This is a genomic window from Candidatus Phytoplasma luffae, assembly GCF_018024475.1.
Lineage (GTDB): Bacteria > Bacillota_I > Bacilli_A > Acholeplasmatales > Acholeplasmataceae > Phytoplasma > Phytoplasma luffae.
This window is the reverse complement of the sequence record NZ_CP054393.1, coordinates 115,343-769,143: the sequence shown is the minus strand read 5'-3', so window position 1 is coordinate 769,143 and position 653,801 is coordinate 115,343. Positions and strand designations below refer to the sequence as shown.

Genomic DNA, 653,801 nt, shown 5'->3' with positions numbered 1-653,801 from the left:
TTAAATTTACCCTTGAAAAAAAATTTTAATTCATAAAAATCAAACCCCGCAAGTTTCACATTCACTAATTTTTAATTTTTGTGTTCGTGTATAATAAAGAGTTTTAATACCTTTATGATGAGCGTATAAATAATATTTTTGTAAGCCTCTGGTTGTGACATCGGAAGTAATACATAATTCAAAAGAAATACCTTGATCAACATGTTTTTGAGCGGTGGCGATAACATCAATAATTTTATATTTATCCATTTTATAAGCTGTTTGATACATAAAAGCGTAATCTTTTAAACCAGGAGCAGGAAAATAAGTTTTAGAATTCCCGTAAGTTCTTTCCTCCACTAATTGTTTAATCGGAGTCAAAGAAGGAGTAGCGGACATAATATAACCAATAGAACCGTTAGGGGCTACCGCCAAACGATGAGAATTATATAAACCATGTTTCATCACTGCTTCTTTCAAAGTTGACCAATCTTGATCAGAAGGAATCTCTATCCCTTCGAAAAGTTTTTTCACTTTTTCTAATTGAGGGTAAATAGCTTTTTTTTTTTCAAAGTATTTGCCGTTGCAATAATCTGTTTTTTCAAATTGATAAAAAGTTTGTTTGGTTTTTTGAGCTTCAAGGCAAGAATGTAATAAAGAATAATAATTTAACATATTAAAGAAAACATCAATTAATTCAATATTTTCTGGGCTTCCAAAACTAATCATGTTTTCCGCAATAAAACCATGGTGACCCATAATTCCGAAACCGACACTTCGATTCAGTTTATTAGCTTTCGACACCGCAGGAACATGATTAATATTCGTATTCAAAGAAACAGAATTCATAATCTCCATCGCGACAAAAACAGTTTCTTTAATCGCTTTGTTTTTAAACATATTCCCCATATGTCCCGAAGCGAGATTACAAGAAACATCCATTCCGATTTGATCCTTCTCCCTTTCATGATAAGAAGCATACAAAGAAGTAATCGTTGGTTGTAATATTTCTGTACACAAATTAGAAAATTTAATCTTATCAAGTAAAGGATTCACTTTATTAACGTTATCGCAAAACATAATATAAGGATAACCTGATTCCCCTTGTTGTTGAGCGATCAACTCCAACAAAGAACGGGGATTAATAAATTTTTTTCTAATCTTCTGATTATTTAATAAAACATCATACCATTTATCGATTTCAATACTTAAATCAGCAAAATTTAAATTATATTCTTTATAAACATTATGAGGGTAAAAGAGAGCCATTTTTTCATTTTTCTTAGCCAATTCTAACATTTTATCAGGGACCACAACTCCCAAAGATAAAGTTTTAACCCGAATATCATCATCCGCATTCAATTTTTTCGTATTCAAAAAATCTTCAATATCAGCGTGAAAAACATTTAAATAAACCGCTCCCGCGCCTAATCTTTGACCCATTTGATCAGCATAACGGAAAGAATAATCTAAAATCTTACAAACTCCAACTATCCCTTTACAAACGCCTCGAATTCCTTTAATAGATTCGCCTTTGGCACGCAAATTGGAAAGATTAATAGAAACCCCTCCGCCTAATTTAGATAATTGCATCGAAAATTCATTAATACGTGAGATATCATTTAATGAATCGCCCCCTTCTAAAAGGAAACAAGAAACAAACTCCCCTCTTTTCTTTAAACCTGTATTCAATAAAATTGGAGTTGCAGGAGTTAAATTTTGTTCTATCAAATGAGCAACGATTTTCTGAGCTTTCAAAAAATCCCCATGAGCATGATACAAAGCATTTATCGCCAAACGATCTTCATAATTTTCTAAATATTGTTTTTTATCTCTTGTCTTTAAAGCGTAATCATGGTAAAATTTAAAAATTCCAATAAAAGAAGTAAATTTAAATTTTTTCGCATACGCTATTTGATAAATTTTTTTTATTTCTTCCCAAGAATATAATTTTAAAAAAGTTTCTTCGTAATATTCATTTTCAATTAAAAAAGTTATTTTTTCTTTTAAAGTAGAAAAAACCATTAATTTAGGTTTGATTTCTTTTTTAATAAATTCTTCAATTGCTTCTAAATCTTTATTTAAATCATTAATATAACCATTTTCATTAATAATTTGATTATTAAGAATATTCCAAGAAGGAATTTTGTTAGTATTGTTTTCTTTTTTTGTTTTTGATTGAATTTTATTCAAAACACCTTCAACATTTTCTTGATATTTTTCGTATAAATTTGTTTGTTTTTTACCAGAATAATTTTTTAACCATCGTCTCAAATATAAAAAATCTTCTTCAAAACCTTTACCTTCAAATTTAAGAACCAAAGGAATATTAAATTCTTTTTCAATATTTTCTCCTGCTTTTCCGAAATTACTTCCGTAATTTCTATTTCCGGAAACAGCGACACCGATAACAAAATGAGAATATTTTTTTAAAAAATTTTTAGTTTCTTTTGATGTTTTGCCAAATTCAACTGTTTTAGTTATTAAAAAAAGTTTTTTATTATCAATATTTTTAAATTTTTCAATATTTTCTATTTCGTAATCAATAAATTGTTTTGAAAAATCATAAACGTTACCTTTTTCGAAGCCGTCATAAATTATTTTTATTTCTAATTCATTCATATTTATTCATAATAAAAAACCCTTTTTAAATTTTTAATTTATTATATTTAAATTATACAATAATTAAAAGTAATTGAAAAAAATAAAAAATTATTTTTTTTATTTTTTTATATTAAATTTAAATTGTTATTGTTAGTGGGTTGTTCAGAATTACACTAACTTTTTTATTTTTTTAATTTTAGATTCTTTATTTGGTGAAAATAATTTTTTTCAAAAAAAAATTAGTGTAATTTTTTTGTTAGTTAGTGTAATTTTTTTGTTAGTTAGTGTAATTTTTTTATAATTAAATCACATTTTTCTTATTAAAAAAAATTAATTATTTTCTTTTAAAATCATTCTTATTGAAAAAAATATTTTTTTTAAATTTTTTTAATAAGAAAATAAAAAATTAATTATTTTTAATAAGAAAAAAATTACACTAAATGAAGTTAGTGTAATTTTGTAATAAAAAAAAATCCTTTAATATTCTCATTTTATAATCATTTTTATAAATTTTAAAATAATTAGTGTAATTTTAAAAAAATACACTAATTATTTTTTTTAAAAAAATATAAATTTAATTTAATAAATAATAATAATATAATATCAAAAAAAAGATTAACAAATTTATTATTATTGAATAAATATTTTAAAAAATAAAAATGTGTAAAATTTGAAACAAATCAATTAGGGAATAAATTAATTTTTGAAATTTTTTAGATACTGATGAAGAAATTTAAAGTAGTTATTTGTTATAAAAATTAACATGTATAAATACACTTAATATCTTTTCTTCATTTCGTTTTAATTTTAATTTTTTCTTTTGTAAAAGGTTATAAGAGAATTTTTTCTTTATATTTATTCGCGAGACAAACGGTTTTATTTTTAAATAAATCAAATAGTTTATCCATTTTTCAAATATCTTATGATGAAATAAGCCGTTTTTTAGGTTCTATAGTTAAAAGTTTATTTTATGTAATCGCTATCGATGCCGAACGTTAAATTTATCCCTTAAAATAATTTTTTGTAATTTAAAAGACTTTTTTCATCGCTCTTTTTGATTTTTTAATACATTTTTTATTTTTAAAAAAATATTTTTTAAGAGACTAATTAAAGGTTTGAATTTATATTTTTTTTCAAATTTACAAAATATATTAAAATGAATAAAAAATAGTTAATTTTTTATAGTTTTCTTATTTGAAAAGATAATATTTTTTAATTTATTTTTAGCGTTAATCAAAAATATAGAAAATAAACTTTTTCACAATATTTGTGAACAAATTAATCAAATTGATTTAAAATTATAATATGCATAAAAAAAGACTCATTTTTGAGTCTTTTTGTTTACAATTAAAATTCGAAAGAAAAAAACAAGTTTTTTTAAATTTTGGACATTTTTAAAAGTTATTATTTTTATAAATATATTCAATTTATAATTATTTTTTTTATAAACGAAATTTATACATGTAATATTAAAAAAAACATATTTTAATAATATTTTTTATATTATAATTTATTTGTATTTTTTTTTAAAAAAAGTATAAAAAAAATTAATAAAATATAGTGATAACCAAAATATGACAAACAATAACGAAAGAAGGAAGGATTATTAAATTGATCAAGCCATTGGATAATTATGTTGTTTTAAAATTAAAACAAAAAGAAGTTAAAAGTAAATCGGGAATCTTATTGCAATTAAGCAAACAAGATAAAGAGGACAATATAGGTATTATTTTAAATTGTGGCGTTGAAGTTAAAGATATTAATCCTAATGATGAAGTTGTTTTTAAAGAACATTATGCTACTAAAATTAAAATCCAAAATGAAGAATATTTGATTGTGAAAAGAGAAGATATAATTGCTATCTTAGTTTAATTGAATATAATTAATATATAAATAAATAGAAAGGGAAAAGAAATTTAATGCCATCTAAAAAAATTATTTTTGGAAAAGAAGCAAGAGAAGAAATTTTAAAAGGGGTTGATACTTTAGCAAATGTTGTTAAATTAACTTTAGGACCTAAAGGAAATAATGTTGCTTTAGAAAAAGAAAACGGATTACCTTCTATCGTAAATGACGGAGTAACAATAGCTAAAGAAATCAAATTAGAACAACCTTTGCGAAATATGGGCGTTAAATTGATAAGCGAAGCCGCTATTAAAACAAATGATAACGCTGGCGATGGGACGACAACAGCTATCGTTTTAGCTCAAAGCATGATTCAAAAAAGTTTTAAATATGTAAATTCAGGATATAAACCTATTTTGATTAAAAAAGGAATTTTAGAAGCTTCTCAAAAAGTAGTAGAGAAAATTTTAGAAAAATCTAAACCTATTTCTACACAAGAAGATATTTCCAATGTTGCAACAATTTCTTCAGGACAAAAAGAAATAGGACAAATAATAGTTTCTGCTATAGAAAAAGTAACTAAAAAAGGAGTTATTACAATAGGAGAATCTAAAGGATTTGAGACAGAATTAGAAGTAGTAGAGGGAATGCAATATGATAAAGGTTATTTATCAAGTGTTTTTATCACTAATGTTGCTAATATGTCATCAGAATTAGATAATGCTTTTGTTTTAGTGACTGATCATAAAATAAATAATATTAATGAAATTAGTGGTTTATTAGAAGAAGTTAAAGAAAAATCTGTTCCTTTATTAATTATCGCTAATTCATTTGATAATGATGTAATAAATATTTTAGCTTTGAATAAATTTCATGGAGCTTTAAATATTGTTATGACCGAAGCGCCAGGTTTCGGAGATAATCAAAAAGAATTATTAAAAGATATTTCAATTTTGACTAAAGCTACTTTCGTTGATAAAGATTTAAATACACAATTGCAAGAAATTAAATTTGAAAATTTAGGAAGAATTAAAAAAGCGATCGTTAAACAAGATAATACTATTTTGATGGGAGCAGAAAAAACTTCAGAATTATCAGAAAGAATCAAAGAAATAGAAATTAATATTCAAAATACAAAAAGTGATTATGAATTAAATAATTTAAAATCTCGTTTAGCTAAATTATCAGGTGGAATAGCAGTTATTAAAGTTGGAGCAGTTACAGAAATAGAATTAAAAGAAAAAAAACTTAGAATTGAAGACGCTTTAAACGCTACTCAAGCGGCTGTTACAGAAGGAATTCTAGTAGGCGGCGGGAAAACTTTAGTAGAAATTTATAAAGAATTAAAAAATACTTTAGTTAATACTAATATCGATATTCAAAAAGGTATTAATGTTATATTAGATAGTTTATTAATTCCTACTTATCAAATTGCTGAAAATGCTGGTTTTGATGGCGATTTAGTTTTAAAAGAACAACTAAAACAAGAAGATAATTTTGGTTTTGATGCTTCAAACGGACAATATGTAGATTTACTTAAACAAGGAATTATCGATCCTACTAAAGTAACTAAACAAGTTATTTTAAACTCAGCTTCTATTACTTCAGTTCTTGTTACAACTGAAGCGGCTGTTTTTTCTTCAAAAGATAAAAAACATTTATCTAAAAATTTAGATATGAATTCTTTTTAAAAAAAGATTTTTCAATTAATTAAGCAATCAAAAAAAGTTAATTAATAAATAAATATTTTTTTATATAAAAATTTTATTTATTTAATTAACTTTTTTAATCATAAGAATTAAAAAAATGTTAAAATAATATAATAATAGATGGATATTATAGATAAATAGCAGAAAAGAGTTTTTTTAAAAAATAGTAATATGAAATTAATTTTTAAATATATTTTTAAATATAAAAAACTTCTTCTAATTAATATGTTTTCTTTTGCATTAATTATTTCTTCTGAATTATTAATGCCAAGGATAGTCGGCGATTGTCTTATAGGAAAAGAAAATAGCAGTCAAAATAAGATTATTATTTCTTTAATTTTTGTAGTTTTGTGTATTATTGCAGGAGATTTACTTTTAAATTTTTGTATTTCTAAATTGTCCTCTTCTATATTTAAAGATTTAAGTACTGATTTGTTTAAAAAAATAAATACTTTTTCTATTTCCGAAGTAGAAAATTTAGGAGTCTCTACTATAGTTAGTAGAAGCACTTATAGCATCAATCAAATAATTAATTTCGTTGTTACTTTTTATAAAGTAGCTTTGTGTACTCCTATTATTTTATTAGTTTGTTGTTTAATTATGTGGCGTATCCATCCTACTTTAACTTATGGTCTTTTCTGTATTATTGTTTGTTTTATTATTATCTTAATTTTTATTATTAAAAAAAATTTTTCTTTATCATTAAGAATACATCAAAAATTAGAAAAATTAAATTATAAAATTAGATCTGATGTAACAGGTGTAAAAATTATAAGAAGTTTGAATAAAGAAAAAATAGAAGAAAAAAAATTTGAACAAATTAATTCAAATTTTACAAATTTAGTAATTAAATTATTTCGTTCTATATCTTCGATTGAACCTTTTTTTTATATATTATTGAATATTTCTCTTATTGCGACTATATTTTTAAGCTCTGATCTTATTTATTCTAAAAAAGTAAATATAAAAGAATTATATATCGTAACCTCTTATAATGTTTTGGTTTTATCATATATTTTAAGTTTTTTATTATTATTTATGATGTTTCCTAAAACTTTGACAGCTGTTTCAAAAATTCAATTTTTGTTCAATATCCAACCTTCTATAAAAAATAATTTAGATAAAATGGAAAAATTAGAAAAAATTACAACGTTGGAATTTCAAAATGTTTATTTTCGTCATCATTCGAATGAAGAATTTATTTTAAAAAATATTAATTTTACAGCTAAAGAATCTGAAAAAATAGCTTTTGTTGGTAAAACAGGCTCAGGAAAAACTACTTTAATGAATTTAATTCCTCGTTTAATAGATCCTTCCAAAGGAGTAGTTAAAATAAATAATATAGATATTAAAAATTATGATTTAAAATTGTTAAGAAATAAAATAGGTTTTGTTTCTCAAAAAAATATTTTGTTTAAAGGAACTATTTTAAGTAATTTATTATTCGGAAAAGAAAATGCTAGTCAAGAAAATATTTTGGATAAATCTAAAATGTCTCAATCATACGAAATGATTCAAAACAAAATGTATCAATTAGAAGAACCGGTAAGCGAATTAGGTTCTAATTTATCTGGTGGACAAAAACAAAGACTTTCTATTACAAGAGCTTTTTTAAAAGAACCTGATATTTATATTTTCGATGATTCTTTTTCAGCTTTAGATTATGCAACTGATTTAGCAATTAGAAGATCTTTGTTCGAACAAAATACAAAATCTATTACTATAATAGTGGCCCAAAGATTATCTTCTATTTTGACAGTTGATAAAATTATAGTTTTGGATAAAGGCGAAATAGTAAATATAGGAACACATCAAGAACTAATGGAAAAATGTTCTATTTATAAAGATATCGCTTTTTCTCAAAATATAAAATGAGGATTTTTCAATGAAAAAAATATTTTCTTATTTAAAACCTTTTCGAAAAAAAATAACAATTAGTATTAGTATTATTTTTATTATTGCTATTGTTCAGTCTATGATTCCTTTGTTAGAAGGGAAACAGATTTTTCAATATATAAAAAATTATTATGTAGACGGTTCGGAAGAGAATGAAGCAAAATATAAAAAACATATTATTTCATTTTTGCTTTTTATTTTAGCTTTGTATTTTTGTTGTTTTCTAGGAAAGTTTATTTATAATAAATTATTAGTCACCACTATACATAAAAGTGTCCAAAATATTCGTCAAGATATTTATATGAAAATTAATAAATTACCTATAAAATATTTTGATCAAAATACTGTTGGTGATATTATGAATAAATTGACTAATAATATGGATATTGTCTCTAACGGATTACAGCAAACTTTCGCCTCTTCTATTTATTCTTTTTTTCGTATAACTATGTTATTAACTTGTATGTTTTGGGTTCATTGGCGTTTAGGTTTAATTGTATTTTTTATGATTCCTTCTTCTTTTTTGATTATTTTTATTATTAATAAAAAAACACGTAATATTTTTATTGAAAGATTTAATCAAACATCTATTTATAATAGTTTTTTACAAGAAAAATTAACTGGTCATAAAGAAATTCTTTTATATAATCAACAAGAAAATAGTATTAAAGAGTTTAAAAAAATAAATCAAAATTTATCTGATTTTATGTTTAAATCTAATTTTTTTTCTAATATTACTTTTCCTATTGTGAATTTTATTAAATATTTTATTTTGGCGATTATTATTATTATAAGTCAGCAATTATTATATAAAGGATCCTCAGATACAACAACTATTTTATATAAATTAGGGTTTGTGGGTATTCAATTATATATTTTTCAATCTTTTATTGAGTATATTTGGGCTTTAGGCGGTCCAATAAATGAATTGAGTCATATTTTTGTTGTTATTCAATCTACAAAAGCTGCAATGTATAAAATTTCAGAATTTTTATCCGAATATGAAGAAAAAGATAATCCTGAAACTATTACTATAGATAAAGCAGAAGGTTATGTTAATTTTGATAATGTATCTTTTGGATATCATCCGAACAAATTTATTATCGAAAATATGAATTTATCTGTAGAAAAAAATCAAACAATAGCTATTGTAGGTTCTACTGGCTCAGGCAAAACTACTTTAATTAATTTATTGACTAGATTTTATGATATTGATAAAGGTTCTATAACTATTGATGGAATTGATATTAGAAATTTAACCAAACAGAATTTAAGAACGATTGTAGGATTAGTATTACAAGATATTTGGTTATTTCCAGATACTATTTTAGAAAATATTAAATATGGCAATCCTAATAAAACAGATGAAGAAGCGATAGAAATGGCTAAACAAACTCATCTTCATGAATTTGTCATTCAAAAAGAAAAAGGTTATAATACTGTTTTAAACGAAGAATTAAATAATTTATCTCAAGGAGAAAAACAATTAATAACAATAACTCGTACTTTATTACAAGATCCTTCTATTTTAATTTTAGACGAAGCCACTTCTACTATTGATACCCAAATAGAATTAATTTTACAAAAATCCATTCAAAGAATTTTAAAAAATAAAACTTCTTTTGTTATTGCTCATCGTTTGTCAACAATAGTAAACGCTGATGTTATTGTTGTTTTACAGCAAGGAAAAATTATTGAAAAAGGTAATCATAGAGAATTATTAGAAAAAAAAGGTTTTTATTACAACCTTTATCAAAGTCAATTTCAAAAATAATATAAATCTAATAATAGCAAAAATTAAATTTTTAATTTTAAAAAAAAATATTATTATTTTTTTATATATTTTATAAAGAATTATTTTATAAAAAAACCTAGTTAATTAATAACTAGGTTTTTATTTTTATAGTATTTAATAATTTATGAATATTATTTTTTATTTATAATAAGTTCATTTAACATTTTTATAAAATTATTTAAATTAATGTTTTCTTGTTTATTATTTTGATAACGTCTAAATGTTAAAGTATTTGTTTGTATTTCTTTATCTCCGATAACAATTTGAAAAGGGATTTTATTTTTTTGCGCTTCTCTTATTTTGTAATTTAAACTCATTTCTTTATCATTTAATTCTATTCTAAAATTATTTTTAATAAATAAATTTTTTATTTTTTTAGTGTATTCTAAATGCGCTTGATTATTAATAGGGATTAAAACAATTTGTACAGGAGCTAACCATAAAAGAAAAGCACCTTTATTTTTTTCTATTAAATAAGAAATAAATCTTTCTAAAGTTGAAATTATAGCTCGGTGAATTAAAATAGGATGGTGTTCTTTATTATCTGTACCGATATAAGTTAAATTAAATTTTTTAGGTAATAAAAAATCTAATTGAATGGTGGATAAAGTTTCTTCATTTTTTAAAGCTGTTAAAACTTGAATATCTAGTTTAGGGCCGTAAAAAGCAGCGTCCCCTTTAACTTCTTTAAATGGTATATTTAATTCTTTTAATATTTCTTTTAATAAAGATTCTGATTTTTCCCATATAATGTCATCGTCAAAATATTTATGCTTGTTTGTTTTATCTCTTGTGCTTAAATTAAAATTATATTCTTTAATATCAAAATCTTTGTATACTTCTAAAATGAATTTAATAATTTCGCTAAATTGTTCTTTTATTTGATTTTGATCGATAAAAATATGAGCATCATTTAAAGTCATTTCTCTAGTTCTTTGTAAACCAGATACAGCGCCTGAATGTTCATAACGATGCATCATACCTAATTCAGCGATTTTTAAAGGTAATTCTTTGTAACTACGTAATTTTTGTTTAAAAATCATCATATGGTGAGGACAATTCATAGGACGTAAAACTAATTTTTCTTTGTTTTCAAATTCCATTATCGGAAACATGTTTTCTTTATAAAGTTGCAAATGTCCTGATTGTTCGTATAATTTAATATTTGCTAAAATAGGAGTATAAACATGTTGATAATCATAATTCAATTCTTTGTCAACTATATATCTTTCTATAATGCGACGAATAGTAGCACCTTTAGATAAAAAAAAGGGTAATCCTACACCTACTTCAGGCGAAAACATAAAAAAATTTTTCTCTTTGTTAATGTTTTTATGATCTCTTTGTTTTCTTTCTATTAGTTGATTTAAATGTTCTTTTAAATCTTTCTTATCAAAAAAAGAAACCCCATAAATTCTAGTTAGAGAATTGTTTTTTGTGCTTCCTTCAAAATAAGAACCCGATACATTTAATAATTTAAAATTTTTCATATGATTAGTGTTAATTAAATGAACACTTGGTATATACAATTCTTTAAAATTTTGACAACAATAAAGTTTAATATATTTTTTAGGATTTTTTCGCAACATAATCTGTTTATATTTATTATCTTTAAATAATGTTAAAGCTTCTTCAAAAGTTATTTTTTTTTTAAAAATTTCTAAATTTTTATTAGCTATTTCATACATTTTGTCTTCTATTTTTTTTAAATCATTAATAGAAACGTTATCATTTTGGAAATCAATTTCATAATAAAAACCTTCTTCATTAATTGAACCAGAAACTAACAAAGATTTTGTATAAATTTCTTTTATAGATTGAGCTAATAATAAACTAGTATTATGATTTAAAATGGCTAAACTTTGGTTATGTTTTGTATCAATAACTTCTAAATTACCATTATTTTCTAAAGGTTGTTTTAAATCAATCAATTGATTATTAAAATAAGCTGCTATATTTTTGTGTGGAAAATAGTTTTTATTTTCTTTGATTATTTCTAAAACATTTGCCCCTTTAACAATTTTTTTTTGTACATTTTTAAATGTAATATTAATCATTATAAATGATGTTCCCTTTTATATATTTTTTATATATAATTAATTTATTTTCCTAAACAAAATTTAGAAAATAATTCATTAATTAAACTATCTTGAGCGTTTTTACCCAAAATATTATTTAAAGCTTCAAAAGCTTCTTTTAAATTTATTGTATGCATATCAATCTCAACATTTTTTTTAATATCTGTAATAATATTTTTTAAAGCTTTTAAAGCAATTTGTATTTGTTGTATATGTCTAGAGTTAGACGTATAATTAAAATCTTTCTCAGAAATTTTGTTTAATTGGAATTTTTTTAAAATAGTTTGTTTTAGTTCCTCGATTCCTTCTTCGGTTTTATTAGAGATTTGTATTATTTTTTCTTTTATGTTTGATAAATCTATTCTTTTTGTTAAATCTTTTTTACTAGTAATAATTATTCTAATTTTGTTTTTTGTTAATTCTAATAATAATTTATCATTTTCTTCTAAAGGATTATTTTGATCTAATAATAATAATATTAATTCTGCTTTAGGGATTAGTTTTTTAGTTTTATCTATTCCTATTTGTTCTAAAGAATCTGTTGTTTTATGTATTCCAGCAGTATCAATTAAAAATAAATCAATTCCTTGAATTTTAACATGACCATCTACATAATCTCTTGTAGTGCCCGGAATATTCGAAACAATAGCTCTTTTTTCATTTAATAAAATATTTAATAAACTAGATTTTCCGACATTAGGTTTACCTAAAATTAAAACTTGTAATCCTTTTTTAAAAAAACGATTATTTACACAAGAATTTAAAATTTCTTCCATTTGAAGAATGAGTTTTTGGGTTTTAGGTAAAATAATTTCATTAGTCATTATTTCGATATCTTCATATTCAGGGTAATCAATGTTAACTTCTATTTTTCCGATTAATTCTAAAATTTTTGTGTTTAATTTTTCAATTAATTGAGATGTTTTTTTTTGTAATCCTGAGTTGGCTAATTTGATAGCATTTTCGTTTTTAGCAAAAATTAAATCCATAATAGATTCTGCTTGAATTAAATCTATTTTATTATTTAAAAAAGATCTTTTGCTAAATTCTCCTGGTTGTGCTAATCTGATACCTAAAGATAAAATTCTTTCTAATAGCAATTGAGTTATCAAAATTCCTCCATGGCCTTGAACTTCAACAACATTTTCACCTGTGAAAGAGTTAGGTTCTTTAAAAATAGAAATTAAAACTTCATCCAATATTTTATTATCATGGTTTAAAATAAAACCATGATGAATAGTATGTGAAGCTACTTTTGATAAATCTTTTTGATTCGGTTTACTTAAAAATATTTTATTAATTTGTTTAATAGCTTCAGGACCGCTAATTCTTATCACACTAATACTTCCTGTTCCTAAAGGAGTAGCGATGGCGGCTATTGTATCGTTTACCAACATTTATATCAATCGCCTTTTTATCTTTTTTTAACTATTATTTTCTTTTTTAAAATCTTTAATAGATTCTTTTATTAATTTAATAACTTGATTCATTTCATCATTATTTTTAACAATTACGCCACAAGCTCTTCTATGTCCGCCGCCTCCGAATCGTTGAGCAATGTGACTTATAGAAGGACCATAAGTACGAATGCTAAATTTCCATTTACCATCAGATAACTGACAAATAAAAGCCCATACTAAATTTTCTTTGGTACAATTTAAAACATTAACGATAGAAAAAGCAGATGCCATATTTAAATTAAATTTTTTTATTGTTTCCTCGTTAAATTTAAAATAAATAAAACCTTCTTCAGATATAAAATTGCTACATACAAAACCTTTAAATTTTAAAAAATCAAGATTTTTTCTGTTTAATTTTTTTTCTATTTCCATAATGTTGATATCATATTTTAATAAATCAGAGGCCACTTGTAAAGTTGTAGAATTCACTCTTTCAAAACGAAAATTACCAGTATCTGTTACTATTCCTGTGTATATAGGTAATGCGCCTTCTTTTGTTAATTTAAACTTATTAACTTTTTTTAAATGATAAATCATTTCTGAACAAGAACCGAAATTACTATCTATCCATTCATAATCGCCAATTTTTTCAATAAACAAATGGTGATCAATTCTAATAATCATTTTACCTAAACTATATCGTGAATCACTAATGACATTTTTTTGACCACAGTCTACAACAAAAACCAAAGCGTTTTTATAAAAATCATCAGGAATAATATCCATTTTTCCTAAAAAAGATATAATTGGTTCTGTTTCGCCTACCACATAAACATTTTTATCTGGATAAGTATTTTTTATTATATTTTTTAATCCTAATTGAGAACCGTAACAATCTCCATCAGGTTTGGCGTGACCATGAATAATAATAGTTTCGAATTGTTCGATGTATTTTTTAATTAATTTCATTTTAATATAAAAATTCCTTTTTTGATTTTATTATTTCTTACTATCTTTATTATATTTTATTATTTTAACATATGTTATAAACACTTTATATATAAAAATATATTTTTATAAATTTCGATTTTTATTTTTTTTATAAAAAACTAATATATAATAAGTTTAATTAAAACAAACTCAAAACTTATATTTTAAGTTTTGAGTTTGTTTATGAAACATCAATATTTATAGAATATTTAGAGTTTTAATATGATTATGGAATTAAATTTTGTTTTATTCAATAAAATTCAATTGAAATCTTTTGTAATTTTCATCAAAAGATTTTTGAATTTCCTTTTTTATGTCTATATTTTTATTTTTAATTGTGAAAATTTCTATAAAAAGATCTGTAAAAATATTTCTTAAATAATTAGAATTTTTAAAAATAGGACTAGTGTAAAAATAATTTTCGTCTTTATTTTTTATAATTTCGTCTAAAAATTCTTGCGTTTCTGAAACCTGATTTTGTTCATTTAATTTGTTTTTAAAATCTGTTTGAGCAATATTAAACAAATATCCTTTATTAAAGAATTTTTCATATGTTTTAAATGAAATTAAATCCTTTAAAAATAACCAAGAAGCTATCATTTCTTCTGTTGATTGAGAATAAAATAAATTAATGTTAGGTCCTTGTAGAATATTTTGATTTTCTTTTCTTTTGTCCACTTGTCCTTCATAATTATATTTAGGTATTTCATGCACACGAAGTGAATCTTTTGAATAAACTTTATTATATAAATATTGGAATCTTCTTGTTGAAGTTATAAAAAAGCATATATTTTTTTGTTTGATCAATTTTTCAGATTGATTTTCACCGACAAATTTAGTTAAAGTTAGATAGTCTTTATCATAAAAATCTTTTTTAAAATATTGAAATATATTTTGGACTTCTTGGTTTTGAAAAAAATTTTGTATTGTTTCTTTTTCATTTGTAGGATAGTCCAAATTTACTTGTTCGATACTATTTATGAATAAATTATCTCCACTATTTACTAATATAGGGATAAAATTTTCACCTTGTGTTTTTTTTAATATTTCGCATATTTTCTTCATTTCGTCCCATTTTATTTCTGCTTTTATTAATTCACCTGTTTCTAGATCGACAAATTTTTTTAATTCTTTTTTTTCTTCTTCTTTTAATTTTTCTATAATTTCTTTCAATAATTCACGATTGTAAAACATAGCTTCTGTTGTTTTTAAAAAAGGTAAATAATAATATTTTCCCCCTTCATTATCTGGATTTATTTTTTGTACATAATTTTTAATAAATTTTTCTTTAATTTGGTCTCCCTTAAATTCTTCATCTTTATTTATAAAAATATCTAAAGGAACAACTTTGCCAGAACCAGAATAAAATTGAATATGATCGGGGTAAGAAAAAACTAAATTAGGTTGTTTGTTAACATTTAAAGCGTTAGAAACACTTTGCAAAACTTGACCCCAAGAATTTTTTTTATTTGCTTTAATTTCAATTTGAGGAAATTTTTCTTCGAATTTTTCAATAATTTCTTTTATAATTTCTTCTTCTTCAGTGTATAAATTATGCCAAAATGTAATTTTATATTTTTTTCCATTTGTGTCTTTTTTTTTAAATTCTTTTTCCCATTCTTCTAATGGTTTGTTTTGTAAATTTGTTTCTAAATCGCCATATAGTTTTGATTTTTCTTCTTTACCTTTTAAATGGGATAAATTAAAAATATAAATTATAACTAGCCAAACTATAAAAAAACAAAAGATAAATAAAATATCTTTTTTTTTATCCTTTGATACCACTTCTGTTTGCTCCTGAGATAATATATTTTTTAAAACAAATAAAAATAAAAAATAAAGGAACATTTATTAATATAGCGGTAGCCATTTGAATATTAATTTTTTCCATTCCTGAATCTGTATTAAAATTAGCTCTTGTTACATTAGTTAATAATTTAGCTCCTATTAATGCAGGCCATGAATAAGCGTTCCAAGCAGCCACTATTCTAAAAATAACAGTTACTATAATAGTAGGTTTAGCGATAGGAACTATTATTTTCCAAAGATATTTCCAGTCACTAGTTCCGTCAATTTTAGCGCTCAAATATAATTCTTTAGGAATTTGATTAAAAGTTTTAATTAATAATAAAATATGAATTGTATTAATTAAAAAAGGAAAAATTAAAGCATAATCATTACCAAAAGGAATTTCAGAATCTTTTCCGTGATTTACCCATCCCCAATCAGAAACAGTTCTATAATTAGTAAGTACTAAAGTTTCACTTACAGTCATTAAACTTAATAATAAAAATATTATCATAATAGATTTTAATCTTGAATTTATTTTTAGAATACTTAATACATAAGATGTTAAAATAGAACAAATAGTGCCTAATAAAGTAGAAAAAAAAGTTATTCTGAAAGTATTCCAAAATAATTTTAAAAATGATGAAGAATTCAATTGCACAGATTCTTTATAATTTTCCCAAAGTTTCCATTTATTAGGCCAAGACAAATAGTTGTTTTGTACAATATCTTGAAAATCTTTTGCGGATAAAATAAACATTAAGAAAAAAGGGAAAATAAAAATAAAAGTAATAAAAAATAAAAATAAATATGTTATTAAAGTAAGAATATTAATTTTTTTCTTAAAAATATTTTTAAAAATTAAAAAATAATTCTTCATCTTTTTTATTATTTTTTTCATTATTATCAAAAACCTTATATTACTTTATTGTTTTTTTTGAAACAAAAAAACCTATTAAAGTAAAGAAAATAGAAGCAAAAAATAAGACGATAGCAGCCGCTGCCCCTTTAGAAAAAGATTTTAAAGTGGTATTAGACAATTGATTATAAATGTAACCAACTATCGTGTCTATTTTGTATTGATGAGAAGCTCCGAACAAACCAACAACAGATTCATATTCTTTAAAAACAGCCATCATTTCTATAATAAATTGATAAAAAATAACAGGAGCTATTAAAGGCAATGTAATTTTATAAAAAATACGCCATTTTGAAGCGCCATCGACTTTTGCAGCATCATAATATGATTTATCAATATCTTGTAAAAATAAAACAAAAACAAAAATTTTAAAAGGTAATCTAGCCCACATATTATATAAAATTAAAACAAAAATTTTATTATGATAAGGAGCTGTTACAGTTACAAATTCTTGCGATTTCCAACCAAATAATTTTATAAAAGAGTTGAATAAACCGTCAGGATTATTAGAAGCAATTCCAAAAGTATTACAATAAAATACAATACTAAAAATCATTCCCATAATTACTGTATTAGAAATCATAGGTAGAAAAAATAAAGTTTTAAAAGTGTTTTTAAAAAAACGATTTTTAATATTATTCAAAGCTAAAGCGATTAATAAAGCAAAAGTCAATGATATAGGAGGCACTAACAAAACTAATAAAAGAGTATTTAACAAAGCGAATCTAAATTCATGTTCTTGAAAAATATTTTGAAAATTTTTAAAACTAAAAATCTCGCCAATTTTAGTCCCGAGTGAATCATCGAATTTATTATAATTACTATTAAAAGCGATAGCCAAAACTTTAACTAAAGGAAAAAAAACAAAAATATTTAAAACTATTATAGCAGGGATTAGGTATAAAAAATTAATGTTTATTTTTTTTTTTATTTTTTCTTTGATACAAAACATTTAATAAATCCTACCGCCAGTAATTTTATCGAAAAGGAAAAAATTTTTTTTCGAAATATTAAAACGGAATTTTTTTTTGTATACATCTTTTAAATTTAATTCATTTTCTTGTTTTTTGGTAATAATTATTTGAAAATTAGAATGAATAGAATGAGGATTTTTAGCTAATAAAAATAATTCCCTCCCTATATTTTCTAAAACTATACCTTCAACTTCTAAAAGTCCATTTTTATCAGCTATATACCCTTCTGGTCTAATCGCTAAATGCACTTCTTGTTCTTTAATTTTTTTAAATTCAGGATCTTGTTGTATAACTATATCTCCTAAAAAAAGTTTATCATCTTTTATTTTTCCGTTAAATAGAGAAATATGAGGAACTCCTAAAAAAGATGCAACAAATAAATTAACGGGATTGTTATAAATTTTTTTCGGAATATCTTTTTGTTGGATAACTCCTTTATTCATAACATAAATTTTATCACTTATAGACATTGCTTCTTCTTGATCGTGAGTAACAAAAATAGCTGTAATCTTAGTCTTTTTTTGAATTCTTCTAATTTCTTCTCTCATTTTTAAACGAAGTCTTGTATCTAAATTAGATAAAGGTTCGTCTAATAATAAAATTTTAGGTTTTTTAATTAAGGCTCTAGCCAAAGATACTCTTTGTTGTTGTCCTCCTGATAATTCGGAAGGTTTTTTATCTAAAATATCTTCTATTGAAGCTAATGCGGAAATTCTTTCTACTTCTATTTTAATGTCTTCATCGGAAAATTTTAAATTCTTCAACGGAAAAGTAATATTTTGAAAAACTGTCATATGCGGATATAAAGAATAATTTTGAAATACTAAACCAATACCTCTTTTTTCAGGAGGGACATTAGTTATATCTTTATCATCAAATAAAATTTTACCTTCACTAACTTGGGTTAAACCTGCTATCATATAAAGAATAGTCGATTTTCCACAACCTGAAGGCCCTAATAAACTAATCAATTCACCAGTAGATATATTTAAATTAATTTTATTAACTGCATAATATTTTTGTTTATTTTTTTTATTTATAAAATTCTTAGAAACATTTTCTAATATTATTCCCATGGTTATAAAAAAATCCTTTAATTTATATTTAATTAATTTTTTAATTTGTTAAAAACTAAGCATTTTTAGGAGTTCTAGGGAATGCTATAACATCTCTAATATTATCCAAACCAGTTAAAAAAATTAATAACCTTTCGAATCCCATACCAAAACCTGAATGTATACAACTTCCAAAACGTCTTAAATCTAAATACCATTCTAATTCTTTTGTAGAAATGTTAAATTGATTCATTTTATTTTTTAAAATTTGTAGGTCATCTTCTCTTTGTGAACCGCCTATTAATTCTCCTATTTGAGGAACTAATAAATCCATAGCTGCTACAGTTTCATTATCATCATTATTTTTCATATAAAAAGCTTTAATATTAATAGGCCAATCAATAATGAAAATAGGCTCTTGAAACAAATTAGTTAAAAATTTCTCGTGTTCCTTAGATAAATCAGCTCCATAATAAGGTTTATTTTCAAAAACTATTTTACTATTTATCAAAATTTGAATAGCTTCTTTATATGTGATTTGTTTAAAAACTTCTAATTCAACTACTTTTTGTAATCTTTGAATTAAGTTAGGTTCTACATTATTTTCTAAAAATATAAAATCTTCTTTATTCCGTTCTAAACAAAAATTAATTACATATTGAATCATTTTTTGTGCTATTTTGATATTTTCTTGCAAATCACAAAAAGCTATTTCAGGTTCTATCATCCAAAATTCAGATATATGTTTAGTAGTATTAGAATTTTCAGCTCTAAAAGTAGGTCCGAAAGTATAAATTTTCTTAAAAGATAAAGCAAGCGCCTCTCCTTCTAATTGACCTGTCACAGTTAAAAAAGTAGGTTTTTTAAAAAAATCTTGTGTATAATCTACTTTTTTATTTTGGTCTAAAGGTATTTGGTTTAAATTTAAAGTAGTAACTTGAAATAATTCACCTGCTCCTTCACCGTCACTAACAGTAATAATAGGGGTATGCACCCAAATAAAACCTTCTTTTTGGAAAAATTCATGAATTCCACAACTAGCTGTATTTCTGATTCTAAAAACAGCACCGAAAATATTAGTTCTAGTTCTTAAATGAGGGAATTGACGTAAAAAAGTTTTAGAATGTTTTTTAGATTGAATCGGATAAGGAATATGGTTCTTCCCTAAAAGAATTATTTTATTAGCTAATAATTCAAAAGGTTGAGAAGCTTTAGGGTTAACAACCAATTCACCTTCTAAATGTAAAGAAACTCCTACTTGTAATTTATCTTTTATTTCGTCAAAAGAAGGATCGCCAATATTTTTATAAACAACTTGTAAACCTTCTAAATAAGTTCCATCGTTTAAATCCAAAAAAAATATTTTTTTTTGAAAACGTAAGTGTTTAACCCAACCTTTAATATAAATTTTTTTATTTATATATGATTCGTAATTTTTATAAAGGGTCTTGACAGAAAACATTATTATATTCCTTTAATAATAGCAATTAATATCATCATTTTATGAATTGTTTTATTTATCGATAAAATTTTTAAAAAATATTTACAAATTTTTTTGGATAAATTGAAATTTATATTTTGATAATATAATTGATAAATTATTTTATTATAACTATTCTAATATATTATAATGTTTTTAAATTTATATTTAAAATTTAAAATTTTTTTATATTAAAAAATATTAAATTATGTTAATTTTTAACTTATTTAATTTAAATTTTTTTAATTCAAATTAAGATAAAAATACTTTTTAATTTTATATTCTAATTAATTTTATTATCATTTTTTTATATATTTTACTATCTTCATTTTATCATAATATTAACCATTTATAAAGATAAATAGTTTCTGTTTAATAAAATATTATGGATAAATTAAATAGATTTTGATTTCAGATTTATTTTTCTATTTTTTTATATTATTATAGTTATAAACTTAATTATTTTTTGGAATAAATAATAAACTAAATTTTTTAATTCTCTTATAAATTAATTTAACTAAATTAGATAAATTAAAAATATAAAAAATAGAATATTAGTGCGCTGTTCCATTTTTTTGGACATATTTTAATTTTAAAATTGTTCTTTAAAACTTAAAATTAAGTAGATAATTTCATATCTTTTCAAACTAACAAAGTTGTTTTTAATTAAATTAAAAAGTGTCTAAAGTTTTTTAATAATTTGCTAGTTTCAAAAGATATTTTTTTCAATATTTTACCCTTCCATATATATAGTTAGGTAAAAAAAGTTAAAAAGGTGTCTACAAAATAAAAAGAAAATAATCTTTTATATAATTTTAATATTTTTCTTAAAAAAAGGGTGCAGAAAAGTAACCTTTTTTATAAGGTTATATTATTTATGTAAATTTAACTAATAATTTATCTAAGAGTTTGAAAATATTGTAAAGGGGATAAATTATTTAATTTAGTTAAAAGCCATTTATGATTCCAAAAAGAAGGAAATTGATTAATTATTTTTGTGATTTTTGGAATTGTTTTTTGAAATAAAAAAGGATGACGATGATATAAAATACTTTTCATTTGGCCGAACAGATTTTCAATTACTGCGTTATCACGTGGAGTGGCTTTGCGGGACATGCTGATTAAAAAACCTTTTTTAGTTAGGATTTGTTGAACTTTTAGAGATTGATAAACTGAACCTTGATCAGAATGAATAATACAAGGTTTTTTTAATTTAGGTAATTTTTGGATTGTTTTTAATACTAAATCTTTATTTTGACAATTAGAAGTATGTGAAGCGATAATTTGATTATTAAAAGAATCTATAACACAAGAAAAATATAAAAAACCTTGAGGAGTTTTAAAATAAGTAATATCAGTGAATAGTTTTTGTAGGGGTCGAGATGAAATAAATTCTTGATTGATTAAGTTAGGTACTATTTTAATTTTATTTTGTAAATTATTTTTATAATGATGTTTATTTTTTTTAATTCTTAACCGACAAAAAATATTTTTTTCTTTCATAATGAGATAAACTTTTTTCTTAGTAATTGATTCATTGAAAGTTTTTTGGTATAAAACAGTAATTTTATGATGACCGAAAAAATATTCATGATTACAACATAAAGCTTCGATTCTTTTTTGTTGCAAAAGGTATTTTTCTTGTTTTAATTTTAATTGTTCTTTAATTTTTAACCAGTAATAATAAGTACTTCTTTTGATTTGGATAGTTTTTAAAATGGTAGTAAGATTTAAGTTATTTTTAAATTTTTTAACCAAATTAAAAACTATTTTTTTATCAATTTTAGTTATTTTTTCAATCATTTTTTGCAATAATTTGAATTTTTGTTTTAATTTTTTCATTATTAAACACTATTTACCTTATTTTTTTTGATTATATTAATAATTATAATTCAAAAAGGTTTTTAAATCAAAAAAATACCATTAATTTGTTTTATTTTTTAGTTTTGCGCTGATGAAATTGGTAAGGTTTGAAAAAAAAGGGGGGCAGCGTAATGGGGGGATTCTTTATTATTTTTCTTTTTATTATGTATTCTTTTTATTTTTGTTAGCGCTCCAGCGCTTATATTATTTGATTTATATTTTTATAAACAATCTTTTTCCAATGGAAAGGGTTTTAAAAAAGAGATGTTATTTATATCGATAATTAATAATGATTTAAAAAAAAGATATATCGACAATATCAAATATCGAATATCATTATCATTATCGATATAAAATATCAAATATCACTTGTTAAATAAGCTAGTTTTTAACAGGTAAATTGAGAGACGAAAACTGTTATAAAACTGTTAGTAAAGTGTTATAAAACTGTTAGTAAAATGTTATAAAACTGTTAGTAAAGTGTTATAAAATTGTTAGTTAAATAATTTGTTTTGTTTTAGATATATATTTATACATAGGATGGAGTTTTTTAACTCTATAACCTCGTTTATCTTTGGTAATAAAGAATTTAATGTGTTTTAAATCTTCTAAGCGATAATAAATAATATTTAAACCTTTTTTATAATTGCTTTTTAAAGGTTTATCATATTTATCTTTTTTATGATTATCTAATTTAAATAATTTTAAAGTATCTAATTTATTGATATTGATTTTGCTCATTAATTCTTTTATTTGGTTTTTGGTTTCATTTTTATAATTGATTTGGAAAATATTAAATTGATGTTTAAGGGTATTATTTTGAGTTTTAAGAGGGGTTGAAGGGTTAAGTAATAATTTTGTATTGTCATCTACTTTTATGGCTTTAATTATGTCTATTTTGTATTTTTTAATTTCTTCTAAGATTTTTGGATCTATAAATAAAGTTTGATTTTTAGGGCGATAATTAGCTTCTTGGTAGGTATTTTTCTTTTTGGAATGATTAATAATGGTGAGGTTAATTAAATCTTCTTTTAAAGTTTTCAAAAAGTGTTTGATTTGTTCTAAATCAGTGGGAGTATTTTGTTTATTAATTTCACCTCCGATTCTAATTTCTTGATTGGTATTGTTTTGCATTATTTTATTTCTCCTTTTTTTAAATTAATTAATAAATTATTCGTTAATTACTTCTACTTTATCTTTGCCAAAGTAATATATAGCTAAATCTACTATTTGTTTCTTTTTGGCCGCTTCGTAAGAAATATATGGGTCTAAGAAACATTTTTGATAAGCTTGGATTCCATATTGTTTAAATAAATCATCGACATCTTTACAAGTTTGATTATAAGGTGGTAAAATGTGTCTAATTTCATAGATAATATTTTCTTTTTTTAATTGTTCACCTAATAATTCACTACGTTTTTTTCCTGTTTCGTCATTGTCTAAGGCAATAATGATTTTAATATTTTCTTTTTTAAGAATGTCTATTTGTGTTTGAGAAAATAATTGTGTGACACAAATTAATCCCACAACGTTTTTAATTCCATTTTGCCAACAACTAATGACATCAAAAAAGCCTTCATGAACAATCATAATTTTAGTTTGTTTAATGCAAGGGAATGCTTCAAAGAAACGATAACTAAAATGAAAAGTGGGGGTTTGGCTGAAATTATTAAGAGATTGATATTTGGGTTGAAAATAGCTAGTATCGCAAAAATGGTTTTGATAAAAGTGAAATGTTTTAGCATATCCATTTTCAATCGGGATAATGATAGAACCATGAAAAGTATCATGATAATATTTTTTTCCTTTGAAATTAGTTTTTTCTTTGATAAAACCATATTCTACTAATTTATCAATATTAACATTTTTCTTTTTTAAGAAATTGATTAATCTAAAAGATAATGGTTTATTTGATAATGGAGCATAACCTAATTTAAATTCTTTAATTGTTTCTAAATTTAATTGGCGCTTTTGTGTTAAATAATCTAATCCTATTTTCCTTTCATCATTTTGATTGGATGTTAACAAATAATTATAATAATCTCTTATTTGATTAAATAAGGGAGATATTTCTTTGAATAATTGTGTTTTTTTGATATTAATTTCTGTTTCATCTATTGGGTTATGGGGTTTGGGAGGATGATATTGTAATTTGAAAGGGTTGGAGGATATTGAGGTGTTAGTTTTTTCTTTATTTGTTAAGATTTCAAATTTTTGAGAATGCATAAAATTTAAAATCTTTTTGACTGCATCGTTAAAGTTTGTGATTCCACGAATTTCTTTATAAACATCAATAATGTCAAAATCGCGACAACATTTCCAACAGTGAATGTTATTGTTATCATTTATATGACAAGTTGTTGGATTTAGACCTTGATGGATGGGACAAGGAAAACGATATTTGCTGTTGAAGTTTGATGGGAGGATGTTTAATTTTTTTAATAAAACTATCATGGGGAAATTAGTTTTGATGTAGTTAATTTTTTCTTGATTATTCATTTTTTTACTCCTTAAAAATCTTCTATTTGGTAAGGTAAAACATAACCTACTTCTTGAAAAGTTTGAGTTGTCATTTTAAAATGATAGACTAAAGTTTTTTTAGTTCCGCTGCGATTTTTTTTAATATTTACTTCAATTATTTTTTGATTATCATTGTCATCAGCTTCTAAATATAGTTGATTTAAGGTTGAAGTATAGATATTTAGGGGTTTGGTGGTATTTTTTTTAATATTTGGGTTAAATTCAGACATAATTAATACTATGTCGGAATTGGTTTCAATTCCGCCAGAGCCTTTTAGTGCGGTGATTTCTGGGGATTTTCCGTTATAATTAGAATAAGTATCTCTTGAAAATTGAGATAAAATGATAATGACAATTTTTAATTCGATGGCGATTTCTTTAATTTTGGTCATGATTTCATCAATGGCTAAACGGTCATTATCCATTTTATTACTCGCTTTTGTGATTTGAAGGTGATCAATGACTACAATTTCTATTTTGGATTCTAAATGAAGACGATACAATAAATCAACAATATAATTAATATTTTTTTCTTGGTCATAACTAAAAGATAAGTTGATATTAGTAAAAAATTGTTTTGCTTGTATCATCTTTTTCGTATAGTGTTGTTGTGTGATATTATCAAAATTTTTATCTAAAATAACATCTAAAGGAATTTGAGTTTGATTAGATAATAAACGATTTAGGTTTTCTTCTGAAGTCATTTCAAAAGAAAAAACCAACATATAAGGATAATGTTGGTTTTCTTGGTATTTAGTTTTGGCTAAATCTAAAAGAAGATTATAGATAAAAGATGTTTTACCTAAACCAGTATAGCCTCCAATGGTGATGATTTGACCTTTTTTGAACCCTTTAGTGGCTTGGTTTAATCCTTTGAAAGTGTCTGATAAACGATAATATTCTTCTTGGATTTTTTGTTTGGAAATGTTGTCGGTTTCAAAGACTTCGGGATAAAGTTTTGTCATTTGGTTCAAGGTTAATAAAGTTTTATCTTTTTTGTTTGGGATAAGATTAATAAAATTTCTTAATTTATCAAAGATTTCTTGGTAGTATAAATGCTTATGATAAAGATCTTGATTATCAAAAGAAGGGTTGATTGTTTTTATTAATTGTTGAAATAAAGTTTCTTGGGTATAAGTATGTTTTAAATTTTCTAAAAGATGTTCATTATGGATATTATTATTGTTTAAAAACATCAAAGATTCATTATTAAAATTTTCTTGAGGATAATGAGTTTGAAGATAAGTTAGTAATTCTTTAATAATTGTCTCTTTGGTTTTGATTTTATCCCAAGGATGAGTTGATTTTTTTTCTAAATATAAATATTTTAAAGCGTTATATATTTTTTGGTGATTGGATTTGGTTAAATATTTAGGGTTGATTATTTGACAATAAAGTTTTAATTTGTTCCACTCCCCTTTTTCGATGTAATTAATAATTTGAATTAAGGCTTGGTGTTCGTTAGTTAACATTTTTATTTAACTCCTTCTTTTTAATTAAATTAATATTGGGAAAAGTGATGAATTCATTCATTAGTAAGGTTTTTAAGAAGAGATTAGCATTATCAGAAAATAAATTAATTACTTTATTAATTGACTGTACTTTACCGTTTTTAATTTTATTATTGAGTTTTTGAGTTTCAACTTCATCGTTTGTTAATAAATAATATTCAAAACGAGTGTCTAGTTTTTTTAGTTGTTGTGCTTCAATGATGGCTTGTTTGTATCGTTCACGAAGGCAAGTTTTGAAATTGAAGGCGATAATGCGTTTGGTTTGTGTGAATAAAACCAAGTCGAATTTGATGTCGGGGATGAAAAATAAATATGATTTAGGATATAAACATTTAATTCCTTTATGGTTTAAATAAAGCAAAATCAGGTATTCGTTAATTTTTCCGCGAATTGATTTTTGGGATTGGGAACAAAAGTTGTTGGTTTCGAAATAATGATTTAATTGAATGTGATTACTTTTCATATATTTATCAATAGTAAGATTCAAAGTTGCTTTGTTGAAAATAAGCTTTATGATTTGAACTGATTTTGAGTTGGTATTTAATTGGTTGATATTAATAAATTCTTGGTTAGTTAACATTTTTAAATTCCTTTCTAAATAAAAAAGACCCTTTTTGAGGGTCTTTGGTTTGTTTTAATAGATTTTTTTAGTACGCCAAGTAATAATTCCATCTTTATGAATTGTTTTGATTTTGCCGTTGCGAAAATAGATATATAAATTACCGTTTTGACATTTTTTCTTTATGATTTTTTTCATTTTATATCTCTTATTAATTTCATAATTTTAGTAACATTTGATTGAAGGGAATCAATACCATTTAGAATTAATTGTTTATTGTTTTGATAATGAGTTAAATAATGATAATAACCTTTATGGACAGTTTGGTGATAAGTTAAGGATTTTTGTTCGATAATATCTAATTGATGGTTTTTTTGGGTTTGTTTTCTTTCTTTACCAATAAGAGGATTAATATCTAGATAAATTAATAAATGAGGTTTAATAAATAATTTTTTATGAGTGATATCAAAAATTTCTTTTAAATCGAAACAAGATTTTGTTTGTTTAAGATAAGGAAATAATTGGTAGGCATATGTTGATGGTAACCAACGGTCTAAGATTATGAGTTGATTTTGTTTTAAATGAGGATAGATGAGTTCTTTTTGGATTTGAGCCATATTAGTGATGCTAAGATAAAAACGAGTAATGTAATCAACTTGGTTATAATTTAAAAATAAATTTCTTATTTCTGTTCCAATAGAACTACTTCCTAAACCTTGATAAATTTTATTATTTATTTTTTGTTTTTTTAGTTTTTGTTGTAATTCTTGAATTAAAGTTGTTTTGCCGCTACCATCTAGTCCTTCAAAAACTATAAGTTTCATTTTTTTCTCCTTTAATTGGGTTTTAGATAATAAAAAAAGACTCTACAAGAGAGTCTTTTAAATTGTTATTTAAAGCTTAATTCAATTCTTTTGGGTGGGGGAGTGGTGTTATAAAAATTATAAAAAATATTAGAATTACCAACACAATTATGACCATTAACAATCCAATCATCAGAGAAAAAACCTGGGACATATTGATACCAACATGTATTTCCGTTTTCATCATAAATAATTCTCGATGTTTTTCCAAATTTATTTCTTATTTCTTGAGCTGAATAAGAACATCCATATTGAATGTAACATTGCTTTAACCAATTTATATAAGCATTACGATATTGTTCGGCGAGTTTAATTTGGAGTGTATCATTACAAACTACAAAATAAATACAATCATCAGTTTCTAAACATTGGAATATTTTTTTAATTTGAAAAGGAATATCTATTTTTTTATAAGAAGGAGAAGTTATTTCAATATCCCAATTTCGCTTTTCTGTTTCTTCTTTATATTCACTTTCTTTTATTAAAGGAGGGAAAGTATAAAGGTTGTTTTCTCTTTTCCAATCTCGGATAGTTTGATAAGGGTCTAAAGAGTCAGGGAGTTCAATAATTTTTTTTCTTTTTTGAACATTAAGGAAGAAAAGATAGATGTTTTTGGCACCATTTGAGAGTTTTGTTAAGTCTTCGATAGTATATGATTGAGATTTAATAATATCTTCTTTTATTTGATTGATGCTTTCATTAATTTCATTAATGCTTTCTTGATAGACAGTTTTGAAATGTGTATCTTCACATGAATTTTGTTTTATTATAACTTCTTGTAGAAATTCTTGTTTCCATTCTAATCGGTTTCTTAGAGATTGTATATTTCGATTTTCAGATAATAACCTTATGCCGTCATCAAAATAAATGGCATCAATTTCAAATTCAAATAAAAATTTTCCAAAAGGTAAAGGCAATACTAATCCAGTATGAGGTGTTGCGTTATAACAACCTAGTTTAATTAGTTTTGGTTCTTTAATGATGTTGTTTTTGATTAAATAATTATTAATTGCTTCTTCTTTGTTTTGGTCAGCAAACATTTCAATTATTATTAATTCTATATTTACATTTTCTTCTTGAGGTTTTTGTTTTGTATCCCAAAAGACAAAGGCTTCTTTGATGGCTATTCCGTAATCAAGGAGTTCTTCTAAGGTGAATTCATCATCTTCATCAGGATATTTGATATTAAAAGGGTTATGTCTTGGTTTGAAATAAGCCCCAATTAAACCTGAAGGAGGGTTTTTGAGTTTAGCGTCGAAGAAAGTGTAATCATAAGGATTGTAGGAGGGAGTTTAAATATCATAAAGATAAGCTTTGATATTAAAATATTTTAAGATATCAGGGATGCTTTCTTTGGATAAAACAGGAATGTCATATCTTTTCATTTTGGGTTGAGTGGCTAACCATTCTTGTTGAAGGGTTTGGTAGTCAGATAGTTTTATTTTTGATTTAGATTGATGATGAAAATAAGGATGAGCGGAGATAGAAGGACAACAAATTAAAAATAATAATAAATAAATAATGATGAAATATTTAGATAAAGGGAATTTTGATTGATTTTGACATAATTGGTTACCTCCTTTTTTTGGTTTATTTTTGGTTTTCATCGATTTTATCCTCTGCTTTATTACTTGTTTTATCTAATTCAGCAATGTTTTTATCTAATTTATCGAAGTTTTCGAACATGGTAGCAAATCGATTATTTAATTGTTTTCTAACTTCATCTAATGTTTTTTCTAATTGGTCCAAACTTTAATGTAATTCACTAAAACTACTTGAACTCCTTTGTTTTTTTATTTAATAAAGATATTCATTTCTTATTAATATTAATAGAAATAAAAAAAGACTCTTATTTAAAGAGTCTAATTATTTTATAATTATGGTTCCAAAAAGACCTTTTCAAGGGTCTTATAAATCAAAATAAGATAATTTTTATGTTGATAATATTTTAGTTATCTTCATCATTTAAATTTTTTAAAAGGTTTTTATAAGTTTTTAATTGTTCTTTTTGATTATCAATTAATCTTTTGTGATTTTCTTTTAATTTTAAGAGATTTGTTTTGTCATCATCAGTGATACTTCCTTGTAATGCTTTATCTATGTTTGTTATTTTGGTTGCATTATAATAAATTTTTTGTTTTAAATTAATTATGTTTTCTTCAATGGTGAAGTTCTGATGAGCAGGTTGATTACTACTAGTTCCTGGAAGGTTTGGATCCATTGCCATAACTGGATTAATAGTGATTAAGATAAACAATCCTAAACAACTCATTAAAAAAAATGGTAAAAGATGTAATTTATTTTTTATTAACATTATATATTACTCCTTATTTTTATTTATTCCTCGGCCGAGGTAATGTCATAGATTTCTTTTAATCCAGAAATAATTAAATCTTTATATTGTAATTCAGCATTTTTATATCGTTTTTCTAAATCTTGTTTGGATTCTTTAGAATCCTTTAACCTACTTTTGTATAATTTTTGGTCACTTTCTAATATGCCAATTTGAACGTTGATTTTGCCGATTTCACCAACTATTTTTATTACTTCATTTTGGAGTTTTTCAATTTGTGCTCTTAATCTAATTTTATCATCAGGAGAAGCTAATTTTTCTTCTTCTTGTTTTTGTTTAATTTCTTTTTCTTTGGCATCTTTATCTTTTTCTAACTGAGTTAGCTTGCCTTTTAAGATAGTGATGTTACCTGTTGTGTTTTTTAATTGTTCTTTTATTTCTTTAATTTTTGTTTCATTTTGTTCTAACAATTCATGGATTTGTTCTTTTTGTTTTTGGGAGGATTCTTGGGCATTGTAGAGTTCTTTTAATTCATCTTCACATTTTTTTAATTCACTTTCCCAATTAGTTTTTAATCCTTTGTAATTATTTATTGTATTTTCGTATTTATCGATGGCTTTGTCGATTTTATTGACTAATTGCCCTGCATATTTAGATGATGGTTCTGTTTTATGAAAGAAACATAAATAAATGAAACTTAAAATACCAATTATAATTAAAAAATAAGTTAAATAGCCTTTCCATGATGTTGTTGATTGTTGAGTGGGTGAAAGTTTTCTTTTAAAGAAAACAAATAGACTAAAGATGGTAGTGGCTATTAAAAACCAGGTGAAATAAGATTTAAATGATAAAAATCCTTTGATTAAGTCAAATGGTGTTAACATATATTATTCATCTCCTTTTTGGTTTTTTTCTATTTGGTCTAATATATTTATATTAGGGGAAATTATCATTTTATATGCTTGTTTTAAATCTTCTTTGTTGATTTCATTTCTTCTAGTTTCACCTTGACCTCTGTTTTTCGCAAAGATTGTTACTGTTGTTTTTAAGAGGTTTTCCAAAGTACGATTGGCTTGTTTGAATTGATGGTTTGGCGGTAATATTTCTAAAGCTTCGTTAATGACTTCATATAAGTATTGTTTGGCTTCTTCACTATAAGGGTTTTTACGTTTGTTGATTAAAAATTCTAGGAATTGTTTTCTTTCTTCTTTGTTGCCTGGTTTGACTTCGATATTGTAAGTGAATCTTGATTTGATGGCATCATCGATTTGGTTAATGTGGTTTGTAGCTCCAATGATGAAAATAGGTTTTTCAGGGTTGTTTTTAAAAGATGTCAATTCAGTTTTGAATTGATTCACAACATTGGCAATTTCTGAATCAGTTTCTAAAGTGCTTAAATCAGTAAAGATAGTTTCGCATTCATCTAAAAAGATGATTGCGCCATTGTTTTGGGCTGCTTCTTCGCGAGCTGTCATAAATAAATCTTTGACTAATTGAGGGGCGATACCTTTGTATTTTTGTGAGAATAAAGAGCTGCTTACTTCAAAGAAGGGTAAATTAGTTTCTTTGGCTAAGGATCTTGCGAGAGTGGTTTTTCCTGTTCCAGGGGCTCCATACATTAAAATACCTAGAGGAGATTCGATTTCTCCAATATTTTTGTAGTTTTCTTTGTTGTTGAGATAATCAATAAATCCATCTAATGCTTGTTTTTCTTCTTTGAAACCGATTAGTTGGTTGAATCCTGGGAATTTATTGTTGTTAGAAGGTTTAAATAATAATTCTTCTTGGTTATCGTTCGGGATTATTGTTTTTTCTTGTAATTCTGATGAAGAAAAAGTTTGAATTTTTTCTGGTGATGAATTATTTTTAGTTATTTGGTCTTCTAAATATTTTTTAGTTTCTTGGTTAGTTTTGTTTTGGGTTTCTAATCTTTTATGATGATTTAGGATTTGGGTTTGATTTTCGATTAAAGCTTGATGGTGGATCCAAACTTGAATTCCTAAAAATAAAATGATAGATGTTATAATGATTATTATTAAATTAGTTGGATTTAAATTTTTATTTTGATTTTTTTTAATATTCATTTTCATATTAATACCTTTCTGAAAAATAAAAAAAGACTAATACAAATTTTGTTTAGTCTTTTAATATTTTATTTTGCTAATTGAGCAATTTTGTTTTCGATAGTTTGATTTCCGCCTTCGAAAGATTTACCTTGGGAATCGACTAATTCGTAATCACAAATTAATTCTAATTGAGGGTTTTTGGAATTGATGATTTCTTTTTGTTCGATGCTAATTTGAATTTTAATAATTCCAATACCTTTGTCGTTTAATATCATTTGGGGACGTTTTGTGTCGTCATAATCATTGTTATTAACTTTGAGGCTTATGTTTAAATATTTTTCTGGGTTGTTAAAGGATTGGTTAGTGTTATATTGGGTTGATAATTTTAAATATAAGGGTATTGAAATATCTATTCCATTTGAGTTAAGGATTGCTTCGTGTTCGATAGTAATTAAGTGATTGTATTTTTTTTGGCTTAAGTTAGGAATTGAAATCGGCAAAAGTATTTGATTTTCGTTGTTGCCACCCGTTCGTTCAACAGTGAAAATAGGAAAATCATTTATTAAATTTATTTTTTCTTTTCTTTGTTTGTTAAAGTAATCGTTTAAAGCATAAATTGAGATAATTGAGAAAAATAGAACAATTACAAATGTTATGATAATTAATATTTTATTTTTATTTTGTGTTTTCATTATTTGTTTCCTCCTGAAAAAATTGTTTTAATTAAATCAATAAAATTATTGATTCCTGTTGTTAACCAAGGGATTTGGTTTTGGTAATAAATAACGTTGACATGTAAAATAAAATATAAAATGATAGTTAAATAAGTAATTATTTTTAATAAATTTAGTTTATTGATATTAGGAGTTGGGGGTGAAATGTGATGATTGAGTTTTTTTGTTTCTGGGATTGATATTTTTTGATTTGGGTTTTGGGTTTTGGTTAATTTTTTATTTGGTTTTTTAGTGATAATTATTTTTTTTGACATGTTTTTTCTCCTTTGTATTAATTATTTATTTCTTTGTTACTTTCTAAATTGTTTTTTTCTTAATAATTATTTTTGGTTTTTTTGGATTTTCATTTTTAGTTTCCTTTCTTTTTTTTATATTTTAAATTTACTTAATTTTTTTAAATAAGTTGTCTGTTGTAATTCTTGTTTATTGAGTTTTAATAATTCTAAATACTTTTTGCCGTCTGCAATCATTTGGTTAATAAAATTATTATCTTGATAAACCCTAACAACATGATAATTAGTGTCATTAAAATAAACAAAGAAATAAGCGAATTTAGATTGAGAACAATATAATTGACATTGAACTTGCGCCCAGTAATTAGAAGGGATTTTTTTATGTGAAAAGAAACCATTCCAAGTAGAGGAGATGTTGTTATTTTCATCTACATAAGGACATTTAATTTCTAATAAAGTGTTGGTTTGTTCGTTATAACCGTCAAGACTTGCAGAAAACATATCTAAAGTATCATCAGTAAAGATGGTATCAGGGAATTTTAGATTAGTTATTTTTTCAAAAAAAGTTCTCGCTAGGGGTTCGGTTTTGTTGCCGTGTTCGGTGAATTTATTGCTTGTAAATGTTGTTCCAAATATTTTGTCATGTATTAATTGTTCTAAACTTCTAAATTTGTCATTTCCTGTAATACTTCCTATTTCAGAGGCATTGATATATTTTTTGCGATGATTATACCACTCAGAAGTTCGTTGGTTTAAATTATTAATTTTCATTTAATTATTTTCACTTTCTAAATTATTTTTTTCTTTTGAATTGTTATTTGGGTTTGGAATAATTGAAGATGATTTATTGGGTTTGTTATCTTTTTTAGTTTCATCTGTTTTATTAATTTCTGGTAATGGAAAAAAATTAAAAAAGATTTTTTTGATAATAAACATTAAAGCAGTTGCGAATAGGGCGCCAACGATAAATCCAATGGCGAAATTAAGTTCATTCATTTTCATTTTCCTTTCCGTGAGGTTTGTTGTTGTTTTTTAATTTTAGTATTTTTTTTCTTGCTTTTTTCTCTTGCCAATGAGCAACTTTTACTTTTTGCACTTCTAATTGGGATTGGAGTTTTTCTTGGTTTTCATTTATTTTATCTAGTTTTTTTAATAACTGTTTTTCTAAATATTCTTGTTTGGCGTTTTGGATTTCTAAATTTTGGAGTTTTTTGTTGGGGAAAAAGAGGCCTAAAATCAAATCTTTGACGAAAATCAAAATATTTGCAATTAATTTAAAAATAGGTTTGAAACCAGAGACAATAAGAATAGTGAAAATCGTTGTTTGGATTCCGTCTATTCTTCGTTCAAGGATTTCGGTAGTGCTAAATCCTTTAGAGTAATTTAAGATAAAATTGCTAATTGTTGCAAATAATGAAAAAATAAACATAATTTATTCTCCTTATTTTAATTTAAGGTTTTTGACTTCATCTTTAATAGTTTTAGAAAGTTTAAAATTTACCACAGTTTTTGTAGGGATTTTGAGTTTTTTACCTGTTTGGGGGTTTCTTCCCACGCGGGCTTTTCTTGATTTTAAGATGAATTTGCCAATTGAAGGTGATAATACCACTTCTTCGTTGGATGTGATTGCTTTGATTAAAGCATTTTCGAACGAGTTGTAAAAATCTTGGGTTTGAGTAACCGAAGTTTTATGCATTACTGCGATAGTTTTGATTAATTCTTTTTTTGTCATTTTAGTGACTCCTTTTTAATTTTGGGTTGGGGGGTTATTATCTAAAAAGATAACATTGTTTAAAATAACTTTAGTATTGGTTTTGTTTTGGTTTTCGTTATTAGTGTATTTTTGAATAGATAATGTTCCTTCTATATATATTTTTGAACCTTTGTGTAAATATTTACTCATGTTTTCTGCTTGATTACGAAAGGCAACACAGTGGATGAATTGAACTTTATCTTTATTGTTGATAGCTAAGTTGAAATCAATTTTTGTGATTTGTTCATTATTAATATGAATGTATTGTGATTCTAGGGCGTTAGTGATGCGGCCGATTAATTGAACTTTATTTAACATTTTTTTATTTCTCCATTGGTTTTTTAGGTTTTAATTTTAGAATAGCTATTTTTTTGATGTTGATTATTGTTTGAAGTTTTAAATTTATTTTTAGCGCGATCTCTTGGTTGGTATGAGGTCGTTGATAAGTTTCGTTGATGTTGTCTAAAGTGATACCAAAACTTAAACAAATAATATTAAATCCTGTTTTACTTAATTTCTTTTTTAGTTTTTTTAACAAACATTCGTGATTTGTTTGTTTTAACCATAATTGATGAGGATTGGGGTTGCTGATTTTATAAGGTTGATATTTTTCTTCTTGAAAACTAATATTGTTTGGTTTAGTAGATTTTTGTGGGATTGAAGGAGAATAACTTTTTCTTATTAGTTCATTGATTTCAGATTTAATTGTTGGTTTTGCATAGGCGATAAAGTCATAACCTAAATCTTGGTAATTACTTAGGGCTTTCGTTAATCCTAAAACTCCTTCTTGATATAAATCTTGTTTTTGGAGCAATTTAGGATAATATTTAAATTTACCAACAATTTTATTTATTAATGGCAAATGAAGATCAATTAATTGATCTCTTATTTCTAAATTCTTTTTATTTTTTAAAAAATCTTTAAATAATTTTTTTCTTAACATTTAATCCCTTTCTAAAAACGTTTTTAGAAAAGATATGAAAATTAATTTTATTCTTAGAGAATAAAAAAAGACTAACTTAATAGTTAGCCTTAAATAAATTTTAAAAAACAAAAAGTGTCTAAAGTTTTGGAATACCTCAGCATGTCCCGCAAAGCCACTCCACGTGATAACGCAGTAATTGAAAATCTGTTCGGCCAAATGAAAAGTATTTTATATCATCGTCATCCTTTTTTATTTCAAAAAACAATTCCAAAAATCACAAAAATAATTAATCAATTTCCTTCTTTTTGGAATCATAAATGGCTTTTAACTAAATTAAATAATTTATCCCCTTTACAATATTTTCAAACTCTTAGATAAATTATTAGTTAAATTTACATAAATAATATAACCTTATAAAAAAGGTTACTTTTCTGCACCCTTTTTTTAAGAAAAATGTTAAAATTATATAAAAGATTATTTTCTTTTTATTTTGTAGACACCTTTTTAACTTTTTTTACCTAACTATATATATGGAAGGGTAAAATATTGAAAAAAATATCTTTTGAAACTAGCAAATTATTAAAAAACTTTAGACACTTTTTAATTTAATTAAAAACAACTTTGTTAGTTTGAAAAGATATGAAATTATCTACTTAATTTTAAGTTTTAAAGAACAATTTTAAAATCAAAATATATCCAAAAAAACGGAACAGCGCAAAATATGTAATTTTTCTAAATGTTCTTTTTTTGTTATAATTGTTTAACAATTTTTAAATTAATTTTAGCATTAGTCCATTTATATTCAAAAAGAGTAATTTTGTTGAAAATTTTAGTTCAAACGATATTTATCTCATAATTCAGTCTTAAAAAATTTTAAAACAAAGTATCTAAAATTTTTAAAATACTGCGACTCATATATTTAAAATGATAATTATTTTTTTAACAAAGTATATAATTTTAATAATAAAAAAAATAAAAAAATTATTTTTTTAAAATAAAATAGAAAAAACCATAAAAGAATAAAATAAAAATACTTAAAAAAATTAAATATTTATCTTTAGGATCTCGATAAGTATAAATTTCGTTCCAAGCGTTAGCTATTTCTTTTTTAATCTCTTTATTGTATTTATATATTTTGTCGTTTTCGTCAATTTTACATAAATCATCATCATTTTCTCCTGAATAAGGAGAATTATAATCTAAAAACTTAATATTTTTTTCGTTATTTTCTTTTTTTAATAAAAAATTAATAAATTTGTAAGAACCTTCTTTGTTACTTTCTTTTGGGAAAACTATTCCGTCAAACCAAATATTGGTTCCAGTTTTCTTTTGTTCTTCTTTTTTAAAATGATAATATTTTAAATTTTTATTTTCTCTTGTTAAATATCTTGCGTCTCCTGAATAAGAAACAACAATATCATAATGTTCTTTGCCAGGTATTTTCATTCTATCCAATAATGAATCGGTCACAAAATATAAATTAGGGTTATTTTTTTTAAGGTCTAATAAATATTCTTTAGATTTTTGAATATCATCTTTCGAATTAACGCTAATATCTCCTTCTGTCATTTTTAATCCTACAAACATAACTTCGAAGGGATTATTGTATAAAGCTACTTTATGTTCAGGATTTTCTAATATTTTTTTTAATTGTTGTAATGATTTAATTTCTCCTAATTTATTTTCATTATACAAAAAACCCAATTTACCCCATAAATAAGGAATATTGTATTCCCATATATCCGATTGTTCTGTTTCATCTTTTTTTTGTTTTATGTTTTTAAAATTAGAGGTGAACTTTAGATCATTTGTTTTTCCGTTATCCTCTTTTAAATCATTATTTAATCTTTGAATATCAATTTTTTCTAAATCATTACTTTTTAATTGTTCAATAGCGTATTCACTTAAAATAGCTATATCATATTTATTACCAGATTTAATTTTATTAATAGCCAATTCATTAGAAGACAAAAATATTTGTTTTAAAACAAATCGACCTGAATATTCTTTGTTAAATTCTTGTATAAGTTCTGGTTTAATATATTCACTCCAATTAAGTAATGTAATGGTGGTAGGTTTATTTTTATCATTTTTTATTTTTTTTGCTATTAATATCAAAGTAATAGAACAAAAACACAAAATTAAAATAATAAAAAAAAATATTTTTTTAGTCATTTTCAGTTATAATCTTTTTTTTAATTTAATAAATTCAAATATTATTTTTATAAAAATAATTGAAATCAAAACAGATGATAAAGCATTAATAGTAGGATTGATATTCCCTTTTAAACTATAAATATAAGCGGATATATTTTGATAATCGGACCCACCAGTAAAATAAGAAATAATATAATCATCAAAAGATAATGAAAAAGCGATACCGGCGCCAGCTAATATAGCGCTTTTTAATTGTGGTAAAATAATTTTAAAAAAGGTTTTCGAAGGGGTAGCTCCTAAATCATAAGAAGCTTCTATTAAATCTTTTTTTAAAAAACAACATTTAGTATAAATGCAAACCAAAACGAAAGGAGTACTAAAAGAAATATGAGCTAATAACATTCTCCAAAAACCACTACTTAAATGAATAAAACTGAATAAAACGAACAAAGCCAAAGCGTTTATAATATCAGGGATAATAATAGAAATTTGATTAGTATCTAAAATAAATTGACGCCACTTTTTTTTATAACTCATTAAAGAAATAGAAGCCAAAGTTCCTAAAATAGTGGAAATAATAGTTGATAAAAAAGCGATTTGAAAAGTAACAAAGATAGATGATTTAATAGCTTCATCTGTAAAAATTTTATAATACCACTTTAAACCGAATTTATGAAAGTGAATTAAAGAAGAAATACGCCCTTCTGTTTCGTTAAAAGAAAAAACAATTAAAGAAATTATAGGCAAATAAATAAATATAATTATCAAAAATAAATAAAAAATAGATATTTTTTTAATATTTATTTTAAACATATCATTTATCTTTTTTTATAATCCTTTTCTAAATTTTTTTAATTGTTTTTTTACAGAAAAATAAAATACAAAAAATTAAAAAACTTAAATTGATGGCGATAGCAGAAGCACTTTTTATATCACCATTTAAAAAAGTTTGATTTTCTATCAATTCACCAATTACTGTAGTGTTAGTTGGTCCTAAATATTTCGGTACCGCTAAATTAGTAACAATTTGTAAAGAAATTAAAATCACACCCGTGGCTAAACCTGGAATAGATAAAGGGAAAATAATTTTAGTAAAAATTTGCTTATTGTTCGCTCCTAAATCTTGGGCAGATTCTATCCAAAGAGAATCAATTTTAGAAATAATTAAAAAAATAGATAAAAAAATATAAGGAAGAAAAACATAAACAAAACCAATAATCATTGCCGAATTAGTTTCTAATATTCTAATACCGAAAAAATCATCTATCAAAGTAAAAATTTGTATTAAGGATTGAATTTTTAAAATCATATTAATCCACATAGTTCCATTTATTAACAAAACTAAAATAGATTGAATGGCATAATTACATTTATAAACTATATAAGCTAAAGGATAAGCTATCAGAATTAAAAAAAAAGTAGATACGATAGTTATTGCAATAGAGCGCAATAAAATATAAACAAAATAATTAATAGTATAAAAGTTATAATAATATTCTAAAGTGAAAGAAACTTTAAAAATATGTTCAGGATTAGGTTTTTGAATAGAATCAATAAAAACAACTAAAATAGGTATTATAATTAATGAAATAAGAATACCAAAATAAGGTATAATTAAATATTTATAAAAATTACTTTTTTTATTAGAATTCAGAGCAAAATACAATTTAGATCACCATATTTCCATCACATGTATATCTTCGCGATTAAAACTAATACCTACTTTAGTTTTTTTATTAACAAAATCAGTAGTATGAATAATATATTCACGATATTTAGTTTTCACAATCACTTCCCAATGAACACCTTTAAATAAAATATATTCAACAACTCCTTCAAACAAACATTTATCTAAAGAAGTTATATCAATATCTTCTGGGCGAATTACAATATCTACTTTTTGATTCGACTTAAAACCTGAGTCAACACATTCTAATTCTTTGTCATCAAAACAAACTAAAAAATCTTTTTTCATATAACCAGAAATTAAATTAGATTCACCTATAAATTGAGCTATAAATTTATTTTCTGGTTCGTTATAAATATCTTCAGGAGTTCCAATTTGTTGAATTTGACCTTTATTGATAACAACTATTTTGTCGCTTATACTCAAAGCTTCTTCTTGATCATGAGTTACAAAAATAAAAGTAATTCCTGAAAGTCTTTGAATTTTTTTTAATTCGAATTGCATTTCTTTTCTTAATTTCAAATCTAAAGCTGCTAAAGGTTCGTCTAATAACAAAACTTTAGGTTCGTTGATTAAAGCTCTGCTTATAGCCACTCTTTGTTGTTCGCCGCCTGATAATTTATCGATACTTCTTTTTTCTAAACCTTCTAACCCTACTAACTTTAAATAATATAATACTTTTTTTCTAATAAAATCTTCTTTTTGTTTAGGAGATAGCATGTTTTTTTGCAAAATTAATAATTTTTGAGCGTATTTTTGTTTTATTTGGTTTTTTTCTTTTTGAAAATCTTTTTGGATTTTTTTTAAAACAGGATTAGTAATTATAAAAAGAGATTTAAAAGATTGGAAAAAAGATTTTTTTTCTGACTTTTTAAAAGAATTAATTTTATTTATTTTTTCTATATATTCTTCTGTAACTTTTTTTAATTCTTTTTCTCTCTCTTCTATTAATTTCTTTTTTTCTTTATTATCTTTTTTATTTAAATCTTTGATTCTTAAACTGAAAGCGATATTTTCATAAACATTTAAATGAGGAAATAAGGCATATTTTTGAAAAACTGTATTAATTAATCTTTTATGTGGCGGAACATTTGTAATATTTTGGTTATTAAAAAAAATATCACCCTTACTTAAATCTTCAAAACCACCAATAATTCTTAAAATTGTAGTTTTACCACATCCAGAAGGTCCTAATAAAGTTACAAATTCATTTTCTTTAATTTCTAAATCAATATCATTTAAAATTATTCGATTATCTATAACTTTGGAAATGTTTTTTAATTTTATTAAGGTTGTCATATTAAGACCTTTCTAAAAAAATAGATTAATTATTTTTATTTATCACCACTAGATAAAATCGCTAAAAAGGCTTTTTGTGGCAACATTACTTTACCTAAAGATTTCATTTTCTTTTTACCTTTTTTTTGTTTTTCTAATAATTTCTTTTTACGAGTTACATCGCCGCCATAACATTTATCAATAACATTTTTTCTCATAGCTTTAATAGTTTCTCTGGTGATAATCTTTTTTCCTAAAGCCGCTTGTATAACTATTTCAAACATTTGTCTAGGAATAAGTTCTTTTAATTTTTGACAAATCGCTTTACCTCTGTAATAAGCAAAACTTTCATGACAAATAAATGACAAAGCCTCTACTATTTCTGAATTTAATAAGATATCTACTTTTTTTAATTTACTTTCGTAATACTGGTCCATTTGATAATCAAAAGATGCATAACCTTTAGTAGAAGATTTCAATTTATCAAAATAATTATAAATTATTTCAGACAAAGGTAATAAATAATATAATACCACTTTATTATGAGATAAATATTGGATATCTTGTAATTGTCCTCTTTTATTTTGAGAAATTTCCATAACTGCGCCGATATAAGTTTCAGGACAAGTAATATAAGCTTTAATATAAGGCTCTTCTATACGTTCTATTAATTGATTAGTAGGCCAATTAGACAAGTTATCAATAATAATTTTTTTATTATTCGGTTGATAAATATGAAATATTACAGAAGGAGCAGTGATGATAATTTCAATATCAAACTCTCTCATAATTCTTTCTTGTGTAATTTCCATATGTAAAAGTCCTAAAAAACCAATTCTAAAACCTATACCTAAAACTTTAGAACTCTCTTTTTCGTAAACCAAAGAAGAATCATTTAATTTTAATTTTTGTAAAGCTTCTTTTAAATGATTATATTTTTTTAAATCTGCAGGGTAAAGACCACAAAAAACAACAGGATTAACTTGACGATAACCTGGCAAAGCGGCAACTTGATGATCACGACTTAAAGTAATAGTATCGCCTACTCTTACATCATCAATATTTTTGATAAAAGCGTATAAATAACCTACATCTCCAACTGCTAAAAAATCTTTTTTAACAGGTTTAGGGGTGAATATCCCTACTTCCATAACTTCGTATGTAGCTTGGCTGGAAATAAAACGAATTTTATCTCCTTTTTTAATCATTCCATTAAAAATTCTAATATAAGGCATAACCCCTTTATAAGAATCAAAAACAGAATCAAAAATTAAAGCTTGTAAAGGTTTATTGACGTCACCTTTAGGAGGTTTGATATTTTTAACAATACTTTTTAAAATTTCTGGAACGCCTAATCCTGTTTTTCCACTTGCGATAATTATATTTTCTAAGTCTAAATTAAGTTTATCTTGAATATCTTTTTTAGTTTTTTCGATATCTGCGGCAGGCAAATCTACTTTATTTAAAATAGGAATTATTTTTAAATTATTTTCCACAGCTAAATTAACATTAGCTAAAGTTTGTGCTTGAATTCCTTGTGTTGCGTCTACTATCAAAAGAGCCCCTTCACAAGCAGCTAAAGAACGAGAAACTTCGTAATTAAAATCAATATGTCCAGGAGTGTCAATTAAATTCATAATATATTCTTCATTATCATGTTTATAATGAATAGAAACAGTATTTAATTTAATCGTAATACCTTTTTCTCTTTCTAAATCCATTGAATCCAAAATCTGATTTTTCATTTCTCTTTTAGTAATGGTATTTGTCATTTCTAAAATTCTATCTGCTAAAGTGGATTTTCCATGATCTATATGTGCGATAATAGAAAAATTACGAATTTTTTTCTTTCTTTGATTTATTTCTTCTAATTTCATACTCAAACCTTTTTTTTAATTTAAAAATAATTATTTAAATATATAACTAGCCATAATATAGAAAATTATCTCTTTTTTTTCTTTTTTTTAATTTCTTCTACAAAAGAAACATAATTTTTATAACGAATAGGAGAAATTAATCCTTTTTGATAAACATCTTTGACTTTGCAATTGTCTTCGTTAATATGTAAACAACTATTTTTAAAAAAACATTCTTCAGAAAAAATTAAAAAATCATCATATAAATTTTTAATCTCTTCTACTTCTAAATTTAATAAATTTAATTTCGAAAATCCTGGTGTATCAGCGATATATCCTTCATGAAAAAAAAATAATTTAGAATTTTTAGTAGTATGTTTTCCTCTATTTAAATGCTTAGAAATTTCTTGAGTTTTTAAATTAAGAGAAGTAAAAGCATTAATTAAACTAGATTTTCCTACGCCTGTTTGACCAGCTAAAATAGTGATTTCATTAATTAAAAGGGGGTATAAATTTGTTAATCCTATTCTTTTTTTATTATCGATATAATGAATAGAAAAAAATTTTGTATAATAAGATATTTTTTGTTGAAATAAAGCTAATTCATTTAAATTTATTAAATCTATTTTAGTAAAAATTAAAATAATTTTTAATTTATTTTTTTTCAAAATTAATAAAAATTTATCTAATAATTTAAATGTAAATTTAGGTTCTTTTAAAGAAAACACTAAAAAAACTTGAGTAATATTACTAATATTAGGTCTATCTAAAGAATTAGCTCGTGGTAAAATACTATCAATTAAAAATTTATCATTTTTGGATTCATACAAAACTAGATCTCCAATTTTAATTTTAGAATAATTTAATGTTTGATCTGTTTGATTATGCGAATCATGATTTTTAATTTTCCCTTTGAGTTGAGCTTGAATTTTGTTTTTCTTTTCTAAATCCACAACAACATATTCTTTTATTAAAAATTCAATTACAATACCTTTACGCAATGACTATTTTCTCCATACATGAGATTATATTATCTTATTTTAACTTTGTAAATCTTTTTTATCTTATTTTCTATTTTTTGCATTATTTCGTTAACAATTATATGAGATAAACTTTTATTTCGATCGTTAAAAATAAAATTAAAAGTTAAAGAATGTTCTTCAGAAGATATTTTAGGGCATTCATAAATATCTAAAAGTTCACATTGTAATAAAAAATCAGGCATATCTTCTATTAAAGTTTTTTTAATGTTTTCAAAAGAATATTTTTTAGAAACCCAAAAACTTAAGTCTCTTATAATAGAAGGAAATTTAGAAATATTTTGAAAAATATTTTTTTTAGAATGTTCTAAATATAATTTTTCTAAATCTATTTCCGCAATAAAACTCGTTTTTAAAGAATATAATTTTTCTAAAGAAGGATGAAGTTCACCAATGAAACCAATTTTTTTATTTTGATATAAAATATCAGCTTGTTTTCCAGGATGAAGATTAGAATAAAGAGAACTTTTTTTAAATTGAAAATCAATACCCAATAATAATCCTATTTTTTCTAAAATTCCTTTTAAGACGAAAAAAGAACTTTTTATATGAGAATTGCTCCAATTTTCTTTCCCTAAATAGCCACTTAAAGCTAACGATAAATGTAATTTTTCTTTTTCAGGATAATAAACTTTTCCTATTTCAAAAAAAGAATTATTATAATTGTCATGTTTTTGATTATAACTCAAATTTTGAATAATGCTTCCGCCCAAATGTTGTCTTAAAATTAATTGTTCTTGCGAAATAGGATTTATAACTTTAATATAATCAGATGAATGCGGAAATAAATTAAAAATTTGTTCATTCACTAAACTATAATTAATGACTTCAAAAAAACCTAAAATAGATAATAGATGTTTTATTTGATATATTTTTTCTTTTGAATTCTCTATTAAAACATGAGAAGAATTAATTAATTCTGATTGTTGAATTTTTTTGTAACTATAAGCCCTAACTAAATCAGAAAAAACATCTTCTGGTATTTTGACATCATGACGTCTTGAAGGTGCTTTTACTTTTAAACAATTATCATTTATTATTTGTATTTCGTATTCTAATCTAGTTAAAAAATCTATTACTTCTTTTTGAGAAAAAGAAATACCTATTTTATTATATAAATCATCTAAAGAAAAATAAATTTCTGGATTCGTTAAATTTTGAGTTTGAACATGTTTAATGTTAGATATTTTTAATTTTAAATTGGGTTCTATTTTTTTTAACAAAATAACAAAATAATCTAAAACTTTTTGTGTTAAAGAAGGATCAATACCTTTAACTAAACGTGCAGTTTTTTCATTTTCTATATTCATCCTCTTAGAAGTTTTCGAAATATTCAAAGAATTTAATAAAGTAGTAGTTATAATAATTTCTTTTGTTTGGGAATGAATGTTATTTTTTTGAGAATTTATTATCCCTGTTAAAGATAGAATATTATTTTTATTGACTGTTACTAAATTTGTCGTATCTAGGTTATATTTTTTATTGTTAGAACATACAAATATTTCTTCTTTGTGAGCGCTTCTGATTTGAATTTTTCTTTCATCTAATTTAGAAGCATCAAACGTTTCTATGGGAATACCATATTTAATTAACAATAAATTAGTGATATCTATGATATTATTAACCGAAGTTATTTCATGTATAAAAAGTAAATTTCTTAACCATAAAGGTGATGGTTTGACTTCGATATTTTTAATATAAAGCACATTATATTCTGAACAATTTTCGTTCATGATTTCAATTTCAAAAGGGTTTTTAATATTTTTTTCAATCGGTCGAGATAAATTATGATGAAATTGTAATTTATTAACATCATTAGATAAAATTTTTAAATCTTTAGTAAAACCTAAGTAAGATAATAAATCGCCTCTATCTGGTGTTATACTTAATTTCCATAAACCGCCTTGCAAAACTAGATAATCAGAAAATTTTGCCCCTACAGTAGCTTCATTATCTAAAAATAAAATACCTTTTTTTTCTTCTTCTGTTAAAAAAATTGGATCTAAACCTAATTCTTCCGCAGAACAAAGCATGCCTTTTGAATCTATACCAAAAATATTTTTATTTTCAATCAAAGTATTAGTTGATTTTATATAATGACCCGCTAAAGCAACTACTACTTTCCTCTTTGTTTCTTGTTCTAAATTAGAAGCGCCACAAACAATATTCAAAACATCATTTTTAATATTCACAGTCACTAAAGAGAGTTTTTTAGTACCAGTAATTTTTTTAAAATCAATAATTTCTCCTATAACTAAATATGGTTCAAATTCAAAATTATATGTTTTATCTATTTCAGTTATATGATCGTTAACTAATGATTTTAATTCGTTCCAATTATAATTATTGATAGAAAAAAATTCTAACAAAATTTTTTCTGTAATTATCATGATTTATTAAATACATCCTTAAATTTTTATATATCCATATCGGATATCATTTAAATAAATTGGTTTAAAAAACGAATATCATTATTATAAAAATGTCTAATATTTTGAATATTATATTTCAACATAGTAATTCTTTCGATACCTACACCAAAAGCTATTCCAGTATATTTAGAATTGTCAAAACCCCCATTTAATAAAACTTGAGGATGCATCAATCCAGCGCCTAAAATTTCTAAATAAACTTTTTTTTGATCTTTATTCGTAATCACTAAATCCACTTCAAAACTTGGCTTAGTAAAAGGAAAGTAAGAAGGGCGAAAGCGTAATTCTTGTTTTTCTCCAAAAATATGTTGAATAAAAGATACTATAGTTTGTTTTAATTCTATCAAATTAACTTTTGGACCGATAGCGAAACCATCTAATTGAGTGAATTGATGACTATGAGTATCATCGTCTTTATCTCGTCTATAAACTTTACCTGAAGAAATAATTTTTAAAGATTTATTTTTATTTTTTAACATATTGTGAATCTGAAAACTTGAAGTATGAGTTCTCAATAACAACTCAGGGTTAATATTTAAATAAAAAGAATCTTGCATATCTCTCGAAGGGTGCTCTTTGCCGATATTTAATAATTCAAAATTATAAAGATCCGACTCTATCTCTGTACCTTCATAAAGAGAATAACCTAATCCTAAAAAAAAATTTTCTATTTGTTGAATGGTTTGGTTCAAAGGATGGCTACATCCTTGAGGAAATTTATAAGAAGGGATAGTTACATCTATTTCTTCTTTTTGTAATCTTTGATTCAAAATTTCATTTTCTAAAAAAAATTTTTTTTCTTTAAATAAATTATTTATTTTTTGTTTAATTAAAAAAAATCTTTTTTTCATTTCTTTTTGAGTTTGGGTTTCAAATTTATCTACATTTTTCAAAATATCAAAAAAATAACCATTTTTTCCTATATAAATTGTTTCTAATTTAGTTAAATTATTTAAATCAGAAATTTTTTTTAATTCTGCAATAGATTTATCTTCTAATTCTTTTAAGATTTTATTTAATTCATTTATATTTGTGTACATTAAACAATTTTTTACTCTCTTTTAAATTTATCAATAATAATTTTTATTTATTTTCTTAAATCACACAAAATATAATATTTATTTTATAACAGTTAAATTTAAAAAATAAAAATTATTATATAAACATTTCGTTCATTTAAAAAAATTAATAAATATATAGAAATGAAATAAAAAATACTAATTTTAATTATTTAAAAAATATTTTTTTATAATTATTTATTTCGTTTTTAATAAAAAACTTTAATATCTTTAACTATATATTTTTTATATAAAAAAACAGAATATTTTTACTTTTTCATAACGAAAATATCTTCTGTCGTTTAATATATCGTTTGTATCTTTAATATATAGTATTATTATATATAATTTATGATAAAAATAATTTATTTTTATATTTTGTTAAACAATAAAAAAATAATATTTTTTTCACAAATCTAAATTATATAAAAAAGTCATTTGTTTAATTTTTGAAATAATTTTGAAAGCTTTAATTCCGTTGCTATAATCTGTAAAAGAATTTAAATATTTATCTAAACTTTCCAAATCAAAATTACTACTGAAAAAAGTGGGCATTTTATTTTCACAACGATAATGTAATAAAGGTAATAAAACTTCATCACGAAATAAAATATTCATATTTTCAGAACCTAAATCGTCCAAAAATAAACAAGAAATATTTTTTAATAAATGTATTTTTTTTTCTATAATATCATTATTAGCCCAAATATTTTTAAACTGTCTTACTAAGTCTGGGAAATATATAAATAATATTGGAATTTTTTTTTCAATTAAATTTTTAGCTAAACATTTTAAAAGAAAACTTTTCCCTGTTCCTATTCCGCCATACAAATACAAACCTTTTTCTATTTTGGAAAAATTCTTAATTATATCTTTGACATGTGTAAAAACTTTCTTTCTTATGATTGAATCTTTTTTGAAATCCGCTAATAAAAAATTATCTAAATTGAAATTATGATTAAAAAAAAGATGTTTTCGATATAATTCATTTTCAAATTCAATTTGTTCAGATTCATGAGTCGCTTGATATATTATAGTAATAGTAGGAGTTTTTTTCAAAACCATTTTATAACCTGGAATATTTTTTTTATCTTTGTTATGTAAATAATTATAAACTATAATAACCTCTTCATCTTTCATTTTTAAATCTTTAGTTTCTTTATTTTTTTGAATAAAATCTCTCATTTTTTTTAAATTTGATTCAAAAATAGAACACATAATAAAAATAACCACCTATTTTAATTTTTAAAACCTAAATCTTTTCTCATTTTATCGAACCATTGAGGACGATTTTTATTATTAAATTTATTATTATCGTTCCAAAATTGTTTATCTTCTGTTAAAAAATTATAAGCGGATTCTACTGTAACAATTCCTTTTTTCATCCATGAATCTAAAACAGTTTTAAAATAATTATAAGAAGTAGGAAATTTATCATCTTTCTTTTTTTTATTAAAAATATACATAAATAAGGCGTTAATAATCCCTATATCAACATTATTTTTTTTGATTAACTCAAAAGCTATATCGTATAAATCGAAACAAATATAAGTATTTTTCATAAAATTACTAATTATTCTATTAGGGTGAGAATTTTTTAAATAAAAAATCATTTCGTTTTCTTCGTTATCTATATTTTTTTTATTTACTTTGGTTAATCGGACATTATCTTTTAAATATTTGTTTTTAATATAAATTTTAAAATTATTTAAATCTGCATTATTATCTTCGTTATCACGAAAAAATTCTTTATATAATTTAGCCATTTTAACAGGGTTAATTTCATAAATAAAACTTAATTTTGTTATATATTCTATATTTTTCCACTCTAATAAAAAAGGTTTTTTAAATTTAGGAGTTAATTTATCCATGAATTCTTCATAATTAAAATATTTTTGAAAAAAAGAATTACTATTATTTTTTGTTTTATGAGAAAATTTAATAATATCTTTTTTAACATCTATTCGACGAAAACAATAAACATCAGAAAAATTTTTACTAATATTTTTATAATTTTCCGAAATAATATTTTCTTTTAAAAGAGGGGTAAATAAATTTTGTAATTGTAAAAACATCTCTTCCCCTACTTCGCTTAATAAAAATTGACTCAAAATAGGGTCTTGTAAAAATTCATCATAATTTAAAGGTTTTTTAATTAAATAAATTGTTTCTTTTTTATCGTTTTGAAAAGTTGATAATAAATTTATCGCTTCGAGTTTTTCTTTATATTTGGTAAAAATAACATCATCAATATTTAATAAATCAAATAAAAATTGATGACTATAATTAAATTGAGAATTAGTTGTTTTTTTCAAAAAATACAAAGTATTATAAAGTGCTAAAACGTTTGCCCCTGTTAAAGGTTGATAAAGAAAAAATAAAATTTTTTGTTCTTGTTCTGTTAAAAAAAAATCATTTTGTATACTAAATTTTTCCAAAAATAACAAAAAATCACCTCTTTTTTATATAAAATTATAAAATATTTTTTTGACATTGAGGGCAAAAATAAGTGCTTCTTCCACCTATCTTCTTTTTTTGGATAACTTCTGAACAAAAAACACAATTTTGTTTATCTTTTCTATATACTAACAATTTTTGTTGATAAGAACCTCTTTTACCTACGGCTTCGAAAGTGCTGATAGAAGTTCCACCGAATTCAATAGCTTTTTTCAAAACTTTTTTAGATATTGATATAATATTTTTAACTTGTTCTTTATTGAGATCGCAAGATAAAGTTTCTGGATTAATTTTAGCTAAAAATAAAATTTCACTAGCATAAATATTCCCTATTCCTGAAATTATTTTTTGATCTAATAAAATTTTTTTAATAGCTATTTTCTTTTTTTTAATTACTTGAAAAAATTTTTCGAAATCAATTAAAAAAGGATCTAAAGCTAATTGATTTAAACCACTAGCTATTAAATAATCTTCTTTTTTGTATAAAACAAAACGACCAAATTTACGAAAATCAAAATATCGTAAAACTCTATTTTCTGTTAAAATTATTCTAAAATTTTCATATTTATGCAATTGTCGACATTCATCTAAAAAATTAATATATATTTTCCCTTCCATTCTAAAATGACCAACTAAAACCCAATCAGATTCTAAAAAAAATAACAAAAATTTGCCTTTTCTTTGGATATCTAAAATTTTTTTATCTTTTAGCGCTTCTAAATTATAAACACTTTGGAAAGAAGGAGGATAAAAAATATTTATTTCTTTTATAACGTCTCCAAGTATTTTTTGTTTCAAACTAATAATAGTAGATTCTACTTCTGGTAATTCTGGCATATTTTTATAAAACCTTTTAATTTTCTGAAATATAATATTCGAAATATAATAAATAAAAAAATAAAAACCACCTATAAAAGATAGTTTTTATTTATCGTTCGTATTCTTGTTGAAATTTATCAATTATTAAAATATTTTTTTCATTACAATTCTCACAAAATTTTAACTTACCATTAAAAACTTTAATAAATTGTCCTGGTTGTAAAAAAAATTCTGGATTATCATCATCAATATGATCAAACTTAATTATTGCTTCTTTTATATAATAATCATCATTTTCAAAAACAAATTCCAAATTTGTTGTAAACCATTCTCTTTTTTTCTTTTGATTTTCTGTATCAATATATCTATTTTGAACTTTTATAACAAAATTATTTAATAAAATAGGCTTTTTTATATTTTGTTTCTTCTTTATCATATATAAAACAAAACTTTCTTTTTATTATTTTAATAATCTATATTAACTAATTTATATTAAAAAAATCATAATTATATTATTATTATAACTTAATATATAAAAAAAATTAAACTTTTAACTATACTAAATTTTTTTTATATTGTTAAAATAATAGGAATAATAATAGGTTTTCTCAAAGTTAATTCTAATATTTTAGGAGTTATAAAATCAATGATATGTTTTTTTAAATGATTTTTGTTTATTTTATCAAATTTTAATAAATAATTTTGAATATTTTTTTTTATATCTAAAGTTAATCTTTTCATTAACTCTTTATTACTTTTCATATAAATGAAACCACGAGAAAAAATCATAGGTAAATTTAATATTTTTTTATATTTTAAATTTAAACTTATAATAATCGAAAATAAACCTTCTTCGCTTAAAATTTTTCTTTCTTTCAAAATATTATTACCTAAATCTTCGGTTCCTGCATCATCAATATAAATATTTTTAGAATCTATTCTATTAACTTTTTTAATATACTCATTATCTATTTCAACTACATCTCCGTTATCTAAAACACAAGTATTTTCTGGTTTTACTCCGCATTCGGAAGCTAATTTTTTATGTGTTAATAACATTATATGTTCGCCATGAACAGGAATAAAAAATTTAGGTTTAACTAAATTAAGTAATAATTTTAAATCACTTTGACTAGCGTGTCCTGATGTATGTGTATTAACAACAGCTCCATGAGTAATCACTTCAATGTCCATCTTAAAAAGTAAATCTAAAATTTTATTAATGCTATCTTGATTTCCTGGAATAGGAGAAGAGGAAAAAATAACAGTATCTTTTTGTATAAGTTTTATTTGTCTATGGATACCATGCGCCATTCTACTTAAAGCAGCTAAAGGTTCGCCTTGTGAACCAGTACAAAGTAAAGTGATATTTGGATATTTACCAATATTATTATTATCTATGATGGCATCTTTAGGAATTTTTAAATAATTATTTTTTATTCCTGTCTCAATAGATTTCTCCATGCTTCTTCCAAAAACAGCTATTTTTCTACCAGTCAAAATACTCGCTTCAATAATTTGTTTAATACGATAAAAATTAGAAGCGAAAGTAACAATGATTATTCTTCCTTTTATTTTATAAAAAAGTTGATTAATCGTTTTTCCAATTTCACTTTCAGATTCGATAACTCCTTTGTTTTGAGCATTGGTAGAGTCTGAAAAAAAACATAAAACATTTTTTTTTCTTAATTCTAATATTTTATCATATTCAGCTAAAGGTCCTACTGGAGTATGATCGATTTTAAAATCACCTGTATAAAAAAGAACTCTTCCTTTGTTTTCGAAAACAATACCAAAAGTATCAGGGATAGAATGATTCATTCTAATAAAAGAAACTACTGTATTTTCAAATTTTAATTCAGAACTTTCAACATATCGAATCATAATAGGAATATATTTATTTAATTTATGTTCGGCTAATTTATTTTCAATCAAATAATAAGCTATTCCAGAAACAAAAATTTTAGGAATTTTGATTTTTTTTAGTAAAAAAGGAATTCCACCAATGTGATCTTCATGACCATGAGTAATAAAAAGCCCTACAATTTTATTTTCATTTTTTAATAAATATTCATAATTAGGAATAACATAATTAATTCCTAAAAAAGAATCACTAAAAAAAGAAATTCCAGAATCAACAATAAATATTTTTTGTTCGATTTCGAAAACATACATATTTTTTCCGACTTCGCCTAAACCGCCTAAAGCGCAAAACGATATATCACTTTTTTTAATTTCAGGAGCGTTATCTATGTTTTTTAATAAATCCATTTTAACACCTTTCTTTTTTTGATTAAATTTAGGAAAAATAATTTAATCAACAATTATTAAAGCAGAAATAATAATTGGTTTTTTTTTAGTTGATTTATAGATAAATTTAATCAATTCTTCTTTTAAATAATTTTTAAACTCGCTCCATTTAGAAATTTTATAATTTGCTAAAAATTCTTCTATTTTTTGATAAAAAATCTTTTTTAAATCTTCTATGACTGGAGTAATTTTATTTTTGTCTAAAAAACCTTGACTAGTAAATTCAATATTTCCCAAAATCTTTTTCATTCTTAAACTGATGTTGCAAGTGATTATAATAACACCGTCATTAGCTAAAACTTCACGGTCTCTAATGATATAATCGTTACCTTCTAAAACAGGAGTACCATCGATTAAAAATTCTCCTATTTTTTTGCAAAAACTTTTTTGAATGTGAGTTTTATTTTGAAGATCGTAAACCCAATTATCACCATTTTCTAACATCAAAATTTTATCTTCTGGATAATTAAAATTTTTAGCCATTTTTTTCATTTGATATTGATGACGATATTCGCCAGCTATAGGTAAAATAAACTGTGGTTGTAATAAATTTAAAATTAATTTAAAATTTTCTTCGTAATTATAAGAAGTAGATAATAAATCCTTAACTAGTACGTCAACTAAAAATCCATTTCTAGCCAAACTATCTAAAGTTTTTCCTTGTATTTTATCTATTCCTGTTACATTTATAGATAATAATAAAATTTTATCTTTGGAATTTAATCTCATCAAACGATCTGTTTGTTTGCACATTCTTTGCAATCTATACAAAGGTTCAAAACGTTTTCCTACTATAATAACTACTAAATTTTTATATTTTAAATAATCTTCCATTCTTTTTAAATTAATAAAATAATCACTAGGAATTTTTAAATAACCTTTTTTAAGAGCAACATCTATAATCGGTTCATTTTTAACCCCTAATAAAACAATTTTTAATTTAAATTCAACGGCTATATCAATAACTAATTGTATTCTTAATAAATCTGGAATAAGAAAAGAAATAAGAATATTATTTTCTATACTAGCAAAATAACTACTCAAATAATGTTCTAAAATTTCTTCTTTATTTTGGGTACCGACATTAAAAGCTCCTTGAGAAGATATCAACAAAGCTAAAACTTTTTTAGTATTTAATTTAGCTAAAGATAAAAAATTAGTTTGAAAATTTAAATTTTTAGATTGTGAAAAATGCATTTCACTAATATAAACTATATTTCCTGCTGTAGTCTCAAAAGATAAACCTAAAGTTTCTGGTAAAAAATGAGATATACCAAAAAAAGAGACTTTAGAATCTTTAAAATCAATTAAAGAATTCTCGTTAACTACTTTAAAAACGACATCTTTTTTATAAAAATCATCATTATTTCGTTCTAAATTTATTTTTAAAATATCAATAACAAAATTAGAAGCAAAAACAGGAGCTTTTAAGTATTTAATCAAATAAGGCAAAGAACCACAATGAGTTTCTAAAGCAGAAGTAATAAAAATTCCTTTGATTTTATCTTTTATATTATCTAGAACTGTATATTCAGGAATAATAGAATCTATACCGCGCAAAGAAGAAACATTAGGATATTTTAAACCTGTATCTAAAACAAAATATGAAGATTTAATCCTTAATAAATATAAATTTTTGCCATTTTCTCCTACCCCGCCTAATACAGAAAAACCAATATCTTGCATTGCAAAAACTCCTTGTTTATATTGTTTTAAAAAAATAAAAATATATCAAAAAAAAATTATAATATAGAATGTTACGATCATTTTTTAAAAATAAATTTATATAAAATTTTCAGAAAGTAAGAAAAATCTCAAATGTTTCAATACCCTTTTAGTAAAAAAAAAGAAAATAACCAAATAATAAATAAAACCAGATTAGGAAAAACTTTAGAACAAAATATTGATTTAACTAATGACTTTTATAGAGAAAAAAATATAGCTATGATTTTTAAAAACGAAATTCCTATAAAAATAGTTAAAGTTAAATATTTAATAAGACAACAAGCGAAAATAACAGAAGCTTATTATAATAAAAAATCTTTACCTGATTATCAAGGCATTTATAAAGGTCGATATTTGTGTTTTGATACAAAAGAAACTAATAATCTTAATAATTTCCCTTTATCTAATGTGCCATCACATCAAATAGATATTTTAGACAAAATAAAAAAATTTAACGGTATATCATTTTTTATTATCAATTTTAAAAAAAAAAATAAATATTTTTATATGCCGATAGAATTTTTAATTAATTATTTAAAAACAAACACTAAAAAAAGTATAAATTATGAAATTTTCCAAAAAGAATTATATGAAATAAATTTTTCTTATTATCCTAAATTAGATTATATTAAAATAGTTAATCATTTTATATAAAAATAGATATTTTATTCTAAATCAAAATATTCAATATTATCTTTTAAAATATATTTTATAAAATATAAAATAACACCAATAATTAAATTATTTAAACAAACCGCCAACATCTGATATAAAAAAAGCCCTTTACCAGTATCTGGAATGGAAAAAATAGAATGTTCCTTTTCGTGTTCCTCATGGTCATGATGATATTCATTTTTATGAATGATCGAATCAAACGATTCCTTGTTATAAAATAAAGAAATAAATAAAGCATAAGAAAAGATTTGAATAATAGTTATTATTATCATACTCTTAAAAATATCTTTATTTTTATATAAACTTTTTAATTTTTTTTTATCACAAGAACGAAATAACCCTGTTAAAGAACAAGTTAAATAAGGAATTATAAAGAAAAAAAATAAAAAATATATATAACCTTTTTCCTTGCCGCTTAATAAATTAGTAAAAGACCAACTATATCCACTTTCAAAAATAATATGGATAATAGTATACAACAAATTAGCAAAAAAACTATATTTAAAACCAACTAAAAAACCTATCAAATAAAGTGGTAATAATTCTAACTTTAATAAAGAATTAGCGCAATTATGAGATTGCAAAATAAACTTAGTTAATAATATTTCTGTAATAAAGGAAATTGATAAAAAAAAGGAAATAATTATTATTTTTTGTAATAAAAACTTTTTCATTTTTATTTTATTTTTATTTTTTTATGCCTTTCTTTTGTTCCAACCATCATAAATATTTATATTTATAAATATTTCTATAAAAAACATAATATAATTCATTCTTAGTCAATATCCAAAAAATTATCCGAAAATAAAAATATTTTATTTAATCTATCAAAAAAAATATTCATTTTTTATTAAAAATTTAACTAAATATTAAAAATATCAAATATAAATTTACTTTTTTATACCGACGATAAACCAATATATAAATTATTAATATAAAAAAATGATTAAAAAAATATAAATAACATTATCTATTTTTAAAAAATTTTTACTTTTAACAAAATAAAAATTTTTTAAAAAAGAATTTTGACAAATTAAATTTGTTCGTAAGAAACAGAAAATAAATTAATTTGAGGATATCCTTCTAACAATCTAGAAATAGGGCATTTTTTATGAGTTAATTCGGTAATTGCTTTAGTCTCTTCGATAGATAAATCTTTAATACCACAAAATAAATCAATTTGAAAAAAATATCCCTTTTGATCTTTTAAAGTTTTGCATAAAATTTTAACTTTAACGTCTAATGGTTTTCCTTTTCTAATAGATACTATTTTTGTAGCTGTTTTATAAAAACAAAAAATCAAAGATAAACAAAAAAGTTCATTAGGTTTACTATAATCATCTACATCATTCATAAAAGGAGAAACCATTTTAGTTTTTAACCCATTTTTAATGATTCCAATGTCTTGAAATTTTTCTTCATGGTAAGCAATAATTTGAAATCCACTCATAATCTGTTTTCTTTCTGTATCTGTTTTATAAAAAAAATAAATAAAAATATCATTATCCTAAATATATTTTTCTCAAAAATAAATCTTTTTGAATTAAATTAAAAATTTTTTTATTTAAAACACAAATAAATTGCAAAGAATTTTTTTTATTTTCTTCTAATTTAATTACTATTCCTAGCTGTAACCATTTTTTAGTAATAAAATGTTCTTTTGTTAAAGGAAAATTTCGGTCTTTGTATTCATTCACAACAGATTTTAACAAATCTTTTTCAAAATTCTTTATTTTTAATAAATATTTTTTTATATTTTTTTTTTCAAAAAAATTATATAAAAAATTCATCAAAACGGAAACAAATAAACCAAATAAAAAAAATAATAGTATTAGTGTTACACAATTCATAAATTTTATTTACTTCTGGTTCGTTATATTAGACATAATTTGTTTTACTTGTTTTTCGCTTGGATTACGTCCCATATGCTTAAACATCATTTTTATTTGTTTTTCTGTAATAGGTGGATTTTTAGTTAAATATTTTTTAAAAAAGAAAAAAGTAATTACCGCACCGACTAAAATACCTATAAAAAAAAATAAAAAACCCCACAAATTAATCATAATTAATTTACTTATCCTTTTTTTATAATTTAATTTTATCAAATAAAAATTTATATTTATTATTAATGTTAAAATTAACTAAATAATATCTTAAAATTATAAAAAATTTGATAAAATTTAAAATCAAAAGTTATTAATAAAATAGTATTACAAAATTTGAACAATGGAATAGATAAAAAAATAAAAATTAAAAATAAATTTATAATAATTTTATATTTTTATACTATTTATATTATAGTAAATTTTTGTCGAAAAATATTATTATAATATAAAACACTTCAAATTAAATCTTTATTTAAAACTAAAAATTAAATTAATTTCATAATATTAAGTTATGATCGAAAATTAATAAAACTTTAAAAAATAATATTACAATTAAATTAACAAAAAAAATAAATACTATATTTCTTTTTTTTAAAAAATTTTTTTAAAAAAAAATAAAAATGTAATTATTTATTATCTTTTTTTAAAAAAATCTTCATCAATAAAATAAAATGATTTATTAGTTTATCAAAAAAATAAATAATTTCTTTTCTGATTATATTCATGGGTTAATCAAAATAAAAATCAAAAATAATTTTCATTTTTTATAAATGCGATATTGATACAAATTTATAAATAATCATTTTATTGAATTTTTTTTAATCTATTCTATCTTTAAACCCCTCTATTTTCATTTAAATAAATGAAAATAGAGAGATTTTTAAAGTGTGTTTCATTTTTGATAATAAATAAAATGTTATATTTATTATCAAAGAAAAGAAGAAATTTTTTTCTTCTTTTCTTTGATAATAACAATTTTTTTATTTTAATTTATTAAAATAAAAAATATATCAAATTATCCAAAAATGAATTTTCTATTAAAAAAATTTTTATTAATTTTTATAAATATTTGTGTTTTCCGATTTTGATATAAAAATAACTTTATTATATTATAAATTAAATTTATCTTTTTTAAAAAATTAAATATTAAATTTATGTTATTAATTAAAAAAAGACAAAAAATTAAAAATAATTTTTTGTCTTTTATGATAACTATTTAATTTATATTTTTTTTCATTCTTAAACAATTCAAAATAACTAATAAAGTACTACCTTCATGAATTATAACTGCAGCTACCATGTTAACACATGAAAAAAAATTAAGTATAGAACATATAACTATTGTTGTAATAGCGAAAAAAATATTTTGCCATACTATTTTTTTTAATTTTTTAGATACTTTATGAGTATATACTATCTTATTAAGATCGTTTTTTATAAGTATAATATCTGCAATATCGACGGCAACATCACTTCCTTCTTTTAAAGAAATAGAAACGTCTGAATTAGCTAAAGCAGGAGCATCATTTACTCCGTCGCCCACCATTGCTACATTATGATATTTTTTTTTCATTACATCAATATATTTTTTTTTATCTTCTGGTAAACAATCAAAATAAACATAATCCAAACCTAAATAAGAACTAATATTTTTAGCCACTTTTTCATTATCGCCCGTCAACATAGTTGTAATAATATTATTGTTAGAAAAATATGCAACCATATCCCGAGATTCTGATCGGATAACATCTTTTAAAGCGATAATCATAATGATATTATCGTTATGACTAAAACAAATAATTGTGTTTCCATCTTGAAAAAAATCGTCTATTTTAGATTGTATTTGCGAAGGGATATTTTTATAATAACTATATTTAAATATTTTATAATTATTATTATATTCATCTTGCGATTCAATTCCTACACCTATAACATTTAAAATTTTTAATTTTAAGCAAGATTCTAATTTAAAATTATATTTTAAATATTTTTTGATTGAAAAAGAAACTGGATGATTCGATTCTTGAATCATAACGGATAAAATATTTAAATATTTTGTTTTTTGTTCTTCTGAAATATCGGAATCAAAAACAATATCATTAATCTGAATTTCTCCTTTGCTCAAAGTGCCTGTTTTATCAAAAGCGATAGCGCCGATATCTGAAAAAACACTCAAAGATTGATGTTGTTTAAGTAAAACACCTTTTTTAGCTAAATGAGTAATAGCAGAAAGAGAAGCAGGAATATCAGCAACAATCAAAGCGCAAGGAGAACTTATTGTTAAAAAAACTATACTTTTATAAAAAATTCCATCCTTATCCCAATATTTTATCGGACCAAAAAGTTCAAAAAAATTTATTATAAAACCGCCTAAAATCGCAATCGCGGTTATGAAAATAATTATTTTGACATATATAGGTTCTAATTTTTTAATAAAAGATGCTTTTTTAGATACATTATTTTGAATTTTATAAGTTGTTTCAACTATTTTAAAAAAAACATTTTCGTCGGCTTTCGTAATGATTTTTATTATTAAAGTTTGAGTTAAGTTAATATTGCTACCAAAAACTCGATCACCTACTGTTTTATCAACAGGAACACTTTCGCCCGTAATAGAAGATTCATCAATAGAAGAAGAACCAGAAATAATAATACCATCAGAAGGAATTTGTTCGCCGTTCAATACTAAAACTTTATCGCCTATCTCTAAATCATTAACATTTATTAATTCAAAATCATTATTTTTTTTTAACAATTTAGCTTTTTCAGGGATAATGTTCAAAAGTTTTTTTATTTCTTTCTGATTTTTGCTCTCTACATATTCTTCTAAAAAATTAGCTCCTCCAAAAATAATAATTAACAAAACAGATTCATTTAAACTTTTCAAATATAATGAACCTAAAGAAGATAAAATCATCAAAATATGTATATTAAATGTTATTTTTTTATTTTTTTTACTATCTTTATAAACTTTAACAATTCCTTCTTTTATAACAGAGAAACCTGTTAAAAAAAGAATCAGTAAAGCAAAAAACCATTTAAATAACCAAAGATTGTCAAAAGATATTAAATCTGAATTTAAAGGGATAAAAATAAAAAAATAAATAAACAAACCTATAAAAAAAGAATAAATACTTTTGTATGATATTTGATTTTCAGAGCAACAATTATTTTTTCTATATTTTCGAAAATCATTATTCATAAATAATCAACTTTCTTTAATAAATTCTTAATAATAATTAAAAAATATCTTTTTCAACAACTTGTTCTTGGTTTTCGTTCACTTCTTGAAAAGCTTCAATCACACTAGACTCTATTTTTTGTCTTGTTTCTTTATTAATTGGATGTGCTATATCAACGTAAATACCTTTGGAATTTTTAATACTTGGCATTGCTATAAAAATACCTTTTTCACCATCAATAACTTTAATTCCATGAACAACAAAACAATTATTTAAAGTAATAGAAATTTTACCTTTTAATCTAGTTTTGCTATTAGGATATAAATTAACTTTTACATTTGTAACTGCTAATTCTTCTTCTTTTTCTGTATTAATTGCAGCTTCTATTTTTGATTCATTTGTATCAATCATTTCTTGAAATTTGGTTTTCACAGTTGTTTCAATCATTTCTCTGGTTTCTTTATTAATTGGGTGAGCAACATCAACATAAACACCTTTAGTATTTTTGATGCTAGGCATCGCTATTAAAAGTCCTGTTTCTCTTTCGATAACTTTAATATTATGAACAACAAAACAATTATTTAATGTAACAGATGCAATTGCTTTTAATCTACTTTGTTGATTAGTATATAAATTTACTTTTATGTAAGTAATCATCATTTGATATATATTCCCTTATTATATTTTTTTTATCTTAATAGTTAAATTATTATAATTCACTACCCACTATAAAATATAGTAACATAATATTTATGAAAACATTTTTTTTACTTAATATATTTTATAAATAGATAATTTCATTACTTAAAAAAATCAAAAAAAAGAGAAGTTATTTTTTGGAATCTTTCAATATCTATTTCTTCAGCTCTAATATTCGAAGGTATTTGATATTTTTCTAAAAAAGATATAATTTGAGACTTAGAAATATTAAAATTTTTACTTAAATTATTTAATAAATTTTTTCTTTTTTGTTGAAAAGATGCTTTAATAAATTTCAAAAAATCTGTTTCAATAAATTCTCTTTGTTTCTCTTCTAAATGTATTTTATCGAATTTCAAAACAATACCATCTACTTTAGGTGTAGGGAAAAACATATTTTTGTTAACTATTTTTATTTTAGAAATTTTAGTTAAAGTTTGGACTAAAACACTTAAAGCGTTATAATCTTTGGTTTTCGAAGGACTTATTAATCTTAAACCGACTTCTTTTTGGACCATAATAATAAAAGTTTTTATTCGCTTAGTTAATAAAACCTTAAATAAAATAGGAGTGGTAATATAATAAGGTAAATTTCCTATTAAAATTATCTCTTCTTCTTGAAAATATTTATCGAAATCTTTTTCTAAATCACGTGATAAAAAATCATCATAAATAATATTAATTTTATCATTAGAACCAAAATTCAAAAAACATTTCAAATCAGAATCAATTTCGTAAGCTAACAATCTTTTAGATTTTTCTAATATTAAACGTGTTAAAATGCCTTTTCCTGGGCCTATTTCTACAACATTTTCCTCTTCTAAATTAGATTTTTTAACTATGAAATTCAATAAATTCAAATCTTTTAAAAAATTTTGACCATATTTTTTTTTAAAAACATGTTTTTTATTCATTATGTAAGTTTTTATCTCTATAAAAAAAATAAAAATCTGTTTTTTTTATTTTTTCATCTAACAATTTTTTTATAATTGTATTTGTTTTATCTAATGTAATATTGTCGAATTTATTATTTTCATAAATCAAAATTTTATCTTTTTTTTGGTCATAAATTATTTTTTTTGTATTATCAATTTTATTCTCTTTTTTATAATTATAAATATAATATCTACTATCTTCCTCTGAATAATTAAACTTTTTTTTGATTTTTTCTTCATCTTTAGTATGTAGCCAAATATTACGATTTAAAAAATCATTAGATAAATTAACTAAAATTGCATCTTTTTCATTTTTTAAAAACATAATCAAAGTATTTATATAATTATCGTTCATTTGCAAATATAAAGAAATATCATTTGATTTAGAGTCAATAAATTTTTTAAATAATGTTAAAATACCATTATTTTTTAAATTTTCAAAATCATATTTTTGATGAAACAAATAATTTATTCTTTCAAATAATTTAATAAAAATAGCTGTATATCCTAAAACTTTTTTATTATTATACAATCTACAATACATATGATAACGACTAATTAAATAATTTTCTATCGAACAAATAACACTCTTATTAAAGACAATATTTTGATTTTTATCATCTATTTCTATTTTTCTCATCAAATAATTAACATCAATATTACCGTAACTAATGCCAGAAAAAAATGAATCTCTTTTTAAATAATCTAATCTATCAAAATCTAAAGAACTAGTTATTAATTGTTCAATTAAAGGGAATTTACTTTTTTTTAAAATAATATCAGCGATATCATTTTTAAAATCTTTATCTATTTCATCTAAAATACTAACTATTTCTAGATTTTCTTTAATTATTTGAACACTTTTTCTTTCATGATTAATTTTCGCGATTTGTTCAAATGCATGAGAAAAAGGACCATGACCGACATCATGTAATAAAGATGTAGTTAATAAAAGCAATTCTTCTCTTTTATTAAACATTTTTTCATTTATTTCTATAAACCTTCTGGCTAATTCATACACTCCTAAACTATGACTAAAACGAGAATGTTCGGCGCAATTAAAAACAATATTAACGAAACTAAGTTGTTTTATTTTTTTTAACCTCTGTAAAGGTTGAGTATTTATTAATTTTTTTAAAACAACATAGTCTATAAAAATAAAACCATAAATAGGATCTGTAAATACTTGTAATTTTTTAATTTTATCAATTGTTATATCTGATTGTTTTTTTGTTTGATTTAAATATTTCATTATTATTTGATATTGTTAAAAAATTTCTTTCTATCGTTTATTTATATATTATAAATTAATACAATTTATAAACAATATTTTTAAAAAATTTAAAACCAAAAATAAATAAATTTTTAATTATAAAAAAAAAACATTTATGTATTTAATAAAATATAAATATTTAATAAAAATAAAATTAAACTAATCTCTCATTAATTAATTCTACAACATCTCCTGATTTTAATAAAAAAGAACATGCATCATCAGTATCTAAATGGCATTCTAAAATAAATGTAGGATTTACGCGACATAAAACATTTCCTAAAATACCTGACTTAATACCTTTGATTTTAATATTAACTATTTGACCATCTTGAACGTTGAAATTTTTAGCATCTTCAGGTGATAAATGAATATGTCTATCAGCAATAATAACTCCTTCAGAAATTTCTACTTGTCCTTTAGGACCGATTAAAGTAGCTGGAGCAGAACCGACAATATCACCAGAACTTCTAACGCAAGCATTAAATTGATATCTAACATTATCACTTTGACTTATTTCTACTTGATCAATATTTCTACTTGGGCCTAAAATACGAACATTTTTTAAAATTTTTCCTAAAGAACTCATAACATCAATTTTTTCTTCAGCAGCGAATTGACCTTTTTGTTGTAAATTTTTAAAGAAAGTTAATTGATAATTTTGACAACCAAATAAAATATCTAATGTTTTTTGAGTTAAATGAACATGTCTTCCAGAAACACCTAATTTTATAAATTTCATATAAATTCTTGTTATCTCCTGCATTATATTTTGAAAATTATATAAAAAAAATGAAAAATTATTCAATTATATACAAAAAACAATAAAATTTTTAACTATTATAATATATTATAACATATTTTAAAAATAAAAATATTTAATATAAATTCATATATAAACAAATATGATTTTTGAGAGTCTTATAAAAATAATTTTCTTATCCAAAAATAATTTATTAAATATCTTTATTTATGAAAATCATCTTTTATATATAAAACATAAAACCTATAAAACAATTCTTAATTAGATATTAATTAAAACAAAATAAAAAGATCATCTTTTATTTTAAAAAAGATGATCTTTTTTTATTAAAATAATTTTTTTTATTTTTTAAATTTAAAACATTAATATATTTTTTTTGTTTAAAAATTATTTTTTTACATATCCAAGCTATACCAAAAATTTTTATAAATTAGAATTATTTAGAAACTGATATATTTTATCAATTATTATTTTTAATATATTATTATTTTTTATTAATTATTTTTTGTTTTTTTGCTGCAAACAGGAGGAAACCTAATAAAAATATAACTATTATAAATATTATATTTGAACCTTCTGATTCTTTTTTTGTTGATGGCACCTCTGAAGCTTTAACTGTTGAATTAACTTCAACTGTGTTTTTATACTTTTTAGTTGAAGAAACTGTAACTTTGTCATTTTGTTTATTTGATAAATTAATTTCTTCATTTTTTAAATCAGGATTTAATTTTTTGATAACTTCTATAATAGTATTATCATTATAAAATAAATTTGTTTTAGTTAAAACGGTGTTTAATTCTGGATTATATTCATCTTCTATTTTTTTTAATTTCTTGTTGAATTTTTTCTTTATTTGTTGGAATTTCCAAATATGTTTTAAATTCTTCTTTTAATTATCGGTAAGAATTGTTTTCTTTCTCTAATTGTTTTTTTTCATTCTGTAATTGTATTATTTTATTTTGCAATTCTTTATTTTCTGTTTGCATCGTCTCTAAATTTGTATTTTCATTTTCTTCTGTCGCTTTCAAAACATTAATATTACTAATTGTTGAAAATAAAATAAATATCAAAAAAAATAATTCAAATCTTAAAAGTGATTTGTTTTGAATATTTGTAATCAAAATATAATTTTTCCCTTTTCACGAAATTTATATTATTTTTTGGAAATCAATATCAATAATAATTATGACGAAAAAAATAAAAAAACAATTAATATGCCTCTTATAATGATAAAATATTTAATTTAAAAATAATTTTTACCTAATATGTAATAAATTTCTAGTAACGTTAATAAATAATATTTAAAGCAAAATAAAAAAGAACATCTTTATTTAAATAAGGATGATCTTTTTATATTAAAATATTTTTTTATTTTATAATTTTTCAAAAAATAAATTATAAAAATAATTCTTGATTAAAATTAATTAAAAAAAATAAAATATTTTATAAAAAAATTACTTAAAAAATCTTATTTTTTACGTAAACGAATCCAAAATCTAGTTAAAAACACTAGTATTAAATAAATTACAGTAATAATTATTAAAGGAGTCCACATATCGAAATCTAGATTTTGTTCTTTTTGAGCTTGCCATAATAATGTGTTTAATCCAATTAAAGCGAATAAAGCGCTTTCTTTTATATTGATGACTAATTGATTAATAATAAAAGGATAAGTGCGTTTTAAACCTTGTTCAAATATAATATATTTAAAAACTTTTTTATCATCCATTCCTAATGCGTAAGCGCCTTCTATTTGCCCTTTATCTAATGTTTTAATATTATTAATCATAATGCTAGTTAAATTAGCAGCTGTGTTTAATAAAATAATAATTAAAGCAGCAATAAAAACTTTTTGATTAGATGAAATAATATTACTATTTTTTGAAAATTCAGTTAAAAATCTATTCATAAGAAAAGCTTGAACTGATATCGGAATACCATTCAAAATATTTATTAATCCGTTTATCAAAAAAGAACCTTTCTGATACATAAATAAAATAATGGGTTTTATATTTTGTTGTTTGTGGATAAGTTTGGTTTGAACACGAATAAATATCAATGTTAAAAGAAAACCTAAAATTAATCCATCTATTGAAACTAATAAAGTTATAAATAAAGATTTATTATAATGCGGTAATGTGTGCCATATTTTAGAAATTATATTTTTATGTTTATCCTTTAAATGTTGAATGTGTTTTTTATGTATATCTTTGGCAATTTTTTCATAACAATCTCTGTATTTAGATGACATTTTTACTCTTTGAGAAACAGTTATTTCATTTTCATTTATTTCCTGTTTGTCTTCTTCAGTTAATAAAATTTTTTTTATTGTTTTTGTTAAATCTTTTTTTAAAGCAATATTTTCTTTTTGTATAAAAATAGAAAAAGGTTCATTGGAATCATTATTTTTTAAATCATACATTTCGAAAGAATCTTTATCATTTTCATATATAGCTTGGATAATAGGAATATCCAAGATAGCTCCCGCTACCTCTTCACTTTTTACAGCTTCGCCACATAAAGCAGCTCCGTCACGTAAAAAAATTTTTGTTTCTTCCGATGTACCAAAAATATTAGAGTTTTTTTCACAAAGTCTATTTAATTTATCTACAAAACAGCCTGTTTTGATCGTTGTTAGAAATAATTTCTTGTCTGGATTCAAATCGCTTTGTTTAATTTTATCTAAATATATTGTTTTATTTTCTGTCGTTTTATTTTCTGTCTCAAAAATTTTTTCAAAATCTTTAGAACGATTTCGATTTATTAACAAACTCAATGAAGCGTTGCAATATGGTATTGCTGTATAATAATTATTATCTTTGCGTTCTTGAGTCGCGTTCAAAGCAGATATAATCATATCTATTGAACCGCTTTTTAAATCTATAAATACACTATCTACATCACTATAAGAAATAAATTTTATTGGTCTCTCTAACTCTGTTGCTATTTGTTTAGATAATGCTACATCCGAACCATTAATAAATTGACCATCTTCAAGCACATCGCTTTTAAATAGTTCATCTTTATCTTCGCCTAATTTTTCATTAGTATTAAAAGCGAAAGGTGCAGAGGCACCAACAACACCTACTTTTAATGGATTATTTTGGGATAAATTATTATTTTTTTTCGATTGAACCCCTAAAACCCAAAAATGACTCCAAATAAAAAGAATAACAAAAAATAAAATAGATATTATTTTTAATATTTTTTTTATTTTTTGATTCAAAATAATATCCTTGTAATATCGATAATATGATTTCTTCAAATTTTAATACTCCTTTATATTAATATACAATTCACTAATTAAAATTTTTGATATAAATAATGAATGAATATCGAATTTATAAAAATTTAAATTTTTTGAATTATTAATAAATAGTTTTTAAATATATTAATAATAATCTTTTGGAATTCTTATTTCAAATAAAATAATAATATTTTATTTGAAAAATAAATTAAAATATTTTTAAAAAACGAATCCACTTAAATAAAATAATATTTATATTTTATTATAAAATTATTATTTTATTTAAAAAAATTTTTAATTGAAGTAATTTTTTATTTATAATACTTAAAATAAAATTAATCTTCTAAACAAATATTTTATATTTTTATAGTTGTTTATGCAAAAAATAAAAATATTTAATTACTTTAATAAAAAAAATAATAAAATAAAAAAATATATTTATGTTTTTTTAGCAAATGTAAATAAAATATTATATTATAAATAAATACATTAAAAAAAATATTGAATCTAAAAAAAATTAAATAATGAAAGAGGTTTAACATTGAATACATTAAATAAAAATATAACAAACGAAAAAATAAATAACGATTATTTAATTAAAATTAAAAATGTTAATAAATATTTCGGCCCACACAAAGTTTTAAAAAATATAAATTTAAAAATTAAAAAAAACGAAATTTTAACAATTATTGGACATTCAGGTTCTGGAAAATCTACTTTATTAAGATGTCTTAATCTTTTAGAGAAACCTTATTCTGGCGAAATTTGGATTAAAAAACAAAATATTTTAGAACCTGACACTAAATTATCCGAATTAAGAACAAAAGTGGGGATGGTTTTTCAAAGTTTTAATTTGTTTGAAGAAAAAACTATCTTAGAAAATTGTTGTTTAGCGCCGATTAAAATTTTAAAAATTTCAGAAGAACAAGCAAAAAAAACAGCTATCGAAAAATTAAGAGAAGTAGGATTATCGCATTTAGCAAATAAAAATGTCAATTTTTTATCAGGAGGACAAAAACAAAGAGTCGCTATTGCTAGAGCTTTATGTATGTTTCCTGAAATATTATTATTAGATGAACCTACTTCGGCTTTGGATCCGGACGCTTCTTATGAAGTTTTAAAAATTTTAAATAATTTAGCAAAAAATTGTGATATGACTTTAATAATAGTAACTCATGAAATGAAATTTGCTAAAAAAGTATCTCATAATATTTGTTTTATGGAAAAAGGAATTATAATAGAAAAAGGACCCTCTAAAGAAGTTTTTACAACTAATAATTTCCCAAAAATTAAATCTTTTTTTGAAGATTTATAAAAATAATATTTCAATATAATAAAAAAACACATTTGTTGTTTTTTATTTAAGTATGTCGCTCCCAAAATTACATTTTTTTAAAAAATTAAATAATTCCCATCTAAGTTCAACTTTAAACATTTGAACTTTTTTTCTTTTTTGTATGTTATATCGTAGGCGATAAATTTTGTTTCTTAATTTTTAACTGTCTTTTGTTAGGGTATGAAAAAAACGGTTTGATTCCTCTCAACAAAATTATGAAAAAATTATATAAGAAAAGGATATAAAAATGGAAAATAATGTTCCAATTAATATTTTTGATGTAGCAAATTATATTATTGACAGAATCCCTAATATTACTAATATGAAACTACAAAAATTAATTTATTATTCACAGAAACTTTTTGTTTCATCATGTTTTATTTAATTCAATGGTTTTTTTCTTTTTTGTCAAATATTTTTTGTGTAAAAATATTAAACCATAACTAAATTTCAAAATATTACCATATTCTAAAAAATAAAGTGAGAAATAATCATGAGTTCATTTTTAGACCGCAACAGTTCCAAAGAAATAGATTTAGAAAACCAACTTTTGAAAAAATTAAAAAAATTAGGGTATCAAGAAGTTTCCATTAAAACCCAACAAGATTTAGAATTTAATTTTCAAAAACAATTTTTGGAATACAATTTAAAAAACAAAATTGACCCTAATTTCACCGAAAAAAACAATTAGACCCGAATTGGGCTACTGATTTAATGAAAACATGTGTCGGAACCAAAGTTAAAAACGTTTTACATACTTACGAAATTTTAAGAAACCGCCAAAGTATCAATGCTAACGGAACTAGAAAAAAATTTTTGTTAGAGTTATTCAACCAAAAAGATTGGTGTAAAAACATTTTTCAAGTTGCCCGCCAAGTTATTACCGAAGATTTAACCAGTATTGACCCTGAATACCGTTATGATTTAATTTTATTGATTAATGGCTTACCTTTAGTTTTAATAGAGCTAAAAAGAAAAACTAAAAAATTAAAAGACGCTTTTACACAAATTAAAAACTATGCTCACGATTTTAAAAACCTTTTTCGTTTTATTGAGATTTTAATTATTTCTAATGGCGCCAATACCCAATATTTTGCTAATCAAAAATCCTATGAGCGGTTAGATAATTACCGTTTTAATTGGGCTAAATTTGAAAATGATCCAATTCAAGATTTATCGGCTTTTGCTAATGATTTTTTACATCCTTGTCGTTTGGCTCAAATTATTGCTCGTTATGTCATTTTGCACGAAAATAATAAAAAATTATTAATTATGAAGCCCCATCAAATTTATGCCGCCCAAAGATTATTAAAATTAGCAGAACAAACTAACAATAACGGCTATATTTGGCATACGACTGGCTCTGGTAAAACTTTAAACAGCATTTGGGGTTTGCGATGCTTTGAGTCGCTTGCCTAAGGCGCAAATCTTTTTTTTAACGGACCGTAAAGAATTAGATTTACAAACTTTTAAAGAATTTAATAGTTTTAAAACTAATTCAGTTGAAAAAATTAATTATACTAGTGAATTAGTAAACTATTTAAAAAATCCTTCATATAAAATAGTATCAACATCTATTTACAAAATGTTTAAGTTAATAAATAAAAAAAATAATGCATCTGATAAGATAAAGAATTTGGATCTTATCACAAAATGGCAGGATAAAAAAATGTTTTTTATTGTTGATGAATGTCACCGCAGTCAATCAGGAAAAATGCATAATGCATTGAAAAAAACCTTCCCCCAAGCCCGTTTTTTTGGTTTTACCGGCACCCCGGTTTTTACCAATTCATCAAATCATAACGAAAAAACAACTCAAAATTTATTTGGCGATTGCCAACACAATTATACGATGTTCCAAACTTTAAAACACAAATGTGTTCTACCTTTTTATGTTCATTATTTAACTAATAAATATGAAATTGATGACAAACAACAAAAAAATTAACTGGATTTTAAAAAGTGATAATAATAAAATTATAAGACATAGTAAAATTACTAATAAAAAAAAATTTAACGCTTTATTAGTGGCTTCCAACATTAATGTTCTTTTGGAATATTATTAGTTGTTTGACAAGATGTTTCAAGAAAACAAACATGATTTAAAGGTAGCTGCTATTTTTAGCAACCAAAACCAATTAGAAGAAACCTTAAATGAGGCGGGTCAAAAGAAAACCAAGGCCAATTACCAAAATTGAGAATCGCAACTAGAAAAAGTGATTAAAAATTATAACGAGCGTCATGGTCGTAGTTGGACCGTTGAAAATTATCATCAAGGGATTTTAAACGAGATGAAAGAAAACCAAATTGATATTTTAATTGTTGTTAAAATGTTTTTGACTGGCTTTGATTCTCCTTTATTAAATACTTTATATCTTGACCGTCCTTTGCAAAAACAAGAACTTTTTCAAGCTTTGTCAAGAACTATTAGAGTTTATGACCGCTCAAAAAATTTTGGTCAAATTTATTGTTTTCAAACTAATAAAACAGAAGTGGATGAAGCTTTGAAATTATTTGCTAAAAGCCAAAATGATATCAATCAAGAAAGCAATTTGCCTGATGTTGATTGTGTTGTTACTTATGAATCCGACAAACAAAAATATGAAATGTCTATCCAAGAAGTCAAACAAATAGCTCCTAATGTTGATTTTATTAATGCACATATATTTAGATAACCACAACGAAAAGCTGTGCTATTTAGTAGCTTTTAGGCAGTTGTTGTAACAAAGAAAACAATTGAAAAATTATGTTTGTGAATTTAATGAAAATGATTTTAGTATGAGTGAAAAAGAATTTCAAAATTATTATTCCAAATATCACCAAATCAAAGAAGAAACGCCATCAATTGACTCATCTTCCAAAACCTATCAAGAGTTAAAACAAGAATGCCAAAATGAAATGCAAGTTTTAAAGCAAATCGCTGCAACCCCTCAAGATGTCCTTAATTTTGAAGATAATGATGATGAATCAATTAAGTATTTAAAAGTTTTTAAACCAATGTGGCAACAATACCAAGCTTTACAAAAATATGGCGAATTTGATGAAAATGATTTTGCTTTTAATCCTCAAGATTTAAGCCTTTATCAAGACTATTATTTGAAAATCAAGAAAAAAATCGAACAAGAAGAACTAGAATAACAAGGTTTTTTAATAGATGTAAGTTATATTGAGGAATTATTTCGTAGCGATTACCAATAAGAGTTTATCGAAAATCCGCTGCTTTTTTTAGAAAAAGCCCAAAAGTTAATCAATAGTTCTAACAAATATAACCAAGAGCAAAAAGAATTTTTAAAACAATTTTTAGAGCACCTTAAAAGTAACTATTTTAACTCTAATCCAATTTCTAATAATAAAAAAAAAGAGGAATTATATTGCAACATAACTAATTATTATGATGATTTTTTAGCTAAACAAAAAGAAAACTTTTTATCACAACAAGCTAAGCTTTTATGCTTGACTACTGAAATTTTGCAAGCAGTCATTGATAAAAGATTAAAAGACACAGATAATGATAGTTTTGATAATATATCTATGCTCTTTTAAATAATAAAAAATATAGTTCTTGTGTTAATTCATTTCACAAACAACAAAAAGAACAAATTTTATACAAATCCAAACATAAATTATTTAATAAAATTAAGGAAATAACTAATATATTTATACAAAACTATCATAGTGATTACCACATTTAAAGGAGTTTCGACAAAATGGTTACCAACAACAAATTAATTAATTTTAAAACTAAATTATGGAATATGGCTTGTAATTTAAGAGGCAACATGGACCCTCTTGAATTTAAAGATTATATTTTAAGTCTTTTATGTTTTCATTATTTATCTGAAAAATTTGAAAATTATTTAAAAGACCAAGCTCGAATTACAATCGAAGATTATCCTAATCATTATAAAGAACCTGAATTATTAAAAGAATTAAAAATAAATTTAGGTTTTCTTTTAAAACCAAAGCAATTATGGTCTTATTTTATCCAGACAATTGATCGGAGAGAATTTCGTTATAATTTATTAGCTAATGCGTTTGTTGCTGTCGAAGATACTTCCAAAGACACTGCTTATCATGAAGTGTTTGAAAATCTTTTTTCTGCAATTGATTTAGACAACAATAAAATAAGTAAAAACGAAAGTCAAAAAAACACTCTTGTAGCTATGTTAATTACTCAAATTAATAATATTTGTCCTTTTAATAGTGATTGTAGTGATTGTTTAGGTGATATTTATGAATATTTAATTGGTGAGTTTGCGGCTTCAGATGGGAAAAAAGCAGGAAAATTTTTTACGCCTTCCTCGGTTTCTACTTTAATGGCTCAAATAGTTACCTCTGATCCCGATAAAAACCATTTTAATCATAATTTAAAAATTTATGATCCGACTTGTGGCAGCGGTTCTTTATTATTAAAAGTAGTCAAACAATTAAAAGTCAAAATCAAAACCCAAACTAATTATAAAATTAATCTTTATGGTCAAGAATTAAACAATACGACTTATAATTTAGCTAGAATGAATATGTTATTGTATACGATTAAGCATTTTGAAATTGATTTAGTTTTCACCAACACTTTAACTGACCTTTGTGGCAGGCATTTAGATTTAGTTAAAAAAGAAGGTGGTTTTAATATTATTGTGTCTAATCCGCCTTATAGTCAAAAATGGCTTCTTGATACCAATGAAGAAAGTTATGCTAAAGAAGATCAGCGGTTTTCAGGTTATCCAAAGTTAGCTCCTAAAAGTTTTGCTGATTTAGCTTTTGTGCAACATATGCTTTATTGTTTAAAAAAAGAAGGTATTTGTACGGTAGTGTTGCCGCATGGAGTCTTATTTAGAGGTAATAAAGAAGCTTCAATTAGGAAACAAATTATTGAAAATCATTATTTAGATGCGGTTATTGGGTTGCCGAAAAATATTTTTTATGGCACTCCGATTGCTACTTGTATTTTAGTTTTTCGCAAATGTCAAAAACAAGACAATATTTTATTTATTGATGCTTCTAACCAATATCAACCAGGAACTAAAAATAGTTTAAGTCAAACTAATGTTGACTGTATTTTAGATTTATATTTAAAAAGACAAACTATTAAAAATATCTCTTATGTTGCTCCGTTAGACCAAATCATTGCAAATAATTATGAATTATCAATTTCACGTTATATTATAAATGAAAATACTAATGAAATCATTGATATTGCGACAGTTAAAAGCAATATTGAATCTTTAGAAGCAAAAAAACAAGAATTAAATCAACAAATCCGAATTTATTTAGAAGAATTGGGGATCTAAAAAATGGCAAAAGAAAGTCAAAAATTCCCTAATTGTCCCCTTTTGAGATTTAAAGGCTTTAAAGATGAATGGCAAGAAGTGGAATTGAAAGATGTTTGTGAAATTAAAAAAGGCAAACAACTTAATCGTAGTTGTTTTATTGATGATGGCAAATATTATGTTATGAATGGAGGTACTAAACCTTCGGGATATTATGATGAATATAATACTTTGGGAAACACAATTACAATTAGTCAAGGAGGTTCATGTGGTTATGTTTGTTACCACAAAAAACCTTTTTGGTGTGGTGGAGACGCTTTTAAATTGATATCCAAAACAAACACAAAACAAAATCAACTTTATTATTATTTATATTATTATTTAAAAAATAATGAACCATCATTAACTAAATTAGCATATGGCACTAGTATAAAACATATATCCCAAAAAGATATCATCAAGATTTCAATAATATTACCTTCCTTTAAAGAACAAACTAAAATAGCTAATTTTTTAAATTTATTAGACCAAATAATTAATCTAGAACAAACTTTATTAAATAATTATGATAAACAAAAAAAATATTTCTTTAATCAGTTATTATGTTGAAAAAAAGAACACCTTTACTTTTATCAAAATTTAGACAATTTTTATTTTTTAAATATTTTTTAAGACTAACTATCAAGTTAGTCTTTTTTATTAATTAAATAATGATAAAATTCAATTTATCTTTTTTAAAAATGAAAATAGATTTTTTATTTAAAGAATTTTTAGAAAATAAAAATAATTTAATTTTTCGCGAGTTGATTTTGCTTTATTTCCATATTGTTAAAAATGCCAAAGGAATTAAATATTCTAAAAAAATGCTTAAAAATAGAAGATTTTATCCCAAAAAAATGCTTGAAAAAATAAACCGCAATAACATAAATTAAACATGATTAATGCAAAGGATATTTTAAGATTTGTATTTTTGATTTTATTATGTAAGCAAAACTAACAAAATTCAAAAAAATTATCAACTCTAAACAAGGAGGCAACTTTAACATCTAAAACCAACTTAAAAAAACTAAATCTAAACTTTTTTATTTTTAAATAATATTTTTTAAAAAACATGCAAAAATTTTAAATTTTCGATAAATCCCAATTGCCAGGCAAAAATTAAATGATTATTATTCCAATTTGACTTTTTAAAAACAAAATAACGGACAAGCGCCATCAAACCAAACTTTTATACATTTTAATTTTAAATTTATATTTCGCCACCAAAAAACTTTATTTTTTAAAAAATAGTTTTTATATTTTATTTTTCTTATTTTTGCCCTAATTTATTTTATTAAAATTTTCTATGTTGCAAAAGTTACTTTTTTACCTTGATAAATTGAGTAGAGAAAAGAATTATTCTCATCCAAAATCTAATTATTAAGGAATTGCATTTTTCAATTTATCTTTTGAAATTTTTAAAAAAACAAAAACCAAATTTAAGCAAATTAATTAAGTTTTTTATTTTTTTAAAAATTTGAAAAAATGATTATTTTTTATTACAAAAAAATTTTTTGAATGATTTTTCTAAAACTAAATTCTTTTTAGCAAAACAGATTAACCGCTAATTTTGTCTCAATCAGTTATTTTTTTAAAAGAATAACTGATTAAAAAAATATTTTTGTTGAGTTTGGTAATTATTTAATAAAGCTTGTTCGATCCTTATTCTTTGGTCTAACAGTTTTAAAAAATTAGCTATTTTAGTTTGTTCTTTGAGTGAGGGGAGTTTAAATGTTAATTTTTTAAAAGCTTTTAAATTTAAATTATTTCTAACCCCTTTATTAGAAATAGTTTTATAAATCATCAGTGTTTTAGAACGTTTTAATAAATTAAAGATAAAAAAAGCATTATTTTTTTCATTAACTCCAAAAGACTTATAAACTGGAGAAACTAAGCAACAATCTTTTTCCATATTTAATCCAATAGAACCAATTAAAATTCTATAAGGATTAAAAACTATATCTTCGGGGGAAAATAATTTTATAACCAATATTATTATTTCGAGATATTTGTTTATTAAAAAAATCAGTTTGCAAGACTAAACCTTTATTTGTGACACTTTTTATAAGAAATTGATTTGGACGGGTACTTTTATTATTTCTTTCTTTTAAAACATCTTTCAATTCCACTTCTTGCCATTCATCTTTAAAGCCTTTAAATCTCAAAAGGGGACAATTAGGGATTAAAAACACCGAATTAATTTATAAAATAAAAGAGTATATTTTATACAAATATTTTTTAAAAAATTAGAAAGTTAGGTTATACAAATGCAACAAGAAATATTAAAAAATAATTTTCGTTTTATTGCTCAAAAATGGTTAGAGGATAAAAAACAATACGTTAAAAGTTCCACCGTTATGGTTTATTATTTTGTCATCGATAAACATCTTAACCCTGTTTTTGGCGAACAAACTAACATCTTAGAATCTCAAGCTCAAACATTTATTTTGAATAAAGTTAAAATTGGTTTAAAAGTTAAAACAGTAGAATCTGTGATGATAGTTTTAAAAATGATTCTTAAATTTGGAGTTAAACATTATAGATGACAACAAGAAATAATGGATTTAAAATATCCTCCTTATCAAGCACCATCAAATAAGATTTGTATTTTGTATAAATTAGACCAAAGAAAAATTATGCAATATTTAATTCAAGAATTTAATTTTAAAAATTTAGGGATTTTAATTGCTTTAACTACGGGTTTAAGAATTGGCGAAGTTTGTGCTTTAACTTGGCAAGATATTGATTTATTCGAAAAACAAATAACCATTTCGAAAACCGTTCAAAGAATTAAAAAGCCAGTTTCGGATAAATGCAAAACCAAAATAATTGTTTCAGCTACCAAAACTAAAACTGGGGTGCGTTGCATTCCTTTATCTAATGCTTTATTAAAAATCTTAAAGCCTTTGCAAAAAATCACTAATCAGCGTTTTTTTATCATCTCTAACTCACTTAAACCCAATGAGCCACGAGTTTATCATAATTATTATTACCAAGTTTTAACTTTCTTAAAAATTAAAAAAATTAAATTTCACAGCTTAAGGCATAGTTTTGCAACTCGTTTGATTGAAACCAAAGCGGATTATAAAACAGTAAGCAGCCTTTTAGGGCACGCCAATATTAAAACAACTCTTGATTTATACGTTCATCCTGATTTGGAGGAAAAGAAAAAATGCATTGAAAAAATGTTAAAAAATTTATAATTTTTTTTATTAAAAACAAGTAAAAAAAAGTTGATAAAAAAATTTTTATATGTTATCATAAAATTAAAGTTAGGTTTGTTTTTTTAACTATATTTATTTTCAGTATATAAAAAATGGTTTTATCCGTTCTTTAATTAAACTTCATCTTATGCTTCTTGAATCCCTTCAAGGTTTGGATTTTTTCTTTTTTTAGCCATTTGGCAAAAAGTTAATAAATTAGGTTTAGTTTGTTAATTCATTGTTAACATATGGCATTTTTAATTTTTTTATTTTAAAATATCACCCATATAAAAATTTATTGTTTTTGTAATAAACAATTTAATGGTAAGTTTTTTAAATAAACAAAATTTAGATAAATATTAATAATTTTGCCAATCATTGTTTTTAAAACGAAAGGAAAACATTATCTCTTATGGAAATGAAAAAAGTAGGTGGTATTTATATTTTTACCATGGCTAACTATATTATTAAAAAAATTGAAGTTAATCAATCAAAATTACAAAAATTACTTTATTACGCGCATGCCAAAAATCTAGTTGATTTTAAAGAAAGTTTGACTAATACAGGGGTTGAAGCGTGGGGTAGCGGTCCTATTTTTCGTAATTTATTTCAACAAATAAAAAATTATGACAAAAACGCAATCATCAAAGAACCTATTGGTAAAATCTAATACCCCAAAAATACTGAAAGCCGTGTACAAGTTTTAAATTTTATTATTGAAAAATATGGTTGGGTAGACGCAGACGCTTTAACAAGACAATCTATGCGAGAAGAAATTTGGAAAATGTATTATCAATCTACTTCTTATGGTCGTTTTCCGACAAGATCTGTGATTCCTAACGAAGCAATATATCAATATTTTAAAAACCCCAATAATTGGTATGAGTTTCCTAAATTTTGTCCTACTTGTTTAAGGAAAACATCCTAAAAAAATTTTTAATTTTTTGTAAGATGATCATTTCCTGTTCTCCTTTAATTGATTTTATTAACAAATACCATAAAAAAATATTTTTAAAATTAAAAAGCAAAATAAATTATTTATTATTTTAATTATAAAAATTTGTTAATTCTTTTTGATTTTTTTTGATCTTTGTTGGTAATATTTCCTAATGTTTATTTTTTTAAGCTAAATTTTGCATTCTTCAACTGGTGTCATTTATTAGGAGATAAACCCTTTGAATAAATTCTTTTATATTAATCAAAAAAATACTAAATTATTTTAGTCTTCTAAAATAAAAAAACTAACTTAATAGTTAGTTTTAAAGAATTTTTAAAAATAAAAAATTTTCAAACTTTTGTAACAGTGCAAGTTTCAAGAAAAAAATATTAATTATTTAAAATAAAAAAGAAAAAAGTTAAGAATTCATTATTTAAGCAAAAAATACTTATTTAAAACCTTTTTTTATCTAATTTTAATTTAATTAAAACTATCAAAAATATTTAATTAATATTCGAAATAAAAATAAATACTATATTTAAAAAGAATAAATTTATTGTTTTTGAAACAATAAATTTATTCTTTTTCCCATATCATTTGGTAAATCTAAAAATAATTTATTTTTTAATTTAAATCTATACATATCAGAAATGTTTTTAAATTCTTCTATATAATTAGGTCCTTTCATAGCTATAAAATAACCTTTATTTTTAGTGACAGTAGAAGCTAATTTCAAAATTAAATTTAATTTTCCTAAAGCTCTAACAATTACACAATTATATTTTTGAGAATGTTTTTCAATTCTATCTTGGATAACAAAAACATCTAACAAATTTAAATGTTTAATCAAATAATTTAAAAAAATAACCTTTTTAGAAGATGATTCTATTAAAAAAACTTTTAAATTAGGATATAAAATTTTCAAAGGGACACCAGGGAAACCTGCACCTGTGCCTAAATCGCATAAATTATTAATTTTTTTAAAATCCATAATCCGAGAAATAAATAAAGAATCATAAAAATGTTTTATAAAAATATCTCTTTTAGTTAATAAAGAAGTTAAGTTTATTTTTTTATTATATTCAACCAAAAACAAATAATACTGTTCAAATTGTTGCAATTGTTTTTCTGTTAAATTAAATTCTTTTTTTAATAATTCATTAAATAACATTTTTATATCTTCTTAAATAAATATGTAAAATAGAAATATCTACAGGATTCACTCCTAAAATCCTCGATGCTTGTCCCAAATTATAAGGTTTAATTAATGTTAATTTTTCTTTAGCTTCCATAGATAAATTATTAATTTTTGTATATTCAATATTATAAGGGATTTTTTCATTTTCAAAATTCAAATTTTTCTGAACTTCTTTTTCTGTTTTGGCAATATAATCTTCGTATTTAATTTGGATTTCTACTTGTTCTAAAACTTCTTTTTCATATTTTTTTTTCATAAAAAAATCTAAAATATTAATATTTATTTCTGTTCTTTTTAACAATTTATACAAACTATGTTTTTCTTTAATATTACAATTATGTTTTTTTAAATAATTTAAATTTTTATCATTAGGTAAAACATAAATTTGTTTTAATTCGTTTTGTAAATTTGCAATCTTAAAACGTTTTGATTCTACCCTGTCATAAATACTTTTATCTATTAAACCGATTTGATATCCATAAGGAGTTAATCTTAAATCAGCGTTATCGTGTCTCAAAAGTAAACGAAATTCTGCCCTTGAAGTTAATAAACGATAAGGTTCTGTAGTTCCTTTATTGATTAAATCATCGATCAAAACTCCGATATAAGCTTCATTTCTTTTTAAAACTAAACTTTCTTTATTTTCTATTTTCAAACTAGCATTTATTCCTGCCATCAATCCTTGACAAGCTGCCTCTTCATAACCGCTAGTGCCATTTATTTGACCGGCAAAAAATAAATTTTTAATTTTTTTAGTTTCTAAATTATAATTTAATTGATTCGGATTAAAAGCATCGTATTCGATAGCGTAACCATATTTAGTTATTTCAGCGTGTTCCAAAGCGGGAATTGTTTTTAAAACTTGTTTTTGAACCTCTTCTGGCAAACTAGTAGAAAGTCCTTGAAGATACATTTCATCTAATTCTAAACTTTCTGGTTCGATAAAAATTTGATGTTGTTCTTTATCAAAAAATCTAACAATTTTATCTTCGACAGAAGGGCAATAACGAGGTCCTTTTCCTTCGGAATAACCGCCATACATTGATGATTTTTTTAAATTTTCTTTTATTAATTGATGTGTTCTTGGATTAGTATGTATTAAATAGCAAGGTTCTTGGATTCCTAATTTTTTAATAACTGAAGAAAAACTAAAAGTTTGTAAAAAACCATCACCTAATTGAATTTTGGCTTTGCTATAATCAATAGTATCTTTTTTTATTCTTGGTGAAGTGCCTGTTTTTAAACGAATAATTTCGAAATCATATTTTTTTAATTGTTCGCTAATACCAAAAGTAGTAAGAGAATTATTAGGGCCAGAAATAATTTTTTTATCACCCATAAGAATGTTACTAGATAAATAAGTTCCTGTAGTTAAAATAATTACTTTGCTATAAATAACTTCTCCTGTTGTTAAAACAACACCTTTTACTTTATTATCTTCTATCAAAAGATTATTCACTAATCCTTTTAATAAAGTTAAATTAGATTCTTTTTTTAATATGTCCGAAATCACTCTGGGATATTTTTTTTTATCTATTTGTGCTCTTAAACTTCTAACGGCACAACCTTTAGAAGTGTTAAGCATTTTCATTTGGATTTGTGATAAATCAGCGGCTTTTCCCATTACCCCACCTAAAGCATCTATTTCTCTAACGACAATACCTTTAGCTGGTCCACCTATAGAAGGATTACAAGGTAAAGAAGCAATTTGTTTTAAATCGCCAGTTATTAACAGCGTTTTATGTTTTTTAGCCAAAGCTAAAGCGGCTTCCACTCCAGCATGACCACCACCCACAACAATACCTTCAAAATTAATTTCCAAAATTTATCCTCACTTTATCAAAGAAATTTTATATCCTATGTAGTATAAATTATTCTTCTTTTTTAATATTCACTTTAGAAGGGTATTCTTTTTGTTTTTTTAAAATTTCTTCAAAAAATTCTAAACCTAAAAATGATTTAACTTTTGTAATCATCTTTTCAAATAACAATTTTTTATATTGTTTCAAAAAATTTTGTTGTTTTTTAGTACGTGACACAAATAAAAAAGAAAAGAGAGAAAGAAATAATAAATAAACCGACATAATACAGAAATCAGAAGAATAATTTTTTTTTAATAAAAAAACCCCAATAGGTAAAAATAAAAATATTAATAAAAATAAATTGAAAATTTTTTTCTTAAAAATTTCTGAATTTTTTATCAATATCTTTTCAAGAAAATCAATATACATAATATTAATTTCTTTTTGGTATAAAGAAGAAAACTCTTTATAATAATGTTCATCAATGAAAACTCGATAACAATTATTCAAAGAACTCCAAATAACATATTGTTGCATATTTAAAAAATGTTCATTGTATTTGCTTTGTTCTAAATTAAAAAATTCAATTTTTTTTTCTTCTTCATTTATATTATATGTTTCTGTACGAAACGGAAGACCTTCGCAAGAATTAAAAATGAAAGGAAAAAGTTTAATTTTTTTTATTTTATTTTTAATATTTTTTTTATAATTATCCATTTTTATATTTTTTTCCTTTTTTTTAGATTGTAAAAAAAATTAAAAAAATCTTCTTAAAAATCACCATCCACATATAAACAAAACTTATGGCTGCTTCATTCAAGTTCTGACCAGATTCATTTTTTTTATATTGAATGATGATTTTTAAGAAGATTTTATTATATAAAATTATTAACTATTTTTTTCTTAAATTTAAAAAAAAGCTTTTTAAAAGAAATTCGCTTTCTTTAGCTAATAAACCAGAGTGAAAAGAAATATTAATATTAAAATTAGAATCTCTTTTTAATAAATTTAATTGATTTAAAAAACCTGATTTTATATTAGAAGCTCCATAATATACAGTTTTAATCCTAGATTGAATTAAAGCACCGGTACACATAATACAAGGTTCTAAAGTAGTATAAATTATTATATTATTAAATTTATAATTTTTATTATACTGATTTATCTTTTGCAAAAGCAAAAACTCAGCATGAGAAAAAAATAATTTACTTTTTTCTACATTATTATGTGCTTTGGCAATAATATTATCATCTAAAACAGCTACCGTCCCTACAGGAACTTCACCTTTGAAAAAAGCTTTATAAGCTTCTTTCAAAGCTTCTCTCATAAAATAAAAATGCTTTTCATCCATATATTTTATATTATTTTCTTCTTTAAGTCAATCTAGAAACTTATGACATTTTCTGCAACGTGGTTCGTGATAACTATGTTTTGAATATTTCCCACCGATTATAATAATAGGTTCTTCTTTTTTAGGAATTTTTTGGTCAATTATTCTTTGAGTGCGAGAAGCTTCCTTGCCGCAAACCACACAAGAAGATTTTAATTTTATAACTTCGTCAGCAATAGATAATAAATAACTCATTGAACCAAAAGGTCTTCCGCAAAAATCTAATTCCAAACCGCTTAAAAAAATATGAAAACCTTGATAAGATAAATCGTTTAAAATTTTTTCAATTCCATTATCTAAAAATTGGACTTCATCAATAAATAAAACATCAATATCTGAGTTAATAAAATTTAAAATTTCTTCACTTTTATTTATTAGTATAGAAGGAAAAGTTTTGGAATCATGACTAACCAATTCATCTTTTTCAGAATAACGATCATCAATCTTTGATTTAAAAACTAAAAATTTAACTCCTAAAGATTGAACTAAATTAATTTTATCAATTAATTTGGTCGTTTTACCAGAAAACATAGGTCCGCAAATGATTTCAATAAAACCTTCTTTATCCAAAATCATCTTTCACAAAAACCCTTCTTATTTTTTCAGATTTTGTATAAATTAATTACCTTTGTTATATATTTATTTTTTTTCTTCTTTTAGTTCTTTATTTTCTATTTCTTGTTCTTTATTTTCGTTTCCATAACGTTTATAAAATTTATCTATTTGACCCGCGACAGTTACAAAAAGTTGTTTACCAGTATAAAAAGAATTACATTGAGAACAAATTTCAATTTTTATTTTTTTTACCGTTGTCCAAATTTTATGTTTCGAGTTACAAGTGAAACAAGTTACTTCAACATTATGAAGTTCTGGTTGTTTTATTTTTTTTTTCATAAAATAAATTCCTTTTTGTTTAATATTTTATATTTTAAAATTATATATTGCAACAAATAAACAATATAAATAATAAACATATTAAAAAATTAAATTTTAACATTAAATTTTATACATTTATTATAACATTTATAAATATATAAAAAATAAAAAATTATTTTTTTTGATAAATAGGAAATTTTTTTGTTAAAGATAATACTTCTGTTGAAACTTCTTGAATGATTATATCATTTGTATAATTATTTAAAACTTTATCTATCAAATAAGCTACCTTTATAAATTCTTTTTCTTTAAAACCTCTAGTGGTCATAGCTGGCGTACCTATTCTTATTCCACTAGCATAAAAAGGTTTTTCTTTATCAAAAGGAATAACGTTTTTATTAACAATAATATTAGCTTTTTCTAAAGTTTCAGATGCTATTTTACCATTTAAATGAGGATGTTTATGTTTTAAATCGATTATAAATAAATGATTATCAGTTGTTCCACTTACCAAGCGATAACCTAATTTAATAAAGATGTTAGCAAAAACGAGAGTATTTTTTAATATCTGTTTTTGATAAATTTTAAATTCTTCACTTAAAGCTTCGTCAAAAGCAATCGCTTTAGCGGCTATAACATGTATTAATGGCCCCCCTTGAGTACCTGGAAAAACCCCTCTATTTAATTTTTTCATAATTTCTTCATTATTAGCTAAAATAAGTCCACCTCTTGGACCTCTTAAAGTTTTATGAGTGGTGGAAGTAATAACATCTGCGCCAGCTACAATAGGACAAGGGTGAAGACCGCAAGCAACAAAACCTGCTATATGAGCGATGTCAGCCATTAAATAAGAATTTGTTTCATCGGCAATTTCTCTAAATTTTTTGAAATCAATAGTACGAGAATAAGCAGATGCGCCAACAATAATCATTTTTGGTCTAACCTTCAAAGCTATTTGCCTAACTTCTTCATAATCGATTGTTTCTGTTTCTGGAGAAACTCCATAACTATAAGAACGAAAAAATTTTCCTGAAAAATTTAAATTAAAACCATGAGATAAATGGCCTCCATCATTTAAAGACATTCCTAAAATAGCATCATTAGGTTCTAATAAAGCTTGAAAAACAGCAATATTTGCTTGAGAACCTGAATGCGGTTGAACGTTGGCAAATTTAACATTAAATAATTTTTTAACTTTTTCTATCGCAACATTTTCTATTTCATCAACATATTGACATCCATTATAATATCTTTTTTTAGGATAACCTTCAGCATATTTATTAGTAAATATACTTCCCTGTGCTTTTAAAACATTTTCAGAAACAAAATTTTCAGAAGCGATCAATATCAAATGTTTTTCTTGTCTTTCTTTTTCGTTTTCAAGAATTTTAAAAAATTCTTCTTTAAAGAAATTCATAATTTAATTTCCTTTTATTAATTTTTTACTAACTATAAATAATTATATATTATTTATAGTTATTTGAAATTCGTTTATATTTCAAAATAAATTAAATAAATAGGTTTTAAAAAGGAGAATATATAGCATGTTTTAAAATAATTGAGATTATATTTGTCCTTGTTTTAGGTAGTTGAAAATATTTATAATATTTTTTTATAATTAGTAATTTTAAAAAAAATAAAAAATCAAATATTTGACTTTTGTTAAAAAATTAAATATTTGATTTTTTATTTTTTTATTCTGTGAATAATTTAAAAATATTATTTATAAAATCACGCCATTTAAGAGCGATTTTATAAAATGTACCAAAATCTTCTCCACCTATCAATGTTTTTTTCAAACAATACCATGCTTGTTCAGGTAAAGAATATAATAAAGCTCCTAATATAAAACCTATAATTAATCCTCCGAAAAACCCTAATAAAACGCCTTCAATATCCATCCAAAAACCTCTTTTTTTTAAAATTTTAATTTTTTATATATATTATTTTGATTAATTTTCTTTTGAGATAAAAAAATATATTTTTTTATTAAATTTAGTATAATTATTACATTTTTTATTTTTAAATTCAAATTTGTGATGATTCTGAACCGTTTTATATGGGGAGGTTTAAAATTAGACTTTTCAAAAAAATAAATCTAATCTTATTTATTTTCATTAAAACACACAAATAAAATAAAACTACTATAAAATCAAAATATTTATAAAAAAATAAAATTTTTTGGATGTTTTAATACTTTTTTAAATTTTTTGAACTTTTTTAGGAAAACATCAATAAGGCCATAAAATTTTCTCATTGGATAATTTAAACATTTAAATATAACTAGATTTTAATAAAAAATCATGAAACTTTAATAACATTAAAACAAAAGCGATTAACATACTTCCTAAATTATTTTTTTTAACATATTTATTTTACAAGACGTAAATTAATATTTTATTTATTTATTTATTATTTTGTTAATAAATAAAAAACCCTTTAATTTTTATAAATAAAATATTTTATTTATAAAAATTAATGAAAACAATGTAAAAAAAGATATTCATATAATAAGCGATTTAACACAAATTTTATATACCAAAATAATAAGCCAAGACCATAAAAAATACTAAATTATGAACAGATTAATTTAAAATATAAAATTTTTAACAAAATCATGTAAAATAAAATACTTATTTTTTAAAATTTTCATTATTTATCTTATTCTCGTTAAATAAAATAAAAAACTTATTAATGAATAAAAATAAAACCCAACAAAATAAAATTAACAGAAACAAATCACTAAAGAATACATGAGACACAAAATTAGATAAATTAATAAATTTCAAAAATCGTTTCAAATATAGAAATAAATAAAATAAATTTTAAATTATATTGAAAATCTTTTTTTAGTTTAAACTTTTAAATTAAAAATTTTAATTAAATTAAATTTAAAAAAGTTAAACAATAAATAAAAATAAAAAAATAATATTTTATTAATTTTATTTATTGTTTAAAAAAAATCTTTTATACTATAATATTAATATTTGAAAATAAATTAAAAAAAATAATTTTAAATAAAATAATATAAATATTATTTTTTAATTTTAATATATTTAATTACGAATTATATGTCTTTATTTAGATTTAAGTTATTTAAGCTAAGAAAGGTATTAATTTCTGTCATTATTATGATTAAAAATTATAAAATATTAAAATTGAAATATTTTTTTTATTTTTTAACTTTATTTTTTTATTTATTTACTTTTTATTATGGATTTAAATTAAATGCTTTAGTTAATTATAATTTAGATGTTTTAACTGATGAAGAATTATTAATTGTACAATATAAAGATTTGGACAAAATTATAACAAATTGGGTAGAAGAGCCAAATAAACAATTACTATTAGATGATATACACGATCTAGAAATTATAGAAAAAAGTCCTAATTTCTCGGAATTTTCAAAAGAACATTCTAAATTTATTCCAGGAGAAAAATATTTTTTTATATTAGGTTACGAAAACAATTTAAAAAAAGATGAAAATTTAAAAGAAAAATATAAATTTGAATTTATTTATGAAAAAAAATTAACCAAAATTTTGACACAAAAAGAATTAGGAGAGATAGAAAACAATCATAGAACAACTATAATAAACAAAATCAAAGAATTAAATAAAGTGTTAGAAAAGAAAGATATTAAAATAATGGTTGTTGCTTACGATCATGCTTTGGTTCGTGTCCCAAATTATAATGATATCGTAAAAGTAACATTTGAACTCAAAAATAAATATGAAAAACAACCATTAAAATCTATTTTAACGAATACAGAATTAGGAGAAATAGAAGATAGTACGGAACAAACAATCATAGAAAGAATTAGACAATTAAATAAAGTTTTAGAAAATAAAGATCTTCAAGTGATAAGTTCTAATGATGGAACAGCTAAAATTGTTTCGGATGAATATCAATTTTCAACTAAAGTAGAATTCACTATTCCAGATGAATATAAACCTGTATCAACAAGATCTTTTAGAGAACCATTAAAAAATGTTTTAACTAACACTCAATTAGGAGAAATAGAAGATAATTCAAATCAAAAAATAATAGAAAGAATTAAAAAACTAAATAAAGTTTTAGAAAATAAAAATCTTCAAATAATAGCTTCTAGCGATGAAAACGCCATAATTAAATCTAATGATTATGAAAATTCAATAAAAGTAGATTTTACTGTTAAAAATAAATCCAAACCTCTGTTAAAGGATATTTTAACGAATACAGAATTAGGAGAAATAGAAAATAGTACGGAACAAACAATCATAAAACAAATTAAAAAGCTAAATAAAGTTTTAGAAAAAAAAGAATTACATGTTTTTTCTTCGAATGATGAAAAAGCTTGGATTCAATCTGATGATTATTTAAAATCAGTTTTAGTAAGATTCACTTCAAAAAACCCATCTCATCAATCTTCGCCATCTACAACTGAAGAAAAATTTCTAAAAAATGTTTTAACTAACACTCAATTAGGAGAAATAGAAGATAATTCAAATCAAAAAATAATAGAAAGAATTAAAAAACTAAATAAAGTTTTAGAAAATAAAAATCTTCAAATAATAGCTTCTAGCGATGAAAACGCCATAATTAAATCTAATGATTATGAAAATTCAATAAAAGTAGATTTTACTGTTAAAAATAAATCCAAACCTCTGTTAAAGGATATTTTAACGAATACAGAATTAGGAGAAATAGAAAATAGTACGGAACAAACAATCATAAAACAAATTAGAAAGCTAAATAAAGTTTTAGAAAAAAAAGAATTACATGTTTTTTCTTCGAATGATGAAAAAGCTTGGATTCAATCTGATGATTATTTAAAATCAGTTTTAGTAAGATTCACTTCAAAAAACCCATCTCATCAATCTTCGCCATCTACAACTGAAGAAAAATTTCTAAAAAATGTTTTAACTAACACTCAATTAGGAGAAATAGAAGATAATTCAAATCAAAAAATAATAGAAAGAATTAAAAAACTAAATAAAGTTTTAGAAAATAAAAATCTTCAAATAATAGCTTCTAGCGATGAAAACGCCATAATTAAATCTAATGATTATGAAAATTCAATAAAAGTAGATTTTACTGTTAAAAATAAATCCAAACCTCTGTTAAAGGATATTTTAACGAATACAGAATTAGGAGAAATAGAAAATAGTACGGAACAAACAATCATAAAACAAATTAAAAAGCTAAATAAAGTTTTAGAAAAAAAAGAATTACATGTTTTTTCTTCGAATGATGAAAAAGCTTGGATTCAATCTGATGATTATTTAAAATCAGTTTTAGTAAGATTCACTTCAAAAAACCCATCTCATCAATCTTCGCCATCTACAACTGAAGAAAAATTTCTAAAAAATGTTTTAACTAACACTCAATTAGGAGAAATAGAAGATAATTCAAATCAAAAAATAATAGAAAGAATTAAAAAACTAAATAAAGTTTTAGAAAATAAAAATCTTCAAATAATAGCTTCTAGCGATGAAAACGCCATAATTAAATCTAATGATTATGAAAATTCAATAAAAGTAGATTTTACTGTTAAAAATAAATCCAAACCTCTGTTAAAGGATATTTTAACGAATACAGAATTAGGAGAAATAGAAAATAGTACGGAACAAACAATCATAAAACAAATTAGAAAGCTAAATAAAGTTTTAGAAAAAAAAGAATTACATGTTTTTTCTTCGAATGATGAAAAAGCTTGGATTCAATCTGATGATTATTTAAAATCAGTTTTAGTAAGATTCACTTCAAAAAACCCATCTCATCAATCTTCGCCATCTACAACTGAAGAAAAATTTCTAAAAAATGTTTTAACTAACACTCAATTAGGAGAAATAGAAGATAATTCAAATCAAAAAATAATAGAAAGAATTAAAAAACTAAATAAAGTTTTAGAAAATAAAAATCTTCAAATAATAGCTTCTAGCGATGAAAACGCCATAATTAAATCTAATGATTATGAAAATTCAATAAAAGTAGATTTTACTGTTAAAAATAAATCCAAACCTCTGTTAAAGGATATTTTAACGAATACAGAATTAGGAGAAATAGAAAATAGTACGGAACAAACAATCATAAAACAAATTAAAAAGCTAAATAAAGTTTTAGAAAAAAAAGAATTACATGTTTTTTCTTCGAATGATGAAAAAGCTTGGATTCAATCTGATGATTATTTAAAATCAGTTTTAGTAAGATTCACTTCAAAAAACCCATCTCATCAATCTTCGCCATCTACAACTGAAGAAAAATTTCTAAAAAATGTTTTAACTAACACTCAATTAGGAGAAATAGAAGATGACTCTCATAAAACAATAATAAAAAAAATTAAACAATTAAATCCTAATTTAAATTCAGAAGAATTCCAAGTAGAAATAATACCAAAAAAAAATAAAGCAATTATTAAATCAAATAAATTCGTAGACGAAATAGAAGTTGTTTATAATTTGCCGAAAGAAGAAAAAGAAGAAAAAACTTCCACAATAATCAAAATAATAATTATTGTTTTAATTTTATTATTAATTATTACTTTATTATTAAAATAAAATAAAAAAATCATTATCAAATTATTATAATTTAAAAAATTAAAAACAAATAATTAAAAAAATTCTATAAATAAAAAATGTTTAACATTTCTTATTTATAAGTTTTATATATTAATAAAAAATGTTATAATTAATTTTGAATTTGATTTGATAACATAAAATTTAAATATTTTAATTTTAATAAAAAGGAAATATTTTAAACATGAATCTTTTTAAATTAAGTAAATTAAATTACAAATATACAGATTTAGAACCTTTTATAGATAGCCAAACAATGGAAATTCATCACACTAAACATCATCAAAATTATATCAATAATTTAAATGCTGCTTTGGATAAATATAAAATTGTTAATGATGATTTAGAAAATATATTAAAAAATATATCTTCTCTACCAAAAGAAATTCAAACTACAGTAATCAATAACGGAGGGGGGCATTTTAATCATTCTTTTTTTTGGAAAATATTAAAATTAAATGAACCTTGCAAACAATCATATCAAATATATAATTTGATTACAAATTTTTTCGGAAATATAGAAAATTTTAAAGATCAATTTTCTATCAAAGCACAAAGTCTTTTTGGTAGCGGTTGGACATGGCTTATTTATGATTTTGATAATAATTTAAAAATTATAAATACTCCAAATCAAAATAATTGTTTAGATATAGGGTATTCTCTTTTAGGTTTAGATCTTTGGGAACACGCTTATTATTTAAGTTTTCAAAATAGACGTAAAGATTATATAGAAGCTTTTTATAATGTTATTAATTGGTCGCAAGTGGAACAAAATTTGAATCAGGCAATAATTAAAAATTCTGTTAATAATAAATAATTTTTAATATGAAATAAAATAAAAAATGAAAAAAATAAGAAATTCAATAATTATAGATTTATATCAATATGATTTTTACCAAAATAATATTCATAATAACGATAATATAAATATCAATATTTTAAAACATATTATTAAAAATATTGATTTAATAGATCTTATTATTAAAAAGAATTTGTATAATTATGAAATTAATAGATTAAACAAAGTAGATAAAGCTATTATTCGTTTGGCAACATTTGAGTTATTAAATAAAAAAAATTCTCACAAAATAATAATTAACGAAGCTATTGAATTAACAAAAAAATATTCTGATTTAAACAACAGCAAACAATATAAATTTAATAATAAAATTTTGCATTTAATTTTTGAAGATGTCGAAAAAAATAAATATAAAATAAACGAATTATAAAAAATAGTTTATTTTATATTTATTTATTTAAAAATTTGAATTTATTTATTTTTTAAAAAGATATTCATATATATCTTTAAAGAAAAAAAAAATAGGCGAAAGAAAAAGACAAATCAAAATAATAAAAAAAATTCTTTTTAATAATAAACTTTTATTTATTTTGCTAATATTATTTTTTTTATTTTTTTTAGATATTAAATCTTTTTTTTTATTCATTTTTTTTCTTTCTTTTTTTTTTGATAATAATTAAAAGATGTTTTTTATAAACAAATTATAAATAAACAAAATATTTTATAACTTTTTATAACTTATATTTATATTATAATATAAAAAAAATAAATTAAAAATGTTTTGTTTATTAAGGGATTCGCTTTAATGACAAATTATATCAAAAACAAACTAAAACAATTAAAATTTGAAACCATTACTCCTATTCAAGAAGAATTATTTAATAATTTTCAAAAACCTTTAAATATAGTAGGTATTTCGCCAACAGGGACAGGAAAAACACATGCTTATTTATTACCTATTTTAAGCGAAATTGATTGGCGACAAAATAAAACTCAAGCTATTATTATCGCTCCTAATAATGAATTAATTTTTCAAATTTTCCAAATGATAAAACAAATAGAACAAAGAAGTTCTCAAGTAAAAATTCTATATGGCGGTATGGATAAACAAAAAACAATAAAAAATTTAGAAAAAAAACAATCTCCTTTAATCATAACCACTTTAAATAAATTATTTGAATATTATACTGTTTTTAAAACAATTAAATTCGCTAAATCTTCTTTTTTAGTTTTAGATGAAGCAGATATGTTGTTCGAGCAAAGTTCATTATCTTTATTAGATGTTTTATTAACAAGTTGGAAACCTAAAATTTTATTATTCTCTGCTTCTATCACTAGTAACATGAACCCTTTTATTAACAAATATTTTGGAAAATCTCTATTTTTAAATACTAATGATAAACAAAAATTAAATTTAAAATATTACACTTTGTTAAGTTATCAAGAAAAACGTTTGAATGATTTAAAACATTTAATGAAAAATTTAAATCCTTATTCAGCCTTAATTTTTGTATCAAAAAAAGAAGAACAATCTAAAATATATAATTTTTTAAAAACATTTAATTTTAATATTTTAAATTTTTCTTCTGATTTAAAAATACAAAAAAGAAAATATTTCTTCAATGAAATAAAAAAAATGAAATATCAATATATTTTAACTAGTGATTTGATGGCGAGAGGTTTAGATTTAGATATTGAATGGGTTATTCACTATGATTTGCCTAAAAAAAACTTAGAATTTTTTCAACACAGAAGTGGTAGAACGGGAAGAATGGGAAAAGAAGGAAAAGTTTTAATTTTTTACGATGAAAAAGAACAAAAATCTTTACAAAAAATTAAACAACAACATAATATTGTTTTTCAAAATATAGTTTTAACCGAAAATGGTTTCCGTGAACAAACAATAAAAACAAAAACTACAAAAAATTTCAAAAAATTTTTACCTACAAAAACAAAAAATAAAAAAAATGTCAAAAATTTTTCAACTACTAATCAAAATTTAAAAAAAAATAAAAAAATTAATACTAAAAGAAAAAAAAATTATGAATAAATTGATAATAGGTAGTCATATATCTTTTAAACAACCTTTTTTTTACTTAAATACTTTACAACAAGCTTTATCTTTTGGAGCTAATACCTTTATGATTTATACAGGAGCGCCTCAAAATACTAAAAGACCAGATTTTAATAAAATTTATCTTTCGGAAACTTTAATTGAAATGAAAAAAAATTCATTTCAATTCAACAATTTAGTAGGTCACGCACCTTATATAATTAATTTAGCTAATCTTTCTATAGAAAAAAGAAATTTCGCTATTTCTTTTCTTACCGAAGAATTAAAAAAATTTGAAATTTTAAAAATTCCTCAAATGGTTTTACATCCTGGAAATTCACTCCAACAAGAGAGAAAAGAAGCTATCAAAATGATAGCCCAAGGTATTAATCAAATTTTTAAAAATACATCTGATTTAAAAATCAAAATAGCTTTAGAAACTATGTCTGGAAAAGGTACCGAAATAGGTTATAAATTTCAAGAATTAAAAAACATTATTGATTTGATCGAAGATAAAACAAGAATAAGTGTTTGTTTTGATACTTGTCATGTTTTTGATGCTGGTTACGATATTAAAAATAATTTTAATTTAGTAATGGAAGAATTTAATAATATTATTGGTTATAAATATTTAAGTGTTGTTCATATTAATGATTCCAAAAATATTTTAGGTAGTAAAAAAGATAGACATGAAAATATAGGATATGGAAAAATAGGTTTTGATTCTTTAATGAAAATTATTTATTCACCTTTTTTTAAATCTTTACCTAAAATTTTAGAAACCCCTTTTATTAACGACCAGCCTCCTTACGAAGCAGAAATTAAAATGATCAAAGAAAAAAAATTCAATCCCTATTTAAAAAAAATTATTTTATAATTGACATTATTTTCATTTATTATAAATTATTGAAATTTTTATGTTTTATAAAAAATATATTCAAAACATTATATCAATAAAAAATGGCCCCATTAATTTAAATTAATAGGGCCATTTTTTTTTATAATTTCATTCAATTCATCTTTGTGCAAAGTTTTTTTTAATAATAATTCTTTTGAAATTTTATCTAAAATTTTTTGATTTTTTCTAAGTATGGTTTTGGTTTTATTTAAAAAATTTGTATATTCTTTTTGATTTTTACAAATAGGCATAATTGTTTTTAATTTTTTAATATCATCACCTGAACCTTTACCAACATCATTTATATTTATTCTATTTTGTTCAAATAATAAACTTTCGGAAGCTACACCACCTAAACAAATTAAAGCTTGATTATGATTATTTCTTTTTATAACTGAATGTTTAACATGACCTAAAGTTTTATTAGTTGGCACAATAGTAACAGAAATAACATTAAAATTTTCCGGAAAAGATAAAGCTATTAATGCATGTCCTGCTTCGTGATAAGCAGTTTTTTCTATTTCAGATACATGTCCTGAAGTAAATAAAAAACTTTGAATTGTATATCTATGAAAAAATAAACTAATTAGTGCAAAAATAAAGCTGATAAATAATAATAGATAAATCCAAATAATATTATATGTTTTTTTATTCATTTATTTAATTGCCGCCATCATCATTCGAAAATAATTTGTTCTAATTCTGGTTCAGATTTTTTTGTTTTAAATTGTTCTTGAAATAATTTTTTAATTCGTTGTTTTAAAAAATTAACATTTGTAACACATTTTTCAATACATTCTTGTTTTAATATTAATAATGATTCTGAGAATTCATAAAGAATTCGATCTGGAACCGGAATAAATTCATCAAAAAAATTTCCTTTGTTAATATTGATTCTTTTTCTTTTCATTTTGTTTTGAAACTTGTTTTGAATATCTAGAAGATATGTTTCATAGAATTTTTGTTTATTTTCGTCAATTTTATTTTGATACATTTGTGAAAAATTTTTTATTAATTCACTTCTTTTATCTTCTTTTTGTTTATTCTCTCCTACTATAAAATTGTTAATTTCTTGATTTATTAGTTCAAAATTACCTTCTAAAATTTTAATATTTTGCCCAATTTGATTTTTAAGTTCGACAATATCATTATTAGATTTTTCGTTTAAATTTTCAAACAACAAATAATTTGATTCTCTAAATGTTTGTAATTTTTCTCTTATTTCATTGTTTATTTTTATTTCGTTTTCTTCTGAATTCTTATTAATTATTTTCAATAATTCATTTAATAAACTTTGGATTTGTTTTGATTGAAAATTATTTTCTGATTCTAAAGCTTGAATATTTTGCTCAATTTTAGATTTAAGTGTAACAATATCATTATTAGGCGCTTCGTTTAACAAATTATTAAATGTTTTTAAATTATTTATTGTATCTCTTATTTCATTGTTTATTTTTATTTCGTTTTCTTCTGAATTCTTATTAATTATTTTCAATAATTCATTTAATAAACCTTTATTATTTGTTTTTATTTCTGTAATTATCGCTTCATATATTTTGTCTTGTGATTTAATATTTAAACCATCTAATTTATTAAAAATTTCTCCTTGGTTGTGATCTTCTTGTATCCAATTATCAAATGTGTTTTCGTGTTCTGAGATTTTTTTGTCATATTCTTCAATTTTTTTTTTCCATTTTTCTTGAAAAATTACCTTTTTTTCTTCATAACTTCCTTGAGCTGTTGTTAATAATTTACATATTTCTGAAATATTATTTTTTATTAAATCAAAGTTTATATATTCATCAATTTGTTTCATTTGAACATCAATTAGAATGTTTTTGTCTATTAGTGGTTTTATTATTTTTTTATATTCTTCTGAATTTTTATCTTTATGTTTATTTTCGAAATAAAAACATTTTAATAATTCTTGGAAATATTTTTCACTTACCATTTCTTTGTAACTGTTATAAATTTTATCTTTTTGTTTTACAAATTCATCTATAATTTGATTATATTTCGTTTCTAATTCTTTTTTTAATTGAATTTTAGTATTTGTGTGTTCTTGTTGTATGTTTTGGTTTTGGTTAATATTATTCAATTCTTGTTGAAATTGTGTTTTTATATTTTGGTTTATATTTTGTTCAACACATAAAATTAAATTATTTAAAAGATTAAGATTTTTAAGATCTGTTTTTATTATGTTTAATTCTTTTAATTTTTCATCATTTTGTTTTAATTTGATTATAATGTTTTTTAAATGATCTGACATTTGTGCTAATATTTTCTGTTGATTTTTTACCGTACTATGCTCTTCACCAAAACGTTTTATTTCTGCGCAATCATTCAAATCTAAGAAATCATATAAATATTGATTTGATGGCAATTCTATTAATTCACAAGATGAAGTTTTATCATTGATTATTTGATTAAAATTTGTTTGAAAATCCCATAATAAGTTCCATTGTTTTTGAAATGATTCTAGATTTTGCTCATTATATAAAATTGATGAATTCAAATGACTAAATTTTGAAGTTAAAAAACCATTAAATTCTTTTTCTTTTTCTATAAGATATTTTTGAATTTGGGTGTGATATTTATGCATAAAAGATATAAGCAAAAAATGATAATTCAACAACATTTGTTGTTGGTAAGCTTCAATAAAATTATCAAATTCTTTCATTTTGTTTATCAAATCATCTATTGTTGTTTCGCGTTTAAAAACATTTAAATCATTACCATTGCAAGTTATGAATGCGTTTAATGTAGATACTATATCAAAACTATTTTTTATTATAGGTCGTGAATTATTATTAGAAGCGAATTTTTTTGTTTCTTTATTTGTCGAAGTTGGCATTTGAACATAAATATTTTGATCAGTGATTATTCTGTTTTGTGATGGCGAAACATTACCATCGTTTGTTCTTGAATTTGTCGAAGTTGGCATTTGAACATAAATATTTTGATCAGTGATTATTCTGTTTTGTGATGGCGAAACATTACCATCGTTTGTTCTTGAATTTGTCGAAGTTGGCATTTGAACATAAATATTTTGATCAGTGATTATTCTGTTTTGTGATAGAGTAGAAAAGTCAGAATCAGTTTGGGCGAATATTACGTTAATACAAAGAAAAAATGAAAAAATGAATAAAACCCAGAATATCCAAAAATAAAATTTTATATTTTTTTTTAACATAAAAAAATTCCTTCACTTTTGTTAAAATCAAATATTGTTTCCTAACAATGAATTAATTTTCTTAATTTCTTCTGAATTAATACCGGCGCCGTGACCTATATAATTTTTTAAAGCGTATTCTAAATCTTCTGGCAAAATACAAAGGACTGATTCTGTAATTGGTCTTGCTAAGAATTGTTGTTCGTTGTTTGAATTTAACATTGGTTCGCCATTTATTGGGGATACTATCATTTCGTTTATTATATTGCTTGTAAATTGTGATCCCCCACTAAAAGCGGCTTTATTAGCAGCTATAGTAATCATCATTTCTAATTTTCTACCTGATTGAATATTATAAAAATGTGTTTTAACTCGTTCTAAATTTTTGAAAAAATCCAACTTTTTTCCTTCGCAACTTTTTGGAACTTTTATTTTTAATGTTGCTTCGTATTTTCTAATAAATTCTTCTTCTGCAGTTATTTCATCTAGATTTTTTAATGGCCCTTTATCTTCTACTGTTCCTATCGAAGCAATAGATAATTTTCCTAATGTTATTAATTCGGCATATTTTTCTGGTTTTTCTAAAGCTTTATTAAATACTTCAGTTATTTTTTTTAAATGCTCAAAAGCTGACGGTGTTACATTATATTTTTTAAACATTAATTCTAAATATCCTAATCTTTGTTCAGGTTTTAAATAACCAATATATAATTCTTCTAAACGGCTTCTTATAGCACTATCTATTTTATCGATATGATTAGTAGCTGCTATAAAATAAATTGGTTTGTCTGGGTCAGTACTTATACCATCTAATTGAGTTAAAAATATATTTGTTTTTTTTGCATCCCCTTCTTCTAATGTAACTGTTTTACCATCTCTTGATTTTATTATTTCTTCTGCTTCATCAACGAAAATAATAGAAGGGCTATTTTTTCTTGCTTTTTTAAATGTTTCTTCAATTTCTTGTGCAGTGTTTGCAGAAGTAATAGGATAAAAAGTCATGTTCGCTTCTTTAGCGGCACATTTAGCTAAAAAAGTCTTACCTGTGCCGGGCGGACCATAAAAAATAACTCCTCTAGGAGGCGGCGTTATTTCATTTTTAGAAGAATAACTAACATATTGTTTATTTTGATTTTTATCTTTTATCAAACGATATTTTTCTGGGTAAATGAATCTATCTAAATCTCCTTTTAATTGTTTGATTTGTTCATCCATACCATAAGCTGCATCAAATGTTTTGAAACTTTCCCAATTTATTTCTCGCGGCGCTAAGAAATCTTTTAAAGTTTCATTATCAAATGAAGATGAAACTGGAATGTTAGAAATATCATCTTGAAAATTATTACCAACATCATTTCTATTTATGTGCATGCTCAAAAAAACAGCCAATCCACTAAATAATAATATTATTATTGATACAAAAACAAAAATAACAAAATTTTTTTTATTTGACATTATAATATATAAATCCTTTTAGATATATTTCAATTTTGTCTTTGATTAATTAGTATTAAAAATTGTGTGAAATAATTTAGGAATATCACGTCCTGTCGGACTATCTAAAACCTTTTTAAGTTGTTGCGTCAATCCTTTGTTATTCAATGTTTCTTCTTTTATTTTCCTTAATATAAGTTTTTGATATTTAGTAATATCTTCTGATTTGGATAAATTGTCTAATTCAGGTAAAATATCAAAAAATAAATCTAATATTCCACAATAATAATTTAAATAACATCTTCCAAAATTTAAATTATCCATGACATTCTGTTTATTATTTATTATTTCTTTAATTTTGGCAACTGAACCATTTTTTAATGTTTCTGTTTCTATTTCATCTTCTAATTTTTTTTGATATTTTTTTAACTCCTCGCAACAAAGTAAAAATTTATCAATTAATAATTTGATATTTTGATCATTGGCAATTTCTTTATATTTTTTGAAATTAGAAAAAGTTTTTTCATCTTGTAATTTATCTTTTTCTGATTTCGCGTATAAGTCAATATAATACATATTACTTTCCGTATTAACTTTTGATGTTGAACTATATTGTTGGTTAATGTTCTCATCGATGTTGTTTAATTTTTTATAATAATCTGCAATGTTTGATATTAATGAATTATATTGTTCTTTTGGATTATTTGTTGTATATTTGTCAACTTGTGTTTTTATATCTTTTATTTTTATATAATTAAAACAAACACCAATTGAATTTATAATAATAATTATAAATAAAAAAACAATAATAATTTTTTTTAATAAAGAATTTTTTTTTACATATTCCATTATTTATTTAATTCCTTTTTTTAAAAAAATAATATAATTTATTTTAATTTTTTCTATTTTGTATATATTATTCTATCTGATTTTTGTTTGATAATAAAACGCCCCAAATCAAAATTAAATTTTTTCGGAATGTTTTAATTTGTCCTTCGCGTGCTTCATATGATACATCACGAACTCCATCTTTTTGTTGAAAAATATACAAATATTCTGATTTTAATTCTTCTATTAAATCGATATTTGTTGATTCTGATTTTGTTGAATAATTAATTGATTTACACAATTCTTTTATTTTTTCTTTTTCTTCATCTTTTAATTTTTCTGATTGAAGTTCTGCTTGAATCACATTATCAACTGTTTTGTGGAAGAAATCTTTTGAAATTAATTTTACTATTGAAAAAACTTTTGGAAAAAATTGTAATTGTTTTAATTGTTGTTCTTTTGGGTTTAGTGTAGGAATTCCTGATATTTTCTCTATAAAGTATTTAATAACTTTAAACCTTGTTATAAAAAAAATTTCTTCTTCTTTAGGTAATTCAGGCAATTTTAAAAAAAAATCTATCGAATAACTAACTAATTTTGCATCACTAGCTAAATTTTTTAAATTCATTTCTTCTAATGAAAAAGTTTTAGTAGATTCTTTTTCAGCTTCATTAATAAAATTTGTTAATTTTACTTGTATTTCTTTTAATTTGTTTGATGATTTAATAAATAATATTTTAGTTAAATCAAATTCAACATATTCTTTTATCGATTTAATTTTACTTTTGAATTCTTTCAATTGTTTCTCTTTTTCAAGTTTTTCATTTTCAAGTTTTTCTTTTTGTGAATTTAATGATTGATTGAGCGCAAATAAAGGAGAATAATCTTTTTGTTTATTTTTGATTTCTGTTTTTTTATGTTCAATTTCTGTTTGTATAGTTTTGATTTCTGTTTTTTTATGTTCAATTTCTGTTTGTATAGTTTTGATTTCTGTTTTTTTATGTTCAATTTCTGTTTCTAAATTAATAATTTTTGAAATATTATTTTTAATATCATTAATTATTTTAGGCATACCATTATCTTTGGGTAAAATTATTTTCGGTTCATAAAATATAATAAAAAAACTCAAACTTAAAAATAGAAAAAGAAAAAAAGACAAAATAATTAAAAATTTATTTTTCTTTTTTTTATGCATTATTAAATAAATCCTATTCGCAATTTAAAAAAATTATAAATAAATATACAGAGTAATTATATATTATAATTATAATTAATTAAAAAATAACAACTATAAAATAATTTAGTTTATTTTTGATAGATTTTCATTTATATAATAAAATATATTTTTATCAAGTAATTAATGAGGTTCTAAAAAGTTTTATATGCAATTTAAAATTAAAGTTTGGCAAAAACAAATATATCCTATTTATTTTCATTATAAAACAAAAAAAAAAAAAACAAATTAAAAACAGAATTTTAAATAACTTTTTGATTGTTTTTGTTATATTCTAATTTTTAAATTGTTTTGAGCGGTATCACTTAAATATTTTTATAACTTTTTTATCGGTTATTATAATTTTTTATCTCTTCTTTTGATTTTATTTAAAACCACAACCTACTAAACATTTAATAATTTTTTTAAAGTGAAAATACAATTTTCTAAAATCATTCTTTTTAAATCTTTTTTTAAATTTAATTTAAGGTTTAATTATAAAAAAACCAAATCTTAAAATTCAATAAGATTCGGTTTTTTTATAATTTTTATAGCTAATAATACGAAATTAATAACTTTTTTAAAAAAGGTTTATTTTTTCTATAATTTTTAGTTTGGGACCATTTATAATAAGAACAATAATGAATTATTTTTATTTTTAAAATAATTCATAATAATTATCTAAATTATAATATTTTATAAAATATTGATAATAAAACATATATTATAAAAAATAATTATTTATTGAAAAAAATTTAAAATTAATTTAATTTTCAATTAAAGTTTTTCCTGTCATTTCTTTAGGTCGCGGAACCCCTAATAATTGTAATAAAGTAGGAGCGACATCAGATAAAAAACCAGTTCTTAAATTAATATTATTTTTAGTAACAATAAAAGGCACTAAATTAGTAGTATGAGCAGTATGCGGTTTTCCTTCTTCATCAACCATTTGTTCAGCGTTTCCGTGATCAGCAACAATACAAGCGATACCATTGATAGATAAAATAGCTTCTACTACTTCTTTTAAACATGAATCAACCGCTTCTGTTGCTTTAATAGTCGCTTCTAAAGAGCCAGTATGCCCAACCATATCTAAATTAGCGAAATTTAAAATCATAGTGTTGTATTTTTGAGATAAAATAGCTTGTTTTGCTTTTTCCTTAACTAAAAAAGCGCTCATTTCAGGTTTTAAATCATAAGTTTTAACTTTGGGTGAAGGAATTAAAATACAATCGGTATTCAAAAAATTTTGCTCTCTCCCGCCATCAAAAAAGAAAGTAACATGAGGATATTTTTCTGTCTCAGCGATTCTTAATTGATTCATTTTATGATCAGCAATAACTTTCCCATAAACATTATCTAAATTAACGGATTGAAAAGCTATTTCTCCTTTTGTATATTGAGAATAAAAAGTCATTGTCACAATAAAAAGATTTTTTAATAATTTTTTATTATCAAAATAAGGTTTTCCTTCAGTTTGAAAATGACATGTCATATAAGGATTAGAAAAAGCAATAGCCAAACGCATAATTCTGTCGGAACGAAAATTTACAAAAATAATACTATCATTGTCTTGAATAAAACCTTCCGAATCAACTACAAAAGGTTCTATAAATTCATCAGTAATATTTTTTTGATACATTTCTTCTATTTTTTTTAAAGGACAACCAACTACAGAATTATTTTTAGAAACTAACATATTGTAAACTAAATTTATCCGATCCCAATTATTATCACGATCTAAAGCGTAATATCTTCCGCTGACAGAAGATAAATTAAAACCATTATTCAAAACTTTACGAATATATTGAATTCCTGATTTTGGAGAAACATCTCTGCCATCAGTAAAAGCATGCAAATATGTTTTGTTTTGGATACCATGTTGTTTAACTAATTTCAATAAAGCTTCAAAATGATCTAAATGAGAATGTACACCGCCATCAGAAACCAAACCTAATAAATGTAATTTACTATTATTTTTTTTAGCATGTTCTATAGCTTGTAAAAATTTTTCATTTTTAAAAAAAGATTCATCACGAATAGATTTATTTATCTGCGTCAAATATTGATCAATAACACGTCCTGCTCCTAGATTTAAATGTCCTACTTCGCTGTTTCCCATTTGTCCTTCTGGCAAACCAACTGACTCACCAGAAGCTTTTAAAGTAGTATTAGAAAAAGTATTCAAAAGATAATCTAAATAAGGAGTTTTTGCTAAATATACAGCATTATTTTCTTTTTGAGATGATAAACCTAAACCATCTAAAATAATTAAACCTACAAAATTAGTCAAAACCAAACCTCCAATTATTGATTATTGATTTCGTTATATTTTAATATGAAAATTAAAATTTTATTTTTTCAAATTAGAAAAATTTTTTAATCCTAAATAAGGAGCATTTTGTAATTTTTCTTCGATTCTTAATAATTGATTATATTTAGCTATACGATCAGTTCTCGATGCAGAACCTGTTTTGATTTGTCCTGAATTAACAGCAACCGCTAAATCAGCTATAGTAGTGTCTTCTGTTTCTCCGCTTCGATGCGAAATAACTGTTGTATAAGAATTTTTTTTAGCTAATTCTATAACTTCTAAAGTTTCTGTCAATGTTCCTATTTGATTTAATTTAATTAAAATAGAATTTCCTATTTTTTGTTCGATTCCTTCTGTCAATTTATCAAAATTAGTAACAAATAAATCATCTCCTACCAATTGAACTTTATGACCTAATTTTTCAGTTAAAAGTTTCCATCCAGCCCAATCATTTTGATCTAAACCATCTTCAATAGAAATAATAGGATATTTATTAATTAATTTTTCGTAATAAGAAACCAGTTCTTCACTAGTTAATGTTTTATTATTTTCAGAAGCTAAAACATACATTTTTTTATCTTTATCATAAAATTCTGAAGCAGCTACATCCATGCTTATAAAAACATCTTTGCCGGCTTTATACCCAGCGTTATGAATAGCTTGAATAATATTTTCTATAACCTCTTCATTAGAATTAAAATCAGGAGCGTAACCACCTTCATCTCCGATAGTAGTTGATAATTTTTTTTGTTTCAAAATTTTTCCTAAATGATGAAAAATTTCAGTGCCGCAACGTAAAGATTCTTTGAAAGAAGTGAAATTAGTAGGTAAAATCATAAATTCTTGAAAATCAATATTATTAGATGCGTGAACACCACCATTAATAACATTCATCATAGGAACAGGTAATTGTTTTGGTTGGATACCACTTATATATTCGTAAAATTCCAAATTTAAATAATTGGCTGCTGCTCTAGCGCAAGCTAAAGAAACACCTAAAATAGCATTAGCTCCTAATTTAGATTTATTAGGTGTATTATCTAATTCAATCATTTTTTTATCGATTAAATTTTGTGATAAAACAGATAAATTTTTTAATTCTGGTGCAATAATCTCTAAAACGTTTTTAACTGCTTTAAGTGTTCCTTTTCCTAAATATCTTCCTTTGTCTTCGTCTCTTAATTCTACCGCTTCATATTCACCAGTAGAAGCGCCGGAAGGAACGATAGCTTTTCCTATAAAACCTGACATAGTATGTATTTCTACTTCTATTGTTGGATTTCCTCTCGAATCTAAAACTTCACGAGCTAAAATTTTATCAATATAAGACATTTTCTAACAAATAACTCCTTATCATATTTTAATATTAAAATAATTAAGACAAATTATTTTAATTAAATTTTTAAATACATAAACATTATAATATATTTTAAAATAAAAAATATTATAGTAACAAAATATTTTTTATTTTAAAATTAATAAATGAATAAACATTTTATAAAAAATAATCAAAAAATTGAATCAAAAAAAAGAAAAAATGTAATAATTAATATTATTTAAATAAAAAAAATTATATAAAAAATAAAATATTTTTTATTTAAATAATATTATTATAAATTAATTTTATAAAATCAAAATTAAGCAAGGTTTAATAATGAAAAATTTATTATTTTTTATATTAGGGTTATTATTAGGAGCGTTTTTAGGCTGTTTATTATATTTAATTGCTGATCGCTATCCTAGAATAGGACCGTTGCCAAAAAAATTAAATTTTTTAAAAGACGTCTCTATTCAATGGAAAGAAATTATAGATACAATTTTTCAAAAAATTATAAAAATGATTAATAAAGATTAAAAAAATCAATTCAAAAAGAAAAAGTATTTCATATTATGAAATACTTTTATATTTTAATAAAATAGATTTATTATCATTTTTTTTAAGATTAATATTTATTTGGAAAATAGTATAAATATTTCCTACTACCCAATATAAAGATAAAGATGTATTTTTAAAAGAAGTTAAGACCATAAAAAAAATCATAACATAACCAACTATTTTAATTGTCAGATCTTGATTTTTCTTTTTTAATTTTTCTTCTTCATCTAAAATTTTGACATTTTTATTAGAATCCAAGTTTTTTTTGGCATTTAGTTTGTTTAAATAAAGCATACTCGAACCTACTATAAGAGATAAAAATATTCTAATTACTGTATCAAGGTTCCAACCTGAATCATAAAAATTAAAATTTATCAAACCTAAAAATTTTTTTTCAGTATATTTTTCATACTCAAAAATGCCGCCTGAAACACTAAAACGAGCTAAAGCTCTAAACATAGCGATAAAAATAGGCATTTGTAAAAAGGGAATAAAAAAACTAAAAACACTTAAATTATGTTTTTTATATACCTTAGCAATTTCCATTTGCATTTTTTGTAAAGATTCTTTATCTTTTTTTAAAACATATTTTGATTTTATTTTATCAATTTCTGGTTTCATGGTGTTCATACTTGTGCTTAAAAAATTAGATTTAGTATAAATAGGCCATAGTAAAGTTCTTATCAAAATAGTAGTCAAAGTGATTCCTAAACCAAAATTACCAAAAAAATATCCTGATCCAGATGAAAATATACTAGAAAAAAATGATAAAACAGAACCTATTAAAATTATTAAAACATTCCATATATAACCCCAGATGAATAAAAAATTCCAACTTATTTTATTATACCAATTGATAGGTAAATCGCCTGAATCATCTACAAAAATAGGTTTAAAAAAAGGTTTATCATCCCTAATTGACGTAAGTTTTAAATAAAATAAATTATTCTTTTTTTCATTATTTAATTTATTTTTTATTAATTCATTATATTTTGTTAAATCAATTAAAGATTTTCCTTCAACGTCGCCATAAATTTGTTCTTTTTCATCAATTTTTAATCGTTTAATATCTTGGTCTGATGAAAAAGAACAAATTTCTAAAGGAGGAACTTTGTTTGAAGTATATTTTTTTTCTATATAACTATATTGAGTTCCTGTTTTGATATTAAAAAAATCTTTTATAAAATTTTCTTTTTTATCCTTTGAAATAACATTACCTTTAATACAAAAAAAAGATTCTTTTTTTTGTATAATTTCGTTTATATATTGAATTATTCCTTTTTTTCTATATTTTTTATATTGTGATAAATTTTCTTCATTAATATTTGAAATAAAAAAACTTTTATTATTTTTGTTAATACCAAATTCAAATATATTAATTTCTTTTAATTTTTCTTGTAATGTTTGTTTGTCTGTTTCTGTTAAACTATTATTTAAATCTAAACTGATTAAATAATCTCTTAATGCTACTATTTTTTTTTCAAATTCTTCTTTATTTATTTGATCTTTATCTTTATCAAAAACAATTTGATAACTACAATATTCTAATTCTGGTTCTTTGTTTGTAGTGTCCTCAACTGTTTTAGCCGTAGAAAAATATTGAATTATAAAAGTGGTAATAAAAGATAAAAATATTATTATAAAAAATTTTTTAAACATTTTTTTTTTATCATATTGATTATTATTAATATTAACCATAATAAATTTACCTTGTTTTATATATTAAAATATTTTTTTTATCAAAACTAAAAATTTTTTTTCTAAATTTGCAAAATCTAACTCTTTGGCGGTCGGTTTTATAATAACAATAAAAATAATATTTTTATCTATTAATGACATATTTTTATGAATAATCATTCTTAAACGCCTTTTAATTAAATTTCTCTCATAAGCTTTGCCATATTTTTTGCTAATACTTAAAACAAATTTAAAATGATCTAATTTTTTTTTAATAAAATATAATATAAAAAAATAATTTTTAACTTTTTGTTTTAATTTAAAAATTAAATCTAATTCATTTTTATTTTTGCAAATATTTTTTTTTTTCATATCTATAAAAATTATATATTCCTTAAATATTATTAAAATTTTAATCTTATAGAAATTAATATTTAGATAATATAAAAAAAATATAAAATATAATTTTTTTCGAAAATCTAAATTTATAGAAAAATATCCTTTTTTATGGATTTAAAATAAATAAAATTAAATAATTATCTTTTTTTAAAAAAAATTAAAAAATAAATTATTTAATTTCCGAAAATAAAAAATATTTTAAGACATTAATAAAATTAAACTGTTAATTTAGCACGTCCTTTTCTTCTTCTTTCAGAAAGCACACGACGACCACCTACAGTAGAAATTCTTGTTCTAAAACCATGTGTTTTAATTCTTTTTATTTTACTAGGTTGATATGTTCTTTTCATAAAAATCAAAAAACCCTTTCTTTTTTTGATTTAAACATTTATAAAAATAAATTTATTATTAATTAAATAAAATATCTTTAACTGTTTTATCGTCTAATTTTTGAATTAAAAAAACTAATAATTCGATTGCGTTTTCTATATCTTTTTTATTAACAATTGAAGTATGAGAATGAATATAACGAGTAGGAATGCTAATAACAAGAGAAGCCGCGCCTTCGTTTTGTAAATGCATAGCAGAAGCATCAGTTTGACCGCCCGTTGGTTTTAATTCTTGAAAAGGAATTTTATTTTCTTTAGCTATTTGAATAACTGTTTTTCTCAATTCTTTATGAGCTATTAACCCATGATCATAACAAGAAATATGCGGCCCTTTTCCTAAAACTTGAATACCAGAATCGGGGTTTCCTGGAACATCATTAGCAACGCCAGTATCTACAGCAATAGCACAATATCAGGTTTAATTTTATAAGAACTTGTTTTAGCGCCTCTTAAACCCACTTCTTCTTGTACTGTAAAAGTTCCTGCAAATTGGTTAGGATTATTTTTTAATTTTTTCAAAACTTCCATTACTATTAAAACGCCTACACGATTATCTAACGCTTTACCGACTATAAAATCTGTATTAGATAAAAGTTCAAAATCGCTATAAGGAGTGATTGCGTCCCCTATTTTAACGCCTAATTTTTCAACTTCTTCTTTGTTGTAAACGCCTAAATCCAGAAATAAAGTTCCAACATCAGGGCTTTTATATCTTTCACTTAAAGGCAAAACATGGGGAGGTTTGGCACCTGTAATAGCTTTTACAGGTCCTTTATCAGTATGAATTAACCATTTTTGAGCTGTCATAACCACTGTATGCCAACCTCCTAAAGTTTGAAATTTAACAAATCCTTCTTTATTAATTTCTGTAACCATTAAACCGATTTCATCTAAATGACCAGCTAGCATAACTTTAGGACCTTTTTCGCCTTTATAAGCGATTAAACTTCCTAATTTATCATATTCTATTTTATCAACAATATCTTTGACATTATCTCTTACATAATGTCTTACTGCTTTTTCATCTCCTGAAACACCATTTAACATTGTTAAATCTTTTAATTGTTTTAATAAATCGGACATAATAAATTTCCCCTAATTTTTTTATTCATTATTCATCTGGACTTATAATATCGTCATCATTGTTAGAAGTTTTATTTGTATTATTGGAAGTTTTATTTGTATTATTGGAAGTTTTATTTGTATTATTTATATTTTTTGATTGTTTAATCAAAAAATTAATTTGTTTATACAATATAAACGCATAAAATAAACTAATTCCAACAAAAATAATTCCGCAAATAATTCTTAAAGCTGTTATTAAGTCTGTTCCTTGACCTAACAAAAAAAAACTTATACTTGAAATAAATAAATAAAGAAGAAATTTTAAAGAAATATATATTTTTTTTGCTTCCTTCGAATGTAATAAAATATATAATTGTATAAAACTATGAATTATCAAAATATAATAAATCATAAATTCAAATCTAATTATCTTTTCAAACAAACTATTTTCTTTAATCCAAGGATCTAAACAAAATCTTAAAGAAATTATATTAAATATAAAAAATTCTATTATTAATAAAAATTTAGTCAAACCTAAATTATTTTTGTATTTTTTTAAAATAAAAAGATAATTTATAAAAAACAATAATATACCAAATGAAATATAAATGAACCTTAAATTATATTCTTTTATTTTAATTGTTAATTCCGCAAAAAAGAATATAGCTAATAATAAAAAAAATGTAAATTTAATAAATGTTTTAAAAATTTCTTTTTTTGTATCTTTTATGTCAAACATTAATTAAACCCCTTATTTTATTTTTTTTTATAAATAATTTATTCACTTTGATTAATCATTTTATCTTTTAAAATATTTATTAATTCTATTTTTTTCAATTTAGAAATATTTTTTATTTCATATTTTTGAGCTAATTCTTTTAATTCAGATAATAAATATTTTTTTAATTTTTTTTCTATATCTTTGTTTTTTTCTTTATCCAAATTTTCTTTATTATCTATTTTTTGTTTTATTTTTTTTGTTTCTAAATTATTTTTTTTTATTTCTTTATCTTTTGAATTAATTAAAATATTTTCTGTATTAACTTCTTGATTGTCAAATTCTTGTTGTTCTTCTTGTTGTTGTTCTTCTTGTTGTTGTTTTAAAGTTTGTTTAATTTTTTCTTGTATTTTTGCTTCATGTTCTTCTAAAGTTTTTTTAGCTAAATTAATATAATCAGTAAATATATGAGGTTCATTATAAGATAAATCAGATAAAATTTTACGATTAATGTCTACTTTAGCCAATGTTAAACCATGTATAAAACTTGAATAACGCATACCATTGTTTACACAACCAGCGTTAATTCTTGTAATCCATAATTTTCTAAAATTTCTTTTCTTTTGTCTTCTGTCTCTATAAGCGTATTGTAGAGAACGCATCACTTGTTCATTAGCTGTTTTATAAAGTTTACTTTTAGATCCAAAATAACCTTTGGCTAATTTTAATATTTTTTTACGTCTTTTATGCCTTGCAGCAACAAAATTTACTTTAACCATTTCTCTAATTTCTTTCTTAATTGAATAAAATAAAAAAAATTAAATGAGATGTTTAATTCTTTTTACATCAGAACTATCTATTTTTGTAATTCCTCTTAGTTGTCTGTTTTGTTTAGTCGTTTTAGAACCGGCTAAATGATTTTTATAAGCGTGTCTTCTTAATAGTTTACCTGTTCCAGTTACTTTAACTCTTTTTTTTAATCCTCTATGATTTTTCTTTTTAATCATAATCAACCTTCTTTTTTATTTGAATTAGATTTTATTTTTTTAGATGATAAAACAACAATCATTTGATTAGATACCATTTTAGGGAAAACATCAACATTACCTACATCTTTTAAATTAGATATAATTTTGTCAAACATTTCTTTACCTAAAAAACTATGTGTAACCATACGTCCTTTAAAACGCATAATAACTTTAACTTTGTCACCTTGTAATAAGAAATGACGAGCTTTTTTTGTCTTAATATTCAAATCGTTTTCATCAATATTAGGATTAATACGGATTTCTTTTACAACTGTTATAAATTGTTTTTTACTCATTTCCTTTAATTTTTTTTGATGTTTATAACGAAATTGAGAATAATTAATTAAACGGACAACTTTAGGATCGGAATTGCCATTAATCATAACTACATCTATTTCTTTTTTTTCGGACAAATTCATTATCTCTTCTTTATCCAAAATACCTAATTGTTTGCCGTCTTCATCAATAGTTAAATATTTACCATAAGGAATGTGTTCGTTATATAAAACATTTATTTTAGGACCTTTTGGATTGTTTTTTTTGTATTTAATATCTGATAACTCCTTTTTTTTTAAAAAAACGTATAACAATATTATTGATTGTTATATATGGATATAAAAATGAATATAAAAAAATATATTTAAATAAAAAAAAAGAATACTTATGAAAAAGTAATCTCTTTTATCCGACAATATAATAAAATACTAAAATAAAAAGTTTTCTTACAAAACTAAAATTTTAGAAATATTGTGCTATTTTCCCAAAAATAAATTAAAATATTATATTTTTCAGGAAAGAGATAATTTTTTAAAACTATTCTTTTTCACATTTTGATAAATTTTATTTTTTTAATACTTTTTAATTATACATTAAAAAAAATATTATTTTAATTTTAAATTAAATTTGAAAAATCTCCAAACAATAAATTATTTTTAACTTATAAATAATGACTTAATTCTAAATTAAAATATTTATTTAAATTAATAAATTTTTTTTATTTTTTGATTCTTTCCGAAAACAAAATATAAAACAATTTCCACTAAAATAATAGAAATAACACCATCCATTATATAATGTTGTTTTAATACAAAAGTAGATATAAAAACCAAAATAGCTATTAATAGTTGAATTAACATAATTTTTTTAATAATTTTATTATCACTTTGAAAACGAAAAGCGACATAACATAACCAACTTAAAGCTACATGAAGACTAGGTAAACTGCAAAATCTTCTATTATCTAATTTATATAATTTCGCTATAAAAGGATCGAAAAATGATTTTGATTCACCATCCACTTCCAATTGAAATTCTTTTAAAGCTTGTATAGGAAAAATCAAAAAAATCAAAAAAGAAATAAGCAAAATTATTAAATAAGTTTTTAATAAAAGTCTAATTCTATTTTTATCTATATATTTGTATGCTAAAAAAGGAGTAATCAAAAACCAAGAAACAAATACACCATAATAAATCAAAATTAAAAATTTTAAACAATTAATACTAGGGAACCCTTTAATATTAGTTTCAAATGTTTCACAAATTCCTAAATTTAATATTGTAATCCATTTATTATTATTTTCTAGTGGATTCTCTTGGTAAATATATTTTCTATATGACAGCGGCTGACTTAAAAAATAATCTAAAATAAAAAAAAATATGCTTTGGAATAAAACTATATAAATGAGTAATAATAATTCTTTTTTTGTATATTTGGAATTTTTCGTCATAAAATATATCCTGATAAATAATTTTATTTTTAATTATTAAATTATTTTTAATTATTTTGAATTTATAAATTTTATATTTATTTTTTCAATAAATTATTTAAATAAAATAAACAATTATAAAAATTAAATATTTTATAATTTAAAAAAATATTTATTGTTAAAAAAATAAATAAATTGAAAATATTATATAATTAAACTTTTTTTTAAATTATATTTTTTGTTCGAGTGAAATATACAATAAATAATTAAAAACCAAATGATCGATATATATAAAAAAAAAAGAAAAAAATAAAAAATTATTTGAACATGATTAAAATATCTTAATTTTTTACTGAACAAATTAAACTCTTTTAAGTAAGCGAATAAAGATTTATTAAAAAAATAAATTAAAATAGAAAAAAATATGTAAACCGAAATATAAACAAAACCAATACTCATATAATTTAAATATATTAAATTATGTTCTATGAAACAAAAATAAAAACAAAAAATTACAGGTAATAATTTATGTTCGCATAAATATTTCTTATCATCTTGAAAAAGAGTAACAAAAAAAATAAAAAAACAATTTATTAAACAATTAAAAATAAAATAACTAAAATATTTAGAATTTCTAAATGACTTTATATAATATAATAATAAAGCTATATTAACAAAAAAATTATTTTGTCTTGTTAACAATCCTAAACCTTTTAATTTTCTTCCGTTATCCGAATTATTTTTAAAACTTAGATTTATTCCATTATACAATGTGTACCAAGACAAAATTAAAATAATAAAAATAATAATTTTATTAAAAAAATTAGACTTATTTTCCGTTTTATTCATAATTTATAACCTTTTTGAAATAATAAGAATTAAATAAGTTATTTTTCAATAATATCAAATTTACATCTACATTATAGCAAAAAAAAATTATTTTTTTAATTATGCTTAAAACTTAATGTATAACATTCTTTTAAAACAGTCTTCTTATGGAAAATACTATTTTAAGAAACTAACTTGCACGGTTTAGGAAACAACGAATTATTTATTGAATATAAATACTCAATTTGAACAGTTTTATATCGTTCATATATAAATAAACTCCATATTTATGTTCTTTTTATGTTATAATATTTAATATATTAAATATTATAATTTAATTTCAAATTTAATTAATTTTTTTATAATAATTCTATTTTATTTTTAAAATTATATTAAAATAATAAATCATATATATTTCGATAATTGTTTTAATTAAAAAATAAAAAGATATAAAATTTATATATTAACAAAAAAGAGAAATCTGAATGAAAATAGGTTTATTTATAGATGCTTATGCCCCTTCTATTGGAGGTGTTCAAACTTCTAATATCACTTTAAAAGAAAGTTTGGAAGCTTTAGGTCATGAAGTGTATATTATAACTTTGCATGCTGTTCCTCGACAAAAAGAAACAGATCCTTATGTATTAAGGCTTAACGGTGGTATACCTTTATATATAAAAGGATTAAAAGGTTATAGACTTTTAATAAGATATAAAAAATTCCTTCCTAAAATCGAATCTTTGAATCTAGATGTTATTCATGTTCATACTGAATTTGGGGTGGGTCATTTAGGTTTATACGCTTCAAAAAAATTAAAATTACCATTAATTTATACAATGCACACTATGTATCATTGTTTTATTCAAAAAAATAATTTTGTTTATTTAAAATTATTTAAAAAAATGATAACCAAATTTATAGATAAATTATTGAAAAAATTAATAAATGAAGCTAATATAATTATTGCGCCTACTCAAAAAACTTTACTTTTTTTCAAAGATTATTACAAAATAGAAAAAAATTATCAAATAGTCCCTAGCGGAATTAAATTAAAAAAATTTTATTCCACAAGTTATAAAAAAGAAGAAATAGATATTTTAAAAGAAAAATTAGGTTTAAAAGATTTTTTTATTTGTTTATATATCGGCAGAGTTTCCGAAGAAAAAGAAATTAATATTATCATTGATTACTTTTCTGATTTCTATAAAAAAAATAAAAAAAGTAAATTATTAATTATAGGAGACGGTCCGAATAAAATTAAATTACAAAAACAAGTTAAAAAATTAAAATTAACAGAAAATATTATTTTTTTAAATTTTGTCCCTAACAATGAAATAGGATTATATTATCAATTAGGAGATGTTTTTGTCGGCGCTTCTTTATTTGAGACACAAGGTTTAACTTATATTGAAGCTTTATCTGCTTCTTTGCCAGTATTAGCACGTTATGATACAGCATTAGATCAAGTTATCCAACATAATCAAAATGGATTTTTTTTCCGAAATAAAGAAGAATTTGTTCAAAATTTAAATATATTGTATAATGATAAAAAAAAATACTATGAAATGTCTAATAATGCCGAAAAATCAGTTCATAATTACAAACAAGAAATTTTTGCCCAAAAAATAATTGATATTTATCAAAAAGCTATCGAAGAAAATAATAACAAATAAATATATTTTTTAAATATATTTTTTTATTTGAACTGCACCCTATATATTAAAAAAAATTATCATTTGCTAAAAATCTAAAATATATCATTTATTATGATAATTTTAGATTTTTTTTATATATAAAATAATATATTAAAAATATATCAAAATAAATTTAATTTCTATATTTTATTTCTTAAAAAACTTAGTTTTAAATAGAATATAATTATATAATATAAAAATATATCAAAATTTTATTTTTTTATTTCAAAATAATTTAAAAAATCCTCATCCATTATATATATGCGAACAAAAAATAAAAATTCACTGGATAAAATTATTATATATAAAGGAATATTGATAAATTAAATAGTATAAATATATTTTTTATTTTAATTTTGTTTTTATTATTTTAAATCATTTTTTAATCTAATTATTCTATATATTATTTTTTTATATAAAATTAAAAGAACATTTTTCATCAATATTTTTTATTTATTTTCAAAAAATAAATAACTCAATAAATTAATGAAGGATACTTAATATGATTAAAAAAGAAATAATAAAAGAAAAAGAAATCGAATTATTACAATTAGTAATAAGTTATCAAAAACCTAATTTTAGAGAATTAATTTTTATTTTAATTAAAATTTATAAAAAATATTTTAAAATTGAAGAACTTTTGGCATTATTAAACATAAATCGTAGTTCTTATTATTATTGGATAAGGACGAAAGATCAAAAAAAACAAAGAGAACAAGATTATAATAAAATCACAAAAAGAATAGGAAAATTATGTAAAGATAATAAATATTCTTTTGGATATCGTAAAATAAAAAATCTTTATTATCAAACTTATCAAGAAACAATTAACAATAAAAAAGTTCTTAAAATTATGAATACTAATAAATGGTTGATGCGTTATAGAAAGCCTTTTAAAAAAGAAAATTTTTACAAAAAATATTTAAAAACAAAATATAATTTAATTAATTTAAATTTTAATTCTACAAAACCCTTCCAAAAAATATATACGGATTTGACTTGTTTTTCTACTGAAAACGGAAAGTTTTGGTTATCTGCTATAATCGATGGTTTTAATAATCAAATTTTATCTTCAGTGATAGGAAAGACTCCAGATTTAGAATTAGTCAAAAAAACTTTCCAAAAATTACCCAAAATAAACAAACCTTGTATTGTTCATTCGGATCAAGGGAGCATCTATCAAAGCGCCAAATTTAAAAATTTTGTCCAAAAAAAAGGTTTTTTGATTAGTATGTCGAGAAAAGCTTTTCCAAATGATAACGCAATTATTGAATCTTATTTTGGTACTTTGAAAGGTTATTTAAAAGAGATTACAATTTCTTTAAATCAAGAAACTTTTGAAACATTAAAAGAAAAAATAAAAAAATTTACTTTTTATTACAATAAAAGTTGGATCTTCGCCAAATTTAATTATAAATCGCCACTGCAATATTTAAAATATAAAACTTGGGAAAAATAAAATATTGATAAATTATATTTCAATAAAATAAACATAATATCAACAAATAATAAACTTTTTTTCTAAAAAAAGAATAAATTAAAATTATTATGAATTTTATACTCTTTGAAATTGGGGGACTTTTATTTGAGTTTTTTCATTTTTCTTATTCGTAATCATTTGTTGGATTTTATCATAATTAGGATTTTGTTTTTGTAATTCTACATATTCTATTTCTTTATCTTGAATATTTTCTTCTACTTTATTTTTTTGTTTTTGTAAATTTTCCATCGTATTAATATGATTGTCTTTTTCTATAACTTCGGTTCTTTTCTTTTCTAGTTCTTCTATAGTTTGTTCATAAGAACCAATCCATTCAGAATAAACTCCTATAGTTTTATCATTTTCTTTAGTCATTTTAACCTTTAAATCTCTTACTTCATTCAATATAGAATTATCAGTAAATTTTTCTTTATAATTATTAAAAGTTTGTTCATAATTGACATAATCGTTTTCTAATTGTTTAATATCTCTATTAATTTCTTCCATATACATCTTTAAAAGCTCAACACTAATAGTTTTAGGGCCTTCTCCTGGTTTTTGTGTTAAACTATCTATTATTCTAGAAATACGATGTTCTTTAGGTAAACTTAATGTAGAATATTCATTATTATTGATATTTTGTTTCTCAGAATATCTATCAAATTCTAATTGATTTTGATTCAAACGAAAACCTGTTTTAATAGGTAAAAAATCACTAATTGTATCAAAAACTTTGAAAACAGTTTTTACTAAACTACCCCAAGAAAAAGAATTTTCTCTTTCCCAATTTTCAGCATTTTGTCTAAGTAATAATAAATGATATTTTAAAACCTGATAAGCTTCTTTTTCTGTTTTAATTAGCTCTATTTTAGCATTTAATTCATCTATTTCTTTTTTAATTTCTTTTTTTCTTTCTTCAACCGAAACTATTTGTGATGCTATTTTTTTTAATTCTATATTTAATGAATCCATAGATTGAATCAAATGTTGTTTGAATTCTTCTGCTATTTTTAATTGTTTTATCAAGGATTCTTCAGTTTTTTCTAATTTTTGAATTTTAATTTTAGTATTAGTTATCTCTTCTACTATTTTCATTTGTTTTTTTTGTAATTCTTCTATTTCTGAAAATAATTTATTTCTTTTTTGGGCATTAATTTCTTTTTCTAATTCTTTGTTTTTTTCTTTAATTTCGTTTTCAATTTTAATTTTTTCTTTCTCTAAATCTATTAATTTTCCTTTTTCAATAGAAATTTCACCCTGTACATCACTTAATTGCGCTTTTATTTTTAAAATATCTGTTTCATTTTTTTCCATTGTATTTTTTATTTTTTCTTTCTCCAATCCGCCTATATTTTGAGATTCTAAAAGTTGGGTTAATTTACTTTCTACATCATCGAATTCTTTTTGCCAACTAGAAGATAAACCTTTATATTTATTTAATAAATTATCATATTCTTCAATAATTTTATCAACTTCTATAATTAATTTATCATAATTTTTAGTAATGGATTCTTTTTTTAACAAGAAAAACAAAACAACAATAATGAATAAAGTAAAAAACAAAATATAAATACTATTTTTAGAATCTAAAAAATTTTGGCCAGTAAATTTTCTATAAATAAAAAAAACAATAAATAATATAATTAAAATAAATATAATCCATACCCAGTATTTGAAAAAATGAAAAAAATTAAATACAATTCCGAAAAAAGAAAACATATTATTATATCCTTTCTTTCTTTTGTTATAAAAATAAATAAATTATATTTTTTTAAAAAAGATTGTACATAACGAAATAAATATATTTATAAATTTTAATAATACAATTATTATTGAAATTAACTTTTGGCTATAGATTCTGCTTTTTTTAAAGAAGCTAACGTATTATCTATAACCACTTGATAAGAATTTCTTAAATCTTCAATATTAATAGCTTTACATTCGCAACAATTTCCTAAAATAGAAGCATCGGTTTTTTGTTTTTTATTATTATTTTCTATAAAAATTTGATTATTAACAAAACGTTCTTTATGTTGAGGATGAGAACATTCTTTTTTTATTTTCAAATTATTAATTTCTCTTTCAATAGATTTTAAACTAGCTTCTTTGATTAAAATATCTAAAACACGATAAGCTTTTTTAAAGTTTTTTTCAATAGGAATTTCTATTAAAAGACCATTTATATCTTTTTCATATTGAGGTGGTAAATATTCTAATGCATTATTAATAATTTCTAATAAAAATTCTTTAGCTTCCTTCGTAATAGGAAATTGATTAGATTTTAATATATCTTGTAATTGTATTTTACGTTCTTCTTTATCGCCAGGTTTTAATTCAAGGCTATGAGTGAAACGTGATAAAATAGCTGGTTCAATACCATCTATATGATTAGTAGCAGCGATAACAAAAATAGGTTGTTCAAAATTAATATCTTCAGGTCGAGGTTCTAATTGGATTTTAAATTCATTTACCACATTAGCAATCTCCGAACCAGGTTTCAAACTGCTAATATTTAAGAAAACATTTTCACACTCATCTAAAAAAATAATAGCTCCTTTGCCGCTTTTACTAGCTGCTTTTTTGGCAAGGTCAAATAATTCTACCACCATTTTAGGAGCTTTACCAACCAATTCTTGTGCAAAAACAGAACAAGAAACATCAATAAAAGGTAATTCGGTTTCTTTAGCAATCGAACTTGCAAAAATAGTTTTCCCACAACCAGGTGTTCCATACATCATTAAACCTTTTGGAACAGATACTTTACCACGATTTTGAAAAGTTTCTTTATATTTAAAAAAATTAATAAACCCTTTGGCTACAGATTTAGCTTCGTTTAAACATGATAGTTGGTCGAAACTTAAAAATTTATTATAATTTTTAGATACAAAATTTTCGCTCGCTAAAAAAATATTATCATCAGAATTATTTATCTTTTTAAAATTATCTTTATTTTCTGGAAACAATTCATTATTTGAATCATTTTCAGAACTTAAATTTTTTTCCAATTTTTTAATATTATTTTGTATATGATTATTAAATTTTTCTAATTTCAGAAGATTTTTATTAATTTGCGTAATCTGTTTTTCGTTATTTAAAAGAATATTATGATGTTCCCAAATATAAAAAACCAAAACACAAGAAATCAAACTCAAAACAATCAATATAATATTTTTGAAATACCAAAAAAATTTATCATTATCGAAATTTATTTCTTTTGTCATATTTTAAACCTTTTTATATTTTTAATTATAAAACAAAATTTAAAAAAGTTATAAAAAGTCCTTATAAATAAAAAAATGATTATTTATTAACGATATTTTGTATATTTTGGGTAATTTCATTAGTACCGCCTATAATAGATTTACCTTGACTATCTACTATTTCATAATTATACAACAGGAATAATTTTGGTTCTTCTAATGTATTAATAATTTTTATTTGCTCAATCTGAGTATTGATTTGAATTTTTTGTATTTCATTTTCTTCCATTTCAAAATAACAAGGTTTGTGGTCTTCCGCATAAATTTCTTTTTTATTATTTTTGTCAACAGTAATAATACGTAAATTAAAATAATCTTCAGGTTTATCAAAAGTATTTTTTGTATCTAAAATAATTTTTATTTTTAAAAATAAAGGTTCTTTTAATTGCATTTGTTTAGAAAAAAGAATAGCTGAATGCTCTACATTAATAAGATGTTTATATTTTTCTATATTAAAATTAGGTATTTCGATAGGAATAAGAGTTTTTTTTTTGTTATCGCCGCCGACATATTCCACTTCAAAAACTGGAAAATCATTTAATAATTTAATCTCTTCTTCCTTATATTGTTGTAAATTATTATAAATAGCTAATATAAGGAAAATCATAGATAAAAAAATAAAAATAAAAAAATAAATTTTACATTTTATATTATTTATTTTCAACATATCGCGAACACCTTTTTTTTATTTTTTTAATAAAATAATAATTTATTTTTTATATAATTCCATTTCAAATTTCAATTGATCAATTTCTTCTTCTAATTTTTTATTTTTTTCTAATAATTCTTCATATAAATCCATTTCTATTCCTTCTTGTGAAGATGCAGGTTTATTCGGGTTATTATTTAAAGAATTTGATTTAAAAATTTTATTTTCATCTTCTAATTGACTAATTTTTTTTTGCAATATTTTATTTTCTTTTAATTTTTGTTCAATATTGTTTGAAGATGTTGTTTCTGGCTCCGAATCAGAAACCAAAGAAGAATCCAATTCTTTAATTAAATCATAAAATAATTTAGCGTTATTAATAGTATTTTGAAGTTCATTTCTCAATTGAATTAAATCTATTAATTTACGGGGTTCTTCCAAAACATCCTGAAATTCTTCAAAAATAGTTTCAGGAACATATCGTTTTTGTTCTTTGATGAAATCTTTCGAATTATTTTTATAAGAAAATAAAGTTAAAATTAAAGAAATTGATATCAAAAAAGGTAAAATAATTTTTAAAACAAGATTTTTAATTCTATCATTCATTTTTTTATTTCCTTTATTTGTTCGATAAATCATTTTATTATCTTTTTTAACAAATCAAATCAAAAAAAATCTAATATTAAATAAAAATTTAATGTAAAAAATAAATCATTTCTCTTGTTTATTTAATAATTTGTTTTAATATATAGTTATATTTAAATATTTTTTTTAATTTTGTAATAGAATTATTTTTATATTTATAAATTTGTTTTTTAGTTATATTTAATTTATTATTTATTTCTTCCGAAGATAAAACATATTGATAATTTGCATCAATATTATTCTCTTTAAGACCATAACTATATAACATAACTTGGTATTCTATTTTGCTTAATTTGGTCTTTATTTTATATAAAAAATAATCATAATAGATTTGTTTTATATAAATTTGATGGGGATCAAGATATTTAGGAAAATATGATGAATATTTATATTCTTTATCTTGGATATAACAATCTAAACAAATAGATTTAATATTTTTATGTAATTTTTTATTCTTTTTATTTTTGTTATAAACTCTTGTAGGAATAGAAGGCGAATGACTCATACGAATTAAATTATCTATTTGTTGTTTGATTTTAGCTTGTGCAAAAGTAACAAAATCACAATTATAAATATTTCTTAAATAATCGATCAATGCATTATTTATTGCCAAAACACCTTCTTGTATAAGATCTTTCTTCTCTAAAATTTTAGGATAATATTTAATTTTATAAACTATAAAAGTAATTATTTCTTCATAAAACAAAAAAAATATTTTTTCTCTTATTTTGTAATTTTTTTTACCAAAAACAACATATAAATTAAATAATTCATTAATTTCATTCAAAGTTTTTACATAATTTTTTATTTTATTTTTCATAATATATTTTCCTTTTTTAAAAAAGACAATAAAAAGAGAAAAATAATCATAAATAAAATTATAAAAATGTTTAATATATAGGATGCAGTTAAATATGAACATAATATATAAAATTATTTTTTATTTTTATAAAAGATTTAAAAAATATTTTTTTGTTCAAAAAATATATAAAATGTTTATAATATTTTTGGTGATTTAAAATAAATCACTTATAAAATTAAAAAATTAAAAAATTAAAAAATTAAAAAATTAAAAAATTAAAATTAAAAAATTAAAATTAAAAAATTAAAATTAGTAAGAGGAATTTGTAATAAAACATATAGAAAATATTAAAAAAAGTAATTCAAAATTATTTATTTTTGCTTTTTTTATTTTAATTTCTGCAATTATAGCTATTTATTTTTTCAAAAACAAATCTATCGACCGAGAAGAAATCGAAACAAATTTAAAAAAATCTTATTTAACAGAGCATGAGATTCCTAAAATAAAAGACAATTCAATTGAAAACTCCGAGGACATAATGAACGACAATCATTATAAAAAATCTAAAAATATTATTTTAGAAAATTTAGAAAAAGAAAATATTTTAGATTCTGCCAAAATAAATAAAAATGAAAAAGACGAAAAAATTGATTCAACATATGTTGAAAATACCGAAGAAGAACAAAAATCAGAATTAGACAAAGATGAAAAAATTGATTCAACATATGTTGAAAATACCGAAGAAGAACAAAAATCAGAATTAAACAAAGATGAAAAAATTGATTCAATATATATTGAAAATACTGAAGAAGAAAAAAAATCAGAATCAGACAAAGATGAAAATATAGAAAAATTAAAAAAAGCAAAAAATACTCAAATGAAAACAATAAATAATTTTTTCAAAAAAAAAATTACAAAAAAAATAAAATAATATAAAAAAAAGATTATTAGTTGTCTAATAATCTTTTTTGTTTAAAAAAATTCATAACTTAATCATATTTAATAAAATTTTAGGTAAAATTTTTAAAATATATTATTTAATTTAATAATAAGTTTTTAAATATCATATTATAATTATTTATTAGATTGTTTTTATTTTAACATTATTTATATTTAATAAAATTTTCCATATTTTGATAACTTAAAATATTAAATATAATTTATATAATTTTTTTTAAATTAATTTTTTGCTCATATTGGATTAAATGAATAATTTATATTCAATTTTATTTTTTGATTGAATTTATTCAAATTTTTATTTTTAAATATTTTTATATTAAATCTAATTATTAAAAAAAAAAAAAAAGAAAATAATTTTATATTTACTTTATTTTCTTTTTTTGTTTTTTTAATAATTAGATTATTTAATTTGTTTATCTTCTTTAATTTTGATAGCCTTATTAGATAAATCTCTTACATAATAAAGTTTAGCTCTACGAACCATTCCTCTTCTGACTATTTCTATTTTTTCATAAGAAGGAGAATGAATCGGGAAAATACGTTCTACACCGATACCTGAATAAACTTTTCTTACAGTGAAATTTTCAGTAATATTACTTCCTTTACGTCTTATAACTAAACCTTCGAAAATTTGAATTCTTTTCTTATTTCCTTCTTCTATTTTAGTAAAAACTTTTACCATATCTCCTGGTTTAAAATCAGGTACATTTCTTAATTTTTTTGTATTAATTGAATCAATTAATTTTTGTCCTTTTAAATCCATATTAAGATTCCTTTTTAAATTTTTATTTATCCTATAACATAAAAAAACATTTTATGGGTGTTTTTTTAATTATATCGATAATTTTAAGGATATTTTTTTATTATATCTATATTTTTTTTATTCAAATTATTTTTTAACTGAATTTTTATTTTTTTTTAATAAACTTTTTACAGTTTTAGTTGGTTGGATTCCGGTAGATAACCATTTTTCTACTTTATCATTATGTATATTTATTAAATTACGAAAAGGTTCATAAGTACCTAATATTTCTAAAAATTTACCGTCTCTTTTATTGCGTGATTCCGCGGCCACTATACGATAAAAAGGTCTTTTATGATTGCCAAAACGTTGTAAACGCATTCTAATTGCCATTTTTTAAATATTCCTACTTTCTAAAATTTATAAATGATTTTATTATTTATCTATCTTTTTCTCTTACTATACTTAAAATAGTTATTAATATTCTCAAAAAAACACTTACCAAAAGCGAAGCAAAACCTAAAGATAATTGATATTCATATTTTTTAGGCATGCCGTTAAATATCATTTGTTCAACATAATCAAAATGCAAAATTAAAATTAAAGATGTAAAAATTAAAAGAAATATATTTATTGGTATAGTTAAAACACTTTGGTGTATTAAATTTTCCATTGTATAATTACCAAAACAAGCTAATAATAAACTAATCATTTGACTAATTATAACAAATATTAAAATTCGGAACATATTTTTTTTAAAATTATAAGTCGCTAATAAAATGCCTTTATAATATAGATGCGACATAAAAATAAAAATCAAAAAAGTAAATAATAATGATGAAAAAACTATAGGAAAAAAAACTTCATACTCGCCTTTTAATAAATTTAAAAATATTCCTATTCCATAACCTAGAGTTATCGAATAAAGAAAAGAAAATATTTTAGATAAAGTAACACTAAATATTCCTATATAATAAAAAATCGTACTCGCGATGAAGCAAAAAAAACCAAAAGCTAAATAGATATCTGTCTTATTTATTTCTTTTAAGGTGCCAAATGTAGCGCAAGAAATAACAACTAACAATAATATAATTGTTTTTAAAGCTACTCCTTTACGTGTTAACTTATCATCAGAAACAATATTTACATTTGATGCACGACTTTTATAAAAATCATTTTTAATTCTTTCAAAAGTATTACTAACTCTAGTTTTATTTTGAAACATTTTTCAAAACCTTCCTATCTAATTAAATAAATTTTTTAAAAAATTAGTATTTTTATTTTTTTTATTCATAAACATAAATTATAAACTATAAATTCTATATATATTATATATTATATTTTTTTAACTTGAAATAAAAAGATAATAAAAATAATAATTTATTACTCAATTTAGAAAATAAAATAACTTATTTCATTATATAAATCAAATAAAAATTTACATTTATTATATATTTTTATAAAACAGAATTTATGATATTTGTTACTTTTTGATTAATTTCTTTTGTATTATTATTTTGTAATTCTTCAAAATGTAAAGCTTTATGAATAAATATTTCTACTTTTTTTCTTCTAAACCAACATTTACCTCTCATAGCGCAAGAACCTTTTAATGTAATAGGTAAAACGTCAGCTTCACTTTTTAAAATTATTTTAAAAGAACCATCTAAAGAATTTATTATTTTATCACTAGTTTTATGTTTGATACCGCCTTCATTAAAAATAATCATTCCTAAATTATTTTTAATATTTTGAATACCTTGCATAATATTTTTTACTGTTTCTTTATTATTTTCTCTTTTTATTTTGATACAATTAGAAGCATTAAAACAATAACTTAAAAACCATCCCATTCTGCTATCATAAAGTTCTGATTTAGGTGTGAAAGCTATAGTTCTTGGAAAAATAGAAGCAATAATAAAAGGATCAAAGTTAGTTTTGTGATTAGAATAAATAACTAATTTATTTTTGAGAGGTATTAATTCTTTATTATGAATAATAACTTTGATACGAAAAAAATTCATAATTAATTTTGAAAAACTAGATATAATTTCATTTCTCAAAGGGTGATCGACTTTTAATTTTTTAGAAAACCACATCGCTATAAATAAAAAAAACAATACACAAACCCAAGATAAAATTAAATTAATAAAAAAAGATAAAATAAAAGACGTAATAGTGACAAATGATTTTAACAATGTTGGATCAGGTAAATAATAAAAATTTAATACTAAATATGAAGAACAAAACATAAAAAAAAAGAAATAAAAAAAAAGAATAAAAGTAAACATAATCTATTTTAAACCTCATTATTTTTTTTTGGCATGTAAGTAGCAAAAATCAATTCATTTTTAATTTTTTTTTCTTTAATTAAGTATCTTTTGAAATTAAAAAAAGGAAAAAAAGAATCACCTTGGTGTCTTTTTAATATATGAGTAATATATAGTTTATCAGCGTATTTCAATGATTGATTATAAATAGAACTACCACCGATAACTATGATTTCTTCTTTTTTATTTTGATATTCTTTTAAAAATTGTTCTACATTAGAGACATGAATTATACCTGATATACAAAAAGGTAATGTTTTAGCAACATAAATATTTTGAAAAGGTAATTTTTTTTTTTGATAATAAAATTTTAAAGATTCATAAGTGTTCCAACCCATAAAAACATTTTTATTGAAAGTTTTATTTTTAAAAAATAAAAGGTCTTCTGGATAATGCCATGGTAATTTATTCTCTTTACCAATGAGAAAATTAGAATCAAAAGCTGTTATCAAAGAAATCATACAGCAACATCTCCTTTTAAAACATCATGCGATATATAATTTTTTAAATTGATATCTGAAAACTTAAAATCTTCTATCCTTTTTATATTTGGATTTAAAATGATTTGAGATAACGGATAAGGATTGCGTTTTATTTGGATATTTATTTGTTCTAAATGGTTTTCATAAATATGCGCATCACCTATTGTATGAATGAATTCATAAGGTTCTAAATTTGTTATTTGTGATATCAATATTAATAATAACGAATAAGAAGCGATATTAAAAGGGATGCCTAAAAAAACATCTCCGCTTCTTTGGTATAATTGCAAAGAAAGTTTATTTTGGTTAACGAAAAATTGAATTAAAACATGACAAGGAGGCAACGCCATTTCATCTATCAAAGGAGGATTCCAAGAAGAAATAATTAAACGTCTAGATAAAGGATTATTTTGAATTTCTTGGATTATTTTTTTTAATTGATCGATTCCTGAAAAATCTCGCCATTGTTTGCCATAAACAGGACCTAAATTTCCATTTTTTTCAGCAAATTCTTTATCTACCTTTATTTTATTAATAAATTCCGACAAATTTTCTCCTTGAAAAAAAGGAGATTTTTTGTATTTTTCGTAAGGCCATTCGTTCCATATTTTGACATTATTTAATACAAGATAACGAATATTAGTGTCGCCTTTGATAAACCATAACAGTTCGTGAATAATAGAACGAAAGTTTATTTTTTTAGTAGTTAACAAAGGAAACCCTTTTTCTAAATTAAAACGCATTTGATAGCCAAATAAACTTTTAGCTTTTATTTGAGTTCTATTTTCTCTTAAAGTTCCTTTTTCTAAAATTAAACGGCATAATTTTAAATATTGTTGCATTATATTTTACCCTTTGATAATTTTTTTATAATTATTTCTTTTCAAAAATTCAATTATAAAAAATATTTATTATAAAAAAATTATCAAATTAATTCTTTTTTGGCGGAGAAAAAGGGATTCGAACCCTTGCATCTATTCGATCTACTTACTTTCCAAGCAAGCCTCTTCAACCACTTGAGTATTTCTCCTTAACAATAACGATAATCTATTTCATATAATTTATTTTATATCGCTATAAAATAAATTATATGAAATAGTATTGAATAAAAATCAATTATATAAATTTAAAACATTATTTATTTTTTACTAAAATAAAAAACATTTTGAGCTATTTTTAACTCTTCATTTGTCGGAATAACCATTACTTTTACAGAAGATTTTTCGTTAGAAATAATTTTTTCTATTCCTCTAGTTCCTTCATTAGCTTCATTATCTAAAAAAATATTTAATATTTCTAATTTTTGAATTATTTGTTTTCTAAAAAAAGATGAATTTTCTCCTATGCCTGCTGTAAAAATTAAAACATCTATTCCTTTTAATAAAACATAATAACTCGCTATATAATCTACTATTCTTTTTAATTGTATATCGAAAGCTAAAATAGATTGCGGATCTTTTTCTGAAATTTTTTGTTCTAAAACACGACAATCATTCGAAATTTCAGAAACACCTAACATGCCTGATTTTTTATTTAAAATATCTAAAATTTGTTCTGTTGTTTTATTTTCTTTTTGAGTTATAAAAGATATAACTGTAGGATCGATATTTCCGCTTCTAGTTCCCATAGGAACTCCTTCTAAAGGAGTTAATCCCATTGATGTATCAATAGATTTACCGTTTTCAATAGCAGCCAAAGAAACTCCATTTCCAGCGTGACAAACTATCATTTTTAAATTAGCTTTTTTGAAAATTTCTGCGACTTTTTCAGTTATATATTGATAAGAAATGCCATGAAAACCATATTTTCTTAATTTATATTTTCTATACCATTCATAAGGAGTAGCATATAAAAAGTTTTGTTTCGGAATATGTTGATGAAAATTAGTATCAAAAACTCCTATTTGCAACGTTTGAGGAAGAATTTTTTTAAATAATTTAATACCTAAAACATTAGCGGGAGTGTGTAAAGGTGCTAAATCCTCTAAACTTTCTATTTTTCTGATATTTTCGTCCGTTAAAACAACTGAATTATTAAATAATTCCCCCCCTTGAACAATTCTATGCCCTATACCTTCGATTTCGTCCAAAGAATTTAGAATTTTATTTTTCACTATAAAATCTAATAATAACTCAATAGCTTGTTGATGATCTTTAATTGATAAAATATTTTTTTGTTTTTGTTTGTTAAATTCAATATTAAAAATAGCTTCTGCACTTCCTATTTTTTCAACAGAACCATTAAATAAAACTTCTTCAGAAGGCATATTAAATAATTTGAATTTAAAAGATGAACTACCTGAGTTAATTGAAATAATTTTCATAATATTCTTTCTTTATTTAAAATTTTAAAATAATATTTTATTTTATACACATATTTATTTTAAAATAATTTATGTTTTTTTGCTACAAAAATTATTTTTGTAATTTGATCTATTTTTTAATTATATAATAAATTTTTTTATTTTTGTTTAATGTTTTTATTATTATAACATTTCATTTTTTATATTATAATTAAGTATATAAAAGTTGAAAAAATATTTTTTTCATTTTATTATCTAAATTTATTTTTTTCAAGTAAGGAATTTATAATCAAAAAATGTATAACCATGGAAAAGAAAAATTATACTCAATTATATTATATTATATTTATACTCCATTAAAAAATTTAGAACAATTAAAAAAAGATCATTTTGAATATTGTAATAAATTAGGGCTTTTAGGTAGAATAATTATTTCTGAAGAAGGAATAAACGGGACTTTATCAGGTTTTAAAAAAAATATCAAAAAATATATGGAATATTTAAAATCTATTGAAGGTTTTGAACAAATTGATTTTAAATTAGATCCTCATCATGAAAATGTTTTTCCTAGACTTTCTATTAAAATTAAAAAAGAAATAGTAGGTTTAAAATTAGATAAAGATGTGCGTGTTGAAAACAATTTAAAAAAATATTTAGAACCTAAAGAATTTTTTAAATTTTTACAAAAAGAAGATGAAAATGTAGTTATTTTAGATGTAAGAAATAATTATGAATATGATTTAGGTCATTTTCAAAAAGCTATTAATCCTAATATTGATAATTTTCGTGATTTACCACAATGGATAGATAAAAACTTATCTCTTTTTAAAAATAAAACAATTTTAACTTATTGTACTGGTGGAGTGCGTTGTGAAAAAGCATCTCTTCTTTTAGAATCTAAAGGTATTAAAAAAGTTTATCAATTAAAAGGTGGTATTTTAAAATACAATCAAGATTCAGAAGCGCAAGGGCAATTATTCCAAGGAAAAGTTTATGTTTTTGATAAAAGGATATCACGTTCCGTTAATAAAAAGGAAAATATTATTACGGGCAGAGATTTTTTTGATCAAACTCCTTGCGAAAGATATATTAATTGTGCTAACCCTAGTTGCAATAAACAAATTTTATGCAGCGAAAAAAACGAAATTAAATATTTAGGTAGTTGTTCTCAAGAATGCGCAAAAAATCCAAGCAATCGTTATATTTTAAAAAATAAAAATATAGAACGTTTTCAAAATAAAATAAAATAATTTATTTTAGTTAAATATTTTTTTTATAATAGTTATTTTATTGTTTTTATAATATATAATATGTTTATAATTATAAAAAAATTAGCGTGTGATTAAGTAATTAGAAATTATTTTTTTATACATAATAAGGAGTTAGTATTTTTTATGTTAGCCATAATTAAAAGCGGAAGTAAACAATTTAAAGTATGCGAGGGACAAGAAATTTTTGTAGAAAAATTAAATCTTGAAGTAAATCAAACACATGTTTTTGATCAAGTTTTAGCTATCGAAGATGAAAATAAAAAACAAGAAACTATTTTAGGAACTCCATTTATAGATAATGCAAGAATAGAAGCTAAGGTAGTTAAACAAGGTAAAAATAAAAAAATTATTGTTTTTAAATATAAAAAGAGAAAAAAATATCGTTTAAAACAAGGACATAGACAGTTATATACTAAATTGTTGATTACTAAAATTATTTTTTAAAATTTATGATAAAATATTCTTTTGTTAAAATAGAAAATAAAATTGAAAAAGTAGAAATTCGGGGACACGCTTTATATTCTTTTAAAGGGAATGATATTGTGTGCGCTTCTGTTTCTTCTGTTATTATTTTTATTTTAAACGCTATAGAGATTTTTGAATTAAAAACTAAAATAACATTCGATTTAAAAGAAGGTTATTTTTTTCTAAAAATTTTAAAATTTGATGACATAATTAATAAATTATTATCAAATTTAGAATATACTTTAAAAAATTTAAACAAAACTTATCCTAAGAATTTAAAAGAAATTTAAATATCAAATTATTAAAAGGAAGGTATTTATATAATGTTATTACAATTTAATATTCAATTATTCGCTTCTAAAAAAGGTGTAGGAGCTACTCGTAACGGAAGAGATTCGCATTCTAAGAGATTAGGATCTAAATTATCTGATGGACAATATGCTAATAAAGGTTCAATTATTTATCGTCAAAGAGGAACTAGAATTTTTCCTGGGAAAAATGTAGGTATCGGAAGAGATCATACTTTATTCGCGCTTATAAACGGAATAGTTAAATACGAAGTTAAAAGCAAGCAAAAGCAAAAAAAAGTTTCAATTATTTTTGATAAAAAAAAAGTTAATTAAAATATTTTTTTGGCAAAATAATAAATGAATTTTATAGATGAAACAGTAAATTTTGTTAAAGCTGGTAACGGTGGTGACGGAATTGTTGCTTTTAGAAGAGAAAAATATGTCCCTTACGGAGGACCTTCTGGTGGAAATGGCGGTAAGGGTGGTTCCGTTTTTTTTATAGGAGATACAGGTCTTAATACTTTATTTAAATTACAATATCAACACAAAATTGTAGCTTCTAATGGAACCCATGGAAAAAGCAAAAATCAAAATGGTGCTAAAGCCGAAGATGTATTTATAAAAGTTCCTTTAGGTACATTAGTTTATAATAATACCACTCAAGAATTTATTGGCGAAATTATAGAAATCGGTTCTCTATTATTGATAGCGAAAGGCGGACGTGGCGGAAGAGGTAATTATTCTTTATCTAATTCTAAAAATAAAGTCCCTTCTTTTGCAGAAAAAGGAGAATTAGGCGAAAGTTTATTTATTAGAACAGAATTAAAAATTTTAGCTGATGTGGGATTAATTGGTTTTCCTAATGTTGGTAAATCTTCTTTGATTTCTAATATTTCTAATGTTAAATCAAAAGTAGGTTCTTATGTTTTTACTACTACAAAACCTTTATTAGGAGTTGTAAATATAGATAATTTTAGTTTTACAATCGCAGATATCCCTGGTTTAATTGAAAATTCTCATATTGGAAAAGGAATGGGGATTAATTTTTTAAAACATATTGAAAGATGTAAAATTTTAATTCATATATGCAGTGCTGAAAATGAAGATATTTATTCAAGTTTTATTCAATTAAATAAAGAATTAAGTAATTATAATGATAAAATTTTACAAAAACCTCAAATAATTGTATTGAATAAAATGGATTTAGAGGGGGCTGAATATAAATTAAAAACTTTCCAAAAATCTCTTACTCCTCCTAAAGAAATTATTCCTTTTTCTATTTGGAATCGTTTAAATTTTGATTATTTAAAATATAAAATAAAAACATTTTTGGAAAATTATAAAGAAATTTCGGATAATTCTATTATTAAAGAGCATAAATTATTCACTTTAAATAACGAAGATGAATGGAATATTTATAAAGATGATCAAGGTTGTTTTGTTGTTGAAGGCTTTAAAATTCAAAAACTTTTTCAAAAAACTGATTTAAATAATTATGAATCTTTAAAAAAGTTTTCTTTTTTATTAAAAAAATTAGGAGTGGAAGAAGAATTAATTAAAAAAGGTATGACAACCAAAGATAAAGTGAAAATTTGTGGTTATATTTTTGAGTTAATTAATTAAGAATTTAGTTCAATAATTATATGTTTAATATTTACGAAAGTAATAACCTTAATAAAAGATCAACTATTTTAAAAAAAATTGTTTTAATATCTAATTTATTATCTTTGTCTTTTATAATAAAGTTTTGTTCATTACATTTAGCAAACACTAGTTTTCTTAATTTAGAATTTTTGAAAATATTTTTTTTCGTGGAATTTTTCAGTTTTATTCCTTTGCTTTTTATTCATTTGTATTCGAATAGATTTATCGCTTTTATAGGAACATTTTTAATAGATTTTATTTCAATATTTTTTAATTATAAATTCAGATTGTATAACCCTATTTTAGGTTGCACTTACGCTTTTTGTTGGGGTATTTTACCTAGTTTTTTCTTAAAAAAAGAAGAACGTTCTTTTTTTAAAATTTATATATATATCTTAATTATTTTTATTTGTCATTTTTTTCTTTTTCATGTTCCTATTGTTTATTGGGGGTTTGATAGAAATTTTGCTGATATATTGAAAAATAATTTTAATTTTGTATCATTCATAGAAAGAATTAAAAAAATTTTTTTCTTTCCTTCTATTAAAACAGAAAGTAACATGTTTGAAACAATTATTCGATTTGTTTTGCTTATTAAATTTTTTACTATTTTCGCATTATCTTTTTTAATTACTTTTTTATATATAAAAATTAAAGAACAAATTTTATCATTATTTTAGAAATATTTTATTTAATTTAATTACAATATTAAAATAAAAAGACTATATTTGATAGTCTTTTTATTTTAAACAATCAAATAATTATTTCATAAAATATTCTTTTTGTTTAATGTCATTTTTTAAATAAATATTCTTGTGAATTTATTCTTTTTTTTCTAAAAAATTCAGAACATATATTGTTTTATTTCGTTCAAAGAGAAAAAAATATTTATTTTTTGATTGTTTTTCTTTATTATATGTTTATCTTTTTTTTATTATTATATAACATTAATAAAAGAGTAACAAGTTTCTAAAATTTTAGCACACTAAAATATCTTTGTTATTCAAGTATATATTATTTATATTTTATATTTAGCCATATAATTTTCTTTTTAAAAGAAAATAAATGTTTATAAATGGGTTAATATAAAAGTATATTATTTGCGTTTTTTTTGTTTTTTTGATAAAATAATATATATATTTTTCTGAAAAATATATTTATTATTTTTAAAAAATTAATAATAAAAAGGAATTTTTAATATATGTATAACAATAACCAATATAAAAATAAACCGAACTATAATAATAGATCAAAATTTCCTTCAAATGCTTTATATAAAGCAGATGGTTTTGTGAAAACTGGTTGTGTATTTGGGATAATTGGTTGTATATTATCTTCAATTTTATTATTTTCATCTCTTATTATATCAAACTTTATGACAGAACAGGAATTTTTTATAAATATAAAAGAGATATCAATAGGTTTTAATATATTATTATTAATATTTCTTGCATTATCGATTACTTTATTAATTTTATTTATTAGAATTTTTAAAGGACAAGCATCACCAACTACAAAAATGGTTATCGGAATGTTTTGTTGTCTTGGTGGTGGCTTTGTAGGAATTTTAATTTTAGCTGGAAAATACGAACCAAAAGTATCCAAAAGCATATAATAAAAAAGATTTTTAAATAATATTAATATAATAAATAATAAAAAGACTCAATAAATTGAGTCTTTTTATTATTTATTATAGATTTTAATTTTTTATATTTTATTACCTATATGAAGATTGTAATGAAGTTTACAAATTTCATAATTTTTTAACATTAAATTAACTTTGTTTTGGGTTATAATTATTACTTTGGTTAAATGGGTTGTTTTAAATTGTATTTAATATTTAGATTATTGGGATTCTATCTTTTTAGTTCTTATTTTCCAACTAAAATTAAAATTCCTACAATTAATTTTAAAAATCCTACATTTAAACCTAAAATCATTATATTGAATGCGCCAAATGAACACAATATTATTCCGATAACCATTTTTGTAGTTGGTAACGCTTGCCCTTTAAAAATTCTAATAAATAAAATTAATAAAATAATTGATAATACAAGTGATATTAAAGATATTATTTTAATAAAAGAAATTAATAAAATTAAAAAATTTGGCAAATGTTGTATTCCGGTAAAACTTTGTATTCCGGCTAAAATTAAAGATAATTTAATTAAAGATAATACATGACTAATAATACCGACTATACAAACCCAGCTTTCACACAATTATCTGCTTCATATTCAATTGTTTTAGAGGGTGTAAAATTATAAAAATTATTCTTATTTTGATAATTATTATACATATATAAAATATATTCCTTTTTTTATTATTAAATTAAGAGAAACTTAACATATTATAATTTTCTAGAAAACATATTAAGTTTATCTTAATTTTAACAAAAAAAAAAAAAAAGACAAATAATAACTTTTGATGCTAAAGTTATTTATTTAAGTAGATAAAGATATTAATTAAAATACATAAATTTATGTATTTATGTATTTTTTAATAATATTTAAAATATAAAATAATAAAAAGACTCAATAAATTGAGTCTTTTTATTATTTATTATAGATTTTAATTTTTTAGATTTTATTTCCTATATGAGGATTATGATGGGGTTTACAAATTTCATCATTTTTTAACATTAAATTCACTTTATATTGTTTGGATTGTTTGGATTGTTTGGATTGTTTGGATTGTTTGGATTGTATTTATTACTTTGGTTATATGGGTTATTAGGATTGTTTTGGTTAAACAGATTGTTTGAGTTATAATCATTACTTGGATTATATGGATTGTTTGGATTGTATTTATTTTTTGGGATATTTGGATTGTTTGGAACATTCAAATTATTTGGATTATAATTATTACTTTGATTATTTGGATTGTTTTGAATATAATTATTATTTTGATTATATGGGTTATTTGGATTGTATTTATTACTTTGGTTATATGGGTTATTTAAATTATTTTGATTAAATGGAATATTTCGATTATATCCTTTTGGTTCATATTTACCAACTAAAATTAAAATACCAGGTATTAGTCCTAAGAAAATACCTAATATACCACCGATTGTCTTAGTGCTTGGCTGATTGTTTCCTTGGTATATTCCTTGATATAAAATAATTAACGGAATAGTTATTATCATTGTAATGATAAAAATACTTAAAAAACATGCATAGATAATCATTAAAACACAACCTATTTTAACAGCTACATCTGGTTCATATGGAATTGTATAAACATGGATATGTTGGTTATATTTTTCGTATTGAGGATGTTGAGGGGTGTAATTATTATACATATATAAAATGAATTCCTTTTCTTTTATTATCGAATGTAAAAAAATAAGAACGCTTTAATTTTAACAAAAAAAAAAAAAAACAAATAATACCTTTTGATACTAAAGTTATTTATTTAAGTAGATGAAGATATTAATTAAAATACATAAAGTTATAAATTTATTTATTTTTTTAAACAAAAGATTTTTAAATAAAAAAGTAAATATAAAAAAATAAATTCAATAAATAAAATTATTATTATTGTTGCAATTTTTATATTTTAGGAAAAATTATGATATCCTATATATTAAAAAAATTTGATTAAATTATGATATTGTAAAAAAAATATAAATTTAAAAAGATAAATAAAATCTCTTTTATCATAAAATAACCATCTTTTATCTGAAGCTAGGAATAATTATTATAAAAATAAAAAAATTTTATTAATTAATTTTTAAATAACTCTAGATTTAATTTAATAAATGTTACGGTTCTAAACCGTTTTATAGTTAATTTAAAATTAGATTTTTTTAAAAAATCAATCTTATTTGTTTTTATTATAACATGTAGAAATAAAAAAAATAAAAAACAAAGACAATTTATTATAACATAAATATTTAATTAAAAAATAATTAATGTTTTTTTATAAATTAGAATTTAAATAATTATTTTTTTCAAAATAATTATTTAAAAAAGTGTTCGGTTTTAAATATTTATTGTATTTTATTTCTCTGTAGTTATTGTAATAATTAATATAGAGTTTGATAATGATTCTTGTTTCTTTTTCTGTCAGTTCTTTTATGTTTTCAAATCTAAAAGTTTCTAATTTTTGAATGCTCTTGTAATTAAAAAAATTTATTAAGTTTTCGATTGTAATTTGTTATTGTTTCTTTTTTAATTAAAATAATATTGAAATTGTTAACGTCTTCTAAATATTGAATAATTTTTTTAAAATCAAAAATAAAATCTTCTAAACATTTTTTTAAATATCTTTTTTTGTTTAAAAATTTAATTTAAGATTTAATTATAAAACAAACCAAATCTTATTTAATTTAAGATTTGGTTTGTTTAATTTTTATAACTAATAATACGAAATTAATAGTTTGTTTTAAAAAGTTTAATTTTGATTTCTATACTTTTTGAGGCAGGGTGTCATTTATGTTTTTGTATTTTTTTAAATTAAATAAATTCAATATTTAACATTTTCTTTATCATTAAAATTATATTTATTTTCTTTTAAAATTTGAAATACTAAATTTTTTACTAATGGGTTTACAAATAAAATATTTTCTTGAGAAATATATTTAGTTTTAATATTAAGGTTTTTTAAAAAAACAATTTTTAAAGTTAATAAATTAGCTTTTTGTAACATTCTTCTAATTTTTTGTATTTTAACTTGTTTTTTCATTTTCAACCTTTTTTTAATAATAAAAATATATATTATAATAAATAATCTTGAAATGAAATATTTATATTAATTTAATTCATTCTTTTATTATTATATAACATTAATAAAAAATAAAAAAGTTTTTAACTTTCAACACACTGTATATTTTGCTGGTTTTTTTAGGTTAAATAATTATCTTGTATGATAATATTCCTGAAATAACTCCATATATTTACATCATTTAGCGCCCTAAAAAAATCAATTTGTTGTTTTTTCACAAACGAAATAAAAAATATTTAGGCCTAATGCTGAATATGGGAGTAAACAATCCCTTATCTAAATATAAGTTCTATAAAAATAAAAAAATAAATATTTAAGTAAAAAAATACCTTTCTGGGGTTGAAAATTTTGTATTTATTAAAAAAAATAAAAAGTAAAAAGAATCTCAAAAAAATTAAAAATATATCAAAAAAAACTCAATAAATTAAGTCTTTTTTCTTTTAATCAAAAAAACAAAAAAACTAACTTATTAGTTGTTTTTAAAGAATATTTTAAAAATTAAAATTGTCTAAACTTTTATAAAAAACAAATCTAGAACTTATAACAAAATAATTTTATTTATCTTAATTGCGGTTTTTGTATAATGTTAAATTCGTTGTTACCAAATTCATCTTAGCAATTTGATCACTATAATTATTAACTAATAATATTTCTTTTTCAGATAACAATTGAACTTGTATATTTGTTTGGGCACCCCATAAACTTTTTTGTTTTATTATTTTTAAATATAAATTAGGTTTGTTTTTGTATTCATATAAGTTTTTATCTACAAATAAATCTTGCAATAAATTAATTGAAGAATCTGTTTTTAATTCATCATTTTTTAAATAAAAAATTATTGGATTTTTTGTCAGAATGTTTAAAATATGTTTTGTATACATTCGAAAACCATCTTCTTGTTTACCAACTAAATCACTTATTTGATAATAATTTTTTTCTGTTGTATCATTTAATTTTATTTTTTTAAAAAAATTAACCTCATTGGGCAATTTATATGTCACTTCTGGATATATATTAGCCTCATTAGCCGTTTGCGATTCAAAAATATTATCTGATTCCATTGAAGTTGTATTTGATTCATCCTTTTTAACATCTTTTTTTTCAGAAATAAAAAAATAAAAAACTAACAAACATAATAAAAGTATCAATAATATTACAAATATTAATGATATTAATTTATTTTTTTTTATATTTGTTTTTTTTACCATAAAAAGAATCTGCCACCTTATTTTAATTTTTTAATATTAAACTATTAATAACAAAAAATAATAACGGATAACAACAAATTAAATAAACCCAATAGTGATTCAATTAAATTTGAACACTATTAAACATAATTATATAAAAAAAAATAAAAATTCATTTAAAAATATTTAATATTAAAAAAATAAAGAGAAAAAAATATTATTTATTATAATGTATATTATTTATAAGATAGTTTATTTAAAGATAATTTTATAAAGGGATTTATTATGTTTATAGGAAGAAAAAAAGAATTAAATATTTTTAAAAACAAAATAAAATCTAATAATTTTGAATTTGGTTTACTTTATGGTCGAAGAAGAGTGGGAAAAACTAAATTATTAAAAGAAATTTGTAAGTTATTTCCTGCTATTTATTTTGTAGCTGATGAAAGTGGTCTAAGGAACAATTTAAAACAATTAAGTAAAATAATAGCTCATTATTTTTAAGAACCTATTATATTTGAAAGTTACGAAGATCTTTTTTTTATATTTAGTTAAAAAAAACAAAAAACAAACTATTATTTTGATAATTGATACATTTTCTTATTTATTAAAAAATAATTCTAATATTTTGTCTATTTTACAAAATATTATCGATCAACATTTAGAAAAAACTACTATTAAATTAATTTTATCAGGTAGTTATGTAGGGATGATCGAAGATATGATTGTTTATAATAAACCACTTTATGGAAGAAACACTTTCAAAATTAAATTAAAACCTTTTGATTACTACGAATCATCTTTATTTTATCCAAAATCCTCTTTAGAAGATAAAATCAGATTATACGCTATTTTTGGAGGATTGCCTTTTTATTTAAATAGAATAAAAGATAGCAAAAGTGTTAAACAAAATATTATTGATTTAGTTTTAGATGATGGAGCTATTTTTGAAGATGAAATCGCTTTTTTTAGCTCAAGAATTAAGAAGTGTGGATAATTATCTTAAAATTTTAAAAGTAATTGCAGGCGGTAATACTCGAATTAATGATATCACTCATAAAGCTGGAATTAATCACACAGGAACTACTACAAAATACTTAGATATATTACAAAAATTAGATATTGTAGAAAAAGATATTTGTTTTGGTAAAAAAAATATAAAAAAACTCTTTATTTTATCAAAGATCAATTTTTTAATTTTTCCTTTCGTTTTATTGAAGTTCATAAAACACAAAAAACTATTATGTCAGGGAATAATTTTTATAAAAAGATAATAGAAAAATATTTAAATGAATTTGTCTCTTTTGAATTTGAAAAAATATGTCAATATTTTTTTTACAATATTACCATTTAAATGATTTAACTGAAATAGGTAGATATTGGGGGAAAAACCTTCTAAAATTTCATCTCCAGAAAATTCAGAATTAGAAATCGATATTGTTTTAAAAAAACAAAATGAATTATCTATTTTTGAATGTAAATGGTCAAAAAATGAATTTGATAATCGTCAATTACAAAATTTAAAAAAAAAGTTTATATTTAGAAAAAATATTATCATCTAAAATTAATTTTTTAGGTTTTTTTTTACGTACACAAAAGCCTAATATAAACTTAACTAATTGTTTTTTTTATGATTTAAAAGATATTTATTTGATAAAATGATTGAATTAATGAAAAATAATTTAAATAATATATTTACTTATAATAAAATGATTAATTATTTTAGCAAAAATATAGCATAAAAAATTGAAAAAACAAATAGAACAAATATAAATTAAATAATTAAATTTATTTTTATAAATAAAACAAATCATATCGACAAAAAAATAGAAAATAAAAAATTAATCTTCATTAAAAATTGAATTATATAAAAAATAAACTTTTTATATATCATTGTTCTTAATAGTAGTTTTTTATTTATAAAATTATTATTATCAACAAAACTTATTCAAAAAATTCAAAGAATGATTTAAGGGAGGATTATATATATCCGAATTATTAAAAAATAAAATTTTTTTATTAAGTGTTATATTTTTGATAATTAGCATTATCATTGTTTATTTTTTTGTTATTCCTCTTTTTAAATCAAGAAAAGACCTTAATAAAATTAATAATCTGGAAGAAGAGAAATTCAAAACAACTTGTCATGAATCAGGACATGTATTATCAGCTTGTATTTTAGGTAGACAACTTCATTCTATAAGTATCCAAAAACAAAATAATAATATAGACAGATATACTGGTTATTTGCGTAAACATGATAATGACATGGAAGAAAAAGATTATTTAGATGAAGTCATCATTAATCTTAGTGGACGCGCTTCAGAAAAAATTTTATTCAACGATGACGGCGGCAAAAGTAAATATTCAGATTATGAATCTCATGTAAAAGAAGAAATAAACAAATTATTCACAAAGTTTACTAAAATCAATATTTAAAAAATAGAATTCAAGATAAAGACAAAACAACAGGAGATGTTTTAAATTATTCTTTTAATGAGGTTAAAAAAAATATAATTATGAATATAAAAACCTAATTTCATCTAATTTATATGTCGCCGTTAACTAAAAATACATTATATAAAATAATAAACCTATATAATTAATTATTTGAAAAATTAATATATAGGTTTATTTTAGTTTTGGAATGTATTAATATCATTTAATAATTGTAATAAAGTTTGCCAAGGCATAGCTACACAATTTATTTTACTAGGAAAATTTTTGATTAATTCAAAAACTTTTAGTTCTGTATTTAAATCAGGATTTATATAATCTTTGGTTTCTAAAGTTTTTAAAAAAAGATTTATTTGCTCTAAAGATTTCATTAATTTTTGTTTTTTGATAATAGTTGTCATTAAAGAAGCTGAAGCAATCAATAATGAACATCCATTAGCTGTAAATTTAATATCTATTATTGAATAATTATCTATATAAACTTGTATAGCGATAGAATCCCCACAAGAAATATTACTTTTAGAAGATATCAAATAACGTTTATCCTCTATATAACCTTCATTTTGAGGTTTTTTGTAATGTTTTAAAATCAATTTACGATAAATTTGGTTTTGATCCATAAAAAACTCTTTTTATTTCAATATTTGGAACAATATATTTAAAATTATATTATCTTTGGTAAATATTTTGTACTTCGGTTAAACATTTAATAAAAGTTATAATATCTTGTTTATTGTTATAAATCCCTAAAGAAACGCGCACAACATTATTAGTTTTCATTTTATTAACTGCTAAATGAGAACAAATATTTCCATGACTAACATAAATATTATTTTCTGCTAAAAAACTAGCAACATCATGAGAATGAATATTTTTTAAATTAAAAGTCACTATCCCAATATCTGGTTTTTCATTATAAATTATAATATCTTTTATTTTTTTTATTTTTTCAAGTAAAAAATTATAAAGTTCTTCTTCATATTTTTTTATATTATCAAATCCTAAAGATATTAACCATTCTAAAGTATCTTTAAAAGGAATAATCGCTGACAAATTTGGTGTACCAGCTTCAAATCTATCAGGAATAGTTGAAATTTCAAAATCATCTTTTAAAACGTTTTGAGCCATTCTACCACCGACAAAAAGTGGTTTCATTTCTGATAGTATTTTTTTTTTGCCAAATAAAATTCCTAACCCAAAAGGACCATACATTTTATGAGAAGTAAAAACCATTAAATCGATTCCTAATTTTTTCACATCTAAAGGTATATGCCCTGGTGATTGAGTAGTATCTAAAATTATTATTGTTTGGAAACGCCTAGTTTCTTTTACAATTTCTTCTATTGGTGTTATATATCCTAAGATATGTGAAACATGTATTAAAGCTACTATTTTAGTTTTAGAATTCAAAACTTTTTTAAAATTTTCTAATGTTATTTTATATTGTTCATTTAAAGGAATAAAAACTAGTTTAGCTTTTTTTTGTTTAGCTATTCTCATCCAAGGTAATAAAGAAGAATTATGTTCTAAATCAGAAACAATAATTTCATCTCCTTCTTTAATTAAATGAGTTAAACCGAAGGCAATTTGATTTAATCCGTCTGTGCTTCCTTTTGTGAAAATAATTTCTTCTGGTTCGGAGTTAATAAATTGAGCTACTAATTTACGAGTTTCTATAATTTTTTGACTATTTTCTTGTGATAAAAAACCAAAAGATTTATTTCCTAATCCATTAAATTTATAAAAATTATTTAAAGAATCAATTAAAATCTGTGGTTTTAATGAGGTGGCGCTTGATTCTAAATAAACTAAATCAGGATATTTTTGAAATATAGGAAATAAACAACGGTATATATTATCTTTCATATAAAATTTTAATCAAATCCTTTTTTTTAATCAATTTTAATAGATTCAAAAACAATTAAAGCGTTATGTTTTTTACTTTTTTTTAATAAAAAATAACGTTCATATACAGCTTCTTTTTGTTTTAAAACAAAATTTATTTCAGTTACTTTTTTATTAAAAATTTGAATTGATCCAACGGAAATTAATTGACGAGCTTCTGTTTTAGATGAAGCTAATTTAGTTTTAACTAAAGCGTCTATTAACTTTATATCTTCTTTTGCGCGATGAGAAAATAAAATTTTTTCTAAAAGAATATAAATTGTTTCTTTAATTGGTTTATTTTGATTCCCAAATAAAACTTTGTTCACTTCTAAACATTTTTTTAATTCTTTTTCGCCATGTAAAAAAATCACTATTTCTTCAGCTAATTTTTTTTGAGCTAATTTATTTTGAGGATTAATTTTATTATCTTTTTCTAATTCTATAATTTCGTTTGGTGATAACAAAGTTAAACTTTTTAGATAACGAATAACTTCTTCATCTTCAGTGTTAATAAAATATTGGTAAATTTGATAAGGATTAGTTAATTTTGGATCCAACCATAAAGTTCCTTGTTCGCTTTTTCCAAATTTAGTACCATCTCTTTTTAATAAAAGATGTGTACTCATTCCTAAAGGTTTTTCATCTAATGTTTTTTTACCTTCTAACTTTCGAATCAATTCTAAACCGCTAGTGATATTGCCCCATTGATCTGAACCACCAAATTGCATTTGTACTTTATAATTGCAATATAAATTATGAAAATCAATCGCTTGTAAAATCATATAAGAAAATTCAGTATAAGAAATCCCTTTATCTAATCTTTTAGAGATAATGTCTTTTGACAACATATAGTTGATATTAAAATTTTTTCCATAAGTTCTTAAAAAAGTTATTAAATCTATTTTAGAAAGCCAATCGAAATTATTAACAAAAACAACTCCTTTATTAAATAATAATTTTTTTAATTGTTTTTTAATTTTATTAACATTTTCAATAATTTGACTAGGTTTTAATAATTTCCTTTCTTCTTTTTCTTTTGGATCTCCAATTAAACAAGTTGTTCCTCCAATAACAATAAAAGGAGTATGACCATGTTTTTTAAGAAGTAAAGCAGTTATAATTTGGACTAAATGTCCAACAGTTAAAGAAGTAGATGTCGGATCTATACCGCAATAAAAATTAATTTTTTTGGTATTCAATGTTTTTTCTAGTTGAACCTGATCGCTACAATCTTTGATTAAATAACGCCATTTTAATTCTTCAAACAATAACATAATTACTCCTGGTTAATAATAATTAAAAATATATTAATTTGTATTTTTATAAAAAAAATAAAGTAGATAAAAATTAATATTTTATTTATTTAATCGAATTAGATAATAAGTAAAAATTTTTCAAAATATAAAAAGTTATTTTTTTTCTTTTTTAATTTTATTTAACAATTTTTCTTGTTTTTCATTTAAAGATATTTTAGATAATAAATCTGGTCTTTTTAACCAAGTAATTTTTAAACTTTGTTCTTGGCGCCATTGTTTAATTTTTTCATGATTACCTGAAATAAGTACATCAGGAACTTTGTATCCTTTATATTCTTTTGGTTTAGTATATTGTGGATATTTTAAAATTATATTTTGATGTGAATCTTCTAAATAAGATTCTTTTTTTATTACTCCTGGCAACAAACGTGTTAAAGTATCTATAATAACTGTAGCTGCTATTTCGCCACCTGTTAAAACATAATCGCCAATCGAAATTTCTTCATCTATATGTTCGATTATTCTCGCATCTATTCCTTCATAATGGCCGCATAAAAGAATCAAATGATAATAATTTTGAACATAATAATTAGCTTTCTTTTGGTTTAAAACTTTTCCTTGTGGCGATAATAAAACTACTTGACTTTTATCAGTTTTTATTTTTTTCAAACATTCATAAAAAGGAGGGAAAGCTAAAATCATACCATGATCACCTCCATATGGAGTATCATCTATTTGTTGATGTTTCCTTTGGCTATATTTTCTTAAATCATGCATTTGAATGTGAACTTTTTTTTTTTCAATAGCTCTTTTAATTATAGATGTATTTAAAAAAATATCAAAAAAATGAGGAAAAATAGTAATTACATCAATTTTCATATAATTTTTACCATTTTTAAATGTCTTTTGAAAAAAATGTTGAAAAACAGATTAATATTAAGTGTTTATTATAATTATTAAAAATAAAAAAATTAAATCCGCCTCTTAAAATTAATTCATTAATTTTAAAATATAAAAATATCATCTATTATATTATAAGTTAAATTTTAAAAACTGTCAATATAATTTTTAACAACTAAATAAATTTAATAATTTTATAAAATAAATTTAAAATAAAAAAATTTGTCAAAAGTAATATATTTATGTTACTTTTATTACTTTATCATGTTTCATATTTGACATATAATTTAACAAATTATATTAATTAGTTTTATAATAAATATGTGCAATTTTATTATTTATTAATAAATTAATAATTTTCAATATAATATTGACAATTATTAAAAAAATTGTTTTAATTTTATAGTAAGATTCATTAAGAAATTATTAATAATTTTACATTAAAAATATTAAGAAAGAAAATTGTTGTATGTTTAAAATTAAAAAAGATTACTATATATTCGGTATACATCCTTTATTATTTTTAGGTCTTTTATTAATAGGATCTGCGCATATAGTATTAATTAATTATCATCCTGGTGATATCAAGAAATTATGGCATCCTATTTTAACTCCTTTATTTTTAATGATGATCTTAGGGTTTGGTTTAAATTTTATTGGCCAAAGTGTTCCTTATTTAAATAAGTTAGGATTAGGTTTTTTATTATGTATTTTAGTCCCTTCTTATTTAGTTCATAGAGGAATAATTAATAAAACAGTAGCTGATAATTTTAAGAAGTCTTTCTTCGCTAAACCAGACACAAATGATACTTCTTTAGGTTTAGGTGTTAATTTTTCTCAATTTTTTATAACTTTGGTTATCGCTGGTAGTATTTTAAGTGTAGATCGTAATTTATTAAGAAGATCGCTTTCTCGTTTTATTCCTTTAACTTTGATAACTGTTACATCAGCTATTCTTTTAACTGGTACTATCGGTTGGGCTTTAGGATATAAATGTCATAAAAGTCTTCAATACAAAAGTAAAGGTTCGTTTTTAGACTCTATTTTTTTTGTATGTTTTCCTTTGACTAATGGTGGTACTAATTTAGGAATTAATGGTTGGGCATATGGAAAAATGGGAACTATTTTTCAAAAAATACCAAGTGATACAATAAGAAGTATTATTATAGCTCCTTTAGTTTTTGCGCGTTCTTTAAGTATATTTTTAGCTGGTATTTTATTTGTTATATTTAATAAAACTAAATTCAGTGGAAAAGGACTTTTAGAAAAAAACCAAATAAAAAATTCTCAACTAAGCAAAAATAAAATTCAATTAAATTATAAAAATATCGGTATTGGTATGATTTTGATTATGGGGTTGTATTCTGTAGGTGAAATGATCAATTTTGGTATGACTAAAATAAATAAAAATTTAAAATTAGATGCTATGGTTTATGTGATTTTATTTTTAGTTCTTATTAAAATTTTCAATTTAATTTCTGATGAGAATCAAAATTACATGTCACAAACTGGAAAATATATTAGCACTAACTTTACAATACCTGTTTTAGCTGGTTTAGGTTTAACTACTAAATTTTCAGTATTAAAAGAAGTTGCAATGGATTATAAAGTTGTAATAATGGTTTTAACTTCTTTATTATCAACTGTTATAATTACCTTCTTATTAGCTAAATATTTTAAATTTAACGCTTTTGAAGCCTCTTTAACTGCAGGTATCTCCTCTCATAGTATTGGTGGGACTGGTAATATTGGAGTAATGGAAATTACTAAACGTTCAGATTTATTACCTTTCGCTATGATATCTACTAGAGTTGTAGGACCTATAATTTATACTGTTTCAAGTATTCTAATTGGTTTCGTTTATAATTAATGTATAACAATTTATAATTTTTATTTTAATAAAATTAAAAAGGGAATAAATTTTTTAATGAATAAAACTAAAATGGTTTGTACTTTAGGACCTGCCTCCTCTAACAAAGAAATTTTAAAACAATTAATACAATCTGGTTTATGCGTTGCTCGTTTTAACTTTACTCATGCTGATTATGACAAAAGTAAAGTTTTAATCAAAAATATAAAAGATTTAAATAAAGAATTAAAAAAAAATGTTGGTTTAATGTTAGATACAAAAGGTCCTGAAGTAAGAACTCACGAATTTGATGGTTTAGTTACTATTGAAAAAGACTCATTAGTTAAAATTTATGTTAAAGAAATTTTAGGTAACGCTAATAGTTTTTCTGTAACTTATAAAGATTTTATAAAAGAATTAAATGTCGGAGATATGATTTATGTCGATGATGGTTATTTAACTTTAGAAGTTATAGAAAAAAACATTCAAAAAGAAGAATTAGTTACAAAAGCAAAAAATACTCATGTTTTAAAATCCCGTCGTGGAATCAATGTTCCTAGTGTTAATTTACAAATAGATTTTATTTCTTCTAAAGATCATAAAGATATTGTTTTTGCAGCGAAAGAAGATTATGATTTTATAGCGGCTTCTTTTGTAAGAAATGCACAAGACGTTAAAGATATTAAACAAATTTTAGTAGAAAATAATGCTGAACATGTTAAAATAATTTCTAAAATAGAAAACCAAGAAGGTATCAATAATTTAGAAGAAATTATTGAAGTTTCGGATGGTATTATGGTTGCTAGAGGAGATCTAGGTATCGAAGTGCCTGGCGAATTAGTTCCTATATATCAAACAGATATGATTCAACAATGTTTAGAACAAGGAAAACCTGTTATTGTAGCAACTCAAATGTTAGAATCTATGCAAAGAAACCCTCGTCCAACTAAAGCAGAAATTTCTGATGTATTTAACGCAACAAAAGAAGGAGCTACTTCTACTATGTTATCAGGTGAATCAGCATCTGGTGATTATCCATTAGAATCAGTTAAATATATGGCTAAAATAAATCATCAAGCAGAACAATATGTAGATTACGAATATTATTCTAATTTTTATCAACCTCAAAACATACAAGAAGAATTATTATTAAAAGCTGTAGAAATGGCTAATTGTTCAGACATAAAAGCTATTATAGTAGATAATTTTGAAGATGCTTATAATATTTCAAAATTCCATCCTTCTATTTGCGTTTTTGCTAAATTATCAGATGTTAAAGAAGCAAGAATGTTAGCTTTAAGTTTTGGAGTAATACCTGTTTTAAATCAAGAAGAATTAGATGAAAAAATTAATAATTTAGATAATGATAATAAAAATTTATTATTAATTAAACAAAATAAAATAGAAATTAAATCATTATAAAAAATATTTTTAAAACCTAGTTTTTTTATTAACTAGGTTTTTTATTTATTTTGCTTTCTATAAAATAAAAAAAGATCCATTTTTTAAAATGGATCTTTTTTTTATTATTTAAAATTTATCAAAACTTATGTTTAATATTTTATTTAGTATTCTTTATTTTATTTTTTTCCTCAGTTAACTTTTTGTCAGTTAGTATAGAAATTAAAATAATATTTGTAATAAAAATCAAAATAGAATATAAATAATCTAAAATAATTTTATAACATTGTTCAAATTCTTTAAATAAGTCTGAGGTATTCCAAAACTTTAGACACTTTTTGTTTTTTAAAATTTATTTAAGGCTAACTATTAAGTTAGTCTTTTTTTATTCTCTAAGAATAAAATTAATTTTCATATCTTTTCTAAAAACGTTTTTAGAAAGGGATTAAATGTTAAGAAAAAAATTATTTAAAGATTTTTTAAAAAATAAAAAGAATTTAGAAATAAGAGATCAATTAATTGATCTTCATTTGCCATTAATAAATAAAATTGTTGGTAAATTTAAATATTATCCTAAATTGCTCCAAAAACAAGATTTATATCAAGAAGGAGTTTTAGGATTAACGAAAGCCCTAAGTAATTACCAAGATTTAGGTTATGACTTTATCGCCTATGCAAAACCAACAATTAAATCTGAAATCAATGAACTAATAAGAAAAAGTTATTCTCCTTCAATCCCACAAAAATCTACTAAACCAAACAATATTAGTTTTCAAGAAGAAAAATATCAACCTTATAAAATCAGCAACCCCAATCCTCATCAATTATGGTTAAAACAAACAAATCACGAATGTTTGTTAAAAAAACTAAAAAAGAAATTAAGTAAAACAGGATTTAATATTATTTGTTTAAGTTTTGGTATCACTTTAGACAACATCAACGAAACTTATCAACGACCTCATACCAACCAAGAGATCGCGCTAAAAATAAATTTAAAACTTCAAACAATAATCAACATCAAAAAAATAGCTATTCTAAAATTAAAACCTAAAAAACCAATGGAGAAATAAAAAAATGTTAAATAAAGTTCAATTAATCGGCCGCATCACTAACGCCCTAGAATCACAATACATTCATATTAATAATGAACAAATCACAAAAATTGATTTCAACTTAGCTATCAACAATAAAGATAAAGTTCAATTCATCCACTGTGTTGCCTTTCGTAATCAAGCAGAAAACATGAGTAAATATTTACACAAAGGTTCAAAAATATATATAGAAGGAACATTATCTATTCAAAAATACACTAATAACGAAAACCAAAACAAAACCAATACTAAAGTTATTTTAAACAATGTTATCTTTTTAGATAATAACCCCCCAACCCAAAATTAAAAAGGAGTCACTAAAATGACAAAAAAAGAATTAATCAAAACTATCGCAGTAATGCATAAAACTTCGGTTACTCAAACCCAAGATTTTTACAACTCGTTCGAAAATGCTTTAATCAAAGCAATCACATCCAACGAAGAAGTGGTATTATCACCTTCAATTGGCAAATTCATCTTAAAATCAAGAAAAGCCCGCGTGGGAAGAAACCCCCAAACAGGTAAAAAACTCAAAATCCCTACAAAAACTGTGGTAAATTTTAAACTTTCTAAAACTATTAAAGATGAAGTCAAAAACCTTAAATTAAAATAAGGAGAATAAATTATGTTTATTTTTTCATTATTTGCAACAATTAGCAATTTTATCTTAAATTACTCTAAAGGATTTAGCACTACCGAAATCCTTGAACGAAGAATAGACGGAATCCAAACAACGATTTTCACTATTCTTATTGTCTCTGGTTTCAAACCTATTTTTAAATTAATTGCAAATATTTTGATTTTCGTCAAAGATTTGATTTTAGGCCTCTTTTTCCCCAACAAAAAACTCCAAAATTTAGAAATCCAAAACGCCAAACAAGAATATTTAGAAAAACAGTTATTAAAAAAACTAGATAAAATAAATGAAAACCAAGAAAAACTCCAATCCCAATTAGAAGTGCAAAAAGTAAAAGTTGCTCATTGGCAAGAGAAAAAAGCAAGAAAAAAAATACTAAAATTAAAAAACAACAACAAACCTCACGGAAAGGAAAATGAAAATGAATGAACTTAATTTCGCCATTGGATTTATCGTTGGCGCCCTATTCGCAACTGCTTTAATGTTTATTATCAAAAAAATCTTTTTTAATTTTTTTCCATTACCAGAAATTAATAAAACAGATGAAACTAAAAAAGATAACAAACCCAATAAATCATCTTCAATTATTCCAAACCCAAATAACAATTCAAAAGAAAAAAATAATTTAGAAAGTGAAAATAATTAAATGAAAATTAATAATTTAAACCAACGAACTTCTGAGTGGTATAATCATCGCAAAAAATATATCAATGCCTCTGAAATAGGAAGTATTACAGGAAATGACAAATTTAGAAGTTTAGAACAATTAATACATGACAAAATATTTGGAACAACATTTACAAGCAATAAATTCACCGAACACGGCAACAAAACCGAACCCCTAGCGAGAACTTTTTTTGAAAAAATAACTAATCTAAAATTCCCTGATACCATCTTTACTGATGATACTTTAGATATGTTTTCTGCAAGTCTTGACGGTTATAACGAACAAACCAACACTTTATTAGAAATTAAATGTCCTTATGTAGATGAAAATAACAACATCTCCTCTACTTGGAATGGTTTCTTTTCACATAAAAAAATCCCTTCTAATTACTGGGCGCAAGTTCAATGTCAATTATATTGTTCTCAATCTAAATTCGCTTATTTCTTTGTTTATTTTAATGACACTAATTATCATGTTGTTAGGGTTTATCAAGATAATAATTTTATTAACCAAATGATTGCAGACGGCAAAAAGTATTTAGAATTATTAAAACTCAATAAACAAGAATTACAACAGACAACTTATTTAAAAAAATTAAGTAAATTTAAAATATAAAAAAAAGAAAGGAAACTAAAAATGAAAATCCAAAAAAACCAAAAATAATTATTAAGAAAAAAACAATTTAGAAAGTAACAAAGAAATAAATAATTAATACAAAGGAGAAAAAACATGTCAAAAAAAATAATTATCACTAAAAAACCAAATAAAAAATTAACCAAAACCCAAAACCCAAATCAAAAAATATCAATCCCAGAAACAAAAAAACTCAATCATCACATTTCACCCCCAACTCCTAATATCAATAAACTAAATTTATTAAAAATAATTACTTATTTAACTATCATTTTATATTTTATTTTACATGTCAACGTTATTTATTACCAAAACCAAATCCCTTGGTTAACAACAGGAATCAATAATTTTATTGATTTAATTAAAACAATTTTTTCAGGAGGAAACAAATAATGAAAACACAAAATAAAAATAAAATATTAATTATCATAACATTTGTAATTGTTCTATTTTTCTCAATTATCTCAATTTATGCTTTAAACGATTACTTTAACAAACAAAGAAAAGAAAAAATAAATTTAATAAATGATTTTCCTATTTTCACTGTTGAACGAACGGGTGGCAACAACGAAAATCAAATACTTTTGCCGATTTCAATTCCTAACTTAAGCCAAAAAAAATACAATCACTTAATTACTATCGAACACGAAGCAATCCTTAACTCAAATGGAATAGATATTTCAATACCCTTATATTTAAAATTATCAACCCAATATAACACTAACCAATCCTTTAACAACCCAGAAAAATATTTAAACATAAGCCTCAAAGTTAATAACAATGATTATGACGACACAAAACGTCCCCAAATGATATTAAACGACAAAGGTATTGGAATTATTAAAATTCAAATTAGCATCGAACAAAAAGAAATCATCAATTCCAAAAACCCTCAATTAGAATTAATTTGTGATTACGAATTAGTCGATTCCCAAGGTAAATCTTTCGAAGGCGGAAATCAAACTATCGAAAACAAAATTGCTCAATTAGCAAAATAAAATATTAAAAGACTAAACAAAATTTGTATTAGTCTTTTTTTATTTTTCAGAAAGGTATTAATATGAAAATGAATATTAAAAAAAATCAAAATAAAAATTTAAATCCAACTAATTTAATAATAATCATTATAACATCTATCATTTTATTTTTAGGAATTCAAGTTTGGATCCACCATCAAGCTTTAATCGAAAATCAAACCCAAATCCTAAATCATCATAAAAGATTAGAAACCCAAAACAAAACTAACCAAGAAACTAAAAAATATTTAGAAGACCAAATAACTAAAAATAATTCATCACCAGAAAAAATTCAAACTTTTTCTTCATCAGAATTACAAGAAAAAACAATAATCCCGAACGATAACCAAGAAGAATTATTATTTAAACCTTCTAACAACAATAAATTCCCAGGATTCAACCAACTAATCGGTTTCAAAGAAGAAAAACAAGCATTAGATGGATTTATTGATTATCTCAACAACAAAGAAAACTACCAAAATATTGGAGAAATCGAATCTCCTCTAGGTATTTTAATGTATGGAGCCCCTGGAACAGGAAAAACCACTCTCGCAAGATCCTTAGCCAAAGAAACTAATTTACCCTTCTTTGAAGTAAGCAGCTCTTTATTCTCACAAAAATACAAAGGTATCGCCCCTCAATTAGTCAAAGATTTATTTATGACAGCTCGCGAAGAAGCAGCCCAAAACAATGGCGCAATCATCTTTTTAGATGAATGCGAAACTATCTTTACTGATTTAAGCACTTTAGAAACTGATTCAGAAATTGCCAATGTTGTGAATCAATTCAAAACTGAATTGACATCTTTTAAAAACAACCCTGAAAAACCTATTTTCATCATTGGAGCTACAAACCACATTAACCAAATCGATGATGCCATCAAATCAAGATTCACTTACAATATCGAAGTCAAACCAGGCAACAAAGAAGAAAGAAAACAATTCCTAGAATTTTTAATCAACAAACGTAAAAACCCTTATAGTGAAGAAGCCAAACAATACTTATATGAAGTCATTAACGAAGCTTTAGAAATATTACCGCCAAACCATCAATTCAAACAAGCCAATCGTACTTTGGAAAACCTCTTAAAAACAACAGTAACAATCTTTGCGAAAAACAGAGGTCAAGGTGAAACTAGAAGAAATGAAATCAACAAAGAAGATTTAAAACAAGCATATAAAATGATAATTTCTCCTAATATAAATATATTAGACCAAATAGAAAAAAACCAAAAAGGAGATGAATAATATATGTTAACACCATTTGACTTAATCAAAGGATTTTTATCATTTAAATCTTATTTCACCTGTTTTTTAATAGCCACTACCATCTTTGGTCTATTTGTTTTCTTTAAAAGAAAACTTTCACCCACTCAACAATCAACAACATCATGGAAAGGCTATTTAACTTATTTTTTAATTATAATTGGTATTTTAAGTTTCATTTATTTATGTTTCTTTCATAAAACAGAACCATCATCTAAATATGCAGGGCAATTAGTCAATAAAATCGACAAAGCCATCGATAAATACGAAAATACAATAAATAATTACAAAGGATTAAAAACTAATTGGGAAAGTGAATTAAAAAAATGTGAAGATGAATTAAAAGAACTTTACAATGCCCAAGAATCCTCCCAAAAACAAAAAGAACAAATCCATGAATTGTTAGAACAAAATGAAACAAAAATTAAAGAAATAAAAGAACAATTAAAAAACACAACAGGTAACATCACTATCTTAAAAGGCAAGCTAACTCAGTTAGAAAAAGATAAAGAAGATAATGAAAGAAATATTAAAGCAACGGAAGAACAAATAAAAAATACTACTGACAACGTTGAAATGCAAAAATTGCGAAAAAGATTAGAAGAACTGCGAACCCAAGAAGGTAATATAATCAAACAAATCTCAGAAATCAAATCTGAAATCGAAGGACTAGAAAGTAAATACAGTTTGTACTCCGAACAAATCCGACATATGGAAGACTTAAAACAAGATTTAGAAAAAAGATACGATACATTAAATAATGATGAAAAGTCTTTTTTTAATAGCATTAAATCCAAAGAAAAAATACAATCCGAAATCAAAACCAACATTTATCAAATCACCAAAAAACTTGAAGAAATCAAATTAGAAAAAGATTTATATACATCCCTAAAAATAAAATATCGCGAAATGCATAACCGCATGCAAACCTATGAAAAAGAACATGAAGCATCAGCTGGAAACATAGTAAAATGGGGATTCAAAGCTTTTGATAAAGTAACTGACTTAATCCCCGCTAAATATGGTATGAAAATTATGGGCAAAGCAGTTACTTTTACACGTAAGTTCGCTCAAGGTATGTCAAAAGCTACTTTAGTTCTTCACGAAGGCCACCGTTTGTGGCATTTATATAATGAAGTCGCGCAAGAAAACAAAGAACATCCACCAATGATTACCGAAGAAGCTTTAAAAATGTATACTCAAGACATCGACCGTGATTTAGCCAAACTTGACGCCGACTACAAAGATTACGAAAAAAAGCTAGAAGAATATAATAATCGCATAGAACAAGATAAATTAGGTCAAGAATTACAAAATTCTGAAAAATTAATTAAAAATAATAAAGATGAATTCAAATCTTGGATCATCGAATATAAAAAAATTACCGATGAATTAATCCAACAACGAAAAAAAATAATAGGAATAAACGAATTAAACAAAAATGAATACAATTTAACCTTAGATTTAGAAAAAGTTCAAGATGAAAAAGCCATAATTGAAGATGAATATTTTAGACAAAGAAATCCCAACTATGCCCGCGCCCAACAACGCCTTCAAGCTAGACGAGTTGGTAAAATCCCTGAAATGGTTATGATACCAAATAAAAAATAATTTTCCTTAAACATTTTATTCATAAAATTATATAATAGTGATATATTCATATTTCAATATTTGATAATAATCACTATTATCAGAAAGGAAATGAAATTTATGAATAATAATTTTTTTCAAAAACATTTAGTAACTATTATTATCACATCTCTTTTTGGAATAGCGATTATAATTGGTTTTTATCAAGGATTTAATGATTATCAAAACGAAAAAAATTATTTATCTCCTTTAGAGAACAAACCCCAACAAATCCCTTCAAAAATAAAACGTTCTACGGAAGAAACACCCCAACCGAAAATTAAAACCACTGCTGCTCGTTTCGACCAAATTAAAACTTATGTTTTCTCAGAATCCGATGACAATACCTTACTACCAAATGACCTTTCTGAAGAAGAAAAAACAGAGATTGAAAAAATAAAACAAAAACTAATTAATAATTTAAAATTTTGTAAAGATTGTCGTCAGCCTTGGATTGACGAATACCAAACAAAAATAAACAACTTAGAATCCCAACGCCAACCCCTAATTTCTCAAATCGAAGAACTAAAAAAACAATTAACATCATTAGAACAACAATTAAAAATAGTTGCAAGTGAAAAAAAAGAAAAAGAAAAATCAGTTTTTCAATTGTGGGATGAAACTCAAAGACCTGCATTAGAAGAACTGCGAACCCAAGAAGGTAATATAACCAAACAAATCTCAGAAATCAAATCTGAAATCGAAGGACTAGAAAGTAAATACAGTTTGTACTCCGAACAAATCCGACATATGGAAGACTTAAAACAAGATTCAATTAAAAGTTTAAATAGGGATATCGAACAAGATAAAAAAACAGCTGAATCTTCCCTCAACTCCATCTACACAATCACCTCGACTGAGGGATAAAAAATAAAAGGAGTTATTAATAATGGTTAAATCAAAAAAACAATTATCTATATTTACTTCAATTTTATTTATTTGTTTAGGATTATTCTTAATTACTAATAATCAAATTTATGGTAGTCCTAAAAAAGATATTTCATCATCAAAAGAAATAGAAAAACAAGATATTAAAAATTATTTTGATTTATATAATACGCTTGAAAATTGTTCTAATGAAGAAAGAAATATAATTATTCAAATATTATCAAACTCAAAAACAGTAGATTTATTAAAACAAATGGCTAAAGAAGAAGCCAAAAATAAACCAACTAACAAAGAAGAAGGTTCTTCTTCCCAACAACCTGATAGCTCCAAAAAATAATTAATTAAGACTCTCGATAGAGAGTCTTTTTTATTTAACAAACTCACATAACGGCAAGACAAACATAACACCAAAAAAAGGAGGTAACCAATTATGTCAAAATCAATCAAAATTCCCTTTATCTAAATATTTCATCATTATTTATTTATTATTATTTTTAATTTGTTGTCCTTCTATCTCCGCTCATCCTTATTTTCATCATCAATCTAAATCAAAAATAAAACTATCTGACTACCAAACCCTTCAACAAGAATGGTTAGCCACTCAACCCAAAATGAAAAGATATGACATTCCTGTTTTATCTAAAGAAAGCATCCCTGATATCTTAAAATATTTTAATATCAAAGCTTATCTTTATGATATTTCAACTCCCTCCTACAATCCTTATGATTACACTTTCTTCGACGCTAAACTCAAAAACCCTCCTTCAGGTTTAATTGGGGCTTATTTCAAACCAAGACATAACCCTTTTAATATCAAATATCCTGATGAAGATGATGAATTCACCTTAGAAGAACTCCTTGATTACGGAATAGCCATCAAAGAAGCCTTTGTCTTTTGGGATACAAAACAAAAACCTCAAGAAGAAAATGTAAATATAGAATTAATAATAATTGAAATGTTTGCTGACCAAAACAAAGAAGAAGCAATTAATAATTATTTAATCAAAAACAACATCATTAAAGAACCAAAACTAATTAAACTAGGTTGTTATAACGCAACACCTCATACTGGATTAGTATTGCCTTTACCTTTTGGAAAATTTTTATTTGAATTTGAAATTGATGCCATTTATTTTGATGACGGCATAAGGTTATTATCTGAAAATCGAAATATACAATCTCTAAGAAACCGATTAGAATGGAAACAAGAATTTCTACAAGAAGTTATAATAAAACAAAATTCATGTGAAGATACACATTTCAAAACTGTCTATCAAGAAAGCATTAATGAAATTAATGAAAGCATCAATCAAATAAAAGAAGATATTATTAAATCTCAATCATATACTATCGAAGACTTAACAAAACTCTCAAATGGTGCCAAAAACATCTATCTTTTCTTCCTTAATGTTCAAAAAAGAAAAAAAATTATTGAACTCCCTGACTCTTTAGACCCTTATCAAACTATCCGAGATTGGAAAAGAGAAAACAACCTTTATACTTTCCCTCCTTTAATAAAAGAAAGTGAATATAAAGAAGAAACAGAAAAGCGAAATTGGGATATTGAAATAACTTCTCCTTCTTATAAAAAAATAGATATTCCTTTTCAAATTAAAAAAATATTCCAATGTTTAGAAACTGATGATTGTATTTATTTTGTAGTTTGTAATGATACACTCCAAATTAAACTCGCCGAACAATATCGTAATGCTTATATAAATTGGTTAAAGCAATGTTACATTCAATATGGATGTTCTTATTCAGCTCAAGAAATAAGAAATAAATTTGGAAAAACATCGAGAATTATTTATGATGAAAATGGAAATACATGTTGGTATCAATATGTCCCAGGTTTTTTCTCTGATGATTGGATTGTTAATGGTCATAATTGTGTTGGTAATTCTAATATTTTTTATAATTTTTATAACACCACTCCCCCACCCAAAAGAATTGAATTAAGCTTTAAATAACAATTTAAAAGACTCTCTTGTAGAGTCTTTTTTTATTATCTAAAACCCAATTAAAGGAGAAAAAAATGAAACTTATAGTTTTTGAAGGACTAGATGGTAGCGGCAAAACAACTTTAATTCAAGAATTACAACAAAAACTAAAAAAACAAAAAATAAATAATAAAATTTATCAAGGTTTAGGAAGTAGTTCTATTGGAACAGAAATAAGAAATTTATTTTTAAATTATAACCAAGTTGATTACATTACTCGTTTTTATCTTAGCATCACTAATATGGCTCAAATCCAAAAAGAACTCATCTATCCTCATTTAAAACAAAATCAACTCATAATCTTAGACCGTTGGTTACCATCAACATATGCCTACCAATTATTTCCTTATCTTAAACAAACAAAATCTTGTTTCGATTTAAAAGAAATTTTTGATATCACTCATAAAAAATTATTTATTAAACCTCATTTATTAATTTATCTAGATATTAATCCTCTTATTGGTAAAGAAAGAAAACAAACCCAAAAAAACCATCAATTAGATATTATCGAACAAAAATCCTTAACTTATCACCAAACTGTCCATAAAGGTTATTATCATTATTTAACTCATTATCAAAACAATAAACAATTAATTCTAAATGGTATTGATTCCCTTCAATCAAATGTTACTAAAATTATGAAATTAATAAGAGATATAAAATGAAAAAAATCATAAAGAAAAAATGTCAAAACGGTAATTTATATATCTATTTTCGCAACGGCAAAATCAAAACAATTCATAAAGATGGAATTATTACTTGGCGTACTAAAAAAATCTATTAAAACAAACCAAAGACCCTCAAAAAGGGTCTTTTTTATTTAGAAAGGAATTTAAAAATGTTAACTAACCAAGAATTTATTAATATCAACCAATTAAATACCAACTCAAAATCAGTTCAAATCATAAAGCTTATTTTCAACAAAGCAACTTTGAATCTTACTATTGATAAATATATGAAAAGTAATCACATTCAATTAAATCATTATTTCGAAACCAACAACTTTTGTTCCCAATCCCAAAAATCAATTCGCGGAAAAATTAACGAATACCTGATTTTGCTTTATTTAAACCATAAAGGAATTAAATGTTTATATCCTAAATCATATTTATTTTTCATCCCCGACATCAAATTCGACTTGGTTTTATTCACACAAACCAAACGCATTATCGCCTTCAATTTCAAAACTTGCCTTCGTGAACGATACAAACAAGCCATCATTGAAGCACAACAACTAAAAAAACTAGACACTCGTTTTGAATATTATTTATTAACAAACGATGAAGTTGAAACTCAAAAACTCAATAATAAAATTAAAAACGGTAAAGTACAGTCAATTAATAAAGTAATTAATTTATTTTCTGATAATGCTAATCTCTTCTTAAAAACCTTACTAATGAATGAATTCATCACTTTTCCCAATATTAATTTAATTAAAAAGAAGGAGTTAAATAAAAATGTTAACTAACGAACACCAAGCCTTAATTCAAATTATTAATTACATCGAAAAAGGGGAGTGGAACAAATTAAAACTTTATTGTCAAATAATCAACCCTAAATATTTAACCAAATCCAATCACCAAAAAATATATAACGCTTTAAAATATTTATATTTAGAAAAAAAATCAACTCATCCTTGGGATAAAATCAAAACCAAAGAGACAATTATTAAAGAATTACTAACTTATCTTCAAACTCATTATCCTCAAGAAAATTTTAATAATGAATCTTTGATGTTTTTAAACAATAATAATATCCATAATGAACATCTTTTAGAAAATTTAAAACATACTTATACCCAAGAAACTTTATTTCAACAATTAATAAAAACAATCAACCCTTCTTTTGATAATCAAGATCTTTATCATAAGCATTTATACTACCAAGAAATCTTTGATAAATTAAGAAATTTTATTAATCTTATCCCAAACAAAAAAGATAAAACTTTATTAACCTTGAACCAAATGACAAAACTTTATCCCGAAGTCTTTGAAACCGACAACATTTCCAAACAAAAAATCCAAGAAGAATATTATCGTTTATCAGACACTTTCAAAGGATTAAACCAAGCCACTAAAGGGTTCAAAAAAGGTCAAATCATCACCATTGGAGGCTATACTGGTTTAGGTAAAACATCTTTTATCTATAATCTTCTTTTAGATTTAGCCAAAACTAAATACCAAGAAAACCAACATTATCCTTATATGTTGGTTTTTTCTTTTGAAATGACTTCAGAAGAAAACCTAAATCGTTTATTATCTAATCAAACTCAAATTCCTTTAGATGTTATTTTAGATAAAAATTTTGATAATATCACACAACAACACTATACGAAAAAGATGATACAAGCAAAACAATTTTTTACTAATATCAACTTATCTTTTAGTTATGACCAAGAAAAAAATATTAATTATATTGTTGATTTATTGTATCGTCTTCATTTAGAATCCAAAATAGAAATTGTAGTCATTGATCACCTTCAAATCACAAAAGCGAGTAATAAAATGGATAATGACCGTTTAGCCATTGATGAAATCATGACCAAAATTAAAGAAATCGCCATCGAATTAAAAATTGTCATTATCATTTTATCTCAATTTTCAAGAGATACTTATTCTAATTATAACGGAAAATCCCCAGAAATCACCGCACTAAAAGGCTCTGGCGGAATTGAAACCAATTCCGACATAGTATTAATTATGTCTGAATTTAACCCAAATATTAAAAAAAATACCACCAAACCCCTAAATATCTATACTTCAACCTTAAATCAACTATATTTAGAAGCTGATGACAATGATAATCAAAAAATAATTGAAGTAAATATTAAAAAAAATCGCAGCGGAACTAAAAAAACTTTAGTCTATCATTTTAAAATGACAACTCAAACTTTTCAAGAAGTAGGTTATGTTTTACCTTACCAAATAGAAGATTTTTAAGGAGTAAAAAAATGAATAATCAAGAAAAAATTAACTACATCAAAACTAATTTCCCCATGATAGTTTTATTAAAAAAATTAAACATCCTCCCATCAAACTTCAACAGCAAATATCGTTTTCCTTGTCCCATCCATCAAGGTCTAAATCCAACAACTTGTCATATAAATGATAACAATAACATTCACTGTTGGAAATGTTGTCGCGATTTTGACATTATTGATGTTTATAAAGAAATTCGTGGAATCACAAACTTTAACGATGCAGTCAAAAAGATTTTAAATTTTATGCATTCTCAAAAATTTGAAATCTTAACAAATAAAGAAAAAACTAACACCTCAATATCCTCCAACCCTTTCAAATTACAATATCATCCTCCCAAACCCCATAACCCAATAGATGAAACAGAAATTAATATCAAAAAAACACAATTATTCAAAGAAATATCTCCCTTATTTAATCAAATAAGAGATTATTATAATTATTTGTTAACATCCAATCAAAATGATGAAAGGAAAATAGGATTAGATTATTTAACACAAAAGCGCCAATTAAATTTAGAAACAATTAAAGAATTTAAATTAGGTTATGCTCCATTATCAAATAAACCATTATCTTTTAGATTAATCAATTTCTTAAAAAAGAAAAATGTTAATATTGATAAATTAGTAGAATATGGTTTTATCAAAGAAAAAACTAATTTCAAAGGAAAAAAATATTATCATGATACTTTTCATGGTTCTATCATTATCCCGATTGAAAATGGATATGCTAAAACATTTCACTTTTATCAAAACCATTTTTGCGATACTAGCTATTTTCAACCCAAATATCAATCTCTTAATAATTTCAGCCAAACCCCCACTTTTCATTTTAGTTATCGTTTCTTTGAAGCATTCCCTTGCATTAAACAAACTAAAATTATGATTGTTCATGAAGGCTTTTTTGATGTCATTAGTTGTTGGCAAAATGGAATTAAAAACGTTGTGGGATTAATTTGTGTCACACAATTATTTTCTCAAACACAAATAGACATTCTTAAAAAAGAAAATATTAAAATCATTATTGCCTTAGACAATGACGAAACAGGAAAAAAACGTAGTGAATTATTAGGTGAACAATTAAAAAAAGAAAATATTATCTATGAAATTAGACACATTTTACCACCTTATAATCAAACTTGTAAAGATGTCGATGATTTATTTAAACAATATGGAATCCAAGCTTATCAAAAATGTTTCTTAGACCCATATATTTCTTACGAAGCGGCCAAAAAGAAACAAATAGTAGATTTAGCTATATATTACTTTGGCAAAGATAAAGTAGAAGTAATTAACGAATAATTTATTAATTAATTTAAAAAAAGGAGAAATAAAATAATGCAAAACAATACCAATCAAGAAATTAGAATCGGAGGTGAAATTAATAAACAAAATACTCCCACTGATTTAGAACAAATCAAACACTTTTTGAAAACTTTAAAAGAAGATTTAATTAACCTCACCATTATTAATCATTCCAAAAAGAAAAATACCTACCAAGAAGCTAATTATCGCCCTAAAAATCAAACTTTATTTATAGATCCAAAAATCTTAGAAGAAATTAAAAAATACAAAATAGACATAATTAAAGCCATAAAAGTAGATGACAATACAAAATTATTACTTAACCCTTCAACCCCTCTTAAAACTCAAAATAATACCCTTAAACATCAATTTAATATTTTCCAAATCAATTATAAAAATGAAACCAAAAACCAAATAAAAGAATTAATGAGCAAAATCAATATCAATAAATTAGATACTTTAAAATTATTTAAATTAGATAATCATAAAAAAGATAAATATGATAAACCTTTAAAAAGCAATTATAAAAAAGGTTTAAATATTATTTATTATCGCTTAGAAGATTTAAAACACATTAAATTCTTTATTACCAAAGATAAACGAGGATATCGCATCAGAAAATTACATCCCAAATATAAATATATATCTAAAACAAAACAAATTATTTAACTAACAATTTTATGACACTTTTATGACACTTTTATGACACTTTTATGACACTTTTATGACACTTTACTGACACTTTACTGACACTTTACTGCCCCCAAAAACCCTTTTTGCAACAAGCTTATTTAACAAGTGATATTTGATATTTTATATCGATAATGATAATGATATTCGATATTTGATATTGTCGATATATCTTTTTTTTAAATCATTATTAATTATCGATATAAATAACATCTCTTTTTTAAAACCCTTTCCATTGGAAAAAGATTGTTTATAAAAATATAAATCAAATAATATAAGCGCTGGAGCGCTAACAAAAATAAAAAGAATACATAATAAAAAGAAAAATAATAAAGAATCCCCCCATTGCGCTGCCCCCCTTTTTTTTCAAACCTTACCAATTTCATCAGCGCAAAACTAAAAAATAAAACAAATTAATGGTATTTTTTTGATTTAAAAACCTTTTTGAATTATAATTATTAATATAATCAAAAAAAATAAGGTAAATAGTGTTTAATAATGAAAAAATTAAAACAAAAATTCAAATTATTGCAAAAAATGATTGAAAAAATAACTAAAATTGATAAAAAAATAGTTTTTAATTTGGTTAAAAAATTTAAAAATAACTTAAATCTTACTACCATTTTAAAAACTATCCAAATCAAAAGAAGTACTTATTATTACTGGTTAAAAATTAAAGAACAATTAAAATTAAAACAAGAAAAATACCTTTTGCAACAAAAAAGAATCGAAGCTTTATGTTGTAATCATGAATATTTTTTCGGTCATCATAAAATTACTGTTTTATACCAAAAAACTTTCAATGAATCAATTACTAAGAAAAAAGTTTATCTCATTATGAAAGAAAAAAATATTTTTTGTCGGTTAAGAATTAAAAAAAATAAACATCATTATAAAAATAATTTACAAAATAAAATTAAAATAGTACCTAACTTAATCAATCAAGAATTTATTTCATCTCGACCCCTACAAAAACTATTCACTGATATTACTTATTTTAAAACTCCTCAAGGTTTTTTATATTTTTCTTGTGTTATAGATTCTTTTAATAATCAAATTATCGCTTCACATACTTCTAATTGTCAAAATAAAGATTTAGTATTAAAAACAATCCAAAAATTACCTAAATTAAAAAAACCTTGTATTATTCATTCTGATCAAGGTTCAGTTTATCAATCTCTAAAAGTTCAACAAATCCTAACTAAAAAAGGTTTTTTAATCAGCATGTCCCGCAAAGCCACTCCACGTGATAACGCAGTAATTGAAAATCTGTTCGGCCAAATGAAAAGTATTTTATATCATCGTCATCCTTTTTTATTTCAAAAAACAATTCCAAAAATCACAAAAATAATTAATCAATTTCCTTCTTTTTGGAATCATAAATGGCTTTTAACTAAATTAAATAATTTATCCCCTTTACAATATTTTCAAACTCTTAGATAAATTATTAGTTAAATTTACATAAATAATATAACCTTATAAAAAAGGTTACTTTTCTGCACCCTTTTTTTAAGAAAAATATTAAAATTATATAAAAGATTATTTTCTTTTTATTTTGTAGACACCTTTTTAACTTTTTTTACCTAACTATATATATGGAAGGGTAAAATATTGAAAAAAATATCTTTTGAAACTAGCAAATTATTAAAAAACTTTAGACACTTTTTAATTTAATTAAAAACAACTTTGTTAGTTTGAAAAGATATGAAATTATCTACTTAATTTTAAGTTTTAAAGAACAATTTTAAAATTAAAATATGTCCAAAAAAATGGAACAGCGCAAAAAAGAGTTTACCGTACATTAGATAACTTAGTTAAAGAAGCTCAGAACCAATCAATCTCTCGTGCAATCGCTGATGAAGAAAATAAAATTTCTTGTATTCATCCAGAACACGAAACACGCTACAAAAATAACGAAGCTATTGTAAAAGCTTTTGAAGATAAGAAAAAACCAGAAAAAGAACATTTACATAACTCTTGTGGTTGTAAAGCAATCGACATTCAAGACTTAAAAAATGCTTATTTCTCAACAATCGGAAAACCAGCCCCAGAATACAAACACAACCAAATTCCTAAGGTTAAAACGACTAATAAATAAAAAAAATAATTTATTGATAAAATTAAAGAATTAAATTAAAATAGGAAAGTAAAGATATTATATTTTTTCAAAATACTAATAAAAAAAACCAATTTAAATAAATAAAATAAATAATAATAATAATAATAATAATAATTCTAAATAACCAAAATGACATAAGACGAAATAATGATAGGTTGATATATCAACGTTATTTGCTGCCTTTATTTAATAAACAAAAGTATCTAAAAAAAGAATTATAATTTAAATTAAGAAAAATATAAATTATTATATTTATTAACGACATAATTATATAAAATGATTTTATTTCTTTTAAAAAAGTATTTTTCGCATCCTAAACTATAATAAAAATAATCTTAAATTATGATTCTTTCGTTTATTAAGTATTTATTTTTAATTTTTTTTAATTAAAATAATGTTAAAATATTTATAATATCAAATATTGAATTTTATTTAAATTATTTAATTAAAAAAAATTTAAAAAAATCCTTTATTTTAAAATTTGTAAAATAAATATATAAGTAGGTTATTGATAAATTGGATTTAATCAAAGAATTCAAAATCTTTTTAAAAATTGAATGCAATTATTCTTCTTTTACTATCATTAGTTATATTCATGATGTAGAAGAATTTAAAAAATTTTTAATACAAAAAAAAATGTGTTTTAATTTTATCAATTTATCGAAAGAAAAAGAAGCACGTTTATTTTTGACTTATTTAAGTTCTAAAGGATTATCTCGGGCGAGTATTATTAGAAAAATAGCCGCTTTAAAAACTTTTTATAATTTTTTAATAGAAAGATATCATTTTAAATATAATATTTTTTCTTTAATAAAATTTAAAAAAATACCTAAAAAAATACCTAAAATATTATCAAATAATTTTATTCAAAAATTATTTAATTCTATTTCTATCACTAACCCTTTGGGTTATCGCAATTATATTATTTTGGATTTGCTTTATAGTTGTGGTTTGAGAGTTAGTGAATTGATCAACCTTAAAGTGAATGATATTTATTTAGATGATGAACAAATTTTAGTTTATGGCAAAGGCAGAAAAGAAAGATTCATCCCTTTACATAAAAATTTATTTGAAATGTTGAAATATTATCTAATAAATACTAGAATTCAATTATTAAAAAAGAAAAAAAAAATTATCAATGAGCAAAATAATTTTTTATTAATTAATTATAAAGGAGATGGATTAACAGAAAAAGGGATTAGATTTATTTTAAATAAAATTAATAAAAAAATAGGTTCTTCACATTCTGTTTATCCTCATGCTTTTAGGCATGCTTTTGCTACTGTTTTATTAAACAAAGGAGCGGATTTAAGAGTGGTTCAAGAATTATTAGGTCATTCTCATTTAAAAACTACACAAATTTACACTTATGTTTCTGATGTTTTTTTAAAAGAACAATTTATAAATAATCATCCTCGAAATATTTATAAAAAATATTTAAATAAAAAATAAAAAAGGTAATTAAAAAATATGAATATGAAAAATAAATTTTTTTTTGAAATCGTGAGTTCTTATAAAGAACAAGACATTAATTTACCAAAAAGACAGACTATTTTTAGTGCTGGATATGATTTTGAATCTGCGGTTTTTATTGTTATAAAACCAAAAGAAATAGTATTAGTTCCGACAGGTGTTAAAGCTTGTTTCGCTTCTAATAAAGTTTTATGCATTTATCCTCGTTCATCTTTATCTTTGAAAAAAAAATTAACCATGCCTAATAATGTGGGTATTATTGACAGTGATTATTATAATAATAAAAGTAATGAAGGTCATATTTTTATCCCTTTATATAATTTTTCTGATGAAAATGTTTTTATTCAAAAAAAAGAAAGAATCGCTCAAGGAATTTTACAAGAATTTTTTTTAACTCAGGATGATTTTGTAGAAAAGGATAAAATTCGTCAAAGTGGTTTTGGTAGCACTGACAATGATTAATATTTATATTTGATTTTGAAAATATAATCAATTGTAAAAAATAAGAAAATATGATAAAATAATTTAGATTTAGGTTTTTTAAATTCGAACAATTTTTAAAAAAATAATATTAAAAAATATTATTAGGATATTATTTGAGATTTTTTTCAAAAATTAAAAGGAGTTATTTTTATTTATGTCATCGGTTGTTTCTATTAAACAATTATTAGAATCGGGAATTCATTTTGGACATGCAGCTAGAAAATGTCATCACAAAATGAAACGTTATCTTTTTTCTTCAAGTGATACTGGTATTCCTATCGTTAGAAATAAAATTCATATTATAGATTTAAAGAAAACAATTGAACACGTTGAATTAGCTTATAAAAAAATGGTAGAATTGGTTTCGAATAACGGAAAAGTTTTATTTTTAGGTACTAAAAAACAAATTCAAGAAATAGTTAAACAAGAAGCTCAAAGATCTAAACAATATTTTATTGTGCATAGATGGTTAGGTGGTACTTTTACTAATTTTGCGACTATTTTTAAAAGAATAAATTTTTTAAAAGACTTATATAAACAAGAAGAACAAGGTTTATGGGAAAAATTACCTAAAAAAGAAATCATTACATTAATGAGAAAAAGAGAAAAATTAGAAAAATTTTTAGGTGGCATCAAAGATATGGAACGCTTACCAGAAGCTATTTTTGTAGTCGATGTTAAAAAAGACATTATAGCTATTAAAGAAGCACGTAAATTAAATATTAAAGTTTTTGGTATTGTAGATAGTGATTGTGACCCAGATTCAGTAGATTATGTTATTCCTGCTAATAACGACGCTATTAAAGGTGTTAAATTGATAACTTCTATCATAGCTAATGCGGTTATAGAAGTAGAACGAAAAAATAATAATATTAAAAATAATAATGTTCAAGAGAAAAATATCAAAGATATTGAAGTTTCTGAAGGTGTTGAAAATATTAAAAATTAAGCATAATTTATTATAAAAATTAATTTTAAAATTTTTTATACGTTGATAAAATATTTTTATTATTTGTTCAGAATGAAGATGTTATTATAACATCTTTTTTTATGTCAAAAAAACTTTTTATATATTAAATGTTAAATAATTTTTTTAATTTATAAAGAAACAAAGAGGTTAAATCCAGAATGAAAATAATAATTGAATTAATTAAAGAATTAAGAAACAAAACAAAAGCAGGACTTTCTGATTGTAAAAAATTTTTAGAACAAACTAATGGAGATTTAGAAGCTGCTGCAAAATTATTAAAAGAAAAAAGTCTTTGTTATTATAAAACAAAAAAAACAAAAGAAAATTTTGAAGGGTTGACTAATATTCTTATTCAAAATAATAAGGCTGTTTTGTATGAATTAAAAGCGGAAACAGATTTTGTTGTTAAAAACCAAAATTTTATGGATTTATATAACAAAATAGGTGATATTTTGTTGAAGGTTGATTCTTCTGTTCAAAATTTAGATGATTTTTTGAATTATCGTTACGAAGGGCAAAGTATTAAAGAGTTAATTTTAGAAAAATCTTTCATTATCAAAGAACAAATTATTTTATCTCGTATTCAAGTAGTTTATAAAAAAGATAAAGAAAGTTTTGGTTTTTATAAACACCAAGGAGGAAAAATATCTTCTTTAGTTCATTTAGATGGTTTTTCGCAAGACGTCCAAGAACATTTACCAGTTCATATAGTAGGAATGAAACCTAAATTTTTGAAAAAAGAATTAGTAGATAAATCATTTATAGAAGAAGAAAACAATATTTCCTTAAAACAAGTTCAAGAAAAAAACATTAATAGACCTCTAAAACCAGAATTAGTAGAAAAAATAGTTCAAAATAGATTAGAATCTGTTTTAAAAAAAGTATGTTTATTAGAACAACCCTTTTATATAGATGAAAATCAACAAATAAAAGAATATTTAGCAAAAAACAAAGTAAATGTTATTGCTTATTATTGTTTTGAATCATAAAAAAGAATAATAAAATAAATTTATATTTAAAAATTATTTAAAAAAAGAGAGGGTTAATTAATGTTTAAAAGGATTCTTTTAAAATTAAGTGGAGAAGCATTAAAAGGAAAAAATTTTAACATTGATCCTCAAACAGTTAAAATAATAGCAGAAGAAATAAAAGAGATTAAAGACTTAGGAATAGAAATAATTATTATTGTAGGTGCTGGTAATATTTGGCGAGGTCTTTTAGGGGAAAAATTAGGTATGGTTCGTAGTCAATCTGATTATATGGGGATGTTAGGAACTATTATCAATTCTTTAGCTTTACAAGACGCTTTAAACCATTTAAAAGTAGAAACTAGAGTGATGACAGCTTTTCCTGTCACTTCGATCGCAGAACCTTATATTAAAGAGAGAGCGAACCGACATTTAAATAAAAATAGAGTTGTTATTTTAGGAGCAGGTTTAGGATTGTCTTATTTTTCTACAGATACCGCTGCTGCTTTAAGATCTACCGAGTTAAATGTAGATGTTATTTTAATGGCTAAAAATGGAGTCCAAGGAGTTTACACTAAAGACCCTAAAAAACATAAAGACGCTGTTTTATTGAAAAAAATTAAATATAAAGATATTATTTATCAAAGATTAAATATTATGGATGTAACTGCTGTATCTTTATGTTGGGAAAATGGTATCGATATTTTAGTATTTGATATGAATACAAAAGGAAATATTAAAAAAATTATTTTTGAAGGAAATATAGGTACTTTAATAACTTCTTAAAGGAGAACAAAAGTGGAAGAAATATTAAAAGAAATTTTGAACAAATCAACAACAAAGATGAAAAAAACCGAAGAAGCGATGATTAATAAGTTTAATGAGATTCGCACAGGGGTAGCTAATCCTAAAATATTAGATAAAATCATGATTAATTATTATGGTGCGGAAATAAATTTAAAAAATATCAGCAATATAAGTATTGTCGAAGGAAATCAAATCAATATCAAACCTTTTGATAATATGTCGATTCCTGAAATCGAAAGAGCTATTTTTTCTTCTGATTTAGGAATAACTCCTACTAACGATGGTAAAATAATAAAATTATTATTCCCTAAATTAACAGAAGAAAAAAGAAAAAATTTAATTAAGCAAGTAGATCAATTAAAAGAACAAACAAAAGTAAATATAAGAAATATTCGCCGTCAAGGAAATGAAGAAATAAAAAAAAATAAATTCAATGAATATTTAGAAGAGCGCGGTTTAAAAGAAATCCAACATTTAAGTGATAAATTTATTAAATCTATTGATAACGAAACAATTCGCAAAAATAATGAATTGTTAAAAATTTGAAATGATTAAAAAAAGAACCCCTCTTAATAAAATTTATATAGGTTTAACACTTTTTTTTATAAATTTGTTTTGTTTTTTTGCTACCACTGAATTAGATAAAAAAAACAAAACAAATTTTTTTATTTTTTTTGTTTTGTTTTTAGCTTTAATAATTGTTTTTGTGACAACGAAAGAAATATTGAATTTAAATAAAACATCAAAAAATATTTTTTTACAGTTTATTTTTTTAATTTATAGTTTGTTTTATTTTTTTTATTTTTGTTTATTTTTATTAAAAAACATCTCAAATAAATTAAGCGAAGATAATTTAATAAAAAAAATAATAATTAATTTTAAAACCGAACATATTTTATTTGGTGTTTTGTTTTTTTTATTAATTTTGTGGTTATTTTATTTATTTATTCATGAATTTCACATTCAAAATTTATTTTCGATTCTATTCGCTTTAATATATGTTGTTTTTTGTAGTTCTTGTTTTTTTGTTTTGAATTGTTTTCATTATCGATGGTTTTGTTATCTTTTTGTTATCACTATTTCGAATGATAGTTTTTCTTTTTTAGGAGGTTATTATTTCGGAAAAAGATTATTATTCCCTAGTGTAAGCCCTAAAAAAACATGGGAAGGTTCGATAATAGGAATTATTTTTACTTTTTTTATTTGTTTTATTTTTTTTCATGATGTAATAAGTATTGGATTTTTTATTTTTACTTTTTTTAATTGTATTATTTCTCAAATGGGAGATTTGATCGCTTCTAAATTAAAAAGAGATTTTTCTATTAAAGACTTTAGCGGTTTTATACCAGGTCATGGTGGTTTATTAGATCGTTTTGATTCTCTTTTATTTTTATCTTTTTTTATAATTGTATTATTTTTGTTCCCTAATGATAATATTAGCGATTTTCTTCATTCTTTATTTTTAAACAAATAAATAAAAAAAAATTAGAATTAAAAGGATTTAAACTCTTTTTAATTCTAATTTTTTTAAAGCGCGAGCCGATATATAAACTTTAACTTTTTTGCCTTTTTCATCAATAACATTCACTTTTTGTAAATTGGCTTTCCATACTTTTCTTGTAGCGTTCATCGCATGACTACGTTTATTTCCGAACAGATTTTTTTTTCCAGTAATATAACATTTACTCATAATATTTTATTTTATGCTCCCTTTTTATAAAAATATTTTCTTTAATTAGTATAACATATTTTTTTATATCTTTATCTAAAATTTAATTACAATCAAAGATATTTAAACCAAAATAAAATATTTTTCGAAAATATTTTGATATGTTATAATATAGTTGATTTAGATTTTTTCTATTACGTTTTTTTTGATAATGAATAAAAACAATTATTAAAAACATATTTTATTTAAAATATTTTTTTAATTATTTAAATATTGAAATTACTATATTCAATTTAATAATAAAAAAGTTTAATTAATAAAATATATGGAAAATATGATGTTCTTAATCGGAGAACAAAATAAAAAAATTTAAACAGTGATAATAATTTATTTTTTGTCAATGAAAGAAATTAAAATTATTATCAAAAAAATAATAAAGTTCAAACATTGGTCATCGTTAATAATTTTTCAAATAAATATTTAATTAAATTCTGTGCCATAATAAAAAACAAAATAAAAAGGGTGTTTAACAAAATGTCAAAACAAAAAATTAAATCAATAGATGGTAATTTGTTTAAAAAAATGATTATAAACGGGACTTTTAATCTCAAAAAAAATTATCAACAAATAAATAATTTGAATGTCTTCCCTGTTCCAGATGGTGATACTGGTACTAATATGCAGATGACTATGATGGAAGGGGTTCGTGAACTTCAAGCTGTTGAAAATTCATCTATTTTAGAAATTTCTCGTATTTTATCTAAAGCTTTATTAATAGGTTCTAAAGGGAATTCAGGAGTTATTTTATCTCAATTTTTTAATGGTATTTATGAATCTATCAATCGTTTACAAAAGACAGTTATCGATCTTGAAGAATTTATTGAAGCTCTAGTTAACGGTTTTAAAAATTCTTATAAGGCTGTTATGGAACCTGTCGAAGGTACTATTTTAACTGTTATGCGTGAATCTATTGAAAATACAAAAAATAATTCAAAAGAATTAAAAACTATAAAAGAATTAATCGAAAATATAATTCAAAACGCTAAAACAGCTTTAAATAAAACACCTGATTTATTACCTATTTTAAAAAAATCTAAAGTAGTAGACAGCGGAGGAACAGGTTTTGTTTTTATTTTGGAAGGAATGTTATTATATCTGAATGATGTGGAATTGAAAGATCCAGATGATAATTCAATTTTTTCTCATAATCATTCCCAAAGTAATCATATTAATGATGACTCAAATTTAAAATATTTATATTGCACAGAATTTATCATTAAATTAAACGAACCAGATTCTTTCGATGTAGAATTAAATAAAGCCAAAATTCAGAATTATGGTGATTCTTTGATTTTATTTAAAAATAATGATTTGTTAAAAATTCATATTCACACTAATGATTCTGATAAAGTTTTAAAAGAATTATTAGTGTACGGAACCTTAATCAAATCTAAAATTGATGACATGAAAAAACAAAAAGAAAATTTTATGTCATTAAAAGATATAAAAACTTATTCAAAATTAAATAAATATTTTATTATTACTTTTGGTTCTGGCGAAGAAATTCAAAATATTTTTAAAGATTTGAAAGCTAATTTGATTATTGACTCTCATAAAAAGAATTTTTCTGCAGAAAAATTAGAAAAGATAATTAACAAAAATAATGCTGAAAATATTATTATATTACCAAACGATTCTAATATTTTAGAACAGCTAAAAATATTTTTTAAGAAAAAAAAATATACTCATGTTCAAATTATTAATACTCAGAATATCGCAGAAATTTATAGCGCTCTTTTGGTTTTTGATAATAATATTTCGTTAGAAAAAAATATCAAAAATATTAATAAAAATATTAAAAAAGTTAAAATAGGCGAAATTATTGATTCTAAATATTCCAATGAAAAAGAAGTTAAATTGTTATCTCATTATTTTTTATCTATTTTTAAAAAAAAAATTGTCGAAAAAAATAAAGATTTAACGGTGTTAATTAAGAATTTATTAAAAAAAATGATTGATAATATGAATAATTTTTTAACTATTTTTTATAATAAAAACAATATATCTAAGGAAAATTTATCTAAAATAGAGTTTTTTTTGGAACAAGAATACCCTGATTTAGAAGTGGAAAAAATTCAAAATAATAGCGAAATTTATCCTTTTATTTTTGTTTTAGAATAAAAAATTTTAATGTTTTATATAAAAGTTTTTTAATAAAACATTAAAATTTTTGTGGATATGGCGGAATGGTATACGCGCATGTTTGAGGGGCATGTGAGAATATTTCTCTTATGAGTTCGAGTCTCATTATCCACACCAGAGAAAATTTTTTGAATTAAAAAAAATTTTTATTTTTTATTTTATTTAACTTTATGAATGATTATTTTATTTCTTTTTTTAAAAAAATTATTTTTTTGACATATAATCAAAATAATATAATTTTTTTAATTCAAAAAATTATAAATAAAAATTAAATATTAGAAATAGAGGTTTGATATCATTAAAAAGAGATTATTTTTTTTTGACATTGATGAAACTTTGTACAGTAATAAAAATAAAATGATTTTAGCACAAACTAAAAAATTAATTTTGAAATTATCAAAAACACCTAATACTATATTAGGGATCGCGACAGGAAGAAATTATACAAATTTAGATGTAATTAAAGAAATTTTACCTCATTTTAAGTATTTAGTTCTTACTAACGGTGCTTTAGTTTTGGAAGATAACAAAATTATAGAAGAAAACACAATTCCTATTCCTTTTTTAGAAGAAACTTTAAAAGAAATTAAGTTATTGATTCAAAATAATAATGAAATAACTGCTTCTTTTATAGGAGCAAAAAAAACAGCTTTTTTTTGTGAACATCCGAAAAAAATGGAACAAAATATTAAAAATATTATGGAATATTGGCATTCTGAAATTGACACTCCTATTGATAATCAATTTTATCTCAAAGAAAAAGTTTTTATGTTGAATATTTTTGGCTCAGATAAAGAAAAATTAAAACCTTTTTTGAATCAAAAAAAATATTTTAAAACTTATTTCTGGCAAAATCATGCTGATTTTACACTTAAAGATATTACTAAAGATTATAGCGTTCAAAAAATAAAAGAAAAATATCCTGATCATGAATTGATTTGTATCGGTGATGGTTGTAATGATTTGGAAATGTTAAAGAACGCTGATATCGGCATTGTTATGGGTAATTGTAAATTTCCTGAAATTTTGAAAAAAATCAATTTAAAAACTCCTCATATTGAAGAAGATAAAATGTATGAATTTTTCCAAAAAAACGGATTATGTTAAAAATAATTCATATTATTTAAAAAAAAATAATATGAATTATTTAATTTTTAAAAAGAAATGAAATAATTAATTTAAAGTATATAAGAATAATTTTTTATTAAAATTTTTATTCAATTTAATAAAAATTTTAATAAAAAATTAAAAAAAATAATTTATATTATTATAATTTTCTCTAAAAAGGGTTTGAAAATGTTAGAAAAAACAAAAGAATTAGAAATTTTTACTAATAATTTTAAAACATTGAAAGAAAAAGAACAAAATGTTTTTTCTCGTATCGTTAATAAATTGCTTCAAGTAAATTATTTAACTATTCAAAAACCAGAAGACGTCAATGATTATCGTTTTATTATCTTTTACAAAGAGCTTTTTTCTTCTTTTTTAAATTTAATCGATTTTGAATTAGAAATAAAAAAATATGATGAAGTTATTTTTATTAAAAATTTACATAATTTTAATAAATTAAAATTAAAAAAAGAAGAAAGTTTAATCTTGATTATATTAAGGATTTTATTTCAAAAACAAAAAGAAACAGCTTCGCAAAATAATATTATCCAGATCTATTTACAAGATATTTACAATAAATTACACAATATAGAATACAAAGAAATGAAAAATTTAACTAAAGAAAAGATGAAAAATATTTTAACTTTATTAAAAAGATATAATATTATAAATTATACAGATAATAATATTTTACAAGATGATTTAATTATTAAAATTTATCCTTCTATTCTTTATTTAATAGATTTAGACGCTATCGAAGAATATAAAACAACATTAAATTTTGTAAAAAACGAATTATGAAAAAATTAACTAAAATACAATTAATAAACTGGCATTTATTCACTACTCAAAATATAAAAATAAAAGAAAATGTTTTGATTTCTGGTGAAAACGGCGCAGGAAAATCAACTTTATTAGACGCCTTACAATATATTTTAATAGGAGAAAAAAATAACGTCAAATTTAATATAGCTGCTAACGAAAACGCTAAGCGTTCTTTAGAAAGTTATATCAAAGGTAAAATCGGGATCGAAAATAAAGAATTTTTAAGAAATAAAGATGTTATTTCTAATATTTCTTTAGAATTTTATGATTCTGTTAAAGATGAATATACTATTTTTGGGTGCGTTTTAGAACTCCCCTTTAAAGGCGCTTTAAAAGATTCTTTTTATCTTTTTACTGGATTAAATTTAACATCTGAAATTTTTACCACCGATAATAAACCTAAAAACTCAAAGGAGATACGTTCTTATTTCCGAAGTTTAAAATCAGATTTTGATTTTTTTACTACTAAAAAACAATATCATAAAGCTGTGGGTGAATATTTAGGAATTAATATAGTTAAATATTTAAAAATATTACCAAAAGCTTTATCTTTTAAACCTTTAAATTTACAAAAATTTATTTTTGATTTTTTATTAGATGAACAACCGATTAATATTATTGGTTTAAAAAAAAGTGTTCAACAATTAAAAAAAATAGAATCTCAAATAGAATTAGAACAAAAAAAAATAAAAGAATTAAAAAAAATTGTAGAAATTGATGAAAAAATTAAATCTTTAGATAATCGAATTAAAACCCTTTTTTTATCTGAAAAAATAGTTTATGTAAAACAAAATGAAAAAAATTTAGAAAAAATAGAAAAAAAACAACAAAATAAACAAATAGAATTACAAAATTTATCTAAAGAACAAAAAAAATTAAAAGAAGAAATTGAAAATTTAAATAATTATATTTTAGAGTTGCAAACTAATAAAAATAAAGATGATTTAGGTTTTTATTTACATTCTTTACAAAAAGATTTAAAAAAATGCGAAACAATCCTTCAAGAATATCAAAATAAAATAAATTTTTTTCAAAAACAATTATTAGAAGAAAAAACAATTTTATTAAATTTATTACATTTACAAAAAAATCCTTTTTTAGAAAAAAAGATTCTGGAAATAAATAGTTTTTTAGAATCCAAAAATAATAAAAAAAATCCTTTATTAAAAGAAAATTTACAAGAATTATCACAATATTTATCTAAACAAAATATTGATTTAAATATTAAACAAAATAATTTAAGAATAGAAATCGAAAATTTACAAATTCAAATTAATAAAAATAATTCTGAATTACAAACAATTAATCAAAACGCTATTTCTTTTAATAATCATTTTTTTAAAATATGTAGTTTATTAAAAGAACAATTATATAATAAATATAATAAAAATATTTTTGTTCATCCTTTATGTCATTTAATAGAAATTAAAGATGAATTATGGAGAAATGCTATCGAAGGTTTTTTAGGAACTAGAAAATTCAATTTAATTATTGAACATAAATATTTTAATGACGCTCTGAAAATATTTGATAAATTACAAGATGATTTAAGAATTTATGATGTTGGTTTAGTAAATGTAGAAAAAATACCCGATATTTTAAATAATTCAGATAGTTTAGCTTCTTATATTTCTAGTAACAATTCAGACGCTTTTAAATACGCAAAAATACTTTTATCTCATATTAAATGCGAACATAATATAGAAAATTTAAAAAAACATAAAACAGCTATTACACCTCAATGTATGATATATAGCAATTATACCGCTAAAAAAATAAATCCTCAAATTTATAGAATACCTTATATAGGTATGAATTCATCGAAAATACGTCAAGAAATTATTCAACAAGAAATAAATATACAAAAAAACGAATTTATTACAAAAAAAGAATTTTTAAATAAAAATGATAATTTGTTTTCTTTAATGACTAAAAGCAAAATAAATGTATTAATTAACAGTGATTATTTCGAATGGATTTCTAAAAAAGAAGAAATAGAAGTTAATATTTCTGATATTAAAACAAAAATTTCCGATTTAAAAATTAATAATAAACTTGTTCAATTAGAAGAAAACATTCATAAATTAAATGAAGAAAAAAAAATAAAAAATAAAAATTTAGATGATATTTTATTATTAATAGCAAAAAACAAAAATGAAGATGCAATTTATATTAATCAGATCGAACATATAAAAAAAGAATTAATTTTATATAAAGAAGAATTGTCGCAAGAAGAAAACAAAGAAATTATTCATATTGAAGCGGCTAATATCCAATATCAAAATTATATTAACGAATATTCCAGTCATTACGATATTATTTTAAAAAATATAAAAGAAGATATCAAAAAAATAGAACAACAAAAAAACATTTTCAAAATAGAACTTATTTCTTTTATGAAAATATATATTAATAATTATCATTTGTTTAATATAGAACCTAAATTTGAAAATTTAAATTTTTTTCTGGAGGAATATAATTTAATTAATTCCAAAAATTTAATTCAATACGAACAAGAGGCAAAAGAATTAAGAGAAAAAACAGAAATCATTTTTAAAGAAGAATTTATTAATAAATTGAAAGAAAGTATTATCAAAGCACAAGAACAAATACAAATTTTAAATAATATTTTAAAAAATAGACCTTTTGGGAATGATTATTACGAAATTATAACTAAAGCTTCCGAAGACCCTGAATATAAAAAATATTATTCTTTTTTTATAGAAAAAAACAAACAAGAACAAACAGACGAATTTTATCAACAAATAGATTCTTATAAAGAAATTATTATAAATGAATTATTTAATAAAATAATATCTTTTGAAGAAGAGTATGAAAATATTTATTATGCTTTCTTAGATTATCGAAATTATTTAAGTTATGATATCAAGATTTATAATAAAAACGGGGATTATTCTCTTTTCTCAAAAATTTTTAGAGAAAAATCAGGTGGCGAAACCCAAGTACCTTTTTATATTATTATCGCTATTTGTTTTGAACAATTATTATTAGATAATAGCCAAAATAAAGGTTGTTTAATTTTATTTGACGAAGCCTTTAATAATATGGACGAGATCAGAATAGAGGCTATGATGTCTTTTTTTGATAGTTTAAAAATACAATTTATTATTTCGGTACCACCACAAAGAATTATCAATGTTATTCCTTATACTAAAACTAATTTAATTGTTATGAAAGAAAATAATTACGCCATTGTCGAAGATTTTATTAAAAATATATGATTATTTTTTTATTTATTTATATTTTTTTAAGAAATATTTATTTTTGAAAAAGTAAAATATTTCTTAAAAAAATTTTATTACTTTATTATTGATTTATTTTATATTATAATTAAATATATGTATTTTAATATTTTTTAAATTTGCATCAAATTATTTTTTATAAAATATTGTTTTTCCCTTAATAAATGGAGTAGTACTCAAGTAGGTTAAAGAGGCGTCCCTGCTAAGGACGTAGTCCAAGTGATTGGTGCAAGGGTTCGAATCCCTTCTGCTCCGCCAAATATTAAATAAAATATATTTTATAATTTAAAATATATTCCTTTTAAAAAATTAAATTTTTATATTTCAAATTATAAAATGAAGAATATATAATTTTTTTTAATATATAACTATTAAAAAAATAAAAGTTAATAAAACAAAAATGAAAGTTAATAAAAAAATGGTTCATTTTAAAAAATTTTTTTCTAATTTTTTATATTTTATTTTTTATTCTCTTTTTTTTTATTTATTTATAGTATCTGTAATTAGTCATTTAAAAAAAGATCTTAAATTTAATTTGAAATATTTAAAGTTTGTTCATTGTTATGTCGGGAGCGGAAGTATGGAACCAACAATAAAAACAGAGGATTGGGTTATAATAAAATATATTTCGGAAGAAGACAAAAAAAATTTAAAAGCAGATAAAACAGAGGGAGATATTGTTGTTTACAAAGATAATGATACTAAACCTCCTATCATTCATAGAGTAATCGAAAATGATGAGGTATCCAATGAAATAACAACTCAAGGAGATGCTAATCTTCTCCCAGACCAACCTATAAAATATGATCGAGTAATAGGGAAATATGTTTTTAGAATACCAAAAAGTATCGCTAAGATCATTTTTATTTCTTCATTTTTGTTTTTTTTATTTTTAACAGCGTTATTTCTATTCCAAACATTTAGTGTTAAGAAAAAAATAAATAATAATAAATAAAAAAATATAATGTGGAAAGATATTCTTATCAAAGAAAAAAAGAAAAAATATTTTCAAAATATAATTAAATTTTTAAAATATGAATTAAAAATGAAAAAAACAATTTTCCCTCTTTATCCAAATATATTTGAAGCTTTTCGTTTAACCCCATGGAATAAATTAAAAGTAGTTATTTTAGGACAAGACCTTACCCAGGCGAGAACCAAGCGCATGGATTATCTTTTAGTACCCAAAATAAAACAACACCAGCTAGTTTAAGAAATATTTTCAAATAATTAAAAAATGATTTAAATTTGATTTCTTATAACAATGATTTAACTTTATGGTCGCAAGAAGGAGTCTTATTATTAAATAGTATTTTAACAGTTGAAGCTTATAAGCCTTTGAGTCATCAAAATATTGGTTGGGAAGAATTTACTAAAAATATTTTTCTTTTTTTAAAACAAAAAGAAAAAATAGTTTATGTATTATGGGGAAAATCAGCACAAGAATATGAAAAATATATCGATCAAGATAGAAATTATATTTTGAAAAGTAGCCACCCTTCGCCCCTTTCAGCTTATAAAGGTTTTTTTGGATCAAAACCTTTTTCTAAGATTAATAATTATTTAAATCGAAACAATATCCCACCTATCAATTGGGATTTAAATAGATGATAAAAAAATATTTTTTCAATAATTTTTCTCAAGGACACTTTGTAAATTCGATTTCAAATATATTGTTATTGTTATAATATTTTTTTAACAAAATATTGATAAGGTTTAGAAAAATGCAAAAAAAAGATAATAGTAAAGAGAATTTTCGTTTTGCTAAAAATATTTTTTTAGAACAAAATAATAATAAAAAAAATATCATTTCTAATTCTGATGATTTATGCGAATATAGTTATAATCTTTTCCCAGAATTGAACAAAAAAAATATTGTTGGTATTATCGGTTCTGATGAAGTCGGGACAGGAGATGTTTTTGGTCCTATTGTTGTTTGTACCGCTTTAATAACTAAAAAACAAATTCCTTTTTTAAGAAAAATAGGGATTAAAGATTCAAAAAAATTATCAAAAAATAAAATTAAAAAAATATATGAATTGATAAAAGATAAAATATTACATCAGGTTCAAATATTAACCCCTTCTGAATATAATTTATTAAACAAAACAAATAATTTAAACAAAATCAAAGCTTTATGTCACAATTTGGCTATTATAAATATATTAAAAAAAATAAAAGATAAAAACGTGATTGTTGTAATGGATCAATTCGCTTCTTCTAGTTTATATTTTAATTATTTAAACAAAGAAAAAGAAATATATAAAGAAATTATTTTTGAAACCAAAGCGGAATCCAAATATTTAAGCGTTACTTTAGCTTCTATTATAGCGAGATATTTTTTCTTACAAGAAATAGAAAATATAAGTAAAATGTTAGGCGTAGAAATATGTTTAGGCGCTGACCACAAAGTTAATGAACAAATAATAGATATTCATAACAAACATAATTTTGATATTTTCCTACAAATATCTAAATGTAATTTTAAGAATATAAAAAACAATATAATTAAAAATGATAAATAAGATAGCGATAATTTATAATTATAAATTTAGTTAAATAAAAGGAATAAATTAATGTCTACTATTTTCACTAAAATAATTAAAAGAGAAATACCTGGTTATATTATTTATGAGGATGATTTAGTTATAGCTTTTTTAGATATCATTCAGGCCACTAAAGGACATACTTTAGTAGTCACTAAGGATGAATATATAACTATCGAAGAAGTTCCTGAAAATGTTTTTCAACACTTATTTATGATAGTTCAGAAAATAAGCAAAGCTTTAATTCAAACTTTTAGATGTCCAGGTATAAATTTATTAAATAATAATGGTATTTGTTCTGGGCAACAGATCCCACATTATCATGTTCATTTATTGCCTCGTTTTTCTTTAGAAGAAATCAAAATGATTTTTAATAATAACAGTAATAATTTAAAATCAAATGATTATGAGAAAATTAAATTTAAAATTTTAAATAATTTATAAAAAAATTCAATTTTAGAAAAGAGTGTTGATAATAAAAATTATGAAATGGCCTACAAGAAATAAAAATAAACAAACAATAGTTGAAGAAATTTTTAACGCTATTTCTCATGGGGTGATGATCCCTGTTAGTATAATTTCTTTTATAATTTTTTGTTATACTTATAAAAAATTTCATATATCTTTTTTATTTTTTTCTTTAACAATGTTTATGCTTTATCTTATGAGTTGTTTATATCATTCTTTATCTTTTAGCAAAGCTAAAAATCATTTTCAAAGATTCGATCATATTTGTATTTATTTATTAATTTGGGGAAGTTTTACTCCTTTTTTATTATTACCCGAAGGACCAAATTTATTTTTTTTTATTTTTCAATCTATTTTTGTCTTTATCGGTGTAATGCTAAAAATATTTCGAATGCGAAAAGATAAATTATTACATTTAATTATATTTTTATTATTAGGTTGGAGCGGTATTTTTGTTATATTTTCTCTAAAGAAACATATACATGAAGAACCTTCGATATTAATATTTTTATTTTTAGGTGGTATTTTTTATAGTTTGGGTATAATTTTTTATAAAAATTTATATAAAAAATTTTATCATTTTATTTGGCATTTATTCGTTATGTTAGGTAATTTATTTCATGTTTTCGCTGTTTATAATTTTATCAAATGTTTAAAATAAATAATAATTTTTTAAATATTTTTAAATTATTCTTAACCTTGCTAAAATCATCTTGATGGTTATTTTAATTAGGAAATATTTCAATTATTATTAAAAAAAATAATTTGACTATAATTTGGTCTTTTTTTATGGTCTTAATGTATTATTTCTAAGCAAACAATCCTTTAAATTGTTCTATATATAGATATTTTTTGTACACTTTTTATTAATTTTTTAAATAAAATATTTTATTTATAAAAATCGAAAGGCGTTTTTATTTATTAAAAAAATAATAAATAAAAAATATTAAATTATATCTTATAAAAAATATGTTAAAAAAAATAATTTTAGGAAGTATGTTAATTTCTTTTGCTTTAATGCTATCCAAAGTTCATGAATTTTTATTAATGTTTAATTATATTAAAATTTTCAAATTACCAAATGGTAAATTTTTCTGGCCTTATTGGTATTTTCCTATAATCATTATGTGTTCGATATTTCCTTTTAGATATTCTGTTTGTTTTATTTTGATATATTTATTTCTATTTTCTTTTATTTATTCATGGGACAAATTTTCGCAATTGACTGCTGCAAACGAAGTAATGAAATGGACAGGAGAAAAAAGGAAATTATCAATATTAAAAACAGAAACACTTGGAACTTTTATTCCTGTGTTGTCTTTTCTATTTTTATCTATTTTTTTAAATTTTGGCAAAAATCAAACAAAAAATAATAATACAAAAATATTTTCAGTTTTTGCTTTAATTATATTAATTCAAACTATGGGTACATTTTTAAATGGAATATCATTTTGGGATTTTTATAAAAGGTCTTTTGAAAAAATGATTAAGAAAGACACATTTCCGGATAGATTAGTTTATTTGTATATTTTTTTAAATAATTTGATCCCTATGATAATATCAAATTTTTTTCATTTTACTTTATTTTCATTTATAAAACCTAAAATATTAGAAAATTATAATAATTACTTAGAAAATTAATTTAATCCAAATAATTTTTTTTGATTGGCGAATTAAAATGATAATTTCAGTTATCTTCTCATTAATAAGTTTAATCTTTCTATTTATAAAAAAAATCAAAAATTAAATTACATAATAAAAAGTTTTTTCAAAAGATAGTTTTTTTTATTTTAATATCAATTTTATAATATAATTAATAAAAATAATTTTTAATAATTTTCTTCTTACATCGTTGGTTTTTTAATATATAATAAAAAAGGTTTCGAATGCTTTCAAAAATAAGATTTTTCAAAAGTTAGAAGGGAAATTATTTGATCCAGAATAAACAAAATAATTTTTTTAACAAATTCTTTTTTTTAATTTTCGTCTTAATTTTAATTTTTCTTTTATATAAAATAATAAAATATGAAAATAAAAATAATAAAAAAATAGATACAAATGTTAATAAAGATGAACAAATATCCGTTTTAGATAATAAAAAAAAATTTAAAAAAGATTTGATTGATGATCCGCATCTACAGGAACAAGAACAAATTATAGTACCTAAAATTTGTCAAACCAAATCATCTATTATTAAAATGTTATTAAATAACATTTTAATAATATGCAGCGAAGAAAAACCACATCTATTAAAAATAATTTCTCCAGACGGAACAGAATTGAAATATGATTATCAAAAAGGAAAAGTTAAGAAAATAACTGACTCTTATGGTAGCACAAGAGAATACAGCCCCGAGACATATAATTTAGTAGAAGAAAAGTTAGTTAGCGGATTAAATAATATCTTTAAACATCAAAAAAAATACGATGATTCAACAGGTCATTTAATTAAAGAAATTTACAATGATAATTTTGTTAAAGAATATTTTTCTTGCGTAAATAAAGAAACTTTTCCGGATGGTACGATCAGACAATATTATTCTCATTATTTTCAAGATATTACTCCTGATAAAAAAGTCATAAAAGAATATGATTTGAATTCTAAAAAATTAACCAAAATAATTTTCGATAATGGTTATATTAGAGAATATTCTTTATACACTAATGCGTTAATAAAAGAAATTTTTCCAGATGGAGTTATAAAAATTTTTAATTCTTTTAACGGTAAATTAATAAAAAAGATTATCCCTAATGATAAAACAGAAGAATACGATCTTCAAACAGGAATATTAATAAAAGAGATTTACTTAGATGGAATTATAAAAGAATCAATAAAAGAATATAATCTTAATAATAAATTAAAAAAAATAATTTTACCTAATGGCACCCAAATTCAACTAGAAGAAGAATCAGGAGAAATAAAACAAATTATTACTAAAGATTGTGTAATTATGGAAGCGGTTAAAGAATACAACCCATTAAATAAAAAACTTATTAAATGGGTTTCTCCTGATCAAAAACACATCAAAGAATTTGATCAGGAAACAGGAACATTATTAAAAGAAAAATTATCCGATGGCACCATTAAAGAATATGATCCAAAAACATCTTTATTAATAAAAGAAACTTTTAGAAATTATTTTTTTATAACTTATGAATATAACTTTGATACAAATGAATTATTAAGAAGTATTTTTTCTAACGGAATTATAGTTCAACATAATTTAAATTAAATTTTTAATTAATGATAATAAAAAAGAACTTTAATAAGTTCTTTTTTATTTATTTTTTCTAAAAAAAATAATTGATTTTTTTGTTATAATTTTTATATGTTGATTATATAAATTTTTAAAAAATTAATAATAACTCCCACAAACAAAAAAATATCTTATTTTAAAGTTTTTTTTAATGAAACAATTACAAAAAAATTAAAAAAGTCATATTTTTTGATTTTTTAAGTTTAAATAAAAATATTTTAGATAATCAAAATATAATAAATAAAACAAGATATCAAAGAATAAAAAAATAAAATTATCTTAAATTTTACGATGTTTTCTATATTGTAAAACAAAAAAACTCCTATAAAGGAGTCTTTTTTATAAATCATAATCACATTAAATAATTATGTTTATAATTTAAAAATTAGTTTCATAATATATTATGATTATTTATTTTGAATTTTCAAAGTTAAAAAGATAAAATAAGATAGTTAATTCATTTCAATAATAAGTTGTTATAAAAGTATAATCAAACCAACTAAAAAAAGTCGATAAAATTGTTTATTTTAGGTAATTGTTGATAATTTTTTTCATTTAACTTATTAATATAATTAAAAAAAAATTATTTACGAGGTTTTATGTAGTTTTTATAAACAACGAACTTATTTAAAAAAACATTAATGCTAATTTTCAAGGTTCTATAAGTTCTGTTTTTTTAATATAATTCAAATAAAAATGTTTCTGTTCGTTGGTATATTAAAGTTGAAGATAGAAATATTAGTAGTTTATTTTGATGGCGATACGCAAGAAGAAAGAGATGACAATTATGATTTTGTTATCCTTCAGATGGTTGGTTAATGTTTATTCTCATATGTATTGTTGCGCTGTTCCATTTTTTTGGACATATTTTAATTTTAAAATTGTTCTTTAAAACTTAAAATTAAGTAGATAATTTCATATCTTTTCAAACTAACAAAGTTGTTTTTAATTAAATTAAAAAGTGTCTAAAGTTTTTTAATAATTTGCTAGTTTCAAAAGATATTTTTTTCAATATTTTACCCTTCCATATATATAGTTAGGTAAAAAAAGTTAAAAAGGTGTCTACAAAATAAAAAGAAAATAATCTTTTATATAATTTTAATATTTTTCTTAAAAAAAGGGTGCAGAAAAGTAACCTTTTTTATAAGGTTATATTATTTATGTAAATTTAACTAATAATTTATCTAAGAGTTTGAAAATATTGTAAAGGGGATAAATTATTTAATTTAGTTAAAAGCCATTTATGATTCCAAAAAGAAGGAAATTGATTAATTATTTTTGTGATTTTTGGAATTGTTTTTTGAAATAAAAAAGGATGACGATGATATAAAATACTTTTCATTTGGCCGAACAGATTTTCAATTACTGCGTTATCACGTGGAGTGGCTTTGCGGGACATGCTGATTAAAAAACCTTTTTTAGTTAGGATTTGTTGAACTTTTAGAGATTGATAAACTGAACCTTGATCAGAATGAATAATACAAGGTTTTTTTAATTTAGGTAATTTTTGGATTGTTTTTAATACTAAATCTTTATTTTGACAATTAGAAGTATGTGAAGCGATAATTTGATTATTAAAAGAATCTATAACACAAGAAAAATATAAAAAACCTTGAGGAGTTTTAAAATAAGTAATATCAGTGAATAGTTTTTGTAGGGGTCGAGATGAAATAAATTCTTGATTGATTAAGTTAGGTACTATTTTAATTTTATTTTGTAAATTATTTTTATAATGATGTTTATTTTTTTTAATTCTTAACCGACAAAAAATATTTTTTTCTTTCATAATGAGATAAACTTTTTTCTTAGTAATTGATTCATTGAAAGTTTTTTGGTATAAAACAGTAATTTTATGATGACCGAAAAAATATTTATGATTACAACATAAAGCTTCGATTCTTTTTTGTTGCAAAAGGTATTTTTCTTGTTTTAATTTTAATTGTTCTTTAATTTTTAACCAGTAATAATAAGTACTTCTTTTGATTTGGATAGTTTTTAAAATGGTAGTAAGATTTAAGTTATTTTTAAATTTTTTAACCAAATTAAAAACTATTTTTTTATCAATTTTAGTTATTTTTTCAATCATTTTTTGCAATAATTTGAATTTTTGTTTTAATTTTTTCATTATTAAACACTATTTACCTTATTTTTTTTGATTATATTAATAATTATAATTCAAAAAGGTTTTTAAATCAAAAAAATACCATTAATTTGTTTTATTTTTTAGTTTTGCGCTGATGAAATTGGTAAGGTTTGAAAAAAAAGGGGGGCAGCGCAATGGGGGGATTCTTTATTATTTTTCTTTTTATTATGTATTCTTTTTATTTTTGTTAGCGCTCCAGCGCTTATATTATTTGATTTATATTTTTATAAACAATCTTTTTCCAATGGAAAGGGTTTTAAAAAAGAGATGTTATTTATATCGATAATTAATAATAATTTAAAAAAAAGATATATCGACAATATCAAATATCGAATATCATTATCATTATCGATATAAAATATCAAATATCACTTGTTAAATAAGCTTGTTGCAAAAAGGGTTTTTGGGGGCAGTAAAGTGTCAGTAAAGTGTCAGTAAAGTGTCATAAAAGTGTCATAAAAGTGTCATAAAAGTGTCATAAAAGTGTCATAAAATTGTTAGTTAAATAATTTGTTTTGTTTTAGATATATATTTATATTTGGGATGTAATTTTCTGATGCGATATCCTCGTTTATCTTTGGTAATAAAGAATTTAATGTGTTTTAAATCTTCTAAGCGATAATAAATAATATTTAAACCTTTTTTATAATTGCTTTTTAAAGGTTTATCATATTTATCTTTTTTATGATTATCTAATTTAAATAATTTTAAAGTATCTAATTTATTGATATTGATTTTGCTCATTAATTCTTTTATTTGGTTTTTGGTTTCATTTTTATAATTGATTTGGAAAATATTAAATTGATGTTTAAGGGTATTATTTTGAGTTTTAAGAGGGGTTGAAGGGTTAAGTAATAATTTTGTATTGTCATCTACTTTTATGGCTTTAATTATGTCTATTTTGTATTTTTTAATTTCTTCTAAGATTTTTGGATCTATAAATAAAGTTTGATTTTTAGGGCGATAATTAGCTTCTTGGTAGGTATTTTTCTTTTTGGAATGATTAATAATGGTGAGGTTAATTAAATCTTCTTTTAAAGTTTTCAAAAAGTGTTTGATTTGTTCTAAATCAGTGGGAGTATTTTGTTTATTAATTTCACCTCCGATTCTAATTTCTTGATTGGTATTGTTTTGCATTATTTTATTTCTCCTTTTTTTAAATTAATTAATAAATTATTCGTTAATTACTTCTACTTTATCTTTGCCAAAGTAATATATAGCTAAATCTACTATTTGTTTCTTTTTGGCCGCTTCGTAAGAAATATATGGGTCTAAGAAACATTTTTGATAAGCTTGGATTCCATATTGTTTAAATAAATCATCGACATCTTTACAAGTTTGATTATAAGGTGGTAAAATGTGTCTAATTTCATAGATAATATTTTCTTTTTTTAATTGTTCACCTAATAATTCACTACGTTTTTTTCCTGTTTCGTCATTGTCTAAGGCAATAATGATTTTAATATTTTCTTTTTTAAGAATGTCTATTTGTGTTTGAGAAAATAATTGTGTGACACAAATTAATCCCACAACGTTTTTAATTCCATTTTGCCAACAACTAATGACATCAAAAAAGCCTTCATGAACAATCATAATTTTAGTTTGTTTAATGCAAGGGAATGCTTCAAAGAAACGATAACTAAAATGAAAAGTGGGGGTTTGGCTGAAATTATTAAGAGATTGATATTTGGGTTGAAAATAGCTAGTATCGCAAAAATGGTTTTGATAAAAGTGAAATGTTTTAGCATATCCATTTTCAATCGGGATAATGATAGAACCATGAAAAGTATCATGATAATATTTTTTTCCTTTGAAATTAGTTTTTTCTTTGATAAAACCATATTCTACTAATTTATCAATATTAACATTTTTCTTTTTTAAGAAATTGATTAATCTAAAAGATAATGGTTTATTTGATAATGGAGCATAACCTAATTTAAATTCTTTAATTGTTTCTAAATTTAATTGGCGCTTTTGTGTTAAATAATCTAATCCTATTTTCCTTTCATCATTTTGATTGGATGTTAACAAATAATTATAATAATCTCTTATTTGATTAAATAAGGGAGATATTTCTTTGAATAATTGTGTTTTTTTGATATTAATTTCTGTTTCATCTATTGGGTTATGGGGTTTGGGAGGATGATATTGTAATTTGAAAGGGTTGGAGGATATTGAGGTGTTAGTTTTTTCTTTATTTGTTAAGATTTCAAATTTTTGAGAATGCATAAAATTTAAAATCTTTTTGACTGCATCGTTAAAGTTTGTGATTCCACGAATTTCTTTATAAACATCAATAATGTCAAAATCGCGACAACATTTCCAACAGTGAATGTTATTGTTATCATTTATATGACAAGTTGTTGGATTTAGACCTTGATGGATGGGACAAGGAAAACGATATTTGCTGTTGAAGTTTGATGGGAGGATGTTTAATTTTTTTAATAAAACTATCATGGGGAAATTAGTTTTGATGTAGTTAATTTTTTCTTGATTATTCATTTTTTTACTCCTTAAAAATCTTCTATTTGGTAAGGTAAAACATAACCTACTTCTTGAAAAGTTTGAGTTGTCATTTTAAAATGATAGACTAAAGTTTTTTTAGTTCCGCTGCGATTTTTTTTAATATTTACTTCAATTATTTTTTGATTATCATTGTCATCAGCTTCTAAATATAGTTGATTTAAGGTTGAAGTATAGATATTTAGGGGTTTGGTGGTATTTTTTTTAATATTTGGGTTAAATTCAGACATAATTAATACTATGTCGGAATTGGTTTCAATTCCGCCAGAGCCTTTTAGTGCGGTGATTTCTGGGGATTTTCCGTTATAATTAGAATAAGTATCTCTTGAAAATTGAGATAAAATGATAATGACAATTTTTAATTCGATGGCGATTTCTTTAATTTTGGTCATGATTTCATCAATGGCTAAACGGTCATTATCCATTTTATTACTCGCTTTTGTGATTTGAAGGTGATCAATGACTACAATTTCTATTTTGGATTCTAAATGAAGACGATACAATAAATCAACAATATAATTAATATTTTTTTCTTGGTCATAACTAAAAGATAAGTTGATATTAGTAAAAAATTGTTTTGCTTGTATCATCTTTTTCGTATAGTGTTGTTGTGTGATATTATCAAAATTTTTATCTAAAATAACATCTAAAGGAATTTGAGTTTGATTAGATAATAAACGATTTAGGTTTTCTTCTGAAGTCATTTCAAAAGAAAAAACCAACATATAAGGATAATGTTGGTTTTCTTGGTATTTAGTTTTGGCTAAATCTAAAAGAAGATTATAGATAAAAGATGTTTTACCTAAACCAGTATAGCCTCCAATGGTGATGATTTGACCTTTTTTGAACCCTTTAGTGGCTTGGTTTAATCCTTTGAAAGTGTCTGATAAACGATAATATTCTTCTTGGATTTTTTGTTTGGAAATGTTGTCGGTTTCAAAGACTTCGGGATAAAGTTTTGTCATTTGGTTCAAGGTTAATAAAGTTTTATCTTTTTTGTTTGGGATAAGATTAATAAAATTTCTTAATTTATCAAAGATTTCTTGGTAGTATAAATGCTTATGATAAAGATCTTGATTATCAAAAGAAGGGTTGATTGTTTTTATTAATTGTTGAAATAAAGTTTCTTGGGTATAAGTATGTTTTAAATTTTCTAAAAGATGTTCATTATGGATATTATTATTGTTTAAAAACATCAAAGATTCATTATTAAAATTTTCTTGAGGATAATGAGTTTGAAGATAAGTTAGTAATTCTTTAATAATTGTCTCTTTGGTTTTGATTTTATCCCAAGGATGAGTTGATTTTTTTTCTAAATATAAATATTTTAAAGCGTTATATATTTTTTGGTGATTGGATTTGGTTAAATATTTAGGGTTGATTATTTGACAATAAAGTTTTAATTTGTTCCACTCCCCTTTTTCGATGTAATTAATAATTTGAATTAAGGCTTGGTGTTCGTTAGTTAACATTTTTATTTAACTCCTTCTTTTTAATTAAATTAATATTGGGAAAAGTGATGAATTCATTCATTAGTAAGGTTTTTAAGAAGAGATTAGCATTATCAGAAAATAAATTAATTACTTTATTAATTGACTGTACTTTACCGTTTTTAATTTTATTATTGAGTTTTTGAGTTTCAACTTCATCGTTTGTTAATAAATAATATTCAAAACGAGTGTCTAGTTTTTTTAGTTGTTGTGCTTCAATGATGGCTTGTTTGTATCGTTCACGAAGGCAAGTTTTGAAATTGAAGGCGATAATGCGTTTGGTTTGTGTGAATAAAACCAAGTCGAATTTGATGTCGGGGATGAAAAATAAATATGATTTAGGATATAAACATTTAATTCCTTTATGGTTTAAATAAAGCAAAATCAGGTATTCGTTAATTTTTCCGCGAATTGATTTTTGGGATTGGGAACAAAAGTTGTTGGTTTCGAAATAATGATTTAATTGAATGTGATTACTTTTCATATATTTATCAATAGTAAGATTCAAAGTTGCTTTGTTGAAAATAAGCTTTATGATTTGAACTGATTTTGAGTTGGTATTTAATTGGTTGATATTAATAAATTCTTGGTTAGTTAACATTTTTAAATTCCTTTCTAAATAAAAAAGACCCTTTTTGAGGGTCTTTGGTTTGTTTTAATAGATTTTTTTAGTACGCCAAGTAATAATTCCATCTTTATGAATTGTTTTGATTTTGCCGTTGCGAAAATAGATATATAAATTACCGTTTTGACATTTTTTCTTTATGATTTTTTTCATTTTATATCTCTTATTAATTTCATAATTTTAGTAACATTTGATTGAAGGGAATCAATACCATTTAGAATTAATTGTTTATTGTTTTGATAATGAGTTAAATAATGATAATAACCTTTATGGACAGTTTGGTGATAAGTTAAGGATTTTTGTTCGATAATATCTAATTGATGGTTTTTTTGGGTTTGTTTTCTTTCTTTACCAATAAGAGGATTAATATCTAGATAAATTAATAAATGAGGTTTAATAAATAATTTTTTATGAGTGATATCAAAAATTTCTTTTAAATCGAAACAAGATTTTGTTTGTTTAAGATAAGGAAATAATTGGTAGGCATATGTTGATGGTAACCAACGGTCTAAGATTATGAGTTGATTTTGTTTTAAATGAGGATAGATGAGTTCTTTTTGGATTTGAGCCATATTAGTGATGCTAAGATAAAAACGAGTAATGTAATCAACTTGGTTATAATTTAAAAATAAATTTCTTATTTCTGTTCCAATAGAACTACTTCCTAAACCTTGATAAATTTTATTATTTATTTTTTGTTTTTTTAGTTTTTGTTGTAATTCTTGAATTAAAGTTGTTTTGCCGCTACCATCTAGTCCTTCAAAAACTATAAGTTTCATTTTTTTCTCCTTTAATTGGGTTTTAGATAATAAAAAAAGACTCTACAAGAGAGTCTTTTAAATTGTTATTTAAAGCTTAATTCAATTCTTTTGGGTGGGGGAGTGGTGTTATAAAAATTATAAAAAATATTAGAATTACCAACACAATTATGACCATTAACAATCCAATCATCAGAGAAAAAACCTGGGACATATTGATACCAACATGTATTTCCGTTTTCATCATAAATAATTCTCGATGTTTTTCCAAATTTATTTCTTATTTCTTGAGCTGAATAAGAACATCCATATTGAATGTAACATTGCTTTAACCAATTTATATAAGCATTACGATATTGTTCGGCGAGTTTAATTTGGAGTGTATCATTACAAACTACAAAATAAATACAATCATCAGTTTCTAAACATTGGAATATTTTTTTAATTTGAAAAGGAATATCTATTTTTTTATAAGAAGGAGAAGTTATTTCAATATCCCAATTTCGCTTTTCTGTTTCTTCTTTATATTCACTTTCTTTTATTAAAGGAGGGAAAGTATAAAGGTTGTTTTCTCTTTTCCAATCTCGGATAGTTTGATAAGGGTCTAAAGAGTCAGGGAGTTCAATAATTTTTTTTCTTTTTTGAACATTAAGGAAGAAAAGATAGATGTTTTTGGCACCATTTGAGAGTTTTGTTAAGTCTTCGATAGTATATGATTGAGATTTAATAATATCTTCTTTTATTTGATTGATGCTTTCATTAATTTCATTAATGCTTTCTTGATAGACAGTTTTGAAATGTGTATCTTCACATGAATTTTGTTTTATTATAACTTCTTGTAGAAATTCTTGTTTCCATTCTAATCGGTTTCTTAGAGATTGTATATTTCGATTTTCAGATAATAACCTTATGCCGTCATCAAAATAAATGGCATCAATTTCAAATTCAAATAAAAATTTTCCAAAAGGTAAAGGCAATACTAATCCAGTATGAGGTGTTGCGTTATAACAACCTAGTTTAATTAGTTTTGGTTCTTTAATGATGTTGTTTTTGATTAAATAATTATTAATTGCTTCTTCTTTGTTTTGGTCAGCAAACATTTCAATTATTATTAATTCTATATTTACATTTTCTTCTTGAGGTTTTTGTTTTGTATCCCAAAAGACAAAGGCTTCTTTGATGGCTATTCCGTAATCAAGGAGTTCTTCTAAGGTGAATTCATCATCTTCATCAGGATATTTGATATTAAAAGGGTTATGTCTTGGTTTGAAATAAGCCCCAATTAAACCTGAAGGAGGGTTTTTGAGTTTAGCGTCGAAGAAAGTGTAATCATAAGGATTGTAGGAAGGCTCTTGAAGGAAATAGATAGAAGCTTTGATATTAAAATATTTTAAGATATCAGGGATGCTTTCTTTGGATAAAACAGGAATGTCATATCTTTTCATTTTGGGTTGGGTCGCTAACCATTCTTGTTGAAGGGTTTGGTAGTCAGATAGTTTTATTTTTGATTTAGATTGATGATGAAAATAAGGATGAGCGGAGATAGAAGGACAACAAATCAAAAATAATAATAAATAAATAATGATGAAATATTTAGATAAAAGGAATTTTGATTGATTTTGACATAATTGTTTACCTCCTTTTTTTGTTTTTTGTTATTGTTTTACCAAAATATGTGTGTGTTAAATAAAAAAGACCCTTGGGAGAGGGTCTTGTTAATAAGATTTTTGAGTTAATTTTTTTTAATGTCTTCCATTATTATTGTTGTTTTGTTGATTTGAGGTGTTGTTTCTTGTTTCTCTTTCTCGTTGAAATTGATCTCTGAGAATTAATTGTTGATTTATTGCATTTATTTGGTTTGAAATTCGTTCTATATCTGCTGCAATATTTTGCATTCTACTTAAACGTATTGTATTATTTAAACTTAAATCATTAAAATTATTATTTAACTGTTGTATTAAATTATTTTGTTCTTCTGTAAGTTGTCTCATTCTTACATCTAAATTTATCCCAGGGGAAGCATATAACATATTGTTATCAAACATTAATAATCCTAAAAAAATGATAAAAAATAGACTAAACAAAGATAATTGTTTTTCTAATTTAATCATTATTAACGACTCCTTTTATTTTTTATCCCTCAGTCGAGGTAATGTCATAGAGTTTGTTTAATCCAGAAATAATTAAATCTTTATATTGTAATTCAGCATTTTTATATCGTTTTTCTAAATCTTGTTTGGATTCTTTAGAATCCTTTAACCTACTTTTGTATAATTTTTGGTCACTTTCTAATATGCCAATTTGAACGTTGATTTTGCCGATTTCACCAACTATTTTTATTACTTCATCTTGGAGTTTGTCGATTTCAGCTTCTAATATTCTTTTATTTTCTTCTCTTTTTTTTCTAACTTCTTCGGGTTGATTAGGTAAATATTTAAATTGTTTCCGAACTTCTTTTTTTTGATTAATTATTTTATTTTTATCGGCTTGATCTTGTTCTAGTTTTTGTTGTTGTGGTTTTAAAGCTTCTATTTGAGGTTGAAGAGAATTTAATTGTGCTTGGTATTCATCGCATTCAGTTTGTTTTTCATCTACCCATGTTTTTTGTTCGTTTAAGGAATTCAATGATAATTGCCAACTATTTTTTAGTTTATTGATTTGGGTTTTTTCTTCTTCAGAAAGGTCATTTGGTAGTAAGGTATTTTCATCGGATTCTGAGAAAACATAAGTTTTAATTTGGTCGAAACGAGCAGCAGTGGTTTTAATTTTCGGTTGGGGTGTTTCTTCCGTAGAACGTTTTATTTTTGAAGGGATTTGTTGGGGTTTGTTCTCTAAAGGAGATAAATAATTTTTTTCGTTTTGATAATCATTAAATCCTTGATTAATGCCTATGATAATTGCTATTACGAAAGGTAAAATGATAACAATAGTTACTAAATGTTTTTTAAAAAAATTATTATTCATAAATTTCATTTCCTTTCTGATAATAGTGATTATTATCAAATATTGAAATATGAATATATCACTATTATACAATTTTAGGGATTAAATGTTTAAGGAAAATTATTTTTTATTTGGAATCATTATCATTTCAGGGATTTTACCAATTCGTCTAGCTTGCAGGCGTTGTTGAGCACGAGCGTAACTCGGATTTTTTTGTTTTAATTGTTCTTTTAAATCATTCACGTCTTCTTTTTTAGTTTCTAATTCTTCTTCTAATCTATCTTGTTTTATTTCTAACTTATAAATATCTTTTATGTCTTTTTGTTTATGTTTTAATTCTTCGATGATGGTTTCATATTCACCGATAACTGATTGTTCTTTTTGGGCTATTCCGCGAACTATTGATCTAGAATATTCTAATTCTTGTTCTAAATTATTTTCATTTTGACGAAGTTTATAATCACCTAATTTTTTTTCGTAATCTTTGTAGTCGGCGTCAAGTTTGGCTAAATCACGGTCGATGTCTTGAGTATACATTTTTAAAGCTTCTTCGGTAATCATTGGTGGATGTTCTTTGTTTTCTTGCGCGACTTCATTATATAAATGCCACAAACGGTGGCCTTCGTGAAGAACTAAAGTAGCTTTTGACATACCTTGAGCGAACTTACGTGTAAAAGTAACTGATTTGCCTAAAATTTTCATACCATATTTAGCGGGGATTAAGTCAGTTACTTTATCAAAAGCTTTGAATCCCCATTTTACTATGTTTCCAGCTGATGCTTCATGTTCTTTTTCATAGGTTTGCATGCGGTTATGCATTTCGCGATATTTTATTTTTAGGGATGTATATAAATCTTTTTCTAAATCGATTTTATCTAGTTTTTTCTTGACTGCATCAATTTCTTTTTGGATTTCGGCATGACGTTCTTCAACTGATTGGATTTGATTATATAATCTTTTTTCTCCTTCAGTTAAATCTTTATATTGTTCTTCTAACATTTTTTTAAATTTTTCAGCACGAGATAACATATTTTGGTATTTTTCTTGGGTTGCTTCTAATTTACCAATTTGAGAATTTATATCAGATATTTTACCAACTATTTCTTCTACTTCATCTTGTAGTTTTTCAATTTGTGCTCTTAATCTAATTTTATCGTCAGGAGAAGCTAATTTTTCTTCTTCTTGTTTTTGTTTAATTTCTTTTTCTTTGGCATCTTTATCTTTTTCTAACTGAGTTAGCTTGCCTTTTAAGATAGTGATGTTACCTGTTGTGTTTTTTAATTGTTCTTTTATTTCTTTAATTTTTGTTTCATTTTGTTCTAACAATTCATGGATTTGTTCTTTTTGTTTTTGGGAGGATTCTTGGGCATTGTAGAGTTCTTTTAATTCATCTTCACATTTTTTTAATTCACTTTCCCAATTAGTTTTTAATCCTTTGTAATTATTTATTGTATTTTCGTATTTATCGATGGCTTTGTCGATTTTATTGACTAATTGCCCTGCATATTTAGATGATGGTTCTGTTTTATGAAAGAAACATAAATAAATGAAACTTAAAATACCAATTATAATTAAAAAATAAGTTAAATAGCCTTTCCATGATGTTGTTGATTGTTGAGTGGGTGAAAGTTTTCTTTTAAAGAAAACAAATAGACTAAAGATGGTAGTGGCTATTAAAAACCAGGTGAAATAAGATTTAAATGATAAAAATCCTTTGATTAAGTCAAATGGTGTTAACATATATTATTCATCTCCTTTTTGGTTTTTTTCTATTTGGTCTAATATATTTATATTAGGGGAAATTATCATTTTATATGCTTGTTTTAAATCTTCTTTGTTGATTTCATTTCTTCTAGTTTCACCTTGACCTCTGTTTTTCGCAAAGATTGTTACTGTTGTTTTTAAGAGGTTTTCCAAAGTACGATTGGCTTGTTTGAATTGATGGTTTGGCGGTAATATTTCTAAAGCTTCGTTAATGACTTCATATAAGTATTGTTTGGCTTCTTCACTATAAGGGTTTTTACGTTTGTTGATTAAAAATTCTAGGAATTGTTTTCTTTCTTCTTTGTTGCCTGGTTTGACTTCGATATTGTAAGTGAATCTTGATTTGATGGCATCATCGATTTGGTTAATGTGGTTTGTAGCTCCAATGATGAAAATAGGTTTTTCAGGGTTGTTTTTAAAAGATGTCAATTCAGTTTTGAATTGATTCACAACATTGGCAATTTCTGAATCAGTTTCTAAAGTGCTTAAATCAGTAAAGATAGTTTCGCATTCATCTAAAAAGATGATTGCGCCATTGTTTTGGGCTGCTTCTTCGCGAGCTGTCATAAATAAATCTTTGACTAATTGAGGGGCGATACCTTTGTATTTTTGTGAGAATAAAGAGCTGCTTACTTCAAAGAAGGGTAAATTAGTTTCTTTGGCTAAGGATCTTGCGAGAGTGGTTTTTCCTGTTCCAGGGGCTCCATACATTAAAATACCTAGAGGAGATTCGATTTCTCCAATATTTTGGTAGTTTTCTTTGTTGTTGAGATAATCAATAAATCCATCTAATGCTTGTTTTTCTTCTTTGAAACCGATTAGTTGGTTGAATCCTGGGAATTTATTGTTGTTAGAAGGTTTAAATAATAATTCTTCTTGGTTATCGTTCGGGATTATTGTTTTTTCTTGTAATTCTGATGAAGAAAAAGTTTGAATTTTTTCTGGTGATGAATTATTTTTAGTTATTTGGTCTTCTAAATATTTTTTAGTTTCTTGGTTAGTTTTGTTTTGGGTTTCTAATCTTTTATGATGATTTAGGATTTGGGTTTGATTTTCGATTAAAGCTTGATGGTGGATCCAAACTTGAATTCCTAAAAATAAAATGATAGATGTTATAATGATTATTATTAAATTAGTTGGATTTAAATTTTTATTTTGATTTTTTTTAATATTCATTTTCATATTAATACCTTTCTGAAAAATAAAAAAAGACTAATACAAATTTTGTTTAGTCTTTTAATATTTTATTTTGCTAATTGAGCAATTTTGTTTTCGATAGTTTGATTTCCGCCTTCGAAAGATTTACCTTGGGAATCGACTAATTCGTAATCACAAATTAATTCTAATTGAGGGTTTTTGGAATTGATGATTTCTTTTTGTTCGATGCTAATTTGAATTTTAATAATTCCAATACCTTTGTCGTTTAATATCATTTGGGGACGTTTTGTGTCGTCATAATCATTGTTATTAACTTTGAGGCTTATGTTTAAATATTTTTCTGGGTTGTTAAAGGATTGGTTAGTGTTATATTGGGTTGATAATTTTAAATATAAGGGTATTGAAATATCTATTCCATTTGAGTTAAGGATTGCTTCGTGTTCGATAGTAATTAAGTGATTGTATTTTTTTTGGCTTAAGTTAGGAATTGAAATCGGCAAAAGTATTTGATTTTCGTTGTTGCCACCCGTTCGTTCAACAGTGAAAATAGGAAAATCATTTATTAAATTTATTTTTTCTTTTCTTTGTTTGTTAAAGTAATCGTTTAAAGCATAAATTGAGATAATTGAGAAAAATAGAACAATTACAAATGTTATGATAATTAATATTTTATTTTTATTTTGTGTTTTCATTATTTGTTTCCTCCTGAAAAAATTGTTTTAATTAAATCAATAAAATTATTGATTCCTGTTGTTAACCAAGGGATTTGGTTTTGGTAATAAATAACGTTGACATGTAAAATAAAATATAAAATGATAGTTAAATAAGTAATTATTTTTAATAAATTTAGTTTATTGATATTAGGAGTTGGGGGTGAAATGTGATGATTGAGTTTTTTTGTTTCTGGGATTGATATTTTTTGATTTGGGTTTTGGGTTTTGGTTAATTTTTTATTTGGTTTTTTAGTGATAATTATTTTTTTTGACATGTTTTTTCTCCTTTGTATTAATTATTTATTTCTTTGTTACTTTCTAAATTGTTTTTTTCTTAATAATTATTTTTGGTTTTTTTGGATTTTCATTTTTAGTTTCCTTTCTTTTTTTTATATTTTAAATTTACTTAATTTTTTTAAATAAGTTGTCTGTTGTAATTCTTGTTTATTGAGTTTTAATAATTCTAAATACTTTTTGCCGTCTGCAATCATTTGGTTAATAAAATTATTATCTTGATAAACCCTAACAACATGATAATTAGTGTCATTAAAATAAACAAAGAAATAAGCGAATTTAGATTGAGAACAATATAATTGACATTGAACTTGCGCCCAGTAATTAGAAGGGATTTTTTTATGTGAAAAGAAACCATTCCAAGTAGAGGAGATGTTGTTATTTTCATCTACATAAGGACATTTAATTTCTAATAAAGTGTTGGTTTGTTCGTTATAACCGTCAAGACTTGCAGAAAACATATCTAAAGTATCATCAGTAAAGATGGTATCAGGGAATTTTAGATTAGTTATTTTTTCAAAAAAAGTTCTCGCTAGGGGTTCGGTTTTGTTGCCGTGTTCGGTGAATTTATTGCTTGTAAATGTTGTTCCAAATATTTTGTCATGTATTAATTGTTCTAAACTTCTAAATTTGTCATTTCCTGTAATACTTCCTATTTCAGAGGCATTGATATATTTTTTGCGATGATTATACCACTCAGAAGTTCGTTGGTTTAAATTATTAATTTTCATTTAATTATTTTCACTTTCTAAATTATTTTTTTCTTTTGAATTGTTATTTGGGTTTGGAATAATTGAAGATGATTTATTGGGTTTGTTATCTTTTTTAGTTTCATCTGTTTTATTAATTTCTGGTAATGGAAAAAAATTAAAAAAGATTTTTTTGATAATAAACATTAAAGCAGTTGCGAATAGGGCGCCAACGATAAATCCAATGGCGAAATTAAGTTCATTCATTTTCATTTTCCTTTCCGTGAGGTTTGTTGTTGTTTTTTAATTTTAGTATTTTTTTTCTTGCTTTTTTCTCTTGCCAATGAGCAACTTTTACTTTTTGCACTTCTAATTGGGATTGGAGTTTTTCTTGGTTTTCATTTATTTTATCTAGTTTTTTTAATAACTGTTTTTCTAAATATTCTTGTTTGGCGTTTTGGATTTCTAAATTTTGGAGTTTTTTGTTGGGGAAAAAGAGGCCTAAAATCAAATCTTTGACGAAAATCAAAATATTTGCAATTAATTTAAAAATAGGTTTGAAACCAGAGACAATAAGAATAGTGAAAATCGTTGTTTGGATTCCGTCTATTCTTCGTTCAAGGATTTCGGTAGTGCTAAATCCTTTAGAGTAATTTAAGATAAAATTGCTAATTGTTGCAAATAATGAAAAAATAAACATAATTTATTCTCCTTATTTTAATTTAAGGTTTTTGACTTCATCTTTAATAGTTTTAGAAAGTTTAAAATTTACCACAGTTTTTGTAGGGATTTTGAGTTTTTTACCTGTTTGGGGGTTTCTTCCCACGCGGGCTTTTCTTGATTTTAAGATGAATTTGCCAATTGAAGGTGATAATACCACTTCTTCGTTGGATGTGATTGCTTTGATTAAAGCATTTTCGAACGAGTTGTAAAAATCTTGGGTTTGAGTAACCGAAGTTTTATGCATTACTGCGATAGTTTTGATTAATTCTTTTTTTGTCATTTTAGTGACTCCTTTTTAATTTTGGGTTGGGGGGTTATTATCTAAAAAGATAACATTGTTTAAAATAACTTTAGTATTGGTTTTGTTTTGGTTTTCGTTATTAGTGTATTTTTGAATAGATAATGTTCCTTCTATATATATTTTTGAACCTTTGTGTAAATATTTACTCATGTTTTCTGCTTGATTACGAAAGGCAACACAGTGGATGAATTGAACTTTATCTTTATTGTTGATAGCTAAGTTGAAATCAATTTTTGTGATTTGTTCATTATTAATATGAATGTATTGTGATTCTAGGGCGTTAGTGATGCGGCCGATTAATTGAACTTTATTTAACATTTTTTTATTTCTCCATTGGTTTTTTAGGTTTTAATTTTAGAATAGCTATTTTTTTGATGTTGATTATTGTTTGAAGTTTTAAATTTATTTTTAGCGCGATCTCTTGGTTGGTATGAGGTCGTTGATAAGTTTCGTTGATGTTGTCTAAAGTGATACCAAAACTTAAACAAATAATATTAAATCCTGTTTTACTTAATTTCTTTTTTAGTTTTTTTAACAAACATTCGTGATTTGTTTGTTTTAACCATAATTGATGAGGATTGGGGTTGCTGATTTTATAAGGTTGATATTTTTCTTCTTGAAAACTAATATTGTTTGGTTTAGTAGATTTTTGTGGGATTGAAGGAGAATAACTTTTTCTTATTAGTTCATTGATTTCAGATTTAATTGTTGGTTTTGCATAGGCGATAAAGTCATAACCTAAATCTTGGTAATTACTTAGGGCTTTCGTTAATCCTAAAACTCCTTCTTGATATAAATCTTGTTTTTGGAGCAATTTAGGATAATATTTAAATTTACCAACAATTTTATTTATTAATGGCAAATGAAGATCAATTAATTGATCTCTTATTTCTAAATTCTTTTTATTTTTTAAAAAATCTTTAAATAATTTTTTTCTTAACATTTAATCCCTTTCTAAAAACGTTTTTAGAAAAGATATGAAAATTAATTTTATTCTTAGAGAATAAAAAAAGACTAACTTAATAGTTAGCCTTAAATAAATTTTAAAAAACAAAAAGTGTCTAAAGTTTTGGAACACCTCAAATTAATAAACAAAATACTCCCACTGATTTAGAACAAATCAAACACTTTTTGAAAACTTTAAAAGAAGATTTAATTAACCTCACCATTATTAATCATTCCAAAAAGAAAAATACCTACCAAGAAGCTAATTATCGCCCTAAAAATCAAACTTTATTTATAGATCCAAAAATCTTAGAAGAAATTAAAAAATACAAAATAGACATAATTAAAGCCATAAAAGTAGATGACAATACAAAATTATTACTTAACCCTTCAACCCCTCTTAAAACTCAAAATAATACCCTTAAACATCAATTTAATATTTTCCAAATCAATTATAAAAATGAAACCAAAAACCAAATAAAAGAATTAATGAGCAAAATCAATATCAATAAATTAGATACTTTAAAATTATTTAAATTAGATAATCATAAAAAAGATAAATATGATAAACCTTTAAAAAGCAATTATAAAAAAGGTTTAAATATTATTTATTATCGCTTAGAAGATTTAAAACACATTAAATTCTTTATTACCAAAGATAAACGAGGATATCGCATCAGAAAATTACATCCCAAATATAAATATATATCTAAAACAAAACAAATTATTTAACTAACAATTTTATGACACTTTTATGACACTTTTATGACACTTTTATGACACTTTTATGACACTTTTATGACACTTTACTGACACTTTACTGACACTTTACTGCCCCCAAAAACCCTTTTTGCAACAAGCTTATTTAACAAGTGATATTTGATATTTTATATCGATAATGATAATGATATTCGATATTTGATATTGTCGATATATCTTTTTTTTAAATTATTATTAATTATCGATATAAATAACATCTCTTTTTTAAAACCCTTTCCATTGGAAAAAGATTGTTTATAAAAATATAAATCAAATAATATAAGCGCTGGAGCGCTAACAAAAATAAAAAGAATACATAATAAAAAGAAAAATAATAAAGAATCCCCCCATTGCGCTGCCCCCCTTTTTTTTCAAACCTTACCAATTTCATCAGCGCAAAACTAAAAAATAAAACAAATTAATGGTATTTTTTTGATTTAAAAACCTTTTTGAATTATAATTATTAATATAATCAAAAAAAATAAGGTAAATAGTGTTTAATAATGAAAAAATTAAAACAAAAATTCAAATTATTGCAAAAAATGATTGAAAAAATAACTAAAATTGATAAAAAAATAGTTTTTAATTTGGTTAAAAAATTTAAAAATAACTTAAATCTTACTACCATTTTAAAAACTATCCAAATCAAAAGAAGTACTTATTATTACTGGTTAAAAATTAAAGAACAATTAAAATTAAAACAAGAAAAATACCTTTTGCAACAAAAAAGAATCGAAGCTTTATGTTGTAATCATGAATATTTTTTCGGTCATCATAAAATTACTGTTTTATACCAAAAAACTTTCAATGAATCAATTACTAAGAAAAAAGTTTATCTCATTATGAAAGAAAAAAATATTTTTTGTCGGTTAAGAATTAAAAAAAATAAACATCATTATAAAAATAATTTACAAAATAAAATTAAAATAGTACCTAACTTAATCAATCAAGAATTTATTTCATCTCGACCCCTACAAAAACTATTCACTGATATTACTTATTTTAAAACTCCTCAAGGTTTTTTATATTTTTCTTGTGTTATAGATTCTTTTAATAATCAAATTATCGCTTCACATACTTCTAATTGTCAAAATAAAGATTTAGTATTAAAAACAATCCAAAAATTACCTAAATTAAAAAAACCTTGTATTATTCATTCTGATCAAGGTTCAGTTTATCAATCTCTAAAAGTTCAACAAATCCTAACTAAAAAAGGTTTTTTAATCAGCATGTCCCGCAAAGCCACTCCACGTGATAACGCAGTAATTGAAAATCTGTTCGGCCAAATGAAAAGTATTTTATATCATCGTCATCCTTTTTTATTTCAAAAAACAATTCCAAAAATCACAAAAATAATTAATCAATTTCCTTCTTTTTGGAATCATAAATGGCTTTTAACTAAATTAAATAATTTATCCCCTTTACAATATTTTCAAACTCTTAGATAAATTATTAGTTAAATTTACATAAATAATATAACCTTATAAAAAAGGTTACTTTTCTGCACCCTTTTTTTAAGAAAAATATTAAAATTATATAAAAGATTATTTTCTTTTTATTTTGTAGACACCTTTTTAACTTTTTTTACCTAACTATATATATGGAAGGGTAAAATATTGAAAAAAATATCTTTTGAAACTAGCAAATTATTAAAAAACTTTAGACACTTTTTAATTTAATTAAAAACAACTTTGTTAGTTTGAAAAGATATGAAATTATCTACTTAATTTTAAGTTTTAAAGAACAATTTTAAAATTAAAATATGTCCAAAAAAATGGAACAGCGCACTTTTTTTATTTATAAATGATATCTTCAAAAAATAATTTTAAAAAATTTTTACTTATATTTATTAAATTAAAATATTATAATTTAGATAACAATAAAAAAACATAGACAAAAATAAAAGAACAGGAAGCGATGTATTTAAAATGAAAAAAGAAATATTTGAAAATACTAAAAAACAAAATTAATAAAAAATATATAATAATAATAACGTAATAAAAGAGTAATAAAATGAAAAATAACAATTCAATAAATGTTTTTGATGTAGCGAATTATATTATAACTAATAATCCTACCGAAAATACACCAATAACTCATATGAAATTACATAAATTAATTTATTATGCCCAAGTTTATCACTTAATTTTCAAAGATTCACCTTTAATTTTGAATAAATTACAAGCGTGGATGCATGGACCAGTATTTTCAGAGTTATTTCCACTATTTAAAAAATATGAATATCATCCTATAACTAAAATAACAAGAAAAGGAAATCATAGTAAAATACAAGGGATTTACAAAGAATCTCTTGATATTATTATTCGAAATTTAGGAAAATATAATGGTCAACAATTATCCGATAAAACCCATTCGGAAGAACCTTAGCATAAACATTTTCGTTCTATGGGGAAAAATAATATTCTGAACAGTACATTAATTGAATATTATTCAAAAAATAAAAATTTAATTTTTTCATATGGTGATTTAAATGAAGAAAAATTTTAATATTCATTTTTTAAAAGATTTTTTGGTTAAAAATAAAAGTAATTTTTCTGTTTACAAATTAAAATGTAAGGAATTTCTTGAAGTTATTTTTTGTTTAAATGAATTTGCTACAAAATATGATATAAAACAAATAAAAAATAAAAAACATGCGCATCAACTTAAAAAAAGTAAAATTAAAAATAAATGTAATTCTTTATATAATATTGTTAAAGAATATAGATGAAGAGATTTGTCAAATTGAATTTATTAAATCGAAACCTACAGAAGATGAATTTGGAACAAAATTAAAAAAATCTCAATTGAATCGCGCGCTAGAATAGTTGGTTTTTTTAGAGAACAAAATTTTTATTTAGTCGCATTTGATAAGAGGCATGAACTTTGTGATTGAAATAATTTTTGTAATATTAAAAAAACTCATTTTTATGAGTTTTTTTATTTAACTATAAAATTTTTCCTGGTTTTAAATTAAAAACTAATTTAAATTAGAAAAAATTTTATTATTAGATTATGAAAAAATTTATACTTATTTAAAAAAATTGTTTGATAATAAAAATTTAGACTATATTTTAGATATTGATAATTGGAGTATCAAAAAATTTAAAAATTTGATAAAATCGAAAAAAAATTTGATAAAAATACTGATAAAATTCATTTATCTATTTTAAGGAAAAAAGTTATTAAAAGTATAAAAATAGATAATTCACAACGGATTTTTGGTTTTTTCGAACATGACAGAAAAATAAAAAAATGGTGTTTTTATATTATATTATTCGACTCTTTTCATCAAGTTTGTATTTGTCAAACTTTGAAAAAAATTAAAACTAATACGGAATTTTTAAAAAATCTTTATGACTTTTTAGAAATAAGTGGAAATAATTATGAAAAAGTTTTGAAAATTTTACAATTATAAAATTTTTTTTAATTTTTATTAACTTAATTAAAACTTTATCAAAAACTTAATTAATTTTAAGTCTTTTTTATTTAAATAAAATAAAAAACAACAATAAAAAAAAGATATCAAAATAAAAAAAGACTCAATTAATTTGAGTCTTTTTATTTAAAAATTAAAAAAAATTTAAAAAACATTAAAAAAGAAAAATAAAAATATAAAACAATCTAAAAATAAAATAAAAAAACAGATAATTAAAAAATTATTTTTAATATTTTTAGTTTCATCTTATTTGAATATTTTAGTCATCAAATAAATAAAATTTGAAGATTGAAATTAAAAAAAATTTTAAACGAAATTAATCAAAACCAATGATAAAATTCAGGAAACAAAGATATTGATATTTCTTATATTTATTAGTATAAACTTAAAAATATAATAAGATATGAAGTATTTAAAAATTAATTTTTTTTCATTTTTACAAAAATATATAATATCAACTTAATAATTTTAATTTGTTAGATTATTTATCGATAGGTATTTTTTCACCTTTTAATTTAAAATAAAATTCTAAAGATGAATAGATAAAACTTTTAAATAAAGGGTGAGGTCTGAAAGGTCTGGATAAAAATTCAGGATGAAATTGGACCCCTATAAACCAAATATGTTTTTTCAATTCTATAACAACGGGTAAATTTTCTTTAATATTTTTACCTGAAATAATAAAATTACCATCTTTTTGAAAAAGCTCCATATATTCCGAATTCATTTCATATCGATGTCTATATCTTTCGTGAATAATTTCTTGTTTAAATATTTCATAAGCTTTAGAATTTATATCCAAATGACAAGGATAAGAACCTAATCTTAAAGTTCCGCCTAAATTATTATCTTTAATTTTCGGAACTATAACAGAATTTAAAGCTTTAGGATTAATTTCTGCAGTATGAGAATTTTTTAATTTTAAAACATTACGAGAATATTCAACAACCATCAATTGCATCCCTAAACAAATACCAAAAACAGAAATATTATTAATTCGAGCGTATTCTATAGCTTTTAATTTACCATCAATAGCTCTAGAACCGAAACCACCAGGAATTAAAATACCATGACAATCTTCCAAACAAGAATTAATGTTTTCATTATTTAATTTTTCAGCGTCAATCCATTTAATATCTACTTGTGTATTATAGCCAAAAGAAGCGTGTTTTAAAGCTTCTATAATAGAAATATAAGAATCATGAACAGATACATACTTACCTACTAAACCAATTTTAATTTTATATTTAGCATTTTTAATTTTTTGAATCAAATTATTCCAAGGCGCTACATTAAATGAAGTTGAATTTTGTATTTTAAAATAATCTAAAATAAAATCATCTATCCGTTGATCAAATAAATTAATAATAACTTGATATATAATATCTACATCAATATTTCCGAAAATAGCTTCTTTTTCAACATCACATAAAATAGAAATTTTTTGTTTTATTTCAGATGAAATAACTTTTTCACTTCTTAAAATTAAAATTTGTGGTTGAATTCCTAAAGATCTTAATTCTTTAATACTGTGTTGGGTTGGTTTTGTTTTAATTTCATCATTTTTATTTAAAAAAGGTAATAAAGTATTATGAATATAAAGAACATTATGAAAACCTACGTCATAACGAATTTGTCTAATAGATTCTAAAAAAGGTAAAGATTCAATATCTCCAACTGTTCCCCCAATTTCAACAATAACAATATCATAACCAACGGCTATATCTAAAATTTTTTTTTTAATAACGTTTGTTATATGAGGAATCACTTGAACAGTTTCGCCTAAATAAGCCCCTTTTCTTTCTTGATTGATAACATATTTATAAATTTGACCTGTGGTAACGTTAGATTTTTTAGATAAATTTTCATCTAAAAATCTTTCATAATGCCCTAAATCTAAATCAGTTTCAGCGCCATCTTGGGTAACAAATACTTCACCATGTTGTTGTGGACTCATAGTTCCAGAATCAACATTAATATAAGGATCCATTTTTTGAATAAAAACTTTTAAATTACGTTTTTTTAAAATTTGACCTATAGCGCCGCTAATAATGCCTTTTCCTAAACCTGAAACTACCCCTCCAGTGATAAAAATAAATTTAGTGTTTTGATCGTTGCCTTTCATACTTTCCCCTTTCTTATTAAAAAAATATTAAAATATATTTTATTTTTTTAGATATGTTTTTTAATACCTATTTTTTGACCTAAACTGATATCTGTTTCTATATTTTTTTTACTATTTTCCAAAAATTCTTTTTCTATAATTAATTTATTTTTTTTTAATAATAAAACAATAGTGGAACCACCGAAAGAAAAAAAACCTTTTTCTTGACCTTTATTAAATTCCTGAATAGGAAAATTATTAATTTTTCCTACTAACAAAGCTCCGATTTCTACTTGTACTATTTTACCAAAATTTTTTGTTTCTAAAATACAATATTCTCTACTGTTTTCAGCAAAAACATTGTAATATTTAAAAGAAATAGGGTTAACAGTATGAAGTTTGCCTTTGATACGACAAATATTTTCTTTTTTTTGCACTCCATCATCTACAAAAATATAACGATGATAATCAACAGGTCTCAACCTCAACAAAATCAAATAACCTTCATTATATTCAGAAGCTAAAGAACTATTTTTTAAAAGATCTGATAAATGATAATTAACGCCTTTAATAGAAAAAACACTATTATCATTAATATAAAAAGTCATTATTTTTCCTTCACAAGGACTAATGAAACAATCATTATCTTTGACAAAAGATATATTTTTATATTTGCGTATAAAAAAATCATTATAAGATTTAAATTTATTTTTTTCAAATAAATTTAAATCTATATTATTTTTTTTAACTATTTTTTTTATATGTATTTTAGAAACAAAAGATTTCAGATACAAAGTTGATGCCTTATTTAACGTTTTAGAAATGCAAATTCTTAAAATGAATCTCTTCCAAAAACTTTTTTCTAAATTAGAATATAAAAAAGATAAAAAATTATCTTCCTTGTTTTTATTTTTATTTTTCATTAACGCAATAACATTTCTTTATTTTATTTTTTAATCAAAAAAATCAAAGATAATAAATAAAATAAAATTAAAAAAATAAAAATTTAGGTTTTTTAAATTTTATTTTGTCACAAACAAATAAAAAAGATAAACCTAAAATAAAAAAAACATAAACAAATTTAAAAAAAACTGATACCAACGATAAATTAGCAAAATTTTCTTTTATCAAAAACTCTATTAAATATAAAATAGGAAAAATAAAAGAAACAACAGTAACAGGTAAACCAATATAAATTTTGTTATTATTTTTTTCTTGACAAGGGTCCAAATTTAAATATTCTTCGCTCAAAACATTAAAATAAGCTAATCTAATTAAAACAGCTAAAATATATAAACCAAAAACTGTAAAAACAAAAATCCTTAATAAAAAATGTAAAATAGATGAATAACAATCTTTAAAACATTCTTCAAATAATTTGTTACCAATTAAAATAGGTAAAACACCAAAACTAATAATATCAGCTAAAGAATCTATTTGGACGCCATATCTTTTTTCTTTTATATTCTTATTTTTTTTAAGATTGCTTACGGCACCATCGAACATATCGCAAACCCCTGCCAAAAACAAACAAATAAAAGGCCATTTTAAATTAAAGTTTTCTTCAATTAAAAATATTCCTAAAGTTCCCATAAAAAGATTCAAATAAGTCAAATAAACAGTATAATTGTATATTCCTAAAAACACTATTTTCTCCAATTATTAAATTATAATAAATCATTATTAAAATAATAATTATTCATTATAATATTCTTCATAATAATCTGGTGTGATTTCTTCTTCATATTCATCGTTTTTATTTTTGTCAACTTCAAAAATTTCTTCTTCTTCTAAATTTTCATCTAAATTATTTAATATTCCCGATTCATCTTCATCTTCATCTATATTTAAATCTAATTTCTCTTCTTTAAATTCCTTTATATCTTCATTTGTGTTATCTTTATTTTCATCTGATTTAGATTCAAACTCATCAAAATCTAAAATATCTTCTATATCTTCTTCTTTTGTACTAATTTCTTCATCTGATGTAGGATTAGCAAAATATTCTTGATCCCATAAATTTAAATTATCCTTCTTAACATCCCATAAATTATCACCAACAAAAACAAAACAACCACTCAAAACGATATCCAAATATAACTGAATAAATTTTTCCTTATTATTAAAATCTATTTTTTTTAATTCGAAAACTTTTTTAATTAATTGTTCTACCGCCATAGGTTGTTTATTTTGTTGTAAAATTTGATAAGAAAGTTCAGCCATAGAAGCTAAAGAATTAATCTCTTTACTATTATTTAACAAAACTAAATCTCCTTAAATAAATACTTTTTTACTATAAAAACATTAATTTATTTTCATAAATATTAATAAAAATTAGATAATAATTATCAATAATCTTTATCTATTTTTTCATATTTTTTAAATTTAAATCAATTTATTAAAAATATCGATATATAATATTTTTCTAAATAAACAATTTTAAACAACTTTTACTTTTTTTTTACCAAATAAATCTATTGCCAATTTAACAACATAAGGTTTATTTCGTTTTATATTCAAAACTGAATTTGTTTCATAAAAATCAATTTCAAAATTAGAAAAATCCAAATCTTTTTCGTTCTTGGTTTCTAAAAATTTTAAAAAAATAGGTTCAATAAATTCTTTCCAATCATCTTCCAAGACTACAAAATATTCATTAATTATTTTTTTTTTAGTGTTTAAAATTTGTTTTATTTCTTTTCTAACGTTATCATCTAAAAATCTTCTATAATCTATATCATCTCTGCAAGAAAAAAGAACTTCTTTATTATCGTTGACTAAAAGCAATTTAGAATTGTATAATAATCTAGCTGTTTTCTCTAATTCATTAATTCGATATTTTTTTAATGTCGGCCATCCTTTTTGGATGAATTCTTTTTTAGAATTATTACTAAAAATCAAAACATTCAAAATATTATTTAAAAAATCTTCTCTAAAAGTTAATTTTTTTTTATTTTCTACTGTTTTATTATATAAATGATTAGTTTTGATATCAAATTCTTTATTATTTTTTTTATTAAAAGTATTATCATTGTGTTTGATATCAAAACTATCTTTTTTTAAATTTTCATTAAATTCTTTATTATTTTTTTTATTAAAAACATCATTATTAATGATAATATTCGAACATTCTTTATTCAAGGTTTCGTAAATAAAAATAAAACCAATAATTAATGTTTTACGTTTATCTTTAGAGAATTTAACTTTTTCAATCAATTCAAATAATTTTTCAAAAACATTTTCTTTCTGAGGAATATTTAATTTATCCCAAGCATCAAAACATTGAATATCTTTTTTTGAATTTTTGATCATTTTTTTTTGCAAAAAATATATTACATCATTTAAAAAAATTGTGAAATTTAATTCAAAAAACAAAATACCTTCTAAAAAAGAAATAAATTTGCTAACATCTTTTTGAAATAAAAATTTAAAAAGTTCTTTTATTTTATCTTCAGGAATTATTTTTAATATCTCATTAATATCTTCTTCATTAACTTGACCGTTACTATAAGAATTAACTTGATCTAGTAAATTCAAAGGTTCTCTTAAACTTCCATTAGCATAAAAAGCAATTTTTTGTAAAGATTTATCAGAAATAACAATATTTTCTTCTTCAGAAATATATTTTAATTTTTTTCTAATATCTTCTTCAGAAATATTACTTAAATAAAAATATTGAGTGCGAGAAAAAAAATTTTTAGGAATTTTATGAAATTCACTAGTAATAAAAATAAAAATAACATCAGAAGGAGGATCTTCCAAAACTTTTAATAAAGAATTAAAAGCATTCGGAGACAAAACGTGAATCTCGTCAATAATATATATTTTATATTTCAATAAATTCGGTTTATAAACTAATTTTTCTTTTAATTCTCTAATTTCGTCTACACCACTATAAGAAGCGCCATCGATCTCTATAATATCTAAAGTTTTTTTTTGTTCAATATTGTAACAAATAGAACAACAATCGCTTTCTTGCCTTTGACAACAATCACCATTTTCATCAAAACGAGAACAATTAATAGCTTTTGAAAAAATCTGAGCTAAAGTTGTTTTTCCTACACCTTTATCACCGCTAAACAAATAACAATGATGTAATTTTTGATATTTAATAGCGTTAATTAAAGTTTTTATAATGACTTTTTGCCCAACTACATCTTTAAATTGTTTGGGTCTATATTTGCGATATAAAGTTATATAAGTCATATTTTATAATTAGTCTTTCGTAAAAAAAATATTAAAAAAAATAATTTAAATTTAGAAAAATAATTATAATTTTGTAATATTTTTAAATTTAAACATTTGTATTTTATAAAATAAAAGTTATTTATTTCCTGCGATAACTAAATCACCCGCATAAACACTAGGACTTCCAAAAGAAGATGTATTATGAAAAGATAAATCATCGGAAATTTCTTTTAAATCTAATAAAATATTAAAAAAATTACCAGAAATAATAATCATTTTTACCGGAGTAGTTATTTTACCCTTTTCTATTTTAAATCCGCCTGCTTGAAGACTAAAATCGCCACTAACTTCGTTAATTCCTGCATGCAAACCCATAACAAAATCAATATAAATTCCTTCATCGATAGTGCTAATCATATCTTCGAAACTGACAGAACCTTTTTGTAAATAACAATTAGTCATAGAAATAGAATTGCTGAAACTGTTCCCTGTAGGTTCGGTATTGAAAATTAAAGAAGTTTTTAAATCATAAATAAATTGTTTGAAAACTCCTTTTTCAATAATTTTTTTTGAATAACAAGCTACACCTTCGTCATCAAATTTATATTGAAAAAAACTTTTAGAAGTTAAAGGATCATCAATAATAGTTACTTTAGAAGAAGCTATTTTTTGCCCTTCTTTATCTTTTAATCGAGTTAAATTTCGATAAGCACTCATTCCGCTAAAAACACTACTAAATTGTTCTAAGAGTTTAGCAAAAATTTTGTTAGAAAAAACAGTAGGATAATTCTTAGATTCAACAGATCGCCCACCTATTTTTTTTTCTCCTAAATCTATAACTTTTTTAGATAATTTAAGAATATCAAAATCACAAAAATTACATACTGCTTCACTTTGGGAAACTACTTCTTTTTCATCATTTTTTTGAAAAACGCAATCTACATAAATTCTAGCGAAGCTACCTTTTTCTTCTAAATTTAAACCTTCTGAATTGATTAATCTTTTCTTGAAATAACTTTCTTGATAAGTTATAGAATCTATTTTATTTAAAAAAACACTTTTATTTGATAATTCTTTTTCTAATTTAAATAATAAATCATATTTTTTTTCAATATTTATCGAAGAAAAATTAAAATTAGATTCTTTAACTTCAGGATAAGAATCAGAACCTTTAAAAATAGTATCTTTTTCTTTTAAATTTAAAACTGATATTTGATTTTTTAATAATTCTAAAATATCTTCTATTTCATCTTCGTTTATTGTTTCTAAATATAAAGAAGATTTTTTATTTTTATATAATCCTGTAATGACTAAAGTACAAATATCACTTTTAACATTTTCGTTAATTCGGTTATCTTCTAAACTGATATACATAGATTGATTTTCGTTAATCATAAGTTCTAACGAAGTAAAACCTTTTTTTAAAGCTATTTGGAAATATTTTTTATAATTTATATCAGTTTTCATTATTTCTTGTTTCCTCCTATAACTATATTTTTAACTCGGATAGTTGGTTGACCTAAATCTACAGGTACATAACCAGAAACAGAACCACAATAACCTTGACTTAAAGCTAAATCATTTCCGACACGATCTATATTTAACAAAACATCTTGCCCTTTTCCAATCAACATCATACCTTTAACTAATTTAGTTAATTCGCCATTTTCAATTAAATAACCAGATTTCATCATAAAATTAAATTCTCCTGTTGTCGTCATAACTGTGCCACCACCTAAAACTTCAGCATAAAGACCATATTTAGTATCTTTAATAATTTCTTCAGGGCTGCATTTGCCAGCTGCGATATAAGTAGAATTCATTCTAGAAGTAGGAGAAAATTTATAAGATTCTCTTCGAGCGGAACCTGTTGGTTTCATTTTCATTTTTAAACTATTACGATAATCTATTAAATAATTTTTTAATATTCCGTTCTGGATTAAAAGATTTTTTTGAGTTGGATTTCCTTCATCATCAAAGTTTAATTTTCCCCAACTATTATCAATTGTTCCATCATCATAAGCAGTTACAATATCAGAAGCTATCTTTTGATTTATTTTACCACAAAAAGGGGAAAGGTTTCTGGCGATAGCGGTAGCTTCTAAAGAATGACCACAAGCTTCATGAAAAATAACCCCTCCTAAACCTTTATTAAGAACTACAGTCATAGTTTGAGGTTTGATTAATTCAGCATCTAACAACATAACTGCTTTTTTAGCTATTGTTCGTGCTTTAGTTTCGAACTCGATAATATCAAAAATTTCTAAACCAGTAGAAGTGCGACCTTCGTTATTATAAAAATCTTCCATATTATCTTTTTCTTTCGCAACAGCGAACATAGAACAATTAATATAATTACGTATATCTTTTTGATATATCCCTTTTGAATTAGCGATTAAAACGTTTTGTTCTTTTGTTTCTAAAGTAGCTATACTTTTTATTATTTTAGAATCATATTCTTTAATAATTTTAGATAATTTTAATAATTTATCAATCTTTTTATCAACTGTCCAACTATCAAAAGGGATCAATATATTACTTTTTGCTTCTTTTGATTCTCCTAAATAAACTGATTCCACAATATCTTTTTCAGAACAAACATTTTGTTGTTCTTCGATTAAATTCAAAATATTTGTATAATCCACTTTATTAGTGTAAATATAAATTTCATCTGAACCCTTTAATAAACGTATACCGACGCCAAAAATATGTTTTGTATTAAAATTTGTAAATTCTTCATCGATAACTTTTAAATAATTTTTTTTTTGATTTTCGAAAAATAATTCAACAAAATCAAAACCTTTATTCAATCCTTTTTTTAAAATATCTTGGATTTCATTTTTAGTTAACATAAAAACACTCTCTTGATATTTTTTCCAAAAATGATAAATTATTATATCATTTATAAAAATAAAACTTAAAAATAAAAAAATTGAACTAAATATCAATTTTATTATTCAATACAATAAAGTTTTATATATTGAATCTAATTCAATTTTATTTAGGTTCAATTTTTAAAAGTTTATTTTCGTAATAAACATTTTTTGGTAATAATAATTTATTAATAAAACTATCAACTATTTCAAAAACAGTTCTATCATAAAAATGTTTTATATTGCCGATATTTTTACCATAAATGTTAAATTTATCCTTTAATAACCTTAACAATAAAGAAGGATTGATGCCATCTGATTTTCCTAAATTGATAATAAATTCTGACATATTTTGAGAATTATAATTATCATTATATTTATTAAAAGTATTATTATTGTAATTTTTATTATTATATTTATTAAAAGTATTATTATAATTATTCGTATTTTTGTTATCGAATCTATTATAACGAGTATTTAGATTTCTCTGTAAAACTTTCGGTTCAATAATAGGTTCGTATTTTTTATTCATAAGAGCGAAATGATTTATAAAAGTAGAAATAATTATTTTATGATCTATTTTATCTAATAAAACATCAACTAAAGGATGCAAAGGTTCATTTTTATCTTTATTTTCATTAATTAAATTAAAAATTTTATCTTTCCAAAATTTATTTTGTTCTTTTGTGATGTCTTCAACAGAAGGAATATTTAAATAAGTTACTTTTTCTTTTAAATATTTTTCTAATCTTTTAAATTGGCCCATTTTTTTTATACTGATAAAACTATAAGCTGTTCCTGTTTTTCCCGCTCTTCCTGTTCTACCTATTCTATGGATATAAACTTCATCTTCGTAAGGCAATTCATAATTAATAACCATTTTAATATCTGAAATATCTATTCCTCTAGCGGCAACATCAGTAGCGACTAAAATTTTAATATTTTTTTGTCTAAAATTATTCATGACGAATTTTCTTTGATTTTGTTTTAAATCTCCATGAATAGCATCTACTAAAAAACCTTTTTCTTGTAAATAATTAAAAATATTATCTACATCTCTTTTAGTATTGGCAAAAATAATAACAGATTCTGGGTTCTTATAATCTAAAAGACGTACTAAAAGTTTATTTTTATCAAATTCTTTAACAATAAAATAAAATTGTTTAATTGATTTTACAGCGAGAGTATCTTGTTTTACTTTTAAAATTTTAGGTTCTTTTTGATATTTTGAAGCAATTTGAATAATAGTAGGAGAAATTGTAGCAGAAAATAAAATTGTTTGTCTTTGTGAATGAACTTTGGATAAAATTCTCTCTAAGTCATCTTGAAAACCCATCTTTAACATTTCATCAGCTTCATCTAAAGTTAAAATTTTAACCGATGATAGATCTATTTTTTTTCTTTCCAATAAATCTATTGTTCTTCCAGGTGTAGCAATAACAATATGAGGTTTAGTATCTAATTCTTTAAATTGTTTAGTATAAGATTCGCCGCCATAAATAACTATTGTTCTGATTTCAAAATTAAATCTTAATAATTTTTTAATTTCTAAAAAAACTTGTGAAGCTAATTCTCTTGTTGGGCACAAAATTAAAGATTGTATTTTGGAAGATTTACAATCTATATTTTCGATAATAGGAATCCCAAAAGAAAAAGTTTTACCTGTCCCTGTTTGAGATTGAGCTATAACATCATAACCGTTAATAATTTCTGGAATAACTAAAGCTTGGATCGGAGTTGGTTTTTCAAACTTTAATTCTGACAAAACTTTTTCAGTTTGTTTTGATAAATTTAAATCTTTAAATAAAATACTCATTTTATATTTTCCTTTATATTTGTTAAAATTAAAAATATTTATCTAATTGTTAGGATATTAATACAAAAATTATCTTTTTGTTTATCAAATTAGAAACAAAATAATTAAACGATTTATAAAAATAAATTTCAGTTCAAAAGATGTTTATTTATAAAATTAAATATAAATAATAAATCTATTAAATATTATATTTCTAAGAAAAAATATCTCAATTTATTATACATTATTTAATCTATAAAAAATAAAAATTTTATATTAATTCCGTTATTAATAATAAAAAAAACAATAAAAAATAAAAAAAATTCTTATAAAAATAAAAAAATTGTTTATTTTTTTAAAAAATAAACAATCAACAAAAAAAATAAAAATTTATTTATTTATTTATTTATTTCTGGTAAATTTTTTAATTTATTTTTTAAATAAAAAATAATAAAAAAACTAAAAATAAAATTTAAAAAAAATTTAGCCAAATTATACCAAAAAGACCAAATATAAACATTTTTTTCATTGATTTGTTTTATCATCTTAGGAGCGTAAATCCAACAACTAGAAAAATAAAAAGAAAAATGTCTTAAAAAAATAATGATAAATAAAATAAAAAAAATTTTTTTATTATCTAATGTTTTTTTTTCAGAAACAAAAAACAAACCTGAAATACTCATGATCAAATCAGGGAATATATAATCTAATAAAAGTGACAAAATAATTTCATTATTAGTTAATTCAAAACTTCCGTAATAAATCGTTATTTTCATAAAGCTTCTGAAAATATGCCAAATATTATAAAAAACACAAATAACAAAAGTACTTTTGAACCCTAACAAAAAACCGCTTATAAATATAATTATTAAAGGTAATTTTACAAATGAAATGAAAGAAGAAAATTGTAAAAAAACAAAACTCCAAACAAAATCCAATAAAATGATCAAACCTACCAAAAGAGAAATAATTACATTTTTTTGTAAAAAATTTTTTGTCATCGCTCAAACCTCAAACAATAATAAATTATTAATGTTTTTTTTTAAAATAACAATATATTTAATTTTAACTTGTTGAATGAAATAATTTGTAAAAAACAAATTCTAAACAATAAATAAGAGGAGGAAATAATATAAAAATCCAAACCCCTATGACTGCTCCTACAAAAGTACCTAAACTAACGCCGGAAAAACCTTTTTTAAACCCTAATAAATTAACAAAAACAATAATCCCTATTAACATAGATTTAATACCTACTATAGTAATGTCTTCTTCTATGTCGGTATGTTTTTCTTTAATAAATTGAGAATTTAAAATATCCTTAAATTCAATTAAACCTTCGCTATAAAATTTTCTCTCTTTACCTAAATGAGAATTTAAAATAATTAAACATAAAATGATACTGAATGAAATAACACCGAAAACAAAATATCTATTTTTTACTGTACACTTTGACCAAATTTTTTCTTTAAAATATAAAAATGATTTATTCAAATTTTCATAAAATTTCACAAAATATATTTCCTTTTTATAATTAAAATTACGTAAACTATAAAATAAAAAAATAACTTAAACGGATAAAGAATTTAAATCAAAACCGAAAACACGAATAACTTCTTGTTTCAAAATTGAATCTGGTAATTCTTCTAATAAAACTTTTTTTTTAAAAGGTTGCAAATATTGTTCATGTTCTAAAGTTTCTAAATGACATTCATTCAATAAAGTATTTTTATTTAAATGAAAATCTTCAAAAACACCTGCCAAAACCAAATCTTTTAATAAATTATTATTTAAAACAGGGAAACATCTTTTCTTAAAATCATAAAAATCTAAAAATATTTTTTTTTCTCTTTCTTTTATTATAAAAAAAGCTATCGATTCGCTAACATTTATAATTGAAGTCAAAGGTAATAAAATTTTTGTTTTTGATAATTGATATCGAAGACTACTTGTAAAAATATTAGGATATAAAATTTTAATTATATTTTTTTCTTTTATTTTTCTTAAAATTTTACTTGTTTCTGAGGTATTTTTTTGACACCCATCTAAAATAACTTTCATAAAAGGTAAAAAATAATTTGCTTTTAAAAAAGCCATACGATAACTAATTAAAGAATAAGAAACACTATGACTTTTATTAAAACTATAATTAGAAAATTTTAAAATATAGTTATAAATTTTCAAAGCCATTTCTTTAGAATGACCATTTCGATTAGCACGAATTAAAAAATTTTTTTTCATAAAATCTTCTGAAATATTATTTTTATCTTTGTTTAAAATATATTTCATAAAAATTTCTGATTCGCCTAAATCATAACCAGCTACATGAACAACTATTTCCATAATTTGTTCTTGATAAAGAATAAGACCTTGTGTATTTCTCAAAATATGTCCTATGCATAGTTCTAAATCTGGTTCAATTAAATAATTTTTTTTTTGTTTTTTATTGCGACAATAATCACTTATATAATGTATTTGGCCCGGTCTATTCAAAGCTAAAACAGCTACTAAATCTTCAAAATGTTTCGGATCTGTTTTTTGTAAAATTGTTTTAGCCATATCAGATTCCAACTGAAAAATATACTCTGTATCTGCTTTTTTTAATAATTGATAAGAATTAAAATCATCTAAAGAAATTTGAAACCAATTTAATTTAATTTCTCTATTTTTATTAATCTCTTCTAAAATTTTAGCAACAAAAGATAAACTTTTTAAACTTAATAAATCAATTTTAATCAATCCTATTTTTTCTAAATATTTAGATTCTAATTGCGTCTGGTATTTAAAAGGATGATTACTATTTTCATTCGTTTGAAGAGGAATAAATTGAAATAAATCTTTATTACTTATAACAACGCCTGAAGGATGATTTCTTGTGAATTGCGGCATCCCTTCCAATTCGTTAATTATTAAATTCAATTCATTGTTTTTAATTGTTGTATTTGGATACGATTTTTGATAATCAATATAATTAGTGTTTTTAGCAAAAGTTTTAGCACTTAAAGTAGAAAAAGTATTTATGTTAGCTGTATAATTTTCTCCATATTTTTGATAAATATATTCCAAAACAATAGATAATTTATCATCTGGAAAATCTAAATCAATATCTGGTTTTTTATTTCTTTTAGGGTTCAAAAACCTTTCGAATAAAAGATCATATTTCAAAGGATCTGATTCTGTAATCCCTAAACAAAAACAAACTAACGAACCAGCTGCAGAACCTCTTCCGGGGCCAACCAAAATATTTTTATTTTTTGAAAAATTAACTAAATCATGAACAATTAAAAAATAATCTTCAAAATTCATATCTTTAATAATTTTCAATTCTTTGTTCAATCTTTTTAAATAAAAAGTAAATTCCGGAGAAGAATCTAAAACTTTTTCTTTTAAAGCGTCTAATGATATTTTTTTTAAATAATCAAAAGATGTTTTTTCAAGAGATTGTTTATAAACAGGCAATTTCAAATCTGAAGGGAAAATTTGTTTATATTCGATTTGAGGAATAAATTCCTTTAAATTTAAAAACAAATGAGAATAATTTTTATAATGCGAATTATATTTATTTTCGATCTCTTTCAAATCTAAAAATAAAAAAAACATTTCATTATATTTTTTAGCTTTTTCAGAATGAAATAACTTTAATAATAATTGATGCGCTTTTTTTTGACTAGGTTCCAAAAAACTAGTTTGATGAACCTTAACTATTAAAATTTTTAATTTTTTAATTATATCGAAACAATAAGTATTCGCGAACATTTCTAAATATTCCGATTGCAAAGACAAACCAAAAAAAAACAAATGAAAAGTTTTTTTTAATTTTTCAAAAATAACTTCTACCCATTCTTTTTTAAATAAATCGCAAAATAAAAAATCTATATTTGATAAAACAAAAAAAAGACCTTCTTTTAAATCGCATAATTCTTCTAAAAGAATATCTCTTTTTTGTGTTTTAGCTAAATTAGATATTTTAATTAAATTATTTATACCTAAATCATTTAAAGCGTAAACGCAAAAGCTAATTTTTTTATCTGGAGAAATAATATTTTTTAAAGATAAAAACACCTGCATACCTAAAATAGGTTTTATTTTATTTTTTTGGCAAAGAAAAATAAATTCTAACATTCCGTATAAATTTTGATTATCACTCAAAGCTACGAAATCATAATTATTTTTTTTAGCTTTTATAACCAAATCTTCTATAGATGGGATACTTTCCATAATGCTATAATGACTTTGAAAATAAAAAATACCTTTTATATCTTCCACTTTTTAACCTCTAATACAAAATTATTATATTTTATTTTTTATTATTAACAAAATGAGGAAATAAAATAACATCTTTAATATTAGAAGTGTTAGTCAGAAGCATACATAATCGATCTATACCAATTCCTAAACCGCCAGTAGGAGGCATACCGTATTCCAAAGCTTCAATAAAATCTGAATCAAGCGTTTCTGCTTCTTCATTTCCTAATTTTTTTTGCAATAATTGTTCTTTAAAACGTTTTTTTTGCTCTATCGGATCGTTTAATTCACTAAAAGCATTAACGAATTCTTTGCCTGCGATAAATAACTCAAATCTATCAACAAAATTTTCATCATCGATCTTTTTATTAGCTAAAGGGCTAATTTCGTAAGGATAATTATAAATAAAAGTAGGTTGAATTAAAGTAGGTTCTACGAATTTATCAAAAAAAGAAGATATAATATGTCCTTTTGTATAAAAAGATTCAACTGGAACATTATGCTCTTTGGCGATTTTAAAACATTCCTCTAAAGTTGTTTTTTTGCGAAAATCAATATCTATTTTTTCTTTAATAATTTCTAACATATCATATTTATAAAAATGATTAAAATTAATCAAATGTTCTTGATATTCAAATTCTAAATTACCTAAAATTTTCAAAGTTATTTCTTTAAAAAAATTTTCAGTTAATTCCATCATATCTTTAACATTAGCATAAGCTAAATAAGCTTCTATTGTTGTAAATTCTGGATTATGAGTTGCGTCGATACCTTCGTTACGAAAAATACGACCTATTTCATAAACAGCTTTCATACCACCTATAATTAATTTCTTTAATGGAATTTCTGTTGCTATTCTTAAATAAAAATCAGATTTTAAAGCGTTATAATGAGTTATAAAAGGTTTAGCAGAAGCACCGTTTGAAAAAAAATTTAAAATAGGAGTTTCTACTTCTAAAAATCCTTTGTTATTAAAAAAATTTCTAATATTTTTGATAATTAAACTACGAGTAAGAAATTTTTTTCTAGTTTGAGGATTAACAATAAGATCTATATATCTTTTTTTTCTAATATATTCTTTTTCTTTCAAACCTTTATATTTATCAGGCAAAGGCATTAAACTTTTGCTTAAATGAATAAATTTAAAAGCTCTAACAGTTAATGTATTCGTTTTAGTTTTGAATAATTGACCAGTGATACCTACGATATCACCTAAATCAGCATATTTATAAACTGTGAATTCTTTTTCAGAAATATTTTTTTTATTGATATATATTTGAATCGAATGATCAAAATCTTGCAAATTAAAAAAACCTGCTTTACCTTGTGATCTGTTGGTGATAATTCTGCCAGCGATAGAAACATTAATTTTATCTTTATCTAATTCTTCAAAACTATAATTTTGATACTTATCAATAATATTTTTAGCATTATCATTAGGAAAAAAATAATTACTAAAAGGTTGAATGTTTAATTTTTTTAATTCTTCTATTTTTTTAATTCTAATGATGGATTGTTCTATTAGTTTATTTACAGTCATATAATCAAAATTTATAAACCTTTTTTTATCTATAATTAAAAATATATAATTTTATTTTTTGAAAAAAATTATTTTAAAAAAATATTAAAATTTTAAAAAAATAATCTTACTCAATCATTATAAATTATAATAATTAAATATTTTTATTTTGATAATATATAAAAAATATATTTATTAATTATAATATACCAAAATAAAAATACAAAAACAAAATAAAAAAAGAATCTTTTAAAAAAAGATTCTATATAAAAAATAATAGTAATAAGCCATGTTCTGTTCTTATTTTTTTTACAAAATAAGCGTGATCATTTATCTCTACTTTTATTTCTAAAAATAGCATAAAAATCAATCATGAAATTACTTCTAGGAAAATCGATTTTTATGTGCTCCTACCGTAATTTGGATTATTAGCTTGAGGGGTTTACCGCGTTTCACCTAATTATTTCTAATTAACTCGTCTCTGTGGCACTTTATTCCTTTATTTTCATAAATTAATTATATAATAAAAAATCCTTAGAAAATAAAAAAGCCGTTATTTAAATTGAATTAAATACCTTAAGTTATTTTTTTCTTAAACTCAAACACTACATGTGTTCCTAACACAATGTGCTAACATGGACTTTCCTAAACTTAATTTTATTAAAAAATTAAACCTCGATCAACACTCTATTATTTTTTAACTTTAATATTATAACAAATTTTATATAAAAAAAATTATTAATAAACAAAAAGAAAATTATTCTTTTTCATCATTAAAAAAATTTTTTTAATAAATTAAAAAGTAATTTTTTTATAATCTTTTAAAGATAAAAAAATTTTTCCTTTATTATTGATCTCTATACATTTAACAAATATTCGATCGCCTATATTCAAAACATCTTCTACATTATCTGTTCTTTTATTGGCTAATTCACTTACATGAATAAATCCTTCTATTCCTGGAGAAATTTCCGCTATAGCTCCAAAAGATTGACCTTTTTTATCTTTTAAAATTTTTAAAATAACAACTTGATAATTTGCTCCAACTTCAATATTTTTTATTAAATTTTGAATATAATCAACTGTTTTTTGAACAATTTCTATATTAGAATGTGTTATAAATATTGTTCCATCTGGTTTTATATCTATTTTTACATTATCATTTTTTTCTATAATTTGAGAAATAATTTTTCCACCTGAACCAATGATATCACGTATTTTATTAATAGGAACTTTAATCATTTTAACTTTAGGAGCGTAAATAGATAATTCTTTATTACTTTGAGAAATAGTTAATGACATTTTATTTAAAATTTTAATTATACCTGTATAAGCTTGTGAAAAAGCTTTTTTTAAAATATCAAAATTAACTTTATCTATTTTAATATCCATTTGTAAAGCGGTTATTCCTTTTTGAGTTCCGGATATTTTAAAATCCATATCTCCGTAACGATCTTCTAAACCTTGGATATCACTTAAAATAATATATTCTTTTTCATTAGAAAATATCAAACCCATAGCTATACCAGCTACAGATTTTTTTAAAGGAACACCGGCAGCCATTAAAGCCATAGAAGAGGCACAAACAGTAGCCATAGAAGAAGAACCGTTTGATTCTAAAATTTCCGAAACAACTCTAATAGAGTAAGGAAATTCTTCTTCCGAAGGTAAAACACAAAACAAAGCTTTTTCAGCTAATATACCATGACCTATTTCCCTTCTAGAAGGGGACATATATCTACCTGTTTCGCCAACAGAAAAATGAGGAAAATTATAATGTAAAATAAAACGTTTTTCTTCTTCTTCTGTTAAATCATCAATCATTTTACTTTCTTTTAAAGTACCTAAGGTAACTACCGATAAACTTTGTGTTTGTTCTCTGGTGAAAAGAGCTGATCCATGAACCCTTGGTAATAAATTGATTTTAGTTTCGATATTTCTAATATTATCGAAATTTCTACCATCAACTCTTGTTTTTGTTTCGATAATCATTTTTCTAAATTCTTGTTTTAACAAAGTATCAAAAATATTTTCTAAAATAAAAAAATATTTTTTATCTTCTTCATATACTTTTAATTTTTCGTTGTCCTGAAATTCTAATAATAATCTATCTCTTAATCCAGAAATATTATTTTGTAATTCTTTTTTACTAATTTTCAAACACGAACTAACATATAAAAGTTCTTTTATTTGGTTTTTATATTTTTCTTCTATATCTAAATATAAATCTTGAAAATTTGCTTTATTCTCAATATTTTGTTTTGGAGTGTTAATTTCGTTTTTAATATCTTTTTGAAACAAACAAAGTTTTTTTATTATTTTATGGCCGTATTCCATAGCTTCTAACAAAACTTCTTCAGGTGTTTCGTTTGCTATTGCTTCGATCATATTTAAACCGTTTTCTGTACCTGATAAAGTTAATAAAAACTCTGATTTTGTTTTTTGTTCTTTATTAGGATTAACGATTAAATCATCTTTTATTTTACCAATACAAACTCCTGCAACAGGTTCATTAAAAGGGATATTAGAAATTAACAAAGATAATGAACTTCCTAATAAAGCGAATATTTCATTATTACAATCTGAATCACTACTCAAAATAGTATTTATTATTTGAACTTCTTTTTCAAAATTCGGTTCAAACAAAGATCTTATACTTCTGTCTATTAAGCGAGAATTTAAAATTTCATGATCAGAAGGCCTTCCTTCTCTTTTGTTGAAATTTCCTGGAATTTTACCCACTGAATAAAATTTTTCTTGATAAACAACTGTTAAAGGGAAATAATTTAAATTAGTATCTTTTTTACTTGATACCGATACAGTGAGAATAACACTATCTTTATAAGATAACAAAACAGAACCATTAGCTTGTTTAGCTAATTTATTTATTTCAATAATCAATTCGTTATTTTCGAAAATAGTTTTAAATTTACGAGAAATCATTAAAGGTATTACCTTATCGTTATTATTTTTTAAAAAATAAAAAACCACTTTAGAAAATAAAATTAATTTTAAAATAAATTTATATATTTTTTAATGGCGCCTATACTAGGGATCGAACCTAGGACCCTCTGATTAACAGTCAGATGCTCTGCCAGCTGAGCTATATAGGCAATTTTTTACAATTTCCAAAAAAATGGTAGAGGATGAGGGACTTGAACCCCCGACATTCTGCTTGTAAGGCAGACGCTCTCCCAACTGAGCTAATCCTCTTTTTTTAAGTAAACCTTGGCTAACTCTATCTTTGCGGATGTAAACAACAACTATTGTCGAGGTAAAAGGACTTAACTTCTGTATTCGGAATGGGAACAGGTGTTTCCCCTTTTATTAATAACCAAGGTTCTTTCAAAACTAGATAAACATAAACTTTAAGAAATTCTTTATTAAAATCAAAGTCAATGGATCTATTAGTACTAGTAAGCTCAAAAAATCACTTTTCTTACACTTCTAGCCTATCAACCTGATAGTCTTTCAGGGATCTCATAGGGAAATCTCATCTTAAAGGAGGCTTCACACTTAGATGCTTTCAGTGTTTATCCTTTCTATACGTAGCTACTCAGCTATGGCTCTGGCGAACCAACTGAAACACCAGCGGTATATCCATCCCGGTCTTCTCATACTAGGGACAGCTCTCTTCAAATTTCCAACGCCCACGACGGATAGAGACCGAACTGTCTCACGACGTTCTGAACCCAGCTCGCGTTCCGCTTTAATGGGCGAACAGCCCAACCCTTGGAACCTTCTCCAGCTCCAGGATGCGATGAGCCGACATCGAGGTGCCAAACCGCTTCGTCGCTGTGAACGCTCGGAAGCGATAAGCCTGTTATCCCCAGGGTAGCTTTTATCCGTTGAGTCACGACCCTTCCATTCGGTATCGCAAGATCACTAAGTCCGACTTTCGTCTCTGCTCGACTTGTAGGTCTCGCAGTTAAGCTCCTTTATGCCTTTACACTCTCTAAATGATTTCCGACCATTTTGAAGGAACCTTATGAACGCCTCCGTTACTCTTTAGGAGGCGACCGCCCCAGTCAAACTGCCTACCAAACACTGTCCCTCGCAATACACTTGCGTAGGTTAGAGTATAAAAAATTCAAGAGTGGTATCCCAAAAGGCGACTCCTTTTAAACTAGCGTCTAAAAATCTCAGTCTCCCACCTATTCTGTACATGAATTTCTCAAAATCAATATTAAGTTACAGTAAAGCTCCATGGGGTCTTTTCGTCCTGTCGCGGGTAATCGGCATTTTCACCGATAGTTTGATTTCACCGAGACTCTTGTTGAGACAGCGCCCAAATCGTTATGCCTTTCGTGCAGGTCGGAATTTACCCGACAAGGAATTTCGCTACCTTAGGACCGTTATAGTTACGGCCGTCGTTCACTGGGACTTCAATTCAATGCTTTGGTTTAACCCGAACATCTCCTTTTAATCTTCCAGCACCGGACAGGCATCAGCCCCTATACATCACCTCACGGTTTAGCAGAGACCTATGTTTTTGATAAACAGTCGCTTGGGCTTCTTTTCTGTGGCTTTTAACTTTTAAATAAAAGCTCTCCTTATCCCGAAGTTACGGAGCAATTTTGCCGAGTTCCTTAACAAGAGTTTTCTCGCGCGTCTTAGTATTCTCTACCTTCCCACCTGTGTCGGTTTACGGTACAGGTAAAAAAACAATTAACCCTAGAAGCTTTTCTTGAAAGTATGACATCAATCACGTTACCCTTGAATCTCATTTTTTGGAATAAAAAGACGGATTTGCCTATCTTTTCAAACTCGATCCTTTGACCCTAATCCAATAAAGGGCGTGCTTAGCCTTCTTTGTCCCTCCATCAGTTGTTTTTTTAGTGCAGGAATTTTAGCCTGCTTGCCATCGACTACGTATTTCTACCTCGCCTTAGGACCTGACTAACCCAGGGCGGACGAACCTGCCCCTGGAAACCTTGGGTTTTCGACGGATAGGATTCTCACCTATCTTTTCGTTACTTACACCGGCATTCTCACTTCTGATTTCTCCACCACTGCTTCCGCTATAGCTTCAACGACATCAGAACGCTTCCTCTACCATATTCAATTATATTAATTAATATCCGTAGCTTCGGTATAATGTTTAAGTCCCGTTAAATTTTCGGCGCAAAGTCATTAGACTAGTGAGCTATTACGCACTCTTTAAAAGATGGCTGCTTCTAAGCCAACTTCCTAGCTGTTTAAACATCTTCACTTCCTTTTTCACTTAACATTAATTTAGGGACCTTAGCTGACGGTCTGGGCTCTTTCCCTTTTGACCATGGACCTTATCACCCATAGTCTGACTGCTGATATTTTTTTCATAACATTCGGAGTTTAATTGATATCAGTACCCCGAGGTGGAGCCATCAATCATTTAGTGCTCTACCTTCATGAAAACATTAAATCAACGCTAGCCCTAAAGCTATTTCGAGGAGAACCAGCTATCTCTGAGTTCGATTGGAATTTCACCCCTAGCCACAAGTCATCCAAACACTTTTCAACGTGTCCTGGTTCGGTCCTCCATGTGGGATTAACCACACTTCAACCTGCTCATGGCTAGCTCACTTCAGTTTCGGGTCTATGACATACAACTAAACGCTCTTTTAAAACTCGCTTTCGCTATGGCTACGTTCCTTAAAACTTAACCTTGCTCTATATCATAACTCGCCGGTTCATTCTGCAAAAGGCAAGCCATCACTCATTAACGAATTCTGACTAATTGTAGACATACAGTTTCAGGATCTATTTCACTCCCCTCCCGGGGTTCTTTTCACCTTTCCCTCACGGTACTAGTTCACTATCGGTCACTAAGGAGTATTTAGCCTTAGGAGATGGTCCTCCTATCTTCCGACAAGATTTCTCGTGTCTCGCCGTACTTTTTGATACCCTAGATAAAAAAGTTTCTTTACAGGACTATCACCTTCTTTGGTGTTTCTTTCCAAAAACTTCAAGTTATTTTTTATTTTATAACTAGTTAAGTGGTATCTGGCTGTTCCGCGTTCGCTCGTCACTACTAGCAGAATCGTTATTACTTTCTTTTCCTACAGTTACTTAGATATTTCAGTTCACTGCGTTCCCTTTTTGATTTATTAATCAAAAAACTACAAGTTTATTGTAGTAGGTTGCCCCATTCGGAAATCCATGGATCTACATTTATTTACAACTCCCCATGGCGTATCGCCGTTAATTGCGTCCTTCATCGGCTCTTAGTGCCAAGGCATCCACTGTATGCCCTTAATTCCTTCAATTTTTTATTTGAATTTTTAAAGTTACGTTTATCTACTTTTCAAAGAACTTTTTTTAAGTAAAAATTATATTGGTGAGCCTAAATGGACTTGAACCACCGACCTCACGCTTATCAGGCGTGTGCTCTAACCAACTGAGCTATAGGCTCTTTTGACTCTTTTTACCTAAAAAGAAAAACTTATTTAATCTAAGTCTTTCAAAACTGAAGATGATGATTTATTTTCCTTAGAAAGGAGGTGATCCATCCCCACCTTCCGGTAGGGATACCTTGTTACGACTTAACCCCAATCATCGACCCTACCTTAGACAGTTCCCTTTTCTTACGAAATTAAGCCACTGCTTTTGGGTATTGTCCACTTTCATGGTTTGACGGGCGGTGTGTACAAACCCCGAGAACGTATTCACCGCGACATGCTGATTCGCGATTACTAGCGATTCCAACTTCATGAAGTCGAGTTGCAGACTTCAATCCGAACTGAGACTGCTTTTTTGAGATTGGCTAAAAACTCACGTTTCAGCTACTCTTTGTAACAGCCATTGTATCACGTTTGTAGCCCAGATCATAAGGGGCATGATGATTTGACGTAATCCTCACCTTCCTCCAATTTTTAATTGGCAGTCTCGCTAAAGTCCCCACCTTTACGTGCTGGTAACTAACGACAAGGGTTGCGCTCGTTTTAGGACTTAACCTAACATCTCACGACACGAGCTGACGACAACCATGCACCACCTGTATCCCTGATAACCTCCATTATATTTCTATAACTTTGCAGAGTATGTCAAGACCTGGTAAGGTTTTTCGTGTATCTTCGAATTAAACAACATGATCCACCGCTTGTGCGGAGTCCCGTCAATTCCTTTAAGTTTCATACTTGCGTACGTACTACTCAGGCGGAGTACTTAATGTGTTAACTTCAGTACCAAGTTTTACCCTGACACTTAGTACTCATCGTTTACGGCGTGGACTACCAGGGTATCTAATCCTGTTTGCTACCCACGCTTTCGTGCCTCAGCGTCAGTAAAGACCCAGCAAGCCGCCTACGCTTCTGGTGTTCCTCCATATATTTACACATTTTACCGCTACACATGGAATTCCACTTGCCTCTATCTCACTCTAGTTAGGCAGTTTCTATAACAAAACAACGTTAAGCGTTGAAATTAAATTATAGACTTAACTAACCGCCTACGCACCCTTTACGCCCAATAATTCCGGATAACGCTCGCCCCCTATGTCTTACCGCGGCTGCTGGCACATAGTTAGCCGGGGCTTATTCATTGAATAGCGTCAAGATAGTTTTTCCACTATTTTTCTTCTTCAATAAAAGAACTTTACATACCGAAATACTTCATCGTTCACGCGGCATTGCTCGGTCAGAGTTTCCTCCATTGCCGAAAATTCCCTACTGCTGCCTCCCGTAGGAGTTTGGGCCGTGTCTCAGTCCCAATGTGGCTGTTCAACCTCTCAGTCCAGCTACACATCATAGTCTTGGTAAGCCATTACCTTACCAACAAACTAATGTGGCGCAAGCCCCTCTTTAAGCATACCTTTTTTTAGGAGGTCTTTTAAAAACAAAAAGATGCCTTCTTGTTTCCTATCCAGTCTTAGCAAATGTTTCCATTTGTTATCCTCGTCTTAAAGGCAGGTTACTTACGTGTTACTCACCCGTTCGCCACTAAAACTCTTTGCAAAGTTTCCGTTCGACTTGCATGTATTAGGCATGCCGCCAGCGTTAATCCTGAGCCAGGATCAAACTCTTAGTTTTGTAAGATTATTCATCTTATAATAACAAAAAATTCGTTTTTTTGATAAAAAAATTAATTACTAAATATCATCTTCAGTTTTCAAAGAAATAAATCAAATAAATATAATGGTGAAGGGGGATGGATTCGAACCATCGTACCTTTACGGAGCAGTTTTACAGACTGATGCGTTTAGCCACTTCGCTACCCCTCCCGACACAAAAATAAAAAAAATGATTACAATTTATTTTAACATATTTTTTTAAAAAAATATAATTATTAAATAAAAAAATAAAATTTTAATAATTAAAAATATTCTAAACTTTTTTTAATTCTTATTTTGTCATCTTTTTCTTTTAAAACGGCTCTTTTGTCATATTTTTTTTTGCCTTTGGCTAAATAAATCTCTAATTTTAATAAATTACGAACAGATATAATTTTAACAGGGATCAAACTAAAACCCTTTTTTTTTATTTCGCCTTTAATTTTTAAAATTTCTCTTTTATTTAATAAAAGCTTTTTTTTTCTTGTCTCATCATGATCAAAGCTATTACATAAATTATATTTAGAGATTAACATATTAAAAACAAAAATTTCATTATTTTCAAAATTAACATAAGAATTTTCAAAATTAACTTTTTTTAATCTAATAGATTTAACTTCGTTACCTAATAATTTAATACCTGCGATATATTTTTTATCTAAAAAATAATCATAAAAAGCTTTTTTATTAGCAAGAATAGTTTTTATCATTATTTTATATCACTTCATATTTTTTTATTTTATAATTTTTTATCAATTTATAAAAAATTAATTATTTTTTAATTTTAGATATTTATTTAAAGCATTTTTTATAGTTTCAAAAGCTTGTGATTTACCTTCTATACCTTCTATAACAACAGATTTATTTTCTAAATCCTTATAATACAACAAAAAATGTTTTATTTTTTCTAAAATAGAAGTAGGTAAATTTATAATATCTTGATAACTTTGCATAGAAGAATCTTTTATAGGGACAGCTATTATTTTTTCATCTAATTCACCGTCGTCAATCATTTTAACAACTCCAATAGGTCTACATTGGACTAAAACAAACGGATCTAAAACTTCCTGAGATAAAACAAAAACATCTAAAGGATCTTTGTCATCACAATAAGTCAATGGAATAAAACCATAATTAGCAGGATAAACAAAAGAAGATTTTAAAAAACGATCTAATTTTAACAAACCTGTTTCTTTATCTATTTCGTTTTTTTTATTACTACCTTGTGGAATCTCAATTAAAACAATAAAATCATTTGGAGTGATTCTTTTTGAATCGATATTATCTAAACAAATCATAATTTACGCCTTCAAATAAACTTATATTTTTTAAAACCATATAAATTTATTTTTTGTATTTTTTGAAAAAAAATTTTTTTATTTTGAATTATATTTATATTCAGATGATTAAAAAAATAATCCTCTTTTTTGTCTGGATCTAAAATAACAATTTCATCTATTAATTTTAAATTTTCTTCATTTCTAGACATATTTTTAAAAATTTCATAAAAACAAAAATAAAAACTATTGTTTTTTTTCTGCTCAATTTTTAAAACAAAACCTATTGTTTGATGTTCTTTTTCGGTAGAAATTTTAAATTGCATTTCTTTAATTGGTTTTGGTTTTCGACAATCTATTTTAAAATGAATAAAAAAATGTTCAGGAAACAAATGAGAAACTATTGTTCTTATCAAATTAAAAAGAAATTTTTTTTCTAAATCTTCGATATTAGTATTTTCGATAATACTTTCAAAAAAAATTTCAAAAGAAACATCTAATTCTTTTTTTTTAATATTCTTGTTTTTAAAAATTTCATTTAAATGCTTTAAGTATTCTTGGAAATGTTTTTTTAAAATATGAATATCTTCTTTTTTAAAATTAATAACTTCTGAAACTAAACTTAAAATAGAATAACCTGACATTAGACAATTACAAAAAGAAATATTAACCGATTCAATATATTTTTTATCTAAATCTTTAAAATAGAAATACCCTAAAGAAGGATCTTTTTTTAATAAAGAAAAAAAATAAACAATTTCTAAACCTGTTTTATCATATTTATCGTCAATAAATTCTTCTTTTAAACCTGAAATATTAAAAAAATCAAATAAAAAATCTATTTTAGGTATATGATGTTCAAACAAACTGAAAATAAATTGTTTAATATTAAAACACTCTTCAAAAGATTCACAAGGAACAGCGTGAGAACCTGGAATACTATAAAACAATCTTACTTTTTTAGAAAATATAGATCCTAAATCATGTTTCCAAGTTATCGAAGGATATTTTGTTTTAATATTTGTTTTAACGAATTGTTCTTCTAATAAATTTTGAGTTTCTTTTTTAGATAAATCTTCTGAATTATTAACTTTTTTTTGTTCTGAACTTGTTTTTTTCTTTTGTTCATTATCTTTTGTATTTTTATAAGTAACAATTTCTTCTTTTTTAATGTCTTTATCTTTTTTTGGAGATTCTATTTGTGATTCTTTTGGATTCTCCAAAAGAACTTTATAATTTTCTTTTTCAGGAACAACTCCTAAAACCAAAAAATTTAAAAACAAAAAAGGACAAATAAAAAAAGAAAAATAAATTTTATTTAAAACAAAATTCTTCTTATTCAATTGATTTTTTCTTTCTAATATTGATTTTTTTATATTTTAATAAAAAATAAATCAATAAAAAAAATAAAATATAATAAATTTTTTTAAAAAATCAACTCTTAAATTAAAATTTTAATTTTAATGGTGGCTCCGGGCAGAATCGAACTGCCGACACGAGGCTCTTCAGGCCACTGCTCTACCGACTGAGCTACAGAGCCTCCTTTATAAATAAAAAAAATTCATATATAAATGGCGGTCTGGACGGGAATCGAACCCGCGATCTCCTGCGTGACAGGCAAGCATGTTAACCGCTACACCACCAGACCTTTATTTATTTTTGAATTTATACATTCAAATTATTTTTTTTAATTGGTTGCGGGAGAAGGATTTGAACCTCCGACCTTCGGATTATGAGCCCGACGAGCTACCAAACTGCTCTATCCCGCGATATTCATCAAATTTAAAAAATATTTTTTTAAAAAATTGGCGGAGAAAGAGGGATTCGAACCCCCGCATCCTTTCAGATCTTCCAGTTTTCAAGACTGGCCCCTTCAACCACTTGGGTATTTCTCCAATTTTTTCAAACAATGGTGGACCTGGCAGGATTCGAACCTACGACCAACCGGTTATGAGCCGGTGGCTCTAACCAACTGAGCTACAGGTCCAATCCAATAATAATATTGGTAGCGGCAGGGGGATTCGAACCCTCGACCTCACGGGTATGAACCGAACGCTCTAACCAACTGAGCTATACCGCCTCTTTTTTATTATTTTATTTTTATTAGTTTATTTTTATATTATAACATCTTATATTTTATTTTTTTAAAAAAATGGTGGAGTTTAGCGGATTCGAACCGCTGACATCCTGTGTGCAAGACAGGTGCTCTACCAACTGAGCTAAAACCCCTTTTTTTGTGGTACCTAGAGCCGGACTTGAACCGGCACGGCTTTAAACCATGGGATTTTAAGTCCCACGTGTCTACCAATTCCACCATCCAGGCAAAAAAATATTTCTTTAAGAAAATATAAAAAATTATTAATGGTGTCCCGTAAAGGACTCGAACCTTTGACACCTTGATTAAAAGTCAAGTGCTCTACCAACTGAGCTAACGGGACAAAAATATTTTTAATATACACATTCTGGTGCCAAAAACAGGAATCGAACCCGTAACCTACTGATTACAAGTCAGTTGCTCTACCTATTGAGCTATTTTGGCAATTTTTTACAATTTCCAAAAAAATGGTAGAGGATGAGGGACTTGAACCCCCGACATTCTGCTTGTAAGGCAGACGCTCTCCCAACTGAGCTAATCCTCTTTTTTTAAGTAAACCTTGGCTAACTCTATCTTTGCGGATGTAAACAACAACTATTGTCGAGGTAAAAGGACTTAACTTCTGTATTCGGAATGGGAACAGGTGTTTCCCCTTTTATTAATAACCAAGGTTCTTTCAAAACTAGATAAACATAAACTTTAAGAAATTCTTTATTAAAATCAAAGTCAATGGATCTATTAGTACTAGTAAGCTCAAAAAATCACTTTTCTTACACTTCTAGCCTATCAACCTGATAGTCTTTCAGGGATCTCATAGGGAAATCTCATCTTAAAGGAGGCTTCACACTTAGATGCTTTCAGTGTTTATCCTTTCTATACGTAGCTACTCAGCTATGGCTCTGGCGAACCAACTGAAACACCAGCGGTATATCCATCCCGGTCTTCTCATACTAGGGACAGCTCTCTTCAAATTTCCAACGCCCACGACGGATAGAGACCGAACTGTCTCACGACGTTCTGAACCCAGCTCGCGTTCCGCTTTAATGGGCGAACAGCCCAACCCTTGGAACCTTCTCCAGCTCCAGGATGCGATGAGCCGACATCGAGGTGCCAAACCGCTTCGTCGCTGTGAACGCTCGGAAGCGATAAGCCTGTTATCCCCAGGGTAGCTTTTATCCGTTGAGTCACGACCCTTCCATTCGGTATCGCAAGATCACTAAGTCCGACTTTCGTCTCTGCTCGACTTGTAGGTCTCGCAGTTAAGCTCCTTTATGCCTTTACACTCTCTAAATGATTTCCGACCATTTTGAAGGAACCTTATGAACGCCTCCGTTACTCTTTAGGAGGCGACCGCCCCAGTCAAACTGCCTACCAAACACTGTCCCTCGCAATACACTTGCGTAGGTTAGAGTATAAAAAATTCAAGAGTGGTATCCCAAAAGGCGACTCCTTTTAAACTAGCGTCTAAAAATCTCAGTCTCCCACCTATTCTGTACATGAATTTCTCAAAATCAATATTAAGTTACAGTAAAGCTCCATGGGGTCTTTTCGTCCTGTCGCGGGTAATCGGCATTTTCACCGATAGTTTGATTTCACCGAGACTCTTGTTGAGACAGCGCCCAAATCGTTATGCCTTTCGTGCAGGTCGGAATTTACCCGACAAGGAATTTCGCTACCTTAGGACCGTTATAGTTACGGCCGTCGTTCACTGGGACTTCAATTCAATGCTTTGGTTTAACCCGAACATCTCCTTTTAATCTTCCAGCACCGGACAGGCATCAGCCCCTATACATCACCTCACGGTTTAGCAGAGACCTATGTTTTTGATAAACAGTCGCTTGGGCTTCTTTTCTGTGGCTTTTAACTTTTAAATAAAAGCTCTCCTTATCCCGAAGTTACGGAGCAATTTTGCCGAGTTCCTTAACAAGAGTTTTCTCGCGCGTCTTAGTATTCTCTACCTTCCCACCTGTGTCGGTTTACGGTACAGGTAAAAAAACAATTAACCCTAGAAGCTTTTCTTGAAAGTATGACATCAATCACGTTACCCTTGAATCTCATTTTTTGGAATAAAAAGACGGATTTGCCTATCTTTTCAAACTCGATCCTTTGACCCTAATCCAATAAAGGGCGTGCTTAGCCTTCTTTGTCCCTCCATCAGTTGTTTTTTTAGTGCAGGAATTTTAGCCTGCTTGCCATCGACTACGTATTTCTACCTCGCCTTAGGACCTGACTAACCCAGGGCGGACGAACCTGCCCCTGGAAACCTTGGGTTTTCGACGGATAGGATTCTCACCTATCTTTTCGTTACTTACACCGGCATTCTCACTTCTGATTTCTCCACCACTGCTTCCGCTATAGCTTCAACGACATCAGAACGCTTCCTCTACCATATTCAATTATATTAATTAATATCCGTAGCTTCGGTATAATGTTTAAGTCCCGTTAAATTTTCGGCGCAAAGTCATTAGACTAGTGAGCTATTACGCACTCTTTAAAAGATGGCTGCTTCTAAGCCAACTTCCTAGCTGTTTAAACATCTTCACTTCCTTTTTCACTTAACATTAATTTAGGGACCTTAGCTGACGGTCTGGGCTCTTTCCCTTTTGACCATGGACCTTATCACCCATAGTCTGACTGCTGATATTTTTTTCATAACATTCGGAGTTTAATTGATATCAGTACCCCGAGGTGGAGCCATCAATCATTTAGTGCTCTACCTTCATGAAAACATTAAATCAACGCTAGCCCTAAAGCTATTTCGAGGAGAACCAGCTATCTCTGAGTTCGATTGGAATTTCACCCCTAGCCACAAGTCATCCAAACACTTTTCAACGTGTCCTGGTTCGGTCCTCCATGTGGGATTAACCACACTTCAACCTGCTCATGGCTAGCTCACTTCAGTTTCGGGTCTATGACATACAACTAAACGCTCTTTTAAAACTCGCTTTCGCTATGGCTACGTTCCTTAAAACTTAACCTTGCTCTATATCATAACTCGCCGGTTCATTCTGCAAAAGGCAAGCCATCACTCATTAACGAATTCTGACTAATTGTAGACATACAGTTTCAGGATCTATTTCACTCCCCTCCCGGGGTTCTTTTCACCTTTCCCTCACGGTACTAGTTCACTATCGGTCACTAAGGAGTATTTAGCCTTAGGAGATGGTCCTCCTATCTTCCGACAAGATTTCTCGTGTCTCGCCGTACTTTTTGATACCCTAGATAAAAAAGTTTCTTTACAGGACTATCACCTTCTTTGGTGTTTCTTTCCAAAAACTTCAAGTTATTTTTTATTTTATAACTAGTTAAGTGGTATCTGGCTGTTCCGCGTTCGCTCGTCACTACTAGCAGAATCGTTATTACTTTCTTTTCCTACAGTTACTTAGATATTTCAGTTCACTGCGTTCCCTTTTTGATTTATTAATCAAAAAACTACAAGTTTATTGTAGTAGGTTGCCCCATTCGGAAATCCATGGATCTACATTTATTTACAACTCCCCATGGCGTATCGCCGTTAATTGCGTCCTTCATCGGCTCTTAGTGCCAAGGCATCCACTGTATGCCCTTAATTCCTTCAATTTTTTATTTGAATTTTTAAAGTTACGTTTATCTACTTTTCAAAGAACTTTTTTTAAGTAAAAATTATATTGGTGAGCATAAATGGACTTTAAACCTCAAAACCTTTTACCTAAAAAGAAAAACTTATTTAATCTAAGTCTTTCAAAACTGAAGATGATGATTTATTTTCCTTAGAAAGGAGGTGATCCATCCCCACCTTCCGGTAGGGATACCTTGTTACGACTTAACCCCAATCATCGACCCTACCTTAGACAGTTCCCTTTTCTTACGAAATTAAGCCACTGCTTTTGGGTATTGTCCACTTTCATGGTTTGACGGGCGGTGTGTACAAACCCCGAGAACGTATTCACCGCGACATGCTGATTCGCGATTACTAGCGATTCCAACTTCATGAAGTCGAGTTGCAGACTTCAATCCGAACTGAGACTGCTTTTTTGAGATTGGCTAAAAACTCACGTTTCAGCTACTCTTTGTAACAGCCATTGTATCACGTTTGTAGCCCAGATCATAAGGGGCATGATGATTTGACGTAATCCTCACCTTCCTCCAATTTTTAATTGGCAGTCTCGCTAAAGTCCCCACCTTTACGTGCTGGTAACTAACGACAAGGGTTGCGCTCGTTTTAGGACTTAACCTAACATCTCACGACACGAGCTGACGACAACCATGCACCACCTGTATCCCTGATAACCTCCATTATATTTCTATAACTTTGCAGAGTATGTCAAGACCTGGTAAGGTTTTTCGTGTATCTTCGAATTAAACAACATGATCCACCGCTTGTGCGGAGTCCCGTCAATTCCTTTAAGTTTCATACTTGCGTACGTACTACTCAGGCGGAGTACTTAATGTGTTAACTTCAGTACCAAGTTTTACCCTGACACTTAGTACTCATCGTTTACGGCGTGGACTACCAGGGTATCTAATCCTGTTTGCTACCCACGCTTTCGTGCCTCAGCGTCAGTAAAGACCCAGCAAGCCGCCTACGCTTCTGGTGTTCCTCCATATATTTACACATTTTACCGCTACACATGGAATTCCACTTGCCTCTATCTCACTCTAGTTAGGCAGTTTCTATAACAAAACAACGTTAAGCGTTGAAATTAAATTATAGACTTAACTAACCGCCTACGCACCCTTTACGCCCAATAATTCCGGATAACGCTCGCCCCCTATGTCTTACCGCGGCTGCTGGCACATAGTTAGCCGGGGCTTATTCATTGAATAGCGTCAAGATAGTTTTTCCACTATTTTTCTTCTTCAATAAAAGAACTTTACATACCGAAATACTTCATCGTTCACGCGGCATTGCTCGGTCAGAGTTTCCTCCATTGCCGAAAATTCCCTACTGCTGCCTCCCGTAGGAGTTTGGGCCGTGTCTCAGTCCCAATGTGGCTGTTCAACCTCTCAGTCCAGCTACACATCATAGTCTTGGTAAGCCATTACCTTACCAACAAACTAATGTGGCGCAAGCCCCTCTTTAAGCATACCTTTTTTTAGGAGGTCTTTTAAAAACAAAAAGATGCCTTCTTGTTTCCTATCCAGTCTTAGCAAATGTTTCCATTTGTTATCCTCGTCTTAAAGGCAGGTTACTTACGTGTTACTCACCCGTTCGCCACTAAAACTCTTTGCAAAGTTTCCGTTCGACTTGCATGTATTAGGCATGCCGCCAGCGTTAATCCTGAGCCAGGATCAAACTCTTAGTTTTGTAAGATTATTCATCTTATAATAACAAAAAATTCGTTTTTTTGATAAAAAAATTAATTACTAAATATCATCTTCAGTTTTCAAAGAAATAAATCAAATAAATATTTTTTAAAATTTTTGTCAATAAAAATAAAAAACAAAGACAATTTATTATAACATATAAAATAAAAATATCATGAAAAAATATCAAACATTTTTTGAAAATATTTATAATTTTTTTTTATTTAATTTTGCATTATTATTTTTTATTTAAGACATTTTATTATAACATATAAAAATCAAAAATATTATTTTTTTATAACTTATTTTTATTTAATAAATTAAATATCATGTTCAAAGAAATATCTTGAACAAAATATTCTAAAATTTTAACAAAAATAGGAAATTGATTCAAAATAATTTTTAGATTATCTGAAGAAAACGAACTTAAAACATATTTTTCCAAAGAAAATAAATTATTATAACCGACTCCTATTTTTAATCTTTTAAAACTTTCTGTTTGCAAGTTGTCTATTATATTTCTTATACCGTTATGACCACCATGACTGCCTTTTTCTTTTAATTTAAAACGACCTTCCGGGAGATAAATATCATCATGTATAATTAAAACATCTTTTATATTTATTTTATATTTGCGGCAAAAAGATTTTATAACAGCGCCTGATAAATTCATATATTTTTGTGGTTTTAATAATATAGCCGAAATATTTTCTTTTTTATATTTATAAACTAAACCAGACAACTCTTTTATATATTCTAAATTATTATTTGTTAAACGTTTAACAAAATAATCAACCAACATAAAACCTATATTATGCGGAGTATTATCATAAACATCACCTGGATTGCCTAAACCAACAATAAGTTTCATTGTTTTTTTCCTTTTATATATTAAATATTTTTAAATATAATTTATTATTAAAAAACAATAAATAAAATAAAAAAAACAAAAATAAATATTTTTGTTTTTTTTATTTGAGAAAAATAATATTTTATATTATTTTATTGAATTCTTCTTTTTTATTATAAAATTTATAAATAGTATCAAAAAGCAACATAACAAAAATACATAAAGATAAATAAAAATAATGTTTAATTCCTATTCCGATTGTGCCAAAAAAATTATTCAAAAAATCAATTTTTGTTGATATTAAAACAAATAAAAATAATTCAGACCAAATACCGAAATATAAAAGAAAATTCTTTTTTTTAACAGTTTTCCAGAAATAAATTTGATCAGAACGGCAAGCTAAAACATTTCCTATCTGAGCGAAAATAACAGCTCCAAAAGCCATAGTAGAGGCAAATTTAAAATTAGGATCTTTTACTAATTCTGTTAAATTCATTATTTTGACATCTTTAAATATTTTAAAACTATAAGAACATAAAAAAAATATTAAAGCTAAAGTTCCCTCAACGATGCCTAAAAAACCATAACTTCTTTTTAATAATTTTTTATCTAACAAACGATCGTTTTTTGTAATAGGTTTTTTTGTTAATAAATTTTTTTCAGGTTCTTCAGCGCCTAATGCAATAGCCGGAACCAAGTCGGTAATTAAATCTATAGCTAAAATTTGCATAACAGTTAAATAAAGTGGGACACGAAATAAAGCCATAAAAATAATTGGGAAAATTTGAGGAATATTGGAACAAAATACATAAGTTATAAATTTCTTTATATTATCATAAATACAACGAGCTTCTAAAAGAGCTTTAGGAATTTTAGAAAAATTATCATCTAATAAAATTATATCAGCGGCATCACGCGTAACATCTTTTCCTGATTTTCCCATCGCAATTCCTATATGAGCGACTTTCATAGCTAAAATATCATTAACTCCATCGCCAATAACACCTACTATTTCTTCATTATCTCGATAAGCCTGAATAATTCTTAATTTATGTTGAGGAGTTGCGCGAGAAAATAATATAGGTTTTGATTGTTTTAAAGTTGTTTTCAATTCTTCTTCTGATAATTTATCGATTTCATCACCATTTATATCTAAATATTCATCATTTTTAATAATTCCCACTTGTTTACTAATAGATACAGCTGTAGGTCCATAATCACCTGTAATAACAGTAATTTTTAAACCAGCTTTATATAATTGTCCAACCGCTTCAAGTGCACCAGCTTTAGGTGGGTCATAATTAATAACTAGTCCTAAAAACACCATATCTTTTTCTTCATGATTGTTTTCTTCGGTATTTATTTTTTTGTAAGCTATAGCTAACAAACGATAACCTTTTTTAGATAAATCTTCATTCTGTTCTATAAAAAAATTTTTTTCTTCAGAAGTAAAAGAAGTAACTTGATTTTGATCATATTTTAAAATACATTGTTTTAATAAAACACTAGGAGCACCTTTTATAAATAAATATTTTTCATTCAAATCATAATTTTTTTGAGATATATTTTTTACTAAAACACTCATTTTTTTATTTTCAGAAGAAAAAGGATTTGTTTTTTCAATATGGAAATTTTTTCTAATATCATCAATATTAAGACCATACTTTGTAGCAGCTATCAATAAAGCGCCTTCTGCTGAGTTTCCTATTATCTGAAATTTATCTTTATTTTCAGGATCTTCGATAATGTTACTTTCGGAACACATAATAGAAGAAATAAGAATTTTATTCAAAACTTTATCATACATTTTTTTATCAAAATTTTGAAATTGTCCTGCTTTATCTAAACCATTACCTGTAACATCGACTGAACCGCCAAAAAATAAAAATTTACTACAAGTTAATTTATTTTCTGTCAAAGTACCTGTTTTATCTGTACAAATAACAGTAGTAGAATTCAATGTTTCTACAGAAAATAATTTTTTAATCAATACTTTATGTTTTGCCATTCTACGAGAACCAATAGCCAAACTTAAATTAATAGTAGGTAATAATCCTTCCGGAATATTAGCTACTAACATCCCTAAAGCTACGATAATAGAAGCTTTAGCTGCGCTTCCCAAATTTGTAGAAGAGCTTTGATAACGCCATAAACAAATAAAGAAAACTAATGTCGCTAATGAAGAAGCTATTATACTAATAACCTTAATAACTTTATAAATCTCTTTTTCAAGAGTACTTATTCCTTTATCTAGTTGCGAAGATAAATGAGAAATTTGTCCGATTTGTGTTTTATCGGAAACAGAATAAACAATAGCTTTAGCGCTTCCCTGAGTAACTGTAGAACCTGCATAAACTAAATTAGCAGCATCAGAGATAACAAAATTTTTATTATCATTAGCTAAAGAAGTTCTTTTTAAAGGAATAACTTCTCCTGTTAACATAGAATTATCAACATAAAAATCATTAGTCTCAATCAATCTAGCGTCGGCAGGTACAGTAGAACCTATATCTAAAAAAATTATATCTCCGATTGTTAAATTAATAGCATCAATAAATTTTACTTCTTTATTACGATAAACTTTAATTTTTTTAGGAATCATATTTCCTAAATCAGATAAAATCTTTTCTGTTTTATACTCTTGAAAAAAAGAGAAAACACCATTAACAATTACAACTGATAAAATGGCTATTCCTACCGCTATCTCTGAAATAATAAAAGCTAAAAAAGACGATACTAATAATAAAATAGCAAACATAGAAGTAAATTGTTTGATAATTTTCTTTAATATACTATTTTTTTTATTAGATTTAATAATGTTAAGACCATATAAAGAACATCTTCTTTTAACTTCGTTATCATTTAAACCATCTAAACTTGAACCAAAATGTTTTAAAACTTCCTCTGGTGTTAAATTACTTATTTCTAAAAGATCATGATTTTCCATAATTTTGTATAATTCCTCTTTTGTTAAAAAAAATATTTTTTTTAATTTGTAAAATAAAAATTAATCGTTAATATATTAAAATAAATTTTTATAAATAAAATTTATTAATGTTTTTTTTTAAAAAAACATTAAAATATAAAATTATTTTTTTAGAAAATATTAAATATTTCAGTTATATATTAACATCATTTTTCAATAAAATCTTATATTGTTTTAAATATTTTTGATATTTATCTTTTTCTTCTTTAATTTTTTTAGAATTAGCTTTTTCTAAAAAAGACTTATTATTTAAAATATTTTCACTTCTTTTAAGTTCTGATAAAAGAATTTCTTTTTGTCTAATGAAATTTTTTTTCATTTCTATATTATTTTTATTCCAAAATTCTCTATCTATCCAAATAGAAATATCAGATTCCGATTCTAAACAAAAATATTTTTTCTCTGTTATATTATCATGAGATAATTCTAATTGATTAACTTGAAAAAACTTAGTTAAAGAAGGGATAAAAATAACTAAGTTTTGAAATTGTTCTTCATTTGTTTTGATATATACTTTAAATAAATCTTTTTTTTGAATTTTATTATTTTTTTTCCAATAACGGACTTTAGTGATTAATTTTTTAAAAATCTGAAATTGTTCAAAATCTTTTGAATTGGAATAATTAATTTTAGGCCAATCAGAATGAACAATAGATTTATTTGAAGTAAATTTTTCATAAATGGCATCTGTTACAAAAGGCATATGTGGATGTAATAATTTTAAAATATTATGAAAAACAAAAAGTAAAAATTTTTGCGAATTCAAGTTATTTTTTGTTTCTTTTAAAAATATTTTCAAAAATTCTAAATACCAATTGCCAAAATCTTCCCAAACAAAATGATACAATAATTCTCCTATTGTGTTGAATTCATATACTTTATATAAATTATTAATTTTTTTAATTAATTGAGAAAATTGGAATAATAAAGCTTTTTCAGGGAATAATAAATTTTGCAATTCGAAATCAATATCTCTAATAGTTAAATTAAGTTCGAGCCAACGACCAATGTTCCAAATTTTATTAATGAAATTCCAACTATTCATAATTTTTGCCTTATCATAACATAAATCAGAACCATTTGAAACACTAGTAGTCAAAAACCATCTTAAAGTATCCGCGCCATATTGTTCAATAATATCTTTAGGAATAATACCGTTTCCTTTAGATTTTGACATTTTTTGCCCTTTTTCATCTCTTATCAAACCATGTAATAAAACATTTTTAAAAGGTGTTTGATTAGTTAAGTGAAAACTTTGGAAAGCCATTTTAGCCACCCAAAAAGTTAAAATATCGTAACCTGTAACTAAAACATCTAAAGGGAAACGTCTTTGGAAGAAAGGTTCCTTAATATTAGGCCATTCTAAAGTTATTAAAGGCCATAAAGAAGAAGAAAACCAAGTATCTAATACATCAGAATCTTGAACAAAACCATTGCCAGGATCTGATTCTTGAATTTTAATTTGATCATCTTTGTACCAGACAGGGATTGAATGACCCCACCATAATTGTCTAGAAATACACCAATCTTCAGGGTCTTCAAGCCATGCGTTGAATATTTTTAGAAATCTTTTAGGAAAAAAATTAATTTTATTTTCTTTCAAAAATGATAAAGATAATTCTTTGGATTTTAAAAACCATTGTAAAGATAACCTTGGTTCTATGACAGCGCCTGAAATGCTAGAGAAACCAACCATATGAAGATGTTTTTCTATTTTAGAAACTAAATTCATTTCTTGTAAATCTAATATTAATTTTTGACGACACTCTAAAACAGTTAAATTTTCATATTTTTTAGCTATTTTATTCATAGTGTTGTTTTTGTTTATACAAGAGATAAATTTTAAATTATTTTTTTTTCCTATTTGGAAATCATTTTCATCATGCGCAGGAGTTATTTTGACTATACCTGTTCCGAATGTTATATCTACCGATGAATCAGCAATAACATCAATGTGAGAATTAGTATACGGAACCACAACTTTTCGATCAATAAAAGAATTATATCTTGAATCTTCAGGATTTACCGCCAAAGCTTGATCAGCGAAAATAGTTTCTGGCCTGGTAGTAGCAACTTCTAAAAAAATATTAGAATCATTGACTAAAAAATATTTTAAATAAAAAAAATTTCCTTCTACTTGTTTATGTTGAACCTCGATATTAGATAAGGTAGTTAAAAGACAAGGATCCCAATTAATAATTTTATAATCACGATAAATTAAATTATCTTTATATAATTTAATAAAAACTTGTGTTACTGCCTTTTGAAAAGGTGGATCTAAAGTGAATTTTTCATATTTATAATCCATAAATAATCCTAAATCAGACCATTGTTTCCGAATAATATCAGAATATTCTTCTTTCCATAAAGAAGCATATTTTAAAAAAAGTTCTTTAGTTATATCTTTCTCTGAAAAACCTTTTTCTTTTAACTTTTGTTTAATTTTGGCTTGTGTAGCTATACCTGCGTGATCCATGCCAGGTAAAAAAAGAACGTCATATCCTGACATTTTCTTATTTCTTATGATAATATCTTGTAAAAAATTATTCCAAGCATGTCCTAAATGTAGCTGTCCTGTTATATTAGGGGGAGGTATTGCAATAGTGAAAGCTTTTTTATTCAAAACATTTTCGGTTTGAAAATGATTTTCATTTAACCATTTTTGATATCTATTTTTTTCTATTAATTTAAAATCATACTTAGATTTCATAATATTATTATATTTAATTTTAAACCTTATTATTGGTACAAAATAACTTATACAAAATAATATTTATTATAACATTATTATTATTATTTTGTTATTAACTAAACGATTATAAAAAAAATTATATTTAAAATAATTTGTACTTATATTTTATCATGAATCAAATTGATAATATTGATTAATCCTTCTTTATTTTTACAAGATAATAAATGCATTGAAATTTCTGGATAACCCAATTCATTGAAAATTGTTTTAATCTGATTTAATCTATGATTAATCTTATTCAATAAAACTTTATCTTTTTTATTTAAAATCAAAATAGGTTGTAAATTATTTCGATGTAATATTTTAAAAACTTCTAAGTCTAAAACGGTTGGACCTACTTTGAAATCTATAAGTTGGAAAATAATTTTAATAGATTTATTTTTTTGTAAAAAATCACTAATAAGTTTCATAGTATTTTGTTTTATAGTAAAATTTCTTTTCATATAACCGTAACCAGGAGAATCTACTAAATAAAAAGAATTATTTAATAAAAAATAATTTAAATGTATTGTTTTTCCTGGCTTTTTAGATGTGAAAGCCATTTTCTTATTATTGGTTAAAGAATTAATAAAAGAACTTTTACCTACATTACTTCTACCTATTAAAAAAATTTCAGACAATATCGGTAAAGGTCTATTTTTTAAATCAGTAACACTTTTAACAAAAAAAGATTTTAAAATCATTTTATATTGCCTTTTTTATTATAAAGAGTTTAAACTGTTTTTTTTATACTCTAACAAAAGAAAATTAGAAATTAAAACAAACTTTATTACCTTTAATATATCATAAAAAAAACATTTTTCAACAACTTTTTTTAAAAAAGAAAAAAATGCAAAAAAAGAAAAGAAAATCTTATCTAAATCTAATATGTAATATATATTAAAGCTTTTTTTAAAAAAATAGATATAGATTAGATTTTATATTTTGTATTTTTATTAATTATTTTAAAGAGAGGATAAAAAAATTATGAATCATTCACAAAAAACTTAATTTATTATTATTTTTTGATGTTTTTTTAAATTTTTTAATCATTTTTAACATATTTTTCTTTTTTTACGAAAATCATTTGAAAAAGTGGATTGATAAGAGATTGATTTTTAAAAAAATATTAATTTTAATAAAAAATATAAAAATTCACCACAAAAAACTCTCAAAATTGATATTTTTTTATTAAATCTTATTTTTTTCATTCCTTAAAAAAATATCTTATTTTAATTTTTTTTAATAAAATAATTAAATAAAGTGTTGTTAGGTATTAAATAATTATTAAATTTTAGCTTTGTTTCGTTGTTATAATTAAAAATATAGTTATCAATAACAACTTATCACTTCTTTTTTTAGTTAATTTTATGCAATTCTCAAAACTAAATGTCTCTAATTTGAGGTTTGGAAAGAAATATTTAACGGGGGAGTTTTGTTATGGAGACGATTTTTGAGAAAAAGATGCTATTATACCTAAACTTTTTAATTTATTTTGATATTTAAAGAAGTATAAACGCTGCCTTTATCTGAATGTAAGATGCTATTTAAAGAGATATTATAAAGTAATTTGTTAAAGTATCAAAAATTAATTTCATATTTGGTTTATCTGGTATCTTGATAAATTAATGACAGTCGATAAATACAATATTTTATTTTTATATTATATATAAGTTATATCGATTGATATTTTGGAATAAAGGTAGCCAGTTTTAAAATTATCTTCAAGATAGTTAGGAAATAAAAGATCGTTTATTTCTTTTTTTCTTTTTGACTAATTTATGGCGTTTTTTAATCCGATATTTGTTTTGTAAATCTTTATTTAAACCAATATAACCGCTTAAATTAATAACGAGTTTCTTTTTTTTTTTTTTTTAATTCTTAAACATTTGTAGGTATAATTTTTAGCTATTAAATCTTTTAATTTATCTATCAAATCTTTTTTTAAATTTTTTTTATTTTCTTGTTATTTAATAATTTTAAAATAACTATAATAAATGGCCTTATTTAATTCTGAGGTCTTCAAAAGATATTTAAAAGTGTATGTATTTTTATTTTCATTAATAAATTTAATAAAAGGTTTTTTATCTTTTTGAAGGGAAGTTTGTTAGAGTTCATAAAAAACAGTTTAACTCAACTAACTTCAAAAGCGCTTATAATACATTAGTAAAGAAAAAAAGACATAAACACAAAACTTTAAACCTGCTTACTAAACCGATCCAAATAAAGAAGGAAATTGCCGACACCCAAAAAAACTTTATTAAAAACATACACTTTAATAAAAAAATAAATAAATTCCAATATTTTCAAAAAGAAAATAAAGAAAAACCTGTACGAATAGATGAAATCTATAAAACATAAAAACCAACTTTTAAAGTTGGTTTTTATTTAAAATATCAAGGCTAAAAATGAATCTATAATAACTAAAAAATTTAAATGTTATATTTATTTATTTTTTTAAATTAAAGTATTATTTAAATAATATTTTTTTTGTAATTGATAAGTATCTAATAATTATGTTTTAAGATTAATTTTTTGATCTAGTAAAGAAATAAAATTAGCGATTTTGGTTTGTGTTCTTTAAGAGAAGGAAATTTATTGTTTAATTTTAAAAATTTATTCATATCAGACGAAATACGTCCACTTGAATTTCCTTGATTAATTATTGTGTAATATTTTTTCAAAGCATAATCGGTAGTAATCCAAAAATGAAAAAATAACACAGACATTAAAGAATTATCTAAAATATAAATTTTATAAGAAGAAGAAACTAAATATTTTTGCTTTAAAAAATTAAAGCAAATAGTCTTTCTGTCTAAATGTTGTGGACAAACAACTAAATCTTTGGGATGAGCTATTTTATAACCAATATCTTTTTTACTAGCTAGGGCCTAAACCAAAAAATGTGTACTATAAATAAACAAACACATATGTTATCATTGTTAATTAATGAAAAAATCAATTTCTTTTTTTAGAACAAGTTATGATGAAAAAAGTGGATTCTGATGTTTGTTTTATTTTTGAGCATCATTTCTAAAATTAAATTTCTTTTTGTTATTGGGTTTTTATAATTTAAAATCGTAATCTAATATATTATCTTTGTTGTTTTCGAACCAAGATTCTTCCGATAGATCTTGTAAACGGTAACCAAACAAAAAATTAGAAAAAAAATTTAAAATTTGTTTAATTTTGTCACTATCTAATTTTAAATAATTTATATTATCTTTATCTACTGTGTTTAAGGATAACAAGAATAGTTTATGAATTCTTAAACTATTGATCCATTCAGTAATAGTTTGAATCTCGTTTTTTAATGTTACTTTCCGAATGGCTCGATCTTCGTAGTCTATTTTTAAATCTTTAATGTTTTTATGGTCTTGATCTATCTGTTTCATTTTATTTTCTATTTTATTTTTCAAATTAAGTATATTATCTATAGTATTTTTAGGAAATATTTTTGCTTTTTTTATATCTTCTATAACTTGATTTTTATTGGCGTTATCTGGGGGAAATATTTTACACATTCCTTTTATTAGTCCATCTATTTTGTTTTCATTTTCATTTATATTCTGTTCCAAGATACGTTTAATTGTATAGATCACAGACCAATTTTCGATGTCTCCTCTTATTTTTTTTGATTCCAACTCTTCGATAACATGAACAATGTTATCTTCATCTATTGTATTGTTAATTTCACCTTTAAAATTATTTATATATTTTTCAAATTTTTCTATATATTCTTTAAAATTATTATCATTTATGTCCGCTTTTGATTCCATTTCTACATTGAAAACTGCAACAAGTAAATTTTTTTTTAATTCAGGAATTTTTTCTATATATTCACTAATTGAGTTTTTACCGATTAATTTAGATATTTTTTGAAAAAATTCTTTCTTTAATTGATCCTTATTTTCCTTCATGTATTTTATAGCTAAAAATTTTATATATATTCTTGTATATGCTATTTTTATTTTTTTTGGGATTATTTTATTTTTTATTTCTTCTGCTAGTTGTTTAAGTTTTTCATTAAAGTCGTTTTCCGAAATAACTTCTGTTTGTATTCCTAATATTTGTGATATTGTTTTATTATTATTTTGTTTTTGTATATTGTTTTGTATATTGTTTTGTATATTGTTTTGTATTATTTTGTATATTGTTTTTGGTATATTATTTTGTATATCTTTTTTTGTTTCATCGTTTATATTTTCGAAAATAAAATTATATTGTTGCATAATGATAATTAATTTTTGTATTTTATCATTTTCAATCTCTTTTTTAAGATTTATTTGTAATGATTTAAATCTTTCTAATTCATCTTCTATTTCGTCTTTTATCGATTCATTTATCGATTCATTTATCGATTCATTTATCCATTTATTTATCGAATCAATTATATATTGCAATTTTGCTTGTTGAATTTCAAGTGAATATTGCAATATATTTTTAAAATTTACATCCAAGTTGGAATTTTGTCCATTATTTGTATTTCCCTCTTCATCTTTTAATTCTACCAATTTTACCAATTTTGTTAATTCTTCTTCTAACTTTTTCAATGATTCATTTTTAATAGGCATTTCTCTTAAATCGTCTGATTCTTTTGTTTGTAAATTTAAAATTTTTTTTAAAATGTTTTTTGTTTTATCCCAATAAAATTGAATATCTTTGTTTAATACTCTTTTAAGTTTTAAATTTATGAAATTTATCTTTTTAGCAGTTGGTTTAGACTCATTGCTGTTGGAATTTTGTGATTCTACTAATAATTCTTTATATTGTTCACAAATTTCGATTGTTTTTTCAATCTTTGTTGTTGTTGTTTCTTTAATACTTTTAGAATCAACTGTTTGATAATGAGATATTTTTGAATCCATATGAACTAAATTACATCTTAAAGCATAAAATTCTTCATTCAATAAAAACAAAGGTTCTTGAGTTTTGCATTCGGCTTCATTTAGAAATTTAATATATTTTTTTTCATTGCCCTTTGCTGTGTCGCCCGGGTTTTTAATATTTATACAAAGATCAGGGATTTTAACAAGTTCTGATAACGCTTCATAATAAAGGTTATCTTTTGTTTTTTGTTTAATTAATTTAATCACGTATACAATTATATTTCTTTTAGGATTTAAATCTTTTGCCGAATTGCTTTTGTTTAACACTTTTAACACTTTTTCTTGGGTGTGGTCATCTATCAATTCTTTTAATTTTTTGTTTATTTCTTCCAAACGAAAATTTTGAATTTCGTTTGAAACACTGTATTCTATTTTATCATCCTTTTCATTTTGTAAAATTAATTTTAAAAATAATTTTTTAAATTTATTTACTTCAGGAATTTCAAATCTAAAACCAATTATTTTTTTATCTATATTATTATTTTGAATTTCTTTAATTTTTTCATCACTAAAATACCAATAACAGTTTTCAGGATTTTCATTTAAATATTCGATAATTCGATCTATAGATTCATCCTTAAATGTATTACATAAATTTAAAAAATTATTAGACATATAATTGTTACCATACTTACCTTGAATAATTCATTTAACTATAAATTAACTCTATTATCAACAAAACTAGTTGCGCTGTTCCATTTTTTTGGACATATTTTAATTTTAAAATTGTTCTTTAAAACTTAAAATTAAGTAGATAATTTCATATCTTTTCAAACTAACAAAGTTGTTTTTAATTAAATTAAAAAGTGTCTAAAGTTTTTTAATAATTTGCTAGTTTCAAAAGATATTTTTTTCAATATTTTACCCTTCCATATATATAGTTAGGTAAAAAAAGTTAAAAAGGTGTCTACAAAATAAAAAGAAAATAATCTTTTATATAATTTTAATATTTTTCTTAAAAAAAGGGTGCAGAAAAGTAACCTTTTTTATAAGGTTATATTATTTATGTAAATTTAACTAATAATTTATCTAAGAGTTTGAAAATATTGTAAAGGGGATAAATTATTTAATTTAGTTAAAAGCCATTTATGATTCCAAAAAGAAGGAAATTGATTAATTATTTTTGTGATTTTTGGAATTGTTTTTTGAAATAAAAAAGGATGACGATGATATAAAATACTTTTCATTTGGCCGAACAGATTTTCAATTACTGCGTTATCACGTGGAGTGGCTTTGCGGGACATGCTGATTAAAAAACCTTTTTTAGTTAGGATTTGTTGAACTTTTAGAGATTGATAAACTGAACCTTGATCAGAATGAATAATACAAGGTTTTTTTAATTTAGGTAATTTTTGGATTGTTTTTAATACTAAATCTTTATTTTGACAATTAGAAGTATGTGAAGCGATAATTTGATTATTAAAAGAATCTATAACACAAGAAAAATATAAAAAACCTTGAGGAGTTTTAAAATAAGTAATATCAGTGAATAGTTTTTGTAGGGGTCGAGATGAAATAAATTCTTGATTGATTAAGTTAGGTACTATTTTAATTTTATTTTGTAAATTATTTTTATAATGATGTTTATTTTTTTTAATTCTTAACCGACAAAAAATATTTTTTTCTTTCATAATGAGATAAACTTTTTTCTTAGTAATTGATTCATTGAAAGTTTTTTGGTATAAAACAGTAATTTTATGATGACCGAAAAAATATTCATGATTACAACATAAAGCTTCGATTCTTTTTTGTTGCAAAAGGTATTTTTCTTGTTTTAATTTTAATTGTTCTTTAATTTTTAACCAGTAATAATAAGTACTTCTTTTGATTTGGATAGTTTTTAAAATGGTAGTAAGATTTAAGTTATTTTTAAATTTTTTAACCAAATTAAAAACTATTTTTTTATCAATTTTAGTTATTTTTTCAATCATTTTTTGCAATAATTTGAATTTTTGTTTTAATTTTTTCATTATTAAACACTATTTACCTTATTTTTTTTGATTATATTAATAATTATAATTCAAAAAGGTTTTTAAATCAAAAAAATACCATTAATTTGTTTTATTTTTTAGTTTTGCGCTGATGAAATTGGTAAGGTTTGAAAAAAAAGGGGGGCAGCGTAATGGGGGGATTCTTTATTATTTTTCTTTTTATTATGTATTCTTTTTATTTTTGTTAGCGCTCCAGCGCTTATATTATTTGATTTATATTTTTATAAACAATCTTTTTCCAATGGAAAGGGTTTTAAAAAAGAGATGTTATTTATATCGATAATTAATAATGATTTAAAAAAAAGATATATCGACAATATCAAATATCGAATATCATTATCATTATCGATATAAAATATCAAATATCACTTGTTATAAAAGCTTGTTGCAAAAAGGGTTTTTGGGGGCAGTAAAGTGTCAGTAAAGTGTCAGTAAAGTGTCATAAAAGTGTCATAAAAGTGTCATAAAAGTGTCATAAAAGTGTCATAAAAGTGTCATAAAATTGTTAGTTAAATAATTTGTTTTGTTTTAGATATATATTTATATTTGGGATGTAATTTTCTGATGCGATATCCTCGTTTATCTTTGGTAATAAAGAATTTAATGTGTTTTAAATCTTCTAAGCGATAATAAATAATATTTAAACCTTTTTTATAATTGCTTTTTAAAGGTTTATCATATTTATCTTTTTTATGATTATCTAATTTAAATAATTTTAAAGTATCTAATTTATTGATATTGATTTTGCTCATTAATTCTTTTATTTGGTTTTTGGTTTCATTTTTATAATTGATTTGGAAAATATTAAATTGATGTTTAAGGGTATTATTTTGAGTTTTAAGAGGGGTTGAAGGGTTAAGTAATAATTTTGTATTGTCATCTACTTTTATGGCTTTAATTATGTCTATTTTGTATTTTTTAATTTCTTCTAAGATTTTTGGATCTATAAATAAAGTTTGATTTTTAGGGCGATAATTAGCTTCTTGGTAGGTATTTTTCTTTTTGGAATGATTAATAATGGTGAGGTTAATTAAATCTTCTTTTAAAGTTTTCAAAAAGTGTTTGATTTGTTCTAAATCAGTGGGAGTATTTTGTTTATTAATTTCACCTCCGATTCTAATTTCTTGATTGGTATTGTTTTGCATTATTTTATTTCTCCTTTTTTTAAATTAATTAATAAATTATTCGTTAATTACTTCTACTTTATCTTTGCCAAAGTAATATATAGCTAAATCTACTATTTGTTTCTTTTTGGCCGCTTCGTAAGAAATATATGGGTCTAAGAAACATTTTTGATAAGCTTGGATTCCATATTGTTTAAATAAATCATCGACATCTTTACAAGTTTGATTATAAGGTGGTAAAATGTGTCTAATTTCATAGATAATATTTTCTTTTTTTAATTGTTCACCTAATAATTCACTACGTTTTTTTCCTGTTTCGTCATTGTCTAAGGCAATAATGATTTTAATATTTTCTTTTTTAAGAATGTCTATTTGTGTTTGAGAAAATAATTGTGTGACACAAATTAATCCCACAACGTTTTTAATTCCATTTTGCCAACAACTAATGACATCAAAAAAGCCTTCATGAACAATCATAATTTTAGTTTGTTTAATGCAAGGGAATGCTTCAAAGAAACGATAACTAAAATGAAAAGTGGGGGTTTGGCTGAAATTATTAAGAGATTGATATTTGGGTTGAAAATAGCTAGTATCGCAAAAATGGTTTTGATAAAAGTGAAATGTTTTAGCATATCCATTTTCAATCGGGATAATGATAGAACCATGAAAAGTATCATGATAATATTTTTTTCCTTTGAAATTAGTTTTTTCTTTGATAAAACCATATTCTACTAATTTATCAATATTAACATTTTTCTTTTTTAAGAAATTGATTAATCTAAAAGATAATGGTTTATTTGATAATGGAGCATAACCTAATTTAAATTCTTTAATTGTTTCTAAATTTAATTGGCGCTTTTGTGTTAAATAATCTAATCCTATTTTCCTTTCATCATTTTGATTGGATGTTAACAAATAATTATAATAATCTCTTATTTGATTAAATAAGGGAGATATTTCTTTGAATAATTGTGTTTTTTTGATATTAATTTCTGTTTCATCTATTGGGTTATGGGGTTTGGGAGGATGATATTGTAATTTGAAAGGGTTGGAGGATATTGAGGTGTTAGTTTTTTCTTTATTTGTTAAGATTTCAAATTTTTGAGAATGCATAAAATTTAAAATCTTTTTGACTGCATCGTTAAAGTTTGTGATTCCACGAATTTCTTTATAAACATCAATAATGTCAAAATCGCGACAACATTTCCAACAGTGAATGTTATTGTTATCATTTATATGACAAGTTGTTGGATTTAGACCTTGATGGATGGGACAAGGAAAACGATATTTGCTGTTGAAGTTTGATGGGAGGATGTTTAATTTTTTTAATAAAACTATCATGGGGAAATTAGTTTTGATGTAGTTAATTTTTTCTTGATTATTCATTTTTTTACTCCTTAAAAATCTTCTATTTGGTAAGGTAAAACATAACCTACTTCTTGAAAAGTTTGAGTTGTCATTTTAAAATGATAGACTAAAGTTTTTTTAGTTCCGCTGCGATTTTTTTTAATATTTACTTCAATTATTTTTTGATTATCATTGTCATCAGCTTCTAAATATAGTTGATTTAAGGTTGAAGTATAGATATTTAGGGGTTTGGTGGTATTTTTTTTAATATTTGGGTTAAATTCAGACATAATTAATACTATGTCGGAATTGGTTTCAATTCCGCCAGAGCCTTTTAGTGCGGTGATTTCTGGGGATTTTCCGTTATAATTAGAATAAGTATCTCTTGAAAATTGAGATAAAATGATAATGACAATTTTTAATTCGATGGCGATTTCTTTAATTTTGGTCATGATTTCATCAATGGCTAAACGGTCATTATCCATTTTATTACTCGCTTTTGTGATTTGAAGGTGATCAATGACTACAATTTCTATTTTGGATTCTAAATGAAGACGATACAATAAATCAACAATATAATTAATATTTTTTTCTTGGTCATAACTAAAAGATAAGTTGATATTAGTAAAAAATTGTTTTGCTTGTATCATCTTTTTCGTATAGTGTTGTTGTGTGATATTATCAAAATTTTTATCTAAAATAACATCTAAAGGAATTTGAGTTTGATTAGATAATAAACGATTTAGGTTTTCTTCTGAAGTCATTTCAAAAGAAAAAACCAACATATAAGGATAATGTTGGTTTTCTTGGTATTTAGTTTTGGCTAAATCTAAAAGAAGATTATAGATAAAAGATGTTTTACCTAAACCAGTATAGCCTCCAATGGTGATGATTTGACCTTTTTTGAACCCTTTAGTGGCTTGGTTTAATCCTTTGAAAGTGTCTGATAAACGATAATATTCTTCTTGGATTTTTTGTTTGGAAATGTTGTCGGTTTCAAAGACTTCGGGATAAAGTTTTGTCATTTGGTTCAAGGTTAATAAAGTTTTATCTTTTTTGTTTGGGATAAGATTAATAAAATTTCTTAATTTATCAAAGATTTCTTGGTAGTATAAATGCTTATGATAAAGATCTTGATTATCAAAAGAAGGGTTGATTGTTTTTATTAATTGTTGAAATAAAGTTTCTTGGGTATAAGTATGTTTTAAATTTTCTAAAAGATGTTCATTATGGATATTATTATTGTTTAAAAACATCAAAGATTCATTATTAAAATTTTCTTGAGGATAATGAGTTTGAAGATAAGTTAGTAATTCTTTAATAATTGTCTCTTTGGTTTTGATTTTATCCCAAGGATGAGTTGATTTTTTTTCTAAATATAAATATTTTAAAGCGTTATATATTTTTTGGTGATTGGATTTGGTTAAATATTTAGGGTTGATTATTTGACAATAAAGTTTTAATTTGTTCCACTCCCCTTTTTCGATGTAATTAATAATTTGAATTAAGGCTTGGTGTTCGTTAGTTAACATTTTTATTTAACTCCTTCTTTTTAATTAAATTAATATTGGGAAAAGTGATGAATTCATTCATTAGTAAGGTTTTTAAGAAGAGATTAGCATTATCAGAAAATAAATTAATTACTTTATTAATTGACTGTACTTTACCGTTTTTAATTTTATTATTGAGTTTTTGAGTTTCAACTTCATCGTTTGTTAATAAATAATATTCAAAACGAGTGTCTAGTTTTTTTAGTTGTTGTGCTTCAATGATGGCTTGTTTGTATCGTTCACGAAGGCAAGTTTTGAAATTGAAGGCGATAATGCGTTTGGTTTGTGTGAATAAAACCAAGTCGAATTTGATGTCGGGGATGAAAAATAAATATGATTTAGGATATAAACATTTAATTCCTTTATGGTTTAAATAAAGCAAAATCAGGTATTCGTTAATTTTTCCGCGAATTGATTTTTGGGATTGGGAACAAAAGTTGTTGGTTTCGAAATAATGATTTAATTGAATGTGATTACTTTTCATATATTTATCAATAGTAAGATTCAAAGTTGCTTTGTTGAAAATAAGCTTTATGATTTGAACTGATTTTGAGTTGGTATTTAATTGGTTGATATTAATAAATTCTTGGTTAGTTAACATTTTTAAATTCCTTTCTAAATAAAAAAGACCCTTTTTGAGGGTCTTTGGTTTGTTTTAATAGATTTTTTTAGTACGCCAAGTAATAATTCCATCTTTATGAATTGTTTTGATTTTGCCGTTGCGAAAATAGATATATAAATTACCGTTTTGACATTTTTTCTTTATGATTTTTTTCATTTTATATCTCTTATTAATTTCATAATTTTAGTAACATTTGATTGAAGGGAATCAATACCATTTAGAATTAATTGTTTATTGTTTTGATAATGAGTTAAATAATGATAATAACCTTTATGGACAGTTTGGTGATAAGTTAAGGATTTTTGTTCGATAATATCTAATTGATGGTTTTTTTGGGTTTGTTTTCTTTCTTTACCAATAAGAGGATTAATATCTAGATAAATTAATAAATGAGGTTTAATAAATAATTTTTTATGAGTGATATCAAAAATTTCTTTTAAATCGAAACAAGATTTTGTTTGTTTAAGATAAGGAAATAATTGGTAGGCATATGTTGATGGTAACCAACGGTCTAAGATTATGAGTTGATTTTGTTTTAAATGAGGATAGATGAGTTCTTTTTGGATTTGAGCCATATTAGTGATGCTAAGATAAAAACGAGTAATGTAATCAACTTGGTTATAATTTAAAAATAAATTTCTTATTTCTGTTCCAATAGAACTACTTCCTAAACCTTGATAAATTTTATTATTTATTTTTTGTTTTTTTAGTTTTTGTTGTAATTCTTGAATTAAAGTTGTTTTGCCGCTACCATCTAGTCCTTCAAAAACTATAAGTTTCATTTTTTTCTCCTTTAATTGGGTTTTAGATAATAAAAAAAGACTCTACAAGAGAGTCTTTTAAATTGTTATTTAAAGCTTAATTCAATTCTTTTGGGTGGGGGAGTGGTGTTATAAAAATTATAAAAAATATTAGAATTACCAACACAATTATGACCATTAACAATCCAATCATCAGAGAAAAAACCTGGGACATATTGATACCAACATGTATTTCCGTTTTCATCATAAATAATTCTCGATGTTTTTCCAAATTTATTTCTTATTTCTTGAGCTGAATAAGAACATCCATATTGAATGTAACATTGCTTTAACCAATTTATATAAGCATTACGATATTGTTCGGCGAGTTTAATTTGGAGTGTATCATTACAAACTACAAAATAAATACAATCATCAGTTTCTAAACATTGGAATATTTTTTTAATTTGAAAAGGAATATCTATTTTTTTATAAGAAGGAGAAGTTATTTCAATATCCCAATTTCGCTTTTCTGTTTCTTCTTTATATTCACTTTCTTTTATTAAAGGAGGGAAAGTATAAAGGTTGTTTTCTCTTTTCCAATCTCGGATAGTTTGATAAGGGTCTAAAGAGTCAGGGAGTTCAATAATTTTTTTTCTTTTTTGAACATTAAGGAAGAAAAGATAGATGTTTTTGGCACCATTTGAGAGTTTTGTTAAGTCTTCGATAGTATATGATTGAGATTTAATAATATCTTCTTTTATTTGATTGATGCTTTCATTAATTTCATTAATGCTTTCTTGATAGACAGTTTTGAAATGTGTATCTTCACATGAATTTTGTTTTATTATAACTTCTTGTAGAAATTCTTGTTTCCATTCTAATCGGTTTCTTAGAGATTGTATATTTCGATTTTCAGATAATAACCTTATGCCGTCATCAAAATAAATGGCATCAATTTCAAATTCAAATAAAAATTTTCCAAAAGGTAAAGGCAATACTAATCCAGTATGAGGTGTTGCGTTATAACAACCTAGTTTAATTAGTTTTGGTTCTTTAATGATGTTGTTTTTGATTAAATAATTATTAATTGCTTCTTCTTTGTTTTGGTCAGCAAACATTTCAATTATTATTAATTCTATATTTACATTTTCTTCTTGAGGTTTTTGTTTTGTATCCCAAAAGACAAAGGCTTCTTTGATGGCTATTCCGTAATCAAGGAGTTCTTCTAAGGTGAATTCATCATCTTCATCAGGATATTTGATATTAAAAGGGTTATGTCTTGGTTTGAAATAAGCCCCAATTAAACCTGAAGGAGGGTTTTTGAGTTTAGCGTCGAAGAAAGTGTAATCATAAGGATTGTAGGAAGGCTCTTGAAGGAAATAGATAGAAGCTTTGATATTAAAATATTTTAAGATATCAGGGATGCTTTCTTTGGATAAAACAGGAATGTCATATCTTTTCATTTTGGGTTGGGTCGCTAACCATTCTTGTTGAAGGGTTTGGTAGTCAGATAGTTTTATTTTTGATTTAGATTGATGATGAAAATAAGGATGAGCGGAGATAGAAGGACAACAAATCAAAAATAATAATAAATAAATAATGATGAAATATTTAGATAAAAGGAATTTTGATTGATTTTGACATAATTGTTTACCTCCTTTTTTTGTTTTTTGTTATTGTTTTACCAAAATATGTGTGTGTTAAATAAAAAAGACCCTTGGGAGAGGGTCTTGTTAATAAGATTTTTGAGTTAATTTTTTTTAATGTCTTCCATTATTATTGTTGTTTTGTTGATTTGAGGTGTTGTTTCTTGTTTCTCTTTCTCGTTGAAATTGATCTCTGAGAATTAATTGTTGATTTATTGCATTTATTTGGTTTGAAATTCGTTCTATATCTGCTGCAATATTTTGCATTCTACTTAAACGTATTGTATTATTTAAACTTAAATCATTAAAATTATTATTTAACTGTTGTATTAAATTATTTTGTTCTTCTGTAAGTTGTCTCATTCTTACATCTAAATTTATCCCAGGGGAAGCATATAACATATTGTTATCAAACATTAATAATCCTAAAAAAATGATAAAAAATAGACTAAACAAAGATAATTGTTTTTCTAATTTAATCATTATTAACGACTCCTTTTATTTTTTATCCCTCAGTCGAGGTAATGTCATAGAGTTTGTTTAATCCAGAAATAATTAAATCTTTATATTGTAATTCAGCATTTTTATATCGTTTTTCTAAATCTTGTTTGGATTCTTTAGAATCCTTTAACCTACTTTTGTATAATTTTTGGTCACTTTCTAATATGCCAATTTGAACGTTGATTTTGCCGATTTCACCAACTATTTTTATTACTTCATCTTGGAGTTTGTCGATTTCAGCTTCTAATATTCTTTTATTTTCTTCTCTTTTTTTTCTAACTTCTTCGGGTTGATTAGGTAAATATTTAAATTGTTTCCGAACTTCTTTTTTTTGATTAATTATTTTATTTTTATCGGCTTGATCTTGTTCTAGTTTTTGTTGTTGTGGTTTTAAAGCTTCTATTTGAGGTTGAAGAGAATTTAATTGTGCTTGGTATTCATCGCATTCAGTTTGTTTTTCATCTACCCATGTTTTTTGTTCGTTTAAGGAATTCAATGATAATTGCCAACTATTTTTTAGTTTATTGATTTGGGTTTTTTCTTCTTCAGAAAGGTCATTTGGTAGTAAGGTATTTTCATCGGATTCTGAGAAAACATAAGTTTTAATTTGGTCGAAACGAGCAGCAGTGGTTTTAATTTTCGGTTGGGGTGTTTCTTCCGTAGAACGTTTTATTTTTGAAGGGATTTGTTGGGGTTTGTTCTCTAAAGGAGATAAATAATTTTTTTCGTTTTGATAATCATTAAATCCTTGATTAATGCCTATGATAATTGCTATTACGAAAGGTAAAATGATAACAATAGTTACTAAATGTTTTTTAAAAAAATTATTATTCATAAATTTCATTTCCTTTCTGATAATAGTGATTATTATCAAATATTGAAATATGAATATATCACTATTATACAATTTTAGGGATTAAATGTTTAAGGAAAATTATTTTTTATTTGGAATCATTATCATTTCAGGGATTTTACCAATTCGTCTAGCTTGCAGGCGTTGTTGAGCACGAGCGTAACTCGGATTTTTTTGTTTTAATTGTTCTTTTAAATCATTCACGTCTTCTTTTTTAGTTTCTAATTCTTCTTCTAATCTATCTTGTTTTATTTCTAACTTATAAATATCTTTTATGTCTTTTTGTTTATGTTTTAATTCTTCGATGATGGTTTCATATTCACCGATAACTGATTGTTCTTTTTGGGCTATTCCGCGAACTATTGATCTAGAATATTCTAATTCTTGTTCTAAATTATTTTCATTTTGACGAAGTTTATAATCACCTAATTTTTTTTCGTAATCTTTGTAGTCGGCGTCAAGTTTGGCTAAATCACGGTCGATGTCTTGAGTATACATTTTTAAAGCTTCTTCGGTAATCATTGGTGGATGTTCTTTGTTTTCTTGCGCGACTTCATTATATAAATGCCACAAACGGTGGCCTTCGTGAAGAACTAAAGTAGCTTTTGACATACCTTGAGCGAACTTACGTGTAAAAGTAACTGATTTGCCTAAAATTTTCATACCATATTTAGCGGGGATTAAGTCAGTTACTTTATCAAAAGCTTTGAATCCCCATTTTACTATGTTTCCAGCTGATGCTTCATGTTCTTTTTCATAGGTTTGCATGCGGTTATGCATTTCGCGATATTTTATTTTTAGGGATGTATATAAATCTTTTTCTAAATCGATTTTATCTAGTTTTTTCTTGACTGCATCAATTTCTTTTTGGATTTCGGCATGACGTTCTTCAACTGATTGGATTTGATTATATAATCTTTTTTCTCCTTCAGTTAAATCTTTATATTGTTCTTCTAACATTTTTTTAAATTTTTCAGCACGAGATAACATATTTTGGTATTTTTCTTGGGTTGCTTCTAATTTACCAATTTGAGAATTTATATCAGATATTTTACCAACTATTTCTTCTACTTCATCTTGTAGTTTTTCAATTTGTGCTCTTAATCTAATTTTATCGTCAGGAGAAGCTAATTTTTCTTCTTCTTGTTTTTGTTTAATTTCTTTTTCTTTGGCATCTTTATCTTTTTCTAACTGAGTTAGCTTGCCTTTTAAGATAGTGATGTTACCTGTTGTGTTTTTTAATTGTTCTTTTATTTCTTTAATTTTTGTTTCATTTTGTTCTAACAATTCATGGATTTGTTCTTTTTGTTTTTGGGAGGATTCTTGGGCATTGTAGAGTTCTTTTAATTCATCTTCACATTTTTTTAATTCACTTTCCCAATTAGTTTTTAATCCTTTGTAATTATTTATTGTATTTTCGTATTTATCGATGGCTTTGTCGATTTTATTGACTAATTGCCCTGCATATTTAGATGATGGTTCTGTTTTATGAAAGAAACATAAATAAATGAAACTTAAAATACCAATTATAATTAAAAAATAAGTTAAATAGCCTTTCCATGATGTTGTTGATTGTTGAGTGGGTGAAAGTTTTCTTTTAAAGAAAACAAATAGACTAAAGATGGTAGTGGCTATTAAAAACCAGGTGAAATAAGATTTAAATGATAAAAATCCTTTGATTAAGTCAAATGGTGTTAACATATATTATTCATCTCCTTTTTGGTTTTTTTCTATTTGGTCTAATATATTTATATTAGGAGAAATTATCATTTTATATGCTTGTTTTAAATCTTCTTTGTTGATTTCATTTCTTCTAGTTTCACCTTGACCTCTGTTTTTCGCAAAGATTGTTACTGTTGTTTTTAAGAGGTTTTCCAAAGTACGATTGGCTTGTTTGAATTGATGGTTTGGCGGTAATATTTCTAAAGCTTCGTTAATGACTTCATATAAGTATTGTTTGGCTTCTTCACTATAAGGGTTTTTACGTTTGTTGATTAAAAATTCTAGGAATTGTTTTCTTTCTTCTTTGTTGCCTGGTTTGACTTCGATATTGTAAGTGAATCTTGATTTGATGGCATCATCGATTTGGTTAATGTGGTTTGTAGCTCCAATGATGAAAATAGGTTTTTCAGGGTTGTTTTTAAAAGATGTCAATTCAGTTTTGAATTGATTCACAACATTGGCAATTTCTGAATCAGTTTCTAAAGTGCTTAAATCAGTAAAGATAGTTTCGCATTCATCTAAAAAGATGATTGCGCCATTGTTTTGGGCTGCTTCTTCGCGAGCTGTCATAAATAAATCTTTGACTAATTGAGGGGCGATACCTTTGTATTTTTGTGAGAATAAAGAGCTGCTTACTTCAAAGAAGGGTAAATTAGTTTCTTTGGCTAAGGATCTTGCGAGAGTGGTTTTTCCTGTTCCAGGGGCTCCATACATTAAAATACCTAGAGGAGATTCGATTTCTCCAATATTTTGGTAGTTTTCTTTGTTGTTGAGATAATCAATAAATCCATCTAATGCTTGTTTTTCTTCTTTGAAACCGATTAGTTGGTTGAATCCTGGGAATTTATTGTTGTTAGAAGGTTTAAATAATAATTCTTCTTGGTTATCGTTCGGGATTATTGTTTTTTCTTGTAATTCTGATGAAGAAAAAGTTTGAATTTTTTCTGGTGATGAATTATTTTTAGTTATTTGGTCTTCTAAATATTTTTTAGTTTCTTGGTTAGTTTTGTTTTGGGTTTCTAATCTTTTATGATGATTTAGGATTTGGGTTTGATTTTCGATTAAAGCTTGATGGTGGATCCAAACTTGAATTCCTAAAAATAAAATGATAGATGTTATAATGATTATTATTAAATTAGTTGGATTTAAATTTTTATTTTGATTTTTTTTAATATTCATTTTCATATTAATACCTTTCTGAAAAATAAAAAAAGACTAATACAAATTTTGTTTAGTCTTTTAATATTTTATTTTGCTAATTGAGCAATTTTGTTTTCGATAGTTTGATTTCCGCCTTCGAAAGATTTACCTTGGGAATCGACTAATTCGTAATCACAAATTAATTCTAATTGAGGGTTTTTGGAATTGATGATTTCTTTTTGTTCGATGCTAATTTGAATTTTAATAATTCCAATACCTTTGTCGTTTAATATCATTTGGGGACGTTTTGTGTCGTCATAATCATTGTTATTAACTTTGAGGCTTATGTTTAAATATTTTTCTGGGTTGTTAAAGGATTGGTTAGTGTTATATTGGGTTGATAATTTTAAATATAAGGGTATTGAAATATCTATTCCATTTGAGTTAAGGATTGCTTCGTGTTCGATAGTAATTAAGTGATTGTATTTTTTTTGGCTTAAGTTAGGAATTGAAATCGGCAAAAGTATTTGATTTTCGTTGTTGCCACCCGTTCGTTCAACAGTGAAAATAGGAAAATCATTTATTAAATTTATTTTTTCTTTTCTTTGTTTGTTAAAGTAATCGTTTAAAGCATAAATTGAGATAATTGAGAAAAATAGAACAATTACAAATGTTATGATAATTAATATTTTATTTTTATTTTGTGTTTTCATTATTTGTTTCCTCCTGAAAAAATTGTTTTAATTAAATCAATAAAATTATTGATTCCTGTTGTTAACCAAGGGATTTGGTTTTGGTAATAAATAACGTTGACATGTAAAATAAAATATAAAATGATAGTTAAATAAGTAATTATTTTTAATAAATTTAGTTTATTGATATTAGGAGTTGGGGGTGAAATGTGATGATTGAGTTTTTTTGTTTCTGGGATTGATATTTTTTGATTTGGGTTTTGGGTTTTGGTTAATTTTTTATTTGGTTTTTTAGTGATAATTATTTTTTTTGACATGTTTTTTCTCCTTTGTATTAATTATTTATTTCTTTGTTACTTTCTAAATTGTTTTTTTCTTAATAATTATTTTTGGTTTTTTTGGATTTTCATTTTTAGTTTCCTTTCTTTTTTTTATATTTTAAATTTACTTAATTTTTTTAAATAAGTTGTCTGTTGTAATTCTTGTTTATTGAGTTTTAATAATTCTAAATACTTTTTGCCGTCTGCAATCATTTGGTTAATAAAATTATTATCTTGATAAACCCTAACAACATGATAATTAGTGTCATTAAAATAAACAAAGAAATAAGCGAATTTAGATTGAGAACAATATAATTGACATTGAACTTGCGCCCAGTAATTAGAAGGGATTTTTTTATGTGAAAAGAAACCATTCCAAGTAGAGGAGATGTTGTTATTTTCATCTACATAAGGACATTTAATTTCTAATAAAGTGTTGGTTTGTTCGTTATAACCGTCAAGACTTGCAGAAAACATATCTAAAGTATCATCAGTAAAGATGGTATCAGGGAATTTTAGATTAGTTATTTTTTCAAAAAAAGTTCTCGCTAGGGGTTCGGTTTTGTTGCCGTGTTCGGTGAATTTATTGCTTGTAAATGTTGTTCCAAATATTTTGTCATGTATTAATTGTTCTAAACTTCTAAATTTGTCATTTCCTGTAATACTTCCTATTTCAGAGGCATTGATATATTTTTTGCGATGATTATACCACTCAGAAGTTCGTTGGTTTAAATTATTAATTTTCATTTAATTATTTTCACTTTCTAAATTATTTTTTTCTTTTGAATTGTTATTTGGGTTTGGAATAATTGAAGATGATTTATTGGGTTTGTTATCTTTTTTAGTTTCATCTGTTTTATTAATTTCTGGTAATGGAAAAAAATTAAAAAAGATTTTTTTGATAATAAACATTAAAGCAGTTGCGAATAGGGCGCCAACGATAAATCCAATGGCGAAATTAAGTTCATTCATTTTCATTTTCCTTTCCGTGAGGTTTGTTGTTGTTTTTTAATTTTAGTATTTTTTTTCTTGCTTTTTTCTCTTGCCAATGAGCAACTTTTACTTTTTGCACTTCTAATTGGGATTGGAGTTTTTCTTGGTTTTCATTTATTTTATCTAGTTTTTTTAATAACTGTTTTTCTAAATATTCTTGTTTGGCGTTTTGGATTTCTAAATTTTGGAGTTTTTTGTTGGGGAAAAAGAGGCCTAAAATCAAATCTTTGACGAAAATCAAAATATTTGCAATTAATTTAAAAATAGGTTTGAAACCAGAGACAATAAGAATAGTGAAAATCGTTGTTTGGATTCCGTCTATTCTTCGTTCAAGGATTTCGGTAGTGCTAAATCCTTTAGAGTAATTTAAGATAAAATTGCTAATTGTTGCAAATAATGAAAAAATAAACATAATTTATTCTCCTTATTTTAATTTAAGGTTTTTGACTTCATCTTTAATAGTTTTAGAAAGTTTAAAATTTACCACAGTTTTTGTAGGGATTTTGAGTTTTTTACCTGTTTGGGGGTTTCTTCCCACGCGGGCTTTTCTTGATTTTAAGATGAATTTGCCAATTGAAGGTGATAATACCACTTCTTCGTTGGATGTGATTGCTTTGATTAAAGCATTTTCGAACGAGTTGTAAAAATCTTGGGTTTGAGTAACCGAAGTTTTATGCATTACTGCGATAGTTTTGATTAATTCTTTTTTTGTCATTTTAGTGACTCCTTTTTAATTTTGGGTTGGGGGGTTATTATCTAAAAAGATAACATTGTTTAAAATAACTTTAGTATTGGTTTTGTTTTGGTTTTCGTTATTAGTGTATTTTTGAATAGATAATGTTCCTTCTATATATATTTTTGAACCTTTGTGTAAATATTTACTCATGTTTTCTGCTTGATTACGAAAGGCAACACAGTGGATGAATTGAACTTTATCTTTATTGTTGATAGCTAAGTTGAAATCAATTTTTGTGATTTGTTCATTATTAATATGAATGTATTGTGATTCTAGGGCGTTAGTGATGCGGCCGATTAATTGAACTTTATTTAACATTTTTTTATTTCTCCATTGGTTTTTTAGGTTTTAATTTTAGAATAGCTATTTTTTTGATGTTGATTATTGTTTGAAGTTTTAAATTTATTTTTAGCGCGATCTCTTGGTTGGTATGAGGTCGTTGATAAGTTTCGTTGATGTTGTCTAAAGTGATACCAAAACTTAAACAAATAATATTAAATCCTGTTTTACTTAATTTCTTTTTTAGTTTTTTTAACAAACATTCGTGATTTGTTTGTTTTAACCATAATTGATGAGGATTGGGGTTGCTGATTTTATAAGGTTGATATTTTTCTTCTTGAAAACTAATATTGTTTGGTTTAGTAGATTTTTGTGGGATTGAAGGAGAATAACTTTTTCTTATTAGTTCATTGATTTCAGATTTAATTGTTGGTTTTGCATAGGCGATAAAGTCATAACCTAAATCTTGGTAATTACTTAGGGCTTTCGTTAATCCTAAAACTCCTTCTTGATATAAATCTTGTTTTTGGAGCAATTTAGGATAATATTTAAATTTACCAACAATTTTATTTATTAATGGCAAATGAAGATCAATTAATTGATCTCTTATTTCTAAATTCTTTTTATTTTTTAAAAAATCTTTAAATAATTTTTTTCTTAACATTTAATCCCTTTCTAAAAACGTTTTTAGAAAAGATATGAAAATTAATTTTATTCTTAGAGAATAAAAAAAGACTAACTTAATAGTTAGCCTTAAAGAAATTTTAAAAAACAAAAAGTGTCTAAAGTTTTGGAACACTTCAATTATCCCTGGGCAAGTTCTTTCTGAATGATGAATGATTTTACTTGCTAATGCCAAAGCTTGAGAATTACCTTCAATTGCTTGATTTAATAATTAATTACCATTTCTGAAAACAAATCAGATGAAATATTTAAAATAACTTCGCCAACAAAACCATCAGTTGGCATTTTTTTAATAATTATTGGCGAAAGCTTTCTTAAAATTTTTTTCATTATTCTATTTGTTAAACGAGAATACTAAAAAGTATCATTAAATTTATTTAATTATGACATATTTTTATGATCTAATAAAGTTTGTTTATTTGTATCATCTATTTTCCGAAAACAATACATATGATAATAACCCTTACCTACCCATCTTAAATCAATAAAGTCATAAAAAATAGTTTCTTTCTTTTCTTTCACCGTTGCCAAAATAACCCGCTAATAAATCATCATCTGAATCTTTGAAATTCTATTAAATATTGTTATTTTTACTGTAATTATATGAAGGTTATCGTTTACAGTATACTTAAAAATTAGAATCAATATTTTTTTAATAAAATTTTGTAAATATTTATTTTTTATATTTTCTTTTATTTTTTTTCATAAAAAATTTAAATAATATTATAATCAATACGTATTGGAGCCAATAAAAATTATTTTTTATCCAAGAATATAAATGATCATATTTATCTGTTGTTTTATTTTTTATTTTATAATTTTTAACAAAAGATAATATTTTATTATCAATTTCTTCTTCTGATATTTTTTCTTTTTTTAATTCATTTTGAACCATTAATATTGCCCCTTTATTTATTAATTCAATATCTTCATTAATAAAATCAGATCCTAAAATATTATCTATCAAAATATAATTTTGAATATTATTCAATATTTTCTTATTTAAATTATTTTTTATTTTTTCAATTTGATTTTGAGATTCTCTATTCAGGGTATCAACTATTTCTTCTAAATTTAAATTTTGATAGAACAATTCTTTTTTAGTTTTATTTTCTAAATAAACAACTATTTTATCTTTTTCTAAATGAAAATTAATATTTATTTTATCTATTATATTTTTCCATTTTTTTTGAAAAATTTCATCATTATATTTATTTTCTATTTCTTTTATTTTTTCTTTAATTTGTTTTAAAGAAAAATTTTTAAACATTATTAAATTTTTTTCTGTATCTTCTTTAATTTTATCTTTTAACTGTTCTATTTCTGTTTTTGAAAAAATTTCTTCATTAAGATTTATTTTTTGAATATAAAAATCAATTTTTTCTTTTAAAGATGATTCTAAGTTTTGATTTAAACTTTGTTCCATATCATGAATAATTTTATTTTTTATTTGTTCGAAATTGATAAAAGTATTTGAATTTAATATTTCTTCTATTTTTGTTTTTATTTTATTTTCAATATATAAATTGTTTTCAGAATCCGCCAAATTATTTATTTTAGTCAAATAACTATTAACATCAAAAAATAATCTTTTTTTTATATCGTCGATATATTTAATTATTTCTTTTGTTATGCCTTCTTTATTTATTGCTATTTGTGAATGCATTTGTGATATTTGATCATTAAAAACATAATCATATTTTAAAAAAGAATACATATTTTGGTATTTGTTTACAATGTCATCAATCATTATTTTATTTTGTTTAATTTTTTCTATATCCCAAATAAAATAAATTTTTTGATCTTTGGTTTTGACAGCTTCATCTAAAATATCTTCTATAGAAGAAATACTTTTTATTGATTTATTTTGTTCGTTTTTTTGTATATTTTCGAAATAAAAACCTATTAAACCTTCAGGTATAGGATTTTCTGATGAATAAAAATTTTTTATTTGTTCTAGTCCATCTTTTGATATTTCTACTTCTGAAAATTCATTTTTATTATTTATATTATATACAAATTTCTTATGAACATCATATTTTTCTTTTATTAAAGAAAAAAATCCTTTTCTTTTATCAAGTTCTTCGCTATCTTTAAAAATATGTTCAATCGCTATATTTTTATATTCTGTAATATCAAATAATTCATTTCTATTATGTTTTTCATGTTTATGATTTTCCCAATTTATTTTTGATTGTGGATCGATAATCCTTTTTAAAACAGTTTCTAAATCGATAGGTAAAATATTCAAATGTTTGTGTTGATTTGTCGCAATTACAGCGGATTGTTCTAATAATTCTATTAATTTTCTAGCTGTCCTTAAATAATCTAAATTAGAATCAACAATCATTTGGGTTAAAATATCTAAATATTTATAAGCTCTTAAATCTAATTTATATTTTTTAGATAACGTTTTAAAAAACATATTCAAATCTTTTTCAGACCATAAACCGATTTCAATTAATTTATTAAAACGACTTAAAATAGAATCATCAATTTCATCTTTAAAATTTGTAGTACCAATAACAAAAACTGGTTTTTTCGGATCTGTTTGAATACCTTCTATTTGAGATAAAAAAGCAGTAATAACATTACCATGATCTGAATTCAAACCATCGCTATTACGTTTTCGAAAAGCCACTTCGCATTCATCTATTAAAACTATACTAGGAGCGTTTTTTCTAGCCTCTTCAAAAAGTTTTTTAATTAATTGTGGTGCTTCTCCAACATATTTTCTAGAGAAATCATCTGATGATACAGCAAAAAAAGGTAACCCAGCTTCTTTAGCGAATACTTTTGCTAAAAAAGTTTTTCCTGTTCCTGGCGGTCCATATAATAAAACTCCTTTAGGGGATTTACTATTTCCCATTTTTTTATATAATTCTGTATTTTTTAAATGAGTTAAACTTTCTTTTAATTGTTGTACAGCGACTTCTGAACCTATAACATCTTTAAAATTAGGAAATTTATCAGTTTTTTGAACAAAACTATCTAATAAATTATTATTTATTTTTTTATTTTCTTGTTTGCTATTTATTTCGTGTATAAAACGAAATACTTCTTTATTCATATCACCTATATTACGCATTGACTCCAAAACTAAACGAGTAAATAATGTATTATCTTTTAATGAATTTTCTATTTTATTTTTATACTCTTTTAAATCAAATTGATTTTGTTCTAAAGAATGCAATGTTCGATCTATTTTTGATTCTAATAATGTTTTTTCATGTTCGTTCAAAATTTGATTTTGTTTTAATTTATCTTTTTGTTTGTTTAAATCAATTCCTAATAATTCATTTTCTTCTTGTAATTTATTTAAATTATCGCTTTTTAAAGATATATCATCTTGTAATTTTTTAATTTTCGCTTCTAATTCTTTTATTTCTTGGTTTAAATTATTTTTTTCTGTTTCTGATAAATTTTTATTTTTTAATAATTCTTCTGCATTAAGTTTTAATTGTTTTTCTGTTTGTTCTATTTTTTTACTTAAAGATGATATTTCTATATTGTTATTTTTTATTTTATCTTTTAAATTATTAATTTTTTGTTCTTTTTTAGCAATAATTATATTTTGATTTTCAATTTTTTCATTTAATTTATCTATTTCATCTTGTAAAAGTTTTAATTGATCTGAATTTATTTTTAATTGTGAAATCTGATTATCAATAATATTTTTTAATTTATTTTTTTCTAATTCATTCATTTGTATAATTTGTTCAATTTCTTCTTTTTTGTTTTTTAACGCATTTGATAAAGAAAAAATTTCTTGTTTATATTCTGTCAAATTATCTTCTTTTGTTTGAATTTGTTCTATTAAAGTGTTTATATTAATTTTATTTATTTCAATTTCTCTTTGTAAATTTTTTTTTTCTGTTTCTGATAATATTTTATTTTCATCAATTTCTTTTTGTTTATTTTCAATTTCTTCTTTAAAAGAATTAATTTGTCTATTTAAAGAGAATATAATATTTTTTTTAATTTCTATATTATCTTTAATTTGTTCAATTTGAAATTGTTTTTGTTTTATTATATTTTCTTGTATTAAAATAGTTTCTTTGATTTCTTTAATTTCTTGTTGATTATGTGCTAAAAATTGTTCTATTTTTTTAATTTTAGAAATATTTTCTTCTAATTTTCTGTTTAATATTTCTTTTTCTTGTTGATTTAAAGTTTTTATTTGAATTATTTCTTTTTGTTTATCTTTTAATTTTTCCTTTAAATCATTAATTTCTTCATTGTTAGAATTTAAAATAATTTCTTTACGCATTAATTTATTTTGGAAATATTGAATATCGATTTGTAATTGACTTATCTCATTTTTTAATTTATTTTGGAAAAACATAAAACCTTGTTTTTGGTTTTGTAATTCTTGTTTTTTTTTATTCAATTCTATATTTTTAGAATTAATATCTTGTTTTAATGAATAGATTTCATTTTCTTTTCTTTTTGAATTGATTTCTAAATTATTAATTTTTTCTTCTTGCATTTGTAATTTAGTTTTATAATGTTCTAAATTATTATGTAATTTTCCGATTTTTTGTTCAAAGTCGTTTATAATTTTTTTTAATTCATTAATGTTTTCTATTTTATTTTTTATACTTTCTTGTAAAAAATTTTTTTCTTTTTGATTAAATTCTTTAATTTCTTCTATTTCTTGAAATTTGATTTTCAATTCTATCGATATATCTTTAATTTTTTGTTCTTTCGAGTTCAAAAATAACTCTTGTTCTTGTAATTTTTGATACAATAATTTTAATTCTTTATTAATTTTATCAATATTGTTTTGTAAAAGATTTTTTTCTTCTTGTGATAAAATTTGATGTTCTTTTAATTTTTCTTCATATTTTTTCAAAAAATTGTTTTTTGTTTGTATTTCTTGATTTAATTGTTTAAAATCAATATTTTTATTTAAAATTTCTAATTTTAATTGTTCAATTTCTTTTGTTTTCTCTGTAATGTTGTTTTCTTGTGTTTGTAATAAATCATCATATTCTTTTATTTTATTTTTTAATTGTTTTATAATTTGGTCATTAACGTTTATATTTTTTTGAATATTTAATTCTTTTTCTAAAATCATAATTTCTTCAAAAACATTTATTAAGAAATTAATTTTTGATTTAGAAATAAATTCGGTATTAGATGGTTGCCAATTTTTCCAAAAAAATCCTAAATTTGAATCGAAATTGTTTTTTTTGTGTTGAAGATATTTTTCGTAATTTGTAAAATCTACTTTATCAGCTATAAAAACAAATACAAAATTATTTATATCATAAACTGTTTGTTCAAAAACATCAGGAAATTCATTTATTATATTATATCGATCTAATAAATGAATTTTTTCTTTTATATTTTTTTTAGATTCCTTATAATAAATAGGATTATCAAATTCTTTTGTTATCTCTTCCAAAACCTTTTTTAATAATTCAGGATTATTATTTAATTTCGGAAAAATAAATTTTAAACGTTTTATAGAATTAGATTCTTGTTCTAATTCTTCTGAAATTTTTTCCCCATATAAATAAATTTTATTGTATAACGGAGAATAAAATATTATCAATATAAAAATAAAATTAGATAATATTTTTATTTTTATTGTCATTTTTTTAGAAATTTTCTAAAAAAAATCTAATTATTTTAATTTTAATAATCGGATTTTTTATTATTTAAAAAATAAAATATTTATATTTATTCTTTTTATAAAAAAATTTTTTCTATTTATTTTTATATTATTAAATAAATAGAAAAAATTTTTTTATTTTTATAATTGTTTTAATATTGTGTTTGTTATATCTTGTATAGTTTCAAGACCATCTTTTATTTTAATTTCAAAAATTTTATTCATTTTTTTGTAATATTCTACTAAAGGAAAGGTTTCACTTTTATAAATAGATAAACGTTGGTTAAAAGTATCTAAATTATCATCTTTTCTTTGTATTAAAACACTATTATCGTTGTCGCATAAACCATTTATCTTTGGATGTTTTTTTTCTTTATTATAAATTTCACCACATTGAGTGCAAACTATTCTCCCCATCATTCTTTGTTCTAATATTTTTTCTTCAACATTAAAATAAAATACTTTTTTTAATTGAATATTTCTTTTTTTAAATTCTTCTGTTAAAAATTGAGCTTGATTAATATTTCTAGGATAACCATCCAAAATAAAACCTTTTTTTATTTTATCTTCGGTTAAGGTTTCGCTAACCATGGAATTAGTTATTTGATTTGGAACTAATAAACCTTGATTAATGTAAGAAATAACTATCTTCCCTAATTTTGTCTTTTTTTTAAAATTTTCTCGAAAAATATCACCTATAGAAATATGATGAATAGATAAACATTTAGATAAAATTAAAGATTGAGTTCCTTTTCCTGAGGCGGGGGGGCCTATCATTATTATTATATTCACTCTTTTATTCCCTTTGTTTATATAAAAATATTATAAAAATAATTATTCTTTTTAATATTTTTATATAAATACCACATATAAAATAATATAAAATATATAACAAAATAAAATAAAAATAAAAATATTTAAAAACGATTTTAAAAAATAACTTTTATTTATATAAAAGTTATTTAAAAAAAGATAAAAGATATAAAAAAACAAAATATATTAACTATATATTTTGTTAATAATACATTAAAATATATATCATATAAAATTAAAAATTTTAATAAAAATTTTTAATTAAAATAAAATATTTTTATATATTTGTTCATTTTTTATAACAATTTGTTTTAAAAAAAAAAAAAAATAAACAAATAAAAATTTCATAAATAATTTTAAAATGTAATATATTATAATTCAAACAATAAATTATAAGAAAAAAACAAAATCTTCAACATTTATTTTAAATTTTTTAATTTTTTCTGGTACATTTATTATATCTTTTTTTCCTACAGCTAACAAAATAATAGGAATATAATCATTAGAGATATCAAATAAATCATTTATTTTATCAAAAGAACATCCTCCTATAAAACAAGCATTATAACCTAAATTTTGAATTGTTAAAACAAAATGTAAAGAAATAATACCGCATTCTAAAAAAGTTTCATTTTGGATCCTTGTATCACTTATTGTATTATAATATTTTTTAATTTTATTTAAAAAAACATTCTTTTGTTCTTTAGTGATTTCTTTATTTAATAACTTTTGTTTATAAATATATTCCGCAGATTTTGTTTTATTTAAATTACCGCATATCAACACCATAGAAGAACTAGTTTCTAATTGATCTTTATTACCTTGGATTATTGTTTTTAATTTGTTTTTATTTTTTTTATCTTCAATAACAAAAAAAACCCAAGGTTGTAAATCGAAAGAAGAAGGGGTATAACGAATTTCATCAAAAATTTGATTCCATTTTTCTTTAGAAATTTTATGATTTTTTTTAAATAATCTTACTGTAGGAATACGCATAATTTATTTTTCTTTCTTTTGAAAATTTAATATATTTTTTTCAAAAAAATAATTGAAAATTATAAATAATTTTGATAATATTCGTCAAATTTTTCTTCTCCTATAGATTGTTCATTATTATTGTTTTCTATTGTTTCGTATATTTTATCAATTAAAAGTTTTATTTTTTCTTTTTTGTTATCCAAAATTTTTAAAGCTTTTTTGTAAGAATTATCTATAATTTTTCTTATTTTGTCTTCGTTATTTTCTGAACCCAAAAGATATTCATTTTCAAGATTGGAATTAGAATTAGGATCAATTTCTGTATTAGAATAAATTTCTGTCCATTTCATTTTGTAGTCTTTAACCATACATTTAGCTAGTTCCTCGACTTTTGATACATCATCTCCTGAACCTATACTAATATCCTTATTAAAAACTTTTTCCGCCGCTCTTCCGCCTAACAAAACTATTATTTTCTTAAGAAAATCTGTTTCAGTCATCATATCATTATCTTCTTTAGGAATACTTATAACATAACCACCTATATTTTGTCTGGAACTGAAATTGATTCTAACAACTTTTAATCCTAATTCTTTGGCGACAAAAGCGTGTCCTAATTCATGCGCGATAATTCTTTTTTTATATTCTTTTGATCCTTTATTGTTGTCATCATTAATAGGGCCTATTATTATTTCATCAAAAGAATCATAAATTTTATTTATTATATTACCTTCATTCAGATTCGAAACATTATTTTTTAAAATTTCTTTAACCAAAGAATAAATATCAGAAGGAGTAAATTTCATTTTTTTTAAGGTTTTTACTAAATTGTCATATTTTGATTCTACAGATGGTTGTTCTAAGAGTGTTTGAATTTGTGTTTTATTTTTTTTTCTAAAAAAATATTTAAAAAGTTCTTTTATCCCTTTTTCATTAGGGGTTGTTAATTTTAAATGTTTTCCTAAACGTCCTTCTCTTTTTAAAGCATCATCTATTATGTTCATTCTATTAGTGGCTCCGATGACAATCCCATAAGGACCTTGTTGTTCTTTATTACCAGAACTAAAGCCATCTATTTCAGATAATAAAGCATTAAAAGCGTGTTCTGATTCTTTATTATTAATTTCTTCAGCATGATCACTTCTTTTAGCGCCGATAGAATCAATTTCATCAATGAAAATCAAAAAATATTTTTGGTTTTTTTGTTTAGCTACTTCTTTAGCGTATGAAAAAATTTTTCTAACACGAGCTGCCCCTCTACCTACATACATTTCGACAAAATCAGAACCGTTAATTTCAAAAAAAGGCGCTAGTCCTTTTAATGAACCGGCTAAACATTTAACTAAATAAGTTTTTCCTACACCAGGTTCGCCATGTAATAAAATTCCTCTTGGAATATCATTTGCTTTGGATGGATCTTTTATAACATCAATTATTTCTTTTGTTATATTATCTTTTATTTCTTCATAACCTACAAAATCATCTTCAATAGTTAAACACTTATTATCCGGGATTTTAACTTCTTTTTCTTTTTCCCATTCATTATTTGAGTATGGTTTTTGTTTAATACCAAAATCAAAAGGAACAATATAAATAAATAATAAAAAAAGAAATAAAATTTCTAAAATTAATTTAATTTTGGATAATACATTATTTTTAGGCGCGGGATAAAATATAAATTGTGGTGATTCTTTTATTTCTTGTTCCATTTCTGGTTGTATTTCTTGTCGATTATAATTCATTTATTTTATTCCTTTTTTTAATTTATTTTTATCTAAAAAAAATTTTAATAAATGTTTTTCTTTTTTTTGAATTTTAGTTTCTTTATAATTAAAAGGCAAAGGGACTGAAGTGTTAAGAGTTATTAAAGAACGATTAAAAAACACTTTTTCTTTATATTGGATAAATTTATTTTTGATTTTTTCATTCATTTTTTCTAAATTATCAAAAATATTTTCTAAATTGTGAAATTGATTTAATATTTTAGTAGCGGTTTTAGGACCTATCAAAGGAATCCCTTTGATGTTATCAGAACCATCTCCGACAATACTTTTAAAATCAACTATTTGTTTAGGTTTTAAAAAAAATTTTTCTTCTAATTTTTTACTATCGTAATAAATAACATTTTTTAAACCTTGTTTTATCAAAGCTACACTTATATTATTATCTATCAATTGCAGAAAATCTTTATCACTAGAAAAAATAACAACACAAATATTATTTTCACTTGCTTGTTTAGCGATAGTTCCGATAATATCATCAGCTTCAAAACCGTTTTCTGAACAATATCTAACCCCTAATAAATTTAAATATTCTTTTATCAAAACAATTTGATCAATCAAAGATTGAGGTGTTTTAGAACGTCCTTTTTTGTAGGATTCATAAATTTCATGTCTTTTAGTTTTCTTTTTAGAATCGAAAGCGACACAAATATAATTTTCTGTTTGTTCTAAAATTTTTTGAAACATATTTTTAAAAACTATTAAAGCGTTTACATCTTGATTATCTTTGTTTTGCATTAATGTTTTGTTTTTATAATAAGTCGCGTAATAAGCTCTAAAAACTAATGAGTTTCCATCTACTAAAACTAATTTATGCATATTTTTATTTTTTTGTTTCTCCATCATAAATATTTTATTTTAAAATAAAATATTTGATTTAATTAAGAAATTTTTTTAATAAATCTTCAGGATTTTCTAAATCATTAAGATCAAAATTCTCCATTTGTTTAGAAATCTGTTTTTGTTTTTTGATAAATTTAATTAAATTATTGATATCACTCATTTGACTACCTGAACCTTTAACAATTCTTGTCCGTCTTCTATTGTTGTTTTCGATTAATTGAGGTCTATTTTTTTCTTCTTCAGTCATGCTTTGAATAATGAATTTAAATTTTTTAATAAAATCATCATCCATAGAAGGCATATTTTTTAATTTAGAAGCCATACCAGGGATAAATTGTAACATTTTTTTCATAGAACCTAATTTTTTTAATAATTCTAATTGTTTTAATAAAGTGTTGTAATTATAATCTTCATCTAAAATTTTATTCAAAATATCCATATTTTGTTTTGTATTTATTTTTTCTTCTACATTTTCGATAAGAGTAGAAATATCACCCATATCTAAAAGTCTAGAAGCGATGCGATCCGGATGAAAAATTTCAAAATTATTATCATTATGTTTTTCAGAAGAAGATATAAATTTAATAGGTAGTTTAGTTACGTATTTCATAGATAAGGCAGCACCGCCTTTAGTATCGGCGTCCATTTTAGTTAAAATAATACCTGTAGCTTCTATTTGTTCATGAAAACTTTTCACAATATTAACTGATTGTTGACCTAAAAGAGAATCTGCTATTATCAAAACCTCAGAAGGTTTAAATTGTTTTTTTATATTTTGGATTTCTTTTATCATTTCTAAATCGATATTAAGGCGACCAGCTGTATCTATAATAACCGTTTGGAAATCATTATCTGAAGCGTATTCAACACCTTTTTGAACAATGTTTTGAACGTTTTTATCTTCTGAACTAAACACTTCTATATTTATTTTTTCACCAATAGATTTTAATTGTTGGATAGCGCCAAATCTATAGATATCAGCAGCAATCAATAAAACTTTTTTTTGCATTTTATTTTTGATAAAAAAAGATAATTTTCCTGCTGTTGTTGTTTTTCCGCTCCCTTGTAAACCTACTAAAAGAATAATATCTAAACTTTTGTTTAAATTTAAAGGAATATTTTGATGACCTAAAATTAATGTAAAAACTTCTTTTATAATTTTGATTATTTGTTCCTGAGGTTGAAGCCCTTTTAAAACTTCTGTTTTTAAAGTTTTTTGTTTTATTAATTCGTTTAATTCATTAACAACATCATAATTAACATCAGCTTCTAATAAAGATAAACGAAAATCTTGCATAATATTTTCGATATCTTGTAAATTAATAATTTTTTTTCCTCTAATTTTATTAACAATTTTAATTAAAGAATCGTTTAAAAAACTCATTTATTTTTATACCTTTTTACGAATATTAAAATCAAATTTTTTTATATATGATCAATCTTGGAATAAATTATCGATATATTCATTGATATCAAAAATCATTAAATCGTTTATTTTTTCACCCACAGTTATATATTTTATCGGCAAATTATATAATTGTTTTATAGCTAAAATAAATCCACCTTTAGATATCCCATCAAACTTAGTTAAAATAATATTTGTTAAAGAGACTGTTTTGTTAAAAATTTCAAATTGTTTTAAATTACTTTGTCCCGTCATAGAATCTAAAATTAAAAAAGTTTCATAAGGGATACCATTAATTTGTTTATCAATAACTTTTTTGATTTTTTCCAATTCTTTCATTAAATTAACTTTGTTTTCTAATCTACCAGATGTATCACACAAAACAACGTCAAATTTGTTTTTTTTAGCATAATTTAAAGCTTCAAAAAATAAACTCGAAGGAGTGATCGAACCTTCTTTATAAAAAACTTCAGTATCACTTTCTTTACCCCATTGTTTTAGTTGTTCTACCGCTCCTGTTCTGAAAGTATCACCTGCAACTAACAAAATTTTTTTATTTTCGTTTTTAAATTTAAAAGCTAATTTACCAATAGTAGATGTTTTTCCTACGCCATTGACACCGACAAATAAATATACTTTTGGTTGATTTACACCTATTATATTCTTTTTTTTAATAGAAGTATCATTTTTTTGATAAAAATCAATAAGAATTTTTTTTACCAAAGGTAATAATTCCGCAGATTTGGTAATTTTTTTTATTTTTATTTGATTTTTTATTTCTTTTATCAAAGAAGAAGCTGTTGATACACTTATATCTGATTTAATAAATAAAATCTCTAATTCATCTATTAAAAGGGAATGAATATTTTCTTTTTTAAAAATATTTTGACGCCACTTAGAAAAATTATATTCTGACCTATCAATGAATGAAAATATTGAATTTTTAGATTCTTTTTTTTTAAAAAAATTAGGAATATTTTTGTAAGATTTTAAAATTTTTTTTATTTTTTTAAACACAATTTATACCTTTTTATAAAATTATTTTTTTAAACTAACAACTTTTTTACATTTCGGAAAACTATTACATCCTAAAAAAAGACCGTATTTACTTCTTCTTTCGACTAAAAAATCACCACATAAATCGCATTTTTGTTGAGTTATTTTGGGTTTGTTTTTTTGAATCGTTTCGTAAGCTGTTTGAAAAAGCTTTTGAAACAATTTATAAAAATTTTGTAAAATGATTAATTTATTTATTTTACCACAAGAAATATCATCTAATTCTTTTTCCATTTGAGCGGTATAATTAACATTAATTAAAGAAGAAAAAAATTTATCTAAAAAATCTTTAGTGATGGTTCCTATTTCGGTAGGGATAATTTGTTTATCTTCTATTTGAATATAAAATCTTTTTTTTAAAATTTCAATAATCGAAACATAAGTTGAAGGTCTACCTATTTTTAAAATTTCTAATTTTTTAATCAACGAAGCTTCATTGAAGCGAGCAGGAGGAGTTGTTGTTTTAGGAATTATTTCAATTTTATTAGGAATATATTCTTGATTAACTTTTAAATTAGGTAAAAAATTATTTTTGAAAGAATTATTCAAAGCTTTATAATAACCTTCAAAAATCATTTCTTGTCCTTCTGCTAAAAATAAAAATTCATCAATTTCAAAAAACAATTGATTTTTATTAACAATAGCATTTGACATAAAACTCGCCAAAGTACGTTCATAAATTAATTTATATAAAGAAAGTTCATATTTATTTAAATATTGAGTTAAATCTTCAGGAATCATTGTTATATTAGTTACTCTAATAGCTTCATGAGCATCACCAATGTTATTTATTTCTTTTTTTGTTTTTAAAATTCCTAAATATTCTTTTCCGTATCTTTCTTTAATAAATTTTTGGACTTTTTCAGAAAATTCTACAGATATTCTAAAAGAATCAGTCCTCATATAGGTAATTAAACCGATTCTTTGACCGTTTAAATCAATCCCTTCATAAAGTTTTTGAGCAATTGACATTGTATTTTTAGCTGAAAAAGAAAGTATTTTAAAAGCTTCTTGTTGTAAGGTAGCGGTAATAAAAGGTTGAGGAGGTTTTTTTTGTTGTTTTTTATTTTGAATTTCTTTTAAAACAAAAGGTCTAATTCCAATTTGTTTAACAATTTTTTCTGCTTCCTCTTTCTTTATTTTATAACATTTTGGCGTTATAATCAAATCTGCTTTAAAATTTTCAAAATGCGCTTTTATTAAATTATATTCTTCGGGAACAAAATTATTACGTTCTTGTTCCAATTCAACAACCAATTTTAAGGCAACAGACTGTACTCTCCCAGCGGAAGAAGATTTTATTTTTCGAACTAAATATGATAATCTAAAACCAATAATTCTATCTAATATTCTTCTTGTCTCTTGAGAATTTACTAAATCTTTTTTTATGACACAAGGATTAGCGAAAGCTTTTTGAACGATATCTTTAGTTATTTCATTAAATGAAACTCTATTTTTTTCTTTCTCATCTAATTTTAATATTTGCGCTAAATGCCAAGCGATTGATTCGCCCTCTCTATCAGGGTCGGTAGCTAAAAAAACTTTTTTATTTTTAGTTTTTTTAATTAATTCATCTACTGTTTTTTTTTGTTTGTCTATGATTTGATAATTAGGTTCAAAATTATTTAAAATATCAATTCCTAATCTATCTTTACCAGTTAAAGATAAATCTCTAACATGTCCTTTAGAATATAAAACTAAAACATCCTTTCCTAAAAAACGACTAATAGTTTTAGCTTTGGCAGGAGATTCTAAAATAATAACTGTATTCTTCATAACTGTTATCCTCCTTTTTTTATTAAAAAAAATAATCATTTATTTATTTAAATAAATGTTGTAATTCTAAATCATAATTAATTTTTTGAAGCGGATTATTTTTTATTTTATTAAAAATAAAATTGAATAAAAAATTTTCTTTTTGATTATTATTTTTTTGTTTTGTATTTATTTTATTTATTATTGTTTCTAATAAATTTTCTTTTTTTAATTCTGTTTCAGTTAAAGAAAAAAGTTTTTGTGAATAAAAAGGATAATGTTTGCCTAAATATTTTAAAAAATAAATGATTATTTCTTCTTTCGGGACTAGAGTATCTTTGATACAGTTACAAATAGCCAAAGAATAACCTATTTCTGGATAATCAAATCTCGGCCATAAACAACCTGGAGTATCTAATAACATAATGTTTTGTTTTGTATTAATCCATTGTAATTTTTTAGTAACACCTGGGGAATTAGCTGTTTTAACAACTTTTTTTTCTGATAAGCAATTAATTAAAGTAGATTTTCCTACATTCGGAACACCTACAATCATACATTTGATTATTTTTTTTATTTTAATGTTTTTATTTTCTAATATTTCTTTAATTTTAGGATATATTTGATTAATATTCCATCTATATTTAGAATCAATATTTAAATAATATATTTTTTTTTGATTTAAAAAATTAATAAAAAAATTATTTTTTTCTAAATCTCCTAATTTACTTTTATTTATTAAAATTAAAAAAGGTTTATTATTTAATAATTTTAAAAGTTGAAAATTAATGCTTGAAAAAGGAATTCTAGCATCTATTATAACCAAAATACAATCTATAAATTTTAAATTTTTTTGAATTTCTTTTAAAGTTTTGTGCATATGGCCCGGAAACCATTGAATGTTAACCATAACAATTATACTTTTTTTTAGTTTTTATTATTTTTATTCTCATTAAGTTCTTTTTCTATTTCCTCCATTAAATCATTCAAATTTAATTCTGATTTAAATATTGTTTTGCTATAAATTTTATAAATTTCTTCTCCTAAAATTAATATAATTGTGTCTCCTATTTTAGTTAAAATTTTATTATAAAATAATTTAAAAAATATTTTTTTTGTCCAATGAAAAGGATTTATAACATTAACTACATTAGAAATACGACTTAAAACTTTATTAGTTTTTTTATATTTTTGGATATATTTTTTTTCTAATATCGATTTTCTCAATAATATTATTTTTTTTAAAGTAATTCTTCTGAAAAGAAATAGAATTTTTTTGTTAAATAACTCATCAACTCTATCATGAATATATTGAACTAAAATTAAAACTTCATCAAGGGTTAATTCTAAATAAGGAAATGAAGAATCAGGATAAAATTTAGAAGATATTTCTAAAATCAATTCTTGGCAATTTTGAAATAAATGTAAAAAATAATCATCATTTTTTTTTTGATTTTCTTCTTGAAATTTTTTTTGTTTTTTTTCAATTAATTCCAGCATATCTTTTTTAGAAAAATTATTATTTTTAGTTTCTTTGATATTTTTTTTTTTATTGAAAGTACGTATCATAGAGAATGAATATAATAATAAAAAAACTAAAAAACCAGAAAAAAAACCTGTTAAAAAAGCGACAAAAGTAGAAAAATATTGTCTAAAGAATTGTAAAAATTTTTCTATAATTTCTTGATAAGAATACATTTTGTTTCAACAACTCCTCTAAAAATGGATAAATAACTTAATTATATTTAATTAATAATTTATATTTTATAAAATAAAAAATTACTATATTTTGCTAAAAAAAATAATTTTATCCCTTATATAAACCTATATACATTTTTTTAGATTTCCCTAAAACATTATTAACATAAAGATGAGGAATCCAAATAATATTATTTTTTTGATCTATTATTAACCAAAAATTATCTCTTTTATTTAAAGGGATTTTAGAATTAATAAAAAATTTTTTTAATTTTTGAGTTCCAAAAGTAAATTTCAAAACATCTCCTGGTCGTCTTCTTCTTAAAATTAAAGGAGTTGTGATATTTTCTTCATCATAAAATATTTTTTGTTTTATAAAACAATCTAATAATAAATTATCACTATCAGCAACAAATAATAAAGGTTTGGGGGAAGGTTCTATTTGTTTATTTATATTTTTTACTCCCCACCAAAAAAAATTATATTCTTTGATTAATTGCCATTCAGAATTAAAATAATATTTTCCATTAGGTTTATATTTATTTTTTAAAAAAACGACTAGATTCGTTATTAAATGAAAATTCGATTTTATTTTTTTTTCTTCTAAAAAAAATAAAATAATATCTTTTTGAATTACGATATCTAATTTTAAAAATAAATTTAAATCAAAAATATTATTTTTCTTTTTTTGAGCTATAAAAAGATGAGTTTCTTTTCTAATGAAATCATGAACTTCTTTAAATTGAATATGCATTTTTTTAATATTATTTAAAAAATTATGCATTTCTTTAAAATGAGGTATTATTTGATTCCTTATTTTGTTACGAGTATATATATTTAATTTATTTGTGTAATCTTCTAAAAAAGGAACGTTATTTTTTTTAGCATAATCAATGATATCTTGTTTAGTAACATATAAAAAAGGTTTAATGAAATAAAAATTATCTACATAATTTGATAAATGCATCCCACTATAACCTAAAATAGAGCTACCGCGAGATATTTTAAATAAAAAAGTTTCTGCCAAATCATCCAAATGGTGCGCTGTTATTAAATAAAAAGTTTTGTAATAAGAAGCTACTTCTTTTAATTTTCTTTTTCTTAATATTCTAGCTTTATTTTGGAAATCTTTTTTTTCTATATTTAATTCAAAATAATTAAAAGGGATTTTTTTATTTTGGCAATAACTTTCTATTAAAACTTTATCTTTTAAAGAATTAGAACGCTGAAGATGATTAAAATGAACAACAACTAAATGATATTCTAAATTATAAAGATAATCTAATAATACCATAGAATCAACGCCGCCACTGACAGAAATTATATAAATCTGCTTTTTATTTAATTTTAAACACAAACTCAGACTCACAATATAACCTTTTTTTATTTTTTATTATTATTTACTTTTTTCAATTTTAAAATATTTAATTGTTCTTCATCAACTGAACTAGGGCTTTTCATCATTAAATCTTGGCCACTTTGATTTTTAGGAAAAGCTATAACATCTCTAATATTATTAGTTTTAGTAAATAACATAACTAAACGATCTAACCCTAAGGCTATTCCTCCATGCGGAGGAGCACCATATTTTAAAGCTTCATTGAAAAAACCAAAATTGTTATCTATTGTTTCTTTTTTTAATCCTAATTTTTCAAAAATAAATTCTTGTACAGGATATTGGTAATTTCTCAAAGAACCACCACCAATTTCATAACCGTTCCAAACCAAATCATAAGAATTAGATTTAACTTTTTCAGGAGATTGATATAATTCTTTTATATCTTTTGGTGCTGTAAAAGGATGATGAGAAGAATAATATTTATTTTCTAAACTATCAAATTCAAACAAAGGAAAATCTATCACCCACAACAAAGATTCTTTTTGATTATTTAACAAATCTAATTTTTTGGCTAATTCAATTCTTAAAAAACCTAAAGCTTGTAAAACTTTTTTAAGAGGATCAGAATCAGAATAACAAACAAAAAAATAAACTTCTTTTTCTGATAAAAAAGATTTCTCTTTAACAAATTTACTTAAATAACCTTTATATAAATTATCTTTTTTTTCTATAAAATTTAAATTTAATTTAAATTTTTCTTGAAATTGTTTTTTATATAAATCGATTTGTTTTCTAGAAAAATGATTTGGATTTTCTTGGATATTGATTTTAATCCCTTTTATTTTTTGTTTTATATTATCGTTTATTAAAAAATTAGGATCAAAAAAAGAAGTGAAATCTTTAATTTTTAAATCAAACCTTAAATCTGGTTTATCTGTTCCATATAAATTTAAAGCTTCATCGTAAGTCAATCTATAAATAGGAGTTTTTAAATCTTTTTTTAAAATTTCTTTAAAAAGATTTTTAATAATAATTTCTGTTATATTCATAACTTCTTCTTTGGAAAAAAAAGAAGTTTCTATATCTATTTGAGTAAATTCTGGTTGTCTATCAGATCTTAAATCTTCATCTCGAAAACAACGAGCTATTTGAAAATATCTTTCAAAACCAGCAATCATATATAATTGTTTAAAAAGTTGAGGAGATTGCGGCAAAGCGTAAAAATAATGAGGGTGAATTCGGGAAGGAACCAAATAATCTCTCGCACCTTCAGGAGTAGATTTTGATAAAATAGGAGTTTCTAATTCTAAAAAATCATTATCTAAAAGAGTTTTTCTAATATTTTGTGTGATTTGATGACGTTTAATTAAATATTGTTTTTGTTTTTCTGTTCTTAAATCTAGATAACGATATTTTAAACGATGTTCTTCTAAAGATTCTGTTTTCCCAAAAACATTCAAAGGTAAATCTTGAGATTCTGATAAAATAGTTAATTTTTCTACTGAAATCTCAATTTCTCCTGTTTTTAATTTATTATTTTTACTTATTCTTTCTATAACTTTACCTTGGACTTCTACTACACTTTCTATTTTGATAGAAGCAATTTCTTTATATTGAGGATTATCTTTTTCAATGACCAATTGAACTACTCCAGAAAAATCTCTCAAATTTAAAAATATTTTACCACCTATATTTCTTTTGATTTGAATCCATCCTTTGAGTAAAACTTTTTCATTTCGATTTTCTAATGTTATTTCGTTATTAGAATAAGTATATTTTGTTTTCATTGAATTTTTAATTCCTTTTTTAAAAAATTTATTATCTGATTTTTGTCCAAAATATAGTTTTTTTTATCTGAAATTTTTTTAATTGTGAATTGATTATTTTTAATTTCTTTTTCACCTATAAACAAAATATAAATAGGTTTGTTTTCTAAAATTTTAAAAAATTGTTTATTAAAATTTAAAATTTTATAATTCATTTCGGCTTTTATTTTATTTTGTCTTAATTTTCTCAATAACATAAAAGCTTCTGGTATAACTTTCTCATCTAAAATAAATAAATATAAATCTAAATAAGGTTTTATAAAATTATGAAAACAATTTTGTTCCTCTAAAGTTAATATAAAACGTTCCATTCCGATAGCGAAACCTATACTATTCTTTTCAGAACCATTAAATTCTTTAATAAGACTGTTATAACTTCCGCCACCTCCTAGAATTAATTTTTTTTTATTATCATTAGAAGAATAAGCGATTTCAAAAACAATATCTGTATAATAATCTAAACCTCTCACTAACTTTAGATCAATTTCAAAACAAATTTTAGATTTATCTAAAAGCTCAATAATTTTTTCAAATTTATTTTTAGCTGAGGTCGTTAAATAATCAAAAAGTAAAGGAGAATTTTTTAAAAATTGTTTATTTACGCATTTTTTACAATCAAAAATCCTTAAAATATTTTGATTTATTCTATCTAAGCATAAATCACATAATTGATTTTTATTTTCTTTAATATAAGGGATAAAATCTTTTAAAAAAGAAGTAAGTGATTCAGGATCTCCCAAAGTATTAATTATAATTTTATAATTATTAAAAGAAAATATTTTAAATAAATCATCTATTAAAAAAAATATTTCTATTTCGGATAATAAATTTTGCGTTCCAATAACTTCGCATCCAAATTGATGAAATTGACGATAACGTCCTTTTTGAGGTCTTTCATAACGAAAAAAAGGTCCATAATAATAAAATTTATGTAATTCATTTTTTTTATCCATTTTATTTTCAACATAACTTCTAACTATTGAAGCGGTTCCTTCGGGTCTTAAAGCTATTTTTCTACCTTTTTTGTCTAAAAAATGAAAAATTTCTTTTAAAACCATTTCTGAATATTGGGCAGAACGTTGAAAAACTTCGGAATATTCTAAAATAGGAGTCCTGATTTCGCAAAAATTATATTTATCAAACAAATGTTTAATTTTTTTTTCTACAAAATGCCATTTATCAATTTCATCAAAAATTAAATCATGAGTACCTTTAATTTTTTTCATAATTAATTTAAATGATTCCTCTATAAATTTTGTAAATATTACTTAATTTTGATAAATGAACAATTAATTTATTTATTTCATCAATGTTATTGACTAAAATTTTGAATTTAATTATGGATTGTTTAGTTTTATTATTGTTATTGACATTCATTTGGGTAATATTAATCGATAAAGAATGAATTTTATCGTTTATTTCTTTTAAAAGTGAAGAGCTATTAGCAGCAATTAAGAAAAGCCAAGCAACATATTTCAATTTAGAAAAGCTATTCCAATAAGCAGAAATCATTTTGTTATGGTCATATTTTTCTAAATTAGGACAATTTATTCTATGAATAGTGATTCCTTTATTTTTAGAAATAAAACCAACAATTTCTTCATTAAAGACAGGATAACAACAATTTGCTAATTTTAATTTAATATTATTTATCCCTTCGACGATAACATCAGTATCTTTACAAGAGGAAATTTTTTTATTTTCTTCTGAAATTTTATTTTGCAACTGATTTTGTTTATTTTTGATAAAAGAATTAATTTTAGCAATAACAGAATTGCAATTAATTTTTTTGTTAGCGATTGCTAGATATAATTCATTTGTATTTTGGATGTCTTGTTGGTAAAAATTTTGTGATATAAAAGATGAATCAATTATAAAATCTATTTTATGATTAGATAATTCTTTATCTAATAAATCTCTTCCTATTTTAATTAAATGAGTGTTATCTTTGTTTTCTTTATTTAAATGTTTTTTGATTATTTTTTTGGAATAACTTGTTTGAACTATTTTTAACCATTCTTTTTTTACACGATAAACATTTTTATTAGTTTTTATAGAAACAATATCGCCATTTTGTAATATATATTCTAAAGGAACAATTTGTTTATTGACGATTGCTCCTGTCATTCTAAAACCAATATCAGAATGAATTTTAAATGCAAAATCAATAGGAGTTGAACCTTTAGGGAATTCATAAACTTCTTGTTTAGGAGTAAAAACATAAACGTTTTCATTTAAAATATCATTTTTGATAGCATTAACAAAAGTTTGAGAATTTTTATATAATTCATCTTCAGAATCTTTAGTTATTTTAATTAATTCTTGATACCATTTTAATTTTTTTGCAATTTCTAATTGTTTATCTTCTTTAGAATAAATTTTATCTTCTTTATAACTCCAATGAGAAGCGATACCGTTTTCAGCAATTTCGTTCATTTCTTTAGTTCGGATTTGTAATTCAAATAAGGTGCCATCTTTAGATAAAACTGTATTATGCAAAGATTGATATAAATTAGGTTTAGGTACCGCAATATAGTCTTTAAATCTCAAAGGTAAAGGAGAATAATGGTTATGAATAATTCCTAAACAACGATAACAAGAGTCTATATCGTTGACAACAATTCTGATCGCTAATAAATCAAAAATTTCTTCAAAACTTAATTGTCTTTTTTGCATTTTTTTATAAATGCTATAAATGTTTTTGCTACGTCCACTAATAAAAAAATCTTTAATACCAGAATCATAAAATAATTTTTTAATATTGAAAATAATTTTATTAATCGATTTTTCTCTTTCGTTTTTTTTAATTTTTATCAAATGAGAAATTTGATAATATTTTTGAGGATTGATATAACGAAAAGCTAAATCTTCTAATTGTGATTTGATTTGAAATAAACCTAAACGATGAGATAAAGGGACATAAATGGCCAAAGTTTCTTCAGAAATACGTTTTTGTTTATCAACTCTAATTTGTTGCAAAGTTTGCATATTATGCAATCTATCCGCTAATTTTAAAAAAACTACACGAATATCATTCACCATAGCTAAAAACATTTTTTGTTGATTATCTGTTTGAGTTTGATGCTGATTAAAGACAATTTTAGTTAATTTGGTAGCGTTTAAAACTATATTAGCAATATCATCGCCTATAAAAGATTTTAATTCATCAAATGTTAAATCAGTGTCTTCTAAAACATCATGTAATAAAGCTCCCATTAAAGTATTAGGTTCGCTTTTTAAATCAGCTAAAATTTGAGTTACACAAATAGGATGAATAATAAAATCTTCGCCGGTGATTCTTTTTTGATTTTTATGTTTTTCTTTAGCTAATAAATAAGATTTATTAATTTTATCCAAAATATCTTTATTTTTGATATAAGAAGAAATAGTTTTGATTAATTTTTGATATAACTCAAATTCATCTTTATTATTATTTAAATTATTTTCTAGCAACAAATTCAAATTAAGAGACCTCAAATATTTTTTTATATATTTTTTTTACAAAAATATAAAATAAAAAAACGATTTAAACATATAACATTTTTTTTTTAAATAAATAAACTTTTTTTATAATTCCTGCGCCTAAACAAACATTTCCCTTGTAAAAGGCACAAACCTGACCTGGAGTAACTGATTTTATTTTTTGTGGATATTCAACTTCGATCATATCTTTATTTATAAAATGAATTTCCACTTCCTGCATAGGTTGACGATAACGAAATTTAGCTACTAGTTTTATTTTATCATTTTCTTTGTAATAATCATTATCTCTCCATACTACATCAGTAACTAAACAAGAATCACTATATAAATATTTGCTATCTTTATCTTGATCTACATAAAGAGTATTAGTTTTTAAATCTTTTCCGACCACAAACCAAGGAGATTGATTTTTTTTATTTACTTTTAAATTTAATCCTTTTCTTTGGCCGATAGTATATTTAATAACTCCTTCATGTTCTTTTAAAAAATTACCATTCATATCTTTGATAGGTCCTTTTTTAGGAGTTAAATAATTATTTAAAAAAGAAAAAAAATTTCTTTCTCCGATGAAACAAATTCCAGTTGAATCTTTTTTATCAGCTGTAACTAATTTTTCTCTTAAAGCTATTTTTCTGACTTCTTTTTTTAATAAATCTCCTAAAGGAAAAATAATGTTTTTTAATTGTTTTGTTTTTAATTGAGATAAAAAATAAGTTTGATCTTTGTTTTCATCTTTAGCTCGAACTAAAGAAATTTTATTATTTTCAGAAATAACTTTAGCGTAATGCCCCATCGCAATATAATCTGGATTAAATTTTTGTGCATATTTGATAAAGGTTAAAAATTTAATTTTATTATTACATAAAACATCAGGGTTAGGAGTTAAATTATTTTTCAAACCTTCTAAAAAATAATAAAATACTTGATCCCAATATTCTTCAGAAAAATCTACTTTATGACATTTGATACCTAATTGCTCAGACACTTTCAAAGCATCTTTATAATCTTTTTCTTGAGGACAAATATAATTATTAAGATTAGGGTTACCTTCTATATCATAATTTAAACTACTATCCCAATTACGCATAAAAATAGCTTCTACTTCGTAACCACTTTGTTTTAAAAGAAAAGCAGCTACACTACTATCTACGCCGCCAGACAAACCTATAATTACTTTTTTTTCATATTTATCGCCTTTCTTGTTTAATTAATTTTAATTTTTGAGAATAAAAATATATAATTTATTTTCTATATAAATAAAAAAATAATTAAAAAGAATATAATTTAAAATGATATAAATAAAAATTTATCTATTTCAAATTATATATAATTTGAAATATTTTTTTATTTAAACAAAATATAAGTAAATTATACCATAAAAACATTAATAATTATTATATTCGCTTCATAAAAAGATTTAAAAATAAATTAAAATTTTAATTTTTCTAATTTCTTTTTCTAAAATCAGATACATTGAAACTTTTTTTGATATTTTCGAACAATAATCATTTACATTATTATTAACTTAATTAAATAAAGAAACTTTCGATAATATAGTTTTTATTAGATTTTTATTTATAAAATTGAATTTATTAATGGATTTTTTATTATATAGTTTATTTTTTTATATCATTTTAAATATTATTCTTAAAAATTTAACCAATATATAGTTATAAAATTCACTTATTTTTAAGTATAATTTTTTTATTTTTTTGATGTTTATCTAAAATAAATAATTTTTTTATTAGATAATTCATAAATTTAATGATTTTTGATAAATAATTCAATAAAATTTAATAATAATCATTTATCATTTTTTTAATTACTTTCAATTATTTATTAGCTTATGAGATTGATTTTAAAATCGCTATAATTTTTGCTTTTAGTTGGTTTTCTAATTTTTTATAATAAACTTTGTTTTTTTCAAATTTTTTCTAGTAAATTTTTCTTTTTTAATATTGAAAAACTTTTAACTTTTTTATTGTATGAATATTTTTTTTATTTTTTGATGAATTCTTTTTAGTTATAAAAATGATAAAAACAACAAATAAAATTATTATTAAATAAAATTGTTTTTCTATTTTTTTATTTATCGAAACTAAGTTTATATTTTTTTCTTTGTTTTTATTTTTTAATTCTTTATTTATTTGTTCTAATTTTTCTTTCATTTGGTTTTCTAAAACTAATTCAGTTTCTAATTTTTCTTTTTCTGTTCTCAATTTAGTTAATTCTTTTAATTGAGTTTCTATTTTTTCTTTGTCTAATTTAGAGGTTGTTTTGATTTCATTTAATTCTTTTAATTCAGTTTCTAATTTGGCTTTTTCTATTCTCAAGTCAGTTAATTCTTTTAATTGAGTTTCTGTTTTTTCTTTGTCTAATTTAGAGGTTGTTTTGATTTCATTTAATTCAGTTTCTAATTTTTCTTTTTCTGTTCTCAATTTAGTTAATTCTTTTAATTGAGTTTCTATTTTTTCTTTGTCTAATTTAGAGGTTGTTTTGATTTCATTTAATTCTTTTAATTCAGTTTCTAATTTGGCTTTTTCTATTCTCAAGTCAGTTAATTCTTTTAATTGAGTTTCTGTTTTTTCTTTGTCTAATTTAGAGGTTGTTTTGATTTCATTTAATTCAGTTTCTAATTTTTCTTTTTCTGTTCTCAATTTAGTTAATTCTTTTAATTGAGTTTCTATTTTTTCTTTGTCTAATTTAGAGGTTGTTTTGAAAGGTATATAGTATGCTGCTGATAATTTTTTAAAACTATTTGTTGTCATGTTTAACAAAAACAAAACAAATATAAAAAAAACAATACAAATCTTAAAAATTATTTTTTTAAAAAAAATTGCATTCAAAATATACATCATATATATCCTTTTTTTATTTTTATTATCGAATTATAAATTTTATATTAAATTTTAAAAAAAATATAAAATTTATTTACACATTTAATAATGGTATCATAAAAATAATTAAAAAAATAATTAAAAAAATAATTAAAATTTAAAAAAATAAATTTTAAAAAAATATTCAATATTAAAAAAAAATAATTAAATTCAAAATTAATAAATAATAAGAATATAAAAACTAAAATAAACTAATCTTATAATAAAATTAGAGGATTAACGTTGTTATACAAAAAAACCTCATTACTTACAAAAGTTGGTTGTAAAATTTCAGTGCATAAATTAGAAAATTTAATTTTCAAATCAAGAGGATTCACTTGATTAGCGTTATCACAAAAAAATAAATAAGGATAACTTGATTCACCTTGCGTTTGAGTGGTTAATTCAAACAATTTACGAAAGTTAATTGAACTTTTAGTTATATTTAACTAAAATATCGCGTCAATGATCCGTGTCAACTGCGATATCAGCAATTTTTTCACCATATTCTGCAAAAACAGTGCGAAGACAAAAAAGTATATATCGTTTTGTTTTTAGGAACCAATTCGATCATTTTGAGGTATTCCAAAACTTTAGACACTTTTTGTTTTTTAAAATTTATTTAAGGCTAACTATTAAGTTAGTCTTTTTTTATTCTCTAAGAATAAAATTAATTTTCATATCTTTTCTAAAAACGTTTTTAGAAAGGGATTAAATGTTAAGAAAAAAATTATTTAAAGATTTTTTAAAAAATAAAAAGAATTTAGAAATAAGAGATCAATTAATTGATCTTCATTTGCCATTAATAAATAAAATTGTTGGTAAATTTAAATATTATCCTAAATTGCTCCAAAAACAAGATTTATATCAAGAAGGAGTTTTAGGATTAACGAAAGCCCTAAGTAATTACCAAGATTTAGGTTATGACTTTATCGCCTATGCAAAACCAACAATTAAATCTGAAATCAATGAACTAATAAGAAAAAGTTATTCTCCTTCAATCCCACAAAAATCTACTAAACCAAACAATATTAGTTTTCAAGAAGAAAAATATCAACCTTATAAAATCAGCAACCCCAATCCTCATCAATTATGGTTAAAACAAACAAATCACGAATGTTTGTTAAAAAAACTAAAAAAGAAATTAAGTAAAACAGGATTTAATATTATTTGTTTAAGTTTTGGTATCACTTTAGACAACATCAACGAAACTTATCAACGACCTCATACCAACCAAGAGATCGCGCTAAAAATAAATTTAAAACTTCAAACAATAATCAACATCAAAAAAATAGCTATTCTAAAATTAAAACCTAAAAAACCAATGGAGAAATAAAAAAATGTTAAATAAAGTTCAATTAATCGGCCGCATCACTAACGCCCTAGAATCACAATACATTCATATTAATAATGAACAAATCACAAAAATTGATTTCAACTTAGCTATCAACAATAAAGATAAAGTTCAATTCATCCACTGTGTTGCCTTTCGTAATCAAGCAGAAAACATGAGTAAATATTTACACAAAGGTTCAAAAATATATATAGAAGGAACATTATCTATTCAAAAATACACTAATAACGAAAACCAAAACAAAACCAATACTAAAGTTATTTTAAACAATGTTATCTTTTTAGATAATAACCCCCCAACCCAAAATTAAAAAGGAGTCACTAAAATGACAAAAAAAGAATTAATCAAAACTATCGCAGTAATGCATAAAACTTCGGTTACTCAAACCCAAGATTTTTACAACTCGTTCGAAAATGCTTTAATCAAAGCAATCACATCCAACGAAGAAGTGGTATTATCACCTTCAATTGGCAAATTCATCTTAAAATCAAGAAAAGCCCGCGTGGGAAGAAACCCCCAAACAGGTAAAAAACTCAAAATCCCTACAAAAACTGTGGTAAATTTTAAACTTTCTAAAACTATTAAAGATGAAGTCAAAAACCTTAAATTAAAATAAGGAGAATAAATTATGTTTATTTTTTCATTATTTGCAACAATTAGCAATTTTATCTTAAATTACTCTAAAGGATTTAGCACTACCGAAATCCTTGAACGAAGAATAGACGGAATCCAAACAACGATTTTCACTATTCTTATTGTCTCTGGTTTCAAACCTATTTTTAAATTAATTGCAAATATTTTGATTTTCGTCAAAGATTTGATTTTAGGCCTCTTTTTCCCCAACAAAAAACTCCAAAATTTAGAAATCCAAAACGCCAAACAAGAATATTTAGAAAAACAGTTATTAAAAAAACTAGATAAAATAAATGAAAACCAAGAAAAACTCCAATCCCAATTAGAAGTGCAAAAAGTAAAAGTTGCTCATTGGCAAGAGAAAAAAGCAAGAAAAAAAATACTAAAATTAAAAAACAACAACAAACCTCACGGAAAGGAAAATGAAAATGAATGAACTTAATTTCGCCATTGGATTTATCGTTGGCGCCCTATTCGCAACTGCTTTAATGTTTATTATCAAAAAAATCTTTTTTAATTTTTTTCCATTACCAGAAATTAATAAAACAGATGAAACTAAAAAAGATAACAAACCCAATAAATCATCTTCAATTATTCCAAACCCAAATAACAATTCAAAAGAAAAAAATAATTTAGAAAGTGAAAATAATTAAATGAAAATTAATAATTTAAACCAACGAACTTCTGAGTGGTATAATCATCGCAAAAAATATATCAATGCCTCTGAAATAGGAAGTATTACAGGAAATGACAAATTTAGAAGTTTAGAACAATTAATACATGACAAAATATTTGGAACAACATTTACAAGCAATAAATTCACCGAACACGGCAACAAAACCGAACCCCTAGCGAGAACTTTTTTTGAAAAAATAACTAATCTAAAATTCCCTGATACCATCTTTACTGATGATACTTTAGATATGTTTTCTGCAAGTCTTGACGGTTATAACAAACAAACCAACACTTTATTAGAAATTAAATGTCCTTATGTAGATGAAAATAACAACATCTCCTCTACTTGGAATGGTTTCTTTTCACATAAAAAAATCCCTTCTAATTACTGGGCGCAAGTTCAATGTCAATTATATTGTTCTCAATCTAAATTCGCTTATTTCTTTGTTTATTTTAATGACACTAATTATCATGTTGTTAGGGTTTATCAAGATAATAATTTTATTAACCAAATGATTGCAGACGGCAAAAAGTATTTAGAATTATTAAAACTCAATAAACAAGAATTACAACAGACAACTTATTTAAAAAAATTAAGTAAATTTAAAATATAAAAAAAAGAAAGGAAACTAAAAATGAAAATCCAAAAAAACCAAAAATAATTATTAAGAAAAAAACAATTTAGAAAGTAACAAAGAAATAAATAATTAATACAAAGGAGAAAAAACATGTCAAAAAAAATAATTATCACTAAAAAACCAAATAAAAAATTAACCAAAACCCAAAACCCAAATCAAAAAATATCAATCCCAGAAACAAAAAAACTCAATCATCACATTTCACCCCCAACTCCTAATATCAATAAACTAAATTTATTAAAAATAATTACTTATTTAACTATCATTTTATATTTTATTTTACATGTCAACGTTATTTATTACCAAAACCAAATCCCTTGGTTAACAACAGGAATCAATAATTTTATTGATTTAATTAAAACAATTTTTTCAGGAGGAAACAAATAATGAAAACACAAAATAAAAATAAAATATTAATTATCATAACATTTGTAATTGTTCTATTTTTCTCAATTATCTCAATTTATGCTTTAAACGATTACTTTAACAAACAAAGAAAAGAAAAAATAAATTTAATAAATGATTTTCCTATTTTCACTGTTGAACGAACGGGTGGCAACAACGAAAATCAAATACTTTTGCCGATTTCAATTCCTAACTTAAGCCAAAAAAAATACAATCACTTAATTACTATCGAACACGAAGCAATCCTTAACTCAAATGGAATAGATATTTCAATACCCTTATATTTAAAATTATCAACCCAATATAACACTAACCAATCCTTTAACAACCCAGAAAAATATTTAAACATAAGCCTCAAAGTTAATAACAATGATTATGACGACACAAAACGTCCCCAAATGATATTAAACGACAAAGGTATTGGAATTATTAAAATTCAAATTAGCATCGAACAAAAAGAAATCATCAATTCCAAAAACCCTCAATTAGAATTAATTTGTGATTACGAATTAGTCGATTCCCAAGGTAAATCTTTCGAAGGCGGAAATCAAACTATCGAAAACAAAATTGCTCAATTAGCAAAATAAAATATTAAAAGACTAAACAAAATTTGTATTAGTCTTTTTTTATTTTTCAGAAAGGTATTAATATGAAAATGAATATTAAAAAAAATCAAAATAAAAATTTAAATCCAACTAATTTAATAATAATCATTATAACATCTATCATTTTATTTTTAGGAATTCAAGTTTGGATCCACCATCAAGCTTTAATCGAAAATCAAACCCAAATCCTAAATCATCATAAAAGATTAGAAACCCAAAACAAAACTAACCAAGAAACTAAAAAATATTTAGAAGACCAAATAACTAAAAATAATTCATCACCAGAAAAAATTCAAACTTTTTCTTCATCAGAATTACAAGAAAAAACAATAATCCCGAACGATAACCAAGAAGAATTATTATTTAAACCTTCTAACAACAATAAATTCCCAGGATTCAACCAACTAATCGGTTTCAAAGAAGAAAAACAAGCATTAGATGGATTTATTGATTATCTCAACAACAAAGAAAACTACAAAAATATTGGAGAAATCGAATCTCCTCTAGGTATTTTAATGTATGGAGCCCCTGGAACAGGAAAAACCACTCTCGCAAGATCCTTAGCCAAAGAAACTAATTTACCCTTCTTTGAAGTAAGCAGCTCTTTATTCTCACAAAAATACAAAGGTATCGCCCCTCAATTAGTCAAAGATTTATTTATGACAGCTCGCGAAGAAGCAGCCCAAAACAATGGCGCAATCATCTTTTTAGATGAATGCGAAACTATCTTTACTGATTTAAGCACTTTAGAAACTGATTCAGAAATTGCCAATGTTGTGAATCAATTCAAAACTGAATTGACATCTTTTAAAAACAACCCTGAAAAACCTATTTTCATCATTGGAGCTACAAACCACATTAACCAAATCGATGATGCCATCAAATCAAGATTCACTTACAATATCGAAGTCAAACCAGGCAACAAAGAAGAAAGAAAACAATTCCTAGAATTTTTAATCAACAAACGTAAAAACCCTTATAGTGAAGAAGCCAAACAATACTTATATGAAGTCATTAACGAAGCTTTAGAAATATTACCGCCAAACCATCAATTCAAACAAGCCAATCGTACTTTGGAAAACCTCTTAAAAACAACAGTAACAATCTTTGCGAAAAACAGAGGTCAAGGTGAAACTAGAAGAAATGAAATCAACAAAGAAGATTTAAAACAAGCATATAAAATGATAATTTCTCCTAATATAAATATATTAGACCAAATAGAAAAAAACCAAAAAGGAGATGAATAATATATGTTAACACCATTTGACTTAATCAAAGGATTTTTATCATTTAAATCTTATTTCACCTGGTTTTTAATAGCCACTACCATCTTTAGTCTATTTGTTTTCTTTAAAAGAAAACTTTCACCCACTCAACAATCAACAACATCATGGAAAGGCTATTTAACTTATTTTTTAATTATAATTGGTATTTTAAGTTTCATTTATTTATGTTTCTTTCATAAAACAGAACCATCATCTAAATATGCAGGGCAATTAGTCAACAAAATCGACAAAGCCATCGATAAATACGAAAATACAATAAATAATTACAAAGGATTAAAAACTAATTGGGAAAGTGAATTAAAAAAATGTGAAGATGAATTAAAAGAACTTTACAATGCCCAAGAATCCTCCCAAAAACAAAAAGAACAAATCCATGAATTGTTAGAACAAAATGAAACAAAAATTAAAGAAATAAAAGAACAATTAAAAAACACAACAGGTAACATCACTATCTTAAAAGGCAAGCTAACTCAGTTAGAAAAAGATAAAGAAGATAATGAAAGAAATATTAAAGCAACGGAAGAACAAATAAAAAATACTACTGACAACGTTGAAATGCAAAAATTGCGAAAAAGATTAGAAGAACTGCGAACCCAAGAAGGTAATATAATCAAACAAATCTCAGAAATCAAATCTGAAATCGAAGGACTAGAAAGTAAATACAGTTTGTACTCCGAACAAATCCGACATATGGAAGACTTAAAACAAGATTTAGAAAAAAGATACGATACATTAAATAATGATGAAAAGTCTTTTTTTAATAGCATTAAATCCAAAGAAAAAATACAATCCGAAATCAAAACCAACATTTATCAAATCACCAAAAAACTTGAAGAAATCAAATTAGAAAAAGATTTATATACATCCCTAAAAATAAAATATCGCGAAATGCATAACCGCATGCAAACCTATGAAAAAGAACATGAAGCATCAGCTGGAAACATAGTAAAATGGGGATTCAAAGCTTTTGATAAAGTAACTGACTTAATCCCCGCTAAATATGGTATGAAAATTATGGGCAAAGCAGTTACTTTTACACGTAAGTTCGCTCAAGGTATGTCAAAAGCTACTTTAGTTCTTCACGAAGGCCACCGTTTGTGGCATTTATATAATGAAGTCGCGCAAGAAAACAAAGAACATCCACCAATGATTACCGAAGAAGCTTTAAAAATGTATACTCAAGACATCGACCGTGATTTAGCCAAACTTGACGCCGACTACAAAGATTACGAAAAAAAGCTAGAAGAATATAATAATCGCATAGAACAAGATAAATTAGGTCAAGAATTACAAAATTCTGAAAAATTAATTAAAAATAATAAAGATGAATTCAAATCTTGGATCATCGAATATAAAAAAATTACCGATGAATTAATCCAACAACGAAAAAAAATAATAGGAATAAACGAATTAAACAAAAATGAATACAATTTAACCTTAGATTTAGAAAAAGTTCAAGATGAAAAAGCCATAATTGAAGATGAATATTTTAGACAAAGAAATCCCAACTATGCCCGCGCCCAACAACGCCTTCAAGCTAGACGAGTTGGTAAAATCCCTGAAATGGTTATGATACCAAATAAAAAATAATTTTCCTTAAACATTTTATTCATAAAATTATATAATAGTGATATATTCATATTTCAATATTTGATAATAATCACTATTATCAGAAAGGAAATGAAATTTATGAATAATAATTTTTTTCAAAAACATTTAGTAACTATTATTATCACATCTCTTTTTGGAATAGCGATTATAATTGGTTTTTATCAAGGATTTAATGATTATCAAAACGAAAAAAATTATTTATCTCCTTTAGAGAACAAACCCCAACAAATCCCTTCAAAAATAAAACGTTCTACGGAAGAAACACCCCAACCGAAAATTAAAACCACTGCTGCTCGTTTCGACCAAATTAAAACTTATGTTTTCTCAGAATCCGATGACAATACCTTACTACCAAATGACCTTTCTGAAGAAGAAAAAACAGAGATTGAAAAAATAAAACAAAAACTAATTAATAATTTAAAATTTTGTAAAGATTGTCGTCAGCCTTGGATTGACGAATACCAAACAAAAATAAACAACTTAGAATCCCAACGCCAACCCCTAATTTCTCAAATCGAAGAACTAAAAAAACAATTAACATCATTAGAACAACAATTAAAAATAGTTGCAAGTGAAAAAAAAGAAAAAGAAAAATCAGTTTTTCAATTGTGGGATGAAACTCAAAGACCTGCATTAGAAGAACTGCGAACCCAAGAAGGTAATATAACCAAACAAATCTCAGAAATCAAATCTGAAATCGAAGGACTAGAAAGTAAATACAGTTTGTACTCCGAACAAATCCGACATATGGAAGACTTAAAACAAGATTCAATTAAAAGTTTAAATAGGGATATCGAACAAGATAAAAAAACAGCTGAATCTTCCCTCAACTCCATCTACACAATCACCTCGACTGAGGGATAAAAAATAAAAGGAGTCGTTAATAATGATTAAATTAGAAAAACAATTATCTTTGTTTAGTCTATTTTTTATCATTTGTTTAGGATTATTATTTATTGTTGATAACAAACAGGTTATGGGTATGAATAATAATCCATCCCAAAATAATTCAAATGGCGATAATAATATAGATGAGTATAGGATTTTTCAAAATTTATTATCTATACAAGAAAGAACAATTCAACAAATTATTAATGCTCTTAGAAATCATAATTCAGAAGTTGAAATTAATACTTTGTTAAATCAAAGCGAACAAATACACCAACAAATAATAACTCATCAACAAAGACAACTCAATAATCAGCATCAATTTATGATAAATTTTGAACGCAATATAACAAAAATTCAACTTGAAAGAGAACATTTATCATTAATACAAGAAATGAATACAGCTATTAATAATATACCCATTTATGCTTCAACAGAACAAATTAACGTGCTAAGAAATATTCAAATAAGAATGGACCAAAACCGAAGACAAATAAATATTATAATTCAACAATTACAAAATAATCCAAATCCACCAAATAACAATCGAAGACGATAAAAGAAATAAAAAAAATTAGAAAGTAGGTTTAAAAAATGAAAAATAATAATCAAATTAATGTTTTTGATATTGCTAATTATTTAATTAGCCAAACGGATACTAATAAATATAAAATTTCCAATATGAAAATTAATAAATTATTATATTACATTCAAGGTCATTATATAGCCCAAACAGGAAAAACACTTTTTCCAGAAAAAATTGAAGCATGGTTGTTTGGTCCTGTTATTTTAAATATTTACAGTGAATTTTTCAATTTTGTTGATAATCCAATTCCTAATGATTATGTTTGTAAAGGTGCTAGTAAAAACGAATTAACTACAGAAGCTAAAGAAATTATTGAAAAAGTAATTAATAAATATTCTTCTTTCAGTGCCAGAGAATTAAGTGTTAAAACTCATGAAGAAGTTCCATGGAAAGAGGCTTATAATCCTCGTAAAAAATGGCAAAATAACATCATTACTCACCAATTATTAGAAAAATTTTTTAAAGATAATATAATTTAATTGTGTAAGGGGTAAATTGCTGTTTGAAAAATTTAAATAAAGATAATTTTGAAGAAATTATCAAAACAATTCATAGTGTTTGTGTTAGTATTTCTAGAACTAAAAACTTAAGAAAAAATAACAATTCTAATCCACAAGACACTGAAGCTATTTATAGAGATAATATTTTTGTACAATTAAACAGTTATCCTTCTTCGTTCGAAAATTTCGTTAATTGTGAAGCTAACAATAATCATGGCAAAACAGATATTATAATACCTTTTAAAAATGAAAAAAAGTACATAGCAGAATGTGCTACTTTAAAAGAAAAAGATTGTGGTTATAAAATTGAAAAAAAATATAAACAACTAATTTATAATACAACAGAAAAAGATAACAAAATTTCATTAATTTTTTTTGTTTTAAAACGAGAATTTAAACCTAATCAAATTTTAGAAGAAATTGAAAAAATTATTAAAAAACAAAGCAATAATAATAATTTTCATAATAAACAAATAAAATATAAAAATAGTGATTGGATTATAAAAACAAGAGTAAAACAATTCCCTGAAATAGATTTTTATATTCATATTGGGGTTTATAATTTTTTTTATGATGAGAAATATTCTAAAATTCAAAAATAAATTCCTCTAAAACGCATTATTTTGCTCCTCTCGCTGTGATTAAATTACAATTAATTTTTTAAACCTTAGGGATTGATTTATACACCCTTAAATCCAATTTAGCCTCTAAGTGACCTTCAAAAAACCTTGTAAATACGTATTTTTAATTTTTACAATTTTGGCATAAATTAAAACGGATCATTTTTAAACCTAATTTATAACCACCCCTCTAGTTGAGGGGTATTTTTTTATACCCAAATCACAAAAAAAAGGAGGTAACCAATTATGTCAAAATCAATCAAAATTCCCTTTATCTAAATATTTCATCATTATTTATTTATTATTATTTTTGATTTGTTGTCCTTCTATCTCCGCTCATCCTTATTTTCATCATCAATCTAAATCAAAAATAAAACTATCTGACTACCAAACCCTTCAACAAGAATGGTTAGCCACTCAACCCAAAATGAAAAGATATGACATTCCTGTTTTATCTAAAGAAAGCATCCCTGATATCTTAAAATATTTTAATATCAAAGCTTATCTTTATGATATTTCAACTCCCTCCTACAATCCTTATGATTACACTTTCTTCGACGCTAAACTCAAAAACCCTCCTTCAGGTTTAATTGGGGCTTATTTCAAACCAAGACATAACCCTTTTAATATCAAATATCCTGATGAAGATGATGAATTCACCTTAGAAGAACTCCTTGATTACGGAATAGCCATCGAAGAAGCCTTTGTCTTTTGGGACGCAAAACAAAAACCTCAAGAAGAAAATGTAAATATAGAATTAATAATAATTGAAATGTTTGCTGACCAAAACAAAGAAGAAGCAATTAATAATTATTTAATCAAAAACAACATCATTAAAGAACCAAAACTAATTAAACTAGGTTGTTATAACGCAACACCTCATACTGGATTAGTATTGCCTTTACCTTTTGGAAAATTTTTATTTGAATTTGAAATTGATGCCATTTATTTTGATGACGGCATAAGGTTATTATCTGAAAATCGAAATATACAATCTCTAAGAAACCGATTAGAATGGAAACAAGAATTTCTACAAGAAGTTATAATAAAACAAAATTCATGTGAAGATACACATTTCAAAACTGTCTATCAAGAAAGCATTAATGAAATTAATGAAAGCATCAATCAAATAAAAGAAGATATTATTAAATCTCAATCATATACTATCGAAGACTTAACAAAACTCTCAAATGGTGCCAAAAACATCTATCTTTTCTTCCTTAATGTTCAAAAAAGAAAAAAAATTATTGAACTCCCTGACTCTTTAGACCCTTATCAAACTATCCGAGATTGGAAAAGAGAAAACAACCTTTATACTTTCCCTCCTTTAATAGAAGAAAGTGAATATAAAGAAGAAACAGAAAAGCGAAATTGGGATATTGAAATAACTTCTCCTTCTTATAAAAAAATAGATATTCCTTTTCAAATTAAAAAAATATTCCAATGTTTAGAAACTGATGATTGTATTTATTTTGTAGTTTGTAATAATGATACACTCCAAATTAAACTCGTCGAACAATATCGTGATGCTTATATAAATTGGTTAAAGCAATGTTACATTCAATATGGATGTTCTTATTCAGCTCAAGAAATAAGAAATAAATTTGGAAAAACATCGAGAATTATTTATGATGAAAATGGAAATACATGTTGGTATCAATATGTCCCAGGTTTTTTCTCTGATGATTGGATTGTTAATGGTCATAATTGTGTTGGTAATTCTAATATTTTTTATAATTTTTATAACACCACTCCCCCACCCAAAAGAATTGAATTAAGCTTTAAATAACAATTTAAAAGACTCTCTTGTAGAGTCTTTTTTTATTATCTAAAACCCAATTAAAGGAGAAAAAAATGAAACTTATAGTTTTTGAAGGACTAGATGGTAGCGGCAAAACAACTTTAATTCAAGAATTACAACAAAAACTAAAAAAACAAAAAATAAATAATAAAATTTATCAAGGTTTAGGAAGTAGTTCTATTGGAACAGAAATAAGAAATTTATTTTTAAATTATAACCAAGTTGATTACATTACTCGTTTTTATCTTAGCATCACTAATATGGCTCAAATCCAAAAAGAACTCATCTATCCTCATTTAAAACAAAATCAACTCATAATCTTAGACCGTTGGTTACCATCAACATATGCCTACCAATTATTTCCTTATCTTAAACAAACAAAATCTTGTTTCGATTTAAAAGAAATTTTTGATATCACTCATAAAAAATTATTTATTAAACCTCATTTATTAATTTATCTAGATATTAATCCTCTTATTGGTAAAGAAAGAAAACAAACCCAAAAAAACCATCAATTAGATATTATCGAACAAAAATCCTTAACTTATCACCAAACTGTCCATAAAGGTTATTATCATTATTTAACTCATTATCAAAACAATAAACAATTAATTCTAAATGGTATTGATTCCCTTCAATCAAATGTTACTAAAATTATGAAATTAATAAGAGATATAAAATGAAAAAAATCATAAAGAAAAAATGTCAAAACGGTAATTTATATATCTATTTTCGCAACGGCAAAATCAAAACAATTCATAAAGATGGAATTATTACTTGGCGTACTAAAAAAATCTATTAAAACAAACCAAAGACCCTCAAAAAGGGTCTTTTTTATTTAGAAAGGAATTTAAAAATGTTAACTAACCAAGAATTTATTAATATCAACCAATTAAATACCAACTCAAAATCAGTTCAAATCATAAAGCTTATTTTCAACAAAGCAACTTTGAATCTTACTATTGATAAATATATGAAAAGTAATCACATTCAATTAAATCATTATTTCGAAACCAACAACTTTTGTTCCCAATCCCAAAAATCAATTCGCGGAAAAATTAACGAATACCTGATTTTGCTTTATTTAAACCATAAAGGAATTAAATGTTTATATCCTAAATCATATTTATTTTTCATCCCCGACATCAAATTCGACTTGGTTTTATTCACACAAACCAAACGCATTATCGCCTTCAATTTCAAAACTTGCCTTCGTGAACGATACAAACAAGCCATCATTGAAGCACAACAACTAAAAAAACTAGACACTCGTTTTGAATATTATTTATTAACAAACGATGAAGTTGAAACTCAAAAACTCAATAATAAAATTAAAAACGGTAAAGTACAGTCAATTAATAAAGTAATTAATTTATTTTCTGATAATGCTAATCTCTTCTTAAAAACCTTACTAATGAATGAATTCATCACTTTTCCCAATATTAATTTAATTAAAAAGAAGGAGTTAAATAAAAATGTTAACTAACGAACACCAAGCCTTAATTCAAATTATTAATTACATCGAAAAAGGGGAGTGGAACAAATTAAAACTTTATTGTCAAATAATCAACCCTAAATATTTAACCAAATCCAATCACCAAAAAATATATAACGCTTTAAAATATTTATATTTAGAAAAAAAATCAACTCATCCTTGGGATAAAATCAAAACCAAAGAGACAATTATTAAAGAATTACTAACTTATCTTCAAACTCATTATCCTCAAGAAAATTTTAATAATGAATCTTTGATGTTTTTAAACAATAATAATATCCATAATGAACATCTTTTAGAAAATTTAAAACATACTTATACCCAAGAAACTTTATTTCAACAATTAATAAAAACAATCAACCCTTCTTTTGATAATCAAGATCTTTATCATAAGCATTTATACTACCAAGAAATCTTTGATAAATTAAGAAATTTTATTAATCTTATCCCAAACAAAAAAGATAAAACTTTATTAACCTTGAACCAAATGACAAAACTTTATCCCGAAGTCTTTGAAACCGACAACATTTCCAAACAAAAAATCCAAGAAGAATATTATCGTTTATCAGACACTTTCAAAGGATTAAACCAAGCCACTAAAGGGTTCAAAAAAGGTCAAATCATCACCATTGGAGGCTATACTGGTTTAGGTAAAACATCTTTTATCTATAATCTTCTTTTAGATTTAGCCAAAACTAAATACCAAGAAAACCAACATTATCCTTATATGTTGGTTTTTTCTTTTGAAATGACTTCAGAAGAAAACCTAAATCGTTTATTATCTAATCAAACTCAAATTCCTTTAGATGTTATTTTAGATAAAAATTTTGATAATATCACACAACAACACTATACGAAAAAGATGATACAAGCAAAACAATTTTTTACTAATATCAACTTATCTTTTAGTTATGACCAAGAAAAAAATATTAATTATATTGTTGATTTATTGTATCGTCTTCATTTAGAATCCAAAATAGAAATTGTAGTCATTGATCACCTTCAAATCACAAAAGCGAGTAATAAAATGGATAATGACCGTTTAGCCATTGATGAAATCATGACCAAAATTAAAGAAATCGCCATCGAATTAAAAATTGTCATTATCATTTTATCTCAATTTTCAAGAGATACTTATTCTAATTATAACGGAAAATCCCCAGAAATCACCGCACTAAAAGGCTCTGGCGGAATTGAAACCAATTCCGACATAGTATTAATTATGTCTGAATTTAACCCAAATATTAAAAAAAATACCACCAAACCCCTAAATATCTATACTTCAACCTTAAATCAACTATATTTAGAAGCTGATGACAATGATAATCAAAAAATAATTGAAGTAAATATTAAAAAAAATCGCAGCGGAACTAAAAAAACTTTAGTCTATCATTTTAAAATGACAACTCAAACTTTTCAAGAAGTAGGTTATGTTTTACCTTACCAAATAGAAGATTTTTAAGGAGTAAAAAAATGAATAATCAAGAAAAAATTAACTACATCAAAACTAATTTCCCCATGATAGTTTTATTAAAAAAATTAAACATCCTCCCATCAAACTTCAACAGCAAATATCGTTTTCCTTGTCCCATCCATCAAGGTCTAAATCCAACAACTTGTCATATAAATGATAACAATAACATTCACTGTTGGAAATGTTGTCGCGATTTTGACATTATTGATGTTTATAAAGAAATTCGTGGAATCACAAACTTTAACGATGCAGTCAAAAAGATTTTAAATTTTATGCATTCTCAAAAATTTGAAATCTTAACAAATAAAGAAAAAACTAACACCTCAATATCCTCCAACCCTTTCAAATTACAATATCATCCTCCCAAACCCCATAACCCAATAGATGAAACAGAAATTAATATCAAAAAAACACAATTATTCAAAGAAATATCTCCCTTATTTAATCAAATAAGAGATTATTATAATTATTTGTTAACATCCAATCAAAATGATGAAAGGAAAATAGGATTAGATTATTTAACACAAAAGCGCCAATTAAATTTAGAAACAATTAAAGAATTTAAATTAGGTTATGCTCCATTATCAAATAAACCATTATCTTTTAGATTAATCAATTTCTTAAAAAAGAAAAATGTTAATATTGATAAATTAGTAGAATATGGTTTTATCAAAGAAAAAACTAATTTCAAAGGAAAAAAATATTATCATGATACTTTTCATGGTTCTATCATTATCCCGATTGAAAATGGATATGCTAAAACATTTCACTTTTATCAAAACCATTTTTGCGATACTAGCTATTTTCAACCCAAATATCAATCTCTTAATAATTTCAGCCAAACCCCCACTTTTCATTTTAGTTATCGTTTCTTTGAAGCATTCCCTTGCATTAAACAAACTAAAATTATGATTGTTCATGAAGGCTTTTTTGATGTCATTAGTTGTTGGCAAAATGGAATTAAAAACGTTGTGGGATTAATTTGTGTCACACAATTATTTTCTCAAACACAAATAGACATTCTTAAAAAAGAAAATATTAAAATCATTATTGCCTTAGACAATGACGAAACAGGAAAAAAACGTAGTGAATTATTAGGTGAACAATTAAAAAAAGAAAATATTATCTATGAAATTAGACACATTTTACCACCTTATAATCAAACTTGTAAAGATGTCGATGATTTATTTAAACAATATGGAATCCAAGCTTATCAAAAATGTTTCTTAGACCCATATATTTCTTACGAAGCGGCCAAAAAGAAACAAATAGTAGATTTAGCTATATATTACTTTGGCAAAGATAAAGTAGAAGTAATTAACGAATAATTTATTAATTAATTTAAAAAAAGGAGAAATAAAATAATGCAAAACAATACCAATCAAGAAATTAGAATCGGAGGTGAAATTAATAAACAAAATACTCCCACTGATTTAGAACAAATCAAACACTTTTTGAAAACTTTAAAAGAAGATTTAATTAACCTCACCATTATTAATCATTCCAAAAAGAAAAATACCTACCAAGAAGCTAATTATCGCCCTAAAAATCAAACTTTATTTATAGATCCAAAAATCTTAGAAGAAATTAAAAAATACAAAATAGACATAATTAAAGCCATAAAAGTAGATGACAATACAAAATTATTACTTAACCCTTCAACCCCTCTTAAAACTCAAAATAATACCCTTAAACATCAATTTAATATTTTCCAAATCAATTATAAAAATGAAACCAAAAACCAAATAAAAGAATTAATGAGCAAAATCAATATCAATAAATTAGATACTTTAAAATTATTTAAATTAGATAATCATAAAAAAGATAAATATGATAAACCTTTAAAAAGCAATTATAAAAAAGGTTTAAATATTATTTATTATCGCTTAGAAGATTTAAAACACATTAAATTCTTTATTACCAAAGATAAACGAGGTTATAGAGTTAAAAAACTCCATCCTATGTATAAATATATATCTAAAACAAAACAAATTATTTAACTAACAATTTTATAACACTTTACTAACAGTTTTATAACATTTTACTAACAGTTTTATAACACTTTACTAACAGTTTTATAACAGTTTTCGTCTCTCAATTTACCTGTTAAAAACTAGCTTTTATAACAAGTGATATTTGATATTTTATATCGATAATGATAATGATATTCGATATTTGATATTGTCGATATATCTTTTTTTTAAATCATTATTAATTATCGATATAAATAACATCTCTTTTTTAAAACCCTTTCCATTGGAAAAAGATTGTTTATAAAAATATAAATCAAATAATATAAGCGCTGGAGCGCTAACAAAAATAAAAAGAATACATAATAAAAAGAAAAATAATAAAGAATCCCCCCATTACGCTGCCCCCCTTTTTTTTCAAACCTTACCAATTTCATCAGCGCAAAACTAAAAAATAAAACAAATTAATGGTATTTTTTTGATTTAAAAACCTTTTTGAATTATAATTATTAATATAATCAAAAAAAATAAGGTAAATAGTGTTTAATAATGAAAAAATTAAAACAAAAATTCAAATTATTGCAAAAAATGATTGAAAAAATAACTAAAATTGATAAAAAAATAGTTTTTAATTTGGTTAAAAAATTTAAAAATAACTTAAATCTTACTACCATTTTAAAAACTATCCAAATCAAAAGAAGTACTTATTATTACTGGTTAAAAATTAAAGAACAATTAAAATTAAAACAAGAAAAATACCTTTTGCAACAAAAAAGAATCGAAGCTTTATGTTGTAATCATGAATATTTTTTCGGTCATCATAAAATTACTGTTTTATACCAAAAAACTTTCAATGAATCAATTACTAAGAAAAAAGTTTATCTCATTATGAAAGAAAAAAATATTTTTTGTCGGTTAAGAATTAAAAAAAATAAACATCATTATAAAAATAATTTACAAAATAAAATTAAAATAGTACCTAACTTAATCAATCAAGAATTTATTTCATCTCGACCCCTACAAAAACTATTCACTGATATTACTTATTTTAAAACTCCTCAAGGTTTTTTATATTTTTCTTGTGTTATAGATTCTTTTAATAATCAAATTATCGCTTCACATACTTCTAATTGTCAAAATAAAGATTTAGTATTAAAAACAATCCAAAAATTACCTAAATTAAAAAAACCTTGTATTATTCATTCTGATCAAGGTTCAGTTTATCAATCTCTAAAAGTTCAACAAATCCTAACTAAAAAAGGTTTTTTAATCAGCATGTCCCGCAAAGCCACTCCACGTGATAACGCAGTAATTGAAAATCTGTTCGGCCAAATGAAAAGTATTTTATATCATCGTCATCCTTTTTTATTTCAAAAAACAATTCCAAAAATCACAAAAATAATTAATCAATTTCCTTCTTTTTGGAATCATAAATGGCTTTTAACTAAATTAAATAATTTATCCCCTTTACAATATTTTCAAACTCTTAGATAAATTATTAGTTAAATTTACATAAATAATATAACCTTATAAAAAAGGTTACTTTTCTGCACCCTTTTTTTAAGAAAAATATTAAAATTATATAAAAGATTATTTTCTTTTTATTTTGTAGACACCTTTTTAACTTTTTTTACCTAACTATATATATGGAAGGGTAAAATATTGAAAAAAATATCTTTTGAAACTAGCAAATTATTAAAAAACTTTAGACACTTTTTAATTTAATTAAAAACAACTTTGTTAGTTTGAAAAGATATGAAATTATCTACTTAATTTTAAGTTTTAAAGAACAATTTTAAAATTAAAATATGTCCAAAAAAATGGAACAGCGCACATTATAAATTTATATTTTAAAATATTATAATTTAAAATTTTCCAAATTATAATATTTTAATTTTTATCATTATTAATTAATTTAAAAAAATATTTTCAACCCAAGACTCATTCGGATGAGTCTTTTTCTTTTTAACTAAAAAAATTTTTAAAAAAAATTAAAGATAAATTTGTTAATAAAAAAAAGAAAACCAATTACTGAAATAGAAAAAAATACTAAATATAACGTTTAAAAACATTTGAATTTTTAATAATTATTTGATAAAATTAAAATATACTATTGTGTATTTTTTTATTTCGATGAATAATTATTATTTCTGATATAATTTATTTTAATAAATAAAAATTTATAATTAAATTTGCAAAAATGAGTATAATAAAATGGAATCTAATTTAATTAAAATTAATGAATATTAATAGAATATTAAATTTCCTTTTCTTATTAAAAAAATAATTTTCATAAATAAGAACAAAAGTCCAAAAGGAGAATTTTATAAAAAAAATGAAAACATATGAAATTATGTATATTTTAAGTCCTAATTTAGATGAAAAACAAGTAAATAATATCGAAAAGAATATTAATAATATTTTTGATAAAGAAGGAAAAATATTAGAATATAAAAAACCAGAATTAAAAACATTAGCTTATAGTATAAAAAAATTTACTCAGGGTTTTTATATTAATTTTTTAGTTCAAGCTGATAATGAAATGATCAAAGAATTTAATAGAATAGTGAATATTACAGAAGAAATCATTCGTTATATTGTATTAAAAAAAGAAGATAATAAAGAGTTATGATTAATAAAGTTATTTTAGTAGGTAGAATAACAAAAGATCCTGAATTACGTTTTGTTAATGTTGATATTCCTTTAGTTAAATTTGTTTTAGCTGTTAACAGAAATTATGTTAATTCTTCAGGTATAAAAGAAGTTGATTTTATTCGTTGTTCTGTTTGGAACAAACAAGCGGAAAATTTAGCTAAATACATTTCTAAAGGAACTATGTTAGGTATCGAAGGAAGCATCAGAGTTACAACTTCTGAAGTTAATAATCAAAAACAATTTTTTGTAGATGTTCATTGTGATAATATTCAATTTTTAGAATCTAAAAATAAAAGAGATAGTAATCAATCAAATTATTACGATGATGAATATAAAAAAACCGAAGATAAGAATTACTCACATCAAAATAATGAACATTCTTCAAACGACAAAAAATTAATTATTGATAATAACGAAGACTTGCCTTTTTAATTTTTTATAAAACATTTAAATTAATAGGAATAAAAAAATGCAAAAAAATAAAAAATATTTTAAAAAACGTCGCAAAGTATGTTATTTTATTCAAAACAAAATAACTAAAATCGATTTTAAAGACGTAGAATTATTGAATAAATTTATTACTAATAGAGGGAAAATTTTACCAAGTAGAGTAACCAACACTTCTGCAAAAATGCAAAGACGTTTATCGCAAGCTATTAAAAGAGCACGTCATATGGCCTTAATCCCTTTTATTGTTAATTAATTAATATAAAAAGCTATTGAATATTTTATATATAATATCGCATTAGCTTTTTTTATTATTTTTTTTATATTTTTTTATCTAAAATATATCATTATGAGAAGAGAGTTTTTTAATTCAATTATGTATAAAAAAATTATAAAAAAATTTTTTTATTATAGAAAAATTATATTAATATTTTTTTGGATAATTTTAGCTATACATATTATAATTAGTGATTTTCCTAGAATAATAGAATTAATATACAATCAATCATTATTTTCAGAAATTAAAAATACTATTTTATTGTTATTTTTAAGTTTTTTCGGTAAGATAATTTTTATTTTGATTTTTATTTGTATATATTATAATGTTCGTCATTTTTTTGAAATTAAAAAAATAAATGAACGTCTTAATTTATGGACTAATCTTTCTTATTCTGTTAATCAGGTAGGAGAAGAAGTTTTTAATGATTTGCCTATCGGTATTGTTTTGATTGATAACACCGAACATAAAATCCAATGGATTAATAATTACGCCGATGTTATTTTAAATAAACCTACCTTAAACACTCCCTTATATAAAGTTAATGAAACATTGAGTAATTTATTAAATTCTTCGGAAAATAAAACTATTTTATATACAGAAAAAGCAACTTTCGATTGTTTTTATAATAAAGAAATTAATGTTTTTTATTTATTTGACACAACTGAAAGAGAATATATAAAAAAACTATATAAAAATAAAACACCTACATTAATCTTTGTATCTTTGGATAATTTAGAAAATTCTTTAAAAAATCTTGATATTTCTGAACAATCACAAATAAAAGTCGAATATTTAAGTGCTTTATCTGATTTTTTTGATATTTATGATAGTTATTTAAAACAATTATCAGATGATAAATTTTTGATTTTGTTAAACTATGATAAATTGATGAATATTATAGTTAATAAATTTGATATTTTAGAGACAATTCGACTTATATCTAAAAAATATAAATTAAAAATAACACTTTCTATTGGGGCAGCTTGTTATAATTTATCTTATAACAGCTTATCGAATTATGCTCAAAACGCTTTAGAATTAGCTAAAAAAAGGGGCGGCGACCAAGCAGTTGTTAATATAGAAAATCAAAAAATTCAATATTTCGGTGCCACAAATACTAATTTTTTAGAATACGAATCTAAAATATCAGCTAGAGTTAATTCAGAAATGATTGAAGAAATTTTACATAAACATGATAATTGTTTTATAATGGGGCATATAAATCTGGATTTAGATTCGTTAGGTTCTATGATTGCTTTTTATAAAATAGCCTCAAACATTATTAAAAACAAACAACATTATTTAATTATTGATGAAGAAAAAAATGATTTTAATTTTAAATTAATTTATCAAGATTTGATTACAGAAGAAAAAAAATTAGCTAAACAAATTATCACTACCAAACAAGCTTTAAAAATGATCGATGAAAAGTCTCTTTTAGTAATTGTAGACACTCAAAATGAAAATATTGTTAGTAGCCCAGAATTATTAAAATTAACTTCTCAAATTATTATTTTAGATCATCATAGAGCGAATGAAAAAGTAATTAATAGTATTTTTTCTTATGTCGATCCTTATGCTTCTTCTACTGTAGAAATTTTAATGGAAATTATTAGTTTTTTAAAATATAATATAAAATTCACCTCTTTAGAAACAAGTGTTATTTATGGCGGTTTAATAATAGATACTAATTATTTCACTTATCGCACAAGTCCAAGAACTTTAGAAATCGCCTCTAAATTAATTTCTTTAGGAGCTGAAATCTCTAAAATTAAATTTTGGTTAAGAACAGAATTAAATCAAATTTTAGAAATGAATAAATTGATTTCTGAAATGGAAATTTATATGAATAAGATCGCTATTATTAAAAAAAATGATATTTGTGATAACAGAAGTTTTTTAGCTAAAGTTTCGGAAAATGTTTTAAATATACAAAATATTGACGCTGCTTTTACTATTGCTAGATTGAAAGATGGTCGAATAGGTATAAGCGCTCGCTCTTATGATCGAATAAATGTTCAAGTTATTATGGAACAAATGGGTGGTGGCGGTCATATAAATAGTGCAGCTACTCAAATCGAAAGCAATGATTTAGAAGGTGCCATCGATACATTAAAGAATATATTATATTTAGAATATAAAGAGAGTTTAAAAAATATGAAAATTATTTTGTTAGAAGATATAAAAAATAAAGGTAATAAAAACGAAATTATTAAAATAAATTCTGGTTATGGTAATTTCTTAATTAAAGAAAAAAAAGCTCTTTTGGCTACTGATGATAATATTAAAGAAATTAAACAAAAAATTAAATCAGAAGAAGAAAAAGTAAAAAAACATAATTTATTGATGCAACAATTAAAAAATGATATCGATAATAAACAAATAGATATAATGACTACAATCGGCCCTAAAGGAAAAATATACGGAAAAATAACTTTGAAACAAATCATGGATACATTTTATGATAAACATAATATTATGATTGACAAAAAAAAATTATTTTTAGAAAGTGAAATAAATTCTTTAGGAAAATATAAAGTAAATGTCTTTTTGACAAAAGAAATTAATGCTTATTTTTTTGTTAATGTTAAAAGTTTAGAAAAAAAATAATAAATCGGATGTTAAAATATGAGTCAAAATACTAAATTACCTTTCCATTTAGAGGCGGAACAATCTATTTTAGGGATTATTTTTTTAGATAATTCCAAATTAAAAACAGTTGTAGAAGTATTAAATACAGAAGATTTTTTTAATCTTGAACATCAATATATTTATGAAGCGATGAAAAATTTAGATCAAAGTAACAAAAGTATTGATTATTTTTCTGTTAATGCTGTTTTAGAACAAAAAAAACATAAAATAGAAAACGGAAAAAAGTATTTGATAGAATTAAGTGAAAACATCCCTTCTATATATCATTTAGACACTTATATCGAGTTTGTACGTGATGCCGCTTTAAGAAGAGAGGTTATCATGACTATTTCGAGTATTTATAACGAAGGCGTTAGTAATCATGATATAGATTTTCAAAATTATTTAAATAACGCTGAAGAAAAATTATTTGCAATAGCTAAAAAAAAACAAACTAGTAACCTTATAGAAATCAATCAATTATTAACAGGGTTAGAAAAAAAAATATTTTATAATCAAAAAGAAAAGAAAGTTATCGGTTTGAGTACTGATTTTAGTTCTTTAGATGATGTTACTTTAGGTTTTAAACCTGAAGAACTTATTATTTTAGCAGCCCGCCCTTCCATGGGTAAAAGTACTTTTATGTCTAATTTAGCCGTCAATATTTCACGAAGAAATAATAAAGCTTTTGTAGTTCTTTTTAGTTTAGAAATGTCTAATGAACAATTGTGTACTAGAATGATAAGTGCAGAAAGCGGAATCCCTCATAAACAAATTCAATTAGGAAGATTAAATAACGAGGAATTAAAATTATTAGAATTTTCTTCTGTTGAATTAAAAAATTTAAATATTTTATTTAATGATTCTGCAAGTGCTAATATTTTAGATATTAGATCACAATGTCGTAAAATGAAAAATCAAAATAAATTAGATATTGTTATTATTGATTATTTACAATTAATTGGGAAATCAAATAGACATAATAGTAGAAATTTTTACAATCGTCAAGAAGAAATAGCTGATATTTCCAAAAGTTTAAAACAAATGGCTAGAGAATTAAAAATACCAGTTTTAGCTTTATCTCAATTATCTCGTGAAGTGGAAAAAAGAGAAGATAAAAGACCTATTTTATCAGATTTAAGAGACTCTGGTAGTATTGAACAAGATGCAGATATAGTTATGTTTTTATATCGACCTGATTATTATGATAAAGAAAAAAAACATGATATAACTAATAAAATTGTCACTTCTGAACTAATTATATCTAAAAATAGACAGGGAGCAGTAGGAATTAGAAAATTTAATTTAGATTTAAGTTGTTTGAAATTTACCGAAGTTAATTTATTTTAAAATTTAAAAAGGAGATATTATAATATGTTGGAACAACTTAAAATTATAAAAGAAAAATATTTGAATTTACAAAAACAAATGTTAGAAAACAAACAAATATTTAATAATATTGATTTTTTAAAAAAAATAAATAAATTAGAAAAAATTGTTTTTATTTATGATGAATATCTTAATTTAGAAAAAGAATTAAAAAATACAGAAATATTGATACAACAAAACGATAAAAATGAATCGGAACAAAATGATTTATTATTGTTAGCAGAAGAAATAAAAAAAAATTTAGAATCTCAAATGGAAATTAAATTGGAAAAATTAAAAACAATATTATTTAACCAAAACCAAAACGACGATAGAAGTGTTATAATGGAAATTAAAGGAGCGGTAGGCGGGAACGAATCTAATCTTTTTGTATCAGATTTATTTCGTGCTTATACAAAATATGCTGAAAGTCAAAATTGGAAAATAGATATTATCAATTTAAACCCAAGTTTAAAAAACGGTATCATTTCTGTAGAAATGATTATTTACGGCGAAAATATTTTTTCTTTTTTAAAATATGAATCAGGCATCCATAGAATTCAAAGAGTTCCTGAAACAGAAAATAAAGGAAGAATACATACTTCTACAGCAAGAGTGTTAGTTTTGCCATACGTAGAAGAACAAAAATTAGATTTAAATTGGAACGATATTAGAGTAGATACTTTTAACGCTAGCGGTCCTGGCGGCCAATCAGTAAACACCACTAAATCAGCAGTTCGTTTAACTTATTTGCCTACAGGAGATAGTGTTGCTTGTCAAATAGGCAAAAGCCAACATCAAAACAAAGATAAAGCTTTTCAACTGTTAAAAAATAAAGTTTTTGATAAAATTATATCGAAAAAAAATGAAAAACAAAATAAAATAAAAAAAGATTTTATCGGCACAGGGGCAAGAAGTGAAAAAATAAGAACTTATAATTATGCTCAAAATAGAGTCACAGACCATCGTATTAATTTAAGTTTACAAAAATTAGATTTTTTTATGGAAGGAAAAATTAATTTAATTATTGAACCTTTAATAGAAGAATTAAAGAAACAAGAATTAAAAGAAATAATTTAATGAATGATTTTAAAAGATAAAATTATTATTTTCCCTACTGATACAGTTTATGGCATCGGCTGTTCTATTTACGATTATAAAAGTTTACAAAAAATTTATAATATCAAAAAAAGACCTTCTCATAAACCAATAATTGTCTTATGTTCTTCTTTAAAACAATTAAAAAATATAATAGTTTTAGACGATAAAATTCAAAAAATAAATGATTTTTTTTGGCCCGGCCCTTTAACTTTGATTGTGAACACTCAGCAAAATTATTTTAATTATGAACAGGAAAAAAAAATAGGTATCAGAATACCTAATCATCCATTGGCTTTAAAAATTTTAGAACAAAACGGTCCTTTAAGAGTTACTTCGCTTAATATTAGTGGCGAAAAACCTTTAAATGATTATAAACAAATCAAAAAGGAATTTTTTAATAAAGTAGATTTGATTTACCCTAATGAACAAAATTTATCTTGTATAAGTTCTACAATTATCGATACTACATGTGGAGAATGGAAATATATAAGGAAAGGCGAGATTACTTTAGAATCCATTAAAAAAATCATATATTAATAATTTGTTTTATTAAAAAATTTTTAAAACCATCAATGGGATTTATAGTCCCTTTTTTCATTTGGTGATATAAATCAAATAAAATTAAAAATAAATTTTGTATTTTTTCTGTTGATGCTAATTTAGCTTCGTTAATTAAATAAAAAGTTTTTTGAGGGGAATATTTTAAAATCTCGGATATTTGATTGTTTGTTTTTTTTTTGTTTATCAAATATTTAATATTTATAATTTGTTCTAGTTTATTTAGTATTTGATAAATAATAAAAAAAGGGCTTTCTTTTTTATTTATTAATTTTTCGAATAATTCTAAATTGTTTGTTTCTTTATTATTATTTATAATCGCATTAATTAATAAAAAAATATTTTGTTCTTGCGATGATGCAAAAAGTTTTTCTGTAATCGAAATATCTTGGATATTTTTGCTTTCGTAGTTATATATTTTATTTTTTTGAATTTCTTCTTTTAATAAAAATAAATCATTATTTGTTTTTTTAATTAAAAAAGTGATAATTGAGTTTTTTATTTTAAAACCATCTTTTTCAAATGAGTCCTTAGTATAATCAAATAAATGTTTGAAAGAAAATTTATTTTGTTTGGTGATATCAAAAAAAGGATATATTTTTTTTCTTAATTCAGTCGGGAAATTATTTTTTTCTTCATGAATATAAATGATAATGTTTTTTTGAGGATTTTTAAAAAAATCTAATAAAAAATCAATATTTATTTTTTTTTTCCAAAAGATTATAGAAAGGTTTTCTATAAAAAGAACTTTTTTATCATAAAAAAAAGAACTAGTATATAATTCTCCGGAAATTTTTCTTATCATTTGGAAATAATTATTATTATCAATAGAATAAAACAAAAAATGATAATTTTTTTCTTTACAAATTTGTTTTATTTTGTCTTTAGTTTCTTTTAGAAAAAATTCTTGATAATTTATTAATAAGTTTAGATTTTTAATTTCCATGTTAAATTTCTCTTTTATAAAATATAAAAAAATTATTTTATTACACGTGGGTGATATTTAAAATAAATTTTTTTCAAATATTTTTGACTGATATGAGTGTAAATTTGGGTAGTCGAAATATCTTCGTGTCCTAGAATATTTTGTAAAGTTCTCAAATCTATTCCGTTTTCTAATAAATGAGTCGCGAAAGAATGTCTTAATGTATGAGGAGAACAACGAATATCTAAATCAGCTTTTTTAGCTATTTTTTTGAAAATTTTATAACAACCTTGACGTGATAATTTTTCTCCTTTTTTATTTAAAAAAACAAAAAAATTTTTTTTATTTTTTATCAATCCGCAACGTCCTTTTTTTAAATATTGATTTAATATTTTAAAAGAATGTTTTGTGATTGGCACTATTCTTTCTTTAGAACCTTTACCTTGTATAATAAGATAAAATCGTTTTTCTTTTACATTAGACAAAGTTAAATTTAAAATTTCAGATATTCTTAAACCTGAATCATACATTAACTCGAATAAAGCTTTATTTCTCAAAGAGATAAAATTATTTTTTTCATGATTGGTGCATTCTAAAAAACGAAAAACTTCTTTTAATGATAATATAGAAGGTAATTTTTTATCTATTTTAGGAATTTTTAAAACTAAAGTAGGGTTATGATCTGTTTCTTTTTCTAAAATTAAAAAAGAATGAAATTTTTTAATAACGATAATTTTGCGAGCTAAACTTTTACTACCTATATTAAAAAAATCATTCATATTTTCTAAAAATAAAGAAATATCTTTTTGAGTTATTTGTTTTATATTTTTTAATTTTAAATTAATTTTGATAAAATTTAAATATTGGTTGATATCACTTAAATAAGCCGAAACAGTATTAGGAGATAATAATAATTCATGTTGAAGATATGTTTTAAAATTTGATAAAAAATTTTTCATTTTTTAATTCAAACTTTCTTAAATTTAAAAAACTACTTTTTGTTTTTTAAATATTTTGATAAATGGCGAGATTTAAATTTAATAGAATGTTTTATTTTTTAAAAAAATTTAAACAACGTTTGCATAAATCATCTAAATTTTTATTTTCTATAACGTTCCAACATCGAGGGCAAGGATTGCCTGGCATTTTGATAATTTCAATATTTAAATCTTCTGAATTTATTATTTCTAATTGTGAAACCATTAATAATTGGTGAAATTTTTCTTTAATTTTTAAAGAATTTAACATTTGTAAATATTTATAAGGTAATTTTAAAATTAATTTAGCTTGTAAAGATTTATTTATAATTTTATTTTGCCTGTTATCTTCTAATTTTTTTAATATTTTTTCTCTTAAAATAAAAAATAAGTTATAATCTTCTTTTAATTGAACTAAATCTTTTTGTTTTTGATTGAAATCAACTATCCAATTTTGAATTTCTTTTTGAGTAGGCAAAGATTCTAAGTAAATATCTTCTTTTTTTTCTCCAGATAAATATTGATATATTTCAGAAGTTGTATGAGGGATTATAGGAGTTAAAATTTTTAAACATAATATTAAAATATCATAAATATTTGATTTGATAATATTTTTTTCTTTATTATCTTCTTTTTCAATATATAAAATATCTTTGCTAAAATCTAAATAAAAAGCACTCATTTTATTCACTATAAAAGGATACAATAAACTCATGATTTTTTCCAAATTATAATTTTCATAAGATTGAATTATTTGTAATAAAATATTATTAAATTCTAGAAGGAATAATTGATCAAATAAATTTCTTTCATCGAAAGGGATATAATTTTGACTAGAAGGATGAAAATTATTTAAATTTCCTAACATAAAACGGAAGGTATTTCTTATTTTTTTATATTTTTCTTCTATTTGTTGTAAAATATTTTTATCTAATCTTACGTCTATATTATAGTTAATATGAGCTACCCATAATCTTAGAATATCAGCGCCTTTTTGTTGAATAATTTTTAAAGGATCTATGACGTTATTAAGAGATTTACTCATTTTTTGCCCCGAACCATCTAAAACAAATCCATGGGTGATTATTTTTTTATAAGGGGTTTTATTTGAAGCGGCTACAGAAGTAATTAAAGAGGAATTAAACCAACCTCTATATTGATCTGCGCCTTCTAAATAGACATCAGCTGTAAAAGAATTATTAAATAATTTTTTATATACACTATAAGTTGTTCCTGAATCAAACCATACATCTATAATATCTGTTTCTTTATAAAAGATATTATTTGGACTTTTTTCGTTTTTATAATTAGGAGGTAATAATTGTGCAGGTTGCCATTCTAACCAAATACTTTTACCATGTTTTTCAAATAAATCAGCAACATGTTCGATAACTTTTGTGTCTAAAATAGGTTCATTGTTTTCTGTGTAAAAAATAGGAATTGGTGTACCCCAATTTCTTTGTCTACTAATAACCCAATCTTTTCGATCTTTAATCATGTTGAACATTTTAATTTCACCCCATGAAGGAAACCATTCAACTTTTTTTATTTCTGATAATAATTTTGGTTTTATTTTTTCAATGTTTAAAAACCATTGTGGGATAGCTAAAAAAACAACTGGTTTTTTTAATCTTTCGTCATGAGGATAAGAGTGGGTTATTGTCTCTGAAAGAATAATTAATTTCTTTTCTTTTAAATCTTCAACAATTTGATAATTAAATTCATCATAAAATAGATCTTTGTATTGTTTAGTGTTTTCGCTCATTAACCCTTTTTTATTAATAGATAAAAGAATATTTAAATTATATTTTTCGCTTAATAAAAAATCATCTAATCCGTGACCTGGCGCTATATGAACTAATCCTGTTCCTTCTGTATCTGAAACAAAAGTATCTAAGACAACTTTTCCTTTGTTATTAAATATTTTATTTTCGTAAATAAAATCTTTTAGAAACGCTCCTTTGAAAGTTTTGATAATTTCTACTTCGTTCCAATTAAATTTATCTTTTAATTTTTCTAAAACAGAAACGCCTAAAACATATTTTTTGTTTTGTATTTTTATAATATGATAATCTTTTTCTGGATGAACACAAATAGCCACATTAGCTGGCAAAGTCCAAGGAGTAGTGGTCCAAACTAAAAAATACGCATCTTTAAAGATATCTTTTCTTAATATCGGAAAAAGAATATAAATGGATAAAGATTGTTTATTTTTATATTCTATTTCGGATTCGGCTAAAACAGATTGTAAAAAAGGAGACCAATAAACAGGTTTTAATTTTTTAAAAATTAATTTTTGTTCAATCATTTTGCTGAATATTTTTATTTCTTCAGCTATAAAAGAATTATCCAAAGTTAAATAAGGTTTTTCCCATTGACCTAAGATTCCTAATCTTTGAAACATTTCTTTTTGTTTTTTTACATAATTTAAAGCTGTTTCTGCGCATTTTTCTAGAAATATTTTTTTAGATGTTAATTTATTTTTAGAATTTTTTTTTAAAACAGTTGTTTCTATTGGTAACCCGTGGCAATCCCAACCAGGGATATAAGGGGCATAAAAGCCTTGCATTGTTTTAAAACGGATAATAAAATCTTTTAAAATTTTATTTAAAGCGTGCCCAATATGGATATTTCCATTAGCATAAGGCGGCCCATCATGAAGACAGAAATTATTATTATTTTGGTTTTTGTTTAAAACTTTAGAATATAAATCAATTTTTTTCCAATAATCTTCTATTTCAGTTTCTTTTTGACTTAAATTCCCTTTCATAGGAAAATCAGTCAAAGGCATTGATAAAGTATCTTTGTAATTTTTCTTTATCATAAAAAAACTCCTTTAATATAAATAAATCAATTTGTGTTTTAAATTTATTGATTTTTTTAAAAAAAATAATAAAAATTAATTTTTATTTTGTTGTTTCGATACATTAAAATAAAAATGAATTATATCTCCATCTTGAACTAAATAGTTTCTGCCTTCTAATCTTAATTTTCCATTTTCTTTTATTTTAGAAAAATTCGGAAAATTTTTCAAATCTTCATAATTATAAATTTCCGCTTTTATAAATCCTTTTTGAAAATCACTATGAATTAATCCAGCGCATTCAGATGCAGTCATACCTTTAATAAAAGACCAAGCTCTTGTTTCTGTTGGACCCGAAGTGAAATAAGTTTGCAACCCTAAGAGTTTATAACTGTTTTGGATAATTTCTTCCAAAGCACTTTTTTTTAAATTTAAATTTTGTAAAAAACTTTTTTGTTCTTCGATATCTAAAGTAGAAATTTCTTTTTCTAATAAAACACAAACAGGTATGAATTTTCTTTTTTTTTCTTCGCTATATTTGGACATTTTTTTAAAAAATAAATTATTTTGTAAATCATTTAGATCGTTTTCTTTAAAATTACCAATATAAATCATTGGTTTTAAGGATAATAAATTTAAGCTTTTGATTATTTTTAATTCTTTTTCATTCAAATCTATTTCAGAAATATTCATCATTTCTTTTTCTAAATGATTTTTTAATTTGTTTAATAATTTAATTTCATCTAAATAACATTCTTCTTTTGTTTTTTTTGTTTTATTTAACTTTAATAAACGTTTTTCTATTTGTTCTAAATCAGAAAGAATTAATTCTATTTCGATTATATTACTTTCTTCAACTGGATCTATTTTGTCGTATACATGAATGATATTTGGATCTTCAAAACATTTAACAACATGACAAACGGCATCCACATCTTTAATATGACCTAAAAATTTATTACCTAATCCCTCACCTTTAGAAGCGTTTTTTACTAGACCAGCAATATCCACGAATTGTATTTGAGTTTGTATAACTTTTTGAGATTTAAATGAATGAGCTAAAAAATTTAGACGGTCGTCTGTAACAGATACTATTCCAACATTGGGTTGGATAGTTGCGAAAGGGTAATTCGCTTCTAAAACATTCATATTAGTTATAGTGTTGAATAAAGTTGATTTGCCTACATTAGGTAATCCTATAATTCCTAATTTCATAATTTTAACCTTTTTTAATTTTAAATATATTTTTTTATATTTTGAATTTTATATATTATTTTTTGAATCAATATAATATTATTTTTAATTAAATACTATAATATATATTTTAACTTAAAATAATATATTTTTTTGTAAATAAAATAAATATTGATAAATTAGTGTATTTTGAATTTTTGTATAATGATATTTATTTTTTATAATTATTTTAATTTAAATTTATATAACTGTTTAAAAGTATTTATTTTAAGTTTTAAGAGTATTTAAAGATGGAACGAAATAAAATTATTTATTAGTAAATATAATTATTTGTTTACTTCATTATTAGTTAAATATAATTGTTATATTAAAATTTTTTTAACTAAATTCAATCTATTACAAAATTATATTTAATCATCTAATTTTCTTTTTTTAAAGATATAAATTTTTATAAAAAAACAATATAAGAATATATTATTTGCTTTTTTTGTTTTTTTTATTAAAATTAAAATAAGTTTTAAAAATTATAAAAGAAAGAAAATTATAATATGTATAATAAATCACAAAAAAATGAATATGAAGTAGATACTGTCGTAAAAACTGGTTGTGCATTCGGTATAGTTTTTTCTGTATTAGGTATAATTTTGGGAATTTCGATGATATTTTATTTCTTGTTTTTTAATTTTTTTAATAATGATTATATATCAAAGATAATATTGATAATATTTGTGACGTTTTTAGTAATATTAATTTTTTTATCAATTCTTTTTTTAATTTTGTTTCTTAGAATTTTTCAAGGAAAAGCATCTCCAAATACAAAAATGGTTGTCGGAATACTTTATTGTGGTTGCGTTGCAGGAATTTTAATTTTAGTTGGAAAATACGAACCAAAATTATATAATCGAACCAAATAATCTAACGGTTTCAAATTAAAAAGTACGGAATTAAAAAGACCTTTCGAAAAAATAGTAATTTCTTTTTATTATGTCAAATTATTATAACTATATAAAAAAAATATAATAAAAACTTTTTTAACCTTGCGCCAATTCCATAAATATAGTCTTTATTTATATATAAATCTTTGGGGTGTTTTGTTTTTTTGGACATTTTTTAAAATTATTTTTATTCAAAAATTAAAATCAAAAGTAAATTTCATATCTTTTCAAAATAACAAAATATTTACTAAAATTTATAATTGTTTGTTTTTTTATAATTCGCTATTTTCAAAAGATATTTGATTTTTGATTAATTTCTCTCTATCTATTATTAAAGGAAAAAAAGTTGAAATCTCGCATCAAAATTAATATTTTTTCATTTTTTTTCGAATTTACTAGTTTTAAGAGTTTTTTGGTTTTTTACCCCTCTATATATTATTAAGGCAAAAAAATCGCGAAAGTCACATCAAAATTCATTTTTTTTCGAATTTAATTACTTTAAGAGGTTTTTGGTTTTTGATTAATTTCCCTCTACTTATTATTAAGGCAAAAAAACCATGAAAGTCTATTTTTTTTTGTTAAAAAAATTAATCTAAAAAATAGTTAGAAGTTTAGGTAAAAAAAAGACCAATTGTTAGTTAGTCTTTTTTTTGGATTATTTTATTTTGTTTTAGAAATAAGAATTTTTAATTAAGAGATTGGATATATTGAATTGGAGATAAAGTGTTTAATTTAGATAAAGGCCATTTTTGATTCCAGAATTTAGAAAACAAATTTAATATTTTTTTAACTTGGAAAATTGGTTTTAAAAATTAATAAAGGGTGACGGCGAAATAAAATACTTTTCATTTACCCAAATAGGTTTTCGATTACAGCGTTATCGCGGGGTGTGGCTTTTCGGGACATACTTACTAAAAAACTTTTTTAGAGAGAATCTCTTGATTAAGTACGTAACAATTCGTTAGTATGTAATTTTTCAATTTTTATTTTATTTTTTTTTTTTTTTTGCAAAACAAAAATAAAAATAAAAAAATGAAAAGGAATTTAAAGAAGATGATTTATTCAAAAAGTGAAACAAAATCATTTATTTATAGATGGTTTATGCTAATTGTCGGTGCAGTTGTTTTAGTATGGGCTTAAAACCGTTTTATAGATAATTAAAAATTAAATCTCATAAAAATTATCATTACGATATTTTAACTAATATTTTATATATTAATCAACAAAATTTTGATATTATTTTTTATCATTTAAATCAATACTTTATTCAAAATAATATTCAAAATAAACATTTTCAACTTATTAACAAACAAATAGAAAAAAATAATTTAACAAACAAAAAAAACAACAATATCATTCCGCCTATTTTAAAAGTTAATTATCGCAATCCCGATGTTCGATTAGTTTGCGAAAATTTAAAAACTATTCCTTTGTCTAAAATTTCGAATTGGAAAGTTCAATTTAAAGATAAAATTCCAGTTGATAATAAATATTTTACTAATTTGCTCTATCAAAAAAAGCATAATATTTTGTTCGTTGTTGAAAGTTTAGAAAAAGTTTTGAAATCTTTTTTAAGTTTTAAAAATCCAACAAAAGTATTTTTTAAAAAAGAAGTAGATATAAGAAAAATTAAAAGTCCGTTAAAATTAAAAATTTAATATATTTTAACGGACTTTTTCACCCCATTTTTTAGGAAAATATGAAAATATTTGATTTTTTTTGGTACAAATTCCAACTTTTAAAAAATTAAAAAAAAGAAAATCGCGCTTTATTTTTCCATTTTTTGGTTAAAATAAATTTTTCGTAAATTTTGTTGTGTGAAATTACAATTTCCAGGACGTTATATATTAAGAAGAAGTTAGTTAAAAAAGGAAAAATTATTAAAATGAAAAAAATCAAAAAATATGTAGATATTATCGCCGATGTTAAGAAAAAGTTAGAATTTTTTTTAATTAATAAACAAGAAATAAATAGTTCTATCAATAAAAATAAAGAATTAACCAAAGAAAATGAAAAATTATTTGACACTATTATTTATGAATTAGAACCTTTGGTTAAAAAATTTATGACAAGAATTGAAAAATTTCCAAATTTTGTTAAAAAAGAAGATCTAGAACAAGAAGGGATATTTTTTGCTATAAAATTTTTAAAAAATTTTGATGGGAATATTAATTATTTTTTTATCAATATGAAAACTTATATTATGAAACAAATATATAACTTTTTATATAACCCGATAAGCGTCCATCATAAGGTTGATAGCGAAATAATATTGCGGAATCATAAAAACGAAGTTATTAAAGACATAACTTTTTTCGCAGATTTATCGTCAGAGGATGGGCGAATCGAAGCACAACAAGATTTTTTTGATTATACTCCAACAGATCCAGCTAAATTATATAAACGATTAGTAAAATGAGAATTTGTTATTGAAAAGTTGCGAAAATTATTAACCAAATTTGAATTCGCGACTTTCGTTGTTAGATATCAAATTAGAGTCGCAGATATTAATGGTGATGAACAAATACCTGATGAACGAGAAGAAATGATAGAAAAAATGAATTTACTTTTTCCACGTTCTAAATTTGATGGTGATAAATTTACTGAATATCTTGAATCAGCTCATCGAAAAATTCGAAATCATCCTTATTTTTTAAAAATTAATTTTTTAAAATCTTTATTTAATTAATTTATTTGACCTGGTTGGATGTCCTTAAAAGCCACAATTTTTAAAAAATATCATTTATACATTTTCTTAGAATGTAATTATTAAAAGAAAAAGACCTTACGAAGAGGGTCTTTTTCAAAAAGATTTTCATTAAAATAATCTATCTCATAATTTTTAAGGTAAAAAAAAGAAGTTGATATTACCGGCCGCCATCACTTTTGTCAAAACTATACATAATAGCATAAAATATTAAATTAATCAATAAAAAAATCAAAAAGAATAAATAATAATAAAAATGATTAGACCAAAAAGTATTTTCGTGATAATAATCTTAATTTAATTATTTAAATCATCGTTTTGTTATTTTCGCATAGTATAAATATTCTAATAATTATAACTTTAATATTATTAAAATATACTAAAATTAAAAAATAAACATATATAAACAATATTTATTTAAAATATTTTAGATATTAGATTATAATTAATATAATTTTAAAATATTATATTATATCGATTAAATATTAATAAATATAAATTAAAAATAAATAAAATAAAAAAATTAAGGAGGTTCTGTATCATTTCAATAAATTCTTATTTTTTAATTATTATATTTTTTGCATTATTAATATTTAATTATTTGTTTTGTTCTAATTTAATTCATGCTCGCGGTTATTTTTATAAACAATTGGGACATGAAATAAAAATAGGTCATTCAATAGTTTTAAAAGAAGAATGGTTAAAAACTCAAAAACCAACAATAAGATATGATATTTCTGTTCCGGAGAGTAAATATATTAATAATGTACTTGAATGTTTTGATTATAAAATTGAACCTCTTAGAACATTATCTTGTTATAATGGTTTTGGCAAAAATATTTTATCTTATCATTTAAAAAATCCTCCTAATGGTTTGATCGGGGTTTATTTAAAATCTAGAAATAATATTTTTTCAGAAGAATATCTTTCAGGAGATTATTTATTTTCGTTAGAAGAAATTTTACAAAATTCTTTATCCATTTCAGAAATTTTTCTTTTTTGGAATAAAAGTATTAATTTAAAAAAAAGAGAACCAATAATACATTTTATCGAAATGGATTTTTATGAAAACGAAGAAGAAAAAATAAAATCTTTTGTAAATAATTTTTTAATGGAAAGAAAAATAATTTCTAAACCTATTTTTGTAAAATCAAATTGTTATAATATTGCTTCACAAAAGGGAATTATATCTCCTTTACCTGTTAATTCTTTTTTAGGCGATAAAAAAATTAATATTGTGTATTTTGATGAAGGAATTAGAATTTTAGAATATATTTATTCTAGCATTAATGATTTGTTAAATTTATCTAATGAAGCTAAAAATATTTATTTATTTTATTTAAAGAAAAAAATTCCTTTAGAACCTCCAGTTTATATATCTCATAGAATGGCCAAACCTGAAAGCTATATATTTTATGATTAATTTAAAAAAGATTCTTGACTTTTATTAAATTTTTTCCTGTTTTTAAAATTTAAACACTTTTAATTTTTGAATATTTTTTAAGAATAACTAAAAAGTTATTCTTTTTTAGACTAAATAATTTTATATTTTTTCTGAATAAAGAATCATTTTTTGAATATTTTTAAATTTTTTTGTGTCATTTTTAAAAGTGTTAATTCCACGAATGCGCTGTTCCATTTTTTTGGACATATTTTAATTTTAAAATTGTTCTTTAAAACTTAAAATTAAGTAGATAATTTCATATCTTTTCAAACTAACAAAGTTGTTTTTAATTAAATTAAAAAGTGTCTAAAGTTTTTTAATAATTTGCTAGTTTCAAAAGATATTTTTTTCAATATTTTACCCTTCCATATATATAGTTAGGTAAAAAAAGTTAAAAAGGTGTCTACAAAATAAAAAGAAAATAATCTTTTATATAATTTTAATATTTTTCTTAAAAAAAGGGTGCAGAAAAGTAACCTTTTTTATAAGGTTATATTATTTATGTAAATTTAACTAATAATTTATCTAAGAGTTTGAAAATATTGTAAAGGGGATAAATTATTTAATTTAGTTAAAAGCCATTTATGATTCCAAAAAGAAGGAAATTGATTAATTATTTTTGTGATTTTTGGAATTGTTTTTTGAAATAAAAAAGGATGACGATGATATAAAATACTTTTCATTTGGCCGAACAGATTTTCAATTACTGCGTTATCACGTGGAGTGGCTTTGCGGGACATGCTGATTAAAAAACCTTTTTTAGTTAGGATTTGTTGAACTTTTAGAGATTGATAAACTGAACCTTGATCAGAATGAATAATACAAGGTTTTTTTAATTTAGGTAATTTTTGGATTGTTTTTAATACTAAATCTTTATTTTGACAATTAGAAGTATGTGAAGCGATAATTTGATTATTAAAAGAATCTATAACACAAGAAAAATATAAAAAACCTTGAGGAGTTTTAAAATAAGTAATATCAGTGAATAGTTTTTGTAGGGGTCGAGATGAAATAAATTCTTGATTGATTAAGTTAGGTACTATTTTAATTTTATTTTGTAAATTATTTTTATAATGATGTTTATTTTTTTTAATTCTTAACCGACAAAAAATATTTTTTTCTTTCATAATGAGATAAACTTTTTTCTTAGTAATTGATTCATTGAAAGTTTTTTGGTATAAAACAGTAATTTTATGATGACCGAAAAAATATTCATGATTACAACATAAAGCTTCGATTCTTTTTTGTTGCAAAAGGTATTTTTCTTGTTTTAATTTTAATTGTTCTTTAATTTTTAACCAGTAATAATAAGTACTTCTTTTGATTTGGATAGTTTTTAAAATGGTAGTAAGATTTAAGTTATTTTTAAATTTTTTAACCAAATTAAAAACTATTTTTTTATCAATTTTAGTTATTTTTTCAATCATTTTTTGCAATAATTTGAATTTTTGTTTTAATTTTTTCATTATTAAACACTATTTACCTTATTTTTTTTGATTATATTAATAATTATAATTCAAAAAGGTTTTTAAATCAAAAAAATACCATTAATTTGTTTTATTTTTTAGTTTTGCGCTGATGAAATTGGTAAGGTTTGAAAAAAAAGGGGGGCAGCGTAATGGGGGGATTCTTTATTATTTTTCTTTTTATTATGTATTCTTTTTATTTTTGTTAGCGCTCCAGCGCTTATATTATTTGATTTATATTTTTATAAACAATCTTTTTCCAATGGAAAGGGTTTTAAAAAAGAGATGTTATTTATATCGATAATTAATAATGATTTAAAAAAAAGATATATCGACAATATCAAATATCGAATATCATTATCATTATCGATATAAAATATCAAATATCACTTGTTATAAAAGCTTGTTGCAAAAAGGGTTTTTGGGGGCAGTAAAGTGTCAGTAAAGTGTCAGTAAAGTGTCATAAAAGTGTCATAAAAGTGTCATAAAAGTGTCATAAAAGTGTCATAAAAGTGTCATAAAATTGTTAGTTAAATAATTTGTTTTGTTTTAGATATATATTTATATTTGGGATGTAATTTTCTGATGCGATATCCTCGTTTATCTTTGGTAATAAAGAATTTAATGTGTTTTAAATCTTCTAAGCGATAATAAATAATATTTAAACCTTTTTTATAATTGCTTTTTAAAGGTTTATCATATTTATCTTTTTTATGATTATCTAATTTAAATAATTTTAAAGTATCTAATTTATTGATATTGATTTTGCTCATTAATTCTTTTATTTGGTTTTTGGTTTCATTTTTATAATTGATTTGGAAAATATTAAATTGATGTTTAAGGGTATTATTTTGAGTTTTAAGAGGGGTTGAAGGGTTAAGTAATAATTTTGTATTGTCATCTACTTTTATGGCTTTAATTATGTCTATTTTGTATTTTTTAATTTCTTCTAAGATTTTTGGATCTATAAATAAAGTTTGATTTTTAGGGCGATAATTAGCTTCTTGGTAGGTATTTTTCTTTTTGGAATGATTAATAATGGTGAGGTTAATTAAATCTTCTTTTAAAGTTTTCAAAAAGTGTTTGATTTGTTCTAAATCAGTGGGAGTATTTTGTTTATTAATTTCACCTCCGATTCTAATTTCTTGATTGGTATTGTTTTGCATTATTTTATTTCTCCTTTTTTTAAATTAATTAATAAATTATTCGTTAATTACTTCTACTTTATCTTTGCCAAAGTAATATATAGCTAAATCTACTATTTGTTTCTTTTTGGCCGCTTCGTAAGAAATATATGGGTCTAAGAAACATTTTTGATAAGCTTGGATTCCATATTGTTTAAATAAATCATCGACATCTTTACAAGTTTGATTATAAGGTGGTAAAATGTGTCTAATTTCATAGATAATATTTTCTTTTTTTAATTGTTCACCTAATAATTCACTACGTTTTTTTCCTGTTTCGTCATTGTCTAAGGCAATAATGATTTTAATATTTTCTTTTTTAAGAATGTCTATTTGTGTTTGAGAAAATAATTGTGTGACACAAATTAATCCCACAACGTTTTTAATTCCATTTTGCCAACAACTAATGACATCAAAAAAGCCTTCATGAACAATCATAATTTTAGTTTGTTTAATGCAAGGGAATGCTTCAAAGAAACGATAACTAAAATGAAAAGTGGGGGTTTGGCTGAAATTATTAAGAGATTGATATTTGGGTTGAAAATAGCTAGTATCGCAAAAATGGTTTTGATAAAAGTGAAATGTTTTAGCATATCCATTTTCAATCGGGATAATGATAGAACCATGAAAAGTATCATGATAATATTTTTTTCCTTTGAAATTAGTTTTTTCTTTGATAAAACCATATTCTACTAATTTATCAATATTAACATTTTTCTTTTTTAAGAAATTGATTAATCTAAAAGATAATGGTTTATTTGATAATGGAGCATAACCTAATTTAAATTCTTTAATTGTTTCTAAATTTAATTGGCGCTTTTGTGTTAAATAATCTAATCCTATTTTCCTTTCATCATTTTGATTGGATGTTAACAAATAATTATAATAATCTCTTATTTGATTAAATAAGGGAGATATTTCTTTGAATAATTGTGTTTTTTTGATATTAATTTCTGTTTCATCTATTGGGTTATGGGGTTTGGGAGGATGATATTGTAATTTGAAAGGGTTGGAGGATATTGAGGTGTTAGTTTTTTCTTTATTTGTTAAGATTTCAAATTTTTGAGAATGCATAAAATTTAAAATCTTTTTGACTGCATCGTTAAAGTTTGTGATTCCACGAATTTCTTTATAAACATCAATAATGTCAAAATCGCGACAACATTTCCAACAGTGAATGTTATTGTTATCATTTATATGACAAGTTGTTGGATTTAGACCTTGATGGATGGGACAAGGAAAACGATATTTGCTGTTGAAGTTTGATGGGAGGATGTTTAATTTTTTTAATAAAACTATCATGGGGAAATTAGTTTTGATGTAGTTAATTTTTTCTTGATTATTCATTTTTTTACTCCTTAAAAATCTTCTATTTGGTAAGGTAAAACATAACCTACTTCTTGAAAAGTTTGAGTTGTCATTTTAAAATGATAGACTAAAGTTTTTTTAGTTCCGCTGCGATTTTTTTTAATATTTACTTCAATTATTTTTTGATTATCATTGTCATCAGCTTCTAAATATAGTTGATTTAAGGTTGAAGTATAGATATTTAGGGGTTTGGTGGTATTTTTTTTAATATTTGGGTTAAATTCAGACATAATTAATACTATGTCGGAATTGGTTTCAATTCCGCCAGAGCCTTTTAGTGCGGTGATTTCTGGGGATTTTCCGTTATAATTAGAATAAGTATCTCTTGAAAATTGAGATAAAATGATAATGACAATTTTTAATTCGATGGCGATTTCTTTAATTTTGGTCATGATTTCATCAATGGCTAAACGGTCATTATCCATTTTATTACTCGCTTTTGTGATTTGAAGGTGATCAATGACTACAATTTCTATTTTGGATTCTAAATGAAGACGATACAATAAATCAACAATATAATTAATATTTTTTTCTTGGTCATAACTAAAAGATAAGTTGATATTAGTAAAAAATTGTTTTGCTTGTATCATCTTTTTCGTATAGTGTTGTTGTGTGATATTATCAAAATTTTTATCTAAAATAACATCTAAAGGAATTTGAGTTTGATTAGATAATAAACGATTTAGGTTTTCTTCTGAAGTCATTTCAAAAGAAAAAACCAACATATAAGGATAATGTTGGTTTTCTTGGTATTTAGTTTTGGCTAAATCTAAAAGAAGATTATAGATAAAAGATGTTTTACCTAAACCAGTATAGCCTCCAATGGTGATGATTTGACCTTTTTTGAACCCTTTAGTGGCTTGGTTTAATCCTTTGAAAGTGTCTGATAAACGATAATATTCTTCTTGGATTTTTTGTTTGGAAATGTTGTCGGTTTCAAAGACTTCGGGATAAAGTTTTGTCATTTGGTTCAAGGTTAATAAAGTTTTATCTTTTTTGTTTGGGATAAGATTAATAAAATTTCTTAATTTATCAAAGATTTCTTGGTAGTATAAATGCTTATGATAAAGATCTTGATTATCAAAAGAAGGGTTGATTGTTTTTATTAATTGTTGAAATAAAGTTTCTTGGGTATAAGTATGTTTTAAATTTTCTAAAAGATGTTCATTATGGATATTATTATTGTTTAAAAACATCAAAGATTCATTATTAAAATTTTCTTGAGGATAATGAGTTTGAAGATAAGTTAGTAATTCTTTAATAATTGTCTCTTTGGTTTTGATTTTATCCCAAGGATGAGTTGATTTTTTTTCTAAATATAAATATTTTAAAGCGTTATATATTTTTTGGTGATTGGATTTGGTTAAATATTTAGGGTTGATTATTTGACAATAAAGTTTTAATTTGTTCCACTCCCCTTTTTCGATGTAATTAATAATTTGAATTAAGGCTTGGTGTTCGTTAGTTAACATTTTTATTTAACTCCTTCTTTTTAATTAAATTAATATTGGGAAAAGTGATGAATTCATTCATTAGTAAGGTTTTTAAGAAGAGATTAGCATTATCAGAAAATAAATTAATTACTTTATTAATTGACTGTACTTTACCGTTTTTAATTTTATTATTGAGTTTTTGAGTTTCAACTTCATCGTTTGTTAATAAATAATATTCAAAACGAGTGTCTAGTTTTTTTAGTTGTTGTGCTTCAATGATGGCTTGTTTGTATCGTTCACGAAGGCAAGTTTTGAAATTGAAGGCGATAATGCGTTTGGTTTGTGTGAATAAAACCAAGTCGAATTTGATGTCGGGGATGAAAAATAAATATGATTTAGGATATAAACATTTAATTCCTTTATGGTTTAAATAAAGCAAAATCAGGTATTCGTTAATTTTTCCGCGAATTGATTTTTGGGATTGGGAACAAAAGTTGTTGGTTTCGAAATAATGATTTAATTGAATGTGATTACTTTTCATATATTTATCAATAGTAAGATTCAAAGTTGCTTTGTTGAAAATAAGCTTTATGATTTGAACTGATTTTGAGTTGGTATTTAATTGGTTGATATTAATAAATTCTTGGTTAGTTAACATTTTTAAATTCCTTTCTAAATAAAAAAGACCCTTTTTGAGGGTCTTTGGTTTGTTTTAATAGATTTTTTTAGTACGCCAAGTAATAATTCCATCTTTATGAATTGTTTTGATTTTGCCGTTGCGAAAATAGATATATAAATTACCGTTTTGACATTTTTTCTTTATGATTTTTTTCATTTTATATCTCTTATTAATTTCATAATTTTAGTAACATTTGATTGAAGGGAATCAATACCATTTAGAATTAATTGTTTATTGTTTTGATAATGAGTTAAATAATGATAATAACCTTTATGGACAGTTTGGTGATAAGTTAAGGATTTTTGTTCGATAATATCTAATTGATGGTTTTTTTGGGTTTGTTTTCTTTCTTTACCAATAAGAGGATTAATATCTAGATAAATTAATAAATGAGGTTTAATAAATAATTTTTTATGAGTGATATCAAAAATTTCTTTTAAATCGAAACAAGATTTTGTTTGTTTAAGATAAGGAAATAATTGGTAGGCATATGTTGATGGTAACCAACGGTCTAAGATTATGAGTTGATTTTGTTTTAAATGAGGATAGATGAGTTCTTTTTGGATTTGAGCCATATTAGTGATGCTAAGATAAAAACGAGTAATGTAATCAACTTGGTTATAATTTAAAAATAAATTTCTTATTTCTGTTCCAATAGAACTACTTCCTAAACCTTGATAAATTTTATTATTTATTTTTTGTTTTTTTAGTTTTTGTTGTAATTCTTGAATTAAAGTTGTTTTGCCGCTACCATCTAGTCCTTCAAAAACTATAAGTTTCATTTTTTTCTCCTTTAATTGGGTTTTAGATAATAAAAAAAGACTCTACAAGAGAGTCTTTTAAATTGTTATTTAAAGCTTAATTCAATTCTTTTGGGTGGGGGAGTGGTGTTATAAAAATTATAAAAAATATTAGAATTACCAACACAATTATGACCATTAACAATCCAATCATCAGAGAAAAAACCTGGGACATATTGATACCAACATGTATTTCCGTTTTCATCATAAATAATTCTCGATGTTTTTCCAAATTTATTTCTTATTTCTTGAGCTGAATAAGAACATCCATATTGAATGTAACATTGCTTTAACCAATTTATATAAGCATTACGATATTGTTCGGCGAGTTTAATTTGGAGTGTATCATTACAAACTACAAAATAAATACAATCATCAGTTTCTAAAAATTGGGATATTCTTTTAATTTGAAAAGGAATATCTATTTTTTTATAAGAAGGAGAAGTTATTTCAATATCCCAATTTCGCTTTTCTGTTTCTTCTTTATATTCACTTTCTTTTATTAAAGGAGGGAAAGTATAAAGGTTGTTTTCTCTTTTCCAATCTCGGATAGTTTGATAAGGGTCTAAAGAGTCAGGGAGTTCAATAATTTTTTTTCTTTTTTGAACATTAAGGAAGAAAAGATAGATGTTTTTGGCACCATTTGAGAGTTTTGTTAAGTCTTCGATAGTATATGATTGAGATTTAATAATATCTTCTTTTATTTGATTGATGCTTTCATTAATTTCATTAATGCTTTCTTGATAGACAGTTTTGAAATGTGTATCTTCACATGAATTTTGTTTTATTATAACTTCTTGTAGAAATTCTTGTTTCCATTCTAATCGGTTTCTTAGAGATTGTATATTTCGATTTTCAGATAATAACCTTATGCCGTCATCAAAATAAATGGCATCAATTTCAAATTCAAATAAAAATTTTCCAAAAGGTAAAGGCAATACTAATCCAGTATGAGGTGTTGCGTTATAACAACCTAGTTTAATTAGTTTTGGTTCTTTAATGATGTTGTTTTTGATTAAATAATTATTAATTGCTTCTTCTTTGTTTTGGTCAGCAAACATTTCAATTATTATTAATTCTATATTTACATTTTCTTCTTGAGGTTTTTGTTTTGCGTCCCAAAAGACAAAGGCTTCTTCGATGGCTATTCCGTAATCAAGGAGTTCTTCTAAGGTGAATTCATCATCTTCATCAGGATATTTGATATTAAAAGGGTTATGTCTTGGTTTGAAATAAGCCCCAATTAAACCTGAAGGAGGGTTTTTGAGTTTAGCGTCGAAGAAAGTGTAATCATAAGGATTGTAGGAGGGAGTTGAAATATCATAAAGATAAGCTTTGATATTAAAATATTTTAAGATATCAGGGATGCTTTCTTTAGATAAAACAGGAATGTCATATCTTTTCATTTTGGGTTGAGTGGCTAACCATTCTTGTTGAAGGGTTTGGTAGTCAGATAGTTTTATTTTTGATTTAGATTGATGATGAAAATAAGGATGAGCGGAGATAGAAGGACAACAAATCAAAAATAATAATAAATAAATAATGATGAAATATTTAGATAAAGGGAATTTTGATTGATTTTGACATAATTGGTTACCTCCTTTTTTTGGTTTATTTTTGGTTTTCATCGATTTTATCCTCTGCTTTATTACTTGTTTTATCTAATTCAGCAATGTTTTTATCTAATTTATCGAAGTTTTCGAACATGGTAGCAAATCGATTATTTAATTGTTTTCTAACTTCATCTAATGTTTTTTCTAATTGGTCCAAACTTTAATGTAATTCACTAAAACTACTTGAACTCCTTTGTTTTTTTATTTAATAAAGATATTCATTTCTTATTAATATTAATAGAAATAAAAAAAGACTCTTATTTAAAGAGTCTAATTATTTTATAATTATGGTTCCAAAAAGACCTTTTCAAGGGTCTTATAAATCAAAATAAGATAATTTTTATGTTGATAATATTTTAGTTATCTTCATCATTTAAATTTTTTAAAAGGTTTTTATAAGTTTTTAATTGTTCTTTTTGATTATCAATTAATCTTTTGTGATTTTCTTTTAATTTTAAGAGATTTGTTTTGTCATCATCAGTGATACTTCCTTGTAATGCTTTATCTATGTTTGTTATTTTGGTTGCATTATAATAAATTTTTTGTTTTAAATTAATTATGTTTTCTTCAATGGTGAAGTTCTGATGAGCAGGTTGATTACTACTAGTTCCTGGAAGGTTTGGATCCATTGCCATAACTGGATTAATAGTGATTAAGATAAACAATCCTAAACAACTCATTAAAAAAAATGGTAAAAGATGTAATTTATTTTTTATTAACATTATATATTACTCCTTATTTTTATTTATTCCTCGGCCGAGGTAATGTCATAGATTTCTTTTAATCCAGAAATAATTAAATCTTTATATTGTAATTCAGCATTTTTATATCGTTTTTCTAAATCTTGTTTGGATTCTTTAGAATCCTTTAACCTACTTTTGTATAATTTTTGGTCACTTTCTAATATGCCAATTTGAACGTTGATTTTGCCGATTTCACCAACTATTTTTATTACTTCATTTTGGAGTTTTTCAATTTGTGCTCTTAATCTAATTTTATCATCAGGAGAAGCTAATTTTTCTTCTTCTTGTTTTTGTTTAATTTCTTTTTCTTTGGCATCTTTATCTTTTTCTAACTGAGTTAGCTTGCCTTTTAAGATAGTGATGTTACCTGTTGTGTTTTTTAATTGTTCTTTTATTTCTTTAATTTTTGTTTCATTTTGTTCTAACAATTCATGGATTTGTTCTTTTTGTTTTTGGGAGGATTCTTGGGCATTGTAGAGTTCTTTTAATTCATCTTCACATTTTTTTAATTCACTTTCCCAATTAGTTTTTAATCCTTTGTAATTATTTATTGTATTTTCGTATTTATCGATGGCTTTGTCGATTTTGTTGACTAATTGCCCTGCATATTTAGATGATGGTTCTGTTTTATGAAAGAAACATAAATAAATGAAACTTAAAATACCAATTATAATTAAAAAATAAGTTAAATAGCCTTTCCATGATGTTGTTGATTGTTGAGTGGGTGAAAGTTTTCTTTTAAAGAAAACAAATAGACTAAAGATGGTAGTGGCTATTAAAAACCAGGTGAAATAAGATTTAAATGATAAAAATCCTTTGATTAAGTCAAATGGTGTTAACATATATTATTCATCTCCTTTTTGGTTTTTTTCTATTTGGTCTAATATATTTATATTAGGGGAAATTATCATTTTATATGCTTGTTTTAAATCTTCTTTGTTGATTTCATTTCTTCTAGTTTCACCTTGACCTCTGTTTTTCGCAAAGATTGTTACTGTTGTTTTTAAGAGGTTTTCCAAAGTACGATTGGCTTGTTTGAATTGATGGTTTGGCGGTAATATTTCTAAAGCTTCGTTAATGACTTCATATAAGTATTGTTTGGCTTCTTCACTATAAGGGTTTTTACGTTTGTTGATTAAAAATTCTAGGAATTGTTTTCTTTCTTCTTTGTTGCCTGGTTTGACTTCGATATTGTAAGTGAATCTTGATTTGATGGCATCATCGATTTGGTTAATGTGGTTTGTAGCTCCAATGATGAAAATAGGTTTTTCAGGGTTGTTTTTAAAAGATGTCAATTCAGTTTTGAATTGATTCACAACATTGGCAATTTCTGAATCAGTTTCTAAAGTGCTTAAATCAGTAAAGATAGTTTCGCATTCATCTAAAAAGATGATTGCGCCATTGTTTTGGGCTGCTTCTTCGCGAGCTGTCATAAATAAATCTTTGACTAATTGAGGGGCGATACCTTTGTATTTTTGTGAGAATAAAGAGCTGCTTACTTCAAAGAAGGGTAAATTAGTTTCTTTGGCTAAGGATCTTGCGAGAGTGGTTTTTCCTGTTCCAGGGGCTCCATACATTAAAATACCTAGAGGAGATTCGATTTCTCCAATATTTTGGTAGTTTTCTTTGTTGTTGAGATAATCAATAAATCCATCTAATGCTTGTTTTTCTTCTTTGAAACCGATTAGTTGGTTGAATCCTGGGAATTTATTGTTGTTAGAAGGTTTAAATAATAATTCTTCTTGGTTATCGTTCGGGATTATTGTTTTTTCTTGTAATTCTGATGAAGAAAAAGTTTGAATTTTTTCTGGTGATGAATTATTTTTAGTTATTTGGTCTTCTAAATATTTTTTAGTTTCTTGGTTAGTTTTGTTTTGGGTTTCTAATCTTTTATGATGATTTAGGATTTGGGTTTGATTTTCGATTAAAGCTTGATGGTGGATCCAAACTTGAATTCCTAAAAATAAAATGATAGATGTTATAATGATTATTATTAAATTAGTTGGATTTAAATTTTTATTTTGATTTTTTTTAATATTCATTTTCATATTAATACCTTTCTGAAAAATAAAAAAAGACTAATACAAATTTTGTTTAGTCTTTTAATATTTTATTTTGCTAATTGAGCAATTTTGTTTTCGATAGTTTGATTTCCGCCTTCAAAAGATTTACCTTGGGAATCGACTAATTCGTAATCACAAATTAATTCTAATTGAGGGTTTTTGGAATTGATGATTTCTTTTTGTTCGATGCTAATTTGAATTTTAATAATTCCAATACCTTTGTCGTTTAATATCATTTGGGGACGTTTTGTGTCGTCATAATCATTGTTATTAACTTTGAGGCTTATGTTTAAATATTTTTCTGGGTTGTTAAAGGATTGGTTAGTGTTATATTGGGTTGATAATTTTAAATATAAGGGTATTGAAATATCTATTCCATTTGAGTTAAGGATTGCTTCGTGTTCGATAGTAATTAAGTGATTGTATTTTTTTTGGTTTAAGTTAGGAATTGAAATCGGCAAAAGTATTTGATTTTCGTTGTTGCCACCCGTTCGTTCAACAGTGAAAATAGGAAAATCATTTATTAAATTTATTTTTTCTTTTCTTTGTTTGTTAAAGTAATCGTTTAAAGCATAAATTGAGATAATTGAGAAAAATAGAACAATTACAAATGTTATGATAATTAATATTTTATTTTTATTTTGTGTTTTCATTATTTGTTTCCTCCTGAAAAAATTGTTTTAATTAAATCAATAAAATTATTGATTCCTGTTGTTAACCAAGGGATTTGGTTTTGGTAATAAATAACGTTGACATGTAAAATAAAATATAAAATGATAGTTAAATAAGTAATTATTTTTAATAAATTTAGTTTATTGATATTAGGAGTTGGGGGTGAAATGTGATGATTGAGTTTTTTTGTTTCTGGGATTGATATTTTTTGATTTGGGTTTTGGGTTTTGGTTAATTTTTTATTTGGTTTTTTAGTGATAATTATTTTTTTTGACATGTTTTTTCTCCTTTGTATTAATTATTTATTTCTTTGTTACTTTCTAAATTGTTTTTTTCTTAATAATTATTTTTGGTTTTTTTGGATTTTCATTTTTAGTTTCCTTTCTTTTTTTTATATTTTAAATTTACTTAATTTTTTTAAATAAGTTGTCTGTTGTAATTCTTGTTTATTGAGTTTTAATAATTCTAAATACTTTTTGCCGTCTGCAATCATTTGGTTAATAAAATTATTATCTTGATAAACCCTAACAACATGATAATTAGTGTCATTAAAATAAACAAAGAAATAAGCGAATTTAGATTGAGAACAATATAATTGACATTGAACTTGCGCCCAGTAATTAGAAGGGATTTTTTTATGTGAAAAGAAACCATTCCAAGTAGAGGAGATGTTGTTATTTTCATCTACATAAGGACATTTAATTTCTAATAAAGTGTTGGTTTGTTCGTTATAACCGTCAAGACTTGCAGAAAACATATCTAAAGTATCATCAGTAAAGATGGTATCAGGGAATTTTAGATTAGTTATTTTTTCAAAAAAAGTTCTCGCTAGGGGTTCGGTTTTGTTGCCGTGTTCGGTGAATTTATTGCTTGTAAATGTTGTTCCAAATATTTTGTCATGTATTAATTGTTCTAAACTTCTAAATTTGTCATTTCCTGTAATACTTCCTATTTCAGAGGCATTGATATATTTTTTGCGATGATTATACCACTCAGAAGTTCGTTGGTTTAAATTATTAATTTTCATTTAATTATTTTCACTTTCTAAATTATTTTTTTCTTTTGAATTGTTATTTGGGTTTGGAATAATTGAAGATGATTTATTGGGTTTGTTATCTTTTTTAGTTTCATCTGTTTTATTAATTTCTGGTAATGGAAAAAAATTAAAAAAGATTTTTTTGATAATAAACATTAAAGCAGTTGCGAATAGGGCGCCAACGATAAATCCAATGGCGAAATTAAGTTCATTCATTTTCATTTTCCTTTCCGTGAGGTTTGTTGTTGTTTTTTAATTTTAGTATTTTTTTTCTTGCTTTTTTCTCTTGCCAATGAGCAACTTTTACTTTTTGCACTTCTAATTGGGATTGGAGTTTTTCTTGGTTTTCATTTATTTTATCTAGTTTTTTTAATAACTGTTTTTCTAAATATTCTTGTTTGGCGTTTTGGATTTCTAAATTTTGGAGTTTTTTGTTGGGGAAAAAGAGGCCTAAAATCAAATCTTTGACGAAAATCAAAATATTTGCAATTAATTTAAAAATAGGTTTGAAACCAGAGACAATAAGAATAGTGAAAATCGTTGTTTGGATTCCGTCTATTCTTCGTTCAAGGATTTCGGTAGTGCTAAATCCTTTAGAGTAATTTAAGATAAAATTGCTAATTGTTGCAAATAATGAAAAAATAAACATAATTTATTCTCCTTATTTTAATTTAAGGTTTTTGACTTCATCTTTAATAGTTTTAGAAAGTTTAAAATTTACCACAGTTTTTGTAGGGATTTTGAGTTTTTTACCTGTTTGGGGGTTTCTTCCCACGCGGGCTTTTCTTGATTTTAAGATGAATTTGCCAATTGAAGGTGATAATACCACTTCTTCGTTGGATGTGATTGCTTTGATTAAAGCATTTTCGAACGAGTTGTAAAAATCTTGGGTTTGAGTAACCGAAGTTTTATGCATTACTGCGATAGTTTTGATTAATTCTTTTTTTGTCATTTTAGTGACTCCTTTTTAATTTTGGGTTGGGGGGTTATTATCTAAAAAGATAACATTGTTTAAAATAACTTTAGTATTGGTTTTGTTTTGGTTTTCGTTATTAGTGTATTTTTGAATAGATAATGTTCCTTCTATATATATTTTTGAACCTTTGTGTAAATATTTACTCATGTTTTCTGCTTGATTACGAAAGGCAACACAGTGGATGAATTGAACTTTATCTTTATTGTTGATAGCTAAGTTGAAATCAATTTTTGTGATTTGTTCATTATTAATATGAATGTATTGTGATTCTAGGGCGTTAGTGATGCGGCCGATTAATTGAACTTTATTTAACATTTTTTTATTTCTCCATTGGTTTTTTAGGTTTTAATTTTAGAATAGCTATTTTTTTGATGTTGATTATTGTTTGAAGTTTTAAATTTATTTTTAGCGCGATCTCTTGGTTGGTATGAGGTCGTTGATAAGTTTCGTTGATGTTGTCTAAAGTGATACCAAAACTTAAACAAATAATATTAAATCCTGTTTTACTTAATTTCTTTTTTAGTTTTTTTAACAAACATTCGTGATTTGTTTGTTTTAACCATAATTGATGAGGATTGGGGTTGCTGATTTTATAAGGTTGATATTTTTCTTCTTGAAAACTAATATTGTTTGGTTTAGTAGATTTTTGTGGGATTGAAGGAGAATAACTTTTTCTTATTAGTTCATTGATTTCAGATTTAATTGTTGGTTTTGCATAGGCGATAAAGTCATAACCTAAATCTTGGTAATTACTTAGGGCTTTCGTTAATCCTAAAACTCCTTCTTGATATAAATCTTGTTTTTGGAGCAATTTAGGATAATATTTAAATTTACCAACAATTTTATTTATTAATGGCAAATGAAGATCAATTAATTGATCTCTTATTTCTAAATTCTTTTTATTTTTTAAAAAATCTTTAAATAATTTTTTTCTTAACATTTAATCCCTTTCTAAAAACGTTTTTAGAAAAGATATGAAAATTAATTTTATTCTTAGAGAATAAAAAAAGACTAACTTAATAGTTAGCCTTAAAGAAATTTTAAAAAACAAAAAGTGTCTAAAGTTTTGGAATACCTCATATTATCCAAGTTATTATTTAATTTACCTAAATCGCTTTTATTCTTTTTAAATCAATATTAAAAAAATATCTTTTTTAATATTATTTTTATTTTATTTTAGTTAAAGAAGGGTGAGTTATTAAAATTTGTTTGATTTTATGTGGTAGCTTAAAAGATATTGTTAATAAATCATTGGTCGCTGATATGACAATTCCTTGTCCGAATTTATTATGTTGAACCCGGTCGCCATCTTGATAAATATTATTTTTTTTTGTTTGATATTGATTAAATTTATGATTTTTATTGGTGAAAGAATTATCAGAAAATAATTTCATTTCTTTTAAAAAACATATAGGTTCGTTAATAATATGTTTACCTTTTAAAAATCTATTTTTAACACTTGTGATATATAATAATTCTTTCGCTCTTGTAATAGCTACATAGGCGATACGTCTTTCTTCTTTTTCTACGTTCTTTTTTTTATTCTCATCTGAATTGAAAAATATATTTTGTTCCCACCCTATTGCGAAAACAATTTTAAATTCTAATCCTTTTGCTTTATGAATCGACGATAAAAGAACTTTGTTACTTTGTTCTGTTTGATTTTCATTCGAACTTAAAGATATTTTGTTTAATAATATATTTAATTTTTCCAAAAAAGAACCTGTTTTTTGTTCTTCATTTTCAATAGAGAAAATTTTTTGTAAATTATTCAATCTATCTATAATTTTATCTTTTTGAGAATTTGAATCCTTATTATTTGTTTTTTGTGATAAAAGTTCGGAGTAATTAATTTTTTCGTTTATCAACTTAATAACATTATCTAAATTACATTGATTTTCATCAGAAAAAATTTTTTGTAAATCATAAAATAAATTTAAAAAATTATTAATTTTAGGTTTGATATTATCATCATCTGATAAATTTTGCATAGCTTGAAACAATGAAATATTTTTTTCATTAGCCATTTGTTCTAATTTATTTATTGTTTTTATTCCTATTTTACGAGATGGAACGTTGATAATTCTTTTTAAATCAATGTCATTATTCGGATCCATTAAAACTTTTAAATAAGAAACAAAATCTTTTACTACTGTTTGTTGATATAAAGAAGTTACGTTTTGAGCTATGTAAGGAATATTTTTTGTTATAAAAATATTTTCAATATGTTTATATAATTGGTTCATTCTATATAAAATAATTATATCGTGATAATTGTAATGATGTTTAGATATTAATTTTTTAATTGTTTCAGAAATAAATTCAGCTTCTTGATTTTCATTTATAAAATGTTTATAAATAACTGGTTCCCCTATAAAAGAATTGTTTTTTAAAACATTTTGGAAACTTTTATCTTTAGGATTGTGGTTATTTTGAATTAAAAGATTAGCTTTATCTAAAATATTTTGAGTAGAACGATAATTAAAATTTAAATTTATTTTATGAGCTTTAAAATCTCTAATAAATAATTCATTGCATAAAATATTAGCTCCTCTAAAACTATATATATTTTGATTTGGGTCTCCGACTACAAAAATAAAATTATTTTTTCCTATTAATTTTATTATATTATATTGGATCAAATCAATATCTTGAAACTCATCTATTAGAATATATTTAAATTTTTCATTATAAAAGGAAGTAATTGATTTATCTTTTTGTAACAATTGGTAACTATAAATCAACAAATCATTAAAATCTAATAAATTATTTTTTTTCAAAAACTCTTTATATAAATTAAAAATTTGTTTTTCTTCAGAAGATAAATTATCATAAGTATAATCATCATAAGGAGTAAACCATTCCTCGTTTTGCATTTTTTGTTCTAATTCATTTAAAATTTTCTTTTTAACTTCATTATTTTTTATTTTAGCAAAATTTTTTTTCAGACGACTATATTTAAAACGTTCTTTATCTAAATTTAATTTTTTAATTATATCTTTAATAACGCTTTGACTTTTACTTTCGTCAGCGATATAAAGATTATTTCCTAAATCTAAATTTAATTTAGAAATATTTTTTCTTAAAATTTGATATCCTAATGAATGAAAAGTTGAAATGGTCAAGTTATCAAAATTTTTTGGATCAACATTTTTTTTTAAACGTTCTTTCATTTCTTGAGCAGCATTATTTGTAAAAGTGATTGCTAAAATATTTTCAGCTTTTATATTCAAATCATTTATCAAATAAAGAATTCTTCTTGTGAGGGTGGTTGTTTTTCCAGTTCCAGCACCAGCATGTAAATAAATAGCTTTTTCTTTAGAAAAAACAGCTTCTAATTGATTTTGATTTAAATTTTGTGACTTAGTTTCATTCATATTTGTTAGAATTCCTGTAAAAATTTATTAATATTAATATTTTATTATTATATTTTTTAAAAAAATATCAAAACTTTTTATTTAATTTTGGATATTTCCGAAGCAACTTGAGTAAAAAATAAAAAATCATCTATATTTAAAGAACTTTTGCCTGCTAAAACACCATCTATTTCTTTTTGTTTTAAAAAATCTTCAATATTTGATTTATTAGTAGAACCGCCATAAATAATTCTTATTTTTTTAGATGCCTCTTTCGAAAATAAAGAAGATATTTTTTCACGAATTTTTGAAATAATTTCATTAGCTTTTATAGGGTTCATACTTTCTCCTGTTCCTATAGAATTAGAAGGCTCATAAGCTAATATAATTTTATCTATTTTATTTTCTGTAACATCGAAAAAGATTTTTTCTAATTGAGAATATAATAAATTTTCATCATTTTTTTCTTCATTAGAATTGACATTTGTTCCTATACATACAATAGAATAAATATCTAATTTTAAAAGTTCTTTTAATTTTAAATTAACTATTTCGTCAGTTTCATTAAAAAGAGTTCTTCTATCGTAGTGTCCTACTAAAGCGTATTTAATACCTAAAAAATGTATACTTAAAGGAGAATTTTCTCCTGTATAAGAACCTGAATTTTTATAAAAAACATTTTGAGCGCCGATTCTTAAATTTTTGCCTTCTATTTGGGATAAAACATCTAACAAAATTGTTTGAGGGAAGATTATTGTTTCTACTTTTTTTCTATCAGGGACTTTATTGTTTATTTGGTATACAAAATTTAAAGCTTCATCTTTGCATTTGTTCATTTTCCAATTGCCCGCGATAATTATTTTTTTCATTTAAATTTTTTCCTTTATTTCCATTTACTCATAAAAAGAAGATAGAACTTTTAATATTTTAACTGTTTCAGGTTTATCATTTAATAAATAATATTTTTTGTCTGTAGATAAATAAAAAGCATCCCCTTTTTTCAAAAAATATTGTATTTTATTCAAAATTAAAAGCACTTCCCCTTCCAAAACAAAACCAAATATATCTTCTTTGGGTTTATTATTCATAGTTGTTTGTCCTTGATATTCTATTTCTATAATAATTGGTTCAATATTATATTTGGTTATCGAAGGGAAAAGATGAAAAGTGGTATTTTTTAATTTAGGATTTTTTTCTACAAAAAAATCATTTTTTTTATGAATCAATTCTATATTTTTTTTTTGTTTAAAAAATTCTGCTGCTGTCATTTTAAAAATTTTTAATAAAGCGAATAAAATTTTTAAAGAAGGAGAAATTAAATTATTTTCAATTTGTGAAATATATCCGTTAGTTACATTAATTTTTTCTGCTAATTGTTTTTGAGTTAATTTTTTACTTATTCTGAGTTTTCTGATTTGCGAACCTATATTCACTAATATTTGTTTCCTTATTTGAACTTTTAATTTCGATTAATAATAATTAAAAACAACCCTCCCTAAATATATAATTAATTATTTATTTTACTTAAATATTATATATCAACATTAGGATAGATTAATTTCTTTTATAATTTATTTATTTTATTTTTCTATTTTTATTATTGATAAATAGATAATCACCAAAATAAATCGAATTCTTTATATATAAATAATTTGTTTTGGATTTCATTTTTTTCTTTTTTCATTTTGCGATAATCATTTTGTTTTAGTTCTAATTTATTTGTTATATGTTTAAGAAAAGAAATTATTTTTAATTTCCATAATAAAAATATTTTTTGCAAATTAATTAATAAAAATTTTCTTTTAGTTTGATTTATTTTTTTTTCTTTTTGTTTTAAAATCTTTTTTTTATCTTTTATATATTTTTTGTTTATTTGTTTATTTGTCGCTTGTATTTTTTTATTTTTATTTAATAAATTTTTTTTTATTAAACTGTATTTTTCTTTTATAATAGTGGTTTTTTTTAGTAAAATTTTTTTTTGATTATTTATTTCTTGTTTTAAATTTTCTTTTTTATTTAAATATTCTGTTTTAATCTCTTTTATTTCTTTTTTTTGTTCTTTATTTAAATTTATTAAAGCATCTTTAAAATTTTTTTTTATCAAATTATATTTTATCGCTCTTTCGTTTGATTGAATTTCGAAAGTTTTTTTATAAAAAATAATTTTATTATTTAATTTATTTTTTTGCTTTAATTGTTTTTGTTTTAGATGATTTAAATTTGATAAATTAATATCTTCCAAAATATTTAAAAAACGATCAGATAGATATTTTATTTTTTTTTGATTATTTGTTAAAAAATTTTTTTTATCGGATTCTATATTTTGTTTCCGAATATTTATTTTATCCAATATAAAAATATATTTTTTATCTGAAATATTACTCAAATATATTAAATTATTATAAAATTTTTTACAATAATAATCTTCGTTTTTTTTAAAAAGTTGTAATAAATTGTTTAATAATGAATTTTTATATTTTGTATTTTTTTGTAAATTTAAAAATATTTTTTTTTGATAATAATTTTTTTTTATTATTTCATTATTATGTTTTTTTTTTGATTTTTTAATTATTTTTTCTTGATTGATTTTTTGTTTATTTTTTATTTTTTCTAAATGAGATAATTTTTTTTTAAAAGTTGAACAAAAATGTTCATAATTTTTTATTTGATATTCTAAATAATTATAATTTTTATTTTTATTTTGTCTATATGAGCGAATATACTGATGGATATAAAAAATATTTTTTTCAGTATATTCGATTATATATTTTAAACAAGTTATTTTATTGTTTAATTTCGATTGTTCTATTTCATTTATTTTTTCTTGAGCGTAACAATAATAATCAAATTGTTTATTTTGAATATTATTTATTAATAATTCGCATAAATTTTTTATATTAAGGAATATTTCTTTTTTTTGGTCAGGGGTCATTTGATTTAAATTTTTTTTGTAATCATCAATTAATTCTTTTATTTTTTGAAATAATTCATTTTTTTCTTTATTTTTTTTTTTTAAATCGATAATCAAATTGTTAATAAATTCGGTTTTTATTTTTTCATTTATTATATTTTTTTCTGTATTATGTTTTAATTGAAATAATAATTTTTTTGTTCTTTTTTCAAAAATTTCTTTTTTTATTTCATAATTTATTTCTTGGTTTAATTTTTGTTTGTTTTGAAAACGAACCAAATTATTTAATTCTATATCAGAATTTTTAATTTGTTCGAAATGTTCGATAGTTTTTTGTAAATATTTATAATTTAATTTAATTAATTCTGCTTTTAATTGGCTTTCTAATAAATATTTTTTTTTGTTTTGTATAAAATCTAATTGTGTTTTTTTTTCATTATATTCCAATTCATTTAAATAAAAATTAATTTGGTATTCTTGTTGAAAATAAAAATTTTTTAATTCGTTTATTTCTTCTTCTTCTTTGATATCTATATATGATAATTGATATTCTTTATTTGATTTCATTAAATCAAAATCTTTATTTATCAAATTAACTTCTCGAAGAAAAGAATTATCGATTATTTTGATTTCTTGTTTTTTTAATAAATTAAACTTTTCGATTTCTAAATTGTTTTTAATATTTTGATTTTTTTTTTCGATGTTGATAATATTTATTTGTTTACGATGACAATATTTTAAAAATATATAATTTTTATGCCATAAATATAAATTTCGCAAACATTTAAATTTATTTTTTTTATTTTTTTGTGTTAAAAAATAAAATTGTTGATATTGGTTTGGAATTTTATTTGTTAATATAAAAAACATTTGAATTTTTTTTTCTTTGAATAATTGTTTTTGTTCTTCTTTGTTTTGGTTTGTTATTTTATATAATTCTTCTTGAATTTTATTTAAAATTTTATTATTATTTTCGAATTGGTCATTCAAATTTAAATTATAATCTTCCATTTTTTGCAAATATTTATTTTGAATTATTTCAACTTTTTGTAATTTTTTTATAATAGAATCGTATTCTTTATTCATTTTTAAATTATTATTTATTTGTTCGCTTTGAAGTAATTTCATTTTTTTATCAAAAATAATTTGTTTTTCTTTTATTATTTCCTTAATTTGTATATGAAGATTTTGTTTTTTTTGAAAATAATTATTTTTTTGTTCTAAGAAATCTTTTTTTAGAATTTCTTTTTTTAAATTTTTTTCTTTTTTTGAATCTAAAATTTTGTTTAGATTAATTTCTTTTTTGGTTTGAATTTTTTTAATTTTATTTTGCAATTCATAATAGATATTCTTTTTTTCAAATTCTTTTTTTTGAATTTTTTTTTTAGTATTATTGATTAAAGCGTCATAATCCTCTAAATATATTGAAGAATTATTTTGGATATTTGTTTTTTTATTTGTTATAAGAGACATATTATAATTATGTTTTATATTTTCCTGATATAACGCGAAATCAAAATTTTGATTTATTTTTTTTTGTTCTAATGAAATTATATTTTCAAAATTATAAGTAATAAATTTTTGTTCTATTTCGTTAAAAAAATCATTTTTTTGAAGAATTAAATTTATTTGATTAATTTTTGATAATAAATCATTTTGTTTAAAATTTAAATCAGGTTCTTTTATTCGGTTGTTATTTTTATATGACAAATCCATTTAATCCAAATCAACTTTCGTTAATATATTTTATAATTTATTAAGTTTATAATCTATTAATAATATTATAATATATAATATATTTATAATATTAATTCATTTTTATATATTATAGCATACTAAAAATTTTAATTAAAATATAAAAAATGTGGCAATTCGTTTATTAAAAAAAGGATAAAAATATTTTATGTATTTTTATATTAAAGGGAAAATAACAGTTATCGAAAGAAATTATATTGTATTAGAGAATAATGATATTGGTTATCATATTTATTTCGCTAATCCTTATGTTTTTCAACTAGAACAAGAAATTAAATTATTCACTTATTTTTATGTGAAAGAAAATATTAAAAGTTTATATGGTTTTATTGAACTTCGATTTTTATATTTCTTTCAAAAATTAATTTCTGTCCCTGGGATAGGACCTAAAAGCGCTATCAGTTTTACAAATCCTATTTTATTTGAAGAAATTCAAAAAGCTATTTCAGCAAATAATGCTGTTTATTTAACTAAATTTCCAGGAATAGGAACTAAGACAGCTAAACAAATTGTTTTGCATTTACAAAATAATAATATTTCGGGAGAAGAAAAAATTGTATTAACTACGAAGCAAAAAAATGTAAAAGAAGCATTAATAAATTTAGGTTTTAAAAATACAGAAATAAATAAAGTTTTTTCAAAACTGGATTTTGAAAAAAAAATAGAAATTGTTCTCAAAGAAGCTTTATTATTAATTAAATAAAATTTATTGTTCAAATAAGGAAAATCAAAAAAATGTCAGATTCAAAAAAAGTAAATAATATTGAAAAAAATATAAATGAAAACGTAGAAAATGAAAAATTTTTGAGACCTCAAAGATTGAATGAATACTTTGGCCAAGAACAAATTAAAAAAATTTTGTTTGTTCATTTGAAAGCTTCTCAAAATAGAAAAGAATCGATGGATCATCTTTTACTTTATGGACCGCCTGGGTTAGGAAAAACTACTTTAGCTAGGATTATCGCTAACGAATTAGGAGTGAATTTTCAAATAACCAGCGGCGCTAATATCGAAAGAATAGGAGATTTGGTCGCTTTGTTAACTAATCTCCAATCAGGAGATATTCTATTTATAGATGAAATTCATAGTTTGCCTAAGAATGTAGAAGAGATTTTGTATGCAGCTATGGAAGATTATGTATTAGATTTTATTATTGGCAAAAATGAAGAAAAAAGAACTATTAGAATCGATTTACCTCCTTTTTCTTTAATAGGGGCAACGACTAAATTTGGAAAAATATCTTTTCCTTTAAGAGATCGTTTTGGTTTGATTTTAAAATTAGATTTTTATAATATAGAAGAATTAAAATTAATTTTGAATAGAACATCAAATATTAGTGGTAATAAAATAGAAAATAAAGCTTTAGAATCTTTGGCTAGAAGAAGCCGAGGCACTCCAAGAATAGCTAACCGTTTATTTCGGAGAGTGAGAGATTTTGCTGAAGTGTATTCTCCTAATAAAGTAATTACTGAACAAATTACCTTGCAAACTTTGGATAAATTACAAATAGATGAACATGGTTTAAATGATACAGATTTTCAATATTTATATAATTTAGTTCATAAATTCGATGGTGGACCGGTAGGTATCAAAAATTTAGCTGTTACGATCGGAGAAGAAGTTTTAACGATTGAAGAAGTATTAGAACCTTATTTAATTAAAAAAGGTTATTTAAAAAGAACTTCTCGCGGAAGAATCGCTACTGAAGCTGCTTTTGAACTCTTGAAAGAAAATAAATCTAAAATTTGTTTTGAATAATTTATATTTTTTTAAATATTGCTTTTTATATTTTCTTTACAACTTTTTTATATTTTGTAAAAACTTTTTTAAAATTTTGAAATAGTTTTTTATAATTTTTGATAAAAAAATATTTTTTTTATGATATCTTTAAACGATATATTGAGATAAAAATTATTTTTTATTTATAAATGATGCAAATATAAAAAAAAGGAAATAAAAAATGCATTTTAATAAAAAGAAGATATCTATATATTTATGTATTTTTTTATTTATAATATTTTTTTTAATTTTTATCGCAAAAGAAATAAGCCCAATTAATATTTGTTGCAATCATAATAATAAAGAAGAAGAAAAAGAAGATACTCCGTATTTAAAAGGAGATTCTTTTATAAATGAATATAATAAAAATTTAAAACAAAATCTATCAAAAATAAATTCTTTTGATTTTATTAAAAAATTAGCTGTTTTAGGATTAAAAAACTTTATTAAAGGTTGGAAAAAAACACAAATAGAGTCATATTGTAATATTTTTATTGCAGATCCAGAATTATTTATGGTTGAAGTGTTGAAAGGCAAATTAAAAACAGCGAGCACACCATTAATTTATGGCACTATTGATTTTATAAGCGAACAAATTAAAAAAAATATCTCTTTAACAATTCATCGTATAAAAGATTCTTCAAAAAATGATTTGTCTGTAAAAACTAGAGAAAATTTATTACCTTCAAAGATAGATCAAATTGTAATGATTGAATTTTTTAATAAAGATGATATTCATTTTTTTATTAAAGATTATAATGATACTCAAGGAGATGGTTATTGTTTTTTTCATGCTTTAGATGAATCCTTAAAACAACAAATACCTAAATGGCGAGACAAAATAATACTGGATGATGTTACAAGTGTTTTGAATTAAATTATTTATATTTTTAATATTTTTTATAATAATTATTTTTTTTATTATAGGGGGTATTTATATATCGTCAGTTTTAATTCATTATAAATCAAAAAAGAAATTCGGTGGTTGTTATTTTAGGATTTACATTCATTATTTATAAAGAAGAATTAGATAAAAACGGAAAACAAAAAGTAGATTTTAACAAAACTAGTAAAAAAAATCGTTGGAATTTTCTTTGGCTTTTTATGATTTCAGAAGCTTTACTTGTGTTATGGCTCGGAATGAAGAGAGTTATTAATTTAAAACTCATTCCTCAAGATTATATTAAAATCTTCAAGTTTATTTATAATATTGTTTTCTTTTTATTTTCGATTTATTTATTTTTGCTTTGGTGCAGTTTCACATTGATTTTTTATAATGATTTTTAGACTTCGCCAATTTCAGGGGAAATGGACAGATTTTTATTAAATTTCATTTTCTCTCGAAAACCTCAAAAAAAAGAAAATAAAAAAAGAGATAAAACATAAGGAAAAAGAAAATAAATAATCACAAATGAATTAATTCTAACTGAATAAAGTTATTTTTTTGCAAAATTAAATATCTAATGAATAATTAAGATTGACTTTCAAGTTGATCTTTTTTTTATTATTACTTCTCCACAACTTCTCATTCATCATTTGAAGTGCACGGTTACTACAAATTAACTTTATCAATTTCAAATTCAAATAAAAATTTTCCAAAAGGTAAAGGTAATACTAATCCAGTATGAGGTGTTGCGTTATAACAACCTAGTTTAATTAGTTTTGGTTCTTTAATGATGTTGTTTTTGATTAAATAATTATTAATTGCTTCTTCTTTGTTTTGGTCAGCAAACATTTCAATTATTATTAATTCTATATTTACATTTTCTTCTTGAGGTTTTTGTTTTGCGTCCCAAAAGACAAAGGCTTCTTCGATGGCTATTCCGTAATCAAGGAGTTCTTCTAAGGTGAATTCATCATCTTCATAAGGATATTTGATATTAAAAGGGTTATGTCTTGGTTTGAAATAAGCCCCAATTAAACCTGAAGGAGGGTTTTTGAGTTTAGCGTAGAAGAAAGTGTAATCATAAGGATTGTAGGAAGGCTCTTGAAGGAAATAGATAGAAGCTTCGATATTAAAATATTTTAAGATATCAGGAATGCTTTCTTTGGATAAAACAGGAATGTCATATCTTTTCATTTTGGGTTGGGTGGCTAACCATTCTTGTTGAAGGGTTTGGTAGTCAGATAGTTTTATTTTTGATTTAGATTGATGATGAAAATAAGGATGAGCGGAGATAGAAGGACAACAAATTAAAAATAATAATAAATAAATAATGATGAAATATTTAGATAAAGGGAATTTTGATTGATTTTGACATAATTGGGAACCTCCTAATTCTTTTTTTAATGTTTTTTTGTCTGACAAATGGTAAAAAGGGATAAAAAAAAGACCCTTTATAGGGTCTTTAATTAATTGAAATTGTTTTTTATTTTTCTTTTAGGGTTTATTAATCACATTTTCTTTTAATTTTGCATGGTTTTTATCAAAATAATAAATGATAACAAGCACAATGTAAAGTAACAGTATACCCATAATCATGGATAAAATCATTTTTCCATACATTTTTATAATTTGATAATATTTTTTTTATTTAAAAATCAATTTTGTTCTGGTTTTTTATTTAAATCAATTGTTTTTAATCTTTTATTTTTTGTTTTTTGTTTATTCGGAGAACATATCCATTCTTCTATTTCGCGTACAGAAGCATTTTTTAAATGAGGAATTGTTTGTCTTATATAACAAATATTTTCTTTTGTTCTTTTTGATAATTGAAAAAAATCATTTACTTCTTTTTCGCTAGGTTCATGATTTATAATTGTTTTACCTTTGTTGTTGTTTTCCATCGCCATAACTTGATTATTACTTGTGATAAATAATAATCCTAAACAACTAATTAAAAAAAATGGTAAAAGATGTAATTTATTTTTTATTAACATTATATATTACTCCTTATTTTTATTTATTCCTCGGCCGAGGTGATGTCGTAGAGTTCGTTTAATCGAGAAAGCACTAAATCTATATATTTTTCTTCGTCTGTTTTATATTTTTCTTGTAATATTCTTTTATTCTTTTCTTCATCAGTTAACATATCTTGTTGTAATTTGTAGAAAACTTTTAAGTTTAAAATTACAGTATTGATGTTGTCGATTTTACCAACTATTTTTATTACTTCATCTTCCAGTTTTTCAATTTTAGCTTGTAATCTAATTTTATCATCGGGAGAAGCTAAATTTTGTTCTTCTTGGTTTTGTTTAATTTCTTTTTCTTTGTCTTCTTTTTGTTTTTCTAAAGTTTTTTTTGATTGTTCTAAATATGTTATTTTAGTAGTAGTAAGATTTGTTTCAGATTGGTATTTATCGAATTTATTTTGGGATTCATCAATTAAAGCTTTTTGTACATTTAAATTACCTAAAGACAATCTCCACATTTTGTTAATTAAAGTAATGATTTCTTTTTCTCGCTCTGATAAATCAGTTGGTAATGATAAATAATTAGTAAGGGGTTCTGCGAAAATATAAGATTTGATTTGGTTAAAACGTTTTTGAGTGGTTTTAATTTTCGGTTGGGGGTGTTTTTTTTCTTCGGGTTCTAATGAATCTTTTTCTGGAGTTTGTCCTAAAGAAGAAAGGTGTTTACGTGGGGTTTCATCTTGACTATTTTTGGTTAAGAATATATATGAAAAAAAAGAAATTATGATGATAGAAAAAATTAAGATAATAATAGTATTTCTTTTGTTATTATTTTTTATATTTTGATTCATGTTTATTTCCTTTCTTGATAATAGTGAGGTGTTCCAAAACTTTAGACACTTTTTAATTTAATTAAAAACAACTTTGTTAGTTTGAAAAGATATGAAATTATCTACTTAATTTTAAGTTTTAAAGAACAATTTTAAAAATATATTTATTAAATTACTATATAGTATGATTAGTATTCAAATACGAAGTGTAGTGTGCTTAGGCTGCACCAAATCCGATTAATCCCTTGATTAAACATTATCGCCATCCCTATATTTAAGTCTTTTTGATAAATTGTAGTTTGGGTTTTTGTTTTGACTATGAAAAAAAGAAGAATGAGCACTGATGGAAGGGACAAAATTGAAGATAATAATTAATAACATAATTATTAATTTTTTAGATAAAGGTAATTTTGATTGATTTTGACATAATTGGGAACCTCCTAATTTGTGGTGTTATATGCGTGTTTGTTAAATAAAAAAGACCCTTGGGAAGGGGTTTTTGAATTATATAACTTAATTTAAATAAAATTCATTTAATTTATATTGCAAATCACAATATTTTTGACTCAATTTTTTAATTTTTTGGATTATTTCTTGATGTTTGTTATTAAGTTCTTCTGCTGTTGTGTTTTGATATGTTTTACTTAAATATTTTATAGCTACTTGATTTCGTTCATATGAATAATGCCATATTTTTTCGTTTATATACTTTAAAACATTAATATCAGCAAGTCTTTGATAAAGATTTAGAATCGTTTGATCTAAAATTTTTAATTGTTGTTTTAAATTAATAGTGTTTAAATCAAGTTTATTGCAATGTGAAATTTTCTTAGATATTTTTTGTTTTTTTAACAAAAGTTCATTAATTTCATTATTTATTGAATTTTGATAATTTAAATTATTATCATTCATTGCCATAACTGGATTAATAGTGATTAAGATAAACAATCCTAAACAACTCATTAAAAAGAATGGTAAAAGATGTAATTTATTTTTTACTTGTATCATTTTAACTTATAACTCCTTTTATTTTTTATCCCTCAGTCGAGGTAATGTCATAGAGTTCGTTTAATTCAGAAATAATTGAATCTTTATCTCGTAATTCAGCAGCTTCATATCGTTCTTCTAAATCTTGTTTTAACTTTTCAGCACCAGATAACATATCTTGATAATATTCTTGGTCTGCTTCTAATTTACCAATTTGAGAATTTATATCAGATATTTTACCAACTATTTCTTCTAATTCATCTTGTAGTTTGTCGATTTCAGCTGTTAATAAATCAAAATTTTCTTTTCTTTTTTTTCTAACTTCTTCGGGTTGATTAGGTAAACATTTAAATTGTTTCCGAACTTCTTTTTTTGATTGATTTCTTTTTCTTTGTCTTCTTGATCTTGTTCTAGTTTTTGTTGTTGTGGTTTTAAAGCTTCTATTTGAGGTTGAAGAGAATTTAATTGTGCTTGGTATTCATCGCATTCAGTTTGTTTTTCATCTACCCATGTTTTTTGTTCGTTTAAGGAATTCAATGATAATTGCCAACTATTTTTTAGTTTATTGATTTGGGTTTTTTCTCGCTCTGATAAATCAGATGGTAATTTAGAAGTGTCAGTAGGTTCGCCAAAGAGATAAGTTTTAATTTGGTCTAAACGAACAGCAGTTGTTTTAATTTTCGGTTGGGGTGTTTCTTCCGTAGAACGTTTTATTTTTGAAGGGATTTGTTGGGGTTTGTTCTCTAAAGGAGATAAATAATTTTTTTCGTTTTGATAATCATTAAATTCTTGATAAAAACCAATTATAATCGCTATTCCAAAAAGAGATGTGATAATAATAGTTACTAAATGTTTTTGAAAAAAATTATTATTCATAAATTTCATTTCCTTTCTGATAATAGTGATTATTATCAAATATTGAAATATGAATATATCACTATTATATAATTTTATGAATAAAATGTTTAAGGAAAATTATTTTTTATTTGGTATCATAACCATTTCAGGGATTTTACCAACTCGTCTAGCTTGAAGGCGTTGTTGGGCGCGGGCATAGTTGTGGTCTTTTTGTTTTAATTGTTCTTTTAAATCATTCACGTCTTCTTTTTTAGTTTCTAATTCTTCTTCTAATCTATCTTGTTTTATTTCTAACTTATAAATATCTTTTATGTCTTTTTGTTTATCTTTTAATTCTTTGATGATGGTTTTATATTCATCGATGACTGATTGTTCTTTTTGGGCTATTCCGCGAACTATTGATCTAGAATATTCTAATTCTTGTTCTAAATTATTTTCATTTTGACGAAGTTTATAATCAGCTAGCTTTTTTTCGTAATCTTTGTAGTCAGCGTCGAGTTTGGCTAAATCACGGTTGATGTCTTGAGTATACATATCTAAAGCTTCTTTGGTAATCATTGGTGGATGTTCTTTGTTTTCTTGCGCGACTTCATTATATAAATGCCACAAACGGTGGCCTTCGTGAAGAGTTAAAGTTACGGCTCCCATTTTTTGTGCGTATTTTCGAGTTACAGATACGGTTTTATTTAATGTTTTGATTCCATATTTAGCGGGAATTAAGTCAGTTACTTTATCAAAAGCTTTAAAACACCATTTAGCTATGTTTCCAGCTGATGCTTCATGTTCTTTTTCATAGGTTTGCATGCGGTTATACATTTCACTATATTTTCTTTTTAGGGATTCATATAAATCTTTTTCTAAATCGATTTTATCTAGTTTTTTCTTGACTGCATCAATTTCTTTTTGGATTTCGGCATGACGTTCTTCAACTGATTGGATTTGATTATATAATCTTTTTTCTCCTTCAGTTAAATCTTTTAATCGTTCTTCTAAAATTCTTTTGTAGTTTTCAGCACCAGATAACATATCTTGGTAGTATTTTTGGTTACTTTCTAAATTTTTGATTTGAAGTTTAACTTCGCTGATTTCTTCAATTATTTTTTGTTCTTCATCTTGGAGTTTTTCAATTTGTGCTCTTAATCTAATTTTATCATCAGGAGAAGCTAATTTTTCTTCTTCTTGTTTTTGTTTAATTTCTTTTTCTTTGGCATCTTTATCTTTTTCTAACTGAGTTAGCTTGCCTTTTAAGATAGTGATGTTACCTGTTGTGTTTTTTAATTGTTCTTTTATTTCTTTAATTTTTGTTTCATTTTGTTCTAACAATTCATGGATTTGTTCTTTTTGTTTTTGGGAGGATTCTTGGGCATTGTAAAGTTCTTTTAATTCATCTTCACATTTTTTTAATTCACTTTCCCAATTAGTTTTTAATCCTTTGTAATTATTTATTGTATTTTCGTATTTATCGATGGCTTTGTCGATTTTATTGACTAATTGCCCTGCATATTTAGATGATGGTTCTGTTTTATGAAAGAAACATAAATAAATGAAACTTAAAATACCAATTATAATTAAAAAATAAGTTAAATAGCCTTTCCATGATGTTGTTGATTGTTGAGTGGGTGAAAGTTTTCTTTTAAAGAAAACAAATAGACTAAAGATGGTAGTGGCTATTAAAAACCAGGTGAAATAAGATTTAAATGATAAAAATCCTTTGATTAAGTCAAATGGTGTTAACATATATTATTCATCTCCTTTTTGGTTTTTTTCTATTTGGTCTAATATATTTATATTAGGAGAAATTATCATTTTATATGCTTGTTTTAAATCTTCTTTGTTGATTTCATTTCTTCTAGTTTCACCTTGACCTCTGTTTTTCGCAAAGATTGTTACTGTTGTTTTTAAGAGGTTTTCCAAAGTACGATTGGCTTGTTTGAATTGATGGTTTGGCGGTAATATTTCTAAAGCTTCGTTAATGACTTCATATAAGTATTGTTTGGCTTCTTCACTATAAGGGTTTTTACGTTTGTTGATTAAAAATTCTAGGAATTGTTTTCTTTCTTCTTTGTTGCCTGGTTTGACTTCGATATTGTAAGTGAATCTTGATTTGATGGCATCATCGATTTGGTTAATGTGGTTTGTAGCTCCAATGATGAAAATAGGTTTTTCAGGGTTGTTTTTAAAAGATGTCAATTCAGTTTTGAATTGATTCACAACATTGGCAATTTCTGAATCAGTTTCTAAAGTGCTTAAATCAGTAAAGATAGTTTCGCATTCATCTAAAAAGATGATTGCGCCATTGTTTTGGGCTGCTTCTTCGCGAGCTGTCATAAATAAATCTTTGACTAATTGAGGGGCGATACCTTTGTATTTTTGTGAGAATAAAGAGCTGCTTACTTCAAAGAAGGGTAAATTAGTTTCTTTGGCTAAGGATCTTGCGAGAGTGGTTTTTCCTGTTCCAGGGGCTCCATACATTAAAATACCTAGAGGAGATTCGATTTCTCCAATATTTTGGTAGTTTTCTTTGTTGTTGAGATAATCAATAAATCCATCTAATGCTTGTTTTTCTTCTTTGAAACCGATTAGTTGGTTGAATCCTGGGAATTTATTGTTGTTAGAAGGTTTAAATAATAATTCTTCTTGGTTATCGTTCGGGATTATTGTTTTTTCTTGTAATTCTGATGAAGAAAAAGTTTGAATTTTTTCTGGTGATGAATTATTTTTAGTTATTTGGTCTTCTAAATATTTTTTAGTTTCTTGGTTAGTTTTGTTTTGGGTTTCTAATCTTTTATGATGATTTAGGATTTGGGTTTGATTTTCGATTAAAGCTTGATGGTGGATCCAAACTTGAATTCCTAAAAATAAAATGATAGATGTTATAATGATTATTATTAAATTAGTTGGATTTAAATTTTTATTTTGATTTTTTTTAATATTCATTTTCATATTAATACCTTTCTGAAAAATAAAAAAAGACTAATACAAATTTTGTTTAGTCTTTTAATATTTTATTTTGCTAATTGAGCAATTTTGTTTTCGATAGTTTGATTTCCGCCTTCGAAAGATTTACCTTGGGAATCGACTAATTCGTAATCACAAATTAATTCTAATTGAGGGTTTTTGGAATTGATGATTTCTTTTTGTTCGATGCTAATTTGAATTTTAATAATTCCAATACCTTTGTCGTTTAATATCATTTGGGGACGTTTTGTGTCGTCATAATCATTGTTATTAACTTTGAGGCTTATGTTTAAATATTTTTCTGGGTTGTTAAAGGATTGGTTAGTGTTATATTGGGTTGATAATTTTAAATATAAGGGTATTGAAATATCTATTCCATTTGAGTTAAGGATTGCTTCGTGTTCGATAGTAATTAAGTGATTGTATTTTTTTTGGCTTAAGTTAGGAATTGAAATCGGCAAAAGTATTTGATTTTCGTTGTTGCCACCCGTTCGTTCAACAGTGAAAATAGGAAAATCATTTATTAAATTTATTTTTTCTTTTCTTTGTTTGTTAAAGTAATCGTTTAAAGCATAAATTGAGATAATTGAGAAAAATAGAACAATTACAAATGTTATGATAATTAATATTTTATTTTTATTTTGTGTTTTCATTATTTGTTTCCTCCTGAAAAAATTGTTTTAATTAAATCAATAAAATTATTGATTCCTGTTGTTAACCAAGGGATTTGGTTTTGGTAATAAATAACGTTGACATGTAAAATAAAATATAAAATGATAGTTAAATAAGTAATTATTTTTAATAAATTTAGTTTATTGATATTAGGAGTTGGGGGTGAAATGTGATGATTGAGTTTTTTTGTTTCTGGGATTGATATTTTTTGATTTGGGTTTTGGGTTTTGGTTAATTTTTTATTTGGTTTTTTAGTGATAATTATTTTTTTTGACATGTTTTTTCTCCTTTGTATTAATTATTTATTTCTTTGTTACTTTCTAAATTGTTTTTTTCTTAATAATTATTTTTGGTTTTTTTGGATTTTCATTTTTAGTTTCCTTTCTTTTTTTTATATTTTAAATTTACTTAATTTTTTTAAATAAGTTGTCTGTTGTAATTCTTGTTTATTGAGTTTTAATAATTCTAAATACTTTTTGCCGTCTGCAATCATTTGGTTAATAAAATTATTATCTTGATAAACCCTAACAACATGATAATTAGTGTCATTAAAATAAACAAAGAAATAAGCGAATTTAGATTGAGAACAATATAATTGACATTGAACTTGCGCCCAGTAATTAGAAGGGATTTTTTTATGTGAAAAGAAACCATTCCAAGTAGAGGAGATGTTGTTATTTTCATCTACATAAGGACATTTAATTTCTAATAAAGTGTTGGTTTGTTTGTTATAACCGTCAAGACTTGCAGAAAACATATCTAAAGTATCATCAGTAAAGATGGTATCAGGGAATTTTAGATTAGTTATTTTTTCAAAAAAAGTTCTCGCTAGGGGTTCGGTTTTGTTGCCGTGTTCGGTGAATTTATTGCTTGTAAATGTTGTTCCAAATATTTTGTCATGTATTAATTGTTCTAAACTTCTAAATTTGTCATTTCCTGTAATACTTCCTATTTCAGAGGCATTGATATATTTTTTGCGATGATTATACCACTCAGAAGTTCGTTGGTTTAAATTATTAATTTTCATTTAATTATTTTCACTTTCTAAATTATTTTTTTCTTTTGAATTGTTATTTGGGTTTGGAATAATTGAAGATGATTTATTGGGTTTGTTATCTTTTTTAGTTTCATCTGTTTTATTAATTTCTGGTAATGGAAAAAAATTAAAAAAGATTTTTTTGATAATAAACATTAAAGCAGTTGCGAATAGGGCGCCAACGATAAATCCAATGGCGAAATTAAGTTCATTCATTTTCATTTTCCTTTCCGTGAGGTTTGTTGTTGTTTTTTAATTTTAGTATTTTTTTTCTTGCTTTTTTCTCTTGCCAATGAGCAACTTTTACTTTTTGCACTTCTAATTGGGATTGGAGTTTTTCTTGGTTTTCATTTATTTTATCTAGTTTTTTTAATAACTGTTTTTCTAAATATTCTTGTTTGGCGTTTTGGATTTCTAAATTTTGGAGTTTTTTGTTGGGGAAAAAGAGGCCTAAAATCAAATCTTTGACGAAAATCAAAATATTTGCAATTAATTTAAAAATAGGTTTGAAACCAGAGACAATAAGAATAGTGAAAATCGTTGTTTGGATTCCGTCTATTCTTCGTTCAAGGATTTCGGTAGTGCTAAATCCTTTAGAGTAATTTAAGATAAAATTGCTAATTGTTGCAAATAATGAAAAAATAAACATAATTTATTCTCCTTATTTTAATTTAAGGTTTTTGACTTCATCTTTAATAGTTTTAGAAAGTTTAAAATTTACCACAGTTTTTGTAGGGATTTTGAGTTTTTTACCTGTTTGGGGGTTTCTTCCCACGCGGGCTTTTCTTGATTTTAAGATGAATTTGCCAATTGAAGGTGATAATACCACTTCTTCGTTGGATGTGATTGCTTTGATTAAAGCATTTTCGAACGAGTTGTAAAAATCTTGGGTTTGAGTAACCGAAGTTTTATGCATTACTGCGATAGTTTTGATTAATTCTTTTTTTGTCATTTTAGTGACTCCTTTTTAATTTTGGGTTGGGGGGTTATTATCTAAAAAGATAACATTGTTTAAAATAACTTTAGTATTGGTTTTGTTTTGGTTTTCGTTATTAGTGTATTTTTGAATAGATAATGTTCCTTCTATATATATTTTTGAACCTTTGTGTAAATATTTACTCATGTTTTCTGCTTGATTACGAAAGGCAACACAGTGGATGAATTGAACTTTATCTTTATTGTTGATAGCTAAGTTGAAATCAATTTTTGTGATTTGTTCATTATTAATATGAATGTATTGTGATTCTAGGGCGTTAGTGATGCGGCCGATTAATTGAACTTTATTTAACATTTTTTTATTTCTCCATTGGTTTTTTAGGTTTTAATTTTAGAATAGCTATTTTTTTGATGTTGATTATTGTTTGAAGTTTTAAATTTATTTTTAGCGCGATCTCTTGGTTGGTATGAGGTCGTTGATAAGTTTCGTTGATGTTGTCTAAAGTGATACCAAAACTTAAACAAATAATATTAAATCCTGTTTTACTTAATTTCTTTTTTAGTTTTTTTAACAAACATTCGTGATTTGTTTGTTTTAACCATAATTGATGAGGATTGGGGTTGCTGATTTTATAAGGTTGATATTTTTCTTCTTGAAAACTAATATTGTTTGGTTTAGTAGATTTTTGTGGGATTGAAGGAGAATAACTTTTTCTTATTAGTTCATTGATTTCAGATTTAATTGTTGGTTTTGCATAGGCGATAAAGTCATAACCTAAATCTTGGTAATTACTTAGGGCTTTCGTTAATCCTAAAACTCCTTCTTGATATAAATCTTGTTTTTGGAGCAATTTAGGATAATATTTAAATTTACCAACAATTTTATTTATTAATGGCAAATGAAGATCAATTAATTGATCTCTTATTTCTAAATTCTTTTTATTTTTTAAAAAATCTTTAAATAATTTTTTTCTTAACATTTAATCCCTTTCTAAAAACGTTTTTAGAAAAGATATGAAAATTAATTTTATTCTTAGAGAATAAAAAAAGACTAACTTAATAGTTAGCCTTAAATAAATTTTAAAAAACAAAAAGTGTCTAAAGTTTTGGAACACTTCAATCTCTATAATATTTAGTTTGAATATGTCTTTATAATTAATTTTATCTAAATTTTTTCTAATTTCCTCGGATTTCTTTGAATGTGTTTTTGATTTAATAAATATTGGAACAATTTCTTTACTAATTGTTTTTATATCTGAGTTCGAATTTATTTCATTATTTTTTATTTTGTTATCAAAAATAATATTAATTATTTTTGTTAAAAAATTTTTTTAAATTTCTTCAAAATTTTTCTTTTCTTCAAAATTTTTCTTTTCGTTAATATTTTCGATCTCTTCAATTGTTAAATTTTTTAAAATTTCATGTCTAAAAAAATTTTTTATTCTTTTTACAGTTTTGTTAAAATTCTCGTTTTTTTATCAGGGATTTTTGGTATTTCAGAAAGCCGTACAAAATCAAAAATTTGTTTAATTTCTTTAATATCTGATATTAGTGATTTGTCATACACTAATTTATTTATTTTTTGAAAATATTTTTTATCAAAATTCTTGTTTTTTTTAATATATTCCATTGACAAAAACAAACTATATAATTTTGTATATACAAAATTTGTTTCAATTTTGTCATCTGATTTTTCAAATATTATAGAATATATATTTTCTGATATATTTTTAACTTTTTCATTTAATTCATTTTCATTTATTTGTATGTTTTGTTTTTGATCAGATTCATTATTTAAATTTTTTTCTTGTTATTTTTTTGGACTTAAATTATATTTATGTATATCTTCTATGGTAATCTCTTTGTTAATAAGTTTATCTTCTTGAATTTGAAAAACACAACCAAATAGTTTTTTGAAATTATTATTATTATTATTATTTAATTTTTCAAAAAGTTCTAATTCTTCTTTTAAATTTTCAAACATTTTTTCGTTATTTTTATTTTTTTTAAAGAATCATTTAAATAATCAATGTCCAAGATTGTTTCTAAAATATTTCGCATTTTATTGCAAGAATATTCAATGTCATTTTTTAATAATTTTTGAATTTTTTTAATTTTTGCGTTTATATCGTTTATTTTATTAACTTTTTCATCTTTTTCTAATTTTTCATCTGTTATATCTATTATATTTAGTTCTTTTTCTGTTTCTGTTATTTTGTCTTCGATAGTTTTGAAATCATTAGAATCACTTATTTCATAATGGGATATCATTGGATTCATATGAACTAAGTCACATCTTAAAGAATAAAATTCTTCATAAAATAAAAATAAATTTTTTTTAGTTTTTAATTCAACCTTTTTTAAAAAATCTCTATAATCTCTATAATTTGTTTCGTTATTTGTTTTTTTTAAAATTTTACAACAAAGGTCAGGGATTTTAACAATTTCTGATAAAACTTCATAATAAAGTTTATTATTTATTTTTTGTTTGATTAATTTTATTAAATAAATAATTATGTTTCTTTTTGGATTTAAATCTTTTTCTAAATTAATTTTTATTGTTTTATCGCCTCCATCTATTGTTTTATAAACTATAACTATCATCTTTTCTTTTTTTTTAATGTTTGATTTTGTAATTTTTATTTGTTTGTTATAATCTTTTTGATCATCTTTTTCATTTCATTCTTTTTTTTATTTTGTAAAATTAATTTTAAATATAATTTAACATTTTCTGAAAAATTTTTTGGATAAGTTTGAAATTTAAAACCAATTATTGTTTTTTTGAACTAATATTTATATTATTTTGGATTTCTTTAATTTTTTCATTACTAAAATACCAATAACAGTTTTCAGGATTTTCTGTTAAGTTTTTTATAATTTTTTTTCTCGTTAATTTTAGTTTATTTTTTTTATTAAAATCATCAAAAAAATTGAAAAAAATATCATACATAATTTACGCCAATTTATCCTAAGTAATTTATTTTAATATAAATTACATTCATTATATAATAAAAAAAAATTCATTTACCAATTTTAATAAAAAAAGATCATCTTTTGAAATAAAGATGATCTTTTTATTTTGTTTTTAATATTATCTAATTAATCTTATTTATTAACATCACGAGAAACATACAAACCTGTTTCAGTATTAACAATTATATTTTCGTTTTCTTCAATAAAAATAGGAACTTTGATAACTAAACCAGTTTCTAAAGTAGCGTTTTTGTAAGAAGTTGATTTTCTTGTTGTGTTAGAAGTTGTTAAAGAATCGGTTTCTACCACTTTTAAAGAAATTTTATCATCTAAAGAAATACTTAAAACTTCTTGTTTATCGTCAAAAATAACTTCTACTAACATATTTTCTTTTAAATACTTAATGACGTTATTTAATTTATCTTTTGTTATCTCGAATGATTCAAAAGTATCGGGGTCTAAAAAAACATAATTTTCATTACTAATATAAGAGAATTGTAATTTTAATTTATTAATAACTGCTTTTTCAACTTTTACACCAGCGTTAAAATTATGTTCAATAATATAACCATTTTTTAAATTTTTTAATTTGCTTCGGACAAAAGCGGCACCTTTTCCTGGTTTTACATGTAAAAATTCTATAATTTGATAAATATCGTTATTTAATTTAATAGTTTGGCCTGTTTTAAAATCGTTAGTGTTAATCATTATTTATTTCCTTTTTTAAAAAAATTTTTATCAAAGAAACTATTGTTTCTTTAGCTTGCAGTTCTAATGGGTTAATTATTTTCGCTTCTGACATTTGATTTTTGAACCATGTTTTTTGTTTTTTAGCATATTTCATAGTATGTTGGATAATTAAATTTTTAGCTTCATTTAAATTAATTTTTTTTTCTAAAAAATCTTTTATTTCTTTATAACCTATAATATTAAAATTAGCTTGAGGATGTTGTTTTAAAAGATTTTGTACTTCTTTAATAAAACCTTTTTTTAACATTTTTTCCAATCTTAATGTGATTCTTTCTTTTAAAATATTTCTATCAATATCCAAATAAATAATTAAAATATCAAATAAAGGGGTATTTTTTCCTTTTTTTTCAGATCTTAATTTTGTTTGAAATAATTGTTGATAAGCTCTTATTATACGGTGAGGATTTTTTATATCCAAAATTAAATGAGGATCTTTTTGTTTTATAATTTCTAACATTTCTTCTAAATTTAATTTTTCAATTTTAATTTTTTTCTCTTCTGGTTCTAATTCGTAATTAAAAAGAGCGGCTTTTATATAGAGTCCACTTCCTCCTACTAAAAAAGGTGTTTTAATTTTAGAAATTAATTTTCTAACATCTTTTTGAAAATTATAAATATTATAAGATGATTCTGGATCTATTTTATTTATTAAATGATGTTTTATATTTTCGGCTTCTTGTGGAGTTATTTTGGCCGAACCTATATCAAGTTTTTGATAAATTTGAATAGAATCGGCATTAATAATTTCACCTTGGAATAATTTAGCTAATTCAATAGATAAATTTGTTTTCCCTGAAGCGGTAGGTCCAGTGATAACTATAACTTTTTTCATATTTTTTTTATTTTTTTTCATATTTATTCATATAAATTATAATTTATATTTTTTATATGAATAAAAAATTATTCATTAATAATAATTTTTTTAATATTTTTTTCAGTCCCTAAGTTTAATAAAACTCCGTTCAATTGTCTTTTTCCTTCGGCTACTTTATGTTTTTTTCTTTTTGTATTTAAAAAATTATTAATTATAATTTCTTTATCTTGGCCGATTACCCCTTCATAAGGGCCAGTCATACCTGCATCAGAAATGTAAAGTGTTTTTTTGGGTAAAATTCTATCATCGTTAGTTTGAACATGAGTATGGGTGCCAACAATAGCGTCAATTTTTCCGTCAAAGTAATTAGCTAAAGCTATTTTTTCACTAGTTGCTTGAGCGTGAAAATCTAAAAAAGAATAATCATATTTTTTATGACAAATATTTAAAGTATTTTCTATTTGTTTAAAAGGGCAAAATAAATTTTCGCTTTTTTCCATAAAAATCCTTCCTAAAGCGTTCATGATTAAAATTTTTTGATTTTTATGACGAATTATTTTATAACCACTTCCTTTTAGTTCTTTTTCTTTTAAATTTAAGGGTCTAATAATATTATCTGATTCGATAAAACTATTAATACTTTTGTTTTTAAAAGTATGGTTACCCATTGTTATTAAATCAACACCAGATAGAATTAAATTTTGGTAATTTTCGTAATCTAATCCTTTTCCGTTATCAACATTTTCGGCATTCGCGATAATAATTTCTGTTTGATATTCATTTTTTAAAAAATTAATTTTTTCTATAAAATAATCTACTCCTGATTTGCCATAAATATCTCCTATGAAAAGAATTTTCATTATTTTTAAATCTCTACTTTACTATATTTTAAAATCCGTTTAATTTCTTTAATATAAAAAATTATGAAATATTGACTTCTGCTAGTTCAATAACTCTTAATTCTCTAATTACAGTTATCTGGATAATTCCGTTATAATTTATATTTTTTTTAATTTGTTTTTTAATTTGTTTCGCTATTAAAAAAGTATTCGAATCATCTACTTCATCTGTTTTTACAATGACTCTAATTTCTCTGCCAGAACGAATAGCAAAAGCTTTTTCCACTCCAGGAATATTATCAGCTATTTGTTCTAATTGAGTTATTCTTTCGATATACCTCTCTATAGATTCTTTTCTTGCGCCTGGTCTGGATGAACTGATAGTATCCGCTATAGAAACCAAAACAGCTATCGCTGTTTGAGGTTCTTGATTTTCATGATGAGAAGCTATCGCGTCAATAACTTCGAAAGGTTCTTGATATTTATTAGCTAAATCAATTCCTATTTTAATGTGATCACCTTCTATTTGATGATCTAAAGCTTTACCGATGTCATGCAAAAGACCAGCTCTTCTCGCTATAATTTCATTTTCTCCTATTTCAGCTGCTAATTTACCAGCTAAAAAAGCAACTTCCAAAGAATGTTTTAAAACGTTTTGACCATAACTAGTACGAAAATTTAATTTTCCTAATAATTTAATTAATTCTTCATCTATCATCCCTATTTTAGTTTCAAAAATAGCTTCTTCGCCTTTTACTTGGATGAATTCATCAACTTCTTGAGAATTTTTTTGAAATATTTTTTCTATATTTGCAGGATTTATTCTTCCGTCATTGATTAATTCTTCTAAAGTTTTTTGAGCTATTTCTCTTCTGATAGGGTCAAAACAACTTAGAATAACTATATTCGGGGTGTCATCAATTATTAAATCAACACCAGTTATTATTTCAAAAGTTTTTATATTTTTTCCTTCTTTACCAATTATTTTACCTTTAATTTCGTCTTTTTCTAAAAAAATCGTACTAGTATTATGTTCGTTTACGACTTCTTTGGATAATTTTTCCATGGCAGAAATTAATAAAACTTTAGCTTTGTTTGTTAATTTAAATTTATATTCTTTTTCTTTTTCTTTTTCGTATTCTATTAATTCTTGATAAGAATTTGTTTTGATTTCTTTAAAAATAATATTTTTCGCTTCTTCTTTAGTTAAAGTAGCGATTTTTTCTAATTTATTTTTTTGTTTCAATATTGTTTGTTCTAATTCAGTTTGAAGTGTTTCTAGATATTTTTGATTTTTATTTATTTTAATTAGGATAGAAAAGCCGAGTTTTGGAAAAGAATTTTTATATTCTTATCTTTATTTCGAACTAGCCTCCCACAGAACCCAGCAAGCAAGTTTCCAAGCACTAGGCTCTTTTTAATTGTTTTTTTGAAAAATTTTTAATATTATCTATTTATTTTTTTGTATTCGAAAAAACAATTAATAAATCTCTTTCGCCTTGTAATGGTTATTACCCATTTCCTTGGTAGATTCCTTATTTATTATATTCCAATAATAGTTTCAATTTTCTACGACTACTATAAGATTTTCTTTTCCCTTGGGTTAATCAAATTTGTTGATTTCATTTGATTTTTTAACTTTTTTTCTTAGTAACCTTTAGGGAGATCGAAGTTACTCTATTTATCTACGTGTTATTTTAGGTTCGATTTACATTTCTTATTTCTTAAATAAAAAAATATTATGTTTTGTCAATTCTTTTCAGAAAAGAAAAAAGAAAGATGATTTTTTTATAAAAAAACATCAATGTCTTCTGATTATTCTATTTTAAGAATTTTTTAAGATAATTTATTTCAACGGAAAATATATTGAAATATTAATCAGAACTTTTCGGAATATCAAACAACTTACCGAAAATAGGTTGAAAATTACGACATTTTAATCGATTAGGGAAATTTCATCCTTTTCCTTGATAACTGACCTCGCGTAAGCTTATTAGTTAGTTGTTTCACTTCACTACGCTTTCATGCTTTTGCTGTTGTTAAACCCTTTTTCAAGGTGATTAACCAAGCCACCATTTCTGGTTTTATGTGGTCTTCGGGAATTATCTTATCCCAAGCGATTCGTTAATTCGCCGATAAATAGGTATCTTTCGCGCCCTTTTCCTTTTCATATATCATTTCTTCTTTTACATTTAAATATTCTATTCTTTTGTTGAATAAATTTTCTCTATGAATCATTTTTTCTTCTAGATTAATAATTATTTTTCTTCTTTGATTTAAATCATTTTCCGTTTCTCTTTTTAAAGAAGATATTTTTTTTTTAGCGTCTTCGATAATTTGTGCAGAAATTAATTGAGATTTTAATATTTTTTCTGCCATTTTTTCTTCTATTTTTTGGATTTTATTTTTAATTTTCTTTTTTTGAATCATAAAATAAATCGATATCCCTAAAAAAAGAAAAATAGAACATAAATAAGATAAACCTAGGAGTATATTATTAAATATCATTATTTCTCCCTTATATTTATGTTGTTTTATATTTAAAATTAATTTATATTAAATTTAAATTAAATTTTAAATTAATCAATTTAATTATTTTTTAAAAAATTATTATTATATATTGTTGAATTATATATAATAATAATTCATATTATTTTACATTATTATTATGAAAAATTCTATTTTTATTATTTTTGAAATAGGTTTAAAACAAAAAATATTTCTTTGAAAAAGCTTTTCTTTGAAAAAGCTACTATTAGTTTTAAAAATAAATAAACCAAATCTTATTTAATTTAAGATTTGGTTTATTTAAAATTTTTAATCAACTAAATCTTCATCTTAAATTAAATTTAAAAAAAATATTTTAAAAAAAAAAAAAAATGATTTTTAGTAAAAAAATTAATTAAATATTTAGGTGGGTATAGTTTTAAATAAAATTTTAAAAAAATTAATAAAAAGAACAAAAAAAATAACTCAATCGTTACATACTGAGTTATTACAGGCTTATATTAAAAAAAATAAATAATAAAAAAAGTATATATAGTACAAAAAAAGCATTTTATCGGATTGATTTAATATATAATTCCTCTTGCATCAATTAATAAATTATTTGATTTTCCAATTTCTGCTTCTAATTCTTTAATCCTATTCAAAGCCGTGTCTCTTTCATTTGTTAATGTATTAAAAGGTTCATAAAAATAAATATTTTTTGCTTCTTCAACAACCGAATTGGGATTTTTTCCAAATTCAGCTATCTCTTGTTTAATTTCGTTTGTATATTTATGTTTAGAAATAACACCTCCAACATAAATATAAATCTAGATAAGAAGACCAGTGAAGACAATAACACTAGGGAACCAATTAACATTATATTTTTTATTTCTAAAACTAAATTTCATTAAACATTAATTACCTTTTTTATATTTAAACAACAAATTACTAAAATATTTTTGTTGTTGTTCGCAGTTATATAATATTTTTTTTTGTAATTCGATTCTTTTTTTTAAAATATGTAAAAAAGAACTTATTTTTATTTGTTCTTCAAAGGAAGGGAATGAAATAAGAAAATTATTTAACATTTATTGCTTCAGATGTTCAACACCAGCACCTCGACCCAGTTTTTTAATTTTATTTTCATGTTGTTTTAAAAAAGTAAATAAATAAAAATAATTTATTTTTTCTTGTTTCGGTTTTGTTAATTTAAAAGCAGAGTTAGTAAAATAAAAAGGCCGTTCATAATAACAAATTGAACCACAAGAGCCGGAGCGACTGATGGTGATAGTATCTTCTGGAGTGTTCATTTGATTATAATAATTACAATATTTAAAACCGCCGCCAACTACTGGATAGTTCCCATTAGCAATAAATTGTTTACGTGTCAATCGCTGTCCTCTTTCGACATTTATTAAGCCTTTTACTTCGCTGTTTGCCACTCATCCTTAAAAGGTTTGAATCTTATTTTTATCATTCTAATTCCTCCACCATTAACTCTATTATTTTTTTATATTCATTCATTTTTTCATTGAAAAAATGTTCTTCTTTTTTTAATTGAGAGTAATCGATAACTTCTTCTTCTTCAGATGAATTAATATATTGTTTAAAAAAAGTCATCAAATCATAATCATGTTTAATAATTTCTTCTTGAGAAGCGATATAAGTTTTATTGATAACGTTTTCTCTTTTAAAATACCAATTTAAAATATCATTGATATTATTTTCATTTAAAATATTTTTATTTTTTTTAGATTGAATTATTGATCCACATTCTTGGCTCGCTTCAATGAATAAAATATTTTGATCAGTTCTTTGTTTTTTAAAAACAATAATACAAATGTCAAGATCCATGTTAAAAAATATATTTGTGGGGAGATTAATAATTGTATCAATGTAATTATTTTTAATTATTTGTTGCCGGATGGTTTTTTCGATTCCATCACGGAACAAAACGCCATGCGGCAACGCTACTACACAAATGCCGTCTTTTTTTAAATAATATAACATATGTTGGATGAAAGCTAAATCGGCTCGACTTTTAAGTGTTAAACCATCATAACCTTTAAAGCGTGGATCGTTTTCCGCAACTTTGTCTTCTTTATTATTTAAATGCCATTTTTGACTATACGGTGGGTTCGCAACTATAATATCAAACCCTCCTTCGCTTTTTATAAATTCTAAATGTTGTTTATCTGGATGTGTTAAAACGTTACCACAAGATAAATTAATATTATTATAATCAACATTCATGTAATAACATATTCATGCGTGCGAGATTGTAAGTAGTGCTATTTAACTCTTGTCCATAAATGTTAATGTTTTTCTTAAAGGTGGGGTTTTGCATTTTTAATTCTTTCACAATTTTTAATAATAAAGAGCCACTCCCACATGTAGGATCGTAAATACTTAATTTTTGTTGTTTCTTTTCTATTGTTACAATTTTAGCTATTAAAGAAGCGATAGAGGAAGGTGTAAAAAACTCTCCAGAGATTTTACCAGCAGTGGTTGCGAAAGTAGCGAATAAAAAAGCAGAAACAGCGGGTAAAATATCAGCAAAGGTTTCACAAGACGCATATCAATTTGTAAGTGATGTTGTTTTTAAAATAATAGTTAACTGTGTTAATTTAATATCTATTTTTTTAGATAAATTTTTTAAAGTTTTACAATTAATAATTGTTATAAAACTATATATATTTAAATTGTTTTATCAAATTATAAAACCTTTATTAAAATATCTTCATTTTATGGTTTTATGTTTTTTAACAGTTGTTTTAACACCAATATTAGAAAAGAATAAAAAAATGGTTTTAATAACGGAAGGGAAAAAATAATAATAAATGTCAATTGTGTTTTTTAAAAATAGATATCATTCAATACGGTTTATTATTATTTCTCTTTTGTTATTTTGTTGAATATTGTTGTTTTGTTAAATAATTTAAATATAAAGTTTAAATCTAAAAAAATATTAGATAAATTAGTAGGAACAAAACAAGAGGAACAAGATAACAACAGAAGACCTTCTATTATAAAACCTCCTGATATGGGTCCTAATTTGGAGCCTATTATGTCAGCTGAGTTGATAGCAATAGAATAAGAAAGAAAACGGTTAGAAGCGGAAGCGATAGCATCAGAAGAAGAACAAATAAAAGAAGGTAAAAATTTTAAAGAAGAACGACAAACACAGGAAAGACGGTTAGCAGCACTAGAAGGAGAGAAAAGAGAACGAGAAGCAAGTAAAAAACGGGTAGTAGAAGAGAGCGAAAGAGCTAGAATGCACAATTTTAGGAGAACACAACAGCAACAACAACAAGACTCAAGCAGACTCTCGATGGGACTCTCATACCGGGTTTAGGATTCATTTAAAAATAAAATAAAATATTTAAACAAAATAAATATAAAGGAAGAATAATAATAAAAGAATGTTAAAAATTAATTTTCATTATCTAAAATGGCTACCATTTTATATTTTAATTATTCTTTCTTTTGTTATTTGTTTGAAGAAGATGAAAAAAAATATGAAAAAGATGAAAAAAAATATGAAGAAGAAGAAAAACAATATATAAATAAAATAGTAAAGCAAAAAAAGAGTTTTTTGGTAAAATATGTACATAATTGGCACGAGATTGAACCGAGATTAATTTTAAATGAAACATAATTTTTTTAATATTTTTTAATATTTTTTAAATAAAAAAAATAAAAAACCAACAAGTCCAGCCCTTTTTTAAGAGGGCGTTTTTAATATATTTCATATTTTTAATTAAATATTTTATTATATTTTTTAATATTTAATTAAAAATAATTAATGTTTTTTATACATTAGAATTTAAATAATTATTTTTTTCAAAATAATTATTTAAAAAAGCGTAGCGTTCGGTATTAAATATTTATTGTATTTTATTTCTCTGTGATTATTGTAATAATTAATATAGCGCTTTATAATGAGTTTCGTTTCTTTTTCTGTCAGCTCTTTTATTTTTTCAAATCTAAAAGTTTCTAATTTTAAATTAGATCAAAAAGACTCGATAGGAGAGTTCTGCTATGGAGAGGACTTTCTTAGAATAAGAAACTAACAAACCCATTTTTAAAAGTGTTTTTTTATATTTAAAAGAGGTGTTGATACTTCCTCGGTCGGCATGTAAAATACTATTTAAAATTAAATGAGAGGGCAGTTGTTTTAAAGTGTTGCGAATGAGATTAATATTTTGAACTTTGCTTGTTTTATAAGCAATAATTTTTTTATTATATAAATCTATAATGGCTGATAAATATAATATATTTTTTTTACCATATTTAATATAACTAACGTCAGTGCACATTTTTTTAATGGCTTGTTGGTTTTAAAATTGTCTTTAATTAAATTAGGGAATAAAAGTTTTTTTATTTCCTTTTTATGTTTTTTTGTTATTTTAGGTTTTTTTACTCTTTGAGAAACTAATTTTATTTCTTTTAAATATTTGTTTATGGTCTTTGGGTCTTTTTTAATTTGATATTCTTTTTTTAATAAATGAGTTATTCTTTTCGAACCGATGATTTGAATATTTTTTTCTTTTTTAGGTTTGAGACATTGATAATAATTTTTTTTAATTATGGTTTTTATTTTTTATATTAAGGTCGCTTTGTCTTTTTCTTTTTTTATTTGTCTTTGTATCCTTTTAAAATAATTGTAATAAGTGCTTGATGATAATTTTAATTGTTTGAGTAAATATTTTATATTGTGTTTGTTTTTTAATTGGTTGATGATTTCTATTAAATCTTTTTTATTGTCTTTGTTAAAAGCTGTTTTAAGTATAAAATAATCATCATTAGAAAGAGGAAGGGGGGTTTTCTTTTTATCCTTCCGGGCTTTCTTTTTAATTCTTCTATTGTTTTATAGTGTTAAATAATAAAAAATTAATTTCATATATTCTTATTTTCATTATTTTATTAATATTATTTTTATTTTATATTAGTTAGTTTTTTTTAAGTTTTACCTTAATTCCATATATATACATTTTGATCAAACAATTGTTTATCAAATAATTGTTTTTCGCAATCAGTTATTATTGTTTTAGAATTTCTCAAATCCCTAAAATAAAAATAAATTTCAAACCCTCCTGTTATTTTTTTTAATGTACCTATATATTCAACAGAATCATCACTTCCAATTGTCGCCAAATAATACTGTTCACTCATTTTTAGCTTTTCTAATCTCCAATTATTTATTCTCTTATTGTCAATATCAATTAATAAAATAAATTATCTTCCATTTACTACTTTTCTTTTTGATTTAAAAAATTTTTTTTCTTCAACTTCTTCTTTTTTTTCTGAAAATTGAAAAATTTTTCTTAATTTAATATATCCTGATGCTATTAAAAAAACACATATTAAAACTACAACACCTATACTAGGTAAAATCCATTTGAACCAAATATTCTGTTCATATTTATTCTTTTTATGATAATTTTTATAATAATTATTATACATTATATAGAATATATTCCTTTTCTTTTATTGTTAAAAACTCAATATAACTCAATATGTTTTTTAAATTCATCTTAACTTTAACAAAAAAAAAAAAAAAATGCAATCAATTTATATTGATAATAAAAGAATTTTTTATTTTTTGACAATGACTTTAAATATAATAATATTTATTTATTTTTACTAAATGTAAATATTATTTAAAATGTTTTTTATTGAGTTTTAAGAGTTATTTTTTTAATTATTTAGATGGTTTAGTATTAGTGTATCTGTTTTTGTTTCTTAAAAGTTAATATTTTGATATTTTTATTAGTTTTGGAGTTTTTGTTTTGTTTCAAATTAGCAATTTGTTGCAAAAAGTTACAACTCCTTTTATATATAAAATTATCTATCTTCATCTTTATATTTGTTATTCATTTTTAAATTTAATTTAAAAATGAAATTAAAAAATGTATTCAATATAATTTATTAATATATTTATTTTAACAAAAAAATCCTTTATAATGGGTATTTTTTGGTTTTTTTTAATAAAATAATTACTTCCTATAATGTATATTATGTAAACTAAATATTTTTTCAAATATTTTCTTTTAATTTCAGAAATAATAACAATAAATATATTAATAAAATGAATATTTTAACAAAACAAAAACTCCAAAACTAATAAAAATATCAAAATATTAACTTTTAAGAAACAAAAACAGATACACTAATACTAAACCATCTAAATAATTAAAAAAATAACTCTTAAAACTCAATAAAAAACATTTTAAATAATATTTACATTTAGTAAAAATAAATAAATATTATTATATTTAAAGTCATTGTCAAAAAATAAAAAATTCTTTTATTATCAATATAAATTGATTGCATTTTTTTTTTTTTTTGTTAAAGTTAAGATGAATTTAAAAAACATATTGAGTTATATTGAGTTTTTAACAATAAAAGAAAAGGAATATATTCTATATAATGTATAATAATTATTATAAAAATTATCATAAAAAGAATAAATATGAACAGAATATTTGGTTCAAATGGATTTTACCTAGTATAGGTGTTGTAGTTTTAATATGTGTTTTTTTAATAGCATCAGGATATATTAAATTAAGAAAAATTTTTCAATTTTCAGAAAAAAAAGAAGAAGTTGAAGAAAAAAAATTTTTTAAATCAAAAAGAAAAGTAGTAAATGGAAGATAATTTATTTTATTAATTGATATTGACAATAAGAGAATAAATAATTGGAGATTAGAAAAGCTAAAAATGAGTGAACAGTATTATTTGGCGACAATTGGAAGTGATGATTCTGTTGAATATATAGGTACATTAAAAAAAATAACAGGAGGGTTTGAAATTTATTTTTATTTTAGGGATTTGAGAAATTCTAAAACAATAATAACTGATTGCGAAAAACAATTATTTGATAAACAATTGTTTGATCAAAATGTATATATATGGAATTAAGGTAAAACTTAAAAAAAACTAACTAATATAAAATAAAAATAATATTAATAAAATAATGAAAATAAGAATATATGAAATTAATTTTTTATTATTTAACACTATAAAACAATAGAAGAATTAAAAAGAAAGCCCGGAAGGATAAAAAGAAAACCCCCCTTCCTCTTTCTAATGATGATTATTTTATACTTAAAACAGCTTTTAACAAAGACAATAAAAAAGATTTAATAGAAATCATCAACCAATTAAAAAACAAACACAATATAAAATATTTACTCAAACAATTAAAATTATCATCAAGCACTTATTACAATTATTTTAAAAGGATACAAAGACAAATAAAAAAAGAAAAAGACAAAGCGACCTTAATATAAAAAATAAAAACCATAATTAAAAAAAATTATTATCAATGTCTCAAACCTAAAAAAGAAAAAAATATTCAAATCATCGGTTCGAAAAGAATAACTCATTTATTAAAAAAAGAATATCAAATTAAAAAAGACCCAAAGACCATAAACAAATATTTAAAAGAAATAAAATTAGTTTCTCAAAGAGTAAAAAAACCTAAAATAACAAAAAAACATAAAAAGGAAATAAAAAAACTTTTATTCCCTAATTTAATTAAAGACAATTTTAAAACCAACAAGCCATTAAAAAAATGTGCACTGACGTTAGTTATATTAAATATGGTAAAAAAAATATATTATATTTATCAGCCATTATAGATTTATATAATAAAAAAATTATTGCTTATAAAACAAGCAAAGTTCAAAATATTAATCTCATTCGCAACACTTTAAAACAACTGCCCTCTCATTTAATTTTAAATAGTATTTTACATGCCGACCGAGGAAGTATCAACACCTCTTTTAAATATAAAAAAACACTTTTAAAAATGGGTTTGTTAGTTTCTTATTCTAAGAAAGTCCTCTCCATAGCAGAACTCTCCTATCGAGTCTTTTTGATCTAATTTAAAATTAGAAACTTTTAGATTTGAAAAAATAAAAGAGCTGACAGAAAAAGAAACGAAACTCATTATAAAGCGCTATATTAATTATTACAATAATCACAGAGAAATAAAATACAATAAATATTTAATACCGAACGCTACGCTTTTTTAAATAATTATTTTGAAAAAAATAATTATTTAAATTCTAATGTATAAAAAACATTAATTATTTTTAATTAAATATTAAAAAATATAATAAAATATTTAATTAAAAATATGAAATATATTAAAAACGCCCTCTTAAAAAAGGGCTGGACTTGTTGGTTTTTTATTTTTTTTATTTAAAAAATATTAAAAAATATTAAAAAAATTATGTTTCATTTAAAATTAATCTCGGTTCAATCTCGTGCCAATTATGTACATATTTTACCAAAAAACTCTTTTTTTGCTTTACTATTTTATTTATATATTGTTTTTCTTCTTCTTCATATTTTTTTTCATCTTTTTCATATTTTTTTTCATCTTCTTCAAACAAATAACAAAAGAAAGAATAATTAAAATATAAAATGGTAGCCATTTTAGATAATGAAAATTAATTTTTAACATTCTTTTATTATTATTCTTCCTTTATATTTATTTTGTTTAAATATTTTATTTTATTTTTAAATGAATCCTAAACCCGGTATGAGAGTCCCATCGAGAGTCTGCTTGAGTCTTGTTGTTGTTGCTGTTGTGTTCTCCTAAAATTGTGCATTCTAGCTCTTTCGCTCTCTTCTACTACCCGTTTTTTACTTGCTTCTCGTTCTCTTTTCTCTCCTTCTAGTGCTGCTAACCGTCTTTCCTGTGTTTGTCGTTCTTCTTTAAAATTTTTACCTTCTTTTATTTGTTCTTCTTCTGATGCTATCGCTTCCGCTTCTAACCGTTTTCTTTCTTATTCTATTGCTATCAACTCAGCTGACATAATAGGCTCCAAATTAGGACCCATATCAGGAGGTTTTATAATAGAAGGTCTTCTGTTGTTATCTTGTTCCTCTTGTTTTGTTCCTACTAATTTATCTAATATTTTTTTAGATTTAAACTTTATATTTAAATTATTTAACAAAACAACAATATTCAACAAAATAACAAAAGAGAAATAATAATAAACCGTATTGAATGATATCTATTTTTAAAAAACACAATTGACATTTATTATTATTTTTTCCCTTCCGTTATTAAAACCATTTTTTTATTCTTTTCTAATATTGGTGTTAAAACAACTGTTAAAAAACATAAAACCATAAAATGAAGATATTTTAATAAAGGTTTTATAATTTGATAAAACAATTTAAATATATATAGTTTTATAACAATTATTAATTGTAAAACTTTAAAAAATTTATCTAAAAAAATAGATATTAAATTAACACAGTTAACTATTATTTTAAAAACAACATCACTTACAAATTGATATGCGTCTTGTGAAACCTTTGCTGATATTTTACCCGCTGTTTCTGCTTTTTTATTCGCTACTTTCGCAACCACTGCTGGTAAAATCTCTGGAGAGTTTTTTACACCTTCCTCTATCGCTTCTTTAATAGCTAAAATTGTAACAATAGAAAAGAAACAACAAAAATTAAGTATTTACGATCCTACATGTGGGAGTGGCTCTTTATTATTAAAAATTGTGAAAGAATTAAAAATGCAAAACCCCACCTTTAAGAAAAACATTAACATTTATGGACAAGAGTTAAATAGCACTACTTACAATCTCGCACGCATGAATATGTTATTACATGAATGTTGATTATAATAATATTAATTTATCTTGTGGTAACGTTTTAACACATCCAGATAAACAACATTTAGAATTTATAAAAAGCGAAGGAGGGTTTGATATTATAGTTGCGAACCCACCGTATAGTCAAAAATGGCATTTAAATAATAAAGAAGACAAAGTTGCGGAAAACGATCCACGCTTTAAAGGTTATGATGGTTTAACACTTAAAAGTCGAGCCGATTTAGCTTTCATCCAACATATGTTATATTATTTAAAAAAAGACGGCATTTGTGTAGTAGCGTTGCCGCATGGCGTTTTGTTCCGTGATGGAATCGAAAAAACCATCCGGCAACAAATAATTAAAAATAATTACATTGATACAATTATTAATCTCCCCACAAATATATTTTTTAACATGGATCTTGACATTTGTATTATTGTTTTTAAAAAACAAAGAACTGATCAAAATATTTTATTCATTGAAGCGAGCCAAGAATGTGGATCAATAATTCAATCTAAAAAAAATAAAAATATTTTAAATGAAAATAATATCAATGATATTTTAAATTGGTATTTTAAAAGAGAAAACGTTATCAATAAAACTTATATCGCTTCTCAAGAAGAAATTATTAAACATGATTATGATTTGATGACTTTTTTTAAACAATATATTAATTCATCTGAAGAAGAAGAAGTTATCGATTACTCTCAATTAAAAAAAGAAGAACATTTTTTCAATGAAAAAATGAATGAATATAAAAAAATAATAGAGTTAATGGTGGAGGAATTAGAATGATAAAAATAAGATTCAAACCTTTTAAGGATGAGTGGCAAACAGCGAAGTAAAAGGCTTAATAAATGTCGAAAGAGGACAGCGATTGACACGTAAACAATTTATTGCTAATGGGAACTATCCAGTAGTTGGCGGCGGTTTTAAATATTGTAATTATTATAATCAAATGAACACTCCAGAAGATACTATCACCATCAGTCGCTCCGGCTCTTGTGGTTCAATTTGTTATTATGAACGGCCTTTTTATTTTACTAACTCTGCTTTTAAATTAACAAAACCGAAACAAGAAAAAATAAATTATTTTTATTTATTTACTTTTTTAAAACAACATGAAAATAAAATTAAAAAACTGGGTCGAGGTGCTGGTGTTGAACATCTGAAGCAATAAATGTTAAATAATTTTCTTATTTCATTCCCTTCCTTTGAAGAACAAATAAAAATAAGTTCTTTTTTACATATTTTAAAAAAAAGAATCGAATTACAAAAAAAAATATTATATAACTGCGAACAACAACAAAAATATTTTAGTAATTTGTTGTTTAAATATAAAAAAGGTAATTAATGTTTAATGAAATTTAGTTTTAGAAATAAAAAATATAATGTTAATTGGTTCCCTAGTGTTATTGTCTTCACTGGTCTTCTTATCTAGATTTATATTTATGTTGGAGGTGTTATTTCTAAACATAAATATACAAACGAAATTAAACAAGAGATAGCTGAATTTGGAAAAAATCCCAATTCGGTTGTTGAAGAAGCAAAAAATATTTATTTTTATGAACCTTTTAATACATTAACAAATGAAAGAGACACGGCTTTGAATAGGATTAAAGAATTAGAAGCAGAAATTGGAAAATCAAATAATTTATTAATTGATGCAAGAGGAATTATATATTAAATCAATCCGATAAAATGCTTTTTTTGTACTATATATACTTTTTTTATTATTTATTTTTTTTAATATAAGCCTGTAATAACTCAGTATGTAACGATTGAGTTATTTTTTTTGTTCTTTTTATTAATTTTTTTAAAATTTTATTTAAAACTATACCCACCTAAATATTTAATTAATTTTTTTACTAAAAATCATTTTTTTTTTTTTTTAAAATATTTTTTTTAAATTTAATTTAAGATGAAGATTTAGTTGATTAAAAATTTTAAATAAACCAAATCTTAAATTAAATAAGATTTGGTTTATTTATTTTTAAAACTAATAGTAGCTTTTTCAAAGAAAAGCTTTTTCAAAGAAATATTTTTTGTTTTAAACCTATTTCAAAAATAATAAAAATAGAATTTTTCATAATAATAATGTAAAATAATATGAATTATTATTATATATAATTCAACAATATATAATAATAATTTTTTAAAAAATAATTAAATTGATTAATTTAAAATTTAATTTAAATTTAATATAAATTAATTTTAAATATAAAACAACATAAATATAAGGGAGAAATAATGATATTTAATAATATACTCCTAGGTTTATCTTATTTATGTTCTATTTTTCTTTTTTTAGGGATATCGATTTATTTTATGATTCAAAAAAAGAAAATTAAAAATAAAATCCAAAAAATAGAAGAAAAAATGGCAGAAAAAATATTAAAATCTCAATTAATTTCTGCACAAATTATCGAAGACGCTAAAAAAAAAATATCTTCTTTAAAAAGAGAAACGGAAAATGATTTAAATCAAAGAAGAAAAATAATTATTAATCTAGAAGAAAAAATGATTCATAGAGAAAATTTATTCAACAAAAGAATAGAATATTTAAATGTAAAAGAAGAAATGATATATGAAAAGGAAAAGGGCGCGAAAGATACCTATTTATCGGCGAATTAACGAATCGCTTGGGATAAGATAATTCCCGAAGACCACATAAAACCAGAAATGGTGGCTTGGTTAATCACCTTGAAAAAGGGTTTAACAACAGCAAAAGCATGAAAGCGTAGTGAAGTGAAACAACTAACTAATAAGCTTACGCGAGGTCAGTTATCAAGGAAAAGGATGAAATTTCCCTAATCGATTAAAATGTCGTAATTTTCAACCTATTTTCGGTAAGTTGTTTGATATTCCGAAAAGTTCTGATTAATATTTCAATATATTTTCCGTTGAAATAAATTATCTTAAAAAATTCTTAAAATAGAATAATCAGAAGACATTGATGTTTTTTTATAAAAAAATCATCTTTCTTTTTTCTTTTCTGAAAAGAATTGACAAAACATAATATTTTTTTATTTAAGAAATAAGAAATGTAAATCGAACCTAAAATAACACGTAGATAAATAGAGTAACTTCGATCTCCCTAAAGGTTACTAAGAAAAAAAGTTAAAAAATCAAATGAAATCAACAAATTTGATTAACCCAAGGGAAAAGAAAATCTTATAGTAGTCGTAGAAAATTGAAACTATTATTGGAATATAATAAATAAGGAATCTACCAAGGAAATGGGTAATAACCATTACAAGGCGAAAGAGATTTATTAATTGTTTTTTCGAATACAAAAAAATAAATAGATAATATTAAAAATTTTTCAAAAAAACAATTAAAAAGAGCCTAGTGCTTGGAAACTTGCTTGCTGGGTTCTGTGGGAGGCTAGTTCGAAATAAAGATAAGAATATAAAAATTCTTTTCCAAAACTCGGCTTTTCTATCCTAATTAAAATAAATAAAAATCAAAAATATCTAGAAACACTTCAAACTGAATTAGAACAAACAATATTGAAACAAAAAAATAAATTAGAAAAAATCGCTACTTTAACTAAAGAAGAAGCGAAAAATATTATTTTTAAAGAAATCAAAACAAATTCTTATCAAGAATTAATAGAATACGAAAAAGAAAAAGAAAAAGAATATAAATTTAAATTAACAAACAAAGCTAAAGTTTTATTAATTTCTGCCATGGAAAAATTATCCAAAGAAGTCGTAAACGAACATAATACTAGTACGATTTTTTTAGAAAAAGACGAAATTAAAGGTAAAATAATTGGTAAAGAAGGAAAAAATATAAAAACTTTTGAAATAATAACTGGTGTTGATTTAATAATTGATGACACCCCGAATATAGTTATTCTAAGTTGTTTTGACCCTATCAGAAGAGAAATAGCTCAAAAAACTTTAGAAGAATTAATCAATGACGGAAGAATAAATCCTGCAAATATAGAAAAAATATTTCAAAAAAATTCTCAAGAAGTTGATGAATTCATCCAAGTAAAAGGCGAAGAAGCTATTTTTGAAACTAAAATAGGGATGATAGATGAAGAATTAATTAAATTATTAGGAAAATTAAATTTTCGTACTAGTTATGGTCAAAACGTTTTAAAACATTCTTTGGAAGTTGCTTTTTTAGCTGGTAAATTAGCAGCTGAAATAGGAGAAAATGAAATTATAGCGAGAAGAGCTGGTCTTTTGCATGACATCGGTAAAGCTTTAGATCATCAAATAGAAGGTGATCACATTAAAATAGGAATTGATTTAGCTAATAAATATCAAGAACCTTTCGAAGTTATTGACGCGATAGCTTCTCATCATGAAAATCAAGAACCTCAAACAGCGATAGCTGTTTTGGTTTCTATAGCGGATACTATCAGTTCATCCAGACCAGGCGCAAGAAAAGAATCTATAGAGAGGTATATCGAAAGAATAACTCAATTAGAACAAATAGCTGATAATATTCCTGGAGTGGAAAAAGCTTTTGCTATTCGTTCTGGCAGAGAAATTAGAGTCATTGTAAAAACAGATGAAGTAGATGATTCGAATACTTTTTTAATAGCGAAACAAATTAAAAAACAAATTAAAAAAAATATAAATTATAACGGAATTATCCAGATAACTGTAATTAGAGAATTAAGAGTTATTGAACTAGCAGAAGTCAATATTTCATAATTTTTTATATTAAAGAAATTAAACGGATTTTAAAATATAGTAAAGTAGAGATTTAAAAATAATGAAAATTCTTTTCATAGGAGATATTTATGGCAAATCAGGAGTAGATTATTTTATAGAAAAAATTAATTTTTTAAAAAATGAATATCAAACAGAAATTATTATCGCGAATGCCGAAAATGTTGATAACGGAAAAGGATTAGATTACGAAAATTACCAAAATTTAATTCTATCTGGTGTTGATTTAATAACAATGGGTAACCATACTTTTAAAAACAAAAGTATTAATAGTTTTATCGAATCAGATAATATTATTAGACCCTTAAATTTAAAAGAAAAAGAACTAAAAGGAAGTGGTTATAAAATAATTCGTCATAAAAATCAAAAAATTTTAATCATGAACGCTTTAGGAAGGATTTTTATGGAAAAAAGCGAAAATTTATTTTGCCCTTTTAAACAAATAGAAAATACTTTAAATATTTGTCATAAAAAATATGATTATTCTTTTTTAGATTTTCACGCTCAAGCAACTAGTGAAAAAATAGCTTTAGCTAATTACTTTGACGGAAAAATTGACGCTATTGTTGGCACCCATACTCATGTTCAAACTAACGATGATAGAATTTTACCCAAAAAAACACTTTACATTTCTGATGCAGGTATGACTGGCCCTTATGAAGGGGTAATCGGCCAAGATAAAGAAATTATAATTAATAATTTTTTAAATACAAAAAGAAAAAAACATAAAGTAGCCGAAGGAAAAAGACAATTGAACGGAGTTTTATTAAACTTAGGGACTGAAAAAAATATTAAAAAAATTATTATTAATGAATAATTTTTTATTCATATAAAAAATATAAATTATAATTTATATGAATAAATATGAAAAAAAATAAAAAAAATATGAAAAAAGTTATAGTTATCACTGGACCTACCGCTTCAGGGAAAACAAATTTATCTATTGAATTAGCTAAATTATTCCAAGGTGAAATTATTAATGCCGATTCTATTCAAATTTATCAAAAACTTGATATAGGTTCGGCCAAAATAACTCCACAAGAAGCCGAAAATATAAAACATCATTTAATAAATAAAATAGATCCAGAATCATCTTATAATATTTATAATTTTCAAAAAGATGTTAGAAAATTAATTTCTAAAATTAAAACACCTTTTTTAGTAGGAGGAAGTGGACTCTATATAAAAGCCGCTCTTTTTAATTACGAATTAGAACCAGAAGAGAAAAAAATTAAAATTGAAAAATTAAATTTAGAAGAAATGTTAGAAATTATAAAACAAAAAGATCCTCATTTAATTTTGGATATAAAAAATCCTCACCGTATAATAAGAGCTTATCAACAATTATTTCAAACAAAATTAAGATCTGAAAAAAAAGGAAAAAATACCCCTTTATTTGATATTTTAATTATTTATTTGGATATTGATAGAAATATTTTAAAAGAAAGAATCACATTAAGATTGGAAAAAATGTTAAAAAAAGGTTTTATTAAAGAAGTACAAAATCTTTTAAAACAACATCCTCAAGCTAATTTTAATATTATAGGTTATAAAGAAATAAAAGATTTTTTAGAAAAAAAAATTAATTTAAATGAAGCTAAAAATTTAATTATCCAACATACTATGAAATATGCTAAAAAACAAAAAACATGGTTCAAAAATCAAATGTCAGAAGCGAAAATAATTAACCCATTAGAACCGCAAGCTAAAGAAACAATAGTTTCTTTGATAAAAATTTTTTTAAAAAAGGAAATAAATAATGATTAACACTAACGATTTTAAAACAGGCCAAACTATTAAATTAAATAACGATATTTATCAAATTATAGAATTTTTACATGTAAAACCAGGAAAAGGTGCCGCTTTTGTCCGAAGCAAATTAAAAAATTTAAAAAATGGTTATATTATTGAACATAATTTTAACGCTGGTGTAAAAGTTGAAAAAGCAGTTATTAATAAATTAAAATTACAATTCTCTTATATTAGTAATGAAAATTATGTTTTTTTAGACCCCGATACTTTTGAATCATTCGAGATAACAAAAGATAAATTAAATAACGTCATTAAGTATTTAAAAGAAAATATGTTAGTAGAAGTTATTTTTGACGATAAACAAGAAGTTTTAAGTATTTCTTTAGATGATAAAATTTCTTTAAAAGTGGTAGAAACCGATTCTTTAACAACTTCTAACACAACAAGAAAATCAACTTCTTACAAAAACGCTACTTTAGAAACTGGTTTAGTTATCAAAGTTCCTATTTTTATTGAAGAAAACGAAAATATAATTGTTAATACTGAAACAGGTTTGTATGTTTCTCGTGATGTTAATAAATAAGATTAATTAGATAATATTAAAAACAAAATAAAAAGATCATCTTTATTTCAAAAGATGATCTTTTTTTATTAAAATTGGTAAATGAATTTTTTTTTATTATATAATGAATGTAATTTATATTAAAATAAATTACTTAGGATAAATTGGCGTAAATTATGTATGATATTTTTTTCAATTTTTTTGATGATTTTAATAAAAAAAATAAACTAAAATTAACGAGAAAAAAAATTATAAAAAACTTAACAGAAAATCCTGAAAACTGTTATTGGTATTTTAGTAATGAAAAAATTAAAGAAATCCAAAATAATATAAATATTAGTTCAAAAAAACAATAATTGGTTTTAAATTTCAAACTTATCCAAAAAATTTTTCAGAAAATGTTAAATTATATTTAAAATTAATTTTACAAAATAAAAAAAAGAATGAAATGAAAAAGATGATCAAAAAGATTATAACAAACAAATAAAAATTACAAAATCAAACATTAAAAAAAAAGAAAAGATGATAGTTATAGTTTATAAAACAATAGATGGAGGCGATAAAACAATAAAAATTAATTTAGAAAAAGATTTAAATCCAAAAAGAAACATAATTATTTATTTAATAAAATTAATCAAACAAAAAATAAATAATAAACTTTATTATGAAGTTTTATCAGAAATTGTTAAAATCCCTGACCTTTGTTGTAAAATTTTAAAAAAAACAAATAACGAAACAAATTATAGAGATTATAGAGATTTTTTAAAAAAGGTTGAATTAAAAACTAAAAAAAATTTATTTTTATTTTATGAAGAATTTTATTCTTTAAGATGTGACTTAGTTCATATGAATCCAATGATATCCCATTATGAAATAAGTGATTCTAATGATTTCAAAACTATCGAAGACAAAATAACAGAAACAGAAAAAGAACTAAATATAATAGATATAACAGATGAAAAATTAGAAAAAGATGAAAAAGTTAATAAAATAAACGATATAAACGCAAAAATTAAAAAAATTCAAAAATTATTAAAAAATGACATTGAATATTCTTGCAATAAAATGCGAAATATTTTAGAAACAATCTTGGACATTGATTATTTAAATGATTCTTTAAAAAAAATAAAAATAACGAAAAAATGTTTGAAAATTTAAAAGAAGAATTAGAACTTTTTGAAAAATTAAATAATAATAATAATAATAATTTCAAAAAACTATTTGGTTGTGTTTTTCAAATTCAAGAAGATAAACTTATTAACAAAGAGATTACCATAGAAGATATACATAAATATAATTTAAGTCCAAAAAAATAACAAGAAAAAAATTTAAATAATGAATCTGATCAAAAACAAAACATACAAATAAATGAAAATGAATTAAATGAAAAAGTTAAAAATATATCAGAAAATATATATTCTATAATATTTGAAAAATCAGATGACAAAATTGAAACAAATTTTGTATATACAAAATTATATAGTTTGTTTTTGTCAATGGAATATATTAAAAAAAACAAGAATTTTGATAAAAAATATTTTCAAAAAATAAATAAATTAGTGTATGACAAATCACTAATATCAGATATTAAAGAAATTAAACAAATTTTTGATTTTGTACGGCTTTCTGAAATACCAAAAATCCCTGATAAAAAAACGAGAATTTTAACAAAACTGTAAAAAGAATAAAAAATTTTTTTAGACATGAAATTTTAAAAAATTTAACAATTGAAGAGATCGAAAATATTAACGAAAAGAAAAATTTTGAAGAAAAGAAAAATTTTGAAGAAATTTAAAAAAATTTTTTAACAAAAATAATTAATATTATTTTTGATAACAAAATAAAAAATAATGAAATAAATTCGAACTCAGATATAAAAACAATTAGTAAAGAAATTGTTCCAATATTTATTAAATCAAAAACACATTCAAAGAAATCCGAGGAAATTAGAAAAAATTTAGATAAAATTAATTATAAAGACATATTCAAACTAAATATTATAGAGATTGAAGTGTTCCAAAACTTTAGACACTTTTTGTTTTTTAAAATTTATTTAAGGCTAACTATTAAGTTAGTCTTTTTTTATTCTCTAAGAATAAAATTAATTTTCATATCTTTTCTAAAAACGTTTTTAGAAAGGGATTAAATGTTAAGAAAAAAATTATTTAAAGATTTTTTAAAAAATAAAAAGAATTTAGAAATAAGAGATCAATTAATTGATCTTCATTTGCCATTAATAAATAAAATTGTTGGTAAATTTAAATATTATCCTAAATTGCTCCAAAAACAAGATTTATATCAAGAAGGAGTTTTAGGATTAACGAAAGCCCTAAGTAATTACCAAGATTTAGGTTATGACTTTATCGCCTATGCAAAACCAACAATTAAATCTGAAATCAATGAACTAATAAGAAAAAGTTATTCTCCTTCAATCCCACAAAAATCTACTAAACCAAACAATATTAGTTTTCAAGAAGAAAAATATCAACCTTATAAAATCAGCAACCCCAATCCTCATCAATTATGGTTAAAACAAACAAATCACGAATGTTTGTTAAAAAAACTAAAAAAGAAATTAAGTAAAACAGGATTTAATATTATTTGTTTAAGTTTTGGTATCACTTTAGACAACATCAACGAAACTTATCAACGACCTCATACCAACCAAGAGATCGCGCTAAAAATAAATTTAAAACTTCAAACAATAATCAACATCAAAAAAATAGCTATTCTAAAATTAAAACCTAAAAAACCAATGGAGAAATAAAAAAATGTTAAATAAAGTTCAATTAATCGGCCGCATCACTAACGCCCTAGAATCACAATACATTCATATTAATAATGAACAAATCACAAAAATTGATTTCAACTTAGCTATCAACAATAAAGATAAAGTTCAATTCATCCACTGTGTTGCCTTTCGTAATCAAGCAGAAAACATGAGTAAATATTTACACAAAGGTTCAAAAATATATATAGAAGGAACATTATCTATTCAAAAATACACTAATAACGAAAACCAAAACAAAACCAATACTAAAGTTATTTTAAACAATGTTATCTTTTTAGATAATAACCCCCCAACCCAAAATTAAAAAGGAGTCACTAAAATGACAAAAAAAGAATTAATCAAAACTATCGCAGTAATGCATAAAACTTCGGTTACTCAAACCCAAGATTTTTACAACTCGTTCGAAAATGCTTTAATCAAAGCAATCACATCCAACGAAGAAGTGGTATTATCACCTTCAATTGGCAAATTCATCTTAAAATCAAGAAAAGCCCGCGTGGGAAGAAACCCCCAAACAGGTAAAAAACTCAAAATCCCTACAAAAACTGTGGTAAATTTTAAACTTTCTAAAACTATTAAAGATGAAGTCAAAAACCTTAAATTAAAATAAGGAGAATAAATTATGTTTATTTTTTCATTATTTGCAACAATTAGCAATTTTATCTTAAATTACTCTAAAGGATTTAGCACTACCGAAATCCTTGAACGAAGAATAGACGGAATCCAAACAACGATTTTCACTATTCTTATTGTCTCTGGTTTCAAACCTATTTTTAAATTAATTGCAAATATTTTGATTTTCGTCAAAGATTTGATTTTAGGCCTCTTTTTCCCCAACAAAAAACTCCAAAATTTAGAAATCCAAAACGCCAAACAAGAATATTTAGAAAAACAGTTATTAAAAAAACTAGATAAAATAAATGAAAACCAAGAAAAACTCCAATCCCAATTAGAAGTGCAAAAAGTAAAAGTTGCTCATTGGCAAGAGAAAAAAGCAAGAAAAAAAATACTAAAATTAAAAAACAACAACAAACCTCACGGAAAGGAAAATGAAAATGAATGAACTTAATTTCGCCATTGGATTTATCGTTGGCGCCCTATTCGCAACTGCTTTAATGTTTATTATCAAAAAAATCTTTTTTAATTTTTTTCCATTACCAGAAATTAATAAAACAGATGAAACTAAAAAAGATAACAAACCCAATAAATCATCTTCAATTATTCCAAACCCAAATAACAATTCAAAAGAAAAAAATAATTTAGAAAGTGAAAATAATTAAATGAAAATTAATAATTTAAACCAACGAACTTCTGAGTGGTATAATCATCGCAAAAAATATATCAATGCCTCTGAAATAGGAAGTATTACAGGAAATGACAAATTTAGAAGTTTAGAACAATTAATACATGACAAAATATTTGGAACAACATTTACAAGCAATAAATTCACCGAACACGGCAACAAAACCGAACCCCTAGCGAGAACTTTTTTTGAAAAAATAACTAATCTAAAATTCCCTGATACCATCTTTACTGATGATACTTTAGATATGTTTTCTGCAAGTCTTGACGGTTATAACAAACAAACCAACACTTTATTAGAAATTAAATGTCCTTATGTAGATGAAAATAACAACATCTCCTCTACTTGGAATGGTTTCTTTTCACATAAAAAAATCCCTTCTAATTACTGGGCGCAAGTTCAATGTCAATTATATTGTTCTCAATCTAAATTCGCTTATTTCTTTGTTTATTTTAATGACACTAATTATCATGTTGTTAGGGTTTATCAAGATAATAATTTTATTAACCAAATGATTGCAGACGGCAAAAAGTATTTAGAATTATTAAAACTCAATAAACAAGAATTACAACAGACAACTTATTTAAAAAAATTAAGTAAATTTAAAATATAAAAAAAAGAAAGGAAACTAAAAATGAAAATCCAAAAAAACCAAAAATAATTATTAAGAAAAAAACAATTTAGAAAGTAACAAAGAAATAAATAATTAATACAAAGGAGAAAAAACATGTCAAAAAAAATAATTATCACTAAAAAACCAAATAAAAAATTAACCAAAACCCAAAACCCAAATCAAAAAATATCAATCCCAGAAACAAAAAAACTCAATCATCACATTTCACCCCCAACTCCTAATATCAATAAACTAAATTTATTAAAAATAATTACTTATTTAACTATCATTTTATATTTTATTTTACATGTCAACGTTATTTATTACCAAAACCAAATCCCTTGGTTAACAACAGGAATCAATAATTTTATTGATTTAATTAAAACAATTTTTTCAGGAGGAAACAAATAATGAAAACACAAAATAAAAATAAAATATTAATTATCATAACATTTGTAATTGTTCTATTTTTCTCAATTATCTCAATTTATGCTTTAAACGATTACTTTAACAAACAAAGAAAAGAAAAAATAAATTTAATAAATGATTTTCCTATTTTCACTGTTGAACGAACGGGTGGCAACAACGAAAATCAAATACTTTTGCCGATTTCAATTCCTAACTTAAGCCAAAAAAAATACAATCACTTAATTACTATCGAACACGAAGCAATCCTTAACTCAAATGGAATAGATATTTCAATACCCTTATATTTAAAATTATCAACCCAATATAACACTAACCAATCCTTTAACAACCCAGAAAAATATTTAAACATAAGCCTCAAAGTTAATAACAATGATTATGACGACACAAAACGTCCCCAAATGATATTAAACGACAAAGGTATTGGAATTATTAAAATTCAAATTAGCATCGAACAAAAAGAAATCATCAATTCCAAAAACCCTCAATTAGAATTAATTTGTGATTACGAATTAGTCGATTCCCAAGGTAAATCTTTCGAAGGCGGAAATCAAACTATCGAAAACAAAATTGCTCAATTAGCAAAATAAAATATTAAAAGACTAAACAAAATTTGTATTAGTCTTTTTTTATTTTTCAGAAAGGTATTAATATGAAAATGAATATTAAAAAAAATCAAAATAAAAATTTAAATCCAACTAATTTAATAATAATCATTATAACATCTATCATTTTATTTTTAGGAATTCAAGTTTGGATCCACCATCAAGCTTTAATCGAAAATCAAACCCAAATCCTAAATCATCATAAAAGATTAGAAACCCAAAACAAAACTAACCAAGAAACTAAAAAATATTTAGAAGACCAAATAACTAAAAATAATTCATCACCAGAAAAAATTCAAACTTTTTCTTCATCAGAATTACAAGAAAAAACAATAATCCCGAACGATAACCAAGAAGAATTATTATTTAAACCTTCTAACAACAATAAATTCCCAGGATTCAACCAACTAATCGGTTTCAAAGAAGAAAAACAAGCATTAGATGGATTTATTGATTATCTCAACAACAAAGAAAACTACCAAAATATTGGAGAAATCGAATCTCCTCTAGGTATTTTAATGTATGGAGCCCCTGGAACAGGAAAAACCACTCTCGCAAGATCCTTAGCCAAAGAAACTAATTTACCCTTCTTTGAAGTAAGCAGCTCTTTATTCTCACAAAAATACAAAGGTATCGCCCCTCAATTAGTCAAAGATTTATTTATGACAGCTCGCGAAGAAGCAGCCCAAAACAATGGCGCAATCATCTTTTTAGATGAATGCGAAACTATCTTTACTGATTTAAGCACTTTAGAAACTGATTCAGAAATTGCCAATGTTGTGAATCAATTCAAAACTGAATTGACATCTTTTAAAAACAACCCTGAAAAACCTATTTTCATCATTGGAGCTACAAACCACATTAACCAAATCGATGATGCCATCAAATCAAGATTCACTTACAATATCGAAGTCAAACCAGGCAACAAAGAAGAAAGAAAACAATTCCTAGAATTTTTAATCAACAAACGTAAAAACCCTTATAGTGAAGAAGCCAAACAATACTTATATGAAGTCATTAACGAAGCTTTAGAAATATTACCGCCAAACCATCAATTCAAACAAGCCAATCGTACTTTGGAAAACCTCTTAAAAACAACAGTAACAATCTTTGCGAAAAACAGAGGTCAAGGTGAAACTAGAAGAAATGAAATCAACAAAGAAGATTTAAAACAAGCATATAAAATGATAATTTCTCCTAATATAAATATATTAGACCAAATAGAAAAAAACCAAAAAGGAGATGAATAATATATGTTAACACCATTTGACTTAATCAAAGGATTTTTATCATTTAAATCTTATTTCACCTGGTTTTTAATAGCCACTACCATCTTTAGTCTATTTGTTTTCTTTAAAAGAAAACTTTCACCCACTCAACAATCAACAACATCATGGAAAGGCTATTTAACTTATTTTTTAATTATAATTGGTATTTTAAGTTTCATTTATTTATGTTTCTTTCATAAAACAGAACCATCATCTAAATATGCAGGGCAATTAGTCAATAAAATCGACAAAGCCATCGATAAATACGAAAATACAATAAATAATTACAAAGGATTAAAAACTAATTGGGAAAGTGAATTAAAAAAATGTGAAGATGAATTAAAAGAACTTTACAATGCCCAAGAATCCTCCCAAAAACAAAAAGAACAAATCCATGAATTGTTAGAACAAAATGAAACAAAAATTAAAGAAATAAAAGAACAATTAAAAAACACAACAGGTAACATCACTATCTTAAAAGGCAAGCTAACTCAGTTAGAAAAAGATAAAGATGCCAAAGAAAAAGAAATTAAACAAAAACAAGAAGAAGAAAAATTAGCTTCTCCTGATGATAAAATTAGATTAAGAGCACAAATTGAAAAACTCCAAGATGAAGAACAAAAAATAATTGAAGAAATCAGCGAAGTTAAACTTCAAATCAAAAATTTAGAAAGTAACCAAAAATACTACCAAGATATGTTATCTGGTGCTGAAAACTACAAAAGAATTTTAGAAGAACGATTAAAAGATTTAACTGAAGGAGAAAAAAGATTATATAATCAAATCCAATCAGTTGAAGAACGTCATGCCGAAATCCAAAAAGAAATTGATGCAGTCAAGAAAAAACTAGATAAAATCGATTTAGAAAAAGATTTATATGAATCCCTAAAAAGAAAATATAGTGAAATGTATAACCGCATGCAAACCTATGAAAAAGAACATGAAGCATCAGCTGGAAACATAGCTAAATGGTGTTTTAAAGCTTTTGATAAAGTAACTGACTTAATTCCCGCTAAATATGGAATCAAAACATTAAATAAAACCGTATCTGTAACTCGAAAATACGCACAAAAAATGGGAGCCGTAACTTTAACTCTTCACGAAGGCCACCGTTTGTGGCATTTATATAATGAAGTCGCGCAAGAAAACAAAGAACATCCACCAATGATTACCAAAGAAGCTTTAGATATGTATACTCAAGACATCAACCGTGATTTAGCCAAACTCGACGCTGACTACAAAGATTACGAAAAAAAGCTAGCTGATTATAAACTTCGTCAAAATGAAAATAATTTAGAACAAGAATTAGAATATTCTAGATCAATAGTTCGCGGAATAGCCCAAAAAGAACAATCAGTCATCGATGAATATAAAACCATCATCAAAGAATTAAAAGATAAACAAAAAGACATAAAAGATATTTATAAGTTAGAAATAAAACAAGATAGATTAGAAGAAGAATTAGAAACTAAAAAAGAAGACGTGAATGATTTAAAAGAACAATTAAAACAAAAAGACCACAACTATGCCCGCGCCCAACAACGCCTTCAAGCTAGACGAGTTGGTAAAATCCCTGAAATGGTTATGATACCAAATAAAAAATAATTTTCCTTAAACATTTTATTCATAAAATTATATAATAGTGATATATTCATATTTCAATATTTGATAATAATCACTATTATCAGAAAGGAAATGAAATTTATGAATAATAATTTTTTTCAAAAACATTTAGTAACTATTATTATCACATCTCTTTTTGGAATAGCGATTATAATTGGTTTTTATCAAGAATTTAATGATTATCAAAACGAAAAAAATTATTTATCTCCTTTAGAGAACAAACCCCAACAAATCCCTTCAAAAATAAAACGTTCTACGGAAGAAACACCCCAACCGAAAATTAAAACAACTGCTGTTCGTTTAGACCAAATTAAAACTTATCTCTTTGGCGAACCTACTGACACTTCTAAATTACCATCTGATTTATCAGAGCGAGAAAAAACCCAAATCAATAAACTAAAAAATAGTTGGCAATTATCATTGAATTCCTTAAACGAACAAAAAACATGGGTAGATGAAAAACAAACTGAATGCGATGAATACCAAGCACAATTAAATTCTCTTCAACCTCAAATAGAAGCTTTAAAACCACAACAACAAAAACTAGAACAAGATCAAGAAGACAAAGAAAAAGAAATCAATCAAAAAAAGAAGTTCGGAAACAATTTAAATGTTTACCTAATCAACCCGAAGAAGTTAGAAAAAAAAGAAAAGAAAATTTTGATTTATTAACAGCTGAAATCGACAAACTACAAGATGAATTAGAAGAAATAGTTGGTAAAATATCTGATATAAATTCTCAAATTGGTAAATTAGAAGCAGACCAAGAATATTATCAAGATATGTTATCTGGTGCTGAAAAGTTAAAACAAGATTTAGAAGAACGATATGAAGCTGCTGAATTACGAGATAAAGATTCAATTATTTCTGAATTAAACGAACTCTATGACATTACCTCGACTGAGGGATAAAAAATAAAAGGAGTTATAAGTTAAAATGATACAAGTAAAAAATAAATTACATCTTTTACCATTCTTTTTAATGAGTTGTTTAGGATTGTTTATCTTAATCACTATTAATCCAGTTATGGCAATGAATGATAATAATTTAAATTATCAAAATTCAATAAATAATGAAATTAATGAACTTTTGTTAAAAAAACAAAAAATATCTAAGAAAATTTCACATTGCAATAAACTTGATTTAAACACTATTAATTTAAAACAACAATTAAAAATTTTAGATCAAACGATTCTAAATCTTTATCAAAGACTTGCTGATATTAATGTTTTAAAGTATATAAACGAAAAAATATGGCATTATTCATATGAACGAAATCAAGTAGCTATAAAATATTTAAGTAAAACATATCAAAACACAACAGCAGAAGAACTTAATAACAAACATCAAGAAATAATCCAAAAAATTAAAAAATTGAGTCAAAAATATTGTGATTTGCAATATAAATTAAATGAATTTTATTTAAATTAAGTTATATAATTCAAAAACCCCTTCCCAAGGGTCTTTTTTATTTAACAAACACGCATATAACACCACAAATTAGGAGGTTCCCAATTATGTCAAAATCAATCAAAATTACCTTTATCTAAAAAATTAATAATTATGTTATTAATTATTATCTTCAATTTTGTCCCTTCCATCAGTGCTCATTCTTCTTTTTTTCATAGTCAAAACAAAAACCCAAACTACAATTTATCAAAAAGACTTAAATATAGGGATGGCGATAATGTTTAATCAAGGGATTAATCGGATTTGGTGCAGCCTAAGCACACTACACTTCGTATTTGAATACTAATCATACTATATAGTAATTTAATAAATATATTTTTAAAATTGTTCTTTAAAACTTAAAATTAAGTAGATAATTTCATATCTTTTCAAACTAACAAAGTTGTTTTTAATTAAATTAAAAAGTGTCTAAAGTTTTGGAACACCTCACTATTATCAAGAAAGGAAATAAACATGAATCAAAATATAAAAAATAATAACAAAAGAAATACTATTATTATCTTAATTTTTTCTATCATCATAATTTCTTTTTTTTCATATATATTCTTAACCAAAAATAGTCAAGATGAAACCCCACGTAAACACCTTTCTTCTTTAGGACAAACTCCAGAAAAAGATTCATTAGAACCCGAAGAAAAAAAACACCCCCAACCGAAAATTAAAACCACTCAAAAACGTTTTAACCAAATCAAATCTTATATTTTCGCAGAACCCCTTACTAATTATTTATCATTACCAACTGATTTATCAGAGCGAGAAAAAGAAATCATTACTTTAATTAACAAAATGTGGAGATTGTCTTTAGGTAATTTAAATGTACAAAAAGCTTTAATTGATGAATCCCAAAATAAATTCGATAAATACCAATCTGAAACAAATCTTACTACTACTAAAATAACATATTTAGAACAATCAAAAAAAACTTTAGAAAAACAAAAAGAAGACAAAGAAAAAGAAATTAAACAAAACCAAGAAGAACAAAATTTAGCTTCTCCCGATGATAAAATTAGATTACAAGCTAAAATTGAAAAACTGGAAGATGAAGTAATAAAAATAGTTGGTAAAATCGACAACATCAATACTGTAATTTTAAACTTAAAAGTTTTCTACAAATTACAACAAGATATGTTAACTGATGAAGAAAAGAATAAAAGAATATTACAAGAAAAATATAAAACAGACGAAGAAAAATATATAGATTTAGTGCTTTCTCGATTAAACGAACTCTACGACATCACCTCGGCCGAGGAATAAATAAAAATAAGGAGTAATATATAATGTTAATAAAAAATAAATTACATCTTTTACCATTTTTTTTAATTAGTTGTTTAGGATTATTATTTATCACAAGTAATAATCAAGTTATGGCGATGGAAAACAACAACAAAGGTAAAACAATTATAAATCATGAACCTAGCGAAAAAGAAGTAAATGATTTTTTTCAATTATCAAAAAGAACAAAAGAAAATATTTGTTATATAAGACAAACAATTCCTCATTTAAAAAATGCTTCTGTACGCGAAATAGAAGAATGGATATGTTCTCCGAATAAACAAAAAACAAAAAATAAAAGATTAAAAACAATTGATTTAAATAAAAAACCAGAACAAAATTGATTTTTAAATAAAAAAAATATTATCAAATTATAAAAATGTATGGAAAAATGATTTTATCCATGATTATGGGTATACTGTTACTTTACATTGTGCTTGTTATCATTTATTATTTTGATAAAAACCATGCAAAATTAAAAGAAAATGTGATTAATAAACCCTAAAAGAAAAATAAAAAACAATTTCAATTAATTAAAGACCCTATAAAGGGTCTTTTTTTTATCCCTTTTTACCATTTGTCAGACAAAAAAACATTAAAAAAAGAATTAGGAGGTTCCCAATTATGTCAAAATCAATCAAAATTCCCTTTATCTAAATATTTCATCATTATTTATTTATTATTATTTTTAATTTGTTGTCCTTCTATCTCCGCTCATCCTTATTTTCATCATCAATCTAAATCAAAAATAAAACTATCTGACTACCAAACCCTTCAACAAGAATGGTTAGCCACCCAACCCAAAATGAAAAGATATGACATTCCTGTTTTATCCAAAGAAAGCATTCCTGATATCTTAAAATATTTTAATATCGAAGCTTCTATCTATTTCCTTCAAGAGCCTTCCTACAATCCTTATGATTACACTTTCTTCTACGCTAAACTCAAAAACCCTCCTTCAGGTTTAATTGGGGCTTATTTCAAACCAAGACATAACCCTTTTAATATCAAATATCCTTATGAAGATGATGAATTCACCTTAGAAGAACTCCTTGATTACGGAATAGCCATCGAAGAAGCCTTTGTCTTTTGGGACGCAAAACAAAAACCTCAAGAAGAAAATGTAAATATAGAATTAATAATAATTGAAATGTTTGCTGACCAAAACAAAGAAGAAGCAATTAATAATTATTTAATCAAAAACAACATCATTAAAGAACCAAAACTAATTAAACTAGGTTGTTATAACGCAACACCTCATACTGGATTAGTATTACCTTTACCTTTTGGAAAATTTTTATTTGAATTTGAAATTGATAAAGTTAATTTGTAGTAACCGTGCACTTCAAATGATGAATGAGAAGTTGTGGAGAAGTAATAATAAAAAAAAGATCAACTTGAAAGTCAATCTTAATTATTCATTAGATATTTAATTTTGCAAAAAAATAACTTTATTCAGTTAGAATTAATTCATTTGTGATTATTTATTTTCTTTTTCCTTATGTTTTATCTCTTTTTTTATTTTCTTTTTTTTGAGGTTTTCGAGAGAAAATGAAATTTAATAAAAATCTGTCCATTTCCCCTGAAATTGGCGAAGTCTAAAAATCATTATAAAAAATCAATGTGAAACTGCACCAAAGCAAAAATAAATAAATCGAAAATAAAAAGAAAACAATATTATAAATAAACTTGAAGATTTTAATATAATCTTGAGGAATGAGTTTTAAATTAATAACTCTCTTCATTCCGAGCCATAACACAAGTAAAGCTTCTGAAATCATAAAAAGCCAAAGAAAATTCCAACGATTTTTTTTACTAGTTTTGTTAAAATCTACTTTTTGTTTTCCGTTTTTATCTAATTCTTCTTTATAAATAATGAATGTAAATCCTAAAATAACAACCACCGAATTTCTTTTTTGATTTATAATGAATTAAAACTGACGATATATAAATACCCCCTATAATAAAAAAAATAATTATTATAAAAAATATTAAAAATATAAATAATTTAATTCAAAACACTTGTAACATCATCCAGTATTATTTTGTCTCGCCATTTAGGTATTTGTTGTTTTAAGGATTCATCTAAAGCATGAAAAAAACAATAACCATCTCCTTGAGTATCATTATAATCTTTAATAAAAAAATGAATATCATCTTTATTAAAAAATTCAATCATTACAATTTGATCTATCTTTGAAGGTAATAAATTTTCTCTAGTTTTTACAGACAAATCATTTTTTGAAGAATCTTTTATACGATGAATTGTTAAAGAGATATTTTTTTTAATTTGTTCGCTTATAAAATCAATAGTGCCATAAATTAATGGTGTGCTCGCTGTTTTTAATTTGCCTTTCAACACTTCAACCATAAATAATTCTGGATCTGCAATAAAAATATTACAATATGACTCTATTTGTGTTTTTTTCCAACCTTTAATAAAGTTTTTTAATCCTAAAACAGCTAATTTTTTAATAAAATCAAAAGAATTTATTTTTGATAGATTTTGTTTTAAATTTTTATTATATTCATTTATAAAAGAATCTCCTTTTAAATACGGAGTATCTTCTTTTTCTTCTTCTTTATTATTATGATTGCAACAAATATTAATTGGGCTTATTTCTTTTGCGATAAAAATTAAAAAAAATATTATAAATAAAAAAATACATAAATATATAGATATCTTCTTTTTATTAAAATGCATTTTTTATTTCCTTTTTTTTATATTTGCATCATTTATAAATAAAAAATAATTTTTATCTCAATATATCGTTTAAAGATATCATAAAAAAAATATTTTTTTATCAAAAATTATAAAAAACTATTTCAAAATTTTAAAAAAGTTTTTACAAAATATAAAAAAGTTGTAAAGAAAATATAAAAAGCAATATTTAAAAAAATATAAATTATTCAAAACAAATTTTAGATTTATTTTCTTTCAAGAGTTCAAAAGCAGCTTCAGTAGCGATTCTTCCGCGAGAAGTTCTTTTTAAATAACCTTTTTTAATTAAATAAGGTTCTAATACTTCTTCAATCGTTAAAACTTCTTCTCCGATCGTAACAGCTAAATTTTTGATACCTACCGGTCCACCATCGAATTTATGAACTAAATTATATAAATATTGAAAATCTGTATCATTTAAACCATGTTCATCTATTTGTAATTTATCCAAAGTTTGCAAGGTAATTTGTTCAGTAATTACTTTATTAGGAGAATACACTTCAGCAAAATCTCTCACTCTCCGAAATAAACGGTTAGCTATTCTTGGAGTGCCTCGGCTTCTTCTAGCCAAAGATTCTAAAGCTTTATTTTCTATTTTATTACCACTAATATTTGATGTTCTATTCAAAATTAATTTTAATTCTTCTATATTATAAAAATCTAATTTTAAAATCAAACCAAAACGATCTCTTAAAGGAAAAGATATTTTTCCAAATTTAGTCGTTGCCCCTATTAAAGAAAAAGGAGGTAAATCGATTCTAATAGTTCTTTTTTCTTCATTTTTGCCAATAATAAAATCTAATACATAATCTTCCATAGCTGCATACAAAATCTCTTCTACATTCTTAGGCAAACTATGAATTTCATCTATAAATAGAATATCTCCTGATTGGAGATTAGTTAACAAAGCGACCAAATCTCCTATTCTTTCGATATTAGCGCCGCTGGTTATTTGAAAATTCACTCCTAATTCGTTAGCGATAATCCTAGCTAAAGTAGTTTTTCCTAACCCAGGCGGTCCATAAAGTAAAAGATGATCCATCGATTCTTTTCTATTTTGAGAAGCTTTCAAATGAACAAACAAAATTTTTTTAATTTGTTCTTGGCCAAAGTATTCATTCAATCTTTGAGGTCTCAAAAATTTTTCATTTTCTACGTTTTCATTTATATTTTTTTCAATATTATTTACTTTTTTTGAATCTGACATTTTTTTGATTTTCCTTATTTGAACAATAAATTTTATTTAATTAATAATAAAGCTTCTTTGAGAACAATTTCTATTTTTTTTTCAAAATCCAGTTTTGAAAAAACTTTATTTATTTCTGTATTTTTAAAACCTAAATTTATTAATGCTTCTTTTACATTTTTTTGCTTCGTAGTTAATACAATTTTTTCTTCTCCCGAAATATTATTATTTTGTAAATGCAAAACAATTTGTTTAGCTGTCTTAGTTCCTATTCCTGGAAATTTAGTTAAATAAACAGCATTATTTGCTGAAATAGCTTTTTGAATTTCTTCAAATAAAATAGGATTTGTAAAACTGATAGCGCTTTTAGGTCCTATCCCAGGGACAGAAATTAATTTTTGAAAGAAATATAAAAATCGAAGTTCAATAAAACCATATAAACTTTTAATATTTTCTTTCACATAAAAATAAGTGAATAATTTAATTTCTTGTTCTAGTTGAAAAACATAAGGATTAGCGAAATAAATATGATAACCAATATCATTATTCTCTAATACAATATAATTTCTTTCGATAACTGTTATTTTCCCTTTAATATAAAAATACATAAAATATTTTTATCCTTTTTTTAATAAACGAATTGCCACATTTTTTATATTTTAATTAAAATTTTTAGTATGCTATAATATATAAAAATGAATTAATATTATAAATATATTATATATTATAATATTATTAATAGATTATAAACTTAATAAATTATAAAATATATTAACGAAAGTTGATTTGGATTAAATGGATTTGTCATATAAAAATAACAACCGAATAAAAGAACCTGATTTAAATTTTAAACAAAATGATTTATTATCAAAAATTAATCAAATAAATTTAATTCTTCAAAAAAATGATTTTTTTAACGAAATAGAACAAAAATTTATTACTTATAATTTTGAAAATATAATTTCATTAGAACAAAAAAAAATAAATCAAAATTTTGATTTCGCGTTATATCAGGAAAATATAAAACATAATTATAATATGTCTCTTATAACAAATAAAAAAACAAATATCCAAAATAATTCTTCAATATATTTAGAGGATTATGACGCTTTAATCAATAATACTAAAAAAAAAATTCAAAAAAAAGAATTTGAAAAAAAGAATATCTATTATGAATTGCAAAATAAAATTAAAAAAATTCAAACCAAAAAAGAAATTAATCTAAACAAAATTTTAGATTCAAAAAAAGAAAAAAATTTAAAAAAAGAAATTCTAAAAAAAGATTTCTTAGAACAAAAAAATAATTATTTTCAAAAAAAACAAAATCTTCATATACAAATTAAGGAAATAATAAAAGAAAAACAAATTATTTTTGATAAAAAAATGAAATTACTTCAAAGCGAACAAATAAATAATAATTTAAAAATGAATAAAGAATACGATTCTATTATAAAAAAATTACAAAAAGTTGAAATAATTCAAAATAAATATTTGCAAAAAATGGAAGATTATAATTTAAATTTGAATGACCAATTCGAAAATAATAATAAAATTTTAAATAAAATTCAAGAAGAATTATATAAAATAACAAACCAAAACAAAGAAGAACAAAAACAATTATTCAAAGAAAAAAAAATTCAAATGTTTTTTATATTAACAAATAAAATTCCAAACCAATATCAACAATTTTATTTTTTAACACAAAAAAATAAAAAAAATAAATTTAAATGTTTGCGAAATTTATATTTATGGCATAAAAATTATATATTTTTAAAATATTGTCATCGTAAACAAATAAATATTATCAACATCGAAAAAAAAAATCAAAATATTAAAAACAATTTAGAAATCGAAAAGTTTAATTTATTAAAAAAACAAGAAATCAAAATAATCGATAATTCTTTTCTTCGAGAAGTTAATTTGATAAATAAAGATTTTGATTTAATGAAATCAAATAAAGAATATCAATTATCATATATAGATATCAAAGAAGAAGAAGAAATAAACGAATTAAAAAATTTTTATTTTCAACAAGAATACCAAATTAATTTTTATTTAAATGAATTGGAATATAATGAAAAAAAAACACAATTAGATTTTATACAAAACAAAAAAAAATATTTATTAGAAAGCCAATTAAAAGCAGAATTAATTAAATTAAATTATAAATATTTACAAAAAACTATCGAACATTTCGAACAAATTAAAAATTCTGATATAGAATTAAATAATTTGGTTCGTTTTCAAAACAAACAAAAATTAAACCAAGAAATAAATTATGAAATAAAAAAAGAAATTTTTGAAAAAAGAACAAAAAAATTATTATTTCAATTAAAACATAATACAGAAAAAAATATAATAAATGAAAAAATAAAAACCGAATTTATTAACAATTTGATTATCGATTTAAAAAAAAAAAATAAAGAAAAAAATGAATTATTTCAAAAAATAAAAGAATTAATTGATGATTACAAAAAAAATTTAAATCAAATGACCCCTGACCAAAAAAAAGAAATATTCCTTAATATAAAAAATTTATGCGAATTATTAATAAATAATATTCAAAATAAACAATTTGATTATTATTGTTACGCTCAAGAAAAAATAAATGAAATAGAACAATCGAAATTAAACAATAAAATAACTTGTTTAAAATATATAATCGAATATACTGAAAAAAATATTTTTTATATCCATCAGTATATTCGCTCATATAGACAAAATAAAAATAAAAATTATAATTATTTAGAATATCAAATAAAAAATTATGAACATTTTTGTTCAACTTTTAAAAAAAAATTATCTCATTTAGAAAAAATAAAAAATAAACAAAAAATCAATCAAGAAAAAATAATTAAAAAATCAAAAAAAAAACATAATAATGAAATAATAAAAAAAAATTATTATCAAAAAAAAATATTTTTAAATTTACAAAAAAATACAAAATATAAAAATTCATTATTAAACAATTTATTACAACTTTTTAAAAAAAACGAAGATTATTATTGTAAAAAATTTTATAATAATTTAATATATTTGAGTAATATTTCAGATAAAAAATATATTTTTATATTGGATAAAATAAATATTCGGAAACAAAATATAGAATCCGATAAAAAAAATTTTTTAACAAATAATCAAAAAAAAATAAAATATCTATCTGATCGTTTTTTAAATATTTTGGAAGATATTAATTTATCAAATTTAAATCATCTAAAACAAAAACAATTAAAGCAAAAAAATAAATTAAATAATAAAATTATTTTTTATAAAAAAACTTTCGAAATTCAATCAAACGAAAGAGCGATAAAATATAATTTGATAAAAAAAAATTTTAAAGATGCTTTAATAAATTTAAATAAAGAACAAAAAAAAGAAATAAAAGAGATTAAAACAGAATATTTAAATAAAAAAGAAAATTTAAAACAAGAAATAAATAATCAAAAAAAAATTTTACTAAAAAAAACCACTATTATAAAAGAAAAATACAGTTTAATAAAAAAAAATTTATTAAATAAAAATAAAAAAATACAAGCGACAAATAAACAAATAAACAAAAAATATATAAAAGATAAAAAAAAGATTTTAAAACAAAAAGAAAAAAAAATAAATCAAACTAAAAGAAAATTTTTATTAATTAATTTGCAAAAAATATTTTTATTATGGAAATTAAAAATAATTTCTTTTCTTAAACATATAACAAATAAATTAGAACTAAAACAAAATGATTATCGCAAAATGAAAAAAGAAAAAAATGAAATCCAAAACAAATTATTTATATATAAAGAATTCGATTTATTTTGGTGATTATCTATTTATCAATAATAAAAATAGAAAAATAAAATAAATAAATTATAAAAGAAATTAATCTATCCTAATGTTGATATATAATATTTAAGTAAAATAAATAATTAATTATATATTTAGGGAGGGTTGTTTTTAATTATTATTAATCGAAATTAAAAGTTCAAATAAGGAAACAAATATTAGTGAATATAGGTTCGCAAATCAGAAAACTCAGAATAAGTAAAAAATTAACTCAAAAACAATTAGCAGAAAAAATTAATGTAACTAACGGATATATTTCACAAATTGAAAATAATTTAATTTCTCCTTCTTTAAAAATTTTATTCGCTTTATTAAAAATTTTTAAAATGACAGCAGCAGAATTTTTTAAACAAAAAAAAAATATAGAATTGATTCATAAAAAAAATGATTTTTTTGTAGAAAAAAATCCTAAATTAAAAAATACCACTTTTCATCTTTTCCCTTCGATAACCAAATATAATATTGAACCAATTATTATAGAAATAGAATATCAAGGACAAACAACTATGAATAATAAACCCAAAGAAGATATATTTGGTTTTGTTTTGGAAGGGGAAGTGCTTTTAATTTTGAATAAAATACAATATTTTTTGAAAAAAGGGGATGCTTTTTATTTATCTACAGACAAAAAATATTATTTATTAAATGATAAACCTGAAACAGTTAAAATATTAAAAGTTCTATCTTCTTTTTATGAGTAAATGGAAATAAAGGAAAAAATTTAAATGAAAAAAATAATTATCGCGGGCAATTGGAAAATGAACAAATGCAAAGATGAAGCTTTAAATTTTGTATACCAAATAAACAATAAAGTCCCTGATAGAAAAAAAGTAGAAACAATAATCTTCCCTCAAACAATTTTGTTAGATGTTTTATCCCAAATAGAAGGCAAAAATTTAAGAATCGGCGCTCAAAATGTTTTTTATAAAAATTCAGGTTCTTATACAGGAGAAAATTCTCCTTTAAGTATACATTTTTTAGGTATTAAATACGCTTTAGTAGGACACTACGATAGAAGAACTCTTTTTAATGAAACTGACGAAATAGTTAATTTAAAATTAAAAGAACTTTTAAAATTAGATATTTATTCTATTGTATGTATAGGAACAAATGTCAATTCTAATGAAGAAAAAAATGATGAAAATTTATTATATTCTCAATTAGAAAAAATCTTTTTCGATGTTACAGAAAATAAAATAGATAAAATTATATTAGCTTATGAGCCTTCTAATTCTATAGGAACAGGAGAAAGTATGAACCCTATAAAAGCTAATGAAATTATTTCAAAAATTCGTGAAAAAATATCTTCTTTATTTTCGAAAGAGGCATCTAAAAAAATAAGAATTATTTATGGCGGTTCTACTAATAAATCAAATATTGAAGATTTTTTAAAACAAAAAGAAATAGATGGTGTTTTAGCAGGCAAAAGTTCTTTAAATATAGATGATTTTTTATTTTTTACTCAAGTTGCTTCGGAAATATCCAAAATTAAATAAAAAGTTTTGATATTTTTTTAAAAAATATAATAATAAAATATTAATATTAATAAATTTTTACAGGAATTCTAACAAATATGAATGAAACTAAGTCACAAAATTTAAATCAAAATCAATTAGAAGCTGTTTTTTCTAAAGAAAAAGCTATTTATTTACATGCTGGTGCTGGAACTGGAAAAACAACCACCCTCACAAGAAGAATTCTTTATTTGATAAATGATTTGAATATAAAAGCTGAAAATATTTTAGCAATCACTTTTACAAATAATGCTGCTCAAGAAATGAAAGAACGTTTAAAAAAAAATGTTGATCCAAAAAATTTTGATAACTTGACCATTTCAACTTTTCATTCATTAGGATATCAAATTTTAAGAAAAAATATTTCTAAATTAAATTTAGATTTAGGAAATAATCTTTATATCGCTGACGAAAGTAAAAGTCAAAGCGTTATTAAAGATATAATTAAAAAATTAAATTTAGATAAAGAACGTTTTAAATATAGTCGTCTGAAAAAAAATTTTGCTAAAATAAAAAATAATGAAGTTAAAAAGAAAATTTTAAATGAATTAGAACAAAAAATGCAAAACGAGGAATGGTTTACTCCTTATGATGATTATACTTATGATAATTTATCTTCTGAAGAAAAACAAATTTTTAATTTATATAAAGAGTTTTTGAAAAAAAATAATTTATTAGATTTTAATGATTTGTTGATTTATAGTTACCAATTGTTACAAAAAGATAAATCAATTACTTCCTTTTATAATGAAAAATTTAAATATATTCTAATAGATGAGTTTCAAGATATTGATTTGATCCAATATAATATAATAAAATTAATAGGAAAAAATAATTTTATTTTTGTAGTCGGAGACCCAAATCAAAATATATATAGTTTTAGAGGAGCTAATATTTTATGCAATGAATTATTTATTAGAGATTTTAAAGCTCATAAAATAAATTTAAATTTTAATTATCGTTCTACTCAAAATATTTTAGATAAAGCTAATCTTTTAATTCAAAATAACCACAATCCTAAAGATAAAAGTTTCCAAAATGTTTTAAAAAACAATTCTTTTATAGGGGAACCAGTTATTTATAAACATTTTATAAATGAAAATCAAGAAGCTGAATTTATTTCTGAAACAATTAAAAAATTAATATCTAAACATCATTACAATTATCACGATATAATTATTTTATATAGAATGAACCAATTATATAAACATATTGAAAATATTTTTATAACAAAAAATATTCCTTACATAGCTCAAAACGTAACTTCTTTATATCAACAAACAGTAGTAAAAGATTTTGTTTCTTATTTAAAAGTTTTAATGGATCCGAATAATGACATTGATTTAAAAAGAATTATCAACGTTCCATCTCGTAAAATAGGAATAAAAACAATAAATAAATTAGAACAAATGGCTAATGAAAAAAATATTTCATTGTTTCAAGCTATGCAAAATTTATCAGATGATGATAATATCAAACCTAAAATTAATAATTTTTTAAATTTATTTTATGATTTACAAAAAATTTTTTCTGATGAAAATCAATGTAATTTAGATAATGTTATTAAGTTGATAAACGAAAAAATTAATTACTCCGAACTTTTATCACAAAAAACAAATAATAAGGATTCAAATTCTCAAAAAGATAAAATTATAGATAGATTGAATAATTTACAAAAAATTTTCTCTATTGAAAATGAAGAACAAAAAACAGGTTCTTTTTTGGAAAAATTAAATATATTATTAAACAAAATATCTTTAAGTTCGAATGAAAATCAAACAGAACAAAGTAACAAAGTTCTTTTATCGTCGATTCATAAAGCAAAAGGATTAGAATTTAAAATTGTTTTCGCAATAGGGTGGGAACAAAATATATTTTTCAATTCAGATGAGAATAAAAAAAAGAACGTAGAAAAAGAAGAAAGACGTATCGCCTATGTAGCTATTACAAGAGCGAAAGAATTATTATATATCACAAGTGTTAAAAATAGATTTTTAAAAGGTAAACATATTATTAACGAACCTATATGTTTTTTAAAAGAAATGAAATTATTTTCTGATAATTCTTTCACCAATAAAAATCATAAATTTAATCAATATCAAACAAAAAAAAATAATATTTATCAAGATGGCGACCGGGTTCAACATAATAAATTCGGACAAGGAATTGTCATATCAGCGACCAATGATTTATTAACAATATCTTTTAAGCTACCACATAAAATCAAACAAATTTTAATAACTCACCCTTCTTTAACTAAAATAAAATAAAAATAATATTAAAAAAGATATTTTTTTAATATTGATTTAAAAAGAATAAAAGCGATTTAGGTAAATTAAATAATAACTTGGATAATATGAGGTATTCCAAAACTTTAGACACTTTTTGTTTTTTAAAATTTCTTTAAGGCTAACTATTAAGTTAGTCTTTTTTTATTCTCTAAGAATAAAATTAATTTTCATATCTTTTCTAAAAACGTTTTTAGAAAGGGATTAAATGTTAAGAAAAAAATTATTTAAAGATTTTTTAAAAAATAAAAAGAATTTAGAAATAAGAGATCAATTAATTGATCTTCATTTGCCATTAATAAATAAAATTGTTGGTAAATTTAAATATTATCCTAAATTGCTCCAAAAACAAGATTTATATCAAGAAGGAGTTTTAGGATTAACGAAAGCCCTAAGTAATTACCAAGATTTAGGTTATGACTTTATCGCCTATGCAAAACCAACAATTAAATCTGAAATCAATGAACTAATAAGAAAAAGTTATTCTCCTTCAATCCCACAAAAATCTACTAAACCAAACAATATTAGTTTTCAAGAAGAAAAATATCAACCTTATAAAATCAGCAACCCCAATCCTCATCAATTATGGTTAAAACAAACAAATCACGAATGTTTGTTAAAAAAACTAAAAAAGAAATTAAGTAAAACAGGATTTAATATTATTTGTTTAAGTTTTGGTATCACTTTAGACAACATCAACGAAACTTATCAACGACCTCATACCAACCAAGAGATCGCGCTAAAAATAAATTTAAAACTTCAAACAATAATCAACATCAAAAAAATAGCTATTCTAAAATTAAAACCTAAAAAACCAATGGAGAAATAAAAAAATGTTAAATAAAGTTCAATTAATCGGCCGCATCACTAACGCCCTAGAATCACAATACATTCATATTAATAATGAACAAATCACAAAAATTGATTTCAACTTAGCTATCAACAATAAAGATAAAGTTCAATTCATCCACTGTGTTGCCTTTCGTAATCAAGCAGAAAACATGAGTAAATATTTACACAAAGGTTCAAAAATATATATAGAAGGAACATTATCTATTCAAAAATACACTAATAACGAAAACCAAAACAAAACCAATACTAAAGTTATTTTAAACAATGTTATCTTTTTAGATAATAACCCCCCAACCCAAAATTAAAAAGGAGTCACTAAAATGACAAAAAAAGAATTAATCAAAACTATCGCAGTAATGCATAAAACTTCGGTTACTCAAACCCAAGATTTTTACAACTCGTTCGAAAATGCTTTAATCAAAGCAATCACATCCAACGAAGAAGTGGTATTATCACCTTCAATTGGCAAATTCATCTTAAAATCAAGAAAAGCCCGCGTGGGAAGAAACCCCCAAACAGGTAAAAAACTCAAAATCCCTACAAAAACTGTGGTAAATTTTAAACTTTCTAAAACTATTAAAGATGAAGTCAAAAACCTTAAATTAAAATAAGGAGAATAAATTATGTTTATTTTTTCATTATTTGCAACAATTAGCAATTTTATCTTAAATTACTCTAAAGGATTTAGCACTACCGAAATCCTTGAACGAAGAATAGACGGAATCCAAACAACGATTTTCACTATTCTTATTGTCTCTGGTTTCAAACCTATTTTTAAATTAATTGCAAATATTTTGATTTTCGTCAAAGATTTGATTTTAGGCCTCTTTTTCCCCAACAAAAAACTCCAAAATTTAGAAATCCAAAACGCCAAACAAGAATATTTAGAAAAACAGTTATTAAAAAAACTAGATAAAATAAATGAAAACCAAGAAAAACTCCAATCCCAATTAGAAGTGCAAAAAGTAAAAGTTGCTCATTGGCAAGAGAAAAAAGCAAGAAAAAAAATACTAAAATTAAAAAACAACAACAAACCTCACGGAAAGGAAAATGAAAATGAATGAACTTAATTTCGCCATTGGATTTATCGTTGGCGCCCTATTCGCAACTGCTTTAATGTTTATTATCAAAAAAATCTTTTTTAATTTTTTTCCATTACCAGAAATTAATAAAACAGATGAAACTAAAAAAGATAACAAACCCAATAAATCATCTTCAATTATTCCAAACCCAAATAACAATTCAAAAGAAAAAAATAATTTAGAAAGTGAAAATAATTAAATGAAAATTAATAATTTAAACCAACGAACTTCTGAGTGGTATAATCATCGCAAAAAATATATCAATGCCTCTGAAATAGGAAGTATTACAGGAAATGACAAATTTAGAAGTTTAGAACAATTAATACATGACAAAATATTTGGAACAACATTTACAAGCAATAAATTCACCGAACACGGCAACAAAACCGAACCCCTAGCGAGAACTTTTTTTGAAAAAATAACTAATCTAAAATTCCCTGATACCATCTTTACTGATGATACTTTAGATATGTTTTCTGCAAGTCTTGACGGTTATAACGAACAAACCAACACTTTATTAGAAATTAAATGTCCTTATGTAGATGAAAATAACAACATCTCCTCTACTTGGAATGGTTTCTTTTCACATAAAAAAATCCCTTCTAATTACTGGGCGCAAGTTCAATGTCAATTATATTGTTCTCAATCTAAATTCGCTTATTTCTTTGTTTATTTTAATGACACTAATTATCATGTTGTTAGGGTTTATCAAGATAATAATTTTATTAACCAAATGATTGCAGACGGCAAAAAGTATTTAGAATTATTAAAACTCAATAAACAAGAATTACAACAGACAACTTATTTAAAAAAATTAAGTAAATTTAAAATATAAAAAAAAGAAAGGAAACTAAAAATGAAAATCCAAAAAAACCAAAAATAATTATTAAGAAAAAAACAATTTAGAAAGTAACAAAGAAATAAATAATTAATACAAAGGAGAAAAAACATGTCAAAAAAAATAATTATCACTAAAAAACCAAATAAAAAATTAACCAAAACCCAAAACCCAAATCAAAAAATATCAATCCCAGAAACAAAAAAACTCAATCATCACATTTCACCCCCAACTCCTAATATCAATAAACTAAATTTATTAAAAATAATTACTTATTTAACTATCATTTTATATTTTATTTTACATGTCAACGTTATTTATTACCAAAACCAAATCCCTTGGTTAACAACAGGAATCAATAATTTTATTGATTTAATTAAAACAATTTTTTCAGGAGGAAACAAATAATGAAAACACAAAATAAAAATAAAATATTAATTATCATAACATTTGTAATTGTTCTATTTTTCTCAATTATCTCAATTTATGCTTTAAACGATTACTTTAACAAACAAAGAAAAGAAAAAATAAATTTAATAAATGATTTTCCTATTTTCACTGTTGAACGAACGGGTGGCAACAACGAAAATCAAATACTTTTGCCGATTTCAATTCCTAACTTAAGCCAAAAAAAATACAATCACTTAATTACTATCGAACACGAAGCAATCCTTAACTCAAATGGAATAGATATTTCAATACCCTTATATTTAAAATTATCAACCCAATATAACACTAACCAATCCTTTAACAACCCAGAAAAATATTTAAACATAAGCCTCAAAGTTAATAACAATGATTATGACGACACAAAACGTCCCCAAATGATATTAAACGACAAAGGTATTGGAATTATTAAAATTCAAATTAGCATCGAACAAAAAGAAATCATCAATTCCAAAAACCCTCAATTAGAATTAATTTGTGATTACGAATTAGTCGATTCCCAAGGTAAATCTTTCGAAGGCGGAAATCAAACTATCGAAAACAAAATTGCTCAATTAGCAAAATAAAATATTAAAAGACTAAACAAAATTTGTATTAGTCTTTTTTTATTTTTCAGAAAGGTATTAATATGAAAATGAATATTAAAAAAAATCAAAATAAAAATTTAAATCCAACTAATTTAATAATAATCATTATAACATCTATCATTTTATTTTTAGGAATTCAAGTTTGGATCCACCATCAAGCTTTAATCGAAAATCAAACCCAAATCCTAAATCATCATAAAAGATTAGAAACCCAAAACAAAACTAACCAAGAAACTAAAAAATATTTAGAAGACCAAATAACTAAAAATAATTCATCACCAGAAAAAATTCAAACTTTTTCTTCATCAGAATTACAAGAAAAAACAATAATCCCGAACGATAACCAAGAAGAATTATTATTTAAACCTTCTAACAACAATAAATTCCCAGGATTCAACCAACTAATCGGTTTCAAAGAAGAAAAACAAGCATTAGATGGATTTATTGATTATCTCAACAACAAAGAAAACTACCAAAATATTGGAGAAATCGAATCTCCTCTAGGTATTTTAATGTATGGAGCCCCTGGAACAGGAAAAACCACTCTCGCAAGATCCTTAGCCAAAGAAACTAATTTACCCTTCTTTGAAGTAAGCAGCTCTTTATTCTCACAAAAATACAAAGGTATCGCCCCTCAATTAGTCAAAGATTTATTTATGACAGCTCGCGAAGAAGCAGCCCAAAACAATGGCGCAATCATCTTTTTAGATGAATGCGAAACTATCTTTACTGATTTAAGCACTTTAGAAACTGATTCAGAAATTGCCAATGTTGTGAATCAATTCAAAACTGAATTGACATCTTTTAAAAACAACCCTGAAAAACCTATTTTCATCATTGGAGCTACAAACCACATTAACCAAATCGATGATGCCATCAAATCAAGATTCACTTACAATATCGAAGTCAAACCAGGCAACAAAGAAGAAAGAAAACAATTCCTAGAATTTTTAATCAACAAACGTAAAAACCCTTATAGTGAAGAAGCCAAACAATACTTATATGAAGTCATTAACGAAGCTTTAGAAATATTACCGCCAAACCATCAATTCAAACAAGCCAATCGTACTTTGGAAAACCTCTTAAAAACAACAGTAACAATCTTTGCGAAAAACAGAGGTCAAGGTGAAACTAGAAGAAATGAAATCAACAAAGAAGATTTAAAACAAGCATATAAAATGATAATTTCCCCTAATATAAATATATTAGACCAAATAGAAAAAAACCAAAAAGGAGATGAATAATATATGTTAACACCATTTGACTTAATCAAAGGATTTTTATCATTTAAATCTTATTTCACCTGGTTTTTAATAGCCACTACCATCTTTAGTCTATTTGTTTTCTTTAAAAGAAAACTTTCACCCACTCAACAATCAACAACATCATGGAAAGGCTATTTAACTTATTTTTTAATTATAATTGGTATTTTAAGTTTCATTTATTTATGTTTCTTTCATAAAACAGAACCATCATCTAAATATGCAGGGCAATTAGTCAACAAAATCGACAAAGCCATCGATAAATACGAAAATACAATAAATAATTACAAAGGATTAAAAACTAATTGGGAAAGTGAATTAAAAAAATGTGAAGATGAATTAAAAGAACTCTACAATGCCCAAGAATCCTCCCAAAAACAAAAAGAACAAATCCATGAATTGTTAGAACAAAATGAAACAAAAATTAAAGAAATAAAAGAACAATTAAAAAACACAACAGGTAACATCACTATCTTAAAAGGCAAGCTAACTCAGTTAGAAAAAGATAAAGATGCCAAAGAAAAAGAAATTAAACAAAAACAAGAAGAAGAAAAATTAGCTTCTCCTGATGATAAAATTAGATTAAGAGCACAAATTGAAAAACTCCAAAATGAAGTAATAAAAATAGTTGGTGAAATCGGCAAAATCAACGTTCAAATTGGCATATTAGAAAGTGACCAAAAATTATACAAAAGTAGGTTAAAGGATTCTAAAGAATCCAAACAAGATTTAGAAAAACGATATAAAAATGCTGAATTACAATATAAAGATTTAATTATTTCTGGATTAAAAGAAATCTATGACATTACCTCGGCCGAGGAATAAATAAAAATAAGGAGTAATATATAATGTTAATAAAAAATAAATTACATCTTTTACCATTTTTTTTAATGAGTTGTTTAGGATTGTTTATCTTAATCACTATTAATCCAGTTATGGCAATGGATCCAAACCTTCCAGGAACTAGTAGTAATCAACCTGCTCATCAGAACTTCACCATTGAAGAAAACATAATTAATTTAAAACAAAAAATTTATTATAATGCAACCAAAATAACAAACATAGATAAAGCATTACAAGGAAGTATCACTGATGATGACAAAACAAATCTCTTAAAATTAAAAGAAAATCACAAAAGATTAATTGATAATCAAAAAGAACAATTAAAAACTTATAAAAACCTTTTAAAAAATTTAAATGATGAAGATAACTAAAATATTATCAACATAAAAATTATCTTATTTTGATTTATAAGACCCTTGAAAAGGTCTTTTTGGAACCATAATTATAAAATAATTAGACTCTTTAAATAAGAGTCTTTTTTTATTTCTATTAATATTAATAAGAAATGAATATCTTTATTAAATAAAAAAACAAAGGAGTTCAAGTAGTTTTAGTGAATTACATTAAAGTTTGGACCAATTAGAAAAAACATTAGATGAAGTTAGAAAACAATTAAATAATCGATTTGCTACCATGTTCGAAAACTTCGATAAATTAGATAAAAACATTGCTGAATTAGATAAAACAAGTAATAAAGCAGAGGATAAAATCGATGAAAACCAAAAATAAACCAAAAAAAGGAGGTAACCAATTATGTCAAAATCAATCAAAATTCCCTTTATCTAAATATTTCATCATTATTTATTTATTATTATTTTTGATTTGTTGTCCTTCTATCTCCGCTCATCCTTATTTTCATCATCAATCTAAATCAAAAATAAAACTATCTGACTACCAAACCCTTCAACAAGAATGGTTAGCCACTCAACCCAAAATGAAAAGATATGACATTCCTGTTTTATCTAAAGAAAGCATCCCTGATATCTTAAAATATTTTAATATCAAAGCTTATCTTTATGATATTTCAACTCCCTCCTACAATCCTTATGATTACACTTTCTTCGACGCTAAACTCAAAAACCCTCCTTCAGGTTTAATTGGGGCTTATTTCAAACCAAGACATAACCCTTTTAATATCAAATATCCTGATGAAGATGATGAATTCACCTTAGAAGAACTCCTTGATTACGGAATAGCCATCGAAGAAGCCTTTGTCTTTTGGGACGCAAAACAAAAACCTCAAGAAGAAAATGTAAATATAGAATTAATAATAATTGAAATGTTTGCTGACCAAAACAAAGAAGAAGCAATTAATAATTATTTAATCAAAAACAACATCATTAAAGAACCAAAACTAATTAAACTAGGTTGTTATAACGCAACACCTCATACTGGATTAGTATTGCCTTTACCTTTTGGAAAATTTTTATTTGAATTTGAAATTGATGCCATTTATTTTGATGACGGCATAAGGTTATTATCTGAAAATCGAAATATACAATCTCTAAGAAACCGATTAGAATGGAAACAAGAATTTCTACAAGAAGTTATAATAAAACAAAATTCATGTGAAGATACACATTTCAAAACTGTCTATCAAGAAAGCATTAATGAAATTAATGAAAGCATCAATCAAATAAAAGAAGATATTATTAAATCTCAATCATATACTATCGAAGACTTAACAAAACTCTCAAATGGTGCCAAAAACATCTATCTTTTCTTCCTTAATGTTCAAAAAAGAAAAAAAATTATTGAACTCCCTGACTCTTTAGACCCTTATCAAACTATCCGAGATTGGAAAAGAGAAAACAACCTTTATACTTTCCCTCCTTTAATAAAAGAAAGTGAATATAAAGAAGAAACAGAAAAGCGAAATTGGGATATTGAAATAACTTCTCCTTCTTATAAAAAAATAGATATTCCTTTTCAAATTAAAAAAATATTCCAATGTTTAGAAACTGATGATTGTATTTATTTTGTAGTTTGTAATGATACACTCCAAATTAAACTCGCCGAACAATATCGTAATGCTTATATAAATTGGTTAAAGCAATGTTACATTCAATATGGATGTTCTTATTCAGCTCAAGAAATAAGAAATAAATTTGGAAAAACATCGAGAATTATTTATGATGAAAACGGAAATACATGTTGGTATCAATATGTCCCAGGTTTTTTCTCTGATGATTGGATTGTTAATGGTCATAATTGTGTTGGTAATTCTAATATTTTTTATAATTTTTATAACACCACTCCCCCACCCAAAAGAATTGAATTAAGCTTTAAATAACAATTTAAAAGACTCTCTTGTAGAGTCTTTTTTTATTATCTAAAACCCAATTAAAGGAGAAAAAAATGAAACTTATAGTTTTTGAAGGACTAGATGGTAGCGGCAAAACAACTTTAATTCAAGAATTACAACAAAAACTAAAAAAACAAAAAATAAATAATAAAATTTATCAAGGTTTAGGAAGTAGTTCTATTGGAACAGAAATAAGAAATTTATTTTTAAATTATAACCAAGTTGATTACATTACTCGTTTTTATCTTAGCATCACTAATATGGCTCAAATCCAAAAAGAACTCATCTATCCTCATTTAAAACAAAATCAACTCATAATCTTAGACCGTTGGTTACCATCAACATATGCCTACCAATTATTTCCTTATCTTAAACAAACAAAATCTTGTTTCGATTTAAAAGAAATTTTTGATATCACTCATAAAAAATTATTTATTAAACCTCATTTATTAATTTATCTAGATATTAATCCTCTTATTGGTAAAGAAAGAAAACAAACCCAAAAAAACCATCAATTAGATATTATCGAACAAAAATCCTTAACTTATCACCAAACTGTCCATAAAGGTTATTATCATTATTTAACTCATTATCAAAACAATAAACAATTAATTCTAAATGGTATTGATTCCCTTCAATCAAATGTTACTAAAATTATGAAATTAATAAGAGATATAAAATGAAAAAAATCATAAAGAAAAAATGTCAAAACGGTAATTTATATATCTATTTTCGCAACGGCAAAATCAAAACAATTCATAAAGATGGAATTATTACTTGGCGTACTAAAAAAATCTATTAAAACAAACCAAAGACCCTCAAAAAGGGTCTTTTTTATTTAGAAAGGAATTTAAAAATGTTAACTAACCAAGAATTTATTAATATCAACCAATTAAATACCAACTCAAAATCAGTTCAAATCATAAAGCTTATTTTCAACAAAGCAACTTTGAATCTTACTATTGATAAATATATGAAAAGTAATCACATTCAATTAAATCATTATTTCGAAACCAACAACTTTTGTTCCCAATCCCAAAAATCAATTCGCGGAAAAATTAACGAATACCTGATTTTGCTTTATTTAAACCATAAAGGAATTAAATGTTTATATCCTAAATCATATTTATTTTTCATCCCCGACATCAAATTCGACTTGGTTTTATTCACACAAACCAAACGCATTATCGCCTTCAATTTCAAAACTTGCCTTCGTGAACGATACAAACAAGCCATCATTGAAGCACAACAACTAAAAAAACTAGACACTCGTTTTGAATATTATTTATTAACAAACGATGAAGTTGAAACTCAAAAACTCAATAATAAAATTAAAAACGGTAAAGTACAGTCAATTAATAAAGTAATTAATTTATTTTCTGATAATGCTAATCTCTTCTTAAAAACCTTACTAATGAATGAATTCATCACTTTTCCCAATATTAATTTAATTAAAAAGAAGGAGTTAAATAAAAATGTTAACTAACGAACACCAAGCCTTAATTCAAATTATTAATTACATCGAAAAAGGGGAGTGGAACAAATTAAAACTTTATTGTCAAATAATCAACCCTAAATATTTAACCAAATCCAATCACCAAAAAATATATAACGCTTTAAAATATTTATATTTAGAAAAAAAATCAACTCATCCTTGGGATAAAATCAAAACCAAAGAGACAATTATTAAAGAATTACTAACTTATCTTCAAACTCATTATCCTCAAGAAAATTTTAATAATGAATCTTTGATGTTTTTAAACAATAATAATATCCATAATGAACATCTTTTAGAAAATTTAAAACATACTTATACCCAAGAAACTTTATTTCAACAATTAATAAAAACAATCAACCCTTCTTTTGATAATCAAGATCTTTATCATAAGCATTTATACTACCAAGAAATCTTTGATAAATTAAGAAATTTTATTAATCTTATCCCAAACAAAAAAGATAAAACTTTATTAACCTTGAACCAAATGACAAAACTTTATCCCGAAGTCTTTGAAACCGACAACATTTCCAAACAAAAAATCCAAGAAGAATATTATCGTTTATCAGACACTTTCAAAGGATTAAACCAAGCCACTAAAGGGTTCAAAAAAGGTCAAATCATCACCATTGGAGGCTATACTGGTTTAGGTAAAACATCTTTTATCTATAATCTTCTTTTAGATTTAGCCAAAACTAAATACCAAGAAAACCAACATTATCCTTATATGTTGGTTTTTTCTTTTGAAATGACTTCAGAAGAAAACCTAAATCGTTTATTATCTAATCAAACTCAAATTCCTTTAGATGTTATTTTAGATAAAAATTTTGATAATATCACACAACAACACTATACGAAAAAGATGATACAAGCAAAACAATTTTTTACTAATATCAACTTATCTTTTAGTTATGACCAAGAAAAAAATATTAATTATATTGTTGATTTATTGTATCGTCTTCATTTAGAATCCAAAATAGAAATTGTAGTCATTGATCACCTTCAAATCACAAAAGCGAGTAATAAAATGGATAATGACCGTTTAGCCATTGATGAAATCATGACCAAAATTAAAGAAATCGCCATCGAATTAAAAATTGTCATTATCATTTTATCTCAATTTTCAAGAGATACTTATTCTAATTATAACGGAAAATCCCCAGAAATCACCGCACTAAAAGGCTCTGGCGGAATTGAAACCAATTCCGACATAGTATTAATTATGTCTGAATTTAACCCAAATATTAAAAAAAATACCACCAAACCCCTAAATATCTATACTTCAACCTTAAATCAACTATATTTAGAAGCTGATGACAATGATAATCAAAAAATAATTGAAGTAAATATTAAAAAAAATCGCAGCGGAACTAAAAAAACTTTAGTCTATCATTTTAAAATGACAACTCAAACTTTTCAAGAAGTAGGTTATGTTTTACCTTACCAAATAGAAGATTTTTAAGGAGTAAAAAAATGAATAATCAAGAAAAAATTAACTACATCAAAACTAATTTCCCCATGATAGTTTTATTAAAAAAATTAAACATCCTCCCATCAAACTTCAACAGCAAATATCGTTTTCCTTGTCCCATCCATCAAGGTCTAAATCCAACAACTTGTCATATAAATGATAACAATAACATTCACTGTTGGAAATGTTGTCGCGATTTTGACATTATTGATGTTTATAAAGAAATTCGTGGAATCACAAACTTTAACGATGCAGTCAAAAAGATTTTAAATTTTATGCATTCTCAAAAATTTGAAATCTTAACAAATAAAGAAAAAACTAACACCTCAATATCCTCCAACCCTTTCAAATTACAATATCATCCTCCCAAACCCCATAACCCAATAGATGAAACAGAAATTAATATCAAAAAAACACAATTATTCAAAGAAATATCTCCCTTATTTAATCAAATAAGAGATTATTATAATTATTTGTTAACATCCAATCAAAATGATGAAAGGAAAATAGGATTAGATTATTTAACACAAAAGCGCCAATTAAATTTAGAAACAATTAAAGAATTTAAATTAGGTTATGCTCCATTATCAAATAAACCATTATCTTTTAGATTAATCAATTTCTTAAAAAAGAAAAATGTTAATATTGATAAATTAGTAGAATATGGTTTTATCAAAGAAAAAACTAATTTCAAAGGAAAAAAATATTATCATGATACTTTTCATGGTTCTATCATTATCCCGATTGAAAATGGATATGCTAAAACATTTCACTTTTATCAAAACCATTTTTGCGATACTAGCTATTTTCAACCCAAATATCAATCTCTTAATAATTTCAGCCAAACCCCCACTTTTCATTTTAGTTATCGTTTCTTTGAAGCATTCCCTTGCATTAAACAAACTAAAATTATGATTGTTCATGAAGGCTTTTTTGATGTCATTAGTTGTTGGCAAAATGGAATTAAAAACGTTGTGGGATTAATTTGTGTCACACAATTATTTTCTCAAACACAAATAGACATTCTTAAAAAAGAAAATATTAAAATCATTATTGCCTTAGACAATGACGAAACAGGAAAAAAACGTAGTGAATTATTAGGTGAACAATTAAAAAAAGAAAATATTATCTATGAAATTAGACACATTTTACCACCTTATAATCAAACTTGTAAAGATGTCGATGATTTATTTAAACAATATGGAATCCAAGCTTATCAAAAATGTTTCTTAGACCCATATATTTCTTACGAAGCGGCCAAAAAGAAACAAATAGTAGATTTAGCTATATATTACTTTGGCAAAGATAAAGTAGAAGTAATTAACGAATAATTTATTAATTAATTTAAAAAAAGGAGAAATAAAATAATGCAAAACAATACCAATCAAGAAATTAGAATCGGAGGTGAAATTAATAAACAAAATACTCCCACTGATTTAGAACAAATCAAACACTTTTTGAAAACTTTAAAAGAAGATTTAATTAACCTCACCATTATTAATCATTCCAAAAAGAAAAATACCTACCAAGAAGCTAATTATCGCCCTAAAAATCAAACTTTATTTATAGATCCAAAAATCTTAGAAGAAATTAAAAAATACAAAATAGACATAATTAAAGCCATAAAAGTAGATGACAATACAAAATTATTACTTAACCCTTCAACCCCTCTTAAAACTCAAAATAATACCCTTAAACATCAATTTAATATTTTCCAAATCAATTATAAAAATGAAACCAAAAACCAAATAAAAGAATTAATGAGCAAAATCAATATCAATAAATTAGATACTTTAAAATTATTTAAATTAGATAATCATAAAAAAGATAAATATGATAAACCTTTAAAAAGCAATTATAAAAAAGGTTTAAATATTATTTATTATCGCTTAGAAGATTTAAAACACATTAAATTCTTTATTACCAAAGATAAACGAGGATATCGCATCAGAAAATTACATCCCAAATATAAATATATATCTAAAACAAAACAAATTATTTAACTAACAATTTTATGACACTTTTATGACACTTTTATGACACTTTTATGACACTTTTATGACACTTTTATGACACTTTACTGACACTTTACTGACACTTTACTGCCCCCAAAAACCCTTTTTGCAACAAGCTTTTATAACAAGTGATATTTGATATTTTATATCGATAATGATAATGATATTCGATATTTGATATTGTCGATATATCTTTTTTTTAAATCATTATTAATTATCGATATAAATAACATCTCTTTTTTAAAACCCTTTCCATTGGAAAAAGATTGTTTATAAAAATATAAATCAAATAATATAAGCGCTGGAGCGCTAACAAAAATAAAAAGAATACATAATAAAAAGAAAAATAATAAAGAATCCCCCCATTACGCTGCCCCCCTTTTTTTTCAAACCTTACCAATTTCATCAGCGCAAAACTAAAAAATAAAACAAATTAATGGTATTTTTTTGATTTAAAAACCTTTTTGAATTATAATTATTAATATAATCAAAAAAAATAAGGTAAATAGTGTTTAATAATGAAAAAATTAAAACAAAAATTCAAATTATTGCAAAAAATGATTGAAAAAATAACTAAAATTGATAAAAAAATAGTTTTTAATTTGGTTAAAAAATTTAAAAATAACTTAAATCTTACTACCATTTTAAAAACTATCCAAATCAAAAGAAGTACTTATTATTACTGGTTAAAAATTAAAGAACAATTAAAATTAAAACAAGAAAAATACCTTTTGCAACAAAAAAGAATCGAAGCTTTATGTTGTAATCATGAATATTTTTTCGGTCATCATAAAATTACTGTTTTATACCAAAAAACTTTCAATGAATCAATTACTAAGAAAAAAGTTTATCTCATTATGAAAGAAAAAAATATTTTTTGTCGGTTAAGAATTAAAAAAAATAAACATCATTATAAAAATAATTTACAAAATAAAATTAAAATAGTACCTAACTTAATCAATCAAGAATTTATTTCATCTCGACCCCTACAAAAACTATTCACTGATATTACTTATTTTAAAACTCCTCAAGGTTTTTTATATTTTTCTTGTGTTATAGATTCTTTTAATAATCAAATTATCGCTTCACATACTTCTAATTGTCAAAATAAAGATTTAGTATTAAAAACAATCCAAAAATTACCTAAATTAAAAAAACCTTGTATTATTCATTCTGATCAAGGTTCAGTTTATCAATCTCTAAAAGTTCAACAAATCCTAACTAAAAAAGGTTTTTTAATCAGCATGTCCCGCAAAGCCACTCCACGTGATAACGCAGTAATTGAAAATCTGTTCGGCCAAATGAAAAGTATTTTATATCATCGTCATCCTTTTTTATTTCAAAAAACAATTCCAAAAATCACAAAAATAATTAATCAATTTCCTTCTTTTTGGAATCATAAATGGCTTTTAACTAAATTAAATAATTTATCCCCTTTACAATATTTTCAAACTCTTAGATAAATTATTAGTTAAATTTACATAAATAATATAACCTTATAAAAAAGGTTACTTTTCTGCACCCTTTTTTTAAGAAAAATATTAAAATTATATAAAAGATTATTTTCTTTTTATTTTGTAGACACCTTTTTAACTTTTTTTACCTAACTATATATATGGAAGGGTAAAATATTGAAAAAAATATCTTTTGAAACTAGCAAATTATTAAAAAACTTTAGACACTTTTTAATTTAATTAAAAACAACTTTGTTAGTTTGAAAAGATATGAAATTATCTACTTAATTTTAAGTTTTAAAGAACAATTTTAAAATTAAAATATGTCCAAAAAAATGGAACAGCGCATTCGTGGAATTAACACTTTTAAAAATGACACAAAAAAATTTAAAAATATTCAAAAAATGATTCTTTATTCAGAAAAAATATAAAATTATTTAGTCTAAAAAAGAATAACTTTTTAGTTATTCTTAAAAAATATTCAAAAATTAAAAGTGTTTAAATTTTAAAAACAGGAAAAAATTTAATAAAAGTCAAGAATCTTTTTTAAATTAATCATAAAATATATAGCTTTCAGGTTTGGCCATTCTATGAGATATATAAACTGGAGGTTCTAAAGGAATTTTTTTCTTTAAATAAAATAAATAAATATTTTTAGCTTCATTAGATAAATTTAACAAATCATTAATGCTAGAATAAATATATTCTAAAATTCTAATTCCTTCATCAAAATACACAATATTAATTTTTTTATCGCCTAAAAAAGAATTAACAGGTAAAGGAGATATAATTCCCTTTTGTGAAGCAATATTATAACAATTTGATTTTACAAAAATAGGTTTAGAAATTATTTTTCTTTCCATTAAAAAATTATTTACAAAAGATTTTATTTTTTCTTCTTCGTTTTCATAAAAATCCATTTCGATAAAATGTATTATTGGTTCTCTTTTTTTTAAATTAATACTTTTATTCCAAAAAAGAAAAATTTCTGAAATGGATAAAGAATTTTGTAAAATTTCTTCTAACGAAAATAAATAATCTCCTGAAAGATATTCTTCTGAAAAAATATTATTTCTAGATTTTAAATAAACCCCGATCAAACCATTAGGAGGATTTTTTAAATGATAAGATAAAATATTTTTGCCAAAACCATTATAACAAGATAATGTTCTAAGAGGTTCAATTTTATAATCAAAACATTCAAGTACATTATTAATATATTTACTCTCCGGAACAGAAATATCATATCTTATTGTTGGTTTTTGAGTTTTTAACCATTCTTCTTTTAAAACTATTGAATGACCTATTTTTATTTCATGTCCCAATTGTTTATAAAAATAACCGCGAGCATGAATTAAATTAGAACAAAACAAATAATTAAATATTAATAATGCAAAAAATATAATAATTAAAAAATAAGAATTTATTGAAATGATACAGAACCTCCTTAATTTTTTTATTTTATTTATTTTTAATTTATATTTATTAATATTTAATCGATATAATATAATATTTTAAAATTATATTAATTATAATCTAATATCTAAAATATTTTAAATAAATATTGTTTATATATGTTTATTTTTTAATTTTAGTATATTTTAATAATATTAAAGTTATAATTATTAGAATATTTATACTATGCGAAAATAACAAAACGATGATTTAAATAATTAAATTAAGATTATTATCACGAAAATACTTTTTGGTCTAATCATTTTTATTATTATTTATTCTTTTTGATTTTTTTATTGATTAATTTAATATTTTATGCTATTATGTATAGTTTTGACAAAAGTGATGGCGGCCGGTAATATCAACTTCTTTTTTTTACCTTAAAAATTATGAGATAGATTATTTTAATGAAAATCTTTTTGAAAAAGACCCTCTTCGTAAGGTCTTTTTCTTTTAATAATTACATTCTAAGAAAATGTATAAATGATATTTTTTAAAAATTGTGGCTTTTAAGGACATCCAACCAGGTCAAATAAATTAATTAAATAAAGATTTTAAAAAATTAATTTTTAAAAAATAAGGATGATTTCGAATTTTTCGATGAGCTGATTCAAGATATTCAGTAAATTTATCACCATCAAATTTAGAACGTGGAAAAAGTAAATTCATTTTTTCTATCATTTCTTCTCGTTCATCAGGTATTTGTTCATCACCATTAATATCTGCGACTCTAATTTGATATCTAACAACGAAAGTCGCGAATTCAAATTTGGTTAATAATTTTCGCAACTTTTCAATAACAAATTCTCATTTTACTAATCGTTTATATAATTTAGCTGGATCTGTTGGAGTATAATCAAAAAAATCTTGTTGTGCTTCGATTCGCCCATCCTCTGACGATAAATCTGCGAAAAAAGTTATGTCTTTAATAACTTCGTTTTTATGATTCCGCAATATTATTTCGCTATCAACCTTATGATGGACGCTTATCGGGTTATATAAAAAGTTATATATTTGTTTCATAATATAAGTTTTCATATTGATAAAAAAATAATTAATATTCCCATCAAAATTTTTTAAAAATTTTATAGCAAAAAATATCCCTTCTTGTTCTAGATCTTCTTTTTTAACAAAATTTGGAAATTTTTCAATTCTTGTCATAAATTTTTTAACCAAAGGTTCTAATTCATAAATAATAGTGTCAAATAATTTTTCATTTTCTTTGGTTAATTCTTTATTTTTATTGATAGAACTATTTATTTCTTGTTTATTAATTAAAAAAAATTCTAACTTTTTCTTAACATCGGCGATAATATCTACATATTTTTTGATTTTTTTCATTTTAATAATTTTTCCTTTTTTAACTAACTTCTTCTTAATATATAACGTCCTGGAAATTGTAATTTCACACAACAAAATTTACGAAAAATTTATTTTAACCAAAAAATGGAAAAATAAAGCGCGATTTTCTTTTTTTTAATTTTTTAAAAGTTGGAATTTGTACCAAAAAAAATCAAATATTTTCATATTTTCCTAAAAAATGGGGTGAAAAAGTCCGTTAAAATATATTAAATTTTTAATTTTAACGGACTTTTAATTTTTCTTATATCTACTTCTTTTTTAAAAAATACTTTTGTTGGATTTTTAAAACTTAAAAAAGATTTCAAAACTTTTTCTAAACTTTCAACAACGAACAAAATATTATGCTTTTTTTGATAGAGCAAATTAGTAAAATATTTATTATCAACTGGAATTTTATCTTTAAATTGAACTTTCCAATTCGAAATTTTAGACAAAGGAATAGTTTTTAAATTTTCGCAAACTAATCGAACATCGGGATTGCGATAATTAACTTTTAAAATAGGCGGAATGATATTGTTGTTTTTTTTGTTTGTTAAATTATTTTTTTCTATTTGTTTGTTAATAAGTTGAAAATGTTTATTTTGAATATTATTTTGAATAAAGTATTGATTTAAATGATAAAAAATAATATCAAAATTTTGTTGATTAATATATAAAATATTAGTTAAAATATCGTAATGATAATTTTTATGAGATTTAATTTTTAATTATCTATAAAACGGTTTTAAGCCCATACTAAAACAACTGCACCGACAATTAGCATAAACCATCTATAAATAAATGATTTTGTTTCACTTTTTGAATAAATCATCTTCTTTAAATTCCTTTTCATTTTTTTATTTTTATTTTTGTTTTGCAAAAAAAAAAAAAAAATAAAATAAAAATTGAAAAATTACATACTAACGAATTGTTACGTACTTAATCAAGAGATTCTCTCTAAAAAAGTTTTTTAGTAAGTATGTCCCGAAAAGCCACACCCCGCGATAACGCTGTAATCGAAAACCTATTTGGGTAAATGAAAAGTATTTTATTTCGCCGTCACCCTTTATTAATTTTTAAAACCAATTTTCCAAGTTAAAAAAATATTAAATTTGTTTTCTAAATTCTGGAATCAAAAATGGCCTTTATCTAAATTAAACACTTTATCTCCAATTCAATATATCCAATCTCTTAATTAAAAATTCTTATTTCTAAAACAAAATAAAATAATCCAAAAAAAAGACTAACTAACAATTGGTCTTTTTTTTACCTAAACTTCTAACTATTTTTTAGATTAATTTTTTTAACAAAAAAAAATAGACTTTCATGGTTTTTTTGCCTTAATAATAAGTAGAGGGAAATTAATCAAAAACCAAAAACCTCTTAAAGTAATTAAATTCGAAAAAAAATGAATTTTGATGTGACTTTCGCGATTTTTTTGCCTTAATAATATATAGAGGGGTAAAAAACCAAAAAACTCTTAAAACTAGTAAATTCGAAAAAAAATGAAAAAATATTAATTTTGATGCGAGATTTCAACTTTTTTTCCTTTAATAATAGATAGAGAGAAATTAATCAAAAATCAAATATCTTTTGAAAATAGCGAATTATAAAAAAACAAACAATTATAAATTTTAGTAAATATTTTGTTATTTTGAAAAGATATGAAATTTACTTTTGATTTTAATTTTTGAATAAAAATAATTTTAAAAAATGTCCAAAAAAACAAAACACCCCAAAGATTTATATATAAATAAAGACTATATTTATGGAATTGGCGCAAGGTTAAAAAAGTTTTTATTATATTTTTTTTATATAGTTATAATAATTTGACATAATAAAAAGAAATTACTATTTTTTCGAAAGGTCTTTTTAATTCCGTACTTTTTAATTTGAAACCGTTAGATTATTTGGTTCGATTATATAATTTTGGTTCGTATTTTCCAACTAAAATTAAAATTCCTGCAACGCAACCACAATAAAGTATTCCGACAACCATTTTTGTATTTGGAGATGCTTTTCCTTGAAAAATTCTAAGAAACAAAATTAAAAAAAGAATTGATAAAAAAATTAATATTACTAAAAACGTCACAAATATTATCAATATTATCTTTGATATATAATCATTATTAAAAAAATTAAAAAACAAGAAATAAAATATCATCGAAATTCCCAAAATTATACCTAATACAGAAAAAACTATACCGAATGCACAACCAGTTTTTACGACAGTATCTACTTCATATTCATTTTTTTGTGATTTATTATACATATTATAATTTTCTTTCTTTTATAATTTTTAAAACTTATTTTAATTTTAATAAAAAAAACAAAAAAAGCAAATAATATATTCTTATATTGTTTTTTTATAAAAATTTATATCTTTAAAAAAAGAAAATTAGATGATTAAATATAATTTTGTAATAGATTGAATTTAGTTAAAAAAATTTTAATATAACAATTATATTTAACTAATAATGAAGTAAACAAATAATTATATTTACTAATAAATAATTTTATTTCGTTCCATCTTTAAATACTCTTAAAACTTAAAATAAATACTTTTAAACAGTTATATAAATTTAAATTAAAATAATTATAAAAAATAAATATCATTATACAAAAATTCAAAATACACTAATTTATCAATATTTATTTTATTTACAAAAAAATATATTATTTTAAGTTAAAATATATATTATAGTATTTAATTAAAAATAATATTATATTGATTCAAAAAATAATATATAAAATTCAAAATATAAAAAAATATATTTAAAATTAAAAAAGGTTAAAATTATGAAATTAGGAATTATAGGATTACCTAATGTAGGCAAATCAACTTTATTCAACACTATAACTAATATGAATGTTTTAGAAGCGAATTACCCTTTCGCAACTATCCAACCCAATGTTGGAATAGTATCTGTTACAGACGACCGTCTAAATTTTTTAGCTCATTCATTTAAATCTCAAAAAGTTATACAAACTCAAATACAATTCGTGGATATTGCTGGTCTAGTAAAAAACGCTTCTAAAGGTGAGGGATTAGGTAATAAATTTTTAGGTCATATTAAAGATGTGGATGCCGTTTGTCATGTTGTTAAATGTTTTGAAGATCCAAATATCATTCATGTATACGACAAAATAGATCCAGTTGAAGAAAGTAATATAATCGAAATAGAATTAATTCTTTCTGATTTAGAACAAATAGAAAAACGTTTATTAAAGTTAAATAAAACAAAAAAAACAAAAGAAGAATGTTATTTAGATGAAATTAAATTATTAAACAAATTAAAAAATCATTTAGAAAAAGAAATGATGAATATTTCTGAAATAGATTTGAATGAAAAAGAATTAAAAATAATCAAAAGCTTAAATTTATTATCCTTAAAACCAATGATTTATATTGGTAATTTTAAAGAAAACGATCTAAATGATTTACAAAATAATTTATTTTTTAAAAAAATGTCCAAATATAGCGAAGAAAAAAAAAGAAAATTCATACCTGTTTGTGTTTTATTAGAAAAAGAAATTTCTACTTTAGATATCGAAGAACAAAAAAGTTTTTTACAAAATTTAAATTTAAAAAAAAGTGCTTTGGAAGAAATTATCCAAAACAGTTATAAACTCTTAGGGTTGCAAACTTATTTCACTTCGGGTCCAACAGAAACAAGAGCTTGGTCTTTTATTAAAGGTATGACTGCATCTGAATGCGCTGGATTAATTCATAGTGATTTTCAAAAAGGATTTATAAAAGCGGAAATTTATAATTATGAAGATTTGAAAAATTTTCCGAATTTTTCTAAAATAAAAGAAAATGGAAAATTAAGATTAGAAGGCAGAAACTATTTAGTTCAAGATGGAGATATAATTCATTTTTATTTTAATGTATCGAAACAACAAAATAAAAATTAATTTTTATTATTTTTTTTAAAAAAATCAATAAATTTAAAACACAAATTGATTTATTTATATTAAAGGAGTTTTTTTATGATAAAGAAAAATTACAAAGATACTTTATCAATGCCTTTGACTGATTTTCCTATGAAAGGGAATTTAAGTCAAAAAGAAACTGAAATAGAAGATTATTGGAAAAAAATTGATTTATATTCTAAAGTTTTAAACAAAAACCAAAATAATAATAATTTCTGTCTTCATGATGGGCCGCCTTATGCTAATGGAAATATCCATATTGGGCACGCTTTAAATAAAATTTTAAAAGATTTTATTATCCGTTTTAAAACAATGCAAGGCTTTTATGCCCCTTATATCCCTGGTTGGGATTGCCACGGGTTACCAATAGAAACAACTGTTTTAAAAAAAAATTCTAAAAATAAATTAACATCTAAAAAAATATTTCTAGAAAAATGCGCAGAAACAGCTTTAAATTATGTAAAAAAACAAAAAGAAATGTTTCAAAGATTAGGAATCTTAGGTCAATGGGAAAAACCTTATTTAACTTTGGATAATTCTTTTATAGCTGAAGAAATAAAAATATTCAGCAAAATGATTGAACAAAAATTAATTTTTAAAAAATTAAAACCTGTTTATTGGTCTCCTTTTTTACAATCTGTTTTAGCCGAATCCGAAATAGAATATAAAAATAAACAATCTTTATCCATTTATATTCTTTTTCCGATATTAAGAAAAGATATCTTTAAAGATGCGTATTTTTTAGTTTGGACCACTACTCCTTGGACTTTGCCAGCTAATGTGGCTATTTGTGTTCATCCAGAAAAAGATTATCATATTATAAAAATACAAAACAAAAAATATGTTTTAGGCGTTTCTGTTTTAGAAAAATTAAAAGATAAATTTAATTGGAACGAAGTAGAAATTATCAAAACTTTCAAAGGAGCGTTTCTAAAAGATTTTATTTACGAAAATAAAATATTTAATAACAAAGGAAAAGTTGTCTTAGATACTTTTGTTTCAGATACAGAAGGAACAGGATTAGTTCATATAGCGCCAGGTCACGGATTAGATGATTTTTTATTAAGCGAAAAATATAATTTAAATATTCTTTTATCTATTAATAAAAAAGGGTTAATGAGCGAAAACACTAAACAATACAAAGATCTATTTTATGATGAATTTAATTATCAAATTGTTGAAGATTTAAAAGAAAAGAAATTAATTATTCTTTCAGAGACAATAACCCACTCTTATCCTCATGACGAAAGATTAAAAAAACCAGTTGTTTTTTTAGCTATCCCACAATGGTTTTTAAACATTGAAAAAATAAAACCAAAATTATTATCAGAAATAAAAAAAGTTGAATGGTTTCCTTCATGGGGTGAAATTAAAATGTTCAACATGATTAAAGATCGAAAAGATTGGGTTATTAGTAGACAAAGAAATTGGGGTACACCAATTCCTATTTTTTACACAGAAAACAATGAACCTATTTTAGACACAAAAGTTATCGAACATGTTGCTGATTTATTTGAAAAACATGGTAAAAGTATTTGGTTAGAATGGCAACCTGCACAATTATTACCTCCTAATTATAAAAACGAAAAAAGTCCAAATAATATCTTTTATAAAGAAACAGATATTATAGATGTATGGTTTGATTCAGGAACAACTTATAGTGTATATAAAAAATTATTTAATAATTCTTTTACAGCTGATGTCTATTTAGAAGGCGCAGATCAATATAGAGGTTGGTTTAATTCCTCTTTAATTACTTCTGTAGCCGCTTCAAATAAAACCCCTTATAAAAAAATAATCACCCATGGATTTGTTTTAGATGGTTCGGGGCAAAAAATGAGTAAATCTCTTAATAACGTCATAGATCCTTTAAAAATTATTCAACAAAAAGGCGCTGATATTCTAAGATTATGGGTAGCTCATATTAACTATAATATAGACGTAAGATTAGATAAAAATATTTTACAACAAATAGAAGAAAAATATAAAAAAATAAGAAATACCTTCCGTTTTATGTTAGGAAATTTAAATAATTTTCATCCTTCTAGTCAAAATTATATCCCTTTCGATGAAAGAAATTTATTTGATCAATTATTCCTTCTAGAATTTAATAATATTTTATTACAAATAATTCAATCTTATGAAAATTATAATTTGGAAAAAATCATGAGTTTATTGTATCCTTTTATAGTGAATAAAATGAGTGCTTTTTATTTAGATTTTAGCAAAGATATTTTATATATTGAAAAAGAAGATAATAAAGAAAAAAATATTATCAAATCAAATATTTATGATATTTTAATATTATGTTTAAAAATTTTAACTCCTATAATCCCTCATACAACTTCTGAAATATATCAATATTTATCTGGAGAAAAAAAAGAAGATATTTACTTAGAATCTTTGCCTACTCAAAAAGAAATTCAAAATTGGATAGTTGATTTCAATCAAAAACAAAAAGATTTAGTTCAATTAAAAGAAGATTATAACTTATTTTTTATTTTAAGAGAAAAAATATTAAAAAAATTAGAAGATAACAGGCAAAATAAAATTATAAATAAATCTTTACAAGCTAAATTAATTTTAAAATTACCTTATAAATATTTACAAATGTTAAATTCTTTAAAAATTAAAGAAAAATTTCACCAATTATTAATGGTTTCACAATTAGAAATAATAAATTCAGAAGATTTAAATATTGAAATTATCAAAATGCCAGGCAATCCTTGCCCTCGATGTTGGAACGTTATAGAAAATAAAAATTTAGATGATTTATGCAAACGTTGTTTAAATTTTTTTAAAAAATAAAACATTCTATTAAATTTAAATCTCGCCATTTATCAAAATATTTAAAAAACAAAAAGTAGTTTTTTAAATTTAAGAAAGTTTGAATTAAAAAATGAAAAATTTTTTATCAAATTTTAAAACATATCTTCAACATGAATTATTATTATCTCCTAATACTGTTTCGGCTTATTTAAGTGATATCAACCAATATTTAAATTTTATCAAAATTAATTTAAAATTAAAAAATATAAAACAAATAACTCAAAAAGATATTTCTTTATTTTTAGAAAATATGAATGATTTTTTTAATATAGGTAGTAAAAGTTTAGCTCGCAAAATTATCGTTATTAAAAAATTTCATTCTTTTTTAATTTTAGAAAAAGAAACAGATCATAACCCTACTTTAGTTTTAAAAATTCCTAAAATAGATAAAAAATTACCTTCTATATTATCATTAAAAGAAGTTTTTCGTTTTTTAGAATGCACCAATCATGAAAAAAATAATTTTATCTCTTTGAGAAATAAAGCTTTATTCGAGTTAATGTATGATTCAGGTTTAAGAATATCTGAAATTTTAAATTTAACTTTGTCTAATGTAAAAGAAAAACGATTTTATCTTATTATACAAGGTAAAGGTTCTAAAGAAAGAATAGTGCCAATCACAAAACATTCTTTTAAAATATTAAATCAATATTTAAAAAAAGGACGTTGCGGATTGATAAAAAATAAAAAAAATTTTTTTGTTTTTTTAAATAAAAAAGGAGAAAAATTATCACGTCAAGGTTGTTATAAAATTTTCAAAAAAATAGCTAAAAAAGCTGATTTAGATATTCGTTGTTCTCCTCATACATTAAGACATTCTTTCGCGACTCATTTATTAGAAAACGGAATAGATTTGAGAACTTTACAAAATATTCTAGGACACGAAGATATTTCGACTACCCAAATTTACACTCATATCAGTCAAAAATATTTGAAAAAAATTTATTTTAAATATCACCCACGTGTAATAAAATAATTTTTTTATATTTTATAAAAGAGAAATTTAACATGGAAATTAAAAATCTAAACTTATTAATAAATTATCAAGAATTTTTTCTAAAAGAAACTAAAGACAAAATAAAACAAATTTGTAAAGAAAAAAATTATCATTTTTTGTTTTATTCTATTGATAATAATAATTATTTCCAAATGATAAGAAAAATTTCCGGAGAATTATATACTAGTTCTTTTTTTTATGATAAAAAAGTTCTTTTTATAGAAAACCTTTCTATAATCTTTTGGAAAAAAAAAATAAATATTGATTTTTTATTAGATTTTTTTAAAAATCCTCAAAAAAACATTATCATTTATATTCATGAAGAAAAAAATAATTTCCCGACTGAATTAAGAAAAAAAATATATCCTTTTTTTGATATCACCAAACAAAATAAATTTTCTTTCAAACATTTATTTGATTATACTAAGGACTCATTTGAAAAAGATGGTTTTAAAATAAAAAACTCAATTATCACTTTTTTAATTAAAAAAACAAATAATGATTTATTTTTATTAAAAGAAGAAATTCAAAAAAATAAAATATATAACTACGAAAGCAAAAATATCCAAGATATTTCGATTACAGAAAAACTTTTTGCATCATCGCAAGAACAAAATATTTTTTTATTAATTAATGCGATTATAAATAATAATAAAGAAACAAACAATTTAGAATTATTCGAAAAATTAATAAATAAAAAAGAAAGCCCTTTTTTTATTATTTATCAAATACTAAATAAACTAGAACAAATTATAAATATTAAATATTTGATAAACAAAAAAAAAACAAACAATCAAATATCCGAGATTTTAAAATATTCCCCTCAAAAAACTTTTTATTTAATTAACGAAGCTAAATTAGCATCAACAGAAAAAATACAAAATTTATTTTTAATTTTATTTGATTTATATCACCAAATGAAAAAAGGGACTATAAATCCCATTGATGGTTTTAAAAATTTTTTAATAAAACAAATTATTAATATATGATTTTTTTAATGGATTCTAAAGTAATCTCGCCTTTCCTTATATATTTCCATTCTCCACATGTAGTATCGATAATTGTAGAACTTATACAAGATAAATTTTGTTCATTAGGGTAAATCAAATCTACTTTATTAAAAAATTCCTTTTTGATTTGTTTATAATCATTTAAAGGTTTTTCGCCACTAATATTAAGCGAAGTAACTCTTAAAGGACCGTTTTGTTCTAAAATTTTTAAAGCCAATGGATGATTAGGTATTCTGATACCTATTTTTTTTTCCTGTTCATAATTAAAATAATTTTGCTGAGTGTTCACAATCAAAGTTAAAGGGCCGGGCCAAAAAAAATCATTTATTTTTTGAATTTTATCGTCTAAAACTATTATATTTTTTAATTGTTTTAAAGAAGAACATAAGACAATTATTGGTTTATGAGAAGGTCTTTTTTTGATATTATAAATTTTTTGTAAACTTTTATAATCGTAAATAGAACAGCCGATGCCATAAACTGTATCAGTAGGGAAAATAATAATTTTATCTTTTAAAATCATTCATTAAATTATTTCTTTTAATTCTTGTTTCTTTAATTCTTCTATTAAAGGTTCAATAATTAAATTAATTTTTCCTTCCATAAAAAAATCTAATTTTTGTAAACTTAAATTAATACGATGGTCTGTGACTCTATTTTGAGCATAATTATAAGTTCTTATTTTTTCACTTCTTGCCCCTGTGCCGATAAAATCTTTTTTTATTTTATTTTGTTTTTCATTTTTTTTCGATATAATTTTATCAAAAACTTTATTTTTTAACAGTTGAAAAGCTTTATCTTTGTTTTGATGTTGGCTTTTGCCTATTTGACAAGCAACACTATCTCCTGTAGGCAAATAAGTTAAACGAACTGCTGATTTAGTGGTGTTTACTGATTGGCCGCCAGGACCGCTAGCGTTAAAAGTATCTACTCTAATATCGTTCCAATTTAAATCTAATTTTTGTTCTTCTACGTATGGCAAAACTAACACTCTTGCTGTAGAAGTATGTATTCTTCCTTTATTTTCTGTTTCAGGAACTCTTTGAATTCTATGGATGCCTGATTCATATTTTAAAAAAGAAAAAATATTTTCGCCGTAAATAATCATTTCTACAGAAATGATACCGTTTTTTAAACTTGGGTTTAAATTGATAATATCTATTTTCCAATTTTGACTTTCAGCATATTTTGTATAAGCACGAAATAAATCTGATACAAAAAGATTAGATTCGTTCCCGCCTACCGCTCCTTTAATTTCCATTATAACACTTCTATCGTCGTTTTGGTTTTGGTTAAATAATATTGTTTTTAATTTTTCCAATTTAATTTCCATTTGAGATTCTAAATTTTTTTTTATTTCTTCTGCTAACAATAATAAATCATTTTGTTCCGATTCATTTTTATCGTTTTGTTGTATCAATATTTCTGTATTTTTTAATTCTTTTTCTAAATTAAGATATTCATCATAAATAAAAACAATTTTTTCTAATTTATTTATTTTTTTTAAAAAATCAATATTATTAAATATTTGTTTGTTTTCTAACATTTGTTTTTGTAAATTCAAATATTTTTCTTTTATAATTTTAAGTTGTTCCAACATATTATAATATCTCCTTTTTAAATTTTAAAATAAATTAACTTCGGTAAATTTCAAACAACTTAAATCTAAATTAAATTTTCTAATTCCTACTGCTCCCTGTCTATTTTTAGATATAATTAGTTCAGAAGTGACAATTTTATTAGTTATATCATGTTTTTTTTCTTTATCATAATAATCAGGTCGATATAAAAACATAACTATATCTGCATCTTGTTCAATACTACCAGAGTCTCTTAAATCTGATAAAATAGGTCTTTTATCTTCTCTTTTTTCCACTTCACGAGATAATTGAGATAAAGCTAAAACTGGTATTTTTAATTCTCTAGCCATTTGTTTTAAACTTTTGGAAATATCAGCTATTTCTTCTTGACGATTGTAAAAATTTCTACTATTATGTCTATTTGATTTCCCAATTAATTGTAAATAATCAATAATAACAATATCTAATTTATTTTGATTTTTCATTTTACGACATTGTGATCTAATATCTAAAATATTAGCACTTGCAGAATCATTAAATAAAATATTTAAATTTTTTAATTCAACAGAAGAAAATTCTAATAATTTTAATTCCTCGTTATTTAATCTTCCTAATTGAATTTGTTTATGAGGGATTCCGCTTTCTGCACTTATCATTCTAGTACACAATTGTTCATTAGACATTTCTAAACTAAAAAGAACTACAAAAGCTTTATTATTTCTTCGTGAAATATTGACGGCTAAATTAGACATAAAAGTACTTTTACCCATGGAAGGGCGGGCTGCTAAAATAATAAGTTCTTCAGGTTTAAAACCTAAAGTAACATCATCTAAAGAACTAAAATCAGTACTCAAACCGATAACTTTCTTTTCTTTTTGATTATAAAATATTTTTTTTTCTAACCCTGTTAATAATTGATTGATTTCTATAAGGTTACTAGTTTGTTTTTTTTTAGCTATTGCAAATAATTTTTCTTCAGCGTTATTTAAATAATTTTGAAAATCTATATCATGATTACTAACGCCTTCGTTATAAATACTCGAAATAGTCATGATAACCTCTCTTCTTAAAGCGGCATCACGTACAAACTCGATATAAGTGTCTAAATGATATATAGAAGGGATGTTTTCACTTAATTCTATCAAATACTTTTTTCCGTTTTCTATTTTATGTTTTTTTTGTTCTAAAACAGCATTAACAGAAAAATAATCAATACTTTTGTTACTTTGATCTAAATTTTTCATCGCTTCATAAATATATTGATGTTCAAGATTAAAAAAATCTTCTGTATTTAATACTTCTACAACTGTTTTTAATTTGGAATTATCTAAAAAAATAATCCCTAAAATAGATTGTTCCGCCTCTAAATGGAAAGGTAATTTAGTATTTTGACTCATATTTTAACATCCGATTTATTATTTTTTTTCTAAACTTTTAACATTAACAAAAAAATAAGCATTAATTTCTTTTGTCAAAAAGACATTTACTTTATATTTTCCTAAAGAATTTATTTCACTTTCTAAAAATAATTTTTTTTTGTCAATCATAATATTATGTTTATCATAAAATGTATCCATGATTTGTTTCAAAGTTATTTTTCCGTATATTTTTCCTTTAGGGCCGATTGTAGTCATTATATCTATTTGTTTATTATCGATATCATTTTTTAATTGTTGCATCAATAAATTATGTTTTTTTACTTTTTCTTCTTCTGATTTAATTTTTTGTTTAATTTCTTTAATATTATCATCAGTAGCCAAAAGAGCTTTTTTTTCTTTAATTAAGAAATTACCATAACCAGAATTTATTTTAATAATTTCGTTTTTATTACCTTTATTTTTTATATCTTCTAACAAAATAATTTTCATATTTTTTAAACTCTCTTTATATTCTAAATATAATATATTCTTTAATGTATCGATGGCACCTTCTAAATCATTGCTTTCGATTTGAGTAGCTGCACTATTTATATGACCGCCACCACCCATTTGTTCCATAATAACTTGAACATTTATTCGATCATAAGAGCGAGCGCTTATACCTATTCGACCATCTTTCAATCTAGCAATAGTAAAAGCAGCGTCAATATTTTGTATATTTAAAACATTTTCCGAAACTTTAGCTAAAAAACTTCTGTTATCACAAATATCATTTTTTTTAATAATAGCGATCTTATTCATATAAATTTCCATTTCAGAAATCAATTTATTCATTTCTAAAATTTGATTTAATTCTGTTCTTAACCAAAATTTAATTTTAGAGATTTCAGCTCCTAAAGAAATTAATTTAGAGGCGATTTCTAAAGTTCTTGGACTTGTGCGATAAGTGAAATAATTAGTATCTATTATTAAACCGCCATAAATAACACTTGTTTCTAAAGAGGTGAATTTTATATTATATTTTAAAAAACTAATAATTTCCATTAAAATTTCTACAGTAGAAGAAGCATAAGGATCGACATAAGAAAAAATACTATTAATTACTTTTTCATTCGCTCTATGATGATCTAAAATAATAATTTGAGAAGTTAATTTTAATAATTCTGGGCTACTAACAATATTTTCATTTTGAGTGTCTACAATTACTAAAAGAGACTTTTCATCGATCATTTTTAAAGCTTGTTTGGTAGTGATAATTTGTTTAGCTAATTTTTTTTCTTCTGTAATCAAATCTTGATAAATTAATTTAAAATTAAAATCATTTTTTTCTTCATCAATAATTAAATAATGTTGTTTGTTTTTAATAATGTTTGAGGCTATTTTATAAAAAGCAATCATAGAACCTAACGAATCTAAATCCAGATTTATATGCCCCATTATAAAACAATTATCATGTTTATGTAAAATTTCTTCAATCATTTCTGAATTAACTCTAGCTGATATTTTAGATTCGTATTCTAAAAAATTAGTATTTGTGGCACCGAAATATTGAATTTTTTGATTTTCTATATTAACAACTGCTTGGTCGCCGCCCCTTTTTTTAGCTAATTCTAAAGCGTTTTGAGCATAATTCGATAAGCTGTTATAAGATAAATTATAACAAGCTGCCCCAATAGAAAGTGTTATTTTTAATTTATATTTTTTAGATATAAGTCGAATTGTCTCTAAAATATCAAATTTATTAACTATAATATTCATCAATTTATCATAGTTTAACAAAATCAAAAATTTATCATCTGATAATTGTTTTAAATAACTATCATAAATATCAAAAAAATCAGATAAAGCACTTAAATATTCGACTTTTATTTGTGATTGTTCAGAAATATCAAGATTTTTTAAAGAATTTTCTAAATTATCCAAAGATACAAAGATTAATGTAGGTGTTTTATTTTTATATAGTTTTTTTATATATTCTCTTTCAGTTGTGTCAAATAAATAAAAAACATTAATTTCTTTATTATAAAAACAATCGAAAGTTGCTTTTTCTGTATATAAAATAGTTTTATTTTCCGAAGAATTTAATAAATTACTCAATGTTTCATTAACTTTATATAAGGGAGTGTTTAAGGTAGGTTTATTTAAAATAACATCGGCGTAATTATTAATCCATTGGATTTTATGTTCGGTGTTATCAATCAAAACAATACCGATAGGCAAATCATTAAAAACTTCTTCTCCTACCTGATTAACAGAATAAGAAAGATTAGTCCATAAATTAAGACGTTCATTTATTTTTTTAATTTCAAAAAAATGACGAACATTATAATATATACAAATAAAAATCAAAATAAAAATTATCTTACCGAAAAAACTTAAAAATAACAATAAAATAGTATTTTTAATTTCTGAAAATAATGATTGATTGTATATTAATTCTATTATTCTAGGAAAATCACTAATTATAATATGTATAGCTAAAATTATCCAAAAAAATATTAATATAATTTTTCTATAATAAAAAAATTTTTTTATAATTTTTTTATACATAATTGAATTAAAAAACTCTCTTCTCATAATGATATATTTTAGATAAAAAAATATAAAAAAAATAATAAAAAAAGCTAATGCGATATTATATATAAAATATTCAATAGCTTTTTATATTAATTAATTAACAATAAAAGGGATTAAGGCCATATGACGTGCTCTTTTAATAGCTTGCGATAAACGTCTTTGCATTTTTGCAGAAGTGTTGGTTACTCTACTTGGTAAAATTTTCCCTCTATTAGTAATAAATTTATTCAATAATTCTACGTCTTTAAAATCGATTTTAGTTATTTTGTTTTGAATAAAATAACATACTTTGCGACGTTTTTTAAAATATTTTTTATTTTTTTGCATTTTTTTATTCCTATTAATTTAAATGTTTTATAAAAAATTAAAAAGGCAAGTCTTCGTTATTATCAATAATTAATTTTTTGTCGTTTGAAGAATGTTCATTATTTTGATGTGAGTAATTCTTATCTTCGGTTTTTTTATATTCATCATCGTAATAATTTGATTGATTACTATCTCTTTTATTTTTAGATTCTAAAAATTGAATATTATCACAATGAACATCTACAAAAAATTGTTTTTGATTATTAACTTCAGAAGTTGTAACTCTGATGCTTCCTTCGATACCTAACATAGTTCCTTTAGAAATGTATTTAGCTAAATTTTCCGCTTGTTTGTTCCAAACAGAACAACGAATAAAATCAACTTCTTTTATACCTGAAGAATTAACATAATTTCTGTTAACAGCTAAAACAAATTTAACTAAAGGAATATCAACATTAACAAAACGTAATTCAGGATCTTTTGTTATTCTACCTACTAAAATAACTTTATTAATCATAACTCTTTATTATCTTCTTTTTTTAATACAATATAACGAATGATTTCTTCTGTAATATTCACTATTCTATTAAATTCTTTGATCATTTCATTATCAGCTTGAACTAAAAAATTAATATAAAAACCCTGAGTAAATTTTTTTATACTATAAGCTAATGTTTTTAATTCTGGTTTTTTATATTCTAATATTTTTCCTTCTTTATCAAAAATATTATTAATATTCTTTTCGATATTATTTACTTGTTTTTCATCTAAATTAGGACTTAAAATATACATAATTTCATATGTTTTCATTTTTTTTATAAAATTCTCCTTTTGGACTTTTGTTCTTATTTATGAAAATTATTTTTTTAATAAGAAAAGGAAATTTAATATTCTATTAATATTCATTAATTTTAATTAAATTAGATTCCATTTTATTATACTCATTTTTGCAAATTTAATTATAAATTTTTATTTATTAAAATAAATTATATCAGAAATAATAATTATTCATCGAAATAAAAAAATACACAATAGTATATTTTAATTTTATCAAATAATTATTAAAAATTCAAATGTTTTTAAACGTTATATTTAGTATTTTTTTCTATTTCAGTAATTGGTTTTCTTTTTTTTATTAACAAATTTATCTTTAATTTTTTTTAAAAATTTTTTTAGTTAAAAAGAAAAAGACTCATCCGAATGAGTCTTGGGTTGAAAATATTTTTTTAAATTAATTAATAATGATAAAAATTAAAATATTATAATTTGGAAAATTTTAAATTATAATATTTTAAAATATAAATTTATAATGTGCGCTGTTCCATTTTTTTGGACATATTTTAATTTTAAAATTGTTCTTTAAAACTTAAAATTAAGTAGATAATTTCATATCTTTTCAAACTAACAAAGTTGTTTTTAATTAAATTAAAAAGTGTCTAAAGTTTTTTAATAATTTGCTAGTTTCAAAAGATATTTTTTTCAATATTTTACCCTTCCATATATATAGTTAGGTAAAAAAAGTTAAAAAGGTGTCTACAAAATAAAAAGAAAATAATCTTTTATATAATTTTAATATTTTTCTTAAAAAAAGGGTGCAGAAAAGTAACCTTTTTTATAAGGTTATATTATTTATGTAAATTTAACTAATAATTTATCTAAGAGTTTGAAAATATTGTAAAGGGGATAAATTATTTAATTTAGTTAAAAGCCATTTATGATTCCAAAAAGAAGGAAATTGATTAATTATTTTTGTGATTTTTGGAATTGTTTTTTGAAATAAAAAAGGATGACGATGATATAAAATACTTTTCATTTGGCCGAACAGATTTTCAATTACTGCGTTATCACGTGGAGTGGCTTTGCGGGACATGCTGATTAAAAAACCTTTTTTAGTTAGGATTTGTTGAACTTTTAGAGATTGATAAACTGAACCTTGATCAGAATGAATAATACAAGGTTTTTTTAATTTAGGTAATTTTTGGATTGTTTTTAATACTAAATCTTTATTTTGACAATTAGAAGTATGTGAAGCGATAATTTGATTATTAAAAGAATCTATAACACAAGAAAAATATAAAAAACCTTGAGGAGTTTTAAAATAAGTAATATCAGTGAATAGTTTTTGTAGGGGTCGAGATGAAATAAATTCTTGATTGATTAAGTTAGGTACTATTTTAATTTTATTTTGTAAATTATTTTTATAATGATGTTTATTTTTTTTAATTCTTAACCGACAAAAAATATTTTTTTCTTTCATAATGAGATAAACTTTTTTCTTAGTAATTGATTCATTGAAAGTTTTTTGGTATAAAACAGTAATTTTATGATGACCGAAAAAATATTCATGATTACAACATAAAGCTTCGATTCTTTTTTGTTGCAAAAGGTATTTTTCTTGTTTTAATTTTAATTGTTCTTTAATTTTTAACCAGTAATAATAAGTACTTCTTTTGATTTGGATAGTTTTTAAAATGGTAGTAAGATTTAAGTTATTTTTAAATTTTTTAACCAAATTAAAAACTATTTTTTTATCAATTTTAGTTATTTTTTCAATCATTTTTTGCAATAATTTGAATTTTTGTTTTAATTTTTTCATTATTAAACACTATTTACCTTATTTTTTTTGATTATATTAATAATTATAATTCAAAAAGGTTTTTAAATCAAAAAAATACCATTAATTTGTTTTATTTTTTAGTTTTGCGCTGATGAAATTGGTAAGGTTTGAAAAAAAAGGGGGGCAGCGTAATGGGGGGATTCTTTATTATTTTTCTTTTTATTATGTATTCTTTTTATTTTTGTTAGCGCTCCAGCGCTTATATTATTTGATTTATATTTTTATAAACAATCTTTTTCCAATGGAAAGGGTTTTAAAAAAGAGATGTTATTTATATCGATAATTAATAATGATTTAAAAAAAAGATATATCGACAATATCAAATATCGAATATCATTATCATTATCGATATAAAATATCAAATATCACTTGTTATAAAAGCTAGTTTTTAACAGGTAAATTGAGAGACGAAAACTGTTATAAAACTGTTAGTAAAGTGTTATAAAACTGTTAGTAAAATGTTATAAAACTGTTAGTAAAGTGTTATAAAATTGTTAGTTAAATAATTTGTTTTGTTTTAGATATATATTTATACATAGGATGGAGTTTTTTAACTCTATAACCTCGTTTATCTTTGGTAATAAAGAATTTAATGTGTTTTAAATCTTCTAAGCGATAATAAATAATATTTAAACCTTTTTTATAATTGCTTTTTAAAGGTTTATCATATTTATCTTTTTTATGATTATCTAATTTAAATAATTTTAAAGTATCTAATTTATTGATATTGATTTTGCTCATTAATTCTTTTATTTGGTTTTTGGTTTCATTTTTATAATTGATTTGGAAAATATTAAATTGATGTTTAAGGGTATTATTTTGAGTTTTAAGAGGGGTTGAAGGGTTAAGTAATAATTTTGTATTGTCATCTACTTTTATGGCTTTAATTATGTCTATTTTGTATTTTTTAATTTCTTCTAAGATTTTTGGATCTATAAATAAAGTTTGATTTTTAGGGCGATAATTAGCTTCTTGGTAGGTATTTTTCTTTTTGGAATGATTAATAATGGTGAGGTTAATTAAATCTTCTTTTAAAGTTTTCAAAAAGTGTTTGATTTGTTCTAAATCAGTGGGAGTATTTTGTTTATTAATTTCACCTCCGATTCTAATTTCTTGATTGGTATTGTTTTGCATTATTTTATTTCTCCTTTTTTTAAATTAATTAATAAATTATTCGTTAATTACTTCTACTTTATCTTTGCCAAAGTAATATATAGCTAAATCTACTATTTGTTTCTTTTTGGCCGCTTCGTAAGAAATATATGGGTCTAAGAAACATTTTTGATAAGCTTGGATTCCATATTGTTTAAATAAATCATCGACATCTTTACAAGTTTGATTATAAGGTGGTAAAATGTGTCTAATTTCATAGATAATATTTTCTTTTTTTAATTGTTCACCTAATAATTCACTACGTTTTTTTCCTGTTTCGTCATTGTCTAAGGCAATAATGATTTTAATATTTTCTTTTTTAAGAATGTCTATTTGTGTTTGAGAAAATAATTGTGTGACACAAATTAATCCCACAACGTTTTTAATTCCATTTTGCCAACAACTAATGACATCAAAAAAGCCTTCATGAACAATCATAATTTTAGTTTGTTTAATGCAAGGGAATGCTTCAAAGAAACGATAACTAAAATGAAAAGTGGGGGTTTGGCTGAAATTATTAAGAGATTGATATTTGGGTTGAAAATAGCTAGTATCGCAAAAATGGTTTTGATAAAAGTGAAATGTTTTAGCATATCCATTTTCAATCGGGATAATGATAGAACCATGAAAAGTATCATGATAATATTTTTTTCCTTTGAAATTAGTTTTTTCTTTGATAAAACCATATTCTACTAATTTATCAATATTAACATTTTTCTTTTTTAAGAAATTGATTAATCTAAAAGATAATGGTTTATTTGATAATGGAGCATAACCTAATTTAAATTCTTTAATTGTTTCTAAATTTAATTGGCGCTTTTGTGTTAAATAATCTAATCCTATTTTCCTTTCATCATTTTGATTGGATGTTAACAAATAATTATAATAATCTCTTATTTGATTAAATAAGGGAGATATTTCTTTGAATAATTGTGTTTTTTTGATATTAATTTCTGTTTCATCTATTGGGTTATGGGGTTTGGGAGGATGATATTGTAATTTGAAAGGGTTGGAGGATATTGAGGTGTTAGTTTTTTCTTTATTTGTTAAGATTTCAAATTTTTGAGAATGCATAAAATTTAAAATCTTTTTGACTGCATCGTTAAAGTTTGTGATTCCACGAATTTCTTTATAAACATCAATAATGTCAAAATCGCGACAACATTTCCAACAGTGAATGTTATTGTTATCATTTATATGACAAGTTGTTGGATTTAGACCTTGATGGATGGGACAAGGAAAACGATATTTGCTGTTGAAGTTTGATGGGAGGATGTTTAATTTTTTTAATAAAACTATCATGGGGAAATTAGTTTTGATGTAGTTAATTTTTTCTTGATTATTCATTTTTTTACTCCTTAAAAATCTTCTATTTGGTAAGGTAAAACATAACCTACTTCTTGAAAAGTTTGAGTTGTCATTTTAAAATGATAGACTAAAGTTTTTTTAGTTCCGCTGCGATTTTTTTTAATATTTACTTCAATTATTTTTTGATTATCATTGTCATCAGCTTCTAAATATAGTTGATTTAAGGTTGAAGTATAGATATTTAGGGGTTTGGTGGTATTTTTTTTAATATTTGGGTTAAATTCAGACATAATTAATACTATGTCGGAATTGGTTTCAATTCCGCCAGAGCCTTTTAGTGCGGTGATTTCTGGGGATTTTCCGTTATAATTAGAATAAGTATCTCTTGAAAATTGAGATAAAATGATAATGACAATTTTTAATTCGATGGCGATTTCTTTAATTTTGGTCATGATTTCATCAATGGCTAAACGGTCATTATCCATTTTATTACTCGCTTTTGTGATTTGAAGGTGATCAATGACTACAATTTCTATTTTGGATTCTAAATGAAGACGATACAATAAATCAACAATATAATTAATATTTTTTTCTTGGTCATAACTAAAAGATAAGTTGATATTAGTAAAAAATTGTTTTGCTTGTATCATCTTTTTCGTATAGTGTTGTTGTGTGATATTATCAAAATTTTTATCTAAAATAACATCTAAAGGAATTTGAGTTTGATTAGATAATAAACGATTTAGGTTTTCTTCTGAAGTCATTTCAAAAGAAAAAACCAACATATAAGGATAATGTTGGTTTTCTTGGTATTTAGTTTTGGCTAAATCTAAAAGAAGATTATAGATAAAAGATGTTTTACCTAAACCAGTATAGCCTCCAATGGTGATGATTTGACCTTTTTTGAACCCTTTAGTGGCTTGGTTTAATCCTTTGAAAGTGTCTGATAAACGATAATATTCTTCTTGGATTTTTTGTTTGGAAATGTTGTCGGTTTCAAAGACTTCGGGATAAAGTTTTGTCATTTGGTTCAAGGTTAATAAAGTTTTATCTTTTTTGTTTGGGATAAGATTAATAAAATTTCTTAATTTATCAAAGATTTCTTGGTAGTATAAATGCTTATGATAAAGATCTTGATTATCAAAAGAAGGGTTGATTGTTTTTATTAATTGTTGAAATAAAGTTTCTTGGGTATAAGTATGTTTTAAATTTTCTAAAAGATGTTCATTATGGATATTATTATTGTTTAAAAACATCAAAGATTCATTATTAAAATTTTCTTGAGGATAATGAGTTTGAAGATAAGTTAGTAATTCTTTAATAATTGTCTCTTTGGTTTTGATTTTATCCCAAGGATGAGTTGATTTTTTTTCTAAATATAAATATTTTAAAGCGTTATATATTTTTTGGTGATTGGATTTGGTTAAATATTTAGGGTTGATTATTTGACAATAAAGTTTTAATTTGTTCCACTCCCCTTTTTCGATGTAATTAATAATTTGAATTAAGGCTTGGTGTTCGTTAGTTAACATTTTTATTTAACTCCTTCTTTTTAATTAAATTAATATTGGGAAAAGTGATGAATTCATTCATTAGTAAGGTTTTTAAGAAGAGATTAGCATTATCAGAAAATAAATTAATTACTTTATTAATTGACTGTACTTTACCGTTTTTAATTTTATTATTGAGTTTTTGAGTTTCAACTTCATCGTTTGTTAATAAATAATATTCAAAACGAGTGTCTAGTTTTTTTAGTTGTTGTGCTTCAATGATGGCTTGTTTGTATCGTTCACGAAGGCAAGTTTTGAAATTGAAGGCGATAATGCGTTTGGTTTGTGTGAATAAAACCAAGTCGAATTTGATGTCGGGGATGAAAAATAAATATGATTTAGGATATAAACATTTAATTCCTTTATGGTTTAAATAAAGCAAAATCAGGTATTCGTTAATTTTTCCGCGAATTGATTTTTGGGATTGGGAACAAAAGTTGTTGGTTTCGAAATAATGATTTAATTGAATGTGATTACTTTTCATATATTTATCAATAGTAAGATTCAAAGTTGCTTTGTTGAAAATAAGCTTTATGATTTGAACTGATTTTGAGTTGGTATTTAATTGGTTGATATTAATAAATTCTTGGTTAGTTAACATTTTTAAATTCCTTTCTAAATAAAAAAGACCCTTTTTGAGGGTCTTTGGTTTGTTTTAATAGATTTTTTTAGTACGCCAAGTAATAATTCCATCTTTATGAATTGTTTTGATTTTGCCGTTGCGAAAATAGATATATAAATTACCGTTTTGACATTTTTTCTTTATGATTTTTTTCATTTTATATCTCTTATTAATTTCATAATTTTAGTAACATTTGATTGAAGGGAATCAATACCATTTAGAATTAATTGTTTATTGTTTTGATAATGAGTTAAATAATGATAATAACCTTTATGGACAGTTTGGTGATAAGTTAAGGATTTTTGTTCGATAATATCTAATTGATGGTTTTTTTGGGTTTGTTTTCTTTCTTTACCAATAAGAGGATTAATATCTAGATAAATTAATAAATGAGGTTTAATAAATAATTTTTTATGAGTGATATCAAAAATTTCTTTTAAATCGAAACAAGATTTTGTTTGTTTAAGATAAGGAAATAATTGGTAGGCATATGTTGATGGTAACCAACGGTCTAAGATTATGAGTTGATTTTGTTTTAAATGAGGATAGATGAGTTCTTTTTGGATTTGAGCCATATTAGTGATGCTAAGATAAAAACGAGTAATGTAATCAACTTGGTTATAATTTAAAAATAAATTTCTTATTTCTGTTCCAATAGAACTACTTCCTAAACCTTGATAAATTTTATTATTTATTTTTTGTTTTTTTAGTTTTTGTTGTAATTCTTGAATTAAAGTTGTTTTGCCGCTACCATCTAGTCCTTCAAAAACTATAAGTTTCATTTTTTTCTCCTTTAATTGGGTTTTAGATAATAAAAAAAGACTCTACAAGAGAGTCTTTTAAATTGTTATTTAAAGCTTAATTCAATTCTTTTGGGTGGGGGAGTGGTGTTATAAAAATTATAAAAAATATTAGAATTACCAACACAATTATGACCATTAACAATCCAATCATCAGAGAAAAAACCTGGGACATATTGATACCAACATGTATTTCCATTTTCATCATAAATAATTCTCGATGTTTTTCCAAATTTATTTCTTATTTCTTGAGCTGAATAAGAACATCCATATTGAATGTAACATTGCTTTAACCAATTTATATAAGCATCACGATATTGTTCGACGAGTTTAATTTGGAGTGTATCATTATTACAAACTACAAAATAAATACAATCATCAGTTTCTAAACATTGGAATATTTTTTTAATTTGAAAAGGAATATCTATTTTTTTATAAGAAGGAGAAGTTATTTCAATATCCCAATTTCGCTTTTCTGTTTCTTCTTTATATTCACTTTCTTCTATTAAAGGAGGGAAAGTATAAAGGTTGTTTTCTCTTTTCCAATCTCGGATAGTTTGATAAGGGTCTAAAGAGTCAGGGAGTTCAATAATTTTTTTTCTTTTTTGAACATTAAGGAAGAAAAGATAGATGTTTTTGGCACCATTTGAGAGTTTTGTTAAGTCTTCGATAGTATATGATTGAGATTTAATAATATCTTCTTTTATTTGATTGATGCTTTCATTAATTTCATTAATGCTTTCTTGATAGACAGTTTTGAAATGTGTATCTTCACATGAATTTTGTTTTATTATAACTTCTTGTAGAAATTCTTGTTTCCATTCTAATCGGTTTCTTAGAGATTGTATATTTCGATTTTCAGATAATAACCTTATGCCGTCATCAAAATAAATGGCATCAATTTCAAATTCAAATAAAAATTTTCCAAAAGGTAAAGGCAATACTAATCCAGTATGAGGTGTTGCGTTATAACAACCTAGTTTAATTAGTTTTGGTTCTTTAATGATGTTGTTTTTGATTAAATAATTATTAATTGCTTCTTCTTTGTTTTGGTCAGCAAACATTTCAATTATTATTAATTCTATATTTACATTTTCTTCTTGAGGTTTTTGTTTTGCGTCCCAAAAGACAAAGGCTTCTTCGATGGCTATTCCGTAATCAAGGAGTTCTTCTAAGGTGAATTCATCATCTTCATCAGGATATTTGATATTAAAAGGGTTATGTCTTGGTTTGAAATAAGCCCCAATTAAACCTGAAGGAGGGTTTTTGAGTTTAGCGTCGAAGAAAGTGTAATCATAAGGATTGTAGGAGGGAGTTGAAATATCATAAAGATAAGCTTTGATATTAAAATATTTTAAGATATCAGGGATGCTTTCTTTAGATAAAACAGGAATGTCATATCTTTTCATTTTGGGTTGAGTGGCTAACCATTCTTGTTGAAGGGTTTGGTAGTCAGATAGTTTTATTTTTGATTTAGATTGATGATGAAAATAAGGATGAGCGGAGATAGAAGGACAACAAATCAAAAATAATAATAAATAAATAATGATGAAATATTTAGATAAAGGGAATTTTGATTGATTTTGACATAATTGGTTACCTCCTTTTTTTGTTTTTTGTTATTGTTTTACCAAAATATGTGTGTGTTAAATAAAAAAGACCCTTGGGAGAGGGTCTTTTAATAATAAATATAATCAATTTTAAGTTTTTAAATATTTTATAAAAAATTATTTTTCTTTATATTGCCAAAAAATATACATATTTTGAGCACCATTGCCCATTTGTTTCAACTCTTCTAAAGTATATTGGTTATCTTCATCAGATCTTGTTCCATTATCAAAAAAAACACCTAATAAATTATGAGGCGGAGTTTTAATTTTCCACATAATAGCAAAATCTGCTATATTTCCGTTATAACATGGACCATTTATTGTAAAATCAAAATATTGTTTAAATGCTTCGTGGTTTTTAAGAACATTAATGTTGGATATATTTACGTTAACAATCCTTGTATTATTTATAAATTCTTCGTTAGGGATTGCCATAACTGGATTATTACTTGTGATAAATAATAACCCTAAACAACTAATTAAAAAAAATGGTAAAAGATGTAATTTATTTTTTACTTGTATCATTTTAACTTATAACTCCTTTTGTTTTTATTCCTCGGCCGAGGTAATGTCATAGAGTTCGTTTAATCCAGAAATAATTGAATCTTTATATTGTTTTTCACCTTCTTTATATCGTTCTTCTAAAATTCTTTTGTAGTTTTCAGCACCAGATAACATATCTTGATAATATTCTTGGTCTGCTTCTAATATCCCAATTTGAACTTTGATTTTGCCGATTTCACCAACTATTTTTATTTCTTCATCTTGTAGTTTGTCGATTTCAGCTTCTAATATTCTTTTATTTTCTTCTCTTTTTTTTCTAACTTCTTCGGGTTGATTAGGTAAATATTTAAATTGTCCCCGAACTTCTTTTTTTTGATTAATTATTTTATTTTTATCGGCTTGATCTTGTTCTAGTTGATTTTTTTTAGTTATTAACGAAGGATATTGATTTTTTATTTCTTTAATTTTGAGATTATAATTATCGCATTTAGTTTGTTCTTCATCAACGCCTGTTTTTTCTTTTTTTAATAAATTCAATGATAATTGCCAACTATTTTTTAGTTTATTGATTTGGGTTTTTTCTCGCTCTGATAAATCAGATGGTAATTTAGAAGTGTCAGTAGGTTCGCCAAAGAGATAAGTTTTAATTTGGTCTAAACGAACAGCAGTTGTTTTAATTTTCGGTTGGGGTGTTTCTTCCGTAGAACGTTTTATTTTTGAAGGGATTTGTTGGGGTTTGTTCTCTAAAGGAGATAAATAATTTTTTTCGTTTTGATAATCATTAAATTCTTGATAAAAACCAATTATAATCGCTATTCCAAAAAGAGATGTGATAATAATAGTTACTAAATGTTTTTGAAAAAAATTATTATTCATAAATTTCATTTCCTTTCTGATAATAGTGATTATTATCAAATATTGAAATATGAATATATCACTATTATATAATTTTATGAATAAAATGTTTAAGGAAAATTATTTTTTATTTGGTATCATAACCATTTCAGGGATTTTACCAACTCGTCTAGCTTGAAGGCGTTGTTGAGCACGAGCGTAACTCGGATTTTTTTGTTTTAATTGTTCTTTTAAAATATTCACTTCTTCTTCTTTATATTCGAATTCTTCTCCTAATTTGTCTTTAGTTTTGTATAATTCGCCAGTGTCAGAAACTTTTTCTTGTTTATGTTTTAATTCTTTGATGATGGTTTCATATTCACCGATAACTGATTGTTCTTTTTGTTCTATTCCGCTAACTATTTCTCTAGATTGGCCTAATTCTTGTTCTAAATTATTTTCATTTTGACGAAGTTTATAATCAGCTAGCTTTTTTTCGTAATCTTTGTAGTCAGCGTCGAGTTTGGCTAAATCACGGTTGATGTCTTGAGTATACATATCTAAAGCTTCTTTGGTAATCATTGGTGGATGTTCTTTGTTTTCTTGCGCGACTTCATTATATAAATGCCACAAACGGTGGCCTTCGTGAAGAGTTAAAGTTACGGCTCCCATTTTTTGTGCGTATTTTCGAGTTACAGATACGGTTTTATTTAATGTTTTGATTCCATATTTAGCGGGAATTAAGTCAGTTACTTTATCAAAAGCTTTGAAACACCATTTTACTATGTTTCCAGCTGATGCTTCATGTTCTTTTTCATAGGTTTGCATGCGGTTATACATTTCACTATATTTTCTTTTTAGGGATTCATATAAATCTTTTTCTAAATCGATTTTATCTAGTTTTTTCTTGACTGCATCAATTTCTTTTTGGATTTCGGCATGACGTTCTTCAACTGATTGGATTTGATTATATAATCTTTTTTCTCCTTCAGTTAAATCTTTTAATCGTTCTTCTAAAATTCTTTTGTAGTTTTCAGCACCAGATAACATATCTTGGTAGTATTTTTGGTTACTTTCTAAATTTTTGATTTGAAGTTTAACTTCGCTGATTTCTTCAATTATTTTTTGTTTTTCATCTTGGAGTTTTTCAATTTGTGCTCTTAATCTAATTTTATCATCAGGAGAAGCTAATTTTTCTTCTTCTTGTTTTTGTTTAATTTCTTTTTCTTTGGCATCTTTATCTTTTTCTAACTGAGTTAGCTTGCCTTTTAAGATAGTGATGTTACCTGTTGTGTTTTTTAATTGTTCTTTTATTTCTTTAATTTTTGTTTCATTTTGTTCTAACAATTCATGGATTTGTTCTTTTTGTTTTTGGGAGGATTCTTGGGCATTGTAAAGTTCTTTTAATTCATCTTCACATTTTTTTAATTCACTTTCCCAATTAGTTTTTAATCCTTTGTAATTATTTATTGTATTTTCGTATTTATCGATGGCTTTGTCGATTTTGTTGACTAATTGCCCTGCATATTTAGATGATGGTTCTGTTTTATGAAAGAAACATAAATAAATGAAACTTAAAATACCAATTATAATTAAAAAATAAGTTAAATAGCCTTTCCATGATGTTGTTGATTGTTGAGTGGGTGAAAGTTTTCTTTTAAAGAAAACAAATAGACTAAAGATGGTAGTGGCTATTAAAAACCAGGTGAAATAAGATTTAAATGATAAAAATCCTTTGATTAAGTCAAATGGTGTTAACATATATTATTCATCTCCTTTTTGGTTTTTTTCTATTTGGTCTAATATATTTATATTAGGAGAAATTATCATTTTATATGCTTGTTTTAAATCTTCTTTGTTGATTTCATTTCTTCTAGTTTCACCTTGACCTCTGTTTTTCGCAAAGATTGTTACTGTTGTTTTTAAGAGGTTTTCCAAAGTACGATTGGCTTGTTTGAATTGATGGTTTGGCGGTAATATTTCTAAAGCTTCGTTAATGACTTCATATAAGTATTGTTTGGCTTCTTCACTATAAGGGTTTTTACGTTTGTTGATTAAAAATTCTAGGAATTGTTTTCTTTCTTCTTTGTTGCCTGGTTTGACTTCGATATTGTAAGTGAATCTTGATTTGATGGCATCATCGATTTGGTTAATGTGGTTTGTAGCTCCAATGATGAAAATAGGTTTTTCAGGGTTGTTTTTAAAAGATGTCAATTCAGTTTTGAATTGATTCACAACATTGGCAATTTCTGAATCAGTTTCTAAAGTGCTTAAATCAGTAAAGATAGTTTCGCATTCATCTAAAAAGATGATTGCGCCATTGTTTTGGGCTGCTTCTTCGCGAGCTGTCATAAATAAATCTTTGACTAATTGAGGGGCGATACCTTTGTATTTTTGTGAGAATAAAGAGCTGCTTACTTCAAAGAAGGGTAAATTAGTTTCTTTGGCTAAGGATCTTGCGAGAGTGGTTTTTCCTGTTCCAGGGGCTCCATACATTAAAATACCTAGAGGAGATTCGATTTCTCCAATATTTTTGTAGTTTTCTTTGTTGTTGAGATAATCAATAAATCCATCTAATGCTTGTTTTTCTTCTTTGAAACCGATTAGTTGGTTGAATCCTGGGAATTTATTGTTGTTAGAAGGTTTAAATAATAATTCTTCTTGGTTATCGTTCGGGATTATTGTTTTTTCTTGTAATTCTGATGAAGAAAAAGTTTGAATTTTTTCTGGTGATGAATTATTTTTAGTTATTTGGTCTTCTAAATATTTTTTAGTTTCTTGGTTAGTTTTGTTTTGGGTTTCTAATCTTTTATGATGATTTAGGATTTGGGTTTGATTTTCGATTAAAGCTTGATGGTGGATCCAAACTTGAATTCCTAAAAATAAAATGATAGATGTTATAATGATTATTATTAAATTAGTTGGATTTAAATTTTTATTTTGATTTTTTTTAATATTCATTTTCATATTAATACCTTTCTGAAAAATAAAAAAAGACTAATACAAATTTTGTTTAGTCTTTTAATATTTTATTTTGCTAATTGAGCAATTTTGTTTTCGATAGTTTGATTTCCGCCTTCGAAAGATTTACCTTGGGAATCGACTAATTCGTAATCACAAATTAATTCTAATTGAGGGTTTTTGGAATTGATGATTTCTTTTTGTTCGATGCTAATTTGAATTTTAATAATTCCAATACCTTTGTCGTTTAATATCATTTGGGGACGTTTTGTGTCGTCATAATCATTGTTATTAACTTTGAGGCTTATGTTTAAATATTTTTCTGGGTTGTTAAAGGATTGGTTAGTGTTATATTGGGTTGATAATTTTAAATATAAGGGTATTGAAATATCTATTCCATTTGAGTTAAGGATTGCTTCGTGTTCGATAGTAATTAAGTGATTGTATTTTTTTTGGCTTAAGTTAGGAATTGAAATCGGCAAAAGTATTTGATTTTCGTTGTTGCCACCCGTTCGTTCAACAGTGAAAATAGGAAAATCATTTATTAAATTTATTTTTTCTTTTCTTTGTTTGTTAAAGTAATCGTTTAAAGCATAAATTGAGATAATTGAGAAAAATAGAACAATTACAAATGTTATGATAATTAATATTTTATTTTTATTTTGTGTTTTCATTATTTGTTTCCTCCTGAAAAAATTGTTTTAATTAAATCAATAAAATTATTGATTCCTGTTGTTAACCAAGGGATTTGGTTTTGGTAATAAATAACGTTGACATGTAAAATAAAATATAAAATGATAGTTAAATAAGTAATTATTTTTAATAAATTTAGTTTATTGATATTAGGAGTTGGGGGTGAAATGTGATGATTGAGTTTTTTTGTTTCTGGGATTGATATTTTTTGATTTGGGTTTTGGGTTTTGGTTAATTTTTTATTTGGTTTTTTAGTGATAATTATTTTTTTTGACATGTTTTTTCTCCTTTGTATTAATTATTTATTTCTTTGTTACTTTCTAAATTGTTTTTTTCTTAATAATTATTTTTGGTTTTTTTGGATTTTCATTTTTAGTTTCCTTTCTTTTTTTTATATTTTAAATTTACTTAATTTTTTTAAATAAGTTGTCTGTTGTAATTCTTGTTTATTGAGTTTTAATAATTCTAAATACTTTTTGCCGTCTGCAATCATTTGGTTAATAAAATTATTATCTTGATAAACCCTAACAACATGATAATTAGTGTCATTAAAATAAACAAAGAAATAAGCGAATTTAGATTGAGAACAATATAATTGACATTGAACTTGCGCCCAGTAATTAGAAGGGATTTTTTTATGTGAAAAGAAACCATTCCAAGTAGAGGAGATGTTGTTATTTTCATCTACATAAGGACATTTAATTTCTAATAAAGTGTTGGTTTGTTCGTTATAACCGTCAAGACTTGCAGAAAACATATCTAAAGTATCATCAGTAAAGATGGTATCAGGGAATTTTAGATTAGTTATTTTTTCAAAAAAAGTTCTCGCTAGGGGTTCGGTTTTGTTGCCGTGTTCGGTGAATTTATTGCTTGTAAATGTTGTTCCAAATATTTTGTCATGTATTAATTGTTCTAAACTTCTAAATTTGTCATTTCCTGTAATACTTCCTATTTCAGAGGCATTGATATATTTTTTGCGATGATTATACCACTCAGAAGTTCGTTGGTTTAAATTATTAATTTTCATTTAATTATTTTCACTTTCTAAATTATTTTTTTCTTTTGAATTGTTATTTGGGTTTGGAATAATTGAAGATGATTTATTGGGTTTGTTATCTTTTTTAGTTTCATCTGTTTTATTAATTTCTGGTAATGGAAAAAAATTAAAAAAGATTTTTTTGATAATAAACATTAAAGCAGTTGCGAATAGGGCGCCAACGATAAATCCAATGGCGAAATTAAGTTCATTCATTTTCATTTTCCTTTCCGTGAGGTTTGTTGTTGTTTTTTAATTTTAGTATTTTTTTTCTTGCTTTTTTCTCTTGCCAATGAGCAACTTTTACTTTTTGCACTTCTAATTGGGATTGGAGTTTTTCTTGGTTTTCATTTATTTTATCTAGTTTTTTTAATAACTGTTTTTCTAAATATTCTTGTTTGGCGTTTTGGATTTCTAAATTTTGGAGTTTTTTGTTGGGGAAAAAGAGGCCTAAAATCAAATCTTTGACGAAAATCAAAATATTTGCAATTAATTTAAAAATAGGTTTGAAACCAGAGACAATAAGAATAGTGAAAATCGTTGTTTGGATTCCGTCTATTCTTCGTTCAAGGATTTCGGTAGTGCTAAATCCTTTAGAGTAATTTAAGATAAAATTGCTAATTGTTGCAAATAATGAAAAAATAAACATAATTTATTCTCCTTATTTTAATTTAAGGTTTTTGACTTCATCTTTAATAGTTTTAGAAAGTTTAAAATTTACCACAGTTTTTGTAGGGATTTTGAGTTTTTTACCTGTTTGGGGGTTTCTTCCCACGCGGGCTTTTCTTGATTTTAAGATGAATTTGCCAATTGAAGGTGATAATACCACTTCTTCGTTGGATGTGATTGCTTTGATTAAAGCATTTTCGAACGAGTTGTAAAAATCTTGGGTTTGAGTAACCGAAGTTTTATGCATTACTGCGATAGTTTTGATTAATTCTTTTTTTGTCATTTTAGTGACTCCTTTTTAATTTTGGGTTGGGGGGTTATTATCTAAAAAGATAACATTGTTTAAAATAACTTTAGTATTGGTTTTGTTTTGGTTTTCGTTATTAGTGTATTTTTGAATAGATAATGTTCCTTCTATATATATTTTTGAACCTTTGTGTAAATATTTACTCATGTTTTCTGCTTGATTACGAAAGGCAACACAGTGGATGAATTGAACTTTATCTTTATTGTTGATAGCTAAGTTGAAATCAATTTTTGTGATTTGTTCATTATTAATATGAATGTATTGTGATTCTAGGGCGTTAGTGATGCGGCCGATTAATTGAACTTTATTTAACATTTTTTTATTTCTCCATTGGTTTTTTAGGTTTTAATTTTAGAATAGCTATTTTTTTGATGTTGATTATTGTTTGAAGTTTTAAATTTATTTTTAGCGCGATCTCTTGGTTGGTATGAGGTCGTTGATAAGTTTCGTTGATGTTGTCTAAAGTGATACCAAAACTTAAACAAATAATATTAAATCCTGTTTTACTTAATTTCTTTTTTAGTTTTTTTAACAAACATTCGTGATTTGTTTGTTTTAACCATAATTGATGAGGATTGGGGTTGCTGATTTTATAAGGTTGATATTTTTCTTCTTGAAAACTAATATTGTTTGGTTTAGTAGATTTTTGTGGGATTGAAGGAGAATAACTTTTTCTTATTAGTTCATTGATTTCAGATTTAATTGTTGGTTTTGCATAGGCGATAAAGTCATAACCTAAATCTTGGTAATTACTTAGGGCTTTCGTTAATCCTAAAACTCCTTCTTGATATAAATCTTGTTTTTGGAGCAATTTAGGATAATATTTAAATTTACCAACAATTTTATTTATTAATGGCAAATGAAGATCAATTAATTGATCTCTTATTTCTAAATTCTTTTTATTTTTTAAAAAATCTTTAAATAATTTTTTTCTTAACATTTAATCCCTTTCTAAAAACGTTTTTAGAAAAGATATGAAAATTAATTTTATTCTTAGAGAATAAAAAAAGACTAACTTAATAGTTAGCCTTAAATAAATTTTAAAAAACAAAAAGTGTCTAAAGTTTTGGAATACCTCACAGGTTTGAAGAGATTAAAAAGGTTATTAATTAAAAACAATGTTATTTTTTATTAATTTAACTTTTTTAACACTTTATTCAAGGCGATTATATTTTTTATGATTTTTTCCAAAAAATTATCTTCATTACTATTGTTTGATTTCCTATATGGATTATTAATTTATTTTATTAGTTTTTTTAAATTTGTGAAATAAATATCAAATTTACAAATAGTTTTTTTAAAATAAGAATATTATTTACAGATAGATATTAATTATCTCTTATAAAATATATAATAATTCTATTTATTTTACAAATATTTACTTTAATAAAAATATTTACTTTAATAAATATGATTTATTTAATAATTTATTTAATTTATTTTTTTTAAAATAAATAAAAATATAAATGTTTGGATAAAAAATATATTATTTTTATTTATTTTAAATTTTTATGTTACAATTGTTTATGTGTAAAGTTTTAAGTTTTTTTAGATTATAAAAATACAAAATATTTTTTTTAATTTGAGTTGATTTGTATTTTATTATTTTTTAAAATTATTTTATGATATTATATATGAGTTGATTATTTATTTTATTTAATCGACAATAGTTTAGGCCCGTTGGAGAAACGGTTAACTCACATGCCTTTCACGCATGCATTCACGGGTTCGAATCCCGTACGGGTCACCAATATAAAATATAATTTATTAAGCACCCATAGCTTAATTGGATATAGCATCTGACTACGGATCAGAAGGTTAGGGGTTCGAATCCTCTTGGGTGTGCCATTTACGTTTTAATTTTTTTTAAAACGGGAAATAGCTTAGCTTGGTATAGCGCCTGGTTTGGGACCAGGAGGTCGCGGGTTCAAATCCTGCTTTCCCGACCATTAGCAAGTCAAAAAATAAGTTAATATGCGAATGTCGTATAATGGCCATTACCCTATCCTTCCAAGTTAGAGATGTGGGTTCGATTCCCATCATTCGCTCCATTAAAATAAATAATTTAATGATATTTAATCTTTTTACAAAAATAATTTAAATAAAAAAATAATTTTAATTTTTATGAATATTTTTGATTAAAAGAAAATTATTTTTTTATTTAAATTAAATTTATTTAATTTGATTTATTTATACTTTTTTGTATAATTTTTGTTATATTCAAATTTGTAAATAATAATTATTAAATTTTTATAATAATTAAATTAATTTTACGTTAAGGAATAGTTGTATATTTATGGTTGATGTTTTAAATAGAAAAGAAAACTCAAGATTTAGTAATAAAACTTTTTCTTTTAATAATAAAGAAGTATCCAAAAAATGGTATTTAATTGATGTTGAAGGCAAAACTTTAGGAAGATGCGCTACCAGAATCGCTTCTATTTTAAAAGGAAAGAATAAAAGCTATTTTACTCCTAATATTGATAATGGAGATTATGTAGCTGTTATAAATGCTTCTAAAGTTAAATTAACAGGAAAGAAGTGGAAACAAAAGATTTATTATAAGCATTCAGGTTATCCAGGAGGTTTATCTAAAATTACAGCTTTAGAAATGATGCAAAAATTTCCTACTCGTGTATTGGAAAAAGCTGTTTTTGGAATGCTTCCTAATAATCCTTTAGGACGAAAAATTCGTAAAAAATTATTTGTATATCCTAATGAATCTCATAGACATGAATCACAAAAACCACAAATTTTAGAGGCGTAAAATAATATGAATAAAAATCAATATTTCGGTTTAGGTAGACGTAAAAGTTCAGTTGCTAGAATTATATTATCAGAAGGAACTGGTAATATAAAAATTAATAAAAGAGATTTTATTGATTACATTCCTTTTAAAGAAATTCGTCTAGAAACTATTAAACCTTTACAATTAACTAAAACTTTAGAAAAATATGACGTTATCGCTAATGTTTATGGTGGCGGTTTAACTGCTCAATCAGGAGCTATTCGATTAGGAATTTCTAGATCTTTATTAGAAGCAGAACCTAATTTAAGAAGTGTTTTGAAAAAAGCTAGTTTATTAACGAGAGATTCTCGTTGTGTAGAACGTAAAAAATATGGATTTAAAAAAGCACGACGTTCTCCTCAATTTTCTAAACGTTAAATTTTAAACATTAAATTTCATTTAATAGTTTATTTTTTTAAAAAAGTCTTTTTTTATTATAAAAAGAGACTTTTTTTATTATAATTCTTTTTTTAATTAATATAAATTAATTTAATTTATATTCAAAGAGGTTATTATGGAAGAAATAAGAGTACGTTATGCACCTAGTCCTACCGGTTTTTTACATATCGGAAATGTTCGTACCGCCTTATTTAATTATTTATTTGCGCGCCATCATAAAGGTAAATTTATTATTAGAATTGAAGACACCGATTTATCGCGTAATTTAGAAAATAGCGCGAATTCTCAATTAGAACAATTAAAATGGTTAGGTATTTATTGGGATGAAGGTCCTGAACGAGGTGGTTCTTACTCACCTTATAAACAATCTGAACGTTTAGATATTTATCAAAAATATACTAAAATTTTATTAGAAAAAAAATTAGCTTATAAAGAATTTCAAAAAGATAACGATAAATTTGTTGTTCGTTTTAAAGTGCCTTTAGGTTTAAATTATGAGTTTAATGATATAATCAGAGGTAAAGTCAATTTTAAAAGTTGCGATATTGAAGATTGGATTATTATGAAAGAAAATGGTTTTCCTACTTATAATTACGCAGTTGCTATTGACGATCATTTGATGAAAATTTCCCATATATTAAGAGGCGAAGAACATATCACTAACACACCAAAACAAATAATGATTTATCAATCTTTCGGTTGGAATGTTCCTATTTTTGCTCATATGTCATTGATTTTAGATAAAAATAAAAAAAAATTAAGTAAAAGAAATAATGATGTATTTCAATTTATTGAAAAATATATTTCTTTAGGTTTTTTACCAGAGGCTTTATTAAATTTTTTATTTTTTTTAGGATGTTCGCCTAAAACTAATAAAACTATTCTTTCTTATGAAGAAATTATAAGTTTATTTGATGAAAAAAGAATAGTTAGTTCGCCAGCTATTTTCGATGAACAAAAATTATTATTTATTAATAGTCAATATTTAAAAAAAATATCTTTAACAGAATTAACAGAAAAAACTCAATCTTTTTTTTCAAAACAAAAAATTATTTTAGATTCAAAGAGATTAGAAAAAATAGTTTCTTTATTCAAAAACAGAATAAACTATATTCAGGAAATAGTTGATTTATATAATTATTTTTTTGTAAATGATAAAATAGAATCAGAAGTATTTTTATTTTTCAAAGATTATAAAGACTTATGCTTTATCCAAATATTAAATAAATTATTTTTATCATTAAATAATTTTGATTTTTTTTCTATCCAAAATATTATTATTAAATTTGGCGAATTAGTAAATTTAAAAGGTAAAGAACTTTTTTCTATGGTTAGAATGGTTTGTACAGGTAAAAATCATGGTCCTGCTTTGATTGTTTACTTAGAATTGTTAGGTAAAGATATTATTTTAAATAATATTCAAAAACTTTTAAACGCAAGTTTCAAATAATTTATTTTATGATATTTTTTTAAAAAAGAAAGAATTGTATATAAAAAAGTTATTATGTTGATAATTCATAATTCTTTAACGAATAAAAAAGAAAAATTTTATTCTTTAAATTCTAAAAAAATAAATATTTATGTTTGCGGACCTACAGTTTATGATCATTTGCATATAGGCAATATAAGACCTTTAATTTTTTTTGATTTAGTTAAAAGATATTTTTTATTTTTGAAAAAAAAAGTTCATTTAGTAGTTAATATCACCGATATCGATGATAAAATAATTCAAAAATCTATTAATGAAAAAAAATCAGAAACAGAAATATCTCAAAAATATATCGAACATTTTTTTCAATTGTTATCATTTTTAGAGATTGAAACGATTGATGATTTGCCTTTGGTCACTAATCATTTGCCAGAAATAATTTCATTTATTAAAGAATTAATGAAAAAAGGATATACATATAACACATCTAAAGGTATTTATTTCCGATCAGGTTTGATTTCGGATTATGGTTCTTTAAGTAATCAGAAAATAGATAAATTAAAACATAACGTAAGAAAAACTAATGATGAGCAAAAGAAGAATATACAAGATTTTATTTTATGGAAAAAAACTTCTCATGGCGTTAAATATTCTAGTCCTTGGTTTTCAGGAAGACCAGGGTGGCATACAGAATGTGTTTCTATGATCCAAAAGTTTTTTAATGATACTATTGATATTCACGGCGGCGGAAATGATTTAAAATTCCCACATCATGAAAATGAACAAGCTCAATTTCAAGCTGTTAATAAAAAAAAAATAGCCAATTTTTTTATACATGTAGGGCGTGTAGATTATCAAAACAATAAAATGAGTAAATCATTAGGTAATACCGTTTTGGTCAATTATTTATTGAATAAATTCGAAGCTAATATTATTAAATTATTTTTTTTATCTTATCATTATATTCAGCCTATAAATTATAATGAAAATTTGATTAATCATTTTCAAAAAAAATATCATAAAATAGTTTATAAATTAAACAAAAATAATTTTAAATTATTTTTGTTTAAGATTGAAAATAAAAAATTAGAGCAATTTTATATTGATCGATTTATTTTTTTTATGGAAGATGATTTTAATACTCCTAATGTTTTAAGTTTGATAGATGAATTATTAAAAGAAATAAATAAATCTTCGGATTTAGAAAAATTATCAAAACTTCAAAATACACTTCTTTATTTATTAAAACAATTAAGTATTTTTATTAATTTAAAAGAAATTAATCAAGAACATCTTAAAATTTATAATTTATGGGAAGAAGCTAAAAAAAATAAAGATTTTGAAAAATCTGATTATTTTAGAATTATTTTACAAAAAGAACAATTTATTTAAAAATATTTGCTATTATAAAGTTATATTTTAAATTATTAAAAAAAATTTAAAGTGTGGTATTTTCATTGATATGAATAAAAATATAGAAAAATTTAAAAAAAATCAAGATCCAATTTTACTTAATATAAAAGGGTTAACTTCGGAAGAAGTAGAAGAAAAAATAAGAAATAATCAAAAAAACAAAAATAAAGATAAATTTAACAAAAGTATTAAAGATATTCTTTTTTTTAATATTTTCACTTTATTTAACGCTTTGTTATTAATTATTACGATTATTATTATTTATATCGGAGAATGGAAACAATTATTTTTTTTAATAATTAATTCATTTAATGTTTTTATTAATATTTACCAAGAGATAAAAACTAAAAAAACTTTAGATAAAATTTCTTTATTAAAGTTAAATTTTACTAAAGTTGTTAGGAATGGAGCATTGGGAGAAGTTCTTGTCGAAAATATTGTTACAGAAGATATTTTATTTTTAGAATTGGGTTCACAAATTGTAGCAGATTCTATAATAAAAAAAGGCACTTTAGAAGTCAATGAATCTTTTTTAACAGGAGAGTCTAAATCTGTTTTTAAAAAAGAAGGAGATTTTTTATTTTCTGGAAGTTATGTTGTTTCTGGGAATGCTTATTCTAAAGTGGTTAAAGTAGATTCAGACACTTATATTTCTAAATTAACCCGCGAAGCTAAAAAATATAAAAAAATAAAAACCCCTTTATTGCGTACTTTTGATTTGTTAATTCGTTCTATTATTTTTATTTTAATACCTATAGCTTTATTTTTATCTTTATTTTGTGTTTTTGCATCAGATCAAAATACTTTTATTTTAGGAATTTGTGGCTTCGTTTTAGGAATGATGCCTATAGGATTGTTTTTGTTAACCAGCGTCACTTTATTTGTTGGTTTTGTTAAATTAATAAATAAAAAAGCTTACATAAAAGATCTTTATGGTATAGAAATGTTAGCTCGAATTGATGTTTTGTGTTTGGATAAAACAGGAACTATTACAGATGGTGCTATGACAGTGAAAAATATTTTAGACTATAACGAGTTTAATTTATTTTCTAAAGAATTAATGTTTGAAATTATTAATGCTTTTAATAATAATAATAATTCTACTCAAAATGCTTTATATGAAAAATTTTGTTCATCTTTTAAAAAACAAAATAAGATAAATAATTATGAAATAACAGAAATTCAAAATTTCTCTAGTGAAAAAAAATATAGCGCTGTAGAAGTAAAAGGTTTAGGAACTTTTTTATTAGGTGCTCCTGAATTTATTTTGAAACAAAATTTCGATAAAATTCAACAAAAATTTAACGAACAAACTCAATTAGGTTATCGTGTTTTACTTTTGGTTCAAACATATACTAAAATATCAGATATCAATGTTGATACTAATTATAATATTATATCTTTGATTTCGTTAGAAGATACAATAAAAAAAGACACTTTTGAAGTTATCGATTTTTTTATAAAAAACGGTATTCAAATAAAAATTATTTCAGGAGATAATTCGGATACAATTTCGCATATAGCGAAAAAAATAAATATTATTTCTGATGATAAAAAAGTGATTAATTTAACCAACATCAAAGAAGAAGAATTACCAAAAATAGCCAAAGATTATAATGTTTTTGGAAGAGCGACTCCTATACAAAAAAAACATATTATTGAAAGTTTCAAACAAAATAATTATAAAGTAGGTATGATTGGCGATGGAGTCAATGATATTTTAGCTTTTAAAGAAGCAGATATTTCTATCGCTATGGCATCAGGTAGCGAATCTTCGCGTAATGTAGCTAATTTAATTTTAATGGATTCTCAATTTAGTTCTTTAACAGAAGTTTTTGCCGAAGGTAGAAGAGTTGTTAATAATTTACAAAAAATTTCCATTTCTTTTTTAATTAAGAATATTTTATTTTTTTTATTAGCGATTATCACTATATTTTATAATTTATTTGTTTGGGCGATTGGAAAAGATTTTTTACCTTTCCCTCTAAAACCTTTACAATTCAATATTTTTGATACTTTTTTTGTAGGTTTGCCTTCTTTTTTCTTAGCTTTAGAAGCGAACAATAAAAAAGTGGAAAAATCTTTTGTAAAAAATATTTTGAAACAAACTTATATTTATCCTTTGATAATCACTGTTTTTTATATTTTTTGTTTGTTAATAGAAAGAAATAATGATAAAATTTCAAATTTTTTATCTTTGTTTTGTTCATTTATTTTTTGTTTTGTTTTTATACAAAATTGTCGACCTTTTAATAAATTAAAATTTATATTGGTTATGTCAGTTATTTCGTTGTTTATCCCTATATATATTTTTTTAAATCTAGATTTTATAAAAAGTTTATTTTGAAATTGACTTTAATTATGATTAAAGTCAAAAATATTTTTTTATTTATTTATTTTATAAAAATTTTTCTAAATAATATTTAGTTATGATGAAAGTTTAATATAATATGATAGTTTACGGCAAAAATGTTATTAAAGAAGTTGTCAAAAACAAAAGAATTATTTTTCAAATGTTTATAAATAATAAAATGATAGATAAAAAATTTTTTAATTTTTTAGATAAAAATAATGTTCGTTATCAATTGGTTGATAAACATCAATTGAATGAAAAAGCAAAAACCAAAGAACATCAAGGAGTGGTAGCTGAAGTTAAAGATTATGAATATAGTAATTTGTCTTTGTTTTTGGATTCTAATAAAAATCAAAAATTTTTAATTTTAGATGAAATTCATGATCCTTATAATTTTGGCGCTATTTTAAGAACTATGGAAACTACTGATTTTGATGGCGTTATTATATCTAAAAAACATCAAGTTCTTTTGACAGGGACAGTAGCCAAATCTTCTAGTGGCGCTTTGGAATATGTTAATATTTTTTTAGTAAATAATTTATATCAAACTATTTTATTATTAAAAGAAAATAATATTTTGATCATAGGAACCGATGTAGAAGCTGATTTAAATTTTGATAAAATAGATTATAATCGTTCTTTTGCTGTTATTTTAGGTAATGAAGGTTCTGGAATGCGTTTTTTATTAAAAAAAAAATGTGATTATTTTATCAAAATCCCTATGAAGGGAAAAATTAATTCTTTAAATGTAAGTGTTGCTGCTGCTTTAATTATGTACGCATCACAAAGATAAAATTTATTATATTTTTATAATTTTATGTTAAAATGTTTAAAGATTGATGTTTTTATTTTTGATTTACATTTTTTGAGGAAAAAATTTGATTCGATAATGAAAAAAAACATTTTAATTTGTAATTTATGTTTGAGTCGTAATTATCATATCAAAGCAGTTGATCGCGATAAACGTCTCAATTTAAAAAAATATTGTCCGAACTGTAATAAACATGTTTCACATGAAGAATCAAGATAATTTAAATAGGAGTTTTTAATGGTAGTACAAAATAAGTCAAAAAAAAATGATTTTATTCCTTTATTAGAAATTATTAAAGAAAAATATGGTTTATTAAATATTTTTCTAATTATTTTTTCTATATTTTTTATAGGAATTTTTAGAACAATGGCTAATTATTTACCAGAAGAAAAAAAATTATCACATTTGATTTGGTTGGGTATTTTTGTTAATTCGATTATTTTTATAATAGGTATTTTACCTTTTTGTAATATAATAAAAAAAGATTTGTTTTCGATCAATTGGCCTTCTTTTAAAGAGATCATTATCCAATTAATAAAGATTATAATTTTTGTTATTGTTTTAGTTAATTTGGTTCATTATTTTGAATTTTTTTATTCAAATTTTTTATAATATAAAGAAAAATAATAAATTATAAAAACATTAAAAAAGTATTTAAGGTATTCAATGAAAAAAAAAGAAGAAAATGAAAATTTAATAAATGAAGATTCTTTACAATTAGAAAAACAAGCAAAATGGTATATTATCCAAACTTATTCTGGTTATGATAATTCTGTTAAAGAAGATTTATTAAAACTGATGAATAGCAGTTCTAAGATGTCTCGTTTGATTTTTGAAGTGGTTTATCCTCAGGAAAAATATTTTAAAATAAAAGCTGATGGCACAAAAAAAGAAAAAGAAAGAAAAATGTTTTCTGGATATGTCTTTGTTAAAATGATTGTAACTGATTATTCTTGGTTTGTGGTTCGTAATTTACCTAAAGTTACTGGTTTTTTAGGATCTTCTTCTAAAGGGAGCAATGTTAGACCTGTCCCTTTAAGAGATAGCGAAATAAAACCTATTTTAGTTAAAATGGGTATCGTTAAGAAAACTGATTACAATCATTTAATTAATAAAAAAATAGAAATCACTAGTGGTTCTTTTGTAGGAAAACAAGGTGTTGTTACTTTTGTAGATAATAACCAAAGTATATTAGTGGTAGAAATAGATTTGTTTGGAAGAAATACTCCTGTTCAAATTCCTTTCACTTCTTATAAAGAAATTAAATAATTTTTTATATAATTTATTTTTTATTTAAATATGTTATAATTTTAAATATTTGTTTTTTGTCTTTTTTAATTTTTTTTATCTATTTTTTTAATGTTTTTATTTAAAAATAAATAATATAAATTTTATTCAAAGAGGTTTAATTTGGCAATGTTTAAAAAAATTGTAAAAACTATTAAATTACAAATTGCTGCAGGGAAAGCTAATCCTGCTCCACCAGTGGGTCCCGTTTTAGGACAAGCTCAAGTAAATATTCCTTTATTTTGTTCTCAATTTAATGAACAAACAAAAGATAAAATGGGGTTTGTTATTCCTGTTGTTATTACCGTTTACAATGATAGAAGTTTTAGTTTTATTTTAAAAACACCACCTTCTAGCGATCTTTTGAAAAAAGCTGCTAATATTGAAAAGGGTTCTTCGGATATTAAAAAAAATAAAGTAGCTAGTTTAACTTATAAACAAATAGAAGAAATAGCAAAAATTAAATCTTCTAATCTAAATTCTTATGAATTACAAGAAGCTTGCAAAATAATTAAAGGCACTGCTTTGAGTATGGGAATCGAAGTTATTGATTGATTTTATCTCGTTTTTTTATCTATTTTGTTTTACAAAAATAATTTTTATAATTTTGTAGAAAGAATTATTATTTTAGAATAAAAGTGTTTAGAGTATGAAAAGAAGTAAAAAGTATTTAGAAGCGAGTAAATTAATTGATTTTAATAAAATATATTCGTTTTCTGAAGCTATAGAATTAATAAAAAAAACTAAAATTGCTAATTTTGATGCTACAGTAGAGTGTAGTTTATCTTTGAAATTAGATCCTAAAAAGGTAGAACAAAATTTACGCGGAACTTTAATTTTGCCTCATGGTATTGGAAAAAAATTAAAGATTGCTGTTTTGTCTAAAGGTTTGAAAGCAAAGGAAGCTGAAGAAGCAGGCGCAGATCATGTCGGTGATCAAGATTTAGTAGAACGTATTTCTAAAAATTGGTTAGATTTTGATGTTTTAATATCTACCCCAGATATGATGTCTTCGATTTCTAAATTAGGACGTATTTTAGGTCCTAAAGGGTTAATGCCTAATGTTAAATTAGGAACGGTTACAAATAATGTTGCTCAGATAGTTCAAGATGTTAAAAAAGGCAGAATAGAGTATAAATTAGATAAAAACGCTAATTTACATGTTATTTTAGGAAAAATTTCCTTTGAAAAAGAACATTTATTGGATAATTTAAAATTTTTTTATGAAAATTTAATTTCTCTTAAACCTAAAACAGTCAAAGGTAATTTTATTAAATCCATGTCTCTTTCGACTACAATGTCACCAAGTGTTAAAGTTGATTTTGCGTTAATTTAAAAAAAATTAATTAATATTTTTTATTTTTGCGAATTTTGTATATCGAAATCAATGTTAACGTAACAATTATTAATTATATCGTTTTCAAAAAGAAAGGATTTTTATTTTATGATACTTCAGGCTGTTATTGAAAAAAAAAGTAAAGTAGTAGAATCGTTAGTCCAAAATATTAAAAAGTCTGGATTAATTATTTTATTTGAATTTCAAGGTTTAAAAGTAAGTGATTTTACAGAACTACGTATTGAGTTAAAAAAAATTAACAGCACCATTAAATTGTATCCTAAAAATATATTAAAAAGAGCTTTTAAAATGATGAGTTATGATAAAATATCTGAATTATCTCGCGATTCTAAAGCTTTGTTATTAGGTGCCGATGATGATGTAATCGCTCCTATTAAAATTTTATCTAATTTTGCCAAAAAAAATACATTTTTAAAAATTGTTATTGGCATTGTCGAAAATAAAATATATTCAAAAAATATGATTGATGAATTATCACTTTTAGGTTCCAAAGAAAATTTATTGGCTGTTTTATCTTCAAGTATGTTATTCTCATTAAGAGAATTGTTAATTAGTTTACATATGTTGCAAGAACAAAAAAATATAAAAATGGATAATTAAAAAAATTCATTATGATTTTATAAAATTTATATAGATAGAGAGAAATTATAAAATGAGTAAATTAGATAAAAAAACTTTTGTAGAAGCTTTAAAAAATATGACTTTATTAGAAATTAAAGAATTAGTTGACGGAATCAAAGAAGAATTCGGTATTGATATATCCAGTGCAGCTTTAGCTGGTAATGGCGGAAATAATTCTCAAAATGACCAAGCGCAAGCAGAAAAAACAAAATTCACAGTTGTTATGAAATCTTTTGGGGAAGCTAATAGTAGTAAAATCCCAGTTATCAAAAAAATTCATGAAATAATGGGTTTAGGCTTAAAAGAAGCGAAAAATTTAGCAGACACACCTAACTCTGTTTTAAAAGAAGATATCGACAAGGCAGAAGCTGAAAGTATTAAAGAACAACTAGAAAAATTAGGCGCTATTGTAGAATTAAAATAATTTTTTAAATTTAAAATATTTTTTTGTAATAAAACCTAAGTAAGAAAACTATCTTAGGTTTTTTATTATCTTTATATTTGATTTTTTTTATTTTTATAATTGGATTATTTTAGAAATGGATAATTACACGTTTGGGGGGTTTTGATTTTAAAAAAATGAAGAGATATCGTAACGTTAAATATGGTACTAAAGTAGAACGCCGTAATTATTCTAAAATAAATTATGATTTTGTTTTACCTAATTTAATAAAAACACAAATAGATTCTTTTGAATTATTCCTTACAGAAGGTATAAAAAAATCTTTAGCTGATCTTTCTCCTATTACGAGTTATAATGGAAATTTAAAATTACATTTTGATGATTTTTATTTAGAAAAACCTAAATTAACAGCTAAAGAAGCCAAAAGAATGGATTTTAGTTATTGTTCGGAATTATTTGTCGATGTAAGATTAGAAAACGTTGCAACAGGAGAAATTAAAAGAAATCGTGTTTTGATGTTAGAATTACCTTTGATAACACCTTCAGGTACTTTTGTTATTAACGGTACTGAAAGAGTAATTATATCTCAAATTATACGTTCTTCAGGTACTTATTTTACAGAAAAATTTGATGCTAAATCTAATAAAAAACGTTATGAAGCGCAAATAATACCCACAAGAGGAGCTTGGATTGAGTACGAACAAAGTAATAAAGATGTTTTATATGCTAAATTGGATCGTTCCAAAAAAATTCCTTTAACTAAATTCATTCATGTTTTAGGTTTCGATTCTCAAGAAGAAATTGAAAAAGTTTTTGGTAAAAATGAACTTTTAGAATTAAGTTTTAATAAAGATGATGATTCTAATATTGAAGACGCTATTGTAGAGCTTTATTCAAAGTTGAATCAAGGAGAAAAAGTAGCTGTTAATTCTGCTCGCGAATTTATTCGTACAAGATTATTTGATCGTAAAAAATATGATTTATCTCAAGTAGGTAGATTTAAATTGAATAAAAAATTAGATGTTTTGAAAAGAGCAGAAAACACTTATTTAACTTATGATTTGATAGATCCTGATACTGGACAAATTTTTTTTCCTAAAGATACTTTATTAAACAAACATGTTATTAATGAATTAAAAGAAAATAGAAAATTTTTTACTAAAGAATTAGTTGATTCAGAAATAAATTTAGAAAATGCAGTTAATAAAGATTATTCTGAATTTGTTTATAAAAAAAATAATAACAAACCTGAAATGTATATAACTAAACATATTTGCGATATCTTTACGGGAGAAATTTTAGTTAGCGCAGGTACTTTATTAAATTCTCAAGTAATAGAAATTTTAGAAGATAATAAAGATAATTTAGAAGAAGAAGTTATAGAATTTTTTCTAGATAATGATTGTTTAAATGGAATTTCAAATTATAGTGAAAAAAAAAGCGTTTTAAACGAAGTTTTAGAAGTTTATATTTTGGATGAATATAATAATAAAAAGTTTGTAAAAATTATAGGTAATGATCAATCTGAAAAAGGAACTAATATTTTTTTATCCGATATTATAGCAAGTATTAGTTATTATTTGAATCTTTATAATGGTATCGGACAAACGGATGATATTGATTATTTAGGGAATAGAAGATTACGATTAGTTGGAGAGTTATTAAAAAATCAATTTCGTATTGGTTTAACCAAATCTGAAAAAAATATTAAAGATAGAATGTCTATTAGTAAGTTTGATACTATCACTCCTAGTGGGTTAGTTAATTTTTCTTCTCTTTTTATGGTTATTAAAAGTTTTTTTGGTAGTTCTCGTTTATCTCATTTCATGGATCAAATTAATCCTTTAGCTGAATTAACCCAAAAAAGAAGAATTTCCGCTTTAGGAACTGGTGGTATAGATCGTGATCGAGCTGGTGTAGAAGTTAGAGATGTGCATAATTCTTATTACGGAAGATTGTGTTCTATTGAAACACCTGAAGGACCTTCTATCGGTTTGATTTCTTCTTTATCTACTTATGCTCAAGTAGATCAATATGGTTTTATCAAGACTCCTTTTTTTAAAGTTATTCATCCTTCTGACGGTGGATTGCCAAGAGTGTCTGAAGAATTCGAATATTTAACTTCTATTAATGAAGAAGATAAAGTTATTGTTTCTGCTGATTGTCCTTTAAATGAAGACAATACTTTTAAAACGAATAAAGTTATAGCTAGAAAAAATGGAGAAACTGGTATTTATGATATAAAAGATGTTTCTTATATCGATGTTTCTCCGAAACAAATAGTTTCTGTAGCGACTTCAACTATTCCTTTTTTAGAGCATAACGATGCTTCTCGAGCTTTAATGGGTACTAATATGCAACGTCAAGCTTTACCTTTGTTGGTGGCCGATTCTCCTATTGTGGGCACTGGTATCGAACATAGAGTAGTTAAGGATTCTGGTTGTTTAATTTTATCAAAAGAAGATGGAGTTGTTTCTTATGTTGATGCTCAAAAAATTATTATCAACGAAGAAGAATATTGTTTAACTAATTTCGAAAAATCTAACCAAAATACTTTAATGTTGCATAAACCTATTGTTAAAAAAAATGAATATGTAAAAAAAGGCGATATTATAGCTGACGGGCCAGCAACTTATAAAGGTGAATTAGCTTTAGGCAAAAATATAGTTGTAGCGTTTATGACTTGGGAAGGTTATAATTATGAAGATGCTATTATTATGTCTGAAACTTTAGTTCAAGAAGATGTTTATACTTCTATACATATAACTAAATATGAAATTTTTGCAAGAGAATTAAAAAAAGGTTCTGGCAAAGAACGAATTACTCGCGAAATTCCTAACGTTAGCAAAGAAGCTCTTCAAAATTTAGATGAAAATGGAATCATTATCCCAGGTTCCGAAGTAAAAGAAGGCGATATTTTAGTAGGGAAAACTATTCCTAAAGTAGTTTTTGAAATGTCACCTTACGAAAAATTAATTTATACTATCATTGGAGAAAAAGTTAACGATTATAAAGACGCTTCTTTGAGAGTTCCTTTTGGCGAAGCAGGAATTGTTCAAAGTGTAGAATATTTTTCTGTCGCTAAAGGTGATGTATTAGCTACAACAGGGGTTAATGAAATAGTTAGAGTTTACATAGCTAAAAAAAGAAAAATTAAAGAAGGCGATAAAATAGCAGGTCGTCACGGAAATAAAGGTGTTATTTCACGTATTTTACCTAAAGAAGATTTACCTTATATGGCTGATGGCACTCCTGTCGATATTATGTTGAATCCTTTAGGGGTCCCTAGTAGAATGAATATTGGTCAAATTTTAGAAATGCATTTAGGTTTTGCAGCTAAAAAATTAGGTTTAAAAATAGCTACTCCTGTTTTCGACGGTGTAGATAACGAAGATTTAGAAAATATTTTAAAAGAAGCCAATTTACCTTTGAATGGAAAAATGACTTTATATGATGGTCGTACTGGTGAACCTTATGATAATCCTATTTCTGTAGGGGTATTGTATATGATCAAATTGTCACATATGGTTGATGATAAATTACACGCCAGAAATGTCGGCCCTTATACTTTGATAACTAATCAAGCTACTCGTGGACAAGGAAGTAGTGGACCAGGAGGCCAAAGAACTGGCGAAATGGAAGTATGGAGTTTATACGGTTATGGCGCGGCTCACACTTTACAAGAATTTTTAACTGTTAAAAGTGACGATATGATAGGCAGAAATAAAACTTATAACGCCATAGTTAATGGATTACCTTTCCCAAAACCTTCTATTCCTGAGAGTTTTAGAGTATTTTCGAAAGAATTACAATCTTTAGGTTTACATGTGGAATTGATAAAAACTGATACTAAAGAAAATAAAGTTAATTATTCTTTAGTCGAAAATAACAAGGAGTAAGCTTTTTAGCTAAAGATATGGAATTAGAAAAAAAAATTAAAGATCTTTCTGTTTCTGAGTCAACTTTAGAATCTTTAAAATTAATAGAAATTCATTGTTTAAAAGATTTTAATTCTTACACTTTAAAAGAATTAAAATCTTTGTTAAATGAAAATACTTTTTCAGAAATTATTCCTATTTTAAGAGAATATTATCTACCTCAAAAGTTAGAGAATTTAAATTTAGAACCTGATGTTATTTCTATTTTGTTAAATAATCAAATTAATAATTGTTTTACTCTTTTGTATACCGATTTAGATATTTTATATAAGTTATTTGAAAACGAAAATCTTTCTTTTTATAAAGCTATTGAAGATATTTTTATTTTATATAATAAAAAACCTAAAGCAAAAAATGATGTATATGAAGATGTAATTAAAGAACAACATAATGAAACAACAAAGAACGTTTCTAAATGGTTTTCGTCTCAAAAAAAATATGGTAGCCGTGAATATGAACATTTTAAAATTCGTTTAGCTTCTCCTCATGAAATAAGACAATGGTCTTATGGCGAAATTGTGAATTACGAAACTATTAATTATCGAACTACTAAACCTGAATTTGGAGGTCTTTTTTGTCCGAGAATTTTCGGTCCTACCAAAGATTTGACATGTTTTTGTGTAAAAAAAAAGGTTTTGAAAAAATTTCAAATTTGTCCTAGATGTGGCGTTGAGATAACAGAACAAAAGGTTCGACGCGAAAGAATGGGTCATATCGAATTAGCCGCTCCTATAGTTCATACTTGGTATTTAAATAGCTCTCCTAGCAGATTAGCTGTTTTTTTAGGTATCAAAACTAAAGAATTATCTGAAATAGTTTATTATGCTTCTTATATTTTTATTTCTCCTGGACCTACTAAATTCAAAAAAAAAGATATTATATCTGAAATGCAATATGGAATTTTATTAGAAGAATATGGAGATACTTTTGTCGCTTTAACAGGTGCAGAAGCTATTAAAAAATTATTAGAAGAGTTAAATTTGGATGCTAAAATAGCAGAATTAAGAAAAGTTCTAAAAAATATTTCTAAACAAAAAAGAGATAGCATTATCAAAAGGTTAGATATTTTGACATCTTTTAATCAATCTGATAATAAACCTGAGTGGATGGTTATAGATGTTCTTCCTGTTCTTCCTGCTGATTTAAGACCTATTGTTCCGTTGGATGGCGGTCGTTTTGCAACCACTGATATAAATGATTTATATAGAAGAATTTTGAACCGTAATAATCGTTTAAAAAAACAAATAAAACAAAACGCTCCTAGATTGATTATCAAAAATGAAAAAAGAATGTTACAAGAATCTGTCGATTCCTTATTTGATAATGTTAAAGTTAATAAAAAAAATAACTTTAATATAGAAAAAAGTAAAACATTAAAATCTTTATCAGAAATTTTAAGAGGTAAACAAGGACGTTTTCGTCAAAACCTTTTAGGAAAAAGAGTGGATTATTCAGGAAGATCTGTTATTATTGTAGGCCCTGAATTAAAAATTCATCAATGTGGTTTACCGAGAATAATGGCTGTTATTTTGTTCAAACCTTTTATTCTTAATAAATTACAAGAAGCAAAAGGAATTGATAAAAAAAGTGCTACTGTTTTATATGAAAAAATGGATGAATATGTTTTTAACGTTTTAGAAGAAGTGGTTAAAGAACATCCCGTTTTATTAAATAGAGCTCCTACATTACATCGTTTAGGAATTCAAGCTTTTGAACCTAAATTGATTGACGGTAAAGCTATCAAATTACATCCTTTGGTGACACCAGCTTTTAATGCGGATTTTGATGGCGATCAAATGGCTGTTTATTTACCTCTTTCTATTGAAGCACAAGCGGAAGCACGTTTATTGATGTTGATTTCTAATAATATTTTAGATCCTAAAAACGGAAACCCTGTTTTATTCCCTTCTCAAGATATGGTTTTAGGTAATTATTATTTAACTATTGAAGAAAAACGTGATCGTATTTTAGAAGGTTTTGACGCAGAAGAGAGAACAAAACAACATCAATATAAACATCGCAACGAAGGAAAAATATTTTTCGATTTAAAAGAAGCAAAATTATCTTTTTATAATAAAGAAATTCATCTTCACACTAGAATTTTAGTTAAAGCGGTTAATGTGACTTCCCGTTTTATGGAAGAACAAAAAAACAAATATTTAGTCACTACTTTAGGAAAATTGATTTTCAATAGTATTTTGCCTTCTGATTTTGTATATATTCAAGAACCTACTGTTTTTAATTTAGAGGTTAAAACGCCAGATATTTATTTCATTTCTAAAGGTCAAGATCCGACAAAATATTTATGCGAAGCTAATTACATTGAACCTTTTAAAAAACGTTTTTTATCTATGATTATCAATCGTGTTTTTAACGAAAGCAATATTACTGAAACATCTCAAATGTTAGATAATATAAAAGATTTAGGTTTTAAATATTCTACTATCGCTGGTATTACTATTTCACATAGTGATATTAATGTTTATTCCAAAAAAGAAGAATTATTAGAAGTAGTAGAAAACAAAATAATTGAAATAGAAAACTTTTATAATAGAGGTTTTTTAACTGCTTTAGAGAAGAAAAATTTAGTTATTCAAGAATGGAAAATTGTACGCGAACAAATTCAAGAAGGATTAATGAAAGAATTTAATAAGGATAATAATTTATTCATGATAAGCGATAGTGGAGCTCGTGGTAATACTTCTAACTTTTCTCAATTATCAGGGATGAGAGGATTAATGAACAGTCCGAAAGGTGAAATTTTAGAAATCCCTGTCAAAACTTCTTTTAAAGAAGGATTGACTGTTTCTGAATTTTTTATCTCGACACACGGTGCTCGTAAAGTGTCTACTGATACCGCTTTAAAAACAGCTGAATCAGGATATTTAACTCGTAGATTGATTGATGTAGCACAAGATAACATCATCACTAAAGAAGATTGCGGTAGTGATAAAGGTAGTTATATTGAAGCTATTGAAAGAGATGGCAAAATTATTATTTCTTTAGAACAACGTATTTTTAGTCGTTACACTGCAGAAGATATTATCCATCCTATAACTAAAAAAATTATTGTTGCAAAAAATGAACTTTTATATCAAAAAAATATTGAACAAATTATTGAAGCTAATATTAAAAAAGTTAAAATTAGAAATACTTTATGTTGTAATTCAGAATTTGGTTTTTGTATTAAATGTTATGGTTTGAATTTGACCAATAATAAAAAAGTGGAAATAGGTGAGGCTGTTGGTGTAATAGCGGCTCAATCTATTGGAGAACCTGGAACTCAGTTAACTATGAGAACTTTCCATACAGGAGGAGTTTTAGCGGTTTCTGATATCACTCAAGGTTTACCAAGAATACAAGAATTATTTGAAGCTAGAAAACCTAAAGGAAAATCTATTATTAGTGAATATGACGGTATTGTTAAAGAAATAAAAAATATAAACTCTTCTTTACCTCGAATAGTTATTTCACCAAATTTTGATCCAAAAGAAGAAATAATTTATGATGTTTATTCTAATGCAGAGATTTTAGTTCAAAAAAATATGAAAGTAAAAACCGGACAACAATTAACATCAGGTTCTATCGATTTAAGAGAGTTGTTAAGAGTGACAGATGTTGAAACAACACAAAAATATATTTTAGAAGAAGTTCAAAAAGTATATCAATCTCAAAGCGTTAGTATCAATGATAAACATATCGAAATTATTGTTCGTCAAATGTTTAAACAAATTTTAATTATTTTTGAAGGAGATACTTCTTTTTTACCAGGCACAGAAACTTCTATTAAAGAATTTAAAAGAGTTAATCTTCAAATGTTAGAGCAAAATAAAAAAATGGCCGTTGGCAGACCTGTTTTATTAGGGATTACTCGTTCTGCTTTAAAAAGTGATTCTTTCTTATCTTCCGCTTCTTTCCAAGAAACTACTAAAATTTTGATTGACGCAGCTATTAAAGGGCAATCAGATCCTTTATATGGTTTAAAAGAAAATGCTATTATAGGCGGTTTGATTCCAGCAGGTACAGGAATTTTAGAATCTGTTGATTTTAAATATCCTCGTGATAAAGACAATAAATAATTTTGTTTTATACAATAAAGTATATTTTATTGTTTTTTATTATAAAAAAAGATATAATTATATGTATTAGTATAAAAAAATAATGTTTATTTTTATAAAAAAACATTATAAAAAAATAAAAAGAAATTATACAAAAAAAGGAGTTTTTTGTATGCCTACTATCCCTCAATTAATTAAAAACAGAAGAGTTAAAAAAACTTCTAAGAATAAATCACCAGCTTTAGGGTATTTTTTTAATAATTTGAAAAAAAAAGCCATTAATCGTAATTCTCCTCAAAAATCAGGAGTTTGTATTAAAGTATCTACCATGACACCTAAAAAACCCAATTCTGCTTTAAGAAAATTTGCTAGAGTAAGATTAAGTAATAAAACAGAGATTACAGCTTATATTCCTGGTATTGGTCATTCTTTACAGGAACATAGTATTGTTTTAGTTCGTGGTGGTAGAGTAAAAGATTTACCTGGTGTTCGTTATCATATAGTAAGAGGTGCTTTGGATTCTGCAGGCGTCGCTAACAGAAAACAAGGACGTTCCAAATACGGTTCTAAAAGAAACGTTACTAAAAAATAATGTTTGACATATTTTTAAAAGAAAGAGAATGAAAATTTTATGTCACGTAAAAAAAACATTTATAAAAAAAATATATCTTTAGATCCTGTTTATAATTCGAAATTAGTTACTAAAATTATTAATACCATTATGAAAGATGGTAAAAAAGGAGTAGCTAAATCTATTTTATATGGCGCTTTAGACAGAGTTAAACAAATAACTCAAAGAGAACCGATAGATGTGTTTAATGAAGCTTTAAATAATATTATGCCTATTTTAGAAGTTCGTACAAGAACTATTGGTAGTCAAAATTATCAAGTTCCTTCAGAAATACGCCCTGAAAGACGTCAGTCTTTATCATTAAAATGGTTGATCGCTAGCGCTCAGAAAAAAAATGAAAAAACAATGGAAGAAAAATTATCTAAAGAAATTATCGATGCTGCCGCTGGTATAGGCGGAGCAGTCAAAAAAAAGGAAGATACTCATCGTATGGCTGAAGCTAATAAAGCTTTTGCTCATTACCGTTGGTAAGATAAAAAAACAATAAGGAGTGCTTGTAATGGCACAAAAATTAAAAATAGATAAAGAACGAAAATTTAAAATTAATAAAGTCCGAAATATCGGAATTATGGCTCATATTGATGCTGGAAAAACAACTACAACAGAAAGAATTTTGTTTCATGCTGGTAAGATACATAAAATAGGAGAAACTCACGACGGAAAATCTCAAATGGATTGGATGGAGCAAGAACAAGAAAGAGGAATCACAATTACCTCTGCTGCTACTACTATTTTTTGGAAAGAACATAAAATTCAAATAATTGATACTCCAGGGCACGTAGATTTTACTGTTGAAGTTTCTCGTTCTTTGAGAGTTTTAGATGGCGCAGTGGTTGTTATCGATGCACAAGCCGGAGTTGAACCTCAAACAGAAACTGTTTGGCGTCAAGCTACTGAATACAAGGTTCCGAGAATTGTTTTTGTTAATAAAATGGATAAAATAGGAGCTGATTTTGAATACGCTATTGATACACTTAAAAAAAGATTAGGTGTAAAAGTTGCTGCTATTCAATGGCCTATCGGTAAAGAAAATAATTTTATTGGTATTATTGATTTATTAGAAATGAAAGCTTTTCAATATGATAATAATTCTTATTCGGAAAGTGGTAAATTCATTGATATCCCTGAAGATTTAACAGAAATAGTTAAACAAAAAAGACAAGAATTAATAGAATTATTATCTGAATTTGATGATGAATTATTAGATATGTTTTTTGCTAATAAAGAAATTAATGCAGATATTTTGAAAAAAATTATTCGAAAAGCAACTTTAGATGTTTCTTTCTTTCCTGTTTTATGCGGTTCTGCTTTCAAAAATAAAGGTGTTTTAAAAATTTTAGACGCCATGATTGATTTTTTGCCTTCTCCTATAGATGTGCCGCCTATTATAGGTTTAGATGCTGATGAAAAGGAAATAATCAGAAAACCTTTTGATGACGAGCCTTTGACCGCTTTAGCTTTTAAAATAATGACTGATCCTTTTGTAGGACGCTTAACTTTTTTAAGAATTTATTCTGGTGTTTTAAAAACAGGAACTTATATTCAAAATAATTCTAAGAACGCTAAAGAACGTGTAGCTCGTTTATTACAAATGCATGCTAATAATAGAGAAGAAATTCAAGAAGCTAATGCAGGGGATATTGTAGCTGTAGTAGGTTTAAAAAATACCACTACCGGAAATACTTTAACTTCAGAAAATGATTTTATTATTTTAGAATCTATGAATTTTCCTGAACCAGTTATTGAAATAGCGGTCGAACCTAAAACTAAAAACGATCAAGATAAAATAGCTGTTGCTTTAGGTAAATTAGCTGAAGAAGACCCTACTTTTAAAGTTTATATCAATCATGAAACAGGACAAACAATAATTGCAGGAATGGGCGAATTGCATTTAGATATTATTATTGATCGTTTAAGAAGAGAGTTTCATATACAAGCAAATGTTTCTCAACCTCAGGTTTCTTATAGAGAGACTTTAACTAAAGAAACCGTTACAGAAGGAAAATTTATACGTCAATCAGGAGGAAGAGGACAATACGGACATGTTTGTATGCGTTTTGAACCAAACGTAGGAAAAGGTTTTGAATTTGTAAATAAAATTGTAGGTGGTGCTATCCCACGAGAGTATATACCTGCTGTAAAAAAAGGTTTAGAAGAGTCTTTATCTAGTGGTATTATCGCAGGATATCCTTTTATAGATGTTAGAGCTATTTTATTTGATGGTTCTTATCACGATGTCGATTCTTCAGAAATAGCTTTTAAAATAGCAGCCTCTATTGCTTTAAAAGAAACAAAAAAAGATGGAGATTTAGTTATTTTAGAACCTATTATGAGTGTAGAAATTTTTACACCTAATGAATATGTAGGTAATGTTATCGGCGATTTAACATCTAGAAGAGGAAAATTAGAAACTCAAGAAAATAAAGGAAATGCGATTGTCATTAAATCTTTGGTGCCTTTATCTGAAATGTTCGGATATGCTACTAATTTACGTTCTAATACACAAGGAAGAGCAAGTTTTGTTATGCAATTCCATAAATATTCAAAAACACCTAAAAATATTGCTGAAAATATAATCAAAGAACGTAGTTAATAAGTTATAATAATATTTTTTTGATTAAAAAATAAAATAAATAAAAAAAAGGAATTTAAAAAAATGGCTGATGTATTTTTAAGAAATAAAGTTCATGTAAACGTAGGCACTATTGGTCACGTTGACCATGGTAAAACTACTTTAACTGCTGCACTTACTTCATATTCATCAAGTAAAGGTTTTGCAAAAAAATTAGATTACGATCAAATTGATAGAGCGCCTGAAGAAAAAAAACGTGGTATTACTATTAATACTTCTCACGTAGAATACGAAACAGAAAAAAGACATTATGCTCATATAGATTGCCCTGGTCATGCGGATTATATTAAAAACATGATAACAGGTGCTGCTCAAATGGATGTAGCTATTTTAGTTGTTTCAGCTGAAAGTGGTGTAATGCCTCAAACTCAAGAACATATTTTATTAGCTAAACAGGTAGGGGTACCTCAATTAGTTGTTTTCTTGAATAAATGTGATCAAGTTGATAGCGAAGAAATGTTTGAATTAGTAGAATCAGAAGTAAGAGATGTTTTAGCTAAATATAAATATAAAGATCCTGATAATATTCCTATTATTAGAGGTTCTGCTTTAATGGCTATTCAAGGTGACCCTAAATATACAGAAAGTATTCAAAAATTACTTGATACTTTAGACAGTTATGTAGATGATCCGGTTCGCGCTTTAGACAAACCTTTTTTAATGCCTATTGAACAAGTTGTTAATGTTAAAGGTAGAGGTGCTGTTGCTACAGGACGTGTAGAAAGAGGACAAATCAAACTTTCAGAAGAAGTAGAAATTGTCGGAATCAAAGAAAAAAGAAAATCTACTGTTATCGGTTTACAAATGTTTCATAAAAATTTAGATAAAGAAGGCGCTTTAGCTGGCGATAGTATTGGTATTTTATTACGTGGCATCAGTCATACAGATATTCAACGCGGCCAAGTTATATCTAAAGTAGGTTCTTTACAACCTCATCGTAAATTTGTTGCTAAGATTTACTTTTTAACTGCTGAAGAAGGCGGTAGAAAAACTTGTTTCGGAGATAATTATCGCCCTCAATTTTTCATTAGAACTGCCGATGTAACTGGTGTAATTCAATTAAAAGATGGAAACAAAATAGTAAACCCAGGTGACACAGCCGAACTTATTATTACTTTAATCAATTATATCGCTATCGAAACAGAAACTAACTTTTCTGTAAGAGAAGGCGGAAGAACTATCGGAACTGGAACAGTTATCGAGATATTAGAATAATTTTATATATTTTAAATAATATTAAAAAAGACCCATTTTAAAATGGGTCTTTTTTGTCAATTATTATTATTATTATTATTATTATTATTATTATTATTATTATTTAAAAAATTTAAAAAAAAGAATCAATTCCTTGAGTCTTTTTCACTTTAACAACAAATAAATGATATAATTTTTATGTAAAAAATTATTTTTGATATTTTTTTAAAAAATACTATAAAATTTAATTTTATAGAAAGTAGTTAAAAAATGCAAAACATTTTAATTATCTTATCGTCTGTTTTTATAGCGTTATCAGCTTTAAATATGTGCGTTATCGCTTTTGTCACTATCAACAAGCGATTAGACTGTGTGGTAAATGGATTCACTAGAAAATTTATTCATTATAATTACGTATTCGGTTTGATTTTAGACCCTATTGCTTTGTTAAGTGTAATTTATTTAAAATTTGGAACAAAAATTGGAAATTGGAACTCACATTGCATGGGAAAATTTCGCATACAAGATAGGAAATAGAGGTTTTTTATTCATTTTGATTTTATCTTTTATCTCTTTTATCTTTGATTTACGTGAAATAAGAAAATATTTTAATTCCATTAAAAAAAATCAGAGAAAGAAAAAGTTAAAAGAAATATTAATTGTTGGCGCTATAATTTTAGCTATTGTTTTTATTCTGTTAATTTTTTTATTTTTTTACAAAAAGTATCATAAATCAAGTTAATTAAAAAAATTTTCAATCATCTTTATTTTTTTTACTGACGTTAATTTTGATTTAGTTTCGTTTACAAAAAAAACTTATTATCGCTTTCAATTGTAAAAATTGTCTTGGCTTAAAACCGTTTTATAGGTAATTAAAAATTAGACTTTTTTTTAAAAAAAGTAAAGCAAAGTCAAAACAGACTCAATTAATTAGGACTTTTTTAATTAATATTTAAAATATTTTCTTCTAAAAAGTTTTTCAATATTAACGATCAATTCTAAAACGGAATTAAAAAACTCCAAAATAATAAGTTAATTATTAAATATTCATATTTATTAAGGATATTTATTTTGAATACAAATATTTATTTCGTCTAATTTTATCATTCGAACTAAACAAGCTAAAATTAATTCCGCAACTATAAAAAATAAAATAACAAATGATAATAATAGATAAAAAAAGATATTTTTTTCAATATAAACTAAATAAGTTAAAGACGGAATGAATATACCAAGAATAAAAGCAATAAATAAAAATTTAATAATCATTTTTTCACTTTTTAGTGCAAATTTAAACTTTTGAATACGATATAAATAGGGTTATAACAAAAGTTAATATGCTAATGTTCCTTATAATATTAAAAAACAAGTAATAATTTAACCAATAAAATTGATTATAAAAAATATCTTAAATACTTTAATTAATCCAGATTTGATCTTATTTAGAAATTTTCTTAAAATTTATTAAAACATCAAAATTAATAAATAAAAAATCTAAAATGTTATTTTTAAACTTCTTCATCATATATTTCGATAAATTTATCTATAAAAAAAGAACTAACAAAAGTTCTTTTTTTATAGATAAGAAAAATAAATATTTTAATTTAAAAATTTATTTTTAAAATAAATAAATAAATAATCTATTATTTAAAAATAATTAATTATAATTCAGTACACTCACAATATTTATAATTATATCGATTCCCTAAATGGTCTATTTTTTGTATTTTTTGTCCTTTTTTATTATATAAATATTTTTTTTCAATTTTATCAATTTTATAAAAATGATCCAATTTTAAATTTAAAAATGAATTAATATATTGGATAAATTGATTTTCGTTAGGATAAATACAACCGTAATGTGTTTTTCTAATTTTTTGGTTTTCGCTATTGTAATCATAAGTAAAAATATTTTTTTTTATAAAATTTTGTTCAAAAAGAAAAACGGTTTTTTGAATTCTTTGCCCTGCAACATTATATTCATATTTAGTTTGTATTTTATTTTTATTATTTCTTACAGCGACAATTTGATTTTTATCATTATATTCGTAAGTGTTTATAAAATTAGAATTATGAGTAGCAGTTTTATATATTAATATATCTTTGTTATTATATTTATATTTAAAAAATTGATTATCTAATATATATTTTTTATCTATTAATTGACCTTTTTCATTATAATTATATACAATTACAATATCGCCTGTTTCCGTATTTATTTTAGAAAGAGGTTTTGAAAAAAAAATATCATTTTCATAATCATTGATCAAACTATAATCTTGTTTTTTTAAATTATTTATTTTTTTCAAAATATATAACTTTAATTTATTTATTTTAGAAGATGATTCATTTGGATTCCCTTTTATATTGTAGTTTGGATTAATTAAAAATATAATAATTATCAATAATATAAAAAAATTTATTTGCCTTTTTTTATTTTTGAATTTCATAAAATGCTTTCTAATTGTTTTTTTTAAAAAATTTTTTAATATTTTATTTGAAATTTTATTTTTTATAACTTTTTAATTAATCTACACCTCCTTTTAACATCGTATAAAGTATATACCAAAATATATTTATTTATAAATACAAAATAAAATAAATTATGATGATTTTTAAATTTATAAATAAAAAAATTAATATTAATGGTATTTAATATATAAAAAAATAGTGATAAAAATTAATTTTATCGATTAATTCAATTGTCTTATAACAACTTCACCTATATAATAGCGTTGAAACACAAAAATAATAATATAAATATCAAAATAATATAAAAAAAGACTCATTTCATTGAGTCTTTTTTTAATAAAACAAAATATTTAATTTTATATAAATATCTTTATAAATTGAATAAATAACTTAGAATAAAAGGTATTATTTGTTTTTTTTTTTTTTTTAAAAGTTCAAATGTATTCAAAATATTAATATTTTTTTATTTCTTTTAAAATTTTATCAATCTTAAAATTACGAACTTTATTAATAGCTATTTTCAGATGTGTTTTCAATATTTTTTCCATTTTTTCTTCTATATTGTTATAAGTTTTTAATAATTCTTCTGAAATTGTTTTAATTTTTTGGTTTTCTTTAGTAATAAATTGTAAATTTTTTTCAATATTTTTGAAAGAATTATCTAAAATTTCGTTTTTCATTTCTAAAAAAGTATTTTTAATTTCTTCTTCTTTATAAAAAGTTATTTTTTGTTTTTTTAAATCTATAATAATTTCCTTATTTTTACGTCCTAAACATGTTATTACATTTAAAAAAAACACTAAATAAGGAGGACGAATGATGAACATATTAGGGTACGTTTTTACTTTTTTGATAGGGATATCGTTTTCTTGTTCATATTCTAATTCACTTACTAAAAGAGCGAATTCTAAATTTTTATTATTTCGATCTTTATCTAATTTAGCGAAATATCTTTCGTTTTTTTGTTTATTATTGTTGTTAGGGGTATTTGTTTTTATTTCTGTTTTCATCTCTAATAAAGCTGAAGTTAAAATTTGTTCTTTATTGTGTTGTTTGTCATAATATAACTTATAAATAAAATCACCTTTGGTTTTATTAATTTCTTCATTATCTTTATACCAACTTATGTCGTCAGCGATTAACAATTGATTTTGAATTTCGTTATCACACCATTTTTCTAAATTTTCACCAATTAATTTAGTATTATAATTTGATCTTTCTCTTTGGATGAAATCTAATTGTTGTTTTTTTTTAAGAAGAGATATTTCGTTTTTATGATGTAAATCTTTAATTTGGTTTTCATATTGTTGTGTTAACAATTGTATTTGTTTTTTATTTTCTTCTTCTAATTTTATTTTTAAATTTTTTAATTTTTCATTATAAATATTTTGTTTGATTTCGTTAAGATCCATAATCAAATTATTTTTTAAATCAATTAAATCTCCTTTTTGCCCGTCTTCTTGTAATTCTAATTCATATTCGTTCTTGATTAAAACTTTTATTTTTTTCATTTTTTTTATTTTTCCTAAAAATTATAATAAATTAATTTATATTATTTTATCATTTAATATTATATCTTAATAAAATTTATAATACGGATATTGTTTAATTGACATTTTTTACTATAATTAAAAAAAATTTTGTTCAAAATGATATAAAAAAAGTTAACTAGAATAATTTTGATAAAACAATAATATATTTATATTTTAAATTATAAAATGAATTATAGTAATATTTTTTGATTTAATAATTGATTATATTTGAAAATTTATTTTTTTAAATTTAAAATATAAATATATATTAAAAAAAATAAAATAATTTAAAAGAGGAAAAGAGAAAAAAATGAAATTTCAAGATTTTATATATGAAAGGGTAGATTTGCAAAAAGTTAAATCTAAAATTTTACCTATGATAGAAGAATTTTGTAGTGTTGATGTTAAAAAACAAGTAGAGATTATAAATGATTTTCATAAATTGAATGATAAAATAGAAACTATGTTTACTTTAGTAAATATCAGATATACTCTGGATACTAAAGATATTTTTTATCAAAATGAAAAACTTTTTTGTGACCAAAACGGACCTTTGTTAACAGAATTAAAATATAAATTTTATCAGCAAATTTTAAAAAGTAAATATTATGATTTTTTAAAAAATAAATTTGGTAATTTTTTTTGGAAAAAAGCAAAATTATTTGTTAAAACTTTTAATCCTAAAATTATTTCTTTAGTTCAAAAAGAAAATTCTTTAGTAACCGAATATCAAAAATTAATTGCTGAACCAACGATTGATTTTCAAAATAAAAAATATAATCTTAGTCAAATGGCTCCTTTTTTTGAATCTTTATCTCGACAAACTAGAAAAGAAGCGCAAAAAGCAGTATCTAATTTTTTTCAAAAAAAAGAAGATGAATATGATCGTCTTTATGATGAGTTAGTCAAAACAAGAACTGAAATGGCTCATAATTTAGGTTATGAAAATTTTGTACAATTGGGGTATGATATTTTAGAAAGAACTGATTACAGTCATAAAGAAATAGCCGTTTATAGAGAAAATATTCTTGAAATAGTTTTGCCTTTTTTCAAAGAAATGCAAAAAAGAAAAAGTGAATTTTTAGGAATAAAAAAATTAGAGAGTTACGATAAAGGGTTTTATTTTTCTAGCGGAAATCCTAAACCACAAGGGGATGCAGCTGCTAAAATAAAAATAGCTAAAAAAATGTATCAAGAAATATCACCTGAAACTAAAGATTTTTTTGAATTTATGTTAGAAAAGAATCTTTTAGATGTCGAAAGCAAACCTAATAAAGTAGGCGGAGGATATTGTACATATTTACCTATTTTTAAATCTCCTTTTATTTTTGCTAATTTCAATGGAACAAAACATGATATAGATGTACTAACTCATGAAGCCGGACATGCTTTTCAAATTTTTCAAAGTCGTAATTTGATTCCTGATTATCGTTGGCCTACTATGGATGCAGCAGAAATACACTCAATGACGATGGAATTTTTAACTTGGCCTTGGATGAAAGATTTTTTTGGTTCAGATGTAGAAAAATATAAATTCATCCATTTATCCGGAGCGGTTAATTTTTTATTATATGGAGCATTAGTTGATCATTTTCAACATGAAATTTACTCAAATCCTCAATTTAATCCTGAAAAAAGAAAACAAATTTGGCGCGAATTAGAAAAAAAATATTTACTTTTAGAAAAATACGAAGAGGATGATTTTTTAGAAAAAGGGAATTTTTGGTTACGACAAATGCATATTTTCACTAGTCCTTTTTATTATATCGATTATACTTTAGCTCAAATATGTGCTTTGGATTTTTGGAATCGAAGTCAAAAAAATTATAAAAAAAATTGGGAATTATATTTAAATTTATGTAAAAAAGGTGGATCTGAAAATTTTTTACAATTATTAAAAAATATTGGTTTGAAAAGTCCTTTTGATAAAAATCATTTAAAAACAATAGTCGATGAATGTCAAAAATATTTACAAATGATTCCGAATAATATTTTATAAATAATTTTTTTATTTTTTTTTGTTGATGCTAAAAAATTAATTTTTAAAAAAGATAAATTAATATAAAATAAATATATTTTATATTAATAACAAAAAAATCTATTATAATCATTAGTTTTAACATAAAACATAATCAAAACAAAATAAACTTATATACAAACTTTAATAAAAAATAAAAAAAAAAAAAAATTACAAAATCATTCAAAAAGTTAAAAATATTTATTTTTTGATTATTTTTTTATTAAATTTTTTAAAAAACACTATTCAAAACTCTAAAAAAATACAAAAAATTTCAAAATGAATAGAGGAAATAAAAATATTTAATAATCCAAATAACCAAAACAATCCAAACGATTATAATCTAAATAATCAAATAAAAAACAATAATTTGCGGCAACAAATAATTTCTTTATTACAATTATTATTGTCGATTTTTTTACTATTTGGAATATTTTTCAAGAAAACAAGCAAACAATAAATAACCCCCTAAGTCACTCTCCAGAGTGGCTTTTTCATACCTAAAAAAAAGCGGCCAAAACAGCTACTTTTTTTACAGGTATAGTGTTTTTTTAACCAAGCGAAATTTTCTAACGCTATTTTAAACTACAACACTTATTTATTAAAAAAATAATAATAATTTTTATTTTCAAAAGATTCGAATTAAAACTCGTTTAGGAATGTTTAAATTTGAAAAAAAGTTCAAAAATCAGTGTAGCACGAAATAATATAAAAAAAATAGATATATTTTATATTATTTACTTTAATTAATTTTATAAATAAAATTATTAAATATTTTTATTTGAATCTTTTTTTATAATGGAATTTTTTTCCATTATAAAACCGACAATAACTAAAGAAAATAAAGAAAATCCGATTCTAACTAAAAAATAAATGAAATCCCTTTTTGATTCTAATAAAGAAGATAAAAAAATTATTATTCCATCCGTTATTAACAAAACCCAAATAAAATTTATTTTATAAACATCTTTTAAAATTTTTTGAAAAATATCCATTCCACCTGTGTTATATCCTATTTTTCTGATATTACTCATTGTATAACCGATAAATAAACCAGCGATAACCGAAGATATAAATAATTGTGTAATTTTATATTTACCATCGAGATCTATCCATGATAAAAAATTATCTCTTTTATTTATCCCTATACACCAATCTAAAAAAAATAAAGAAAAATTTAAAAAAATAGCTAAAAAAAATATTCTAATAGAAAATTCTTTACCAAAAAATTTATAACTAAAGATAAAGCTAATGATGTTATATAAAAAAATCAAAAAAATTATAAGTGTTTCTTTGTTTTGCCCTTCTATTTGTTTTAATCCAGCAAAATCTAAAAATTGAACAGTTAATAAAGATAAACCGTCCAATCCTCCGTTATTTAATTTAGTACCTAAAATAAAAAAATAAATAACAAAAGCTAATAAAAAAACATTTAATAAGAGGATAAACCATTTATAAATTTTATTACTGGATGATTTCATCTGATTCTAACCCTCTATAAAATTGAATATAATAAAAAATTAATTATATATTTTCTTGTTTCAAAAAAGAATAAATAAATTCATCTAAATGGCCATCCATTACTAAATTAACTTGAAATATTTCACAATTAGTACGATGATCTTTTACCATTTGATAAGGATGAAAAACATAACTTCTTATTTGATTACTCCAACTAATATTTTTTTGATTATCTTTTAATTTTTTTTCATTTTCTTTTTTTTGCAAATTAGCTAATTCTAATAATTTTATTTTTAAAATTTGTAAAGCTTTTTCTTTGTTTTTTATTTGACTTCGTTCGTTTTGACAATTAACTACTATATTAGTTGGTAAATGTGTTATTCTGACGGCTGAATCAGTTGTATTAACATGTTGTCCGCCTGCTCCGCTACTTCGGAAAACATCAATCCTCAATTCTTCATCTTTTAAATCGATTTTAATATCTTCGTTAATTTCAGGTAAAACTTCACAAGAAACAAAAGAAGTGTGTCGTCGTAGATTGGAATCAAAAGGAGAAATTCTTACTAATCTATGAACACCTTGTTCAGATTTCAAATATCCGTAAGCATAATCACCTTTTATTAATAAGCTAACCGTTTTTAAACCGGCTTCTGCACCTTGTTGCAAATATAAAATTTTAACTTGGAATTTTTTTTTTTGCGCATATTTTTGATACATTCTGAATAATATTTCGCACCAATCTTGTGATTCGGTACCGCCAGCTCCAGGATGCAAATTTAAAATAGCATTATTTTGATCATATTCTTGATTTAATAAAATATCGATTTCAAATTTTTTAAGATCTTTTTCTAGTTTATTTAAATCTTCAACTAAGATTAAAAAATCCTTATCATCTTCTTTAGATATTTCGAACAAAATAATTAAATCATTTAATTTTTTTTCAAAATTTATAAATGAATCAATCTTTTCTTTAATTTTATGCATTTTTTTAGAAATTTTTGTAAAATCTTCTTTTTTAGACCAAAATTCAGGATCTTCCATTAATTTATTATATTCGTTTAATTGTTTTTTTTTCTCATCTAAATTTATTTTTATTTTCAGATTATCTAAAATAATTTTCAAATTTTCTAAAAGTTTATTGATTTCATATTGTTCCATGTAATTAAATTTCCTTTATAATAAATTTTTTTTTAATTCCAAGGTTTTTTAACTGCTTTATATTTTCTTTTTTTAGATTTTTTTAATATATTTTTAGTTACGTTGCCGTCATTATAAGTAAATTCTTTTTCATTATTTTCTATAAAGTCATCTTGAGATAAAGTGAATTTTAAAATAATACGTGTTATATCAAAAGAAATATTATTTATCATTTCGTTAAAAAAATTTAAACTTTTTTCTTGATAAGCTGTTAAAACATTTTGTTGACCGTAACTCATAAAATTAATACTTTTGCTAAGTATGTTCATATCAGAAATATGACGTTTGAAATAATTATCAATATTACGAATCATAACGATTTTTAAAAATTCAGAATAATAATTTTGATTATCAATAATTAATTTTTCTTTTTTTTCTTCAAGGATATGATTTACTTTATTTAAAATTAATTCTGTTATTTCTTTTTTATAAAAGTTATTCTGTTTTTTTTCAAATATTAATTCTATTTCTTCTTTTTGTAAAACATCTTTAGGGAAGAATAATTGTTCAAAATATTCTAAAAAATTCACAGAATTAGAACTAAAATCTTCTTTTTTATTCATTTTATTTAATAAAAAATAATTAATTTTTTTATCAATTGTTTTCGAAATTAAAATTTTCACTAATTCTTCTATTTTATCTTTATCAGAATTTAAAATTTCTTTTCTTTGTTGATAAATAATTTCTCTTTGTAAACCTAAAACAGAATCGAATTGTAAAATAAATTTACGATAATTAAAATTAGAATTTTCAATTTTTTTTTGCAATTTAGTAAAAAAATTAGTAAAAAATTTAAAAGATATAGGTTTTTTTTCGTCTGATTTATTTCTAGTTTTATTTAATAATTCAATTATTCTTTGTATTTTATCGCTACCAAAACGTTTAACTAAATCATCTTCTCCTGAAACAAAAAATCTAGAAAACCCAGGATCTCCTTGACGACCTGAACGACCTCTTAATTGGTTATCAATTCTTCTTGATTCATGTCTTTCTGTTCCTAAAACTGCCAAACCACCTATTTCCGCAACTCCTTCGCCTAATTGTATATCTGTACCACGACCTGCCATATTAGTTGCTATAGTTATAGAACCTTTTTGTCCCGCTTTAGAAATTATTTCCGCTTCTTTTAAAAAATATTTAGCATTCAAAAGTTCATGTTTTATTTTTCTTTTTTTAAGTTTTTGAGAAATTAATTCTGAAACTTCTACAGTGACAGTTCCGATCAAAATAGGTTGTTGTTTTTTATGTCTTTCTTCTATATCTTCTATTAAAGATTCCCATTTTTCTTCTAAAGTCGCAAATACAAAATCTGGAGCGTCTTCTCTTATAATTTTTTTATTAGTTGGTATTTCAATTACTCTTGTGTTATAAATATTAATGAATTCTTTTTCTTCGGTTTTAGCTGTTCCTGTCATACCAGATAAAATTTTATAAATTCGGAAAAAATTTTGATAAGTAATAGTAGCAGAAATTTCTGTCTCTTCTTCTATGTCGCAACCTTCTTTAGCTTCTAAAGCCTGATGTAAACCATCACTAAATTTACGCCCTTTTAAAACTCTACCAGTAAAACTATCGATGATTAAAATTTTATTATTATCAACCAAATAATCTTTATTTTTAGACATTGTATAAAAAGCTTTTAAAGCATTTTTAATACAATGTAATAAAACAGAATTATTTTCATTATATAAATTTTTTATTTGAAAAAAAGTTTCAGCTTTTTTAATACCTTCTTCAGTTAATTCAATTGTTTTAGATTCTGGTTCGATTATATAATGTGTTTCTTTTAAAATTTTTACAAAACGATTAGCGTCTCTATAAAATTGAATACTTTTCTGAGCTTTACTAGAAATGATCAAAGGTGTTCTTGCTTCATCAATTAAAATAGAATCTACTTCATCGACGATAACATAATTATATTCTTTTTTCATTAATATATTATTAATGTTAGTTTCGATATTATCTCTTAAATAATCAAAACCCAATTCACTATGAGTAGAATACATAATATCAGAATTATAAGCTATTTTTTTTTCTTCAATATTTTTTTCTTTAGTGTTTAATCCTACAGTCATTCCTAAAAAACGAAAAACATCACCTATTTCACCTTCAGATTCACGACTAGCTAAATATTCATTAACAGTAACAATATGCACTCCTTTGCCGCTTAAAGCGTGTAAATAAGCAGACATAACAGAAGTTAAAGTTTTACCTTCACCTGTTTTCATTTCTGCAATTTTACCTTTGTAAAGAACAAAAGAACCTAATAATTGAACTTTATAAGGATCTAAACCCGTAACCCTTTTACAAGCTTCTTTGGATAAAGCAAAAGCTTCTATTAATAAATCATCTAAAAAAGTTCCTTCTTGATAAAGTTTTTTTAATCTTTCGGTTTCTTTTGGGAAATCTTCATCTTTGAATTTAGAATAATCATCTTTTAATTTTTCTATTTTTTTAACTATTAAATCAATTTTTTTTAGATATTTATAAGAAAAATTAAATTGTTTTTTTAAAAAATTAAAAATCATCTTTTAATAAACCTTTCTATTAAGCGATAAAAAATATAATTTATCATTATTTTAAAAAATTTTTTTAAAAAAATTAAATATAATATTATTTTTTTAAAAAAAAATATAATTAAAATTTTTTAAAATAATGATATTTAAAATATTTTAAATATATTAAATATATTGTTATATAAAAAATAAAAAACTATGTTTAAAAAATATTAAACATAGTTTTTTATTGAAAAACTATTTATAAATTCATATTTTCTAAATATTTGATACCTGCTAAATTCAATAAACCCCATGGTTTGCTGAAATATGGCTGAAAAGAAAAATCTTTAAAGGCTAACTCATCTATAGTAGTTTTTGATTCAATTAAAACACTTAAAGTATTTATTTTTTCAGTCAAATCAACAGTAGATAAAATTTGCCCTCCTAAAAGTCTTCTTGTCTTTTTTTCAAATAAAATTTTTAACAAAACTGAATCATATCTAGGCATGAATTCTGGTCTGTTAGCGTCTTTAATAGTTATACAATCATAATCTATACCGAATAATTTAGCAGTATGTTCATTTAAACCTGTTGAAGAAATACTTAAGTCATTAATTTGTATAGAACTGGTCCCCTGCGTTCCTGAATATTTAAAAAAATTTTTTTTAATATTCAAACCTACAATAGTTCCTGTTCTAACAGCGTTAGTAGCTAAAGGAATATATATATCTTTTTTTTCCATTGGAGTGTAATAAATATTAATACAATCGCCACAAGCATATACATCAGAATGAGAAGTTTGTAAATATTCATTAACTTTTAAAGCTTTATTAGGTTCTATTTCTAATAAATCTTTGACTAAATCTGTGTTTGGTCTAAAACTAATACACATAATAATCATTTCTGTTTCATGACAATTTTTATCAGTTTGGACGTGAGTAACTAAACCATCTTTAGTTTTAAATTCTAATAATTTTTCATTTAAAGCTAATTTAACATTATGTTTTTTTAAACTTTCTTCAGCTAATGAAGTGAATTCTTTATCTAAATATTTAGGCATAATTCTATCAGCGACATCTATTAAAGTTACATCTTTATTTTGTTTAGAAAAAGATTCTGCCAATTCTACCCCTATATAACCAGCACCTATAATCGTAACTTTGTTAATTTTTTTAGTATATTCTATAATTTTATTAGCATTTTCTAAAGTCTTAGAAAATAAAATATTTTTAGATTCTATTCCTTTAATTTGAGGAACAATCGGTAAAGAACCTGTAGATAAAATTAATTTATCAAAACAATCTACAAATATTTTATTATTTTTTAAATTTTTTACAACAATTTCTTTTTTTTCTAAATCAATTTTCAAAACTTCATGTTTTAATCTTACAGTAGCGCCTAAATTAGTTAATTCTTCGCTATTAGAATAAAACAAACCTTTTTTATCTTTTACCACACCACCAACATATAAAGCTATTCCGCATGATAAAAAAGAAACATTATCGTTTTTTTCGTAAATGTTTATTTTGACATTTTTATATTTTTTAAATATTGTTCTTGTTGCGGCTGTACCTGAATGATTACATCCAATTACAATTATTTTCATTTAACTTTCGCCTTATTTATTTTTTTTAAAAAAAATAAAATTTAAAACTAAAAGTAACCAATTTAATTATAACTTAATTTTATTTAACATTACAAATATTTAATATACACAAATTATAACAATTATAAAGGTAATTGTTCTATTAATTTCAATTCATCTTTAATTATTTTATAAACAGTTTTGTTTATTTTAACTCTTTTATAAAAATCTTCTTGTGTAAATGATTTCTTTTTTCTTTCTTCAACTATATTATTAGCCGCTACCTCACCTAAACCATCTATTGTAATAAAAGGCATTATTAAAGATTTTTCATCACCATCTATAATAAAGTCAAAAGCTTGAGATTTATTTAAATCAATTGGCGAAAATTTAAAACCTCTTTTTAACATTTCTGATGCAACATTTAATGTATTTATCAGACTTTGTTCAAGGACAGTATTTTTTTCTTTTTTCTTTGTTATTTTTTCAATTTCTTTATCGATTGATTCTGGTTTTTTCAACATTATTTTATAATCGAATTGATTCAATCTTTTAGAAAAAATACAACTATAAAATAAAAGAGGATGATAAACTTTAAACCACGCAATTCTTACAGCCATCAAAACATAAGCAGCAGCATGAGCCTTAGGAAAAAGATATTTAATTTTATTTAAAGATTCTAAATACCAATTCGAAACTTCTGTGTTTTCTTTTATTTCAGATATTGTCTTGTTCCATTCTTTAGGATTTTTATTTTGTTGTCCTTTACGAACTATTTCCATAATTTCGAAAGATTTTAAAGGATTTACATTTTTTTTAATTAAATGTAACATAATATCATCACGACAACCAATAATATCATTAAAAGAAATTTCTTTAGATTCGTCCTTTGAAGAATTTCCTAAATAAGAAAAATCTCCTTTTTTATTCAGAATATCTCTTGCATTTTGTAACCAAACATCTGTTCCGTGTGATAATCCAGAAATTTTAACTAATGTTCCAAAATTAAAATTAAATTTTTTTGTTTCTTTTTTATAAATATCTTTTAACATTTGTTTGACAAATTCTGTACCGAATTCTGGAATAGCAGTAGTTGTTTCGGTTTTTGTTTCGTTAGGGAATAAATCATAAACTTTTGGATCATCAACAGGAATATTTTGATAAGATGAAAAAGGAAATTTCTCTGGATTTTTCTTTACATAATCCATAAAAAATTTAATCAAAATAGGATCATCATGACCTAAAATATCCATTTTAAATAAATTATTTTCAAAAGAATGATAATCAAAATGAGTAGTTTTCCAATTAGATTCAATATCATTTGCCGGAAATTGAATTGGAGTGATTTCGTAAATAGATTTATTTTTAGGGACAACAATAATCCCTCCTGGATGTTGTCCTGTAGAACGTTTTACGCCTTCAATCATATTAGCTCTTCTTGCTATTTCACAAACTCTAATTTCGTCTTCTAACCCTTTATCTTTAATAAAACCTTTTACATAACCAAAAGCTGTTTTTTGAGCAACTGTTTGAATAGTTCCAGCTTTAAAAACAGAATCTTTACCTAATAATTCTTTCATATGTTCGTGCGCTCGCGATTGATAATCGCCAGAAAAATTTAAATCAATATCAGGAATTTTATCACCTTCAAAACCTAAAAAAGTTTCAAAAGGAATATCTTGTCCATCTTTTGTAAATTTTTCTTTACAAAAAGGGCAATCCATATTAGGTAAATCATAACCTGATAAAACATTTTTTATATTTTCGTAATCATTATTATCTTTAATTTTATTTTTATTATAATTATTAATATATTCTTTAAAATTTTCATCTTCTTTTTCTGTTTCATTCATTTGCGTAAAAACAGTATATTGGCATTTTGAACACAAATAATGAGGTTTTAAAGGATTCACTTCTGTTATACCTAAAAGAGTCGCTACTAAAGAAGAACCGATAGAACCACGAGACCCAACTGGATAACCATTATCTATTGATTTTTTAGCTAATAAATGAGCTAAAAAATATATTGGCGCTATATTATTATTTTTTTTATTTATTTTGTCACCAATAATACTTTTTAATTCTTTTTCAGTTCTTTTTTGAACAAAAGGATGTAATTTATTTCCATATTTTTTATTCAATTCTTTTTCAAATATTTTTTTAATTTCTTCTTTTATACTTGGGATTTTTAAATTTTTAGCAAATTCATTATCTTTGAGTGAAAAAAGTTGCGAAGGAAAAATTTTAATTTTTTCAATTTGATCATTTATTAAATGAGTATTATGAATAACTAAATCTTCTCTTAATTTTTTATCTTCAATAAATTTAAAAGAATCTAACATTTCTTGTGTTGTTAATAAATAATTATCTGGTAAATTTTTTGAATCGTATTTTGATAATTTATGTACTCCTCCGCCAACTAATTTAGCATTGATATAAATTTCTCTATACATTTTATCGTAATCATTTAAATAATGAACATCACCTGTGGCAACGATAATTTTATTTTGTTTTTGAGCTTCTTTGATTATTTTTAAAATAATTTCTTGAATTATTTTTTTACTTTCATCTTCGTTTTCTGGATTTAAATCATACATAATATGTTTATAACAATTTAAAGGTTGGATTTCTATATAATCATAAAAAGAAATATTTCTTTTTAATTCTTCATCTGTTTGATTTAAAGCAGCTTCAAAAATATTACCTTCATAAGAGCCACTACCTATCAATAAACCTTCTCTATATTTTTCAAAAATAGATTTAAGTAATCTAGGTTTTTTATAAAAATTTTCAGTCAAAGCATCACTAACTAAACGAAATAAATTTTGATAACCTTTTTGATTTTTAACTAAAATATTAACATTATGAGTTCTTTCAAAAATATTATTTAAAGATTCTTTTAAATCATAAAAATGTAAAATATTTCGTTCTTCTAATTTTTTAAACATTTCTATAAGAGCTAATGCGGTAGTTTTAGAATCGAATAAAGCTCTATGGTGATTACCTTCGATTAAATCATTTTTAACTTTAAAAACTTTAGCAATTCTTTTTAACTTAAAATATTTTAAAAATTCAGAAAAATATTTTTGCGCTAAATACAAAGTATCTATATAAATAGGATCTTTAAAAGGAATATTTAATTGTTTAACTTTTTCTTTTATAAAACCTATATCGAAAGAATAATTGTGCGCTACTAAAACATAACCTTCAATAAATTTTAAAAATTTTGGTAATATTTCTTCAATAGTAGGTTTATTTTTTAAATCTTCGTCTTGAATTTGAGTAAGTTCTATAATTTGTTTATTTAATTTTATCTGTGGATCGATCAATTCATCAAAAATTTTATCTGTTATTTGACCATTTTCTATTTTTATAGCTGAAATTTCTATAATTCTATCTCTAGTTTTAGAAAAACCAGTAGTTTCGATATCGAAAACAACATAATTATGTTGTTTTAAAACAAAATTATCGAATTCAGGATATTCGTTTTGATTAGTTACAAAAATAGGTTTTTCTGATATAAAATCCATTTCTATACCTAAAATAGGTTTTATATCTTTGTTATAAATACACTTATTTATATCAGGATAAGCATATAAACCATTATAATCTGTAAAAGCGATAGCTTTATGTCCCCATCTTTGAGCTGTTTCAATATAATCTTTAGGACTATTTATAGAATCTAAATTAGACATCTTCGTGTGTAGATGCAATTCAATCCTTTTTTTTCCTTCAAAATCATCTATTCTTTCTTCGTTTAAAAGAATTGGGCTTAAAATATTATATTTTTTTGAATCATTATTTTTGAAATGGATTTGTAAAAAAAAATCGTTTTTTATAAAACTATTTTCAGATAAACGAGACCAAGAAGATAAAATTTCTATTTTAGTACCTTCTTGAAAATCTTTTTCTATTTTTTGATAATTTGTATCTTTAGGGTCACAAAATTGTTTATAAAAAATAGAATCGTCTTTTGTATATGGGTTTAATAAATGAAAAGAAAATAAAACTTTTTTATTCTTAGTTTCTTTTTTAGTTACGTTTTGAATATAACCTTGGATCCAAAAAGATTTAGAACCATATTTTTCTTTAAACTCAAGAAATTGAGAAGAATGAAAAGGGATATCAGAAAATGTTAAATACATTTTATCATTATCAACTTGTAATTTTATTTCTTCTATATCATAATCTAAATCAAAATTATAATCTTTTTTTAATAATTTAGCAAAATCATTTATTAAAGGTTTTAATTCATCTTTATCATTTGTTTTTAAATTAATTCGAAATATTTTTTTTTCAAAATCAATTTCTTCGTCTAAAAAAGGAATAATTTTATTCATTATCTTTATTGATATTTTTTCGAAAAGATATTTGAATATTTTAAGCCAAAATTTTTTATCATGATAATCTTTTAATTCAGAAAAAAGAAAACGAATATCATGTTTTAAATCTTTAATCAAATCATCAGATTTTTTTAATACAAAATCAAAAATTTCCTTTTCCAAAGTTTCTAAATAACATACATTAGAAAAATCTTTTTGTAAAGAAATATTTATAACCCATTTTTTATTCTTTGAATCAACAATAACTCCATCCAAAGAATAATTGGTTAAATTTTGTGAATTAAATTTTTGAATAAAACTTTCGAATTTAGAAGACATTTTTTTTACTCTTTTAAATTAATTTTTTTTATTTTTATATAAAAATAAAATTTTAATTGTATCAAATATACAAAAATAAAAAAAATAATATAGTTACGAATATAACTATATTTTATAATTTTTTTATTTGGTACTGATGGTCGGACTCGAACCGACATGAGTTTAACCTCGTTTGATTTTGAGTCAAATGCGTATACCGATTTCGCCACACCAGCTTTCGAAATTTAAATAATATTTATATTAATAAATTAAAAAAATAATTTTCAATAAAATTTGAAAATTTTATTTAATTTTAATATAATTAATTTTAACATAATATATAAAAATAAAATTATAATACAAAAACAAAAATTAATAAGCTCTAGCGAATAAAATAGTTTGATTAGCTTTTTTTTTAGTTACAGGACATATTTCGCTTATTAATTTTTGTTTAACCAAAACTCTAGCAGTCGCACCTGTTTCTTCTTTTATAATTTTTTCTGCTTCATTTTCGTAAACGCTCATTTTGATATAACCAAATTTTTTAATATTTGTTTTAAAATCTTCATAATTTGTAACTTCTAATATATTTTGATTTAGATGATTTAAAGCTTTTTGAAACATTGTTTCATTAATATTTTTTAGTAAAAAAGGAATTTTTTTAAATAAATCATTTATTTTAATTATTTTTTTTTCAAAATTATGTCTTATAAAAATAGTTACATTATCTTCTTTTAATTCTCTCAAACCTATTTCAATCCTTAAAGGGATTCCTTTTAATTCATAATGACTAAATTTCCAACCAATATTTTTATTTTGTTTATCTAAAAATACTTTATATTTTTTAAATAATTTTTTATAAAATAATTCAGCCATAGTTAAAACTTCTTTATTTTGAGGTTGAATAGGAATAATAACTATTTGAATAGGTGCAATATAAGGCGGAAGAACTAACCCTTCATCATCACCGTGTATCATGATTAAAGCACCTATCATTCTTGTAGAAATACCCCAAGAAGTTTGTTCTGCGTATTGAGTTTGTAAATTAGAATCTTGAAATTTGATACCAAAAGCTTTGGAAAATTTAGAACCTAAATAATGAGAAGTTCCCGCTTGAAGAGCTTGTTTATCATACATTAAAGCTTCAATAGAATAAGTTAATTCAGCTCCTTTGAATTTTTCTGATTGAGTTTTTTGTCCAGAAACAAAAGGAATTGCTAAAAGTTCTTTTCCTAATTTTTTATATAAATTTAAAATAGTTATTGTTTCTTTTAAAGCTTCTTCTTTTGAACTATGAGCAGTATGTCCTTCTTGCCATAAAAATTCTTTACTTCTTAAAAAAGGTTTATTAGTTTTTTCCCAACGGACAACATTACACCATTGATTAAATAATTTAGGTAAATCACGATAAGAAAATATTTTTTTTGCATAATATTGCGAAAATAAAACTTCAGAAGTCGATCTAATAACTAAATTTTTAACCAATGGTTCGTTATTCATTTCTTTAATCATCAAGGATTCAACAGCGAATCCATGAATATGTTCTTTTTCTTTTTGAAACAAATCTTCAGGAAATACCAAAGGGAAATAAACATTTTGATGATTAAGTTTTTTTAACTTTGAATCTATAAATTTTTTAATAGATTCCCATATAGCATAACCATAAGGTAAATAAATAAAAAAACCTTTAACATCAGAATAATCAATTAATTCTGATTTCAAACAAATTTCTTTATACCATTTGCCAAAATCTACATCACGGGAAACAATTTCTTTAACAAATTTAGAATTTTTCATACAAATCCTTTTTTAAAATTTATTTAATAAATACAAAATATTCATTAATTTTTAAAAAGATAAAAACAATTAATAAAAAAATTATATATATTATTATCTATTTTTAAATAAAAAAATATAAATCGAATATTTATTAAAAAAATAAGTATTTAAAATAAAATAAATAAAATATTTTTTCTTTAGGTGAAATATATTGATTTCATTTTAATAATTTAGAAAAGATCGGAACCGAATCTATTTGTTCCCAAGAAAATAAATTATCTTTTCTTCCGAAATGGCCTTCGCAAGCAGTTATTTGGAATAAAGGCTTTGTTAAATTTAATTTTTTGATAATTCCCGAAGGAGTTAAATCAAAATTCTTTTTAATCGTATCAATTATTAATGTTTCTGATATTTTGTTTGTTTTAAAAGTATTAATGAAAATGGCAGCAGGTTGCTTTAAACCAATAATATAAGATAATTGAATTTCGCATTTATCAACTAACTTCGCAGCGACAATGTTTTTAGCTAAATATCTAGCGATATAAGCACCACTTCGATCTACCTTAGACGGATCTTTACCACTAAAAGAACCGCCACCATGACGAACTTCACCACCGTAAGCATCTTGAATAATTTTTCTTCCAGTTAAACCTGTATCCGCGCTCGGTCCTCCGATTATAAAACTATGAGAAGGATTTATATAAAATTTAGTTTTATCGTTCACCAAATTAAAATCAACAACTGGTTTAATTACTTTTTCCATGATGACTTGTCTTAAATGTTCTTGTTTAATATTGGGTTCGTGTTGAGTTGAAACAACAATAGAATCGATATAAAGAGGGTTGTTGTTTTCATCGTAAACTAAGGTCACTTGGGTTTTTCCATCAGGTTTTAAAAAAGGAATAATTTTTTGTTCTCTTACTTCTGTTAATTTTAATGATAAATTACGAGCAATAACAAAGTTTAAAGGCAAAAAGAGATCAGTTTCTTTTGTGGCATAACCAAACATCAAACCTTGATCGTTAGCACTTTTATTTTCAACCACTTTATTAAGTTCAGAAGATTGTTCATGAACAAAATTAAAAATAGTTACTTTTTGATAACAAAAATTTTCTTTTTCATCATCATAACCTATATTTTTGATAACTTTTTTTATAATTTCATTTATTTGTTCTGATTCAAATAAAAATTTTGTTTTGATTTCTCCTAAAATAATAACTTTATTATCAGATACTATCGTTTCAATCGCGACTTTAGAATTGGAGTCATTTTTTAAATAATAATCTAATAAAGCATCTGAAATTTGATCAGCTATTTTATCAGGATGTCCTTTTGTCACAGATTCAGTACTAAATTTTTTCATAAAATTCCTTATAAATTTTAATCTTTTTTTAATGAAAAAAAATTTTTAAAAATAAAATTCACTTTCATTAAAAAAAGATATTAAACCTTTTTTTAATTAATATAGTTTAAGTTTTTTTAATAAAAAAAACTAATCAAAAACATTAATTTATTATATTTTTTTTGAAGTTTTTAATCTTCTTTTTTAATATAACAAGCTTGTTCTCTACCTTTAACTAATTTAATGAAAAATCTAACTCTGTCATTTTCTTTTAATACTTTATATTTTATTTCTTGATAATGACTTAAAGCAGCTTCTTCGTTTCCGACTACAATAGAATTACAATGGAAAAACAAATCATCTTCCAATTTTTCTCTTTCGTTTATAAATTGTTCGATTTCTGTTTCGTCTATTGAAAATTCTTCAGCTATTTGATTAAATAAAACTTCTCCCATAGGTTTAACTGATTTAATAAAACCATAACCTTTATCGATAGCATTCCATTTAACGATTCCTTCAAATGCGCTTATGCTTTTTGTATTATTTGACATTAATTAATTCTAAAACTCCTTTTTTATATAAATTAAATGAAACACCTTTTTAATTATATAATAATTAATTATAAAATTAACATTTTTTTATAATTTAAAAAAAACAATTTATATAAAAAAGAGTTTTATATGATAAAATAATAAAACAAAGAATAAATAAGCTCTTATAGTTTAATGGCAAAATGTGTCAATGGTAATGACATGATACAAGTTCGATTCTTGTTAAGAGCACCAATATTATAACAATTTATATTTTTTTGTGTTATAATTATTTCGTATTAATATTTAAAATTTAAATAATTATTTTAAAATTTGAAATCAAAATTTTAATTCGCGAATATCGTATAGTGGTTATTACTTATGCTTGCCAAGCATAAAACAGGGGTTCGATCCCCCTTATTCGCTCCATAAAAAATTATAAAAATTAAAAAATAATTAAATAAATAAAAAAAATTATCTTAATAATAAATTAAGATAATTTTTTTTATTTATTTTGAGATAAATATCTCATTAAAATATTTTTTCTTTTATTTTTTATTAATAAACTACGTTTAGAATCAAAATCTTTAGGATGTTCTTTTAAATGTTTATTTAATTCTTCTATTCCTCTCGATAATAAAGCAATTTGAACTTTAACACAACCAGTATTATTTTCGTTATCAGTATTTTCTTTAATAATTTGTTTTTTTTGTTCTTTAGTTAAAATCATGTTAATAAAATCATTACCTTTCTTGAAATAATTTTTATATTTTTAAAAACTTTTCAACATCTAAAATAAAAATAGTAGCTCCACCTATAGAAACTTCAGAAGGCAAATTAAAATAAAAGCTAAATTCATTAAAAATATTATTAGGAATTAATTGTGTTTTGGTTTTAGAATATTTTCTAAAAATTTCTAAAACTTGTTCAACTTTTTCTTTTTTTAAACCAATAATAAAAGTAACATTATTTTCTTTTAAAAAGCCTCCTTTGGTAGCTAATCTTGTATTAAAAAAATTTTCTTTATTCAAATTCATTTCAACTTGATTAGCATCTTCATTAGAAACTATTGCTAAAACTAATTTCATTTCATTACTCATAATATATATTATATATTATTTAATACGAATTTAAAACTTTAAATTTAATAATTATTATTAACGATTTTTTTTATTTATTTTTATCAAAAAAAAATATGGACATTATTTAGTTTTTAATATACATAAAAGAATAAAAAAATAATAACAAACATATTTAAATTAAAAAGTTTTAACTTGGAGTCTGTTAAATCTTTGGTTGTTCCTAAACCGTAACAGAAAATGCAGTAAGTCTAAATTTTATAAACATTAAAATTCTATTTTCAATATTATTTCATTATTACTGTTGTATTCTTTTATTTGTTTTAAATAATTATTATTATAATTATTTTTATCATCTATATAATCATATTTTATTTTTTTAATCATTTTATTGTTGCTGTCATATTCTGTTAATAATAACAAATGATTATTATCGGAACCAGTTGTATTTTTTATATAATCATAGTTTGTTTTTTTAATAATTTTATTATTGCCATCATATTCTGTTAATGCTTTTAAATGATTAAAAGGAAACAAGGAATAATTATTTAAATATTCATAGTTTGTTTTTTTAATTATTTGATTATATCCGTTATATTCTATCAATGATATCAAATGATTATTATCGGAACCAGTTGTATTTTTTATATAATCATAGTTTGTTTTTTTAATTATTTGATTATTGCCATCATATTCTGTTAATACTTTTAAATGATTACAAGGACACAAGGCAGTGTTATTTATATATTCATAGTTTATTTTTTTTATCATTTTATTATTCATATCATAGATATTTTCTTCTTTAATATGATTAAATAATGAATTAAAATTTTCTATTAAATACTTTATTGAAGTCTTTGTTTGAGGTTTTTCTTCTTTTTTATTAATTTTAAAATTTTGCATCATTTTTGTTTTTGTATCGTTATTTAAGGTTTTTGTTTCATTTAAAAATTCAAAAATTTTTTTGTATATTGTTGTTTCTTCATGTTGAGTATTTATTTTGTTCTGTTTATTTTCTATTTCTTGATTTAATTTAATTATTTCTTGTTTTGTTTGATCGATTTCTTCTTGAAAAGTTTTTGTTTGTATATTGATTACTTCAATTTGGTTATTTAATTCTTCTTTTTGTTTTTTCCATTCTTTTTCTTTTTTAATTAATTGTTTTTGTTCTTCTTCTTTTGTTTTGATTTCATTATTTAATTGTTTTTCTTTATTAATTATTTCTTCATGTTGAGTATTTATTTTGTTCTGTTTATTTTCTATTTCTTGATTTAATTTAATTATTTCTTGTTTTGTTTGATCGATTTCTTCTTGAAAAGTTTTTGTTTGTATATTGATTACTTCAATTTGGTTATTTAATTCTTCTTTTTGTTTTTTCCATTCTTTTTCTTTTTTAATTAATTGTTTTTGTTCTTCTTCTTTTGTTTTGATTTCATTATTTAATTGTTTTTCTTTATTAATTATTTCTTCATGTTGAGTATTTATTTTGTTCTGTTTATTTTCTATTTCTTGATTTAATTTAATTATTTCTTGTTTTGTTTGATCGATTTCTTCTTGAAAAGTTTTTGTTTGTATATTGATTACTTCAATTTGGTTATTTAATTCTTCTTTTTGTTTTTTCCATTCTTTTTCTTTTTTAATTAATTGTTTTTGTTCTTCTTCTTTTGTTTTGATTTCATTATTTAATTGTTTTTCTTTATTAATTATTTCTTCATGTTGAGTATTTATTTTGTTCTGTTTATTTTCTATTTCTTGATTTAATTTAATTATTTCTTGTTTTGTTTGATCGATTTCTTCTTGAAAAGTTTTTGTTTGTATATTGATTACTTCAATTTGGTTATTTAATTCTTCTTTTTGTTTTTTCCATTCTTTTTCTTTTTTAATTAATTGTTTTTGTTCTTCTTCTTTTGTTTTGATTTCATTATTTAATTGTTTTTCTTTATTAATTATTTCTTCATGTTGAGTATTTATTTTGTTCTGTTTATTTTCTATTTCTTGATTTAATTTAATTATTTCTTGTTTTGTTTGATCGATTTCTTCTTTATTATAATTTAAAAAAAATTTAGAAATGAATAAAAAGAAACTAATATTAAAAAAAATAAATATTATTATTATTAAAATAATTTTTATTAACAATTTATTTTCAAACATATTTTAAAATTCCCTTTCTAATAAAAAAAACACTTTTTTTATAAATGATTTTGTATTTTAGAAAAAGTTTATTAATGGAACTAAAAAAATTATTTAAAATATTTTTTAGTAATTTTAAAAATATAATTGTTTAATCAAAAAAATAAAAATTAAATATTTTAAAATTATACAATAAAAACATTTATGCGATTCAAAAACATAATACTACTTTTATATTTATCATCAAATTCTAATGGAAAAATAATAACCGCTTTTTTATTTTCATTATTTGGATCTTTTCTTAAAGTGCGTCCCATCGCTTGAATAAGATCAATGAAAGATTGTTTAGGTTCAAAAAAAACAATAGCATCACATTCAGGAATATCCACTCCTTCAGTTAAACAACGACAATTCCATAGTAAAAAAGGTTTTTCGTTTTTTAATTTATTTAATTTTTCTTCTCGTTCCGAAGGAGACATTAAACCTTCAATATAATCAGTTTTTAAAGAAGAATCGTATTTATGAGTATCATTAAGTGATTTTAAAATAGCCTCCATAAAAGAAGAAGCGTGTTGAGCTCTATTAACGCTGATACCGTTAACAAAAGCCAAAGCTGATTTACTTTGATATTCTTTTAAAATTTTTTGAATACCGACCATTCGTGCAATATAATTTAAATGTAATTTATTTTTAATTTTTTCAATTAAAAAATTTTCTTTATTATTTTTTATATATTTATCACCTAATAAATGATTAATAGAATCTTTAATCTCTTTAGATAATTGTGAATCAATGTCATTTAATTCTTTTACTTCAGCAAAAAGAGGGAAAACAATTTCATATTCGCACAAAAAATTCTCATCAATAGCTCGATCTATTTGATAAGAATAAAAAATCTCACCATAAAGTTCTTTATTTTTCATATCGACCATTTTTAAATTTTCTTGAAAATTATTACTTTTACGAGTTTTAGTAATATAAATTTTAACAGTGGCGGTCATATATAAAGTTTTTTTAGACTTAATATTTTCTTGAATATGTAATTGTTTTTCATCTAAAGCTTTTTGTTCTACAGTATGATGAGCTTTTCATCACAAATTATTAAATCGGTTTTGCCTAATATTTCTTTTTCTTGTTTTTCCGCTAAACGATCTTGAGATCTGTAAGTACAAAAAACAATAATATATTTAAATTTTTTTCGAAATGAATTTAAATTATCTTTTTCTAATAAGTGTTCTAAATTTATAATATGAGATTTATTTAAATCTTCTGTATTTAAGCTTTTGTTATTTTTAGAAATCATCTCATCTTCAGTACTACAAACAGGAATCACCAAGGTTTCATTATCATCCGCAGTTAAATATCTAATACTTTGTTCTAATAAACTTAACCAAGGCGCAAAGAAAAAAACTAAACCGCCTTCTGGCAATAAATTTTTGATAATATTTTTAGCGACAAAAGTTTTTCCAGTTCCGCAAGCCATTTCTAAAATACCACGATCGTTAAAACGATAATGTTCTTTAGCCGCTTCAATGGCTTCTTTTTGGTAAGGTCGTAATTGAAAAGTTTGAGAATTTTTTTGATATTCTTTTAAATTAGGATTTTCAAAAATTTCAATTTTAATATTATTTTCTTTTTTATATTTAGATATTTTTTCCTTGGCGCTATTAGTTAATTTTCCTTTACCTTTGGTTATTAAAATACCTTGAGAATAATTATTTTCAGGTTTTTTTAAAGTTTCTAAAAAAGTAAATATGTCTTTTAATTGAATATCTTGTTCCCAAGATTTAACTTGAATAGCGATTTTAGATTCAAGATCATGTTCATAAAAAGCTTCCAAATCTACTCCTTCAACACCATCTTTAAGTTTTTTAATTATCATTCCTTTAAATAAAGGATTATTTTTTAACCAATTTTGAACTTGATATTCCGTTTCTTCCCATTTTTTCATTTTTCTAAAATTAAACAAAAATAAATATTAAATATAATAAAAAAATTTTATTTAATATGTATTTTTGTTTACCTTTCTAAACCACATCTTTAAAATTTATATCTTTGACAAAATATTTAAAAAATTGAATTCATTATCACCCTAATAGGAATTTTTAAATTCATTTAGACTTTAACAAAAAAAAGCAAATAATAGTTAAAAAATACGGAACTTCTTTTTTTTTATTAACCTAAATAAACAAAAAAGAACTTTAATAAGTTCTTTTTTTATTGTTCGTAATAAAGAAGATTTGATTATTAAAATTTGTTGGATTTTATATAGCGAACGAAAAAGATATAGTTTTTTTAAAAGTGACAATTTATTTACCAAGTTTTATATTTTTAATTCAAAATCAATTTTATTAATTAAATTTATTATTTTGATCGATAAAATATATTATTATAAAATAATTACTATTTCTTGTTAAAAAACTTTTTAAAACAAAAATAAAAAAACAAACACAACGTATTATTCAAAAAAACAGAATACAAATAGATGAAATAGAATTTATATAAGAAAATAATAAAAAAAACTAAAAATAAACTATTAAATAATTACAAAAAATACTTTATTACTAAAAAGTTTATAAAAGTAAAATTTAAAATATGTTATAATTTTTAATGAATTGTAATAATTTAAAAAATATTAAAATTCCTTAGATTTAAAAATTAATATTAATTTTTTTAAACAAACATTTAAAGAAATTAATATTAATTTTTTCAATTTTAATTTTTCAATTTATAAATTTTTTATTAAAATGTTTTAATTATAAATATTCTAGATACAATGAGGTTAAAAAAATGATTGATATTAGTTTGCAAAAACTATTTTTAGAATCTGATTTGTATCCTAAATTGATTAAAAATAACATAACAAGTATAAAAGAATTAATTTTAAAAAAACCTAAAAAATATGAAAACTTTGTTTTATCTGATTGTAAAAACATATCTGATAAAAAAAAAATAAATTTATACGGCGAAATAATTGAAGAACCTATTTTTGTTAATAATATTTTCAAAAAAAAGATTAAAATGTTCAAAATTATAGTTGATTCTGGTTTTATTTTTAAAATAATCATTTTTAATAATTTTTTTTTTCAAATTATTTAAAAAATAAAAAAAAAATTTTTATTCAAGGAACATATTATTCACGCTATAAAGCTATCATAGCTTCTTTTATATCTTTGAACGGAAATATAAAAGACAAAATAAAACCTATTTATAAAATAATAGGTATATCAGATGAAGTGATTCAAAAGAAAATTGCGAAAATTATTCAACATCCAGGGTTTCAAATAAAAGAAAATTTAAACGAAAATATTTTAAAAAAGTATAATTTAATCAATAGAAAAGAAGCTTTCAAAAATATTCATTTACCGAAAAATCGAAAAATGTTAAATGAAGCAATAAAAAGATTTAAATATGAAGAAGCTTTTTTTATAATTGAAAAATGGTGTAAAGAAATTAAATTAATTCCTAAAGAACCTTTAAAATATAATATAAATTTTATTAAACAAATGATAAAAAATATCCCTTTTCAATTAACGGATGATCAAAAAAAAATAGTAAACGAAATTTATCAAGATTTTAAAAAAAATTATTCTACGAAAAGGTTAATTCAAGGAGATGTCGGTTCAGGAAAGACGATAATAGCTTTTATTGCTTCTTTAGCGGTTATTGATTTAAATAGACAAGTTTCAATGATGGCGCCTACAGAAATACTAGCTCAACAACATTATTTAAATTTTAAAAAACTTTTCCCTCAAATAAAATCTATTTTTATCACTTCAAAAAGTAAAAATAAAAAAGATATCATTGAATTAATAAAACAAAATCATTATAAAATGATTTTTGGCACTCATTTATTAGCTAATATTAATTTTAGTAAATTAGGATTGGTTATTATAGATGAAATTCATAAATTCGGTACTAATATCCAAAATAAAATTATTACAAAAAATATTACTTCTGATGTTATATATTTAACAGCAACTCCTATTCCTAAAACTTTAGCTGTTATTTATTTTGGTTTATTAAATGTTTCTGTTCTTGATAAAAAACATTCCAAAGAAAAAAATATTATTACTAAAAAATGCTTATTAAAAGAAACAATTCCTTTAATAAAAAAAAATCAAAATCGCGATGAACAAACTTATATCGTCGTCCCTGCTATAAAAGATAATAACAAAAAATTTAATATCGAGAATATAAGTATTTGGCTTAAAAATGAAAATATCACAAATATTTATATTTTACATAGTGAACAAAAACCCGAAATTAAAGAACAAACCATGCAATCTTTTACCAATGATAAAAGGGGTATTTTATTAGCTACTTCAATCATCGAAGTAGGTATTGATATCACTAATGCAACGACTATGATAATTTTAGGGGCGGAATATTTCGGTTTAAGTCAATTACATCAATTAAGAGGTAGAATTGGGCGTAATAATAAAAAAAATTATTGTTTTTTAATTTTTCACAAAGATAATGAACGCTTAGGAATTTTAGAAAAAGAAAATAGCGGTTTCAATTTAAGCAAAATTGACTTTCGAAAAAGAGGACCTGGTGATTTTGTAGGCACGAAACAAAGCGGTTTTTTAAAATATAATTTTTTAAATATATCAGAAGATTTTTCTATTATATTCCAAATACAAAAAGATTTTAAAAATTTATTAAATTTAAAAAAAGAGGTTATCTAAAAAATGATTAAATTAGCTGTTGATGCAATGGGAGGCGATTTCGCTCCTGAAATGATAGTCAAAGGAATTTTGAAAGCTTTAGAAGAGGACTCAAATTTATATATCAATTTATACGGAGATAAAGAAAAAATAGATCAAATCATAGAAAAGAATTTTAATGATTTTATAAAAAAAAGAATAAATATTATCAATACCTCTTTTTATCTTCAATCTGATATCAAAAACATAAGAGAAGAATTAAGAGATAACCCTAAAAATTCTATGTTTTTAGCACTTCAAGATGCTAAAAACGATGAAGTTGATGGTGTTGTGTCTGCCGGACCTACTCAAGCTTTAGTTTTAGCAAGTTTTTTAATGATAAAAACTATCCCATTTGCTAAAAGAATAGCTTTAGCTCCTATTTTTAATTCTTTAACAAATAAAAAAGTTATTTTAATAGATGCTGGCGCTAATGCCGAAACAGAACCAGAAAATTTATTAAATTTCGCTATTTATGCCTCTGTAGCGGCAAAAGAATTATTTCAAATTTCTAATCCTGTGGTAAAATTATTAAATATAGGTATAGAAAAAGGTAAAGGGAGAGAATTGGAAAGAAAAATTTATGATTTATTAAAAAAAGATAATCGTATTATTTTTAAAGGGAACGAAGAAACCACTAATATCTTAAATACAGAAGCAGATGTTTTATTAAGTGATGGTTTCACATGTAATATAGTCTTAAAAAGTTACGAAGGTTCATTAAAAAATTATTTTAAAATTATTAAAGATATTATGACTGAAAATTGGTTTAAAAAAATTATAAGCAAACTATTATTTGCTAAAAAATTAAAAAAAATAAAAAAAAAATTAGATTCTAAAGAAATAGGTGGCGCTATGTTATTAGGTTTGAATAAAATTGTTATTAAGGCTCATGGTAATTCCGATGAATATGCCTTTTATAAAGCTATCGTTCAAGCAAAAACTTTAATTGAAAAAAAATTTATAAATAAAATCAAAAATAAATTTAAGTTATTAAAATAATAATTATGAATTTAAAAAGATTATTCGATAGATTAAACATAAAACCTAAAAATATTCAAATTTATATTACTTCTTTGACGCACAGTTCTTACGCTAACGAAAATAATTTAACAAAAAATAACAATGAAAGATTAGAATTTTTAGGAGATTCAATTATTAATTTCTTAATGGCTAATTATTTATACAAAAAAAATAGAGATAACGAAGGAATTATGACTAAAAAAAGATCTCAAGCTGTTTGTGTTGAATCTTTGTTAATTTACGCGGAAGAAATAAAATTAAAAAAATATATTTTATTAGGCAAAGGTGAAAGAAAAAGATTTCATAATAATTATTCTATTATAGCGGACGCTTTTGAAGCTTTATTTGGAGCTATTTTTATGGATTTAGGTTATCACCAAGTAGAAAAAACATTTAATTATGTTGTTTTACCTTGTTTAAAAAAAGTTATTAATATAATTGATTTTAAAACTCAATTGCAAGAATTAATCCAAACTAATAAAAAAAATATTTCTTATAAAATCATTTCTGAAAAAGGATTGGCGCATGAAAAAGAATTTATAGCCGAAGTTTATTTAGAAAATCAATTATTAGGTAGAGGTTTTGGAAAAACTAAAAAAGCTTCTGAACAAAAAGCAGCTCAAAAAGCATTAATTAAATTAAATAAAGAAAGGAAAGAAAATAAATGTTCAAAAACCTCTATGAACAAAATTATTTAAATATTGAAAAAATTCTAATTAATAAATATAAAAATTTAGATTTAACACTACAAGAATTAATTATTTTATTATTTTTATTTAATTCTTACGAAAATAAAAATTTTTCTTCACTTTTTTTAGCTGAAAAAACTAATCTTTCTAAAAATGAAGTAGAAAATATTCTCGAAAAATTATTGAAAAAAAATTTTTTCTCTTTATCAGAAGATAAAAAAAATAACAAAATTATTGAAATATTTGATTTAGATAATACTTTCATTAAATTAGAACAACTTTATTTAGAAATAGATAAAAAAGAAAAAACAAAAAAAAATAAAACATATATAACAGAAACAATAGATGAAATAGAAAAATTAAAAGGAGAAAATTTAACACCATACGAATTAGAAATTATTAAAAATTGGTACTTAGATAATAATTTCCAACATAATGATATAATCCAAACCATTCATCAAGCTTCTTTAAATCAAAAAAAATCTATTCACTATATAGAAAGAATTTTAAATCATAAAAAAAATGTTCAAATAGAAAAAGATGATAAAGCTGATCAAATACTTCATAAAATTTTTAACAAAATTAAATAGAAAAAAAATGTGTTATAAAATAATTATGTTATAATAATGGTATTGAATCTAAAAAAGATTTGATAAAAAAAATTATTCTTAAAAAAAGGAGATTACAAATGCAACAAAGAGAAAGTTTTTTAAAAACTAAAAACGGAAAGATAGTAGTTGGTATCGTTGTTACTTTAGTTTTAGTAGCTTTAGGTGTTTTAGGTTATATGTTTATTAATAGCGACAAGATGGCAAATTATAAAGCAAAAGTTAAAAAAATGTCAGAAGTAGTTTTTACAGATGCAGATTATGCAGATAGTGATAAAAGCAAAGCTGACAAATTAGTTAAACAATACACAGAAGACTTATTTGATACAAGCAAAGAAGATTACAAACAAGTAATAGTCAAATTTAACAAAGACAAAGAAGAAGCTAAAAAAATTGATGCAAAAAAAGTAGAAGATGTAAAAAAAGCATTAACCGCGCTTAAAGACGAAGCTCAAAAAGATGGTGTTACTGTAAACAATTTAAAAACAAAACATACAGCATTAAAAGCAGCACTTAAAGAATTACATAAAGAATTAGAAGAAAAAACTAAAAAATAATAAATAAAATTAAAAACAAAATCTTTTAATTTTAATTAAAAAAAATAAGATAATCAAACATTTCATAAATTGATTATCTTATTTTTTTTAATTAAGAAGTTTTTTTAAACTTTTAATCCAAATAACAATATCTTTTTTATATTTTTTTATTATAATTTAAATTCATTTAATCGTTTTTTAAGCTGAATCACTAAAATTATAATTATATTCTTCTTTAACTCTATGTATTAAAAATTAAATAAGAATTTAAACAATATCATAAAGTAATTTTTTTAATATAATTAAAATTTTTCTTTTTCTTATTTAAATTTTAATTATATTTAAAAACTTTTATTTTTTTTAAAACAATTGTAATAAATAATATTCATTCTACTTAATATTTATAAATTATTATATTTATTAACCTATCATAGATATTTCTTTTTTTGTTTTTTTCAAAAAAATAAAATAAAAGAAAAATGGAAAAATTACATACTCACGAATTGTTACGTACTTAATCAAGATTATATTATGATCAACGACACTGATAAATTAAAAAATGAAATTTTAAAACACGATTTTAAAAAATAAAAAATTTAGCAAAAGGAGAAAAGTGACTATTTTGTGATTAAATATAATAGAAATTTAATTATTAATTATTGCACTAAACCTCAAACACAACCTGAGTCAAAAAACCCAATTATAAAAATTTATTTTATAATAATGGGGTTTGTGGCGATTCTATCCAAATCCAAATCAAAATAGAAAATAATAAATTATTAGATATCAGACATGAAACTAATACTTGTTCCATTTGTTTCGTCTCAGCTAGTTTAATGTCGGTTCATTTAAAAAACGACACAATAAGTAAGTTTTGTTAAAAATATAATCTTTTTTAATATGCTGTCTAAAATTTTAGTATTATTTATATTATCTAAATAATAACTTTTTTTATTACGCTTTAAAAAATGTTCATTATAATTTTTTATCATAACAAGAGCCAACATATTTATAATAATAATGATTCCCTAAATGATCCATTTTTTCTATTCTTAAACCTTTAGAGTTGTATTTATATTTTGTATCAATTTTATCAATTTTATGAAATTTATTTAATTCAATATTAAAAAAAGAAGCAATATTTTTGATAAAATTACTTTTGAAAAAATTATTATAATAAGGGGAATAAAAACCATAATGTATTTTTGTTATTAATCGACCTTTTGGATCATATTCATAATGAAAAATATTTTGTTTTATATAAGGTGAATCATATCTTAAAATTATTTTTTTAATTTTTTGACCTTCGGAATTATATTTATATTTGGTTTGAATTCTTCCATTTTTATCTCTAATGGTGATAATTTGATCGAGATCGTTATATTCATAAGTATTTATAAAATCAGCATCGTTAATTGATGTTTTAAATATCAATTTTCTGTCTGAATTATATTTATATTGGAATTCTTTATCAGTTGAAATATATTTTTTTTCTACTAATAATAAATCTTGCGAAGTGTAGTTATACATAATTACAATTTTATTATTTTTCATATCACATTTAAATAAAGGTTTTGACAACAAATCATTATGATTAGTTAAAGTTTGTTTTTTATCTCGAAGACAAGAATTTAATTTTTTTAATACAGAATTAGAAATTTCATTATCTGGATTTCCTTTAATTTGAAATCTCTTAAAATAAAAATTAATCAAAAGCAAAATCATTATAATTAATATAAAAAAAATATTTTTATTTTGTATTTTCATAAATGACTTTCTATTTTTTTATTTCGATTATTTAAATTAATATTAATTTCTGTACCTCCTTTAATACCTTTTTAGTATATATCAAAAATATCTTTTTATATAAAAAGATATAAATTATTTTAAACTTTATAAATTAAAAAATCAGAAAAATTAATATTAAAAATACTCACTTTATTATTCATTTTTTGAACTTTGTAAATATTTTTATAAGAAGAAGATTTAGAATAAAGATAAATTAAAATCAATCTCGAAACATCTTGATAATCTTTAAGTAACAATTCAGAAGCTTTCAGAGGTGTTTTTTTATCTAAAATATTTTGGACAAATATATTAATACTTTTACGATCTAAAATATTTTTTTTTTCTAAAAACATTCTTTTTTTTTCTTTTAAATTTTTTTGGACTTCTTCCGGAATATCTTCAAATGGAGAAATTAATATTTCTGATTTATTCATTTGTGGTTTATATAAAGATAATTCGTCTAAATTTTTTATAATCCAAAAATTAAAAAAAAGAGAATAATTAATTTCTTCATTTAAAATTAATTTAATAATAAAATTTAAAAGATTAATTATATTTTTTTTTTGATTATCAAAAAATAAAATCCTATCACAAGCTATTTGCACATACTGTTCATTTTTTTGATCTATAATAGTTATTAATTTATCCACTAATTGAAGATTATATTTTATTTTTTGAACTTGTTTTTGAAGAAAAAAAACATTATCTGAATGAGAATTCAAATTAATTTTTGTTAAATGAGAATTTAAATTAATTTTTGTTAATTGATTACTCATTTCTTCAAAATATACAGGATCGTTTTCTATTTGGTTTAAAAAAGAATAAATATATTTACGATATTTAAAAAAATTATTAGTAGTTTTTAAAATATAATAAGAAGAATCAAAAAAATTTTTTTTATAATCTGTCAATAATTGTTCTAAAATATTTTGTAAATTATTAGAAAAATCAATATTAATAAGTTTATTATAAAAACGATAAATATTAGCTTTTAAAATTTTTAATTTTATTAAAAGATTTTCCGTTATAATAATTATTTCTTTAAAAATATTAAAATTTTTATCTGAAATGAAAGTTTTTAAAAGATAATAAACGCTATAAATATTTTCTATAGATTCAGGTTTTGTTTGGTTAATAGTTTTTTTTAAAAAATGAATCATTTCTATACTATAATCAAAAAAATGTATATTAGCTTTATTATAACTAATTTTTTCTTCTCCCAACCAACCATTTTTCTTTAATAAAGAAATTATTTTAAGAGCTTTTTGACGATTATTATTAATAATTTCTGTTTCATCATCTTCGGTTAATATTTGAGAATTATCTTGAAAATATTTTTCTAAAACATTTAAAGCTATATTTTTTTCGATATTAAAATTGTCATCTTCATTAATAATTTCTTCCAAAAGTAATAAACAATCAATATAAATATCTTTGTTAAAAGAAGATAAAATTTGAAAAAAATTAGGATTTATAATTTTAAATAATTGAGACATAATTTTTTTCCTAAATTTTGATTATTAAAATATATTCGTAAACGATATTATAATTATATAATAACAATTATGAAAAACTTTTGAAAAACAGCAAAAAATAAATAATAATCAAAAATTTGTATCAAATATATTATTTTTTTATCTACATAATTATTTATTTCTTTTAAAAAACTAAAATTAATAAAAAGATATAAAAATATTATTAATATAAATTTATTTTTTAAATCAATTTTTGATAATAAAAAAGACTTAAATTAATTAAGTCTTTTTTATTTAAATTAGTTTTTTGTATTTACTGCTATTTCGATTTGTTTTAATTTTTCAATATCTTTTGGTTGGTTCGAAATAACCGTTTTGAACGCTTTGTTTAAATCGGAAATGTTGATTTTTCTTTTTTTATACGTTTCTCCAACTCTATCAACAAGACAAATTTGTACTGCTTCTTTAAGTAAATTTTCTAATGTTCTGTTTGTTTTATTTTCTAGTATTTTTGATTGTTCTAAATATTCGTTAATAACGTCGTATAAATATCATCTTGCTTCATCAGAATATGGGTTTTTTCTTTTCTTAATTAAAAATTCAAACATTTTTTGTCGGGTCTTCTTTATTAGCTGGGAACATTTCTATTTTGTAATTAAATCTTGATTTAATTGCGCTATCTATTTTATTGTAATGGTTTGTGGCACCAATAATAAAGATTGGTTTTTTTGGGTCATTTTTATTACTTGTCATTTCCGATTTTAATTGATTGACGATATTATTAATTTCAGATTCAGTTTCAAGTTTTGTTAAGTCTTGGAAAATAGTTTCGCATTCATCTAAAAAGATGATGGCGCCATTGCTTTTGTTAGCTTCTTCGCGAGCTGATTAAAATAATTTTTCGACTTTCGTAACACCTTCGCCTTTGTATTTACAAGAAAAAGTTGAACTAGAAACTTCGAAAAATAGAACATCCACTTCTTTAGCTAATGCTCTTGCTAAGGTTGTTTTACCTGTACCAGCGACGCCGTCTAATAACATTCCGATTGGCGGATTTGTTTCACCTAAGTCAGAATTATCAATATCAGCTTTAAATGATTTAATAAATCTATCGGAGGCGTCTTTCTCGTCTTTAAAACCAATTAATTTATCAAATCCAATTAATTTCTTTTTATCGATAGGCTTAAACATTACGTTTTCTTGGTTATTTTGATTTAGTTGCGCTTTTTTGTTAATAGCATTAAAGAGGCCATTTAAAATTTCATCTTCTGATTTTTTATTTTTATTTAATTCAGATTTTAAAAAATTAATGGTACTATTAATTTTGGCATCTACACTTTTATCAAAAGCTTCTTGTTTTAATAAAAAAATACAACAAACTAAAATTGCAATAATTGCAATAATTGCAAAGAAAACAAAAATAATAATTTTATTTTGGAATCCATCTTTTTTTAGATCATTTTGTTGATATTGATGATTATAATTTTCGAACATATCAAAAATTCCTTTTTCTATTATTAATTTATAAAATTTAATAAATTATCGAAAAATAATAATATTTAAAATTTATTTATTATTTTAACAAAAAATAAATAATATTTCTTATTCTTTGTGTATCGATATATAAACTTATTTATAAACTATTAAATTTTAAAAAAGAAAATCTAAAATATAAAAAAATTATATAAATAAAATAGGATAAGTCATAATCTTTAATTTCAAAGTCTATATTTTTTTATTTATTATAATTATTTTAAAATAAAAAAAGAAAAAATAATAATTAAAAATTTTATCAAATAAAAAAATGGTAAAATTAAAAAAGAATATTAAATTAAAATTTTAATCATAGAATAATCAATAAAAAAAGAATAAAAACTTTCTTAAAAAAAAGATAATCAAAACAAATATATCTTATTTATAATTATTTATATAAAATATTTATTAAGTTTATATTCTTTATAAATAATTTTAAATAAAAATTAAAATTTAATTTATTCAAAAAGGAATTTTATGAATCAAACAATATTTTTAAAAGATAAAAAAATAGGTGATAAAATACGTTTTATAGGAAAATTAAATAGCCTTAATAAAGGAGAGAATTTTTTTAATATCGATCTTTTATTAAAAGAAAATTTTTGTATCAATATAAAATTAAAAATTGAAAACGAATCTCTAATAAAAGAAAAAATTTATGTATTTGATACAGAATATATAACTATGAAAAACAAAAATATTTTATTTTGTGAAAAATACAATATTATTGAAAACGTATTAGATTGGGAACAAATTTATTATTATTACAATATTTTTTTCAAATGTTCTTCTTTATCTTTTTCAGAAATAGATAAAAGAATTGATTTTTTCTTATCTGAGATAAAAAATCCCATTTTAAAAAAAATAACTAATAATTTATATCAAAAAAATAAAAAAAAATTTTTAATTTCGCCAGCTTCTTGTAAAATGCATCACAATTATTATGGCGGTTTAGGTTTTCATACTTGTAATATGTTAAAAATATCAAATGATTATCACCAAATATATCCTTTTTTAAATAAAGATTTATTAATTTCTGGAATCATTTTGCATGATATGGCTAAAATACAAGAATTTGATTTTATAAACAAAAAATATAATAAAGAAGGAACTTTAATAGGGCACTTAATCTTAGGAAATAACAATATCCACGAAGAAGCTATTTTATTAGGTTATCAAAATAAAGAAGAAATTTTACTTTTAAAACATCTAATTATTGCTCATCACGGATTATTACAATATGGTTCAGCAAAAGAACCTCAAATAAGTGAAGCACTTTTGATATGGTATTTAGATGATCTCGATGCTAAATTAGATGCCTTAAGAGAAAAAATCAAACAAACTCCAACAAATGAATTTACAGATAGTTTGCCTGTTATAAATAACAAAAGATTTTATAATCATAATCTTGATTCAGAATGAAAATCTTAATAATAAAAAGAACAAAATAAATGAATATAATTTTATTCAATAAAATAAAAAAATATTATAATAAAAATGTAATTAAAAATATTAAATAAATATTTTTTTTAAAAAAGAAAGAATAAAAAACTATGAAAATAAACAACGAAAATATACAGACTTTAATAAATGAAAAAGAAATAATTTTACTTGATTTTTATGCAACTTGGTGTGGACCTTGCCAGAAATTAGCTCCTGTTTTAAATAATTTTTTCGAACAAAACCCTCATATAGAAATTATCAAAATAAACGTTGATTCTAACCCTGATTTATTACCAAAATATCAAATTCAAGGATTTCCTACTTTAATATTATTTAAAACAGGAAAAGAAATAAAAAGGCATATAGGTTATTGTTCTTTAGAAGAATTAACAAATTTTGTAAAACAACAATAAATTAAAAAAATATGAATGGTTTTTTCTTAATTAATAAAACAAAACACATTACATCTAATAACGTAACATGTTCAATAAAAAAAAAATTTAACTTTGATAAAGTAGGACATACAGGTATTTTAGACCCTTTAGCTGAGGGTCTTTTAATTGTTTTAATAAACAAAGCTACTAAATTAGCTTTTTTATTTGAAAACTTAGATAAAACATATCAAGGGAATATGATTTTTAATTATAATTACGATTCATTAGATGTAACAGGAAATATTTTAGATATTAAAAAAAATATTTTATCAGAAAAAGAAATTCAAAAAGCTTTTATTTATTTTGATCAAAAAGAATATTTACAAACGCCTCCTATGTATTCGGCTATCAAAATAAAAGGTCAAAAAATGTATCATTTAGCTAGAAAACAAATTAAAATAGAAATACCGCCTAGAAAAGTTAAAATACATTATTGCAAAAAAAAAAGCCCCTTATACAATGAATCCATTGATTTTGAAGCCAAAGTATCTAAAGGAACTTATATAAGAAGTTTAGCGAGAGATATAGCGAATAAAATGAATACTTATGGAGCTTTAAAAAGTTTAAATAGAGTTCAAATAGGAGATTATAATTTAAAAGAGGCTCATACGATAAATGAAGTCAATCTTCAACACTTAATAGATCATAAATTTTTATTCCAAAATACTCCGAAACTAATCTTAAATGATTATCTTATTAAATTAGTTAAAAATGGTATTACATTGGATGAAAGGCAAATAATTACCGAAAACCCTTTTATAGTTGTAGATCGAAACAAAAATTACATAGCTTATTATATACCAATAGAAAAAAATAAATACAAACCTAAATATTTTTTTTAAATAAAATCTTTTGGATTTAATCTTTCCAAAAGTTTTTTTTCTAATTTTAACTTTTCATTTATATTTGAACCAAAACATTCTAAACTTTCAAAAGTATTTGATTCTGATTTAATTTGATGTAAAATTTCTTCAGCTATTTGAGGTAAAAAAGGTTGTAACAAAACTCCTATATAACGAATAGTTTCGAATAATTGACATAAAACAAAATCTAATTTATCTGAATTTTCTTTTATTTTATATAAATTCCATGGTTGAGTATAATCGATATATTTATTACAATAACGTGCTAATTTTAAAATATATTCTAAAGCATCTCCGATTTTATAATACTTCATACAATTTTTGATAGAAACAAAAGTATTTAAAGATTCTTTAACTAAATCCATATCTGGAAAAGGATTAGAAATATTTATATTTTTAACTAATTCTCCTTCTTTATATTTCGCAACCATTCCAATACTACGACTCAATAAATTGCCAATAGTATTAACTAAATCTGTATTATATCTTTCAAATAAAAGTTCATAAGTTAAAATACCATCTGAATTATAAGGGATTTCATGTAAAACAAAATAACGAATAGCATCTACAGGAAAAATTTTTAATAAATCATCCGTATAAAGAACATTATTTAAAGATTTAGACATTTTTTTATTATTAAATAAAATCCAAGGATGGATTAAAAATTTTTTAGGCAAAGGTAAATCCAAAGCCATTAACAAAATAGGGAAATAAATTAAATGAAATTTACTAATGTCTTTTCCTATTATATGAAGATCACAAGGCCAAAAAGTTTTAAATTTATCATTTACATCATCTAAAAATGGATATCCTAAACTAGTAATATAATTACTTAAAGCATCTATCCAAACATAAACTATATGTTTTGGATCAAAATTTAAATAAATTCCCCATTGGAAAGAAGTTCTAGAAATGCATAAATCCATCAAAGGTGTTTTTAATAAATTTAAAATTTCTTTTTTTAATGATTGAGGCAAAATTAACTCTGGATCGTTTTCTAAATATTTTAATAATCTATCTTGATATTTAGATAATTTAAAAAAATAAACTTTTTCTTTAGTCCAAACAGGAGTTTCGCCATTAATAGTTTTACCATCGATTAAATCTTTTTCAGAGATAAAGCTTTCTTCATAAACAGAATACCATCCTTCATAAACACCTAAATAAATATCTTTTTGTTTAAATAAAATATCTATAATTTTTTGAACTTTATCTTTGTGAAAAGAATCACTAGTTCTTATAAAAAAATCATATTTAATATTCATTTTATCGTAAATATTTTTTATTTTTAAAGATATTTTATCGACATATTTTTGTGTAGATAAACCTTGTTGTAAAGCTTTTTTTTCTATTTTTTGGCCATGTTCATCGGTTCCAGTTTGAAAATAAACATTATAACCTTCTAATTTTTTAAAACGTGATATAACATCTGCTAAAATCATTTCATAAACATTTCCAATGTGAGGCACAGAAGAGGCATAAACTATAGAGGTCGCGATATAAAAATTTTTTTTATCCATTAACTTATTCATTTAAATTATAAAAACCTTTTTTTTTTTTTTTAGTCATTTTGTTGAATCTTAAATTTATTATAAATTATTTTTTTGGAAATTTTTTTATCTTTAGCTACTTTTCGAAAAGCTTCTTTCTCTGTGTAACCTCTTTCCATAAAAAAAGTTATATGTTCTTCCAAAGATAAATCTTTATATAAATCAACATCTTTATTACCTTCTAATACTAAAACATATTCACCTTTTTCAACTAACTCTTCTTTTAAAATTTCATCTAAACAACCATTAGTAATGGTTTCAAATTTTTTAGTTAATTCTCTAGATAAAGAGATATTTCTATTGCCGTAAATTTCATAAATGAATGTTAATGTCTTTTTAATTCTTTGGGCTGATTCATAAAAAATAAGAGCACTTTCGAACAAGCGATATTTTAATAAAATTTTTTTTTGTTCTACTGTTTTTTTAGGAAAAAAACCTAAAAACAAAAAAGGAATATCAAAAGAAGATAAAACGAAAGCTGATAAAAAAGCAGAAACGCCCGGAACAACAGTAACAACGAAACCAGCTATTTGAACAGATTGAACTAAAAAAAGACCAGGATCGCTAATTAAAGGAGTCCCTGCATCACTTATTAAAGCTAAATTTTTATTATCTTTCAAAAAATTTAAGACCTTTTGAACACGTTCTTTTTCATTATATTTATGTAAAGAAATTAAATGATTTTTAAAATTATAAAATTTTAAAATCTTTAATGCGACTCTTGTATCTTCTGCTAAAATAAAATCAACTTTTTTTAAAATTTCTAAAGCTCTAAAACTTAAATCATTCATATTACCGATAGGCGTAGATACTAAATATAAAATATTTTTTTCTGATGAAAAAGTTTTTTGAATCATTAACATATTTTTATTTTATATTCTCCGAATGAATTTTTTTCTCTATTTCGATCAATAAAATTATAAAACAAAAATTATTTTCTAAAATCATTTTTGTTTTTTCTAATTTAGTTAAAAAATCTAAAATATCAATTATTAAATAAGAAGATAATTCATTATAAAAAGATTTATCTAACAAAGATTTAGGAAAAATAAAATTTAAATTATTTTTATAATAATACAAATCTAAAAAAAAACTAATCAAAATATATAAGAAATCATCAATAAAAGAATTATTTTGTTTAAGATTCGAACTATAAAAAAATAATTTAGAAACTATTTTTTTTTCTGATATAGAATCTAAAAAAAATAAAAAAAATTTCTTAAAAGAGACTAAATAATCATCTTTTTTTTCTTTATCAGATATTTTCAATAACGATTCAAAAACTTTATTTAAATCATTATTGTATGGATTTTTATTTAAACTGAAAATATTCTTTGAATCGTTATCATTTAAAGAAAAAATTTGAGACCTAGATAAAATAGTAGATAAAACAAGATCACGATTACAAGTTAATAAAATTCCTAAATGATTTTTGCTAATGGGATTTTCTAAAAAATTTAATAAACTATTAGCCACTTTATAAGAAATTTTTTCAATACCATTAATAACATAAACTTTTTTTTCTTCTATCAAAGAAGTTTTATTTAAATAAGATTTTATGTTTGAAATATCTTCTTTATTAATATTCTGACTATAAGCGTCTAAATAATAAAAATTATGACAAATCATTTTTTTTATATTTTTTTTTAAAAAAAGTGAATAATTATCTTTTTTTAAAAATTCATAAACTAAATCAAACATAAATGATTTTAAAACTAAGTTATCATTGTTTTCAAAAACATAAACATGAGCTAATTTATTTTTTTGAATAATTATTTTAAATTTTTCTAATAATTTTTTTGATTCATTCATATTTTTATTTTAAATGACTTTTTTATTTTAGTTATTATAATATATTCCAATTCTTCTAAAGAAAGATTAGCGTCTAATTTATAAATTCTTTCAGGAAATTGTTCACACAATTCCAAAAAACCTTTTCTAACTAAATTATGAAAATGAATATTTTTTAAATCAAAATATTCCATTTTCTCTTTTCTATTCTTTTTAAGCCTTTGAATACCAACATCCGGTTCTAAATCTAAATAAAAAGTAATATCAGGCAAATGCTGAAAAGCAAAAAAATTAATTTTATTAACAAGATTAGAACCTAATTTTCTTGCGTATCCTTGGTAAGCGATAGAAGAATCTAAATAACGATCACAAATAACTATTTTATTATTTTTTAAAGCAGGAGAAATGATTTTATCTAAATGTTCGGCTCTATTAGCTGCATATAACAAAGCTTCTGTCAAAGATGATATTTTATCATCGAAAGATAATAAGATTTTTTTTATCTCGATATTAAAAGGAATATTTGCATCAGGTTCTTTTGTTAAAATAACATCATTTTTTAAATTTATTTTTTTAAATAAAGAACGAGATAAAGTGGTTTTTCCTGAACCTTCACAACCCTCAAAAGAAATAAACATTTTATTCTCCTCTTTCTTTAATAAAAAATATTTTTTAAAAATAAACCATTAGAAGGAGCTATAAAAGTAAATTTTTTATTATTTTTAATTAAAAACATATTTTCTAATTCTGATAAGGTTTTTTTACCTTGCGCGATATTAATTAAAAAACCCACTAACAAAAGAATCATTTGTTTTAAAAAACCTTTACCATGAAAAAAAATAACAAATTGATTTTCATTTTCTTCAACAAAAACTTTATAAATTGTTTTAATAGTATTTTTCTTTTTATCTTTGTTATTGGTGAATAAAACAAAATCTTTTTGACCTTCTAATAAATGTATCGCCTCTTTGATAAGAGAAAAATTAAGTTTTTCAAAATATACTTGAAATCGACAATTAAAAGGATTTAATTTTTTTTTTGAAAAAACATACCGATAAATTTTAGATTTGGAATTATAACGAGCATGAAAAGGAAAATCACAAATACAAATATCTAAAACTAAAATATCTTGTGAAATAATTTTATTTAAAGCTTTTTTTAAATTATAAGGAGGAATCCGAAAATCAGTTTGAAAACTAACTACTTGCCCCTCTGAATGAACTCCTTTATCAGTGCGACTAGCTGCAATAGTTTTAATTTTGCGTTTGGTAACTTTAAATAAAGCATTTTCTAAAACTGACTGAATAGTTATTAAATTAGGTTGTTTTTGATAACCATAATAATTTGCGCCATCATAAACCAAAATTAATTTATAAATTATATTTTTGTTCAAAAAAACCTCTTTTTTAAAATTTTTTTAATTAAAATAAATTAAATAAAAAATATATAATTGTTATAAAAAACTTAATAAAAAAACAATAAAAACTAAAAATAATAAAAAATAATCTTTTTTTTGGGTTTTATACAAAATAAATTTAGTACGTTCTTTCCCTATAACATACCCTCTAGCTTCCATAGAATTTGCTAAAACAAAAGATTTTTTAAAAATTAAAACAAAAATAGGAACCAATAAAGAAAGTATATAATAAAATTTTTTGAAAATATTTTTAGTATAAAAATTAAGACCTCTAGATAATTGAGCTTTTAAAATTTTTTTCGCTTCTTCAAATAAAAAAGAAATAGACATAAAAATTAAAGACAAAACCAAAGTTAAAATTTCTAAAAAAAATCTAAATCTTTTCAAAGGTTTAAAAATTATATTCAAACCTTCATTTACTTCAACAAAAGAAATTGTTTCCTTAATTAAAATATTAAATAATAAAAATAAAATAACACGTGAAAAAATTAAACAAATATAAAAAAAATCTTTATAAGTAAAAAATAATGGAAAACTATCATCGCGCGAATACAAACCAGATAAAAAGGTTATTTTCCAAGGTATTTTCCAAAAATAAAAAAAAATAAAAAGAAAACCAAAATTTTTATAATTTTTATTTTTAAACAAAAAAAAATATGAAAAATATAAAAAAATAATAGAAAACAAAAAAATTTTAGGTTCTTTAAAAAATTCTATTTTTAATCCATGTTTGAATACCTCAAAACCTTGTGGGCATTCATAAGAACAACGTAAAAGTATACTAAAGAAAAAAATAAATTTAAATCTTAAAATTTCTTTCATTAAAGTTCTGAAAGGGTAATTTAAACTTAAGATTAAATAAAAAAAAATAAAACAAAAAACAAATAAATAAAACAAAAGAAAACAAAAATTTACTATACCACGATTTGTAAAATCAATTTTATAAAAAGAATCTAATTTTAAACTAAAAATAATTTTTGTAAATAAAATAATTAAAATAATTTTAAAAGAAGGATGAATCGAATATATAAAAGATTTATGATTTGAATCAAAATCATTTTTTTTATTAATATTCAATCTCATCTATCTTCTCGTCGCCTTCACAAAATTTTTTTAAATATTTTAATAATTGAATATAAGAATATTTATATTCGAAAGGAATTCCTATTTTTTTATTTAAAAATTTCAAAATATCAAAAGTTCGTGGAACTAAAAAATTTAATCTAGAAAAAAATTGTTCATCATCGAAAAAATCTTCTTTAGAGCCGAAAAAAGCAATTTTCCCTTCTTCTAAAAAAAGAATTTTATTAGCGTATTCGGCGACTAAATTAATATCATGAGTAATAAAAATAATAGTTTTTTTATCTTTTTTATGTTTTTGTTGTAAAAATTCCATTATTTGTCTTTGATTATTCCCGTCTAAACCTCTAGTGGGTTCGTCCAAAACCAAAATAGATGGTTCTATCGCTAAAATACCAGCAATAGCTACTTTTCTTTGTTGGCCTTCAGATAATCTAAAAGGAGAATTTTCAAACAAATCATTAGGAAAATTTACTTGTTCTAAAGCTTCAATGGCTTTTTGTTTTGCTTCATCATCATTTTTATTAAAATTTTTAGGTCCGAACATAACATCTTTTAAAACAGTATTTTCGAAAATTTGATTTTCAGGAAATTGAAATACTAATCCTATTTTTTTTCTAAAAGATATTAAATCGCGAGGAGATGTTTTTTTATCTATTTTATTACCAAAAACATCAACACAACCTTCATTAGGAGTTAATAAACCATTCATTAATTGAACTAAAGTAGATTTTCCAGATCCTATTTTGCCAATTAAAGCGATGAAATCGTTTTGAGAATCTATTTTTAAATTAATTTTTTCAAAAACTGGGTTACTTTTTTTATTATAAGAAAAAGTTACATCTCGAAAATATATTCCCATAAACACCCCTTCAATTTATAAAAAAAATCTTTATTTATTTTTTTTATATCCGACTCTCTTTCTAGAGCGAAATGTATTTTAAGAGCTAAAGGCAAATAATTAAAATATTTTTCACAAAAATTATTATCAGAAAATAATTCTACAGGGGGAGAATATTTAACCAAATTGCCTTCTTCCAAAAATAAAATTTTATCACTTTTCGAAGATAAATTCAAATCATGCGTAATAATTATTAAAATTTTATCTGTGTTCTTTTTAATATTATAAATAATATCGAAAATTTCTTGAGCTCCTTGCGGATCTAAAAAAGCTGTTGGTTCATCTAAAATAATAATTTTAGGTTCCATAGCTAAAACAGAAGCTATTGCGACTTTTTGTTTCTGTCCGCCAGATAAATTTTGAGGATTTTTATCTAACAAATCTTGAATATTCAACATAACAGTATATTTATCAAGTTTTTTTTGCATTTCTTCTCTAGATAATAATTGATTCTCTAAACCGAAAACAATATCATTAAGAACGTTTGAACCTACAAATTGATAATCAGGGTTTTGAAAAACCATTCCTATATAAGAACGCATTTCTTGTAAACTATCTTCGTTAAATTCTTTTCCGTCGATAAAAATTTTACCTTCATTTGGTTGTAATAAACCCATCAAAATCCTAGCTAAAGTAGTTTTTCCAGAACCATTATTACCTATAATAGTAACCCATTCACCCATAGAAATATTTAAATTAAAATTTTTTAAAATTTTTTTATTTCTATAACTGAAATTTAAATTTTTAATAACTATCATAATTTAAATATTATACCTTATTTAATTTATATAAATAATTTTTATATTATTTAATAAAATAAATTTTTAAATTAAAAATTTATAAAAATTAAACCAAGGAAATGATAGCCATAAAAGAAGAATCACCTCTACGAGGTACACTTTTTATAATTCTTGTATATCCGCTTTGTAAATTTTCGTATTTAGTCGCTATTTCTTTAAATAATTTTTGTAAAACAGTTTTATTCTCGTCTATTTTTTTATCAAACAAAAAATTAGATGCTAACCTTCTAGATGATAAAGTATTTTTTTTGCCTAAATGTATAACTTTTTCAATTATTTTACTAAGTTCTTTTGCTTTAGATTCAGTAGTAAAAATACGATCATGAATAAGCAAATCAGAAACTAAATTCCTTAATAAAGCTTTTCTTTGAGACGTATTACGTCTTAATTTACTGTATGCCATTTTTATTACACCTTTGTTTAAATGATTAAAATTTATATTTTTTTATAACATTTATATTTTCGACAACAAAAAATATTTTTTTAAATGTTATTTTTCGTCATCTTGAAAATTCAGTTCTAATTCTTTAATCTTTTCTTTTAGTTCATCAAAAGATTTTTTTCCTAAACTTTCTAATTTAGAAATATATTTTTCATTTTTGCTAACTAATTCTTGAACTGTATTTATACCTGCTCTTTTTAAACTATTAAATAATCTAACTGATATACCTAATTGATCGATTCTTAATTTCAAAGCATGATTATAACTTTTAGCTTTTGGTTCGTAAATAAAATAATCATCTTGCACTTTTTCGCATAAATTAACTAAAATATTAAAATGATCAATCAAAATTTTAGAAGCTAAAGATAAAGCTTCTTTGGGTTGGATCGATTTATTAGTTTCGATATCCATAACTAATTGTTCTTTATTATTCAATTTAGGTTCTATATTGTAAGAAACTTTTAAAACAGGAGTGTATATAGAATCAATCGCGATAACTCCGAATTCATTTTTACTATAAATCTTATTATCTTCTGCTGATATATATCCGATTCCTTTTCTGACAGTAACTACCATTTTGAAAGGGATATTATCTGATAAAGTAGCTATTACTTGATCTTTATTAATAATTCTTACACCATCTACAGTTTCAAAATCAGCAGCTGTTATTGTTTTTTCTTCCGATGTATCAATTTTTAATTTAACTTCGAAATCGTCTTCATTAGAATCTACAGCGATAACGACTTTTTTTAAATTTAAAACAATAGACATAACATCTTCTACAACGCCTGGAATAATACTAAAATAATGGTTAACACCTTCAATTTTAACATTCACAATAGCTACACCTGGTAAAGAAGATAACAAAACTCTTCTTAAAGAATTACCGATTGTAATACCTAAACCTTTTTCTAAAGGAAAAATAATAAATTTTCCATTGGCTAAATCTGTTTTTGCCTCGACGACATTCATATTAGGTTTTATAAATTTTAATTTATCCATTTTTTTCTCCTTTAAATATGGTTAATATTTATCCACGAGGTCTTTTAGGCGGTCTACAACCATTATGTGGAACAGGTGTAACATCTTTGATGGCGTTAATTTCTAAACCAGATTCTTGTAAAGAACGAATAGAAGTTTCTCTTCCTACTCCTGGCCCTTTAACAAATACTTCAATTTGTTTCATTCCTTGTTCTTGCGCTAAAGCAGAAACTTTTTGAGCTACTTTTTGAGCTATATATGAAGTAGATTTTTTACTACCTTTATACCCTAAAGAACCTGCATTGCACCAAGCAACTGTATTACCTTCTAAATCTGTAATAGTTATAATAGTATTATTAAAAGTAGCTTGAATATGCGCTATGCCTACAGGAATATTTTTCTTAATTTTTTTACGTTTATTTTTTCTTTGTTTCACCATTATAATTAAAACCCTTTTTTCATCCCTTTATTATTTGTTTTGTTACTTGGAGAAGCTTTTTTGCGATTTTTTTTAACTGTCTTAGCGTTGTTTCTAGTTCTTTGTCCTCTAACAGGCATACCTTTACGATGGTTTATACCTCTATAACAACCTATCTCCATCAATCTTTTAATATTTAAAACTTTAGACCTTCTCAAAACACCTTCTAAATTTAATTTGCTTAATTCAGTTCTGATAATAGATAATTGATTTTCGCTTAATTCATGAACTCTAATATTTTCATCAATATTTAATTCATTCAAAAGTTTTTTAGAAGTTTTAGTTCCAATGCCATAAATATAAGTTAAAGCAATAAATATTGTTTTATTGTTAGGAATATCTACTCCTACGATTCTTGCCATTTTTTAAAAACTCCTTTTTTTTTTAACCTTGTCTTTGATTATGACGACGTTTTTTTTTATTTAAAACATAAATCTTTTTTTTACGTTTTACAATGATATCATCAGCACTACGTTTTTTTACAGAAGATCGTACTTTCATTTTATTATATATCCTTTTTTTATATTATTATTATTTAAATATAACGAAAAATAATACGACCACGATAATCAACTTTAACTTTATCGCCTAATAAAATACGTATTTTATTAGTACGTATTTTACCAGAAATATAAGCGATAATAACTCTTTTATCAGGGAGTTCTAATTTAAATTTAGAATTAGGTAATATACCAACAACTAAAGCATCTAAAGTTTCAATATCGTTATTAATCATATTTTAATATTTTTTCCTTTAATCATTATATATTTATTCATATTATGTTAAAATTTCATATCCTTTTTCAGTAACTAAAACTGTATGTTCAAAATGAGCACTCAAACTTGAATCTAAAGTAACAGCGCTCCATCCATCTTTTAATATTTTAACTTCTTTAGAACCTAATGTAAACATAGGCTCGATACAAAAAGTCATTCCTGGTTTTAATATATAATCTTTAAAAACAAAATCAAAATTAAAAATATAAGGTTCTTCGTGTAAGTTTTTTCCAATTCCGTGTCCTGAAAAAATTTCTATTATGCCATAATTATTTTTTTGACCAACTTCATATATAGCAAGTGATATATCTGAAATCTTATTACCAGGTTTAACTTTTTCTATACCAGCAAATAAAGATGACTTAGTATTTTCAATAAATTTTTTTGTTTGATGCGGTATATCTCCTAAATAATAAGTCCAAGCTGAATCAACAAAATAACCTTTATATTTTATTCCTAAATCAATAGATATTATATCTCCTGTTTTAAGAATCAGTTCTTTAGAAGGGACCCCATGGACTACAATTTCATTTACTGAAATACAAGTATAACCTTCATAAGATTGATAACCTTTAAAAGCCGATACTACACCATGTTTTTCCATCAATTTAGCAGCAATCATATCTAATTCATAAGTAGAAATACCTATTTTTAAATGATTCAATAATTCTTTTCTTATGGATTTTAAAATAATTCCTGCTTCTCTCATTAATGAAATTTCATCAAAAGATTTGATCGATAACATAATAAAATAAACAACCTTTTTTTAATATTAATTTATATTATCAAAATAATTTATTATAAGATTTCTTAATATTTCTTTTTTCTTTAAGACTTTGTATAAATTCTATAACAGTACCAACCACAATCAAAAGACTAGTACCACCCAATTTAATATTATGAGCGATTTCTTCTTTTCCTGTTTTTATTAAAACAAAATTAATTATATAAGGTGAAATAGCTAATAAAGTTAAAAAAATAGCACCAATAAAAATCAATTTAAACATTTCATAAGTTATTTTTTTAACAGTAGATGTTCCTGGGTTAGTATCTGTTAAATAAGCGTTTTGTTGAGATAAATGTTCGGAAATATTATTAGGATTAATAGTCATGAAAGATGAAAAAAAAGAAAACAACATAAGCAATAAAATATACAAAAAAAATGATAATTCTAAAAAAGATCTATCTTTTTTTAAAATAGAAATAAAAATATCTAATGTTTTATTGGTCGGCAACAAATCCAATAAAGAAGTTATATTTAACAAAGTTTCAGCTAAAATAATTGGCAAAACCCCGGATATATTTACTTTAATAGGGATATATTTATCAATTTTATTATTATTTTTATTTAAAGCATAATTAATAGGAATTTTTAAATAACCTGAAGATAAAATAATAGTAAATATTAATAAAACTAAAAATAAAAATAAAACCAAAATTCTTGTTACATCCAAATTATTTTTATTAGATATTAAGAAATATATAGCATCATATAATTGTTTGGTTATTCCTACTACTATTAAAATAGAAACTCCGTTACCTACCCCTTTAGAGGTAATTAAATCAGATAACCAAATACAAATAAAAACACCTACTACTAAAAAAAATAAAACAGTAAAAACTTTTATTTTATCAAACAGAAACCACGAATAATTAAATTTTATTATCGCCCAACCTTGTCCTAAGGCAAAAAATAAAGTTAAAATTCTATTAGTTAAATTAATTTTATATTTCCCTTTATCACCTTGTTCGGACCATTCCTTTAAAAAAGGAATAATTTTTTGAGAAAATTGGACCAAAATAGAAGCTGTAATATAAGGAAAGATACTTAAAGCGAAAAGATTTAAAGTGGTTTGTTTATTAAAAAATATACTCTCTTTTTTCAATTTTGATATTGTATCACACGATAAATATTCTGTTGGTCCCAAAAAAGGAATGTATATTTTAGTACCTATTATATAAATAAAAACAATAAATAAAGTAAACAAAACTTTTTGAATTACTCTTTTTTTATCTAAAAGAAAAATAATTAATTTTTTCATATAAAAATTACCTTATTAATTCTATATTACCACCATTTTTTTCAATAATATCTTTGGATTTATTAGAAAATTTATAAGCTTGAATAGTTAATTTTTTACTAAAATTTCCTTTAGCTAAAATTTTAAAACATGTTGTGTCTTTTTTAATTATTCTTTTTTTTAATAATAATTCTTTTGTCACTACGGTATCATTGTCAAAAACTTCTAATTCTTTTAAATTAATCAAATAATATTTTTTTTGATTAAAATTATAAAAACCTCTTTTAGGGATTCGTTGAAAAATAGGTGTTTGTCCGCCTTCAAAACCCAACCTAGTACCGCCACCGCTACGTGCTAATTGACCTTTGTGACCTTTTCCTGATGTTTTTCCGTTTCCACTTCCGGGTCCTCGTCCTAAACGTTTAGTTGTTTTTCTAGCGTTTTTAACTGGTTTTAATAAATGTAACATATTATATCAATTGCTTTCTTTTTCAATAATTTCTTTAACTGAAATCAAATGATTAATTTTTTTTAAAATACCTCGAATATTAGGAGAATCTTCTTTAATCACTATTTGATTAATTTTTTTTAATCCCAAGCACTGAACATTTTTTAATTGATTAGGTGTTCTTCCGATTAAACTTTTTCTTAATATAATTTCTAATTTTTTCATTTGTTTTTACCTTGAAATCTAGATATTAATTTAATACCTCTGTTTTTTTCAACGCTTTGTATAGTTTTTAAATTCATTAATCCATCTATTATAGCTCTTAAAATATTAATCGTAGTTCTAGATCCGAAAGATTTAGCTAAAATATCATTAATGCCGGCTAATTTAAAAACGGCTCTAGCTGATTTTCCGCCAGCGATAATCCCTGTTCCTTTAGATGCAGGTTTTAATAAAGCTTTAGATGCTCCAAATTTACCAATAATTTCGTGAGGAATAGTAGCTTCAGAAATAGGAACTTGGAATAAATTTTTCTTAGCTTTTTCTAATGCTTTTTTTATAGCGTCTAAAACTTCTTGTGCTTTAGAATTGGCAAAACCAATTTTCCCTTTTTTATCGCCTACAACAACCAAAGCAGAAAAACGTAAACGACGCCCACCTTTAACAACTTTAGTTATTCTATTAATGGAAATAACTTTTTCTTCTAAACCGCCAAAAACTATTCTGTTATTATAATTATCTTTTTTTAATTGTGGATTTTTCAAAATATTAATCCTTCTTCCCTTGCGGCATCAGCTAAATTTTTAATACGCCCTAAATATAAACGACCACCACGATCAAAAACAACACTATTAATACCTTTTTTTAAAGCTTTTTGCGCGATCATTCTTCCGATATTAGATGCAACTTCTATATTAATTTTATTAGCGTCAATTTCTTTACTATGAACGCTGCATAAAGTGACTTGTTTTTGATCATCAATAATCTGGACATAAAAATATTTATTAGAATAAAAAACATTTAAACGAGGTCTTTCTTGTGTGCCTATAATTTTTTTTCTCAAACGTAATTGTCTTTTTTTGCGTAAACTTTTTGAAGTTTTTTTATTTATCATAATATACAGTTTAAAATCCTTTCTTATTTTTTAGCGCTTTTACCAGCTTTACGATAAACATATTGATCAAATAATTTAATACCTGTCCCTTTATAAGGTTCTGGTTTACGTAATTTCAATATTTTAGCAGCGAATTCACCAACAAATTGTTTATCTATACCTTTGACAATTATTTCTTTATTTTTAAAAATTTCTATTTCTAAATTAGAAGGGATAGATATTTTAATAACATGAGAAAATCCTAAATTAAAAATCAAATTAGAACCTTCTTTTTTAACATTATAAAATAAACTCACAATTGTAATTCTTTTTACAAAAACTTTATCTAAACCTTGAATCATATTAAATAATAAAGCTCTTGTAGTTCCATGAATTTTTTTCATAAAAACTTCATTATTAGGTCTAACGATTTTGATAGAGTTTTCTGTAATATTTATTTTTAATAAAGGGTTCAATTGATATTTTATTTGTTCTGTTTTAGAAGTGATATTGATTAAATTTCCTTCTTGATTTTCCACTTTTATACCTTTAGGGATGGAAATAATTTTGTTTCCCACTCTGGACATTATATTCTCCTTAATAATTACCAAATATAAGCAAGTACTTCTCCGCCTACATTTTGTAATAAAGCTTCATAATCTGTTAAAACGCCTTTTGAAGTAGAAATTAAAGCTATTCCTAATCCATTATAAACTCTAGGTATCTTGTTTACAGGAACATATTTAGATACTCTTTTCAAACCTGTAATAATCCTTTGTTTATCAGCATTATATTTTAAATAAATAATAATTTTCTTGTTAGCTTTATCTAAATAAAAATCTTTAATAAAACCTTCTTTTTTTATAACTTCTAAAATTTTAATTTTAAATTTAGAAATAGGAACCGAAACTTTTTCATGATACATTATATTAGCGTTACGTATTCTTGTTAATAAATCAGCGATAGGATTGTTTATTGCCATTTTTTTATTCTCCTTTTACCAACTAATCTTCTTCACGCCAGATATTTCGCCCTTATTAGCTAACTCTCTGAATTTGATTCTAGATATACCAAATTTTCTTATATATCCTCTTGCTCTTCCGTCGATTTGATCTATATTTTTAAGACGTACTGGCGAAGATTGAGGTTTAAGACGAGATAAACCTTTATAATCTTTATTATTCTTCAATTCCAAACGTTTTTCTTTAAATTTTAAATATAATTCTCTTTGTTTTTGATTTTTAACTATCTTGGATTTTTTTGCCATAAAATCTCCTTTTATTTATATTTTATATCAATATTTTATTTATGAAAAGGCATTTTATAAAAATCTAATAATTTTTTAGCATCTGCATCATTTTTAGCTGTGGTAACAATACAAATATCCATGCCGAAAATATTTTTGATTTTATCAAAATCAATCTCAGGAAAAACAATTTGTTCTTTTATACCTAAAGAATAATTTCCTTTTCCATCAAAAGATTTAGGATTCAAACCTCTAAAATCTCTTATTCTAGGTAAAACTATTCTAATCAATTTATCCAAAAAAAATTCTTTTTTGGCGCCTCTTAGAGTGACTTTTAAACCTATCGGCATACCTTCTCTTAATTTAAAATTAGAAATAGATTTTTTAGCTTTAATAACAACAGGCACTTGCCCACTGATTAAAGTTAATTGTTCAGAAAATTCATCTAAAATCTTAATATTAGCGACAGCTTCGCCAACACCCATATTAATGACTATTTTTTCTATTTTAGGTATTTGCATAACAGATTTAAAATTAAAAACCTCTTTTAAAGAAAAAAGAAGATTTTTTTTAGGATGTTGAATATCATTTTTTTTCATTATTTAATACTTTCCTTAATATAAGTTATATATTAGTGCCTGTTTTTTTGGAATAACGAATTTTTTTTCCATCTTCGTAACGGATTCCAACACGAGTAGGAATATTTTTTTCAATGTCGATTAAAGAAATATTAGAAATATGAATAGGCATTTCTTCTTTAATAATATTACCTGTTTTGTCCTCGTTTGGAGAAGTTTTATGCTTAGTAACGATATTTACGCCTTCAACCAAAACTTTTTGTTCTTTAAAAAAAATTTTTATAACTTTTCCCGTTTTCATTTTTTTAGAATTATTTTCATCTTTTGTAAAACGATCTTTTCCTGTACGAACAACAACTATATCTCCTATTTTAATTTTCATTATAATACCTCATATTACAAAAACTTTTTCAGCTAAAGACAAAAATTTAGAAAAATTACCGTCTTTTAATTTTTTATTTTTAACTACAGGACCAAAAATCCTTGTTCCTTTTAAAGTAGTGTCATCTTTTAAAATAACTACCGCATTATCATCAAATTTTATATAAGAACCATCTTGTCCTCTTAAACCTTTTTTAGTTCTCAAAATTAAAGCTCTTGCTTTATCGCCTGCTTTTACCATCCCTGATGGAATAGCTTTTTTTATAGAAACAACAACAATATCCCCTATATAAGCGTAACGTCTTTTACTTGAACCAGGGATATTAATTACTGAAACTTCTTTAGCGCCGCTATTATCAGCTACTGTTAAACGACTATTTATCTGAATCATATTTATTCCGCCTTATTTTTACTCAAAATAATATTTAATAAACGAAATTTTTTAGTTTTTGATAAGGGTCTTGTTTCTACAAAACTAACAAAATCACCTATTTTAGCAATTTCTTTTTCATCATGAGCATGAAATTTACTACTTTTTTTGATTCTTTTACCATACAAAGGATCTTTTTTATAATAATCAACTGAGATCACAATTGTTTTATCCATTTTATCAGAAAGTACAGTGCCTGATAAAACTTTTCTATTATTACGCATCATTTTACCTCATTTTATTTTATAACAAAATTTTTTAAAAAACATCAGAATGAAAAAAACTTATCTTTTATAAAATAAAATAAATATATTTATTTTATTTTAAATATATTTATTTTATTTTAAATATATTTATTTTATTGATATAAATAAAATTTTAAAAAAATAATTGTTTTATATAAAAAATAAAATATAAATTAATTATCAAAAATTAAAATTTAATTTAAATTATTTAAATCTTTTTTTCATTTAAAATTGTTTTTATTCTTGCAATATCTTTTTTAAGTTTACGAACATCAGCAGTATTTTTATATTTCGCTAAATCCAATTTAAGTTTGACAAAAAATAATTCTTTTTTTAAAGAAAAAATTTTTGTTTCTAATTCTTCTTTTGGAATTGTACGCAATTCTTTCATTTTCATTCTTCTTGGCCTCTTTTAATAATTTTAGTAGTAATAGGTAACTTATGAGATGCTAATCTTAAAGCTTCTATTTCTTCTTTTTCTAAATTATTATTATCACTTACCTCAAAAAGAACTTTACCCTTTTTAACAACTGCTACCCATAATTCAGGACTACCTTTTCCTGAACCCATTCTAACTTCTAAAGGTTTTCTTGTTAAAGATAAATGAGGGAAAATATTAATCCAAACTTTTCCTAACCTTTTCATATGACGTGTCATTGCAATACGAGCAGATTCTATTTGTTGACTAGTGATCCATGCGCCTTTTGTAGCGATTAAACCATAATTACCATTTACAATTTTATTTTGTCCTTTGGATTTACCTTCGTATTTAACACGATGAGGGCGACGATATTTTGTCTTTTTTGGTATCAACATTTGTTATTCACCTCTTCTAAAATAAATTAAAAAATTATTTATTAGTTTTAAAATTTTTATTTTCTTTAATATTTTTCTTATTTATATATTTTTTTTTATCATATCCTGTAAAAGAAGAAGCAAATATTTTTCTTGTATCAGCGATAGTTTGGTTAGGTAAAACTTGACCATGATTAATCAAAACTTTAACTCCGACAACTCCATAAGTAGTATGCGCTTCTTCGAAAGCATAATCGATATCAGATCTTAAAGTGTTTAAAGGGACAGCTCCCATAGAAACAGATTCTTGTCTAGCTTTTTCTGCTCCTCCTAAACGTCCTGAAATAATAATCTTAACACCTTTTACACCGCTTTTTAAACATCTTTGCATAGCTGCTTTTTGTACCGTTCTATAAAAAGCTCTTTGTTGTAATTGTGTCGCAATATTTTGCGCTACCAAACTCGAAATTTTATTAATTGCTTTTATTTCAAAAACATTAATATCTACTTTTTTATTAATTAATTTATTTATTTTTTTAACTAATTTCTCTTTATTTTTATTATCTGAACCTTGAAAAATTCCTATTTGTGTAATATATAAATCAATTTGAATAATATCATCATTAGATTTTTTTAATCTTTTAATTATAACCTTAGAAACAACACCTTTAGGATAACTTTTTTTAATTAAATCTCTAATTTTGAAATCTTCTACAACCAAAATAGGAACTTCTTTATCGTTTGTATACCATTCAGAATCCCAATTTCTGATAATTCCTAACCTTAAACCGTTAGGATTACTTTTTTGACCCACTGAAATTATATCTCCTTTATTGTCTTATTTAATTCAGCTACAGATATTGTTATATGAGATGTTCTTTTCTTTCTTTTATCTGTTTTTCCTTTAGCTCTAGGAAACAAACGAGGCAAACGTAAACTTTCGTTAACAAAAATCTCTTCAACATATAAATTATTTTCATCAAGTTTAAAATTATGAACAGCATTAGATACAGCACTTTTTAATAATTTAGAAATTATAGGAGAAGCCGATTTAGAAGTAAACATTAAAATAGCTTCTGCTTCTTTAATTTGTTTACCACGTATTAAATCAACTACTAAACGTGCTTTTCTAGGCGCAATATGAACTTGATTAGCAAAAGCTTTTACTTTCATACTAAAATACCTTCTTTAAATTATTTTTTTTGATTTTTTTTATCGCCTTTAGCATGGCCACGAAAAGTACGAGTAGGCGAAAATTCTCCTAATTTATGTCCTACCATATCTTCAGTAACAGAAGTTATAATATATTCTTTACCGTTATAAACAGCAATTTTATGCCCTATAAATTCAGGTAAAATTACACTTCTTCGAGAACGAGTTTGAATTACTTTTTTAATTTTAGATTCGTTTTGTTTATTTATTTTTAATAAAAGATGTTCATCACAAAAAGGACCTTTTTTAATTGAACGAACCATATTTTATAAATCTCCTAATTTTATTTATTTACGTCTTTTAATAATTAAATTATTGCCATTTTTATTTTTTTTACGTGTTTTTAAACCACGTGCTTTTTTGCCCCAAGGAGTCATAGGTGATTTACGGCCGATAGGAGCGCGACCTTCTCCGCCACCATGCGGATGATCGTTTGGATTCATAGCTGAACCTCTAACTGTAGGTCTTATAGATAAATAGCGAGTTCTTCCTGCTTTACCATTGCGAATTAATTTATGAAATTCATTTCCTAATGTTCCTATTGTTGCTCTACATGTCGCCAAAACTTTTCTTATTTCGCCAGAAGGTAAATTTAAAACAACATATTTATCCTCTTTTTTAACAAGTTGAACTGAAGCGCCTGCGCTACGAGCTAATTGGCCACCTTTGCCAGGTTTTAATTCAATATTATGAATAAAAGAACCAACAGGAATATTATTCAAAGGTAAAGAATTACCAACTTTAATATCGGATTTTTCTCCTGAATATATTTTACTTCCTACAACGATATCTTTAGGAGTTAAAATATATCTTTTTTCACCATCTATATAATGTATTAAAGAAATATTACAATTACGATTAGGATCGTATTCTATAGTTTTCACTGTTCCAGCGATATTATCTTTATTACGCTTAAAATCAATAATACGATATTTTTGTTTAACTCCACCACCACGATGTCTTACTGTTATTTTACCTTGATTATTTCTTCCGCCTGTACTTTTTTGAGATACTAATAATGATTTCTCAGGAGTAGAATGCGTAAGTTCGCTAAAATCTTGCAAACTCATATTACGACGTCCGTTGGATGTAGGTTTATATTTTTTAATAGCCATGAATATCGCTAACCTTTCTTAAATTTAGAAAATATATTTTTTATTTATCTTCATGAAAATAACTTATTCTTTGGCCTGCAACAACTTTAACAATCGCTTTTTTATAACCAGAAGTATAACCTTGATATTTTCCTTTTTTTTTAAATTTAGGCAATACATTCATAACATTAACAGAACTAACTTTAATATTAAAAATATGTTCTATTGCTTTTTTTATTTCTGTTTCGTTAGAATTTTTTGCTACTTTAAAAGTATATTCGTTATGAGATTCTAATTTTTTATTAGTTTTTTCTGTAATAATAGGAGATTTAATTATATCATAATATCTAATCATAATCTTAAAACCTTTTCAAAATATTCAACAGCTTCTTTTGTTATAAGAAGACATTTTGTATTTAAAATTTGATAAACACTAACATGAGGAGCGCTTTCTAAAGTTACTTGAGGTAAATTATTAGTGCATCGAACTAAATTATCATCTAATTTATTAACTATCACCAAAACTTTATTGGGCGCTTTCATTTTATCTAAAAATTCTTTAAAAGTCTTTGTTTTATGATTTTCCAACTTTAAAAAATCCAATATTATTACATTATTATTTTCTTTTTGTAAAGATAAAGCAGAAAACATAGCTAATTTTTTAACTTTAGAATTTATCTTAAAACTATATTTTCTTGGTTTGGGTCCGAAAGCAACTCCGCCACCTCTCCATAAAGGAGAACGAATAGAACCATGACGAGCATTACCAGTACCTTTTTGTGCCCAAGGTTTTTTTCCACCACCAGAAACAACAGCTCTATTTTTAGTAGAATGCGTTCCTTGACGCATTGCCGCTCTTTGTTGATTAACAACATCATATAAAACTTGTTGATTAGGTTTTATACCAAAAATATTTTCATTATAAGCTATTTCTGATATAAATTCTCCTTTTTGATTAAACATACTCAATTTAGTCATTATAAAACTTCCTTGTTATTTTTTTTAACAGCAGATTTAATAATTAAAAAACCTTTTTTAGGACCTGGAATATTACCTTTAATCAAAAATAATTTTTTTTCCGAATCAATAGAATAAAGTGTTAAATTTTGTAAAGTAACTTGTTTATGCCCCATTTGTCCTGGTAATTTTTTACCTGTAATATTACCTTTAATAGGTCCCATAGAACCAGGTCTTCTATGATATCTAGAACCATGACTTTCAGGACCACGACTTTGATTATGTCTTTTAATAGAACCTGCAAAACCTTTACCTTTGCTTATTCCTATGACATCAATAATTTCTTTTGTATCAAATAAATTAATGTCTAATTTTGTTCCTTCTGATAATTGTGATAATTCATTAATCTCATTTGGTAAAAAAGAAATTTCTCGAATAAAATATTTAGGTTCAGTTTTAGTTTTATTAAAATGTCCTAAAAGAGGTTTTGTTGTTGTTTTTTTTGTTTTGGAACCAAAACCTAATTGAGTTGATTGGTATCCATCTTTTTCAATAGTTTTTTGTTGTAAAACTATATTATCAGACACATCAACTACAGTAACAGGGGTTAAAATTCCTTTTTCATCAAAAATTTGAGTAATACCTATTTTGCGCCCTAAAATACCTTTAGCCATAAAATCCTCTTTCATAATTAAACAAAATAAAAAAATATATTTTTTAAAAATTTACTTTTTTCAAAACAACTTTGACTGCAGAATGTAAATTAATATGTTCCCAAGCGTTTATTGTTTTATTATTTGGTTCGATAATTTGAATTAAACGTTTATGAGTGAAACGACCGAATTGTTCTCGACTATCTTTGTTAACAAAAGGAGAGCGAAGAACAGTAAAAATTTCTCTTCTAGTAGGTAATGGAATTGGCCCTTTAACTTTTGCACCAGTTTTAGTAACGCTATCAATAATTGTTTTTGCCGCTTTATCAATTAAATGATAATCATATGTTTTTAAAAGAACATTAAGAATTTCCTTCTTTTTTGCCATTTGGATAAAAACCTTTCATTAAATATATAAATAATATATTTATAATTCCAATTTATCAAACTAAAAAAAAATATAAAACTATATTTAAATCAAAATATTGTTTTACAATAAAAATATTAAAAAACAAAAAATAATAAAATAAATTTATTTGATATTTAATTTATTAATATGAAATAAAAAAAATAACAAAAATAAATATTACATAAACCGGAAGCAATATTTATGTTATAAAAATAACTCATTTAAAAAATGAGACAATCATTTTAATTATATATTAAAATTGGTTTTTTTTCAAACAAATAATTAATATAAATATTTATTATAAAATCAATTTTATTAAAAATTTTTTATAGCAGCTCTTAATTTAGCAGAATGACTTCTAATATTAAATTCGATTTCATCTAATTGAGGTGTGACAATTTTTTTAGTAATAATTGTAAGAGGATTTATTGGCATATTTTTTTCTTTAATAGGTAATTTAGGAGGTAAATAAGATTGGCTATGTTTTTGAAAAAATTTTTTTACCAAACGATCTTCTAAAGAATTAAAACTAATAACAACAATTATTCCATTTTTTTTTAATAATTCTAAACTTTGTTGTAAAGCTTCTTCTAAACATTTTAATTCTTGATTTACTTCTATTCTTAAAGCTTGAAATATTCTTTTAGAACTATGACCTCTTTTTTTCTTTAAATAAAAAGGATAAAACTTATCAATTATTTCTACTAACTTTGAGCTATTATGAAAAGGTCTTTGTTTAATAATTTCATTAGCTATTATAACAGATTTAGGCTCTTCTCCAAATGACCAAAAAATATTTTTTAATTCTTTTAAACTATAATTATTAATTATATCGCAAGCTGTTTTTTCTTGTTCCTGATCCATTCTCATATCCAAAAAAGTATCTTTTAAATAACTAAAACCTCTTTGAGGGTTATCAATTTGAAAAGAAGACAAACCTAAATCAAAAACAATACCATCAATAGCAAAAATATTTTTTTTAAATAGTTCTTGTTTTAAAATAGAAAAATTACTATGATATAAAAACAAATTTTTTTTATTTTGAAATTTTTTTTGACACTCTTGAATAGCGAAAAAATCACGATCAAAAGAATGTAAACTGCCGCTGTCCAATAATTCTAAAATAGCTGAACTGTGTCCTCCGCTTCCTAAAGTAGCATCAACATAAATTCCTTGCGGTTTAATATTTAAATATTGAATAACTTTTTTTTGCAAAACTGGAATATGTTTAAAAAATGACAATATAAAATTCCTCTCGTATTTAAATTGAAAATATTAGATAAAAAATAAATATTTTATAATAAAAATTATTTTAATTCAAATGATTAAATAAATTAATCTTTTTTAAAAACGATATTAAAATTACCATTAATAATTTCAGACAAAGCCTTACTTAATATTTTATTACCTGATATATGAGAAACATCTATATTATGCGTTTCTATAATATGAGCTATTTTACTTGATAAATAAGCTAATTTGTATTTAGAGTCTATACGCTTCAATAATTCATCGATCGAAGGGTAATTTAAACCTTCTTTTTTCTTTAACATATACAATCACTTTCTTTTTTTAAAATTTCTGTCAAATAATAATCAATACTATTTTTAGTTTTAGAATGTTCAGCAGTAACAATAGAAATAATTTTATCTACGGATTTATTTATTTCATCATTAACAACAATATAATCATATTTATAAGCTAACTTAATTTCTTTTTCAGAATTTAACATTCTTTCACGAATTTCTTCTTCTGTTTCGGAATTTCTATTTCTTAAACGTTCATAAAGAATTTTTTTAGAAGGAGGAGCAATAAAAATAAAAACACTATCTTTATGTATTTTATGTTGCCTAATCATTAAAGCACCATGAATATCAACCTCTAACAAGACTTCTTTTTTTTCTTCTAATTGTTTTAAAACATTTTTATAAGGAGTGCCATAATAATTATTAACAAATTTATTATATTCTAAAAAATAATTTTCTTTAATTTTTTTTTTAAAATCTTTTTCTTTTATAAAGAAATAATCTATCCCATCCTTTTCTCCTTCTCTAGGTTTTCTTGTTGTAGCAGAAATAGAATAAACAAAATTATTATCTTTCCTTTCTAATAAAGCTTTTTTTATTCCTCCTTTTCCGACGCCAGATGGACCCGAAATTACTATCATTAAACCTTTTTTATGTAATTGCACAATATGAATTCATCATCCTTTCTAATTTTGCAAAAATTAAATAATTAAATTTAATAATTTATCTTTTATATAGATAATATCTAAAATTCTTTTATCTTTTGTCAAATAAGAAATTTTCTCATTTTTCAAAGCTATTTTGGAAATAAGTTCTTTATCATTATTATCATTATCAACTTTAATTTTTGCTTTAAATTTTCCATTAATTTGAATAATAATTATTTTTTCATGCGAACCAGAAAATTTAGATATTTTTGTAGGACGAGGCCATTCAGAATAAACTAATTCTTCTGAATTAGACAAAAATTTTTGATTAAATTCTTCTGTTAAATGAGGTGCAATAGGGTTTAATAATTGTAAAAAAATTCTTATTTGATTTGAATTTATTTTTTTAATCTTGTAAACTTGATTAATAAAAATCATTAATTGACTTATAATTGTGTTAAATTTTAATTTATTATAATGTTCTGTTGTTTTTATGATTGTTTCGTTTAATATCGGTTCTAATAATTCACATTTGTCATCAACTAAAAATAATGAAAATAAATTATGCAATTTATTTAAAAAACGTTGGATCCCTTTAAAACCTTTTTCAGACCAAACTTTATCATCTTCCAAAGGCCCTAAAAACATAATATACAATCTAGTAACATCGGCGCCATACTTATCTAAAACCAAAGAAGCACTTACACCATTACCCTTAGATTTACTCATTTTAAGATTATCTTCGCCTAAAATCATACCTTGATGAACTATTTTTTTAAAAGGTTCTAAATTAGAAACCAAACCTAAATCATATAAAAATTTATGCCAAAAACGAGAATATAATAAATGTCCTACTGCATGTTCTTTACCTCCGATATAAAGATCAACAGGCAAAAAATAATCTAATATTTTTTTAGCTTCTTTAGAATTTAAAGGGATTATTCCTGAATTTTTTTTCAAAAGATAAGCTATATAATACCAAGAACTGCCTGCTAATTGAGGCATAGTATTAGAATCTCTTTTATATTTTTTGCAATCTTTTTCGAAATATAACCAAGAAGTCATCCGAGATAAAGGAGATGTTCCATCGCCTGCAATTTCTATTTTATCTAAAAAAGGCAATACAATAGGTAGTTCTTTATCTTCATTAAAATAAATATTATTGTTTTCATCATAATAAACGGGGAAAGGTTCGCCCCAATATCTTTGGCGAGAAAAAACCCAATCACGCATTTTATAAGTAAAACAAACTCTTCCTAAATTGTTTTTTTCAGCAAATGATATAATTTTATCATTAGCTTGTTTAATATCAAGATTATTTAAAAAATCACTATTTATTAAAATATCTTTGTCTCGGGTTGAATGAAAATTATCTATTTTATTTTTAGCTTCATTATTTTTAATATTGTTGTCAAAAATAGGAATTATTGGTAAATTATATTTTTGAGAAAATGCAAAATCCCTTTCATCACAAAAAGGAACAAACATAACAGCGCTTGTTCCGTAATGCGGCAATACATAATCAGAAACCCAAATAGGAATTGTTTTTTTAGTGAAAGGATGGATAACGTAATTACCTGTAAAAACTCCAGTTTTTGTTTTATTAATATTTCTTTCTAAATCTGTTTTGTTTTGGGATTTAGTTAAATATAAATTAACTTCTATCAAAAATTCTTCTTTAACAATTGAAGAAATCAAAGGATGTTCAGGAGCTAAAATTATAGCACTAACTCCAAAAATAGTATATGGTTTAGTTGTAAAAGTTTCTATAAACTTATCATTATTAAGAACAGAAAAACTAAAAATAAATCCTTTTTGTTTGCCTATCCAATTTTTTTGAATATTTTTTAATTGTTCAGGAAAATCCAACGAATCTAGATCTTTTAATAATCTATCAAGATAAGAAGTTATTTTGAAAACCCATTGTTTCATTTTTTTTCTTACAACAGGGAATCCACCTTTTTCGGAAAAAATACCTTGTTCCGTTGTTAAAATTTCTTCATTAGATAAAACTGTTCCTAGTTTTTCACAAAAATTAACTTCTGTATTTTTTAAAAAAACCATATTTTTTTCATAAAAACGTTTAAATAACCATTGAGTCCAAGAATAGAAATAAGGTTCAGAAGTAGCTATTTCTGTATCCCAATCAATTCCTTTTCCTAAAGATTTTATTTGTTTTTTAAAATTATTAATATTTTCATAAGTAAAATATCGAGGATTATTACCAGTTTTTAAAGCGTATTGTTCCGCTGGCAATCCAAAAGAATCCCAACCAAAAGGATGAAAAACATTATATCCATTCATTCTTTTGAATCTATTGACAATATCGCTAGCAGTATAACCTTCTATATGTCCTATATGTAAACCAGAAGAAGAAGGATAAGGGAACATATCTAAACAATAAAATTTTTTTTTAGAAAAATCAAAAATAGTTTTGAAAATTTTATTATCTTCCCAATGTTTTTGCCATTTTTTTTCTATTTTTTTAAAATCATAATTTAACATAAAAAAACCTTGTTCAATTCTTGGATTAAAAATAATTAATTAATATAATTTTTTTCTATATAATACACAACATCTTTAATTGTTTTAAATTGCTGCATAGTTTCATCGCTAATTTTTAAATTAAAACTTTTTTCTAAATCAATAACTAATTCCACAGCATCGAAAGAATCTAAACCTAAATCTTCTTTTAATCTTGTTTCGGGTAATAATTTTATTTCTTCCACGTTTATTTTTTTACAAAGAATATTTTTAATAGTTGTGAAAACCATTTTTGCCTCTTTTTTTGATATTTACAAAATATATTTAAAATATAAAATAATATTATATATTGTTAATATTATATAATTTTTTTTATATTAATGAATACAAAATAATAACGTTTTAATTATCAGATATTTTATTTAAAATTTTCTTTCCTTCTAAAAAATGATTATAAAAAATTAAACATTGTTTGTACATTTTTTCAATAAAAGTTTGATCTCTTTCTATTTCTTTAACTTTAGCTTTTTGATAAGTTTGAAAAACTAAAAAGAATGCTTTATCTGCGTTAGAACAATAAATTTGAGCTTGAACTTGAGCGTAATAATAAATAGGAATCACATCATTAATAAAAAATTCTCTCCAAGTGCTAGAATTTAGATTAATAGGACACTTTATTTCCAATAAACTATTAGTTTGTTCGTTCCAACCATCTAAAGAGGCCGAAAAAAATTCTTTTACAAAAACTAAAGGTTTGAAATCTAATTTATTAACATCATTAAAAAAAGTTCTAGCTTTGGGTTCTAAACTTCTTCCATGACGCATAAATTTATTATCTTCTATTTTTTCATCAAAAAGTTTTCTTCGGAAAAGACTTTGTTTACTTTCGAAAGGATTCAAACCCATAATAGTAGATACTTCTGAAGCGTTAATATATTTCTTTCTATGATTGAACCATTCTGATGAATTTTGTTCAAAATCAAAACTATTCATTAATAAAAATCCTTTTTGTAATATTTTTTTAGAACAAAATAAATAATAAAAAATAAAAATAAATAAAATAAGAAAATTATAAATATTTTTTTACATTTGTTCCAAGACAGGAATACCTAAAATACTCATTCCTTCTTCGAAAATATTTAAAAAATTCTTAATTAACAAAATATTAGCATATTGTAATAAACTATTATCCGCATGTAAAATTTTTTCTTTTTCATAAAATTTGTTGGCGCTTTTAGCTAATTGAAAAAGATATCGAGATAAAACACTAGGCATATTTTGTTCTTGAACTTTTTCCAAGACCACCGAAAATGAGTCTATTAATCTAATTAATTTATAATATTCAACTCCTACATAATAATCAATAATTTTATCTAAATCAATTGTGTTGTTGATATCTACTTTAAGAAGAATAGAACGAAATCTAACAACTGTATATTGAAAATAAGGACCAGTATTACCTTCGAATTTTAACATTTTTTGCAAATCGAAATCAATATTTAAATGACGATCATTTTTTAAATCATTAAAAACAATCGCTCCTATAGCTACTTTTTGAGATATTTGTTCTATTTTTTCTTCATCTAAATGTCTTTTTTGTATTATCTTTTTAACTTCTTTTTTAGTTTTTTCAATAATATCAATCAGTTTAAATTCAATATTTTCTCTTGTAGAAATTTTCGTATTTTCGAATAAAACTAAACCAAAATTAATATGTTCTAAATTAATATTATCATAACCGATTTTTTTAAGAACTAATTTTAATTGTTGATAATGTAATTTTTGTTCATTACCTACTATATATAAACATTTATGAAAAGCAAATCTTTGATAACGATATATAGCGCAAGCGACATCTCTTGTTAAATAAAGTGTACTTTTATTATTTTTCTGCATCAAAGCAGGAGGTAAATCATTATCTAAAGGGATAATATAAGCTCCATTATCTAATACAATTTCATTTTTTTTATGCAAATCATCTAATAATTGAATAGCTTTGTCATGAAAAAAAGATTCGCCTATATAATGATCAAAATGTACTCCTAACAAATCATAAATTTTTTTAAATTCTTTTAAAGAGACATCTGTTAACCATTGCCATAAATTAATTATTTCTTTATCTTTGGTTTCTAATAAACGAAAAATATTTCTTGCTTCTTCCTCTAATTTCTTATTTTTTTCAGCTTCTTGATGAAACAAAACATAAACTCTTTGAAGTTCCGTCAACGGATCAATATTAAGATTTTCTTTTTTAATCCATTTTTTATAAGCTAAAATCATTTTTCCAAATTGAGTTCCCCAATCTCCTAAATGATTAATACTAACGGTTGTAAAACCTAATTTTTGATAAACATTTTTTAAAGCGTTTCCGATAACCGTTGATCTTAAATGACCAATAGAAAAATTTTTAGCTATATTAGGTGAAGAATAATCCAAAACTATAACTTTATTATGATTATTTTTTTTTTTAATATAATTATCAAAATTTCCGATATTTAAAAAAATATTTTTAATTGCTATTTTTCTATTTAATTTAATATTTAAAAAACCTTTACAAAAAAAAATATTTTCTATTGATGAATTTTTTATAATTTCTTTTTTAAAATCTTCGAAAATATTTAATAAACTTTTTTTAAATTTTTGATTATATACAAACAAAGGTAAAAAAAAATCAATATCTTCTGATTTATAATTATATTGAAAAAAAAACGGAATATTATATTTATCATTTAAAATTTTTTCTAATTGTTCTTTTGTTTGTTGTAAATACATTTAATTTACCTTAATTATTATTTATTTCAATTATATATATTTTATTTATATAATTATTCACTTTTTAATTTTTTTAAAAATTCTTGAAAATGAATAGGTAAAGGAATTTCAAATTCTAAATTTTCATCTGTAAAAGGGTGAATAAAATTTATCTTTTTAGCATGTAATAATTGTTTATTTAATAATTGATTTTCTCTTCCATATAAAGTGTCTCCTACAATAGGATGTTTTAAATAAGATAAATGAACTCTTATTTGATGTGTTCGACCAGTTTCTAATTTCAATTCTAATAGCGAAATATCTTTAAATTTTTCTAAAGTTTTAAAATGAGTAATAGCACGTTTTCCTTCTTTTGAAACTGTCATTTTATAATAATCACTTATACTTCTTTTTATAGGAATATCAATAGTTCCATATTCATGGCCTAAAAAACCATAAACCAAAGACCAATAAATTCTTTGAATTTTTCTTTGTCGAATTAAATTTTGCATTCTTTCAACTACTTCATTTGTTTTGCCGACAATAATTAAACCTGTAGTATTTTTATCAAGACGATGGATTATGCCTGGTCTTAAAGGGTGCGAACATAAAAAATCTTTTATTTGATAACGTAATCCATTAATCAAAGTAACACCCGAATAACTTAAAGAAGGATGTACTATTAAATCATATGGTTTATTAATAATTAACAAATAATTATCTTCATAAACTATATCTAAATTCAAATTAATAGGTTCAAATATATTTGAAATAGAGTTTTTTTCAATAATAGGAGTTTTTATTACATCATTTTCTTTTAATAAATGACTTTTTTTAACCACCTTATCATTAACTAAAACTTTATTAGAATTAATAAATGAATGACATATATTTCGGCTAATATTAAATTGTTTCGCTAAAAAAAAATCTAAACGCAAATTTCTATTTTTTTTTTCAACCACAAATTCTTTGATCATTTTTAAACAACTTTCTTGTAAAAAGTTATTAATTATACTCTAATAATAAAACATAAAAAAATAAAAATGTACTGTATAACAAAATAATACAAATACATTTTTTTATATTAATTAATCATTTTAATTTTAATTATTCTTTTTTTTTATTCAAAAGAGAATATAATTTTATTATTTCGAATATAAATAAATTATTTATTTATATCGTTGGATTGATCATTCTGCGTTTCAGGTTCAGAATTATTTTGAGACAATTTTTCTTCATTATAATCTTTCGATTTATCTTCTTTTTCTTCAACCCAGCTGATTTTTCCTGTTTCATATATTTCATCAATATCTTTTTTATTTAAAGTTTCAAGTTCTAATAAATAATCACTTATTTTAAATAAAAGTTCTTTATTATCTAAAATAATTTTTTTAGCTTTTTCATAACAATTAAAAATAATTTTTTGAACAGCTTCATCAATTTCTAAAGCTTTAGAATCTGAAAAATTTTTATGAAAATTATTTTTGCTAGAATCAAATTGAGCTAATCCTAAATCACTCATACCAAAAATAGTTACCATTTTGTTAGCTATTTGAGTAGCCATTTGTAAATCTTGATAAGCGCCATCAGAAATATCATCTAAAAATAATTCCTCAGCAGCTCTTCCACCTAATAAAGCAGTAATTTCATCTAATAATTGTGTTTTAGACGTAAAAAACGTTTCTTCTTGTTTCAACATTAAATTATATCCACCTGCTTTACCACGAGGAATAATTGTTATTTTTTGAACTTTTTTGGAATCTTTTAATTTTAATCCTATAACAGCATGACCTGATTCATGATAAGAAACTAATTTTTTTTCTTTTTCAGAATATTGTCTACTTTTTTTGGAAAAACCTAATAATATACGATCTACAGCTTCACTTATTATTTCTTTATTAATAAATTCTGAATTGTTTCTGATAGATAATAAAGCTGCTTCATTTAAAATACCTTCTAATTGAGCTCCACTAAAACCTGGTGTTTCTTTCGCTAAATCTGATAAATCAACATTAGAAGCAAGTTTTTTATTGGAAGCATGTAATTTTAAAATAGCTTCTCTGTCTTTAACACTTGGTAAATTAATAACAAAACGACGATCAAAACGACCAGGCCTTAACAAAGCAGGATCTAACATATCAGGTTGATTGGTCGCAGCAATAACTATTACTCCTTCATTAGGATTAAAACCGTCTAATTCAACTAATAATTGATTTAAAGTTTGTTCTTGTTCGCTGTTTCCATAAGAAATTCCTCTTTTGCGTGCAAGAGTTTCAATTTCATCTATAAAAATAATACAAGGGGCATTTATTTCAGCTTTACGAAATAAATTTCTAATTCTAGAAGCGCCAAGGCCCACAAACATTTCTACAAATTCAGAACCTGAAACAGCAAAAAAAGGAACTTTAGCTTCGCCTGCTAAGGTTTTAGCTAATAATGTTTTACCAGTCCCCGGTAAACCGGATAATAAAACACCTTTAGGTATTCTAGCGCCTATCGCAGAATATTTTTTAGGATTTTTTAAAAAATCCACTAATTCTTGCATTTCTTCTTTTTCTTCTTCTGCGCCTGCTATATTATCAAAAGTTAATTTTGGATATTTTAAGATATCTTTTTTATTTTCTATTTTTCTTTTATCAACAAAATGTTCTGTTAAATGACTCGTGCTTTTTTGGAAAAAATCAATTAAAAAATAAAACAAAATCAAGGTTATACAAAAATTAAAAGTTTTCAAAAAAGGATAAAAACCTCTATAAGGGTCATTTTCTACAGGACCTGATATATTTATATTTTTTTCAATATCCAATTCATTCAATTTTTTACGAATTTCATTATAAATTGTCTCATTAACATTATAGTAAGATATTGTTTTAGTTTTTTTGTTATCTTCTAATAAATATTCTACTTGCAGTTCATATTTATTAGATAAAATATCTTTCGATAAAATTGGTGTAATTTTTTTTATACCACTAACTGTTACCTTTTTCTCTGAATTTTCACTCAGAAAATCATTATAATTACAATCGATGTCTTTATTTTTGCCTTCTAAAACTTGTAATATTTGACCTGCATAAGGATTATGCGGTTTATTAAATTGATTTAAAATACTCATAAAAAATGAAATTAATAAAATAATTCCAATTATGTACCAAAAATTTTTTTTAATACTTTTTATAAAATTGTTTAAATGTTTCATACTTTTTCCTTAAATAAATATATTAAATTCATTTTATTATTTTTCTTCCAAAATAATTATGTAAAGCTTCTGGTATAATAATGTGCCCATTTTCATCTTGAAAATTTTCCATAATCGCCATCATTGTTCTACCTATTGCTAAAGCGGATCCATTCAAAATATGCAAAAATTGTTTTTTATTTTTTTCGTTTGAAACAAATTTAATATTAGCTCTTCTAGCTTGAAAATCTTCCGAATTACTAATCGAAGCTATTTCGCAATATTTTCCTTGGCTCGGTATCCAAACTTCGATATCATAAGTTTTACTAACGCTAAAACCTAAATCTCCTGTAGATAAAACTACAATTCTATATGGTAAATTTAATTTTTGTAAAATAAATTCAGAATCTTTCAACATTTGTTCTAGTGCTTTATAAGAATTTTTAGGTTCTACAAATTGAATTAATTCAACTTTATTAAATTGTTTTTGTCTAAATATCCCTTTTGTATCTTTGCCAGCTGCTCCCGCTTCTTGCCGAAAACAAGTTGTATAACCGACATATTTCAAAGGTAATTGTTCTAATTTCAAAACAGTGTCTCTATGTAAATTAATAATAGGAACTTCTGCGGTCGGATTTAAATACCAATTGTTTTTATCTGATTTTAATTTAAACATTTCCTTTTCAAATTTAGGCAATTGACCTGTAGAAAACATAGATTTTTCATTAACAATAAAAGGAGGTAAAACTTCTGTATATCCTTTTGATGCATGAATATCGATCATAAAATTAATCAAAGATCTTTCTAATTTAGCGCCTAAACCTTTTAAAACTACAAATTTACTTCCTGTAATTTTCGCCGCTTTTTCAAAATCTAAAATATCTAATTTCTGACCTAGTTCTACATTATCTTTAATAGGGAATAAAAATTTTTTAGGTTCTAAATAACGAAAAATTTCTACATTATCTTGTTCATTAGAACCTATAGGAATTGAATCATGTGGTATATTAGGCATATTATGCAAAATAGATAAAATTTTATTTTCTACTTCTTTAAGTTTTATTTCTAATTGTTTTAATTCTTTTTTAGAATTTTTGTCTTTTAATAATAAATGATCATATGATTCATTATTATATTTTAATTTAGAAATAGAATTAGATATATTATTTTTATTAAATCGGATTTTTTCTATTTTATGAATCAATTCTTTTCTTGAATCGGACCAAATAATAATTTCTTTAAAATCAGAAACATCTATTTTTCTATTTTTAAGTTTATTTAAAATTAAATCCATATTTTCAAGAACAAATTTAAAATCTAACATAAAAAAATATCCAATTTTCCTTTTTTTATTAATTCAAAATATAAATTAGCAATTTATAAAATTTAAATTATCATTTTATATTGTTTAATAATTTGGCAAAATTAGATTTATTTCTAGAAACAAAATTCATATGATAAATCTTTTTAGATAAACCTTTGTCTAGTTTTTTATTAATAATATTAAAACATGAAATAGCTTTTTCTTTTTCTGAAGAAGCAACTAAATTTTTAAATTTTTTAATAAAAGTTCTAACTGAAGATTTAAAAGAGCTATTTATTAATCTACGTTTTTCATTAGTTTTAATGCGTTTTTTTTGTTGTCTTGTATTAGCCATATTTTTTATATTTCCTTCGTATTTTTTCAAAACATATTTATTATTTATGTTGAAACACTATAATTTAAAAATATTTTTTATGAAATATTTTTATATATTATTTTATTTAAAATAATAATTTTACTATGATATTTTAACACCAAAATTAATAATATTCAAACATAAAAATTAATAAAATTAAAAATTTTACAAATTTGATTATTACTTATATTATATTGATAAAATTGTTTAAATTGATATAAAAATAAAAAATTAAAGTTAAGCAAATTATATCATAACAATATAGAAAAATATATAATATTATATATACAAACATTATATATTTTTTTATAAATTAGATGTATAAAAAAATATATAAATTAAAAATATTATATCAATATATTGCTAAAATAATAAATAATTTAAATTATAAAAGAAAGTTTATTTTAATTAAAATGAAAAAAATATTAAAAATATCAGCCAATTTACTAACTATTTCAAGAATTATCTTAGTTTTTTTTATGTTACCTTGGATATTTTTTGTAAACGTAAACAAAGATAACTATCAAGACAAATATCATTTTGTATTTGTTGTTATTTTTGTTATCGCGTCTATTACAGATGCATTAGACGGTTATATATCTAGAAAAATAATGAAACAAACAATATTTGGTAAATTTTTTGATCCTATAGCTGATAAATTATTAATTATTGTTTCTTTTTTTTATATTTATATATTAGCCAGAAACAAACACTTATTACCTTTGTCAAATGCATACAATAAAGAAATAGAAAGTTTCGTACTTATTTTTTTACTTATCATGATTATAAGAGATTTTTTAATAATGGGAGTGCGTTTGATAGCGTTTGAAAAAAAAACTATTATAACAGCTTCAAGCTTAGGCAAAATAAAAACTATTTGTATTTTTATATCTATTTTTATAAATTTATTAGCAAGGCTAATAGAAAACATTTGTGTTGGATTTTCATTTGAATTAAAACAAATGATAATATTTTTTTTAATCATCAATTCTATATTAATTATTTTGTCTGGATTAAATTATATAATTAAAAATTTTAAATTAATAGAAAAAAATTTTTATTAACATATATTATATAAGAATAATTTTTAATTTAAATATAGATTATTAATATATATAATAAAGTTATATAATTTTATAAAAAAATATTTTAAAAAGGCAATCTAAAATAATGAATATTGAAAAAAATAATGTAAAAAATAAAGATTCTAACAAAGAAATTTTAGAACAAACGCTTAAAGATATAGAAAAACGTTTTGGAAAAGGTAGTATAACAAAATTTGATTCCCAAAATGTAAACAAAATAGAATCTATTTCCACTGGTTCACTAAATCTAGATATCGCTCTTGAAATAGGTGGATTACCAAAAGGAAGGATTATCGAAATTTATGGATTGGAAAGTTCAGGGAAAACAACTTTAACATTGCATGCGATTGCGGAAGCTCAAAAAAAAGGCGGAAATGTAGCTTTTATAGATGTAGAGAACGCTTTGGATATTAATTATGCCAAAACAATCGGCGTCGATATAGATAATTTTATAGTTTCTCAACCAGATTCAGGCGAAAAAGCCTTAGATATTGTTGAACATTTAATAAAAAGCGAAACTATGAGTTTAATAGTAGTAGACTCAGTAGCCGCTTTAGCTCCTGAAGCTGAATTAAAAGGCGAAAGTGGTGATTCTTTTATGGGTTTACAAGCTAGAATGATGGGGCAAGCTATGAGGAAACAATCTGCTATCATCTCTAAAACTAATACTATAGTTATTTATGTAAATCAATTAAGAGAAAAAGTAGGAATAATTTACGGAAGCCCTGAAGTTACTCCAGGAGGAAAAGCTTTGAAATATTTCGCTTCTGTAAGATTAGATATTAGAAAAGCCGAATTCATAAAAGAAGATAACAAAATTATAGGTATTAGATCGAATGTAAAAATAACCAAATCTAAAATTTCTTCTCCTTTTAAAGTGGCTAGTTTTGAAATAATGTACGGTAAGGGGATATCTAAAACAGGTGAACTTTTGGATTTGGCTGTGAATCTTGATTTGATCAAGAAAAGCGGTTCTTGGTTTTCTTATCAAGATAAACAAATAGGACAAGGAAAAGAAAAAGCTAAAGAATTTTTATCTCAAAACAAAAAAATTGCTGATGAATTAGAAAATAAAATAAAAAAACATTATAAATTAATTTAAATAGATGAGAGGATGATATTATAAAAATCGCTTACCAGAAAAAAACAACCAAATAGAAACTTAAATCATTTTCATTTGATAAAAAAAATCAAATGAACCTGAATCAATAAATAAATTTATCCAGCGACAGTTAAATAATCACTGAAAGAAGAATGAATGGCTAAGCTATTTACTTGGAAATTTTTTCACAAATTTTTAAAAGCGATAATAGTTTGTAATAAAATATGAAAATACAATTTTTATAAATAAACGCATATGATTTTTCGCTAGAATCTCAACCAAGGAGCTTTTTTGTTATGAAAATAAAAAATAATCAAATCCAATATCAAGGTGCTAATTGGAATCAAAAAGATGATGATTACACTCAATACTTTTACGAACAAAATTTAAGTCAATTTTGGCGTCCAGAAGATATTAGTTTACAAAGTGATTTAATTGTATGGGAGAAACTATCCTCTAAAGAAAAAGAAGCGTATTCGAAAATTCTTTTAGTTCTTACTTTTTTAGATACTTATCAAGGTGATATCGGCATGCCTTCTATTCTTCGTTCTTGTGAGCCTTGGGAACATCAAAAAAAAGCAACTTTAAACTTTATGGGCGCGATGGAAAATGCAGTTCATGCTAAAAGTTATTCTAATATCTTTGTTACTTTCTTAAAAACAAAAGATATTAACGAATTATTTCATTGGGGTCAAAAACAAAAAAATCTACAAAATATTTTAAAAATAATCATCGATATTTATCAACAATTAGAACAAAATAATTCTCAAAAAAAAATCGAACCTACTTTAAAAGAAAAAAAAGAAAATAATATTATAAAATGGAAAGCGATGGTTGCTTCTGTATTTTTAGAGACTTGGTTATTTTATTGTGGTTTTTATTATCCTTTATATTTTTATGGCCAAGGAAAATTGATGCAAGCAGGGGAGATTATCAATTTAATCATCCGTGATGAAAGTATTCATGGAGCTTATATTGGACGTTTATCAAAAGAAATATATGACACTTTCACAACAGAAAAACAAATAGAATTAAAAAATTGGCTTGATTCTTTGTTAGATACCTTATATAAAGAACAATTTGAATTAACTAATGAAATTTATCAAGGTTTAGATTTTATCGAAGATGTTAATAAATTTGTTCGTTATAATGCTAATAAAGCTTTATTAAATTTAGGTTTTTCTCAAAAATTTCCTTTCGAAGAAATAAATCCTGTTATTATTAATGGTTTGAACACTGAAACTAAAACTATGGATAACTTTTCCATGAAAGGAAATGGTTATCAAAAAATGATTTCCGAAAGTCTTCAAGATGAAGATTTTTACTTTGAATAAAATAATTAATTATATAAATAAAAAAAGAAAGTTAAATCAACTTTCTTTTTTTATTTATATACTATTTTTTTTAATTTTATTTTTTAATTAATAAAATGGCAGGGATATCAGGATTCGAACCCGAACAAGCGGTTTTGGAGACCGTTATGCTGCCGTTAACATCATATCCCTTTTGTTTTATTAATTATTCTTTTATTGAATGGTACGGGTGATAGGACTCGAACCTACACACTTGCAAGTGCTAGATCCTAAGTCTAGTGCGTCTACCAATTCCGCCACACCCGCACAAATATTAAATTATTATCTTTATTTGAATGACAAAAATTATTTTTGGCAGGCCCAGCTGGATTTGAACCAACGAATCACGGAGTCAAAGTCCGTTGCCTTGCCACTTGGCTATGGGCCTAAATTATAAATATCAATTATAAATAATTTATTTTTTTATAGATGGGGCGGCTGATGGGGATCGAACCCACGCATAACGGCGCCACAAGCCGCAGCGTTAACCACTTCGCCACAACCGCCATTTAATTAATAAAAAAATAACATATAACATTTATTATTATACATTATTTTTTTATTTGTTGCGATAAATAATATTCAAAATATATTAATTTTTATATATCAGATTGATATAGTTTTATTTATAAATTATTTTAAAATATAATTCAAAATAATTAATCAAAAAAATAATAAATTAATTTAATTTAAATAAAAAATGAAATAATATTTTCTATTTATATAACATAAAAAAAACTTAAATCAATTTAATCTTTTTTGTTCTTTTTTTTTATCTTCTAAAAGTGTTTTGATAAAAAATAAATCTTTCTCATTTACATATAAAACATTTTTATAAGAATCATAATAAGAATCATTTACTTTTTGATCATTTTTGCCATCTATAATTTTATCCAACATACATAATTGAATATTTTCTACATCAGAAATTTTTTCAAATATCTGTTTTAAACTTTCTGGAATTTGTTTTTTAAAAAATTCATTAATTGATTCAAATTCTTTTTTTTCTCTATCAAATGATTCTTTTCCTGGATTATCAAAATTAAGGCTTTGTGTCTCATTCCTTTTTATATGACTTTGCATTTGATGTTTTAAAAAATAAATTTCTTGTTTTAAATCTTGTTTTTCTAAAGAATGTTTTTGTTCTTGTTCAATTAATGATAATTTATTTTCTATTTGGTATTTGTGCAATTTTTGTTCTATTTCTAAACGGAATAAATTTTGTTTTTGTGTTTCATTATTGTTATTATTTTCTTTACTTTTATAATTTAATTCCATCATCTTCATTTCTATTAAACTTAAAACATTATTATTTTTATTGTCGTTGTTCAAAGAAGGATTGTTTTGGGAATCATTACCTTCTGAATTATTGCTTTTTTCAACTTTATTTTTATCGAAAAGAAAATTGAAATTAAAAACAAATATTTTACATATAAATTCTGATAATTTATATATAGCCTTAATAATAGGGCCATAAAAACAAAACAATATCGAAAATATAGTAAAACAAATAAAAGCAAAAAACCAAGGATGATATTTCATAAAATTAGTTATGAAATCCCCAATACCATTCATACTTATTTCCGCCTTTTTTTTAATAAATCATATATATAAAAATAAATTTATTTTTAACATTAATAATAAAATATATAAAATTATACCATTTTCTTAAAAAAATATCATATATTAAATTATTTTAAAAAAAATAAAAAATAAATAAAAAATCATTAAAAATTTATAATTAAAATTATTTCATATTAAATATAAAATTACAAACATTAAGCGATCGTTTTTAATAATAAAAAATTCTTATGATTTTTATGATACCAAAAAATAAGTTTAATGATATAATTTATTTATATTATTACTATTTTAAACAAATTTATTATCAAATATCTAAAAATCATTAAAATAATTTAACTAATTTTAAAATAATTGCAGATATAAATATCTATAATCATCATAAGAAGGGTTATCAATATGAAAAAATTTCCAAACAAAATAATACAATTTAAAAATAGTTTTCAAAAATTCATAGATAAAGGGGACATTGTAAAAGTAACGATTGCTTTTATAATAGGACAATTATTTACTAAAATAGTTAATTCTTTATCAACAGATATAATTATGCCTCCTATTAATTGGTTATTGAATAATAATTACTCTATGAAAGATTGGAAAATACAATTAAGCGAAAAGATTTATATTAATTATGGTATTTTTTTACAAAATTTATTCGAATTTTTATTTGTTTCTTTATTGATATACTTTACTATCTTCAGCTTATATCAAAAATTTTTAAATAAAAACAACGAACAAAAACAAATACAAAATAATTTAAAATCAGAAATAGAAGAAAAAATAAACAAAATAGAACAAAATAAACTATTACTATTAGAAGAAATAAAAAATATTTTGCAACAAAAAATAAAAAATGAAAAAGAAATAAAAGATTAATTTATTTTTTTAAAATATATAAATTAAATAATATTTAAATAAATGCCAAATCCTTCGGCGCCTAAATGAACAGCAATTATATTAGATATAGAACCGTAAATAGATACTTTAATATCTTTATTTTTTAATTTTTGAATCTCTAATTTTAATTTTTGAACAATCAAGTCATCTATTACATAAATTAACTTAACTTCGATTGGTCGAGATACTAATTTTTGGAATTCCAAAATATAATTTATCAAATAAAAAAAACAATTTTTTTGACTTCTAACATTTTTTTCTATAGTGATAATCCCTTGATTAAATTTTAAAATAGGTTTTATTTTTAATAAACTACCAATAAAAAATTTAAATTTACTAATTCTTTTATTAATTTTTAATTGTTTAAGATCGCTTACAGAAAAATACAAAATACCTTGCTTTTGTTCTTGTAAAACTTTATTCGAAATCTCCTCATAACTTAATTCAGTATCTGTAATATATTTATAAATACGATTTAAAGTAAAAAACATACCAGGGCCAATATTCTCAGTGTCAATAATAGTAATATTATTAGGGTTTCCTAATAATTCTTTAGCTTTACAAGCGCTATTAAAAGTTCCGCTTAATTTTTTAGATAATGTCAAACAAAACAAATGCTCTGGTTCTGATTTTAATTTTTCTTTAAAAAATTTTAAAAACAATTGAGGATTCGGCTGACTTGTAGTAATTTGATGACCTTGATTTGAATAATATAAAAAAAAATCATTACCTTTTTTATCTAAAATTTCTTTACCTTTTAAAAAAATATTCAAAGGAATAATAGAAATATCAAATGGAAATAAATCAAAATCAATATTATCTCCTATAGTAGAATCGACAACGAAAGATACTTTTCTATCTTTTTTAATACTAGAAATTGTCATTTACAAAAAACCATTCTATAAAATATATAATAAAATCACAATGCAAAAGTAGTTAAATATTCTCTTATTTGATTAATATCTTTTATTTTTAATAAAATACCTTCCAAAGCGATAGAAACATTTCCAGTTTCTTCAGAAATTATAATAGTCATGCTATCTGTTATCTCGCTAATTCCTAAAGCAGCTCGATGCCTAGAACCTGTTTTATGTTTAAAATTATGTTTTTCGGATAACATAAAATAAGCTCCTGCAGATAAAATTTTATTTCCTCTGATAATAACAGCACCATCATGCAAAGGAGTATTAGGAATAAAAATATTAATTAATAATTCTTTTGAAACGAACCCATCTATTAAAATGGATTTTTTAGCAAATTGTTCTAAAGAATTATATTTTTCAAGCGTTAATAAAGCTCCTATTTTTTTTTCAGACATTTCTTCTACAAATTCTAAAATTTGTTCATAAGTGTTACTATTCGCGATAATAAATTGTTTGCTTTTTTTTCTAAAAGTAAATTGATTTAAATGATGTCTTAAATAAGGCGCTTTTATAATAATAGGCAATAATAAAAAAAAAGTCATTAAAGAATAACGAATATCAAAACCAACTAATGGAAAAAGTTTATCTTTAATATTTTTAGGTATTTCGTCTTTTATGTAATCAAATAATTTAAAAAACAGAATTATTAATATAAAAGAATAAATAATTTTTAATAATTCATATTTTCCTAAAAACACCCAAACAGAAACATAAAATAATAAAATTAAAAAAACACATATACAAAATATTCGAATTAAAATTATTATTAATGGCGACACACAAAATACCTTTTTTTATAATTATTAAATAAATTTAATTTTAAAATAAACTTTTTTTAAATGAAATAAAAATTTTTTTCAATATTGTGATACAAATAATATATAAAATCAAAAAAAGAATAAAAATAATTCCTTCTTTTAGATCTATTTTTATTACAAAATGCAAAAAATTCTTTAAAAACAAAGGTAATATAATAGATAAAAAACCTCCTGTTATTAATAAAAATAATAAACGAAAAGAAATTTTCGCATCTTTTATATTATTATCTGTTCTTAAAATAAAAATATTAAATATTTGAGTCCATATAGAAAAAACAAACCATTTATATTGAAAAACATTAGGATCTTCTTTTAAGATAATATAAAAAAATAACATATCAAAAATAAAAGAATTAAAACCAAATAATAACATAAAATGAACAATATTTTTAAAATTCCAAATATTTGATTTTTTTAAATATTTTGAATCTACACGATCGAAAGGAATTCCGAAACAAGAAAAATCATAAATCAAATTTAAAAATAAAATCTGAATAGGTAAAAAAGGTAAAAAAGGTAAAAAATAAGAAGCGCATAAAACAGTTAAAACATTTCCGAAATTAGCTGCCAAAGTTAATTGAATATACTTCAACATATTAATATAATTTTTACGACCTTCAATAATTCCATCTTTAATAACTGTTAAATCTTTAGTTAAAAAAATAATATCCGATGTTTCTTTAGCAAGATCCACAGCATTATCTACTGAAATAGCGAAATCTGAAGATCTCATAGCAGGAGTATCATTGATACCGTCTCCAATAAAACCAACAATATCACCTTTTTTTTTAAACAAAGAAACAATTCTTTCTTTTTGATTAGGATTTAATTTAGCAAAAATTTTAATATTTAAAGCTTTTTGATACAATTCATCATCAGTCATTGTATCTATTTGCGAACCTAATAAATAATATAAATCATTATCTAAATTAATTTTAGTAGCGATTATCTGAGATAAAAAGGGATTGTCGCCAGTCAACATTTTAACATCGACATTATATTTTTTTAAATCTGAAATAGCTGCAATAGCACTTTTTTTAGGAGAATCTAAAAAAGTTAGAAACCCCATAAAAACCATCTTCTTATCCAAATATAAATTATCAAAATCATCTATATTATTTATTTTTTGGCATGCTATTCCTACAACACGAAATCCCTTTTCATTATAATTTTGGATTTGTTTCAAAACTTTCATTTTATCTATAGAAATAAAATTACAAGATAAAGGATTACTTTCATCAGGTATCATATAATAATTACAAATACCTAATACTTCTTCAACAGCTCCTTGTGTAATCGCGAAACAATCTTTATCTTGTTTATCTTTTAATAAAACACTATTTATACGAGTTTTAAAATCAAAAGAAAGTTCATTTATTTTTTGAAATTTGCTTTCTAAAAAATCCGAATTTGTTTGATTATTTATTTTTATTTCACTTTCTCTAATTATAGCCTTTTGAATGTTATTTCTTATTCCTCTTTGAAAATAACTATTATAAAAAGAATATTCTAACACTTTATAATTGGTTCTATTATTCAAATCTAAACAATGACCTACAATAATTCCGTCTTCGGTTAAAGTTCCTGTTTTGTCCATAAATAAAACATTCATACAACCAAAAGATTGCATAGAATTTAAATTTTTAACAATAACATTTTTTTTATATAAAGTAAAAATTCCAGTTAAAAAAGAAGTAGTCACGATCAAAGGTAACATTTCTGGAGTAATACCTAAAACCATTGTTAAAGCGAACAAACAAACTTCCCAAAAATCAAAATTTGAAGGATTTTTCAAATAATTTAACAAACAAATCAAAGGGAAAATAAAAAAAATACATAAAGTTAAAATTTTACTAATAGAATTTATTTTTTTTTCTAAAATGGAAGAAGTTTTTTTATTAATGAGAAAACGATTAATTTTTCCTAAATAAGTTTCGTTTCCGATAGCGATAACAAGACCCTGAGCGAAACCAGAAATAACACTGTTACCCATAAAAATAATTCTTTTATCTTCTAAAATATTTGAATAATTTTCTAAATCCGAAGCATCTTTTTTGATAGGTCTATTTTCTCCTGTTAAGGATGTTTCTCTTACAAAAAAATTTTTACTTTCAAAAAGTTTGATATCTGCCGGAATAATTTCTCCTGTAGATAACAAAACTATGTCGCCGACAACAATCTCATTCAAATCCACTTCTGAAATTTTATTATCTCTTTTCACAATTACTTTAGTTCGAATAACATTTTTTAATTTTTCAGAAATTTTAGAAAATTTAGAAATTTGCATTAAATTAATAATAACTGATAAAAATAAAAAAAAAGTTATAAAAAAAATTGTAGAATAATCAACGCTTTCTCTATCAGAAGATAAAACATTTCTTAGCGAATAAAAAGTGATAATAAATAATAAAATAATATTAAAAGGACTTAATAAAATAGAAATGAATTGAGAAAATAAAGAAATTCTGTTTTCTTCTAAAACATTATCACCATACAATAATCTTCTTTTTTTAACTTCGTCCCAAGATAAACCTTGATAACAAGTTTTAAAATCTTGAAAATTTTCATTTATATTTTTGTTACTAATATCTTCGATAGATAACGAACATAATATTTTTTTTCTCTCTTTTTTCATATTCTTTACTTTTTTTTATAATTTTCTTGAATTAATTCTGTTCACTAAATATTAAAAATTTTCAAAAAAAAATTGTCAAATTTTAATTTATAACAATGTTTTATTTATTATAAAATTCAACAATTAATTGTTCATTAATATCTGTCAAAAATTCATTTCTTTTAGGATATCTGATATATTTTCCTGATAAATTTTTTTTATCCAATGAAACATATTCTATCTTATGATTATTCAGGTTTTCCAAAGATTTTTGAATAATAGATAAATTTTTAGATTTATCTTTGATAGAAACCTTTTGGCCTGGTTTTAATAAATAAGAAGAAATATCTACTTTTTTATCATCCACTAATACATGACCATGAGATATCAATTGTTTAGCTTGTGCTCTAGTATGAGCTAATTTCAAACGATAAACAATATTATCTAAACGAGACTCTAATAAAACTAAAAAATTTTCTCCATGAATGCCTTTTAATTTTCCAGAATTAGCGAAAATTCTTTTTAATTGTTTTTCAGCAATTCCATATAAAAAACGTACTTTTTGTTTTTCTTTTAATTGAATATCATAATCACTTGATTTATTTTTTCTTTTTTTCATCTTGATAAAAGTATTATTTGTTTTTATTAATTCTTTTCCTGTTTCAGACAAAGAATAATTAAGACGACGTGAAATTTTCCAACTTGGATTTGTATAACGAGACATTTTTTAAGATTAAAACTCCTTATTTTGATACTTACGAAAAAATTATTATTATTTTATCATTATTATAATAATATTTTAATGCCATTATATACTGATAAATATTTTTTTAACATATATTTGAAAAAATAAAAATTAAATATTTAGTTAATAATAACTATTATAACATCATTTTAGATTATAAAAACACAAAAAAAGATTTTTTTTGTTATTCAATAAAAATAAAAAAATTAAAAAAATTTATAATTTTATAATTAAAATGATTCAATTATTTAAAAATATAAATTACAAATAAAGCGATTAAATTGACAAAAATAAAAGACATAAAGCAAATAAATAAAAAATAATTACGAGAAATATGTTTAACATATTTATACATAACATTTTTATAACTCACCTTTTCTTCAAAAGATAATACTGTTTTATTATTTATTCCTTTTGTCATAATTTCTTCTTTTGTTTCATCATTTTTTTCAACTCGATGTATAACTAAAGGTACTCTTTTTAACATTTCGTTTGTATTCTGATATTCTTCGGTTACATAAAAAGCTATTATATCACCTTTTTTTAAATGTTTTAATTCTAGATCATTTATTTTTCTAACAAGAACATAAGAATCTTTAGGAATGTCAGGTTCCATACTTTCGCTTTCTATATAATACACATTAAATAAAAAGAAATGATAAGTATATCTTGGAAAGAAATAATGAAAAATATTTAAAACAATAATATATAAATAAAATATAATCAAAAAATAATAAAAAAATTTATATATTTTTAATTTATATACTTTTTTTAAAAAAGATAAATTAAAACTATTAAAATTAAAATTCATTTATAATGCTCTTTTATATAATTTTTTTATTTTAATTATAAAATTTCAAAAATTATTATTATTCCCAATTTTTTCAAAATATTCTTTTATAGCAGAATTATAATCTTTATTATAACGTAAATTAATATTTTTTTGAATTATATATTTACGTAACATCTTAAGCAAAAATATTCTAATATCATCTTTATTATAACCTATAATAATAAATTTTTCATCACAAATTATAGGTTTTTTTAAAATATTAGGATTTTGAAAAATAATTTGTTTTATTTGCGCAACAGACATAGAAAATAAATTAATTTTTTGTTTTTTAAAAAAATTAGAACGAATAGAAAGAATTTTATTAAAATCTATATTTTCATAACCTAAAATCAAATCAATATCTGATATTTTAAATTGAGAAGTATTTAACTTTTTTTCTTGATATTTGATTTGATGAAGATTTAACCATGTTTTAGCTTTTTTACATGAATTACATCTATCGCTAGCAAAAATAAAAACCATAATAACAAAATATTCTTTTTTTTAATATTTACAAAAATTAAATAATTTGCTCATGAACAAGATATCAAAAACTTATATTGGTTATTTATAATAATTTTATTAAGTTGATTTTTAATTTATTTATTTTCAAAAAAATTTTTAGTGTTTTAATCATAAAATTAATTTAAAACAAAAATTAATTTTATTTAAATAAATAAATGATTTTAATTAAAACAAAATTATTTATTAATAAATTATAACAACTTTTAACACAGAAGTCAAAAAAAAAAAAAAAACGATTATCATAAATTCTATTTTTATTCAAAAAATACAAAAATATTTAGCAACTTTTTTTATTTTTTTATATTAATTTTTTTATAAAATAAACCTAAAAAATAAATTTTCAAAAAATAAAATTGTTTTAATTTTACGACTTTTTATAATAAAATTTTATTTGAAATTATTTTCAAAAGATATATAATTGTTGTGTATAAGAATTGTAAATTACAAAATACATTTAAATACGATTTCGAATAGAATTTAACATTTGGCGAAATAAAATGCTTCAAATGTAAATGAATAATAAAATTTCTAACCATTACTTAAAAAAAAATCATTAATATAAATAACTATATCTATATATTTTTTTATAACAAAAACTTATTTTAAAATCATAAAATATATTAAAAAACCCATTTTCGCAAAACGAATAAACGTTGGAAAAGCTAAATTATTAAAATTTCAAATTTTAAAGAAATTAAGTAAAAGTTAATTTATTATAAATTTTAAATTTTGTAAAATTAGTCTAAAATTTTTTTAAAAAAATCAATAATATTGTTATTTTTAAATATTTTATTTAATAATTATGTTAGAAATAAACCGACTAATAAATTAAATAAATCCATTTAATAATTTATAAAGAGACTATAAATTTTCTTTTAATATCTTTGTTTATCGTATTTATCAACAACTTACGGAATAAAATTATTAAAGAATTGGTCTTTTTGACTCTTGGTATGTCTTTTCTTCTATTATAGAAACTAAAAAAGTTTTAGTTAACTTTTTTTAGTTAGTGAAAAATCAAGCAACTTTTCATACACTTTTGTAATTGATACCATAATTCCTTATCATTTTTCAGATTATTCATTGAATCAAAATTGTTTTTTAATAATAAATATAAAAATAAATAAAGGTATTTAAATAAAAAAGAAAAATGTTTACACAAATTATAATAATTATATTATGTTATTTAATTGGTTCGATCCCTATGGGATTAATCATAAGCAAATTATTTTTTAATAAAGATTTACGTTTATTAGGTTCTAAAAATATAGGAGCCACTAATGCTTTTAGAATTTTAGGTTTTAAATACGGAGTAATTGTTTTTATTTTAGATTTTTTAAAAGGTTTTTTAATTATTCATTTACTTAATGATGAAGAAAATGTATTAAAATCATTTTGCATTATATCAATTATATTAGGTCATATATTCTCTATTTTTAATAAATTTAAAGGCGGGAAAGCGATAGCTACTTCTGTAGGTGTTGTTGCGTCTATAAATCTGCCTATCGGAATTGTAGGAATTTTATTCTTTATTATATTCATTATAATATCGGGATATGCTTCATTATCTTCTATATTAGCCACAACTTTAGTAAATATTCTTTTATGGATTCATTTTTTTCGAAACAATCCAAAAAACCTTACACAAACACAACTGATTATAATTTCTTTAATAACTATTTTAATTTTTTATAAACATAAAATTAATATAATTAATTTAATCAACGGAAAAGAAAATAAATTTAATTTTAGTTATTTTAAAAAAAAATAAACAAAAATATTATTTTTGTTTATTCAAATATATATTAAAAATATTTTCAAAAAATTAATTTTTTAAATTTTTATTTTTTTGAAAATATTTTTAATTAATTATCTTATTATGGAGGCCCCGGGCGGATTTGAACCGCCGATCCAGCTTTTGCAGAGCCATGCCTTACCACTTGGCTACAGGGCCTAATTAAAAGAAAATAAATACAAAAATTTATATTTACTTTCTTTGTGACATTAAATATTCAATCTCTTCTATTTCTTTAGGGATATCTTTGGTTAAAACTATATTTTTTTCTTTTTTAATCAAAACATCATCTTCTATTCTGATGCCTAAATTAAATTCTTCAAAATATAAACCAGGTTCAACAGTTATAACACTATTTTCTAAAATAGGTTTATTTATAGAACCTACATCATGAACATCCAAACCTAAATAATGACTTAATCCGTGATAACAATATTTTTCTATCGTTTCATCTTTTTTTAATAAATGATTTTTCTGCAATTCATCTGATAAAATATTTTTACCATATTGATTAATATCAAAAAAAGTATGTCCAGGTTTTACCCATTCTATAATTTTTTTATTTGCTTTCAAAACTATATTATAAATTAATTTTTGTTGAGGAGTAAATGTTCCGCTTACAGGAAAACAACGAGAAACATCGGAAGCATAATTATTATATGATACTCCTAAATCTAACAAAATTAAATCATGAGATTTAATTAAATCTTTTTGTTTATTATAATGTAAAACAGTAGCATTTTTTCCTGTTGCTACAATAGTATTGAAAGAAGATTTTAAACCTAAATTAGCTAAAAAATAATTATAAAAAGCAGATATTTGATATTCATAAAAATCTGATTTTAAAAAAGGAATTATTTCTTGAAAAGCTTCTCGATTTATATCAACAGCCTTTGACATAAAAGAAATCTCTTCTTTTTTTTTAGTTATTCTCATTTCGGATAAAAAAACAGAAATATCATGAATATCAACGTAAGGATAATTAGTTTTTAACCAATCACTTTTATCTAAAGATAAATTATTTTTATCTAAAGAAGAAAAAGAAAAATCTAAATAAACATTTTGAATCATATCTAAAGAATTTCTTTTAGAATTATTCAACAAATTAATTAAAAAAGAATCTAAAGAATTTATATCTAAACAATTTTCTAAAGGGATATAACTTATTTTACTAGCTTCTTCTAGATTTAAACTTTCGCCATCCCATTTTTTTTTCAATAAACTAGGACGTTCTAAAAATAAAAAAGTTTTATTTTCACCATTAAATTCTTTAATCATTAACAAAGCAATATTGTTTTCAGATATCCCTGTTAAATAATAAAAATTTTTATTTAAATCAAAAAGTAAATCCAAATTTATATTTCTAGAATTAGAAAATAATAAAACAATACTTTGTTGTTTTATTTTAGATAATAATTCAAAACGATTTTTTTTATAAAAATCCAACATTTATAAAAAACTCCCTCGAGGCGAAAATAAAATTTTATTTTTTTTCTTTATGTAAAGTATGTTTACGTAAAAAATAACAATATTTTTTAAATTCTAAACGAGTAGGATGTTTTTTTTTATTTTTATAAGTATGATAATTTTCTCTACCACATTCTGTACAGATTAACTTTACTAAATCACTCATAATAAAACCTTTTTTTTAATTTAAAATAAATAATATATTATTTTCGAACAACAAAAGGTTTAATATTTTCGTTTTCTAAATCTTCAGGGTAATTAAAAATAACTTCCCTAATTTTAGGAAACAAAACACAAATAAAACCTTTTTCAAAATCAATACGAGTAACAACTCCTATTTCTTTTTCATTTCTAACTTTAACTCTCTCGCCGATAATATAAGTCTCATTATACCAAGTCATAATTTATATAAACTTCCTTTTTTTAAAGCAAAAGAATTATTCTGTAAATAAGTCAATAAATTTTTTTCCTATTTTAAAAACAGGAACAAATCTACTCGGAATAGTTACAACTTTATTACTTTTTGGAACTTTAAAAACTCTTTCTTTTTTAAATTTTAAATGGACAGCTCCTAAATTACCAAAAATAACTTTTTTATTTTTTGATTGTGGATCTGCTAATTGTTGTTCTTTTAAATTTTCAACCACTACTCTATTTAAACAATCGAAAAATTCTTCTACTTTCACTTTTTTCATATCTAATTCTTTAGATAACTTTGTTATTAATTCCAGTTTGTTCATTAAAAACTCCTTGTTTATTTTATTTTTATATAATTTAAAAATCAAATTTTATACAAAAAATCAAAAAAAATAATATTTTTTAATTTTTATTACTTTTCTTTAAAAAATTATATCAAATATTTTATAAAATAACTCTTAAAACATAATTAATCGGTTTTTTTTCAAAAATAACTTTATAAGCGCTTTCTATAATGGGTAATTTTAATTTATTTTTTACAGATAAATGATAAAAAACTTTCAAATTATAAACACCTTCAATTATTTGTTTTGCTTGATTATAAATTTCGTCTATTATCATACCTTGTTTAATTTTTTGACCAGCTTGATAATTACGAGAATTTTTATTAAAAGCAGTAACTATTAAATCGCCGACACCAACAAAACTTAAAATAGTATCATTTGTAAAAGAAGAAAATAAACTTAAAATTTTTTTCATTTCGGATGCACCTAAAGTTATAAAAGCTGCACGCGCATTAGAAGCGAAATCATCTCCATCCAAAAGACCACTGATCAAAGATAAAGCATTTTTAAAAGCGACACAAATTTCACATCCCAAAACATCATTAGAAGGGGTAACTTTTAAATATTTTGAATTTGAAATCATTTTTGATAATTGACAAGCAAATTCAAAATTAGAAGAAGCGGCTGTTAAAAAAGTAATTTTTCTTAAAATAACTTCTTCAGCGTGAGAAGGACCATATAAACAAGCATAATTTTTTATTTTATCAGCATCTATTTCCTCTTTAATGATTTGAGAAATAACTTTATTACTAATATATTCTATTCCTTTCGAAAGATTAATAAAATTTTTAGAAATATTTAATATCTTATTTATTTTATTGAATAATTCTCTCATGTGTTGTGTTGGAATACATAAAAAAATAAAATCTGAAAAAAATAAAGCTTTTTTTAAATCATTAGTGGCCTTAATATTCTCAGATAAAACAATATCAAATAAAGAATGTTTTCTATTATTTATTTGATCGATATATTCTTTATTATTATCATAAATTAATATTTCATATTTATTATCAGATAAAGTTTGAGCTAAACTTATACCCCAAGCGCCTCCACCTATAATAGTAATTTTAGTTATCATAAATAAACTTCTTTCTTTACAAATGTTATCTTTAAAGGGATTCCTGTCAACTCCAAATTTGCTCTTAACTGATTTTTTAAAAATCTTTCGTAAGAAAAATGAATAAATTTAGGTTCATTAACTAAACAAACAAATTCTGGAGGTTTAATTGCTGTTTGTTTTAAATAATAAAATTTAGCTTTACCTTGATTAAATAAAGAAGGAGGGTTAAGATGCACAGCTTCATTCAAAATATTATTCAAAACATGGGCAGAAAAATTTTGTTTATAATTATAAAAAACTTGTTTTAAAGCGTTAAATAAAGTATGAATCCTACTTTTATTTTTAGCAGACAAAAAAACTAAAGGAACATAATTAAAAAATTTAAATTCTTCCTTGATAATAGAATCAAATTTTTTAATATCTTTATCATTAATATTTAATAAATCCCATTTATTATAAATAATAATACAAGGTTTTTTATAATTAAAAATTATAGCTGCAATATTCTTATCTTGCTCAATAATTTTATCGTTTGCATCTAATAAAAAACAAACAATATCGCTTCTTTCAATAGCGTTTAAAGTTCTTAAAAAACTATATTTATTTTTAAGATCATAATGATTAGCTTTTTTTTGAATACCTGCAGTATCGATTATATGATATCTTTGATTATCTTTTTCAAAAACAGTATTAACAGCGTCAATTGTTGTTCCGGGAACATCAGAAACAATCATTCTCTCTTTAGATAACAAAGAATTAGTTAAAGTGGATTTACCAACATTAGGGCGCCCTACTAAACAAAATTTTAAATCATCTGCATGATCTATTTTTTTATTTTTACGAGGGCAATAATGAATTATTTTATCTAATAATTCTCCTATTCCGATGCCATGTTGAACACTAATACCAATAACATTTTTAAAACCTAAAGAATAAAAATCATAAATATTATCTTTTAAATTAACATTATCTATTTTGTTGACAGCTATAATAACATTTTTGTTAATTTTATAAATAATTTTAGCTATTTCTAAATCTTCTTTGGTTAATCCAGTTTGTCCATCTGTAACCCAAACGATTAAATGAGATTCATCAATCGCTAATTCTACTTGATATTTTATTTGCTGTAACAAAGGAACATTATCGAAAGTAATTCCGCCTGTATCAATGATAAAAAATTCTTGATTCAACCACTTTCCTATAGCATAAATACTATCTCTAGTTGTTCCAGATTCTTGGTATACAATAGAAATTCTTTTGGTTAGAATACGATTAAATAAACTGGATTTTCCAACATTAGGTCTCCCTACGATAACTACTTTAAATTTCATATTCTTTTTTACCATTCATATTTAAAAATAACAAATATAATTTTAATTTGATTTTTGTCTGGTTAATAATTAATGATTTATTAATATAAAAAATATATATTATAAATATTTTTTGTGAATAAAAAAAAGATAAAAAAATAATTATTATTAATCACTGATTTATATTATACTCAAAAAAAAATAACAAAATTAAAAAAGATATAATATATTATATCTTTTTTAATTTTGCAACATATAATATTATGCTTTATTTTTTTATAAAACTTACTAAAGTAATTGAAAATAAAACAAAAGTCGCAATTAACAAAAAAATTAACCAATAATATATAAATGAATTTTGATTATTTAATTTTTTTTCTTTATACAATTCAAAACTTACTAATGTTTTGCCTTTGAATTCATCTAAAAAAGAAACTAAAGCTTTTTGATCTTCTATTGAATAAATTTTAATATTTTTATTATTTAAATCAGGATTTAATTTAAAAATAGCTTTTCTAATAGAAGTTTCTGAATTATTATCTAATTTACCTAAATATTTTTCTTTTAAAACAGTTTTTAATTCTGGTTTTAATTCGAAATTGACTTCCACTACACCCGAATAATCATCTGGTAAATAAACTAAAGCTTTTTGATCTTCTATTGAATAAATTTGAATATTTTTATTATTTAAATTAGAATTAAATCTAATAATAATTTCTTTAATAGTTTCTGCCAAATTATTATCTAATTTACCTAAATATTTTTCTTTTAAAACAGTTTTTAATTCTGGTTTTAATTCGAAATTGACTTCCACTACACCCGAATAATCATCTGGTAAATAAACTAAAGCTTTTTGATCTTCTATTGAATAAATTTGAATATTTTTATTATTTAAATCAGGATTTAATTTAAAAATAGCTTTTCTAATAGAAGTTTCTGAATTATTATCTAATTTACCTAAATATTTTTCTTTTAAAACAGTTTTTAATTCTGGTTTTAATTTGAAAGAAACTTCAACAGAGTTAATATATTCATCTAAAAAAGAAACTAAAGCTTTTTGATCTTCTATTGAATAAATTTTAATATTTTTATTATTTAAATCAGGATTTAATTTAAAAATAGCTTTTCTAATAGAAGTTTCTGAATTATTATCTAATTTACCTAAATATTTTTCTTTTAAAACAGTTTTTAATTCTGGTTTTAATTTGAAAGAAACTTCAACAGAGTTAATATATTCATCTAAAAAAGAAACTAAAGCTTTTTGATCTTCTATTGAATAAATTTTAATATTTTTATTATTTAAATCAGGATTTAATTTAAAAATAGCTTTTCTAATAGAAGTTTCTGAATTATTATCTAATTTACCTAAATATTTTTCTTTTAAAACAGTTTTTAATTCTGGTTTTAATTTGAAAGAAACTTCAACAGAGTTAATATATTCATCTAAAAAAGAAACTAAAGCTTTTTGATCTTCTATTGAATAAATTTTAATATTTTTATTATTTAAATCAGGATTTAATTTAAAAATAGCTTTTCTAATAGAAGTTTCTGAATTATTATCTAATTTACCTAAATATTTTTCTTTTAAAACAGTTTTTAATTCTGGTTTTAATTTGAAAGAAACTTCAACAGAGTTAATATATTCATCTAAAAAAGAAACTAAAGCTTTTTGATCTTCTATTGAATAAATTTTAATATTTTTATTATTTAAATCAGGATTTAATTTAAAAATAGCTTTTCTAATAGAAGTTTCTGAATTATTATCTAATTTACCTAAATATTTTTCTTTTAAAACAGTTTTTAATTCTGGTTTTAATTTGAAAGAAACTTCAACAGAGTTAATATATTCATCTAAAAAAGAAACTAAAGCTTTTTGATCTTCTATTGAATAAATTTTAATATTTTTATTATTTAAATCAGGATTTAATTTAAAAATAGCTTTTCTAATAGAAGTTTCTGAATTATTATCTAATTTACCTAAATATTTTTCTTTTAAAACAGTTTTTAATTCTGGTTTTAATTCGAAATTGACTTCCACTACACCCGAATAATCATCTGGTAAATAAACTAAAGCTTTTTGATCTTCTATTGAATAAATTTGAATATTTTTATTATTTAAATTAGAATTAAATCTAATAATAATTTCTTTAATAGTTTCTGCCAAATTATTATCTAATTTACCTAAATATTTTTCTTTTAAAACAGTTTTTAATTCTGGTTTTAATTCGAAATTGACTTCCACTACACCCGAATAATCATCTGGTAAATAAACTAAAGCTTTTTGATCTTCTATTGAATAAATTTGAATATTTTTATTATTTAAATCAGGATTTAATTTAAAAATAGCTTTTCTAATAGAAGTTTCTGAATTATTATCTAATTTACCTAAATATTTTTCTTTTAAAACAGTTTTTAATTCTGGTTTTAATTTGAAAGAAACTTCAACAGAGTTAATATATTCATCTAAAAAAGAAACTAAAGCTTTTTGATCTTCTATTGAATAAATTTTAATATTTTTATTATTTAAATCAGGATTTAATTTAAAAATAGCTTTTCTAATAGAAGTTTCTGAATTATTATCTAATTTACCTAAATATTTTTCTTTTAAAACAGTTTTTAATTCTGGTTTTAATTTGAAAGAAACTTCAACAGAGTTAATATATTCATCTAAAAAAGAAACTAAAGCTTTTTGATCTTCTATTGAATAAATTTTAATATTTTTATTATTTAAATCAGGATTTAATTTAAAAATAGCTTTTCTAATAGAAGTTTCTGAATTATTATCTAATTTACCTAAATATTTTTCTTTTAAAACAGTTTTTAATTCTGGTTTTAATTTGAAAGAAACTTCAACAGAGTTAATATATTCATCTAAAAAAGAAACTAAAGCTTTTTGATCTTCTATTGAATAAATTTTAATATTTTTATTATTTAAATCAGGATTTAATTTAAAAATAGCTTTTCTAATAGAAGTTTCTGAATTATTATCTAATTTACCTAAATATTTTTCTTTTAAAACAGTTTTTAATTCTGGTTTTAATTTGAAAGAAACTTCAACAGAGTTAATATATTCATCTAAAAAAGAAACTAAAGCTTTTTGATCTTCTATTGAATAAATTTTAATATTTTTATTATTTAAATCAGGATTTAATTTAAAAATAGCTTTTCTAATAGAAGTTTCTGAATTATTATCTAATTTACCTAAATATTTTTCTTTTAAAACAGTTTTTAATTCTGGTTTTAATTTGAAAGAAACTTCAACAGAGTTAATATATTCATCTAAAAAAGAAACTAAAGCTTTTTGATCTTCTATTGAATAAATTTTAATATTTTTATTATTTAAATCAGGATTTAATTTAAAAATAGCTTTTCTAATAGAAGTTTCTGAATTATTATCTAATTTACCTAAATATTTTTCTTTTAAAACAGTTTTTAATTCTGGTTTTAATTTGAAAGAAACTTCAACAGAGTTAATATATTCATCTAAAAAAGAAACTAAAGCTTTTTGATCTTCTATTGAATAAATTTTAATATTTTTATTATTTAAATCAGGATTTAATTTAAAAATAGCTTTTCTAATAGAAGTTTCTGAATTATTATCTAATTTACCTAAATATTTTTCTTTTAAAACAGTTTTTAATTCTGGTTTTAATTTGAAAGAAACTTCAACAGAGTTAATATATTCATCTAAAAAAGAAACTAAAGCTTTTTGATCTTCTATTGAATAAATTTTAATATTTTTATTATTTAAATCAGAATTAAATCTAATAATAATTTCTTTAATAGTTTCTACCAAATTATTATCTAATTTACCTAAATATTTTTCTTTTAAAACAGTTTTTAATTCTGGTTTTAATTTGAAAGAAACTTCAACAGAGTTAATATATTCATCTAAAAAAGAAACTAAAGCTTTTTGATCTTCTATTGAATAAATTTTAATATTTTTATTATTTAAATCAGGATTTAATTTAAAAATAGCTTTTCTAATAGAAGTTTCTGAATTATTATCTAATTTACCTAAATATTTTTCTTTTAAAACAGTTTTTAATTCTGGTTTTAATTTGAAAGAAACTTCAACAGAGTTAATATATTCATCTAAAAAAGAAACTAAAGCTTTTTGATCTTCTATTGAATAAATTTTAATATTTTTATTATTTAAATCAGGATTTAATTTAAAAATAGCTTTTCTAATAGAAGTTTCTGAATTATTATCTAATTTACCTAAATATTTTTCTTTTAAAACAGTTTTTAATTCTGGTTTTAATTTGAAAGAAACTTCAACAGAGTTAATATATTCATCTAAAAAAGAAACTAAAGCTTTTTGATCTTCTATTGAATAAATTTTAATATTTTTATTATTTAAATCAGGATTTAATTTAAAAATAGCTTTTCTAATAGAAGTTTCTGAATTATTATCTAATTTACCTAAATATTTTTCTTTTAAAACAGTTTTTAATTCTGGTTTTAATTTGAAAGAAACTTCAACAGAGTTAATATATTCATCTAAAAAAGAAACTAAAGCTTTTTGATCTTCTATTGAATAAATTTTAATATTTTTATTATTTAAATCAGAATTAAATCTAATAATAATTTCTTTAATAGTTTCTGCCAAATTATTATCTAATTTACCTAAATATTTTTCTTTTAAAACAGTTTTTAATTCTGGTTTTAATTTGAAAGAAACTTCAACAGAGTTAATATATTCATCTAAAAAAGAAACTAAAGCTTTTTGATCTTCTATTGAATAAATTTTAATATTTTTATTATTTAAATCAGGATTTAATTTAAAAATAGCTTTTCTAATAGAAGTTTCTGAATTATTATCTAATTTACCTAAATATTTTTCTTTTAAAACAGTTTTTAATTCTGGTTTTAATTTGAAAGAAACTTCAACAGAGTTAATATATTCATCTAAAAAAGAAACTAAAGCTTTTTGATCTTCTATTGAATAAATTTTAATATTTTTATTATTTAAATCAGGATTTAATTTAAAAATAGCTTTTCTAATAGAAGTTTCTGAATTATTATCTAATTTACCTAAATATTTTTCTTTTAAAACAGTTTTTAATTCTGGTTTTAATTTGAAAGAAACTTCAACAGAGTTAATATATTCATCTAAAAAAGAAACTAAAGCTTTTTGATCTTCTATTGAATAAATTTTAATATTTTTATTATTTAAATCAGGATTTAATTTAAAAATAGCTTTTCTAATAGAAGTTTCTGAATTATTATCTAATTTACCTAAATATTTTTCTTTTAAAACAGTTTTTAATTCTGGTTTTAATTTGAAAGAAACTTCAACAGAGTTAATATATTCATCTAAAAAAGAAACTAAAGCTTTTTGATCTTCTATTGAATAAATTTTAATATTTTTATTATTTAAATCAGGATTTAATTTAAAAATAGCTTTTCTAATAGAAGTTTCTGAATTATTATCTAATTTACCTAAATATTTTTCTTTTAAAACAGTTTTTAATTCTGGTTTTAATTTGAAAGAAACTTCAACAGAGTTAATATATTCATCTAAAAAAGAAACTAAAGCTTTTTGATCTTCTATTGAATAAATTTTAATATTTTTATTATTTAAATCAGGATTTAATTTAAAAATAGCTTTTCTAATAGAAGTTTCTGAATTATTATCTAATTTACCTAAATATTTTTCTTTTAAAACAGTTTTTAATTCTGGTTTTAATTCGAAATTGACTTCCACTACACCCGAATAATCATCTGGTAAATAAACTAAAGCTTTTTGATCTTCTATTGAATAAATTTGAATATTTTTATTATTTAAATTAGAATTAAATCTAATAATAATTTCTTTAATAGTTTCTGCCAAATTATTATCTAATTTACCTAAATATTTTTCTTTTAAAACAGTTTTTAATTCTGGTTTTAATTCGAAATTGACTTCCACTACACCCGAATAATCATCTGGTAAATAAACTAAAGCTTTTTGATCTTCTATTGAATAAATTTGAATATTTTTATTATTTAAATCAGGATTTAATTTAAAAATAGCTTTTCTAATAGAAGTTTCTGAATTATTATCTAATTTACCTAAATATTTTTCTTTTAAAACAGTTTTTAATTCTGGTTTTAATTCGAAATTGACTTCCACTACACCCGAATAATCATCTGGTAAATAAACTAAAGCTTTTTGATCTTCTATTGAATAAATTTGAATATTTTTATTATTTAAATTAGAATTAAATCTAATAATAATTTCTTTAATAGTTTCTGCCAAATTATTATCTAATTTACCTAAATATTTTTCTTTTAAAACAGTTTTTAATTCTGGTTTTAATTCGAAATTGACTTCCACTACACCCGAATAATCATCTGGTAAATAAACTAAAGCTTTTTGATCTTCTATTGAATAAATTTGAATATTTTTATTATTTAAATCAGGATTTAATTTAAAAATAGCTTTTCTAATAGAAGTTTCTGAATTATTATCTAATTTACCTAAATATTTTTCTTTTAAAACAGTTTTTAATTCTGGTTTTAATTCGAAATTGACTTCCACTACACCCGAATAATCATCTGGTAAATAAACTAAAGCTTTTTGATCTTCTATTGAATAAATTTGAATATTTTTATTATTTAAATTAGAATTAAATCTAATAATAATTTCTTTAATAGTTTCTGCCAAATTATTATCTAATTTACCTAAATATTTTTCTTTTAAAACAGTTTTTAATTCTGGTTTTAATTCGAAATTGACTTCCACTACACCCGAATAATCATCTGGTAAATAAACTAAAGCTTTTTGATCTTCTATTGAATAAATTTGAATATTTTTATTATTTAAATCAGGATTTAATTTAAAAATAGCTTTTCTAATAGAAGTTTCTGAATTATTATCTAATTTACCTAAATATTTTTCTTTTAAAACAGTTTTTAATTCTGGTTTTAATTCGAAATTGACTTCCACTACACCCGAATAATCATCTGGTAAATAAACTAAAGCTTTTTGATCTTCTATTGAATAAATTTGAATATTTTTATTATTTAAATTAGAATTAAATCTAATAATAATTTCTTTAATAGTTTCTGCCAAATTATTATCTAATTTACCTAAATATTTTTCTTTTAAAACAGTTTTTAATTCTGGTTTTAATTCGAAATTGACTTCCACTACACCCGAATAATCATCTGGTAAATAAACTAAAGCTTTTTGATCTTCTATTGAATAAATTTTAATATTTTTATTATTTAAATCAGGATTTAATTTAAAAATAGCTTTTCTAATAGAAGTTTCTGAATTATTATCTAATTTACCTAAATATTTTTCTTTTAAAACAGTTTTTAATTCTGGTTTTAATTCGAAATTGACTTCCACTACACCCGAATAATCATCTGGTAAATAAACTAAAGCTTTTTGATCTTCTATTGAATAAATTTGAATATTTTTATTATTTAAATTAGAATTAAATCTAATAATAATTTCTTTAATAGTTTCTGCCAAATTATTATCTAATTTACCTAAATATTTTTCTTTTAAAACAGTTTTTAATTCTGGTTTATTATATTTGTTTAAAAGAGGAGCATTGTAAGCTAATCTTTTATTTTCTGAAACAATACCCAATTTAGTTTCTTTTTTTTCAAAAACTTTTTTTTCTGGTTGTATAAAATAATTTGGATCAAATTCAAAATTACTTTCATTGTCCGAAGACCAAACAAAATGATTATTTTTTTTATTATTTTTAACTTTATAAGGGTTAAAAAAAAATTTATTTTGAGAAGTAATTTGTTTTATATTTTTCTCTTTTTTATTAGAATTTGTTTCTTCTAGAAAAATATTTATAAAAGAATTAACTTTTAATTGAGGAATTGTATTAATATTTTTGCCATAAATAAATATAAAATTAATAAAATAATAACATAAAAAAATAAAATACAAAAAAATAAAAAAATAAAAAGCGGTAAAATTATATTTTTTATTCATTCATAAAATTTTCTAATAAACAAATATTTTAATATTAAAAAACAAATAAAATTATTTTAATAAAAAATTAATAATATTTTTATTAAAAAAAATATATAAAAAAATAATATTTTTAGAAATAAATCTTTAATTTTTGTTGTTTTATAATAATAAAAATTAAATTTTTTTAAAAAATATTAATTATAATCTAAAAAAATATATAAGTTATTTTCAAATTAAATAATCCTTATTATAACTTATAATCACATCCTAAATAGAATAGAATTGCATAATTTTTTTATTTTAATATTAAAAAAATATAAAATTATGTATAATTTGTTATTATAAAACATAATTTTATATTTATATCCAAAAAAAAATAATTATATCAAAGTCACAAATAATTAATTATTTTTTTGTAAAAAAATAAATATTAAAATTTTTTATCTATTTAATATAAAGTCTTTTAGTTTCTTTTTTTATCAGAAGCTTTTTTTTCTTTATTTATTAAAGAATTTGGCTCAAATTCAAAATTACTTATATCGTCTGAAGACCGAAAAAAATAATTATCTTTTTTATTATTTTTTACTTTAGAAGAATTGAAAAAAAATTTTTTTATAATATCCTTTAATTTAGATTTTTCATAAAAAGATTTAATTTTTTTATAATTTTCGTTGGCTTTTTCATAAAAAGATTTAATTTTTTTATAATTTTCGTTAACTCGTTCATAAAAAAGACCAATTTTTTTATAATTTTTAACTACTTTGTCATAAAACGAAATAATTTTTTTATAATTCGGAATACCTTTTTTCATTACTGAAAAAATTTTTCCAATAAAAAATTTATTTTGAGAAGTAATTTTTTTTATATTTTCCTCTTTTTTATTAGAATTTGTTTCTTCAAAAGAACTATTTATGAAATGATTATTTTTTAATTGAGGAATTGTATTAATATTTTTACCATAAATAAATATAAAATTGATAAAACAATAACACAAAAAAATAAAATATAAAAATAAAATATAAAAATAAAAAACAGTAAAATTATATTTTTTTAAAATTAATTTTTTCTTCATTACTACAATTTTCTAATAAACAAATCATTTTAATATTAAAAAAAATCAAATAATTTTAATATAAAATTAATAATTTTTTTATCAAAGTATAAAAAATATTAAAAAATCATTTTTTTAAAAAAAATATCTTTTTAATTATACTATTATCTAAAAAAAATATAAATTATTTTCAACATTGAATAATTCTTATTATAAATCGTTATCACCTCCTAAATAGAATCAAATTATATAATTTTTTATTTTAATATTAAAAAAATATAAAATTATGTCTAACATATTATTATAAAACATAATTTTATATTTATATCAAAAAAAAAATACTTTTAATTATTTTTGAATATAACAAATAATTAAAGTATTTTTTTGTTTAATTTTTTTATAGAATATATAATTATTTTTTTTAAAAAAATTGAATAAAATAATTTAAAAATAAAATAAATATTGAATTTTTTATCTATCTAATATAACATCTATCGGTTTCTTTTTAGCGAATGAATGAATAGAAGGGTAAATGCAAATCGAAGTTAATATTATATTTGATACAACAACAAATGATAATAAAGTAAAATAATTAATGAAATATTTAACTTGAGTTTGAATATCGTTAGTTATTTTAAGTAGTGACGGAATGTTTTGTACTGTTTTTTCCAATTCTAATAATATTTTGTTTAAAACTTCCCTAAAAAAATTAGGCCAATTTATCATGTAGATAGGTAATAATAATATTATACCTAAACATAATGAAATTATAAAAGAAATAATCAAACCTTCATTAATAAAAATTTTAAAAATATCTTTTTTTCTGGCACCTAAAGATCTTAAAATTCCTATATCTTTTTTTTTAGCTTTCATAGTGCTTTTAACAAACCCACCAACCATAAAAAAAGATATTAATAAAATAAAAAATATTATAATAGAAAAAGTAATAATAATTCCAGAAAAAGATTCTGAAAAACTTTTAATATTAGAAATACCTAATTTTTTTTTGTATATTTCAGATAAATTAACAAACGAATTGTTTATCAAAAACGAATATGCAAAAATAGTAAAAAAAGTAACGAAAATATTATATAAAATAGTAGATAAAAAAACAGTAATAAATAAAAATAATTTTTTTTCTTTAAATAAACTAGTTCCCATTTTAAAAGCTACTTTTAAAGGTAAATGGCTTTTTACATTAGGTAAAGGTTTAGTTTCTAAATTAATTAAATTATTTTTCAGAGTAGGAGAAAAAAATTTTCTATATTTATTATTATTGTTGTTGTTTTGGTCCATTTTTTCTAGTAGTTCTTTTGTAACAACTCGGTCTTTGTATAATTTCAATAAATCTTCTTGTTTTGTTTCTTTTTTAAAAGGATCTCTCGATAAATCAGATATAATATAACCATCTTTCATTTCAATCACTCGATCACCATATGCAAAAGAATTTTCTACGTCATGACTAACAATTATAATTAATTTATTTTTAGATAATTCTTTAAATAATTCAAAAACAATTTTAGATGTTTTTGAATCTAAATTACCTGTAGGTTCGTCACATAAAATAATATCTGAATTTTTAATAAGAGCACGAGCAATAGTTACTCTTTGTTGTTGTCCGCCTGATAATTGATTAATTCTTCTATCTTCAAAACCTTGAATTTCTAATTTATTTAATGTTTCGCTAATTAAATTATAATTTATCGTTTTTCCTTGTAATTGTAAAGCTAAAGCGATATTTTCGCCAACTTTTAAATCTAATATTAAATTATAATCTTGAAAAACAAAACCTATAGAAGCATTACGATAATTATCGTAGTCATCTTGTTTAAAATATCTCAAAGAATTATTATAAATAGAAATATCACCTTCTTCAATACTATCTAAACATCCTATCATATTTAATAAAGTGCTTTTTCCAGAACCTGATTTTCCTAAAATAAATATTAAACCTTTATTAGGCAAATTAAGATTAATATTCTTTAAAGCGGAAGTAAAAAATTTTTTATTATAATAGTTTTTACTTAAATCGTTTATATCTATCACAATTAGAACGCCTTTTTTTTATTTTTAAATTCATAAAAAAATAACAAACACTAAAATAAATATAATATTAAATAATATACATAATTAACTATTTATATCTATAATTATAACAACAAAGATATAAACATAATAAAAAATTTCTATTTAAAATAACAAAATCAAAACATACTAATCTTTTTTTATTTTCCTCATATTTTATATTTCAAAAAAATATTGGCTAGTTTTTTAATATTTTATATATCAAAAATTCAAGTTACAAAAGAAAAAGAATTGGGGAATTATTGAAAGTACTTTTAAATCGGATATAAAAGTATTAAAAACATTAGAACAACTTATTACAACAAAAGAAATTGAATCACCAGAAGCAGATAAAAAAGATTTAGCGAAAAACTTTAGCAGAAATAAAAAAAATTAATAATGTAACTTTAGGAAAATTAAATGTTAATCAATTAGAACGATTAGAAAACAATAATAAAGTAAAAATTGAAGTTTTAAAAAAAAAAAAAAATGAAAAAAATTTGGGAATTGCTGAAATTCATATTGAATAAACAATATAAAAAAAGAAGCAAAATAATTAATTCATAAATTTTATAAAAGACTTGATTTATCAAGTCTTTTTCTTTTAATAAAAAAAATGAATAAACTAGTCAAGGTTAAAACATTTTTTCTTTTTTTATTATTTTTATATTATAAATCTTTTAAAATTATATTATTTATAACTTTATATATAAAAATATAATTAAAATACTTATAAAGTGATATATGCTAAATTAAATAATAACCTAATAAGAGTTTATGAATTCAAAATATATTTAAAAAAATATTGAAGAAGGTGATATTTCTATTTATAATAATTCTTTGAGATATTTTAAACAAGATGACTATGATAAGAGAGTATCCTAATATTATTTATTGGTTTTTTGCTTTTTTAGTTTATTTTAAATAAAAAAACATTTTATTCAAAATAAAAAACTAAATATTAATTATAAATTTTTAATTCTTTTTTGTAACTTTTTATTTTTTAAAATTTAAAAATAAAAATAGAATATTTGATAAAATTTTTACTATAAATTGATTTAATTTAAACTTGCTAATTTATTAAGTAATCTTACTAATTGGTTAACATAACTCATTTCATTATCATACCAAGAAATCAATTTAATAAATCTTGGATTAGATTTTAAAATTTGTAAAGTATTTTTATCATACAAAGAACCATAAGTAGTCCCTATGATATCAGATGATACAATTGGATCTGTTATATAAGCTAATGTTTCATTTGCATTCTTTTCAAAAGTTTCATTAATTATTTGTTCTGTCACTTCTTGATTCAATTCAACAACCAAATCGACTAAAGAACCAGCAATAGTAGGTACTCTAATAGCGGAACCATTTATTTTACCTTTTAATTCTGGAATAACTAAGCCAATCGCTTTAGCAGCTGCAGTGGAGCTCGGAACCATATTAGATGCTGCAGCTCTACCACGACGAGCCCAAATACCTTTAGGATGGTTTTGATCTATTAAATCTTGATCGTTTGTATAACTATGAACAGTATTCATAAAAGCTTGTTTGATACCGAAATTATCGTTTAAAACTTTAACGATTGGAGCTAAACAATTAGTAGTACATGATGCTCCACTCACAATAACATCATCTTTATTTAAAATATAATCATTTACATTATAAACGATTGTTTTAAGATTACCAGTCGCAGGAGCACTGATTAAAACCTTACGAGCGCCAGTCTCTAAATGCGCGAAAGCTTTTTTCTTATCGGTGAAAAAACCTGTACATTCTAAAACAATATCGACTTTTAATTTTCTCCAAGGTAAATCTTGAGGATTTCTTTTTTGAAAAATAGGAATTTTATACCCTTCAACAATTAAATTTTCTCCTTCAAAACTAACAGCATTAACTTTATAAGGTTTTTGTGCACTATCGTATTTTAATAAATAAGAAATAGTTTCAGGAGATGCTAAATCGTTAATCGCTACTATTTGAAATTTAGGATTGTCAAAAATAAGACGAAAAGCCAATTTACCAATACGTCCAAAACCATTAATCGCTACTCTAACTTTCATAATTATTAAAACCTTTTTTTTATTTATTTTAAATTATTTTTAATACAATCGAGTCCTGGCATCGATTTACCTTCCAAAAACTCTAAAAAAGCAGCTCCGCCAGTTGAAATATGATCGAAATAATTTTCTAAACCAAATTTAAAAACAGCAGCTCCACTATCTCCGCCACCAATAATAGAAATCGTTTTTTTAAGCGAACTAATAATTTCGGCTATTTTTTTAGTACCTTGGCTAAATTTTTCAAATTCAAAAATTCCCAAAGGTCCATTCCAAACAATTGTTTTTGCTTTTGATAAATAATTTTGAAAAAGTTTAATTGTTTCTGGGCCGATGTCAAGACCTGCAAAATTATCAGGAATATTAAAATATGGACAAACAAATGCTGGAGTATCTGGCGAAAATTCTTTTCCACAAACAAAATCTTTAGGTAAAACTATTTTTTTAATCTCGGGTGAAGATAATAATTCTTTAACTAAGGCGATTTTATCATTTTCTAACAAACTATTGCCAACATTAAAACCTTGTGCTTTTAAAAAAGTAAAACTCATTCCGCCCCCGATTAAAAGAAAATTTACTTTTTTTAGCATATTTTGAATCAACTCTATTTTATCAGAAACTTTAGCCCCACCTAAAACAGCAATTAGTGGTCTTTGAGGGTTAGAAATTATTTTTTTAATAAAATTGATTTCCTTTTCAACTAAAAAACCAAAACATTTTTTTTTAATATTAGTTGCAATCCCTACATTAGAAGCGTGATTACGATGACAAGTTCCGAAAGCATCGTTAACAAAAACATCACCTAAAGAAGCCCAATATTTACCTAATTGAGGGTTATTTTTACTTTCAGATTTATTGTTTAAATCTTCAAAACGAGTATTTTCTAACATTAAAACATCACCAGAAGATAATCTATTAATGCTATTTTCTAAAAATAAACCTTTAGTTTCTGGAACGAAAATAACTTTTTGTTTCAAATAAAAAGATAACTTTTCAGCGATTGGTTTTAAACTAAAAGAAGCTTTTTGGCTTTCCTCAGTAATTCTTCCTAAATGTGAAAAAATAATGATTTTAGCTTTTTTTTTAATTAAATAATTAACGGTGGGTAAAATAGCTTTAATTCTATTATCATCTGTAATAATCTTATTTTCTAAAGGGACATTTAAATCAGCTCTTAACAAAACTTTTTTATTTTCAATATTTAAATTAATTAAAGAATTATTCATGTCGATTATACCTTTTAATTTGTAATACTTTTATGTTTCCTGATTAATATCATTTTTTTTATCAATGAAATTTTTTTATTATGCTTTGTTAACGGAACCAAAAAGAGCTAATTTACTTTTCATTTCTTCTTTGATTGCTAAAAAACCAGGATTTAATAATTTACGAGGATCAAACCCTTTGCCTTCCAAATCTTTTCCTTCTTCGATATAATGTCTAGTTGCTTTTGCAAAAGCTAATTGAAATTCTGTATTAATATTAATTTTAACTACTCCTAAAGTAATAGATTTTTTTATCATATCATCGGAGATACCACTACCACCATGCAAAACTAAAGGAGTTTTTTCATTAGTTAATTTTCTAATTTGATAAAAAATATCAAAATCAAGTCCCTTCCAATTTAAAGGGTATTGGCCATGCATATTACCTATACCAGCGGCAAGCATATCAACCCCTAAATCTGCTATTTTTTTACATTCTTGTGGGTCAGCTATTTCGCCTCGACAAATAACACCATCTTCTTCGCCGCCGATACCACCTACTTCTGCTTCAACTAATAAACCTCTTTCGTGAGATATTTTTGTTATTTCTTTTGTTTTTTTTAAATTAATTTCGAAATCCAAATGACTACCATCAAACATAACAGAATTAAAACCAGCTTTAATCGCTTCTAAAGCGCCTTCATAAGAACCATGATCTAAATGAAGAATGACAGGCACAGAAATTCGATAATAAGAATCAAGTTCTTTAACTAATGCAACAACAGTTTTAAATCCGCCGAAATATTTACCAGCCTCTTCGCTGACTCCTAAAATAACAGGAGAATTTAACTCCTGTGCTGTTTGCAAGGCCGCTTTAGTCCATTCTAAATTGTTTATACTTACTTGCGCTATAGCATATTTTTCCTGATGCGCTTTTAAAATAATTTTTTTATCCGAAGTTAACATTTAATTAAACCTTTTTACTTTTTTTAAATTATTATTAATTAACTTTTTCTTTTTTTATATCAATAAAAAAAAGAAAAGAACAATAATAATAAAAAATAAATTATAATGACAGAATTTTTTTAAAAAAACATAAAATTTATTATTACAAATATGAGGACTAAAAATTTAAATTATCTTAATTTATTGACAAATAGTATTATCCATTCATATTCCGAGATCAGCATATTTCATCATAAAAAAATCATTATATCCATATCAGTCACAAATTAATCGATATTCTTTATATAAAGTATTTTGTTAATTTAAGTCTGCAAATTTTATTTACTTAAGTAGGGATTAAACCAACTCAACCTTTTCTTCTCTAATATTTTTTTAAAATTCGAAAATTATTTTAAAAAATTTTCTAATTTTATACAATTAAGTTCGAATAACCAAAGTTGATAAATATTATCAGGAAGATAAAAATGATATTCAATTAAATAATTTTTATTGGCGAAATATTTTTTTTAAAATAATCAGTAATTAAATCTTTTTCGCTGGGTATAATTTCCAAAATAATATTAATAATTTTAAATTAAAATTATAAATAAAATAATCAATCATTTTTTTTAAAATTATTAGAAAGAAGTTAAAAGTCCGTAATTAAAAAGATCTAAAAAACCATAACCAAATAAAATATTATCAAAATTTTTAATATAAAATTCTCTTTTTAAATTTAAAAGAAAAAATAATTAATTGGAAAAATAGTAGAAATAAAAAAAAATAATTTATTAAAAAAACATAAATTTTTTCTTGTTTTCACTTAATAATAAATATTAAAAAATTATAAATTTTTTTATATTTCAAAAATATTATCCATTATTACTTTTAGTATATCAAAATTAAACTTATTTTGAATCATGTGCTTTTGATGATTTAATTTTAAATGAATTTTTTTTGTAAAAAAACGAATATAAAAAGATATTTTTAAAAAAATTAACATATTGAATATTAATTAACTTTTTTTTATTTTTGAACTTTAATTAAAATAAAAAAAGACTAAATGATAAATAGATATTTTTAATAAAATAAATAATGCAATAATTACTTTTAATTTTTTTCTTTCAACAAAGAAAACATTTTGTGTTTGTATATTTCTACTCCTGGTTGATTAAAAGGATTAATTTCTAATAAATAACCTGACATAGCGCAAGCTTTTTCAAAAAAATAAACTAAATAACCGAAATGAAATTCATCCAAATTAGAAATAATAATTTCTAAATTAGGAACTCCACCTTCAATATGAGCAAGTTTTGTAGCTTGAAGAATTTTTTGATTAATTTGAGAATAACTTTTATGAGCTATATAATTAAGATTATCTAATTCATTATTTATTTCAGGAACAATACAATCATCTTTTATGGAAGTCACATTCAAAATAGTTTCAAAAAGCATTTTAGTACCTTCTTGAATGAATTGACCTAAAGAGTGAAGTTCAGTAGAGTTATTAACAGCGCCTACAAACAATCCTTTTTCTTCTTTTCCTTCGGATTCAGCAAATAATTGTTTCCACCACTCAGAAAAAGCCAACATACAAGGTTCATAAGTGACTAATAATTCTATTTTTTTATTTATTTTAGAATACATCAAGTATCTAGCTAAAGCGTACTGATAAGATTGATTTTGTAATAAATCATCTGAATAATTGTCTTTAAAAGCTTGTAAAGCTCCTTTAAGCATAACATCGACATCTAAATTAGCAAAAGCAAAAGGCAAAAGACCTACACTAGTCAAAACACTAAATCTTCCTCCAACAGAATCAGGGATAACGAACATTTGATAACCTTCTTTTTTAGCTAAATTAAATAAAGTGCCTTTTTTTTTATCAGTAGTAACGAAAATGCGTTTTTGAACTTCTTTTTTGCCATATTTTTTTTCAATGGTATCTTTAAGAATTCTAAAAGCTAGAGCTGGTTCTAAGGTAGTACCAGATTTTGAAATAACATTAATAGCCCAATTTTTATCTTTTAAATACTTTAAAAGATTAATTAAATAATTACCTGACACTTGATAACCTGCAAAAATTATTTCTGGTTTATTTTTGGAAAAAGGAGCTTTAAGAAGTTCGATACCAGCTTTAATTCCTAAATAAGAACCTCCAATACCAACAACTACTAAAACATCTAAATAAGCGTTTTGTTTTTTTAATTCTTTTAATCTTTTAAGTTCTTCGCGGTCATAATTAAGAGGTAAATCTAACCATCCTAAATATTTATTTTTAAGATTTTCGTCATAATGTAATTGATGATGAATCTTTTTAATTTGAGAATGATAAATATTTAATTCTTTTTCCCAATCTAAAAAAGTTTTTATTCCGTCAAGATTCAATTTCAAACTCATTTATAAACTCCTAATTTTTTTTAAATTATTCCATAAATAATAATTTTTTAAATTAATTAAAAGAATACTTATTTTTGAAAAATCTTTCTTTTAATTTTTTTGGCAAAAAAAATATTTTATTTGATTATTTTTATATTTTATTAATAGTGGTTTTTAATTGTGATTGTAAATTTTTAAATTTATTTTTTCTTACAAAAATAAAGAAAATAACTGTTATTACTATTAAAACAATCATATTGCTGCCGAAAGTACTTAATCCAAATTGAAGAGCTGTTTTTTCAATCGATAAATATTTATGCAAGACAAATAAAATTACTATTCTTAAAATTAATCTTAAAAGGTTCATCCAAAAAATAAGGTTAGCGTTTTTATTGTAAGATAAAATATAACCCATCATTATAGAAGCCCAAATGGAAGTAAATAAGGAAGTTCCTTCCCAAAATAAAATTGTTTTGAAGGTTTTAATGTATGAATCTGAAAATTCTTTACTTGATTTTAAAAAACATAACAATCGTTCGCCGAAAAAATAATTACTTAAAAAACCAATAATACCGATAATTAAACTAATAACAAAAACATTTTTAAAGATTTTAAAAGTTTTCGAATTATCTTCGCGCGAAACACTTCGTGAAACCATTACTGTTTGAGAATCTTCGAAAGATTGTGAAATTGAATAAAAAATACCATTTACAACCGCTACTAATCCTGATATAGCTACTAAATCCAAACCATTAATAAATTTTAATTCTTTTGAATAACCTGTAATCATATCATGAATCACTTTCTTACCGATTTCATAAGTAGCTTTGCCAATGATTAAAGTCCCTGATAATTTCAACATAGATTGAACGATATCTTTAGGGAAAATTAATTTTTTAAATTGAATTTGGAAAGGATTTGTAGGGTTAAGCATATAATAAAAAGCAATAAAAGTGATTAATAAATTTGACAATAAATTAGCCAAAGCTAAATCAATAACTGTTACTGTTCCTTCTTTTTTAGAAAATTTATATATAAAAGAAATAATAATTCTAAAAGTAATCAAAAGAATATTAAGAATAAAAATAAGTCGATTTTTGTTTTTAACACGTTCTAAAGAGATAAAAACGGAATTTATGGTAATAAAGATAAAGGTAATTAAAGTAAGATAATAATAATTCAAACCGCCATCATCATGATATTCTTTACGAAAAAATAAACCACCTAAACCAGGTATCCAAACCCCTAAACCGAAAATAATTAAAAAAAATAAAGAAATAATGACAGCTAATAAAAAAGCTAAAGTAGCATATTGCTTTGATTTTTCCTTATTTTCTTTTTTATATTCGTGCGCTACTAAAACTACTCCAGCTGAACCTAAAGCAATTGCTATACTTTGAAGAATTTTTATAATTTGTTTCATATAGGAAATAGCCGCATCTACATTTACTACTGTGTCTTTTGGATTACCAATAATAAAAAAATCAATAGAAGTACCTAAATGTTGAAAAAGTAAAAAAATAGCAATCGGAACAGAAAGACAAATTAAATTTGACAAAATAGAACCTTGAAAATTATCTTTAGGATTAAAAAAATAATTTTTTTTTGTAATAGAATCACCATTTTTTTTAACATTGCATCTATTAACAACCATAAAACAGTAATCCTTTTTATTTTTATTTTATAAATTAAATTTTAATTTTTCTTTTAATAACTAAAGAAATGCAACTAATCAATTATGAAATTTGATATTGTATCGAATAAATCATATTGTTGTTTATTTTGATCAAAAATTTGTTCAAAATAAAAATGACACAATTTTAAACCTTGTGAACCAACACCGCAATTAGAAATATCTTTTTTTAATAATTTAACAGCCAAACTTCCCATGCGAGTAGCTAACATCAAATCTTCAGCAGTTGGGGTGCCGCCTCTTTGAATATATCCTAAAACTTGAGATCTAGTTTCAAAACCGCTATATTTTTCAACTTCTTTAGCTAAACTAGAAATATCAAAAATATTTTCGGCAACAACTACAATAACATGTCTTTTATTTTTTTTATTTAATTCTTTGATCTTATCTAAAATTTTTTGTTTATCTAAAAGGTGTTCGCGTGTTACGATTAAATCAACACCAGTCGCTATACCTCCATATAAAGCTAAATCTCCTTTGTGACGTCCCATAACTTCAATTATGCTACATCTACGATGAGAAATAGAAGTGTCACGTATTTTTTCAATTATATTAATAACATTGTTTAAAGCAGTACTGAAACCAATTGTAAAATCAGTATAGTCAATATCATTATCGATAGTAGCAGGTAATCCCACACATTTGACCCCTAATTCTTGTAATCTCATTGCGCCTTTATAAGAACCATCTCCGCCAATAACAACTAATTTATTAATCCCTATTTTTTTTAAGTTATTTGCGCATTGTTGACTAATATCTAATTGTTCTTTAAAAGGTGTAAAACGAGAAGTTCCTAAAAATGTTCCTGATAAATTAATGATACGAGGAAGGGAATTAAATTCCAAAAGTTGTATTTCTTTATTATACAACCCTAAAAAACCATCTTTTACCCCATAAACCTCAAAACCTTGTTTAACACCTTCTAAAACAACAGATCTAATGGCAGCGTTCATTCCAGGAGCGTCTCCTCCCGAAGTTAAAACGGCAATTTTTTCTAATTCTTTTTCTTTTTTCATTTTTAATATAAAGCCTTTTTTTTAATTTATTTTAGTTTTTAAAAATTATTTTCACAAAAATAATTTAAAGTTTTTTTATGAACATTTTTTTATCATTAGAAAAAAATAATAACAAAAAAATAAAAAAAATCATTAAAAATAAATTAAATTTAATTATGAATTTCAACAAACATAAGTGCAAAAAATAAAAAATGCAAAATCAAATAAGTTTAAATTCATTTTTTAATAATTACAATAATTTTTATAAAAATTTTTTTCTTAAACTTAAATAATCAAAAACTCTAATATATTTAGTAATTTTAAAAACAAAATTAAAAAAAACAATAAAAAAATTTTTTAGTTATATCTTTGGATTAACAATGATATTTAATAAGTTTGAAAATCTTTTTTTATCAAAAGAGTTTTTATATAATAAAATATCAATATCTTGACAAAAACATACCTACATTCTTGATTATACAAAATTAAAAATAAATTCTGCAAAATTAAAAAAATAAAAACTGTCTAAAAAAAGAAAACACCGAGTATCTTTTAATAGCGTTGTCAATTGAGCTAATAACTTGTTCTGTTGGTGATGAAATTTGGTCTGGGCCGAAGAATTTAGCATGTAAAATACTGGCGCCCACTATAATTAATATTATGATAACGATGATACCGCCGTATTTGATGATGTTTGGATTAATTGATGGGTTAGAGCGTTAGCGCTTGATTTTGCTTTTGTTTTTTTCGTAGTTTTAGTATTTCGTGTTGTTGGTTTAGTAGTCGCTTTTTTGTTTGTGAAATATGATATTAAAAATTTTGATACCATATAAATAGTGGGTAAAGCGACAATCATTATTATAAAATAATGAATATATTTAAAGATGTCTAAAAATTTAAACATTCGGTTTTTACTTCCTTTCTTTTTTTGGGTTTGGGTAATAAAAAAAGACCTAAATAAATAGGTCTTTGTTGGTTGGGTTGGTTGGTAAAGATTTAAAGTTGATTATGTCTTGATGAAATTTTTTAATTATTGGAAATCTGATAATTGCGGTTTTTTTGGAGATCGAGTTGTGTCAGCGTAGCCTTCAAACCAAGTTTTACGGTCATTATTAAAAAAGAAGGGCGTCCAAATCGAAACAGTAACACCTCCGTTACCAAGACCAGCTTTTTTTCTTAAAGTTCTACGGCTGACGGTGCCAACGTCGAAATAATCATATTTTAAAAAATAAATTCCGCGGTCTTCTACATTCCAATCAGTCACTGGGTCGTCAATTGCGGCGTTGTTATTAATGTACGAAACGTTTGAATAAACTTTGTTGCCTATACTAAGTTTGTTATAAAAATATTCACTGTTATATATTACACCTGGTTTGAAATAACACTGGTCTTTCCAGTTTTGTCAATCTTTTTCGTATTGTTTTATTGCGTTTTCGTATTTTATTTGGCTGGTTTCACTCCCTTTCTTAAACTCTGAATAATCTGAATAAGTTAATTCTGATTTAGTTTGAGTTAATTTTTTTGTGATTTGGTTTGTTAAAAATAATTGTTGAAATTGATATGATTAAGATTACAGCAGTTATAGTAATGATAGAAATTAAAATTTTTTGTTTTTTGGTTAGTTGTTTAAGTTTGGTTAACATAACTTCCCCCTTCTTTTAAATTTATTTTGTTTTGTTTAGTCTATTTAGTTTCGCATCCTTTCTCTATTTCGGAGTTGCCATAGACGAAAGCGAGGAACAAAACTAAACATACTGTCATCTACAAATGCTTCTTCTGCGTTGCTTACTTTTCACTTCCTTTCTTTTTTTGGTTTGGTTAGTTTATTTAGTTTAGGGTCTTGAATGAGGACGAGGATTTGAAAAAATTGTTGGGGATGGTTGGTTTGTTTGTTTTGGATGGGGATTAGATTTTTAAGGTTTAATTGTTCCATCAGAATTAAAAGCAATTATTTCTTTAAGGTTACCAGTTGCATTGTCAAAAAGTTGTTCGGTACTTGGCATATCAAGGTTAGGCCATTCGTTTGTTACTTCAACTTTAAAAGTTTGATTCTTTATAACATGATTAGTTTTTAAATCAGTTTCTTGATATTTTTGAATCTTTTCTTGTAGCACGTTGTAAATTAAATTCTTTTTAATTCCGTCTTTTTCTTCTATAATAGAACAACAAGCATAAAAATGTTGCGCTTTTACAAAAGTAGGGTTTTCAAATTTCCAGCGTCCAAAGCATCCGTTTCGGTATTGTTTTTTTATTTCATCAATATCAAAATTTGGATTTTTTTCCACTCCTTTGTCATAAACTTGCAATTTTGTTGGAGTTTGTTGTGTTGGTGGTTCTGCAAAAGTTACTTTTTGCGGAGGTTTATTGTTGGTTGGGATAGAGTTGGAATTTGGTAAAATTTTATTATTGTTTGGTTTATTGTTGTTTTTATCTTCGCTTTTTATTTGGGTTGTTGGCGCTGATGTCGGTTTGAAATATTGTTTAATTTCATTTCGAAAAATGAAAGTGATAGAAATGAAAACGATTAATATGATTGAGATAATAAATATTTTATTGTTTTTTGGATTCATTTTTTAGTTTTCCTTTCGATTTTAAAGTATAGCTAATTTGTACTATACCTTTATTATTCGGAAATGAGTTTTTTTATTAAGTTGTTGATGCGTCGCCATCCATTAACTCAGAGTCTAACGATAATACTAATTTACTTGCTTGGAAATTTTTGATTGCTTCGTGTTTGTTTTCATTGTCTTTTTCATATTCTGCGTTGCCTTGTTTATAAAAATTATAACCTCTGTTTTTTTCTGGGGCGCAATTCGCTAGGTTAAATATTTTTTCTAATTCTTCACACAAAGCTTCACGTAACGCGGTTTTATTTTCGTTACACTGTTTAATTTTGTTGGTAATTTCTGATAAATTATTAGCAACTCTTAATTTTTGTATTATGGCGTCATAATGTTCGTCAACTTCTTGTAGAGCGAGTAGTGTGCTCTTTTGCATATTGTTTTAAATCTGCTCTAATATCAGTGCTTAATTTATCGTTTGATTTTGTTTTTACTTCTACACTTGCTACTAATTTTTCTCTATCTTTATCTATGTTGGTGTTTTCGGTCAAAATTGCTTTAATTTGATTGTCTAAATTAGAAATTTGGGAATTATTTTTTTTGGTTAATTGGTCCAGGTCCCATTCAAGAACGCTTTTGTGACTGCTTTTTAAATCTCTTAAATTATTGTCAACAAAACTTTTAACCTGTTTAATTAAGAAATTTGTTAGTTTGGTACTCGGTATTGGTCTTTTTAATTCTTCTGTGATTTTCTTACCATCTTTATCTGTTGTTTCATTTTTATATTTTTCCATAATTGGATTGCCGTTTGCGTCTTTTTCTACACCGACTAAATCGTTCCAAATTTTTCTAACATCTTCATCTGTTAATTTAGCGTGGCTAGCATCAGCGTGGTAGTTAGTAGTTATATGAGGTATTCCAAAACTTTAGACACTTTTTGTTTTTTAAAATTTCTTTAAGGCTAACTATTAAGTTAGTCTTTTTTTATTCTCTAAGAATAAAATTAATTTTCATATCTTTTCTAAAAACGTTTTTAGAAAGGGATTAAATGTTAAGAAAAAAATTATTTAAAGATTTTTTAAAAAATAAAAAGAATTTAGAAATAAGAGATCAATTAATTGATCTTCATTTGCCATTAATAAATAAAATTGTTGGTAAATTTAAATATTATCCTAAATTGCTCCAAAAACAAGATTTATATCAAGAAGGAGTTTTAGGATTAACGAAAGCCCTAAGTAATTACCAAGATTTAGGTTATGACTTTATCGCCTATGCAAAACCAACAATTAAATCTGAAATCAATGAACTAATAAGAAAAAGTTATTCTCCTTCAATCCCACAAAAATCTACTAAACCAAACAATATTAGTTTTCAAGAAGAAAAATATCAACCTTATAAAATCAGCAACCCCAATCCTCATCAATTATGGTTAAAACAAACAAATCACGAATGTTTGTTAAAAAAACTAAAAAAGAAATTAAGTAAAACAGGATTTAATATTATTTGTTTAAGTTTTGGTATCACTTTAGACAACATCAACGAAACTTATCAACGACCTCATACCAACCAAGAGATCGCGCTAAAAATAAATTTAAAACTTCAAACAATAATCAACATCAAAAAAATAGCTATTCTAAAATTAAAACCTAAAAAACCAATGGAGAAATAAAAAAATGTTAAATAAAGTTCAATTAATCGGCCGCATCACTAACGCCCTAGAATCACAATACATTCATATTAATAATGAACAAATCACAAAAATTGATTTCAACTTAGCTATCAACAATAAAGATAAAGTTCAATTCATCCACTGTGTTGCCTTTCGTAATCAAGCAGAAAACATGAGTAAATATTTACACAAAGGTTCAAAAATATATATAGAAGGAACATTATCTATTCAAAAATACACTAATAACGAAAACCAAAACAAAACCAATACTAAAGTTATTTTAAACAATGTTATCTTTTTAGATAATAACCCCCCAACCCAAAATTAAAAAGGAGTCACTAAAATGACAAAAAAAGAATTAATCAAAACTATCGCAGTAATGCATAAAACTTCGGTTACTCAAACCCAAGATTTTTACAACTCGTTCGAAAATGCTTTAATCAAAGCAATCACATCCAACGAAGAAGTGGTATTATCACCTTCAATTGGCAAATTCATCTTAAAATCAAGAAAAGCCCGCGTGGGAAGAAACCCCCAAACAGGTAAAAAACTCAAAATCCCTACAAAAACTGTGGTAAATTTTAAACTTTCTAAAACTATTAAAGATGAAGTCAAAAACCTTAAATTAAAATAAGGAGAATAAATTATGTTTATTTTTTCATTATTTGCAACAATTAGCAATTTTATCTTAAATTACTCTAAAGGATTTAGCACTACCGAAATCCTTGAACGAAGAATAGACGGAATCCAAACAACGATTTTCACTATTCTTATTGTCTCTGGTTTCAAACCTATTTTTAAATTAATTGCAAATATTTTGATTTTCGTCAAAGATTTGATTTTAGGCCTCTTTTTCCCCAACAAAAAACTCCAAAATTTAGAAATCCAAAACGCCAAACAAGAATATTTAGAAAAACAGTTATTAAAAAAACTAGATAAAATAAATGAAAACCAAGAAAAACTCCAATCCCAATTAGAAGTGCAAAAAGTAAAAGTTGCTCATTGGCAAGAGAAAAAAGCAAGAAAAAAAATACTAAAATTAAAAAACAACAACAAACCTCACGGAAAGGAAAATGAAAATGAATGAACTTAATTTCGCCATTGGATTTATCGTTGGCGCCCTATTCGCAACTGCTTTAATGTTTATTATCAAAAAAATCTTTTTTAATTTTTTTCCATTACCAGAAATTAATAAAACAGATGAAACTAAAAAAGATAACAAACCCAATAAATCATCTTCAATTATTCCAAACCCAAATAACAATTCAAAAGAAAAAAATAATTTAGAAAGTGAAAATAATTAAATGAAAATTAATAATTTAAACCAACGAACTTCTGAGTGGTATAATCATCGCAAAAAATATATCAATGCCTCTGAAATAGGAAGTATTACAGGAAATGACAAATTTAGAAGTTTAGAACAATTAATACATGACAAAATATTTGGAACAACATTTACAAGCAATAAATTCACCGAACACGGCAACAAAACCGAACCCCTAGCGAGAACTTTTTTTGAAAAAATAACTAATCTAAAATTCCCTGATACCATCTTTACTGATGATACTTTAGATATGTTTTCTGCAAGTCTTGACGGTTATAACGAACAAACCAACACTTTATTAGAAATTAAATGTCCTTATGTAGATGAAAATAACAACATCTCCTCTACTTGGAATGGTTTCTTTTCACATAAAAAAATCCCTTCTAATTACTGGGCGCAAGTTCAATGTCAATTATATTGTTCTCAATCTAAATTCGCTTATTTCTTTGTTTATTTTAATGACACTAATTATCATGTTGTTAGGGTTTATCAAGATAATAATTTTATTAACCAAATGATTGCAGACGGCAAAAAGTATTTAGAATTATTAAAACTCAATAAACAAGAATTACAACAGACAACTTATTTAAAAAAATTAAGTAAATTTAAAATATAAAAAAAAGAAAGGAAACTAAAAATGAAAATCCAAAAAAACCAAAAATAATTATTAAGAAAAAAACAATTTAGAAAGTAACAAAGAAATAAATAATTAATACAAAGGAGAAAAAACATGTCAAAAAAAATAATTATCACTAAAAAACCAAATAAAAAATTAACCAAAACCCAAAACCCAAATCAAAAAATATCAATCCCAGAAACAAAAAAACTCAATCATCACATTTCACCCCCAACTCCTAATATCAATAAACTAAATTTATTAAAAATAATTACTTATTTAACTATCATTTTATATTTTATTTTACATGTCAACGTTATTTATTACCAAAACCAAATCCCTTGGTTAACAACAGGAATCAATAATTTTATTGATTTAATTAAAACAATTTTTTCAGGAGGAAACAAATAATGAAAACACAAAATAAAAATAAAATATTAATTATCATAACATTTGTAATTGTTCTATTTTTCTCAATTATCTCAATTTATGCTTTAAACGATTACTTTAACAAACAAAGAAAAGAAAAAATAAATTTAATAAATGATTTTCCTATTTTCACTGTTGAACGAACGGGTGGCAACAACGAAAATCAAATACTTTTGCCGATTTCAATTCCTAACTTAAGCCAAAAAAAATACAATCACTTAATTACTATCGAACACGAAGCAATCCTTAACTCAAATGGAATAGATATTTCAATACCCTTATATTTAAAATTATCAACCCAATATAACACTAACCAATCCTTTAACAACCCAGAAAAATATTTAAACATAAGCCTCAAAGTTAATAACAATGATTATGACGACACAAAACGTCCCCAAATGATATTAAACGACAAAGGTATTGGAATTATTAAAATTCAAATTAGCATCGAACAAAAAGAAATCATCAATTCCAAAAACCCTCAATTAGAATTAATTTGTGATTACGAATTAGTCGATTCCCAAGGTAAATCTTTCGAAGGCGGAAATCAAACTATCGAAAACAAAATTGCTCAATTAGCAAAATAAAATATTAAAAGACTAAACAAAATTTGTATTAGTCTTTTTTTATTTTTCAGAAAGGTATTAATATGAAAATGAATATTAAAAAAAATCAAAATAAAAATTTAAATCCAACTAATTTAATAATAATCATTATAACATCTATCATTTTATTTTTAGGAATTCAAGTTTGGATCCACCATCAAGCTTTAATCGAAAATCAAACCCAAATCCTAAATCATCATAAAAGATTAGAAACCCAAAACAAAACTAACCAAGAAACTAAAAAATATTTAGAAGACCAAATAACTAAAAATAATTCATCACCAGAAAAAATTCAAACTTTTTCTTCATCAGAATTACAAGAAAAAACAATAATCCCGAACGATAACCAAGAAGAATTATTATTTAAACCTTCTAACAACAATAAATTCCCAGGATTCAACCAACTAATCGGTTTCAAAGAAGAAAAACAAGCATTAGATGGATTTATTGATTATCTCAACAACAAAGAAAACTACAAAAATATTGGAGAAATCGAATCTCCTCTAGGTATTTTAATGTATGGAGCCCCTGGAACAGGAAAAACCACTCTCGCAAGATCCTTAGCCAAAGAAACTAATTTACCCTTCTTTGAAGTAAGCAGCTCTTTATTCTCACAAAAATACAAAGGTATCGCCCCTCAATTAGTCAAAGATTTATTTATGACAGCTCGCGAAGAAGCAGCCCAAAACAATGGCGCAATCATCTTTTTAGATGAATGCGAAACTATCTTTACTGATTTAAGCACTTTAGAAACTGATTCAGAAATTGCCAATGTTGTGAATCAATTCAAAACTGAATTGACATCTTTTAAAAACAACCCTGAAAAACCTATTTTCATCATTGGAGCTACAAACCACATTAACCAAATCGATGATGCCATCAAATCAAGATTCACTTACAATATCGAAGTCAAACCAGGCAACAAAGAAGAAAGAAAACAATTCCTAGAATTTTTAATCAACAAACGTAAAAACCCTTATAGTGAAGAAGCCAAACAATACTTATATGAAGTCATTAACGAAGCTTTAGAAATATTACCGCCAAACCATCAATTCAAACAAGCCAATCGTACTTTGGAAAACCTCTTAAAAACAACAGTAACAATCTTTGCGAAAAACAGAGGTCAAGGTGAAACTAGAAGAAATGAAATCAACAAAGAAGATTTAAAACAAGCATATAAAATGATAATTTCTCCTAATATAAATATATTAGACCAAATAGAAAAAAACCAAAAAGGAGATGAATAATATATGTTAACACCATTTGACTTAATCAAAGGATTTTTATCATTTAAATCTTATTTCACCTGTTTTTTAATAGCCACTACCATCTTTGGTCTATTTGTTTTCTTTAAAAGAAAACTTTCACCCACTCAACAATCAACAACATCATGGAAAGGCTATTTAACTTATTTTTTAATTATAATTGGTATTTTAAGTTTCATTTATTTATGTTTCTTTCATAAAACAGAACCATCATCTAAATATGCAGGGCAATTAGTCAATAAAATCGACAAAGCCATCGATAAATACGAAAATACAATAAATAATTACAAAGGATTAAAAACTAATTGGGAAAGTGAATTAAAAAAATGTGAAGATGAATTAAAAGAACTTTACAATGCCCAAGAATCCTCCCAAAAACAAAAAGAACAAATCCATGAATTGTTAGAACAAAATGAAACAAAAATTAAAGAAATAAAAGAACAATTAAAAAACACAACAGGTAACATCACTATCTTAAAAGGCAAGCTAACTCAGTTAGAAAAAGATAAAGATGCCAAAGAAAAAGAAATTAAACAAAAACAAGAAGAAGAAAAATTAGCTTCTCCTGATGATAAAATTAGATTACAAGCGGAAATCGATAAACTCCAAGATGAAATTTTGGAAATAGTTGGTGAAATAGAAGAAATAGAAGTTCAAATTGGGATATTAGAAGCAGACCAAAAAATGTATCAAAATATGTTAACTCGTGCCGAAGGATTAAAAAAAGATTTAGAAGAAAGCTATCAATTTTTATCAGATTCCGAAAAATCAATATTTAACCGAATCCAAACCGTCGAAGTACGTCATGCCGAAATCCAAAAAGAAATTGATGCGATTGATAAAAAACTTTCAGAAATCGAACTCGAAAAAACAGTATATCAAGAATTAAAATTAAAATATCGCGAAATGTATAACCGCATGATAACTTATGAAAAAGAACATGAAGCATCAGCGGGGAATATGGTTAAATGGGGTTTTAAAGCCTTTGATAAAATCACTGACTTATTCCCAGCTAAATATGGTATGAAAATTATGGGCAAAGCAGTTACTTTTACACGTAAGTTCGCTCAAGGTATGTCAAAAGCTACTTTAGTTCTTCACGAAGGCCACCGTTTATATCACATGTTTATGGAAACAATTAACGAAAACAATGAACATCCAAAAATGATTACCGAAGAAGCTTTAAAAATGTATAATCAAGACATCGACCGTGATTTAGCCAAACTTGACGCTGACTACAAAGATTACAAAAAGAAAAAAGCTGATTATAAAACTCGCCAAAGTCAAGATAATTTAAAAAAAGAAGTTGATGAATCTTCAGAGTTGGATAAAAATATTAAAGAAAGAAGACGTAATATCATTGATGAATATGAAATCATCATCAATGAATTAATAAAAAAACAAGAAAAAGCTTCTGGCACTCGCAAATTATATAGAGAAGAAACCAAATTAGAAGAAAATTTAGAAACAAAAGAAGAAAATTTGAAAATTTTAAAAGAACAATTAAAACAAAAAAATCCGAGTTACGCTCGTGCTCAACAACGCCTTCAAGCTAGACGAGTTGGTAAAATCCCTGAAATGGTTATGATACCAAATAAAAAATAATTTTCCTTAAACATTTTATTCATAAAATTATATAATAGTGATATATTCATATTTCAATATTTGATAATAATCACTATTATCAGAAAGGAAATGAAATTTATGAATAATAATTTTTTTCAAAAACATTTAGTAACTATTGTTATCACATCTCTTTTTGGAATAGCGATTATAATTGGTTTTTATCAAGGCATCAACGATGTTAAACAAGAAGAAAATATTCAGTTGTATAATTTTGAAAATGCTGATAAAAATGTTCAAAATGAAATAAATCAATCTATTGAAAAAATTCAACATTTTGAAAATCAAATAAATTTATTAGAAAAACAACTAAAAACCAAACTTATTAATTCTTCTCAATTTTTTATTAACTTTTATGGAGGAATAACAGATTTATCTAACGATCAATTTCAAAAAGAAATTTCAAATGATATAAATAGCATCATGGATACAATTGAAACGTTAAAAGAACATGATTTGCATTCATATCTTTTTGATTTAGCCCACCAATTGAGTCAAGATATCATAAATTCTAGTAAAAATAGAGTAGAAAACAGTTTATCAGATATTGAAGAAAAATTAAAAAAACTAACAAATAAAATTAATAGTATTCAATCTAAATTCCAAACCACTCAAAAACGTTTAGACCAAATCAAATCTTATGTTCTCTCAGAACCTACTAATTATTCATTATTACCATCTGATTTATCAGAGCGAGAAAAAACCCAAATCAATAAACTAAAAAATAGTTGGCAATTATCATTGAATTTATTAAAAAAAGAAAAAACAGGCGTTGATGAAAAACAAACTGAATGCGATGAATACCAAGCACAATTAAATTCTCTTCAACCTCAAATAGAAGCTTTAAAACCACAACAACAAAAACTAGAACAAGATCAAGCCGATAAAAATAAAATAATTAATCAAAAAAAAGAAGTTCGGGGACAATTTAAATATTTACCTAATCAACCCGAAGAAGTTAGAAAAAAAAGAGAAGAAAATAAAAGAATATTAGAAGCTGAAATCGACAAACTACAAGATGAAGAAATAAAAATAGTTGGTGAAATAGAAGAAATAGAAGTTCAAATTGGGATATTAGAAGCAGACCAAAAAATGTATCAAAATATGTTAACTCGTGCCGAAGGATTAAAAAAAGATTTAGAAGAACGATATAAAGAAGGTGAAAAACAATATAAAGATTCAATTATTTCTGGATTAAACGAACTCTATGACATTACCTCGGCCGAGGGATAAAAAATAAAAGGAGTTATTAATAATGGTTAAATCAAAAAAACAATTATCTATATTTACTTCAATTTTATTTATTTGTTTAGGATTATTCTTAATTACTAATAATCAAATTTATGGTAGTCCTAAAAAAGATATTTCATCATTAAAAGAAATAGAAAAACAAGATATTAAAAATTATTTTGATTTATATAATACGCTTGAAAATTGTTCTAATGAAGAAAGAAATATAATTATTCAAATATTATCAAACTCAAAAACAGTAGATTTATTAAAACAAATGGCTAAAGAAGAAGCCAAAAATAAACCAACTAACAAAGAAGAAGGTTCTTCTTCCCAACAACCTGATAGCTCCAAAAAATAATTAATTAAGACTCTCGATAGAGAGTCTTTTTTATTTAACAAACTCACATAACGGCAAGACAAACATAACACCAAAAAAAGGAGGTAACCAATTATGTCAAAATCAATCAAAATTCCCTTTATCTAAATATTTCATCATTATTTATTTATTATTATTTTTAATTTGTTGTCCTTCTATCTCCGCTCATCCTTATTTTCATCATCAATCTAAATCAAAAATAAAACTATCTGACTACCAAACCCTTCAACAAGAATGGTTAGCCACTCAACCCAAAATGAAAAGATATGACATTCCTGTTTTATCTAAAGAAAGCATCCCTGATATCTTAAAATATTTTAATATCAAAGCTTATCTTTATGATATTTCAACTCCCTCCTACAATCCTTATGATTACACTTTCTTCGACGCTAAACTCAAAAACCCTCCTTCAGGTTTAATTGGGGCTTATTTCAAACCAAGACATAACCCTTTTAATATCAAATATCCTGATGAAGATGATGAATTCACCTTAGAAGAACTCCTTGATTACGGAATAGCCATCGAAGAAGCCTTTGTCTTTTGGGACGCAAAACAAAAACCTCAAGAAGAAAATGTAAATATAGAATTAATAATAATTGAAATGTTTGCTGACCAAAACAAAGAAGAAGCAATTAATAATTATTTAATCAAAAACAACATCATTAAAGAACCAAAACTAATTAAACTAGGTTGTTATAACGCAACACCTCATACTGGATTAGTATTGCCTTTACCTTTTGGAAAATTTTTATTTGAATTTGAAATTGATGCCATTTATTTTGATGACGGCATAAGGTTATTATCTGAAAATCGAAATATACAATCTCTAAGAAACCGATTAGAATGGAAACAAGAATTTCTACAAGAAGTTATAATAAAACAAAATTCATGTGAAGATACACATTTCAAAACTGTCTATCAAGAAAGCATTAATGAAATTAATGAAAGCATCAATCAAATAAAAGAAGATATTATTAAATCTCAATCATATACTATCGAAGACTTAACAAAACTCTCAAATGGTGCCAAAAACATCTATCTTTTCTTCCTTAATGTTCAAAAAAGAAAAAAAATTATTGAACTCCCTGACTCTTTAGACCCTTATCAAACTATCCGAGATTGGAAAAGAGAAAACAACCTTTATACTTTCCCTCCTTTAATAAAAGAAAGTGAATATAAAGAAGAAACAGAAAAGCGAAATTGGGATATTGAAATAACTTCTCCTTCTTATAAAAAAATAGATATTCCTTTTCAAATTAAAAGAATATCCCAATTTTTAGAAACTGATGATTGTATTTATTTTGTAGTTTGTAATGATACACTCCAAATTAAACTCGCCGAACAATATCGTAATGCTTATATAAATTGGTTAAAGCAATGTTACATTCAATATGGATGTTCTTATTCAGCTCAAGAAATAAGAAATAAATTTGGAAAAACATCGAGAATTATTTATGATGAAAATGGAAATACATGTTGGTATCAATATGTCCCAGGTTTTTTCTCTGATGATTGGATTGTTAATGGTCATAATTGTGTTGGTAATTCTAATATTTTTTATAATTTTTATAACACCACTCCCCCACCCAAAAGAATTGAATTAAGCTTTAAATAACAATTTAAAAGACTCTCTTGTAGAGTCTTTTTTTATTATCTAAAACCCAATTAAAGGAGAAAAAAATGAAACTTATAGTTTTTGAAGGACTAGATGGTAGCGGCAAAACAACTTTAATTCAAGAATTACAACAAAAACTAAAAAAACAAAAAATAAATAATAAAATTTATCAAGGTTTAGGAAGTAGTTCTATTGGAACAGAAATAAGAAATTTATTTTTAAATTATAACCAAGTTGATTACATTACTCGTTTTTATCTTAGCATCACTAATATGGCTCAAATCCAAAAAGAACTCATCTATCCTCATTTAAAACAAAATCAACTCATAATCTTAGACCGTTGGTTACCATCAACATATGCCTACCAATTATTTCCTTATCTTAAACAAACAAAATCTTGTTTCGATTTAAAAGAAATTTTTGATATCACTCATAAAAAATTATTTATTAAACCTCATTTATTAATTTATCTAGATATTAATCCTCTTATTGGTAAAGAAAGAAAACAAACCCAAAAAAACCATCAATTAGATATTATCGAACAAAAATCCTTAACTTATCACCAAACTGTCCATAAAGGTTATTATCATTATTTAACTCATTATCAAAACAATAAACAATTAATTCTAAATGGTATTGATTCCCTTCAATCAAATGTTACTAAAATTATGAAATTAATAAGAGATATAAAATGAAAAAAATCATAAAGAAAAAATGTCAAAACGGTAATTTATATATCTATTTTCGCAACGGCAAAATCAAAACAATTCATAAAGATGGAATTATTACTTGGCGTACTAAAAAAATCTATTAAAACAAACCAAAGACCCTCAAAAAGGGTCTTTTTTATTTAGAAAGGAATTTAAAAATGTTAACTAACCAAGAATTTATTAATATCAACCAATTAAATACCAACTCAAAATCAGTTCAAATCATAAAGCTTATTTTCAACAAAGCAACTTTGAATCTTACTATTGATAAATATATGAAAAGTAATCACATTCAATTAAATCATTATTTCGAAACCAACAACTTTTGTTCCCAATCCCAAAAATCAATTCGCGGAAAAATTAACGAATACCTGATTTTGCTTTATTTAAACCATAAAGGAATTAAATGTTTATATCCTAAATCATATTTATTTTTCATCCCCGACATCAAATTCGACTTGGTTTTATTCACACAAACCAAACGCATTATCGCCTTCAATTTCAAAACTTGCCTTCGTGAACGATACAAACAAGCCATCATTGAAGCACAACAACTAAAAAAACTAGACACTCGTTTTGAATATTATTTATTAACAAACGATGAAGTTGAAACTCAAAAACTCAATAATAAAATTAAAAACGGTAAAGTACAGTCAATTAATAAAGTAATTAATTTATTTTCTGATAATGCTAATCTCTTCTTAAAAACCTTACTAATGAATGAATTCATCACTTTTCCCAATATTAATTTAATTAAAAAGAAGGAGTTAAATAAAAATGTTAACTAACGAACACCAAGCCTTAATTCAAATTATTAATTACATCGAAAAAGGGGAGTGGAACAAATTAAAACTTTATTGTCAAATAATCAACCCTAAATATTTAACCAAATCCAATCACCAAAAAATATATAACGCTTTAAAATATTTATATTTAGAAAAAAAATCAACTCATCCTTGGGATAAAATCAAAACCAAAGAGACAATTATTAAAGAATTACTAACTTATCTTCAAACTCATTATCCTCAAGAAAATTTTAATAATGAATCTTTGATGTTTTTAAACAATAATAATATCCATAATGAACATCTTTTAGAAAATTTAAAACATACTTATACCCAAGAAACTTTATTTCAACAATTAATAAAAACAATCAACCCTTCTTTTGATAATCAAGATCTTTATCATAAGCATTTATACTACCAAGAAATCTTTGATAAATTAAGAAATTTTATTAATCTTATCCCAAACAAAAAAGATAAAACTTTATTAACCTTGAACCAAATGACAAAACTTTATCCCGAAGTCTTTGAAACCGACAACATTTCCAAACAAAAAATCCAAGAAGAATATTATCGTTTATCAGACACTTTCAAAGGATTAAACCAAGCCACTAAAGGGTTCAAAAAAGGTCAAATCATCACCATTGGAGGCTATACTGGTTTAGGTAAAACATCTTTTATCTATAATCTTCTTTTAGATTTAGCCAAAACTAAATACCAAGAAAACCAACATTATCCTTATATGTTGGTTTTTTCTTTTGAAATGACTTCAGAAGAAAACCTAAATCGTTTATTATCTAATCAAACTCAAATTCCTTTAGATGTTATTTTAGATAAAAATTTTGATAATATCACACAACAACACTATACGAAAAAGATGATACAAGCAAAACAATTTTTTACTAATATCAACTTATCTTTTAGTTATGACCAAGAAAAAAATATTAATTATATTGTTGATTTATTGTATCGTCTTCATTTAGAATCCAAAATAGAAATTGTAGTCATTGATCACCTTCAAATCACAAAAGCGAGTAATAAAATGGATAATGACCGTTTAGCCATTGATGAAATCATGACCAAAATTAAAGAAATCGCCATCGAATTAAAAATTGTCATTATCATTTTATCTCAATTTTCAAGAGATACTTATTCTAATTATAACGGAAAATCCCCAGAAATCACCGCACTAAAAGGCTCTGGCGGAATTGAAACCAATTCCGACATAGTATTAATTATGTCTGAATTTAACCCAAATATTAAAAAAAATACCACCAAACCCCTAAATATCTATACTTCAACCTTAAATCAACTATATTTAGAAGCTGATGACAATGATAATCAAAAAATAATTGAAGTAAATATTAAAAAAAATCGCAGCGGAACTAAAAAAACTTTAGTCTATCATTTTAAAATGACAACTCAAACTTTTCAAGAAGTAGGTTATGTTTTACCTTACCAAATAGAAGATTTTTAAGGAGTAAAAAAATGAATAATCAAGAAAAAATTAACTACATCAAAACTAATTTCCCCATGATAGTTTTATTAAAAAAATTAAACATCCTCCCATCAAACTTCAACAGCAAATATCGTTTTCCTTGTCCCATCCATCAAGGTCTAAATCCAACAACTTGTCATATAAATGATAACAATAACATTCACTGTTGGAAATGTTGTCGCGATTTTGACATTATTGATGTTTATAAAGAAATTCGTGGAATCACAAACTTTAACGATGCAGTCAAAAAGATTTTAAATTTTATGCATTCTCAAAAATTTGAAATCTTAACAAATAAAGAAAAAACTAACACCTCAATATCCTCCAACCCTTTCAAATTACAATATCATCCTCCCAAACCCCATAACCCAATAGATGAAACAGAAATTAATATCAAAAAAACACAATTATTCAAAGAAATATCTCCCTTATTTAATCAAATAAGAGATTATTATAATTATTTGTTAACATCCAATCAAAATGATGAAAGGAAAATAGGATTAGATTATTTAACACAAAAGCGCCAATTAAATTTAGAAACAATTAAAGAATTTAAATTAGGTTATGCTCCATTATCAAATAAACCATTATCTTTTAGATTAATCAATTTCTTAAAAAAGAAAAATGTTAATATTGATAAATTAGTAGAATATGGTTTTATCAAAGAAAAAACTAATTTCAAAGGAAAAAAATATTATCATGATACTTTTCATGGTTCTATCATTATCCCGATTGAAAATGGATATGCTAAAACATTTCACTTTTATCAAAACCATTTTTGCGATACTAGCTATTTTCAACCCAAATATCAATCTCTTAATAATTTCAGCCAAACCCCCACTTTTCATTTTAGTTATCGTTTCTTTGAAGCATTCCCTTGCATTAAACAAACTAAAATTATGATTGTTCATGAAGGCTTTTTTGATGTCATTAGTTGTTGGCAAAATGGAATTAAAAACGTTGTGGGATTAATTTGTGTCACACAATTATTTTCTCAAACACAAATAGACATTCTTAAAAAAGAAAATATTAAAATCATTATTGCCTTAGACAATGACGAAACAGGAAAAAAACGTAGTGAATTATTAGGTGAACAATTAAAAAAAGAAAATATTATCTATGAAATTAGACACATTTTACCACCTTATAATCAAACTTGTAAAGATGTCGATGATTTATTTAAACAATATGGAATCCAAGCTTATCAAAAATGTTTCTTAGACCCATATATTTCTTACGAAGCGGCCAAAAAGAAACAAATAGTAGATTTAGCTATATATTACTTTGGCAAAGATAAAGTAGAAGTAATTAACGAATAATTTATTAATTAATTTAAAAAAAGGAGAAATAAAATAATGCAAAACAATACCAATCAAGAAATTAGAATCGGAGGTGAAATTAATAAACAAAATACTCCCACTGATTTAGAACAAATCAAACACTTTTTGAAAACTTTAAAAGAAGATTTAATTAACCTCACCATTATTAATCATTCCAAAAAGAAAAATACCTACCAAGAAGCTAATTATCGCCCTAAAAATCAAACTTTATTTATAGATCCAAAAATCTTAGAAGAAATTAAAAAATACAAAATAGACATAATTAAAGCCATAAAAGTAGATGACAATACAAAATTATTACTTAACCCTTCAACCCCTCTTAAAACTCAAAATAATACCCTTAAACATCAATTTAATATTTTCCAAATCAATTATAAAAATGAAACCAAAAACCAAATAAAAGAATTAATGAGCAAAATCAATATCAATAAATTAGATACTTTAAAATTATTTAAATTAGATAATCATAAAAAAGATAAATATGATAAACCTTTAAAAAGCAATTATAAAAAAGGTTTAAATATTATTTATTATCGCTTAGAAGATTTAAAACACATTAAATTCTTTATTACCAAAGATAAACGAGGATATCGCATCAGAAAATTATATCCCAAATATAAATATATATCTAAAACAAAACAAATTATTTAACTAACAATTTTATGACACTTTTATGACACTTTTATGACACTTTTATGACACTTTTATGACACTTTTATGACACTTTACTGACACTTTACTGCCCCCAAAAACCCTTTTTGCAACAAGCTTATTTAACAAGTGATATTTGATATTTTATATCGATAATGATAATGATATTCGATATTTGATATTGTCGATATATCTTTTTTTTAAATTATTATTAATTATCGATATAAATAACATCTCTTTTTTAAAACCCTTTCCATTGGAAAAAGATTGTTTATAAAAATATAAATCAAATAATATAAGCGCTGGAGCGCTAACAAAAATAAAAAGAATACATAATAAAAAGAAAAATAATAAAGAATCCCCCCATTGCGCTGCCCCCCTTTTTTTTCAAACCTTACCAATTTCATCAGCGCAAAACTAAAAAATAAAACAAATTAATGGTATTTTTTTGATTTAAAAACCTTTTTGAATTATAATTATTAATATAATCAAAAAAAATAAGGTAAATAGTGTTTAATAATGAAAAAATTAAAACAAAAATTCAAATTATTGCAAAAAATGATTGAAAAAATAACTAAAATTGATAAAAAAATAGTTTTTAATTTGGTTAAAAAATTTAAAAATAACTTAAATCTTACTACCATTTTAAAAACTATCCAAATCAAAAGAAGTACTTATTATTACTGGTTAAAAATTAAAGAACAATTAAAATTAAAACAAGAAAAATACCTTTTGCAACAAAAAAGAATCGAAGCTTTATGTTGTAATCATGAATATTTTTTCGGTCATCATAAAATTACTGTTTTATACCAAAAAACTTTCAATGAATCAATTACTAAGAAAAAAGTTTATCTCATTATGAAAGAAAAAAATATTTTTTGTCGGTTAAGAATTAAAAAAAATAAACATCATTATAAAAATAATTTACAAAATAAAATTAAAATAGTACCTAACTTAATCAATCAAGAATTTATTTCATCTCGACCCCTACAAAAACTATTCACTGATATTACTTATTTTAAAACTCCTCAAGGTTTTTTATATTTTTCTTGTGTTATAGATTCTTTTAATAATCAAATTATCGCTTCACATACTTCTAATTGTCAAAATAAAGATTTAGTATTAAAAACAATCCAAAAATTACCTAAATTAAAAAAACCTTGTATTATTCATTCTGATCAAGGTTCAGTTTATCAATCTCTAAAAGTTCAACAAATCCTAACTAAAAAAGGTTTTTTAATCAGCATGTCCCGCAAAGCCACTCCACGTGATAACGCAGTAATTGAAAATCTGTTCGGCCAAATGAAAAGTATTTTATATCATCGTCATCCTTTTTTATTTCAAAAAACAATTCCAAAAATCACAAAAATAATTAATCAATTTCCTTCTTTTTGGAATCATAAATGGCTTTTAACTAAATTAAATAATTTATCCCCTTTACAATATTTTCAAACTCTTAGATAAATTATTAGTTAAATTTACATAAATAATATAACCTTATAAAAAAGGTTACTTTTCTGCACCCTTTTTTTAAGAAAAATATTAAAATTATATAAAAGATTATTTTCTTTTTATTTTGTAGACACCTTTTTAACTTTTTTTACCTAACTATATATATGGAAGGGTAAAATATTGAAAAAAATATCTTTTGAAACTAGCAAATTATTAAAAAACTTTAGACACTTTTTAATTTAATTAAAAACAACTTTGTTAGTTTGAAAAGATATGAAATTATCTACTTAATTTTAAGTTTTAAAGAACAATTTTAAAATTAAAATATGTCCAAAAAAATGGAACAGCGCAAAAGGATGATCATACTTATGATATTTATTCTGACAATATCAAAACAGCTTCAACTTTTCCAATAGGAACAGTGGATTTATATTACGAAGTTATAAAAAAATAGAACAAGGAGAAATTATTGAAGAAATAGAAATTAATGAACGAAACAAATACTATCAAATTAACTAATATTAAAATTATTTATGATACTATCAAAGAAATTAAAAGCAACTGCTCTTATATTAAACACGACAAACAAAGTTGTATAGAAAAAATATACCACAACCAAAATGCATTACCTATTGATTTCCCTAAGGGTTATAAATATACAGAAACTAGAAATGATAATGTCCAAATTATCAAAAAAGTATTTGATGACGAAAGAATAGAAGAATATGAATTTAATGACCAAAATAAAATTATAAAAATTACTTTGATTTTTCCTTTAGAAGGGATTCAAGTTATCCAAAATACAAACGATGATAACGATAAATGCATTTTTAATTTTATATAATAAAATAATTATTTTTTAATCAAAATTTAAACTTATTTTGATAGTTTACTTCGACAGAAGTTCAAATATAGAATAATAAGACTATAGATGCAAGAAAAAAGAGACTTTTAGTAGTTAGTATATAAGAATAGAAATCTGGAAACAAAAAAGAGTCCAAACTCTAACCGAGCGTTAATTATTATATATTGTATTGGTCTAAACTCATGTCTTGGATACGCAAAGTATGGATACGAGGTAGTCCAGGAGGTATGTTAAAAAACGGAACAGAGAACACCTGGCACAACAAGAGAAATCACTTGTAAAAAGATAAGTGAGATTAATACCGCTAACTGGACGGAGCAAATAATTTATAACAAGAAATTATGGTCTCGTGGAGAGACTCGGTAAAGTTTTATGAAAATAAGATAGACGAAAAGACGAGACTAAAGTTGTTTTTATTCACTTGTCTTCAAAAAAGAAATGTGATATCGTAACAAAATTATGTAGGGAAAGCTTTGCGCTTGGAAACTTTCTTACACGGTTTGGAGAGGAACTAGCTGTAATAGGATGTTTATCCAAAATGAAAATGAAGCTCATTTATCGCTATTTCTATCTTTTAAAGATGCTACAACAACATTAATTTCGCGAGAAGTCAATAAAAAAAATATTAAAACTTTATTTTTATATTTAGAACCAGTTTTATTTTTTTATAATTTTACAAAAATGCTTAGAAATAAATATTTTTTATTAGATTTTTTAAATTATATTTTTGTAAATATAAATGATAAAAAAATTATTTTATTAAAAAAAATTATAAATATTTTTGAAAATGTTTTTTTACTTTCTCCATATTCAATTGATGAGGTTTTAATAACCCTTTTTGGTTATTACGTATAAAATTAATTTTATACCATGATAATAATTCATTATAAATATTTTGATGAAATATTTTTTTATTTTTGTTTCTAGATTCATAAATTAATAAAAAAATATCACACCAAGTTAAATTATTTTGATAAGGGAGAAACTTTTTTATATCCCACTGAATACAACATTCTAAAATTAAAAATAAATCAGTTTCTTTTTTGTCATAACGATTATTTAATGCGTAAAAAATATGAAAACTATTCATATAATGTTTTCTTTTTTTCATTTCTTCAAACCATAAAAAAAAAGATAAATTAAAATAATTACGTCCTTTTTCTAAAAAATAGTTCATAGCTTTGTTAGATTTATTTTGATTTAAACAATAATCATAAATACCAAATTCTTTTCTTAAAGCGCATAAAGATTGATCAGGACTATATTTATATAATTCATAAGGTAATATTCTCATTTGAAATAATATATTTCTTTCTTTAATTTTTTTCTTAATAATTAAATTAAATTAATAAATTGGATAAATTAAATTTAATTATTAAGAAAATATTTTATTTTTATTAATTATTTTTATTTTAACAAAATATATTTAAATTTTAAAATACAATTATTTTCTATAACCGGATTATATCAAAAATATTTAAATTTATGAATGGAATGCTTAAAATATAAAAAAATTTGTTTTAAAAAATTAATTTAATTATTTAAATCTCTTCAATTTTAAATTTTTATTTTTAATATTTAAAAATAAAGTTGTCTTTTTGAAAAGAAAATTTATAAAAAAATAAAAAGTATTAAATTAATTGCCAATACCCCCCTTTATACAATTATTAATATGGGGATAAATGATGCGGATATATCAATTTTGTTTAATTAGAATAGTAGTACGATAGATAATCATGTATATAAAAAATATATAAAGATAAAATAAAAAAATTAATAATAAATGAATATACTTAAAATAATTAAAGAAATAAACGATTTATATTTTTTATTTTTAAATGTTTTTTGTATAAAATTTATTTTATTTTATATTTTTTAAATATAAAAATATTTCTTTGATTATATTTATATTAGTTTTTATTTCTATTTTTTAAAATTTTGAATTTTTATTTATTTTTAATTATAATAATATATGGGGATGTATAAAGGAATTCGCCAAAATTGAATGATTTTTTTATGCATATCTTGGTTACGCAAGTCAAAACGTTCGAGGTTAAATTAAACGGCAATAAAGAAAAAACAGATAACGTGGGTCAATTTATAAATGTTCCACGTTCAAATGCTTTCAATACCCAAATGGCGTATTGTTAATAATAATTGACATTTATTTTAAATTATATAAATATAAAATTTAATTTAAAAAATATTTTTAATTGAATATTTTTTTCAATATAAATAATTTTTCATTTTTTTGTTTGTTTTTGTAAAAACAAAATAAATATGTAGATTAAAAAAATTCAATTAATTTTGTACAGGGGTTCGAATCCCCTCATCTCCACCAAGTGTGTTAAAATAAGCTAATATATTTATTTATTTAATTAATAAAAACAAAGTGCGTAGATAATTACATAATATATATAAATTTAGAAATAAAGTCTTGGTTTATTTAGACGAAAGATGAAAAAAATTATCAAATTTATTAAAATTTTTAATTTATTTGATAATTTTTTGATTTATTTTATTACAAAATAAATAAAATATTTATTTTTAAAATATTAATTAATGCAATAATTTAACTTTTGTGTTTGATATTTTTTGTATTTTTTGGAATATACATTTATAATGTTTATTGAATACTTAATATTCAATACTAAATACAATTTTAGTTTTTAATGTATAAATTTTCAAAATATTTAATTCAAAGTAATATTCTAATTTATAATATATTTAATTATTTTTGCAAATTCTTAGAAAAGAGTTAATAATATGAAAATTATGAACGAAGATAAAAAAATGGTAAAATCTAAAGATAAAACATTTATTCTAATTATAAAATTAAATTTATTTTTGTTATTTGGTTTTTTGTTAATTAAATTATTAATTTCCACTATTTCTTCTATTTCTGGTTTTTTTGATACAAAAGAACATATACAAGATAAAATAGATGGAGAAATTAATATGAATTCTAGTTTATTCAGAGCTAGTATTGAACAAAATAGCGAATTATTAAAACAACAAATTATGGATTTAAAGAAAGAAACAGTCACTAATATTAATGAAAAATTAAACTCTGTTACAATAACTGAATTAATACAAGTTGCTGAAAAAAAATTAAATTCTGTTTCTGATGAATTGATAAACGATAAAAATGAATTAAAAAAAGAATTAAAAAATAAATTAGATTCTATTACAACTAAATTAATGCAAGTCGCTGAAGAAAAATTAAATTCTGTTTCTGATGAATTGATAAACGATAAAAATGAATTAAAAAAAGAATTAAAAAATTTATTTCAAGATATTGAAAAAAATAAATATAATATTATTAAGAGTACTTTTAGCAGCGTTGTAAGCGGTTCTTTAGAAGGTGTCGGATCTTCAATTAAAGAAAAATTTTTAAACATTTTACAATTATCTCCATCTAAAACAGAATAAAAAGAATACAACAACAAGGATTCCATAGATATTTTTTATAAAGATTAATAAAATTATTTTTTCATAAAATTGTTTAAACAATATAATAAATTTTAAATAGATAATAAATTATAACTTTTAATAAAATTAATAAGAAGGAGTGATTTATTATCTATTTTTTTTTATGTTTTAAAAATAACCTAAAACAGCCTATTTTTATTAAATTTCTTTTTTATTTGATATAATTATATATATTTGTATTATTTTTTTAATAAAAAATATATTGAATATCATAAAATTAATTTTGAAAAAAATAATCAATTTTAAAAGGAGATTTCTTTAGTTTGACAATGATAAAAGATAAAATATACAACGCTGATAGTATTCAAATCTTAGAAGGGTTAGAGGCTGTTAGAAAAAGACCTGGTATGTATATAGGTTCTATTTCAGACAAAGGTTTATATCATTTAGTATGGGAAATTCTAGATAATTCTATCGATGAATCATTAGCTGGTTTCGCTGATGAAATTAGTTTAGAAATTTTGAACGATAATGTTATTCGTATTTCTGATAACGGCAGAGGAATACCTGTTGATATCCATTCTCAAACCAATAAACCAGCTGTTGAAACAATTTTAACTACTTTACATGCCGGCGGTAAATTTGATAAAAAAAATTATCAAATTTCAGGTGGTTTACATGGGGTAGGTGCTTCTGTAGTAAACGCTCTTTCTTCTTGGTTTAGTGTTGAAATTCATCGTGATAATAAAATATATTATCAAAAATATGAAAAAGGTGCTCCGATAATGCCTTTAACTAAAAAAGGAACTACAACAAAAAGAGGAACAATTATCACCTTTACTCCTGATTCAAGTATATTCACTAATATGGATACTTTTGTTTATAAATTAGATGTTTTAAAAGAAAGAGTTCAACAAATATCTTTTTTGAATAAAAAAATAAAGTTAAATATTATAGATCGCACTGTACAACCTTCTAAAGAATTTAATTTTCATTATAAAAACGGAATTAAAGAGTATATTTTAAGTTTAAATCAAAACAAAAAAGTTTTAAACAATATTTTTTATCAAGAATACAATGATAATAATTTATTTTACGAAATCGCTTTTCAATATTCCGAAAATTATAGTTCAAACGTTTATTCTTTTGTTAATAATATCCCTACTAAAGAAGGCGGAACACACGAAGAAGGTTTTAAAATAGCTTTAAACCGAATTTTAAATAAATATGCCAAAGATAAAAATATTTTAAAAAAAGAAACCAATTTAATAAGTGATGATACTTTAGAAGGTATTTTGGTTATCATTTCTTTAAAACATCCCGAACCTTTATTCGAAGGCCAAGTTAAAAATAAATTAGGAAATCAAGAAGTAAGACAATTTATATCTAAAACTTTTGGAGAGTTTTTTGAAAGTTATTTATTAGAAAATCCTCAGGAAGCTAAAAAAATCCTTGAAAAATGTACTATTGCTATGAAAGCGAGGATTGCTGCTAAAAAAGCTCGTGAAATAACTAGAAAGAAAAATTCTTTAGAATTATTAAATTTCAATTCTAAATTAACTGATTGTCATAATAAAGATCCTGAAAATTCCGAATTATATATTGTAGAGGGGGACTCTGCGGGAGGTTCTGCTAAACAAGGAAGAGATTCTAAATTTCAAGCTATTTTACCTTTAAGAGGTAAAATTATTAATGTAGAAAAATCTCGTTTAGATAAAGTTTTAAGTAATAATGAAATTGTTTCTTTAATTCAAGCAATCGGAACAGGTATAGATAAAGAATTCAATTTACAAAAAGCACGTTATAATAGAATTATTATTATGACAGATGCTGATGTAGATGGTGCTCATATTAGAACTTTATTACTTACTTTCTTTTTCAGAAATTTAAGAAGTTTAATAGAAAATGGTTATATTTATTTTGCACAACCTCCTTTATATAAAGTTCAACAAAATAAAAAAAATCAATATTTTTACAATGAAAAAGAATATAAAGAATATCTAGATAAAATGAAAAAAGAAAATAAAACGGTTTCTTCACAACGATACAAAGGTTTAGGCGAAATGAATCCAGAACAACTTTGGGAAACTACTATGAATCCTTTAACAAGAACTTTATTGAAAGTTCATTTAGAAGATGCTGTTGAAGCTGATAAAGTTTTTGATAAATTAATGGGTAAGTTAGTAGAACAAAGGAAAATATTTATTGAAGAAAACGCTACCGAAGCACAAATAGATATTTAAGAATAATTTTGATTACTAATTATTAATTATGAATTTAAAAAAGGCGATATAATATGTTAAACAAAAAAAATAAAAATAATTCTATTAGCAACTCTGAAATAAATAATCAAAATATTGTAGGAAAAATTAAAGAAGTTGATATCAATTCAGAAATGGAAAAATCTTTTTTAGATTATGCCATGAGTGTTATTGTTTCTCGAGCTTTACCTGAAATACAAGATGGGTTAAAACCTGTACAAAGAAGAATTTTATATAGTATGAAAGAATTAGGTTTATCTCATCAATCTAGTTATAAAAAAGCGGCCAGAGTAGTCGGTGATGTTATGGGTAAATATCATCCTCACGGAGATAGTAGTATTTATGATGCTATGGTGAGGATGTCTCAAGATTTTAATTATCGTTATCCTTTAGTAGATGGTCATGGAAATTTTGGTTCTATCGATGGAGACGCTGCAGCGGCTATGCGTTATACTGAAGTACGTATGTCTAAAATAGCTTTAGAATTAATGAAAGAAATAGATCAAGATACAATTCAATTTGTTAATAATTATGATAATAGCGAACAAGAACCAATGGTTCTTCCTACTAGTTTCCCCAATTTATTAGTTAACGGTTCGACAGGTATTGCTGTCGGAATGGCCACTAATATCCCTTCTCATAATTTGGGCGAAGTAGTTGACGCTTTAGTTTCTTATATAGATGATAAAAATATTTCTATCGCTGAGTTAATGCAATATATTAAAGGACCAGATTTTCCTACTGGTGGCGAACTTTTAGGATTTGAAAACTTACAAAAAGCTTATGAAACAGGAAAAGGCCAAATTATTCTTCGTTCTAAAACTGACATTGTTTCTTCTGAAAAAAATAAAACTTCTATTATCATAACTGAAATCCCTTATCAAATTAAAAAAAGTAATTTAATTGAAAATATTTTTTATTTACATAAAAATAAAATTTTAGATGGTATAACAGATTTAAGAGACGAATCATCTAATCGAGAAGGAATTAAAATTATTATTGATTTGAGAAAAGATATAAATCCTAAAGTTTTTTTAAATAATTTATATAAACATTCTCGCGTTCAAACTTCATTTAATTTTAATATGATTGTTTTAATCAATAAAAAACCTCAATTGGTTAATTTAAAACAAATTTTAGAAGCTTTTTTTTCTTTTAGAATTGATATTATTAATCGCCAGAAAAAATTTGAATTAAAAAATGCTTTAGCAAAAAAACATTTGATTCAATCCGCTGTTATTGTTTTAAATGATATCGATGACGCAATTAAATTAATCAAAAGTTCTAAAAATGTATCAGAAGCACGTGAAAAATTAATGAATAAATATAATTTTGATATTTTACAAAGTAAATACATTTTAGAAATGAGCTTGCAAAAAATAACTAATTTAGAAATTGAAAAAATTAAAATTGAAGAACAAAATTTAATTAAAAAAATTGCAGATTGCGAAAGCATTATTAATTCTCAATCTAAAAAAGAACAAATTTTAAAAAAAGATTTACTTCAGTTAAAAAAAGTTTTTCAAGATGAAAGAAAAACAGTTATCAAAAAAGATGTTGATGCTCATATTTCTAATGAAACTTTAATAGAAAGAGAAAGAATTTTAATAACAGTAACTAACAAAGGTTATATTAAGCGTTTAAATTTAGAAACTTATAAAAAACAAAATAAAGGCGGCAAGGGTGTTAGCGGTGTTACTGTTAATGAAAATGATTTTGTAGAACATTTAGTTATCACTTACACTCATGATTATCAATTGTTTTTTACTAATAAAGGGAAAGTTTATCGTTTAAAAGGGTATAATATTCCTGATTATTCTCGCACAGCTAAAGGCATTCCTTTTGTAAATTTAATTTCTTTAGATTCGAACGAATTTGTGACTTCGGTAACTAGTATTAGTGAAGATTTATCACAAGATTATAATTATTTAGTTTTAATCACTAAAAAAGGTTTAATTAAAAGAAATAATATTCAAGATTATGATAAAATTCAAAATAATGGCAAAATCGCTTTCACTTTAAAACCTGATGATGAAGTTTTATCAGTTTTAAAAACTTCAGGAGAACAAGATATTATTATGGCTAGTTCTGGTGGTAAAGCTATTCGTTTTAATGAAAAATCGATTAAGCAAACAGGCAGAATAGCGAGCGGTGTTATTGGTATGAAGTTAGAAAAAGACGAAAATATTATTGGCGCGATAGCTGTTACTTCTGATCAACAAGAAATCTTAGCAGTGACTGAATTGGGATTTGGTAAGAAAAATAAAATTTTAGAATATAAAAAACAAAAAAGAGCTGGCAAAGGTGTTAAAACTTTAAAAGTAACTAATAAAAATGGCAATTTAATAGCTTTAAAAATTGTTTCCGTTGATGAAGAATTTATTTTTATTTCTGCACAAGGAAAAATTATTAGATTGGCTAATGATGAAAAAATACGTACTCTTAAATCTAAAGTTACTCAAGGTAATAAATTATTTAATTTAAATGCTAATGATAAATTAGTTAATGTTGCAGTTGTTAAAAAAGAAAAAAATTTAATATAATTCAATTATATCCATTTATAATTTTTTTTTAAAATGATGCTTTGTATAATTATATATTTTTGGAAGTTTTTTAGAAATATGTTCGATAATAACAAAAATATTTATTACGGTACTACTTCTTCAGATGTAGAAACTAAAAAAATAGGTTCTTTTTTATGTCAACAAATAATAACAGAATTAAAAAAAACAAAAGAAAAAAATATTATTTTGTTAGAAGGTGACATAGGAATCGGTAAAACAGTTTTTGTTAAAGGTTTGGCAAAAAAATTAGGTATCAAAGATAACGTTAATAGTCCTACTTTTGTTTTGTTAAAGACTTATCAAGGTTCTAAATATATATTGCATCATTTAGATTTATACCGTATTTTAAATGATAACCAACCAAAAAATAATTTAGAAATGGAAATATTAGAATTATTGGATAATACAGACAAAGGAGATATTATAATAATTGAATCTAATATTAATATAGTATCTTTTTTTTCTGTTTGGCATTATTATATTCGTTTTAATTTTTTAGATAATCAAAAAAGATTTATTTCAATAGAAAAAAATATTATTGAACAGAAATAAAAATTTAAATAAAAAAACAAGAAGGTTTTTTATTTTATGAATTCTTTTATCGAACCTAAATACATTATTTTAGATGTTTCAACCGATCTTCAATTAATAATATTAAGCACAAATAATAAAATTATTGATATAAAGAAAAGCGTTGATAAACAAAATTTTGTTTCAGGAATTAATTCTTTAATTCATCAAATATTAAATCAAAATAATCTTGGTTTAAAAGATTTATCCGGCGTTATTGTAGGTATTGGTCCAGGTTCTTATATAGGAAGTAGATTGGCGGTTTTAACCGCTAAATTTTTATCTTTGGAATTGAGTATCCCTTTATTTCAAATTAGTAGTTTATTACTTTTATCTAGTGGTTTTTCTGAAAATATAATAACTCCTAAAATTTATGCTAAAAAAAATTTTTTTTATAGTTTAAGTTTAGAAGATGATAAAATTGTTTTAGAAGAAAATATTTATGAAAATGTTTTTTTAAATAAATTTTTAAATCATTTTTGGTTAAAAGCGGATAATTTTCATCTTTCTATTTCTAAAATTTTTAGGTATATGAAAAAAGTTGATAATATTGAACTTTTAATGCCGAATTATTATATTCATTATTAATTTTTGTAAAATATAAAAAAATAGGTTTTATCGAGAATATGATTATTTTATCAATCGAAACTAGTTGTGATGAGACAAGTGTAGCAGTTACTGAAAATGGTAAAAAAGTTTTATCTAATGTGGTGTTTTCTCAAATAAAATATCATCAAAAATTTGGCGGAGTAGTTCCAGAGATAGCTTCTCGTAAACATGTTGAAATTATTAATTTAGTTTTTAAAGAAGCATTGGATAAAGCAAAAATAACCGCTAATGAAATTGATTTAATAGCGGTTACTCAAGGTCCAGGTTTGATTGGTTCTTTATTTTCAGGTATTAGCGCTGCTAATATTTTGTCTTATATTTATAACAAACCTTTGATAGGTGTTAATCATTTAATAGGTCATGTTTATTCAGCACAAATAGAATATGAATTAAAATTTTCCTCTTTGGTTCTTTTGATTTCAGGCGGTCACACCGAATTGTTTTATTTGACTAATCATTTTGAAATAAAACAAATTAGCCAAACTTTGGATGACGCTGTTGGTGAAGTTTATGATAAAATTGCTAGAAGTTTAAATTTAGGTTATCCTGGTGGCCCTATTATTGAAAAATTAGCTCTTCAAGGGGAAAATATTTTTTCTTTTTCTCGTCCTTATTTAAAAAATAAAAAATTAGATTTTAGTTTTTCAGGTTTAAAAAGCCAAATTATTAATTTTATTAATGAAAAAAAAGATTTAGCTCCTTATATAAATGATATTTGTGCTTCTTTTCAAGAAAGTGTTGCAGATGTTTTGATAACGAAAGTACAAAGAGCTTTAAATTTATATAAAACAAAACAATTAATTATTGTAGGTGGTGTAGCAGCCAATCAATTTTTAACCCAAAGATTTAGAAATCATTTTTCTGATTTAGAATTAATCATTCCTTCTTTGCAATATTGCACAGATCAAGCGGCTATGATTGGTATTGCTGCTTATTATCAACATATGTTTGGTTTTCCTAAAGGGCAGAAAATTTATAATTTAACTGCGATTCCTAATTTATCTTTAAACGATAATAGAGAAAATAATTAAATTTTTATTATTCATTAATTATTTTTATTTTTTCAATAAATATTATTATTTTTTTTGATTTATAGAAACTTTGATAAATTTTTCCACTTATATAGTTATTTTCTAAATGAATAATTTTTTTTACATTTTTTTATAAAATTTTTTTTGATATAATAAAATAAATTAAATAATTAAGGTAAATTTATGTTTCGAAGTTCTAATTTTATAAAAACGATTATCGAAAAAGATTTAAGAAATAAAAAATATAAAAAAGTAATTACTCGTTTCCCTCCTGAACCTAATGGTTTTCTTCATTTAGGGCATGCTCGTTCTATTGTTATAAATTTTGAATTAGCTAAATTATTCGGTGGTAAAACTTATTTAAGATATGATGATACCAATCCTAATAAAGAAAAACAAAATTATGTAACTTCTATTTTGGAAGATGTTGAATGGTTAGGATATAAACCTCATAAAATTTGTTATGCTTCTGATTATTTTGAAGAAATATTTCAAAAAGCTATTGTTTTAATTAAAAAAGGATTAGCTTTTGTAGATGATTCTGACGCAGAAGAATTAAAACAAACTAGAGGAGATTTGAATAAATCAGGTATTAATTCTCGCTATCGCAATCGTTCTATCGAAGTTAATTTAGATTTGTTTAATAAAATGAAAAAAGGTTTTTTTAAACAAGGAGAAAAAGTTTTAAGAGCTAAAATTGATATGGCTAGTCTTAATATGAATTTAAGAGATCCAGTTTTATATAGGATTATTGACGCGTATACTCTCAAAAATCAACACCATTTTATTTTTCCTTCTTATGATTTCGCTCACCCTTTGGAAGATTCAATTGAAAAAATTTCACACTCTTTATGTTCTTTAGAATTTGAAGATCATCGCCCTTTATATAATTGGGTTTTAAAAGAGACCGAAGTGGAACATTTTCCTACTCAAATTGAATTTGGTAGATTAAACCTTAATCAAACAGTTTTGAGTAAAAGAAAATTAAAATTTTTAATTGATTGTTCTTTAGTTAAAGATTGGGACGATCCGAGAATGCCTACTTTGATAGGTATGAAAAATAGAGGTTATACTCCTGAATCAATTAAATCTTTTATATTGGAAATTGGTTTATCTAAAAATAATAATTCTGTAGATCAAAATATGTTGAATTCTTCTGTAAGAAATGATTTAGAATATAAAGCTAAAAAGATTATGATTGTAGAAGAACCATTAAAAGTAACTATTATTAATTATGATGAAAACAAAATAGAATCTCGAAAAGTTCCTTTTCATAATAATTTAGATTTAGGCGAACGTACTGTTTTTTTTTCTAAACATATTTATATTGAAAAAAAAGATTTTCAAATGGAAAAATTAGATGCAAAATCTAAAAAATTATTTTTAAATGGAGAAGTTAGATTGTTATATTTTTATTTTATTAAAGCCGTCGATGTAATAAAAGACAAAAACGGTGAAATTATTGAAATTTTAGCTACTTACGATCCTCAAACTAAAAGCGGAACTTCTTTTAAAGAAAGAAAACCTAATGGAACCATTCATTTTGTTGAAAAGAATACATTTCAAAAAAATATTGTTAATTTTTATCAACCGCTTTTTAAAAATGATATACCTATTGATTTAGAAAAAGATTTTAATAAAAAATCTTGTATTTCTAAAGAAGTTTTGGTGGAAGGCGGAATTAAACATATGAATAATTATGAAAAATTTCAATTTATTCGAAAAGGTTATTTTTGTTTTATTCATTGTCTTGATAAATCTTCTTATTTTAATGAAATAATATCTTTAAAAAAGAATTAATAAATATAAAATATAAATTTAATTATTATTGATAATAAAATATATTATGGTTATTTATTTTTAATAAAGTTTTAATAAAAATAAATATTTAGGAATTTTTCGTTTTATGTTCTATCTTTTGATTTTTCGTATACCTCTCAGACTGTAATCAACCAAATTACTAATTTAAATAACTTCTTAGAAATGATTTAATAAATTGAAGACCGTGATTTATTAACCCTTTAGTTATTTCTAATTTCTTATTAGTTTACGGGTTAGGTTATATTATTACTATGAATGATAGATTAGAGGACTCCACCTTCTCCATTATTTTTAACTTTGACTATCTATTTAATTTAACTCCATTTTTATGATTTTGTTGTTTGCGCATAACTATTTTTAGTTATAAATTAAACTACACTTTATTGATTTATATGGTTTGGATGATTATATGGTGTATTGCTATTTTTTAAATAATTCCTTATATTGAAATCTTTGGTGTTTATCTCTTATTAATTGTTTTTTTTTTTTTTTTAATTCATACTTTTAATAGTATTGTTTTTTAAACAAACAATATAAATATATTAAAAGGAGAGATTATCTTTTGAACACAAATATTAAAAATAAACCACTTTTAAGATTTGGATTATTTTGTTTTATATTTATTTTATTTTTAACAATTAGTAATAATAATTTTTTGAAAGCAGATAACAAAGCAGTCAACTCATCAAATGACTCAGAAACTAACTCATCAGCTGACCCAGTAACTGATAAAACACAACAAAAAGAATTAGAAAAACAATTCAAAGAACAAAACTAACAATTAAAAGAACAAATTGAAGAACAAAAAAAAGAAAATTCCAATACAATAAAAATAATAATAGCGGTAATAGCGTTATCTTCAATAGCATTTATTTTTTATAATAAAAAATAATAATAAAAAAATTATTTTAATAATAAAAAGATCATCTTTTTTAAATAAAAATGATCTTTTTATTTTGTTTCAAATATTATCTAATTAATATTATTTATTATAGCGATAAATTATACAGGTTGTAATTTGTTGTAATTTGGGTTTTATATGTCTAAATGATTATTATGAACTAGCACCACTCCAAACCGCACGAGCAAAAGTTTCCAATCGTACAATTTTCTATACATAATTTCTCTCACTACGGTATCACATTTCTTTTTTTGAAGATGAAGTTATCTCAAAACCACTTTATTCTCTCCTTTTTGTCTGTATTATTTTTATAAAACTTCCTAAATAATTAATAAAGTTAGTAAATATTAATATTTAATGAAATATTAAAGAATTTTGATAAATTTAAATTATATTATTAAAACGATCAAATAAGATATAACAATTTTCATGTAAATTATTTTCAATGATAAAATTTAAATTCAAAGGCCAATTTGTATATTTTAAAGTTAATAACATTCTGTAGTTTTGATTTTTATAAAATAATAAAGAATGATTAGGCCCTAAAACTTTGATTTTATATTCTAAATGGTTTTCTAATATTTTTTTAATTTTTTGAGAAACATTTAAAACTTTAGATATTTTTTTATGAACTATTAAAATTTTACTCACAAAATTAAAAGGAGGATTATTTGTTATTTTCCTTTCTTCTAATATTTGTTCTAAAAAAGAAAATATATTATCATAATTGAATTTTTGTAAAATATAATGTTTTGTATTATAACTTTGAATAATCATTTCTCCTTTTTCAGAAGTATAATTAGATATTTTTTTTAATATTTGAAAAGTTTTTTCTGTTGCTTTAAAATTACGCATATTTAAAAGAACATCAGTCATTAAAATACCTATCGTTTTAATAAATGGTAATTTTAAATTTTTAACTATCATTTCTGTTCCTAATAAAATATCAATTTTATTTTTTTCTAAATTATTTAAAATTTCTTGATAAGTTTGATTATTTTTAATAGAATCAGAATCTATTCTAGCTAATTCAATAGATGGAAATTTCTTTTTTAAAAAAGATTCTATATATTCAATTCCTAACATTACGTTTTTTAAAGAATTATTGGAACAATTATTACAACAAGGGTTAAATATTTCTTTATAATTACATAAATTACATTTTAAAATGTTTTCAGGATTATTAAATAAAATCAAATTTTGATTACATTTTTTACATTTAGGAATATAACTACAAAAACGACATAAAACAAAAGGAGCAAAACCTTTAATATTGATAAATAAAATAGTTTTTTGTTTTTCTTTTATATTATATTTTAATTTTTTTAATAATATAGAAGATAAAGGTTCTAAATTTCCTTTTTTTAATTCTTCTTTCATATCCACTATTTGAATATTTTTTTTCTTTTGAATATTAGTTAAATCAAAAAAAGAAATTTTTTTCTTTTTGATGTTATAATAATTTTCTACCGAAGGTGTTGTGGTAAAACAAATTAAAGGAATTTGATGATATTTGGCTCGGATCATAGCTAATTCTTTAACGCTGTAATGAGGATGTTTTTCTTTTTCGATTAAAGATTCATCATTTTCTTCATCGATAATAATAACTCCTATTTTAGTTAAAGGAGCAAAAATAATTTTTCGTGCGCCGATGATGATAAAAATTTTTTGTTGTTGGATATCAATGTTTTTTTGATAATTTGTTTCTAAATTAAAATCGTTATCAAAAATAGCTATCAAAGTATAAGGGAAATATTTTTGGATTTCTTTTTTTAAAAGATTTATTAAAATAATTTCCGCCACTATAATTAAAACTTGTTTTTTATTTTTTAAAGAGTGTTCGATTAATTTTAAATATATTTTTATTTTGTCATCGTAATGATCATAATATAGTAAATAATTATGATAATTTTCAAAATTTAATTGTTCCCAAAAAAAAATTTGTTTTTTATTTAATAATATATCGTTATTAGGTGTATAATTTATTTCTTTGTTTGAATTTAATTTTTGAAATTTTGTTAAAATTATTTTTTGCATTAATAATTTATTTAACATTTTAGGAGAAAAAAAATTCAAAATTTCTTTTTTATTTAAATAAAGAGATTTATTTTTTTTCATTTGTTGAGAAAAATTATTTATTTTTTTTTTATTTAAAGGGGTTAATTTTATATTTTGAATTTCTTCTAAACAAGGGTTCAAATAATACAAAATTTGAGGCTTAGGACAATGATGTTTTTTATCTATAATGATGTTAATTTTGATAATTTTTTTGTTTTGTAACTTTATTAATTCTTGTCTAGAGATGAATTTATTTTTGAAGTTTAAAATTCCTTTTTTTTGCATTAAATAATTTTTGATTTCTGAAGGTAATTCTGATTCTTTTAAAATATCTATTTTTTGGGAATAAGTAGTGGAAAAACTTCTAGGAATTATAATATTATAAGCGGTAGAAATATCAATAAAAGGGGTTTTTAATATTTCTTCTGTTAACAAAAACATTTCTTCGTTTAAAAAAGGCGTCTCATCTAAAAATTCTTCAATATTTTTTGTAGCGTGATCACTAGTATTTTTTATTTGTAAAATATAACCTAAACGAAAATTATTATTACGACCAAAAGGAACAATCACTCTCATTCCTCTTTGGGCTTTGTTTTTTTTATTTTCGGGAATTATATAATCAAAATATTGATAAGAATAAGGAATTTTGTGATCTACTATAATTTTTGCAAACATCATATTATCATTTGGCCTTTTTTTATATATTTTATTTTTATTTAAAAAAAATATCAAAAATAAAAAAAAAGAGATAAATATCGCTATTTATCTTTTTTTTATTTTTGAACTATTTTATGATATTGTCTAAAAGTTTATCAATTTTTTTACCATAGGTCAAAGATTCGTCATATTTAAATATTAAATTAGGAATTTTTTTCATATTTTGAATTTCACTAGCTAATTTTAAACGAATTTCTTTTTTATTTTCTTCTAAAATTTTAAAAGATAACTCTATATTTTCTTGTGTATCGTTTAAAATAGTGAAAAAAATTTTACAAAAAGATAAATCGTTAGAAAGTTCGACATCAGTTAAATTTATATAACCTATTTTTTCATCTTTTATGGAATCATTTATTATATTTACTAATAATTCATGAATTAAACTTGCTCTTCTTTTGTTAGAAATATTTATATTACTCATATTTTACCTTCTCTATCTTAGATGCTTCTATTATATCATTAATTTCAAAATTATTAAAATTATCTAATAAAATACCACATTCATGCCCTTGATTGGCGCTATTAATATTATTTTTTAAATGTTTTAAAGATTTAATTTTACCTTTATAAATGACTTTATTATTACGGATCACTTTAGCTAAAGAATTATTATTAATAATACCTTTGGTAACATAACAACCTGCTATATTGCCGACAGAACTAATACTAAATATTTTTTTAATTTCAGCTTGTCCTGTGACTTTTTCTTCTAAAATCGGTTCTATTAATTTTTTAATTTCTAAAATTATATTTTCTATTAACTTATAAATAATATTATGATTTTGAATTTCTATTTTGTTGTCTTGGATTTTTTTTAATAAATATTGATTAATAGGATTGTTAAAATTAATTAATAAAGATTTAAAAGTTTGAGCTAAATCAATATCACTTTCATTTAACATTCCTATTGAAGCTTTAATAATATTAACTTTTATATTTTGAATAGATAATTTATTTAGGTTTTCTACTATAACTTCCAAACTGCCTTGTGTATCAGCTTTAACTATAACATTTAAAAATTTATTTTCATTTTCTTTTTTAGCTACTAAAATATTATCATGTGTATTATTAGAACTTTGATTTTGTAAGTTTTGTTCTTTTAATATTTGTTTTTTTTCTTCAATAATTTTTTTAGCTATTTTTTTATCTTGGATGACTTCAAATATATCTCCTGCTTGTGGTACAGAATCTAAACCTGATACTAAAACAGGTTGCGAAGGATAAGCTTCTTTTATGTTTTTTTTTAAATCGTCCTGCATAGAACGGATTTTACCATAAGTGTTATTACCGACAATAACAATATCCCCTATTTTTAAAATTCCTTGCGATGGTATAAAAGTTGCCGAAGGTCCTTTGTTTTTATCTAAAAAAGCTTCTAAAACAACCCCTTTGGAATTTTTAGTAAGGTCTGTTTGTATATTATTTATTTCACTTACTAATAAAATCATTTGTAATAATTCATCTATACCTGTTTTTTTCAAAGCAGATATTTCCATATAAGGAGTTTTACCGCCCCATTCTTCTGGAGTTAATCCTAAATTAGATAAATCACTCATAATATTGTCTTTTTTATTATTTAATTTATCTATTTTATTAATAACAACAATTATTTCTACTTGCGCTTTTTGAGCATGTTTAACAGATTCTATTGTTTGCGGTTTTACTCCGTCATCAGCAGCAACTATTAAAAGACAAATATCAGTTACTTGAGTCCCGCGAGAACGCATTTTAAAAAAATCTTCATGACCAGGACTATCTATAAAAGTAATTTTTTGTTTATTGTAATTAATTTCATAAGCACCAATATGTTGAGTTATTCCACCAAATTCTTTATCCACTAAATGAGTTTTTCTAATAGTATCTAATAAGGTAGTCTTACCATGATCTACATGACCCATAATAATAACGATTGGCACTTTGGGTGTTGAATTTTTATTATTAGTTTTGATTTTTTCTTCTTTTTTTTCTTCTTTTTTTTCTTCTTTTTTTTCTTCTTTTGTTTCTTTTTTTTCTTCTTTTGTTTTTTTTAGATCAAAAATTATTTCTATATCTAAATATTCGCCTAATTTTTGTATTTTTTCTTTATCTATTACTTGATTAATATTAGTTTTTATATCTAATTCTATAAATTTTTTGATTAAAAAAATATTAGAAACTTCTAAAATCTCAGCTAATTCTTGAACAGTATGTTTAGGATTGAAAATATAACTTTTAACTTTGATTGGATTTGTTAAATCCTTATTATCTTTCTTATTTTTTTTATTCATATCTGTTTTGTTTATCTTTCTTTGGTTTTGATTATATTTTTTTAAATAATTACATCGATAAATCAAAATGTGTGTAAGTATGAAAATTTTATTTTTATACCTTAATCCATCCTAGTATATTATATATTATTTTTTGATGATTAACTCTTGTTTGAAATTAACAGGTTATTTATTCCAATTACTAAAGATGATATAAACAAAGAAATAATAACTAATGGTAAAACTTTTAAAACAGCTTTTGTTAAAGTTTTTTGATCAATACTTAAAAAAATACCAACCACTAAAAAAAGCAACAAAAAATTCTAAAAATCCCCATATCATCTCGGTTAGCTCTTTATTATTTTGTTTACAAACCATCTTATTTTTCTGTTTTTAATTATTTTAAAATATTAATTTGATTTTTTTATTTGTTAGAACATTTAGTAATGGTTTTTTCTGTTTTTCATATCCAAAGAAAATAAAATTAAACATTTTTATCTAATGTGATATTCCATTTGGTAACTTGAGTAGCTAATCTAATATTATTACCAGATTTCCCAATAGCTAAAGAGAATTGTTCTTTATCTATTAAAACAGAAGCTATTTTTTTGTCTAAATCAATAATTTGTATTTCATTAATTTTAGCAGGTTGTAAAGCGTTATTAATTAATTTTTTAGGATCGTCGCTCCATAAAAATAAGTCAATTTTTTCACCTTTTAAAATTTTAGTAATGTTTTTGATTCTGTTGCTTTTTTCTCCAATACAAGAACCAACAGCGTCAATATCTGGATTTCGTGATAATAAACCTATTTTTACTCTTGTAGAAGGTTCGCGAGCGATGCTTATAATTTCTATTAATCCTTCTTGAATTTCGGGAATAACTTCTTTAAAAATTTCTAAAACATAATTAACGTGAGTTCTACTAATAAAAATTTTCGGTAACTTATTTGTTTTTTGAACTTCAATCACGTAAACTTGAATTCTTTCATTTAATGAAAAATTATCATTTTTAAGTGTTTCTTTTTTTAACAAAAGAGCTTGTGTTTGTTTTTCTAATTCTAAAGTGAAAAATTTTTCATTAATAGAAATTATTTTTCCGCTAATTAATTTATTTTCATAGTTTTTAAAAAAATTATAAATATTTTCTCTTTTAAATTTAATTATTTCTTCGTTTAATTTATTTTTTAAATCTTTACAAGCATAAAAATTAAATTGTTTAGGGTCCACTTCGATTTGGATAATATCTCCTATTTTAGCATTTTTTTTAATTTTGCGAGCTTCTTCTAAATTAATAGTAGTTATTTTTTTATAATCAATATTTTCGTTTTCTTCTATTACGTTATCTGAATTTGTAACTAAATATTCTTTATATAAAGAATATTCTTCATAATTTTTATTAAATGTTAAACGACAACTCTTCACTTGGCAATGTTTTTTGCAACCTGAAATTAAACTTTTTTCAAAAGCTTCTAAAACTTGTTCTTTGGTTAATTCTTCGTCTTTCGCTAAAGTTTCGATATTATCTAAAATTTTTTTTGTCTTCATATATTTTTTTCCTTTTTATTGTTGGAAAATTGGATATTTTCATATTTTCAATCTTTTAAAATTAAAATATAATTATATAATATTTTAACATTTTATTTTAATATTTTTTGTTTTTATAATCAAAAAAAATATTAAATAATAAATATTTTTTTATTTTGAATTTATATTTGAATAATTAGGACACCAAAAAAATTAGATATATTTAAATTTTTTTTGATTATTTAGATAATTTCATAAGTTATTTAAAGTTTTGTTTAAATTATTTATTATTGTGAATAAAGAACTTTATAGTATTAAAAAAACATAAAAATGATTATCAAAAGAGAACCAGAAAGAAATTTTCTAAGGTTATTTTTAACAACTAAAATAAGAATATAAAAAATATTTAATGGATATAAATTTTAACGCTTATAAAATTTTGCTAGCGAGTTTCTAAAAAGGAAGAATTTTTAATAATTTTCTAGAAACTAAAAATCTTATTTTAAAAATATTTTGAATTATCAATCTTTTTTTAAAATATTAATTAAATTTAACTTATGTTTATATTTTTTATAGTAATTTTTTTATTTTATAAAAATATAAACATAATATATAATAAATTTTTAAATTATATAAATAATATATAATAATTATGTTAACGTTTTGAAAATATTATTTTAAATAATTAAATTAGTAATTCAAAATCTTCGAAAAACGTCAATTATTTATTTTTTAAAAATATTTAATTATTTAATAATGCGCATAATATAGAATAATATTTAAAAAATGTTATTAAACTAGTTATTTTTTTATAAATGAAATATATTTGGAAAGTATAGGTTTATTATGTATATAAATTTCAAAGAAGAAGTTTTGAAAATTTGTATGAAATACAAAGGAAAATTATAAATTAAAAATAAATTCGAAGTAAACAATATGCATGATTTATCTCTAAATTATACTCTGAAAAACTTTATAAGAAAGAAGAATATTATTTAAATATATTATGTTGAATAATAAAAATAAAAAAATTAATATCTTGGGTTGTTCTATTTATATAATTATAGGTAGTTTAATTATATTTTGTATTACAACTTATTTCGCTTTTAAAAGCGAAATTGATAAAAAAGCATTAGATTTAAAAGAATTTAATTTAAATATATGGCATAAAATGATATTTATGTTCTTATTTACGATGCTTTTGGGTGGTATATTCAAAAAAATCGGAAATAATACTCCTATTTTAAGAAATATAGGCGGTGGAGCTATTTTGTGTTTACTTGTTCCTTCGTTTATTTTTAGTTATAAAACTGATTCTCAACAATGGATGAAATTTACAGAAATATTTAAAGAAAATCAAAAATTTATAAATGAGAATTCTAAGATGGGATTTTCCGAATTTTTTGTTGCTTTTTTAGTGGTTGGTAGTCTTTTAAGTATTGATCAAAACGCTTTAAAAAAAACCGTTAAAAAATTTTTACCATTAGTTATTATTTCTTTATTTATATCAGCTTCAGTAATCGGACTAGTAGGTTATTTTTTGAATCCTACAGAAAATATCACCAAAACAATACCTGAACTAAATAACAAATATTCATTTTGGAACACTATTTTCTTTATTTTTATTCCTATTTCTTGTGGAGGTATTACATGTGGTATAATCCCTCTTAAAACAATAATGAGTCAAGGAAATGGTACATTGGCGGAAAAATTTTCACCTATTATTCTACCTTCTTTAATAATGGGTGGTATTATAAGTGTTATTATGGGCGGATTGATTAAATGTATTTTTGGTAAAAGTAAATATAGCTCTCTAAACGGAGAACTTGAAAAAGAAATATTTTCTGAAAACAAAAATATTAATACAAAACAAAATCCAAAAGAAGAAAGTATTAGTTATGACAAAATAAAAACTGGTTTTATAATTATTTTATCTTTATATGTTGTAAGTGCTTTCTTAAGACATTTAACTTTAATATCAACAAATTCATTATTAAAATTATTTACTACATTTGATATAACTCATTTATTTCCACCTGTTATTGTTTTTTTAGTATTATTAATTTTTTTATTAAGATTTTTTAATTTAATCCCTTCATATTACATCGAAAGAGCAAATCAAGCCTCTAAATTTGTAACAACTACTTTTTCTGACGCTATTTTGGTTCTTGTTGGTACAAAGTTAGATTTCAAAATATTAATAGATAACTTTCAAAATATATCTTTTATAATTACTTGTTTATTATGTGTTATTACTACAGCTTCAACTGCAGCTATTATAGGTAATCTAATAGGTTATTATCCTGTTCAATCTTCTATTGCTGCTGGACTTTGTGCCAATAGTATAGGTGGAGCTGGTAATATAGCTATTTTAGAAGCTGCTGATTCAAAAAAATTAATGCCTTATGCTCAAATATCTACGCGTATAGGCGGTGATATTGTTGTTATTGTTACTAGTATTATTTTTCCTATAGTGTATACTTTCGCATCGTAAGAAATTATTAAAAAAATGTTAAACTCAATGAAATATTTAACAGATTTTAAAAAAAAATTTCAAATTGATTCATTTAATAAAAAAGAAATTAAACATTTTTTAATAGATATAGCTATTAATTCTATAGAAACAGAATTATTATGTTATCCATCTTTAGGTCTTGTTTCTTTTAGAGATTCAGGTTGTCATTTGGATATGAATATCGATACTTTTTTAAAATCTAAAGACACCTTTTATGCTTATTTTTTAGAAATAAGTGTTTTATGTATGGATTTTGAAGAATTAAACTTTGCTCAATTAAAATTAGCAGGTATTCGCCAAGAACAAAGAATGTTTAAAGCTACTAATAATATTAATACTCAAAAAGGATTAATTTTTAATTTTGGCATAATTTTTTATGTAGTTTTTCATAGTTTAATTCATAATATTGATTTTTGTTATTGGAGCGATAAAATAAAACAATTTGCAAAACCTTTAGAAAATGATTTTTTGTTTTTTAAAGATAAAACTAAAGGCGAAATAATATTTAAACAATATGGTATATTAGGTGCTCGTGGCGAAGCCTTATCAGGGTATCAAAACATTTTTGCAAAAGGTTTGCCTTTTGCAAAAAAATGTTTTGATAAATATCCATATTTAAAAAAAAACGAATTATATTTATGTTTATTAATTTTTTATTTAAAAGAAATCGATGATACTACTTTAATTTCAAAAATAGGTTATCAAAACACTCAAGAAATAAAAGAACAATTTCAAGAATTAATTTATATTTTGGAAAATATAAATTTCGAAGTTTTTTTAAATAAAATTATAAAAAACAATAATTTTTATAAAAAACAGAATATATCACCTGGTGGTTGCGCTGATCTTTCTGTTGTTACTTTATTTTTATTTTATTTTTATAAATGATTTTAATAATAAAATTTATTTTTTTTATAATGCTAAATTTAATATAAAAATTAACAAAAAAAGGTAATTGAATAAATGGAAAACATTCAAAAACATATAAAAAAATTAAAATTAAATCCTTTGAGTGTCATAGTGAGAACTAAAACTTATGAAAATGCTCAAAAAGTATTAAAAAACACATTAGAAAACGGTTTTCTTTTTGCTGAAATAACTTTAACCGTTCCTAATGCTTATCAATTAATAAAAGAAAATAGTGAAAAATATCCTGATGCTTGTATTGGGGCAGGAACTGTTTTAACTTTGGACGAAGCCAAAAAGTCTATAGAAAAGGGAGCTCAATATTTAGTATCTCCTGTTTATAATAAAGAAATTTTAAAATGGTCTTTAGAAAATGATATTTTGTATATACCAGGTGTTATGACTGTTAATGAAATGTATCATGCGACTGAGCAAGGAGCACAAATATTTAAATTTTATCCCGCAACTTCTTTAACACCAGAAACTTTAAAATTAATAAAAAGTCCTTTTCCTAATTTTAAAATATTAGCTACTGGTGGTATTAATTTATATAATATGGAATCTTATTTTGATTCTGGAGTTTTAGCCGTAGGTATTACTGGTGTTTTAGGGGGCGCATCTGATATAGTAGATGAAAAGATAATATCTAATTTAGCAATGGAATATTTAAAAATTATGAAAAAAATAATTCAAAAAAGAAGGTAATTTTTTAAATGAGTAATAATTATGAAAATATCGATTCTAATAAAATAGTATTTTGTGGCTCTTTAGAATCTAGCGATTGTTTGGTAACTATTGAACCTAATAATGATAATAAGGTTAATATTTCGATCGAATCTCCTTTTATTCGCCAATTTGGAAAAAGAATCAAAAAATTATGCTTAGATATCCTTCAAGAAAGAAATATCACTACTTGCAATTTAGTAATTCAAGATCAAGGCGCAATTGATGAAGTTATAAAATCTAGAATTGTTACAGCTTTGGATAGATTAACAAAAAATATTGAAATTTTAAATAGCGAGAATAAATAAAATGAAAAAAAATAGAAAAACTATGTTATTTGCTCCAGGAAATACATCTTCTTTATTTAAAGATATTATTTCTTATGAAGTTGATACTGTAATGTTTGATTTAGAAGATTCTATTAGTATTGAAGAAAAAGATTCTGCAAGAGAATTAACCAAAAATATGATTAATTTTTTTGATTATAATCAATATAACATAGAGGTAGCTGTAAGAATTAATCATTTTGATACAATTTTTTATGAAGAAGATTTGAAAGTTATGATTTCGCAATCAAAAACAAATTTATTACGTTTGCCCAAAGTAGAAACTAAAGAAGATGTATTAAAAGTTGTAAATGATATAGAAAAATTAGAAAAACAATTTAATAAAACAACAAAAATTAATTTATTTTGCGCTTTAGAAAGTGCAAAAGGTATTTTAAATGCTTATGAAATCGCAACCGCTTCAAAAAGAGTTGTTGGAATTGCTTTAGGCGGGGTTGATTATTTATTAAATTTACAAGCAACAAAAACAGATTCAAGACACGAATTATTATTTGCGCGTCAAATGATATTACATGCCGCTAGAGCAGCGAATATTGATGCTTTTGATTGTATTTATGGCAATGTACAAGATTTAAAAGGGTTAGCTAAAGAAGCTCAATTTGTAAAAGAATTAGGTTTTAATGGTAAATCCGCTATCCATCCTAATCAATTACCTATTATTAATAAAATTTTTACTCCTAGCGAAAAAGAGATATCTGATTCTTTAAAAATTTTAAACGAATACAAAAAATATAAAAAACATAATAAAGGAGTTTTTTCTATTGATGGACAAATGATAGATAAACCTATTATAGAAAATGCAGAAAATATTATAGCAAAAGCAAATATAAAAAATCCTTTAATTTAATTACTATATATTTTTTATATTTTAAAAAAATATATATTATACAAAATATAAAAAAAGGTTAAAATTCAAATTATGTCAAATATAAATAATGAAATCCTTAACAAACTTCGAAAAAATTATAATTTTGAATACAACAGTTTTATCCCCCAAGAACAAAAAAATTTTTCTAGAGAAATAAAAAAAAATAAAATTGTTCCTTCTTTAAAAGAAGCAATTGTAAAAAGTGGTTTGAAGGATGGAATGACTATTTCTTTTCATCATCATTTTAGGCATGGCGATCAAACAGTTGAACAAGTTATGAAAATCATTGATCAATTAAATATAAAAAATTTAACTATTTCGGCTTCTTCTTTTACTAAGTCTCACGAATGTTTAGTTGATTACATTAAAAAAGGTGTAATAATTGGTTTAGAAGGTTCTGGTTTGAGAGGTGAATTAGGTGATTCAATTTCAGAAGGAATTTTACTAAAACCAGCTATTATACGTTCTCATGGCGGAAGAGCGAGAGCTATTATGAATAGAGAATCAAAAATTGATATAGCTTTTTTATCAGTTTCTAGTAGTGATGAAATGGGAAATTCTAATGGGAAACATGGTATCTCTTGTGTAGGTTCTTTAGGTTATGCTTTAGTAGATGCTCAATATGCTGATAAAGTAATTGTTATAACTGATAATTTGGTTCCTTACCCAAATAGCCCTGTTTCTATTTCTCAAATTTATGTTGATTATGTAGTTAAAGTAGATTATATCGGCGATTCTTCTAAAATTGCTTCAAACGAAATCCATACTACTTTTAATCCAAAAGAAATAAAAATAGCAGAAAATATTGTTAAAGTTATTACAAACACTCCTTATTTTAAAAATAATTTTTCTTTTCAAACTGGTACTGGCGGTGCTTCACAAGCGTCTTTAATGATTTTAAAAGAAGAAATGTTAAAAAAAAATATTAAAGCTTCCTTTTTTTTAGGAGGCATCATCAAATCACAAGTAGAATTTTTAAAACAAGGTTTGGTAGATAAATTATTAGATGTTCAATCTTTTGATTTAGACGCTGTTCAATCTATTGAAGAAAATTATGAAAAACATTTAGAGATATCTTCTGCTTTTTACGCTAATCCTTTTATTAAAGGTTGCGCAGTTAACAAATTAAATTTCGGAGTTTTAAGCGCTTTAGAAATAGATGTCAATTTTGATTGTAATGTTATAACTGGATCAGATGGTTATATAAGAGGAGCTTCTGGCGGCCATTCTGATGTCGCTTTTGGAAGCGATATTTCTATAGTAGCTTTACCATTAATAAGAGGTAGAATACCTTCTGTAACAAATAAAGTAAATACAATAGTAACACCAGGCAATACAATTGATATTGTAGTTACTGATGCAGGAATAGCTGTTAACCCCTTAAGAAAAGATTTAATTAAAATTTTAACTGATGCACAAGTACCTTTAAAAAGTATAGAATATTTACGTGATTTAGCATATAAAATTACTGGTGCGCCTGAACAAATAGAATATGATAAAAATAAAATTGTCGCTTTAATTGAATATCGTGACAAAACTTTAATAGATGTTGTTTATAAAATAAAACCTTTCACTTTATAAAATTAATATATGAAAACTTTAATATTATAATTCGATGAATATTAATATGAAAATAAAAATTTTAATTTCTAGAGAAAAACGATATTTAAAACAAAAAGAAATTTTAAATAAATATCAAAAAGGTTTATTGACGGCTAATTTAAATATCCCAGGAATAAATAAAAATAAACCTTTGTATGATATGTTTTTTAAAAAAATAATTAATAAAATTTTATTGCCTTTTTTACAAAATTTAAAAATTATTTATTCAAATGAAAAACAAGTATTTTTAAAAGATTATGCAGGTATTTATTTAAATATAATTTTAAATACTGGAAATGAAAATTTATTAAAAATTATCAAAAATAAATTAATCGAATTAGAAGAAAAAGAATTTATTTTAATATTTTTAGATTTTGACTTAATAAATATAAAACATGAATATATAAAAAGAGAATTTCTTAACAAAAAGAGAAGAATTTGTTTTTTATGTAATAGAAGCGCCAAAATTTGTGTTATTCAACAAAATCATTCTTTGCAATCATTATTAAACTTTATTGAACAAAAAATGAAAATATTTCTATCCCGAAATAATTCAATATCAGGAAAATCAACCAAAAAATTATGTGATTAAAACATTAGATTATTTTTCAGAAAACTATTAATTAAGTATTAATAGCTATAAAAATTAAACAAACCAAATCTTATTTAATTTAAGATTTGGTTTTTTTATAACCAAATCTTAAATTAATTTTTTAAACAAAAAAAGAAATTTAAAAAAAATCATTAAAAATTAAAAAGATGTTAATGATTTTAATATTTTTTTATTTAAAACAAATAAACACAATCAAAAGATTTAATAAACTGTTTTTAAAATATAAAACATTAAAAAAAATCAATAAAAACTTCCCATCCAAAATGAAGTTAATATATTAAATTAAAAAATGAAATCTTATATTTAAAAGAATATTAATATTTTATTAAATAAACCGAGATTAAAAAAATATTAATTGCTTTTTTTTGTTAAAATCTAAGTTAATATTCGTTTTATATTTATATTTTGAATAATAGATATAAAAAAATAAAAAGAGAAAGGTTTTAAAAATGAATATTAATATAAAAAATAAATTTTAATAATATTAATTACATTTTTCTCAATATTAGAAATTGGAATATATTTATGGAATGATTATAATTACCAAAAAAAGGAAGAAAATGAACAATTAGAAGAAAATTATAAAAATAATTTACCAGAAGAATTAAAGAAATTTATTCCAGATAAAAATTTAGATGTAGTTTTATTATTTAGTAAATTAATTTTACTATGCATAATTTTTTTAAATTATTATTTGAATATTTTTATAAAAACAAACAGCGTGCAGATAAAAAAATTAGAAAGGAATTAGCAGATGGAAAAAGACAGTATCAAAAATATTATCAAAAAGAATAAAAAAATAATATTAATTATTATGTTTTTAACTTTCATTGTTTTAGCGCTTTCAACTTATTTATGTTCGATTTTCTTTTATAATTCTTCAAATGATAATGTTTTGGATAATAATTTTGTTTCATCAAAAAAAATATTTCTAATAGAAATAAATTGGAAGAAGAAATTAAAATTTTAGAAAAGATCATACCATCAACAAAAGAAAATTTAAACAAAGAGCAAGAAAATTTGGAAGAAACTAATAGAACAAACCAAAGACAAATAAACGACTTCCGACAAATAAAACAATCATTAGATTCCGAATTGACTGTTTTATTAACAAATTGTACCCAAGATAATAGTTTAGAAGAAAATACTAAAATTTACAAAACGAAAATATTAAATTTATATTTTGATGCTAAAAAAAATATAAATCAAAAAGACAAAGAAAAGAAAGAAAAAGACAAAGAAAAACAAAAAAGCGAAAAAGAAATGTTATTATTACAAAAAGAAGGTTTATTGATAGCGTTAAGATTTAATTTAAAAACTAAAAAAATAGATTTAATGCAAATTGATCAAGAAAAAAACGAAAACATTGAAAACAAGTTTATCTCAGATGCTGATATATATTTACAAAACTTTGAAGCAATTGAATATCGCAAAATTTTAGAAAAAAAGCTGAAGAAATTTTAGAAAAAGAAAACGAATTTTTAGAAAATGAAAACAATTTTAAAATCCAAAACCAATATTATAAAGAATGTATGGAACACTTTAAATCATTAGAACAAATTTATAAAAAAGCCGAAACAGACTCAACTTTATACAACGAAACAAACTATATTTCAATACAAACATCTTTAGACAAAATTAAATCTAAGTTAAACCAAAACATTATCCAAGAACAAACAGGAATAGATAGTTATATTAATGATGATGATGAATAACAATAAAGAGAGTTAATGAATTGAAATGAATCAAAAAATTAAATATATATTGTTTTCAGTTATTGTTTTTTTTGTGTCAATATTTAGTTATGAGTTTTATAATATTTATTGTAATCGGGGGCAAAAATAGATCCTTATCAAATGATTGATAACATTTCTCAATTTTGCGAAATAGATATTATAGAAATATCAGATAGCCTTTTAAGAACTGGTTTTTGTAAAAAAATCCAATCCAAAAATATTAATTCAAAAAAATATTTTATTCTGAAATGGATGGTTTAATTTATATAAAATTTTTAGAAGCATTAGAAAAATTTAAAATAAATGATAGTCAAAATATTAGTATTAATTACAAAAACAAATGTAATATTTTTACTTTATCTATTGAATTATTAAGTAGCCTTTCATCAGTTATTTTTTTAATTTATATTTTTAATTCTTTAAAACAAGATATGAAATCTTTGAATTTTTAAAACATAATTAATAAAAAATCTCAATTTACCTTCGAAGATGTTGCCGGCAATGAAGAAGAAAAAGAAGAAATGAAAGAATTAATTGATTTTTTGAAACAACCTCAAAAATATTCAAAAATTGGCGCTTCAATTCCCAAAGGTGTTTTATTGGAAGGCCCGCCAGGAACTGGTAAAACCTTACTCGCTAAAGCCTTAGCTGGTGAGGCAGGAGTTTCTTTTTATTCTGTTTCTGGTTCAGAAATAGATGGTATCCTAGTAGGGTTAGGTGCTAAAAAATTAAAAAATTTATTCAAAGAAACTAGATATAACGCGCCTTGTGTTTTATTTATTGATGAAATTGACGCTTTAGGTAAAAAAAGAGGTGGAGTAGATAATAAACATGAACAAACTCTCAATCAACTTTTAACTGAAATGGATGGCTTCACCAAATCTCAAGGAGTAATTGTTGTGGCTGATACAAATAGAATAGATATTCTAGACTCTGCCTTATTACATCCAGGAAGATTTGATCGTAAATTCACAGTAGGACTTCCTGATGTTAAAGCTCGTGAAGCAATTTTGAAAGTACATACAAAGAATAAAAAAATTGATCCTAATGTAGATTTCTTACAAATCGCCAAACAAACTCCAGGAATGAGCGGTGCGGAATTAGGAGCCATTTTAAATGAAGCTTCTATTTTAACAGTGAGAAATCAAAAAGATTTTATCACAATGACTGAATTAGAAGAAGCTGTTGAAAGATTTTTAATGGGGGCTGCCAAAAAATCAATTAAATACAATGAAGAAGAAAGAAAAATGGTTGCTTATCATGAAGCTGGCCACGCAGTTATTGGTTTAAAATTAAAACATGCTCAAAAGGTACAAAAAATAACTATTATTCCTAGAGGTAACTCAGGCGGATATAACTTAATGATACCTGAAAAAGAAACTTTTTTTTCATCTAAAAATAGAATGAACGCTAATATTAGTTCTTATTTAGGTGGCCGCGTCGCTGAAGAATTAATTTTTGATGATATTTCTTCAGGCGCTTTTGATGATTTTAAACAAGCTACACGAATAGCGCGTTTAATGATTACTAAATACGAAATGAGTGATTTAGGAGTTTCTCAAGATTCTGAATTTTCAGATAAAAAAGCTATAGATCAAGAAATTAAAAAAATCATTGATAAATGTTATAAAGAAACACAGTTAATCATCAAAGAAAATAAAAATTTACTTGATAAAATCACTTTTAAATTATTAGAACAAGAAACAATTACTAAAGAAGAAATAGATTTTTTAATGAAAGAAACCGAACAAAAAAATAAAATAAGTAATTAATTATATATTTTATATTGATAAAAAAATTTATAAAATAACATTAAAAAAAAATATTAACATAATTAAAAAAAGATAAAAAATAAAGAGACTTTTAAATAAAGTCTCTTTTATTTATATTTTTAATCATTTTTAAAACAAAAAAATTTGAATAGTTAATGAAAACGATAATGTTGAATTCTAATAAACAATCTAAAGAAATTAATCGTTTTGTATAAATAAATAATAAAACAAAATCAGATTATTAATAACAAAAATAAAAAAAAGAAGATAGTAAAATTAACTTTTTTAGATTTTTATTCAATTAAAAAAATGTTAAAACAAAACAAAATCATAGATGGAAAACTATATGTTTAGAAACTTACTTGTGTGGAGTAAAATAGTTAATTTTTTATAGTCGGTTTATTTGAAAATATATTATAGGAGCTGTTTATTATTTATTGGATTAAATAAGTTGAGCAGTATATTTTGTTTTTAAATTTTCAGAGATAATTTTTTAAATTAGATTATTTTTTTGATAGGGTTTTAATTTTTGAAAAAAATTGTTTTTTTGATAATTACATGTTTAAAATTTTTGACAGCAAAAAAAGCGTTCCGAAAAGAGAAATCTTTTATTATTTTTTTCTTTAAAAAAAATATATTATATATAAATACATGTAATAGATGATTTTTTGGTTACAATTAAAAAAACAAGATTATATTTGTTTTTGAATATTTTTTTAAAAAAGTCTAATTTTAATCCCTATATAAAACGGGTCCTTATTATTCTTAAATAAATAATTAATTATTTTTATCTACTAAACTTAATAATTTTTTATTTTCTTTATATTTTTCAGGATTTAAATTTTTTAAATAATTCAAACTTGAAATTGGAACTATTTCAGCTATTTGTTCAAATTTGCTATTTATAAATAATTTTCTTGCTTGAGTTGCTGAAATAGCTTTATCTTTATATCTTAATCTTGGCAATATAACTAATTCTATTCCTTGTTTTTGAAATATATCTTTCATAATTTGATTATATAAATTAGTAGTAAAAGAAAATGGTTCTTCTCCTACAAATCTTTTTTTAATATTTAAAACAGAAGCTATATGAGTAACAAAAATAAATGAATCCAAAATTATTTGTTTTTTAATAACTTCTTCTTTAGAAGATAAAAAATAAGAAGGGAAAACGTTTTTTGAAACTAAATAATTACTACCTTCTACAACTTTAATATTGTTATAATTTTGAGTAACTAACTTTACCATATCTAAACGTTCTTTATATGTAAACAAAGACCCTTCTTCACTAACCATAATAATATAAACAAAATCACTATTTTGAGAAGCTGTTTTTATTAAGTGTTCATGCCCTTTGGTCAAGGGGTTTGCGTTCATAACTATAGCACTATTATTATTGTTTTCTTCTTTTTCTTGTTTTAAATATTCTAAATATTGAGTAAAAATATCGTATCTATTTGTTAAAAAGCTAAATTCATCATTACTATATATAATTTTAAATCCTAAGTTTTTAAAAATTTTACAATTAATAGATTTAGTAAAAACAAAAACCTCTTTAAAATTATTTTTATAAATTCTTTTGATCATAAAATCTATTAGAATATTTGCGAAATTATAATTTCGGTATTTTGGTTGTATCACTAAACAACGCAAATTATTTAAATAACGACCAATCACCCCAATTATTTCATTTTCGTTAGAAAGAATAATTGCATATTCATCTATAATATCTTTTTGAAATTTTTCTTCATATAAAATCTTTTTTATTTTAATAAAAATTTCTTTATTTTTATTATCTTTAGGGTAAATAATTTTTGGTTTTTGAAATAACATTAAATAATACCTTTTATTGATTATTCTTAATTTAATTTTAAATGAGTTGAAATTGTTTTGCATGCAAATTAAAATTACAGCCTTAAAAAAAATCTATCTTATTTATTTTCATTATAACAAAAAAAGATTTTCAATCTTAATACTAAAAAATAGAATATAGTAATAAATCAGATAATATGGATAGAATATATAGGTTTTTAACTTAGAATTTATATTTTTAAGTGGTTATTCCGCATTATCCTTTATCCAAATCTTATGAGCAATTTGCCGAGTATACCTCTTTCCATAAAGTTTTTTTCGGTTAGAATAGTTCTTTTATTTGTATCCTTCTGGGTATAGTTTATAGATTATTTCATTTATTTGTTGGTTTGTTATTTATTTGTGGTATGTTATGCATAAAACTTTGGTCTTTTTATCTCTTGTCGCTTTTCTGTTTATATAGTTTTTAACCTATTTAATTTATCAATATATTTATTATAATTCGTATTTTTATTCAAAATAAGAAATTATATTTATATTAATTTTAATAAAAAATTATTTATAGTGTGTTTATTTTTTTAAATTTTTATAGATAATAATAAGAAATTACTAGTTTTTTTAAAAGATTTAATTTTTATATTTTATACTTTTCGGTTTGGATCTGAATGCATAAGAATATAACAGTAATATATAAATACAACACTTAATAGATTTATTAATAATATATAATAATTATGTTAACATTTTTTAAAATATTATTTCGAATAATTGAATTAATAATTCAAAATCTTTGAAAATAATCATAAAATAGTTAGTCATTTATTTTTTAAAAATATTTAATTATTTGATAATGTTAATAATATAAAATAATATTTAAAAAATGTTATTATTTAGTTATTATTTAGTTATTATTTTTATAAATAAAATATATTTGGAAAGTTTGTATTATGTCTATAAATATTAAAGAAGAAGCTTTAAAACTTTGTGAAAAATACAAAGGAAAATTAGAAATCAAAAATAAATTCGAAGTAAATAATATGCATGATTTATCTTTAGCTTATACTCCAGGTGTTGCTGAACCTTGTATTAAAATTGCTGAAGATCCAGAAAATGTTTATAAATATACAACTAAAGGAAATAATGTTGCTGTTATCAGTAATGGTACAGCTGTTTTAGGTTTAGGAAATATTGGCGCATTAGCTTCTATTCCTGTAATGGAAGGAAAATCTTTTTTGTTTAAAGCTTTCGGAAATATAGATGCTTTTCCTATTTGTATTGATTCTGAAGACCCAGATGAAATTATTAATATTGTTGCTAAGATTTCTTCTATATTTGGTGGGATCAATTTAGAAGATTTTAAAGCGCCAGAATGTTTTTATATTGAAGAAAAGTTAAAAGAAAAATTAGATATTCCTGTTTTCCACGATGATCAACATGGAACAGCAATAGTTGTAGCTGCCGGCATTATAAACGCTTTAAAGGTAGTTAAAAAAAGAATGCAAGATGTTGAAATAGTTGTTATAGGTTCTGGCTCTGCAGGAATGGCCATAACTAAAATGTTACTTTTATTAAAACCTAAAAATATTGTTATAGTTGATAAAGATGGTATTGTGCAAAAAGATTGCACTTGGTTGAATAAATACCAAAGAGAAATACTTTCGCAAATTAATTTAAATAATGAAAAAGGTTTTTTAAATGATGCTCTAAAAAATAAAGATATTGTTATTGGTGTATCTAAAGGTAATATTTTAAACGCTGAGATGATTAAAACAATGAATAAAGATTCTATAGTATTTTCATTAGCCAATCCTGTTCCTGAAATTACAACATATGAAGAAGCTAAAAAAGGTAATGCTAAAGTAGTAGCTACAGGTAGATCAGATTTCCCAAATCAAATTAATAACCTTTTAGTTTTTCCTGGTATTTTCCGAGGCGTTTTAGACGCTAAAGCAACTAAAATAACAGAAGAAATGAAATTAGTTGCTATTGAAGCAATAACATCTTTAATTCCAGACGAAGAATTGCATGAAACTAATATTGTTCCTTCTATTTTTGATAAAAGAGTTACCGAAGTAATTGCTGAAGCTGTTTGTAAAAAAGCTATAGAAACAAAAATGACTAGAAAATAATATTTTTTTGAATAAATTTAAATATTTTGTTATTAGAACTTAAAATTATAATTATTAAAAAAAAACAACTATTTTATAGTTGATTTTTTTTAAAATAAAACAGTTAATTTTTATAAAAAATTATTATAATCATTTTTTTAAAGTTGATAGGTTCAAAACTGTTTTATAGATAATTCAAAATTAGACTTTTTTTAAAAAAATAGAATTCAAATCTTTTTCCCAAAATAGGTTATTTTAAGTTAAATATTTTATTTGGGATTTATTTAGCAATTTTATTTTTGATTGAAATAATTAAAAGCAGTTCTGTAATTGCTTTTATTTTTTTTAAAAAAACATTTGACTATTAC

At 23.3% G+C, this 653,801-nt stretch carries 613 protein-coding genes, 30 tRNA genes, 6 rRNA genes, 3 other RNA genes and 19 pseudogenes; 266 read left to right on the top strand and 405 right to left on the bottom strand.

Going from position 1 to position 653,801, the window contains the following annotated elements:
* Window positions 1-39: 39 nt before the first annotated feature.
* Window positions 40-2,601 (bottom strand): class 1b ribonucleoside-diphosphate reductase subunit alpha, encoded by a 2,562-nt coding sequence (gene nrdE / locus LFWB_RS03860; protein ID WP_210954695.1) that lies wholly within the window; start codon window positions 2,599-2,601, stop codon window positions 40-42.
* Between the two features lie 1,593 nt (window positions 2,602-4,194).
* On the opposite strand from nrdE, the gene LFWB_RS03855 reads away from it, so the two are divergent.
* The 4 genes from LFWB_RS03855 to LFWB_RS03840 all read left to right on the top strand — a co-directional run bounded on the left by LFWB_RS03855 (window position 4,195) and on the right by LFWB_RS03840 (window position 9,807).
* A complete protein-coding gene (locus LFWB_RS03855; protein ID WP_210954694.1) occupies window positions 4,195-4,455 on the top strand; it encodes a co-chaperone GroES family protein in 261 nt (86 codons plus the stop codon).
* A 47-nt stretch (window positions 4,456-4,502) separates the two neighbouring features.
* Complete coding sequence (gene groL, locus LFWB_RS03850; RefSeq protein WP_210954693.1) at window positions 4,503-6,119, top strand: chaperonin GroEL; 1,617 nt, start codon at window positions 4,503-4,505, stop codon at window positions 6,117-6,119.
* Window positions 6,120-6,362: 243 nt separating this feature from the next.
* Complete coding sequence (locus LFWB_RS03845) at window positions 6,363-8,012, top strand: ABC transporter ATP-binding protein (protein WP_246454220.1); 1,650 nt, start codon at window positions 6,363-6,365, stop codon at window positions 8,010-8,012.
* A gap of 10 nt (window positions 8,013-8,022) precedes the next feature.
* Window positions 8,023-9,807: an ABC transporter ATP-binding protein gene (locus LFWB_RS03840; protein ID WP_210954691.1), complete on the top strand. Its 1,785-nt coding sequence runs from the start codon at window positions 8,023-8,025 to the stop codon at window positions 9,805-9,807.
* A 152-nt stretch (window positions 9,808-9,959) separates the two neighbouring features.
* Here LFWB_RS03840 and thrS read toward each other — a convergent pair whose 3' ends face one another.
* The 28 genes and pseudogenes from thrS to LFWB_RS03705 form a co-directional block, all read right to left on the bottom strand.
* Window positions 9,960-11,885: a threonine--tRNA ligase gene (gene thrS / locus LFWB_RS03835; protein WP_210954690.1), complete on the bottom strand. Its 1,926-nt coding sequence runs from the start codon at window positions 11,883-11,885 to the stop codon at window positions 9,960-9,962.
* 44 nt (window positions 11,886-11,929) lie between these two features.
* Window positions 11,930-13,300, bottom strand: coding sequence for a tRNA uridine-5-carboxymethylaminomethyl(34) synthesis GTPase MnmE (gene mnmE / locus LFWB_RS03830; protein WP_210954957.1), 1,371 nt, complete (start codon window positions 13,298-13,300; stop codon window positions 11,930-11,932).
* 30 nt (window positions 13,301-13,330) lie between these two features.
* On the bottom strand, window positions 13,331-14,275 hold the full coding sequence (locus LFWB_RS03825; protein WP_210954689.1) for a DHH family phosphoesterase: 945 nt from the start codon (window positions 14,273-14,275) through the stop codon (window positions 13,331-13,333).
* Between the two features lie 267 nt (window positions 14,276-14,542).
* The gene (locus tag LFWB_RS03820) at window positions 14,543-16,144 is read right to left on the bottom strand and encodes an ABC transporter substrate-binding protein (RefSeq protein WP_210954688.1); all 1,602 of its coding nucleotides are present in this window, start codon (window positions 16,142-16,144) and stop codon (window positions 14,543-14,545) included.
* Window positions 16,065-16,793: a carbohydrate ABC transporter permease gene (locus LFWB_RS03815; RefSeq protein WP_210954687.1), complete on the bottom strand. Its 729-nt coding sequence runs from the start codon at window positions 16,791-16,793 to the stop codon at window positions 16,065-16,067. The genes LFWB_RS03820 and LFWB_RS03815 overlap by 80 nt, the downstream gene beginning before the upstream one ends.
* Window positions 16,794-17,004: 211 nt before the next feature.
* Entirely contained in the window at window positions 17,005-17,955 is a 951-nt protein-coding gene (locus LFWB_RS03810; RefSeq protein ID WP_210954686.1) for a carbohydrate ABC transporter permease, read from the bottom strand.
* Window positions 17,956-19,053: an ABC transporter ATP-binding protein gene (locus tag LFWB_RS03805; protein ID WP_210954685.1), complete on the bottom strand. Its 1,098-nt coding sequence runs from the start codon at window positions 19,051-19,053 to the stop codon at window positions 17,956-17,958.
* Between the two features lie 55 nt (window positions 19,054-19,108).
* Window positions 19,109-20,494 carry an asparagine--tRNA ligase gene (gene asnS / locus LFWB_RS03800; RefSeq protein ID WP_420887580.1) on the bottom strand — a complete coding sequence of 462 codons (1,386 nt, stop codon included), beginning with the start codon at window positions 20,492-20,494 and terminating at the stop codon, window positions 19,109-19,111.
* Window positions 20,495-21,409: 915 nt separating this feature from the next.
* Window positions 21,410-22,354: an IS3 family transposase gene (locus LFWB_RS03795; protein WP_210954511.1), complete on the bottom strand. Its 945-nt coding sequence runs from the start codon at window positions 22,352-22,354 to the stop codon at window positions 21,410-21,412.
* Between the two features lie 519 nt (window positions 22,355-22,873).
* Complete coding sequence (locus LFWB_RS03790; RefSeq protein ID WP_210954527.1) at window positions 22,874-23,509, bottom strand: hypothetical protein; 636 nt, start codon at window positions 23,507-23,509, stop codon at window positions 22,874-22,876.
* Between the two features lie 36 nt (window positions 23,510-23,545).
* On the bottom strand, window positions 23,546-24,874 hold the full coding sequence (locus tag LFWB_RS03785; protein ID WP_210954509.1) for a toprim domain-containing protein: 1,329 nt from the start codon (window positions 24,872-24,874) through the stop codon (window positions 23,546-23,548).
* A gap of 11 nt (window positions 24,875-24,885) precedes the next feature.
* Entirely contained in the window at window positions 24,886-26,367 is a 1,482-nt protein-coding gene (locus tag LFWB_RS03780) for a replicative DNA helicase (RefSeq protein ID WP_210954508.1), read from the bottom strand.
* A complete protein-coding gene (locus LFWB_RS03775; RefSeq protein ID WP_210954507.1) occupies window positions 26,357-26,986 on the bottom strand; it encodes a hypothetical protein in 630 nt (209 codons plus the stop codon). Before LFWB_RS03775 ends, LFWB_RS03780 begins: the two co-directional genes overlap by 11 nt.
* A gap of 173 nt (window positions 26,987-27,159) precedes the next feature.
* Window positions 27,160-27,807 (bottom strand): annotated as a pseudogene (gene tmk / locus LFWB_RS03770) (dTMP kinase); the annotation flags it as partial.
* 47 nt (window positions 27,808-27,854) lie between these two features.
* A complete protein-coding gene (locus LFWB_RS03765; RefSeq protein WP_320412077.1) occupies window positions 27,855-28,868 on the bottom strand; it encodes a hypothetical protein in 1,014 nt (337 codons plus the stop codon).
* Between the two features lie 252 nt (window positions 28,869-29,120).
* Window positions 29,121-29,435, bottom strand: a complete 315-nt coding sequence (locus LFWB_RS03965; protein WP_320412076.1) for a hypothetical protein — start codon at window positions 29,433-29,435, stop codon at window positions 29,121-29,123.
* The gene (locus LFWB_RS03760; RefSeq protein WP_210954505.1) at window positions 29,419-29,577 is read right to left on the bottom strand and encodes a hypothetical protein; all 159 of its coding nucleotides are present in this window, start codon (window positions 29,575-29,577) and stop codon (window positions 29,419-29,421) included. Before LFWB_RS03760 ends, LFWB_RS03965 begins: the two co-directional genes overlap by 17 nt.
* A gap of 199 nt (window positions 29,578-29,776) precedes the next feature.
* Complete coding sequence (locus tag LFWB_RS03755; protein WP_210954504.1) at window positions 29,777-30,142, bottom strand: SVM family protein; 366 nt, start codon at window positions 30,140-30,142, stop codon at window positions 29,777-29,779.
* 23 nt (window positions 30,143-30,165) lie between these two features.
* Window positions 30,166-31,005 (bottom strand): DNA double-strand break repair rad50 ATPase, encoded by an 840-nt coding sequence (locus LFWB_RS03750; RefSeq protein ID WP_210954503.1) that lies wholly within the window; start codon window positions 31,003-31,005, stop codon window positions 30,166-30,168.
* Window positions 31,006-31,008: 3 nt separating this feature from the next.
* Window positions 31,009-32,205, bottom strand: coding sequence for an AAA family ATPase (locus LFWB_RS03745; protein WP_210954913.1), 1,197 nt, complete (start codon window positions 32,203-32,205; stop codon window positions 31,009-31,011).
* Between the two features lie 68 nt (window positions 32,206-32,273).
* A complete protein-coding gene (locus LFWB_RS03740) occupies window positions 32,274-32,879 on the bottom strand; it encodes a hypothetical protein (protein ID WP_210954488.1) in 606 nt (201 codons plus the stop codon).
* On the bottom strand, window positions 32,879-33,175 hold the full coding sequence (locus tag LFWB_RS03735; RefSeq protein WP_210954487.1) for a hypothetical protein: 297 nt from the start codon (window positions 33,173-33,175) through the stop codon (window positions 32,879-32,881). Before LFWB_RS03735 ends, LFWB_RS03740 begins: the two co-directional genes overlap by 1 nt.
* A 114-nt stretch (window positions 33,176-33,289) precedes the next feature.
* On the bottom strand, window positions 33,290-33,925 hold the full coding sequence (locus LFWB_RS03730) for a YqaJ viral recombinase family nuclease (protein ID WP_210954501.1): 636 nt from the start codon (window positions 33,923-33,925) through the stop codon (window positions 33,290-33,292).
* Window positions 33,926-34,150, bottom strand: coding sequence for a hypothetical protein (locus LFWB_RS03725; RefSeq protein ID WP_210954908.1), 225 nt, complete (start codon window positions 34,148-34,150; stop codon window positions 33,926-33,928).
* Window positions 34,143-34,583, bottom strand: a complete 441-nt coding sequence (locus tag LFWB_RS03720; protein WP_210954485.1) for a hypothetical protein — start codon at window positions 34,581-34,583, stop codon at window positions 34,143-34,145. The genes LFWB_RS03725 and LFWB_RS03720 overlap by 8 nt, the downstream gene beginning before the upstream one ends.
* 12 nt (window positions 34,584-34,595) lie before the next feature.
* Complete coding sequence (locus tag LFWB_RS03715) at window positions 34,596-34,886, bottom strand: HU family DNA-binding protein (RefSeq protein WP_210954484.1); 291 nt, start codon at window positions 34,884-34,886, stop codon at window positions 34,596-34,598.
* 15 nt (window positions 34,887-34,901) lie between these two features.
* A complete protein-coding gene (locus LFWB_RS03710) occupies window positions 34,902-35,225 on the bottom strand; it encodes a single-stranded DNA-binding protein (protein ID WP_210954483.1) in 324 nt (107 codons plus the stop codon).
* Window positions 35,226-35,229: 4 nt separating this feature from the next.
* On the bottom strand, window positions 35,230-35,850 hold the full coding sequence (locus tag LFWB_RS03705) for a sigma-70 family RNA polymerase sigma factor (RefSeq protein ID WP_210954482.1): 621 nt from the start codon (window positions 35,848-35,850) through the stop codon (window positions 35,230-35,232).
* A 135-nt stretch (window positions 35,851-35,985) separates the two neighbouring features.
* On the opposite strand from LFWB_RS03705, the pseudogene LFWB_RS03700 reads away from it, so the two are divergent.
* Window positions 35,986-36,210: pseudogene (locus LFWB_RS03700) on the top strand (IS3 family transposase); the annotation flags it as partial.
* 603 nt (window positions 36,211-36,813) lie between these two features.
* Here the strand turns inward: LFWB_RS03700 and LFWB_RS03695 are convergent.
* The 14 genes from LFWB_RS03695 to LFWB_RS03630 all read right to left on the bottom strand — a co-directional run bounded on the left by LFWB_RS03695 (window position 36,814) and on the right by LFWB_RS03630 (window position 54,612).
* Window positions 36,814-38,007 (bottom strand): extracellular solute-binding protein, encoded by a 1,194-nt coding sequence (locus LFWB_RS03695; RefSeq protein WP_210954684.1) that lies wholly within the window; start codon window positions 38,005-38,007, stop codon window positions 36,814-36,816.
* Window positions 38,008-38,013: 6 nt separating this feature from the next.
* Complete coding sequence (locus LFWB_RS03690; RefSeq protein ID WP_210954683.1) at window positions 38,014-38,802, bottom strand: ABC transporter permease; 789 nt, start codon at window positions 38,800-38,802, stop codon at window positions 38,014-38,016.
* Between the two features lie 28 nt (window positions 38,803-38,830).
* Window positions 38,831-39,655 carry an ABC transporter permease gene (locus LFWB_RS03685; RefSeq protein ID WP_246454219.1) on the bottom strand — a complete coding sequence of 275 codons (825 nt, stop codon included), beginning with the start codon at window positions 39,653-39,655 and terminating at the stop codon, window positions 38,831-38,833.
* Between the two features lie 6 nt (window positions 39,656-39,661).
* Window positions 39,662-40,975 (bottom strand): ABC transporter ATP-binding protein, encoded by a 1,314-nt coding sequence (locus tag LFWB_RS03680; RefSeq protein WP_210954682.1) that lies wholly within the window; start codon window positions 40,973-40,975, stop codon window positions 39,662-39,664.
* Between the two features lie 35 nt (window positions 40,976-41,010).
* Window positions 41,011-42,831, bottom strand: coding sequence for a translation elongation factor 4 (gene lepA / locus LFWB_RS03675; protein ID WP_210954681.1), 1,821 nt, complete (start codon window positions 42,829-42,831; stop codon window positions 41,011-41,013).
* 65 nt (window positions 42,832-42,896) lie between these two features.
* Window positions 42,897-43,811 (bottom strand): ribosome small subunit-dependent GTPase A, encoded by a 915-nt coding sequence (gene rsgA / locus LFWB_RS03670; RefSeq protein ID WP_210954680.1) that lies wholly within the window; start codon window positions 43,809-43,811, stop codon window positions 42,897-42,899.
* Between the two features lie 29 nt (window positions 43,812-43,840).
* Window positions 43,841-46,240, bottom strand: coding sequence for a phenylalanine--tRNA ligase subunit beta (pheT, locus tag LFWB_RS03665; RefSeq protein WP_210954679.1), 2,400 nt, complete (start codon window positions 46,238-46,240; stop codon window positions 43,841-43,843).
* Between the two features lie 50 nt (window positions 46,241-46,290).
* Window positions 46,291-47,322: a phenylalanine--tRNA ligase subunit alpha gene (gene pheS, locus LFWB_RS03660; RefSeq protein ID WP_210954678.1), complete on the bottom strand. Its 1,032-nt coding sequence runs from the start codon at window positions 47,320-47,322 to the stop codon at window positions 46,291-46,293.
* A gap of 426 nt (window positions 47,323-47,748) precedes the next feature.
* Complete coding sequence (locus LFWB_RS03655; RefSeq protein WP_210954677.1) at window positions 47,749-48,558, bottom strand: ATP-binding protein; 810 nt, start codon at window positions 48,556-48,558, stop codon at window positions 47,749-47,751.
* Window positions 48,559-48,578: 20 nt separating this feature from the next.
* Window positions 48,579-49,787, bottom strand: coding sequence for a DnaD domain protein (locus tag LFWB_RS03650; RefSeq protein ID WP_210954676.1), 1,209 nt, complete (start codon window positions 49,785-49,787; stop codon window positions 48,579-48,581).
* A 25-nt stretch (window positions 49,788-49,812) separates the two neighbouring features.
* Window positions 49,813-50,634, bottom strand: coding sequence for a DNA-formamidopyrimidine glycosylase (gene mutM, locus LFWB_RS03645; protein WP_210954675.1), 822 nt, complete (start codon window positions 50,632-50,634; stop codon window positions 49,813-49,815).
* 91 nt (window positions 50,635-50,725) lie between these two features.
* Entirely contained in the window at window positions 50,726-51,052 is a 327-nt protein-coding gene (locus LFWB_RS03640; RefSeq protein WP_210954674.1) for a hypothetical protein, read from the bottom strand.
* A 134-nt stretch (window positions 51,053-51,186) separates the two neighbouring features.
* Entirely contained in the window at window positions 51,187-52,887 is a 1,701-nt protein-coding gene (locus LFWB_RS03635; RefSeq protein ID WP_210954673.1) for a ribonuclease J, read from the bottom strand.
* Between the two features lie 42 nt (window positions 52,888-52,929).
* Window positions 52,930-54,612: a ribonuclease J gene (locus tag LFWB_RS03630; protein WP_210954672.1), complete on the bottom strand. Its 1,683-nt coding sequence runs from the start codon at window positions 54,610-54,612 to the stop codon at window positions 52,930-52,932.
* A 132-nt stretch (window positions 54,613-54,744) separates the two neighbouring features.
* Here LFWB_RS03630 and recU point away from each other — a divergent pair, with 132 nt between their 5' ends.
* Window positions 54,745-55,305 (top strand): Holliday junction resolvase RecU, encoded by a 561-nt coding sequence (gene recU / locus LFWB_RS03625; protein WP_210954671.1) that lies wholly within the window; start codon window positions 54,745-54,747, stop codon window positions 55,303-55,305.
* Between the two features lie 11 nt (window positions 55,306-55,316).
* Here recU and LFWB_RS03620 read toward each other — a convergent pair whose 3' ends face one another.
* From LFWB_RS03620 to LFWB_RS03565, 12 genes and pseudogenes are all read right to left on the bottom strand, one after another.
* Entirely contained in the window at window positions 55,317-56,000 is a 684-nt protein-coding gene (locus tag LFWB_RS03620) for an ECF transporter S component (RefSeq protein ID WP_210954670.1), read from the bottom strand.
* 359 nt (window positions 56,001-56,359) lie between these two features.
* Window positions 56,360-56,776: an OsmC family protein gene (locus tag LFWB_RS03615; protein WP_246454218.1), complete on the bottom strand. Its 417-nt coding sequence runs from the start codon at window positions 56,774-56,776 to the stop codon at window positions 56,360-56,362.
* A gap of 52 nt (window positions 56,777-56,828) precedes the next feature.
* Window positions 56,829-57,176, bottom strand: coding sequence for a hypothetical protein (locus tag LFWB_RS03610; RefSeq protein WP_210954669.1), 348 nt, complete (start codon window positions 57,174-57,176; stop codon window positions 56,829-56,831).
* Between the two features lie 9 nt (window positions 57,177-57,185).
* Window positions 57,186-57,389 carry a YneF family protein gene (locus LFWB_RS03605; RefSeq protein ID WP_210954668.1) on the bottom strand — a complete coding sequence of 68 codons (204 nt, stop codon included), beginning with the start codon at window positions 57,387-57,389 and terminating at the stop codon, window positions 57,186-57,188.
* Window positions 57,390-58,428: 1,039 nt separating this feature from the next.
* Window positions 58,429-60,414, bottom strand: coding sequence for a heavy metal translocating P-type ATPase (locus LFWB_RS03600; RefSeq protein WP_210954667.1), 1,986 nt, complete (start codon window positions 60,412-60,414; stop codon window positions 58,429-58,431).
* Between the two features lie 37 nt (window positions 60,415-60,451).
* Window positions 60,452-60,805, bottom strand: coding sequence for a SpoVG family protein (locus LFWB_RS03595; protein WP_210954953.1), 354 nt, complete (start codon window positions 60,803-60,805; stop codon window positions 60,452-60,454).
* A 12-nt stretch (window positions 60,806-60,817) separates the two neighbouring features.
* Window positions 60,818-61,051: pseudogene (locus LFWB_RS03590) on the bottom strand (SpoVG family protein); the annotation flags it as partial.
* A gap of 143 nt (window positions 61,052-61,194) precedes the next feature.
* Window positions 61,195-62,007 carry a 16S rRNA (adenine(1518)-N(6)/adenine(1519)-N(6))-dimethyltransferase RsmA gene (gene rsmA / locus LFWB_RS03585; protein ID WP_210954666.1) on the bottom strand — a complete coding sequence of 271 codons (813 nt, stop codon included), beginning with the start codon at window positions 62,005-62,007 and terminating at the stop codon, window positions 61,195-61,197.
* Window positions 62,000-63,280, bottom strand: a complete 1,281-nt coding sequence (locus LFWB_RS03580) for an HD domain-containing protein (protein WP_210954665.1) — start codon at window positions 63,278-63,280, stop codon at window positions 62,000-62,002. Before LFWB_RS03580 ends, rsmA begins: the two co-directional genes overlap by 8 nt.
* Before the next feature lie 175 nt (window positions 63,281-63,455).
* On the bottom strand, window positions 63,456-64,043 hold the full coding sequence (gene pduL, locus LFWB_RS03575; protein WP_210954664.1) for a phosphate propanoyltransferase: 588 nt from the start codon (window positions 64,041-64,043) through the stop codon (window positions 63,456-63,458).
* Between the two features lie 914 nt (window positions 64,044-64,957).
* Window positions 64,958-65,185, bottom strand: coding sequence for a hypothetical protein (locus tag LFWB_RS03570; protein WP_210954663.1), 228 nt, complete (start codon window positions 65,183-65,185; stop codon window positions 64,958-64,960).
* A gap of 347 nt (window positions 65,186-65,532) precedes the next feature.
* A complete protein-coding gene (locus LFWB_RS03565) occupies window positions 65,533-67,329 on the bottom strand; it encodes an ABC transporter permease subunit (RefSeq protein WP_210954662.1) in 1,797 nt (598 codons plus the stop codon).
* 523 nt (window positions 67,330-67,852) lie between these two features.
* Here LFWB_RS03565 and LFWB_RS03560 point away from each other — a divergent pair.
* The 8 genes and pseudogenes from LFWB_RS03560 (at window position 67,853) to LFWB_RS03525 (ending at window position 74,526) form a co-directional block, all read left to right on the top strand.
* A complete protein-coding gene (locus LFWB_RS03560) occupies window positions 67,853-68,626 on the top strand; it encodes an amino acid ABC transporter ATP-binding protein (RefSeq protein ID WP_246454217.1) in 774 nt (257 codons plus the stop codon).
* Between the two features lie 514 nt (window positions 68,627-69,140).
* Window positions 69,141-69,338: a hypothetical protein gene (locus LFWB_RS03555; protein ID WP_210954661.1), complete on the top strand. Its 198-nt coding sequence runs from the start codon at window positions 69,141-69,143 to the stop codon at window positions 69,336-69,338.
* 23 nt (window positions 69,339-69,361) lie between these two features.
* Entirely contained in the window at window positions 69,362-70,066 is a 705-nt protein-coding gene (locus LFWB_RS03950) for a type I restriction endonuclease (RefSeq protein WP_210954660.1), read from the top strand.
* On the top strand, window positions 70,050-70,595 hold the full coding sequence (locus tag LFWB_RS03945) for a DEAD/DEAH box helicase family protein (RefSeq protein WP_210954659.1): 546 nt from the start codon (window positions 70,050-70,052) through the stop codon (window positions 70,593-70,595). Before LFWB_RS03950 ends, LFWB_RS03945 begins: the two co-directional genes overlap by 17 nt.
* A 265-nt stretch (window positions 70,596-70,860) precedes the next feature.
* Window positions 70,861-71,322: pseudogene (locus LFWB_RS03540) on the top strand (type I restriction enzyme subunit R domain-containing protein); the annotation flags it as partial.
* A 103-nt stretch (window positions 71,323-71,425) separates the two neighbouring features.
* Window positions 71,426-71,785, top strand: coding sequence for a type I restriction endonuclease subunit R, EcoR124 family (locus LFWB_RS03535; protein ID WP_210954657.1), 360 nt, complete (start codon window positions 71,426-71,428; stop codon window positions 71,783-71,785).
* A 569-nt stretch (window positions 71,786-72,354) separates the two neighbouring features.
* Window positions 72,355-73,938 (top strand): type I restriction-modification system subunit M, encoded by a 1,584-nt coding sequence (locus LFWB_RS03530; RefSeq protein ID WP_210954656.1) that lies wholly within the window; start codon window positions 72,355-72,357, stop codon window positions 73,936-73,938.
* A gap of 3 nt (window positions 73,939-73,941) precedes the next feature.
* Window positions 73,942-74,526: a restriction endonuclease subunit S gene (locus LFWB_RS03525; RefSeq protein ID WP_210954655.1), complete on the top strand. Its 585-nt coding sequence runs from the start codon at window positions 73,942-73,944 to the stop codon at window positions 74,524-74,526.
* A gap of 1,021 nt (window positions 74,527-75,547) precedes the next feature.
* On the opposite strand, the gene LFWB_RS03520 is transcribed toward LFWB_RS03525, so the two are convergent.
* Both LFWB_RS03520 and LFWB_RS03515 read right to left on the bottom strand, forming a co-directional pair.
* Window positions 75,548-75,946 carry a restriction endonuclease subunit S gene (locus LFWB_RS03520; RefSeq protein WP_210954654.1) on the bottom strand — a complete coding sequence of 133 codons (399 nt, stop codon included), beginning with the start codon at window positions 75,944-75,946 and terminating at the stop codon, window positions 75,548-75,550.
* Window positions 75,906-76,148, bottom strand: a complete 243-nt coding sequence (locus tag LFWB_RS03515) for a hypothetical protein (RefSeq protein ID WP_210954653.1) — start codon at window positions 76,146-76,148, stop codon at window positions 75,906-75,908. The genes LFWB_RS03520 and LFWB_RS03515 overlap by 41 nt, the downstream gene beginning before the upstream one ends.
* Window positions 76,149-76,223: 75 nt before the next feature.
* On the opposite strand from LFWB_RS03515, the gene LFWB_RS03510 reads away from it, so the two are divergent.
* From LFWB_RS03510 to LFWB_RS03895, 4 genes are all read left to right on the top strand, one after another.
* Window positions 76,224-76,502, top strand: coding sequence for a tyrosine-type recombinase/integrase (locus tag LFWB_RS03510; protein ID WP_210954652.1), 279 nt, complete (start codon window positions 76,224-76,226; stop codon window positions 76,500-76,502).
* A gap of 12 nt (window positions 76,503-76,514) precedes the next feature.
* Window positions 76,515-77,159 carry a site-specific integrase gene (locus tag LFWB_RS03505; RefSeq protein WP_210954651.1) on the top strand — a complete coding sequence of 215 codons (645 nt, stop codon included), beginning with the start codon at window positions 76,515-76,517 and terminating at the stop codon, window positions 77,157-77,159.
* Window positions 77,160-77,571: 412 nt separating this feature from the next.
* Window positions 77,572-77,829, top strand: a complete 258-nt coding sequence (locus tag LFWB_RS03900; protein ID WP_246454216.1) for a Panacea domain-containing protein — start codon at window positions 77,572-77,574, stop codon at window positions 77,827-77,829.
* Window positions 77,830-77,922: 93 nt separating this feature from the next.
* Complete coding sequence (locus LFWB_RS03895; RefSeq protein WP_246454215.1) at window positions 77,923-78,087, top strand: hypothetical protein; 165 nt, start codon at window positions 77,923-77,925, stop codon at window positions 78,085-78,087.
* Window positions 78,088-78,649: 562 nt separating this feature from the next.
* Here LFWB_RS03895 and rsmG read toward each other — a convergent pair.
* From rsmG to LFWB_RS03455, 9 genes are all read right to left on the bottom strand, one after another.
* Entirely contained in the window at window positions 78,650-79,267 is a 618-nt protein-coding gene (gene rsmG / locus LFWB_RS03495; RefSeq protein WP_210954650.1) for a 16S rRNA (guanine(527)-N(7))-methyltransferase RsmG, read from the bottom strand.
* Complete coding sequence (gene mnmG, locus LFWB_RS03490; protein WP_210954951.1) at window positions 79,257-81,110, bottom strand: tRNA uridine-5-carboxymethylaminomethyl(34) synthesis enzyme MnmG; 1,854 nt, start codon at window positions 81,108-81,110, stop codon at window positions 79,257-79,259. Before mnmG ends, rsmG begins: the two co-directional genes overlap by 11 nt.
* Before the next feature lie 55 nt (window positions 81,111-81,165).
* Window positions 81,166-81,813, bottom strand: coding sequence for a hypothetical protein (locus LFWB_RS03485; protein ID WP_210954649.1), 648 nt, complete (start codon window positions 81,811-81,813; stop codon window positions 81,166-81,168).
* A 51-nt stretch (window positions 81,814-81,864) separates the two neighbouring features.
* Window positions 81,865-81,960: signal recognition particle sRNA small type (gene ffs / locus LFWB_RS03480), an RNA gene on the bottom strand.
* A gap of 28 nt (window positions 81,961-81,988) precedes the next feature.
* Window positions 81,989-82,447 (bottom strand): nucleoside deaminase, encoded by a 459-nt coding sequence (locus LFWB_RS03475; protein ID WP_210954648.1) that lies wholly within the window; start codon window positions 82,445-82,447, stop codon window positions 81,989-81,991.
* Between the two features lie 27 nt (window positions 82,448-82,474).
* Window positions 82,475-83,062 (bottom strand): thymidine kinase, encoded by a 588-nt coding sequence (locus LFWB_RS03470; protein ID WP_210954647.1) that lies wholly within the window; start codon window positions 83,060-83,062, stop codon window positions 82,475-82,477.
* A 63-nt stretch (window positions 83,063-83,125) separates the two neighbouring features.
* Window positions 83,126-83,380, bottom strand: a complete 255-nt coding sequence (rpmE, locus tag LFWB_RS03465) for a 50S ribosomal protein L31 (RefSeq protein WP_210954646.1) — start codon at window positions 83,378-83,380, stop codon at window positions 83,126-83,128.
* A gap of 154 nt (window positions 83,381-83,534) precedes the next feature.
* Window positions 83,535-84,779 carry a serine hydroxymethyltransferase gene (gene glyA / locus LFWB_RS03460; protein WP_210954645.1) on the bottom strand — a complete coding sequence of 415 codons (1,245 nt, stop codon included), beginning with the start codon at window positions 84,777-84,779 and terminating at the stop codon, window positions 83,535-83,537.
* Window positions 84,780-85,056: 277 nt separating this feature from the next.
* Window positions 85,057-85,263 carry a hypothetical protein gene (locus LFWB_RS03455; protein ID WP_210954644.1) on the bottom strand — a complete coding sequence of 69 codons (207 nt, stop codon included), beginning with the start codon at window positions 85,261-85,263 and terminating at the stop codon, window positions 85,057-85,059.
* Between the two features lie 1,257 nt (window positions 85,264-86,520).
* On the opposite strand from LFWB_RS03455, the gene LFWB_RS03450 reads away from it, so the two are divergent.
* The 5 genes from LFWB_RS03450 (at window position 86,521) to LFWB_RS03430 (ending at window position 93,648) form a co-directional block, all read left to right on the top strand.
* Window positions 86,521-89,901 (top strand): hypothetical protein, encoded by a 3,381-nt coding sequence (locus LFWB_RS03450; RefSeq protein WP_210954643.1) that lies wholly within the window; start codon window positions 86,521-86,523, stop codon window positions 89,899-89,901.
* A gap of 202 nt (window positions 89,902-90,103) precedes the next feature.
* Window positions 90,104-90,736: a superoxide dismutase gene (locus LFWB_RS03445; protein WP_210954642.1), complete on the top strand. Its 633-nt coding sequence runs from the start codon at window positions 90,104-90,106 to the stop codon at window positions 90,734-90,736.
* A 25-nt stretch (window positions 90,737-90,761) separates the two neighbouring features.
* On the top strand, window positions 90,762-91,148 hold the full coding sequence (locus LFWB_RS03440; protein ID WP_210954641.1) for a transcription antitermination protein NusB: 387 nt from the start codon (window positions 90,762-90,764) through the stop codon (window positions 91,146-91,148).
* A gap of 375 nt (window positions 91,149-91,523) precedes the next feature.
* The gene (locus LFWB_RS03435) at window positions 91,524-92,768 is read left to right on the top strand and encodes a DEAD/DEAH box helicase (RefSeq protein WP_210954640.1); all 1,245 of its coding nucleotides are present in this window, start codon (window positions 91,524-91,526) and stop codon (window positions 92,766-92,768) included.
* Window positions 92,761-93,648: a deoxyribonuclease IV gene (locus tag LFWB_RS03430; protein ID WP_210954639.1), complete on the top strand. Its 888-nt coding sequence runs from the start codon at window positions 92,761-92,763 to the stop codon at window positions 93,646-93,648. Before LFWB_RS03435 ends, LFWB_RS03430 begins: the two co-directional genes overlap by 8 nt.
* 92 nt (window positions 93,649-93,740) lie before the next feature.
* Here LFWB_RS03430 and LFWB_RS03425 read toward each other — a convergent pair whose 3' ends face one another.
* From LFWB_RS03425 to eno, 7 genes are all read right to left on the bottom strand, one after another.
* Window positions 93,741-94,325, bottom strand: a complete 585-nt coding sequence (locus tag LFWB_RS03425) for a M41 family metallopeptidase (protein WP_210954638.1) — start codon at window positions 94,323-94,325, stop codon at window positions 93,741-93,743.
* Window positions 94,326-94,345: 20 nt separating this feature from the next.
* Window positions 94,346-96,703 (bottom strand): hypothetical protein, encoded by a 2,358-nt coding sequence (locus tag LFWB_RS03420; RefSeq protein WP_210954637.1) that lies wholly within the window; start codon window positions 96,701-96,703, stop codon window positions 94,346-94,348.
* Window positions 96,704-96,889: 186 nt separating this feature from the next.
* Entirely contained in the window at window positions 96,890-98,296 is a 1,407-nt protein-coding gene (locus LFWB_RS03415) for an AAA family ATPase (protein ID WP_210954636.1), read from the bottom strand.
* A 45-nt stretch (window positions 98,297-98,341) separates the two neighbouring features.
* Window positions 98,342-99,124, bottom strand: a complete 783-nt coding sequence (locus LFWB_RS03410) for a hypothetical protein (protein ID WP_210954635.1) — start codon at window positions 99,122-99,124, stop codon at window positions 98,342-98,344.
* 67 nt (window positions 99,125-99,191) lie between these two features.
* A complete protein-coding gene (locus tag LFWB_RS03405) occupies window positions 99,192-100,298 on the bottom strand; it encodes a coiled-coil domain-containing protein (protein WP_210954634.1) in 1,107 nt (368 codons plus the stop codon).
* A 784-nt stretch (window positions 100,299-101,082) separates the two neighbouring features.
* Entirely contained in the window at window positions 101,083-102,609 is a 1,527-nt protein-coding gene (gpmI, locus tag LFWB_RS03400; RefSeq protein WP_210954950.1) for a 2,3-bisphosphoglycerate-independent phosphoglycerate mutase, read from the bottom strand.
* A gap of 60 nt (window positions 102,610-102,669) precedes the next feature.
* Window positions 102,670-103,962 (bottom strand): phosphopyruvate hydratase, encoded by a 1,293-nt coding sequence (gene eno / locus LFWB_RS03395; RefSeq protein ID WP_210954633.1) that lies wholly within the window; start codon window positions 103,960-103,962, stop codon window positions 102,670-102,672.
* A gap of 322 nt (window positions 103,963-104,284) precedes the next feature.
* Between eno and LFWB_RS03390 the strand changes: the two genes are divergently transcribed.
* Window positions 104,285-104,485: a hypothetical protein gene (locus LFWB_RS03390; RefSeq protein WP_210954632.1), complete on the top strand. Its 201-nt coding sequence runs from the start codon at window positions 104,285-104,287 to the stop codon at window positions 104,483-104,485.
* Between the two features lie 33 nt (window positions 104,486-104,518).
* Here LFWB_RS03390 and LFWB_RS03385 read toward each other — a convergent pair whose 3' ends face one another.
* From LFWB_RS03385 to LFWB_RS03345, 10 genes are all read right to left on the bottom strand, one after another.
* Entirely contained in the window at window positions 104,519-106,204 is a 1,686-nt protein-coding gene (locus tag LFWB_RS03385) for a YidC/Oxa1 family membrane protein insertase (protein ID WP_210954631.1), read from the bottom strand.
* A 24-nt stretch (window positions 106,205-106,228) separates the two neighbouring features.
* Complete coding sequence (rnpA, locus tag LFWB_RS03380; protein ID WP_210954630.1) at window positions 106,229-106,555, bottom strand: ribonuclease P protein component; 327 nt, start codon at window positions 106,553-106,555, stop codon at window positions 106,229-106,231.
* A gap of 242 nt (window positions 106,556-106,797) precedes the next feature.
* Window positions 106,798-106,932 (bottom strand): 50S ribosomal protein L34, encoded by a 135-nt coding sequence (gene rpmH / locus LFWB_RS03375; protein ID WP_210954629.1) that lies wholly within the window; start codon window positions 106,930-106,932, stop codon window positions 106,798-106,800.
* Window positions 106,933-106,990: 58 nt separating this feature from the next.
* The gene (locus LFWB_RS03940; RefSeq protein ID WP_281411837.1) at window positions 106,991-107,320 is read right to left on the bottom strand and encodes a hypothetical protein; all 330 of its coding nucleotides are present in this window, start codon (window positions 107,318-107,320) and stop codon (window positions 106,991-106,993) included.
* A gap of 44 nt (window positions 107,321-107,364) precedes the next feature.
* A complete protein-coding gene (locus LFWB_RS03935; RefSeq protein WP_281411832.1) occupies window positions 107,365-108,054 on the bottom strand; it encodes a M42 family metallopeptidase in 690 nt (229 codons plus the stop codon).
* Between the two features lie 28 nt (window positions 108,055-108,082).
* Window positions 108,083-108,775 (bottom strand): hypothetical protein, encoded by a 693-nt coding sequence (locus LFWB_RS03365; RefSeq protein ID WP_210954628.1) that lies wholly within the window; start codon window positions 108,773-108,775, stop codon window positions 108,083-108,085.
* Window positions 108,776-108,813: 38 nt separating this feature from the next.
* The gene (gene rplT, locus LFWB_RS03360; RefSeq protein WP_210954627.1) at window positions 108,814-109,533 is read right to left on the bottom strand and encodes a 50S ribosomal protein L20; all 720 of its coding nucleotides are present in this window, start codon (window positions 109,531-109,533) and stop codon (window positions 108,814-108,816) included.
* A 39-nt stretch (window positions 109,534-109,572) separates the two neighbouring features.
* Complete coding sequence (gene rpmI / locus LFWB_RS03355) at window positions 109,573-109,761, bottom strand: 50S ribosomal protein L35 (protein ID WP_210954949.1); 189 nt, start codon at window positions 109,759-109,761, stop codon at window positions 109,573-109,575.
* A 2-nt stretch (window positions 109,762-109,763) separates the two neighbouring features.
* Window positions 109,764-110,372 carry a translation initiation factor IF-3 gene (gene infC / locus LFWB_RS03350; protein ID WP_246454213.1) on the bottom strand — a complete coding sequence of 203 codons (609 nt, stop codon included), beginning with the start codon at window positions 110,370-110,372 and terminating at the stop codon, window positions 109,764-109,766.
* 390 nt (window positions 110,373-110,762) lie between these two features.
* Window positions 110,763-111,509, bottom strand: a complete 747-nt coding sequence (locus LFWB_RS03345) for a phosphatase PAP2 family protein (RefSeq protein ID WP_210954626.1) — start codon at window positions 111,507-111,509, stop codon at window positions 110,763-110,765.
* Window positions 111,510-112,801: 1,292 nt separating this feature from the next.
* On the opposite strand from LFWB_RS03345, the gene LFWB_RS03340 reads away from it, so the two are divergent.
* A complete protein-coding gene (locus tag LFWB_RS03340; protein ID WP_210954625.1) occupies window positions 112,802-113,989 on the top strand; it encodes a glycosyltransferase in 1,188 nt (395 codons plus the stop codon).
* Between the two features lie 523 nt (window positions 113,990-114,512).
* Entirely contained in the window at window positions 114,513-115,469 is a 957-nt protein-coding gene (locus tag LFWB_RS03335) for an IS3 family transposase (protein ID WP_210954624.1), read from the top strand.
* A gap of 96 nt (window positions 115,470-115,565) precedes the next feature.
* Here the strand turns inward: LFWB_RS03335 and LFWB_RS03330 are convergent, their stop codons facing one another.
* The 5 genes from LFWB_RS03330 to LFWB_RS03310 form a co-directional block, all read right to left on the bottom strand.
* Window positions 115,566-117,209, bottom strand: a complete 1,644-nt coding sequence (locus LFWB_RS03330) for a coiled-coil domain-containing protein (protein WP_210954623.1) — start codon at window positions 117,207-117,209, stop codon at window positions 115,566-115,568.
* Window positions 117,210-117,328: 119 nt separating this feature from the next.
* Entirely contained in the window at window positions 117,329-118,711 is a 1,383-nt protein-coding gene (locus LFWB_RS03325; protein ID WP_210954622.1) for an ATP-binding protein, read from the bottom strand.
* Window positions 118,712-118,790: 79 nt separating this feature from the next.
* The gene (locus LFWB_RS03320) at window positions 118,791-119,417 is read right to left on the bottom strand and encodes a hypothetical protein (protein WP_210954621.1); all 627 of its coding nucleotides are present in this window, start codon (window positions 119,415-119,417) and stop codon (window positions 118,791-118,793) included.
* A 42-nt stretch (window positions 119,418-119,459) separates the two neighbouring features.
* Window positions 119,460-120,038, bottom strand: coding sequence for a hypothetical protein (locus tag LFWB_RS03315; RefSeq protein ID WP_210954620.1), 579 nt, complete (start codon window positions 120,036-120,038; stop codon window positions 119,460-119,462).
* Window positions 120,039-120,123: 85 nt separating this feature from the next.
* The gene (locus LFWB_RS03310) at window positions 120,124-120,864 is read right to left on the bottom strand and encodes a hypothetical protein (protein WP_210954619.1); all 741 of its coding nucleotides are present in this window, start codon (window positions 120,862-120,864) and stop codon (window positions 120,124-120,126) included.
* Between the two features lie 520 nt (window positions 120,865-121,384).
* On the opposite strand from LFWB_RS03310, the gene LFWB_RS03305 reads away from it, so the two are divergent.
* Entirely contained in the window at window positions 121,385-121,777 is a 393-nt protein-coding gene (locus LFWB_RS03305; protein WP_210954618.1) for a hypothetical protein, read from the top strand.
* 429 nt (window positions 121,778-122,206) lie between these two features.
* On the opposite strand, the gene rplS is transcribed toward LFWB_RS03305, so the two are convergent.
* From rplS to LFWB_RS03265, 8 genes are all read right to left on the bottom strand, one after another.
* A complete protein-coding gene (gene rplS / locus LFWB_RS03300) occupies window positions 122,207-122,569 on the bottom strand; it encodes a 50S ribosomal protein L19 (RefSeq protein ID WP_210954617.1) in 363 nt (120 codons plus the stop codon).
* A 126-nt stretch (window positions 122,570-122,695) separates the two neighbouring features.
* Window positions 122,696-122,941 carry a 30S ribosomal protein S16 gene (gene rpsP / locus LFWB_RS03295; protein ID WP_210954616.1) on the bottom strand — a complete coding sequence of 82 codons (246 nt, stop codon included), beginning with the start codon at window positions 122,939-122,941 and terminating at the stop codon, window positions 122,696-122,698.
* 46 nt (window positions 122,942-122,987) lie between these two features.
* On the bottom strand, window positions 122,988-123,773 hold the full coding sequence (locus LFWB_RS03290) for a Bax inhibitor-1/YccA family membrane protein (RefSeq protein WP_210954615.1): 786 nt from the start codon (window positions 123,771-123,773) through the stop codon (window positions 122,988-122,990).
* A 232-nt stretch (window positions 123,774-124,005) separates the two neighbouring features.
* Entirely contained in the window at window positions 124,006-124,839 is an 834-nt protein-coding gene (locus LFWB_RS03285; RefSeq protein ID WP_210954614.1) for a lysophospholipid acyltransferase family protein, read from the bottom strand.
* An 8-nt stretch (window positions 124,840-124,847) separates the two neighbouring features.
* Window positions 124,848-125,339, bottom strand: coding sequence for a dihydrofolate reductase (locus tag LFWB_RS03280; RefSeq protein ID WP_210954613.1), 492 nt, complete (start codon window positions 125,337-125,339; stop codon window positions 124,848-124,850).
* Complete coding sequence (locus tag LFWB_RS03275) at window positions 125,336-126,202, bottom strand: thymidylate synthase (protein WP_210954612.1); 867 nt, start codon at window positions 126,200-126,202, stop codon at window positions 125,336-125,338. The genes LFWB_RS03280 and LFWB_RS03275 overlap by 4 nt, the downstream gene beginning before the upstream one ends.
* Before the next feature lie 100 nt (window positions 126,203-126,302).
* Window positions 126,303-126,390 (bottom strand) — tRNA-Ser (locus tag LFWB_RS03270).
* A gap of 108 nt (window positions 126,391-126,498) precedes the next feature.
* Complete coding sequence (locus tag LFWB_RS03265; protein WP_281411831.1) at window positions 126,499-127,683, bottom strand: acetate kinase; 1,185 nt, start codon at window positions 127,681-127,683, stop codon at window positions 126,499-126,501.
* 275 nt (window positions 127,684-127,958) lie between these two features.
* Here LFWB_RS03265 and trhO point away from each other — a divergent pair, with 275 nt between their 5' ends.
* The 7 genes from trhO (at window position 127,959) to LFWB_RS03230 (ending at window position 133,516) form a co-directional block, all read left to right on the top strand.
* Window positions 127,959-128,912 carry an oxygen-dependent tRNA uridine(34) hydroxylase TrhO gene (gene trhO, locus LFWB_RS03260; RefSeq protein ID WP_210954611.1) on the top strand — a complete coding sequence of 318 codons (954 nt, stop codon included), beginning with the start codon at window positions 127,959-127,961 and terminating at the stop codon, window positions 128,910-128,912.
* A 144-nt stretch (window positions 128,913-129,056) separates the two neighbouring features.
* On the top strand, window positions 129,057-129,377 hold the full coding sequence (gene rplU, locus LFWB_RS03255; RefSeq protein ID WP_210954610.1) for a 50S ribosomal protein L21: 321 nt from the start codon (window positions 129,057-129,059) through the stop codon (window positions 129,375-129,377).
* Between the two features lie 5 nt (window positions 129,378-129,382).
* Entirely contained in the window at window positions 129,383-129,688 is a 306-nt protein-coding gene (locus LFWB_RS03250; protein ID WP_210954609.1) for a ribosomal-processing cysteine protease Prp, read from the top strand.
* A gap of 33 nt (window positions 129,689-129,721) precedes the next feature.
* Complete coding sequence (gene rpmA, locus LFWB_RS03245; RefSeq protein ID WP_210954608.1) at window positions 129,722-130,021, top strand: 50S ribosomal protein L27; 300 nt, start codon at window positions 129,722-129,724, stop codon at window positions 130,019-130,021.
* Between the two features lie 24 nt (window positions 130,022-130,045).
* Window positions 130,046-131,311, top strand: coding sequence for a GTPase ObgE (gene obgE, locus LFWB_RS03240; protein WP_210954607.1), 1,266 nt, complete (start codon window positions 130,046-130,048; stop codon window positions 131,309-131,311).
* A 1,222-nt stretch (window positions 131,312-132,533) separates the two neighbouring features.
* Window positions 132,534-132,947: a hypothetical protein gene (locus tag LFWB_RS03235; RefSeq protein WP_210954606.1), complete on the top strand. Its 414-nt coding sequence runs from the start codon at window positions 132,534-132,536 to the stop codon at window positions 132,945-132,947.
* A gap of 329 nt (window positions 132,948-133,276) precedes the next feature.
* On the top strand, window positions 133,277-133,516 hold the full coding sequence (locus LFWB_RS03230) for a hypothetical protein (RefSeq protein ID WP_210954605.1): 240 nt from the start codon (window positions 133,277-133,279) through the stop codon (window positions 133,514-133,516).
* 463 nt (window positions 133,517-133,979) lie between these two features.
* On the opposite strand, the gene LFWB_RS03225 is transcribed toward LFWB_RS03230, so the two are convergent.
* The 3 genes from LFWB_RS03225 to LFWB_RS03215 form a co-directional block, all read right to left on the bottom strand.
* Entirely contained in the window at window positions 133,980-134,636 is a 657-nt protein-coding gene (locus LFWB_RS03225) for a hypothetical protein (protein WP_210954604.1), read from the bottom strand.
* Between the two features lie 1,166 nt (window positions 134,637-135,802).
* A complete protein-coding gene (locus LFWB_RS03220) occupies window positions 135,803-136,021 on the bottom strand; it encodes a hypothetical protein (RefSeq protein ID WP_210954603.1) in 219 nt (72 codons plus the stop codon).
* Window positions 136,022-136,623: 602 nt separating this feature from the next.
* Window positions 136,624-137,268: a hypothetical protein gene (locus LFWB_RS03215; RefSeq protein ID WP_210954602.1), complete on the bottom strand. Its 645-nt coding sequence runs from the start codon at window positions 137,266-137,268 to the stop codon at window positions 136,624-136,626.
* Between the two features lie 264 nt (window positions 137,269-137,532).
* Here LFWB_RS03215 and LFWB_RS03210 point away from each other — a divergent pair, with 264 nt between their 5' ends.
* From LFWB_RS03210 to LFWB_RS03185, 5 genes are all read left to right on the top strand, one after another.
* Window positions 137,533-137,751 (top strand): ATP-binding protein, encoded by a 219-nt coding sequence (locus LFWB_RS03210; protein WP_210954601.1) that lies wholly within the window; start codon window positions 137,533-137,535, stop codon window positions 137,749-137,751.
* Between the two features lie 13 nt (window positions 137,752-137,764).
* A complete protein-coding gene (locus LFWB_RS03205) occupies window positions 137,765-138,244 on the top strand; it encodes an AAA family ATPase (RefSeq protein WP_210954600.1) in 480 nt (159 codons plus the stop codon).
* The gene (locus LFWB_RS03200; protein ID WP_210954958.1) at window positions 138,201-138,521 is read left to right on the top strand and encodes a hypothetical protein; all 321 of its coding nucleotides are present in this window, start codon (window positions 138,201-138,203) and stop codon (window positions 138,519-138,521) included. The genes LFWB_RS03205 and LFWB_RS03200 overlap by 44 nt, the downstream gene beginning before the upstream one ends.
* A gap of 105 nt (window positions 138,522-138,626) precedes the next feature.
* Window positions 138,627-138,809, top strand: a complete 183-nt coding sequence (locus tag LFWB_RS03190; protein ID WP_210954598.1) for a hypothetical protein — start codon at window positions 138,627-138,629, stop codon at window positions 138,807-138,809.
* Window positions 138,810-139,281: 472 nt separating this feature from the next.
* Entirely contained in the window at window positions 139,282-139,686 is a 405-nt protein-coding gene (locus LFWB_RS03185; protein ID WP_210954597.1) for a hypothetical protein, read from the top strand.
* Window positions 139,687-139,883: 197 nt separating this feature from the next.
* Here the strand turns inward: LFWB_RS03185 and sufU are convergent, their stop codons facing one another.
* The 4 genes from sufU to trmD all read right to left on the bottom strand — a co-directional run bounded on the left by sufU (window position 139,884) and on the right by trmD (window position 143,726).
* The gene (sufU, locus tag LFWB_RS03180; protein ID WP_210954596.1) at window positions 139,884-140,324 is read right to left on the bottom strand and encodes a Fe-S cluster assembly sulfur transfer protein SufU; all 441 of its coding nucleotides are present in this window, start codon (window positions 140,322-140,324) and stop codon (window positions 139,884-139,886) included.
* A gap of 49 nt (window positions 140,325-140,373) precedes the next feature.
* Window positions 140,374-141,570: an aminotransferase class V-fold PLP-dependent enzyme gene (locus LFWB_RS03175; RefSeq protein WP_210954595.1), complete on the bottom strand. Its 1,197-nt coding sequence runs from the start codon at window positions 141,568-141,570 to the stop codon at window positions 140,374-140,376.
* Between the two features lie 26 nt (window positions 141,571-141,596).
* The gene (gene tyrS, locus LFWB_RS03170; protein ID WP_210954594.1) at window positions 141,597-142,865 is read right to left on the bottom strand and encodes a tyrosine--tRNA ligase; all 1,269 of its coding nucleotides are present in this window, start codon (window positions 142,863-142,865) and stop codon (window positions 141,597-141,599) included.
* Between the two features lie 135 nt (window positions 142,866-143,000).
* On the bottom strand, window positions 143,001-143,726 hold the full coding sequence (gene trmD / locus LFWB_RS03165) for a tRNA (guanosine(37)-N1)-methyltransferase TrmD (protein ID WP_210954593.1): 726 nt from the start codon (window positions 143,724-143,726) through the stop codon (window positions 143,001-143,003).
* Between the two features lie 490 nt (window positions 143,727-144,216).
* Here trmD and LFWB_RS03160 point away from each other — a divergent pair, with 490 nt between their 5' ends.
* The 28 genes and pseudogenes from LFWB_RS03160 (at window position 144,217) to LFWB_RS03025 (ending at window position 170,089) form a co-directional block, all read left to right on the top strand.
* A complete protein-coding gene (locus LFWB_RS03160; protein ID WP_210954592.1) occupies window positions 144,217-145,617 on the top strand; it encodes a 2-hydroxycarboxylate transporter family protein in 1,401 nt (466 codons plus the stop codon).
* A gap of 57 nt (window positions 145,618-145,674) precedes the next feature.
* Window positions 145,675-147,018, top strand: a complete 1,344-nt coding sequence (pyk, locus tag LFWB_RS03155) for a pyruvate kinase (RefSeq protein WP_210954591.1) — start codon at window positions 145,675-145,677, stop codon at window positions 147,016-147,018.
* Between the two features lie 428 nt (window positions 147,019-147,446).
* A complete protein-coding gene (locus LFWB_RS03150; RefSeq protein WP_210954482.1) occupies window positions 147,447-148,067 on the top strand; it encodes a sigma-70 family RNA polymerase sigma factor in 621 nt (206 codons plus the stop codon).
* Between the two features lie 4 nt (window positions 148,068-148,071).
* A complete protein-coding gene (locus LFWB_RS03145) occupies window positions 148,072-148,395 on the top strand; it encodes a single-stranded DNA-binding protein (RefSeq protein ID WP_210954483.1) in 324 nt (107 codons plus the stop codon).
* A 15-nt stretch (window positions 148,396-148,410) separates the two neighbouring features.
* Window positions 148,411-148,701: an HU family DNA-binding protein gene (locus tag LFWB_RS03140; RefSeq protein WP_210954484.1), complete on the top strand. Its 291-nt coding sequence runs from the start codon at window positions 148,411-148,413 to the stop codon at window positions 148,699-148,701.
* A 12-nt stretch (window positions 148,702-148,713) separates the two neighbouring features.
* Window positions 148,714-149,154 carry a hypothetical protein gene (locus tag LFWB_RS03135; protein ID WP_210954485.1) on the top strand — a complete coding sequence of 147 codons (441 nt, stop codon included), beginning with the start codon at window positions 148,714-148,716 and terminating at the stop codon, window positions 149,152-149,154.
* Entirely contained in the window at window positions 149,147-149,371 is a 225-nt protein-coding gene (locus tag LFWB_RS03130) for a hypothetical protein (protein WP_210954908.1), read from the top strand. Before LFWB_RS03135 ends, LFWB_RS03130 begins: the two co-directional genes overlap by 8 nt.
* Window positions 149,372-150,007 (top strand): YqaJ viral recombinase family nuclease, encoded by a 636-nt coding sequence (locus tag LFWB_RS03125; protein ID WP_210954501.1) that lies wholly within the window; start codon window positions 149,372-149,374, stop codon window positions 150,005-150,007.
* A 114-nt stretch (window positions 150,008-150,121) separates the two neighbouring features.
* Window positions 150,122-150,418, top strand: a complete 297-nt coding sequence (locus tag LFWB_RS03120) for a hypothetical protein (RefSeq protein WP_210954487.1) — start codon at window positions 150,122-150,124, stop codon at window positions 150,416-150,418.
* Window positions 150,418-151,023 carry a hypothetical protein gene (locus LFWB_RS03115; protein ID WP_210954488.1) on the top strand — a complete coding sequence of 202 codons (606 nt, stop codon included), beginning with the start codon at window positions 150,418-150,420 and terminating at the stop codon, window positions 151,021-151,023. The genes LFWB_RS03120 and LFWB_RS03115 overlap by 1 nt, the downstream gene beginning before the upstream one ends.
* A gap of 68 nt (window positions 151,024-151,091) precedes the next feature.
* Window positions 151,092-152,288, top strand: coding sequence for an AAA family ATPase (locus LFWB_RS03110; RefSeq protein WP_210954909.1), 1,197 nt, complete (start codon window positions 151,092-151,094; stop codon window positions 152,286-152,288).
* A 3-nt stretch (window positions 152,289-152,291) separates the two neighbouring features.
* The gene (locus LFWB_RS03105; protein ID WP_210954590.1) at window positions 152,292-153,917 is read left to right on the top strand and encodes a DNA double-strand break repair protein Rad50; all 1,626 of its coding nucleotides are present in this window, start codon (window positions 152,292-152,294) and stop codon (window positions 153,915-153,917) included.
* A 99-nt stretch (window positions 153,918-154,016) separates the two neighbouring features.
* Window positions 154,017-154,802: a hypothetical protein gene (locus LFWB_RS03100; protein WP_210954531.1), complete on the top strand. Its 786-nt coding sequence runs from the start codon at window positions 154,017-154,019 to the stop codon at window positions 154,800-154,802.
* Window positions 154,803-154,824: 22 nt separating this feature from the next.
* Window positions 154,825-155,160, top strand: a complete 336-nt coding sequence (locus LFWB_RS03095; RefSeq protein WP_210954589.1) for an SVM family protein — start codon at window positions 154,825-154,827, stop codon at window positions 155,158-155,160.
* Between the two features lie 274 nt (window positions 155,161-155,434).
* A complete protein-coding gene (locus LFWB_RS03090; protein ID WP_246454212.1) occupies window positions 155,435-156,793 on the top strand; it encodes a hypothetical protein in 1,359 nt (452 codons plus the stop codon).
* Between the two features lie 47 nt (window positions 156,794-156,840).
* Window positions 156,841-157,488: pseudogene (gene tmk / locus LFWB_RS03085) on the top strand (dTMP kinase); the annotation flags it as partial.
* Between the two features lie 173 nt (window positions 157,489-157,661).
* On the top strand, window positions 157,662-158,291 hold the full coding sequence (locus tag LFWB_RS03080; RefSeq protein ID WP_210954507.1) for a hypothetical protein: 630 nt from the start codon (window positions 157,662-157,664) through the stop codon (window positions 158,289-158,291).
* Complete coding sequence (locus tag LFWB_RS03075) at window positions 158,281-159,762, top strand: replicative DNA helicase (protein WP_210954508.1); 1,482 nt, start codon at window positions 158,281-158,283, stop codon at window positions 159,760-159,762. The genes LFWB_RS03080 and LFWB_RS03075 overlap by 11 nt, the downstream gene beginning before the upstream one ends.
* Window positions 159,763-159,773: 11 nt before the next feature.
* Window positions 159,774-161,102 (top strand): toprim domain-containing protein, encoded by a 1,329-nt coding sequence (locus tag LFWB_RS03070; RefSeq protein ID WP_210954509.1) that lies wholly within the window; start codon window positions 159,774-159,776, stop codon window positions 161,100-161,102.
* 36 nt (window positions 161,103-161,138) lie between these two features.
* Window positions 161,139-161,774: a phase variable surface lipoprotein gene (locus LFWB_RS03065; protein WP_210954510.1), complete on the top strand. Its 636-nt coding sequence runs from the start codon at window positions 161,139-161,141 to the stop codon at window positions 161,772-161,774.
* Window positions 161,775-162,293: 519 nt separating this feature from the next.
* Entirely contained in the window at window positions 162,294-163,238 is a 945-nt protein-coding gene (locus tag LFWB_RS03060) for an IS3 family transposase (RefSeq protein WP_210954511.1), read from the top strand.
* Window positions 163,239-164,430: 1,192 nt separating this feature from the next.
* The gene (locus tag LFWB_RS03055; RefSeq protein WP_210954588.1) at window positions 164,431-165,366 is read left to right on the top strand and encodes a tyrosine-type recombinase/integrase; all 936 of its coding nucleotides are present in this window, start codon (window positions 164,431-164,433) and stop codon (window positions 165,364-165,366) included.
* Window positions 165,367-165,384: 18 nt separating this feature from the next.
* A complete protein-coding gene (locus LFWB_RS03050; RefSeq protein ID WP_210954587.1) occupies window positions 165,385-165,849 on the top strand; it encodes a dCTP deaminase/dUTPase family protein in 465 nt (154 codons plus the stop codon).
* Between the two features lie 175 nt (window positions 165,850-166,024).
* Complete coding sequence (gene rpsB / locus LFWB_RS03045) at window positions 166,025-166,819, top strand: 30S ribosomal protein S2 (protein ID WP_210954586.1); 795 nt, start codon at window positions 166,025-166,027, stop codon at window positions 166,817-166,819.
* Between the two features lie 179 nt (window positions 166,820-166,998).
* Window positions 166,999-167,829 carry a translation elongation factor Ts gene (tsf, locus tag LFWB_RS03040; protein WP_210954585.1) on the top strand — a complete coding sequence of 277 codons (831 nt, stop codon included), beginning with the start codon at window positions 166,999-167,001 and terminating at the stop codon, window positions 167,827-167,829.
* A gap of 60 nt (window positions 167,830-167,889) precedes the next feature.
* Window positions 167,890-168,594 (top strand): UMP kinase, encoded by a 705-nt coding sequence (gene pyrH / locus LFWB_RS03035; RefSeq protein ID WP_210954584.1) that lies wholly within the window; start codon window positions 167,890-167,892, stop codon window positions 168,592-168,594.
* 12 nt (window positions 168,595-168,606) lie between these two features.
* A complete protein-coding gene (frr, locus tag LFWB_RS03030; protein ID WP_210954583.1) occupies window positions 168,607-169,161 on the top strand; it encodes a ribosome recycling factor in 555 nt (184 codons plus the stop codon).
* A 1-nt stretch (window position 169,162) separates the two neighbouring features.
* Window positions 169,163-170,089 carry a phosphatidate cytidylyltransferase gene (locus tag LFWB_RS03025; RefSeq protein WP_210954582.1) on the top strand — a complete coding sequence of 309 codons (927 nt, stop codon included), beginning with the start codon at window positions 169,163-169,165 and terminating at the stop codon, window positions 170,087-170,089.
* A gap of 27 nt (window positions 170,090-170,116) precedes the next feature.
* On the opposite strand, the gene rpmB is transcribed toward LFWB_RS03025, so the two are convergent.
* On the bottom strand, window positions 170,117-170,305 hold the full coding sequence (gene rpmB / locus LFWB_RS03020; protein ID WP_246454211.1) for a 50S ribosomal protein L28: 189 nt from the start codon (window positions 170,303-170,305) through the stop codon (window positions 170,117-170,119).
* Window positions 170,306-170,818: 513 nt separating this feature from the next.
* On the opposite strand from rpmB, the gene LFWB_RS03015 reads away from it, so the two are divergent.
* The 13 genes and pseudogenes from LFWB_RS03015 to LFWB_RS02955 all read left to right on the top strand — a co-directional run bounded on the left by LFWB_RS03015 (window position 170,819) and on the right by LFWB_RS02955 (window position 183,931).
* The gene (locus LFWB_RS03015) at window positions 170,819-172,465 is read left to right on the top strand and encodes a DAK2 domain-containing protein (RefSeq protein WP_210954581.1); all 1,647 of its coding nucleotides are present in this window, start codon (window positions 170,819-170,821) and stop codon (window positions 172,463-172,465) included.
* 51 nt (window positions 172,466-172,516) lie between these two features.
* Window positions 172,517-172,603: transfer RNA gene (locus LFWB_RS03010), tRNA-Leu, on the top strand.
* A 219-nt stretch (window positions 172,604-172,822) separates the two neighbouring features.
* The gene (locus LFWB_RS03005) at window positions 172,823-173,593 is read left to right on the top strand and encodes an HAD-IIB family hydrolase (RefSeq protein WP_246454210.1); all 771 of its coding nucleotides are present in this window, start codon (window positions 172,823-172,825) and stop codon (window positions 173,591-173,593) included.
* Between the two features lie 189 nt (window positions 173,594-173,782).
* A complete protein-coding gene (locus LFWB_RS03000) occupies window positions 173,783-174,397 on the top strand; it encodes a DUF4194 domain-containing protein (RefSeq protein WP_210954580.1) in 615 nt (204 codons plus the stop codon).
* Window positions 174,394-177,663, top strand: coding sequence for an ATP-binding protein (locus LFWB_RS02995; protein WP_210954579.1), 3,270 nt, complete (start codon window positions 174,394-174,396; stop codon window positions 177,661-177,663). The genes LFWB_RS03000 and LFWB_RS02995 overlap by 4 nt, the downstream gene beginning before the upstream one ends.
* Before the next feature lie 187 nt (window positions 177,664-177,850).
* Window positions 177,851-177,942 (top strand) — tRNA-Ser (locus tag LFWB_RS02990).
* Window positions 177,943-178,084: 142 nt separating this feature from the next.
* Entirely contained in the window at window positions 178,085-178,639 is a 555-nt protein-coding gene (locus LFWB_RS02985; protein WP_210954578.1) for a signal peptidase I, read from the top strand.
* 9 nt (window positions 178,640-178,648) lie between these two features.
* Window positions 178,649-179,295 (top strand): annotated as a pseudogene (locus tag LFWB_RS03995) (uracil-DNA glycosylase).
* 113 nt (window positions 179,296-179,408) lie between these two features.
* Window positions 179,409-180,209: a ribonuclease HIII gene (rnhC, locus tag LFWB_RS02975; protein WP_210954577.1), complete on the top strand. Its 801-nt coding sequence runs from the start codon at window positions 179,409-179,411 to the stop codon at window positions 180,207-180,209.
* A gap of 51 nt (window positions 180,210-180,260) precedes the next feature.
* Window positions 180,261-180,674, top strand: coding sequence for an HIT family protein (locus LFWB_RS02970; RefSeq protein WP_210954576.1), 414 nt, complete (start codon window positions 180,261-180,263; stop codon window positions 180,672-180,674).
* 40 nt (window positions 180,675-180,714) lie between these two features.
* A complete protein-coding gene (gene trhA / locus LFWB_RS02965) occupies window positions 180,715-181,359 on the top strand; it encodes a PAQR family membrane homeostasis protein TrhA (RefSeq protein WP_210954575.1) in 645 nt (214 codons plus the stop codon).
* Between the two features lie 335 nt (window positions 181,360-181,694).
* Window positions 181,695-182,339, top strand: coding sequence for a hypothetical protein (locus LFWB_RS02960; protein WP_210954574.1), 645 nt, complete (start codon window positions 181,695-181,697; stop codon window positions 182,337-182,339).
* A 290-nt stretch (window positions 182,340-182,629) separates the two neighbouring features.
* A complete protein-coding gene (locus LFWB_RS02955) occupies window positions 182,630-183,931 on the top strand; it encodes a DUF2963 domain-containing protein (protein ID WP_210954573.1) in 1,302 nt (433 codons plus the stop codon).
* A 1,204-nt stretch (window positions 183,932-185,135) separates the two neighbouring features.
* Here LFWB_RS02955 and LFWB_RS02950 read toward each other — a convergent pair.
* The 19 genes and pseudogenes from LFWB_RS02950 to LFWB_RS02860 all read right to left on the bottom strand — a co-directional run bounded on the left by LFWB_RS02950 (window position 185,136) and on the right by LFWB_RS02860 (window position 201,022).
* Window positions 185,136-186,080, bottom strand: a complete 945-nt coding sequence (locus LFWB_RS02950; protein ID WP_210954572.1) for an IS3 family transposase — start codon at window positions 186,078-186,080, stop codon at window positions 185,136-185,138.
* A 519-nt stretch (window positions 186,081-186,599) separates the two neighbouring features.
* A complete protein-coding gene (locus LFWB_RS02945; protein ID WP_210954510.1) occupies window positions 186,600-187,235 on the bottom strand; it encodes a phase variable surface lipoprotein in 636 nt (211 codons plus the stop codon).
* 36 nt (window positions 187,236-187,271) lie between these two features.
* Window positions 187,272-188,600 (bottom strand): toprim domain-containing protein, encoded by a 1,329-nt coding sequence (locus LFWB_RS02940; RefSeq protein WP_210954509.1) that lies wholly within the window; start codon window positions 188,598-188,600, stop codon window positions 187,272-187,274.
* 11 nt (window positions 188,601-188,611) lie between these two features.
* Window positions 188,612-190,093, bottom strand: coding sequence for a replicative DNA helicase (locus tag LFWB_RS02935; RefSeq protein WP_210954508.1), 1,482 nt, complete (start codon window positions 190,091-190,093; stop codon window positions 188,612-188,614).
* Window positions 190,083-190,712 carry a hypothetical protein gene (locus tag LFWB_RS02930; protein ID WP_210954507.1) on the bottom strand — a complete coding sequence of 210 codons (630 nt, stop codon included), beginning with the start codon at window positions 190,710-190,712 and terminating at the stop codon, window positions 190,083-190,085. The genes LFWB_RS02935 and LFWB_RS02930 overlap by 11 nt, the downstream gene beginning before the upstream one ends.
* A 173-nt stretch (window positions 190,713-190,885) precedes the next feature.
* Window positions 190,886-191,533: pseudogene (gene tmk, locus LFWB_RS02925) on the bottom strand (dTMP kinase); the annotation flags it as partial.
* Window positions 191,534-191,580: 47 nt separating this feature from the next.
* Window positions 191,581-192,939: a hypothetical protein gene (locus LFWB_RS02920; protein ID WP_246454241.1), complete on the bottom strand. Its 1,359-nt coding sequence runs from the start codon at window positions 192,937-192,939 to the stop codon at window positions 191,581-191,583.
* Between the two features lie 297 nt (window positions 192,940-193,236).
* The gene (locus LFWB_RS02915) at window positions 193,237-193,605 is read right to left on the bottom strand and encodes an effector protein (protein WP_210954548.1); all 369 of its coding nucleotides are present in this window, start codon (window positions 193,603-193,605) and stop codon (window positions 193,237-193,239) included.
* Between the two features lie 22 nt (window positions 193,606-193,627).
* Complete coding sequence (locus LFWB_RS02910) at window positions 193,628-194,458, bottom strand: GumC domain-containing protein (RefSeq protein WP_210954547.1); 831 nt, start codon at window positions 194,456-194,458, stop codon at window positions 193,628-193,630.
* Between the two features lie 99 nt (window positions 194,459-194,557).
* Complete coding sequence (locus LFWB_RS02905; RefSeq protein ID WP_210954546.1) at window positions 194,558-196,177, bottom strand: DNA double-strand break repair protein Rad50; 1,620 nt, start codon at window positions 196,175-196,177, stop codon at window positions 194,558-194,560.
* Window positions 196,178-196,180: 3 nt separating this feature from the next.
* Window positions 196,181-197,377, bottom strand: coding sequence for an AAA family ATPase (locus LFWB_RS02900; RefSeq protein WP_210954909.1), 1,197 nt, complete (start codon window positions 197,375-197,377; stop codon window positions 196,181-196,183).
* 68 nt (window positions 197,378-197,445) lie between these two features.
* Window positions 197,446-198,051, bottom strand: a complete 606-nt coding sequence (locus LFWB_RS02895; protein ID WP_210954488.1) for a hypothetical protein — start codon at window positions 198,049-198,051, stop codon at window positions 197,446-197,448.
* The gene (locus LFWB_RS02890; RefSeq protein WP_210954487.1) at window positions 198,051-198,347 is read right to left on the bottom strand and encodes a hypothetical protein; all 297 of its coding nucleotides are present in this window, start codon (window positions 198,345-198,347) and stop codon (window positions 198,051-198,053) included. The genes LFWB_RS02895 and LFWB_RS02890 overlap by 1 nt, the downstream gene beginning before the upstream one ends.
* A 114-nt stretch (window positions 198,348-198,461) precedes the next feature.
* Window positions 198,462-199,097: a YqaJ viral recombinase family nuclease gene (locus LFWB_RS02885; protein ID WP_210954501.1), complete on the bottom strand. Its 636-nt coding sequence runs from the start codon at window positions 199,095-199,097 to the stop codon at window positions 198,462-198,464.
* Complete coding sequence (locus tag LFWB_RS02880) at window positions 199,098-199,322, bottom strand: hypothetical protein (RefSeq protein WP_210954908.1); 225 nt, start codon at window positions 199,320-199,322, stop codon at window positions 199,098-199,100.
* Complete coding sequence (locus LFWB_RS02875; RefSeq protein WP_210954485.1) at window positions 199,315-199,755, bottom strand: hypothetical protein; 441 nt, start codon at window positions 199,753-199,755, stop codon at window positions 199,315-199,317. Before LFWB_RS02875 ends, LFWB_RS02880 begins: the two co-directional genes overlap by 8 nt.
* A gap of 12 nt (window positions 199,756-199,767) precedes the next feature.
* Window positions 199,768-200,058, bottom strand: coding sequence for an HU family DNA-binding protein (locus LFWB_RS02870; RefSeq protein WP_210954484.1), 291 nt, complete (start codon window positions 200,056-200,058; stop codon window positions 199,768-199,770).
* A gap of 15 nt (window positions 200,059-200,073) precedes the next feature.
* Entirely contained in the window at window positions 200,074-200,397 is a 324-nt protein-coding gene (locus tag LFWB_RS02865; protein ID WP_210954483.1) for a single-stranded DNA-binding protein, read from the bottom strand.
* Window positions 200,398-200,401: 4 nt separating this feature from the next.
* Window positions 200,402-201,022, bottom strand: coding sequence for a sigma-70 family RNA polymerase sigma factor (locus LFWB_RS02860; protein ID WP_210954482.1), 621 nt, complete (start codon window positions 201,020-201,022; stop codon window positions 200,402-200,404).
* A 188-nt stretch (window positions 201,023-201,210) separates the two neighbouring features.
* Between LFWB_RS02860 and LFWB_RS02855 the strand changes: the two genes are divergently transcribed.
* The 4 genes from LFWB_RS02855 to LFWB_RS02840 all read left to right on the top strand — a co-directional run bounded on the left by LFWB_RS02855 (window position 201,211) and on the right by LFWB_RS02840 (window position 204,514).
* Window positions 201,211-201,756: a phase variable surface lipoprotein gene (locus tag LFWB_RS02855; RefSeq protein WP_320412073.1), complete on the top strand. Its 546-nt coding sequence runs from the start codon at window positions 201,211-201,213 to the stop codon at window positions 201,754-201,756.
* Window positions 201,757-202,286: 530 nt separating this feature from the next.
* Window positions 202,287-203,231, top strand: coding sequence for an IS3 family transposase (locus LFWB_RS02850; protein WP_210954511.1), 945 nt, complete (start codon window positions 202,287-202,289; stop codon window positions 203,229-203,231).
* Window positions 203,232-203,796: 565 nt separating this feature from the next.
* On the top strand, window positions 203,797-204,171 hold the full coding sequence (locus LFWB_RS02845) for a Panacea domain-containing protein (RefSeq protein ID WP_210954571.1): 375 nt from the start codon (window positions 203,797-203,799) through the stop codon (window positions 204,169-204,171).
* A gap of 103 nt (window positions 204,172-204,274) precedes the next feature.
* A complete protein-coding gene (locus LFWB_RS02840; protein ID WP_210954570.1) occupies window positions 204,275-204,514 on the top strand; it encodes a hypothetical protein in 240 nt (79 codons plus the stop codon).
* Between the two features lie 1,189 nt (window positions 204,515-205,703).
* Here LFWB_RS02840 and LFWB_RS02835 read toward each other — a convergent pair.
* The 81 genes and pseudogenes from LFWB_RS02835 to LFWB_RS03890 all read right to left on the bottom strand — a co-directional run bounded on the left by LFWB_RS02835 (window position 205,704) and on the right by LFWB_RS03890 (window position 292,918).
* On the bottom strand, window positions 205,704-207,347 hold the full coding sequence (locus LFWB_RS02835) for a CTP synthase (protein WP_210954569.1): 1,644 nt from the start codon (window positions 207,345-207,347) through the stop codon (window positions 205,704-205,706).
* 47 nt (window positions 207,348-207,394) lie between these two features.
* The gene (locus tag LFWB_RS02830; RefSeq protein ID WP_210954568.1) at window positions 207,395-208,249 is read right to left on the bottom strand and encodes a phosphatidylserine decarboxylase; all 855 of its coding nucleotides are present in this window, start codon (window positions 208,247-208,249) and stop codon (window positions 207,395-207,397) included.
* Between the two features lie 67 nt (window positions 208,250-208,316).
* A complete protein-coding gene (locus LFWB_RS02825; RefSeq protein WP_210954567.1) occupies window positions 208,317-208,973 on the bottom strand; it encodes a CDP-alcohol phosphatidyltransferase family protein in 657 nt (218 codons plus the stop codon).
* 48 nt (window positions 208,974-209,021) lie between these two features.
* A complete protein-coding gene (gene rpoE / locus LFWB_RS02820) occupies window positions 209,022-209,588 on the bottom strand; it encodes a DNA-directed RNA polymerase subunit delta (protein WP_210954566.1) in 567 nt (188 codons plus the stop codon).
* 177 nt (window positions 209,589-209,765) lie between these two features.
* Window positions 209,766-211,532 carry a DNA polymerase III subunit gamma/tau gene (gene dnaX, locus LFWB_RS02815; protein WP_210954565.1) on the bottom strand — a complete coding sequence of 589 codons (1,767 nt, stop codon included), beginning with the start codon at window positions 211,530-211,532 and terminating at the stop codon, window positions 209,766-209,768.
* Window positions 211,533-211,649: 117 nt separating this feature from the next.
* Window positions 211,650-212,981, bottom strand: a complete 1,332-nt coding sequence (locus LFWB_RS02810) for a TldD/PmbA family protein (protein ID WP_210954564.1) — start codon at window positions 212,979-212,981, stop codon at window positions 211,650-211,652.
* Window positions 212,981-214,366, bottom strand: a complete 1,386-nt coding sequence (locus LFWB_RS02805; protein WP_210954563.1) for a TldD/PmbA family protein — start codon at window positions 214,364-214,366, stop codon at window positions 212,981-212,983. Before LFWB_RS02805 ends, LFWB_RS02810 begins: the two co-directional genes overlap by 1 nt.
* A gap of 145 nt (window positions 214,367-214,511) precedes the next feature.
* Complete coding sequence (locus tag LFWB_RS02800) at window positions 214,512-216,203, bottom strand: DEAD/DEAH box helicase (RefSeq protein ID WP_210954562.1); 1,692 nt, start codon at window positions 216,201-216,203, stop codon at window positions 214,512-214,514.
* A gap of 377 nt (window positions 216,204-216,580) precedes the next feature.
* A complete protein-coding gene (locus LFWB_RS02795; RefSeq protein ID WP_210954561.1) occupies window positions 216,581-217,183 on the bottom strand; it encodes a hypothetical protein in 603 nt (200 codons plus the stop codon).
* Window positions 217,184-217,247: 64 nt separating this feature from the next.
* Window positions 217,248-217,694 (bottom strand): hypothetical protein, encoded by a 447-nt coding sequence (locus tag LFWB_RS02790; RefSeq protein WP_210954560.1) that lies wholly within the window; start codon window positions 217,692-217,694, stop codon window positions 217,248-217,250.
* 57 nt (window positions 217,695-217,751) lie between these two features.
* A complete protein-coding gene (locus tag LFWB_RS02785; protein ID WP_210954559.1) occupies window positions 217,752-220,448 on the bottom strand; it encodes a PHP domain-containing protein in 2,697 nt (898 codons plus the stop codon).
* A gap of 31 nt (window positions 220,449-220,479) precedes the next feature.
* Window positions 220,480-221,967: a lysine--tRNA ligase gene (lysS, locus tag LFWB_RS02780; protein WP_210954558.1), complete on the bottom strand. Its 1,488-nt coding sequence runs from the start codon at window positions 221,965-221,967 to the stop codon at window positions 220,480-220,482.
* 257 nt (window positions 221,968-222,224) lie between these two features.
* An RNA gene (rnpB, locus tag LFWB_RS02775) (RNase P RNA component class B) lies at window positions 222,225-222,636 on the bottom strand.
* Between the two features lie 105 nt (window positions 222,637-222,741).
* A complete protein-coding gene (locus tag LFWB_RS02770; protein ID WP_210954557.1) occupies window positions 222,742-224,889 on the bottom strand; it encodes a polyribonucleotide nucleotidyltransferase in 2,148 nt (715 codons plus the stop codon).
* 94 nt (window positions 224,890-224,983) lie between these two features.
* A tRNA-Asn gene (locus tag LFWB_RS02765) sits at window positions 224,984-225,059 on the bottom strand.
* 24 nt (window positions 225,060-225,083) lie between these two features.
* Window positions 225,084-225,159: transfer RNA gene (locus LFWB_RS02760), tRNA-Val, on the bottom strand.
* A gap of 12 nt (window positions 225,160-225,171) precedes the next feature.
* Window positions 225,172-225,286 (bottom strand): 5S ribosomal RNA (gene rrf / locus LFWB_RS02755).
* A 46-nt stretch (window positions 225,287-225,332) separates the two neighbouring features.
* A 23S ribosomal RNA gene (locus LFWB_RS02750) occupies window positions 225,333-228,194 on the bottom strand.
* 69 nt (window positions 228,195-228,263) lie between these two features.
* Window positions 228,264-228,340: transfer RNA gene (locus tag LFWB_RS02745), tRNA-Ile, on the bottom strand.
* Between the two features lie 81 nt (window positions 228,341-228,421).
* Window positions 228,422-229,955: ribosomal RNA gene (locus tag LFWB_RS02740) — 16S ribosomal RNA — on the bottom strand.
* Together the 16S, 23S and 5S rRNA genes with 4 tRNA genes alongside form the textbook arrangement of a ribosomal RNA operon.
* Before the next feature lie 106 nt (window positions 229,956-230,061).
* Window positions 230,062-230,146, bottom strand: a tRNA-Tyr gene (locus tag LFWB_RS02735).
* 92 nt (window positions 230,147-230,238) lie between these two features.
* Complete coding sequence (gene smpB, locus LFWB_RS02730) at window positions 230,239-230,685, bottom strand: SsrA-binding protein SmpB (protein ID WP_210954556.1); 447 nt, start codon at window positions 230,683-230,685, stop codon at window positions 230,239-230,241.
* 57 nt (window positions 230,686-230,742) lie between these two features.
* The gene (locus LFWB_RS02725) at window positions 230,743-231,273 is read right to left on the bottom strand and encodes an inorganic diphosphatase (protein ID WP_210954555.1); all 531 of its coding nucleotides are present in this window, start codon (window positions 231,271-231,273) and stop codon (window positions 230,743-230,745) included.
* 11 nt (window positions 231,274-231,284) lie between these two features.
* The gene (locus LFWB_RS02720) at window positions 231,285-232,595 is read right to left on the bottom strand and encodes a hypothetical protein (protein ID WP_210954554.1); all 1,311 of its coding nucleotides are present in this window, start codon (window positions 232,593-232,595) and stop codon (window positions 231,285-231,287) included.
* 121 nt (window positions 232,596-232,716) lie between these two features.
* Window positions 232,717-232,792, bottom strand: a tRNA-Phe gene (locus LFWB_RS02715).
* Between the two features lie 32 nt (window positions 232,793-232,824).
* Window positions 232,825-232,900: transfer RNA gene (locus LFWB_RS02710), tRNA-Asp, on the bottom strand.
* Window positions 232,901-232,944: 44 nt separating this feature from the next.
* Window positions 232,945-233,021: transfer RNA gene (locus tag LFWB_RS02705), tRNA-Met, on the bottom strand.
* Between the two features lie 37 nt (window positions 233,022-233,058).
* Window positions 233,059-233,147 (bottom strand) — tRNA-Ser (locus LFWB_RS02700).
* A 15-nt stretch (window positions 233,148-233,162) separates the two neighbouring features.
* Window positions 233,163-233,239, bottom strand: a tRNA-Ile gene (locus LFWB_RS02695).
* Window positions 233,240-233,255: 16 nt separating this feature from the next.
* Window positions 233,256-233,332 (bottom strand) — tRNA-Met (locus LFWB_RS02690).
* 73 nt (window positions 233,333-233,405) lie between these two features.
* A tRNA-Ala gene (locus LFWB_RS02685) sits at window positions 233,406-233,481 on the bottom strand.
* An 8-nt stretch (window positions 233,482-233,489) separates the two neighbouring features.
* Window positions 233,490-233,575, bottom strand: a tRNA-Leu gene (locus LFWB_RS02680).
* Window positions 233,576-233,614: 39 nt separating this feature from the next.
* Window positions 233,615-233,690: transfer RNA gene (locus LFWB_RS02675), tRNA-Lys, on the bottom strand.
* 25 nt (window positions 233,691-233,715) lie between these two features.
* A tRNA-Thr gene (locus LFWB_RS02670) sits at window positions 233,716-233,791 on the bottom strand.
* Between the two features lie 24 nt (window positions 233,792-233,815).
* Window positions 233,816-233,891 (bottom strand) — tRNA-Val (locus tag LFWB_RS02665).
* Between the two features lie 12 nt (window positions 233,892-233,903).
* Window positions 233,904-234,018: ribosomal RNA gene (rrf, locus tag LFWB_RS02660) — 5S ribosomal RNA — on the bottom strand.
* A 46-nt stretch (window positions 234,019-234,064) separates the two neighbouring features.
* Window positions 234,065-236,926 (bottom strand): 23S ribosomal RNA (locus tag LFWB_RS02655).
* A 174-nt stretch (window positions 236,927-237,100) separates the two neighbouring features.
* Window positions 237,101-238,634 (bottom strand): 16S ribosomal RNA (locus tag LFWB_RS02650).
* A gap of 294 nt (window positions 238,635-238,928) precedes the next feature.
* On the bottom strand, window positions 238,929-239,504 hold the full coding sequence (gene pth / locus LFWB_RS02645; protein WP_210954553.1) for an aminoacyl-tRNA hydrolase: 576 nt from the start codon (window positions 239,502-239,504) through the stop codon (window positions 238,929-238,931).
* Window positions 239,505-239,625: 121 nt separating this feature from the next.
* Window positions 239,626-242,430 (bottom strand): cation-translocating P-type ATPase, encoded by a 2,805-nt coding sequence (locus LFWB_RS02640; protein WP_210954552.1) that lies wholly within the window; start codon window positions 242,428-242,430, stop codon window positions 239,626-239,628.
* A gap of 172 nt (window positions 242,431-242,602) precedes the next feature.
* Window positions 242,603-245,179, bottom strand: a complete 2,577-nt coding sequence (locus LFWB_RS02635; protein WP_210954551.1) for a valine--tRNA ligase — start codon at window positions 245,177-245,179, stop codon at window positions 242,603-242,605.
* Between the two features lie 140 nt (window positions 245,180-245,319).
* A complete protein-coding gene (gene yihA, locus LFWB_RS02630) occupies window positions 245,320-245,904 on the bottom strand; it encodes a ribosome biogenesis GTP-binding protein YihA/YsxC (protein WP_210954550.1) in 585 nt (194 codons plus the stop codon).
* A gap of 2,361 nt (window positions 245,905-248,265) precedes the next feature.
* Window positions 248,266-250,704 (bottom strand): hypothetical protein, encoded by a 2,439-nt coding sequence (locus LFWB_RS02625; RefSeq protein WP_210954549.1) that lies wholly within the window; start codon window positions 250,702-250,704, stop codon window positions 248,266-248,268.
* A 410-nt stretch (window positions 250,705-251,114) separates the two neighbouring features.
* Entirely contained in the window at window positions 251,115-252,059 is a 945-nt protein-coding gene (locus LFWB_RS02620; RefSeq protein WP_210954511.1) for an IS3 family transposase, read from the bottom strand.
* A gap of 530 nt (window positions 252,060-252,589) precedes the next feature.
* Complete coding sequence (locus LFWB_RS02615; protein WP_210954510.1) at window positions 252,590-253,225, bottom strand: phase variable surface lipoprotein; 636 nt, start codon at window positions 253,223-253,225, stop codon at window positions 252,590-252,592.
* A 36-nt stretch (window positions 253,226-253,261) separates the two neighbouring features.
* The gene (locus LFWB_RS02610; protein WP_210954509.1) at window positions 253,262-254,590 is read right to left on the bottom strand and encodes a toprim domain-containing protein; all 1,329 of its coding nucleotides are present in this window, start codon (window positions 254,588-254,590) and stop codon (window positions 253,262-253,264) included.
* 11 nt (window positions 254,591-254,601) lie between these two features.
* Complete coding sequence (locus LFWB_RS02605) at window positions 254,602-256,083, bottom strand: replicative DNA helicase (protein ID WP_210954508.1); 1,482 nt, start codon at window positions 256,081-256,083, stop codon at window positions 254,602-254,604.
* Window positions 256,073-256,702: a hypothetical protein gene (locus LFWB_RS02600; protein ID WP_210954507.1), complete on the bottom strand. Its 630-nt coding sequence runs from the start codon at window positions 256,700-256,702 to the stop codon at window positions 256,073-256,075. The genes LFWB_RS02605 and LFWB_RS02600 overlap by 11 nt, the downstream gene beginning before the upstream one ends.
* Before the next feature lie 173 nt (window positions 256,703-256,875).
* A pseudogene (tmk, locus tag LFWB_RS02595) lies at window positions 256,876-257,523 on the bottom strand (dTMP kinase); the annotation flags it as partial.
* Between the two features lie 47 nt (window positions 257,524-257,570).
* Window positions 257,571-258,929 (bottom strand): hypothetical protein, encoded by a 1,359-nt coding sequence (locus LFWB_RS02590; RefSeq protein ID WP_246454241.1) that lies wholly within the window; start codon window positions 258,927-258,929, stop codon window positions 257,571-257,573.
* Window positions 258,930-259,226: 297 nt separating this feature from the next.
* Window positions 259,227-259,595, bottom strand: coding sequence for an effector protein (locus LFWB_RS02585; protein WP_210954548.1), 369 nt, complete (start codon window positions 259,593-259,595; stop codon window positions 259,227-259,229).
* A 22-nt stretch (window positions 259,596-259,617) separates the two neighbouring features.
* Window positions 259,618-260,448: a GumC domain-containing protein gene (locus LFWB_RS02580; protein WP_210954547.1), complete on the bottom strand. Its 831-nt coding sequence runs from the start codon at window positions 260,446-260,448 to the stop codon at window positions 259,618-259,620.
* Window positions 260,449-260,547: 99 nt separating this feature from the next.
* Entirely contained in the window at window positions 260,548-262,167 is a 1,620-nt protein-coding gene (locus tag LFWB_RS02575) for a DNA double-strand break repair protein Rad50 (protein ID WP_210954546.1), read from the bottom strand.
* Between the two features lie 3 nt (window positions 262,168-262,170).
* Window positions 262,171-263,367 (bottom strand): AAA family ATPase, encoded by a 1,197-nt coding sequence (locus LFWB_RS02570; protein ID WP_210954909.1) that lies wholly within the window; start codon window positions 263,365-263,367, stop codon window positions 262,171-262,173.
* Between the two features lie 68 nt (window positions 263,368-263,435).
* Window positions 263,436-264,041, bottom strand: a complete 606-nt coding sequence (locus tag LFWB_RS02565) for a hypothetical protein (protein WP_210954488.1) — start codon at window positions 264,039-264,041, stop codon at window positions 263,436-263,438.
* The gene (locus LFWB_RS02560; protein ID WP_210954487.1) at window positions 264,041-264,337 is read right to left on the bottom strand and encodes a hypothetical protein; all 297 of its coding nucleotides are present in this window, start codon (window positions 264,335-264,337) and stop codon (window positions 264,041-264,043) included. Before LFWB_RS02560 ends, LFWB_RS02565 begins: the two co-directional genes overlap by 1 nt.
* Before the next feature lie 114 nt (window positions 264,338-264,451).
* Entirely contained in the window at window positions 264,452-265,087 is a 636-nt protein-coding gene (locus LFWB_RS02555; protein ID WP_210954501.1) for a YqaJ viral recombinase family nuclease, read from the bottom strand.
* Window positions 265,088-265,312, bottom strand: a complete 225-nt coding sequence (locus LFWB_RS02550) for a hypothetical protein (RefSeq protein WP_210954908.1) — start codon at window positions 265,310-265,312, stop codon at window positions 265,088-265,090.
* Entirely contained in the window at window positions 265,305-265,745 is a 441-nt protein-coding gene (locus tag LFWB_RS02545; RefSeq protein ID WP_210954485.1) for a hypothetical protein, read from the bottom strand. The genes LFWB_RS02550 and LFWB_RS02545 overlap by 8 nt, the downstream gene beginning before the upstream one ends.
* 12 nt (window positions 265,746-265,757) lie before the next feature.
* Window positions 265,758-266,048 carry an HU family DNA-binding protein gene (locus LFWB_RS02540; protein WP_210954484.1) on the bottom strand — a complete coding sequence of 97 codons (291 nt, stop codon included), beginning with the start codon at window positions 266,046-266,048 and terminating at the stop codon, window positions 265,758-265,760.
* A 15-nt stretch (window positions 266,049-266,063) separates the two neighbouring features.
* Window positions 266,064-266,387 carry a single-stranded DNA-binding protein gene (locus LFWB_RS02535; RefSeq protein ID WP_210954483.1) on the bottom strand — a complete coding sequence of 108 codons (324 nt, stop codon included), beginning with the start codon at window positions 266,385-266,387 and terminating at the stop codon, window positions 266,064-266,066.
* Window positions 266,388-266,391: 4 nt separating this feature from the next.
* Entirely contained in the window at window positions 266,392-267,012 is a 621-nt protein-coding gene (locus LFWB_RS02530) for a sigma-70 family RNA polymerase sigma factor (RefSeq protein WP_210954482.1), read from the bottom strand.
* Window positions 267,013-267,236: 224 nt separating this feature from the next.
* Window positions 267,237-267,362: a hypothetical protein gene (locus LFWB_RS03930; protein WP_281411830.1), complete on the bottom strand. Its 126-nt coding sequence runs from the start codon at window positions 267,360-267,362 to the stop codon at window positions 267,237-267,239.
* Window positions 267,363-267,413: 51 nt separating this feature from the next.
* Window positions 267,414-267,563 (bottom strand): hypothetical protein, encoded by a 150-nt coding sequence (locus LFWB_RS02525; RefSeq protein WP_210954545.1) that lies wholly within the window; start codon window positions 267,561-267,563, stop codon window positions 267,414-267,416.
* A gap of 142 nt (window positions 267,564-267,705) precedes the next feature.
* A complete protein-coding gene (locus LFWB_RS02520; RefSeq protein ID WP_210954544.1) occupies window positions 267,706-272,634 on the bottom strand; it encodes an AAA family ATPase in 4,929 nt (1,642 codons plus the stop codon).
* Window positions 272,635-272,793: 159 nt separating this feature from the next.
* Entirely contained in the window at window positions 272,794-273,429 is a 636-nt protein-coding gene (locus LFWB_RS02515; protein WP_210954543.1) for an adenylate kinase family protein, read from the bottom strand.
* A gap of 426 nt (window positions 273,430-273,855) precedes the next feature.
* Window positions 273,856-274,461 carry a nitroreductase family protein gene (locus LFWB_RS02510; protein WP_210954542.1) on the bottom strand — a complete coding sequence of 202 codons (606 nt, stop codon included), beginning with the start codon at window positions 274,459-274,461 and terminating at the stop codon, window positions 273,856-273,858.
* Window positions 274,462-274,520: 59 nt separating this feature from the next.
* Window positions 274,521-276,185: an AAA family ATPase gene (locus tag LFWB_RS02505; protein ID WP_210954541.1), complete on the bottom strand. Its 1,665-nt coding sequence runs from the start codon at window positions 276,183-276,185 to the stop codon at window positions 274,521-274,523.
* Window positions 276,186-277,043 carry a 5'-3' exonuclease gene (locus tag LFWB_RS02500; protein ID WP_210954540.1) on the bottom strand — a complete coding sequence of 286 codons (858 nt, stop codon included), beginning with the start codon at window positions 277,041-277,043 and terminating at the stop codon, window positions 276,186-276,188.
* Between the two features lie 58 nt (window positions 277,044-277,101).
* On the bottom strand, window positions 277,102-278,451 hold the full coding sequence (locus LFWB_RS02495) for a signal recognition particle protein (RefSeq protein WP_210954539.1): 1,350 nt from the start codon (window positions 278,449-278,451) through the stop codon (window positions 277,102-277,104).
* A 51-nt stretch (window positions 278,452-278,502) separates the two neighbouring features.
* Complete coding sequence (gene ftsY / locus LFWB_RS02490; RefSeq protein WP_246454209.1) at window positions 278,503-279,489, bottom strand: signal recognition particle-docking protein FtsY; 987 nt, start codon at window positions 279,487-279,489, stop codon at window positions 278,503-278,505.
* Between the two features lie 21 nt (window positions 279,490-279,510).
* Window positions 279,511-281,304, bottom strand: coding sequence for a type I DNA topoisomerase (topA, locus tag LFWB_RS02485; protein WP_210954538.1), 1,794 nt, complete (start codon window positions 281,302-281,304; stop codon window positions 279,511-279,513).
* A 43-nt stretch (window positions 281,305-281,347) separates the two neighbouring features.
* Window positions 281,348-282,193, bottom strand: coding sequence for a ribosome biogenesis GTPase YlqF (gene ylqF, locus LFWB_RS02480; protein WP_210954537.1), 846 nt, complete (start codon window positions 282,191-282,193; stop codon window positions 281,348-281,350).
* Between the two features lie 17 nt (window positions 282,194-282,210).
* Window positions 282,211-282,981, bottom strand: coding sequence for a hypothetical protein (locus LFWB_RS02475; protein ID WP_210954536.1), 771 nt, complete (start codon window positions 282,979-282,981; stop codon window positions 282,211-282,213).
* Between the two features lie 109 nt (window positions 282,982-283,090).
* A complete protein-coding gene (gene tilS, locus LFWB_RS02470; protein ID WP_246454208.1) occupies window positions 283,091-284,350 on the bottom strand; it encodes a tRNA lysidine(34) synthetase TilS in 1,260 nt (419 codons plus the stop codon).
* Window positions 284,351-284,364: 14 nt separating this feature from the next.
* Window positions 284,365-286,107 carry an aspartate--tRNA ligase gene (aspS, locus tag LFWB_RS02465; RefSeq protein WP_210954535.1) on the bottom strand — a complete coding sequence of 581 codons (1,743 nt, stop codon included), beginning with the start codon at window positions 286,105-286,107 and terminating at the stop codon, window positions 284,365-284,367.
* The gene (gene hisS, locus LFWB_RS02460; RefSeq protein WP_246454207.1) at window positions 286,104-287,372 is read right to left on the bottom strand and encodes a histidine--tRNA ligase; all 1,269 of its coding nucleotides are present in this window, start codon (window positions 287,370-287,372) and stop codon (window positions 286,104-286,106) included. The genes aspS and hisS overlap by 4 nt, the downstream gene beginning before the upstream one ends.
* Window positions 287,373-287,379: 7 nt before the next feature.
* On the bottom strand, window positions 287,380-289,602 hold the full coding sequence (locus LFWB_RS02455; protein WP_210954534.1) for a RelA/SpoT family protein: 2,223 nt from the start codon (window positions 289,600-289,602) through the stop codon (window positions 287,380-287,382).
* A gap of 70 nt (window positions 289,603-289,672) precedes the next feature.
* Entirely contained in the window at window positions 289,673-290,800 is a 1,128-nt protein-coding gene (gene mnmA, locus LFWB_RS02450; protein WP_210954939.1) for a tRNA 2-thiouridine(34) synthase MnmA, read from the bottom strand.
* A gap of 781 nt (window positions 290,801-291,581) precedes the next feature.
* Window positions 291,582-292,484 carry a coiled-coil domain-containing protein gene (locus LFWB_RS02445; RefSeq protein WP_210954533.1) on the bottom strand — a complete coding sequence of 301 codons (903 nt, stop codon included), beginning with the start codon at window positions 292,482-292,484 and terminating at the stop codon, window positions 291,582-291,584.
* A gap of 239 nt (window positions 292,485-292,723) precedes the next feature.
* On the bottom strand, window positions 292,724-292,918 hold the full coding sequence (locus tag LFWB_RS03890) for a hypothetical protein (protein WP_246454206.1): 195 nt from the start codon (window positions 292,916-292,918) through the stop codon (window positions 292,724-292,726).
* 302 nt (window positions 292,919-293,220) lie between these two features.
* Here LFWB_RS03890 and LFWB_RS02435 point away from each other — a divergent pair, with 302 nt between their 5' ends.
* The 28 genes and pseudogenes from LFWB_RS02435 (at window position 293,221) to LFWB_RS02300 (ending at window position 318,065) form a co-directional block, all read left to right on the top strand.
* Complete coding sequence (locus LFWB_RS02435; protein ID WP_210954482.1) at window positions 293,221-293,841, top strand: sigma-70 family RNA polymerase sigma factor; 621 nt, start codon at window positions 293,221-293,223, stop codon at window positions 293,839-293,841.
* 4 nt (window positions 293,842-293,845) lie between these two features.
* A complete protein-coding gene (locus LFWB_RS02430) occupies window positions 293,846-294,169 on the top strand; it encodes a single-stranded DNA-binding protein (RefSeq protein ID WP_210954483.1) in 324 nt (107 codons plus the stop codon).
* A gap of 15 nt (window positions 294,170-294,184) precedes the next feature.
* The gene (locus LFWB_RS02425) at window positions 294,185-294,475 is read left to right on the top strand and encodes an HU family DNA-binding protein (protein WP_210954484.1); all 291 of its coding nucleotides are present in this window, start codon (window positions 294,185-294,187) and stop codon (window positions 294,473-294,475) included.
* Window positions 294,476-294,487: 12 nt separating this feature from the next.
* The gene (locus LFWB_RS02420; protein WP_210954485.1) at window positions 294,488-294,928 is read left to right on the top strand and encodes a hypothetical protein; all 441 of its coding nucleotides are present in this window, start codon (window positions 294,488-294,490) and stop codon (window positions 294,926-294,928) included.
* Entirely contained in the window at window positions 294,921-295,145 is a 225-nt protein-coding gene (locus tag LFWB_RS02415) for a hypothetical protein (protein WP_210954908.1), read from the top strand. The genes LFWB_RS02420 and LFWB_RS02415 overlap by 8 nt, the downstream gene beginning before the upstream one ends.
* A complete protein-coding gene (locus LFWB_RS02410; protein ID WP_210954486.1) occupies window positions 295,146-295,781 on the top strand; it encodes a YqaJ viral recombinase family nuclease in 636 nt (211 codons plus the stop codon). It abuts the gene before it with no gap.
* A gap of 114 nt (window positions 295,782-295,895) precedes the next feature.
* Window positions 295,896-296,192 (top strand): hypothetical protein, encoded by a 297-nt coding sequence (locus LFWB_RS02405; RefSeq protein ID WP_210954487.1) that lies wholly within the window; start codon window positions 295,896-295,898, stop codon window positions 296,190-296,192.
* Window positions 296,192-296,797 (top strand): hypothetical protein, encoded by a 606-nt coding sequence (locus tag LFWB_RS02400; RefSeq protein WP_210954488.1) that lies wholly within the window; start codon window positions 296,192-296,194, stop codon window positions 296,795-296,797. Before LFWB_RS02405 ends, LFWB_RS02400 begins: the two co-directional genes overlap by 1 nt.
* 68 nt (window positions 296,798-296,865) lie before the next feature.
* Window positions 296,866-298,062, top strand: coding sequence for an AAA family ATPase (locus LFWB_RS02395; RefSeq protein ID WP_210954913.1), 1,197 nt, complete (start codon window positions 296,866-296,868; stop codon window positions 298,060-298,062).
* 3 nt (window positions 298,063-298,065) lie between these two features.
* The gene (locus LFWB_RS02390; RefSeq protein WP_210954532.1) at window positions 298,066-299,691 is read left to right on the top strand and encodes a DNA double-strand break repair protein Rad50; all 1,626 of its coding nucleotides are present in this window, start codon (window positions 298,066-298,068) and stop codon (window positions 299,689-299,691) included.
* Window positions 299,692-299,790: 99 nt separating this feature from the next.
* Window positions 299,791-300,576: a hypothetical protein gene (locus tag LFWB_RS02385; RefSeq protein WP_210954531.1), complete on the top strand. Its 786-nt coding sequence runs from the start codon at window positions 299,791-299,793 to the stop codon at window positions 300,574-300,576.
* A 22-nt stretch (window positions 300,577-300,598) separates the two neighbouring features.
* Complete coding sequence (locus LFWB_RS02380; RefSeq protein ID WP_210954530.1) at window positions 300,599-301,159, top strand: SVM family protein; 561 nt, start codon at window positions 300,599-300,601, stop codon at window positions 301,157-301,159.
* A gap of 35 nt (window positions 301,160-301,194) precedes the next feature.
* Window positions 301,195-301,665, top strand: coding sequence for a Panacea domain-containing protein (locus LFWB_RS02375; RefSeq protein ID WP_210954529.1), 471 nt, complete (start codon window positions 301,195-301,197; stop codon window positions 301,663-301,665).
* Window positions 301,666-301,688: 23 nt separating this feature from the next.
* Complete coding sequence (locus LFWB_RS02370) at window positions 301,689-302,288, top strand: hypothetical protein (protein WP_210954528.1); 600 nt, start codon at window positions 301,689-301,691, stop codon at window positions 302,286-302,288.
* A 445-nt stretch (window positions 302,289-302,733) separates the two neighbouring features.
* The gene (locus LFWB_RS02365; protein WP_246454245.1) at window positions 302,734-304,095 is read left to right on the top strand and encodes a hypothetical protein; all 1,362 of its coding nucleotides are present in this window, start codon (window positions 302,734-302,736) and stop codon (window positions 304,093-304,095) included.
* 47 nt (window positions 304,096-304,142) lie between these two features.
* Window positions 304,143-304,790 (top strand): annotated as a pseudogene (gene tmk, locus LFWB_RS02360) (dTMP kinase); the annotation flags it as partial.
* 173 nt (window positions 304,791-304,963) lie between these two features.
* Window positions 304,964-305,593: a hypothetical protein gene (locus LFWB_RS02355; RefSeq protein WP_210954507.1), complete on the top strand. Its 630-nt coding sequence runs from the start codon at window positions 304,964-304,966 to the stop codon at window positions 305,591-305,593.
* The gene (locus LFWB_RS02350; RefSeq protein WP_210954508.1) at window positions 305,583-307,064 is read left to right on the top strand and encodes a replicative DNA helicase; all 1,482 of its coding nucleotides are present in this window, start codon (window positions 305,583-305,585) and stop codon (window positions 307,062-307,064) included. The genes LFWB_RS02355 and LFWB_RS02350 overlap by 11 nt, the downstream gene beginning before the upstream one ends.
* An 11-nt stretch (window positions 307,065-307,075) precedes the next feature.
* Window positions 307,076-308,404: a toprim domain-containing protein gene (locus tag LFWB_RS02345; protein WP_210954509.1), complete on the top strand. Its 1,329-nt coding sequence runs from the start codon at window positions 307,076-307,078 to the stop codon at window positions 308,402-308,404.
* Between the two features lie 36 nt (window positions 308,405-308,440).
* Window positions 308,441-309,076, top strand: a complete 636-nt coding sequence (locus tag LFWB_RS02340; protein WP_210954527.1) for a hypothetical protein — start codon at window positions 308,441-308,443, stop codon at window positions 309,074-309,076.
* 519 nt (window positions 309,077-309,595) lie between these two features.
* Window positions 309,596-310,540, top strand: a complete 945-nt coding sequence (locus LFWB_RS02335) for an IS3 family transposase (RefSeq protein WP_210954511.1) — start codon at window positions 309,596-309,598, stop codon at window positions 310,538-310,540.
* Window positions 310,541-311,381: 841 nt separating this feature from the next.
* The gene (gene rpsF / locus LFWB_RS02330) at window positions 311,382-311,678 is read left to right on the top strand and encodes a 30S ribosomal protein S6 (protein WP_210954526.1); all 297 of its coding nucleotides are present in this window, start codon (window positions 311,382-311,384) and stop codon (window positions 311,676-311,678) included.
* Window positions 311,675-312,133, top strand: coding sequence for a single-stranded DNA-binding protein (locus LFWB_RS02325; RefSeq protein WP_210954525.1), 459 nt, complete (start codon window positions 311,675-311,677; stop codon window positions 312,131-312,133). The genes rpsF (LFWB_RS02330) and LFWB_RS02325 overlap by 4 nt, the downstream gene beginning before the upstream one ends.
* 37 nt (window positions 312,134-312,170) lie before the next feature.
* Window positions 312,171-312,404, top strand: coding sequence for a 30S ribosomal protein S18 (gene rpsR, locus LFWB_RS02320; RefSeq protein WP_210954524.1), 234 nt, complete (start codon window positions 312,171-312,173; stop codon window positions 312,402-312,404).
* Between the two features lie 120 nt (window positions 312,405-312,524).
* Entirely contained in the window at window positions 312,525-315,038 is a 2,514-nt protein-coding gene (gene rplI, locus LFWB_RS02315) for a 50S ribosomal protein L9 (protein WP_210954523.1), read from the top strand.
* Window positions 315,039-315,056: 18 nt separating this feature from the next.
* Complete coding sequence (gene dnaB, locus LFWB_RS02310) at window positions 315,057-316,409, top strand: replicative DNA helicase (protein ID WP_210954522.1); 1,353 nt, start codon at window positions 315,057-315,059, stop codon at window positions 316,407-316,409.
* 24 nt (window positions 316,410-316,433) lie between these two features.
* Window positions 316,434-317,507 carry a peptide chain release factor 1 gene (gene prfA / locus LFWB_RS02305; RefSeq protein WP_210954521.1) on the top strand — a complete coding sequence of 358 codons (1,074 nt, stop codon included), beginning with the start codon at window positions 316,434-316,436 and terminating at the stop codon, window positions 317,505-317,507.
* Window positions 317,508-317,510: 3 nt separating this feature from the next.
* Window positions 317,511-318,065 (top strand): L-threonylcarbamoyladenylate synthase, encoded by a 555-nt coding sequence (locus LFWB_RS02300; RefSeq protein ID WP_210954520.1) that lies wholly within the window; start codon window positions 317,511-317,513, stop codon window positions 318,063-318,065.
* Here LFWB_RS02300 and holA (LFWB_RS02295) read toward each other — a convergent pair.
* From holA (LFWB_RS02295) to ychF (LFWB_RS02280), 4 genes are all read right to left on the bottom strand, one after another.
* On the bottom strand, window positions 318,055-319,032 hold the full coding sequence (holA, locus tag LFWB_RS02295; protein ID WP_210954519.1) for a DNA polymerase III subunit delta: 978 nt from the start codon (window positions 319,030-319,032) through the stop codon (window positions 318,055-318,057). The two genes, LFWB_RS02300 and holA (LFWB_RS02295), sit on opposite strands and share 11 nt — an antisense overlap.
* 32 nt (window positions 319,033-319,064) lie before the next feature.
* Entirely contained in the window at window positions 319,065-319,970 is a 906-nt protein-coding gene (locus tag LFWB_RS02290) for a tyrosine recombinase (RefSeq protein ID WP_210954518.1), read from the bottom strand.
* Between the two features lie 91 nt (window positions 319,971-320,061).
* The gene (gene ileS / locus LFWB_RS02285; RefSeq protein ID WP_246454205.1) at window positions 320,062-322,812 is read right to left on the bottom strand and encodes an isoleucine--tRNA ligase; all 2,751 of its coding nucleotides are present in this window, start codon (window positions 322,810-322,812) and stop codon (window positions 320,062-320,064) included.
* Between the two features lie 75 nt (window positions 322,813-322,887).
* Window positions 322,888-324,006: a redox-regulated ATPase YchF gene (gene ychF, locus LFWB_RS02280; RefSeq protein ID WP_210954517.1), complete on the bottom strand. Its 1,119-nt coding sequence runs from the start codon at window positions 324,004-324,006 to the stop codon at window positions 322,888-322,890.
* 527 nt (window positions 324,007-324,533) lie between these two features.
* Here ychF (LFWB_RS02280) and LFWB_RS02275 point away from each other — a divergent pair.
* Entirely contained in the window at window positions 324,534-324,899 is a 366-nt protein-coding gene (locus LFWB_RS02275) for a hypothetical protein (protein WP_210954516.1), read from the top strand.
* Window positions 324,900-325,606: 707 nt separating this feature from the next.
* Here LFWB_RS02275 and LFWB_RS03885 read toward each other — a convergent pair.
* A pseudogene (locus LFWB_RS03885) lies at window positions 325,607-325,844 on the bottom strand (IS3 family transposase); the annotation flags it as partial.
* A gap of 506 nt (window positions 325,845-326,350) precedes the next feature.
* On the opposite strand from LFWB_RS03885, the gene LFWB_RS02270 reads away from it, so the two are divergent.
* The 4 genes from LFWB_RS02270 to LFWB_RS02255 all read left to right on the top strand — a co-directional run bounded on the left by LFWB_RS02270 (window position 326,351) and on the right by LFWB_RS02255 (window position 329,050).
* A complete protein-coding gene (locus tag LFWB_RS02270) occupies window positions 326,351-326,578 on the top strand; it encodes a hypothetical protein (RefSeq protein WP_210954515.1) in 228 nt (75 codons plus the stop codon).
* A gap of 227 nt (window positions 326,579-326,805) precedes the next feature.
* Complete coding sequence (locus LFWB_RS02265) at window positions 326,806-327,339, top strand: hypothetical protein (RefSeq protein WP_210954514.1); 534 nt, start codon at window positions 326,806-326,808, stop codon at window positions 327,337-327,339.
* 18 nt (window positions 327,340-327,357) lie between these two features.
* On the top strand, window positions 327,358-327,609 hold the full coding sequence (locus tag LFWB_RS02260) for a hypothetical protein (protein ID WP_210954513.1): 252 nt from the start codon (window positions 327,358-327,360) through the stop codon (window positions 327,607-327,609).
* A gap of 619 nt (window positions 327,610-328,228) precedes the next feature.
* Complete coding sequence (locus LFWB_RS02255; protein ID WP_210954512.1) at window positions 328,229-329,050, top strand: hypothetical protein; 822 nt, start codon at window positions 328,229-328,231, stop codon at window positions 329,048-329,050.
* A gap of 542 nt (window positions 329,051-329,592) precedes the next feature.
* On the opposite strand, the gene LFWB_RS02250 is transcribed toward LFWB_RS02255, so the two are convergent.
* From LFWB_RS02250 to LFWB_RS02140, 23 genes and pseudogenes are all read right to left on the bottom strand, one after another.
* The gene (locus LFWB_RS02250) at window positions 329,593-330,537 is read right to left on the bottom strand and encodes an IS3 family transposase (RefSeq protein WP_210954511.1); all 945 of its coding nucleotides are present in this window, start codon (window positions 330,535-330,537) and stop codon (window positions 329,593-329,595) included.
* A 530-nt stretch (window positions 330,538-331,067) separates the two neighbouring features.
* Complete coding sequence (locus tag LFWB_RS02245; protein WP_210954510.1) at window positions 331,068-331,703, bottom strand: phase variable surface lipoprotein; 636 nt, start codon at window positions 331,701-331,703, stop codon at window positions 331,068-331,070.
* Between the two features lie 36 nt (window positions 331,704-331,739).
* Window positions 331,740-333,068: a toprim domain-containing protein gene (locus LFWB_RS02240; protein WP_210954509.1), complete on the bottom strand. Its 1,329-nt coding sequence runs from the start codon at window positions 333,066-333,068 to the stop codon at window positions 331,740-331,742.
* An 11-nt stretch (window positions 333,069-333,079) separates the two neighbouring features.
* A complete protein-coding gene (locus LFWB_RS02235; RefSeq protein ID WP_210954508.1) occupies window positions 333,080-334,561 on the bottom strand; it encodes a replicative DNA helicase in 1,482 nt (493 codons plus the stop codon).
* Window positions 334,551-335,180 carry a hypothetical protein gene (locus LFWB_RS02230; RefSeq protein WP_210954507.1) on the bottom strand — a complete coding sequence of 210 codons (630 nt, stop codon included), beginning with the start codon at window positions 335,178-335,180 and terminating at the stop codon, window positions 334,551-334,553. Before LFWB_RS02230 ends, LFWB_RS02235 begins: the two co-directional genes overlap by 11 nt.
* Before the next feature lie 173 nt (window positions 335,181-335,353).
* Window positions 335,354-336,001, bottom strand: a pseudogene (tmk, locus tag LFWB_RS02225) (dTMP kinase); the annotation flags it as partial.
* 47 nt (window positions 336,002-336,048) lie between these two features.
* Window positions 336,049-337,629: a hypothetical protein gene (locus tag LFWB_RS02220; RefSeq protein ID WP_246454204.1), complete on the bottom strand. Its 1,581-nt coding sequence runs from the start codon at window positions 337,627-337,629 to the stop codon at window positions 336,049-336,051.
* On the bottom strand, window positions 337,613-337,771 hold the full coding sequence (locus LFWB_RS02215) for a hypothetical protein (protein WP_210954505.1): 159 nt from the start codon (window positions 337,769-337,771) through the stop codon (window positions 337,613-337,615). Before LFWB_RS02215 ends, LFWB_RS02220 begins: the two co-directional genes overlap by 17 nt.
* A 199-nt stretch (window positions 337,772-337,970) precedes the next feature.
* Complete coding sequence (locus LFWB_RS02210) at window positions 337,971-338,336, bottom strand: SVM family protein (protein ID WP_210954504.1); 366 nt, start codon at window positions 338,334-338,336, stop codon at window positions 337,971-337,973.
* Between the two features lie 23 nt (window positions 338,337-338,359).
* Window positions 338,360-339,199 carry a DNA double-strand break repair rad50 ATPase gene (locus tag LFWB_RS02205; protein WP_210954503.1) on the bottom strand — a complete coding sequence of 280 codons (840 nt, stop codon included), beginning with the start codon at window positions 339,197-339,199 and terminating at the stop codon, window positions 338,360-338,362.
* A gap of 3 nt (window positions 339,200-339,202) precedes the next feature.
* The gene (locus LFWB_RS02200; protein WP_210954909.1) at window positions 339,203-340,399 is read right to left on the bottom strand and encodes an AAA family ATPase; all 1,197 of its coding nucleotides are present in this window, start codon (window positions 340,397-340,399) and stop codon (window positions 339,203-339,205) included.
* Window positions 340,400-340,467: 68 nt separating this feature from the next.
* Window positions 340,468-341,073 (bottom strand): hypothetical protein, encoded by a 606-nt coding sequence (locus LFWB_RS02195; RefSeq protein WP_210954502.1) that lies wholly within the window; start codon window positions 341,071-341,073, stop codon window positions 340,468-340,470.
* Window positions 341,073-341,369, bottom strand: coding sequence for a hypothetical protein (locus LFWB_RS02190; RefSeq protein WP_210954487.1), 297 nt, complete (start codon window positions 341,367-341,369; stop codon window positions 341,073-341,075). Before LFWB_RS02190 ends, LFWB_RS02195 begins: the two co-directional genes overlap by 1 nt.
* Before the next feature lie 114 nt (window positions 341,370-341,483).
* Complete coding sequence (locus LFWB_RS02185) at window positions 341,484-342,119, bottom strand: YqaJ viral recombinase family nuclease (RefSeq protein ID WP_210954501.1); 636 nt, start codon at window positions 342,117-342,119, stop codon at window positions 341,484-341,486.
* Window positions 342,120-342,344 carry a hypothetical protein gene (locus LFWB_RS02180; RefSeq protein WP_210954908.1) on the bottom strand — a complete coding sequence of 75 codons (225 nt, stop codon included), beginning with the start codon at window positions 342,342-342,344 and terminating at the stop codon, window positions 342,120-342,122.
* A complete protein-coding gene (locus tag LFWB_RS02175; protein WP_210954485.1) occupies window positions 342,337-342,777 on the bottom strand; it encodes a hypothetical protein in 441 nt (146 codons plus the stop codon). The genes LFWB_RS02180 and LFWB_RS02175 overlap by 8 nt, the downstream gene beginning before the upstream one ends.
* Before the next feature lie 12 nt (window positions 342,778-342,789).
* Window positions 342,790-343,080 carry an HU family DNA-binding protein gene (locus LFWB_RS02170; RefSeq protein ID WP_210954484.1) on the bottom strand — a complete coding sequence of 97 codons (291 nt, stop codon included), beginning with the start codon at window positions 343,078-343,080 and terminating at the stop codon, window positions 342,790-342,792.
* A 15-nt stretch (window positions 343,081-343,095) separates the two neighbouring features.
* Complete coding sequence (locus LFWB_RS02165; RefSeq protein WP_210954483.1) at window positions 343,096-343,419, bottom strand: single-stranded DNA-binding protein; 324 nt, start codon at window positions 343,417-343,419, stop codon at window positions 343,096-343,098.
* Between the two features lie 4 nt (window positions 343,420-343,423).
* Entirely contained in the window at window positions 343,424-344,044 is a 621-nt protein-coding gene (locus LFWB_RS02160) for a sigma-70 family RNA polymerase sigma factor (protein WP_210954482.1), read from the bottom strand.
* Window positions 344,045-344,270: 226 nt separating this feature from the next.
* On the bottom strand, window positions 344,271-346,481 hold the full coding sequence (locus tag LFWB_RS02155; RefSeq protein ID WP_210954500.1) for an ATP-dependent helicase: 2,211 nt from the start codon (window positions 346,479-346,481) through the stop codon (window positions 344,271-344,273).
* A gap of 77 nt (window positions 346,482-346,558) precedes the next feature.
* Window positions 346,559-347,329 (bottom strand): triose-phosphate isomerase, encoded by a 771-nt coding sequence (gene tpiA, locus LFWB_RS02150; RefSeq protein WP_210954499.1) that lies wholly within the window; start codon window positions 347,327-347,329, stop codon window positions 346,559-346,561.
* A 24-nt stretch (window positions 347,330-347,353) separates the two neighbouring features.
* The gene (locus LFWB_RS02145) at window positions 347,354-347,893 is read right to left on the bottom strand and encodes a helix-turn-helix domain-containing protein (protein ID WP_210954498.1); all 540 of its coding nucleotides are present in this window, start codon (window positions 347,891-347,893) and stop codon (window positions 347,354-347,356) included.
* Window positions 347,894-348,075: 182 nt separating this feature from the next.
* The gene (locus tag LFWB_RS02140; RefSeq protein ID WP_210954497.1) at window positions 348,076-351,087 is read right to left on the bottom strand and encodes a hypothetical protein; all 3,012 of its coding nucleotides are present in this window, start codon (window positions 351,085-351,087) and stop codon (window positions 348,076-348,078) included.
* Window positions 351,088-351,274: 187 nt separating this feature from the next.
* On the opposite strand from LFWB_RS02140, the gene ruvA (LFWB_RS02135) reads away from it, so the two are divergent.
* From ruvA (LFWB_RS02135) to LFWB_RS02120, 4 genes are all read left to right on the top strand, one after another.
* Entirely contained in the window at window positions 351,275-351,829 is a 555-nt protein-coding gene (gene ruvA, locus LFWB_RS02135; protein ID WP_210954496.1) for a Holliday junction branch migration protein RuvA, read from the top strand.
* 32 nt (window positions 351,830-351,861) lie between these two features.
* On the top strand, window positions 351,862-352,884 hold the full coding sequence (gene ruvB / locus LFWB_RS02130; RefSeq protein WP_210954495.1) for a Holliday junction branch migration DNA helicase RuvB: 1,023 nt from the start codon (window positions 351,862-351,864) through the stop codon (window positions 352,882-352,884).
* 202 nt (window positions 352,885-353,086) lie between these two features.
* A complete protein-coding gene (locus LFWB_RS02125) occupies window positions 353,087-353,782 on the top strand; it encodes a hypothetical protein (protein WP_210954494.1) in 696 nt (231 codons plus the stop codon).
* A gap of 104 nt (window positions 353,783-353,886) precedes the next feature.
* Window positions 353,887-354,192, top strand: a complete 306-nt coding sequence (locus LFWB_RS02120) for a hypothetical protein (RefSeq protein WP_210954493.1) — start codon at window positions 353,887-353,889, stop codon at window positions 354,190-354,192.
* A gap of 265 nt (window positions 354,193-354,457) precedes the next feature.
* On the opposite strand, the gene LFWB_RS02115 is transcribed toward LFWB_RS02120, so the two are convergent.
* The 27 genes from LFWB_RS02115 to LFWB_RS03990 form a co-directional block, all read right to left on the bottom strand.
* The gene (locus tag LFWB_RS02115; RefSeq protein WP_320412072.1) at window positions 354,458-355,213 is read right to left on the bottom strand and encodes a hypothetical protein; all 756 of its coding nucleotides are present in this window, start codon (window positions 355,211-355,213) and stop codon (window positions 354,458-354,460) included.
* Between the two features lie 233 nt (window positions 355,214-355,446).
* Complete coding sequence (locus tag LFWB_RS02110) at window positions 355,447-355,785, bottom strand: SVM family protein (protein WP_210954492.1); 339 nt, start codon at window positions 355,783-355,785, stop codon at window positions 355,447-355,449.
* 23 nt (window positions 355,786-355,808) lie between these two features.
* Entirely contained in the window at window positions 355,809-356,609 is an 801-nt protein-coding gene (locus LFWB_RS02105; protein ID WP_210954491.1) for a hypothetical protein, read from the bottom strand.
* Window positions 356,610-357,101: 492 nt separating this feature from the next.
* On the bottom strand, window positions 357,102-357,596 hold the full coding sequence (locus LFWB_RS02100) for an SVM family protein (RefSeq protein WP_210954490.1): 495 nt from the start codon (window positions 357,594-357,596) through the stop codon (window positions 357,102-357,104).
* Window positions 357,597-357,621: 25 nt separating this feature from the next.
* Window positions 357,622-357,750, bottom strand: a complete 129-nt coding sequence (locus LFWB_RS03925; protein ID WP_281411829.1) for a hypothetical protein — start codon at window positions 357,748-357,750, stop codon at window positions 357,622-357,624.
* A 110-nt stretch (window positions 357,751-357,860) separates the two neighbouring features.
* Entirely contained in the window at window positions 357,861-358,451 is a 591-nt protein-coding gene (locus tag LFWB_RS02095; protein WP_246454203.1) for a hypothetical protein, read from the bottom strand.
* Between the two features lie 99 nt (window positions 358,452-358,550).
* Complete coding sequence (locus tag LFWB_RS02090; protein WP_210954489.1) at window positions 358,551-360,170, bottom strand: coiled-coil domain-containing protein; 1,620 nt, start codon at window positions 360,168-360,170, stop codon at window positions 358,551-358,553.
* 3 nt (window positions 360,171-360,173) lie between these two features.
* Window positions 360,174-361,370 carry an AAA family ATPase gene (locus LFWB_RS02085; RefSeq protein ID WP_210954909.1) on the bottom strand — a complete coding sequence of 399 codons (1,197 nt, stop codon included), beginning with the start codon at window positions 361,368-361,370 and terminating at the stop codon, window positions 360,174-360,176.
* A gap of 68 nt (window positions 361,371-361,438) precedes the next feature.
* Window positions 361,439-362,044, bottom strand: coding sequence for a hypothetical protein (locus LFWB_RS02080; protein ID WP_210954488.1), 606 nt, complete (start codon window positions 362,042-362,044; stop codon window positions 361,439-361,441).
* Entirely contained in the window at window positions 362,044-362,340 is a 297-nt protein-coding gene (locus LFWB_RS02075; RefSeq protein WP_210954487.1) for a hypothetical protein, read from the bottom strand. The genes LFWB_RS02080 and LFWB_RS02075 overlap by 1 nt, the downstream gene beginning before the upstream one ends.
* 114 nt (window positions 362,341-362,454) lie before the next feature.
* On the bottom strand, window positions 362,455-363,090 hold the full coding sequence (locus LFWB_RS02070; protein ID WP_210954486.1) for a YqaJ viral recombinase family nuclease: 636 nt from the start codon (window positions 363,088-363,090) through the stop codon (window positions 362,455-362,457).
* Entirely contained in the window at window positions 363,091-363,315 is a 225-nt protein-coding gene (locus LFWB_RS02065) for a hypothetical protein (RefSeq protein ID WP_210954908.1), read from the bottom strand. It abuts the gene before it with no gap.
* Window positions 363,308-363,748 (bottom strand): hypothetical protein, encoded by a 441-nt coding sequence (locus tag LFWB_RS02060; protein ID WP_210954485.1) that lies wholly within the window; start codon window positions 363,746-363,748, stop codon window positions 363,308-363,310. The genes LFWB_RS02065 and LFWB_RS02060 overlap by 8 nt, the downstream gene beginning before the upstream one ends.
* A gap of 12 nt (window positions 363,749-363,760) precedes the next feature.
* Complete coding sequence (locus tag LFWB_RS02055) at window positions 363,761-364,051, bottom strand: HU family DNA-binding protein (RefSeq protein WP_210954484.1); 291 nt, start codon at window positions 364,049-364,051, stop codon at window positions 363,761-363,763.
* Between the two features lie 15 nt (window positions 364,052-364,066).
* Complete coding sequence (locus tag LFWB_RS02050; protein WP_210954483.1) at window positions 364,067-364,390, bottom strand: single-stranded DNA-binding protein; 324 nt, start codon at window positions 364,388-364,390, stop codon at window positions 364,067-364,069.
* A 4-nt stretch (window positions 364,391-364,394) separates the two neighbouring features.
* Window positions 364,395-365,015, bottom strand: coding sequence for a sigma-70 family RNA polymerase sigma factor (locus LFWB_RS02045; protein ID WP_210954482.1), 621 nt, complete (start codon window positions 365,013-365,015; stop codon window positions 364,395-364,397).
* An 830-nt stretch (window positions 365,016-365,845) separates the two neighbouring features.
* Entirely contained in the window at window positions 365,846-366,019 is a 174-nt protein-coding gene (locus LFWB_RS02040) for a hypothetical protein (protein ID WP_210954481.1), read from the bottom strand.
* A complete protein-coding gene (locus LFWB_RS02035; protein WP_210954480.1) occupies window positions 366,004-366,639 on the bottom strand; it encodes a hypothetical protein in 636 nt (211 codons plus the stop codon). The genes LFWB_RS02040 and LFWB_RS02035 overlap by 16 nt, the downstream gene beginning before the upstream one ends.
* A gap of 501 nt (window positions 366,640-367,140) precedes the next feature.
* Window positions 367,141-367,716 carry an elongation factor P gene (gene efp, locus LFWB_RS02030; RefSeq protein WP_210954479.1) on the bottom strand — a complete coding sequence of 192 codons (576 nt, stop codon included), beginning with the start codon at window positions 367,714-367,716 and terminating at the stop codon, window positions 367,141-367,143.
* Window positions 367,709-368,590, bottom strand: a complete 882-nt coding sequence (gene miaA / locus LFWB_RS02025; protein WP_210954478.1) for a tRNA (adenosine(37)-N6)-dimethylallyltransferase MiaA — start codon at window positions 368,588-368,590, stop codon at window positions 367,709-367,711. Before miaA (LFWB_RS02025) ends, efp (LFWB_RS02030) begins: the two co-directional genes overlap by 8 nt.
* A 68-nt stretch (window positions 368,591-368,658) precedes the next feature.
* On the bottom strand, window positions 368,659-369,432 hold the full coding sequence (locus LFWB_RS02020; RefSeq protein WP_210954477.1) for a TIGR00282 family metallophosphoesterase: 774 nt from the start codon (window positions 369,430-369,432) through the stop codon (window positions 368,659-368,661).
* A gap of 61 nt (window positions 369,433-369,493) precedes the next feature.
* The gene (gene rny, locus LFWB_RS02015) at window positions 369,494-370,714 is read right to left on the bottom strand and encodes a ribonuclease Y (RefSeq protein WP_281411841.1); all 1,221 of its coding nucleotides are present in this window, start codon (window positions 370,712-370,714) and stop codon (window positions 369,494-369,496) included.
* Window positions 370,715-371,535: 821 nt separating this feature from the next.
* Entirely contained in the window at window positions 371,536-371,919 is a 384-nt protein-coding gene (locus tag LFWB_RS02010) for an Rnase Y domain-containing protein (protein ID WP_281411828.1), read from the bottom strand.
* A gap of 896 nt (window positions 371,920-372,815) precedes the next feature.
* Entirely contained in the window at window positions 372,816-372,989 is a 174-nt protein-coding gene (locus tag LFWB_RS02005; RefSeq protein WP_210954468.1) for a restriction endonuclease subunit S domain-containing protein, read from the bottom strand.
* Complete coding sequence (locus tag LFWB_RS02000) at window positions 372,990-373,343, bottom strand: restriction endonuclease subunit S (protein ID WP_210954469.1); 354 nt, start codon at window positions 373,341-373,343, stop codon at window positions 372,990-372,992.
* A 31-nt stretch (window positions 373,344-373,374) separates the two neighbouring features.
* On the bottom strand, window positions 373,375-374,154 hold the full coding sequence (locus LFWB_RS01995; protein WP_210954470.1) for an N-6 DNA methylase: 780 nt from the start codon (window positions 374,152-374,154) through the stop codon (window positions 373,375-373,377).
* Window positions 374,144-374,395 (bottom strand): HsdM family class I SAM-dependent methyltransferase, encoded by a 252-nt coding sequence (locus tag LFWB_RS03990; protein WP_420887583.1) that lies wholly within the window; start codon window positions 374,393-374,395, stop codon window positions 374,144-374,146. The genes LFWB_RS01995 and LFWB_RS03990 overlap by 11 nt, the downstream gene beginning before the upstream one ends.
* 10 nt (window positions 374,396-374,405) lie before the next feature.
* On the opposite strand from LFWB_RS03990, the gene LFWB_RS01985 reads away from it, so the two are divergent.
* Window positions 374,406-374,735 carry a hypothetical protein gene (locus LFWB_RS01985; RefSeq protein ID WP_210954471.1) on the top strand — a complete coding sequence of 110 codons (330 nt, stop codon included), beginning with the start codon at window positions 374,406-374,408 and terminating at the stop codon, window positions 374,733-374,735.
* 55 nt (window positions 374,736-374,790) lie between these two features.
* Here LFWB_RS01985 and LFWB_RS01980 read toward each other — a convergent pair whose 3' ends face one another.
* Entirely contained in the window at window positions 374,791-375,183 is a 393-nt protein-coding gene (locus LFWB_RS01980) for a hypothetical protein (protein WP_210954472.1), read from the bottom strand.
* 169 nt (window positions 375,184-375,352) lie between these two features.
* Here LFWB_RS01980 and LFWB_RS01975 point away from each other — a divergent pair, with 169 nt between their 5' ends.
* On the top strand, window positions 375,353-375,559 hold the full coding sequence (locus LFWB_RS01975; RefSeq protein ID WP_210954473.1) for a hypothetical protein: 207 nt from the start codon (window positions 375,353-375,355) through the stop codon (window positions 375,557-375,559).
* A 198-nt stretch (window positions 375,560-375,757) separates the two neighbouring features.
* On the opposite strand, the pseudogene LFWB_RS04010 reads toward LFWB_RS01975, so the two are convergent.
* The 4 genes and pseudogenes from LFWB_RS04010 to LFWB_RS01960 form a co-directional block, all read right to left on the bottom strand.
* A pseudogene (locus LFWB_RS04010) lies at window positions 375,758-375,895 on the bottom strand (hypothetical protein); the annotation flags it as partial.
* Window positions 375,896-375,908: 13 nt separating this feature from the next.
* The gene (locus tag LFWB_RS01970; protein WP_338140393.1) at window positions 375,909-376,229 is read right to left on the bottom strand and encodes a DDE-type integrase/transposase/recombinase; all 321 of its coding nucleotides are present in this window, start codon (window positions 376,227-376,229) and stop codon (window positions 375,909-375,911) included.
* 646 nt (window positions 376,230-376,875) lie between these two features.
* The gene (locus LFWB_RS01965; RefSeq protein ID WP_210954475.1) at window positions 376,876-377,076 is read right to left on the bottom strand and encodes a hypothetical protein; all 201 of its coding nucleotides are present in this window, start codon (window positions 377,074-377,076) and stop codon (window positions 376,876-376,878) included.
* A gap of 63 nt (window positions 377,077-377,139) precedes the next feature.
* Entirely contained in the window at window positions 377,140-377,367 is a 228-nt protein-coding gene (locus LFWB_RS01960; protein ID WP_210954476.1) for a hypothetical protein, read from the bottom strand.
* Between the two features lie 966 nt (window positions 377,368-378,333).
* Here LFWB_RS01960 and LFWB_RS01955 point away from each other — a divergent pair.
* The 4 genes and pseudogenes from LFWB_RS01955 to LFWB_RS04005 all read left to right on the top strand — a co-directional run.
* The gene (locus LFWB_RS01955; protein ID WP_210954476.1) at window positions 378,334-378,561 is read left to right on the top strand and encodes a hypothetical protein; all 228 of its coding nucleotides are present in this window, start codon (window positions 378,334-378,336) and stop codon (window positions 378,559-378,561) included.
* Window positions 378,562-378,624: 63 nt separating this feature from the next.
* Window positions 378,625-378,825: a hypothetical protein gene (locus tag LFWB_RS01950; protein ID WP_210954475.1), complete on the top strand. Its 201-nt coding sequence runs from the start codon at window positions 378,625-378,627 to the stop codon at window positions 378,823-378,825.
* Window positions 378,826-379,471: 646 nt separating this feature from the next.
* On the top strand, window positions 379,472-379,792 hold the full coding sequence (locus tag LFWB_RS01945; protein WP_338140393.1) for a DDE-type integrase/transposase/recombinase: 321 nt from the start codon (window positions 379,472-379,474) through the stop codon (window positions 379,790-379,792).
* A gap of 13 nt (window positions 379,793-379,805) precedes the next feature.
* Window positions 379,806-379,943 (top strand): annotated as a pseudogene (locus LFWB_RS04005) (hypothetical protein); the annotation flags it as partial.
* 198 nt (window positions 379,944-380,141) lie between these two features.
* Here the strand turns inward: LFWB_RS04005 and LFWB_RS01940 are convergent.
* The gene (locus LFWB_RS01940; protein ID WP_210954473.1) at window positions 380,142-380,348 is read right to left on the bottom strand and encodes a hypothetical protein; all 207 of its coding nucleotides are present in this window, start codon (window positions 380,346-380,348) and stop codon (window positions 380,142-380,144) included.
* Window positions 380,349-380,517: 169 nt separating this feature from the next.
* Here LFWB_RS01940 and LFWB_RS01935 point away from each other — a divergent pair, with 169 nt between their 5' ends.
* Window positions 380,518-380,910: a hypothetical protein gene (locus LFWB_RS01935; RefSeq protein WP_210954472.1), complete on the top strand. Its 393-nt coding sequence runs from the start codon at window positions 380,518-380,520 to the stop codon at window positions 380,908-380,910.
* A 55-nt stretch (window positions 380,911-380,965) separates the two neighbouring features.
* Here the strand turns inward: LFWB_RS01935 and LFWB_RS01930 are convergent, their stop codons facing one another.
* Entirely contained in the window at window positions 380,966-381,295 is a 330-nt protein-coding gene (locus LFWB_RS01930; RefSeq protein WP_210954471.1) for a hypothetical protein, read from the bottom strand.
* Between LFWB_RS01930 and LFWB_RS03985 the strand changes: the two genes are divergently transcribed.
* The 27 genes from LFWB_RS03985 (at window position 381,249) to LFWB_RS01800 (ending at window position 401,243) form a co-directional block, all read left to right on the top strand.
* Complete coding sequence (locus LFWB_RS03985) at window positions 381,249-381,557, top strand: HsdM family class I SAM-dependent methyltransferase (RefSeq protein WP_210954938.1); 309 nt, start codon at window positions 381,249-381,251, stop codon at window positions 381,555-381,557. The genes LFWB_RS01930 and LFWB_RS03985 overlap by 47 nt on opposite strands.
* The gene (locus LFWB_RS01920; RefSeq protein ID WP_210954470.1) at window positions 381,547-382,326 is read left to right on the top strand and encodes an N-6 DNA methylase; all 780 of its coding nucleotides are present in this window, start codon (window positions 381,547-381,549) and stop codon (window positions 382,324-382,326) included. The genes LFWB_RS03985 and LFWB_RS01920 overlap by 11 nt, the downstream gene beginning before the upstream one ends.
* Before the next feature lie 31 nt (window positions 382,327-382,357).
* A complete protein-coding gene (locus LFWB_RS01915) occupies window positions 382,358-382,711 on the top strand; it encodes a restriction endonuclease subunit S (protein WP_210954469.1) in 354 nt (117 codons plus the stop codon).
* Window positions 382,712-382,885 carry a restriction endonuclease subunit S domain-containing protein gene (locus tag LFWB_RS01910; protein ID WP_210954468.1) on the top strand — a complete coding sequence of 58 codons (174 nt, stop codon included), beginning with the start codon at window positions 382,712-382,714 and terminating at the stop codon, window positions 382,883-382,885.
* An 896-nt stretch (window positions 382,886-383,781) separates the two neighbouring features.
* Window positions 383,782-384,165, top strand: a complete 384-nt coding sequence (locus LFWB_RS01905) for an Rnase Y domain-containing protein (protein ID WP_281411828.1) — start codon at window positions 383,782-383,784, stop codon at window positions 384,163-384,165.
* 809 nt (window positions 384,166-384,974) lie between these two features.
* Entirely contained in the window at window positions 384,975-386,207 is a 1,233-nt protein-coding gene (gene rny, locus LFWB_RS01900; protein WP_210954937.1) for a ribonuclease Y, read from the top strand.
* Between the two features lie 61 nt (window positions 386,208-386,268).
* Window positions 386,269-387,042, top strand: a complete 774-nt coding sequence (locus LFWB_RS01895) for a TIGR00282 family metallophosphoesterase (RefSeq protein ID WP_210954477.1) — start codon at window positions 386,269-386,271, stop codon at window positions 387,040-387,042.
* Window positions 387,043-387,110: 68 nt separating this feature from the next.
* A complete protein-coding gene (gene miaA, locus LFWB_RS01890) occupies window positions 387,111-387,992 on the top strand; it encodes a tRNA (adenosine(37)-N6)-dimethylallyltransferase MiaA (RefSeq protein WP_210954905.1) in 882 nt (293 codons plus the stop codon).
* Window positions 387,985-388,560 carry an elongation factor P gene (gene efp / locus LFWB_RS01885; protein WP_210954479.1) on the top strand — a complete coding sequence of 192 codons (576 nt, stop codon included), beginning with the start codon at window positions 387,985-387,987 and terminating at the stop codon, window positions 388,558-388,560. Before miaA (LFWB_RS01890) ends, efp (LFWB_RS01885) begins: the two co-directional genes overlap by 8 nt.
* Window positions 388,561-389,061: 501 nt before the next feature.
* On the top strand, window positions 389,062-389,697 hold the full coding sequence (locus LFWB_RS01880; protein ID WP_210954480.1) for a hypothetical protein: 636 nt from the start codon (window positions 389,062-389,064) through the stop codon (window positions 389,695-389,697).
* A complete protein-coding gene (locus LFWB_RS01875) occupies window positions 389,682-389,855 on the top strand; it encodes a hypothetical protein (RefSeq protein ID WP_210954481.1) in 174 nt (57 codons plus the stop codon). Before LFWB_RS01880 ends, LFWB_RS01875 begins: the two co-directional genes overlap by 16 nt.
* An 830-nt stretch (window positions 389,856-390,685) precedes the next feature.
* A complete protein-coding gene (locus LFWB_RS01870) occupies window positions 390,686-391,306 on the top strand; it encodes a sigma-70 family RNA polymerase sigma factor (RefSeq protein ID WP_210954482.1) in 621 nt (206 codons plus the stop codon).
* Window positions 391,307-391,310: 4 nt separating this feature from the next.
* Complete coding sequence (locus LFWB_RS01865; protein ID WP_210954483.1) at window positions 391,311-391,634, top strand: single-stranded DNA-binding protein; 324 nt, start codon at window positions 391,311-391,313, stop codon at window positions 391,632-391,634.
* 15 nt (window positions 391,635-391,649) lie between these two features.
* Entirely contained in the window at window positions 391,650-391,940 is a 291-nt protein-coding gene (locus tag LFWB_RS01860; RefSeq protein WP_210954484.1) for an HU family DNA-binding protein, read from the top strand.
* A gap of 12 nt (window positions 391,941-391,952) precedes the next feature.
* Entirely contained in the window at window positions 391,953-392,393 is a 441-nt protein-coding gene (locus LFWB_RS01855; RefSeq protein ID WP_210954485.1) for a hypothetical protein, read from the top strand.
* Window positions 392,386-392,610, top strand: a complete 225-nt coding sequence (locus tag LFWB_RS01850) for a hypothetical protein (protein ID WP_210954908.1) — start codon at window positions 392,386-392,388, stop codon at window positions 392,608-392,610. Before LFWB_RS01855 ends, LFWB_RS01850 begins: the two co-directional genes overlap by 8 nt.
* Window positions 392,611-393,246 carry a YqaJ viral recombinase family nuclease gene (locus LFWB_RS01845; protein ID WP_210954486.1) on the top strand — a complete coding sequence of 212 codons (636 nt, stop codon included), beginning with the start codon at window positions 392,611-392,613 and terminating at the stop codon, window positions 393,244-393,246. It begins immediately after the preceding gene.
* A gap of 114 nt (window positions 393,247-393,360) precedes the next feature.
* Window positions 393,361-393,657, top strand: a complete 297-nt coding sequence (locus LFWB_RS01840; RefSeq protein WP_210954487.1) for a hypothetical protein — start codon at window positions 393,361-393,363, stop codon at window positions 393,655-393,657.
* The gene (locus LFWB_RS01835) at window positions 393,657-394,262 is read left to right on the top strand and encodes a hypothetical protein (RefSeq protein ID WP_210954488.1); all 606 of its coding nucleotides are present in this window, start codon (window positions 393,657-393,659) and stop codon (window positions 394,260-394,262) included. The genes LFWB_RS01840 and LFWB_RS01835 overlap by 1 nt, the downstream gene beginning before the upstream one ends.
* Window positions 394,263-394,330: 68 nt before the next feature.
* Window positions 394,331-395,527: an AAA family ATPase gene (locus LFWB_RS01830; RefSeq protein ID WP_210954909.1), complete on the top strand. Its 1,197-nt coding sequence runs from the start codon at window positions 394,331-394,333 to the stop codon at window positions 395,525-395,527.
* Between the two features lie 3 nt (window positions 395,528-395,530).
* A complete protein-coding gene (locus LFWB_RS01825; protein ID WP_210954489.1) occupies window positions 395,531-397,150 on the top strand; it encodes a coiled-coil domain-containing protein in 1,620 nt (539 codons plus the stop codon).
* Between the two features lie 99 nt (window positions 397,151-397,249).
* Window positions 397,250-397,840, top strand: a complete 591-nt coding sequence (locus LFWB_RS01820) for a hypothetical protein (RefSeq protein WP_246454203.1) — start codon at window positions 397,250-397,252, stop codon at window positions 397,838-397,840.
* 110 nt (window positions 397,841-397,950) lie between these two features.
* Window positions 397,951-398,079 carry a hypothetical protein gene (locus LFWB_RS03920; protein WP_281411829.1) on the top strand — a complete coding sequence of 43 codons (129 nt, stop codon included), beginning with the start codon at window positions 397,951-397,953 and terminating at the stop codon, window positions 398,077-398,079.
* Window positions 398,080-398,104: 25 nt separating this feature from the next.
* Window positions 398,105-398,599, top strand: a complete 495-nt coding sequence (locus LFWB_RS01815; protein WP_210954490.1) for an SVM family protein — start codon at window positions 398,105-398,107, stop codon at window positions 398,597-398,599.
* A gap of 492 nt (window positions 398,600-399,091) precedes the next feature.
* Window positions 399,092-399,892, top strand: a complete 801-nt coding sequence (locus LFWB_RS01810) for a hypothetical protein (RefSeq protein ID WP_210954491.1) — start codon at window positions 399,092-399,094, stop codon at window positions 399,890-399,892.
* Between the two features lie 23 nt (window positions 399,893-399,915).
* Window positions 399,916-400,254 (top strand): SVM family protein, encoded by a 339-nt coding sequence (locus LFWB_RS01805; protein WP_210954492.1) that lies wholly within the window; start codon window positions 399,916-399,918, stop codon window positions 400,252-400,254.
* A 233-nt stretch (window positions 400,255-400,487) separates the two neighbouring features.
* Complete coding sequence (locus LFWB_RS01800) at window positions 400,488-401,243, top strand: hypothetical protein (protein ID WP_320412072.1); 756 nt, start codon at window positions 400,488-400,490, stop codon at window positions 401,241-401,243.
* Window positions 401,244-401,508: 265 nt separating this feature from the next.
* Here LFWB_RS01800 and LFWB_RS01795 read toward each other — a convergent pair whose 3' ends face one another.
* The 4 genes from LFWB_RS01795 to ruvA (LFWB_RS01780) all read right to left on the bottom strand — a co-directional run bounded on the left by LFWB_RS01795 (window position 401,509) and on the right by ruvA (LFWB_RS01780) (window position 404,426).
* Window positions 401,509-401,814 carry a hypothetical protein gene (locus LFWB_RS01795; protein ID WP_210954493.1) on the bottom strand — a complete coding sequence of 102 codons (306 nt, stop codon included), beginning with the start codon at window positions 401,812-401,814 and terminating at the stop codon, window positions 401,509-401,511.
* A 104-nt stretch (window positions 401,815-401,918) separates the two neighbouring features.
* Entirely contained in the window at window positions 401,919-402,614 is a 696-nt protein-coding gene (locus LFWB_RS01790; RefSeq protein ID WP_210954494.1) for a hypothetical protein, read from the bottom strand.
* A 202-nt stretch (window positions 402,615-402,816) separates the two neighbouring features.
* Complete coding sequence (ruvB, locus tag LFWB_RS01785; protein ID WP_210954495.1) at window positions 402,817-403,839, bottom strand: Holliday junction branch migration DNA helicase RuvB; 1,023 nt, start codon at window positions 403,837-403,839, stop codon at window positions 402,817-402,819.
* Between the two features lie 32 nt (window positions 403,840-403,871).
* On the bottom strand, window positions 403,872-404,426 hold the full coding sequence (gene ruvA, locus LFWB_RS01780; protein WP_210954496.1) for a Holliday junction branch migration protein RuvA: 555 nt from the start codon (window positions 404,424-404,426) through the stop codon (window positions 403,872-403,874).
* A 187-nt stretch (window positions 404,427-404,613) separates the two neighbouring features.
* Here ruvA (LFWB_RS01780) and LFWB_RS01775 point away from each other — a divergent pair, with 187 nt between their 5' ends.
* From LFWB_RS01775 to LFWB_RS01665, 23 genes and pseudogenes are all read left to right on the top strand, one after another.
* Entirely contained in the window at window positions 404,614-407,625 is a 3,012-nt protein-coding gene (locus LFWB_RS01775; protein WP_210954497.1) for a hypothetical protein, read from the top strand.
* A 182-nt stretch (window positions 407,626-407,807) separates the two neighbouring features.
* Window positions 407,808-408,347, top strand: a complete 540-nt coding sequence (locus LFWB_RS01770; RefSeq protein ID WP_210954498.1) for a helix-turn-helix domain-containing protein — start codon at window positions 407,808-407,810, stop codon at window positions 408,345-408,347.
* A gap of 24 nt (window positions 408,348-408,371) precedes the next feature.
* Complete coding sequence (gene tpiA, locus LFWB_RS01765) at window positions 408,372-409,142, top strand: triose-phosphate isomerase (protein WP_210954499.1); 771 nt, start codon at window positions 408,372-408,374, stop codon at window positions 409,140-409,142.
* Between the two features lie 77 nt (window positions 409,143-409,219).
* Entirely contained in the window at window positions 409,220-411,430 is a 2,211-nt protein-coding gene (locus LFWB_RS01760) for an ATP-dependent helicase (protein ID WP_210954500.1), read from the top strand.
* A 226-nt stretch (window positions 411,431-411,656) separates the two neighbouring features.
* Window positions 411,657-412,277: a sigma-70 family RNA polymerase sigma factor gene (locus tag LFWB_RS01755; protein WP_210954482.1), complete on the top strand. Its 621-nt coding sequence runs from the start codon at window positions 411,657-411,659 to the stop codon at window positions 412,275-412,277.
* A 4-nt stretch (window positions 412,278-412,281) separates the two neighbouring features.
* On the top strand, window positions 412,282-412,605 hold the full coding sequence (locus LFWB_RS01750; RefSeq protein WP_210954483.1) for a single-stranded DNA-binding protein: 324 nt from the start codon (window positions 412,282-412,284) through the stop codon (window positions 412,603-412,605).
* Window positions 412,606-412,620: 15 nt separating this feature from the next.
* Window positions 412,621-412,911, top strand: a complete 291-nt coding sequence (locus LFWB_RS01745) for an HU family DNA-binding protein (protein WP_210954484.1) — start codon at window positions 412,621-412,623, stop codon at window positions 412,909-412,911.
* 12 nt (window positions 412,912-412,923) lie between these two features.
* Window positions 412,924-413,364 (top strand): hypothetical protein, encoded by a 441-nt coding sequence (locus tag LFWB_RS01740; RefSeq protein WP_210954485.1) that lies wholly within the window; start codon window positions 412,924-412,926, stop codon window positions 413,362-413,364.
* A complete protein-coding gene (locus tag LFWB_RS01735) occupies window positions 413,357-413,581 on the top strand; it encodes a hypothetical protein (protein ID WP_210954908.1) in 225 nt (74 codons plus the stop codon). Before LFWB_RS01740 ends, LFWB_RS01735 begins: the two co-directional genes overlap by 8 nt.
* Window positions 413,582-414,217: a YqaJ viral recombinase family nuclease gene (locus LFWB_RS01730; RefSeq protein WP_210954501.1), complete on the top strand. Its 636-nt coding sequence runs from the start codon at window positions 413,582-413,584 to the stop codon at window positions 414,215-414,217.
* Window positions 414,218-414,331: 114 nt separating this feature from the next.
* Window positions 414,332-414,628, top strand: coding sequence for a hypothetical protein (locus LFWB_RS01725; protein ID WP_210954487.1), 297 nt, complete (start codon window positions 414,332-414,334; stop codon window positions 414,626-414,628).
* Window positions 414,628-415,233 carry a hypothetical protein gene (locus LFWB_RS01720; protein WP_210954488.1) on the top strand — a complete coding sequence of 202 codons (606 nt, stop codon included), beginning with the start codon at window positions 414,628-414,630 and terminating at the stop codon, window positions 415,231-415,233. Before LFWB_RS01725 ends, LFWB_RS01720 begins: the two co-directional genes overlap by 1 nt.
* Window positions 415,234-415,301: 68 nt before the next feature.
* Window positions 415,302-416,498 carry an AAA family ATPase gene (locus tag LFWB_RS01715; protein ID WP_210954909.1) on the top strand — a complete coding sequence of 399 codons (1,197 nt, stop codon included), beginning with the start codon at window positions 415,302-415,304 and terminating at the stop codon, window positions 416,496-416,498.
* A gap of 3 nt (window positions 416,499-416,501) precedes the next feature.
* A complete protein-coding gene (locus LFWB_RS01710) occupies window positions 416,502-417,341 on the top strand; it encodes a DNA double-strand break repair rad50 ATPase (protein WP_210954503.1) in 840 nt (279 codons plus the stop codon).
* Between the two features lie 23 nt (window positions 417,342-417,364).
* Window positions 417,365-417,730, top strand: a complete 366-nt coding sequence (locus LFWB_RS01705; RefSeq protein ID WP_210954504.1) for an SVM family protein — start codon at window positions 417,365-417,367, stop codon at window positions 417,728-417,730.
* Window positions 417,731-417,929: 199 nt separating this feature from the next.
* Window positions 417,930-418,088 carry a hypothetical protein gene (locus tag LFWB_RS01700; protein WP_210954505.1) on the top strand — a complete coding sequence of 53 codons (159 nt, stop codon included), beginning with the start codon at window positions 417,930-417,932 and terminating at the stop codon, window positions 418,086-418,088.
* Entirely contained in the window at window positions 418,072-419,652 is a 1,581-nt protein-coding gene (locus tag LFWB_RS01695; protein WP_246454240.1) for a hypothetical protein, read from the top strand. Before LFWB_RS01700 ends, LFWB_RS01695 begins: the two co-directional genes overlap by 17 nt.
* 47 nt (window positions 419,653-419,699) lie before the next feature.
* A pseudogene (gene tmk / locus LFWB_RS01690) lies at window positions 419,700-420,347 on the top strand (dTMP kinase); the annotation flags it as partial.
* Window positions 420,348-420,520: 173 nt separating this feature from the next.
* Entirely contained in the window at window positions 420,521-421,150 is a 630-nt protein-coding gene (locus LFWB_RS01685) for a hypothetical protein (protein ID WP_210954507.1), read from the top strand.
* Entirely contained in the window at window positions 421,140-422,621 is a 1,482-nt protein-coding gene (locus LFWB_RS01680) for a replicative DNA helicase (RefSeq protein ID WP_210954508.1), read from the top strand. The genes LFWB_RS01685 and LFWB_RS01680 overlap by 11 nt, the downstream gene beginning before the upstream one ends.
* Window positions 422,622-422,632: 11 nt before the next feature.
* Window positions 422,633-423,961: a toprim domain-containing protein gene (locus tag LFWB_RS01675; RefSeq protein WP_210954509.1), complete on the top strand. Its 1,329-nt coding sequence runs from the start codon at window positions 422,633-422,635 to the stop codon at window positions 423,959-423,961.
* Window positions 423,962-423,997: 36 nt separating this feature from the next.
* Window positions 423,998-424,633: a phase variable surface lipoprotein gene (locus LFWB_RS01670; RefSeq protein ID WP_210954510.1), complete on the top strand. Its 636-nt coding sequence runs from the start codon at window positions 423,998-424,000 to the stop codon at window positions 424,631-424,633.
* Window positions 424,634-425,163: 530 nt separating this feature from the next.
* The gene (locus LFWB_RS01665) at window positions 425,164-426,108 is read left to right on the top strand and encodes an IS3 family transposase (RefSeq protein ID WP_210954511.1); all 945 of its coding nucleotides are present in this window, start codon (window positions 425,164-425,166) and stop codon (window positions 426,106-426,108) included.
* 542 nt (window positions 426,109-426,650) lie between these two features.
* Here LFWB_RS01665 and LFWB_RS01660 read toward each other — a convergent pair.
* The 4 genes from LFWB_RS01660 to LFWB_RS01645 form a co-directional block, all read right to left on the bottom strand.
* Window positions 426,651-427,472 (bottom strand): hypothetical protein, encoded by an 822-nt coding sequence (locus LFWB_RS01660; protein ID WP_210954512.1) that lies wholly within the window; start codon window positions 427,470-427,472, stop codon window positions 426,651-426,653.
* Window positions 427,473-428,091: 619 nt separating this feature from the next.
* On the bottom strand, window positions 428,092-428,343 hold the full coding sequence (locus tag LFWB_RS01655; protein WP_210954513.1) for a hypothetical protein: 252 nt from the start codon (window positions 428,341-428,343) through the stop codon (window positions 428,092-428,094).
* Window positions 428,344-428,361: 18 nt separating this feature from the next.
* Window positions 428,362-428,895, bottom strand: a complete 534-nt coding sequence (locus LFWB_RS01650; RefSeq protein WP_210954514.1) for a hypothetical protein — start codon at window positions 428,893-428,895, stop codon at window positions 428,362-428,364.
* Between the two features lie 227 nt (window positions 428,896-429,122).
* Window positions 429,123-429,350, bottom strand: a complete 228-nt coding sequence (locus tag LFWB_RS01645) for a hypothetical protein (protein ID WP_210954515.1) — start codon at window positions 429,348-429,350, stop codon at window positions 429,123-429,125.
* A 506-nt stretch (window positions 429,351-429,856) separates the two neighbouring features.
* Between LFWB_RS01645 and LFWB_RS03880 the strand changes: the two are divergent.
* Window positions 429,857-430,094: pseudogene (locus LFWB_RS03880) on the top strand (IS3 family transposase); the annotation flags it as partial.
* A 707-nt stretch (window positions 430,095-430,801) separates the two neighbouring features.
* On the opposite strand, the gene LFWB_RS01640 reads toward LFWB_RS03880, so the two are convergent.
* Complete coding sequence (locus LFWB_RS01640; RefSeq protein WP_210954516.1) at window positions 430,802-431,167, bottom strand: hypothetical protein; 366 nt, start codon at window positions 431,165-431,167, stop codon at window positions 430,802-430,804.
* A 527-nt stretch (window positions 431,168-431,694) separates the two neighbouring features.
* Here LFWB_RS01640 and ychF (LFWB_RS01635) point away from each other — a divergent pair.
* The 4 genes from ychF (LFWB_RS01635) to holA (LFWB_RS01620) all read left to right on the top strand — a co-directional run bounded on the left by ychF (LFWB_RS01635) (window position 431,695) and on the right by holA (LFWB_RS01620) (window position 437,646).
* Window positions 431,695-432,813 (top strand): redox-regulated ATPase YchF, encoded by a 1,119-nt coding sequence (gene ychF, locus LFWB_RS01635; RefSeq protein ID WP_210954517.1) that lies wholly within the window; start codon window positions 431,695-431,697, stop codon window positions 432,811-432,813.
* 75 nt (window positions 432,814-432,888) lie between these two features.
* On the top strand, window positions 432,889-435,639 hold the full coding sequence (gene ileS / locus LFWB_RS01630; RefSeq protein ID WP_246454205.1) for an isoleucine--tRNA ligase: 2,751 nt from the start codon (window positions 432,889-432,891) through the stop codon (window positions 435,637-435,639).
* Window positions 435,640-435,730: 91 nt separating this feature from the next.
* Window positions 435,731-436,636 carry a tyrosine recombinase gene (locus LFWB_RS01625; protein ID WP_210954518.1) on the top strand — a complete coding sequence of 302 codons (906 nt, stop codon included), beginning with the start codon at window positions 435,731-435,733 and terminating at the stop codon, window positions 436,634-436,636.
* 32 nt (window positions 436,637-436,668) lie between these two features.
* Window positions 436,669-437,646, top strand: a complete 978-nt coding sequence (holA, locus tag LFWB_RS01620; RefSeq protein WP_210954519.1) for a DNA polymerase III subunit delta — start codon at window positions 436,669-436,671, stop codon at window positions 437,644-437,646.
* On the opposite strand, the gene LFWB_RS01615 is transcribed toward holA (LFWB_RS01620), so the two are convergent.
* The 26 genes and pseudogenes from LFWB_RS01615 to LFWB_RS01490 all read right to left on the bottom strand — a co-directional run bounded on the left by LFWB_RS01615 (window position 437,636) and on the right by LFWB_RS01490 (window position 461,112).
* Window positions 437,636-438,190, bottom strand: coding sequence for an L-threonylcarbamoyladenylate synthase (locus tag LFWB_RS01615; RefSeq protein WP_210954520.1), 555 nt, complete (start codon window positions 438,188-438,190; stop codon window positions 437,636-437,638). The genes holA (LFWB_RS01620) and LFWB_RS01615 overlap by 11 nt on opposite strands.
* A gap of 3 nt (window positions 438,191-438,193) precedes the next feature.
* Window positions 438,194-439,267, bottom strand: a complete 1,074-nt coding sequence (gene prfA, locus LFWB_RS01610) for a peptide chain release factor 1 (protein WP_210954521.1) — start codon at window positions 439,265-439,267, stop codon at window positions 438,194-438,196.
* A 24-nt stretch (window positions 439,268-439,291) separates the two neighbouring features.
* The gene (dnaB, locus tag LFWB_RS01605) at window positions 439,292-440,644 is read right to left on the bottom strand and encodes a replicative DNA helicase (protein ID WP_210954522.1); all 1,353 of its coding nucleotides are present in this window, start codon (window positions 440,642-440,644) and stop codon (window positions 439,292-439,294) included.
* An 18-nt stretch (window positions 440,645-440,662) separates the two neighbouring features.
* Window positions 440,663-443,176 carry a 50S ribosomal protein L9 gene (gene rplI / locus LFWB_RS01600; protein ID WP_210954523.1) on the bottom strand — a complete coding sequence of 838 codons (2,514 nt, stop codon included), beginning with the start codon at window positions 443,174-443,176 and terminating at the stop codon, window positions 440,663-440,665.
* 120 nt (window positions 443,177-443,296) lie between these two features.
* Window positions 443,297-443,530 carry a 30S ribosomal protein S18 gene (rpsR, locus tag LFWB_RS01595; protein WP_210954524.1) on the bottom strand — a complete coding sequence of 78 codons (234 nt, stop codon included), beginning with the start codon at window positions 443,528-443,530 and terminating at the stop codon, window positions 443,297-443,299.
* A 37-nt stretch (window positions 443,531-443,567) separates the two neighbouring features.
* Window positions 443,568-444,026 carry a single-stranded DNA-binding protein gene (locus tag LFWB_RS01590; protein ID WP_210954525.1) on the bottom strand — a complete coding sequence of 153 codons (459 nt, stop codon included), beginning with the start codon at window positions 444,024-444,026 and terminating at the stop codon, window positions 443,568-443,570.
* Window positions 444,023-444,319: a 30S ribosomal protein S6 gene (gene rpsF, locus LFWB_RS01585; protein ID WP_210954526.1), complete on the bottom strand. Its 297-nt coding sequence runs from the start codon at window positions 444,317-444,319 to the stop codon at window positions 444,023-444,025. Before rpsF (LFWB_RS01585) ends, LFWB_RS01590 begins: the two co-directional genes overlap by 4 nt.
* A gap of 841 nt (window positions 444,320-445,160) precedes the next feature.
* Complete coding sequence (locus tag LFWB_RS01580; RefSeq protein WP_210954511.1) at window positions 445,161-446,105, bottom strand: IS3 family transposase; 945 nt, start codon at window positions 446,103-446,105, stop codon at window positions 445,161-445,163.
* Window positions 446,106-446,624: 519 nt separating this feature from the next.
* Window positions 446,625-447,260 (bottom strand): hypothetical protein, encoded by a 636-nt coding sequence (locus LFWB_RS01575; protein WP_210954527.1) that lies wholly within the window; start codon window positions 447,258-447,260, stop codon window positions 446,625-446,627.
* A 36-nt stretch (window positions 447,261-447,296) separates the two neighbouring features.
* Window positions 447,297-448,625, bottom strand: coding sequence for a toprim domain-containing protein (locus tag LFWB_RS01570; RefSeq protein ID WP_210954509.1), 1,329 nt, complete (start codon window positions 448,623-448,625; stop codon window positions 447,297-447,299).
* An 11-nt stretch (window positions 448,626-448,636) separates the two neighbouring features.
* Window positions 448,637-450,118 (bottom strand): replicative DNA helicase, encoded by a 1,482-nt coding sequence (locus tag LFWB_RS01565; protein WP_210954508.1) that lies wholly within the window; start codon window positions 450,116-450,118, stop codon window positions 448,637-448,639.
* Window positions 450,108-450,737, bottom strand: coding sequence for a hypothetical protein (locus tag LFWB_RS01560; protein ID WP_210954507.1), 630 nt, complete (start codon window positions 450,735-450,737; stop codon window positions 450,108-450,110). The genes LFWB_RS01565 and LFWB_RS01560 overlap by 11 nt, the downstream gene beginning before the upstream one ends.
* A gap of 173 nt (window positions 450,738-450,910) precedes the next feature.
* Window positions 450,911-451,558, bottom strand: a pseudogene (gene tmk / locus LFWB_RS01555) (dTMP kinase); the annotation flags it as partial.
* A 47-nt stretch (window positions 451,559-451,605) separates the two neighbouring features.
* Window positions 451,606-452,967, bottom strand: a complete 1,362-nt coding sequence (locus LFWB_RS01550; protein ID WP_246454245.1) for a hypothetical protein — start codon at window positions 452,965-452,967, stop codon at window positions 451,606-451,608.
* 318 nt (window positions 452,968-453,285) lie between these two features.
* Complete coding sequence (locus tag LFWB_RS01545; RefSeq protein WP_210954904.1) at window positions 453,286-453,693, bottom strand: SVM family protein; 408 nt, start codon at window positions 453,691-453,693, stop codon at window positions 453,286-453,288.
* A gap of 24 nt (window positions 453,694-453,717) precedes the next feature.
* Window positions 453,718-454,548, bottom strand: a complete 831-nt coding sequence (locus tag LFWB_RS01540; protein ID WP_210954903.1) for a hypothetical protein — start codon at window positions 454,546-454,548, stop codon at window positions 453,718-453,720.
* A 99-nt stretch (window positions 454,549-454,647) separates the two neighbouring features.
* Window positions 454,648-456,267 (bottom strand): coiled-coil domain-containing protein, encoded by a 1,620-nt coding sequence (locus LFWB_RS01535; RefSeq protein WP_210954902.1) that lies wholly within the window; start codon window positions 456,265-456,267, stop codon window positions 454,648-454,650.
* 3 nt (window positions 456,268-456,270) lie between these two features.
* The gene (locus LFWB_RS01530; RefSeq protein WP_210954913.1) at window positions 456,271-457,467 is read right to left on the bottom strand and encodes an AAA family ATPase; all 1,197 of its coding nucleotides are present in this window, start codon (window positions 457,465-457,467) and stop codon (window positions 456,271-456,273) included.
* Between the two features lie 68 nt (window positions 457,468-457,535).
* Entirely contained in the window at window positions 457,536-458,141 is a 606-nt protein-coding gene (locus tag LFWB_RS01525; protein WP_210954488.1) for a hypothetical protein, read from the bottom strand.
* Window positions 458,141-458,437 carry a hypothetical protein gene (locus LFWB_RS01520; protein WP_210954487.1) on the bottom strand — a complete coding sequence of 99 codons (297 nt, stop codon included), beginning with the start codon at window positions 458,435-458,437 and terminating at the stop codon, window positions 458,141-458,143. Before LFWB_RS01520 ends, LFWB_RS01525 begins: the two co-directional genes overlap by 1 nt.
* A 114-nt stretch (window positions 458,438-458,551) precedes the next feature.
* Complete coding sequence (locus tag LFWB_RS01515; RefSeq protein WP_210954501.1) at window positions 458,552-459,187, bottom strand: YqaJ viral recombinase family nuclease; 636 nt, start codon at window positions 459,185-459,187, stop codon at window positions 458,552-458,554.
* Window positions 459,188-459,412: a hypothetical protein gene (locus LFWB_RS01510; protein ID WP_210954908.1), complete on the bottom strand. Its 225-nt coding sequence runs from the start codon at window positions 459,410-459,412 to the stop codon at window positions 459,188-459,190. It lies immediately after the preceding gene.
* Entirely contained in the window at window positions 459,405-459,845 is a 441-nt protein-coding gene (locus LFWB_RS01505; protein ID WP_210954485.1) for a hypothetical protein, read from the bottom strand. Before LFWB_RS01505 ends, LFWB_RS01510 begins: the two co-directional genes overlap by 8 nt.
* 12 nt (window positions 459,846-459,857) lie before the next feature.
* On the bottom strand, window positions 459,858-460,148 hold the full coding sequence (locus tag LFWB_RS01500) for an HU family DNA-binding protein (RefSeq protein ID WP_210954484.1): 291 nt from the start codon (window positions 460,146-460,148) through the stop codon (window positions 459,858-459,860).
* Between the two features lie 15 nt (window positions 460,149-460,163).
* A complete protein-coding gene (locus tag LFWB_RS01495) occupies window positions 460,164-460,487 on the bottom strand; it encodes a single-stranded DNA-binding protein (RefSeq protein WP_210954483.1) in 324 nt (107 codons plus the stop codon).
* A 4-nt stretch (window positions 460,488-460,491) separates the two neighbouring features.
* Window positions 460,492-461,112 (bottom strand): sigma-70 family RNA polymerase sigma factor, encoded by a 621-nt coding sequence (locus LFWB_RS01490; protein WP_210954482.1) that lies wholly within the window; start codon window positions 461,110-461,112, stop codon window positions 460,492-460,494.
* Between the two features lie 734 nt (window positions 461,113-461,846).
* On the opposite strand from LFWB_RS01490, the gene LFWB_RS01485 reads away from it, so the two are divergent.
* From LFWB_RS01485 to tuf, 23 genes are all read left to right on the top strand, one after another.
* Window positions 461,847-461,922: transfer RNA gene (locus LFWB_RS01485), tRNA-Glu, on the top strand.
* A gap of 21 nt (window positions 461,923-461,943) precedes the next feature.
* Window positions 461,944-462,020: transfer RNA gene (locus tag LFWB_RS01480), tRNA-Arg, on the top strand.
* 24 nt (window positions 462,021-462,044) lie between these two features.
* Window positions 462,045-462,121 (top strand) — tRNA-Pro (locus LFWB_RS01475).
* A gap of 27 nt (window positions 462,122-462,148) precedes the next feature.
* Window positions 462,149-462,223 (top strand) — tRNA-Gly (locus LFWB_RS01470).
* A gap of 245 nt (window positions 462,224-462,468) precedes the next feature.
* The gene (rplM, locus tag LFWB_RS01465) at window positions 462,469-462,939 is read left to right on the top strand and encodes a 50S ribosomal protein L13 (protein WP_210954901.1); all 471 of its coding nucleotides are present in this window, start codon (window positions 462,469-462,471) and stop codon (window positions 462,937-462,939) included.
* Between the two features lie 6 nt (window positions 462,940-462,945).
* Entirely contained in the window at window positions 462,946-463,338 is a 393-nt protein-coding gene (rpsI, locus tag LFWB_RS01460) for a 30S ribosomal protein S9 (protein ID WP_210954900.1), read from the top strand.
* 136 nt (window positions 463,339-463,474) lie between these two features.
* Window positions 463,475-464,809, top strand: coding sequence for a glutamate--tRNA ligase (gene gltX, locus LFWB_RS01455; protein WP_210954899.1), 1,335 nt, complete (start codon window positions 463,475-463,477; stop codon window positions 464,807-464,809).
* Window positions 464,810-464,863: 54 nt separating this feature from the next.
* Window positions 464,864-466,180, top strand: a complete 1,317-nt coding sequence (gene cysS, locus LFWB_RS01450; protein WP_210954898.1) for a cysteine--tRNA ligase — start codon at window positions 464,864-464,866, stop codon at window positions 466,178-466,180.
* A gap of 70 nt (window positions 466,181-466,250) precedes the next feature.
* Entirely contained in the window at window positions 466,251-468,548 is a 2,298-nt protein-coding gene (locus LFWB_RS01445; protein WP_210954897.1) for an HAD-IC family P-type ATPase, read from the top strand.
* Window positions 468,549-468,651: 103 nt separating this feature from the next.
* Window positions 468,652-469,347 (top strand): 23S rRNA (guanosine(2251)-2'-O)-methyltransferase RlmB, encoded by a 696-nt coding sequence (gene rlmB, locus LFWB_RS01440; protein ID WP_210954896.1) that lies wholly within the window; start codon window positions 468,652-468,654, stop codon window positions 469,345-469,347.
* 24 nt (window positions 469,348-469,371) lie between these two features.
* Window positions 469,372-469,584 (top strand): 50S ribosomal protein L33, encoded by a 213-nt coding sequence (gene rpmG, locus LFWB_RS01435; RefSeq protein ID WP_320412078.1) that lies wholly within the window; start codon window positions 469,372-469,374, stop codon window positions 469,582-469,584.
* Window positions 469,585-469,602: 18 nt separating this feature from the next.
* Window positions 469,603-469,977, top strand: a complete 375-nt coding sequence (locus tag LFWB_RS01430) for a hypothetical protein (RefSeq protein WP_210954894.1) — start codon at window positions 469,603-469,605, stop codon at window positions 469,975-469,977.
* 54 nt (window positions 469,978-470,031) lie between these two features.
* A complete protein-coding gene (nusG, locus tag LFWB_RS01425; RefSeq protein ID WP_210954893.1) occupies window positions 470,032-470,634 on the top strand; it encodes a transcription termination/antitermination protein NusG in 603 nt (200 codons plus the stop codon).
* A 147-nt stretch (window positions 470,635-470,781) separates the two neighbouring features.
* Window positions 470,782-471,207, top strand: coding sequence for a 50S ribosomal protein L11 (gene rplK / locus LFWB_RS01420; RefSeq protein WP_210954892.1), 426 nt, complete (start codon window positions 470,782-470,784; stop codon window positions 471,205-471,207).
* Between the two features lie 94 nt (window positions 471,208-471,301).
* Window positions 471,302-471,988, top strand: coding sequence for a 50S ribosomal protein L1 (gene rplA, locus LFWB_RS01415; protein ID WP_210954891.1), 687 nt, complete (start codon window positions 471,302-471,304; stop codon window positions 471,986-471,988).
* Between the two features lie 108 nt (window positions 471,989-472,096).
* Window positions 472,097-472,609, top strand: a complete 513-nt coding sequence (gene rplJ / locus LFWB_RS01410) for a 50S ribosomal protein L10 (protein WP_210954890.1) — start codon at window positions 472,097-472,099, stop codon at window positions 472,607-472,609.
* Window positions 472,610-472,661: 52 nt separating this feature from the next.
* Window positions 472,662-473,054: a 50S ribosomal protein L7/L12 gene (gene rplL, locus LFWB_RS01405; protein WP_210954889.1), complete on the top strand. Its 393-nt coding sequence runs from the start codon at window positions 472,662-472,664 to the stop codon at window positions 473,052-473,054.
* A 155-nt stretch (window positions 473,055-473,209) separates the two neighbouring features.
* Window positions 473,210-476,932, top strand: a complete 3,723-nt coding sequence (gene rpoB, locus LFWB_RS01400) for a DNA-directed RNA polymerase subunit beta (protein ID WP_210954888.1) — start codon at window positions 473,210-473,212, stop codon at window positions 476,930-476,932.
* A gap of 17 nt (window positions 476,933-476,949) precedes the next feature.
* Entirely contained in the window at window positions 476,950-481,050 is a 4,101-nt protein-coding gene (rpoC, locus tag LFWB_RS01395) for a DNA-directed RNA polymerase subunit beta' (protein ID WP_210954887.1), read from the top strand.
* 151 nt (window positions 481,051-481,201) lie between these two features.
* Complete coding sequence (rpsL, locus tag LFWB_RS01390; protein WP_210954886.1) at window positions 481,202-481,621, top strand: 30S ribosomal protein S12; 420 nt, start codon at window positions 481,202-481,204, stop codon at window positions 481,619-481,621.
* 39 nt (window positions 481,622-481,660) lie between these two features.
* Complete coding sequence (gene rpsG / locus LFWB_RS01385; protein ID WP_210954885.1) at window positions 481,661-482,131, top strand: 30S ribosomal protein S7; 471 nt, start codon at window positions 481,661-481,663, stop codon at window positions 482,129-482,131.
* A gap of 28 nt (window positions 482,132-482,159) precedes the next feature.
* Complete coding sequence (gene fusA, locus LFWB_RS01380) at window positions 482,160-484,253, top strand: elongation factor G (RefSeq protein ID WP_210954884.1); 2,094 nt, start codon at window positions 482,160-482,162, stop codon at window positions 484,251-484,253.
* Between the two features lie 63 nt (window positions 484,254-484,316).
* Window positions 484,317-485,507, top strand: coding sequence for an elongation factor Tu (gene tuf, locus LFWB_RS01375; protein WP_210954883.1), 1,191 nt, complete (start codon window positions 484,317-484,319; stop codon window positions 485,505-485,507).
* Between the two features lie 1,640 nt (window positions 485,508-487,147).
* On the opposite strand, the gene LFWB_RS01370 is transcribed toward tuf, so the two are convergent.
* Complete coding sequence (locus tag LFWB_RS01370) at window positions 487,148-487,936, bottom strand: hypothetical protein (protein ID WP_210954882.1); 789 nt, start codon at window positions 487,934-487,936, stop codon at window positions 487,148-487,150.
* A gap of 474 nt (window positions 487,937-488,410) precedes the next feature.
* Window positions 488,411-489,469, bottom strand: coding sequence for a DUF2130 domain-containing protein (locus tag LFWB_RS01365; protein WP_210954881.1), 1,059 nt, complete (start codon window positions 489,467-489,469; stop codon window positions 488,411-488,413).
* Window positions 489,470-489,800: 331 nt separating this feature from the next.
* On the opposite strand from LFWB_RS01365, the gene LFWB_RS01360 reads away from it, so the two are divergent.
* The gene (locus LFWB_RS01360; RefSeq protein ID WP_210954880.1) at window positions 489,801-491,489 is read left to right on the top strand and encodes a M3 family oligoendopeptidase; all 1,689 of its coding nucleotides are present in this window, start codon (window positions 489,801-489,803) and stop codon (window positions 491,487-491,489) included.
* 785 nt (window positions 491,490-492,274) lie between these two features.
* Here the strand turns inward: LFWB_RS01360 and LFWB_RS01355 are convergent.
* The 9 genes from LFWB_RS01355 to LFWB_RS01315 form a co-directional block, all read right to left on the bottom strand.
* Entirely contained in the window at window positions 492,275-492,988 is a 714-nt protein-coding gene (locus LFWB_RS01355; protein ID WP_210954879.1) for a YitT family protein, read from the bottom strand.
* 43 nt (window positions 492,989-493,031) lie between these two features.
* Window positions 493,032-494,126 carry a peptide chain release factor 2 gene (gene prfB / locus LFWB_RS01350; RefSeq protein WP_210954878.1) on the bottom strand — a complete coding sequence of 365 codons (1,095 nt, stop codon included), beginning with the start codon at window positions 494,124-494,126 and terminating at the stop codon, window positions 493,032-493,034.
* A 32-nt stretch (window positions 494,127-494,158) separates the two neighbouring features.
* Window positions 494,159-496,690, bottom strand: a complete 2,532-nt coding sequence (gene secA, locus LFWB_RS01345; protein ID WP_210954933.1) for a preprotein translocase subunit SecA — start codon at window positions 496,688-496,690, stop codon at window positions 494,159-494,161.
* Window positions 496,691-496,922: 232 nt separating this feature from the next.
* Complete coding sequence (locus tag LFWB_RS01340) at window positions 496,923-498,269, bottom strand: FAD-dependent oxidoreductase (protein ID WP_210954877.1); 1,347 nt, start codon at window positions 498,267-498,269, stop codon at window positions 496,923-496,925.
* A gap of 122 nt (window positions 498,270-498,391) precedes the next feature.
* Entirely contained in the window at window positions 498,392-502,909 is a 4,518-nt protein-coding gene (locus LFWB_RS01335) for an exonuclease domain-containing protein (protein ID WP_210954876.1), read from the bottom strand.
* Between the two features lie 128 nt (window positions 502,910-503,037).
* Window positions 503,038-503,124: transfer RNA gene (locus tag LFWB_RS01330), tRNA-Leu, on the bottom strand.
* 136 nt (window positions 503,125-503,260) lie between these two features.
* A complete protein-coding gene (proS, locus tag LFWB_RS01325) occupies window positions 503,261-504,685 on the bottom strand; it encodes a proline--tRNA ligase (RefSeq protein WP_210954875.1) in 1,425 nt (474 codons plus the stop codon).
* 199 nt (window positions 504,686-504,884) lie between these two features.
* Complete coding sequence (gene metK / locus LFWB_RS01320) at window positions 504,885-506,042, bottom strand: methionine adenosyltransferase (protein WP_420887582.1); 1,158 nt, start codon at window positions 506,040-506,042, stop codon at window positions 504,885-504,887.
* A 158-nt stretch (window positions 506,043-506,200) separates the two neighbouring features.
* Entirely contained in the window at window positions 506,201-506,560 is a 360-nt protein-coding gene (locus tag LFWB_RS01315) for a S1 domain-containing protein (protein ID WP_210954873.1), read from the bottom strand.
* A gap of 160 nt (window positions 506,561-506,720) precedes the next feature.
* Between LFWB_RS01315 and LFWB_RS01310 the strand changes: the two genes are divergently transcribed.
* Window positions 506,721-506,794 (top strand) — tRNA-Thr (locus LFWB_RS01310).
* Window positions 506,795-506,893: 99 nt separating this feature from the next.
* Window positions 506,894-506,968: transfer RNA gene (locus LFWB_RS01305), tRNA-Gly, on the top strand.
* 76 nt (window positions 506,969-507,044) lie between these two features.
* On the opposite strand, the gene rpsO is transcribed toward LFWB_RS01305, so the two are convergent.
* The 5 genes from rpsO to LFWB_RS01280 all read right to left on the bottom strand — a co-directional run bounded on the left by rpsO (window position 507,045) and on the right by LFWB_RS01280 (window position 511,699).
* Window positions 507,045-507,269 (bottom strand): 30S ribosomal protein S15, encoded by a 225-nt coding sequence (gene rpsO, locus LFWB_RS01300; protein WP_210954872.1) that lies wholly within the window; start codon window positions 507,267-507,269, stop codon window positions 507,045-507,047.
* A gap of 34 nt (window positions 507,270-507,303) precedes the next feature.
* Window positions 507,304-507,627, bottom strand: a complete 324-nt coding sequence (locus LFWB_RS01295) for a cyclic-di-AMP receptor (protein WP_210954871.1) — start codon at window positions 507,625-507,627, stop codon at window positions 507,304-507,306.
* A 258-nt stretch (window positions 507,628-507,885) separates the two neighbouring features.
* Window positions 507,886-509,769 carry a hypothetical protein gene (locus tag LFWB_RS01290; protein WP_210954870.1) on the bottom strand — a complete coding sequence of 628 codons (1,884 nt, stop codon included), beginning with the start codon at window positions 509,767-509,769 and terminating at the stop codon, window positions 507,886-507,888.
* Between the two features lie 164 nt (window positions 509,770-509,933).
* Window positions 509,934-510,749 (bottom strand): helicase-related protein, encoded by an 816-nt coding sequence (locus LFWB_RS01285; protein ID WP_210954869.1) that lies wholly within the window; start codon window positions 510,747-510,749, stop codon window positions 509,934-509,936.
* A gap of 68 nt (window positions 510,750-510,817) precedes the next feature.
* On the bottom strand, window positions 510,818-511,699 hold the full coding sequence (locus tag LFWB_RS01280; protein WP_210954868.1) for a DEAD/DEAH box helicase family protein: 882 nt from the start codon (window positions 511,697-511,699) through the stop codon (window positions 510,818-510,820).
* An 839-nt stretch (window positions 511,700-512,538) separates the two neighbouring features.
* Between LFWB_RS01280 and LFWB_RS03875 the strand changes: the two genes are divergently transcribed.
* From LFWB_RS03875 to LFWB_RS03980, 7 genes and pseudogenes are all read left to right on the top strand, one after another.
* Window positions 512,539-512,847, top strand: coding sequence for a hypothetical protein (locus LFWB_RS03875; RefSeq protein ID WP_246454239.1), 309 nt, complete (start codon window positions 512,539-512,541; stop codon window positions 512,845-512,847).
* A 74-nt stretch (window positions 512,848-512,921) separates the two neighbouring features.
* A complete protein-coding gene (locus LFWB_RS01275) occupies window positions 512,922-514,439 on the top strand; it encodes a DEAD/DEAH box helicase (protein ID WP_246454238.1) in 1,518 nt (505 codons plus the stop codon).
* 3 nt (window positions 514,440-514,442) lie between these two features.
* Window positions 514,443-515,459: a phosphate acyltransferase PlsX gene (gene plsX, locus LFWB_RS01270; protein WP_210954867.1), complete on the top strand. Its 1,017-nt coding sequence runs from the start codon at window positions 514,443-514,445 to the stop codon at window positions 515,457-515,459.
* A 5-nt stretch (window positions 515,460-515,464) separates the two neighbouring features.
* Window positions 515,465-516,178 carry a ribonuclease III gene (rnc, locus tag LFWB_RS01265; RefSeq protein WP_210954866.1) on the top strand — a complete coding sequence of 238 codons (714 nt, stop codon included), beginning with the start codon at window positions 515,465-515,467 and terminating at the stop codon, window positions 516,176-516,178.
* A complete protein-coding gene (locus LFWB_RS01260; RefSeq protein ID WP_210954865.1) occupies window positions 516,145-516,759 on the top strand; it encodes a DnaD domain protein in 615 nt (204 codons plus the stop codon). The genes rnc and LFWB_RS01260 overlap by 34 nt, the downstream gene beginning before the upstream one ends.
* 98 nt (window positions 516,760-516,857) lie before the next feature.
* Window positions 516,858-517,334, top strand: a complete 477-nt coding sequence (locus LFWB_RS01255; protein WP_210954864.1) for a hypothetical protein — start codon at window positions 516,858-516,860, stop codon at window positions 517,332-517,334.
* Between the two features lie 707 nt (window positions 517,335-518,041).
* Window positions 518,042-518,194, top strand: a pseudogene (locus tag LFWB_RS03980) (iron-sulfur cluster assembly scaffold protein); the annotation flags it as partial.
* A gap of 94 nt (window positions 518,195-518,288) precedes the next feature.
* Here the strand turns inward: LFWB_RS03980 and LFWB_RS01245 are convergent.
* The 3 genes and pseudogenes from LFWB_RS01245 to LFWB_RS03970 all read right to left on the bottom strand — a co-directional run bounded on the left by LFWB_RS01245 (window position 518,289) and on the right by LFWB_RS03970 (window position 522,070).
* On the bottom strand, window positions 518,289-519,080 hold the full coding sequence (locus LFWB_RS01245; RefSeq protein ID WP_210954863.1) for a hypothetical protein: 792 nt from the start codon (window positions 519,078-519,080) through the stop codon (window positions 518,289-518,291).
* Between the two features lie 119 nt (window positions 519,081-519,199).
* Window positions 519,200-520,597 carry a Wadjet anti-phage system protein JetA family protein gene (locus tag LFWB_RS01240; RefSeq protein WP_210954862.1) on the bottom strand — a complete coding sequence of 466 codons (1,398 nt, stop codon included), beginning with the start codon at window positions 520,595-520,597 and terminating at the stop codon, window positions 519,200-519,202.
* A 579-nt stretch (window positions 520,598-521,176) separates the two neighbouring features.
* Window positions 521,177-522,070, bottom strand: a pseudogene (locus LFWB_RS03970) (AAA family ATPase).
* Between the two features lie 516 nt (window positions 522,071-522,586).
* Here LFWB_RS03970 and LFWB_RS01230 point away from each other — a divergent pair.
* The 3 genes from LFWB_RS01230 to truB all read left to right on the top strand — a co-directional run bounded on the left by LFWB_RS01230 (window position 522,587) and on the right by truB (window position 524,828).
* Entirely contained in the window at window positions 522,587-523,531 is a 945-nt protein-coding gene (locus LFWB_RS01230; protein WP_210954861.1) for an HD domain-containing protein, read from the top strand.
* Between the two features lie 131 nt (window positions 523,532-523,662).
* Entirely contained in the window at window positions 523,663-523,965 is a 303-nt protein-coding gene (gene trxA, locus LFWB_RS01225; RefSeq protein WP_210954860.1) for a thioredoxin, read from the top strand.
* An 11-nt stretch (window positions 523,966-523,976) separates the two neighbouring features.
* A complete protein-coding gene (gene truB, locus LFWB_RS01220) occupies window positions 523,977-524,828 on the top strand; it encodes a tRNA pseudouridine(55) synthase TruB (protein WP_210954859.1) in 852 nt (283 codons plus the stop codon).
* On the opposite strand, the gene metG is transcribed toward truB, so the two are convergent.
* From metG to rpsT, 48 genes are all read right to left on the bottom strand, one after another.
* Entirely contained in the window at window positions 524,825-526,381 is a 1,557-nt protein-coding gene (metG, locus tag LFWB_RS01215; RefSeq protein ID WP_246454237.1) for a methionine--tRNA ligase, read from the bottom strand. The two genes, truB and metG, sit on opposite strands and share 4 nt — an antisense overlap.
* 29 nt (window positions 526,382-526,410) lie before the next feature.
* Entirely contained in the window at window positions 526,411-527,262 is an 852-nt protein-coding gene (rsmI, locus tag LFWB_RS01210; protein ID WP_210954858.1) for a 16S rRNA (cytidine(1402)-2'-O)-methyltransferase, read from the bottom strand.
* A gap of 4 nt (window positions 527,263-527,266) precedes the next feature.
* Window positions 527,267-528,211, bottom strand: coding sequence for a hypothetical protein (locus tag LFWB_RS01205; protein WP_210954857.1), 945 nt, complete (start codon window positions 528,209-528,211; stop codon window positions 527,267-527,269).
* Window positions 528,208-528,828 (bottom strand): dTMP kinase, encoded by a 621-nt coding sequence (tmk, locus tag LFWB_RS01200; RefSeq protein ID WP_210954856.1) that lies wholly within the window; start codon window positions 528,826-528,828, stop codon window positions 528,208-528,210. Before tmk (LFWB_RS01200) ends, LFWB_RS01205 begins: the two co-directional genes overlap by 4 nt.
* A 17-nt stretch (window positions 528,829-528,845) precedes the next feature.
* Window positions 528,846-529,583, bottom strand: a complete 738-nt coding sequence (gene truA, locus LFWB_RS01195; RefSeq protein ID WP_210954855.1) for a tRNA pseudouridine(38-40) synthase TruA — start codon at window positions 529,581-529,583, stop codon at window positions 528,846-528,848.
* A gap of 60 nt (window positions 529,584-529,643) precedes the next feature.
* The gene (locus LFWB_RS01190; protein WP_210954854.1) at window positions 529,644-530,684 is read right to left on the bottom strand and encodes an energy-coupling factor transporter transmembrane component T; all 1,041 of its coding nucleotides are present in this window, start codon (window positions 530,682-530,684) and stop codon (window positions 529,644-529,646) included.
* The gene (locus tag LFWB_RS01185; protein WP_210954853.1) at window positions 530,674-531,549 is read right to left on the bottom strand and encodes an ATP-binding cassette domain-containing protein; all 876 of its coding nucleotides are present in this window, start codon (window positions 531,547-531,549) and stop codon (window positions 530,674-530,676) included. Before LFWB_RS01185 ends, LFWB_RS01190 begins: the two co-directional genes overlap by 11 nt.
* Entirely contained in the window at window positions 531,525-532,346 is an 822-nt protein-coding gene (locus LFWB_RS01180) for an energy-coupling factor ABC transporter ATP-binding protein (protein WP_210954852.1), read from the bottom strand. The genes LFWB_RS01185 and LFWB_RS01180 overlap by 25 nt, the downstream gene beginning before the upstream one ends.
* An 88-nt stretch (window positions 532,347-532,434) precedes the next feature.
* Window positions 532,435-532,791: a 50S ribosomal protein L17 gene (rplQ, locus tag LFWB_RS01175; protein WP_210954851.1), complete on the bottom strand. Its 357-nt coding sequence runs from the start codon at window positions 532,789-532,791 to the stop codon at window positions 532,435-532,437.
* Between the two features lie 87 nt (window positions 532,792-532,878).
* The gene (locus LFWB_RS01170; RefSeq protein ID WP_210954850.1) at window positions 532,879-533,832 is read right to left on the bottom strand and encodes a DNA-directed RNA polymerase subunit alpha; all 954 of its coding nucleotides are present in this window, start codon (window positions 533,830-533,832) and stop codon (window positions 532,879-532,881) included.
* Between the two features lie 28 nt (window positions 533,833-533,860).
* Complete coding sequence (gene rpsK, locus LFWB_RS01165) at window positions 533,861-534,247, bottom strand: 30S ribosomal protein S11 (RefSeq protein WP_210954930.1); 387 nt, start codon at window positions 534,245-534,247, stop codon at window positions 533,861-533,863.
* A gap of 8 nt (window positions 534,248-534,255) precedes the next feature.
* The gene (gene rpsM, locus LFWB_RS01160) at window positions 534,256-534,651 is read right to left on the bottom strand and encodes a 30S ribosomal protein S13 (protein WP_210954849.1); all 396 of its coding nucleotides are present in this window, start codon (window positions 534,649-534,651) and stop codon (window positions 534,256-534,258) included.
* A 22-nt stretch (window positions 534,652-534,673) separates the two neighbouring features.
* Window positions 534,674-534,790: a 50S ribosomal protein L36 gene (gene rpmJ, locus LFWB_RS01155; protein ID WP_210954848.1), complete on the bottom strand. Its 117-nt coding sequence runs from the start codon at window positions 534,788-534,790 to the stop codon at window positions 534,674-534,676.
* Between the two features lie 34 nt (window positions 534,791-534,824).
* Window positions 534,825-535,025 (bottom strand): S1 domain-containing protein, encoded by a 201-nt coding sequence (locus LFWB_RS01150; protein WP_210954847.1) that lies wholly within the window; start codon window positions 535,023-535,025, stop codon window positions 534,825-534,827.
* A gap of 42 nt (window positions 535,026-535,067) precedes the next feature.
* Window positions 535,068-535,811 (bottom strand): type I methionyl aminopeptidase, encoded by a 744-nt coding sequence (gene map / locus LFWB_RS01145; RefSeq protein WP_210954846.1) that lies wholly within the window; start codon window positions 535,809-535,811, stop codon window positions 535,068-535,070.
* Window positions 535,812-535,851: 40 nt separating this feature from the next.
* A complete protein-coding gene (locus LFWB_RS01140; protein ID WP_210954845.1) occupies window positions 535,852-537,108 on the bottom strand; it encodes a preprotein translocase subunit SecY in 1,257 nt (418 codons plus the stop codon).
* A 7-nt stretch (window positions 537,109-537,115) separates the two neighbouring features.
* Complete coding sequence (rplO, locus tag LFWB_RS01135; protein ID WP_210954844.1) at window positions 537,116-537,556, bottom strand: 50S ribosomal protein L15; 441 nt, start codon at window positions 537,554-537,556, stop codon at window positions 537,116-537,118.
* A 6-nt stretch (window positions 537,557-537,562) separates the two neighbouring features.
* On the bottom strand, window positions 537,563-537,760 hold the full coding sequence (gene rpmD, locus LFWB_RS01130; RefSeq protein ID WP_210954843.1) for a 50S ribosomal protein L30: 198 nt from the start codon (window positions 537,758-537,760) through the stop codon (window positions 537,563-537,565).
* Window positions 537,757-538,299 (bottom strand): 30S ribosomal protein S5, encoded by a 543-nt coding sequence (gene rpsE / locus LFWB_RS01125; protein ID WP_420887581.1) that lies wholly within the window; start codon window positions 538,297-538,299, stop codon window positions 537,757-537,759. Before rpsE ends, rpmD begins: the two co-directional genes overlap by 4 nt.
* Complete coding sequence (gene rplR / locus LFWB_RS01120) at window positions 538,296-538,649, bottom strand: 50S ribosomal protein L18 (RefSeq protein WP_210954842.1); 354 nt, start codon at window positions 538,647-538,649, stop codon at window positions 538,296-538,298. The genes rpsE and rplR overlap by 4 nt, the downstream gene beginning before the upstream one ends.
* Window positions 538,650-538,672: 23 nt before the next feature.
* Window positions 538,673-539,215: a 50S ribosomal protein L6 gene (rplF, locus tag LFWB_RS01115; protein WP_210954841.1), complete on the bottom strand. Its 543-nt coding sequence runs from the start codon at window positions 539,213-539,215 to the stop codon at window positions 538,673-538,675.
* A gap of 17 nt (window positions 539,216-539,232) precedes the next feature.
* Window positions 539,233-539,610 (bottom strand): 30S ribosomal protein S8, encoded by a 378-nt coding sequence (rpsH, locus tag LFWB_RS01110; RefSeq protein ID WP_210954840.1) that lies wholly within the window; start codon window positions 539,608-539,610, stop codon window positions 539,233-539,235.
* A 15-nt stretch (window positions 539,611-539,625) separates the two neighbouring features.
* Window positions 539,626-539,895 (bottom strand): 30S ribosomal protein S14, encoded by a 270-nt coding sequence (rpsN, locus tag LFWB_RS01105; protein ID WP_210954839.1) that lies wholly within the window; start codon window positions 539,893-539,895, stop codon window positions 539,626-539,628.
* Window positions 539,896-539,930: 35 nt separating this feature from the next.
* Window positions 539,931-540,473 carry a 50S ribosomal protein L5 gene (rplE, locus tag LFWB_RS01100; protein ID WP_210954838.1) on the bottom strand — a complete coding sequence of 181 codons (543 nt, stop codon included), beginning with the start codon at window positions 540,471-540,473 and terminating at the stop codon, window positions 539,931-539,933.
* Window positions 540,474-540,498: 25 nt separating this feature from the next.
* Window positions 540,499-540,834: a 50S ribosomal protein L24 gene (rplX, locus tag LFWB_RS01095; RefSeq protein WP_210954837.1), complete on the bottom strand. Its 336-nt coding sequence runs from the start codon at window positions 540,832-540,834 to the stop codon at window positions 540,499-540,501.
* A gap of 9 nt (window positions 540,835-540,843) precedes the next feature.
* Window positions 540,844-541,224, bottom strand: a complete 381-nt coding sequence (rplN, locus tag LFWB_RS01090; RefSeq protein ID WP_210954836.1) for a 50S ribosomal protein L14 — start codon at window positions 541,222-541,224, stop codon at window positions 540,844-540,846.
* 2 nt (window positions 541,225-541,226) lie between these two features.
* Window positions 541,227-541,487 (bottom strand): 30S ribosomal protein S17, encoded by a 261-nt coding sequence (rpsQ, locus tag LFWB_RS01085; protein WP_210954928.1) that lies wholly within the window; start codon window positions 541,485-541,487, stop codon window positions 541,227-541,229.
* A gap of 229 nt (window positions 541,488-541,716) precedes the next feature.
* Window positions 541,717-541,905, bottom strand: a complete 189-nt coding sequence (gene rpmC / locus LFWB_RS01080) for a 50S ribosomal protein L29 (RefSeq protein ID WP_210954835.1) — start codon at window positions 541,903-541,905, stop codon at window positions 541,717-541,719.
* A complete protein-coding gene (gene rplP / locus LFWB_RS01075; protein WP_210954834.1) occupies window positions 541,902-542,324 on the bottom strand; it encodes a 50S ribosomal protein L16 in 423 nt (140 codons plus the stop codon). Before rplP ends, rpmC begins: the two co-directional genes overlap by 4 nt.
* A 34-nt stretch (window positions 542,325-542,358) precedes the next feature.
* Window positions 542,359-543,117, bottom strand: a complete 759-nt coding sequence (rpsC, locus tag LFWB_RS01070; RefSeq protein ID WP_210954833.1) for a 30S ribosomal protein S3 — start codon at window positions 543,115-543,117, stop codon at window positions 542,359-542,361.
* Window positions 543,118-543,122: 5 nt separating this feature from the next.
* A complete protein-coding gene (gene rplV, locus LFWB_RS01065; RefSeq protein WP_210954832.1) occupies window positions 543,123-543,476 on the bottom strand; it encodes a 50S ribosomal protein L22 in 354 nt (117 codons plus the stop codon).
* Between the two features lie 20 nt (window positions 543,477-543,496).
* Entirely contained in the window at window positions 543,497-543,778 is a 282-nt protein-coding gene (rpsS, locus tag LFWB_RS01060; protein WP_210954831.1) for a 30S ribosomal protein S19, read from the bottom strand.
* Window positions 543,779-543,802: 24 nt separating this feature from the next.
* Complete coding sequence (gene rplB / locus LFWB_RS01055) at window positions 543,803-544,630, bottom strand: 50S ribosomal protein L2 (RefSeq protein ID WP_210954830.1); 828 nt, start codon at window positions 544,628-544,630, stop codon at window positions 543,803-543,805.
* Window positions 544,631-544,670: 40 nt separating this feature from the next.
* Window positions 544,671-544,964 carry a 50S ribosomal protein L23 gene (gene rplW / locus LFWB_RS01050; RefSeq protein ID WP_210954829.1) on the bottom strand — a complete coding sequence of 98 codons (294 nt, stop codon included), beginning with the start codon at window positions 544,962-544,964 and terminating at the stop codon, window positions 544,671-544,673.
* Window positions 544,961-545,587, bottom strand: a complete 627-nt coding sequence (gene rplD, locus LFWB_RS01045; RefSeq protein WP_210954828.1) for a 50S ribosomal protein L4 — start codon at window positions 545,585-545,587, stop codon at window positions 544,961-544,963. Before rplD ends, rplW begins: the two co-directional genes overlap by 4 nt.
* Window positions 545,587-546,240 carry a 50S ribosomal protein L3 gene (gene rplC / locus LFWB_RS01040; RefSeq protein ID WP_210954827.1) on the bottom strand — a complete coding sequence of 218 codons (654 nt, stop codon included), beginning with the start codon at window positions 546,238-546,240 and terminating at the stop codon, window positions 545,587-545,589. The genes rplD and rplC overlap by 1 nt, the downstream gene beginning before the upstream one ends.
* Before the next feature lie 43 nt (window positions 546,241-546,283).
* A complete protein-coding gene (gene rpsJ / locus LFWB_RS01035) occupies window positions 546,284-546,607 on the bottom strand; it encodes a 30S ribosomal protein S10 (protein WP_210954826.1) in 324 nt (107 codons plus the stop codon).
* A 336-nt stretch (window positions 546,608-546,943) separates the two neighbouring features.
* Window positions 546,944-547,870: a 16S rRNA (cytosine(1402)-N(4))-methyltransferase RsmH gene (gene rsmH / locus LFWB_RS01030; protein WP_210954825.1), complete on the bottom strand. Its 927-nt coding sequence runs from the start codon at window positions 547,868-547,870 to the stop codon at window positions 546,944-546,946.
* A gap of 92 nt (window positions 547,871-547,962) precedes the next feature.
* On the bottom strand, window positions 547,963-548,181 hold the full coding sequence (gene rpoZ, locus LFWB_RS01025; RefSeq protein WP_210954824.1) for a DNA-directed RNA polymerase subunit omega: 219 nt from the start codon (window positions 548,179-548,181) through the stop codon (window positions 547,963-547,965).
* On the bottom strand, window positions 548,175-548,819 hold the full coding sequence (gene gmk, locus LFWB_RS01020) for a guanylate kinase (RefSeq protein WP_210954823.1): 645 nt from the start codon (window positions 548,817-548,819) through the stop codon (window positions 548,175-548,177). Before gmk ends, rpoZ begins: the two co-directional genes overlap by 7 nt.
* A 36-nt stretch (window positions 548,820-548,855) precedes the next feature.
* Entirely contained in the window at window positions 548,856-551,306 is a 2,451-nt protein-coding gene (leuS, locus tag LFWB_RS01015) for a leucine--tRNA ligase (RefSeq protein ID WP_210954822.1), read from the bottom strand.
* Window positions 551,307-551,341: 35 nt separating this feature from the next.
* Window positions 551,342-551,575 (bottom strand): acyl carrier protein, encoded by a 234-nt coding sequence (gene acpP / locus LFWB_RS01010; RefSeq protein WP_210954821.1) that lies wholly within the window; start codon window positions 551,573-551,575, stop codon window positions 551,342-551,344.
* 112 nt (window positions 551,576-551,687) lie between these two features.
* Entirely contained in the window at window positions 551,688-552,278 is a 591-nt protein-coding gene (locus LFWB_RS01005) for a lambda-exonuclease family protein (protein ID WP_210954820.1), read from the bottom strand.
* Between the two features lie 90 nt (window positions 552,279-552,368).
* Entirely contained in the window at window positions 552,369-554,057 is a 1,689-nt protein-coding gene (argS, locus tag LFWB_RS01000) for an arginine--tRNA ligase (protein WP_210954819.1), read from the bottom strand.
* A 53-nt stretch (window positions 554,058-554,110) separates the two neighbouring features.
* Window positions 554,111-555,013, bottom strand: a complete 903-nt coding sequence (locus LFWB_RS00995) for an RluA family pseudouridine synthase (RefSeq protein WP_246454234.1) — start codon at window positions 555,011-555,013, stop codon at window positions 554,111-554,113.
* Between the two features lie 188 nt (window positions 555,014-555,201).
* The gene (gene ftsH, locus LFWB_RS00990; protein WP_246454233.1) at window positions 555,202-557,232 is read right to left on the bottom strand and encodes an ATP-dependent zinc metalloprotease FtsH; all 2,031 of its coding nucleotides are present in this window, start codon (window positions 557,230-557,232) and stop codon (window positions 555,202-555,204) included.
* Window positions 557,233-557,260: 28 nt separating this feature from the next.
* On the bottom strand, window positions 557,261-558,535 hold the full coding sequence (serS, locus tag LFWB_RS00985) for a serine--tRNA ligase (RefSeq protein WP_210954818.1): 1,275 nt from the start codon (window positions 558,533-558,535) through the stop codon (window positions 557,261-557,263).
* A 70-nt stretch (window positions 558,536-558,605) separates the two neighbouring features.
* Window positions 558,606-558,869: a 30S ribosomal protein S20 gene (gene rpsT / locus LFWB_RS00980; protein WP_210954817.1), complete on the bottom strand. Its 264-nt coding sequence runs from the start codon at window positions 558,867-558,869 to the stop codon at window positions 558,606-558,608.
* A gap of 434 nt (window positions 558,870-559,303) precedes the next feature.
* On the opposite strand from rpsT, the gene LFWB_RS00975 reads away from it, so the two are divergent.
* The 3 genes from LFWB_RS00975 to nrdF all read left to right on the top strand — a co-directional run bounded on the left by LFWB_RS00975 (window position 559,304) and on the right by nrdF (window position 562,411).
* Window positions 559,304-559,954: a CDP-alcohol phosphatidyltransferase family protein gene (locus LFWB_RS00975; RefSeq protein WP_210954816.1), complete on the top strand. Its 651-nt coding sequence runs from the start codon at window positions 559,304-559,306 to the stop codon at window positions 559,952-559,954.
* 106 nt (window positions 559,955-560,060) lie between these two features.
* Window positions 560,061-561,077, top strand: coding sequence for a recombinase RecA (gene recA, locus LFWB_RS00970; RefSeq protein ID WP_210954815.1), 1,017 nt, complete (start codon window positions 560,061-560,063; stop codon window positions 561,075-561,077).
* Between the two features lie 296 nt (window positions 561,078-561,373).
* Window positions 561,374-562,411, top strand: a complete 1,038-nt coding sequence (gene nrdF, locus LFWB_RS00965) for a class 1b ribonucleoside-diphosphate reductase subunit beta (RefSeq protein ID WP_210954814.1) — start codon at window positions 561,374-561,376, stop codon at window positions 562,409-562,411.
* A gap of 96 nt (window positions 562,412-562,507) precedes the next feature.
* On the opposite strand, the gene LFWB_RS00960 is transcribed toward nrdF, so the two are convergent.
* The 5 genes from LFWB_RS00960 to LFWB_RS00940 form a co-directional block, all read right to left on the bottom strand.
* Window positions 562,508-562,582 (bottom strand) — tRNA-Trp (locus LFWB_RS00960).
* Between the two features lie 29 nt (window positions 562,583-562,611).
* Window positions 562,612-562,696, bottom strand: a tRNA-Leu gene (locus LFWB_RS00955).
* A gap of 46 nt (window positions 562,697-562,742) precedes the next feature.
* Window positions 562,743-562,817: transfer RNA gene (locus tag LFWB_RS00950), tRNA-Gln, on the bottom strand.
* A 42-nt stretch (window positions 562,818-562,859) separates the two neighbouring features.
* A tRNA-His gene (locus LFWB_RS00945) sits at window positions 562,860-562,935 on the bottom strand.
* A 238-nt stretch (window positions 562,936-563,173) separates the two neighbouring features.
* Window positions 563,174-564,004, bottom strand: coding sequence for a hypothetical protein (locus LFWB_RS00940; protein WP_210954813.1), 831 nt, complete (start codon window positions 564,002-564,004; stop codon window positions 563,174-563,176).
* A gap of 405 nt (window positions 564,005-564,409) precedes the next feature.
* On the opposite strand from LFWB_RS00940, the gene mscL reads away from it, so the two are divergent.
* Window positions 564,410-564,886, top strand: a complete 477-nt coding sequence (gene mscL / locus LFWB_RS00935) for a large conductance mechanosensitive channel protein MscL (RefSeq protein ID WP_210954812.1) — start codon at window positions 564,410-564,412, stop codon at window positions 564,884-564,886.
* Between the two features lie 23 nt (window positions 564,887-564,909).
* Here mscL and LFWB_RS00930 read toward each other — a convergent pair whose 3' ends face one another.
* The 6 genes from LFWB_RS00930 to LFWB_RS00905 all read right to left on the bottom strand — a co-directional run bounded on the left by LFWB_RS00930 (window position 564,910) and on the right by LFWB_RS00905 (window position 571,322).
* Window positions 564,910-565,791 carry a DegV family protein gene (locus LFWB_RS00930; RefSeq protein WP_210954811.1) on the bottom strand — a complete coding sequence of 294 codons (882 nt, stop codon included), beginning with the start codon at window positions 565,789-565,791 and terminating at the stop codon, window positions 564,910-564,912.
* A gap of 35 nt (window positions 565,792-565,826) precedes the next feature.
* Window positions 565,827-566,609 (bottom strand): diadenylate cyclase, encoded by a 783-nt coding sequence (locus LFWB_RS00925; protein WP_246454232.1) that lies wholly within the window; start codon window positions 566,607-566,609, stop codon window positions 565,827-565,829.
* Window positions 566,610-566,649: 40 nt separating this feature from the next.
* The gene (gene mgtA / locus LFWB_RS00920; protein WP_210954810.1) at window positions 566,650-569,283 is read right to left on the bottom strand and encodes a magnesium-translocating P-type ATPase; all 2,634 of its coding nucleotides are present in this window, start codon (window positions 569,281-569,283) and stop codon (window positions 566,650-566,652) included.
* A gap of 100 nt (window positions 569,284-569,383) precedes the next feature.
* On the bottom strand, window positions 569,384-569,986 hold the full coding sequence (rpsD, locus tag LFWB_RS00915) for a 30S ribosomal protein S4 (protein ID WP_210954809.1): 603 nt from the start codon (window positions 569,984-569,986) through the stop codon (window positions 569,384-569,386).
* Window positions 569,987-570,251: 265 nt separating this feature from the next.
* Window positions 570,252-570,818 carry a S26 family signal peptidase gene (locus LFWB_RS00910; RefSeq protein ID WP_246454231.1) on the bottom strand — a complete coding sequence of 189 codons (567 nt, stop codon included), beginning with the start codon at window positions 570,816-570,818 and terminating at the stop codon, window positions 570,252-570,254.
* A gap of 45 nt (window positions 570,819-570,863) precedes the next feature.
* Window positions 570,864-571,322: an ArsC/Spx/MgsR family protein gene (locus LFWB_RS00905; protein WP_210954807.1), complete on the bottom strand. Its 459-nt coding sequence runs from the start codon at window positions 571,320-571,322 to the stop codon at window positions 570,864-570,866.
* 1,192 nt (window positions 571,323-572,514) lie between these two features.
* Between LFWB_RS00905 and plsY the strand changes: the two genes are divergently transcribed.
* Window positions 572,515-573,135 (top strand): glycerol-3-phosphate 1-O-acyltransferase PlsY, encoded by a 621-nt coding sequence (gene plsY, locus LFWB_RS00900; protein WP_210954806.1) that lies wholly within the window; start codon window positions 572,515-572,517, stop codon window positions 573,133-573,135.
* A 109-nt stretch (window positions 573,136-573,244) separates the two neighbouring features.
* Here the strand turns inward: plsY and LFWB_RS00895 are convergent.
* From LFWB_RS00895 to LFWB_RS00800, 20 genes are all read right to left on the bottom strand, one after another.
* Window positions 573,245-573,318 (bottom strand) — tRNA-Cys (locus LFWB_RS00895).
* A 33-nt stretch (window positions 573,319-573,351) separates the two neighbouring features.
* Window positions 573,352-574,608 carry an aminopeptidase P family protein gene (locus tag LFWB_RS00890; RefSeq protein WP_210954805.1) on the bottom strand — a complete coding sequence of 419 codons (1,257 nt, stop codon included), beginning with the start codon at window positions 574,606-574,608 and terminating at the stop codon, window positions 573,352-573,354.
* A gap of 34 nt (window positions 574,609-574,642) precedes the next feature.
* Window positions 574,643-574,792: a 50S ribosomal protein L33 gene (gene rpmG / locus LFWB_RS00885; RefSeq protein WP_210954804.1), complete on the bottom strand. Its 150-nt coding sequence runs from the start codon at window positions 574,790-574,792 to the stop codon at window positions 574,643-574,645.
* Between the two features lie 37 nt (window positions 574,793-574,829).
* Window positions 574,830-575,027, bottom strand: coding sequence for a hypothetical protein (locus LFWB_RS00880; protein ID WP_210954803.1), 198 nt, complete (start codon window positions 575,025-575,027; stop codon window positions 574,830-574,832).
* Window positions 575,028-575,063: 36 nt separating this feature from the next.
* Window positions 575,064-575,366: an HU family DNA-binding protein gene (locus LFWB_RS00875; protein ID WP_210954802.1), complete on the bottom strand. Its 303-nt coding sequence runs from the start codon at window positions 575,364-575,366 to the stop codon at window positions 575,064-575,066.
* A 121-nt stretch (window positions 575,367-575,487) separates the two neighbouring features.
* Window positions 575,488-576,465, bottom strand: coding sequence for an NAD(P)H-dependent glycerol-3-phosphate dehydrogenase (locus LFWB_RS00870; protein ID WP_246454230.1), 978 nt, complete (start codon window positions 576,463-576,465; stop codon window positions 575,488-575,490).
* Window positions 576,462-577,778: a ribosome biogenesis GTPase Der gene (gene der, locus LFWB_RS00865; RefSeq protein WP_210954801.1), complete on the bottom strand. Its 1,317-nt coding sequence runs from the start codon at window positions 577,776-577,778 to the stop codon at window positions 576,462-576,464. Before der ends, LFWB_RS00870 begins: the two co-directional genes overlap by 4 nt.
* A 247-nt stretch (window positions 577,779-578,025) precedes the next feature.
* Complete coding sequence (locus tag LFWB_RS00860) at window positions 578,026-585,705, bottom strand: hypothetical protein (RefSeq protein ID WP_210954800.1); 7,680 nt, start codon at window positions 585,703-585,705, stop codon at window positions 578,026-578,028.
* A gap of 445 nt (window positions 585,706-586,150) precedes the next feature.
* A complete protein-coding gene (locus LFWB_RS00855; RefSeq protein WP_210954799.1) occupies window positions 586,151-586,759 on the bottom strand; it encodes a hypothetical protein in 609 nt (202 codons plus the stop codon).
* A gap of 450 nt (window positions 586,760-587,209) precedes the next feature.
* Window positions 587,210-588,784: an ABC transporter ATP-binding protein/permease gene (locus LFWB_RS00850; protein ID WP_210954798.1), complete on the bottom strand. Its 1,575-nt coding sequence runs from the start codon at window positions 588,782-588,784 to the stop codon at window positions 587,210-587,212.
* A 1,076-nt stretch (window positions 588,785-589,860) separates the two neighbouring features.
* Window positions 589,861-590,868, bottom strand: a complete 1,008-nt coding sequence (gene gap, locus LFWB_RS00845; RefSeq protein ID WP_210954797.1) for a type I glyceraldehyde-3-phosphate dehydrogenase — start codon at window positions 590,866-590,868, stop codon at window positions 589,861-589,863.
* 23 nt (window positions 590,869-590,891) lie between these two features.
* The gene (locus LFWB_RS00840) at window positions 590,892-592,091 is read right to left on the bottom strand and encodes a phosphoglycerate kinase (protein ID WP_210954796.1); all 1,200 of its coding nucleotides are present in this window, start codon (window positions 592,089-592,091) and stop codon (window positions 590,892-590,894) included.
* A gap of 78 nt (window positions 592,092-592,169) precedes the next feature.
* Complete coding sequence (fba, locus tag LFWB_RS00835) at window positions 592,170-593,036, bottom strand: class II fructose-1,6-bisphosphate aldolase (RefSeq protein WP_210954795.1); 867 nt, start codon at window positions 593,034-593,036, stop codon at window positions 592,170-592,172.
* Between the two features lie 1,089 nt (window positions 593,037-594,125).
* A complete protein-coding gene (locus LFWB_RS00830; RefSeq protein WP_210954794.1) occupies window positions 594,126-595,415 on the bottom strand; it encodes a glucose-6-phosphate isomerase in 1,290 nt (429 codons plus the stop codon).
* Window positions 595,416-595,545: 130 nt separating this feature from the next.
* On the bottom strand, window positions 595,546-597,048 hold the full coding sequence (locus LFWB_RS00825) for an MATE family efflux transporter (protein ID WP_210954793.1): 1,503 nt from the start codon (window positions 597,046-597,048) through the stop codon (window positions 595,546-595,548).
* A 74-nt stretch (window positions 597,049-597,122) separates the two neighbouring features.
* Window positions 597,123-598,103, bottom strand: a complete 981-nt coding sequence (locus LFWB_RS00820; protein ID WP_210954792.1) for an ATP-dependent 6-phosphofructokinase — start codon at window positions 598,101-598,103, stop codon at window positions 597,123-597,125.
* Between the two features lie 1,481 nt (window positions 598,104-599,584).
* Window positions 599,585-599,725, bottom strand: a complete 141-nt coding sequence (locus LFWB_RS00815) for a hypothetical protein (RefSeq protein WP_210954791.1) — start codon at window positions 599,723-599,725, stop codon at window positions 599,585-599,587.
* Between the two features lie 270 nt (window positions 599,726-599,995).
* Window positions 599,996-600,652, bottom strand: coding sequence for a hypothetical protein (locus LFWB_RS00810; protein ID WP_210954790.1), 657 nt, complete (start codon window positions 600,650-600,652; stop codon window positions 599,996-599,998).
* 76 nt (window positions 600,653-600,728) lie between these two features.
* Entirely contained in the window at window positions 600,729-601,079 is a 351-nt protein-coding gene (locus LFWB_RS00805) for a hypothetical protein (protein ID WP_210954789.1), read from the bottom strand.
* Complete coding sequence (locus LFWB_RS00800; protein WP_210954788.1) at window positions 601,042-601,437, bottom strand: hypothetical protein; 396 nt, start codon at window positions 601,435-601,437, stop codon at window positions 601,042-601,044. The genes LFWB_RS00805 and LFWB_RS00800 overlap by 38 nt, the downstream gene beginning before the upstream one ends.
* A 254-nt stretch (window positions 601,438-601,691) precedes the next feature.
* Between LFWB_RS00800 and LFWB_RS00795 the strand changes: the two genes are divergently transcribed.
* The 20 genes and pseudogenes from LFWB_RS00795 to LFWB_RS00700 all read left to right on the top strand — a co-directional run bounded on the left by LFWB_RS00795 (window position 601,692) and on the right by LFWB_RS00700 (window position 618,675).
* Window positions 601,692-602,312 carry a sigma-70 family RNA polymerase sigma factor gene (locus tag LFWB_RS00795; protein ID WP_210954482.1) on the top strand — a complete coding sequence of 207 codons (621 nt, stop codon included), beginning with the start codon at window positions 601,692-601,694 and terminating at the stop codon, window positions 602,310-602,312.
* Between the two features lie 4 nt (window positions 602,313-602,316).
* Window positions 602,317-602,640 carry a single-stranded DNA-binding protein gene (locus LFWB_RS00790; RefSeq protein ID WP_210954483.1) on the top strand — a complete coding sequence of 108 codons (324 nt, stop codon included), beginning with the start codon at window positions 602,317-602,319 and terminating at the stop codon, window positions 602,638-602,640.
* A gap of 15 nt (window positions 602,641-602,655) precedes the next feature.
* The gene (locus LFWB_RS00785; protein ID WP_210954484.1) at window positions 602,656-602,946 is read left to right on the top strand and encodes an HU family DNA-binding protein; all 291 of its coding nucleotides are present in this window, start codon (window positions 602,656-602,658) and stop codon (window positions 602,944-602,946) included.
* 12 nt (window positions 602,947-602,958) lie between these two features.
* Window positions 602,959-603,399, top strand: a complete 441-nt coding sequence (locus LFWB_RS00780; RefSeq protein WP_210954485.1) for a hypothetical protein — start codon at window positions 602,959-602,961, stop codon at window positions 603,397-603,399.
* Entirely contained in the window at window positions 603,392-603,616 is a 225-nt protein-coding gene (locus tag LFWB_RS00775; protein WP_210954908.1) for a hypothetical protein, read from the top strand. The genes LFWB_RS00780 and LFWB_RS00775 overlap by 8 nt, the downstream gene beginning before the upstream one ends.
* Window positions 603,617-604,252 carry a YqaJ viral recombinase family nuclease gene (locus LFWB_RS00770; protein ID WP_210954501.1) on the top strand — a complete coding sequence of 212 codons (636 nt, stop codon included), beginning with the start codon at window positions 603,617-603,619 and terminating at the stop codon, window positions 604,250-604,252.
* 114 nt (window positions 604,253-604,366) lie between these two features.
* A complete protein-coding gene (locus LFWB_RS00765; RefSeq protein ID WP_210954487.1) occupies window positions 604,367-604,663 on the top strand; it encodes a hypothetical protein in 297 nt (98 codons plus the stop codon).
* The gene (locus LFWB_RS00760; RefSeq protein WP_210954488.1) at window positions 604,663-605,268 is read left to right on the top strand and encodes a hypothetical protein; all 606 of its coding nucleotides are present in this window, start codon (window positions 604,663-604,665) and stop codon (window positions 605,266-605,268) included. Before LFWB_RS00765 ends, LFWB_RS00760 begins: the two co-directional genes overlap by 1 nt.
* 68 nt (window positions 605,269-605,336) lie before the next feature.
* Complete coding sequence (locus LFWB_RS00755; RefSeq protein WP_210954913.1) at window positions 605,337-606,533, top strand: AAA family ATPase; 1,197 nt, start codon at window positions 605,337-605,339, stop codon at window positions 606,531-606,533.
* A 3-nt stretch (window positions 606,534-606,536) separates the two neighbouring features.
* Window positions 606,537-608,156 (top strand): DNA double-strand break repair protein Rad50, encoded by a 1,620-nt coding sequence (locus LFWB_RS00750; RefSeq protein ID WP_210954787.1) that lies wholly within the window; start codon window positions 606,537-606,539, stop codon window positions 608,154-608,156.
* Between the two features lie 99 nt (window positions 608,157-608,255).
* Window positions 608,256-609,407: a hypothetical protein gene (locus LFWB_RS00745; protein WP_210954786.1), complete on the top strand. Its 1,152-nt coding sequence runs from the start codon at window positions 608,256-608,258 to the stop codon at window positions 609,405-609,407.
* A gap of 22 nt (window positions 609,408-609,429) precedes the next feature.
* Window positions 609,430-609,765: an SVM family protein gene (locus tag LFWB_RS00740; protein ID WP_210954785.1), complete on the top strand. Its 336-nt coding sequence runs from the start codon at window positions 609,430-609,432 to the stop codon at window positions 609,763-609,765.
* 274 nt (window positions 609,766-610,039) lie between these two features.
* A complete protein-coding gene (locus tag LFWB_RS00735; RefSeq protein WP_246454229.1) occupies window positions 610,040-611,398 on the top strand; it encodes a hypothetical protein in 1,359 nt (452 codons plus the stop codon).
* 47 nt (window positions 611,399-611,445) lie between these two features.
* Window positions 611,446-612,093: pseudogene (gene tmk, locus LFWB_RS00730) on the top strand (dTMP kinase); the annotation flags it as partial.
* A gap of 173 nt (window positions 612,094-612,266) precedes the next feature.
* Window positions 612,267-612,896, top strand: a complete 630-nt coding sequence (locus tag LFWB_RS00725) for a hypothetical protein (RefSeq protein WP_210954507.1) — start codon at window positions 612,267-612,269, stop codon at window positions 612,894-612,896.
* Window positions 612,886-614,367, top strand: a complete 1,482-nt coding sequence (locus LFWB_RS00720; protein ID WP_210954508.1) for a replicative DNA helicase — start codon at window positions 612,886-612,888, stop codon at window positions 614,365-614,367. The genes LFWB_RS00725 and LFWB_RS00720 overlap by 11 nt, the downstream gene beginning before the upstream one ends.
* A gap of 11 nt (window positions 614,368-614,378) precedes the next feature.
* Entirely contained in the window at window positions 614,379-615,707 is a 1,329-nt protein-coding gene (locus LFWB_RS00715) for a toprim domain-containing protein (protein ID WP_210954509.1), read from the top strand.
* A 36-nt stretch (window positions 615,708-615,743) separates the two neighbouring features.
* Entirely contained in the window at window positions 615,744-616,379 is a 636-nt protein-coding gene (locus tag LFWB_RS00710) for a phase variable surface lipoprotein (protein WP_210954784.1), read from the top strand.
* Window positions 616,380-616,898: 519 nt separating this feature from the next.
* Entirely contained in the window at window positions 616,899-617,843 is a 945-nt protein-coding gene (locus tag LFWB_RS00705; protein WP_210954511.1) for an IS3 family transposase, read from the top strand.
* Window positions 617,844-618,318: 475 nt separating this feature from the next.
* The gene (locus LFWB_RS00700) at window positions 618,319-618,675 is read left to right on the top strand and encodes a hypothetical protein (protein WP_210954783.1); all 357 of its coding nucleotides are present in this window, start codon (window positions 618,319-618,321) and stop codon (window positions 618,673-618,675) included.
* Window positions 618,676-619,465: 790 nt separating this feature from the next.
* Here the strand turns inward: LFWB_RS00700 and LFWB_RS00695 are convergent.
* Complete coding sequence (locus tag LFWB_RS00695) at window positions 619,466-619,990, bottom strand: hypothetical protein (protein WP_210954782.1); 525 nt, start codon at window positions 619,988-619,990, stop codon at window positions 619,466-619,468.
* Between the two features lie 680 nt (window positions 619,991-620,670).
* On the opposite strand from LFWB_RS00695, the gene ssrA reads away from it, so the two are divergent.
* The 9 genes from ssrA to LFWB_RS00655 all read left to right on the top strand — a co-directional run bounded on the left by ssrA (window position 620,671) and on the right by LFWB_RS00655 (window position 631,762).
* Window positions 620,671-621,037, top strand: a transfer-messenger RNA (tmRNA) gene (gene ssrA, locus LFWB_RS04000).
* Window positions 621,038-621,462: 425 nt separating this feature from the next.
* Window positions 621,463-622,128, top strand: a complete 666-nt coding sequence (locus LFWB_RS00690; protein WP_210954781.1) for a coiled-coil domain-containing protein — start codon at window positions 621,463-621,465, stop codon at window positions 622,126-622,128.
* A gap of 329 nt (window positions 622,129-622,457) precedes the next feature.
* Window positions 622,458-624,371, top strand: coding sequence for a DNA topoisomerase (ATP-hydrolyzing) subunit B (gene gyrB / locus LFWB_RS00685; RefSeq protein ID WP_210954922.1), 1,914 nt, complete (start codon window positions 622,458-622,460; stop codon window positions 624,369-624,371).
* A gap of 53 nt (window positions 624,372-624,424) precedes the next feature.
* A complete protein-coding gene (gene gyrA / locus LFWB_RS00680; RefSeq protein ID WP_210954780.1) occupies window positions 624,425-626,932 on the top strand; it encodes a DNA gyrase subunit A in 2,508 nt (835 codons plus the stop codon).
* 78 nt (window positions 626,933-627,010) lie between these two features.
* Window positions 627,011-627,505, top strand: a complete 495-nt coding sequence (gene tsaE / locus LFWB_RS00675) for a tRNA (adenosine(37)-N6)-threonylcarbamoyltransferase complex ATPase subunit type 1 TsaE (protein WP_210954779.1) — start codon at window positions 627,011-627,013, stop codon at window positions 627,503-627,505.
* Window positions 627,506-627,541: 36 nt separating this feature from the next.
* The gene (tsaB, locus tag LFWB_RS00670) at window positions 627,542-628,111 is read left to right on the top strand and encodes a tRNA (adenosine(37)-N6)-threonylcarbamoyltransferase complex dimerization subunit type 1 TsaB (protein WP_210954778.1); all 570 of its coding nucleotides are present in this window, start codon (window positions 627,542-627,544) and stop codon (window positions 628,109-628,111) included.
* Window positions 628,112-628,149: 38 nt separating this feature from the next.
* Complete coding sequence (gene tsaD / locus LFWB_RS00665) at window positions 628,150-629,163, top strand: tRNA (adenosine(37)-N6)-threonylcarbamoyltransferase complex transferase subunit TsaD (RefSeq protein ID WP_210954777.1); 1,014 nt, start codon at window positions 628,150-628,152, stop codon at window positions 629,161-629,163.
* 183 nt (window positions 629,164-629,346) lie between these two features.
* Window positions 629,347-630,963 (top strand): glutamine--tRNA ligase, encoded by a 1,617-nt coding sequence (gene glnS, locus LFWB_RS00660; RefSeq protein WP_210954776.1) that lies wholly within the window; start codon window positions 629,347-629,349, stop codon window positions 630,961-630,963.
* Window positions 630,964-631,546: 583 nt separating this feature from the next.
* Complete coding sequence (locus LFWB_RS00655) at window positions 631,547-631,762, top strand: hypothetical protein (RefSeq protein ID WP_210954775.1); 216 nt, start codon at window positions 631,547-631,549, stop codon at window positions 631,760-631,762.
* Between the two features lie 507 nt (window positions 631,763-632,269).
* Here LFWB_RS00655 and priA read toward each other — a convergent pair.
* The 4 genes from priA to nusA form a co-directional block, all read right to left on the bottom strand.
* On the bottom strand, window positions 632,270-634,618 hold the full coding sequence (gene priA / locus LFWB_RS00650; protein ID WP_210954774.1) for a replication restart helicase PriA: 2,349 nt from the start codon (window positions 634,616-634,618) through the stop codon (window positions 632,270-632,272).
* A 109-nt stretch (window positions 634,619-634,727) separates the two neighbouring features.
* Window positions 634,728-635,081: a 30S ribosome-binding factor RbfA gene (gene rbfA, locus LFWB_RS00645; protein WP_246454228.1), complete on the bottom strand. Its 354-nt coding sequence runs from the start codon at window positions 635,079-635,081 to the stop codon at window positions 634,728-634,730.
* Window positions 635,074-636,927: a translation initiation factor IF-2 gene (gene infB, locus LFWB_RS00640; protein ID WP_210954773.1), complete on the bottom strand. Its 1,854-nt coding sequence runs from the start codon at window positions 636,925-636,927 to the stop codon at window positions 635,074-635,076. Before infB ends, rbfA begins: the two co-directional genes overlap by 8 nt.
* Before the next feature lie 463 nt (window positions 636,928-637,390).
* The gene (nusA, locus tag LFWB_RS00635) at window positions 637,391-638,452 is read right to left on the bottom strand and encodes a transcription termination factor NusA (protein ID WP_210954772.1); all 1,062 of its coding nucleotides are present in this window, start codon (window positions 638,450-638,452) and stop codon (window positions 637,391-637,393) included.
* A 985-nt stretch (window positions 638,453-639,437) separates the two neighbouring features.
* On the opposite strand from nusA, the gene LFWB_RS00630 reads away from it, so the two are divergent.
* The 12 genes from LFWB_RS00630 to LFWB_RS00580 all read left to right on the top strand — a co-directional run bounded on the left by LFWB_RS00630 (window position 639,438) and on the right by LFWB_RS00580 (window position 649,513).
* Window positions 639,438-640,925 carry a 2-hydroxycarboxylate transporter family protein gene (locus LFWB_RS00630; protein ID WP_210954771.1) on the top strand — a complete coding sequence of 496 codons (1,488 nt, stop codon included), beginning with the start codon at window positions 639,438-639,440 and terminating at the stop codon, window positions 640,923-640,925.
* 27 nt (window positions 640,926-640,952) lie between these two features.
* Window positions 640,953-641,834: a triphosphoribosyl-dephospho-CoA synthase gene (locus LFWB_RS00625; RefSeq protein WP_210954770.1), complete on the top strand. Its 882-nt coding sequence runs from the start codon at window positions 640,953-640,955 to the stop codon at window positions 641,832-641,834.
* A 75-nt stretch (window positions 641,835-641,909) separates the two neighbouring features.
* Window positions 641,910-642,557, top strand: coding sequence for a bifunctional 4-hydroxy-2-oxoglutarate aldolase/2-dehydro-3-deoxy-phosphogluconate aldolase (locus LFWB_RS00620; RefSeq protein ID WP_210954769.1), 648 nt, complete (start codon window positions 641,910-641,912; stop codon window positions 642,555-642,557).
* Between the two features lie 8 nt (window positions 642,558-642,565).
* Complete coding sequence (gene citD, locus LFWB_RS00615) at window positions 642,566-642,883, top strand: citrate lyase acyl carrier protein (RefSeq protein WP_210954768.1); 318 nt, start codon at window positions 642,566-642,568, stop codon at window positions 642,881-642,883.
* A gap of 1 nt (window position 642,884) precedes the next feature.
* Window positions 642,885-643,769, top strand: coding sequence for an HpcH/HpaI aldolase/citrate lyase family protein (locus LFWB_RS00610; RefSeq protein WP_210954767.1), 885 nt, complete (start codon window positions 642,885-642,887; stop codon window positions 643,767-643,769).
* A gap of 72 nt (window positions 643,770-643,841) precedes the next feature.
* Complete coding sequence (gene citF, locus LFWB_RS00605) at window positions 643,842-645,371, top strand: citrate lyase subunit alpha (RefSeq protein ID WP_210954766.1); 1,530 nt, start codon at window positions 643,842-643,844, stop codon at window positions 645,369-645,371.
* Between the two features lie 46 nt (window positions 645,372-645,417).
* Entirely contained in the window at window positions 645,418-645,984 is a 567-nt protein-coding gene (locus tag LFWB_RS00600; RefSeq protein ID WP_210954765.1) for a citrate lyase holo-[acyl-carrier protein] synthase, read from the top strand.
* Window positions 645,985-646,674: 690 nt separating this feature from the next.
* Complete coding sequence (locus LFWB_RS03915) at window positions 646,675-646,800, top strand: hypothetical protein (RefSeq protein ID WP_281411834.1); 126 nt, start codon at window positions 646,675-646,677, stop codon at window positions 646,798-646,800.
* 150 nt (window positions 646,801-646,950) lie between these two features.
* Window positions 646,951-647,469 carry a hypothetical protein gene (locus LFWB_RS00595; RefSeq protein WP_210954764.1) on the top strand — a complete coding sequence of 173 codons (519 nt, stop codon included), beginning with the start codon at window positions 646,951-646,953 and terminating at the stop codon, window positions 647,467-647,469.
* A gap of 68 nt (window positions 647,470-647,537) precedes the next feature.
* Window positions 647,538-647,720, top strand: coding sequence for a hypothetical protein (locus tag LFWB_RS00590; protein WP_210954763.1), 183 nt, complete (start codon window positions 647,538-647,540; stop codon window positions 647,718-647,720).
* A gap of 269 nt (window positions 647,721-647,989) precedes the next feature.
* The gene (locus LFWB_RS00585) at window positions 647,990-648,193 is read left to right on the top strand and encodes a hypothetical protein (RefSeq protein WP_210954762.1); all 204 of its coding nucleotides are present in this window, start codon (window positions 647,990-647,992) and stop codon (window positions 648,191-648,193) included.
* Window positions 648,194-648,262: 69 nt separating this feature from the next.
* A complete protein-coding gene (locus LFWB_RS00580) occupies window positions 648,263-649,513 on the top strand; it encodes an ATP-dependent metallopeptidase FtsH/Yme1/Tma family protein (protein ID WP_210954761.1) in 1,251 nt (416 codons plus the stop codon).
* Between the two features lie 777 nt (window positions 649,514-650,290).
* Here LFWB_RS00580 and LFWB_RS00575 read toward each other — a convergent pair.
* Entirely contained in the window at window positions 650,291-651,346 is a 1,056-nt protein-coding gene (locus LFWB_RS00575) for a GNAT family N-acetyltransferase (protein ID WP_210954760.1), read from the bottom strand.
* A 932-nt stretch (window positions 651,347-652,278) separates the two neighbouring features.
* Here LFWB_RS00575 and LFWB_RS00570 point away from each other — a divergent pair.
* Window positions 652,279-653,454 (top strand): NAD(P)-dependent malic enzyme, encoded by a 1,176-nt coding sequence (locus tag LFWB_RS00570; protein WP_210954920.1) that lies wholly within the window; start codon window positions 652,279-652,281, stop codon window positions 653,452-653,454.
* The last annotated feature ends 347 nt before the right edge of the window (window positions 653,455-653,801 follow it).

Excerpts from the sequence above, each read along its gene's own strand:
- LFWB_RS02560 (WP_210954487.1), bottom strand. The coding sequence starts at position 264,337 with ATGTCAAAAAAAATAATTATCACTAAAAAACCAAATAAAAAATTAACC.
- LFWB_RS02445 (WP_210954533.1), bottom strand. The coding sequence starts at position 292,484 with ATGTATATTTTGAATGCAATTTTTTTTAAAAAAATAATTTTTAAGATT.
- LFWB_RS00695 (WP_210954782.1), bottom strand. The coding sequence starts at position 619,990 with ATGAGAATATTACCTTATGAATTATATAAATATAGTCCTGATCAATCT.
- LFWB_RS02935 (WP_210954508.1), bottom strand. The coding sequence starts at position 190,093 with ATGTTAACTAACGAACACCAAGCCTTAATTCAAATTATTAATTACATC.
- LFWB_RS02420 (WP_210954485.1), top strand. The coding sequence starts at position 294,488 with ATGTTTATTTTTTCATTATTTGCAACAATTAGCAATTTTATCTTAAAT.
- LFWB_RS03900 (WP_246454216.1), top strand. The coding sequence starts at position 77,572 with ATGGAAATGAAAAAAGTAGGTGGTATTTATATTTTTACCATGGCTAAC.
- LFWB_RS01815 (WP_210954490.1), top strand. The coding sequence starts at position 398,105 with ATGATACAAGTAAAAAATAAATTACATCTTTTACCATTCTTTTTAATG.
- LFWB_RS03410 (WP_210954635.1), bottom strand. The coding sequence starts at position 99,124 with ATGGAATATGTAAAAAAAAATTCTTTATTAAAAAAAATTATTATTGTT.
- LFWB_RS02505 (WP_210954541.1), bottom strand. The coding sequence starts at position 276,185 with ATGAATTATAATCGACAAGAAATACAACCAGAAATGGAACAAGAAATA.
- rplA (WP_210954891.1), top strand. The coding sequence starts at position 471,302 with ATGAAAAGAAGTAAAAAGTATTTAGAAGCGAGTAAATTAATTGATTTT.
- LFWB_RS03160 (WP_210954592.1), top strand. The coding sequence starts at position 144,217 with ATGTTTAAAATTAAAAAAGATTACTATATATTCGGTATACATCCTTTA.
- LFWB_RS02340 (WP_210954527.1), top strand. The coding sequence starts at position 308,441 with ATGCAAAACAATACCAATCAAGAAATTAGAATCGGAGGTGAAATTAAT.
- LFWB_RS03290 (WP_210954615.1), bottom strand. The coding sequence starts at position 123,773 with ATGTTTCAAAATAAAACTAGAGTTAGTAATACTTTTGAAAGAATTAAA.
- LFWB_RS02375 (WP_210954529.1), top strand. The coding sequence starts at position 301,195 with ATGAAAAATAATAATCAAATTAATGTTTTTGATATTGCTAATTATTTA.
- LFWB_RS03140 (WP_210954484.1), top strand. The coding sequence starts at position 148,411 with ATGACAAAAAAAGAATTAATCAAAACTATCGCAGTAATGCATAAAACT.
- glyA (WP_210954645.1), bottom strand. The coding sequence starts at position 84,779 with ATGAATTTCTTTAAAGAAGAATTTTTTAAAATTCTTGAAAACGAAAAA.
- LFWB_RS02125 (WP_210954494.1), top strand. The coding sequence starts at position 353,087 with ATGCATTTTAATAAAAAGAAGATATCTATATATTTATGTATTTTTTTA.
- LFWB_RS02240 (WP_210954509.1), bottom strand. The coding sequence starts at position 333,068 with ATGAATAATCAAGAAAAAATTAACTACATCAAAACTAATTTCCCCATG.
- LFWB_RS02600 (WP_210954507.1), bottom strand. The coding sequence starts at position 256,702 with ATGTTAACTAACCAAGAATTTATTAATATCAACCAATTAAATACCAAC.
- LFWB_RS02605 (WP_210954508.1), bottom strand. The coding sequence starts at position 256,083 with ATGTTAACTAACGAACACCAAGCCTTAATTCAAATTATTAATTACATC.
- LFWB_RS02350 (WP_210954508.1), top strand. The coding sequence starts at position 305,583 with ATGTTAACTAACGAACACCAAGCCTTAATTCAAATTATTAATTACATC.
- ileS (WP_246454205.1), bottom strand. The coding sequence starts at position 322,812 with ATGATAAAGAAAAATTACAAAGATACTTTATCAATGCCTTTGACTGAT.
- LFWB_RS03390 (WP_210954632.1), top strand. The coding sequence starts at position 104,285 with ATGAAAAATTTATTATTTTTTATATTAGGGTTATTATTAGGAGCGTTT.
- ruvB (WP_210954495.1), bottom strand. The coding sequence starts at position 403,839 with ATGTCAGATTCAAAAAAAGTAAATAATATTGAAAAAAATATAAATGAA.
- LFWB_RS03505 (WP_210954651.1), top strand. The coding sequence starts at position 76,515 with ATGGATTTAAAATATCCTCCTTATCAAGCACCATCAAATAAGATTTGT.
- LFWB_RS03825 (WP_210954689.1), bottom strand. The coding sequence starts at position 14,275 with ATGAAATTAATTAAAAAATACATCGAACAATTCGAAACTATTATTATT.
- LFWB_RS02365 (WP_246454245.1), top strand. The coding sequence starts at position 302,734 with ATGAAAAGATATGACATTCCTGTTTTATCTAAAGAAAGCATCCCTGAT.
- LFWB_RS01580 (WP_210954511.1), bottom strand. The coding sequence starts at position 446,105 with ATGAAAAAATTAAAACAAAAATTCAAATTATTGCAAAAAATGATTGAA.
- nusA (WP_210954772.1), bottom strand. The coding sequence starts at position 638,452 with ATGAAGACAAAAAAAATTTTAGATAATATCGAAACTTTAGCGAAAGAC.
- LFWB_RS00690 (WP_210954781.1), top strand. The coding sequence starts at position 621,463 with ATGAAAATTATGAACGAAGATAAAAAAATGGTAAAATCTAAAGATAAA.
- tmk (WP_210954856.1), bottom strand. The coding sequence starts at position 528,828 with ATGTTTATTTCTTTTGAGGGTTGTGAAGGTTCAGGAAAAACCACTTTA.
- LFWB_RS00840 (WP_210954796.1), bottom strand. The coding sequence starts at position 592,091 with ATGAATAATTCTTTAATTAATTTAAATATTGAAAATAAAAAAGTTTTG.
- LFWB_RS02290 (WP_210954518.1), bottom strand. The coding sequence starts at position 319,970 with ATGAAAAATTTTTTATCAAATTTTAAAACATATCTTCAACATGAATTA.
- LFWB_RS01750 (WP_210954483.1), top strand. The coding sequence starts at position 412,282 with ATGTTAAATAAAGTTCAATTAATCGGCCGCATCACTAACGCCCTAGAA.
- LFWB_RS03535 (WP_210954657.1), top strand. The coding sequence starts at position 71,426 with ATGAGTGAAAAAGAATTTCAAAATTATTATTCCAAATATCACCAAATC.
- gyrB (WP_210954922.1), top strand. The coding sequence starts at position 622,458 with ATGATAAAAGATAAAATATACAACGCTGATAGTATTCAAATCTTAGAA.
- LFWB_RS02610 (WP_210954509.1), bottom strand. The coding sequence starts at position 254,590 with ATGAATAATCAAGAAAAAATTAACTACATCAAAACTAATTTCCCCATG.
- LFWB_RS02265 (WP_210954514.1), top strand. The coding sequence starts at position 326,806 with ATGAAAAAAATCAAAAAATATGTAGATATTATCGCCGATGTTAAGAAA.
- lysS (WP_210954558.1), bottom strand. The coding sequence starts at position 221,967 with ATGACTGTAAATAAACTAATAGAACAATCCATCATTAGAATTAAAAAA.
- LFWB_RS03755 (WP_210954504.1), bottom strand. The coding sequence starts at position 30,142 with ATGTTAATAAAAAATAAATTACATCTTTTACCATTTTTTTTAATGAGT.
- LFWB_RS03110 (WP_210954909.1), top strand. The coding sequence starts at position 151,092 with ATGAATATTAAAAAAAATCAAAATAAAAATTTAAATCCAACTAATTTA.
- LFWB_RS02235 (WP_210954508.1), bottom strand. The coding sequence starts at position 334,561 with ATGTTAACTAACGAACACCAAGCCTTAATTCAAATTATTAATTACATC.
- LFWB_RS02835 (WP_210954569.1), bottom strand. The coding sequence starts at position 207,347 with ATGAAAGGCAACGATCAAAACACTAAATTTATTTTTATCACTGGAGGG.
- hisS (WP_246454207.1), bottom strand. The coding sequence starts at position 287,372 with ATGAAAAAAATTAAAGGTACTCATGATTTAATTTTTGATGAAATTGAT.
- LFWB_RS01840 (WP_210954487.1), top strand. The coding sequence starts at position 393,361 with ATGTCAAAAAAAATAATTATCACTAAAAAACCAAATAAAAAATTAACC.
- LFWB_RS03150 (WP_210954482.1), top strand. The coding sequence starts at position 147,447 with ATGTTAAGAAAAAAATTATTTAAAGATTTTTTAAAAAATAAAAAGAAT.
- LFWB_RS03070 (WP_210954509.1), top strand. The coding sequence starts at position 159,774 with ATGAATAATCAAGAAAAAATTAACTACATCAAAACTAATTTCCCCATG.
- LFWB_RS01740 (WP_210954485.1), top strand. The coding sequence starts at position 412,924 with ATGTTTATTTTTTCATTATTTGCAACAATTAGCAATTTTATCTTAAAT.
- LFWB_RS00580 (WP_210954761.1), top strand. The coding sequence starts at position 648,263 with ATGAAAGAATTAATTGATTTTTTGAAACAACCTCAAAAATATTCAAAA.
- LFWB_RS03750 (WP_210954503.1), bottom strand. The coding sequence starts at position 31,005 with ATGTTAACACCATTTGACTTAATCAAAGGATTTTTATCATTTAAATCT.
- rsmA (WP_210954666.1), bottom strand. The coding sequence starts at position 62,007 with ATGAATAAAAAACATGTTTTTAAAAAAAAATATGGTCAAAATTTTTTA.
- LFWB_RS02080 (WP_210954488.1), bottom strand. The coding sequence starts at position 362,044 with ATGAAAACACAAAATAAAAATAAAATATTAATTATCATAACATTTGTA.
- LFWB_RS01870 (WP_210954482.1), top strand. The coding sequence starts at position 390,686 with ATGTTAAGAAAAAAATTATTTAAAGATTTTTTAAAAAATAAAAAGAAT.
- tsaB (WP_210954778.1), top strand. The coding sequence starts at position 627,542 with ATGAATTCTTTTATCGAACCTAAATACATTATTTTAGATGTTTCAACC.
- citD (WP_210954768.1), top strand. The coding sequence starts at position 642,566 with ATGAGTAATAATTATGAAAATATCGATTCTAATAAAATAGTATTTTGT.
- LFWB_RS01855 (WP_210954485.1), top strand. The coding sequence starts at position 391,953 with ATGTTTATTTTTTCATTATTTGCAACAATTAGCAATTTTATCTTAAAT.
- LFWB_RS01820 (WP_246454203.1), top strand. The coding sequence starts at position 397,250 with ATGAATAATAATTTTTTTCAAAAACATTTAGTAACTATTATTATCACA.
- LFWB_RS02845 (WP_210954571.1), top strand. The coding sequence starts at position 203,797 with ATGAAAAATAACAATTCAATAAATGTTTTTGATGTAGCGAATTATATT.
- LFWB_RS02095 (WP_246454203.1), bottom strand. The coding sequence starts at position 358,451 with ATGAATAATAATTTTTTTCAAAAACATTTAGTAACTATTATTATCACA.
- LFWB_RS02380 (WP_210954530.1), top strand. The coding sequence starts at position 300,599 with ATGATTAAATTAGAAAAACAATTATCTTTGTTTAGTCTATTTTTTATC.
- LFWB_RS01760 (WP_210954500.1), top strand. The coding sequence starts at position 409,220 with ATGAATGAAACTAAGTCACAAAATTTAAATCAAAATCAATTAGAAGCT.
- LFWB_RS03690 (WP_210954683.1), bottom strand. The coding sequence starts at position 38,802 with ATGTTTAAAATAAATATTAAAAAAATATCTATTTTTTATTTATTTTTG.
- rplI (WP_210954523.1), top strand. The coding sequence starts at position 312,525 with ATGTATAAAAAAATTATAAAAAAATTTTTTTATTATAGAAAAATTATA.
- LFWB_RS03720 (WP_210954485.1), bottom strand. The coding sequence starts at position 34,583 with ATGTTTATTTTTTCATTATTTGCAACAATTAGCAATTTTATCTTAAAT.
- LFWB_RS01675 (WP_210954509.1), top strand. The coding sequence starts at position 422,633 with ATGAATAATCAAGAAAAAATTAACTACATCAAAACTAATTTCCCCATG.
- rplI (WP_210954523.1), bottom strand. The coding sequence starts at position 443,176 with ATGTATAAAAAAATTATAAAAAAATTTTTTTATTATAGAAAAATTATA.
- proS (WP_210954875.1), bottom strand. The coding sequence starts at position 504,685 with ATGAAAAATTCTAAATTTGTTAAAGAAATTGTTTCCCGTGATGTAGAT.
- rnc (WP_210954866.1), top strand. The coding sequence starts at position 515,465 with ATGAATTTAAAAAGATTATTCGATAGATTAAACATAAAACCTAAAAAT.
- LFWB_RS03695 (WP_210954684.1), bottom strand. The coding sequence starts at position 38,007 with ATGACTAAAAAAATATTTTTTTTTATTATTTTAATTTTGTGTTTTTGT.
- LFWB_RS03510 (WP_210954652.1), top strand. The coding sequence starts at position 76,224 with ATGCAACAAGAAATATTAAAAAATAATTTTCGTTTTATTGCTCAAAAA.
- rpsP (WP_210954616.1), bottom strand. The coding sequence starts at position 122,941 with ATGGCAATTAGAATGCGTTTACAACGTTTTGGCAATCATAAAAGACCT.
- LFWB_RS01540 (WP_210954903.1), bottom strand. The coding sequence starts at position 454,548 with ATGAATAATAATTTTTTTCAAAAACATTTAGTAACTATTATTATCACA.
- priA (WP_210954774.1), bottom strand. The coding sequence starts at position 634,618 with ATGTTTGCAAAAATTATAGTAGATCACAAAATTCCTTATTCTTATCAA.
- LFWB_RS02090 (WP_210954489.1), bottom strand. The coding sequence starts at position 360,170 with ATGTTAACACCATTTGACTTAATCAAAGGATTTTTATCATTTAAATCT.
- tuf (WP_210954883.1), top strand. The coding sequence starts at position 484,317 with ATGGCTGATGTATTTTTAAGAAATAAAGTTCATGTAAACGTAGGCACT.
- rpsR (WP_210954524.1), bottom strand. The coding sequence starts at position 443,530 with ATGCAAAAAAATAAAAAATATTTTAAAAAACGTCGCAAAGTATGTTAT.
- LFWB_RS01670 (WP_210954510.1), top strand. The coding sequence starts at position 423,998 with ATGCAAAACAATACCAATCAAGAAATTAGAATCGGAGGTGAAATTAAT.
- LFWB_RS00760 (WP_210954488.1), top strand. The coding sequence starts at position 604,663 with ATGAAAACACAAAATAAAAATAAAATATTAATTATCATAACATTTGTA.
- ruvB (WP_210954495.1), top strand. The coding sequence starts at position 351,862 with ATGTCAGATTCAAAAAAAGTAAATAATATTGAAAAAAATATAAATGAA.
- rpsO (WP_210954872.1), bottom strand. The coding sequence starts at position 507,269 with ATGATTTTAACTAAAGAACAAAAAAAACAAATTATTAAAGAAAATACT.
- LFWB_RS01150 (WP_210954847.1), bottom strand. The coding sequence starts at position 535,025 with ATGATTAATAACGATATTGAAACTTTAGATGCTTTAGTTGTTGGTATA.
- LFWB_RS02035 (WP_210954480.1), bottom strand. The coding sequence starts at position 366,639 with ATGATAGTTATAGTTTATAAAACAATAGATGGAGGCGATAAAACAATA.
- dnaX (WP_210954565.1), bottom strand. The coding sequence starts at position 211,532 with ATGACTTATATAACTTTATATCGCAAATATAGACCCAAACAATTTAAA.
- LFWB_RS03935 (WP_281411832.1), bottom strand. The coding sequence starts at position 108,054 with ATGTCCGATTTATTAAAACAATTAAAAGATTTAACAATGTTAAATGGT.
- LFWB_RS02770 (WP_210954557.1), bottom strand. The coding sequence starts at position 224,889 with ATGATTTCTCGTAAATTTAAAACTATTTTCGAAAATAACGAATTGATT.
- LFWB_RS01720 (WP_210954488.1), top strand. The coding sequence starts at position 414,628 with ATGAAAACACAAAATAAAAATAAAATATTAATTATCATAACATTTGTA.
- LFWB_RS00795 (WP_210954482.1), top strand. The coding sequence starts at position 601,692 with ATGTTAAGAAAAAAATTATTTAAAGATTTTTTAAAAAATAAAAAGAAT.
- LFWB_RS01260 (WP_210954865.1), top strand. The coding sequence starts at position 516,145 with ATGTTCAAAAACCTCTATGAACAAAATTATTTAAATATTGAAAAAATT.
- LFWB_RS02840 (WP_210954570.1), top strand. The coding sequence starts at position 204,275 with ATGAAGAAAAATTTTAATATTCATTTTTTAAAAGATTTTTTGGTTAAA.
- LFWB_RS02950 (WP_210954572.1), bottom strand. The coding sequence starts at position 186,080 with ATGAAAAAATTAAAACAAAAATTCAAATTATTGCAAAAAATGATTGAA.
- tyrS (WP_210954594.1), bottom strand. The coding sequence starts at position 142,865 with ATGTTATTGTTTGAAGAATTAAAATGGCGTTATTTAATCAAAGATTGT.
- rbfA (WP_246454228.1), bottom strand. The coding sequence starts at position 635,081 with ATGAGTAATATAAATATTTCTAACAAAAGAAGAGCAAGTTTAATTCAT.
- LFWB_RS03265 (WP_281411831.1), bottom strand. The coding sequence starts at position 127,683 with ATGAAAATTATTTCAATTAACTCAGGTAGTTCATCTTTTAAATTCAAA.
- LFWB_RS02385 (WP_210954531.1), top strand. The coding sequence starts at position 299,791 with ATGAATAATAATTTTTTTCAAAAACATTTAGTAACTATTATTATCACA.
- rplS (WP_210954617.1), bottom strand. The coding sequence starts at position 122,569 with ATGGATTTAAAAGGACAAAAATTAATTGATTCAATTAATACAAAAAAA.
- LFWB_RS00805 (WP_210954789.1), bottom strand. The coding sequence starts at position 601,079 with ATGCAAAAGAGCACACTACTCGCTCTACAAGAAGTTGACGAACATTAT.
- LFWB_RS03315 (WP_210954620.1), bottom strand. The coding sequence starts at position 120,038 with ATGATTTATCGAACAAATAAAGGAAATAAAAAAATGAATGATAGAATT.
- LFWB_RS02345 (WP_210954509.1), top strand. The coding sequence starts at position 307,076 with ATGAATAATCAAGAAAAAATTAACTACATCAAAACTAATTTCCCCATG.
- LFWB_RS01505 (WP_210954485.1), bottom strand. The coding sequence starts at position 459,845 with ATGTTTATTTTTTCATTATTTGCAACAATTAGCAATTTTATCTTAAAT.
- LFWB_RS00735 (WP_246454229.1), top strand. The coding sequence starts at position 610,040 with ATGAAAAGATATGACATTCCTGTTTTATCTAAAGAAAGCATCCCTGAT.
- LFWB_RS02325 (WP_210954525.1), top strand. The coding sequence starts at position 311,675 with ATGATTAATAAAGTTATTTTAGTAGGTAGAATAACAAAAGATCCTGAA.
- LFWB_RS02060 (WP_210954485.1), bottom strand. The coding sequence starts at position 363,748 with ATGTTTATTTTTTCATTATTTGCAACAATTAGCAATTTTATCTTAAAT.
- ylqF (WP_210954537.1), bottom strand. The coding sequence starts at position 282,193 with ATGGTTAACATTCAATGGTTTCCGGGCCATATGCACAAAACTTTAAAA.
- LFWB_RS03715 (WP_210954484.1), bottom strand. The coding sequence starts at position 34,886 with ATGACAAAAAAAGAATTAATCAAAACTATCGCAGTAATGCATAAAACT.
- LFWB_RS02960 (WP_210954574.1), top strand. The coding sequence starts at position 181,695 with ATGTTAATTTCTTTTGCTTTAATGCTATCCAAAGTTCATGAATTTTTA.
- LFWB_RS00860 (WP_210954800.1), bottom strand. The coding sequence starts at position 585,705 with ATGAATAAAAAATATAATTTTACCGCTTTTTATTTTTTTATTTTTTTG.
- LFWB_RS01940 (WP_210954473.1), bottom strand. The coding sequence starts at position 380,348 with ATGGCTACCATTTTATATTTTAATTATTCTTTCTTTTGTTATTTGTTT.
- LFWB_RS03525 (WP_210954655.1), top strand. The coding sequence starts at position 73,942 with ATGGCAAAAGAAAGTCAAAAATTCCCTAATTGTCCCCTTTTGAGATTT.
- LFWB_RS01280 (WP_210954868.1), bottom strand. The coding sequence starts at position 511,699 with ATGAAAAAATGGGAAGAAACGGAATATCAAGTTCAAAATTGGTTAAAA.
- infB (WP_210954773.1), bottom strand. The coding sequence starts at position 636,927 with ATGAATAAAAAAAATAAGAAAGATAATAAGGATTTAACAAATCCAATC.
- LFWB_RS03365 (WP_210954628.1), bottom strand. The coding sequence starts at position 108,775 with ATGTTTGACATAAAAGATACAAAAAAAGAAATTTTTAAAACATTTATT.
- LFWB_RS00810 (WP_210954790.1), bottom strand. The coding sequence starts at position 600,652 with ATGAATCCAAAAAACAATAAAATATTTATTATCTCAATCATATTAATC.
- LFWB_RS02940 (WP_210954509.1), bottom strand. The coding sequence starts at position 188,600 with ATGAATAATCAAGAAAAAATTAACTACATCAAAACTAATTTCCCCATG.
- LFWB_RS03120 (WP_210954487.1), top strand. The coding sequence starts at position 150,122 with ATGTCAAAAAAAATAATTATCACTAAAAAACCAAATAAAAAATTAACC.
- LFWB_RS03595 (WP_210954953.1), bottom strand. The coding sequence starts at position 60,805 with ATGATTGATACAAATGAATCAAAAATAGAAGCTGCAATTAATACAGAA.
- LFWB_RS01705 (WP_210954504.1), top strand. The coding sequence starts at position 417,365 with ATGTTAATAAAAAATAAATTACATCTTTTACCATTTTTTTTAATGAGT.
- LFWB_RS01005 (WP_210954820.1), bottom strand. The coding sequence starts at position 552,278 with ATGAATAGTTTTGATTTTGAACAAAATTCATCAGAATGGTTCAATCAT.
- LFWB_RS01545 (WP_210954904.1), bottom strand. The coding sequence starts at position 453,693 with ATGATACAAGTAAAAAATAAATTACATCTTTTACCATTTTTTTTAATT.
- LFWB_RS00765 (WP_210954487.1), top strand. The coding sequence starts at position 604,367 with ATGTCAAAAAAAATAATTATCACTAAAAAACCAAATAAAAAATTAACC.
- LFWB_RS02800 (WP_210954562.1), bottom strand. The coding sequence starts at position 216,203 with ATGAGTATTTTATTTAAAGATTTAAATTTATCAAAACAAACTGAAAAA.
- LFWB_RS01850 (WP_210954908.1), top strand. The coding sequence starts at position 392,386 with ATGAATGAACTTAATTTCGCCATTGGATTTATCGTTGGCGCCCTATTC.
- LFWB_RS02555 (WP_210954501.1), bottom strand. The coding sequence starts at position 265,087 with ATGAAAATTAATAATTTAAACCAACGAACTTCTGAGTGGTATAATCAT.
- LFWB_RS01560 (WP_210954507.1), bottom strand. The coding sequence starts at position 450,737 with ATGTTAACTAACCAAGAATTTATTAATATCAACCAATTAAATACCAAC.
- rpmH (WP_210954629.1), bottom strand. The coding sequence starts at position 106,932 with ATGAAAAGAACATATCAACCTAGTAAAATAAAAAGAATTAAAACACAT.
- rpsD (WP_210954809.1), bottom strand. The coding sequence starts at position 569,986 with ATGTCTCGTTATACAAATCCAAGTTGGAAAATTTCACGTCGTCTTAAT.
- rpoZ (WP_210954824.1), bottom strand. The coding sequence starts at position 548,181 with ATGTTAAAGAAAAAAGAAGGTTTAAATTACCCTTCGATCGATGAATTA.
- LFWB_RS02065 (WP_210954908.1), bottom strand. The coding sequence starts at position 363,315 with ATGAATGAACTTAATTTCGCCATTGGATTTATCGTTGGCGCCCTATTC.
- LFWB_RS03215 (WP_210954602.1), bottom strand. The coding sequence starts at position 137,268 with ATGGTAAAAAAAACAAATATAAAAAAAAATAAATTAATATCATTAATA.
- LFWB_RS01360 (WP_210954880.1), top strand. The coding sequence starts at position 489,801 with ATGAAATTTCAAGATTTTATATATGAAAGGGTAGATTTGCAAAAAGTT.
- serS (WP_210954818.1), bottom strand. The coding sequence starts at position 558,535 with ATGTTAGATTTTAAATTTGTTCTTGAAAATATGGATTTAATTTTAAAT.
- LFWB_RS01255 (WP_210954864.1), top strand. The coding sequence starts at position 516,858 with ATGCAACAAAGAGAAAGTTTTTTAAAAACTAAAAACGGAAAGATAGTA.
- LFWB_RS02495 (WP_210954539.1), bottom strand. The coding sequence starts at position 278,451 with ATGAGTTTTTTAAACGATTCTTTAATTAAAATTGTTAATAAAATTAGA.
- LFWB_RS03125 (WP_210954501.1), top strand. The coding sequence starts at position 149,372 with ATGAAAATTAATAATTTAAACCAACGAACTTCTGAGTGGTATAATCAT.
- rplJ (WP_210954890.1), top strand. The coding sequence starts at position 472,097 with ATGATACTTCAGGCTGTTATTGAAAAAAAAAGTAAAGTAGTAGAATCG.
- LFWB_RS03435 (WP_210954640.1), top strand. The coding sequence starts at position 91,524 with ATGACAAATTATATCAAAAACAAACTAAAACAATTAAAATTTGAAACC.
- LFWB_RS01285 (WP_210954869.1), bottom strand. The coding sequence starts at position 510,749 with ATGACCGCCACTGTTAAAATTTATATTACTAAAACTCGTAAAAGTAAT.
- LFWB_RS01510 (WP_210954908.1), bottom strand. The coding sequence starts at position 459,412 with ATGAATGAACTTAATTTCGCCATTGGATTTATCGTTGGCGCCCTATTC.
- LFWB_RS00780 (WP_210954485.1), top strand. The coding sequence starts at position 602,959 with ATGTTTATTTTTTCATTATTTGCAACAATTAGCAATTTTATCTTAAAT.
- LFWB_RS00740 (WP_210954785.1), top strand. The coding sequence starts at position 609,430 with ATGGTTAAATCAAAAAAACAATTATCTATATTTACTTCAATTTTATTT.
- rpsR (WP_210954524.1), top strand. The coding sequence starts at position 312,171 with ATGCAAAAAAATAAAAAATATTTTAAAAAACGTCGCAAAGTATGTTAT.
- ruvA (WP_210954496.1), top strand. The coding sequence starts at position 351,275 with ATGTATTTTTATATTAAAGGGAAAATAACAGTTATCGAAAGAAATTAT.
- pyk (WP_210954591.1), top strand. The coding sequence starts at position 145,675 with ATGAATAAAACTAAAATGGTTTGTACTTTAGGACCTGCCTCCTCTAAC.
- LFWB_RS03600 (WP_210954667.1), bottom strand. The coding sequence starts at position 60,414 with ATGAATAATGATTTTCGAAAATATAGAAAAAATAATTGTTGCTCTGAA.
- LFWB_RS01725 (WP_210954487.1), top strand. The coding sequence starts at position 414,332 with ATGTCAAAAAAAATAATTATCACTAAAAAACCAAATAAAAAATTAACC.
- LFWB_RS02565 (WP_210954488.1), bottom strand. The coding sequence starts at position 264,041 with ATGAAAACACAAAATAAAAATAAAATATTAATTATCATAACATTTGTA.
- LFWB_RS03610 (WP_210954669.1), bottom strand. The coding sequence starts at position 57,176 with ATGAATTGTGTAACACTAATACTATTATTTTTTTTATTTGGTTTATTT.
- pheT (WP_210954679.1), bottom strand. The coding sequence starts at position 46,240 with ATGATAATTACAGAAAAAATTTTGTTAGAATTTTTTTCTATCAATAAT.
- LFWB_RS01995 (WP_210954470.1), bottom strand. The coding sequence starts at position 374,154 with ATGAATGTTGATTATAATAATATTAATTTATCTTGTGGTAACGTTTTA.
- prfB (WP_210954878.1), bottom strand. The coding sequence starts at position 494,126 with ATGGAACAATATGAAATCAATAAACTTTTAGAAAATTTGAAAATTATT.
- prfA (WP_210954521.1), top strand. The coding sequence starts at position 316,434 with ATGTTGGAACAACTTAAAATTATAAAAGAAAAATATTTGAATTTACAA.
- ychF (WP_210954517.1), top strand. The coding sequence starts at position 431,695 with ATGAAATTAGGAATTATAGGATTACCTAATGTAGGCAAATCAACTTTA.
- LFWB_RS00745 (WP_210954786.1), top strand. The coding sequence starts at position 608,256 with ATGAATAATAATTTTTTTCAAAAACATTTAGTAACTATTGTTATCACA.
- LFWB_RS02515 (WP_210954543.1), bottom strand. The coding sequence starts at position 273,429 with ATGATAGGCCCCCCCGCCTCAGGAAAAGGAACTCAATCTTTAATTTTA.
- LFWB_RS02020 (WP_210954477.1), bottom strand. The coding sequence starts at position 369,432 with ATGAAAATTCTTTTCATAGGAGATATTTATGGCAAATCAGGAGTAGAT.
- LFWB_RS03775 (WP_210954507.1), bottom strand. The coding sequence starts at position 26,986 with ATGTTAACTAACCAAGAATTTATTAATATCAACCAATTAAATACCAAC.
- LFWB_RS03655 (WP_210954677.1), bottom strand. The coding sequence starts at position 48,558 with ATGTGTTCTATTTTTGAATCAAATTTAAAAAAAATGAGAGATTTTATT.
- LFWB_RS02230 (WP_210954507.1), bottom strand. The coding sequence starts at position 335,180 with ATGTTAACTAACCAAGAATTTATTAATATCAACCAATTAAATACCAAC.
- LFWB_RS03405 (WP_210954634.1), bottom strand. The coding sequence starts at position 100,298 with ATGCATAAAAAAAAGAAAAATAAATTTTTAATTATTTTGTCTTTTTTT.
- rpmG (WP_210954804.1), bottom strand. The coding sequence starts at position 574,792 with ATGAGTGATTTAGTAAAGTTAATCTGTACAGAATGTGGTAGAGAAAAT.
- LFWB_RS00620 (WP_210954769.1), top strand. The coding sequence starts at position 641,910 with ATGGAAAACATTCAAAAACATATAAAAAAATTAAAATTAAATCCTTTG.
- LFWB_RS03065 (WP_210954510.1), top strand. The coding sequence starts at position 161,139 with ATGCAAAACAATACCAATCAAGAAATTAGAATCGGAGGTGAAATTAAT.
- LFWB_RS02210 (WP_210954504.1), bottom strand. The coding sequence starts at position 338,336 with ATGTTAATAAAAAATAAATTACATCTTTTACCATTTTTTTTAATGAGT.
- LFWB_RS03580 (WP_210954665.1), bottom strand. The coding sequence starts at position 63,280 with ATGAAATATTTAAATCAAACAAAAAAACAATCAGATATAACAATTGAT.
- LFWB_RS02905 (WP_210954546.1), bottom strand. The coding sequence starts at position 196,177 with ATGTTAACACCATTTGACTTAATCAAAGGATTTTTATCATTTAAATCT.
- LFWB_RS02425 (WP_210954484.1), top strand. The coding sequence starts at position 294,185 with ATGACAAAAAAAGAATTAATCAAAACTATCGCAGTAATGCATAAAACT.
- LFWB_RS03730 (WP_210954501.1), bottom strand. The coding sequence starts at position 33,925 with ATGAAAATTAATAATTTAAACCAACGAACTTCTGAGTGGTATAATCAT.
- LFWB_RS02335 (WP_210954511.1), top strand. The coding sequence starts at position 309,596 with ATGAAAAAATTAAAACAAAAATTCAAATTATTGCAAAAAATGATTGAA.
- LFWB_RS02180 (WP_210954908.1), bottom strand. The coding sequence starts at position 342,344 with ATGAATGAACTTAATTTCGCCATTGGATTTATCGTTGGCGCCCTATTC.
- rpsS (WP_210954831.1), bottom strand. The coding sequence starts at position 543,778 with ATGGTTCGTTCAATTAAAAAAGGTCCTTTTTGTGATGAACATCTTTTA.
- LFWB_RS01240 (WP_210954862.1), bottom strand. The coding sequence starts at position 520,597 with ATGTCTCAATTATTTAAAATTATAAATCCTAATTTTTTTCAAATTTTA.
- LFWB_RS03470 (WP_210954647.1), bottom strand. The coding sequence starts at position 83,062 with ATGATTTTGGATAAAGAAGGTTTTATTGAAATCATTTGCGGACCTATG.
- LFWB_RS02155 (WP_210954500.1), bottom strand. The coding sequence starts at position 346,481 with ATGAATGAAACTAAGTCACAAAATTTAAATCAAAATCAATTAGAAGCT.
- rpmG (WP_320412078.1), top strand. The coding sequence starts at position 469,372 with ATGTTAAAATGTTTAAAGATTGATGTTTTTATTTTTGATTTACATTTT.
- eno (WP_210954633.1), bottom strand. The coding sequence starts at position 103,962 with ATGTCTTATATTGATAAAATTTTAGCTCGTGAAGTTTTAGATTCGAGA.
- LFWB_RS02275 (WP_210954516.1), top strand. The coding sequence starts at position 324,534 with ATGTATAATAAATCACAAAAAAATGAATATGAAGTAGATACTGTCGTA.
- LFWB_RS00775 (WP_210954908.1), top strand. The coding sequence starts at position 603,392 with ATGAATGAACTTAATTTCGCCATTGGATTTATCGTTGGCGCCCTATTC.
- LFWB_RS02075 (WP_210954487.1), bottom strand. The coding sequence starts at position 362,340 with ATGTCAAAAAAAATAATTATCACTAAAAAACCAAATAAAAAATTAACC.
- LFWB_RS02915 (WP_210954548.1), bottom strand. The coding sequence starts at position 193,605 with ATGATTAAATTAGAAAAACAATTATCTTTGTTTAGTCTATTTTTTATC.
- gltX (WP_210954899.1), top strand. The coding sequence starts at position 463,475 with ATGGAAGAAATAAGAGTACGTTATGCACCTAGTCCTACCGGTTTTTTA.
- LFWB_RS02870 (WP_210954484.1), bottom strand. The coding sequence starts at position 200,058 with ATGACAAAAAAAGAATTAATCAAAACTATCGCAGTAATGCATAAAACT.
- LFWB_RS01825 (WP_210954489.1), top strand. The coding sequence starts at position 395,531 with ATGTTAACACCATTTGACTTAATCAAAGGATTTTTATCATTTAAATCT.
- LFWB_RS03445 (WP_210954642.1), top strand. The coding sequence starts at position 90,104 with ATGAATCTTTTTAAATTAAGTAAATTAAATTACAAATATACAGATTTA.
- LFWB_RS01955 (WP_210954476.1), top strand. The coding sequence starts at position 378,334 with ATGTATAATAATTATTATAAAAATTATCATAAAAAGAATAAATATGAA.
- LFWB_RS01515 (WP_210954501.1), bottom strand. The coding sequence starts at position 459,187 with ATGAAAATTAATAATTTAAACCAACGAACTTCTGAGTGGTATAATCAT.
- LFWB_RS03310 (WP_210954619.1), bottom strand. The coding sequence starts at position 120,864 with ATGAAAAATAAAATAAAAAATTATGTAAAAACTTTGAATGAAATTAAT.
- LFWB_RS02930 (WP_210954507.1), bottom strand. The coding sequence starts at position 190,712 with ATGTTAACTAACCAAGAATTTATTAATATCAACCAATTAAATACCAAC.
- LFWB_RS03840 (WP_210954691.1), top strand. The coding sequence starts at position 8,023 with ATGAAAAAAATATTTTCTTATTTAAAACCTTTTCGAAAAAAAATAACA.
- efp (WP_210954479.1), top strand. The coding sequence starts at position 387,985 with ATGATTAACACTAACGATTTTAAAACAGGCCAAACTATTAAATTAAAT.
- LFWB_RS02540 (WP_210954484.1), bottom strand. The coding sequence starts at position 266,048 with ATGACAAAAAAAGAATTAATCAAAACTATCGCAGTAATGCATAAAACT.
- LFWB_RS02390 (WP_210954532.1), top strand. The coding sequence starts at position 298,066 with ATGTTAACACCATTTGACTTAATCAAAGGATTTTTATCATTTAAATCT.
- pheS (WP_210954678.1), bottom strand. The coding sequence starts at position 47,322 with ATGTACACAAATATAAATGAATTAAATAAAATCTTAAAAGAATTAGAA.
- LFWB_RS02410 (WP_210954486.1), top strand. The coding sequence starts at position 295,146 with ATGAAAATTAATAATTTAAACCAACGAACTTCTGAGTGGTATAATCAT.
- LFWB_RS01335 (WP_210954876.1), bottom strand. The coding sequence starts at position 502,909 with ATGTCTTCTAAATTCGAAAGTTTTATTCAAAAATTTAATTCACAAAAT.
- LFWB_RS01355 (WP_210954879.1), bottom strand. The coding sequence starts at position 492,988 with ATGAAATCATCCAGTAATAAAATTTATAAATGGTTTATCCTCTTATTA.
- LFWB_RS01975 (WP_210954473.1), top strand. The coding sequence starts at position 375,353 with ATGGCTACCATTTTATATTTTAATTATTCTTTCTTTTGTTATTTGTTT.
- LFWB_RS00625 (WP_210954770.1), top strand. The coding sequence starts at position 640,953 with ATGAAATATTTAACAGATTTTAAAAAAAAATTTCAAATTGATTCATTT.
- LFWB_RS02140 (WP_210954497.1), bottom strand. The coding sequence starts at position 351,087 with ATGGATTTGTCATATAAAAATAACAACCGAATAAAAGAACCTGATTTA.
- LFWB_RS00585 (WP_210954762.1), top strand. The coding sequence starts at position 647,990 with ATGGATGGTTTAATTTATATAAAATTTTTAGAAGCATTAGAAAAATTT.
- LFWB_RS01535 (WP_210954902.1), bottom strand. The coding sequence starts at position 456,267 with ATGTTAACACCATTTGACTTAATCAAAGGATTTTTATCATTTAAATCT.
- gyrA (WP_210954780.1), top strand. The coding sequence starts at position 624,425 with ATGTTAAACAAAAAAAATAAAAATAATTCTATTAGCAACTCTGAAATA.
- citF (WP_210954766.1), top strand. The coding sequence starts at position 643,842 with ATGTCAAATATAAATAATGAAATCCTTAACAAACTTCGAAAAAATTAT.
- LFWB_RS00890 (WP_210954805.1), bottom strand. The coding sequence starts at position 574,608 with ATGTTGGATTTTTATAAAAAAAATCGTTTTGAATTATTATCTAAAATA.
- LFWB_RS03175 (WP_210954595.1), bottom strand. The coding sequence starts at position 141,570 with ATGAAAGATAATATATACCGTTGTTTATTTCCTATATTTCAAAAATAT.
- LFWB_RS01205 (WP_210954857.1), bottom strand. The coding sequence starts at position 528,211 with ATGAATGAATCAAAAAAATTATTAGAAAAATTTAAAATAATTATTCAA.
- LFWB_RS03605 (WP_210954668.1), bottom strand. The coding sequence starts at position 57,389 with ATGATTAATTTGTGGGGTTTTTTATTTTTTTTTATAGGTATTTTAGTC.
- LFWB_RS01140 (WP_210954845.1), bottom strand. The coding sequence starts at position 537,108 with ATGAAAAAATTAATTATTTTTCTTTTAGATAAAAAAAGAGTAATTCAA.
- dnaB (WP_210954522.1), bottom strand. The coding sequence starts at position 440,644 with ATGAGTCAAAATACTAAATTACCTTTCCATTTAGAGGCGGAACAATCT.
- LFWB_RS00880 (WP_210954803.1), bottom strand. The coding sequence starts at position 575,027 with ATGACTTGGTATAATGAGACTTATATTATCGGCGAGAGAGTTAAAGTT.
- LFWB_RS03145 (WP_210954483.1), top strand. The coding sequence starts at position 148,072 with ATGTTAAATAAAGTTCAATTAATCGGCCGCATCACTAACGCCCTAGAA.
- plsY (WP_210954806.1), top strand. The coding sequence starts at position 572,515 with ATGTTTACACAAATTATAATAATTATATTATGTTATTTAATTGGTTCG.
- LFWB_RS03050 (WP_210954587.1), top strand. The coding sequence starts at position 165,385 with ATGAATATGAAAAATAAATTTTTTTTTGAAATCGTGAGTTCTTATAAA.
- LFWB_RS03220 (WP_210954603.1), bottom strand. The coding sequence starts at position 136,021 with ATGAAAAAACAAGTTAAAATACAAAAAATTAGAAGAATGTTACAAAAA.
- LFWB_RS00590 (WP_210954763.1), top strand. The coding sequence starts at position 647,538 with ATGGAACACTTTAAATCATTAGAACAAATTTATAAAAAAGCCGAAACA.
- trmD (WP_210954593.1), bottom strand. The coding sequence starts at position 143,726 with ATGAAAATTGATGTAATTACTATTTTTCCTCATTTTTTTGATATTTTT.
- rplX (WP_210954837.1), bottom strand. The coding sequence starts at position 540,834 with ATGAAAATTAAAATAGGAGATATAGTTGTTGTTCGTACAGGAAAAGAT.
- LFWB_RS01835 (WP_210954488.1), top strand. The coding sequence starts at position 393,657 with ATGAAAACACAAAATAAAAATAAAATATTAATTATCATAACATTTGTA.
- LFWB_RS03745 (WP_210954913.1), bottom strand. The coding sequence starts at position 32,205 with ATGAATATTAAAAAAAATCAAAATAAAAATTTAAATCCAACTAATTTA.
- LFWB_RS02010 (WP_281411828.1), bottom strand. The coding sequence starts at position 371,919 with ATGATATTTAATAATATACTCCTAGGTTTATCTTATTTATGTTCTATT.
- pyrH (WP_210954584.1), top strand. The coding sequence starts at position 167,890 with ATGTTTAAAAGGATTCTTTTAAAATTAAGTGGAGAAGCATTAAAAGGA.
- LFWB_RS03875 (WP_246454239.1), top strand. The coding sequence starts at position 512,539 with ATGATTGATATTAGTTTGCAAAAACTATTTTTAGAATCTGATTTGTAT.
- LFWB_RS01170 (WP_210954850.1), bottom strand. The coding sequence starts at position 533,832 with ATGGATAAATTAAAATTTATAAAACCTAATATGAATGTCGTCGAGGCA.
- LFWB_RS01590 (WP_210954525.1), bottom strand. The coding sequence starts at position 444,026 with ATGATTAATAAAGTTATTTTAGTAGGTAGAATAACAAAAGATCCTGAA.
- LFWB_RS02805 (WP_210954563.1), bottom strand. The coding sequence starts at position 214,366 with ATGTTAACTAAAAATGAAATCCAAGATATTTTAAAAAAAGGATTGAAT.
- LFWB_RS03485 (WP_210954649.1), bottom strand. The coding sequence starts at position 81,813 with ATGGATAATTATAAAAAAAATATTAAAAATAAAATAAAAAAAATTAAA.
- LFWB_RS02250 (WP_210954511.1), bottom strand. The coding sequence starts at position 330,537 with ATGAAAAAATTAAAACAAAAATTCAAATTATTGCAAAAAATGATTGAA.
- rpoB (WP_210954888.1), top strand. The coding sequence starts at position 473,210 with ATGAAGAGATATCGTAACGTTAAATATGGTACTAAAGTAGAACGCCGT.
- LFWB_RS03950 (WP_210954660.1), top strand. The coding sequence starts at position 69,362 with ATGAAAACATGTGTCGGAACCAAAGTTAAAAACGTTTTACATACTTAC.
- aspS (WP_210954535.1), bottom strand. The coding sequence starts at position 286,107 with ATGAAAACAAAATATACTTATTCTAATAACGAAATAACATTAGAAAAT.
- LFWB_RS03635 (WP_210954673.1), bottom strand. The coding sequence starts at position 52,887 with ATGGATTTATTAAAAAACATAGATAACGCTCCTGAAATTAAAAAAAGT.
- LFWB_RS00610 (WP_210954767.1), top strand. The coding sequence starts at position 642,885 with ATGAAAAAAAATAGAAAAACTATGTTATTTGCTCCAGGAAATACATCT.
- LFWB_RS02205 (WP_210954503.1), bottom strand. The coding sequence starts at position 339,199 with ATGTTAACACCATTTGACTTAATCAAAGGATTTTTATCATTTAAATCT.
- mgtA (WP_210954810.1), bottom strand. The coding sequence starts at position 569,283 with ATGAAAAAAGAGAGAAAAAAAATATTATGTTCGTTATCTATCGAAGAT.
- LFWB_RS01565 (WP_210954508.1), bottom strand. The coding sequence starts at position 450,118 with ATGTTAACTAACGAACACCAAGCCTTAATTCAAATTATTAATTACATC.
- LFWB_RS01685 (WP_210954507.1), top strand. The coding sequence starts at position 420,521 with ATGTTAACTAACCAAGAATTTATTAATATCAACCAATTAAATACCAAC.
- LFWB_RS03060 (WP_210954511.1), top strand. The coding sequence starts at position 162,294 with ATGAAAAAATTAAAACAAAAATTCAAATTATTGCAAAAAATGATTGAA.
- LFWB_RS03705 (WP_210954482.1), bottom strand. The coding sequence starts at position 35,850 with ATGTTAAGAAAAAAATTATTTAAAGATTTTTTAAAAAATAAAAAGAAT.
- rnhC (WP_210954577.1), top strand. The coding sequence starts at position 179,409 with ATGCAAAAAAAAGATAATAGTAAAGAGAATTTTCGTTTTGCTAAAAAT.
- LFWB_RS03915 (WP_281411834.1), top strand. The coding sequence starts at position 646,675 with ATGCATAATTTTTTTAAATTATTATTTGAATATTTTTATAAAAACAAA.
- LFWB_RS00770 (WP_210954501.1), top strand. The coding sequence starts at position 603,617 with ATGAAAATTAATAATTTAAACCAACGAACTTCTGAGTGGTATAATCAT.
- rpmB (WP_246454211.1), bottom strand. The coding sequence starts at position 170,305 with ATGAGTAAATGTTATATTACTGGAAAAAAAAATCTGTTCGGAAATAAA.
- LFWB_RS03430 (WP_210954639.1), top strand. The coding sequence starts at position 92,761 with ATGAATAAATTGATAATAGGTAGTCATATATCTTTTAAACAACCTTTT.
- LFWB_RS03105 (WP_210954590.1), top strand. The coding sequence starts at position 152,292 with ATGTTAACACCATTTGACTTAATCAAAGGATTTTTATCATTTAAATCT.
- LFWB_RS03135 (WP_210954485.1), top strand. The coding sequence starts at position 148,714 with ATGTTTATTTTTTCATTATTTGCAACAATTAGCAATTTTATCTTAAAT.
- LFWB_RS02415 (WP_210954908.1), top strand. The coding sequence starts at position 294,921 with ATGAATGAACTTAATTTCGCCATTGGATTTATCGTTGGCGCCCTATTC.
- LFWB_RS03455 (WP_210954644.1), bottom strand. The coding sequence starts at position 85,263 with ATGGATATTGAAGGCGTTTTATTAGGGTTTTTCGGAGGATTAATTATA.
- LFWB_RS01830 (WP_210954909.1), top strand. The coding sequence starts at position 394,331 with ATGAATATTAAAAAAAATCAAAATAAAAATTTAAATCCAACTAATTTA.
- LFWB_RS03235 (WP_210954606.1), top strand. The coding sequence starts at position 132,534 with ATGTATAACAATAACCAATATAAAAATAAACCGAACTATAATAATAGA.
- LFWB_RS00725 (WP_210954507.1), top strand. The coding sequence starts at position 612,267 with ATGTTAACTAACCAAGAATTTATTAATATCAACCAATTAAATACCAAC.
- plsX (WP_210954867.1), top strand. The coding sequence starts at position 514,443 with ATGATTAAATTAGCTGTTGATGCAATGGGAGGCGATTTCGCTCCTGAA.
- LFWB_RS01695 (WP_246454240.1), top strand. The coding sequence starts at position 418,072 with ATGAAAACCAAAAATAAACCAAAAAAAGGAGGTAACCAATTATGTCAA.
- tpiA (WP_210954499.1), bottom strand. The coding sequence starts at position 347,329 with ATGAAAAAAATAATTATCGCGGGCAATTGGAAAATGAACAAATGCAAA.
- rlmB (WP_210954896.1), top strand. The coding sequence starts at position 468,652 with ATGATAGTTTACGGCAAAAATGTTATTAAAGAAGTTGTCAAAAACAAA.
- LFWB_RS02910 (WP_210954547.1), bottom strand. The coding sequence starts at position 194,458 with ATGAATAATAATTTTTTTAAAAAACATTTAGTAACTATTGTTATCATT.
- recU (WP_210954671.1), top strand. The coding sequence starts at position 54,745 with ATGTTTCAATACCCTTTTAGTAAAAAAAAAGAAAATAACCAAATAATA.
- LFWB_RS01920 (WP_210954470.1), top strand. The coding sequence starts at position 381,547 with ATGAATGTTGATTATAATAATATTAATTTATCTTGTGGTAACGTTTTA.
- LFWB_RS01185 (WP_210954853.1), bottom strand. The coding sequence starts at position 531,549 with ATGGGAATATATTTTCGAGATGTAACTTTTTCTTATAATAAAAAAAGT.
- LFWB_RS02220 (WP_246454204.1), bottom strand. The coding sequence starts at position 337,629 with ATGAAAACCAAAAATAAACCAAAAAAAGGAGGTAACCAATTATGTCAA.
- LFWB_RS00785 (WP_210954484.1), top strand. The coding sequence starts at position 602,656 with ATGACAAAAAAAGAATTAATCAAAACTATCGCAGTAATGCATAAAACT.
- fba (WP_210954795.1), bottom strand. The coding sequence starts at position 593,036 with ATGTTAACTTCGGATAAAAAAATTATTTTAAAAGCGCATCAGGAAAAA.
- LFWB_RS02920 (WP_246454241.1), bottom strand. The coding sequence starts at position 192,939 with ATGAAAAGATATGACATTCCTGTTTTATCCAAAGAAAGCATCCCTGAT.
- LFWB_RS03000 (WP_210954580.1), top strand. The coding sequence starts at position 173,783 with ATGTTAGAAAAAACAAAAGAATTAGAAATTTTTACTAATAATTTTAAA.
- asnS (WP_420887580.1), bottom strand. The coding sequence starts at position 20,494 with ATGTTTTCTGTCAAGACCCTTTATAAAAATTACGAATCATATATAAAT.
- LFWB_RS00710 (WP_210954784.1), top strand. The coding sequence starts at position 615,744 with ATGCAAAACAATACCAATCAAGAAATTAGAATCGGAGGTGAAATTAAT.
- LFWB_RS03415 (WP_210954636.1), bottom strand. The coding sequence starts at position 98,296 with ATGTCAAATAAAAAAAATTTTGTTATTTTTGTTTTTGTATCAATAATA.
- rpmA (WP_210954608.1), top strand. The coding sequence starts at position 129,722 with ATGTTATTACAATTTAATATTCAATTATTCGCTTCTAAAAAAGGTGTA.
- rpsT (WP_210954817.1), bottom strand. The coding sequence starts at position 558,869 with ATGGCTAATACAAGACAACAAAAAAAACGCATTAAAACTAATGAAAAA.
- LFWB_RS03095 (WP_210954589.1), top strand. The coding sequence starts at position 154,825 with ATGGTTAAATCAAAAAAACAATTATCTATATTTACTTCAATTTTATTT.
- LFWB_RS02190 (WP_210954487.1), bottom strand. The coding sequence starts at position 341,369 with ATGTCAAAAAAAATAATTATCACTAAAAAACCAAATAAAAAATTAACC.
- LFWB_RS02530 (WP_210954482.1), bottom strand. The coding sequence starts at position 267,012 with ATGTTAAGAAAAAAATTATTTAAAGATTTTTTAAAAAATAAAAAGAAT.
- LFWB_RS00705 (WP_210954511.1), top strand. The coding sequence starts at position 616,899 with ATGAAAAAATTAAAACAAAAATTCAAATTATTGCAAAAAATGATTGAA.
- LFWB_RS02545 (WP_210954485.1), bottom strand. The coding sequence starts at position 265,745 with ATGTTTATTTTTTCATTATTTGCAACAATTAGCAATTTTATCTTAAAT.
- LFWB_RS00855 (WP_210954799.1), bottom strand. The coding sequence starts at position 586,759 with ATGAAGAAAAAATTAATTTTAAAAAAATATAATTTTACTGTTTTTTAT.
- LFWB_RS01550 (WP_246454245.1), bottom strand. The coding sequence starts at position 452,967 with ATGAAAAGATATGACATTCCTGTTTTATCTAAAGAAAGCATCCCTGAT.
- LFWB_RS02110 (WP_210954492.1), bottom strand. The coding sequence starts at position 355,785 with ATGTTAATAAAAAATAAATTACATCTTTTACCATTTTTTTTAATTAGT.
- LFWB_RS01895 (WP_210954477.1), top strand. The coding sequence starts at position 386,269 with ATGAAAATTCTTTTCATAGGAGATATTTATGGCAAATCAGGAGTAGAT.
- LFWB_RS01805 (WP_210954492.1), top strand. The coding sequence starts at position 399,916 with ATGTTAATAAAAAATAAATTACATCTTTTACCATTTTTTTTAATTAGT.
- LFWB_RS02895 (WP_210954488.1), bottom strand. The coding sequence starts at position 198,051 with ATGAAAACACAAAATAAAAATAAAATATTAATTATCATAACATTTGTA.
- LFWB_RS02160 (WP_210954482.1), bottom strand. The coding sequence starts at position 344,044 with ATGTTAAGAAAAAAATTATTTAAAGATTTTTTAAAAAATAAAAAGAAT.
- LFWB_RS03425 (WP_210954638.1), bottom strand. The coding sequence starts at position 94,325 with ATGAATAAAAAAACATATAATATTATTTGGATTTATCTATTATTATTT.
- rsmI (WP_210954858.1), bottom strand. The coding sequence starts at position 527,262 with ATGTTAATGATTCAAAAAACTTTTTCATCAGAAAAAAATATTTTATAT.
- LFWB_RS03725 (WP_210954908.1), bottom strand. The coding sequence starts at position 34,150 with ATGAATGAACTTAATTTCGCCATTGGATTTATCGTTGGCGCCCTATTC.
- LFWB_RS02580 (WP_210954547.1), bottom strand. The coding sequence starts at position 260,448 with ATGAATAATAATTTTTTTAAAAAACATTTAGTAACTATTGTTATCATT.
- LFWB_RS01530 (WP_210954913.1), bottom strand. The coding sequence starts at position 457,467 with ATGAATATTAAAAAAAATCAAAATAAAAATTTAAATCCAACTAATTTA.
- LFWB_RS02850 (WP_210954511.1), top strand. The coding sequence starts at position 202,287 with ATGAAAAAATTAAAACAAAAATTCAAATTATTGCAAAAAATGATTGAA.
- LFWB_RS03335 (WP_210954624.1), top strand. The coding sequence starts at position 114,513 with ATGATTAAAAAAGAAATAATAAAAGAAAAAGAAATCGAATTATTACAA.
- LFWB_RS03285 (WP_210954614.1), bottom strand. The coding sequence starts at position 124,839 with ATGTTTACTTTTATTCTTTTTTTTTATTTCTTTTTTTTTATGTTTTGT.
- LFWB_RS03320 (WP_210954621.1), bottom strand. The coding sequence starts at position 119,417 with ATGTTGAAAATAAATAATATAAAATGTAAAATTTATTTTTTTATTTTT.
- LFWB_RS00825 (WP_210954793.1), bottom strand. The coding sequence starts at position 597,048 with ATGGTTGTTAATAGATGCAATGTTAAAAAAAATGGTGATTCTATTACA.
- LFWB_RS02795 (WP_210954561.1), bottom strand. The coding sequence starts at position 217,183 with ATGACAAAAAATTTTTTACAAAAAAATGTAATTATTTCTCTTTTGGTA.
- LFWB_RS01525 (WP_210954488.1), bottom strand. The coding sequence starts at position 458,141 with ATGAAAACACAAAATAAAAATAAAATATTAATTATCATAACATTTGTA.
- LFWB_RS00720 (WP_210954508.1), top strand. The coding sequence starts at position 612,886 with ATGTTAACTAACGAACACCAAGCCTTAATTCAAATTATTAATTACATC.
- miaA (WP_210954905.1), top strand. The coding sequence starts at position 387,111 with ATGAAAAAAGTTATAGTTATCACTGGACCTACCGCTTCAGGGAAAACA.
- LFWB_RS02170 (WP_210954484.1), bottom strand. The coding sequence starts at position 343,080 with ATGACAAAAAAAGAATTAATCAAAACTATCGCAGTAATGCATAAAACT.
- holA (WP_210954519.1), bottom strand. The coding sequence starts at position 319,032 with ATGGAAATTAAAAATCTAAACTTATTAATAAATTATCAAGAATTTTTT.
- LFWB_RS00870 (WP_246454230.1), bottom strand. The coding sequence starts at position 576,465 with ATGATAACTAAAATTACTATTATAGGTGGAGGCGCTTGGGGTATAAGT.
- acpP (WP_210954821.1), bottom strand. The coding sequence starts at position 551,575 with ATGGTTTTCACAACTATTAAAAATATTCTTTGTAAAAAAATAAACGTG.
- LFWB_RS02725 (WP_210954555.1), bottom strand. The coding sequence starts at position 231,273 with ATGATTTGTTTAGATAATATCGATTCAAAAAGAATCACTCCAAATGAT.
- LFWB_RS00575 (WP_210954760.1), bottom strand. The coding sequence starts at position 651,346 with ATGTTATTTCAAAAACCAAAAATTATTTACCCTAAAGATAATAAAAAT.
- LFWB_RS03710 (WP_210954483.1), bottom strand. The coding sequence starts at position 35,225 with ATGTTAAATAAAGTTCAATTAATCGGCCGCATCACTAACGCCCTAGAA.
- LFWB_RS03555 (WP_210954661.1), top strand. The coding sequence starts at position 69,141 with ATGAGTTCATTTTTAGACCGCAACAGTTCCAAAGAAATAGATTTAGAA.
- rplT (WP_210954627.1), bottom strand. The coding sequence starts at position 109,533 with ATGGTTAAAGTAAATTTTGTTGCTGCAAGGCATAAAAGACGTAAAAAA.
- LFWB_RS02100 (WP_210954490.1), bottom strand. The coding sequence starts at position 357,596 with ATGATACAAGTAAAAAATAAATTACATCTTTTACCATTCTTTTTAATG.
- LFWB_RS00995 (WP_246454234.1), bottom strand. The coding sequence starts at position 555,013 with ATGATCAAAGAATTTGTGGTTGAAAAAAAAAATAGAAATTTGCGTTTA.
- rplF (WP_210954841.1), bottom strand. The coding sequence starts at position 539,215 with ATGTCCAGAGTGGGAAACAAAATTATTTCCATCCCTAAAGGTATAAAA.
- rpsF (WP_210954526.1), top strand. The coding sequence starts at position 311,382 with ATGAAAACATATGAAATTATGTATATTTTAAGTCCTAATTTAGATGAA.
- LFWB_RS00790 (WP_210954483.1), top strand. The coding sequence starts at position 602,317 with ATGTTAAATAAAGTTCAATTAATCGGCCGCATCACTAACGCCCTAGAA.
- rpmD (WP_210954843.1), bottom strand. The coding sequence starts at position 537,760 with ATGAAAAAATTAGAAATTATATTAAGAAAAAGTTTAATCGGAAGAACA.
- LFWB_RS03130 (WP_210954908.1), top strand. The coding sequence starts at position 149,147 with ATGAATGAACTTAATTTCGCCATTGGATTTATCGTTGGCGCCCTATTC.
- ileS (WP_246454205.1), top strand. The coding sequence starts at position 432,889 with ATGATAAAGAAAAATTACAAAGATACTTTATCAATGCCTTTGACTGAT.
- LFWB_RS03075 (WP_210954508.1), top strand. The coding sequence starts at position 158,281 with ATGTTAACTAACGAACACCAAGCCTTAATTCAAATTATTAATTACATC.
- rplU (WP_210954610.1), top strand. The coding sequence starts at position 129,057 with ATGTTAGCCATAATTAAAAGCGGAAGTAAACAATTTAAAGTATGCGAG.
- LFWB_RS01495 (WP_210954483.1), bottom strand. The coding sequence starts at position 460,487 with ATGTTAAATAAAGTTCAATTAATCGGCCGCATCACTAACGCCCTAGAA.
- LFWB_RS02175 (WP_210954485.1), bottom strand. The coding sequence starts at position 342,777 with ATGTTTATTTTTTCATTATTTGCAACAATTAGCAATTTTATCTTAAAT.
- LFWB_RS01875 (WP_210954481.1), top strand. The coding sequence starts at position 389,682 with ATGTTTGAAAATTTAAAAGAAGAATTAGAACTTTTTGAAAAATTAAAT.
- mutM (WP_210954675.1), bottom strand. The coding sequence starts at position 50,634 with ATGCCAGAATTACCAGAAGTAGAATCTACTATTATTAGTTTGAAACAA.
- LFWB_RS01625 (WP_210954518.1), top strand. The coding sequence starts at position 435,731 with ATGAAAAATTTTTTATCAAATTTTAAAACATATCTTCAACATGAATTA.
- LFWB_RS02500 (WP_210954540.1), bottom strand. The coding sequence starts at position 277,043 with ATGCATAAATTAGTTTTAGTAGATGGAAACTCATTAGTTTTTAGAGCT.
- LFWB_RS02300 (WP_210954520.1), top strand. The coding sequence starts at position 317,511 with ATGATTTTAAAAGATAAAATTATTATTTTCCCTACTGATACAGTTTAT.
- rplN (WP_210954836.1), bottom strand. The coding sequence starts at position 541,224 with ATGATTCAGATAAATAGTCGTTTAACAGTAGCTGATAATAGCGGCGCT.
- LFWB_RS01365 (WP_210954881.1), bottom strand. The coding sequence starts at position 489,469 with ATGAAAAAAATAAAAGTTTTAATCAAGAACGAATATGAATTAGAATTA.
- LFWB_RS02880 (WP_210954908.1), bottom strand. The coding sequence starts at position 199,322 with ATGAATGAACTTAATTTCGCCATTGGATTTATCGTTGGCGCCCTATTC.
- LFWB_RS02105 (WP_210954491.1), bottom strand. The coding sequence starts at position 356,609 with ATGAATCAAAATATAAAAAATAATAACAAAAGAAATACTATTATTATC.
- LFWB_RS00630 (WP_210954771.1), top strand. The coding sequence starts at position 639,438 with ATGTTGAATAATAAAAATAAAAAAATTAATATCTTGGGTTGTTCTATT.
- LFWB_RS01295 (WP_210954871.1), bottom strand. The coding sequence starts at position 507,627 with ATGAAATTAGTTTTAGCAATAGTTTCTAATGAAGATGCTAATCAAGTT.
- LFWB_RS01880 (WP_210954480.1), top strand. The coding sequence starts at position 389,062 with ATGATAGTTATAGTTTATAAAACAATAGATGGAGGCGATAAAACAATA.
- LFWB_RS01735 (WP_210954908.1), top strand. The coding sequence starts at position 413,357 with ATGAATGAACTTAATTTCGCCATTGGATTTATCGTTGGCGCCCTATTC.
- LFWB_RS03740 (WP_210954488.1), bottom strand. The coding sequence starts at position 32,879 with ATGAAAACACAAAATAAAAATAAAATATTAATTATCATAACATTTGTA.
- LFWB_RS03780 (WP_210954508.1), bottom strand. The coding sequence starts at position 26,367 with ATGTTAACTAACGAACACCAAGCCTTAATTCAAATTATTAATTACATC.
- leuS (WP_210954822.1), bottom strand. The coding sequence starts at position 551,306 with ATGTTAAATTATGATTTTAAAAAAATAGAAAAAAAATGGCAAAAACAT.
- rplO (WP_210954844.1), bottom strand. The coding sequence starts at position 537,556 with ATGTTACATTTATTAAAACCAGTTAAAAACGCTAGAAAAACAACTAAA.
- LFWB_RS02995 (WP_210954579.1), top strand. The coding sequence starts at position 174,394 with ATGAAAAAATTAACTAAAATACAATTAATAAACTGGCATTTATTCACT.
- LFWB_RS03015 (WP_210954581.1), top strand. The coding sequence starts at position 170,819 with ATGTCAAAACAAAAAATTAAATCAATAGATGGTAATTTGTTTAAAAAA.
- LFWB_RS02535 (WP_210954483.1), bottom strand. The coding sequence starts at position 266,387 with ATGTTAAATAAAGTTCAATTAATCGGCCGCATCACTAACGCCCTAGAA.
- nrdE (WP_210954695.1), bottom strand. The coding sequence starts at position 2,601 with ATGAATGAATTAGAAATAAAAATAATTTATGACGGCTTCGAAAAAGGT.
- tsf (WP_210954585.1), top strand. The coding sequence starts at position 166,999 with ATGAAAATAATAATTGAATTAATTAAAGAATTAAGAAACAAAACAAAA.
- lepA (WP_210954681.1), bottom strand. The coding sequence starts at position 42,831 with ATGAAATTAGAAGAAATAAATCAAAGAAAGAAAAAAATTCGTAATTTT.
- LFWB_RS01520 (WP_210954487.1), bottom strand. The coding sequence starts at position 458,437 with ATGTCAAAAAAAATAATTATCACTAAAAAACCAAATAAAAAATTAACC.
- LFWB_RS00910 (WP_246454231.1), bottom strand. The coding sequence starts at position 570,818 with ATGAATTTTAATTTTAATAGTTTTAATTTATCTTTTTTAAAAAAAGTA.
- LFWB_RS02400 (WP_210954488.1), top strand. The coding sequence starts at position 296,192 with ATGAAAACACAAAATAAAAATAAAATATTAATTATCATAACATTTGTA.
- LFWB_RS03930 (WP_281411830.1), bottom strand. The coding sequence starts at position 267,362 with ATGAAAAAAATTTTAAGAAAGCTTTCGCCAATAATTATTAAAAAAATG.
- LFWB_RS00975 (WP_210954816.1), top strand. The coding sequence starts at position 559,304 with ATGAAAAAAATATTAAAAATATCAGCCAATTTACTAACTATTTCAAGA.
- LFWB_RS03100 (WP_210954531.1), top strand. The coding sequence starts at position 154,017 with ATGAATAATAATTTTTTTCAAAAACATTTAGTAACTATTATTATCACA.
- LFWB_RS01445 (WP_210954897.1), top strand. The coding sequence starts at position 466,251 with ATGAATAAAAATATAGAAAAATTTAAAAAAAATCAAGATCCAATTTTA.
- efp (WP_210954479.1), bottom strand. The coding sequence starts at position 367,716 with ATGATTAACACTAACGATTTTAAAACAGGCCAAACTATTAAATTAAAT.
- rsmG (WP_210954650.1), bottom strand. The coding sequence starts at position 79,267 with ATGTTATTTAATGAATTATTAAAAAAAGAATTTAATTTAACAGAAAAA.
- dnaB (WP_210954522.1), top strand. The coding sequence starts at position 315,057 with ATGAGTCAAAATACTAAATTACCTTTCCATTTAGAGGCGGAACAATCT.
- LFWB_RS01745 (WP_210954484.1), top strand. The coding sequence starts at position 412,621 with ATGACAAAAAAAGAATTAATCAAAACTATCGCAGTAATGCATAAAACT.
- trxA (WP_210954860.1), top strand. The coding sequence starts at position 523,663 with ATGAAAATAAACAACGAAAATATACAGACTTTAATAAATGAAAAAGAA.
- LFWB_RS03765 (WP_320412077.1), bottom strand. The coding sequence starts at position 28,868 with ATGTTTGCTGACCAAAACAAAGAAGAAGCAATTAATAATTATTTAATC.
- nusG (WP_210954893.1), top strand. The coding sequence starts at position 470,032 with ATGAAAAAAAAAGAAGAAAATGAAAATTTAATAAATGAAGATTCTTTA.
- LFWB_RS03115 (WP_210954488.1), top strand. The coding sequence starts at position 150,418 with ATGAAAACACAAAATAAAAATAAAATATTAATTATCATAACATTTGTA.
- obgE (WP_210954607.1), top strand. The coding sequence starts at position 130,046 with ATGAATTTTATAGATGAAACAGTAAATTTTGTTAAAGCTGGTAACGGT.
- LFWB_RS02635 (WP_210954551.1), bottom strand. The coding sequence starts at position 245,179 with ATGAAATCTAAGTATGATTTTAAATTAATAGAAAAAAATAGATATCAA.
- rpsI (WP_210954900.1), top strand. The coding sequence starts at position 462,946 with ATGAATAAAAATCAATATTTCGGTTTAGGTAGACGTAAAAGTTCAGTT.
- cysS (WP_210954898.1), top strand. The coding sequence starts at position 464,864 with ATGTTGATAATTCATAATTCTTTAACGAATAAAAAAGAAAAATTTTAT.
- LFWB_RS02625 (WP_210954549.1), bottom strand. The coding sequence starts at position 250,704 with ATGTCTAATAATTTTTTAAATTTATGTAATACATTTAAGGATGAATCT.
- LFWB_RS01640 (WP_210954516.1), bottom strand. The coding sequence starts at position 431,167 with ATGTATAATAAATCACAAAAAAATGAATATGAAGTAGATACTGTCGTA.
- LFWB_RS02860 (WP_210954482.1), bottom strand. The coding sequence starts at position 201,022 with ATGTTAAGAAAAAAATTATTTAAAGATTTTTTAAAAAATAAAAAGAAT.
- rpmJ (WP_210954848.1), bottom strand. The coding sequence starts at position 534,790 with ATGAAAGTACGATCTTCTGTAAAAAAACGTAGTGCTGATGATATCATT.
- LFWB_RS00700 (WP_210954783.1), top strand. The coding sequence starts at position 618,319 with ATGAACGAAACAAATACTATCAAATTAACTAATATTAAAATTATTTAT.
- rpsQ (WP_210954928.1), bottom strand. The coding sequence starts at position 541,487 with ATGCGTAATAATAGAAAAGTTTTATCAGGCACTGTACTTTCTGATAAA.
- gap (WP_210954797.1), bottom strand. The coding sequence starts at position 590,868 with ATGAAAGTTAGAGTAGCGATTAATGGTTTTGGACGTATTGGTAAATTG.
- LFWB_RS00930 (WP_210954811.1), bottom strand. The coding sequence starts at position 565,791 with ATGACAATTTCTAGTATTAAAAAAGATAGAAAAGTATCTTTCGTTGTC.
- LFWB_RS03735 (WP_210954487.1), bottom strand. The coding sequence starts at position 33,175 with ATGTCAAAAAAAATAATTATCACTAAAAAACCAAATAAAAAATTAACC.
- rplP (WP_210954834.1), bottom strand. The coding sequence starts at position 542,324 with ATGTTGATACCAAAAAAGACAAAATATCGTCGCCCTCATCGTGTTAAA.
- LFWB_RS00830 (WP_210954794.1), bottom strand. The coding sequence starts at position 595,415 with ATGAGTTTGAAATTGAATCTTGACGGAATAAAAACTTTTTTAGATTGG.
- LFWB_RS00815 (WP_210954791.1), bottom strand. The coding sequence starts at position 599,725 with ATGTTAACCAAACTTAAACAACTAACCAAAAAACAAAAAATTTTAATT.
- LFWB_RS00905 (WP_210954807.1), bottom strand. The coding sequence starts at position 571,322 with ATGGTTTTTATTTTTGCTAGCGATAGATGTAATTCATGTAAAAAAGCT.
- LFWB_RS01575 (WP_210954527.1), bottom strand. The coding sequence starts at position 447,260 with ATGCAAAACAATACCAATCAAGAAATTAGAATCGGAGGTGAAATTAAT.
- LFWB_RS01755 (WP_210954482.1), top strand. The coding sequence starts at position 411,657 with ATGTTAAGAAAAAAATTATTTAAAGATTTTTTAAAAAATAAAAAGAAT.
- LFWB_RS03790 (WP_210954527.1), bottom strand. The coding sequence starts at position 23,509 with ATGCAAAACAATACCAATCAAGAAATTAGAATCGGAGGTGAAATTAAT.
- rplW (WP_210954829.1), bottom strand. The coding sequence starts at position 544,964 with ATGATTAGATATTATGATATAATTAAATCTCCTATTATTACAGAAAAA.
- LFWB_RS02045 (WP_210954482.1), bottom strand. The coding sequence starts at position 365,015 with ATGTTAAGAAAAAAATTATTTAAAGATTTTTTAAAAAATAAAAAGAAT.
- der (WP_210954801.1), bottom strand. The coding sequence starts at position 577,778 with ATGAAATTTAAAGTAGTTATCGTAGGGAGACCTAATGTTGGAAAATCC.
- rpmI (WP_210954949.1), bottom strand. The coding sequence starts at position 109,761 with ATGATTAAAAAGAAAAATCATAGAGGATTAAAAAAAAGAGTTAAAGTA.
- rnpA (WP_210954630.1), bottom strand. The coding sequence starts at position 106,555 with ATGAAAAAAAAAAATATTTGCAAAAATAAAAATGAATTAGATTTAATT.
- LFWB_RS00820 (WP_210954792.1), bottom strand. The coding sequence starts at position 598,103 with ATGAAAAAAGAAAAAGAATTAGAAAAAATTGCCGTTTTAACTTCGGGA.
- LFWB_RS03200 (WP_210954958.1), top strand. The coding sequence starts at position 138,201 with ATGAAATCGCTTTTTTTAGCTCAAGAATTAAGAAGTGTGGATAATTAT.
- LFWB_RS03275 (WP_210954612.1), bottom strand. The coding sequence starts at position 126,202 with ATGCAACAATATTTAAAATTATGCCGTTTAATTTTAGAAAAAGGAACT.
- LFWB_RS00715 (WP_210954509.1), top strand. The coding sequence starts at position 614,379 with ATGAATAATCAAGAAAAAATTAACTACATCAAAACTAATTTCCCCATG.
- LFWB_RS03620 (WP_210954670.1), bottom strand. The coding sequence starts at position 56,000 with ATGAAAAAGTTTTTATTACAAAAAATAATAATTATTTCCTTTTTTTTA.
- LFWB_RS02005 (WP_210954468.1), bottom strand. The coding sequence starts at position 372,989 with ATGTTAAATAATTTTCTTATTTCATTCCCTTCCTTTGAAGAACAAATA.
- LFWB_RS00600 (WP_210954765.1), top strand. The coding sequence starts at position 645,418 with ATGAAAATAAAAATTTTAATTTCTAGAGAAAAACGATATTTAAAACAA.
- LFWB_RS03420 (WP_210954637.1), bottom strand. The coding sequence starts at position 96,703 with ATGCCAACTTCGACAAATTCAAGAACAAACGATGGTAATGTTTCGCCA.
- rpsH (WP_210954840.1), bottom strand. The coding sequence starts at position 539,610 with ATGGCAATAAACAATCCTATCGCTGATTTATTAACAAGAATACGTAAC.
- smpB (WP_210954556.1), bottom strand. The coding sequence starts at position 230,685 with ATGATAAAAACTATTCTTGCTAATAAAAAAGCTTTTTATGATTATTTT.
- LFWB_RS02185 (WP_210954501.1), bottom strand. The coding sequence starts at position 342,119 with ATGAAAATTAATAATTTAAACCAACGAACTTCTGAGTGGTATAATCAT.
- LFWB_RS00940 (WP_210954813.1), bottom strand. The coding sequence starts at position 564,004 with ATGAATGGTATTGGGGATTTCATAACTAATTTTATGAAATATCATCCT.
- rplV (WP_210954832.1), bottom strand. The coding sequence starts at position 543,476 with ATGAAAGTAAAAGCTTTTGCTAATCAAGTTCATATTGCGCCTAGAAAA.
- LFWB_RS03920 (WP_281411829.1), top strand. The coding sequence starts at position 397,951 with ATGTTATCTGGTGCTGAAAAGTTAAAACAAGATTTAGAAGAACGATAT.
- LFWB_RS01910 (WP_210954468.1), top strand. The coding sequence starts at position 382,712 with ATGTTAAATAATTTTCTTATTTCATTCCCTTCCTTTGAAGAACAAATA.
- LFWB_RS02085 (WP_210954909.1), bottom strand. The coding sequence starts at position 361,370 with ATGAATATTAAAAAAAATCAAAATAAAAATTTAAATCCAACTAATTTA.
- LFWB_RS01315 (WP_210954873.1), bottom strand. The coding sequence starts at position 506,560 with ATGTCAAATAATACAAAAAGCATAAGCGCATTTGAAGGAATCGTTAAA.
- LFWB_RS02510 (WP_210954542.1), bottom strand. The coding sequence starts at position 274,461 with ATGCGTATTCCTACAGTAAGATTATTTAAAAAAAATCATAAAATTTCT.
- LFWB_RS02355 (WP_210954507.1), top strand. The coding sequence starts at position 304,964 with ATGTTAACTAACCAAGAATTTATTAATATCAACCAATTAAATACCAAC.
- topA (WP_210954538.1), bottom strand. The coding sequence starts at position 281,304 with ATGAAGAATACAGTTATTATTTTAGAATCTCCTGCCAAAGCTAAAACT.
- LFWB_RS01370 (WP_210954882.1), bottom strand. The coding sequence starts at position 487,936 with ATGAAATTCAAAAATAAAAAAAGGCAAATAAATTTTTTTATATTATTG.
- rpsJ (WP_210954826.1), bottom strand. The coding sequence starts at position 546,607 with ATGGCAAAAAAGAAGGAAATTCTTAATGTTCTTTTAAAAACATATGAT.
- rpmC (WP_210954835.1), bottom strand. The coding sequence starts at position 541,905 with ATGAAAATGAAAGAATTGCGTACAATTCCAAAAGAAGAATTAGAAACA.
- LFWB_RS03965 (WP_320412076.1), bottom strand. The coding sequence starts at position 29,435 with ATGAAAACCAAAAATAAACCAAAAAAAGGAGGTAACCAATTATGTCAA.
- ftsH (WP_246454233.1), bottom strand. The coding sequence starts at position 557,232 with ATGAAACATTTAAACAATTTTATAAAAAGTATTAAAAAAAATTTTTGG.
- LFWB_RS02585 (WP_210954548.1), bottom strand. The coding sequence starts at position 259,595 with ATGATTAAATTAGAAAAACAATTATCTTTGTTTAGTCTATTTTTTATC.
- LFWB_RS01680 (WP_210954508.1), top strand. The coding sequence starts at position 421,140 with ATGTTAACTAACGAACACCAAGCCTTAATTCAAATTATTAATTACATC.
- sufU (WP_210954596.1), bottom strand. The coding sequence starts at position 140,324 with ATGGATCAAAACCAAATTTATCGTAAATTGATTTTAAAACATTACAAA.
- LFWB_RS01650 (WP_210954514.1), bottom strand. The coding sequence starts at position 428,895 with ATGAAAAAAATCAAAAAATATGTAGATATTATCGCCGATGTTAAGAAA.
- LFWB_RS02245 (WP_210954510.1), bottom strand. The coding sequence starts at position 331,703 with ATGCAAAACAATACCAATCAAGAAATTAGAATCGGAGGTGAAATTAAT.
- LFWB_RS01730 (WP_210954501.1), top strand. The coding sequence starts at position 413,582 with ATGAAAATTAATAATTTAAACCAACGAACTTCTGAGTGGTATAATCAT.
- LFWB_RS03025 (WP_210954582.1), top strand. The coding sequence starts at position 169,163 with ATGATTAAAAAAAGAACCCCTCTTAATAAAATTTATATAGGTTTAACA.
- LFWB_RS01810 (WP_210954491.1), top strand. The coding sequence starts at position 399,092 with ATGAATCAAAATATAAAAAATAATAACAAAAGAAATACTATTATTATC.
- rplE (WP_210954838.1), bottom strand. The coding sequence starts at position 540,473 with ATGAAAAAAAATGATATTCAACATCCTAAAAAAAATCTTCTTTTTTCT.
- LFWB_RS02570 (WP_210954909.1), bottom strand. The coding sequence starts at position 263,367 with ATGAATATTAAAAAAAATCAAAATAAAAATTTAAATCCAACTAATTTA.
- LFWB_RS02945 (WP_210954510.1), bottom strand. The coding sequence starts at position 187,235 with ATGCAAAACAATACCAATCAAGAAATTAGAATCGGAGGTGAAATTAAT.
- prfA (WP_210954521.1), bottom strand. The coding sequence starts at position 439,267 with ATGTTGGAACAACTTAAAATTATAAAAGAAAAATATTTGAATTTACAA.
- LFWB_RS01490 (WP_210954482.1), bottom strand. The coding sequence starts at position 461,112 with ATGTTAAGAAAAAAATTATTTAAAGATTTTTTAAAAAATAAAAAGAAT.
- LFWB_RS01665 (WP_210954511.1), top strand. The coding sequence starts at position 425,164 with ATGAAAAAATTAAAACAAAAATTCAAATTATTGCAAAAAATGATTGAA.
- LFWB_RS03385 (WP_210954631.1), bottom strand. The coding sequence starts at position 106,204 with ATGGTTAATATTAATAATAATCAATATGATAAAAAAAAAATGTTTAAA.
- LFWB_RS03810 (WP_210954686.1), bottom strand. The coding sequence starts at position 17,955 with ATGTTTTGTATCAAAGAAAAAATAAAAAAAAAAATAAACATTAATTTT.
- nrdF (WP_210954814.1), top strand. The coding sequence starts at position 561,374 with ATGAAAATAAAAAATAATCAAATCCAATATCAAGGTGCTAATTGGAAT.
- rpsF (WP_210954526.1), bottom strand. The coding sequence starts at position 444,319 with ATGAAAACATATGAAATTATGTATATTTTAAGTCCTAATTTAGATGAA.
- LFWB_RS02475 (WP_210954536.1), bottom strand. The coding sequence starts at position 282,981 with ATGTATTCTTATCAAGAAATTATAGAAAAATTTTTACAATTCTTTAGA.
- trhO (WP_210954611.1), top strand. The coding sequence starts at position 127,959 with ATGTATAACCATGGAAAAGAAAAATTATACTCAATTATATTATATTAT.
- LFWB_RS02405 (WP_210954487.1), top strand. The coding sequence starts at position 295,896 with ATGTCAAAAAAAATAATTATCACTAAAAAACCAAATAAAAAATTAACC.
- ychF (WP_210954517.1), bottom strand. The coding sequence starts at position 324,006 with ATGAAATTAGGAATTATAGGATTACCTAATGTAGGCAAATCAACTTTA.
- LFWB_RS03225 (WP_210954604.1), bottom strand. The coding sequence starts at position 134,636 with ATGTATAATAATTACACCCCTCAACATCCTCAATACGAAAAATATAAC.
- LFWB_RS02550 (WP_210954908.1), bottom strand. The coding sequence starts at position 265,312 with ATGAATGAACTTAATTTCGCCATTGGATTTATCGTTGGCGCCCTATTC.
- rplL (WP_210954889.1), top strand. The coding sequence starts at position 472,662 with ATGAGTAAATTAGATAAAAAAACTTTTGTAGAAGCTTTAAAAAATATG.
- LFWB_RS01430 (WP_210954894.1), top strand. The coding sequence starts at position 469,603 with ATGGTAGTACAAAATAAGTCAAAAAAAAATGATTTTATTCCTTTATTA.
- truB (WP_210954859.1), top strand. The coding sequence starts at position 523,977 with ATGAATGGTTTTTTCTTAATTAATAAAACAAAACACATTACATCTAAT.
- metG (WP_246454237.1), bottom strand. The coding sequence starts at position 526,381 with ATGAATAAGTTAATGGATAAAAAAAATTTTTATATCGCGACCTCTATA.
- LFWB_RS02055 (WP_210954484.1), bottom strand. The coding sequence starts at position 364,051 with ATGACAAAAAAAGAATTAATCAAAACTATCGCAGTAATGCATAAAACT.
- LFWB_RS02395 (WP_210954913.1), top strand. The coding sequence starts at position 296,866 with ATGAATATTAAAAAAAATCAAAATAAAAATTTAAATCCAACTAATTTA.
- rpsG (WP_210954885.1), top strand. The coding sequence starts at position 481,661 with ATGTCACGTAAAAAAAACATTTATAAAAAAAATATATCTTTAGATCCT.
- LFWB_RS02615 (WP_210954510.1), bottom strand. The coding sequence starts at position 253,225 with ATGCAAAACAATACCAATCAAGAAATTAGAATCGGAGGTGAAATTAAT.
- LFWB_RS00800 (WP_210954788.1), bottom strand. The coding sequence starts at position 601,437 with ATGGAAAAATATAAAAATGAAACAACAGATAAAGATGGTAAGAAAATC.
- rpsB (WP_210954586.1), top strand. The coding sequence starts at position 166,025 with ATGTCATCGGTTGTTTCTATTAAACAATTATTAGAATCGGGAATTCAT.
- LFWB_RS03440 (WP_210954641.1), top strand. The coding sequence starts at position 90,762 with ATGAAAAAAATAAGAAATTCAATAATTATAGATTTATATCAATATGAT.
- LFWB_RS02885 (WP_210954501.1), bottom strand. The coding sequence starts at position 199,097 with ATGAAAATTAATAATTTAAACCAACGAACTTCTGAGTGGTATAATCAT.
- LFWB_RS03785 (WP_210954509.1), bottom strand. The coding sequence starts at position 24,874 with ATGAATAATCAAGAAAAAATTAACTACATCAAAACTAATTTCCCCATG.
- rplK (WP_210954892.1), top strand. The coding sequence starts at position 470,782 with ATGTTTAAAAAAATTGTAAAAACTATTAAATTACAAATTGCTGCAGGG.
- LFWB_RS03475 (WP_210954648.1), bottom strand. The coding sequence starts at position 82,447 with ATGGATGAAAAGCATTTTTATTTTATGAGAGAAGCTTTGAAAGAAGCT.
- LFWB_RS03080 (WP_210954507.1), top strand. The coding sequence starts at position 157,662 with ATGTTAACTAACCAAGAATTTATTAATATCAACCAATTAAATACCAAC.
- LFWB_RS02165 (WP_210954483.1), bottom strand. The coding sequence starts at position 343,419 with ATGTTAAATAAAGTTCAATTAATCGGCCGCATCACTAACGCCCTAGAA.
- LFWB_RS02970 (WP_210954576.1), top strand. The coding sequence starts at position 180,261 with ATGTCTACTATTTTCACTAAAATAATTAAAAGAGAAATACCTGGTTAT.
- LFWB_RS02050 (WP_210954483.1), bottom strand. The coding sequence starts at position 364,390 with ATGTTAAATAAAGTTCAATTAATCGGCCGCATCACTAACGCCCTAGAA.
- LFWB_RS03250 (WP_210954609.1), top strand. The coding sequence starts at position 129,383 with ATGATAAAATATTCTTTTGTTAAAATAGAAAATAAAATTGAAAAAGTA.
- LFWB_RS01950 (WP_210954475.1), top strand. The coding sequence starts at position 378,625 with ATGAGTGAACAGTATTATTTGGCGACAATTGGAAGTGATGATTCTGTT.
- LFWB_RS03090 (WP_246454212.1), top strand. The coding sequence starts at position 155,435 with ATGAAAAGATATGACATTCCTGTTTTATCTAAAGAAAGCATCCCTGAT.
- LFWB_RS02040 (WP_210954481.1), bottom strand. The coding sequence starts at position 366,019 with ATGTTTGAAAATTTAAAAGAAGAATTAGAACTTTTTGAAAAATTAAAT.
- LFWB_RS01290 (WP_210954870.1), bottom strand. The coding sequence starts at position 509,769 with ATGTTTGAAAATAAATTGTTAATAAAAATTATTTTAATAATAATAATA.
- recA (WP_210954815.1), top strand. The coding sequence starts at position 560,061 with ATGAATATTGAAAAAAATAATGTAAAAAATAAAGATTCTAACAAAGAA.
- LFWB_RS02430 (WP_210954483.1), top strand. The coding sequence starts at position 293,846 with ATGTTAAATAAAGTTCAATTAATCGGCCGCATCACTAACGCCCTAGAA.
- LFWB_RS02985 (WP_210954578.1), top strand. The coding sequence starts at position 178,085 with ATGAAAGTTAATAAAAAAATGGTTCATTTTAAAAAATTTTTTTCTAAT.
- tsaE (WP_210954779.1), top strand. The coding sequence starts at position 627,011 with ATGTTCGATAATAACAAAAATATTTATTACGGTACTACTTCTTCAGAT.
- LFWB_RS03330 (WP_210954623.1), bottom strand. The coding sequence starts at position 117,209 with ATGTTTTCTTTTTTCGGAATTGTATTTAATTTTTTTCATTTTTTCAAA.
- groL (WP_210954693.1), top strand. The coding sequence starts at position 4,503 with ATGCCATCTAAAAAAATTATTTTTGGAAAAGAAGCAAGAGAAGAAATT.
- LFWB_RS03640 (WP_210954674.1), bottom strand. The coding sequence starts at position 51,052 with ATGATAAAGAAGAAACAAAATATAAAAAAGCCTATTTTATTAAATAAT.
- LFWB_RS03820 (WP_210954688.1), bottom strand. The coding sequence starts at position 16,144 with ATGTTCCTTTATTTTTTATTTTTATTTGTTTTAAAAAATATATTATCT.
- LFWB_RS02900 (WP_210954909.1), bottom strand. The coding sequence starts at position 197,377 with ATGAATATTAAAAAAAATCAAAATAAAAATTTAAATCCAACTAATTTA.
- fusA (WP_210954884.1), top strand. The coding sequence starts at position 482,160 with ATGGCACAAAAATTAAAAATAGATAAAGAACGAAAATTTAAAATTAAT.
- LFWB_RS01860 (WP_210954484.1), top strand. The coding sequence starts at position 391,650 with ATGACAAAAAAAGAATTAATCAAAACTATCGCAGTAATGCATAAAACT.
- LFWB_RS01865 (WP_210954483.1), top strand. The coding sequence starts at position 391,311 with ATGTTAAATAAAGTTCAATTAATCGGCCGCATCACTAACGCCCTAGAA.
- LFWB_RS01965 (WP_210954475.1), bottom strand. The coding sequence starts at position 377,076 with ATGAGTGAACAGTATTATTTGGCGACAATTGGAAGTGATGATTCTGTT.
- LFWB_RS01500 (WP_210954484.1), bottom strand. The coding sequence starts at position 460,148 with ATGACAAAAAAAGAATTAATCAAAACTATCGCAGTAATGCATAAAACT.
- LFWB_RS02620 (WP_210954511.1), bottom strand. The coding sequence starts at position 252,059 with ATGAAAAAATTAAAACAAAAATTCAAATTATTGCAAAAAATGATTGAA.
- tpiA (WP_210954499.1), top strand. The coding sequence starts at position 408,372 with ATGAAAAAAATAATTATCGCGGGCAATTGGAAAATGAACAAATGCAAA.
- LFWB_RS01775 (WP_210954497.1), top strand. The coding sequence starts at position 404,614 with ATGGATTTGTCATATAAAAATAACAACCGAATAAAAGAACCTGATTTA.
- miaA (WP_210954478.1), bottom strand. The coding sequence starts at position 368,590 with ATGAAAAAAGTTATAGTTATCACTGGACCTACCGCTTCAGGGAAAACA.
- rpsL (WP_210954886.1), top strand. The coding sequence starts at position 481,202 with ATGCCTACTATCCCTCAATTAATTAAAAACAGAAGAGTTAAAAAAACT.
- LFWB_RS01715 (WP_210954909.1), top strand. The coding sequence starts at position 415,302 with ATGAATATTAAAAAAAATCAAAATAAAAATTTAAATCCAACTAATTTA.
- LFWB_RS00875 (WP_210954802.1), bottom strand. The coding sequence starts at position 575,366 with ATGAACAAACTGGAATTAATAACAAAGTTATCTAAAGAATTAGATATG.
- LFWB_RS02575 (WP_210954546.1), bottom strand. The coding sequence starts at position 262,167 with ATGTTAACACCATTTGACTTAATCAAAGGATTTTTATCATTTAAATCT.
- yihA (WP_210954550.1), bottom strand. The coding sequence starts at position 245,904 with ATGATTTTAAAATCTTTTTTTGTTAAAAGTGTTACTGATTTAAAAAAT.
- glnS (WP_210954776.1), top strand. The coding sequence starts at position 629,347 with ATGTTTCGAAGTTCTAATTTTATAAAAACGATTATCGAAAAAGATTTA.
- LFWB_RS03280 (WP_210954613.1), bottom strand. The coding sequence starts at position 125,339 with ATGATTTCTTTGATAACAGCTTTTGATTCTAATTTTCTCATTGGTAAA.
- LFWB_RS02640 (WP_210954552.1), bottom strand. The coding sequence starts at position 242,430 with ATGGAAAATCATGATCTTTTAGAAATAAGTAATTTAACACCAGAGGAA.
- LFWB_RS01905 (WP_281411828.1), top strand. The coding sequence starts at position 383,782 with ATGATATTTAATAATATACTCCTAGGTTTATCTTATTTATGTTCTATT.
- rpsM (WP_210954849.1), bottom strand. The coding sequence starts at position 534,651 with ATGGCAAGAATCGTAGGAGTAGATATTCCTAACAATAAAACAATATTT.
- rplM (WP_210954901.1), top strand. The coding sequence starts at position 462,469 with ATGGTTGATGTTTTAAATAGAAAAGAAAACTCAAGATTTAGTAATAAA.
- LFWB_RS01960 (WP_210954476.1), bottom strand. The coding sequence starts at position 377,367 with ATGTATAATAATTATTATAAAAATTATCATAAAAAGAATAAATATGAA.
- holA (WP_210954519.1), top strand. The coding sequence starts at position 436,669 with ATGGAAATTAAAAATCTAAACTTATTAATAAATTATCAAGAATTTTTT.
- rplD (WP_210954828.1), bottom strand. The coding sequence starts at position 545,587 with ATGACTAAATTGAGTATGTTTAATCAAAAAGGAGAATTTATATCAGAA.
- LFWB_RS03615 (WP_246454218.1), bottom strand. The coding sequence starts at position 56,776 with ATGAGTGGATTTCAAATTATTGCTTACCATGAAGAAAAATTTCAAGAC.
- LFWB_RS01615 (WP_210954520.1), bottom strand. The coding sequence starts at position 438,190 with ATGATTTTAAAAGATAAAATTATTATTTTCCCTACTGATACAGTTTAT.
- LFWB_RS03340 (WP_210954625.1), top strand. The coding sequence starts at position 112,802 with ATGAAAATAGGTTTATTTATAGATGCTTATGCCCCTTCTATTGGAGGT.
- rpsN (WP_210954839.1), bottom strand. The coding sequence starts at position 539,895 with ATGGCAAAAAAATCCAAGATAGTTAAAAATCAAAAACAAAGAGAATTA.
- rpmE (WP_210954646.1), bottom strand. The coding sequence starts at position 83,380 with ATGAAAAAAAAAATAAAACAACCAGAACTTCATAATGTTGAAGTAACT.
- LFWB_RS02830 (WP_210954568.1), bottom strand. The coding sequence starts at position 208,249 with ATGAAAAATAAAAATAAAAACAAGGAAGATAATTTTTTATCTTTTTTA.
- thrS (WP_210954690.1), bottom strand. The coding sequence starts at position 11,885 with ATGATTAATATTACATTTAAAAATGTACAAAAAAAAATTGTTAAAGGG.
- LFWB_RS01845 (WP_210954486.1), top strand. The coding sequence starts at position 392,611 with ATGAAAATTAATAATTTAAACCAACGAACTTCTGAGTGGTATAATCAT.
- LFWB_RS02200 (WP_210954909.1), bottom strand. The coding sequence starts at position 340,399 with ATGAATATTAAAAAAAATCAAAATAAAAATTTAAATCCAACTAATTTA.
- LFWB_RS03925 (WP_281411829.1), bottom strand. The coding sequence starts at position 357,750 with ATGTTATCTGGTGCTGAAAAGTTAAAACAAGATTTAGAAGAACGATAT.
- LFWB_RS02590 (WP_246454241.1), bottom strand. The coding sequence starts at position 258,929 with ATGAAAAGATATGACATTCCTGTTTTATCCAAAGAAAGCATCCCTGAT.
- LFWB_RS03895 (WP_246454215.1), top strand. The coding sequence starts at position 77,923 with ATGCGAGAAGAAATTTGGAAAATGTATTATCAATCTACTTCTTATGGT.
- LFWB_RS03325 (WP_210954622.1), bottom strand. The coding sequence starts at position 118,711 with ATGACAAAAGAAATAAATTTCGATAATGATAAATTTTTTTGGTATTTC.
- LFWB_RS03305 (WP_210954618.1), top strand. The coding sequence starts at position 121,385 with ATGAACGACAATCATTATAAAAAATCTAAAAATATTATTTTAGAAAAT.
- LFWB_RS01245 (WP_210954863.1), bottom strand. The coding sequence starts at position 519,080 with ATGAAAATACAAAATAAAAATATTTTTTTTATATTAATTATAATGATT.
- rplC (WP_210954827.1), bottom strand. The coding sequence starts at position 546,240 with ATGGCTAAAGGTATTTTAGGGCGCAAAATAGGTATTACTCAAATTTTT.
- LFWB_RS00755 (WP_210954913.1), top strand. The coding sequence starts at position 605,337 with ATGAATATTAAAAAAAATCAAAATAAAAATTTAAATCCAACTAATTTA.
- LFWB_RS02070 (WP_210954486.1), bottom strand. The coding sequence starts at position 363,090 with ATGAAAATTAATAATTTAAACCAACGAACTTCTGAGTGGTATAATCAT.
- tsaD (WP_210954777.1), top strand. The coding sequence starts at position 628,150 with ATGATTATTTTATCAATCGAAACTAGTTGTGATGAGACAAGTGTAGCA.
- LFWB_RS01180 (WP_210954852.1), bottom strand. The coding sequence starts at position 532,346 with ATGATAGTTATTAAAAATTTAAATTTCAGTTATAGAAATAAAAAAATT.
- LFWB_RS02435 (WP_210954482.1), top strand. The coding sequence starts at position 293,221 with ATGTTAAGAAAAAAATTATTTAAAGATTTTTTAAAAAATAAAAAGAAT.
- LFWB_RS01570 (WP_210954509.1), bottom strand. The coding sequence starts at position 448,625 with ATGAATAATCAAGAAAAAATTAACTACATCAAAACTAATTTCCCCATG.
- rpoC (WP_210954887.1), top strand. The coding sequence starts at position 476,950 with ATGGAATTAGAAAAAAAAATTAAAGATCTTTCTGTTTCTGAGTCAACT.
- LFWB_RS03210 (WP_210954601.1), top strand. The coding sequence starts at position 137,533 with ATGTTTATAGGAAGAAAAAAAGAATTAAATATTTTTAAAAACAAAATA.
- LFWB_RS03805 (WP_210954685.1), bottom strand. The coding sequence starts at position 19,053 with ATGGGAATAATATTAGAAAATGTTTCTAAGAATTTTATAAATAAAAAA.
- LFWB_RS03680 (WP_210954682.1), bottom strand. The coding sequence starts at position 40,975 with ATGACAACCTTAATAAAATTAAAAAACATTTCCAAAGTTATAGATAAT.
- LFWB_RS00750 (WP_210954787.1), top strand. The coding sequence starts at position 606,537 with ATGTTAACACCATTTGACTTAATCAAAGGATTTTTATCATTTAAATCT.
- LFWB_RS03345 (WP_210954626.1), bottom strand. The coding sequence starts at position 111,509 with ATGACGAAAAATTCCAAATATACAAAAAAAGAATTATTATTACTCATT.
- LFWB_RS02875 (WP_210954485.1), bottom strand. The coding sequence starts at position 199,755 with ATGTTTATTTTTTCATTATTTGCAACAATTAGCAATTTTATCTTAAAT.
- pduL (WP_210954664.1), bottom strand. The coding sequence starts at position 64,043 with ATGAAATTTATAAAATTAGGTGTTTCTGGAAGACATGTTCATTTAACT.
- LFWB_RS02195 (WP_210954502.1), bottom strand. The coding sequence starts at position 341,073 with ATGAAAACACAAAATAAAAATAAAATATTAATTATCATAACATTTGTA.
- LFWB_RS03795 (WP_210954511.1), bottom strand. The coding sequence starts at position 22,354 with ATGAAAAAATTAAAACAAAAATTCAAATTATTGCAAAAAATGATTGAA.
- ruvA (WP_210954496.1), bottom strand. The coding sequence starts at position 404,426 with ATGTATTTTTATATTAAAGGGAAAATAACAGTTATCGAAAGAAATTAT.
- trhA (WP_210954575.1), top strand. The coding sequence starts at position 180,715 with ATGAAATGGCCTACAAGAAATAAAAATAAACAAACAATAGTTGAAGAA.
- LFWB_RS01710 (WP_210954503.1), top strand. The coding sequence starts at position 416,502 with ATGTTAACACCATTTGACTTAATCAAAGGATTTTTATCATTTAAATCT.
- argS (WP_210954819.1), bottom strand. The coding sequence starts at position 554,057 with ATGTATTTACAACAAACAAAAGAACAATTAGAAAAAATTTTAAATGAT.
- map (WP_210954846.1), bottom strand. The coding sequence starts at position 535,811 with ATGTTATCGATCAAATCTTTTGATGAAATTTCATTAATGAGAGAAGCA.
- LFWB_RS03845 (WP_246454220.1), top strand. The coding sequence starts at position 6,363 with ATGTTTTCTTTTGCATTAATTATTTCTTCTGAATTATTAATGCCAAGG.
- LFWB_RS03630 (WP_210954672.1), bottom strand. The coding sequence starts at position 54,612 with ATGCAAGATATTGGTTTTTCTGTATTAGGCGGGGTAGGAGAAAATGGC.
- LFWB_RS02865 (WP_210954483.1), bottom strand. The coding sequence starts at position 200,397 with ATGTTAAATAAAGTTCAATTAATCGGCCGCATCACTAACGCCCTAGAA.
- rplQ (WP_210954851.1), bottom strand. The coding sequence starts at position 532,791 with ATGGCATACAGTAAATTAAGACGTAATACGTCTCAAAGAAAAGCTTTA.
- rplR (WP_210954842.1), bottom strand. The coding sequence starts at position 538,649 with ATGATAAATAAAAAAACTTCAAAAAGTTTACGCAAAAAAAGACAATTA.
- LFWB_RS03530 (WP_210954656.1), top strand. The coding sequence starts at position 72,355 with ATGGTTACCAACAACAAATTAATTAATTTTAAAACTAAATTATGGAAT.
- LFWB_RS01230 (WP_210954861.1), top strand. The coding sequence starts at position 522,587 with ATGAATCAAACAATATTTTTAAAAGATAAAAAAATAGGTGATAAAATA.
- LFWB_RS01340 (WP_210954877.1), bottom strand. The coding sequence starts at position 498,269 with ATGAAAATAATTGTAATTGGATGTAATCATTCAGGTACAGCCGCAACA.
- mscL (WP_210954812.1), top strand. The coding sequence starts at position 564,410 with ATGAAAAAATTTCCAAACAAAATAATACAATTTAAAAATAGTTTTCAA.
- rplB (WP_210954830.1), bottom strand. The coding sequence starts at position 544,630 with ATGGCTATTAAAAAATATAAACCTACATCCAACGGACGTCGTAATATG.
- LFWB_RS02810 (WP_210954564.1), bottom strand. The coding sequence starts at position 212,981 with ATGAAAACTGATATAAATTATAAAAAATATTTCCAAATAGCTTTAAAA.
- LFWB_RS02890 (WP_210954487.1), bottom strand. The coding sequence starts at position 198,347 with ATGTCAAAAAAAATAATTATCACTAAAAAACCAAATAAAAAATTAACC.
- pth (WP_210954553.1), bottom strand. The coding sequence starts at position 239,504 with ATGAAACTTATTGTTGGTTTAGGCAATCCAGGTGATGTTTATGATAAT.
- LFWB_RS01790 (WP_210954494.1), bottom strand. The coding sequence starts at position 402,614 with ATGCATTTTAATAAAAAGAAGATATCTATATATTTATGTATTTTTTTA.
- LFWB_RS02520 (WP_210954544.1), bottom strand. The coding sequence starts at position 272,634 with ATGACAATAAAAATAAAAATATTATCTAATTTTATTTTTATATTGATA.